The sequence below is a fragment of the Pseudomonas sp. B21-040 genome (assembly GCF_024748695.1).
In the GTDB taxonomy this organism is placed as follows: Bacteria; Pseudomonadota; Gammaproteobacteria; order Pseudomonadales; family Pseudomonadaceae; genus Aquipseudomonas.
This window is the reverse complement of record NZ_CP087176.1, coordinates 2,761,431-3,684,176: the sequence shown is the minus strand read 5'-3', so window position 1 is coordinate 3,684,176 and position 922,746 is coordinate 2,761,431. Positions and strand designations below refer to the sequence as shown.

Sequence of the window (922,746 nt, the reverse complement as noted above, 5' to 3'; positions counted from 1 at the left end):
CGGGCTTCGCGGTAATCAGGCAGGAAGCGGTAGGCCAACCATGGCAGTGGCAAAAGGATCAGCAGCCAAGGGTAATCAAACTGCCACATGATGCTGCTCCACCCAACGTTTGCTGGTGTTGAACAGCCGCTCGCGCTGTTCTTCCTTGAGCGTCAGCAGTGTGCTGTCCGGCGCATAGGCCAACTGCGCGAGTTGCTGGCTGAAATCTGCCGGCAGGGGCTGCGGACTGTGGCGCACCAAAAACGTTTGCCAGTCCTCACCCCCAAGTGCTGCCACAGGGTATGTAGTGGGCATGGACAGGGCGACGCGTTTGAGCAGTTCCGGGAGTTCGCGCAGGGCCCTCAGTTGATCGTCACTGCTTTGCAGTTCAGCCAGTCGCACCAGCGCTTCACGCCGATAACGATCACGGCGCCATTGCCAATACCGCCGTGCGCTGACCAGCAACACGGCAAGCACCAACACACTGAGCAGCGCCCACCAACCCCACGTCTGCGGCGCATAACTGACCGGCGCCGGCAGTGCGATTTCCTTCAGTTGGTCGATGCTCGGGATGTTCGGATTCATCGCCGGCCTCTGCCGAGTTCGGCTCGCAGCTGTTCCTGCGCATCGGTCGCGGTACTGAACATCATCAGCGGCACCTGGCTACGACGCAGCAACGTCGCGACATCCTTGAGCCGACCGCTGAGAAAATCCCCCAGCGGCTGATGCACGCTGCGTTGCTCGACCGCCAGTTCCACCTGCAATTGGCCTTGGGTCACCAGTAAACGGCCGTTTTTCGGCAGGTTCAGCGCCAAGGGGTCATACACCTGCATCGCGATCACATCGTTGTGCGCCGCCAATTGCCGCATTAATTGCAAGGTGCGTTCACCGGCGCCGGCAAAGTCGCTGACGATGCAGATCAAATGATCATGGCCGGCCACCGCCAGGCAATGTTGCAAGACCTTGTCGAGTTGGTCCTCACCTTCGGCGTCCGGGTTGGCGGCATTGAGCAGCTGATTCTGCTCGGCGATACGGCTGCAAAAGGCCTCGAGGCGTTTGCGACTGCGTAGCGGGGCGATGCTGTCGATGCGTTTGTCATTGAAGACCAGACCGCCGACCCGGTCACCGGCGTTGAAGGTCATCCACGCCGCCAGCGCGCCGAGTTCAGCGGCAATCGCCGATTTAAAACTGCGTTGCGAGCCGAAGAACATCGACATGCGCTGGTCGACCAGAATCAACGCGGGGCGGTCACGCTCTTCGGTGAAGGTTCGCACCACCGGTTTGCCGGTGCGCAGTGACGCTCGCCAGTCCAGATGACGCAAATCGTCGCCCGGTTGATAGCGGCGCAGTTCGTCGAAATTCAACCCGCGACCGCGCAGCCGCGAAGCATGGTTGCCGGCGAGGAGGCTGCCCTGGGGCTGGCGCGCCAGAAAACTCAAGTCACGGGCCTTGAACTCCAGCTCCATCAATTGCGCCAGAGAGACATAGACCAGGCCGTCCGTGCTTTTCATTTTCAACCTCAGGCCGGTATTGCAACTTTGTCGAGCAAGCGGTCGAGCACCTGGTCGGCCGTTACGCCATCCGCCACCGCGTCGTAACTCAGTTGCAAGCGATGACGCAGCACCGGGTGGACCACGGCGCGCACATTGTCCGGCGAAACGAAATCCTGCCCTTGTAGCCAGGCATCGGCGCGGGCACAGCGGTCAAGGCCGATACCGCCCCGAGGACTGGCGCCGATAGCGATCCAGCGGCCGAGATCGGCGTCATAGTCCGCCGGGTGGCGGGTGGCGTTGATCAGGTCGATCAGGTAGCGGTCGATGGCCGGCGAGACGTGAACGGCGCTGACTTCGCGACGGGCCGCGAAAACCACCTCCTGAGACAGTGCAAAACCTTGGGTCGGGGCCGTTTTAGCGCCTGCCGCAAATTCTTCTTCGCGCAGCAATCGCAACACCTGGCTCTCGTTTTCCGCGGTCGGGTAATCCAGCAACACCTTCATCAGAAACCGGTCCATCTGCGCTTCCGGCAGGGGGTAGGTGCCTTCCTGTTCAATCGGGTTTTGCGTGGCGACCACGATGAACAGTTCCGGCAGCACATGGCTGTTGCCGGCCACGGTGATTTGCCGTTCTTCCATGGCTTCCAGCAGCGCCGCCTGAACCTTGGCCGGGGCACGGTTGATTTCGTCGGCGAGGATCAGGTTGCCGAACAGCGGGCCGGGCTGGAACTGGATCTGGTTCTGGCCATCGACCTGATGCAGCACTTCGGCGCCGGTGATGTCTGACGGCAGCAGGTCAGGGGTGAACTGGATGCGGCTCATCTTCGCGTCCAGGTGCCGGGCCAGTGCCTTGACCGTGCGGGTCTTGGCCAGGCCGGGCAAGCTTTCCAGGAGCAAATGGCCGTTGGCCAACAGCCCCAGCAGAATCTGGCGGATTACCTGATCCTGCCCAAGTACGCTTTCGGCGATGCTGGCTTGCAGGGCGTTGAGGTCATTGAGTGCGGTCATGGGCGTTTCCTTTACCAGGCGTATTGCAAGCGTAAGGTCCAGGTGTTGACGTCGGGGGAGCCGCTGCGCTCGGACACCGTGTCCGAATAGGCGATCAACCCGCCAAACTGGGGCGACAGCATGAAGCCGACCGTGGCACCCAACAGGCTGCTTTCCTGTTTGTTGTCCTGCCAGTCACCATTGATTTTGGTTTCGCCGCCTCGGTTGTAGGTGCCATCGATCGAGGCCCACAGCGCGCGGTTGAAGCTGTAGCTGTAGTGACCTTCGATGGAATACAGCGCTTTTTGCTCAAGTGTGCCGTCGCCGTGGTAATCGTCGTTGTCGCCGTACAGCGAGACGTAGGTGTTGAGTTCAAGCCAGGTCGGGCCAATCGGCGTGCCGAAGGCAATTTCCGGCTTGAACGCCCAGCGGTTGGCGCCGATGTTGATGACCCGGTCCTTGTCGTAATCACCGGTGGGCGCGGTGATCCACAACGCCCCCGTCAGAAAGGTCTCGGGTGTCCAGGTGGCGAATTCTTGCGGGGTCAGCGCCGGGCCACCAAAAACGTTGTGCACCAGCACCACCTGCGTATCGCCCAGACCGCCGTTGTGCTTGGTGCCATTGAAGAACTGGCCATTATCGAACGAGGCGGAAACGTCGGCGTAAGGTTGCAGGACCTGAACCGCACTGTTACGCCCGTCGATGGCAAACGAGCGGGCAAAACGGGCGATGTACAGGTCCGCGTTCAGGGACAAGCCATCAAGCGGCAATGACGTATCGATCGGCGTGTTGCTATTAACGAGGTTGTAATAGCCGAACACCATGTTCAGGTCGGTCGGCAGGTTCTGCCAGTCACGCGCGTTGTCCGCTTGGCCCGCCAGTGGCGTCATGGATAGCGTGAGTGCGGTGAGTGCGGTGAATGCGGCTTTCCTTGTCGTCTTCAGTCCCATCACGGTGCTCCTGCAGGTTTTGGGTGCGTGGTTCATGGCTTTGCGCCCACGAGTGTCAGTGGCGGCATTATCCATTGGCCGCGGGTGTGCTTTCGGACTTGAAATGTCGAACAGGTTCGGGGCGCCGAGGCAGGTGACGCTGGCGTTATGGGGAGCGAGGCGAGTGCCGGATGACTGGGCGGCGCTGAGCGAAAGGTTCCGTGCAGGGTTAATTTTGTTGAGTGCATCGGCGTTATTGGCCTGCACGTAAACGGCGGGCGAAAAGCGTGCTGCCGCCAACAACAAAGCGTTATTTTTTTTATGCTGAAACATCATTCCCGATTCCCTTCTGGCTCATTGGGTTACTCGGCACTTCCTGGCCGTTAATACGTAATCAATTTCCCACCAAGCCCGTAGGACAAATCTGACGCTAGCAGCTAGTCACGACTTTTCCAGTCAAAAGGATTAAATCTTTGATTTTGTGCACAGAACTTCGTTATTTGTGTGTACTAAAAAGTTAATACCAAATCATGGGGTTACCGCCGATCCTGGTGTTCAGGCGACGCCGGATTCACCTGATACACCGCGTAAAACAATCACGCGTGCACCCGGCAAACCCGGCCTGAAAATGTTCAGCGTTTTTTGGCCTCGGCGCGCAGTCGTTCTTCCTGCTCGCGCAGTTCCGGGGTGAACTCGGCACCGAAATCCTCAGCTTCGAACACCTGGCGAATCTCGATCTCGGCCTCGGTGCCCGGCATTGGGTTCGGGCAGCGCTTGACCCAATCGATCGCCTCCTGTTTCGACTGCACCTGCCATATCCAGTAGCCGGCAATCAGCTCCTTGGTTTCGGCGAACGGGCCGTCGATGACGGTGCGTTTGTCCCCTGAAAAGTGAACACGTGTGCCTTTGCTGCTGGGTTGCAGGCCTTCGCCTTCGACGAAGATGCCTGCCTTGACCAGTTCTTCGTTGTAGTTGCCCATGGCGGTCAGCAGTTCTTCGCTGGGCATGATGCCGGCTTCGGAATCCTGGCTGGCTTTGATGATGATCATGAATCGCATGGCTGTATCTCCGCTGGATTTGACTGGACTCGCTGACTAGTCGAATGAACGTCGTCTAAATCGACAGTGCTGCCAAATTAAAGACCAGCGATTGAGCCCGTGGGTTTTCGGTTGCCTTTCGTCAAGAACACCAAGTGGTGGCCGGGGAGGGCTGTACGCTATAGAGCAACCCGGGCTGCGTGCCTGTGGCCATGCGGGGTTTGGAAGGGTTGTATCCAGTTTCGCCAGCAAGACTTCACGATTTGTATCTGGGCATAGGTCGTCGGGCGATTTCGTGGTTAACTTCGGCCTCTTCAAAATTCTCCACCACAACGTTCAGAAGGACTCAGTTCATGGCTCAAGTCACTCTTAAAGGCAACCCGGTTCAAGTCAACGGCCAACTGCCACAAGCCGGTTCCAAGGCGCCAGCCTTTTCCCTGGTTGCCGGCAATCTGTCCGACGTCACCCTGAAAGACTTTGCCGGCAAGCGCAAAGTGCTGAACATCTTCCCAAGCGTCGACACTCCGACCTGCGCCACTTCGGTACGCAAGTTCAACGCCCAGGCCAACGATGTCGCCAACACCGTTGTGCTGTGCATCTCCGCTGACCTGCCGTTCGCCCAGGCACGCTTCTGCGGCGCCGAAGGCCTGGAAAACGTGCAAAACCTGTCGACCCTGCGTGGTGCCGAGTTCATCGAGAACTACGGCGTTGCCATCGCAGACGGCCCGCTCAAAGGCCTGACCGCCCGTGCGGTCGTGGTTCTGGATGAAAACGACAACGTCCTGCACAGCGAACTGGTCAAGGAAATCGCTGAAGAACCGAACTACGAAGCTGCACTCGCCGTTCTGAAATAAGCGACAGCTTTACATTTGTTAACGGCCTGGCCCTGTCCAGGCCGTTTTCATTTGTGATTCAGTGTCTTGGCCAAACAACCTGTTACGTAAGCCGAAGGTAAATTGCCGGTAAAGCCGCTTTGCTTAATAGCCGCCAGTGCTTATCGTTCAGCCTCATGTAGAAGAAGCCCACGCGCCCAATGGTTGATCATTCAATGCAATCCTCCGCTCCCCGTAGTCCTCGTCGCTGGCTGTTCGGCCTGCTTGTCCTGTTGGTCATCGCAGGCGTGTGCTGGAAATTCTGGCCCACCAGTGCGACTCACAAGGAGGGCACAGGGCAGAAAGCCGTGGCCGGCCATACCGGCAAGTCCGGTGGCATGCGCCCGGGCTTCGGCGGGGCGACCGGCCCGGTGCCCGTGCGTGTGGCCCCTGCGGTCAAGGGTGATTTCCCGCTGTACTACAAAGCGCTCGGCACTGTCACTGCACTCAACACCATCAATGTGCGCAGCCGTGTGGGCGGGGAGCTGATCAAGATTTCCTTCGAAGAAGGGCAGATGGTCAAGGCCGGTGACCTGCTGGCAGAAATCGACCCACGCCCGTACCAGAACGCCTTGCTCCAGGCTGAAGGCACGTTGCTGCAAAACCAGGCGCAATTGAAGAACGCCCAGGTCGATGTCGAGCGTTATCGCGGCCTGTACCGTGAAGACAGTATCGCCAAGCAAACCCTGGACACCGCCGAGGCCCTCGTCGGTCAGTACCAAGGCACCGTCAAGACCAACCAGGCGGCGGTCAACGACGCCAAACTCAATCTCGAATTCACCAAGATCCGCGCACCGATTACCGGGCGTGTAGGCCTGCGTCAGCTGGACGTCGGCAACCTCGTCGCCGCCAACGACACCACGGCGCTGGCGATCATCACCCAGACCCAGCCGATCAGCGTCGCTTTCACCTTGCCGGAAAACAGCCTCGACGTTGTACTGGCACGCTATCGCACCGGGGCCAAACTGCCCGCCGAAGCCTGGGATCGTGGCGACACCCAATTGCAGGCCACCGGTGTGCTGCAAAGCCTGGACAACCAGATCGACGTCACCACCGGTACGCTGAAGTTCAAGGCACGCTACGAGAACCGCGATCAAGCGCTGTTCCCCAATCAGTTCGTCAACGTCCACTTGCTGGCCGACACCCTCAAAGGGGTGGTGCTCGCGCCGTCGGCGGCGATTCAGTTCGGCACCAACGGCACCTTCGTCTATGCCCTGGACGGCGACAAAAAAGTCACCATTCGCGCGTTGAAAGTCGGCGCCAGCGACGGGCTCAATACCGTGGTCACCGAAGGCCTGGCCCCCGGGGATCGCGTAGTGCTTGAAGGCACCGACCGCTTGAAGGAAGGCAGCGAAGTCGAAGTGGTCAATAACCCCCAGGAAGTGCCGGCCACCCCGACCGAACACCTGCAAGGCAAATCGGCGGCGGAGACGACTGAGCCGGTAGCCGCCGACAAGGCGAAAAAGGGCGGCGCATGAACATCTCGCGGTTGTTCATCCTTCGCCCGGTCGCCACGACCCTGAGCATGCTGGCCATTGTGCTGGCCGGTTTGATTGCCTATCGGTTGCTGCCAGTGTCGGCGTTGCCACAAGTCGACTACCCGACGATTCGCGTCATGACGCTCTATCCCGGTGCCAGTCCCGACGTCATGACCAGCGCGGTCACGGCGCCACTGGAGCGTCAGTTCGGGCAAATGCCCGGCCTGACCCAGATGGCGTCGACCAGTTCGGGCGGCGCTTCGGTGCTGACGCTGCGCTTCAGTCTCGACATCAACATGGACGTCGCCGAACAGCAGGTGCAAGCCGCGATCAACGCCGCCACCAATTTGCTGCCCAAGGACCTGCCGGCACCGCCGGTTTACAACAAGGTCAACCCGGCGGACACCCCGGTGCTGACCCTGGCCATTACCTCCAAAACCATGTTGTTACCCAAGCTCAATGACCTGGTTGACACGCGCATGGCGCAGAAAATCGCCCAGATCAGCGGCGTCGGCATGGTCAGCATTGCCGGGGGCCAGCGCCAGGCGGTGCGGATCAAGGTCAACCCCGAGGCCCTGGCGGCCAACGGTCTGAACTTGTCGGATGTGCGCACGCTGATCGGCGCCTCCAACGTCAACCAACCCAAAGGCAACTTCGACGGCCCGACCCGGGTGTCGATGCTCGATGCCAACGATCAACTGACTTCGCCCAAGGATTACGCCAACCTCATTCTGGCCTACGCCAACGGTGCGCCGTTGCGACTCAAGGATGTCGCGGAAATCGTCGACGGCGCCGAAAACGAACGCCTGGCGGCGTGGGCCAATGAAAACCAGGCCGTGCTGCTCAACATTCAGCGCCAGCCCGGTGCCAACGTCATTGAAGTGGTCGACCGGATCAAGGCTTTGCTGCCAAGCATCACCGACAACCTGCCGGCCGGCCTCGACGTCACGGTACTGACCGACCGCACCCAAACCATTCGCGCCTCGGTCAAGGACGTGCAGCATGAATTGCTGATCGCCATCGCATTGGTGGTGATGGTTACTTTCCTGTTTCTGCGCCGCGCCAGTGCCACGATCATTCCTTCGATTGCCGTGCCGCTGTCGTTGATCGGTACGTTCGGCGTGATGTACCTCGCCGGTTTCTCGGTGAATAACCTGACCCTGATGGCACTGACCATCGCCACCGGTTTTGTGGTGGACGATGCGATCGTGATGCTGGAGAACATTTCCCGGTTTATAGAAGAGGGCGACAGCCCGCTGAATGCAGCGCTCAAGGGCGCGAAGCAAATCGGTTTCACCCTGATTTCCCTGACGCTGTCGCTGATCGCGGTACTGATTCCGCTGCTGTTCATGGCTGACGTGGTGGGGCGCCTGTTCCGGGAGTTTGCGATCACCCTGGCGGTGGCGATCCTGATTTCGCTGGTGGTGTCCCTGACCCTGACGCCAATGATGTGCGCGCGTTTGCTCAAGCGTGAACCCAAGGAAGAAGAGCAGGGCCGTTTCTACCGGGCCAGCGGCGCGGCGATTGACTGGATGATCGCCGCTTACGGGCGCAAATTGCAGTGGGTGCTCAAGCACCAGCCACTGACGTTGATGGTGGCCGTCGGCACCCTGGCGTTGACCGTATTCCTTTACATGGTGGTGCCCAAAGGCTTCTTCCCGGTGCAGGACACCGGGGTGATCCAGGGGATTTCCGAGGCGCCGCAGTCGATTTCCTTCGCGGCCATGAGTGACCGTCAGCAAGCGCTGGCCAAGGTGATCCTTGCCGACCCGGCGGTTGAAAGCCTGTCGTCCTACATTGGTGTGGACGGTGACAACTCGACGCTGAACAGCGGTCGCCTGCTGATCAACCTCAAGTCCCACAGCAATCGTGACGTGGGCGCAACCGAGGTGATTGCACGCCTGCAACCTGAAGTGAACAAGCTGGTAGGCATTCGCCTGTTCATGCAGCCGGTGCAGGACTTGACCATCGAAGACCGCGTCAGCCGCACCCAATACCAGTTCAGCATGTCATCGCCAGATGCAGAGCTGCTGAGCCGGTGGAGCGGGCGCCTCGTCGAAGCGCTGGCCCAACGACCCGAGCTGACCGACGTTGCCAGCGACTTGCAGGACAAGGGTTTGCAGGTCTATCTGGTGATCGACCGTGATGCCGCTTCGCGGGTCGGGGTGTCGGTGTCGAACATCACCGATGCGCTGTACGACGCTTTTGGCCAGCGGCAGATTTCGACCATCTACACCCAGGCCAGCCAGTACCGCGTGGTGCTGCAATCGCAGTCCGGGGAGAAGATCGGCCCGGATGCGCTGAATCAGATTCACGTGAAAACCACCGACGGCGGGCAAGTCCGCCTGTCCAGCCTCGCGCACATCGAAGAGCGTCAGGCGCAACTGGCAATCACCCACATCGGCCAGTTCCCGGCGGTGATGATGTCGTTCAACCTGGCACCGGGCGTGGCGCTGGGGCATGCCGTCGAGATCATCGACCAGGTGCAGAAAGACATCGGCATGCCGATTGGCGTGCAGACGCAGTTCCAGGGCGCGGCCGAGGCGTTCCAGGCCTCGCTGTCGAGCACCTTGCTGCTGATTCTGGCGGCGGTGGTGACCATGTACATCGTGCTCGGCGTGTTGTACGAGAGCTACATCCACCCGATCACCATTCTCTCGACCTTGCCTTCGGCGGCGGTCGGCGCGTTGCTGGCCTTGATCCTGAGCGGCAATGACCTGGGCATGATCGCGATCATCGGCATCATTTTGCTGATCGGCATCGTGAAGAAAAACGCGATCATGATGATCGACTTCGCCCTCGATGCAGAGCGCAATCAGGGCATCGACCCGGAAACCGCGATCTATCAAGCCGCGTTGCTTCGTTTTCGGCCCATTCTGATGACCACCTTGGCGGCGTTGTTCGGCGCCGTGCCGCTGATGCTGGCCACTGGTTCCGGCGCGGAATTACGTCAACCGCTGGGGTTGGTGATGGTCGGTGGTTTGCTGCTGAGTCAGGTGCTGACCTTGTTCACCACGCCCGTCATCTACTTGTACTTCGATCGCCTCGGTCGGCGCTGGGGCCGTAAGTCTGAAGCCGTGGAAGCGGTAGAGCAGCCATGAACCTGTCCGGACCTTTCATCAAGCGCCCGGTCGCGACGATGTTGCTGAGCCTGGCGATCATGTTGCTGGGCGGCGTGAGTTTCGGCCTGTTGCCGGTGTCACCGCTGCCTCAGATGGATTTCCCGGTGATCGTGGTGCAGGCCAGTCTGCCCGGCGCGAGTCCCGAGGTCATGGCCTCGACCGTGGCTACGCCGCTGGAGCGGTCCTTTGGCACCATCGCCGGGGTCAACACCATGAGCAGCCGCTCCAGTCAGGGCTCGACCCGGGTGATCCTGCAATTTGACCTCGACCGCGACATCAACGGTGCGGCCCGGGAAGTGCAAGCCGCGATCAACGCCTCGCGCAACCTGCTGCCGAGCGGGATGCGCAGCATGCCGACCTACAAAAAGGTCAACCCGTCCCAGGCACCGATCATGGTGTTGTCGCTGACGTCGGACGTGCTGGAAAAGGGCCAACTCTACGATCTGGCCTCGACGATCCTGTCCCAGAGCCTGTCACAAGTGCAGGGCGTGGGCGAAGTGCAGATCGGCGGCAGTTCGTTGCCGGCGGTGCGTATCGAACTCGAGCCGCAGGCGCTCAATCAGTACGGCGTGGCGCTGGATGATGTGCGCAACACCATCGCCAATGCCAACGTGCGTCGGCCCAAGGGCTCGGTCGAAGACGGCGAGCGGTTGTGGCAAGTGCAGGCCAACGATCAGCTGGAAAAAGCCAAGGATTACGAGTCGCTCATCATCCACTACAACGGCGGTGCAGCCTTGCGTCTGAAGGATGTGGCCAAGGTCAGCGATGGCGTCGAGGACCGCTACAACAGCGGCTTCTTCAACGACGACGCGGCGGTGTTGCTGGTGATCAACCGTCAGGCGGGCGCCAACATCATCGAGACGGTCAACGAGATCAAGGCGCAGCTGCCGGCGTTGCAGGCGGTGCTGCCGGCCAGTGTCAAGCTGAACCTGGCGATGGACCGTTCGCCGGTGATCAAGGCGACCCTGCACGAAGCGGAAATGACCCTGCTGATCGCGGTGACGCTGGTGATTCTGGTGGTCTTCCTGTTCCTCGGTAACTTCCGTGCCTCGCTGATTCCGACACTGGCGGTCCCGGTGTCGCTGGTGGGCACCTTTGCGGTGATGTACCTCTATGGCTTCTCGCTGAATAACCTGTCGCTGATGGCGCTGATCCTGGCCACCGGTCTGGTGGTCGACGACGCCATCGTTGTACTGGAGAACATCTCCCGGCACATCGACGAAGGCGTGCCACCGATGAAGGCCGCGTACCTGGGCGCCCAGGAAGTCGGCTTTACCTTGCTGTCGATGAACGTTTCATTGGTCGCGGTGTTCCTGTCGATCCTGTTCATGGGCGGCATCATTGAAAGCCTGTTCCGTGAGTTTTCCATCACCCTGGCAGCGTCCATCGTCGTGTCGCTGGTGGTTTCGCTGACGCTGACGCCGATGCTCTGCGCCCGCTGGCTGAAGCCGCATACGCCGGGCCAGGAAAACCGTTTGCAGCGCTGGAGCCAGCGCGCCAACGAATGGATGGTCGGCAAATACGCGACGAGCCTGGACTGGGTATTGCGCCACCGCCGATTGACCTTGCTCAGCCTGTTTGTGACGATCGGAGTGAATATCGCGTTGTACGTGGTGGTGCCCAAGACGTTTTTGCCGCAGCAGGATACCGGTCAGCTCATCGGTTTCGTGCGCGGTGACGACGGTCTGTCGTTCAGCGTGATGCAGCCGAAAATGGAAACCTTCCGCCGCGCCGTGCTCAAGGACGACGCGGTGGAAAGCGTCGCCGGGTTCATTGGCGGCAGCAACGGCACCAATAACGCGTTCATGCTGGTGCGCCTGAAACCGATCAAGGAACGCAACATTTCCGCGCAAAAAGTCATCGAGCGCCTGCGCAAGGAAATGCCCAAGGTCCCTGGCGCACAGTTAATGCTGATGGCGGACCAGGACCTGCAATTTGGCGGCGGTCGCGAACAGACGTCGTCGCAGTATTCCTACATCCTGCAAAGCGGTGATCTGGGCGCGTTACGCGAGTGGTATCCAAAAGTCGTCACCGCGCTCAAGGCGCTGCCGGAGTTGACGGCGATTGACGCTCGGGAAGGTCGTGGTGCGCAACAAGTCACGCTGATTGTCGATCGCGATCAGGCCAAGCGCCTGGGCGTCGACATGGACATGGTCACCTCGGTGCTTAACAACGCCTATAGCCAGCGGCAAATCTCGACGATTTACGACAGCCTCAACCAATATCAGGTGGTGATGGAGGTCAATCCGAAATACGCACAGGACCCGATCACCCTCAAACAGGTGCAGGTGATTACAGCCGATGGCGCACGGATTCCGTTGTCGACCATCGCCCATTACGAAAGAAGCCTGGAAAACGACCGGGTCAGCCACGAAGGCCAGTTTGCCTCCGAAAGCCTGTCGTTCGACATGGCCGAAGGCGTGACGGTAGAGCAGGGCGCCGCAGCCATCGAAAGGGCGATTGCCACGCTCGGACTTCCCGAAGACGTGATCGCGAAAATGGCGGGCACCGCCGATGCGTTCGCCGCGACCCAGAAGAGCCAGCCGTGGATGATTCTCGGCGCGCTGTTGGCGGTCTATCTGGTGTTGGGTGTGCTGTATGAAAGCTACATTCATCCGCTGACGATTCTGTCGACCTTGCCGTCGGCCGGGGTCGGTGCATTGCTCTCGATCTACGCGCTGGGCGGCGAGTTCAGTTTGATTTCGCTGCTGGGCCTGTTCCTGCTGATTGGCGTGGTGAAGAAAAACGCCATCCTGATGATCGACCTCGCGCTGCAACTTGAACGCCATCAAGGCCTGGCACCGCTGGAGTCGATTCGCAGTGCTTGCCTGCAACGCCTGCGACCGATCCTGATGACCACGCTGGCGGCGATCCTCGGTGCCGTGCCGTTGCTGCTGAGCCGTGCCGAAGGTGCGGAAATGCGCCAGCCACTGGGCCTGACCATCATCGGCGGGCTGATTTTCAGCCAGGTGCTGACCCTTTACACCACGCCTGTGGTTTACCTCTATCTCGACAAACTGCGCCATCGCTTCAATAAATGGCGTGGGGTACGTACCGATGCTGCTTTGGAAACTCCGCTATGACTGACCGTTCGCTTATCCATCTGGCCGCCCCGCTGGCCGCTGCCCGAGGCTCGCGTTTGCTGAGCCTGGCGCTGTGCGCGGCAATGCTCAGCGCATGTGCCGTGGGCCCGGATTATCAGCGCCCGCAAGCGGCCGCGCCGGTGCAGTACAAGGAAGCGGCGGGGTGGCGTCAGGCCAGCCCCAGCGATTCCCTGGCACGCGGTGCCTGGTGGGAGTTGTATGGCGATCAGCAGCTCAATGGCCTGATCGAAAAACTCAACAGCTCCAACCAGACCGTGGCCCAGTCCGAGGCACAATACCGCCAGGCACAAGCCTTGGTGCGCAGTGCCCGCGGGGCGTTTTTTCCGACGGTTGATTTGACCGTCGGTAAAAACCGCTCCAGCCAGGGCACCGGCAGCAGCAATTCGAGCCTGACCAGCTCCTCCAGCGGTATTCGTGACACCTACACCGCCCAGGCCGGTGTCAGTTGGGAAGCGGACGTGTGGGGCAAATTACGCCGAGGCCTTGAAGCCGACACCGCCAACGCCCAGGCAAGCTATGCCGACCTGGCTGCCATGCGTCTGAGTCAGCAGTCGGAGCTGGTGCAGAACTACCTGCAATTGCGCGTGATCGATGAACAGAAGCGCTTGCTTGAAGCGACGGTCGAGGCTTATCAGCGTTCGCTGACAATGACCGAAAACCAATACCGCGCCGGTGTGTCCGGGCGAGACGCGGTGGCGCAGGCGCAGACTCAACTCAAAAGCACGCAGGCAGACATGGTTGACCTGATCTGGCAGCGCGCCCAGTTCGAGAACGCCATCGCTGTATTGATCGGGCTGCCCCCGGCCGAGTTTAGTCTGGCGGAAACCACCACCTTTCCGACCTTGCCCGAAGTGCCGGTGGGCCTGCCTTCGCAATTGCTGGAACGTCGCCCGGACATCGCTTCCGCCGAGCGTTCGGTGATGGCGGCCAACGCCAACATCGGCGTGGCCAAGGCAGCCTATTACCCGGATTTCACCTTGAGCATGAACGGCGGGTATAGCAGCAGCACCTATTCCAACTGGATCAGCGTACCCAATCGCTTCTGGTCGGTCGGACCGCAGTTGGCAATGACCTTGTTTGATGGCGGCCAGCGTTCGGCCGAAGTCGATCGCAGCGAAGCCGCCTACGACGAGACGGTGGCCAAGTACCGCCAGACCGTGCTCGATGGCTTCCGTGAAGTGGAAAACTACCTGGTGCAGCTCAAGGTGCTGGAGCAGGAAGCCGGCGTGCGCCAGGAAGCGCTGGAGGCAGCGCGTATCTCGTTGCGCCTGACCCAGAATCAGTACAAGGCCGGTTTGATTGCTTATCTGGATGTGGTGGTGGTTCAAGCCACGGCACTGAGTAACGAGCGCAACGTGCTGGATTTATTGCAGAGCCGGTTGATTGCCAGCGTGCAATTGATTGCCGCGCTGGGTGGCGGTTGGGACGGGGCGTTGCAGGTCAGCGAAAACCAGTAGACCCCCTGTAGTCGCTGCCGAGCCCGCGTTTGCTCGTAGCAGCTGTCGAGCAGCGCGAGGCTGCGTTAGCTTGTAGCAGCTGTCGAGCAGCGCGAGGCTGCGTTCGGCTGCGAAGCAGTCGTGAAACCAGGCGACGCGGTGTTTCAGGAAAACCGCGTGCGGTGGATTTACGACTGCTTCGCAGCCGAACGCAGCCTCGCGCTGCTCGGCAGCTGCTACAAGCTAACGCAGCCTTGCGGGCATCAAACAAGCGTTTCATCGGGTTGATGGCTATTTGGTTATTTTGTAAGTGCGTTCTTTTACGCAATCAGTACAATCGCCGGCATTTGCCCCCAGAGTAAAAACCCTCTACGCCGGGCGCTCGCGAGAAGTCTCATGCTGATCGGTAGCTATTCCCCCACGCTGGTTATCATTTCGCTCTGTGTAGCGATTCTCGCGTCCTATACCGCGCTCGACCTGACCGGGCGTATCGCCACGGCCAGAGGCCGGGCGGTGCATTTGTGGACGGCGGGCGGAGCCTTCGCCATGGGCATCGGGGTGTGGTCGATGCACTTCATCGGCATGCTCGCGTTCAATTTGCCGATCGACTTGGGCTACGACTTCACCATCACATTGCTGTCGCTGCTGACCGCGATCCTTTCTTGCGGATTTGCCCTGTGGCTGGTCAGCCAGCCACGGTTGCCGGCCTGGCAACTGGCGTTCGGCGCGTTGGTGATGGGTGCCGGGATCAGTGCGATGCACTACACCGGCATGGCCGCCATGCGCATGCAACCGGGCATCGATTACGACCCGACGCTGTTTGGCACCTCGCTGCTGATCGCCGTTGGTGCCTCGGGCGTGGCTCTCTGGATCGCCTTCCGGCTGCGACAGCACACGCCGTATGTGGGTCTGTTCCGTGGCGGCGCGGCGGTGGTCATGGGCATCGCCATCGTCGGCATGCACTACACCGGCATGGCGGCAGCGCGCTTTCCTGAGGGCAGTTTCTGTGGCGCTGCTGCCAGCGGCTTGAATGGCAAGGGCCTGGACAATCTGGTGCTGATCACCACGCTGGCGGTGTTGAGCATCGCTTTGCTGACGTCAGTGCTCGATGCGCGACTGGAAGCACGCACCGCTGACCTGGCGCGCTCACTGACCGAGGCTAACCGCGAACTGACCCAACTGGCCTTGCACGACCCCCTGACCGGTTTGCCCAATCGCGTCTTGCTGGCTGATCGCATCGAACAGGCCATGTCCAAGGTCAAGGAGCAGGGTGGCTGTTTTGCGCTGATGTTCATCGACCTGGACGGTTTCAAACCGGTCAACGATGCCTTTGGCCACCACATGGGCGATCAGTTGTTGCGCGAAGTCGGGTTGCGCCTGCGTGAAGATTTGCGTAGCCAGGATACGTTGGCGCGCATCGGCGGCGATGAATTTGTGCTGCTGGTGCGGCTCGCCGAGCCGGATGACGCGCTCGGCCTGGCGGCGCGTCAGGTGGGGTTGATCGCGCGCTCGTTCCGGGTGGCTGAACATGACTTGCAGATTTCCGCCAGCGTAGGCATCGCGCTATACCCGGGTAACGGCCAGAACGCCCAGGATTTGCTGATGAACGCCGACGCGGCGATGTACCACGCCAAGGGCGCCGGTAAAAACGGCTACAGCTTCTTCGACGCGTCGATGAACAGCAACGCGCGCAAACAGCTTCAATTGTTGCAAGACCTGCGCAATGCGCTCGATCAGGAACAGTTCAGCCTCTATTACCAGCCCAAGTTCGACGCCAGCAACGGCCGGCCGGTGGGCGCCGAAGCGCTGCTGCGGTGGGAACACCCGACACGGGGCATGATGCTGCCGGACACTTTTATTGATCTGGCGGAAAAGACCGGGCTGATCATTCCGCTTGGCGAGTGGGTGCTCAACGAAGCCTGCCGTCAGATGCGCAAATGGTATGTGCAGGGTTACACCGACTGGCGGATCGCGGTGAACCTCTCGGCGTTGCAGTTCTGCCATGCAGGCCTGGTTCAAAGTGTGGCCAAGGCCCTGAGCACACACCGGCTGCCGGCCAATAGCCTGACCCTGGAAATTACCGAAACCACCGCCATGAGCGATGCGGACGCCAGCATGACGGTGTTGCAGGAGCTCTCGACCATGGGCGTCGATCTGTCCATCGATGATTTCGGGACGGGTTATTCGAGCTTGATGTACCTCAAGCGCCTGCCCGCTAATGAGTTGAAGATTGACCGTGGGTTTGTCCGCGACTTGGAACACGACAGCGACGACGCGGCGATTGTCTCGGCGATTGTTGCACTCGGTCAGGCCCTGGGCTTGCGGATCGTCGCCGAAGGTGTCGAAACCGGCGTGCAGCAAGACTTCCTGACCAAACTGGGGTGTGATTCGTTGCAAGGCTATCTGCTGGGGCACCCGCAGCCGGCCGACCGCTTCATGGTGGACATCCGGCGCGCAGAGAAACTGTCGACGGCCTGAAGATCCCACCGTCTGTAGCAGCTGCCGAGCCTGCGAGGCTGCGTCCGGCAGCGCAGCTGTCGTGAAATCTAGCGGCGTGGTGTTTCAAACAGGCCGCTGTGAAGGTCTTACGACTGCTTCGCAGCCGGACGCAGCCTCGCAGGCTCGGCAGCGGCTACGGACGGTAGTGTGGCGGGGTGTTGGTAATGTCTGTTGATGTGTGACCATGCAAAAGCCGGCAATGACGGTTATCCTTGATTCCGATTGCTTACGCTGGAATGGGGGAACGCCTACATGGACAAAGTCATCGTCATCACCGGTGGCGGTCGCGGTATCGGTGCCGCTACTGCTCTGTTGGCCGCCAGGCAGGGATATCGGGTTTGTATCAACTACCAATCTGACGAGGCCGCCGCGCAAAGCGTGCTGGAGCAAGTTCGAGCACTGGGCGCTCAAGCCATTGCGGTGCGCGCAGATGTCAGCATTGAAGATGAAGTGATCGCTCTGTTCCACCGGGTGGACACTGAACTGGGTCGGATCACGGCGCTGGTGAACAACGCCGGCACCGTCGGGCACAAATCCCGGGTCGACGAAATGTCCGAATTCCGCATTCTCAAAATCCTCAAGACCAACGTCCTGGCACCGATACTTTGCGCCAAGCACGCGGTCCTGCGCATGTCACCCAAACACGGCGGACAGGGTGGCAGCATCGTTAACGTGTCTTCGGTGGCCTCGCGTTTGGGCTCGCCCAACGAGTACGTGGATTACGCCGCGTCCAAAGGTGCGCTGGACAGCTTCACCATCGGCTTGTCCAAGGAGGTCGCGGGCGAGGGCATTCGCGTCAATGCCGTGCGGCCGGGCTTCATCTTCACCGACTTCCATGCCCTGAGCGGTGACCCGGACCGGGTCAGCAAGCTTGAATCGGCGATTCCGATGGCGCGCGGCGGACGCCCGGATGAAGTAGCGGAGGCGATTGTCTGGTTGTTGTCGGACAAGGCTTCTTATGCGACCGGGACGTTTGTTGATCTCGGCGGTGGGCGGTAAGCCTTAGCCATTGGGATTGATCGTTCCCACGCTCTGCGTGGGAATGCATCCTGTGACGCTCTGCGTCACTTTCCAGTGCCGAACGCGGAGCGTCCGTAGCGGCATTCCCACGCAGAGCGTGGGAACGAGCGGCACCATCAATCGTTCAGAACGACCGCACAATCCGCCCCAACGTCTCCATGGCTTTCTCCGCCGCCTCATTCCAGGGGCTGCCGTAATTCAAGCGGATACAGTTGCGAAACCGCTGCGTCGGCGAAAAAATCGGCCCCGGCGCGATGCTGATGCCCTGCGCCAAAGCCATCTGGAACAACTTCAGCGAATCCATCTGCGCCGGTAATTCCAGCCACAGGAAATAGCCGCCGGCCGGTTGGCTGACGCGGGTCTGTGCCGGAAAATAGCGGGCGATGGCGGCGAGCATGGCGCTTTGCTGTTCTTCGAGGGCGTAACGCAACTTACGCAAATGCCGGTCGTAACCACCGTGTTGCAGGTAATCGGCGATGGCTGCCTGCGCCGGCATCGAGGCGCACAGTGAGGTCATGAGTTTCAAGCGTTCAATTTTTTGCGCGTAACGCCCGGCGGCGACCCAACCGATGCGGTATCCGGGGGCCAGGCTTTTGGCGAACGAGCCGCAATGCATCACCAACCCTTGCGTATCAAACGCCTTGGCCGGTTTCGGCGCCTGCTGACCGTAATACAGCTCGGCGTAGACATCATCTTCAATCAGCGGTACTTGATGACGGCGCAGCAACTCGACCAATTCCTGCTTTTTCGCCTCGGGCATGGTCGCGCCCATGGGGTTCTGGAAGCTGGTCATGCACCAGCAGACTTTGATCGGATGACGTTCCAGCGTCTGGGCCAGTACACCCAGGTCGATGCCGTCCCGAGGGTGCACCGGAATCTCCACCGCCTTGAGTTTCAGGCGTTCCAGAATTTGCAGGCACGCGTAGAACGCCGGCGCTTCAATAGCCACCAGGTCGCCGGGTTCCGTGACCGCTTGCAGGCACAGGTTCAAGGCTTCCAGCGCGCCGTTGGTGATCAGCAACTCTTCCATCGGCAGCATCAGCCCGCCGACCATGTAGCGCAGGGCGATTTGTCGACGCAATTGCGGGTTGCCGGGCGACATGTCAGTGACGACCATGCGCGGGTCCATTTCCCGGGCAGCGCTGGCCAGCGAGCGCGACAGGCGTTGCAGCGGGAACAGGGAGGGGCTGGGAAAGGCGGAGCCGAACGCGACGGTATTAGGGTCCTTGATCGAGTCGAGCACCGAGAACACCAGTTCACTGACGTCGACTTCGGTGGACTCGTTGACTTGGCTGCTGATCACCGGCTCCGAAAACGGGCTCGGGGCGTGGGCGTTGACGAAGTAGCCGGAGCGCGGCCGGGCGCGGATCAGGCCTCGGCGTTCGAGCAGGTAATAGGCCTGGAACACCGTGGACGGACTGACGCCGTAGGTTTGACTGGCGTAGCGCACGGAAGGCACGCGCTGGCCGGGACCGAGGACGCCGGAGCGGATCAGTTCGGCGATGTCGTCGGCGAATTTTTCGTAGCGTTTCATCGGGTGCCTGGATGGGTGATATTCAGAAAAACCGAGGTGACTTCTTCGCGAGCAGGCTCGCTCCCACAGGTATTGCGATGTCCTTGTGGGAGCGGGCTTGCCCGCGAATGGCAGCACCGCAGTCTAAGGGATCAGCGGTTCATCGGCGCAACAAACCGGCTCTTCGCTTCGCTATAAATGTCCGGTTCATCACTGTCGACAACCCTGAACGTGATCGCCTGCGAGCTGCTGGCTGGCCGCTCCGTGGTCATTGCCACCGACACCGGCACATCGACAATCTCGCCGGGCGCCAGGCTCAGCTGCGTTTTGCCCTGCAACTGAAAGCCGTCACCCTCAACCAAGGTCAAACGATAGTCCTGACGCTGCTGTGTTTTGTTGATGACCTTCAGGCTGTAGATGTTTTCGATCTGGCCCTGGCTGTTCTCGCGGAACAGTCCACGGTCCTTGCTCACGTCCAGCGACACCATTGGCCGCTCCACCAGCGCGAGGGCGAGGGCGCCGATCATCACCAGCAGCACCGCCGTGTAACCGATCAGCCGTGGCCGTAGCAGGTGCGTCTTGCCACCCTGCAATTCATGCTCCGAGGTATAGCTGATCAGCCCGCGGGCGTAGCCCATTTTGTCCATGATCGAATCACAGGCGTCGATGCAGGCCGCGCAACCAATGCATTCCATCTGCAAGCCATCGCGAATGTCGATGCCGGTCGGGCAGACCTGCACGCACAACTGACAGTCGATGCAGTCACCCAGGCCGACTTCGGCCGGTTTCACCTCACGTTTGCGCGGGCCACGATTTTCGCCTCGGGCAGCATCATAAGAAATGGTCAGGGTGTCCTTGTCGAACATCACACTCTGGAACCGCGCATACGGGCACATGTGCATGCACACGGCTTCACGCAACCAACCGGCGTTGATGTAAGTGGCACCGGTAAAGAACAGCACCCAGAACAGGCTGACACCGCCCATATGCCAGGTCAGCAGTTCTTCGGCCAGCGGCCGGATCGGTGTGAAGTAGCCGACAAATGTCAGGCCGGTGAGCAGGCTGATCGCCAGCCACAGCGTGTGCTTGGCTGAGCGGCGCAAGAGTTTGTTCAAGCCCCATGGCGCGGCTTGCAGCTTGATTCGCTGGTTGCGCTCGCCTTCCGTGATCTTCTCGCACCACATGAAGATCCAGGTCCAGGAACTCTGCGGGCAGGTGTACCCGCACCAGACCCGGCCGGCGAACACGGTGATCGCAAACAAGCCGAATGCGGCGATGATCAGCAGCGCCGAGAGCAGGATGAAATCCTGCGGCCAGAAGGTCGCGCCAAAGATGTGGAATTTGCTTTCGGAAAGGTCCCAGAGCACCGCCTGGCGGTCGCCCCAGTTCAGCCACACCGTGCCGAAAAACAGTAAAAACAGAAAACCCGCACCGCTCAGGCGCAAGGTGCGGAACAGGCCGGTAAAACTGCGGGTATGGATCAAGTTGTCGCTGGACTTGGCCTTCAGCTTTGGACGCGAAGGCTCAAAAGTCTGTACAGGGGCGCTTTCAACTAATCGGACGGGGATTCTATCGCTCATGGTCTGTCGCTCATCAGCCTCCATCAGGCCAGCGCACTATGAGCGTCGATCTGTTTGCATAACAGACTCAGGTATTGCAATAAAAAGCGGATCAGATGAGCGCTGACCCGCTACCTGCGACAACTTGAAGCACCTGCCACAGCAGGACGTGCGTGCGTGAATCAGACGTGCGCGGACAGTGTTGATCAGCGTCAGTCAAATCACCGAATCACTGTCGGTGACCTTCAAATGCCGGCGACCATCCACCGCGCCTGCTACGGTCAATGCGTCGGCTTCTGCTTCGGTGATGTAGACGCGCTGTCCGTTCAGGTCGACAGCGGACATGGCTTTTTCCGAGTCGGTGATGATGGTGACGTCGGGGCACAGGCGAATTTCCTCGCCGTTCTCCAGGATAAAAAAGCAGGTCTGGTTTTCGATGCGCACGGTCATGGGGCGGGTCCTTTTTTCTGCTAGTACATGAACGTTAGGGCGCATTTGACGACCATCGTTCGCTGCAACCGATTAGTGGTCAGCGCGGTCCACCCGCTAACAACACGCACAAGGACCCCAGCATGAACGCCTGGTGGCATGAGAGCCCGGGACGCTCTGCGTCCCATTTGGAGCTGGACGCGGAGCGTCCGTTGAGGCATTCCCACGCAGAGCGTGGGAACGATCATCGCCGTCATTGTCATGAGCACGGTTTCACAATCACTGGCGGCATTGTGCTCGGTGGTTCTTCCCGCGGTGGTGGTTGGGTGCCGGGCGGGTCTTGCTCGGGCACCGGCTCCGGTTCGGTGGGTGGAATGACCGGGCTGTCGATGTTCGGATCAGGCGTTTCGGCGGGGATTGGAATACTCATTGTTGAAATCTCCGAGTGTCAGTCTGCGGTGGCACATGGCGTAACTCGTGCTTAAGTGGATTGACCTGCTGACGCGCGAATTGATTCCCCGGCAATCAGCCTGGGCAAATCACTCTGAACTTTTATCGAATCCGGTGGCTCCCAACCTAAGCGAATCCATTCAGGGAAACCCGGTACAAGAGCGTCCATGGGGCGTGAAGGAGCGATGCTCGATGACTGCGCAAAAACCGACAGAGCTGAACTACAACCCTCACATGCCGCTGTCGCAGGCGTTACTGCTGCCGCGAATCGCGATTGAAAACACCCAGCCGACCCTTGATGGCGGACAGTTCGCCGTCAAAGCCGTGGTGGGGCAGGACGTGGTGGTGTCCAGCAAAGTGTTTGCCGACGGTCACGACAAACTGGCGGTGCGGCTGCGCTGGCGCGCCGATGGCGATGACATCTGGCAAAGTGAAGTCATGGCCGACCAGGGCAACAATGGCTGGCAGGGCCAGTTCCGCGTCGAGCGTCAGGGGCGCTATCTGTTCTGCATCGAGGCCTGGATCGATCAGTTCGCCAGTTTCTGCTACGAACTGGAAAAGAAGCACGCAGCGCGAATCCCCGTCAGTCTTGAGTTGCAGGAAGGACGCACGCTGGTCCAGCAGGCCGCCGGGCGCAGCGAAGGTCCGTTAAGCGAACAATTGGCGGCGTTGCACCATGAGTTGTCCGGCCTGCTCGAAAACGAGCAGGTCGCGCTGTTTGTGCACCAACGTAGCGCCGAGCTGATGGCTCAGGCCGATCATCGCGCCTACGTGAGCCTGAGCCCGGAGTACCCGCTGGATGTCGAGCGGGAGCTGGCGCAGTTCGCCAGTTGGTATGAGCTGTTCCCGCGCTCGATCACCGATGATCCGGCCCGTCACGGCACGTTCAATGACGTGCACTCGCGGTTGCCGATGATTCAGGACATGGGATTCGACGTCCTGTACTTCCCGCCGATTCATCCCATCGGACGCAGCTACCGAAAAGGCCCGAATAATTCCCTGACCGCCGGTCCCGACGATCCCGGCAGTCCCTATGCCATCGGCAGCGAAGAGGGCGGGCATGAGGCGATTCACTCGCAACTGGGCACCCGCGAAGACTTCCGCCACCTGGTCGCCACGGCGGCGGACTACGGGATTGAAATCGCCCTCGATTTTGCGATTCAGTGTTCCCAGGACCACCCGTGGTTGCAGCAGCACCCGGGCTGGTTCAACTGGCGGCCGGACGGCACGATCAAATACGCCGAAAACCCGCCGAAGAAATACCAGGACATCGTCAACGTCGACTTCTACGCTAACGATGCCATCCCGAGCCTTTGGGTCGAACTGCGCGACATCGTGGTCGGTTGGGTTGAAGAGGGTGTGAAGATCTTTCGCGTCGACAACCCTCACACCAAACCGCTGCCGTTCTGGCAGTGGCTGATCGCCGATGTGCGGGCGCTGTACCCCGAGGTGATTTTCCTCGCGGAAGCCTTTACCACGCCGGCGATGATGGCGCGGCTGGGCAAGGTCGGCTATTCGCAGAGCTACACCTACTTCACCTGGCGCAATACCAAGCATGAGCTGGCGACGTATTTCACCGAGCTCAACGAGTCACCGTGGCGCGAATGCTACCGGCCGAATTTTTTCGTCAATACCCCGGACATCAACCCGTTTTTCCTGCATGAGTCGGGGCGCGCGGGCTTTCTGATCCGCGCGGCGCTGGCGACCATGGGTTCGGGTTTGTGGGGCATGTACTCGGGCTTCGAGTTGTGTGAGGCGGCGCCGATACCGGGCAAAGAGGAATACCTCGACTCCGAGAAGTACGAAATCCGCCCGCGGGACTTCAATGCGCCGGGCAACATCATTGCCGAAATTGCCCAGCTCAACCGGATTCGTCGGCAAAACCCGGCGCTGCACACGCACCTGGGCTTAAAGGTCTATAACGCCTGGAACGACAACATTCTGTATTTCGGCAAACGCAGCGCGGACGGTAGCAACTTCATTCTGGTGGCGGTCAGCCTGGACCCACACAACGTTCAAGAAGCCACTTTCGAATTGCCGCTGTGGGAAATGGGCCTGCCCGATGACGCCAGCACCCAGGGCGAGGACTTGATGAACGGCCACCGCTGGACCTGGTATGGCAAGTACCAGTTCATGCGCATCGACCCGGCCTACCAGCCGTTCGGGATCTGGCGGATTACCGTCTAGCACGATCATTCCCACGCTCTGCGTGGGAATGAAGCCCGGGACGCTCCGCGTCCCACCCGGAGCCGAACGCGGAGCGTCCGTTGAGGCATTCCCACGCAGAGCGTGGGAATGATCTGGGGTGTGGCGTTTTCTGTTTTTAACAGGAGTTTCAAATGGCGAAGAAACCCAAGGCAGCCACGTTCATCAAAGACCCGCTCTGGTACAAGGACGCGGTGATCTATCAGGTTCACGTCAAATCGTTTTTCGACTCCAACAATGACGGGATCGGCGACTTTCCGGGCTTGATCGCCAAACTCGATTACATCGCCGACCTTGGCGTCAATACCATCTGGCTGTTGCCGTTCTACCCCTCGCCGCGCCGCGACGATGGCTACGACATCGCCGAGTACCGTGGCGTGCACGCCGATTACGGCACCATGGCCGACGCCAAACGCTTCATTGCCGAGGCGCACAAGCGTGGCCTGCGGGTGATTACCGAACTGGTCATCAACCACACCTCGGATCAGCACGCCTGGTTCCAGCGCGCACGCAAGGCCAAACCCGGTTCGGCGGCGCGAGACTTCTACGTCTGGTCCGATGACGATCAAAAATACGACGGCACGCGCATCATCTTTCTCGACACCGAGAAATCCAACTGGACCTGGGACCCGGTCGCCGGCCAGTACTTCTGGCACCGTTTCTACTCCCACCAGCCCGACCTGAACTTCGATAACCCGCAAGTCATGAAAGCCGTGCTCTCGGTCATGCGTTACTGGCTCGACATGGGCATCGACGGTCTGCGTCTGGATGCCATCCCGTACCTGATCGAACGTGACGGCACCAATAACGAAAACCTCCCCGAAACCCATGATGTCTTAAAGCAGATTCGTGCCGAGATCGACGCCAATTACCCGGACCGCATGCTGTTGGCCGAAGCCAATCAATGGCCGGAAGACACCCAGTTGTATTTCGGCGACACCGACGCCAAGGGTTTGAACGGCGACGAGTGCCACATGGCCTTTCATTTTCCGTTGATGCCGCGCATGTACATGGCGCTGGCTCAGGAGGATCGCTTCCCGATCACCGACATCCTGCGCCAGACGCCGGAGATCCCGGCCAACTGTCAGTGGGCGATTTTCCTGCGCAATCACGATGAGCTGACCCTGGAAATGGTCACCGACAAGGAGCGCGATTACCTGTGGAATTACTACGCGGCCGACCGTCGGGCGCGGATCAACCTGGGGATTCGCCGGCGCCTCGCGCCCTTGGTGGAGCGCGATCGTCGTCGCGTGGAACTGCTCAACAGTTTGCTGCTGTCGATGCCGGGCACGCCGACCCTGTATTACGGCGATGAAATCGGCATGGGCGACAACATCTACCTCGGTGACCGTGACGGCGTGCGCACCCCGATGCAATGGTCGATCGACCGTAACGGCGGGTTTTCGCGCGCCGACCCGGCCAGCCTGGTGCTGCCGCCGATCATGGACCCGCAATACGGCTACCTGTCGGTCAACGTCGAAACCCAGGCGGGCGATCCGCATTCGTTGCTCAACTGGACCCGGCGCATGCTCGCCGTGCGCAAACAATCCAAGGCGTTCGGGCGCGGTACGCTGAAAATGCTGTCGCCGAGCAATCGCAGGATTCTGGCCTACACCCGTGAATTCACCGGGGCCGATGGCAAACACGAAATCATCCTGTGTGTGGCCAACGTCTCGCGCAGCGCGCAAGCGGCAGAACTCGACCTGTCGGCCTACGTCGGCATGGTGCCGGTGGAGATGCTCGGCGGTAACGCCTTTCCACCGATTGGTCAGTTGAATTTCTTGCTGACGCTGGCGCCTTACGGCTTCTATTGGTTCGGGCTTGCAGCCGAAAACCAGATGCCGAGCTGGCACGTTGAACCGGCGCAGAGCCTGCCGGACTTCACCACGCTGGTGCTGAAGAAGCGCATGGAAGAACTGCTCGAGGCGCCGTCCCGTGGCACGCTGGAGCAAGGCATCCTGCCAAGCTGGCTGCAAAACCGTCGCTGGTTTGCCGGCAAGGACGCGGCCATCGAACAGGTCAGCCTGGCCTACGGCGTGCGTTTCGGTGATCCGCTGCACCCGGTGCTGCTGAGCGAAATCGAAGTGACGAGTGCCGGCCAGACCCATCGCTATCAGTTGCCGTTCGGCTTTATCCCCGAAGACCAGGTGGGGGCCGCGCTGCCCCAGCAATTGGCCTTGTCGCGGGTGCGACGCGGGCGCCAGGTGGGGTTGATCACCGACGCCTTTAGTCTTGAACACTTTGTCCGTGCAGTGTTGCAAGGCATGCACAACGACACAGTGCTGCCTTCGAGCGCGGGTGACATCCGGTTCGAACCGACCGCAGAGCTGGCGAAACTCGGTCTGACCGACGAATCGCCTGTGCGTTATCTGTCCGCCGAGCAATCCAACAGTTCGGTGGTGATCGGCAACAGCCTGGTGCTCAAACTGATCCGCAAACTCGCCTCGGGTGTGCACCCGGAACTGGAAATGAGCGCATACCTGACCCAGGCCGGGTTTGCCAATATTTCGCCGTTGCTGGGCTCGGTGGTTCGCCGCGATGAACAAGGCGAGGACACGTTGTTGATGATCGCTCAGGGCTATTTGAGCAATCAGGGCGATGCCTGGGAATGGACTCAGAACAACCTTGAACGCGCCTTGCGTGACGAGTTGGCCGACGCCGTGTCCGAGCAGGAGCAGCACTACAACGCACTCGGCGAGCTGAAGGATTTTGCCGGCATGCTCGGCCAGCGCCTCGGGGAAATGCATCAGGTACTCGCGACCCCGACGAAAGACCCGGACTTCGCCCCGCAGGTCACCACACAGAAAGAAGCGCTGGCCTCGGCCAAGGATGTGGCAGCGCAAATGGAACATGCACTGAAGTTGCTCAAACACCATCAAAATGAACTGAGCCCGGCGGACAACGCCTTGGTCAGTCGTTTGCTGGACAACAAAAAAACCATCCTTGGCCATGTGCTGGAACTCGGTAAAAAAGCCGCCGGTGGTTTGCGCCTGCGTGTCCACGGTGATTTGCACCTGGGGCAGGTGCTGGTGATCAAGGGTGACGCCTACCTGATCGATTTCGAGGGCGAGCCGGCGCGGACGTTGCATGAACGTCGGGGTAAGCACAGCCCGTACAAGGACGTCAGTGGTGTGTTGCGCTCTTTCGATTACGCCGCTGCGATGACGATCAATGTGCACAACGTCGACAACACCGCGCAGGCACAGGCTGCCCGTCAACGGGTGGCCGAGCGGTACTTGATTGAAGCAAAACAGGCATTTGTCGACGCTTATCGGCTGGCGGCAGCTAGTCTTGCTCATGCGTGGCAAGATCCGGAAGGCGAGGACGCCGCGCTGGCGTTGTTCGGTCTGGAGAAGGCGGCCTATGAAGTGGCGTATGAGGCCGAAAATCGACCCACTTGGCTGCCGGTGCCGCTGCACGGCTTGTATGGATTATTGAGTGGGCTTAAACCCTTTTCCGATCTTGGTGGAGAGTAGTCATGAGTTTCTCGAACAAGGAACAGGGTCACGCCAAAGAGGCGCTACTGCCCAGGTCTCGGGATATCGATGCGTTGGTGCGCGCCGAACATCACGACCCTTTTGCAATTCTCGGTCCCCATGGCGACGGTGCCGGCGGGCAATTCATTCGAGCCTATTTGCCAGACGCGTTGAGCGTGCAGGTGTTGGCCAGGGACAACGGGGAGGAACTGGGCAACCTTGAAGCCACCCAGACACCGGGGCTGTTTGTCGGCCACTTCGATCGGGCGCAGGCGTACCTGTTGCGCACGCGCTGGGCCGGTGGCGAACAGGTGTGCGAAGACCCTTACAGCTTCGGCCCACTGCTCGGCGAAATGGATTTGTACCTGTTCGCCGAAGGCAATCACCGTGACCTGAGCAGCTGCCTCGGTGCGCAATTGAAGACGGTCGACGGTGTCGACGGCGTACGTTTCGCCGTGTGGGCGCCCAATGCCAAGCGCGTTTCGGTGGTGGGTGATTTCAACAACTGGGACGGTCGCCGCCACCCGATGCGCCTGCGTCATCCCACCGGGGTCTGGGAGCTGTTCATTCCGCGTCTGCGAGTAGGCGAAGCCTACAAATACGAAATTCTCGGCACCCACGGTATCTTGCCACTCAAGGCTGACCCGATGGCGCTGGCCACCACCTTGCCGCCAGACACCGCTTCGAAGGTCGCGTCACCACTGACCATCGACTGGCAGGATCACGCGTGGATGCAATCGCGGGGCGAACGTCAGCGTCCGACTGCGCCGCTGTCGATCTACGAATTGCACGCCGGTTCCTGGCAATGTGAACTGGATGACTTGGGCGAAGTCGCTCGCCAGTACACCTGGCACGAGTTGGGTGAGCGGCTGATTCCTTATGTGAAAGATCTGGGGTTCACCCACATCGAGCTGATGCCGATCATGGAGCACCCGTTCGGCGGCTCGTGGGGCTATCAACTGCTTTCGCAATTCGCCCCGAGCGCGCGGTACGGTTCACCCGATGACTTTGCCGCGTTCGTCAACGCCTGCCATCAGGCGGAAATCGGCGTGATTCTCGATTGGGTGCCGGCGCATTTCCCCACCGATGTCCATGGCCTGGCGCAGTTCGACGGCACGGCGCTGTACGAATACGGCAACCCGCTGGAAGGTTTTCATCAGGACTGGGACACGCTGATCTACAACCTGGGCCGCACCGAAGTGCACGGTTACATGCTGGCCTCGGGGTTGCACTGGCTCAAGCATTTCCACGTCGATGGCCTGCGTGTCGATGCGGTGGCCTCGATGCTCTATCGCGACTACTCGCGCAAGGCCGGCGAATGGGTGCCGAACCGCCATGGCGGTCGGGAGAACCTCGAAGCCATCGACTTTTTGCGCCATCTCAACGACGTGGTGGCACTGGAGGCGCCTGGGGCGCTGGTCATCGCCGAAGAATCCACGGCGTGGCCGGGTGTCAGCCAGAGCACGCAACAGGGCGGTTTGGGCTTTGCCTACAAGTGGAACATGGGCTGGATGCACGATTCGCTGCATTACATCCAGCAGGATCCGGTGTACCGCGCGCATCACCACAACGAACTGAGTTTTGGCCTGGTGTACGCCTGGTCCGAGCGATTCATCCTGCCGATTTCCCACGATGAAGTGGTCCATGGCAAGCATTCGCTGATCGACAAGATGCCCGGTGACCGCTGGCAAAAGTTCGCCAATTTGCGCGCCTACTTGAGCTTCATGTGGACGCACCCAGGCAAGAAGCTGTTGTTCATGGGCTGTGAGTTCGGCCAGTGGCGCGAGTGGAACCACGATCAGCAACTCGACTGGTACCTGTTGCAGTACCCCGAGCACAAAGGGGTGCAGAAACTGGTCGGCGACCTCAATCGGCTGTACCGCGAAGAACCGGCGCTGCATGAGCAGGACGATGCCCCGCAAGGCTTCCAGTGGCTGATTGGCGACGATGCGATCAACAGCGTCTACGCGTGGTTGCGCTGGAGCAAGGAGGGCAGGCCGGTGTTGGTCGTGGCCAACTTCACCCCGGTGCCGCGTGAGGGGTATCGCGTGGGCGTGCCGTTCGCCGGGCGCTGGACCGAAGTCATCAACAGCGATGCGGCGTTGTATGCCGGTTCCAACTACGGCAACAGTGGCGGGGCGTTCAGCGAGGAAACACCGAGCCATGGGCAAGCACTGTCGTTGGTGTTGAACCTGCCACCGCTGGCGGTATTGATCTTGCGCCCGGAGGGTTGATCTATCATCGCGGCAAGCCACGCCTGTAGGAGGCGAGCTTGCTCGCGATAGCGGTACTTCAGTCGAGATCAAAGGTGACTGACATACCGCTATCGCGAGCAAGCTCGGCTCCTACAGGTGTGGTGACAGCCAAAACGACACAAACTTTTACCACCGCATCCGCACACCCAGACTCCCAATCAACCCGTTCAAATCATTGTCATCTACATCACTGCTGTAATCGGCGCTGACATACAAGCTGACCGCTGGCGTGACTCTGGCCACCAGTCCCAACCCAACTTCAACCGTTGATGAATTACGGCTGCTACTGATCTTGTCGACCTGGTCGAGCGTCACGGTATTGCCGGTGTACACGGTGTGCCACAAGTTGGTTCGCACGTAGGGTTCGACCCCCAGGCCGTTGATGTCGTAACTACCTTTCAATCGGGCGCCGACCCGTCCGCTCCAGGACGACAGCTCGATCGATGACGCATTGCCCGAGCCGGCGTACGGCGTATCCAGGGTAATGCGCTGATTGATCAATTGCGCCTGGGGTTCGACCACCCAGTTATCGGTCAGGCCAATCGGGAAGCCGCCTTCCACCGACAAGGTCATCGCACTGCCTTCTGTAGCTAGTCGTTCACCCTGTTCGTTGCGGCTGAAGCCGCTGACGCGGCCGCCGCTGGCCGTCAAATCCACATGCCAGCCTTGAGGGCCGATCAGGCTCCAGTAAGCGCCGAGGCTCTGGCCTTGCAGGTTAAGGGTGTCGCTGTTGGGGTCGGCCAGGGCCGGGCTGGTCAGCAAGCCGTTGCTGTTGCCTTGCAAGCGGGTTGTGCCGCCGATCAGGCCGACTTTCTGGGTATGGCCGCTGCTGCTTTGCAAGGTGAGGATCGCCGGGCCTTTGAGTTCAGTGCTGCCAGGGATCGAGAATCCCTGCGACAGGTAGTCGGTCTGCGCCTGCCGCGACGGTTTGCCGTACACCTGATCCCAGGTTGAAGGGGCTTCGTCTTCGATGGTCAGGCTTGAGCTTGTTGTATCGGATGCGGCGCCGAAGTGGCCGGGATAGAGCGCGATGATGCTGGAGGGCAAGGCAAGTACCGGAACTTCCTGGCGATACCACGGGGCGGTTTCTTGCTCTGTCGGTCCCGCCTGGACCTCCAGGGTAGAGCACAGCAGGATAGAGCTCGAGACAGTGCAAAAAGTGACTTTAATCTCTTGTTGGGTGAATGAAGTTTTCATGGGGGTCTACCTTGCAATCGCATGCGGTATCTCGCTGTGGCGTCTCTCCTACCCCGAATGAGGGGCGACCGAGTGGATTGGGGCACGCCTTTGGGCGCCCGGTTTGGCGGGTGTCTTGGGGATGCCCCTGATGGTACTTCGGGGGTAGTAAGGTGTAGCTAAGAAGACCGTTGACAGTGCGTCAAGAAAATGGCCGATAAATGGTATGGGTATTTTGTGTGTTACAAGTGACTGATTTACGGCGCGTATCTAAGCGCTTGTTTGTTCGATAAACCGTCAAAAAACTCTCGTGTTGGCACTTTTTTGAGACACTCTGCCAGTTACCAACTGACCCTCGCACCTACGTTTACGGCCATCGCGCGCAGCTGATTGCTGTCGATGTTACTGCTGTAGTCTATGCCGCCATAAACGCTCACTGCTTTGGCGAAGCTTAGCACCAAGCCGACTCCCAGGTCGGCCGAAGACGAACGCTGTTCAGTATCGATCCATTCAGCACCGGCGAAGGTCACCGAGTCGGTGCCGGAAAAGGTGTGCCATAGATTGGCGCGCACATAAGGCTCCAGCGGCCGGCCACTGACTTCATAGCGCCCCTTGAATCTTGCACCGAGGCGACCGGTCCAGGCGTTGTCGGAATTGAATGAGACGTGGGAGACACCGTCATCCTGGCTGTCCAGCGAAACTTTTTGGTGGATGACTTGTGCCTGGGGTTCAATCACCCAATTACCCCCGATTGGAAAGGGGTAACCGGTTTCTGCTGATAACGTCAGCACATGACCGCGGTTATCCAACTTAAGACCCCGTTCGGAGTGCGCATCGCCGTCCAGCCGGGTGCCCATGATGACGGTGTCGACGTACCAGCCCCCAGGGTTGGTCAATGTCCAATACAGGCCATAACTGTCGCCTTCAACTTCTACGTTGCCAGCACGTTTGCCTTCGAACCCTTCGTTGAAACCGTCGACATCCCCCTGCAAACGCGTGTGACCGACAAAAAAACCGGTGCGTTGGGACTGACCTCCGGAGGTCTGCGAACTGTACAGGTCGTTACCCACCTGGAAACCACTGAGCGACCCATTCAGGCGTGGCGTCACGGTACCGGCCCGGGTCTGATCAAGGTTCTTGCCATAGGCTCGGCCCCAGCCAGCGCCCAATGCCCCGGTTTCAGTGAGCAGCCGCTGATTACCTTGGCGATCATGGAAGGTGCCGAGTGCGCTCAGGGTCAGTTGTGCGGCGGCGGGCGGCAGTATCGACCAGACGGGAACTTCCTGGCGATAAAGCGGGATTGGTGCCGCACCCGATACAGCGGCTGGTAAAACCGGTAATGGAGGACTGCCCGCCGGTGCCTCGGCGGGCACGGGCGTTGCGACAACCGGAACGATGAGTTGCGGCAATGTCGGATCGGGGTTGGGAACGGCCATGGTGGCCGGGGCCACGACTGCCGAGCGCAAATACCAACTGTTTTCTGTGCCCGGTGTGACGCCGCCCTTGAACAGTCGGTAATCGAAGGCACCGGCCGACACCGAAGTCTTGAGCGCAAAAGCATTGGCGTTGCTGACGGCCGTGCCTTGGGCCTGCACCAGTTGAATACCGTTCTGTTGCGTCAGCCCACCGGTCCCGCCCAGGTTGCTGACAGTGATCAACGTGCTGCCCGTTATCGACCCATTGATGACCACCAGTTTGTCGCTGGGTGAACTGTCGTCACCCACCAGGCTTTGCAGCAGCAACTGACCGCCGTTACCCGCGTAGCTGCCTTGCACGGTCAGCGTGTCATTGGTGCGGTTATTGCCGCTGCTCAGATCGAGGGTCCCTGCGTTATTCAACGTGGCAAGCTTTCCCGCGATAAAGGGCATCATGCTGCCCTGAGCGGACGTCAGCGTACTGCTGCTATCAATGTTGAACACGCCGGTGCCGCTGGCGCTGTCTCCCAGGACAAAAATGCCGGCAAGGTCCATTTTCGAACCGTTGCTCAGGTTGACCGACTCCCAGTTGGAGTAGCGCGCAGGGCCGGCGGTGGTGACGTGGTCGAAAGTCAGTACATCGTTGTCGTTGCCGCCATCGATTGCCGGGGTCAGGGCGAGGGTGCTTTCGGTCAGGTTGCGCAGGGTCACGCTGTCATTGCCGTCACCCATCAGGATGGCGGAACGGAGGATACCGCCGCCGTCCCAGAGCAGTTTGTCATTGCCGAAACTGGCGCGAACCTGGCCGACGATTTCCCCGCCTGTCACGGTAATGCTGTCATTGCCGCCGCTGACGCTGAGGTTGCCACCAATCCGCCCACCGGAAAGGATGATGGTGTCCTTGCCAAAACCGGTCACCAGATTGCCCAGGATCTGCCCACCCGACATGACATAGGTATTGTCGTCGAGCTTCATGTCGACCCGGCCGATGACTCCCCCGGTCATTTCTGCAAAGTCACCGTCTTCGAACACGTCGACAATGGTGCCGCCGGTCATCAGGAATCGGTCGAACCCGTCGCCTTGCGCCAGGGACTTAATCCTGCCGCCGTTCATGATGAACGTGTCAATGCCACTCTGTTGATGGACTTCGCCGGTAATTATCCCGTTGTCGATTTGCAGTGTATTGGCGCCAGTACCTTGATCGAGCACGCCAGCAAGGGTGCCCGAGCGCATCAATACCTGGTCACTACCTGCACCAAAGGTCACATTGCCATTAATGGTTCCAGTGCCATTGGCGGGGAAGGTCAGGACGTTATTACCCGACAAATCGGTGAGTGGCCCGCTAATGCCACTGTCGCACACATAGTTGTCGTTGCCGGCGGTAGATATGAGCGAACAGGCCGCATCGGCGATTTGCGACCAGCCCACACATAGCCAGAACGTCAAGGCGCAGGCCGAATAACGGTAGTGGGTCGCTTCCATGTTCGTCTCCACGCATCGATCGGCGCCACGACACCGTCACTCGTGGTGAGTGACAGCGTGTCAGGCGCCCTTGGCAGCGCGAATTGCGAGACGACATCGGTAATGCAGGGTCCGAACTGAAAAGTCTTTGGCAACAGTGGCTGCTACGGGTTGTATATCCGAACGTGCAACGGATATGGATAGTTGCACCGTAACAACAGATGTTGAACGCCGCTACTGTCAGAAATAACAGGTAGGGGCGCGTATTTTCGTTCGAAGCAAGGACTTGAATGGAGCCCACCGGTCATTCAAAGGTGCACTTCCACCGCTAACGGCAGATGATCCGACAAATGCGTCCAGGGTTTGTTGCCGAGAATTCGTGGATCATGGCTGCTGGCATTGCGCAGGTAAATCCGGTCCAGGCGCAGCAAGGGAAAGCGGGCGGGGTAGGTTTTGGCCGGGCGCCCATGGGCGCGTTCGAAGGCCTCATGCAAATAGTCGCGACGGGCGAGGGAGACATTGCCTTGCAGCTGCCAGTCGTTGAAGTCGCCGGCGATGATCACCGGGGCCTGGTCGGGCAGGGACTCGAGCAATTGACACAGGAGCTGCAACTGCAACTGGCGATGGCTTTCGAGCAGGCTCAGGTGCACGCAAATCGCATGCACTTCTGCGTGCCCCGGCACTTCCAGCACGCAGTGCAACAACCCGCGTCGTTCGGGGCCGGTGATCGATACGTCAAGGTTACGAAATTCACGGATCGGGTATTTCGACAGCAAGGCATTGCCATGGTGGCCATTGGGGTAGACCGCATTGCGCCCATAGGCAAAGTCACTCCACATGCTGTCGGCGAGGAATTCGTATTGCGAGGTCTGCGGCCAGTTGTAGTAACGGGATGAATGCCGATCGTGTTCACCCACCACCTCCTGCAGGAACACAAGGTCGGCGCCTGTACTGCGCACCGCCTCGCGCAGCTCCGGGAGGATGAAACGCCGGTTGAGGGCGGTGAACCCCTTGTGAGTGTTGACCGTCAGCACCCTCAGGCGATGAATCGTCGGGGACGGGTGCAGGGCGGCCCGCTGCTCGGGATCGCTGGTCACGTTTGCTCCTCGAATCAGGACTGCTTATGCATGCGACTGATGTCGCTGCGAGCAGTTCAGTGCCACTGCAATTTTGTAGCGCTTGTAGCAGGTGTAGCAGCTGTAGCAGCTGTCGAGCCTGCGAGGCTGCGTTCGGCTGCGTAGCGGTCGTAAAACCTGCACATGCGATCTTTATGAAACACCGCGCCGTCTGATTTCACGACTGCTTCGCAGCCGGACGCAGCCTCGCAGGCTCGACAGCTGCTACAGCTGCTACAGCTGCTACAGCTGCTACAGCTGCTACAGCTGCTACAGCTGCTACGGCTGCTACGGGTTTTTCAGATGAACACGATTTCGTAAGGCATGCGTATGCGGTCCAGGATCACTCGGGGCAGCAGGGGGGCAATGCCCAGGGCCGGCTCGCCGTCGAGCTGGCTGGCATAGGCGTGGGTGGCGTGGCTTTTGCGCGCGACGGTCCAGGTGTCGAGGCGCACTTTGCGCGCTCGGTGCCAGGGCATCAGGCCATGGTCGCGAGCCGGCCAGTGCCACGCCCAGACAGGCATTTCATGGAACGTCGCGCCGACCTGGCTCGCCGCGAGGGCACAGGCACGACCGACGGCGTTGTGATCAGACATGCCGTCTTCGCGCCAGGTACTGAACACGACGTCGCCAGCGCGCAAATAACGGGCAATGAATTGGGTCAGTTGCGTCTCGTGTTCGGCCAGGGCGTTGTCGGTGAAGCCGCCACGAATCCATTTCAGGCTGTGCAACGGCAAGCCAAGCCGGCGCAAGGCTTCGACGCTTTCCTGGCCACGAAACACGCTCAGGCGCTTCTCCGACCATTGTTGCGAACCCGGATGGGGAGCGCTGCCATCGGTGATCGAAATCAATTGCAGGGGATGTTCGAGGGTAGAGAGCAGTTGCAACAGGCCGCCACAGAAGACCACTTCATCGCCGGGATGCGGCGCGATCACCACGGCGCGGGCGCCGGTGGGGACCAGGGTCTGGGTGTTGATGACCGGGATATTGTCCAGCTGCAGCGCACTGTTCCAGATTTGTGCTGGCTGGCTGCTGTCGATGATGCAGACGGGTTTCATCAGGCCTACGTCCTTGTTCTGTTTGATGACAATTGTGCAACGCTCCGTACCCTGGATTGTCGGCAACAGAGTATTGCTCAAGTCACGCTGTTCGTCGCGTGACGGTTTCATCTAAGTCCGTTTATTTTTAGTCGACTTGTAGCCGATTGCGTAAAGCGCCGCCCAAACCTGCGCGTGCGTCACTCTTCGTCCTCATGCTGCAATTCGAACAGCAGCAGTGAGCGGGCGGTCACTGAGTACTCGTGACCGAACTCGAAACGTTCCTGCCCACGAATCGACGGTTGATTGGTATCGATCATGCAAGTCCAGAAGCCACCATCCGGCACTTCCGGTAACGTGAAGTTGACGATGTCGTGGTGCGCGTTGACCACCAGCAACAGGGTCGCGTCCGCGCCTTTTCGGCGGATGCCGGTTTCCTGGGCGCGGCCGTCGAACAAGATCCCCAGGCACCGACCGTGGGCCTCTCCCCATTGTTCCTGGGACATTTCACCACCGTGCGGCGAGAGCCAGGTCACGTCCTTGACGCCAATGTCCTCGTTGTAATTGCCCACCAGGAAGCGCCCGCGACGCAGGATCGGGTAAGTCAGACGCAGCTTGATCAGGCGTTTGACGAATTTGAGCAAGGCCTTGCCGTCTTCGCTGAGGTCCCAGTTGACCCAGCCGATCTCGCTGTCCTGGCAATAGGCATTGTTGTTGCCTTCCTGGGTCCGGGCGAATTCGTCGCCGGCGACCAGCATCGGCGTGCCTTGGGACAACAACAGCGTGGCGAAGAAATTGCGCATCTGCCGCTGGCGCAGCTCGTTGATCTCGGGGTCGTCGGTCGGGCCTTCAACGCCGTGATTCCAGGACAGGTTGTTGTTGCTGCCGTCCTGGTTATTCTCGTCGTTGGCTTCGTTGTGTTTGTCGTTGTACGACACCAGGTCGTTGAGGGTGAAACCGTCGTGGGCGGTGATGAAGTTCAACGAAACGTAAGGGCGCCGGCCCCGCTGGTTGAACATCTCGCCCGAGGCGGTCATGCGGCTGGCGAAATCGGCGAGTTGGCCATCGTCACCTTTCCAGAACGCGCGCACGGTGTCGCGAAACTTGTCGTTCCATTCCACCCAGCCCGGCGGAAAGTTGCCCACCTGATAGCCACCGGGGCCGCAGTCCCAGGGTTCGGCGATCATTTTCACCTGGCGCAGCACCGGGTCCTGACGGCAGGCCACGAGGAAACTGTGGCGCTCATCGAAACCGTCGTGGTAGCGACCGAGAATAGTCGCCAGGTCGAAGCGAAAGCCGTCGACGTGCATTTCCGAGGCCCAGTAGCGCAAGGAATCCGTGACCATTTGCAAGACGCACGGATGGCTCAGGTCCAGCGTGTTACCGGTGCCGGAATCGTTGATGTAGAAGCGTTTGTCGTCGGGCTGCAAGCGGTAGTAGGAGACGTTGTCGATGCCGCGCATCGACAGGGTCGGCCCTTGTTCATTGCCCTCGGCGGTGTGGTTGTAGACCACGTCGAGGATCACTTCCAGATTGGCTTCGTGCAGGTGCGCGACCATTTCCTTGAACTCGGCAATCTTGCCGCTGGCCAGGTAGCGTGGGTCCGGGGCGAAGAAGGCAATGCTGTTGTAGCCCCAGTAATTGGTCATGCCTTTGTGCAGCAAGTGTTGATCGTTGACGAAGGCGTGGATCGGCAGCAATTCAACGGACGACACGCCGAGCTTGCGGATGTGCTCCAGCACATCATCGACCATCAACCCGGCAAAGGTACCGCGCACATTTTCGGGAACCGAGGGGTGGCGCATGCTGATGCCGCGCACGTGGGTTTCGTAGATGATCGTTTTATCCCACGGCACGCTCACGCGATGGTCGTGACCCCAGGTGTGTGCGGGGTCGATGACCTTGCATTTGGGCACGAAGGGCGCGCTGTCACGCTCATCGAAACTGAGGTCGGCGTCGGGGTGGCCGATGGTGTAGCCGAACAATGCTTCGGACCATTTCAATTGACCGACCAGTTGCTTGGCATACGGGTCGATCAACAATTTGTTGGGGTTGAAACGATGCCCATTGGCCGGGTCGTACGGGCCATAGACGCGATAGCCATAGATCAGCCCCGGATGGGCGTCGGGCAAGTAGCCATGGTAGATCTCATCGGTGTATTCAGGCAGCTCGATGCGTTCAAGTTCCACCTCGCCCGAGTCATCGAAAATGCACAGTTCGACCCTTGTGGCGTTGGCGGAAAACAACGCGAAGTTGACCCCCAGACCATCCCAGGTTGCGCCCAGCGGGAAGGGCAGGCCTTCACGAATTCGCGAGGCCTCGGCGCGAGGTTCTGGCGCGGCTTTCTTTGGCGTGGTCATAGGTGCTCCTGCAAACGGGGATCAAGTTTTTTTCGAGGACGAGCATGCCCAAAGTGGCGAGCGAACTCGCCACGTCATCGATCAAGGCAAAGCGCTTGGAACGTCAGGTGACCGGTGGCTTCTTCGACGCGCGAGGCTTCTTCTCCAGCGCTTTTTCTCCCGGCGGAATTACTTTCGACGCTGCAGCGGGTTTGGCCTTGGCTTTGGGTTTGGCTTCGCTGGCTTTACCGTCCAGCGCGCCATTGGCCTTGCCGGCCGCAGGTTTCGCCGCGGCGGTTTTGCTAGCGGTGGCTTTCGGTGGTTTTTTCGGCGCCAGGGCTTCCGCTTCGGCCAGCTTGCGTGCCATCTCCCAGTGTCGGGCTTCCTGGCCCTCGGGTTTGCCCTCCGATTCCCAGATCTGATAGGCAAATTCGCGAACGCGTTTATCGTCGGTACTCATCGCAATGCTCCTGAACTGAACTCAAGCTTGGGTAAAGAGTTGGATAAAGAGATTGACCGGGACATCCCCCAGCGCGGCGCCGATGTTCAGCTCCCTGTTTTTTGTGACTGCGACGCTGGAAAAAAGTCCCTTCAGATTTTCGTCGGAGCAGGCGAACGGCAATTTGACCCGTGTATCGCCCCACTGCGGCGCATCAATCCTGGGTTGGGCACTGTTTTTCAGCAGTTCGGCGCAGCGTATCGGCACGATCACGATGGCGTGTTTTCCTCCCCGCGTGCGGGCAAAGGCCAACACGCGATGAGCCTGGCTGCCGACCACTTCAAGGGCTTGATAGGTCCCTCGCGAAAACAGCTCGGCATGCTCGGCCCGCAGGTTCAACACGTGGGCGATCAGCGATTGCTTGATGCGCCCGTCACGCCAGTTCGCCAATAGTTCTGGCAGGTCCGCAGTTCGCTGAAGTGCTCCCTGAAGTGCCCGTTGACGGCTGCCGTAATCCACCGGCCGGCGGTTGTCCGGGTCGACCAGGGTGAAGTCCCAGAAGTCGTTGCCCTGATAGAGGTCCGGTACCCCCGGCACCGTCATTCGCAGCAAGGTTTGCGCCAATCCATTGAGTGCGCCGGATGTTGCAATCGCGTGAACCGCTTTATCGAGAGCCGCGCGCAGCAGTTCACCTTCGGGCGCCGAAAACAGACGCTGGATAAACACCTGCATGGCGTGTTCATAGGGTTCGTTCGGCGCGCTCCAGCTGCTTTGCAATTTGGCTTCGCGCAGGGCTTTTTGTTGCCACTGCCAGAGACGTTTCGCGTAGTCCTCCAGTGCCGGCTCATCGTCGCCGCGCAGGGTCAGCGGCCAACTGCCGAGGATCGCCTGATAGAGGATTAATTCGTCGCCCGCCGTCGGCATCTGGTCGTCGTCGCGCAGTGGCCGGGCGAGCGTGCGCCACAGGGGGACTTGGTCGGCATACCAGGTGCTGAGTTCGCTCAATACGGCCAGGCGAGCGCGGGTGTCTTCGCCGCGTTTGTGGTCGTGGGTGGCGGTGGCCAGCAAGTTGTCCGGGAACTCGGACAGGCGCTGGGTGCAGGCCGCGTGAAAGTCTGACACGGGGGCGCTGAACTGTTCGGTGCTGAACCCTACGTCGTTGCGCGACAGCAGCACCGCCGAACGATAGAACGCGGTGTCTTCGACCGCTTTGGCGGCGGCTGGTGACGTCAGTTGCTGAAAGCGCACGCAAGCGTGTTTGAGGATCTTGCGCTGACGGCCCACCGGACGCTTGCGCCAGGGCTCGCCGCCGAGCCAGCGGGCCAGGCAATCGAGCACCGGCCAATCGGCTTCGTTCAGGGTCAGCCGAGCGCCGTTCAGCGCCTGCTGGAAAAATATCTCGTCTTCAGGAGAGCGGCCACGGGGGCTGATATACGTGCGGTACACCGGGAAGTGCACGATCAATTCCTGCAACGCCCGGCGGATCGCACCGAGGGTCAGGTCGCGGGTCATCAGGTCGTCGCGGGCGACTTGCAGCAAGGCCTGGGCAACGCTTTCGAAATCACCGGCCAACGAACCATTGAGGATTTGCTGCCGTGCCAGTTGGGCTTCCTGGCCAAAGTCGGCGGGCCGTTCGCTGTAGCGCTGCCAGAGTTTGCCGAGGGTGAGGGCGCCTTGCGGATCATGTTGCAGCAGCGACACCTGGTTCATGAACTCATACCCGGTGGTGCCATCCACCGACCAGTCGCGGTGCAGGGTTTCACCCTGGCCGAGGATTTTCTCGACGTAGATCGGCAGGTGTCGAGCCGGTGACAGGCGATTGACCCGACGTCGCAGTTTGCGGCAGTAACCACGGGGATCGGCGAGGCCATCGATATGGTCGATGCGCAGGCCGTCAATCAGGCCTTGCGCCACCAGTTCGAAGATTTTCGCGTGGGTGGCCTCGAATACCGCCGGGCGCTCGACGCGCAGGCCGCCCAGTTCGTTGACATCGAAAAAGCGCCGCCAGTTGATGTCATCCGCCGCTGTGCGCCAGCTTGCCAGGCGATAGCTCTGGCGCTCAAGCAAGGCGTGCAAGCGCTGGAAGCCTTCGAGTGTGAGCGAGTCGTAGGCGCCGAGGTGTTGCTCGATCGACTGGCGCATCAGCGGGTCGCTGGCCAGTTCGCGCAACTCGGTTTTGAGTGGCGCCGCCAGGCGATGAGCGTCGGTCTGGTAACTCAAGGTGGTGAAGCGTTCCCCCAACGATTTAAGCGGTTCGGCACCGGTTGTCAGCAGTTCGCCGAAGTGCATCGGGCAGATCGGAAAGCGGTGATCGTAATGCTGCACGTAAAAGCTGCCACCTTGCGCATCGAAACGCAGGGGCAGGGTGCCGTCCTGTAACGCGATGCCGTAGTCGCTGCCAAGGAAGGGCAGCAATAACTGGCCTTCCATCAATGGGTCCGGCGAGTGCCACTGAATGTCGAAGAACTCGCCGAAGGGACTCAAGCGCCCCCATTCCAGCAAATCCAGCCACCAGGGATTATCCGCGCCACCCACGGCCATGTGGTTGGACACGATGTCGAGGATCAGCCCCATCCGCTGTGCGCGCAGGGCATCGACCAGACGCCGCAGCGCCGCCTCGCCACCCAGCTCGGGATTGACCGTCGTCGGGTCCACCACGTCGTAGCCATGCAGGGAGCCTGTGCGGGCGGAAAGCAGGGGCGAGGCATACACGTGGCTGATGCCCAGACTGGCGAAATACGGCACCAGCGGCACCGCTTGATCCAGGGTGAATCCTTTATGAAATTGCAGCCGCAGGGTCGCCCGCGGCGGTTGGATAAACACAGGCGTCATTGGTCACGCTCACCTGCCTGAAGCCGCGCACAGGCGAGCAGTTCCAGGCGCCGGGCCGCGTCTGGATCATCGAGCAGGGCCTCGCTGTCGCCGGGCAGGCGCCGTGACCAGTTCGGGTGAGTGTCGATAGTGCCGGGCAGGTTGGCCTGCTGTTCGATACCGAGGGCATCTTCCAGTGGCAGCAACACCAGTGGTGCGCGGGTATGCCCGAGAAACCGGATGCTGGCGTCGAGCACCTGATCGGTTTCGTAGGATTCTTCGCGAAAATTCTGCGGATCTTGGCTCAACACCCGACGCAAGCCTTCACGTTCGCGCTCGCGATGTTGGCGCCATTCAATTTCGCCATTGGCGTCGATCAGGCTGAGCCGGGCGTTCCAGTCAATGTCACGACCATGCCACCAGCCATTGAGCGTCGGCAAGTCATGGGTGCTGGTGGTCGCCAGCGCGTTGTCCGGCCAGTCGAGGATCGGTTTGAAGTGGGCGTTGTCCTGTTCGAACAGCAACACGCGCATGCCGAGGATAGAGCGTGCAATGAGTTTTTCCCGCAGGCCATCGGGCACGGTGCCGAGGTCTTCGCCCAGCACAATGGCTTGATGCCGATGGGATTCCAGCGTCAGGAGCCGCAGTAAATCGTCGACCGGGTAATACAGGTACGCGCCGTCGCTGGGGGGCGCGCCGTTGGGGATCACCCAGAGTCGTTGCAGGCCCATGATGTGGTCGATGCGCAAGCCGCCGGCGTGGGCGAAATTGGCGCGGAGCATTTCGATGAAGGCGCGAAACCCGTTACGCACCAGGCCCTCGGGCGAAAACGCGGAGATGCCCCAGCCCTGGCCGGTACGGTTGAGGATGTCCGGCGGCGCACCCACGGTCAGCGAGGCGAGCAACTCGTCTTGCCGGCTCCAGGCCTGACTGCCGCCGCCGTCGGCCCCCACCGCCAGGTCGGCGATCAGGCCAATGCTCATGCCGGCGCTCCGGGCGGCGGTTTGCGCGCGCTCCAGGCACCGGGTAATCAGCCACTGGCAGAAGGCGAAGAAGCCAATGCGTGCCACGTTCTCTTCAGCGAATTCGGCGAGGGTGGCGCTGCGCGGGTCGCGCCATTGCTCGGGCCACTCGCGCCAGTCGAGGCTTTCACCCAAGGCGGCGCGGTGCTCTTGAAGGGCTTCGAAGCGACAGTGGTTTTCCAGCGCTTCACCCGAGGCATGGCGAAAGCTGCTGAAGTCTTCTTGCAGCGGGTGTTCGCCGTGGACAAAACCTTCGTATAACGCCAGCAATACACGGTGCTTGGCTTGCGCGGCCACGGGCCAGTTAATCAGTGGCTGTTGTTCGAGCTGTTGCAGTTCGGTGGTCAGCCCGGTGGCGTCAATCGCCGCGCGCATCGCACGTTCACCGAGGACGGCTCCGGGTGCGGCGTACAGACTGTTGAGAAACAAGCGGCTGGACGGCGAATACGGGCTGTAGCGCTGGGTGTCGCTGCTGAACATGGCGTGCAACGGACTGATCGCCAACGCCTCGGCACCGCGTTCACCCGCCACCCGGGCGAGGTCCTCCAGCGCCTGGGTATCACCGAAACCGCCATCGCCGACACGGCGCAATGAGTACAGCTGCACACTCAGGCCCCAGGTACGTGGGATCGGATTGTCGACCGCGTCGCCGACGCTGTAGCAACGGTCGGGCGCCACCGCGAGGGTGAAGGATTGCCCGTCGATGCTGACGTGCTGGTAGCCGACCGGAATCAGCCCCGGCAGCACGGCCTGAGCGTCGAGTTTCAGGTAGATCCGCGAGCCGTCTTCGAGATGAATGTCGCAGGGCGTTTCGGGCTCGAAGTACCGCGCCAGATCGAGGCCGCCACCGACGTCGACCGTCATCAGCGGCGGCAGGTGGTGGGTTTGCTGGACGGTTTGCAGCTCTAGCAGGCTCGCATCGATTTCCTGGGCGCTGCCCGCCGGATGGCCGAGGCCAGTGAGGACCGCGCGCAACACCGACGGCGCTACTTTCTGTGGGCGACCATTGGCGTCGATCCAGTCGACGGCCAGGCCTGCGCGGCTGGCCAGTATTTCTAGTTGCGCGTCGCTCATGGGCGCTCTCCATTCGAATCTGGCAAAGGGGCTGCGGCCGTGAGGCTGACGAGCGCGCAATACGGGGCAAGTTTGCCCTGGTGCAACAGGCCGGCCGAGTGGGGCGGGTGTTCGAACAGCAAGATCGTGTCGGCCTGTGGGGTGTGGACCACCGGCGCGTCGCTGAGGTTCAGGTCAATGCGCAGCTCACTGCCATCGCCCAGTCGCCAGCGGGCGCTCACCGCCGCGTAGCCCAATACGTCGGTGCCCAATGCCTGGGTGCCGGGCAGGCGCGGGATGAGGTGCTGGTGGCGCAGTTGCAGCAGGCGCCGGTAAAGCTCGTGTATTGCCGGCAGTGCGCTGGCGCTTCGCTGCGGTTGCGAGGCTTGGAAGGTCTGCGGCGCATTGGGGTCGGGAATCTGTTCGCGCTGCTGCGGATTGGCAAAGGCTCTGAACGCTGCGAATTCATTGCGCCGACCTTCGCGCACCTGTTCTGCAAGCTCGCCGTGGTGGCTGGTGAAAAACAGGAACGGTGACTGTGCCGCGAATTCGTCGCCCATGAACATCAGCGGGATCATCGGCGACAGCAGCAGCAACACGGTGGCCGCATAAAGTGCATCGGGGTGGGTCAATTGGTGCAACCGTTCGCCTAACGCGCGGTTGCCGATCTGGTCGTGGTTTTGCAGAAACAGCACAAAGGCTGTCGGCGGCAAGTGACTGCTGGGCTCGCCACGTGGCGTGCCGTGGCGGTTGATATGGCCCTGAAACACGAAGCCCTGGCTCAGGCAGCGAGCGAGTTGTTCGGTGGGTTGTTCAGCGTAGTCGGCGTAATAGGCGTCGGTTTCGCCGGTCAGCAACACATGCAGGGCGTTGTGGCCGTCATCGTTCCACTGTGCATCGAAGCCTTTTTCCAACAGGCTGGCCTGATTGTGTTCGTTTTCCACCATCAGCCACACATGGCGTGTGGGTTCGGTTTGCTGGCGCACCCGTCGCGCCAGTTCTTCAAGGAAGTCCGGGCTTTCAATGGCGTGCACCGCGTCCAGGCGCAAACCGTCAAAGCGATATTCGAGCAGCCACATCAACGCGTTATTGATGAAAAAATCCCGCACCTCGCGCTGCCGAAAGTCGATCGCCGCGCCCCACGGTGTGTGCTTGTCGTCGCGGAAAAAGCCCTTGGCGTAATGATGCAGGTAATTGCCGTCCGGGCCGAAGTGGTTGTAGACCACGTCGAGAATCACCGCCAGGCCGAGGCCGTGGGCGGTGTCGATCAAGTGTTTGAGTTGCTCGGGCGAGCCATAGGACGCTTGGGGGGCGTAAGGGAAAACACCGTCGTATCCCCAATTGCGCTCGCCGGGAAACTGCGCCAATGGCATCAGTTCAATAGCCGTGATGCCGAGTTCAGCGAGGCGCGACAGGTGCTGCTCGACGGCGCTGTAACCGCCGAGTACACCGACGTGCAGCTCGTAGATGATCGCTTCGTTCCATGGCCGACCTTGCCAGGTGTTGTGTTGCCATTGATAGGCCAGCGGATCGACCACCACGCTGTGGCTGTCGATATCGCCGGCCTGCGCGCGGGAGGCCGGGTCCGGCACCTCGAGCTCGCCATCGATGTTGTAGCGGTAACGGGTGCCCGCGAGGCAGCGGGTCTTGATCACGAACCAACCATCCGCCTGAGGCAGCAGCGGCAAGGATTGTCCATTTTCCAGTTCGACACTGACGTAAAACGCATCAGGCGCCCACAAGGCAAAACGCGTGTGCTCTGCGTCCAGCATGATTGCGCCGTGGGGCCAGGTCTCAAGGGTCCGTAACGGCATCGTTGAAAACCTCTTCTCTTATTGTCGGCCCGATTTACCCAAGGCCTTCGCCACAAGCTGTTCGTAGAGTTCGGCGTAGGGTTCCACTGCCTTGCACCAGTTGAAGGGGGCTGCCATCGCCCGGCAACGCATCGCATGCAGCAGGTCGGGGAAGGCGAACACCTTGAATGCACGGCTCAGGGCTTCCTGGTAACTCTCGACGGAGGATTCGTCGAACAGGAATCCGGTGACGCCGTTTTCAATGGTGTCGGCCAGGCCGCCAGTATTGCGCGCCACCGGCAACGAGCCGAAACGCTGGGCGTACATCTGGCTCAAGCCGCAGGGTTCATAACGCGAAGGCATCAGCAGGAAATCGCTGCCGGCGAACATGCGACGGGCGTCAGTTTCGTTGAAGCCGATGCGCACGCCGATCTGCCCCGGAAAACGCAAGGCCAGCTCACGCATGGCTTGTTCTTCTTCCGGCTCGCCACGGCCGATGATTGCAATCTGGCCGCCGGATTTGACGATGTATTCGGAGACCGCTTCGGTCAGGTCCAGGCCTTTCTGATAGACCAGCCGCGAGACCACTGCAAACAGCGGACCCTTGGAGTCTTCCAGGCCAAACAGTTCGCGGACGTGCGCGGCGTTGACCGCTTTGCCGTCCCAGTCGCCAATGCTGAACGGGCAGAACAGGTGGGCGTCGGTGGCCGCGTCCCAACTCTCATCGATGCCGTTGGGAATGCCGCTCAGCAGGCCTTGCTGGGTCTTGGCGGCAAGAAAGCCATCGAGACCGCAGCCGAAGGCCGGCGTGGTGATTTCCTGGGCGTAAGTGGCGCTGACGGTGGTGATGTGGCTCGAATACGCCATGCCGGCCTTGAGGAACGACATCTTGCCGTAGAACTCCATGCCTTCCTGTTGCAGGGCGTGTGCGGGTATGCCGAGTTCAGGGCACGAACCCAGACTGGTCACGCCCTGGTAGGCCAGGTTATGGATGGTGAACAGCGTTGGCGTACGCTGCCCGCGCCAGTGCATGTAGGCCGGCGCCAGGCCCGCAGGCCAGTCATGGGCATGCACCAGATCCGGGCACCAGTGAATTTGCGCGAGATTGGCAGCGATATCGGCGGCGGCGAGGCCCAGGCGGGCGAAGCGAATGTGGTTATCTGGCCAGTCACGGCCATTGTTGGCGCCGTACGGCGAACCTTCGCGCTCGTAGAGCTCAGGGCAGATCAACACATAAATGACCAGACCGTCCGGCATGTCCATGCGCCCGATCTTGCAGGGCGGCAGTGCGGCGTGCCCACCCAGTTCACCAATGATATGAATCGGGTTTTCGCTGTGCAGCACTTGCGGGTAACCGGGAATGAGTACCCGCACATCGTGCAGGTGCGACATGGCGCGAGGCAGCGCGGCGGAAACGTCGCCCAGGCCACCGGTTTTCACCAGATCGGCAATTTCGGAGGTGACGAACAACACTTTTTTTCTGTTTGGATTCTGACTGGCAGCTGGTGTCAGCGTCTTGGTCCCGGGGACGCTGATCGATTGCGCGCTCGGTGCATTGACGGCGCTCGATTCGCCGACCTGCTGATGAGCACGTTCTCCCTGAATATCTAAAGCCGCACTAATCATATGAATCTCCCGTGGTGTTGATCTAATGCTTAGGTCTGGCACAAAGGGGGTGGCCCTATCCTGTGGCCGGGCGCAAACGCGCACGCATCGTGGCAAATGCTGCCCAATGCGTTGAAGCAGATGGGTGGAGGGGCCGTTGCAAGGAATGCACCAGTCGCTGTAGCCCTACCTTTAACCTGACCCATGGCCAGGACCGAAAGTTTCGAGTTTTTTACAGCCAGATGACCGACCGGTTTTACCTCGCGAAAATGAGTCTAGGCCAGATCCTAGAGCGGGGCGGGTCAAGTGGTGAAATTGTTCGACAATCGGTTTCTAGAGGGTAAAAGAACAACGTCCGGAAGGGGCAAACGCACCGACGAAGTGCAGGTTTATTTTTGGGGGCGGGTCAAAACGGGACTGGCGAGTCACGGAAATGGGCGTGGGGGGAGAGGTGGTGCACTGTTGCGGTGCGTTCAGTTTGTATTTTTTATGTCGGTTTTTATGGCCCTTTCGCGGGCAAACCCGCTCCCACACGATTTTGTGAACGCTACAAATCAATTGTGGGAGCGGGCTTGCCCGCGATGAACGATCACTCGGTCTCAGGTGAGCTGCCGGATTGGATTCCCCACCGACCATGCCTGAATATCCTCGATCATCTGCGAAAAGAACAAATGGTAGTTCTGTCGGCTCACATACCCGACATGCGGCGTCGCCAGCACGTTCTCCAGGGTCCTGAACGGATGATGTTCAGGCAGTGGCTCCACTTCGAACACATCCAGTGCCGCCCCCGCCAACCGATTCTTCTGCAACGCCTTGATCAGCGCCGCCTCGTCGACAATTGGCCCGCGCGCGGTGTTGACCAACAGTGCCGTGGGCTTCATCCAGTCCAGCGCCTGTGCGTCGACCAAGCCCCGGCTGCGCTCACTGAGCACCAGATGCACCGACAACACATCCGCTTGTTCGAACAGTTCCTGCTTGCTGACATAGGTCACGCCGACTTCGGCTGCCGCGTCACTGGTCAGGTTCTCGCTCCAGGCAATCACCCGCATGCCGAACACTTGCCCGAACTGCGCGACGCGCTTGCCGATGCTGCCCAGCCCGAGGATCGCCAAGGTCTTGCCGTATAAATCACCGCCGAGCCCTTGTTGCCATTGACCGGCGCGCAACGCGTTGGCTTCGACCACGAGGTTGCGAGTGGCGGCCATGATCAGCGCCCAGGTCAGTTCTGGCGCGGCATGTTTGTAGCTGTCCGTGCCGCAGACCTGAATCCCCAGCGCAGCCGCCGCTTTGAAATCCAGCGCCGCGTTGCGCATGCCGCCGGTCACCAGCAGTTTGAGTTTCGGTAGCCGCCGCAGCAGGTCTTCATCGAACCGGGTGCGTTCGCGCATCACGCAGATCACTTCATAGGCGCCCAGACGCTCGGCCAGGGTTTCATTGTCGGCCGGGTAGTCATGGACAAAACTCACCTCGCCGACGTTTTCCAGCACCGACCAGTCCACCACGTCGCGAGCGACATCCTGCCAGTCATCGATCACCGCAATTTGCACCGCCATCCGCCTTACCTCATCAATGAACAGGGTTGGTTTTGTTCAGCCAGTCGAGCAAGGCCTTGTGGAATTGCGCTGGTTCTTCCATCTGCGGCGCGTGGCCCATGCCGGGAAATTCAATCAGGGTCGACTGCGGAATCAGTTTTGCCACTTCCTTGCCCAGTACGTCGTAGTGACCGAGTCTGGCCTTGACCTCTGGCGAGGCAATGTCACTGCCGATGGCGGTAGTGTCGGACGTCCCGATCAGCAACAGCGTGGGCATCTTCAGGTCTTTGAATTCGTAATACACCGGTTGGGTGAAGATCATGTCGTAGATCAGCGCCGAGTTCCACGCGACCTGTGTATGCCCCGGGCCTTTGTTCAGGCCGGCGAGCATGTCGACCCAGCGATCGAACTCTGGCTTCCAGCGGCCACCGTAGTAGGTGTTGCGCTCATAGGTGCGGATACCGTCGGCATTGAGCTGCAGTTCGCGCGCGTACCATTGATCGACCGTGCGGTAGGGCACGCCAAGGGCTTTCCAGTCTTCCAGGCCGATGGGATTGACCAGCGCCAGTTGTTCGACTTGATCGGGATATTGCAACGCATAGCGGGTGGCGAGCATGCCACCGGTGGAATGGCCGAGGAGGCTGGCCTTCTGAATGCCCAGGGCCTTGAGCAGTTGTTGGGTGTTGGTTGCCAGTTGCTGGAAGCTGTACTGATAGTGATCGGGCTTGCTGGAGGTGCAGAAACCGATCTGGTCCGGTGCGATGACGCGATAGCCGGCCTCGCTGAGGGCTTTGATCGAACTGTCCCAGGTTGCGCCGCAGAAGTTCTTACCGTGCATCAGCACGACGCTGCGCCCGTTGGCCTTGCCATGGGCGGCGACGTCCATGTAACCCATTTGCAAGGATTTGCCTTGGGACTCAAAGGCGAAATGCTTGACGGTGTAGGGGTATTCGAAGCCTTGCAATTCAGGGCCGTATTCCGGTCCTTCGGCATGGGCGGCAAGGGGCAGTGCGGCGGTCAACAGCAGGCTGGGCAGCCAGCGGGAGAGGGCGAGGGGCATGGGTGAACTCCGTAGAAAATCCGCCGATGCTGAATCGACATGATTAGCGCGACATTAAACACAGGCAATCGCCGCGCCTGATCGTTCAACCCACCCAGCCCAACGTGGCCAGGGCCAGCACGCCATAGCGGGCGCCTTTGGCCAGGGTCACGATCACCAGGAATCGCCCCAGGGGCTCACGCATGACGCCAGCCACCAGCGTCAGCGGGTCACCGATGATCGGGACCCAACTCAGCAACAAGGACCAATGGCCGTAACGCTGATAGTGCTTTCGCGCCTGTTCCAGATGACCAGGGCTGACCGGAAACCAGCGCCGGTCGCGAAAGCGTTCGATGCCGCGCCCCAGCCACCAGTTCACCAGCGAACCGAGCACATTGCCCAGTGTGGCGACGGCCAACAGCGACCAGAGCCAATAGCGATCGCTGACCAATAACCCCACCAGCACTGCCTCGGACTGCAACGGCAGCAGCGTCGCGGCACCGAACGCCGCGAAGAACAGCCCGAGGTAAGCACCCGACATCAATGGGCGGGGTAATCCGCCACCACGACATCCGTGCCGTCCTTTTTCAGGCCGATCACTTGGTAGGCATCGCTCATGCCGTCCATTTCCATCCCGGGCGAACCCATGGGCATGCCAGGGGCTGCAACACCGAGCAGATCGTCACGCTTGCTCAACGCCAGCACCTGATCCGCCGGGACATGGCCTTCGACGAACTTGCCGTTGATCAATGCGGTATGACACGACGCCAGACGCGGCGGCACACCGTGCTGTTGTTTGAATTCGCTCATGTTGGTTTCGACATGGTCTTCAACCTTGAACCCGTTGGCTTCAAGGTGGCTGATCCATTTTTTGCAACAGCCGCAGTTGGCGTCGCGGTGAACTTCGATGGGGATCAGGTCGGCGGCCTGGGCCAGGGAGGAGATGAGAAGGGCGCTCAGGGCGGCCAGACGCAGGTGGGTTCGCATGGGAGGGATCTCGACTCGGGTGACGGTCAAAAAAGACGCATTTTGACCAGTTTAGCCACGGATGAGGGAGGAGAGTGTTTCTAAGTAATGCAGAAATAACCGCACAGACAATGCAAAACCAGTAGGAGCCGAGCTTGCTCGCGATAGCAATGTGTCAGCCAGCATAATTGTTGACTGACACACCGCTATCGCGAGCAAGCTCGGCTCCTACAGGTACAGGTACAGGTACAGGTACAGGTACAGGTTCGGGTTCAGATTCGGATTCGGATTCGGGTTCAATTCAAGGTTCAGGCAATCACCGAACCTTGAACCGCCCCATGATCGAGCTCACCCGCGCATTGGCTTCCAGCAATTGCCGGGTATTGAGCTCGCTGGCCTGACCACTCTTCACCAGTTCTTCCACCATGTGGCGGATCTGCACCATGCTGCGGTTGATCTCTTCGGTGACCGCACTTTGTTGCGAGGCGGCGGTGGCGATCTGGGTGCTCAGGCTGTTGATGTGGCTGACGGAACCGGCCATTTCATCCAGGCCGGAGTTGACCCGTGCTGTCGCATCGGCGGCGGACTGGCAACTGGCCTGGGTGTTTTCCATCGCACTGACCGATGAGCTGACACCTTGGGTCAGGCGCGTCAGCATTTCATTGATCTGCGAGGTGCTGTCCTGCGTGCGGCCGGCGAGGGCGCGGACTTCATCGGCAACCACCGCAAAGCCTCGTCCTTGCTCACCGGCCCGCGCGGCTTCGATGGCCGCGTTGAGCGCCAGCAGGTTGGTTTGCCCGGCGATGGCACCAATGACCCCGAGAATCTCGGTGATGCGTTGGGCGTCCTGCTGCATGCTTTCAACCTTGTGGGTGGCGCTCGCCACCTCTTCGATCAATGCAATCACGCTGCTGGACGCTTCGCCGACCACTACCCGCGAACGGTCGGCGTTTTCGTTGGCGCGCTTGGTGAAAGCGGCCGTCTCGGCAGCGTTTTGCGCGACGCTTTCAGCGGTCGAACTCATTTCGGTGATGGCGGTGACGGTCTGATCGGTTTCCGAGGCATGACGCACCAGAATCTGACTGGTATGCGCCGAGGTACGTTGCAGATTGTCGAGGCTGGACGCCATTGCGCCGGTGGCCTCGGTCACTTCACCGATCATGTTCTGCAAGTAGACAAGAAACGCGTTGACCGAATGACCGATGGCGCCCAGTTCGTCTTCGGCGCGAATGATGATGCGCTTGGTCAGGTCGGCGTCTCCGGTCGACAGCGCATCGATATTGCCCTTGAGGATTTTCAAGCGCTGGACCAGTTGGCGGATCGCGTAGATCTGCAGCATTGCCAGCAGGATCACCATCGGAATTTGCAACAGGCTCAATGTGCTCAGGACGTCATCGCGCTGGGCGGTGATCAGTTTGGTCGGCAAGGCCGTGGCGAGAAACCACGGCGAGCCTTCGATCGGGCGCATGAAGAAGGTGCTGTCTTCACCGTTGTTATCAAATTCGACGCGCTGCGACGGGTCGCGGTTTTGCAGGCCGGCTTTCACTAGGTTGGCGAACGGCGAGTTGCCTGCCAGTTCACTGATGTTTTTCAGGACAATCGGGCCGCTGATGCGCGAACTGTTGCTGATGATCTTGCCATCGGCTTCGACGATCAGCATTTCAGCGCCGAGGTCTTTCTCCTTGCGTGCGATCAGGTCGTTGAAGAAGCCCAGCGTCACGTCGATGGTCGAGACACCGTACGCCACGCCATTTTTCTGAATGGCCATGGCGCAGTTGGTGCGTGGCTCGGCGCTGGCGTCATCTTTGTAGGCTGCCGCCCAGGCGCATTGGCCTCGTGGTGTTTGCATGCCGCCCTTGTACCAGGCCTGGTCGTAATAGTTCGGCGCGGCGTCGCTGTTCCAGAAGGCATTGGCCGCCAGCTTGCCCGAGGCGTCGCGGTGCCAGAAAGTGCTGAACTTGTTTCGCCCGGCTTCGCGCTGGCCGGGCAATGGCCAGATCCCGCCACCGAACACTTTCAATTCACCGTACTGATCCACCAGGCCTGGCAACACCGTGTCAATGGCGGCGCTGTCGAGCAAAGGAATGGTTTGGGTAATGCTGCGCTGCTGGGCCTGAACCTTGTTCAGTTCACCCTGAATTTGTTGGGCGACTTCGGCGATGCGATTGAGGGCGACCTGTTCCTCGGTATGGCGCAGTTTAGGCGCAACCAACTGGCTGATGCCGGCCACCGTCAGGCCAAACAGCAGCAGGATAAACAGCACCAGAAATAGTGTGTAGCGACCCTGAATGGTACGGAATGGGGGCATGGGACCGGTCCTTGTGTGCAGCACTTTTATTATTGGGCTTGGATTAAGCGGCGGTGCTTCGTCGGGCTATCGGCCTGCGCAGGGATAGCTTTAGGTACGACCGTCCAAGGTTGGGAGGTGTGATAGCGAGGTGTCAGGCACTGAGCGTATCGAGTCTGAAATAAACGAACTAAACAAGACGTACAAAGAGCCTGTTCAGTTGTTCATACGTTTTATGGACAGTGTGTTTAGAGCAATAAAACTAAACACTTGATCGTTTGTATTTGAAATGTACGGAAATTGTAAAAATATGGAATAAGTTGTTGGTGTGGCCAGTTGCCACGCCGATACTCGCCGACTTTAAACTCGGTCGGACAAGGAGTTGTTTATGGTGACGCAGTCGGGAATTCAGTCATGACTATCGGCTATACCGGGGGCTGGACGGCCAAGGCCGGTCTGCTGATTCAGAACACAGGTAGCAACGGCAAGCCTGTGACGCAAAACGCCAGAGTCAAGCAGATGCTGGCATTGGTGGGCACCAATCTCAACGCGCTGAATACGGCGAAAATGGATGAACAAAAACTGCATAGAAACGTTAAAGGCTTCGACCCGGCCAATGTTTCGTCGAAACAACTGGGCAATCTCGCCGCCTTCTTACGAGGCAGAGGGCTTATTTCTGATATCACCTCGATGACATTGATGAACGCCGGTGACAAGTTTGACCGGTTCGGGGTACAGAACGACCCGGATGCGAAGTTTAATGCGCTGGAATACTTTGCCACCCAACTGGACACCATCCAGAACAACAGCATCAAAGGTGACAAGTACGCCGTTGGCCTGATCCCGGAATACAAGACGGCTATTTACGTGCTGCAGAACTTGCACACTTATGGCAAAGGCAACGGAACCACGGTCCCTTTGGACAAGGGCGTCAACGCCAAGGCATGATCGGTTGCCGGCCCGTTCCGGACAACGAACGGGCCGGCAATGTTGTCAGCGGTCAAGCAACTTCATGACTTCCTCCGGGTAGCGCAAGCCTGCCGTCGCATTTGCCGGAAAGATTCCTTCCAGCGCTTGCAACTCGTCGCGGCTGAGTTTTACCTCCAGGGCGGCGACGTTTTCTTCAAGGTATTTACGCTGCTTGGTCCCTGGAATCGGAATCAGGTAGTCACCTTGCGCCAGTACCCAGGCCAACGCCAACTGACCGGCTGTCACGCCTTTGTCTGTCGCCAATGCCTGTACCTGCTGCACCAGCAACAGATTCTTCGCAAAGTTTTCGCCTTGGAAACGCGGACTGAAACGCCGGTAGTCGTCTGCCGCGAAGTCATCCGGGCTTTTTAACGCACCCGTCAGAAAGCCGCGCCCCAATGGACTGTAGGGCACAAACGCGACGCCCAATCGCTGGCACGCGGCCAGGCAACCGTTCTCTTCCTGATCGCGACTCCACAACGAATACTCACTTTGCAGCGCACTGATGGGATGCACCTTGTGCGCCCGTTCCAGCGTGGCGGCCGAGGCTTCGCTCAAACCGAGGTAACGCACCTTGCCGGTCTTGACCAACTCGGCCATGGCGCCGACGGTTTCTTCGATGGCCACCTGCGGATCGATCCGATGCTGGTAATACAAATCCAGGGTTTCCACGCCGAGGCGTTTGAGGGTGCCGTCGATAGACGTGCGAATGTATTCCGGCCGTCCATTGACGCCCCGTGCCGTGGGGTTGGACGGGTCGCGGACGATCCCGAATTTGCTCGCCAGAAACACCTGCTCGCGTTTGCCGACAATGGCTTTGCCAATCAATGCTTCGTTGGTGTGAGGGCCGTACATGTCGGCGGTGTCGAGCAGGTTGATCCCCAATTCGAGCGCACGATGCAGGGTGGCAGTGGCCTCGCGGATGTCCACGCCCGTGGTGTAGAAATCGGTCATGCCCATGCAGCCGAGGCCAATGGCGGAGACTTGCGGGCCGTTTTTGCCCAATTGACGTGTTTGCATGAAATCAACTCCCTGTGGTGTGAGCGCACAGTGTCGACCTCGACAGAAACAAGATAAACCGGCTAAAACTGCTATCACTGTTCGTAAAATCTAAATAATCAGCAAGAGCACCACAGCAATGGACCGTTTCAACGCCATGCGCGTATTTACCCGAATCGTCGAGCTCGGCGGGTTTGCCAAAGCGGCGGACAGCCTGCAATTACCCCGGGCATCGGTCACTGTTTTGATCAAGCAACTTGAAGCGCATCTCGGGGTGCAACTGCTGCAACGTACTACGCGACAGATCAGCCTGACCCTCGACGGCGCGGCGTATTACCCCCGTTGTGTGCGATTGCTGGCAGACCTGGAGGAAACCGAAGCGGTATTTTCCGCCGCACGGAACAACCCCAAAGGGCTGCTGCGTGTGGACATGCCGGCGGGGATAGGGCGCTTGATGGTGATTCCGAAGCTGCCCGAATTCACCCGCCGTTATCCGTTGATCGAACTGGAGCTCGGGTTGAACGACCGTCCCGTCGATCTGATTCGCGAAGGTGTCGATTGCGTGTTGCGCGGTGGCCAGGCACTGGACGATTCATTGGTGGCACGGCCATTGGTCATGCTGGATCAGGTCACGTGTGCCAGCCCGGACTATTTGCAACGCCACGGAACGCCTCAGTGTCTGGAAGACCTCGAAGGGCATCGGATGGTGGAGTACTTCTCCGCGAGCACCGGCAAGCGTTTCGGGCTCGAATTCCAGCTCGGCGATCAAGTACAGCACATGGATTTACCCAAACAGGTGTCGGTGAACAGTGCCGACGGCTATCTGGCCTCCTGTGAGGCCGGGTATGGGCTGATTCAGACGCCGTATTACCACGTCGCCCGCCAACTCGAGGAAGGGCGACTGTGTGAAGTACTCGCGAACGTGCCGCCACCGGTGATGCCGCTGACGGCGCTGTATCCGCCTCACCGCCAGTTGTCTCGGCGGGTGAGGGTGTTTGTCGACTGGCTGGTGGAGCTTTGCGCACAGCCGGGTCTTAACGTTTACAAGAAGGACTCAAGCGGCTGAACACGCGGTGTCCAGTGCCCCGACGTTGCGCTGCAAGTCGTCGTGCAACTGTTGCATGTCCGGGCAATGCAGGCTGAGGTGGCGTGGCCTCGCCCCTCGATGAAACAGGGCGAACCATCCATGGTCGCCGGGAGCGGGCATCAACCCGGTGAAGGTGAAACCGAGCATCGTCATTCGCTGCAGGTCCTCGGTGAAGTGCTGTGACAACTGGAGTTTGGCGCAAATCAGCCAATGGCCGGGCAGCCGCCAGAGTTGGTCCAGCAGGCGCTCGTTCAAGCGGTGAATGACGATGACGTAGCGTTGATAGTGTTGGCGGATTTGCAACGGCATCGAAGGTGGCGATGCCATGAGCTGGCACGTCCCGAACACCGCGCTCAAACGCTGCATCAACCTGCGGCAACTCTCCGGCCATGCGAGGTCGGGAAGGGGGCGAGCGTGTTCTTCCACCGAGTAGCAACCGATCACGATGGTTTCCGGCAGAGGCGCGGTGAGTGGTGACGGCGCGTAGTCGGGAAGCAGTCCCGTGCTGTGAAAGCCAATGCCGAACGCCATGCGCTGCGTGTAGGGATGGTGGGTGACTTGTTTGATCAGGATGCGCTTGACCCCCTGTGCTTGCGACAGGAACAGCAATTCCCGACTCAGATGTGACGAGATTCCTCGCCCTTGCGCGGCCGGATGGACCACGCTGAGGGCCAGTTCAGTGGTATCTGAGAGCGTGTCATGGCATAACGCGGCGTGTCCCAGAACACGTTCGCCGTCCACCGCCAGCATGGATGTCCAGTGGCCGTCGGCGTTGTGCTGGCTGATCATGTTTGGCAGATAAACATCCGGTCGAGCGTAATGATCCCCGTAGACCTCGCGAAACAACTGGCTTACGGCGCTCCCATCACCGGGTTGGTAGCGGCGATAAACAAGCTTGAACATCACATGCGCTCCGTAACGGGGGTGTCGTATACCCGCAGGTCCAGGACCCGCATCTGTTTGCCGGAGCGCGGGTGAAGTTTCAAATCAGTGACCGCGCAGGACAATACGCGCAAGGTCAGCAACCCCGCGCGATTCAGTTCCTCAATGCCGGGATAGTGGTCGACCAGTGCTTTATGCAGCGCGTCGCAGGTGGGGACGGAGGCGGTTGAATGCGTGTCAGGTACCCACCTCACCGTTACGATATCCCTGCATTCTTCTTGCTCGATCACCAACTGCCATTGCTCACTGGAAGCGACACGCTGCAGGATCTGCAGGATTTCGTCGACCAGAAAGGTCACCGAACCCACCCGAACTCGCTGACTGTGGGCGCTACGTCCCTTGAGTGCGAATTTGCGCATCGGCGTCGTGGCCGGCTCACGCCAACAAGCACGGTCGCCTACCGGATAACGCAGCATTGGCATGAGTTGGCGGGTCAGGTTGGTGACCACCAGCAAACCGGTGCGATCACACTCTTCAATGACTTCTCCGGTGAGTTCATCGACGATTTCCAGCAACGTGTGCGGTTCAAACGTCCGATGCTCACCCAAGGCGCAATCACGAGCGCTGGCCCCGATCAGGCCAGCATCGACGCTGGCGTAGCCGGCGGAGGCAATCCGCACATTGGGGAACACTGTTTTAAGGACGGCGATTTGCGAGGGAAACAGACTTTCGCCGCCGTACAGCAAGGTTTCAACTCCCAGCAGCGCCCGATGGTGTTGGTGCAGGTAGGCGGCAAATTGCAACAATTGAGCGGGTATGCCGGCCAATACGTTGATCCTGTGTTTATCTACCGCATCGGCCAGTACAGCCATATCGACGTTACCCGTGAAGGGAAACTCGCAGATGGATTTTTTGACCTGCGCGAGTGAGTCGTGGAAGAACACAAAGCTCGCGTAGAGATCGCCGGAAAAGAACAGATTGGCGACGCGGTCACCGTTCTCCAGTTGGGCAGAAACACTGGCACCGAATGTGCCCACCAGCGTCTGCCATTCGCTGTTGGTATAAACACTCAGTTTGCCATGGCTGGTCGATCCACCGGTTTTGAATACCAGCCCGTCCTCGATTTTGCCGGTCAGCACGCCCCAAAGATTCAAATCATCACTGTCTGCCCAATAGTCAGCCGTATTGGTCAAGGGCAGGTCATTTAGCGTCACGTCTTGCGCCGGCAAGTGTTGCAGATGTTTACGGTAGAAGTTTGAATGCTGCCGTATATAAGGCACGAGTTGTTCAAGCGAATAAATTGAATTCACTGGGTTCTCTATCTATCAGGTGTTTCAGGGTTAAAAGACATGTCGCTGTAAAATAGCGATCTATTTATGTTCGTTTATCAATGACCAACGGAGTTTTACCGCTGTGTGTGTTTCTAGTGAACGCTGATTCAGCACACTCTTGAACGTCCACCGATAAAAATGAATCATTCACCGCGTTAGCCAGTGATTCATCAGTCAATAGATTGTGTAGAACTTCATCGGCGTCTGAATTCACCAGAACACGCAGCCGTTCCATACCGTCCGGCGCATGGTCCAGGAGGATTTGAATCGGTCGGCCGACGCTGTCTTGCAACGCCTGCGGTGAAATGAATTGTGTGCCGATCCGCAGCAACTTGCCGTGGCGCTGAAGCAACTCGAATCGCGGCGAGTCGAGCCCGCAAGGGCAAGCTCCGGGTACCCAGCGACCGGTGTCGCCCACGTCATACCGGTGCACATCCTGACCTTCCCGCGCCCGGGAAGTGAACAGTAAACGACCGACCTCATCGGCCCGAACCGGCACATCCTGTTCGATGTGTACGATCTCCAGGTGCTGGGTATCGCACATCAAATGAAACACCCCATTGGCCGTCGCGGCGCAGGCATGTCCAAGAGGGCCTGCGTCGACCGAGCCATAGATCGCCGAGCGAGTCTCTTCCACCCCACAACTTTCCATCAGCCGCAGGCTGGCCTCAGCCGGGTGTTCGCCGCCGAGGAACACTTTGTCGATGCCGCCATAAGCCCGAAGAAGCTCCTGTTCATTGAAGAACAAGCGGTGCAAGGTGCTTGGCATGCCGATCAGCACGGTGACGTGGTGGTCCACGATCATCCGGGCTATTTCGCTGAAGTCGTCATTCGGCGGTGCCCCCATCGGGAAGTGGGTCACACCCATTTGTTCAAGAATCGTGGAAAAGCTGAAAAAACCGCCGTACAAGTTTCCGCCGTAAAACAGGTTCATCACCCGGTCCGTAGCAGGATTTAGGCCTGCGGCAAACATGCCATCGGCGGCTGCGCGCATCTGTCGCTGGAAGTCGCGATAACTGAATCCCGCCAACGCCGGTGTGCCACTGCTTCCTCCCGAACGAAAGTACAGCTGTGCCGCGGCACTGACTGGCTGAGTCATGAACGCGTTTTTATCCATGATCGGGGCTTGGCGTGTGTCGGGTTGCGCAGGTCGCGGGTCGAGTGTCGCCCGGCCAGTCGCGGCATCCGGTGACAAGCTCACCGAGAGGCGACGACTCAGGCGAGACAGGGCGTAGACGCCGTCATGCGGCTCACCGGTGTAGCCATCGTGAATAAACCCGCAATGCGCAATGCGCGTGACCCCGGCGCTGACCAACGTGCGCACCAGAAGGGGAGTTTGTGTGGGAGAACATATCAATGCACAGCTCTGCAGCACGGTGCGCCACGGCAATAACGTCTCGGCGATCAAGTGTTGCGGCACCGGTTTAAGTAGCAGCGTGCGAAACAACGGCGACGGCGCCAACGTTTGATCGTGCTCCCAGATGATTCGCCATCCGGCGCCGGTCCAGATCTGACCGACCTTGTCCGCAAAGCACTGCTCCAGCCGGGCCATGGCGGTTCGGGTGATGATTTCCGAAGCTTCCTGATCTGTCGGTACCAGCGCCGGCCACTGCGGGGCGCGACGATTGAACGCTTCGACCAGTCGTTCACCCAGGCCCTGCAAGACACCCGGGTCGCAGCTGTCGACGAGCAACCATTGCGGGCTGGAGCAGGCCTGTTGATCCAGACTGCAAACCTCGTCCACCAAAGCATCCAGCATTGGAACAGTGGCCGCGTCTGGCGACAGGTAGGCGAAACTGATTCTGTGCCCCCAATCGATCCAGCGACAGCCGGCGCGCAGGTGCTGGCGAATGGCGTGAAGGGCCATTTCACCCCCCCAGGCCGACACACCATCAGCGTGAGCGCAAAGTTGAGGGATCTGCGCCGTGCTGACAGGCAAGACCGCAATGAAATCGGCCAGTTTGCCACTGTTGTCGCACTGCACCAGGGCGGCGAGCAGCCGCGCAGTCAATCCTTCATCACTGGCGCTGGGGCGCAGCCAGTTGATGTTGCCGGCCAGCAGGCTTTCGACGACCGCGCAGAACGCCAGCATCGGGGCATTGCCCGGTGTCACATGAACCACCAGTCCCAGTGGGTGCCAGCTTTCAAAACTCGTTTGCCGGTAGTCGATTCGGCGTAGCGAGCGTGGTTGAACGCCCAGTTCTCGCTCAAGCTTTGTACTGAGATTTTCGCGTTGGCAGAAGTCGATTAGCCCTTGGTGTTGTTCTTCATCGAGGGGTAGATCAAGCCGATTGGTCTGTAATCGCAACGCAAAACGAGCGGCGGTTTCGATCACGGTGTCACTGTCGATCGGCCCACTCAGCAGGCGTGGCAGTTGTTGGTGTAGACGCTCAAGCGTTGACTCAAGAGGGACATCGTCACGCAGTTGGCCATTGATCAAATACATGTCACATCCCTCCAATAAGTTCGGACGCGGCCATCGCGCAGCTTCGGCTGGCAGAGGTTCCGGCGCGTCCATGCAGTTCAAACCAGTCGGTCGCCAGGCCGCACCCGCAGGTTGCGCCGGGGTGTAGCGTTGCCAGATCGCTCATCACTACGGCATGCGCCGGGCTTGAAGAAATGTACGGCGACACAAACCCAAGCAAGCCGCGCTGGCCATAAGGCTGGACGCTGAAATCAGTGGGGTTGCGTACGAAGACTTTTGAATACACCGGCACATGGAAGTGCTGGTGAGCACACTGGACGTAGGGCACGGCGTGTTCGACGGCACCAAAGCCATCCCGGCAGCGGGACAACTCGATACCCAGTTGGCGATTGATTCGCTCATACAGCTGTGACAGAGGAATCTGCTGTGCGGCCTGGGTTTTCCAGCCGCCACCGAGAAACACCAATGACTCGGCTGGCAGTTTGAGGTCCGCGATGCCGGTGTCGATCATGTGTTGCAGCGCGTGGGACAGGAACGCCGGAAACCCGAGAATGCGCACGGGCAAACCTTCTTCGGCGAATTCCTGCAAGGCGCGGACGATGCCAAACAGATCAAACGCGTGGCCACTGCCAGTCAGGCGCAATCCGTAAACGACCCGGTTGACGGGCGCATAACTGCATAAAAACTGATCGGTGTAGGCGGTTCCCAGACTGATGGTCGCTTCGGGTTCATAGCTCAAAAGCAAGTAGTTGCAGGGGCTGTCGGGGGTGTCCCAGCCGTAATGTCGGAAAATGTGGTTCACCATGCCTTGGGCTGCGGCCATGCTTCGCGTGTCATAGCGCATCCGGCTTTTTTGGCCGCTGGTGCCTGACGATGTCAGCTCCAGCGCGCCTTCGCCCGACGGTCCCAATAGTAAATGGCGTTTGAAAAAGTTGGCGAAAACCGGCGGCAATCTTGACCAGTCATCCATCGACATTAACGCCTTGGCATCCAGTCCATTGGCGTGCAGCCAGCGTTCATAGCCAGGTGTGTACTGGCAATGGAACAGACTGATTTCGCTCATCGCCCGATCGAACAGGCCGTCTGGCACCGAATCCAGACAATAGGGTTTCGTTAGCGCGCACAGCGCATCGGTGTGAGGTAAATGGATCATCAAAAGACCTTTGCTCAGGGATCAGGCGGCAATCGCGACAGCGTTGCGCCGGAAAAGAAATCGCAGGGGCCATAGGCACAGGAGCCCCGCGATACCCGCCATCAGGGAGAAGGATTCATGGCTGTTGCCGGCGCCGGCGGCTGCGAGGATTGACCCGCCGCTGCCCATGACCATGATCGAGAGCATGCCCACCATGGCCGAGACCAGGCCTTTGCTGTCGTCGCTGGTAAATAACGCCAGGCGATACAGTGCGGCATTGCTCATGCCCAGGCCGACGGCGTATAGCGCCAGGCACGCGATCAACCAGGGAGTCGACGCACCGAAGGCGCTGAGGATGACCAATGCGATGAGCCCTGCGCACAACGGCCAGAGCGCGTATCGAATCAACTGTGGGATGTCAGTCTTGGCGATCAATCGGTTGAGTATCAGGTTGCCGACAATGACGGCAGCAAATACCGGGATCTGCCACAGTCCGTATTCAAGCGGTGATAACTTCAGGTTCTGCATCAGCAACACCGGTGCCAGCCCTATCCAGGCAATCAAGGGCAGGCTCATGATACCCAGCGCGACAGTGGCGTTTAGGAATCGCCGGTTGGTGAGCAACGCCGCATAGCGACGAACAGTGCCGCGCCATTCAAACGGCACAGCCACCAGGCGCACACCGTCATGGCGCAATGTGCCCACGGTTTCCGGCATGAACAGGTAAAGCCCCGACCAGACCATTACGCCACCGATTCCCAACAGTAAAAACAGCTCCCGCCACGTCAGCCACTCTAATAGCAGGCTGCCAAGCAACGGCCCCAGGAGGGGAGAAAGCAGTGCCACGTTGCCCAGCAACGCCATGATTTTTACTGCGTCGGCTTCGCAGAACACTTCTTGCAAGGCGGGATAGCTGACAGCAATGACAAACCCCAGGCCCAGCCCCTGGATCAGGCGTAATCCGTTGAATGCATAAATGCTTTGCACACCGAAGGCAGCGCTACACGCCAGAGCGAATACCGCGCAGCCGATGAGTAACATTTTGCGGCGACCGAAGTGGTCGGAGAGAGGCCCGATAAGCCATTGCAAAAGTATGCCTCCCGCCAAATACAGATTGAAGGCAAAAGGAACATGTCGGGCACTGGCGTTCAGTTCATGGGTGACGGTCAACATGGCGGGCATGATCATGTCACTGGCCATATAAGTGAGTAGTTCGAATAATGTTATTGCGAAGCAAAAGCCAAGCAAATGAGACGGACTTATGTTTATCAAAGGCCTGTGCATGGTTTTCCTGTTTCGCTGCAAGTTGATTAACGGACTATCGTTTTGCACGACAAGAGTAGTCATTGAGTAGGGGCGGTTCTAATCAATGAATGAGACCCGGTGTTTCAAAGGTATTCACTATATTTCGATGCTGGTACAAGTGTTTGAAGGGGGTGCAAAACTAATGAAAATGCCCGCAGCAGGGGCGGGCATTAGTTAAGTGTTTTTTGGAAGTTTCCTACAAATAAAAGTGAATAAGGTTGGCCCTTTGAGTCATTCGGAAGTTAGCGATGTTCATAATAACCGGGTCCGCCACGGTCATAGTGGTGGTCGCCGTGCCAGCCACCATGGGGGAAAACGATGCAGCCACTCAAGGCCAGGAGTGCAAGCAGGGGAATCAGCTGTGTGATTCGACGAAACATTTCAAAATCCTCATGGTTACGCCGCTATGGAGCCAAAACTCGTCATCGGCTGTAACATGAGACTCCGTTTGCAGCGCATCATCCCCGCAGACAGGTAGGGGGTTGGCATGCATTCGGATACAAAGTGGATACTTTTACAGGTTCAGGAACTGGCAATGACTCAATCGCAACGTTTGAAATACTCGATTTTGATCTCTCTGGTCGTGCTGGGGATCATGTTCGGCCTTTCGTATTTGCAAAATGAAGGTGTCATCACTGAGAAGGTGTTTCAGTACATCGCCATCGGCGTGGCGGTGATCGTGGTGGTGATCAATGGCGTGATGCGTCGCAAGGTCAAGCCTTGAGCGATGCATCTTGAGCTGAGGGCTCGCGATGGAGCATGGCTATGGCGTGCGGATGCAGGCTGTAGCTTTTGTCCGGATTGAGCATGATCACGCCTTCGCTGCACAATCGTTTCAACACTTCTCGCACACTGAGGAAGGACAGGGGAACATCCAGGTCCATCAACTGGCTGTGTACACCGCGCACGCCAAGGCTGCGTTCGTTTTCGGCGGCGACCAGCAAGGCGTCGATCACTTTCAGGCGAATCAGGCTGGTTCGCAGGCCAAAGCTTTTAAGCAGCAATCTGATCCGTTCATTGACATGGTGCTCACCGCGTTGCTCGAAAATTGCGGTGCCCATGGCTGGGCTTGTGGGCGCGTTGCTACCGTCCGTTGGCAGATGCGAGTTGTACATGCAAAAACTCCTTTTCCGAACCGGCCAGGAAATGTGATGGGTGCTTTCATTCATTGAGTTGAACGAGCACGACAAATAATGAGGGCCGGAATGTAGAAAATTTGTCGGCAGTATGTGAGTGGCATGTGATGACGGTCATCTGGAATGCCGTTGCCGGGTCACTTTTTTGTCTTTTGTTTTCGCACGAGGATTCTGTGCCGCACTCCAAAAAGTGCGCCTGGAGGGTCAACCCGGCGCGACCACACCCGCCACAGGATTGCGGCCTTCAGCTTTTGGGGGCTTGTTGCGGAATGGAATTGATGACCGGGTTACCGTCCTGGTTTCGGGTCAGGTAAACCGGTAGCACCTTGGGCAGAGATGCCACCAGGTTGTTCAGGTCCTTGATGTTGTAGATACCGCCAAGGCGGATCTGGCCGGTGCGGTGATCGGCCACCGTGACGGGTTTGCTCAGGTAACGATTGATCAGCGGCAAGACATCGATGAGCGCCAGATCATCGACGATGAGTTTGCCACTGCGCCAGGCCAGGGCATTATCGCCGGAAGAGGTTTGACTGATTTGCGGTGTGTAGTCGCCCTCGCTGTAGCGCGCTTGCATGGCGGGCCCCAGAGATAAACCATTGCCGGGAAGGTCATCGTTACTGGTGACCAGCAACGAACCTTCGATCAGGTTCACACGGACCTGATCTTCGTACATCCAGACATTGAATCGGGTGCCGGTCACCCGAATCCTGCCGCTGGCGGCCTTGACGACAAACGGGTGCACCGTGTCAGGGTGGACGCTGAAGAAGGCTTCGCCTTTTTTCAACGTCACCCGACGTTGATCCTTGTAGTGGCTGAACGTCAACTCACTGCCAAGGTTCAGTTCAACCTGGGTGCCGTCGCTCAGGGTGACCTGACGGACCGTGTCGCTGGCTTCAAAGTGCTGGTACGAATCAGGGAACCACCCCAAGTTCCAGCCGCTGAAAGCCACGAGCGGCAGCACCACTGCGCAAAACGCGACGGCGATGCCGACACGGCGCCACGGCATGGCGGGTCTGGAGCGAGCAGCGGGGTCGTCCGCTTTGGCGCGCGGTAACTCCCCTGCGACCTCCCAGATCTCCAGCATGGCCTCGTACTCAATCGCATGCAGCGGATGAGCGTCACGCCATTGTTCGAAGGCGACCCGCTCCTGGGCCGTGCAGTCGATAGCGTGCAGACGCAAGCACCAGTGCGCTGCGGCATCGGTGATCGCGTCATATTTGGCTGGCAATGGAGAATTGTCGGTCATTGACTCGTCCTGATTTCCGGCATTCTAACTGCCGTCATGGCAATTAACTATCATTTGAGTTTTTCAGGTCAGGGGGCATTGACGTGAAGTTGTCGTCCCAAATGACCGATCAACCAGGCGATGCTGTCGGCGTTGCTCAGCTGTACCTTAAGCCGGACCAGGGGATCTTTCTTGAAGGTATGACGGGCGCCGCTGAGGTTTTCTGCGCCGGTCAACTTTAAAACATGATCTTTGACCCGCTGAGTATCTTCATGAGACGTATCACCCAGTTCCTCCCACTCGCCGGTATCAGGGTCTGGGGTCATGAATAGCTGGGTATAGGGTGTCTTGATTGAAAGCCCGGTGCTTTGAGCCTCGGACAACGCGGTTTTGAGCATCTTGGCAATCGTGGTGGACGTCCCTATCAGATCCGCGAATGGGCGGCTGACATCGAGGTAGGCAATGTCTTCAGCCTTGCAGACGATGTGTGACAGCTCATGAATAATCGTCATCGCACGGCTATGGGCACCGATAGGGAATTGCCTGTCGCGCAGGTGCTGGCGGTAGTGTTCGAAGCCGGGACTGAAGAACTTTTCAACCAGGTGTAGCTTTCGCTTCGCATCCTTCGGCGCGATGAAGGCAAACGCATCCGCCGCGCCGGCGACCATCCGGCCGACCACAAAACGATCGGAGTCGGGCTTCCTGAGCGTGGGGTCGAGCAAGGCTGCAAACACCTCGGTCACGGTTTTTTCCAACTGTTCCACGTGCGCGGGCAATACATGCTCTATGCCGATAAAGTCGGTGACGATCTGATGAACCGGGGTCTGGGTCTCTTCGGAATTCTTCAGCAAGTGCAGATTGCGAAAGCAGGTCCAGGCATAGGTAGTGGCCTGGTCCAGTGCCTCTTCGATCTGACGCGCCTTGTACGGAAACCTTTGTCGGATTTGCACCATTCCACTGGCGTCGATGTTCATGCCGCCCCACACCGCCATGGCCGTATCCAATCGGTCGAGAAGGCTGAAGTGGGGCTGTGACGTTTTTCGGTCAAGGCCCCATTGTTTCGCTGTGTTTTGGAGTAATAGAGGGCCACGGATTTGGTTACCTGCAATGCGCCAGCGAGTGCCATGCCTGGCGACCGCAAACACCTTTCCTTCAACGGGGGCGTAATGTTTTGCGGTTTTTGGATGGGTATACAGTCCACGCGATGCGTCCAGGGTCAGTGAACCCAGGTCGACTTCGATGCTTTCATGGCGCTTCAAGTGCGTGCGTTCAGGGCCGGTGATGTCGACGTCATGCCATTTGAATTCGGGGGCGGGCGCCTGCGGCACAGTGGAGTCCGGCGTCGAAGGTATCTTGCTTTGAAACGCCTGCGATTGCCGTAACGATGCCAGTTGAGCAATGCCGCTGATGAACGCTCTTATCGCCGCGCCCCACTTATGCGTCTGAAGGTCTTCAGCGGATTGCTTGATGTCGCGGTAACTGCGCCACACAGTGATGGGGTAAGTGAGTTTTCCCATGAAAAACGAGACGGTCTCGTGCAGGTCTTCGCTCAGCACGTGCTTGATGGTCGCCCATTCACCGTGTTTTTTGTCGTCGGCCTGACAACCGAGCAATCGACCCAACAGCGCCGCATTGTCATTGAACAACTGGCTGAACAGGTGCCCATTGATCGGATTGGACGCCAGTGTTACCTCGCTGGTGCGGGGTTCGGAAGACGTTGCTGCTCGAGTGCCACGGTTGTGAGTGATTGCCATCCGGTATTCCAGCAGTGTCCGGTCGGGTTGCGGCAGGTGTGTGAGTAGCCAGTCGAGCAGCGGTCCCCGCGCTTTCAACTCCGCCAGCAGTTGCCCTTCGTTTTCATATTCCTTGATCCCGTGAAGTGGGCTGTGTGGCGCGACAAGGACTTGGGGCATTGCGCTATCTGTTGCCGAACCGATCAAGTAGACACCCGCAACCTTGATCGTCTGTGCCGGCTTGATCCCCAGGAATTCAAGCGGACGAATGATTGCATGGGCACCGTCGACTGCCGCGCGGGCGATGGCGTCGGGCATGTCCATGATTTGCCGGACCAGATCAAATCCCGATTCACTCAGGCGTTCCTGCAGTTTTTCCGTGTGGGCGTAATGCATCAGTTGCCAGGGCAGTTGTCGGTAAAAGCGTTTTCTGCGATCGGCATTGGCCGGGGTGTCTGCAAGGGCTTCGTTCAGTATTTTCTGCTGTTGCTCACCCGATTTCAGGTTTCGTATCAGTTCGTTGATGTAGCGCTCGTCCATCTCCTTGGGAATCACGGTGTTCTCAAGCGATTCCAGATTGAATCGGGCCTGGTCCAGTTCCTTGAAAGGCGTCAATGCAAAGTCGGTGAGGGTTTGAGTACGGGGCGACGAAGTGGGGCGTGCGCTGATCCGGATCAGGACCTTGTCCGGGTCGATATTGAAATCGTCTGTCTTGAGTTGTTTTTCCAGTTCCGCGTGAGCCGTGCGCTGCAGTGACTGTAGGCCCGTGAGGTAATCCTGGTCGTCCTTGACGCAATCGAGGTATTGCTGCAGCAGTTCCCCGTGCAGCACCAGATCTTTAAGGGACGCCTTGGCCAGCCATGCCGGCAGTTTTTGTTGAGTCGTCAGTGACAGGGCAATCTCCGTCGCACGGCGCAATCCCGTCAGCGGCTGTCGTAACGCCACCAGGTTCAGCAGGTCGGTCAGTGGCGCGGAGGGAAGTGGCGTGGCCAATGCGCGAGTGATACACGTCTGGTCGAGATGGACATGGGGCTTTTGAAGGTGATCGAGAAAATGCCCGTGTATCTGCTGAAGTGGCGCCCGTGTGTAACGTCTGCCCGGTAATCGTTCGCTACGGCTGAGGTTCTCCAAAAGGGTCAAGCGCAACGTGTCGTCATTTAGGCGATGATCGAGCTCGGCATGTAATGGAGGCAGTGCCTCGAAGGCTTCGAATCCCAATGCCGGCGTCCACAAGATGGCCTTGCCCGAATGCTTCGGGTCCAGGCCACCGCGTTCGGTCAGCACAAAACAACTGGCCAGTTTCAGAGGGGCGGCCACGCCGCTTGCCTGCAACGCCAGGGAAAACACCTGCGGCAAAAAACCGTTCAATGCGGCTCGCTGCAAATGCACCGGGCTGTCGAGCACGGTTTTGATGATGGCCTGTTCCGCCGATCCCAAGGTCCTTGCGACCGTGCGCAGGTTCAACTCAGTGCGCAACGCCGTTGACAGGGTCTGGGTAAAACTTGATTGCAAGTTCTCCACGGACGAACTGACAAGGCTCTGTACCTGGGTGAGGGTGCGCAGGCCTGGGGGAATGGCCGGATGCTTGTCCAGGAGTTGATCAAGCGCCTGCGCAACCGAATCAAGCCGCACCAGCCCTTCCTTGGCCGACTCGGCTCGTACGGTCACCGGTTGCGCACTCCAGCGCTGATCGACCCGTGTACTCCAGCGGCCGGCAGCGTCGAAGGCCAGCAGGCGGTCGTCGATCAGACCACGGACATCCAGTGCACTATCGAGCAAGGCATAGGGCGACAGCGTGCCTTCGCTTTCGCGGTAACGGCTCAAGGCATGACTGAGGTTGTCGCGTTGCTTGTCGATGATGGTGGTCATGATGTCTTCAAATGCCGGCTGCACGACGGGGGCGCCTTCAATCAAGCGTTCATCTGGCGGCAGGCCCAGAAACGTGGTGCGTTCCTCCAGCGACATGAAGTTGAGCAAGGTGTCTTCATATCCCTCGCTTTTGAGCATGTTCAGCACGATTTTTTTGACTGCCGACAGTGTGTCAGCGGCTTCAATGCCACGAGACGGGGTGTACAGAAAAGCCAATGTGTCGGCGCCTCCAATCATCAAGGCCGAGGCCAGTTCCACGTAATGCTTGAAGGGGGCGGTCACCCGCACTTTTTCAATGCTCAGAGCATCCGTGGGCGCGAGGCTGAGGTTCATCAGTTGCAGGTACTCCTGCGTCGTCAACGTGCCCTCCTGGCGCTGGAGTAGAAGCTTATGGTGGAACGTATCGCGCAAGCCTTCGCTGAAAAACGCCCGCCGCGACAGACCATTGCTCATGGCGGTGTTCCAGAACACATCGAGCTGGCTGTGCAAGTGAGGCGTGAAACTGTGGGCGATTTCTTTTACCGCGCTTTCCCACGCCAGGTTATCGGCATCGCTGCTCAGGCCGTGTCCGGGATGGGCAAAGAGCCTGGAGTCGCCCGCAGGCCACTGGTTGGTCAGGTAAAAGTGAAGGAGGGCGTCATTGAGCGATAGCGACGTTATCGTGTGCCGGGGTTCACGTTCGTCGAAGGCCGAAGGGGTACTGACAAAACTCTTCAGTCGCGTCAGACGCTGGTCCAGGGCCGGAAACGGTTTGTGCAACACGTTTTTCAATGTGTCATCGAGCATTGATTGCAGCGTTGGCAGGTTGAGCAACTGGTCCATCATGGTCTGGATGTTCTGTTCCTGGTTGCGTTCAAGCCGGACCTGTTGGTCTTGAAACACCGCGCCCGGGATTTCTGTCGTGGAAATATCAGCTGCCGCGGTGGCAGATAGCGCGCGGCGTTGATCGATAGTGAGAAAGCGTAACAACTCACGTTTGCCAGGGTTCGACGCCAGCCATTCCTTGAGCTTGCTTTTGAGGTCGTCCATGTCCGCGAACTTGACCAACCCTTTCCACGGCGTGTAAAGCGTGACTTCGCCATCATCCGGGCGACTCATGGCAAAAGTGCCAGCCAATGGAATATCCGGCGTGCCCGGCCTGTTCAGTAGCAGCAGGTAAACGTGCATAGGGTCTTTTTGCGCGATACGGGCGACCTCGGTCGCCAAATACACGTTCTTCAACCACTTCAGGTCGTCAAGGGTGAAGTTCAGTGCTTTTTCGCGGTCACCGGGCTGGCGGGCGGTGGAGGCGCGTTCTGCCTCGTCGAAAAAATAGGGGGCGGAGGGATCAATCATTGTTCTTCCTCGATTTGCCGCGATCGGTTGGCAATCGCTGACTATTGGCTGGAGGAAAAACGATACGGTCAGTCGACAGGTTGCGTGCGGTACATATTGCTTGAACCAATCAGGTGGCCGAGGCTTGACAGGACGCCGGTACAGCAGCGCTTAATCGGCGACTCTTTTGGGTTGCCTTGCAACCTTGTTTCACCCTGTTGCCCGTACTCAATAATAAAACTGGAGCTTCAGATGACCGCATCGCCCGAAATGGCCGTCAGTTCGAACACCCAAACGCTCGATTTCGACGCGCTCGTTCAATTGCTCGAACAGATTTTTGTACGCCACGGCACCTCTGCCGAGGTCGCCAGTACCCTGGCCCGCAACTGCGCCGGCGCAGAGCGTGATGGTGCTCACAGCCACGGTGTGTTTCGTATTCCCGGTTATGTCTCGACCCTGAAAAGCGGTTGGGTCAATGGCCAGGCCGTGCCGGTGGTAGAAGACGTTGCCTCGGGGTTCGTCAGCGTCGATGCCGGCAATGGTTTTGCCCAACCGGCGCTGGCGGCGGCACGCGCACTGTTGGTGGAAAAGGCCCGCAGCGCCGGCATTGCGGTGCTGGCGATTCGCAACTCGCACCATTTCGCCGCCTTGTGGCCGGACGTCGAGCCCTTTGCCTATGAAGGGCTGGTGGCGCTGAGCGTGGTCAACAGCATGACCTGCGTGGTGCCGCACGGCGCCGATCGTCCGCTGTTCGGCACCAACCCGATTGCGTTCGCCGCACCCCGGGCCGATGGCGAGCCGATTGTCTTTGACCTTGCCACCAGTGCCATTGCCCATGGCGATGTGCAGATTGCAGCACGCAAGGGGGAGCGCTTGCCGGCGGGCATGGGCGTGGACAGTCTGGGCCAGCCAACACAGGACCCGAAAGCGATTCTCGAAGGCGGCGCATTGCTGCCCTTTGGCGGGCACAAAGGGTCGGCACTGTCGATGATGGTGGAACTGTTGGCGGCAGCGCTGACTGGCGGCAATTTTTCCTTTGAGTTCGATTGGTCTAATCACCCGGGCGCCAAGACTCCCTGGACTGGCCAATTGCTGATCGTGATCGATCCAAGCAAGTCGGCCGGGCAAAATTTTGCCGAACGCAGTCAGGAACTGGTGCGGCAGATGCACGGCGTGGGCCTCAAGCGCCTTCCGGGTGATCGACGCCACCAGCAACGGGCCAAGTCCGTTGCTCAAGGCATTTCGCTGGACGCCGAGACGCTGGCGAACCTGCGAGCACTCGCGCAGTAACAAGGAAACGACAATCCTGTAGCAGCTGGCGAAGCCTGCGTCCGGCTGCGCAGCAGTCGTAAAATCAAACGATACGGTGTTTCAGGACATCCGCGTGTATAGGATTTACGACTGCTGCGCAGCCGGACGCAGGCTGCGCCAGCTGCTACAAACCTGTGTAAGGCAGGCATGAAAAAGGCGAGCGCAATGCTCGCCTTTTTGCTGTTTAACCCAGCACCGTTTAACGTCGACCCAACAACAATCCGACCACCAGCCCGAACCCGGCAGAAATGGCGACGGTTTGCCATGGGTGACCACCAATGTAGGTTTCGGTGGCGTCGACGGCGGGTTGGGCCCGGTCGCGCGCACGGCTGACGGAGTCCCGTGCCTGCTGAAGTTTCAAGGCGATTTGCTCGCGCAGGGTCTCTGCGTCATCGCCGACCAGCGCGGCGCTGCTGTTAAGCAGCTTTTCCGACTCTTCGATCAGCGTTGCCAGCTCGCTGAATGCCAGGTCCTTGATTTGCTCTTCGGCCAATTGTGCGGCGGTTTTGCGAGCCATTGAGGTACTCCTTGCAGGTAAGTAGACAGTGAACAATGGAGTCTGGCGGCAACGAAAAAGTTGCAGTGAATGTTTCCGATGAGCCTACAGGATGGAAAATCCCGAGTCGGACATTTCGTCCTACAGTGTAAGATGTCGCCTATTTTACGCAGCAGGAAATTCCCATGAGCTTCAATCTGGCCGACAAACCCCTCGCCGAGCGCGCGGCGCTGGAAGATGAAAAATCCCGTCTGTTCGACCTCTGGCAAAGCAACCTGGGCAAATCCAAGGGTGAGGCCGCGCGGTTGTTCGGTGAGCGCGCCAAGCGTAAAGGCAAGTGGGCTGAGTGGGTCCGGGCCGAACTCGACGCAATGTCACCACCGGAATACGCCAACATGGTGCGCAGTGAAGTCAACCGCCTCATGGCCGCCAACAAGTAAGGCCGTTTTTCAGGCAAAACACGCGACAATCGCCTCACGCACTTTCAACACCACCGCATCGAGCTGAGTGCTGGTACGCCAGCCCAGTTCGATCGGGTAACGCGGCAACGCCAAAGGGCAGGGCAGCAACGCCAGGCCACTGAGCGCCGCGATGCTTTGCGCGGCGTGCGCCGGAATGGTCGCCACCGCCTGACTGCCCTTGAGCAGATGGGGCAACGCGGCAAAGTGCGTGGTCGACGCACACACCCGCCGACTGAGCCCCAGTGCCGCCAGCCCTTCATCGGTGATACCGATAAAACCACCGGACGACACCAGGATGTGATCGCGGGCAACAAACTCCTCAAGACTGATGATGGATTGCCCTTCGGTCAGGCTGGCGCGATCCACCAGGCACCTGTATCCGCCTTCACCCAATACCTGACGACTGAGCAACCGTTCGGCGAATCCACCGGCGGTGATCGCCAGATCGATGCTGCGATCCATCAACGCGTGGGCGACGATCTGGCTGTGGGTTTGCCGGAAGATCAGCCGCAGCTTCGGTGCTGTACGCGCAACTTCTTCGATCAATCGCCGGCCATAGGCGATTTCAAAATCATCCGACATCCCCACCGTTACGGAGCGACCTTCGTAATGATTGGCCGCCGGATCGACCATGGCCAGGCTCTGACGGCATTTGTTCAAGGCGTCGCTGACCACCGGTTTCAGTTGGTTGGCCTTGAGCGTCGGTGCCAGTCCACGTCCGGTGCGCACAAACAATTGATCGCCATACACCTCGCGTAGTCGACGCAACGCGGCACTGACCGCTGATTGCGTCACGCCCAGGCGTAAGGCCGCGCGGCTGGCGCTGGACTCCTCATGCAACGCTTCGAAGACTTTGAGCAAGTTGAGATCGACGGTGGCGATATTCATAGGGTTCATATCATTCAGCAGCGAATCGGGCTTTATTCATGATCCCGTGGCGCCGGAGAATGAGCAACACCTGATGCCAATGGAGTCACTGCGATGCCCAAGTCAATTGTTGCCGCGCTGCAAATCGGCTCCTTGCCCGGTGGCAAGGCCGACACCCTGGAGCAGATTCTTGCCTGGGAAAACGCCATTGCCGAATCCGGCGCCCAATTGGTGGTGATGCCCGAAGCATTGCTGGGTGGATACCCCAAGGGCGAAGGGTTTGGTACGCAACTGGGTTATCGGCTGCCGGAAGGTCGTGAGGCGTTTGCCCGCTATTTTGCCAACGCCATCGATGTACCTGGCGCCGAGACTGAAGCCCTGGCCGGTTTGTCGGCGCGTACCGGGGCCAATCTGGTGGTCGGCGTCATTGAACGCTCAGGCAGTACGCTGCATTGCACGGCGCTGTATTTCGACCCGCAGGCCGGGCTCGTGGCCAAACACCGCAAGTTGATGCCCACCGGCACCGAACGGCTGATCTGGGGCAAGGGCGATGGCTCGACGTTGCCGGTGATCGACAGTCAGGTCGGGCGCATCGGCGCTGTGGTGTGCTGGGAAAACATGATGCCGCTGCTGCGCACTGCGATGTACGCCAAAGGCATCGAGGTGTGGTGTGCGCCGACGGTAGACGAGCGCGAGATGTGGCAGGTCAGCATGCGTCACATCGCCCATGAAGGCCGCTGCTTCGTGGTCAGCGCTTGCCAGGTCCAGGATTCACCGCAAGCCTTGGGCGTGGACATCGCCAACTGGCCGGCGGATCGGCCACTGATTGCCGGTGGCAGCGTCATTGTCGGCCCGATGGGCGATATCCTGGCCGGGCCGCTGCGTGACGGCGCCGGTTTGCTCACGGCGCATATCGACACCGACGATTTGATCCGCGCGCGATATGACTACGACGTGGTCGGGCACTATGCGCGCCCGGATGTGTTTGAGCTCACCGTCGATGAACGACCTAAGCCCGGCGTACGCTTCACCTCGTAATATCGGGGTTTTCCATGACCTGAAGGATCGAGGCTTCCGGGTCGAAATCGTCTTCTTCCAGCTCGATGAACTCCTCGGGCAGGAAGATATTCAACACGATGGCGCACAACGCCCCGACGGTAATCGGCGATTCAAAAATGTTGTGCAACGCCATCGGTAACTCGCGCAACACCTCTGGCACCGCCGCCACACCCAGGCCCATGCCGAGGGATATCGCCACGATCAGCATGTTGCGTCGATGCAGGCCGGCTTCGGCGAGAATCTTGATCCCGGCCACTGCCACGGTGCCGAACATCACCAGCTCGGCGCCGCCAAGCACGGGTTTTGGCATCAGTTGCAGCACCGCGCCGATCATAGGGAACAACCCCAGCAGCACCAGCAAACCGGCGATGAAAAACGCCACGTAACGACTGGCGACGCCGGTGAGCTGGATCACGCCGTTGTTCTGCGCAAACGTGACCATCGGCATGCTGTTGAATACCGCCGCCATGGCCGAGTTGAGGCCATCGGCGAGCAGGCCGGATTTGATCCGGCGAATGTAAACCGGGCCTTTGACCGGTTGCCGGGAAATCATCGAGTTGGCGGTCAGGTCACCGGCGGCTTCCAGGGGCGACACCAGGAAAATCACCGCAACCGGCACAAACGCGACCCAATCGAAGTTAAAACCGTACTTGAACGGCACCGGCACGCTCATCAGCGGAACATCGGGCAGGCTGGCGAAACTGACGTCGCCCATCAGCCAGGCCACGACATAGCCCAACGTCAGGCCGATGACGATCGCACCGAGGCGCAGGAACGGCACATCGACCCGGTTCAACAGCACAATTGTGCCGAGCACCAGCGCCGCCAGCGCCAAGTGGCTGGCCGCGCCGAGGTCCGGTGCACCGAAGCCGCCGGCGATGTCGGTCATGGCCACTTTGACCAGCGACAAGCCCATGAGGGTGATGATGGTGCCGGTCACCACCGGGGTGATGAGCATCCGCAGTTTGCCGATGAACTGGCTCAGCACCACTTCAATGAACGCCGCAAAAAAGCACACGCCAAAGATCGTCGAGAGGATTTCATCGGTGCCGCCGCCCCGTGCCTTGACCATGAACCCGGCACTGAGAATCACACTGATGAACGAGAAACTGGTGCCTTGCAGGCACAGCAAGCCGGAGCCGATCGGGCCGAAGCGCCGGGCTTGAACAAAGGTGCCCAGGCCGGAAACGAACAGCGCCATGCTGATCAGGTAGGGCACTTCACTTTGCAGGCCGAGCGCGCCGCCCATGATCAGGGTCGGGGTGATGATGCCGACAAAACTCGCCAACACATGTTGCAGGGCGGCGAATACCGTCGCGGTCAGGTGCGGGCGGTCGTTGAGGCCGTAGATGAGATCGTTGTTGCGCGAGGCGGGGGCTTTTTCAGAGGCGGTCATGATGGTTTGCGTGCCAAAAGGCGGGCCGGGTCGGAAAATGGAGGCGCAGGATGCCAGCAGCGGACAGCGAGGGCAACGCACAATAACTGCCTGAAAGGTCGGGTTTTCTCGTTCCCATGCTCCGCATGGGAACGATCATCGCTGGGAATTCATTCAAATGCAGCGAGCAGGTCTTCTTCAAAGGCCTTCTGCGCATCGCCCGGTACCACGGCGCGGTGACGGGCCAGGTGGAACGCCACCTCAAAGCTCAAATCACCTTCTCGCACGGCGCGCAGCAAACCTTTGTCTTCCCAGCTGCGGGCAAAGTGATCAGGCAAGTAGCCCACGTGTTTGCCCGACAGAATGAAGGCGAGGGTGCCTTCGACTTGCTCGGAGCGCGCCGAGCACAATTTGCCTTGAAACGGCTCGTCACTGCGCAAAAAACGGTAGGGGTGATCGACTCGGTCACAGGCGTGCAGGGCGTCGTCGCTCGGCGCGTCATCGGTGAACAACGGATGGCCGGCGGCGCAATACAAATGCTGGGTTTCGGTGAACAGTTCGCGGTAGTCAAAGGCGCTCTGCACCTGTGAAAAATAGCCGATGGCCAGGTCAAGTCGTTGTTGTAGCAGCAGGCGTTCCATTTCGCCGGGCATGGCGCTGATCAACTCGATGCGCACCGATTCGTCTCGCTCACGAAAGCGTCGTATCGCATCGGCCACCCGCTGCAGCACCGATTGATCGAGGGCCTCGGACAGGCCCAGGCGCACTTCGCCGATCAATCGGCCCGCCACGCCATTGGATTGATGACGAAACGCTTCGATGGACTCAAACAACCCGCGCGTCGCGGTCAACAGCTGCTCACCCTTGGGCGTGATCTTGAACCCGCCCTTGCCACGACTGCACAAGCGATAACCGAGCCGGGTTTCGAGCCTGGCCATTTGCTGGCTGATGCTCGACTGGCTCAAACCCAGCTCACCTTGGGCCGCGCTGAAACCGCCGCACTCCACCACACGGACAAACAGGCGCAGCAGTTGCAGGTCGAGGTCGTGAAGTTGCCCGAGCATCAAACATTACTCCGCCATAAAGTCAGGTTAACAAACTTGGTATTTCGCCAATGTATCCGAGCGCGCACGCTGCATCCACTTCCCCTGGTCAGGTGCTCGTCATGGTTCCCGTCTTCAAGTTGTGTTTACCCGCGCTGTTCCTCGCCATGGCCGCCTCGGCACAGGCCGAGGAAAAGACCCTCAATCTCTACAGTTGGGCCGATTACGTGGCGCCCGAAACCTTGCAGCGGTTCGAGCAGGAAACCGGTATTCACGTGCGCTACGACACCTTCGACTCCTCCGAAGTGCTGGAAACCAAGCTGCTGACCGGCGGCAGCGGTTATGACGTGGTGGTGCCATCGTCCAGCGTGTTGGCCCGTGGGCTGGCGGCAGGGGCGCTGAAGGAAATCCTCCATGAAGGCCTGAAGGGTTACGCCAACCTCGACCCCGATTTGCTGGAGAAACTCGCCGCCGTCGACCCCGGTAACCGCTACGGCGTGCCTTATACCTGGGGCACATTGGGTTTGGGGATGAACGTGCAAGCGGTCCAGCAGCGTTTGCCGAACGTGCCGCTCAATAGCCTAGACCTGCTGTTCAATCCGCAATACGCCAGCAAACTGAAAGACTGCGGCATCGCCATTCTCGATTCGCCGCAAGAGGTGATCGGCCTGGCGCTGCATTATCTGGGTAAAGATCCCTACAGCACCGACAAGGCGGATCTGGCTGCCGCCGAGGCGTTGTTGCATCAATTGCAACCGAATGTGCTGTACGTCGCCACCGGCCGGCAGATCAGCGATCTGGCCAATGGCAGCGTTTGCCTGGCGCTGACCTACAACGGTGATGCCAGCATGGCGGCCGATCAGGCGCACAAGGCCAACAAACCGTTCGAAGTGGTCTACCGGATTCCGAAGGAGGGCACGCTGGTCTGGCAGGACAACCTGGCGATCCCCAAGGACGCACCGCACCCTGAAGCTGCCCGGGCATTTATCGAGTTCATGTTGCGCCCCGAATCCGTCGCGGCGCTGACCAACACGCTGTTTTTCGCCACGGCCAACCAGGCGGCAACGCCGCTGGTGGATGAAGCTGTGCGCACCGACCCGGACATCTTTCCGTTGCCCGAGATGCGCGAACGCTTGTACGCCGACCAAAGCATGAGCCTCAAGGATCTGCGCCAGCGCACGCGTCTGTGGACCACGTTCCGTAGCCATCAATAATAAAAAGGAGATCACCATGGACGTCCCGATGCAAAACGACCAGGCCATGACCCGCGACAGCCTCTATGGGACTGCCGCCGAAAGCACCTACGCCGGCATCACCAGTTTCATGCGCCGTCGCTACAGCCGTGACTTGCGCGGTGTCGACGTCGCGGTCAGCGGTGTCCCGTTCGACACCGCCACCAGCAACCGTCCCGGCGCACGCTTCGGGCCACGCGGGATTCGGGCGGCCTCGACCGGGATTGCCTGGGAACGTCACTGGCCCTGGACGTTCGATCCGTTCGATCACTTGGCTGTCATCGACTACGGCGATTGCGACTTCGATTACGGCTCACCACACACGATCCCGGAAAGCATCGAGACCCACGCGGAGCACATATTGAACAGCGGCAGCGCGATGCTGACCTTTGGCGGGGACCACTTCATTACCTATCCGCTGCTCAAGGCCCATGCGCGCAAGCATGGTGCGTTGTCGCTGATCCATTTCGACGCCCACAGCGACACTTGGCCGGACGAGGACGGCAAGCGGGTCGACCACGGCACCATGTTCTGGCACGCCGCCAAGGAAGAGCTGGTGGATCCATCGCGCTCGGTGCAGATCGGTTTGCGCACCACCAACGACGATCACCAGGGTTTTCAGGTGCTGGATGCGCGTCAGGTGCATCGCCAGGGCTGCGAAGCGATCGTCGAGGCGATCCGGGCGAGGGTAGGGGATAACCCGGTGTACCTGACGTTCGATATCGATTGCCTCGACCCGGCGTTCGCACCGGGCACCGGGACGCCGGTGTGCGGTGGCTTGAGCACGGTGCAAGCGCTGGAAATTCTGGGCGGGTTGCGCGGGATCAATCTGGTAGGAATGGACGTGGTGGAAGTCGCACCGGCCTACGATCACGCCGACATTACCTCACTGGCGGCGGCGACATTGGCGATGGAAATGCTGTGTTTGTATGCGGCCAGACATAAAGTCGACCGGTAAACACAATCCCCTCTAGGAGCGAGCCTGCTCGCTCCTACAGGTTTGATGTATGTCAGGCCACCGGGATGATCGGCAGGTCGAGGGTTTGGTCACCGCTAAACCGTGAAAACGATCCGGCAAGTGTTTCGTGCGGCACACCTTTGGCCACATCGCTGACGCCATCCAGTCGCGCCAATTGATCCACGCTCAGTTGCACATTCAGCGCACCGAGCGTCGCGTCCAGTTGCTCACGGGTGCGCGACCCCAGAATCGGAATCAGCGCGGTAGTCGAACGCTGGGCTTTTGCGCGCAACCAGGCAATGGCTACGTGCGTCGGGCTGGCCTCCAGTTCGGCCGCAACGGCGAGCAACGTGTCAAGGAGGGCTGTTTCGCGGGCGCCTTTTTCCGCGTGGATCAGGATGCCGAGTTTGTTCCCGCGGTTGTCGCCATCGTTGGAGCGGTACTTGCCGGTGAGGAACCCGCCACCCAGCGGCGACCATAACGTCGCGGCCAGCCCCAAGGCTTCGGCCATCGGAAGTTGTTCACGCTCGGCGGTACGTTCGGCCAGGCTGTATTCCACTTGAATCGCCGTAATGGGTGCAAAACCGCGCACCTCGGCCAACACGTCGGCGCGGGCGATGCGCCATGCCGGAAAGTTTGACAGCCCGGCGTAATGGATCTTGCCGGCGCGCACCAGGTCGTCGAAGCCGCGCAGGATTTCTTCCATCGGTGTCACGCCATCGCTCATGTGCGCCCAGAACACGTCCAGGTGATCGGTTTTGAGCCGCTTCAGGCTTTCTTCGACGGCGCGGACCATGTTTTTGCGGTTGTTGCCAGTGTGGGAAATGCTCGCCGACGGTGTCGTCCCCAAGGTGTATTTGCTGGCGATGACCAGGCGATCGCGCTCTGCTGCGATAAATTCGCTGAGCATCACTTCAGATTGTCCGGCCTGATAGCCGTTGGCGGTGTCGATGAAATTGCCGCCGGCTTCCAGGTAGCCGTCGAAAATACGCTTGGCTTCGTCACGTTCCGCGCCATGCCCCCAACCGGTGCCGAAGTTACCGGCGCCCAACGCCAATTCCGAAACGCGCAAGCCGGTTTTGCGACCAAAAACTTTGTAATGCATGGGGTTACTCCTGAAGGAAAAACGCCGGGATTTAATATAGATGTTTTGCGACATGTATTAAATATGATGCCGATAATCTATGGCGTCAACACGCTTTTCCATGGAGGCCAAACAAGCGACCAACGGACCCACTCGCTGCTGCCACTTTCTGACAGGGGCCTCTGCTAAGCTCCGACAACTTTTTCAGAAAGAGCCTGCCCATCGTGTCGCGAACCACTCGTCTACTCACGTTGTTGCAAGTGCTGCGGGGCAAGAGTCGGCCGGTGACGGCGGCAACGCTCGCCAGCGAACTGGAGATTTCCGAGCGCACGCTGTACCGCGATATCGCCGAACTGACGGCGCTTGGCGCACCGATTTTCGGCGAAGCAGGGGTCGGTTATGTGCTGCGCAGCGGTCTGTTTCTGCCGCCCTTGATGCTCAATGCCGACGAAACCGAAGCCATCGTGCTGGGTTTGCGCTACGTCGATCAGCGCGGTGACGAGGTGTTGAGCAAAGCGGCAGCCGACGCCTTGGCCAAGATTGCCGCCGTACTGGCCCCTGAAGCCCAGGACGCGTTGCGCAACCCGACGGTGCTGCCGGGCCCGCCCGGTTATGGCTATCCGGAAAATGCCGTGCCGTTGGGCGTGTTTCGCCAGGCCATCCGCGACCAGTCCAAGCTGAGCATCGACTACGCAGACGCCAACAAGGTGCCTAGCCAACGGCTGATCTGGCCGCTGGCGTTGGGGTTTCTCAATGAAGTGCGGATCATTGTTGCCTGGTGCGAATTACGCAGTGCCTATCGGACCTTTCGCACCGACCGGATTTCGGCCGCCAATGAGCAGGGCGAGCGATATCCGGGGCGGCGTAGTGACTTGCTGCGTATCTGGCGCAAGCAGATGCAACTGGATGAGGCCGGGCGTTTCACTCCTGACAAGAACTGACACAGGCTTGTTTTAGCATGGCTCCAGAATCAACTGACAAGGAGCCGCAAACATGTCCAATCCCGCCTCTTCACTGGCGCCCGCCATCGCTGCTTACATTGCCGCCGCCAATGCGCGTGACACCTCCAGGGTCGCCAGTTTTTTTGCCGAGGACGCCAATGTGTTCGATGAGGGTCAGCACCAGATCGGCACCCGCGCGATTGCCCAATGGATGGAAGACACCGCGCAGCGTTATCAACCCCGGGTCGAGGTGCTGGATGTGCAGCAGCGCACGGGCAAAGTGCTGGTACACAACCTGATCTCCGGCACGTTTCCCGGCAGCCCGCTTGAGTTGCGTTACATGTTCCGCCTTAACGACCAGGGCAAGATCGCCCGGCTGGACATCTCTCTGTAGCAGCTACCGAGTCTGCGTCCGTGCTGTAGCAGCTGCCGAGCCTGCGAGGCTGCGTTCGGCGACGCAGTCGTCGTGAAATCAGGCTCTGCGGTGTAACAGGAAAACCGCATTCGCAGGGTTTACGACGACTGCGTCGCCGGACGCAGCCTCGCAGGCTCGGCAGCTGCTACAGGCCGAGCTGCTACAGCCCGTGTGCGGCGTTCGGCAGTGGTTACAGATCGGACGTATACTCCCGCGCATGAATGTCGACTCTCCGTTAAGCGCCTGGCAACACGCCGTTGAACACTTGGGTTTCGTCCAGGACGAAGCCCAGGAACACGCGGTGTGGGCGTTGCAAAAATGCCACGAAGCGTTGCTTGAAGGTCACACGCCAATCACTGGCGTCTACCTTTGGGGGCCGGTCGGGCGCGGCAAGACCTGGTTGATGGATCAGTTCTATCAAAACCTGCGCGTGCCGGCCCGGCGTCAACACTTCCACCATTTCATGGGCTGGGTGCACCAGCGGTCGTTTCAACTGACTGGCACCGCCGACCCCTTGAAGGCGTTGGCGCGCGAGTTGAGCCAGGAAGTGCGGGTGCTGTGTTTTGACGAGCTGTTCGTCAACGATATCGGCGACGCGATCATTCTCGGGCGCTTGTTCCAAGTGATGTTCGAGCAAGGCATGGTGATGGTGTGTACGTCCAATCAGCCGCCGGATCAGCTCTATGCCGATGGCTTCAATCGTGACCGCTTCGTGCCCGCCATTGAGGCGATCAAGCAACACATGCAGGTGATCGCCGTGGAAGGCAGCGAAGATCATCGCCTGCATCCGGGCACTGCCTTGCAGCGTTACTGGGTGACCGATGCCGCGCATCCCGACGCGCTCGGCGACGTGTTCAAGGCGTTGACCGTCGGCCAGACAGTGTCCAGCGAGCCGGTCACGGTTGGCTACCGTTGCGTCAATGTCGTTCAAGCCAGTGCCAGCGTGCTGTGGTGTCGTTATACCGACCTGTGCGAGCAGCCTTTTTCGGCGATGGACTTCATGGCGCTGTGTGACACCTACAGCGCTATCCTGTTGAGTGAAGTGCCGAACCTCAGCGCCAAAAAACGTGAAGGACGTATCGCCCGAGGTACCGAAGACGGTGTCGAGCGCGTCGTGGCGGGGGACCGTGAGTTGCCGCAACTGTCAGTCAACGACGATGGCGTGCGGCGTTTCATTGCGCTGGTGGACGAGTGCTACGACCGCAAGGTGCCGCTGTACCTCGAAGCGCAGGTGCCGATGGAGGCCCTGTACACGCAGGGGTATCTGGAGTTCCCGTTCCGCCGCACCTTGAGCCGGTTACAGGAAATGCAGCTAAAGCGTTTTGCCGACGCTTGATACTTGGGAGCCGCGATCATGCATCAACCCTTGTCTCATCACTTGCTGACCATGGCCTATCAAAATGCCTGGGCCAACCATCGACTCGCCAACGCCTGGCGTCAATTGAGTCCGGCGGAACTGGCGGCGCCACGCGTCAGCTTCTTCCCCAGTGTTTTTGCCACCCTTAATCACATCCTGACGTGCGACTGGTTTTACGTGGATGCGCTGGAACGCGAATTGCGCGGTGACGATCCGCACCCCGATTGCTACGTGTTTTTCAAAGTGGATGAGCCGTTCACCCTCGGCGCAGATCTCAAGCGTGAGCAATCACTGGTGGACAATCGACTGATCGCTTACTGCGAGCAACTGCGCGATGCAGATTTGGGGCGAGTCGTGACCATTGCCCGGGACACACCGCAACACGACAGCCGTCTGCGCTTGTTGTCTCATCTGTTTGAGCACCAGATTCATCATCGCGGCCAGGTCCATGCCATGCTCAGCGGCACCTCGGTCGCACCGCCTCAACTGGACGAGTTTTTCTGTGCCGGCGAGTCGGGGCTGAGAGCGGCGGACTTTGCCGAGTTGGGATGGACCGAGACGCTGATATGGGGTGTTTGAGGCAGGTTCAGGTTGTCGATGATGACGACTCGCGATACTGTCCATCGACTTCGCGGCGCGAGTGACGCGCCGGAACCACTTGATGGGATAGCGACAATGGAAATGGAATCCGCAGACATTCTTGTACTTCAGGCCAGCTATACCAACCCGGTGCATGCCGAAGCCATTGGCGTGGTGCTCAATGCCTATGCCCAAGACCCGATGGGCGGAGGGCATTCGTTGCCCGAAGATATTCTGCAGCAGTTGCCGGGGGAGCTGGCCAAGCGTCCCCACGCCTTCAGTGTATTGGCCTTTGTCGACGGTGCACCGGCGGGGCTGGTCAACTGCTTCGAAGGCTTTTCGACCTTTGCCTGCCGACCGCTGGTCAACGTTCACGACGTGTCGGTGGTGCCGCAGTTTCGTGGCCTGGGCCTGAGCCAGAAAATGCTGCAAAAAGTTGAAGACATTGCCCGCCAGCGTGGCTGCTGCAAGATCACCCTGGAAGTCCTTGAAGGTAACGCCGTCGCGCAAGCGTCTTACGGCAAGTTCGGTTTTGCCGCTGGCATGTTCGACCCGGCCCATGGCCGCATGCTGTTCTGGACCAAGAACCTTTAACCGGGGGCACTTGAGCGCTTTCGAGCAGGCATAAAAAAGGGCGTCCATCAGGACGCCCGGCTGGCTTCGATTACTTCGGTCTGTAGGATTCGGTCATTTGTGCGGTTTGATCGCTGGGGACGCGCAGTTCAATGTTTTTGACCTCAAAGCCATTTGCCTTTTGCTGCGCGAGATGCAAAGTCTCGTAGTAATACTGCATGCGTTCGGAGCCGTATTCTGCAAAGGCAGTGGCAGAGCCGAACGTCATCAGGCCAGCAACGATCAGGGTCGTATATTTCATGGGTGCCTCCCATTACGGGTTCAGGGCCTTTCGTCCATGAAGCTATGTCGCAGGGACATTATCTGCCGATTCCGTCAAATGGGAATGAGCACGCCAGAGCCGGGCGCCCGTGATTGAAAAGGGGGAGGAGGAACTGCGCGATGCGCAACAAAAAGGGGCCGGAACCGGCCCCTGAATGGAGCTACTGTTTAACGACGGCTGGAGCCACTTTAGGCTTCATCAAACTGAAGTCGATCAGCGGGCGGGCCTCACGCTCGTAAGGGTTGCCGATCATCAGTGGGCGCGGCTTGAAGCTGTCACTGACCAGGCTTTTGCTGCGGTCCAGTTCATCAGCACTCAACCCGGCCAGGTCGGCCCAGGTGTGAATCAGTTGCGAGCTGCTGTAAGGCCTGCTCAGGTCGGCGGCAAAGCTCCAGTCATGGTTTTCACGCCATTTCGGCGAAGCCCAGGCCATGAACGGAATGGTGTACATCGGCGCAGTCGGCTTGTTCTCGTTGCGCCCGAGGGTGCTGTGCCCCACGGAGTCAAACACATCTTCACCGTGGTCGGAGAGGTACAGCAGGAAGCCGTTCGGGTCGGACTTGGCGTAGTCCTTGATCAGGCTCGATACGACGAAGTCGTTGTACAACACGGCATTGTCATAGCTGTTGTAGGTCGGCACCTGATCGTCGCGCACGCCGTCCGGCACGCCTTTGCGGTCGGTGAACTTGTCGAACGTCGGCGGGTAACGGTACTGGTAGCTCATGTGCGTACCGAGCAAATGCACAACGATCAGCTTGCGCGGTGCGGCATCGGCCAGTGCCTTGTTGAACGGCTCGATGACATCGCCGTCGTACTGGGCGGCGTTCTGATTGCGGTTGTTGTTCAGGTACACCTGCTCGTCGGCCTGCTCGGAGAAGGTTGTCAGCATGGTGTTGCGCTTGGTCATGGTCTGCTGGTTGGTGATCCAGAACGTCTTGTAGCCCGCCTGTTTCATCATGCTGACCAGCGACGGCGTAGACAGGTAAAGGTCCGGGTGTTCTTCGTCGGCGAAAGTCAGCACCTGCTGCAACGCCTCGATGGTGTAAGGGCGTGGGGTGATGACGTTGTCGAAGACCGCCAGTTGATCTTTAAGCTTGTCCAGCTCCGGCGTGGTCTCGCGCGGGTAACCGTAGAGGCTCATGCGCTGACGGTTGGTGGACTCGCCGATCACCAGCACCAGGGTCGCGGGCTGGTTGGCCATCGTGTCCGTCAGGTTTTTCAACGGGGGGATCTTGCTTGCGCTGTGCAGCATGTCTTGCATGCCAGCCAGGGTTTCCAGGTAGCGGTGATAGGCCACGGCCATCTGCCAAGGCACGGCGGGCTCGATGCGGGTTTCGAACTTATCGAAACCTTCCGCGAAACTGCCGGTGCGCGCGGTCTGTTTGACCAGCGGGTAACCAACCACGGCGATCACGATCGCCGTCGCGGCAACCAGTGCCTGCCAGCGCGGCAGGACCACCGGGCGCAAGCGGGTCCACAGGAAATAAGCGAACAGCGTATGGGCAAGGAATGCAGCGACCATCCACCAGGCGAAATACTGGGTCATGTACTCGCCGGCTTCAGAGATGTTCGATTCGAACATGATGAAGATGACGCTCTGGGAAAATTCCTGTTGGTAGATAAAGAAATAACCCAGGCTGGCCATCGAACAGGCCCACAGCACGACGCCGATCACTGCCGCCATCACACGCGTCTGTTTAGGGAACAACAGCATCGGTGCAAGCCAGATGGCGCTCATCACAAAGGCTTGGCGAAACCCGGTAAAGCCCGAGGTGCCGGTCAGTTGAATGAGTAATTGAGTGATACCGGAAAAATACCAGAAGAACAGGAATAACCAGAGAAGTGCTGCCCAATCGAGACCTTTCGCAGACGTGTTGCTGCGTTTAAACAATGCCATTCAACGCTCCAGCCAGAAATCACTTCAACGTCGAACCATCCATTGCCGACGAACAGAAACCACCCGAAAACCGAGCGGCAATAAGGGGGCGGGAGTATCAATAGGTAAATGTGAAAAAATTGTGAAAAACGAGGGGCAAAACGAGGTCGGAAACAGTTCGAGACTGTTTCCGAATCACCTGAGCAGATCAGGCGTGGGGGGCGTGCTGGGTGACGGGCAGGGGGGGTGATTGGGTGCCTTGAGTCAACTGGCGCAGTTGCGCAAGTTCCTGCTTCAAGAGGTCGCGCTCTTCTTTCAACTGACGCAACTCATCACGATGGATCGTGACGTAAAGGGTTTGTGCTGGCCGTGCTGCGTGTACTGTGCCCATTGCTCACCTCGCAAATGGTTGACTCAACTGTAGAACCGCCCCCTGCAATCAGGTGCTGATCTACTATCGGCGCTGATTTTGATTTCTTTTGCCCCTCAAGGGAACTTTTTTATTTTTCATGGTCGTTGTGTCTTCGGCGCGATTACCGACGTTATCCATCAGGATCGGGCACAATGCCCGGAAACTATGTGCCAACGCTCTGGACTAACCCCATGAGTCACGTTGGGCTATACCTTTGACACACTTTATTTGTAGTAGGGAGCATCAGCACATGCAACTCGGGATCATTGGACTGGGCCGCATGGGCGGCAATATTGCGCGGCGCCTGATGCTCAATGGGCATACCACTGTCGTTTACGACCGCAATACCGCCTTCATCGACACCTTGACTGCCGAGGGCGCCAAGGGCGCCGCAGACTTGCCGGCCCTGGTGGCTGGCCTGGCCAAACCGCGTGCGGTCTGGGTCATGTTGCCGGCCGGCGCGCCGACCGAAGACACCATCGACACCCTGAGCACCTTGCTCGAAGCCGGCGACACCATCATCGACGGCGGCAACACCTTCTATAAGGACGACATCCGCCGGGCGAAAACCTTGTCGGAAAAAGGCCTGCACTACATCGACGTTGGCACTTCCGGCGGCGTCTGGGGCCTGGAACGCGGCTACTGCATGATGATCGGCGGCGATGCCGAGGTGGTTAAGCGCCTTGATCCGCTGTTCGATACCCTGGCACCTGGCATGGGTGATATCCCGCGCACCAAGGACCGCAAGTCCGATGACGATCGCGCCGAACGTGGCTACATCCACGCCGGCCCCGCAGGTGCAGGCCACTTCGTGAAGATGATCCACAACGGCATCGAGTACGGGATGATGCAGGCCTTTGCCGAAGGTTTCGATATCCTCAAAACCAAGTCCAGCACCAACCTGCCGGAAGATCAGCGCTTTGATCTGAACGTCGGCGACATCGCCGAAGTCTGGCGTCGTGGCAGCGTGGTGTCGTCCTGGCTGCTCGACCTGACGGCCGACGCGCTGGCCAGCGATCCGAAACTCGACGGTTTTTCCGGTTCCGTGGCTGACAGCGGTGAAGGTCGCTGGACCATCGAAGCCGCCATGGAGCAATCGGTGCCGGTACCGGTACTGTCGAACTCGCTGTTCTCGCGCTACCGTTCGCGTGGGCAAGGCACCTTTGGTGACAAGATTCTCTCGGCCCAGCGCTTCGGCTTCGGCGGCCATGTGGAGACTGCGAAAAAATGACCCACGCGATCCGCAAGAAATCCAAGGCAGAACCCGCACCGCCCACCACGTTATTCCTGTTCGGTGCCCACGGTGACCTGGTCAAGCGCCTGCTGATGCCGGCGTTGTACAACCTGAGTCGCGATGGTTTGCTGGGTGATGGCTTGCGGATCATCGGCGTGGATCACAACGCCATTACTGACGAAGCCTTCGCCCGCAAGCTCGAAGATTTCATTCGGAGCGAAAGGGCGGCCAAGTCGGGCAAGGGCGATCAAGCCCTTGACCCGCAGGTGTGGGCCAAGCTGGCCAAAGGCATCAGCTACGTCCAGGGCGACTTCCTGGACGACAGCACTTATCAAGCGCTGGCGGCGAAAATCGCCGCCAGCGGCACTGGCAATGCGGTGTTCTACCTGGCCACCGCGCCACGTTTCTTCAGCGAAGTGGTGCGTCGCCTCGGCGCCGCAGGCTTGCTGGTGGAAACACCCGACGCATTCAGAAGGGTGGTCATCGAAAAACCGTTCGGGTCCGATCTGCAAACCGCAGAAGCCTTGAATGCCTGCTTGCTCAAAGTGATGACGGAAAACCAGATCTACCGGATCGATCACTACCTGGGCAAGGAAACCGTACAGAACATTCTGATCAGCCGGTTTTCCAACAGCCTGTTCGAAGCGTTCTGGAACAATCATTACATCGACCACGTGCAAATAACTGCCGCCGAAACCGTCGGCGTGGAAACCCGTGGCAGTTTTTATGAACACACCGGCGCCCTGCGGGACATGGTGCCCAACCACCTGTTCCAGCTCCTGGCGATGGTGGCAATGGAACCGCCAGCGGCGTTTGGCGCTGATGCGGTACGCGGTGAAAAAGCCAAAGTCGTGGGGGCCATTCGCCCTTGGTCTACCGAAGACGCCCGAGCCAATTCGATTCGCGGTCAATACGCCACGGGCGAAGTCGATGGCAAGCCGTTGCCGGGGTATCGCCAGGAAAACAACGTGGCGCCCGACAGCAATACCGAAACCTACGTCGCGCTCAAAGTCATGATCGACAACTGGCGCTGGGTCGGCGTGCCGTTCTACCTGCGCACGGGCAAACGCATGAGCGTGCGCGACACCGAGATTGTCATCTGTTTCAAACCGGCGCCGTATGCCCAATTTCGCGACACCGAGGTCGATGAGTTGCAACCGACCTATCTGCGGATCCAGATCCAGCCCAACGAAGGCATGTGGTTCGACCTGTTGGCCAAACGACCGGGCCCGGCCTTGAACATGGCCAATATCGAGCTGGGTTTTGCCTATAAGGATTTCTTCGAAATGCAGCCGTCCACCGGCTACGAAACGCTGATCTACGACTGCCTGACGGGCGATCAGACGCTGTTCCAGCGCGCCGACAATATCGAGAATGGCTGGCGCGCCGTGCAGCCGTTCCTCGATGCCTGGCAGCAGGACGCAACGGTCCAGAGTTACGCGGCCGGTGAAGACGGCCCGGCAGCCGCCGACGAGCTGCTGGCCCGTGACGGTCGCGTTTGGCACAGCCTCGGATGAAGGGGGAAACGCAGCAGCCCATCCGTTTTCTGCTCAGTGACATGGACGGCACCTTGCTGCTGCCTGATCACACGCTCAGCCAGCGCACCATTGCGGCGGTACGTTCGCTGCGCGAGGCGGGCGTGCTGTTCAGCCTGGCCACCGGGCGCCCGCCCAAAGCGATGTTGCAGCAGATTGAAGCGTTGGGTGTCGATCTGCCGACGGCGGCGTTCAATGGCGGCACGATCGTCAATCCGGACGGGAGTTTGCTGGTTGCCCATTACTTGCCGGCGACGGCTGCGCTCACCACATTGACGCTGTTCGCCGATCTGCCGGACATCGAAGTCTGGGTGTTCAGTGGCGGCGACTGGCTGCTGAAGGATGCAAACGGCCCCATGGTTCCCCGGGAACAGCATGGCCTGGGGTATCCGCCCATAGTGGTGGAGAGTTTTGAACCTTACCTGGAGCGCATCGACAAGATTGTCGCAGCGAGCAACAACACCGGGTTGCTGATCGAACTGGAAGCGCAATTGCTGGCCAATGTCGCAGGCCAGGCCCAGGTCTCGCGCTCACAACCGGTGTATCTGGACGTGACCGCGATGCAGGCGAACAAGGGCGCGGCGCTGGCGACACTGGCCGAGCATCTCGGTGTGCCGCTGGAACAGACTGCCGCGCTGGGCGATGGTGGCAATGACCCGGCGATGTTTCATCGTGCCGGGTTGTCGATTGCCATGGGGCAGGCGGAGGAGGCCGTCAAGCGCCAGGCGGATGTGGTGACCGGGCCTAACACCGAAGACGGTGCTGCCCAGGCGATCGAGCGCTATATCCTCGCTCGCTGACTGACTCCTACAGTTTTTGTTCTGTGTTACAGCCAGAAACTAACGGCGTACCACCCAAGAACACCCATCACCACGGTGTACGGCAACGCCATCCACACCATGCAGCCGTACGACAGGCGAATCAGCGGGGCAATTGCCGAGGTCAGCAAAAACAGAAACGCGGCTTGTCCATTGGGCGTCGCCACGCTGGGCAGGTTCGTCCCGGTATTGATCGCAATGGCCAGTGTCTCGAAGTGTTCACGGCTCATGTGGCCGGAGATGAAGGCGCGTTTCACTTCGGTGATGTAAATGGTCGCCACAAACACGTTGTCACTGATGGCTGACAGCAAGCCATTGGCAATAAACAACATGCCCGGTTGCTGGTCGGCCGGCAGTGCCAGTACCCACTGGATCAGCGGTGTGAACAATTGCTGGTCGTGAATCACCGCGACCACCGCAAAAAACACCACCAGTAACGCGGTGAAGGGCATGGCGTCCTTGAAGGCGTTGCCGATACGGTGCTCGTCGGTGATGCCGGTGAAGGCCGTGATCAACACGATCACCATCAAGCCGATCAGGCCGACTTCCGCGATGTGAAACGCCAACCCTGCAATCAGGATCAACGCGGCGGCACCCTGCACCAGCAAGGCGGCACGCTGGCGCGAAGTGCGCTCGGCGTTGTCTTCGGCGGCAAAGTTGGCCAGCACCGCCCGAACGTTGTCCGGCAGCAGTGTGCCGTAGCCGAACCAGCGCAGTTTTTCCAGGAGCACGCAGGTCAACAAACCGGCGGCCAGTACCGGCAGTGAGACGGGGGCAACTTTCAAAAAGAAATCGGAGAAATGCCAGCCCATCTCATGGCCGATCAGCAGGTTCTGCGGTTCACCCACCAGTGTGCAGACACCGCCTAACGCCGTGCCGACGGCACCGTGCATCAAAAGACTGCGCAGAAAGGCACGAAACTGTTCGAGGTCGCCATGGTGAAGCGTGGGCAATTGCTGGTCATCGCTGTACTCGCTGTCCTGGCGAGGATCATTGCCCGAGGCAACGCGGTGATACACCGAATAAAACCCCACGGCCGCACTGATAATCACCGCGGTCACGGTCAATGCGTCAAGGAAGGCCGAGAGGAATGCCGAGAGAAAGCAGAACATCAACGACAACAGCGCCTTGGAGCGAACCCCCAGGAGCAAGCGCGAAAACAGAAACAGCAGCAGGTCTTTCATGAAGTAGATGCCGGCCACCATGAACATCAACAACAGGATGACCGGAAAGTTATGCACCAGTTCGTCATAAAGCGCCTGCGGCGTGGTCATTTTAAGCAGCAGGGCTTCAATCAGCAGCAACCCGCCGGGCATCAGCGGGTAACACTTGAGTGCCATGGCCAGGGTAAAGATGAACTCCAGCACCAGCAGCCAACCGGCCGCAACGGGGCCGACGGTCCACAGCACCAGTGCGTTGAGAATCAGGAAACCGAGAATGCTCGCCTTGTACCAGCGAGGTGAGTGGCCGAGAAAGTTGTGCGCGAACGCCTGGGCCATTGAACCGGACATCGGCTACTCCTTGTTTAAAGAAGCGCGCAACTTGCCGTAACAAGATGGGAATATCAAGTCCGGGAAAGGTAATGGATTACCCGAGATAGCGCACCACAACGGCCTTGTAGTTGCCATCCAGCGAATAACCGCCTACGACGATTCTTCCATCAGCTTGAACCGCTACCGACATAGCGGTATCCAGGCTGCGGCCCAGGCGGGTGCGAACCCAGCAAGTGCCTTCGGCGAAACCGGGGTCCAGCTGCCCACCCGGCAAATACCGGGCTAAAAGGAAATCGGCTTCGACGCCGCCGTTTGTGGCGCCAACTGCCAGCACTCGGCCATCTACCTGATGCCGGGCGGCGGTCCATTGGCAACCACTGTGACCGATGTTCAGTAGTTGTGGCTGGCCGCCGTTGCAGTGAACATCGGGGCGGCCATTGCTGTGTAGTTTGAAGGCCAGGCAGTGCATCGGGTCGCGGCTGCTGCCAAAGCACAGCAGGTCGCCATTTTCCATCTCGATGACCTGGTTGACCTGAGCGCCGCGCTCTTCAGCCCTGAACGCCATAAAGCCATCCACGGCGAAAGAGTCATCCAGACGACCATCGGGGAGGTAGCGCGCCAGTAAACCTTCCACAGGGAAATTAATCGATCCACCGACCATGATCCGGCCGTCTCGTTGCACCATGAGGCTACTGAGCCAGGAGTTCATCAGCAGGTGCCGGACGATGACAAAGCCGCGGCCATTGAAGGACGTATCCAATTGGCCATGGCGGGTAAGGCGTATCAACAGGCCGACATGATCGGCCAGTTCAAAATGGTGGTTGGCCAGCAGCAGAATCCCGCCGTCAGCCAGCACTTGCACGTCGCAGGCTTCGGCGCCTGGAACGCCAGGGGGAAGCCAGACATCGCGGGTGCCCAGGGACAAGTTTCCCGGCAGGCGAATGACACTGATCCCATTGTCACCAAAATGCCTGACCGGGTGACCTTGGGAATCGAACAGCGCCAAGGCTGGAAGCGTTCGGTGAGTGTCTTCATAGTGCAGCCCGGCCACCAGAATGTGTCCGTTGGCCAACAGATGCACTTTGCCCGCCATGGCTTCGAAGCCGCGCTGGAACTGCCCGATAACGCTGCCGTTATGGCCAAATGCGAGGTCCGCCGAACCGTCTTCCAGTAAACGGGCCAGGCCAAAGCAGTTACCACCTCGCAGGCCAACCGTCGCCGCCACCAGCACGCGGCCACTGGAGTCAATTTCCACGCTGTTGGCGATACTTGACGTACTCCCGGCGAAATACACCTGGGCTTTACCGCGGGCGGCGAAACTATTATCGAGATCGCCAGCCGTATACCGCGATACAGGTAGGGCAAAAGCAGTCTGGTGTGGCATGCGCGCCTCTCCTTGCGAGCTGTCCGAAACCGGGGGGCGGGAGGGCAACTGCCTGTGTGAAACATTCAATCCCTGAATGGGCAATCACACAACTGTCATAACTAACAGGCGGAGGGTCGCACTGTGCCAGAACAGTGTCTTTTCGAACCAAAGACAAGTGCGCCAAGTAATTCGAGGCGAAAAAGTTAGAGTGTTGGATGCGCTGTAACTGTTAAAACAGCCAACTAAAAGAAGGCAGGGGGGCGGACTACGTTGAAGTAGTCCGCAGAGACCCTTAGTGCGGCATAGACCATGATTGCAGCTGATAACCTTTCTCGCTCAACTCGGCGCGGGCCTGCTGCAGCAGGTGTTCGAGTTGCGCAGGGTCGGAATACTCGCTGCTAGGGATTTGGGCGCGGCTAATGTGGGTGTTGGTGCGGTCGATGACGGTGATGCTGAGTTCACCATTGCCGTCTTGTGGGGCCCAGGCCACGCATTGGAAAGGTTTAAAAGCGCGGTCGGCAATCAAAAGAGCTTCGTTGATACGGAGCGGGGCGGTCATAGGATTTTCTCTCTGTGTGCCCAATCAAGTGATCTGCCGTCGGTTGGGCTTACCGTTCGGCTGGTTACTTGTACTGATGCCCCCAACATGGGGTCAGGTCACACACAAACAAAAGAAATTTCAACTTTCTTTCATATACTCAATGCAGGGGTATTGATTTGAAAGCTGAATGAAAGGTTCAACTCGTTAGGTCACTAACCAAGTCGTTCTTATAACTGTTTAAGCAGCCTCTCTATAGTCAATCGATACAAGGGTGTGTCAAATTCTTGCTAATGTTACAGCCAAGTCCGCCAAATGACTGTTTTTACTAATATTTCCTAAAATTTGGCGCCAAGGAACAGTCATGATCGAAGCGCCTGCGTTACGACGTCTGTTAGTAGTAGACCCCTGTGACGACTGCCATCGTCTGTTACCGGGTTTGCGCTCGGTGGGGTGGGATGTTGATAGCTGTTCCCTGGAGAACGCCGCCGATAGAACCTGCGACGTCGGCTTGTTGCGATTACAGCCCTTTCATCTGGAACGTCCCGAAGCCGTCAAAGAACTGATCAGCCGCAGCGGCACCGAGTGGATCGCGGTCCTTAACCAGGAAGTCCTGCGCTTGCAGAATGTCGGGGACTTCGTGTGCGAATGGTTTTTCGACTTCCATACTTTGCCCTTTGACGTCTCTCGGGTTCAGGTCACGCTGGGGCGGGCATTCGGCATGGCGCGCCTGCGTGGGCAGGGCACGATTCACATCGATCAGCCAGAACACGAACTACTGGGCGACAGCAAACCGATTCGCGAACTTCGCAAGTTGCTGAGCAAATTGGCACCGACCGAATCACCGGTCTTGATCCGCGGTGAAAGCGGCACGGGCAAGGAATTGGTCGCGCGCACGCTGCACCGGCAGTCCCAGCGTCACAGCAAACCCTTTGTGGCGATCAACTGCGGTGCGATTCCAGAACATTTGATCCAGTCCGAGTTGTTTGGCCATGAAAAAGGCGCCTTCACCGGCGCTCACCAGCGCAAGGTCGGGCGGATAGAAGCCGCGAACGGCGGCACATTATTCCTTGATGAAATCGGCGATTTACCGCTGGAACTGCAAGCCAATCTGTTGCGTTTCCTACAGGAAAAACACATCGAACGCGTAGGTGGGAGTCAGCCGATTCCGGTGGATGTGCGGGTTTTGGCGGCGACGCACGTCGACCTTGAGGCCGCCATTGAGAAGAAGCGTTTTCGTGAAGATTTATATTACCGCCTGAACGTCCTGCAAGTGGTGACGGCACCTCTGCGTGAACGTCACGGCGACCTGTCGATGCTGGCCAACCACTTCTCCCATTTCTACAGCCACGAAACCGGCCGACGGCCTCGCAGTTTCAGCGAAGACGCACTGATTGCCATGGGCAAACATGATTGGCCGGGCAATGTCCGTGAACTGGCCAATCGGGTGCGGCGCGGGTTGGTGCTCGCCGAGGGGCGGCAGATCGAAGCGCGAGACTTGGGGTTGATCAGCCAGCAAGCCTTTGCCACCCCCATGGGCACCCTCGAAGACTACAAGACCCGTGCCGAGCGCCAGGCACTGTGCGATGTACTCAATCGGCACAGTGACAACCTGAGCGTTGCCGCCAGGGTCCTGGGCGTTTCCAGACCGACTTTCTACCGATTGCTGCACAAGCACCAGATCCGCTAGGGCGCGGTGAAACGAAAAGGCCCGCTGCGATTGACGTCGCAGCGGGCCTTTTCCTTGGGCTTGAAACAGTTAGAAGTAGTAAGGGAATTTCAGGCTGAACTGGAAGTCCGGGGCATCGTCCGTCATGCCCATGGACAGGTTGGGTACGATGGTCAGGTTGTCGGTAGCAGCAATGGTCATGCCGATGTTGAAATAACCGGCGTTGGCATCGCTGGCGACCACGGATTCCCAGTCACCCCCATCCTGTTTCAGCTTGCTTCTGCGCTGCACCAGGTCGGACACCGAGAACGACATACTCATCTTTTCGTTCAGCGCGAACGCAATACCAGCGCCGATCTGGAAGCTGTCGCCGATTTGTACTTTGCCTGGCGTTTTCTGGTTGACGGTAGCGCTGATGTCGTCGAAGGATTCTTCGAAGTTGTGGGTGTAAGACAAGCTGCCGAACAACACCGCCGGATCGAAGGTTTTGACCAGCGAAATACCCGGGGTGACCGACCAGACGCCGTTACCGGTTGGCAGGGTGTCAGGCACGAACAGGTTGGTGTTGGCATCGGTCTGACGCAGCTTGATCCCGAACGGGTCCTTGCCGGTCGGCGCCTTGACCCGCAAGGTGACAACGGCATCCGGGGTATTCACCGATTCGTCCAGGAACTTGTAGGCGATCCCGAAGTTCACGTCGCCAATCGTCGGGTCTCTGGTGACCGTGTCTTCGGTTGTAACGTTGGCCGCGCCCTGGTTGCCGCCGCCGGACTGATAAGTCGACTCGCGGTAAATCACCGGCACGTTCAGGTCGAACTGCCAGCGGTTGTTGTAGTTGTAGCGACCGGTGAGATCGAGCGTCCAGGTATCGGCCTTGATCCGGTCGAGGTTGATGTTGCCCAGGAAGATCGAGTCCAGTGCCAGGAAACCGTTGAGGATCAGCTGGCGGGTGTCGTATCGGGAGTAAGTGATCCCGGTCTCGACGCTGAATTTGCCGCCGCCAAAGAACCCGCTGGCTTCGTCATACAGGTTGGACACACTCTGTGCCGGTTGTGAATCATCGGCCAGCGACTGGCCATAAGAACTGCCGCTGCCCCCGGCTGCGCCCCCCGATGCTGCTGCTGCGCCAGTCCCTGCGGCTACCGCGTTCCCTCTCATGTCGGCTGGCGACTTGGCCAGGCGTTTCGGTGGGGGCGCTGCGGGTTGATCCTCTACCTGGCGGACCCGTTGTTCGAGCACCGCCAGGGCTTTTTGTTGTACTTCGTATCGTTGCTTTAGCTCCAGAAGTTCCTGCTTCAAGGCCTCTACATCCGAGTTGGGTGCCGCATGAAGCACGGCGGCCGGAAATAGAGCACTCAGACAAACTACTGCACGCAGTGATACTGATCGATACATGAATAAGCCGTCCCTTTAAACCCAATGATCGAGACTGAGCGTAGTTCAATATCCCAAGGTACGGAGGGCGTTAAGTTGGGTCAGGTTGCAGTCCAATGCGCCAGCACTCGGGCCATTATTATTGAGTACTACGTTGAGCTGGGTAAGGTTGTTAACCATGTTGCTGTTGCCCATCAGCCGGGTGTTTTGGAGCAATCCGCCCTGGGCCACTTGTTGCAACGCGTTGCCTTGATTGTTGTTGGCAGTAATTGCCATTTGAACGCCACCCCCAGTGGCAGTCACTGCCACGCTACCGGCGGCGTTGCTGCCGCTGATCGTTTGCCCTGCCAGCAAAGCCTGGCCCTGCCCCGGTACAAGCGCCGGTGCCTGGTTAGCTTCCTTCACATCGATCGAAACGTTGTTGTAAGCGGTGTTGCTATCGCCAGCTGCACGCACGCTTTGGGTAATGCCCTGGCTGGTGGACAGTCCAGCGCCGCCGACTACATTGCCGGTGCCTTGTTCAGGTGTACCGCCAGGACCGGAATTGCCTGATTGTTTGATGGTTGATACATAGAATTCGGGTTTGATCGTTGCCGCCTGGATCTGCATGGACGTCGCCGCCCCGATGACGTCACCACTGGCATTGCGCCAGGTACTGCTCATTACAACGCCGAAGCTGATAATACGGCCCGGCATCACATAACGACCGCGCAACTGGGCGAGTTCCTGATCCTTTACTTCGATTGGCTTGAATCCATTGGCATAGCCTGATGCGCTCGCTGCCAGACACACAGCGGCCAGCCAGTATGAGGTTTTCATCTGCTGCTCCCGGAGCATCCTGCTCCAATATCATCATTTGGCGATTAAAAGAAGTCGCTCTGTATGAAACCAAAATCCATCAACTCAGCATCTCTGACAGGGTTGAAGGTATCCAGCTTGTTCTTGGCTGTCAGCGGTACCGGTGGACTGCGTAATGCATTGGTTTTGTCGTAACCGGGACCTACGATAGCGAAGACTATGCCGTTCCAACCTTTGACAAAGTCATCATGGGAGTAGCGTTTGTGTCCGAGTACCGGGTCTCCGATGTAGACCCACTGCTTGTCCGCACGCTGCATCACCACGAAATGCTTGTAGCCGCGAATTTCCATCAGTACCACCACCGGAATCGTTACTGAATCCAGCTTTTCAGGTGGGATCTTGTAGCCCCTGGCGCGCATGCCGATGCTTTCTATGTAGCGCTTCATGTCCAGCATGGAGAAACCTTGAGTACGAACAAGGTTCTGGTCAGCGTTGACCAGCATGCCTTTGATGATGTGCTCCTCATCGACGTCGAGCCAATAAGCCTGGCGTAACACCGTGGCCAGTGCGGCGGCGCCGCAGCTGAAATCGGTTTTCTGTTCGACGATGTCGGCAAACTTGCGCTCACGCAAACTCTGTACCTGCTTATAGACCAGCACGCCGCCAGGCAGGGCGGCTACTGGCATCTGTGCAGCCTGAGTCAGGCCAGACAGGCAGAGTAGGGCGAAAAGGGCAGTCTTGCGCATGATCGATTACGCCTTTTGGGACTGTGGAAAAGCCCCGTTTCCGGGGCTTTCATTGCGATCGCGATTACAGGCAGGCTTTGCAACCTGCGGCGATGGACAGCGAGTTGCTTTGTTGGTTGCCGTTACCGGCTGATACGTTGGCTCCGCCATTACCGGAGAAGTTGTTCATCGAGTTAGTCATGCTTGCATTGTTGGTCACAGGGTTTTTCCAGCCATCAGGGGTCAGCACTTGTTGAGTGGTCACACCGGCCAGATCGAAGGTGCCGACTGCAGTGAAGTCAGATTTGACTGTGCCACCGTCGTGGTCTCCATGACCGCCTTTGTTGTCATTACCATAGCCGTGGCCATGATCATCGTCAGCTGGTTTGGACACTGCTTTGCCTGAAGCATAGAACTTGCCATGAGCAGAGAAGGTGCCTTTGAGCTCGTCTTTTTTGAAGGTCTCAGTGCCATAGTTAGACACGGACAGGCCAGTCGAGGTTTGGTTGGCTTCGGCTGCTGCTGCGGCTACACGACCGCCGGATACAGCAATGGCCAGGTTGTTTTTCTGTTGGTTGAAATCGCCAGCCGTCACGTTGATGCCAATGTTGCCTGAGCCACTATTGCCTGCGTTGTTCAGGTTTGCGTTGTTGGTATTAGAGTAGTTGAGAACGGTGTTGCCGGTGTTGTTTTGAGTCGCGCTGGAAATAGCGACTGCGGAGCCGAAGATAAAGCTTTCGTCAGCAGTGGCCAAAGCGGCGGCGTTGTCTTGTTGGTTGCCGTCACCGGCTGCAACGTTGGCGCCCATGTTGCCGTTGGAGTTATTCAACGAGCTGTCAGCTCTAGCGTCGTTTTTGGTGCCTTGGTTCAATACCCCGTTGTCACTGCTGTCCTGTTGGTCCATCACAGTGGCGCCGGCACCGGCAGAGATTGAAAGCATTTCTTCAAAAGTAGGGTGTTTAGGCTGATGGTTGTTATGCCCGTTGCCGTGACCGTTGCCATGACCGTGATCATCATCACGACCGCCTGCTTGTGCTGCGATTGCCATCACTGCTGCGAGAGCGAAAACCAGTGGTTTTAAGGCCATTGTAGGTTTCATGGTGTTTCTCCGTGCTTATTAGTTGGTTAAGTGTTGGTACTTTCTAATCGCACTGCGTTTGGGTCAGTCAGCGACCCGGATGCTGAGGGTGTTAGCCATTCGGTTCCCCACCCCAGCACTCTGGTTCACCTGGATAATCCCCCGGCTGCCGGTGAAGGCCTGGTCGCTGGTAACGACCTGGCGACTGCCGGTTTGGGGTCCAGTTGCTCCTGAGTTTGGTAACAACGCCACGTTCTGTTGGGAAAGGGCGCTATCGTCGACGCTCTGCGGTGCAGCACTGATGCTGACGCGCATTGCGTTGGCCATTTGGTTGTTGGCCCCGGCGCTCTGGTTAACGCCCAGTACACCGTTGCCATTACTGAAAGAGGTGCCACCGATCGTGGAAGTAGCGTTCATCGAAGGGTTGGCGGGGGTATCGATTTTCTGGTTGATGTGGGTGGACGCGCCGGCATTGGTGCCGATGGCGATAGCCCGGGTGTTGGTTTGTTGCAACTGATCCCCGGCCGCCTGGTTGACGTTGAAGTTGCCTTTGTACTGGACGCCGGAATCCTGGATGTTGGCGTTGTTCATGCTGGCGACGCCGGAGTCGGCCATGGCGCTTGCGCTGGCGAACAGGGCGAGGAAAATGAGGCTGCGATTCATGTCATTGACCTCCGGCCATTCTGGTCAGTGGGGCCAGGCCGGAACTCATGGCCCGGTTGATGGTTCCGGAAATCGCGGCACCGCTACCACCACCGTGGCCGGCGCTCATGCCTGGCATGCCGTTGGGATTGGTCACGACGTTGAGGCCTGGCATGCTGCCACCGTTTGTGTTCGGGTTGACGTTGCCGCTGATGGTCGAACCGCTGGCCACACTGGCGAATTCACCGTCGCTCAATTCAGTGTTGGTCATGGTTGTATTGATGCGTTGTGAAGGGTTGGCGTTGACTGTGGTCGGATAGGGGTCTTTGCCCCCGTTCCGGCCAATAGGAATAGGCTGAACATCGCGTTTGAGAGTAATGACGCCATTGCCATCGGCCTGAGCATTCAGGCTGAGTACCGAACCGGCGGCACATCCGATCAGCAGCAGGTATGAAATACCTTTTGAAATGCCTTTGTTGAAAGTCCCCACGGCAGCAATTCCTTCTTTTGTGGGCTGGCCCTAGTCAGCGTTGGGAAGGAGAGAGCGAAAGCTGTGCCGCTTTTGAATTGTTGTGTTAATTCAATGGGTTAGGCTTTTGTGAAAAGTGCGCGATACGCTCAATGTTTCATGCGTGAGACAACCGGGGCGAGGTTTTACTGACTAATCCCGACGCAAAGCTCTAGCACGGGGGTTTGCGCTGATGTGTTTCAACGGTTTAACAAGCGCCATGACAAGATGATGAAGAGCGCTGAAACAGCCTGTTTGCGGGCAGATGAGTGTTTCAGGAGTGGACACTTTCCCCCCAAAACAGGGGGGATCACTGGGGAAATCGCCCCAATGAAGGCTCAGCAATCCAGCAGATGGCTCACCGCTTCAATCGCCTGAAACCGCCGTTGTGTCCAGCTTCCCTGAATAATCTGAAACGGCTTGCGGTGTTGTTCGAGCCAGGTCTGGGTCGACGTGAAAAATGCCAGGCGCTCACTCAGTTCGGGCTGACAACGCTGGCCGTCGTCCGTCCAATCGACCTGCTCCGGTGACAGCAGCAGGTGCAGATCGTAATGGCGGGCCAGCAACGCGGGCTCAAGCCATGCAGGGCAGTCGCCAAACAAGGTGTTGCTCCAAAGGATATTGCTCAGCAAATGGGTGTCGAGAATCAAAAGTCGAGGCTGTCGGGAACGTGCTTCATCTTCCCATTGCAACTGGCCACGGGCGATCTCAGCAATATCGCCCAGGCAGGTGTCGCGGGGATTTTGTTCGATGAACCAACGCACGAATTCATCGACTCGCACGCCGCCAAAATGCCCTTGTAACTCGGCCGCCAGCCAGCTCTTGCCGCTGGATTCGGGCCCCGTCAGCACCAGCACCTTCACGTGCGTAGCGCCGGCTCGGCCCGCCATTCACGCCAGCCTTGCACTGCCAGCAGCAGGAACAGTGCATAGAGGGCACATGTGATGTACATGCCTTTGTAGATAAACAGCCCGACGAAAACCACATCGACGGCAATCCACAGTGGCCAGCATTGCACGCGTTTTTGCGCCATCCACATCTGTGCAACCAGACTGAAGCCGGTCAGTGCGGCGTCGAGCCAAGGCTGGGCGGCATCGGTCCAGTGCGCCATGGCGGCGCCCAACAGCGCACTGCCCAGCGCGCCGACCGCAAGGCCAAGGGCTACCGACTTGCCATCGAGGCGACTGACCTGCCGACCGGTTTTCGCCTCGCCTGCGCGGGTCCATTGCCACCAGCCATAGAGTTGCAGCGCGGCGTAGATCACTTGCAGGAGCATGTCCGAATACAGCTTTACCTCAAAAAAGATCCAGCTATAAAGCAGCACCATGACCAGACCGATCGGCCAGCACCAGGGGTTCTGTTTGACGGTCAGCCAGACGGCGATTACACCGAGGGCAGCGGCAAACAGTTCAAGCCCGGACATGGAGGTTCCTTGGGAAAGCGAAGTGGGGGCGGATTGTACCGGCAGCCGCCGCCAAGTAGAACCAGCGCTGTAGCAGCTGTCGAGCAGCGCGAGGCTGCGTCCGGGGCCCCAGGACGTGTCAGGACAGCCGCGTTCGCAGGTTTACGACGACTTCGTCGCCGCGCGCAGCCTCGCGCTGCTCGACAGTTGCTACAGGGGGGTTACACGCGAAATTGCTTGAGCAACCCGTTCAACTGTTCGCTCAGGTCTTTCAATCGCACACTGGCCACGTTCGATTGTTGCGCCGCCAGCGCGGTGCTGTGGGACAACTGTGCAGCCTGGGTCACGTTCTGATTGATGTCCTCCACCACATGGGCTTGCTGCAACGTCGCACTGGCGATCGATGCGTTCAACCCGTTGAGGTTACGTAATGCCTGGCCGATTGCCGTTAAACTCGCACCGGCCAGCCCGGCCTGTTCAATGGTCAGTTGCGATGCCCGGCTACTGTCGCCGATAACCTTGACCGCCGCTTCCGAGTGGTTTTGCAGGCGCTCGATCATCGACTGGATCTCCGCTGTCGACTTCTGCGTGCGCTGGGCCAGCAGGCGCACTTCATCGGCCACCACCGCAAAACCACGCCCCTGTTCACCGGCCCGCGCGGCCTCGATGGCAGCGTTGAGGGCGAGCAGGTTGGTTTGCTCGGCGATGGAACGGATCACCTCCAGGACGCTGCCGATCTGCGTGCTTTCTGTGGCCAGGGTACGAATCACTTCCACGGCTTGATCGATGGTGCCGGACAGTTTGTCGATCTGCTGCAAGCTTCCGTCAATGTTGATCTGTCCCTGCTGCGCCTGAGACTCGGCATCGCGCATTTCGCTGGCCGCATGCTCGGCGTTCTTGGCCACATCCTGTACGCCGTAGGTCACTTCATTGATCGCTGTGGCCACCAGTTCCATTTGCTGTGATTGCTGCTGACTGCGCTGCTGGGCCTGGGTGGCGTCATTGCCCAAGTCACTGGACGATTGCCCCAGGTCACTGGCGGACACCTGCAATTGGGTAATGACCTGGCGCAACTTGCTGGTAAAGGCATTGAAGTGTCGCGCCAGTTGCGCCACCTCGTCGTTGCCATGGGTTTCTAGGCTGCGGGTCAGGTCACTTTCCCCGCTGGCGATATTGGCCATGGCATTCACCGTTTCCTGGAGCGGACGCACGATACTGCGCGCAATCAGCATGACCAGCAGGGCCATCACCAGGGCAATCACCACGCCGAGGGACGTCGCCTTCCAGACCTGGCCATAAAACTCGGCCTGCATGTCATCGATGTACACGCCCGACCCAATCACCCAGCCCCAGGGTTCGAAGAGTTTGACGTAGGAGGTTTTTTCCACCGGTGCGCTGGCACCAGGTTTCGGCCAGCGGTAATTGACCACGCCGGCGCCCTTGGCCTTGGCCACGGCGACCATTTCGTTAAACACCGCGAATCCGTCCGGGTCGCGGATGGCCGACAGGTTCTGACCGTCGAGTTTGGGGTTGGCCGGGTGCATGATCATCACCGGCGTCAGGTCGTTGATCCAGAAGTAGTCATTCTGGTCATAGCGCAACCCGCGAACCGCCATCAGCGCCTGCTTCTGCGCGGCATCGCGGGTGAGGGTGCCCGCAGTCTCCAGGTCATGGTAGTAATTCAGAATGCCGCTGGCGGTCTGCACGACGTGCTGGGTTTTCTGGGCCTTGGCCTGATAAAGGTCGTCGTGAATCTGCTTGAGCATCAGCATGCCCAATGTCAGTAGCATCACCACCGACACGATCAAGATGAGCCACAAGCGCCGGCTGATCGACACACTGCGTAAGCTGTTCATAACGCTGTCACTCCGATTTTCTTTTTCTTGTAATAAACGATTGCCAGCATCCAAGCACGCTTTGCCGTTCGGGCATATGCGACCCAAGTCCTATTCCGCGGCAGCGTTATAAAGGCATGTCTGCTAGGATTTCGGCCCCGCGCGGAAAAACCTGAATCCTTGCAGCTTTTCACGGAATTTTTACGGTTTCGTCTGGATCCTGTGCGCGCGGAACTTCAACTACGCTCAGCGCAATGAACGTTTTAAGAAAACTAACGGGGCATGCCTGGGGGCATCGCTTCTTGGGGGATTGATGGATCTTTGGACCGCCTTTCAGGCATTGATACTTGGCGTAGTAGAAGGGCTGACGGAGTTTCTGCCCATTTCCAGTACCGGGCACCAAATCATCGTGGCCGACTTGCTCGACTTCGGTGGTGAACGTGCTATCGCGTTCAACATCATTATTCAATTGGGCGCGATCCTGGCGGTGGTGTGGGAATTTCGCCGCAAGATTCTCGATGTGGTCACGGGGTTGCCGACCCAACCGAGCGCTCGCCGATTCACGGCCAATCTGCTGATCGCATTCATGCCAGCCGTGGTGTTGGGGGTGATTTTCTCCGACTTGATTCACCACTACCTGTTCAACCCGATTACTGTCGCCACCGCGCTGGTTGTGGGCGGGATCATCATGTTGTGGGCCGAGAAGCGCCAACACGAAGTGCACGCCGAAACCGTTGACGAGATTACTTGGCAAGATGCGTTGAAAGTCGGTTTCGCTCAGTGCCTGGCAATGATTCCAGGTACATCGCGTTCCGGGTCGACCATCATCGGCGGGTTGCTGTTTGGCCTGTCGCGCAAGACCGCTACCGAGTTCTCGTTTTTCCTGGCGATGCCGACCATGGTCGCTGCGGCGGTGTACTCGGGCTTCAAATACCGTCACCTGTTCGTGCCAGCGGATTTCCCGGTGTTCGCGATTGGTTTCGTCACTGCGTTCATCTTCGCCATGATCGCGGTCCGTGGCTTGCTCAAGTTCATCGCCAGCCACAGCTACGCGGCGTTCGCCTGGTATCGCATCGTGTTCGGCCTGATCATTCTGGCCACTTGGCAATTTGGTTGGGTCGACTGGTCCGCGGCCAAGCCATGAGTGACGCCGGCACGCGCCACAACCCCGGGCGCAGGTCCGGGGGCGAGCACATTCAGCATCTACGACTCAAGCTGCTGGTTTTTGCAGCGCTGTGCGCGTTGCCGTTGGCAGGGTCGGTTTTGCTCTGGCTGCGCGGGGTGTCATTGATTCCGCTGGCGGCGTATGGGGGCGTCAGTGTGCTGGCGTTTTTCCTGTACTGGAGTGACAAGCGCAAGGCCCGCGCCGATACCTGGCGCACGCCGGAAAACGTCTTGCATGCGGTCGAACTGGCCGGCGGCTGGCCTGGCGCGTTGCTGGCTCAGCAAGTGTTCCGGCACAAGACTCGCAAAGTCTCGTTTCAGCTGTTGTTCTGGCTGATTGTGCTGTTGCATCAGGTGTTCTGGATCGATCAGCTGTTCCTCGGCGCCCACCTGTTGGCACTGTTTTAAAGCAGCAATCCAACCTGGGTACGCTTGGGCAACTTGCTCACCACCAGTTGGTGGGAACGTTGCAACAAGCCTTGCAGCTCTTCGGCGCCCAGCGGGTAGGGCGTTTGCATGATGATCCACTGGGCTCTCGCCAGATAGGGAGCTGGGTGGATGCCCGGTCGGTCGCAATGCCCCAGAAACAGGTCCTTGTCGACTTTGAAGGCCAGCGATGCGCCACGCAGGTTCTGCAAGGCGAACATCTTGTTTCCTGCAATCGAAAACACCCGCACACCTCCCCATTTATAGTCCTCCCGCGCACCCGGTAGCGCGAGGCAGAACTGCGCGACATCCTGTTCGCTCATACGTCCAGCCTTCATATCAGTCGGTCCCCACAGGCATTGAATGATTCGATCAAATGGTCGAGCCAGGCGCGAACCGCCGGCATCACCCCGCGCCGATGAGGGTAGACCGCTTGTAGCCAGCCGCCAGGCAATGACCAGTCGGGCAGCAATTGGACTAGCGAACCGGCTTCCAGCTCTTGCTCGCAATACATCATGGGCAACAGGGTAAAGCCCTGGCCGGCGAGGGTGCAGGCCTTGCGCACAATGAAGTCATCGATACCCAATCGCGCTTCCAGGCTCAGCTCGACGCTTTTTCCCTGGAGATCGAGCAGGCGAATATGCACCATGCGGTCGGCTTCGAGGGCGCCCAGCACCGGCAGGTTTCTGAGGTCTTCGGGCTGGTTGATTTCACGTCCGTGCAAAAAATCCGGGGTGGCGACCATGGCCATTTGCGCCTGGCGCAGGCGACGGGTCACCAGCAACGGATCTTCGTCGCCCAGTTCACGCACGCGCAAGGCGACATCGACGCCTTCAGTCACCAGGTCGACCCGGCGATTGAGCAACATGACTTCCAGTTGTACCTGCGGGTATTTGTCCAGAAATCGGGCAATGACCGTCGGCAGCATTTCATGCGCCAGGCCGACGGGACAGGACACCCGCAACCGCCCGCGCGGTTCGCTGGACATGCTGGCGACCGCTTCATCGGCCATTTCGGCTTCCAGCAGCATCGCCTGACAGTGGCGCAAGTAACGCTCGCCCACCGCCGTCAGCTTGAGTTGCCGAGTGGTGCGTTGCAGCAGGCGCGCGCCCAGGCGTTCTTCCAGCTCGGCAATCCGGCGCGACAAGCGGGATTTGGGAATCCCGAGCACGCGACCTGCCGCCGCGAAGCCGCCGGCTTCAACCACCTTGGCAAAATAGTAGAGATCATTGAGATCTTGCATGACAGTTGCTCGACTGTTCTATCAGTGGGACGAACTATCGCATTGTTGCAGTCTAATCAGCTATTGGTTTCGCCTGTAGGATTCTCTCCATCAGATCGCCCCGTGGCGATCCTCACCTGGAGATCCCACATGAAACTGTTGCATATCGATTCGAGCATTCTTGGTGACAACTCGGCTTCCCGTCTGCTGAGCAGCGAAGTCGTTAAAGCCTGGCAAGCTGCAGAGCCAAACGCCGTGGTTACCTACCGCGACCTGGCCGCTGATGCCATCAGCCATTTCTCCGCCACGACCCTGGTCGCCGCCGGTACTACCGCTGAACTGCGCAACGCCGCGCAACAGCACGAAGCCGAGCTGAGCGCCAAGACCCTGGCCGAATTCCTCGCCGCAGATGCCGTCGTGATCGCCGCGCCGATGTACAACTTCACCGTTCCGACCCAACTCAAGGCCTGGATCGATCGCATCGCCGTTGCCGGTCAGACCTTCCGCTACACCGAAGCCGGCCCTGAAGGCCTGTGCGGTGGCAAGAAAGTCGTGATCGTTTCCACTTCCGGTGGCATGCATGCCGGTCAGGCCACGGGTGTGGCTCACGAAGAGTATTTGAAAGTGCTGTTCGGCTTCATCGGCATCACCGACATCGAGTTCGTCCGCGCCCACGGCCTGGCCTACGGTGACGAAGTTCGCACCAAAGCCATGAGCGATGCTCAAGCGCAAATCAGCGAGCAATTGTTCGCCGCCGCGTAAGGCTTGCGTAAAGGCAGCAAACTGCTAGGGCAATACCCCAAAAAACTCTGTATTCTGGCCACGCAAGTGCCAGATACGGAGTTTTTTGTTTCTGGCCGTTTCAGGTTGTGGCCCAGGTTATGCAGTAACGGGTTAACGTTCCCGTTCTGCAATGACCTTGTTGGCCGCAAATGCTGGTACAAGGCCGCTGCCTCGATGATCCGAGGAGAACGGGCTTTCCGGTCAAGTAACAAAATGGTGGGGCATCCTTATGGTGCGTCTTTGTGCAACGTTACTGTTTTGCCTGCTCAGCAGCCTGAATTCAGTGCACGCCGCGCCTGCGCCACATCCTCACTGGAGCGTCGGCTTCCATGAGATGAGTTTTCTCGACCCCCTCGATTTGCAACCGATGCACGCCATCGCGTTCTATCCCTCCAGTGACAGGGAGCACACCAGTAAAATCGAGGGTTACACCGTCGAAGCCGGCGAAGACAGCGCTGTTGCCATCGGGCGCTTCCCGATGCTGATGCTGTCCCACGGCAACACCGGAACCCCGCTGGCCCTGCACGACCTCGCCACCTCGCTGGCGCGCAAAGGCTTTGTGGTGGTCGCGGTGATCCATCCTGGCGACAACTCCAAAGACCACAGCCGCCTCGGTACGCTGAGTAACCTTTACGGCCGACCCATCCAGATTTCCGAAGCCATCACCGCTACCTTGGGTGATCGCATGCTCGCGCCATTCGTCAATGCCAATCAGGTCGGGGTGATTGGCTATTCGGCGGGCGGTGAGACGGCGTTGATCCTGTCCGGTGCCACGCCTGACCTGGATCGTCTGCGTCGGTATTGCGAGGAACGCCCGGACGACCGCGATGCCTGCAACACCAAGGGTGAATTGATCGTCGACCGCGATGACCTTCAACCCGTGGCCGACCCGCGCGTGCATGCGTTGCTATTGATGGCGCCGCTGAGCTTGAAGTTCGGCCGTCACACCCTGGCCGATGTGCATGTGCCGGTGCTGCTTTACAGCGGCGACGGCGACAAACTGGTCGCGTTCGACAAGAACGCAGCGGCGCTTGCGCGCAAGTTGCCGATTGCCCCCGACTTCAAGTTGTTGGCCGGCGCGGGGCATTTCGTGTTCATGGCCCCGTGCAACGAAGAGCAGATCATTGCCATGCCAGCACTGTGTACCGACGCCGATGGGGTCGACCGCGAAGGCATCCATCGCGACATGATTTCCGAAGCCGGGCGTTTCTTCTCCCGCACCCTGGGCATCGCAACCCGCGCAGGTCTGCAAACCGCGGATCAGTGAACACCGCAACCCCTGTAGCAGCTGGCGAAGCCTGCGTCCGGCTGCGCAGCAGTCGTAAAATCAGCCGCTAAGGTGTTTCAGGTAGACCGCGCTGTCAGGGTTTGCGACTGCTACGCAGCCGGACGCAGGCTTCGCCAGCTGCTACAGGATTGAGTGTTGGCTAGGCCATTGCACGGCGTTTGAGTAGCAGCGTTAGACCCAACCCGGTTACCGACAACAACGCCGCGCTAAAGAATATCCACGTATACCCTAGGTTCAACGCCACCGCGCCCATCAGTGGCCCGGCAATCGCCAGTGCCAAATCAAAAAACACCGCGTAAGCACTCAGGCCCGCGCCGCGACTGGAATTGGGGACTTGCTTGATCGCCTCGACGCCGAGCGCCGGGTAAACCAGCGACAAGCCAAAACCGGTCAGGCCCGCGCCGATCAGCGCATAACCCGTCGAAGGCGCCAGCCACAGCAGCACCAGGCCCACGGTTTCAATGCACATGCAGGCAATGGCCGAAGTGAATCCACCGAACCGGCTGATGCTGGAGATGAACAACAGACGCGCCAGAATAAAGCAGACGCCGAATACGGTCAGGCAATACGCGGCACCGGCCCAACCACGGCTGACGTAGTACAAGGTAATAAAAGTGGTGAGCGTGCCATAACCGATGGACGCCAGGCTCAGGCTTGCACCAAACGGCGCAATGCGCCCGAACACCGCCCAAAAGGGCAGCCGCTCACCGCGAACCACCGGCACCGACGGTTTGTTGCGGATCAGCAGCAACGCGCCCAGCGCCAGCAGCGACAGTGCGATCCCCAGACTGGCGAAACCATAGTCGGCGACCATCACCACACCCAGTGGCGCACCGATGGCAATGGCGCCGTACGACGCGATGCCGTTCCAGGAAATGGAACGGGCGGTGTGCTCCGCGCCGACCTGGCCCATGCACCAACTGATAGTGCCGACGCCGATCAAGCCTTGGGCGATCCCGAGCAGCAAACGGCCGGCAATCAGGATCAACAGACTCACCAGCGGCATGCTCTGCAGCAACGTCGAAATCAGCGTCAACACGCCGCTCAGCACTATCCCGGACAACCCGTAAACAATCGCGCGTTTGGTGCCGATACTGTCCGACATGCGCCCGGCCATGGGCCGGCTGAGCAAGGTGGCCAGGTACTGCGAGCCAATGGTCAGCCCCGCGATGATCGCGCTGAAACCTAGTTGTTCATGGACATACCCCGGCAACACCGCAATCGGCAGACCGATGCAGAGGAAGGCAATAAAGGTATAAAAAACGATAGAGACGATCTGCAGGGTGATCGTCAGGGAGCTTTGCGGGGGCAACTGCTGCGCAGACATGAGGGCTCGTTCGCGGGCGGCGGTGGGAGAGCTGCATCATGGCGTGGGCTTGAAATAAAAGAAAGCAGGCTAACTATTTTTTGTTGTGGCGATGATCGTTCCCACGCTCTGCGTGGGAATGCCTCAACGGACGCTCCACGTTCGGTTCCGGAAGGGACGCGGAGCATCCCGGGCTGCATTCCCACGCGGAGCGTGGGAACAATCGATGAAATGCAAAAAGCCCCGTCACAAGGACAGGGCTTTCAGTTGAAGCAGGGCAGCTATTTAGAACACTACACCCTGGCTGCGCAGGTAATCGTCATAGGTGCCGCTGAAATCGATCACGCCGCTAGGGCTGAGTTCGATAATGCGGGTGGCCAACGACGATACGAACTCACGGTCGTGGCTGACGAAGATCAGCGTGCCCGGGTAGTTTTCCAGCGCCAGGTTCAGCGCCTCGATGGATTCCATGTCCAAGTGGTTGGTCGGTTCGTCCATGATCAGCACGTTCGGCTTTTGCAGGATCAGTTTGCCGAACAGCATGCGGCCTTGCTCACCACCGGAAATGACCTTGACCGACTTGAGGATCTCGTCGTTGGAGAACAGCATGCGCCCCAGGGTGCCGCGAACGATTTGCTCGCCGCCCTGAGTCCACTGGCCCATCCAGTCGAACAGGTTACAGTCGTCTTCGAAGTCGTGTGCGTGGTCCTGGGCGTAGTAGCCCAGCTCGGCGGCGTCGGTCCATTTCACGGTGCCGGCATCCGGGGTCAGTTCGTTGACCAGGGTGCGCAGCAGGGTGGTTTTACCGATACCGTTCGGGCCGATGATCGCCACGCGCTCGCCCGCTTCAACCTGGAAGCTGAAGTCCTTGAACAGGGTCTTGCCGTCGAAGCCTTTGGCCATGCGCTCGACGATGACCGCCTGACGGTGCAGCTTCTTGGTTTGTTCGAAACGGATGAACGGGCTCACACGGCTCGAAGGCTTGACCTCGGCCAGCTGGATCTTGTCGATTGCCTTGGCGCGGGAGGTGGCCTGCTTGGCTTTCGAGGCGTTGGCCGAGAAGCGGCTGACGAACGATTGCAGTTCCGAGATCTGCGCCTTCTTCTTGGCATTGTCCGACAGCAGTTGCTCGCGGGACTGGGTCGCTACGGTCATGTACTCGTCGTAGTTGCCCGGGAACAGACGCAGCTCGCCGTAATCCAGGTCAGCCATGTGGGTGCACACGCTGTTCAGGAAGTGACGGTCGTGAGAGATGATGATCATCAGGCTGGAGCGCTGGGTCAGAATGTTTTCCAGCCAGCGGATGGTATTGATGTCCAGGTGGTTGGTCGGTTCGTCGAGCAACAGCACTTCAGGATCGGAGAACAGCGCCTGAGCCAGCAATACACGCAGTTTCCAGCCTGGGGAAACCTCGCTCATCGGGCCAAAGTGTTGCTCGATGCCGATACCCAGGCCCAGCAACAGCTCGCCGGCACGGGATTCGGCGGTGTATCCGTCCATTTCGGCGAATTCGGTTTCCAGCTCGGCCACGGCCATGCCGTCTTCTTCGGTCATTTCCGGCAGCGAGTAGATGCGATCGCGCTCGGCCTTGACCTTCCACAGCTCTTCGTGACCCATGATCACGGTATCGATCACGGTGAATTCTTCGTAGGCGAACTGGTCCTGGCGCAATTTACCCAGACGCACGTTCGGCTCGAGCATGACCTGGCCGCCGGACGGCTCGAGGTCGCCACCGAGGATTTTCATGAAAGTCGACTTGCCGCAACCGTTGGCGCCGATCAGGCCGTAGCGGTTACCCGCGCCGAACTTGACCGAAACGTTTTCGAATAGCGGCTTGGCGCCGAACTGCATCGTGATGTTAGCTGTAGAGATCAAAGGTTTTTCCTGCGAAGCATTCAGAGTAGCTAGGGTTGCGGCAGTACCGATTCAGTACCCGTTTCCGGTATTCAAACCACGGGAAATGCATCCCGGTCAGAAGCGGAAGGTCCATCTGGCAATAAGTGGACAGCAGCATATGGAGCGCTTGGCCCGAGTCGAAGTGCGCTGAGACGGGGTTCATTCCCGTCATCAACCAAGGGGGGCGCGTAATGTTTGGCGGCGATTGTACTGGTCTGGCTCTTTAAACGATAGGGCGTTGAGCCCGCTCGATCGCATTGACGGTATCCACCAACAGATTTTCACCGCTGGAAGCTAACTTTTTGTGACGACCAGTGGCTAAAATGCAATTTTTCAACACGATAACGACAGCCGGTACATGCCTGGCGACGATGCTACCAGGGCCGCCGTTTCGTTTTCACGTCCAACGTGTGATGGTTTTTGTGAAACTGATCATTGCCTTTATTTACCTGGTCTCCATTGCATACGTGCACTTGCGTGGGCGCGTGCGCCACAGGTTGGGCCGCCAGTTGAGTGATCACTCTTCGTTTCTGGCGCCACTCAATTGCTTCTTGTATCTGTTTTCGAAAATCCCCACCAAACCGTATCTGGATCCAGCTGATTTTCCAGATTTGAGCCCGTTGCAGGCGCATTGGCAAGACATCCGCGCCGAAGGCCAGAACCTGTTGAACGCCGGAGAGATCAAACGCTCCGATCAATACAACGACGTCGGCTTCAACTCGTTCTTCAAATCGGGCTGGAAACGTTTTTACCTGAAATGGTACGGCGACAGCCATCCTTCGGCGATGAAGCTCTGCCCGCGCACCACTGAATTGGTCCAAGGCATTGGCTCGATCAAGGCCGCGATGTTCGCAGAACTGCCACCGGGTTCCAGGCTGGTCCGTCATCGCGATCCTTATGCCGGTTCCTACCGTTATCACTTGGGCCTGGAAACGCCGAACGAAGAAGGTTGCTACATCAATGTCGACGGCCAGAACTACCATTGGCGCGATGGCGAAGCGGTGATGTTCGACGAAACCTTCATTCATTACGCCGAAAACACCACGCAGCAAAACCGCATCATCCTGTTTTGCGACATCGAGCGCCCGATGAAGTATCGCTGGGCGGCAGTGTTCAACGACTGGTTTAGCCGGACCGTGATGTCGGCGGCCGGTGCGCCAAACGATGCGGGTGACAGGACCGGCGGCATCAACCGCCTGTTCACCCGGATCTACAAAATCCGCCTGCGTGGCAAAGCGCTGAAAAAGCGCAACCGCAAGCGCTACTACCTGGAAAAGTGGGCGATCTTTGCCGGGTTGCTCGTGCTGATTTTTCTGATCTGAAGGCCTGGCTAACCACGAGAAGTCCTAGTGGCTTTTTTCGGTGCCGTCGGTTTGGCTTTGGCGCTGCCCTTGCTTCCCAGGCTACGTTTAAGCAATTCGGTCAGATCAATCACATCCGCTGTTTTGCGCGCCTCTTCACCGGTCGCTGTCTCGACATCCTCGATCTTGCCTTCATTGGCCTTTTTCTCGACCAGCGCCATGATCTTGTCTTCGAAGCTGTCGCGGTAGTCCTCAGGTTTCCAGTCGGCGCTCATGTCTTGCACCAGGCGTTTGGCCATATCGAGTTCACCCTTGGCCAGTTCGGGCTTGGTCACCTCGCTGCCCAGCTCGAGCGTATCGAGGCTGCGCACTTCGGCGGGCCAACGCAACATCACCAATACCATTGAAGACTCCAGCGGCATCAACGCCGCCAGGTGCTGACGTGTGTGCAGCACTACATGGGCGAGGGCGACTTTATTGGTTTTGCTCAACGTTTCGCGCAACAGCGCGTACACCTTGCCACCGCGTTTATCAGGGGCGAGGTAGTAGGGCGTATCGATGTTTTGCAGGGGGATCTGCTCACGGTCGACAAAGGAAAAGATGTCGATGGTTTGGGTGGATAAAGGGTGCGCCGATTTGATTTCCTCTTCGCTGAGGACCACGTACCGACCTTTTTCGTATTGCACACCTTTGACGATGTGCTCCTTGGTGACTTCTTTGCCGGTGACCTTGTTTACCCGCTTGTACCCGACCGGCTCCATGCTGCGGCTGTCGAGCCAGTCGAAATCCACCCCTTGGGAGGATGTCGCCGAGACCAGCGCCACAGGGATATGCACCAGCCCGAAACTGATTGCGCCTTTCCAGATTGCCCGTGCCATGGTCGTCTTCCCGAAAGTGATAATCAGGTGACCGGCGGCCTCACGCAAAAGTTTCAGCCGGTTGTGTGGCCCTGGCCTGGCGGCGTAGTCAACTCGTGTTACACCTTGTGAAGGAGGTTTTAGTTAACAAATCCGAACCTCGGGCGTAGCGTGCTATCGAAGACACTATCCACGTCGAGAGGCTCCCTCCATGAACAGATATGTGCTCGGCTGCACCACCCTGACGCTGAGTTGTTTGCTGAGCAGTCTGGCGAACGCATCGCCAGTGCAATCGTCATCATTGCTCCTGGCGCAAAGCCCGACGGGGGCTTCCAGCAATCCCTATAACAGCCCGATTCGCCGAGCCAACCCGAACAGCATGCAAGGCTCGCAATCCAGTGCCCCGGCCATTCGCGGGCCAAACACCATGCCGGTGCCACGGCCTCCGACCCTGGATAACGGCGGCATCGGCAACCGTTATCCTTCGACCCCATCAACGCCCTCCAGCCCGCCGACATTCATTCCCAATCCACCTCCGCGCGATACAGGCACCAGTAACCGTTGAACCGGAACGATAAAAAAGGAAGCGTGCATGTTGCGTAAAACCCTACTGGCCACCTTGTGCGTCAGCGCCCTCATCACCGCTGCAGCCCCCGTGTTCGCGGCCACGACTCAGGATCTGCAAAGCGAGCAGGGCACCCTGCAAGTCACCACGCTCGCCAAGGGGCTGGAGCATCCATGGTCACTGGCATTCCTGCCGGATCGCACGGGCATGCTGGTGACCGAGCGCCCCGGTCATCTGCGCGTCGTCAGCGTTGACGGGAAAATCTCCGACCCGATTGATGGTGTACCGAAGGTCTGGGCCAAAGGCCAGGGCGGCTTGCTGGATGTGGTGCTGTCCCCCGACTTCAAGCAAGACCGCACGGTTTACCTGTCGTATGCCGAAGGGGGTGGGGCGGGGGACAACGCTGGCACGGCGGTAGGCCGGGGGCAATTGTCCGAAGACCTGAAAACCCTGAGGAATTTCCAGGTGATCTTCCGCCAGGAGCCGAAGCTTTCTGTCGGCAACCACTTCGGTTCACGATTGGTGTTCGACCGTGATGGCTATCTGTTCATCACGCTCGGTGAAAACAATGACCGGCCAACGGCTCAGGACCTCGACAAGCTGCAAGGCAAAGTCGTACGGATTTACCCGGACGGCAAAGTGCCGGACGACAATCCCTTTGTCGGTCAGGCAGGCGTACGTCCGGAAATCTGGTCCTATGGCCAGCGTAACCCGCAAGGCGCAGCGCTCAATCCATGGACCGGCGTTCTCTGGGAGAACGAACACGGACCTCAGGGCGGTGATGAATTGAACATCATCGAACGCGGGAAAAACTACGGCTGGCCGCTGGCAACCCACGGCATCAACTATTCGGGCCAGCCGATCCCCGAAGCCAAAGGCAAGTCCGCCGAAGGCACGGTGGCGCCTCATCATGTCTGGGAGAGGTCCCCGGGGTTGAGCGGACTGGCGTTCTACGACAGTGATCGATTCAAGGCCTGGCAGCACAACGCGTTCATCGGGGCGCTGGTCAGCCAGGAACTGATTCGCTTGCAGTTCGATGGCGACAAAGTGGTTCACGAAGAGCGATTGCTCGGTGAACTCAAGGCGCGAATCCGCGATGTGCGCCAAGGCCCGGATGGGTACTTGTATGTGTTGACCGATGAGGACAATGGCGCGCTGTACAAGGTGGGCCTGAAATAACCCCGGTGGTCGCACCGGCCCCTGTAGCAGCTGGCGCAGCCTGCGCCGGCCGGTCCGTGCTCGGGCGCAGCAGTCCTACAATCATCCAGACGAAAATTGGCCATTGACTTGCCATCAACCCAAGGCTAATTTCCAGCCATGACTTCCACCGTATTGCGCTGCCAGCCAAGCATTATTACCGCCATTCCTTATCTGGCGGGCTAGCTCACGACTGCAGCACCCAACCCGCCCTAGAGGCGGGTTTTTACTTTCTGTCTCTCGGGCCCCGAACAACGCCAGGAGACGACCATGACCAGCACGCACGCCCAACAGACCTTGCTTGAGCACTATGTAAAAAAGATCCTCGCCGCGCCGGTGTACGAACTGGCGGTGCGCACGCCGTTGCAAGCGGCACCGGGGTTGTCCGAAGCCTTGGGCAATCAGGTCCTGCTCAAGCGCGAGGATTTGCAACCGACGTTCTCCTTCAAGATCCGGGGCGCCTACAACAAACTGGTTCAGCTCAGTGATGAGCAAAAAGCGCGTGGCGTGATCACCGCCTCGGCAGGCAATCATGCGCAAGGTGTGGCGCTGGCAGCGCGGGAGTTGGGGATTGCCGCGACCATCGTCATGCCGTGCACCACGCCGGAACTGAAAGTGCTCGGGGTTCGCAGTCGTGGGGCAGAGGCGGTGTTGCACGGTGAGAGTTTTCCGTTCGCCCTCGATCATGCGCTGGGCCTGGCCGAGCAAACCGGTCGCACCTTTGTTTCGCCCTTCGACGACCCGGATGTCATTGCCGGGCAAGGCACGGTGGCGATGGAGATCCTGCGCCAGCATCAAGGCCCGTTGGATGCGATCTTTGTTCCGGTGGGCGGTGGAGGTTTAATCGCCGGCATCGCCGCGTACGTCAAATACCTGCGCCCTGAAGTGCGCATCATCGGCGTCGAGTCAGAACATTCGGCGTGTCTGGCCGCTGCACTGCAAGCAGATGAGCGAGTGGTCCTGCCGAATGTCGGCACCTTCGCCGATGGCGTGGCGGTGGCACAGATCGGCGCCTATGGCTTCGAAGTCTGCCGATTTTGCGTCGATGAGGTGATGACGGTCAGCAATGATGAGCTTTGCGCCGCGATCAAGAACATCTACGACGATACCCGCTCGATCACCGAACCGTCCGGCGCGCTGGCCGTCGCCGGGATCAAGAAGTACGTGGCGCAAACCGGTGCCCGGGGTCAAACGCTGGTGGCGATCGACTCGGGGGCCAACATCAACTTCGGCAGTTTGCGCCACGTGGCCGAGCGTGCGGCATTGAGTGCCACACCGGCGTGAGGCAGGGCGTGGTTACTCCTGAACGGCGTTCTCGACCTTGCTCGACGCCGACCAGATCCGATAGCGGACTTCGATGTCTTTCGGCACGTAAAGCACGATCGGCAGCTTGCTGTTGTAACGCAACATGAAGCCGTCACCGACCACCGGCACGAAGTCTTTTTTGCTCTTGCCGTCAGGGCAGGCCATCAACGTGCTCATCGGCCCGATGACGTTTTCCAGTCGGTAGAACGGGTACCCCCAGCCTTCAAGGTTTTTTTCCTCAAGCATCCCGCCCAGCCGTTGGCGATTGCAGTCCACGGTCAGGGTTTTGCCGGCGAGGATTTCAACCTGAAAGTCGTCCTCTTTGGCTTGCGGGGCGAGGTGAATGACCTGGCGGGTAAAACCGCTTTCGGGTTTTGGAAAGGGAGCGACGGTTTCAAGCTTCGCGGCATGTGCCACGGTTGACAGTCCGGCAACGATTAGCCCGACAGCCGAAGTGAACGTCAAAGAACCCATGATGCCTCCTTGCTGGTGATGAAGTACGTGGCGGCATTCTTACTGCGCGCAAGGGTTAATGCAAACCCGTGGCGGCTTGTGTGCAGATTGCATGAGCGCTCAAGGTGCTTCTTGCGAATTGCACGGCAGTTTTTATAAGCCCTGGCGCTAAATCATTGATTTACCGATGAGCTGCACGGCGAAATTCGAGGCATGTTTTATGCTTCAGCTGTTCTTAAGCTGGCCGGGATGACACATGAGTCAGCGTCGATCGTTATTGGCAGTCTCACAAAGGAGAGGGTCGCCATGTTTCTTTCTGCCTTGGAACTTCGCAACATCATCGAAAGCAGTTTTTTACCTAAACGCTGCCAATGCACGCTGTCCCCAGAGTTGTTGATGACCGTCAAGGTGTATGCGGACGGTCAAACCGACGCGCTTGACCTGCACGTGACCGGGATCGATGCTTCGGCACTTAATGGTTGTCGGGAAATCAACGAACTGATCGCCGAACTGCGCACCAAACAACAGTCCGTGGAAATCCCGCACAGAGTAAGCAGCGCTCTTTAGCCCACGGTTTCGAGTTCTACCGACAGGCGCCGGGTCTGAAGAAAGCCCAGGCCCAGCGCCAGCTCAACCAGGACCGCCAGCAATATGCCCGGCCCGGCGTGGCCATTGAGCCATTCACCGAAACCCAATGCGGCCAAACCGAAACAACCCACCATAAAACCGCTGCACAGCGCGCTGCGAGTCACCGACGGCGCCTCGTTTCGAACCCAATAGAAAATCAACCCCAGCGCCGCAAACACCACCGCGCTGCGCCGGGCGACAAGGCCTGTCGCCGTGGAATATTCAATTCCCCAGATCGCCAGCAACTCGTCCGGCATCAAGCCCCAGATCAACGCTAGCAATAGACACAAAGCGGCGGTGAACATCGACAACGTACGAAACGACAACTGCATGGCGAATCCTTGCGGCAGTGAGGGAGGCGCTAGAGCATAACGCCAGAACCCTCACAGTAAAACCGCCAGGTTTCGAATCAGACTGTTCCGTCAGTTTTGATAACTGCACGCGTCGGAAAGCTTCCTGTAGGTGATTTCTTCAGGCTTGCCGGACGTGTCGATGTACTTCATATCGGCGGTGATCACTTTGCATTCGTCGGTCGTCGGCTCTGTCAGGGCCACGACTTTGCCAACGTTCAGCGGCATGCCGTAGTGATAGGGCACGGCTTGGGAAGAGGGTGTGTCGTTGGCCTGGGCAAGCCCGGCAAACGCAGTGCAGGTGAGGGCAGTGGCAAAAATCAGGGTGCGGGTGTTCATGAGGCGATCTCCAGAACGGGCGGAAAATCAGCTCGACATCAAGGCGTCGAACCTGCCGCACTGGGCATCAGAAGCGTCTGAGGGCGTGCGGTCGTGTTGAGTTTTTAACCACGGCGTTAAGCGATGGTTAACCCACCTGAACGCCGCCTGTCGCGCGGGGTGTTTCTGTCGGATGTTTCGCCGGGTAATAAAGCGACGGCAGCTTCGGCTGGGTCCTACAAGCGTAGGTGACTTATCGACTTTCGCCTGCCGGGTGGGAGCGATTACTGTTTGGGCTCGCTGCAAAATCAGCGGTCGGGTTTGGTCACCTGATGCCATCTCACATATGTGTGCCATCATTCGCTCTGCGGACATCTATGTCCTGTAAGTGCGTTGCAATGGTGGCTGTGTGCTGGACGCCTTCGGGCGAGCCGATTTGATGGTTTCGGTTGACCAAGCCTGTACACAGCCGCCACCCACCGTTTGGTCACGGTGCTGGCGATTACTTATTAATCATCGAGTAATTTCAATGCCAACGTTTAAACCGTTTCCAGATCGTTATCGTTCACTCAAAAGCAACGTTACCGACTCAAGTCCTTTGGTAATCGACACCGAAGCCAACCCCCAAGACATTCTCGAAGCCGCGCTACAGCGAGTAAGAGCCTCCAGCCAGCTACTTGAAACGCTGCATTGCCAATGCTTCAAGCACGGTGATGTTCAAGACATTCCGCACATTACTCACGCGCTTTATCTGCTGACGCAGGATGGGTTTGACCTGTTAGCGGTTGCGCAGCAGCGGATGATGGGGTGGAAAGCGCCGGTCTGACGCTTGATCTGTAAAAAAAATCCAGCGTTTCTAGGCGCTGGATTTTTTCGTTTTGGATGGGAACTCAGTGATCACGCTTAAGCGTCATTGGCGCCAAGCCTCAATACTCGCAAGGTGGTTCGTGAAAGCTCTTCATTAAACTGTTGTCGCTCTTTCACTTCCAAGAGTCATAGGGCACACCAAACTTTTCGACGTAGGCGTTGGAAACGGCGGAAAGGGGGCGGTAGTGACCTCCAGACTTACCTTCGTATGGGCCACGCGGATCAATTACGGCTTTTACCGTAGTCACTTCGATCGGTGTCACGCACGGACCGCCAACCCAGACTCTGGCGATACCTCCGGGGACTAGTCTTATGCCGATTGAATCACGATAACCAGTGATCCATTTACCATCGGCAGCGCAGAAAACCTTTTCACCCTTAAGCATGATCTCCCGAGTAGCCTCAGGGATTTTAATCACCATCAGGTAGGTTTGCGGTTCAACCTGCGACTGCCAGCGGACATAAATCTGTTTGGGCAAGTCGGCCCCTGTTACATGCTTACCGCTGCCAAGGGCAGCTCTTTTCGGCCAACCTCGCGGATCGCCGGAATTGTGTTGGGAGGCGATTGCATTGACGCGATGCCACTCCCAGCACGCTGAAACACACGGTCCTGAATGTCGACGACATCGGCTGTTTCGATCCAGACCTCCATGTAGTCAGGAGCCGAGAATCCCAAGTACCAGGATTTGTAAGGCATTGACTGGCTGTTAGCAAATGTACAGCCACTGAGCAATAACGCGCAGAAGGTAGGTCGTAAATAACTAATCATTAGAGCGTCACCGCTCTGTCACTTCCAAGAATCATAGGGCACACCAAACATTTCGACGTAGGCTTTGGATTGGTCGGATAGCTTGTCGTACTTACCGCCAGACTTACCTTCATATGGGCCGCGTGGATCAACTACGGCTTTTACCTTGGTCACTTCTATCGCTGGCAGACACGACCCCATCACCCATATTTTGGCCATCCCGCCGGGCGCCAAATTGATAACCAACGCGTTGCGGTAGTCTGTAATCCACTTACCATCAAATGCGCAAAAAGCCTTTTCTTCCTTGCGCATGATCGCCCTTGTCGACTCGGGTACGTTGATCACCATTTGGTAAGTTTGCGGTTCGACAAGAGACTGCCAGCGTACATAAATCTTTTTTGGTAAGTCCGCCCCAGTTACATTCTTACCTTTGCCGATTCCTGGCTTTTCGGGCCACCCTCTAGGGTCGCCAGTGTTGTTAGGAGGTGTCTGTATGGCAGCAGTGCCACTCATCGCTCGCGGATAAACCTGCTCTTTGATATCGACTACATCGGCCGACTCGATCCACACTTCCATGTAATTCGGCGCCGAAAAGCCCAAGCGCCAGGATTTGTAAGGCATTGCCTCGCTGTTGGCGAAAGTGCAACCACTGAGCAAATATGCGCAAACCGTTATTCGCAAGATACTATTCATCAGGCTGCTTTGGCTCTTTCACTTCCAAGAATCATAAGGCACGCCAAGTTTTTCGACATAGGCCTTGGAAACGGCGGAAAGGGGGCGGTAGTGACCTCCAGACTTACCTTCGTATGGGCCACGCGGATCAATCACGGCTTTTACCGTGGTCACCTCGATCGGCGTCATGCATGGACCGCCAACCCAGACTTTGGCAATACCTCCGGGGACCAGCCTTATACCGATTGACTGACGATAGCCAGTGATCCATTTCCCATCGGCAGCGCAGAAAACCTTTTCACCCTTAAGCATAATCTCCCGAGTAGCCTCAGGGATTTTAACCACCATCAGGTAGGTTTGCGGTTCGACCTGCGACTGCCAGCGGACATAAATCTGCTTGGGCAAGTCGGCCCCTGTCACATGCTTACCGCTGCCGATGCTAGCTCTTTTCGGCCAACCTCGCGGATCGCCAGAATTGTTTGGCGGCTTTAACATGGAGGCAAGACCACTCATCGCACGTGGGTATACATGGTCCTGAATATCGACAACATCGGCGGTTTCGATCCAAACCTCCATGTAAGCGGGGGCCGAGAACCCTAAGTACCAGGATTTGTAAGGCATTGGCTCGCTGTTGGCGTATGTGCAACCACTGAGCAAAAATGCGCAAATCGTAGTTCGCAAGAAATTACTCATCAGGCTGCTTGGGCTCTGTCACTTCCAAGAATCATAGGGCACACCAAACTTTTCGACGTACGCTTTGGATTGGTCGGATAGCTTGTCGTACTTGCCGCCAGAGTTACCTTCATAAGGTCCACGTGGGTCAATCTCGGCTTTTACCTTAGCCACTTCTATCGCTGGCAGGCACGATCCCATTACCCACACTTTAGCCATCCCTCCGGGTGCCAGATTTATTACCAATACCTCGCGGTAGCCTGTTATCCATTTTCCATCAGCAGCACAAAAGGCTTTTTCACCCTTGCGCATAAGTTCCCTGGTCGACTCGGGTATGTCGATAACCATTTTATAAGTTTGAGGTTCAACCAATGATTGCCATCGGACGTAGATTTTTTTGGGTAAGTCTGCTCCAGTTACATTCTTACCTTTGCCCGGCCCCGGCTTTTCCGGCCAGCCTCTAGGGTCGCCCGTGTTATTGGGAGGAGTCTGTATCGCAGCTATTCCACTCATGGCACGTCTGTATACTTGGCCTTCGACATCAATAACATCAGCTGTTTCGATCCAGATTTCCATGTAGTTAGGTGCTGAGAAACCCAAACGCCAGGCTTTGTAAGGTAGCGTTTCACTGTTGGCTAACGTGCATCCACTGAGCAGAAAGGCGGCGATAGCGACGCGTAAAAAGTTACTCATTTTGATGTGCCGTGCGTACAGAATTTACGTCTGGTCGATTGATGAAGACTATATTCAAGTCACTATTGTTTCGATTTTTAGCGGCGTTCCAGTTGTCAGATAAATGAACGTAACGCTGGAAGAGCAGTTCCTCTTCCTGTGAGGTCAGCCCTATTGTTTTGCTTTTCCCCTGAGCGTACGACAACAATTTTTCGGAGATGGGTATGAGCTCCGCAGGTAGCGCCAGTCTTGGGTTGCTCTCGGGGATTTGTCCAAAAGGCACTCCATTTTCAACGGCTAGTTCGCGCATGATCCGAAAGTAGATCAAGGACAGCTCACTGCGGACCTCTCGTTGACTGCTGACAGCGGCATAAACGTATTTCATATCTTTGCGGTTTTCTTTACCCGTGGTACGAAACGGCACCTCCCACGTGCGGATCTCCAATGGGAGGTTATATTGGGCCAATTGATCCTGTAGCCGCCTCAAGTCCTCTTGGGCAACCTTGTAACTGTTAGCTTCAACAAAAGATGTCCTTTCGTCTACAGGACTCCTACGCGGTTTGCTGAGCAGTATCCGCTCCCTCGCCTTGGGTAGATAGCCGCCACCGAGGTCCGAGTGCACGCCCGGCAAAATAATATCGGCAGCCCCAAGACTGTTTAACGCAAAATTGTAACGTCGCTCATTTCGAGCGACTAATTGGACGACTTTCTTTGCAGCGTCTGGTGCTAGATAGATATTGATCCCTGGGTTAAAAGCATTATTACCATTCCAGTCCCCTACCAGCGGGTTGGCAATGGCTGCAACTGTGTCGTAGACGCCGATGAAATTTATGGAGATGTCGGTATTTGGCTTCCATGCAAAGCTGTCCGATAACATTGGCGATCCCGCCGGCAGCGCTTTAGCGAGAATACTTTGGCTACCTTTTAGTATTTCATTAGCAAAGTCTCTTGCCGCCGCAGAGCCTCGACTGAATCCGAAAATGTCGAACTCAATGTTAGAAATACGCTTATCAGGATTGTTGTTTTTAAAGAGTCGGATCGCCTGAATAAATAGGTCTGGAGTCTCTTCTACCCGCGCCCGGACACCCTGTGCACCTATGCCTGTGCCTTGTGAAAAAGTGGAGTCCTCCTCGGTACTGCTGGTGCCGATCCCATCCACATAAATCGATAAACTCGCCCTTTCTGCATCAATAGGCAGCGCTTCATCCACTTGGTTCTGATAAAGGTCATACAGTCTGGCTACGTTACTGACATCATTGCCATAACTGTTGTCCGGGCTACTTCCTTTGCCGTCGTAGCCAAAAGAGGCGCAGTACTGACGGATGTCTTCGGCCGAATCTTGCAGGTTTACATCCGGAGCGAAGCAACCATAAACACGCTCGCTATTGTTACGGTTGTTCCCCGTACCATCAAAGAACACCCCAATCCGCAACGTAATATCTTCCAGCTCGACCTCTTCTTCCTCTTCCTCAAGTTCCTCTTCAGGATCATCCCCTGCAGCCGTTTTCACTGTCTTGGGCACGGAATCAGCCACCGCATTAAACTTGCCAACCGGCGGAGCACTCAGCACTTTCCCTGCCGCGGCAGCCGCAGCTGCGGCCGGTGTGATCGGCGCAAGAATCTGAATCCCGCTCCCCGCACCCGGCGCACCACCGGAGTTGGTCTTGACCTCAGCCCCGCTGATCGTCACACCCCCCGCATCCACCTTGACGAAACTCCCACCAGCCGCGGCCGTCAGTTCCATCCCGCCCTCAACCACAACCTTTTCCCCGGCGTTGTAGTGAATCTCCTCACCGGCCTCGACAAACTGCGCCGTCCCGACCTTCACATGCTGGGTCACGGCGACGGTCAGGTGGTCATCGGCTCGCGCTTCGGTCTTGCGGTCGAGGTGGGTGATGCGGTGTTCTTCAACTTTGAACTCGCTGTAAACATTGGCTTCAACCGTGTCGTGCCGCTCGTTGCCGATGCGGATTTTCTGGTCGTGCTCGATGTTTTCGTCCCAGTCGCGCTGGGCGTGGAGGTAGATCTGTTCCGCGCCTTTTTTGTCTTCGATGCGAAATTCGTTGTAGCCCTTGCCGCCCGGTGAGCTGAGCGTTTTGAAGGTGCTGCGGGTTTTGTTCGCCGGCAGGTCGTAGGGGACAACGTTTTCCTTGTGGTACAGGCAGCCGGTCACCAGCGGTTGGTCGGGGTCGCCTTCGAAGAAGCTGACCAGCACTTCCATGCCGACGCGCGGGATGGCGATGCCGCCGTAGGCACTGCCGGCCCAACCGGTGGCGACGCGCAGCCAGCAGCTGGTTTTGTCGTTGGCCTGGCCGTCGCGGTCCCAGTGGAACTGGACTTTGACGCGACCGTATTCGTCGCAATGGATTTCTTCGCCCGGCGGGCCGGTGACGATGGCGGTCTGGCTGCCCAGGACTTTCGGTTTCGGGTGTTCGAGGGCGGGGCGGTAGTGCGCGTCCCAAGGCGTGGCGAGGAAGCGGTTGCGGTAGCCCTGATGGAAATCGTCTTTGTTTTGGGTGACGTCGCTGGTGATGTTCTCGCCCAGCACCTGCGGTTGTTTGCCTTCGTGGACGACTTCCAGCAGCAGCCAGAGGTCGTTCCACTCGGCGCGCGGGTGTTCGCTGAGGGCCATGAAGTGGCCGCTGACCAACGCGGGTTCGTCACCTTTGCCTTCAGCGAGTGCGTAGTCGCTGCGATGGCGCTCCAGGGCGCGGGTCGCCAACTGCTTGCCACGCTCGCGGGTGAGGAACAGGCCAGGGTAGTCGTAGTCTTCGAGGTCCGGGGCGAACGCGGTCTTGGCGGCGCCTTCGGGCAGGATGCGCGGTTTTTCGAAGTCGTAGTCGCGGCGACTGACGCGGGTGGTCCGGGTTTCCAGGCGCAGGTTGAAACGTTTGATCACCGGTTTCTCGGCGGCCATGCCAGAGTCTTGCTGGTAGGCCACGGGCGCCAGTTTGCGGAACACGGTCTGGTCATCGCCAAACACCAGTTTGTGGCCGCTGGCGCTGTGCTGGAAGTGGAAGTGAATGCCTTCTTCTTCGCACAGACGCTGGATGAAATGCAGGTCCGACTCGTCGTACTGCACGCAGTAGTCGCGGTCGGGGTAGATCGCGCCGAGCTGGAAACTGTACGCGTCAGCCAGAATGCCGCGCGCTTCCAGCACCTGCGCGATGATCTTCGGCACGCTCAACTGCTGGAAGATTTGCTGGTCGTGGCTGTGGCGCAGGTACGCCAATTGCGGGCACAGGCTGATGCTGTAGCGGGTCAGTTTTTTACCCGAGTCGCCTTGCTCGATGCGATAGACCAGACCGTGAATGATGCCTTTGCCGGTCGCGCCGAAGGTCAGGCAGCCAGGCTTGTGCAGGATGTCTTCGAGTTTCAGGTCGGGGCGGGCGCTGACCAGTTCGATGTCGAAACAGAACGGTTGGTTGAGGGCTTCGCGACCGACGAAGCTGAGCACTTGCAGGTCGGCAGAAACGCCTTCCAGCGTGAGGGAAATATGGGTTGCGTTAGCGTCCAGCATGCCTTGAATTCCGTCCTTTGAATTAGCTGGGGCGGATGGTGCAGGATTAAACGGCCTCGTTCAAGGCGCAAATGGCGTAGGCGAGCGGCTCTCCAACCATCGGGAAAACCCTTAGTGGCACGGTTTGGACCAGTGAATCCGGGAGGTATTTCGTTATGTTTTACTAGGAATTCTGGTGTCACAGTCTTGAAGTAGCGACGATCCGAGAGGAGGCGGTGTGAGTGACACCGCCATCGCGGGCAAGCCCGCTCCCACATTGGGATTGTCGCCGACCACAAAAACTGTGCTCACCGCAAATCCCCTGTGGGAGCGGGCTTGCCCGCGATGCGGCCATCAGCTACGGCGAAGATCCAGTTGATGCCGATACGGCAAATCCGGCCCGGTCTTGCTGCACGTCAACGCCGCCGCCTGCACTGCAAACTTCAGCATCGCATCAATCTGCTCGCGCCCAAGCTGCTTCAAACCCTCAATCGAATCCAGCTGCTGCTCGGTCAACCAGGTAATCAACGCCGCCTGGAACGTATCACCAGCCCCCACCGTGTCAGCAATCTTCACGGTACTGGCCGGCACCGACCATTCGCCATGAACACGGCTAAACACCGTCGCACCTTCACCGCCCCGGGTCAGGAACACCAACTGACAGCGATGCTGCAACCAGCCTTCGATCACCCGTTGCGGATCTTCCTCGGGGTACAACAGACTCAAATCCTCGTCGCTGACTTTGATCAGGTCCGCATACTCAACCAGTGTCGCGACCCGCGAACGCCAGAGCTCGATGTTTGGTTCTGGATTGAGCCGCACGTTGGGATCAAGGCTGATCAGGCGTTGACCGCTTTCACGTTGCACCAGCGCCAGCAGCGTGTCGGCAATCGGCTGCACCACCAGCGAGAACGAACCGACATGCAAGCCGCGCACTTCAGGCCCCAGCACTGGCAGGTGTTCGAGTGTCAATTGCCGATCCGCGCAACCTTCACCGCGAAAGCTGTAGTGCGGCGAGCCATTGGCGCCGACGGCAACCATTGCCAGCGTGCTTGGCGCGGCGAAATCCACCAGGTAATCGGCGCGTACGCCTTCACCCTGCAGCACCTGCTGCAAGCGGCGGCCGAGGTAGTCGGTGGACAGCCCGGCAAACAACGCCGACTCCACACCCAAACGGCGCAAACCGACCGCCACGTTGAACGGCGAACCGCCGGCAATCGCCTTGAAATTCACTTTTGAAGCCAGGCCGCTGGCGTCCTCTTCACTGAAGAAATCGAACAGCGCTTCGCCACACACCAGGTACATAGTTACTCACTCTTTAAAGGGTTGCGACATGCTGTCGATAGCGTTCATAGGCCTGCTCAAAGGCCTCCACATTGTTGGCAATCGGCAAGGTTTCGCTGGCCAGATCAACCGTTACGCAGCGCTCGCACAGGTCGGCCAGGCTGTCCTCGTGCCCGTTTGCCCAGGATTTGCACCACGCCACCTGAATCGCCGCGCCAAGGGCGGCGGCTTCGCTTTGTTCGGTGCAGATGACAGGGGTGTTCATGATGTCGGCGACGATCTGTCGCCACACCGGACTCTTCGAGCCGCCGCCGATCAGGCAGATGCTGCGGCTTTGTAAGCCATTGTGCCGCAATAGGTCCAGCCCATAACGCAATCCGAAGGTCGTGCCTTCCACTACGGCACGGCACAGATTTGCCTGGGTCAGGTTAGTCATCGTCAAGCCCAGCAGGCTGCCGGTGGCGTGGGGCAGGGCGGGGACGCGTTCGCCGTTAAGGAATGGCAGCATGCACACGCCTTCGGCTCCGATGGGGGCCTGCGCGACCCAATTGTTGAACTGTTGGATATCCAGGTCGAACAACTCGCGAATAGCACCCGTCGCGTTGGTCAGGTTCATGGTGCAAATCAACGGCAACCAACCACCGCTGGATGAACAGAAGGTGGCGACCGAGGCGTCCGCGCTGACTTTGGGCTGATCGGTATAAGCGCACACCGTGCCCGATGAGCCGAGGCTCATGGTGATCGCGCCGGGCTTGATGTTGCCGGTGCCAATCGCGCCCATCATGTTGTCGCCGCCACCGCTTGAAACCAGCGCTTGCGGGTTGATGGCCAAGTGTTCGGCGATGCTCGGCAACAACGTGCCGACGGCCTGGTGGGCGTCGATCAACTCCGGCAATGCGGCTTGCAGGCGCCCGGTGGGATCAATGTCGCGCAGCAGTTGCAGATCCCACTGACGGGTGCGTACGTTGAAATAACCGGTGCCGGAGGCGTCGCCGTATTCACTGCAACTGCGGCCGGTGAGCCAGAAGTTGAGGTAGTCGTGGGGCAGCAGGATGCGGGCGATGCGGGCGAACACGTGCGGGTGTTGCTCCTTGGTCCAGAGCAGCTTTGACACGGTGTAACCGGGTGCGATGACGACGCCGAGGCGCTCAAGCGAACCCTTTTCACCACCGAGATGCGCCAGCAGGCGATCGTTTTCCGGAGTGGATTCGGTGTCGCACCAGAGTTTGGCCGGACGCAGCACCTGGCCTTGATCGTCGAGCAGGACCAGACCATGTTGCTGGCCGGAAACGCCGATGCCGAGGATGTCCTGGCCGTCGACATTGGCTTCGCGCAGCGCATTTCGGGTGGCCAGGGTGAAGGCATGCAGCCACTGGCGGGTGTCTTGCTCACGGCGACCGTTGGCGTCGCTGATCAGGCTGTGGGCGGCGGCACCCTGGCCCAGCACCTGGCCGCTGACCGAGTCGAGGACAATGGCTTTAGTGCCTTGGGTGCCGCAATCGATGCCGAGAAATAATTGTTGATTTGCCATGAATGTCCCCTACAGATCGTCAAGCCAACACCCGTTCCAACGTCCGCGTCACACCCACGTCGCGCAAGCTGTTGCAACACCACTCGAATGCCGCCACAAACTCGGCCGAATGCGGGATCGCCGTGCCAAAAATCTCCTCGACCGCGAGCAATCGTTGGGTGATCAACACATCATCCGCTACCAGTGCCTGACAGAACGCCGCCCGTGGATCAGGGATCGAGTAGGTATCGCCATTCTCATCCACACCCTTCAAATACAGGGCCCACGCGGCCACGACCAGCGCGGCCCGTTTGGTTTCGCGACCATCAGCAATCAAGCGGTTGATGGTCGGGAGGGTGAACTTGGGAAACTTCGACGAACCGTCCGAGCACACCCGCTCCAGTTGATCGGCAATGGCCTGGTTGGAGAAGCGCTGCACCAGCGTGTCTTTGTAGTCCGTCAGGTCAATCCCTGGCACGGGCGACAGCTGCGGGGTCACGTCCAGGTCCATGTAGGCGCGCATATAGCGCACGAACAGCGGGTCGTTCATGGTTTCGTGGACAAAACGGTAACCCTTGAGAAACCCCAGATAGGTCAGTGCCAGATGGCTGCCGTTGAGCAGTTTGATCTTCATCTCTTCATAAGGCGTGACGTCATCGGTGAATTGCACGCCGACCTTTTCCCACGCGGGGCGACCGTTGACGAACTTGTCTTCCAGCACCCATTGCACAAAGGGTTCGCAGACCACCGGCCAGGCATCGTCGACCGCGTGTTTGTCGGCCAGTTGCAGACGATGTTCGGTGCTGGTCATCGGCGTAATGCGGTCGACCATGGCGTTGGGAAAGCTCACATTGCGCTCGATCCAGTCGCGCAGATCGGCGTCGCGCAACGCGGCGAAGGCCAGCAGAGCCTTGCGGGTGACCGCGCCGTTGTGGGGCAGGTTATCGCAGGACATCAGCGTGAACGCCGGCGTGCCGGCCGCTCTGCGCTGGGCCAGCGCCGCACACAGGAAGCCGAAGACGGTCGTCGGCGAATCCGGGTGCGCCAGCTCGTGCTGGATCTGCGGCAGATCGGCCATGAACTCGCCGGTACTGTCGTCGATGCAATAGCCGCCCTCGGTGATGGTCAGCGAGACAATGCGGATGTCGGGGCTGGCGAGTTTATCGATCAGCGTTTGCGCACCGTCTTCAGCCAGCAGCATGTCGCGGATCGCACCGATGACCCGGACTTCGGTGTCATCGGTATCGCCCAGCTCAAACAGGGTGAACAGGTAGTCCTGCTCGTTGAGATCGTCCCGGGCGCGGCGGTCTTCGGCGCGCAGGCCGACCCCGCAAATGGCCCAGTCCAGCGCTTCGCCATTATTCATCAGCGCGTCGGTGTAATACGCCTGATGCGCGCGGTGGAAACCACCCACGCCAATGTGCGCGATGCCTTGGCGCGTGTGGCTCAGTGCATAGGCGGGCAGACCCACCTCAGGCTTGAGGCGATGCAGATTCTGATTATTGAGTTTCATCACATAGTCTCGGGATCAGGCGGCGGCGCGCAGTGGGCGAGTGAGCGCCACGCCGTCGGCATCGAATAAATGGCAGTGTTCAGCGTCCAGGTGCAGGTTCAGGGTTTCGCCATAACGGCTGGCGAGGTCGCCACGCACGCGCAGGGTCAGGGCTTCACCGGACGTGGTCACGACGTGGCAGAAGGTGTCGCTGCCCAGGCGCTCGCTGACGTCGGCGGTGACCTGCAGCGTGCAGTCGCCGGTCTGCGCCAGTTCCAGATGTTCCGGACGAATGCCCAATGTCACAGCGCTGCCGACGCTGAGGGTCGCCGCGCTCAATGGCAGGCTGATGCGGGTTCCGGCGTCCAGCAGCACTTCGGTGTGCTGGCCCTCGATGCGGGTCACTTTGCCCTTGAGGAAGCCCATTTTCGGCGTGCCCAGGAACCCGGCGACAAACAGGTTGGCCGGCTGGTGATACAGGTCCAGCGGCGAGCCGACCTGTTCGATTTTGCCGCCATTGAGCACGACCACCTTGTCGGCCATGGTCATGGCCTCAACCTGATCGTGGGTCACGTAAATCATCGTGGCTTGCAGTTCTTTGTGCAGGCGCAACAGTTCCAGGCGCATCTGCACCCGCAGGGCGGCGTCGAGGTTGGACAGCGGTTCGTCGAACAGGAATATTTTCGGGTTGCGCACAATCGCCCGGCCGATGGCCACGCGCTGACGCTGACCGCCAGACAGCTGTTTCGGCTTGCGTTCGAGCATCGGCCCCAGTTCCAGGATGCGCGCCGCTTCGCCGACTTTCTTCTCGACTTCCGCTTTTGGCACGCCGGCCAGATCGAGGGCGAACGACATGTTTTTGCGCACACTCATGTGCGGGTACAGGGCGTAGGTCTGAAACACCATCGCCAGGTCACGCTTGGCCGGGCTGACTTCGGTGATGTCGCGTCCATCGAGCTCTATGGTTCCGCCGCTGACTTCTTCCAGGCCGGCGATCAGCCGCAGTAGCGTGGACTTGCCGCAACCCGACGGACCGACGAACACCACGAACTCCTTGTCGTTCACTTCCAGGTCGATGCCTTTAATGATGGAAAAGCCTTCGAAGCCTTTTTGCAGATTCTTGATTTTCAGGTTGGCCATGGTGGCGCTCCTTTTGTGCTTATTCTTTGAGGGCTATTTCACGGCGCCGAACGACAGGCCGCGGACCAATTGTTTCTGGCTGATCCAGCCGAAAATCAGGATCGGCGCACAGGCCAGCGTCGACACCGCCGACAACTTGGCCCAGAACAACCCTTCGGGACTTGAGTACGAGGCGATCAATGCAGTCAGTGGCGCGGCTTTCGACGAGGTCAGGTTCAGCGACCAGAACGCCTCGTTCCAACACAGGATCAGCGACAGCAAAACGGTCGACGCCAGGCCACCCTTGGCGATGGGCAGCAGCACCCGGACCATTTCCTGCCACAGCGTGGCGCCGTCCAGGCGTGCGGCTTCAAGGATGTCTTTGGGGATGTCTTTGAAGTAGGTGTAAATCATCCAGACCACGATGGGCAGGTTGATCAGCGTGTAAATGATGATCAGCGCAATGCGCGTATCGAGCAGGCCAAAGCTTTTGGCCAGCAGGTAGATCGGCATCAACACGCCCACCGGCGGCAGCATTTTGGTGGAGAGCATCCACAGCAGCGTGCCTTTGGTGCGTTGGGTTTCATAGAACGCCATCGAGTAGGCCGCCGGCACCGCAATCAGCAGGCACAACGCGGTGGCGCTGAACGAAATCACCACCGAATTCCAGGCAAAGCTGAAGTAGTCACTGCGCTCATTGATGTGCAGGTAGTTCTCCAGTGTCGGCGTGAAGATGAACTGCGGCGGCGTGGCGAATGCATCGATTTCGGTTTTGAAACTGGTCAGCACCATCCAGAAAATCGGAAAGAAAATCAGGATGGCGATGGCCCAGGCCAGGGTGCCGAGTAGCAGGCTTTGCAGGCGGCGGGATTGTTGAAGGGTCATGGCGCAGGCCTCAGGCTTTGTCTGTCAGGTTTTTGCCGATCATGCGCACCAGCACGATGGCCGCGATGTTGGCGATCACCACGGCGATCAAACCACCCGCCGAGGCCATGCCGACGTCGAATTGCACCAGCGCCTGGTTGTAGATCAGGTAGGCGAGGTTGGTCGAGGCGTAGCCGGGGCCGCCGTTGGTGGTGGTGAAAATTTCGGCGAACACCGAAAGCAGGAAGATGGTTTCGATCATCACCACCACCGCAATCGGTCGCGCCAGATGCGGCAGGGTCAGGTGCCAGAAGATCGCAATCGGCCCGGCACCGTCGAGGCGCGCCGCTTCTTTCTGTTCCTGATCGAGGGACTGCATGGCAGTCATCAGGATCAGGATCGCGAACGGTAGCCATTGCCACGACACAATGATGATGATCGACAGCAACGGGTAATGCGCCAGCCAGTCCACCGGTTGCGCGCCGAACAGTTTCCAGACGTAGGCGAGGATCCCCGACACCGGATGGAAAATCAGGTTCTTCCAGATCAGCGCACCGACGGTGGGCATGATGAAGAACGGCGAAATAAGCATCACCCGCACAATGCCGCGGCCCATGAACTCAGAGGCCTCAAGCAGTGCACTGATCAGCACGCCGAACACCACGCTGATCAGCAAGACGCTACCTACCAGCAGCAACGTATTGGTAGCGCCGGGCAGGAAGCCCGAATCCGTCAGGAAGTAAGTAAAGTTCTCCAGCCCGACGAACTCGTTTTCACCCGGATTAAGCAGGTTGTAGCGAATCGTTGAGAAGTAGACGGTCATGCCCAGCGGCACAATCATCCACAACAGCAACAAGGCCACTGAAGGGCTGACCAAAAACCAGCCGGGATTGGTCAACCGGCTTTTACGCACCGGTTGGGGCAGGTCCATGTGAGCTTTGGCAGTTGAAATATTCATGGCATCAAAACCGATTGGCTACAGGTAAATGAAGTTCAGCTGTAGGAGCAAAGCTTGCTCGCGATTGCCGCGATGCAGTCCTTCGGATGAACCGCGTTATCGTTCATCGCGAGCAAGCTTTGCTCCTACAGGGATTGGGGGGTTACTTGGGATAACCAGCGCGCTTCATCTCGCGTTCGGTGGTTTGCTGGGCGGCAGCCAGGGCTTGATCAACGGTGGTTTGACCGATCAGCGCCGCTGAGAACGCCTTGCCAACCTGGGTGCCAATGCCTTGGAACTCAGGAATGGTCACCAACTGAATGCCGATATAAGGCACTGGTTTGAGCGTCGGTTTGCTCGGGTCCGCGGCCTTGAGCGATTCCAGCGTGATCTTGGCGAACGGCGCGGCGTTCATGTAGGACTCGCTGTAGGTCGAGGTTCGAGTGCCGGGCGGCACGTTGGCAATTCCGTCTTTTTCCGCGACCAGCGCGCCATATTCCTGGGAGGTGGCCCAGGCACTAAAGGTCTTCGCGGCGTCCTTGGCCTTGGAACTGGTCGGGATAGCCAGTGCCCATGAGTAAAGCCAGGCCGAGCCCTTGTCGGTGGCTTCATGCGGGGCATAAGTGAATCCGACGTGGTCAGCCACTTTGCTTTGCGTTTTGTCGGTGACGAAAGACCCGGCGACGCTGGCATCGACCCAGATCGCACACTTGCCGCTGTTGAACAGCGCCAGGTTTTCGTTGAAACCGTTACTGGAAGCACCCGGAGGGCCGGATTGCTTCATGGTTTCGACGTAGAAATTCAGGGCGTTTTTCCACTCAGGGCCGATAAATTCCGGCTGCCACTTCTCATCAAACCAGCGTGCGCCATAGGCGTTGGCGACGGTGGTGATCAACGCCATGTTCTCGCCCCAACCGGCCTTGCCACGCAGGCAGATGCCGTACTGTTCTTTATCCTTGTTGGTGAGTTTGCTGGCGAATTCGCCGATCTGGGTCCAGGTCGGGTGCTCGGGCATGGTCAACCCGGCGTCCTTGAACAGGTCAGTGCGGTAATAAGTGATCGAGCTTTCGGCGTAGAACGGCAGGGCATACAGCGAGCCCTTGACCGACAGGCCTTCACGCACTGACGGGAAGACATCGTCGAGTGCATAGCCGGCCGGCAAATCCTTCATCGGCTCCAGCCAACCCTTGGCACCCCACAGTGCGGCTTCGTACATGCCGATGGTCAGCACGTCGAACTGCCCGCCCTGTGTCGCGATGTCGGTGGTCAGGCGTTGGCGCAGAACGTTTTCTTCGAGCACCACCCAATTGAGCTTGATGTCCGGGTGCTCGGCTTCGAAGGTTTTCGACAGCTTTTGCATGCGGATCATGTCGCTGTTGTTGACGGTGGCGATTGTCAGGGTTTGAGCGCCGAAGCTGACGCTGCTGAGGGTCATGCAGGTGAGGGCAAGCAGAGCTTTTACAGAAGGTTGCATCGAGCACTCCTTTTCTGCACCTCGAGGGTTACAGAAGGACAGTTATTGTTTTTGTGTCTTCCTGAGCAGGGAAGAATGTGCGCTGATTACAGCCTTCAATCGATGGCGTGACAAATCATCCATCGCACTTGAATTGATACTATTTTGCACTGGGATCTGGAAAGGCAGGATTCCGCACCAAGCGCCCTGTAGCAGCTGCCGAAGGCTGCGTTCGCGTGCGCAGCACTCGTTAGGGCAGAGTACACGGTGTTACTGGCGGACCAGAGTTGCAGGTTTTGCGCCTGCTTTGCAGTCGAACGCAGCCTTCGGCAGCTGCTACAGGTCGGAACGTCAGTGCTGATTTTGCTCAGTAAGGCGTTGCACCGCCAACCGCCGGTAGTGCGACGGCGTCATGCCCTTGAGTTGCTGAAAGCGTCGATTGAAGTTGGAAATATTGTTGAAACCCGACTCGAAGCACACATCGGTCACCGGTTTGTCGCCATCGGCCAGCAGCTCGCAGGATTTGCTGATTCGCAGCCGATTGACGAATTCGATGAAGCAGCGCCCGGTGGCTTGTTTGAACACCCTGCTGAAGTACGTCGGCTTCATGCCCAGATGCTCGGCAACTTCCTCAAGCGGCAGCTCCCGGGCGTAATGGGCAAAAATGTAATCGACGGCGCGGTTGGTGCGATCGATGTTGTGTTCATCGGCCAATTGCGGTGTCGTTGCGCCCGACAGTAATTGATAGTCGTCGCATGCCGCCAGCAGCTCCAGCAGAATAAAAAAATGCCCGAGGCGAGTGACGCCTTGGGTGTCGGCAATGCGTTGCATCAGGGTCATGGCCTGGCGGATGGTGCGCTTGCCACGAAACTCGATACCGTACTGCGCGCGCTCCAGCAGTGGCGCGAGGGTCTTGAGCTCGGCGAATACCTGGTGGCCGCTTTCGAACAGTTCGTCGGTGAAGTTGACCAGCATGTCGCGTTTGGGCACCACTTCGTCTTCCGCGACCTGGCTGATCCAGTTGTGAGGCAGGTTGGGGCCGGTGAGGAATAGTGTCTCGGGATAGAAATTACCGATGTAGTCGCCGATGAACACCTTGCCGGAGCTGGCGACGATCAGGTGCAACTCGTATTCCTTGTGAAAATGCCAGCGCACCAGCGGGCAGGGGAAGCCGTGCTGACGATAGATGATGGACAGCCCGTTGTGGTCGTCCATCAATTCGTAGGAGGGGTCGGTCACGCGGGCTGTTCTGGTCATGTTTGGTTGCTTTTTTTGTTATCGCGTTTCGGATCATGCCTCGTTTGCTGCCTGCGGTGCCAGCGTGGCGCGACGTTCGCTTATGCGGGTGTATGCAACCGGTGTCCGTAAACTGCCTTCATGCTGGTGGCGCTCCAGCAATAGCGAACGATATCCGTCTCTTCAAAGAAATCAGTGCTGATGATGCTGCACCGGGTGACCCAATTGCCGGTGGTGTGGAACCAGTCATTGATTTGGTTTTTGATGTGCTGCGGGCCACCCAACAGCGAATAGCAGGTCGCCGGCAACGACCAAAGAAATGACTCGTAAGGTGCTTGCGCAAGGGTCGTTTCGATATGCGTTTGCAGTTCGCCGATGTCGGTGAACACCTTGCCGTTCCACTTGTGACGGATGTGCGGCCAGAAATACTCGCTGTTCAGCCCGGGATTTGCTTGAGCCGCCATGACGATGCGCCGCTGCGAGCTGGCGTGCTTGAGCTGTTCCACGGTACTGAAAGCATCCGCAGAACGGATCAAGCGCGTCCCCAGTCGTCGCATCAGAAAATCATTGAATTGTTGATAATCAAAAAGCTTTGAATCATCGCCCAATTGATGGAAGTCGAAGATGATGAACTCGTCCGGATTTTGAGTGAGGAACGTCGTCACCGCCTCGATCAACTCATCAAGAATGCGGTGGGACTGATAGCCGTTGTGGTGAAAGTAGTAGACCGGTGCTTGCGGGCCGGCGGTGCAGCCAAGGCGAATATCGAACGCCCGTGCGCCGTTGGCCAGTTGCCAGGCAAATGTGTCGGTCTGGCAGGTTGTCCAGTTGCCGAGTACCACTTCGTAGTTTGGCGCCCGTTCGTCCATCCCGGCATTATGCGTGCCGGGCCAAATAATATCGGTCAGCTTCAATCGACCGATATCCAGTACGTTGCTCATCCATTGTTTTTTGTCGAGTGGGGTTGCCGTGTTGCGGGTCATGAGAGTTCCTTGTTGTGGAGTCGCCCCATCCGTGGGAAGACTTTCATGACCCAGCGTAGGAGTGCTTGGCCGCATTGCCAGTCACTGAAACAACTGCACAAAAATAGCCATTTAATGGCACTGCAACTAAGGCGTCCGGTTGCCAGCTTTTGTCAGGTTGACGGTTCGGCAATAAGAAACCAGTTGTGATTCGTCAAAGAAGTCGACATTGATAATGCTGCACTTTATCGCCCAGTCGCTGTTCTTTGGGTCAAACCAGGAATCAAGTTTTTCATGAATGTCCACCGGGCCGCCCAGCACGCTGTAACTGGTGGCGGAAAGCGACCAGGGCGCCCAGGTTCCCGGTGGAAACTTCAGCACATCAACAATATGTTTCTGCAGTTCTGCGACATTGGTAATTGCGTTGCCAGTCCACTTGTGCTGTATCTGTTCGAGAAACACATCTTTATCAAGTGCCCTGTGCCAGGGTGCCGCGACTAACACGCGTTGTGCCGGACTGATGTTTTTAAGTTGAGCCAGACTCTTGGACCGGTTTTGGGTAGGGATGATGCGATCGCCGAGAAACCGTATCACCATGTCGTTGAAGTAAGCGAAATCAAAGTCATCGCCATCCAATGCATGGAAATCCAGGATGATGAATTCGTTGGGATTCTCTATAAGGAAACGCCTCACGTCTGTGACAAGATTGCCCAGGATACGATTATTGCGGTGACCATTGTGATGAATGCGGAATTTCCCCAGCCCAGGGGCAGTGGCTTCGTAAATCAAGCGGATGTCGAGCGCCCGGGCGCCTTGGTTCAACTGGGCATAAAACGATTCGTGCTGACAGGCGAGCCAGTGCGCTGGACGCGGAAACCACGACGCTTTCCAGTCGCTGCCCGCATTATGGCTGCCCGGCAAGGTTAATTGACTGAGCGACAAAGTATCAATAGCCGGCGTCGCGGACATCCAGTTTTTAAGTGCGTAGTTATTCTGAGCGATAGTATCCATTTAATGCATCCGTGCATAAGTTTGTTAGTTGGTTGGTTGTGCCGAACATCACTAATAAAGTTGATGTTCGGTCGCGTATTTATAGAGGGCGTGTCGGGCGCGGTCAATAAGGCGGGTTATGCAAAATGTTTGTTGCCGGCAAAAACACTAAGATGGATTGCGGTTCTTGGCTTCAATCCATTGAGACATGTATTGGGTACTTTTATGATGGTGATGGCGCAACATGCTGCCTATGAAGTTGTCGCGCCTAAGTTGCGCGAGATGTTGTTGGCAGTACAGCAACTTTTCGATGAGTGCAGGGCCATGTTCCGACTGTCGATAACGATCGGCCAACAGCGTTTGTCCCTGGGCTTGGGCGTCTGTCCAAAGCGCTTCGTCCTGGTACAGTCGAACCGCGCAATCGGCGAACGCCTGCGCTGTGCGGGTCACCGCGCCGGGCCAGCGGTGTTCGCCGTGCATGGCCTCGGCTCCAATTGGTGTAGTGATCGTCGGCGTTCCACATAACATGGCGTCGACAATCTTGCCTTTGATGCCGGCACCGAAGCGCAGGGGCGCCAGGCAAATCCGCGCCGCCGACATGACTTGCAAGGCATCTGGCGCCCAGTTCATCACATGAAATCCCTGGGCGGCGTTGTGCAGCGCGGTCGCTTTGGGCGGGGTGTAGGCACCGTAAATGTGTAGTTGAACCGTGGGCAGTTGCGCGCGGATCAGCGGCCAGATGGTGGTTTTCATCCAGAGCACTGCATCCCAATTCGGCGCGTGGCGAAAGTTACCGATACTCAAAAAGTGCGCACGGTCTACAAAGGGCACCGGAGGTGCACTGGGCAGATCGACCATCAACGGGCACCAGTGCAACACCTTGCGTGGCAGCTTGAACTGCTCGACCAGCAACTCGATTTCCACTTCGGAGATCATCAGGTTCAAGTCGCAACGATACAGCGCCGCGATCTCGCGTTTGGCCAGGTCGGTATCCGCCATCAGTTCGAACTCTTCACGCAGTGCCGGGGCAAATAATTCGCTGAAGTCATTGGCGTCATCACGCTCTTTCAAACGCTCTTTAAGCCGCTGGTGCCGGGCGTGTCGCAGGCTTTGCAAGTCCGAAGTCTCAAGTACTCGCAACGCGTTGGGGCAGTGCTTTTCAACACGCCAGCCAAATTGTTCTTCGATCATGAACTGGTCGAACAACACGATATCTGGTGCCAGTTCACTGATGAACGCGTCGAAACTGCTGTTGTTCAACTCGATGTCCACTTCGCGAATACCCAACGCAGTCAGGTCCGCGCGGTGTTCACCGGTACCGGCGGGGCTGCTGAAGGTAATGTCCCAGCCTTGCTGCAAGAATGTATCGAGGATTTGCATCACATGACCACTGGCCGCAGAAGAACGCGGCTCGGGCCAGACGTAACCAATGACCAGGACTTTGGTTGCGCGGGGCTGACTCATTAACGGGTATTCCTTGGTGCGGGTAAAGGGAAGGGGGGGCGAGACAATCAAGCCTGGCAGGCGAGTATGGATTTGACCTTGTCGCGCAACTGATCGATCGAGAACGGTTTTCCGATCATATGCATGCCATCAGGCACGTCGATGTTTTCGGCATAACCGCTGGCGAACAGGATTGGCAACTGCGGGCGCAGCTTACGCGCCTCATTGGCCAATTCCCGGCCGTCCATCACCGGCAAGCCGACATCGGTCATCATCAAATCAATGTATTGGTCTTCGTCGTTGAGAAATTCCAGGGCCTGTTCGCTGCCATCCGCCTCGAGCACTTTGAATTCCAGCTCCTCCAGCACGTCAACGATCAGCATGCGCACGATCGCATCGTCTTCGACGACTAAAATGATGGATGCCTTGGCGGACATAATGTGTGCTCTCAAAAGATGAGTTCAGGGGGCGCCGGTGGAAAGAAATCGTCGGGCTCTTGCATGAGTAAGTGGCGGATCCCGACAAGTTCCCTGCGCTGTGCAAAAAGAATAGCTGCGCGGCGGCCGGCAAGGATAACCGGTCCCTTTTAGGCTCGCGCAGCTAAATGCGGGGATTGCGCTTGATTCATGGCATATAGTTGGATCAATACGCCTTTTTTGGGGCAAACTCCCTGATTTCGAACAGTTCGACAAGGCCTCCACATGACCACTGCGTCTTCGGTTGATGAGCAACGATTCCGCAAACTCCTGAGCCGCAACGTCAGCCTGCCATTGGGTGTCGGTGTCATCAGTGCGGTGTTTTTTGTCTCACTGATCACTTATTTGTTGTCAGTGATCCAATGGGTCGATCACACCGACCGGGTGATCAATAACGCCAATGAAGCGGTAAAGCTGACAGTCGATCTGGAAACCGGCATGCGGGGTTACTTGCTCACCGGCGACGAGCATTTCCTCGACCCCTACGAGACAGCCAAGCCGAAAATCACGGTTGCGCTCAACACCTTGCTCGAACTCACGGCCGATAACCCGGTGCAGACCGATCGCTTGCGCCGGCTTCAAGCGTTGCAAACTGAATGGGCGAGCTATGCCCAGTCGATGATTGATTTGCAGCGTTCCAGTGGCGATTACCGCAGCGTGGTCAAGGCCGGTCGTGGCAAGCGACTGACCGACGAGATTGGCAAACAGTTCGAAGACGTGATCGACTCGGAGCAGCAATTGCGCACGGCGCGCAACGAAGAGGTGAGTAGAGCCACGATCTGGAGCATCTCCCTGTATCTGATATTCATCGCGACGATCAGCGGTTTGCTGGCTTACATCGGTCGTCGGGATTTGCTTGGCCTGTCGCAAAGTTACGCCGCGAATCTGGCCGCACAACACGCCAGCGCCCAGCGCCTGGAACAGCAAGCCTGGCTGCGCAATGGCCAGACAGAACTTGCCGAGCAAGTACTGGGGCAGTTGAGCCTCAATCTGTTGGGTCGCAATATTCTGCAGTTCTGCGCGCAGTACCTGGGCACCGCCGTGGCCGCCATTTATGTGCGTGAAGATCATGGCGCGCTCAAGCGCATAGCCTCCTACGGTTTCTCTCGCGAGCAAGAAGAGCGCGATCAGCAGATTTACAGCGATGAAGGGATTGTCGGCCAGGTCGCCAACCGGGCTCGCCTGATTCGTCTGGATGACGTGCCGAGCAACTATTTCAAGGTCAGCTCCGGTCTGGGCGAAGGCTTGCCACACAGCGTGCTCGTGGTGCCGACCAGTGACGACGACCGGGTCAACGGTGTCATTGAACTGGGCTTCCTGCGACCGCTGATTGATCGTGACATCGAGTTGCTGGAGTTGATCGCCGGCAACATTGGCACCTCCATCGAGGCGGCTCGCTATCGCCAACGATTGCAGGAAGTGCTGGCCGAAGCCCAACAACTGAATGAAGAGCTGCAAGTCCAGCAAGAAGAGCTGAAATCCGCCAACGAAGAACTCGAAGAACAGTCACGGATTCTCAAGGAGTCCCAGGCCCACCTGGAAACCCAGCAGGTTGAACTGGAGCAGACCAACGAGCAACTGGCCGAGCAAGCGCAAATCCTCGCCGATCAGCGCGACGCCATGGACCAGAAAAACACCGAGCTGAACCAGGTGCAAGTCCAGCATGAAGACCGCGCCGAAGAGCTGCAACGCTCCAGCAAGTACAAGTCCGAGTTTCTCGCCAACATGTCCCACGAACTGCGCACGCCGTTGAACAGCTCGTTGATCCTGGCCAAATTGCTCGCCGAAAATCCCCAGGAAAACCTGACTGTCGAGCAGGTGAAGTTTGCCGAGTCGATCTATTCCGCCGGTAATGACTTGCTCAATCTGATCAACGACATCCTCGACATTTCCAAAGTCGAGGCTGGCAAGCTGGAAATACGTCCCGAGAACACCAGTGTCGAGCGCCTCGTCGACGGCTTGCGCGGGATGTTCGAGCCGGTGGCGATGGACAAGGCGCTCGCGTTTCATGTCGAGTTGCAGCCCGGTTCGCCAAAGATGCTTTTCACCGACCGCCAGCGCCTGGAGCAAGTGATCAAAAACCTGCTGTCGAACGCTGTGAAATTTACGGAGAAAGGCTCGGTCAGCCTGACCGTCGCGCCGCAGCCCAATAACGGCGTTGCCTTCGTCATTCGCGATTCAGGTATCGGTATCGCCGATGAACAGCAGGAAAGCATTTTCGAGGCGTTCCGCCAGGCTGACGGCACCACCAATCGGCGTTACGGCGGCACAGGCCTGGGCTTGTCGATTTCAAGGGATCTGGCCGCGTTGCTCGGCGGCTCCATCAGCGTGGCCAGCGAACCGGGGCAGGGCAGCGTGTTCACGCTGGTCTTGCCTCAACAATACGTCGAGCCGACCGGGGAACCGGTTGAGCCCCTTAGGGCTTCAGCCGTTACCATCGCCCACCGCGTGGCGCCAGCAGCACCGGTATTGGTGACTGCCGCAGTTGATATTCCTCGCTTCAACGATGACCGCACCCAGGCGCCTTTCACGACTCGATGCATTCTGGTGGTGGAAGATGAGCCGAACTTTGCGCACATCCTCTACGACCTCGCGCACGAACTGGGCTATCAATGCCTGGTCGCCCACGGTGCCGATGAGGGGTATGACCTGGCCAGGGAGTTCATTCCCGACGCCATTCTGCTGGACATGCGCCTGCCGGATCATTCCGGGCTGACCGTGTTGCAACGCTTGAAGGAACACGCCGAGACCCGCCACATTCCGGTTCACGTGATTTCGGTTGAAGACCGGGTCGAAGCCGCGATGCACATGGGCGCCATCGGTTACGCGGTCAAACCGACCAGCCGCGAAGAGCTCAAGGATGTATTCGCCCGCCTCGAAGCCAAGCTGACCCAGAAGGTCAAGCGGGTGCTGCTGGTCGAAGACGACGATTTACAGCGCGACAGCATTGCCCTCCTGATTGGCGATGAAGACATCGAAATCACCGCCGTTGGCCTGGCTCAGGATGCGCTGGACCTGCTGCGCACGACGATTTTCGATTGCATGATCATCGACCTGAAGCTGCCGGACATGCTCGGCAACGATTTGCTCAAGCGCATGTCCACCGAGGACATCTGCTCGTTCCCGCCGGTGATTGTCTACACGGGGCGCAACCTGACCCGCGATGAAGAGGCGGAACTGCGCAAGTATTCGCGCTCGATCATCATCAAGGGCGCACGCTCGCCCGAACGCTTGCTGGATGAGGTCACACTCTTTCTGCACAAAGTCGAATCGAAGTTGTCCCATGAGCGGCAGAGGATGCTCAAGACCGCGCGCAGCCGCGACAAGGTCTTTGAGGGTCGCAAGGTGCTGCTGGTGGACGACGATGTTCGCAACATCTTTGCCCTCACCAGTGCGCTGGAGCAAAAGGGCGCCGTCGTGGTTATTGGCCGCAACGGTCATGAAGCCATTGAGAGACTGAATGAAGTCGAGGACATCGATCTGGTGTTGATGGACGTGATGATGCCGGAGATGGATGGCTTTGAAGCCACGATCGAGATCCGCAAGGACCCGCGCTGGCGCAAGTTGCCGATCATTGCGGTGACGGCCAAGGCCATGAAGGACGATCAGGAGCGCTGCTTGCAGGCGGGTGCTAACGATTATCTGGCCAAGCCCATCGACCTCGATCGGCTGTTCTCGCTGATTCGTGTGTGGTTACCGAAGATGGAACGCATTTAGTGGAACGCATTTATTCCGTGGAGCGAAACAGCGAAATCGAGTTGCGCTTGTTGATCGAGGCGATTTACCTCAAGTACAGCTACGATTTTCGCGATTACTCCGGTGCTTCGATCAAGCGTCGGGTGAATCATGCGCTGGCACAATTTGAGTGCACTACCATCTCGGCCCTGCAAGAAAAGGTGCTGCATGACCCGAACGCGTTCATGCAGTTGCTGCAGTTGCTGACGATCCCGGTCAGCGAAATGTTTCGTGACCCATCGCATTTCCTGGCGATCCGCAAGGAAGTGGTGCCACTGCTCAAGACCTATCCCTCGATCAAGATCTGGATCGCGGGTTGCAGCACCGGTGAAGAGGTCTATTCGATGGCGATTCTGCTGCGCGAAGAAGGCCTGCTGGAGCGCACCATCATCTATGCCACCGACATCAACCCGCGCTCGCTGGAGAAGGCCAAGCAGGGGATTTTCTCCATGGAAAATGTCCGGGCCTACACTGCTAATTATCAGCAGGCAGGTGGCCAGCGTTCATTTGCCGATTACTACACGGCGGCCTATGGTTACGCCATTTTCGACAAGAGCCTGTGTGAGAACGTGACCTTTGCCGATCACAGCCTGGCGACGGACAGTGTCTTTTCAGAAACCCAATTAATTTCGTGTCGTAATGTATTGATTTATTTCAATAAAAAACTTCAGGATCGTGCGTTCGGGTTGTTCCATGATTCCCTGTGCCATCGTGGCTTCCTGGTGCTGGGCAGCAAGGAAACACCGGATTTTTCGGCTTTCGGCAACCAGTTCGAGCCGCTGGTCAAACAAGAACGGATCTACCGCAAATCATGAAAAAGGCTGCAGTGTTTCCTTCCATCGAGGCCATCGTCATTGGCGCGTCGGCTGGCGGCGTGGAGGCGTTGCTCACGTTGCTCAGCCCGCTGCGTAAAGGTTTCGCGTTGCCGATCATCGTGGTGCTGCACTTGCCCGACGAACGCTGCAGCCTGTTGTCCGAGGTGTTTGCGCGCCGGGTTTCGATGCCCGTCGAAGAAGCCACCGATAAAACCCGGGTCAAAGCCGGCACGCTGTATTTCGCCACACCCGGTTACCACTTGTCGGTGGAGCAAGACCGCAGTTTTTCGTTGAGCCTGGAAGATCGCGTGCACCATTCGCGCCCCGCCATTGATTACTTGTTCCAGTCTGCTGCTGACGCCTACGGCCCGAGCCTGGCCGCGGTGTTGCTGACGGGCGCCAATCGCGACGGAGCGGTTGGTCTGTCTCACGTTAAATATCACGGTGGGCTGACCATCGTGCAGGACCCGAATGAGGCGCAGGTCGCGATCATGCCCCAGGCCGCGCTGGATATTCAGCAGCCCGACCACATACTCTCTATTGGCGGCATCGGCCGTCTGCTTGTCGAGCTGGAACGAATAGCATGCTAAGTAACATCCAAGCCAAACTGCTGATCGTCGACGATCTGCCGGAGAACCTGTTGGCACTCGAAGCGCTGATCAAGCGTGAAGACCGGGTGGTCTATAAAGCCTTGTCTGCCGATGAAGCGTTGTCGCTGTTGTTGCAGCATGAATTCGCCATGGCCATCCTCGATGTTCAGATGCCTGGCATGAATGGTTTCGAGTTGGCGGAGTTGATGCGCGGCACGGAGAAAACCAAAAACATTCCGATTGTGTTTGTCAGCGCTGCAGGTCGAGAACTGAACTACGCGTTCAAAGGTTACGAAAGCGGTGCCGTGGACTTCTTGCACAAGCCGTTGGACATTCACGCGGTCAAGAGCAAGGTCAATGTGTTTGTCGACCTGTATCGCCAGAGCAAGGCGATGAAACAGCAGGTCGAAGCGCTGGAGCAAAGCCGCCGCGAGCAGGAAGAACTGCTCAAACAGTTACAGCACACGCAGTTGGAGTTGGAGCAAGCGGTGCGCATGCGCGATGACTTCATGTCTATCGTCGCCCATGAAGTGCGTACGCCGCTCAATGGCCTGATTCTCGAAACCCAGCTGCGCAAGATGCACCTGGCTCGGGACAACGCGTCGGCGTTCACCCTGGACAAGATGCACGCCATGGTCGACCGCGACGAGCGCCAGATCAAAAGCCTGATCCGCCTGATCGAAGACATGCTCGATGTGTCACGTATCCGCACTGGCAAGCTGTCGATCCGCCCGACAAAATTCGACCTGGTGCAACTGGTGGGCAATGTGTTGAAAAACTTTGCGCCGCAGGTCGATTCCGCCGAGTGTTCCACGCACTTTACGGCCGGGCAGCCAGTGGTCGGCAACTGGGATGAATTTCGTATCGAGCAAGTCATTTCAAATTTACTGACCAACGCCTTGCGTTATGGTGGTAAAAGCCAGATCGACGTGCGGGTTTATGCACAAGACGGTCAGGCGCGGGTTGAGGTGCAGGATCGAGGGATCGGCATCAGTGAAGAAAACCAGAAGCGTATTTTTCAGCAGTTCGAGCGTGTTTCAGCCAAGACCGTGGTCGCGGGGCTGGGGCTTGGGCTGTTTATTTCCGAACAAATTGTCGCCGCACATGGCGGCTCCATCGCCGTCGAGAGCAAAATCAACGAAGGCGCCTTATTTCGCGTTTGTCTGCCGCTTTAGGAAATGAGCCAGATAAACGCAACCTCTGAGCGACCCCAGGGTCGTATCAGCAGCTATTGACCGAACAAAGGCTTCCCATGAGTGAAGATGCACAAGACGTCGTACTGATCGTCGAAGATGATCCCTCTATTTTGATGGTCCTTTCGGCGTATTTGTCGGGCGAGGGTTACCGGGTACTGCAAGCGGAAAACGGCGAGCAGGCCTTTGAAATTCTGGCCAGCAAGCCGCACCTGGACATGATGATCACCGACTTCCGCCTGCCGGGCGGGATTACCGGCGTACAGGTCGCGGAACCTGCGGTCAAGTTGCGCCCGGAGCTCAAGGTGATCTTTATCAGCGGCTATGCACAGGAAGTCCGCGAGACGGACAGCCCGATCACCAAAAAAGCGCCGATTCTGGACAAGCCGTTTGATCTGGATGTATTGCAAGAGCTCATGCAACAAATGCTTTCCTGAGCACCTTGCCATCGGCGGTCACGGTAGGGATCAGATGCTGATCATCTCCCGAACCTTGGCCGTCAGCAGATCAAAGGTAAAAGGTTTGGTGATCATCTGCATGCCAGGGTCCAGAAACCCTCCACGCACGGCCGCGTGTTCGGCATAGCCGGTGATGAACAGCACTTTTAGATCAGGTCGGTACTGCCGACCGATTTCCGCCAGTTGCCGGCCATTCATGCCCGGCAGCCCGACGTCACTGATCAACAGATCAATGCGTTGCGCCGAGTCGAGAATCGGCACCGCACTGTCGGCGTCGCCGGCTTCTACATAGGCGTAGCCCAATTCACTCAACACGGCACTGACCAGCACCCGGACCGCCGGATCGTCTTCGACAATCAGCACGGTTTCACCGTCCAGGGCGTGAGGGGCATGCTGGATGTCGATCAGGTTTTCCTCAGCCAGATCCCCGCTGTAACGCGGTAGAAACAGACTCACCGAGGTGCCGTGACCGACTTCGCTGTCGATCGTGACGTGACCGTGGGATTGTTTGCTGAATCCGTAAATCATCGACAACCCCAAACCGGTGCCCTGGCCAATCGGCTTGGTCGTAAAGAAAGGGTCAAAGGCCCGGCTGATGGTGCTTTCGGGCATGCCGCAACCGGTGTCGGTGACGCGCAACAACACGTAATCACCCGGTAGCAGATTGCCGTGAGCTGCAACGAACCGCGAGTCCAGTTGCTGATTTGAGGTGTTTACAATCAACGTGCCGCCTTCAGGCATGGCATCGCGGGCGTTGAGCACAAGGTTGAGCAGGGCACTTTCGAGTTGATTGGGATCGGCCTCGGCCACCCACAGGTCTTCGCTCAGTTGTATGTCCAGTTCAATACTTTCGTTGATGCTGCGTTGCAGCAATTCGCCCATGGACGCTACGAGGGTGTTCATTTCAACGGGCTTGGAGTCCAGTGATTGGCGCCGCGAGAACGCCAGCAATCGATGGGTCAAACCGGCGGCGCGGTTGGCGGATGTCACGCCAAGGTCGATCAACCCGTCCAGGTCCTCGGTGCGCCCCCTCGCAAGGCGCCGACGCAGCAATTCAAGACTGCCGATGATGCCAGTCAGCATGTTATTGAAGTCATGGGCGATGCCGCCGGTAAGCTGTCCGACCGCTTCCATTTTCTGTGATTGCCTGAGGGCTTCTTCGTTGTGGCGCAGCTGTGCGGTGCGTTCCTCGACCTGTTGCTCAAGGGTTTCCAGGGTTGTTTGCAGGCGCAGCTCGCTTTGGCTCAGGTCAATCAAGCGGTCCCTGGCTTCATACTGTCGTCGTCGCCCGCGCAAGGCGGTGGCGACCAGGCTGATCAGGGTCACGGGATGGAAGGGGCGCTCCAGAAACGTTACGTTGCCCAGCTGCGCGCCCAGCCGAGAGGCGGGGTTTTGCTCCGGGCCGCCGTGGTGGGTCAGCAGTACGATCGGCAGGTCCGACCAGGCGGGTTGATGGTCGATCAAGCCCAGAAGGGGGTCAAGATCAGAGCCCAGCAAGGCTTCGGATGCAATCAGCAACAGCCCGGCGCCTTGCTCAAGTTCGTCGCACAGTGTGATCAAGTTACGGGTGACGAGCCCTTCAAATCCGGCTTCATTGAGCATCATCAGGGCTATCTGGCTGTCGCGTCCCAGTGGCGCGAGGATGATCGCGCGCTCGGACATCGCCTCGATGGCCGTCACTTTTGATCTTCCCTGAGCAACGGGTTGCTGGCGCCCAGATAAGTGGGCACGCCACGCAACACGCCTTGAAACGCGTCCAGCGGTTCACCGATGGTCATGCCAAGGCTGCTGATGCGGTATTCGCGGATGGTCGACTCGTGGCTACCCGTACGTTTCTTGATGATCGAGATCGCCCGGCGAACCTTGCCCAGCGCTTCGAAGTAGCGCAGCAGAATCACCGTGTCCGCCAGGTAAGTGATGTCGACCGGCGCCTGCATGTCGCCGACCAGCCCGTGTTGGGCCACCGTCATGAACGTCGCCGCACCCTGGCGATTGAGGTACAGCAGCAACTCGTGCATGTGCAGCACCAGCGCATTTTCCCCGGGCATCGCAGCCTGATAGCCGTTGATGCTGTCGATGACCACGGTTTTGATATGGCCTTCGTCGACGCAGCAGCGAACCCGGTGGGAGAACTCTCCGGGAGACAACTCGGCTGCATCCACTTGTTCGATCAGTAAATTGCCGGTGTCTTGCAGGGCCTGCAAATCAATACCCATGTTTTTCATGCGCTCGAACAACAGCCCCATTTCTTCATCGAATATGAACAACGCGGCTTTTTCACCGCGCGCCACGGCGGCGGCGGCGAAGATCATCGAAATCAGCGATTTGCCGGTACCGGCCGGGCCAAGGATCAGCGTGCTGGAGCCGGTTTCTATTCCGCCACCGAGCAGGGCGTCCATTTCCTTGATGCCGCTGGTCAACTGTTGCCGGGTGTAACGCCCGCGGTGCTCGGCGGCCACGAGGCGCGGGAACACATGCACGCCATCGCCCATGATGGTGAAGTCATGAAAACCGCCACGGTATTTTTGACCGCGATACTTCACCACGCGGATGCGACGGCGTTCGGCGCCGTAGTTGGGTGTCAGCTCTTCCAGGCGAATCACGCCGTGGGCGACGCTGTGTACGGTTTTATCGAGGGACTCGGTGGTCAAGTCATCCAGCAACAGCACCGTGGCGTCGTACCGCACAAAGTAGTGCTTGATCGCCAGAATCTGTCGGCGGTAACGCAACGAGCTTTGAGCCAGCAGGCGGATTTCAGACAGGCTGTCGAGCACCACGCGGGTCGGTTTGATCCGTTCAACCACTTCGAAAATCTGCTTGGTGGCTTCGCCCAGCTCAAGGTCCGAGGAGTACAACAGGCTTTGCTGCTGCTCGGCATTGAGCAGGCTTTCCGGTGGGGTCAGCTCGAAGATGTGGATGTTCTCATCCAGCTCCCAGCCGTGGGAAAGCGCACCTTGGCGCAGTTCGCGCTCGGTTTCCGACAGTGTGATGTACAACGAGCGCTCGCCCGCCAGGGCGCCGGCCAACAGAAAATGCAAAGCGACGGTGGTTTTGCCGGTGCCGGGCTCACCCTCCAGCAAAAAAACATGCCCGCGGGACAAGCCACCGGCCAGGATGTCATCCAGGCCTTCGATGCCGGTGGCGGCTTTTGCACTGATAAACTCGTTAGATGTAGACAAAAAGAACCCTCTCATAAACAGGGGAAGTGAGGCGCCAGGCTGAAGTGCCTGAACGGGCTGCCTGATCACTTGACCGCTGGCCGTGATGACGGTTCAACGTAATTTCGTGAGGGTTAAAGCCCTTGCTGCAACGCGGGATCATCCGGGTTGAGTTGTTCCAGTTGTGCCAGCAGGATTTGCACGTTCTGCAACTGTCCGCTTTCCTTCCAGTAGTTGATCAGCAGCACTCGCGCCTTGCGATCGGACGGGTGACGCTGGACGATTTCCTGTAACTGTTTTTGCGCAGCCTCCAGCTCTTGCTCAAGGTGCAAAGTGGTCGCCAGGTCGTAGCGATATTCCTTGTTGTCAGGCTCCAGCTCTACGGCTTTGGAGAGGCCGAGGAGGGCGAACTCACTCTGTCCGTGGTGCAGCAACCACAGCCCCAGGGCGTGTTGCAGATACGCTGAGTCGGGTTGCGCCTTTAACTGTTTCGCCAACAACTGGCGCGCGGCATCGCTTTGGCCTTGCCGGTCGAGCACGTCGATTTGCATCACCAGCGCCGGCAAATTGCCGGGTTCCAGCTGCAACGTGCGGTCCAGCGCCTCTTGTGCCTCTTTCAATTCGGCGTTGTGCAGGTGCAAGCGCGCCAATTGGTATTGGTTCTGCGCGCTGGGTGGCTGACTTTGAAGGGCCAATTCCCAGGCGTCGATGGCTTGCTCCAGCGGTCCGAAATACAACCCCAGCTCATCCGGCGAGAGCCCCAGCAGGGCGTTGACGGCTGCAAAACGCACGCTTGGCTCGCTGTCGTCGAGCAACGGGCCGATCAGCAGGCTGCGTTGCCCCGCGGACACCAGGCCGCTAATGCTTTTGATCGCGGCGATCCGCACGTCTTCATTGGCATTTTGCAGGTCCGCATCCGCCAGTTTCAGGGCTTGCGGGCTTGGGTAATTGGGCAATTCGGCATGCAGCCAGATACGCCGCTTGGCGGACAGGTCAGGGCGTGCCAGTTGTTGGTATAGCACCCGTGCGGCTCCCGGTTGACCGGTACGTGCCTGAGTCAGTGCTTCGCTGTAACCACGCTTGATCGCCTCCGGGACCTCAGGTGTGGTGCTGCGCAGGAGTAACCAGGCAATAAAGACGGTAAACAGCACACAGAGGCTGATAAGCAAATAGCGGCGGGGCTGGGGCATGCAGGAATCCAGGAGCTGGCAAGCTTTTGCAAAGCTGTCAGCTTCGGTCAGGTCGGGCTGTGAGTCAAACGCTGACTTGGCCCGGTGTCGACGATTTAGCCTACAGGGTACGTCGACATTGAAACCTGTCGAGGCTCTGAAGCAGTGACTACGCTTGCTAGAGATGACTCGACGAGTGTTCCCATGCAACCGCTGCTCCAATACTTCAAGGCAATGCTCAATCCCGGGCAAGCGGTGCTGCTGTTTGCCTTGAGAACCATCGCGGCCGGGTTGTTGACCCTGTATCTGGCGTTCCTGTTCGACCTCGACCAACCCAAGTGGTCGATCATGGCGGTGGTCATCGTCAGCCAACCTCTGGGTGGCATGGCACTGGCCCGCAGTTTCGGCCAGGTCATCGGCACCACAATGGGCGCTGCGGTGGCCGTCCTGATCATGGCGATCTTTCCCCAGGCGCCGCTGCCTTTCATCATTACCCTGGCCCTGTGGCTGGCGCTGTGCACCGCCGGTGGCACCTTGTTGCGCTACACCAGCTCCCAGGCATTTGTACTCAGTGGTTACACGGCTGTGGTGGTGGCGCTGTTGGCCATACCGGATCAAGACGGCACCTTTCTGCTGGCGATTACCCGTGTTACCGAGACGCTGCTGGCGGTGGCGTGCGTCTGCGTCGTCAGCCTGTTGACCGCGCGACCGGAGGCCGTAGCCCGGAGTTATTTCACCAAGATCGATCAAGTGATCAAATTACTGGCGACACACGCCGCAGCGGCGATTCGAACCGAAGAATCCGAAGCTGATTTCCACCGTCGGCAAATGCAGTTATTAGGCGAAATCAGCGCCCTTGAAGGATTGCGCCGGCACCTTTATTTCGACGCCCCCCGACTGCGTAGCGCCGATGGCCTGGTGCAACTGCTGGGAAACCAATTAGTGTTGCTTACCTCCCGGCTGACGGCCCTGCGTCACCAGCGTCAACTGCTGGCTGAGCGCTGGAAAGGTGATTTGCCCGAAGAAATACAGCGTTTGCGCGCCGAAGAACTTGCATTTCTTGATGAGCTGGCTCTCAAGGGACGCTCGCTTGCGCCCGATGATCGCCATCATTTTTCGGCATTGCAGCAGCGATTTGATGATCAGGCCTACAAGGCTGAACAACTGACTGAAGCCATGCCGGCGACGCTACGCTCATTGGCGTGGGCTCTGCGCTGGGAGCAAGCGCGGATGCTGCAGCAACTGGAGCAGATTCTGGAGTTGAGCGACGCCATTCAGGAGGAACGCCAGGCCAGTTGCGTGTTTCGCGGGCAGGAAAACCCATTGCATCTGGATTACACCCTGGCAGCGATGAACGCGACCCGGGCATTTACCGCGTTGCTGGTCGCCGGGCTGATCTGGATCGAGACCGGTTGGGACGGTACGCGGGGCGCGATGATCCTGGTGGGGATCCTTTGCTCCCTGATGGCAACGTTCCCCAGGCCGCTCCTGGCGGCGCAAAGCTATGCAAGGGGGCTGGGCCTGGCGTTGGTGGTGTCGGCGCTCTATCAATTCATGCTGATACCCATGATCAGTGATTTCCAGCTATTGGCATTGCTGTTGGTACCGTTGTTGTATGCCGTCGCGGTGGGGCTTGCCACGCCTGCCACCACCGGGACAGGCATCGGTCTTGGGCTGACGACATTTCTGTTGTTTGGACCGCAAAACGTCGGGATAGGCCAGAACAGTGCGATCCAGTGGTTCGAGTTTGCCGGCGCATACATCAGCGCAACCGTCCTGGCCTTGAGCGTCTTCGCGTTGATTTTTCCGTTCAGGCCTGACTTACGGATTCGTCGGCTGTTCAAGGAGAATTGCGAGCAGGTCCACGCCTTGATGAAAACATCGGCCGCCGACGAACATCAATTTGCCTTCGAAAGCCGTATGGTCGATCGATTGACCATGATGTTGGGATTATTGCCGGCCACCAGCGACAAGTCTTCCGGGGAACTGTTTCAGGTCAGTCTCGGGTGCATGGCTTTGGGCGTTGCACTGAACCAACTCCGGCAGCAGGGGCAGGGCAACACGTTGTTGAGTTCGGAGCAACAGCAACGGTTGCTGACTGCGGTGCGCGATTGCGGAAGGTGGGTTGCCGGGCGGCCGGGGATAGACCTCAACCGGCTACTGGGGGATTTGCACACCTTGGGCGACGAGATGGACGATCTGCATCTGGTGGTTCACGAACAGCTGTGGTCGGTGTTCCGAATGCGCGTGGCACTGCTGATCGTCGAGTCGTTCATCCAGCGATATCGCGAGTACTTCCAACCTGTGGACACAGTAGGAGCGCCAGCCCTTGCCCATTGATTTTGAACTGGGTGGCGTGTATTTGCCGCCTATCGCTCAGGCACTGCTGTTGGCGCTGCCGATATTTCTGGCGCTGGATTGGGGCTTGCGTCGCCTCGGCGTGCTGCGTTTCGTCTGGCATGAAGCGTTGTTCGAGGGCGCGCTGTATGTCTGCGTATGCGCAACGTTGATTTTGCTGATGGGAGCCTGATGCCTTGAAGAAAAACCTTGCCCGATTCGCAACACTGGCTGTTGTACTGTTGGCCTTTCTACTTGGCTGGTTTGCCTGGCAGCATTACACCCGATCCCCCTGGACCCGGGATGCACGGGTTCGTGCTGATGTGGTGACCTTGTCTGCCGACGTGTCAGGGCGCATCGTCAAGTTGGCCGTTCAAGACAACCAGCATGTTGAAAAAGGCCAGTTGCTGCTGGAAATCGACCCGGCTCGCTACACCCTCGCGGTGGAGCATGCCAAACGGTCTGTGGAAGTAGCGAAGGCTTCGCTGGGGCAATCACAGGCGACGATTTCCGCCAGCGAGTCGCTGCTCAGGCAGCGGCAGAGTGAGGAGCGTCGGCGCCGTACGCTAAAGGACCGCTCGGCGATCTCAGGGGAGGAGTGGGAAAAAGCCAACACCGACGTATCCGTGGCCGAGGCCGATCTACTGCGTAACCAGGCCAATCTGATTTTGGCCCAGGCCAACGTGCAGCTGGCGATCGCGGCGTCGACTCAGTCTGAACTGGACTTGCAACGCACCCGGGTCGAATCGCCCGTCACGGGCTATGTCACCAACCTGCTGACCCGTCAGGGCGACTATGCGTCTGCTGGCGGCCCACTGTTGGCGCTGGTAGACAGCAATTCGTTTTATGTCAGCGGCTATTTTGAAGAGACCAAATTGCCACGGATCCGGCTGGGCGACCGGGTCAACATCGAATTGATGAGCGGCGAAGCCTTTGGCGGCACGGTGCAAAGCATTGCTTTCGCCATCGCCGACCGGGAAAACCTGCCCGGCGGGCGCTTGCTGGCCAACATTAACCCCAGTTACACCTGGGTCAAACTGGCGCAACGGGTGCCAGTGCGAATTGAGATTGACGCCGACTATCCCGGTAAAAACCTCCTGCGCGCGGGGACGACGGCCACGGTGAGCGTTCTGGAAAACCGCGAAGCCCGGGATCATCGGTAATCCTTGAAGCAAAAAAAAGCCCTGCGACCGAATGAGGCGCAGGGCTAAAAAAATGGTTGATTGTGACCAACCAATGGAGCTCTTCAAAAAGCTTACTTGCTGGCGACCGTCTCGGGTTGCCAGCCACCGCCAAGGGCTTTGTAAATTGCGACAATGCCGCGATACAGATCGGTTTCGGCCAGGGCCTGGGAGTCTTCGGCCGCCAGTCGCTCGCGTTGGGCATCCAGCAGGACGAGGAAGTCGGTACCGCCTTCGCGGTAGCGAATTTCGGCCAGGTCAGCGGCGGCACGGCTCGATTCGCTTTGACGAATCAGTGAGATCAACCGCTGCTGAAGTTTGCCGTAGTCGCTGAACGCATTTTCCGACTCTTCCAGCGCCAACAGCACTTGCTGCTCGTAAGTCGCCAGCGCGCCTTCCGCATCCGCATCGGCACCGCGCAAACGGGCCTTCACACTGCCCAGGTCAAACGCGGCCCAGGTGATGCTTGGGCCCAGCGCCCAGGCGTTGGCCGCCGAGGAACCGATTTGCGACCCGCGCCCGGCGGTAAAGCCGAGGAAACCGCTGAGGCTGACCCGGGGGAACAAATCAGCCTTGGCCACGCCGATGCGGGCGGTGGCAGACGCCAGTTTGCGCTCGGCGCTCAGGATGTCCGGGCGACGTTGCAGCAGTTCACCCGGATCACCAATCGGCAGCGCTTTGGCAATGGCCGGCAAATCTTTCGGGCTCAGGTCGACTGTCAGCTTTTCCGGACGCTCACCCAGCAGGGTGGCGATGCGGTTTTTCTGGCGAACCTGTTCGGCCTGCAGTTGCGGCACGCTGGCTTCGACGGACGCCAAACGTGCGTCGGCACGCTCCACGTCGAGCTGATCGCCGACGCCGGCATCACGCAGGCTGATGGTGATTTTGCGCGACTCTTGCTGGTTTTCCAGGTTGGCCAAGGCGATCTTTTCACGCAATTGCGCACCGCGCAGTCGACCGTAGGAATCCACCAGTTCGGCAATCATGGTGACTTGCAGTTGGTACAAATCGGCTTCGAAAGCCTGTTGTTCCGCGTTGGCGGATTCCAGGTTGCGCTGGATCCGGCCAAACAGGTCGATCTCCCACGCCATGTCCAGACCAAGGTCGTAGCGCTCACTGTTAACCCGGTCAGTAGTTTCGCCCGGGATTTGCCCCTTGCCCAGGTCACTGCTGACTCGGCTGGTGATGGTCGGCATCGCGTTGTTGCTGACATCATCGCGAATCGCCCGGGCCGCTTTCCAGCGTGCGAACGCCACGCGCAAATCCCGGTTGCCTTGCAGTGATTGAGTGACCAACTGGTTCAGGGTCGGGTCCTCGAACTGCTGCCACCAAATGCCTTCGAAGTGCGAGCGGTCGAAGTTTTTCTGACCGGCAGCACCATCGGTGGCGGCGGTGATGTTGGCCGGCTCCGTGGCTGGGGTCTTATAGTCCGGGCCGACCGCACAAGCACTCAGGGCCAGTGCCAGCAGGCTCGGCAGGAAAGCTTTAAAACTCATTGATGCGACTCCAGTTTCAGGGCCTTGGCCGCTTTGCGCGCTTCACCGCGTTCCACAAAGTTGCGAATCAATACGTAGAACACAGGCGTCAGCAACAGACCGAAGAAGGTCACCCCGAGCATCCCGGAGAACACCGCCACACCCATGGCGTGACGCATTTCGGCACCGGCACCGCTGGAGAACACCAGCGGCACAACACCCATGATGAACGCGAAGGAGGTCATCAGGATCGGACGCAGACGCAGACGGCAAGCTTCCAGCACCGCCGCGAGCGGGTTGAGGCCTTCCAGCTGTTTGTCCTTGGCAAACTCGACGATCAGAATCGCGTTCTTACAGGCCAGCCCCACCAGTACGATCAAGCCGATCTGGGTGAAGATGTTGTTGTCGCCGCCCGACGCGATCACACCGGTAATGGCCGACAGCAACGTCATTGGTACGATCAGGATCACCGCCAGTGGCAGGCTCCAGCTTTCGTACTGCGCCGCGAGTACCAGGAACGCCAGCAATACGCAGAGCGGGAACACGAACAGCGCAGTGTTGCCGGACAGAATCTGCTGGTAGGTCAGGTCGGTCCATTCGTAGGTCATGCCGTTTGGAAGTTCTTCCTTGAGCAGTTTCTCGATGGCTTTTTCCGCCTGGCCGGAGCTGTAGCCGGGGGCTGCCGCACCGTTGATTTCAGCGGTGATGAAGCCGTTGTAGTGCATCACGCGGTCTGGGCCGGAGGTGTCGCTGACCTTGATGAAGGTCGCCAGCGGGATCATCTCGCCTTTGTTGTTACGCACTTTCAGCTGGCCGATCTGGTCGGATTCGAGGCGGAACTGTTGCTCAGCCTGAACGTTGACCTGATAGGTACGACCGAAACGGTTGAAGTCGTTGGCATACAGCGAACCCAGGTAGATCTGCAGGGTGTCGAAGATGTCGCTGACGGCGACGCCGTGGGTCTTGGCTTTTTCGCGGTCGATGGCAGCATCGACCTGGGGCACGTTCACGGTGTAGCTGGTGAACAGGCCGGCCAGTTCCGGCACGTTGTGGCTTTTGTTGATGATGTTCATGGTTTCTTTGTACAGCTCTTCGTAGCCCAGGTTGCCCCGGTCTTCGATTTGCAGGCGGAAACCACCAATGGTGCCCAGGCCTTGTACTGGTGGCGGCGGGAAGATCGCCATGTAGGCTTCTTGAATCCCGGCGAACTGACCGTTCAAGGCTCCGGCGATTGCACCCGCGGACATGCTCGGGTCTTTGCGCTCGTCGAAAGGTTTCAGGGTCACGAACACGATGCCGGCGTTAGGACTGTTGGTGAAACCGTTGATCGACAGGCCCGGGAAGGCCACCGCACTTTCCACGCCAGGCTGTTTCAGGGCCAGGTCGGACATGCGCTTGATCACGTCTTCGGTACGGTCCAGGCTCGAGGCATCCGGCAGTTGAGCGAAGGCCACCAGGTATTGCTTGTCCTGGCCGGGTACGAAACCGGTCGGGGTGTTGGCGAAACCGAAGAAGGTCAACACCATCAGGCCCGCGTACAACAGCAGGGCGATGCCGCTGCTGCGGATAACCCGGCCCACCGTGCCGACATAACCATGGCTGGCCTTGTCAAAGAAGCGGTTGAACGGACGGAACAACCAGCCACCGAAGATCTTGTCCAGCACCTTGGAGAAACGATCTTTCGGCGCGTCATGACTTTTCAGCAAGACGGCAGCCAGTGCTGGCGACAGGGTCAGCGAGTTGAACGCCGAGATCACGGTCGAGATCGCAATGGTCAAGGCGAATTGCTTGTAGAACTGGCCAGTGAGGCCCGAAATGAACGCGGCCGGGATAAACACTGCACACAGCACCAGCGCCGTGGCAATGATCGGACCGGTCACTTCACGCATGGCACGCTTGGTTGCTTCGACCGGCGTCAGTCCCAGTTCGATATTTCGCTCGACGTTCTCCACCACCACGATCGCATCGTCCACCACGATACCGATGGCCAGTACCAGGCCGAACAGCGACAGGGCGTTCAACGAGAAGCCGAACAGGTGCATGACGGCAAACGTACCAATCAGCGAAACCGGCACCGCTACCAACGGGATGATCGAGGCGCGCCAGGTTTGCAGGAACAGGATCACCACCAGTACCACGAGGATCAGCGCTTCGAAGAGGGTATGAACCACCGCTTCGATGGAACCGCGCACGAAGATCGTCGGGTCATAGACGATGCTGAAATCCATGCCTTCAGGGAAGTTCTTCTTCAGCTCGGCCATTTTTGCCCGAACTTCATTGGAAATTTCGATGGCGTTGGAGCCTGGACGCTGGAAGATCGGGATCGCCACGGCCGGTTGGTTGTTCAGCAAGGAACGCAGGGCGTATTGACTGGAACCCAGTTCGACGCGAGCAATGTCTTTGAGGCGAGTGATTTCACCGTTATCGCCGGAGCGAATGATGATGTTCTCGAACTCTTCCTCAGAAACCAGGCGACCTTGAGTGTTGACCGACAGCTGGAAGGCGGTGGCATTCGGCGCAGGCGGCGCGCCCAGTGCACCGGCAGCCACTTGACGGTTCTGTTCGCGAATCGCGCTCACCACGTCGGTTGCTGTCAGGTTGCGCGAGGCGGTCTTGTTCGGATCGAGCCAGACCCGCAGAGAGTAATCGCCCATACCGAACAATTGCACGTCACCGACACCCCCCAGGCGCGCCAGCTCATCCTTGATGTTGAGCAGGGCGTAGTTGGACAGGTAGAGCATGTCGTAGCGTTTGTCCGGCGAGGTCAAGTGCACAACCATCGTCAGGTCGGGCGAAGCCTTGTCCACGGTGATACCGATGCGCGTCACTTCTTCTGGAAGTTTGGGCTCGGTGCGGGTTACGCGGTTCTGCACCTGCACTTGCGCGTTGTCCAGGTCAGTGCCCAGCGCGAAGGTGATGGTGAGGGTGATTTTGCCGTCGGCGGTGGACTGCGAGGACATGTACAGCATGTTCTCGACGCCGGTAATGGCTTGCTCCAGCGGAGCGGCCACGGTTTCACCAATGACTTTAGGGTTGGCGCCCGGGAAGTTGGCACGGACCACAACGGTGGGCGGCACGACTTCCGGGTATTCGCTGATCGGCAACTGGAACAGCGAGATGGCGCCGGCGATCAGGATCAGCAGCGACAGCACCGCTGCGAAGATCGGCCGTGAAATGAAGAATTGAGAAAAATTCATCGGAGTTTTTGTCCCTTAACCGCGTGGGGTCGCAGCAGCCAGTTTCACAACCGAACCCGGCGCGACCTTGGCAGGTGCGACTTGGGGCAGGTTGCTGGCTTCCAGCGCTTGTCGTTGTTGAGCCAGGGCGGCGATGGTTTGTTCGCTGGCCATCGGGATCACTTCAGGGGTGACCGGCGAGCCAGGGCGAACCCGTTGCAGGCCCTTGACGATGACCGTGTCGTCCTTGTTCAGACCGCTACGCACGATGCGCAAACCTTCGATCTTCGGACCCAGTTCGACGGCGCGATAGGCCGTTTTGTTGTCGGCATCCATCACCAGCACAAACTTTTTACCCAAGTCGGTACCCACTGCTTCGTCATTGATCAGCACGGCGGAATACGTGCCGCTGCCCACCAGTTTCAGGCGCGCATAAAGGCCCGGGGTGTAGCTGCCGTCGGTGTTGTCGAATACAGCGCGACCGCGGATGGTGCCGGTTTTCGGATTGACCTGGTTGTCGATGAAGTTCATCACGCCCTGATGCGGGTTGCCGTCTTCGTTGGACAGGCCCATGTAAACCGGGGTGGTGGCGCCGCGTTTGCCTTGGCGGGCAAGCTGGGTGTACTTGAGGAATACGCGCTCGTCTGCGTCGAAGTAGGCGTAGACCTTATCGGTGGACACGACGCTGGTCAGCGGTGTGGTATCGGCGGTCACCAGGTTGCCGGCGGTGATTTCGGCACGGCTGACACGACCACTGATCGGGGCGGTGACACGGGTGAAACTCAGGTTCAGTTTGGCCAGGTCCAGTTGCGCCTGAAGGGCACCGACAGCGGCGCGGGCTTCTTGAGCGGCACTGGTACGCGAATCGGCCAGTTCGGCAGAGATCGCGTTGCTGGTGCGCAGGCGTTCACCGCGCTGGGCTTCGTTTTCACTGCGAGTCGCATTGGCGCGGGATTGGGCGACCAGGGCTTCGAGGCGGCGGACCTCAGCCTGGAACGGACGCGGGTCGATCTGGAACAGCAAGTCGCCTTTCTTGACCAGTGCGCCTTCAGTGAACGCCACTTCATCAATCTGCCCGGAGACTCGTGGGCGAATTTCTACCGTTTCCGGGGCTTCCAGGCGCCCGGTAAATTCGTCCCACTCGTTGATCGGTTGTTCCAGCACCTTGGCGACACTGACTTTGGCCGCGGGCATGGTGGCGGCAGACTCCGGAGCCTTGCCGCAAGCGCTCATCACCACCACGGCCAGCAGGGCCAACGGGAAGCGCAAATGTTTGAGTGACTGTTCCATGGATGCATCCGCCAATGTATTGAGATGGGCGGATGATGAGCGGCGAGGGTGTATCTCACGAATCGAATGAAGCGAAGGTAACTATCATTCGGAATGATATGAGGCTCGGGCGAGCTCTCTAGCTTGCACCTTGCGTTGGTGAGCTATCAACGGGCTTGATGGAAATTCTGTGTTGCTGGAAAAGCATCAATCAGTCTTGAAACCGAGGTGAGGCTATCGCGGGCAAGCCTGGCTCCTACATATCGTGCAATGGCCCTGTAGGAGCAAGGCTTGCCTGCGATAGCGTCGGCGACATTCATACGTATGTCACGCCAGGCTGTCCGGATCCCCAAAAAACATCTGAATCCGTGAACGCAACCAGCGCTCGCCCGGATCATTGTCCTGCGACCCGCGCCAGGCCATGTGCAATTCAAAACTGCGCACCGGCAGCGGCGGATCTTCAGCCCGAACACCACCGGCAGCCGTCAGCGCGTCGGCCGTGTAGTCGGGCACTGTCGCGACGATATCCGTCCCGCTCAGCAGCGTGCTCAGGCCGTTGAACTGCGGCACCGCCAGTACGACATGCCGTTTGCGCCCGAGCTTTTCCAGTTCTTCATCTATAAAGCCGCTCAGGTCGCCAGCGAACGACACCAGCGCATGCGGTCGTGCACAGAAATCATCCAGGCTCAACGGCCCCGGCACTGTGTCGGCCCGCAACAGCTTCGGCATGCTGCGACGTAGTACTTTGCGCTTGGCGTTGGCCGGCAGGTCGGCGGTGTAGCTGACGCCAATGGAGATCTCGCCCGAGGCCAGCAGGCTTGGCATCAGAATGTAATTGGCCCGGCGCACCACCAGGACGATGCCCGGTGCTTCGGCCCGCAGGCGCTTGAGCAGCATCGGCAGCAGGGCGAACTCGACATCGTCCGAAAGGCCGATGCGAAACACCGCGGTGCTGGTGGCCGGGTCGAATTCCGCCGCACGACTGACCGCGGTGGAAATCGAATCCAGTGCAGGGGAGAGCAGGGCGAAAATTTCTACCGCCCGGGCGGACGGCTCCATGCTGCGACCGGTGCGCACGAACAACGGATCATCGAACAGCCCACGCAGGCGCGAGAGCGCCGCACTGATGGCCGGCTGGCCGAGAAACAGTTTCTCTGCAGCGCGGGTTACGCTGCGTTCGTGCATCAATGTTTCGAAAACGATCAACAGGTTCAGGTCGACACGACGCAGGTCATTACGATTCATCTGGAGTCCTGGCAGAGTCATCAAGCTTGACGAGAGCGGCCATATGAGAACAATGGCCGGCATGAATCTTACGGGGAAAGGCTGCTACTCTGCACCGTGTAATTCAGTTTTTCCCGAAAGGCCGCTTCGATTTTCACGACATTTGACAATGTCGCCGGTGCTGCGGAATCAATGACAGGCATGTCGACTATTAATAGCCACTGATAGTCTTGGGTAGAAAGCCCGGATAGAGTTCATGGCATTAGAGGTTACTTTGACGAGGTTTGCGATGTCCCGCACGATCCGTTTTCACAAGTTTGGTCCAGCCGAGGTGCTCAAATGCGAAGAGCATGCGGCAGTGCTTCCTGCTCCGGGCGAAGTGCAGGTGCGCGTCGAGGCGATTGGCATCAGCTGGTATGACACGCTTTGGCGCCAGAATCTGGCCTCGTCCCACGCTCGTCTGCCTTCGGGCCTGGGCCAGGAAATGTCCGGCGTCGTTACGGCGCTCGGCGAGGGCGTGGATGACCTGGCAGTGGGTGACAAGGTCGCCAGCTTCCCGTCGCAAAGCCCGAACGATTATCCGGTGTACGGCGAGCAAATTGTTCTGCCTCGCTCGGCGCTGACCCGCTATCCCGATGTGCTGAACCCGATCGAAGCGGCCGTGCATTACACGCCGTTGCTGATTGCTTACTTTGCTTACGTCGATCTGTCACGCGTCAAGCCCGGGCAATTCGTCCTGGTGACCGACGCCAGCCATTGTGCCGGACCTTCGTTCGTCCAGCTTGGCAAGGCCTTGGGTGTACGCGTGATTGCTGCCACCAAAACGGCGGATGAACGTGAGTACCTGTTGTCGCTCGGTGCCGAGAAAGTGATCGTCACCGAAGAAGAAGATCTGCTCATGCGGATCAACAAAATCACGGACAACCGCGGTGTGGATGTGGTGTTCGATGGTTTGGGCGGTCCGCAGATGTCGCTGCTCGGTGATGTGCTCGCACCGCGTGGAAGCCTGGTGTTGTATGGCCTGCAGGGGGGCAACCAGACGCCGTTCCCGGCCTGTGCAGCGTTCCAGAAGAACATTCAGTTCTTTGTGCACTGTATCGGCAATTTCACCGGCAAGCCGGAACTGGGCATCATCCAGGACCAGGTCGCGCTGCAACGTGCCTTGCGTGACATCAACCAGTTGACCGCGGACCGCGTGCTGCTGCCGCTCAAGACTCGGGTCTTTCCGTTTTCCGAGTTTGTCGAAGCACATCGCTACATGGACGAATGCCCGTGCCGCGAGCGGGTGGCCCTCCAGGTCGAGCCTGTGTAACTCCCCGCTAAAAAGTCCGTGCTTGCACGGACTTTTTCATTCCCTTGTCGAAAGCACGAGGCGTCCTGTCAATCCATGACGGGGCCGTTCAGCAACTGAACTGGTTTTTGCCCTCAATCTGTATCTTCTAATCATCATATAAGCCTTGATAATTGAATGATTACTTTCATCTCAAGGAATGAGCTATGGCTGTTTATCGGGGCTCCGTAATACACGCTCAACAATTAGTGTGTTTTCGAAAAGTTGAGGAAGTGCGCAGGGTAACTTCTTTCTTTATTTGTCGTACTACCTGTCTGTGGGAAGTTGTCGGATATTTCCTAGGATGTCTCGTGCCCTCGCCAGAGGCCCGCCCTGCATGGGCTGAAGGCTCTCGGCGGCACGGCGCATCATTGGTTGCGCCTAATCATTTCAAATAATGACTAAAAACCAAGTGTTAATATTTCATATCAACTCCAGCACTCTAATCATGACAGGTGACCGATTGGATCATGCATGACGTTGTTTGTGTGACATCGACTCTATGAGTAACAGGTAAACGAAGATGACCAATACCCATGATCAGGCAATGAACTATGTTTATCAGCAAGTACTGCAACGATTGCTGAGTTTTTTCTCACGGGCTGAACGTACGGCTTTGCAACTGATGATTCAGCGCATCGTGGTCGCAGCCGGTGGCATGGAACGTATCGGCGAATACAAGGTGCTGACGATCCAGTCCGGCACCCGAGACAATTGCTACACCCTTGCTCTGCTGCGCGCCGCACAATTGAGTATTGCCGGCCGGGCGCCGGCGACATTCCAGCTGCGGGTGGCGACCTTGCGATCGAACGGGGTGGTGTCGGCGGCCCTTGAAAACATCCATCGCAGTTGCAGCGCATTGTTTCTTTACGATGATCCTCGCGTTGAAGTGTTGATGGTCGATAACCGCGAGGTCCTGCCGTTCAATCATGCGGTGGCAATCTCCGAAGCCGGACGGGAGTCAAATCGCCTCAATCTTTTGATGGTTGGTCACCGTCGAACCTGGAACGGCCCCCTCGACCTTTGGGATGACGCCTACCTGGCAACCGGCGAGTTCTACGGGCAGATAGCCCGCTGGGATCGCGGTGTCGATGCCTTAGTCAGCAGCGATTCGCCTCGTCAGCAAAAGCAGTTACTGGAGGGGTTGAACCGTGCTGCGGCGAAGGCCGGTTTCAAGGCCCCGGATCAACCGGAAACCAGCTATGAGCAGCTCTTTGCTCGACTCGATGAACTGGGCAGCGATTGCTATCGCGAGTTTTATCCAGATCACGAACAAGCCGCGTGGCGCCCCGCAGAAGGTTTTGAGGCGTGTCGCCGTGCGACCTACATCGATATTCACGACATGTTGGTCAGCAACCTGGAAGAGCGCTGGCCGCTGCTCACCGAGTTCCTGAAGTTTCAACCTGACGGGCTGACGACTCAATTGGGCGATTACGAATTCGTCAGCCTTTCGATTGCCGCACACCTGCGGGGGCTGCAAGCCTGCTTCGTGCAGGGTCGCGCGTATGAGGCCGGTGTCGCCGACTATGTGCAGCGGGTATTGGTGATGATGCGCCGCAAGCACCTTCCTGAGCATGCGTGTGAACAGGCATTACAGGCGTTTTGTGCCCCGGCAATCCTGTCCGATCAGCGGGAATTGGCGGCGATAGAGGCTCAAAGGACCTTGGGTCTGAATGAAGCTCAGTTGGTGTGTTTGCTGTTCGCTCCTTTTGTCGAGCATGGCGCATCGCTTGAATACTTTCTGCGCCAGTGTCATCCCGGCATGCTCGTGGCGTTGCCGGACCTGCATCGGGCCATGCAGGGCATGCCTGCACCCGAGCAGGTTTTGCAATGGATGGTCGACGTCAGCGGGTTACCCGTCAGCCTGATTGGTACGCTTTATTGCATGGGGCCGGTGGTCAGCGGCGAACCTGCGGACGTGGGGCAGAGCGCAGATACAAGGGAGATTGACGTTGTGACGAGCGAACGGTCAGCGGGACGTTGAAGGTGCCCGGCTTGGTAACGTCCGCTCAGCGGCTTTGGGCCGTGTTCAGCGTGTTCGGTCATTGCTCATGAAAGGACCCCGAGAAACCGATTTCGCTTATCAGGCGGTGTACCGCTACCTGACCCACCTCATCAGCGAGCCGGCCAGCGATACGCGCGTGCGGCTTCCTTCGTTACGACAGTTGGCGGAACGCCTGAGCGTATCGATTTCCACCATTCAGTACGCTTACTCGCTGCTGGAAAAGGAGGGGCGAGTCTATTCGGTCGCCAAATCCGGTTACTACGCATTGCCCGTGTCCTTCATCCGGCCGCCGTGCAGCGGCAATGACCTGCTGGAGACGGTTTATGTCAATGCCAGGCGCCCGGGAATGCTGGTGTTGAGTACCGATGAACCTGCGCTGTTGCAGCCGTTGGACAGCCCACTGTTGCTGCTGGAGCGAGAGCTGTTGCGCCAGTATCCGCGCCAGCCGCAATCGAGTGTTCAACCTTGCGGCGAACGGGAACTGCGCGCGGCCCTGGCGGCACGCTATACCTCCTCGCCAGCACGTTGTTGGCACGCCGACGATGTCTACATCGGCGCCGATCTGCGGGGCGTACTGGAAATATTGATCGCGGTGCTTTGTCTCAAGGATGCAACGGTCGTGGTGGAGTCGCCCTGCGACTGGTCGATCTTGCGCTTGTTTGACGCCTGCGATGTAAACGTTGTCGAGGTGGCATTGCAAGCCGATGGTGGGCTTGATCACGACCATCTGCAGTTGTTGCTGGAGTCCGAGCCGGTGAGACTTGTGATGCTGTCGTCCGGCCTGAACATGCCGCGTGGCAGTGTGGCCTGCGACAGCAACAGACAGAAAACCGCACAGTTGCTGGAGCGGCACGGTAGTTGGGTGTTGGAGAATGACTGTTACGGCGAACTTGAATATGAACCCGGCCGTCCACGGTTTCGCGATTTACTGGACCCGGACAGATTGATCGTATTTTCCACGTTCGAGAAAGTCATCGGGCCAGAAGCGCCTTATGGTTATCTGCTTTCGCGGCAACTGCGCAGTGAACTGCAGCGGCACTTTCTGCTGCGCTCGTTCCGCTTGTCGCCGATCCGCCAGAAAGCCATCGCGCGCCTGTACAACAATGGGCGGATCGACCAGCACTTGTTGGTGCTGCGACGACTGCTCAAGGAGCGCAAAGTGCAAATGACCCAGTTGCTTGAGGAGCGCCTGGCGGATGCGTTGCACTATGTCGACCCCAAGGGCGGAGCGACGGTCTGGGTTCGTTCGTTGCGTCGGGTCGATGTGCGCGGCGTGTTCCACCGCCTGCTCAAGCAACAAGTGGTGGTGGCGCCGGGGGAATTGTTCAGTTTGCGCGGGCTGCATGCGCAACATTTACGATTGAGCCATACCTTTGGCGGTGAGCATGATCTTGGCGTTGCACTGGGCTTGCTGGGGGATGCCTTGCGTCTGGAGGCGGTCGATTGAACGAGGTTATAAAACATCCTCGATCTTCCTGGATCGATAACATCGCGTTGCGGTCAAACTGCCAGTAAACTGCGATCCAATTCCTGAACCACTCTATTTCAGAGGTTTTGCATGACACTCAGTCCTTTTGCGGGCAAACCGGCACCGGCAGAATTGTTGGTCGATATCCCGCGACTGGTAACGGCCTATTACACCGGCCAGCCTGACGCCGCCATCTCAACCCAGCGTGTAGCATTTGGCACGTCCGGGCACCGAGGCAGCTCGTTCGACCTGAGTTTCAACGAGTGGCACGTTCTGGCTATCAGCCAGGCGATCTGCCTGTATCGCGAAGCCCAAGGCATCGACGGCCCGTTGTTCGTCGGGATCGACACCCACGCACTGTCCACGCCGGCGGGTGCCAGCGCCCTGGAAGTGTTGGCGGCGAACGGCGTCACCGTGATGATCGCCGAAGGCGATGAATACACGCCGACCCCGGCCATTTCCCATGCCATTCTCTGCTACAACCGTGGTCGCACGTCGGGGCTGGCGGACGGTATCGTCATCACGCCGTCCCACAACCCGCCGCAAAGCGGTGGCTACAAGTACAACCCCACCAACGGTGGTCCGGCCGATACCCATATCACCAAGTGGATCGAGGCCAAGGCCAACGAACTGCTGGCCGCCAAGCTCGCTGGCGTCAAGCGCATCAGCTATGAGCAGGCCCTGAAAGCCAGCACGACTCACCGTCACGATTACCTCAATACCTACGTTGCCGATCTGATCAACGTGATCGACTTCGACGCCATCCGTGATGCCAAGCTGCGTCTGGGCGTTGATCCGTTGGGCGGAGCAGGGGTGCGCTACTGGTCGGCTATTGCCGAGCACTACCGTCTGGACCTCGACGTGGTCAACAAACAGGTTGATCCGACGTTCCGGTTCATGACCGTCGACTGGGACGGCCAGATCCGCATGGACCCATCGTCCAGCCACGCGATGCAAGGCCTGATCGGCCTCAAAGAGCGCTTTGATGTCGCGTTTGCCTGCGACCCGGATCATGACCGTCATGGCATCGTTACGCCGTCCGGTGGTTTGCTTGCACCGAACAATTACCTGGCGGTATCGATCGACTACCTGTTTCAGAACCGCCCGCAGTGGCGCGCCGATGCAGCCGTGGGCAAGACCGTGGTCAGCAGCGGCTTGATTGATCGCGTTGCCAAGCGCCTGGGGCGTCGATTGTACGAAGTGCCCGTCGGCTTCAAATGGTTTGCTGACGGTCTGTTCGACGGTTCGCTGGGTTTCGGCGGCGAAGAAAGTGCTGGCGCCTCGTTCCTGCGCAAGGATGGCGGTGTCTGGTGCACCGACAAGGATGGCTTGATCCCGGCACTGCTGGCAGCAGAAATGACTGCTCGCACCGGCCGCGACCCGAGTCAGGCCTATCGTGCATTGACCGACGAACTCGGCGAGCCGTTCTCGGTACGCGTGGATGCCAAGGCCAACCCTGAGCAGAAAGCCTTGCTGAGCAAGCTGTCGCCGGATCAGGTCACCTCGACCGAGCTGGCGGGCGAAGCCATCCAAAGCATCCTCAGCCATGCGCCGGGTAATGATCAGGCCATCGGCGGCCTGAAGGTCATGACTGAAAACGGCTGGTTCGCGGCGCGCCCATCGGGCACGGAAGACATCTACAAGATCTACGCCGAAAGCTTTGTGAGTGATGACCACCTCAAGCAATTGGTGGCAGAAGCACAAACACTGGTGGATGGCGCAATCGCTGCGAAGTGATTGAAGACCCTATCGAGGGCAAGCCCGGCTCCTACAGGTTCAGTGGTGAACACAGATTTTGTGTTTGACCCCCGACACTGTGGGAGTCGGGCTTGCCTGCGATGGCGTCGGTACAGTCACCAAAAATCCAAAAAAAGGGGCGACCATAGGGTCGCCCCTTTTTTATCCGGCGTTTTTTACTCGATCAAGCCAGGTCGACCAGGACGATTTCACTGTCCTCGATCGCTGTCACTCGCAACACCTGCTCATCGGCCACGGCAACACCGTCTCGAGCTTGTGCACGCAAGCCGTTGACTTCAATGACACCGGTGGCTGGCACCAGGTAAGCGCGACGACCGCTGTCCAGGCGATATTCAGCCGATTCACCGGCCTTCAGGTTGGCCGCCACCAGCCGCGCATCGGCACGGATTCGCAAACTTTGATCGTCACCGGATTTGCCGCTGGCCAGAGTCACGAAGCCTTCACGCTCACCTTTCGGGAACGGCTTGGCGCCCCAGGACGGTGCAAGACCGGACTCGTTCGGGATAATCCAGATCTGGAAAATCTTGGTCGGTGTCGCCTCCAGGTTGTATTCGCTGTGTGCGATCCCGGTGCCGGCGCTCATCACCTGAACATCACCTGCTTCGGTGCGGCCCTTGTTGCCAAGGTTGTCCTGGTGAGTAATCGCGCCTTCACGAACATAGGTAATGATTTCCATGTCCCGATGCGGGTGTTGTGGAAACCCGGTGCCAGGGGCGATCACGTCATCGTTCCACACCCGCAGGTTGCCCCAGTTCATGCGCTTGGGGTCATAGTACTCAGCGAACGAAAAGTGATGATGGGCATCCAACCAGCCGTGATGGGCGCCACCCAAAGAGCTAAAGGATCTGAGTTCGAGCATGATCGTTTCCTGAAAGGGGTTAATGGCGAGCATCATCTATCAGGCACTCATCGATAAAAAGCGTAAAAAATGCCTCATTACCATCGAATTAGTTGATGCAAAATAACCTCCAAACGTTCTCATCCAGCCTTCACTTCATCGCATAAGCCAATGACCTGTAAGCATTTCACTAGAACTGAACAGCAAATGCAGACACCATAGCCCTCAACAGCCTCACACCCTGGAGTCAGCCCGCGTGCCGCAACACACCTCCGATCTTCCTCCCGAACTTCGTCCCTTGGCCGAGATGCCGCTGCTCAAACGCCTGGCCGCCCGATTCTTCGGTCATGGCTTGACCCGCCTGCGCGCCCAACACCGCGCCTCCTGGTTGCATGGGCAGGCCGACGGTTTTCGCAGCGGTCACAGCGCGGGGTTCGACTACGGCTACAAAGAAGGCCGGACCGAAGGGTTGGAAGAAGGCCGGCAGGTGTTGCTGATCCGCGACTCGCGTTCAACCGAACATCGGCCACCCAACGTCGATGACAATCTGTTTGACGATTGGCGACTGCCATTGAGCGCTGAACTGAAGAAGCGCATGAAGGCTGATGTGGCCAGTCTGATGCCATCGCATGCCCAGCCGAGCGCTGCCCAGTGGAAGATGATTTTCAGCGATACGCCGTCAACGTCAGTGATTGCCGGGGCGGGCGCAGGCAAATCGACCACGCTGGTGCTGCGCATCCTGCTGCTGACTCACTACCTGGGTTTCGAGCTGGATTCGATGACCGTAGTGACGTTCACTCGCGAGTCACGTAAAGACTTCATTAACAAGCTGATCGAACTGTTTGCGTTGTGGGACCGTGCGCTGAGCCTCAAAGAGGCGCGCAATCTGGTGCGCACTTTCCACTCTCGTATCCTGCCGATGGTACGCAGTCTGCCGGGATTCGAGCGTTTGCAAGCGTTCGAAAACCTCAGTGATCGCGCGCAAAACGGCGACGAGGAGGTCGACAGTAATCCGTTCGACTTGCGTATCAATGATGCCCAGCGACAGCGGCTCAACGCCTGTTATCACCAGTTGCATACCCTTGACGAACGCTTTCGCGAGTTAATCAAGCCGTTGTCCCGTCACGCCTTGCAACTCAAGGAGCTGGAGCGCGACCACCCGGATGTACAAAAACGCGTGGCCGTGACCGAATTGGCCGCCAAGCGCGATGAAGAGTTATGTGATGCCATTGAAGACCTGTGGTTTCGCGCTGGCGCCTGGCCCATCAAGGGCATTGAGCCGAAACGCCAGACTTTCGATATCAATGCCTCGACGTTCCATTGCCACGGTTACATCCCGAGTCTGGATGCGTGGGTCGTGCTGGGGTTCGATCCCCGGGAAAACCCGCAGGTCTGCCGTCCGAATGCCAAGCTAACGGTCCGTGCAGAATGGGCGGTTAAGCGCACCCTGTTTCAAGCTTTCTGTCGTAAGCCTTTGATATGGCTTGATAGTTACGAGTCATCAAAGCGCATTTTGACCTCGTTGGCAGGCGATGCCAGTGCGGGGCCGGGCTTTGATTACAAGGTAAAAGGAGAGCTGGCGTCAGCCCCCTTGCTGGATTGTTTTGTCGCGGCGGCCGGGTTCATAGAAAACCTCGGCCTGGATGTTCCGGGCGCAGTTGGTCAGATGAGTTTCGCCAAGGATGACCCCGACCGGTTCTTCTTCGAGGCGTTGAGTCTATTCTGGCGGGCGCTGGAAGATCACCTGCTCGATCAAAAGCCCCCGGTGATGACCTACAACCGAATGTTCGCGCTGTTCAGTGAGCACTCTCCAGAAAACCTGAAACTGCTCAGTGACGAGCTGCTGCGGCCACTGTCACACCTGATGATTGACGAATTTCAGGACGTATCGCCACAAATCGTCTCCTGGATTCGCGCAAGCCTGGCGGAAATTCGCAGTCGCGGTCCGGCGATGCACATTGGCCGGGGGGCGCAGCGTTCATCCTTGCTGTGCGTCGGCGATGACTGGCAGTCCATTTACGGCTGGCGCGGCAGTTCGCCGACGTACTTCATGGAGTTCAACAAAGAATTCCAGTCACCCGGCACTACCAAAGTCATGCTCGGCGACAACTATCGCAGCCATCAATACATCATCGACGCTGCCGAGCATATCGTCCGTGCGGCGCCGGCTATCGCAGGCAAGAAAGCCAAGGCTTGTGGCGAGCCCAAAGCGTTGTTGCCGGTAAACGTTCTGGATCGAGACGATCAGGGCATGGCACAGCGCCTGATGGAACACTACCGGCAGGGTGATTCAATCTTGATGTTGTATCGAAAAAGTAGCGATAAGTTATTGATAGAACAACATATTCAGTCGGTTATTAATGTTGATTCTAGCTTGCCTTATGGCGAGCGCCGACTCAAACAGCTCACCTATCACAGCGCCAAAGGCTTGCAGGCTGACGCAGTATTTTTGCTGGGCGATTGTCAGCATTTGACCCAGTCACCGTACAAGAACCAGGTTTACCAGATGGCGGGCCTTGGCAAGGCAGGCGACAGCGAGCCGTACGACAGCGCGCAAAAGGACGAAATCCTGCGGCTGGCGTACGTTGGCATCACCCGGGCAGTGAGTCATTGCTACTGGTATGTGGAGGGGCAGGACTCATCCGCGGTGAACATGCCCAAGGCGTCCGACCGAATCGGCAGCGGCAAAGCGTTTTTTGCCGATCATCGTGTTGGTCAGAAGTCAGCGTGACCTGAATCTCACCCAATAAAAAGCCCACATCGCGTGGGCTTTTTATTGAGTGTTCAGCCATCAGGCATAGCTTCTGAGGGCCACAGGTGGGATGAACGCCTCAAGTTCATCCTCGACAGCTTCAATGATTCGCTCGACATCCGCAGCGTTCATGACGGTTGCGCAAGGAATACCGGCAATGGCGATCATGGTCTCGCCACTGGCGCGATCAAACAGCCGCGCAATCATGCTGCCCGGCGCGTCCATGCTCGCCTCGAATCCCATGGGATGAAAATGCCAGCGCATCAGCTGGCAGGCGTTTGGAAACGTGACTTTGCTGAAAGACCCTTTATTCATATGTTGCCCGCCTTCTTCATCGAGCGCTTCCTTTAGCTCAGTTTAGGAGGGGTAGAGCCTTCAATGGCTCAACCGGTGACTGCATTTAAAATTAGCACCGGTATGTGAAAACGATGTGATTTTTTTCGGTTCCATTGAGCGGTTCGTCGATTTTTTTGTAAGGGTGTCACGCTGGGTTTTCGCAGGGCATTTTTGCAGCCATTGAAGCCTTCGCCGAACTTGGGCAAGCTCGGCGTTTTCGCCCTGGGTTTTTTATGCACACCGATGATGATGGGCCGCAGCAGACCCGGGTCACGGGCGAGACGGTCATGCGCTACCACTTGTGCTGGAAGCACCGCGATCTGGATGGCGTGATGGCGCTTTATCACCCCGAGATCCAGTACCACGACTTTTTCCAGAATCGCGTGATGGGGCTCGATGAACTGCGTGAGTACGTGCGCGTCAGCATGCCTCGCAACCCGGGCGAAGCGCTGGAACATTCGGACCGGATTCGCCTCGACGGTAACACCGCGTTTATTCAGTACCGGATGACCTTGCGTGGCGGTGAGGGGCTGGTGTCCTTCCACACCAGCGAGGCAATCACGGTACGTGATGGCTTGATTTGGCGGGTCAACGAATACGCCACGCTGGTCCACGAGCAGGCAGACAACAAGGCGAGCAAGGCGCTGCGCCCGGCCGTCAGTCGTCTGGGGTTGTCGCCGAGACAATTGAGTTTCATGGCCGATGACTTGCAGCAGTATTTCCAGCGTCAGCAACCTTACCTGGACCCCGAGCTCGACCTGCAACGGGTAGCGAAGGAGTGTGGCTACAGTCGCAACCAGATTTCCTACTTGCTGAATCAGGTGCTGGGCCAGAGCTTCTATCGCTACGTTAACCAGGCGCGCTTGCAACATCTGCTCAGCGCACTGGACGCTGCCACGCCGCCATTGCGTATCGACGAGCTGGCGTTTGCCGCGGGTTTCAATTCGCTGTCGGCGTTCTACAACTGTTTTCGCCAGCACACCGGTCTGTCCCCCAAGGCCTATGCAAAACAAATTTCTTTGCGTGCACGCGCGCAAGACAGTCCCTGAGCCCACGCACTAGGATCGACGCCATCGAAGTTTGAGTGGCGGAGTCTTGCATGTCGGCGTGGCGCACTATCAGTTTATGGATGGATCAGCTCGACGAGCCGTTACTGGCTCGTCCGGCGCTGGAGCACGACCTGGACGTCGACGTCGCAATCATCGGCGCCGGCTATACCGGGCTCTGGACGGCGTATTACCTCAAGCGTCTGGCACCGGGCCTGGACATCGCTATTGTCGAAGCACAAACCGCCGGTTTTGGCGCCTCGGGCCGTAATGGCGGCTGGTTGATGGGCAATATCCTGGGTGAGGACCGCTTGCTAGCCGACTTGTCCCCGGAACAACGCCGCGCGTCATTCGACCTGCTGCACGCCATTCCTGATGAAGTGGAAGTCGTCATTGAACGTGAGGGCATCGCCTGCGATTACCGCAAAGGTGGGGTGCTTTACTGCGCCGCACGTTACCCCGAGCAGGAAGTCAGCCTGCGCCGCTATCTGGACGACCTTTACCGCCAGGGCCTGACCGAAAGTGATTACCGCTGGCTCAGTCCCGAGCAACTGGCGCAACAGATCAGAATTGCGAAGCCCTATGGCGGTATCTATGCACCGCACGTCGCGACCCTCCATCCGGCAAAGTTGGTGCGAGGTTTGGCTCGGACGGTGGAAAACATGGGGGTCAAGATCTATGAAAACAGCCCGGTCACGCAGTGGCAGTCGGGGAGTTTGCACACGGCCAAGGCACAAGTTCGCAGCCGCTGGATTGTCCCGGCAGTAGAAGGCTACGCAACCACCTTGCCGCCGCTGGGTCGGTATCAACTGCCGGTGCAAAGCCTGATCGTTGCCACGGAGCCGCTGTCGGCTGCGGTCTGGGACGAAATCGGTCTGAATCAAGGCCAGGCGTTCAGCGAGAGCAGCCGCCAGGTGACCTATGGCCAGCGTACTGCCGACAACCGCTTGGTATTTGGTGCGAGGGGCGGGTACCAATTCGCCGGCAAATTACGCCACGACTTTGACCTGACAACCCACGAAGTGGAGCTACGGCGCTATCTGTTCGGCGAGCTCTTCCCTCAGATGAAGAACACACGGATTACCCACGCCTGGGGCGGCAACCTTGGCATGTCGCGGCGCTTCAAACCGCACATGTTGTGTGATCACGCCATTGGCATTGCCTTGTCCGGTGGTTATGGCGGGGAGGGTGTCGGTGCCAGCAACCTGGGCGGACGTACCCTTGCTGATCTGATTCTTGAGCGCGATACCGAGTTGGTACACCAGCCTTGGGTCATGCCGGGTGGGCTCGACACACTCAAGGCCTGGGAGCCGGAACCCTGCCGCTGGCTCGGTTACAACGCGATCATCCGCAGCTTTGTCCACGAAGACCAGACCCTGGCCAACCCGGCTACCGCACCCTGGCGCCGCAAGCTGGCCAGCGGGGTCGCGGGGTTCATGGAAGGCTTCATGCAGTAAACAGCGCTTTCTCCCTAGACAGGTACGCCCATGAGCATTACGCAGTTCAAGAACACCGCCACCTTGCAGCTGGAAGAATCCAATCCGGTCGCTGTGCCACTGGGGACCCCCGTGGCGGTGGCCTCGACCACCAGCGTCGAACGCGACGACGGCGTCGAAACCGGGGTCTGGGAATGCACGCCCGGACGCTGGCGCCGACAAATCGTTGCCCAGGAGTTCTGTCACTTCATCCAGGGGCGCTGCACTTTCACCCCGGACGACGGTGAAACCCTGCACATAGAAGCTGGCGATGCATTGATGTTGCCAGCCAACAGTCTCGGTATCTGGGATATCCAGGAAACCGTGCGCAAGACCTACGTTTTGATTTTTTGATCTTCTGATTGCCTGCCAATAACAAAAGCCCCTACAGGAATCGACTCATGATCCGAAAGACACTGACACTGGCGCCACTTGCACTCGTCGCAACCCTCAGCCAGGCGGCCGAGACGGTTAAAATCTACAACTGGTCGGACTACATCGCCCCGGACACCACAAAAAATTTCCAGAAAGAGACCGGCATCGCCTTCACCTATGACGTCTATGACAGCAACGAAACCCTCGACGGTAAACTGATGACCGGTAAATCCGGGTATGACGTGGTGTTTCCGTCCAACCACTTCATGGCGCGGCAGATTGAGGGGGGAGCGCTGAAGAAGCTCGACAAGAGCCAGTTGCCAAACTGGCAGAACCTCAATCCGGTGCTACTCAAGGCCTTGCAAACCAACGATCCGGGTAACGAGCACGGTTTCCCGTACCTATGGGGCAGCACGGGTATCGGCTACAACATCGCCAAGGTCAAGGCTGCGCTGGGCGACAACGCGCCGGTCGATTCCTGGGACCTGATCTTCAAACCCGAGAACATGAAAAAGCTGCAAAAGTGCGGCGTCGCCATCCTCGACAACGGCCCGGAACTGTTGCCTGCGGCGCTGAATTACCTGGGGTTGCCACCCCACAGTAAAAATCCGGAAGACTATAAAAAGGCCGAAGCACTGCTGCTGAAAGTTCGGCCGTATGTCAGCTATTTCCATTCGTCCAAGTACACCAGCGACCTCGCCAACGGTGACATCTGCGTGGCCGTCGGTTTCTCCGGCGACATCCTGCAAGCGGAGAATCGCGCCAAGGAGGCCAAGAATGGCATCGACATCGGCTACTCCATTCCCAAGGAGGGCGCCGCCATCTGGTTCGACATGGTCGCGATGCCCGTCGACGCGCCTGACGAGAAAGCTGGCTACGCCTTCATGAATTACCTGCTGCGCCCGGACGTCATGGCCGATGTCAGCAATTACGTGCACTACGCCAACGGCAACGAACAGGCCGACAAGCTGATCGAGCCGACAATCAAGAACGACACCAAGATTTATCCGAGCCCCGAGATGATGGGCAAGCTGTTCGCGCTGGAGGCGATGCCGCTGAACATTGACCGGGTTCGCACGCGCGTGTGGAACAAGATTCGGACGGGGAGTTGAGGGTTCATGTTTTGTAGTCATTGCCCGCAGTGACTCGGTTGGCAACACGGTAGATTCCAGGCCTCCTTTCAATTGATCAGGGGGCAATGGAATGCCATTCGATTCAAAAGCGGGTCATTTGCGCATTGGGCGTTTTTCCGAATCTGGGCGCATTTACTTATTGACGGTTGTCGTTCACCAGCGGCAGCCGTTTTTTGTTGATTGGCGTTTGGGAAGGTTGGTTGTCCAGCAATTGCGTTTGGCACAGGAAGAGGGCTGGGGGAATTTTGGGCGTGGGTGGTGATGCCGGATCATATGCATTGCCTGGTGCAACTGCGCGATAAATCTCTGGCTGAGTTGATGTGTCGAATCAAGTCACGCAGTAGCCTGGCCATTAATCAGGCATTAGGGCGCAGAGGGCGCCTGTGGCAGAAGGGGTATCACGATCGTGCTGTGAGGCGAGAGGAGGATGTGAAGGCGCTTGCTCGGTATGTCGTGGCTAACCCGATACGAGCGGGACTGGTGACACGGGTTCATAATTATCCGCTGTGGGATGCGTGTTGGGTGTGAGTATCTGACGACTGCTGCGCAGCCGGACGCAGGCTGCGCCAGCTGCTACAAGGATTGCGGTGTACATGAACTCTGTAGCAGCTGCCGAAGGCTGCGTCCGGCTGCGCAGCAGTCGTAAATTCTCAAATCCAACACAAATTTAACTGATATCAACGCACTGGCACTTATATTAATAAGTCCAGAAGATCGAGGCGCCTTCGACAAAAAAACTTACTTATATTTAATATTTAAATAGCGAATTGTCAGACGATTTGCGCAAACGCACAGATGCAAAACAATCTTTAGCCAGCGCACGCATTGTTTACGGGCATATGCCGGAACAGAACAATTTGGCGTCAAAAAAACACTAGACGTTTGATTTCAAATTGTGTCAGTTTTCTTTCGCCTTCATTGGGCGAGTGATAGGACGATCTCGCCAGGGATTGTCGCTATCTGACAAAAACTGTTCCATAGCTAAACAAGGAAGTGTGTTTATGTCGAATGTAAAAACCAGCGCTATTGATCATGCCGAACAGGCCTCTGCATCCTCGCAAGCATTGGCTGCACCCAGTTCAGCGTATAACCAGATCGACAGTTTCAGCCATGAATATGACCGAGGCGGCAGTCTCACGGTCAATGGCAAACCGTCCTACTCCGTCGATCAGGCCGCCACCCAGTTACTGCGCGACGGAGCTGCCTACCAGGATAAGGACGGCAGCGGCAAAATCGAACTGACCTACACGTTCCTGACCTCGGCATCGTCGAGCACCATGAACAAGCACGGAATTACCGGCTTCAGTCAGTTCAGCAGCCAACAAAAAGCCCAGGCCGTGCTTGCCATGCAATCCTGGGCCGATGTGGCCAACGTGACCTTCACCGAGAAGTCCACGGGCGGTGACGGTCATATGACCTTCGGCAACTACAGCGGTGGCCAGGATGGCGCCGCGGCATTTGCCTATCTGCCGGGCACGGGCGCAGGTTATGACGGTACGTCCTGGTACCTGACCAACAGCAGCTACACGCCGAACAAGACGCCGGACCTGAACAATTACGGCCGTCAAACGCTGACCCACGAGATCGGGCACACCTTGGGCCTGGCGCATCCTGGTGACTACAACGCTGGCGAAGGCGCACCGACTTACAATGACGCCACTTACGGGCAAGACACCCGCGGTTACAGCGTCATGAGTTACTGGAGCGAAAGCAATACCGACCAGAACTTCAGCAAGGGCGGCGTCGAAGCGTATGCGTCCGGCCCGCTGATGGACGATATTGCCGCCATCCAGAAACTCTACGGTGCCAATACGAGCACCCGTACCGGCGACACGACCTACGGCTTCAACTCCAACACCGGTCGCGACTTCCTCAGTGCGTCTTCGTCGTCGGACAAGGTCGTGTTCTCGGTGTGGGACGCAGGCGGCAAGGACACCCTGGACTTCTCGGGTTTCACCCAAAACCAGAAGATCAACCTCAATGAGGCTTCGTTCTCCGACGTCGGTGGCCTGGTCGGCAACGTTTCCATTGCCAAGGGTGCAGTCATCGAGAATGCGATCGGCGGTTCGGGCAGCGATCTGTTGATCGGTAACGGTGCCTCCAACGAATTGAAGGGCGGTGCCGGCAACGACATCCTCTTCGGCGCGGGTGGTGCTGACAAGCTATGGGGCGGTACGGGTTCGGACACTTTTGTGTTCGCTGCCAGCAGCGACTCCAAGCCAGGCGTGGCCGACCAGATCCTCGACTTTGTCAGCGGCCTGGACAAGATCGACCTGACCGGCATTACCAAAGGCGCAGGCCTGCACTTCGTGAGCGCGTTCACCGGTGCGGTCGGCGATGCCGTATTGACCACCTCGGGCGCCAATAGCCTGTTGTCGGTGGACTTCTCCGGGCATGGTGTGGCTGATTTCCTGGTCAGCACCGTAGGCCAGGCCGCGTTCTCGGACATCGTGGCTTGATTCAGGGCTAACAAGGAGCGCGGTGCTTGATGGGCCGCGCTCTGTCCTTGCCTCGAAGCACGCGGGAGTGAATCGTCGGATGTCCACTAACGCCTTGATCTGCACAATGACCGCGTGGCTATTGGCAACGCTGATAATGTTTCCTGGAGATACAACCATGGCCAGCAGCCTGAAATTAGCGGACCCCTCTGAACTCGACGGACAATGGCAAGCCACCTTGATCGCCACACAAGGTTCGTCCGAGTCGTTGGCAATGCAGGACAAACCATCGAATGTTTGCCTTGTTGACCTTCAATCCACCCAGACGCTGGGCGAGGGTGCCGAGTGCCTCGGTGCCTGGCTGACAGAACCAGCAACCGGCTGGTTCCCCGAGCCAGACGGTATCGCGATTACCGGCAAAGAAGGCTCAAGAATTTTCTTTTTCAGCCGACAGCATGATGGGTTTTATCAAGGTAATTTGAAGTCAGGTCTGATCATCACGCTCAAGCGCCCCACGGATTAAGCAAATAAAGTGACAGGCCGGTGCAAATTTAAATATAAACCCCGGCATTGAAGTTATAAGTGACAGATCAATACGCTGACTCATTGTCGAGTATGGAAAACGGGTTGTTAATTTGTAAGCGTTAACTGACAAAGAATGTCTGGAACTGCGAACAAACAGTTAATTGAAACCTCGCCAAAACAGGGCGATGAATATCATCTCAGGAAAAATCAATGAAGATGGCTAAGGCCCCAGCCACCCCACCGTTGTTCAAGGCGTTGGGCGACTATAAAAGCATCTTGATCAGCGTCGGTTGTTTTACCGCATTGATCAATGTGCTGATGCTGGTCCCGTCCATCTATATGCTGCAAGTCTATGACCGAGTGTTGTCTTCGCAAAACGAAACGACCTTGGCCATGTTGTCGCTGATGGTCGTCGGTTTCTTTGCGTTCATCGGGCTGTTGGAGATCATTCGCAGCTTTATCGTGATCCGCATTGGCAGCCAACTGGAGCGACGTTTCAACCTGCGGGTTTATCAGGCTGCGTTCGAGCGCAACCTGTTTAAAGGCGAGGGCAATGCCGGGCAGTCCCTGGGGGACCTGACGCACATTCGTCAGTTTGTCACCGGTCCTGCGCTGTTTGCCTTCTTCGACGCACCCTGGTTTCCGGTCTATCTGTTCGTGATCTACCTGTTCAACGTCTGGCTCGGTGTGTTTGCAACGGTAGGGGCGCTGGTGCTGATTGGCCTTGCCTGCCTCAACGAAATGATGACCAAGAAGCCATTGGGTGAGGCTGCCGGTTTTTCCCAGAAATCCAGCCAATTGGCGACGAGTCACCTGCACAACGCTGAAACCATCCAGGCGATGGGCATGCTCGGCGTGTTGCGCAAACGCTGGTTCCAGGTGCATTCGCGCTTTCTCAGCTTGCAGAACCAGGCCAGCGACATCGGTGCCGTCATCAGTTCCCTGAGCAAGACCTTGCGCCTGTGTCTGCAATCTCTGGTTCTGGGCCTTGGCGCCTTGCTGGTCATCAAAGGCGACATGACGGCCGGGATGATGATTGCCGGTTCGATTCTGATGGGCCGCGTCCTGAGCCCCATCGATCAGTTGATTGCCGTATGGAAACAGTGGAGCGGTGCCAAGCTCGCCTACCGCCGTCTTGATGCATTGCTGCAAGCCTTCCCACCGACGGACGAGGCGATGACGCTGCCCGCGCCAAAAGGGCAGATCACTTTCGAGCAGGTCAGCGCTGGCCCACCTGGGCAACGTGCGGCAACGCTGCACATGGTCAACTTCAACCTGGGTGCCGGGGAGGTGATGGGCGTGCTCGGCGCCTCCGGCTCAGGCAAATCGACATTGGCCCGAGTGCTCGTCGGCGTCTGGCCAACCCTTGGCGGCACGGTTCGACTGGACGGCGCGGACATTCATCGCTGGAACCGCGATGACCTGGGCCCCTATATCGGTTATTTGCCGCAAGACATCGAATTGTTCAGCGGCAGCATTGCTGAAAACATCGCCCGGTTTCGTGAAACCGATCCACAAAAGGTCGTCGAAGCTGCACAGCAGGCGGGGGTCCATGAACTGATCCTGCGCATGCCGCAGGGCTACGACACGGTGCTGGGTGAAGACGGCGGCGGCTTGTCCGGTGGCCAGAAACAACGTGTGGCACTGGCCCGTGCGTTGTACGGCAAGCCGAGCCTGGTGGTGTTGGACGAGCCTAATTCCAACCTCGATACCGTGGGCGAAGCCGCGCTGGCCGGCGCCATTGCGCAAATGAAAGCTCAGGGCACCAGTGTGATTCTGGTCACTCACCGTTCTTCGGCATTGGCCCAGGCTGACAAATTGCTGGTGCTCAATGAGGGGCGATTGCAGGCATTTGGGCCAAGCCAGGACGTGCTCAAGGCCCTCTCCGGTGCTCAGGATCAACAACGTGAGAAAGCGCCGCAAGCAGCGGGCGGGCTCAGCATGAGCCGGCAGTATCAGCCCACGACAAGGAATTCGGGTGTATGAGCAGCGCACGCATGAACACCGAAAGCGAAGCGACGATGGAACACGATTACCTCACTGAACGTCCCGAGCGTGATGCGCGTTTTTTTGCCCGCATGGGCTGGATGCTGGCCATCGTCGGTGCCGGCAGTTTCTTCACTTGGGCCAGCCTCGCCCCACTTGATCAGGGCATTGCAGTGCAGGGCACCGTTGTGGTGTCTGGCAAGCGCAAAGCCGTGCAATCGATGAGTCCCGGTGTGGTCAGCCGGATTCTGGTGCGCGAGGGGCAAGTGGTGAAGCTGGGCCAGCCGCTGTTCCAGCTCGACCAGACCCAGGTCGCGGCCGATGTCGATTCGTTGCAGGCGCAATACCGCATGGCCTGGGCCAGCGTTGCGCGCTGGGAAAGTGAACGGGACAACCTCAAGCAAGTGAACTTCCCGGCGGAACTGATCAAGGATGCCGATCCTCGATTGGCATTGGTGCTCGAAGGTCAGCGGCAATTGTTCAGCAGCCGCCGCGAAGCCTATTTCCGCGAGCAGGGCGGGTTGCGTGCCAACATGGAAGGCGCCAGCGCGCAGTTGGCCGGCATGCGCCGTGCCCGCACCGACCTGACGGCCCAGGCCAACTCGTTGCAACAACAACTGAGCAACCTTCAGCCCCTGGCGGACAACGGCTACATCCCGCGTAACCGTCTACTGGAATACCAGCGTCAGCTGTCGCAGGTGCAGCAACAATTGGCCGAAAACACCGGCGAAAGCGGTCGCGTGGAGCAGGGCATCCTCGAAGCGAAACTCAAGCTGCAACAGCACATCGAGGAGTATCAGAAAGAAGTCCGCACCCAACTGGCCGACGCGCAACTCAAGAGTGTGACCCTCAAGGAGCAACTGACCTCTGCCGGGTTCAACCTGCAACACAGCGAGATCATCGCGACCGCCGATGGCATCGCGGTCAACCTCGGGGTGCATACCGAGGGCGCCGTGGTGCGCCAGGGTGAAATCTTGCTGGAAATCGTGCCGCAGGGCACCCGCCTGGAAGTGGAAGGGCACTTGCCGATCAACCTGATCGACAAGGTTGGCACCCATTTGCCGGTGGACATTCTCTTCACCGCCTTCAACCAAAGCCGCACGCCACGGGTACCCGGCGAGGTCAGCCTGATTTCCGCCGACCAAATGGTCGACGAGAAAACCGGCGCGCCGTACTACGTGTTGCGCAGCAGCGTCAGCGACCAGGCCATGGAAAAACTCAACGGGCTGGTGATCAAGCCGGGCATGCCGGCGGAAATGTTCGTGCGGACTGGTGAACGTTCACTCCTCAACTATCTGTTCAAACCGCTGCTCGACCGGGCAGGTTCCGCGTTGACCGAGGAATAAGGATGTTCGGCTGTATGAATAAGCTTTCCCTGCTCGCGGCAACCCTGGTGTTGCTGACGTGCAACAGTGTGATGGCCATGGGGCCGTTCGCTATCTACGAACAAGCGTTGCGCAATGACCCGGTGTTCCTTGGCGCGATCAAGGAACGCGATGCGGGCCTTGAAAACCGCCTTATTGGCCGTGCTGGCCTGCTGCCAAAGCTGGCTTACAACTACAACAAGGGACGCAACACCTCCAAGGTCACCTACCTTGATGAGCGTCGGCAAAATCAGACCGATGACCGCAATTACAGCAGTTACGGCTCGACCTTGACCCTGCAACAACCCTTGCTCGATTACGAAGCTTACGCGGCGTATCGCAAAGGCGTGGCGCAGTCGTTGTTTGCCGATGAGGCCTTTCGCGGCAAGAGCCAGGAGCTGTTGGTGCGGGTGTTGGAGAACTACACCAAGGCACTGTTTGCCCAGGATCAGATCGACATTGCGCAGGCGCGGAAAAAGGCCTACGAGCAGCAGTTCCAGCAGAACGAGCAGATGTTCCGCCAGGGCGAGGGCACGCGCACCGATACGCTTGAGTCGGAGTCCCGTTACGAACTGGCGACCGCTGAAGAAATCGAGGCACGCAACGAGCAGGATGCGTCCTTGCGTGAGCTGGGTGCGCTGATTGGCGTCCCGACGATCGACATCGCCGACCTGGCGCCGCTGGACCAGCACTTCCAGACCTTCATCCTGCAACCGGCCAACTACGACACCTGGCACGAAATGGCGGTGGCCAATAACCCGAGCCTGGCCTCCCAGCGTCAGGCCGTGGAAGTGGCGCGTTATGAAGTGGAACGCAACCGCGCGGGCCACCTGCCCAAAGTCAGTGCCTATGCCTCGGCGCGCCAGAACGAATCGGAAAGCGGCAACACCTATAACCAGCGTTACGACACCAACACCATCGGCATCGAAGTCAACGTGCCGCTGTATGCCGGTGGCGGGGTATCGGCGTCCACCCGCCAGGCCAGTCGCAACATGGAACAGGCCGAGTACGAACTGGATGGCAAGACCCGGGAAACCATGATCCAGCTGCGCCGACAGTTCAGCGCCTGCCTGTCGGGCGTCAACAAGCTGCGCGCCTATCAAAAAGCCCTGGTGTCTGCCGAAGCGCTGGTGGTGTCGACCAAGCAAAGCATCCTGGGTGGCGAGCGCGTCAACCTGGATGCGCTGAACGCAGAACAACAACTCTTTACCACTCGCCGGGATTTGGCTCAGACACGCTATGACTACTTGATGGCCTGGACCAAGTTGCATTACTACGCGGGGACCTTGAGCGAACAGGATCTGGCCAAGGTAGACGAGGCGTTCGGCCAAGGTCCGACAACCCAATGAGTTGAACCTGTAGCCGCTGGCGTAGCCTGCGTCGGGCTGAAACCTGTCGGCGCCAGGCATCACGTTTGCGTAAAGGCTGCATGCACTAAAGGCTCCGGGGCGCTTCGTGATCGAGGCGTCCTGGTTGTGAGCCATCTCTGACAATTCCAACAAAAGAGAGGCAATACCAATGGGTGTGTACGACTACAAAAACTTCAACACGGCAGACTCCAAGGCGTTGTTCACCGACGCCATGGCCATCACGTTGTATTCCTATCACAACCTCGACAACGGCTTTGCCACCGGCTATCAGCACAACGGTTTCGGCCTGGGTTTGCCCGCGACATTGGTCACCGCGTTGCTGGGCGGCACCGATTCACAGGGCGTCATCCCCGGCATTCCCTGGAACCCGGATTCGGAAAAAGCCGCACTGGACGCGGTGCAAAAAGCCGGCTGGACACCGATCACCGCCACGCAGTTGGGCTATGACGGCAAGGTTGACGCTCGCGGAACGTTCTTCGGCGAAAAGGCCGGTTACACCAGTGCGCAAGTCGAGATCCTCGGCAAGTACGATACTCAGGGACACTTGACCGAAATCGGCATCGCCTTTCGCGGCACCAGCGGCCCACGAGAAACCCTGATCAGCGATTCCATTGGTGACGTGATCAACGATCTGCTGGCGGCGTTGGGCCCCAAGGATTATGCAAAAAACTACGTCGGCGAAGCCTTCGGCAACCTGCTCGGCGACGTGGCGGCGTTCGCCCAGGCCAATGGCCTGTCGGGTAAAAACATCGTGGTCAGCGGCCATAGCCTCGGCGGCTTGGCGGTCAACAGCCTGGCGGACTTGAGCACGGATAAGTGGGGCGGGTTTTTCTCGGACTCCAACTACATCGCCTACGCGTCGCCGACTCAAAGTGGCACCGACAAAGTACTCAACGTCGGCTATGAAAACGATCCTGTGTTCCGGGCCCTCGACGGTTCAACGTTCAACCTGTCGTCGGTGGGTGTGCACGATGCCGCCAAGGAGTCGGCGACCGACAACATCGTCAGCTTCAACGATCACTACGCGTCGACAGCGTGGAATGTGCTGCCGTATTCCATTCTCAACATCCCGACCTGGATCTCGCATTTGCCCACCGCTTACGGCGACGGCATGAACCGGGTGATTGAATCGAAGTTCTACGACCTCACCAGCAAAGACTCGACGATCATCGTCGCCAACCTGTCGGACCCGGCGCGCGCCAATACCTGGGTTCAGGACCTCAACCGCATTGCCGAAACCCACAAGGGCAGCACGTTCATCATCGGCAGCGACGCCAACGACCTGATTCAGGGCGGGCAAGGCACCGACTACCTGGAGGGCCGCGACGGTAACGACACCTTCCGCGATGGTGGCGGCTACAACATCCTGTTGGGCGGCAAGGGCAATAATGTGCTGGAGTTGCAGGCGTCGTCGAAGACCGTCGAGTTTGCCAATGACGGCGCTGGCACCTTATACCTTCGCGATGCCAATGGCGGCATCAGCATTACCCGCGACATCGGCAGCATTGTCAGCAAGGAACCGGGATTCCTGTGGGGGCTGTTCAAGGACGATGTGACCCACAGCGTGACGGCCAACGGGCTAGTGACCGGCAACAACGTGACCGCATACGCCTCATCGGTGAAGGGTGGCGCCGGGGCCGATACGCTCAAGGCGCAGGCCACGGGCGATTGGTTGTTTGGCCTGGACGGTAACGATCAACTGATCGGAGGCAAAGGCAACGATGTCTTTGTTGGCGGGGCGGGGAATGACCTGATGGAGTCGGGAGGCGGGGTCGATACGTTCCTGTTCAGTGGCGCCTTTGGCCAGGACCGGGTCGTGGGCTATCAGGCAAACGACAAACTGGTGTTTCTCGGGGTTCAGGGCGTGGCGCCCACCGATGATTTTCGGGCACATGCCACCACCGTCGGGCATGACACGGTGCTGACATTGGGTGGGGATTCGGTGACGTTGGTGGGGGTTGGACTGGACAGTTTGTCCGGTTCGGGGATTGTGATTGCCTGACAGTGTTGGGGGCCGGTAAGGCCCCCTTCGCGGTCCTCAGTCTTCCGGGCGCACCGTGGCCACATCCTTGGAGTTGACCTTGATTTTGGTGCCGGAAATATCTTCAAATTCGTAGAATCCGTCTTTGGTCTTGGTTTTCGGCATGTCCTTGGTCAAATACTGAGTGCCGTTTTGCAGGGTCACGACCGTCGGTGTCGAGCAGCCGGCCAGGGCTAACAAGGCTGCTGCGGCCAGCGGTAGACCCAGGGTTTTGATGTTCATGTTCACCTCATGCAATGCTGAAAAAACCTCTATGTCGGTTGGTGCCATCGATTGGCAGAAAGTTCGATGCCAGCCCGAAAATGACTGAATAACGCCGCCGCTTATCCTTTTCCGTTTGCACCGTACCGCGGGGAACTGTTATCTGTACGCATAACCAGTACTCGCTTGCCATGGCGCTTTTCCCTGTGACTGCAAACCCCCTCGACGATCCGTTCTATTACCTCAACAACTTCATGCAAGTGCTTGACTGGCTTGAACATCGTTATGCCGATGTATTAAGTGTAGAAGAACACGCCTTCATCCGTGATTTCGCCCGGCTGCCTCGGGAGTCGCGGGCGCTGCTGGTCAGAATGGTGATGCGCAAGGGCGTGCATTTTCGGGCCGGTAAACTCAGTTACATCGAGATCGGTGACATCGCCAGTGCTGTCGCACCGTTGTTGGCGGCGGGCTGGATTGATGAGACGACGCCCTTGCACATCGAGGAATTATTCGAGGTGCTGCTCAAGGGCGAAATTCTTCAATGCTTCGGCGCGCTGATCGATCAACCGAAGGGCAAAAAGGCCGATTGGCTCGCACAGTTGAGTGAACAGTTTCCCGAGGCACAACGCTTTGCCCAATGGTGTCCGGCACTGCATGACCGGCTGTTCACCTTGACCATCATGGACCTGTGCGACCGGTTTCGGCTGATGTTCTTTGGCAACCTGTATCAGGACTGGTCGGAGTTCGTGCTGGCCGATCTGGGCATTTTCACCTATGAAAAAGTCGAGTTCAGCCTCGAATCCAGGGGCCTGCACAGTCGCCAGGATGTGGACGCCTGTGTATTCCTGCATCAATGCCAGCAGCATTTCGAGGCGGGCGAACCGGTGGCGTCCATCGTCGAGCGGATCAACGGCCTGACACTTGGTAATCCCTGGCTGCAGCGACGTCGCGACAAGTTGTTGTTTCAGATAGGTCAGCATTGCGAGCGCATCGCCGATTTCGCCGGTGCGCTGACGATTTACCGCGACTGTGCCTTTCCCGGCGCTCGCGTGCGGTTGATTCGCGTGCTGGAGCGTTGTGGTGACTATCAACTCGCCCTGGACCTGGCGACGCTTGCCGAGCAATCGCCGCAAAGCGCCTCCGAGCATCAGCATTTACTACGAGTGTTGCCCAGGCTGCGGCGCAAACTGGGCGGTCCGGCGCTCAAGCGGTCAGCCCCCCGGCCAATGGAACGCCTGGACCTGCAACTGCCAAGAACCGATCTGGCGTTATCGGTGGAAGGTTACGTTCAGGCCCACCTCGCCGAAGAACTGGCGCCGGTGCATTACGTCGAGAACAGCCTGATCAACTCACTGTTCGGATTGTTGTGCTGGCCGGCCATTTTCGCGCCAGTGCCGGGGGCGTTCTTTCACCCGTTCCAGCGTGGGCCGGCTGACCTGCTGCATGAAGACTTTTCAGCGCGCCGGGCCGAGTTGTTCGACGCCTGCCTGGCTGAGCTCGATGACGGCCGTTACCGGCAGACGATTCGTGAGCGGTTTGCCGCCAAGTGGGGCGTTCAGTCGCCCTTTGTATTTTGGGGAGTGCTGAGCGAAACGTTGCTGGACCAGGCACTCGATTGCCTGCCGGCGGAACACCTCAAGCACTGGTTCAACCGACTGTTGCTGGATATCAAGGCCAACCGCGCCGGCATGCCGGACTTGATTCAGTTCTGGCCCCAGCACAAGACCTACCGCATGATCGAAGTCAAAGGCCCCGGCGACCGGCTGCAAGACAACCAACTGCGCTGGCTGGAGTTCTGTCACGAGCATCAAATGCCCATTGCCGTCTGCTACGTGCAATGGGCGGAGCCGGGCGCTTGAGCTACAGCATCGCGGTACGGGCATTGTGCGAATTTACCGCCAAGGTCGGCGACCTCGACCTGCGTTTCACCCCGTCGCCGACGGCGCTGGAAGGCATCGTCGGGCACCGTACCGTCGCGTCCCGGCGCAGTGACGGTTATCAAAGCGAAGTCGCCCTTGAAGGCGTGCACAAAACCCTGAAGGTAAAGGGCAGGGCGGATGGCTATGACCTTGGGCAAAACTGCCTGGAAGAAGTCAAAACCTATCGCGGTGACTTGAGCAAACAACCGCCCAATCACCGGCAACTGCATTGGGCGCAGGCGAAGATCTACGGCTGGTTGATGTGTCAAAAACTGGAGCTGACACAGATCAACCTGGCGCTGGTGTATTTCGACATCGTCAGCGAAAAGGAAACCTGCCTGGTCGAGGCGTTCAGCGCAGCACACCTGCAGCAGTTCTTCGAGCATCACTGCGAGCTGTTCCTGCAGTGGGCCGAGCAGGAAATGGCCCATCGCGAGGCGCGCAATCAAGCGGCGCAGCAATTGGCTTTTCCCCATGCCGGGTTTCGTCCTGGGCAACGGCATTTGGCTGAATCGGTGTTCAAGGCCGTCAGTACCGGTCGCTGTCTGATGGCGCAGGCGCCGACAGGCATCGGCAAAACCGTGGGCACACTGTTCCCGATGCTCAAGGCCCTGGCGCCGCAGCAACTGGACAAAGTGTTCTTCCTCACCGCCAAAACGCCGGGGCGAAAGCTTGCGCTGGACGCTGCCCAGGTCATTCAACAAAGCGCCGATGCGCCGCCACTGCGTGTGCTGGAAATGATCGCCCGGGACAAAGCCTGCGAGCATCCGGACAAAGCCTGTCATGGCGAATCCTGCCCGTTGGCGCGGGGTTTCTACGATCGTTTGCCTGCCGCTCGTCAAGCTGCCAGCCACCTGAGCCTGTTGAATCAGGCTGCATTGCGCCAAGTCGCCCTGGATCATGAGGTTTGCCCGTATTACCTGAGTCAGGAAATGGCCCGCTGGGCGGACGTGGTGGTCGCTGACTACAACTATTACTTCGATTTCAGTGCGCTGCTGTTCGGGCTCGCCCAAGCCAATAACTGGACCGTCGCGGTGCTGGTCGACGAAGCCCACAACTTGGTGGAGCGTGGCCGGCAGATGTACAGCGCCAGCCTTGATCAATCGACCCTGCGTGACGTACGCAAAACCGCGCCCGAAGCGCTGAAAAAGGCTTTGCAGCGGGTCAATCGGGAATGGAATGCCCTGCATAACCGGCAACTCGGCGCCTATCAGGCGTACGACAAAGCACCGGAAAAGCTGCTTCAAGCCTTGTTTTCGTGCAGCGCAAGTATCGGTGACTACTTGAACGATCACCCGCAAGGACTGGACAGCGCCCTGCAAAATTTCTACTTCGAGATGCTGCAATTTTGCCGGGTGGCCGAATGCTTTGATGAACAGTTCCTGTTCGACATCAGCAAGCGCGACCTCGACCGCCAGCGGCCATTGTCACAGCTGTGCCTGCGCAACGTAGTGCCGGCCGGCTTCATCCGCCCGCGCCTGACCGCTGCGCGCAGCACGGTCTTGTTCTCTGCAACCCTCAGTCCAAAGCACTATTACGCCGACCTTCTGGGTACGCCTGAAAATACGGTGTGGATTGATGTCGAGTCGCCGTTTCAGGCGGATCAGTTACAAGTGCACATCGTCAGTCAGATCTCGACACGTTTCGTCCACCGGCAGGCGTCGCTTGAGCCGATTGTCGAGCTGATCGCCCGGCAATTTGGCGAGCGCCCCGGGAACTATCTGGCGTTCTTCAGCAGCTTCGATTATCTGCAGCAAGTGGCGCAGTTACTGGCCGAGCGTCATCCGCACATCACACGGTGGTCGCAGTCCCGGGGAATGGGGGAGGCACAGCGTCAGGACTTTCTCGACCAGTTCACCACGCACAGCCAAGGGGTTGGCTTTGCGGTGTTGGGCGGTGCGTTTGGTGAAGGCATCGATTTGCCTGGCGCACGCTTGATCGGCGCCTTCATCGCCACGCTGGGCCTTGCGCAACTCAATCCGGTCAATGAACAGCTGAAACACCGCATGGCCGCCCTGTTTGGTGCCGGGTATGACTACACCTACCTGTTCCCAGGCGTGCAGAAAGTGGTGCAAGCGGCAGGGCGAGTGATCCGTACCCAGCAGGACCAAGGGGTCGTCATGCTGATTGACGACCGGTTTGGCGAGAGCAAGGTTAAACAGCTATTGCCACGCTGGTGGGCGTTTGAACCGACGAATCTTCGCGCTTTCGAGTAGGACTTTTTACGTTATAGAACAGCGACATATCTTGAAAGACACGCCGATTTGAACAAACGCCCGATCACCGCTTTATTCAAAGGGCAGGCAATCACTTTCAAGCGAATCTTTGATAAGGAAATCAAGGTATGTCAGTTGCACCGAATTACGCTTACACCCCGGCGCAGGTCACGGCTGCATTCAATGAAATCAAGACCTCGTTGTTCAGCGGGATCATCGCCCAGACCACCCCAAAGGTATTGATTGTTGCGGGGCTGCAAGGCTCCGGCAAAACCTATCTACTGGAAAACCACCTCTTACCCACCCAGCGCTACGAGCAATTCGTTCGTCTTTACGTGCCCGAATACCGACAAAAACACCCCCTGTATGCCGAGATGATCAAGCTCGGCGTCCTGCATGCCTATGAGCACACGGAAACCTTCGTTCGAGAACTCAGTACCAAGATCTTCACCGAAGCCTTCACCCTCAAATACAACATCATTGTGGAGTGCGCCTTCGACAGCATCGATTTCGCCGCATTTCCTCCGCTGGCAACCGCTGCCGGTTACCAGTTCGAGACGCACATCGTAGGTTGCAATCAAGCGTTCGCTCACCTGTCCAGTATCAAGAGAGCACTCAAGAGCCTGGAAAACAGGGAGCTCGAACGGTTTGTCACGGTGTCGGCGCTGGAAGCCGGCATGAGTAACGCACAAGCAATCATCCTGGCCTTCGAGACCGCCTCGAAAGCAGTCAGCGGCTCACAGATCACGGTGTATGAACGTGGGCTGGGCGGATTGAAAGAGCGGGTTTCGCGTTTCCAGAAAATCTATTCCAACGCCGCCACCGATGTCGTTTCTCCTACGGCCCCAACCGCTTACAGCACCTATGGCAACATCATCAACAACCACATCTACACCAAGAGAGAACGTGACGAGATGGTTAAGGAATGCCACCTGGCACTGCTCAAAACCCAGGCACACGCAGCGCAAGTGCCTGACTTTGTCTACAACGACCTGCAGGCTTACATCGTCAAGTACGTGTACCGATAAGTCGTAGCCATTCGGCGGCGAAGCGATGACAGTCTCCCGGCCAGCGAGCGGTCAGTAGCTGGCCATCGCGCACGACGAAGCCTCGTTGTGGCTGGTCTGCTGAATCACGTACGGCGAGAAAGGGGCCCCGCAGGAAATCTGCGGGGCTGGAAAGGGCGGCGGTGACTTCCGCCTCGACAGTCTGCGGGTAGGTTCGGTAATAACGCCCAAGCCAGGCAGCGGTCATTACCCAGGCCGGCAATTCCATGGTGTTGGCCACCAGTGCAGTGACCTTGTGCCCTTGTAACACTGAAAGCCCGGTGTCGGGATCAACCGTGCGGGCGAGCAGCAAAACACCGTGACACACCGCGGCAACCGGTTTGTCGGCCTTGAAAAAGTGCAGGGCAATTTGTTGTGCCTGAGTGGATTCCAGCACGCTGCGCATGCCCTTGGCATGGCCGCCAGGAATCAGCAGGCCCTCGAACTGGCTTGGGTCGACATCGGCGTAGGACAGCGGTTTACGAAAGGCCGTGTCTTCGATCATCTGCCTGTAGCTGTCAAGATCAGGCTCGCGCGTCATCAATAAAGGGTTCAGCGGGCCAAAACCGATATCCACCAACCGCGAATCGGCGTAGGCAGGCAATCCTGAGGGCGTGGCAAAGCACACATCGATCCCGGCTCTGTGCATCGCTTGCCAAGGCACGCTGCTCTCGGTCGGGTCGTAGTCAGAAGTCGGCAACAGAATCAGGATCATGGGGGCGCCTTTTGTCAGCCAGAAATGGCCATTGGCATCGAGCATAGGGGGTCTGGTGCCAGTACTCCACCGAACATGCACCTTGCGGCTTTCCAAACCCATGGTTTACCGCATACTCCATAAAAATGTTAATCCCGGGTGTAGTCGATGAGTGAGAAGTCGTCCAAAGTAAACTCCATCGAGGAAATGCGCTTTCGCCTGTTGATTGATGCAGTGGTGGACTATGCGATCTACATGATCGATCCGGATGGCATCATCACCAGCTGGAACTCTGGCGCCCGGCGATTCAAGGGTTATGAGGAAGCGGAAATTCTCGGCCAGCATTTTTCAAGGTTCTATACCGAAGAAGATCGACGTGCCGGTTTGCCCCAGCGGGCGCTGGACACGGCAAATCGGGAAGGGCGATTCGAAGGCGAAGGCTGGCGGGTGCGCAAGGACGGCACGCACTTCTGGTCGCACGTAGTCATCGACCCGATTGTCGACCCGAGCGGCAAACTGCTGGGGTATGCCAAGATCACCCGGGACCTGACCGACCGGAAAATCGCCGAGGAAACCCTCAAGCAAAGCGAGCAACAGTTTCGGTTGCTGGTTCAAAGCGTCACCGACTACGCCATTTATATGCTCGACCCCGAGGGACGCCTGACTAACTGGAACCCTGGCGCCCAGCGCATCAAGGGCTACCGGCCCGAAGAAGTGATCGGCCAGCACTTCTCGATGTTCTATACCCCTGAAGACCGCGCAGCCGGTGAGCCGCAGCGGGCCCTGGCGATTGCCACACAGGAGGGGCGATTCGAAAACAAGGCCTGGCGGGTGCGCAAGGACGGCACGCGGTTTCTGGCCCATGTGGTGGTCGATCCGATATGGGGCGAGACCGGCAGGTTGCTTGGTTTCGCCAAGATCACCCGTGATATCACCGAAGCCACCCAGGCACAGCAAGCCCTGGAGCAGACCCGCGAAGCGCTGTTCCAGGCGCAGAAGATGCAGGCCATCGGCCAATTGAGCGGCGGGATCGCCCACGATTTCAACAATTTGTTGACGGTCATCCTCGGCAATCTCGAAATCGTCCGCAAACGGGTAGGGGACGACCCGAAATTGACTCGTTTGGTCGACAACGCCCGGCAGGGTGCCTTGCGCGGTGTGACCCTGACTCAGCGCATGCTGGCCTTTGCCAGACGTCAGGAACTCAAGTCCGAATCCGTGGGAATACCCGCGTTGGTGGAAGGCATCAGTGGGTTGTTACGCAGTTCTCTGGGGCCTTCCGTAGCGCTCGACATGCAGTTTTCAACAGAACTCAAACCGGTCATGGCGGACGTCAACCAGCTCGAACTGGCGGTTTTGAACCTGGTCAGCAATGCCCGGGACGCCATGCCCGACGGCGGTAAAATCATCATCTCGGCCAAGTCCTCCGAGCTTTGCGACCAAGCCGCGTTATCGCTTGATAACGGTCCGTATGTCTGCTTGAGCGTGACCGATACCGGCGAAGGCATGGACGCTGACACCCTGGCTTCAGCGATGGATCCGTTTTTCACCACTAAAGGCGTCGGTAAAGGTACGGGCCTGGGGCTGTCGATGGTGCATGGCTTTATCGAACAACTGGGCGGGCGGTTCATTCTCAGGAGTCACAAGAACATCGGCACCACTGCCGAATTATGGATTCCTGTTGCTACGACCACGTCAGTAATCAAGGCCGCCATCGAAGAAGAACAATCAGAACCGGTGGCCCGGTTGTGTGTTTTGGTAGTCGACGACGACAGCCTTGTGTTGACCAGTACCGGCCTGCTGCTGGAAGACCTGGGTCACCGGGTGATCAGTGCGGCCTCAGGTGCTCAGGCGCTCGAATTGTTCGACAGTGAGCAGAACATCGACCTGGTGATTACCGACATGGCCATGCCTCATATGAATGGCGCGCAACTGTCACAGGCCATTCGGCTGAAGAAGCCGGAAATGCCGATTGTCCTCGCTACCGGATACGCCGAGCGTCTGGAGGGTTTTGCGGTCGAACTGCCGCGCTTGTCCAAACCCTTCACTCAACTCAATCTGGTGGAAGTCATTGCCCAGGCCATGAAGTGATTGCCGCCCTGCAAAATCCCCGGCGTTTGGGCAAACGCCGGGCTTTCCTGATGTTGGTATCTCAAGATCAAGCGGCGAGGTTACCGTCGCCCAGTTCTTTTTTGTATTGCGCCTTCAGCGTTTCCATCTGCGCGCCTAACTCTTCCAGGGTCGCTTTCCCCAGCAGCTTTTTCGCTTGAGGGAACATCTCCGTTTCTTCCTCTTCGATGTGGTGTTCCAGCAGCTCCTTGACCACTTTGACTCGACCTGCAAACTCGGGAGTGGAAGGATCGGTCATTTTCAGGTCCGGTAGCACCAATGAGTCCACGGTGCGGTGTTCTTCCTTGGCTTCGTAATACATCACGTCCTGCTCCTTGCCTCCGGCCTTTTTATAAGCCGGGTACAGGACTTCTTCCTCAAGCCGGGTATGAATGCTGATTTCCATTTCCAGTTTGGCCAACAACTCTGCGCGTTTTTTAATACCGCGTTCGGTGGACTCACTTAATTGGCTCAGGATGCCTTTTACACGTTCATGGTCAGCTTTCAACAGATCAATGGCGTTCATGGTCAGTCTCTCAAATCAACGTGGGGGTAGCGAACGGACTCATTGGCCGACAGTCGCTTGAGGTGATGGAGCATAAGGCGTGCCGCCATTCAGCCTGATCAAGATTCCATAAAAATCAATCACATAAACGCCGGTGTGGTTCGCTGCGGTCGTGCAGGCTGCATGAGTCCAGGATTTGGCCCATGCAGTTCGCAGTGCAATACGACCAAGCGCTGCAACGTGTCTACGTCTTACCGTTTCAAACATGAATTTGGAGTCAAAAAAAACCCGGCAATTGCCGGGTTTTTTTTCGACGCTCAGGCCCGCTCTTCAAGCTGTTCGCGCAACTGATGAGACTGATTGGCCGACCTCGGAATGGGCGGAAAATCTTCGTTGAGCAGGCGCAGATGCTCAATCGCTTCCTGAAACTTCACATCAGCTTTTCGACGCAGGGCTTGATAGCGATCAAACTGCTCTGCGTCCAGATCGTCGCCCTCCAGCAACTCAAAAGCACTACGGCTTAACGCTTGGGCTTCTTCGAACATCTGATGATTGCGTTCCAGAGCGAACGCACGGCAGGCTTTGATTTGATCGGAGGAAGAACACTGGATCATGACCGGCACCTTGTTTTTATGTGGGGGCCCTTATAAGAAACGTCTTCGCCGCAGGGGGACCAGACCTGCCAGGCCCGCCAGATAATGTCAGGCGGGTGGGGCTGATGTTGTGACCACCGGACCCCATAGGGTTTCAAAAAATTTTGCGCAAAAAAATCGATAATCCACGGCATAAAGGCTTGAGTGAACAATCAATTTATTTGTTTTTTCCGGTGTTCATAGCGCTCCAGCATGGGTTGCGTGCTGAGTCCGTGAGCCAGGATACTCAGGGCTACCAAGGACAGCGTCATGTCGGTGCATACCGTCGCGGTTGATTGCCCTAACCCATGGTTCAAGGCGTAGAACAGGTAGTACAGGCTGCCGATTCCGCGTATGCCGAACCAGCCGATCAACAGCCTTTGTCGCCAGTCGAGTAGCGGCCCCCATGGTATGACGGCAACACACAGCGGCCGGATCAGGCAAAACAAAACCGCCCCGATCGGCAGTGCGCGCCAGTCCCAGTGTGCAATCAGCACGACACCGAGCAGGGTCACCAGAAACACTTCCATGGCCCGTTCCACCAGGCTGCCGAAGGCGAGCATGTCACCCATCATGATGCCCGCCGCAACCTGCGTGTCTTCGAGGTGCTCGGTATCGCCATGCACGGCATGCTGCGGCTCGACGTTCTGATGACCGACCACAGGCTGGACCAGATGCTCGGCGGGCACTTCATCATGACGGGTGGTGCTGACCTCTTCCTGACGAAGGCCAAGGCCAGCGGCAAACACTGACAAAAACCCATAGGCATGGATCGACTCGGCCCCGACATACGCCAGGGCGATCAGGGCCAGGGCCAGGTAGTCATTGGGGGACAGCGTGCTGTCATCGTTGCGGATTCGCAGCAACAACGTCAGGCGTCCAATGCCGCGCCCCATCCAGTATCCGCTGAGCACGCCGGCCGGCACCGCCCACAACACGCTTCGCAATAACCAGTCCCCCAGCCAGCCGGGTTGACTGTCATGTTGCAACAAGAGCAGGCCAAGAATGACGAAGGGGAAGGCGATCCCGTCGTTGAGCCCGGCTTCGCCCGACAGACCGAAACGTACGGGGTCGTCATCCCGGGCATCGTTGACTTGCACGAGGCTGGCCAGCACCGGGTCGGTCGGTGCGAGAATCGAACCGATCAATACCGACGCGCCCCAAGACAATGCAAACCCGTAATGCAACAGCAGGCACACGCCGGCAATGGTCAACACCATGACCGGCGCCGCCAGCCCCACCGCAATCCGCCAGTTTTTATCCTTGAACGGCAAGCGTAATTTCAGCCCGCAGACAAACAACGAGAACAGCACCGCGACTTCCGTCAGGTGCTCCATCCAGTTGGCTGCGTCATCGGTGTTCAGCTTCAACAAACCCAAGGCGCCTGGTCCAATGACAGCGCCCAGCACCAGGCACACCGCCGACGTGGTCACTGGCATCCATCGCAGGTACGAGGAGGTCAGTGCCAACGTCAACAGCACGACGCCCAACACCGCGACCCACAGGATGAAACTCATGGTTTGCTACTCGCCAGGCAGGTGTCGCGATGGTTCGTGCATGACTCTTCAGCGGCCCGTGATGTGGGCTTACAAGTATTGAGGGGGAAATTTGGCAGGGGTTCATTTTTTCTGGCGAAACCACACCCTGTAGCAGCTGGCGCAGCCTGCGTCCGGCTGCGCAGCAGACGCCACAAGCACGGCTGCTGCGCAGCCGGACGCAGGCTGCGCCAGCTGCTACAAAGGAATAGTCGTTGTTGCTAGGCCTTGTGGTTACGCAAACTGCGCTCCATCCGCGCAATGCCTTCTTCGAGCAACGCGCGCGGGCAGCCGAAGTTCAGGCGCACGAATTGCCGGGCGTCATCGCCGAAATCCAGGCCCGGGCTCAAACCGACCTTGGCCTGGTCCAGGAAGAACTGCTGCGGGTTGTCCAACCCCAGCGCCGAGCAGTCGAGCCACGCCAGGTAGGTGCTTTGCGGCACATTCATGGTGATACCCGGCAGGCGGGTGCGAACGGCGTCGACCAGGTAATCGCGGTTGCTTTGCAGGTAAGCGCTCAGTTCCGTCAGCCATGGCCCGGCTTCGCTGTACGCGACGCGGGTGGCTTCCAGGCCCAGCGGGTTGACGCTGTCGACCATGCCGCAACGGGCGTGGTTGACCTGCTCACGCAGGGCGCGATCCTGAATGATCATGAACGAAGTTTTCAGGCCGGCAATGTTGTAGGCCTTGCTCGCCGACATCAGCGTGATCGTGCGCCGGGCGATGTCCGCGCTCAGGGTCGCCATCGGTACGTGCTTGCGCCCGTCAAAGCACAGCTCGGCGTGAATCTCGTCAGAGATGATCCACGCGCCCTGTTCCAGGCAGATGTCGGCAATTGCTTGCAGTTCGTCCCGTGGAAAGGCTTTGCCCAGCGGGTTGTGCGGGTTGCTCAGCAGCAGCGCGCCGCCACCTTGCAGCGACTGGCTCAGGGTGTCGAGCGGTGTGGTGTAGGTGCCGTCGGCCTGTTCATTGAAATTCAGCTCGACCTTGTTCAGGCCCCAATGGCCCGGTGCGTGGCGCAGTGGCGGATAGTTGGGAACCTGCACCACGACGTTTTGTTGCGGCTGGACCAGCGCTTTGAGGGCCATGTTGAAGCCCGACTCGACGCCCGGCAGAAAGATCAGCTCTTGCGGCTCGATGCGCCAGGCGTATTTGTTCCAGAGGTCGGCGACGATGGCTTCGCGCAAGTTGTCCGGGGCCACGCTGTAGCCGACCATCGGGTGTTCCAGGCGTTTTTGCAGGGCCTGGATGATCATCGGCGGTGCGGCGAAATCCATGTCGGCCACCCACATCGGCAACACATCGGCCGGGTAGCGGCTCCATTTGGTGCTACCGGTGTTATGGCGGTCGAACACCTGATCAAAATCGAAAGTCATGCGCGGTCTCGTAACGGCGGATTAATCATGCCGGCCATGATAAGCGCCAAATCTTGTGGGAGCGAGCCTGCTCGCGAAAGCCCGCAGTAAAACCCTGTGGGAGCGGGCTTGCCCGCGATTGCTTCGGCACAGTCAACATTTATATCGGCTGAATCACCGCCATCGCGGGCAAGCCCGTTCCCACAAGGATCGTGCCGATGGGTACAGAGGCCGACAACTGGCCGACGGTCGGTTTTCACACCGATTGCCAATGCGCGGACTACAGTTTGAGGTGTCGGCAGTCCGTCTGCCGCCACCGTGATTGATTGAAAAGTCCGGCAAAGCACCGGATTTCCACCTGATCAGGAGTGCACGATGGACCTCAGCCGTCGTCAGTTCTTCAAGGTCGCCGGCATCGGCCTTGCAGGCTCTAGCCTGGGGGCGTTGGGCATGGCCCCGACGCCTGCCTTTGCCGAACAGGTGCGTCACTTCAAGCTCACCCACACTCATGAAACCCGCAACACCTGTCCGTATTGCTCGGTTGGTTGCGGGTTGATCATGTACAGCCTGGGCGATGACGCGAAGAACGTCGCACAAAATATCATCCACATCGAAGGTGACGCCGACCACCCGGTCAACCGCGGCACCCTTTGCCCCAAAGGCGCTGGCCTGCTGGATTTCATTCACAGCCCCGGTCGGCTGCAATACCCGCAGGTACGCAAGCCCGGCAGCAGCGAGTGGACGCGCATCTCCTGGGATGAAGCGCTGGATCGCGTCGCCGACCTGATGAAGGCCGACCGCGATGCCAACTTCATCGAGAAGAATGCCCAAGGCCAAACAGTGAACCGCTGGCTGACCACCGGTTTCCTCGCGGCATCGGCGGCGTCCAACGAAGCGGGCTACATCACCCACAAGGTCATTCGCAGTCTCGGCATGCTGGGGTTTGATAACCAGGCGCGTGTCTGACACGGCCCGACGGTGGCAAGTCTTGCCCCGACGTACGGCCGTGGTGCCATGACCAATACCTGGACCGATATCGCCAACGCGAATCTGGTTCTGGTGATGGGCGGCAACGCAGCAGAAGCGCACCCGTGCGGTTTCAAATGGGTGACAGAAGCCAAGGCGCACAACAAGGCGCGGCTGATCGTGGTCGACCCGCGATTTACCCGCACGGCCTCGGTGGCCGACTATTACGCGCCGATTCGCACCGGTACCGACATCGCCTTCATGGGCGGTCTGATCAATTACCTGCTGACCGAAGACAAGATCCAGCACGAGTACGTGCGCAACTACACGGACGTGTCGTTCATCGTCAAAGCCGGGTATGGCTTCGAGGACGGGATTTTCAGCGGTTACGACGTGGCCAAGCGCAGCTACACCGATAAGTCCGGCTGGGGCTACGAGCTCGGTGAGGACGGCTTCGTCAAAGTCGACCCGACCCTGCAAGACCCGCGCTGCGTCTATCAACTGATGAAGCAGCACTACAGCCGCTACAACATCGATCTGGCGAGCCAGATTTGCGGAATGCCGGTCGATGCCATGCAGAAAATCTGGGAGGAGATCGCCACGTGCTCGGTACCGGGCAAGACCATGACGATTCTTTACGCCTTGGGCTGGACCCAGCATTCGATCGGCTCGCAGATCATCCGCAGCGCGGCGATGGTGCAATTGCTGTTGGGCAACGTCGGTATGCCGGGCGGCGGCGTGAATGCCTTGCGCGGGCACTCCAACATCCAGGGCCTGACCGACCTCGGCTTGCTGTCCAACTCACTGCCGGGTTACCTGACGCTGCCGGGCGATGCCGAACAGGATTACGCGGCGTACATCACCAAACGCACGCAAAAGCCGCTGCGGCCTGGGCAATTGTCCTATTGGCAGAACTACAGCAAGTTCCACGTCAGCCTGATGAAAGCCTGGTACGGCGCCAATGCCACGGTGGAGAACAATTGGGCGTACGAGTACCTGCCGAAGCTGGACATCCCCAACTACGACATCCTTAAAGTGTTCGACTTGATGGGGCAGGGCAAGGTCAATGGCTACTTTTGCCAAGGCTTCAATCCGATTGCGGCGTTGCCCGACAAAAACCGGGTGATGGCGGCGCTGGCCAAATTGAAATGGCTGGTGGTGATGGACCCACTGTCCACCGAAACCTCGGAGTTCTGGCGCAACGTCGGGCCGTACAACGATGTGAAAAGTGCCGACATCCAGACCGAAGTGATTCGCCTGCCCACCACCTGTTTCGCCGAGGAGGACGGCTCGCTGGTCAACAGCAGCCGCTGGCTGCAATGGCACTGGAAAGGCGCGGACGGTCCGGGCGAAGCGCAAACCGACATTCGGATCATGGCCGAGCTGTTCCTGCGTCTGCGCCAGCGCTATCAGGCGAAGGGCGGCGCATATCCCGATCCGATCCTCAAGCTGTCGTGGCAGTACAAGATTGCCGACGAACCCACACCGGAAGAACTGGCCAAGGAAATCAACGGTTACGCCGCCACCGATTTCACCGATGCCACGGGCGCGGCGATCAAGGGCAATGCGCAACTGGCCGCGTTCAGCCAGCTCAAGGACGACGGCAGCACGGCGTCTGGCTGCTGGATTTTCTGTGGCAGCTGGACCGAAACCGGCAACCAGATGGCCCGGCGCGATAACAGCGATCCGTTTGGTATGCATCAGCACCAAGGCTGGGCCTGGGCCTGGCCGGCGAACCGACGGATTCTTTACAACCGTGCTTCGGCCGATCCGCAAGGCAAGCCATGGGATCCGAAAAAACGCCTGGTGTGGTGGAACGGCAAAGTCTGGGGCGGCACCGATGTGCCCGACTACAAGGCCGACGTGCCGCCGGAAGCGGGGATGAGCCCGTTCATCATGAACCCCGAAGGCGTGGCCCGGTTTTTTGCCGTCGACAAAATGAACGAAGGCCCGTTCCCAGAGCACTACGAGCCGTTCGAGACACCCATCGGCATCAACCCGCTGCACCCGCAAAACAAGAAAGCCACCAGTAACCCGGCAGCGCGGATCTTCGATTCGGTGTGGGATACCCTCGGTGTGGCCAAGGACTACCCGTACGCCGCCACCAGTTATCGCTTGACCGAGCATTTCCACTTCTGGAGCAAGCATTGCAAGCTCAACGCCATTGCCCAGCCGGAACAGTTCGTCGAAATCGGTGAAGTGCTGGCGAAGGAGAAGGGCATCGTCGCCGGTGACCGCGTGCGCGTCAGTTCCAAGCGCGGCCACATTGAAGCGGTGGCGGTGGTGACCAAGCGGATTCGTCCGTTGCAGGTCAACAATCAAGTGGTGCACCAGATCGGTATCCCGTTGCACTGGGGGTTTACTGGGCTTACGCGCCACGGTTACCTGACCAACACCCTGGTGCCGTTCCTCGGCGATGGCAACACACAGACCCCGGAATCCAAGTCATTCCTGGTCAACGTGGAGAAAGTCTAAATGGCCAGCCAAGACATCATTGCCCGTTCGGCCACCACGACAGTCCCGCCTTCGGTGCGCAATCAGGAGGAAGTGGCCAAACTGATCGACACCACCAAGTGCATCGGTTGCAAGGCCTGCCAGGTCGCCTGCTCGGAATGGAACGAGCTGCGCGACGATGTCGGGCACAACCTCGGCACTTACGACAATCCGCAGGACCTGAGCGCAGAAACCTGGACCCTGATGCGCTTCACCGAGCATGAAACCGATGCCGGCAACCTTGAGTGGCTGATCCGCAAGGACGGCTGCATGCATTGCGCCGAACCCGGCTGCCTGGCCGCGTGCCCAAGCCCCGGGGCGATCATCAAGCACGCCAATGGCATCGTCGACTTCGACCAGGACCATTGCATCGGCTGCGGCTATTGCATCACCGGCTGCCCGTTCAACATTCCGCGAATCTCGCAAAAGGACCACAAGGCGTACAAGTGCACGCTGTGTTCGGACCGGGTCGAATTCGGCCTGGAACCGGCCTGCGTGAAAACCTGCCCGACCGGGGCGATCGTGTTTGGCACCAAGGAAGACATGAAAGAACACGCCGCCGAGCGCATCGTCGATTTGAAAAGCCGTGGCTTCGAAAATGCCGGTCTGTACGACCCGGCCGGCGTTGGCGGCACCCACGTGATGTATGTGTTGCACCACGCCGACGCGCCGCAGCTGTACGCCGGGCTGGCGAAAGACCCGGCAATCAGTCCGTTGGTGGGATTGTGGAAAGGCGTGAGCAAACCGCTGGGCTTGCTCGCTATGGGCCTGGCGGTGCTGGCCGGGTTCTTCCATTACGTGCGCATCGGGCCGCAGGTGGTGGAAGAGGATGAGCATCCCCCAGGTAAAGACCCGGCGGTGCATGAGGTTGACCCATCGGTTCATACCTATGATCCGCGGCGGGAGGACAGGCCATGAGCAACAAAACGATCCTGCGTTATACCGCCGGCCAGCGCACCAATCACTGGCTGGTCGCGATCCTGTTTTTCATGGCCGCACTGTCCGGGCTGGCGTTGTTTCATCCGGCGCTGTTCTGGCTCAGTAACCTGTTTGGCGGTGGCCCGTGGACGCGCATCCTGCACCCGTTCATGGGCGTGGTGATGTTCGTGCTGTTCCTGGGCCTGGTGATCCGCTTCTGGCGGGCCAACTTTTTTATCCGTAACGACGGCTTGTGGCTCAGGCGGATCGACAAGGTGATTCAAAACGAGGAGGAGGGTGTGCCGCCCATCGGCAAATACAACCCCGGGCAGAAGCTGCTGTTCTGGACCTTGCTTGCCTGCATGTTGGCGCTGCTGTTGACCGGACTGGTGATCTGGCGCGCGTATTTCAGTGCGTACTTTGGCATCACCCTTATTCGTTGGGCGATGTTGCTGCATGCGTTGGCCGGATTTGTACTGGTGCTCAGCATCATCATCCACATCTACGCCGGCATCTGGATCAAGGGCTCGGTCAGCGCCATGGTGCATGGCTGTGTCAGCCGTCCCTGGGCGAAAAAACACCATGAACTCTGGTACCGCGAAGTGACCCGCGACGAACAACCGGACCGGCCAATCAGCAAAAAAGGATAAGCCCTTGGCGACGATTCTTGAGCCTGGAGAGATTGAAGCGGCGGCGAGTTCACCGCCGTTTCTGTATAGGCCGCCGCACAACCTGTTCACCTTGCGCGCCTTACGCCTGGAGCGCCTGGCCGAAGGGCATCCACTGGCGGATTACCTGCGGCTGGTGGCCGGTGTGTGTCATGTGCAGCAGCGCTTGATGGACGATCCGCCGGTCACAACGCCGCCTGATCCCGAACGAATCAAGGTCTGCCAGGCGCACGGCTTGCCACCACTTGCCGCCGACAGTCTGGTACGCGAGGGCCATTGGTTGCCGTACCTCGGAGCGTTGTTGCAGCGCTACCAACCACCGCCACAACCCGCCGTCGAAAAAGCCCTGACGACATTGCGCAACACCCGCGACGGGCAACTCAAGGCCTGGGCGGTGGCCTTGGTCAGCGGCCAGTTCACGCTGCTGCCGGCCGCGCTGGTGCCGTTTCTGGGAGCTGCGCTGCAAGCGGCCTGGAGTCACTGGCTGCTGAACACGCCGGGGCTGGATCTGAAACCCGGTGACGCCCTCAATCAATGCCCGGCCTGCGGGTCGCCAGCGATGGCGGGGGTGATCCGTCACCGAGGCAAACACAACGGTTTGCGCTATCTGGTGTGCTCGTTGTGCGCCTGTGAATGGCATGTGGTGCGGGTCAAATGCGTGTATTGCGAGCAAAGCAAAGGCCTGGATTACGTCAGCCTCGATGACGACCGCCACGCGGCCAATCAGGCACCGCTGCGTGCCGAAACCTGCCTAGGTTGTCGCAGCTATTTGAAGTTGCTGTACCTGGAAAACGACGCCGAGGCGGAAGCGCTGTCGGCAGACCTGGCCAGCCTGATGCTCGACATGCGCCTGGAACAGGAAGGCTACTCGCGTCCGGCGCCCAATTTGCTGCTGGCCCCGGGGGTGACTGAACGCTTCACTTGAGCTCAACGGCTACACTCAGGCGCGACGGTCAATCGTTTCCGGGAGCGCCTGATGTCTTCAACGTCCGCCAGCCAAACCTTGCGGCTGCCTTCCATCGACAGTTTGTTGCGTCATCCCGCCTGCCAGCCGCTGGCCGAGCGCTATGGCCGGGACGCGCTGCTGGCGAGCCTGCGGCAATTGCTCGATGACTTGCGCGAACCGGTCCTGACGGGCCAACTCGATGCCGTGGAAATCAGCCCGCAGGTCTTGGCGGGGCGGGCGGGCGAGCGCTTGGCGCAACAACACCAAAGTCATGTGCGCCGGGTGTTCAACCTGACCGGCACCGTGCTGCACACCAACCTCGGGCGGGCATTGCTGCCTGAAGTCGCCATTGAAGAGGTGCAAATGGCCGCACGCTATCCGCTCAATCTCGAATTTGATCTGAACAGCGGCAAACGCGGTGACCGTGACGACCTGATCGAAGGGTTGATCCGCGAATTGACCGGCGCCGAAGCGGTGACGGTGGTCAACAACAACGCGGCGGCCGTGCTGCTGACGCTCAACAGCCTGGGGGCGCGCAAGGAAGGGATTATTTCCCGGGGCGAACTGATCGAAATCGGCGGTGCGTTCCGCATTCCCGACATCATGGCGCGGGCCGGGGTGCGCTTGCATGAAGTCGGCACCACCAACCGCACCCATGCCCGTGATTACGAAGCCGCCATCGGCCCGCGCAGTGGTCTGGTGATGCGCGTGCATGCGAGCAATTACGCCATCGAAGGATTCACCGCACGGGTGCCGACCGCCGAGCTCGCGCAATTGGCGCACAACCATGGGTTGCCGCTGCTCGAAGACCTCGGCAGCGGCAGCCTGCTGGACCTGACCCGCTGGGGCCTGCCCGCCGAACCGACGGTGCGTCAGGCTTTGCTCGATGGCGCAGATATCGTGACCTTCAGTGGCGATAAATTGCTCGGTGGACCGCAGGCCGGGTTGATTGTCGGGCGCAAGGACCTGATCGCCAAGATCAAGAAAAACCCGCTCAAACGTGCGCTGCGCGTCGACAAACTGACCCTGGCCGCGCTCGAAGCGGTGCTGGGTTTGTACCGCGATCCCGAGCGGCTGGCCGAACGTCTGCCGAGCCTGCGGCTGCTGACACGACCCCAAGCCGACATCCTCGCGCAAGCACAACGGCTGCAACCTTCGCTGGCTCAAGTATTGGGTGACGGCTGGAGTGTCAGCGCGATGCCGGCACTGGGCATGATCGGCAGTGGCAGCCAACCGGTGGCGCGCTTGCCGAGCGCCGCGTTATGCCTGCGGCCAAACGTGTCCAAGCGTCTGCGCGGCCGGCAATTGCTGGGGCTGGAAGCTGCGTTGCGTCAGTTGTCTATCCCGGTGCTGGGCCGAATCGACGACGATTCACTCTGGCTGGACCTGCGCCAACTGGATGACGAAGCGGCATGGCTGGCGCAACTCGATCAATTGTCAGTCGAGGGGCGGGCAGGGTGATCGTCGGCACCGCAGGGCACATCGATCATGGCAAGACCGCGTTGTTGCAGGCGTTGACCGGGCAGGCCGGCGACCGTCGCCGGGAAGAACGCGAGCGCGGCATGACCATCGACCTCGGCTACCTCTACGCCGCGCTGGAACCGGGCGCCGGGTTGACCGGGTTCATCGACGTGCCCGGCCACGAACGTTTCACCCACAACATGCTGGCCGGGGCGCAAGGCATTGATCTGGTGCTGCTGGTGGTCGCCGCGGATGACGGCGTGATGCCGCAAACTCGCGAACATCTGGCGATTGTGGAACTGCTGGGGATTGCTCGGGCACTGGTGGCGATCACCAAGTGCGACCGGATCGAACCGGCCAGGGTGTCCATCGTGCGCGGGCAGATCCAGGCGTTGCTGGCATCGGGCCCTTATGCGAACGCGCCGCAGATCGCCCTGTCGAGTGTCACCGGGGAAGGTGTCGAGGCACTGCGCCAGGCTTTGCTCGACGCTCAGCGTGAAGTGCGCCAACGCAGCACCAGCGGCGGTTTTCGCCTGGCGATTGATCGGGCTTTTAGTGTCGCCGGTGCCGGGATCGTGGTGACGGGCACCGCGTTGTCCGGGCACGTGGCGGTGGGCGACACCCTGGTGCTGAGCCCGCAGGGCAAGCCCGTACGCGTGCGCGGTCTGCATGCGCAAAACCAGGCAGCAGACACAGCGATGGCCGGTCAACGCGTCGCACTGAACCTGAGTGCCGAGCGATTGGCGCTGGATCAGATCCACCGTGGTCATTGGTTGCTGGCCGAGTGGCTGTTTGCGCCGACTCAACGCCTCGACATCGACCTGCGTTTGCTGGCCAGCGAAGCCAAAACCTTCGAGCACTTTCAGCCGGTGCATGTTCACCTGGGCACTCAGGACGTAACCGGGCGGGTGGCGCTGCTGGAGGGTGCCAGCCTGGTGCCGGGCGGGCGGATGTTTGCGCAGGTCTTGTTGAATGCCCCCGTGCACGCAGTCAAGGACGACCCTTTGATCCTGCGGGACCAGAGTGCCCAACGCACCCTCGGCGGAGGCCGGGTGCTCGACCCGTTTGCCCCGTCCCGGCACCGTCGCAGCCCCGAACGGCTGGCGCAACTGCAAGCCCTCGACATCGGTGACAATCTGGAAGCGGTCTTGCCGGCGTTGTTGGCCCACAGCGATACGGGCCTCGACCCCCGACAACTGGAGCGTCAATTCAACCGTCCACGCGCGACGTGGCAATTGCCCGATGATGTGCGCCTGATCGAGACCCGCCAAGGTCCATTGCTGTTCAGTTCGGCGCGCTGGGAAGCGTTGAAAGCCCCCTTGCTGGAACACCTCGCACGCTTCCATCAATTGGAACCGGACCAGATGGGCCCGGACCGGGATCGCCTGCGTCGGTTTGCCGCCTCCGTGCTGGAGCGCCCGACGTTCATCTGCCTGCTCGACGAATTGCTGGCCGGTGGCGCTATTGTCACCAGCGGTCCGTGGCTGCATTTACCGGCTCATCGAGTGCGCTTGAGCGACGACGACGAAGCCCTGTGGCAGCGCTTGCAGCCGCTGTTCGAGCAGGCCGGTTTCGATCCGCCGTGGGTGCGCCATCTGGGGCATGACGAGGCGACCGTGCGCTTGCTGCTACGCAAAATGGCGCGCCTGGGACTGCTGCATCAGGTGGTGCGGGACCTGTTCTACACCGACGCGATGACCCGTCGGTTGGCGGCTATGCTGTTGCAGATGGCCGAGCTTGATCCGGTGATTCAGGTCGCGGCGTTTCGCGATGCAGTGGGCCTGGGGCGCAAGCGCAGCATTCAGATTCTGGAATACTTCGACCGTATTGGCCTGACCCGGCGCATGGGCGACAAACGCCAGATCCGTCCCGACAGTGCGTTAGCCCGAGAACCAGAGCTCCGACAACCAGAGCCCCGACAACCCGAGGACTGATTTCCAGGAAGGCAATCGCGCCCGGTGGCGCGGCCGGGCTTCAAACCCGGTTGGGGACGGCATCCGTTCCCGGGCAGGTTCGACTCCGGCTGCCTTCCGCCAATTTTTGTGTCACAGCGGCCCGAGATTCAGCGGGTATTGGATGACCACGTAAACCCGGTCGATGTCATCGCCCGCCTGGGCGGTATTGGCGCGATGAGACACGTGCGACAGTTGCAGCGACAAGCCCTTGGCTGCCCCGGACTGCACGATGTAGCGCACGTCGATGTCGCGCTCCCAATGACGTCCGCCATCGCCTTGTTGTGGCACATACGTGCCGGTCTCCGCGTCGAACGGGTTATAGGCGCCGCCCTTGGGCGCGTGGGTGCCGTCGATCTGGCTGCCTTTGACATACCGTGTCATGAAGGCCAGACCGGGAATGCCATAAGTGCTCAGGTCGAGGTCGTAGCGGGCTTGCCAGGATTGTTCGTGGGCGCCGTTGAAGTCGGCGTACTTGATCGAGTTGGCCAGGTAGATGGAGTCGCCACCGACGAAGTCGAACGGGGTGTCACCGTTGATTTTTTGGTAGGCCAGCGTGAAACCATGGGCATCGATGGTGTATTTGCCCGACAGGCTGAACGCGGTGTTGTCGATGGCGCCGGCCAGTGCCTCGCCCGTGTCCCGCGTGTGGTAGAGATTGGCGTCGACGAACACTCCCGGCTGTTTCAGATGCACATTGGCGTAGTACTGATGCCAGGTGTCGGTCAGTGTTGAAGCATAGAGCGCGCCGCCGACAGGGCTTTGGGTGAACAGGTCGGCACCGGCAAACGAAATGCCACCGGCGTCGGTGTTAGCCCCGTAACCGGAAAAATTGCCCTTGCCCGAAGCGCTGTCCTGATTCTTGAATGCCGTGAAGTGGCCTGCCTGCAGGTTCATGCCATCCATTTCGCGACTATTGAGCAGAAACCCCGTGGCGTACTCTGGCTGCAGGCGTTTGTCGGCGGTGTCGAACACCGGGGCTTCGACCATCATTTCGCCGAAAGCCAAGGTGGTCCTGGAGGCCCTGACTTTCAGCGCGCCGCCACCACTGGAGTAGTTGTCCTCACTGCGCCCATCGCTGCCCACCGGCAGCAATCCAGTGCCGGAATGACCTTTGCCACTGTCGAGCTTCAGCCCCAAAAAAGCGTGGCTATCGAGGCCAAACCCAACGGTGCCGGGCGTGAAACCGGACTCGAAAGCGCCAATAAAGCCTTGCGCCCACTCGGCCTTGTAGCTTTTGCCCGATGGTGAAGGCGACCGGTAGTCACTGTTGAGGTAGAAGTTGCGGTTGAGCACATTCAGCGTCGCCCCTTCCAGAAATCCTTGCGGGTTTTGTTCCGACTCATCAGCCCGCGCCGTTGCGACGGTGCCAGCGCACATCAGAGATAAGCAGAAAGCGGCTTTTTTCGAAAAAAACGTCATGGTTCAATGGCCACCTGATAGCGACTCCGCGCGTACGGAGTCGCTATTTTTTGCTTAGTGGGCTTCCGAAGCGCCGAACATGCTCTTGGCGTAGATCAGGCCCAGACCGTAGGCACCGCCGTTGGCAATCGAGGTTTTTACGGTTTCGTCGTAAGTTTCGCCGCGCGCCCAGTCACGCTGCAATTCAAGCAGGTATTGCAGCGAAGTCATCGGCCGGGCACCGATCTGGATCATGCGTTGCATGGCCATTTCGTGCGCTTCGGTGGTGACGTCACCACAGGCATCGGCGATTACGTACACCTCGAAACCCTGGTCGATGGCCGACAGTGCCGGGCCAACGATGCACACGGACGTCCAGAGACCGGCGAGGACGATTTTCTGTTTGCCGATTTTGTTGACTTCAACAGCAATGCGCTCGTCTTCCCAGGTGTTCATGCTGGTACGGTCGATCACGTTGTGTTCCGGGAATACCGACTTGATTTCGTCGAAGATCGGGCCTGAAAAGCTCTTCTCGGCCACGGTAGTAAGGATGGTCGAGACCTTGAAACCACGGGCCGCCTTGGCCACCAGCGCGGCGTTGTTGCGCAGGGTCACGGCATCGATCGACTTGGTCGCAAAGGACATCTGCGATTGATGGTCGATCATGATCAGGGTGTGGTCGGTCGGGGTCAGCAGGGTTTTGCCGGGGACTGCTTTTGCAATGGCCATGATGATGTCCTTACGGGTGAGTGAGGAGGCCATGGTCGCGAAGATTCAGGCTCGGATATTGAGTCGATGTGCTGTGTTTGGATTTTTTTTTCGAGGTATAGCGATACATCACGCATTGTTGCCGTCGTACTGTCAAAACTCCGTCTATGCTGCCCTAACCGTTCCCCTACCTTTGCAGCTATCAGCAAGGAGGCATCCATGGTGCCCACACCTCTGTCCGAGAAATCGTTGACCCGCAGCATGCTCGATGTACTGATTCGTGCCGGGTTGATTGTTGTTCTGGTGCTGTTTTGCTTCGAGATATTCCAACCGTTTCGCGACTTGATGCTGTGGTCGGTGATCCTGGCAATCACGCTCTACCCGTTGCAACTGCGACTGATGGGGTCGCGGGGACGCAGCGAGGGGCGTGCTGCAACGATCATTGTGCTGATTGCCATCGCTATTCTGGTGGTACCGGTCTATCTGTTGGGCACTTCGATTGGTTCGTCGGTCGGAAACGTCATCGACCTGGTGAAGGAGGGAACCTTCCAGATCCCGCCGCCGCCCGAGTCGGTCGCGACGTGGCCACTGGTGGGTAAATCGCTCTCGTCGATATGGCTGCAGGCCTCCTATGACCTTCCCGACCTGATAGCGAAGTACCTGCCGCAGATAAAAGGCGTCAGCGTCGGCTTGTTGACCAAGATTGCCGGTGTCGGGGCGGGTTTGCTGATGTTCATTGTCGCCCTGATCATCGCCGGTATTTTCATGGCCCATGGAGAGGCCGGCACCCGCGCCGCGGTAGAGATTGCGTCTCGCGTCAGCGGTCCTGACAAGGGGCCGAAAATCGCCGAACTGTGCACCGCAACCATCCGTGCCGTTGCGCTCGGCGTGGTCGGCATCGCGTTCATTCAGATGCTGCTGGTGGGTATCGGCTTCGTGCTCAAAGGCATCCCGGGCGCAGGTATTCTTGCGATCTTTGTGTTGCTGCTCGGCATCATGCAGTTACCAGCCACGCTGATTACGCTGCCGGTGATTGTCTACGTGATGGCGACCGAGGGGCCCAACACGAGGACCATCATCTTCTCGGTCTTTGTGTTCGTTGCCGGTCTGGTGGACAACGTTCTCAAACCGCTGTTGCTGGGGCGAGGCGTGGATGTGCCAATGCCGGTCGTGTTGATCGGCGCGTTAGGCGGCATGGTCACCAGCGGCATCCTTGGACTGTTCATCGGGCCAGTGGTGCTTGCGGTCGGCTATCAACTATTCTGGCAGTGGGTTCAGGATCGGCCGGAGGACGGAGCAAATCCGTAACCATGAACACGCAGAGTCATGAGCTCCTCGAGCGGGTGTTGACCGCTCATGGGGGGCTCGATCGCTGGAACAGCTTCAGCAAAGTACGCACCACCCTCGTGACAGGTGGTGCGTTATGGGCAAAGAAAGGGCTGACGCAGGACAGCGCGCCACGCCGACGGGACGCTCGTTGCCGAGCGCTCAGCCCCCCGGGAATCCTTTCAAGACCACGAAGAAAATACCCCTTGGGATCCACTGCACCGCGCGTACTTCAATGGTTACGCGCTGTGGTCCTACCTGACGATGCCGTTCTTGTTCACCGTGGCGGCAATCGGCCTCAGCGACATCCGTTACGCGTAATGCCCGTCGCAATGCTCATGTGATCTATCAGCAACGGCGGCCGGAGGAGGCGTTTTGAAACCATTCCTGCCCGGACCGGGTGCGTCAACGTGGAACATGTTGCGCCAAGCGTGTCTGCAACGCCGCGATGCCGTGCCGCCGACTTTGACGGAACTGGCGGTCGTCCCCGGCATCGCACAGGCGCGTTACTGGCTGGACCGGGATTTCGCTCCGCTCATTCGGGACGTGAATCAGGCCAACCATCGCGAGGCTGAGGCGCTCGCCAGGGCGGGAGTGCCGAATGACGTCCTGCCGGTGGCCAACATGCTGGCGGTTTCCGGCGGTGGTGACGCCGGCACGTTTGCGGCAGGGATCATCGCGGGATGGACGTTGAATGGGACGCGCCCACTGTTCAAAGTGGTCACGGGCATCAGCGCTGGCGCCCTGGTGGCTCCGTTCGCTTTTCTGGGGCCTCAATACGACGACATCATTCTGCGCATCTGCAGCGCCATCGGTCCCAAAGACGTTTTCCATTCGCGCAATGTGCTGACCCGGCTTGCCAGCGACGGCATTGCAGACAGCAAGCCACTGTCGCGGCTCGTCGCCCAGTACGTCACCGCTGACATACTGGCGGCGATTGCGGCGCAATACGCCAATGGACGACTCCTGATGATCGGTACCACCGACCTCGATGCAGGGCGGCCCGTGACCTGGAATATGGGGGCCATCGCCTCCAGTGGAGCACCGGGCGCACTGGACCTGTTTCGCCAGATCCTGATCGCGTCGATGAGCATTCCTGGCGCCGTTTCACCGGTCATGATCGACGTGGAAGTGAACGGTCAACAGTTTCAGGAAATGCACGTGGACGGCGGCGTCATCACGCAGGTATTCCTTTACCCACCCGGCACGGTCATGGCTCTGAACAGCGTGACCGGCGCACGTTTGCGCCATGACCGGAATTTCTATGTGATTCGTAACGGGAAAATGGAGCCCCAGTGGTCCGGGACCAAGCGTCGCACGTTGAGTATCGGCGGTCGCGCCATCAGCGCATTGATCCAGACGCAAGGGATCAGTGACCTGGAACGGATTTACCGAATCGCTCAGCAGGACGGGGCGGACTTCAATCTGGCGTACATCGGCGCCGATTTTCATCACCTGCGCAGTCATCACTTTGATGGCGAATACATGAAGCGTTTATTCGACTACGCCTTTGAACTCAGTGCGAAGGGTTACCCGTGGCATAAATCCCCCAATACCTGAAGACAATCGCGATCCTTGATGTCCAGTCGGTCATCGTGGAGTTGCCTGCATGAAATTAATACTGTAGTTTTTCATGAAATTATAAAAACATAATTTCATGAGAGCTCGTATGTTCCAGCAGTCCACCCAGCATGTCGCCAGCTATTACGCCCACAGTTGCGCGGATCGCTTGGTCAATCGCCCTGCGCTCAGGGGTGAACAAGACACCGACATCCTGATCATCGGCGCCGGCTTCAGTGGGCTGCACACTGCGTTGCGCCTGGCCTTGGCCGGCAAACGGGTGACCCTGCTGGAAGCCAGTCGAGTGGCGTGGGCGGCCTCCGGGCGCAATGGTGGCCAGGCCATTCTCGGCTGGTCGTGTGACATGCCGCCGCTGGAAGCCGCGTTGGGTTACGAGCGCGCACGCCGGTTGTGGGACGGCATGCGCTGGGCGGCGCAGGAGCTGCGTGAATTACCCGCTCGTCATGGCTTCGATTGTGATTATCGCGCGGGGCATTTGTGGACGTCGGTCATGCCACGGCGTGTCGGGCTGTTGACCGAGTGGCAGCGCGAGGCCAGCCACAAATGGGGCCACCATGGCTTGCGGTTCATCAGCCGTGAACAGTTGCCGCAATGGATCGCCAGCGAGCGCTATCAGGCCGGCCTCTATGATCCCGAGGGCGGTCATCTGAACCCGCTGAAACTGGCCATCGGCCTGGCCACCGCCATCGAAAAGGCGGGCGGCCGCATCCATGAACAAAGCAAAGCATTGAGCTATCAAGAGGAGGGCGGTCGTTACCGGGTGAACACCGAACACGGGACCATTCGGGCAGACGTTCTGGTGCTGGCGTGCAATGCGTATCTGGACCGGCTCGACCCGAAACTGGCCCGTTGCGTATTACCGGTCGGGACTTATCAAGTGGCCACCGCGCCCCTGTCTCCCGAGCAGGCCACCGCGCTGTTGCCGAGCAATGTCTGCGTCACCGACAACCAGTTTGTCCTCGATTATTTCCGGCGCACGCCCGACAACCGCCTGCTGTTCGGCGGCGGCTGCACGTATCTGGGCGGTATGCCAAAGGACATTGCCGGGGCCACGCGTCCCTTCCTGGAACGAGTGTTCCCGCAGCTCAAAGGCGTAGCCCTGGAATTCGCCTGGGGCGGGCACATCGACTTGACCCTGAAACGAACGCCGGACATTGGCCAGTCAGGGAATCGCTACTGGATGCAAGGCTATTCCGGGCATGGCGTGCTGCCGACACTGGCCGCTGCCCGCGCCGTGTCCGACGCGATTCTTGGCCAGGACGATGAATTGTCCTTGTACCAGGGTTTGAACAACGGCAGTTTTCCCGGCGGCAAATACCTGGCTGCGCCGCTGGAAGCCATCGGCAAAGCCTGGTATCGACTGCGTGACAGTATTTGATGAGTCATCAACTGGAAATCCAGGCATGAACAAGCAAGAAGAAATCGCTGCGCTGGCGATCCTTATTCACGATCTGCGCAAGCACAAGAAATACACCTTGAAGGAACTGGCCGACAAAATCGGCCGTTCCGTGGGCTTCCTGTCGCAGGTCGAACGTGGCCTGTCACGGCCCACGGTGGCCGACCTGACGGCGATCAGTGAAACCCTGGACGTACCGACGACGTACTTCTACAGCCTGCCAAAACCCAAGGAATTGCCATGGGTCACCCGGCCGGACGAACGCCGCACGTTGTACTTCGCCAACGGCATTACCGACATTCTGGTTTCGCCAAAGATCCGCGCATCGTTTTCGATGCTCGAAAGTCACCTTGAAGCCGGTGCCAGCAGTGGCGACCGGCATTTGACTGACAGCTCCGAGCAAGGGGGTTACGTGCTCGAAGGCGAGCTGACGCTGTGGTTGGGCGACGACGAGGACCCCGTCAAATTAGTGGCTGGCGACAGCTTTCAGTTCGACAGCCATACCCGTTGCCGCTACGGCAACCTCACCGAGCATCTCACGCGAGTGCTTTGGGTTTACACCTGATGAAAAGACAAGGACCCACAATGATGGATGCTACCTGCTCTGACCTGTTGGCCGAGGTGCGCGCCTTTCGCCAACGCTATCCTGAGGTGCGCTATGTCGACCTGATTTCCCTGGATATTCCAGGGCATTTCTACGGCAAGCGTTATCCTGTGGACATGCTGGAAAAGGTGGCGGCCGGCAGCGCGCTGAAACTGCCGCAGAACTGTGTGCTGCTGGGCGTGCAAGGCGGATTGTTCAAGATCGGCGATTACTGCTTCAACGACGGCGATCCCGATGCGCTGCGTCGCCTGGTACCCGGCACACTCAAGCCTGTGACCTGGGAAGGCCAACCGCTGGGGCAAATGCTGATTACCTCGGACGGCACGGATAACCCCATCGTGTTCGAACCGCGCCAGGTATTGGCCCAGGTTCTGGACCGCCTCGCCGGTAAAGGCATTCATCCAGTCGTGGCATTTGAGCTGGAGTTCTACCTGTTCGATAAAAAGCTGCGCGACGGGCTACCGCAGTTTCCCCGCGACGGGCTGACAGACGATGCCGACGATCAACCCAATATGCACATCGAGCGGCTGTCACGTTTTGCCCCGGTACTCGATGAAATGGTCGAGGCATCGCGTGCCCAGGGCATCGACAGCACGGTGATTACCGCCGAGCTCGGGCCGGGGCAGTTCGAGATCAATTTCGGTCACCTGGACGACGGCTTGCGCGCGGCGGACTGGGCCGCCCTGTTTTGCCGCAGCAGCCGCGGTGTTGCCCTCAAGCACGGCTATCGCGCCAGTTTCATGGCCAAACCTTACTTGCAGCACCCGGGTAGCGGCATGCACGTACATGTCAGCCTTTACGATGCGGCTGGCAATAACATTCTGGCGGCCAATGAACAGCGATCGTTGCGTCACGCCGTGGCCGGTTGCCTGGAACTGCTGCCGCATTGCATGCCGGTTTTCGCCCCGAACCAGAATGCCTATCGACGCTTGGGCGGCACGACCAACATCGCCACCCAAGCGAGCTGGGGTTTTGAAGATCGCGATGCGTGCCTGCGCATCCCTGAGTCGGACTCGAAGAACCTGCGCATCGAACATCGTCTGGCAGGCGCCGATGCCAATCCATATCTGGTATTGGCGGCGATTCTGGTGGGCCTGGAACACGGACTGGACGCGGGCAAAGAACCGATCTTGCCGTTGAACGAAGACCGCAACAGTGGCGTCGACTTTCCAAAGGAAATGCTCGAAGGCGTGCGCGCAATGCAGCATCAACCGCAATTGCGTGAAGGTCTGGGGGCTGAGTTCGTGAATGTTTATTGCGAGAACAAACGTCAGGACCATCTGGCGTTCATGCAGGAGATCAGCGCGCGGGAATATCGCTGGTATCTGTAAACGCAGGATGCGGGCAGTCGCTCAATCTCATGATTGGGCAGAAAGAGTAAGGCATAAAAAAACGCCGCCCCTCTCACGAAGGGCGGCGTTTTCTATGGCGTTGCAGCGTTAGGCTTGAACGACCGGAATGTTGGCGTTCGCAGCGACTTCACGGAACTCGGCGATCTGGTCGAAGGACAGGTAGCGGTAGACATCGGCCGCCATGCTGTCGATCTTGCCCGCGTATTCCATGTACTCCTCGACGGTCGGCAGGCGACCCAGGATGGAAGCAACAGACGCCAGCTCAGCCGAAGCCAGGTAGACGTTCGCGCCGTCACCCAGACGGTTCGGGAAGTTACGGGTCGACGTCGACACCACGGTGCTGTTCGGCTCAACGCGGGCCTGGTTACCCATGCACAGCGAGCAACCCGGCATTTCCATGCGTGCGCCGGCCTTGTCGTAGATGCCGTAGTAGCCTTCCTCGGTCAGTTGGTGAGCGTCCATTTTGGTCGGTGGCGACAGCCACAGGCGGGTTGGCAGTGCTCCATTGACCTGTTCCAGCAATTTGCCGGCAGCGCGGAAGTGACCGATGTTGGTCATGCACGAACCGATGAACACTTCGTCGATCTTCTGACCTTCAGCGGACGACAACAGACGGGCGTCGTCAGGGTCGTTCGGTGCGCACAGGATCGGTTGCGTGATCTGTGCCAGGTCGATCTCGAGGACTTCTGCGTATTCAGCGTCTTTGTCCGCTTGCAGCAGCTCTGGTTTGGCCAGCCAGGCTTCCATCGCTTGAGCACGACGCTCCAGGGTGCGGGCGTCGCCGTAGCCTTCGCCGATCATCCAGCGCAGCAGGGTGATGTTGGAGGTCAGGTACTCGGTAATGGCCTTTTCCGGGAGTTTGATCGTGCAGCCAGCGGCGGAACGTTCAGCGGAAGCGTCGGACAGTTCGAACGCTTGCTCCACGGTCAGGTTGTCCAGGCCTTCGATTTCCAGGATGCGGCCGGAGAAGGCGTTGATCTTGCCTTTCTTCTCGACGGTCAGCAGACCGGCCTTAATGGCGTAGTAAGGGATCGAATGAACCAGGTCACGCAGGGTGATGCCCGGTTGCATCTTGCCTTTGAAACGCACCAGGACTGACTCGGGCATGTCCAGCGGCATGACGCCGGTGGCGGCGGCGAACGCAATCAATCCAGAGCCCGCCGGGAACGAAATACCGATCGGGAAACGGGTGTGCGAATCGCCACCGGTACCGACGGTGTCCGGCAGCAGCATGCGGTTCAGCCAGCTGTGAATGATGCCGTCGCCCGGTTTGAGCGAAACGCCGCCGCGGTTACGCATGAAATCCGGCAGGGTGTGGTGAGTCGTCACATCCACAGGCTTTGGATAAGCCGCAGTGTGGCAGAAGGACTGCATCACCAGATCCGTCGAGAAGCCCAGGCACGCCAGGTCTTTCAGTTCGTCACGGGTCATTGGACCGGTGGTGTCCTGGGAACCTACGGTGGTCATCTTCGGTTCGCAGTAGGTGCCAGGACGCACACCGGCTACGCCGCAAGCCTTGCCGACCATTTTCTGCGCCAGGGTGTAACCCTTGGTGCTTTCAGCCGGGGCTTCCGGCAGTTTGAACAGGTCGAACGCTGGCAGACCCAGTTCGGCGCGAGCCTTGTCGGTCAGGCCACGGCCGATGATCAGCGGAATACGGCCGCCAGCACGAACTTCGTCCAACAGCACCGGGGTCTTCATTTCGAAGGTGGTCAGGACTTCGTCGGTACCGTGTTTGCAGACTTTGCCCGCATGCGGGTACAGGTCGATCACGTCGCCCATGTGCATGTTCGACACGTCGAATTCGATTGGCAGGGCGCCGGCATCTTCCATGGTGTTGTAGAAGATCGGAGCGATTTTGCTGCCGAAGCAGAAACCGCCAGCACGCTTGTTCGGCACGTAAGGTACGTCGTCACCGAAGAACCACAATACGGAGTTGGTCGCCGATTTACGCGAGGAACCGGTACCGACCACGTCACCGACGTAGGCGATCGGGAAGCCTTGACCGCGCATTTCTTCGATCTGCTTCATCGGGCCGGTAACGCCTTGGGCGTCAGGGACGATGCCGTCGCGGGCCATTTTCAGCATGGCCAGGGCGTGCAGCGGGATGTCTGGACGGGACCAGGCATCTGGAGCAGGGGACAGGTCGTCGGTGTTGGTTTCGCCGGTGACCTTGAACACGCGCAGGCTGATCTTGTCGGCCAGGGTCGGGCGGTTCTTGAACCACTCGCCGTCAGCCCAGGACTGCAGCACGCCTTTAGCGTGAACGTTACCGTTCTTGGCGCGTTCAGCAACGTCGTGGAAGGCATCGAACATCAGCAGGGTGTGCTTGAGTTCTTCGGCAGCTACTGGTGCCAGTTCGGCGTCGTCCAGCAGGTTGACCAGAGTCACGATGTTGTAGCCGCCCTGCATGGTGCCGAGCAGTTCAACAGCGCGCTTCTTGTCGATCAGGGGGGATTTGGCTTCGCCTTTGGCGAGGGCGGACAGGAAGCCGGCCTTGACATAGGCTGCTTCGTCCACGCCAGGTGGAACGCGATGGGTGATCAGGTCAACGAGGAAAGCTTCTTCGCCAGCCGGGGGATTCTTCAGCAGCTCGATAAGGCCTGCAGTTTGCTCGGCGTTGAGCGCCAAGGGTGGAAGCCCTTGCTCGGCACGTGCTTGTAATTGTTGTACGTAGGTCTCAAGCACTGGGTTTCTCCTGTCATACCGCGTGTTGTTGAGTGAGCGAACAGCGTGCGCCCGCAAAAATAAAGGCAGGTGCAGTTTTTCGGTTGTCGAGGGTGACCACCCGAAACTATCCAATCAACTGCGCCTGCAAAAGGTGTTCTGTCCCGGAATCGGGAAGGCACAGATCTGCATCTGCGCCAATCGGAGGTTTTCGGCAACGGTGGATATTGTCGACACTATCTCGTGATTGAGCCGGAATATAATGATTATCCGCAGGTCAATCAACTGCATTGTCGACACATTTGAATCACCTCCCAAGTCGTCACCATAAGGGCAGCGGGCTCAATCGTTCACTTATGACTATTCGCACATCGATTCGACTGATGACAGCCAGCGCTCTGCGCCGCGGTTTCAGTTGGGAGGCTGAGACTTCACGCAGTCGCCTGCGAGGGATACATGCCTTTGGCATTCACGCGACTGCAAATCAGTCAAAAGGAACGAAAAACCGTAAGTCGATATTGATTGGGTTTGTCCCACGCCATTGGACTGCAGGACTTCGAAAAGGCGCTGTCATGAATAGCCAAGAGACTGTCGCAAAATGAAAAGCGCTCCCGGGCCGGGGGCTTTTTAATGGGCGCTGAAAAGTCGATTGAGCCGATTGGGTCGGTGACACGGCAAATGTAACGAGGCGGGTACTCTGCTAGCCGGTGCAACGCGATGATTTTTCCAGTCCTGTTTGTAGGAACTGCCAAGCCATGGAGGGCCGATATCTGGATTAGGGCCGTACAACTTACCGCCGCTTGAACCGATGGATGCGACTGCACCGCCTGCGTCACGAATGCCTGGTACGCCAGGCAGGAGAATAACAATATGAAATTCGTGAAAAGTCTGCTGGCTACGCCACTCATGATGGCGCTGACCATCGATGCACAAGCCTATGTATCCACTCAGGATGCCGCCCGACTGGGCACCAGCCTGACGTTGGTAGGCGCCGAAAAGGCTGGCAATGCCGACGGTTCCATTCCGGCCTACAACGGAGGCCTGACCACCGCCCCGGCCAGCTTCAAAACGGGTGACAGCATGCGCCCGAACCCCTTCGCCGATGAGACACCACTGCTGGTGATCGATGGCAAGAACGTTGATCAGTACAAAAGCATGCTGACGGCTACCACGGTCGCATTGGCCAAGCGCTATCCAAACTTTCGCATCGATGTGTATCCGACCCACCGCACGGCTTCACTGCCAGAGGCAGTGCTGGAAAACAGCCGCAAGAACGCCACCGGCGCCAAATCCCTCAACGGTGGGATTGCCTTTGAAAACGTATTGCCCGGTGTGCCGTTCCCGATCCCGCAATCGGGCGCCGAGGCGATGTGGAATTTCCTGCTGCGCTACCAGGGCGTCAACATCCATTCCAAGTACGACTCCTGGAGCGTCGACTCGGCAGGTGTGGCAAGCCTGGCGGTCTCCGGCGAGGCATTCGTGTCCTTCCCGATTTACGAGAACATGTCGAAGCCGATCAACAACTCCGACATCTACTACCAGCTGAAGCTGGCTTATACCGGACCCGCGCGACGTGCCGGTGAGTCGGTCATGCTCAAGAACGCCACCAACCCGCTGCAACGTCCTGGTCGTGCCTGGCAGTACTTGCCGGCCCAGCGCCGGGTCAAACAGATATCGATCCTGGCCTACGACACACCGAACCCCGGTACCGCCCGCGCGCTTGAGTTGTACGACTGGACGCTGGTGGGCAAGCAAGAAATGATCGTGCCCTACAACACCTACAAACTGACCTATGCCCGGGATGCCAAATCGCTGACCACCCCCAATTACATTTCCCCGGACTTCGTCCGCTGGGAAAAACACCGGGTCTACGTCGTGGAGGGCAACCTCAAGCCCGGTGCAAAGCACATCTACCAAAAACGCCGCTTCTACCTGGATGAAGACACCTGGGCCGCCGTGGCCTCCGATCAGTACAACACCAGTGGCCAGCTCTACCGTGGCTCCTTCGCTTTCCTCAGCCAGAGCTACGACGAGCAAGTCCCGGATGCCACCCCGTTCATGACTTACGACCTGTCGCTTGGCACCTACAACATCAATGGCGTGGTCGGCCCACATGGCGGTATCCACTACATCGAACCGCTGTCGACGGCGCAGTGGGTGCCGGAGTCCATGGCGGGTGCTGGTATTCGCTAAGCCCCCAGTGATGCAGTACCCGATGTCTTGAGCTAGACGCTGGCGAGGGGTCAAGCTCCCTCGCCACAGGTCATCACCGCTTTTTCGTCGGCATATAAAACGCCAGTCCTTTGCCAAGTCGAAAAAACAGACGGATTTACTGATGTTTCTGGACAGCCGAAGATTCCAATCGCATCTTCGACGTGCTCTGACGAGTAGAATGCCAACGCTACTCAGCACTAATGGGATTTGTGGTGGTCAATAAACCCCGCACGAACGTCAGCGGTCGTACTGCTCGGTGCCGACCAGTTCCGCATCGGTATTTTGACCAAGGACAGTGAAAGCATGCTCATCGCCACATAATCAGCAACCGCCACTACGGGGTTCCGTGAATCGGGACTGGCCGTACGTTTACCCCTCAATCCAATTCGAAGATCTAACGCATGTACCTACGCAAAATTGCAGTTGGGCTGTCGGCCCTTGTTTTGCTTTCCACCGGGGCAGAAGCCCGCAGCCTGCTGGATCTCCTCAAGCCGCCCACCCAGCATCAGGACCCAGTATCCCGCTCGGGTTCGATCAGTCAGAACGCGGCACTGGACCTTTATTCAAACAAACAAAAACAGGCATCGTTCGATGGCTGTGCAGATCTGTTCCCGGCAGCCAAACCAATCAACCTGGCTTCCGTGCCTGCAACAATGAACCCCTTGGCCCTGTGTTCCGACAACTTTGCGGTGCTGTACTCGCAAACCAGCAAGACGCCGCTGGTGGTGGTGGAGCGTCTTAATGCAGCCCAGCTTCAGGATGCAAAAGGGGAGGAGCGCACTAACCAGTTCTATCCAGATCCTCGCATTCCCAAGAGTGGACGGGCAGAGTTGAGTGACTACCGTAGCCAACACCCGGCTGTGGACCGTGGCCATCAATCCCCGGCCGCCGATGCACCGAACCCCAATGCAATGGCTCAATCCTTTGCGCTGTCGAACATGGTGCCGCAAGACCCAACCAACAACCGGAAGATCTGGAGCAAGGTTGAGTCTGATGTCAGGAAGTTTGCCAAGCGAGCCGATGGCAATGTTTTTGTCTTTACCGGCCCGCTCTTTGACCCAGGCCATAGCACCATTGGCGACAACAAGGTCTGGGTACCGACGCGCCTGTTCAAGCTGGTTTACGACGCATCGTCCAAACGGGCCTGGGCCTACATACTCCCCAACGCCGAAACCCGTATTGAGAGGCCGATGGACTATGACGCTTTCGTAAAAAGTACGGGGCTAAAATTACTGGGCAATCTACCCGTCACAGGCTCCGTGGGCCGCACTTGAGGGTTCACATTTAACGGGCGGTGGGGGCGCTTGCTCCCTCGCCACGAGTCACTGCTTTTTTACGTGGGCATACAAACGCCAGCCTTTTGAAATGGGGGGGCGTTCAAAAATTTCGACACGCCTCGCTAGAACCGGGCTTTACTGGAATCAGTTGTGCAGATTGCCGTGTGTTGCTGGCTTCCGAGGTCAAAACTACAGCCATCGAGGTTGAGGACGAGCCCTTGTCCAAATTCCGGTTCTTCCCCATCAGGTTTTTCCCGCTGCTGCTCGCCGGCTGCACCACTACGCACATGCCCCACGACTTCAGCGAGACGATACCCGCCAGCGATTCGGCTTTCGGGCGCTCGATCCAGGCTCAGGCCGCCGAACATCAGGGGCTTTCGGGTTTTCGCTTGCTGCCCAACAGCAGTGAAGCGTTCCGGGCTCGCGCCGAGTTGATCCGCAACGCCCAAAAGAGCGTCGATCTGCAGTACTACATCGTGCACAACGGTCTGAGCACCCGGGCCCTGGTGCGTGAAATGCTGGCGGCCGCCGATCGAGGCGTGCGCATACGCCTATTGCTCGATGACACGGCCAGCGACGGTCAGGAAGAAGTCATCGCGACCCTGGCCGTGCACCCGAACATCTACATCCGTGTCTTCAACCCTTTGCATCTGGGGCGCAGTACTTTTGTGACCCGAACCATGGGCCGTCTGCTTAATCTTTCGCAGCAGCACCGGCGCATGCACAACAAACTGTGGCTGGCCGACAACAGCGCCGCCATCGTTGGCGGACGCAACCTGGGGGATGAATACTTCGACGCCAAGCCCGATCTCAACTTCACCGACATGGACCTGCTATGCATCGGCCCGGTCGCCCAGCAGTTGGGGCACAGCTTCGATCAATACTGGAATAGCAGCCTGAGCCATCCCATCAGTGACTTCCAGCTCAACAAGCCAACGCCCGAAGACTTGCTCGAGAGCCGTCAACGCCTGGAACAATCGCTCGACAGCACACGGATCGAAAACAAGGCCCTGTACGAGCACCTCATGACCTACCGGACGCACCCGCAACTCGATCATTGGCGCAAGGAGCTGATTTGGGCCCATGGCAAGGCGATGTGGGACGCCCCGAGCAAGGTGCTGGCCGATGACGAACCGGCCCGCGCGCTAATGATGGCCACCCAACTGCGGCCTGATCTGGATAGCATCGACAAGGAGCTGATCTTGATCTCGGCCTATTTCGTTCCCCAGGAGTCGGGCATGCGCTACCTCCTGGGTCGTGCCGAGGCCGGGGCTGATGTACGCCTGTTGACCAACTCACTGGAAGCCACTGATGTGCCAGCCGTGCACGGCGGCTATGCGCCTTACCGCAAAACCCTGCTCGAACACGGCGTGAAGCTCTATGAGTTGCGACGACAGGCGGATGACCCCGGTCGCGGTTCTTCGTTTGGCTTCAGTGGTGGCTCGGACTCCAGCTTGCACACCAAGGCCATGATCCTGGACAAACAGAAGGTGTTTGTCGGGTCCTTCAATTTCGACCCGCGTTCTGTGCTTTGGAACACAGAAGTCGGGGTGCTGGTCGACAGCCCTGAATTGGCCGGCTACGTACGCGAACTCGCGTTTGAAGGCATGTCGCCAGCCGTGAGTTACCAGGCTCGTCTGGAAAACGGCGAAGTCGTCTGGGTCACTGAGGACAACGGCCGCCTGCATACCTTGTATAAGGAGCCTGGCGGCGCGTGGCGCAGTTTCAAAGCGTGGCTCAGTGACAAGATCGGCATTGAGAAAATGCTCTAGGCCGAAGCCGGCCCCGATCACGCAGTGCGCTGCTGCGCCAACAATCCTTTGCCCTTAACGACGGTTTCACCGGCTATTCCGACAGCGGAACAACCAGGGTCAGCCAGGTATTCCAGCCCTCTGGGCGATTCTTCGCGTCAAACTCGTAGTAACCCTTGAGGTTGGCGTACCAGAGATCTTTACCGACTTTGAAGAAGTGTCCCGCCTGAGGACCTATGGCACTGACCTGGGATTTGAAGTCGCCCAGTGTCGCGCCGCTGCCGCTGTCCCCCGTGACTTGATGGTAAACGTAGCCGACAAGGCCCAGTTGGGTCTGATCGGTGATGAAGTGCGAGGCACTCAGGTCCAGGTGCGCGTCGATGCCGTTTTGATAGTTTGTGTCGGTGTTTTCCCAGTTGTAGGTCATGCCCGCCACGGCGGAAAACTCGTTCTTTTTGTCGAAGTAGGTGTAGCCACCACCGGCATCCAGCGCCGAGTGTCCCAGGCCAATATTGACCAGGCGATTGGGGTCATAAGCACCCACGGGAATGTTGCCCATGCTATAGGCCATGAAATTGTGAACGCCATGGTTCCATTTCATCGTGCCCAGCACATACACGTCGCTCCCCCCCTTGAGGGTGTCTTGGGTTCCACCGGAAAAGCCGCGCCCGCGCGGCCCGACTTGCGTAACGTCGACACTGGCCTCGTCGCGGCCAACCGCGGCCACCACCGAAATCGCAGCCTGGGCCCCGAGTAACGGTTCGGCAAAGGTATACGTGGGGCTGGCGAACAGCAGATCCGCCTTGGCGTCCAGACCAAAGGTGGTCCGCCCACCTCTTGGTATGGCATTGTTTTTGTCGTCACTGGCACTGACGTGATAGTAGATCAGCGGCAGACTCCAACCCGGTTTGGTGGGTGCCGCGGCCAGCGCGCCGAACTGGCCAGGTAACCAAAAGCTGATACCGCCGTCATCTGCCTGAGCAAGCATGGCCGGCAAAAACACCGCCAATCCCAGTACAGCTTTATTTCTTGCAATCATCGAAACCCTCAATTCTCGGCCTACCCAATAGTCGCGTGCGCGTTACAGCTTAGTAGCTGTTTCAAGAATGAGCAGGATTGTGGCCAGGGATGGCGCTGGAAAGTCGAGGAGGCGGGGGCAATGGCGAAAGCTCTGATGCCACCGCCCCGATTGTGCCTGTCGTGATTACTGGCTGGAGCGAATGGCCCCGCCGTCAATCAACAGATTCTGCCCGGTGAGGTATCCGGCATGGCTGCTGCAAACGAAGGCGCAAAGTGCACCGAATTCCTCGGGTGAGCCGAAGCGTTTCGCCGGAATTTCGCTGCGGCATTCGTCAAGGAATACCTCACTGTCTTGTCCCGACTCCTGGGCGACAGCGACCAGGTTGCCACGCAGTCGATCGGTGTCGAATGAGCCCGGTTGCAGGTTGTTGATCGTCACATTGCGGCTGGCGATGTTGTCCTGTCGGGCAAGCCCGGCGACAAATCCCGTCAGCCCGCTGCGTGCGCCATTGGACAAACCCAGGCTTTCGATAGGTGACTTCACCGCACTCGACGTAATGTTGATGATTCGGCCAAATCCGCGAGCGGCCATACCGTCTACCGTGGCCTTGATCAACTCGATTGGGGTGAGCATGTTGGTATCCAGCGCCTTGACCCAGGCGTCGCGATTCCATTCGCGGAAATCCCCGGGAGGAGGGCCTCCCGCGTTATTGATCAAAATATCGAAATGTTCGTGGGCCCCGAGGGCGGCCGCCCGACCCTCAGGCGTTGAAATGTCTCCGGCTACGGCGATGACGGTCACTTGAGGATTGATCGCTCTGAGCTGACGGGCTGTTTCATTCAGCGTGTCTTCGCCTCGTGCGGTGATCACCACGTTCACACCTTCGCTGACGAGTGCCTGAGCGCAGGCTTTACCCAGGCCTTTGCTGGCAGCGCATACCAGCGCCCAGCGTCCTGCTATTCCAAGATTCATGCGTGTTGTCCTGAAAGAAGGTAGCTCAAAGAAAGGGGGGGCCTATTCATGCATGATCCACGGTTGCAGACAGGTTTGGCGATTGGGCATCGATGCCCATGAAGCGTCGCACTCTCTCTCCTTCGGCATCGCGTCGTATGGTTTCAGGTGCGGCATCCAGTTGGATATTGCCGTTCTCCATGAACACGACCCGGTCAGAGATCGACATCGCAAAGTCCATTTCGTGGGTCACGATCAGCATGGTCATGCCTTCTTTGGCCAGGTCGCGGATCACGTTCAACACGTCGTTGACCAGTTCCGGGTCGAGGGCCGAGGTCGGCTCGTCGAACAGCATGATCTGCGGCTCCATCGCCAGGGCCCGGGCGATCGCCACGCGCTGTTGCTGGCCGCCGGAGAGCTGGTGCGGGTACTTGTGGGCGTGGGCCAGCAGGCCGACTTTGTCCAGTAGCGCATAAGCGCGATGTTCACTCAGCTCGCCCGGTTGGCCGTGGTAACGCGGCGCCAGTGTGACGTTATCGAGAATGGTGCGGTGCGGGAACAGGTTGAAGTTCTGGAACACCATGCCGATTTGCCGCACGCCTTTGCGCAGACGAGAGCTGTTGGGTTTGTCCGAGGCTTCGATGAATGTTTCGCCGAACAACTGAATGTCGCCCGTATCGATGGTTTCCAGGCCGTTGACCGTGCGGATCAGCGACGTCTTGCCGGAACCCGATGGGCCAATGATCGAGACCACCTGGCCGTATTCGACATTCAGGTCGATGCCCAGCAGCACTTTGTGCGTGCCGTAGCTCTTCTGGATGTTCTTGAGTTGCAGGATTGGGGTGGCGTTGTTGCCGGCGGCTTTGCGCGCAATGTCCGGTAGCGCTTCGGCGCTGGCCTTGAACTTGGCGATGGTGGCCGCGTCGAGCGTGTGCGGCTTGCGGAAGTTCAGGTCCAGGTAGCGCTCCAGGCGCTGCAGGAAAAAGCCGAACACGGTGACGATCAGCACGTAGTAGACGCCTACCGCCGCCAGGGTTTCCATGACCAGGAAGTTAGTGGCATAGAGGCGTTGGCCGACCGTGAGAATTTCGGTCAGGGAGATGACCGAGACCAGTGACGTCAGCTTGACCACCGTGATGTATTCATTGATCAAGGTGGGCAGCGAAATACGAAATGCCTGGGGGATCACGATCAAGCGCTGCATACCGAACAGGCCGACACCCAGTGCGCGCCCGGCTTCCCTCTGGCCCTTGGCCACGGAAATCAGACCACCACGATGGATTTCCGCCATGTACGCCGCTTCGGTGACCACCAGGGCCAACAGTCCGGAGTAGAAGGGGTTGGACAGAATCGGGCCGCTGCCGGGAAATAATTGCGGCAAGTTGTAGACGAAGACCACCAGCACCAGCAACGGGATGCTGCGGAAAAACCAGATATAGACCGCTGCGGGAATACGCAGGAAGGGCGATTGGGAGAGCTTGGCCGTGGCCAGGAGAAAGCCCAGCAGCATGCCAATGAACCAGGCCAGGGCACTGAGCTGGACGACCGTGATACAGGCATTCCAGAAGTCTGGCAGGGAGAACAGCGAGAAGAAATACGACCAATCAAATTGCATAGGGCACCTCGATCTGCCGCCTCCATGCAGGGGCGGCAGATGACCAGACTACAGGGACGCGTTCTTAGTGGGCAGTCGGTTCTTCCAAGGCATATTTCTTAAGAATAGCGGCATATTCACCGCTCTTTTTGGTCTCCTCAAAGGCCTTTTGCACGGCCTGGAACGTTTCGTCATTACCTTTCTTGACGAAGATACCCAGGGTTTGCTGATAGATCGGGTGGTCGGTGGTGATCACCACGCGGCCATTGGTCTTTTCCGCGATCAATTTTGCGGCGCCGGCGATTTCAACCTGAGCCTGAATATTCTTGGACAACAGGGCCTGGGTCACTTCGGGGGCCGAAGGGTACTCGCTGACGGTGATAGCGCCTTTGTTGTTCGGCACGCAGTACTCATCGGACAGCTTCCTGAATTCCTTGACCCAGGTAGTGCCTTGTTCCAGACCCAGTTTCAAGCCGCACAGGTCTTCAGGTTTCTTTGCATTGATCTCGCTGCCCTGGGGCACCATGACCGAGGCCCCGGTGTTGGCATAGGCGATGGTCTGGGCCTGAGTCTGGCGCTCCGGTGTGATGTACATGCCGGAAATGACCGCGTCGTACTTGGCGGAGTTCAAGCCCAGGATCAGGCTCGGGAACTTGGTGTCGACGAACTCCACCTTGGCGTTCATGTGTTTGGCCAGGGCTGTAGCCAGTTCGGGGTCGGAACCCACCACGTTTTTGTCCTTGTCGTAGGACTCGAAAGGAGGGTAGGTGATTTCCATGCCGACCTTGAACGTGTCAGTCGCGGCCATGCTCACCGAGGCACCGAACATACCGGCTGCCAATACGGCCATGCTCAACAGGGCTTTGTTATTTTTTTTCATTATTTACTGCTCCGGCGTAGGTAAGGGGTTAGCTGAAAACTTCAATCAGGACGGTTGAACCTGATTTTTCAAATGTCCAAAACTGGCGGGCTTGCGTGCCTTACCTGGCAGTTGAACTTCCCCATTGGCCACCCTCTGGCGCAGATATTGATACGTCTGCAGCGCCTGGCCATACATGTGTTCGCCGATCGTGATTTCCTCGTAGTCGTTACCAGCCTGGGCGAACCCGGGCAGCGGTTTGATCTGGGTGTGGTAGTCGCAGGCATAGAACAGGGGAAAGGAATAGCGCTCCTCCCTCACGCTGCGCACCCGGTGCGCGGTTGCAACGAAGGCGCCTGCTGTCATCACCTCCAGCATGTCGCCGATGTTGACCACAAAGGCATCGGCCATCGGTGGTGCATCGATCCATTGGCCAAGATTGTTCATCACCTCAAGGCCTGGTTTGTCGGCCAGGAGAATGGTGAAGCACTCGTAATCAGTATGGGCGCCAAGACCCGGTGCATCATGGGCCGCACCGTCGAAGGGGTAGTGGATCAGGCGCAGCTTGGACGGCGGACGGGTGACCAGGCTGTCGAAATAGTTTTCTTCCAGGCCCAGGGTCAGGGCGAAGCCACCGAACAGGCGCCGGCCCAAGGCGAAGATCGCTTCGTAGTAGGCCTGCACCGACGCCTTGAAACCGGGCAACTGCGGCCAGTCGTTAGGTCCAAGCAATGGGGTGTTGGCCAGCACCAGCGGGTCATCGGCGGGGACTTCGAAGCCGACGTCGAAGGCTTCCTTGTGGTCCGGCTTGCCTTTGGAATAGACCTCTTCGCCTTCGGGCACAAAACCTTTGTGGGTTTGCGAGGTGCCGATGTAGTGCCGCATCTTGGTGTCGATGGGCTGGGCGAAAAAGTCCTTGGCAGCCTTGCGCAGATTGGCGATCAGTTGCGGGTCGATACCGTGGTCGGTGATATAGAGGAACCCGACCTCGCTGGCAGCGCGCCCCAATTGTTCGGCCACGGCCAGGCGGTGTTCCAGTTCAACACTGAACAGACCGGCGATGCTGACCACCGGGATGCTGTTGAAGTTGGCTTTGAGTGTGTCAGTACTGGCGCTGTTATTTTTATTGTCAGGCATGACGCATCGGCTCCCTAAGGATGGTTTGAGTGGTGGAAACGCTCGAAGTGTTCGCGCTCGGTCTGGCCCATCCACACGTTCAATGACCACAGGTCGGCGACCGGGACATTGGTGAAGGGCAAATGATGCAGGTAGCCATCGGCGCCGAATTCCGGGGTCAGGGTGCTGACCTGATAACTGCGGGCCTGTTGCGAGCGCCAGATGCTTTCCCAGTGCTGCTGATGGAAGGCCAGTTCTTTTGCATATTCGGGAGCCGCCGGGTGCGGAACCTGCGGGCCTTGGTCGTAACCGACCCGGGCCTGGATATGGTGAACGCGCTCGATGAAAGGGCTCAGGTCATCGGCCGGGTCATTCAACAGACGCTCGCAGGTCACGACCCAATGGCTGATGTCACTGGTGAACAACAGATCAGGCAGTTGCCGGATCAACTCCAGGGTCACCCAAGGGTTGAACAGCGAACGCGAGCGATGAGTTTCGAAACTGCAGACCTGGCCATGCTTGCGTGCCAGATCCAGCGCCTGTCCAAAGAACTCCACTTGTTGTGGCAAGGACCAGCGATCGTTGCCCGCCAGTACGTTGACGAAGCGTGGGCCGAGTTCGCCAGCCCAGGCGAGTTTCTGTTCGAGGTCATTGAGGTGTACGGTGGGCGTTGCCGACTGATCCGGCAGCACGTCGTAGGCGGTGAAGACGGTGCTGATATAGCCCAGGCGATTGGCCTTTAGAAAGGCGCCAAACTCAGCCCGCTCACGGGCGTCCAGTGGCAGTCGCGCTTCCATGCCATCAAAGCCTGCTTGCAGCAGCTCTTCAAGCGCCTGAGCCTTGCTGGCGGTGTAACCCCACAGCGTGCGAAAAATTTCCAGCTTCATCGGTGATCCTCAAAAATCCAGGGCCTACTGCAAAAGCACGTCGACGCACCAAGCTGTTGAACAATGCCAAGGCTGGTTCGCTGTGGAGCCGATGTTAGGCACAGGCTGAGCGGCGAAAGAATCTGAAAGTTCAAATCAATACTTCAGAGAATTGATAACAAATAGCCAGCTATCTACATCAATTTCCACGGGGGAATTTATGGGCGAGCAGGTGCCTACGCTAACGATTAGCGAGGGATGCCATTGTTACGGCATCATTTTGAAGAGTCCCAAGCGACGATGGGCAGGCGAGGAAAAATCCGTGATAAATCAGGCAGATCGAATATTTTCAAACTTGGCGGCGGCGGGTGGTGCCGTGCTGCCCACCCTGAAAAAAGCATCTCGCGCATAGGGCTCCTGGTTCAGGACTACGCTAACGCTGTGCGGGTCGTCGATCAAACGACCCACTTGCGTCCGTCCATGGAGCGCCCAATGCCGCCCATCACCACGCGCCTGGTGGCGCTGTTAGCGCTTTGCCTGACGCTTGAAGTCCCAGCCCAGACCAACGACTGTCCAGCCGGCGAGAAACCCGTGTGCCTGGACAGCTGCGTTTGCTTGCCAGACCTGGGACTGATGGCTGATGGCATTTACCAGATGGCGGCACCTGCCCTGGCGTTGTGGCTGACCCAAGCCCGCGCTGAAGCAGATATCGCCGGCACCCAACCGATTCCACCGCACATCCGGGAGCAACTGCTGCGCTGGTACGACCCCAGTGTCCTTGATACCGCGCGCTACAAAGTCAGCGATAACAGCCAAATGAACGCAGCCACTGCCATGCTGCAAAACCCCGATGTCGGTGCCGTGACGCTGATCGACATCATCCTGTTCCGCGACGCTCAAACCGCAGAACAGGACCTCGCGCTCTGGGCTCACGAACTAAAGCACGTGCAGCAGTATCAGGAATGGGGGGTAGAAGGATTTGCCCAGCGGTATACACAAGACTTCAATGCGGTGGAAGCGCCGGCTTATGCCATTCAGGCTGAGGTCAGGCGGTCATTGCGGGAAGGGGCTGACTGAAGGGCATCACCAGCGTTTGCGCTGATACGCGAACGTCAGGGTCGGGGCGAACCATGACCCCGGTCGCATAAATTTGAAATGTACGGCGTTGCTCGCCAGAATCGCGCCCCAAGCCGGCCAACGTTGTCGGACGTTCGCGGTGAAAAGGGGCTGTAGTTGAACGAACAGACATTGTCCAAGCGCCTGGAGCGCGTCGCGGCGCAGGTGCCAGTCGGTGCGCGCCTGGCCGATATCGGCTCGGATCACGGCTACCTGCCGGTGGCATTGATGCGCCGTGGCGCCATCGTAGCGGCGGTCGCCGGCGAGGTGGCATTGACGCCGTTTCGTGCGGCCGAACGCACTGTGCGCGAAAACGGCCTGGATCAGCGGATCACCGTGCGCCTGGCCAATGGCCTGGCGGCGATCGAGCCGGGTGACGGGATCACGGCGATCAGCCTCTGCGGCATGGGTGGCGAGACCATCCGCGACATCCTCGACAGCGGCAAATCACATCTGAGCGGCCAGGAACGCCTGATCCTGCAACCCAACGGCGGCGAGCAGCCACTGCGCCAATGGCTGATGGAAAATGGCTACCGTATCCTCCACGAGGAAGTGCTGCGGGAAAACCGCTTCGACTACGAAATTATCGTCGCCGAGCGGGCAGGGGCGGTGAAGTACACCGCCGAGGAACTGTACTTCGGTCCGTTACAGATGCAGGCACGCAGCCCGGCGTTCCTGCTCAAGTGGCAGCGCATGCTGCGTCTTAAGCAGCGCACGCTGACCCACTTCACCCGGGCGCGGCAGGCTGTGCCCGAGGAGAAGGTGCAGGAAATCGCCCGACAGACTCGCTGGATCACCGAACTGTTGACCTGAGCTGGATACATTCCACGACGTGAGCACTCATACGGCGTAGCAAGCAGCTATACCAATGAGCGCAAGAAAACAGATCAACTGAATGCAAAAGAAGGTAAACCGAACGGCCACGAACCGGTCGGTTTGCACATGGGAGACGTGAACCAGAGACTGGCACACCCGAGCCACCAGCACGAGTATGGACAAGTCGTTCACTGCGGGGCCGCTGACACCCAAGGCTGAAACCACGAACACGATGGCGCCAAAGACCGGTAGGTTTTCCACGCAGTTGGCGTGTGCTCTTGTCCCGCGCCGATACCAGTCCTCGCCTTCGAGTTGATCGCTGCGAAAAGAGGCAATCGCAACTTTTGAGAACAGGATGGCGACCCAGCGATACACCCCGACGGTTGCCATCAATAGCAGCAACGTCCAGGTCGCAAATCCAAGCAACATCCACTGGGGAATCGTCATGGCGGCCATCCTCGATCAATTGTTTTCAGCACGTCATTGCACAGCTGCGCGGCCAGTGGTCGGTCGCGCGCTGTCGATCAATGGCTCATGATGGGTGCCAGTGCAGTCTGGATCCTGGTCATCTGCGCTGGCGTTGTCATGCGCGTCAGCAGCCGGCCAAAGTGGGGATGCTGCACGCCCGAGATGATGTATTGCCAGCGGTAGGCGCCCAGCATGCAGGCGTTGATTTGCGCTGTTTCATCGACGCTGAACGGGCGTGAAACGTTTCGAATGAAGTAGTCGGCATCGGCAACCGATTGCGCCTGCAGGATGCCGTCGACAGCCGCCACCAGCGCAATCAGATCGTTAACGGCCTGATCGCGCTCGGCTGGCGAGAGTTTCGCGTGCTCTGCCTTCCACTCCAGTTCATCCAGTACGACGTGCCGGCTCTCATCCATCCAGTGAAACTTGAAGACATCCTTGAATAACGGGCACAACTCCTCGCGCGGGGCGATGCTTTGCGAGTAGTGCGTTTGCACAAACAGCTCGATATGACAGGTCAACGCCAGCACCGACCAGGTACTGGCCGCCAGTACTGCGCGGGCCACATCGTTTGGGTCGGCAACCTGACGATAGCCCGCAGGCAATTGCGCACTCATCATCGTTTCCATGCGTCGGAACAGTTCCTGGTGCTTGATCTCGTCGTTGGAAAAACGCACCAGCGCTTCAAGTGCCAGTTGATCGTCAAAGACATGGGCGCGACCTTGATCGAGCATTTTGGCGCTGATAAACCGTTCGACCAGACCAAAGATATACGCGTAGGTTCGGCCATGAACCTGACTGAGCCGGCGCGCCTCATCCTCGGTGAGGAAGGTCAGCCGGTCGATCCGTGAGAGTCCGTCGGGCAAGAATTTGCGCGAGAAGTCAAAGCTGCGGTCCCGCAGCAAATCACGATCGATCTGCCATTCCGCTTTCTTCGATGATCTGACAAGTTGAGCATAACGGGCGGCGTTGCTCGATTCCGGGTTGAGTAGGGTCGCGACGGTGTTCATTTCGATCTCCTGCTTCGGGGCAGTTACGGTTGACGTCGGAACCAATGACCATGGGTGAAGCCTCTGGGGCCAGTCTCGATCGCCGGGTCCGCGTTGGTGCTAATCTAGGCCTCGCCGTTCCGGCGATGAATGACCAGTGCGCCGGATTACTTGCTCCGGACTCCGGAGAGGAGGGCTGGCGAGTGCTGGATGCGCTTTCTGATGTCTTGCGTGTGATTCGGCTGTCTGGAGGGGTGTTCCTCGAGGCGGAGTTCACTGCGCCCTGGTGCATCGGCGGAAAAATCTCGGCCGACGATTGCAAACCGTTCCTGGCGGCACCTCGACATATCATTGCGTCGCACTTTGTCGCCGCGGGGCACATGCAATTACGGATCGACGGGGAGCCCGCCATCGATGTGCAAGCAGGCGAGCTCATTCTGCTTCCTCGTAACGACACTCATACGTTTGGCAGCGATCTGAGCATTGCGCCGATGTCTGCGGGTGAGGTCATTCAACCGCCAGAAGTCGGCGGCATTGCACGAATCAAGCACGGCGGGGGCGGAGAGGTCACGCAACTATTGTGTGGCTTCCTCGGGTCTGAAACGCCCTTCAGTCCATTGCTTTCATCGCTGCCTTCCTTATTAAAGCTGGACGTACGCGCGACGGCTTCGGGCGCCTGGATTGAAAGCTCATTTCGTTTCGCTGTCAGTGAAATCGCAGCGGGACGCGTCGGCTCGACAGCGGTTATCGCCAAGCTCTCCGAATTGTTATTCGTCGAAGCCGTCAGCCAGCATGTCGCCAGCCTCCCGGCCGAGCGGCGCGGGTGGCTGGCGGGGTTACGAGACCCCCACATCGGGCGGGCACTCGCGTTGCTCCATGCTCGTCCAACCGAGGGCTGGACGGCAGAAGCACTGGCGCTTGAAGTGGGCATGTCGCGCTCGGCATTCGCCGAGCGATTTACGGCATTGGTCGGACAACCGCCCATGCAGTACCTGACGCTCTGGCGTATGCACGTGGCGGCGCAACAGTTGCGCGAAGGCTGCGGGAATGTGGCGCAAATCGGCTTTGCCGTGGGCTACGAATCCGAAGCCGCGTTCAGTCGCGCGTTCAAACGCCAGTTCGGCACATCACCTGGCACCTGGCGCAGACAATCGGGTACCTCGACCGGTTGAATCCACAGCCCTGTCAACGAGCCTCTTCTATAGGGACTGCTATAGTCAGCCAGACCGGCTCAAATCGGCAGTCGCTGGTAAAAACAAACTACTCAGGAGTTCCGTCATGCGAATCGTAGCGGCCTCTGTGTGCACACTTCTGTTATCCCTGGCATTACCTGCGTTGTCCTTTGCCGGTTCAAATTGCGGTGATTCGGGCAGTGCAAGTGACGCCAGAAACTGTGTAAAAAACAACAACGATCAAAAAGGGAAAGGCAATTGCAATAACAATGGCAATTGCGATAAAGCCAAGGACAAGGCCAAAAACAAAGCTGATGATGATCACTCGGTCGAATGCAGAGAGATCAATAACCTTGTGCTGCGCCGTGAATGTCTTGATAGACGTAGAAATTGATCCACGCTGAAGGAACCCTCTATGTTCAGGTTTCGCTCGTTGATTGCAACTGTTGCCTGTTGTGCGCTGGTCTCCGGCTCTGCTACGGCATGGGCCGATCCCGGTAACGGGAAAGGCCAGGGAAGCGCAAAGGGAAATCCTCAAAACACCCAAGACCATGGCAACCAAAAAGGTCATGGAAACAAAGGCAACAATTCCGGGGGCAGCGATTGGGACAATGGTCCAAGCATTAATCGCAGCAGCATTCTCGGGATTGTTGGCGGTTATCCGGACTACTGGAGCCCAGGGCCAGCGTTGCCACCGGGCATTCAAAAAAACCTGGCGAGAGGCAAACCACTTCCTCCGGGCATCGCCAAAAAACTCGATGGCCGGCTGATCGGCAGACTGCCGCACTATGAGGGGTACGAATGGCAGCAAGCGGGTACGGACTTGATACTGGTCGCGCTGGCTACGGGGCTGATTTATGAAGTCTTGAATGGTGCTTTTGATTAAAGCTTGAGCAGTAAGCGCTGTTGGCATGACCTTGCCAGTATTCGTTTTAGCGCGCCTTCTGGCGCGCACGCCTGTTTGGCCAGTACACCTCGCATCCCGTCTGTCGCAAGACTTGAACTGCCAAGGGGATAACGCGTCATAAAGTGCGCGATATCAACCTTATGGAAGCAATCATGCTTTTAAAAAACAAGAGTCTTGTTGCTGTAATGTCATGCGCCATGATGCTTGCAGCCGCCCCGTTACTCCCTGCTGACCTGTCCTTGATGAACTCCGTCTATGCGAAAGACGGTGGTGGTGGTGGTGGTAATGGCGGTGGTCACGGCGGTGGAAATGGTAGTGGAAACGGTGGTGGCCATGGCGGCGGTGTTGGGAGCGGTCACAGCGGTTCAGATCACGCCGGCAACTCCAACAGTAATGGCCACGGCAATGGACTGAGCAGCGATCATGCCGGCAGGTCTGTTCGCGACCATGGCATAAGCGGGAACCACTATGGCAATGATCGCAATGGTGATCGCGCTCATGGTTCAACCACTTCAGGTATCGCCCACTCCAAAGATACTCGCGGTGTTGCTAAAGCCACCGCTGTTTCGAGATCCACCCCTGGGGATCACAACGCCAAAGGATTGAGTAACGCTGCAACGTCGGGATCGAAACATTCGTTTTGAGTCAGTGGCTGGTGAGCGCTCAAGATACTGTTGACTGAACGATCGACAGGTTCAGCTCACACCTGACTTTGCACGAGCGTCCTGCAGAGAAAACACGCGACACCTTTCGACTTTCTCAAAGGTGTCGTGATTTGAACCAGAGGGCCGGTCCAGACGACCCTCTATCGGCTGTGGATTTCACCGATTGAATCCACACCCCAAAGCCGCCATACAGAAGCCGAAACGGATCTGTTTTTTACGGCGGCCTTCACAATCCACATCACACGTTCGATTGCAGCGCCGGGCCAAGAGCGGCAGCCGCGGTTAAATTGCTGCGCGCCCAATTCAAGGGCCGGAAAGTCCCCGTGCTTACAGGGCAAAGTGTTTATGTTTTGGCACGCTTCGAGGGTTTTGATGCGTTTGACGGTATCCCCCCAGGGGGGATAGGATGCCGCCGTAATTCATTGAGGCCAGAGGCTCAAGTCATGAGTGAGCACGGACACAACCATTCCCACACCCACCAAAGTCATGAAGCGATTGTCAAACGCCTCAAGCGCGCGGATGGCCACCTACGCGGCATCATCACCATGATCGAAGAGGGCCGTGATTGCGTGGACATCGCTCAGCAACTGCATGCGGTCGAAAAAGCGGTGTGCCAAGCCAAGCGCACGCTCATCCAGGATCATATTGATCACTGTCTGGAAGACACCGTCTCGGCGTTGAACAATGGCGAGCGCGCACCACTGGACGCGTTCAAACAAATCACCAAGTACCTCTAGGCCAGACATGCCCAACTTCGCTGAACTGCTGCAACAGGGTGGGACTCACGCCTGGCTGTACTTCCCGAGCGCAATTTTACTTGGGGCCTTGCATGGCCTGGAACCGGGTCATTCAAAAACCATGATGGCGGCCTTCATCGTGGCCATTCGTGGCTCGGTCAAACAGGCGGTTTTGTTGGGTTTGGCCGCGACGCTGTCGCACACGGCAGTGGTGTGGCTGGTCGCTATCGGGGGCATGTATTTGGGTAAAGGCCTGGATGCTCAAACCACGGAGCCTTACTTCCAGCTGGCGTCCTCGGTATTGATCATCGTGATTGCGCTGTGGATGCTGTGGCGCACCTGGCGCGGTGAACAAATGTTCAAGTTCGAGCAAGGTGACAATCATCACCACGGCGAACATGGCCATGGCCATCATGATGAGACCCACCGCATCGACACTGGCCATGGCCGAATCGAACTGTCGATCTTTGAAGAAGGCATGCCACCGCATTGGCGCCTGAAGGTATTGAGCGGTCATGCCTGGAGAGCCTCAGATGTTCGCCTCATGACGACCCGTCCAGACGGCAGCACTCAATCGTTCTCTTTCGTCGAGCGCGAGGGTTTCCTGGAGTCGGCCGTGGATATCCCGGAGCCGCATGAGTTCAGTGCTCGCTTGAGTCTTGGGCATGCGGGCCACTCCCATGATTACGATCTCGAGTATCAGGAACATAGTCACGGGCACGGGCATTCGGAACTGGAAGGTCTGGAGTTGTCGATTGATGGCTATCAGGACGCACACGAACGAGCGCACGCCAATGATATCCGCAAACGCTTCACCCACCGCGAGGTCACCACGGGGCAGATCGTCATGTTCGGTCTGACTGGCGGTCTGATTCCATGTCCTGCGGCGATTACCGTCTTGCTGCTCTGTCTTCAGGTTAAAGAGGTCGCGCTAGGGGGCATGCTGGTTCTGTGCTTCAGCATCGGCCTGGCGATCACTTTGGTGACGGTGGGCGCTGCTGCGGCCATTGGCGCTAAGCAAGCGTCCAATCGCTGGCCCTGGCTGGGCGCCGTTGCTCGTCGCGCGCCATACCTGTCCAGCGTATTGATCATCGGTGTTGGCCTATACGTGGGCTTTCATGGTTGGATCGGCCTGAATGCGTAAATAGACCATCTCAGGCGATGCTGCCTGCATGGCTCATTAGGCGAGGATGATCTGGCGGGCCCGAAGCCCGCCAATTTTGGTCAACCCGTTCAAGCTCTCTAGCGCAGCAAATGCACTGCCAAACCGGCAAGCGCACAGACCATCAACACCTGAATGACACCGCGTTTGAAGCGGAACAAGGCCACCGCCGCCGCAATGGCGATCAGTGCAGACGGCCAGTCCAGGTTGCCGCTGAAGCCCTTCGGCCAAAGCACGTGATAGCCGAAGAAACACGCCAGATTGAGGATCACTCCAACCACCGCCGCCGTAATGGCGGTGAGCGGTGCCGTGAACTTGAGTTCGTTGTGAGTCGACTCTACCAGCGGGCCGCCCGCGAGGATGAACAAGAACGAAGGCAGGAAGGTGAACCATGTCACCAGGGACGCCGCGACAGCGCCAGCCAGAAACACCTGATCAGCTCCGAAGACTTGCGAGACATAGGCGCCGACAAACCCCACGAAAGCCACCACCATGATCAGTGGTCCAGGCGTGGTTTCCCCCAGCGCCAGGCCGTCGATCATCTGAGTCGGGGTTAGCCAGCCATAGTGACCGACCGCACCTTGGTAGACATAAGGCAGCACCGCGTAGGCGCCACCAAAGGTCAGCAATGCGGCTTTGGTAAAGAACCAGCTCATCTGGGTCAAGGTGCCTCCCCAACCAAAGAGAGCGGTCAAAATCCCCATCGGCAACGCCCATAACGCCGCGCCGATGAGTGCGAGGGAGGCGAGTCTCAACCCGCTAAATCGGGCATGTTCAGGGGGCGGCGTGTCGTCATCGATCAAGGCTGGGCCAAAGGACTTTTTGGCGGCGCTGTGGCCCCCGACCCTGAATTTCTCGGGTGCCAGGCGTCCGCCGACATAACCGACCAATGCCGCGCCCAGTACGATCAACGGGAATGGAACATTGAAGGCGAAGATCGCCGTAAATGAGGCCGCAGCAATCACCCACAGCCAATTGTTCTTCAGCGCCCGAGTGCCGATCCTGTGTGCCGCCTGCACGACAATCGCTGTCACCGCAGGCTTGATTCCATAGAAGAGTCCGGCGACCACGGGTACTTCACCGAAGGCGATGTACATCCACGACAGGGCGATCAGAATGAACAGCGAGGGCAGCACAAACAGTGCACCCGCAATGACGCCACCCCATGTTCGATGCATCAACCAGCCGATATAAGTCGCTAGCTGCTGAGCTTCCGGCCCCGGGAGCAACATGCAGTAGTTGAGGGCATGCAGAAATCTGCGCTCGGATATCCAGCGCCGTCGTTCTACCAGCTCCTGGTGCATGATCGAAATTTGTCCCGCAGGCCCGCCGAAGCTTATGAACCCCAGCTTCAGCCAGAACCAGAACGCCTCACGCAGACTGATCGCTTGCGGCCTGGACAGCTCCTCGTCAACGGCCAACGCGCGAGCCTTGCTCATAAATGTGTTCCTCTTGTTTTTTGAAAGACTCGCAACGGATCTCGCGCCATTCCGGGCGACCTCGCACATCAGTGTAGAAACGTTGTTCTGGACAACCTGTAGCAAATAACTCGCTGTCCGTCCCATAGTTGGCATTAAAGCGAATAAAACTATTGAAAAAAACTTCTATTAGCTTTAAACGAGAAGCTCACCGGCACATTGCCAGTAATCAGCATGTGAGTTTCGCCAGTTTTTGGCTCAGGGAGCACTGATGAGTTTTCGTCCATTGACCGACTCCCCGCGGCAATCGACCGATTGCGACGCTGTCGCACCTCAACTGAATGAACAACCCGATACTGTCGGCATGACCTGTGCTGACAATGAAGACACGATCGCCCAATTATTGGACTCAGCTCGTCACTGGGCCCACACCACCGCGTGGGGGGTTTACCGCGCCGGTGAACAAATGCATTTAGTCGGGCAGGGCGACCCTCGGGTGCAATGGCCATCAAGCATTGCAAACGAAGCGTTTGAAGCCTTTTGCCTGACCATGGGCTTGCACCGCTGGCCGACCGGCAAAGGCGAAAGTGTGCTGGGCTGGCTACTCGCGCCAGTCGATGATGCCGCGCAGCCGGCGCTCGCCGAGTTTGCCCGGCGCCTGGGGATTCAGGTACAGACCAATACCCTTGCCCGTGCGCAGATTACTCAGCGCGTACTGTATGAAATTACCTACCTGGCCAGTTCGACCCGCGACCGGTCAGTGTTTCTGGTGGGGGTTCACCGGCTGCTGGCCAGCCTGATCGACGCCGAGAACTTCTATCTCGCGCTGTATGACCCGCACAGCGGCAAGATTGACTACCCGTATTACGTCGACATCATCGACGTTGATGCCCTGGAGTCGGAAAACTACGAATACCTGGACCCTTCGCACCTGTCGCTGACCGGCCAGGTGTTGACCTCCGGACAGCCGTTGCTGATCGACGCCGCCGGCATTCTCGCGGCTCAGGCCCAGGGCCGATTCTACTGCGTGGGTGATCGTCCAGAGTTTTGGATGGGCGCACCGTTGAAAAATGCTTCGGATGACGTGTTTGGCATGCTTGCCATGCAGGTCTACGACGTTTCTCGTACCTACAGCGCTGAAGACCGCGCGCTGTTCCTGGTGGTAGCCCGCCACGTGGCCATGGCGCTGGACCGGATCCTCCACCGAGAGGACCTGGAAGCGACGGTGATGCGCCGCACCCTGGAGCTGTCGGCACTCAACGATGCCTTGAGGCAGGAAGTGGCGGACCGCGAGCGTGCCGAACATCTGCAGAGCGCGCTGTTCCAGATTGCCGAACTGTCGAGCCAGCCTGGCGACATGGCTGAGTTGTTTCAAACCTTGCATGGCATCGTCGGTGATCTGCTGTTCGCGCAAAACTTCTACATCGCGCTGTTCGACGACGCGACCACTGAAGTGACCTTTCCCTATTATGTCGATGAGCGACAGACGACCCGCCCGGCGGCCCGGCGTGGGCGCCGCGGCTTGACCGAGTACGTGATCCGTCAGCGTCGACCTTGCCTGATTGATGCCGGCGAGGCCGAACGATTGGCTGCGCGCGGTGAAATAGAACTCGCCGATGAGTATGTCCGGTCCTATTCCTGGCTAGGCATCCCCTTGTTTGATGGCGATGCAGTGCGCGGCGTGCTGGCGGTGCAAAGCTATACCTCGCAGGTCTGGTACACGCTGCGCGACCAGGAACTGCTGACGTTCGTGTCGCGCCACATTGACACCGCGTTGTCGCGACGCACAGCCGCCGAAGCGATCCATGCCGCCAACCTCAAGCTCGAAGCCCGGGTACAGAACCGCACCCGCGAGCTCGATCACGCCAACGCCAAGTTGCAACACGAAAACTCCCACGATGCGCTGACCGGCCTGCCGAATCGCACCTACCTGCAACAGCGCCTCGGTCTGGCCTGGTCGCAGTTCGGCAGCGAAGGCGGGCACCTGGCGGTGATGTTCATCGACCTCGACCGTTTCAAGATGGTCAACGACAGCCTCGGCCACCATTTCGGCGACCTGCTGTTGATGCAGGCCGCCCAGCGGTTACGCGGTTGCCTGCGCGAAACCGACATGCTGGCTCGCCTGGGGGGCGATGAGTTTTCGGTGCTGGCTCCCGCAGCGCCGCTGGAGGTGGTGATCGAAATCGCCGAACGGATCCTGGTGGCGTTTGACCTGCCGTTTTTCATCAATGGCCATGAAGTTTTTTCGTCGTGCAGTATTGGCATTGTCAGTGCCGACGGCCAATTCCATCACGAGCCGGCCGACCTGCTGCGCGACGCCGATGCGGCGATGTACCGGGTCAAAAGCGCCGGGCGCGACAGCTACGCAGTGTTCAACCAGGAAGTGCGCCGTGAAGTCTCGGACCAGGTTGAGCGGGAAGGGGCCTTGCGCAATGCGCTCAAACGTACAGACGAACTGCTGCCGTATTTCCAGCCGATTGTCAGCGTCGAAACCGGCGAACTGTTGGCCCTTGAAGCGCTGATCCGCTGGCATCAGCCGGGCGGCCGGGTGATCGCGCCGGGCGAGTTTTTGCCGGATGTCGAGGGGTTGCGCCTGATCGGTCGACTGGACCTGTACATGCTCACCAGCATTGCAGTAATCCTCGCACAGCCCGAGCACGCCAATTGGCCTGCGGTGCACGTCAATTGCTCCAGCTACAGCATGACGCGCCCGGAATTTGCCAGTGAAGTGCTTGCCCTGTTGGCCCGGTGCGGGGTCGCGCCGTCGCGGATCTGCCTGGAGTTGACCGAAGGTGCGCTGGTCGCAGAGCCAGCCATTGCCCGACTGACCATGCAGCAATTGGCCGACAACGGCATGTCGGTGGTGCTCGATGACTTCGGTGCAGGGTTTTCATCCCTGAGCTATGTGCATCAATACCGTTTCAGCGGCCTGAAGATCGACAAGTCGTTCATCCTCGAACTGACCACCAGTGCCCGCAGTCGCGCCATCGTGCGGGCCATTGTGCGCATGGCCGAATCGCTGGACCTGAGTGTGGTGGCCGAAGGTGTCGAGGATAAAGCGACCCTGGACTTGCTGCGCGAAATCGGCGCTGAGCAAGCCCAGGGTTACTACTTTGCCAAGCCGATGGGGTTGGAAGCGTTGTTGGCGAGTTCGCTGCTTGATCAACGCTGAGCGCCTCGCTTACGCCGACGTTTGATCCTCCTTTCTCCCAGCCCCGCCAGTATCTTTGGACTGTCGGGCACTGCGCCGCAGTTCTTGCGGCGTGCGCCCTACGACTCGCACGAAGCTGCGCAGCATGTGATCGGCATCGCCGAAGCCGAAGCACCTGGCGATCTCCTCGAAGGTTTGGTGTCCGTCCTCGACCAGAGGCCGCGCTGACTCGATACGCAGGCGCTCGATCGCTTTCGCCGGAGTCACTCCGATAGCCGCTGCGAATACGCGACCAAACTGGCGCACGCTCATATGGGCGACGTCGGCCAGTCGTTCAACGGACAGATCGTCACGCAGATGATCGCGCGCGTAGCTCAGCACCGTGCGGATGCGATCCGAGCCCGGGTCGAAATCCAGCAGCGAAGAGAACTGGTATTGACCCCCCGGTCGCCGGTAGTAAACCACCAGCATGCGCGCGACGGAACGCGACACCTCTTTGCCCAGGTCTTGTTCGATCATGGCCAGGGCCATGTCGATGCCCGCCGACATGCCGGCGGACGTCCAGACATTCCCGTCTTCGGTCCAGATTCGATCGCCGTCCACGCGCAGCAACGGATAGCGTGCTTGCAACTGCGGCGCATAGTTCCAATGCGTGGTCGCGACGCGACCGTCGAGCAGGCCGCTCTCGGCGAGCAGGAAGGCGCCGGTACAGACACTGGCCGTGCGGCGAGAGCGCGGGGACATGTCCCGTATCGCAGCCGCCATCGGCATCATCCGGTCATCGATTGGGGCAGTTGGTGCGCCGACGATGATGAGCGTGTCGAGGCGCTCGACAACCTGCATGGTTTCAGTCGCCACTTGCAGTCCGCTCGACGCGTGGATCAACCCGCCCTCCAGTGACGCGACCGTGAATCGATAGCTCGAAGGGCGCGCGCGATTGGCGTTGGTGAAGGCTTCGAGCGGGCCGCTCAGATCCAGCAATACGAAGCCTGGGTAGACCAGGAAACACATGTGACGCTGCATGAACGGAACGCCCAAAGTCTGAATGGGGGAAGCCATAGTACGCGCGTGCTGTCTGGAAGGTCACGAAGGAGTAGCGAGCCCATCCGCCTCCTGCAAGGTGGCTGCGCGTGTCGGCCGAAATCCAGGGATAAATGTCCATTTCGTGCCGTCTTCTCGCCGTACCGTAAATGCACCCCCACCCTTGAGGACGTGCAAATGACCTTCAACAGAACTACCCCCGGAAAAATGATCGCCTGCGCCACCTTGCTCGCGGCGTTCCTGATTGCACCGGGCATTGGCGCCGCCGCCGAGGACCCGTATGCCGACCCGGTCAAACCCGCGCTCCCAGCCTCCACCTTTGAGTGGGATTCCAGCCGAACCGCGCTGGTCGTGATCGACCCGCAGATCGATTTCATGAGTCCAGAGGGCGCGGGCTGGTCAGTCTTCGGTCAGAGCGTTACCGAGCAAAATCTGGTTCCGCATCTGAGCAAGCTGTTCACGGCGTTCAAAAAGGCCGGAGCGACGGTCGCTATCTCGCCGCACTACTACTATCCCCACGATCATAAATGGGAGTTCGAGGCGCCAGCGGAAACCGTTCAGCACAAGCTGGGGCTCTTCGATCGCAAGGGCGCCTTGACACTTGATGGCTTCCGTAACTCGGGCGCCGACTTCATGCAGGAGTTCAAACCCTTCATCGAAGACGGCAAGACCATCGTCGCCTCACCGCACAAGTTGTATGGCCCTCAAAGCAACGATCTGATGCTGCAACTGCGCAAGAAACGGATCGACAAAATCGTCCTCGTGGGCATGGCCTCCAACCTGTGCGTCGAATCGCACCTTCGCGAGTTCCTGGAGCGTGGCTTCGAAGTGGTTGTCGTCCGCGACGCCGTCGCCGGTCCGAAGCTGCCTGACGGCGATGGATACGGTAGCGCGCTGGTCAACTTCCGCTACATCGCCAATGACGTGATGACGACCGACGAAGTGGTGAAAAAACTCGAAGGGCAGTGATCCAGGGTATGTGCCATCTCCTGACCAGAGACGGGGGCCTTGTGGCTCCCGTCTCTGCTGACTGACGCGGAGTACCAAATGAGCAATAACAAAAACAATGGGCCTGCTAGCCCGGACCGGCGAGATTTTATCGTTCTTGGCTTGAGTGCCGCCGCACTGGCGGCGTTTTTTTCGGCGCCTTGCCTTGCAATTTCGTCCGTCAACTCTCCTGACATCAACAGTGGAAGCATGATCATGAGCAAAGTGACTACCCAAGATGGCGTTGACATTTTCTACAAGGATTGGGGGCCGAAGAACGCCCAGCCCATCGTGTTTCACCATGGGTGGCCGCTCAGCAGTGATGATTGGGACAGTCAGGCGCTGTTCTTCGTTGGCTTGGGTTATCGCGTCATCGCACATGATCGGCGCGGCCACGGCAGGTCCTCTCAAGTGAGCGGCGGCCACGATATGGACCACTACGCTGCAGACGTCGCGGCGTTGGTTCAGAACCTGGATCTACGCAACGCTGTGCATATCGGTCACTCGACCGGAGGCGGGGAGGCGACGCGCTATGTCGCCAGGTATGGCCAGGTGCAGAAACGCGTGGCCAAACTGATTTTGATTGGTGCGGTACCGCCTGTCATGGTCAAAACCCCGACCAACCCAGGCGGTCTTCCCATCGGGGTGTTCGATGACATGCGCAAGCAACTGGCAGCCAACAGGTCTCAGTTCTATCTGGATGTCGCCAGTGGCCCGTTCTACGGTTTCAACCGCCCGGGTGCCGCTGTTTCGCCGGGCATGATCCAGAACTGGTGGCGCCAAGGCATGGCCGGCGCGGCAAATGCCCATTACGAGTGCATCAAGGCCTTCTCTGAAACCGACTTCACGGATGACCTGCGGGCGATCACCGTGCCAACCTTGGTCATGCACGGTGACGACGACCAGATCGTTCCCATTGCTGACTCGGCGCTGCTGTCGAGCAAACTGCTGAAAAATGGGTCGCTGAAGGTGTATGAGAAGTTCCCCCACGGAATGTGCTCGACGCACGCCGATGTGGTCAATCAAGAGCTGCTGAAGTTCATTCGCGGCTGATCGGGGCAAGCCATGGTCCTGCTGCTCGCGGGGCCATGGCTGACCGCATTGTTCGCCCGATGTCCAACCAAACAACGGGATTTAACGTTTTATCAAGGAAATCTTGGTTCCTTCAATACTGACGCCAGCCATCAAGCCTTGCTGGTCGATGATGAACGCGTACGCGTCATCTTTGAGCGTCGAGCTGGAAAGGTTTTTCGCAACCCCTTCATCAACCACCACTACCGTGGGTCCTACACCGATTTCCCAACCTTTGGTTTCAGCGACATATTTCACCGCTTTGTCGGTCATCAGAAACAGCACGTAGCCATACGACTGGGCGCCAGCCTGTAGCCCCCATGACCCACTGACAGAGTTGTAATAGTTATCTACTTTCGTGCCCTTCATTAACACGCCTTCGCCATAGCTGCCGCCGAAGACAAGGCCTGCCTTGATGATTTTCGGGAAGACCAAAATCGCCTTGGCCTTGTGCGAGAGGGTTTCGGCAGCGGGAGTTGATTTGTAGAGAAGTTGCAACGCTTGCCGAGAGTCGGCATTCAGGTCCTCGGCGGTGGCCGCACCGGCAGTGTTCAGGAGACTCGCCGATGCCAATGAGGCTGCCGCGAGGAAGAGCGATAGGAAGAACCGCGTTGATTGAGTCATTTGCGTACTCCGATAAGGGAGCATTGGACGCGAGCAGCAGTCAGCGCCTGCCTCAGACAGGAACCGAAACCACTGGAGTATCCGGCGCACCCTGAAATATGTGGATTGCAAGCGTCGCTCTTGATTGCAGGGGACAAGGCCACTGGCCGGTTGCGATGCCATCAATGGTTGTGACCACTGTGTCAGTGTAGGGTTCGCTGTCAGATTTGCTACTGGCCGATATCGACCTAGGCAACCTCCGATACTCTGCGCATGCTTGGCCGACACCTTGGGAAATTCCCTACAAGAAAGAGGGCTGTTTCCTACGGCGAGTGCTCACTTTTTTAACCAGTATTCAGCGCTGATCAAGACTGGAAGAGTGACCGACCAAACATGAAATACCCGAGGGTGCTGGTACTGGATGACTACGCATTTACGCGCAACATCCATGTGATGATGCTCCGGCGCCTGGGCGTAACAGATATCCTTCAAGCAACGGATGTCCGGCAGGCACTGCTCGAGTTAGAGGCCTCAGGTGGGGTTGACATCGTATTGTGTGACTTGGCTGGCAGAGACCTTAATCATCTGGAGTTTCTCCAACAGGCGGCGAGAACAGGAATGGTCCGGGCCGTAGCGCTCTGCGGCACCTTGCAGCCAACCGTGAGCCGGGCACTTGAGAGAACGGCGCTTTTAGTCGGCCTTGAGCTGCTGGGGATAATGAGCCAACCCATGCAGATGCGCCCCTTGCATCGGATAATCCAGCAATACCGGCAACGCTGGGGGGTATCGAAGGTAGAGCCCGAAATAGCGAAACTAATACCTAGCGCCTACGATATTCGCAGGGGATTGGCGCAAGGTGAGTTTCAGGTCTGGTATCAACCCAAACTCACTTTGCGCGAAGACACCTTTACTGGCGTCGAGGCACTGGTCCGTTGGGATCACCCGACTCGGGGGTTGTTGTTGCCTCGCGACTTTCTGGCTGAAGTGTTGGCGCACAACCTGATTGGTGAAATGTTCGAGCACGTGCTGGAGCAGGGCCTGACTTTTCTAAGCGACATGCGCAAGCAAAACATGAATATCGAGATCGCTTTCAATCTGCATGCCTCGCAGATGGCCTCGGATGATTTGGCTGATGACATACAATGCGCGCTTAAGCGACATGAACTCTCAGGCTCGTCATTGATTTTCGAGGTAGCGGAAAGCGGTCTGCTTGATCTCGATCCCAAGGCGCGGGACAACTTGTTGCGCTTGCGTATGCTCGGATGTGGCCTGGCCATCGATGATTTTGGTTTGGGGGCTTCTTCACTGCAACTGCTCTGTCACCTGCCTTTCAGCCAGATAAAACTTGATAAGAAGTTTGTAAATGCACTCCATCATCCTTTCAGTAAAACCATGGTAACCAGCACTCTGGCGCTGGCTCAATCGCTGAATATGAGCCTGGTCATTGAAGGCATCGGCAGCAAATGGGTACGAGACTCATTAGTGCAAATGGGGTGTGAAGAAGGGCAGGGTTTTTTTCTGGGACGGCCGATGTGCGCCAAGGTTCTTCGGACCTGGCTGCGCCAAAGACCCCAGTAACAGATTTGTAACAGAAACTAATGATAGCCTTGCACCTGCCGATCAGAAGGATGTAATGAAACTGTCTGTTGGCTTGGAGGAGGGGTTAACATCATCAATTGCGCCGTGGTTATAGTGGGAGCCAACAAGGACTAACATGTTAAAAGTAATCGTTGTAGATGATCATCCTTTTATACGTTCGTCAGTCAAAATGCTTCTGGCGCATGAAGGTTTTGAAGTCGTCGCGGAAACTGATAATGGCGCCGATGCCGTTCAACTGGTCATTGCTCATGAGCCCGACCTGGTTGTGCTGGACATCACCATTCCGAAGCTTGACGGCCTGGAAGTTATTCGACGTATTCGAGCGTTGGAGGTCCGCACAAAGATTCTGGTATTGACTTCTTTGGCTGCAAAATTTTATTCCATGCGGTGCATGAGTGCCGGTGCGGCGGGCTACATCTCCAAAACCGATGGTCTTGATGAGCTGATCAGGGGTGTCAAAGTCATCATGTCCGGCTATAGCTATTTTCCGGATATACAAGCCCTTTCTGTTCGCCGCAGCGATGGAAGCGCAACCGATGAGGAGTTGATTAGTACGCTCTCGAACAGAGAGCTGGCGATTCTCAAACAACTGGCGAATGGGCTCAGCAATAAAGAAATTGGTGACATCATGCTCTTGAGTAACAAGACCGTCAGCACTTACAAGGCGCGGTTGATCGAGAAACTTAATGTCACGTCCGTTGTTTATCTGGCAGATTTTGCCAAACGCAACGATCTGCTTTAAATGGTGAAGTCTCTTTCATACTGTCTGTCGCTGGTCGTGCTTGTAATCACGGCCAATTTCACCTCTCCCGTAGAAGCACAACCCAGCACGCTGAGCGTGTTGGGCCGTTCCAGTGTCAACGGTGCTTATCACGTAACACTCGACGGGAGAGATTGGCGTTGGTTGCGCTCAAAGGCCGTATTGGTATTGGGGGCCTCGGCTCCCGATTACGCGGCGTTCGATATGACGATCAATAATGATCAGATGGAAGGGATGACGGTTGACTATGCGCAGTTGATTGCCGAGCTCCTGGGGGTCAAGGTTGAGATTCGCCGGTATGACAGTCGCGGCGAAGTGCTGGACGCGGTCAGAAAAGGAGAAGTGGATTTTGTCGGGACGGCCAATGAGTTCGAGACGCAGTCTCCGAACATTGTGCTCAGCCATCCCTATTCCAACGACAAGCCCACATTGGTCACCCGCAAGGGCGACAGCAGTGATTTGCCGGTAGACCTGAACGGCAAGACCATTGCCATGCTTTACCACTACCTGTCGCCTGATTCCGTCCGCGCTTTTTACCCTAAAGCCACCTTGCAGCTTTATCCCTCCATGCTGGGTGCCATTGGTGCTGTAGCGTTTGGCCAGGCGGATGTTTATCTCGGTGATTCTGTTAGCGCCAATTACCTGATCAATAATAATTTTTTAAATAATGTCGAGTTAGCGGACTTCTCCCGCATGGAAGTTCGCGACTTCAGCTTTGCCATGAATAGCGCAAACCAACCCCTGATTCGTGTCGTCAATGCAGCCGTAGACGCGATTCCAGCGAGTGCACACATGGAAATCATGAACCGTTGGGGGGCGGGCGGGGAGAGCATGCCAGGCAAGCGGCGTCTGAATTTCAGTAGCAGTGAGCAGCGATGGCTGGATGAGCACCCCAGTGTTCGGGTCAATGTCGTGGGGGGTTATCCGCCTTTGTCATTTTTTAACAAGAATGGCGACTACGCAGGTATTGCCCATGATGTGTTGAGCAAAGTATCGCTGCGCACAGGGTTGAAATTTGATATTCGGGTAATGCCGTCGGTTGCTGCGATGGTGGAAAATGTTGGCAAAAATGATTCCGAAATTATAGCCGCGCTCACTCCGAGTTCGGAGCGCGAGCGTGCCTTGCATTTCACACGACCTTACTTGTCTTCGCCCTATGTGCTGATTGCCAAAGCGAACACCGACATTTCATTTGCGCCCGAAAAACTCGCTGGCAAACGCTTGGCGCTGGCTCGCAGTACGGGCATGCACGAATGGCTGGCGGCCAACTTTCCCAAGATCCTGCTCGTCGATGCTGACAACTCTGAACATGCTATGAGTCTGGTCCTGCATGGTGAAGCGGATGCAATGGTTGGTCCGCTGATCATCAGCAATTACACGGTAAATCATCATTTTGACGGGCAGTTACGAGTCGTCAGCACCATCGGTAACGACTTTGCGCGCATGGCCTTCGCGACAAGCCGCGGGGCATTGGAGCTCCATTCCATTCTCGACAAGGCGTTGCTGAGCATTCCACCCGAGGAAATGGATGAAGTAACGAATCGCTGGCGTAACGATGTGTTGATCGAAGACAGCTATTGGACGCGTAACAGAACGCTCTTCATCCAGGCTATTGGTGGCGTGTTGGTGTTGTTGGCGCTGGCGCTGATATGGATCGCCTATATGAAGGTGGCGTTGCGCAGGCGCGATGAGGCTGAGCGGGCACTCAACGAGCAACTGGAATTTATGCGGGTCTTGATTGATGGAACACCCCATCCGATCTACATCCGGGACCGCAATGGGGTTTTGTTGATTTGTAATTCCAGTTACCTCAATGCCTTTAGGGTCGAGCGCGAGGATGTGGTTGGAAAGACCAAAGTGAAGTTGCTCTGCCCTGAGGACGCAAGGAGTTACGAGGAGGAGTTCCAGCGGATCATCAGCAGGGGCTCGCCGATGGTTCGAGACCGTGAAATAACGATGCTGGATGGCCGTAAACTGGAGATTTATCACTGGATGCTGCCTTATCGCGACAGTAATGGCGAAGTAGGTGGGGTGATTGCCGGATGGATTGACATCAGTGAACGCCAGGCACTTGTCGGGCAATTGCGTGAGGCGAAGGAGATCGCCGATGAGGCCAAGGAACATGCCGATGATGCCAATCGGGCCAAAAGTCTGTTTTTGGCGACGATGAGCCATGAAATCCGCACGCCTATGAATGCAATCATCGGCATGCTTGAGCTGGCGATGAAAAAGGCCGATCAAGGCGTAACGGACCGGTTTGCGATTGAAGTTGCGTCTGGCGCTGCTCGTGGCCTGCTGGATTTGATCGGCGATATTCTGGACATCGCCCGAATCGAGTCCGGGCGTTTGTCGCTGTCGCCAGAGAGGGCCAATTTGCGTGAGCTTCTGGAGTCGGTACTGCGGGTGTTCGAAGGTGTCGCCCGGCAAAAGCGTCTGAGCCTGCTACTGGATCTGGACTTCCAGATGCAGAGTGATGTGCTCATTGACCCTTTACGCTTCAAACAGATTGTTTCCAACCTGCTGAGTAACGCGATCAAGTTCACCCAGGACGGCCAGGTGCGATTGAGCATGCAGGCACGCCCCGCCAAAAATCCGCAGTTCATGGCCGTCGCCCTCGTCATTGAAGACACCGGTATCGGCATTTCGGAGGAGGATCAGCAGAGCTTGTTCAGCCCGTTTACCCAGGCAAGCAACAACACTCAATCCGGGCGCAGTGGTTCCGGGTTGGGGTTGGTGATCAGTCGGACGCTGTGCGAAATGATGGGTGGGCGTTTGCTCATGAGCAGCGTTTTCGGCAAGGGTACAAAGGTTGAAGTACTCATGAGTCTGCCAACGCTGGAACCACTGGCTGAACTGCCCGGGATGATGCCGCATGAAACTGCCGCGCAACATCAGGTGCTGAATGTGTTGGTGGTTGACGACTATCCTGCCAATCGACTTCTGGTGTCTCAGCAACTGAGCCACCTGGGACACCGGGTGAGTGATGCCGTAGACGGCAGGCTGGGTCTGCAAGCCTGGCGCAGTCAATGGTTCGATGTGGTGATCACCGACTGCAACATGCCGGTGATGAATGGCTATCAGTTGACTCAAGCCATTCGCGAAGAGGAACACACCAAAGGCCTCGCACCGTGTTTGATTCTGGGTTTTACCGCAAACGCCCAACAGGAAGAGCGGACCCGTTGCATCAAGGCGGGTATGGACGACTGCCTGTTCAAGCCTATCGGGCTGGAGGAGTTGAAGTCGTGCCTGGATGCCGTAGTGCCTGTTGTACGCAGTGAGGTGGAGACCTCGATTCAGCGCAGCAACGAGATTGACCTGACCAGTGTCGAGCAACTGACCAGGGGAGACAAAGCGTCGATCAATAGCCTGATTGATGATCTGTCCACCGCGAACGAAGAAGACATGGCGCGGCTGATCAAGTTGTTTACCCAACACGACCTGAATGCATTGTCTGACCTGGCTCACCGAGTGAAGGGGGGCGCGCGAATCATCAGGGCGCAACGACTGATCGAGTGCTGTGAACGTCTTGAAGAGGTTTGCAATGGCCGCGACACCTCTCAATTGGCTCAAGCGGTGGATGAGCTACAACAAGAGATGGAGCAATTGGCCGAGAAGCTGAGCCTCTACGTGGCTTGAACGCAGAGGCCGAAAGGCCGGTTGTTTTGACCGGGCCGGAAATCAATCACGGCATAAACTGGGTTTATGCCGGATTCGCCAGGGAACACCAGAACACTACAAAGCCGTTAACTTCCTTGTATCGCCCCTAGTGCCCCCTCGTTTTAACCAATAGAAGACTTCCTGCGATGCTCGCTCAGCGAAGCATGAATGGCCAAGTGTGCCTGATAGAAAAAACAGCCGCCCTTGCACGTCAACTTAATTAAAACTATCGCGGCCTAACATCAACTCTATCAAGCACCTCTCATCGATGTTCAGTTACATCATCCTATTGTTGGAAATGTAAGGCGAAAGCCAACTACTTGTAGGAAATTTCCTAACAAGAGCAGGTGGGCCAGTAGTGCGCCGAAATATGTTAGCGAGGTAATAACGCTAGGAAGTTTCCTACATTAAACACCAATGAACTTATCTACAGTCGCCCCATGGCCTCGGGTAGTTCATCTGTGGGCCCAAGCCCCCTCAGCAGGAAATGTAGCGTAATGAACAAAATATTCAGGTTGGTTTGGAATGCGGCACTCAATACTTGGGGTGTTGCTTCGGAACTTGCAACTGCCAAGACCAAATCCAATCGTTTAGGCGCCCCCCGCGACGCAACCACTGCCGCTGCGTCGAGCGTGGAACTGTTTATCGGGAGCGTTGCGGCCAGCGGCCACAAGAAGATCAATTCGGTAACTAAGCTTGCCGCTGCAGCATTGTTGTTTGGCGCCGGCTCCCTAAACGTTGCTTACGCAGGCAATACCTGTTTGGTCAATGGCACATGGGTGACCGCGCCCACAGCCTCTGGGGACAATGCTCTCGCATGCGGCGAGAAAGCCAGCGCATCAGAGGTCGATGACCTGGCGCTGGGTAGTGGTGCGAACGCTAATGGCGCTATAGCGCCCGATGGGCACATAGGCGGCGCGATAGCCATCGGCAAGAACTCGAAGGCCCAAATGTACAACGCCATCGCGCTCGGGACCGGGGCGGCCGCCTACGGGACGGAAACTATGGCAATTGGTCAAGGCGCAACTTCGGGAGTGAGCGGTAACACCAGTATCGTGAAATCTTTGGCCTTGGGTTTCTCGGCTATTGCGTCTGAAGGTTATACGGTTGCCATTGGTTCAGGCACCAAAGCCACCGGCTACAGTGCTGTCAGTATCGGTAATGCTCCGATTGCTTCAGGTGCGAATGCGGTCGCGATAGGTACTTGGACCACTGCATCGGGCTTCAACAGCACGGGTATCGGTTATCTGGCGGTGGCGAATAATTCGAGGGCCACTGCGATAGGTGAATCAGCAAAAGCTTCCGGGGCCAGCGCCATCGCACTGGGTACTGGTGCTCGTGCCGAGGGCACAGCCAGCATCGGTATCGGCGATCTGAACGTAGTCACCGGCAATAAATCCGGTGCCATCGGGTCCGGAAGCTCTGTCAGTTTTAGCGGCGTATCCGGCAACAGCAGCTACAGCCTCGGCAACGGAAACGTTATCGCGAATAACAACACATTCGTGGTCGGCAATAACATCACCACCACGCAAGACAACAGCGTAGTGCTCGGCAACAACAGCACCGACAGAGCTGTCGTGGCCACGCCCACCGGCATCATCAACGGCACGACCTACAACTACGCGGGCGGGTCACCCACTGGTGTGGTGAGTGTGGGTTCGATCAACGGCGAGCGCCAGATCATTAACCTGGCGGCTGGCCAGGTCAATTCCACCAGCACCGACGCCATCAATGGCAGCCAGCTGCACGCGACCAATCAGGCCATCGCCGCTGTCGACGCTGATGCGGTCAAGTATGACGACGGCACCCACAACGCTATTACTCTGGGTGGCACTACCTACGACAACAGCACTCACACCGGCGGCACCCGTATCACTAACGTGGCGGATGGCAAGGCGCCAAGTGATGCGGTGAACTTCTCCCAATTGACCCAAACCAATAACAGCATCACCACCCTGGGTAATTCGCTGACCAACCTCTACGAGACCGGCACCAAGTACTTCCATGCCAACTCCACCGGCACCGACTCGGTAGCGTCAGGTCAGGATGCAGTGGCGATCGGCATGGGCGCGGTAGCGAGCCACGACGGCAGCGTCGCATTGGGCGCAGGCTCGGTAGCAGACGGCAGCACCTTGGGGCACAAGGCTTATCTGGTCGCAGGGACCGCAACAGGCGAAGTCAACATCGGCGACCGCCGCATCACTGGCCTCTCCGCCGGTGCAGACGATGCCGATGCGGTTAACGTCGAACAATTGAAAGCCGTCGCTGCGGGCGCCGCTGCCTCTGTGGCCGACGTGGTCAAATATGACGACAGTACCCATAACACCATTACCCTGGGTGGCAATACCTACGACAGCAGCACCCACACCGGTGGCACCACGATCACCAACGTGGCGAACGGTGTAGATGACAGCGATGCGGTGAACATGTCGCAGCTCAATCAAACCAATAACCAGGTGAGCAACAACACCACCAACATCACAAGCCTCAAAAATGACGCACTGCTGTGGGATACCAGCCTGGGGGCTTTCAGTGCCAGCCATGGCGGTGTCACCGTTAACAAGATCACCAACGTGGGTGCGGGAGATCTGAGCGCCAACTCCACGGATGCGGTCAACGGTTCGCAGTTGTATGCCTTGGGCCGACAGGTTACCGGCATCGATAATCGGGTAACGACTATCGAAAACAGCTTCAACACGATCAACAACGGTGGGGGCATCAAGTATTTCCGTGCCAACTCCTCGGGTGCTGATTCGGTGGCCAGTGGGGCCGAGTCGATTGCCATGGGGCCGAATGCCGTAGCGTCGGGCGCAGGCTCCGTGGCTTCGGGGAACGGTGCGAATGCGGCGGGTAATGCGTCTGTTGCGGTGGGCGAAGGGGCCAAGGCTTCTGCCAAAGGCAGCGTTGCGTTGGGTAGCGGGGCCAGCGATGGCGGTCGTGGTGCTGAAAACTATACCGGCAAGTACTCCGGTGCCGACAACAAGACCGCAGGTACGGCCTCCATCGGCAACGCAGCAACGGGCGAAACTCGCACACTCAGCAACCTCGCGGACGGTAAGGAAGCCACCGATGCGGTTAACCTGCGTCAGCTCGATGGTGCTGTGGCCGAGTCGAAGAAGTACACCGATGACTCGATCAGCTCGATCAACAACTCCGTTGCGAATCAGGACAAACGGGTGACCGACGTCGACAACCGTGTGACCCAGGCGGTGACGAATGTCACTAACCTGCAAAAAGGCACTGACGGCATGTTCCAGGTCAACAACACGAGCAACCTGGCAAAACCGTCAGCGACAGGCGACGACTCGATGGCCGGTGGTGCGGGTGCCAAGGCATCAGGCAAGAACAGTTCGGCCGTCGGCACCAACGCTATTGCCGCGGGTAACAACTCGACGGCAATCGGCAATGGTTCCACCGCCAAGGCGGACAACTCGGTAGCGCTGGGTGCCAACTCGGTGGCTGATCGCGCCAACAGTGTTTCGGTAGGCGCTGCGGGCAACGAGCGACAGATCACCCATGTGGCCGCCGGCACGGCGCCGACGGACGCGGTCAACCTTAGCCAGTTGAACAAGGGATTGGCTGACGCCACCAACAACGCCAATGCCTACACCAATTCGGTCTACAACTCGCTGAACAAAAATATCAAAGAGCTGGACAGCGACTTGAGTGCCGGTATCGCCGGTGCAATGGCCATGGCCGCACTGCCTCAGCCGTATACCGCTGGTGCAAGCATGACCTCCGGTTCCTTGGGCACCTATCGCGGGGAATCGGCGATGGCGTTGGGCGTGTCACGGATCTCCGATAACGGCCGGTGGGTCACCAAAATGCAAGCCACCACCAACACCCAACGCGACTTCGGCGCATCGGTGGGTGTGGGTTATCAGTGGTAACCCTTTCACGTTGATCCAGAGCCCGGCGCAGGCCGGGCTCCTCTTCCTATTTATCGTGTCGAGAATCTTATGCAAAAGCCCAATACATCACTGGTGAGCCTGTTTCTGAGCGCTTGCCTGGCCGCGACGCTGGCAGGTTGCGGTACCAATCGAAGCCATGTTGATGATCATGGCAAGTCCAGTGCCCCAGTGTTCCCGGCGCTCAAGGATGCCAGCCGTACCGAAGGCAGTTATGTGAGCGTGGAGAACTTGCGCAAGGTCGTGCCCGGCCTGACCAAGCCGCAGCTTTATGAACTGATTGGTTTGCCGCACTTCTCCGAAGCGATGTTCAACGTTCGCGAGTGGGACTACCTCTTCAAATTCCCACGGCCCGGTACCCGCGAGCCAATGGTTTGCCAGTACAAGGTGATGTTCGACGACAATAACGTTGCGCAGTCGTATCTGTTCTTGCCGCCATCCTGTGCCCAGGTGCTGAACATCAATGCCGAGGAGGGCGCTGCTGCTCCTGTCTTCCAATAGCGTTGAATTTAACGCCATTGCCTGCTGAAACAGTGCTGCAAAAAAGAAGGCCCCTATGGGGCCTTCGTCGTTTCTGGCGTTTGCACGGGGTTCATGGGAGAGATGCAGGGGATAGACGCGACAGCAAATCTGCACTGCTCATGGGGCTGGCATAAAAATATCCTTGCCCCCTTGAACAACCCAGATCAAGCAGCGTGTCTCGTTGCTCCAGGGTTTCGATCCCCTCGATGACAACTGACATGCCCAATGAGTCGCCCAGTGCGAGCGTGCTGCTGATAACTGCCTGGCAGCGTGGCTCGTGCAAGGTGCGCACGAACTCGCCATCCAGTTTGATTTCGTTGAACGGCAACTGGCACAAGCGCTTCAAGGAGGAAAATCCGGCGCCAAAGTCATCAATGGACAGTTGGCAACCCATCATGCGAAGCCGAACCAGTGTTTCAAGGCTGGCCGCTGTAGCGTCCAAAAGCCCGCCCTCGGTCAACTCAAACGTCAGGCCATCGCCTGGCAGGTCGAAGTGATCCAGTATCGATTTGATCCGCTGCGTCAGTTGACCGCCCACCAGTTGAGACGTTTGCAGGTTGAAAGCGAAATTCAGGGCGATGTCTTTTTCGCGCAATTGTTTCTGCAGCGCCAAGGCCTGGTTCAACTGGTCGAACAGCAACTCGTCCATCATCTCGCACCGCTCAAGCGTCGGCAGGAAGACCGCGGGCGATAAAATTCCCTTGATGGGGTGTAGCCACCGGGCGAGTACTTCGACGCCATACATCTCGCCGGTACGCAGATTGATTTTTGGCTGGTAATACGCCTTGATCTGATGGTCACGCAAGGCCTGGGTGACTTCCTGGCAATCAGGCAGGACCAGGTCCGGGGCTCGACTGGAGGGCTTGTATGAGCTGGCCGAGTACTTCTCCAATAACGGTGCCAACACTTCCGGTTGCAGGGGTTTGCCGACATCGCCCAGTAACTGCATACCCAACAAAGAGATAATTTTCTGTACCGAATACCGCAGATCCAAAGACATCGAACTGCTGATGATGATCGCGCCGACCAAATTGGAGTGGCTGGCCTGCTGCAAGAACTCCAGGCCATCCATGCCATTCATTCGCAGATCGCACAGCGTGATATCCACGGCGCCCACCTGTTGTAACAGTGCCAGCGCCTGTGATCCGTCTTCAGCCTGGAAGATCTCGGTGCACCCCAAGTGTTGGAGTACCTTGACTGCAAACGCTCGCTGAAAGGGATGGTCCTCAAGAACCAGTGCGCGGAGCGAAGGTTTATTCATCGCAAATGATCTTCATTATAGAAATATGGCCTGATAGTGCCGCACTAGAGGCCAACACTTTGTAGGCATGAAGCCACTGATGTGTAGGAAAAATCCGAGTGATCGCTTGGTGTAACGGCACTACGGGTATGCCCAATTCGTCATCAACCTTGCCTAAAGCGCTCAAGCCGCAACGCTTGGAATGGGCCAGTCTGGACGGTCTGTCCAAGGAGTTGATTATGATCCGACTGTCCCTGATCGAAGCCCGCACGCTGGCCGAATCGATCCTGCTGCACAACGGTTTCAACGCTGCACACGCCCAAGCGGTAGCCGCCACGGTGATTGCCGGCGAGCGCGATGGCTGTGCCTCCCATGGTTTGTACCGGATTCTGGGCTGCGTCAATTCGCTGCGCGCCGGCAAAGTGCGGGCCGATGCCGAGCCGCAGGTGATCGATCAGGCCCCTTCGATCGTGCGTGTCGATGCGGCGGGTGGGTTCTCGCAGCTGGCTTTCCAGGCCGGTATGCCGCTGCTGGAGGAGAAAACCCGGGCAAACGGAATTGCGGCGCTGGCCATTAACCGCTGCGTGCATTTCTCTGCACTATGGGTGGAGATCGAACAACTGACCGCCGCCGGCCTGGTGGCGCTGGCCTGCAATCCGAGCCATGCCTGGGTCGCGCCTGCGGGGGGAAGCCAGCCCGTGTTCGGCACCAATCCCATCGCGTTCGGTTGGCCGCGTGCGGGTAAAGATCCATTCGTGTTCGACTTCGCCACCAGTGCGATTGCCCGTGGCGATATCGAACTGCATCGGCGTGCCGGCAAGCCGATCCCCGAAGGGTGGGGAGTGGACGCCGACGGGCAACCGAGTACCGATGCCAATGTGGTGCTCGATGCCGGCGCGATGTTGACGTTCGGCGGGCACAAGGGCTCGGCGCTGGCCGCGATGGTGGAGCTGATTGCCGGGCCGTTGATTGGTGACTTGACCAGTGCCGAATCGCTGGCCTATGACGCTGGCAGCAAGTCGTCGCCGTACCATGGCGAGCTGATCATCGCACTTGATCCGCGACGTTTTCTCGGCGAGGCCACCGAGCAGCACCTGGCGCGTGCCGAAACGTTGTTCGAAAGCATACAAGGGCAAGGTGCCCGCTTGCCGTCGCAACGGCGATATGAAGCGCGGGCGCGCAGTCTGGTGGAAGGGGTGCAAATCCCGCAGGCCTTGTACAACGACTTGAAGGCATTGCTGGATTAAAAGAAGACGGGCGCCCATGGCGCCCGTTCGGTTTACAACTGTTCGCAGTGGTTATGGCCATCGACCAGGCGATTGATCCCCAGCGGGTTGGCGTTTTGAAGCGCTTCGGGCAACAACGCATCCGGGCAATTCTGGTAGCAAACCGGACGCAGAAAGCGCTCGATGGCCAAGGTGCCGACCGATGTGCCACGGGCGTCGGAAGTGGCCGGATAAGGCCCGCCATGCACCATCGCATCGCACACTTCAACACCGGTCGGGTAGCCATTGAACAGCACGCGGCCGACCTTTTGTTCCAGCAGTGGCAGCAGTTCACCATGGGTTCGCAGGTCGCCAGCCTCGGCAATCAATGTGGCCGTAAGCTGACCGTGCAGGCTGTGCAGCGCTTGGTGCAGTTCTGCCTTGTCGGCCACTTCGACGATAAGGGTGGTCGGGCCGAACACTTCTTCCTGCAACAACGGATCACCATCAAGCAGCAGATTGACGTCAGCCTTGAACAGCTGCGGTTGAGCTTGATTGCCTTGTTGGACCTTGCCGGCCAGATGACGGATACCCGGATGGCGCAGCAGGGCTTGCACACCCGTGCCGTAGCTGGCGAGTGTCCCGCTGTTGAGCATGGTTTGAGCCGGCTGCTCGTTCATCAAGTGACTCAGCCTTGCGGTGAACGCACTGAACGTCGAGGAGCGAATGCCAATGACCAGCCCCGGATTGGTACAGAACTGACCACAACCTTGGACTACCGATGCCACCAGCTCGCTGGCGATTTTCTCGCCACGCACTTGTAGCGCTTCGGGCAACACCACTACTGGGTTGATGCTGCTCATTTCGGCAAACACCGGGATCGGCTGCTTCCGGGCGGCGGCCATATCGCAGAGGGCGCGACCGCCCTTGAGTGAACCGGTGAACCCCACGGCTTGAATGGCCGGATGCTTGACCAGTGCTTCGCCGACGCCGGCACCGTAGATCATGTTGAACACGCCGTTGGGCATGTCGGTTTGCTCGGCGGCGCGCAGGATCGCATCGGCCACCCGCTCGGCGGTCGCCATGTGCCCGCTGTGAGCCTTGAACACCACCGGGCAACCCGCTGCGAGGGCGGCTGCGGTATCGCCGCCGGCGGTGGAAAAGGCCAGCGGGAAATTGCTCGCGCCGAACACCGCCACCGGGCCGACGCCGATCCGGTACTGACGCAGATCGACCCGTGGCAGCGGCTGACGCTCGGGCAAGGCCCGGTCGATGCGCGCGCCATAGAAATCGCCACGGCGCAGAACCTGGGCGAACAGACGCATCTGGCCGCTGGTGCGCCCACGCTCGCCTTGTATGCGCCCGGCAGGCAACGCCGTTTCACGGGTTACCAGCGCAACGAAGTCATCATCCAAGGCATCCAGTTGCGCGGCGATGGCCTCAAGAAACTCGGCGCGCCGACTCGCCGACAGAGCCCGAAATGCCGGGTAAGCGGCAGCGGCCGCTTGGGCTGCGGCATCGACTTCCTCGCCCGTGGCCTGCATGAACGAATAGGGCTGCGCTTCACCGGTGCTGGCGTCATGGCTTCGCAAGGTGACAGTACCGGCGGCGCTGCGCGCACCGCCGATGTAGTTGTGGCCGATGATCTCGGGCATGGAAAACTCCTGTAGGGGAAGGGGGATCAGGCCAGCGAATCGCCTCGGCGAGTGGTGGCCGGTTCGGTGCTGTCCAGGCCAGCAATCCGCGCCGCGGATTCACTGTCCACCTGATGCAGCGACTTGCCACGGGTTTCACGCGTCAGCCCGACGGCAACTATCGAAATCAGCGCGGCGCCGACCAGGTAGAAAGCGATGGGTGTCGAACTGTTGTACTTGTTGAGCAGGGTGAGGGCGATCAGCGGGGCCAGCGAACCGGCGAAGATCGGCGCCACCTGATAGCACAGGGACAGCGCGGTGTAGCGCACGTGGGTCGGGAACATCTCGGCCATCAGCGCCGAGTAGGGCGCATAAGTCATCGATTCAATGGCCAGGCCCAGGGTAATGGCCGCCATGATCAGCCAGTTGTTGCCGGTATCCATCATCGGGAAACCGATAAAACCCCAGAACGCCGTGAGCACCGCGCCGGTCAGGTACACCGGTTTACGCCCGACCAGGTCAGACAGATACCCCATCAGCGGGATCAGGAAGAAGTGCAGCAAGTGCGCGCCGAACATCAGCAACAGGATCTGTGACGTGTCCTTGTGCACCACCAGTTTCAGGTAGGTGATCGAGAAGGTCACGACGGTGTAATAGAGGATGTTCTCGGCAAACCGCGCACCGATACCAACCAACACGGCGCGCCAGTGGTGACGCAACACTTCGACCACACCCAGTTGCTGATGCTTGTTTTGCGCCTGCCGGGCCTGGGCTTCCTTGAAGATCGGTGCGTCATCGACGCTGGTACGAATCCAGTAGCCGATCAGCACCACCACCGCCGAAAACCAGAATGCAACGCGCCAGCCCCACGCGAGGAATTGTTCTTGCGACAGGGTCGACGACAACAGCAACAGGGCGAGGGTGGCCACCAGGTTGCCGGCCGGGACACCGGCCTGCGGCCAACTGGCCCAGAAGCCTCGACGATTGTCCGGACAATGTTCGGACACCAACAGAATCGCACCGCCCCATTCACCGCCAAAAGCGAACCCCTGAATCAACCGCAACAGCACCAGCAACACCGGCGCTGCATAGCCGATCTGATCGAAACCGGGCAGGCAACCCATCAGGAACGTGGTGATGCCGACCACCACCAGACTCAGTTGCAGCAGACGCTTGCGGCCGAACTTGTCACCGTAGTGACCGAACACCAGGCCACCCAACGGACGGGCGAGAAACCCGACGGCGTACAAGGCGAAGGCGGCGAGGATGCCGTCGACCGGGTTGCCGGTCTGGCGAAAGAACAACTGGCCGAAGACCAGTGCCGAGGCGGTGCCGTAGAGAAAGAATTCATACCATTCGGCGACGGTGCCGGCCATGGCGGCGGCCACGACGCGCTTGAGTCCCGAAGTTGTGGTTGCGCTGCACGAGCTTGGGGGATTGGACATGCTGACGTTTCCTGTGGGGGCGCAAAAACAGGCAGCCGGTTCGGGCCCCTAAGGGCCCGCCCGGCAATCACTCAGAGACCGACGTCCGGCAGCTCCGGACGGTTGGCCAGGGCCTTGGCCATGATCTGCTCGACGAACACGCGGTCAGCTTCCGGCAGGGCCAGGCGTGGTGGACGGGTCAGCGCGCTGCCGCGACCGGCGATGGCTTCGCACAGCTTGATGCACTGCACCAGGTCGGCACGGGCGTCGAGGTGCAGGATCGGCATCAACCATTCGTAGATCGGCATGGCTTCGGCGAAGCGACCGGCCTTGGCCAGGCGGAAGATGGTTTCGCCTTCTTTGGGGAACACGTTGGACATCCCCGAGACCCAGCCTTCGGCGCCCACCGCAATGCTTTCCAGCACCACGTCGTCGAGACCGGCGAATAGCACAAAACGATCACCGACTTCATTGCGCACGTCGATGAAACGGCGCGTGTCGCCGGAAGAATCCTTGAAGCACACCACGTTGTCGCAGTCGGCCAGGGATATCAGGATGTCCGGGGTGACGTCGTTTTTGTAGATCGGCGGGTTGTTGTAGACCATCAGCGGTACGTCGGCGTTTTTTGCCACGTAACGGTAATGCTCGGCGGTTTCGAATGGCTTGGAGCCGTAGACCAGTGCCGGCATCAGCATGACGCCGTCGACGCCCACACGGCGTACTGCGTTTGCGACTTTGGCGGCGGCCACACTGGTGAACTCAGCTACTCCGCAGATCACCGGAACGCGACCGCGAGCGGCGTCGACCGCGACTTCGGTCACGGCGATTTTTTCTTCGGCGGTCAGCGAGGTGTTTTCCCCCACGGAACCGCACACCACCAGGCCCGACACGCCGTCACGGATCACGTTGGAAATCACCTGATGGGTTTTTTCCAGGTTGATGGAAAAGTCGTCGTTGAATTGAGTGGTCACCGCGGGGAAGACGCCACTCCAGTTAATGCGTTTGCTCATTGTTGCCTCCGATGGGTTCGTTCGTATTTCGTATACGATATTGCAAGTGAGTAAATTCGGCTAGCGCTTTTTTCGGGTTACAAGGGGTTTTTGCTAGCCGTTGGTCAGTGTTTCGACGGCAGGGATCAGGCGCCAGGCCAGGTGTCAGACAGTCGGTAGCCTTGTGGCCATGGATCGCTCGGATCGAGCAGCAACTGATGAGTCCCGGTGATCCAGGCTCGTCCGGAAATACACGGGTAGATCGCCGGTCGACCGGCCACCTCCGTCAGCGAATCGATGCGGCAGTGGAACTCGGAACCGATGATCGAGCGGCCAATAAAACGATCGCCCACCTGCATCAAACCCTTGGCTTGCAACACCGCCATGCGCGCCGAGCAGCCGGTGCCGGTGGGTGAGCGGTCGATTTTGCCGGGTTGAATCACCACCGCATTGGCGCCAGTGGCGATGCCGTTTTCATGGACGATGGGCGCGGCGATCTGGCAGAAGGAAATGTGCGACCACTCGGGGTTCAGCGGATGTACGAAGCCCAGTTGTTCGTTGGCCGCCCGGGTGATTTTCAGCCCGGCCTCGACCAGGTCAGCCGCCTCGTCGGGACGGATGGAGAACCCCAGGCGCTTGGCATCGGCGATCACAAAACTGTCGCCACCGTACGCAGTGTCAACTTGCAGTGAGCCCAGGCCTTCGACTTCGATCCACGCATCAAGACGGTCAGCGAAGGAGGGTACGTTCTTGATTTCCACCCGCTCGACCTTGCCATCGCGGCAATCGGCGACGGCCTCGATCAGCCCGCCCGGGGCTTCGAGTACCAGCCGGGTTTGCGGTTCGGTCATCGGCAGAATACCGGTGTCGAGCAACACCGTGGCGACACACAGCGAGTTGGAGCCGGACATCGGTGGGGTGTCTGCCGGTTCCATGATGATCCAGGCCATTTGCGCCCGTGGGTCCTTGGCCGGCACCAGCAGATTGACGTGGCGGAATACTCCCCCGCGTGGTTCGTTGAGCACGAAATTGCGCAGGGTTTCATCCCGGGCGATCCAGCGAGATTGTTCCCACACGGTGGCGCCTGGTGGCGGGGCAACGCCCCCAACGATGACATCACCGACTTCGCCTTCGGCGTGGCAGCTGACGACATGTATGACTTTCGATGAGCGCATGACTTGATCCTTTTGTTACCTGTTAGGGCCTCATCGCGGGCAAGCCCGCTCCCACAGGTTTGCGGGTGTACACAAAATCGGTGGCAGACACCGATCACTGTGGGAGCGGGCAAGCCCGCGATGGGGCCGTCGGTTATTTCACTGACTTAAGGAAGGCCGCGGTTTCCGCATGCACCGGGTTGCCGATAACTTGTTCAGGCGTGCCGATCTCGTGCACCAGGCCATTGCGAAAAAACGCCACGCGGTCCGACACGTCGCGAGCGAAGCGGATCTCGTGGGTCACCAGCACCATGGTCATGCCGTCTTCGGCGAGCATGCGCATGGTGTCCAGCACTTCGCCCACCAGTTGCGGATCGAGGGCCGAGGTGGCTTCGTCGAACAACATATAATCCGGTGACATGGCCAGGGCGCGGGCGATGGCCATGCGCTGCTGCTGACCGCCGGACAATTTGCCGGGAAAGGCCTTGAGCTTGTCACCCAACCCCACGTGGGTCAGTTGCCGCACCGCCAGCTCCTCGGCTTCAGCCTTGCTTTTTCCGAGGACTTTGCGCGGCGCCAGCATCACGTTCTCCATCACGGTCAGGTGCGGAAAGGCGTTCCATTGCTGGAACACGATGCCGATCTTCTGCCGCAGGCGATTGAGGTCGGTGGCGCTGTGGTGAACCTCGACACCGTCCACGCGGATATTGCCTTTCTGAATCGGCTCCAGGCCGTTGATGCACATCAGCAGGGTCGACTTGCCCGAGCCCGAGCCGCCGATGATCGACACCACTTCACCCTTGCTCACGGTCAGGTTCACGCCCTTGACCACCTCCAGGTTGCCGAAGGATTTGTGTACGTTGTCGATCTCAATCATTTTCTTGCCACCTTCTTTCCAGACGAGCGCCAAGGCGGGCAACCACCAGGCTCATGACGTAATAGATGAGGCCCGCGATGCACAGCACCAGCAACGGTTCCTGGATGCGGGTCACGATGGTTTGCGAGGCGCGCAGCAACTCGACGATGCCGATCCACATCACCAGCGCGGTGTCTTTCATCACACCGAGCACGAGGTTCAGCCAACCGGGAAACGCTACGCGCGTGGCGATCGGCAGGACGATCCAGCGCAGGTCCTGGAAGAAGCTCAGGCCCAGCGAGCGACTGGCGCGGCGCACGGTAAACGGCACCGCGAGCACACCACCGCGCACGATCTCGGTGAAGTACGCGGCGGCGTAGACCCCGAGCACGATGCAGCCAACGCTGAAAGCGCTGATGTCCAGACCGACGATGCTCTTGAGCGAGTTGAACAGCACAAACTGAATCAACAGCGGCACGCTGCGAAACACGTCCAGCACCCAGGCCAGCGGCAGGCTGGCGCGTGGCAGCAGCGCCCGCAACAAGCCGAACACCAACCCGGCGACAGAGCCGAGGATGATCGACCAGAACGTCAGTTGCAGAGTGACCCAGGCGCCATTGAGCAGAAACTGCAGGTCATTCCAGGAAAAACTGGTGGTAAACATGGTCAGGTCCTCAGTAACGGAACAGCCGCCAGGCCATCAGCCGGGCCGTCGCGACGATCGCCTTGGCAATCAGGTAATACAGCACCGCGGCAATGGCGAAGTATTCGAAGGTGCGGAACGTCTTGACGTTGAAGTCCTGGGTCACCCCGGTGAGGTCATTGTTCAGGCCGACAATCACCCCCAGCGAGGTCATCAACACCGCCCAGACCATTTGATTGCTCAACGGGTAGAACACGATCCGCAGCAACTGCGGGACGATGATCATCCGGTAGGTCTGGAAGGCACTCATGCCCAGCGAACGTGCGGCCCGCACTTGTGTGCCGGGCACAGCCTTGAGGCCGCCGCGGAAGTTTTCCGCGAGGTAGCCGGCGTTGTTGAAGGTGATCCCCGCCAGCAGGGCGAACCAGGAGCTGACATGCAACTCCAGTGAGCCAAGGCCGAAGTAGAGGACGTAAACCTGAAACAGCGACGGGGTGTTGCGGGCGATCGACACCCAGCCGTTGCCGAAGCCACGCAGCACCGGGTTTTTGGCTTCGCGCATCACCGTCAGGGCCAGGGCGATGAGCACTCCGAAGATCATCGACAAGGCGGCGGTTTCGAAAGTGACCACCGCCCCGGCGAGCATGTCCGGCAGGGCGCGCAGGGCCGAGCGCCATTGGAAGGTGTAATCAAACATGCGCAGTGTTCTCCAGGTGAACAGCCGGTTGCAGCCAGGCGGGCAGGCGTCCGCTGGCCGTAGCGCTGCAGGCTGCATCGACGCATTCGGCAAGGTTGGCGAAGTGCACCTTTCGACCGACCAGGCCGGGTGCGTAATGGGCGTATTTGCCCGAATTGGTCATCAAGGTTTTGGCGTCCAGCGGGATCACCGGTTCACCGAGCATGCACCAGCAGGTATCCGTGACGAGGGTTGCGCCGAAGGCTTCGATCACGCTGATGTGCCCAGCCTCGCGCGCCTGTTCCAGCACCGCGCGGCCGCAGGTGATGGCAAGGACCACGTCGGGATGCTTGACCCGATTGCGACACAGTCGCGCCAGGTGAGCGAACTCGCTGAGGGAGAAATGCGGATTGCCCAGCGAGACCACATCCACCCGGTTTTCGCGGGCGCTGTTGAGCTTGCGCCAACTGTGCAGCAGGTCCTTCAAGCGAATGGTTTCCACCGGCAGGGTTTGATCCGGCTCCAGAACCTGTGTCGGGTCGAGGGCTTCCGGGGTAACACCGGCGATATGGAACAACGGCGCGGCGGAGGTGGTGGCAAACGCCGCGCCGAAGGCTTTCAGGTCATCCAGGTTTGGCGTGCGCCGTTCCAATCCATACACCAACGGAATCCGGCTGCCCGCCAGCGCGCCAATGTGATAACCGAGCAGCGGATAGAACGCGTCATCCAGTTCACCCAATGCGGGTAACTCAATGTGCAAACGGGCTTTGCGTTGAGCGTCCAGATGGCAGCCAATCAAGGGCGCGCGACCGGTCAGGGCGATGCAGATATCCAGGTAGTCCGGGTACTTCAGCGTCCGTGCACCGAGCACACTGTTGGCGTAAACCACAGCGTTTGATTCGGCCCAGACGATCTGTTCACCGGCCTTCGGCGCGCTGTCCAGCAGGTAGGGCGCACAGGTAAAGCTCAGCTGCGCCCCCATTGCCATGTAGGCATCACCCAAAGCGCTGGCCGGTACGCCAAGCGCGGGATCGATGCCCAATTCTCGCCAACGACGCTGGTCGACGGAGATTGAATTGAGGGTCGTCGGCACCCGCACTTTTGCGCCCCACTGCACCAACTGTTCGGCAAACCGCAGGCTGGCCGGGCCGGTATAGATGCAGCCGTCGATGTGCGCCTGAGTGACATCCACCAGGCATCGGGCACCTTGCAGTTCGGCCATGCGCAGGACGATTTGCATGGCAATTTGTGCCGCCTTGCCATGCTCGCCATCGAGCAGCGCCCGGTCGAGTACAGTGAGCTCGATCGAGGCGCTTGTTTCGACGGTTTGCGATGAATTTTCGAGTGCCTGCCAGGCATCGCCGGGCAGGTGTTCGAACAGTGTCACCGATGAATTCTCGACACGGGCAAACGCCTTGACGCGCAAGGCGGCAAAGGCCTCCTGACCGATGCACAGCACCGGCAGGGAACGCTCGAAAATGGTCTGTGCCACCAGCACGCCCAGGGTCAGGATCTCATCGGGTTCGGCCAGCACCAGTGCGGCTGGTGCATGACCATTACTGATCAACTCCATCAAGACACTGCTGCCAGTGCACGAGCCGCGACCGCTGGGAATGGCCAGCACACGACCGGCCAAATGCTCGCCGCTGAGCGGGTGATGACGGTCGATGACCTCACCGCTGAACGGGTCAACGCCGCCCCAGAAACTCAGCCCGACATCGGCGAACAGCAGGGCGCCTTGTGCGGCGCCCGCGACCAGACTGCGACCGGAAAGGGAAGTGGCCCCAGGCATGCCGGACATCTTAGTAGTAGACCTTGGGCACGGTCAGGTCGGAAGGCTTGATCTCGGTGCCGACCCATTTGGTGAACAGTTCCTCGTAGCGGCCGCTACGGACTTGCTGGTTGACGAACAGGTTCAGGTAGTTGAGCAAGCCATACTCGTTACGCTTGGCACCCAGGGAGACATAGTCAATGGTGTACGGTGCGTTACCGGCGACCTTCAGGTTCTTGTATTTGCCCGACTTGATGGTGGCGGCGGCCACGGTATTGGTGACGACGGTTGCGTCGATGTGGCCCTGAGCGACGGCCAGCAACGTGTCGTTCTGCGACTGATACGCGCGGAAAGTGCCGCTGCCCCAGTTCTTCACGTCTTTTTCCAGGGCGATGGCTTCATAGGTGCCGCTGGTGTTACCCAGGGGTTTGCCTTTGATATCGGCGAAGCTGTTGATGCCGGTGTTGTCGCGGGTCAGCACCACCATCTGGAAGGCAAAGTACGGCACGGTGAGGCCGACAGTCTTGGCCCGTTCCAGGGTGTCGGAGGTTGACGCAACGATCACGTCGGCGCGCCCGGAGATCAGCGCCGGAATGCGGTCAGGGAAGGGGGTTTCAACCACTTCGGCTTCGACCCCGAGGACTTTCGCCAGGTCGCGGCAGTAGTCCACGTCGAACCCGGCCGGGTTGTTACCTTCATCGCGGAACCCCATCGGCGGGAAGTCCAGGGTCACGGCGCAACGCAGCTTGCCCGAACCGATAATATCGTCGAGCTTGTCAGCCTGGGCGGTGGCGATGAAGGAAGTGCTGAGGACAGCGCTGAGGGCTACGGCAAATGCGGGGTTTTTCATAGAGGCCTCGTTGTGGTTGTAGTGTCGTCAGATATCGTATTGGGGATTTCGTATACGATATTAACAATAGCAATGGACGTGCCTGTTTTCCTCCCGAGACCAGAATTAATTTCCAGCCCTTGAATCAGACGGGTTGCGCGACGATGAGTCGGTAGAGGCGAGAGGGTGCGGATCAGGAAGGTGTTACAGAAGGGAGCACAGTCGCCCCATGACGCGCCTTAAAGGAACACCTTAACGGCGGCTGTCGCGGTATTGGCTCGGTGCCAGGCTAGTCAAGGCGCGGAACTGTCGGCTGAAGGCACTGTGGTCGGTGTAACCACAGCGCAGGGCGATCTCTGTGATGGGCAGGTCGGTGTGCAACAACAGCCGCGAACCTTCTTCCAGCCGGGCCTTGTGAATCATCTGCCGTGGCGTGAGCTGGAACACGCGTTTGCAGTGGCGCTCCAGTTGCGCCACGGAATACCCGGCAATCGCCGTCAATTCGGCGAGGCTGATAGGGCGGGCGAAATGCTTGCGGATATGCGCGTCCACCGCAGCGAGTTTCGGGAACGCCGGATGGCTGGACTGGGGAAGTTGCAGGTCGCGGGAGATGCCCGCCAGGCCAACGATGCGGCCCTGTTCATCGTGCAGGGCCAGTTTGTGGGTCAGGCACCACATTGGCTGATTGCCGAAATACAGATGCAGTTCGAGTTGATCGGCCAGTTCGCGGCCGGTGGACAGCACGCGCCGATCCTGTTCGGTGTACAGCGGGCCGTAACGCTCGGGAAAGACCCTGTCGGCGGTGAGCCCAAGCAACTCGTCAGGGTGTTTGAAGCCGCAACGTCGGGCCAGGGTCTGGTTGACGAACGCGTAGCGGGCCTCGCTGTCCTTGATGAAAAACACCACGTCGGACAGGGTGTCGAGCAGCGGCGCAATCGGCTGCAAGCTGCTCAACAGGGTCGGCAGGTCACAGGGTTTGAAGGTCGTGAGCGAGGCATACATGGCGCTGGGCGTCTGGTGGCAATGCCGAGGATCATAAAGACTCGGGCCGGCTATCGAAAGCCCTGGCCCGGTATTCAAACGGGCGGGTTGTCGTCCAGGCACAACAAGGTCTCGATCCGTGCCGGGCTGAACGGCGGGCGTGGCACCGAGGGTTGCCAGCCGAACAAGTGCTGCAAGGCGCCGCCACACACTCGACCCTGACAAGCGCCCATGCCGCAGCGGCTGGCCAGTTTGGCTTCGCGCCAGTCCGCGTGCCCGGCGAGCGCAGCGTAGGGTACGTCTTCGCAGCGGCATAGCAGGGTGTCGGGTTGTGCCAGCGACTTGAGTTGCGGGCCGAGCGCGAATGCCTGGTTCAGCGCATTGGCGAATCCCTGCCACCGCGCGCGCCGAGAGAACAATGCTTGAGCCGCCTGACGGTCGTCGACCGCTGCGTATCCCGCAATCGCACCTTCGACCAACGCCAGTTCACTGCCACCGAACCCCGTGCATTCTCCCGCCGCATAGTGGTCAACGCGGCGGGTGGCTTGCCAGGTATCGACCGCGAGGGCGTGGCCATCGAGATCACAGCCCAGGGCCTGGCCAATTTGAGTGTTGGGGATCAGGCCGAAGCCACAGGCCAGGCGATCACATTCCAGTTCGACGATTTTCCCTTGCTGTTGCAGGCGCACGCCTTCTAGCCGCTCGGTTCCCAGCGCCGCCAACACGTGGGTGCCGGTGCGGTAATGGCGATCGAACAACGTGAACGACTGCAGCAGTTTGTTGGGCCAGCGCGGCAGTTGTGCGGCGAACCCGGCGACTGCCGCCGTTGAAGCCTGCTCGGCGATGCGCAGCACCCGGGCACCCTTGTGTTTTGCGGTCGCGGCGCTGGCCAACAACAACGGCCCGCTACCGGCGATCACCACGCGTTCACCCTGTACCGGCAGGCCGCCCTTGATCAATGCCTGAAGGCCGCCCGCGCCGGTTACGCCGGGCAGTGTCCAGCCGGGGAAGGGCAGCAGCAACTCACGGGCGCCGGTGCACAAAATCAGTTTGTCGTAGGCAATCAGCCAGCCACGATCAGCATCTTCGACCAATAATTGCTTCGGCCCGGCGCAGGCGATCACCCGGGCCCCGGAATGGACGCGGATGTTGTCGCAGCGCTGCAGTTGATCACGCAGATCACGGGCCAGCGTCGGCAAATTGGCCTGAGGCCCGTCGCGCCAGATTTGTCCGCCCGGCGCGGGGTTGTCGTCGAGCATGACGATACGTGCACCGCCAGGCGCGGCGGCGAGGGCGGCGGCCATACCGGCAGGGCCGGCACCGATAATCAGCACGTCGGCATATTCGCTCATGTGCGTGTCTCCACTTGCATGCCGTCACGGCACAGTGTCTGGCAGGCCAGACGGCGTCGACCGTCGATGGTCACCCGGCATTCCTGGCAAATACCCATGCCGCACAAGGGCGCGCGGCGTTGACCACTGACCGAAGTCCGACTGCAACCGTCGCTGCCCAAGGCCAGCGCGGCCGCGACGCTGGTGCCTTCGGCAACGCGCAGGGAACGGCCATCGAGCATCAATTCAGGCATAAACGGGCTCTCCCAGAAAACGCTGCGGCAGATACGGATGCGCAGCGAGCGGCGGTGTTTCGTTGAACAGTTGCGCGACCAGCAAATCGGCCGTGCCGGGGGCCGTGGTGACGCCCAGTCCTTCGTGGCCGACGGCCAGCCACAAGCCCTTGCGCTTTGGGTGCTGACCCACCAGCGGTAAGCCGTCGGGGCTGGCGGCGCGAAAACCGGTCCAGGCGCGGATGCCATTGAGCTGCGCCAACCCCGGCATGTATTCGATCGCACGCTTGAGCATTTTGGCGAGCATCCAGCCTTCGACCTGCGGGTCAGTGGTGCCGAATTGCCGCGAGGCACCGATGAACAATTGCCCGGTTGGTCGAGGTTGAATGTTGCAAGCCGTCGAGGGGCCCGAGGCGTTATGGGCACTGGTGACATAGCCGAGCTCCACCAAGGTGTGCGTGACCTTGGCGGGGTAGCGGTCGGTGATCAGCAAGTGGCCTTTCTTCGGTTCGATTGGCAATTCCGGGCATAACTCGTTGGCCTGAACGCCGTTGGCCAGAATCACGGCTTCGGCACTCAGCCAGCGAACGTCATCCAGGCGTACACGGTTGCCATCGACTTCACTGACTCGCGCCCGCAGCTGCTGGATGTTCGTCGTGTCGAGCATCCAGTTAGCCGTCGCCGGGGCATAGAGAATGCCGTCGCCATTGATTAACAAACCGCCTTCCAGGCCCTCGCGCAACTCGGGTTCGCGCTCGCGCAACGCACGGCGGCTAATCAGTTCACAGGCAACGCCTTGAGCTTGAAGGTTCAGGTATTTGCTGTGGGCGACCGTCATTTCTTCGGCGTTGGCCGCCAGCCAGAGGGTGCCGTTGCTGCGGTAGGCGCAGCCGTCGGGCAGATCCGGCCCGTGTTCGCGCCAGCGTTGCAGGGAATATTGGCTGAGCGCCAGTTCGGCCGGGTTGTCGTCCAGGACCAGCAGGTGACCCATGCCTGCCGCTGTCGCACCGGGGATGCCGGCGTCCACCACCAGCACGCGCAAGCCACGGCGGGCCAGCGCCTGGGCACAGGCGGCGCCGATGATGCCGGCGCCAATCACGATCACATCGGCGATCAGGCCTTCACTCACGGGCGAATGCCCCAAGCGAATGGATCGTCCTGTTCGATGATCAGGCTGGCTTCGGCGCTGATGTAGGCACGACCGCGAATCGTCGGCACGATGCGCTCGCCCTGAAGTTCGTATGAACCCTCGAACTCGCTGCCGATGACGCTGGCCTGGCGCCAGATCTGTCCCGGCTGCAATTTGTCGTCAGCCGCCAGGCACGCCAGTTTGGCACTGGTGCCGGTGCCGCAGGGTGAGCGGTCGTAGGCTTTGCCGGGGCAGAGGACGAAGTTGCGACTGTCGGCGTGTTCGTCATCGGCGAACAGCTCGACGTGATCGATCAGCCCGCCGTCTTCACCGCGAATGCCCTGGGCTTCCAACGCTTGCTGCACGGCAAAGGTATACGCGGTCAATGCATCGAGGTTGTCACCGGCCACACGCAGGCCATGCTCGGCGATCAGGAAAAACCAGTTGCCACCCCAAGCCACATCGCCGACCACCGTTCCAACACCTGGCACTTCGAGCGCCAGCGCCTTGCGGTAACGGTAAGCGGGCACGTTGCGTACGCTCACTGAATGGTCTTCGTGCAGCGTTGCCTGCACTGTGCCCACTGGCGTTTCGATGCTGTGCACGCCCGGGCCGATCTTGCCCATATGGGCCAACGATGCCACCAGGCCAATGGTGCCGTGGCCGCACATACCCAGATAACCGCTGTTGTTGAAGAAGATCACGCCGGCACACGCGGTCGGATCGACGGGCTGGCAGAGCAGGGCGCCGACGAGTACGTCGCTGCCCCGTGGTTCGAGCACACACGCGGCGCGCCACCGATCATGCTGCTCAGCCAGCCGCTGCCGACGTTCGGCCATGCTGCCGGAACCCAGGTCGGGAAAACCTGCCGTCACCAGGCGGGTAGGTTCGCCGCCGGTGTGGGAGTCGATCACGCTGATTCGTTTCATAACAGGGCCACGTCCGTTCAGATGATTGAACGAAAGAGTGGCCCGTGCGGGGGGGCGCCGGCTTGATGGTTTTATCCAGCGCCGATGACGATATCGGCACAGTGCGGCGAGCGGTTAGTGATGGTGCGGCAGGTGCTCGAACAGCGTCTTGCAGACCCCGGCAATGTGCTCGTCGAGCAGCTTCACCGCCAGGTCCACGTCGCCGGCGCGACAGGCCGCCAAAATCTCCCGGTGTTCATGATCGGCGCGATCCTTGCCGGCCGAGAGGCTCATCTGCATGCGCAGGTAACGCTCCAGTTTGTCGTTGACCGAACGAATCAGGCCGACCAGAAACGGGCGTTGCGCCGGTTCGTAAAGGCAAGAGTGCAGCTCCCAATTGAGCTCGGCCCAGCGTCCCACGTCATCTTCGCCGATGAATTCCTGGCAGATACGTTCGGCACGGGCGAAGGTTTCTTCGGTCATGTTAGGGATGGCCAGGCGCAGCACTTTGTCTTCGAGCAGCATGCGCACTTCGAACATCTGCGCCAGTTCTGCGTCGGACACCCGCGTCACCATCGCCCCGCGATTACGCTGGAACATCACCAGGCCTTCAGCCTCCAGGCGCTTGAGCGCTTCGCGCACCGGGATCTTGCTGACGTTGAACTGCCGCGCGATGTCGTCCTGGCGAATCGGCTCGTCCTCGTCAAAATGCCCGGCAACGATTGCGTCCCGCAGATGGCGAGTGATGATTTCCGACGTCGAAGGCGCATTGCCAAGGTCTGGAGCATTGAATTTGGTTTGGGTCACGGCGGCGGTCGTTCGGAATGAGTTGTAGATATGGTATACGAATTTTGCCGGGTGTTCCTTTGTCGACACACCAGTCTGTGGCGCCCTGTATGGATGAGGCTGACATCGACATCCACACTTGAGAGCCGGGTGCCGAGCCTCTGATTGTTCTGAATACGCAAACACTGAAGTCGCCGAGAATGGAATTGTTGGTGGAGTGGTGGGCTTGTAGCCTCCATTACGCCGAACACCGCGATTGGCCAACGATCGGGTGGAGCTCCAGCCAGGGCTCATCAAGACAGACACTGTTACGTCATCGCTTGCTTTCGGCCGCATGCCCCTTCGGGGGATTGGCACCTAATAAAAATAAGGAAGGCAGCTATGAGTATTCGTGCATGGGTCCGTGCAGCAACCCTGCTTGCGCCCGTTCTGGGTGCCGGGGTTCTGGTTCCCTCTTTGGCTTGCGCAGCGGACGACCCGATGGGCTCGTTGGTGCGCGGGGTGTTCGGCGACAGCCTTGAGCGTGAACACGGGATCAAGGTCTATGGCTGGGGCCAGGTGGGTGTGATCTACAACAACAACGGCACGGATGACGTCAGCAAACAGAGTTTCTTCAATACCGATGAAGGCGTGAACCTCAACCAGTTCGCCCTGGCCGTGGAAAAGAAACCCAAGAGCAATGTGATCGGCCGCGTCGGGCCGTTTCCGGGGCCGATGCCGCAAGAGGCTGACTGGGGTTTCAACGTCACGACGGTGTATGGCAAAGACGCGCGCTACTTCAAGACCTACGGCTGGGACGAAGACCTGAGCGCGAACCGCAGCAACAAACCCGAAGAACCCGCACTCACCATCGCCCAGGCCTACGCCGACTTCTACTTCCCGGTGCTTGGCGGCTCAGACCTGATGATCGGGATATTCCACACGCCACTGGAAAACGAAATCGGCTTCGCGTTGCCATCCCCGGCACCGACGGACTTCTACTCGCACACGTATTCCTTCATGCATGGCCCGGCCAAACATGCCGGTGCGTTGTACTCCTTCAAACTGCCCTCGGCACCCGGCGAAAGCATGCTGGGCTTCGAGTTGGGCGTGGTGCAGGGCTGGAACAACCTGCAAGACCCCAACCATGACCCGGATGTGATCGCCAACGTGCGCTGGCGCTCGGCGGACTTCGGCACCTGGATCGACTGGGAAAACATCTACGGTAACGGCGCCGGCGACAGCTTCGCCGAATGCAGCTGCGGCTCACCGCTGCCGGCCGGAACCAAGGATGACGACTACAAGCGCCTGGCGTCTTACCTGACCCTTTCGCACGTCGTCGATCCGAACAACCGCGTGGCACTGGAGCTGAACTACGGCAAACAGGAGCAAGGCGCCTTCGCCGGGTTCGCCAACAAAAACGATGCCACCTGGTACGGCACCGATATCAACTGGTATCACAAACTCAGCGAAAACCTGATGTGGAACAGTCGCGCCGAGTGGTTCTACACCGACGCACCGGTCCACGTGATGATGGCCAACATCGACCCGAACACCGGCATCCCGGACCCGACCTGGGGCAGTTTCTACGGCGTGACCACCAACGTGGCCTGGACGCCGACACCCAACGTGCGCCTGCGTCCGGAATTGCGTTACGACATTCATTCCGGTCCCGGTCGCGATGCCTACGCCGATGGGCAACAGGACTCGCAGGTCGTGGCGTCCTTCGACGTCAGCTTCTTCTTCTAAACCGACTTCTTTCGTTTACCCCTGACCCTGCGTGCTGGCCCGGCCACACGTGGCGACCCTGTTCGTCCAGGCTTTTGGAGTACTGACATGACAGACAACAACGATAAAAACCTGTTTGGCCGCGACTTCTCACGGCGCAACTTCCTGCGCAGCACTGGCGCTGCCGCTGGCGGCTTGGCGCTGGCCAGCCTGCCGTTCAATTTTGCAATCGGCGGCGAGCGGGTGATCAAGCTCGGCTATGTCAGCCCGCAGACCGGGCCGCTGGCGCCGTTTGCCGCCGCCGACAACTACATCATCGAATCGCTCAAGCAGGTGCTGAAAAACACGATCAATGTGGCGGGCAAGGCCTATCGCCTGGAAGTCATCGTCAAGGACAGCCAGTCCAACCCCAACCGTGCGGCGGAAGTGGCAAGCGAGTTGATCCTGTCAGACCAAGTCGATCTGATGCTGGTGTCATCGACCCCGGAAACCACCAATCCGGTGTCCGACCAATGCGAAATCAACGAGATTCCCTGCATCTCCACCGTGGCGCCCTGGCAGCCGTGGTTCTTTACCCGTGGTGGCAAACCGGACCAGGGCTTTGAGTGGACTTATCACTTTTTCTGGGGCCTGGAAGATGTGATTGGCACTTACAGTTCAATGTGGGGTGCCATGCCGTCCAACAAGGTGGTCGGCGGTCTGTTCCCCAATGACGGCGACGGCAATGCCTGGGGCGACCAGAAACTCGGCTTTCCACCGGTGCTGGCGCAGAAGGGTTTTCAGTTGGTCGACCCCGGCCGATTTCAAAGCCTGACGGACGATTTCTCCGCGCAAATTGCCGCGTTCAAAAAAGCCGATGTCGAGATTGTCACCGGCGTAGTGATTCCACCGGACCTCAGCACGTTCTGGACCCAGGCCCGCCAGCAAGGCTTCAAGCCAAAAGCGGTATCGGTAGGCAAGGCGTTGCTGTTTCCCACGGCGGTTGAAGCGTTGGGCAAGGCGGGCAACAACCTCTCGACCGAAATCTGGTGGAGCCCGACGCATCCGTTCAGTTCGTCATTGACCGGTGCCAGTGCCGGGCAGCTGGCCCAGGGTTTCACCCAGGCCACCGGCAAGCAGTGGACGCAACCCCTGGGGTTCGTGCATGCCCTGTTTGAACTGGCGGTGGACATCCTCAAGCGCACCGAAGAAGTCGGGAACGCCCATGCAGTACGCGATGCCTTGCTCAAGACCCATCTGAATACCGTGGTCGGGCCGATCAACTGGAACGGCGGGCCGGTGAAGAACGTGGCCAAGACGCCACTGGTCAGCGGTCAGTGGCGGCTGGGCAATGACAACAAATACGACCTGATCGTGACCAGCAATGCCAACGCCCCGGCGATTCCGCTAGGCGGCGAGATGCAGGCCATCACGTATTGATCGCGCAAAACAGAGACGAGGGCAGCATGCAACAGCCACTTCTGCAAATGACCGACGTGCACAAAAGCTACGGCTCGGTGAAGGTCACGGACGCGATCAATCTGACCCTGCAACCGGGTGAGGCGCTGGGCATCATCGGCCCGAACGGTGCGGGCAAAAGCACGCTGTTCAACCTGATCGCCGGTGGCGTGGCGTCCGACAAGGGCACGATCCATTTCGAAGGTCACAACGTCACTCGCGAGCCGGTGTTCAAACGTTGCCAGCAAGGCATCGGTCGCTCCCATCAGATTCCGCACCCGTTTGTGAAAATGACCGTGTTCGAGAACCTTTTGGTGGGCGCGACTTTCGGTGCGCGGCTCAGTGACAAGGAAGCCAGTCAGTGGTGTGCGCAAACACTGGAGCTGACCGGCCTGATGCGCAAGGCCAATGCCTTGGCTGGCTCCTTGACCTTGCTCGATCGCAAACGCCTGGAAATGGCCCGCGCCTTGTCGACCCAGCCGCGTCTGTTGTTGCTGGACGAAATTGCCGGTGGTTTGACCGAACCGGAATGCCTGCAACTGGTGGACACCATTCAGGGCATCCACACGTCCGGCGTCGCGATCATCTGGATCGAGCACATCGTGCATGCCCTGCTGGCGGTGGTCAGCCGTCTGACGGTGATCAACTTCGGCGCCAAACTGGCCGAAGGCGAACCGCGCAGCGTTATGGCCGACCCTCGGGTCCAGGACATTTACATGGGCATCGGGAGCTGACGCATGCTGACCATCGAAAAACTCTGCGCCGGCTACGGCGACTTTCAAGCGCTGTTCGACATCAGCCTGACCCTTGAGGCGGGTGAAACCGTAGCGATCATCGGTTCCAACGGTGCGGGCAAGTCGACTTTTTTGCGCTCGCTGGCCGGGCTGATCAAAAACTCGCCCGGTGCCATCACCTTCAAGGGGCAGGCCATTGGTGACCTGGCGGCCAATCAGGTGCTGGAGCAGGGCATCGCTTTAGTGCCGGAAGGCCGAAAGCTGTTTCCTTCGCTGTCGGTTGAGGAAAACCTGCTGATCGGTGCCTACAGCAAACGCCCGGGACCGTGGACGCTGGCCAGGATCTACCAACTGTTTCCAGTGCTGGAAAAACTGCGCAAGCGCCCCGGCACTGCCTTGTCCGGTGGCCAGCAGCAAATGGTCGCGATTGGCCGGGGCTTGATGGCCAACCCGCACTTGCTGTTGTGCGATGAGATCAGCCTGGGCCTGGCGCCGACCACGATCAAGGACATCTATGCCGCGCTGCCGTCGATCAAGGCTGACGGCACCACGGTGATTCTTGTCGAGCAGGACATCAATCAGGCGCTGAGTGTGTGCGACCGCTTCTATTGCTTCCAGGAAGGGCGCGTGTCCCTGACCGGGCGGCCAGGGGATGCGGACAAAACACACATCAAAGCCGCGTACTTCGGGATCTAGTGATGGAATGGCTCAATACTTTGCTTCAAGGCATGTTGCTCGGTGGCCTGTACGCGATGTTCGCGGTGGGGCTGTCGCTGATGTTCGGCATCATGCGCCTGGTCAATATCGCCCATGGTGACTTCATCGTTCTGGCGTCTTATCTGGCGCTGATGGTGGTCAATCATCTGGGGTTCAGTCCGTTGGCGAGCCTGGTGATCGTCGTGCCGTTGATGTTCTGTTTCGGCTACCTGCTGCAACGGCTATTACTCAACCGCACGCTGGGCACGGACATTCTGCCGCCACTGCTGGTGACCTTTGGTTTGTCGATCATCGTGCAGAACGTGCTGCTGGAATTTTTCAGCGCCGACAGCCAGAAACTGTCCCAAGGCGATCTTGATGTGGCCAGTGTCGGCATCGGTAGCCTGAGCGTGGGCGAGATGCCGCTGATCGTGTTTTGCAGCGCGTTGCTGATCATTGGCGGCCTGCAATTGCTGTTCTACAAAACCTCGCTGGGGCGGGCGTTTCGCGCCACGTCCGATGACCAGCACACCGCACGGCTGATGGGCGTGAACAACGCGCACATCTTTGGCCTGGCGATGGCGCTGGCGATGGCGGTGGTGTCGATTGCCGGGGTGTTTCTGGCCATCCGTACCAGTTTCGACCCTACCGTGGGGCCGGCGCGGCTTTTGTACGGTTTCGAAGCGGTGATCATCGGCGGCCTGGGCAGCCTGTGGGGCACCTTGGCAGGCGGGGTGATCCTTGGTGTAGCGCAAACCCTGGGCGCAAAAATCGATCCCGGCTGGCAAATCCTCGCCGGTCACCTTGTGTTTCTGCTGATCCTGGTCGTGCGCCCGCGTGGCCTGTTTCCCCGGAGTGTCGATTGATGAATGCCTTGAACAATCCCGCGCTCGGTTATCGCGTGCAACGAACGACCCTCAGCAGCACGATTGGTCTGTCCTTGCTGGGACTCTGTGTATTGGTGCTGCTCAGTGCCCCTCTTTGGGCCGATCGCGCGAGTCTTCGTCTGGTGGTGGAGTTCGCTTACTACCTGGCCTTGGCGCAAATGTGGAACCTGCTGGCCGGGTACGCCGGCATGGTGTCGGTCGGGCAACAGGCCTTCGTTGGCCTCGGCGGTTATCTGCTGTTTATGCTGGCGAGCCAGTTCGGTGTACCGCCCTTGCTCGCGGTGCTGCTCTCTGGCGTGGCGGTTGCGCTGCTGGCGATTCCCACGGCGTTGATTGTGTTTCGTCTGCGCGGAGCCTATTTCGCCATTGGTACCTGGGTGGTGGCAGAAGTGTTTCGCCTGGGCCTGGCGCAAATGAGCAGCCTTGGCGGTGGATCCGGGCAAAGTCTGCCGGCGGCGATCGTGCGGCAGATCGGCAATGACCGGGACGGGCGCGAGACGTTGATCTATTTCACCGCGCTTGCCATCGCCATTGGCGCCGTGGCAGTGGTGTTCTTGCTGCTGCGTTCGCGACAGGGATTGGCCCTGGCGTCAATTCGTGATTCGGAACCGGCGTCCGGCAGTCTAGGGGTCGATACATTCCGCACCAAACTGATGGTCTACGTGTTGGCCGCCGGTTGCACAGGCGTGGTCGGGGCACTGATCTTCCTGCAAAAACTGCGCATTTCACCGGACGCGGCGTTCAACCTGCAAGACTGGACGGCAGTCGTGATCTTCATCGTGATTATCGGCGGCATCGGCACCCTCGAAGGACCGCTGATCGGCACGCTGATTTACTTCGTATTGCGCGGCTGCCTGGCGCAATACGGCGCGGTGTACATGATCATTCTCGGCGCCGTTGCGGTGGTGATGATGCTCAAGGCGCCGCAAGGCGTGTGGGGGCTGATCAGCGAACGCCTGGGCTGGCAGGTTTTCCCCATGCAGCGACGGTTATCCGTGCGGCCCCAGCCATAAGACGGCTCCGGGATGTGGAGCGCGAGGTGCCGACAGGCTAACCTCGCTGTTCCTATAAGAACAAAAACATCCAGAGAGCCGGCCCCATGGATCGTTTACTCAGTGTCGAAGCCTTTGTGCGAGTTGCCGAGACCGGCAACTTCGCCAGGGCGGCCCAGCAATTGGGCGTGACCCGCTCAGTCATCACCCACCGCATCCAGCAACTCGAACAGTTCATCAATGCGCCGCTGTTCCACCGCAGTACCCGCCATGTGCGGCTGTCTGAGGTAGGGGAGACGTATTACAAGGAATGCGCGGACATGGTGGCGAGTTTCAATTCGCTTACCGAACACATGCGCGAACTGCGGGCCAAACCCACCGGCAAGTTGCGCGTACAAATGCTGCCAGGGTTTGCCATCGGTCACTTCGGGCGACTGTTGGCCGAGTTCACGCGGCTTTATCCGGACATTGAAGTGGATGTCATCGTCAACGACCGGGTGGTGGACCCCATCGAAGAAGGCTTCGATGTGGCGTTCCAGATGTTCCCGCCTATGGCGGAAACCCTGATCGAGCGCAAACTGTTCAGTGTGCGCCGATTGTTCTGCGTGTCCCCCGATTACGCCAGCGAGTTCGGCGTGCCGACCCATCCTCAGGAGCTGCTGCAACACAAGATCGCCCTGTACGAGGGCTATCCGTCGCGCAACCGCTGGATCTTCACCCGCGAAGATGAGCAAGTAGAACTGAGCCTGCCGGGCCAAGTGCGTTCCAATTCAGTGCATTTGCTGCGCGATTACGCACAAACCGGGGTGTGCATTGTCTGCCTGCCGACACTGGTGGCCAGCGATGACTTGCTCAGTGGCCGGTTGATTCCGGTGCTGTCCGAGTACGCCTTGTCATCCTTCAACTTCTCCGCGGTCTACCCCGCGACGCAGCGCCGGGCCTTGAAAGTACGCACGTTGATCGACTTTCTGGTGGAGAACTTCGGCGATGAGCCATGCTGGGACATACCCTTGCTGGAGCGTGGCTGGGTTCGCTGACCGGCACTTGGCTCGCTCCAGTGTTTGCGTTTCGCAAACACTGTTGTCGCCGGTCCTCTAATTGTTCCGGGGCCAGGCGCGACGTACTGTTGGCTCACTGTTACTACAACAACAAAACGGTGAAAACCATGAGTAGCGCTGCAATCGAAACGGTATTCGGCTCGCTGGACAACTACACCAAAGGGTCGGTTGAACTCATCAGCGGCCAGGCCAGTCACTACGCTTTTTCGAACATCTTCGAAGTGGCGGCACAGTCCCGTCCTTACGAAAAAGTCGTGGTCGGCCTCAACCTCGGCTATGTCGTGGAGTCCATCCGCGCCGAAGGTCAATCGCCTTGGTACACCGCCGCGCACGACGAATTCGCCATCGTCATGGACGGTGAAGTGCGGGTGGATTTCCTCAAGCTCGATGCGCCGCTCAAAGACAGCGAGGGCACGCAACTGGCCGGCGAAGTACCGGCGGGCAAACCCATGGGCTACGTGTTGCTCAAGCGCGGCCATCAGTGCCTGTTGCCGGTGGGCACTGCTTATCGCTTCGAAGCCAGCCGCCCGGGCGTGATCCTGCAGCAGACCATCAAAGGCCCGCTGTCAGTCGAGAAGTGGGCTGACATCTGCTTCAAGTGATCTGCCCAGCCGCCTAAACCAACAACAAAAGGAATCCCGCCATGGCCATGCTTGAAACCGCTGCCGATACCGCCCTGTTTGCCGACGATGACGTCCAGGCCAGCGCACCCCATGCCGTTACTGGCTACTGCTCATTCAAACTCGGCGCCTTCGACCTGTCGCGCGACGAGTACTTCGCCCGCATCACCTGGCCCGCCAAAGGCCAGACCCGCTCGCACCTGATTCCGGTCGACGCCTTCCTGCGCGCCATGATGCGCGATGTGGCCTGGGGCTTTTTCTATGGCTGGGTCAACTTCGACCAGGTCATTGGCACTCGCAATTACTACGGCAGGGTCGATCTGTATGCCGGCACCTTCAACGGCACGCTCAAGGCTGCCGGGGTCAACTACACCGAAAACTTTGAAACACCGCTGATCATGGCGACGTTCAAGGCCATTTTGCGTGATTGGACCAACTCGACATTTGACCCGTTCGCCGCACCGGAAGAAACCGGCAGCGCTTTCGGTCGCAAGAACGGCAACAACATTGAAGCCATCGAGCGCTCCCGCATCGCCACCAAACGCATGCCGGGCCTGAAGGATGATTCGCCGCTGCGCAACGATCTTCCGGTCAATCGCCAGTTCATCGATGTGCCTCAGGACGAACCTGAAGTCCACGCCGCAGAAGGTTTCGAAGGTGAGTTGCATGCCTTCAACCTGTTCAAGTACCTGTCGCGCTCCGACGTGACCTGGAACCCGTCCGTGACCTCGGTGTGCAAGGCCAGCCTGTTCTGCCCGACCACCGAAGAATTCATCCTGCCGGTGTTCCATGGCAATGACCGCATCGAGTGGTTCCTGCAAATGTCCGACGAGATCATCTGGGATGTCGGTGACAAGGATGACGGCAACCCACGCGCCCGCATCACCATGCGCGCCGGTGACATCTGCGCCATGCCCGCCGACATACGTCACCAGGGCTACTCGACCAAACGCTCGATGTTGATGGTCTGGGAAAACGCCACGCCGAACCTGCCGCAACGCTACGAGAGCGGCGAACTCAAGCCGTACCCGATCGAGTTTTAAGACCTCGTGTCTTGCCCGGCGTCATGTCGGGCCATGCTCCCAGCCCTTGAGTCAGACACTGCGCTACACGCGCGGTGCGAGGAAACAATTATGCAAAATCAGCTCTATATCGATGGCCGCTTCGTTGACGCCGTCGCCGGTGGAACCATCGACGTCCTGTCGCCCCATGACGGTTCGTTGATCACCCGCATCGCCGCCGCTGAAGCCGCAGACATCGATCTCGCCGTCGCCGCCGCCAAGCGTGCCTTTCCAGCCTGGTCGGGTTTGGGTGCCGCCGAGCGCGGGCGCCTGTTGCTCAAACTGGCGGACAAGATCGAAGAGTGCGGCGAAGAACTGGCGCAGCTCGAATCCTTGAACACCGGCCACCCGATCCGCGACTCCCGTGGCCTCGACGTACCGCGCACGGCCGCCTGCTTCCGCTACTTCGGCGGCATGGCCGACAAGGTCGAAGGTTCAGTGATCCCGGTTGAAGCCGGCTTCCTCAACTACGTGCAACGCAAGCCCATTGGCGTGGTGGGGCAGATCGTGCCCTGGAACTTTCCGCTGATGTTCACCAGCTGGAAAATGGGCCCGGCACTGGCGGCGGGCAACACCATCGTCATCAAACCCTCGGAGATCACGCCGTTAACGACCCTGCGCATCGTCGAGCTGATGACAGAAGTCGGCTTTCCGAAAGGTGTGGTCAACGTGGTGCCGGGCTACGGCCATACTGCCGGGCAAGCGCTGGCAGAACACCTCGACGTCGGCAAGATTGCCTTTACCGGCTCGACGGCGACCGGTCGACGGATTGTCGAATCGTCGACAAGCAACCTCAAGCGCATCCAACTGGAGCTGGGCGGGAAGGGTGCCAACATCGTCTTCGAAGACGCCAATCTGGAGGCGGCGGTCAATGGCGCTGCCTGGGCAATCTTTCACAATCAGGGCCAGGCCTGCATCGCCGGCTCGCGTCTGATTCTGCATAAAGACATTGCTGACCCGTTCCTTGAGCGATTCATCGCGCTGGCCAAATCCATTCGCCTGGGCGATCCGATGGACCCTCAGACCGAAATGGGGCCACTGACTTCGGCGCTGCACCGCGACCGCGTCCTGGCTTATATCGATATCGCCATCGAGCAGGGCGGCAAGGTCCTCGTCGGCGGCAAGGCACCGGACGACAAAAGCCTGGCCAAGGGTTTTTACGTCGAGCCGACCGTCGTCGAAGCCCGGCCCGGTGATCGTGTCTGCCAGGAAGAAGTCTTTGGGCCTTTCGTCACCGTGGTGCGCTTCAGCACCGACGAAGAAGCCCTGGCCATTGCCAACAGCACCGAATATGGGCTGGGCAGCGGGCTGTGGACGCAGAACCTGGCCCGCGCGCACAAAATGGCCGACGCCATCCACGCCGGCATGTGCTGGATCAACTGCTACAAACGCGTCAACCCTGGTAGCCCGTTTGGCGGTGTCGGCCAATCGGGTTATGGCCGTGAAATGGGCTTCGAAGCGATACACGACTACACCGAAGCCCATTCGGTGTGGGTCAACGTCGACGCCAAAATCGCGCCGTATTACCCACGTTGAGGCCTGCCATGAACCCATTTGTTTACCAAAGCCTGCCGACCCGTGTGGTGTTCGGTTGGGGCAAACTCTCGACGCTGGCTGAAGAAATCGAACGCCTGGGCGCCCGGCGTGCACTGATCCTGACCACGCCGGAACAGCACGGGTTAGGCGAACAGGTCGCGGCATTGCTCGGTGACCGCGCGGCGGGCATCTATTCCAAGGCCGTGATGCACGTTCCGCTGGAACTGGCGCAAGCGGCGCGTCTTGAAGCGGCACGTCTGGATGCCGATTGCTGCGTGGCCATTGGCGGTGGTTCGACCATTGGCCTGGGCAAGGCGATTGCCATGGATTCAGGCCTGCCCATCGTGGCGGTGCCGACCACTTACGCCGGCTCCGAAATGACGCCCATCTACGGCTTGACGGAAAATCGCCTGAAGAAAACCGGGCGTGATCCCAGGGTCTTGCCCAAAACCGTGATCTACGACCCACAGTTGACGTTGACTTTGCCGTCGCAGATTTCCGCCTGCTCGGGCATGAACGCCATGGCCCACGCCGTCGAGGCGCTGTACGCCCAGGACGCCAACCCGATCATCGGCTTCATGGCCGAAGAATCGATTCGTTCGCTGGCCCTGGCATTGCCGGGCGTGGTTAACGATCCCGATGATCCCGAGGCGCGTAGCCAGGCGTTGTATGGTGCGTGGCTGGCGGGCATTTGCCTGGGTTCGGTGGGCATGGCTTTGCACCACAAGCTTTGCCACACCTTGGGCGGGACGTTCAATCTGCCGCACGCCCAGGCCCATGCAATCGTTCTGCCCCACGCCGCGCATTACAACCGCAAAGCGGCAGCGCAGCCGTTGCAACGGGCCGCGCGCGCCCTGGGTGGCAACGAGGCAAGCGAGGTCGGCGCTTTGTTGTACGCGCTGAACCAGAAGCTGGGCATTCCTCTGGCGCTGGGGGACATTGGCCTGCCTGAGCACGGCCCTGCCGAAGCGGCGCAAATCGCCTGCGCCAGTCCGTATTACAACCCCCGGCCATTTGAACAAGGACTGATTGAAGCGCTGTTGACCCGCGCGTTGAAAGGCCAGGCACCAGCCTGATTGATCAGGGCAGCGTCGGGGCGAACCACGGCCCCGATGCCTGCGCTAGCCGTACACTCTCCCTCGTCGGAATAACAACAATGACCGATCAAGACAAAACCATCGAACTGCGGATTTCCGAGCAGGCGGTGAACAGCTTCAAGGACGCGCCGAACGCGCGTTACAAATACATCATGCAAAGCCTGGTTCGGCACCTGCACGCGTTTGTCAGCGAAGTCGAACTGACCGAGCAGGAATGGTTTGAAGGCATACGCTTTCTGACCGATACCGGCCACACGTGCGATGGTCTGGTGCGCCAGGAATTCATCCTGCTCTCGGACACCCTTGGTGTCTCGATGCTGGTCGACGCCATCAACCATCGACACACCGCCAATGCCACCGACACCACCGTGTTCGGGCCGTTCTACATCGACGGCATGCCAGAGCGTGAGTTTGGTGAAAACATGGCCTGCACACCTGGCGAAACAGCACTGGTGCGCGGTCGTGTGGTCGACACTCAGGGCAACCCACTGGCCGGCGCGGTGTTGGACGTGTGGCAAACCGCCGAAAACGGGATGTATTCAGGCCAGGACACGGAGCAGCCGTTCGGCAATTTACGCGGTCGATATCGCACCGATGCCAATGGCTACTTCGCCATTCGCACGATTGTTCCCGTGTGCTACCCGATCCCTACCGATGGCCCGGTCGGGCGTATGCTCAATGCCGCCAACCGTCACGCGTGGCGGCCCGCACACCTGCACTTCATGATCGACGTACCGGGCTATCGAAAACTGGTCACGCACCTGTTCAATCACGATGATCCGTACCTGGAGTCCGATGCGGTGTTTGGCGTCAAACAGTCGTTGCAGGTGATCTACGAAGACCGTTTCACTCACGACGACTTGTCCGCCGACCTGGATATGCAATTGCCGTTCAAGCGTGCGTGTTATGAATTTGTCATGGAAATTGTGTGAATCATGGGCCAGTTTTTTGCGGTATTCGCCACCGACCATCCGGACTCGCTAGCCTTGCGTCAGCGTTTGCGGCCTAGCCATCAGGCGCATTTACGTGCCAACCAGGCTCATCGGGTAGTGGTGCGCTTCGGCGGCCCGACCCTCGATGAAGCGGGCACGTCCATGAATGGCACGCTGCTGGTCATCGAGGCGGGCAGCTTGCCTGAAGTGGAAGCGTTTATTCAGGACGATCCTTATGTCCAGGCCGGGCTGTTCGCCAGTGTGCAGATTCGCCCCTGGCACTGGAGCCTGGGCAACCCGGAGTTGCGCGGCTGACCATGATCACCATCACGTTGTGCCAACTCGACGACATCGCGGACGGCGGCGCCCTGGGCCTGCCGCAGCACCAGCAACTGCATCCGGCCGGGTTGGTGGCAGTGCGCCAAGGTCAGCAGGTGTGGGTGTACGTCAACCGCTGCCCGCATTTCTCGGTGCCTCTGGATTATCGGCCACTGGAATTTTGCACCTATCGCGGCAAGGTCCTGATGTGCGCGCATCACAGCGCTATGTTCCGTTTCGACGACGGGCAATGCATCGACGGCCCTTGCAAGGGCGCACAGTTGGAGTCGGTACCGGTGCGCTGGGTGGAAAACCACTTGCTCATGGACATCGAGCACGAGGGCGACCGGATGCAGGGTGGGTGAGGAGGGGGCGGGCAGAGCCCTCAACCAACCGGCTCGGCCGTACAGCTTACTTCCCCGGCACCAGGCTTCTGGAAATAGACCCCGTTTTCGTTTTGCCGAAAGCTGTAGTTCCCCTGGTAATTCTTGCCGGTGTATCGGGTTTCAAAATCACTTTGCACCTGGCTCAGGGTGATCGAGGAGTTCGCCAATTTCAGGTAAACCACGCCTGGCTGCGTATTAAAAAATGTCGCAGTCATCAAGTCGCTAAGCCCGGTACAACGGAACGCCTGGGGGCCTTCGGTCAGTCTGTCTGGATCCTTGGTTCTCACAATGGCCGAGCCTTGGCGGAGCTGATACGCACGTTCGGCATAACTGCGGATCACGCATGCCTTGGACTCCGGCCCGGAACCACACTGGTTGCGGGCCTCGATCCAGAACTGCTGGTCGATCATGACTTTGTTTGCGGGCGGCACCGAATGCTCATCCGTGAGCGCCAGTCGATAGAGACGCATCAGTTCAATATCCATTTGCGCCAGTTGCGGATCGCGGCAGATGAGTTTCTCGACGGATGCTTTTGTGTCGGCGCAGTCGAAGCTGGTCTTGAAGGTGCGCGCAGGTGACGCAGCATTCGCGCAGGAGATCGTGACCGCGCATACGCTGGCAACATGCAAGCAGGTGAAAAGGGCCGTGAGCGTTTTCATGTTGACGTCACCCGGATCATTTTCTGTACGGGGCTTTTCTGTACGGGACTATAACCTCAAGCGAGAGAAGTTCCATCCAGCCACATCTTAACTGAGCGATGAAAGTGGGGGGGCTTCGCTGATTTTAATGATGTCTGGCTATTAGCGTTACAACAAAACAGTCATTGGGCTTTTACAGTTAATTATTGTTTTACTTCGACGCTTTATAACTATTGGGTATTGGCCTTTGGCGGCAGCCCTTTAAGTTCAGGTGCTTATAGAACTAAAAATATCAATAAGCCATTAGCTAAAGATGGAAATGCTTGAATTTGCGTAATAAAAAAAACGATCTATAGCTATCCATACCTTTCGGATCGTGGGCTGTCAGTTCCCATAAGAAATATGAACTGCGTCCAGGTCGTCAACGGTTTCCGGGCAGTGGATGGGTTCGGATGTAGTTGTGTTGGTTGTGAGGCGACGTTGTATCTGCCTCTGAAGGGATTTGGCCATCAACCTCCTGCATCCAGCCCGGAAAGGATCCGTCATGCCTGCCCAACTCAGCTATCCAGGCGTCTATATCGAAGAACTTCCCAGCGGCGTGCGGACCATTACCGGCGTCGCGACCTCGGTGGCTGCCTTTGCCGGTTCGGCGCCACGCGGGCCGATCAACAAAGCCCAGCACCTGTTCAGTTTCGCCGATTACGAGCGGCGCTTCGGCGGCTTGGCAGTGGATTCCGAGATGGGTTATGCGGTCCGGCAGTTCTTCCAGAACGGCGGTACTGAGGCCTACGTGGTGCGTATCGTCAAGGACGCCAGTACAGCCAGCAAAACCTTGCAGAACACAAACCCGATCGATGTACTGAAGGTCGAAGCGCTGGACGAAGGCGCTGCGGGTAACGGTATCGAAGTACGGGTGGATCACCTCACCATCAACCCTGGTAGCTCATTCAACATCACGTTCATCCGCGCCTCGGATGGACGCGCCGAACGCTTTGAAAATCTGTCAATGAACTCGATGGACGCCCGCTACGTGCTGGATCAGGTCAATGCGGTTTCTCAGTTGGTCAACGTGAGTCGGGTGGTCGGTCAGGCAGCACTGGACGGGTTGGCAGCCGGCACTTCGCGTGGTGCCAGTCTGGCCGATGTGACGACCCTGCTGGACGCCAATCACAACGAGTTTCGGGTCAGCGTGAACAATCTGCCGCCGGTCAAGGTGCTGATCGCGCTGCCGGCGGATATCGCCGGTGGTACGCCGACCCAGCGTCTGGATTCACTGTGTGGTGCAATCCAGGCCAAAGTCCGGGCCCAAGCGAACAGCCAACTGGCCTACCAGAACTTCACCTGTGGGCGGCCGGCCGCTACGCAAACGATCCTGATGACGTCCGGTGTCGGCGGTGAGTTCTCCAGTGTGCGGGTGCTGCCCGGGCAGAAAAGCAATGCCAGTGCTGCGCTCAAACTTGGCAGTGAAGCAGGTGGAGTGGAGGTCGATGCGGTCGGGGCAATCCGTCCGGTGCCGGTGCCTGATCCTGCGACCCTGACCAGCGATACCTTCGCTGCCAACGACCTGGATGCTCTGCCAGATGCGACCCACACGGGCCTTCGCATCAGCCTCGATGGCAATTCCGATGTGATCGATATTGGTGACGCGGGGGCGGCTGGCGCCAATCTGGCCGCCAAACTGACGGACGTCGCCGCGCGGATTCAGGCTGCGGTGCGTGCGCGTAAACCGGGAGATCCCGCCTACCGCAACTTTACCTGTGCAGTGGCCGGCAGCACCCTGGTCCTGGCCACCGGCACCCAAGGCGCGGCCTCAAGTATCGCGGTCTCGGATTCGCCGCTGAACAGCATCGCCAGCCAACTGCATTTGCTGGCGGGCTCGCTGACCACCCAGCCGGTGAACGTCACCCTGCAAGGCGGCAGTGAAACAGCCTATGCCGCCGCGGATATCTATTCCGCCTTCATTGCGGACCGTGACACACGCAAAGGGTTGTATGCCCTGGAAGAAGTGGACCTGTTCAACATCCTCTGTCTGCCGGGTATCACCGACACCGGCGTGCTGATGGATGCAGCGGCTTACTGTGAGGAACGCCGGGCATTCTTCGTGATCGACTCGCCACCAACCGCTGTCGATCCGCAGCAGATGGTGGCGACGGTTTCCGGCACTGCGTTGCCAAAATCCGATCACGCCGCCGTCTACTACCCCTGGGTCTACATCGCCGATCCCCTGAAAAACGGCAAGTTGCGCCTGAGCGCACCCTGCGGAACCGTGGCCGGGCTTTACGCCCGCACCGATGGTGACCGTGGTGTCTGGAAGGCGCCGGCCGGCACTGAAGCCAGCCTGATCGGGGTACAGGCGCTGAACTATCAATTGAACGACCGCGAGAATGGCAGTCTCAACCCGCTGGGGGTCAACTGCCTGCGCAGTTTTCCGGTTTACGGCGCGGTGTCCTGGGGAGCCCGGACCCTGCGCGGGGCTGACCAGATGACCTCCGAATACAAATACGTGCCGGTGCGCCGACTGGCCCTGTTCCTGGAAGAAAGCCTGTATCGCGGCACTCAATGGGTGGTGTTCGAGCCCAATGATGAGCCGCTCTGGGCGCAGATCCGGCTCAACCTCGGCGCCTTCATGAACAGCCTGTTCCGCCAGGGCGCCTTCCAGGGCAAAACGCCGCGCGAGGCCTATCTGGTCAAGTGCGATCGTGAAACCACCACCCAGGACGACATCAATCGCGGCGTGGTGAATATCCTGGTGGCTTTCGCTCCGCTGAAACCGGCGGAGTTCGTGGTGATCAGGATCCAGCAGCTGGCTGGGCAAATTCAGGTGTGATCCAGGCAGCGGCCACCCGGGTGGGTGGCCGCTGAATCGCTGCATCAGGGAGATATGCCATGGCTCAGTTCACGGTCAACGCCCAGCGTTTCGATCCTTACAAAAACTTCAAATTCCGCGTCAAGTGGGACGGTCGCTATGTCGCCGGCATCAGCAAGGTATCGGCACTCAAGCGCACCACTGAAGTGGTCAAACACCGCGAGGGCGGTGACCCCAGCAGCAGCCGCAAATCGCCGGGGCGCACCGAGTTCGAGGCGATCACCCTGGAACGTGGGGTGACCCACGATGCCGATTTCGAGCGTTGGGCGAATAAGGTCTGGAACTTCGCTTCCGGCTTGGGCGCGGAGGTGTCGCTCAAGGATTTTCGCAAGGACATCATCATCGAGCTATACAACGAGGCCGGCCAATTAGCCCTGGCGTACAAGGTGTTCCGCTGCTGGGTCAGCGAGTTTCAGTCGCTGCCGGACCTGGACGCCAATGCCAACGCCGTCGCCATCGCCCGTCTGAAGTTGGAAAACGAAGGCTGGGAGCGCGATTACGAGGTGGTCGAACCGAGCGAACCAAGCTTCAACGAGCCGAACTGACGAGGCATCGTGCCTGTTGGCATTTCCATGATGGAGATCCCTGACCGTGTCCAAGCTTGATTCCGCTGACTGGCTGGCGATCTGGGACCACAGCCAGACGCTGCCCCCCGCACTGCAATCCTGCGCGCTGTTGGCGCCCTTGCTGGCCGACGGCCTGGCGGGTGCCGAGCGGTTGCCAGTGGGGCACCGCGATGCCCATCTGCTGGACCTGTATGGCGCGCTGCTCGGGCCGCAATTGACCGCCATGGCCTGTTGCGAACATTGTGCCGAACGCCTGGAGCTGAACCTGAGTACGGCCGACCTGCGTCTGGATGATCCGCCCGCCGACGCGCCGGAGTTGCAATTGCAGTGGCAAGATTACCGCCTGCGTTTTCGCCTGCCGGACAGCCTCGATCTGGCGGCCGTGGCCCAATTGTCGGACATCGAGCAGGCGCGGCAGCTATTGGTCCGGCGCTGCGTGCTGGAGGCTGCGCAGGGCGCGCAGCCAATATCGCTCGAGAACTTGCCGCAGGGGGCGATGCAAGCCTTGAGCGAGGCCATGAGCCAGGCCGATCCACAAGCGCTGATTGAGTTAGACATGTGCTGTCCGGCGTGCAAGGAACGTTGGAGCGAGGTCTTCGATATCGGCAGCTACCTGCTGGAAAGCCTCGACCATTGGGCGCAACGGACGCTCGATCAGGTCCATTTGCTGGCCGCGGCCTACGGCTGGAGCGAGACGCAGATTCTCGCCTTGAGCCCGCAGCGTCGCGCCCGCTATCTGCATCGCGTGCAGTCATGAGCGACTGGCTGCTGGCCTTGGCCCGGCGCGCCTTACAGCCGCCAACAATTCGCCCGCGAATCGGCTCGCGCTTTGAAAACGACGCTATCGCGCCGCGGGATTTTGAGCAGGCACCGCAGTCGCAACTGACACCCACCCAAGAACCGTCCACCGCGACTGCCGCGATCCCGGTAACGGTGCAACCGAGGGCCGAGCCGTCATCGCCGATGGCGCGGCCTGTTACGCAGGTGTTGCGTCAGGTGACCTCGCTGCTGCAACCAACATCGCCGGTGGCGACCATCCCGCCACCCATGCCAGGCCCTGCGCAGACGGTGGTTTCGTCAATGCTTGAATCACCGAAGGAGGCCGGGCTACCCCGAATTCCGCTACCGTTACCGCCGGTTGTCGAGACTGCGCAAGGACAGCCACCCCTGCGCCTGGAATCCCGGCTGATCGAACGCTCCCACAGTGAACAGCGTATCGAGCGCCACGAGCTGACTCGGGAGCTGATCGAACGCCGTGTCGAACGCCTGCACGAGCAAGCGCCCAACGCCACCTCGGCATCGCAGCCTCTGCATGTCCGGCAGGAACCGCACCCGACGCAGCTCGATAGGCCCGCTGCCGCACCGCGGGTCGAGATCAATATCGGTCGCATCGAAATTATCCCGTCCGAGGCCGCGACTGCGTCGCGTCGGGAAGAGCCGCCCCGGCGCTTGCCGGCCAAGTCCCTGGATGACTATCTGAGCGAGCGTAACTCGGGTGCAGGACCGCGGTCATGAGTTCGCCACTTGGGCTGGCCGCAGCGCTCGCGACGCTCCAACAGTTGCTGGAAAGCGGCCTGGCGGAATTGAAAGTCAGCGATGTGCTGGGCGGTGCGCCGAGCGTCACCTGTATCGGCCCGGACCGCATAGATCCCGCCGGTGGCGACCAATTGAACCTCTATCTCTACAACCAGACGCGCAACCCCGGCTGGGCCAACCTTGGCCTGCCAAGCCGCGACAGTGTGGGTGAGCGCATTGGCAATCCGCCTCTGGCGCTGGACTTGCACATACTCATCACAGCCTATGGCGCTGCCGACTTCCACGCCGAAATCCTCCTCGGCGCTGCCATGCAGATCCTTCATGACACCCCGGGAATGGGCCGCGATGCCATCCGCGCGGCGCTCAAGCCGGCGCCGAACAAACCCAATGTGCCCAAAGCGCTGGAACGCGCCGGGCTGGCCGATCAGCTGGAGCAACTGCGGATCACGCCTCTCAATCTCAGCACCGACGAACTCTCGCGCATCTGGTCGGCGATCCAGGTGCCGGCGCGGCCCAGCGCGGCGTACCTGATCAGCGTACTGCTGCAATCGACGGCCAGGAGCCAACGCACGCCGCTGCCGGTATTGGCACGCAACCTCTATGTGGTGCCGTTGCGGATGCCACGGGTGGACCGGGTCGAGTCGGTGGCCGGCGCGTCAATGCCGATTCTGCCGGATGGCAGCGTGCGGGTCAGCGGCGCCAACTTCAAGGCCCAGACCGTACAACTGTGGGTCAACGGACTGGACCTGAGCGCTGGTCTGAGCACCGTCGATAACGAGACCCTGGAGTTCGGTTTCCTGTTGCCGGATCTGCCTCATCCGCCGGCGCTGCCTTCATCCTTGCGGGCGGGGGTCTGCACGTTGCAGGTGGCCCATGGGCAATGGTTGGGTACGCCGCCGGTAGCCCATGGGGCGGTGCAGTCGAACCTTGGCGTGTTCATCCTCAACCCGCAGGCGGGTTTTGTCGTGCTACCCGGTGCCACCAGCACGGTGGTCGACGGCGTCACCTACCGCTTCGGCAGCATCGAGGTGACATGCGCTCCGCCAGTGGGCCCCGGGCAGCGGGTGCGCGTGCTACTCAACGAAAAGAACCCGCCGAGCGACCGGCCGGCACGGGCCTATAGTTTCAGCGCGACTGACGGCAATGGCATTCTCCCGCCGGCCGAGCAGAGCTCGACAGTCACCGTCGAGTACCAGGGCGTCGCCCAAGGCGCTTACCTGGCAAGGGTGCAGGTGGATGCCGGAACCAGCGCGCTGGTCATGGGCGCTGACGGGCAATTCAGCACGCCGCAGGTGCTGCCATGAGCCAGCGCCATGATTTTGCCGAAAACCGCCGCGTGCTGACCCAGGCGTTGAATGCCTTTGCCGCTTACCTGACGGCGCGACTGGCTGGCGAGCCTGCGCCCTTGGGCGCTTATCTGCGAACCCCGCCAGCCCTGGCGCGGCTGAGCGAGCGGTTGGGGTTGAGCCGTTTCGAGCAGGATCTGTTGCTGCTGGCCGCCGCCGCTGACCTCGACCCACGCTTTCGTGACCTGCTGGCACAAGCCCAAGGCGACGCGTACCAACCCTGGTTGAGTTTCGAGCTGGCCCTGAATCTGCTCCCGGACCCTGAGTGGAGTTCGATCACCCCTATCGGCCCTCTGCGGCGCTGGCAATTGCTCGAACCGAGCGGCAGCGGCGGGGTGCTGCAAGCGCGGCTGGTGGTGGATGAAATCATCCTGCACCGGATCGCCGGCCTGAGCTTCCCAGACCCGCGCCTGGAGCCCTGGTTTCGCCGGGAAAACCTGCCAGACGCCGCGTCGGTCGCTGTCGATGGGCATCAGGCCAGGGCCAGCATCCTCGAGATCGCCGCGCAGTGGCAGGTGGCGCCCAACCTGGCCCTGGCGCCCATTGCGCGACTGGTGGACGGTGACGGCGATGGCTACGCCCACGCCTTGGCGACAGAGCTGGGGCTCAAGCTCTACCGGATGACCGAGTTCGACCTGCCTGCAGGGCAAGCCGAGCGCGGGCAATTGGCGCACTTATGGGAACGTGAAGCGCTGTTGCACGGCGTGCTGCTCTGGTTGCAACCGCAAAGTCTGAACCCGGAGCAGGCACAACGCTTGGGCGACTTCCTCGATCACCTGCAGAGCCTGCTGCTGCTCAGTGGTGACAGCGCGCCAGCCTTGCGTCGCCGTCAATGTCGGGTCAGCGTTCAGGGCAGCGATGCATCGGCACGGCTCAAGCTCTGGCAGCAACAATTGGGTGAGTCAGTCGCAGGCCTCAACGGCCGTCTCGGCCTGCTGGCGGAACAGTTCCAGCTCAGCAGCAGCACCATTCTGCGTCTGGCCGAGGGTTTCAAAGCCAGCCCCCAAGGTGGTGCCGAACACCTCTGGCAGGTGTGTCGCGAAGAAGCTCGACGCGGCCTGGAACACTTGGCCGAACGGGTGGACGCCCGCGCCGGCTGGGACGACCTGGTGCTGCCGGACGCGGCCCTGACCAGTCTGCATACGTTGGCGGCGCAAGTCCGCCAGCGCACGCGGGTCTACCGCGACTGGGGCTTTGCCGAACGCAGCGACCGAGGCCTGGGCATCAGCGCCTTGTTCGCCGGCGGCAGCGGCACCGGCAAGACCCTGGCCGCCGAAGTGCTGGCCAACGAACTGCAGCTGGACCTGTACCGCATCGATCTGGCGGCGCTGGTCAGCAAGTACATCGGCGAGACCGAGAAGAACCTGTCACGGGTATTCGCCGCGGCTGAAAGCAGTGGCGCGATCCTGCTGTTCGACGAGGCCGACGCCTTGTTCGGTAAACGCAGTGAAGTGCGCGACAGCCATGACCGCTACGCGAACCTGGAGGTCAGCTACCTGCTGCAACGGATCGAGACTTACCGTGGCCTGGCGATTCTCACCACCAACTTGAAGCAGGCCATCGACCCTGCGTTCCAGCGCCGCATCCGTTTCATCGTGCAATTCCCTTTCCCCGATGTGGACGCCCGCAGCGCCATCTGGCAGCGGGCGTTTCCGTCCGATGCACCGTGCAGCGCATTGGATATTGGCAAGTTGGCGCGGCTATCGCTGTCAGGCGGGCATATCCGCAACCTGGCCTTGAACGCGGCTTTCCTCGCGGCGGACAAGGACATGGCCATCGGCATGCAGCATCTGCGCGCGGCGGCCGAAGCGGAATTCGCCAAACTGGAAAAACCGCTGCCGGCGGCGGAAGTGGGGGACTGGGAATGACCCGTACCCTGGCACCCGCCGCCCCGACCATCAGCCTTACGATAGGGACTCTGGCGCTGCCCGGTTATTCGTTGCGCAATGGCCAGCGACTGGCCGGCGCCCTGGAACGCGAGTTGGGACGTTTGCTGATCCAGGGACCGCTGCCAGGGCAGGGCTTTGCGCTTGAGCAGGTGCAAATCCCCCGGTTCGCCACGCCCGCCGGAGAACGCCCGGAGCGCACCGGGCGGCGCTTGGCACGGTTGATTGCCGAACAACTGCAGGGGCCGGGACAATGACCGAACACGCCCTTGCCCCCAGTGCCGAACGCGACGCCTCGCCCCCGAAAACCGCCGTGCGCGGTCTGCTTTTACAGCGCAAGTGCGCCTGTGGCGCGGGTGCGGGCAGCAGCGGCGAGTGCGAAAGCTGCGCCGCCGGCCGCCAGCAGAACCTGCAACGCAAGAGCAACGGTGCCTCGGGCGGGCAGGGTGTACCGGACTCGGTCAATGAGACCCTGGCACGTCCCGGCAGACCGCTGGATGCGGACACCCGCGATTTCATGGAAAGCCGTTTCGGTAGCGACTTCGCTGCCGTACGCGTACACGACGACAGCGCCGCCGGGGCCAGCGCCCGGGATGTGGATGCGCATGCCTTCACGGTCGGTCAGGACATCGTGTTCGGTGACGGTCAATACCAGCCTCACAGCGACAGCGGTCGACACCTGTTGGCCCACGAACTGGCCCACACCGTGCAGCAACAAGGCCTGCATCGCTCCGGCATCAGCAACCTCGCCGATCAGGGGCCGCACTACCAGCGGCTGGAACGCGAGGCCGACTTCGCCGCCGACAGCGTGATGCGCGGCCAGCCTCTGGCCAGCGGCGTGCTCAGTCAGGGCGGGCCGCGACTGTCGCGCAAGGATGGCAAGGGCAAGTCGCAAGACTATGAGGTGGAGAGCCGTTACAAAGACCTGGAAATGTCCACCGGGCACAAGGTCACGCCGGAGAAAAAAACCACTGCCAAAGTGAAGGGCAAGGACAAGGAGCTGGCTTCGTACGACGTCGATTTCCTTGAGTTGCATGAGGTCAAGGGCCCGGTGCTCAAGGAATGGCAAAGCAAGGCCAAGGCCAAGGCCCTGCGTGCAATCATCACCTTGCAGGGGGCCAAGGCCCAGGAAGCGGGCCTGTGGCAAATGCGTGTCAGCTCCGACGAGTTGCGTTCGCGCTGGGTCAATCTGCGCGGCTGGAAGATGGGCGATGCGTTGAACGCCGCGTGGCAAAAGGCCGGTGGCGATGCCGAGTTTCCCAAGGTTGGCGGTGGCACCTGCGAGATGGATCACATCATCGAATTGCAGGTGGGAGGCGATAACACCCAGGAAAATATCCAGGTGCTCGATCGCCTTGATAACGGCATGAGCGGCAGCCTGATCAAGCAACAGGTCTTTGGCCTGGCACAAGCCATCGCGCAAAAGATCGAGGAGGGCGGCGAGGAGCCGCCGGCGCAGATCCGCATGGTGTTCGCCGATTCCAAAATGAAGGGCACCGGCAAGTGCGGACCCTGTTGCGAAACCGGCAAGAAACTCGGCAAGCCCGGCAAGGACGGGCGCGCCGACAAGTCCACTGAAACCCTGATCGACTACCCGGTGGTGGCCGGCGGTAGCACGCGGGTGCTGCGGGTCAGTGAAAAGAGCAAGACGCCGCCGATCTTTGAGTCCGGTATCCCGGAAAACGTCGCAGGGGCCGAAATCCTTCCCGGGTTGTTGTTGATGACCTTGCGCCGGGTCGGCAAGGGCAAGGACACCATCAACGCGATGATCGACAACCGCGACCGGACCCGCCTGCCGATCACCTTGCCGGCCAAGGGCACCGGGGTGGTGCTGGATGTCGCCGAGGACGGTGGCCTGACCCTCTCGGCGGCGGCGAAGAAGAACGCCGGTATCGCGTTCACTTATGACTACCTGAGCCCCGGCGTCTTCACCAAACTGGACCTGGTGCCCGGTGGGGTCGCGGGCGAGGGCTACATCACCCCCACCAAAGTGCCTTTGTTGCAAAAAATCGAAGTGGCCTTCTCGCCGGAGTATTTCCGGCTCAAGGCGCCGCTGGACAAGGACAAACTGAAGCCACCGTTCGGCGGGGTGAAAATCACCGAGGCAACGCTGGCCATCGATCTGGCGCCGAAACTGAAACCGGTCGGGACTGTCGCGTTCGAGTTCGGCACCGCGAAGAAAATCGCCGCGAGCAAAGTCGAGGTCAGTGCCGACGAGAATGGCCTGGTGTTGACCGGGGTGCTCTTTGTGTATTTGCCCGGCGTCGATGAAGCCAAGGGCGAGATCAAGTATCAGGCCGGCGAGTGGAGTGGCGGGGCGCACATCGAGTCGGGGCAGATGGCCGGCAAGATTCCCTATGTAAAAAGCGGCGCTGTCGATGTGTTTCTCAAGGCCGGCAAGATCGACGCCAGCGGCAAGGTCAATCTGGAACTGCCAGGCGGCAACGAGGCTGCGCTGGAGATCAGTTACGCCGCCAACAAGTGGGTGTTCCAGGGACGCGGAAAGATCAAGGTCAAGAGCCCCTACCTCAAACCGATCCAGGCCAGCCTCTGGTACGACGGCGAACTGTTTATCGCCAAGGGCCAGGCCGGATTCGCCTTCTCGGGGCTCGACGGCATCATCGATGCCACCTACGAGAACAAGGGCGGCAAGGAGAAGGTCTACGGCAAGGGCGATATCAAGATCGACAAGGGGCGCGCCAAAGGCAATATCGTTGTCGAGTTGCTGCCCAATGAAAAGATCATCGGCAAGGGCAAGCTCTCCTACGAAATCAAGAAGGACATGGTCGCCACGGCTGGCATCACGGTGGACGAACAGCAAAAGATCACCTTTGACGGCGAGCTGAGCTTTCCCGACATCACCCTGTTCAAGCGCTTCCCGGAGAAACAGGAAGACCAGCCGATTTTCTCGGCCTCGGGAAGCATCCCGATTCCTGGCGCCTCCATCGGCCCGATCGGGCTCAAGGTCAAACTCTGGGGCAGCCTGGGGTATTACTACTATGTCGGCCCCGGGGTACTCACCGGGATCAAGGCCACGGTCAAGTTCAGCCCGTTCGAAGCCGACCCGGACTTCAGTTTCAACCTCAAGGCCAAGGCCAGCATCCCGGCAGGCGGGGGGATCAGCGGCAAAGTCGGCGCCGATGTGGTGATCGATCTGTACATCGCCGAGGTCGGTGGCGGCCTCAATGTCGAGGCCAGGGCAGGGCTTGAAGGCAAGGCCGAGCTGGCCGGCGAGATCGCTTACAGCAAGGACAAATTCAGCGTCGATGCCAGCGCCTATATCGGCGGCAGCGTAGTGCTGGCCGCCGCGTTGAATGCCCGGGTCTTCGCCGAAGCCGGGGTCTGGCGGTTCAAGGTACGGACCGAAAAAACCTGGAAACTGCTCGGTGGCACCTTCGACACCGGGCTGAGCCTCGGCGTACGCCTGCCGCTGCACTACGACAGCATTGATGGCTTTCGAATGCCCAAGCTCTCCGATATCAAACCGGAACCTGCGCAGCTCAATCTCGACCCCTCGAAGATGCTGTCCAACCTGTTCGGCAATGCCACGAAAGAGGAGCACGAGGTATGACCGGCTTTTCCAATTCGCCGAAAGTGCTCAAGGGCGGCCTGATCCTGATCGACCCGGCCAGCGGTGCCGTGCTGCGAGTCATTGCTCTGCAGTACAACCCCGATCTGCTGACCCGCAGCCTGCAACCGCAGAGCACCGGCGGCAGTGCAGCGATCAGCGAGCCATTGCGCCTCAAAGGACCGCCGGTGGAAACGATCAAGCTCGACGCCGAGATCGACGCCACCGACCAATTGGAGTTTTCCGATCAGCACCCTGGTGCGATCGAGGTCGGCATCCACCCGCAACTCGCCGCACTGGAAACCATCGTCTACCCGGACAGCAACGCCTTGATCCGCAACAACCAGATGGCGAGTGCCGGCACCCTGGAAATCGTTCCGGTACAGGCGCCACTGCCCTTGTTTGTGTGGAGCAAGGAACGCGTGGTGCCCGTGCGCATCACCGATTTTTCGATCGTCGAGGAGGCGTTCGACGTCAACCTCAACCCGATCCGCGCACGCATCACCCTCGGCATGCGCGTGCTCAACATCAATGATTTGGGCTTCGGCGACAAGGGCGGGCACCTCTACATGGTTTACCACCAGAGCCGCGAACGCCTGGCGCGCAAGGCCAGCAGCGCGACCCTGGCCAGCCTGGGTTTGAGCGCGCTTTTTTAAAACAACGGAACGCTGATGAACGAAAGGACAGCCACGATGAGCGACCGCTTCCCACCTAACAGCCGTTACTACCCGACCGACACCGCCGAGTTGGTCCAGGTCGACGGTCGACGCGTGGTTTACCTGCGGCGGCGCTTCGTACCGGACCCGGCTAACTTTGTCACCTTGCAGATCTACACCGTGATCGAGGGCGACCGGATCGATCGCATGGCCGCTGCGGTGCTCGGTGACCCGGAACAGTTCTGGCGCCTGCCGGATGCCAATGGTTGCCTCCACCCACTGGAGCTGGAAGAGCTGGGCCGGCAAATCCGCCTGACCTTGCCCGAAGGCATGCAGGGGCCGAGCGATGCTTAAAGGCATGCATGTCTCATTGCTGGTCGGCCCGGCGATACCGTTACCGGTGCCCAAGCCGCTGATCGATGCCTTGCAGAGCATCCAGGTGACGTCGGCGGCGGGCGCCCGCAGTGGCTTCCAGATCAGCTTCGCACTGCACAACAATTCACCGCTGCACACCCTGTTGTTGCTCACCGGCGGGCGGGTGCCCTGGCTGCGGGTGCTGATCGTGATCACCCTCAACAGCCTGCCGATGGTGTTGATGGACGGCCTGATTACCCGCCAGGAGGTCAGTGGCTCCAACGAGCCGGGGCAGAGCACCCTGACCATCACCGGTGAGGACCTGTCGGTGGCCATGGATCAGCAGGAATTCAACGGCATTCCCTATCCGGCCATGCCGGCCGAGGCGCGGGTGGCGCTGATTGTCGCCAAGTACGCGATCTTTGGCATGGTGCCGCTGGTGATCCCGCAAATCTTCAGCGATGTGCCGATCCCGGTGGAAAAAATCCCCACCCATGACGGCACTGACCTGGCCTACGTGCAGAAGTTGGCCAAGGACGCCGGCTATGTGTTCTACGTCGAACCCGGCCCGTTGCCGGGGATGAATACCGCCTACTGGGGCCCGGAGATCAAGCTCGGGATACCGCAACCGGCACTGAACCTGGGGATGGATGCCCACAGCAACGTCGAGGCGCTGTCGTTCAGTGTGGACAACACCAAGGCCAGCCTGCCGATCGTGTTTATCCAGAACCCGCTGACCAAGTTCCCGATTCCGTTGCCGATCCCCGACATCAGCCTGCTCAACCCGCCGCTCGGTGCGTTGCCGCCCATTCCAAAGTCGATCCACCTGCTGAAGGACACCGCCAAGCTCTCGCCAATGGCGGCCTTGTCCAAGGGCTTGGCGGAGGCGGCGGGCTCAGCGGATGTGGTGACCGCCACTGGCTCGGTCGATGTACTGCGTTACGGCTCCGTGTTGAAGGCGCGCCAACTGGTCGGCGTGCGCGGTGCGGGCAGCGCCTTTGACGGTTTGTACTACGTGAAAAACGTGACCAGCAACTTCAAGCCCGGCGAGTTCAAGCAGAGCTTCACGCTGACCCGCAACGGTTTGATCTCGACGCTGCCGAGGGTACCGGTATGAGCGCTGAGCAAGGCAAGTTCTACGGCAAATTCCGCGGTGTGGTGTTGAACAATATCGACCCGATGCAGATGGCCCGCATCCAGGTCCAGGTGCCTGATGTGCTGGGGCTCGGCATCTCCAGCTGGGCCATGCCCTGCGTTCCGTTCGCCGGGAAGCAGAGCGGGATGTTTGTGGTGCCGCAGATCGGCGCCGGGGTCTGGGTCGAATTCGAGCAGGGCAACCAGGATTACCCCATCTGGGTCGGCGGTTTCTGGGGCAGTGCGGCAGAGGTGCCCGCCTTGGCGTTGGCGGGGTTGCCGGTATCGCCAAGCATTGTGCTGCAAACCGGCAACCAGAACGGCCTGACGATCTCTGACCTGCCGGGGCCCACGGGCGGCATTCTGCTCAAGACCCTGACGGGGGCGATGATTTCGATCAACGAAATCGGCATCACCATCAGCAACGGCCAAGGCGCGACGATCATGCTCAACGGGCCGGCGGTGAATATCAATCAAGGCGCATTGACGGTGATTTGAAATGAACATTTCACGCAATCGGCAGCTGAAACCGGCCATGACAGGGGAGGACCGCTGATGCCCGGTTTTCTCCTGCATCTGGGCGCCACGGTGATGTGCAGCCACGGCGGCCAGGCGACGCCGACCGCGCCGTTTCCCCGGGTGACACTCTCCGGCCAGCCCGTGACGACCCTGGCCGCGCCCTATGTGATTGCCGGCTGCGCCATGCCGCCACCGCCCTCCGGCAATGGCCCCTGCGTGACCGGCCAATGGCTGGTCGGCGCGACCCGGGTGTTCGCCGGCGGGCTGCCGGTGCTACTGCAATCGAGCACCTCGATCTGCGTCCCCACCGGCACGCCGATGATGGTTACCGTCACTCAGCTACGGGTCTCAGGAGTCTGATATGGCTTTGGACTTTCCCTTCAGCATCGACTCGCGCGGGCGCAGCGCCGAAGTGTTCGCCGATCTGCAGGTGCGGGACATGATCGAACAGGTGCTGTTCACCGTGCCGGGCGAGCGGGTGAACCGTCCGGACTTCGGCTGCGGCTTATTGCAATTGGTGTTCGCGCCCAACAGCGATGCCCTCGCTGCCGCCGTGCAGATGACCGTGCAAGGTTCGCTGCAACAATGGTTGGGGGAGCTGATCGAGGTCGAGGCGGTGACCGTCGAGAACCTCGACGCGCGCCTCGACGTGACGGTGCAGTACGTCATGCGCCGGGATCGCCAGCGGCAACTGGCGACCTTCAGCCGAGGGATTGCACCATGAAACGCCAGTTTTTGTCTGACAACCGCCATCGTCTGCAATTGCTGCGTGACCTCGATCCACCGAGCCTGAACGGCATCGACTACCTGGAAGTGGCGCCCCTGAATCAGCGCAAGCTCAGCGTGGCGTTCGTCAATCCGTTGGCTGGCATCACCGCCGCCCATTGCCGGATCGAGGGCGGGGTGCGCATCACGGGCGTACAGATCGAGAGCCTGAGTATCAACGGTAATCAGCTCGACATTACGGTGGACCGGGCCGGTGATTTCTCCTGGTACCGTTTCGTGTTGATCAACCCCACGGCGCCCGAAGACCCACCGCCGGGCTTCGACCCTTGCCTGTCGAGTATCCGATTCAGTTTCAAGGCACAGTGCCGTTCCGAGTTCGATTGTGCCGACGACCAACCCTGCCCGCCGCAGGTACCGGCCGAGCCGCTGCTGGATTACCTGGCCAAGGATTACGGGAGCTTTCGCCGGTTGATGCTGGACCGCATGGGGCAGCTGATTCCTGGCTTTCACGAGCGCAACCCGGCGGATTTTTCCGTGGCCCTGGTGGAAATGTTGGCGCATATCGGCGATCAGCTCAGCTATTACCAGGATGCAGTCGCCACCGAAGCGTATCTGGGCACTGCCCGACGCCGCGTCTCCCTGCGCCGGCATGCGCGGCTACTGGATTACCCGATACACGACGGCTGCAACAGTCGGGTCTTCGTCAGTCTGAGCGTCTCGCCCCAAGCTGACGGTCGAGTGTTGGCCGCCGGTACGCCGCTGTTGACCCGCACCGGCTCGCCCGGGACTGTCTTGAAAGAATCCGCGCTGCAAACCTTGCCTGACGGCAGCACCCAAGTCTTCGAAACAATGCACGCGTTGCCGTTGCAGTCCGCCCATAACCGCATTGATATCCATCATTGGGGCGAGCCGGATTTCTGTCTGGGCAAAGGCGCGCAAGAGGCCGCGCTGATCGACGTTCCGTCGCTGAGCTTGCAGGCCGGCATGCTGCTGATCTTCGAAGAAGTCCTGAGCCCCGGCACCGGCCGTGCACCGGATGCCGACCGCACCCACCGGCATGCAGTACGCTTGACCGAGGTCAAGCCGGGGCACGACCTGCTGACCGACACGCCGTTGCAGCTGATCAGTTGGCACGCCGAGGACGCGCTACCGTTCCCGTTGTGCATCAGCGCGCGTATCCAACAGTCCGGTGTCAGCAAGACTGTCAGGGTCGCTCAGGTCTGCGGCAATGTGGTATTGGCCGACCACGGGCTGACTCGCGCCGATGAGTCGCTGCTGCCGGACGTTGTACCGACTGCCGGCCAATACCGGCCGCGCCTGCGCGAGCCCGGCATCGTCTATGCCCAGGCCTATGAACATGACCCGACGCGCTCCGCCAGCAGCACCTTGTATCAGGATCCCCGGCAAGCCCGTCCGTCCGGCATGCAACTGCGCGAAGACGACCCCGATCAGTTTGGCGACCAACCCAAGCCCGGTGCCAGCCCTTGGTTGCCACGCCGCGATCTGCTCGGCAGTGACCGCTTCGCACAGGAATTCGTGGTGGAGACCGAAGCCGATGGCAGCGCCCACCTGCGCTTTGGCGACAACCGCTTCGGCATGCAACCGCAACCCCTCAGCCGGCTGTTGGCCAGCTATCGCCAAGGCGGTGGCAGCATCGGGAATGTCGGCGCCGAGAGCATCACCCAGATGGTCTGTGAAGACCCTCTGATCAAGGACTTCATCCAAACGCTGCGCAATCCGTTGTCGGCAAGCGGCGGCGCAGAGCCGCAAAGCGCTGACGCGATCAAGCTGTTTGCACCCCAGGCTTTCCGCACCCAGGAACGGGCGGTCACCGAGGCCGATTACGCGCGGGCCGCCGAGCGTCATCCGCAAGTACAACGGGCCGCTGCGAGGCTTCGCTGGACCGGCAGCTGGTACACGATGTTCGTCAGCCTCGACCGCAAGGGCGGCCAGCCACTGGATAAGCCGTTTCGTGAAGAAATGCTGCGCCACCTGGAACGCTACCGGTTGGCCGGTTATGACCTGGAACTGCGTGATCCGATCTATGCCCCGCTGGATATTCAGCTGAACGTCTGCGTATTGCCGGGCCACTTTGCCGCGACGGTCAAGCTTGGCCTGCTCAAGCGCCTGAGCAGTGGCGCAGACGGGCTGGGACAACTCGGCTTCTTTCATCCCGATCACTTCAGTTTTGGCCAGGGCCTGGCGCTTTCCACCCTGATGGAGGCGGCGCATTCGGTAACCGGCGTGGCCTCGCTTCAGGTCGAGGTGTTCCAGCGCTGGGGCAAAACCCCTAATCAGGAAATAGCGCAGGGCTTGATCGGTGCCGCGTTACTGGAAGTGTTGCGCCTGGATAACGATCCCAATTTCCCCGAAAACGGCCGACTGCTGCTGAACATGCAAGGTGGCTTATGAGTAATGGCGAACACTGCGGCTGCTGCGCCGGGATCAAGGTGCTGACACCGGTCGACGAATTGAACCCGCCAGGGCAGACGACGTTGCACTATCGGGTCGGCACCCATGGGCGTTTTCGCGAGAGTCAGCTGGCGCGCCTTTCCAGCCAGACGGCGCTGCTCGGGCTGAGCACTCGCGATGCCGATGATCCGGCGCTGGCATTGCTCGATGCCTGGGCTGGCGTCCTCGACGTGCTGAGTTTCTATCAGGAGCGCATTGTCAACGAGGGCTTCCTGCGTACCGCCACGGAGCGGCGTTCGATATTGGAGCTGGGGCGTTCCATCGGCTACGAACTGCGCCCTGGCGTGGCCGCCTCGACGTTTCTGGCTTTTTCTCTGGAGACCGCGCCGGGCGCGCCGTTAACCGCGCGGATCGACACCGGCAACAAGAGCCAGAGCATTCCAGAGCAGGATGAACAGGCCCAGGTTTTCGAAACGCTGGAGCCGTTGTACGCGCGCGCTGCCTGGAATGCCTTGGCCCTGCAGAGCCAGGAAGAGGTGCCGCCGTACTGGGGCGCTCGTACTCTGTATCTGAAAGGGCAGAACACGCGCTTGCAAGCCGGTGACGCACTGTTGATCGTCGGCGATGAACGCCTGAAAAATCCCGGCAGCGAAAACTGGGACCTGCGCCGCGTCGTTCGCCTGCAAGTGATTTCGCCGGTGGAGCCGAGCGCCGACCCACTGGCTGGCTACACGGTAGTAACGCTCGACCGGCCGCTAGGCAAGGTAATGCCCCACGTCCAGCCGGCCAAGGCCAATCCTCGCTGTTTTGCCCTGCGGACCAAGGCTGCGCTGTTCGGCCAGGCGGCGCCGGACTGGCGGGCGATGCCGCGCAGCCTGCGGGCAAGCTACCTGGGCCTGGACGATGATAATCAGGCGAAGATCAGCCTGCACGGCCAGTGGCCGGGCTTCACCCTGGCCGATGTTTCCGATCCGCCGACCCGCCAGGCCACCGGCAGCGGCCTGTATGGCGAGTATTTCGAAGGCAACGACTTCAAGACGCGCAAGCTCAGCCGTACCGACGCCACCGTTGATTTCGACTGGGGCAGCGCCAGCCCCGACCCGCAGCTGACCGTCGATACTTTCTCGGTGCGCTGGAGCGGCTGGCTGCAAATACCCGAAAGCGGCAATTACAGCTTCTTCGTCAAAGCCGACGATGGCGTGCGGCTGTGGATTGGCGGCCAGTTACTGGTCAATCAATGGCAAGACCAAGACGCGACCGAATACGGCGAGAGCCTGTTCGAGCTCCAGGCCGGACAAAAACTCGACCTGCGCCTGGAGTACTACGAGAACGGTGGCGCTGCCTTGATTCAATTGCGCTGGCAGGGCCCTGGCATCGCCAAACAAATCATTCCCCAAAGTCGTCTATACCCACGAGACGTACACAGCGTGCATCTGGATGCCAGCTATCCGCGACTGGTCACGGGCAGTTGGCTGGTGCTGACGCTGCCCGATTATCAGGAGCTGTATCAAATCCTCGACAGCCGCGAGGATGCCCGCGCCGCCTTCACCCTGAGCAGCAAGACCACGCGCCTGAGCCTGCGTGGCGAACAACTGCGCGAGCTGTTCAACGAGCGTCTGCGCGAGACCACGGCCTATGGCGAATCCATCGAGCTGCCGTGGGCGACCCGGCCCAGGTCCGGGCTGCTCAGCGGTCATGTGCTGACGCTGGATGATCTGCAACCGGAGCTGGAGGCGGGGCGCTGGCTGTCGATCAGCGGCCACACCTTGCCGGACGTGACGCAAAATGCGCCGGCGCGTCAGCGACTGTTGGCCAATGACCCGTTGGTGGCGGTGGAAATCGCCAGGGACGGCCGGCTCGCCAGCCTGTCCTTCACCGATGGCGCGCGCCATGAAGTAGTGCTTGGCTTCGCCAGCGAAGTGGCGCGCCTGCAACGCAATGACAGCAGCGGGCCGCGTTCGCGCCTGGAACTTGAGAGCGATCTGCAACATGCCTATCTGCCGTTGAGTGTGCGGATCAACGCCAATGTGGCGCCGGCCAGTCACGGCGACAGCAAGCAGATGCAGATACAGCCGGAAATCCTTGGCAGTGGCGACGCCAGCCAGGCCTTCCAGCGCTTCCTGCTGCTGCAGAAACCGTTGACCTACATTTCCTCACCCACCCCTTCGGGCATCCAGAGCACGCTGCAGGTACGCGTCGAAGGTGTGCGCTGGTCCGAGGCGCCACACTTGGGTGAGCTCGGCGCGCAAGACCGTGCCTATCTGCTGCGCCGGGGCGATGATGGCCGGGTCACCGTGCAGTTCGGTGACGGCGTGCACGGCAGTCGCCTGCCCACGGGACAGATGAATGTGCACGCGTACTATCGCGTCGGCATCGGTGCGGCCGGCAACCTCAACAGTGGGCGGATCAGCCTGCTGCTGTCCCGTCCGTTGGGGGTCAAGGATGTGATCAACCCGGTACCCGCGGCGGGTGGGGTCGATCCGGAAGACCGCGACAGTGCCCGGCAGAACGCACCGCTGAGCGTACGGACCCTGGATCGCATCGTCTCGCTTCGGGATTTCGAAGACTTCGCCGCGGCCTTCGCCGGCGTCGGCAAGGCCCAAGCGGTGTGGTTGTGGGATGGCGAGCAGCGGTTGGTCCACCTCACGGTCAGCGGGGTAGAAGGTGTCAGCATCGATCCCGGATCGGCGCTCTATCGCAACCTGGCCGCGGCCATTGACGCGGTGCGCCCGGCTCATCAGCCGCTCAAGCTTGCACCCGGGGTGGTGCTGCGTTTTGGTGTGGAAGCCAAGGTTCGGGTTAACCCGGACTATCAAAGCGCAACAGTCCTCAGTGCAGTGCGCAGCGCCTTGGGGCAGGCCTTCGGGTTTGCCGCGCGTTACTACGGGCAACCCGTCAGTGGCAGCGAAGTACTGGCGGTGATACAGCGGGTGCCGGGAGTGGAGCGGGTGGATCTGGATAGCTTGCGGCTCTACGACGGCCTGTCCAGCAGCAGTGTGGCTGGGCCGGATGGCCGACTGCGCGCCCGCGGTGCCCGGTGGCAGAGTCAGCAAATATTGGCGGCACAACTGCTGTTGCTGGACCCGTCCGCAGTTACCTTGACGGAGCTTAGCCTATGAGCATTGACGCCGAATTCCTGATGGCGCGGCTGCCGGCCTTCTACCGCGAGCGCGATGCCGAAATGGGTGGGCCGCTGCGGGCATTGCTGGAAGTTATCGCCGAGCAGGGCGCGGTGCTGGAAGAGGACATCACCCGGCTCTACGACAACTGGTTTATCGAAACCTGTGACGACTGGTTGGTCCCCTATATCGGCGATCTGCTGGGCGTGCGCGGTCTGTATCCGGTCAGCGGCACCCAGGCGTTCGGCCTGCGCGCGTATGTGGCCAACAGCCTGCGCCTGCGACGGCGCAAGGGCACGCTGCCGGTGCTGGAACAGCTGGCATTCGATACCACCGGCTGGCGTGCGCGGGCGGTGGAGTTTTTCGAGCTGCTGGGCACGACCCAATACCTCGAACACTGCCGCCCACAAAATGTGCGCACGCCGAACCTGCGTGATGCCACACAATTGGAGCGGGTAGACGGCCCCTTCGACCGCGCCGCCCATACCGTCGAGGTGCGTTCGCTCCCGGCCGGGCGCTACAACATTGCCAATGTTGGTCTCTATCTCTGGCGGTTGCAGGCCTATGCACTACAACGCGCCACCGCCCGAGCCATGACCAGCCTGGCAGGCTTCTACAGTTTCGATGCCCTGGGTCGCGACGTCGCCGAGCCGCTGTTGCGGGGGGAGGGCATGTTGTTCAACCGGCCGCGCACCGAGCAGGAAATCACTCACCTGGCGCAACCGGAAAACGTGCCGGAGCCTCTTTCCCGGCGACTGCTGCACGACGAACTGACGGCGCTACGTCAGGCCCTGACCGATGGTGAGACACCTGACCCTGTGTACTTTCCCCTCGATCGAGAGGAGGAGGGTGGCCCGGTTCTGCGGATCTGGCTGGACGATGTGGAAGTACCGCCGGAGCATCTGCTGGTGTGCAATCTCTCGCCCTTGCCCGGCGTAGTGCCGCAAGAATGGCGGCGTCCACCGGCCAGCGTCACGGTGAAATCGAGCAAGGCCGGTCAGCCGGATAAAACCTTTCCTGGCGTTGCCAACCTGTTTCTGGTGGGTTTCGACCCGGTCCTGGGACGTATCGCCTTGCCCGCCGGCAAGACCGCGAACCGGGTGGAAGTCGCCTACAGCTATGGCTTCCCCGGCGATGTCGGCGCGGGGCCCTACGATCGACGCCCGTTGCGTCGCGACGATGAGCCGTTGCAGGGCCTGCTCGATCCGGCGGATTTCCAGGTACTGCTGCGGGTCCCGGGCGACCACGCGACGCTGGCCGACGCGCTGGCGGCAGTCATTGCCGGGACCCGTACGCTGATCTATCTGCTGGACGACGGGACCCAGGAGCTGACCCCTGATCTCAACCTGCCAGATACCCACCTGGCCATTGAAGCCGCCAACCAGCGGCGGCCGGTACTGATCGGCGACCTGCGGTTACGCGGCAACCTCGACACCCGGCTCAGCCTGTCCGGGCTGCTGCTGGACGGTCAACTGCGTTTGGACGGCGCGCTGGGCGAAGTGAATCTGCGTCATTGCAGCCTGACGCCGAGCAAGGGTGGCATTCGTCACACCGGCACCGGCAGCCAACTCTGGCTGCGGCTGATCCATTGCCTGTGCGGGCCGTTGCGGACGAGCAAGGCCATTGCCGGAGTCGAGGGCCGCAACAGCGTGTTCGATAACGGCGATGACGTGGCCTTCGATTTACCGGACACGCGCCTGCAACTCGACCGCTGCAGCGTCTTCGGCGCCAGCGCCGCCGGGGAGCTGGAAGCCAGCAACAGTCTGTTCAGCGCCAAATTGAATATCGCCCGACGCCAGGAAGGCTGCGTGCGTTTCTGCTATGTGCCATCGGGCTCGCAGACGCCACGTCGCTACCGCTGCCTGCCGGACCTGGTGACCCAGGGGTTGCCGACCGCCCAGGCAAAGAGCGAACGGGTGCGGGTGACGCCAGCCTTTACCTCGGTGAGTTTCAGCCATCCGGCATATGCCCAGCTGCGCCTTTCAAGTGCTCAAGAGCTGCGCACCGGCGCCGAGGACGGCGCCGAAATGGGCGTCTGGAATGTGCTGCAACAACCACAACGCGAGGCCAACCTGCATCAGGCCTTGGACGAATACCTGCGCTTCGGCCTGGAGGCCGGGGTGATCTTTGTGAACTGAACGAACGCGCAAAACGGGCAAGGACTACCACTATGAAAGCCGATCTCACCCGCTCGACCGACAAGCCGGACCAGCACTATCGCGCCGTACGCATGCAACAGGGGCGGGTGCAGCTGGATGCGGACTGGAACGAGCAGCAAGACATTCTCAATCGCCGGATCGAGAGTGAAACCGTCGATACCATTGGCCATAGTGGCGGGCCCTTGGCCAACCCCGGGTTTCTGCTGACCGGCAATGGCAAGAACATCGGCATCGGCATCGGCCATTACTACGTCGAAGGCTTGCTCTGCGAAAACGCCAGCCAGGTCCCGGCCACCAGCCAGCCGCACTTGCCGGGCAACGTCTCACCGGTGCTGCCGGCCAATGCCAGTCTGTTGCCATTACCCCCGGCGAATGCGCCGCAGTTGGTCGAGATCAAGGTCTACGACAACAACGGAGCACCCATCGACCCTCCGGACGGGATCTACCTTGGCTATCTCGAAGCCTGGCTGCGGCACATCACGGCGCTGGAAGACCCGCTTATCCGTGAAGTCGCCCTCGGTGGGCCGGACAGCGCGACCCGCGACCAACTGCTGTGGCAGGTCAAGTTGCTGCGTGCCGGTGATATCGGCGCCGACCTGAACTGCCTGAGCGCGCTGGCGGCCTGGACCACCCTGACCACTGCAGTCGATGGCAAGCTCGCGGCCCGCGCCGAACCCAGCACTCCGCCCAAAGATCCCTGCCTGCTGGCGCCGGAAGCAGGCTACCGGCGCCTGGAAAACCTGTTGTATCGCGTTGAGATCCACGACGATGGCAGCGTTTCAGCCGACCAGCGCTACAAATGGTCGCGTGACAACGGCAGCATTGAAACCCGCGTTGTACGTTGGCTGGGCGAGCCGACGGCGGACGAGTTCGAGGTCGCCAGCCTTGGCCGTGATGCCTACCTTGCGATCACCGCCGGCTGCTGGCTGGAATTCTTCGACGATACTTACGAACTGCTTGGCCGGCCAGGGACTCTGGTCCAGGTGCTCAAGACAGAAGGCAATATTGTCACCCTCGATCTGGCCAGCGCCACCGGGTCTCTGGACAAGGCGCTGTACCTGAGCAACCCGCGTGTGCGGCGCTGGGACGGTTGGGCGAAGCTGGTCCCGGCGGCAGCCAATTTGAACAGTGGCTGGGTGGAGCTGGAGGAGGGCGTCGAGATTAAATTCATCCCCGGCAAGTATCGTGTCGGGGATTTCTGGACCATTCCCGCTCGCACCGCTACCGCTGACATCGAGTGGCCGTTGGTGGCCAATAAACCCGCCTTCCAGTCACCGCAAGGGGTATTGCGCGCCTTCACCCGGCTGGCCTTGCTCAACTGCCAGGCCGGGGTCTGGAGCACGCTGTCCGATTGCCGTCAGCTATTTCCGGCGCTGACCGAACTGACCAACCTCTATTACGTTGGTGGCGACGGCCAGGAGGTTATGCCAAACCCTTTGGCGCCACAAAACCTGCCGTTGCCCAGCCCGCTGGAAGTCGCGGTGTTCAATGGCAAGTTCCCGGTTGCCGGGGCCGAGGTCAGCTTCAGCGTCAGTGACGGCACGCTGCCCAACGGCACCGCCAGCCAGATCATCGCCACCGGCGCGGACGGTATCGCCAGCGTGATCTGGAGCCTGGCGCCCGGCGTGCTGAACCAGACCTGCACGGCGCAACTGCTCGAAGCCGGCCAGGTAGCGGCCGGCAAGTACAACGTCCTGCATTTTTCCGCCAGTCTGTCCGTGGCCACACAAGTCGCCTATGACCCGGCGAAGTGCGCCGACATGGCCGCCCAGGGCATTCATACCGTGCAGGATGCGCTCGACGCGCTCTGTCAAAAAAACCACGGCGGTGGCTGCTGCACCAGTGTCGGTGTCGGCGGCGAGTTCGAGAACCTCGACATCGCGCTCAAAGTGTTACTCGAACAGGGTCAACGCGACATCTGCTTGTGCCTGCTACCTGGCGAGCATCACCTGGCCGACAGCATCGACCAGGTCGCGCCGAACGGCACCCATCTGTTCATCCACGGTAGCGGCCCCGCGAGCCGGCTGGTGCTGCGTAATCAAGAGTTCAACTGTTTCGATTTTGCCTCCCTGACGTTTCTGGATTTCGACATCGTCATGCTGGGCGAGAACCAGTGCCTGCGTTTTCAAGGCAATCAGCATTTGCGCTTGCAACGAATGCGCCTGTCGGGGCTGACGGTTCCCGGGATCAGCCTGGTGCAAATCGACGACGCCCAGCGCATTGACCTGAGCGCTTGCCTGATCAACGCCTACTCGTCGAGCGGGACACAGCACGCCCGGGAACTGTTTGATGCCATACCCTTGCTCGCCCCCCTGGAGGCGGCGATGAAATCAGGCAAGGGCGAACTTTTTGCGGCTATCCCAAGCAAGGTGGTCGATGCCTTTGCAGCGTTCAGCGCCGCTCAGCGCAAGGCTTTCGGGCAACAAGTGGATCGCCGTCAGGTAGTCCTCAACACCGATGAAATATTGGCATTGTCAACGCTGCGCAGCGATATCGAACAGGGTGCCAGCCAGCGTCGACTGCTGCTCTCGCTGGATCGTTTGCGCACGGAACTGATGCTCAACCACACCGGCTTCGCCCTGGCCCTTGGCGATGCCGAGGCGGATACCTTGCTGGCGGACAACCAGATCAACGGCCGCGTGTCCTTGTACGGCGAGGCCAAGAGCGACGAAGCGCTGGACCTCGATTTTCTGAAAAATCTGGGTGTTGCGTTTAGTCGCGGCGGAGTCCGACTCAAGCCCGGCTATGGCGAATTACGCCTGCGCAATAACCGGCTACAAACGTTGCGCCTGGGCGATGCGATGCTCGACCGCTTGCGGCAACTTGCCGGCTCAGCCGACGGAGGCGAGGTTGAAGGTTGCTATCGCAGTCTGCTGGCGGATTCCAATACATTGGTGGGCACGGAAAACCTGTTGCTGGCGTTGAAACTGTCCCTGAGCCAGAACCAGCTGAGTGTCTTCGGTCACATCGCCGCGTGTATTGCTTCCCAAGGCAAGTACATCGGCAACTTCAGCCTCGAATCCGTCCTGTTCGTGCTGGGTCACAACGCTAACCAACAGTTTGCCAATGCCGGGCTGATTTTCAGCGAAATGTAGCGGGGCGCAGATTCAGAAGGGGATTTGCGTCGATTGAATTAGGCACACTGCAACGACAGATCCGTGAACGTCGAAGAATTGCTTCCGGGTGCCGGGAAGTGGATGGATGCGAGAGAAGCTCCACCAGATACATGATTTAACTTATGGGCGATGACCGGTGTTCATAAGCAACTGTGACTCTTGGTTTTGAGACCCTTGGGTCAGAAACTGGGTTAGAGTGCTCAGCAATGCCTGTTCATAGGGCCTTCCACCCGATTCGGGTAGCCGCGCCAAGCGGTTCCAGCGCAAGAGCCGGGCAAAAAAAACCGTGTATCAATCGATATTTGAAGAATGAATCGTCCGCTGTTTGTTTCTCTAGATGGGCCCAAGGGAGCCGGAAAAACCACACTTTTGGAGGCCGTTACGAAAGTACTGAGGGCGGACAACAAAAAGGTGATCCGACTTTGCGAGAAAAAAAGCGATCCCTATCGGCGTGAAACAATGACCCTCGTTAACAAGCTCGTCAGAAATCCCACCCGGGATTTGGAGTTGGAGGTTTGTGAGCGCTTTGCAGATAGCCGTACCTGGATTTCCCAGCACGTTCTGTCTAAACAGCCACAAGACAGCATCATCTTGATCGATCGCTGGTACCCGTCTGATGCCGCGTTTCGCCGGCTAGTCCCGTTTGCAGAAATTCTACAGTTGAACATTGATCGAAACGTGCAAGTGCCAGATCTGCATGTCGGGGTTGTCACCAACCCTGAAATTTCATGGGCAAGGGCAGCGGCACGACGTCGTGGACTGAGTAGTACGGTGATCCATAAGCTGGAAGAACATGTCGCTTGTACCCAGGCGTTCGAGCAAGCGATTGCAGATAACGGCTGGGTTTTATGCCGCAATGAAGGAACGATCGAAGACGCAACGATGCAGGTGGTTTTTGAGATTTATAGAGTCCTTCAATGTCCCATAGGCGAAGTTCGCTGCGCCGGTCTTGTCGCCGCAGCGGTAGCCGGCTGATGCTTTGAACTGGGTGCCTGCCATCGAACGCTGAGCCGAAGCTTCCCGAGGCGGGTCATACATGATCAGACGGTTCGAGCGTCGATTGCTGGAGATGCATACCAAGAGGAAAGCGGACGCTAGGGATACGGACATAATCTATGATTTAACATAATATACATTACACGTAACAACGTATTTCAGGATTAGCCTCGTTGCCCACAGATTTTGCAGCGCCAATTCACCTCCAGCCATTCATCCGTGCGTGAGCCTTTCTATCAACATCGAATGCTCGGCAAACTGTTCGCTGAGCTTTTGCCGATCACCCATTTCCATATCCGCAAAATCAAACCCTGGCGACACCGCTTCGCTGATCAGACCAAATCCCGCCAATCCGTCCGTAAGCCGCGAAGCTTTCCAAACGCCGCCCGGTACAGTCAATTGCAAACATTCTCCCGCGATGACATCGCTGCCCATCGTGACGGTTGTCAGAGTGCCGTCCGGAAAAATGAGCGTGTACTCAATGGCATCGCCCAGATGGTAGTAATGAACAATGTCGGACTGGTTCAGGTGGAAATGGCCAACCGGGGAATCTCTCGTTAACAGGTAATAAATGGACGTCATCCGGTAACGCTGGCCACCGGTTGTTGTGACGAGACTCTGATCATCGGATTGATAGGTTCTGCGGTAGTAGCCTCCTTCTACATGAGGCTCCAGATCGAGCGCCGTGATGACCTCATTGATGCGGGGTGATTTTCGAGTCATGCTGGTAACTCTCCTCACTACATTTCGATAGATAACAACATAATCGCGTACGTTAGCTACATAACTCGACTAAATAGCTCTTTGGTTGAGCTAACAGAAAATCTCTGTCATCCCGGTTTCAGTCGTGGCGCTTATCCAGGCTCGAAAATGCGCAAACCCACTAGACTATCGCCATAGCTCACCTGATGGGCAACCTGAGAACGGAGTAACGGATGCTTTATTTTCAGCAAATGTTGGGCACCGCCGTGTTCGCCATTACCGGGTTGCTGGCTATCCAAAGAGTCGGTGTCGATCTGTTCGGAGCCGTGGTTTTGGGGATCATCACCGCTATTGGTGGTGGCACCCTTCGCGACCTGTTGCTCGATCAACCGATTTTCTGGTTTGCAGACTTCAACTACATCTGGGTCGCATTGGTTACCTCACTGGTGGCTTTTTTTCTCACCAATAGATTGCATAAACGCTATCAGCTGCTGCTGTATCTCGATGGTTTTGCGGCCGCGCTGTTCGCAATAGTTGCCACTGAAAAAGTGCTGTCTTTGCAGCTCGCGGCACCTTTGGCAGTAATGATGGGCTTGCTGACCAGCATTGGCGGCGGCATCGCCCGTGATGTGCTGGCTGGCAGGGCTTCGTTGTTAATGTCACGCGAGATATACGCCACGCCAATCCTGCTGGGGTGCATCCTGTACGTCTTGCTGCGCGATACATTCCCCACGATTCAAATCGCCGGCTGGATCGCCTTGATATTCACCTCAGGGTTCAGGTTTCTCGTCATTTACTACGGGCTCCAGATGCCTGCTTTTTTCTCTACCAAACAGGGATAAGCCGGGCCGATAGCGGTGTAGACACCCGGTTGCAGCCCCCTGCCCCACGCGTCTGCCCCACCCATCGCTAACCGGGACAACGCCAAACGACCCGCTACACTTGCCTGTCGACGCCGCGCCTCCCGAGCGGCCTCCTGATTTGGAGGTATCCCATGAGCGACAGCACCGAACTCACGACATTCACCGGCTGGGCCGCAACGACAGCAGGCGCTCCACTGGAACGCTATAGCTATGATCCCGGCCCACTGGGAAGCGATGAGGTAGAAGTCGCCGTGGAGTATTGCGGCGTCTGCCATTCCGACCAGTCGATGATCGACAACGAATGGGGTATCAGCCACTACCCGTTTATCCCCGGTCACGAGGTGGTCGGCCGTATTGTTCGCATGGGCCCACAGGTACGCGGCCTCGAAATGGGACAACGGGTGGGCATTGGCTGGTTCAAGGGCAGTTGCATGCATTGTTCTTCGTGTATCGAAGGCTCTCACCAGCTCTGCAACACGGCCAAACCGACCATCATCGGCAGCAACGGAGGCTTCGCCGACCGCCTGTGGTCACACTGGGCCTGGGCTCTGCCGATTCCGGACGCGCTCGACCCGGCCAAGGCCGGTCCATTGTTCTGCGCCGGCTCGACGGTGTTCAACCCGCTGGTGGAGTTTGGCGTCAAGCCCACTGACCGGGTCGGTGTGGTCGGGATCGGGGGCCTTGGTCACCTGGCATTGCGCTTTCTTAATGCCTGGGGCTGCGAGGTCACGGCTTTTACCTCATCGCTGAGCAAGCAGGATGAAGCCAAGCGCCTTGGTGCGCACAACGTCATTGCCTCTACCGACAGTAATGCCCTGAAATCCATTGCCGGGACCCTGGATTTTCTCCTGGTCAGTGCCAGCGCAGACCTCGATTGGGCGGCCATGCTCGCCACCTTGCGGGGTAAAGGTCGCCTGCATTTTGTGGGCATAGTGCCCAGCGCCATTCCAGTGCATGTGTTCGACCTGATTCCCAGGCAAAAGAGCCTGTCTGGCTCGCCGGTCGGTTCGCCCAGCAACACCGCGACCATGCTGGAATTCTGCGCGCGTCATCAGATCCTGCCGCAGGTCGAGGTGTTTGCGATGAGCCAGGTCAACGAGGCCATCGACCATCTGCGCAGTGGCAAGGCGCGTTACCGCGTCGTGCTGGATGCCAGTAAATGACAATTACTATCGGTCGCATAAAACGACCTAGAACACCGCAACAATTAAGAAGATCCTTTCAATAGCTCGCCTGCAGGCTCTGTCATTGGCCATGTGCCAAGGCAAGCCTGCATTCGCGGACAATTGAATTGCCGGAGTTGTTATGGTTTTTTTTGAACTGATTCCTTTTACGGTGCGTGTGCGTGTGCGTGTGCGTGCCGTCGCAGATGCATTGCGGCGCATCGACAAGTCCATCCAACCGCGCGCCAAACAATACGTGCCGGTGCACGCAGCGCTTCTTTATTTACTTTCAGCTTTCAGGACTGCCCGCACTCATAAAATCCGTGACTACACTGAGCCCAATACATTGCTCGTGCCCGGAGGCGTCCGTCATGCTTGATTATTTCGCATTAGGCCTGTTGTTTTTTGTCGGGTTTGTCCTGTTTTACGGGGTCATCGCACTGCACGACATTCCTTACGAAATCGCCGTGCACCGAAATCACCCGCACCAGGATGCGATCCATGCAACCGGTTGGGTCAGCCTGTTCACCCTGCATGCCCTTTGGCCATTTCTGTGGATCTGGGCGATGGCGTACCGGGACGATCGGGGCTGGGGATTTGGTGATGGCAAGTCGACGCAGGTCCATGTCGTTCGTCTGGAGGAACAGGTTGCTGCCCTGAACAATCGGATTGAGCAACTGGAAGCGGCGACACGTACTGCGGGGCACATCCCGGCGTCGGACAATCGCGGTGAGGGAATCTAAGCCATGGATCTATTGCTCGTTTTGACCTATGCGGCCATCTGCGTGGCCATTTTCAAGATTTTCCGCATACCGCTGAACAAATGGACGGTCCCTACCGCAGTGCTTGGCGGGATCCTGCTGGTTGGCGCATTGATTTTCACGATGAACTACAACCACCCCTACTCCGAGGTGGCGCGCTCGTACTTCGTTTCGGTTCCAGTGATTCCGGTAGTCACTGGCCAGGTGATCGAGGTACCCGTCAAAGGTAATGAACCTCTGGAAAAAGGTGATGTGCTGTTTCGAATCGACCCCGCCCCGTTCGAATACCGGGTCAAGTCCATCAAAGCACAGTTGCTCGCGGCAAAAGCTGATCGTGCTCGAATCACTGAGTTGATCAAGCGTAACTTCGCCACTCAACGTGAACTGGACATCGTTGTTGCTCGCTCCGACGATTTAGACGCACAGCTGTCTATTGCGCAGTATGAACTGGACAACACTGTCGTTCGGGCCCCCAGCAAAGGCTTCGTGACCCATGTTTCCTTGCGCACGGGCATGATGGCCACCAAGCTCCCCTTGCGCCCTTCAATGATATTCATCCCGGAAGAAGGGCATTACTTTTCAGCATGGATGCGTCAGAACAGCCTGTTGCGCTTGTCAGTCGGCGATGAAGCGGAAGTAGCCTTCGACGGCATTCCCGGCAAAGTGTTCGAGGGGCGGGTTCAGAGTGTTATCTCCGTCATTGCAGAAGGACAAGTACAACCCTCTGGAACGCTGGTCAGCTTTACCGGCTCACCGCCAGCAGGCCGGGTACCGGTCATTATCGAAATAACCGACCCCGACTATGCTCAATACAGCAAACAAGTACCTGGCGGTGCCTATGGGCAGGCGGCGCTTTACAGCACGCACTTTCACCATGTCGCGGTGATGCGCAAAATTTTGCTGCGCATGGCTGCCTGGATGAACTACATCTTCCCATTCCATTGAGGAATTGGTGACGCCCTCTTTCAACAGGGGGCGTCACCCTCCTCCGTCTAGCCCGCACCGACTATCTTTTTAGTTTCAGTGACTGCACGCCACTGTTTGGCCGGCGCGTGGGCAACTGAATCCGGATTTACCACTGCTTGAATTGAATGACCGTTGGAGCACTTCATGATTCAGCAACGTAGCGATCAGGATGATCGGCTTTCAGGATCCCCCTTTCGGCGGGCCGCGAGCGCCCTGTTGCCGGAATGGGTTGGCCACTATCGGCCGGCCTGGTTCAAGGGTGATGTCATCGCCGGGCTGACCGCCGCGGCCGTGGTTATTCCCAAGGCCCTGGCGTACGCCACCATTGCAGGCCTGCCCGTGCAGGTCGGCCTCTATACCGTGCTGGTACCGATGGCGATCTATGCCGTACTCGGCAGTTCGCGACCGCTCAGCGTCAGTACCACCACAACCCTGGCCATCCTGGTTGCCTCCGCACTAGGGCATATCAGCCCTTCCGGCGATACCGCCACGCTGGTGGTTGCCTCCGCCACCCTGGCCCTGATGGTCGGCGCCATATTGGTCCTGGCGGGGATGTTGCGCCTGGGTTTTGTAGCCAATTTCATTTCCGACCCGGTGCTGGTGGGTTTCAAGGCGGGCATCGGGATTGTCATCGTGCTCGACCAGTTGCCCAAGCTGCTGGGCATCCACATCGAAAAAGCCGGTTTTTTGCACAACGTACTCGCCACCTTTCAGGGGCTGGGGCACGCCTCTTTGCCGACAGCGGCAGTCGGTGTGTTCATGGTGCTGATCCTGATAGGCATGAAGCACTTTACCCCACGATTGCCAGCGCCCCTGATTGCGGTCGCGCTCGGAATCGCCGGCATGAGCCTGCTGAACCTGGAGCATTTTGGTGTGTCGGCAGTCGGTGTGGTGCCGATCGGGTTACCGGCATTGACACTGCCCGATTGGTCGATGGTGTCCGACCTCTGGCCTTCGGCGATGGGGATTGCACTCATGAGCTTTACCGAGACCATCGCGGCAGGCCGCGCATTTGCGCGCAGTGACGAGCCCGCCTTGCAACCCAATCGAGAACTGGTAGCGACAGGTTTTGCCAACGTCGGTGGCGCGTTTCTCGGAGCGATGGCCGCCGGCGGAGGAACCACCCAAACAGCCGTCAACCGCCTCGCCGGTGCGCAATCACAACTGGCGGGCCTGATCACTGCCGGGCTGGCATTGGGGACGTGCCTGCTGCTCGCACCCTTCATTGGTTTGATGCCCAATGCCACGCTCGCCGCCGTTGTGATTGTGTATTCGATAGGCCTGATCCAGCCTTCGGAATTTCGCGACATTCTTTCGATACGCCGCACAGAATTCATCTGGGCGATTGTGGCAATGGTCGGGGTCATGTTACTCGGCACGCTGCAGGGTATCGTCGTGGCGATCATCGTTTCGTTGCTGGCGCTGGCCTATCAGCTCTCGGACCCGCCCGTACACATACTGGGGCGTAAACCCGGCACCAACATCTATCGCCCGTCATCCGCCGAGACCGAAGACGATGAACATTTTGAGGGGTTGCTGCTGCTGCGGCCTGAAGGTCGCCTCTTCTTTGCCAACGCCGAACGTCTCGGTTCGAAAATTCGCTCGTTGATCGCAGAGGCAGCGCCCAGCGTCGTGATTCTCGATCTGCGCAGCGTTTTCGACCTGGAATACACCGCCTTGAAAATGCTCACGTCAGCCGAACAGCGCTTGCGAGAAAGAGGCATCTCGTTGTGGCTGGTGGGCATGAGCCCAAGCGTATCCACGATGGTTGTCCATGCTCCGCTGGGCCAGGCATTGGGCGACTCACGGGTGTTCCTGAATCTGGAGCAGGCCGTTGCGCATTATCAGAAACAGTAATTGCACGCCTGCCCGCAGGCGTGCCTTGCATCAACGGTGTCCTTGAGAAATTGAACTACCCTTTATCCCAAACCGTACCGGTTTAGCCGTGTATTGGCCGCCGGTGCCTAGCCGTATTCATGTGCATAAAGAGGTTGAAGTATTGCGATGAAAAAACAAAATCTTAAAGTAACCGACTCCGCAGATAAAGAAGCCGCCGGGCTGAGCCGCAAAGACTACGAGGCACAGCTGAAGACTCTGCATGTCGAACTGGTCAAATTGCAGCAGTGGGTCGTCGCCACCGGGGCCAAGGTCGTGGTGGTTTTCGAAGGTCGTGACGGCGCCGGCAAGGGCGGCACGATCAAGGCGCTGACCGAACGTGTCAGCCCTCGGGTGTTTCGTGTCGTGGCGTTGCCAGCACCGAACGAACGAGAAAAAAGCCAGATGTACCTGCAGCGCTACATGCCGCACTTCCCGGCGGCAGGTGAAGTCGTGATCTTCGACCGCAGTTGGTACAACCGTGCGGGCGTGGAGCGGGTCATGGGTTTTTGCGACAAAAAGCAGGTGTCTGACTTTTTTGTGCTCGCGCCCATGTTCGAACGCCTGCTGGTCAATTCCGGCGTCCTGCTCTTCAAGTATTGGCTGGAAGTCAGCCCTGATGAGCAGTCCCGTCGACTCAAGGAGCGCATCACCGACGGCCGCAAAATCTGGAAGCTATCGCCGATGGACATCAAGTCCTACAACCGCTGGGACGACTACACCCGGGCACGTGACGAGATGTTCGAGGCCACCGACACCGAGTGGGCGCCTTGGCATGTTGCTCGTTCGGAAGACAAAAAATCGGTACGGCTGAACCTGCTGACCCACTTGCTGAAAAACATCCCGTACAAAAAAATCAAGCAAGAGAAAGTCACGCTGCCGAAACGCAAAATCGGCAGCTACAAGCCGATCAATTATCAATTCAAGTACATCGCAGAACCGTTCTGACGGTTCTGCGCGATGTGGCAGCCTACTCCCTGGATTGAGGTTCGGATTGGGCTGCCTCAGCCGTTGCTTCAATGGCCCGGATACTCACCGCCGCAAATATCGCCGTCATCAAAACGCCGTGGAAACCCAGCACGATGGCAAGGACACGCGAGCTCGCGAGTTTGGGGGCCAGGTCACCGTAGCCGATGGTCAGGCCGGTCACGAAGGCAAAGTAGATGCCGTCAAACGCCCCCCATCCTTCCAGGTGGCTGATGACCAGACCGAGCACTATGATCATCGTCAGCAGTATGGAAAAAATCGGCCAGACAACACGGAAGTAAAACCACACAGCTTTGTAGAACTCTCGACGAACATGCTTGGCATGACTGATGTTCATGTAATGGCTCCAGAGGTTTAACGGATTTAAAAGCGTGGCGTACCGACACCCAACAGCTTGGCACAAGCGCCAGACTTCGGGGCATTGCGTGGTGTGAAGAAAGGAGTTTTCGATGGCCGACTCAAGCAAAAAAATGAGCCTTGTGGGGCTCACCACGTTGGTGATGGTCAACATGATGGGTTCGGGCATCATCATGCTGCCCACGAGCATGGCGCAACTGGGGGCCATTTCATTGCTGTCATGGATCGTCACGGCAGTCGGGTCCATGGCCATTGCTTACTGCTTTTCCCAATGCGGCATTTACTGTCAGCGCCCGGGCGGGTTGTCCGCGTACACCGAAGAAGCGCATGGCAAGTCTGGGTTCTTCCTCTGTTCGTATCTGTATTTTCTTTCATTGGCCATTGCCAACGTCGCCGTCGCCATTTCCGCCGTGGGTTACATGACCTCATTCTTGCCTTGGCTGGGCAGCGGCGCGATTCCCCTGTTCATCGGCACCGTGGGCTTGCTGTGGCTGACCACTTTCGCCAATTTCGGTGGCCCCGGCATCACCGGCAAGATCGGTGCGATTACCGTATGGGGGGTGATCATTCCAGTGGCGGGCTTGAGCATCATCGGCTGGTTCTGGTTCAAGCCAGAGGTACTGATTGCCGCCTGGAACCCGAACAATCTGTCCAACGCCGAGGCGATCAGCAGTGCGATTCCGTTGACCCTGTGGGCGTTTCTGGGCATGGAGTCCGCCGCGCAGGCCTCCGATGCGGTGGAAAATCCCAAGCGTAACGTGCCGCTGGCCTGCCTGTTTGGCACGCTGGGCGCTGCGGTGGTCTACGTGCTGTCGACGACCGTCATCCAGGGCATCATCCCCAACGCCGAACTCGCCAACTCTTCGGCGCCCTTCGCGCTGGTCTACGCGCAGATGTTCAATCCAACGGTCGGCAACATCATCATGGCGCTGGCGGTGATGGCGTGTGTTGGCTCGCTGCTGGGCTGGCAGTTCACCCTGGCCCAAACGGCGAAAATGACCGCCGACCAAGGAATGTTCCCGAAACTGTTCAGCAAGCTCAACGCCCACAATGCGCCCCTCCTGGGCATGCTGGCGTGTGGTGTGTTGCAGACGCTGATGGCCTTGTCGACCATTTCACCCAATGCCGCCGCGCAGTTCGGCAAACTGGTCAATCTTGCCGCCGTGACCAACCTGATTCCCTACGTGACGGCGCTGACCGGATTGCTGGTCATGATGTACAAGGCGCGGGTTTCGCCTGCGGTCTATATGCGCAATACGCCCGTGCTGCTGATCGCGGTCGCCTATTCGTTGTACGCCCTGCACTCATGTGGCAAGGACGCCGTGTTCGGCGGCGCGCTGGTCCTGGTGTTTGGATATCCGCTTTATGGCGTGCTTGCCAAGCGCTTTGCCAGGCTGTCCGCATCCGCTCAAACCGGGGTCGATAATCCTTAGTCCTGATTTTCTGCACGGAACTGACATCTGAACACGGGGAATCGGGACATGAACGTACAACGAATCAAAACCACAGCACTGCGGTTCGCCTGCCTGCTGATCCTCGTGCCGCCACTGGCCGGTGCCAACACCCTGGAGCGCGTACGTTCAAGCAATACGTTAACCCTCGGCTATCTGCCCGACTTCGCCCCTTTCAGCGTTAAGGTGGGCGACAAGGCCCAGGGGTATGCCATCGAGCTTTGCGACAAGATCGCCAACAAGGTCAAGGCTGAACTGGGTTTGCCCGAATTGCAGGTGCGCTACCTACCCGTCACCGTCGCCGACGAGACCAGTGCCGTCAGCTCGGGCAATGTCGATATCCTCTGCACGCCCACACCACCCACACTTGAGCGCCGCAAAACGGTCAGTTATTCGGTGCCGATCTACACAGCAGGCCTCTCGGCGGTGGTGCATCAGGATGCACCGGCGACGCTGCTGGAGGTGCTCGACGGTCGGGTCGCGCATACCGGGCCGACCTGGCGAGCCACCGTCAACCGTGGCCTGGCCAACCAGACCTACGTCACCCTGGCGGGAGGCGTCACCGAGGCGTGGATTCGTCAGCAGATGCGCATGCTCGGCGTGGTCGCCAAATTGATCACGGTCGACTCCGCCGCTGCGGGCCTCGAATTGATTGCCGAAGGCAAGGCCGATGCGATGTTCTCCGAGCGGATGATGCTCAAGAACCTCATCGACAACCAATACCCCACGGGTAATCTGGTCCTGCTGGAACGCATTTTCGAGTACGCCCCGACGGCCATGACCGTGGAGCGTGGCGATGAGGATTTCCGCCTGCTGGTCGATACCACGCTGAGCGAAATGTACCGATCCGGGGAGATTGAACAGGCGTACGATAAGCACTTGGGAGGCGCCAGCGACACGCACAGAAAGTTGTTCAAGATCTATGCCCTGCCCTAGCGCCCGGCAATACATACGGTCTCATGTTATTGGAGAACGGCTGTGATCAAGCACTTCATCCCTCCTGTCATGGTCGCCCTCCTCATCGCGATCAGTGGCGCCTCCTGCCATGACCATGAAAAAGACGACACCGTAAACGCGGAGCAACATCCGCCGTTTACCGATGGCAACGGCAAGTACATCCCGCGCGAGCAACTCCAGCCCTCGACGATGCCTCGGCCTCGAATGTAAAAGGGCTACCGCCCATCCAAATTAATGCCAACTGGCCATCAGGGGCAACTCTTCGTCGCGCTCAATAATCCGCCCCGCTCGCACCACGCGTTTCACGCTCAGTGATTCATGTGATCGTTTAACGTCCACGATGCGCAGACCATTGGCCGGGGTGTTCGCCGCCACTTGATGGGCCCGCACGACAATCCTGCCAACTCTCTTTCAGACGGTATCAAGGTTCCTTCGGTTCTTGCGCGGGCGCCGTAAACCACTTGTCTCTGGGCACCCATTTTTCATCTTTTGGATCGCCCAGATAATGCGGCGACATGATCTGTACGCCGTGTTCGTTGAACACATCCTGAATATTGGCGTGCAGCATGCTGAGCAACACCGCGCGAGGTCGAGGCTGACTGGGAATGGCCTGTGCCACCAGGCGATACTCGGGATAAAAGTCCGACAGCGCGGTTTGAAACACCTGCGCCGGCGGCACTTCAAGGACACCGGGGGTGCGTCTGGCGGCTTCCAGCAACATGGCCTCGACTTGCCGCCATGGCGTGTCGTACCCAATGGTGACGACGGTATCGACCACATAACCCGGACCTTGCACGGTGCGCGAATAGTTCTTGGTGACCGTGCCGGTGATCATCGAATTGGGCACGGTCAGCACTTCGCCCAGGCCGGTGCGAATGCGTGTGGTGAACATACCCAGCTCGGTCACCGTGCCTTCATATTCGCCGATGCGCACGAACTCACCGGGGCGCAGCGTGCGCGTGTAGGTCAGGATCAACCCCGCCGCCGCCTGGCCAACCACGCTGGAAGCCCCCAGCGAAATCATCAGGCCGATCAGCACGGACAAGCCTTTGAAGGCATCGGTGCCAGCGCCCGGCAGATAGGGATAGGCCATGGCCAGGGCGAACAGCCAGATTGCCAGTGATGTGAGGCGCTGGGTCGGTTGCAGGGTCTCGGCGTTCAACCAACTGAGGGTGCCGGGGGCGGCCATGCGACGCAGAACCCGGCGACTGAATGCGGTTGCACCCCGAGCGATAAAGTAGATGGCCAGCGCCACACCCAGACCGGGTATGGCACCGACGATCCCTTGCAGCAGGTACTCGGCGACTTCCAGCAGATAGTTGTTGAGGCTTTCGCCCCATGGCCGGGTGTAGGGGAAACGCGACAGGACAAACCCCAGCCACTCATACGTGAGCAGCAACACGACTGCCCAGCGCAACACCTCCAGCAAACGGGTGACCAGCGGATACAGGTAATTGGCGTCGACCAGTTGGACGCGCCCTACTTTCAATGCCTGGGTATGCCGGTCCATCAGCTCGGGCAGTTTCATCATCATGCGACGGCGCAGAGATGCCATGCCCCAGAGCAGCACAACATAGATGACCGTGGCCAAAGCCCCCACGGCCGCGGACCGGAGTATCAACTGCAAGCTGCGTGCTTCCTGGGTTTCGGCCACCACCAGACGCAGCTTTGCCGCCGCACTGTCGGCAGCCTCCTGGACCGAGGTGAATTCCACGTTGTCGACATCGTGAGGAGCAACGATAAACGCCCGCCGGGCCCCTAATAACACCAGGTAACTGTTCTGTATCGGGCTGACGGTAACGCTCAGATCATCGGTCTCGCCCAGCGCGTCGCTGATCACGACTTTGGCGCGTTTGACCCGTGCGGCCGGGGCCTCACCCAGGATCGTCGCGCGAAACACCATGATGCTGCGGTTGGCCACTTTAAGTTCAGCGGGGGGATCTACCACGTTGGGCGCGTCTTCAGCCCACAAGAGCACCGACCAGAACATCCCGAATACAGCCATCAAAATCGCGAGCGAACTGCTGCGCATGTGTCACTTCCTTACGTCACAAATTCAGGACTGAGGTTCGTGTGGCAGCGTAGTTCAGCGATGAACGGTTGTCAGATTTGGGCTCAGGGCGGTTGTTGTGCTTGCCAGTTGCGCGGCAAGAGCCCGGTCCATTGTTTGAAATGACGGCTGAACACCGAAACATCGGCGTAACCCGGATTCAGCGTGAACGGTGCAATGGATGTTTATCCGCGACCATTAAAAAACCCGGCCTCATCGGCCGGGTTTTTTATGTACTCACGTCGCTATCAACAGCAGCGCGTCTGTCCGTTCCCTCCCCCGTAACGGGCTTCCTGGCGTTCCCTGAAGAACACTTCGTAGCTCATCACCGGTTTATCCGGGTGTTTGTTCTGCATGTGCTCGACGTAGGTGTCGTAATCCGGCATGCCGACCATCAGGCGTGCGGCCTGACCAAGGTACTTACCGAGGCGACTCAGGTCATTGAACATGCGGAATGGCCTGGAATGGCGCTTCTTTATCCGTGCGTTCCTTGGTGCCCCAGGCGGCAATACCCACCTTGAGTGCAAAGAACAGAATGCTGAAGACCACGAACAGGAACAGCGCCGTCAGCGTTGCGTTGGTGTAGGCGTTGTAGATCACATGTTGCATCTGATCAATGCTCTTGGCCGGGGCCAGTACCTGACCGTTGGCCAGTGCATCGCTGTACTTCTTGGCCAGCGCCAGGAAACCGATGGCCGGGTTGGCATCGAACAGCTTGATGAAGCCCGCCGTCACCGTACAGATCAACAGCCAGACCGCCGGCAACATGGTGACCCAGACATAACGCTGACGCTTCATTTTGATTAGCACAACGGTGGCCAACATCAGCGCAATACCGGCCAGCATCTGGTTGGAGATACCGAACAACGGCCACAACGTGTTGATGCCGCCCAGTGGATCGATCACGCCTTGGTAGAGCAAGTAACCCCACATCGCCACACAACCGGCGGTGGCGATCAGGTTGGCGGTCCAGGAATCCGTGCGTTTGAGCGCCGGAACGAAGGAGCCGAGCAAGTCCTGGAGCATGAAGCGACCGGCACGAGTCCCGGCGTCTACCGCGGTCAGGATGAACAGCGCTTCAAACAGGATCGCGAAGTGGTACCAGAACGCCATGGTGTTTTCACCCGGCAGAACATGGTGCAGGATCTGCGCAATACCGACCGCCAGGGTCGGCGCACCACCGGCACGGGCCAGGATGGTGGTTTCGCCGATGTCCTTGGCCACCGCTTGCAGCGCATCAGGGGTAATGGCAAAACCCCAGCTGCTGACGGTTTGAGCGACCGAGACAACATCTGCGCCGACCAATGCCGCCGGGCTGTTCATCGCAAAGTACACACCCGGCTCGATCACCGAAGCCGCAACCATGGCCATGATCGCCACGAAGGACTCCATCAACATGCCGCCGTAACCGATGTAACGGGCATGCCCTTCACTGGCCAACAACTTCGGCGTGGTGCCGGAAGCAATCAGCGCATGGAATCCCGAGACCGCGCCACAAGCGATGGTGATGAACAGGAACGGGAACAGACCGCCCTTCCATACCGGGCCGGTGCCGTCGATGAACTGGGTCAGCGCGGGCATTTTCAGCTCGGGCATGGTCACCAGAATGCCGATCGCGAGGGCGACGATGGTGCCGATTTTCAGGAAGGTCGACAGGTAGTCACGTGGGGCCAGAATCAGCCACACCGGCAACACCGCGGCCACAAAACCGTAGCCGATCAACATCCAGGTGATCTGGATGCCAGTAAAGGTAAAGGCCTTGGCCCAGACCGGGTCGGCGGCAATCTGCCCGCCCAGCCAGATCGAGCCCAGCAGCAGCAACACGCCGACCACGGAGATTTCACCGATGCGACCCGGGCGGATGTAGCGCATGTAGATGCCCATGAACATCGCGATCGGGATGGTCGCCATCACCGTGAAAATGCCCCACGGGCTCTCGGCCAGGGCCTTCACGACGATCAGCGCCAGCACCGCGAGGATGATGATCATGATCAGGAAGCAGCCAAACAGCGCGATGGTGCCGGGGATGCGACCCATTTCTTCACGGACCATATCGCCCAGGGACCGACCGTTGCGGCGGGTCGACATGAACAACACCATGAAGTCCTGAACGGCACCGGCAAACACCACGCCGGCGATCAGCCAGAGTGTACCGGGCAGGTAACCCATCTGTGCCGCCAGTACCGGCCCGACCAGAGGCCCCGCGCCGGCAATGGCCGCGAAGTGGTGACCGAACAACACGTGTTTATTGGTCGGCACGTAATCCAGGCCATCATTATTGATGACCGCGGGCGTGGCACGATTGGGGTCCAGTTGCATCACTTTGGTCGCGATGAACAAGCTGTAGTAGCGGTAGGCAACAAGGTAGATAGCGACGGCTGCGACTACGATCCAGAGGGCGTTGATCGCTTCGCCGCGGCGCAGGGCCACGACACTTAGCGCAATCGCTCCCAGAACAGCCACGGCAAACCAGGCGAGGTGTTTAGCCAGACGGGGCATAGCGTGTCTCCTGCCGACAGTCAGTGGACTGCGGCGGTAATTTTTATAATTGTGTCCGCGGTGCGGAGCTGGCCCAATATCCCCGCATGCCGTCTACAAATAAATCCGCGTTACTACGTATGTGGTTTCTACGTAGTTCTACGTAGATACCACTGATCCTCTGTAGGCGTGAGACCGGCTTGCCGGCGATAGCGGTGTATCAGCCGACATTGATGTTGGAGGGTAGATCGCTATCGCCGGCAAGCCGGTCTCACTCCTACAAGGGTTTGTATTTCAGCTGACACACCCAGGCCGTCAGTCATTCCGTCCAGCAGCGCTACTGGCCCAGCGTATCTTTGGCCTATGATGCCGGGCCTTCGCCTTCCCTCGGTCCGGTCAGGAGCCAAGATGCAGCTCAAACACAAAATCGTCGCGCTCGGGATTCTGCCGCTGGTATTGGCCATCGCGGTGATCTGCGCGCTGCTGATTTCGATGAACCGCCAACTTGGCGATCAACAGGCGCAGTTGATCGAAGACAGCATTCTGGCCAGCAAACGGGCCGAACTTAAAAACTACGTGGAAATGGCGCAAAGCCTGATCGCGCCGCTGTACGACGACGGCCACGGTGACGCGAACGCCCAGCAACAAGTGCTGGCAGAACTGCGCAAGCTCAGCTTCGGCATCAATGGCTATTTTTTCGTCTACGACCGCGAAGGTCGCAGCCTGATGCACGCGCGCCAGACCGAACTGGTGGGCAAATACCTGTGGGACATGAAAGACCCGCACGGTTTGCCGGTGATTCAGGCGCTGCTGAAAAGTGCACAATCGGGCGAAGGTTTTCAGCGCTACGCCTGGAACAAACCGTCCTCCGGCCAAGTGACCGACAAGCTCGCTTACGTGGTGATGCTGGACCGTTGGGGCTGGATGATCGGCACCGGTATTTACCTTGAAGACGTTGAGCGCGCCACGCAGCAGGCCCGCGACGAAGTGGCCATGGGTATTCGCAAAACCATGCTGGCGATTGCCGTCGTGGCACTGGTGGCGGTGCTGTTTGTGTTCGCCAGCGGCATGACACTGAACGTCAGCGAGCATCGCCTGGCGGATAAAAAGTTGCAGCGCCTGACCCAGCGTATCGTCAGCCTGCAGGAAGAAGAGCGGTCTCGGGTGTCCCGTGAGCTGCACGACGGTATCAGCCAGTTGCTGGTTTCAATCAAGTTTCGTTTCGAGCTGGCCAGCCATCTGCTGGAAAATGAACAGGGACATGACAAGGGTTTGAGCACGTTAAAGGACGCCACCGAACGCCTGGGCGAAGCCATCGGTGAGGTCCGCAGCCTCTCGCACGACTTGCGCTCTTCCTTGCTCGACACCTTGGGCCTGCGCGCGGCCATCGGCCAGCTCGCCGCCGAATTCGAGCAACGCAGCGGTCTCAAAGTGACTTACGACGACAATGAGTTCGATTGTCACCTGGTCGATGGCGCGGCGGTTGCGCTGTTCCGGATCGTGCAAGAAGGCCTGACCAATATCGAACGCCACGCCCAGGCGAAAAACGTGTCCATTACCCTGCTCGGCGCGGGAGAATCGGTACGACTGAGCGTGGTGGATGACGGCATCGGTTTCAACGTCGCCCGGGTCGAACGTCGCCACGCGGGCATCGGCTTGCGTAACATCCGTGAACGTGTCGAGCATTTTGGCGGTCGTTTCGAACTGATATCGATGCCCGGAAGAAGTGAGCTGGACGTGCTGCTGCCAATGAAAGCGCCCGCAACGAAACGCTGACTCACCCCCAGACAACAAGAGTGAATACCCGCGATGAACCTGCCCTACCCGATCCGCGTTGCCCTGGTCGACGATCACGCCCTGGTCCGAGACGGAATCAAAGCGCTGCTGGCGGTCATGGCGCCCCTGGAAGTGGTCGGCGAAGCCGAGAGTGGCGCGCAGGCCATCGAGATGGTCGGGCGCTGCCAGCCGGACTTGTTGCTGGTCGACATCAGCTTGCGCGACATGAACGGGCTGGAGCTGACGCGTGTGTTGCGCAGCCAATACCCGTCACTGAAGGTGCTGGTGCTGAGCATGTACGACAATAACGAATACGTGAGCGAATCCGTTCGTGCCGGTGCCAGCGGCTACGTCCTGAAAAACTCACCGTCGCGGGAAATCATTGCGGCCATCGAAGCCATTGCCAGCGGCGGCACGTTCTACAGCGCCGAAATCGCGCAGCGGCTGATCGCCGATAAAAGCTCGGACAACGAGCTGACGCCGCGCGAAAGCCAGGTGTTGTACAAAATGGCTCAGGGGCTTAACAACAAGGAAATGGCCCGCGAACTGGACATCAGCGTGCGCACGGTCGAAACCCATCGTTTGAGCATCCGCCGCAAACTCAACATCGACAAACCTGCGGCGCTGGTCAAGTACGCGATCGATCACGGGATTATTTCCCGGTAAGAAAAAGCCAACGCCGGCCTCGACAATGCGCTCGGGCGTCTATGCTCCAGAGAACTTTCTTGGCTGGACTCTGGACAATGCCTCCAAGCCGATCCCCTTCGACACGCCCGGCCCACCTCATCCTCCTGGCAGCTCTGGGCCTGAGCGGCTGCATTCGTCTGGGACCGGACTTCCAGCCGCCGGCTGAGGAGTGGAGCAAAACATGGGACTCCCCTGCCCTTGAGCAATCCAGCCAACGCGGCGCCAATCCGGATCTGCGACAGTGGTGGCACATTTTCCGCGACCCGGTGCTCGATAAACTGATTACGCAAGCGGATGCCTACAACTCCAGCCTTAGAATCGCCGGGTTGAACGTCATGGAGTCCCGCGCCCAACTGGGCATTGCGCAAAGCGGGCTGTACCCGCAACTGCAGCAAGCCAGCGCCGACAGCTTGTACGTCAAGCGTCACCAATACGGTGGCAACAACCCCAAGGACAATAATTTCTGGCAACACAGTGCCGCGTTTGACATCGGCTGGGAGCTCGACTTCTGGGGGCGTTTCAGTCGCGCCATCGAGTCGGCCGATGCCAGTTATTTTGCCGCCCAGGCCAACTACGAAGACGTTCTGGTATTGGTGCGCGCCCAGGTGGCGGATGCCTACTTTTCATTGCGCACCACGGACGCCCGTTTGCGCGTCGCGCGTGAAAACGCCAAGCAGCAAAAACGCAATTTCGAGATCACCGAAAAACTGTTCAACAGCGGCCAGGATGCTGAACTCGATCTGCAACAGGCCAAAACCCAGTACTTGGGCACGCTGGCCACTATTCCCGGCCTGCTGGACCAATTGCAACGTACGCGCAACGCCTTGGCGGTGCTGATCGGGCAACCGCCGGGCACGTTGCCACAGGTGGTCGACAACGAAAGCCTGATCCCGCTGGTTGATCGCGCCGTGCTGCAAGATGTGCCCGCCACCCTGCTGCTGCGTCGACCTGATGTACGAGCGGCTGAACTGAACGTCGCGGCGCAAGGGGCGCTGATTGGCGTGGCCGAAAGCGATTTCTATCCGTCGCTGACGCTGCTCGGCAGCATTGTCTGGTCGACCGATACGCTCCATGGCACGTCCAGCAGCCTGGACCTGGTTGGTGGCCCCAGTCTGCGCTGGAATGTGTTCGATCACGGGCAGATCGCCAACAACGTGCGCGTCCAGGACGCGCGGTTGCAGCAGTTGATCGAAGCCTACCGCGACAAGGTACGCCAAGCCGCACGCGAGGCCGATGATGCGGCCAACGGCCTGATCCAGTCACTGGAGAGCGAACGCATCCTGCGCGACGCCGGAGGGGCTGCCGAACGTTCGCTGGTGCTGGCCAGCGTCCAATTCCGCGAAGGTTACGCTGACTTTCAGCGGGTGCTGGACGCTCAACGCGCGTTGCTCCAACAACAGGACAATTACCTGCTCGCACGCGGTAATGCAGTCAGCAATGTCATCGCCCTGTACAAGGCCTTGGGCGGCGGTTGGTACTCCGCCCTGCCCCGTGTGGACCCGGCCACCCGCCAGCTGATGGAAAAACGCACTGATTGGGGCAACATGCTGGATGAGCCCAACGCCGCGCTGCCCGCTTACCCGCTGCCTGACAAGGAAACTAGCCATGAGTGAAGCCTCGCAGCCCTCCCCCGTCACCGCCGAACCGGTGGCGGCCGACCCGGTTAAAAAAGGCATCAAGTGGGTGTTGATACTGATCATCCTGAGCCTGGTCTGGTACTTGCTGGCCGACCGTTTCACGCCGTATACGCAACAAGCGCGCGTGGGCGCGCTGGTGATCCCGGTGGCATCGGAGGTCGCGGGTCGGGTGATCCGCGTGAACGTCCACAACAATCAGACCGTCAAGGCCGGCGACGTACTCTTCGAAGTGGACCCGGCCCCCTTCAAGATTGCCGTCGACCGTGCCCGCGCCGACCTTGAAACAACACGCCGGCAATTAGGCGCCAGCACCGCGGGGATTGCCTCGGCGCAAGCGACTCTGCGCACCGCACAGGCCAATGAAACCAAGGCACGTCAGGAGAATCAGCGCCTTGAAGGGTTGTACCGTGAAGACCCGGGGACCATCTCCGTACGCGTGCTCGAAATGTCACGCACCACCCGCGACGCGGCAATCAGTCAAACCGCCGCTGCCCGCGCCGAAGTAGAACGTGCCAAAGAAACGGAAGGCGGCGGCGAAGACGTCAACGCAAAATTGCGCAGCGCCGCTACGACCCTGTCAAAAGCCGAACTGGACCTGTCCAACACGCAGACACGCGCGCGTTCGGCAGGGTTGATCACCGACCTGCGTACCGATGTCGGGCAATTCGCCTCGGCGGGCGGCCCGGTCATGACCCTGATCACCATTCAGGACATCTGGATCACGGCCGACATGACCGAGAACAACCTTGGTCATGTCGGGCCCGACACGCCGGTGTCCATTGTGCTCGATTCGATGCCAGGCGAAGTTTACTCGGGCCACGTACGTAGCGTCGGTTATGGCATCAGCGTCGGACAGCCGACCCCGCCCGGCACCTTGCCCGGCATTCAAAACAGCCGGGACTGGCTACGCCCCGCACAACGGTTCCCAGTGATTATCGAGTTTTCCCAGGAGTCTATGAGCGCGCTGCTTGGCAGCGGTGGCATTCGTGCCGGTGGGCAGGCTGAAGTCATGGCCTTTACCAGCGAAGGCAGTCTGCTCAACCCGCTTGGCCGGGTCTATTTACGCCTGATGAGCTGGCTGTCTTATGCCTACTAAGCGTACCCCACGGGAGCAGCGTGCCTTACGGCTGGCCACTGGCACGGCATTGTGCCTGGCGGTCAGTTTCGGCCTGGCGTTGCCCATTCCGTTTCTTGCGCCTGTGCTGTGCCTGTTGCTCCTGGCCTCGGTCAATCGACCGTTACCCTTCAAGGCCGCGATCGTTCTGGCACTGGTCGCGATGCTGACCACCGGCATCGGCCTGCTGCTCATCCCGATCCTGCGCTATTACCCGCTAAGCGGCGTACTGCTGGTCGCGGTCAGCCTGTTTTTGGTGTTCCGCTGGGGACTCAGTGGCGGCAATAACCTGATCGTGACGTTGCTGGTGATGGGCCTGACCATGATCTCGTCGGCAGGCGTCGCCGAGTTCGACGCGGCGGCAATGGTCATTGGCGCGCTGGTCAAGGGTTTGTTAATGGCGGTGATGGTGATTGCGATCAGTCATTGGATGTTCCCCGAACCTGCCAATGCGCCATCGCCCCCGGCCGCCCCACCACCGGTAGGTGAAGAAGCCAGTCGGATTGCGTTGCGAGCAACCTTGATTGTCTTGCCAACATTTCTACTGGCAATGATCGACCCGGCGAGCTACCTGCCGATCATTTTGAAAGCGGTCGGCCTGGGTCAGCAATGCAACACGACCAGCGCCCGCAATGCCGGTCGCGAACTGGTCGGCGCGACCTTGCTCGGCGGTTTGTTGGCCATCCTGTTTTGGTGCGCACTGAGCCTGTTTGTGCACCTGTGGATGTTCTTCCTGTGGACCCTGCTGTTCGGCCTGATACTGGCGCGCAAGCTGTATGCCCTGAGCCCGAGCCGGTTTGGCCCGGGATTGTGGCTCAACACCTTTATCACGTTGATTATCCTGCTGGGCCAGTCAGTGCAGGACAGCGCCTTGGGCAAAGACGTCTACACCGCCTTCGCCGTGCGCATGGGGCTGTTCATGGCCGTCACGTTGTACGCGTACCTGATGGTTCGGTTGCTTGACCGTCCAGTACAAACACAAGCTCAAGCTCAAGGGTTGACCTGATAGCCCTTGCCTTGCAGGCAACTGGTATAGGCCGTCGAGGTGGTGGAGGCACTGGTTTTCTCATTTTCCCGACGTTCCTGACGCTGACGCGAACCACCCACCACGACGCCCGCCGCTGCCGCACCTTTGGCCTGGTTTTGGCGATATTCCTGCTTCACCTCGCTGTTGGCGTTGTCATAAAACTCATCATGCTGACGTCCACGTACATCAGCCGCGGCGGCCCCGGCTGTGGCCCCCACTGCCGCCCCTTTGACCCTGCCACCGGAAGAGGACGTGCTAGTGGACGCCGTCTGACTGGCAGCCACGCTATGGCACTCGTTAATGTCCAACTGGGTTTGTTGCGAACTCTGGCCTTTGGTCGGCACTACGGTTTCAGCCCAGCCCTGGGCTGACGAAACCGACAATGCGACACACAGGCTGATGGAAGACAACGTATGCATGATCACCTCCTGTGCGGCACCGAGCAGACCGTTGACCACGGGCCCCGCACTTTATTGAGCATCTTGAAGTGTAGATCAGCCATCACACCCGCCTGCGGGTGATTGAGGTCGGTTGCGGCCGGCCAACATGAAACTTTTCGATCGTTTTGGCCTGATGACCTAACCTCAAGGGTTGAGTGAGCCACAACGGGGCCGGGCACGCCTATGCGTCATGCATTGATGTCAGCGATTTTCGTCGCGCTTACGCTGCTGCTGCAAAGTGGCGCCGCGCTGTCCGCCACCGATCCTCCGGCGTCTGCAGTCATTACACCAGACCCTGCGGCGTCAGAGGTGTCACCCTCCGCATTGCAAGACCTGCAACTGCGCCTGGACCAGATTAAACAGCAAGTTTCCTTGGCCAATAACGTCATCATGATGTTCGGCCTGCAGGATTCCGTTCAGTTGTTTATCAATGACGTGGACAGGCTGCAATCAGCGCTGCTTCCCGAACAAAAGCAATTGCAAGCCCAGCTGGATGTATTGAGCGGCCCCGTCTCGCTCGGCGGTGTCGCAGTAGAGAAATCGGATATCACCACGCAAAGAACCGATCTGACCGAGCAGAAGAAAAAAGTCGATTTCAGCCTGCAAACCCTGGCAGCACTCAGAGCCAGCGCCCTCGATCTGATGACTCAAATTGCCGGCATTCGGCGCAGTCTGCTGGAAAGCGAAGTCACCCTTCGCAGCGGCAGCATCCTGGGGCTGGAGTTCTGGCAGCCGTTGATTCACCCCAACAGGGAAGATCGCCTGCGACTCAGGGGATTCATTCAACAGGTCAGCGACACCCTCGCGGCCGCCTGGCAACCCGGCGAACGCCTGTCGGCTGTCCTGCTGATCATGCTCGCCCTGGCCATCTGGTCCTGGGGGCGCAAAGTGGCTGATCGCGGGCTGACCTGGATTTGCATCCATCGCATACCGGCCGGGCGATTGCGTCGAAGCACGCTGGCACTGGCTTCAGTCGTGGCGACATTGTTGACCGCCATCTGTGCAGTGCAATTGTTATTTTATGCGCTCACGCGACAACTGCCACTGTCACCGATGATCCAGAGCTTTGCCGAGGAGCTCGAAAGGCTCATTTACACCTGCGTCCTGATCACTGGTTTAAGCCGGGCATTGCTGGCGAACCAGCATCCCTCCTGGCGACTGCCCTCTATCTCCGACTCCGTTGCAAAGGCCATCAAACCCTATCCCAGGGTGTTGGCCGCAGCCTTGCTCGGACTGGTATCGGCGGCCCAGATCACCAACGTAACCGGCATGAGCTCCTCCGCAATACTCTTTGGGCGGGGCCTGATCGCGTTGGTGGTCACGTTGATTCTTGTCCTCTTGTTCCGTCGTGCCAGCCATGCGCGCCGGCTCGCGGTGGCCTCAGGAGACACCACTGAAACGGGCACCGCCGTTGCCGGTCTGATTTATACCTGCACCATTGTTGCGTTGGTTGTTTCGATGTTCGCCCTGCTGATCGGCTATGTCTCGCTGGCACGGTTCATCACCTACGAGCTGGTCTGGGGGTTCGTCATCTTGTCAGGCTTTTACATGTTGATTCAGTTGCTCAGGGACAGCTGTGAGTACCTGTTTTCGCCCAAGACGCCCAGTGGGAAGTCGATCAAGCAATTGCTCGGAATTGGCGATGTTCGCCTTGAGCAAATGTCGATTATCTTGTCCGGGGCCGGTCGCGCAGGCTTGCTGCTGTTGGCGGTCATTTCGCTGTTTGTCGGCGGGGTTGGCACCACACTCGAGCAACTGGTGACCCAAATGCTGTCCATTCTTGGCGGCGATGGTTTGCGCAAGCTGAACATCATTCCCGGCCATTTGCTCAATGCAATCCTGGCGCTGATGGTCGGTGTGTACCTGATTCGAGCCTTTCGCCGCTGGCTGGATGACGAGTTCCTGCCCAAAACCGCCATGGACCCCGGCATGTGCGCCTCGTTGAGCACACTGTTCGCCAACATCGGTTATGCGTTGGTGATTCTGCTGACGTTGTCGTCACTGGGCATCAAGTGGACCAACCTGGCCTGGATTGTCAGTGCCCTGTCGGTGGGGATCGGTTTTGGCTTGCAGGAAATCGTCAAGAATTTCGTCTCCGGCCTGATCCTGTTGACCGAGCGTCCGGTCAAGGTCGGCGATCTGATCAGCATCAGCGGCGTCGAAGGTGACATCCGCCGAATCAACGTCAGGGCCACCGAAATCCAACTCAGCGACCGCTCGATTGTCATCGTGCCCAATTCCCAATTGATCTCGCAAAACCTGCGCAACGTCACCCTGGGCGGCAGTGCGCAAGGGGTGGCGAGCCTCGAGTTGATGTTCCCGCTGGATATCGACCCGGAGCAGGTACAAAACCTGCTGTACGACTGTTATCGCGAGAACGAAACCATCCTCGAAAAACCGGCGGTCTATGTGCGATTCAGCAAACTGTCGCCCGACGGCATCACCTTGACCGTGACCGGTTACGTCGCCAGCCCGAGAATTGTCGGCATCACCAAAAGCGACTTGCTGTTCGAGATTCTGAAACGTTTGGGTGCGGCGGGCATTGAACTGGCCAAACCGTCGTCCCCGGCTTGATCAGCGCTGGCTGCCGCGCTTGAGTGTTTCGCTCGGAAGCTCTTTGAACAGCGCCCGGTAACTGCTGGAAAAACGCCCCAGATGCCAGAACGACCAATTCATCGCGACTTCGGCGACGGTGGTGTCGTTGGGTGTGCTGACCAGCAATTCACGGTGTGCGCTGTTGAGCCGGCGCAGGCGCAACCAGTGGGTCGGCGTCATCCCGGTGAAGGCCTTGAAGGCATGTTGCAATTGGCGCAACGGAACCCCGGCGACCTGGGATAGCTCGAGCAGGTTGAGGGTTTCTTCCGGGGTATCGGCCGCCCACTCGCCGATGCGTTTCATGATCGTGCGTTCTTCGGTGCGACGCTGCAAGCCACCCCGGTCAAGACAAACACAGGCGTTGTCGAGGATGTACAAACAGTCCTCCAGCAACTGCTGCGTCAGGGCTTCCTTGCTCGGCGGGTCGAGGGTTTCTGCCAGTCGGGTCAGCGTGCCGCTCAACCAGCGGCTGAACAACGCGTTCTGTCCCGAGTTCAGCGGCGACATGAACAACCCTTCCAGCCGCGCCACGTTCAAACCGTGTCGCTGAACGAAGTCGGGACCGAACACCACGGCGATTTCCTGGTAGTTCTCCGGGGTGATCCAGATGTTGCGGCTTTCGCCATTGAGCACGTACAGCGCGTTGTCACTGCGATCGAAACAGAACGCCAGTGAACCTTCGGGCGCGCTGAAATTCTGCTCGACCCGGGTGTTCATCTGCTCTTCGTAAATCTCCACCCCGTGCAAGTCGAGATAGCGCACTCGCCCGGCGAAATGCCCGGGGGACATCTGCTGATAGTGCTGGACCCAACCCGGTGTAGCGCGGATTTGCTCGGCGACATCTTCGGTGTTGAACGCTTGAACCTGTATCGGACTGGACGCTGACATGGGTGACCTTACGCACTCGTTTGGTGCGTTTTGGTGCTGCTTAAAGTGGATAGATGGAACTGCAAGGCTCGCCCAAGATAGTCGTCAACGCGTCACAGGGGAAGAGTCCGGTGGATGAAACCGCTCTCCCCGACGTTAATAAAACCAATAATGAGGTCTTTATGAATGCCCCTTTCGATCAGCTGTTCACTTGGCTGAAAGATCACAAGATTACCGAAGTCGAATGTGTGGTCAGCGACTTGACCGGCATTGCACGCGGCAAAATTGCACCCACCAACAAGTTCCTGCATGAGCGAGGCATGCGCCTGCCGGAAAGTGTGCTTTTGCAAACGGTAACCGGGGACTTTGTCGACGACGACATTTACTACGACCTGCTCGACCCGGCCGACATCGACATGGTTTGCAAGCCGGTGGCCGACGCGGTTTACGTGATCCCATGGGCCATCGAGCCCACCGCGATCGTGATCCATGACACTTTCGACAAGTTCGGCAACCCGATCGAACTGTCGCCGCGCAACGTGCTGAAGAAAGTGTTGCAGCTATACACCGACAAAGGCTGGAAGCCAATTGTCGCGCCGGAAATGGAGTTCTACCTGACCCAGCGCTGCGAAGACCCGGACTTGCCGCTCAAAGCACCGATGGGCCGTTCGGGCCGAGCTGAAAGTGGTCGTCAGTCTTTCTCCATCGACGCCGCCAACGAATTCGACCCGCTGTTCGAAGACGTCTACGACTGGTGTGAACTGCAAGGCCTGGACCTCGACACGCTGATCCACGAAGACGGCCCGGCGCAGATGGAAATCAACTTCCGTCACGGCGACGCGCTGGACCTGGCCGACCAGATCACCGTGTTCAAGCGCACCATGCGTGAGGCCGCACTCAAGCACAACGTCGCGGCGACTTTCATGGCCAAGCCGATTGGCGACGAGCCCGGCAGCGCCATGCACATTCACCAAAGCGTGGTCGACATCGCCACCGGCAAACCGATCTTCGCCGATGCCGACGGCACCATGAGCGAGCTGTTCCTGCACCACATCGGCGGCTTGCAAAAGTACATCCCTAAAGTGCTGCCGATGTTCGCGCCCAACGTGAACTCGTTCCGCCGCTTCCTGCCAGACACCTCGGCACCGGTCAACGTCGAGTGGGGCGAAGAAAACCGCACTGTCGGCCTGCGTGTGCCGACTTCGTCACCCGATGCCATGCGCGTGGAAAACCGCTTGCCGGGCGCCGACGCCAACCCTTATCTGGCGATTGCCGCCAGCCTGTTGTGCGGTTATTTGGGAATGGTCGAGCGCATCGAACCAAGTGCTGCGGTGCAAGGGCGCGCCTATGAACGTCGCAACCTGCGCCTGCCGATCACCATTGAAGACGCCCTGACCCAGATGGAAGAGTGCGAAACCATCGAACGTTACCTGGGCAACAAGTTTGTCCGCGGATACGTCGCGGTGAAGCGTGCGGAACACGAGAACTTCAAGCGGGTGATCAGTTCCTGGGAACGCGAGTTCCTGCTGCTTAGCGTTTAAAACAACAAAAATCCAACCACTGATCGTTCCCACGCTCTGCGTGGGAATGCCTCTAGGGACGCTCCGCGTTCCAATGGGACGCAGAGCGTCCCGGGCTGCATTCCCACGCAGAGCGAGGGAACGATCACTCCAAGAGGTGTCGATATGCGTCTATTGAAATCCGTGGTCCCGGTCGCGCTGGCCGTCCTGTTCAGCGCCGTTGCGCAGGCTCAGCCACAGGTTAGCGTCTATAACTGGACCGATTACATCGGCGAAACCACCCTCGCCGACTTCCAGGCCAAAACCGGAATCAAGGTGATCTACGACGTCTTCGACTCCAACGAAACCCTGGAAGGCAAATTGCTCGCAGGCCGCACTGGCTACGACGTGGTGGTGCCGTCCAACCACTTTCTGGCACGCCAGGTCAAAGCCGGCGCGTTCCTGAAGCTGGACCGAGAACAACTGCCGAATTTCAAGAACCTCGACCCGAAACTGTTGGCGTTGCTTGAGAAAAACGACCCTGGAAACGCGCACTCTGTGCCGTACCTGTGGGGCACCAACGGCATCGGCTACAACGTCGACAAGGTCAAGCAAGTGCTGGGCATCGATCACATCGATTCCTGGGAGGTCCTGTTCGAACCGGAAAACATCAAGAAACTCAGCCAGTGCGGCGTGTCGATGATGGACTCGGCCGATGAAGTGTTCCCGGCCGTCCTCAATTACATGGGCATGGACCCGCGCAGCGAAAACCCTGAAGACTTCAAAAAGGCCGAAGCCAAGCTGCTGAGCATCCGCCCTTACATCACCTACTTCCATTCTTCCAAGTACGTATCGGACCTGGCCAACGGTGATATTTGCGTGGCCTTCGGCTACTCCGGTGATGTGTTCCAGGCGGCCAACCGGGCCAAGGAAGCCAAGAATGGCGTGAACATCGCGTACGCCATTCCCAAGGAAGGCAGCAACCTGTGGTTCGACTTGCTGGCCGTTCCTGCCGACGCGAGCAATCCAAAAGAAGCCCATGCGTTCATCAACAACCTGCTGGACCCGCAAGTGATTGCCAAGGTCAGCGCTTCGGTCGGTTACGCCAACCCGAACCCGGCCGCCAAGCCGTTCATGGACCCGGAGCTGGTGAACAATCCTGAGGTGTACCCGCCACAGGAAGTCCTCGACAAGCTCTATATTTCCACCACTCCACCCCAGTCGATCATGCGTCTGATGACCCGTTCGTGGAGCAAAGTGAAGTCCAACAAATGAATCAGTACACCAACGAACACGCCCATTCCTACTACGCTGCATCGGCTAATAGCCTGACGCCGCGCCCGGCGCTGGCCGAGGCGCTGACCGCCGATGTCTGCGTGATCGGCGGCGGTTTTACCGGCGTCAATACTGCCATCGAACTGGCCCAGCGAGGGCTCTCGGTGATCCTGCTGGAGGCCCGTCGAATTGGCTGGGGCGCCAGTGGACGCAATGGCGGCCAGTTGATTCGCGGCATCGGCCACGACGTCAGCGGGTTCGCCCGGCATGTCGGCGCCGAAGGTGTACGTTATCTGGAACGCGCCGGAGTTGAATCGGTACAGGTCGTGGGCAATCGGATTCGCGAACACGGCATCGATTGCGACCTGCGCTGGGGCTTCTGCGAACTGGCCAACACCCCGGCGCAGTTCGCCGGGCTGAAGGCCGAACACGCGCAACTGATCGAATCGGGTTACGCCCATGAAACCCGCCTGGTCGAACCCGGGCAGATCCGCGAGCACGTCGTCAATTCCGGCGTATATGCCGGCGGCCTGGTGGACATGGGGTCGGGGCACTTGCACCCGTTGAACCTGGTCCTGGGCGAAGCGAAACTGGCGGAGTCGCTTGGTGTACGGATCTTTGAACAGAGCCCGGTGCTGGAGTTGATCCATGGCAGCACCGTGCAGGTTCGGTGTGCCGGCGGCACGGTACGCGCCGCCAGCCTGGTGCTGGCCTGCAACGCGCACCTGGAGGAACTCGAACCCAAGCTCAGCGGCAAGGTGCTTCCTGCGGGCAGTTACATCATCGCCACCGAGCCCCTGTCGAAGGACGCTGCCGCCCAACTGATCCCGCATAACGTCGCCCTGTGCGATCAGAAGGTCGGCCTGGATTATTACCGGCTCTCGGCGGACCGGCGCTTGCTGTTCGGCGGTGCCTGCCACTATTCCGGGCGCGATCCGGCAGACATTGCCGCCTACATGCGCCCGCAAATGCTGAAGGTATTTCCGCAATTGGCCAATGTGCGGATCGACTACCAATGGGGCGGCATGATCGGCATCTCGGCCAATCGCTTCCCCCAGGTCGGACGCTTGAGCCAGCATCCGAACGTGTTCTACGCCCAGGGCTACTCCGGCCATGGCCTGAACGTCACGCACTGGTGCGCCAAGCTCTTGGGCGAAGCCATCCACGCAGGCCACAGCCAAGGCTTCGACGTATTCAGCGCCGTGCCGCACATGACTTTCCCCGGTGGCCGCGCCCTGCGTTCGCCACTGCTGGCGCTGGGCATGCTGTGGTACCGGATGCGCGAAATGTTGGGTTGACGGCGTATGGCGAGGGGCCTGCCCCCTCCGTCAGTCCACCGGGGCGTATTGCATCTCGCCATTGCCGAACGACCAGTCCTCGCGCTTCACATCCACCACACTGATCCAGATATCTTCCTTGCGCAGCCCTGTCCTTGCATGAATGCCCTGGGCAATCGCCTGGTAAAACGCTTTCTTGACCGCAACGGTTCGTCCCGCATTCCAGGTCACTTGAATGAACACGATCCCCGGGGTGTAAGAAAGGCCCAGGTACCCGGCCGACGGATAAACCAGCTCATCCTTGCGGTGGCGATTGATGATCTGGAACTTGTCATGTTCGGGAACATTGGCCGTCTGGACCATGGCCTCGTAAACCACATCGCTGATGGCGGCGACGGTTTCTTCGGAGGTATCAGCGGCGACATCGATTCTGGCTAAAGGCATGGTGGTTTCCTGCTGGGTTGAGATTGGATTGGGCGAGGTTTTTAAAGCGGTTTTAAAGAAGACGCGGTGGCTATCGGGCGCGGCGCAGACTTCCCGACTTGCAGTACATAGACCCCGACGATGATGCACACCAGTGCCAGCACATCATGGGCCTGCAACGGCTCATGGATCAGCAATGCACCAATGCCCAGCGCCACGACGGGCGGAATGTAGGTGACACCCGCCGCTTTGAGCGCGCCGAGGTGCTGCACCAGAAAGTAATACAACAGGAACGCCACGCCGGTGCCGATGACCCCGAGCCCGAACACCAGCCCACTCAAGGCGACAGGCTCGTGCGCAATGCGCTCGATCCCGTGAAGGTCAGTGGTCAACAAAAGCACCAGGAGCGCCAGGCCGATCTGGTACGTGGACAACGCCAGCGGCGACAGATCCTTGTCCATCAGGAACCGTCTGGCGTAGACGAATGAACAGCCCAGGCTCAGCGAGCCGCCGACCATGTAAAGCACGCCACGGATATCAACGCCGTTGCCGGCGCTGTTCCAAGGCTGGGCGATGAGCAGCACACCGACAAAACCGATCATCAGGCCCGTCACCGTCAAGCGGTTGATCGGTTCCTGGCGCAAAAAAACAAATGCCGTCAAAAAGGCGAAGAGCGGAATCGCACCGCTGAGCATGCCGGCGATGCCGGAAGGAAGCAGCGCCGCGCCCTTGGCAAACGCCAGGTAATACACGGTGGTGGCGAGCAATGACATGACGAAGAAATGGTGCAAGTGGCGCCAATGAAACCAGCGCAACGCACGGCGTGACAGTGCCAGGACAAGGATCGGAAGAAAGCCGAAGAGCACCCGTAACAGTACAATCTGCATCGGCGTAATCACCTCGGCAGCCCACTTCATGAAAATGAAATTGGTGCCCCAGATCAACCCGAGCAAAGCAAAGGCAGGATAGACAAATTTGTTCATGATGAACCTCTGCACGGGGAGTTGTTGTGCGAAGGTAAGGGCTAGGACCGAACTGAACAACCGATTAAAAAACCCATATGGAGTAGAAAAACTTCAGTATGAACGATATGCCTCCCCTCAAGGCCCTGGTCGCGTTCGATGCCGCGATGAAACACGCCAGCTTTACCGAAGCGGCGGCGGAGCTGCATGTCACCCCGGGCGCCGTGGGGCAGCAGATCCAGAAGCTCGAAGAATGGCTGGGCACGCCGCTGTTCATCCGGTCTGTGCGGCAAGTCCAGCCGACTCAAGCCGCATTGAACTACTGGGCCGCCGTGCAACCCGCGTTGCTGCGGCTCCAGCAAGCCAGCAACGAGCTGCGCCTGAGCAATGTGAATGAAGTGTGGTTGTCCATGCCGCCGACGCTGGCAGCGAAATGGTTCGCGCCAAGAATGGCCGACTTCTTGAGTTTCAGGCCCGACATTTCCCTGCACCTGAGTGCATCGACGGCCTTGATCGACTTTGAGCGGGATCGGGTTGATCTGGCGATTCGCTACTTTGACGGCAACGATCCGTCGCTGGACTCAACCTTGCTGTATCGGGATGAAGCCCGGCTCTATTGTTCGCCCGACTATGCCCGGAAACTCAAGCTGAAAGGCCCCGAAGACCTGATGCGCGCCACACTCCTGCAAACCACCCTGCTCCCGCACTGGACGCCATGGTTCAAACGGTTCAGCCAATTGACCGACGCGCAGGTGGCTGGCATCCCCAGTCAACATTTCGACCAGTCCATTCTGGCCATTGAAACGGCACGGCATGGACAGGGGGTCGTACTGAGCAGTGCGGTCCTGACAGAGTTGGAAATGCGCAACGGCTCGCTGTGCGAACCCTTTGAAATGCGCCTGCCGGTGTCCAGAGGCTATTACCTGGTTCACCACCGTCAGGCTGTATTACGTCCAGCCGCTGCGGTATTGAAGAAGTGGTTGATTGATCGGGCCAGCGCAGAGCAATCAACCACGTTAACGTAACCCGTTAACGCCCCACCGCCGCTTCAATCGCCGCGATATCGATCTTGCCCATCTGCATCATGGCCTCGAACGCTCGCTTGGCCACCGCTTGATCAGGATGGGTGATCGCAGCCGTCAAGACACGCGGGGTGATCTGCCACGACAACCCCCACTTATCCTGGCACCACCCGCAGACATTTTCCGTGCCGCCGTTGCCGACAATCGCGTTCCACAGGCGATCCGTTTCGGCTTGGTCATCGGTGGCGACCTGAAACGAAAAGGCCTGGTTATGCCGGATCCCCGATCCGCCGTTCAGGCCGAGACAAGGGATACCCATCACCGTGAATTCAACCGTCAAGACATCGCCCTGCTTACCCGCCGGATAGTCGCCCGGCGCGCGGTGGACGGCCCCCACTGAACTGTCGGGAAACGTCCGGGCATAGAAGGTCGCAGCGTCCAGCGCGGTGCCGTCGTACCAGAGACAAATCGTGTTTTTGCTGATCATCTTGGTTCTCCTGGATTGGAACTCGAAGGTACATTTTAGCGCCGCAGAAGATTGCGACCGAGTGCGCGCCTCCCCGACAGCCTGCGTCCCGGCGCGAGATTCCCCTTCGTGTCGCTGACGCTTAAACAACGAAGTTCCCGCCTGTTTAAACGAAGCCTCCTGTTACCACCCGAAGGCTACAACGCCTTGCGTCATCGCCTACGGGTAAGACAGAATCCGCCGGCTTGTGCGTCTAGGGCACGGGTTCTATCGTGGCTGGGTCACTGAAAAACAGTGATCGGGTTTGGTAGCCCGGTATGTCCAGGCGCATAGCGCCACCTTTTACAGAGATCGTTTTTATCTCTGTTTTTTATGGTGGCCATGCGTAGGGCTCCCTCGGGAGCGCCGGGTTCCTGGACCGGTCTACCAACCTGTGCATGGCCACCACCTTTCGTTTGGTAGCAAAGGGTGATGGCTCCTCAATAGTTCTTCCAGGAGTTTCATCTATGTTCAAACCAACACCCAACCCACCGGACACCGATCCGGCATCGCCCTACGAATCCCTCGATTCGAAAAAACTCCACGAAGCGGCCGAACGCGCCCTCGACCACTACCTCAACCCGGCTGCCCAGATCATGGCCAGCACCCACGAACCCGAACCGATGTTCCTCGCCAACCCCAAGTACGACACCGAATCCCTGCTGGTCAACGCCAGCGAATCACTGGGTTCGGCCACCACCATGCTCAGCAATCTTGCGGCGCTACTGGACAACTCAAACCGCAAGACCCTGCTGGGGATCACCCAAGTGGTGATGTTGGGGGAATTGGCGGTGAATCAGGCGCTGGATAAGGTTGAACTGAAGGAATAAGCACGATCCTCTGTGGCGAAGAACGGGTTCGTCGCCACAGAGAGAGATGTAGCCTGTTCTGGCGGCTATCGGCCAGAAGTGGTTACCCAGCGGGAGGAACAAAAGACCGCGAACCCGCAAGCATGGCCAATCTATTCACCTTCATCGAACGTTCCAGTGCGTACCTCCCCGTCTCGCACATACCGCGTGATCAGCACACCGCTGGACGTAATTATCGAGTTCACCAATGTGAAGGCCTCAGGTTGCGCCGTGTCGTCGAACAAGCGCTTGCCGCGTCCCAGAACCACGGGAAACGTCATCAGCCGAAGTTCGTCGACCAACCCGGCGGCGAGCAGTTGATGCACCAGATTGCCGCTGCCCTGCGTCAACAGGTCAGCGCCGTCGCGGTGCTTGAGCGTGCGGATCGCGTCGACAAGGTTTCCTTGCAATGCATGACTGTTGTGCCAATCCAGCGTCTCGGGGCGATGCGTGGCTACATGCTTGGGGACGCTGTTGAACAGGCTGGCGATGTCATGACTGTTGGAGTCGGCAGGTCTGTGGGGCCAGTACGCCGCGAATATGTCGTAAGTGCGCCGCCCCAGCAGCAACTCGAACGGCTGCGAAAACAGATCCTGTATCGCCTGGCCGGAGACTTTGTCGGCGTAAGGCACGATCCAGCCACCGAAGCGGAATTCGCCACTGGTGTCTTCTTCCGGCCCGCCCGGCGCTTGCATAACGCCATCCAGACTCATGAATGCGGCAACGGTGAGCTTGCGCATGGTCTTCTCCCGGTGAGTTCTCGTACAGGGAATGCCTGAGATCGGTGCGATGCGACAGATTCATTCCCTGTTTGTTAGTCGAACAAGGCGCGGTGAAATCGACATCGTAATAGCGGTAAATATGGAGTTCGACGAATTCGCTGTCTCGCGTGGGCAGCTGTTTCATGGCCATTAAGCTCCATCGTATCGACTTTCGATTTGCTCAATTGCGAGTCACTTCTATATTGAGGAGGTGCTCTGAACTTCCTGCCCTTTGTTGAGCCTTGGCCCATGGCAACTACTGATCAGCTGATCATCTGCGAGCACTGCGACTGTGTGTATGAAAAAGTCACGCTCGCCAAACACCAGAAAACCCTGTGTACGTGCTGCGGCGGCGTGCTCCAGCGCTATAACGGTCTGACAGTGGAGCAACGCCTGGCGTTGACCTTCGCCGCGTTGATGCTGTGGGTTTTCGCCAATTTTTATCCGGTCATGAGCATCAGCCTCAAAGGCTTGAAAAACAGTGCAACGCTCTGGGATTCAGTCCTGGCCCTGAGCATGGGACCGATCACCTTCATTGCGATGGTCGCGGCGATTGCGATGATCATCGCACCGATTTTCCAGCTGTTGTTGCTCATCTGGGTCCTGGGTTTTGCCCTCTCACACCGTCGTTCACCCGGTTTTAAATTCTGCATGCGCTGGCTGGAGGCCCTCAGGCCCTGGAGCATGCTGGAAGTCTGCCTGCTGGGTGCAATGGTGGCGGTCATCAAACTCGCCGGATTGCTGGACGTACTGCCCGGCATCGGCCTGTTTGCGCTTGCCGTGCTGAGCCTGATGATGATCCGCATCGCCGGGCGCGATATCCGTGAATTATGGGACATTCTATGAATACCCCTCCGGTCGCCAGCGAACTCAACCTGTGCCTGTGTCACAGCTGCGGCCTGGCCTGCGACATGACCGGCGAGCCGCATGAATGTGAGCGCTGCGGTGCGCCCCTGCATCGGCGCAAAACCAACTCGCTGAACCGCACGTGGGCCTACATGTTCACCGCCCTGGCGTTTTACGTCCCGGCCAATCTGTTGCCGGTGATGAACACCAAGATGGTCGGTAACGGTGCCGACAGCACGATCATGAGCGGCGTACTTGAGTTCTGGGAGGCCGGCGCGTGGGACATCGCCCTGATCATTTTCATCGCCAGCATCGCGGTGCCGGGCATCAAGTTTTTGGCCCTGACGTTCCTGCTGTTGTCCGTACACCGCGACAGCCAGTGGGCACTCAAGGAACGGTCGCAGCTGTACCGCTTTGTGGAGGTCATCGGTTACTGGTCAATGCTCGATGTGATCGTCGTGGCACTGGTGGCCTCCCTGGTGAAGTTTCAGGCCCTGGCCGACATCGAACCGCGCCCGGGCATCCTGTTTTTTGGTTTGGTGGTGGTGTTCACCATGCTGTCGGCGATGAGTTTCGACCCGCGCCTGATCTGGGATTCAACGCGGGAAAACCCACAAAACGAGGAGGTCATGGATGAAGTCGCAAGCCACTGAAGGGCCACAGGCCCCCGGACAGGCCCCAATCAAGACTGGCCGCAGCGTTTCACTGGTCTGGATCGTTCCGATTGTCGCGGTATTGGTGGGTATTTCCCTGGTCGTCCACAGCATCTTGCAGGAAGGCCCGACTATCACGGTTACGTTCAAGACCGGTGATGGCCTGACGGCCAACAAGACCGAGGTCAAATACCGCAACGTGATCATCGGCCAAGTCTCGGACGTAGAACTGAGCAACGACCAGAAGAGTGTCAACGCCACGATCAAACTGGCCAAGCAGGCCGAAAGCTTCACCCGTGAAGACTCGCAATTCTGGGTCGTGCGTCCGCGCATCGGTGCCGGCGGTGTCTCAGGGATCGATACATTGCTGTCCGGTGATTACATCGGCGCCGACATCGGCCAGGCCAATGGCCGCGCGAAAAACTTCAAGGGCCTGGAAAACCCGCCGGCGATCACCTATGGCGAACCCGGCAAGCGTTTCACCTTGCACACCCAGGACCTGGGCTCGCTGGACATTGGCTCGCCGGTTTACTACCGCAAGATTCCGGTTGGCCAAGTGGTGGCCTATGGATTGGACCCGGATGGCAAAGGGGTGAACATCGACTTGTTCATCCATGCACCCAATGACCAGTACGTCACCGAAAACACCCGTTTCTGGAACGCCAGCGGTATCGACGTAAGCGTGGGTGCCAACGGTTTTGCGGTCAAGACCGAATCCTTGTCCTCGATGTTGGTAGGCGGTATTGCCTTTCGCGCGCCGGAGTACAGCCCTAACGATAAACCTGCCGCCGAAGAATATGCCTACGAACTGTTCGAGGACCAGCAAAGCGCCCTCGCGCCACCGAATGGCAAGCCGCAATTCCTGGCCCTGCGTTTCGATCAGGCCATGCGCGGGCTCAAGGTCGATGCGCCGGTGGAATTCCTGGGCATGGAGATCGGCAAGGTGGTATCGGTCAATCTGGATTTCGACGCGCAAAAGCGCACGTTCCCGGTCAATGTCGGCATCGTGATCTACCCGCAGCGTTTGGGGCAGGCCCACACCAAAATGATCAAGGCGCTCAATCATGACCCCAATGACGAAGCGGCCAGCGTTCGGATGATTGGCTCGTTTATCGAAAACGGCCTGCGCGCCCAGGCCCGTACCGGCAATCTGTTGACCGGTCAGTTGTACATTTCCCTGGACTTCTACCCTAAAACCGAAAAAGTGGCCTTCGATCCAAACGCACGCCCGGTCATGATTCCGACGTTGCCGGGTAGCCTTGAGCAATTGCAGGAAAAACTGGAGGCCATGGTCGACAAACTCAACAAACTGCCAATCGATCGTATTGCCGGCAACCTCGACAGCAACCTCGTGGAACTGCGCAAAGGCTTGGCGCAATTCAATACCAAGACCCTGCCCGGTGTGAGCACCACCCTGTCGGACGTCAGCACGACCCTGCAATCGGCCAATACGACGATAAAGTCGGCCGGTTCCACCATCGCCGAAGACTCGCCGCAACGGGTACAACTGGGAGAAACACTGGATGAACTGGGGCGCGCGGCAAGAGCGTTGCGTCAGCTGGCGGATTATTTGAGCAGGCATCCAGAATCGCTGATTCGTGGACGACCCGAAAATGCCTCGGCTAAGGACCTGAAACAATGACCGCGCCGCAGAACAAAGGAGCACGACGTATGGGTTTTTCGCCGAAGATCACCTTGATCACTGCGCTGATGCTGCTGGCGGCCTGCCGCAGTGAACCGGTTCATTACCACACGCTGATGCCGCAGCAAACCGGGGGCGCGGCGCACAGTAACGGGATGTACATCGAGTTTGATGCTGTCAGTGTGCCGGCTCAGGTCGACCGGACGCAGATAGTCATTCGCCAGGGAAACAGTGGCCTGGTCCTGCTGGAAACCGACTGGTGGGGCGCATCACTGTCTGAGGAATTACAAAGCGCACTGGCGGCTCAACTGATCAACGCCAACCCCCCACGCAAATTGTCGTTGCGGGTGGAGGTGCAGCGCTTTGATTCTGTTCCCGGCCAGTACGGGCTGATCGAGGCGACCTGGCGCTTGCGGGGCATCGGTGAAGGCAATGTTTCATCACTCACCTGCCATAGCACTTTGCAAACGCCTTCGGCGACAAGTATCGAAGACCTGGTTGCCGCCCAGCAGAACAATGTCAAACGCCTGGCGGCCGTGATCGGCCAGGCGGCCAGGGGGTCGCAACAGAGTTGCCCGTCCTCCGGTTGAAACCGATTACGCCGGCTTAAGCTCAACGGTGAAACAGCAGCCGTTGGGCTCAAGGCTGCCGAGCGTCACTTGCCATTGCTGTCGGCTACAGATCCGCTGCACCTGCGAAAGCCCTGATCCCAAGCCCGCTCCCCGACTTTCATCGTCGGGTATGAAAGGCTGGAACATCGCATGACGTTTTTCTTCCTCGGCAAAGCAACTGCGGCACTTCTGTAACAAGTTTCACACCGTACTTGATATTGACTTTCAAATACTCCGCGCAACTAGTTAGTTTGTAATAATGTTGTAGATCATCACACTAGAAGCATTTGCCCTTCGATCATCTGCGCAAAATTTTCACATCCGTTTCACCACGTTCACACGCCTCAGCCTTTAACGTACCGCTCATCATCCAGGTTTAGTAAAACTTGATTTGAAATTCGTCAGTTTTTTCTGCGGCCAAAGCAGCCTTATGTCCGGTGTTGCGAACAGTCAAGGGTAAGAACATGCTCAAAACGGTATCACCTGCCACCTCAGCGCCACGCCAGGGTTCGCGCCTCACCCGAGTGGTTGCGATCTCGGGCTCACTGTTGGTGGCTGCTCTCGTGACAGGTTTTGTCATGTGGCACACCTCGCCGACAAATCTGGGAAGCGCCGACGCCCAGGCCCATGCCGAACTGCTCAAGCATTGGCAGGCCGGAGAAGTGGTGGTGTTGGTGCGACACGCCGAGCGCTGTGACCGGTCGAGCAACCCGTGCCTGGGTCCTGCCGACGGCATTACCCGCCATGGCAGCGAAACAGCTACGGCGGTAGGTAAAGGCTTTATGGGCCTGGGCATGGCGCAGACCGATGTACTTGCAAGCCCGGTGACCCGCACCCAACAAACAGCGCACGCCATGTTCGGCAAAGATGCGGTCGCCCAAGAATGGCTGGCCAGTTGTGGCACCGCACTGCGTAACGATGTGGTTGCGCACAAGGTTGCCCATCGCAACAGCGTGCTGGTGACGCACAGTGGCTGTATCAGCGACTTTGAAAAAGAGACAGGTTTCAAACACGCTGCCGACAGTGAATACACCAGTTCATTGTTCGTCAGCATCGATGCACAAGGGCAACTCAAGGTGTTGGGCATCCTGCAACCTGAAGACTGGCCCTCGCTGGCGACTGCAGCAGCACGCAAGTAACGACTCGCCAGCCGGCAGTAACAATGGAAGGTGAACGGTGCATTTTAAGTGCACCCATGGAACCTTCCTTAGTTAAGTGCCCGACAGTGAAAGTTAATCTTTCTCAATGGACAGCTGAACGCTAGTTCACCTTTATTTTCGATTTTGTCAGGAACCATTCAACCAAGGAGGCTGATAGTTCCAGATCAAAGAAATCACTTACTCCGGCTGTATTTGTGCCTTCGGGCAATTTATTCCAGTGCTGTGCTTTCGCAGGATTGCGCCGAGCCCTGCACTGAATTCGGTAACGTCTCTAAGTCAGGTCGAGTCATGACGTCCCAAAACAATCCGTTGCGACACCCGGTCGGGGCACAGTCCTACCGTTATACCGGCACTTCAAACGCCGCCAATCGCTGGATTGTGCCCGGTCTGGTTCTCGCCTTTGTGGTGTTCTACCTGCTGCCCTTGATGACCCACGGCCTGTGGATCCCCGACGAGCCCCGTTATGCCCAGATCAGCCAGGAAATGCTCCTGAGCGGCAACTGGGTCGCGCCGCACTTCATGGGCATTCGCTACTTCGAAAAGCCCATCGCCGGGTACTGGATGATTGCCATCGGCCAGGCGGTTTTTGGTGACAACCTGTTTGGTGTGCGCATTGCTTCGGCGCTCAGTACCGGGCTAAGTGTCTGGTTGACGTACCTGATCGCCCGCAGGCTTTGGAGCGACCCGCGCAAAAGCGCGGCCTGCGCGTTGCTGTACATGAGTTTCGGGCTGATTGCCGGCCAGGCCGGTTACGCCAACCTCGATCCGCAATTCACCTTCTGGGTCAACCTGAGCCTGGTTGCGCTGTGGTTTGCCCTCGACGGTCAAACCCCACGAAGCAAGGTGGGTGCCTGGGCGATGCTGGGGTTCGCCTGTGGCATGGGCTTCATGACCAAGGGCTTTCTGGCCTGGTTGTTACCCGTGTTGATCGCCCTGCCCTACATGCTTTGGCAACGGCGCATGGGTGAACTGGTGCGTTACGGTTCGTTGGCCGTGCTGGTGGCGGTGGTGGTGTGCTTGCCTTGGGTGCTCGCCATTCACCACCGGGAGCCGGACTTCTGGCGCTTTTTCTTCTGGAACGAACACGTGCGCCGGTTCGCCGCCGATGATGCACAGCATGCGCGGCCATGGTGGTTCTATCTGCCCTTGCTGGTGGTGTCGAGCCTGCCATGGGCGGCGTTGCTACCGACCACGTTCATCAACGCCTGGAAGCACAAACGCCAGCCTGTCGTCGGTTTCCTGCTGCTTTGGCTGCTGTTGCCACTGGCTTTCTTCAGTTTGAGCAGCGGCAAACTGCCGACCTACATCATGCCGTGCCTATTGCCGCTGGCCCTGCTGATGGGGCACACGGTCATGGAGCTCCTGAACCAAGGGCGAGCGCGGTCGCTTCGCATCAATGCGGCGATCAACATCACCGTGGGCACTGTTGCCCTGATCGCCCTGCTCTATCTTCAGGTTTCCAAAGAGATCTACGAAAACACCGAGATGTTCAGCCTGTCGCTGGCGTTCATCGTGTTGCTCGGCTGGATCATCAGCAATTCATTACAAGCCCTGCGTCCACTGACTTTTTGGGCGATGCCGGCGATCGGCATCTGGATATTGATTGCGTTGTTGCCAGCCGCCATGCCGGCACAGGTCGTCAACAGCAAGATGCCGGACCAGTTCATTGCCGAACACCTCGATGCATTGGGCAAAACCAGTTCTTTGCTCAGTAACGATCTCGGTGCGGCCTCCGCGTTGTCCTGGCGTTTGAAGCGCCCGCAAGTCGATCTGTTCAATACCATCGGCGAGCTGAAGTACGGTCTCGGCGACCCGGCCATGGCTTCGCGCAAAGTGCCCCTGGACAACGTCGATGAGTGGATGACCGAGGCGCGCAAAAAAGGCTCGGTCGGTGTGGTGATGCGGGTCAACAGTGTCGCGGAAATCGAAGAAGTCGAGCGGTTGCCTATCGATGGCAAACGCTATCAGCGTGGCAATCTGCAGATCCTGATTTTTCCGCAAACCAGCCCTGACAAAGTTTCGCCACCAGCACCGACTGGAAACCCGTCATGAAGTTCTGGGCCAGTGACAGGGGCCGGTTAACGCTCCTGCTGGGTGCAACCGCGTTGATGCTGTTGCTGGGGCTGGGCACCCGGGAGTTGTGGGGCGCGGAAACACGCTGGGCCAACATCGCCTTACAGATGCTGCAAAGCGGTGACTATATTGATCCCTACCTCAAGGGCGGGGCCTACTACGACAAACCCCTGCCCTCCTATTGGTTGATCACCGCCTCCGCCTGGTTGACGGGTGGCCTGGACCCTTGGTCGTTGCGCCTCTCGTCAGTGATTGCGGCGTGGCTGAGCGTGTGGCTGGTGTACCTGATCGGCGAACGGCTGTATCGCAAAGGTACCGGTTTGATTGCCGGCTGGATGCTGGCGACCACCTTCTATTTTATCTTCTGGGCACGGGTTGCCACGGCTGACATTCTCACGGTGTGCGGCGTACTGGCGGCGGTGTGGTGGTACTGGCGGGGGCCCGACGACACACGGTTCAGCCGCTACCTGGTGTTTTGCCTGCTGCTGTCCTTGACCTCACTGTTCAAAGGTTTGATCGGCTTCATCCTGCCAGGGTTGTTGTTATTGCCTCATCTGTTGCAGGAGGGTCGCTGGAAACGCCACCTCAATTGGCGGCTGTGTGCAGCCCTGTCGGTTGCCGGCGTTTTCTACATGACACCGTTCATGTTGTCGCATGTGTATGGCACACCGACCTATGGCGAAAGTGGCTTGGGCTTGGTGTTGCGCGAAAATGTCGTCCGGTTCTTCCAGCCGTTCGATAACATCGGGCCGATTTACACCTACCTGCTTTACCTTCCCGTCTACACCTTGCCATGGGCGCCGTTCTGGTTGTTGGCGCTGTGGGTCTCTGCACGCAACTGGCGCAGTGTCGAACCCAATACACGTTGGCTGATCTGGGGGCTGGGGCTGCTGATGCTGTTTTTCACCGCCAGCGGAAGTCGACGCAGCTACTACGTATTGCCCCTCGTGCCCTTCGCCCAGTTACTGGGGGCTTGGTGGATCACCCGGCGCATGGCCGAACGCAACGCCGACAGTGCGTTTGGCAGTCGCGGGTTGAAGATCGGTTTCGGGGTGAGCGCAGTCGTATTGATGACTGTGCTCGGCGTGCTGTACCCCTGGACTAACAGCGGTGGCGGCGTGGTGGATTTCGGTGAGACGGTCAAGTTTGAAGCCAGCAAGCGGGCGCCGTTGGAGCACTGGCGCATGGTGATGATCGACGTCGACAACAAAGTGCCGATGTACCTGCAAACCGGTGGCGCACCGTTCTATTACGTGCAGGAAACCGAGGACTTCCCTCGCTCCGGCAACACCGCGACACTGATGGCCTGGCTGGATAACGCCAGCGGCCAACACTGGAATCCGCAGCGCACCATTGTGGTCGCGCAGTACCACAAGGGTGATGCGCTGCCGCTGAACTACCTGAGTGCCGACCACCAGGTCATCACCACCACGCCCACCAACGGCGAGCGGATGTTCCACGCCCGAGAGGAACAGAGCGTGGCGTTTATTCCCGAGTCGTCCACGACGAAAACTGAAACGACCGGCCCCTAGGCGTCCGCCGGGCCACTGAGCTATCCTTTCGCCACCTTCTGGTGTGGAGCGGCCGCCCGTCACAATCGGGGCGATTGCTCAAATCCCGATACGGCTGGTGCCCCCCCCCCCAACATCGCGCTTGATCTGCCTGACCTTGATCGATGACATCGTTTGACATCGATCAAGGGCAAGGGGCCAAAGGAATGCTAACCTGAATGGAAATGACATGTATTAACGGTTTCTTTGACGTTTTTTTCTCATTTAGCGCTCTACATTCCCTGCCGACTCAAAGCATGCAAATGATTCGCATTGATTGACAGGTGAATCGGCGTGCATGACTTCTAAAAAAGAACAGGAGCAGCCCCCCAGAATGACGCCCTCGATCCCTTCGTTCCTCAAATCCGCACTGCTAAGCACTGCACTGCTGGCCGCCGGGCACGTGTATGCCGCTGATACCGCCGGTATCGTGGTCTACAACGCCCAACACGAAAGCCTGACCAAGGCCTGGGTCGAGGGTTTCACTCAGGAAACAGGGATCCCGGTCACCTTGCGCAACGGCGACGACACCGAGATGGGCAACCAGATCGTACAGGAAGGCGCCGCCTCCCCGGCCGATGTGTTCCTGACCGAAAACTCCCCGGCCATGGTGCTGGTCGACAAGGCCGGGCTCCTTGCTCCGGTAGCGCCGACCACGCTGGAACAAGTCGAATCAGCTTATCGTCCGGCGCATGGCAAATGGATCGGGATCGCCGCGCGCTCCACGGTGTTCGTGTACAACCCGAGCATGCTGCCTGAAGCCGATTTGCCCAAGTCGCTGATGGACCTCGCCGGGCCAAACTGGAAAGGCCGTTGGGGCGCGTCGCCGGCCGGCGCCGACTTCCAGGCCATCGTCGCCGCCGTGCTCGAACTCAAGGGCGAAGCAGCTACCCTCGAATGGCTTAAAGGGTTGAAAGCCAACGCCACGATTTATCGCGGCAACAGCGCCGTACTCAAGGCAGTCAATGCCGGCCAGGTCGACAGCGGCGTGATTTACCACTATTACAGCTACGGCGATCAGGCCAAGACCGGCGAAAACAGCAAGAACACCGCCCTGTACTACTTCAAACATAAAGACCCGGGTGCCTTTGTCAGTGTTTCCGGTGGCGGCGTTCTGGCCTCCAGCAAACACAAGGAAGAAGCACAGGCGTTCCTGAAATGGATCACCGGTAAAGAAGGCCAGAAAGTCCTCGAAACCGGTAAGTCGTTCGAGTACGCCGTGGGTAAAAACGCACCCTCCAACCCTAAACTGGTGCCTTTGCAGCAGCTGGACGCGCCAGCAGTCGATGCCTCAAAACTCGACAGCAAAAAAGCCGTGGAGCTGATGACTCAGGCGGGATTGCTCTAATTGATGCCAGAAACCCTGCCAGGGGGTGTCGCCACGGCGATGCCCTCGAACTTGCGACGACGCGCCCGTGGTGTCTTCGCAGGTCGCGGCGGCGCGTGGGTGATCAGTTTGTCCATACTGGTCTCGCTCCTGTCGCTGTTACCGATTGCCTTCGTACTCGGTGTGTCGATCCAGACAGGCTGGGCGGCCATCGTGCCGCTGGTCTTTCGACCTCGGGTCGCTGAATTACTGTTCAACACCGTGCTGCTGGTGCTGATCACTATTCCTTTATGCATCATGCTGGGCCTGGCGCTGGCCTGGCTGACAGAACGCACCAACCTGCCGGGTCGACGCGGGTGGTCGCTGCTGGCGACGGCGCCGCTGGCCGTACCGGCGTTCGTACACAGCTATGCGTGGGTGAGCCTGGTGCCACCGATACATGGGCTGTTTGCCGGCGTCCTGGTCTCGGTCATCGCCTACTTCCCGTTCCTGTACCTGCCAATCGCCGCCACCTTGCGCCGGCTCGACCCGGCCATCGAAGACGTCGCCGAATCGCTGGGGCTCAAGCCCTGGGCGGTGTTCTTTCGTGTGGTGCTGCCGCAACTGCGTCTGGCCATTTGTGGCGGAGCGTTGTTGGTGGGCCTGCACTTGCTGGCCGAATATGGCCTGTACGCGATGATTCGCTTCGACACCTTCACCACCGCGATCTTCGACCAGTTCAAATCCACCTTCAACGGCCCGGCCGCCAACATGCTGGCCAGTGTGCTGGCCCTGTGTTGCCTGGCGATGCTGACCGCCGAATCCGCCGCTCGCGGAACGGCGCGTTATGCCCGGGTGGGGTCGGGAAGCGCGCGCGCACAGCGGGTTGTGCGCTTGGGTTCGCTAGCCAAAACACTTGGCCTGCTGCTGCAAATCATCACCTGCACGCTGGCACTGGGTGTGCCGTTGATCACGCTGGGCAAGTGGCTGATGGCGGGCGGCACACAGGTCTGGGAACTGGACGAATTGATGCCGGCACTGCAACAGACATTGCAGCTTGGCGCGGCGGGCGCGGTTCTGACGACCTGCGCTGCGATTCCGATTGCCTGGCTGTCAATTCGCTCGCCGGGACGGTTGCAACGGGTACTGGAAAGCTGCAACTACATCACCAGTTCGTTGCCGGGGATTGTCGTCGCGCTGGCCCTGGTGACCGTCACCATCCACTTTGCGCGGCCGATTTACCAGACTACGATCACCGTGCTGCTGGCGTATTTGCTGATGTTCTTGCCTCGGGCGCTGGTGAGTTTGCGCGCGGGTATTGCCCAGGCGCCGGTAGAGCTGGAAAACATCGCGCGCAGCCTCGGCCGCTCGCCCGGTCGGGCCTTGTGGCTGATCACCTTGCGCCTGGCCGCACCGGGTGCCGCCGCTGGAGCAGCGCTGGTGTTTCTGGCGATTACCAATGAACTCACCGCCACCCTGTTGCTCGCGCCCAATGGGACGCGCACCCTGGCCACCGGTTTCTGGGCCATGACCAGCGAAATCGACTATGCCGCGGCTGCGCCCTATGCGCTGTTGATGATCCTGCTGTCACTTCCGTTGACCGGGCTTCTTTATCACCAATCCAAACGAACGGCTGGCCGATGAACGCACTTGAACTGCATGCCATTTCCAAGTCCTATGGCGACCAAAAGGCGCTGGAGAGCATCAACCTGTCGGTGCCCAACGGCAGCCGAACGGTGATTGTCGGCCCGTCCGGTTCAGGCAAAACCACCCTGTTGCGGATGATTGCCGGCTTCGAGTTCCCGGACACGGGCCGTCTTTCAATCAATGGCCAGACACTCGTCGACGACACCCACGAGGTGCCGGCCCATCAGCGCCTGATCGGCTACGTCCCCCAGGACGGTGCCCTGTTCCCGCACATGACCGTGGCCGCCAATATCGGTTTCGGCCTGTCGAAAAAGGGCCACGAAAAAAACGAACGCATCGCTGAACTGATGGACAGTGTGGCGCTGGACAAGAGCATGGCCAACCGTTGGCCCCACGAACTCTCCGGCGGCCAGCAGCAACGTGTGGCCCTGGCGCGGGCGTTAGCCCAGCAGCCACGCTTGATGCTGCTCGATGAGCCTTTTTCCGCCCTCGATACCGGTCTTCGAAGCGCCATGCGCAAGATGGTCGCCCGACTGTTGTCCGATGCCGGTGTCACCACCATCCTGGTCACTCATGACCAAAGCGAAGCGTTGTCATTTGCCGATCAACTGGCCGTGATGCGTGATGGCCGGCTCGTGCAGTCAGGCCACCCGCTGGATCTCTATCGCTACCCCGACGATGAGCAAACCGCGCTGTTTCTCGGGGATGCCGTGGTCATGCCTGCCAGAATCGAAGCCGGCTGGGCCCATTGCGACCTCGGCCGGATACCGGTGAACAACCACCGCAACAACAAATCGGCGCAAATCATGCTGCGCCCCGAGCAACTGCAACTCGTCAGCATCCATCCCAGCCCCGACGAAGTGGCCGGGTGCCGCGCCGTGGTCACCGACCGGGACTTCAGTGGCAATACCTGCACATTAACCGTGGAATTGCAGACCCCGGTCTTGGGGGAACAGTCGGGTCGGTCATTAACGGTACGCAGTTCAGGTATGTACGCGCCGCCTGCCGGCAGCGCGGTGCATGTCTCGACCATCGGCCATGCCCACGTGTTCAGCGAGTCGTAACCGGCCTGTTTTAAAGATCAAAGCGATCCACTGCGCGTCGCCGCTCGTTGTCGTCGCGCACATCGTAATTGGCGGTCGTCTGGATATTGCTGTGATGCGCCAGTTTCTGGGCAATGGACAAATCGTGCTCCTCGATCACGCGAGTGATGAATGAGCGCCGAAAATCATGCGGCATGATCTTCACACCCACCTCGGCACCGCGCTGGCGCGCAATGTAATAGATCGCATGCTTGGTCACGCGCTCGCGGGTGATATGGCTGCCACGCCGGATCCGATTGAACAGAAACGGGTCGTCCACTTCGCCCTCCTTGAGCTGTGAACGACGAAACGCCAGCCAGGCCTCCAGTTTGGTGAAGGCCCAGGCGGGTGCGTACTTGATCAATTGCTTGTTGCCCTTGGCGGTGACCCGCAGGCTGCGCTCGGCAAAATCGACCTGTGACAGGTCCAGGTTCACCGACTCCGACTTGCGCATGCCCGAACCGTACAAAATCCCGATGATCGCTGCGTCCCGCAACCCTTGTGGCCGGGGATCGGCGGCACACACCGCCATCAACTCCTGGATCAGCGTGCGCCGCAAGTTACGCCCCTGGGACAACCGGGTGCCGGCAATCCCTTTGACCGAGCGCATTTTCAGCAGATGCTCCTGACTGATCAGGCTCATACGCCACGCCTCGTTCATCACCCCGCGCACCGCGTTAACGTACAGCGATGATGTATTGGGGGCGTAGCCGTCTTCGCGCAACGCAGCCACTAGCGCAATGACATTTTCCGGCTGCAGCTGATGCCAGGGGATCTCCTCGATGTTCACGTCTTCGAAACCCAGGCGATCCGCGGCATCCTGCAAAACATATCGCATGGTCAACTGACTGGAGGGCGCGAGCCGGGCCAGGTACAGGGTCAACGGATTGGTCTTTGTAGCAACAGGATGGGTAACAGGTAAGTCAATCAAACGAAACGGCCTTGTGAAAACGATGCAGTAAAGCAACTAAGGGTTGAAATATCCTTCATCTAAAATGGAGACTTCCGTAGGACTTTCCCTCTAAAAACCGCGATGAACGGCACGAGTCTGAACAGTGCCTGTATGACGCTCAGATAAACGAATTGCCAACCGGGTTTTCATGTTCCTTTCACGAAAATGCGCATACCCTCAACGAGTCGCGACTGTCCCTCACAGGGCTCCAACGTGCCGACCGGAACAAAAAAAGTCAATTGATGCGGTTTATCACGCAGTTTCGGTAACTGATTGAAGCAGCTAATTTTTTATCGTCTACGCTTGCCTTGGATCCAACACATCCGGTATTTATGTCCGTTCATTTCAGCCCGAGGTGCCCATGAGTCAGGCGTTTCTCCCCTTCTCCCGCCCGAGTATCGGCGATGAAGAAATTGCAGCCGTAGAGCAAGTATTGCGCTCCGGCTGGATCACTACCGGGCCGAAAAACCAGCAATTGGAAGAGCAATTCGCCAACTATGTTGGCTGCCGGCATGCCGTTGCACTTTCTTCGGCCACCGGTGGCATGCACATCACCTTGCTGGCACTGGGCATTGGTCCGGGCGACGAAGTCATTACCCCGTCCCAGACATGGGTGTCCACCGCCAACATGATCTGCCTGCTGGGCGCCACGCCAGTGTTCGTCGACGTTGACCGCGACACACTGATGAGTGATGCCACCAGCATCGAGGCGGCCATCACCCCGCGCACCAAGGCCATCATTCCGGTGCACTACGCCGGCGCTGCCTTCGATCTCGACCCGCTCTATGCGTTGGCCGACAAACACGGTATCGCCGTCATCGAAGACGCCGCCCACGCCGCCGGCACCTTCTACAAAGGTCGACACGTCGGTTCGACAGGCACGGCCATCTTCTCGTTCCACGCTATCAAGAATATGACCTGCGCCGAGGGTGCGATGTTCGTCACCGACGACGAAGCGCTGGCCAGCCGGGTGCGCATGCTCAAGTTTCATGGCCTCGGCGTCGATGCTTACGACCGCATGACTCACGGCCGCAAACCTCAGGCACAGGTGATGGAGCCGGGTTTCAAATACAACCTGGCCGACATCAATGCCGCCATCGCACTGGTACAGCTGGAGCGCCTGGACGACATCAACGCCAAACGCACCGAACTGGCACGCACGTACCTGCAACGCCTGGAAGGCAGCGCCGTGCAGCCGCTCGCGGTGCCGACCTACCCGCAACAACACGCCTGGCACCTGTTCATCCTGCGCATCGATCCCGAGCGCTGCGGGCTGGACCGTGAAGCGTTCATGAAGGGTTTGCAGGAGCAAAACATCGGCACCGGCATCCACTTTATAGCCACACACCTGCACACGTATTATCGTCAGCGTTTCCCGAACATTTATTTGCCCAACACCGAATGGAACTCGGCGCGGCTATGTTCGATTCCCTTGTTCCCGGACATGACCAACGATGATGTCAATCGTGTGGTCGATGCCATTGAAAACGTTATGGACAGAGCTCAGTGAAACCTTACCCAATCAATTGCGTATCGGTTGTTATCCCGGTCTACAACGAGCAAGACAGCCTGCCCGAGTTGCTTCGACGTACTGAAGCGGCGTGTGAGCAGTTGCACCATGAATACGAAATCGTGTTGGTGGATGACGGCAGCCGCGACGATTCGGCGCAAATCCTCGAGGACGCTGCCAATCGCGAAGGCAGCAAAGTGGTCGCGGTCATTCTCAACCGCAACTATGGCCAACACGCGGCGATCATGGCGGGCTTCGAGCATTGCAAAGGTGATGTCGTCATCACCCTCGATGCCGACCTGCAAAACCCGCCTGAAGAAATTCCGCGACTGGTGGCCCAGGCCGAACTCGGTTATGACGTGGTCGCCACGGTGCGCAACAACCGTCAGGACTCGGCCCTGCGCCGCTGGCCTTCGAAGCTGATCAACCTCGCCGTTCAGCGCTCGACCGGCGTTGCCATGAGCGATTACGGCTGCATGCTGCGTGCTTACCGCCGCACCATCGTCGACGCGATGCTGGCCTGCCGCGAACGCAGCACCTTCATCCCGATCCTGGCCAACAGTTTTGCCCGGCACACCACGGAAATCCTGGTGATGCATGCCGAACGTGAACACGGCGAATCCAAGTACAGCCCCATGCGCCTGGTCAACCTGATGTTCGACCTGATTACCTGCATGACCACCACGCCATTGCGCCTGCTGAGCATCATCGGCTTCGCCATGGCCGGTCTGGGTGTGCTGTTTGCCATGACATTGATTTTCTTGCGCCTGGTGTTTGGCGCTGAATGGGCCGGCGACGGTTCGTTTGTACTGTTTGCCGTGCTGTTCGTGTTCACCGGTGGGCAATTCATCGGTATGGGACTGTTGGGCGAGTACCTGGGACGCATGTACAGCGATGTCCGTGCCCGCCCTCGTTTCTTTGTCGAAAAAGTCTTGCGCAGCCAACCCGCCGCGCCCGCCCCCGTTGTCACCGTTGACGGTCTCACTTCCACTTCTTCAGATCAGGTTCTCTCATGAGTGCAAAAGCTGTTGTCTTCGCCTACCACGATATTGGCTGTGCCGGTATCGAATCCCTGCTTGCGTCCGGCATTGAAATTGCCGCCGTGTTTACTCATGCCGATGATCCCAAAGAAAACGCCTTCTACGGTTCCGTTGCCCAGTTGTGTGCGCGAAAAGGCATCCCGGTTCATGCCCCTGAAGACGCCAACCATCCGCTGTGGATCGAGCGCATCGCCAAACTCGACCCGGATTACCTGTTCTCGTTCTACTACCGCAACCTGCTGACCGAACCGCTGCTGGCCACCGCCCGCAAAGGCGCATTCAACCTGCACGGTTCGTTGCTGCCAAGCTACCGTGGCCGCGCGCCGGCCAACTGGGTACTGGTGAACGGTGAGACCGAAACCGGCGTGACCTTGCACCGTATGGTCAAGCGCGCCGACGCAGGCGCGATCATCGCCCAGCAAAAAGTTGCCATCGAGCGCAGCGATACCGCCCTGACCCTGCACGGCAAGTTGCGCCTGGCCGCCACCGACTTGCTGCGCGACACCCTGCCCGCCTTGCTGCAAGGCAAAGTCACCGAAACGGCCCAGGACGAATCCAAAGCCACGGTGTTTGGTCGCCGCACACCTGCCGATGGCAAGCTGTTCTGGAAAAAGCCGGCAGAAGAACTGTTCAACCTGGTCCGCGCCGTGACCCAACCTTACCCGGGCGCTTTCTGCGACGTGGGCGAGCACAAGCTGATCGTCTGGAATGCTGAAGTAGCCAAGGGCAATGAAGGCCTGGCGCCGGGTCGCGTCATCAGCGTCGACCCTCTGCGCATCGCTTGCGGCGAAGACTCGCTGGTGATCACCGCCGGTCAGCGCAATGACAACGGTCTTTACCTGAGCGGCCCGCAACTGGCCAACGAATTGGGCCTGGTCGACGGCTCCGTACTGCGCGGTGCCGAATCCGGTCGTGCACCACGCCGTACCCGCGTGCTGATCCTGGGCGTCAACGGCTTCATCGGCAATCACTTGTCCGAGCGCCTGCTGCGTGACGACCGCTATGAGGTTTATGGCCTGGACATCGGCTCGGACGCTATCGAGCGCCTGCGCAGCCACCCGAACTTCCACTTCGTCGAAGGCGATATCAGCATTCACTCCGAGTGGATCGAGTATCACATCAAGAAGTGCGACGTGGTCCTGCCGCTGGTGGCGATTGCCACGCCAATCGAATACACCCGCAACCCGCTGCGCGTATTCGAACTGGACTTCGAAGAAAACCTGAAACTGGTTCGCTACTGCGTCAAATACAACAAGCGCGTGATCTTCCCGTCGACCTCGGAAGTCTATGGCATGTGCCAGGACCCGAACTTCGACGAAGACACCTCCAACCTCGTCGTCGGCCCGATCAACAAGCAACGCTGGATCTACTCGGTCTCCAAGCAACTGCTTGACCGCGTGATCTGGGCCTACGGCCAGAAAGGCCTGAACTTCACCCTGTTCCGTCCATTCAACTGGATGGGTCCACGTCTGGACCGTCTGGATTCGGCTCGTATCGGCAGCTCCCGCGCCATTACCCAGCTGATCCTGAACCTGGTGGAAGGCACGCCGATTCGCCTGTTCGACGGCGGCGAGCAAAAACGCTGCTTCACCGACATTGCTGACGGTGTTGAAGCGCTGGCACGCATCATCGACAACGACAACGATGTCTGCAACGGCCAGATCATCAACATCGGCAACCCGGAAAACGAGGCCAGCATCCGTCAACTGGGCGAAGAGCTGCTGCGTCAGTTCGAAGCTCACCCGCTGCGCAGCAACTTCCCTCCGTTCGCCGGTTTCCGCGACATCGAGAGCAAGGCGTTCTACGGCACCGGTTACCAGGACGTGTCCCACCGCAAACCGAGCATCGCCAACGCCAAGCGCCTGCTGGACTGGACGCCAACGGTGGAAATGAGCGAGACCATTGGCAACACGCTGGACTTCTTCCTGCGTGAAGCCATGCTCGAAATCGCGGACAAGCGTTAATGCAGGCAGGCCTTCGAATCGATGTCGACACCTACCGAGGCACCCGTGAGGGGGTGCCCCGGCTGCTGGAACTCCTCGATGAAGCGCAAGTCAAGGCGACGTTTTTCTTCAGTGTCGGACCGGACAACATGGGGCGCCACTTGTGGCGCCTGATCCGTCCGCAATTCCTCTGGAAAATGCTCCGTTCCAATGCTGCCGGGCTGTACGGCTGGGATATTTTGCTGGCCGGCACCGCCTGGCCAGGCAAACCGATCGGCCGTGACCTGGGGCATTTGATGCGCCAGGCCCAGGCTGCCGGGCATGAAGTCGGCCTGCACGCTTGGGATCACCATGGCTGGCAGGCCAACGCCGGACGCTGGAGCGACGCACAGTTGATCGAACAGATCCGCCGGGGCGTCGACACGCTCAGCGACATCCTTGGGCAAAAGGTCGACTGTTCAGCCGCTGCCGGTTGGCGCGCGGACGAGCGTGTGATCGAAGCCAAAGAGACGTTCGGCTTTCGCTACAACAGCGATTGTCGCGGACAGAGTCTGTTTCAGCCGATCCTGGCCGGTGGTGGTTTAGGTGCACCTCAGATACCGGTGGACTTGCCGACCTTCGACGAGGTGGTCGGCCCGACGGTCGCCGCCAATGACTTCAACGCCTTCATTCTTGATCGCTTTACCCCTGAACAACTCAATGTCTACACCATTCATGCAGAAGTAGAAGGGATTCTGATGGCCAACGATTTCCGTCAGCTGCTGGCCGATGCACGCCAGCGTGACATTCATTTCCAGCCCTTGGGCGATCTGCTCCCGGACGCTCTCAACACCTTGCCCACAGGACGTGTGCTACGTGGTGCCCTTGACGGCCGCGAAGGCTGGCTGGGAGTGCAAGGCGCATGAGCAAACGCTGGGCTCTTCCCCTATTGCTGGTCCTTTTCGCCTTGGCGTATCTGCTGCCACTGGGTACCCATGGCTTGTGGATTCCAGACGAAACCCGCTACGCGCAGATCAGTCAGGACATGCTCCTGAGCGGCAATTGGGTATCGCCGCATTTCATGAGCGTGCGCTATTTCGAAAAACCGGCGGCTGGTTACTGGATGATCGCTGCCAGCCAGGCGCTGTTTGGTCAGAACCTGTTTGGCGTTCGGTTTGCCTCGGCGCTGAGCATGGGCCTGAGCGTGTTGCTGTGTTTCCTGATCGCCCGCCGACTGTGGAACGATCCGCGCAAGAGTTTTGCCTGCGCACTGCTGTACATGAGTTTCAGCGTCATCGCCGGTCATGCCGGGTATGCCAACCTGGATCCGCAATTCACCTTTTGGGTCAACCTGAGCGTGGTCGGCCTGTGGTTTGCCCTGGACAGCGTCGGCCGTCAGCGACTGTTCGGCTGGGCAGTTCTGGGACTGGCCTGCGGCATGGGCTTCATGACCAAGGGGTTCCTCGCCTGGTTGCTGCCGGTGCTGGTGGCCCTGCCCTACATGATTTGGCAAAAACGCTGGAAAGAACTGCTGATCTACGGCCCGGTTGCGATTGTCGTGGCCATTGTGGTGAGCCTGCCGTGGGTGTTGGCCGTTCACTCGCAGGAGCCCGATTACTGGCGGTTCTTCTTCTGGCACGAGCACATTCGCCGCTTTGCCGGCGACGACGCTCAACATAGCGAGCCGTGGTGGTACTACCTGCCGCTGTTGGTCGCCTTCAGCTTGCCGTGGGTGGCGCTGTTGCCATCGGCGTTGAAACAGGCGTGGCAAACCCGCCGCCAGGCCAGCATCGGTTTCCTGTTGCTGTGGATGGTCATTCCGCTGGTGTTTTTCAGCATCAGCAAAGGCAAATTGCCGAGTTACATACTGCCGTGCCTGCTGCCCTTGGCCCTGCTGCTGGGGAACGCACTGGCCGACCGATTGAAGCTGGAACAGGGTCGCCTGCTGGGCATCAACGGCTTGCTGAACCTGGTGCTGGGCCTGGTCACCCTGATTGCCCTGGTCTACCTGCAACTGAAAAAGCCGCTGTATGACCATGAACTGCACAACCTGGTGTTGGTGTTCATCGGTTTGATTGGCTGGATCATGGCCAACCTGCTGCAAGCCTTTAGACCGTTGCAATGCTGGGCCGCACCGGCATTTGGCAGTCTGCTGCTGATCGGTTTGATTCCGGCCGGCTTGCCCAATTCGGTGGTCGCCAACAAGACGCCCGACCAATTCATCCTCCATCACATGGATGAGCTGGCACAGACCGACAAACTGTTGAGCAACGATCTCGGCGCCGCTTCCGCGCTGGCCTGGCGCATGAAGCACCCGGACGTGGCGCTGTACAACACGATAGGCGAATTGAAATACGGTCTTGCCTACCCTGACTCGGCACAGAAGCTGGTCACTGTCGGCCAGGTTCAGCAGTGGATGAGCGACGCCCGCCGAAGCGGCTCGGTCGGTGTGGTCATGCGGGTGAAGGGTGACGAGGAATTGCAGGAAATCGATCTGTTGCCCAAGGACGGTAAACGCTATGAACAAGGCAACCTCGTCATTCTGATTTTCCCTAAGGAGGCACCGTGAGCCTGCTGTTGGTACTGGTTGCGTGCCTACTGACATGCCTGGGACAGATTGCTCAGAAATACGCCGTAGAGAGCTGGCGTGGCCAGACCTCGGGATGGGCCGACAAGCTGCGCTCGCCGTGGTTGTGGCTGGCGCTTGTCTCGTTGGGGTTGGGCTTGCTGGTTTGGCTGCTGGTGTTGCAGCGCCTTGAAGTCGGCATTGCCTACCCGATGCTCAGCCTCAACTTTGTGTTGGTCACGCTGGTCGCCCGTTTTGTTTTCCATGAAACGATCGACCGCCAGCACTGGTTCGGGGTGGCACTGGTGATCGGTGGCGTGGTTCTGCTGGGGCAACACGCATGAGCCTGCGTCGCGGAATCACCTTCGCCATGGGCAGCGTGCTGCTGGTCAGCGCCGCGCAATTGGGCATGCGCTGGAGCATGACGCGCCTGCCGTCTCCGGAAAACGTGTTGTCTTCCAGCATCGATCTGGTCGCGGTGGCGGTCGTGCTGAGCGCGATTGTGGCCTACGCCCTCTCGATGCTCTGCTGGCTGGCCGCCCTGCGTGACGTGCCGCTGGGCCGGGCCTATTCGCTGCTGAGCATCAGCTACGCGCTGGTGTACTTGCTGGCCGCCAGCCTGCCAGTGTTCAACGAATCATTCAGTCTTTCAAAGACCGTCGGGGTGGCTTTGGTCATGCTCGGGGTCATCGTCATTAACTCTCGTTCAGTTCGCGCGCCCGAAATCAGGAGTGCTTCATGAAAATCAGTGTATTTGGTAGTGGTTACGTTGGTCTGGTGCAAGCGGCCGTCCTGGCTGAAGTCGGCCACGACGTGGTCTGCATGGACATTGACGAGAAAAAAGTCGAATTGCTGCAACAAGGCCATGTCAGCATTTTCGAACCGGGGCTGGCCAGCCTGGTGCGCGAAAGCCTGGACGCCAAACGCCTACAATTCACCAGCGATGAAAAATTCGCCGTGCAACATGGCCAGGTCCTGTTCATTGCGGTGGGTACACCGTCCCAGGACGATGGCTCGGCGGACCTGAGCTACGTGATGTCGGTGGGCGATGCGGTAGCACGCCATCGCGAACAGCCGGCGATTCTGGTGGAGAAATCCACGGTACCGGTAGGCACCGGCGACGCATTGCGCGCGCATATCGACAAATGTCTTGCGAAGATCGGCCGCGATTTGCAGTTCGATATCGTCTCCAACCCCGAATTTCTCAAAGAAGGCTCGGCCGTGGCCGACTGCCGGCGCCCGGACCGGATCATCATTGGCTGTGAACGTGACGAAGTCCGCGAAGTCATGCGCGACCTCTATGCACCGTTCAACCGCAACCACGACCGTGTCATGTTCATGGACCTGCGCAGCGCCGAGCTGACCAAGTACGCCGCCAACTGCATGCTGGCGACCAAGATCAGCTTCATCAACCAGATCGCCGAACTGGCCGAGCACCTGGGCGCCGACATCGAATCGGTGCGCCTGGGCATCGGCGCCGACTCGCGTATCGGTTACCACTTCATCTACCCCGGCTGCGGTTATGGCGGTTCGTGTTTCCCCAAAGACATGCGCGCGCTGATTCACAGCGCCCAGGAAGCGCACTGTTCCAGCGACCTGCTGCAAGCGGTGGAAGCCATCAACGAGCGCCAGAAGCACAAGCTGTTCGAACGGGTCAAGGCGTTCTATCGCGGTGATCTGCGGGGCAAGACCTTTGCCGTATGGGGCCTGGCGTTCAAACCCAACACCGATGACATGCGCGATGCGCCGAGCCGGGTACTGCTGGAATCGCTATGGGCTGCGGGCGCCAATGTGCGTGCTTTCGACCCGGAAGCCATGCAGGAAACTCAAAAGCTCTATCCGAATGAATCGAAGCTGATGCTCATGGGCACGCCGGAATCGGTATTGACCGGTGCCGACGCACTGATCGTCTGCACCGAATGGCAACAGTTCAAGGCGCCAGACTTCGACCTGATCCAGCAGCGCCTGAACGCACCAGTGATTTTCGACGGCCGTAACCTGTACGACGCAGACCGTATGGCACGCAACGGCTTCAAGTACTTCCCGATGGGCCGTGGCGAATCGCGCAACCTGCCGATTCCGTATCAGCAATGGTCCAGCAACGCCGTGGACGCGTAATCGCCATGTACCCACGCATCCGCCAACAGTCCCTGGCGTTCGGGCTGTTGGCGCTGTTGTTGTTCTGTGCCGGGATGTCTCACCAGGCGGCCATCGGTTTCGATTCGCGCTTTGTGCTGTTCGCCCAGGAGATGCTGCGCAACGGGCCGTCGTTTTTTCCGACGACCTATGGCCAGCCCTATGCCGATTACTCGGGGCTGTCGACCGTGTTTATCTGGCTGCTTTCCTTGCCTTTCGGGCAGGTCAACAGCCTGAGCGCATGGCTCCCGAGCGCTATCGCCGCAGCGGTCATCGTGACATTGATGTACCGCCTGCTGGCGCCCTATTCCACGCGTTGGGCGGTGTTGAGCATCGCCATGATGCTGCTGACCTTCACCTTCATTACCGAAGCCCGGGCCGTGTCCCTGGACTTGATGCTCGCAGCGGTAGCGTTTGCGGTGTTTTATCTGGGCTACGCCGCCGATCATTTTGGCGCGCCGCGTCGATGGGTGCTGATCTTTGCCTTGCTGGCGCTGGGTTTCTGGATTCGCGGGCCTATCGGCCTGGTGATTCCCACCGGCGTGCTCTGCAGCTATTTCCTGCTCGATCGCCAATGGCGCAGACTGTTTGTCTTCGGTCTGTTGGCATCGGTCCTGCTGGTGGCCTGCATTGGCGTGTTGCTATGGCTGGCGGATGTCAGTGGTGGCCCGGCGTTTTTGCAGGAAGTGATTCGCATGCAGTTCACGGGACGCATGGACGGCACCGAAGGCTCCAACGACGCGCTGTATTACTTCACCAGCTCGGTAGGCAACTATGCCCTGGCGTGGCCCTTGGCCGTACTTGTGCTGATTGCCGTCGTGCTGTCACGCCCGAGGGAGGCTGGCCCGGCATTGCGCCTGGTGCAGTACTGCGTCGCGGCCGGGTTGATCGTGATGATCGGCCTTTCCGTGCCTCAGGCAAAAAAGGCCCGCTACCTGCTGCCGATGCTGCCCATGGCGGCGATTGTGGCGGCGTACCCGTTTCAGGTTGCTCATGGGCGCTTGTTCCATTGGTTGCGGGGGTTGATCCAGAGTCTTTGGTTGCTGATGCCTGGCCTTCTGATTATTGGCTTGGTTGTCTTGCAGCGAAAATTTCCTGACCAGGTTGCGCATCACCCTTCGCTGTTTGTCGTTCTTGGCTTGCTGCAAGTGGTTGCCCTGGTGGCACTCAAGCGCCCGCAATGGCGAGCGCAGACATTGGCGCTTTGTGCGGTTCTGGCACTGTGGTCGTTTTATATCCTGCAATTCGAGCCTGTCCAGCGACAGCTCTACGACACCCGGACGTTCAGTCGCGAGGTGTTTGAACAGGTGCAGAAGGATCCGGCGCCGCTGGTTATGCACGGCATGGGTAAAGACGCCAAGGCCATCAAGTTCATGGTCAACATCAAACAGGACCTGCATCCGGTTTTCACTGAGTCGCCTCAGGAACTGGAAAGCCTCAAGGGACCTGCGTGGTTGATGATGGACCTGAACGTCTATAAATCGCTGCAAGGCACTGCATTCGGTGCGTTGCCACCGGTGCTGAGCGGTCGATTCGACAAGAATGATTTTGTGCTGCTGCATTTACAGTGAGGATTTCAGGCAGTCGCGCAATCGCGAGACTGCTAAAGTAGCGCCGACGATCGAGCTGAAACCGGCTTGATCGAATAGGGATATTCATCACCGTGGTCGCTTACTCTCCGCTTGTTCGCCGTCTTTTGATCTGCTCGCTGACCATCGTTGTCAGCCGCGCCATCACCAGCCCCTTGCTCACGCTGTTTGTGAGCGACAAGCTTGGCCTCAACCAACAAGACGTTGGTTTGCTGCTGGGTATCGCCGTGTTCGTCGCCACCCTGCTCTCTCTTTACGGCGGCTACATCATCGATCGCTTCGAGAAGCGTCGATTGCTGATCCTCGCCATGCTCTCCAGCGCTGTCGGCCTGGTGCTGCTGACCTTTGCTGAAAACCTGTACCTGACCACCCTCACATTAATTGTCACCGAAACTGCATCATCGTTATTCCTGATCGGCTCGAAGGCGATCCTCAGCGACAACCTGCCCGTGGGCCAGCGCGCCAAGGCATTTTCCTTGAGCTATACGTTGACCAACATGGGTTACGCGGTCGGGCCGATGCTCGGTGTGTTGATCGCCAGCGTTTGTGCCAGCGCGCCATTCCTGATTGCGGCGGCCATCGCTTTTTTCAGCATGTTCTTGATGACCGGCATTGCGAAAGACCCGGGCACGGCTCCCCTCATCGGTCAGGCCCAGAGTTTCCTCAAGACGCTGGTCACCCTGAAAAACGATCGCACCCTGATCATGTTCACCGGGGGCTGCTTGCTCAGCACGGTAGTGCATGGCCGCTTTACCTTTTATCTGTCGCAGTACCTTCTGGCGACCAGCAACCCAAAGCACACCATGGAAATCATGGCCGCCCTGCTCGCCTGCAATGCCATCAGCGTGATCCTGCTGCAATACCAGATCGGCCGGTTCCTCAAGCGCGAGCAATTGCGCTACTGGATTGTCGGTGGCACTGGCCTGTTCATTGTCGGGTTGATTGGCTTCAGCCTGGCTGACAGTCTGGTGTCGTGGTGCGTGGCGATGTTCATCTTCACCCTCGGCGAAATAATCATTTACCCCGCCGAATTCCTCTTCGTCGACACCCTCGCCCCGGAAGAACTGCGCGGCAGCTATTACGGCGCGCAGAACCTCGCAGCGCTCGGCGGCGCGTTGAGCCCGGTGATCTGCGGTTTCCTGCTGATGCACACGCCCGCACCCACGATGTTCTATGCCCTGGGCGCATTGGCCGCGATGGGCGGCGGCCTGTGTTTCATGAGTGGGCGACGCGGCTCCATACTGCAAAATTAGTGCACTGAAAGCTCATTAATATGAATTTGTCAGTGCCGGGAATGCGCGGCAAACTGTGTCCCGTTCCTCCCCCAATAGTGGGAACAACTTCAAGGGCTTTCTGGGTATCCCAGCCAAGCCTTTTTTTTTGCTCACGTTTTTGTCTTCGGATTGATTTCATCATGTTCGCTCGCTGGTTGCCCGCCGCCATCAACACCCGCCCCTCCGAATGGAGCCGCGCCGCCATCGGCATGGCCCTTGGGACGATGCTCAGCGTCTGGTTGTGCGGTCAGGTATTCGGCATGGAGGTAGCACTGCATTTGATCGGACCACTGGGCGCATCGGCGGTGTTGTTGTTCGCCGTCTCCTCCGGCGCCCTCGCCCAGCCATGGTCGATTCTGGGCGGCTACTTGAGCGCCGGTGTCGTTTCGTTATTGGTTGCGCACGTGCTCGGTCGCACGCTGGGCAGTGCTTGCCTTGCGGCCGGCATGGCGCTGGTGTTGATGTGCTGGCTGCGTTGCCTGCACCCACCAGCCGGCGCATTGGCCTTGCTCCTGGTGTTGGCCGACCCGGCCACCATTGCCATGGACTGGAAAGCCCTCGGCCCGGTGATGCTCGGCGCCTGCGCCATGCTGTTCTGCGCCCTGGCCTACAACAACCTGACGCGCATTCGCTACCCAAAACGCGCCGCCGAACCGGTAGCCGTATTACCCGCCGGCCCTCCGTCCATCGACAGCCAGGCCATCACCGCCCAGGATCTGAAACTGGCCTTGGCGGACATGGACGCGTTCATCGACGTCACGCCTGAAGACCTCGAACAGCTTATCCATGCCAGCGAGTTGCACGCCAAACGACGCAGTATCAGTGAAGTGTTTTCCAGTCGGCCTTAGATGCCTCCCATGCATTAATGCAAAGACGACCTGCATTATTCCGGGTTGTACAGGGCAAATTTGCACTGGTACGATCCGGGATCGCTCGCGTGCGAGCATCCTATAAAGAACAATAAAAGCAGGGAGTTAGTGATGACTGCTCAGGTTTCTTCTCCGGGGACTGGCTCCATGGACCCCACGCAAAATGAAGTGCTGGCCGAGGTTCGCAACCACATTGGCCACCTGACCCTCAATCGCCCCGCCGGCCTCAACGCCCTGACCCTGGACATGGTGCGCAACCTGCAACGTCAGCTCGACGCCTGGGCGCTGGATTCACAGGTGCACGCGGTGGTTTTGCGCGGTGCTGGTGAAAAGGCTTTCTGTGCCGGCGGCGATATTCGCTCGCTGTATGACAGCTTCAAAAGCGGCGACACGTTGCATCAGGATTTTTTCGTCGAGGAATACGCTCTCGACCTCGCCATCCACCATTACAGCAAACCCGTACTGGCCTTGATGGACGGCTTTGTCCTCGGTGGCGGCATGGGTCTGGTGCAAGGCGCCGATCTGCGAGTGGTCACCGAGAAAAGTCGCCTGGCGATGCCGGAAGTGGGCATCGGTTATTTCCCGGATGTCGGCGGCAGCTACTTCCTGCCACGCATTCCGGGCGAGCTGGGGATATACCTCGGTGTCAGCGGTGTGCAGATTCGCGCCGCCGACGCGCTCTATTGCGGTCTGGCCGACTGGTATCTGGACAGCGCCAAACTGGCGTTGCTGGACGAAAAGCTCGATCAACTGAAGTGGCACGACACGCCACTCAAAGACCTCCAAAACCTGCTGGCCACACTCGCCGTGCAGCAATTACCCGACGCGCCGCTAAAAGCTTTGCGTCCGGCCATCGACCATTTCTTCGCCCTGCCCGATGTGCCGAGTATTGTTGAGCAACTGCGTACAGTGACGTTTGCCGACAGCCATGAGTGGGCACTCACCACCGCCGACCTGCTGGACAGCCGTTCGCCGCTGGCCATGGGCGTGACGCTGGAAATGCTGCGCCGTGGTCGGCACTTGAGTCTGGAAAACTGCTTCGCCCTTGAGCTGCACCTGGACCGTCAATGGTTCGAGCGCGGCGACCTGATCGAAGGCGTGCGCGCGTTGCTGATCGACAAAGACAAGAGCCCGCGCTGGAACCCGCCGACCTTGCAGGCGCTGGACGCCGAGCACGTCGCGAGTTTTTTCAGCGGGTTTGATGAGAGCGGGAACTGAGCCATGCACGATATCGAATTGAGTGAAGAGCAAGTCATGATCCGCGACATGGCCCGGGACTTTGCCCGTGGCGAAATCGCGCCCCACGCCCAGGCCTGGGAAAAGGCTGGCTGGATTGACGATGGCCTGGTGGCGAAGATGGGTGAACTGGGCCTGCTGGGCATGGTGGTGCCCGAAGAATGGGGCGGCACCTACGTCGACTACGTCGCCTACGCCTTGGCGGTGGAAGAGATTTCCGCTGGCGACGGCGCGACCGGTGCGCTGATGAGCATCCACAACTCGGTAGGCTGCGGGCCGGTCTTCAATTACGGCACTGAAGAACAGAAACAGACGTGGTTGCCGGATCTGGCCAGCGGCCAGGCCATTGGCTGCTTCTGCCTGACCGAACCGCAAGCCGGTTCCGAAGCGCACAACCTGCGCACCCGCGCCGAACTGCGCGACGGTCAGTGGGTGATCAACGGCGCCAAGCAATTTGTCAGCAACGGCAAGCGGGCGAAACTGGCGATTGTGTTTGCCGTAACTGACCCGGACCTGGGCAAACGCGGCATTTCGGCCTTTCTGGTGCCGACCGACACCGCCGGTTTCATCGTCGATCGCACCGAACACAAGATGGGCATTCGTGCCTCGGACACCTGCGCGGTCACCCTGAATAACTGCACCATCCCCGAAGCGAACCTGCTGGGCGAACGCGGCAAAGGCCTGGCCATTGCCCTGTCCAACCTCGAAGGCGGCCGCATCGGAATTGCCGCGCAAGCGTTGGGCATTGCTCGTGCGGCGTTTGAAGCGGCGCTGGCGTATTCGCGGGATCGGGTGCAGTTCGGCAAAACGATCAATGAACACCAGAGCATCGCCAACATGCTCGCCGACATGCACATGCAATTGAACGCCGCCCGGTTGATGATCCTGCACGCCGCACGCCTGCGCACGGCCGGCAAACCCTGCCTGTCGGAGGCGTCACAAGCCAAGCTGTTTGCGTCGGAAATAGCGGAAAAGGTCTGCTCGTCCGCCATTCAGATTCATGGCGGTTATGGCTACCTGGAAGACTATCCGGTGGAGAAGTACTACCGGGATGCGCGAATTACGCAGATCTACGAAGGGTCGAGCGAGATTCAGCGGATGGTGATCGCCCGCGAGCTCAAAAACTATCTAGTGTGAAGATGATCGTTCCCACGCTCTGCGTGGGAACGATCAAACCTGTGGGAGCCGGGCTTGCCCGCGATGGCGTCAGCGAAAACGCCGCATTACTTACCGACGAACTGCGCCTCACGCTTGGCAATAAACGCCGCCATCCCTTCTTTCTGATCCTGCGTCGCAAACGCTGCATGGAACACGCGACGCTCAAAGCGCACGCCTTCGGACAGGCTCACTTCAAACGCGCGGTTCACGCTTTCCTTGACCATCATTGCAATCGGCAGCGACTTCTTCGCGATCAGCGCCGCGACTTTCAGGGCTTCTTCCAACAGTTCATCCGCCGGAACGATCCGTGCGACGATCCCGCAACGCTCCGCTTCCACGGCATCGATCAAACGCCCGCTCAGGCACATTTCCATGGCCTTGGCCTTGCCCACTGCGCGAGTCAGGCGTTGAGTGCCGCCCATGCCTGGCAGCACGCCGAGGTTGATTTCCGGCTGACCAAATTTGGCGTTGTCGCCGGCCAGGATGAAGTCGCACATCAGCGCCAATTCACAGCCACCACCCAAGGCAAAACCATTGACCGCCGCGATGATCGGCTTGCGGCGGTTGGCCACGCGGTCGCTGTCGCTGAACAGGTCGTCGATGTAAATCTGCGGGTAGGTCAGCTCGGCCATTTCCTTGATGTCGGCACCGGCGGCGAAGGCTTTTTTCGAGCCGGTCAGCACGATGCAGCCGATGTTCGAATCGGCTTCCAGGCCATCGAGAGCGTGGTTCAGTTCACTGACGATCTGCGCATTCAACGCGTTCAGCGCTTGCGGACGGTTCAGGGTAATCAGGCCAACGCGACCGTGGGTTTCCAGCAAAATCGTTTCGTAGCTCACAGGGGACTCCTTCTCAAAGATTGCGCGAAATAACCATGCGCTGAATATCGCTGGTGCCTTCGTAGATCTGGCACACCCGCACGTCGCGGTAGATCCGCTCCAGCGGGAAGTCATTCAAGTAACCGTAACCGCCGAGGGTTTGCAACGCCGAAGAGCAGACTTTTTCAGCCATTTCCGAGGCAAACAGTTTGGCCATGGAGGCTTCGACCAGTGCCGGTTTGCCGCTGTCCCTCAAAGCCGCTGCGTAATGCACCATCTGCCGGGCCACGGCAATTTGCGTGGCCATGTCGGCAAGGCGGAACGCGACAGCCTGATGTTCGATGATCGGTTTGCCGAAACTCTCGCGCTCACGGGCGTAGTCGCGGGCCGCTTCGAACGCTGCACGGGCCATGCCCACCGATTGCGAGGCGATGCCGACACGGCCGCCTTCAAGGTTGGCCAGGGCGATTCGGTAACCTTCACCCTCCTCACCCAAGCGGTTGGCCACCGGCACTTTGACGTCTTCAAACAGAATCTGGCACGTGTCGGACGCGTGCTGGCCGAGTTTGTCTTCGACCCGGGCGACTTTATAGCCTGGCGAATCGGTCGGCACGATCAATGCGGTAATACCGCGCTTGCCGGCACTTGGATCAGTCACGGCAAACACAATCACCACCCCGGCGTTCTGCCCGGAGGTGATGAACTGTTTGCAGCCGTTGAGCACGTAGTGATCGCCTTCCAGGCGCGCACGGGTTTTCAGGCCGCTGGCGTCGGAACCGGCCTGCGGTTCGGTCAGGGCAAAGGCACCCAGCATCGCTCCGCTGGCCAGGGGCTTGAGGAAGCGCTCTTTCTGGTCGTCGTTGCCGTAGTGCAGGATCGGCACGCAACCGACCGAGTTGTGCACGCTCATGATGGTCGAGCAGGCGCCGTCGCCGGCCGCGATTTCTTCCAGGGCCATGGCGTAGGCCAGGTAACCGGTGTCGCAACCGCCCCACTGCTCAGGCACCAGCATGCCAAAGAAGCCCAGGTCGGCCATCTCAGCGATGGCCTCCTTGGGGAAGCGGTGTTCGCGGTCCCACTCGGCGGCGAACGGTTTCAGCCGTTCCTCGGCGAATTGCCGGGCCATGTCGCGAATTTGTTGTTGGTCGTCATTGGGAATCATGGCAAATCCTTAATATAAGCCCTGTAGGAGCAGAGCTTGCTCGCGATGGCGATTTCAAGGCCCCCATCGCCGGCAAGCCGCGCTCCTACGTTACTTCTATGCCACCTGCCCCGTAGGAGCTGAGCTTGCTCGCGATGGCGGCCTCAAAGTCCCCATCGCCGGCAAGCCGTGCTCCTACAACAGGCACTCAACAGCCATGGCCGTGGCTTCACCGCCGCCGATGCAGATCGCAGCAACGCCACGCTTCAGACCTTTCTGGCGCAGGGCCGAGAGCAAGGTCACCAGGATCCGTGCGCCGGATGCGCCGATCGGGTGGCCCAAGGCGCACGCGCCGCCGTGAACGTTGACCTTCTCGTGCGGGATTTCCAGTTTGGCCATCGTCACCAGACTGACCACGGCGAAGGCTTCGTTGACTTCGAACAGCTCAACTTCATCCAGCGACCAGCCGGTTTTCTTCATCAGTTTTTTGATCGCGCCCACCGGCGCCACCGGGAACAGGCCCGGCGTATCGGCAAACGCGGCATGGCCGTGAATCACTGCCAGCGGTTTCAGCCCTTGTTTCTCGGCATCGGAACGGCGCATCAGCACCAATGCCGCCGCGCCGTCGGAAATGGAACTGGAGTTCGCTGCCGTCACCGTACCGCCATCGCGGAACGCCGGTTTCAATGATGCGATTTTGTCCAGCTTGGCTTTCGGTGGCTGCTCATCGTTGCTGATCAGCACCTGTTCTTTACCGACCATCACCGACACCGGGACGATCTCGGCGTTGAAGCTGCCGTCCTTGATTGCCTGTTGCGCACGGGTGGTCGACGCGACCGCAAACGCGTCCTGCGCCTCGCGGGTGAAGCCGTTGGTTTCGGCGCAATCCTCGGCGAAGGTGCCCATCAAGCGGCCCTTGTCGTAGGCATCTTCCAGGCCGTCGAGGAACATGTGATCAAGCACCCGACCGTGGCCCATGCGGTAACCGCTACGTGCGCGGTCCAGCAGGTACGGCGCGTTGGACATGCTTTCCATGCCGCCCGCCACCACCACGTCGGCGCTACCGGCCACCAACATGTCGTGGGCCAGAATCGCCGCTTCCATGCCCGAACCGCACATTTTGTTCAGCGTGGTGCAACGGGTCGATTTATCCAGCCCGGCGCCCAGCGCGGCTTGACGCGCTGGCGCCTGACCGAGGCCTGCGGACAGAACGCAGCCGAACAGCACTTCTTCTACCGATTCGGCGTTGATGCCGGCGCGCTCGACCGCCGCGCGGATCGCGACAGCGCCGAGTTGCGGTGCGCTCAGGCTTTTCAGTTCGCCCTGAAAACCGCCCATCGGGGTGCGGACGGCGCTGACGATAACGATGGGATCGTTGGCAATAGTCATGACAAATCTCCTTACTTGGCGGCCATGCGCAAGGCGCCGTCGAGACGGATCACCTCGCCGTTGAGCATGCTGTTTTCAATGATATGCCGGACCAGCGCGGCGTACTCGCCAGGCTTGCCCAGACGCGGCGGGAATGGCACGCCAGCGGCCAGCGAATCGCGGACTTCCTGGGTCATGCCGGCCATCATCGGTGTTTCGAAAATGCCTGGGGCGATGGTCATCACGCGGATACCAAAGCGCGCCAGTTCACGGGCGGCTGGCAGAGTCAGGCTGACAATGGCGCCCTTGGACGCGGCATAAGCGGCCTGGCCAATCTGGCCGTCATACGCCGCTGCCGACGCGGTATTGATGATCACACCGCGCTCGCCATCGGCATCCGCCTCGGTTTCGGCGATAGCGGCAGATGCCAGGCGCAGCATGTTGAAGCTGCCGATCAGGTTGACGTTGATCACTTGGCTGAAACTGGCGAGCCCATGCGGGCCGTTCTTGCCAAGGATCTTCTCGCCGCGCACGATGCCAGCGCAATTGACCAGGCCGTTGAGACCGCCAAAGGCTTTGACCGTCGCCTGCACTGCGGCTTCGGCGGCGGCTTCGTTGCTGATGTCGGCCACCACACTTTGCGCACCAAGACGTTGAGCCTGAGCCGCTACAGCCTCGGCATTCATGTCCACCAGCATCACTTTGGCGCCAGCCGCGACCAGCATTTCAGCTGTTGCCGCACCCAGGCCGGAAGCACCGCCGGTGACGAGAAAAACCTTGTTTTCGATCTGCATCATTGTTTCCTTGGATTCAAGCTGAAACGTTCTTCGCGGCGGCCTCTTGAGCCTTGGCGATTTCCTGGTTGCGCAAGATAAAGCGCTGCAATTTGCCGCTTGGGGTTTTCGGCAACTCGCTGACAAATTCGATTTCACGGGGGTAAGAATGCGCCGCCAGACGCTTGCGCACGTGTTGGCGCAGTTCTTCGGCCAGCTCCGGCGTGGCGCGGTATTGCGAGCAAATCACCACGAAGGCTTTGACCAGCTCGGTACGCTCCGGATCGGGTTTGCCGACCACGGCGGCCTCGACCACAGCCGGGTGTTCGATCAACGCGCTTTCCACGTCGAACGGGCCGACGCGGTAGCCGGACGTGGTGATCACGTCATCGCTGCGACCGACGAAACTGATGCTGCCGTCAGGGTTCCATTCCACGGTATCGCCGCTCAGGTAATAGTCGCCGACGAACGCTTTGGTCGGCGCGCCTTCGTAACCGTTGAACCAGCACATCGGCGACTGGCTGCGGTCGATGGCCAAAATGCCCGGCTGACCCACACCCAGCTCTTTGTACGCTTCGTCCAGCACCACGATGCGGTGGCCGGGTGAAGCAAAACCGGCGGCGCCGACGTGCACGGGATGTTCCAGTGCGTGGTGGTTGCACAGGACCATACCCAGTTCGGTCTGGCCGTAATGGTCGTGAATCACCACGCCAAGGTTATCGGCGAACCAACGGATGACTTCCGGGTTCAGCGGCTCTCCGGCGCTGCTGACGATGCGCAGCTTGCCCTTGATCGACTTGGCAAACTCGTCGCCGCCCGCGATCAGCAGACGGTACGCGGTCGGTGATCCGGTGAGGTTGGTGATGCCGTACTTGTTGATCACCCGGCAGGTGCTTTCGAGGGTAAACGGGCCATCGTAGAAGGTGATCGGATGCCCCATCGCCATCGGCCCGGTGACCCCGAAATAGATGCCATAGGCCCAACCCGGGTCGGCGACGTTCCAGAACGCGTCTTCAGGGCGCAAATCCACGGCGTCGCGGGTGTAGCTCTGGAACGCGACGATGGCCTTGAGCGGCACCGACAGCGCTTTCGAGGGACCGGTGGTGCCCGAGGTGAACATCAGCAGGAACGGGTCTTCGCCGGTCAGCAGCACCGGTTCGCAGTCTGCGGAAAAATTGGCCAGTTCGGCCCAGAAACTGAAATCGCCCTGCACGATGCCCGTGCCTTTAGGGCCACCGACCGTGACGATGGTCGGGCAGTCGGCGACTTCCGCGAGTTTCGAGCGATTGACCGCGTCGGTCACCACCACTTTGGCACCCGAGCTGCCGAGACGGTGTTCAATGGCTTTGGGGCCGAAAGCGGTAAACAGTGGCTGATACACCGCGCCGATGCGCCAGGTGGCGAAGACGGTGATCAATAGTTCGATATTACGTGGCAGGAGGCCGGCGACCTTGTCGCCCTTTTTCACCCTTGGGCCAGCAGGAAATTGGCAAACCGTGCCGCTTTGTCCTGCAAGTCAGTGAAGGTGTACGAAGCGCTGGCGCCATCGCGCCCTTCCCAGAACAGCGCAATGCGCCCCGGCAAGGCGTGCCGGTCGCAACACTCGACGCAGGCGTTGAGCGCTTGCAAGGAACCACTGAGTGCGGCATCGACGGTGTGCTGATAATTGAACTGTGATGTGGCAAACAAGTAATCGCGCATTGCCAGAATCCCTCGGTATTTTTATTAGGTTGGGGGAACCGTATAAACCAGAGAAATACTCGCTCCGTGCGTAGAACGGGGCAATGGTCAAAGCCTTCAGATTGCGTGACTGGTTTGGCCAAAATTCAAGAGGTGTGCCGCCTGGGCGCACGCTTTCGCGGGCAAGCCACGCTCCCACATTTGCAATGCACTCCCCTGTGGGAGCGTGGCTTGCCCGCGATGGCGTCAGTCGATCCAATATGGGGACCGGATCAGTGCGCCTCGTTAAGGATCAAACTCCGGTAATGCCCCGGATTGGACCCCGACCACTTGCGAAACGCCTTGTAGAACGAACTCGTATCGGCAAACCCCAGCCGGGCCGCAATCTCGGCGAAGCTGATGTTCGGCTCTGCCAGCCAAACGATCGCCAGTTCCTTGCGCACGCTGTCCTTGAGCCCTTGGTAGGTCTGCCCTTCTTCCGCCAGACGTCGGCGCAAGGTCGAGGCGGACATGTGCAGTTGCTGCGCCAACGGTTCGGTTTCCGGCCAATGTTCTGCGGGCAAGTGCCGCAAATTCTGTTTGATGCGGCTCGCCAGGCTCTCAGGATCACGGTACTTGACCAGAATATTGGCCGGCGCGTGCGCCAGGAAACGCTTGAGTTCTTCCGGGCTGCGCTTGATCGGCAAGTCCAGGCACTCAGCCGAGAAAATCATCCGCGTGCGCGGCCGGTCGAAGCGCAGGTTTTCGGAGAACATCACCTGATAGTCGCCGCAAAAATCCGGCGCCGGGCAGCGCAATTCGATGGCCAGGATTGGAATCCGCCGCCCCGCGAGCCAACAGGCAACGCCGTGAACGATCATCCAGTAGGTGAAATAAGTGAAGGCACGACGCGGATCCTGATCGTCTTCCGCCAGCACGATTTCGGCCAGGCTTTGCTGGCGAACCAGCTGCGCGGGCATGTTTTCAAGCATCAGCGACAGAAAACCCAGGCCCGAGGTCAGCCCAGCGGCCAGGCTCGGCTGGACCATCGAGCAACGACACAGAAACTCAAGACTGCCGGATTTGAGCTTGCGCGGGTCCATGCCAAAAAACTCATCGTCACCGCGTCGCGCCAGCAGGCGCCAGAGTCGCGCATAGGCCGTCGCCGGAACTCGCGCGTCAGGGGTTTGCAACCATGCCGGATCGATGCCGACCTTGTTCAACACCTCATCGGTGGCCTGGCCCGGGGCGCAGCTTTGCAACAGCGCTTCGCGCACCAGTTGAATGGAGATGGTGTCTTTTTCCGACATTGAGCGCGGTGAGCCCTGTTGTTTTTTGAGTGCGGGCATCTTACCGCAGCACGCTTGAGCAAAGGAGATCCTGTGGGAGCGGGCTTGCCCGCGAAAGCGGTGGATATGCCGACATATGTATCGAAGGTGACGGCGTCATCGCGGGCAAGCCCGCTCCCACAGTGATGTTCAGGGCTGTTCAGCTTAGGTTCAGGTAAATGTCAATTATTGGCATATGGGAATGAATGTCATTATGTTACAAATTAGCACCCTAACTAATTGTGTCCCGGTGCTGAATGCTCGTCCCTTTCCTGATCATGCTGCGCGAAGGCATCGAAGCCGCGTTGATCGTTGGCATCATCGCCAGCTACCTCAAGCAAACCGGCCGGGGTCAGTGGATGCCCGCGGTGTGGATCGGTGTGTTCCTCGCTGCGGCGTTGGCCCTGCTGGTGGGGGGTGGTCTGGAGCTGGTCAGCGCCGAATTCCCGCAGAAACAACAAGAGCTGTTTGAAGGCGTGATCGGTCTGCTGGCCGTCGGCATTCTCAGTTCGATGGTGTTCTGGATGCGCAAAGTGGCGCGCTCGATCAAACATTCGCTGCAGGCGTCCCTCGATCACGCGCTGGCCGGCTCCAGACACCAGGTCATCGCCCTGATCGCCATGGTGTTTTTCGCCGTGGCCCGGGAAGGCCTGGAGACGGTGTTCTTCCTGCTGGCGGTGTTCCAACAGAGCGAGGGCCCGGCCGCGCCCATTGGCGCCCTGCTCGGCCTGATCCTGGCCATCGCCGTCGGTTTCCTCATCTACAGCGGCAGCATGCGCCTGAACCTTGGTGCATTTTTCCGCTGGACCGGGTTGTTCATCCTGTTCGTGGCCGCCGGCATTCTCTCCAATTCGGTGCAGGCGCTGCATGAAGCCGGGCTATGGAATCACCTGCAAACCGTGCTGTTCGACTTCAGCGCAACGCTGCCGATGGACGGCCCGTTGGGCTCGGTGCTGGCGGGCATGTTCGGCTATCAGGACGCCCCAACGGTCAGCACCCTCGGTGCCTACCTGATTTATCTGGTAGTGGCGTTGGTGATGTTTTTCGTCCCGGCCCCCACGCCCGCCAAACAGCCTTCTTCCGTTTCCAGTCAGTAAGGGCCTTCATGTCAAAGCCTATTCCCACAGCCGGCCCGTCCCGGGCCTTGCGTTGGGCAGTGGCCGGTTCGGTGATCGTGATGATCGCCGCCGGTGGCCTGTTCTATTACGCCTCGAAAATGGCCGCCGCCAAGCGCCAGGCCAACCATGACGACGTGGTGGTCAACATTCACCCGCACAGCTGCGAGCCCAATGCGCTGACGGTCCCGGCCGGCCGCACCCGTTTTCGCATCGTCAATCGTTCCGACCGGGCCGTTGAATGGGAAATCCTCGACGGTGTGCTGGTGCTCGAAGAGCGCGAAAACATCGCGCCGGGCCTGAGCCAGGTGATCAACGCCAACCTGTTGCCCGGCGACTACACCATCACTTGCGGTTTGCTCAGCAACCCGCGCGGCACCTTGCACGTGACCCCGACCGAGGCGTCCGAGGCCGCCGCAAAAGCCAAACCGTCGATGGTCGCGTTCGTTGGTCCGTTGTCAGAGTTTCGCGTGTACCTGAGCACGCAAGGCACGGCGTTGATCAAAGCCGTTACCGCGCTTGAGCAAGCCATCGAGGTCGGCGACCTAAGCCAGGCGCAATCCTTGTATGCGCCGGCCCGCGCTGCGTATCAACGCATCGCCCCGGCCGCCCAGCGCTTGGCCGAGCTGGATAACGCGATCAATGCCCGCGCCGACTATTTCCAAAAACGCGAGCAGGACCCGGCCTTCGTCGGCTTCCATCGCCTGGAATATGCGCTGTTCCAGCAACGTAGCCTCGATGGTTTGGCCCCGGTTGCCCAACGTCTGACCGCTGACGTCACCACGCTCAAGCAGCAACTGCTGGCCGAACCGCTGCCGCCGGAGCAACTGGTGAGCATTGTGGTGCGCAACCTCAATACCCTCGCTGATGTACGTGCCAGCAGCGGTGAAGAAGAACGCTACAGCCACACCGACCTGAACGGTTTTGCCGCCAACCTCGACGTCGCCCGCAAAGTTGTCGACTTGCTGCGCCCGATGCTGAGCATATCCGCCGCCGATTTACTGCCCACGCTCGACAGCGCCATCGTCGCCTTCGACACCGAACTTAACGGCCTCAAGGTCAACGATGGTTACGCCCGCTACGACAGCGTCAGCGCCGAACAGCGCAAAAAAATCGCCGAAAAGGCTCAGGCACTGGCCGACGCCCTCGATGCCATCGATCCCGCGCTTGGCCTCTCCGGCCTGTAAGCAGAAGACTTGAACCCATGAATGACTCAGAGCAATTCAACCTCCAGCGTCGACGGATATTGATGGGCATGGGCGCGGCCGGCGTGGCGTTGAGCTGTCCGGTCATGGCCGCCAGCCCCGCGCAGGTCACTGAAGCGCCGAGCAGCGACAAGACTGAAGACCGCCACGAATTCCACGGCAAACACCAGGCTGGCATCGTCACCCCACGTCCGGCATCCGGCATGCTGGTGTCGTTTGATGTGCTGGCCACTGACCGAGCCGACCTCGAACGGCTGTTTCGCACCCTCAACGAGCGCATCGCGTTCTTGATGAAGGGCGGCCCGGTAACCCAGGTCGATCCGAAACTGCCGCCAGTGGATTCCGGGATTCTTGGCCCGGTGGTCACACCGGACAACCTGACCATCACTGTGTCGGTGGGCGAGTCGTTGTTCGACGAGCGTTTCGGTCTGGCCAGCGTCAAACCCAAGCGACTGGCGCGCATGGTCGGTTTCCCCAACGATGCACTGGAGGCTGACTGCTGCCACGGCGACCTGAGCCTGCAGTTCTGCTCCAACACTACCGACACCAACATCCACGCCCTGCGCGACATCGTTAAAAACCTGCCGGACTTGCTCCTGGTGCGCTGGAAACAGGAAGGCAGCGTGCCGCCGCAAGCTCCGGCGAAACCGGGTGTTCCGGCGCAGAGCGCGCGCAATTTCCTGGGTTTTCGCGACGGCTCGGCCAACCCTGACTCCAACGATGCCAACGTCATGGACCGCACCGTCTGGGTCCGGCCCGGCAGCGATGAACCAGGCTGGGCAACCCATGGCAGCTATCAAGCGGTGCGGATCATCCGCAATTTCGTTGAGCGCTGGGACCGTACGCCGTTGCAAGAACAGGAAAGCATCCTCGGACGGGTCAAAAGCACCGGTGCGCCCATGGGTGGCGCCCATGAAACCGAAGTCCCGGACTACGCCAAGGACCCGCAAGGCAAGCTGACCAGACTCGACGCGCACATCCGGCTGGCCAACCCGCGCACCGCCGCCACCCAAGCCAATCTGATCCTGCGCCGGCCGTTCAACTACTCCAATGGCGTGAACAAAAACGGCCAGCTCGACATGGGCTTGTTGTTCATCTGCTACCAGGCCGATCTGGAAAAAGGCTTTATCACCGTGCAAACCCGTCTGAACGGCGAGCCGCTGGAGGAATACCTGAAACCCGTCGGCGGCGGCTACTTCTTCACCCTGCCAGGTGTCACCAGCGACCAGGACTTCATCGGTCGCTCGCTGCTTCATGCCACATCCTCAACAACAACCGCCTGACAACTCCCAACACGGAACCGCCCATGAAAAAGTTGCCACTCGCTTTACTGCTGACCCTTGGCTTGCTCAACACTCCGCTTTCGGCGTTCGCGACCACAGCGCCGATGGACCTGGTGGGGCCGGTTTCGGACTATAAGATTTACGTCACAGAGCAACTGGACGAATTGGCCAGCCACACCCAACAGTTCACCGACGCGGTGAAAAAAGGTGATCTGGCCACCGCGCAAAAGCTCTACGCCCCGACCCGCGTTTACTACGAGTCGATCGAGCCGATTGCCGAGCTGTTCAGTGACCTGGACGCGTCCATCGATTCGCGCGTAGACGACCACGAAAAAGGCGTGAAAGCCGACGACTTCACTGGCTTCCACCGCATCGAGTACTCGCTGTTCTCGGAAAAAAGCACCCAAGGCCTGGGCGATTTGGCCGACGGCCTGAACAAAGACGTCAAGGACCTGCAAACCCGCGTGGCCGGCCTGACCTTCCCGCCTGAGAAAGTCGTCGGTGGCGCGGCGGCGCTGCTCGAAGAAGTCGCGGCCACCAAGATCTCCGGTGAAGAAGACCGCTACAGCCACACCGACCTCTATGACTTCCAGGGCAACGTCGACGGCGCGAAGAAAATCGTCGACCTGTTCCGTCCGCAGATCGAGAAGCAAGACGCGGCATTCATCGCCAAAGTCGACAAGAACTTCGCGACCGTGGACATGATTCTGGCCAAGTACAAGACCCAGGATGGCGGTTTCGAAACTTACGACCAGGTGAAAGAGAATGACCGTAAAGCGTTGGTTGGGCCGGTGAATACCTTGGCTGAAGACCTGTCGACGTTGCGCGGTAAACTGGGTTTGAACTGATCGTTTTCTAGCGTCTGAGCGGGCCCCATCGCGGGCAAGCCCGCTCCCACAGAGGATCTTCGGTGTTCACAAGATCTGTGGGAGCGGCGGTGCGACGATTCGACTTGCCCGCGATGGCATTATCACTGCCACCGATACTCCTCCTGCCTTGCACATAACCCGCGCTACTATCCCCGCACACTCTAAAAGCTCACGGACGACTCCCCCATGACCACCCCTGCCTTCGATCTGCGCCCATTGATGGTCGCGAACATGGCCTGTTCCATGTCGATGATGGCGTTCGTCTCGCTGATCGGCCCGATTGCCCGCGTGCTGGGCCTGGCCACCTGGCAGGCTGGTGCGGCGGTGACGGTGTCCGGGGTGATCTGGATGCTGCTCGCCCGCCCTTGGGGCCAGGCCAGTGACCGCTATGGTCGACGACGAATATTGCTGATCGCCACCGCTGGCTTCACCCTCGCCTATTGGGCCTTGTGCCTGTTCATCGATGCTTCGTTGCGATTTCTACCCTCGGCGCTGCTGGGGTTCATCGGCGTGATGATCGGGCGCGGTTTGATCGGTGTGTTCTATGCGGCGATTCCGGTGGGTGGCAACGCGCTGATCGCCGACAACATCGAACCGCAACACCGCGCTAAAGCCATGGCCGCCTTGGGTGCCGCCAATGCGTGCGGCCTTGTAATCGGCCCGGCCATCGCCGCATTGCTGTCACGCTTCAGTTTGAGCCTGCCGTTCTACGCCATGGCCGTCCTGCCGCTGCTGGCTTTTCTGGTGTTGCACTTCAAGCTCAAAGGGCAAGAACTGCACCTGCGCCAGGCGCCGCGCAAGGTACACCTGAACGATCCACGCCTGCGCCGTCCCATGGCTGTCGCGTTTGTCGCGATGCTGTGTGTGTCGATTGCGCAGATCACCGTCGGTTTTTTCGCCCTCGACCGCCTCGGCATGAGCCCGGCCGACGCCGCGCAAACAGCAGGCATCGCCCTGACCATGGTCGGTTTCGCGTTGATCTGTGCGCAATTGGTGGTGCGCAGACTCGATTGGCCGCCATTGCGGTTGATCCGCGCCGGGGCGCTGGTGGCATCAGCAGGATTTGCCGGCAGCATCCTCGCGAATACGGCGTGGGGGTTGTGGCTGTGCTTTTTCGTGTCGGCGGGCGGGATGGGCTTGATCTTCCCGTCTTTTGCCGCGTTGGCCGCCAATGCGGTCGAGGCCTCGGAGCAAGGCGCGACGGCGGGCACCATCGGCGCGGCACAAGGGTTCGGCGTGGTGATCGGGCCGTTGGCGGCCACTCTGATTTACGACCTCGAACCCCGCCTGCCCTATCTGGTGGCCGCGGCGTTACTGCTGTTGGTGGCTTTGTGGCCAAAGCCCCGCGAACTGGAGCTTACAAAATGCGATACAGCAGACGCTCGATCCGCACCCGACTGACGCGGGTGAGAAACTTGGCCACCGCCGGCGGGTAATCCAGCAGCGTTTCAAGGTCCTGGTATCGCTCGATTCGCTGGGTATTCTGGAAAATCTGCACCAGTTCGCCAGCGCGCGACTCAAGCAATTCGCCTTTCGGGTCATCGATCAGCAGTGCGTTTTCCAGGTCAAGACGGAACGCCCGCGGGTTGAGGTTGTTGCCGGTCAGCAAGGTGTAGCGCTGGTCGATCCACATGCCTTTGAGGTGATAGGTGTTGTCGCCATCACGCCACAAATGCAAGTTCAATTTGCCGCTGTCGATACTGTGCTGATGCTTTTTGGCAAAGCGTCGCAGGCTGATCTCGTAGAGATACGGCAACGCGGCGATCACCTTGAACGGCTCACTCGGCGGAATGTAGAAGTCGTTGGCGGTCTTGTCACCGACCACAATATCGATCTTCACGCCCCGGCCCAGCGCCCGGTTTATTTCCCGAGTCACCGCCAGTGGCAGGTTGAAGTACGGCGTGCAGATGGTCAGTTGGTGCTGGGCGCTGGCGATCAACTCGCAAATCACCCGATTCAATGGATTGTTCTTGCCTACACCGAGTAACGGACTGACGGATAAACCACCTTTTTCCGTGGTGCCCGCCGTGGTGTCGTACGCGGCATGCTTGAGGCGGCTGCGCAAGTCACCGATATCGTGGCGCAGGCTGCGAGTGGTCGGCAGGTTCGGCAAATCGAGGCGATGCACGGCCTTGGAAGCGATGAAACCGTGCTGGACAAGGTGTTGCATCGAATTGGCCAGCGCCTGGTTTTCCAGTACGTGATAACGGTCAAAGCGGTATTTGTCGAACTTGTGCAGGTACACGTTGTTCAGGCTCGCACCGCTATAAATCACACAGTCATCGATCACAAAGCCCTTCAAATGCAGCACGCCGAACAGCTCACGCGTCTGCACCGGCACGCCATACACCGGCACTTCACTTGCGTGGGTACGCGTCGCTTCCTGATACCAGGCCGAGTTGCCCGGTTGCTTGCCGGCACCAATCAAACCGCGTTGGGCGCGCAACCAGTCAACCACCACGACCACGTCCAGTTCCGGACGCGCCAGTTTGGCGGCGTGCAAGGCATCGAGGATTTCCTGGCCCGCTTCATCTTGTTGCAGATACAGCGCAACGATATAGATGCGCCGGGTCGCTTGGGCGATTTTCTCCAGCAGGCAGCGACGAAACCCGGCAGCGCCAGACAGGATGGTGACGGCATCGGCGGTCAGCGGAAAACTGCGCAGTTTGGGCAGCAGAGAGCGTTTGAAAAGCGACGGCATAGGGCTCGCAATGGGTCAATTCCGAATAGTCACAGAGCTTACACCATGGATCAGTTTGGGTCTTGTTACGGTCTGTAATGCCGCCTCAGTTCGCTCCCGCGCTCTGGGTGGGAATGGCTCCGCGTTCGCTTCTAAATGCGACGCGGAGCGTCACCGGATGCATTCTCACGCAGAGCGTGGGAACGATCTTTAAACAGGCGTAAAATTTTTTGTTGACCATGAAGAATGATCGTTCTACTGTTCAGCACATGAACAAAATAACCAGCAACGACACACGCGACATCATTCTGGATGTCACCGAAAAGTTGATCTACAAAAGTGGTATCGCTGCCACTGGCATGGATCTTCTGGTGAAAACCGCCGGCGTCTCCAGAAAAAGTATTTACCGCTACTTCACCAACAAGGAGGAGCTGACCGTTGCGGCCCTGCAACGGCGCGACGTGCGCTGGATGCACTGGTACCGGACGGAAGTCGGCATGGCCGAGACCCCGGCAGACCGGTTGCTGAACCTGTTTACCGTGCTCAAGGCCTGGTTCGCCTCGGAAGGCTTCCGTGGCTGCGCTTTCATTAACACCAGTGGTGAAACCGGCGACCCGCAAGACCCGGTTCGCCTGGTTGCCAAAGAACATAAACAGAAGCTGCTCGACTACGTGCGCGAGCTCTGTACCGAACATGGCGCTGCCGACGCGGAAACACTGGCCAAACAGCTGCTGATCCTGATCGACGGTGCCATTACCGTAGCGCTTGTGATGGGTGATCACAGTGCCGCCGATAATGCGCAATGCATGGCGCGAAAGTTATTGGACCTGTAACCACTTTATATAAGCCTGACAACTTGGTTTAACTTTACTTTTACTGGGAGACATTAAATGTCTAACGCAGAAGTTCGTCCGCCATTGCCGCCCTTTACCCGTGAATCAGCCATCGAAAAAGTTCGCCTGGCCGAAGACGGCTGGAACTCACGCGATCCGGAACGGGTGTCGCTGGCCTATACGCTGGACACCAAATGGCGTAACCGCGCCGAGTTCGCCTACAACCGTGAAGAAGCCAAGGGTTTCCTGACCCGCAAATGGGCCAAGGAACTGGATTATCGCCTGATCAAGGAACTCTGGGCCTTCACCGGCAACCGCATCGCCGTCCGTTACGCCTATGAATGGCACGACGACTCGGGCAACTGGTTCCGTTCCTACGGCAACGAAAACTGGGAGTTCGATGAGAACGGTTTGATGGCTAACCGGTTCGCCTGCATCAACGACCTGCCGATAAAGGAAAGCGACCGCAAATTCCACTGGCCGCTGGGGCGTCGGCCGGATGATCACCCGGGGTTGTCGGACCTCGGCCTTTAAGTTCACCTAAATCCAACTGTAGGAGCCGGGCTTGCCCGCGATGGCGATGTCACAAGCAACTGAAGTGTTGAATGTGATGCCGCCATCGCGGGCAAGCCCGGCTCCTACAGGGGGAATTATGCGGCTGCGGTGGCTGGCCTGGATTGGGCCTTGGCTTCTAGCTCGCGCACCAACGGCAACACGCGCTGGCCGAAATATTCCACCTCTTCCTGAAAATGTAGAAACGCCGCCAGCACAAGATCCACCCCGACCGCCTTCAATGCCACAATCCGCTCGGCAATCTGCTGCGGTGTGCCGATCAGATTGGTCTTGAAGCCATCGTTGTACTGCACCAGATCCTCGAACGTCGACTTCGCCCAATTGCCCTCGCCTTCCGGCGATGCCCTGCCCGCTTGTTTCGCCGCATCGCCAAAGGCGTTCACCGCGTCTGGATCAGCCTGATCGATGATCTGCGCCAGCACTGCTCGCGCTTCTTCTTCCGTGTCCCGGGCGATGACAAACGCATTGACTCCGATTTTTACCGAATGGTGGTTGGCGGTGGCTTTGGCCCGGATATCGTCTACTTGGGCCTTGATGCCTTCCGGCGTATTACCGTTGGTGAAGTACCAGTCCGAGACCCGCGCAGCCATGTCTCGCGCCGCGCGAGAACTGCCGCCCTGGAAGATTTCCGGTTGGCCCAAGGGCTTGGGTTTGAGGCTGTAGTTGTCGAAACGGTAGAAATCCCCGCGAAAGGTGAAATTGTCCTGGCTCCAGATGCCCTTGAGCGAGCGGATGAACTCTTCGGAACGGCGATAACGCTCATCGTGCTCCAGCCAGTGTTCGCCTATCGCTTGAAACTCACCTTTGAACCAACCGCTGACGATGTTCACCGCGACTCGCCCATGGGTCAGTTGATCGATTGTGGCCAACTGCTTGGCCGCCAGCGCCGGTTGCCAGGGACCTGGCAGGATTGCAGCGATCACTTTCAATGTGGTGGTGGCCGCGAGCAGCGCATGGCTGAAGGCGACCGACTCATGCTGGTATTCGGCGCCGTAACCGGCAGTAAAGCGAATCTGGGTGAGCGCGTATTCGAACCCGGCTGACTCGGCCAATTGCGCGAGTTTGCGGTTGTAGTCGATGCCCCAGTGGGTGCGTTGTTCGATTTTACTGACCACCAGCCCGCCGCTGACGTTCGGTACCCAGTAGGCAAATTTGACGGCTTGCTGACTCATTGGCGTGTCCTCGGGATTCAGGGATGTCCCATGGACAGAGCAGCAAGCGTGCCAGGGCTGAAATCGCGGGTTTGTCGGGATATTCGGGGGGATTTTACTGTTAGTCCACATCCTGTTTGTCGGCGGGCTGTTGGCTGAGCAACAGTTTTAGTGGCTGTAGCGCCTGCTAACGAAGCGGCCTGACGGCTCGCCGCTAAGTCCGGATATGGGTAAGATACCGGCCCTTCCCCGCAGCCCTTTCCTGCACCCCGCCGAATAAGCCGACTCCATGCCTTTCGAACTCAGCGTTGACCTCACTACCCTGGCCATTCTGGCCGTCGTTGCCTTCATTGCCGGCTTCATCGACGCGATTGCCGGCGGTGGCGGCCTGCTGACCACGCCGGCACTGCTGACCGCCGGCCTGCCACCGCACCTGGTGCTGGGCACCAACAAGTTGAGTTCGACGTTCGGCTCGGCCACCGCCAGTTTCACCTTCTACCGGCGCAAGCTGTTCCATCCCCGGCAGTGGGTGCATGCCATCGTCGGCACCCTGGTCGGCGCATTGACCGGCGCCATCGTCGCGCATTACTTGCCCGCCGAATGGCTGAACAAAATGCTGCCGGTGATCGTGTTCGCTTGCGGCCTGTACCTGTTGTTTGGCGGCACACCGAAAGCACCGTTGGACAGCGATGCACCGATCAAGAAAAAGTGGCAATCGACCCAAGGCTTCAGCCTCGGTTTCTACGACGGCGTGGCGGGTCCAGGCACAGGTGCATTCTGGACCGTCAGCAGTCTGCTGATGTACCCCATCGACCTGGTAAAGGCCAGCGGCGTGGCGCGCAGCATGAACTTCGTCAGCAACATTGCGGCGCTGTCGGTGTTTGTGTTTTCCGGGCAGGTGGACTGGATCATCGGCCTGAGCATGGGCCTGTCGGTGATGGTCGGCGCATTCTTTGGTGCTCGCACCGCCATCAGCGGCGGCGCGAAATTCATTCGGCCGGTGTTCATCACCGTGGTACTGGGCTTGACCGTGCGGTTAGCCTGGCAGCACTGGTTCAGCGAGGCCTAAGCGCCGCGCCACATAGACATCGATCAGGTAACGGGCAATCGAGCGCGACGCCGGCAACGGCGGCAGCGCGTGGACATTGAACCACTGGGCGTCTTCGATTTCGTCCTCCTGACAGACAATCTCGCCACCGGCGTACTCGGCATGGAAGCCGAGCATCATCGAGTGCGGGAACGGCCAGCACTGGCTGCCCAGGTACTGGATGTTCTTGACCTCGATGCGCACTTCTTCGCGCACCTCGCGAATCAGGCAGTCTTCTGCCGACTCCCCCGGCTCGGCAAACCCCGCCAACGTGCTGTAGACCCCGCTGACAAAGCGTGGCGAACGGGCCAGCAAGACTTCATCGCCACGGGTGACCAGCACGATCATGCTCGGCGAGATCCGTGGGTAATAGCGCAAATCACAGGGCTCGCAATACATCGCCCGCTCACGCGGAACCTGCGTTGCCGCCTGCCCACAGTTGCCGCAGAAGCGATGCTCGCGATACCAGGTGCCAATTTGCGCGGCATAGCCGAGCACCTTGTACACCGTGTGATCGCCTTCCAGCATGAACGCCCGCAGGCCTTTCCAGTTGCAACCCGGCACGTCGCTGTGACTGCGCAATTCCAGCAGATAGACCGGCTCGCCGTCGAGATGGCCAATGCCGTGCTCGGCGAGAATCGACAAGTCCTGACGCTTGAGCCACTCACGCGGGAACAGCGCGCCATTGTCATCGAACAGAAAACCTTCGGGGCTACGGGCCACAGCCCAGCCGCCGGGTAGATCGGTGTCCAGTACTGCGGTGGTCCAGCGTGAAGTCATTTTTAATCAATCCAGAAATTCGGGTTTCTGTTTGCTCATATGGGCGGCCATCGCCACGCGCAAGTCGGTGGATTGCAGCATGGCGGCGTTCCAGGTGGCGACATATTCGAGGCCGTCGTCAATACGATGGTCGCGCATGTAGCTGATCATTTCCTTGGTGCCGGTGACGGCAATCGGCGACTTTGCGGCGATCTCGCGGGCAATGCCCATCACGCCATCCAACAGGCTGGCGTTGTCGCTGTAGACGCGATTGACCAGGCCTATGTTACGCGCTTCGTCGGCGCCAAAAGTGCGACCAGTGTAAGCCAGTTCACGCAGCATGCCGTCACCGATGATGCGCGGCAAGCGTTGCAAGGTGCCAACGTCGGCGGCCATGCCGATGTCGATTTCCTTGATCGAGAATTGTGCGTCTTCGGCGGCGTAACGCATGTCACACGCGGCAATCAGATCAATTGCGCCGCCCAGGCAATAACCCTGGATAGCCGCCAGTACCGGCTTGCGGCAATTATCGACGGCATTGAAAGAGGCTTGCAGGGCGAGAATCTTGCGGCGCAGCAGGCGCGCGTTGCGGCCGACGTCCTTGCCCAGTTCATTGGCCACGCCGGCCAGCATCATCAGGTCGATACCGGAGGAAAAATGCTTGCCGGCGCCGCTAAGGACCACGACGCGCGCTTCATCGGTGTCGTCGATCCACTGGAAAATCTCGATGATTTCGCTCCAGAACGCGGCGTTCATCGAATTGATTTTTTCCGGGCGGTTGATCTGCACATGGGCGATGTTGTCGGCGAGTTCGACGGTGAACGCGGTGTACTGAGTCATGGCAGGGATCCTTTACCGGGCAAAAAAAAGAGGCCCGGACTATAACAAGGCATCAGGGTGGACAGTAAGGCAGTGGTTCGGCCAAAAGCGGGACTGGCTTCTGGATCGCCAGTGACTGGGTGGGCTTCATCGCGGGCAAGCCGAATCGTCGCACCGCCCGCTTAACTGGCCTTCACCACCACAAACGCCGCCGTCTCATACGGAACCGTCACCACCTCTCGTCCACGCAATTGCGGCTCTGAAGCAATCAACGCACGAATCTGCTCATCCACTTTCGCCCGCTGGGCCTGCGGCAACGCCGCAATAAAACTGGTGGAGCGCACCCGATTGAAGATCACATCCTCAGGCGACCCCGTGTGTCCATGGTTGAAGTGCTGCACCTGCAATGGCCCGAACGCGGGATGTGGAAACGCCCGGCGCCAGGCGCCGGTGTAATAACGCGGCGTATCGCCTTCCAGCGCGTTGACGATCGCATCCAGTTTCGGCACCCAACTGACCTTGGTATCGCGCAGGTTCCACACCAGCCCCAGCTTGCCGCCCGACTTCAGGACCCGGGCTATTTCGGTCAGCGCCCGGGCGTTGGCGAACCAGTGAAAGGCCTGGGCGCAGACCACCACGTCCACACACGCATCCGGTAGCGGCAAATCCGTAGCGGTGCCGTTGACCGCCAGCACTTCGGGATAGGCCTGGGACAGCTTCTCCAGCATCTGCGCCACCGGTTCCACGGCAATCACCTGCGCTCCGGTCGCCAGCAACCGGCCGGTGAACTTGCCGGTGCCGGCGCCCAGGTCCACCACGCTTTTGTCGGCGCTCAAGCCCAACGTACCCGCCAGCCAGTCAGCGACCGCTGGCGGGTAGTCCGGGCGGCCGCGCACATAGGTTTCGGCGCTGGTTTTATAGCCCGCCGTCGCGTGATGAACGTGGTCTGTCATGGCAGTTCTCCCGGTGGACAACGAATGCTGTCGAGCATAGCGCCAAGGTTTGAGCTTTCGTTGCAATGTTCTCCAGAAAGAAATGAATAATTGTTCACGCTGCGGTGTTTTCAATTCATCACCCCACATTATCGTGATTCAAACCCTGGAGCCTTGCCCATGAACGTGCGTTTTGCTGTTTTCACCGCCCCGCTGCTGCTTGCCGGTTGCCTGACGGCAGCATTGACCAGTTCGCTCGCCCAGGCCCATGGCGAAGAAGACGCACCCGCCAGGCCCAACTGCCCGAAAGGCCAGGTGTTCGACTCCAGATCGCAAAAATGCCTCAAGCAAACCAGCAACCTCGTGCCGGACGCCGACCGAACCAGCTACGCTTATCGTCTGGCCAAGGACGGACGCTACGAGGAAGCCTTGGCCCTGCTCGACACCCTGAAAGAGCCGAACACCGCCATCGCCTTGAACTATCGGGGCTACGCCACGCGTAAACTGGGGCGCACCGACGAAGGCATCGGTTACTACCTGCAATCGGTCAAACTTGACCCGCAGTATGCGAAAGTGCGCGAGTACCTCGGCGAAGCGTACGTGATCAAGGGTCGACTGGACCTGGCCCAGGAACAGTTGCAGCACATCAAATCGATTTGCGGCAACACCTGTGAGGAGTATCAGGACCTGGCCGAAGCCATCAACGACTCATCGAAAACCTGACAACCGAGATAGACGGAGTTCGTCATCGCCAACGATCAAGCAATCAGGGCCGAACTGGGCCAGCACTTGGCGCGTTTGTGGCGCTATGGCTTGTTGCTGTCCCGGCAACGGCATGTGGCCGAAGACCTGGTGCAGGCGACTTGCGTGCGGGCGCTTGAGCGTGCCGGGCAGTTTATCCCGGGTACGCGTATGGACCGCTGGTTGTTGAGCATTCTTCACTCGATCTGGCTCAACGAAGTGCGCAACCGGCGCGTGCGTCAGGGCCAGGGATTGGTGGATGCCGACAGTCACTTGTCGTTTGACGGCGAACACGCGGCGCAAACCCATGTGCTCGCCGCTCAAGTGATCCGGCGTGTCGACGCGTTGCCAGAAGCACAACGCGAAACGGTGTACCTGGCGTATGTCGAAGGTTTGGCGTATCGCGAAGTCGCCGAGGTGCTGCAAGTGCCCATCGGCACGGTCATGAGCCGGCTGGCCGCGGCACGGGTGAAACTGGCCGAGTATCCGCCGCTGCACGCGGTACCGAACCCTTCCACGGGAGAACGTCGATGAACGAGCGTGGCATACCGTCGGATGAGCAACTGGTGGCGTACCTCGACGATCAACTCGATATCGAGCAACGCAGTCGCATTGACGCGGCCATCGCCGAGGATTCGACGCTCAACCTGCGCCTGCAATGGCTGGCCCGCAGCTGCCTGCCGTTCAAGGAAGCCTATGCCGAACTGGGCCAACAGGCGCCCCTGGATCGCTTACAGTCGATGCTCGACACCTTGCCTTCCCCTGAACGCCCGTCGATGAATCGTCGCTGGTTTCTCGCGGCAGCTGCCGGGTTGGTGCTCAGCAGCGTGGTGGCGGACCGTTTGTTCCTGGGCTGGCAATTGAGTCAGGAAAAAACCAATTGGCGCGGCCTGGTGGCGGACTACATGTCGCTTTACGTGCCGCAAACGCTGGAGCACCTGCCCAGCGATGAAGCCAGCCAAAGTGCGCAACTGCGCATCATCGACACGCGCCTGGGCCTGAACCTGGCGCCGGCCCAACTGGTCCTGCCAAGGTCCGAGTTCAAGCGCGCGCAAATCCTCGAATATGACGGCGTGCCCATTGCGCAGATTACGTACCTGGATCCGGTGCACGGCCCGATTGCCTTGTGCGCCACCCGCTCCAACAGCGGCAGTCGCCACCTCGCCCATGAGCGCCGGCACGACATGAACGTGGTTTATTGGGCGGACATGGAGCATGCCTGGATGCTGATCGGACACAACCCGGCAGCCGAGCTGGAGGGCATGGCCACCGTGTTGCGAACCCGGCTTGGCGCATAGTTTTGTAGCCGCTGCCGAGCCCGCGAGGCGGCGTCCGCCGTAGCAGCTGTCGAGCCTGCGAGGCTGCGTCCGACTGCGAAGCAGTCGTAAATCAGACGGTGCGGTGCTTCATAAAGAATGCTTGTGTAGGTTTTACGACCGCTACGCGGCCGGACGCAGCCTCGCAGGCTCGACAGCTGCTACGGCAGACGCAACTTTGCGGGCTCGACAGCTGCTAAATTCAGGATTGGGTCGGCAACCACAAACGAAAGCGCGCGCCACCCAGCGGCGACAGTTCGACGGTCAGTGTGCCGCCCTGCGCTTCCAGTGCCCGACGGCTGATCGCCAGCCCCAGGCCGAACCCGCCCGTCGCCCGGTCCCGACTTCGGTCCAGTCGATAAAACGGCTCAAAGACCCGCTCGCGCTCGTCATCAGGAATGCCGATGCCGTCGTCATCGACCCAGATTTCACAGCCCTTGGTACAGACCTGAACGCCAATTTGAATGCGTTTTTCGCAATAGCGCATGGCATTGCGCAGCAGGTTCTGAATTGCGCGAGCGGTCAGGCGCGGGTCGAGCGTGAAGCGTTCGAGCTGGCCTTGAAGCAGGACGTCTATCACGATGTGCGGCGACTCCAGTTCTTCATCGACGCTCCCCAGGATGCTGTCGATAAACTCGTCCAGCGACACTTCAACCCGCTCTGGCAGGCGAGCCGGGTTTTGCAGGCGGCTGTAGGAAAGTAACTCCAACACCAATTCATCGAGTTCGCGGATGTGTGCCACCAGGCCTTGCAAGCGCTCGCGGCTGGCGGCGGGCAAGTCGTCGGACAGCGCCAGCGCCAGGCCAAAATCCAGGCGGGTCAGCGGCGTGCGCAGTTCGTGGGAGACCGCGTTGAGCAAGTCGCGCTGCTGGTTGAGCAGGCTTTCGATGTCGCCGGCCATGGTGTCGAAGACATTGGCCAGGCTGCCGATGTTGGAGTGTCGGGAAATCAGTGTGCGTTCGCTCAGGTGGCCTTTGCCGAAACGTTCGGCGGTGCCTTTGAGGCGTTCCAGATCGCGCCAGTGCGGACGCAACCATAGCAACAGGCACGCCAGCATGGTTGCCCCGATCAGAACGTTGATGCTCCAGTACAGCAAGCTGACGTCCATCGGGTCCGGCGGCACGATCATTTGCACCACTGTCTGCTCGTTCAGGGGGGCCACGGCGAGCGTGCGCCAGCCCCAGTCGCCGATGCGCACCACGTTCTCGCCGCGCTGCAGGCGTTCGCGCTCAAACAGGGTAAATTCGGGATCATCATTGCGTGTCAGAACGATGTGCAGCGGGGCAAACTCCTTGTCCATCTCGACCGCCAAGGCCGGCCACTGCGCGTCGGGCACCGCATGGAACTGTTTGACGATGAGGGTCTGCAAACCTCGCGAATAGTCGAGGTTGTAGGTGATAAAGCGTTCATGGAAGACCTTGACCACGATATCTGGCACCAGATAGATCGCCGCGCTGAAGGAGACGATGGTTACCAGGTACAGGCGAAACAGAATTCTGAACATCGTTTCAGCATTCCCACTCGGAACGGCTGAACAGATAACCCTTGCCCCAGACAGTCTTGATCTTGCGCGCCTCGCCGGCGTGGTCGTCGAATTTGCGCCGCAACTTGGAAATCGCCACGTCCACCGAACGGTCTGTGCCGTTGAATTCGATACCGCGCAAACGCTGCAGGATCTGGTCGCGGCTCAGCACTTCGCCAGCATGCCGGGCCAGCACCACCAGCAGGTTGTACTCGCCGCTGGACAGTTCAACCAATTGCTCGCGCCAGGTCACGGTGCGCTCGGACAGGTCAATGCACAGGTTGCCCATGAGGATGCGGTCGTTGGCGGTTTGCGGATCGGCAAGGCTGCTGCGGCGCAGCAATGTACGCACCCGGGCCAGCAAAACCCGGGGCTCGCAGGGCTTGGTGACGTAGTCGTCGGCGCCCATTTCCAGGCCCAGCACCTGATCGTGACTGTCGTCGCGGGCGGTGAGCATGAGGATCGGCAGCGTGGCCGAATCCGCCCGCAGCAAGCGGCAGACTTGCAGGCCATCGAGGCCCGGCAACATCAAGTCGAGGATCACCAGGTCCGGCGGATTGACCCGCGCGCGCTCACGTACGTGGTCGCCACGACTGATCACACTGACCGAGTAGCCGTTGCGTTCCAGGTAGCTGGCAATCAGTTCGGAGAGGGCGGTGTCGTCTTCGACCAGGAGGATGTTGGGCATGGGTGTTTCCAGAAAGTGCAGTGGCTACTGTTAAGGCCTCATCGCGGGCAAGCCCGCGATGACGGCGTAACAGTCGCAAAAAATATCAAGTCGCCAAGGATATACGCCCTCACGCCCGCCCGAGCAAAACCCTTACACAATTTCACACAGCACCAACAAAGCTTCACCGCTACCCTCGTCGGCGCCCCGTAGGATGCGGGTGGTCATTATTGGGGTATTTCCATGTCAAAGAATCTGTTTGCCACGCTCGGCGTGTTTGCGCTGGCGCTGACGCTGAGCGCCTGCGACAAGTCCTCCAACGCCGAAGAACAGGCGCCGCTGGCCACCGTGCGGATCGAAACCATCGAAGCCCGGCCGTTGTCGATCACCAGCGAATTGAGCGGGCGGATTGCCGCGCCACGGATTGCCGAAGTCCGTGCCCGAGTCGCCGGCGTCGTGTTGCAACGCACCTTCAATGAAGGCAGCGATGTGAAAAAAGGCGACGTGTTGTTTCGCATTGATCCCGCACCGTTCAAGGCCGACCTGGACAGCGCCGAAGCGGCATTGCGCAAGGCCGAGGCCAACGCCTTCCAGGCCCGGCTGCAAGAGCAGCGGTATGCACAATTGATCGAAGGCAACGCCATCAGCGGCCAGGACTACGACAACGCCCGCGCCAGCGTCCGGCAAACCGCGGCCGACGTGGCCGCCAACAAAGCCGCCGTGGAACGGGCGAAACTGAACCTCGGCTACGCCACCGTCACCGCGCCGATTTCCGGGCGGGTCGGCCGCGCACTGGTGACCGAGGGCGCCCTGGTCGGCCAGAACGAAACCACGCCAATGGCGCTGATTCAGCAGCTAAACCCTATTCATGCCGACCTGACCCAGTCGACCCGCGAACTCAACGACCTGCGCCGGGCCTTCCGCTCCGGCCAGTTGCAGCAAGTCGGACAGGGCCAGGCCAGAGCGACATTGATCCAGGACGACGGCAGTCTCTATCCGCTGCCGGGCAAGCTGTTGTTCACCGACATTACCGTGGACCCGGGCACGGGCCAGATCATCTTGCGCAGCGAGTTTCCCAACCCGGACCTCGATTTGCTGCCGGGCAGTTTTGTGCGTGTGCGCCTGGAGCAGGCGGTGAACCAACAAGGCATCAGCGTGCCGCAACGGGCGATCCAGCGTGACAGCGCCGGTATTGCTCAAGTGTGGCTACTCGACGCCGAGCAACGCGTGGGTCTGCAACCGGTTGAACTGGGCGCGGTGCAGAACGATCGCTGGATCGTCACCGGAGGTCTCAAGCCCGGCGACCGCATCGTCATCGAAGGCCTGCAACACGCGCGCCCCGGCGAGCAAGTCCAGATCGACAACACCCCTCTTCCACTTGCCCAGGTTTCTGGTCAGTAAGCAGGACGCTTTTTTATGCCGCAGTTCTTTATCGATCGCCCGGTGTTCGCCTGGGTGGTTGCCCTGTTCATCCTGTTGGCCGGTGCGCTGGCCATTCCGCAGTTGCCGGTGGCGCAGTACCCCGACGTCGCGCCACCGCAAATCGAAATCTATGCCACGTACCCGGGTGCCTCGGCGCAAACCGTGGACGAAAGCGTGGTCAGCCTGATCGAGGAGGAGCTCAACGGCGCTGATCACCTGCTGTATTTCGAATCCCAGAGCAGTCTCGGCAGCGCCACGATCAAGGCGACCTTTCAACCGGGCACCGATCCGGAAATGGCTCAGGTCGATGTGCAAAACCGCCTGAAAGTCGTGGAATCACGTCTGCCGCAAGCGGTAAACCAGCAAGGTTTGCAGGTGGAGAAAGTCTCCGCCGGTTTCCTGTTGCTGATCACGCTCACCTCCAGCGACGGCAAGCTCGACGACGTGGCGCTCAGCGATTACCTGGCGCGTAACGTGATGAACGAGATCAAGCGTCTGGACGGTGTCGGCAAGGCTCAGTTGTATGGTGCCGAACGGGCGATGCGCATCTGGATCGATCCGCAGAAACTGATCGGCTTCAACTTGACCCCAGCCGATGTCAACGCTGCCATCGTGGCGCAGAACGCTCAGGTATCGGCCGGCAGTATCGGCGACTTGCCGACCCGCGCCACCCAGGAAATCACCGCGACCATTCTGGTCAAAGGCCAATTGTCGACACCGCAAGAGTTCGCCGACGTCGTCCTCAAGGCCAATCCCGACGGCTCCACCGTGCGCATCGGCGATGTGGCACGGGTCGAGATCGGCAGCCAGGACTACAACTTCTCCACCCGCCTGAACGGCAAACCGTCGACCGCCGTCAGCGTGCAATTGGCACCGGGGGCCAATGCCCTGAGCACGGCAACGCTGGTGCGGGCGAAGATGGATGAACTGTCGCGCTATTTCCCGGCCGGGGTGGAATACAAGATCCCGTACGACACTTCGCCTTTCGTCAAAGTCTCGATCACCAAAGTGGTCTACACCCTCGGCGAAGCGATGTTGCTGGTGTTTGCGGTGATGTTCCTGTTCCTGCAAAACATCCGCTACACACTGATCCCGACCCTGGTGGTGCCGGTCGCGTTGATGGGCACGTTTGCGACCATGCTGGCGCTGGGTTTCTCGATCAACGTGCTGACTATGTTCGGCATGGTGCTGGCCATCGGCATTCTGGTGGACGATGCCATTGTGGTGGTGGAAAACGTCGAGCGGATCATGGCCACCGAGGGCCTGTCACCGAAAGAAGCGACGCGCAAGGCAATGACACAGATCACCGGCGCAATTATCGGCATTACGCTGGTGCTGGTGGCGGTGTTTATTCCGATGGCGTTCATGCAAGGCTCGGTCGGGGTGATTTACCAGCAGTTCTCGTTGTCGATGGCCACGTCGATCTTGTTCTCCGCGTTCCTTGCGCTGACGTTGACCCCGGCGCTGTGTGCGACGTTGCTCAAGCCGATTGCCAAGGGTGAGCATCACGAAAAGACCGGCTTCTTCGGTGGGTTCAATCGTGGCTTCGAACGGTTGACCGAACGTTATCAAGGCTGGGTCGCCTATGCGTTGAAACGCACCGGTCGATACCTGCTGATCTATGGCGTGTTGCTGATCGGTCTGGGCGTTTGTTTCAGTCGTTTGCCCTCCTCGTTCCTGCCGGTTGAAGACCAGGGGTACACCATCACCGACATTCAATTGCCGCCGGGCGCGAGCAAGAACCGGACGGTGCAGGTTGTTGAGCAGATTGAAGCGCATAACGCCACGGAACCGGGCATTGGCGACAGCACGATCATTCTCGGCTTCAGTTTTTCTGGTAGCGGGCAGAACGCGGCGCTGGCGTTTTCCACGCTCAAGGATTGGTCTGAACGCAGCAGTGACGACTCGGCGACTTCGATTGCCGACCGGGCCAATATCGCGTTGAGCCAGATCAAGGACGCCGTGGCTTTTTCGGTGCTGCCACCACCGGTTGACGGCCTGGGCACCTCCAGCGGTTTCGAGTTCCGCTTGCAGGACCGTGGCGGTCTCGGCCACACCACACTGATGCAGGCGCGCAGTGAATTGCTCGCCGCCGCCGAGAAAAGTCCGATCCTGATGAACGTGCGTGAAAGCGCTCTGGCTGAAGCGCCGCAGGTGCAACTGGAAGTCGACCGCAAACAGGCCAACGCACTTGGCGTGTCCTTTGCTGACATCGGCAACCTGCTGTCCACCGCCGTCGGCTCGGCCTACATCAATGACTTCCCCAACCAGGGCCGAATGCAACGGGTGGTGGTTCAGGCTGAAGGCGATCAGCGCAGCCAAGTGGCTGATCTGCTGAAAATGCACGTGCGCAACGACGCCGGAAAAATGGTGCCGCTGTCGGCCTTCGTCCAGGCCAAATGGACCCAGGGCCCGGCGCAACTGACTCGCTACAACGGTTACCCGGCGGTGGCCATTTCCGGCGAACCGGCGCCGGGCCACAGTACCGGCGAAGCCATGGCTGAAATCGAGCGGCTGGTGGCACAAGGGCCGGCGGGATTGGGTCAGGAATGGACAGGGTTGTCATTGCAGGAACGTTTGTCCGGCAGCCAGGCGCCCATTCTGCTTGGGCTGTCGCTGCTGATCGTGTTCCTGTGCCTGGCGGCGCTATACGAGAGCTGGTCAATTCCGACGTCGGTATTGTTGGTGGTGCCGCTCGGCGTACTCGGCGCGGTATTGGCGGTGACCTTTCGCGGCATGCCCAACGATGTGTTCTTCAAGGTGGGGTTGATTACCATCATCGGCCTGTCGGCGAAAAACGCGATTCTGATCATCGAGTTCGCCAAGAGCCTGTACGACGAAGGCCATGACCTGGTCGACGCCACGTTGCAAGCGGCGCGGTTGCGTCTGCGGCCGATCGTCATGACGTCGCTGGCGTTTATTCTCGGTGTGGTGCCGCTGGCGATTGCCACGGGAGCCAGCTCGGCAAGCCAGCAAGCGATCGGTACCGGGGTGATTGGCGGGATGATCACGGCGACGCTGGCGGTGGTGTTCGTGCCGGTGTTTTTTGTGGTGGTGATGAAGTTAGTGAAAGGACGTACATGACACGCCTGTAATGGATATTACGACATTAAAAAAACGATTTAATATCTGCCATATTTGACAGTATCGAACAAAACCAATCTTTAATCTGGCTCCTGTCTCGCACGAAGACACCCCCGTCTTATCGAATCGGGAGTCAGTCATGAAAAGACAGTCCAATTGCCAGGGCGACGTGCATCGTCAATGATGGCTCGACCATCACGATTGAAAACGGCCGGTTCTCGATCACCAACTGAATACCCACCTGACTCGTGCCAGCCCTTTTGATCCCCCAAAAAGACCGGGTGCCTGTAAAAGCGCATTGACCTGGGCTATGGTGCTGAAAAGCCCTGAAGCATCGAGCCTCCATGCCCTTCCTCACCCACACCCACCCTCGCCTGTCCGCCGCTACTACGCTCGGCATCGCTGTTGGCATTCTGGTGCCGGCCGATTCGATCATCAGCAAAATCCTCATTGGCTGGAATGTCGCGGTCTGGACCTACCTGATCCTGATGGTTTGGCTCGCCGCCCGCACCCAGTCGCCAGACGTCAAGCGCATTGCCGAGATCGAAGACGAGAACGCCGGGTTGGTGCTGTTCGTGGTGTGCATCGCCGCCATTGCCAGCCTGGCTGCCATTACTTTCGAACTGTCCGGCAACAAGGAAACCACTCACAAGCTGCTGCATTATGCTTTCACCGCGATGACCGTGATCGGTTCATGGCTGCTGATCGGGGTGATTTTCTGCCTGCATTACGCCCGCCTGTTCTACACCTGGAGCGGCAAAGGCCTGGCGCTGCGCTTCGCTGAAGGCCTGGAAAACCCCAATTACTGGGACTTCCTGTATTTCTCGTTCACCATCAGCGCGGCGGTGCAGACCTCCGATGTCGGCGTGGCCACGCGAGAGCTGCGCAAGATCGTGTTGGCGCAGTCGCTGATCGGTTTTCTGTTCAACACGGCGATTCTCGGGTTCTCGATCAACATTGCCGCGGGACTGTTCAACTGATCCGCGCACAAACGTTCTAGTCAGCCTCCTTGGTGCGGGCGTTAAATACGTCGGCAATCCGCCCCACAGGTGCCGCATGAATTCTCACAACTGGATCGACCTGGCCCAGGATGCCGACACCGGCATCGAGACCTTGCGTGCGCATTTCGAGGGCCATGCCTACGATCCGCATTGGCATGACAGCTATCTGGTGGGTGTCACCGAGCAAGGGGTTCAGCAATTCAACTGCCGGCGGGCGAAGCATCAGAGCACGCCGGGCAAGGTGTTTTTGCTTGAACCGGGTGATATCCACGACGGTGAAGCACCGACCGAGGAAGGTTTCACCTATCGCATGCTCTACCTCGACCCGCAGTGGCTTGAGCGCGAACTCAGTGCGGTCTTCGAAAATGCCCCCGACAACAGTCAATTGAGTTTCGCCAATACCCTGGCCAGTGATCCGCGACTGGCCCGCGCCACTAGCCTGGCCTTCCAGACCCTGCATGGCGGCGAACTGAAGATCGTGCGCCAGACTGCCCTCGACGGTTTGCTCGAACGCCTGACCAGCCACCTGCACTGGCGCGCCCGCTATGGCGAGGATCCACGCCTGCCGCTGGTGGCGCAGAAGGCTCGGGAATACCTGCACGCTAACGCTCAATACGACATCGGCCTAGACCAACTGGCCGTCGCCACCGGTGTTGATCGCTTCCGTCTGACCCGCGCGTTCAAGGCTGCTTATGGCATGGCACCCCACGCCTATCTGGTGCAATTGCGCCTGGCCACCGCCCGGAGAATGCTCGCCCGTGGCGCGCAACCGGCGACGGTGGCAATGGAGTTGGGGTTTGCCGATCAGAGTCATCTGGGCCGCTGGTTTGTTCGGGCGTATGGATTGACGCCCGCAATGTACCGCAAGCGCTGCTCAAATCTTCCAGACGCGTGACCTAATGCTTGTGAAGATCGACGCATCGATCATTCACGGGAGTTCAAAGTCATGTTTTCCACCTTCCCCACCCTGGTGCCGTTTTTACTGTTTGCGTTTGTCGCGTCTATTACACCGGGACCGACCAACATTTTAGTGCTGAGCAATAGTGTCCGTTATGGATTCAAGGCGTCGTTGCCAATCATCTTTGGTGCATGCTCTAGCGCAGCGCTCATCGTTCTACTGATGGGGTGTGGGTTTGGCGAGTCCTTGAGCCGGGTTCCACTTTTGCAAATGGCTATGCAGTGGATTGGCGTTGCATGGCTCAGTTATCTGGCCTGGCAGATTTTTCACTCACCGTCCGAAACATTCGATACTAGCGTCCACAGCAACCACCCGCGAACAAGTTTTTGGTCCGCAGTGCGCCTGCAATGGATTAATGCGAAAGCCTGGACAATGGCCATGGCGGTCGTCAGCGTATTTGCCGGCAGCGGTCCTGACCGTTTTAATCACGTCATATGTTTGAGTCTGGTGTTTTTTTTGGTGGCCCTGCCTTGCCTGAGCACTTGGGCGCTCCTGGGCTCGGGAATGGCGCAACTAGCTCATTCTACAAAAACGACACGCAGCTTCTATCGAATCATGGGTTTGTTGTTATTTGGTTCAACATGCTTGAGCGCATGGGTCGTCTAATTCAATTTACTGCCTTATAGCGTTAATATTTAAAATGCAGTGGCGATATACAAAAACACGAAAAATCAATATCAACCACATCAAAGCCCACTTTGTAAACTGTCAGAGTTGACAGTTTACAAAGCCACTTCGATAGAGGTTTCATAGAGTATCCCGACAGTCTTCCTCAGATAACGGGATACCCTCTTGCCATGACAGTGGAGATCGCATTGATGAGTATCTTGAAAAATAGTATTAAACAATCCGTGGCTGCCGGCTCCTGCATCGGAACAATTGGTTCGGGTGTACCATTTAACGCAGGTTTGGTGGAGTTATCGGAAGGAACCTTCCCATTACCACATGGCGAAGCTCACGTTATGTTTGCCAGGCAGCGAGCCCCTTCGCCGGATTATTCGACAAAAGAAATTAAATTATCATTTTCCAAGGGCCTTGCAGCCGGGCGTTACAATCTGACGCGAGGTGCGTCTGAGGCACGCATTACCTATTTAGACAACACTAATCCGGACAATCCGGTCATTTACACCCAAAACGCCGGTACCGCGCAATTGGAGTATGAAAACGGAGTTTTTTCCGGAGAAGTAAGTGTGCTTGTTGAAAATAACGACGATGACCAACCGAGAACGCTAAATATTTTGATCACGTTCTCGGCCAGCCGAAATACAGTTCGATCCAACCGTCGCCGTGCAGCGTTAGTAGCGGCTTGATAAAGGAAATCCATCATACCGGGTGCAAACAAACCGACGATGTCCCAACAAACGCTCCGACGTGTTCGGGGCGGTTGTTTTTTACTGAAAATAGCCGGTTTTTTTATCCAGACCGGAAACAGACGGGCCAGGCTGCGTGATTATCATAGACGTAAGTCATAACGAAAAATGCTCCGCATTTTTCAATACGGAGCATTTTTTAATTGTCAAACAGACAGCCAGGTTTTTACACAGTCCATCCAGTTTGATTTTTATTAATCGTCTATCTGGCTTTATTTACCACGCATAACGGAATCCGATGTTGATCCCGAAAGGCTGCTCAAAGTTTCGTCCGGTGCTGTAATCGAAATCCGCATGCATATTTAACTGCTTGGTCATGGCGACCGCCACACCGGCCCCCAACTCAAGTCGATTGCCAGAAAGATCATTGTTAAAGACATTATTGTTCACTTGGACTTCATTATTTTTTGCGAATTCGTGGGCCCACGCAGCACGAAGATAAGGTTGCACCACACTTCCTTGTTCCATTGCAATATTTTTACCCGCAGTCAGCCCCACTTTGCCCAGCAAGGAACGGGTGGGATCCCCTTCAGCTTGCAAATCGTTGTCCAGAGAATAATCCTTTCCTTCAATGACTACGGCCGACCATTGAGTAAATGGCTCAAGGAAATTACCGTTGGCGAATTCAATATGTCGGCCGAACTCGACGGAACCGCCAAAGCCTGTATTGTCATAATTGCCCTGTGCCCGGGCCCCATCGCTCAAGTGTACGTGATCCATAAACCCCACCTACTTCAGGATGGAGTTCTGGTTTACCTTGGCATTTCCGGTGAGCAGTTCCACGGCAGTAGCGCTTCGTAGTCGGCCACCGACTGCGCATGTGGCAGTCGCTCCAGTACGTGGCGCAGCCACGTATAGGGTTCCTGGCCGTTGACCTTGGCGGTCTCGACCAAGCTGTAGATCTGGGCACTCGCGGTAGCGCCTTTAGGCGTATCGCTGAACAGCCATGCCTTGCGCCCGATCACAAACGGTTTTATTGCACGCTCTGCCGGGTTGTTGTCGATCGGTAAAAACCCAGCCTCCACGTAGCGTTCCAGCCGGCTCCAGTTGCTGGCCAGATAATTCACGGCCTTGCCCAGCACACTTTGTTGCGTCACCTGTGGCTGCGTTTTCTCCAGCCAACTTTTCAACTGACCCAGGATCGACAAGCTCTTTTCCTGACGACCAATAAAACGCTGTTCATCGCTGGTGTCCTTGAGTTCGCGCTCGACGCCATACAACTTGTTAATCATGGTCAGCGCGATATCGGCACGCCCCGTCTTGCCCTTGGGCTGCACTTTTTGCGCATCGACGAACTTGCGCCGGACATGGGCCATGCACGCCAGGCGTTCCACCCCCGGTTGCAACGCCAACGCGTTATAACCTGCGTAATCGTCGGTCATCACGTAGCCGCGATAACTTTCCAGCAAGCGCAATGGCACTTCCTGCGCACGGCTGGAGGTGTAGTCGAACAGCACGACTTTTCGATCCGGCGGGCCGCTGGCCTGCACCCACATCCAGGACTGGCTGGTCGGATCTCGATCCGGTTCTTTGAGTACCTGGACGCGAGTCTCATCACAGTGGATGACTGGACTTTCCAGTAAGCGGTCGCGCATCAAATTCAGCAGCGGCTGCAAGTGCTCACCGCACTGGATAACCCAACGTGCCAGCGTCTGACGTGGGATATCGATACCGTGTCGGCTCAATACCGTCTCAAAACGATGCAGCGGCAAGCCATCGACATACTTGGTGGTCAACAGCATCGCCAGCACACTCGGGCTGGCCATGCTCTTTTCGATGAGTTGGGCGGGTTTGTCGGCGATAACCGGCACCGTTTCACAACCGCGGCAGCCGTAAACCTTGCGGATGTGTTTGATCACCCGGATCTGCATTGGCACAATGTCCAGTTGCTCGCTGGTTTCTTCACCGATGGCGTGTTTGCGGCAACCGCAGGCACAGGTCAGTTCGTGCTCAGGCAGCTCGTGGATGACTTCGATACGCGGCAGGTCAGCCGACAATGGTTTGCGTTTGCCACGGCGCGGGGTCGGTGCAACGACTTCTTCTTCGATATCGACGATGAGAGATATCGGTTCGCTTTCTGGCTCGTTGAAAAGAGCCAGTTGCGGCGTGTTGGGCTCAACGGTCTGTTCGGATTTACGTCCGAACAGACGGTCGCGCAGCAACTTGATCTGTTCTTTCAAATCGACGATGTGGGTCTGGTAGGACTGCGCCACTTCCTCTTGACGACTGAATGCCTCAAGCAACATTTGCTTGAGCAAAACAGGATCGTCTGGAAGGTCGTCGGGCATGAAAGTCATGCCCGGATTATACCGGGTTAAGCCACGAAACGTGGAGTCAGAACCTGATGCGGACGGTTGCGCCAGAGATCAAAACCGTCGAGCAGCCAGTTCAGTTCTTGGACACTCAAGACGATGGCTTCGTCGGTGGCGTCAGGCGACGTTTTGAACCGCTCGGACTCCAGGCGCTTGAGCCAAAGACAGAAGCCGTTGCGCTCCCAATAGAGGATCTTCACTCGGTTACGGTGGCGATTCAGAAATACGAAAAGCACCGGGTCGAAAACGGCGACTTTAATATCCAGCTCGACCAGGGCGGCCAGACCGTCGATGGATTTCCGGAAGTCGACAGGCTTGGGGTAGAGGTACACTTTTTCGACTTTGGCGTCGGGTCGCATCATGAGGGGCTGGCTCCGGAAAGAAATCGGGAGTACAGCATCAGGCTTCAATAGGCGGCTTTGAATGTGGGGTTCGTGGATCCCTTACGCTCAAGCCGACTTTCGCGTCGTTTCGAAACCTGTTGGCTTTCAGGACGCCATCGAAGTAGTAACCGCTTTTTGCGTCCAGCCAAGTGGTGTAAGTACCGAGGTAGTAACTGCTCACAGTTCCCGATGTGCCAGCGTCCAGATTCAGGTCGGATTTGCTATGACCTGCCATCACACCCACTAACCATTGACCATCGCCCACCGGCAGCGGCGCATCGGCGCCCAAGGTGAAACCTTGTTGGGTTTGTTGGTAGCCAACCCCGGAGCCATCGGCAATGTTGTACTTGTTGCCATAGGCACGAATCCAGCCTCCCGATTGACCGCCATTGAAGCGCAACTCACCCATTCGAGTCCGTAACGAGGTCAGTTCACCATACCAAGACGGCAACGCGGTGTTGAACAACGCAAGCACCGAACGGGCGCCAGGACTGACGGTGCGGTTGGTCGGATCCAGAATCCAGTCGTCACCATTTTTCGCCAGGCTGTAGGAAAACGCCCCAAGGTCTACGGCCTTGTCGATGAAGAACTGCGCATCCCCTCCTGCTGTATGGACAACTCGAATGGGTTCACCTGCCGCCGGATCGACCCCACTGCTGGAAATCAACAGTTCATGCGTGCCCGTCGCGTTCCCCGTTACATTCAGCAGATCGGTCTGACCGGTGCTGAAATCTGTACCCATCACAAACCGGCCATTGCCCGAAAGGTTGGTGACATTCAATTGAAAGAAAGAATCGGCAGGCCCCATCACTACCGTACCGCCGTTGAGGGTCAAGTTGTTGACCTGACTGTCACCCACCAACACCCACTGGGAGCTGTCATTGATGGTTGTATTGGCGACATTTTCCAGACGCCCAGTCAATACCGAGTTGTTCTGCAAGGTCAGTTGAGTCGTGCTGCCCTGTTCCGTCACGATATTGCCATTCAATGTGCTGCCGTTCACCGTCATGGACGTATTGGCGCCGCCTCTGACATCGAGCAGTGTGTCGTTCCCCGCTAACAGCTGCGAATTACTCACCGTGATAGTTGCAGTTGTCGCACCAGCGTTGGCGAAATTCACCAGGATCGCCGAACCGGTTTTACCCTGGACAAGGGTGTTTTCGAGTTGCAGCGCAGCAGGTTGCACGACGTTAGGGTCGAGGTTGATGAGCACGCCGTTTTGCCCCCCGATAATGTTGCTGCCCGTGGCTGTAGCCTGCCCACTCAGTAAACGAAGCCCGTAACTTGTAATGGCGGTTCCTTGTACGGTTGAATTAACAAGGCCGAGTTTGGAGAACGCACTGGCCAGAACGCCCCCCGTAACACCGCTGATGGTGCTACCGGTGACGGCCACGTTGGAGCCGGTTTGGGTGCTGACATTGCGTACCGCCTGCAACCCCACGCTATTACCCGTAATCGTACTGTTGTCGATTGTGCCGGTGCTGTTGCTGAGTAAAACAGCGGCCAAACCACTGACGCCGGATACCGTTGCGCCGCTCAGATTAACGACAGAATTATTGCGCACCGAAATCTGTTGGGTATTGCTGCCCGAGTTAACATTGAGTGTTGAATTGTCAGAAATAATGCCAAGCGTTTGCGCGCCATTGACCGTCAATGTTGCATTCTGGCTGAGGTTCCAGCTTTCAGGCGTACCGCCATTGATCGTCACATTCCCGCCCACGACAGGAGCGGCTGTAGCAAACGACATGAAAACCACAGGAAATGTTGTAATCAACCAAGACCACTGCGTTGCTTGTTCAGGGAGGAATGATGCTTTGTCGCGCATAGTAGACACCTGCCTTGATAAACTGGAAAGCTGGTACTGAGTCACCAACTTATTGGGGGGCGCTAGGTTATATGGAGGCGGCTCAACGATCTGTAGGATTTATCCTTTTATTGCTAGGATTAAGTCCGTTAGAATTCTCTCTATCCGTAAAAATTACGGCATGGCAACGCGAACCGCGAGTGATGTGCTTCCACTCGCGGCCCTGCGTATGTCTTTGTTACCCAAGTTTATGGATTCGCTTCTTCGCAGTATTGCCCTTCACTATTAGTCAACAGTACGCGGTGAACGGCCGGCAAAGAATCAGGCGTCACACCACCACCAGAAAGTGTAATAGTGTAAGTCAACTTGCCATCGGCGCGATTCGCCGGTCTGAAGTGGGTATTATAATCACCGATTTCTATGTCAACACCGTCATCAGGATATACACCCGAAATAACATGATCGACGGTGACTTCAGTCCCTGGGATCAGAACTGGTGGTGAGTCAGCAGTATAGGCCGCCCACTTCAACGTAATAGTTTCACCGTCAACCGTATAGGCACTTTTCGGTACATTCACCATCAGGTTTCGCCGGAGCGTTCCGTCACCGCCAAAGTTCAATGTCGGGCAGCCAATCCGTCGCAGCGGACCTGCAAGGCCCAAAACCAAAGGCATCGGTGTTTCAATCAAATTGGCCTGAACATCGATATCCTTGGGAGGAGACCCCATCGAGTTGGGTCCCGTTAGCGTATACAGCACCCAATGTAGAATTTTTGTTCCGTTTGAGTGGCCGAGTATTGTTGCCCATGGCAACGTTGTTTGAAGGGTTGTGCCTTCCTGCCCACCTGTTAACTCAAGGGTGTCTATTCGTTCATTGTCATAATAGACATCAATTAAAATTCCTTCTTCCGTGGCGGGCGCGTCATAAAGATCAATGAAAATGGTGGCATCCTCACCATAATCTTCATCAAGAATTTGATCGAGGTTTCCGTTTGCCGACTCCAGCCTCGGAGCATCAAGTAAAATATTGACAGGATCCGGTTCACCGGGATTGATCGGACCTGGATAAGAAATATCGACATTGATATTTATATCACTCTCTGCAATTTTCCGAGTCCCTCTAAACATTTTATAGCTGATGTTCGTCACCACATCTCCATCAGTGACGCCATACACTTTTTTAATGACATCGAACTCAACGTCCCATACTAACGCAGTATTGATCCCTACTCTTTCCTCGCTAAGTTCCTCCGTGCCCCAAAAGGCGATAATCGTGTCCCCCGGCGCGTTGGATGTCGGTACTGTAATCTCAATTTGTACACCCACCCGGCAATCGGCGAGATCGATCCGGTCATCTCCACCAGCACCACTTGCCAGCGGCACCAATGGCGGCAATATCGTGGTTGGATCACCAAGGAATTTTACTGTCCGTCTCGCCGGGTTTGATCGTTTGCTCCGATTCGTCACCAAATCGGTCACGGTATAAACCATCGTATTTACGCCCTCTTCGGAGCCTGAAAATTTATCGATCGGAATAGTGACCGAAAAATTCGAAGGCAATGGACCTTCGAATGCAGGCAGGTCTCGATCGATATCTGGAGCCAGCCCCCAGTAAACCCTGATGTAATCGGTGTCTAACCAAGCGCCGTAAGTCGCGGCCCGAATGAGTATCCCGGCCGGGTGCCTGTCGATAACCGTTTCATCGATAGGCACCCCTGGCCCGATGTCAGCAGGAAACGACGGTGCCCCGGGAGAACGGTCCGCTACCGGGTTTTTCACTTTATAAGGAGGTGTAAAATCGATGGCAAACGTTGTCAGCTCGGAAGTCCCTTCATTCGTGGCACCGTACCAATAAATATATTGCACTTCGTATTCTGTAGGATCTTCAGGAGTGGCTGTTTCTACCAGGAAACTCACAGGGATTGTTCGTATCAGCGGCCATACTCGATTCGCCACCGGTCACAGATCAAGGTCGGGTTCAATATCTTCCCAAGAGGGCTCGCCTTTACGACGAATCTTGAATTGGATCAAGTCATCCTCATCTTCAGGCTCTGAGGGCTGGGGAATGGAATATTCAAGAGGTGACCGTGCGTCAGCCACCGGTATGCGCAGGTCGGGCAATAGCGTTTGCGCAGTAATTGTAACAGCAGGTGGATCTGCAAGAATGCCGCCGATGCGCTGATGATTGTTTTGAAGCACCAGGGCTCTTGAAAGTGTGCCGCGTTCGACTTTAGCGTTCATTTACCGTCTCCATAGACCAACAATCGATAGCGCAACGCTCACACCATACAATGCGTTCAGTGCGCACCTGTTTTTTACTGCTTTATACACTTCGCCCTTTCATCAAGGTCCACAGGGAAGATCAGTTCCGGGTATGATTCTGTCTATTCTCACTAACCCCGCTGGAGCTCTTCCCTTTAATCCCCCCCCCCGATAAACACTGTATTTCACTATGGCCGACGATTTAATTATCATCGGTTTTATATGAACTTCATAGGGCAACACCACCACCGTGAAACTCTCTCGAAGTTCAGTGTCCGCTTGAATTGTTTTTGTAATTTTTTTATAAGTATTGGCAATAGGAGCACCGCTGCCATTCAAACTATCGAACCCTTCCCACTCCACTTCAATTCGATCACCGATCGCGTATTCACTACCAAGAGGTGCAATTTCAACCGTCACACCACTCCATAAGGGTGGAACCGTTGAGCAATTCAAATATCCGTTTATCGTAGCATGGGGAAAGTGCGCTTCTACAAGGTCGTTTTTAATAGGTGCATGATCGATAGTCAGGTTACGACGAAAGGAATAAGAGTGATTATCAGCCGAATTAAGAAGTTCATACCACAATTCAGCGACGCCATCCCCACGTAAATACTCCGGCCCCAAATGAACAATAAACTCTGGCTGCAGATCCTGCGGGTAGTAGGTATTTACAATCGGAGCCAATACCTGACCTGTACGCTCAAAATACACCGTTAAAATATCGCGCTCATCGGGCTCGGTTGAAGGCTCAGGCCACAATGGAATCACGACATCAATGCCCGTTTGCAACAACTCCGAAGGAATATTGCCCTCCGGATCCACATCGGCGTCATAGACGCCGATGACTTTGGGAGTGTCGAAGATCAGTGGCGTGGCGGCTGGCATTTTTACCTCCGGCTAACTTCGAACTGTGAATTCATGTCTGGATAAATTAGGCGCCAAGTTAATACACTTGCCTACTGTCATATTTGACAGGTTCCAATACCGTTCGTCGGTTACCACTCACTTTTAATGTCACAGAACTTCAACCGTCGTTGAGGATTGGTGTTTTCCGAAAAGGGTTTCAGCGAGCTCACGCCTCCCGTGAAGCCTTCCAATAGACGGCGACCATCGAGAGTGGGGCAAAGTGCGTGTGAGTGTTTGTTCTAGCGGGGTGGGGGAATAAGGGACCGGTGCGTAACCTGGGTTTTTCGGAGCAGTTGGATGTTCGTAGGGCGGTCCTAGGGGGGGCGGTGAATGTTATGGCGTCTTCGCGGGCAAGCCCGCCCCCACAGCGGAATGCCGCACACCCTCGCTAGCGATGAGGCCATCAAACCCGGCAAAAACCTTTCAGGCTCGCCGCGCCCCCAGCAGGTCCACCGCACACAGCGCAATGCGCCGACACGCCTGAGCCAGTTTCACCTGATCGACCACCAAGCCGATCCGGATATGCCCCGCCGCACTCGGCCCGAACGCCTCCCCGGCCAGCACCGAAACGCCATAGCCTTCCAGCAACCGCTCGGCAAAGCCCTGGGCGCCGAGCCCGGTCTGGCGCACGTCCACCATCACAAACATGCCGCCATCCGGGCGGATCGGGCGCAGCCCCGGGCAATCGCTCAATGCCGCGCACACCAGATCGCGGCGCTGGCGATATTCTTCGCGCATCAGCGCCACTTCCGGCAGGTCTTCATCAAGCGCCACTTGCGCCGCGTTCTGGATGAAATCCGGAATCCCGAACAGCATGCTCAACGACAGGTTCACAAGGTGCTCGGCCATGGGTTTGGGGCCAATCGCCCAGCCGACCCGCCAGCCGCTCATGGCGTGGGATTTGGACAGGCTGTTGATGGTCGCGGTGCGTTCGGCCATGCCCGGCAAACTCGCCGGGCTGGTGTGTTCGCCCTCGAACAACAGATCGCTGTAGACCTCATCGCTGATCAGCCACAGGTCATGGCGCACGCATAACGCCGCGAGCGCTTGCCAGGTGGGCAACGGCAAACTCGCGCCGGACGGATTGTTGGGACTGTTGAGCAGGATGGCTCGGGTCTTCGGGCTGATCCGTGCCGCGACATCCGCCGGGTCGACGCGAAAGCCGTTTTCCGGTCGAACCGGCACCGGCACGACTGTCGCGGCGCAGGCGCCGAACACGCCTTCGTAGGTCACGTACATCGGTTCGGCGACGATCACTTCATCACCCGGATCGAGCAGGCATTGCGCGACCGAATACACCGCGCATTGCGCCCCCGGGAACACGATCACATGGTCGCCATCCACCGCTTGGCCGCTGCGCTGGCAATGGCGGCGCGCGATGCTGTTACGCAGCCCTCGACTGCCGCGCACCTCCGGGTAATGGGTGTCGCCGGCCTGCAAACTGTCGATGGCGGCCTGGACAATGGGTTGTGGCGTGTCAAAGTCTGGATCGCCAATCGACAACAGCAGGACATCGACGCCCTGCTCGCGCATTTCCAGCGCTCGGTCATGAATCTGCCAGGCGGCGGCTCCGTCGCCGGCGATTCGTTGGGTCAAGGCTGAATAGCGCATGTGGTTCTCCTGTCGCGCGCGAACTCCCAGCCCTCACCCTATCTCAAATCACGAAACGCGCCACCATGGCATTCAAGTCCACCGCCAGGCGCGACAGCTCATGGGTAGCGGCACTGGTCTGGTTGGCTCCGGCGGCAGACTGAGTGGCCAGGTCACGGATGTTCACCAGGTTGCGGTCGACTTCACGGGACACTTGCGCCTGCTCTTCCGAAGCGCTGGCGATCACCAGGTTGCGTTCGTTGATCAAATGAATCGACTGAGTGATCTGCTCCAGTGCGATGCCGGCGGCGCGGGCCATTTCCAGAGTGCTTTGGGTGCGCTGATTGCTTTGCTGCATCGACGAAACCGCTTCGCCGGTGCCGTTCTGAATGCCGGCGACCATTTTTTCGATCTCCTGAGTCGACTGCGCGGTGCGATGAGCCAGCGCCCGCACTTCGTCCGCGACCACGGCAAAACCCCGTCCGGCTTCACCGGCACGGGCAGCTTCGATGGCGGCGTTGAGCGCCAGCAGATTGGTTTGTTCGGCGATGGCGCGGATCACGTCCAGCACTTTGCCGATGTCACGACCCTGCGCGGCCAGGCCTTCAATCATCAGCGAAGTGTTTTGCACGTCATGGGTCATGGTCTGGATCGCGTCGACGGTTTCCACCACCCGGTCGCGCCCTTCGCGGGCGGCTTGAGTCGACTGGCTTGACGCTTCGGACGTGGACACGGCGTTGCGCGCCACTTCTTCCACAGCGGCGGTCATTTCGTTGACGGCCGTGGCGGCTTGTTCGATTTCGTTGTTTTGCTGTTGCAGTCCGCGCGAGGCTTCTTGCGTCACGGTGCTCAGTTCTTCGGCAGCGGCACCCAATTGCGTGGCCGAACCGGCAATCTGTTCGATGGTTTTGCGCAGGTTGGCCTGCATCGTGGCCAAGGCACCGAGCAACCGCGCCGGTTCGTCGTTGCCGTCAATGTCGATAACTTTGGTCAGGTTGCCACCGGCGATGGTTTCGGCCGCCTGCACGGCGCGGTTCAGCGGGGTAACGATGCTGCGGGTCAGCAACCAGGCCAGCAACACCGTCAATACTGCTGCCATGATCGAGACGGCGACGATACCCGTAATGGCGCTGCTGTAATGTTCGCCCGCCTCGACACCCGCCGCCTTGGCGTAGCCGTTGTTGAGGGCCACCAGTTTGTTCAACTGCTCGCCCATCTGGTCGGTTCCGTCCTTGATCCGCGTATTGATCAGGGTACGCATCTCGTCGAGCTGGTTCTGGCGCGACAGCTCCATCATCTGGTTTTGCGCTTGCAGGTAGCCGTCCAGTGTTGCCATGAATGTCTTGTACAACGCCGCTTCTTCCGGCTGGGCAGGCAACGTTGCGTAACTGGCTTGGGCACTGTGCAATTTGTCGATGAGCACACCGATGCGTGTTTGCGCTTCCTGCAACGCGGCCGGTTCGCGGTTGGTCAGCACACGGAAAGAAAGGATGCGCAGTCGCAGGACGTTCTCGGTCATGTTGCCCAGGAAACTGACGCTGGGCAGCTGCGTGCTTTCCATATCAATGGAAGCCTGGCGGATGATCGACATGCGGTTGATGGCAAACACGCCCAGCGCGATGACGAGCAAGGCAATAAAGGAGAAACCCAGGAAAGCTCGAGGCGCGATGTTCAGATTACGCAGTGACATAGGATGATTCTCGGAAGATTGAGGCTACGAGCGTCCATGCTGTGATCGCTGACTGGCGGGCGTTGGCGCGCACCTTGTCAGCTTGGCGCCACTGTCGAATCGGGTGTTTGAGCGTCTATTGTGGGTATCGGCTGAAGATGAGGATTTTTGCGGGGATTGGAGAAATATATTTCGGGGGGGGGGCGAGTGCTTCAACCGTGAAACACAATCACCTGTAGCAGCTGCCGAAGGCTGCGTTCGATTGCGAAGCGGTCGCGCTGTTCAAATCCTGCGACTGCTGCGCAGTTCGGACGCAGCCTCGCAGGCTCGACAGCTGCTACGAGCGTTGCGGCGGCGAAGCGGTCGCGCTGTTCAAATCCTGCGACTGCTGCGCAGTTCGGACGCAGCCTCGCAGGCTCGACAGCGGCTACGAGCGTTGCGTCAGGCTTTGGCGATCCGCCAGACCCGGGCGATGTCACTGGCTCGATCCTGCAACAACCGAGGTGCCTCGGCGCACGCTTGTTCCAGCGTCATCGGCCCGCTCGCCAAGGCAAACGCGGCATCGATGCCATGTTCGTACAACGCCTGATACCCCTCACCCAAAGTGCCTGCGATCACGATCACCGGCACGCCCTGCTCCCGGGCAACGCGCGCCACGCCAAACGGCGTCTTGCCACGCAAGGTCTGGGCATCGAAGCGTCCTTCGCCGGTCATCACCAGATCGGCACCTTTAACGGCCTCGGCCAACCCGACCAACTCGGCGACCACTTCCACCCCGGCTTTAAATTGCGCACCGAGGAAGGCCTTGGCAGCAAACCCCAAGCCACCTGCCGCGCCACTGCCGGGTTCATCCTTGACGTCATGACCCAGCGCATCGGCGCACAGATCGGCGAAGTGCCCGAGCGCGCTGTCCAGTTGCTGCACCTGCTCGGGCGATGCACCTTTTTGCGGGCCGAAAATCGCTGATGCGCCGTGAGGGCCACACAAGGGGTTGTTGACGTCAGCGGCAATGTCGAAGCGCACCCCGCTCAGACGCGAATCCATGTCGCTCAGATCAATGCGATCCAGTTGCGTCAACGCCAAGCCGCCCGGCGCCAGGGGCTGCCCCTGCGCATCCAGCAACTTCACACCCAGCGCCTGCATCGCCCCGGCGCCGCCGTCGTTGGTGGCACTGCCGCCAATCGCCAGAATCACCCGTTGCGCCCCGGCATCGAGCGCCGCGCGAATCAATTCACCGGTGCCGAAGGTGCTGCTGGTGCACGCGTCACGCTGGCCTGGCGGGACCAGTTGCAGGCCGCTGGCTTCAGCCATTTCGATGATTGCGGTGTGGTTCTTCGGCAGCCAACCCCATGCGGCGTCGACCATCGCCCCGAGCGGCCCCCGTACATTCGTGCGGCGCAATTCGCCTTCGCACGCGGCCAGAATCGACTCGACCGTCCCCTCCCCGCCGTCAGCCATCGGGCACTTGATCAATTGCGCGTCTGGCCAGACCTCTGCCAGCCCCAGCGCAATGGCGTCGGCCACACCTTGGGCACTGAGGCTGTCTTTGAACGAATCGGGGGCGATGACGATTTTCATGCGAGTTCTCCAGTTCCAATGCGCTCCATGCTGCCAGTCGGCAGAAACAATAACGCCAGTCCGTTGCACAAGTGGCCATGGCGTTTATTGTTCATTTCCACAAAACCCACACAGTCACCGTAGCAGCTGCCGAGCCTGCGAGGCTGCGTTCGGCGGCGAAGCCGTCGTGAAATCATGCGCTGCGGTGTGTCAGGTAAATCATGCTTACCGGTTTTACGACTGCTGCGCAGCCGAACGCAGCCTCGCAGGCTCGGCAGCTGCTACAGGGTTTGTGTTAGGTCAGTCGGTTTGGGGCAGGAGCTGCACGCCGAGATAGAGCGCAAGCATGCCGTCCAGCTTGAGCGGATCAACGCCGCTCAACTCGGCGATTCGCTCCATTCGATAGCGCAAGCTGTTGCGATGAATGCCCAGCGCATCGGCACAGGCCTGGCTTTGGCCATCGTGATCACACCAACTGCGCAACGTCGCGAGCAACTGGCCGTTGCTGTCCTTGGCGATGACTTTGCGCAACGGCTTGAGCAACTCATCCAGTGCGTCGTCGTTACGATGGCGCCAGAGCATCACCGGCAATCGATAACGGGTCAGCGTCAGCAAACGTGATCGCGGCAATACATCGCGCCCATACGCCAGCAAGTCGCCGACCCGCCGGTAGCAGCGCCGCAACCCCGACAAGCCATCGGCCTGCCCGCCCACGGCGATGCGCAGAATGTTCCAGCCCAGGCCATCGAGCTTTTCCAGCAACCGATCATTCTCAATGGTTTGCGCGGCCGGTCGGCACCACAGCAACGACGACTTGGCTGAACTGACGCACCAACTGTCCGGGTAACGCGTGCTCAGCCAGGCACTCAGCGCTTCAACGGTTTGCGTCGGGCCGTGCTCCATACCCAACTCAAACAGGTAAGGCACCCGGGTCATTTGCGGTTTGAGCCCCAATTGCTGTGCTTCATCCAGCAACCGAGGTGAGTCCCCCGCCTCGCTCAGCAACAATGCCAGCAGATCATCGCAACGCTGACGCCGCCATTGCTGCTCGGCCTGCTGATTGCGCTGGCCCACGAGCATTTCCGCGGTCATTCGCACCAGTTCGGCATAGGTGCGCAGCGCCTCGGGTTCGCCGGTAATGCCGAGCACGCCAATCAAGCGCCCATCGAGCAACAGCGGCAGGTTGATGCCCGGCTGCACGCCCTTGAGATGAATCGCGGTCTGCGCGTCGATTTCCACCACTCGACCATTGGCCAGCACCAGTTGCGCGCCTTCGTGGCGGGTGTTGATGCGTTCGGGTTCGCCGCTGCCAAGAATCAATCCCTGGCTGTCCATGACGTTGACGTTGTACGGCAGGATGGCCATTGCCCGGTCGACGATGTCCTGGGCCAGGTCGTGATCGAGTTCGAACATAACGGGGATCCTTGAAAACGGGGTGGGACGGGTTGTTCACCCGCACAGGCCTTGGTCGCAAACCCTGTGCTCAGGCACAAAGACAACAACCCGGGGCGTGACCGAGACTCACTGGGCGATCAACGTTACCCTTGCATCGCAAAAAATCATAATAAAGAGAGAGCCGCCATGTCACAGAGCGCCGCCGCTACCCAGGCCATCGTTGACGAGAAAAACGCCGTCTACAAACGCATTACCCTGCGTTTGATTCCCTTCATCTTCATCTGCTACCTGTTCAACTACCTCGACCGGGTGAACGTTGGATTTGCCAAGTTGCAGATGCTCGACGCGCTGAAATTCAGCGAAACCGTGTACGGCCTCGGTGCCGGTATTTTCTTTATCGGCTACGTGCTGTGCGGCGTGCCAAGCAACCTGGCCCTGACCAAGTTTGGCCCACGGCGCTGGATCGCGTTGATGATGATCGTCTGGGGCACGTTGTCGACCTGCCTGCTGTTCGTCACCACCCCGACCGAGTTCTACACCTTGCGCCTGTTCACCGGCGCGGCCGAAGCCGGGTTCTTCCCGGGCGTGGTGCTGTACCTCTCGCAGTGGTTCCCGACTTTCCGCCGTGGCCGCATCATGGCGCTGTTCATGTCGGCGATCCCGGTGTCCGGCCTGCTGGGCAGCCCGTTCTCCGGCTGGATCCTCAATCACTTTGGTGCAGGCCAGGGCGGCTTGGCCGGCTGGCAGTGGATGTTTCTGCTGCAAGGCATTCCGACCATCATCCTCGGCGCCCTCGCCTATTTCCTGTTGAGCGACAGCTACGCCAACGCCAAATGGCTGACCCCGTTTGAGCGCTCGGTGCTGGAAGCGGATCACGCTGAAGACCTGGCCAACAAACCGAAAACCACCACCGATTCGTTGTCGGCGGTGTTCAAGAACCCGGCGATCTGGGCGTTCGGCTTGATCTACTTCTGCATTCAGAGCGGTGTCTACGCGATCAACTTCTGGCTGCCGTCGATCATCAAGAACCTGGGCTTCAGCGACAACATGGTGATTGGCTGGCTGAGCGCGATTCCGTACCTGTTGGCCGCCGTTTTCATGCTGATGGTCGGTCGCTCGGCGGATTTGCGCAAAGAACGCCGCTGGCACTTGGTGGTGCCGATGCTGATGGGCGCAGTCGGCCTGCTGATCGCGGTGAACTTTGCGACGACGCCGGCCATTGCGATTCTCGGCCTGACCATCGCCACCATGGGCGCCCTCACCGGCCTGCCGATGTTCTGGCCGGTGCCAACGGCGCTGCTGAGCGCGGGCGCGGCGGCGGGTGGCTTGGCGTTGATCAACTCGATGGGGCAGATGGCGGGTTTCCTCAGCCCGTACCTCGTGGGTTGGGTCAAGGACAGCACCGGTTCGACCGATGCGGCGTTGTACCTGCTGGCAGGCGTGATCGTGTGCGGCAGCTTGCTGGCGCTGCGCATGACGCGCACGTTGCGGGTGTAAGCCTGTTCTACACCGATAAAAAACGGCCCTTTCGGCTAATGCCGATGAATTTTCAGTAACGCAATTTGTAGCAGCTGGCGCAGCCTGCGTTCGGCTGCGCAGCAGTCGTGAAATCAGACGATGCGGTGTTTCAGGAAGACCACATGTTCCGGTTTCACGACTGCTTCGCAGCCGAACGCAGGCTGCGCCAGCTGCTACAGATCGCGTAGTGGCTTAACTAATCGGTGTTAGACATGGGGGTCGACGTTGTCGAGCATCTGGTTCACCGCCAGTTCGCCCAGCATGACCGAGTTTTGAATGCCCAGCAGGGTGTGGCGCTGTGTTCCGTTCAATTGCCCGGCGAAATCACTCAACATGACACTCGCTGACGCCAACGTCTCGCAGGCATTGACCAGCAGGGTTTCGTGATCGGTGTTGGAGCCTACGAAGTAGATCGTGCTGGGTTTGCGTGGGGTGTCTTTGGGGATGACCGGTTTGAGGTAGTAATCGAGGGCTCGGTCGGCGGCGGTGTTGAGCTTTTTGGAGTCGGTGGAATCGTAGGGGGAAACGTCGTCGGTGTCGGTTTCTGGTGGGTTGGGTGTGATCTTGAACATAGATGAAACTCCTTGCGTCGAATAAGGAGCCATCACTTTCGCTACCAAACGAAGAGGTGGTGGCCATACGCAGGTTGGTAGACCGGGACGCAAGGAGACCGGCGCGCCCGAAGACGCCCTGTGCATGACCACCATAAAGTCGAGACGAAAAACGCCACGAAATAGTGATGCTGCGAACCTTACGTAAATCCCGGGCTACCAAACCCGATCGCTGTTTTTCAGCGACGAGCAAACGATAGAACCCAGGCCCAAGGCGCACAAGCCGGCGGATTCTGGCGCAGTCGTAGGTAACGGCGCAAGGTTATGTAGCCTCCAGCCCCATCCATTCCGACCGTTTAAACATTGCTGTTTATTGCCAATGCGCCCACCGATTAATTGAGCGGATATTCCGATTGCTCCCGACGACGGTTCTGGTATTTGATTGAGGCCTTTCTCCCACCGGTAAAAGGATTTCCTCATGAGCTATCGCACGCTGGGTCATTCGGGTTTGCAGGTCTCTACCCTGACCCTGGGCACGATGATGTTCGGCGAACAGACCAGCACCGAAGATTCCCTGCGGATCATCGACAAGGCCTGGGACCAGGGCATCAATTTCATCGACACTGCGGACGTTTACACGGGCGGACGTTCGGAAGAAATCGTCGGCGAAGCGATTGCCGGCAATCGGCATGAATGGGTGCTGGCGACCAAGGTCGGCTTCGGCCCGGTGGACGGTGTGCCGAACCGCAGCGGCTTGAGCCGCAAACACCTGTTCAACGGCATCGACGCCAGCCTGACGCGTTTGGGCACCGACTATCTCGACATCTATTACCTGCACCGCGAAGACCACAACACGCCGTTGGAAGTGACCGTGTCAGCGATGGGCGATCTGATTCGCCAGGGCAAGGTCCGTTACTGGGGTTTGTCGAACTACCGTGGCTGGCGTATCGCCGAGGTGATTCGCGTGGCCGATCAACTGGGCGTCGACCGGCCAGTGATCAGTCAACCGCTGTACAACATCGTCAACCGCCAGGTGGAAACCGAGCAGATGACTGCCGCGCAAAACTACGGCCTGGGGGTGGTGCCTTACAGCCCGTTGGCGCGGGGTGTGCTCAGCGGCAAATACGCGCCGGACGTGAAGCCGGACGCCAACAGCCGTGCCGGGCGCGCCGACAAACGCATTCTGGAAACCGAATGGCGGGTTGAGTCGTTGCGCATTGCCCAGCAGATTCAGCAGTACACCCAGGAACGTGGCGTGGGGATTGTCGAGTTTGCTATCGCCTGGGTGTTGAACAACGGTGCGGTGACGTCGGCCATCGTTGGGCCCCGTACTGAAGAACAATGGGACGCCTACACCAAAGCGCAAGCGGTGAAGATTACGGCTGAAGATGAGGCGTTTATTGATTCGCTGGTGGTGCCTGGGCACTCGTCGACACCGGGGTTTAATGACGTGAGCCACTTCGTGTCGGGCCGTAAACCGCGCAATACCTGAAGAAACACAATCCACTGTAGGAGCATGGCTTGCCCGCGATGGTATCGACGCGGTCTAACTGACGCACCGCGTTGCCTGCATCGCGGGCAAGCCATGCTCCTACGGTTGATAGGTGTTGATCGGTAGATCAGTGTTTAGATTGAAAACCACGTATCCTCTGCGCCCCGTTTCACGTTCAACCTCGCGAGGGCAGTTTGTCTAAAGGTATCGCTTTATCGGTCACAGCCTCGGTGCTGTTTGCCGTCATGTATTACTACACCTCGTTACTCACTCCCCTGAGTGGCGTGGAAATTTTCGGCTGGCGGATGCTGCTGACCGTGCCGTGCATGACCGTATTCATGGTGGTGTCCGGTGAATGGAAGCATGTGGTCGGGATTGCTCGGCGCGTCAAAGCGAATCCGAAACTGGCTGCCGGCCTGATCGCCTCCTCGGCCCTGCTCGCGGTGCAACTCTGGCTGTTTATGTGGGCGCCGCTCAACGGCTACAGCCTTGACGTATCGCTGGGTTATTTCCTGCTGCCGCTGACCATGGTGCTCACTGGGCGGATCGCCTACGGTGAACGCCTCTCCTACCTACAAAAAATCGCCGTGTTTTTTGCCTGCCTCGGGGTGGCGAACGAGGTGTATCAAGTCGGTGGCTTTTCCTGGGCGACGTTGCTGGTGTGTATCGGCTATCCGACCTATTTTGTCGTGCGTAAACGCCTGGCAACGGACAACCTGGGCGGGTTATGGCTGGACATGGCGCTGACGCTGCCGGTGGTTTTCTGGTTCGTGCAGAGTGGTGAACAGGGCTTTGGTGTGTTCGATCAACATCCGTGGCTGTCACTGTTGATCCCGATTCTCGGGGTGATCAGCGCTTCAGCATTGGTGGTTTACATCATCGCCAGCCGCTTGTTGCCGTTCAGTCTTTTCGGGCTGTTGAGTTATGTCGAGCCGGTGCTGTTGCTGGGCGTGGCGCTGTTGCTCGGGGAAAGCATCAAGCCTGGAGAATGGCTGACGTACATTCCGATCTGGATGGCAGTCGTGGTGCTGGTGTTTGAAGGGTTCAAGCATCTGATGCGACAGAGCCGCAAACCAATGTAACTGAAATGAAAAAGCCCGATCAATTGATCGGGCTTTTTTACATCTACTGCGGTTTAGTCGGTGGACAGCACGCCACGACGAACCTGGTCACGCTCGATCGATTCAAACAGTGCCTTGAAGTTGCCTTCGCCGAAACCATCGTCGCCTTTACGCTGGATGAATTCGAAGAACACCGGGCCCATCAGGGTTTCCGAGAAGATCTGCAGCAGCAGTCGCTTGTCGCCCGACTCCGACGAACCGTCCAGCAAAATACCCCGCGCTTGCAGTTCGTTGACGGGCTCGCCGTGGTTCGGCAAACGGCCTTCGAGCATTTCGTAGTAGGTTTCCGGCGGCGCGGTCATGAAGCGCATGCCGATGCTTTTCAGGTGGTCCCACGTCTTGATCAGGTCCTCGCTGAGGAAGGCCACGTGCTGGATGCCTTCGCCGTTGAACTGCATCAGGAACTCTTCGATCTGCCCGGCGCCCTTGGACGATTCTTCGTTCAGCGGGATGCGGATCATGCCGTCCGGCGCGGTCATGGCCTTGGAAGTCAGACCGGTGTATTCGCCCTTGATGTCGAAGTAGCGAATTTCACGGAAGTTGAACAGCTTCTCGTAGAAGTTCGCCCAGTACGCCATGCGCCCGCGATACACGTTGTGAGTCAGGTGGTCGATGATTTTCAGGCCAGCGCCGACCGGGTTACGGTCCACGCCTTCGATGAACACAAAGTCGATGTCATAGATCGAGCTGCCTTCACCAAAACGGTCGATCAGGTACAGCGGCGCACCGCCAATACCTTTGATCGCCGGCAGGTGCAGTTCCATCGGGCCGGTTTCGATGTGGATCGGCTGGGCGCCGAGTTCCAGCGCACGCTTGTAGGCCTTTTGCGAATCCTTGACGCGGAACGCCATGCCGCACACCGACGGGCCGTGTTCGGCCGCGAAGTACGAAGCGACGCTGTTGGGTTCGTTGTTGAGGATCAGGTTGATTGCGCCCTGACGATACAGGTGCACGTCTTTGGAGCGGTGGGTCGCAACCTTGGTGAAGCCCATGATCTGGAAGATCGGCTCCAGGGTGTTTGGGGTCGGCGATGCGAATTCGATGAACTCAAAGCCCATCAGGCCCATTGGGTTTTCGTATAAATCTGCCATTTTGGCGCCTCATCATGCTTTTAGAATTAACAAATGTTAGTTGCTAGCAATGCTGAGACCGGCGGGTGGCGCACAGGAGATGCCCCGCACGCTGCGGGCGAGGAAGTCACCGTAGATCAATTGAAACCCGAAACTCTTCATTGTCGACCCAAGGCTCTGGCGGGCAAGGCTTCTGCTGCCAGAAGACGTTTATTATTGTATGCGTAAACCGATTCTACACAGCGTAAATCGGTTTGTCCGCCTTCTGTATCAAATCCCCTTTTTCCCTACTCGTGCAAGGGGTTTGTTGCAGAGGAAAATCCCCAGCAGGATCAGCCCTCCTCCCAGGCACATCGCCCACGTCAACGGCTCGCCCAGCAGCAACGCTCCAAGGATGACAGCGGTCAGCGGGTTCAAGGCAATGAACACGCCAGCGCGCGTCGCGCCAATCTGGCGGATGCCGTCGTAATACCCGATGTAGGCCAGCGCCGAGCCCAATACGCCGAGGTACATCAGGCTCAGCCATTGTTGCGGGCCGAGGCTCTGGAGCGCGCCGAGACTCAATTGGCCAGTCGCAGCACTCGTCACCCACAGCATCACCGTCCCCAGCAGGATCGAATAGGTCACGGTCTGCACCGGCCCCAAGGACTGATTCAGGCCTTTGGAAAACAGCGAGTAAATGCCCCAGCCGAGCACGCAGCCGAAAATCATCAGGTCACCGATCCAGGCATCGGCATGACCGGCCAGCCACTGCGGATTGCGGCTGACAATCACCACACTGGCGCCGCCAATACAGATGACGATGCCGGCGACTTTCGCCCGACCCAATCGCTCCTTGAACAGCAACCACGAAGCCAGGCCGATCACAGCCGGGTTCAGCGCGACGATTAATGAGGCGCGCGAGGCATTGATGTAATGCAACCCGTAAAAGAAGCACAGGTTGTAGAAGAAGATCCCGAAGAACCCCAGCAGCGCCAGTTGCAGCCATTGCCGTGGGCTCGGCCGGGATAAAGGAATTCGGGCCAGCAGCAGAAACAGCAACAATGCTGCGCTGGCCAGCAAGAACCGAAGGCTGGCGGCGAACAACGGGTTGAGGCTGTCGGCCAGGAAACGCCCCGCAACGAATGTCCCACCCCAGATCATGGTGACGGCAGCAAGTTTCCAATAAACCGCGCTTTGGGATGGCGCTGTTTGCATAAAGGTCGTCATGAGAGAACAAAACCGGACTGAAGTAGATGGCGTATCATTAGACTAATGATCGATCATCGTAAAATGAGTAAACACTCATGACACTCAGTCAACTTGAAATCTTTTCGCTGGTTGCTGAACTGCGCGGCTTTACGGCGGCCGCCAATCGCCTGGGTATCTCCCAATCGGCGGTTTCTCATGCACTGAAGTCGCTGGAACAAGAGTTGGGCGTCGAACTGATGCGGCGTCATCAGTCCCAGGTGGAGTTGAGCGACATCGGCCAACAGCTTTTGCTGCGCGCCAGGGCAATGCTCGGCTTGGCCAATACCTTGCGCCAGGAAGCCGCGGATGCGCGCGGGATGAAACGCGGCACGTTGCGCATCGGCTCGTTTGGCCCGACCTCGTCGATCAAGCTGCTGCCGTTGATCCTGCAGCATTACCGCGTGGCTCACCCGGGCATCGAAGTCCACATAGACGAAGGCCCAGACCTCCAAGTGTTGCAATGGCTTGAGGAGCGACGCGTCGATATCGGCTTCGTGGTGCTGCCGCAGGAGCGTTTTGACACCTTTGCACTGATTGAGGACCAGATGGTTGCTCTGCTTCCAGCCAATCATGCGCTGGCAAGTCATGACGCTTTAAGCCTGAGCGACTTGTGCCACGACCCGTTCGTACTGACGGAAGCCGGGTCGTCGGAACTGGTGTCACGGATGTTCAACGCCGCCCGGCTGACACCGAACATCCGTTACCGCTGCTCACAATTGATCAGTACGCTGGACACGGTCAGTCGTGGCGATGCACTGACCGTCGTCGCTGAAGGCTCGCTACCTGAAGACAACTACTGTCGCTATGTGAAGAAACCGCTGTCGCCCCCCGTCATGCGCCATGTCGGGCTGGCGGTGCTTGATCAGCGCCAGTCTTCACCCGCCACGCTGGCGTTTATCAAACTGGCCACGCGCCTGAACGCCCGTTGAGCAGCACAAGCGTCAAGGGCCAACTATCATGGCCTCTACCTGCACTCTTTTTGGGAGGCGTGTTGTCGTCCTGCCAGCATTTGAGAGCCCTGATTCTTCGTGAGAGGTTTCGCGAATGCCATTGAGCGCCAAAAGTCGTCGCCCGTTCGGCAGCCACACTTTTGTGACACTGCTCTGCGGATTGCTCCCGGTGATATTGGGTTTTGCCATTCTGTATATGCAGGCTGAACGGGTGCTCCGGCAAAGTACCCAATCGACCGCAGACGAAGCGCTGCGCCAGTTCGAACTGATGCTCGACAATACTGCCCAATCCGCACGCGAGTTGCTGCCGCTGGCTGGCCAGGCCTGTAATGACGTCAAGTTGGCCCTGCGCGAACAAGTCACCCGTCGCCCGTTTGTGCGTTCCGCAAGCCTGGTGTTGGACGACAACCTCTATTGCAGCTCGTTGTTCGGCGACGCCCAAGAGAAGGTCAATGCCGGCGACTACACGCAAGGCTCACTGTGGCTGATGAATGGCAACCCGGTCACGCCCGATACCGCGTTGTTGGTGTATCGCCTGAGCAAGGGAAAACAGGGCGCACTGACGACCCTGGACGGCTACCACTTAAGTAACGTGCTGCGCCTGATTGGCCGCAAGACGTTGCTGTTACTGCAAGTCGGCCCGAACTGGCTGTCCACCGACGGCAAGGTCCACGTAGGCGCCCTGCCCGTTTTGCCTGTGGCCGAAAGCAAACTCACGTCCTCGCACTATGCCTTTACCGTCGCAGCCGGTTTCCCCGAGGGGGAAAACTGGCGGTACATGGCCAGTGAATACCCGCCACTGTTCAGCCTGTTGATTTTTTTTGGTGTGGTATCGGGCGCCATCGGACATGTCTTGCAAAAACGTACATGGTCGCCGACACACGAAATGCAGCGCGCGCTAAAGGCGCAAGAGTTTGTCCCGTATTTTCAGCCGGTGGTGCACGGCGATACGAAGAAATGGTCCGGCACTGAAGTGTTGATGCGCTGGAAACACCCGAAGGAAGGCATGGTGCGCCCTGATCTGTTCATCCCGTTTGCCGAACATTCCGGGTTGATCGTGCCCATGACCCGTTCGTTGATGCAACAGACGGCCCAATGCCTGGGGCCTGTTTCACAATCGTTCGATAGCCCCTTTCACATCGGTATCAATATCACCGCCAGCCACTGCAACGACCTGGAACTGGTCAAGGACTGCCGTGCGTTTCTAAGAGCCTTCGCACCCGGCTCCATTCACCTGGTACTGGAACTGACTGAGCGCGAACTGATCAAGCCGAGTGAGATTACGCTTGAGCTGTTCGAACAGCTTCATGCACTGGGTGTGATGATCGCCATTGACGACTTCGGTACCGGTCACTCGAGCCTGGTTTATCTGCGCCAGTTCAATGTGGACTTCCTGAAAATCGACCAGAGTTTTGTCGCGATGATCGGCATCGACGCCCTCTCGCGACACATTCTGGACACCATCATCGAACTCTCGGTCAAGCTCGACCTGGGAATTGTTGCCGAAGGTGTGGAAACCGAAGAACAAAGTGACTATCTGACCGCTCACGGTGTGAACTTCCTGCAAGGTTATCTGTTCGGCCAACCGATGCCCGGTGCCGAGTTCATTAACGCATTAACCCACCATTAACTAACGCCTCTAAAGCGACGAGACATCGACACCGCGCACCAATTTGAATCAAAAGACTACTGTTGTTACATGAAGAAAAAGTCAGGATTTACTCTTGAGCAATTAACTACTACAATTTTTCATGCCTGTGCAAGATTGGCAGGTGAGCCACTATCACCGAGTCGCTTCAAGGCTCTTGGCTTATAGCTTTGTTTGCGGTTGGTATCAGCCAAACACACTATTGGAGTAAAGATATTGTCCAGACTCGCTGAATTTCGTGCAGCTGAAAAGGCCCTTCAGGAACAGCTCAAGCAGCTGGAATCGCTGAAGAATGATGCCGGGCTCAAGAAAGAAATCGAATTCGAAGAAAAGCTCCAGGGGCTGATGAAAACCTACGGCAAAGGCCTGCGTGACATCATCGCCATTCTCGATCCGAACCCGGCAAAATCCGGTCTGCAACAAGCAAAAACACCTAAAACCCGCCGCGCTCGCGTGGTCAAGGTCTATCAGAACCCGCACACCGGCGAACTGATTGAAACCAAGGGTGGCAACCACCGAGGCCTGAAGGCCTGGAAGGAACAATACGGTGCCGCCACCGTTGATTCCTGGCTGCGCGGCTAACAGCTAGCGGTTATAAAAAAGCCCTGCCAATGCAGGGCTTTTTCATGAATACCCTCTAAATGCAACGATTAGTAGGGCTCAACTCGCAACTTGCCGATTAACTTTGCGCTTAATGCCTTTGGGTATCTAAAAATTTCGGTTCAAGCCAAAATCCGCTTCCACGTAAAATCCCGGCACTAAAGTTTCAAGCTGTTTCGTACCCCCTCAATTTCTTCCTGACTTGCCTTATAAGCCTCGGCCTGCCCCGCGAACGAAAGTACATAGGCTTTATCGTCGTCCACCGCACCCACCAATGTTTGCGACAGCACATGTCGCCCGTTTTGGGTGATGGTGCATGTAGTTTCCATCGCCGACAGACGGCTCAATGTCGCGGGATGAATTTTGTTGCAGACACTTTGATAGCCGCTTTGAAAGAAGTCCTTCTGCACCGCCTTGCGCATCTCCAGCAGCACGCCTTGCACATTCACCTGATGACCGCTTTCAACCTGAGTCATGGTCAACTCCATGACCATCACTGGCGTGCCGCCTTCATCGTTTTTGACCGCACGCTGACGGGAAACAGCAGCGCTGGCACCCTCTTGCGCAAGGGGCTCGACCACCCAGCCACTTGGCCACGTCACTTGGGGCGCCTCTGCCTGTGCGCTGGCAACCGCAGACAAGATGCCCAACAGGACAAACATCGGCTTATAGAATCGAACCATTGCAATAAACACTCACGGATTGAACCGCAAAGTCTGAGCCTCGGCCGCTTGTCAGGCAATAGCAGACTGTTTGGGTTTGGTGTTGTCTGAGGCGTTGCGTATCATTGTCGCCATTCGTTAGCCCCACTTATTTTTCCGGAGGGCCCATGAGCCTGCACGAACTGAACACCTTCCCAGGCGTCACCGCCCAGCCTGACACCGCGACCCAGAAGTTCGTCTTCAACCACACCATGCTGCGGGTCAAGGACATCACCAAATCCCTGGATTTCTACACCCGCATCCTCGGTTTCACGCTGGTGGAAAAACGCGACTTCCCGGAAGCCGAGTTCAGCCTGTATTTCCTCGCCCTGGTTGACAAAAACCAGGTTCCGGCCGACGCCGCTGCTCGCACCGAGTGGATGAAATCGATCCCCGGCATTCTCGAACTGACCCACAACCACGGCACCGAGAACGACCCTGACTTCGCTTACCACAACGGCAACACCGACCCGCGTGGTTTCGGTCATATCTGCATCTCCGTGCCGGACATTCGTGCAGCGTGCGAACGCTTCGAAGCACTGGGCTGCGATTTCCAGAAACGCCTCAATGACGGACGCATGAAGAGCCTGGCCTTTATCAAGGACCCGGATGCTTACTGGGTCGAGATCATTCAGCCCGCACCGCTGTAAATCCGCGTCTTCCCGAGGCACAAAAAAACCCCATGATCTCTCATGGGGTTTTGTCTTTTCAGCGTCGGCGTTTACGCTGGAGCCGAAGTCCGGATCAAGTGATCGAATGCGCTCAAGGAAGCCTTGGCGCCCTCACCCACGGCGATCACGATCTGCTTGTACGGCACGGTGGTCACGTCACCGGCGGCAAATACGCCCGGCATCGAGGTTTCACCGCGAGCATCGACGATGATCTCGCCACGAGGCGACAACTCGATGGTGCCCTTGAGCCAATCGGTGTTGGGCAACAAACCGATCTGCACAAAGATGCCTTCGAGGTTGACCGTATTGAACTCGCCTGAATCGCGATCCTTGTAGACCAGCCCCGTAACCTTCTGGCCATCACCTTTTACTTCGCTGGTCAGGGCGCTGGTGATAACGGTGACGTTAGGCAGGCTGAACAACTTGCGTTGCAACACCGCATCAGCGCGCAACTTGCTGTCGAATTCCAGCAGCGTAACGTGGCTGACGATACCGGCCAGATCGATAGCCGCCTCAACGCCTGAGTTACCGCCGCCAATTACCGCGACGCGCTTGCCTTTGAACAGCGGACCGTCGCAGTGCGGACAGAAACATACGCCTTTGGCCTTGTATTGCTGTTCGCCCGGCACACCCATTTCACGCCAGCGGGCGCCGGTGGCAAGGATCAGTGCCTTGGTTTTCAGCGTGGCTCCGCTTTCGAAACGAACCTCATGCAACTCACCGGGATTCTTCGCCGGGATCAGTGCCGTGGCCCGCTGCAGGTTCATGATATCGACGTCGTATTGCTTGACGTGTTCTTCGAGGGCGCTGGCCAGTTTCGGCCCCTCGGTTTCCTGCACGGAAATGAAGTTCTCGATGGCCATGGTGTCGAGCACCTGCCCACCAAACCGTTCTGCCGCGACGCCAGTGCGAATACCTTTACGCGCCGCATAGATCGCGGCCGAAGCACCGGCTGGCCCACCGCCGACCACCAGCACATCAAAGGCTTGTTTGGCGCTGATCTTCTCGGCTTGACGCTCGATACCGCTGGTGTCGAGTTTGGCGAGGATTTCTTCCAGGCCCATGCGGCCCTGGCCGAAGTTCACGCCGTTCAGGTACACACTGGGCACCGCCATGATCTGACGGTCATCGACTTCAGCCTGGAACAGTGCGCCGTCGATGGCGACGTGGCGGATGTTCGGGTTCAGCACGGCCATCAGGTTCAGCGCCTGAACGACGTCCGGGCAGTTCTGGCAGGACAGCGAGAAGTAAGTCTCGAAGCTGAATTCGCCTTTGAGCGAGCGGATCTGTTCGATCACTTCAACACTGGCTTTCGAAGGGTGGCCGCCGACTTGCAACAGTGCCAACACTAATGACGTGAATTCGTGGCCCATCGGGAGGCCGGCAAAACGCAGGCTGATATCGGCTCCTGGGCGATTGATCGAGAACGATGGCTTGCGTGCATCATCACCGTTATCGAGCAAAGTAATCTGGGTGGAAAGACTGGCAACGTCTTTCAACAGTTCGAGCATTTCCTGGGATTTCGCACCGTCGTCGAGGGAGGCAACGATCTCGATCGGCTGGGTGACCCGTTCCAGGTACGATTTCAACTGGGCTTTAAGATTGGCGTCCAACATACGGGCGATTTCCTTTCTGGTGTTTCATAAAAAGCAGACATAAAAAACGCCCGAGCGAATCTCGCCCGGGCGTTTTTATTGGGCGGTGCAGCTTACTGAGTAGGTGCGGCGTACCGCCCTGATGAAGCGCTCACAGACTTAGATCTTGCCGACCAGGTCCAGGGACGGTGCCAGAGTGGCCTCGCCTTCTTTCCACTTGGCTGGGCAAACCTGGCCTGGGTGAGCAGCGACGTACTGGGCAGCCTTGATTTTGCGCAGCAGCTCGGAAGCGTCACGGCCAACGCCGCCATCGTTCAGCTCAACGATTTTGATCTGGCCTTCAGGGTTGATCACGAAGGTGCCACGGTCAGCCAGACCGGCTTCTTCGATCAGCACGTCGAAGTTGCGGGAGATGGCGTGAGTCGGGTCGCCGATCATGGTGTACTGGATTTTGCCGATGGCTGGCGAAGTGTTGTGCCAGGCAGCGTGGGCAAAATGGGTGTCGGTGGAAACGCTGTAGATCTCGACGCCCAGCTTCTGGAACGCGTCGTAGTTATCAGCCAGGTCTTCCAGTTCAGTCGGGCAAACGAAGGTGAAGTCAGCTGGGTAAAAGAAAACGACCGACCACTTGCCTTTCAGGTCAGCGTCCGAGACTTTTACGAAGTCGCCGTTTTTGAAGGCGTCAGCTTTGAACGGTTTAACTTGGCTGTTGATGATAGGCATCGATGACTCTCCGTCAGGGTTGAAAAGTTTGGTTGAGAAGTTGATGGGGTGAATCCTACCCAACCGATCCCCGGATGGCTCATTGGCAAACCTGATGCTGCTGATTTGTTTTCGCTATTAGCCGACGGTATTAATAGAAGAAAACGTGATCTACAGCGCCACTGGCTTTTCAGTGACCCGAGCCATTCCGAGAAACGGGCTGGCTTCAACATAGCGCATGGCGGACTTCATATCCTTCCAGCCCACGTAACTCATCAACGACTTCAAGTCCCAACCGCTCTGATGCGCCCAAGTGGCAAACCCGCGCCGCAAGGAGTGACTGGTGTAGTGCTCGGCGGGAATACCGGCACGTTCCAGCGCCTGACGCAGTAACGGGATGACGCTGTTGGCATGCAACCCCTCCTCGCTCAAGTGACCCCACCGGTCAATGCCGCGAAACACCGGCCCGCGAACCAATGCCGCCTCGTTGATCCAGGCGATATACGCCTGCACTGGACACAAGCGCTGCAAGGCAGGCGTCTGATAGGTTTTCCCAAGGTTTTCGCGATCGCTTTTGCTGCGCGGCAAATAGACGGTGATGCCCGAGCCGGCGCTGGCATGCACGTGCTCAATCTGTACGCGGCACAACTCATCGCTACGGAAACCACGCCAGAAGCCCAACAGGATCAGCGCCATGTCGCGCTGCGCCCTGAGCAGAGTCGGTTGGTCACCTTGAGATTTGGCGGTTTGTGCCTCCAGCTCAAGCCAGGCCACCACCTGTTCCAGATGCTGAAGCTGCAGGGGCTCGGCCTGTTTCTCTTGAGCCGGGTGCAACGCACGGATGCCCTTGAACACTTTTTGCACCACCGGCGACTTGGTCGGGTCGGGAAACCCCTGGCTGTTGTGCCACTGCGCCAGCGCCGACAAACGCAGCTTCAACGTATTGATGGACAACACTCCCGCATGCGCCACGAGGTAGCGCGCAACGCTGTCGCTGGTAGCCGGCAAAAAACCGCCCCAACTGACCTCGAAATGCTCGATGGCTGCCCGGTAGCTGCGACGGGTGTTGTCGCGCGTAGCGGCTTGTAGGTATCGATCCAGCTCAGTCATCGGCTCAACTCTCTAAACGTACCGCTTTGGCGGGTCTAATCGTGCTGTGCGGCTGATCACACGGGGTAATACCAGTATATCCCGCATGACAAACTGACATCATTTATCTTTATTTTTCAGATGGTACACTGCGTACTTTAGTGGCATGTACCACAGTACGAAATCGTAGGAAAACTCATGGCTCGTGGCGGCGTAAATAAAGCAGTGGTGCAAGCAGCACGTTTGGCGATCCTCGCCCGCGGCGAAAACCCAAGCATCGATGCAGTACGAATCGAAATGGGCAACACCGGCTCGAAAACCACCATTCACCGCTACCTGAAAGAACTGGATGACGGTCGCGAACGCGCCGAGCCTGCGCCAGAGCCTATCGATGATGAGCTGGCAGGCCTGGTTTCGCGCTTGGCACAACGCCTCAAGGAGAAGGCTCAGGAACCCATCGATCAGGCTCGCGAGCAGTTTGATCAGCAGCGAAAAACACTGGAAAGCCAGCTTACAGAGGCCCGGGAAACCAACGCCGAATTGCATCAGCAATATGAGATGCAAAGCCTGGCGCTGACACAGGAATCGGAATCGCTGCAAGAAACCCGCTCGATGCTGCAAACCGAACAAACCCGCAACGCCGGGCTGAATCAGGCACTGGCCGGCTTCGAATTGCGCCTGCAGGACAAGGACGAACAAATCCGCTCGCTGGAAGAGAAGCACCTGCACGCGCGCGAGGCATTGGAGCACTACCGCAACGCCGTCAAGGAACAGCGCGAACAGGAACAAAGCCGCCATGAAAGCCAGGTGCAGCAGATTCAGATGGAACTGCGTCAGTCGCAACAGAGTGCAATGGTGCGCCAGGACGAAATCACTCAACTGCACCGTGACAACGAGCGGCTTTTCACTGAAAACCGTGGCACCCAGAGAGAGCTGAACCTGTTGCAGGATCAACTCAAGCAAACCAACACGCGGCAAGACCAATTGTTGGAACAGGTCAATCGCATCGACAGCGAGCGCACCCTCCTCCAGGAACGCTTGCGCGTCGCCCTGTTGGAAGGTCAGGCGTTGAAGCAGAGTGTCGACGAGCAGTTGCAGGCGAATAAAGCGCTGGAAATCGAGTTGCTCAAGACTCAGGCGAGCCTGGATGAAAGCTTGCGTCTGGCGGCCGTCGTTGCGACAGCGCCAGACGCAACCAAGGACGATTAACCGGCGACAGGCGTACGCATGGTGACGAACTCTTCGGCGGCCGTCGGGTGCACGCCGATGGTTTCATCGAAATCGCGCTTGGTCGCTCCCGCTTTCAATGCAATTGCCAAACCCTGAACGATCTCACCGGCATCCGGGCCGACCATGTGGCAGCCCAGAACCTTATCGGTCTTGGCGTCGACCACCAGTTTCATCAGCGTGCGCTCCTGGCATTCCGTCAGGGTCAACTTCATCGGGCGGAAGCGGCTTTCGAAGATCACCACCTCGTGGCCGGCTTCGAGAGCATCTTCCTCGCTCAAGCCAACGGTGCCAATGTTCGGCAGACTGAACACGGCCGTCGGGATCATTTTGTAATCCACTGGGCGATATTGCTCGGGCTTGAACAAACGTCGCGCCACGGCCATGCCTTCGGCCAATGCAACCGGCGTCAGTTGAACACGACCAATCACATCACCCAGCGCCAGGATCGACGGCTCGGCTGTCTGATACTGATCATCAACTTCGACAAAGCCTTTCTTGTCGAGCTTGACGCCCGTGTTTTCCAGACCAAGGTTGTCGAGCATCGGGCGCCGGCCGGTCGCGTAGAACACACAATCGGCTTCCAGCTCGCGGCCATCCTTGAGCGTCACCTTCAGGCTGCCATCAGGCTGCTTGTCGATACGCTCGATGTCGGAATTGAACTGCAGGTCCATGCCGCGCTTGGTCAGCTCTTCCTGCAAATGCTTGCGTACCGCACCGTCGAAGCCGCGCAGGAACAGCTCACCGCGATACAGCAACGTGGTATTGGCGCCCAAGCCATGGAAAATACCCGCGAACTCAACAGCAATATAGCCACCGCCCACGACCAGAACGCGTTTCGGCAGTGCCTTGAGAAAGAAGGCCTGATTGGAACTGATTGCATGCTCGTGCCCCGGAATTTCCGGGATCTGCGGCCAGCCGCCGGTAGCAATCAGGATATTTTTAGCGGTGTGGCGCTCGCCATTGATCTCGACCGTGTTCGGGTCGACGATTTTGGCGTGACCTTCATGTAACGTCACGCCGCTGTTGACCAGCAAATTGCGGTAAATGCCATTCAGGCGATTGATCTCACGGTCCTTGTTGGCGATCAGCGTGGCCCAATCGAACTGAGCCTCACCCGGTGTCCAGCCGAAACCGGACGATTGCTCGAAGTCCTCGGCGAAGTGCGCACCGTAGACCAGCAACTTCTTCGGCACGCAGCCGACGTTCACACAGGTGCCGCCCAGGTAGCGGCTCTCGGCCACCGCCACTTTCGCGCCATATCCGGCGGCAAACCGCGCAGCCCGCACACCGCCGGAACCCGCGCCAATCACATACAAATCAAAATCGTAGGCCATTTTCAATCTCCTCGGCAGTCCACCAGCATACCCACAGACGCCCACCGGGCAAGCACTGCAAACGATATGGGGCCAGAAAATGAAAAAGCCACCCGAACAGACTGTGTGAAAACCTAGCAATCTGCGCAAAGCTCAAAGAAAATGCTCCGTATCGAAAGATACGGAGCATTTTTCGTTATGGCTTACATCCAAGGTGAGTCCCGTAGCCAGACCAGTCTGTTCCCGGTCTCGCTGGAAGAACTGATCCCCGAGGATCATCTCGTTCGGGTTATTGACCTGTACGTCGCCAAGCTGGATCTGGTGCAACTGGGCTTTGATAAAGCGCTGCCCAAAAGCACAGGTCGTCCTTCTTATGATCCTGCCGATCAGCTCAAGCTCTACCTCTATGGCTATTTTCAGCGGATTCGCTCATCGCGGCGTCTCGAAGCCGAGTGCCAGCGCAACATCGAAGTGATGTGGCTGATCAACCGGCTTAAGCCCGACTTCAAGACCATCGCCGACTTTCGCAAAAACAACAAATCCGCCTTTGTGGCGACGTGCGGTGCCTTCGTCCGGTTTTGCCGCATGGCCGGTCTGATCGCAGGAGACTTGGTGGCCATCGACGGCAGCAAGTTTCAGGCAGTCGCTTCCTCGCGGCGCCATATGAACCTCAAGCAACTCAAGCGTCAGGAAGAAAAACTGGATAAGCGCATCGCTCAGTATCTGGCCGAACTGGATGAGGCTGACAGGCTCGATGCGGGAGAGGTGATTGATCGCGGCGCGATCAAAACAGCACTGGTGCAGCTTAAAGTTCGCCAGCAGGACAATCAGAGCTGCCAAGCGCTGATGAACTCGATGGGCCTGGAGCAGTTCAACACCCACGAAAGCGATGCCCGAATGATGCGCACGCCCAAGGGGCCGCGTGTGTCCTATAACGTGCAGAGCGCCGTGGATGCCAAGCATTGCCTGATTCTGCATCATGAGGTTACCCAGGATGGCGACGACCGCAAGCAACTCGAACCAATGGCTAAAGCCGCCAAAGAACAGCTGGAACAAGATGCCCTGACCGTGACTGCCGATGCCGGCTACTCCAACGGCCAGCAGTTTCAGGCCTGCGAGGAGGCTGCGATTACCGTTTATGTGCCGCCCAACCGCTCGGTCAATCCTGGTGGTGAGGACTTTTTTGAGCGCAAAGACTTTATCTACGAAGCCGAACACGATCGTTATCAGTGCCCGGCAGGCAAGTGGTTAACGCTCAAACAGCGCCACAAGGGCGATCGGATCTATCAGGCAGATGTCAGCGACTGCGCCGCCTGCCCGCTCAAATCCCAATGCACTGGCGCTCAGCGCCGCTACGTCTCACGCCACGCCCATGAAGAAGCCTTTGAGCGAATGGAGCAACGAATGCTGGCCCATCCGCAGATGATGGCCAACCGAAGATCCATTGTTGAGCACCCCTTCGGCAACCTGAAGCAATGGCTGTTTGGCAATGCTCGCTTCCTGTTGCGTCAACTGGAGGGCGCGAGAGCGGAAATGGCCTTGGCAGTGAGTGCCTACAACCTAAAACGCGCAATTAGTGTGCTCGGGGCCCGCCAATTGATGGCGTTAATGGGCTGAAAGGCTTTTTTCGCCTGTCGCCCGCACCAAAACAAACGCCCCGAACAAGTCGGGGCGTTTGTTGGGCCGGCCTTCAGCGCGTTTTCACACAGTCTGCGAAGGTGGCTTTTCAATACAAGTGGGTCAGGCGCTATCAGTAAGCCTTGCCGGTCTTGTAGAAGTTCTCGAAGCAGAAGTTGGTCGCGTCAATGTAGCCTTCAGCGCCACCACAGTCGAAACGCTTGCCTTTGAACTTGTAGGCAATGACGCAACCGTCCTGCGCTTGCTTCATCAGGGCGTCAGTGATCTGGATCTCGCCACCCTTGCCTGGCTCGGTCTGTTCGATCAGGCTGAAAATGTCCGGAGTCATGATGTAACGGCCGATGATCGCCAGGTTCGAAGGTGCATCTTCAGGTTTTGGCTTCTCGACCATGTTGCGTACACGGTACAGGTCGTCACCAATCAGGTCGCCGGCAATCACACCGTATTTGCTGGTTTCCTGCGGATCTACTTCCATGATCGCGACGATGGTGCAGCGATACTGCTTGTACAGTTTGACCATCTGCTTGAGCACGCCGTCACCTTCGAGGTTGACGCACAAGTCATCCGCCAGTACCACGGCGAACGGTTCGTCGCCGATCAGCGGACGACCGGTCAGGATGGCATGGCCCAGGCCTTTCATTTCGGTCTGGCGAGTGTAGGAGAAGGAGCACTCATCCAGCAGACGACGGATACCGACCAGGTATTTCTCTTTGTCGGTGCCCTTGATCTGGTTTTCCAGCTCGTAGCTGATGTCGAAGTGGTCTTCCAGGGCACGCTTGCCGCGACCGGTGACGATGGAGATTTCGGTCAAGCCGGCATCCAGAGCTTCTTCGACGCCGTACTGGATCAGTGGCTTGTTTACCACCGGCAGCATTTCTTTAGGCATGGCTTTAGTCGCTGGCAGGAAGCGAGTACCGTAACCGGCTGCTGGGAACAAGCATTTCTTGATCATATAAGTCCTTGAAAGGGCTGTGTGTACGAGTTTCGGCGCAGTCTAATCAGGCGGCGTGCACCTTACAATGCCCCGCACTGGCTAACCGATGCCATCATAGAGAAATATTCTCGCGGATAGTTCCGCAAATAGCCGAGCAGCCATTCTGCAGCCTCAATAGATAGCAGAGATCAGCGTACATTCAAACGAGATTGCGAACGCACCACCATACGCCCATCGGCACTCTCCGAGTGCATTTGGCGCTATCATGGCGCAATTGAACCAGCCAACGAGGCAGATAGATGTCGGAAGCAAAAAGCATCAACGGGTTCCTGATCATTCAGGCGAAAGACGGCCAATGGTGGATAAACAACTTCGGCGGCGGCGAGAATATCGCCGGGCCATTCCCTACCGAAGCGCTCGCGATTGAAGTGGCATCCGTATTGCAACTTGAACACCCAACCGTCAAACGCCGTGGTAAAGACAAGACTTGATCTGAAGCCGTTTTTTGACCAGGCCCTGCTTCGCGCAGGGCTTTTTTGTGATTGCCGGTACGAAAGTGGCCCTTCGCTATAACCTTTTGACGCCAGCGCTGTCACAGGCTTAGCCCACCCTTCTGACGACGATAACGACATGAATAGATTTTTGCCGCTGATTGCTGTGTTGACCCTGAGTGGCTGCGCCACCTCGGAAACCACGTATCTGAAGGACGGTAAGCAGGGACTGGCCATCGACTGCTCCGGCGAAGCCAACTCCTGGGCCACGTGCTACGAAAAAGCCGATACCTCCTGCGCTGGCACCGGCTACCGGATTGTCGGCACCGACGGCACACCGTCAACCAAGGAAAGCGACAAGACCCTGGGTGTCGACGTCGGCAATTTCAAGAACCGGAGCGTGGTTGTGGTGTGCAAGTAAGGCGCTGACGCTATATGTGAATTTCAGCAAATTTGATCCCGAGACCGCGCACGGTCTCGATCAAGTCGTCGAGACGACAGAAAGATTCGACTTCATCGTTATCGTCCACCAGAAAATAGCTGCGCCCAGCGCTTTTCTTGAAAAACACGATCCATTCCCCTGAATTCGCCGGATTCTGAATCACATGGGTGGCAGAGATGTGGCCCTCTGCATGGCGCTCCCGAACCTGCTCTCGCTTCATGCCCGACTCCAGAAATGACAATGCCGTCAAAGCAAAACCTTGACGGCATCAATGTTGATTGCAGTGAGTAGTCTATCAGCCGGAAATACAGGTATTGGCTGCTTTCTGCACGTCTTTTGGACGCACTGGCACATTGGACATCCGCTCATGCAGCTTGATGCTGCTACCACCGGAGCGTTCTTCAATGTCAAAGACAGCTGCCGGATCCGAGGAGAACTTCGCCGGAACAATCACGCGCATCCCGTCCTTGTGCGGCTCCACCTGTAGAGCGCCACGGCTCTCGGCCAGTTGTGTAACCAGGCACTGCGCGTACTCATGGGGCTTCTTGCCTGAGATCACGCTCATGGTCGGCAGCGTCTCGTTGATCTCCGAAACACTCGCGCAGCCACTCATGACCAACGCCACCGGCAGGACTAACACACCCCACTTCATACAAAACCTCCGATAAAGACCCTCGGACAGCGCAAATGCTGATTTTCTCCGAGGCGTACCGCTTTTATCGCTCATAGAATTCCGAATAACTGTTTTTAATTGTCAAAGCGGACCCCGACGACCCGATAATAACCTGTTCGGGCTGATAAACTGCGCCAATCGCCCATGCTATCGTTTTGATTTTGTAGAAAAAGCCCTTCTGGAGGCGCCCCATGAAATTTATCCACCAGCGCGAGCACCTCAATGAAGACGACATTGTCGTCATCCAGTGCTCCCAAACGTGCAACATCCGCTTGATGAACGACGCCAACTTCCGCAGCTTCAAAAATGGTGGTCGTCACACTTACCACGGCGGCGCATTCGACACCTTCCCGGCCCGGATCACCGCGCCGAGCACCGGTTTCTGGAACATCACCATCGACACGGTCAACCGCCGCCCGATCAGTGTTACACGTAAACCGACCCTGACTCACTCGATCAAGATCATCCGTCGCTCCAGCTCGAAACTGAGCTGAGCAACGTCCGCAGACGAAGAAAGGCAGACATGACCGTGGCTCAAACGACCAAGTACGTCATCAAATACAAACTCAACGGTGAACGCCGCTTCGAGTTTGCCCAGCTTGAAAACGGCACCGCCGAAGAAGCCAAGGCCGCGCTCGATGCCATTCATGGCCAGAGCGAGGACGTCATCAGCGAGATCAGCGTCAGCAAAGCGCTGTAATAGCCTGCGGAGCGACCACATGGATGTTGGCTCCCGCTTCTGAAATTTGACCGCAAGCGCCGGAGTGTTCGCCCCCTCCCCCCTGTTTAGACTGACTACCTCAACCTTGGGTCAAGGAGTCAGAATATGCTGGAGCAACAACTCGATGAGGATGGCTGGGCCATTATCAGATCGCTCCTGAGCGCCCCGGACTGCGACGAAATCAGCGCCTTTTATGGGGAGCCCGAACGCTTTCGTTCTCAGGTGATAATGGCTCGTCACGGGTTTGGTCGGGGCGAGTACAAGTACTTCAAATACCCTCTACCGGATCCCGTCGCCCGATTGCGCAGCGAGCTCTACCCCGGCCTGGTACCGATTGCCAATCGCTGGCACGAATGCATGGGGCTGCCGACGCGTTTCCCTGCATCGCATGAAGCTTTTTTGCAACGCTGCCATGCCGCCGGTCAGGAGCGCCCCACGCCCTTGTTGCTGCAATATGGCCCGCAGGACTACAACTGCCTGCATCAGGACCTGTACGGCGAACACGTTTTCCCGTTGCAAGTGGCGATTCTTCTGTCAGAACCGAACGAAGACTTTACCGGTGGCGAGTTCGTGCTGACCGAACAGCGTCCCCGAATGCAATCACACCCTCAAGTCATTGACCTGAGAAAAGGCGATGCCGTGATCTTTGCCGTCAGCCAGCGGCCGGTCAAAGGTATTCGCGGGTATTACCGAGTGAACATGCGCCACGGCGTGAGTCGCCTGCACAGCGGAAAACGGCATACCCTTGGAATCATCTTTCACGATGCGTTATGAGTCATGAGCCCAATTACCCTGGATTTGTTTGCTGACGCAGACCCCGAGCAACCGCCCAAACGCTTGCAGATCGGTGAACAATCCTGCGTCCTGCACGGCTTCGCCCTACCCTGGCTGGACCCGTTGCTGATCGCCCTGGACGCAATCCTGGCAGCTGCGCCGTTTCGGCAGATGGTCACGCCCGGCGGCTTTACCATGTCAGTGGCCTTGAGCAGTTGCGGCACCTGGGGCTGGACCACCGACCGAAGCGGCTATCAATACACGCGCGACGACCCACAGACTGGAAACCCCTGGCCCGAGATGCCTGAGGTGTTTTTCGAACTGGCCCAAGCAGCGGCACGTGAAGCGGGATTTGCAGCGTTTGTTCCCGATTCCTGCCTGATCAACCGCTATGTCCCGGGGGCCAAAATGTCATTGCACCAGGACAAAGACGAAAACTCCTACGCAGCACCCATCGTGTCAGTGTCGCTGGGGTTGCCGGCGACCTTCCTGTTCGGTGGCTTCGAACGAGGCGATAAAAGCCAGCGCGTGCCGCTATTCCATGGCGACATCGTAGTCTGGGGTGGCGTGGACCGCTTGCGCTATCACGGCGTACTGCCGATCAAGGACGGGCATCATCCGAGGCTGGGCGAACAACGGATCAACTTCACGTTTCGCACTGCACGATGATGCGCTCGAATTTGACCGCAAGACCCGGAGTGCTGCGCCTCTTCTGTCTGATTAATCTGAATGAAACAGGTCAATGGAAATACCGACATGACAACTCATTCGACTAAAACAGTGACTGAAATCGATCCTCGCTGGGCCGCGGTCGTCGCCCGCGATCCTGCCGCGGACGGGCAATTTGTCTATGCCGTAAAAACCACCGGCATCTACTGCCGCCCCAGCAGCCTCGCACGTTTGCCAAAACCGCAGAATGTGGAGTTTTTCGACACGCCGGAGCAAGCGCAGGCGGCAGGCTATCGTCCGAGCAAACGAGCCGTTAAAGATCAAAGTGATGTCGCCGCTCAACACGCGGCCACGGTGGCCGCAGCCTGCCGGCACATCGAGTCTGCCGAAAATCTGCCTGCGCTCAATGAACTGGCCGACGCAGCGGGCCTGAGCAGTTTCCACTTCCATCGAGTGTTCAAAGCCGTCACCGGGCTGACACCCAAGGGCTACGCCACGGCCCATCGCTCGCGCAAGGTGCGCGAACGCCTGGCTGATGGGGGGACCGTCACCGACGCTCTGTATGAGGCCGGTTTCAACTCCAACAGTCGATTCTATGAAGCAGCCGATCACCTGTTAGGCATGAAGCCTGGAGACTACCGCGCTGCCGGACAGAACAACGACATCCGGTTTGCCGTCGGCCAGTGCTCCCTGGGGGCGATTCTGGTTGCTCAAAGTGAACGCGGCGTTTGCGCGATTTTGCTCGGGGACGACCCGCACCAGTTGGTCTGCGATCTGCAAGACAAGTTTCGCCGCGCGAACCTGATCGGTGCCGACCATGATTTCGAGCAATTGATCGCCAAGGTTGTAGGGTTTATTGAAACCCCGGCCATCGGCCTCGACTTGCCGCTAGACGTACGCGGCACGGCGTTCCAGGAACGTGTCTGGCAAGCCCTGCGTGAGATTCCCGCCGGCCGTACCGCCAGCTATGCCGACATCGCCCAACGCATCGGTTCGCCGAAGGCGGTGCGCGCCGTGGCCCAGGCATGTGGCGCGAACAGCCTGGCGGTGGCAATCCCTTGCCATCGCGTGGTACGCAGCGATGGCAACCTGTCGGGTTATCGCTGGGGGGTTGAGCGCAAGCGTCAGTTGCTGGAACGCGAGACGCGCTGATCAGCGATTCACATCGACCACCACCCGCCCGCGCAATTGCCCGGCAAGCAAGCGCGGTGCGGCATCGATGGCTTCACTCAAGCCGATTTCATGGCTGATCAGCGGCAACAACGAGAAGTCCAGGTCCTTGGCCAGTCGATTCCAGGCCAACACGCGTCTGGCCTTTGGCTGGGTCACGCTGTTGATCCCGGCCAAGGTCACACCGCGCAAAATGAACGGGGCGACAGAGGCCGGGAAGTCCATGCCTTGTGCCAGGCCACAGGCCGTTACCGTGCCATTCGCCTTCGTACTGGCACAGGCATTGGCCAATGTGTGGCTGCCGACCGAGTCGATGACCGCCGCCCAACGCTCTTTGGCCAGTGGTTTGCCGGGTTCGGACAACGTAGCGCGGTCGATGATTTCACTCGCACCCAGCTGTTTGAGGTAGTCGTGCTCGGACGTGCGCCCGGTGGATGCGACGACGCGATAGCCCAGCTTGCTCAGCAGCGCGATGGCGAAACTGCCGACACCGCCGTTGGCCCCGGTCACCAGCACTTCGCCTTGCTCGGGCGTCACGCCGTTATGCTCCAGCGCCAGGATGCTCAGCATGGCCGTGTAGCCTGCGGTGCCGATCGCCATGGCCTGAGCGGTGGTAAATTCCTTTGGCAACGGGATCAGCCAGTCACCGTTCAGACGTGCTTTCTGTGCCAGCCCGCCCCAATGCCCTTCGCCTACACCCCAGCCATTGAGTACGACTTGATCACCGACCTTGTAGTCCGGGTGATCACTGATTTCGACAGTACCTGCCAGATCAATCCCCGGCACCATCGGAAACTTTCGCACCACCGGACTGCTGCCGGTAATTGCCAATCCATCCTTGAAGTTCAGCGTGCTGTACGCCACGCGTACCGTTACATCGCCCTCGGGCAGTTGATCGTCATTGATCTCTTGCAGTGTGGCCCGGTAGCCGCTGTCGTCTTTGTCGATCAAAATGCCTTTGAACATCACTGCCTCTCAATGGAGTCAATCAGGTGGACCCTTGAAATACCACAAAGAAACATCTCGCCGTACAAGACTTTAAGCTAAAGCGTCTAAGTGCCGAGCGTTTCCAAGCGGTGCGACTATGCTGTTTTTCGCGGTACTGAAATACCCGAAAAGCTGTCTCGTCAATGGAGCTGACAATGCCTCACCCCCGCTTCCGTATCGTTCTGCTGATGCTCTGCCTGTTGTTTTTTACCTCGGTGCAGGCCGCACCGACGACCCATTCCGGGGCCCCTGCCAACGAGGCACCGTCGGCGCCGACCTGGCCTCAAGTTCTGACCAGCGGGGATACCAGGCTAACCGTTTACCAGCCACAGCTCGACAGTTGGGACGGTTACACCTTGCAGGCGCGGGCAGCGGTCGAGGCCACCGGCGCCGATGGAAAATCCACCTACGCAATTGTGCAATTCAGCGCCCATACACTGGTCGACAAAGCCACCCGCTGGGTTGCGCTCGATCAATACACCCTCATCAAAGCCGATTTTCCATCCAGCGCTGCGCAATCTGACACTTGGGTCGCGGCTCTGCAAAAAGACGCGACCGATCGCAAGAAAACCATTTCCCTCGATCAACTGGAAGCCGCTGTGGGGGTGCTTGCCGCCGAGAAAAAGTCCAGTGGCGAACCTATCGAGAACGCGCCGCCGGCAATCATCACCTCTGATGTACCGGCGATCCTGGTGTACATCGACGGGGAACCGGCTTATCGCCCGGTAGACGGCACTTCGCTGGAGCGGGTCATCAACACCCGCCCGCTGCTGCTCAAGGATGCTCAAGGATGCTCAAGGCAAACACTACCTGCATGTATTTGATGGCTGGATGATCGCGGATCAGTTGGGCGGCCAATACACGCCGGTGCCATCGCCCTCGGCCGAACTGGAGACAGCCAGGAAAGCTGCGATCCAGAGCCGTCAGGTCGACCTGCTGACCGATCAGAGTGATCCAAAGGACAAGATACCGACCCTGGCCAAGCCACCGATCCCGCAGATCCATATCGCCACCGCGCCGACCGAGCTGATCGTCACCGACCATGCGCCCCAGTGGCAACCGATTCAAGGCACCCAACTGCTTTATGTCACCAACACTACCGGACACCTCTTCAAGGAAATCGGTGACCAGGACAGTTATGTGCTGATCTCCGGACGCTGGTTCAAGGCAACTGACATGAAGGGGCCATGGACGTTCGTCCCCGCCGACAAACTGCCCACCGACTTCGCCAACATTCCCGATGACAGCGCCAAGGAGAACGTGAAGGCCTCCGTCGCCGGCACGCCACAGGCCAAGGAAGCCGCCATTGCGGCCACCATCCCGCAAACCTCGGCGATCAACAAAAGCGCGGTCAAAATGAGTACGCCGCAGTTCGACGGAGAACCGCAACTCAAGGCCATCAGCGGCACGCCGCTGCAATACGTGGTGAACACAGCAACGCCAATCATCATGGTCGACGCCAACAGCTGGTATGCAGTCGAGAACGGCATCTGGTTCAACGCCAGCTCGGTTCAAGGCCCATGGCTGGTCGCCACTTCCGTGCCGTCGGTGATCTACTCGATTCCACCGAACTCACCGATGCACTACATCACTTACGTCAAAGTCTACGAGGCCAATGGCGACACCGTGGTGGTGGGTTATACGCCGGGGTATCAGGGCACCACAATTGATCCGGACAGCGGCGTGGTGGTTTATGGCACGGGTTATCCCTATACACCGTGGGTGGGCAGCGTCTGGTACGGGCCACCCGTAACCTACGGATTTGGCGTCGCCATGCGCTACACCCCTTGGACCGGCTGGACATTCGGCTTTGGTTTCGGCTGGAGTTGGGGTGGCAGCACCGTGGCCATGGGTTGGGGTTGGGGCGCCTATCCCTGGTGGGGAAATTACGGCTGGGGGTATGCCTGGGGCCCTCACCTTTATCCGGCGCCATTGCCTTGGGCCGGCGGCGCCTATGGCTATCACGGTGGCGCTGTTGCCTGGGGCCCCGGTGGCTGGGCCGGTACAACTGGCAACATCTACCGCCAATGGGGTGATCGAGCGTCAGTCAGTCGATACGGTGCCGGCTACAACGCCTGGACCGGCAATCGCTGGGCGGGTGAGGTTGACTCTTCCTACAACTCACGGACCGGTGTCGCGGCAGCCGGTCAACGCGGCGCGGTGCACAACGTCTACACCGGCAATTATGCGGCGGGGCGCAGTGGCGTTGCTGTAGGGCCTGATGGCGGCGCGATCGCGGGGCAGCATGTAACAGTCGGCAATGCTCGTTACGGGACGCAGGTCGATGCCAACCGTGGTGCCGTTTACAACCCCAACACCGGAAATACCACCCAGTACGGCGGCATCAGCGGACGTAACTCAGGCGTAGGTCATGTCGGTGACAGCGTCTACGCCGGGCATGATGGCAACGTCTACAGAAAAACCGATGATGGCTGGCAGTCGATGGTCAGGGGCGGCGAAACTCGAGTCAACCCGGTGAACACCACGCAAATGCAAAGCCTGGATCGGGAGTCTGCCGCCCGCGACTTCGGCAACCAACGTTTTAACAACTACCACAGCTCCTCTCAGTTCATGAGTCATTCGTTTGGGGGCGGCGGTGGCCTGCATCGACGTTAAGCGCTGTTTTCCAGCCAGCCGGCCAAAAGTCGGCTGGCCCTGCGCCAGTCATTGCTGGTAAAAACCTGTTCTACCGTCCCTGCCCTGTTTTGATGTCGGAGAATCATTCCAATGAGCCAATGGCCAGACACCCGCATTCTTGACCTGCTTGGTATCGACGTGCCAATCATCCAGGCCCCCATGGCCGGCGCCAATGGATCGGCAATGGTCATCGCAGCGAGTAACGCCGGCGGTCTGGGCTCGATGCCTGCGGCCATGCTGAGCATCGAGCAACTGCGCGAGGAGCTGAAGACGATTCGCCAACACTGCCAGCGCCCATTCAACATCAACTATTTCTGCCATCAACCTCCGGCGCCTGATGAGCAGCGCGCCCGGGACTGGAAGCAACTGCTGGAACCTTACTACCGGGAGCTGGGCGTCGATTTCGAAGCACCGACGCCCGTTTCAAATCGAGCGCCGTTCGATGCCGCCGCCTGTGAGTTGGTCGAAGAGTTTCGCCCTGAAGTCGTGAGCTTTCACTTCGGCCTCCCGGAAAAATCCTTGCTGGATCGGGTAAAAGCCACCGGCGCGAAAATACTTTCCTCAGCCACTACCGTCGAAGAAGCTGTCTGGCTGGAACAGCATGGCTGCGACGCCATCATCGCCATGGGTTACGAGGCCGGTGGTCATCGCGGGATGTTCCTCAGCGAGGATCTGAGCAGCCAGGTGGGGACGTTCGCCTTGGTGCCTCAGATCGTTGATGCCGTGAAAGTACCGGTGATTGCTGCCGGCGGGATCAGTGATGCGCGAGGCGTTGCGGCCGCCTTCATGCTGGGCGCTTCGGCGGTACAGGTGGGCACTGCTTACTTGTTCACGCCAGAAGCCAAGGTCAGCAAGTCTCACTACACAGCGTTGCGCACGGCAAAAGAAAGCGAGACTGCCGTCACCAACATTTTCACAGGGCGCCCCGCCCGAGGAATTCTCAACCGGGTGATGCGCGAACTCGGGCCGATCAGCGATAAAGCGCCGACCTTCCCGCTCGCCGGCGGCGCGCTGATGCCGTTGCGAGCCAAGGACGAGGCAGACTTCAGCAACCTGTGGGCTGGCCAGGCGTTCCGATTGAGCGCTGAAATGACGACAGCAGAATTGACCCGACGCCTGGCAGAAGAAGCATTGGCCAAGCTGACCCGTCTATAAGACCAGCCCTGTAGCCGCCGCCAAAGGTTGCGGCAGCGGCACAGGTTTATGCGACAAACCAACACGTTCCGTTTAAAGGCATTTCGCTATATATTCTTTTATATAGCGATTACCCCCATTGCTGCACTCGCCTACCACGGAGCCATTTGATGACCAGTCGTGCCTCACGTTTTGCCCCTTCCTGCCTCGCCAGCCTGATCGCAGTCTTTGCTTTCGGCTCCGCCCACGCGGACGAAGTCCAGGTCGCCGTTGCTGCCAACTTTACTGCCCCGATCCAGGCCATCGCTGCCGATTTCGAGAAAGACACCGGGCACAAACTGGTCGCCGCGTACGGTGCAACTGGCCAGTTCTACACCCAGATCAAGAATGGCGCGCCGTTCGAAGTGTTCCTCTCGGCAGATGACACCACACCGCAAAAACTCGAAACCGAAGGCGACACGGTCAAGGGTTCCCGCTTCACTTACGCCATTGGCACCCTGGCGTTGTGGTCGGCCAAAGATGGCTACGTCGATGCCAAGGGCGACGTGCTGAAAAAGAACGAATACGCACACCTGTCCATCGCCAACCCCAAAGCCGCGCCTTACGGCCTGGCCGCCACTCAAGTACTGGCCAAGCTGGGCCTGACCGACAAGGTCAAGGACAAGATCGTTGAAGGCCAGAACATCACCCAGGCTTATCAGTTCGTTTCCACCGGCAACGCCGAACTTGGCTTTGTAGCCTTGTCGCAGATCTACAAAGACGGCAAAGTCACCAGCGGTTCGGCGTGGATCGTACCCGCCGACATGCATGACCCGATCAAACAAGACGCGGTGATCCTCAACAAAGGCAAGGACAACCCGGCTGCCAAGGCGCTGGTTGATTACCTCAAGGGGCCGAAAGCTGCCGCTGTCATCAAATCCTACGGTTACCAACTCTAAATGACGCTGACGAGTGCCGACTTCGCCGCCATCTGGCTGACCCTCAAACTGGCGTCCCTGACGACAGCCATTCTGCTAGTCATCGGCACTCCGATTGCGTTATGGCTGTCGCGCACCCGCTCCTGGTTGCGCGGCCCGGTCGGGGCGATCGTCGCCCTGCCCCTGGTCCTGCCGCCCACGGTGATTGGTTTTTATTTGTTACTGGTGCTAGGGCCTCACGGCGTTGTTGGCCAGTTCACTCAATCGCTGGGGCTCGGCACCCTGACATTCAGTTTTGCGGGGCTGGTCGTCGGCTCGGTGCTTTATTCAATGCCGTTCGTGATTCAGCCGCTGCAAAACGCGTTCTCCGCCATCGGCACTCGTCCGCTGGAAGTCGCCGCAACCTTACGTGCCAATCCGTGGGACACCTTCTTCAGCGTGATCCTGCCGCTGGCGCGACCCGGTTTTATCACCGCGGCGATTCTCGGATTCGCCCACACCGTCGGCGAGTTCGGTGTGGTGCTGATGATCGGCGGCAACATTCCGGACAAGACCCGCGTGGTTTCAGTGCAAATCTACGATCACGTTGAAGCCATGGAATACACCCAGGCCCATTGGCTGGCCGGGGCGATGCTGGTGTTCTCCTTTGCAGTATTGCTGGCGCTGTACTCCAGCCGTAAAACCAAAGCGGGCTGGAGCTGATCGATGATCGATATGCGTCTGAAACTCAGCTATTCGGGGTTCGCCCTGGACGTGGACTTGCAAGTGCCCGGTCGTGGAGTGACGGCACTTTACGGACACTCGGGCTCGGGAAAGACCACTTGCCTGCGCTGTATCGCGGGCCTGGAGCGAGCCCAACAGGGTTTCATCCGGGTCAACGATGAGGTCTGGCAGGACAGCGAAAAGAAGATTTTTGTCCCGCCGCATAAGCGCGCTCTGGGTTATGTCTTCCAGGAAGCCAGCCTGTTTTCGCATCTGTCGGTGTTGGCGAATCTGGAATTTGGCCTCAAGCGCATCCCGAAACAACAGCGTCGGGTCGACATGGGTCATGCCACGGAACTGCTGGGAATCGGCCATCTGTTGGAGCGTCACCCGCAGCACCTTTCCGGTGGCGAACGGCAGCGAGTCGGCATCGCCCGTGCGCTGCTCACCAGCCCGCAACTGTTGCTGATGGACGAACCGCTGGCAGCGCTCGACAGTCAGCGAAAAAACGAAATCCTGCCGTACCTGCAACGCCTGCACGATGAACTGGAAATCCCGGTGCTGTACGTCAGTCACTCGCAGGATGAGGTGGCCCGACTGGCCGACCATATCGTCCTGCTCAGCGAGGGCAAGGCACTGGCCAGCGGCCCCATCGGAGAAACCCTCGCGCGCCTCGACCTGCCAATGGCGTTGGGCGACGACGCGGGTGTGGTGATCGAGGGGCACGTGAGCGCGTATGACGCCCACTATCAGTTGTTGACCTTGCAGTTGCCTGATACCGACCTGGGCATTCGCGTAGCCCATGCACCTATGCCGCTTGGCCAGGCACTGCGTTGCAAAGTTCAAGCGCGCGATGTCAGCCTGAGCCTGCATGGCATCGAGCAAAGCAGCATCCTCAATCGCTTGCCGGTAACAGTCATCAGTGAAATCGGTGCCGATAATGCCGCCCACGTGCTGATCCGCCTGAACGCCGCGGGCACGCCTTTGCTGTCACGCATCACCCGCTATTCTCGCGACCAGTTGGGGGTGCATCCCGGACAGCAGCTCTGGGCACAAATCAAAGCGGTGGCTGTCCTGGCTTGAATCCGCTGGCACGACGGCGAATGGGTGCGGTCAATGGCTGTATTGCCCCCCTGATTTGTCGTCGAGGATGACGCGCCATGGCCGATACCGCGCTGCCAGATGTATTGCCACCCGACCTGCACTATGTCGATGACACGCAGCCCGGAATCACCCGCAAACTATTGCGTGGAAAATTCAGCTACTTCGACCCTTCCGCTCAACGCATTACAGACCCGGACGAAATCAAACGCCTCAATGCCCTTGCCGTGCCGCCGGCGTATACGGAGGTGTGGATTTGCGCCGACCCACGCGGCCATCTGCAAGCCACCGGTCGCGACGCTCGCGGTCGCAAGCAATACCGCTACCACCCGCGCTGGCGTGAAGTGCGTGATGCCGATAAATACTCGCGCCTGCGGGACTTTGGCCAGGCGTTGCCAACCTTGCGTAAACAGCTCGAAACGTTGCTGGCGGCGCCCGGCTTCAGCCGAGACAAAGTCATGGCCACTGTCATCACCTTGCTCGATGCGACATTGATCCGGGTCGGAAACACGCAATACGCCCGGGACAATCGCTCCTATGGCCTGACCACCCTGCGCAGCCGTCACGTTGAAGTCAACGGCAGTGCGATCCGGTTCCAGTTTCGCGGCAAGAGCGGTGTCGAGCACCAGATCACAGTGAAAGACCGGCGCCTGGCACGCATCATCAAGCGCTGTCAGGACATTCCCGGGCAAAACCTGTTTCAGTATCTGGATGAAAACGGCGAGCGGCACACCATCAGTTCCGCCGACGTCAACGCCTACCTGCAAACCCTCACGGGCGCCGATTTCACTGCCAAGGACTACCGCACCTGGGCGGGCAGTGTGCTGGCGTTGTCCGTGTTGCGCGACATGCCGTGGGAACCGGAGTCGGAAGCGAAACGGCAAGTCGTGGAGATGGTCAAAAACGTCGCCAGGCAACTGGGCAACACGCCTGCGGTGTGCCGAAAATGCTATATCCATCCGGCAGTGTTCGACGCCTTTTGGCTAGGAGCCTTGGCTGAACTGCCCCGACCCAGGTTGCGTAAAGGGCTCAGGCCAGAGGAAGTCGGGCTGGCAATGTTCCTTGAGCGAATGATCGCCACTGCTGAAGCGACGAACTGACCTGTCTATTTTTTGCACGATCACAAAGAACTTCTATAGTTGATCTGAACAAGAATTAGCTACGGTGACGCCATGGAAGACATTTTCGTTGTGAAGCGATGCAACAAGATCATCATTCATGGTCGCCGAGCCGGAGAAGCGGGTCACCCGCCACCCGACGCTGCCGTCTGGTATCGCATCGCCGACACTCGCACCCAGGGTTTCATCGGCGATGGCTACGATTCTGAAGCGGATGCCAGAAAAGAATGCCAACGGCTCAATGCCACGTCGCAACTGATGGTCCGTCAAGGTTGATGACCATTCACCCGTCTGCTGCGGGACTATACTGAGAAATAGCTGAAGGATCAGTGACCCCATCGGCAGACAGCTCGCACCCAGCGGGCTTTTTGCTGCCAATTGCCAGGTTCTTCAACGGAGGTGTTTGCCATGTCCGAAAAAGAGTCCATCACCACCCTCCTCACCCTGCTTGACTCCCGCCAGGCTCGCCTTGCTGCCGCGTGCAAGGAAATTGCCGACTGGGTCGATCATCAAGGAGGGCACCCTACAGCCCTCAGAATTCGTGACCGGCTGAACGACATCGAAAAAGACACGCCTCTGATTCGAAACACGCTGTCGTCGTTGAAACCTGTCGACCCGCCCCTCCCACGGTTCAGATGATTCGATCCGGACACGCGACGCGAGAACAGGGCCTGTTTCAGGGCACATGAACGGCGACCTCATCGTCACCGTGTTCGCCCCTGCCTGAGTATCTGCCGCTCCCCCAACCCGGCCTTGCGCTGGGCTTTTTTTGCTCGCAACACAGCGATCGAACGCTGTCGTTCGCCAGGGGTCAAACCATCACACGTCGCGAAGGAGACGTACCATGGTCACCCACTTCAAAGTCAGCGGGCATCTGGCCTGCGGTCACAAGGGCAGCAACCTCACTTCCACCCAGGAATTGAATCGGGTGAAATGCCGAAGCTGCCGAAACACCGATGCGTACAAGGAAGCGCGCAAGGCCCAGCGCAATGCAGCACGCCGTGCCGCACGCAAGACCAAAGCCACTCACACCGCCAATGATTGGCGTGCCGCCTGGGTCGAACGGCTCTCCGCCATGGCCGGGTTGCAAAGACTGCCTCGTGGTTTTGCCGGCCAACCTTTTGTTTAACAGGCTCAGTTGACAGCAGGGTCGACTTCGCTCGACCCGGTGCTGCCCAAAGCATCGCTTGCGGGTGCCATGATTTCCGCGAGCGACATGCGTTTGAACGCATCCACCAGTCGCCGCCCCTCTTCAGGTTCGCAGGTGATGGCCAACCGCATGGTCGCTTCACCCAGTTGCCAGATTAAAAAAGCGGCATCCGCAACGCGCTGCACATCACTGCCTGGAAATACCCGCAGCATCGCATCGGTCAGTAGCCGGCCCGCCACACGACTCTCTTCCAACTCCAGCGCCACCAATTGCTTGTCGGCCTGCATCCCCGACCAGATATCACGCATCGCGGGCTCTGCCTGAACAATGTCGAAGTATTGATCGAGCAGGTTCGCATAGGCCTCGCGCAACCCTGCCGCGTCCTGAACCGCTGCCAGTGCGGCTTCGATACACCGGCGACTCTCGGCGTTATAGCGCTCGGCCAGTGTGCGGATCACCGAGCTCTTGTCTGGAAAATACTGATAAAGCGACCCGATCGATATCTCCGAGCGCTCGGCAATTTCACTCATCTTTAACGAATCGCTGCCCTTGGTCGCGATCAGCTGCGTTGCCACGGCAAGGATTCGCTCCAGCCGCTCGCGACTACGTTGTTGCGTGGGATTACGTCGCGCTGGCTCTGAAATGGTTTTCTCGAGCCCGGTGGTGGCTTTCTTCGGCACTGGCGTGATTCTCGATTAATAACGTGACAAGCACTCACCTTAGCACCGCCTATCCACACACCCAAGGAGATGGCCATACGTCGGTTTCCGTTCTGACGTTGGTTGACGGCAGAACATGAGCATCTATCATCTTTTTAACGTGAGTATTGCTCACATTAAATCGACGGAGATGAATGCGATGAACACCACCCAAAAAACCATCCTCATTCTCGGTGGCACGGGGAAAACAGGCCGGCGAATCCTCCAGCAATTGCAATCGGCTGGACGCCCGGTGCGCTCGGGTTCTCGTGGTGCAAATCCGCCCTTTGACTGGGAGGATCGAATCACCTGGGATGCGGAGCTTGATGGCGTTGATGCCGTTTACATCTCCTTTCAGCCGGACCTCGCCGTTCCTGGCGCCGTCGAAACGGTCCAGGCGTTTACCGACCTGGCCGTCAAACGTGGCGTGAGCAAACTGGTGCTGTTGTCCGGGCGCGGAGAAGCCGAAGCTGAACAAGCCGAACGCGTCATACAAAACAGCGGTGTCGACTGGACGATCTTGAGAGCCAGCTGGTTCTTCCAGAACTTCAGCGAAGCGCATTTTCTGGAGCCCATTCTTCAGGGCGAACTCGCCCTACCCGTCGGCAATATCGCGGAGCCCTTTGTCGACGTGGAGGATATTGCCGAGATTGCTGTCCAGGCGCTGACCCAACCTGGACACTCACGCCAGCTGTATGAACTGACGGGCCCACGGGCGCTGACGTTCGCCGAGGCGGTCGATCAGATCGCTCAAGCGACCGGTCGCGATATCCGCTTCCTCGCCGTGCCGCCGCGAGCCTATAAAGAGGCCTTGGAACAGGAACAACTTCCCGCCGGGTTAATTGACCTGGTGCTGTACCTCTTCACCACCGTGCTCGACGGGCGCAATACCCCCCTTGCCGACGGCGTCCAGCGCGCACTTGGCCGTCCGGCACGTGACTTTACCGATTATGTTCGGCGCACCGCAGCGACGGGTGTTTGGGCGAATGAAGGATGAGCAACACATTCGCTGCGCACTCAACATGAGCTCAATACCTGTTCGGTCATGCCGACCTTGACGACACAGCTCGCAACACCCGGACACAAATGCGCAATCAGCACCTTGACCGAAGTCAAAACTTCACCTGCTCAGCGTAGGCAAAATTGTTCGCGGCCGGAATAGCACATCGGCTGTTAACCCGCGCCGCGACAATACGAGAGCACCTGTTAGTCGTACACCGGTAGATCAACCTGAACAGATGAGCCTATGAAAGACTCCATTCGCTACGCCGACTACATGCATATGATCGGAGCCGGTCGCCGCGAAATCCCCATGCGTGAACTGGTGTCCGCCCCCGTTCGCGATGCCGATGGCCGCTGGCAGGCCGCGCCCCACAAAACGGCGAAATTACGAGCTGGCGAGATCGCCGCCATCCTCAAGCCTTATCTCAATGTCCGGCTGATGGAGCAGGTTCGCGCCGTGGTGCCCTTGGCCCTGTACCTGGTGCTGTTTCAGATCATCATCTTGCGCCAGTTGGTGGAGGATTCGCTGCTTGTCACGGGCGGCTTGTTCGCCGTGATCGTCGGGCTGATGTTGTTTATGGAAGGGCTGAAACTCGGCCTGATGCCTTTCGGCGAAATAATCGGCAGCAACCTTCCGCGCAAGTTATCCCTGCCTGTGGTGTTGCTGGTTACCCTGCTGCTGGGTATCGGGGTGACTTTCGCCGAACCCGCTATCGGCGCGCTGCGCGCCGCTGGGCAGAACGTTTCTGCGCAGCGCGCCCCCTACCTCTGGGCGATACTCAACCAATGGACCAGCGAACTGGTCCTGGTTGTGGGGGCCAGCGTCGGTCTGGCCGCTGTAACCGGTACGCTGCGCTTCCTCTACGGCTGGAGCTTGAAGCCGTTGATCTATTTATCGCTGGCGCCCGTGCTGTTGCTGACGGTGTACATGTCCAGTGACCCTGAGCTTGCGAAAGTTATCGGCTTGGCTTGGGATGCTGGCGCGGTCACCACCGGGCCGGTCACTGTACCGCTGGTGCTGGCGCTGGGCATCGGCATCGCGGCTGCCGCCGGCAAGGGCGGTTCCGGGCTGTCCGGGTTCGGTATTGTCACCTTGGCTTCGCTGTTTCCCGTCATCGGGGTAATGCTGCTGGGCCTGTACGTGGCGGCTATCTCCTCGCCGGCGGAAATCGTCGCCGCCGCGCAAGCCGCTACCGAGGCCGGACAACTGGCGGCACCCTGGCACGAAGTCAGCCCCGGACTGGAGATTGTTTCGGGACTGCGGGCCATCGTGCCTTTGGTGATATTCCTGATGGTTGTGCTGAAACTGCTGTTGCGCCAGAACCTGCCGCGGCGCGGCGAGATCCTTCTCGGTATCGCACTCACCGTGGTGGGCATGTGCGTGTTCAATCTCGGGTTGACCTACGGTCTGTCGAAGCTGGGAGGAAGCGCGGGGTCGCTGATTCCGGCGGCCTTCATGCAGACACCCGGCGCGGACAACTCCCCTCTCTATATCTATCAAGTGGGACTGGTGCTGGCCTTGGCGTTCGCCTGGGTGCTCGGGTACGGGGCAACCGTCGCCGAGCCTGCGCTGAATGCGCTCGGCGTCACCGCCGAAACCCTTACCAACGGTTTTATCCGCAAGCGCAGCCTGATACGTGCTGTATCGATAGGCGTCGCCTGCGGTATTGCCGTAGGTGTGGCCAAACTGGTGTTCGGCCTGCCACTGGTCTGGCTGGTGGTGCCGCCCTATTTAATCGCTGTGGTACTGACGGTTTTTTCGACCGAAGAGTTCGTCAATGTGGCCTGGGATAGCGCCGGTGTCACCACGGGGCCCATCACCGTGCCGCTCGTTCTGGCCATGGGGCTGGGGCTGGGCAATGCCACTAACGCAGTCGAGGGTTTCGGCATTCTTTGTATGGCATCCGTCGGTCCTGTCATCAGCGTCATGCTGCTCGGACAGTGGGCCCGTTTCCAGCTGTGGAGACAGACAAAGGCCGCCACACAACAGCCTGCAAATCAATTATTGAACACCGGAGAAGCGGGATGAAAGCTGAAGGGATTACCTACCTGACTGACGTTGCACTGATCACCTGCATTGTCCCCGTCGGGCGTGCCGACCTGGTGATCCGTGCGGCGCAGGGCATGGGCGCACCAGGCGCCATTGTCTACCACGCCCACGGTCTTGGCCCCCGTGAGCGGCACGGCCTGCTCAGCATCGCCATCGATGCGGAGAAAGAAGTGGTCAGTCTGCTGGTCGCGGCCGACTATCAAGACGCAGTACTCGAGGCCATCTACCACGCGGCCAACCTGGATGTTCCCGGTGCGGGCATGATCTATGCGACACCCGTGGAAAAAGTCGCCACCTACATTCCCCGCGAAATGCTGGAACAAGGGAGTGCCTCATGAGCGTGGCGGTTGCGGGTATTCCGGGCGGCGCGGCAAAACTCATTACCTGCGTGTTGCCCGACGATGGTACGGAACGCAGGCTGCTACTGCTGTTGCAAGAGGCGCATGGCATTACGCGCGCGGACAGCGTGAGTTGCCGCGGCGTGGCCGTACTGCAGGCCGCCAAAGCCCCCCGCAACGAGGTGCCGGAGGCGGTTCTCTCCCGGGTGGTCAACGTGGTGGTGGATGAAGCCCAGGCCGAGACGGTGTTCGACTTCATTTGCACACACGCCGGGCTGACCGAGCCGGGCAGAGGCTCGGTGTACATGATTGCGTTAAATTTCGCGACGCCACTGGTGATGCCTACGGACGCAACGCAATAACGCAGCGCGAAGGTTGAGGACTCTTAGGTCAGGTCGCTTAGTACCGATAGGTAGCCTGCACTGAAACTCCATTCGCACTGTTGTCGTAGTTGGCACTGTATTCAGGTTGAACACCGGAGTTGTTCGGCTGCTTTACGGAAACTTTGGAATCCCAGAGATAACCATAAGCGAAGTCTATCGTCAGATCGGAATTCGGTGAGTAAGCCCCCCCCAAAGTCACGGCTTGGCGATTCCCAACCGGAATGCGCACGCTGCGATCGGCATTTCTGATTGGCGACGGGTCATAGGCGTAGCCTGCGCGCAACAGCCATTGTTGGTTCAATTGATAGGAGGCGCCAACTGCAGTGCTCCACGTGTCGCGCCAGTTCATTTCTTCGATCACACTTCCCAGGCCAGCCGCCTGACCCACGGGGGAAAGACCGCTGTTGATTGCCTCGACCTTCTGGATCCGGCTCCAACGTTTCCAAGTGGTCCCCAGATAGCCCGTCCAGCGACTATTGAAATGATGGGTGATAGACGTGTCCACGGATTCGGGCATAGTGAGGTCAATCTTGTTGTCATACTTTCCGTCCAGAAGGATCACGCTCGGGGAGCCAGAAACCTCAGTATGCCCTTCGAGTTCATAGTCCACCTTCGAGTGATAGTTGATCCCCCAACGGGTTGCCTCAGTAAAGTCAACCAAGATGCCTACGTTGTAGCCGAGTGCTGTGTCATCGCCTTTGATGGTGACCAGTGTGTCCTCGCCGTTGTTCAGAGCGCCGGTGGCCAGGTAGTTTTGAAGCTTTGCATTGAAGTGGTTTATGGTCGGTCCGCCACCAATGGACACGTAATCATTGATCCGCCAGGCAATGGTGGGCTGAAGGGTAATCTCCTTTGTCGTGCTATAGGAACCATGGTAGCGGCCTTGAAAAGTGCTCTCGTAATCATTGATCAGACCACTCGGAGCATAGAGACCCAGGCCAATCGAAAAACGATCGTCAAGTGGCGTCGACATATAAGCGAAGGGCACAACTCCCAACGGCACGGAGTCCCCTTTATTCGTTCCTGTGGCACTGCTCTGTGCATCACTGATGTCGTCGCTCACCGAAACGACCGCCGCACCACCGGAAATCTCAGTGCGCTTCAACTTGGTCAAACCTGCGGGATTTCCATAGATGGTGCTGGCGTCCAGCGCGGAAGATGACCTTCCCGCATAAGCAGTTCCCGCACTGCTTGCACTTTGTTCGTTTAAGGCAATGCCATTGGCGCTGGCAATAGTGGAGGCACTGAGTAGTGCGATGGCGCTGCTGAATTTAATCCAGACAGCACACTTACGCTGAGCAGAGAGACACGGGATCACGCGGCTATTCAGTTTCATTTTCCACCTCTTGTTTATTGTTTTTGTTGATTGCACGCAGGCAAGGCTTCGCCGTCCTGTGCACTTTTCAGTGCCGGCTGGAGTTGATCGATGGTGTGTAAAACACCCCGACTGAACAGCGCCAGGGCATAACTGCTGGACTTGCAGATTGCGAATCAGGAACTCAATTAATCCACTCGACTTGAAAGCTGTAACGCCCCAAAAGCGGAGCCAGGACTTCCTGGTCGGTGCCGGCCCTGACGCAGGCAACCTGCCCACGACGATTGTCCTGCACGACTTCAACAGCAATATCCAAAAGCCCCAGACGTTCGACTTCCTGCAGGACTACTTTGGCAATCTCCCGCTGCTGCAAAGCCGGCTTGAATATCTTGCCCACGGCCGTCAGTGGCAGCGCGTTGAGGATTTCAATGCGCTTGGGAACTGCTGCCCGCTCGCTGATGTTGTGATGTGCGAATATCTGGAGCTCTTCGGCGTTGCACACTTGTCCGGGGCGTAGTTGAACGTACGCAACCGGCACCTCGCCCGAGTAGGCATCGGGGCTGCCGATTGCAGCGGCCAAGGCGACGGCGGGATGCGTCTGAAGAGCCTCCTCGATTTGCTTGGGATCGATGTTGTGGCCACCACGGATGATCAGTTCCTTCTTGCGTCCGGTCAGCCAGAAGTAACCTTGCGCATCCTGGCGACCCAGATCGCCTGTATTCAGCCAGCGCTGACCGTCGATATCGATCCAGAGGCCCTGATTATGACGCTCCTCCAGATAACCCTCGAAGAGGTTCGGACCACTGATCGTGATGAGGCCGATCTCATCCACGTTGGCGTCGCGCAGGTACTCTCCCGAATCATTGAGCAGGACCGCGCGCATATTCTGGTAGGCGATCCGCATCCCGATGGAGCCGATATGGCGCTCGCCATGGGGTGGATTGATTGAAGAGACGCAGGCACCCTCGGTAAGACCGTAACCTTCAAGGATCCTCACCCCGGTGCGGCGCTCGAACTCCCGGAAAAGCTCAGCCGGCATCGGTGCGGCGCCACACATGGCAAAGCGAAGACTGGACAGATCCCGGCCCTGCCATTCATTTTGCAGAAGTGCGGCATAGACAGTTGGCACGCCGGAAAAGAGGTTGATGCCGAAGTGCTCGACCATCTCCCAGAATCGTGGGATCACCCCCTCGCCCCGATACCCCTGAGGCGTCCCGAGGATCACATGGTCGCCTTGAGTCCAAGGCATCAGCCCAGTCACCAGTTGGCCATTGACATGAAACAGCGGCAGGCCACAAAAAACAACCTGGCCACCACTGCGTGGCTGCAAGTGAGCCGCTACGGCCCATGCGTTGAATACTTCCGAGCCATGAGTACGCGCGGCGATCTTGGGGAGCCCGGTAGTGCCGCCCGTACAGATGTAGGAGGCGCACTCATCCTGACGAATTTGTCGACCGCTCTTCAGGTGTGTGTGCGGCTGAGTGTTCATCAGCGATTGCCAATCGTGGATCGCGATGCCGCTGTGTAAGTCTCGTTCCTTCAGCGCCACGGCTTTCAGAGCTCCACGTACAGGTTGCGCGACATAGGGCTCCATGCTGACCCAGACAACAGACTTGACCGTGGGCAACTGATTCAGCTGCGACGCCAATTTGGGCCACAGGTCACTGCCCGCCATCGGCGCGAGCGTCACCACCACGGATGCCTTCGCGGCATTCAACAAGCCAGCCAACTGCTTGGCTTCAAGCAGAGGATTGATCGCCATGGCAATCCCCGCCGCCTCCCCGCCCCATAGAGTGAAGTGGGTTTCCGGCAGGTTGGGCAGGATGAAGGCAATCACCTCGCCCGGTTTTATGCCCAGGTCATGGAAGGCATTTGCCGCGCGGGTGATATCCGCGAAAAGATGGGAGTAGTTCCACTTGTAGGTGCGTTTGAAATCGGCGGCATCGGCGAAGAAACTGAGCGCTGGTGCCTCGGGGGAGCGCTCGGCCGCCTGACGCAGAACTTCATAAGTGCTGCTAGCCAGGCCACGCTCCGACAAGGGGACGCGTTCGAGGCTTTCGATGTCATCCAGGGTCTGCACTACCATCAGGCTTCCCCCACGACGCGGTTGCGTTGTACGCCGAGGTCGATCACACCGTCGGCGCTGCGAATGCGCGCCTCGACCACGTCACCGACCTTGAGATACTGCGTCCGGCCTTCCTGCGCCTTGAGGAAAAGCTTCCACTTGGTGGCTTCGGGCAGCAGGGCTGCAATGCGCATTTTGGCAGGCGAAGGGATCGTCAGGGCACAGCCGGCAGGCGTACCGGTGGCGATCAGGTCTCCAACGGCGAGATTTTGCAAGGCGGAGAGTTCAGTCAAGGTTTCAGCGGGGCCGTAAACCAGATTGGCCGTGCTGTCGTTCTGTCGCACCTGGTCGTTGACTGTCAGGCGTAGCTGCAGTGCTTTCAGGTAATGCATGCTCTTGGCATCCAGAAGGCAGAGGTACGGGCCGACCGGGCCGAAAGTGCGGTAGCTCTTGCCTTTGTAAAACTGCATCTGGGGAATCTGAATGTCACGAGCCGAGTAGTCGTTGACAATGACGACGCCTGCTATGAACTCATGCAGATTGGCGTCTGTGACAGCAATAGCGCCGGTGATTGAGCGCTTCATCACAAGACCCAGTTCGATCTCGTAGTCAAGGAAGCGCACGTGGCGCGGTTTGATGAGGTCGCTGTCAGCCGCCACCAGGCAACTCGTCGCCTTGGTGAAGATCATATTGAATTTCTTCGCATCCGGGTCCATGCCCGACTCGATCATGTGCTGGCGGTAATTGGCACCCTGGCAGACGAACTGCTGGTTACGGGTTACCGGAGACAGCAGTTTTACTTCACCCTCCTCCAACTCCGAACCTTTCAGTTGAGCGAGGTCGTCGATACTGTTCTGGCGAATGAAGTCGCCGGTGGTTTCAAAGACACCGGGAACAACTGTGATACGGCCCTGGCGTAGCACGCCCCAATGGATACCATTCTGAAATTCAAAGCGGACTACGTGTACTGCAGACATTGAAGGCACTCCTGGAGCGGTGTTTTCCCCGTGCTCGATGGCACGAGAATTCTGGTGTTGTTCTGAGGGCGGGCTGGTAACGCTGTAAACCATCGAGACGCCGGCGATCACAGCGCCGGCTTTGAGCACATCGCGCCGGCCATATCTGATTGAACGGCCTGACATGGCGACAGCTCTACCCGAACATCCGCATGAGTGTTACCAACTTTCGAATGGTCAGGTCCGGGCTGCGTCGCAGGTTGCGGATCAGCAGTAGCAGATTGGCCAGGCTCATCTTGGGTTTGGTAAAACTCTTGGGCATGCGCTGCCCCCACTGCGCCATTGCCTCGGGGCTGACCGGATGAATGCCCGTAGGCCGAGTGGCCGTGAAAAGATCCCCGTCGCAGTAGTGCTCGTGCTTGTCACCCCAAGGGTCTTGCCAGTAATCGAAGATCTGACTGCCCAGAATGTGTCGGCCGATACCCCATGAGTGCTCCCAGCCGCGGTCGCGCAAAACGCGCTGCCCCATACCCACGGCGTCTGCATCGACGACTTCATAGGCGCTATGGCTGTAGGTAGCCATGAACCCTTGGGCAATCGCGAGCGTATGGTGAGCTGCGGGGATGTCACCGAGGTCAAGGCGCATGAAGGCGACGATAGGTGTGCCATCGGGAAGTACCTGCACATCGCTGGGAATAAACCCGAAATGCTGCGTATACCAGGCACAGGTTGCTTGATAGTCGGCCACTTCAATGACGATGTGGCCAAGCTTGAGGACTTCAGGGGGAGCAATCGGCGGGCGCTGCGTGGCGTTGATTCGCGGTTGTTCCGTCGCCAGATTCCAGTTGAGAGGAGTTCTATGGGCCAGCGTCTTGCATGGCGTCTGGTCGCAGACGGCTTCCACAATGAACCCAGAAGGATCCGTCAGTCTGACGTAATACCCTTTACCAGGATGTTCCGATTTCTCGACCGATGACGCACCCGGGATTCGAGTGAGCTTTTCCAGTTCGTCCAGAGACTGCACGGCAAGTCCGAACCCGATGAAACGTGCATGTTCGGCCCGTTGGACACGGTAACAATATGCAGTGGCGTCAGTGGCCCGCATATAGAGCGTATCGGCCTCCTGCCGACTTACCGCCAGGCCGAAGTCAGTCAGGAACCGCGCCGCCTCATCCAAGTCCGGCCGCTGGAAGATCAGGTGCGTCAGATCCCGGGCCTTGACCGTCGGCTGAGGATGCCGGGCGGGCTGTTGCGTCGCCAACCGATGCAATTCGATTTTATTGTTCATTGTTCTTGTTTTCCGGTTTTTTAGGGCAAAGCTGTCCCGAACCCCTGAAAATTCAGGGGTTTATCCAGTCAAGTCAGTTACGGATTTAGTCGAGAGATGAAAGTGCCGGCAACTCCATGGTCGCCAACGCACGCGCCTCCTCTGACGGCACACCCAATGCCCGCAGTACCAGCTCGGCGGTATCAGAGCCCGCCTCGCGCCACGTCCGGTGACCTTCCAGTACCAGGAAAATCGAGCCGAGTACGCTGCTCGATATCAGCGTCAGTACCGAGAGCAATTGCTCCTGCGCAAACGTGTAGCGCCCAGTGGTAAGCCCGCTCAGGAGATCCCTGGTCGCCTGGCTGCTGAACATTTCGCGCAACGCAGAATTGCTCATGGCAAATTTATGGATGAACGCGCCCCACTGGGAGTCTTCGTGCGCTCGGCGAATGAAGAATCGAATGCCATTGGCCAGGCGATGAGCAGGATCCGTGAGGGAATTGAAGCTCTTGTTGACGCGTTCATGCATCTCCCTCGCGAGATGACTGGCAACCGCCTCGAACAGGCTTTCCATGCTGTCGATGTTGCTATAGACCGTTCCGCGCGCCACGCCTGCCTCTTGTGCGAGGTCGAGAATATTCACTTGTGAGGTGCCTTTTTCAGCGAACAGGCGAAAGGCGGCTTGATGAATGCGGCGTTGTGTTGGATTCAGGGATTCCACGGTTCTCTCTCCAGGATTACCTTATGGGTTGATTGAACACTCGTGTTCATTTTACGTCAACCATATTTTTTAGCATGTTGGTTTCTCTGTCTGAATAATGGGCTTAAACCTATATAATCCGATTGTCTTGATCGATGATGCCGGGTCAGAAAAAGTGCTGCACATTGACACAACTGAACACGCATGTTCAATTATGTTGACTGACTCTTTATCAGCTGAAGGACAGAACATGACCGGCTCAAATCTCTTCAAACCGCTTCGATTGCCCAACGGCACGGTGATTCCAAACCGGATCGCCAAGGCTGCCATGGAGGAGAACCTTGCCAATGAGGATCACGCTCCAGGGGAAGCGCTGGTCAAGCTCTATCGGAGTTGGGCGGAGGGTGGTGCCGGTCTGATCATCACCGGCAACGTCATGGTTGACCGTCACGCCTTGACCGGCCCCGCTGGTGTAGTGCTTGAGGATGATCGGAACCTGGGCAAATTCAAGCTTTGGGCCGAGGCTTGCCGCAGCCGTGGGGCCCAGGCCTGGATGCAAATCAATCATCCCGGACGGCAGCTGTTGGCTTCAATGGGGCAATCGGCAAGGGGGCCTTCCGCAGTGGCGGTCGATATCCCCGGACTTTCAAAAGCGTTTGTGCCGCCCAGGGCTTTAGAGGAGCAGGAGATCGAAGAACTGATCGAGCGCTATACCCAAGCGGCGGTGCTGGCCGAGCGCGCCGGATTCACCGGCGTGGAGGTTCATGCAGCGCATGGCTACCTGTTCAGCCAATTCCTTTCGCCCTTGACCAATCGGCGCGAAGACCGCTGGGGCGGTAGCCTGGAAAACCGCGCGCAAATTGTATTGAAAACCATCGACGCAATACGTCAGCGAGTGGCACCGATCTTTTGCGTCGCCGTGAAGCTCAACTCCGCGGACTTTCAGCGTGGCGGGTTCAATGCCGAGGACGCGGCTCGCGTGGTGGAAATGCTTAACGAGAAGGCGGTCGACCTGGTCGAATTGTCGGGTGGCAGCTACGAAAGCCCGGCCATGCAGGGACAGACCCGCGATGGCAGCCGCTTGGCGCGAGAAGCCTATTTTCTTGAGTTCGCGGAGAAAATAGGAGAAATAGCGTGCATGCCGCTGATGGTCACCGGCGGCGTGCGTAGAAAGGAGGTCGCCGAGCGAGTGGTGAGCGGCTCGGTGTCGATGGTCGGACTTGCTACTGCGTTGGCAATCGAGCCAGCCCTGCCGAAACAGTGGATGGCGGGTCGCGACATTAAAGTGGAGCCCATCGTCGTCCGATGGAAGAACAAGACGTTGGCGTCACTTGCCGTGGCGTCGGTGATCAAGAAGCAACTCGGCTTGCTGAGCCAAGGAAAACGGACAAACCCCGCGACGTCGCCACTCATGGCGTTGATCGGCAATCAGTTGAAGGCTCGTCGCCAGGCGAAGAGCTATCGGCGATGGATTGATCAAGCCTGGCAAAAGGATGACATCCGTTCAGACCGGTAGCGGCTTGCCGGCAATCTTCCTGGCTCTGGCAGGCGTGACGCCCAGAGCCTGGAGAACCATTTCGGCAACCCGCAGATCGTGCTCAGCCACCGCCCGCCCCTCGACAACCGAGCGCATGGCTCCGGTTGTGCACGACAAGACAATATCCAGAGCGACACCTTCGTCCTCGTAAGCAAACGTGCCCGCTCGCTGTCCCTCACGCAGATCGCCCAGTACATGGTCAGCCAGACGCGAGCGCATTGCCTGGTCGAAATGGATGATGCGCAGCAGCGCATTCGCCCATTGCTGGTCGGCCGCGGCCCGGCATACAAACATGCGCACGCCGATCGAAAGCCTCTGTGCGCCGCAGTGCACGTCCCTGCTCATGGCGGAAATGGCATCGGAGAACTCGGCGGCCATGGCGATGCCCACCGCCTCCAATACCTCGTCGCGAGTTCGAAAATAATTGTAGATGGTGCCGTTGGATACCGCTGCTTCCGCGGCGACCTCGAGCAATGCGATCTCCCCCACTTCCTTACGTGCGATAAGGCGTAATGCCGCGTCCACGAGACCGCGACGGGTGCGCTCACGTTTCTTGTGACCTCTCGTTAGAGGTTCTGGCGCGTCAGATTCTAAAGGAAGAGTGGGGGAATGCATTATCAAGCTCGCAATCTAATGGGCTGGTTGATGGTAATGGAAACGCTGTCCGGAGTGGCGTCTTTGCCGGCCAGCAAGCGCCTGCAGTCCTGAAGGAGATTGCCTGCCTCTGCGCCAGGGGCGTGGTGCATGATGATACGGTCGGGGCGAACCGCGACGAGCGTTCCCTTGGCAGCCAGCGGCAGGATCTCATGGTTCATGTCTTCGATGAAGTCACAGCTGCCGCCGGAGCGTTGGCCGCGAGCTCTGACCTCTAAAAAGTGACCTCCCATTTTTTCCCAGGAAACGATCTGATCAGGGGTCAGCAGTGACAACGGGTCAACACCGAATCCAACCAGGGTCAGGTTGTCTCCAAGCGCATCGTCGCTCAGTTTGATCTGCTTTTGCAGGTTGCGTATCCAGGTCTGGGGAAACAAGCTGCCGCGCACCAGTTTATCGCCCCGGCGATGCTGTACGAACAGGCCGTGCTTGAAGGTGTTCTTCGGCTTGATGTCCAACTGTTCGAAGTACCTCCTGGTAGCGGGAGTCAACGCCAGCGTACGCATCAGGCCGTGGATAAAGAATGCGGCGATCTTGTTCTTGGGCATCACCAGGCGCCCCATGAGTTTCGCCAGATTGATCATCGCCTGGGCGTGGGGACGGCGTTCTACGTCGTAGGTCTCAAGTATTGCAGGCGTGGCATGGCCGCGAAGGACCCAAGCCAGTTTCCAGGCAAGGTTGGAGCCATCCCGAAGTCCCGCGACGAGACCTTGCCCGACAAAAGGGGGCGTGATGTGCGCGGCGTCGCCGGCGAGAAAAACGCGCCCCTGGCTGAATCTGTTGCAGCAGCGAGCGTGGAATCGATACACCGCCTTGCGCTCGATTTCCAGTTCTTGCGGGTTGATCCATGGCGCGATCAGCCGGGCTATGCTTTCCGGGCTTTCCAGCTCTTCCCGGGACTCGCCGGATTGCAGCATGAACTCCCAACGCTCCCTGCCGCCGGGTGCCGGCATGTGCGGCGTTGGGCGCAGCGGATTACAAAGAAACTCAATGTGATCAATCGCTGACTTATGCCGGTTCTTGACGTCGACAATCAGCCAATCCTCCGCATAGGTCTGTCCTTCGAACTCCTGACCAATCAGCGCTCTGACCCTGGAACTGGCGCCGTCCGCACCGATCAGGTACTGGACGCGGACAGTATGCGAGTGCCCATTTTGATCCCGTACGGTGGCGACCACGCCCTGCGCTTCTTCGACCAGACTCTCCAGCTCGAAACCACCCAGGCTGGTCACTGATTTCAGCCGGGAAACCTGGCCACGCATCGCTCGTTCGAGGTCGGGTTGATAGAACGTCACAAGCTTGGGATGGCCGTCGATACACCCCTCGGTATTGGCTCGACCGAATTGCCCGAGTACCGGTGAGTGCATCTTCACTTCAGGGATGACGATCTTCTCGAAAGCGTCTTCCGACAAACCTGCGAGTTGCAGGATGCGTAGCGCCTCGTTGTCCAGGGCAATGGCACGAGGCATCAGTACGATTTCATGGAGCTTATCCAGCACCAGGGTCGTAACCCCGTAGCGGCCGAGCAGCGCCGCGATTGTTGCACCAACCGGACCGTATCCGACGACCAGCACGTCAACGGCGGAGGGAGGCAATTCGGAATCTTTCTTGTTGTTGTTCATTTCGAGCCCTTGTTGTGATTGAAGTCGTGAGGCGCGCAGGTCTCATCGTCAGGCAGACTCAAGGTATGCAATATTGAGAGATATTTCAATATTGATGTTTTTGTCATTAATTTTTGAGATCATTGAAAAACCGTGATGTGACCGACCGGACGAGCTGAGATAAAGGCGTCAGTGGCCGCGTTAAGGCGCGTGGCGTGAAGTTGCACGTGTGCCAGTTTCCGACCGACGACGCTTGGCTTCAGAGCCGATCAGCGTTGTCATGTCAGCAATGGACCAGGACGGCAGGAACATTTTTTTCAACGCTGAATCCCGTGCGAAACTTCAACGCACTACCCTGTTTCAAGTCTTTAGGAATCAACCGTGGCGCGTCCGCAGCCCCATCCGTCCCCTGCCCTGCTTGACTTTGGCGAGTTCGAACTCAACGAGACTAACGCTTGCCTGTTGCGTGATGGGCAAGCGGTGGCGTTGGCGCCGACCCCCTTTCTGTTGTTATGCGTGCTCGCCCGCCAGCCGGGGTCGTTGGTATCCAAAGACGCCTTGCTGGATGCCGTGTGGGGGCATCGGTTTGTCAGCGATTCTGTCCTGAAGACGGCCATCAGCGATCTGCGCAAAGTGTTGCGCGATGACCCCAAGCACCCTCGTTTTATCGAGACGGTGTCGCGGCGTGGCTATCGCTTCATCGCCGTATCGCCCCCTGCTGCTTCGATACCGCCTACTTCCATGGCAGTTACGGCGACCGACACACATCCGTTTCCGCCATTCATCGGTCGCATTGACGAGGCCTCGAGGCTGAAGCGGGCGTGGGAGCGAGCCGGTGTTGGCCAGCGTGCCGTGGTCTGGCTTGCTGGAGAACCGGGGATCGGCAAAACCACATTGATCGAACATTTCCTCGCCGGCCTTGGCGGCATCGCCTGCGCACGCGGCCATTGCATGGAGCACTTCGGCACCGGCGAGCCATACCTGCCGGTGCTGGAGGCATTAGCCGATCTGTGCCGCAACGACCCGAGCCTGCCGGCGTTGTTGCGCGATGTGGCACCCACCTGGCTGCTGCAATTGCCGTGGTTGAGTAGCACGCAGGAGCGAGACGCATTGCGGCGCGAGCTGGCCGGTGTCGGCCCGGAGCGCATGCTGAGGGAATTCGGTGAACTATTGGACCGCTACACAGAGCTGCGCCCTCTCTTGCTGGTCACCGAAGACCTGCACTGGAGCGACCGGGCGACGGTCCAGCTCATCAACTACATGGCGCGACGACGAGGCCCCGCCCGGCTCATGTGGCTGTCGAGCTTCCGCCTTGCCGAAGTGGTAGCGCTCGACCATCCGCTCAGCTCATTGCGACACGAACTGCGACTGCAACGCTTGTGCGAGGAAGTGGTGCTCGACCCTTTTTCGGAAACCGAGGTCGCCGACTATGTGGCGCTGCGTTCAGCCTCACTGGCACGCGATGAAGCCTTCGTGCGCGCCCTGCACGAACGGACCGACGGCGTGCCGTTGTTCGTTTCCTCGATCATCAGTGAAGTGATGGATGCAAAAGAAGACGAAACCACCATCGAAGCTCGACTGACGGATCTGGCGGTTCCCGACAACCTGGCCGCCATCATTGATCACTACATCGCCAAGCTGGGTCCGGAGCAACGTGCACTCCTTTCGGCGGCTGCGGTGTGCGGGGCCGGCTTCCGGGTTGAGACGGTTTCGCTAGCCCTGGGGCGCAATCTCTCTTCAGTGATCGGCGCCTGTGAAGAACTGATGCGTGAGCAGGTATGGCTCTCACATTCGCGGGCTCCCGATGTTGACGAGGCGGTAGAGCCTCCTTACTCGTTCCGGCACGCCCTGTTTCGCCAAGTGCTGTATGACCGCACGCCGCGTTCGTTGCGCATCGATCTCCATGGCCAGGTGGGCACTGCCCTCGAACGCGAGCGCTCGGCCGGTGTGTCGGTTGCGGCCTCGGAACTGGCGATGCACTTCGACCGTGCTCGGCTGCCGATGATCGCGCTGCGCTACTACGCCGAGGCCGCAGAAGCCGCGCTACAGCACTTCAGCCCGGACTTGTGCATCGGCCTCACTGAGCGCGCCCTGATCCTGCTTATGCATGCACCCAAAGGGGTGGAGCGCGATACGCTCGAAATTACCTTGGCCACGTTGCAGGGGGTTTCGGCCTTCCACATGTTCGGTGTCGGCAGCGAAGCCAAGGGGGCTTTCGAACGTGCGTACACACTGCTAGCGGATGTACCCGAGCACCCTATGCGCGGGCGCCTTCTGCACGGATTCGGCTATCTGCTCGGTTTGCGCGGCGATTATTCGCAGGCTTTGGAAGTGGCAGTGCGTGCTGAAGCGCTGTCCCGGAACGCAAACGATCAAGTGCTCATGCTGGCAGCATGCATCGTTCAGGGCGAGGTGCATCACCTCCAGGGTCGTACGAAAACGACTCGCCGCTGGTTAGAGCGCGCCCTCGCGATCGCCGAGCCGCTGGACATCGGGACCAACGAGATCTTTGCAGCGGATCCCCAAGTCATGCTGCACGGTATGCTGGCCATCGAGCTGGTGCGTTCTGGCCTGATTGAGCAAGGACGAACCCATATGCAGCGGGCACGAACCCGCGCACATGCGCTTCGACAACCCATGACATGGCTGGTCGCTGCATGGCAGGAGGTGTTGATCGAGGTACGACTGGGAAACCCTGAACGTGTGACAGTGTTGGCTGACGACATGCAGAAGCTCGTCGATGAAAATTCCCTCGCACTCGGGCGCACGGCTTGCCGCTGGTGGCGCGGCTGGGCCGACGCACGCAACGGTGCACCCCGCGACGGCTACCGAAATATCCGCGAGGCCTACGAGGAACATACCGGACTCGGCATGCGCTCCGGTGCCAGCGAAGTACTCGGCTACGCCGCCGAAGCGCGGCTACTGGCAGGCGATTACGACGCAGCGCACGTTGAATTGCAGGAAGCCTTCCGGGTGGGAGAGGAACTGGGCGAACGCGTATACCTGCCGCAGCTGTTGCTGCTGGAGGCCGCGATCGCGCGAGTTCAGGGTCGATCAGATGCCAGCAGCGTGGCGGTGCGGCATGCGATTGAGGAGGCACGCGCCCAGGAAGCATCGTGGCTGGAGCTGCTCGCAAGGGTCGAGCTGTGTGAGCAACACGACGCTACCACTGAAGATCACCAGGCATTGGTGAGGCTGATTGACCAATTGCCCGAAACGCATGGGACTGAATTGGTAAAACGTGCGCGCGGCCTCATTATTTTCAGCCCCTAAAATTTGTCACCGCTATACAGATCAACCAATTCCTCTAAAGAACTAATTGTATTCTCCATAATCGTTAATTCTTTTTTAGCTTGAAGTTCCAACAACTCAACATCCGAAGTCAAACCCAGATCGTTCCGGATACCAATGAGAACTGAAACCTGAAACTCAGCAATGTCCTTGACGTTTGGCAACAAGCGCTTCAACAAATTAAGACGCTCTACTCTCACCCGTGTTTCAGCACCGTTCAGCGCCAGCCTTGCCTCTTCCGCCTCGTTAAAATAACGTTCATAAGACCCCATCACCGCGTCAATCATTTTCGAATCTGTAGGTGGCACTTCTTTCAACCTGTTGAGCTCAAGCAGCACTCGCTCGGACTCTGAAACTGCGCGTTCGCACTTTCTTTCCCAGCCATTTCTGTCACTGATAGCCTTACCAAGTACCGCTCTACTGAAGGCGGACTTCATCAAAAGATCGTTATATTTTGATACCAGCTCACCGACTAACGATGCCGTCACAGGCTCCGCCACTAGCTGAATCTGCGCGGCAACGGAAAAGAAATCGCTTAAACCAGGGCTAACGGTGAATGACTCATCCCTATCGGAAGGCTCGATTAATGAACTCAACGCTTTCGGCATTTTTTTCGCCGCATCCAGATAAACATCTCGCCTTAGCGACGCGGTACGCTCTTGAGACTTTATGGTCGCATCATGATTAAGTTGCATTTCCAACCGCGATTTATTGCTCCTGTTGGAAATAAGAACACCCCCGAGTGTCAGACCCGACGCTAACAAGCCAGACCAGACAACATCTGGAACTGATCGGATGAAATCAAAAAAATTCATTCCCTGATGCTCCTGGTAATGCCGTGTGAATGAACGGGCCTCAACGCCATGATCCGTCGAAATTCAATGTTCGAAAAGAGATCCCTGTAGCGTCATGAGTCAGTTTGGGGAACGATAGGTGACGACTGTTGTGGCAGACAGACGTTATCCGACCAAACCCTGACCTTTCGCTTACGACTCCTCCCAAGGGGCGGCTTACGCTGGCGTCGAACTTTCTCGATCCCCAGGTCTGCGATGAGCCTTAACCCTGAATCCAAATACCCGAGCCGACGCTCCTACGTCGTCAAATTGCGCAGTGATGCCGGACCGAAGGCCCTGATGGGCCGCCTCGAGAACCTGGTCACCGGGCGTCAGCGCGAGTTCTCGTCCGCCGAAGAGTTGCTGGAGTCAATTGGCTCTGATCTGGCGTCAGCAGACCGTGAACAGGCGATAGAAAGGGACGGCGAATGACCGTTCCGACATCGACATCACGTGTGCATGGCGACCGAACGGCGACGTTTCGCTGACTACTTCGCGCACAGAGGCCCCTACGCTGACGCCACCTCGAACTACACGAGTCCATTTCTAATGCTGCGACTTTCCACCCTCCCTCCGCTGCCTCGCCATACCGGTGGGATAACCTTGCAACGGACCCCATGCTCGACTGGGTTCGCCATGGCGGCAACCCTTGTCACTTCGATTGCCCTCGCCCTTTCCGGTTGCTCCACGCCGGTCGTCAAGCCATCAGTAGACGTGCCGAGCCACTTCGCCGCGAGTACGGCCTCCGAAATGGAGCCCGAGGCGGCGTGGTGGGAGGTCTACCACGACCCCTTACTGTCGGATCTGGTGCGCCGCGCCGCGCGTGAGAACCGCGACGTCAAGATGGCCGCCGAACGCTTGCGTGCAGCGCGAGCCGGAGAAACGGTCAGCCAATCCTGGCTGCTCCCGAGTGTCGGTGCATCGGTCTCCGGCAGCGACCGCAGCAGCGGCTTCAACTCGGCGGTAAAACAGGGCTATCCGGATACCAGGACCGCCAGTGCGGGTCTGGATGTCTCGTGGGAAATCGACCTGAGCGGCCGACTACGAGCCGGTGCAGCGGCGGCAGACGCCGATGCACTGGCCGCCGAACACAGCATGCGAGGCGTACGCCTGCTGGTGATGAGCGATGTCGTCAGCAACTATTTCACACTGGTCGGAGCACAGCGCCAGGTCGCGACGCTCCGCGCAATTTCGGCCATGCAGGATGAGACGCTGCGTCTGGTCTCCGCGCGTCAACAGGTGGGGCTGGCATCCGCCTTCGACGTCGAGCGTGCACAAACCGACGCCTTGTCGGCGCGGGCGCAGATTCCGCCGCTGGAAACCCAAGTGGCGGTGGCACGTCACCGTATCGCGGTGCTGATCGCCGACCAGTCTTTCAACACCACAAGCATCCAGCCTCCGGGCGCAGACCTGGCCGATGTACCCGAGGCCAAGCCCGGTCAGCCCGCCGAGTTGCTGCAACGCCGACCGGACGTACTGGCGCTGATGGCACAGCTCGACGCCGCCAATGCCCGTCGCCAGCAAGCGAAAGCGGAGTGGTTCCCGCAACTCTTCCTCGGCGCGTCCTTCGGCCGCCAGGGTCTCAACCTGAACGGTGCCGATCTCGGCGCTGCGCGCTTCACCAACGTCGCGGGCCTGCTGGCGATGCCGCTCTTCAATGCGGGGCGCACACAAGCAATCAACGATGCGGCTGAAAGCGCTCAACAAGAAGCGCTGTTGCGCGCCGAAGACGGCATCGTGCGGGCGCTCGAGGATGTGGAAAACGCCCTGGTCACGCTGGCGCAGGAACGTCGCCGTTCCGGGTCACTGCAACTGGCCGCCGCGTCTGCGGAGACGGCACAGAATCGCGCTCAGTCGCTCTACACCCGCGGGCAGATCGACCTGTTGCCCCTGCTGGATTCGCAGCGTGCGCGCCTGACTGCACGCCTGAGTGCCAACGAAAGCAACACCCGACTGCTGCTCGACAGCGTGCAGCTTTACAAAGCACTGGGCGGGGGCTGGCAGGTGTTCGAACACCCTGCCAACCCGACCGCGTCCGCGTCCGCTAAAACCGACCGACCACCACTTTCCTGAGTTTTTGTCGTTTTCCAAAGAGGAACCGTCTTGAAGAATTCCCTTACTGCGGTCGGCGCCCTGGCCGTCGCCGTGATGCTTTGCGCGTGCAGCCCGGACCAGCCGTCCGTGCCGGCCCCCAGAGCGGTACGTACCGTTGAAATCAACTACGACAATGCCCGCGACGTCAGTCGCTACGTGGGCACCGTGCAGTCGCGGCACGAAGTCGAGCAGTCCTTTCGGGTCGGCGGCAAGGTGGCCCAACGCAAGGTTGATGTCGGTCAGTTGGTGCACGAAGGTGACATATTGGCTGTGCTGGACGACAGCGACTACCGCCTCGCGGAGGAAGCCTCGCAACAGCAGTGGGCGGCTGCCGTGGAGCAAACGCGTCAGGCGGAATCGGATCGCCAGCGCCTGACGGCCCTGAAGGCTGATGGCTCAGTCAGCGCGGCTGACGATGAGCGTGCGCACACCAACGCCCAGACCACGCGCGCCACTGCCGAGGCCGAGGCGCGAAAGCTTGAACTCGCACGTAACCGACTCAAGTACACCGTACTGCGCGCCTCCCGTAGCGGCGTAGTCACGGCGGTACGCATCGAAGCGGGACAGGTCGTGGCGGAGGGTCAGCCAGTGATCTCGGTGGCGAATCCGGACGAATCCGAGATCGTCATCGATGTGCCCGAAGATCAGCTGTCCACCTTCAAGGAGGCGCACTTCAAAGCCTCGCTGGCCAGCGCGCCGAACGAGACCTTCGATGTCACCCTGCGCGAGCTGTCGCCGCAGGCCGCCACGCAGACGCGCACCTATCGCGCCCGGCTCAAGCCGGTGCAGGCGCTGCCGCTGGGCGCCACGGCCACGGTCATGGCCGAGCGCGAGATGACCAGTGTCTCGGTCGCGGCGGTGCCCGCCACGGCACTGACGCAAAGCGGTGGCCAGCCATCGCTGTGGGTGGTCACGCCCGAGGGCAAGAATCCGCAGGGCACTGTCGAGCTGGTGCCTGTGGCGGTATTGGGCTATCGCAACGATGAAGTGCTCGTCTCCGGGCCACAGGCCGGCGCATTGGTCGTCACCGCCGGGGTGCAGAAGATGGCATCCGGACTGAAGGTCGCGCTTCCCGGCACGGCGATTGTTGACACGAACACCACGCAGCAGGCCGCCCGATGAACAATTTCAACCTCACCGACTGGGCGCTGCGCCATCGCGCCATCGTTCTGTTCATGCTCCTCATTGTCGCTGCGGCTGGCGCGTTCAGCTTCACCCGCCTCGGCCAGCTCGAAGATCCAAATTTTTCCGTACCCTCCATGACCGCCATGGTCATCTGGCCGGGCGCTACCGCCCAGCAGTTGCAGGACCAGGTCCTCAACCGCATGGAGAAAAAATTCGAGCAGATCGATAACTTCGAGAAGGTGGTCACCTACGCGCGGCAAGGCTACGCCGGCATGACACTCACCGTGCGCGGCGGCACTTCCAAGGCTGACCAGCGCGAGGCCTGGTACCAGGCGCGCAAGAAACTCAACGACCTGAGCCTGGAGATGCCTGACGGCGTGATCGGCCCGATCCTGAACGACGAGTACGGCGACGTGTATGGCCTGATGTACGCAGTCAAGGGCGACGGCGTCGGCCACGCCGACCTGACGGACGCGGCCGAGGACATCAAGCGCCAGATGCTGAAGGTGCCGATGGTCAAGAAGATCGATGTCATCGGCAAGCAGGCCAAGCGTATCTACGTCGAGTTCTCGCACGAGCGCCTCGCAGCGCTGGGCATTACACCGCTGGCCATCGCCGAAAGCCTCAAGAGCCAGAACGCGATGTTGCCCGCTGGCCAGATTGACACCCGCGGCGACCGCGTCATGGTGCGCGTGAGTGGCCAGTTCACCAGCGATGAGGCTATCCGCAACGTGCCCATCTCCGCGGGCGGCCGCCTGATCAAGCTCGGTGACATCGCGACCGTTACACGTGGCTTCGAAGATCCGCCGACCTACACGGTCCGCCACAACGGCCAACCCGTGCTGATGCTCGGTATCACCATGACCAGCGATGGCAACATCGTCGACCTCGGCAAGGCGATGGACACGGCCGTCGCGAAGATCCAGTCAGAACTTCCGCACGGCGTGGAGCTGGAGCTGGTGGCTGACCAGCCCACCACGGTGAAAGATGCAATCCTGGACTTCGGGCGCGCGTTGGCCGAGGCGCTGATCATCGTGATCGCGGTGAGCCTGGCCAGCCTGGGCTGGCGTGCCGGCCTCGTGGTCGCGGCCACGGTGCCGCTGGTGCTGGGCGGTGTGGCGCTGGTGATGCTGGCGATGGGCTGGAACCTCGAACGCATCTCGCTCGGGTCACTGATTATCGCGTTGGGACTGCTGGTGGATGACGCCATCATCGCCATCGAGATGATGGTGGCGAAGATGGAAACCGGCATGGACCGCGTGAAAGCGGCGGCCTTCTCCTATCAGTCCACCGCCATGCCGCGCCTGACCGGCGCACTCATCACCGTCGTGGGCTTCCTGCCAATCGGCCTCTCGAAGTCCACCACCGGCGAGTACGCGGGCGGCATTTTCTGGATCGTCGGTGCCGCGGTGCTGTTCTCGTGGATCTGTTCCGGCATCTTCACGCCGTACCTGGCGGTCAAGATGCTGCCCAACGACTTGGGCACGCACCAGCATGCTGATCCGCACGACACCAAGTTCTACCGCTGCCTGCGCCGCCTGATCGACGCCGCCATCGAGCGCCGCTGGGTGGTCATCGGTGCGACGGTGGGCGCTCTGGTGCTAGCCCTCGCTTGCATCAAGTTGGTGCCGCAGCAATTCTTCCCCAACAGTTCGCGCCCTGAGCTGGTCATTGATTTACGCGTCAAGGAAGGCGCCTCGTTCGCCGCAACGACAGAGCAGGTCAAGCACATGGAGGAGATCCTGGCGAAGGACGAGGACGTGCGTTTCTATACTGCCTACACCGGCGCTGGCGCGCCGCGCTTCTATCTCTCGCTCAACCCCGAGCTGCCGAACCCGGGCTTTGCCCAGTTCGTTGTGATGACCAAGGATCTGGATGCACGCGAGCGGGTACGTGCGCGGCTGGTGGCCTCGGCCGACCAACAATTCCCGCAGGCGTGGGTGCGCGTGACCCGGCTCGAGTTGGGGCCACCTGTCGGCTACCCGGTGCAATTCCGCGTGGTAGGCCCCGATACCCAGGTGGTGCGCCAGATCGCCCGCGACGTGGAGAAGGTAGTTGCGTCCAACCCGAAGGTGCGCGACCTCCAGCTCGACTGGAACGACCCTGTGCGCACGATGAAGGTGGAACTTGATCAGGACAAGGCGAGCGCGCTGGGCCTCACGCCGGCCGACGTGTCGCTGGCGACCCAGACCGTGATGAACGGCGCAACCCTGTCACAGCTGCGTGAGCGCGAGGACCTGATCGACATCGTGGCCCGTGCCGTGCCAGAGGAACGCTTGAATCTCGACACACTGAAAAACATCAACCTTTACACACGCCAGGGCACCGTGGTGCCTCTGTCGCAAGTCGCACAGGTGCGTTCTGAATTGGAAGAACCGGTACTGTGGCGCCGCAATCGCGACATGGCGATCACTGTGCGTGCCGACGTGAAGGATGGAGAGCAAGGTGTATCGGTGACGCAGGAAATCCAGCCACTGCTTAAGGGCATCGAAGCGAAACTGCCGTCGGGCTACCGCATCGACACGGGTGGAGCGGTTGAGGAAAGCGACAAGGCCAACAAGGCACTACTCGCGGTGGCACCGCTGATGCTGATCACCATCCTGCTGTTACTCATGCTGCAATTGCAGAACTTTTCCCGCATGTGGATGGTGATGCTAACCGCACCGCTGGGCCTGATTGGTGTTGTACCCGCGCTGCTGGTGTTTCAGTCACCGCTGGGCTTCGTCGCGATCCTGGGCATCATCGCTCTGGGTGGCATGATCATGCGGAACGCGGTGATCCTGATCGATCAGGTACAAATCGAGATCGCCGGGGGGCGCGACCCGTGGAATGCTGTGCTGGATGCGGCCATTTACCGGGCCCGACCGGTGATGCTGACGGCGCTGGCCACCGTACTTGCAATGATCCCGCTGACGCGCAGTGTGTTTTGGGGGCCAATGGCAATTGCGATCATGGGCGGCCTTACCGTGGCAACGCTACTGACGATCTTCTTCGTCCCGGCGTTGTACGCCGCATGGTTCAACGTGGGGCGCCAGATGGACGCTGACACCCAACCGGTGAGGGGGCACGCCGCGCTCGCTGCGGAGTAATGAGTACCGTAGCGTTATGCCCCTGATTTAGCCCCGCTACTCCGTGCCATAAACTCTGTTTTGCTGATTACAGTCGTCATGGAAAACGGTCAGCCGATGACGACCGGAATGCTCAGGAAACGATTTGATGATGCACGGGAGGACGCCAGCATTCCGAAAGCTGACTTTCAGATGCGCGACTGACGGGCAAAGACGGCGACGGACAAGGAGGAATTGACAGGGAATATACGCGTAGCACGAGATCAACCAGGGCATACCACTGTGGGCATGACCGAACAGTACATTCGGATGCACAAAGGCATGAAGGTCACTCCTACGAAATGACCAGCTGTAGCGAATTGCGGAGTAGAGATTGGTTTTTGCGGAGCAAAAAAATAAGGGCTTGCATGAGATTTCTCACGCAATCCCTTGATATTCATGGTGCCGAAGCCGGAATCGTACGCATCTCTTTGTTATTGAAAATAAATGGAAATTTTGAGTTCGAAAAATTTTCTACCTCTATGTGTACCCTCAGTCTGCGAGCAGACTCGGTATTGAGCGTTGCTACCGGTTTCCACCGACAAGTAAAAACGACGAAGGTGCAAACGCTGACCGTCCAGAATCTGGTCAAGGCGTGGCTATTGAATGGCATGGCACGCAAAGACGGCAATGCCGAGTTGCAGCGCCGTTTTAACAAGGACCTATAGCCGGCGCCATCACATCAAAGAAATTGGCACATTCGGTGCCAGCCATAATTAACATAACGTTCGTTGCGCTAAATAAGCCTGGCTGCTAGGATCAATCTCACCTTAGTAACATTTCGTGGGAGAAAGCCGCTATACAAGACTCTCTGCGCAAGGCATTCCTGGAAGACGGAGCAGTCCTGATCAAAGGACTTTTAAACGAGAAGCAGCTGGCTCGATGTCGGACTGCCTACGACTGGGCAGTCCAGAACCACGGCCCCAACGCATTTCGAATGTTCGATGGGACCTTGCAACAGTCGCATGTCGACAACGCCAATCCGCTCGCCAAGGAGCGCCTGGAGGAATTGGTCTCTTCCCTCCCCTTTGGCCAGTTATTCGCACACCTCTGGGGTTCCGAAAACGTCTGGTATTTCGCCGAGGAAGTGTTCCTCAAGGTCGGCGGACGTGGTTCGCGCACACTCTGGCATCAGGACACCTCTTATTTGCCCTGGGCCGGCATGCATTGGGGAAATGCATGGATCAGCTTCGAATCCGTTCCCAAGCAGAATGCTTTGGAGATCATCCGGGGCTCGCACCGCGGAACGCGTTTTGATGGCACCACCTTCCTCGACCCGAACGACCCAACCCAACCCTTGCATGGAGGCGGGATGCTGCCTCGCCTTCCCGATATCGAGGCTGAGCGCGAGCAGGCACCCGATGCGTACGAAATTCTGTCGTGGGCAACGGAACCCGGGGATGTGGTCGTGCTCCATCCCGGCTCGCTACACGGCGGCGCACCGGTCGACGAAGCCTTCCCGGATCGCCACACCTTTGTTTTCCGCTTCTTTGGTGACGATGCAACCTTCAATCCCCTGCCGGAGCACAGCGATGCGGGTTATCCGAAGGAAGGCGTTCTCTTCACCGAAGAATTGATGACCTTGAAGCCGGGAGATCCCTTCCGTCACCCCACCTACCGCCAGCTCGTATGATCGGAGATCAAGCAATGAGTACCCAGAACCTGAAACGGCAAACCATCACCCCTCCCCAATCCCAAGTGCTCTACGATAACTATCACTTTCCGCAAGCGACGCGTGTCGGGGACATGATCTGGGTTTCCGGCCAGATCGGAATCGACGCCACAATGACACCGGGCAATGGTATCGAAGAGCAGGCGCACTTAACCTTCCAAGGCTTGAAAATCGCCCTTGAGGCGGCGGGCGCGACCCTGGCGGATGTTGTCGAGCTGATGACATTTCATACTGAGCTTCAAGCTGATACGCACGCATTCATGCAGGTCAGGCACCAGTACTTCCTCGACCGCTACCCGTCCTGGACCGCCATCGGCATCTCGCAACTGGCCCTTCCCGGGCTTCGCGTGGAAATTCGCGCCGTTGCGGTCGTGGGTTGCGGCGAAGCCTGATTTCACAAAAACATCGCTCTTCAGGTTGCCGACCCGCGCGTGATGCCCTCAGTGCCCCATCACAACAAGAGCAAGGACTACCCATGGCTACCCTTATCGTGAGCTACCCCTTAACCGAAGGTGCAAGATTCGACCGGGAGTACTACCTTTCCACTCACATCCCGCTCGCGCGCTCCGCATGGGGTGAGTCTGGACTGCAATCGGCGGAGGCCCTGTTCCCGGCCGTCGGTCCGCAGCCCCTCGCGGGCCTGGTGATTCTGCGCTTCAACAATCAAGCCGGAATCGATGCCGCGCTCACCTCCCCCAGGACGGCTGAGGTTCTCGGCGACGTGGCGAACTTCACCAATATCGCTCCGGTGATTTTCCGCGCGGACGACTGACGAATCGCACGGCTGCCCGAAGGCCGCTGATGCGCCCTTCGGGAGAGCCCTGGCATAGCGGACCAGCTTCTGCGTCGAGTCTTGCAAGGGTGCTTTCTTCAAATAAATTCCATATGCTGAGCCGCAAATAGCAAGTTGCAGCTTTTTCACTGCAACTGTTACTCCGATCAATAGAGCCAGCGAAAATTACCCCTTTCCTATGCCTGATTCACGACCCCAGACTCCCATGAACAATAGCTCTCGAGCGAGTGATAGCGAATCCGAACCGGTCTCCCGCCGGGGTCGGCCCGTAGGCGACCACAAGGCGAAACGGGCCGAGTTGCTGGCGGCGGCGATCGCGGTGATCGCATGCGAGGGCTATGCCGGAGCTTCGATGCGCAAAGTGGCGCAGCACGCCGGGTGCACGACGGGAGCGGTGACCTACTACTTCGCAAACAAGGAGGAGATGATCACCGCTGTCGCACAGAGCCTGTTCGACCAGATCGACACTTTGCTGGAGATCAACCAGGAGCGGATCGATATCAAGGCTCTCATCGAACAATGGCTCGATTGGACGAACACCGACGAGCCGGACGCATGGCTCGCATGGCTCCAATTGCTTGGCTACGCAAGGCACGAACCGGCTTTCGCCGGCGTCATCAAGCAACGATATGCAAGGTTCCGCCAGGTGTTTACATCGGTACTGGAGAGAGGGCAAAGCCAAGGCATAATCCGCGACGATATCCTCGCCGAGCTTCTCGCCGATCAGCTCAGCGCGATCAGCGATGGATGGATGATGATGTTGCCGATCGAACCTGAACGGTTCGGTTCGAGCCGAGGTCAATCCCTTCTCGATGCCCTCATGACCTTGATCACTCCACCCCAACCGCAAAAACCATCTCCCAAGAGAAAAGCAGTCGCTAAGTAAAGCAATTGTTGCGCGCAGCTGAGTTGGCTTTCACGGGCAGCGCGCTTCTCCAGGATCATCAGGTCGTGGCGCTGCGCACCGCGCTTTCTTGCCATGACCATTAAATGGCACCGGCTGCTTTGTTCTGACCGCCCTATCCAGCAGGACACCTGCCCTTATCATGCCGCGGCCCACTCCACCGGCGCCAAGGCCTGCGTCGTCGTCCCCCTCCTCAACACCAAACGCCCTTCTATTCTGCTTTGCACGGTTTCAAATGTGCTGTATTTTTACACAACAGCTGTTATGTAATACATACAATAGATATGACAGAGGCGAAGATGGATTCAGATAACGATGAATTGTCGCTGCCGGCGCGCCAGCGACGCTTGCTGCTTCAGGCGATTGGAAGCGTCACCTTGATCGGAGGGATCGCACTGAGCGGGCGGGCCACGGCTCAGGTGCCACGTGCTGGCCAGGACGACGTCCTTGACGTAGCCATCATCGGGGCAGGACTCGCCGGCCTGACTTCGGCGCGGGACCTGCGCCGCGCTGGCTGCGAGTCCTTCGTCGTACTCGAGGCCCGGGACCGTGTCGGTGGGCGCACCTACAACCACGACCTGGGCAAAGGCGTTGTGTCGGAAGCCGGTGGCGAGTGGATCGGCCCTGGCCAGACGGCCATCTTCGACCTGGCCCGCGAACTCGAGATCGACACCTTCCCGACCTGGTACCAGGGCAAAAACGTCTAAGCTGCGTGAAATCTGCGCCTGCAAACCTTTGCCGAAAGTAAAGATTTCAATCTCGGACGTGTATTCTTCAGCTGCGAAAACCATGGCCGACTTTTTCAACAGAACCGGCCATAGCGGACGTTCACACTCAATGATGATCGAATCGATCAATGACATTTTCTTTCGGCCTGAGCCGAGAGATTAGATGCGACTAAACTGACCGGACTTCCAGCCAGGACAGCCCGGAATGAGCCAAATTTTGATCGCCGACGAACAACCACTTTTTCGTCTTGGCATACGCCAGGTACTCGAAGCAGAGGGCCATTCCGTCATCGCAGAACTGGATGACGGGGCCGACGCCTTGCGCCAGACACTTCAGGTGAAACCGTCGTTGCTGATTCTGGATCTTGCGCTTCCACGCCTCGGCGGCCTGGAAGTCATCCGTCGCCTGCGCCGACAGGCCTGCAAGATACCGATCCTGGTACTGACCGCACAAAGCAGCGAGCACTTTGCAGGTCTCAGTCTGCAAGCCGGCAGCACGGGGTTCGTCAGTAAACAGGATGACTTACACGATTTTGGCGAAGCCGTGCGCACATTGCTGCACGGGCACAGCTATTTTCCCAGTCATCTGGTAGGCAATGTCGCACCACAGATCGGTTTGAAGGCTGAAGAAGCGCAACTGGGCAGCCTTTCGGCGCGAGAATTAACCGTGCTGCGCTACCTTGCCAACGGCCACAGCAATAAAGATATCGCCGATGAATTGGCGCTCAGTGATCGCACGGTAAGTACCTACAAGGCGCGCCTGCAGCGCAAACTCAATGTCGATTCGCTGGCCGAGGTTCTGGAAATCGCCTGGCGTCAGGGCATGATCGCCAGCATCGATCCGGTCGCCGAGGGCAGCGGAGCGGACAATTCCAAGCAGGAACGCTTCCACCAGATATTCGACGCGATGCCCATGCCGGTTTCCCTGCGAGATACTCAAGGTTATCTGCTGGCGTGCAATCGTCAGTACCTCGAGTTTCACGGCGTCACTCAGGAACAGGCCGTAGGTATGCGCATTATCGACAGCAGCGTGCTCACCCCGGAAGAAGCCTTGAAGCTGCACCAGGATTACCTGCAAGCCGTCACACTTGGCCAGCCTTTTAGTCTCCAGCAGGTTTTGCGCTACCGGGACCGTCAAATGACGGTGCGCAGTTGGGGCGTGCCTTTCCACGACGCTCAAGGAAACCTGACAGGGATGCTCTGTTCTTCGGTGGATATCACAGAGCAGGACCAGCAGATTTCGTTCTTGACCCGCGCCAGGGAGCAGCGCCGGTCCTTGACCCGCACCCGCACGTTGTTCCTGCATGATGCCGGCGAGCAACTCATGGAGCAGTTGGGCGATATCGTCAAATCAGTCCATCGGGCCTGTCACCAACAACCGGGCAACGAGCATTTGATCACCCTCCAGTCCGCAATTCTGACTGTGCAGGAACATATTCAGGTGCTGCTGGATGTGGTGCGAATTGAACGAGGAATCCTCGTTTTGATGCCTCGTGCCAATGAGCTGAATAAGCTGATCGGTCATGAGGTTGCGGACTTCAACCGAAGGCATCCTGGCGCACACGAGGCGATTGAGCTGAATGGCGATCCTGTGCCCGTCAACGTGTGGGTTGACCCGGATCGGTTCCGGCAAATGTTGCGTTCGATGTTCATGTATTGCCTGGACCTGGGACTGCCGGACATCACATTGCACGCTCAAGTGACGCCGTCTCCCCGGGCGGAGCTGCTCTGGCAACTGAACGTCGCACCCGGGCCAGTGTCGCGGGCCGAAGGCCTGGCCGAATACCTCACACAAAATGAAATCAGCCCGCAACTGGCGCTCTGTACCCGCTTGATCGTCCTGATGAGCGGTGAACTGTTGCTCGAACCCCCTTCAGCCGACGGGCCACTGGCCGTCTTAAGCCTACGATTCTCCCAAACACTTTAGTGCCGCCAACCTTGACCTGTAGTGATTGCACTACAGCGTTCTCATGATTCCCTGATCGTACCCGTACTGCCCTCCTCGCAAGAATGACTGCATCGGCCGCAACGCATTGCGCCACTTTCTTCGAGGACACACGGATATGAAAAACGCCAAGGGACACGCCCCCTTTCAACACCCCGATTTTTCGGTCAAACGCCTCAGCCAGGCCATCGTGATCGCCTTGGGCATTGCCAGCCTGGGCCTGAGTTGCCCCGTCACTTTTGCCCTAGACGCCTTGCCCCAACAAGGTGAAGTGATTTCCGGCGCGGCGAAAATCTCCCAAGACGGCAACAGTCTGCATATCCAGACCCAGACGCCCCGTACCGCTATCAACTGGCAGAAATTCTCCATCGGGCCTGACAACAAGGTGCACTTTCAGCAACCCGACGGCAGCTCCGTGACTTTGAACCGGGTCACCGGCGGCGACCCTTCCAATATCTACGGGATGCTCACCGCCAACGGCAAGCTGATCCTGCTCAACCCGGCGGGTATCTGGTTCGCGCCCAACTCGCAGATCTCTGCCAGTGCGCTGATCGCCGGCGCCGGCGTGATCACCGATGAACAACTCAAGGCATTCGCCGACATCGGCAAACTCGACATTCAGCTCAAAGGTCTTGTACGCAATGACGGCCAGATTTCCGTCCACGACAACGGCATCGTGGCATTGCTCGGCGCGCAGGTCGAAAACAACGGTGTGATTCAGGCCCGTAAAGGCCAGGTAACCCTGGCCACCGGCCCACAGGCATCGCTCGATTTTCAAGGTGACGGCCTTATCAGCCTGGCCATTGGCGGTACGCCTGGTGACGACAATTCGGTTGATCCGTCACTGACCGGCGGTGTCCAGAACAACGGGCACATCGAGGTCGGTGAAGGTGTTGTGGCAATGAGTGCGCAACGTGCGGCCAAACACCTGGATTCGGTGATCGGGGTCGGCGGCGCAGTGATTGCCGACTCGGTTAGCCAACAAGGCGGCAGCATCGTGCTGGGCAATGCCGATCGCACCGTGGTCAGCGGCAAGCTTTCTGCCAAAGGCAGCGATGGCGGCAATATCAGCGTTTCGGGCAAGCAAGTGACCCTGTCCTCGACCGCCGACCTGAATGCCTCCGGCAGCCAAGGCAAAGGCGGTTCGATCGCTGTGGGCGGCAGTTTCCAGGGTAAAGGCAATGCACCCTCTTCCACCCGCACCACGATTGAAAAAGGCGCCAAACTGGTGGCCGATGGTGCCCGCGACGGCGGCCAAGTGGTGGTGTGGTCCGACGGCACTACCCATTTTGCCGGCCAGACCAGCGCCAAAGGCGGCGACAAGGGCGGCATCATCGAGACCTCCGGCAAGATCCTGAGCATCAGCAAAGACGCCAGCATCAACGCCTCCGGTGGCAAACAGGCCGGCCTCTGGCTGCTCGACCCTGTGGCAGCGACCATCTCCAATATCGACAACGGCACGGACATCAGTGCCCAGACCATCGTCGACAGCCTGGCCAACAACGACGTACGCATCGAGGCCAGCGAACGCATCAACGTCAATGCCCCTATCGTCGCCAAAGACGTGGCCGCCGGCAAAAGCCTGGCGCTGATCGCCAGCGGTAACGTGGGCCAGGTCAGCACCTATGAAGGCACCGACAAAAACAATGACAGCGGTTCGGTGTACATCAAGGCACCGATCCTACTCAAGGACGGCAACCTGTTCATCAGCGCCACCGGTGACGTCAAACTGATCGATGACGCGCTCGCTGGCCAGACCGGTGATGCCGCGTGGGATCGTCGCGCGATCATCGATGTCGGCAAAGGTATCGTCTGGATCAAGACGTCCAATACCGCCTCAGTCACTCAAGACGCCAATACCGCACTGATCGGTTCACAGGTGGCCGTGCAAGGCGCCAGCGTGCGTCTCGATAGCCCGTTGAACCATGCCGGGACCCTGGCCGGTAAAGCTACCAACGGCATTTTCACCTTCAATCAAACCAATGCCGGCGGCACCAACGTGGGTACGGTCAGCGCACCCTACTCCGGCGAATCCTTGAGCGGTGTGACGGCTCAGCAGATCAAGTACATCGGCTCTCAAGACGTAGTAGCCGACAGCAACATGTACAAGGAAGTGGTTCTTGGGCAGAACGGCCAGGCCTTCGACTACCTGGTGTTTGAAGCCACCGGTTTTGTCGATGCGCAAGGCAATGAAATTCCTGCCAGTGAACTGCTGCACTACCTGGACAGTTCCGACTATCTGGTCAGCGGCTTGAAGTTCACCGACAGCGCCGGTGTGAAATGGGAACTCAAACCCAACGCGGCGAACAGCAATCTGACCACCGTCATCCGTGATGGTCAGGTGGTCAGCGAGCTGCCGGTCGGTTTCAGCTTTGATGCCAACAAAGGCATGGTCGTTGTCGCCAATCCTGACTACGCGCCCAACGCTGGTTGGGGGGTCGCCGATTACAACATCGCCGGGCCGATGAACCCTGACGAAATTCAACACAGCAGCCAGAACGGGTCTTCTGAACAGTTGGTGATCGGTCTTGGCGACAAAGTCACCTCTGCCAATGTGCTGTTCGGTTGGCTGATGAATGACCAGGATTGGGCGCAACCCATTGGGGATGCGCCGAAGCGGCCGCTGCTCGAACGTGCGCGAGTGCATTTTCTGCAGACCCAACAAGCGCCGGAGTCGGCCATCGTCTTGCAGGCGCAACAGGCCAATCTCGACCTTAACATCAATGATCAGTCGCGGCAGTATGGCGACGCCAATTCGGCATTCAGTCACTCAGGTCTGATTGCCCAGCAAAATGCTGCACAGGTAAAGGACGTAGACAGCTTCGTCGACCGGCAACTGGCGCAAGACCGCTTCATCCCCGGCGTCAGTTATAGCACTGCGGCGAACGAGCGTTCCAACGTCGGCAGCTACGCCATCAACGGTCAACTGACGGCCGATGAGTACGTCAGCAAGCGTTATGTCCTCGACACCCACGCCGGCAAACTGGTGATCAAACCTGTGCCACTGGTGGTGACGGCGAACGATCAGGCCAAGGAAGTCGGCCAGCAAGACCCGGCCCTGACCTATGACGGTAAAGGCTGGAAATTCGCTGATGACGAACAGCCTTTCAACCTTGATCGAGCCCCTGGCGAAAAACCCGGCAACTACAGCATTTTCGAAAAAGACGGGCAGCGACTGGTCAGCGCCAACTATGAAGTGACCTTCATCAACGGTGTGTTGACCATCAACGGCCCGGTCGCTGAAGACCCGATCACACCGGTTCCGGATGTTCCGCAAGTGCCCGGCCAACCCATTCCAATCCCCGAAACCGGGCCAGTGCAAACGTTCATCAATCGCGCCGACCCGGCAGCCGTTGCACAGGTTCCTGGCGACGAACGCTGCACCCCGCTGGAATCGCCATCGGCGGTCATCGCCAACCATACCGCGAGCCCTGCAATCGTACGTACTTACAGCGTGCAACTGATCTGCAAACCCCGTTCCCACGGTTCCGCACAACAGCAACTGCCAGATAAAGCCGAGTTGCTGGACTACGCCAATCGCCTGATTGACCGCGGCACTTATCCATTTCCCGAATGGAACCGCAGCGTGATGCCCAGAACCATTGACCAACACGCCAAGGGAGGCCTGTGAATATTATGAAAACTTCAACCCCATTTACTCTGCGTCCCTTGGCCATCGCACTGTGCGTATGCCTGGCCAGCGCATCGTTCGCCTCGACTGGCTTTGCCGCCACGCCTGTGCCCTTGAAACCACTCGATCCAGGTCGGGTCGAGTTTCCCAACGAGCAAGGCCTGCGTACATCACCCAACAACATGCCGGGCTCACTGGAACTGCCTGCCACAACCATCAGCCCTCAAGAAAAACTGGTCGAGGACCAACAAGCCCAGACACCGGTGATGAGTAGCAATGTGCCGTTCAAGGTGAACAAGGTGATTCTCGATGGCATCCACAGCTACCCCGCCGCCACCTTCAAGCCACTGCTGAGCCAACTGGAAGGACACGAAATAACGCTGGCACAGGTCAACGTGGTCGCGGATGCCATTACCCAGCGTTATCGTGCCGCCGGTTTCATTCTGGTCCGCACCTTCGTTCCTGCGCAGCACATCGATAAAGGTGAGTTGCATCTGCAAGTCATTGAGGGACGCGTCAACAGCGTCAAGGTCGATGGCACCAGCAACCGTGCGATCAACCACTACGCGAAAAATATCAATGATGAAGTGCCGCTCAAAGGCGAAACCCTGGAGCGCAATCTGCTGCTGATTAACGACCTGCCTGGCTACGAAGCCCGAGGCGTGCTGTCGGCCTCGCCAGTACGTGAAGGCAGCGACCTGAACTTGCAGACCGAACTTCGGCGCTGGGAAGGATTCGTCGGTGCAGACAACCGCGACAGCCGCTACTTCGGCCCTTGGCAAGCTTACGGTGGAGTGGCGCTGAATGATCCCTTCGAGATCGGCGATCAAATTTCCCTGCGTTATGGACGCTCGCTGGAGAGCGACAAAATGTCGTTCTACGAAGGCCAGTATGAGATGCCGGTCGGAAGCCAGGGCACGATGCTCAGTGTTCTGGCACAACACAACGACGGCAAACCCGATGTGGCTTCCATTCTCAATGCCAACAGTTCAGGCGATACCGTTGCCGTCAGGGTGATCCATCCATGGATTCGCACACGTGCGCAGACCGTCAAGACCTCGGCCGCCTTCACCTGGTTCAATGGTCAATCCGAGTACCTCAACGACCCGGACCTGCCCCCTTCGAGCGATGACCGCATTCGTGCCGTGCGCCTGGGCGCCAGTTGGGACTTCACCGACCACCATGGCGGCCGCAACCTGCTCAAAGGCGAATTGAGCCGTGGCTTGAACGTGATGGGTGCCAGCTCGAAAAACCGTACCAATCCATCGCGCGAAGGTGGTGAGACTGACTTCACCAAGCTGCAAGTCGATGCCCAACGTATCCAGGACCTCAGCGCCATTACCCCCGGTCTTGACCTATACTTGGCCGTGACCGGGCAGACCAACTTCGGCAACCGTTTACTCACCCCTGAACAGTTCGGCGTGGGTGGTAGCCAGTTCGGTCGAGGCTATGACCCCTCGGAAATTACCGGCGACAAAGGCGCCGCCGGCAAAGTCGAGTTGCAGTACAACCGTCAGCACCAGATCAAGGATTTCGTCGTACCGACCCAGTACTACGGCTATTGGGACATCGGCAAGGTGTGGAGCGAACAGCCAGCCTATACAGGCTCGGAAAGTCTGTCTTCCGCCGGCGTGGGTGCTCACGTGCAAGTTGGCAAGGATCTGTTCATTTCGCCGGAAGTGGCCTTCCCCCTAACCCGTTCGGTCAGCGCCGAAGAGCTAGAAGACCGCAACGGCAAGGAGCCTCGCCTCTACATCAACTTCCTCAAATTGTTCTAGCAATGACACCCACCGGTTATGGGCCAACAGGTCCATAACCGATGGGCCCTGTCTCCAAGGAGAACCCTCATGAACCGTCATTTTCGTGTGATCTGGAACAAAGCCCGGGTGTTGGTTACACACCACGCGCCGAACTTCGCCTTCACCCGTAACCACACCGCTGCGCTTCTCGAAGCCCTGGAAGTACAAGAAGGAGAAAACCTCGCCTGGATCATGCAACTGCACAGCCAGTCTGCGTCCAGCCGGAATCAATGCTGCATGCCTGATAGGAGAAGGTGAAGCTCAGCAACCGGTTGCTACTGAAAAACGCTTTTTGTGTGTTTGTACTTTTAACGAGAGATGAATCGATGGACGCCGTGTTTCATATTCAACAGCTTCAGCTAAAATTCCTAAAGTCGGCCTCAGTCAATGAAAACTGTGCCATAGATCTGCTGGCTATTCTTCACCGGTTGTCGGCAGAGGAAACCAGGAACGTCCTCGGCATCATTGACCTGCTGGTCAACGAGGCCGAGGTGTTGAGAGGGCTCTCAAAGGACGTCACGGCCAATCATTTCTTTGTACTGTCGCATTAACGCTGACGTCTCAGTGATCGAAGCGTTTGAAAGAGGTGTAAGGATCAAAGGGTATGTATCGTGACTGCCGGTCACGCATGACTTTGACCATGACAAAGTCTGGGTCCCGTGAGAAAAACAGACGTCCGCGCATCGTCACCAAATGATCGAGCAGACGTGCTTTATCGCCTGCCACGCATTCCGGATTCCGATCATAAGCACTGTTGATGTTCAGACTCAGAAAGTGAGTTCCCGGGATCAGATCGCCCACAAAAACAACCGGGCCAACGAGCAGCTGGATTTTCGGTAACAACTGTCCCGGTGTAGCAGTCGCTGACATGGAAGTGCCAGTCATTGCCGAGCTGCTCTCAGGCATGGCCATCGATCAGGATTAGGCGTGCGCTGTTTTTCCAAGCGTGAAGCGGCCCTAGATTCATAGACACCTTCGAGGGCCACTTCTGGCTGATTTCTGCTCTTGGCCAGAGGGGTAAAACGGCCAAAAACGGCCACCCCGTTATGTATGACGTAAGGTTAAGTCATAAGTTTGGAGTCCTCTTCTTACACTATTGGTTTATTGGATCCGAAATCAGACGAGGCAAGCGGCAAAAAATCACAGGTTGGACTACACCTAACACCAGACATACCCCAAGCAGTCTCAAGCGTCGGCCTGTTCGCCATCCGAATCGCGCGTAAATCACGGGTGAAGCGACGCTTCTGAGGGGGGATCTCGACAGGGTATTTCGAGGATTCACAGAGGGAGTTGATCGCAATGGCTCAGCACTTGAACTCGTCCGGGTTGTTCATTCATCGCATGCGGGCAATGAAAGGAAGCACAACGTATCCCCTACCTTTTCTCGCAAAAGTCTCGTCTCTAGGTATCAATCACGTATGGCGACTGCGGCTGCACACAGCAGCCACGGTAGCGCTTTTGGCCGGAATGGAGTCGCCAACGTGGGCCGCGAACTGCCCTTCACCGGTGGTGGCCAATAACACCACCTGCACAGTACCGGCCGGCACAACCGTGACAGTCAACGCCGTCAATGCCGTTGGCTTGAACGACAGCGGTCTGTTGGGGCAAATCATCGGTGACGGCATTACCGTCAATCTGGCGGCCGCCACCACTACCGGCGCAATAGCGCTGCAAGGCGCCGCCATCAGTTTTAATGCCAGCACTGTGACTACCACCTCCGTCGGGGCTGCCGCCAACGGACAAATCGGATTACGTGCGGCTGGCGCAGGCAGCACTGTCTCGGCGACCGGCGCCACGCTCGACCTGACACCCGCCTCAGGCACCTCGCTGAACATGGTCGGTGCTGGGGCCGATCATGGCGGTGCGCTGACGTTGAGCAACACTACCGTGCTGGTCACTGGTGGTGCCAATGGCACGGGCAACTATGGTTTGGTGGCGACCGGGGCGGGAAGCCAGGTCAACTTCAGCGGGGGCTCTGTCAACACCAATTCCCGGGGGGCCTTTGGGGTGTTGGCCGAGAACGGTGGGGGGGTCAATTTATCAAACGGAGCGCAGATCACTTCTGCCGGTACAACGAACGCGACCACGCTAGCAGGCAGCCATGCCCTGTACGCCACCGGTGCCGGCAGCCAGATCAATGCCACGGGCATCATGGCGAGCGCGTCCGGCCTCAATGCGTCAGCGGCGCTGGCCGACGCCGGTGGCACCTTGGTCTTGACCAGTAGCTCGTTCACCAACTCGGGGGCCGCCAACATAGACAGCACTCCCAATGCCGGGGTGCGGGCAGTCAACGGCGGCAAGATCGTGATGAGCGGAAGCGGCAGTGCGATATCCACTACGGGCGTGCGCGGCTTTGGCCTTTCTGTGGAGGGCGCCGGTTCGCAGGCGCAAGTGGCGGACACGGCCATCCAGTTGTCGGGCAGCCGCGCATTCGGGATTTCCATCAAGGCCGGTGGTAGTGCGCAGGTGAACAACAGCAGCGTTGCGCTCAACGGTGTCACCGGACCTTTCTCACCCGCAGTACAGGTAGAGGGCGTGGGCTCGACCTTGACGCTGACCAATAGCAGCATCAGCACCACGACCCCCACCATCGCCGTGGGCGTGACGGCCCGGGATGGCGCAAACCTCATCATCAGCAATAGCTCGATCACGACGACAGGCCCGAACTCCGCGGGGCTGACCGCCAGCAGTCTGACGGGCATACCCGGCACGGTGACGGCGAACAATGTGACGATCAACACTACCGGCGACGATAACGCCATGGGGGCGATTGCCGACCTCAACGGCACGATGATGCTCAACGGTGGCACGATCACCACCAGCGGTAACCAGGTCAGGCCATCGTCATTCGCCCATGGCCTTGGCGCACGCAATCCCGGCGGCACCCTGACTGCCAACGGTACGGTGGTCAACACTTCCGGGCTTTCCGCCATGGGTGCCTGGTCCGACGATGGCGGTCATTCGACCCTCAATGACGTCAGGATCACCACCTCAGGCGAGTTGGGTGTCGGGGTATTTGCGATAGCGGAACAGGTGGGTTCTCAATTCAGTGCCAATACCACGACCAACCGCACCACCGTGCAAACCACCGGCCTCAATGCCTACGGTGCACAGGCGCAATCGCGCAATGACCAGCCGGTTGATGTCGCCACGGTGACCCTGAACGACACGTCGATCACGACGCAGGGAACCGGTGCCGCAGGCCTTCGTGCAGTGCTCGAGAACTACGGTTCGACACCCACCGGTCGCGGGCAAGCCGATGTAGTTGCCAATCGCACCACGGTGCTCACTCAGGGCGTCGGCGCGCATGGTGCATTTTCCCGCGATAGTCCTACTTCGGTGACGATCAACCAGAGCTCGATCCACACCATCGGCGCGACCGCCCATGGCGCGGTCGCGGTCATCGGCGGGCGTATCGTCGGCACTGACTCGACGGTGGTGGCCAGCGGCGCCAACTCCATGGCGCTCTACGCCTTGGGCATACCGGCGGCGGTCTCCTCGGCCGACTTCACCCGCAGCACGCTGACCAACAGCAGCGGGCCGATTATTGGTGTTGCCGGCGATGCCAACATCACCCTGACCAACTCGACCGCGACGGGTGCCAGTGAGTGGCTGCGCGTGGGTACGCTCAGTGACTTCCCCTTGCTGACCGCTTCGCCTCCACCCCTGACCGGCCCGGCGGATTTCCCGGATGAAGTCACCGGCGCCTTGCCTCCGTTGCAATCTCCCCCGATCACAGCCCCTGCCCCGCCCGTAGTGCCTGGCCTGGCCAATATCAACCTCTCCGGATCGACGGTGGTCGGTTCGGCCTTCACGGCGCCCGGCAGCGTTTCCAACCTGACGCTGACCAATAACAGTGTCTGGCGCATGACGGGAGATTCCAATCTGACCAACCTGGTCAATGACCCCAGCCTGATCGATTTCTCCGCGCCCACAGGCGGTGTCTTCAAGACTCTCACCGTCAACAATTACAGCGGCGATGGCACCATTGCGCTCCATACATTCCTGGAGGGCGACGGCTCGCCTTCCGACAGACTGGTGATCGACGGGGGCACCGCAACGGCGCTGGCCACCGGCAACACGGCGTTGCTGGTCCGTAACGCCCGGGATGCCAGCGGCGTCCTTGGGCGAGGTGCCCTGACCACCGGCAACGGCATCCTCGTGGTGGATACGCAGAACGGCGGCACCACCGCCGCCAATGCTTTCCGCCTGGGCAATCGGGCGATCGCCGGCCCCTACGAATACACTTTGCATCGGGCGAGCGTGGATGCAACCAACGGTGAAGCGTGGTACCTGCGTTCCAGCGCCGATCCAACCCCACCGGTTCCGCCTGATACGCCTGATACGCCCACGCCCCCTACTCCGTCCGTGCCGAACTTCCGCCCGGAAACCTCGTTGTACGGAGCCATCCCGGCCATGGCGCTGGTTTATACCCGCGGCATGATCGACACCTTGCACGAGCGGGTTGCTGAAGAACGCCGGATGCCCACCGACCCGTTGCCCAAGGAGCATGAAGAAACCTACGGCCCGTCGCTCGGCTGGGGGCGGATGATCTTTCGCAATGGCGAACGAGAAAGCGGTCACAACGGCCCGTTTGGTAACTCCCCAGGCTACAACTATGACATGCAGGCCTTCCAGGTCGGTCTGGACCTTTATCGCGGCGAGGACACCGACGGCAGCCATGACCAGGCCGGGGTATCGCTGGCGGTCGGCAACATCTCGGGGGGAGTTGATCACTACAGCGGGATTGGCGCCGGTGATAACGAACTGCGTGCTTACAGCCTGGGTGGCTACTGGACGCACTTTGGGCCCGACGGTGGCTATGTGGACGGCGTGTTGCAACTGCACCGCTTCGACATCGAGGCCAAGCCGGGCGACATCGATGAACTGGACACCCAAGGCTGGGGCTACTCCGCATCACTGGAAACCGGTTACCCGTTTCTGGTCGATGAGGGCGATGAAGAACACAAGAATGAAAACCTGTACCTCGAGCCACAAGCCCAAGTGATCTATTCCCACATCGATCTCGACAACAGCGATGACATCGCTGCCGACGTGCGTTTCAGGGACGTCGACTCGCTGATCGGCCGACTTGGCGTGCGTCTGGCCAAGGACTGGTTCCGCGAGAACGACAAGGGCGAGGCACTGCGTACCAATGGCTGGCTACGTCCCAGCGTCTGGCATGAGTTCAAGGGACAACCCAAGACCGAATTTTCATCGGCCAACGGCTTCGTGCCCTTCGAGGCGGATATTGGGGGGAGCTGGTGGGAGGCCAACCTGGGCGTTGATTACCAGGCGGACAAGAAAGTCACTTTCTATATCTCCGCGGGCTATCAGAAGTCCTTCGATGGCGACAGCCACAGCTACGAGGGCATGCTGGGTGTAAAATACGACTTCTGATTCTGCCAGCGTGTGCTAGGGGTTCAGGCTGTGTGAATAGCCTCGGTCGGCCACCACCGTTAGCGATTCAGCCTCGATTTCATCACGCGCCTGGTTCGCCATATTGCACAGTTGCCCACGATCATTACTAACATTGGTCACCTCATGGGCAACGATCAAATGGTGCTTGTCGTCGACAGCTGTTTGGACGTTATAGCCAACCGTTCCGGTGCCTCGTCCGCTCGAGGCCATTGAGCGTTCATCTGGGTCTGTGAGGGAGATTTGCAGGTCTGGACTGTCGTGGAGCTGTGCCTCGATATCCTTGAGTTTCTGCATCTGCTTTTTCAGCGTTTCGATTTTTTCTTTCAGCCGCTCGGCCTTGGCCTCGGCCACTTCGGGCGTTGCCCGATCCGCCGAATCCATCGCCGCCAGATACCGGTCAATGCTCTGTTCGATCTGCTGCATGCATGCGTGCCTTCACTTTGCCCTGGGTGAAGGTACGGTCACGATTGTTGTCTGCTTTGAACTTGCTGCCATCGATGGCGATGAGCGATGCAGAGAAAAGATTGAGGTTGCGATAAAGCACTACGAACTGACGGCAGACGCTGCGAATGGCTTTGCCGTTGTCTTTGGGAAAGTCGGCGATGGTTTTGAAGTCAGGAGCCAAGCGCCCCGTCAGCCACATCAACTCGACGTTGCGCTGAGCCTCACGTGCAAGCCTGTGACTGGACTGAATCCGATTGAGATAGCCGTAGATATAGATTTTCAGCAACATCGCGGGATGGTAGGCCGGACGCCCCGTTGCAGCAGGATCAATACCTTCAAAACCCAAGTGCACCCAGGGCGAGTTTATCGACGAAAACGTCGACCACTCGCACTGGTTTTTCCTCAGCAACGTAATCGTCCAGGCACTCAGGCAGCAACGTCACTTGTGTCCGAGCCTCCACCTTCGATGAATCGCTTAATGATCGCCCCCGATACGATTTCGACGATCTGAAGGTTAGACAATCAATGGCGTTTTCACACAGCCTAGACCATTGATGCCTTTCGCTAGCGACCGCAATTCGTTGAAAGTAGCATGCCTACGGTTATGGGCTGTTGTGAACCTTCTGTAGAATGTAGTCATTCGCCTGCAAGGTGACTTTAACAATAAGAGCCTGAGGCATTTTATGATTGACGTTTCTGTAGCATTACTTTCGCAAGCGCTTGCGTTGCGCTCACACTGACGCCTGGCCCTGACATGCTGTTGATCGCTTCGCGGAGTCTGAACCAAGGTCGAGCGTCGGGTTTTGTTTCACTTGCAGGTATTCAGGCAGGCACTTATTGCCACGCATTAGCCGCAGCACTCGGACTGTCGCAGTTGATGACCGCTGTACCTGCGGCTTACGACCTCGTCAGATTTGCCGGTGCGGCGTACCTGGCATTTCTTGCCTGGAAAGCTCTTACCAGCAGCTCATCACCCCTGGCACCCGATGAAGCCTTGCCGCCCACGCCGCTGTTGCGCATTTTTCGACAAAGCCTGGTGACGAATCTGTTGAACCCAAAAATGGCGCTGTTTGTACTGGCCTTGTTTCCACAATTTGTGGACCCGACTAAAGGCTCGCTGTCGTACAAATGTGGGCATTTGCGACCATTTTAAATGCCATAGGACTGATCGTGAATGTTGCAGTGATTCTCTTGGCCAGCAAGGTCGGGAGTAAGCTGGCAAGCAATGCCAACATTGCCAAAAGACTCAATCAGCTATTGGGCGCGGTTTTTATGGGGCGGGCTGTTCGTTTGGCTCTGTTTACCGGGAAGTGGGTCGAAGCAGGGTGTCTGTTTTTGGCCGATTTCTGTCTGATGCCAAAAGGCCAAAAGGCCAAAAGCCCGCTCAATGGCGGGCTTCGTAATCGACTTTTCTTATGGCGCGTGGTTCAAACTCTCGCGCAATTCGTCCTCCAGCTTTCGACACACGTCTGCGACGATATTTTTCCCGACTTCCGGACCTGAGTAGCTGTCGACTGCCTCGCGGCATCGTTCGGCGGCTTCTCGGGCCTGTATTCTTTCCTTGTTTTCCGATGTGTTACTGACATAAAAACCGAACGCCACGTACAAGGCGATGGCGATAAGATGCCTGCAGCGATCTTGCTGCACAGGCCAAAACTTTTTTCTGTTGGTCGTGGCCACCCAGGTGAGATTCGTGTTTTTTGCCTGAGGTCCAATTGGCAGTGTTTGCATAAGATGGCATCAGTCATGATGACTTCCGCGCAATGGGGCAACTCTTTTTTCCAGCCTCCACAGATGAAACTCCTTTTTCAAAACAAAATTCTAACATTGGGGCTGAGGGGCCAGCGACGCGACTCTGTTTCTCGCTGAAGGTTTTCTAGCGTCGTGACGTCATCCCAAGCTGAGTCGCTCCCAATAGGTTCGAAAAAAAAATCCGATTTCGAAAGAGTGCTTTTGATCTTTTTTTGCCCGTCGCAATAAGCAAAAAACACCCTATTCAGTTAATTCGTCTGAGTTGAATACATCAGATCGAAGACACGGCCGAATGCGGTCGATAGAGGTACGTTCAGACACGACGAATCGCTAATGGGTACCGTCATAATCTATCCTCATCGCCCGCGCAACCCAGTAAAACTGAACTGCTCGCCTCCTCGCGCCTGGCAGATTGCTTATTCGATATTTGACGGCGAATCAATCATTTGAGCTTTAAATGCCCTAAAGCCGTTATGCATTAAAGGCCCAATGTTCTTTCACAGAGTTACTGGGCTAGCTGGAAGCAGCTTGGGGACGTGGACCGGGTGCCGCTCGCCGGTGAAACGAGCGGCGGTCGGGCGGACTTACTGTGCAGGTTGATTCTTCATCTTCTCGGCAATTTTCGCATCCACGGCAGCACGAATCTGGTCAATGCTGAAACTGGCCGGTTTTTGACTTGGCGGATAGTCGATGAAAGTTTGCAGGAACTTCGCGGCTTTGCTCACCGCTACCGCAGCGAGATAAATGTTCTTGCTCGACCAATCGTAATACTGGTCGGACACCACATCTGCACGCTCGTAGGGGTCCATGCGCAGGTTGAGAATCTTCGGTACCCGCAGGCAGACGAAGGGCTCGCTCCAGACCCGGAAACCGCCTGGCTGTTGTTGCTCACAGAACACCACTTTCCAATTGTCGAAGCGCATGGACACCAGCACCCCGTCATCGTTGAAGTAGTAGAACTCGTGCCGTGCGCCGGTTGGTTGCTGGCTGGTCAGGTACGGTAGTTGATTATAACCGTCGAGGTGCACCTTGAAGCTGGCTCCACCGGCAGTCGGAGCCCACCCCTTGAGTAGCTTGTCCTTGACGTCTGCGTCGCCAGCGGCCGCCAACAAGGTCGGAAACCAGTCCATGCCCGAGAACATATCATTAGACACCTCACCGGCCTTGATCTTGCCCGGCCAGCGGATCATCGCAGGCACCCGAAATGCGCCTTCCCAGTTGGAGTCCTTCTCGTTGCGAAACGGCGTGGTCGCCGCGTCTGGCCATGAAAACTGATTCGGGCCGTTGTCGGTGGTGTAAACCACGACGGTGTTGTCAGCAATTTTCAGATCGTCGAGGGTTTTCAGCAGCTTGCCAACATCATTGTCATGCTCAACCATGCCGTCGGCGTACTCATTACCGGGCATTCCGCTTTGGCCTCTCATCGAATCGCGCACATGGGTGAATGCGTGCATCCGGGTGGTGTTCATCCAGACAAAGAACGGTTTGTCCGCCTTCACCTGTTTCTCGATGAACGCTTGCGCCGCTGCGGTGGTTTCGTCGTCGATAGTCTCCATGCGCTTAGCGGTGAGGGCTCCAGTGTCTTCAATCTTGCCGTCGGCGAAGCTATGGATCACACCGCGCGGCGCGTAACTCTTGAGGAAATCAGGATCGTCTTTTGGCCAGTAGGGGCGTTCGGGTTCTTCTTCGGCATTGAGGTGGTACAGGTTGCCGAAAAACTCGTCGAACCCGTGGGCGGTGGGCAAGTATTCGTCCCGGTCACCTAGGTGGTTCTTGCCGAATTGGCCAGTCGCATAACCTTGGGATTTAAGGGCTTGGGCAATGGTGATGTCACGTTTTTGCAGGCCCACAGGCGCACCTGGCATGCCCACTTTGGATAGGCCTGTACGCAGCGGCGTCTGACCGGTAATGAACGAAGAACGTCCAGCGGTGCAACTGTTCTCCGCGTAGTAATCAGTGAACAGCATGCCTTCTTTGGCGATACGGTCGATATTCGGAGTCTTGTAGCCGACCACGCCCATGGAGTAGGCGCTGATGTTGGTCTGGCCGATGTCATCACCGAAGATCACGAGGATGTTGGGTTTTTCAGCGGCTCCGGCAGTAGCCGAAATCGCCATCACCGAGATTGCCACCAAGGCCAATCGCGGTAGCCATTTGTGTTTGCGGGTCATATTGACTGCTCCCATACGCCTTAGTCGAGGTTAACCACCAACCCTGTATGGCAGCACTAACTAAAAATCATTAGGGTCAATGCGACCAGACAGGTGCCCTACAGCCACCATGATTCACGGTAGACCAATTGAGGTTTCCAGCTTTTTTAATCGATGGTTGGCTGCTTTTGAGGCTTCAAGACCAAAGCCCCTCGCCATTCGCATCGAGTGCCGCTTTGACTTGTTCTGTATTTTCGCCACGGGTCGGTGTAGGGCCCGGCGTCACCACTTGGCTATCAAAGCGTGGTGCGGGGTGGGCCTGCAACATGCCATCACGCTCGAAATACACACCTCGCGCGACCATGTGCGGATGCTCGACAGACTCATGCGGGCCGAGTACCGGAGCAAAACATACGTCTGTGCCTTCGAACAGCTCGCACCAGTGCTCGCGAGTACGGCCAATAAAGATTTGTTCGAACGCCGAGCGCATTTCGCTCCAGTGCCCTTTATCCCATTGTTTGGCGAAGCGAGGGTCATCGACCAGGCCTAGTTTTTCCAGTAATAGTGCATAAAACTGGGGTTCCATCGCCCCCAGGGTAATGTAGTGGTTGTCGGCGCAACGATAAGTAGCGTAGAAATGGGAGCCATCGTGCATGCTCTTGCCTCGCTGCTCCTGGATACCACCACGGGAAGCCATCGACATCAGCAACTGCATCATGTGCGCCGATCCGTCGACGATCGCGGCATCCACCACTGTGCCGTTTCCTGTAGTGCGCGCATTGAGGATGCCGGCCAGTAGACCCACCGCGAGATAGAGTGCCCCGCCACCGATGTCGCCGATTAGCGTGATAGGGGAAGACGGCGCTTCTCCCTCTGTTCCGCAGTAATACATCGCTCCGGACAGCGAGATATAGTTGTTGTCGTGGCCTGCCGCATGAGCCATCGGGCCACTCTGCCCCCAGCCTGTCATACGCCCGTAAACCAACCTCGGATTACGGGCCAGCAACACCTCTGGACCAAGCCCTAGACGCTCCATCACCCCGGGGCGCATCCCTTCGATTAACGCGTCCGCATTTTCGATCAACTTCAGCACAGTCTCACGCCCCTCGAGCGTTTTCAGATCGACTACGACAGAGCGCTTGCCACGATTCATCGTATTCGTCGAGGCTTTCTTCTCGCCTGTAACATAGGTAGTTTCGCCACGCTCAACGGCGATGACTTGCGCCCCGAGATCTGCCAGATGCATGGCACAAAACGGTCCGGGACCGATGCCGCAGATTTCTACAATTTTAATGTCGCCAAGCATGGGTATCCTCTTCTCTCGTCCGTTTTTGGTTTGCTAGTCGGAGTCGGGCGGTAACCGCGTCTACGCGCCCTGCCCCGACCACTCAGCCAAATCTCATTGATCGAAGACGATCACCGAACGCGCCAACTCGCCACGACGCATTTCGTCGAAGGCAACATTGATATCCTCCAGTTTGATGCGCTGCGAAATCATCTCGTCGAGTTTGAGTCGGCCCTGCATGTAGAAATCGGTCAAGCTCGGCAGATCGACCGGAAAGCGGTTAGAGCCCATGATCGACCCTTGGATGCGGCGCGCTTGCAGGAGCTGGAAAGGGTCGATTTCGAGCTTGATGCCAGGTTTCATCATGCCAATGATCGTGGCGCAACCGCCGCGTTTGAGCATGCCGAACGCCTGCTCCGCGGTCTGCTTGAGGCCGATGCATTCGAACGAATGATCCACACCGCCCCGGGTCAGCTCCACCACCTGCTGGACCGTTTCGCCCTGCTTGGCGTTGATGACATCGGTAGCGCCAAACTGCCGGGCCAATTCCAGCTTGGAGTCCACCATGTCGATGGCGATGATGCGACCGGCACCGGCCAGCACCGCGCCATTGATCGCGGCCAGGCCGATGCCGCCGCAGCCCAGCACCGCCACGGTTTCGCCGGGACGTACTTTGGCGGTGTTGAACACTGCACCGGTCCCAGTGGTCACGGCGCAGCCGAGCAGTGCGGCGCGGTCCAGCGGCATGTCACGGCGAATGGCAACCAGCGCATGCTCGTGAACCAACATCTGTTCGGCATAGGCGGACAGGTTGGCAAATTGCGGCATGGGTTTTTGCACGTACGTCAGGCGTGGCTCATCACCTTTGCCGCGACGTGTTTCCGGCGATACGCACAGCGACAAGTGGCCGGTGACGCAATGCGCGCAGTGGCCGCAATAGACTGACAGGCACGTGACCACATGATCCCCAGGTTTGACGGTGCGCACGTCCGAGCCCACCTGTTCGACGATACCGGCAGCCTCGTGGCCGAGAACCACCGGTGCGGGATGTGGGTACATCCCGTCGACGACGTGCAGGTCTGAGTGACAGACACCGACAGCGACCGTGCGGACCAGCACTTCACGCGGACCCGGCTTGCTGATTCCGACGTCCTCGATCGTCAAAGGGGAGCCCGGTGTATGGAAAACGGCAGCTTTCATGATGTACCTCGGTAAACATTATTGTTTTGTGGGCGTGAATGGTCAGTCCATTCACGCGATGACTGAATAAGCCGGCACTTCACAAACTTCGATCGGTCAACCCTACCCAGAACCCCTCGGAACCCGCGGCAATCGCCGCCTTGCCGAGCACCTTGGCCCAATGGGCATCGCTGCCGAACTCGTCACGCCAGGCCCACAGGCGACGCGTCGCAAAATGCAGTGTGTGTTCATGGGTAAAACCGATAGCGCCGTGCACCTGATGGGCCACGGACGCGGCCAGCGTTGCGGCTTCGCCGGCACACACCTTGGCCACCGCGATGTCGAATGCCAGGGTGCTGTGATTGCCGGCGGCCCCGAGGAACAGATCGCTCGCGCTACGCAAGGCAACTTGCACCGCCATCCGCGCCGCGCCTGTGGCACCGGCCATTTGAGCCAGGTATTGCTGGAGGACCTGTTGCTTGCTGATCGGCTTGCCAAATTGCACGCGTTCATTGGCGTACAACACGGCCTTATCGACGGCGGCTTCAAGCGTGCCCACCAGCGTGCAAGCGCGCACCAATGCACCGAGATGCCATATCGGCTCGGGCAGATCGGCCAGTTGCAGATGACCGGTAGCCTGACTGCTGGCGTTGGCGAACACCAGGGTGTCGCGCTCTTCATCGGCAAAATTGCTACCGGCTGCCAGGGTCACGGCTGCCTGGCGCAGGTCAACCAGCGCCAGGCGTTGGCCATCGGCAACAACCGCCCAGCGACATGTACGGGCCCAGGGCACGTTGACGGCTCGGCCCTCGAGGTGCCCCCCCTCTTGATCAAGTCGTAGATCGCCCAGTCGGCCGGCTTGAATCAGGGTGATCGAACCTTCTGGCACTTCCATCCCGGCGTGCGCCAGCAGTGCTGCCGCGAGCATGGTTTCCGCCAGTGGCAGGGGCGCCTGCCAGTAACCAATGGCGCGCAAAACCGGGCTGGCGTCGAGCCAGTTGGCACCACTCCCCCCAGCGCTTTCCGGTACCAGCGCACCGGGCAGACCGTTGTCGACGACCTGCTGCCATAACGCATCTGCGCGGTGGCCAGCATCGAAGCGCTCGAGCAATTCACGGGTGACGTGTTTGGCAAACAGACGCTCGACGCTGTCGGCGATCATGGTTTGCAAATCCGAAGGGGTGCCATCGTCCGCACCCTGGTTATTGATTGCTGTGTTCATCGCAGTCCAAGACCCCCGGCAATAATGCCGCGCAGAATTTCACGAGTGCCGCCACGCAAGGAGAAGGACGGTGCACTCTGAGTCAGGAATCGCATCGCTTGGTCGAGGTCGGAGCCTGGCTCGCGCTGATCGCCGAACAGGTCGTGAGCGACGTCAGGAATCGCCTGTTCGAGCAAGGCCCCTTGGTCCTTGACCACCGTCGCCGGGATGGCCGGGTTTTCGCCACGGGCGAGCATGCCGGCGACGCCCAGCGACATCTGCCGCAACGTCGCGTAACGCGCTGCCAGACGACCCAGGCCGACTGCGTGCCGGCTATCTTGCGGGTCGGCCTCGTCCAGCATGGCGAGATACAACTGGGTGCTGCTCAGGTAACGCTCCGGACCGCTGCGTTCCAACGCAAGCTCCGCGGTGACCTGCTGCCAGCCATTGCCCAACTGCCCAATGACGAAATCATCGGGAACGAAGACGTTTTCCAGGAACACTTCGTTGAAGTCATGCTCGCCGAGCATGTTGTAGATCGGGCGCACGGTCACACCGGGAGCCTTGAGGTCGATCAGCAATTGCGACAGCCCCGCGCGCCGATTGCTCTCCTCCTTCGGTCCGGTCCGCAGCAGCGTAATCATGTAGTGGGCCAGGTGGGCGCCTGATGTCCAGACTTTGCTGCCGTTGACGATCCAGCCACCTTCGGTTTTTTCCGCACGGGTGCGCACCGACGCCAGGTCGGAACCGACGTCGGGCTCGCTCATGCCGATTGCCATAAGTATCTCGCCGCAGGTGATGCCGGGAACGATCTGCGGTGCCAAAACTTCCGGAGAAAACTTGATCAGCAACGGACCGCTCTGACGTTCGGCGACCCAGTGCGCCCCAACCGGTGCGCCTGCCGCCAGCAGTTCTTCCAGAACCACGTAGCGCTCCAGCGCACTGCGTTCGTGACCGCCATAGCGCGCGGGCCAGGTCATGCCCAGCCAGCCGCGCTCACCGAGCTTGCGGGTGAATTCCGGAACAAGGCCGACGAGACCTTTGGCACGCTCGGCCGGTGAATAGTGCTTCAACTCTTCGGCGAGAAACGCACGAACCTCTGCGCGTAACGCTTGCGCCTTGGCGTCTAGCCTACAGGGCTTGATATCGAGTGCCTGCATGGGGGGTCTGCTCATTTGGTGTTGAGTTACGGTCGACCAACACACTTGCTGGTCAGCCAATAAGTAAATAAGCTACCAGCATTCTCGTCACAGGATCAAGCGCCATCGATCCAGTCAATTTCCCTTCTCCTACGGAGCCTCAGATGACTACCCTCGCCCCCTTTACTCCCGGCCGCGGCTTGACCCTGGAACTGCAAGGGCATGTCGCCACACTTGAGTTCAGCCGACCGCCGCTGAACTTCTTCGATCAGGAACTGATCATGGATCTGCTGGCGGCATTGGCGCATCTGGATCAATTGCCGGCCTGCCGCGTCGTTATCCTGCAGGCCGAAGGCAAGACGTTCTGCGCGGGCGCAGACTTCACGGGACTGGCGGAGAACGGGGAAAAAATTCGCCCTCGTCAGCTGTACACACACGCCGTGCGCCTGTTTCGCACGGCCAAGCCACTGATTGTCGTGGTGGAAGGCGCCGCCGTCGGCGGAGGCCTGGGTTTGGCACTGGTGGGCGACTACCGTGTCACCAGCGAGAAGGCCCGTTTCTCGGCAAATTTCAACCGCCTGGGCATGCACCAGGGGTTCGGCATTTCTGTTACGCTGCCGCGCGTCGTCGGCATCCAGATGGCCTCACTGTTGATCGCCACCGGCCGCCGTATCGACGGCGCGCAAGCGGTACGTATTGGCTTGGCGGACGTGCTCGCCGAGCCGGGCCAGGAGCGCCAGGCGGCTCGTGCCCTGGCTGAAGAAATCGCCATGAGTGCACCGCTTGCCGTCATGTCGAGTCGCCAAACACTGCGTGCCGGCCTCGCCTATTCAGTGGAGGCAATCATCGATCGCGAGGCCAGCGAACAAGAGTGGCAAGTCCTCACCAGCGACTTTGCCGAGGGCAACAAGGCGATGCGCGAGCGTCGCGATCCTGAATTCACCGGTGACTGATATTTCGTCTATGGACACTCCCGACCCAAGCACACCCAACAGCCCCCGTCGAACCCAAGTGGAACGACGCGCCGAAGCCGAACAAAGAATGCTGGAAGCCGCACGCCAGATCGTCGCCCGCAAGGGCTGGATCGGCATCACCCTGGCCGAGGTCGGTCTACAGGCGGGTTACAGCCGCGGACTGGCGGCGCATCACTTCGGCACCAAAGCCAGGCTGTTACGTGCGTTGGCCGGGTTCGTGAATACCCGGTTCATGGAAGTCATCGATGACAAGGCGCCCCAGCGTCAACCCGGGCTGGGCACCTTGCTTGGGTACATCGATGCGTACTTCCTGCGTGACGACGCCGAATGGACCAACGCCCGTGCCTTGCTGGCGCTTATGGCCGAGGGCGTGACGCTCGAATCGGAATCTGGGGCGATACTGGCCGAGTACAACAACTCGGTACGAATGACCCTGGCAAAGCAGGTGAACATCGGCATCGCCAACGGCGAAATCCATGTTGGCACCGATCCGCTGGCAGCCGCCACGCTGTTGATTGGAACGATGCGCGGCATGATGCTCCAGCTGTTACTCGATCCATCGACGGCGGACCCGGCACGGGTGCACAAGCAACTGCGCAGACTGATCGAGACCCTGCTAACCCTGCCCAGCGATTAATTCTGGGCTATAAAAAACGCCCACCGGTTCTCACCGGTGAGCGCTATTCCTTCAAGGCTTATCGCTTGATCATCGCATCAATCATCTGCCGCACTTGCTCGGTGAAGGGTGGACGGGTGATGTCCGGCCCCTCTGCTGCACGCAGTATTGGCTTGGGATGGCTGAATGTAATAAAACCCTGGTGCCCCAGATAGCTGCCCATGCCACTGTTGCCAACCCCGCCAAACGGCAGGCTGTCGACACTGGCGTGAAGCGCCACGTTATTGATTGTCACCCCACCCGAGACCGTGCGTTCGAGGACAAACTGCTCCTCGACCACATCGCTGCCAAAGTAGTACAGGCCCAGCGGACGCGGATGAGCGTTGATGTATCCCACCACCTCGCGCATGTCCTTGTAAGGCTTGATCGGCAACAGCGGACCGAAGATTTCGTCCTGCATGATCTTCAGTTCATCACCCGGATTACACAGCAAGGTCGGGATCATCTTGTGATGAGGCTGGTCGGAGAAATCTTCATCCGCCGGATTCACTTCGATCAACTCGACGCCAGCCGTACGGGCCTCATCCAGATAACCCTGCAGGCGTGCGAAGTGACGGGCGTTGATCACGCAGGTGTAGTCCGGATTGTCCTTGAGGCTCGGGTAAAGTCTCGCGACCGCCGCTTTGGCGTGCACAATGAACGCCTCCATCGACTCCTCGGGAACAAACACATGATCCGGTGCCAGGCAGACCTGCCCGGCATTCAACAGCTTGCCGGCCATGATCTTGCTCGCGGCAGCCTTCAGATCGGCGGAGCGCGACACGATGGTGGGCGACTTGCCACCCAGCTCCAGGGTGACCGGCACCAGGTTCTCGGCAGCGGCGCGCATCACATTCTTGCCAATGCTGCTCGCACCGGTGAACAGCAGATGGTCGAATGGCAGGCTGCAGAACGCCTGACCGACTTCGGCATCCCCGGTGACGATGGCGATTTCATCCTCGGCGAAGGTGGCGCTGAACATACGCTGCATCAGTTCGGCACACTTGGGATTCAACTCAGAGACCTTGACCATCGCCCGGTTACCGGCCGACAAGGCGCTGGCCAGCCCCTGGATCACCATGCCCACCGGAAAATTCCAGGCAGTCACGATGCCCACCACGCCTAGCGGCTGGTACTGAATCCAGGCCTCGCCACGGTCGGCAACGCGTTGCTCGGGCTGCATCCACTCGGCAATTCTGGCCCTGGTTTTCTTCAGTGACGAGAGTGGGCCCAACACGTCGATGATGCGCGTCAGGTCGTGGCTGCGATGGCCGAAGTCGGCCGCAGTGGCTTCAACGATTTCCTGTTTGTACTCAACCAGCATGCCGATAAGGCGGTTGAACAATTCGCAGCGTTGTTCGGCGGTCCAGATGTCGTTGGACAGGTAAGCCGTGCGCTGCCTAGCGAGGATTTCGCGCAGTCGCACCACTTCGGGTAGTTCAATCTTGCTCATTGGAGGATTTACCTTCTCATTGTGGGTCGTTACGACCCTTCAGGTCGGCGCTGGACACTGACTGCACGCCGCTGTCGTTGAAATCGACTTTCTTCATTTTGGTGGTATCCAGACGCACCAGGCCGAAGGCCATGCCGTACTCAATGGCACCGTCTTCGTTGACTTTGACGGACGAGTACATGCCATTGAAGCGAGGGTCGCTGCCGGTGTGGACCGTCAATACGGTTTTACCCGTGTCGAGGTCCATCCCGATGTGATAACGGTCGTTCCAGTTGCGCGTGAAGTAACCGTCAATGATCGCCATACGGCCGCCGCCACTGATCATCGGCACGGACGAGATCGACGATACGTCGTTGCGCATCCACAACTGTTTCCACGTATCGGTCTTGTGGTCCCACTTCAACATGGCGACGCCTTTGGGCCCTGGACGGGTGGCACCGTTCAGGATGCTCACGTAGAAATGATCACGCGCCAGATACGGCGCATCCTTGCTGACCAGGTTATTCACTACGAAGGCATAGTCGCCATACGCGGACACCGACTGCTCGGACTGCACGATCTTGCTGTCCGGGCCCATGTTCACCTCCCGCTGATCAGCAATGCGTGCCGACAGCGTTCCGGGCTTCTGCTTCCAGTCAGCAGGCATCTGGTCGCGCCAGAAAGCCACCATGCGCATTTTTTGCGCGCCGTCGGTGATGACTACCAGCTTGTCTTCGTCAGGCCCGAAGCCCATCAACGTGGGAGTGGAGCCCGTGCCATCGGCGATTTTCGGGGCCGAGACGCGAATGCCTCGGTCATAGGCGGCTTTCCAGGCACCACTGGCTTCATCGCTGTGAATCTTGCCGTTGGCGTCCACCACCAACCGGTACATGTTCTGATTCGACGCGACATAGACCGCGCCGCCGCCCGCCTCATCACCGCTGGCAAAGGCGTTGAGAAACAACTCGTCCTGCCCCTCGACGGCATAGGTGTCGACCACCTCCAGGGTTTTCGGATTGAGGGTGATCACCTTGCCGCCAACGGTATTAAGGACCAGAAAGCCGTTGAAGGTCATGCCCATGCCGAAATTGAAGTCGGCAGGGAAGTCAGTGCCACGCTTAACTTTTTCGTTGTCGTACAGTGTCTCCGGCAGCACCTTGACCAATGGAGCGACCATGCCCGATCCTGGTTTTTTCCAATCGACTTGATCAATGCGGAAAATCTGCCGGCCACCGGCACCAATGAAAGCATCCTCACGGGTCAACACCGAATAGAGCGCCCCGCCACGAAGCTGGTCAGTGATGCTGGTGAGCATCCGGTTGGGCTGTGCGCGCATGTAATCGAGCAGGCCTTTCTCGTCCTTGGCATCCAGGAACCGTTTGACGTCCTGGGTCTGCTTGAGACGCTCCTCGTCGCCAAGTTTCTGAAAGCTGGGCAAATTAAGTGGCATATCGACACGCGCCACCTCAACCAGCTTGCCATCGATTTTCTGGTATTTGCGCAGGCCCAGGCCGGACCACCACCACGTCACGTCAACGTCGGCGACCTTGTCGTCGAAGTGCGGCATACCGCCTGCTTCACTCGGGAAGTAGGTCACCGACTCCGGGGTCAATTCGTAGGAACCATGCGGCACCGCAATCTCGGTGCTGTCAGTCTGCGCGCTGTTCCAATGCGCCTGATTGTTATAGGTGTTGGCCAGATAAGGGTTCATCGGCGGTGGTGCAGCCTGGGCAGCGGCCGCAACGGACAAGGCTGCCAACGTCAGGCCCGCGCTCAACTTCACGAAGCGAGGTTTTGTGATTGTTATGCTTCTCATGGTGGAAACTCCTTGAAGGAATGACTCGGTGCCCGGGCGCTCACGGCGCGGGATCAACACCAACCCACAGAGCCTACTAAGCCCCTCTGATTCACCCCCCCCCCATGATGAGTAGGTCACCAGGGAAGTCCGGCAAAGCACTGCCCTTGCCACCCTCAAAATCTTCCCCCCCACCGTGGGGAGGGATGCTACGACAGACGCCCCGGCAGCATTCCTCCAGTCCCTGCGAGCACATGGCTTCCCCTGTTGAGCCGTTTGCCGATTTTTTCAGACACTGGAGTACGTAATGCACATTCAAAGATCCATCTTCCGCGAAGACCATGAAATGCTCCGCGAAACCGCCCGCCGCTTCTTTGAGCGTGAGTGTGTTCCGCGTCAAGCCCAATGGGACGAGGCCGGTAAAGTCGACCGCGAGACCTGGTTGAAGGCCGGTCGAGAAGGTTTGTTGTGCACCATGATTCCGGAAGAATACGGTGGCGGCGGTGGCGACTTCGGCCACTCGACGGTCATCAACGAGGAAATGCACCGCGCTGGCGTTTCCGGCGTCAGTTTCGGCCTGCACTCGGACATCATTGCGATGTATATCGTGCGCTTTGGTACCGAGGAGCAAAAGCATCGCTGGCTGCCGAGTATCTGCAGTGGCCAAACCATCCTCGCCCTCGGAATGACAGAGCCAGGTAGCGGCAGCGATCTGAAAGCTGCGCGTACCACCGCGGTCCGCGATGGCGACGACTACGTCATCAATGGCAGCAAGACCTTTATCAGCAATGGCCTCAACTGCGACATGGTTTTGCTGGCCTGTAAAACAGACCTGACGGCGGGTTCCAAAGGCATCAGCCTGATCATGGTTGAAACCAGCCGTGAAGGTTTTCGACGTGGTCGCAAGCTCGAAAAAGTCGGCCAGCGTGCGTCCGACACCGCAGAGATGTTTTTCGACGATGTGCGCGTGCCCGTCAGCAACCTGTTAGGTGAAGAAGGCAAAGGCTTCGCCTACATGATGCAGGAGCTGCCACAGGAGCGACTGGGCATCGCCATCTACGCCGCTATTCACCTGGAACGCTTGCTGGAGCTGACCGTCGAGTACGTCAAGGACCGCAAGGCCTTCGGCGGAACGGTGTGGGATTTCCAGAACACCCAATTCAAGCTGGCCGACGCCAAGGCCGCCTCTGTCGCGGTACGCACCATGGTCGACTACTACATCAGCGAGCATATGCGTCGCAAGTTGACCGTGGAAGAGGCCGCCATCGCCAAACTCTTCGCCACCGAGACCCTGTGGAAGCACCTGGACGACATGGTCCAGATGCACGGCGGTTACGGCTACATGCTCGAGTACCCGATCGCCCGCGCCTTTGTCGACTTGCGCATATCACGCGTCTTCGGCGGCAGCAACGAAACCCAGCGCGATTTGATCGCTCGCAAACTGTAATCCCCCTCCTCTTTTTCCGAGACCCATGACATGAGCGATAAAGTTATTGTTGCCGGCGTCGGCATGATTCCGTTCAGCAAACCCGGCGCAAGCCCGACCTACACCGAGATGGGCGCCGAGGCCCTGCGCCGTGCCTTGAAAGATGCCGGCATTGGCTACGACAAAATTCAGATGGCCTTCACCGGTTACGTATTTGGCGATTCCACCAGCGGCCAGACCGCGCTGTACGAAGTGGGCCTCACCGGTATTCCGGTGGTCAACGTCAACAACAATTGCTCCACCGGCTCCACCGCACTGTTTCTGGCCCGTGCCGCCGTGGCCAGCGGCCAGGTCGAATGCGCCCTGGCGTTGGGCTTCGAGCAGATGCAGGCCGGCGCGCTGAGATCGCATTGGGATGACCGCCCGCGTCCCCGCGCGCGTTTCCTGCACGTACTCGAGACGCTCACCGCCGATGCCGCAGACATCCCTCAGGCCTTGCGTGGTTTCGGCGGCGCCGGTCGCGAGCACATGCAACGCTACGGCACCTCGATGGAAGCCTTCGCCGCGATCCGCGCCAAGGCCAGCCGCCACGCGGCCAACAACCCGTTGGCGCTGTTCAAGAACGTGGTGACCACCGAAGAGGTGATGAACGACAAGGTCATCTGGCCCGGCGTCATGACTCGCCTGATGGCGTGCCCGCCAACCTGCGGTGGCGCCGCGGCGATCGTCTGCAGCGAAGCCTTTGCGAAAAAGCACGGTCTGCGCACCGACGTGGCGATCCTCGCCCAGTCGATGACCACGGACTCGGTGGTGTCTTTCGATCCACCGTCGATGATCAGCTTCGCCGGTTTTCACATGGCCCAGGCGGCGGCCAACCAGGTCTACGAACAAGCCGGCATCGGCCCTGAAGACATTCGCGTGGTCGAGTTGCATGACTGCTTCGCCCATAACGAACTGCTGACCTATGAAGCCCTGGGTTTTTGCCCGATCGGTGGCGCCGAACGTTTCATCCTCGATGGCGACAACACCTACGGCGGCCAGGTCGTGACCAACCCGTCCGGCGGTCTGCTCTCCAAGGGTCACCCGCTGGGCGCAACCGGTCTGGCCCAATGCTATGAGCTGACCCATCAGCTGCGCGGTACCGCCGACAAACGCCAGGTGGACGGTGTGCAGATTGCCCTGCAACACAACCTGGGCCTAGGTGGCGCCTGCGTCGTCACGCTGTTTGGCAAGAACTGATCGCCACGCTAGCGCGCCTGATGAAGGCGCGTTTTTGACTAGGAGCCAAATGAAATGGCAGACAAAAATCTGATCGGGCACAGAACTGGAGTGTTCAGTGTTGACGTCGAAAAGGGCCGCCTGCGCTTCTTCGCCAAGGCCATCGGCGAGACCGACCCGATCTACACCGACGAAGCTGCCGCGAAGGCTGCTGGCCACCGCGCTTTGCCGGTCCCCCCGACGTTCCTCAAGTGCATGGAAAGCGAAGGCCGCGACGTGGTGGAACTGCTCAACCTGGTCGGCTTCGACCTCGGTCGGGTCCTTCACGCCGAGCAGTCCTTCGTCTACCACAAGATGGCTTTTGCAGGCGATGTGCTGACCTTCGACGGCTTCATTTCCGACATCTACGAAAAAAAAGGTGGCGCCCTGCAGTTCGTGGTCATGGAGGCCCGGGTGACCAATCAGCATGGCGAGCACATCGCCGACATCCGCTCCTCCCTTGTGCAGCGCTAAGGAGTCCTCATGACCGTTCAATATTCCGATATCCAGGTCGGTGACGAGATCCCGCTGCTCAAGCTGCAGCCGGTCAATCGCACCACGCTGGCCTTCTATTGCGGCGCTTCGGGTGACCACAACCCGATCCACGTCGACCTCGACTTCGCCCGCAAGTCGGGGATGGACGATGTATTCGCCCACGGCATGTTGTCTGCGGCGTACCTCAGTCGTCTGCTGACCGCCTGGGTGTCGCAGAGCCAGGTGCGCAGCCTGTCAGTCCGCTTTACCGGCATCACTCTGCTCGGCCATGTACCCACCTGCACCGGCAAGGTCACGGAGAAGTTCGAGGAGGCCGGCGAACAGCGCGTGCGCCTGGCACTTCGCTGCACCAACCAGTACGGCGACGAGAAGCTGGCCGGTGAAGCCATCGTCGCCCTGGCTTGATTTTTCAACCCACACACTCTCAGGAACAACACAATGAAAAAGCTTGAAGGTAAAGTCGCCCTGGTCACGGGTTCCGGTCGTGGGATCGGTCGTAGCGTTGCGCTGCAACTGGCCGCTTATGGCGCCAAAGTGGTGGTCAATGACCTGGACGCGGCCCCGGCCGAAGAAGTGGTAGCAGAAATTCGCAATGCCGGTGGCGAAGCGGTTGCCTGTGTTGGCAGCGTGACCACCGCCGATTTCGCTGAGCGTTTCGTGCAGACCGCGGTACAGAACTACGGCGCCATCGACATCATCATCAACAACGCGGGTTACACCTGGGACAACGTCATCCAGAAAATGACCGACGAACAGTGGTACGCCATCATCGATTGCCACCTGACTGCGCCGTTCCGCATCCTGCGTGCGGCTCAGCCAATCATGAGCGCCCAGGCCAAGAAAGATGCCGCCGAAGGCCGCGAAGTGTTCCGCAAGGTCGTCAACATTTCCTCGGTTGCCGCGGGTGGCAACGCCGGTCAATCCAACTACTCCGCCGCCAAGGCCGGCATCATCGGCATGACCAAGACCCTGGCCAAGGAGTGGGGCCGCTTGAAAGTTAACGTCAACGCCGTGGCCTTCGGTTTCATTGAAACCCGACTGACCCAGCCACTGGCCGGCAACGAGAGCAAGACCGTCAACATCGAAGGCCGTGAAATCAAGGTCGGCGTCCAACAGGAACGCCTCGATAATGCCAGCACTGCCATTCCTCTGGGCCGCCCGGGTACGGCGCAAGAAGCCGCCGGTTCGGTGGTGATGCTGTGCCTACCGGAAGCCAACTACGTGACGGGGCAAGCATTGGTGTGCGGCGGGGGCTACGGCAACCTCTAAACGGCCGTTCGTCTCCCCGGGCACTCTTCCCGCCCAAGGCTGGAAGAATGCCCGGACAATGAAAAAGTGGCATCCAGGACACCTTGCCAATCACTTTCGATGACATCGACGTTCCGCCCGGCTGCCTGGCCGGCGACAGCGAGAAAGCAAGGAGTCCTTACAAAAATAAGATTGGAGGTTTCGATGTACATGACTCAAGGGCTGCAACGCCATCGACAGCAGCGCCCCAATGCCACGGCAATCCGTTTTCAAGGCCGCAGTGTGACTTTCGCTCAGTTGGCTGATCGCGTTGCCCGGCTCGCTGGCGCGCTCAAACGCCTAGGCGTGGCCAGTGGTGAGCGTGTGGCAATGCTCTCACTCAATTCCCAACGCTACATCGAGTATTACCAGGCAGTGCCATGGGCCGATGCCGTGCTCAACCCGGTGAATATCCGCTGGAGCGCGGCAGAAATCGTCTATTCCCTGAATGACTCGCAGACCTGCGTGTTAATCGTCGACGACGCCTTTCAAAAGCTGGGTACCCAGGTAGCTGTCGAGGCAAAGAGCGTTCGGTTGATGATCTACGCCGGTGACGGCGAAACACCCGAGGGCATGCTCAATTACGAAACGCTGATCGCCGAAAATGAACCGGTGGAAGACGCACACCGATGCGGCGACGCCCTGCTGGGAATTTTCTACACCGGCGGCACCACCGGTTTTCCCAAAGGCGTCATGCTCAGTCACAACAACATCGGTATCTCCGCCCTCGCCAACCAGGATCGTGTGGGCTATGGCACACATACGCGCTACCTGCACGCCATGCCGATGTTCCATCTGGCCGACCTGGCCGCGATTGTCGTGCTGTTCCTCAGCGGTGGTATGCATATCGTGCTGCCGGCCTTCAAAACGCAAGAGGTGCTCGAGCAGATCAGCCAGGAGCAAGCCACCGACACCTTCTTGGCGCCGACCATGCTGCAAATGCTCCTCGACTGGCACCAGGCAAATCCCCCCCGAACAGCACTGGACCTGAGCTCGCTTCGGGAAATCACCTACGGCGCCTCGCCCATCACCCCCGTCTTGCTCAATCGCGCCCGTCAGACCTTCCCGGCGGCCCAGTTCGCCCAAGGCTATGGCATGACCGAAATGGCGCCCGGGATCACTATGCTGGGTGCCGAATACCACTGTGAGGAACATCAGCGCAGCGGCAAGATGTATTCGGCCGGGCTGCCGATCAGTTGCGTGGAAATCCGCATCGCCGATGCCGAGGACCGTGAAGTACCCCGTGGTACAGTCGGCGAGATTCTTGTGCGCGGGCCGAACGTCATGCTCGGTTACTGGAACAAGCCGGAGGCCACCGCCGAAGCGTTACGCGGCGGCTGGATGCATACCGGTGACGGCGGCTACATGGACGCCGACGGTTTCATTTACATCTGCGATCGCTTGAAGGACATGATCGTCAGCGGCGGCGAGAACATCTTTACTGCTGAAGTCGAAAACGCCATTGTCAGCCATCCGTCCGTTGCCCAGGCGGCGGTCATTGGCATCCCTTGCGACAAGTGGGGGGAAACGGTGCACGCGGTGATCGTCCTCAAGCCGGGCGCCAGCGTGCCTGAAATCGAAGTGATCGCACACTGCCGTGCTCTCATTGCTGGCTACAAGTTGCCACGTAGCATCGAGTTCCGTGAGGCGCTGCCGATGTCCAGCATTGGCAAGGTGCTAAAGAACGAACTGCGCAAACCGTTCTGGGAAAACCGTCTGAGCAACGTTAACTGAGGTTCGCGCCGGTGTTCAGCAACCGGCATCCACGGCGACAGAGGGTTAACTTGTTGGCCGCCAGGACCTCGTAGACAAGCAAGCAACGCATTCGCCCGGTTAATGACCGGGCTTTTTTTTGCAAGAAGAAGGCTCCGGCCCGTGTGTCAGTCCGCTATCGCGAGCAGGCACACGCCTGCCTTTGATCGAGGATAACGCAAGGCTCGCGGGGCAACACAGAACGAAATGCAAGAGTCCGGCTGGCCGGCGATGGCGTCTTTAACGTCAGCCATCGCCAGCAAGCCGGACTCCTAATATGGGTTTGTATAGGTTGGTTGGCCTTATCGCACTTTGCGCAACAGAAAGTGCGACAGCGCCGGGATCAGCACCAGTGCCCCGACCATGTTCCAGATGAACATGAACGTCAGCAAAATCCCCATGTCTGCCTGAAATTTGATCGGCGACCAGGCCCAGGTGATCACGCCCGCGGCCAGGGTAATGCCGACCAGTGCAACCACCTTGCCGGTAAAGGCCACTGCATTCTTGTAGGCCTCGGTCAACGACAAATCAGCACGTTGCTGCGCCAATTGCACGCTCAGCAGGTACAGGGCGTAATCCACACCGATCCCCACACCCAATGCGATGACGGGCAACGTGGCCACCTTCACGCCCATGCCCAGCCAGACCATCAACGCTTCACACAAGATCGAGGTCAGCATCAGCGGCACGACGGCCACCACCACCGCGCGCCAACTGCCGAAGGTAATGAAACACAGAACAATCACCGCGCCGTAAACGTACAGCAGCATGGTGTGGTTGGCCTCGCGCACCACAATATTGGTCGCAGCCTCGATCCCGGCACTGCCGGCGGCGAGCATGAACTGACGGTCACCGGTACTGTGTTCACGGGCGAAGGTTTCGGCCACCTGCACCACGCGGTTCAGCGTCTCGGCCTTGTGATCCGACAGATAGGCCACGATCGGCATCATCGAACAATCGTTGTTGAACAAATCAGGGCTGCTGACCGAGGCCTGCTGGGCGCCGTAGTTCAGCACATTCTGGTTGCGGGCGATGGTCTGCCATTTCGGATTGCCCTCGTAGGAACCGGCCGTGATTTGCTGAACCGCGTTCACCAGCGACACCGTGGTTTGTACGCCCGGTTGCAGCTGCAGCAACCAGCCCAAGCGATCGGCTTCCACCAGCGTTTCGTACTTCAAGCAACCTTCAGAGGGGGTCTTGAGCATGATCGCGAACTGATCGCTGGACAGCGAGTAGTTGGCGGTGATGTAGGCATTGTCGCGGTTGTAGCGTGAGTCCGAGCGTAGTTCAGGGGCACCGGGGTCAAGGTCACCAATCTTCAGGTGACTGCTGACGACGAGACCGCCGACGGCCAGCAAACCTGCAATGCCCACGGCAACCGTTGCCCAGCGGCGCTCAGTGAAGCGGTCCAGAAAGGTCCAGACCACGCCCACCCCCTTACCGCGCAGCTCCTGATTTTCTGCACGCAAACTGCGCACCGCGGCCTTTGTGCTGACGCCACAATAGGACAGCAGCACCGGCAGCAGCACCAGGTTTGTGAAAATCAGCACCGCGACGCCGATGCTCGCGGTGATCGCCAGGTCCTGGATCACCGGGATGTCGATCAGCATCAGCACCGCAAAACCCACGGCATCGGCGAGCAGCGCGGTCAGACCGGCGAGAAACAAGCGGCGGAAGGTATACCGCGCGGCGACGAGTTGGTGCGTGCCGCGGCCGACGTCCTGCATGATCCCGTTCATCTTCTGCGCGCCATGGGACACGCCAATGGCAAACACCAGGAACGGCACCAACATCGAGAACGGATCGAGCGCAAAACCGAACAGCGCTACAAGGCCCAACTGCCAGGCGACCGCCACCACCGAACACAGGATCACCAGTGCGGTGCTGCGCACACACCGGGTGAAGTAAAAAATAATCGCCGTGGCAATCAAGGCGGCGGCACCGAAGTACAGCATGACTTGCATCAGGCCATCCAACAGGTCGCCGACCAGTTTGGCGAAGCCGATCACCCGGATCTTGATCGGGCCTTTGCCCTCTTCCCCACTGACGCGAACATGTCCTTCAAACTCATACTTGTCGCGCAGTTTCTCTTCCAGGTTTTTCGAAAACTGGTGGTAGTCGATTCCTTCGCCTGTGACCGGGTCTTTTTCTAGCAGCGGCACGAAGATCATGCTCGACTTGAAGTTGTTACCGATCAGGCTGCCGACGATCCCCGAGCGTGCAATATTCTGGCGCAACTGCTGCACGCTTTGCGTTGAGCCGTCATAGGAATCGGGCATCACCGGGCCACCCTGGAAGCCTTCCTCGGTGACTTCGGTCCAGCGCACCGCTGGCGTCCACAGAGACTTCATCCAGGCACGGTCGACGCCAGGGGTCACGAACAATTCGTCATTGATTTCCTTCAGCGCATTGAGGTAATCCGGGGCGAAAATATCGCCACTGCTGCTTTCCACCACGACCCGCACCGCATTGCCCAACCCACGTAGCGACTGGCGGTTTTCCAGATAATTTTTGATGAACGGCTGACTCTGCGGAATCATCTTTTCGAAGCTGGCATTGAGCGTCAGCCGTGTGATCGCAAAGTAACTGAGCGCAACCGTCACCAGCAGACACGCCAATACCACCCACAGGCGGTTGTTGAAAATCAGCCGCTCAAGGGCGTTACCGGAGCGCGCATCGAAGCCCTTCAGCTCACGGATGACCGGCATTGTGTCGAGTTCGTAGTGACCCATCATGGAGTTCTCTTTGTTCTACCGGACTATTCGAGGGGTATCAGGCGCAGGCCACGGGTGCCCGCGAGCACTAATGAACCGCCGCTGGCAACGTGTGCGGCGGCGACCGGTGCCAGCGCGGTGTTCGGTTGGAGGTGAAAGCTGGCGCCGTCGTCGCTGCTAACCAGCACGTGACCAGCTTGAGTGACCAGTACAATCCGGCCATCGGCCGTGACGCTGCTGGCGGTGACACTCAGGGGTAAGCCCAGGTCGACTTTGATCCAACTACCCCCGCTGTCGGTGCTGCGGTAGACATTGCCGCGCAAGCCGAATACCAGCACAATACCGGGTTTACCGGTGATGCCGAAGAAGCTGCCGTTGTACGGCGTCGGGGTAGAAACGAAGCGCCCCCGGGCACGGTCCAGTTTCAGCACCAGGCCTTGTTCACCGGCGATGAACAGGTCATCACCGATCGGGCGTATCGCGTAGAGGTTCAGCGCCGTCGGGTTATCGGTACGGTCCAGCCACGGCGTCCAGTGAATGCCGCCGTCATCGGTGCGCAAAATCAGGTTGAAGGCACCGACGATATACCCCACCCGTTCGCTCTCGAACCAGACATCCAGAAAAGGCTTGTCGGCACCCTCTTCTATCATCCGCTGAGCGTCAGCAACCCGCGCTTGCAGGTCCGGATTGTCGGGTTGGTCGGCGAGTTGCTCCTGGTAGTAAGCGAGCAGGTTCGGGCCGACTTGCCGGCCGTCGAGTTGGCGGGTCCAGGTCTGGCCCGCGTCACTGCTGTGCAGGACCACACCGTCATGCCCGACGGCCCAACCCTGTTGCGCAGTCGGAAAATGCACCGCAACCAGGTGCGAACTGACGGGCACGTATGCCTGCTGCCAGCCCTGGCCGTTGTCGTCGGAATAGAGAATGTGGCCGCGCTGCCCCACAGCGAACAAACGCGAACCGGCCTGCGTAATACCTGTGAGCATGCCGTGGCTGGCGAGCGCACTCGGCATGGCGTCAGTGTCCAGCACATCGACAAATTCACCGGCAGACGAAGTTCGGGGGAATGGCACCGCCAACGCTGCCGTCAGCGAAGCGAGCAGAACCCACTTGATCATTGTCATTTTCATCTCGACTCAAAAACCACCGGGACTCAACGAACAGTCCCGGAGGTGTACGCCTACTTCAGACCGGGTTAGCGAACGCCTGTGCCCGCCAGCGATTCAGGGGACCATTGGGCCTTGGACTGCGGCTGGATGTAGCTCATGCCGCCGTAAGCACCGTATAAGCCCGTCACGCTGTAAGTGCCTGCCGCGAAGTCATAGATCATGTGGTTAAGGGTGTCCGGCGCCTGCGCGTCATAGCTGTAGGTCAGATGAGCAAAGCCACCACGGTACAGTTGGCCGCGCGTGTCATATTCGTCGGACGCCAAAATGGTCCAGCTGTCTTCGTCGATGTAGAAGGTGCGCTTGCTGTAGATATGGCGTTTGCCCGGCTTCAACGTCGCCTCGACTACCCACACACGATGCTGTTCCCAGCGCACTAAATCAGGGTTCAGGTGCTTGGCCGTGACGATGTCAGCAGGGTTCTTGTGGTAGTTCAGCTTGTAGGTGTTGTACGGCACGAGCATTTCTTTCTTACCGACCAGCTTGAAGTCGAACCGGTCCATCGCGCCGTTGAACAGGAAGGTGTCGTCGTAAGTCATGACACCCGAGGTGCCCGGGTTCGGCGTGTCATAGGCCAGATCCGGCGCCAACTTGACGCGACGTTGCCCCGGCAGGTACTGCCAGGCCCGGCGTGGCTGTTTCAGCGAGTTGACCGCATCGAGCACCAGGATGGCTTCACCGACACGTCGCGCCGGCCCCGTATAGGTCAGTTTGAGTTTGTAGTAAGTCTCATCCGGAGCCACCGGGCCCGCCGGGCGCTTGGGATCGTAGACCGGACATTCGATGCCGGCGACACCCGAAGAGGCCAGCGAGGAGGAACCGGTCGCATCATTGACCCACGTATCATATTTGTTGGTCATGGCCGCCCCTTGATACCGCAAGAGGTGGTTCCACATCGCTTCATTGCCAGTGCCGGGAATAGGGAACGGCACGCCCGGCAGGGCATTTTCCAGCGCCAGGCCGTCGTCGCCGGTCTTCGCCGCCAACGCGTTTGCAGCCGTGTTCTCCAGCACCTTCTGTGGCAAGGCCACCGTGCGGTGAGTCGGGTAAACGTCTACCCGAAAGCTTGGATAACGCTTGAGCAGTTCCTGGGTCGTCGCGGTCAGCTTGTCCGCGTACTCGGCGGCATTTTTGCCGCTGACCACCACGCGTGGTTTTTCGCTTTCGAACGGGTCGGGGCGGAACGTATCACCAGCCTTGAATCCCGCAGGAATAGAGGTGAGGCCACCGGTGTACGCCGGGATGTTGCCATCGGCGCTAGCGGATTTATCGGCGCCAACCGCCGTCAGGCTAGTGCCGAGCTTGGCGGCCTGGTCTGGGGTTACCGCTGCATGGGCAGCACCGGCGATGACCAGCGCCAACGTAGCCGTCAGTAGATTTTTAGCAAACTTCATGGGTTATCTCCTGTTATCAGGCAACACTGCGATCAGAATGTGGTTTTGAACGTCGCCGTGACCATGCCGCGGTCACTGATCTGGGCACTTGAGCCCGCAAACGTGGTGGGTTGACCGACGACACAGCTGTAACTCCCGTTGACGCCCGGCGTTGCACCGTCGCCTGGCCTGCCTACGCTGCCGGGGGATTTACACATATCGAAATCGCCAAAATTGGCCACATACTTCAAGTCGAAACGGTACTCATCGTGCACGTCCATGCCGACGCCAACCGAGTAGCTGCCGGTGCCCGTGTTGCCGCCCATCTGTACCGAAGAATCACCGCTGAGACCGACGGTATAAGAGACCGGCATATACATGTTGATGCCGGGGAATACCTGGTACCAGGTCGGGTTGAAGTTCATGCCCAGGACGTAGTTATCCTTGGAGACCTTGTCGATACCGTGGTACCAGTCCTCGCCTTTGAACAATTGCTCGTTATCCGTGACGGACAGCCAGCGGCTGTAGGCAAGTTCGACCAGCAACGAAGAGCTGTCCCACACTGGCGTGTTGCCGAAGGTTGCCAAGCCGTTGAGCACGGCATGCACGGTATTACCGCGTGCGACGGCGTTTTCGCCATTAAAGCTGGAGATGAAGCCGGGTGTACCCGCAGCGGCCGCAGCCTGGCTGACGGTCGCGGCAACACTGGACAGCGGCATGTTGTGGCGGTAGTTCACATCCAGCCCGACGCTGACCCCCTCGATGTTTTTCGACAGGCTGATACCGTAGATATCAATGTCATCGGCATAAAACTGGTTGTAGCTGCCCACCACACCCGAGATCAGCTGCGCGGGACCGACAGCGGTCGGGTGCAACACCACGTTCGGCAGGATGTCGGACGTTTTGCGGTAGTAGAAACCCAAGGTACCGTCCAACCACGCAGGACTCCACTTGGCCATCAGCCCGAAATCGCCCGTCTTGTCCGGTGTATAGGTATGACCGTTCTGGAGTCGCAGGAACTGATTGGCGCCTAGCGGCCCTGCCTCACCGAACAGCGGATTGGCTGCCCCGATGATCGACAGGTTGTGCCCGCCACTCTGGATGCCATCGTTAAAGCCCAGATACGTACCGGACTCGGGGATACGCGCGGCGTTCCAGTCCAGAAAATACTGCGCCCCGATCGACCACTGCGGATTGATCGTAAAGTTGGTGGACAACTGGGTACGCGGGATGAACAGTTCTTTCGCTTCGGTACCAGGCACGGCCAGTGCCTTGCTGATATCAAGCCCGGACTGGCCATAGCTGACACCGTGAGTGAAGGACAAGACGCTTTCACCCCAGTACTGAGTGGTTTTACCCAGTCGGCCACTGAGCAGCGACTCATCACCGACTTCCGTATTGCCAAATAAGAAGGCATCGAGAATTTCGGAAGAAGGACCGTTGTTGTAACGCTCGGCATAACCGCTCAAGTGACGGGAGTCCGGCTTGCCATCGTTGAGCTGGTTGGTCGATGGATTGAAGCTGCCGACATCGTCATAGGCGTGGTCGTACCAGCTGTTGGCACTGACCCTGAACCCTGCCGTTTTCTTGAAGGCCACATCCAGTTCGGAGAGTACGTCCACGCGCTGGGCAACAGGACTGCCGGACGAGAAGTTGCGATCACCGTCGTTGTTGTTCCAGGCGTTGGCCAGCTTGGAATCGGCACTTTGCACGCGCTGCGCGTAGTTAAGCTTGACCGTGTTGTCAAAACGGACCGAAACATCCTGGCTGCCCGTATCGATCTCGAAAGCCTGTACGGGGGCTATCCCCAGCCCCGTCAGAATTGCCGAAGCAAGAAGACCTCGATGGATGCTGGCATGACAGATCTTATTATTTTTATTCATCTAACTTGCTCACCTTCTCTGTGGTTTACGAAAAGTTGTTCATCGAATCCGTGACACGCAAGGATCGCTCCCTGGGTGCACTAAAGGGCCTTAACGTAGACCTCAGGCTATTGCGTCATGCGCAGGCAGCCACCCCCGTTGGAGGGGGGGAAAAAGGGGGGGAATGAAAAATAGGAAGCATGTGAAGTGCCCGCGTTACGGCGCAGCAAAACGCAAGCGCAAGGGCTGGCAAATCGCAATTGACCTGACCTGGAATAAAAAAGGCCGGCATTGCTGCCGGCCTATGTTTTATTGCCATTGCCATCGGAAACCAAACCTGAGACCTGTCGACGCTAACCGTCCTGGCGGGACTAGTCGATATTCTGATCACGCCATTTAGCAATCGCTTCTATCCGACCAGCCACACCCAGCTTGGCGAACAGATTCTTGACGTGCCATTTCACCGTTTCCGGCGACACGCCAAGGGTGCGGGCAATCTTCTTGTTGGTCATCGCTTGTGCCATCAACTGCACGACCTCGGTCTCTCGCTCACTCAGCGATGCCATTGGCAAAACCACCTTACGCTCGGCGTTCTCTGCCTGCGTAGCGGCCGCAATCAGCCGTTGTGCATAGAAGGCGAGCACCGGGTCGAGCGCCTTGGCTTGCAGCAGGTCGTTCAGCATGCTCGGCAACGGCGGCGCCACATCGAGCAGGCTGCGAACCAGGCCCAACCGGTGCCCCTGACGCAGGACCTCGATCAGGTGCTGATGGGCCTGCCCATCGTTTCCCTGGCCTTTCTCGGCCATACAGAGTTGCAGTCGCACAATGGTCGCTAGTTGCCAATGTGTTGCCATTTCGCACAGTTCGATCAGCGGTGCGATGTGCTGAATCGCCTGGCTGAATTCTCGCTGATAGAAACTCAACTCGACTGTGGCCCGCATGGCCAACAACTGGATCATCAATGGGGTGCCGCGCAGGATACCGGCCTGTTTGTCGGCCAGCCCCTGGAGTTGCGCCAACAGCACTTCGGCCTGTGAGGTCTGGTATTTTTCGAGGTGCCAACGCATCCGCACGTACAGTGCCGTGGCCAGCAGACGCTCCAGGTCGTAGCGTTGCGCATACTCTTTGAGACGGCCCAGATAGACCAGCGCCTGGGTTTGCTCGCCCTTGAGCCAGTAAGCCCGGCTCAGCGCCAGCAGACTGTGAAGCACGATATTGGGCAGGGAGATCCGCTCCAGCACGTCGAGGCGCGGTTCCAGCAATTGGCAGACCTCGGCCAGGTTGTTCTGTTCGTACAACAGGCTGGCCAAGAAAGCCGCGGCCGCATGACCAGCGACCGCCGCACTGCTGCCGTGCGGTTTGACCTCTTCCAGGGTGTTGCGAAAGATATTTTCCGCCTCACTGATACGTCCTTCGTGCACCAGGCTCACGCCATAGATACAACGGCCGATCAGGGTCCTGCGCGGCGATGTGTTCGGGCGGTCGCTTTGCTGGATGATCGCTCGCACTCGCTCGTGATCGCCGCTGAACAGAGACAGCCATGCGAGAATGGAGGCGCGCCCGGTCAGGATCAAATCGTCGGCATCGTCAGGAATCGCTTCCAGTTCCGGAGCAAGGGACCAGGCCGCCTCGGTCAGGTCGCGCTGCATGGCCAGCGTGCCACGGGTGACCAGCAGGCCCTGGCGTTGCTGGGTATTGAGCCGATCCTGATGCGCCTCCAGGTGATCGAGTATCGCCTGTCCTTCTGCGAAGTTATGCGCATGGAGCTGCAATTGGGCCATCACCAATTGCAGGCTGTAGCGCTCACGCATTTGTTCCATAGGCAACTTGCGCAGCAGGTTGGGCAGCTGGCTCAGGGAGCCACGCGCCATCAATTCGTGCGCACACGCTTCGACAATCTCGGCGGCAATCTGGAAATCGCCGGCCATGACCGCATGACGAACCGCCTCGTCGATATGACCTTGTTCAAAGAGCCAGTCCCGAGCGACCGCATGCAGTTTTTTCTGCTCTTCTTCGGGCTCACGGCTCAGATGTTCACGCAGTACCTCGCGCAATAGCGGATGGAGGCGGTACCAGGTTTCCCGGTCGTGGCTTTTAATCTGAGTGATAAACAGGTTATCGCTGTCCAGTCGGGTCAACTGGCTCATCATCCCGGCAATCGCATGCGGCTTGCCGACGAGCCGGGCACACAACGGTGCCGTGAAGCGATTACAGATTGAAGAGTGAGTCAGCAATTGCCGGTCGGCGAGTGGCAAATGGACCAGCACCTCCTGCTCAAAATACTGCGCAAAAGCACCCGCACCACGAACCTGCATGCGACTGAAACTGCTGCCCTGCTTGGATTTCAAGTCAATCGCAAACAGTTGCAACCCAGCCACCCAGCCATCGGTCAAGTCGTGCAAGACCTCGGCATCGTGGGTACTTATTTCGCCAAACTGGCGCAGGTAGCGCTCTGACTCTTCGACGTTAAAACGCAAGTCCCGCAAGTCATACTCGGTCAGATGACCTTGCGTGCGCAGGCGGGCAAGCGGAAGTGTGGCGGGTAAAACGCTGCGCGTGCCGAGCACCAGATGCAGGTTCGGCGGTGCATAGTCGAGCAGCCAGCCCAGCACCTTGAAGATGTCGGGGTCATTCAGGTGATGCACGTCATCGATCATCACCACCAAGTCGGTGCCGTGCTCCGCGATGGCCTGGAGCAAGACGATGATCCAGTGCTCGAGCGCCAGCTCGCCGCCACCCTCTGCGAGCAGCAGTGCGGCCTCCCGAGCAAGTGTGGCATCGACTTCGGCAACACTGGCCAACAAGCAATTGGCCAGCCGTGCGGGCTCGTTGTCCTCGCCCGTCAGCGACAACCAGGCCACGTCGAAATCGATCGCGATCAGTTCTCGTCGCCAGGCCAGCATGGTGCTGGTCTTGCCACTCCCGGCCGGCCCCTGAATGGCTACGCAGCGTTGTCGGCGCGCCTCCATCAAGCGGCTCATCAGCGATGCGCGGGGCATCAGTTGACGGGCGCCGCGAGGCGGAATGACCTTCGTATCCGGGATGAGTTGCAGAGCCCGGTCGGCTGACAGGTGGAGCTTGGGGCCTGAGGGCGGAATGGGCATCAACTGAATTCCAGAAACAATCTTCTTCAAGTACAGGCCGGCAGTTTAATACAGCGGGGACAACCGGTTGAATCGCTATGCCCAGCCGCGTGAATGCGTGCGCCCAACGAGACGCACGCGAGCGGCGTCAGGCCCGGCCGTACAACGTGACGACGCAGGCGCCGCCCAGACCGAGGTTGTGCTGCAGGGCGAGATTCACGCCTTCGACCTGACGTTTGTCGGCGGTGCCTCGCAACTGATGGGTCAGCTCGTAGCACTGAGCCAAGCCCGTGGCACCCAGCGGGTGGCCCTTGGAGAGCAGGCCGCCGGACGGGTTGGTCACCACACGACCGCCGTAAGTGTTGTCGCCGTCGAGGACGAACTTCTCAGCGCCACCGACCGGGCACAGCCCCAGGGATTCATAGGTCAGCAGTTCATTTTGGGCAAAGCAGTCATGCATCTCGGCGACTAGGATATCCTGCGGACCGACGCCCGCCTTCTCGTACACCTCGCGAGCGGCACGCTGAGTCATGTCGAAACCGACCGTCTGAATCATCGACGCCGGCTCGAAGGAAACCCCACGGTCTGTGGTCATCGACTGTGCCAAAATCACCACATCGGTGCGCAGGCCATGCTTCTTGGCGAACGCTTCGCTGCAAATGATCGCGGCAGCCGCCCCACACGTCGGCGGACACGCCATCAGGCGCGTCATCACGCCAGGCCAGAGCACCAGATCGTTCATCACGTCCTCGGTGGTGACGATTTTGCGGAACAGGGCCAGTGGGTTATTGGCCGCATGCCGGCTGGCCTTGGCGCGGATCGCGGCGAAGGTACTGAGTTCCGTGCCGTAGCGTTGCATGTGCTCCCGCCCGGCGCCGCCGAACTGACGCAGCGTCATCGGCACCCCGATGGCACCGGCGTCGGCAGTCAGTTGATCCGACACATCCAGGTGCTTGCCCATGCAGGCCGGCCGATCGGTAAACACCGCCCCCAGGGCACCGGGTTGCATCTGCTCGAAACCCAGCGCCAAGGCGCATTCGACCGCCCCGCTTTCAACGGCCTGACGGGCCAGGTACAGGGCCGTAGAACCGGTAGAGCAGTTGTTGTTGACGTTGACCACAGGAACGCCGCTCATGCCCACTTCGTAGAGCGCCGACTGGCCGCAGGTGGAGTCGCCATAGACGTAACCGACATAGGCCTGCTGAACCAGGTCGTAATCCAGGCCGGCGTCTTGCAACGCCTGGCGAGTCGCGTGCGCGCCCATCTCGATATAAGACCCACTGGCACCAGGCTTCAGGAACGGGATCATCCCAACCCCGGCTACATACGGTTTCTGTGACATCACGTTCTCCCCAAGAAATTAAGCCCGTTTCGGCTACGCGCTTGTGCTGCCCGATAGCCAGAACAAACCGAAGTGTCATCCTTGCCAAGCTTCTACCGGCTGTACCCGCTCCCTACGGGGGGTTTAGGGGTGGCCCCCCCACCCTTTCCTGCATCCGCGCCTGAGCGATGAGTAAATTTATCATTGCATAAACAGGCCGTAATCAGCCTAGAATCCTGCAAACCAAAACAACACCATCGCTCTGACAGATCGGAAGGGGTCATTCGGATGAATGCGCTAACGCATGATTGATGACCCAAGGAAGGCGCCTTCCCCTTTACGCGGGATCGTCCCCCCGGTAACTCCTCAGATCCGCAGCAGACTGGATTAACCATGCCTCCGACTTCCCCGCCGATCACCACCCGCTTTTCGCCGCCACGCATCAGTAGCCACGCGGTGTTACGGGAAATATTGCTGGTGCGCCTGCAAGCTGCCCGCGATTGCCGCCTGACCCTGATCAATGGCAGCGCGGGCTTTGGCAAGACCACACTGATGGCGCAATGGCGTCAAAGCCTGATCAAGGACGGCAACAGCGTTGTCTGGTTGTCGCTGGGCCAGGAGGATGGCGCGCTTGAGTCTTTCTGTGCCAACCTCATTTGCACCCTCCAGCACGCTGGCGTGCCCCTTGAGAATGACTTGTTGCTGCTGATTGAGCGAGAGTCGCTGGACGGCTTGCTGGCCTTGGCTTCGGTAATGATCAACACCTTGGCGCGGGTCAGCACTTCACTGTATTTAATGATTGATGACTTCCATTTCGCCGCCGATCAACGCATTTCACGACTGGTTCAGATACTGGTGGATGGCGCCCCGGCCCAGCTTCACATCGTGCTCGCCTCGCGCCAAAGCACCCCTCTGAAACTCGGCAGGCTACGTGCGATGGCCGAGCTCTGTGAAATCAACGCGACCGACCTGGGTTTCAATTTCAGCGAGTCCCTGGCCTTCCTCAAGACCTATCTGGACGAGGCCATTGACATGGAGCTGGCGCACTCCATTCACGACAGCACCGACGGCTGGCCGATCGGCCTCCAATTGATGTCCATCTCACTGAAGACCAATCCCCGAAAAAACGCGAAGATCCATCAACTGCTGCCGGGCAATACCGATCTGAGGGACTATCTGACCGAAGACGTGGTGGACGGTTTGCCGACCGAGATCATCAGGTTTCTGGAGCAGATATCGATACTACGACGCTTCAATGCGCGGGTCGCTGCGCATGTCAGCCAGACGCCGACAGCGGCCGAGCTGATAGCCAGCATCGAGGCCCACAACCTGTTTATCCTGCCGGTGGACATGGAGAGCGAACAGCAGTGGTATCGGTTGCATCCCCTCTTCGCAGAATTCCTGCAACAACGCTTGATCGCATCGAACACCGACTTGCCCCCACTGCACCTGCGCGCCGCGCAGTGGTTCGAACAGGCGGGGCTGGTGAACGAAGCGACGCGCCATGCCGTGCTCAGTGAAAACCTCGAGGAGCTGGTAAGGCTGCTGGAACGAAAACAGCCGTCGTACCATAGCTTCAGTCATCTGGGCCAGTTCATGCGCTGGCTCGATTGTGTTCCGCTGGAACAGCTGACGCAGCATCCCAAAGTACTCTTGCAAGGCGCCTGGGGCTGCGTGCTGACGATGCTCACCAGCAAGGCGGAAAACTGGATCGAAGTCCTCGAAAAAAGCCCACAGGCCCGTGACACCTGGGGTTCGCACATCGATCTGGTCAGGGCGGCGATCGCGCTGCAACAGGACGACCTCGCACGCTGCAACGAGCTTGTTCAGGGCTTGCAAGATCGCGCCTTTGCGCACCCGTTCAATGAGCGCATGCGCGTTTGCCTGTACATTAACTGCCTGGTCTACCTCGGGCAGCCGCAACAGGCCTGGGAGTTTCTTAACGGTCCTGAATGCGCAGCGCTTCGCACCAGCCATGACGAGCTGGCACTGATGATTATCGCCACCATCGCCCATGGCGTTTTGCTTTGCGGGGGGGTGCTCCAAGCCTCTCGGCAACTCATTGATGTCCTGCTCCAGGCGGAGAACATCCACGGCCGCCGCTCGGTCAGCGCATGCACCTGCGCGGTCGCGGTCGCCGAAGCCCATTACGAAATGGACCGCATCGACGATGCGCGCGACGTCTTGAGCAATCGGCTCGATCTTCTGCGATTTGCCCCACCCTTGGTGACCATCACTGCGATGCTCTGCGTCGCACGCCTCAACTGCCTGCGGGAATCGCCTGCCAGTGCGCTGACTTACCTGACCAAAATGGAAAGGGAATTGCGCGCTCGAGGCTTCGATCGCGCACTCGCCCATAACATGGCTGAACAGGTACGCATTCTTCTGGCTAATGGCGATTGGCGGCAGTGCGAAACCCAAAGAGCGGGCCTCGACGCACTGACCCATCGCCACTCAAGCGATACGCCAGTCGCGCATGAAATCGCCGCACTGGCGGCGCTGTCACGCGCGCGTATTTGCCTGGCGAGGCAAGAACCGGATCGCGCCATCGCCGCCCTGGAGATCATGGATCAGTTCGCCACGCGCTACAGCCGAGGCAAACGCAGAATCCAGTCGCGCTTGCTGCGTGCCATTGCGCTGAATGACCAGGGCCACCTGGCGGAATCCAGCGCGTTATTGCGTGAAGTCGTCGGAGAAAGTTATCGCTTCGGCCTGGTCCGTACGCTGCTGGATGAAGGTGCCTCGCTGCTGGCCCTGCTGGTTGATCTGGACTTGCAGGACGATCCGGTGCTGGACAGCTACCGCAGTCGATTGGCCTCCGTGCCATTGAACTGCGCGAGTACGGGCGCAACATCGGCCCGCGCACTGAAGAATTCGGCGATCGGCGAGTCTTCGTTGTTTACCAAACGGGAGTTGGAAATCATTGCCCTGCTTGAACAGTCGATGCCCAACAAGCGCATCGCCCAAACCCTGAACCTCAGTCAGGAAACCATCAAGTGGAACTTCAAGAATATCTACACCAAGCTGGGTGTTTCGTCCCGCTACGAGGCCCTCACCGTGTTGCGGCACCGCGCTGAGCAATAAGACGTTTGACATACCCCCCCCCGCTGACAAGCGGGGACTGCTGAACCTCATGGATCACCCTAACCGGACGATTCATCCGTCGAAACGGTTCAACGTGCTGTAGTGATCAAACGGTATGTAGCGTGATCTGCGGTCGCGCATGACCTTGACCATCGCCACCTCCGGGTCGCGGGCAAAGAACAGGCGCCCGCCGTCGGCGACCAGGTGATCGAGCAGATGCTCCTTCTCGTCGATCACACGTTCAGCGCTGCGATCCAGGCCGCTGGTCACTTTAAGATCCAGCCAATGCGTCCCCGGAATCAGGTCGCCGCAAAAAACCACCGGCCCGCCTGGCAACTGGATTTCTGGCAACAACTGGCCCGGGGTAAAACCATCACTCGTGTGAAAACTCCAGCCCTTGCCGAGCCATTCACATCGGTTGGCATTCACCAGGATCAATCGCCCACTGCTCTCAAGACCATGCACCAGGGGTGACACGAACAACTCCCGATCCCGCGGGTGCGGGTGACGTGCGCGATGCCAATGGCTTTCACCACACACATAGCGCGCTCGCGGGAACAACAGACGAGGCATCTCGCCGTCCTTGATCAGCTCGCTGATTTCGCGGCACAGACGCGCTTGTACATGGGTCATGACCACCGCGTCTATGTCGTTTTCGCTCAGACCTCGCTGCGCCAGACATTCCAACAAACCCGGCATTCGCGGCTGACAACGACAGGTGCGTGGTGGGGGCACCAGCAAACTATCGGCACCCGCCATGACCAGGACGTTTTTGCCTGGCTCTTGTACCAAGAGCACGCGCGCACCCAGCTCTACCGTGTTGTTGTGGTCGGGCTTCATCCAGTCGGCCCATTGCACGCGCGGCGTATGCCCGAACACGATGCCGCCATCGAGCCTGCGTCCTAGGCCCGTCAACGTGGAAATGCTACGGCTCAACGTCTTCCCCTTGTGTGGTGCACCGATCGCCCGTAACGAATGGTTTTCCTGATAAAAGGGCCCGAAGGCCCAATGGGGAAAATCAATACGAACATCGCGGTTGTTGCTTACTAGACCTGCAGCAGCCGGCTATAGGTCATGAGGTGGTGGTCGTCATTGCCGAACTGATGGCTAAGCATCAGCAGGTGCTTGGCGTGATGCGATAGCACATATTCCCAGGTTAGCCCGATGCCGCCGTGCAGCTGAATGCCTTGCTCAGCGATAAATCGCCCGGCACGCACGATCAGCACCTTGGCCGCGGCCAATGTGCGGCTGCGCTCATCGCTGTCCGGCGCATCGGCTGCGCAAGCGGCGAGAATGGCCATGGAGGTGGCCTGATCCAGTTCGATGCGCATGTCCACCATTCGGTGTTGCAGCGCCTGGAAACGGCCGATCGCCTGGCCGAACTGCTGGCGGGTCTTGAGGTATTCCAGGGTCAGGTCGCACACCGCTTCCATGCTCCCCACCGCTTCGGCACATTGTGCCGCAATGGCGCGGCCTTGCTGGTAGCGCAGCGCCGCCAGGGCCTGGGCAGGTTCACCGAGCATACTGGCGCTACTGACGAAAACATCTTCCAGGTAGAGCTCGCACGCCTTGGTGCCACCCATGGTCGGATAGTCGCGGCGCTTGACGCCCGGTGCCCGTGGATCGAGCAAAAACAGACTGATGCCGGTTTCATCGCGATCGCTGCCGGCAGTACGCGCAGAAACCAGGATCAACCCCGCACTGTGCCCGGCAACCACCACGGATTTACGTCCGTTGAGCATCCAGCCGCCGTCGACGGCTTTGGCAGTGGTGCGCACGTCGTGCAATTGGTAATGGCTGGTCGGCTCGTCGACGGCCACAGCCATTTGCAAATGCCCACCGGCAACAGCGGGCAGCAATTCGTTACATTGTTCGTCACTGCCAAGTTGCGTCAACAAGCCACCGGCAAAAATCACCGATTGCAAGTAGGGTTCAAGGCACAGGCCACGCCCCAACTCGGTCATGATCAGTAGGATCTCTACGCCGCCACCATCAAAGCCACCGAAGGCCTCGGCAAATGGCACCGCGGTCAGCCCCAGTTCGCTCAGTTGCTGCCAGAAGGCAACGCTGTAGCCCAACTCGCTCTCGGCGAACTTTTCACGCGCTTCGAACGCATAATTGTCACGCACCAGACGGGCTGCGGTGTCCTGCAGCATTTGCTGCTCATCGGAAAGTTTGAAGTCCATTCGATATACCCCTTACAGCTCTAGAATCATCTTGGCGATGATGTTTTTCTGGATTTCATTGGAACCGCCATAGACCGAAGTCTTTCGCATATCGAGGTACTGACTGGCTGGTGAAGCGCTGTAGTCTCGGTACAGGTCCGGCTGTTGGGCATAACCCAGCTCATCTTCAAGAAAGGGCAAGGCATACGGCCCCAGCACCTTACTCATCAGGTAGGTGATGGCCTGGCGGATTTCACTGCCCTTGATCTTCAGGAACGAACTTTCAGTGCCCGGCACCCCGCCGTCCTGGGCTGCGGCGACAATGCGCAGGTTGCTCATTTCGATCGCCATCAGCTGAATCTCCAACTCGACGATTTGCATGCGCAACTGGATATCATCGATCAACGGTTGGCCGTCTCGCTGCTCCTGACTGGCGATATGCTTGAGGCGGCCCAGCATCTGCTTAGCCTGACCGATGCCGGCAATGCTGGTGCGCTCGTGGGTGAGCAGGTACTTGGCGCACGTCCAGCCCTTGTTCTCCTCGCCGACCAAGTTTTCGACCGGTACGCGCACGTTGTCGAAGAACACTTCGTTGACTTCGTGTTCACCGTCGAGGGTGATGATCGGGCGCACGGTGATGCCGGGGGTTTTCATGTCGATCAATAGGAAGCTGATGCCGCGCTGTTGTTGCGCCTCGGGGTCGGTGCGGACCAGGCAGAAGATCCAATCGGCGTAGTGCGCCAAGGTCGTCCAGGTTTTCTGGCCATTGACCACATAGTGGTCGCCCTCGCGTACGGCGCGCGTTTTTACTGCGGCCAGGTCAGAACCGGCGCCGGGCTCGGAATAACCCTGGCACCACCAGTCTTCAGTGGTGAGAATGCGGGGCAAGAAACGCGCCTGCTGTTCAGGCGTACCAAACTTGATGATCACCGGGGCCACCATGTTCACGCCAAACGGCATGACCCATGGCGCGCCAAAAGCAGCACACTCTTCGTCGAAAATGTGTTTCTCCACCGCACCCCAACCGGTGCCTCCGAACTCCGCGGGCCAACTTGCTGCCAGCCATCCCCGCTCGTTGAGCAGGCGCATCCAGGTGACCTGATCTTCTTTATTGAAACGCTTGCCATGGCGACCGCGTGCGGCGATGTCGGCCGGCAGTTTTTCACGCAAAAACTGGCGGACTTCCTCACGGAAGGCTTGTTCGGCAGGGGTGAATTGGATGTCCACTGATGTACTCCTCACATTCGGCTGAAAGTGGGCAAGGACAGTTCGACTAACCCACTGCTAGCCACGGTAGAAGATTGATCAGAGTGACCTCCCCCCCCATGGAAGGGGGGGCTGCTCAAACAATAGCGCCGACGTTGCGCAGTTCGTCGATCTGCCCAACGTCCAGCCCCAACTGCTCAAGGATCTGCAGGGTGTGCTCGCCGTTTTTCACAACCCCGCCCGCCTCCACGGGAGTACGGCTCATGCGCGGTGCCGGCGCCGGGTGCATCACACCGTTGGTTTCCATGAACAGGCCGCGAGCGCGGTTGTGCGGATGGGTAATGGCTTCGCTGAAATCCAGCACGGGGGCAAAGCAGGCATCGGTGCCTTCCAGTAAGCGGGTCCAGGCATCGCGGGTACGGCTCAGGAACAACGTCTTCAGCTTCTGGCGCAGCAGCGGCCAATCCCGCTTGTGCCATTGCTGCTCGAAGTCCGGATCGTCGATGCCACACAACTCCAGCAGCAGTTGATAGAACTGCGGTTCGATAGCGCCAATGGACACGAACTTGCCGTCGGCGCAGGTGTAGCAACCATAAAACGGTGCCGCGCCATCGAGCATATTGTTCTGGCGCTGGTCGTCCCACTGGCCCTGATGGCGCCAGTCGTAATACATGCTGCCAAGCAACGTGGCGCCGTCGCAGATGGCGGCATCCACCACCTGCCCCAGGCCCGACTTCTGCGCCTCGAACAGCCCCGCCAGAATGCCGGTCACCAGAAACATCGCGCCACCGCCCATGTCACCCACTAGGTGCAGCGGTGGGGTCGGTGGCCGGTCGGCATGGCCCATGGCATTCAGCACACCCGACAGCGCGATGTAATTGATGTCATGCCCCGCCGCGTGGGCCAACGGCCCGCTCTGGCCCCAACCGGTCATGCGCCCATAAATCAATTTGCGATTGCGCTCAAGACAGATTTCCGGCCCCAGGCCAAGGCGTTCCATGACACCCGGCCGGAAACCTTCGATCAGCACGTCGGCACCGTCGATGAGTTTCAACAGCACGTCAGTGGCGCCAGGCTTGCGTGGGTCGATCGCAATGCTGCGACGCCCGCGCCCTAGAAGACTGCCATCAGCATTGAGAAATCCGGACACCTGACGGTCAACGCGAATGACCTCGGCGCCCATGTCTGCCAGCATCATGGCGGCAAACGGCGCGGGGCCGATCGCATTCATTTCAACTACTTTCACACCAGCCAAAGGTCCGGGCATTTCAGGGGTCTCTTTTTTGTCAGGAAGGTTGATCTCCGCGGCTCAAGACACTAGAGCCTTGGCGTCACGGCGAACCCACACCCGATGGGGGGGGTATTTACCCCCCCAAAAAAAACGGTCTTCACGCAATCCAAGGAAACTGTAGGAGCCGGCTTGCCGGCGATGGACTCAAGTGCACCGGTTTTATCCAGCTAGCACGCGTTTTCGTTAACGACCATCGCTGGCAAGCCAGCCCCTACAAGAGACCGCGTCCGAGTCGAAAATGAAGTGACCTCTAACCAGTGCAAGCCAAAAACTGCCCACGCAATTACGCGTCAGACCGATCTCTCCCCCAACCACTGATCGAGCTTGGGCCACATTCGCTTGACCGCTGCCGGCCCGGCCACGAGGCTGACATGGCCACCCGGCAGCATTACCTCTTCCTTGTCCCGCGAGCTCACACCTGCCACCAAAGGCTGTGCGCACTCCGGTGGTACCAGAGAGTCATATTGTGCGATGACGTGCAGCAGCGAGACCCGGATGTTCTTCAACTCGACCGCTTGCCCACCAATCCGCAAGCGCCCTTCATACAGCGCATTTCTCTGCCCCAATTCCCGATGAATCTGACGGAAATACTCGCCGGGAAGTGGCAAGGTCTCGTCACTGAATCGCGCCATCATTCGGTAGCACCGGACGTAGTCGTCGTTCCACATGTTGTCCCAGAGCCGGGCACGACCGGCGATACGGCCGGCGGGACGATGCAGTTCAATGGCCTTCACGATGGTCTGCGACGGTACCAGGCCCGTTGCATCGATCAAGCGCTCGGCGTTGAAGTGACGTTGCTTGGCCAATGGCATTTTTGTCCAGTCAATGGGCGTGGTGAAACACACCAGATTCTTCAGCGGGCTCTTGGGATGCAGGGCTGCATAAAGCGTCGAAAGGACACCTCCCATGCAGTAGCCGACCAGCGTCACGTCGTCCACGCCGCAATCCTGCTGCACCCGCCGGATGCAATCAGGAATGAAGTCGAGCACGTAGTGCTCCAGCTTAAGGTGGGACTCTTCCGGGCTCGGCGCATTCCAGTCCATGACATACACATCGTAACCGCGTACCAGGAGAAACTCGATCATGCTCTGGCCCTTGGTCAAATCGAAGATGGCCGCCTTGCTGGTCGTCGCCATGACGAACAACAAGGGGACCCGGTAGATCTCGTCGCTGGTTGCATGATAGTGGTACAGGCGCAAGGTGCCACGACGATGCAGCAGCGTCTTGGGCGACAAGCCAACTGCTGGCGGCGGCGTGCCGAGATACTCCAGGTACTTGAGGCCACGCTGGACCATCATGCTCGCCTCCGAACGCAATCTGTCGGCCAGCGACATTCCGATGTCCCTGTTGTCATGAGGCCGAGTCATCACCACCTCCGACCTTTTTCTTACGTTTGGATGCCAGATTCAGCGGCGCCGGGAGTACCTCAACCAGTGGGCGTCGTGTGCGCGGGGGGCGCGGCGCAATGGTTACATGGGCGGGCGTGGCAACCAATTGGTCGAGCTTGTCCTCGACACGCTGCAAGCAAGCGGCAAGCACATTGATTTCAGACCGACTGGGCAGGTCCATACGCCTGAACAACAGTTCCAGCGAAGTCTGCGTCAGGTGCTGCAATCCGAGCGTGATCTTGGAGTACTGGTCGATCACAAGGCCCACTTCCTTCGAATCAATATTGCGCGCGGCCAGGGCATTTATGCGGTTTTCGAACCGGGTGATAGCATCGCGATACAGTTTGAACGGATCAGGTAATGCCATGACAAGTTCCTCGATCAAGGATTCACAGTGCAGTTTTTCTCGCTCGGGTAGGTTTGGCGTGCGGCCAGCCGGTCAAGGCCGGAAATGGCTTTGCGCCGCATCATTACGGTGGGCAACAACCAGGGCCTGATCAACAGGCGGCAGACACTGACAGCCTTTGGCGACAGCAACCGCAACAGGGCAATCCCCCAACGCTCGGTGACAACCCAGGTGGTCAGGGTCGAGGTGGCCACTTCATCGGCGGTGGTGCGCAGGCGCGAAGGCTTGCGTCGTCCTCGGTCGGCAATCTCGATTGTCCTATTCGCCGCCGGCTGTTGGGCGAAAACGTTGGTTAATGCATCGCCGATACGGTGCAGCGCGTCGCGACTCGCGCAATTGACCGAATCAAAGTTGAGAAACCCATGGAACTGACCCCGGTAGTGCAACAGCTGTACCGGCACGTCGGCTGCGCGCAGGCGGGCGGCATAGTCCAGGCCATCATCGCGAATCGGATCAAAACCGGCACTGACAAGGACTGCCGGCGCCAGACCACGCATGTCCGGGTTGCGGCGTGGCGAATACCAAGGGTCGAAAAGATCCAGCGTGGCGAACGAAGGGGCCAGGGTCCGCTCGATCCATTGCATAGCATGATCGGTCAGCATGGTTCGACCGAATGCGTTCTGCGCATAAGAAGGGAATCGTTCAATCAGTTCGGTTGCCGGGTAAACCAGCACTTGCAGGCTCAACTCCGGGCCGCCGCGACGCAGGCTTTCCTGGGCGACGGCAGCACAGAGATTGCCACCCGCCGAATCACCGCCAATCGCCAGGCGAGTAGTATCGATGCCCAACCCTGCGCCATTGCTTGCCATCCATTCCAGTGCCGCAAGCGCATCTGCCCGGCCGGCGGACAAGTCGTGCTCAGGCGCCAGGCGATAGCGTACTGCAATGACGATGCAGTTGGCACCCAGCGTGATGCTGCGGCAGATGCCATCTGCGGTGTCCAGATCTCCGATGATGAAGCCGCCACCGAAAAACCACATGAACGCGGGCTTTGGTTGCCCGTCATCTTCAGGTTTGAAGATACGCAAGGCGATGGCGCCGCCCGGACCGTCAATCAGTTGCTCGGTCACCGACTCAACCCGAGGGCGGCGCCCCAGTGCCAGAGCCGTCAATCGCCAGCCCTGGCGCAATCTGTGTAGCGAGTAGTCTTCCGCAGCACGCAGGCCCATGGAAAGGTTAGCCAGACGCAGAAAGGCTCGCGCCTCACGATCGGGTTGGTGCGCGCGCAACACGCGAGGCATGCCGATAGCGTATCGCTCAGGGTCCTTTTCTTGCTCTTCGTTATTTTTCATTGCCACTCCATTCGCCAAGGATCCGTATACCGTGCATCAGCAACAGACTACTGAGCACCACGGACTCCGGTGGCTACCCACAATGGGGGGGCCTCGAAAAATACTAAACCACGAAACGCCCGTTAAACGATTTAACCAATCTGTTGCGTCGAGCGGTTGAACCCACCGTCGTTTTCAGCCTTTTCTCACAGGCAGCAACCAGCCCAGGCTGTATGGAAACGCACTGAGTACGTCGAAAGCTGAGAGCTACGGGTGTTACCTGTGAAACCGGCAGGCGAAAAGCGCGAATTGCCTTAGCCAAGTACATAGGCGTTCATGATGCTGTTTGGGCCGCGTCAGCTGCACAAACAACCACTCATGGACGATCAGACGGCGAACTCACGTTCTGCTCGCTTCGAGCAGACTTGCGGTGCCGAAAATGGTCATCATCCGTTTGAGGTTGTAGGCGAGAACATGACGGCTCATCTCCGGTGCTTACCCGCGGCAGGGTTTTGGTCAGGAAGTGGGTACTTCCCATCCAGTATTTGAGCGTTCCGAAAGGATGTTCAACGGTCCGGCGACGCCTAATCATCGTTGGATCATTTTCCAGCCGAGCTGGCATCGCATCGCATCGCTTCGACTGCAGTTTTATGTTCTCAGCGCTTTACCCGGCGCACCTTACCCGTCGCACATTGCTTCTGCATTGCGCAGGACTAGCAGCCCGAGAACCAATAACAGTGCAGAAGCATGCCATCTTCCACCGAAGAATGCCGCCGGGTCAGTAACTGTCCCGCAGGGCATCGATACTCGTCCGATGCAACAAGGTAGATGAAGTCCTGATTACCAAATCGGCCTTCGGCTTTGCTGCCGGAGGTCAGGGGTTTCGGTACGAAGGTGGTGATGCCAGCCTGCTCACAGGCAAGGATTTCCAGACCGTTGCAATAGCTTCGGTCGGCTACCACCGTTAGCGACTCCGCCTCGATTTCTTCATACACCTAGTTCGCCAAATTGCTCAGCTGCCCACGATCATTGCCAACGTCACCTCGTGGGCAATGATCAGATGGTGCTTATCGTCGGCCGCTGTTTGGACGTTGTGACCAACCGTCCGGTGCCTTGGTCGCTCGCGGCCATTGAGCGTGCATCTGGATCGGAAAGAGAGGTTTGTTGGTCTGGACGCTCGTGGAACTACACCTCCATTTCCTTGAGTATCTGCATCTGCTTTTTCAGTGTTTCTATCTATTCTTTAAGCCGCTCTGCTTTGGCTTCAGCCACTTCGGACGAAGCCCAATCTGCCGAATCCATTTCCGCCAGATATCGATCGATGCTCTGTTCAATCTGCTGCATGCGTACCTTCCCGAAGGGCTTGCTGGCTTAAGTTGTCACAGCAGAATTAACCGTGCTCTCTCACAGGAACTTCTTGGAGAGAATGCACATTTTTGGTTTCCTTAGGGCCTCACCAGAATGTCCGTTTCTGGCTGATTCTGTTGAAAAAGTAGATCTCCTGCCTGGCCTGCGGCAAAATCAGGTCATCGGCCAGCGGGGGGATTCGCAGCATGATGGGACAATTGTCGAGTGGGCAAGAGAGACTGTTTTACTCGTTCAGCATTGAAGATCACATCCCAGCCAATCACCTCCTGCGCAACATTGATCGATGCCTCGATCTAAGCGATCTACGCCATTACCTCGCCGACTTTTATAGCCCAATCGGGCGTCCTTCGATTGATCCTGAACTGATGATTCGCCTGCTGATCGTGGGCTATTGCTACGGCATTCGCTCCGAACGCAGGTTGTGCGAAGAGGCTCATTTGAACCAGGCATATCGCTGGTTCTGTCGGTTGAGCCTCGAAGACGAAGTCCCCAATCACTCTACGTTTTCCAAGAATCGGCACGGTCGTTTTCGCGACAGCTCGTTGTTTCGCTGGCTGTTCAACGAAGTGCTGCGTCGCTGCATGGACGCAGGTCTGGTCAAAGGCGAAGGTTTTGCTGTGGACGCCAGCGTCATCAAGGCGGACGCCAGTCGGCAACGTGGCGTACCCGGAAATGAAGAGATCAACTGGAGCGATCCGTCGCTTAGTACTCGGGCCGTCCGTGAGTACCTTGAAGCGCTGGATGAAGAAGCATTGAGCGAAGCACTGCCCAAGCGCCTGTCGCTGACTGACCCGCTTTCTGGTTGGACCGCAGCGCCAGGAGGCCCGGCGTTCTTCGCTTACTCGACGAACTACTTGATTGATGTCGAGCATGGCGTGATCATGAATGTGGAACCGACGCCAGCTCATCGAACCGCCGAGGTCGAGAGCACCAAGTCCATGATTGAGCGGATCGAAGAGCGCTTCGATATCAAACCGGATCGGCTCATCGGCGATACCGCTTATGGAACCGCACCGATGTTGGCCTGGATGGTCGACGAAAAAGACATCGAGCCGCATGTGCCGGTGTGAGACAAAACCGAGCGTAAGAACGAGAGTCTCTCGATCAGTGATTTTCAATGGAATGAAGAGGTGCAGGAATATCGTTGCCCCATGGGGTACGCCCTGCGTAGCGAGTGGCGGGCCTTCAAGAACCAGCGCTCACATGTCACGAAAGCCAACACCATCATCTTTCGATCCCGGCAAACAGACTGCTCTAAATGCTCGATAAAAGAGCGCTGCTGCCCAAACACCTCGTTCCGAAAAATCGCCCGTAGCGTCCATGAGGCGGCACGCAATGTTGCTCGGCGAATTGCTGCAACACCGCAATACGTGTGCTCTCGCCATGAGCGAAAAAAGGTCGAAATGTTGTTCGCTCACCTCAAACGAATCCTGAAGCTGGATCGATTAAGGCTACGGGGAATGACCGGTGCAAACGACGAATTTACCTTGGCTGCTGCGGTACAGAATTTAAGAAGACTGGCGAAACTGACCTCACAAGGGCCGCCGGCCACGGGATAGGTACGCACGGAATCAGCAAAAACCCTCAAATTAACCTACTAACCAAGCTGCAAAGATCAACGCAGAACCCAAAAACCACCCAGCGTGGTGAATAGGTTCTGAAGTGACGGCCAACCTTAATGTCTTCCAGTCTGAAATTTCGACTTTTTCAACAGAATTGGCCGATTTCTGCCTGTCGCGACCGGCTGAAAACGGCCCAGAGTGTGTAAAAACGCCTTCGTGAACCCTTGCTATGATTTCTTAGGATTTCATCGTAGGGATCGCCCATGAAGCGCTTTATCCAAGGTGAACATCGAGGCCAAGGCACCTTACTTCCCGAGAGCCTCGACGACTACGTCAGCGATACCAACCCGGTGCGCGTAGTCGACGTCTTCGTCGATGAACTCGACCTGGCCAAACTGGGTTTTGACGGTGCCATTCCGGCCGACACTGGCCGACCTGCTTACCATCCCTCGGTCTTGTTGAAGATCTAGCTACGGTTATCTCAACCGCATCCAGTCGAGACGATGGCTGGAGCGAGAAGCTCAACGCAACGTCGAACTGATGTGGCTGACCGGGCGTTTGATGCCGGACTTCAAGACCATCGCCAACTTCCGAAAAGACAACAGCAAAGCCATCAGAGGCGTCTGCCGCCAGTTCGTCGTGTTGTGTCAGCAGTTGGGACTGTTCGGAGAACATCTGGTCGCCATGGATGGCAGCAAATTTAAAGCCGTCAACAACCGCGACCGCAATTTCACCAGCGCCAAACTGAAGCGGCGAATGGAAGAAATTGAATCGAGTATCAATCGTTACCTGACGGCACTCGATGCTGCTGATCGGCAAGAACCAACAGCTACCGAGCCCAGCGCCGTGCGGCCGGAAGAGAAAATCGCCAAGCTCAAAACTCAAATGAAAGAGCTTCAGGCGATCGAAATTCAGCTCAATGAATCACCGGATAAACAGGTCTCACTGACCGATCCAGACAGCCGCTCCATGATGACGCGCGGCACGGGAATTGTTGGCTACAACGTGCAGACAGCGGTCGATACGCAGCACCATTTGATCGTTGCGCACGAGGTGACCAACGTTGGTTCCGACCGCGATCAACTCTGCTCGATGGCCAAGCAAGCCCGCGAGGCGATGGCCTCAGATACGTTGTCGGTGGTGGCTGACCGAGGTTACTTCAAAAGCGAACAAATCCTCGCTTGTCACGATGCAGGTATTACCGCCTATGTGCCCAAGCCGATGACCTCAGCAGCCAAAGCCGATGGGCGTTTCAACAATGATGCCTTCATCTACGACGCTTCAAAAAATGAATACATTTGTCGAGCTGGCGAGGCACTGATCTGGCACTACTCCTACGTTGAAAAAGGCCTGAAGTTGCATCGTTACTGGAGTTCGAAATGCCAGGGCTGCGCGTTGATGTCGCAATGCACCCCGAGCACGGAACGACGAGTTCGACGCTGGGAGCATGAAGTTGTATTGGAGGAAATGCAGCTTCGGCTGAGCAAAGCACCGGAGATGATGCGCGTCCGAAAACGGACGGTTGAGCATCCCTTCGGGACGCTCAAACAATGGATGGGGACGACACACTTCCTGACGCGAAAACTGGCCGGAGTGAGTGCGGAGATGAGCTTGAATGTTCTCGCCTACAACTTGAAAGGGGTCATGAAAATCATCGGTGCCAACGGTTTGATTAAAGCGCTGTTGGCCTAAAAAAGGCTGATTTTGGCCCATCCCAGAGACTGTAAAACGGCGTTGACGTGTTCCAGGTCGCGATTGATGCGACACGCAGCATTTGCCTTGTGATCGTTCCGCCACGAACGTCAATGATCCAAGACGATGAGGCCATGAGCGTTTTTACACACTCTGGGCCAAAAGCAGTCACTCACGTATCCGGCTGAATGGATAACCCTACCCGCTGTCACAAGTCACGCATTCTGTAACCTACTAAAAAATACTGAATGGATAATCGACTATCATGCGGTACTCATCTGCGTTCGAATTGCCACGGATATTGCCCGGAGCCGTATAGCCATCACCTGTACGGTGAGCAGCCCAACGCAGCGTTACAGTCACTCCCTTGGCCTTGCCGTCTGGCACTGCATAACGCAGGGCCACATCTCGTTCCCAATGATGAGCATCCTTTCCCGAAGCATTGTAAATGTATCCATAGCCCGGGTTCGCGGGGTCAACCCCAGTCAGGTCCGCTTCGCCTCGGGTATAGGACGTGCTGAGCTGCATGTTTGAAGGCCGCTCGCCCGGCAGTGCAGGTCTGCTCGCCATAGGCGTGGGTAAAAGAGGTGCCCTCTCTCGCAATACGGTCGATGCTGGGCGTTTCGTAACCCATCAGCCCTTGGTTATAGGCGCTGATATTGCTCACCCCGACATCGTCGCCAAAGATCACCAGGATATTCGGCTGCGCAGCACTGGCAAGTGGAAGACCCGCACAAAGCGGGACCACGAGCGCCAGGCGAGTAAACCACTGTCGTGCATTGAGCATTTCTTATTCTCCGATCATCGTGGCGACAGTGCGGCAACTCAGTGAGACAAGGACAAAAGGTGTCCTTGTCTGATTGTCACCACGCTCATTTGCACACCACTGTTATTCACAATGGAAGAATGATTGGAAGCACCATCAGACAAATTGTATTCATTGCCTCTGCTATAAATTTTCGTGATGACCGCTTATTGGACACTGATCTGGAAAGAGGTCCGCCAGATGTAGCTACAAAGTTAAATCCATCGTCGAATGCAAATAACATAAGCTTTGTATGAGCGATCCCTTAGGGCGATTGCGGCCCCTCATGACAGCCAGAAACCGGCCGTTAGATGCACAAAAAATAGGCGCCCCTATGGGCGCCCAAAACCGCCTCCCAACCAAGGAAGCAAAAAGGAAGCGGTAACTCAATGGTTAGCGTACGCGTTGGACAGAGTCCGCTAGCATCATACCTATCGGTTCAGAAGTGCCACTCAAGATGCACTGTCGGTGCGTAGGTGTCAGTACCCGGTTTGTGGATCGCTCCATATTTGTGTTTCCAGTACTCGTAGCCCGGTCCGATCAGCAGTTTGTTTTTACTGCCAAAGGCTATCTGCCCCACATCGACCATTAACGACGCGCGAACCAGGCTTTCCTCGGCCGTGTCCTGTTTAAAATAATCCTTGCCCTTCTGCGTCTTGTAACTGGCGAACCCTTGGAATTTGAGCGGCACACTGCCCAGTTGAAATGGGAAACCCCACACCATGTGCAGCACGTAATACGGATCGAACTGAATGTTCTCGGTCTGGCAAGCGTTCAACCCACAATGGTTCCATTCCATGGCGTAAAGCAGGCTGATATCCAGGTACCCGGGCACGTCGAACTTGAGTGTCGGGCCCACCACCAACATGCGCTTACGGGTCGCGAATTCGGTGTTCTTGTAGTTGAGTTCGACCCCACTGCTCAGCGCCACTTCCTTGACCGGACCGAAAGCCATTGAACGGTCAAAGACCTTGCTCAGAAACAGTTGATGGCGATAGACCAGATAGGCTTCTGTCGCGCCGGAGTTACTGTCCTTCTTCGGGTCATTGCTGTCGGACTTCAGGACGTCCAGATTGAAGAAGTTGGAACCCGTGTCATTGCCGCTGACATGACCCAGTTGGTAGATCTCCTTCTGGACCTTACCCCGCACGCTGGGCTCGGTGAAGTCGGTGCCATAGCGAAACCCGACAAAGGTATCGCTCCATTCCTTGGCGTTTACGCTGGTCGTGGCCAGGCTCATTACGCCAGCAGCCAGAAGTGCCTTGAAATACGTTTTTTGTAGTTGTTGTACGTACATAGTCAAGATTCCAATAAGTTCAGCCATGTGTTAGCCGTATGAACAGTGTTTCAGCGCTATGGATTTCAGGCGTGAGAACCCCGCGCCCGCTTAGTCATAACGACCGGGATCAAACGATCAAATGCACTGCTAGTGACTGAAAACGGTCCGACGCAGACGGTGAAACGCTTGCGCACTTAAAATCAACTTCAACCTCTAGAATATCGCGTGGACTGCCAGGCCATTATTTGCCAACCCGCGTCGCCCTCTCTCCAGACGCTGATATAACGCGAGTTCAACAGCATGGGCTCACCCCGAATAATCACATCCATGTCGATCAGCCCGGTGATGACGGCGCAGGTTCCTACCATACGTATGCGCTCTTGCTGACTGTCGAAACTTCGATAGTGCCAGATCCCTGCGCGCATTCCCTGCAGATAGTCACTCTTGCTATCGCTCTTACCATCGGAGTGGCTATAAGTAAGATCGTCGGTATAGATGCCTTCCAGAAAGTCCATGTCCAAGTCGATCATCGCCTGACGACGGCGTACTTCAAGGGCTTCAATGTGTTGTTTTGTCTGTTGCTCTAACATGCTTAAAACTCCGTGCTTGGCGGTTGATCGCATCCGCGATTAGCGGAATAACCGAATGAGTACTCTCATCTACGAATGGCGGGTTTCCAGTGGCGCGCTTTGCGCAGAATTTACCTCGGGGATTTCTGCATGGGGCATGAAAAACATGGTGATCGTTGCCAAGGCAAAGAAGCCTGCGCAGACCAGCAACCCCAACGCCAAGCTGTAATGGGTGGCAATACCACTCAACAGTAACGGGGCAAACGCCGCCAGGCCGCGGCCGAAGTTGAAGCAGAAGCCGGCACCGATCGTGCGCACCCGGGTGGGGTAAAGGGCGCTGAAGTACGACGCGAACAGACTGGCAAAGGCATAGAAGAAGGCATAGACCGGCCCCAGCCAGAACAGGATGGCGTTCTGTGTGGTCAGGGCATAAATCGACAGCATGACGGCACTGCCCAGCAGTGAAAGCAACGTAGCGTTTCTTTTGCCGATGTGGTCGGCAATGAAGCCAAATGCGTTAATCCCGATGAACGCGCCGATGTTCAGGATTGCCATGAAATTGGCCATCATGCCCATGTTTAGACCACGCTCTTGCACCAGGTAGGTCGGCAACCAAGTGCTCGCGCCCCAGAAGCCGATGACTGCACAACTGGCTGCCAGGGTACCCAACAGGGTCAGCCGCAGCAGTTCAGGAGCAAAGATTTCGCTGACCGAGACGCGCATCTGAAGCTTGGGGTTGGCAAGGCTCTTGGCCTTCTGCTCTTGCCATTCCCGGGATTCGGGCACAAAGAAAAAGAGGTACGCCACTGGGATCAGCGTCGAGATACCCGCCACCAGAAATAGCATCTTCCAGTCCGGCAGGTAGTTTGCCGCGGCCATTGCCGCGATGGCGGCGCCGATCGGGAAGGAACTCAGCACAAAACCGGTCGCTCTTGCACGCTGATGCGCAGGCCAGGTCTCCGTCACATAGGCAGAGACAATTCCCCAGACACCACCCAGCCCCAACCCAGAAAGGAAGCGAAGCAACAGGAGCAAGGCCCAACTGTGGGTAGTCGCAACCAGGGTGGTCAGCACACCAAACACAATCAACGATATGAGCAGTGCCTTGCGTCGACCAAAGTTATCGGAGTACCAGCCGGTGGTGATGCTGCTAAAACCGATACCCAGCAGGGTCGCCGAAGCGAGCATACCGGCCTCGTTGAAGCTCAGGCCGAGATCCTGGCGGATCACCGGCAGCGCGATAGTCAGCAGGATGATTTCCATGGCATCGAACAGATACGCCAGGAAGCCGCCGACAAGCACATGCCACTTCGAAAGAGATTTCATCGTGGTTTTCCTTATTTTTGTTGTTGTGCCAGTCCGATGGATCGGGCGCGATCAGCCAAAGCGCGCAATCAGTCGGGCTGGGGGATTTACTTTTTTTACGGAGGGCGTAGTCAGTTAGAGGAGCAGGCAGGCTTCCTCAAATTCGAGACGCGGGCTGCGTGCAAATAACTTGGCGGTATCGCCATAACCGAGGTTGCATAAGAAGTTTGATTTGATCTGCATGCTGGCAAAGGCAGGCGGCCGGTCGGTGTCAGGGGTGAAAAAAGCTTGATCAACCCACTGATGATCAAACCCGGACATGGGACCGCAGTCGAGCCCCAAGGCGCGCGCCGCGAGGATGAAGTAGCCGCCTTGCATCGAACTGTTGCGTAGCGCCGTTGACTCGATCAACTCCGGCTGCCCAGCAAACCAATCGCGCACGCCGGGATTGTGCGGAAACAGCTTGGGCAATTGCTCGTGGAATAGCGTGTCGTAACCGATGATGGCAGTCACCGGTGCACTTATTGTCTTTTCAACGTTGCCAGCGCTCAGTGCCGGAAGCAGGCGCTGTTTAGCCTCGGCGCTACGCACAAACACGATACGTGCCGGACAACCGTTAGCACTCGTCGGCCCCCAACGCATCAGGCCATAAAGGTTTTTGAGTGTGTCATCGCTCACTGTTTGATCGAGCCAGCCGTTCTGGCTTCGGGCCTGGCGAAACAGCAGGTCAAGCCCCTGCTCGGTCATTGCTTTACTCATGGCATCGGTCCTTTTGAGAGAGATCAACTGTGCCGCTGGCGGGACGTCGCAGACCGAGGTTCGGTCTGTTGCGTTTCACACTTGCCACCAAGGAAATACTCCACCGACATCGGTGGCCCCCACTGATAGAGGCTATCGTCACAGGCTTGGGTGAAGCCTGACGGTGAGTCCTGGTTGAACAAGTCACCGTCCGTGAAATGCTCGATGAGGTTGCCGGACGGGTCGCTCCAGTAATCGAAGATCTGGCTGCCCAACACATGTCGGCCCACCCCCCAAAATGGCGACCAGCCTTGCTGGGTCATCCAAGCATGTCCCAGGCACTGCGCGTCGAAGTCTTGAACCTCGTAGGAAACGTGATGGACGAAGTCTTTTTCCGCCTGGAACAGTGCAATGGTGTGATGGTCAGTCCATGCACTCCCACGGTTCAATCGCAGGAAGGCCGCCGCCGGGCAGTCCCGATTGGGCTCTTCAACCACCAGATCGGAGGGCAGCATGCCAAGCACCTGCTTGTACCAGTCCAGATGCGCGACCATGTCCTGTACGCCGATTGCCGCATGGCCGAGACGCAACACTTGCGCAGCACCTTTATTGGGGCGTTGCACATCGCCGAAGCGCTGTTTTTCTTGCGCCGAGTTAATGGTCAACGCCGCGCGAAGGTCTAGAGAACCCACCGGTTCAATGCCGTGGACCAACTCAATCCGGCGGCCGGACGGATCGTGCAGCACGACACATTGCCCACCTCCGGGCCCCTCTAGTGCGTGGATGGCTGACGCACCCGACAGCTGAGTGGCCTGGTGCAGGTCGTCGAGACTCTCGACGGCGAATGCAATGGCGCCAAAGCTGCTGTGTTCGGCCTTTTCGGCGATATACACATAAGGCAGCGAACAGGCCCCACGCAGGTAAAGCCGCTGTTCGGTCCGGTGCATAACGACCAGGCCGAAATCGGTCAGGAAGCGTTCGATCACCGCGAGATCGGGATGACAGTAGACGACGTGGTTGATGTCTTTTATCTGCAACACGAAAGTGCCTCCTTGGCCGCTTTCAGAGCGGTGCTCTAGAAGCGGGCCATCGACAAAACTCAAGGCTGCCCGGTTGGATTTGTTCGGGCACACCCTTCAATGAGCGGAACAACAGGTCCGTCGATTTCAGGGCAGCAGGGTCTGCGAACGGCAAAGTCGTTCGGCAAACATGTGACAGCCATGGATCGATGGGTCAGCCGTCGGCCACGTGCAGCCGGATCGGTTGTTCCGCTATCTCGAAAGTGAATCTGACGCGTGGCTTCAGACCGATGAAGGCTCGTCGGCAATCAAATTGCTCAGCGTGCCGAGTCCTTCGATTTCTACGGTGCACAGATCGCCAGGCTTCATGAACAGCGGTGGACGGCGCGCCCAGCCGATCCCCGCAGGCGTGCCGGTGACGATGACATCACCGGGCTCCAGAGTGACTGCTTCACTGAGGGTGGAAATCAGGTCGACGACGCTGAAGATCATATCCGCGGTGTTGCCCTGCTGCACGATCGCCCCATTGAGGCGAGTCACCAGTTTCAGGCCGCTGGCGCCTGGTGGCAGTTCGTCGGCACTGACGAAGGTCGGGCCAAACGCGCCCGTAGCATCGAAGTTCTTGCCAATCGTCCATTGCGGCGATTTGAACTGGTAATCGCGGATTGAGGCTTCATTGAAGATCGCATAACCCGCAACATGTTCCAGAGCGCGATCCTTGGTGATGTGTCGGCCACCGGTACCAATGACGACCGCCAGTTCACCTTCGAAATCCAGTTGCTCGGAGACACGGGGACGAATGATGGGTTCGCCATGGCCAATCAGGCTCGAGGCGAAACGAGGAAAAAACGTTGGGTAGGTCGGCTGCTCGTATGGGCTTTCCTTGGTGTGATCGGCATAGTTCAAGCCGACACAGACAATCTTGCCTGGACGCTCGAGAGGTGGCAGGTAACGAATTTTCGACGGATCCAGCAAACGCGCATCGCTCAAACGCTCGTGGGCGGATTTCAATGCGCCCTCACCTGCCTGGAGCAGGTCATGGAGCGAACCCGGGTAGCCGGCTTCGTTTTCGTTCAAACCGCGCAGGACGCCCGCTTGCTCAATACCCAGCCCTTTGGAAGTGCCTTCTACGAATCGTACAAAACGCATGATCTGTGCCTCTATTATTCTTATGTATTTTCGAAATGGTACGGTACGTTACCGTACCCTTGAGACGAAAGGTGCACCCAAACGAAAAGCGGGTCAAGAGTGCTGAACACCTTTTTTGTAATTTTTTTTGGCTTACTTAAACGTTCGATGCATGCCTGTCCGGCTGGAACGCATACCTAGAGCCGCGTACGCTATGGCAAACTTCGCAGCGTACTTTTTAGGAATACCCGAGCGCCACATGGAAACCCCTACCCCCAAACAGGCAGCAAAGCGGCAAAGCATTCTCAAAGTGGCAACCGACATGTTCCTCACCGATGGGTACTCCGGGGTCAGTGTCGACGGGCTTATTGCGAAAACCGGTGGATCAAAGCGCACGATCTACAGCTACTTTGGCGGCAAGGAAGGGTTGTTTTCGGCGATTATCGAGCAGCTCTGTGCGGAGAATGTCAGCCCCCTCACCCACATGGATCTCAAGCAACAGCCCTTGCAAGACGCCCTGTCGACCATCGCGAAGATCTTTCTGGATGTGGTGCTTTCACCTCGCACCATCGCCCTGCACCGCTTGATTGTTGCCGAAGCGCTTCGAGCTCCGGAGGCGGCGCGGTCGTTCTTTGACGCCGCACCGGCGACGGCTTACAACTGCCTGGCCGAGTACTTCAAATGGGCCGAAGAAGCCGAACTGATCACCTCAGGCAACGCCCATATCCGCGCAAAGATTTTCCTCGATGCCCTGACCGGTGATCTGCAATTGCGTTGCTTGCTCGGGCTTGGCAAGTGCCCTTCGACATCGGAAAGGGAACACCTGATCACAGAGACCATCTCCATTTTCATCAACGGCGTGTCACCCAAGCAGTGTTAGGCCGTGGGATTGCTTTAACTGATCAATGAGTCGATTGCGAAGCTAATGGAATCGCCTTTCAACGCGCCAGTCGATATTTGGATTAAGGCTTCTGCTGGACCTTTAACATTCGCAACAGCGTGAATCCCTAATTTCGTGGTGCCCACCTAGGCATCTCAACCATAATGGTTAGAGATACCTAAGGAGTCAGATGCTATTTGATAGCACTTCAAGACGACCCATTAGCAGCCTTTGGTTTGCATCCGCCATCTCACGTAAGAAACTCCAGGTCGCCTTCATCCGAGCAATGTCCTTGAACTCAATTGGCATCAACATCCAGAACGTCCTGGTGAACTCGATCTGCTCACCCAGCACTCGTTTTAAACATGGATCCGCATCTGCAGAGAATGATGGAAGAATGGCAATGCCCGCCCCGGCTGCGGCGGCCTGTTGCTGCGCGAGAATGCTGGTACTCCGTAGCACAATGTGACGGGGCTGACCTATTTCATCGAGATAAAGCAGTTCTTTGCTGTACATCAAGTCTTCGATATAACTGACGAAATTGTGTTTACTCAGATCTTCGCGGCTTTCAATTGACGGATGCTGCGCCAAATAACTGCTCGAGGCATAGAGCTTGAGCACGTAATCAGTGAGTTTAGTAATGATGAACGGGCCACGTACCGGCCGCTCTAAGGTAATTACGATATCGGCCTCATGTCTCGACAGTTGCACCATGCGCGGTACCGCCAATAAATCGATACGTAGATTTGGATAGCGCTTGGTTAGCGCAACCAATTGCGGAGCGAGCATGGTGGATCCGTAACCCTCAGTCACACCGATCCGCACCTGCCCGGAAAGACTCTCTCCCTGCCCAGCTTTGGATTGTACGATTGCCGAGCATGCGTTTTCCATCGCCTCTGCGTGTGGCAACAGATTCCGTCCCGCTTCAGTCAAGCTATAGCCCGTAGTTGCTCGAAGAAACAACTGAGTATCCATGCTTTTTTCCAAAGCCTGTACACGGCGTGAAACCGTCGTGTGGTCAACCCCTAATCTACGCGCAGCCACCGTCAACTTGCTTGCACGGGAAAGTTCTAGGAAGTAGCGCAAATTGTCCCAATCCATGAAACACACCTCATAGCCGTGCAAAAACGCAGAATAACCCTGCGCCAAGCCACATTGCTACAAGCAAAAATGCACTGCTAGGATCAATGCCAGGGTTCTCATCGCATCGCGGTGAGATCAGCCACCGAAACTTCTTTTGAAAGGCTCGATTGATCATGGCAGCGCAAATCAACGAACGTACAGTACCAACCGTCAAACTGATGATCGGCGGCAAGCTGATCGAATCCACCACCAACCAATGGCGCGATGTGGTCAACCCGGCCACCCAGGAAGTCCTAGCCCGCGTACCCTTCGCCACAAGCGAGGAAATGAATGCTGCTGTGGCAAGCGCGAAGGAAGCCTTCAAAACTTGGCGCAAAACCTCCATCGGCACACGCGCGCGGATCTTCCTCAAGTATCAGCAATTAATCCGCGAGAACATCAAGGAGCTTGCGGCGATTCTTACTGCTGAACAGGGTAAGACCCTGCCCGACGCCGAGGGAGACGTCTTCCGCGGCCTTGAAGTGGTCGAGCACGCGGCCAACATCGGCAATCTGCAAATGGGGGAGTTGGCCAACAACGTGGCCGGCGGCATCGACACTTATACCCTGCTGCAACCGTTGGGTGTATGTGCCGGCATAACTCCATTCAACTTCCCGGCGATGATCCCGCTGTGGATGTTCCCGATGGCCATCGCCACCGGCAACACCTTCGTCCTAAAACCCTCCGAGCAGGATCCTATGGTCACCATGCGTTTGGTCGAATTAGCGATGGAAGCCGGAGTTCCGCCGGGTGTACTCAACGTGATTCACGGTGGAGTCGATGCAGTTAATCTGATTTGTGATCACCCGGACATCAAGGCGGTGTCTTTTGTTGGTTCGACTAAGGTTGGGACCCATGTCTATAACCGCGCCATTCTTAATGGCAAGCGTGCACAGTGCATGATGGGTGCAAAGAACCATGCCATCGTCATGCCGGACGCGAACAAGCAACAGACGCTCAATAACTTGCTTGGCGCCGCTTTCGGTGCGGCCGGTCAACGTTGCATGGCACTGCCTGTGGTCATCCTGGTAGCCGAAGCACAGAACTGGCTGCCGGAACTTATTGATAAGACCAAAACCCTAAAAATCGGTGCCGGAGACGAAGCGGGCACTGACATCGGCCCCGTAATTTCTAGTGCTGCGTTAGATCGCATCAGTAGCCTGATCGCCATGGGCATCAAGGAAGGTGCGGAGCTGGAGTTGGATGGACGTAACCCGCAGGTGAGTGGCTACGCTACAGGCAACTTCGTCGGCCCAACGATCTTCTCCAACGTCACCTCCGAGATGAGCATTTACCGAGAGGAAATCTTCGGGCCAGTGCTCTGTGTGATGTCCGCAGCTACGCTCGACGAAGCGATCGCCCTGATAAATGCCAATCCGAACGGCAACGGCACTGCCCTCTTCACTCGCTCCGGTGCTGCGGCTCGCCACTTCCAGGAAGAGATCGATATCGGTCAGGTCGGCATCAATGTGCCCATCCCGGTACCAGTTCCATTGTTCTCCTTCACTGGCTCGCGCGCGTCTAAACTCGGCGACTTGGGTCCATATGGCAAGCAGGTGGTGCAGTTCTACACTCAGACCAAGACAGTTACCCAGCGTTGGTTTGATGAAGACGAGGTGGGTGGCCCAGTGAACACTACTATCACCCTTAAGTGATCTACGCGTGCCCTAGTCAATCTCTGACTACGGCACGTGACCGCTGAATGTTTTCTGTTGAGCGTCACCATTACACGAAGCGTTGTTGATGATAGCGCATGCGTTTGTTGGGCAACTCCGATGGTTTTGAAAACCAACATTCTTCGATGACGGGATGTCCGAAAAGCGACAAGTACACACGTCCCTGCTGCGTCTGAGCCTCAAACAGCAGCCTTGCCGAGTGCTGCACCGGGCAGCGTTCATGTCCAAACAGCAAGTTTTTTGGAGGCCTTCACTGATGACTTGCAACTCAGAAGTCTATTCGGATAGCTGCCTGCATCCCTACAAACGAGACAGAGCGCCTAATCTAACAAATCGCATCCATTGCTTAGACGCCAACAACCGGCTGAGCCCGCCACTCGTGTAATCAAACGCAAGATCGCCCCCTTCTAAATCAGTGAACAATCGACTTTCCATACTGAAGGCCTTTAACTCTGGAGCAAGCCATGCAAGATCTCGATCCCGTCGAAACTCAGGAATGGCTGGACGCCCTGGAATCGGTTCTCGACAAAGAAGGCGAAGACCGTGCTCACTATCTGATGACCCGTATGGGTGAACTCGCAACCCGCAGCGGTTCGCAGTTGCCCTACGCCATCACCACGCCTTACCGCAACACGATCCCCGTTACCCACGAAGCACGCATGCCCGGCGACCTGTTCATGGAACGCCGCATACGTTCATTGACTCGCTGGAATGCTGTGGCTTTGGTGATGCGCACCAACCTGCAGGACTCTGATTTGGGCGGGCACATTTCCACCTATGCCTCTTCAGCGACTTTGTATGACGTTGGCTTCAACTACTTCTTCCAGGCCCCGACCGACGAACACGGCGGCGATCTGATCTTCTTCCAGGGCCCCGTCGCTCCGGGTGTCTACGCCCGTGCGTTCATGGAAGGTCGCATCACCGAAGACCAGATGAATAACTTCCGTCAGGAAGTCGACGGTCAGGGCCTGTCGTCCTACCCGCACCCATGGCTGATGCCTGACTTCTGGCAATTCCCGACGGTATCCATGGGGCTGGGCCCGATCCAGGCGATCTACCGGGCACGTTTCATGAAGTACCTGGAAGCCCGTGACTTCATCCCTGAAGGCAAACAAAAAGTCTGGTGTTTCCTGGGCGACGGCGAGTGCGACGAGCCGGAATCCCTGGGCGCGATCTCCCTGGCTGGCCTCGAGAAGCTCGACAACCTGATCTTTGTCATCAACTGCAACCTACAGCGCCTCGACGGCCCGGTTCGCGGCAACGGCAAGATCATCCAGGAACTCGAAGGCGTGTTCCGCGGTGCCCAGTGGAACGTGACCAAAGTCATCTGGGGCCGTTTCTGGGACCCGCTGCTGGCCAAGGACGTCGACGGCATCCTGCAACGTCGCATGGACGAAGTCATCGACGGCGAATACCAGAACTACAAAGCCAAAGACGGCGCGTTCGTGCGTGAACACTTCTTCAACTCGCCAGAACTCAAGGCGATGGTTGCTGATCTGTCCGACGACGAGATCTGGAAACTCAACCGTGGCGGCCACGACCCGTACAAGGTCTACGCGGCGTACCACGAAGCGGTCAACCACAAAGAACAACCGACTGTCATCCTGGCCAAGACCATCAAAGGTTATGGCACCGGCGCCGGCGAAGCGAAGAACACCGCGCACAACACCAAGAAAGTTGATGTTGAAAGCCTGAAGCTGTTCCGCGATCGTTTCGACATCCCGGTCAAGGACGAAGAGCTGGAAAACCTGCCGTTCTTCAAGCCGGAGCCAAACAGCGCCGAAGCCCGCTACCTGAGCGAGCGCCGCACTGCATTGGGCGGTTTCGTACCACAACGTCGTGCGCAGAGCTTCAGCGTGCCGACCCCGCCACTCGATACCCTCAAGGCCATCCTTGACGGTTCAGGCGACCGTGAAATCTCTACGACCATGGCTTTCGTGCGGATCCTCGCGCAGCTGGTCAAAGACAAAGACATCGGCCCACGCATCGTTCCGATCATCCCGGACGAAGCCCGTACCTTCGGTATGGAAGGCATGTTCCGCCAGTTGGGCATCTACTCGTCCGTCGGCCAGCTCTACGAGCCAGTCGATAAAGACCAGGTGATGTTCTACAAGGAAGACAAGAAGGGCCAGATTCTCGAAGAAGGCATCAACGAAGCAGGCGCCATGAGCTCCTTCATCGCCGCCGGTACTTCGTACTCCAGCCACAACCAGCCAATGCTGCCGTTCTACATCTTCTACTCGATGTTCGGCTTCCAGCGTATCGGCGACCTGGCATGGGCCGCCGGCGACAGCCGCACCCGTGGCTTCCTGATCGGCGGCACCGCCGGCCGGACCACGCTGAACGGCGAAGGCCTGCAACACGAAGACGGTCATAGCCATATCCTGGCCGCTACCATCCCGAACTGCCGCACCTTTGATCCAACCTACGGCTACGAGCTGGCGGTGATCATTCAGGACGGCATGAAGAAGATGACCGAAGAGCAGCAGGACGTTTTCTACTACATCACCGTGATGAACGAGTCCTACCAGCAGCCAGCCATGCCGGCCGGTGTCGAGGAAGGCATCATCAAGGGCATGTACCTGCTCGAGGAAGACACCCGCGAAGCGGCGCACCACGTTCAGCTGATGGGCTCCGGCACCATCCTGCGTGAAGTGCGTGAAGCGGCGAAGATCCTGCGTGAACAGTTCAACGTCGGCGCCGACGTGTGGAGCGTTACCAGCTTCAACGAACTGCGTCGCGACGGCCTGGCCGTTGAGCGCACCAACCGTCTGCACCCTGGCCAGAAGCCTAAGCTGAGCTATGTGGAAGAGTGCCTGAACGGCCGTAAAGGTCCGGTCATTGCCTCGACCGACTACATGAAACTGTTCGCCGAGCAGATCCGTCAGTGGGTACCGTCCAAGGAATTCAAAGTCCTGGGCACCGACGGTTTCGGCCGCAGCGACAGCCGCAAGAAACTGCGTCATTTCTTCGAAGTTGACCGTCATTTCGTGGTGTTGGCAGCCCTGGAAGCACTGGCTGACCGTGGTGACATCGAACCTAAGGTCGTGGCTGAAGCCATTGCCAAGTTCGGTATCAACCCGGAAAAACTCAACCCACTGGACTGCTGAGGAGAGATTCTGTGAGCGAACTCATTCGCGTACCTGACATCGGCAGCGGTGAAGGTGAAGTAATTGAACTGTTTGTGAAGGTCGGCGACCGTATCGAAGCCGAGCAGAGCATCCTGACGCTGGAATCGGACAAGGCGAGCATGGAAGTGCCTGCGCCGAAGGCCGGTATCGTCAAGAGCCTGAAAGTGAAGCTGGGCGATCGCCTGAAAGAAGGCGACGAGCTGCTGGAGCTGGAAGTCGAAGGTGCCGCTGCTGCTCCTGCGGCTGCAGCTGCGCCTGCTGCTGCAAAAGCAGAAGAGAAACCGACCGCTGCACCCGCGCCGGCCGCTCCTGCTGCTGCGCCTGCTGCCGCTTCGGTTCAGCAAGTGCACGTGCCGGACATCGGTTCGTCGGGCAAGGCCCAGATCATCGAGATCCAGGTCAAGGTGGGCGACACCGTCGAGGCTGATCAGTCGCTGATCACCCTGGAATCCGACAAGGCCAGCATGGAAATCCCATCGCCTACCGCTGGCGTGGTCAAGAGCATCAGCGTCAAGCTCAACGACGAAGTCGGCACTGGCGACCTGATTCTGGATCTGGAAGTGGCGGGTGCTGCGGCCCCTGCTGCTGCCGCTCCTGCGCAAGCTGCTGCGCTGGCCAAGACTGAAGTTGCTACCGCAGATGTCGCTCCTGCCCCAGCAGTGGCTACAAACGCTGAAGCTGTGCAGGCCCCTGCACCAGCGCCAAGCGGTGCCAAGGTTCACGCGGGCCCGGCTGTGCGTCAACTGGCTCGCGAGTTCGGCGTTGAGCTGAATGCTGTCGGCGCCAGTGGCCCGCACGGTCGCATCCTGAAAGAAGACGTGCAGGTTTACGTCAAAGCCATGATGCAGAAGGCCAAGGAAGCACCGGCCGCTGCTGCTGGCGCAACCGGCGGCGCGGGCATCCCGCCAATTCCGGTCGTGGACTTCAGCCGCTTCGGTGAAACCGAAGAAGTGCCGATGACTCACCTGATGCAAATCGGCGCGTCGAGCCTGCATCGCAGCTGGCTGAACATCCCGCACGTGACTCAGTTCGACTCGGCGGATATCACCGAACTCGAAGCATTCAGTAACGCTCAGAAAGCCGTTGCAGAGAAGGCTGGCGTCAAACTGACCATCCTGCCACTGCTGCTCAAATCCTGCGCGCACCTGCTCAAGGAACTGCCGGACTTCAACAGTTCGCTGGCACCAAGCGGCAAGGCGATCATTCGCAAGAAATACGTGAACATCGGCTTCGCCGTCGACACCCCGGATGGCCTGCTGGTACCGGTCATCAAGAGTGTCGACCAGAAGAGCTTGCTGCAACTGGCCGCCGAAGCCGCTTCCCTGGCTGAAAAAGCCCGGACCAAGAAGCTCTCGTCGGACGAGATGCAAGGCGCCTGCTTCACCATTTCCAGCCTCGGCCACATTGGCGGCACCGGCTTCACGCCGATCGTCAACGCGCCGGAAGTGGCGATCCTCGGTGTTTCCAAGGCATCCATCCAGCCAGTCTGGAACGGTAAAGCCTTCCAGCCGAAACTGATGCTGCCGCTGTCGCTGTCTTATGACCACCGCGTGATCAACGGCGCCGTTGCGGCCCGTTTCACCAAGCGTCTGAGCGACCTGTTGGGCGACATCCGTACGCTACTTTTATAGGGAATCTCAGACTCAATCAGAAATGAGAGGAGGTAACGAAGCGTAAGCTGCATTACCTCCGAGCGGGTTTCGACGCCGCTTTTAAAAAATGAAGGCTGGCAAACAACGTTTGCTTCCCTTACCCACATCAAAACTTGCTCGTATGAGTATTTTTGCCGATGCCCATCAATCCAATCATCACTGATCTTCTTTTGCTTGGTAACCGCCACCGGCCCCTACAAAGCAATGCGTCTTGGAACGCCGAAGAAGAATCCTGGCATGCAACGTGAGTCCGACCAGTATTTCGATCAGGACGATAATACTCTGATTGCCGATCAGATCTTAGGAGTTCTGACTGTATGACTAGCGCTACGCTGAAGCCATTCGTGAGTCAGAACCCGCTTTGTGGTTTCTTCATAGTGCGCAGAGAGAATCTCACAGGCAGCCTTGATGTTCTTGCTCAGAGCCGCGTCAAGCAGGCGCTTGTGCTCGCCCCTTACGTCGCGTGAATCACTGTCGGCGTAATGCATGGCGAGCAGACGATAACGCGCCGTCTGGTCGCGCAGCGTTGCGGCAAAACGCAACAGCCAAGATGAGCCGCAGCTGGACAATAGTGCTTTGTGAAAGGCGTCGTGGGCGATTTCCCACTCGGGCTTGAGAAGGCGCTCTGGGCCCTCGATAACCGGCAAACGATCAAGGCGATGGTGCGCCGCGAGCACCCTGCTCTCCCACTCCACATCGCCCTGACTGATCGACAATGCGAGCGCCCTGCACTCGATATGCAGACGCGTGTCCGTGATGTCACGGATCTCCTGCGCGGAAATGCGACCCACGCTGAAACCCTTCTGATCCTCCGCGTCAACAAACCCCGTTGCCGCCAATCGCGATAGCGCCTCGCGCAACGGAATCACGCCGGCTTCGTAGAAGTCCGCGAGTTCCTTGAGTCGCAACCGGCTACCGGGTACCAGCCGGCCATTGATGATGTCCTGACGAACACGCACCTCCAGCTGCGACGCCATGGTGCGCTTCTCAAGGGGCTCGCTTCTATCGGGCCATTGTTCGGGTTGATTCATGGGAAAACATCATCCTGCGACGGGTCATGGCCAAATCATACACAGGGGGCAGGATTAATAGAAAATATCTTGAAAATATATTTTTTGTTGACGTTATATTTTTATGACGTTAGCTTTTTGTCCTACAAACCGCCGTGCTCTGGTGGTCGCTCCAACCCAAACAACCACAACAAGAGGTTCACCCCATGCGATACGTTTACTTCAACCATCAGGGCCGCGCCGTACTGGGCGTACGCACCGCCGATGGCGTCAAAGTGCTGGGCGAAGAGACGCTGGAGTCCCTGCTCGAACGTGGCGTGAATCTGGCCACCTACGGTGCGAACGCACAGGGTCCCGTGGTTGAAATTGGCGAACAAGACTATCTGCCGCTGATGCGCAAACCGGGGAAGATCATTTGCGTCGGCCTCAACTATGCCGATCACACCAAAGAATCGCCCTACGCCCAGCCGGACTACCCGACACTCTTCCCGCGCTTCAACAGCAGCCTGACGGCCCACAACAAGCCGCTGATCCGTCCAAAAATATCCGACACCCTCGACTACGAAGGTGAAATGGCCGTGGTGCTGAAGAGCGGCGGTCGCCACATTTCGAAAGACCAAGCCCTGGATCACGTTGCCGGCTACGCGCTGTTTAATGAAGGTTCGGTACGCGATTACCAGTTCAAATCGCCGCAATGGACCGTCGGCAAGAATTTCGACGATACCGGCGCGTTCGGACCGGATCTGGTCACTGCCGATGAATTGCCCGCCGGTGGCAAGGGCCTGTTGCTGGAGACCCGGGTCAACGGCAAAGTCGTTCAATCCGCCAACACCAATGACATGCTCTTTGATGTAGCGACGGTCATCGCCACCCTTAGCGAAGCGGTCACCCTGGAAGCCGGCGACGTGATTGTCAGCGGTACCCCGGCCGGTGTCGGTTTCGGCATGAACCCCAAGGTCTACCTCAAGCCCGGCGACGTGGTTGAGGTGTCGATCGAAGGTATCGGCAAACTGGTCAACCCGGTCGTTGACGAAGCGTAGCGATCAGAACTGGCCATGCTGATGCAGCATGGCTCGACAACAAGAAAGCGGCCCGATGCAGGCCGCGACAGTTGGAGGAATACGTAATGACCTTGTTCGACAAGGCATTGGACGGTTCGCCCCGCCCGCTAGGGGTCCACTCGCTGGACCACTACGCCCTGGATGTGCCCTGCCTGGATACTGCCCGGGATTTCTACACCTGCTTTGGCCTGGATGTCCGCGAAGAGAACGGAGTGTTGGTGCTGCGTACCTTCGGTGATCCGCACCCGTGGGCCTACCTTCACAAAGGCCCCGGCAAAAAGCTTCGACATATCGCTTTTGGTGCTTATGCCGAGGATCTGCCCGCATTGCGAGCGCAAGTCGAGGCCGAGGGCTGCGAAGTGTCGCCGCTCGCTGATGAAGGTTTTCACTTCGCTGCCCCGGATGGCACCCAGGTCCAGGTCCGGATTGCCGACAAGGTCACGCCCGATTGCAAACCCGAAGTCAGTTTCGACAGTGCCTGCGGTGGTGAACGAGGATCACCCTATCGTCGACACGCATCGTCGGTCCGGCCGCGACGCTTGTCACACATCATGCTGTTCACCCCGGACCTTGCGCGCATCATCGCGTTTTACGAACGAGCGCTGGGCATTCGCCTGTCGGATCGCTCGGAACACGTTGTCGCCTTCATGCACACCGTGCACGGCGCAGACCATCACACCGTTGCTTTCGTGCAGTCGCAAGCCCCGGGCTTCCACCATTGCAGTTGGGACGTTGCGTCAATCAACGAAGTCGGCCTCGGCGCCATGCGCATGGCTGATCAAGGCTGGAAGCAAGGGTGGGGTTTGGGCAGGCATGTGCTGGGTTCCAACTACTTCTATTACGTGCGCGACCCGTGGGGCAGTTACTGCGAGTACTCCTGCGATATCGACTTCGTCCCGGCAGGTGTCACGTGGGAAGCCGGCAACCATCCACCAGAGGATTCATTGTACCTCTGGGGGCCGGATGTACCCGACGAATTCATCGTCAACTACGAAGCGCTATGAATCGGTCCGTTACACAAGAACAAGATTGCGGAGCAAAGAAATGAATCAACAACATTCCACCGAAATTCTGGAAGTCCCTGTATTGATCATTGGCGGAGGGCCGGCTGGCCTCGCGGCCTCGTTACTGCTGTCGCGCTACGGCATCAAGAGCTTGTTGATCAACAAGTACCGCTGGACGGCTAACAGCCCAAGGGCACACATCACCAATCAGCGCACCGTCGAAGTGTTCCGCGACGCGGGAGTAGAGCCCCAGGTTGTTGCCGCCGCTTCGCCACACGAATTGATGGCCAATAACGTGTGGGCCACCAGTTTTGCCGGGCAGGAACTGGGCCGTCTGCTGACCTGGGGCAATGCTATCGAGCGCAAGTCCGACTATGAGACGGCCAGCCCTTCCGCGATGTGCAACATCCCTCAACACCTACTTGAACCCATTATTGCCAACGAAGCGCTACGAGCCGGTAGCGAGATGCGCTTCAACAGCGAACTGCTCGACTTCACCCAGGATGCCGACGGTGTCACCGCACGCATCCTCGATCGTACCGTCGGCCATGAGTACCAGGTTCGCGCTCAGTACATGATCGGTGCTGACGGCGCACGTAGCCGAGTGATGGAACTGCTCGGAATCCCGCTAGAGGGCGAGACTGGCCTGGGTTGCGCCGTAAACGTCTGGTTGCGTGCAGACCTGCGCCGCTACTGCGAGAGCCGCCCCGGCGTTCTTTACTGGATGGTCCAGCCGGGTAACGACTATTGGGTGGGCAGCGGCACTTTCATCTGTGTAAAACCCTGGACTGAATGGGTAATGCTCTACATGTACGACCCTGCTCAGGGCGAGCCGGACCTGAGCGAAGCCGCCGTGATCGAACGCGCGCGCCGGGTCATCGGCGATGCCGACATTCCGGTCGAAGTGCTCTCCACCAGCAAGTGGCAGATCAACCATGTGGTTGCCGACCGCTACGCCCAGGGTCGGGTGTTCTGTGCGGGCGACGCCGTCCACCGTCATCCCCCAGCCAATGGTTTGGGCACCAATACCTCGGTGCAAGACGTCTACAACCTGGCGTGGAAACTCGCCATGGTGCTCAAGGGCCAGGCCGGCCCAGGCTTGCTGGACAGCTACAACTCGGAACGCCAGCCCGTCGGCCGCCAGGTCGTGGACCGGGCGATGGCCAGCGTGCGCAACATGCTGCCGATTGCCAATGCCCTGGGCTTCAAACCAGGACAGAGCGAAGAAGAAGGCTGGGCCAGCCTGGGCGAGTTGTATGCCGAAACCGAACTCGGTCGTGAGCGTCGTGCTGAGCTGAATCAGGCCATCGCCCTGCAAAACTACCAGTTCAACTGCCATGGTGTGGAACTGGGCCAGCGTTATCGCAGCTCGGCGGTCATCGACGATGGCAGCGAACAACCGGCCTATACCCGTGATCGCGAGCTGTATTACCACCCCACCACCTGGCCCGGTGCGCGACTGCCCCATGCCTGGCTTAACGATACGCAAGGGCGTCAGGTGTCGACACTGGATATCTGCGGCAAGGGTCACCTGACCCTGCTCACTGGCCATGGCGGTACGGTTTGGTGCCAGGCCGCCGAGGCGGCAGCCCGTGAATTGGGCATTGATCTGCAAGTACGGCGCATCGGTATTGGCCTGGACTATGCCGACAGCTACGGCGACTGGGCTCGCCTACGCGAGATCGAAGAGGACGGCTGCCTGTTGGTACGCCCGGACAACCACGTCGGTTGGCGCGCACAGAACGGCAAGCACGCTAACGGGGCGGTTCTGCTCGACGTGCTCAAGAGCCTTCTCGATCGCCGCTAATTCGTTACACCACCTGAACGCATGAGCTTTCTCGCGGGCCGGCAACGGCCCGCCACGGGCATCGCTCGCCCGTGAAAAAACACGCATGAAGGTTTCGGTTCACCGGCAATAACAACAATAAAAAGAGGCAGGTTATGTTGACCATCGGCAAAAAAATGCTCGGTGCGGGTTTGCTCGCCCTCGCATCCCTGCATGTGCAGGCACAAGAACAGGAAAAGAGTGAAGGCTCGCTGGTACGCAGTCTTTTCGGCCCAAGCCTGGAGCAGGATTATGGAATCAAGGTCTCTGGGCTGCTCGACATCGGTTATGTACGTAACAACCGCTCTACCCGCGATGAACGCGACGATGGCCTGAGCAACCTGCCGTTGACCGGCTATTCCGATGAAGGCCTGGAACTGGCGTCAGTCCACGTGTTTGTCGACAAACCATTGGTTGCCAATGTCATCCCCCGCGTCACACCACTGCCGGGTCCAAGCCCGGAGCAGTTTTCCTTCGGTTTCAGCATGGAAACCCTTTACGGGCGCAATGGACAGTTCGCCCGTACCTTCGGTTGGGATATGCACTGGGATGCCAATTCGCCCGGCGACGATGATCCCGACTCGGCCAAACGCCACAAGCAGAAATTCGTCGCCACGCCCAACCTGTTCGCCTCTATGTACATGCCTTACGGCCCCGGCGTCAGTGTGATAGCTGGGATCTTCGGTCCGGCCATCGGCTACGAAATTCCGCCGAACATCCGTGAGGCACGCAACCCGTTCGCCAGCAAGACCTACGCCTTTGTCACGGAGCCCAGCACCGTATCCGGCATTCTTGCCAGCACGCGTCTGTTCAATGGCGAAAGCAGTCTGCTCGGGGCCGAACTGGGAGTGGTGCAAGGCTGGAACAATTTGCGCGACAACAACCACGGCAAATCGGTGATGGGTGCCCTGCGTTGGCGTACAGCAGACATGCGCACCTGGGTCGACTATGAGTTCATGGTGGGCGACGAGGAAAACCAAAACATCGACGACGTGCAAGCACCCACTGCACGGCTGATTTCGCCCCACGGTCAACTTCGCCAACAGCATTCGCTGAACGGTTGGCACGCCTTTGATTCGCAATGGTCGATGGGTGCCGAGTTGGTTTACGGCCGGCAGTCCGGCGACGGCAAGGTCGACACCGTGGACATCGTCACCGGACCGGGTTTCGACGGGGCTTCCTGGTGGGGCGTCAACAGCGTTCTGACCTACCAGCCGCGCCCCGATCTGGCGTTCTCGCTACGGGGCGAACACTTCCGTGACCATGACGGTTTCGTGCTGTTCCCGACCAGCACTGCGCGAGGCGATTTCAACGCCATGACCGTCGGTTTTCGCTGGGACGTTAGCAAAAACGTCAGCCTGCGTCCCGAGTTGCGCTACGACTGGTTCGAACCCCTTGAGCACGATCGCATCTACGGCAACGGCCGCGACCGCACGCAAATGACCGGGCTGGTCGAGGCCCTGGTTTATTTCTGACCTATCCATTGTGCGTCGACTTCATCGGCGCCCTGTCCACCCATGCCCGCAAGGGCGGAGAAATGCCATGAATAACAAGAAATGGGATTCGGCTTACGAATGGAAAGCCGTCGCGCTACTCGCGCTGGGCTTCGGCCTGGTCGGCCTGGATCGCTTCATCATTCTGCCGCTGTTCCCAGTGATGATGCGTGACCTCAACCTCAACTATCAGGACCTGGGCAACATCTCTGCCGTGCTGGCCCTCGCCTGGGGAATTTCTTCGATCTTCATGGGGCGATTGTCCGACCGGATCGGTCGGCGCAAGGTGATCATTCCTTCTGTGATCATGTTTTCGTTACTGGCCGGATTGTCTGGCCTGGCGACGAGTGTCGGTGCACTGCTGCTGATCCGCGCGGTCATGGGCGTCGCCGAGGGGGCCTTCACCCCGACTTCTATTGCCGCCACCGCCGAGGCGTCCCATCCTCGTCGACTGGGGATGAACATCGGTATCCAGCAAGCCTTCTTTCCCCTACTGGGGCTCGGTCTGGCGCCAATTGTCGCGACCCAATTGCTGCTGGTCGTGCCGTCCTGGCGCTGGGTGTTCGTGTTGGTGTCAGTCCCGGGATTTCTGATCGCCTGGGCGCTGTACCGTGTATTGCGCGAACCCCGCGCGACTGCACCGGCGGTGCGACACGTAGAAGTGCCCAGCACTCGCTGGACGACGGTGCTGCGCCAAGGCAATGTGTTACTCAACATCGCTTGCATGTTCTGCATGCTGACGTGCTTGTTCGTCAGCTCGGTCATGCTGCCGAACTACCTGACTGACTACCTGCACATGGGTATGCAGCAGATGGGGTTCGTCATGTCGGCCATCGGCTTCGGTGGATTCTTCGGCATGGTAGTAATGCCCACCCTCTCCGACCGACTGGGGCGCAAACCGGTGGCACTGCTTTCTTGCCTCGCCACCGGCTTGGCACTTTGGCTGATGATCCAAACGGGAGCCGAGCCAGTAAAACTGTTCCTGCTGCTGTTCGCGACCACCTTCTTCAACTTCAGCATGATCTGCCTGACAGTCGGCCCACTCACCAGCGAGTCAGTGCCGCCGGCCCTGGTCTCCACGGCCACGGGCCTGGTCGTAGGCATTGGTGAGGTGTTCGGTGGCGGTGTTGCACCAGCACTGGCTGGTTACATTGCACAGCATCACGGTATCGAAAACACGCTCTACCTGGCATTGAGCGGCGCGGTGCTGGGCTTGCTCGTAGCATTGTTCCTGTGCGAAACGGCGCCTCGCCACGTCTTGTTGAAAACCAAGGACAACGTAGAAGCGGCATAGTCGGGATGCATCATTCTCTGGTCATAGCGAAAGCATATCTCACTCCTTACAAGGAGAAGACAGGACGCCGGTATGGAATATACGCACTTGACACAAAGTAGATTCCGAGTCAGGCACAGGAAGTGTGTATGCCATCGCCCTGCGCCACAAACGACGAGCGATGTTTAACTCTTTTTTTGTATCAATGGTTTATAGGCAGCCGCCAAAAGCGGCTGCCTCATTTAAGCCGACGTAAGATAAAAGGCAGGTTGAAGTCGATTAAACATGCTTCTCATTTATGAAGGATCACGAGCCTCTTCCTATCATTTCCGACAAGTTAGGGCAGCCCCCTTTATCTCGGCTCCACTGGCGGTTTCCTTGCCGTCCGCCACAGCCATGCTGTCAGCCCCCAGAACCGCAGCCTCATTAAAGGCCATACGTAATGTTTCGTCCGGGTCTGAACCCTGAACGGTGAACATCTTGATTAGGCTGCATTGATCCGATGATGATGCCGTGACCAAATTAACGTTAAAACCTTTTTCAGTTAGCTGAGTAGAGCACGCAGAGATTGTGACCATTGCGATAAGTGTTAGTGTCACTGAGAACGGATTATACATAGCTTACTCTTTCCCTTTTGAGGGTATTCAAACTCGAGTTGAGAAAATCGATACCGCCGAATAAGGGAGCATTAAAATGCGTGGAGATAACGTAGCGTCAGCTGTGTTCCCTGCGAGCGGTTTTCAGCACCGTTTTCAAAGTAGAGGTTGGCGAAAATCGTTTGTGCTCTTTGCCGATACATCACACCCGGCCCAATGCCCACGACTTGTTCCCGAGAATTTGTTTGCCGATGACCATCGATCCGGTCATCACTGATCTGCTTAAGCTGGTAGCCAGCCACCCCTATCCGCCAGGTGTCAGACACCGCATAAGACACCGCCAGATTGCTGTGGATCGCCTCACCCGGCTGGATATTGTCTGCCTTTAATACAGACGCCGGATCGTTGTTGCGACTGGACCATGCATAATGGAACCGGCCACTCACTTCCAGGCGATCAGTCAGTTCCCAGGTGAACACGTAATGTGGGTTGAACACCCAGACATTGCTGCCAGTGTTGATATCCGAATCAGCGCTGTAGGACCCCGTCGGCAACGAAAAAACAAAATTCAACCGTTGCCAGTAAGGCCTGCCGAGTACCGAGCGCGGCGCCCACTGCAACAGCAGCGGACTGATGACCATGTCGCCCTGCCGAGTTCGACTACCGTCGGGCCCCTGGTCGATATCCAGGTCCAGATGCACTATCGGCAACAGCACCTCTGCCCCATAGCTGGCCCCCAGAAAAGTGTTGGAACTGAAGTAGGCAAAATGCGGAAGCACGGTAGTGCTACGAACTTTTTGCGTTCCCGGCAGAGAATGGCCTTGAGCATCACGCGCCGAGTTGCTGCGATAGATTTGCGCGGGCAATTCGAAGAGCATTCCCGGACCCGCCACACCATCCATGAAGCTCGCGTTGCCCAATGCCAAAGGCGGTAAGCTGACGCGATCGGCCTTGCTCGGTGAGCAGATGAACACCGAGCTAATGCCGATGGCCCGGATTAACCTTGCCTGTTGGCGCATGTCATACCTTCCTACGTTGCGGGCTAAAAAATACTGAACGGATAATCGACAATCACCCGGTACTCATCGGCATTCGAATTGCCTCGGGTATTGCCCGGGGCCGTGTAGCCGTCGCCCGAGCGGTGAGCCGCCCAACGCAGGGTCAGGTTTAACCCCTTGGCCTTGCCGTCGGGCACCGCGTAACGCAGGGCCACATCCCGTTCCCAATGGTGTGCATCTTTTCCGGAAGCGTTGTAGATGTAGCCATACCCTTGACTGGCGGGATCCACGCGAGTCAGGTCGGCTTCGCCGCGGGTATAGGAAGCGCTGAACTGGACATTCGGTGCATCCACAAATTTCAGGCTGGTCTGATACTGCAGCTTCCAGGACTTTTCTCCCGGCCCGTTGAAGTCGGCGTACTGCTGAGAGTTGCTCAGGTAAAGGAACGTCCGGTCATCCTGGACCATATAGTCAAACGGTGTATTACCGTCGATTTTTTGCAGACCCAGGGTCAGGCTCTGGCCAGCGCCAGAGAGCGTCAGACCACCACTGTAGGTGTCATTGTCGATCCGTCCGAACTGACTATGACCCTGATCGCGGGTTTTGAAATAGTGCAGATACGGCGTCAACGTCAATGTTTGGGTCAACTTCAGTGGCCAGCTAACGCCTGCGTAGTACTGATTCCAGATGTCGCTCAATTGTCCGCCATAGACCGTCAGGGTGATAGCGCCCGGTACGCTGTAAACACCGCCCGCCCAAGTCATATTCGGGCTTTCACGGTCGGCGGGCACCCCCGCTTTGTTGCTGGAGCCGTAGCTGGTCGTCAGATGACTCTGGCCACTTTGATTGCGCAGCCGTGTGGAGTCGACCCAGCCGGCATCGAGGGTCAGGTCTGGAACGCTGTAGTTTTTTAACGCCACACCGCGAAAGGTCTGGGGAAACACCCGGCTAACCCCACTGGCAATCACCGGGTTCTCCAAGTATTGATCGCCGGCCTGGACCAGGCTGTCAAAGCCCCTGAATTTCAATGCGGCTCCCGCCGCGGAGAATTCCGACTCCGGCTCTTTTTTTGAATTCAGCGGGAGTAGCCCGGCACCGCCGCTGCCTCCTCCGCCGTCAAGCTTCAGTCCATAAAACCCGTGTACATCGACACCGACGCCGATGGGTGTGTCGGTGTAGCCGGAGCGAAAGGACAGATAGGCACCCTGTACCCACTCCCGCTGGTCGAGCCTGGCCGGAGTGTCGTGGTTATCACGGCTGAAATAGTAGTTGCGTAACAATCCGTTGAGCGACGAGCCACTGACAAATCCGGCCGGCACCCCCATTTCAGCCTTTTGTCGATCATTGATTCCACTACTGAGGTTATCCCGTTGGCCCAGCGAGTTGTCCGCATAGGTATTCCCCATCGCCAGCGATACTCCAAGCGAAACAGAGATTCCCAGCAGTCGTTTCAACGTCTCGGCCATCATCGTGACTCCCGCTCATTGTTGATATTTTCGAGCACGGTAACCGTGGCAGTGGTGCCTGCGCGCAAGCGCCCCTTGCCCGCATATTGGGGATCGATCTGAATCCGCACGGGAACCCGCTGCGCCAGTTTGACCCAGGTGTAGCTGGGGTTGATGTTGGCCAGCAATCGACTGCCAGGGGAGTTCTCCCGATCAGTGATGGCGAAGGCAATGCTCTGCACGACACCACCGAACGTCTCGCCACTCATCAACTGAATCCGCACCGGGCGGCCCTCCTCGATCCTCGGCAGCTTGGTTTCTTCGAAGTAGCCACTGAGATAAAATGATTCACTGTCGACCAGCGCCAACAGCGCACTGCCACCACTGGCGAAATCGCCCTCGCGGGTCAGCAGATTCGTCACATAGCCACTGACCGGTGCCACCACCCGGGTCCGTTGCAGGTCAAGCTCGGCCTGGGACAAAGCGGCAATGGCCAGCTGCACATTGGCTTGCGCCAAACCAAGGTTGGCCTGGTTTCTCAATAGTTCAGCTTGAGCCACCGCCACTTCGGTACTGGACTTTTCCCACTCTTCGCCGGAGATCGCGAAACCCTGTTTGAGGGTCCGTCGCCTGCGTTCTTCGCTCTGGCGTTGTTTGAGTAAAGCCTCACTGGAAATGATTGATGCCTGCGACTGGCCCTGAGTGGCTTTCGCCACTTCGACTGAACGCTTCGCGTGTTCGACCGCCAGTGCGTAGCGCGCCGGGTCGATTTCCAGTAGCAACTGGCCCTTCTGCACATGCTGATTGTCCTGCACCTGCAAGCTGACGATACGTCCCGAGACGTCGGCGGACAGCGTCACCACATCGGCACGCACCCGCGCATCACGAGTCCAGGGCGATCGAGTGTAATGCTCCCAAGCAAACCAACCGAGCAGAACCGCCAACCCTACAACGGCCAAAGTCACCAGTTGTGCAACGGTTTTCTTCAGACTCATGAGACACCCATCAGCAAAATCACCACCGCACACACGCAGGCATAGAGTGCCCCCTCAAATAACGCTTCATGCCAGACGAACTTCAGCAAACCGATCCTCCGTGCGCACCAATCCAGCAGCAGAAAAATCGGTAACGCCAATAACAGGGCCTGAGCAATAGGCGGCAAGTAGACGCCGCCCAGCTCGAAATCAATGGGCAAGGATCGGTACTCCTGCGTCCGAGGGTTGAAGAAATTCGCGATAACGTTCAATGAACGAGGCCACGATCAACAGCGCGACGCGAATGCGGAACACCGACCACAAGTGTTCGTGACCTGACGCCAGCTCGCCGGAATGCAACTGATCCAGTTCTTCTCCGAGGCGGCGTAACTCATCCGTCAGTTCGTCGAAATCAATGCCTGGTCTATCCGCGACGTAGCGACCGGTTTGGCGCAGGATCGACTGCAAACGGTCTTTGACCTGCGGACTCAACAGCGCATTGTCCTGACTTTGCTGTTTCAGCTGATTGAGGGCTACGCCCAGCGCCATGCACGCCAGGCTGACTTCATACAACTGATTGCTGCGAGGGTCATTGGCCGCTGGCAATAACCCCAGCATCATTGTCAGGCGATCGACCATGCGACTTTCAAAGGCAAACTGCTGTTCGTCGACGGCCGACGTCTTGAGCAGCAGATAAACCTGCTCACGGGTCTCCCGGAACAGCCGGTAGATGCGCTGCACCGGATTGAAGGGAAACACCCAGGAATACACCAGCAACGACAGCACCCCGGCACAGACATAAGCCCCGGTGAATTCGAACCACTGGGTCGCGGTATTTTGCCAAGTCCCAATGTTCTGTGGGCCGACCATCAGGAAGGTCGACAGTCCAAGGCCCATGCCGATTCCCGCGGTCGTCGGACTGGCCAGCCCGACCGCGATCACGTAAAGCAGCGGCACCAGGATCAACGCCAGCATTTCGAAGTCGCCAATCGCAGGCACCAACATGAACTGATAAATCGCTGAAACAACCAGTGCTAAGCCCAAACCTCGGACATAGTTTTGGCTGGCGAGTAGCGGACGCGGAAAGGTCGCCATCAACGAGCACAAAATGCCCACCAGAATCATCCCGGCACGGGCGCCGTCCCAGCCGGTTTCGATCCAGATCAACCCGGACACCAGCAATGCGATAAACGCACGAGTCCCGTTCATCGCGGCCAGGCGAAGGTCCAAATGCAACGGGTTACTACGAGCCTGCTGATAGACACAGTTGGCCTCACGGCCGCTCTGAATAGCGTCACTCAGTTCAAGAATTTCCTCTAGCTGTTGCAGCAGGCGCGCTTGCTCCCAGCGTAACGCCCACGCTAGTGAACGTAGGGTGGCCGGCATGTTTTCGCTCAGCTGTTCGGCCTGTTCCGCCAGGTGATCAAAACGTTGCTGGAGTATCTTGAATTGATGCCGGGCGTCACTGGACAGCGAGCGGCCCTGCCTGGCCAATTCGTCGAGAAACAGCAGTTCATCTTCACGCAAACGCTGAATATGCTCAGGAAATTCACCCTCCCAGCGTTCACCGATCAATGTGCGTTGATGCCGTAACACGGTCAGGCGTGAGGTCAACAACACCAACTGATTGCCCAGCAGTTGCACCAGACTGTTGGCACTGCGCAAACGCGGTGCATCGAAGTACAGATGCCGACGCAAGCCCTCCAGCGCACTGATCTCCCCCAGCAGTTGCAACTGGCGCTTATGAAAATCTGCTTCGCTTTCCTCGGTACGGATCACCGCCGCCGCGTGTTGCGCCATCAGCTTCAGCACCTGATCAACCTTGGCAAAGTAACCCCGAGCCACCGCCTCCGGCCGCGCCGTCAACAGGCTGACCACGCACACACAGGCGACAGCCAGCAGCGTCTCGGTGATCCGGGTAATGGCTAGCATTAAGGTGTTGTCCTGTTCGGGGACCGCCAGCAAGGCAACTACCACCGCCGTGAAGCCACTGAGTACAAAAGCGTGGGAGCTGGTGTAGCGCAGCAGGGTGCCCCCGGCGGTACACAACGCCAACCACAGCGCCAATGTGACAATGAACGGCAGTGGTGCCTGGGGAAAAACCGCCATGATCAGCACCGCCACCACAGCGCCCACCGTGGTGCCAATGACCTGCGAGAAGCTGCGTTGCAGGGCCATGCCCCCTAGGGGCTGGCTGACGATGATCACCGCCATGACCGACCACTTAGGCTGATCAAGGTCAAAGATGAACGCCAGGTACAAGGTCAGCAGGCCGGCGGCGACAGTGCGCAAGGCAAACAGCAGCCCCGCAAGACCGGGGTTAAAAACAACCTTGAAATAATTAATCAGGGGTTGCATTGGGAAGCTCTGTCGTCGAGCATCTCAGGCATTACCATGGTAACCGCGGGGCGACCAAACGTTCTCCGTCAAACCCCTCTACGTCACCGAAGCGCTCAAGGTCCCGGCTGTTCCAGGCCTCAAGGGCCTTGCCGATTTCCTCCTTGCTGTGGCCGACGAAGTTCCACCACAGCTGTATTTCCTCGGCAAACGGTTCGCCCCCCAGCAGCAAGGCACGCGAGACCTGAGTGGATGACAACTCAATCTCACTGAGGCCACGCCCCAGGTAAGCCAGCTCATTGCGGGCAAAGGTCTGGCCGTTGATGGTGTAAGCGCCCTCCAGCGGCAAGATGCCGTACTCGAATCGCGGATCCACAGACAATCGAATCGAGGCTGCCCCCTGACTCGCCAGGTCCATTCCCACCAGTGGCGAAAAAATGCGGCTGGGGGCGGTGCGGCCGGCGAAACTCCCGGCCAGCAGGGTGATCGTTACCCCCCCGTCATCCCAGACTGGCAAGTCTGGATAATGATCGAACGCCGGAGCGCAGTTCTCGTCAGCTTCCGGTAAGGCAATCCATAGCTGCGCGGCGTGCAGATGGTGCTCGTCAGGCAGCGACTCTTCTGTATGGGTGATACCCCGTCCGGCCGTCATCAAGTTGACCTGACCCGGGCGAATGACCTGGACGTTGCCCAGGCTGTCGCGGTGCAGCACTTTACCCTTGATCATCCAGGTGAAAGTCTGCAAGCCAATATGCGGATGGGGGCCGACGCGCAGACCGGCTTTTTTTTCAAACACCGCTGGACCGGCATGGTCGAGAAAACACCAGGCGCCAATCATCCGTCGCTGCGCTGAGGGCAGTAATCGGTTGACCGTGATCCCACCACCGACTTCGGCGGAGCGCGCCGTGACTCTCTGAATCGCTCTAATGCCCTCTTCCACCGGACAGCCCGATGACGTGGACAACTGACATTGGGGCTCTTGATTGCTCATTGTTACCTCTCTTGCGGCCAAGCTTTGTGCTTGATGACCCAGACATAAAAAGCCTCAAGCAGACCGCGCAATTGTTCGCGTGTGCGCTCATCCATCAACTGCCCCTGAGCATCGAAAAGCGCCGGGGCACCCGCGATCATGACCTCTGGCCGATTCATCATGTGTACATCGAGAAACACCATGCTTTGGCGTAAGTGATACTGCGCACGGGCAGTTCCGAAGCGTCCGGCACTGGCCCCGAACACCGCGGCCGGCTTGCCGGCAAAGGGTTGTTCGGGTGGACGGGAGGCCCAGTCGATGGCATTTTTCAGCACACTAGGAACCGAGTAGTTGTATTCCGGTGTGGTCCACAGCAAGGCATCGGCCGCTCGGATCTGCTGGCGAAAACGCTCGACCGCCGGGGGAAAACCGAGAGCGAAAACATCTTCGTTGTACTGCGGGATCTCGGCGATGTCCCCATCTCGATGTGCATGCCGGCAGGCGCAAGACCTATCGCCTCGCGCAAAGCGGCCGTGTTGTAGGAGCCGCGGCGCAGACTGCCGGAGACCCCCAGGACCTTGATTTCGGGAAGATTCGCCATGACCGCGCTCCTCACTCGGCCAGTTGGCTGCTGATGAGGATTTCGCCGCTCAAGACCTTGTGGATGGGGCAGGCGTTGGCAACCTCCAGCAACCGCAAGCGCTGCTCGTGGCTCAGCGCACCCGTCAAGTGGATGTCTCGACCGATGTGAGTCTGCGCATCATGGGTGATGCGCTCCCGCAGAATGCTCAGCTTAACGTCAACCTCCTCAAGCGGAATTCCCTTGCGCTGTGCGTACATGGCAACGGTGATCGACGTACAGGCACCAAGGGCCGACAACAGCAATTGATGCGGCGAGGGTCCAGTGTCTCCGCCGCCGAGTGTTTGCGGCACATCGCTGGCCCATGCATGCAAGCCATCCGATAACTTCACCTGGAAGGCAGTGCCCTCGAAGGAAGCGCGGATCGTTGATTCGCTCATTGAAAACTCCTATTCGTGTTGCTGGCGGCTGTGACCGATGAACCTATTGACAGGCAAAGCCCATCGCCAAAGCCATCCGGATTACCGCGTACCTTCCTTGAGACCCAGCAGTTGCCATTCCCAACGTAAACCTTGACCAAAAGCACCACCCAACTCAGCAAAGAGCTTGGCCACATCACCGGCAGTTTCTTCGCGGGACCAGTCACGTTGCAGCTCACTGACATAGACGGCTGTGGTCAGTGGCCGGGCGCCGGCTTGCACCATCCGTTGTACGCCTCGCTCATGGCCTTCTGCACTCCCCCCTCCAGCGGCATCAGTAACGATATAAACCTCGTAACCTTCGGCAAGGGTGCTCAACACGGCAAGACTTAGACAGACTTCCGTCCACAAACCTGCAATTACCAGTTTTTTCTTGCCGGTCTTCGAGACCCATTCGCGCACCCGCGGATCGTCCCAAGAGTTGAGGCCGGTGCGATCGATTGGCTTCTGCTCAGGAAACACCGCTTGCAGTTCCTGGAAAATTTCCTGGCGTTCAGCAAAGGCAGTAGTCAACAACGTCGGGACATTGAATATCTTTGCGCCTTTGGCCAGCATCGTGGTGTTACTGACCACCGTTTCTGCGGGATGAGAGCGCACGGCCAACAGTTGCAAGTACTGGTGGTCAATCAGCAAAAGGGCATGGTTATCCGCAGTTAGTAAGGTGTCGTCTCGCTGGATATTTGAGTTAGTCATAACGGTTCTCCGTGATCGCGTGTCGGTGTGCTCAGAGGCTGTTGGTACTGCGACAGCCCCTGAGCCTTGGCTTACTTATCCGTGGTCAGTTTGGTGTAGCTGGTGATCAGGTTGCGATAGTCGGGAATGTGGTTGGAGAACAGCGTGCCCAGCCCTTCGATGTCGTTGCGCCAGTCGCGGTGCAGCTCGCAGGCCAGACCGAACCAGGTCATCAATTGTGCACCGGCAGACGACATGCGGTTCCATGCAGAATCACGGGTCAGGGCATTGAAGGTGCCCGAGGCGTCGGTCACCACAAACACCTCAAAACCCGCCTCGATCGCCGACAGCGCCGGGAACGCCACGCAGACTTCGGTCACCACCCCGGCAATGATCAGTTGCTTCTTGCCGGTAGCCTTGATGGCTTTGACAAAGTCCTCGTTGTCCCAAGCGTTGATTTGACCTGGCCGCGCAATATAAGGGGCGTCCGGGAACAAGGCTTTCAACTCCGGCACCAGCGGGCCGTTGGGGCCGGTTTCAAAGCTGGTGGTGAGAATGGTCGGCAGTTTGAAGTACTTGGCCAGATCGGCCAGCGCCAGCACGTTGTTCTTGAACTTGTCCGGGTCGATGTCGCGTACCAGCGACAACAGGCCGGTCTGATGGTCGACCAACAACACGGCCGCTTGATCTTTATCGAGACGTTTATAGGCAGTGGACATTTTCATTCTCCAGGTGAACAACGGAAGCCCCGATGGCTTCCACTGATGAGGGACACTCCCCCGTGTTGGGCTCGGTTACTTGCGCTGGGAGTCCAGCACTTCATGGTTACTCACTACAGCTTGAGCCTTCATGTAACTTTCGATCAGCAACTGATAGGCCGGGAAAATCTTGGTGTAAACCTCAGCCCATTGTTGTGCATCGTCGCGGTTCCAGGATTTTTGTAACTCAGACGCAACAGCACCGGTATCCATCGGGACTACACCCGCCTGCACCACTCGGGCGAGCGTAATTTCCTGCGCCATCTTGGTGTAGGTGCCGGAGGCATCGACCACCGCAAAGACCTGATAACCGTCATAGACGGCGCTGATGGACGGGAAGGCCATGCAGACGCTGGTGATGGTGCCGGCGATGATGAGCTGTTTCTTGCCCGTGGCCTTCACTGCGGCGACGAATTCCGGGTTGTCCCAAGCATTGATTTCACCCTTGCGCGCCACGTATTGGGCGTGTGGGGCGTTTTCATGAATTTCGGGGATCAACGGGCCGTTTGGGCCTTGTGGCACTGAGGCGGTGGTGATGACCGGAATCTTGGCCAACGACGCCATCTTGGCCAACGCCGCGGCGCGCAGGCGTAGTTCGGGCATCGGCATATCGCCCACTGTCTGGAACAGACCACTCTGGTGGTCGATCAGCAGCATGGCGACATTGGATGGGTCGATGACCGGTCTCTGGTTGTTGAAATTAGCCGGGGTACTCATGACGTTCTCCTGTGAGAAAAGACGGCGTAGCCGCCGACGGGTTTCGTAATGTCAACCAATGGCACTACGAAATGGTTAGGGGGTAATCTGTCCAAAGTGGCCGCTGTTGAAGTCTGTGATGGCCTGGACTATTTCTGCTTGGGTATTCATGACAAACGGACCATGGCTAACGATGGGTTCATCGATGGGCTCTCCACAGAGCAGGACCAGTTTTGAGTCGCTACTGGCCTCCAGCAACAGCTTGACTCCATCAGGGTCAAGCAGCGCCACCTGTGCCTCCTGCAAAACTGCACTGCCATTCACCTCAACCCCCCCACTGAGCAGGACGATTGCACAGGTGAAGCCAGCTCTTAATTGCAGGGAAATGCTCTTGCCTGCGTTCAGACGTATGTCCCATACATCCATGGGGGTGAAGGTCAGCGCGGGGCCTTTACGCCCGGCGTACTCACCGGCAATCACGCGCACTAAACCGGCATCGTGAGGTAGGCTGACTTGCACTATGTCGCGGTTCAAAATCGTCTGATATCGAGGCGCAGACATCTTGTCTTTTGCGGGTAGATTCACCCACAACTGCACCATCTCCAATGTTCCACCAGCGTGACTGAATTCTGGTGAGTGGTACTCCTCATGAAGGATGCCCGACGCTGCTGACATCCACTGCACATCGCCTGGTCCTATCTTGCCGCCAGCGCCAGTGGAATCCCGATGCTCGAGTTCACCTTTATAGACAATGGTGACCGTCTCAAAACCTCGGTGCGGATGTTGACCGACTCCACGCCGGTGCGGTGAAGGCGGGAAATCCGCAGGTCCTGCGTAGTCGAACAACAGGAACGGGCTGATATGACGGCCCAGCGTGTCATATGTGAAAAGCGAGCGGACCGGAAACCCATCCCCTACCCAATGCCGATTGGGGCTGCTGTAAATGCCCAGAATTTTCTTCATGTTGCATCGCCTACCAAAGACCCGAGCGAATCACCTTAGTCGTGGAGGTTGGATGCCGGTAGTGGCTGGATTAGACTTCACAGTCTCAAATATGGAACGATAGGGGCCACGAGTGATTGATCTCAATGAACTCTTTTTGTACGCAAAAGTGGTTGAACATGCCGGCTTCGCTCCCGCAGGCCGCGCCCTCAACATGCCAAAATCCACCTTGAGTCGACGGGTCAGTCAACTAGAGATGCGGCTGGGTGTGCGCCTTATTCAGCGCTCTACAAGGCAATTCCAAGTGACCGATATCGGTCAGGCTTATTACCGCCATTGCGTGGCCATGATGGCGGAAGCTGAGTCGGCGGAAGATGTCATTGAACAGAGCCGGTCGGAACCCCGAGGCGTTATTCGCCTGTGCTGCACCACTCCACTACTGAACTTCTGGGTGGCCCCATTACTAGGCGAGTTCATGGAGCAATGCCCATCAGTGGAACTCTATGTGAAGAGTTTCAACCGTCGTGTTGACGTTATCAGCGAGGGATATGACATTTCCTTGAGCTTATGTTTTCCTCCATTGGAAAGTAGCGAATTGGTGATGAAAGTCCTGGCCAGAAGTCCACAGGTACTGGTTGCCAACCCTATTTTTGTGCAACGCTACCCGCTGTTGATGGTACCGGCGGATTTGGTGGATCTTCCGAGTATTCATTGGGGAGCGCCTCAACCGCACTACAACTGGCACCTGAATGATCCCAACGGGGCCACCGCCCAAATCAGCCATGTTCCGCGCTTGGTCAGCGACGATATGGCGGTACTCAAAAGTGCAGTGAGTCGGGGGGTGGGCATCGCTAGCATGCCGCTAGCCGTGGTCAGGGAAGAAATCTCCGACGGTCGTTTGTTAACGCTTATCCCACAATGGAGGCCAGATGAAGGTGTAATCACCGCAGTCTTTCCCTCTCGACGAGGTCTACTGCCTTCCGTGCGCGCCCTAATCGACTTTCTTGCAAATTCATTTGAAAGGCAGGAGAGGCAGGGATCTTAGCGCCTCGCCAGTCGTTTGGGGTTACGGTCACCTAGTCGGTCGCTTGCTGTTTTTCGCCATTCACACCTGATAAAAACTGCACACAAAGAACGTCAGTCCCACGTTTAGCTTGTGCACTGCCTGTGCGGTTTTCGGTTGCGTCCTTGCCGAAGTGCCGCAACAGCTCATACGACGTCCTTGTGCCAATCGACAACTTCCGGAATGCGAAGAGCTAACTACTTCCCAACGTCGGTCAAACCAGATGGGACGGGTATATCTGGAGCACTATCTGAATCTGTATCGCAATTCGATGGGCGATCAAAGTAACGCTCTTCGCGGGTTATTGGCCGATAGTATCGAATCGGGACCGCAGAATTGGCCCCCCGCCCTGCTCGAGAAATTCAATCATCTGCGCGGCTACGATGCGACACCATGGCTACCGACTTTTGCCGGTTTTGTGATTGAAAGCTCTGAAGCCAGTGATCGATTTCTCTGGGATTGGCGACGCACCATCACGCAATTGGTGTCCAGCGAGTATTTCCAGACGCTCGCAGATGTGGCGCATGAACGAGGTTTGAAGCTTTACAGCGAAGCACTCGAAGATAACCGCCCACAGTTAGGTGAAGACATAAGCATGCGAGGTCGCGCCGATGTCCCGATGGGTGCGATGTGGGTACTGCCCCAGACGGTGAGGGTCGTCCGACCTACTTAGCAGATGTAATGGGGCTGCATCGGCAGCACACTTATATGGGCGCAAACAAGTCGGCGCCGAGAGGTTTGGAGCATTCCTGCAGCCTTGGGCGTTCAGTCCACGGGATCTCAAACGCACAGCGGACCTGGCTATGCCGCTAGGGGTAAACTTGTTCAATATCCACACATCGCCCCATCAACCTTTGGAGGTAAAGCCAGGAATAGGACTAGCCCCGTTCCTAGGTCAATACTTCAGCCGACATGAAACATGGGCAGAAAATGCAAGACCTTGGATCGACTACCTCGCCCGCAGTTCCTATTGCTGCCATTCGCGACGGACAGCCAGTAGCTGACGTTCAGGAGTCGGTATTTCGTTTCTCTGCACTATCCCGATAGAATTCCAGAAGATCCTCACGAGCCGATAGGGACAAGGCTTCGTTCGCTTGGCAACGAAGAGTCGATGCACGCAATCCAAACTGGATGACGATAACGTCTCGTTCCTGTCCGCTCCGATTAGGGTTGCTACCGTGCAGAATCGTGGAATGCAGTGCCAGAGCAGCGCCGGCTGCCACATCAGGACATATTTTTCGATATCAGTGTTGATTGTAGGTGAGAGCCCGGTACAACCGCTGTGCCTCCATAGCGGTCATTGGGGAGAGATGCAACGAGATGTGACTCCAACCTCCCATACCGTGGATCAGTAACTAATATTAATAAGCTAGATTCCACTCATCAGACCTTGATCTGGAAGCTCAGCTGGGCCGAATTGCCCATTCACAAGAATCCGATTCTTAGCTTTAGTGTGATAGTTAATTGATAAAGTAACGTCACCAATTTTTTTGGTGACGCTACTTCGTCAGAAAAAGGTCAATTCCTATTGTGCCTAAATCACAAATCGCGAAATCATAGTGTTAAGATTAACTGCCAGGCGTGTTAACTCATGGCTTGCCGCGTTAGCTTGGTTGGCTCCAGCTGCCGATTGGATAGATAGATCCCGAATTGTTACCAAGTTTCGATCTATTTCTCTGGACACTTGAGCTTGTTGTTCAGAAGCACTTGCGATTACCAAGTTGCGCTCATTTATTTGGTAAATTGAATCGGCTATTTGCTTCAGTGCCTCGCCCGCATCACGCGCTAAAATCAATGTCGACTGGGTTCGATTAGCATTTAGAAACATAGACTGCACTGCCTCATTGGTGCCGTTTTGAATACCGACAACCATATTTTCAATTTCTTCTGTCGATTGTGCTGTACGATGCGCCAATGCTCGGACTTCATCGGCAACTACTGCGAAACCTCTTCCCGCCTCACCTGCACGAGCTGCTTCGATAGCAGCGTTTAGCGCAAGTAAATTGGTTTGCTCAGCAATCGAGCGGATAACGTCCAGTACTCTTCCGATATCACGACCTTGAGACGCAAGCCCTTCAACCAAAGCAGACGTCGACTGCACATCTCGTGTCATGGCTTGAATGGCCTCCACTGTCTCAACAACTTTATTACGTCCGTGAAGTGCAATTTGATTGGATTTTTCTGAGGCCTCTGAGGTAGAAGTAGCATTTCGAGCGACCTCTTCGACTGCAGCAGTCATCTCATTGACCGCAGTGGCAGCCTGCTCTATCTCATTATTTTGCTGATGCACGCCCTCGGTGGCGTCGTCCGCGAGGGTGGTCAATTGCTCGGCAGCCGAGGCCAGTTGTATGGCAGAGCCAGAAATCTCCTCAATAGTCGCTTTCAGTTTTTTTTGCATGATTGCTAACGAAGCTAAAAGCTTTGCAGGTTCGTCTTTGCCGACAACCTGTATGGGTATTGTCAGGTTTCCGTCGGCAATGTCGTCGGCGGCTCGGACGGCAAGGGCAAGAGGTTTGACGATGCTGCGGGTAAGCAGCAATGCCAACAAAATGGTCAACAGAGCGGCCACAATGGATGTGCCAACGATCGCAAAATATGCCCTTTCATACTGCTCGCCAGCGACTTTCGAAGAGTCTTTAGCTGCGTTTTGGTTTATTACTATCAATCGTCCCAAATATCTCGCCAGGGACTCAGAAGTGCTTTCCATCTGGCCACTTACTAGGGAGTTCAATCTGTCGATGCTGCCTTGCCTGGACAATTCAAGTGCCTGGTTCTGCAAGAAAATATAGGTTTCAAACTCGGTATTAAACCGTGCAAATACTGCTTTTTCTTCAATCTGAGTAGGGGTCGAACCATAAGAATTTTTTGCCTCTTGCAGCTTTTCTACAAGTTTCGGAATTAGGGTGTATGCCCCTTGTAGGTGTGTAGCGTCTCGATCAATTAGCAATTCCGATATAGTAATGCGTAAACGAAGGAGGTTTTCGTTTACGTCACCAAGGTATACAATGTTTGGTAGCATATTTGTATCCATATCCATAGTTGCCTGGTGAATTACGGTCATTCTGTTTTGCGCGAAAGCACCCAGCGCGATCACCAATACGGCTATAAATGCGAAGCTGAGGAAGGCTCGCGGTGCGATACTCATATCTCGTATATTCATTAATCGCTCTCTATAAATGATTTGCTGGCGTGCATGCACTTGTAAATCCCTGTAGTAATCTGGAGAGTCACTTTGGCAGTTTCAAAGGCGCTGTCCATCAAACCTAAAGTGATCAGGAGGCGCATACGGCGGTTTTTTTTTGCGTGTGCGCTGGTAATTTATCGGAGTTGTAGTGGCCAAGCTTAATTATTACCAAAAAATATTGATTCTATAACAATCGCCTTGAACCGAGACATAAGAAATGATCGATTGGAAATAGGATAAACGACAAGTTTTCCTCATCAACAAATATGGCATTAACGACTTTGCTGTCGGCGCGTGCAATTAAAATTTGAGGATAGTCAATTCGATCTGCCCTCATACCATCCAGCGCTGCATTGAGCTGAGGATAAATGCGCACTCCCCCGGTGAATGCAGATGACGAAGAGTACTAACACCTTCTTTCCAGTCAGTGTGCTTCACCGGAGGGCCGGGACAACCAATCAAGCACATTTTTCATGACTCCCGGAGTTCCATGCTTGTACTCGGGAGAAGCCAGGATAACGCCGCCCAAGTTCTTAACTGTGAGCCATAGGGATTGGAGCCGGCGGATTCGTTTCAAAATCCTCGTTATATAACGGTATATCTGAAATATCCAAAACTACTACTTCCACACCTGCTGGCGCACGCTCAGCGACAGTACGAAGAATGGCTGTATTCACCGACGCTTTCGCAAGACTCCCAGATATTGCAGTTAGCTTTTTTTCATCGGTGGTCTCTCCCAAAATTAGATAAAGGTGGGGGGGCCTAACTCTGACGCGGCGACTATTTTATAAAACCTACACCATAGTTGAGGTCAACAACCATGGACGAAGAAATCACGTCCGCCCAGAGCCTGAGCGTGGGAGAAGTAACCAAGCAAAGTGGTCTATCCGTATCTACTGAAAGGATTGCTCATGCTACAGCGCTCGGCTGGAAACCAGCGGGTATGTCTTCGTGCTTATTTTCATCTGATACTCCAGCCCATCCGGACCACACAAAAAGCTGCAGTAAGTGTCGCCACCGAGAAGGCCACAAAGCTCACACCTAGATAGGACGCAAAAAACTACAACTGCAACTATCGGCCAAGCCAACTAAATAGGTCGTAGAGTTCTAATTTGTGAACCATCACGGAAAACCTCAACGGGCTGTACTATTTCACCCAAGTGGCCGGGTACGGCGGGTTCGCTCCCGCTGGAGGCGGCTAAGGCTAGCGGCCCCCCGGCTTGTGACCGGAACCCGCTGCCCACTGGTGTGTGTGGTTTAGTAAATCGCCAGACGGTCGTGGCGCCGTGCGATCGCATACGCCTCCCGCATATGACAGCGGAGTGCTAGCCGCTCCTATAGCAGCGAAAACTCCGATTCCGACATCCTGTCGCTCCCCTGAGACCAGACGAGTGAATACAGTTGCCGACCCACGCGTCCACTCTCCACAGAATGGCTACATGAATCTACCAACATAAATGCAAAAACTTTTAGTTTGAGCTCGTCGATAATGTTTTAAAGTTACCGCACTCACATTAAGAAACCAGTCTGGAGCAGACGCCAACTATAAAAAAGTCCGATATAATTATGCCTATCGGGCCTTGAAGGAAACAGAATCAAAAGCACTTAAAAAATCAAAGACTGCTATTATCGACAAATATGCGATAATCGCTTATTTGGCCATCAACATGACGTAACAGTACAGCAGCAGGAACCTTGAGCACTGTTCCATCAAGGCGCCAGTATTGGACGTCACAAGTAATGAAGGTGTGATCACCAGAATCAATAACTTTATATAGGAAGTGCTTTACGCCGCTAATCCGTAGATAGAAACCCCGGAGAGCCTCAATAACTTCCGGAATCCCGTGGAGCTCTGGAGAGTTCCCGAACTTAAATACCAGATCTCCAGCCAAATAGCTGGAGAACTCTTCTAAATCCCCGGAATCGACTACTTCGTAAAATTTCGCAATATTCAGTCTCATACTGCACCTTCCCAAGTGGAAGACCCAAGATGACCGTTAAGCCAAGCGTATCCTCAACCGGACAGATACCCTGGCTATTCAGGCCCGCAGTTACAAAGAGAACGGAAGTTACTTTCTTTGAGCAGCCAGCCACTGCTTGAGAATGTCGCGCGCACCCTCGTGATCTAAAACTTCTTCGGCGGACGGTCGATGAGCGGTGATCTCTATGATTTCACCATCTGGATCGGTGAGGTAAAGGGAATAGCACCACTCGTGATCGACAGTAAAGCACTCCACGCCAGCGGATTCCGCGCGCTTGTGAAGGTGGATAACACTTTCTTCGCTATCAGCGCGCAACGCCGTATGACGTTCGTACGGATCGCTGATACGCGGGAACGGCTCATCACGATAGCCCTCTTCGAACTGGAAAAACGCCACTGCACTACCGTCAGCCAGTTCGAAAAAACAGTGAATGTAATTGGAGGGTGCGTTGGTCACCACATCGAATTGGGCTACGAGAGAGGACGTCAACGGCAGCCCCAAGAGGTCCTCGTAGAAGCTGCGGGTCTTTTCCATATCGCGAACCCGCACGGCGCTATGCGACAGCTGCTGAATGCTGGTCTTTGAACGACGCTGAGCCGCAGTGTGGCGAGCTGAATCGGTACGATCGACGAGGCTGATGTTGTTGTTCATATAACCCTCCTGACGCATTTCTTGTCTTTGGTGTAGCTTCGATTGATGGTTGTTAATTACTTTGTGCTAACGATAGCAATTATACTAAGTTCTGCCTATCTGACTGTCAACCAATACTCCTCGTATGTGGTTCATGCAGTATTGCGTAGCCCCGCCGCAATACCTGCGACACTAACCAGCAATGCTTGATCCACCGCGCTGTCGGATATTCCATGAGCATTGCGGGAACGTGCTAGCAGTTCGATCTGTAGCCGATGCAGAGGGTCCAAATATGCGTTGCGAACGTTGATGAACGCCTGGGTCTCGGGATGAGCGGCCATGAGTTCGGGGACATCCAAGATTCCCACGACAATTTCCGTAGCCCGAGATAGAAGCGTACGCAACTCCATGCCCAAACTCCTTAGGGACGAATCCACCAAACGATCGTCGTACAAACGCTGGATTTCTCCGTCGGCTTTGGCCAGTACCATCTCTAGCATGTCAATCCGCGTTCGGAAAAACGGCCAATGCTCACGCATTTCCTTCAGTATCGGCCCCTCCCCTCTCGCCAAGGCCTGCGCTAAAGCGGACTCCCAGCCCAGCCAGGCCGGCAACATTAAGCGAGACTGCGTCCAAGCGAATATCCAGGGAATCGCCCTTAGACTTTCGATGCCACCAGTTCCGCGGCGAGCGGGACGACTGCCCAACGGCAGCCGACCTAGCTCAAGCTCAGGCGTAGCCTGACGGAAGTAGTCAACAAAGCCAGGGCGTTCTCGCACCACTCCACGGTACTCCTCCAGGCTGTCCGCCGAAAGTTTCTGCATGGTCTCCCGCCAAATCTCTGGTGGAGCAGCTGGAGGCAGCAGCACCGCCTCAAGAACTGCGGCCAAATAGAGCGTGAGATTTTGCTGAGCGATATCTGGCTGTCCGAACTTGAAGCGGATCATTTCCCCTTGTTCGGTAACCCGAAAGCGGCCAGTCACAGAACCAGGAGGTTGCGAAATGATTGCCTCTCGGGCGGGTCCGCCGCCACGCCCGACAGTGCCTCCCCGACCATGGAAAAGCACCAGCTCGACATCATGGTTGCGGCACACCTCCACCAGACGCTCCTGGGCGCGATACTGAGCCCAGGCGGCGGCCAACGTACCGGCGTCTTTGGCAGAGTCGGAGTATCCGATCATCACTTCCTGCGGACCGGCCAAGCGGTTTCGGTAATCGCTTTGAGCGAGCAAGCCGTCGATAACCGCTCCAGCGTTCTCCAGGTCATCCAATGTCTCGAACAGCGGGACGACGCGCATCGGCCATCTTACCCCGCACTCCTTGAGCAGCAGTTGCACAGCCAATACGTCAGATGCGCGACCGGCCATCGATATCACGTAGGAGCCAAGTCCTGCAGACGGGGTCTCTGCGATCACCCGACAAGTATCGAGTACTTCCGCCACTTCTGTGCTGGGCGCGAAGCACGCAGGCAGGATCGGTCGCGGATTGGCCAACTCCCGCGAGAGAAACTCGAGGCGCTCTGCCTCGCTCCAGTCAAGGTAGCGACCAAGACCCAGTGTTGTCGTAATTTCATCGATTGCCGAGGCATGACGCCTTGCATCCTGGCGAATGTCCAAGCGGGCCAAAAAAAGACCAAAACTGCTGGCACGCCGCAGACAGTCCAGTAACAAGCCGTCGGCGATCACACCCATGCCACACGCTTGCAGCGAGCGATAACAGAGCAGCAGCGGCTCGACCAACTCAGCATTGTCCGTCAGTACACGCAGGCCTTCGCTACGTTCCCCGCGCAGCAGCAAGTGCGCCCATTCACGGGTGTCTCGCAAGCGCTCGCGTAACTGCTTCAACAGCGCACGATAGGGCTCGGGGTGATCACCAACTCGGTCGCGCAATTCGGCGGAGGCCGCCTGCATGGACAGTTCTGCAGTCAGTTGCTCGACATCTTTGAGATGCAGATCAGCGGCCATCCAGCGAGCCAGCAGCAAGACTTCGCGAGTGACCGCTGCGGTAACATTGGGATTGCCGTCCCGATCACCACCCATCCAGGAGGCAAAACGGATTGGCGCAGCGGTTGGCGGTAGACGCTCACCGGTGGCTGAAAAAAGCGCCTCGTCGACACTGCGCAGTAACTTTGGCAAGGCTTGCCACAACGAGTTTTCTATGACCGCAAAGCCCCACTTCGCTTCATCCACCGGGGTGGGTCGCTGGCGACGGATTTCGTCGGTGTGCCAAGCCTCGGTGATGATTTCCCGCAGGCGTCGAGAAATTTCCTGACGCTCAACTTCTGGCAGGTCGGAATGATCCTGTCGTGCCAATTGGACTGCGATGCTGTCGTACTTTTGGATTAACGTGCGTCGGGTAACCTCCGTGGGATGAGCGGTGAGGACCAGCTCAATGTCCAACTTGGAGATTTCCTCCGTCAGCACCTCGGGACTATGACCTGCCAGGCCCAGACGTTCCAGCAACGCCGAGAAGGCCTGATTCTCGCTAGGCTCGGCTTCACCCGGGCGGCGTCTGCGCACCCGGTGGCATTGCTCGGCGATATTGGCCAAGTTGAGGAATTGGTTGAACGCCCGCGTCATTGGCAACAATTCCGAGTCATCCAGCTCACTAAGGGTTTCCGCAAGTTGCCGGTGCCCTTCCTGAGAGCCCTGACGCGACGTTTTTGCCCCCTTGCGAACACGCTCGATCTTGTCGAGAAATGCGCCACCCATTTGGTCGGAAATTGCATGACCAAGCAGTTCGCCCAACTGATGAACGTCTTCACGCAAGCGTGCGTTGATTTCCATGCGATTGCCTTCTCTACTCTTGGATCAAAGCTGGAGGGGGCCGGCCCGCCGGAATGCGGGACGGTTTTATATCAGCGGGGTTAGGCGCGTCGTTCGGAACCTAGACAGCGTGACCATCTGAAACTTGGTCAGGTTGTGGTTCCTTATCACGCAATAGCAGGTAGGCGAGCGCAGGCAAGATGATCAGAGCGCCGAGCATATTGCCGATGAACATGAAGGCCAGCAGGATGCCCATATCCGCCTGAAACTTGATGGGCGACAGCGCCCAGGTTGCCACACCGACTCCCAGGGTGAAGCCGGTGAGTACGACTACCTTGCCAGTGAACAGCAACGTTCGGTAATAGGCCTCCGACAAACTATGTCCCGCTCTTAAACCCGCCAGAGTTACCGTCAGCACGTACAGCGCGTAGTCGACTCCGATGCCGATACCAAGCGCGATCACAGGCAACGTGGCGACTTTCACACCGATACCCAATCCCACCATCAACGCTTCACAGAGAATCGAGGTAAGAAGCAACGGCAATACCGCGCAGACCACAGCACGCCAAGAGCGGAAGGCAATGAACGATAAGATGGTCACAGCACCGAACACCAGGAACAGCATCTGCCGATTGGCAGCCTTCACCACAATGTTGGTGGCCGCCTCAATACCCGCATTGCCCGCACCCAAGATGAAGTGCACGTCAGAGGTGTTGTTGGCCTTGGCGAATGTCTCCACCACTCCGACCACCTGCTCCAGGCTGTCCGCCTTGTGGTCCTTCAGATAGACATAGAGGGACAGGAAGTCGCAGCGCTGGTTGAACAGTTCCCGCGGGGCGCGGGTAGTCACGGCATTGATCGAGTCCTGACTGTTGAGGATCTCACCCCACTTCATGTTGCCTTCCGAGAGCCCGGCCATGGTGCGGCGGGTCAACGCGGCAAACGAGTTGGTCGACTCTACCGCAGGCAGTTGCTGTAACTGCCACTCCAGAGCATCCAACTTGACCAGTGTGCCGTAGGATGCGCACTGCTCGGCGGGCGTGGTGACCATGACCACCAAAACGTCGCTGTTTGCCGCGTAGTTGGAAACGATGTAAGCATTGTCGCGGTTGTAGCGCGAGTCCGCGCGCAGCTCCGGGGCTCCACTATCAAGATCACCAATCTTCAGGTTAAGGCTAACAAGGTAGCCCAAGCCGCCGATTAGCGTGGCGCCAACCAGCGCCAGTATCGCCCACTTACGCGTGGTGAAGCGGTCGAGAAAATCCCAGAAGACGTGCTTTCGGTGGTCGCCACTTTCGGAATCGCTTTGCTCGGCCTGCAGGCTGCGATGAGCCGCAGACTCGCTGACGCCGCAGTAGGACAACAGGATCGGAAGCAATACAAGGTTGGTGAAGATCAACAGCGCCACACCGATGCTAGCGGCGATTGCCAGGCTCTGGATCACCTCGATGCGGATTAACATCAGCACAGCGAATCCCACGGCGTCCGCCACCAGCGCAGTGAGGCCGGCAAGGAACAGTCGACGGAAGGTATAACGCGCCGCCACCAGTCGATGCAGACCGCGGCCGACGTCCTGCATGATGCCGTTCATCTTCTGCGCGCCGTGACTCATGCCAATGGCGAAGACCAGGAACGGCACCAGGACCGAGTACGGATCGAGGGAGTAACCTAGAGTCGGCAATAGCCCTAGCAGCCAGACCACCGCCACCAATGAACACACCACTACCAGCAAGGTGCTTCTGATGCAGCGGGTGTACCAGTACAGCACCGCAGCAGAAATGATGATGGCGAAGGCGAAGAACACCAACACTTGATGCAGCCCATCGATCAGATCACCCACCAGTTTGCCGAAACCGATGATGTGTATCTTCAGGTCGTCCGAGGCGTACTTGCCGCGTATTTGTTCGAGCTGGTCTGACAGTGCCTTGTAGTCCAGCGGTTTGCCGGTATCGGCATCACTGTCCAGCAAGGGTACGAAAATAATCGACGATTGGTAATTCGGCGCCACTAGCTGGCCGATTTCGCCCGAACGTTCGACGTTCGTGCTCAACTGCTCAATGCTGCGCCCGGAGCCATCGTAGCTGGCCGGGATTACCGGGCCGCCATCAAGACCGTCCTCGGTCACTGCCATCCAGCGCGTATTGGGTGTCCACAGCGACTTCATGAAAGCCCGGTCGACACCGGGCAGAAGGAACACTTCGTCATTGATCTTGCGCAACGTCTCGAGGTAATGCGCATCGAAGATTGAGCCCTTGCGAGTTTCCACCGCGATGCGCAATACGTTGCCTTGGCCGCTCAGATCGGCCTTGTGGGCTAGATAGTTGCCAATGTAGGGATGATCAATAGGAATCATCTTCTCGAAACTGGAATTGAGTTCGAGCTTCGTCGCCTGATAACCCAGCAGCAGTGTTGCAAGCAAGCACAACAGGACGACCACCATACGGTTGTTGAAAAACAGCCGCTCGGCGAACGAGCCCGAATTCTGGTCGAACTGGTTGAGTTCGCAGACGACACCCTGCTTCGGAGCGGTCGAGGGAATTGCGTTCATTGCTTGTTACCTACATTTAGGGCCGCTTCGCTCAGGCGGACAGTGCCACGCGCGCCAGCCAGGATCAGGCTGTTGCCGGCGGACTCTGCCAAGGCGACGATGGGTGCTGGATTGCCGAGGGGAACAGAAGCGAATGAGAGCCCACCATCGGTGCTGCGATACAACCCGCCCGCCTGGTTGCCCAGAACGATCGAACCATCCTTCAGCACTGAACCCGCGGTTAGGCTTTCCTCGGTATCGAGCTGGGATTTCTGCCAGTTCGCCCCGCCATCTTTGGAGAGATAGACATTGCCACGCAGGCCGTAGACCAACATATGCTCTGGAGAAACCAGGACGAGGCCGAAAAAACTGCCTTCGTATGGAGTCTCGATGCGAGTGAAACTCTCGCCACCATCGTTTGAGCGAAACACTGCGCCCATTTCACCAGCAATGTATTGGGTCTGAGCAATTTGCCGGATCGCGTACAGATGGCTGCCCTGGCCGTTAGGAATGTGCGAACTCCAAGGCTGCCAACTGCGCCCACCATCATTGCTGCGAAACGCCAGGCCGAAGGCGCCGACCACGGTGATAGTCCGTTCATCCTGGACGAGCAGATCGAGGAACGGTTTGTCCGCGCCCTCGCTGACCATGCGTTCAGCGTAAGCGAGCTGGTGTGGGTCAGCGTCTTGATTGGCGCGTGCAGCTTCGAGCAGCAGCTGGGCGGCTGAGATGCCGTCCAACTGCTTTTGCCAGGCGCGGCCACCATCGGACGTCGCCAAGATGATCCCTCCGTGTCCGACCGCCCAACCGTTTTCTGTGTTGGCGAAACGCACACTGGTGAGCATCAAACTGGTGGGAACCTGGGCTTGCACCCAGGTCCTCCCATCGTCCTTGGAGAGCAGGATGATGCCCCGCTCGCCGACCGCAACCAAGTGTCCGCCAGTCGGCTCTACCGCCGTCAACAGCGCCACACTTGCGCGCGCACTGACGATTGAGGCGCGGTTCAACGGATCAATCACGGCGTCGTCAGCGAAGGTATCGACACCGTGCAACGATGCGATCACTACGCAAGCGAACAGGCCGGATACCCGGCGAGTTGAACTCACCTCACACCCCGCGCGGCTACGGCTTCAGGCGTATAGTTGTCTTCTGGCCACTTTGGAACGCGTCCGTACTGTACCGACTGCTCGTTAATGATGGTCGCCTCATAAGAACCCTTGATGAAGTCGGTAATCATGAAGGGATTGAGCAGTTGACCAGGGAAGTCATAAGCAAGGATTGGCAGAGCGGAACCCGTACGCCACAGACGGCCTTGAGCATCCCAGCCGTCATACAGCGAGGCATTCCAGGTATCCTCGTCGACATAAAACACCTTCTTCGGCACCGTATGCCGTTGTCCGGCCGCCAGGTTCGCCTCGACCACCCAGACCCGATGCTTCTCCCAGCGCACAAATTGCGGATTCAGGTGATTTTGCCCCAGGACATCGTCAACCTTTTGCAGGTGGAAGTTGTTCATGTTGTAGGGGATGTACATCTCTTTTTTGCCGACGAGTTTCCAGTCGTAGCGATCAAGCCCACCCAGGAATAGCGAAACCTCGTCGAAAAAGTCGGCACCGGAGGTCACCGAGTTTGGTGTGTCGTAACCGATGCTCGGAGCTCGCCGCACACGGCGCTGCCCTAGCAAGTACTGCCAGGCTTGGCGGCCCTTGCCGACGAAATCCACCGGCTCGCGAATAAGGATGGTCTCACCGGATTTGAACGACGGCGCAGTGGTCACCATGTAGTAGTGCCAGAAGTCGCCATTGAAGTTCGCCAGCGAGCCGTCCTCGAAGTTGTAGGGATAGTTCATCTCGTTGCGAGTAGCACTTGCCAGCACCGGCTTGCCGCCAGAAACGACGTAACTACCTGCCTGGTACAGGACGGAATCCCCCTTCCAGCGCAGCAGGTGGTTCCACATCACTTCGGCGCCGCTCTGCGGGATGGGGAACGGGATGCCACCATAAGCACCTTCGATCGACTGTCCGTTGGCGGATGACTTCGCACGGGTGGCGTTTTCAACGGTGAACTTGTAGAGCCAATCCGGCGCCGATGCGGTACGGTGAGTCGGATAGATATCCATGCGGTAGGTGTTCGGGTACTTGGTCAACAGCTCCTTCTCCCCGGCGGACAATTTGTCAGCGTGCTCCGCCATGTTCTTCGACGTGATGGTGAACAGCGGCTTCTCGTTGGCGAAGGGATCAGGTCGCGGCTGCCCCGACTTATAGCCGGCTGGAATCTTGGTGTAGCCGCCATCCCAGGCAGGAATGCTGCCATCCTTGTTTGCCGCGCGTTCACCGCCCAGCGGAGTGAGGTCTTTCTGGAGTCGCGCCGCTTGCTCCGGAGTAACTGCGGCGTGCACGGAGGTGGCAAGGCCGAACAGAACGGCGAACATTGCGCCGGCCTTGTAAGAGACACTCTTGTAATTGTTCATTGTCATCTCCTGGATCAAATTCAAATGTTTAAAAGGACCGCTGCACATACATCGAAATGAAGTCGCGATCGGCAAAGCTCTGGTCGAACGACAGCTCATTGGCGTCGTTCAGAGCGTTACCTTTGTCGCCGAAGAAGTGGGTGTAACTGGCACCGAACTTGTAGGTCTGTTGGTACAAGCCTGCGATACCGAAGTTGAGATCTCCTCCTTTCTTGCCACCAGGGTTGAATGAGTTCACGACCGAAGAATTGCCATGGGTACTGAAACCAATGCCGACTGGCGCAGAAAGGTCCAGGCCGGGCGCAACCTGATACCAAGCCGGCTCGAAAACGCCACGCATCGCCCAAGCATCGCGGGAGGAGTTTGCGGCCACCGCGTCCGGATTTTTGGTGATGCTAGTACGACGATTCCAGGCGATCTCGCCAAGCGCGGTAGCACTGCTCCAGAAACGACTCGGATTTAAGATGTAGACGCTGGACACTTGCGCATGGGCGGAATTGCCCACGGCATAGGCCGCATGTTTGTCGTTGTCGGCATTCGAACCCGGGGAGACGGTCTGCGGGTCACTGACCAGCGGTGTGTCGCGACGGATCGAAAACTCCGCCGCCACACTGGCTTCGCCCACCTGCGTGCTTACGCTCATCCCGTAGGCCTTGATGTCCTCGGGATACACCAGCCGGTATTCGCCGACTTTGCCGATAGTGGGATCCAGATTTTCGCCAGGGGTCAAATAAACCTGCGGCGTCTTGTCGTGGTAGCGAGTCGCGTAGAAGCCGAACTCCAAATCGGAGCCCTCCGGCCTCCAGCGGACTTGCCCGCCGAACTGGCCGGAATCCTTAGCGGTAATGTCCTTGCCGCGGAATAGGGCCGGGCCGATCCGAGTTGCTGGGTCGACTGGGCCGAACAGCAAGCGTTCGCCGCCTTCAAACACATCAGCGGAAGAGAAGTAGCTGCCACTTCCCGGGATACGGGTTTCATCCCATTTGAACTGGTAATAGGCGCCGATCGCCAGGTTATCGCGCAACTGGATCTGCGTGGATATTTGGTTAACTGGGCGGACGATTTCCTGAAACTGTGAGTTAGGTACCGAAAGCAGCTTCACCACGTCGACCGGTGACTGCCCACCGGCTATGCCATTGTTTCCAAAGAACAAGCTCTCCCCGTAGATCAGCGCGTGACTGCCGAAACGTACAGTGGTCGCCATATCGAACGGCGACCACCTTCCGTAGGCGAAGTAGTCAAGAAACTCAGCATCGCGGCCATGCAAGTCGCGGGTCTTGGTGACGAACTGGTCATGGCGTTTCGAGTAATTGTTGCTGGTTTCCGGGGAGTCGTTGTCGTTGCCCTGGTTGTAGACATCATCGTACCAAGCGGCACCGCTGACTCGCACACCGTAGTCCTTCTTGTACGACAGATCCATTTGCGACAGGAGGTCAATCCGATTGGAGATCAGACCCTTGTCGAAATTGCGGTCACCGTCGTCCAGGTTGGGATTCGAAGTCAGCTTCTTGGATTGCCCCTCCACACGGAACGCGGTGTTGTATTTGATGGTGTTGTCCCAAGACAGCTTCAGGTCTGGGTTGCCGAGATCCAGGTCAAGCGCCATCGCCGCGTTTTGTGCGCCTAGGGAGGCAATAGCGAGAGCCAGTATTTTTGCCGGCTTCGTAGCGAGGCCTTTTTTTAGGCCTGCTGGGGTCGGGAAAGACCTTTGCGCAATCGATTTCATGCTGACACACCTCTTTTTCTTGTAGTTGTTGTGCACGCTCACCTAGCTAGCCCGCTGCGCCTCTTTCGCATATCCAGCAGGCCACCACCTCGAAATCCACTTCTAAAGCTTCCTACTCCCGGGAATTCGATGCCTCCACACCTGCGCAAGCTCACGATCGAAAGCACGTATTAAGCAGATAAATGCTATCGATAGCAATAGACTAAAAGACAGCTCAGAGACCGTCAACACAAAATTTGCGTACGCGGTGAAAGGCCCCACTCAGAAAGTCAAATGTTTGAACACGATTCGCGGACCGAGCCAGCTAAAGATATGGAAGCCAAGCAAAAACAATGCTTTAAGCAATCGCCAGGATGACTAGACGGCGCGCTCAACGATACTTAGTGATGGGCAGAGAGAGCCGAAAAGCTACCGATGCACGAACGCAGGCAAACGTGTCAGCAAGCTTCTTGATGAAGAAATTTTGCTAACGATCGAAAAATTGGTAGCTTGGAGGCGCTGGTCATGGCATGACCAGCGAAGTACGGCAAAGGTCTTTTATAAACCAACGAATGAAGAGAGGCCGGTGATCAGCTCACCCTAGCCTTGGCCGGTGTCTTTGCCCTGCCATTCGAGCTCGTAGTCACAACTGCTGTCGTGCCACGAACCACTAGAGCAGAACTAGAAATAGCCTTATGACAGTCCCCTGTACTTTTTTTGCCGAGGTTTTTCAGGTGATGCAGAAACCACAACCCGCAGGTAGTGGCCAGTTCCTGCATCGGCGGGCGAACAGTGGTCACCCCCGGCCCCCACCAAGTGAACCATGACGGATCACCGAAGCCGATGAGAGACAGTTCGTCAGGTATCGCGATACGTTGTTCGCTGAGCACCTCCAGTACCCCCATCGTGGCATGGATGGAACCCATGACGATGGCGGTGGGCTTTTGCTTGGCACGCAGCAACTCGGTCATCGATTGCGCGCCGAACATCCGGTTCGGCTGGCCGAGTTTTTCGATTGCCTGATCCCGATCGATATTTAGCTCGGCGTAGGCCCGACGGAAACCGGCAACCCGCGCCGCCCCAGTGGAAAGCATCTCGCGGCCGCCGATATAGGCAATGCGCCGATGGCCGAGATTGAGCAGATGGGTAGTAGCCTCCCGCAATGCCATCTCGTCGTCGATGCCGAAACAAATCGGCGCCAGCGCCGGAACGCTTCGCAGCAACTGCGCGTGCGGCACCGTGCGCATAAGGCTAATGCTCTCCCGCCGCGGCGCAGCTGTGGGCACCGCGATGACGCCCGCAACGCGCGCGGCCACCAACTCTTTGATATGTCGGAACTCGACTTCGCGATCATCGTTGTGTATCGACAGGATCAGGCGGTAGCCCTCCGCATCGCAGCATTCCGACAACGCCTGGGCGATGGTGGCGTAGAAATCGTTGGTGACGTCCGGAAGCAGCAAACCGATCAGTTTACTCGAGCCGCCACGCATTACCCGGGCCGCCGTGTTACCTACATAACCCAATTGCTCGGCGGCCTTTCGTACCCGCGCCTTGGTTTCGGCGCTGACGCGCGGATCGTCCGACATCGCTCTGCCGACAGTGGATACCGCGATTCCCAATTGTTCCGCCACCTGTTTCGCCGTGACCATTGACTCTCCTCCCTCAAAATTCTTCGCAGCATTCACTGATGCAATCGAATGCGCAGATGCATTGCAAAGGCATCGACTCTATCGATTCCCGAAGGTTACCTGAAATGCCTCGGACTGGCCTATAACACAAGAGAAAGCTCAGGTATTGACGAACCAGCGTCACTTTCATAATCTTATGCTATCGTTAGCAATATTAGATATCAACCCAGCGAGTGCATCCGAAATGACAACGAACAAGGAAACCCGCCGCGACCGAGTCGTGCTGACCGACCACCCCTGGCCCGATCTGGACGTCGAGCAGGCAATCTTCAACAAGGCGGGTATCGAATTGATCACTGGACCGGCAACGGCAACCAGCGCCGAAGAGGTACAAGCCCTGATCGCCCGAACCGACCCTGCCGCCATCATTACCTGCTGGGCACCGGTTTCCACCGCTGCCATCGAGTCTCCCCGCAATCTGCGCATCGTCGCTCGCCTGGGCGTAGGTCTCGACAATATCGCCGTCGATAGCGCCACTCAGCGCGGCGCATGGGTCACGAATGTGCCCGACTATTGTGTGCAGGAGGTTTCCGACCACGCCGTTGCGCTGCTACTGGCCCACTTCCGCCGTATCGTTCAGTACGACCGCCAGGTCAAGAAGTCCTCCACCTGGGCTATCGAAGGCGCCAGTCCTGAGCGCATCAGCGAACTGACAGTGGGTATCATCGGTTTTGGACGGATCGGCCGTGCCACCGCATCCAGGCTCCTAGCATTCGGCTGCCGCGTCCTTGCCCATGGGCCGCGGTTGACTCAAGCGCAGGCTCCAGCCAATGTCGAGGTCGTCGACCTACAGACTCTTCGCCAGCAGTCCGATGCGATCGTCCTGCACCTGCCACTTCAGGAATCCACTCATCATCTGGTCGACGATGCCTTCATCGACTGCTGCACTAGACGTCCGCTCCTGGTAAACGTCAGCCGTGGAGGCTTGATCGACAACGATGCGCTGCTACGTGGCCTGGATTCCGGCAAATTGTCAGGTGCAGCCCTTGATGTCGTAGAGGGCGAGCCTCAGCCGCCGGAAGTTGTCATTGCGCATTCGCGGGTCATTGCCACCCCGCATATCGCTTTTCTCTCCAACGCCTCATTGATCGAGTTGCGTCGCCGCGCCTGCGAGGAGGTGGTACGAGTCCTGCGTGGCGAGCAGCCCTTGCATCCGTGTAACACGCCCACGGACGCATCCTCTCTGGCCGATCAGCGCTTGGCCGGTGGGGTCGCCAGCGATATCCGCCTGGTCCAGGGTGAAGACGGACCCTATGTGGTTAAGCAGGCGCTGGAAAAATTGCGGGTCGCAGCGGAGTGGCTATCCGATCCGGCACGCTCGTCGACCGAGGTGGCGGCGCTATGCGCTATCGCCGACCTGATCGGCCAAGATGCGGTTCCTGAGGTACTGTGGACCGACACGGCAACCAACTCCTTCGCTATGCGCCTGATCGAGCCGCGCCTACGCAACTGGAAACAGGACTTGCTCGCAGGACACATTGACGACCGTACCGCGACAAAGGTTGGCGCGCTGCTCGGCGCCATGCATGCGCGCTCCGCAATGGATCACGATCTTCGCGATCGCTTCGACGACCTTAGCTATTTCGAGACGCTGCGCATAGAGCCGTATTTCCATCGCGTCGCTCAGAAGAACCCCTCACTGGCCGAGGAGATCCAGAATATCGTCGAGGGCATGTCCAAGCGTCGCGACGCCTTGGTGCATGGCGATTTCAGTCCGAAGAATATCCTCGCCGACGGCGCTGACGTAGTAATGCTCGACTGCGAAGTTGCCCACTGGGGCGATCCGCGTTTCGACCTGGCCTTCTGCCTGTCCCACCTACTTCTTAAGAGCCACATCCTCGGAGCCCCTCGCCAGCAGCTCGCGGCTACAGCCCATGCCTTCATTGAGGCGTACAGGGCGGATGGCCCTGCCGTACTCGATTGCGCACTAGTCGGCATTCTCGGCTGCCTGATCCTGGCGCGGCTCGATGGCGACTCACCGGTGGACTACCTCGACCGACTCGACACCGCCGCGGTACGCCGGATCGCCACGAGCATGATTTGTGAGCCCCAGGATGGACCTGGAGCATATTTCCCTCTAATGCAGGAGTTTGCACTGTGACCTACAAAGCCTCTCGAATAGCACGGGTGCATGCGCGCCAGATCTTGGACTCGCGCGGCCGCCCAACGGTCGAGGCGGAAGTGGAGCTCGTTGACGGTAGCTTTGGTCGTAGCTGCGTTCCGTCCGGCGCCTCCACAGGGCGGCATGAAGCCATAGAGCTCCGGGATCACAACACCAGTCAGTATGATGGCCTAGGAGTAGGTCAGGCGGTGAACAATGTCCGCAGTGAGATAGCCGACCGACTGCTGGGCGAGGACGCACTGGACCAGCGTCAAATCGACAGACTGCTCATTTCGCTGGACGGCTCAGCCAATCTCAGTCGCCTAGGTGCCAATGCCGTACTGGCCACATCCATGGCCGTATGTCGTGCCGCTGCCGTTCACTCGCACAATCCTCTGTACCGCTACATAAATAGCCTCTGCCGCGGCCGCCCGATGAGCCTGCCACTGCCAATGGTGAACATCCTCAGCGGCGGGGCGCATGCGGGGCGCGGAATGGATCTCCAGGACTTCCTAGCGATACCTGTGGGAGCCTCCAGTTACAGCGAAGCACTGGAAATGATCTCCCGTGTGCGCGTGAGCGCCACCCGCCTGCTGGCCGATAGGGGCTACTCCGTGCTGCTCGCCGATGAAGGCGGCCTGAGTCCGGGCTTCAAACATGCGCATGAAGCATTGGACCTGATGGTGCAGTCCTTCGAGGCGGCCGGGTTAGTGCCGGGCCAGGACATGGCCATCGCCATCGACGTTGCAGCCAGCGAATTGTTCGTTAATGGTCGCTACGAGCTAGTCCGCCACGGTTTCCAATTCAGTGGGGAAGAGATGGCCAGCTTTATCACTGAATGCGTCAGGAGGTATCCGATCATTTCGGTAGAGGATGCCCTCGAACAGGACGACTGGCTCAACTGGCAGACGTTCACGGCCTCAGTACCTGGCGTGCAAGTCATCGGCGATGACCTATTCGTGACTAACCAGAAGCGCATTACGATGGGCATCGAATGCAGTGCTGCCAACGGCGTGCTGATAAAGGTTAATCAGAACGGCACCCTCAGCGGTACCCTCGACGCAATGGAAACCGCCTGGCGCGCGGGCTACACCACCGTTGTCTCGGCCCGTTCTGGAGAAACTGAGGACACTTTCATCGCCGACCTGGCAGTGGGTACCGGCGCTGGACAGATCAAGATCGGCTCAGTGCGCAGTTCGGAGCGCCTGGCCAAGTACAACCAGCTGCTGCGCATTGAAGAAGACCAAAGTCTGGAGTTCATCGGTGCCGCCGGCCTGGGCAGAAACACCCGTCAGAACGTGGCTTGCAACTAGCCTGTTTGAACCACTTTTAGGAGACCCCACATCATGTCCTACTCCCTATCTACAATTCGCCATCAAGGCCAGCCCACTCCAGTTATAGAGGTGGGCGGCAAATACTGGAGCCTCGCCGAAGTCGCCCCCGAGCTTCTGCCACCGCACGGATGCGGGCTGATCGAGATTTTCAAAAATTGGCAAGCTAACGAGACGAAACTGCTGGCGCTAGCCTTGCAGCTGTTGGAAGGCATCCATCCGGTTCGCGCCCTCGAAGTCGACCCACAGGACGATGACTTCCTCACCCCCCTGCAGTTCCCGTCGAAGATAATTATGACCGGCGCGAACTACTGGGATCACGTGCGTGTAGACATGAAGATGACCGACTTTCGAAAGGAGGACTTCGACCCACTGTTCTTCCTCAAGCCCGCCACCGCGCTGACGGGTTCTGGCAAGTCGGTGCGCTATCCGATCCAGTCGAACGCCCTCGACTGGGAAGTCGAGCTGGCAGTAGTGATTGGCAAAGGCGGCAAGCGCATCCAGCTTGAAGACGCGATGTCCCATGTGGCCGGCTATGCCATTGGCCTGGACCTGTCTGCTCGCGACTGGCAAATGAGTGACCGCCATCCGAAGAAGTTTGATCTGTTCGGCGGTAAGGTCCTCGACGACAGTAGCCCGTTCGGCCCGAAGATCGTCCCGTCGCGCTACATCAATCCGGAAAGCCTCGATATCAAACTATGGGTGAATGGTGAGCTCAAACAGAACTCCAACACGCGTGAAATGATCTGGTCGATTGCGGAGCAGATTTCCGCGATATCCCAACATCTCACTCTCGAACCGGGCGACCTCCTGTTCACAGGATCGCCGGCAGGTGTTGGTTTCGTCACCGGCACCTACCTCAAACTCGGTGACAAGATCGAAGCGGAAATTACCGGGCTCGGACACCTCAACGTAGAGATCGTCGAAGAATAAACATCGAGCGTATTTGCGAGAGTTCGGCGCTGACCATCTTTCAGCATATCGATGGCATTCGCTGATGCGGTAGCGACTTGGATATCAGGAAGCTTGTCCACCCCCAATTGCTGCCACGTCAGAGCTCATGCGCTTGACGGCTTCCGGCCTCGTACCCAACGAACCGAGGGCGTTGACCTGACGGCCAGCGCCCTCGGAATAATCCACGAGATGGCTGCCCTGTTGAAGCATTCTGGCGACAGGGTTCCTTGATAGGTGATGCCATGTTGATCAAAGCGGTGAGCATACTGGAGAAAACTGTTCCTCGATGGGCAGAGGTAGGCTTGGAGCGTTGTGTTGCGCAAATTTCAATCCGATTTCGAGATGCTCCTGGATGCCTGGCATATGGGCTGGCCCGCAGTATCCGCAAACCAGATTTATGGGTACTAAGCGGCTATTGGTCGAATCGGAACGAGATGGATCGGCACTTCCAATCCGATCAAATCCCAGGCCTAGCAAAAACACTCGATAAGTACGGTGTGAGGATTTGCTTCAACAGTTTCTCCGATTTCAACTGCGAGGAGCCTGTGCATGCCATTCGATGAGGAGATCTTCTACAAGTTTGATCTCAATGCCTTAGTGACCTTCATGGTTGTATACCGGGAAAAAGGTGTGTCCCGCGCCGCTCGGATGTTGAATGTCACTCAGCCTGCCGTGAGCAACTCATTGGGCAAGCTACGCCGTAGATTTGACGATCGTCTTTTCATACCCCGTGGCAAATACGTGGAGCCGACACCAAAAGCAGTACAGATAGCGGAATCGCTGGCGCCTGCTATGTCCCAATTCCAAGCAATTATCGGTTCAGCAATTTTCCATGAAGGACAATCGGAAGGTGCAAATTTCTGATTGGAACCAAGGTGATTCGCGGATCTTCAGCGCAGATCAGCCAGCTAAGTCATTAGGTCTTAAACAGTAGCTCAGCAACGACGTGTTGTACTAGGTAAATTGCGGTTCAAGTAGTAGCTGGGTATAAGATCACCTAGCGTTACCCAAGAGAGGATGTAATGACATGGTTCTAACAAAAAAAGGGGTGCTTTGCCTGACTTTTGACAATATGGGAAGCGCTGCGAAAGTTGGACGTCGGGAGGTGAGTGGTCCGGACCCCAAGGATAGAGATCTTGTTCTTGGTTATCCTCGCGTACTTGATTTACTTGACTCGTTGGATCTCAAGGCAACCTTTTTCATTGAGGGCTGGAATGCTTTGCATCATCCAGAGCACGTTACTGAACTGATCAAGCGCGGCCACGAGGTGGGCCTGCATGGATGGGCTCATGAGGTTTTTCACCAACTCGACAGGATCGACGCCGAGCGCGTGCTCATTGATGCACTGGCGGCATTTCGAAACATTGGCGTCGAACCTCGCGGTTTCCGGGCCCCAGGCGGTACACGTGGGAAGTACACGGTGGAAATCCTGCAGAAACTTGGCCTTGTATACGACAGCAGCGTCGAAGACCCCGCAGTGACCATGACCCCTAGACTACTTGAGGGCGGCATTGTGAATGTGCCATGGCAGTGGCCGCTGATCGACTATTACCAGTACTACATGCACCCTGATGGCCCGCGTACTCCGGCCCAGCTAGAGAGTTACTGGAGTGCACAGTTGGAGCAAGCCGCCGCAGGCGCGGAACTCATCACTTTCATCATCCATGCGTTTGTGTCTGGGGTGGACGACGAGCACCTATCAGTAATCGAACGATTGCTCAGAAAGGCCAAGGCGGATAGCCGATTGGAAATACTCACGGCATCCGAAGTTGCAGACCGAGTCCAGATGGACTAGCGGCAAAGCGGTCGACTTGAATTACTAGCAGAAAAAATGGCGAGAGGGATGCGATGGGATTCTGGATGTTAACCTCCAGAATCTGCTCCTTGAAGAATCCAAGTATCGAGTGACGGCATTGTGAACGCAGTAATGCCTTTACTGGCTCAGTTTTCGGTCAGCGGCAACAGAATGGCATGGCGATGCTTTTGTAGTGGCCAACTAATCCCGGACACGACGTTAAGTTTTTCTTCGGCCCGAGCTAGCGCCAGCCCACCGTTGAATTGATGGGGTCGAACCCAGTTGTACCGATGCATCAAGAATTGGCTGATATCGCGCTGGGCTTCTTGAGCAGTTCTGTAGCCCATGGTCGGTATCCATTCAGTTTTCAAGCTGCGGAACACACGCTCCATCGGCGCATTGTCCCAACAACTTCCCCGGCGACTCATGCTCTGGCGCATTCGATAACGCCACAGCCGCTGGCGAAATAAACGAATCGTATACTGGTTTAAATACTAGATATTTTAGATTTATTTTGCCCTTCACGCGCCGTAGTCAACAGAAAAATCTAAAGATCTGGCTTTATGCGCTTTTATGCAAAAACTCATAACTTGGCTGCATGCATGTCTCGGCGACGATAAACCAAGTGTGCAGGAGGCTGGGTAAAAAAGGGTGGATAAAACCGTCTCTCAATATCCTAGGCCTTTGGGGCGTTTCTACCGATCAGAATACGAGGCGCGTTGGGCAACTCTGAACGGTGACGGTTCGTAAGCGTCCGCCCAACTCACCTTGTGTAAGTCAGGAAGGCATCCACTGATGCGGCAGCAGTTGGTCGATATCGCTTGCCCGCTGCGTCGGCAGCCGCGTCAGCACATCTTTGAGATAGGCATACGGATCATGCCCATTCATGCGCGCCGACTGGATCAAACTCATGATCGCAGCTGCCCGCTTGCCGCTGCGAAGCGACCCGGCGAACAACCAGTTCGAGCGTCCAAGCGCCCACGGCCTTATCTGATTTTCGACCGCGTTATTATCTATGGGCACAGCGCCGTCCTCGACATATCGAGTCAGTGCCGTCCAGCGCTTGAGGCTGTAATCCAGCGCTTTGGCAATAGCCGATCCTTCGGGCACAAGGTCGCGCTGGGCCAACATCCAGGTATGCAGTGCGTCGATAAGGGGTGCCGCTTTTTCCTGGCGTATTCGCCAGCGATCGTCGTCGGTCATCTCCCGCGCTTGCCGTTCAATTTCGTACAACCCGCCAATTGAGTGCAGTGCCTGTTCGGCTAGTTGGCTTTTGTTCGTCGCGTGCAGATCGAAAAACTTGCGGCGGGCGTGGGCCATGCAGCCGATTTCGGTGATGCCTTGCTGGAAGCTTGCTTTGTAGCCGCCATTATGTTTTGCAACTCATAACGCCGGTTACAAGGCCAGCTTCGAACTTGGCGTGACCGAGATCGGTTGCATGGCCCACGCGCGGCGAAAGTTCTTCGGACTACACACCACCAACAAGAGCACGCTTGCCGAGCAGGCCCTGCGCTACTGCTGTGCGAAATCGAAAGTAAAATCCGCGACCTGCAGTTGGATATACACCGCCAAATACGGCAAGAAAAAGCCGTAGCGGTGATGGATACGTTGCATGCCTGGATGATCGCCCAGCGTGAGCTGGTGCCCGAAGGTTCGGCTATCAGCTGCCATGAACTGAGTTCGGGGTGCATTTTCCTGGATATTGGCTATACCTATCGCGTCCGAAATGGAAACCAAATAGGAGCAATTATGAAAGGAGCGCTTGCTGTGGGACCGGTTGGCGCCCTAGCGATGGGATTGGCTGGTTGCTCTAGCAGTACAGTGGATACGAGCCAATATTCCAGTTTTCTCCATGATTACCGCCGACTTTCACAAGGTCAGTCACCCTCGGGCGGTACGGTAATGAAATGGATCGCCCCAAAGCTGGACCTCAGCAACTACAGCGGTGTCTATGTCGAGCCCAGTCAGTTCTATCCCAGGCCACAACCGACCGAGAAAATCTCCCAGCAGCCTCTTAATGCCATCACTGTCTACTATGACCAGGCGCTCAAGCGCGAACTGGGTAAGTCGCTGCCATTGGCAACAGGGCCCCGCCCAGGGGGGATTGTGGTGCGTCCTGCCATCACTGGCGTCAATAGCAATAGCAAGACCCAGAGCCTCAAACCTTACGAACTCATCCCCATAGCCCTAATGGTTGCTGCGGTCAGTACGGCTTCAGGTATCCGCGATCAGGAAGTTGACATCGCGGCTGAGGCCGACTTTCTCGAAGGCAACAACCAGCAAGTAATCGCTCAAATGGTTCTCAAGGGCACCGGCCAGCCGCTGGAAAACGATACTCAAAACTCACCTCCAGGACGTGAAGGCCGTTTTGGACGGCTGGGCTTCAGACCTGCATCAGTCGTATCTCAAGTTGAAGACGCGCTGATCTCAGCCACGTTGTTTTCTTTGTCAGGATGTTATCCACCGAGGTAAACGCTATGAAATTTGCTGCCCTATATGCTGCTCTCCTGCTCATAGCGCCGTCCGCTTTCAGTGCTGCTGTCGTACAGCCTCCTCGCAACCCATTTCTTGCGGACTCGAATTACAGCATGGGCCACGCCAACTCAGCCCAAACCGATTCAACGGTTGATCCAGGCCCCGTAGGGCCCACACGTCAGCTTCGCGACGATGAGATGCGCTACCAGGACTTAGGGATGTTCAACTTGGCCTACGTAATCTCCAGTCCTTACAAGGATGGTAAGCGGGTGGTCTGGACGAACGGTAGTCAGTTCATGACTAAGCTAGACCACGACACGTTTGATATCGTGGCTACCCTGCGTCTGCCTGGCGAGGATCATGCAGATGTGCTCACGCATGAGCGTCTGCTAACCGCGCTCGACGCGAAGTCGAGCTTTGATGAGAAGTGGGCGGTTGTGCAGAAGTCTGGGTATCCGCCGATCTCAGGCGTTTACACTCTGCTTGATAAAGACAATCAGTACGTTGTTGCTGGTAAAGGCTTTATCCGGGTGTATGGCGATTCGACACCTGGAGACCGACTTTCGGGCATCGTCGTAAAAGGGCAGTGGGATCAGCCTAAAGATGTCACTGGCGAATTCATCGGGATGAACATGACATTTGACGGGCGCATCGTCCTGGCGACGTCCGACGGCTATGTCATAGCGCTCTCGCGTGACTTTAATGATGTGAAGACCATCCGCCTCCCCGGTGCTGAGCAGGAGGTACCCAAACAACCAAAGGGTTTAGGCTGGCTGCGTAACAGTTTCGCAATTGATGAGAATGGCGGTATCTACATCCCCTCCCAACATATCCTGCACAAAGTGGTTTGGAACGGTTCCAAGCTATCGACTAGCGAGCAGGACGGTGCATGGAACGAGCCTTTTCGAAATTCGCTTGAACGGGGCAGCGGATCGACGCCCACTCTCGTCGGCTTCGGCAACGAGCCCGACAAACTGGTAGTCATCACCGATGGCGACAAGTTGATGAATGTGACGGCTTACTGGCGAGATGATATCCCTTCGGATTGGAAGCAGCTGCCAGACGCCCCATCACGCCGGATCGCAGGTTTGCGTCCCGCTAATTTCGGTGACCCTAAGCTAACTGCTGCGCAATCTGAGCAGTCCGTCGTGACTTCCGGCTACGGCATGGTAGTGGTCAACAACGAGCCTCGTAATGTGCCCACCTCAATCATAGACGACCGGTTATCGAAAAAGATGTTTATTGGATATCTCGCATATCTGAAGGAATATCAGCCGCGTGGTGTACAAAAATTCGAATGGAATCCCAAGACGCGCACGCTCAATCCAGCCTGGGTTAACAATGACGCCAGCGATATAAACGGAGTCCCATTTGTTTCGACGGGTTCAGGGACTGTGTACATGATGGGTGCGCGAGATGACCAGTGGACTCTTGAGGGCGTTGATTGGGCTACAGGCGCATCTAAGTTCCATTACGTACTAGGAGGCGCACGCTTCAACAGCTTTTATTCGCAGCCCGTGATCGATGCCGAGGGACGCGTGATGGTCAGTGCGCTGTACGGCGCATTAAGGCTCCAGCCTAAGCCGTAAATCTCGAAAAAAATCGGAGGGGCCGAGGCATCAGGCCCCTTTCGTTTCCGGGAGCATTGGGGATAACGGAATGAGTTGTAGATGGCTAGTAGGCATTTCTGCTTTGATTTCAGTGATGGCTTCGCACGCGGACGAAGGAGGCCTGAGTTTCTGGTTGCCTGGACAATTCGGTGCCCTGGCTGCGGTTCCTACCGCGCCAGGATGGAGCTTGGCGTTTGTCTATTACCATGCCAAAGCAAGCGAAGGTAGCGGGAAACCGTTTCCCCGAGGCGGCCGGACGACTCTGGGTGTCAACGCTGAAGCAGACCTGTTATTCCTGGGGCCAGCCTATACCTTCAGCGAACCTGTTTTCGGTGCTCAGGCGGCTGTTTCATTGATCGCGCCAGTGGGCCGCTCCAAAGTAAGTGTCGATGCAACACTTACAGGCCCCCGTGGACGGAGCTTCTCCGGAGGTACCGACGACGCGCTATCTGGCAGCGGTGATGTCTACGTACAGGGCAGCTTGAAATGGAATCACGGATCTCACAACTTCATGGTGTACAGCATGGGAAACCTGCCTGTCGGCGCTTATGATCCAGATCGTTTGGTCAATCTAGGCCTGGGACATGCCGCTCTAGACGTCGGCGGCGGCTATACCTTTTTTGACCGGGAAAACGAATTTACGGCAGTGGCGGGGATCACTTACAACTGGGAAAACACCGACACCCGTTACCAGAATGGGATAGATGCTCACTTGGACTGGAGCGCCTCACACTTCTTCACGGACGAGACCCACCTCGGCTTGGTTGGCTACTTTTATCATCAAATGACCGGCGATAGCGGATCTGGTGCTACACAAGGAGACTTCAAGTCCAAGGTCACCGCCGTGGGGCCCCAACTTGGGCATTTTTTCAAAGTAGGAAAGCAGACCTGGTATGCCAACCTAAAGGGCTATTATGAGTTTGACTCAAAAAAACGAGCTGAAGGCTGGAACACGTGGCTAGCACTGGTCATTCCCTTGCCTGAGTGACGTTCAAATTCCGCCCGGAGGTGCGATGCTCATCAAAAAAGCCCGTTGGGCGCGCGCACTGTCGACAGCGCCTTGCCATATCGACTGGCTGATCATTGAGATGGCTATTTACGATCCTGCTGGCGCCCGGTTTTAAACTGTTAACTTTCGTAAACCCTCTCTGGACTTTGCAGGGCTATTCTTCAGCTCTGTATCAAAAAACAGACAAGGAGGTCTCATGGGCAATCAACCTCACGTGCATTGGACGCCACAATTTCAACCGATGCCGCGACCGCAAATACAACTTCTGAAAAAAGCTTAGATTTCATGATCTCCTCCACCCTTAGGCAGTGGCCTGCGTGAACGATCGCTCGACGCGTCCGGCGAATCGCTGAGCCGGATTTCGATCGTTTGAAGCTCCTACATTTGCGCTTTGAGCCTGCCGATTTTCTCTTCCAACCGCACGATGCTGGGCTCGGCAGCTGGGAGTTTGCCGTCAGGTAACGGCTGATGCTCGATTCAACCTCTTCCCTTCGCCGCTTCAGTTTGGCGCTGGTGAAATTGCGGTCGCGGTTGTTGACTGTTTTGAATTTGCTACCATCGATGGCGACCAGATGTTCTCCGAACAATCCCAACTGCTGACACAGCACAACGATCTGTCGCCAGACGCCTCGGATGGCCTTGCTGTTGGTCTTGAAGTCGGGCATCAAACACCCGGTCAGCCACATCAGTTCGACGTTGCGTTGAGCTTCTCGCTCTAGCCGTCGTCTCGACTGGATGCGGTTGAGATAACCGTAGCTAGATCTTCAACAAGACCGAGGATAGCACGCAGACCGGCCAGTAAACATACGGCCCTAATGTGCCATATAATATTTCGACAATCTCTACTTCCCTGCACCGAGCAATTTTCCGCTCAAACATTCAATAAACAATCACTAATTAGTAAAGTACTGCTTTCCGCTGACTTATATAAATTTCAGAATTTTCTTATTTACACTACATAATCACCGACACTCAAAACAACAAACCTCATGCCTTTCTGAATTTTAAGAGAATTCCTATATGGATCGACCGCTTCACGCATTACATTGCCCCCCGTCGCAACTGACACCACCCCTCTTCAAAGCTTAAGTTAATAGCGACTTGCTTCAAAATAAACCACACTTACCAACACCGAGGTTGTTTTATGCTCAAAACTCTATTGGCTCTTTCCGTCGCCGCCGGTCTGACTGTAGTATTCGCGCTACCAGCCCAAGCTTCCGATGGCACCATCAACTTCGTTGGTGCGATCAAAGATGTTACCTGTACCGTACAGGCCGCCGGAACCAGTGGTATTTCGACCGTCACTTTGCCGACCATCACCAAAAGCGCTTTGACCACTGTAGGTGCAACCGCAGGCGACACCAACTTCAACATTGAGCTGACCAACTGCTCGGGTACTGACGTTTCCGGTAGCGGTGTTGCTGTTCACTTCGAACCCGGTGTCAATGTGAATGCCAACGGACGCCTGACCAACAATGGTGCGGCCACCGGTGTAGATCTGGCTTTGTATGAAACCAACGCCGCAAGCCCGCTGAACCTGGGAGTAGCGCCGACTGCGGCATACAAATCCATGACCGGCGCTACACCGAACGGGTCCGCCACACTGCCTTACACAGTTAAGTACTATGCCACCAGCGCTACTCCAGGCGCAGGCACTGTAACTTCGAGCGTAGTTTATTCGGTCGTGTATTTCTAAACAGCGTGCCAGCGGATCGTTCAGGCGATCCGCTAACCCCTTAACAACACCCGCCATCCATATGAGACACCATGAAATCTTTTATCTTCTCTCAGTGCTTGCTTTCTGGGTTGATCCTGGCTGGCAGTTTGTTCGTTTCTCAAGCCCAGGCAGCCATCGTTATTAATGGCACCCGTGTGATCTACCCCTCCGATCAAAAAGAAATCAGCGTAAAACTCGATAACAACGGCGAAGCTCCCTTGCTCGTTCAGTCCTGGATCGACGAAGGTGATGCTCACTCCACGCCCGATAACTCAAAGGCACCTTTTGTTCTTACCCCGCCCATTGCCCGAATCGATAAGCATGAAGGGCAAACCTTACGGGTGCGCTTCACCGGTCAGAAGAGCCTGGCGCAGGACAGAGAATCGATTTTCTGGCTGAACGTGCTGGAAGTGCCCCCCTCCACCGATGATGGTCAGAACAAACTCAAAATTGCCTTCCGCAGTAGGGTCAAATTCTTTTATCGCCCAACGGCATTAAAGCTCGATACTTTGCAGATCGCACAGCAAATGCAATGGCGGTTGGTCAGGAATGCCGACTCATGGGGTTTGGACGCAACTAACCCTACACCCTATTACTTAAACCTGAGTGCTGTAAAAGTCGGTAGCGCCAGTGCAGAACTGGACCTGACAAACAGTATATTCGCACCTGGCGAACACAAGACATTGCCACTCAAGGGCACAACAGATGCACCAGGCGTAAAGCAAGTTGAGTTTTCTGCAATCAATGACTACGGAGGAATCCAAACGCTTATACAGCCTCTCACGCAGTAAACTTTACTGCTGAACCGCTCTGGTTGCATAAGGGTGTAATTTGGGCCATACACCCCGACACTTCAGCATTATTTTTCTGATTCTATTTGGGATGGAAGCACTGTTCCTCCAATTTTAAGCAGTCATAGCACCTATTCAGATCACGAACTCACAAGTTCCCGTGACGCTCTCCGGCTGCACGAAAGACGGCATTGGAAACAGTCACGCAGCCATTGAATCTTGTATGCAGGACTTTGAAACATGATCAAGCATTGCAACTACGGTCTCACTGTTATCAACGCTATGTCTGCTGCTCGTTTTTGCTTGAAGCCACTCACCGTCGCCATCATGTTTGCCGGTGGCAGCCTGGCGACCAGCGTCAGTGCCGTAGAAAATCGCGACACTTCCAAAGAGCTTGCCAGTTTCGACAACAGCATGCTTTGGGGCGCAGGCGCGCAGTCACTGAATGTCGACCGTTATAGCGAAGGTAACCCGGTCGAGCCTGGCACCTACAGCGTGGACGTCAGCCTCAATGGCACCCCTGCCGGTCGCTACGATGTCACCTTCGTTTCCGGGACAACTGCTGACCACGCCAAGCCCGAGTTGTCGATCGAGTTGCTTGAGAAGGTCGGCGTCAATACCGAAAAGCTTCAAAGCAGTACCGACAGCGCACCGGCTCACGATCTGCTCAATCTCATCCCGGATGCCACCTATCGATACAACAGTGCTGATCAACGGCTGGAATTGAGCATTCCGCAGGTAGCGTTGCTCAATCGTCCACGCGGTTATGTCAGCCCGACACGCTGGGATCGGGGTGTTGATGCGGCGTTCGTCGACTACAACGTCAACACCTACCAGACAACTAGCCAGGGTGTTCAGAACAATACCGCCTACGCGAACCTCAAGGCGGGCATAAACCTAGGTGACTGGCGCCTGCGCCAGCGTTCGACGCTGAACTGGGACAAACAAACCGGCAAGGACTACCAAGCTGTCGACAGTTATGCACAACGGGACATCGACACCCTGAGTTCTCAGCTGACCTTGGGAGACAGCTTCACCGACGGCGAACTGTTCGACACCGTCGCGACCCGAGGTGTGCGCATGGCAACTGACGATCGAATGCTGCCGGACTCTCAGCGCGGTTATGCTCCAGTCATCCGGGGCGTGGCCTCGACCAACGCCCGCGTCACCATCCGCCAGAACGGCTTCATCATCCAGGAAACCACCGTCGCACCGGGTGCCTTCGCGATCACCGACCTCAATCCCGCGAGCACCAGTGGCGACCTCGACGTCACAGTGACCGAGGCCGATGGCCAGGAAAAACATTTCATCGTGCCGTTTTCGTCGGTCAGCCGTTCGTTGCGCGAAGGTACGTCACGCTACACTGCGACAGTCGGCCAGGCTCGCGAACTGCCTTATGGGAGCAAACCGCTGGTTACACAGGGTACTTACCAGCGTGGCCTGACCAACCTCGTCACCGGTTACACCGGCTTTTCCGCCACCGAAGGCTACGGCTCGGCGATTCTCGGTGGCGTGTTGAACAGCGAATACGGCGCGATTGGTGCAGACCTCACCACGTCGAAAACCGATTTGGAAGGCAAGACCTTTACCGGTCAATCGGCCCGCGTGACCTATAACAAGATTCTGCAAAGCACCGGGACCAACTTCACAGTCGCTGCTTACCGTTATTCCACCGCAGGCTATTTCGGCATCAACGACGCTCTCAATGCCCGCGATCAATTGGACGCACTCGGAGATAGCCAAGGCGGTGTGGATTCGTTCCGACACGCCCGCAGCAAGGCACAACTCAACGTCAGTCAGAATCTCGGCAGCCGTTCTTACCTGTACATCAATAGCTCCGTACAGAGCTACTGGAACAGTTCGGGCACCGACAAGCAGTATCAGGCCGGTTTCAGCCAAAACTTCAGTTGGGGTAGCGCCGGTATAGGTGCCTCGCGTACCCAGGACATGTCGGGAAACGACACCACCCAATACATCTTCAACGTGTCCATTCCCTTGGGTTCGGCCAGTTCTCACAATCGGCCTTACCTGAGTGCGAGCGCCACTTCCAGCAGTGATGGCAGTGCCAATTTCCAAACGACCCTAAGCGGCACCAGCGGCGACGACCAATCGCTCAGTTATGGCATTACCAGCAGCAACAATCGTCCAGCCGAGGGCGACAGAACCACCAATATCAGTGGTAACGGGCAATACCGAACCTCCGCGGCCAACCTCAGCGCCTCCGCCAGTAAGGGCAACGATTTCCAGCAAGCGTCCTTGGGTGCGAGCGGTTCGGTGGTCGTCCACCCGGCCGGCATCACTTTTGGCCAGCCACTGGGTGACTCGATTGCGATTGTCGTTGCCCCTGATGCCGTAGGTGCAACGCTCACCAATGCAACAGGGGTAAAGCTCGATCAGAGCGGTCAAGCGGTGGTGCCTTACTTGAACCCTTACCGGATAAACACTCTGGAACTGGATCCGAAAGGCATTTCCGATGACGTAGAACTGCAGCGCACCAGTCAGGAAGTTGTTCCACGCAGTGGTTCGGTGATCATGGCCAAATTCAACACCGTCGCTGGCCGGGCGCTGCTGATCAACGCTCATCAAGTCGACGGCAAGCCTTTGCCTTTCGGTGCCGGGGTATACGATGAACAAGGGAAAGACGTGGGTGCGGTTGGCCAGGGCGGACAGATCTTTGCCCGGGTTGAGGGTGACCAAGGTACGTTGCGCATCAGCGGCGACGGCAAGGACTCCAGTCCATGCCACCTGGCCTATCAACTGGCCCCGAAGGTGAAAGACGAAGTTTCATCGAAGCTGGAAACCGTTGATCTGACTTGCAAGCGCTGAGAGTTACAAAACGCCGCAGACAACTTGTTTGATTGCGTAGATTCATTTCATCGTCCGCCGGTTGCTCCAGCCCAATACCTCCACAATTTATGAGGATCAAAAATGAATAATTGCCTGAACGTATTGAGCGGATCTCGCCGAACACTTTCTTTCTGGGTGTTACTGCTCGGGTTACTGCTCCCTCATGCGGCACAGGCTGCCTCAACCACCTGCATCTATCCAAATAATCCAGTATCTACGGTTTTACAGTTTAACAGTCCAGTCACCACTGCTGGCAGCAAAACGCTAAATACCGTATTGCAAAGTACTTATTCGAATCCAGGCTTGGGCTTGATGTCAAGTGCGGACAATGTAATTCAAACGGCTACGGTCAACGGCCCCCTCGCTCCAGGATTCACTAACGTTTACAAAACCAATTTAAATGGTATAGGAATCAAATTCCAAGCCACTTATGGTTGGCTTGGGGGGTTCAGCGATGCTCCATTCACAACAACTTTCAGCAAGACGGGGGCGGGAGGCGGCGTAAATTACGTCCAAGCCCAATTGGTTGTCATTGGCCCTATTCAGTCAGGTATCTTGACAGCGTTGCCCTCAATGACCATTAGTTATTCGGGTGACTGCAGCAACAGCCCCAGCGTAACTTGGAGTGTGGCAGACGGCACCGTCATCAATGCATTGACCTGCGCTGTCAGCGCCAGTTCAAAAAACCTTTCCGTTCCCCTTGGGATTGTAAAAACAAGCGAGTTTGGCGCTTCAGGCTCCACCGCCGGTAACGCCAACTTCAGCATCGCCCTGGAAAATTGCAGTACAGGAATCAACTTGTTTGCCACCTTCACGGATGCCAATAACCCCGGCAACACCTCAAATGTACTTAGCCTGACCAACGACAGTCAAACAGCCAGCGGTGTGGGGATTCGCCTCCTTACTGGCAACGGCGCAACAGTGCGTTTCGGACCTGACTCCTATTTGCCTGGTACGCTTAATCAGATGACATTGGGTCCTTCGTCAATAGGTACGGTCACCCTCCCCTTCACAGCAAGCTATGTGAAAACAAGCAACACCATCACCAGTGGCATTGCCAATGGAATAGTCACCTTCACCCTTTCATATCAGTGAAGGCACTTGTGCACTTGCGAGATCAGTTGGCGCGTATGACATCCTGATCGAGCCACCTTCTACAGCAAGCCGTTGCACAACGCATATCCATACAATTGCTTGTCTTGGCCCGGATAAATGGTAATCAAGGCAAGTTGCATATACGTAAATGGCAAGGTCTGGGGCAAAAGGCAAAGACGCATCGAACCTAGACGCGATTGATCTGACATGCAAGTATTGAGAGAAGCGATAGCATGAGGAAGCTTCAATAGCTGATCCCCCAAGAACAATCAATCAATTTAGTACGCTGGAAACCAATGAACCGTAATCGCTCAAATTCAAAAAAACACGTATCCGAATTCTTCGATGTACTCCGTTGGACGAATTACGTTATTCGTGCAATAGAAGGAGTTTTATTTTTTACCGGACTAGCGTTATCCCATGCCGCAAATGCGACTATCACCTGCACCACGACTTCCCCGGGCATCAGCGTTTCATTGCCTATATCGATCAGCCCTCCCCGCGACTTGAATCCTGGAGCGCCTCTGAGCGCCTGGATACAGCCTCCGGAATCGCAAATTCTCAGTGGCTGCACTGCTACCGATACAACCACGACCTACATTCAGGCTCGTAGCACTCTGATTGCAACCGGCAAAACCGTCGTTGATACTGGCATTACTTACACCGTGTATGAAACTAGTGTACCCGGTGTGGGCATAATTTTTTCGGCCAAAGACAAACACAGTGGCTTATTCGCGGTGCAAACATCATATACCGATCTACTTCAAGGCTGGTCGTCTTTCTGGGATGCCAGTGTAGCCATTCGATTGATAGCTACAGGCGAGCCAATCATCAGCGGAACCGTGGTCGGCGGCCAAGTGGGGTTGATGCGCGTTATAGAAAAAAGCAGTGGTAGCACGACCTCGGAGGTTCCACTCAATCTCGTAACATCCACCGTGGTACAGGCCAAAAGCTGCAGCGTCAGTGCAGGCTCAAGAAACTTATCTGTCCTCCTTGGTGAAGTTAGAACAAGTGATTTTGGTGTAGTCAGTACTACCGCAGGCAACGGCGACTTCAATATCGTACTGGAGAATTGTAGTAGTGGGATCAATCTATTTGCCACTTTCACCGATGGCAACAATCTGGCCAATATTTCTGATGTGCTCAGTTTAACGCCCGGTAACTCAGTGGCCTCCGGTGTGGGCATCCGCATTCGCAAAATCAATGGGCCCATCGTGAGCTTCGGCCCCGACTCGTCTTCGCCTGGCACATTGCATCAGCTAAGTCTGGGGGGGACAGTAGCAGGAACCATAACACTCCCCTTCACCGCAACTTATGTGAAAACCAATAACACTGTGAGCAGTGGTGTTGCTAATGGCGTTGTCACATTCACGCTTTCGTATCAGTGAAGGTACTGCACTCCCGGGGCCCGTTTGGCCGCGAGTAGAATCAGCATGGAACTAGCGAACGGCTACAACACTCTGTCGAAACTCCATACCAATATTTGCTGAGCAGGTTTTGTCGAGCAGTCTTGGTCGACACAACCCACTATAACAGGCCATTGCGCAAAGCGTATTCGTAGAGTTGTTTGTCGTTGGCAATCCCCAACTTCTGTTGTGCGGAAATCTTTTGGTGACTGATGGTTTTGACACTTCGATTCAGCACGGTCGCTATTTCCGAGACGGTATGCCCATTCACGAATAATCTCAACACTTCGGATTCTTTTTTTGAGAGCGCCTTGTGGCTCGCATCACCCCGCGAATTCAAATGATCGAGCTTGAAATCCTGGAGCAGTTTCTTGACCGCTGCTCCTATGTATTGCTGGCCTGAGGCGACCTGCCGAATCGCGTCGAGAACTTCATCCTGCCCTCCACTTTTCAGCAAAACCCCTTCGGTACCGGCGCAAATGATGTTCTCCAGGATCAACGGATTTGTCATCATGGTCAGGATGATCAGCTTTACTTGCGGATAGCGGCGTTTCACGAATGTCAGGAGAGTCAGCCCGTCGCCATGGGCGCCACCGGGCATGTAAAAATCGCTGATCAAAATGTCGGGTTTTACCTTATCCATCAGTGCGACGAGTTCAGTCGAGTCCGCAGCCTCACCATGAATTTCAATCCCCGGTTCGTGCTCAAGGGCCATACGAACACCTAACAAGACGATAGGATGATCATCGGCAAGTATTACCTTCAGGCTCATGAAGATGCCTCCAGAATAGGATTCAAAAACTGTTTCAGACGCTGCAGGTGCTCGTCGATCTGGGACAGTCGCCCTGACGCAGACAGTGTTTCAATCTGCGAGCAATTCTCGGCAGCGCCAATTAGTCCGACAGTGGCGAATGCACCTTTGAGTCGATGCGCATATTGAGAGACAACGACTGCATCCTCATCCGAGATCGCGGCCATCATGGTGGCCCAGTCACTTCTAGTGGTTGAAACAAACAATTCGCGCATGGAAGGTTTGATTCCATTCAATGTCGACAATATATTCGCGGTGGACGAATCTTCTTCGGGAGCATCAACTATGGCCCCCACAATGTTTAAGGCCTCTCGCAAACTCGCGAGTGAAAACGGTTTGGCGAGATGCGCATCCATCCCGGCCTGGCGACAACGCTCACCCTCCTCCGCATGAGCATTTGCGGTGACGCCCACAATCGGAATGTCAACTCCGTCTGCCCTCAACTGTCGGGCCAACTGGTAACCGTCCAGATGCGGCATGTTCACATCAGTCAACATCACGTCGAATGTGTCGCCACGCTGCCAGATTTGCAACGCCTCACGACCGTCAGAGGCCATCGTCACCTGGCAGCCCAGTTGCTCAAGCTGCTCGGTGAGGACCAGTTGGTTGATCGGATGATCTTCCACCGCCAACACGTGCAGCGCTTTGGGCGTTTCCGGATGCCGGTCGTTGTAGAGATTCGAGACTGTCGATACGTTTCCGTTAGCCAGTTGTAATGCCTGCAACAACCCTTGTTGACTGAGACTGCTCACATGCCAGCCGTCTTCACGCCATTGTGGGGTCGTGACACCATCGGGCTCCAGCCAAATAACCGCAGCGAAGTCCTCACAAATGTCAGGGTCAGGGTCGTGCGGTCGAGCAACCACAAGAAAACTGGTCAGCGTCGACGGCGACCGTGTCTCTCCAAGAGCTTGCGCTTGCCCTCCCGCATGCTGAATCTGGGCTTGCAGATTTTCGCGCTGATCACCGGCATCCGCCAGGATATACACCGTCAGCAAGTGATCCAAGTGTATGGAAGATGCCGGTCCCGCGATTGGCAGTCGCAGCGTTACGGTAAAACTACTACCTAGCCCCAGTTCACTCACCAGTTCGATTCTACCCCCCATCAACTGAACCAATCGCCGACAAATCGACAGCCCCAAGCCTGTCCCGCCAAACTGACGTGCAGTGGAATTGTCGGCCTGGATAAATGGTTCGAACAACTTCGCCTGAGACGCCTTGGCGATGCCAATTCCCGAATCGGTGATCTGCAACTTCACATTGAATTGGCCAGACTCGACTTCATGCCCCTCCAACCGAACCACGATTTTGCCGCTATCCGTGAATTTCACAGCGTTGCTGAGCAAATTATTCAATACCTGATGCAACCGGTTACGATCCCCCATGAGGGATGGCACATCCGGCTGCAGGCAACCATAAAGCTCAACGTGTCTCTTCCACGCAATAGGCAGAAACCCCCTGGCAACGCTTTCAACCAAGTCAAGCAGGTTGAACGGTGCGCACTCCAGTGTGAGCTGCTTAGCCTCAATCTTGGAAAAGTCGAGAATGTCATTGATGATTTGCAGCAGGTTGCTGGACGAAAGTTCGATGGTGTTCAGATAATCAAGCTGTTGCGGTTGTAAGGCAGTATTGGCCAACAACTCCAGCGTACCGAGTACACCATACAGGGGGGTACGAATTTCGTGGCTCATCATGGCCAAAAACGTCGATTTTGCGGCGTTGGCCTCGTCGGCTGTTTTTTTGGCGGTGGCCAGCAACAACTCCGCACTCTTGCGTTCGCTGTAATCTACAAGGGCGCAAAAAAGAACTGGCTGATCGTGATACTGAACATCTTTCAACGTCGCCAGAATGTGCACATGCTTGTCGCTGTCGACAGCTTGCACATTGATCTCCACCGTAGATGAACTACGTAAATTTTCAGCGGGGATGTTCAATAAAAATTCCCCGAACACACACGGTTGCCCACTCTCGTTAACGGTAAATTTCAGTAATTGGCGAGCTTGTTCATTCTGAATCAACACGGCACCGTCCGGACGCCGCATCAAGCACAAGCCGACCGGCGAATGATCCATCAACACCTGAATCAGCTCATGGCTCTCGGAGATTTTCATAACCCTACGTTGCGCAGGAACCAGTAAATATCGGCGCACCCCCCTTGCCGCAAAAAAAATCGCGGTAAGCCCTATGATCAGGTAAGCCAGTGAAAAGCCAATCGCCATAGCGTTGTCGACTAGAACGGTAGCTAACGGAACCCCGTACACCATTCGCCAGTGGGATTGCGGGGCAACGGAATAAATTAATAACCAGCCTCCATCAATTTCAAAATTCAGATTGGAACTACTGCTGACCGCTGTGACGTTCGCTCGTAGTTTTTCTGCATTGTCGAAACCACTATCGGCCGCTACCAATTTTAGACTCGGATCAAAAATGGCAAGGCGCATGTCATATTTCTGCAGCCACTTACGGTTGACGAGTTCCGATACCGGAATTTCACCCACCAAAAACGATACAAGGGTGCCCTGGCTATTGGAAACAGGTGTGTAGCGACTGATCACCCTGTCTTGGTGTAATGGACTGGCGTGAGCCTCAGTCCATCCACCTACTTCGCGGTTTTGCATCAGTCGAGAATAGTCGCGCAGTATCGGATCACGAATCCTGGAAAATAAATCGATCGTGACGGGATTATTCTGAGCTAGGTTTTCCCAGTCGTTAGTGGCCGTCGGCAGGCTGAAAATCTCGTCCGTCGCGGCAGCCACCAGGAATCGATGACTTGGATTGTAGGTATCTTGCCATACCGTATCCTGAATGTTAGAGAGGTACATGGCTTGAGTAAAAAAATTATGCTCACCCTGTTCGCTCAAGGCGTCTTTTCCACGAACCAATACCCCTCGCCCAAAGCCGTTAACTCCATCAGTCTCATTCACTGACATTGCGGGCATTTTGCTCAAGCGGGAGAATACCGCTGTATGATCTTTAGTGTCGGTGTTACTCGTTGACTGGATTATTCTGGAGGTGCTGCTGATGAATAACGCTTCAGCCTCAGTACGTAAAAACAGAGTTTGGGTATGCTCGTTGCTCCAGTTGTCATAACGGCTGACAGCACTCAGAAAAACGCTGTAGAGATGAAAGCAAAAGAATGCACACAACAGCAATACCGCCAAAGTAGTCGCGTAGTTGAGCAATCCATTCGACAGTTGAAATTGCCGCTTATCCACTGCACCACCTCTTGTCGGCATGACCCTAGTCCATACCATGTATAGCAACATTTCCGGCTTCGAGGTGGTCCTGACTGCTCGTTATGAAAGTTTCCAGAGGCTGTCAAGGACTTGCCTCAACGCGGCCAGAGAAACCGGCTTGGTCAAGTACTCGTTCATGCCCGCAAGCCGGCAATGCTCGCCATCTTCAGCTCGGGCATTAGCAGTAACGCCCACGATGGGAACGTTAATTCCTCTATCCCTCAGCCATCGGGTCAATTGATAACCATCAAGCTGTGGCATGTTTACGTCGGTCAACATCACATCGTATGTTTCACCCCGCTGCCAGCGTTGCAGGGCTTCCAGACCGTGAGCAGCCATCGTGACATGGCAGCCTAAATGCTCAAGTTGCTCGGTCAGTACCTGTTGATTGACCGGGTGATCCTCGACTGCCAGCACTCGCAGCTTTCTGGACGCCAATGGCAGCTGCCCAGCAGTTATTTTTGTTACATCCGGCGTATTCCCACTCAGGTATTGTAATGCTTGTAGCAGGCCTTGTTGACTCAAGCTGCTCACATGCCAGCCGTCTTCACGCCATTGCGGCGTCGGCGCGTCTGCAGGATCCAGCCAGATAATGCCGGCGAAACCATTCGCAGAGGAGATCTCAGTATGATGTGGCCAGGCTACCAACAAGTACTCGGCAGGTGCGCACACTGGCAGCGTTTGCGACAACGGCTGCGCTTGACCGCCCGCATGAAGGATCAGGGCCTGCAACGTTTCACATTGATCATGGGTACCGGCCGCAATGTGAACGGTAGGCAAGCCGTGAAGATGGATTGAATTGGAGGGCCCGGCAACCGGGAGCTGCAGCGATAGGGTAAAACTGCTGCCAAGCCCTAACTCGCTGACCAGCTCTATCTCTCCCCCCATCAACTGGGCCAGTCTGCGGCAAATCGAAAGTCCCAGGCCAGTCCCACCAAACCGGCGCGAGGTCGAATTATCGGCCTGCGTGAAGGGCTCGAAAAGCGTGGCTTGGGACATTTTGGAGATACCCACGCCCGAATCCGTGATTTGCAGCTTGACAAGAACCTGACCCGCTTCGACTACAGCTCCGGTCAGGCGAACGACGATTTTCCCACTGTCAGTAAATTTTACGGCATTGCTCAGCAGGTTATTCAATACCTGCTGAAGACGATTGCGGTCACCGATGAGAAGAGGCAAGTCTGGCTGCAAACAGCAGAAAAGCTGTACACGTTTCTTTCGCGCTAAAGGTACGAAACCCCGTGCAACGCCTTCGACCAGTTCAACCAAATTAAACGACTCGGCTTCCAATGCAAGTTGGTGGGCTTCAATTTTTGAAAAGTCGAGAATGTCGTTGATGATCTGCAACAGGTTACTGGATGACAATTCTATGGTGCCCAGATAGTCCCGCTGGCGCGGTAGCAATGCAGTGTTGCCCAACAGTTCGAGTGTGCCAAGCACACCATAAAGTGGCGTGCGAATTTCGTGACTCATCATTGCTAGAAACGTTGATTTGGCGGAGTTGGCTTGGTCGGCTGCCTCTTTCGCTGCAGCCAGCATCAACTCGGCATTCCGGCGTTCGCTATCATCGACGAACGAACAGAACAGTACTGGTTGATCGTTGTATTGCAGCTCTGCCAATGAAACCTGAATGTAACAGGGCGTTCTGTCATTAGCCGCAATAGCTGCGACCCCCATGCCAAAAGGAATCCCTTGAGCATTCAACGGAATGGTCAAGAAATATTCGCGCAAGCTTTGGCAGTGCCCATTTACCTCAACGCTTAATGCCAGTAATCGCTTGGCTTTTTCACTCTGGATCATCAGCTCGCCGGTTTTTCGATTGAGCACACAGATGCCCACGGGGGCTAATTCAAGCATTGTCCGGTTGAACGCCTCTCGTTCGAGAAGCTGAACGGCCTGTTCTTGTGCAGGAAGAAACACAGCCCGTTTGATATACCTTATCGATATTAATGCTGAGACAATCGATGCAATGAAAAGACCCAGACCGAACAGGAATGTGTATTTAACCTGCCTGAAAATATCCAGATAGCTTGCATAATAGACCACCCAGCGCTGCCGTCCGCCGAGCTCTTTTTTCAAGGTTATTTTGAAGATAGGTGCGCTAAAACAGAAAAAACCCTCTGGTTGTAGTTTCAACGCATCCAGGAAGACGTCGTCCACGGGCTCCCCTTCACCCTGCTTCGGTGCCCCGTCAACGAGCTTGCCATTTTCATCGAGAAGCAAAAAATGGATAGCCCGATCCGGAGCCGCATCGATTTCGTGTGCAATGGATTCATGCACCTGTTTATACGGCACCTCCAGACCAAGCCACTCGGTAGGCATGAGACGAGGTGAAATGGGCTCGAACACGTATGACTTTCTTTCGTCTCCACTGCCAAGGCGAAACAACTTCACTCCTGCCAGGTTGCTGTCCAGTTCAGCATCTTGCAATTGAACGGATACGTCCTTCAGATTATCGGACACACTCGATTGAGCTTTGAAAACATACTGCGCCTCACCAGTCTCCCTATTCACATAGATGATGTTGACGTTCGACTCTTTAAGATCCCGTCGCAACGGCGCAGAAAGGTGCCACAGCTCCCCCCAATCCTTGACTGTAGTGCCAGAATCATAGTGAAAAGCTTTTCTGTCTGGCACATTTTTCGACGGCGTTGCATCAGGAACTACATCCACGGACTTAATTATGCCGGCAAGCAGCAGCTCCTTGGATTCGAAAAAATCCCGGCTTTGCGTATAGCCATTATTGAACACCTTACGATAATCAGAGATTTCGGACATGACCGTTGCATAACAATACATCGCGACGCTGCCCAGTACGCCCAACACAAATGCAACTGACAAACAACCAATCAGGCTCAATGCGAAGCGTGGATGCAATATCAAACCATTCGAAAAAAAAAGAGAGCGCTTATTCTTGATCATGAGAAGAGCGTAACAAGCGCTTTGTTGCCAAGGAATGAGACAATTCTTATAATGCAGAGAACAGTGTCCTCGACTTCGCTTTTTTCTACTTAAATCCAAACAACAATTCTTCAAGTGCGCTTTCGGTCATGGGCTTACCCAACAAAAAGCCTTGCGCCGTATGACATCCCAAACGCCGTAGCAAATTGAGGTCTTCTGGGTCTTCCACGCCTTCGGCAATGACTTTCATGTTCAGGCGGTGAGCAAGGGACATACTGCTCTCGAGCGCAGCCTGTGCAGCCAGGTTTTTGTGTGCACCGTGTACAAAGACACGGTCTAGCTTGATTTCGTCGAAAGGCACCGACATCAGGTTGAGCAAAGATGAATATCCCGTTCCGTAATCGTCGATAGACAACTTGAAGCCTTGCAATTTAAGACGTGCAGCACCCGCCAGGTACTCGCTGAAGTGATCAGTCACCGTGGTCTCGGTCAATTCCAGCATCAGTGTTGTCGGGTCGCCACCACAGTCGTCGACAATATTGAGCAAGCGCTCAGGCAGCGACTCTTCCGCGAGCAGAGAAACAGGGATGTTGAAAGAAATAGTCAAATCTTGACCTCGTTTTCGCCAGACTGATTGCGCATGCAAAGCACTATCTAACAACATCGAATTAAGGTGATGGGTCCAGTTTGACTTGATTATAGTGTCCATAAATATAGACGGCGGCAAAAGCCCGCGCACCGGGTGATTCCAACGCGCGAGCACCTCTACTCCGACAATGCGACCTGTGTCGAGGTCATATTGCGGCTGATACCACGGTGCAAACTGTTTGCGAATCAAGCCTTCCAGTATCTCTTCGGAATTTATGTTCAAAGTTGGTCGCAAACATTCCACAGCGGCTATTCCATTATGCTGCTGATCAAAGGCTTGCATCGCCTCAATGAACTCAGCCATCACCAAAGGCTTAGTCAAAGCACAAAAATACTGGATGCCCAATGAGATGGCTAACTTCTGCACCAGCTGTATAATTGATTCTGACTGCGCAGAAAGCACGATTATATGAGGCTTGTCCTTTAACTCACATAAGCGTTTGATAAATATAACCCCATCCATAATCGGCATTGCAAGATCGCAAACAACCAAATTGTAGTACTTGCGTTTCAGCAACTGTAACGCCTCGAGGCCGTTAGCTGCGCAATCGACGCATACGCCTACATTGGCACGTAACTGTTGGGCAACGTACTCTCGCTGAAACGCATGATCTTCAACCAACAACACAGAGCAAGCGCCAACACCGAGATTCAGACTTAGTGCTTCATTATGGTTCATTTCGTGCCTCGCTGATCTCTACTAACATAAGACCCTGACACGTCCTCATGCTGAACCAAGCGTTCAGAGTCGATCATCCAAACCTAAATCAAAGAGCGACTCAAAAAAATAAGATAATTCGTAATTATCGGGCTTTTGCGAGATTCACCTTACCTAATACTACGTGTCGGAGCTAAGCCACTGACGATAAGTCGTCCGGCGAATTTAAATCCGATTCGGCGTTGCAAAAACCGACATTCAAGCCTACTGTTTGGTTGCAAATCCTATAAGGTTGGCCTTCGACGCCTTACCAAAGCCGAAACCGACGTTTGTTTGATCGCGACCAAGGCAACCCTATGAACGTATCGCATCGACGGAGCGCCGACGCTGTCCCCATTTGACATTGCAGCGAAGGAAATTGACTACCGTGGTCTGAACGAGGGATCCAAAGTAGTACCCACACGTGTCGCAACGTATTGTTGAAACAGGCCGATCTGTTGAGACGACACTTGGGCGGCGTTCCTGATGTGAGCAAGAACCGAGGAGGAGTGTTATCGGAAACTCCATATACAGATGGCTTATGGGCAGCGAGGTATACTTCTATATATGTTGATAGTATCCAAAGCTTCAGACGTCATCGAATGCACCAGGACATTAACCGCTACGGTAGTTTTTGGAATACGGAGTCTAGAGGTAGAAAATGGAGTGGATATTGACCGTGTCTAGCAGGTACAGACCTGTAACGGTACATCGGCCATTATCAGTTGCATCGATGCAACTGGAGACATTCCAATAATAACGCGAAGGCATCAGCCCGGGACGAAAATTTCCCACTCATGGGAAAGACTATTGCGCAAACATCAAAACAATATCAAGTAATAGGAAAATGGAATGACCTCATCGGGTTGAGCCCCGAAAAACAGCCGCTGCCACCAGACATGGTTTAATATGCAGGTTTTCGGCGAGAGGCCTTGCCATTAGTAATGGAGGTCCATTGCTATCATGTCACCTTATGTTTTTAACCCGCATACAAAAACCTTTTACCGCCCCATAGACGCAGCATTGCGCTGGTGTAATCTCATTCATTATGAAGCACAAATAGTCCAAGCTGCATTGTGCTGCCCCGAGAAGCTTATCTCCCTATTCCCACAGTGGCCGGCTCTGCACGCAAATACTGAAAAAATCTACGATGCGATACGCAATAGAGAACTGCCATACGGTTGCCTTGGTATTTCAGTCCCTATGGGTAGTTATGTGGAACCTTACCAACTAACAATCCGTCATTCTGACTTACGCCGTTGGATGCAGGTTTACTACCCCGATCAAAGACCTAGTTTTTTATTTGAGTCCGACAGCGACGCCCATGAAAAAATTAGCTTAGGAGCTTTCCTTGCCTTACAAGCAGATAGAGACATCCTTCTGCGAGAGCGGAACGCTCTCCAACGCCAGCTACGGGATCTTGAGGTTGATCTACAGGCACTGGGACTTGAACAAGAAAGCCTGAAAGCGTTGGTCAAAACGCAGGGACAACTCAGCGATCGTAGTGAGCACACCTACCTGCAGATCATCGGTGCCTTGGTCAACACCGTCTTAGACGTGTCGCCCGCAGGTAAACCTCTTTCCGTGTTCAAGAGCCAAGCCGCAATCGTCGATGCTTTGACCGCGCGCCACAATGACATTCCCGGTCTCAGCAAACGAACACTGGATAAAAAGTTCGCGGCAGCCAATCGCACTCTCAAAAAGAGCACTTGAGCCAAATAATTGCACTGCAATGCACTCGATTGCAGTGCAATGACTCCCTCACTTTTCTGCTATTCACTTCAGGTCACTTCCCATCACGCGCCAAGCGGCGCCAGGAGTGATCAGCATGTCCATCCAACCCTCCCCCATCGCTGAAGCACCTCTACCACAAGTCGAACGTCACATCATGCGGCGCGACGAAGTGGAGCGGAAAACCGGCTTCAAACGCGCGCACATCTACAACCTGATGAAGGAAGGGAAATTCCCGCAAGCCAAACGCATTGGATTGCGTGCAGTCGGTTGGGACTCGCTGGAGATCGAACGGTGGGTCGTTGAGCGTTTGGGCCAACAGGCCTGATGCTATGCGCGTGGTATCGGTGGTTTCCACCAAAGGTGGGGTAGGCAAAACCACAGTAGCCGCCAATCTCGGCGGCCTATTGGCGGATGCTGGCCTACGCGTCCTGCTGCTCGATCTGGATAGCCAACCCACCCTCTCCAGCTATTACGCCTTGAGCCAGAAAGCTGTTGCTGGTGCGTACGAGCTCATTGCACTCAACTTAACAACGCCTGCGCAGATTGTTTCCAGGACAGTGATTGCAGGGCTGGACCTGATCCTCTCCAATGACGATCAAGGCCGACTGCCCCCCTTGCTGCTGCATGCCCCCGATGGGCGATTACGGCTGCGCAATTTGCTGGCCAATTTCCTCCCCCATTTTGACCTGCTTTTGATCGACACTCAGGGCGCACGTAGCGTGCTGCTAGAGATGGCCATCCTGGCTTCCGATCTCGCCCTCTCGCCCATCACCCCGGAAATGCTTGCCGCCCGCGAACTGCACCGCGGCACCTTGAAGCTGCTCAGCGACCTCGAACCCTTCCGCCACCTGGGCATTCCACCGCCACCCTTGCGACTGTTGCTGAACCAGGTGAATAGCATTCGAGTGGACACACGGATGATCATCCGGGGCATGCGCGAGACTTTCGCCGAAGCTACCAATATCTCGGTTCTGGATACCGTAATTCCGGACAGAGTGCCGTATCTCAATGCCGCCTCCCTCGGCTTACCGGTCCACCGAATCGAGACTCGTCGCTCACGTGAACGACGCTCTCCATCCGCACTGGAAAGCATGCAAGCGCTGGCCATCGAACTATTCCCGGAGTGGCGCGAAGCGATCTCTAGGGTGAGCAGGTGCGCGGAGGTTCAATGAGGCGAATCGAAAAGCCCGCATTTCTTACTCAGTCATTTTGTTTGACCAACATTGAGGCCAACAGCGTTTGGCAAGGAGTTCTGTGATGCCGAATCAACTTCCCATCATCGTTCAGCCATCCGTTCGACCACACCATCCACCTAGCGAAGAGTACTGCACCGTTGTCTTTCGTCTGCAAGGTGGGCGCTCGGCCATGGGGTGGTTCCTCGCAGAACTGTCCCGTCATGTCAAAGGTTCAGGGACTGCCGAGATCGTCAAGTTCGAGGTCGGTGACCATTTGTGCAACCGGCGTTAACTGAGGATGTTCAAATGAAGAAGCTCAGTCAGGAGCAAATCACCGACAAGCTGCATCAGGACAACTTTCCTCGGGGTCCAGAGCTGGAACGACTGTCCGATCCGCTCACCGACACGCCTATGCTGGTCACGCTGGAGCAGTTGCGGCCCTACGAACACAACCCTCGCTTCATCCGTAATCCGCTATACGACGATATCAAGGCGTCGATCCGGGAACGTGGGTTGGATCAACCACCACCGATTACCCGCCGCCCGGGAGAAGGCTATTTCATCATCCGCAATGGCGGTAATACGCGCCTGGCGATTCTTGGCGAACTGTGGCAGGAAACCCGTGACGAGCGTTTCTTTCGTATTCATTGTCTGTTCCGACCTTGGGCCAATGAAATCACCACCCTACTCGGCCATCTGGCCGAAAGCGATCTGCACGGACAACTCACATTCATCGAACGAGCACTGGCTGTGGCCAAACTCAAATCCATGCTCGAACCAGATGGCGCTGCGCTCTCGCAACGGGAGCTGGCACGACGTCTTGCAGCTGGTGGCTATCCCATTTCGCAGTCACATATCAGCCGGATGCTGGACACCCTTGAACACTTACTGCCCGCCATTCCACAAACCCTGTATGCCGGATTGGGTAAGCCGCAGATCGAACGCCTGATCGGCCTACGTAGCCAGGCTGAACGAACCTGGAACCGTTATCCAACCGCCACCATTGCGTTCGCCGAATTTTGGCTCGAGACCCTGGGCGACTTCGATGCCGATCCCGGATACTTCGATCTTGAGCAGATCCAGGATGAACTGCTCGTGCGCATGAGCCGTTTGCACGGACAGTCTTACCGCATGTTGGCCCTGGAGCTGAGCGACACCCAACGGGTCATCTCGACGCCTGGCGTTGTCGTCGCCACCCCCTCAGAGAACAGCCATCCGCCGAGCGTTGGTGAAGCCGCGCCAGGACCTTCCTCCTCCGAGTCCCATCCCCAATCAACTGAGCCCAGAACCCAGACCGAAACAGCGCGAGAGGAAGTGCTCACACCACCTGAAACGAATGTTGTATCAGCGATCAGCCCTTCGTCACGCGTTCAACAGATTCGCGAACAGATCGATCGCGAGACCGCCACCGAAACAGCACCGACCGACGAAGGCTGCACGATCGACGACATCTGTCCCATTGCACCAGCACTGGATAGCCCCGAACAACTGCGTTTAGCCATCGCCGGACTGGCGCGGGAAATGGCCGCCTATGCCGGACATCCCGAGAGCATCATCGATCAGCCGCATGGATTGGGTTTTGCCCTGGATATGGAGCGGGTAGATCTTACGACACCTCGCTCTACCAGCATTCACCTACTGCTCCTGGCCCTGTTGCGCGCTCAAGACGACGTGAACTGGGAGGATCGCAAACAACTGCCCTCAGCCCTGTTTGGCCAGCTGTTGCTGGGGATCTATCAACTCCCGCTGACAGGTCGTCCCGCCGTGGACGTAGGACTGGAGCGACTGCCCGACAGTTTGTTAATCAAGCTGTATCGGCTGATTCGTTTGGCTCGCCGTCTGATCGACTTAACGCTCCCCCCTGATGACAACTCACCGAAGGAGCTGCCATGAGCCCGTCCTTCAATGTGCTCAACCAGGCCATGCTGACCCAGGTACTGCATGAGCTACGCCTGGGCAATCTGCAACGCTGTAAGGCACTCGGATTGAGTGAGGACGACATCTACCTGCTGCAATCTTTACCCCCCACCACGCTATCGCGCCTGGCCCATGCCACGGTATCTTGGGTCGAGGTCAAGATCGACTCGCCAGTGCTGCACCGGCTGATCGAGCAAGCCGACCACGACGAACAGAACGAGCGCTTGATCAACCGAGCGCTCAAGCTAGGCGCCAGCAGCACCATCATGTATCAGCGCTTCGGCTTGGCGCATTCGGAAACTGCCCTGCGCCGACGTCTGCTCAAGATAGAAACCCGTAAGGGTCGCCCTCAGCATTTGAGCGAAGCGCAGGAACATGCGCTCTGGCAGCGATGGTGCCAGCTACGCGCGCAGGACGGAACCGAGGATCAGCTCGATGCCATGATGATGCTGGCCGAAGAACAACAGATCAGTTTGACCATCGTTTGGCAGCAGATCGACCAGTACAGCAACGGAGCATGAACACTGCCCCTTCCAGTCGCTGGCAGCGTGTCCTGCAGCAATGCACCCAGCAGCTGAGTGAACGCTGGCCCACACGCCCTACCACTGAACAGCCCTCCTACCAGGCTCTGCAGGCTGGCTTTCTGTTCAGCGGCCAATCACACGAAGTCGTGCCACGTCGGTTGCTGTTGGATCATCGGCTGACGCCACTGGAACGTAATGCCTGGCAGGTGTTTCGACTCATGCTGCAAGGCCAGGGTGTGGTCACGCCCCGCTATGAGGATTTGCAACCTTACCTGTCGAGCGTGCCCTATGGCGCGTCAGCCTCCCGTGAAACCATCGCTCGCGTCTTGACGATGCTCAGGCTGACGCGCTGGCTCAGCTTGGTGAGTCGTAGCCGCGATCAGCTCAGCGGGCGCCTACAAGGTTCTCTGTACATCCTGCACGATGAACCGTTAACTTCCGCCGAAGCCATGGAACTGGATCAGGATTACCTGGAGCTGGTCGGACATTGCCTCACACATAAAGCCAAGGCGGTGCGAATTGTCGCTCAGCACGTTGTGACAGAGGTCCGCCAAGACACGGATATCGATCAGAGTCGCCTCCCCACCCGGCTCGACAGCTGGGACGAACACTGGACGCAGCAAGGATTGGATTTGGCAACCGATGACGCGTTACACGATTCCGAACTGGGTGACGATCACCGCGTTCGGAATCGTGCAGGCCCTCGTTCGGATTCCGAACCGGGCTTGAACGCCCCTATCTCCGGCAGCGTTCGGAATCCGAATGCCGCCTGTACTGTATTAAAAGAAAGTATTTGTACTGTACCGCGCGCGACCCCAGCGGTGGATAACCTGCACTGGCCCGATCCACTGCAGCTGAGTCCAAGCGAGCGTCAGTCCGTCGCCGTGGCACTGAATAAGCTCAAACCAGCGGATCGTCAGATGGTGCTCAACGAAGCGGGGGCACGCTGCAAGGCAGGAGGTATCCGCAAGCCCGCGGCCTATCTGATGGGTCTGATCCAGCGCGCACTGAACGGTGATTTTCATCCTTGGGCAAGTCAGACAGAGCCCTCCCCCATTGCAGAACCGCCGCCAACAGGCCCATCACGCCCGTCCCGACAACAGGGCGAACCCGCCTCCGTCCTCGCCCAAGTGTGCCTGAATGAGTTGCGCCAACTGCGCGGCAAACGTCCTGGACGTCAGTAGATTTGATGCCAGTGGCATCAAATCTACTGAGTTCTATTATGAGATCGCAAAGCGTCGAACCTGCGCACTCCGACTGATATGGCCATCGCCCGCATCACTCACGAACGTCTCCGAAATTAACCCTCTTAAACCAAACCGAACAGAGCGCATTCAGCTTTTTGGCTGCCCTTGACCCTCATCTGTCGCAATGTCCCCGTCCAAGCCGATGCGAGGACAACACCGTGGCCGATCACTACCAACTCAACCTGGGGTCATTGCGCAGCAGCATCACCTTGACCCTGCACACTCACCATGCCGCCCGTATCTGGCAAGGTCGAACCGCACGCGAAGGCGTCCACTCGATCATGGGCATGGCCGGTTACATCAGTGTCACCAACCTGATCAAACAAACTGCGGCCCAGGACGATCCCTATGCCGACTGGGCCATCGTGCAGCTCGAAGAAAAACTGATGCAAGCCAAGGCTGGAATGCTGGAACTGACCCAACAGCTGGATCGGATCACACAGGAGCTGCCGACACAGATCGACATGGGCGACAACCTCAACATCCACCCTGTCACCTTGCCGTTGTTCATCAGCAGCCAGCTGGGCTTTCTGGCGGTCTACCTGCTGACCGACTACGACACCCTGGTGCGCCGGACCCTATTGGCCCATCACACAGCCCTGATTGGCCGCGTCGACATGGAAGCCTGGATCGACGACGGTGCCCATCTGTTGCGCAGCCTGTTCGGCCAGGCACAGCGCTATCGGCATGCTGGCGTCACGCGCGATGACATGGCGGCAAACAATGCCCGCGCCCTGGCGGCCGTTGAGAAATTTGGGTTACCTCCGATGGACATCCTTGAGGGGCATCGCCGCTCCCAGTTCGCGCCACCGATCATTCGTCATGGTGCGGTGGCAGTGGATGACGCTGACGCGCTGGCAGAGGAGGCAGGAGAGCTATCTGCAACGGTGGATGAGCCGGAGGACGAAGCATGAATCCCCTGACTTCGGCTCAGCCGATGCCCTTCGAAACGTTGACACCGGATGCCTATCGACAGCTCGAACACACCGCCTCCCTAAAAGGCCTTTTAAAACCTTTTAAGGGTAAGGGGGAGTTGGAGCACCTGGCGCAGGTGGCGAGGGAAATCGAGGCGCAGTTATGTCATCTGATGGAGGCTGTGGTGCAGCAAGCCGGACAGCCCCCTTACTCACTGCTGGATATTCGATTGGTGCTGCAAAACACCAGCGCGGGTAGCACCTTTTTGCGTTGGCGCACCCGTGATTTCGCCCGTATGGGGGTTGCGGTCTGGGAACGCCAGGTCGGTAACCAAGCTCTGCCGCAGGTCGTGCGAGAGGGGTTGCACCGTTTCGAAGGCGAGCGCATTGCACTGAACCTGCAGATGAGCGTGGTGCACTCGCTCTACCGCCAGGCCACAACCTGTGCGATCAAAATGGCCAGTGCCGAACGGCTGCTGCGCCAGTTCACAACTGCAGCAGAGGTATCAGGATGAGCACTTTTTTCGTCGGCGAAGGCAATATCGGCTGTGCGCCAGAGTTCCAGGAATTTCCATCAGGCAATGACGAGCCACGGCGTTTGCTACGGCTGAATGTGTACTTCGACAACCCGGTGCCACGCGAGAGCGGCTATGAGGATCGAGGCGGCTATTGGGCGCCGGTTGAGCTCTGGCACCGCGAGGCTGAACACTGGAGCACGCTGTACCAGAAAGGCATGCGCGTGCTGGTCGAAGGCCGCACCGTGCGCGATGAATGGGAGGACAGCGAAGACAATGCGCGAGTGACGTTCAAGATCGAGGCCCGTCGAGTCGGCATCCTGCCTCACCGGCTACACAGCGTGGTTATGCGGGAACGCTCCAATGAGCCGGCGGCATCTGCGACACACGCCGGGCAACCTACAGAGCAGGCTGGTTCACCTGCGTCGAAACCCAAAAAACGCAGAGGGCTACCACCGTCGGACTGACAGACTTCAGGCATAAAAATTGCGCCTCTGCGCGAAGTGGCTGGCCTGTCGTTACTCGCTGCTCGTGAAGACCCACCTGTCGTCCACACTACAAACGGGTAGCCGCCTCGGCCCATTCAAGCCTGCCCTCACCATCTAATGTGAGGAACCTGCCATTCAGGTTTCTCATATCTCGCCACTGCTGTTTCCAACCACACTGCTCCGAACTCAATTCGGAGCAGCTCTATGCGCCTCTTCCTCTGCGAGAAACCGTCCCAGGGTCGGGACATCGCCAAGGTGCTCGGCGCCACTCGACGTGGTGAGGGTTGCCTGATCGGCACACAGACAACCGTCACCTGGTGCATCGGCCACCTGCTGGAGACTGCCCCGCCCGAAGCCTATGGCATGCAGTACAAGAACTGGTCATTGGATCAGCTACCGATCATTCCCGCGCGTTGGCAGGTCGAGGTCAAACCCAAGACCGCGGCACAGTTCAACGTCATCAAGCGCCTGCTTAGCGAAGCCACCACCGTCGTTATCGCGACCGACGCCGATCGCGAAGGTGAAATGATTGCCCGCGAGTTACTGGTGCATTGCCAGTATCAAGGCCCCGTTCAGCGCCTCTGGTTGTCCGCACTCAACGAGGCGTCGATTCGGAAAGCATTGTCCTCGCTGAAGTCTGGTCAGGAGACCTTACCGCTCTATCACTCAGCCCTCGCCCGCAGCCGCGCCGACTGGCTGATCGGCATGAACCTGAGTCGTTTGTTTACTCTCCTCGGTCGGCGGGTGGGTTACGACGGTGTATTGTCAGTCGGACGCGTCCAGACACCCACTTTACGTCTGGTGGTCGATCGGGATCGTGCGATTGCCAGCTTCGTCTCGGTGCCCTATTGGGAAGTGGATGTGCACCTGTCCTCAATGGGGCAATCATTCATCGCGTCGTGGCAACCACCAAGCTCAGGACAAGATGAAGCCGGTCGTTGCCTGCAACAGGCGCTCGCCCGTCAAACGGTCCAAGCGATCTCTTGCAGCAAGACCGCCACAGTCCTCTCGCTGCAGACGGAGCATTTTCGCGAAGCTCCGCCCCTGCCCTTCGACCTGAGCACACTGCAAGAAGTCTGCTCGCGCAAGCTGGGGCTTGGCGTTCAGGAAGTCCTGAACATCGCCCAAGCCCTTTATGAAACCCACAAAGCCACCACCTACCCGCGCAGCGATTGCCGCTACTTGCCAGAGAGTATGTTCAACGAAGTACCCGCGGTATTCGATGCCCTGCTCAAAACGGATCCGGCGCTGCAGCCCACATTCGGAAGACTCGATCGATCATTGCGCTCACGAGCATGGAACGACGCCAAGGTCACCGCACACCACGGCATCATCCCCACCACTGAACCGGCGAACCTAGCTCGGATGTCCGAACAACAACGCCAAGTCTACGAATTGATCCGCAGCCACTACCTCGCGCAATTTCTGCCGCACCATGAATTTGATCGAACCCAGGTCGAACTGGAGTGTGGCAAAGAACGATTGACCGCGGTTGGCAAACAGATCCTGGTCCAAGGCTGGAAAGGCTTGCTCTACGACAACACCGAGGAGGATGAGTCCAGTCAAAAATTCCAAGTCTTACCCGTCTTGCAACAGGGTACGCAGTGCGCAGTAAACGACGTCGAACTCAAGTCCATGCGCACCATAGCTCCCAAACCGCTGACCGAGGGCGATCTGATCAAGGCGATGAAAAACGTGGCCAAACTGGTCAACGACCCGCGTCTGAAACAGAAGCTTCGGGACACCACCGGCATCGGCACCGAAGCCACGCGCGCCGGCATCATCAAGGGCTTGATCGATCGCGGCTATTTGCTGAAGAAAAAACGCGCCTTGATGGCCTCCGCCGCGGCTCATACCCTGATTGAGGCGGTACCCGCGGCCATCGCGGATCCGGGCATGACCGCGATCTGGGAGCAGGCCCTGGATGAAATCGAAGTGGGACGCCTGACCCTGGATGCCTTCGTCGCCAAGCAGGCGAACTGGATTGCGCAATTGGTCGAACACTGCCGAGCGCTCACCTTGGCGTTACTGGTCGAAGCCGGACCGGCTTGCCCCATTTGTAGCGCCTCAATGCTCAGACGAAAGGGAAAATCAGGGCCGTTCTGGTCATGCACCCACTACCCGGACTGCAAGGGCACTGTGCCGATCAGAAAAGATACGTCATGCCCATGAAGTCGCAATGGATATCAGCAGGAATATTGGTCGATCTTTTAGGCCGCGCACATCGCCTTGACGTCGTCCCATCCTCTCTGCTGTAGTGCCTCAGGATCATCGCCAACGGCGACCCAAGACCGATTCGCTCCGGGTAGCTCGGTCGAACTCTTAGAGTTCGGAGCCTTCTCTTCTGCGGAATTACATTCCCGCTTTGTGCTCAACCTGATCACGGTGGCGGATGACCACTGTTGCCTTTGCCAGACAACAGCGGTCATCCGCTTCGGCGATCATATTCAGTCCCGGAGCCCATCGGGGAAACACTGGGCACCCTTTGTGCGCGGATGCGTGCCAGCATGTTCCGACCCAGGCCATGACAAGGGTCGGTTGGCGAATCATGGCGCAGTTAAACCAAGTTTTGCGAGGAGCTTGTCGGCTGCGTAAGACCGCCAAAGGTGGCTTTTCTGTTCCTCGCCTGGCACCCCCACCAGGCCCACTCTTCACTTTTTCAGTCCAGTGACTACTACTGTGTTCCGGCCATAAAAAATCGGGTTGCAGCGTCTTGACGCTCCCCTGTGAGGGGCTTATACAAAGGGCGTGGTTCGCTGTCGTTGACAGCCCAGCCCAGGTAGCCAGAACCTTCAAGGCTACGCCACGTTCGTGGTGGTTTACCCAAGTGCGATCAGCGTTCGGAAGCTCGCGCGATTATCGCTTCAGCGGTGATGAATGCTCACTACCCTTGCCTGCGGATCACTACCGCAGACGTTCCTCTGCTGCACCGCTACTCCCCCAGACGCATCGTTCTGCTCGTCATCGGCTTGCCGGTGGAGAGTCGTTCATCGCTCGCCTTCACCTTACCCACCCTGACGGGGGCTCACTTCCCCGTCAGGGTCTGTGCGCCACCGTTTTCCCTTGAAACAGGAGAACCACCATGGCCCACGCCAACCAATCCCAAGAAGCGACCACTTACTTCAATCTGCACACCGTCGGTATCGGCTACCTTAACCGTGTTCGTGAAGTCCAAGTCCGCCGCGGCCAGCCATTCATGGCCTGCGATATCGCAGCCCTGCACGGCGCCACCGATGCGGTGGAGTACACCCGCTTCGACTGCAAAGTCGCGGGGGGTGAAGCTGAACGCTTGATTCGTCTTTATATGGACGCCGTCAAGGCCGAGAAAAAGGTCTTGCTGTCGTTCCGTATTGGCGACCTGTGGATCGATCCGTTTCTCTACGAGAAAGGCGATAAACAAGGTCAACCAGGCGCCAGTCTGAAAGGTCGTTTGCTGTTCATCGACTGGATCAAGGTCGACGGCACATTCGAGTACAAAGCGCCCGCCAAGCAGGAAGCAACAGCACCTGCTGAGCAAGCGCCCACCAGTGTGTCATCCCCACCATCGGCTGATGCCGAAGCTTGGGAGAGTGAAACTCCGACAGATTCTCGGATCGAAGCTGACACTCAGTCCACTCCCCGCACGGCTCGCCGTGATGCCACCCGTACCGTTCAGTCCGCCTGAACAGTCCACGATGTTCCTCATCAAGGCGCTCCCCCGAGCGCCTTTTCTTCAATCCGCACAGGAGAACCGACATGGAATCCTTCTGGCTTTGCGACGACTGCCTGTTCGCGGCTGCGTACGAGGACTACGGCATGTTATCGCTGTACCACTCGGATGATGAGGTAGAACAACGCATTACCGCGATACAACGTGGGCTGGTGCGGTTGATGCCCATCAGTGCCGACTTCGATCCCGAAACCGGCCGGGGAATAAGAGCCTTCTCCTCATCGCCCTGCGACGGCTGTGGTTCACCCCTACACGGTCAACGCCATCGATTCACTCGGCTGTAAACAGCGCGCCATCGGCTATCGCCCGCGACACTCTATCCACCTCGGGGACACCACTCCCCTCGGGCGTGTACCCCTGATTGTTCCCTTCGGAGGTACCACCATGAGCATCCAACTCACACTGATTGAAACCTCGGATTTCGAGGCTGATCGTATCGTCCAAGAAAACCAGCTGATCGACGACGCGCTGCATATTCTGGATCGTCGGCTGTTCACTCGCGGCCCCAACCTGACATCACCTGACACCGTGGCCTCATACCTAAAACTGCACCTTGTACAACAGGAGCATGAAGTCTTCGGTGTGATCTTTCTCGATGCCCAGCACCGGGTGCTGGCGTTCGAAGTCCTCTTTCACGGCAGCATTGATGGCGCCAGCGTTTACCCCCGCCAAGTCGTTAAGCGCTCCCTCGCGCATAACGCTGCGGCCGCCATTTTTGTTCACAACCACCCCTCAGGTTGTACGGAACCCAGCCAGGCGGATCGCGTCTTGACCGCACGGCTGAAGGAGGCCTTGGCCTTGATCGAAGTGCGCCTACTGGATCACTTCATCGTGGGTGAAGGTCGTCCTCTCTCCCTTGCCGAATATGGCTGGCTTTAACCCTCACAGGCGTCTTCGGGCGCCTTGTTCATTTTCATCCAGGAGAACTCTCATGCCCCACACCCCAAGCCCCAACCCTGCTGGCAGCTTCAAACCCATTTGCTGGCGGCTACGACAACCTTCATATCGAACGGCTGCTGCAGATCACCTACGAAGACGACTGCCCTCCCTGCTTTCGACCCGTACACGACTCACAAGCCCATCTGCCCGACGATGAGCTGCAGCTGTTCCCCTGTCTGTTCAATGACGATTTCGCCTTGATCAGCGAAGGCCAATCCATTTCGGAGGGGTTGGATGACCGCTGCCAATCCACCGGCCTGGTGCGCCAAGTGATCTACGCCGTGATGGGCGAAGTGCTCAGCGAGCGGCATCACGTCGGCGACCTGTACTCCCTGGAAGAAGCCCAAGCCATGGTCCATCGCTTGAACTTCGAAACGGGACACTACAGTCGAGCCTGGGAGATCAGTACCGCACACCTTCCCGATGAAGCGATGCTGTGTCTGGAGGCGTGGGTCAGTCACTCGGCTCCGAGGCAAACCGGCCTCTTGTTCGAGCTGTTCACGTTGCCAGACTGCGGCGGCATCGGTTGCAAACTAATCGGCACGCCATGGACGGACGACAACTTACAGAACATTGAGGGCCAGCCTTATTCAAGCCTCAAACAAGAGCAACTCGACGCCGGCACGCCGGAAGCCTTGGTCGAAGTGCTGTACCTCGCGGCATTGGCGGATGTCCGATTGTTAATTTTCGACCCCGACGCTGCCGTTTTGGATGGGCTCGCGATTTTTTATGAGTAGCAACGTGTTCTGTTCTGCTTTTACACGACACGTCTTGAATCAACTTTCTCGCTGAATCGCTCCTTCACCTCATGTCAGGTTCTGCACTGAATCTGACATGAGGTTTTTCCATGGAGCGTTTTTTCACGCCTGTCTGCTTGCTGGGTTTGTTGAGTGCCTGCACCGCGCATGTCCACAATACATTGCCGACCGATCCAGACATCGACAGTAGTTCCAATCGGACCCAGTTCTCGACGGATCATCCGGCAGAACTCCGCTATGGCCGCTATACGCTGGTCAGCACCGAGCCCACCACGGAACAACGCGATCTTCTGGCGCAAATCATTGAAGTGAGTATCCCGTCCAGCCTGAGCCCTTCGGTGCAGGAGGCGTTGCAGCACGTATTGCAGCGCTCGGGCTATTCGCTCTGTCCAGTTTCCGCGTCCGTAAGGGTGCTCTTTACTCGCCCCCTGCCCGCGGCCCATTACCGGCTCGGCCCGATCTCTTTGCGCCGCGCGCTGCAAGTGCTGGCTGGCCCCGCCTGGCAACTCACGACCGATGAAGTCAGCCGTTCGGTCTGCTTCGAACAGCAGAAAACGGATGCCGGCGTCGCGCTGATCACACCCGTCTCGCCCCTTCAGTTGGAGGCGCGTCCATGAAAGCCTCAACGTTTCAAACCCTCATTGTCGGCTTACTTTGCCTAGCGTTCGCTGGGCTGAGCGGCGGTTTGTATAACCAGTATCAGCGCGTGGCCGAACTGCAGAACATGAACACGCAATACCAACAAACCCTGGACACCCTGCAACGTGGTTCAAACGCCCTCAAGGATGCACAGGAGAAACTGCAGTACGCGCTGAAAGACCTGAAGCAGATGGTCGATACTGGTGAGCAACAGGCCAATACCCTCGATCCCATGCTGGATCAATGGGCGCAAGAAATACAGGAACTGCGCGACGGTCTGACAGCCCGCGCCACCGCAGCGGACATGACAGCGCTACGCACGCGCCTTGAGCAAGTCGAGCAACAGCTCCTGGAGCTCAAGACCCAGCCATCAACTCCACCATCGACGTCTTCCACGGCCAAGCCGAAACAGACCGCTCACCCCAAACCCGTCCCGCTCTCGCCGCCGTTTTCAGTGTTGAGTGTCGAGTCCCGCGGTGGTGAGCGCTTTCTGGCGGTCGCTCCTCATGACAGTCGCTCGCTCATGGATGTTCGGCTGCTGCATATCGGCGAGCAGCTCGGAACTTGGCACCTGAAAGTGCTGGAACCGAACTCAGCCATCTTCACAGTGGCCGCTCAGCCAGACCAAACCGTGCACCTCCCTTGAGAAGCGATCATGAACAGAGCGCTACTGCCCGCCGTCGTCTGTCTCGTTTCTCTACTTACCACGGGCGCTGCGATTGGCAACCCTGTCGCGACACACTCACGGATCCAGGACACGCTGTCTTCTCCCCTGGGGCGCTCTCATTCTGAACAGGCTGCAAGCTGGGGTCTAACGGAGCAGGAGTGGACGCGCTTCGAACAGATCCAAGCCGGCCCGCGCGGTTTCTGGAGCCCGAACCTCGACCCGTTGACCGCACTCGGAGTCGAGGCCGAAACCGACCAAGAGCGCCAGCGCTATGCCCAATTACAGGTAGCGCTTGAAGCCAAACGCGCCCAGCGAGAGTTGGCCTATCAAAACGCTTACACCGCGGCCTGGGCCAAGCTGTTTCCCGGGTTGCTGCCGATCCAGGGCAAGGCATCCCCGGCCCCTACCAACTCTGCGGTCGCGTTGCGCCAAGCCCTGTTTGTGGAGGACCACTGCCCGGCGTGCACTGCCGAAGCGCAGCGTCTGCAAAGCAGTGATACGGCGTTCGATGTCTACCTGGTGGGCAGCCAAGGCGAGGATGAACGCGTGCGTAGCTGGGCTCGGCAAGCAGACATCGATCCGGCCAAGGTGCAACGCCGGCAGATCACCCTTAACCATGACCGTGGACGCTGGTTCAGCCTGGGGGCCCCGGGGCCATTACCCGTCACGTTCCAGCAGGTGAATGGACAATGGCAACGCCTCGACTAAGCGGTATAGCGCTCCTGCTGACGGTACTCGCCGTCCAGGCGGACGAACTTCCGCCGCCTGCCTACCAACTGGCGGCGCATGACGCCGACATCCCTTCTACGGTGCTGTTCGCGATTGCCCTGCAGGAGAGCGGTATCCGCGTCCGTGGTCAATTGCTGCCCTGGCCCTGGACCCTGAACATCGCCGGAATACCCTACCGCTTCGCCACTCGCCAGGCCGCCTGTCACGCCTTGCTTCAGGCGCTCGCCCGGCATGACGCCAAGCGGGTCGATGTCGGTCTTGGACAAACCAACCTGGGTTACCACGGGCAACGTTTTTCCAGTCCCTGCGAAGCCCTCGATCCCTACCGAAATCTCGCCGTCACCGCCGCGCTGTTGCAGGAGCATCACGCCGCCACCGGTGATTGGGTGTCAACTGCCGGACGCTATCACCGCCCGGCCGGAGGAGCGCCCGCCGCGCGTTACCGCGCAGGTTTTTCTCGGCAACTCGAACGGTTGCTGGTTTCCTTCGAACAGGGCACATCGCCATGAAGCGCAGATCCCTTACCTGCTATTTCCTCCTGCTCTTGGCACCTTTCGCCCAGCCGGAACTAACCATAGCTGGGGGGCAGCCTAGCGACTTCACCCGGCCCCATTATCAAGTTTCCAGACCGCCCATAAACAACAAGCCCCAACCTGATCGGGCCATGCATGCGGACCTGTCCACGTTTGCCGATGAAGCCTGGATACTGCCCGTCCGCAGCTCTCACTTGAGCCCCGGCCCGATCACGTCCCGCGCCCTGAGCATGCCGGGATTGCAGCCATTTTTCCTGGTCGGTGACGATCCCCAATCACTGGCTTGGTTGCGTCACCGTGCGGCTGAACTGCAGGAAATAGGCGCGGCTGGCCTCGCCGTCGAAGTGGCCGATACTGAAGCCCTGTCCCGGATTCGTGCAGCCGCTCAGGGCATCACCATCCTGCCGGTCAACGGCAACGACATCGCCACCCGCCTGCAGATTGAGCACTACCCCGTCTTGATCACCGCCACCTCACTGGAACAGTGAGTCCAGATCATGGCCGAGCATGCGATGGAGTCCAAGCTCCGGCCAGCGGTGGAGCTGTACACCGTAGCAATCTGCATCGCCGCCGCGGTGTTGTGCGTGTACTCGCCCTGGGCGGTGGCGCTGTCACCCGAGATCGGCCTGATAGCGGCACTGGCCTATGCCCTGTTCGGCCTGATCCGCCTGCGACAAGCCTGGGAGGTGCTGCGCTATCGGCGCAATATCCGCCGGCTGCCCCGCTACGAACTGACCAGCCGGCAGATTCCGGTCAGCCGCAAACGTCTGTTCATGGGCCGCGGCTTTCGCTGGACCCGTCTGCACACCCAGCGCTTGGTCGAGGCCCAGGATCCGGCTGTCGCTCACTATGTCGACCAACCGACCCGTTACCGCCTGGCCCGTGGACTCGAACGTCGCCTGGAACATGCACTGTTTCCGTTCTCGACACTGGCCCGTGTCACGGCTTGGGACAGCGCCTTCAATCCGCTGCGCCCTTTGCCCCCGGTAGGCGGCTCACCATTGCTGCATGGGGTCGAGCCCGACGAAACGGAAGTTAGTCTGCCGCTGGGCGAACGGGTCGGACACACCCTGGTGTTGGGCACGACCCGTGTCGGCAAGACGCGACTCGCCGAGGTGTACATCACCCAGGACATTCATCGCATCGAACATGAGGTGGTCATCGTCTTCGATCCGAAGGGCGATGCCGACTTGCTCAAACGGATGTACGTTGAAGCCAAGCGGGCCGGTCGGGAAAAGGAGCTCTATGTGTTCCATCTAGGCTGGCCAGAGATCTCCGCTCGTTACAACGCCGTGGGACGCTTCGGGCGTATCTCGGAAGTGGCGTCACGCATCGCCGGGCAGCTCAGCGGCGAAGGTAACTCCGCGGCCTTTCGCGAGTTTGCCTGGCGTTTCGTCAACATCATCGCCCGTGCCCTGATCGAGTTAGGCCGGCGTCCGGACTACCTGCAGATCCAACGGCATGTGGTCAACATCGACGCACTGTTCATCGAGTACGCCCAGCAGTTTTTCGCCAAGACCGACCCGAAGGCGTGGGAGGTGATCGTTCAGCTTGAAGGCAAGCTCACCGAGAAGAACATCCCCCGGCATATGATCGGGCGCGAAAAGCGTGTGGTGGCCATTGAGCAGTACCTGGCGGTGAAGCGGGTATTTGATCCGGTGCTGGATGGACTGCGTTCGGCGGTACGATATGACCGTACTTACTTCGACAAAATCGTTGCCTCACTACTGCCGCTGCTGGAAAAACTCACCACCGGCAAGACCGCCCAGTTACTGGCCCCCAACTACACCGATTTAGATGACCCGCGGCCAATCTTCGACTGGATGCAGATCATCCGAAAACGCGGCATCGTCTACGTCGGTCTGGATGCGCTGACCGACGCCGAGGTGGCCGCCGCTGTGGGCAACTCCATGTTCGCCGACTTGGTCTCGGTCGCCGGACACATCTACAAACACGGCATCGACCATGGCCTGCCCCAATCGGGTAACAACAGTGACAAGTTGCCGATCAACCTGCACGCCGATGAATTCAACGAGTTGATGGGTGATGAATTCATCCCGCTGATCAATAAGGGCGGCGGTGCCGGTATCCAGGTAACCGCCTACACCCAGACCCTCAGCGATATCGAGGCGCGAATCGGTAATCGCGCCAAGGCCGGCCAGGTGATCGGCAACTTCAACACCCTGCAGATGCTGCGGGTGCGCGAAACCGCCACCGCTGAACTGCTTACCCAGCAGTTGCCCAAGGTCAACGTGCTGACCAAGACCCTGGTGTCAGGTGCGATCGACACCTCCGATCCAGAATCCAACACGGATTTCACTTCGTCCTCACAGGACCGCGTCAGCAGTACCAACGTGCCGCTGATCGAGCCTGCTCACATCGTCAGCTTGCCCAAGGGGCAAATGTTTTCCTTCCAGACCGGTGGGCAGCTCTGGAAAGTCCGCATGCCGTTGCCCAAACCCTCCAACGACGACGCCATGCCCAAGGATCTACAGGAGCTCACTCAACGGATGCGGGCGGTTTACAACGAGCAGGCGGGGCAATGGTGGAGCGCAAGCGGTGGTGGGCCAACAATTGACTTCGATTTAGAACAGGTGGGGTAACCCTGACTTAGGTTTAAATTCAGCAAGCACACCTTCGGAAAGCGCCGTGACGGCATCAACTCTGCGGCGCGCAATGGAGTGAACGATGGCGACTTCCACACATAACACGCCGCCACAACCGATCCAGCGCCCAGGATTAATCGTCTCGGCGATTGGCTTGGTTTTACGCATTATCGGTGTACTGATCGCCTCGTTGCTGTTCTCGATCCTGATCGAGTTTGCAGGCCTACTGCTGTTCTGGGGCGATCAGGGCTGGCGGCACAGCCAGGCCATGCTGACCAATGAACTGGACTGGCTTAGCGAACACTTCAAATCTTCACTCATCCTCCAGCAGCCTGGGCAAACGATCATCCAGGTACTGGATTTTCTCAATCAGTGGTTGTTGGTCAAGACCGGCTTTGCAGATTTTGCCCAGCAGGCGCGGGTGGCGAGCCAGGGCGACGGCTTCTGGGAGTGGATCAACCAGTTCTACGTAACCATTGAGGATTTCGTGCTGGCGGCTGTGTATGTGACCTTTACCTTCGTGGTGCGCCTAACCATTCTGGTCCTGGCCATCCCCCTGTTTCTGCTGGCCATGTTCACTGGATTTGTTGATGGACTGATGCGCCGGGACCTACGTAAATTTGGCGCAGGGCGAGAAAGTAGCTTTGTCTACCATCGAGCTAAACGAGCCGTGATACCACTGCTGATCGTGCCCTGGGTTATCTACTTGTCCCTACCCTTTTCGTTCAATCCTATGGCTGTGTTTTTCCCTTGTGCTGTGATGCTCGGCATCATTACGGCAATCACGGCAACGACATTCAAGAAGTATCTCTGATTCGGAAAAACCAGTTTTTTCTTTACATGTCCCGATGCCAGGATAGTTATCTAGCGACCGAAAACTGACACACCATACGAATGCAAATAAAGCTGCTAGAGGTCGTCCTCGACTCCCACTATGGATTAGAGCATCAGATAAAAATGTAGGCTTCCAAGATTTGGGGGAATATCAAGAATCTAACCACCAATTAAACTGGTGCAGGACTGGGTCAAGACTTGCACTCTTGACTTATAATTCTCACCAATAAAAAAGGGCCCTTACAGGCCCCTGATCATCAAACCGATCTTACTGAGTACGCCACGAGTCAACAACGTCTGCGCCAAACTCGACTTCCCACTCTTTCAGTTGTCGATGATTTCCTCCCTTGGTTTCGATCACCTCACCAGAGTTTGGGTTCTTGTAAATCTTCACTTCGCGAGCCTTACGGACTGCCCTTACGGGGGCAGCTATTGGTGTCGAGGTACGACGACCAGCTTCTGGATCCAGGATGCCAATGATGTTCTTCAAGCTGAAGCCGTACTCGCCAAGCAACGCACGTAGTTTGCTCTCAAATTCCATTTCTTTTTTCAGACCGGAGTCACTTTTCATCGACTCGAGCTCTGCGAGCTGTTCGGCCAGTTGTTGTTCAAGCTTGCGAAATTCAGCCAAACGAGACATGTGAAACTTCCTTCAGGTTAGGAAAATTAGAAGTGAACGCCCCCATGCTAAGCGATGATTGACTCTTCGTCACCCATACGCCCTTCAAGTAGAAGTAAATCCACTCATTGCCTTATAAGCAACACATTATTAATGGGGAAGGATTGTTAGACTGGGCTCTCTTTTTCACCCAATCGATTGCTGGCGTATGCGTGGGTAAATTTTTCCCGCTCGCCTCCAAAAAAGCGATACATCCCATCTCGCGTTTAATACTGAGTAACTCAACCGCTAACTTGATGCTGGCTCCACCTCCACATGGACCAGCATCATGTCGACTACCGTCTTTCGTTGCTTTTTACTCCTTTCACTGGCCATCGCTCATGGCAGCGGCTATGCCGCATCAGCGGATGAGCAGATACGGCTCAGCATGGTTCAGCAGCAGCTCGACAATATCGAACGCCTTGCGACGCAAACTGAGTTAGCCAATACGACTGAACAAAACGAACGCTATCGCTTCGACTATCCCCGACTGATCCAGGACATTAAGCGCATCCGTCACGGAGTGCAGGGCTACCTGTTCCCTTCCCGTGCTCAACCCCGCGATCCCGCTGAATTGGTCGGTGATTACCGCCTCGACACGCTGCCCCCGGAGTCCTCGCCATGAGCATGACTGACGCTCAGATCGCAGCATTCCAAAACGCCTCCGGCTTCGCACCGCAGAGTAGTTCAACGCTCTGGCTATCCCTGGTTCTCGTTCTGGCTTTGCTTTGGTGCGCCTGGGTGATGTGGACGGCTTACCGAAGTTGGGCGGTCGGCAGCGTGCGCTTCGGCGCCTTCGGTGGCAGCGCTGCGCGCGTCTTGCTCGCCCTAATCGTCCTAATCTTCTTCACCCTGTCCTAACCAGGAGATCGCCGTCATGCTCAAGTGCCTTGCCCCCCTGAAAAACAACCTGCGTGATCGTGCCAGCCAGCGCTTGATCGGTCTGCTGCTGGTGCTCGGTCCAAGCCTGGCTTTTGCCGAACTCCCCACCATGGAAGCCCCTTCGCGTGGCGAAGGATCTGGGTTGATCGAAACAATCAAAAACTACGCCTATGACGGCGGCATCCTGCTCGGTTTGCTGATCGCCCTGCTCGCTTTTCTCGGCGTGGCTTGGCACTCGCTGACCGTCTATGCCGACGTACAGAATCAGCGCAAGACCTGGAAGGATCTCGGCGCTGTGGTCGGTATCGGCGCCCTGTTGGTGGTGATTATTATCTGGTTTTTGACCAAAGCTGCCGCGATTCTGTGAGGTCGACATGAAAGACACTATCGAACGCCTGGCTGACGGCACCTTGGTCTTTCTCCCAGAGCGACTCAATCGTGATCCCGCCGTATTGCGAGGGTTGACCAATGATGAGATGTGGGTAGCACTCGGCACCGGCGCCGTCATTGGCCTACTGCTGGGCGTTCCTCTAGCGATTGCCACCGCCTCCATGGCCATAGCGCCGACTGGCATGATCGCAGGCATGACGGTGGTGTTATTGGCCGGTGGCACGCTACTGCGCCGGACCAAACGGGCTCGCCCCGAGACCTGGTTGTACCGCAAACTCGAATGGGTACTGGCCAGCCGTTGGCGCCTGGGTCGCGGCAGTCTGATCCTCCACTCAGGCGCCTGGACGGTCCGCCGTTCACGTCGGCTGCGTCCTGCCCTGTCTCGGTGGCAACCATGAGTCGCTTTCGGAACAAGGTGGACGCCCAACAGGCCCATATCTTTAGCCTGCGTCTGGCGGTAATGATCCTTGCCCTAGTCTGCGCCGGGCTCTGGTTTGGCTGGCGCTCGGCGCCGACCGATCTGACCGTGCATGTCCCCCCGGATCTGCGCTCGGGCAGCACGCGCAAGTGGTGGGATATCCCCTCAGAGAATGTGTATGCCTTTGCCTTGTACATCTTTGGTCAGCTCAACCGCTGGCCCTCGGATGGCGAGCAGGACTATCGCCGCGCCATCTATGGCTTGCAGTCCTACCTGACACCCGCCTGCAAGGCCTTCCTCGACGGTGACTACGAGTACCGCAAGGCCGCCGGCGAGTTGCGCCAGCGGGTGCGTGGCGTCTACGAAATTCTGGGCCGCGGCTACAGCGAAGATCCGGAACTCAGGGTCAAGCAACTCGACCGCGACAGCTGGCTGGTCAAGCTCGACCTCAACGCCGATGAGTATTACGCCGCCGAACCGGTAAAACGGGTGGTGGTGCGCTATCCATTGCGCGTGGTGCGTTTTGACCTGGATCCCGAGCGCAACAAGTGGGGGCTGGCGCTGGACTGCTACCAGGGCACTCCGCAAAAAATCTTCCTGCCTGGAGGTGAACCATGAAGCGGATGTCGACCCTGGGACTCACCGTCGCACTAACGCTGTGGGGAGTCGCGGCACAGGCCGTCGAGCTGATGCATTGGGAACGCCTCCCCCTCGCGGTCCCGCTGGTGATCAATCAGGAGCGGGTGGTCTTTGTCGATGAGGCTGTTCGCGTCGGCGTGCCCTCAACCTTGACGGGCAAGCTGCGCGTGCAATCCACCGGCGGCACGCTGTACCTGCGCGCGTCGGAAGCCATTGCCCCGACCCGACTGCAACTGCAATCGGTCGCGACGGGTGAGATCATCCTGCTGGATATCGCGACCACGCCCGGCGATCAACCGCTGGAGCCTGTGCGTATTCTCAAGCATGCTCCGGTGCAGGCTGCCGAGGCAGAATCTAGCACCGCCCCTGCTTCAGAACGTACGCCGATCCCGGTCGCTTTGACGCGCTACGCCGCGCAAAGCCTGTACGCGCCGCTACGCACCGTAGAGTCCCTACCCGGCGTACGTCGCGTACCGCTCAAGCTGCGCAGCGAACTGCCGACCCTGCTGCCGACCGAAAACGTGTCCAGCACGCCCATCGCCGCCTGGCGACTCGGTGATTACTGGGTGACGGCGGTGAAGTTGCGCAACCGTGGTCCAGCGACGGTGCAACTCGATCCGCGTCGGCTTCAGGCCAAGCTGTTCGCCGCGGCCTTCCAGCATACTTTCCTCGGACCGGTCGGCAGTGCTGAAGACACCACGATCGCCTACCTCGTCACTCGCGGTGCCGGCCTCGAACACGCGCTGCTGCTCCCGCCCGTTGCGCGAGGTGCTGACGATGAAAGCTAACGCCTTGCTCAAATGGCTGGTACCGGCTGCGCTGCTGGGCGTGGTGCTGATCATCCTGAAAACCTGGGTCCCGGGTGGCAGCACACCTTCTCCAGAGCACCGAGTTGATCAGGGCAAAATTCAATTATCCGCCGAGCAAGCCAAGTCGCTCGGCATTGCGGGCGATACCCCACGCGACACGGTCGCCACCCTGGTCGGCCAGGTGAAGGCCATGCGCAGCGACATGCTCGGTTTGAAGAAACACAATGACTCACTGCAGACGGAAAACAACCGCCTACGCGAGCGGGAAAACAGTGTCGATTCGCGTATCCAGACGGCGCTTGGCAGTGTGACCCAGCAGGTCGACGAAGGCCGCCGCCAAGCCAACGAGGCCCGACTCAAAGCGGAACAAGACAGTCGTCAGGCTCGCGGCCTGCTGACGCAATTGCAGAACCAGTTGTCGGGGCTGGCTGGCAACGGCAAGGACATGCCGATCGGATTGGGGCTTGAGCCCGGCGAAGGCGCTCAGTTCGAAGGGCGACACTCTACCAAGGATGCGCTGCAGTGGATTGAACCCTCGGATGCTCCGTCCACCGACGCCCGAGGCAAAACCACGACTTCCTCCGCACTGAGCCTGCCTACCGCCTTCCACTCACTGGAAGACTTGAACGAGAACGCGATTGATCGCAGCCAGAAACAGCTACGAGCTGCCACCCAGGGTGAGCGCGACTTGACGCGATCCGTTGAGCGTACCGAAGGCGCGAAGCCGGTCTACACGATCCCCGAAAACGCCACGCTGATGGGCTCGGTCGCCATGACCGCGCTGATCGGCCGAGTCCCGGTGGACGGCACCGTGAATGACCCCTATCCCTTCAAGGTGCTGGTCGGTCCGGAGAACCTGACTGCCAACGGCATCGACCTGCCGGACGTCGAGGGCGCGGTGATGAGCGGTACGGCGTCCGGTGACTGGACCCTGTCTTGCGTACGCGGACAGGTCGAGTCGATCACCTTTGTGTTTACCGATGGCACCATCCGCACGGTGCCTCAGCCGAAGGCGGTAGCCAGCCGCACTGCCTCCACCACCCAGAGCTCAAACACCGACAAGATCCGCGGTGGACTCGGTTACCTGTCCGATCCGTATGGCATTCCTTGCATCGCCGGCGAGCGCCGCTCGAACGCCCAGCAGTACCTTGGAAGCCAAAGTCTGATCACCGCGGCTGGCGCGGGTGTCGCCGCCTTGCTCGGTGATGAGCAGAACAACAGCAGCGTGATCAGTTCGGGCGGCAGTACGCTTGGAGTCACCAGCAGCAGTGGCAATAGCGCGCTGAATTCAATTCTCAGCGGTGGGGTCAGCGACATCCGCGAGTGGGTCAACAAACTGTATGGCGAGGCCTTTGCCGCCGTGTACGTGCCACCGGCCGCCCAAGTCGCACTGCACCTCGACCATGAGATCACCATCGACTACGAGCCCAAGGGCCGGAGCGTTCGCCATGAAAAAGATCAAGCTTCTCTGCCTGACCTGGATTAGTTTGCTCTGCTGGATACTGGCGGGGTGCTCCACCGACAAGGACACGCTTCTACCTCATGGCGAGCAAACCATGCTGGACATCTGGAACGGCGCCGGTTCGCAAGGCACTCAGCAGCAACTGCTGGAGGCTCGACAGCAACTACGCCGCCCGCTGGCTCAGGCAGATGTCTCCGCTTATCTCCAGGAGCCGTACACGCGCACAGCGGCGAACGAGATCCGCAACCTGTTCCCTCGCTTGCCCAATCCCGATCTGGTGCTGTACGTGTATCCGCATTTGAGTGGTACCGAGCAGGCACCGGTCCCGGGTTACTCGACCGTCTTTCCGTTTTACCAACGGGTGCAGTACGCATTGCCGGGTGAACGTCAGGAAGACTTGTAGTGCGTACCGGCGATTCGGGCAACCGTACTCCTGCGTGGAAAGCTTGGCGCCACCCATTGCGCCCTCGCGCGACCTTGGCTGATGAGGCCGCACTGTACGCGCACCACCCCAGCTTCACCGATCACCTGCCGTGGGTCGAATACCTCGACAGCGAACAGTGTTTTCTACTGGATGACAATCGCTCGGTGGGTGCGGTGTTCGAGTTACTGCCCATCGGCACTGAAGGGCGCGAACCCGATTGGTTGATGGCGGCCCGCGATGCCCTTGAGGATGCCCTGCAGGACAGTTTTGATGAGTTGGATCAAGCGCCTTGGGTGGCGCAGTTTTTCTGCCAGGACGACAACGACTTTATCCCCTACCTGACCCGGCTCACCGACTATATCCAAGAAAGAGCACGAGGCACCGTCTTCACCGAAGCCTATTTGGAGCTCAGTCGCCGTCATCTAAAGGCCATCGCCAAGCCCGGTGGTCTGTTTGAAGATAAGGTGGTGACGCGCCTGCCCTGGCGTGGCAATAACCGCCGGGTGCGCCTGGTGGTCTATCGCTGGCTCGAGTCTGACGCTGAGGAGACAGGACTCACCCCGGTGCAATCCCTGCAACAGGCTTGCGAACGGATCGCGGCTTCGTTGCAGGCGTGCGGGGTGCAATCGACGCGAGTCGATGGCCGAGGTCTGTATGCCTGGCTGCTGTCCTGGTTCAATCCGGCACCCCGGCTCACCGATGAAGCGCCCGAGGAGTTCTACCGCCGCGTGGCTTATCCGGAATCGGGCGACGGTGAGTCGGTGGAACTACCCTTCGATCATGACTTCGCCGAGCGGCTGTTCTTCAACGAACCGCGTTCGGATGTGCAGCACGGGCTCTGGTTCTTCGACGATCAGCCCCACCGGGTGATGGTGGTGGACAAACTGCGCCGGGCACCGTCGATTGGTCAACTCACCGGAGAAACCTATAAGGGTGATGCAGTCAATGCGCTGTTCGACCAGTTGCCTGAAGGCACGGTGATGAGCCTGACCTTGGTGGTCAAACCGCAGGATGTACTTGAGGATCAGTTGAACCGCCTGGCGCGCAAAGCCATCGGTGAAAACCTGGCCTCGACCCAGACCCGCCAGGATGTCGAAGAGGCTCGCGCGATCATCGGCCGCCAGCACAAGCTGTACCGCGGCACCCTGGCGTTCTACGTGCGCGGTCACGATGAACAGCAGTTGCACCAGCGCTCGGTCAGCCTGGCCAGCGCGCTGCTGGGTGCGGGGCTGCAACCAGTACGTGAAGGCGACGAGGTCGCCGCCTGCAACAGCTACCTGCGCTGGTTGCCAATGGCGTACAACCCGGCCTGCGACACGCGCAACTGGTACACCCGCCTGATGTTCGCCCAGCACCTGGCGAATCTGGTTCCCGTGTGGGGCCGCAGCACGGGCACCGGCCACCCGGGGATCACCCTGTTCAATCGTGGCGGCTCGCCGTTGAGTTTTGATCCGTTGTCACGTCTGGACCGGGCCATGAACGGTCATCTGCTGTTGTTCGGTCCGACCGGTGCCGGCAAGTCGGCCACCCTGGTCACCCTACTGATGCAGGTCATGGCCGTGTACCGCCCTCGCCTGTTTATCGTCGAGGCCGGCAACTCATTCGGTTTGCAGGGCGACTACTTCGCGACACAGGGCCTGTCGGTCAACAAGGTCCAATTGAAACCTGGCGCCTCGGTCAGTCTCGCCCCGTTCGCCGATGCCTGGCGCCTGGTCGAGCAGCCGGATCAGGTGGCGAGTCTGTCGATCGATGAGCTGGACGATGAGGCGGTAGCCAGTCGCGAAGACCAGCGCGATGTTCTCGGCGAATTGGAAATCACCGCTCGCCTGATGATCACCGGCGGAGAGGCCAAGGAAGAGGCGCGCCTGAGTCGAGCCGATCGCAGCCTGATTCGCGAGTGCATTCTCGATGCGGCGCAGACCTGCGTCACTGCGGGTCGTCAGGTGCTGACCCGAGACGTGCGCGACGCCTTACTGCGCGTCGCCGCCGACCCGCACTTGCCGGAGAAGCGTCGCGAGCGTGCCCAGGAAATGGGCGAGTCCATCGACCTGTTTTGCCAGGGTTTCGAGGGTGAACTGTTCGATCGCGAGGGGACGCCTTGGCCTGAGAGCGATGTGACCATTGTCGATCTGGCCACTTACGCTCGCGAAGGCTATGAGGCACAGATGTCCATTAGCTACATCAGCCTGATGAACACCGTGAACAACCTGGCCGAGCGCGACCAGTACCTGGGCCGACCGATCATCATGGTCACCGACGAGGGTCATATCATCACCAAGAACCCGCTGCTGGCGCCATTCGTGGTCAAGGGCACGAAGATGTGGCGCAAGCTCGGTGCCTGGTTCTGGCTCGCCACACAGAACCTTGCCGACTTCCCCACGGCCGCGCAGACCATGCTCAACATGATCGAATGGTGGATTTGTTTGAACATGCCACCGGCGGAAATTGAAGAAATCGCACGGTTCAAGAAACTCACGCCAGCACAGAAAGCCTTGTTGCTCTCTGCCAGCAAGGAACCAGGAAAATACACCGAGGGGGTCGTACTGTCGAAGAAGCTCGAAACGCTGTTTCGAGCCGTGCCGCCCAGCCTTTACCTCGCCCTGGCCATGACGGAGCCAGAGGAAAAAGCCGAGCGCTGGACATTGATGCAGAGCACTGGCTGCTCGGAATTGGAGGCGGCTTACCGGGTAGCTGAACGGATCGATAGGACGCGAGGAATGGAGACGGAGTGAACCTAGGTTCCGGCTAACCCACTAGCTAGCCATTGAATACCTTCTCCACGTAGGCATCCATGAACCAGTCAGGAACCTCATCAACCTTGTATTCAAGGTCAGTCCCGTCCGTCACTTCGGCGAGCAGCACCAGGTCAGCACCGGAGTTATCAAAAATGTAGGCCCGGTTCGAAGCTGCAATAGCCGCTGGCAATAGGTTCAGGCAACGACCGTAGCGCTGGACAATTTTTTCCGTGGGAACTGGGTGCCCACCCGCCGCAACACGGTTCTTGACCCTGTTGATATTAATATCAGGATCTTCAGTGGCCACAAAGTAGAGATAGGTTCGGTACCCCGACGCTCTTGCCTTGAGCATAAAAGCGATTTTGTCGTCGCTAGACATCACCGTTTCGAAGGTGAAAGACAGCTGGGCTTCGAGGAGTTTGTGCCGAATGAAGTCAGAGAGCACGGAAGCAAAATATGAGTTCATCGCAACCGTCTGGAAGTTCAGACCGTTACTGCTGAAGCCTATTTTGGCCGCCTCCTCATCGAGCCTACTAGACCTCACCAGCCGATGATTCCCAATGAAACCGAGGACATCATCACCCTCAACTTCTAATTGAAAATCACTGAATTCTAAACGCCCACTCTCTTTGGCAGCCTTTTCGATTTCATCCGGGTTGATGTAGATACCGATCAGGTGGGAAGGGACGGCACTTTTCATCGTACTTTTACCGGAGCCATTGGGACCGGCAAACACCCTCAACCGAGGGACTGTCATGAGCAGCGACGCACCTTAATGATGCCGCCCAGAGTCACTTTGTGCTTGGGCTTGGCTACTCGAATAACCTTGTGCTTACCGTCGGCAGTTGTCTCAACAAGCATGCCGTCCATGACTTCCATCACACTGCGCCCGGCAGCAAGCGCGTTGATATAGGCAGTATTGATCGCGCCTTCAGCCATGGCTGGGATCTTACCCTCCAGTCGACTCACTAGATCATCACTCAACACTTGGTCGGCTTTCATATCGCGCTCCACGTTCTTAGAGCGTGCAGGATCTGCACTTATCAGAATCTTAGCTACGTAAGTCTGTTTGTAACAGGCCAAAGCTACTTCTTTCAGACCTCCATTCTAGAGGAATGGCGTCTGGAACCATACCTCCTAGAGAATTTTCATGCGAAGCAGGAGCACGCGGCACTGGAATCACGTACCGCTCTTGGCGCAGCGCCCAAATAGGGGAAGTGCTATCCCCGTCCAGATCTGCTGCCGACCAACAACATGCCAGCTAGAGGCGAAATTCATCGATTGCCGGAACCAATGCAGTCAGGCTGGATGAAAGCGGGCGTTCAGCCTACGAGCCGTATGGTTACGGTAATACACCCCGAAGCCGTTGCTGAATCCTCAACAAAAATCCGGCTTCAAAAGCATCTTGGCAGTCACCGACAGGAAAGGTCTTGCGTGTTTGCGCCAGCTCCCACCACAGTGGACTCTCGCCGGGGGTATCGAGCCAAACCTGAGCGCATTGCACGCCACGTTCGATCATCGAGGCAAATTCGTTGCCCCAAGGGGTCAAAAGACTTGGGCAACCATCCGCCGCAGGAATTGAAATGTAGTTTTCGTCCATACACACCCTAGATTTCTGATTTTATTGTTAGACGCTGGTCCCAGCCTCGAAATCATAACGAAACCAAATGAACGCTGGATAACAGGTATGTGCGTCAAATGGCCTAGATCAATACCAATGTAGACTATATCCCGTGGATTGAGAGTCCCTCAAGGCGCAATTTGCGCGCATGACTCAAGACTACGAACAGCTTCGTCTGCAGCTGGCGGAAAACATCCGCTGGATGCGACGCATAAAGAACCTTACCCAAGAGCAGTTGGCGCTCATGGCCGAAGTCGATCGTACCTACGTCAGTCAAATCGAACGATGCACCGGCAATCCGTCGCTGATGGTCCTGTGCAAGCTCGCCAATATCCTCGAGGTTACGACGGATCAGCTACTCACCGAGCCAGACGCCCTTCGCCGTGCGCTGACCATCGAATAGCCACCTCGTCACCCTGAAAATCCTTGTAAACCGACAACGCCAGCTTCAGCTTTATCACTGACGGTGTACGTTCAATCATTGAACGTGTCCAGGCCATTAGCCCAAAGAGCCTGGATCATGCCTGTCCTATGCCCGTCAATTGCGCCCCAGAAGCTACGACCTTTGGCGCTAAGTATCCTGCTGACGTGCGGGCCAAGCGTGGCGCTGGATACCGGCAGTATCACGTCCTCCGTACTCTCGCCAAATTGCCTCGCCTACAGGGTCGTCGGCATTTGTTTCTGGCTCCTCTGCACGCCCTTCGGCTGCACAGTCAAAACCTCGATCAAGGTTCGTCATTTCATTCCTGAACTCGTGGTTTCGAGCTACGCCATCACCGGCAATAACCCCTGGACCGAGATGGCCACGCTCTCCAGCCCGGTCAGCGGTGCGGAAGGTGGTGGCAACCTGATCACGCCGAACACCCGCCGCGACAACCTGCCCCGTTTCAAGAACGTCGACGGTATTGGCCACCCCGGTGGCTGGGCCGCCACGCAACTAGCCTCGCAATCCGGTTACGCTTGCGTCAGCGGCGCTACTGCGTTCATGCCCTACTACCTGAGCACCCTGGACTCACTGGCCTGGCGCCATGGCATCCCGGAAAGTTTCTACCCCGAGTCGCTCATGCTGGGGATCCGTGAAATCGGTCGTCAAGCTTCGGGAAACATGTGGGGCAGCGTCTATCCCCGGCAGGGCTTTCTGGTACAGCCTGACGACTTCAAAGCCGCCGCGGTCATGGCGCAACGGGCTGGCGATGTCATCACCCGTAACGGACAACCACATGTGTACTTACCGCTCACGCCCGCCAAACGCGACGGCTACTGGCCACCTGGCCCGATCGTTGAAAACGACGCTTCAACCCACAAGTGGCAATTGCTTTCCCCTCAGATTCAGCCGACGTGCGGCATCTTCCCCAGCGATCCGGTCCAGAGTGCGGATGACGGCTACGCCTGGTCGCTGTGGCGTCCCTATAGCTGCTGCAAACGTGAGGGGCAGACCTTTCTGTTCAGTATCGACTTCGAAGGCGGTGCATCATGAGTCGGCTTTGCGCGCGATCATGGTTGGGCGTGATGAGCCTGTTGCTCTGTGGACTGCTCGCCATGGCCACTCATGCCCACGCCGCCGAGGGCGATTACCGCCTGGGTACTCAAGGCGAAGTACTCGACGACCGAGTCATGTACACCATTGGTGGCGGCTCGGCAGTCGGCTCACCGAGTTCGCTCTACCGCCCCAGTGGTCTCGGTGTCGGCGGGTCCTGGCGAGCGAACATGATGTGCGGAAACATGAGCCTCACCAACACCCTGCAAAACCAGCTGAACGGCGTCACTGAAGGTTTCCAGCAGATCATGGGCAGCATCGTGCAGAACGCGACCCAAGCCGTGATGTCGCTGCCAGCGTTGATCATTCAGCGCGCCAACCCCGGCCTCTATGAGTTGTTGAGCAACGGGGTGATGCAGGGACGTATCGACTTCGACCGCTCCAAGCTGACCTGCCAGTCCATGGCCGAAAAGATGGCGGACAACGTCGGTCAAGCCGGCTGGGGTGCGCTGGCCAAGAACCAGGAGATGCAGAGTAATCTGGAGCAAATCGGCGGTGACGCAGTGGCCACGGTGAAAAATACCGAGTCCCAAAACGGCAACAATGGGGTGTCCTGGGTCGGAGGTTCGAAGGCTGGTGGGAATGGGCAGACACCCATTCGGGTGACCTCCGACGTAGTGCGCGCGGGCTATAACTTGCTGCATAACCGGAAGGTGGATGACAGTACCTCGATCAGTAGCAGCGACTGTTTGGGTGGAGCCATTTGCCAGACATGGGCTTCGCCCCAGGAGGAATCCGAATGGGCCGTTCGGGTATTGGGCGAGAGCGAAGTCGCGACCTGCAACAGCTGCGAAACTTTGCGCGCTACCGCCGGCAGCGGGCTGACGCCGCTGATCCAGGAGGCCTATAGCGAACGCCTCAAGGCCCTGCAAGGGCTGCTGTCCGGTTCACTGTCGCCTACCCCTGACAATCTGGCTAAAGCCTCAAGCCCAATACTTCCAGTGACCCGTGGCGTGATCGAAGCCTTGCGCGACGATCCCGACCAGGATCTGCTGGCGCGACGCCTGGCCAGCGAGACGGCCCTGTCCAGCGTACTCGATAAGGCGCTCCTGCTACTGCGCACTCTGCTGGCAGGCAGTCACGAACCGAACATCGCTTCAGCCGAGCCGGCCCAGACAGCCTTGACGAAAAATATCGACGCCCTGGAGCGCGAAATACGTCTGCTACAAACCGAGCTGCAGGTCCGGCAGATGCTCGCAACCAATACCGCCAGCCTGGTGCTCGATCGACATGCGGGTGGTGCCGATGCTTCGCGTACCGTCGAGCAAGGCGACCCTGAGCCGGGCCGACTCAATGATGCTGACGCTAGGCGCAAGTGAGCCATGAAACGCTCACCGCTATTCACTCTGCTTTCAGGTCTGGGGATTGCCGCGGTGATGATCCTCACCGCCGCACTGGTCGCCTGGATCGGCCGCACTGCGCTGGGTAGTTTCGAGGTCTGGCAGCAGGCATTCGAATCGGCACGACCTTATCTGCGGTGGTGGCGCGCCCTGCTCTACGCCGCCCTCTTTGCGCTCTGGTGGGATCTGCTTCGGCGCTACCGACATCGACCACAGCATCGACTGCGCGTGAAACGCATTGGAGCGTTTGGGTTCGTGCTCTTTACCTGCGTCGAACTCACCCGACTGTGAGGTCACCACCATGCTCATGAGCACCAACAGCTACCTGGAGTTTTACCTCTCTCTGCTGGCCTGGATCATCAACAACGGCCTCTGGAGTGTCCTGTCCGACACCGGGCTATTCGCCGCGCCCTTTGGCGCAATTATCTTGCAGGAATGGTTGTCGGCCCGTCAGCAAGGCGCGGATGAAGGCAACAAGGGACTGTTCTCGGTGCCGCGGATCGAGAACCGGTTGTGGCTGGCCTACATCGTCGTGCTATTTGGCTGCGCCCCCGTCTTTCCTTTGAGCCTCGCCTCAATGGCGTTCGATGATGCGGCGAGCCAGCGCTGCGGCTTTAGTGTGGCCAAGCCGGCGGAAACCGCCTGGGGGACCACCTTCAATACCATCGGCGAACGCTCCGCCAGTGTGCCGATCTGGTGGTTTCTGGTGCATGCCTTGAGCAAAGGGGTAACCGCGGCGGCCACCGCCTCCATTCCCTGCGCACCGGATATCCGGCAGATGCGCATGGAGATCGACAGTTCGCGCATCGACAGCCAGGTACTGCTGCAGGAAGTCGCCGACTTCACCCGCGACTGCTATGGCTATTCTCGCTCCCGGCTGTTTACCAACCGTCCCCAGTTGGACAAGGTACAAAGTCACGACGCGTCCTGGATCGGCTCAAGCTATTTTCTTGATACGCCTGGCTACTACGATACGGATCGCTCACACACACCGCGCGTCAGCTGGCCGTATGACGAAAGCCGAGATGTTTCCTTACCTCGGCTGGAGAATGGCGCAGGTTACCCCACCTGCAAGCAGTGGTGGAGTGATAGCGGTGTTGGGTTGCGCGAGCGTTTGATCCAGCAGGTCGATCCCTCGCTGCTGACTCAACTGAAAGGTTGGTTGACTGGTCGTTCGAGCAACGAGATCGAGGATGCCACCCTGCGTGAGCTGGTCAGCCCGCGTCAGCAATCGATGTCCATGTCGCCCGGACAGGTGTACCAGGACTATGGCTCCAGCGCTCGTGGCGGCTCTATCAATCAGGGGCTCAATAATCTGGCCACCAATACCGGGTTGGCACTGGGTTCCTTCAGCAACTTCCCGGCGATGAATGCACTGCGCGCCGCCTTACCGATGGTGCAAGCCTTCCTGATCATGGGCGTCATCATCAGTTTGCCGCTGATTCTGCTGGTCAGTACCTACCAGTTGAAGACCGTCATGACGGTGACGTTCGCGCTGTTCACCTTACACATGCTCAGCTTCTGGTGGGAACTCGCCCGCTGGGTCGACTCCAGCATGCTCGATGCCTTGTACAACCAGGTTTCGGCGTCCAATCAAGTGCTGTTATCGCTGCCCACATCCGGCTTCATGGAGGGGACAGTTACGGCGCAAGTAATTGAGTATGTGATGGGGGCGATGTTCATTGTGCTGCCGATGGTTTTTCTAGCCGCTATGAGCTGGGCTGGGTATAGCGTAGGTTCAGGTGTAGAAGGAATGCTCAGCCGGGGAACCCAGGCTGCGCAGACAGCGAGCTCTAGCGGGACCTCTCAGTTGATGAGCGGAGCAAGAATTATTTCAGGTAAATCGGGCTCAAAATAACCACAAGGTTACTTCAGTGAACCCCATTTATCGTACCGCTCAGGCCAAGACGTCCTATGCATTGGATCATCGAGATCATCAATATCTGGAGTGTCTGAATCTTGAACTGGGATAGCTGCTAATGCGACGAATGTGCACATCAGCACAAACAACCAGAAGCTAACAAAAAGAAATGCTCCGAGCAGCGCCAATTGGGCAATCAGAAAGCTCCCGCGAACAACTAATTTACCTGCGGGCATACCTGCCGTCACCGCACGCTCAGCCAGGCGGTACTCAAACGCTTTCAATTTGCGATAACCACGCTTTACCGACATGCCACAGGCGTACGCCCGGCGGTGGGCACGTGAATTCTTAACAGGGTTCTGAGTCGGCATGGTCTCGCCCTCTTCTGAGCGTTTTCATGATTGAGACAGGAGTAACAGCCTACTACTGAAAACTGTCCGTGCTTGACCGTTTATCAGCTTGCCCAGCCAAAAAATCTCCACTGGAAGACAGAAGACAAACTTCGTGACACAGCTTCTCTTCGTAGGTTGACCCGTATAAATCGCTCCGTTAAATACAAAGTACGGATCGCTGTTATCGACAGTACCCTACCCAGGCAGCCAGAACCTTCAAGGCTACGTCACTTCGGTGATGGTTCTTCCCCAAGTGCGATTAGCGTTCGGTAGCTCGCACGGTCACCGTTGCTACGGTGATGAACGCCTACTGCTCTCCTGAGCGTCTTCCGAGCTCCGCTCGCCAGACAAAACTTCTTGTTTTTCTTCAACCCACCGCGGGGAAATTATCTCCCGCACGGGACAGGTTTCTTCGCGCTTTCAACGGAGGCACACCATGTCCGACTCGCTAACACCCAAAGCCCTGAACACCCTTCAGCTTCCTATTGTGTTCACCCCCGCAGCTTGGCAAAACGTGGTACTGCTCGAGCGCTCAGGTCATCCTGAGAAGCTGCAGGTCGATCGGCTCAGCCACGTATTGCGCGCAGCCTTCGAGGCACACCTGGCCTCTCCACACGAGCCCTATGTGCTGTTCGAGGTAGCCCACATCGCGTCAACGGGTCATCCACGCCAAAACCCGTTGCTGCAACTGAGCCTAAGCCTGCTCCTCGAGCCAGGCCAGCCTAACGCCTTACTGATAGCGCTTGCAGGAGAACATCAACGCTAAACGCACACGGTCGTACTCACCACCCCGATCCACACTCAGACGGCATGCAAGCCCTGCATCAATCCAACCATCACCCACCGGGGAACCCTCCCCGACGGGCAAGGCGTTCCTCCGTTTTCTCTCGAGGAAAATGCCATGCGCGATATCTACCAAGACGTGACTGACAAGATCGTTACCGCGTTGGACCAAGGCGTTGCCCCCTGGATCAAACCCTGGTCCTCAAGTGGCTCAGCTGACGTCGGTCACCATCAACCCTTCCCCATTAACGCCATCACGCGTCGCCCCTACTCGGGGATCAACTTACCGTTGCTCTGGGCCGAGGCGAGGTCGCAGGGATTCACTCAAGATCGTTGGCTGACCTTCAATCAAGCCAAAAAGGCCGGCGGGCACATCCGTAAGGGTGAGCACAGTGCCCTAGCGGTGCTCTACAAGCCGATGGAGCGCGAGGAACAGACCGAGTCAGGCCAACCGGTCCTCGATGAGAACGGTCAACCCAAGGTCGCTCACTTTGGCATTCTCAGGACGCATTTTCTGTTCAACATCGAGCAAACGGAGGGGCTAGAAACGTTCAACGAAACCTTGCTCGAGACGGACCCGACCGATCCCTTCCTGGCCAACAGTGCTGCGGAAAATCTGCTGTTAAGTTCAGGCGCACACATCGTTCATCGATCTGCCGACGAAGCCTTTTACCACCCGATCAGGGATCTCATCCAACTGCCGACAAAAGCGCAATTTCACGATGAAGGTGGGTACTACGCCACCGCACTTCACGAGCTGACACACTGGACCGGGCATCACGCTCGGTTGCAGCGCGAAGGCGTGACGTCACCCTGTTCGTTCGGCTCGCCAAGCTACGCGTTTGAGGAGTTGATCGCCGAAATGGGCGCTGCGTTCTTATGTGCCTACACCGGTATACAGGGAGAGCTGCGGCACGAGGGTTACATCGACTCCTGGCTCAGCCTGCTCAAGGCTGACAAACGCGCGATCTTCCGCGCCAGCGGTCACGCCCGCAGCGCCTCGGAGTATGTACTCAACTTGGAGCAGCAACTGAAGCAAGCCGTCGTGGATGACTCGCTGTGCATGAACGATGGAGCTTGATCGTTATCTCACCACTGCAAACGCTTCACAGGGCCCAACGCGAGTTGAGCCCTTTTTTCTGTTCCCTGAAAACAGACGACATCACGCCGCGGGCCCCTCACGCAAAGAACAACAGAGGGGCGCACACCCGTAGCATGTCATTCCGTATCCAGGTTCTGCGCCAGAAAATCCACCAGATCGAGCGGGCTCCGACTGTCGATCACCTTGTAGATCAGATCGCGCTTGCTGCGTGGCAACTTCTTGACCACGCTCTTCGCCGAGGCCCTGACAGCTTCGTCGGTCCCATGGATACGTGCCGCGAGCAGCAGCACGAGCGTGGCATCAGTGAGGTTCATGGCAAGTCCCAAAAAATAGGCACCGCAGTCTACCGACTCTTTTCTTTGCCGTACCAGCCCTCCAACAAAATGATGGCGAGCAGTATCAATATTCCGATTGCCGCACAAAAGGACACGCACCAAAAGGATCGGTAAGGGTTGTAAGGGAATGGGGAGTCAAGGGTAAGAGCCCTATCCGAAAAGGCTAAAAGGCCACTGACCCAACCATTTCCCGGAGGTCCTGATGCTCAGTCTGTTTCGCCACAAAAGGCAGAAGCCTCCTCCACCACCGACCGTGAGCGTCGCCGAAGGTTACCTGCCCATCGAGTCGGCCCAGAGCTTGTTAGCCGCGGAACACCGCCGCCAGCTGCTCGATCGCATCTGGCAGTACACCGCCCTCTCCCACGCGCAGTTCATCCAGCTCTATTTAAATCCGATCCATCGCTACGCCGAACGGGTCCAGCAACTCCCGGCCAGCGAGACGCACCACCATGCGTATCTCGGCGGCATGCTCGACCATGGTCTGGAGCTGGTCGCTTGCAGTTTAAAACTGCGTCAGTCGTACCTGCTTCCGACCGGTGCGGCGCCCGAAGACCAAGCCGCCCAGACCGATGCCTGGTCGGCTGGCATCGCCTATGGCGCCCTGCTGCATGACATCGGCAAGATCGCCGTGGACCTGCTGGTCGAACGCCAGGATGGCCGTGTTTGGCATCCTTGGCAGGGCTCCCTGGATCAGCCCTACCGTTTTCGTTACCTCAAGGGTCGGGATTACCATCTGCACGGCGCCGCCGCAGGTTTGCTCTACACCCAGATTCTCGACCGCCCGATCCTCGATTGGCTCAGTGGCTTTCCGTCGCTCTGGGCCAGCTTGCTGTATGTCTTGGCCGGTCAGTATGAACGTGCCGGCGTGCTCGGCGAGTTGGTTATTCAAGCCGACCGCGTCTCCACCACACAGAACATTGGCGGTAACCCAAGCAAGGCGCTGCAGGCCCCTATCCATTCGCTGCAACACCATTTGATCAGCGGACTGCGTCATCTGGTTCAACACGAGCTGAAACTCAACCAGCCAGGTGCCGCGGGCTGGCTGACACACGACGCCCTCTGGCTAGTCAGCAAGGCAGTCACGGACAAGCTACGAGCTTATTTGCTTTCACAAGCGATTGAAGGCATTCCCTCATCCAACATTGCCGTGTTCGACGAACTCCAATCGCATGGATTGGTTGAGTCGACACCGGAAGGCAAAGCCATCTGGACTGCGCTAGTGGCGCAGGGAGACTGGCAGCAGAGCTTTACCTTTCTGCGCCTTCAACCGGCGTTGATTTGGGGAAGCGAAAACCGCCCCGCCGCTTTCCGCGGAACGGTGAGCGTTGCACTCGATGACAATCAGTCCAACGCTTCGGTATCACCACCAGCCCCCAAGGCAGCCAATACAGAATCGCGTCAAAGCAAATCGCAGCCAGATGCCATGGCGCTGGAGGATGCCGACTACCTCGGCACGCTGCTGGACATGTTCGAGTCGGGGGAGCCTGAGGCCAGTGATGCACCGTCAGAAAGCGCTCTCGAAACCTCACTCCCTCCTTCGGATAACCCTGGCCAGGCGTTTCTGAATTGGGTCAAAGAAGGCATCCTGAGCCACAAGCTGATCATCAATGACAGCAAGGCCAAAATCCACACGGTGAGTGGCAGCGTATTTCTGGTCACGCCGGGACTTTTCCAACGCTACGCGCAGGAGTTTCCTGGTATCTCTCAAGGGGCCGATCAAGGGATTGAAGAATGGCGTTGGGTGCAGAAGCAGTTTGAGAAATTGAAGGTCCACAGAAAGCGAAACAACGGTCTGAATATCTGGGTATGCCAAGTGCAAGGTCCCAGGAAGAAAACGACCTTGAAGGGTTACTTGATTGCGGAGCCGATATCACTTTTAGAATTGATACCTCCAGATAACCCATTTCTCGCACTTGATGAGGGGTGAGTATGTATCTATCGTGGGGCTTGGCGCGAAAGCGGGCCACCCCCTATCGCAGTCACAACTTTGCCGCTATAGCCTTCAATCTTTTACTTTCGCGTGCGACCTTGATCTGTGCCTTCCCCTCTTTACTTACTCGAATCGAGGTAGCGTATTGAATGATGGCGTCATAAGCCTGGCGATCTCAAGGAGCAAGTGCAACACCTGATGTAAGGTGTTGCCATGTCTACCCAATACAAACATTTGAGTACCGAGGAACGCGTCACCATTATGGTGATGCTATTTCAACGGCAGTCGCTGCGAGCTATTGCCGCTTTGCTTGGCCGTCACCCCAGCACCATTAGTCGTGAGATCAAGCGCCCCCCTTGCAGCCTTACTATGACGCCATCCAAGCCACCAGGAGGGCTCAACAGCTTCGACATGTGCTTCGCCGTCAGCGGCGCTTATCTCCAGACTCAGAGCTGTTTCAAGTGGTCGTCGAAATGCTCCGCATTGGCTGGTCACCGCAACAAATTGCCCGCAGACTATGCAGTATCTAGCCCGGCCAATCCGAGCGACATGTGAGCCACGAAACTATCTACCTCGCCATCGATGGTTATCCACGCGGCGAGCTGAAACGCCAGCTGATCAGTTATCTACGCCAGGCTGACGGTAAACGTCCGAAGCGAACCCAGAGCAATGTGCGTCGAGAACGCTACCCTGCGCAGCTGAGTATTCACCTGCGCTGTTGCCCCTGACCGAAAACTGACCCAGGTGTTCAACTGCTTCTGCTCAATTTTTGAGCGGGAGAACACAGGGCGATCAGCATGGAAATGATGGGCAAAATTCGGCGCGTGTATTTTCGCGACAAGCTGTCGCTGCATCAGATAGCCAAGCGTACCGGGCTGTCGAGAAAGACCATCCGAAAATGGGGCAGAGCACCCGAAGCCACTCAGCCGGCGTACCTGCGGTGCGCAACCTTCAACAAACTCAGTCCATTTCACGAGACGCTGGAGCAGGCGCTCAAGGCCGATTCCTTCCGGGCAAAGCACAATCGGAGGAGCGCCAAAGCACTCTTCGAACAGATCAAGGCCGAGGGTTACGACGGCGGTTACCGCCAGTTCACCGCCTTCATACGCTCGTGGCGCGGTGAGCAAGGCAAATCGTTTCGGGCCTTCGTACTGCTGACCTTTGCACTCGGCGAGGCCTTTCAGTTCGACTGGAGCGAAGAAGGTCTGCTGATCGGCGGCCTGTTTCGACGCATCCAGGTCTCCCACATGATGCTGTGCGCCAGTCGCGCATTTTGGTTGGTGGCGTATCCCAGCCAAGGCCACGAGATGTTGTTCGATGCCCATAGCGGTGGCATTTCCTCGCTGAGAAAAAAGATCAAGGAAAACCTCTACAGCCTGGGTGACTTCCAGTTGGTAGAGTCCAGTGAGACGGCGATGCGCATGCAGGTTTCGCGGGCGATCAGGCGCGAGAAAGCGATCCTGTTCCTAGGCTGGGCTCCGCACCCGATGAACCTGGATTTCAAGATGACCTACCTTTCCGGAGGGGATCAGGTGTTCGGCCCCAATTATGGCGCCGCGACGGTCTATACCGTGACTACGCCCGACTATGCCCAGCGCTGCCCGAACGCAGCGAAGCTGATCAGCAACATGAAGTTTGACGTCCAGATGGAAAGTGAACTGATGATGGGCATTCTCGACAAGAAAGATCCGCTTCAACTGGCCAAGGCCTGGATCACTCGCAATCCGCAGTGGCTCGACCCGTGGCTGGATGGACTGACCACCTTTGACGGCAAGGATGCCAAGGCTGCCGCGCAGCAGTACTTCGGACTTTGATGAAGCGCTGCGCGCCCTGAAGCTCACCGAGAGGCCCTTGCGCAGTGGCTGAATGGTCATTCTGCCCAGAGTTGACGATGCGTCATAAGCAAGTCTACTACCTGCTGACGCAGCGCCAGAAAGTGCTCAGCAGTACGGCACGCCGATACATCGAATGGTTGACCGACGAAGCTCGACGTCCCGCGGCATGAAATGTGCCCCGCAAGTTTGCGGGGCACATTTCAAACATTTATTTCATCTGAGCAAGTTCAATTTGGTTCATATCAGGCGGCCTCATCGGTGGAGGAGTTGACGCGTTTGTGCAGAGCGCTGTAGCGCTCTCGTGGGCCGTCAAGGTCGATGTAGCAACCTTGCAAGTGACGGTGACCTTTACCTTCAGTGGCTTGGCCAACCGCTGGAAGCCGAGTTCACGCGTGGTAATCTGCACGAGCCTACGCAGCTATTTGCGCTTTCGCGCCATGCGAGGCGACGATACCCGTGGCCTCGCCGCTACGCCACCAAGCGCGAAAGTCCGACAGCCCGAACGGCAGCAATCCAAGATACCGAAATACTTCGGGTTGGGACCGGCATGCGCGGTGCGCACCGGTACGAGGAAGCGCATGCCTTCGACGGAGGCCACTTCGCCGCCGTCCCATACATGAGCCAGCTCCAATTGGCTCTGCGCAGCCACCAGAATGGCGTTAGCTGCTAACCACGCTGGTGTGGGGGCGCTTAGCTAGCGTGGCGAACTTCCTGATTGGCCAAGTCCTACGATTTACTGCGGCGTTGGCACGTTGCGGTCTGTGTCGTAATGGCCATGATTCAGGTCGTATTTGGATTCGCCTCAATCTTACCGGTCAGTATAGTCAACTCCGTCCCGATGCCGGAGTGCCTTAACATGGACAATACCCGTGAGCGCTTGATTGATTCAGCGCTGAAGCTGTTCCTTTCACAAGGCGTACACAGTACTGGTGTGATGGCCATCGCCATGTTGGCGGGTGTTACCAAGATGACGCTCTACAGTCATTTTCCCTCCAAGGATGCGCTGATAGTGGCTTGCCTTGATGAGCGTGACCGACGCTGGCGCAAAGAGGTAGCGCGCGCCTTGGCGAAGCACGCTGACCCGGTCAGTGCCATGCTCGCGTTTTTCGATTTGTATCAACGCTATCTTTTGCGAGATAGCGGGCGCGGGTGCCTGTTCGTCAACAGTGCGGCTGAATTCCCCGAGTTCAGCCACCCTGTGCATTTGGCAGTGAGCCGGCATAAGCAAGGGATACGCGAAAGTCTCGCCGCGTTGGCCATGAGCGCCGGTGTACGCGACCCTGGCGTCGCTGCTGAGGGATTGTTTATCTTGCTGGAGGGCAGTTTTGTCAGCGGTGCCATGGGCCAGGACGTGCGGGTGTTCGACACTGCCCGGCACGTAGCTCATTGCTGGATCCGGAAGCAGGGCCAGGAGGAGCAGAGCGTATGACCCTAGGCTTATTAGCGGCCATTGCCGCCACTTTTTCCTGGTCGCTGCTCTACATCTTTCCGGGGCTAGTCGGCGATTACAGCCTTTTCGATTTGGCGGTGGTGAGTTACGCCTTTGCCGGTTTAGGTAGCCTGCTAGTGCTGTTTGTTTACCGTAGCGAAGTGCGGCAGTTGCGACTGAGCGACTGGGCCTGCGCCGCACTGCTGGGCTTCTTAGGATACATCGGCTACTTCTTCCTGATCACCACTGCGGTCTTGGCAGCTGGGCCGGTGATCCCTCCGGTGATGATGGGGTCAGTACCGATCGTGCTCGCGATTGCCGGCAATATGCGAAGCTCCAGCGTGCCCTGGCGCGCCATTGCCGGGCCGCTGGTGGTGGCGGCATTGGGCATAAGTTTGGTCAACCTGAGCGTGTTTGATTTTAGCAGCGCGACGGTTGTGCGCCCGGCAGCTTCGATACTGCTTGGGCTGCTCGCATCGTTGCTGGCAATCGGTTTTTGGACTGGTTTTGGCCTGTTAAATGAAAGTGCTTTGGCTCAACGCCCAAACATGTCCCCCATGCTGTGGTCTGCCATGCTGATCTTCATGTGCAGCGTCGAGATGCTGGCCTTCGTCCCAGTTGGGCTTTACCTGAAGCTGTCCCACTTCGCCAGCCATCCGAGCGGGTTAGCAGGTACTCAGGCGCTGATAGTCTGTGGGTTAATTCAGGGGTTAGGGGCCACCCTTGCCGGTGCCTGGGCATGGTCAATCGCAACTCGGCGCCTACCTCTGGCTCTCAGCGGGCAATTGATCGCCAGTGAAACCCTTTATGCGACTGCACTGGGCCTGCTCATCAACCAACGCTGGCCCTCTCCTATGGAAGCGCTTGGGACAGGGTTGCTATTTGTAGGGGTGGTGTGGGCTATTCACGCCTTTTATCGCAGGCAAGCACGCCTCGAGACGCATGGTGGGATAACTGACCTTAGCTAAAACTAATGCGACTGTGCCGGTATGGGCATTTCAGGTGTCCACTTTTTGGATTGATTTGGCGTCATTGCCCTAGGTGCTGGGATCAGGAAGGTGTGTTGGACGGACGGTTACGCTCTACGGGAGGCCCATCCATCAGAAATTGACGTCCATCCGTACATACACACCGATAATTTCAATCCCCAGGCTATAACCTTCTATCGACCGATAGATGCCGTCTTGCGATGTTGCGACCTCGTGCAATACGAGGCCGAAATCTTATAGGATGGCTGGCACTGCCCGGAGAGGCTCGGAACCTTATTCCCCCAATGGCCCTGCCTTCAGGCCAACCTTGAAAAACTTTACGATGCGATGCGTAACGGGGAGTTGCCCTATCAGGCCGTTGAAAAATTCAGCCCTAACTTCCCCAACCCGCCAAGCTTGAAGTTTTTCAGCCTCTCAGGCTTGGCGTTGCCCTTTAGCTGCCGCGGCGAGAGGCGGAAAATAGCCAAAAGCGGACGCGTTCCTAACGTCCGCGACGGCTAGATGTCTTAAGGAAATCGACTCGTCCTCAGCCTTTTTCGCTCAGGCACCAACGAGGAGGTCAATAAAGGGCTTTCAAATTGCCAGATTCCTTTCTGGGTGACCAAGCCTCCCAAGGCAACTCAAACCAGTTCGCAAGGCTTTGCGCTGTATCCCAAGTAGAGGTCAACCACTCATCCAGAGCCACGTGACTGGAAGCGCGGCACCGTTGCTCCAGACCGCAACTCTGGTAGAAACGATTGACCACATCGACCATAGGCTCACGCTGGTCTTCAAGCAGGATCGCCCCATGGACCAGGACCACCAGTCGGTTATCTGCTGTACGGCGGCACCAACGCTGGGCCGTCCCCACCAGCTTGCGTCGGGCCAGGGTGACATTGAACCGGCCGTCACAGAATGCTCCTGGGACCTCACCGAGGCCCGGCAGCAACCCCATGCCACGCAACCACTGGCAGATGGGCTCGCAGAGTCGTAAATATGCGGTTTCTATTCGCGCCTGTTCGTCATCTTCCAGTGGCACGACATAGGCCAAGGCTACATTGAGTACCGCCGATGATTGCGGCACCGGCTCGCCGCCCGTGTCGCGCAATGCAATCGGCCAGCCCAGGGCAGTACAGCTGATATCTGCCGCCGTGAACCCCGCAAGCCTGCTCAGCCTGCGTGGCATCACCAAGGCTGAGTCGGAGGGTCGCCATAGCAGCAACCCCCACTCCTCCTCTCCGGCGTACACACGGTCGAGCAACTGCCGCTCAGCCTCCAGGCCGGCCTCGATACTGAGGCGCCAGATCCTGCTCATGACGGCTCTACCCCTTCGATTCGCTGGCACAGATCATCGAGGAAGTCTGCGGCAGGAGCACCGTTCACGGCCCGGTGATCAAAGGTCAGCGAAAGACCCATGAAGTCGCGCTCTGATAACGAACCATCGGCACCTCGTTGCAGGCGACGCTGGATGCCTCCCAGCCCGATAATGGCCACCTGAGGGACATTGAGGATGGGCGTGAAAAAACGCACCCGCGACAGCCCCAAGTTGGTCACGGTCACCGTGGCACCCGTTAGCTCCTTCACCGAGAGCTTCCCGGACAGTGCCTTGTCCACCAGGGCCCGGCGTGCAAGCGCCAGGCCCTCCGCATCCAGTTGGTCAGCATCAAACAGTGCGGGCGCCACCAGCAGGTCGTCCGGCAGCGGGATCGCCAGACCAAGATGCACCGAACCATGCCGCGTGATTTGGTTATCTTGCAGGGTTGCATTGAGTCCCGGATGGTTCTTCAGGGTACATACGATCTCAAACAGCAGCAGGTCATGGAGCGATACCTGGCTACCCGCAGCCTTTAGCTCCGCCCGTTTCGCCTGCAGGATGGTCAACTCGCATTCAGCATGGTGAGTTAGTTGCGCTGCAGTCTGCAGGCTTTCGCTCATCTTCGCAGCGATCATTTTTCGCATGCCTTTCAAGAGCACGGTGCTACCGGAGCCGGCAGCAACATTCTGTATGTGCCCCATGGCTCTCACTCCACTAACCCGATGGTCGCGCCTTTGACAACCACCGCGTCTTCTTCTTCGAGGATTTTCAGCACGCCGGAAGCCGGCGCCTCGATCTCAAACTGGGCCTTTTCAGACATGATTTCTGCCACCAGGTCGCCTTGGCCAACTTCGGCGCCATCACTGACCAGCCAGGAAGTGATTACGGCTTCGGCGTCGCCTTCCCAGAGGTCGGCGGAAATCAGGATTGGATTGGACATGTTGTTATTCCTCGTTCTTCAGGTTCTGGTAGGCCGCAACGATCTTTGCGGCAGATGGCAGCGCCCATTGCTCCATGGGCGGCGTGAAAGGAATCGGTATGTCGGGGAATGCCACCCGTTGCGGGCGCGCCTTGAGCATCCCGATGTCGTGCTCGACGACGCTGGCGATGATTTCGCCGCTCACACCGAAGCTGTGGTAGTCCTCGTCGACAACGATGAGTCGGCCGGTCTTGCGCACAGAGGCGATGACGTGCTCACGGTCCAGCGGCACCAGACTGCGCAGGTCCACTACTTCGGCGCTGACGCCCTGCTGCTCCAACTGCTGGGCAGCGCGCAGCGCGTGATGCACGCCGGCACCCAGACTGACGATGCTCACGTCTCGGCCTTCGCGGACCGTCTTCGCCTTGCCGATTTCGACGGTATAGGGATCCTCCGGTACGGCCACCGTCGCGCCCTTCTCGGTACCCAGCCAGCCCATGCCCTGGAGCGACTTATGGAACAGGTAGATGACCGGGTTGTCATCGCGAATGGCGGCAGTCATCAGGCCCTTGGCGTCGTAGGCGTTGCTCGGAACCACCACCTTCATGCCTGGCAGGTGAGCGAAGGTGCCGTAAAGGCACTGCGAATGCTGCCCGGCGTCGGAGTAGCCGGCACCGGTGGATGCCATCAGCACCATGGGCACGCTGACCTTGCCGCCGGAGAAGTAGGTGTTCTTCGCCATCAGGTTGTAGATCGCGTCCATACAGACGCCGAAGAAGTCGACGAACATCAGTTCGACAATCGGACGCATGCCGTCAGAGGCTGCGCCCACGGCCGCGCCGATGAAGGCGGTTTCCGAGATAGGCGTATCACGAATGCGCGCGCTGCCGAATTCTTCATGCAGGCCACGGGTGTTGCCGAACACCCCGCCGAGCTGGCCAATGTCCTCGCCCATCACGAAGACGCGTGGGTCGAGGCGCATTTCCTGGGCCATCGCCTCGGCCATGGCGCGGGCGATGGTGAGTTTGCGTTCTTTGATTGCTGCAGACATGTCTCATTTCCTCCGTCGATGGGATCAGTGACGGGCAGCGGCAGGCGCGGACGTCCTGACGATGATCTTCACGTTCTGGTCCTTGTTGTTCACCAGCTCCTCGAACCCTTGCTCGAGGATGTGTTCCAGCTCGATACGCCCGGTGATCAGCGGCGTAACGTCCAAGCGGCCGTCGGCGATCAGAGCGATGACATCGGCGAACTCACCGTTGTAGGCCAAGGCACCAATAACCTGCTTCTCGGTGGCGACGATTTCGAAAAAGTTGAATTCGCTGGGCTCCTCGAAAATGCCCACCATCACGCAGCGCCCGCCCTTGCGAATGACATCGATAGCCAACTTGGCGGTGGCCTTGTGGCCGATGCACTCGAAAGAAACCGCAGCACCATATCCATCTGTCAGTTCGCGCACCGAAGCGATGGCATCGCACTGGCTGGGGTCGAGCACCTCAGTGGCCCCCACCTCCAGCGCCTTCGCCTTGCGCGCAGTGGACATTTCGAGCGCGATGATCCGGGCCGCGCCAGCGGCACGGGCGCACATGATGGTGCACAGACCGATGGTTCCAGCGCCGACTACCACCACTGTCTGGCCGAGGAGGCTGCCGGCCTTCTTCACCGCGTGCATGCCAACTGCCAGAGGTTCGACTAGCGCGCCGGCCTCTGCAGGGAAACCTTCCGGCAGGAGGTACAGCAGATTGGCCGGGATGTTGACCAGTTCAGCGAACGCGCCGTTGTTCATCAATCCGGTGAAGGCGAGCTTCTCGCACAGGTTGTATTGGCCCTGCTGGCAGAACCAGCATTGGCCGCAATGCTGACAAGCATCGGCGGCCACGCGCTCACCTACTGCAAAGTTCTGAACCCCCTCACCCAGGGAGACAATCTCGCCACAGAACTCGTGGCCGAGAATGCACTGCCCTTTGAGGCCAGTGAGTGGATGGGCGGTATCAGTGGGAATGAATACCGGCCCGGCCAGGTATTCGTGCAGGTCCGAGCCACAGATGCCGCACCAATCCACACGGATTTGCACCCAGCCCGCCTGAGGTTGCGGCGGGCAGGCAACGTCCTGCAGGCGGATGTCGCGTCGGCCATGCCAAACTGCAGCCTTCATCGTCGGTTGTCGGTACATGTCGGTCTCCTTCTTGTCGTTGTTGTGGCGAGTTCCGTTCACACGAACACCATTTCCAGAGCTTCTTCCGGTGCCGGATAGGCACTGTCGCGGGCGAACTGCACCGCAGCGTCGACACGTCCTCGGGCACGTTCTTCAATGGCGGCGGCACCGACCTCGTCCAGCACGCCCAGATCGAACAGGCGTTGGCGGTAAGCCGGAATCGGGTCCTTTGCCAGCAGCGCTTCCTTCTCGCCGGTCGGACGGTAGGTTTCGCCGTCCCCCATGAAGTGGCCGGCCAGGCGGTGAGTTTCGATCTCGATCAGGCTCGGCCCTTCACCGGCACGGGCCCGGGCAATGGCCTCACCGGCTGCGGCGAAGATGGCGTCGGCGTCGTTACCCGGGACGAACACGCCGGGCATGCCATAAGCGGCAGCACGCAGGTAGTTGCGCTCGATGGCAGTCGAAGAGGCCTTGGCCACCGAGATGCCCCAGGCGTTGTCCTCGATGACGAAGACCACCGGTAGCTTCCACAGCGCGGCCAGATTCAGTGTTTCGTGGAAGGCTCCCTGGTTCGCTGCGCCTTCACCCAGGTAGGCCACGGCGACTCCGGACTTACCCTGTAGTTGGCGCGATAACGCAGCACCAACGGCAGGGCCCATGCCTTGGGCGATGATGCCGGAGCAGGAGAAATTCACCCGTGCGTCGAACAGGTGCATATGGCCGCCGCGGCCGCCAGACAGGCCGGTCTTTTTGCCGAAGATCTCGGCGACCATCTCGTTCAGGTCTACGTCCTTGGCCACGGCTATGTGATGTGGACGGTGGGTCGCGGTGACAATGTCCTCCGCCGCGAGGTGGGCGCAGACGCCGACGGCGCAAGGCTCCTGACCGTTGGACAGGTGCATCTCACCAGGAATTGGCCCATTGGCCATGTTGAATACCGGCGTCTTGCCTTCCATGTAGATTCGCTCGATGGACTCTTCCAGGTATCGGCTGACGAGCATCTGCTCGAACATCCAGAGTCGCTGGGCTTTGCTGGGTGTGGTCATGGGATTGGCTCCTCAGAGGGCGCGCTGGTTCATCAGCGAGCCGATGTGCTCGGCTTGGCGCAGAGCCAAGGCGACAATGGTCAAGGTCGGGTTTTGCCCGCCGCTGGTAGTGAACTGGCTACCGTCAGAGACGAACAGGTTGGGGATGTCGTGGCTCTGGCCCCATTTGTTCACCACGCCGTCGGACGCTTTGGCGCTCATGCGGTTGGTGCCCATGTTGTGGCTGGCCGGGTAGGACGGCAGGCGGATCACCTCGGTGGCACCGACCGCCTCGTAGCACTTGCGGGTCTGCTCCACGCCGTGATTACGCATGGCGGTGTCGAAAGCATGGTCGTCCTTGTGCACCACCGGGATGGGCAGGCCGTACTGGTCCTTCTCGGTGCCGTGGAGGGTGATGCGGTTACTCTCCATGGGCAGGTCCTCACCGCACAACCACACGCCGGACATATGGTCGTAGCGCTCCATCCGCGAAGCGAAGGCACGGCCCCAGCCCTGCGGGGTCGGATCGAGGAAGGCGGACATGAACGGCAGGCCGAGGGACAGGATTTCCAGCCGGTAGCCACCAACGAAACCTCGCGAAGTGTTGTTGTAGGACTCGTCGGAAATGATTCCCGCGCAGGTGGTGCCCCGATACATGTGAATCGGCTTGGGCAGCACTGCGTAGATGCCCGCGGTGGTGTGACACATGTAGTTGCGCCCAACCTGACCAGAGGAGTTGGCCAGGCCGTCCTTGAACGTCGAGGACTCGGAGTTGAGCAGCAGGCGCGGCGACTCGATGGAGTTACCGGCCACGCACACCACTCTGGCCTTCTGGTGCTGCTGGTTGCCCTCGGCGTCGGCGTAAACCACCCCGGTGACTCGGCCGCGGGCATCATGCTCAATGCGTAGCGCCATGCTCTGCGGACGCACCTCACAGTTGCCGGTAGCCTCGGCGCGGGGGATATCGGTGTAGAGAGTCGACCACTTGGCGCCGATGCGGCAGCCCTGCATGCAGAAGCCGATCTGCATGCAACCAGGACGGCTGTCATAGGGCTGCGTATTGATCGCCATGGGGCCGGACTGGATTTCTTTGTAGCCAATGCGTTGGGCGCCAGTGGCCAGGACCTTGAAGGAGTTGTGCCATTGGTGATACGGCATCCCGGTGCTTGGACCGGTCACGCCCATGTGCTTCTCAGCCTTGACATACCAGGGCTCCAGCTCCTCATAGCTGAGTGGCCAGTCCAGCATATTGGCGCCCTTGATATCACCGTTTTCGGTGCGCATGCGAAACTCGAAGTCGCGGAAGCGCAGGGCCACGCCGGCCCAGTGTACGGAACTGCCGCCCACCGCTTTAACGATCCAGGCCGGCAGGTTCGGGTGGTTACGCGCCACGTCCCAGCCGCCAGTGGCGATGCGTTTGTCGAGCCAGGAAATCTTGTTGAACATGGCCCACTCATCGTTTTCGATGTCGGACATCTCGTAACGCTTGCCGGCTTCCAGCACCACGGTACGGATTCCTTGCTTGGCCAAAGCATGGGCCAGGGTCCCGCCGCCGGCGCCCGAGCCAATGATGACGACGACATCGCTGTCGTCCTGGGAGAATTTCGCTGCCATGGGGTTAACCCTCATTGTTGGAATGGATGGAGCCGCGAAGAGAAAGCTGATCAGAGCCAATCGAGGTCGTTGAAGCCACGTGCGATATAGCCACCTTTCTCCACCGACGAGCCCTCGTAGCCGAACAATGGGAACAGCGTCTTGTTGTCGTAGATACCAAACATCAGCGCGCTGCGGGTTTCACGGAAGAACGGCGTGGTCTCGATCTCGCGAAGCAGGGCGACGCGATCCTCCTCACTGGCGATCTCTTCGAAAGGCCGACCATGCTTAGCGCGGGCGCGCCCCTGCAGGGCCTTCAAGCCGTCGTTAACCAGGTCCGAGTGCTTACCGAGCAGCTCGGCCAGCGACCTGGCATACGGTGCATCGCCGAGCCGGTCATGGGGATAGATCTCGCGCCCCATCTGCAGCAGCCCGGCGGGCAGCTGGGGCAACACGTCGTCGGCGATGACGGTGACGGGAATGAGCTGGCTGATAATGGCGGTAGCGCCGATGAACAGGGCCGATTGCCCCGAAAGACTGAGAAAGCGCCGGCGGCTCAGAGGGCCACTCAGGGGTGAAGAGTCATGCATGGCAGAGCTCCAGGCTTTTGCCGGCACGCCTGCAAGGTGGGAACAGGTGTGGCCGACGTTATTGTTATAAATCCGGGTGCCTTTTTGGCCCCTTCGGTAGTGAAAGAGCAACTTGTGTGCCAATGCCAAAAATCAATATTAACTTACTGTTTTTAAATGAATTTTTAGAAATAAAAAAACATCTTACGAGCATGACCTGTAAAGCAAAGGCTTTACACCTGTAAGCATCCGTCCAAGCGTTTTACATACGTAAAGGCTGGCGATACCTGAGCTGAGCGCAAGATCGGAGCGGCGGCATTGCCGGACACCGCCAACAAAAAAGGGAGACCATTTACCAGTCTTCTGGCGGTGGTCCAGCTGCGATCAACGGGGAAGTGACAGCGGAGGGCTAAACTCGTAATGTGATTGCAACCGTGCCAGCCCGCCCCACGTGCTGATGCCGAACAAGAACAAGATCGTCACGGGCCCCTCGCCCCGTGCCCGGGAGGCCGCATGAGCACCGTTTCGACCCCCAGCCTGCATATCGACACTGTGCTGTCCTACGCCAGCGATAGCGTTGGGCACGAGTCCATCATCACCCGCTCCTGGAAGCGTTGTATCCTGGATTACGGTCTGGATCCGGCCAAGCCCGCGCCACCGCGGTTCGTCCCGCGTCAGGTGTTGCGGGAACACCAGGACCATGCCGACGAGCTGATCAACGTGGCCCGCGCAGGCGTCGAGCAGCTGTACCGCCACATCGCCGAGCTGGGGTACGTCATTCTCCTCACCGACAGCCGGGGGATCACCGTGCAGTTCCTCGGCGATCCACTGGATGAGACGGCGCATCGCAAGACTGGCTTGTACCTCGGTGCCGACTGGAGCGAGAACCACGCCGGAACCTGCGCGGTGGGGACCTGCATCAAGGAGCAGCAGCCGCTGACCTGCCACCACCATGACCATTTCAGTGCCCATCACATCGCCCTGACCTGCACCGCAGTTCCCATCTTCAATCCCCAAGGGCAGTTGCTGGCCGTGCTGGATATTTCGGCATTGAACTCACCGCCTTCCAAGGACTCCCAGCAATTCGCCCTACAACTGGTCAAGCAGTATGCGCGGATGATCGAGGATGCCTACTTCCTGCGCCGCTACCGTGAAGCCCATATCCTCTGCTTCGACCGTTCCCGCGAGTTTGTCCTGATCAATCGCCAGTACCTGCTGGCGATTGCTGGGGACGGCAGTCTCCTGGCGGCCAATACTGCGGCCCGTGCACTGCTCGCCGAATGTGGCCTGCAGTTGCCGGAGCGGCCTTCGGCATTGGCCCGTCGGATCGGTATTCAGGATCTGTTCGACTGCGAACCTGAAGACATCTTCAGCATCCCCCGCGCTAGCCCCGACCAGGTACGCGCCTTCCGTACCCACCGTCAGAACGCTCTGTTCTTTGCCGCATTGATGGAGCCCTGTCGAGCGCCCGTTGCCCCTCAAGCTCAGCGCTCGAGTCAGGAACGCTGCCCGCTGGATGAGCTCTCCGACGATGACCCCGCCATGCGCAAGATGCTCGCTCGTGCCAAGCGACTGTGCAGCGAACCGCTGAACGTCTTGCTCAACGGCGAAACCGGTACCGGCAAAGAACGCCTTGCCCGCGCTTTGCACGACAGCAGCAACAGGCATAAGGCCCCCTTCGTCGCCATCAACTGCGCGGCAATGCCCGAGTCATTGATCGAGAGCGAACTCTTCGGCTACCAGCCCGGCAGCTTCACCGGAGCACGCAGCAAGGGTATGCGAGGTCTGATCCAGCAGGCCGATGGCGGCACACTCTTCCTCGATGAAATCGGTGACATGCCGCTGCATCTGCAGACGCGGCTACTGCGCGTGCTCGCCGAGCAGGAAGTGATGCCACTGGGCAGCGAGAAGCCAATCAAGGTCAATATCCGCGTCATCGCAGCTAGTCACCGCGATCTGCGGCAGTTGATTGAACGAGGCGAGTTCCGCGAAGACCTCTACTACCGCCTCAATGGCGCGATCCTTCGCCTGCCGGCACTGCGCGAACGGGCCGACAAGAGCTACCTGATAGAACGCATTTTCAGAGAGCTCTGTGAACAGCGCCAACGTCCTTCACGAATCCGGGGTGACGCCATGAGTGCTCTCCTCGGCTACGCCTGGCCAGGCAATATCCGCGAGCTGCGCAATGCGCTCCAGTACGCGCTGGCCACTGCGGAGACAGATGAAATCACTGTGAACGACCTGCCCGAAGAGTGCCTGCCGAGCGTAATTCCAAGACAGGCCATGAGTTCGGTTCCCGTACGGGAACAGCAGACTTCCCACGCACGCGAAATCGAGGACTGCTTGCGCAGGCAGCGCTGGAATGTCAGCGCCGCGGCACGCGAGCTCAGCATGTCGCGCCCAACCCTGTATCGCTGGATGAAGCTTCACAACATCGTTGCGCCCAACGACCTGGACAGCTAAACCAATGGTTTCAAATGCCCGTAACCGGCCCGAGCTGGGCCGGCCGGGCTTTTAAGCCGAATCAGTACTCAGGTGTGCGCGGGTCCCAAAGCAGGCGCGTCACTCTTTTCTCGTAGCCCATCCCCTCCGGGAAACTCACCAGCTCCAGCTGCAGCCCCCAAGGCGCCAGGAAGTACACCCAGGTCAGGCCCTTGGCTGGGCCATCGGTGAAGGTCGATGGAGTATCCAGTACCTGTACGCCACGAGACTTCAGGTACTCCACCGCCGCCTCCATGTCGTCCACATAGAACGCCAAGTGGTGCCCACCGATGTCACTGTTACGTGGCAACCGACGATTCTGATCCGGTGCCGTGTACTCGAATATTTCCAGATTGGTGCCGTTGCCACATCGGACCATCTGGAAGTCTCGAATTGACGCACGCGGATGCACGTTGAGGTGTCGCTCCATCCAGTCGTCTTCAAAACGGAACTCGCCAAAGGTGAAGTACGGCTCGCAACCAAGCACCTCGACGAAGAAGGCAACAGCTTCAGACAGGTTCGGCACCGTGATGCCGATATGCTGCATGCCGCGCATCCCCGGCAGAGCGCCATTCAGGTTGTTCTTATGGGTCATGAGGGTCTCACTTGTTGTTGTACGAGATACGCCAGCTTCGTGCTGACACATCCCCTACTGCACACCCAATGCCACAAACTAACCCATTGATTTGAATAGTCTTCACTCCCACCGTTGTCAGCAACGGTGTAAAGGCCTTTACAGCTGTAAGGCGTTACAACAGCCACTTCACATCCTCTCTCGCCCCTGCCAATGGGCCTTGCACGGGTTGGCCCAGCTCTTGCCTGATGCTTGGGGACATACCCTTGATCGATGGAGACCTATGGTGGAGCCCCGACACATTGCCACTGGACCGGGTAAGGTTGAAACCGGTGTGAAATTGCGCGGCGCCGAGAAAGTCGCGCGTATTCCGGTGAAGATCATTCCGACCGAAGAACTGCCGAAGAAACCGGACTGGATCCGCGTGCGCATCCCGGTTTCCCCCGAGATCAATCGCATCAAGCAACTGCTGCGCAAGCACAAGTTGCACAGCGTCTGCGAAGAAGCTTCATGCCCGAACCTAGGCGAATGCTTCTCCGGCGGCACCGCGACCTTCATGATCATGGGTGACATCTGCACCCGTCGCTGCCCCTTCTGCGACGTCGGCCACGGCCGTCCAAAACCCCTGGATGTCGATGAGCCGAAAAACCTCGCTGTGGCCATCGCCGACCTGCGCCTGAAGTACGTGGTGATCACGTCGGTGGACCGCGACGATCTGCGCGACGGAGGTGCACAGCACTTCGTCGATTGCCTGCGGGAGATCCGCAGGCTGTCCCCGGGCATCCAACTGGAAACCCTGGTGCCGGACTACCGCGGCCGCATGGACGTGGCGCTCGCCATCACCGAGCAGGAGCCGCCGGATGTGTTCAACCACAACCTGGAAACCGTACCGCGCCTGTACAAGGCCGCGCGTCCGGGCTCGGACTTCGAGTGGTCGCTGGATCTCCTGGAGAATTTCAAAAAGCGCGTGCCCCATGTGCCGACAAAGTCTGGCCTGATGCTAGGCCTGGGCGAGACCAACGACGAAGTGATCGAAGTCATGCAACGCATGCGCGAGCACAAGATCGACATGCTGACCCTCGGCCAGTACCTACAGCCCTCGCGCGACCACTTGCCGGTGCAGCGCTTCGTCCATCCGGACATCTTCGCCTGGTTCGCCGAAAAAGGCGCCGAAATGGGCTTCAAGAACGTCGCCTCAGGACCACTGGTGCGCTCCTCCTACCACGCCGACCAGCAGGCCCACGGGCAGAAAATCAGTAGATCTACAGAGGATAATCACGAATGGGCATATTCGATTGGAAACACTGGGCAGTAATTCTGCTGATCGCCCTGGTGCTATTCGGCAGCAAGCGTCTGCGGAACCTCGGCGGTGACTTGGGTGAATCCATCAAGGACTTTCGCAGATTAAAGGCCGCGCCCCTCTGCGACTCGAACGAAATCGAGCATACGGCTTCTCCTCACAGCCAAAAGGAGAGTTAGCCTGCAGCCCGGAAACCAACGCATGGTGCACTATCCATGAATATCGCTAATGTCTGCTTTCGACCGTGGATTCAACTGGTCAAAAATGATCGGAATCGACACAAAGCGACCGCTGACCAGAGGCAGTAATCGGCCGATTCTGTTGAAAAAGTCGGATTCTCAGCTCGGTTGAACTCAGGCACGACCACCACCGGAGAACCGACTGCCGTCCGTTTGCAGCAGCTGCGCGGAGTTGGCCCGATGATCGCCACCGCACTTATTGCTGCCATCGGTGATGGCCGACAGTTGGCCAGCCTCGCTGGGGCTGACGCCGAAGCAACACAGCTCCGGTGGTAAAGATCGGCTACTTGGCATCAGCAAACGTGGTGATGCTTATCTGCGAACACTGATGATCCACGGTGCGCGCTCGGCCCTGCGTACAGCCAATTCCAAAGACGATCGGCTCAGCCAATGGGCTGTTCGCTTGGCCGAGCGATCACATCCCAATGTGGCCGCTATCGCGCTGGCCAACAAAACCGCACGCATGACTTGGGCGATGCTGCGCAACGGGACCGATTACCAACCGGATCGGGCTGCGGCTTGATCTACCAAACTGTCACGTCCAACGAGTAAACAAACCGTCTACCCAGATTGCTAAGCAACCCGAGCGATGGCAAACCGGTCGAACCGGCGTCGGCAAAACCCTCAAATGTCCAGGTGCGTAAAGCACGTAGAAGCGATTGGGAGCCGACGCGCGAATAGCCCATCATGGCCCTGCATCGAATCGATGCCGAAGTCAGAGGCCGAATATACGTGTGCAGTCAGCACGGGGGCCAAAGCTAAGGGGCTTGCAATGAGGAGGAGTCCATATACGGACCTTCAGGCTTGGTCACTGCCGACCATTCATTTGGGGGAAGTAATGAGCACAGAGGATCGCTTGAAACAGCCTGTCATCACAACATTAGCAAAAATAGCGGCTAATCGATGCGCAAATCCTGAGTGCAGAGCCGTCACAAGCGGCCCAACAGTTGAGCCCAATGGTTTTGTAATGGGGGGGAGACCGCGCATATGTGTGTACCAGTGCGCCAGAGAGTTCGTATTTACAGTGCACAAGACATCAAGGCGCCGAAGCTCTTTGATGTTGTAGACGTTGAACCTGCTAAATCGAAAACAGTCGGTCTCCTCCTTTTTTAAGTTGAGACATCCCTTGTGGGTCGGTTGCCGCCTCCACGACAGCCAGCAATCGGCACAGGCTGTGTGAAAACGCACTGAATATGTCGAAAACTGAAAGTCACGAGGATGTGAGTTAGCAGCGGATCTGGCACCGACCAGGACCTTACAAGAGATTCCGAGCTGACCGCTAGAAGCCGCGGCCAACGGATATTTCGAGGGTTCAGCGGCACTCAATCGGTGCCAACTACCTGCAAAATGGTTTGTCACCAAAACAGCAAGAAGTCGGGTGAATTTGCGGTCTGTTTGGCACTGCGGTTTGGGCCCAAAACGTCGATTTGGAGGTATGAGGTAGGCTCTCGGACGCGATTGTTTGCTTCCAAATCGGCCCCTGGGCTTTGTAATCAAAGGGCTCGACCGGCGACTAGAGACTTTCCACAGACCTGGCGATTGCCCAATCACCCTCCCCGCCCCGCCGCGCTCTGTTCCGTTTCCCTCGCGCACAATCGGAAGTCCGGCTTTCGCTGCTTCCGTTTGTCTTCAAAGGCACGGCCCGCGTGACGTACAGCCGGTTTCGCTGATTTGAAATGATGATCTTTAAGAACGAAGAATCGGAACTGAGTTTCCAGGGTTTAGCGCCGCGTAGCGGGTGAGGAAAAACGCCCTAATCGCCCGGAAACAGGGCGTTTTCCAAGACTACCTGACATGCGAAAAAGCTGAGAAAGAAGATAAATATCAAATAGGATTGGCGCAAAAGGCAGCGCGAAAAAGGGCCAAAAACAGCGTGAACTCACAGCTGGAGCAAGCCGTTCTGATAGAAGATTCCAGCGAGAGCCATTCGTTTTGTAGGGGGAAAAGCGCTGTAAAATAAAAAAGGGTCGCGAGATTAAATCTCGCAACCCCTTGAATTATATGGTCGGGACGGAGTGATTCGAACACTCGACCCCTAGTATCCCATCTCCTTTTTCATACTTCTTGAAAGACTCCGAAATTTCACTCTGGATTTTTCTAAGCTAGTATTTACTTGAGCTCCAGCGGTGTTCTGCTCTACGAGAGTCCAGTAACGTCCATCAAGAGCCGACGTTTTTGTGGGGGTAAAAGTAGGGGGAGGCCATTTCATGGCCAAAATCACCATCAAAGAAGGTCAATTCGGCGTCGGCGTCAACAGTGAGTAGGTTCTCCAGTGATGGTCGTGCCTGAGTTCAGGCGAGCTGAAAATCCGACTTTTTCAATAGAATCGACCAAAAGCAGTATTCCCTGATCCAGTCAGGTGCAATGCTCGGTCCGCTGCTTCTGATCTAATAATTATGCTATTTAGACTATTTTGATATTAAAAAAACCGTCTCTATTTGGTTTTTGCTTGATCCACGTCAATGTTTGGCCGCTTATTAGGTGCGCCATCGAACTGACTAGTGTACTCATGCCCCTCTACGGCGTTTCTGAGATGGTTATATGAGAGTTGTACGCCTGCAGTCTTTCATGGGTTCGTTGTACTCCGGTCTGGCCGCCAAACACGGCCTGCTGATAATCGTGTTGCTGATCGAGGGCGTCTGCGCCGCTGGCTATCTGTATCTGGAACGCAACTGGATTGAAGAGGGTGTGGTACGGAGTCTGAACAACGTGTCGTCGATGCATCGGCGCAGCTTTGGTCTGCTCGAGACAACGCTGAACTACCAACTCGCGTCGATCGGTGAGGCCGTGCAGGCTATGGGTGACAACCGAATTGATCAACGGCTAGATGCGCTGTTGGCAAAGGAAGTGCAGCAAGCATGGCTGGATGCCGTGGTCGTCCTGGACGCGGAGGGCAAGATCGTTGCCACTCACTCCATCGTGCCGCTGCAATCGCTCCTGATGCCGGGCGTATTGGCGAAGCGCTCCTTCAAGGATTTGCCCCATTATCAGGCTGCCTGGGCTGACGGGGGGGAGTTTTCCACCTTTTTTGCTCCTCGTCCGCAAGTCCCCGAACTGGCTGGCGGGGCGATTGCGATATTTCGGAAGATCAGGTCTGCGGACGGACAGTCGCTGGGCATGGTGATTGGCTTTACCAGCCTGCACAGCTTGTCGGTTTTGCTCAATGCTGATGCCACGCGGGGGTTCGATCTGGGCCGGGACGGTATCCTGGGTTTTGTTGATCCGCACACGCACGAATGGCTGTATCGCTATGCCCATGGCGGGAATTCAGTGGCTGAGAAGTACAAGGTCCTCAGCCCTTCATTGTTAAAGGACACCCGGTACGGGCCGGATGTGAAATTTTATCGCTCCCCGACTGACGGGATCGAGCGAATTGCCGTGTTATCCCGGCAGCCCGACCATCAATGGCTGCACGTGGTTGCGGCGAGCAAGGATGAGTACCTGTTCAACTGGCGAATTCAGGTGGAATTCTCCATCGTTGCGTTTGTCGGCATAGGAGTTCTGCAGTGGCTGCTGCTGGGTTTTTTTCGCCGCAATCACCAGCAGCGCACGTTACTGGATCTGGTCCTCGACAATGTGGACGCTTATGTGTATTTCAAAACCAGCGAGCGACGCTTCGTCTACGTCAACGCCAAGACCGCCGCTCTATTCGGCTTGCCCGCCGAGCAGATCGTTGGTCGTCGGGACCTCGATTTCATGGCGCCGGATCTCGCCGATGAGTACTGGGACATGGATCGCCAAGTGTTCGACTCGGGCAGTAAACAAACCGGCGAGGAAGTTTTCATAACGCCGGAGGGGGAAACTCGCTACTACGCGTCGATCAAGGTTCCGGTGCACCTGCCGAACCAACCGCCGGCCTTGGTCGGTTTTTCGACCGACGTGACCGCGTTGCGTGAACAAACTCTCGCCCGTGAAGCCGCCGAGAAAGAACTGGCGGCACATAATCACTCCCTGTGGCTGAACAACCAGGTGCTGGAAAAGCTGGGCCAGAATGCCTCGTTGTCCGAAGTGTTGAACACCATGCTGCGCATCATCGATGACTATCGTCCCGGCATGTTGAGTAGCGTGCTGTTGGTGGCGGACAATGGCCATGATCTGGTCGGCTGTGCCGCCCCCAATTTGCCCGAAGGGTGGATGAGCGCCACAGCGTGCTTATCGAACGCGGCGATGAACGGCTCGTTGACAGCGGCCGTTCGCACTGGCGAAACGGTTATTACAGAGGATGTGGCCACCGATCCCTGTTCGACTGAACTGTGTGCAATGGCACTTGATTTCGGGTTTCGTGCAGTCTGGGCTCAACCCATCAAAAACAGCGATGGCCAGGTACTCGGTGTGTTCGTCGTTCATAAGCGAGAACCGGGTGCGCCGGATGTCCATGATCGTGTCTTGCTGGCGGATTACGCGAAACTCGTGCAGGTGGTCATCGAGCGTGCGCGCCTGACCGAGGCGTTGCAGGAAAGCCAGGCCCTATATCGCCTTATTGCGGAAAACAGCAACGATGCGATCTGGGTGATGCAATATCCGGACTTGACCTATAGCTATATGAGTCCCTCGATTGAACGGCTGTATGGCTGGACGCTAGAAGAATTCTCCGGTCCGCCGCCAGACGAGCTGATGTCTGCGCAGGAGTTACGCCGGTGGAGCAATACGGTGGAGGAACATGTCCGGCGGGTTCGCGAAGGCGACCTGACGGCCTGTTTCATCGAGCACGAACTGGAAGTCCGAAATAAGGATGGCGATCGCGTCCAGGTCGAGGTGGTGGCCAATATCATGCTGGACAGCGCATTCCAACCGACCCACATTGTCGGCAGTTCCCGGAACATCACCCGGCGCAAGGTCGCTGAGGACGGCATCCGGAAAATGGCGTTTTTCGACCAGCTGACCGGTTTGCCCAATCGACGGATGATGGAAGACCGGTTGGGTCAGATGCTTGCCCTGGCAAAACGGGAACAACGCAAAATGGCGCTGCTCTTTGTGGATCTTGACCGGTTCAAGGCGGTCAATGATCTGCGCGGGCATGCTGCCGGCGACTGGTTGTTGAAGCAGGCCGCATCACGTATGAATTCTGTACTGCGTACCTCCGATACTGCCTCACGTATCGGTGGTGATGAATTTGTCATCCTCCTGCCCGATGCGTGGAAAACAGAAGATGCCGTTCACGTTGCAGAGAAGATACGTTGCGTTCTTGAGCAGCCTTTTGTCATGGATGATGCCGTGGAGTTGGATATTTCGGCGAGTATCGGTGTGGTGATGTATCCCGATCAGGCGGACAATGTGCGCGATTTACTGCACTTTGGTGACGAAGCCATGTACCGCGCCAAGAAGTGCGGGAAGAACGCGGTGGAGGTGTTTGACGCGCTGGCACAGCTAGGCGGACAGAATATGGTGCACCTGCAGTGGCGAGATGAGTACGCCTGTGGCGATGTCGATATCGACGGCGAGCACCGGGAATTGCTCAGGCTGGCGAATGCCCTGTTCCACCTGTTCACCGGGCCCACTCACCAGCGATGCGATATTGGCCAGATGCTCGCACTAGATCGGTGGCTCGCGCACCTGCGCTACCATTTTGCGCATGAGGAACAGATTCTGGCAGCATCAGGCCATGAAGCACTTGCCTCGTACACAGTCGAGTGCGCGACCATCCTGGAACAGGCTCAACAGCTGCAGACGCGGGCCCAGGCAGGGGAAGTCACCTTGGGCGAACTGGTCCAGTTGATCGTTGTCGAGATCATCGGTAAGCATTTATCGACAGAAAAACACGAGCCAGCCCCTGTTGTTGACTTCCAGATCTGAAGACTGAAGGACGTTCTCGGCGCACAAACCTCGATGCGCCAGCATTTGAGCCGTTCGGAGAATCGTTGGCTGGAAGCGTTGGAGCCGGAAATACTCACTGCCGCTCGGCAGAGCAAGTAGCAAACGGGGTTGCCCGCTTACTACTGCTCAGTTTTTTTAAGCCATCAGTCCAGCTGTTGACGCACGGCCAATTCCACCCCCCGGATTTCTGCCAGGCCCTTGAGGCGACCGATCAGCGAATAGCTGGGGTTGCTTTCATGGTGCTGATCGTCGAGCAGTTGATGTCCATGGTCCGGACGCAGCGGCAAGCGCGGGCCACCTTCGCGCTCACGCCTGCACTCTTCTGCCACCAGGGCAGCGATGACCCCGACCATGTCGACATCACCATCCAGATGGTGGGCTTCGTGGAAGCTACGCGGGTCGGCCTCTCGGCGGGTTGATCGCAGGTGGGTGAAGTAGATGAAAGGCGCAAAGTGCTTGGCCATCGCCACCAGATCGTTGTCTTCACGTACGCCATAGGAGCCGGTGCAGAACGTCAGGCCATTAGCCGGGCTTGGGGCGGCGTCCAGCAACCATTGGGCGTCTTCGGCGGTGGACAGGATGCGCGGCAAGCCAAGCAGGGAACGGGGTGGATCGTCCGGGTGGATCGCCATGCGCACGCCCGCTTCCTCTGCCACCGGAATCAGCGCGCGCAAAAAGTACCCCAGGTGTTCACGCAACCTGGCTTCGTCGATGTCGGCGTAGGTGCGCAGCAATACTCGGAAGTCTTCCAGGCTGTAGTGTTCCTCGGCGCCGGGTAAACCGGCGATCAAGGTGTTGACCAACGTTTCGGTCTGGGCTGGCGTCAGTTGCTCGAAGTAGGCCTTGGCCTTCTGGTTACCGCCAATGCTGATTCGGCACGAACGCTTGAGCAGATGTTCCTGCATGGAGCGCTGTCTGGCGGCGAGTTCCGCGAGCGCTAATCTGTGCAGGAAAGAACGCTTTAGTCTTCAGAAATGCGTGAAGGCATCGCTGATGCCGGCAACCGGTGGGTGATTGGAATGATGAACAACAGTGTCGCCAGCGGGCTGAGGTTGAAAATAAAGCGCACCCGAAATCAGCGCGACCACCAGGAAAGCGAACAGGAACCGACGCATCGAATACCTCCATCGTCCAGCCTTGGGCCGAACGCAGGTCTTTTGTTATTGGTGGTTCAAGTCTGGTCTCGGGACCAAGGTGAAAGCTTTGCAGATCGCGCCAGAGATTTTGCAAATCGTGCCAGTGCGCCCTTGGCCACAAGCTGTGTTTCATTCGGGGGATCGAGTTGATGTCCACTGTCCGTGGTACTGCTCTGTTAGGGTTTAAGGAGTTCGCTGTCAGTCAGGGCATCGATCCGGATTCGGCGCTGGCTGAGGTTCATCTGCCTTTAGACCTGCTGGATGCGCAACTTTCCGGCACTCAGTTCAACGCCTTGGTCGAGTTGTGTGCGGTGCGCTCGAACAATCCCCTGTTCGGCTTGCAGTTCGGCTTGCACCAGGGCACGCAAAGTCTCGGCACCATGCTCTACGCCATGTGCTGTACCGGCACTGAATCTACTGACCCGCTATTTCCATGTTCATAGCGACGGCGCGCAAGTGCGCCTTGAACGTCAGACTGGCAACGTCCTGCTCCTGTATGAAATCACCGATGGAGCGTTGGCCTCGGTGCGTCAGACGGTGGAGTTGGCGATGGGGATAGCAGCGTGCTTGCTCCGCGAACTGCTCGGGCATGCCTGGCAACCGCGAGGCCTGATGTTGCGCCATTGTTGTGTGGCAAATCGCAGCGCCTACCGAGCACTACTGGGTTTGTTGCCGCGCTTCGATTGCCCCGTCAATGCGTGGGTGTTCGATGAATCATTGCTAGCGATACCTCTGGAAGCGACGGACGTCAGGTGTCAGCAATTGGTCCAGCAACACATCGATGAGCTGGCCCGCATGACGCTGCAAGAGCTGCCCTCTTACGTGCAAAAGCTGTTGCGCAGCAGGCTTGCCAATGGCCAGGTCGCGATTGGTCAGATTGCCGAGCACATGATGATCAGCCCGCGCACCCTGCAACGCTATCTTATGACGCAAGGCACAGGATTTCAGGAACTGTTGGACGACACGCGTCAGGCAATGGCCGCGCGTTACCTCAGCGACTCGTCGATCAGCCTGACGCAATTGGCAAGTCTGTTGGGTTACGCCGATCTGAGTACATTCTCCCGGGCTTTCACTCGCTGGAACGGCATCAGTCCGCAAAAGTGGAAGCAACATAAGTATCAAATCCCTCGGTGATAGAAATGGCTTCCAATCCTTTCATTCGTGCCCTCAGCCTTGCAGGATTGATCAATTCGCCCGCAGTCAGGGCTTGGACCCGAACCGGATGCTGCGTCAGGCCTCATTGCCCGTGGCTTCGCTGCACCGTCCGGAAGATATCCTGTCCTTCCAGCACTATTGCGGCTTGCTGGAGCTGTGCCAACAGGGTTCGAATAACCCGTTGTTCGGCCTGGAATTCGGGCTCTATCAAGGGGTCGACGTTTTCGGTGATATTTTTTTCCTGATTCACAACACTCGAACCGTCGGTGATGCCTTGTTTGCGCTGCGCGCCAATTTCTCGTTGTACAACGGATCAGCGCAAATTGAACTCGAGGTTGTCGACGGCGTTGCCGTGCTCAGTTACCAGATAGATGAAACGACAATGGCCGGACTGTCACAGGCAGAAGAGTTGGCGTGTGGTGTCGGTATGCAACTGATGCGGACCTTGGTCGGGGACCAATGGCAGCCCGAAGCAGTAATGCTTCGTCACTCGCCCCATGCAGATGAGTTCGTCTATCGGAAGACGCTGGGTATCACGCCGACCTTCTCTGCGGCACATACCGGTCTGTTATTCGACGCTTGCGTGCTGACGCAGCCGCTGGATTGCGCCAGCGAAGCACTGCATCAACTCATCGTTCAACATCTGTCCGGCATGGAACGCTTGTCGGCAGACGAAATGCCCGGCTACGTCGGACAATTACTTCGCAATCTGTTGCCCAGCGGTCGTGCGACGATCGACAGAGTGGCCGACTGCATGGCGCTCAACCCTCGTACTTTGCAGCGTCGCCTGGAGCAAAAAAACACGTCCTTTCAGCAATTGCTGGATGAGACACGCCAGCAATTGGTGCGCAATTACCTGCAAGTCCCGACGATCAGCCTGACACAAATGGCGCATCAGCTGGGTTACGCCGATGTCAGCACGTTCTCGCGGGCATTCAATCGCTGGTTTAGTGTGTCCCCGCTGGAATGGTGCAGGCAGTCGGGATTGCGCAGGCAGCCATTACTGTTTCAGAACCGATTGAAAGATCGGCCGTGAACGTATTCTGGCGAATATCTGATAGTGCTTCTGCGCTGAGTGCAGACTTAGCTCGCCGATATTACCGTCTGCCCATAGGTATCCGCTTTGAGGTGATAGCTGCCTTTAATACCGGCGGCTCTCGGCCAGAGGTGGTCTGTTACGTATCCGCGCGGATCGCGCCCGATACCGCAGCAGCCGATCATAAAAAAAAGAACCGAAAACGCGCAAATTGCGTCCTTGATATCCATCGAAGATTCCACCCAGAGCCAGCCGTTTTGTAGGGGTAAAAACCACCTAAAATAAAAAGGGGTCGCCAGATAAAATCTCGCAACCCCTTGAATTATATGGTCGGGACGGAGTGATTCGAACACTCGACCCCTAGCACCCCATTAAGAGGGTAGAGAAATATTTAAATTTTTCTGCCGACTGTGGTTGGCTTGTAAATAAAAAACCCGACACGAAGGCCGGGTTACCCACCCTATCCGAGACGCAGCCCCCAAATGAGAGGGATGGAGAGCTGACAAGAGAGTGCGGGGGCGAAATATTGCCAAATGGTGTTCTCCTGCGCAATAAAAAATCCGACTCAAGGGCAGCATATCGTGATCATTAGCCCGTAGAAATCAGATGCTGAGCGTCATTTTTCGAGTTTCTCCCGATGCCTCAGGTGGCATGTGAAGTCCGCCCTCCAGTGGCAACTCGAAGAACAACAAACGCCCATCAGAAGCACTCAACTGTAACGGTAACATCCTTTGCCACCGCTCGAAGTTAACACCTCAGCTTGAGCCCAGGGCACTGCACACGAACCGCGTGGTCACGTCGAAATTATCCGGAGTGAGGACATCAATTGGCGAACGACCTTTTGATCGCCCCCCCCCCCCCCAACGAAGCATTCCCGGTACGCCTACTTCATTGCGCCACGTTTTACTTTTAACCGATTGACATTCTCGCCGACCCGATTCGCAAACTCGTGAGGGGTGACATGCTCCTGAAGATTGGCCTCAAGGTACCGGCTCCACCAGTTCATGATCAGCCTGCGCTCTTCAATGAATTCTGCCTTGTGAATGTAGGCAGCGCGAACGCTGTTGCGCTCTCGATGGCTCATCTGCCTTTCAATAGCCGTCTCAGACCACAGCCCTGACTCAACCAGTGCGCTGCAGGCCATTGAGCGGAAGCCGTGACCACAGATCTCGGTCTTGGTTTCGTACCCCATAGTGCGCAACGCTTTGTTCACTGTGTTTTCTGACATCGGCTTCCAGGCCCTAGCATCACCGGCAAATACCAGGTCGAATGTGCCCGTGAGGGTGTGGACCTGTTCAAGCACGGCCACAACTTGCGGCGATAAAGGCACAAGATGAATATCGCCCGCCATTTTCGTCCCCCGCGTTGAATGACGTACGTCCTCCAGCTCCGGCCGAGTATCCGGGATCTCCCATACGCCACGCTTGAGGTCGAACTCACACCAGCGAGCGAAACGTAATTCACTCGAGCGAACAAACACGTGCAGCGACAGTATGAGCGTTAGCCGGGTCAGCTCTCGGCCCTTGTAGGCATTGATTCGTGCCAGCAATTCAGGCAGGCGTGATAGGGGCAATGCAGGCCGATGGGAGACTCGCGGCGCTTTGATCAAGCCCTGAAGATCGTAGGCAGGGTTTATCGGAATAAGACGAAGGCGTTTTGCCTCACGCATAATACTTTGCAGGTATCTTTGTACCCTTAAGGCGACGTCAATCGTTCCTCGTTTTCTGATCACCTCCAAAGGTTGCATCAGATCATAAGTATCGAGATCAGCAATCGCGCGGGCACCGATAAACGGAAAAACATAGTTATTCAGACGGTTCAACACATTCTTGGAATGGTCGGGTGTCCATCTGGCCGACATGTTCTTGTGCCAGTCCAACGCAACGCTTTCAAAGGTACGGCCGTTGCCACCATCTTCCGCTTTGGCTTTACGCTTGCTCTCAACAGGATCAATGCCGTCTGCGAGCATCCGCTTCGCATCTAAACGCTTCTGGCGCGCATCGGCCAGGCCAATCACAGGATAGCTGCCGAGGGAGGTCAACCCCTCCCGGCCGTCAGGCTTTACGTACCTTAGACGCCAGCCTTTACGGCCATTGGGTTGGATTAGGAGATAGAGACCGTCGCCGTCGAAAAGCTTGTAGGGACGGTCTGTTGGCTTGGCTAAACGGCAAGCAGCATCGGTAAGCGGAGCAGTTGTGCGCGACATAAGGGTACTATCCTTAATCGAACCAATGACTACCCCTAACTTTACCCTCTAAATGACTGGATTCCAGAAGAATGGACGAGAATCCGACGGAATGCTAAAACGAAAAAACCCGCCAGAAGGCAGGTTTTTCAAGGCTTCCAAAGAACTCAAAAGCGCTCGGTGGAATGCAAGATGGTGCCCGAAGCCGGAATCGAACCGGCACGCCCTTACGAGCGGGGGATTTTAAGTCCCATGCGTCTACCAGTTTCGCCATTCGGGCGGTAGCGCGGTCAAGCAATCTGAAAGCTGGCAAGTAACGACCTGGCAGTTCTGACGCTTGTGCAGCAGAGGTGGAAATATATACATCCCACCCCCGTGAAGCAAGTTCGCAAATGCCCATTTCAAGACTAAATCTTGCGGGACAGCGCAAATAAAAAAGCTCCGCAAATCATCGATCTACGGAGCTTGTTTAAAGTGGAGGCCGAGGTCGGAATCGAACCGGCGTAGGTGGATTTGCAATCCATTCACAAAACAAGCTATTTCAATAGGTTAGCAGCTTTACCGTTCCGCAAGCTACTGATTTTTAACGACCTGCACCCCGCGCACTTTCAAGAGCTGCTATTGGGTTGCGGAACGGTTTTTTGATCGATCCCTGCGCCTCAATGGGATCTATTGATCCTGTACAAGGGTGTTACTGCTACGCTGAACCCATCCATGGAGGAATCGTAATGCCGAACTCAGACCTGCTCCCTTCCTTGCTTTTCAAAATCAATGAAAATCAACTCGCTCTAGAGGCTGCCATTATGGAATTGACGCTTTGGGTTGAGCATCGCGGAGCGTCCGAGGTCGGAGGCAATGTGCGTGGCGCCTTGGAAACTATCGACAAGAATGAAGAGTTCATCAAGATGACGCTCGCAGTACTGATGGCACCAGAGTAATCACTCTGCTATCGGCTAACTGCGGCCCTCACTTCAATACCGTAAACAGTCGCCCCTGGAGTTCAACGTCAAACGCGTATTCCTGTTTCAGTCCGAGACCCCAAGCGCTCCCTCCTTAGATGGCAAAGCCTTCAGCACAGTGCTGCTGACGTCATTTCGATGGGACGCGAATACCCTGCAACGACGTTTCGAAGCTGTCCATTTCAGCGCCCGTAGGTGGCCAATGCGTTCCGTTGCCCAAGCACAAGTGGTTCTCAATGGCGTTGCGCACGGCATCCTCCAAGCCGACCGGAAAACTCCCTTCCATACACTTTCGCCAGCCGGATCCGCAGACCTCGTTAAGTGCGCCAAGAGCAACGATCAAGTCCTCGCCTAGAATACTCCCGCTCTGAGTTAGCGGCGTGGTTTCAATGGAATCGGTCGTTGCCACGACCTTGCCATTTGACCTGCGCCACCAACTGGAAACTATTCTGGACAGCGCATCTATGCGCGACTCGTCCAGGTGTTCTGCCTGGTGAAGCATCGCAAGGTAACGTATGCGATTGCCAAAGCGCTTTAGCGCTCGGGGTGTCTTCCGATGTTGCTGCACGAGCGGCATCCATACACGCAACGCTTCCGAGAACGCACGCGAATCCTTCACCTGGTAAAAGTTGGTGCGCAACCTGACCATCGTAAAACCTATCGCCCATAGCACGAGTATCCCAATTGGGACTGCAAATACATACCAGGCGATCCCTCGATCCTCACCCGGCTGCAACTCGGGCATCGGAGTCGTCGATGGTGTTATCAAAACTGCCGGTGGGTTGGCCTGAATCGAAGTATTGATTGGGGTTACCGATGTCGGCACATGCTCGCTCGCCTGCAAAACAGTCGCCGGTAGCGGATCAGAAAACTGCCAGCGTGCGCCTAGATTACAACCAACTGCAATCGCAACTGCACATAACGCAAGCGGCCAAATACTCAGGAACGAGTGGAGGGCCTTGCGCAGTCTTCCAGTGTTGTCATTCGAAGGCTCCAGCAGTCGTTGAGGTTCCGTGTTAACGCTGGTAGGTACGAGGATGTCCAGGTTAACTAGCTTTTCCATATAGTCTCGCGCGTAGCATTGCCTGCGCTCGCGTTCCAGGCGTTCTTTCTCGTCAGGTGACGGCACTTCGCCAGCTCTACCGGCAAGGCCGACCATTTCTGCTGCGATCTTCTCGAACGACATCGCTAGCGCTGCCTGAACGCGATTCGTTGCCATACCGAAAATAACGAAGCACTTACCTGAGCTGACGAGGAAGTTGACCGCCTCCATTACGTCAAGCACTGACTCCGGCCGACACCGGTCCAAATCGTCGATCACGATGACCATCCGGTAGGGCAAGCACTGTGTTACCTCGTCAAACTGCGCGGCAAAGCGGGCACGAAAATTGGTCAATGCACTCGCGTCCTTCAGTCGAAACTGCTCGGCAGTTGCAGACAGTAACACAGCCGGGTCGGCTCCGAAGGCGGTCAATGCCTTGCGCAACGCAACCAGCACAGTAATGCCGCTGGCAAGTTGCGCCGTGAGTTTGCCTAGATCGCTGGGGGACAGTTTGTCGAGTTTTCCGGTTGCTACCGTGTCCAGCCAAGGCAGGATACTAGCAACACTACTCCAAAGTTTGCCCCATACTTCCAAGTCGTGCGTCATCAGAAACGCCATCACCGTAGACACGGCCGTCACCATCACGAAGGCAAGTAAGAAATGCTTCTTCGAGCGCAAAAACAGCAAGCGAAGCCTAAAGCTCCAGCCCTTTGGGGTAGTTGATGATGGCAAGGCTTGGTTTTGGATGGCATTGAGCAGTGCCGCCAGCAGTTGTTCCTCTTTTTGATGATGCCAAGCATTGAACCACACCGGCTGGCTGCGGTGCTGACGTAGGTCGTTGCACACTAGGGCCATCAGGCTGCTCTTGCCACTGCCCCAATCACCTGAGATGGCCAAAGTTAACGAAGGCTCAGTAGAAGCGTTCCGCAGGAAGCGAGAGATACCTTTGGCCAAAGGCCCGAAGCGCAGGCGATCTTGCGCAAAGACTGTGGTTGGTGCGTCAGTCGCGACCATAGCCTCGGCACCTTGCTCAGGCGCATCAGTAATGGGTCGAAAAGAGAGCCTCCAGCACAGTGCAGCGGCAATCAGGCTCAGTCCGAACCAGGGAGCTGGGTAGCGGGAATAGCTCAGCGACACCGCCCGGACAGTCCAGGTGTAACCGCCATCGCTTGTGTCTAAAATCGTGCCACTATTATCCACTGTCCAGCCGCGAAGGCCATCGGCGTTGAACTGTACGGTGTACAGAGTGGCCTGCACCTCGCTGGGCTGCAGGTCCCAGGTGCTACCGCCATCGCTCGTGGCCAAGATCGTGCCGAGTTCACCCACAGCCCAGCCGCGCAGACCATCGGCGTTGAACTGTACCGCGTACAGAGTGGCCTGCACCCCGCTGGAATGCGCAGCCCAAGTGTGGCCGCCATCGCTTGTGGCCAGGATCGTGCCATTCCGGCCCACCGCCCAGCCGCGCTGCCCATCTGCGTTGAATTGCACCGCCAGTAGAGTGGCCTGTACACCGCTGGACTGCGGGCCCCAGGTGCTACCGCCATCGCTCGTGGTCAGGATCGTGCCACGCTCACCCACGGCCCAGCCGCGCTGGCCATCGGCGTTGAACCGCACCGCGTGCAGAGTTGCCTGTACTCCGCTGGACTGCAGGTTCCAGGTGCTACCGCCATCGCGCGTGGCCAGGATCGTGCCGCTATAGCCCACTGCCCAGCCGTGCAGGTCATCGGCGTTGAACTGCACAGCATATAGAGCGGCCTGTACCCCGCTGGTCTGCGCAGCCCAAGTGTGGCCGCCATCGCTCGTGGCCAGGATCGTGCCGCGCTCACCCACCGCCCAGCCGTGCTGGCCATCGACGTTGAAGTGCACCGACCACAGAGCTAGAGCTTCCTTCAACCCGCTGGTTTGCACGCCCCAAGTGCTACCGCCATCGCTCGTGGCCAGGATCGATCCGTCACCGCCCACCGCCCAACCGCGCAAGCCATCGGCATTGAATTGCACCGCCCACACGGTCGTGAGCTCACGGGTCTCCAGGCCCCAGGTACGACCGCCATCGTCCGTGACCAGGATCGTGCCGCTATAACCCACTGCCCAGCCGCGCAGACCATCGGCGTTGAACTGTACCGCGTACAGAGTGGCCTGCACCCCGCTGGACTGCGCAGCCCAAGTGTGGCCGCCATCGTTCGTGGCCAGGATCGTGCCATTCCGGCCCACCGCCCAGCCGCGCTGCCCATCTGCGTTGAATTGCACCGCCAGTAGAGTGGCCTGTACACCGCTGGACTGCGGGCCCCAGGTGCTACCGCCATCGCTCGTGGTCAGGATCGTGCCACGCTCACCCACGGCCCAGCCGCGCTGGCCATCGGCGTTGAACTGCACTGCCACAAGATCGTCCCGCACCCCGCTGCGCTGTGCGGCCCAAAGGTAGCCATCGCTCTTGGCCAGCGTGGTCAGGATGGTGCCGCGCTCGCCCACGGCCCAGCCGCGCTGGCCATCGACGTTGAACTGCACCGCGTACAAAGTTTTCTGCACCCCGCTGGGCTGCGCGCCCCAGGTGCTACCGCCATCGCGCGTGGCCAGGATCGTGCCGCGCTCACCCACGGCCCAGCCGCGCTGGCCATCGGTGTTGAACTGCACCGAAGTCAGATGGTCCTGCACTCCGCTGGGCTGGACTGCCCAAGTGTGACCGCCATCGCTTGTGGCCAGGATCGTGCCATTCCGCCCCACCGCCCAGCCGCGCTGGCCATCGGCGTTGAACTGCACCGACCACAAAGTAGCCTGCACTCCGCTGGGCTGCGCGGTCCAAATGTGGCCGCCATCGCTCGTGGCCAGAATCGTGCCGCGCTCACCCACAGCCCAGCCGCGCTGGCCATCGGGCAGAAATATGGCATTACTAATCTCGATCTCCATCACTTGCAGGCGGTGGTTGGCGTTGCGTTCAATCGGATATCGAAGCCACTCGAACCAGCTCCGCTCCGAGAGGGCTTTATAGGGGGTCGGGTGCGGTGCCTGTAACGAAGCCAGTGTCAGCGAAATCAGCACTAGCGCGATGCCCAACAGTGCCCATAATGGTTGAATACGGAGCTGCCTGAATCCGGTACGCACCGAGTTTTCCCCTACAGATTTGCGTTTCTGCATTTCGCATACCTGCACTCTTGCTGAAGTGGGAATGAGAGCGCCATACTTCGGATCAGAACGTAGTCACCGGCATAATGACACCTTCAGAGTGAAGTTCACTGCTTACCACCGGTCAAGCCTTGGCACGTGAATTCCCAGTCCCACATTCTCCGGACTGACGACAAAAAATCATCACTAGCAGTTTGTGTTCCCACCAAAAAATCGTAGGTACCTCACTTATTTCCAGCCATGCCCTATGGCTTGGAAGTGCCTATAAACCAAAGCCGATGAGAGCCCTCGTTTGCCCGCCCCCAAACACCTGCAACAAAGTGATTCATTCAACGTAAAATATCAGCGTACGGTCGAATACCTACTTCGTCATTTGCTAGGTCTTCAAGGAGTTTGTTTTGGACATCCGTAAAAAATCGAGCCCCATTGCATTTTTGTGGATCACGAAAGCGCTCGATCAATCGATGCGGAAGTTCGCTGTTTTTCAGTAAGGGAGAATCGCTAACGCTGTGCTGTCCATTCACCATACTTGTTAACGGCGGTAGTACAGCTTCCAGCGCCACGCGCGCATAGTCGCTATCACATACAGCTTTAAGCCATATGCCTGCGATCAGCCTTTCATGTGCTAGGGTTTCCAGCGAAACCGTCCAAGTGTTATCCCAAGCAACCGGATCAAAACCGCCGACTCTTATGAAGCTGGTGCCATCCAAATTGGCGTTATCAAAACGCGCACCTGACAGATCAGCGCCATCCAATAAAGCCAAGCTAAGTTTTGCACGGGAGAAATTGACACCCATCGCTTTGGCGTTCTGAAGATAAGCTCCAATAATAGTTGCGTCAGACATATTAGAGTTAGTAAGTGTTGCGTTCATCATCCTTGCACCACTCAAATCTGCGTACGAAAAATCAGTCTCATGCAGGTCCGCGCCGGAAAAATCTACTTCCTGCAGTAGAGCGCCGTAGAACTTTGTTTTTGAGAAAACCGCTCCCATAATTGATGTTTTTTGTAACATCGCACTTGAAAAATTGGCGCCTTGGAGTTGCGTACAATCTGTATGTGAGTCCGCATAAGTCCCAATATAGTTTCCCCCTCCTGCCGCATTAAGTTGACTGGATGCACACCCCAACTTCGCGCCCCGAAGATCCGCGCGAGCCAGCAAAGCCCCTCGGAGGTTTGCAGCAGTGAAGTCAACGCCTCTCAAATTTGCATTAAAAAAAATGGCTCCCTGAAGATTTCGTGCTCTCAGGGAAAACGTCGTATCCGCTACGTCAGGTTTTTCTGGGTCAAAATGGGATGAGCCCGGATTATTGTATGAGGGCAGAATCAACCTGTTTGAAAACAGGCTGATCGGTTTTCCAGTTCTCAGATCCACATCCCCGTCCAACAATAAGGTGTGCAGGGAAATCCATTCCATCGAGGCCAGCAAGTCGTTGGCGAATCGCATAAACTTGGTCAAACTTGAAGGGCATTGAACAGCTTTGAACTCGGTATCGCAAAGCTCCTCCAGCTTTTTTTCTTTCTCAGCATGCGACGCACGGGCCATGCCATAAGGTTCTGGCCAGGCAGTAGGAATGAAGCGTAGATGAAAGGTATGCTCATCCAACCACTCACCAGGAAATGTAATATCTGTCACAGTCATAGTGCAAAGTAAAACCGTGGCGGCCAGATTGAAGAACTGTCTTTTTTGGAAACTCTACCAACATTCATTGCAGCGAGAGGCCACAGTTTCATTAACAGAATCAAATCAGCTACAACGAGCAGCCGATGCCACCATGTTATGCCTTCATTATGATAGGGCAAAAACTGAAACAGGAATAAAAACAAAACAAAAATAGGGCCAACTGCCAAACTAACCACAGAGATAACTAGCATCAAACCCCGCCGTGCACCTTTACGCACTTCACGGGGGCCAGCCAACTGTTGAATAAAAATACTATTTGGCAGTTGCTGCCTTACAAACTCTCGCTCTTCGACATCGTGAATTTTATCTAGCAGCTCAGTAGTGAACGCTTCCAGTTTCGACCTCATGATCGAAAAATGTAACAGTACATAGACGTGACTGATCAACAACAGGAGAGGGGCAAGCCAAAAGAAACCAAGCAACGGTAAGTCGACATTTAGGAAAGGTAACGTCACCGATTTATTGGTGAGTAGATCCGCGTGCGTTACCCCAGAAACAGCAATGAGCATGTATAGCAACACGAACAGGTAGCTGTACCACAGCCCACCACCGGTATTGGCTGCTTCTACTGTGGACGCTCTTAATAAATCTATTTTTTCCATATCGGTGCTGTTCACCGGTCTAAGGGTGTTGCTTCTATCTTCGGGCGTGGCGTTTTGAAAGCCTTTATCATTCATGAGGCGGGCTCCCCGTGCGGTCAGGTCTTAAATGTGCTGCTAGAGGACACAAAAAATTTCAGCTAAGGAGACGAACAAGCGCTCAGTAGTTTTCGATTTTATTGTGCATGCACCACAGCCGTCAGCTTCGTTTATAGGAGGGTGCTCCCAGTCCTTTAATTCAAGATAGCAGGCTATGTCCTGGCGCGCTAAAAATGGCGTCCGTAAAATGGGTGGAGACTATCGCGCGATGGTGTCAGGAAGGCGTGTTTGCCTAACGCTTCTTTTGCATTGCATCAAGCAAAGATAAGAGTTGCCGGTGATCCGGCAACTCGTGCCGATCGACCCAGACTTCGCCTGGGGCTTGTGCATCACCAATATCATTGGTGACGCAATACAAGCAGCGATGGGTGTCGCGATCCTTTTGGCTGAACAGATAGCTCTTCACCACCTGAAAGGGCGCAATGAGACTTCATTCTGTCGACTCGGTTGACGTATTGTTAACCGATCTGGATGGATACGACCTCTAACATCATGAATGACTACTAAGGAGACGCTGAACAATTAACCCGTTCGCACCGCCTCCATTTCCAGGCCGGTTTTTTCAACCTACCGGCCTTATTTTGCGTTTCCAGGGCCGACTTTCGCCCTCATTTTGCAGATTTGCGGGTCAACCCCGCCTTTCAGACGGATTTATCCCGCCGCCCGTTGCAAATACCGCTTGGCCAGCATCAGATTGGCCAACCCAAACAGACTGAACAACTGCGCCGTATTCTTTTCCAGCCCACGGTAGCGAACCTTGCGATGATTGAAGCGCACCTTGATTACCTGGAATGGGTGCTCGACCTTGGCACGCAGTTGCGCCTTGGCGTATTCGATCTTGCGCTTGACCCGGTACAGCACACTGCCTTCGTCGTGCTGCTTGTAACTGCTTGGCCGGGCTGCAATCGACCAGATAACGTCCCGTTCGGCATGCTCCGGTCGCTTGGCCGCACCGGTGTATCCAGCGTCACCCGAAACATAGGTTTCGGCACCGTGCAGCAGTTGGTCGAACTGGGTGACATCGGCCACGTTGGCGGCCGTCCCGACCATGCTGTGCACCAGCCCCGACGTGGCGTCGACACCAATGTGGGCCTTCATCCCGAAGTGCCATTGATTGCCTTTCTTGGCCTGATGCATCTCAGGATCACGCTTGCCTTCTCGGTTCTTGACCGAGGGCGGCGCGGCGATCAGGGTAGCGTCGACGATAGTGCCTTCCTTGAGCAGCAGACCCCGGCTGGCCAGATGCAGGTTAATCGTTTCAAACAGCACCCGCGTTAGCTGATGGGTTTCCAGCAAGCGGCGAAAACGCAGCAAGGTAGTGGCATCCGGTGCCGACTCGCGGCCCAGGTCGATGCCCATAAAACCACGGATGGCCTGGCTGTCGTAGACGGCATCTTCGCAACCTTCATCGGAGAAACCGAAACACTGCTGCACGACATACATGCGCAGCATGCGTGACAACCCAATCGCAGGGCGTCCGCGCTTGCCTGTGGTGTCGCTATAGAACGGCGCCACTTGCGCCTCCAGTTGTGCCCAGGGCACCAGCTGTTCAAGGTCAGCCAGGAAGCGATCTCGGCGAGTCTGCTTTTTCTTGCCGGTGTATTCGAGTTCGGAGAAGGTCTTCTGCACGCGCGTAACGCTCACGGAGAGGGTGGCTGGTTGAAGGTACTCAGTGTGCCAAGGGTGGGGACGGTTGGCTATTTTTGCAGCGTCTCCCTAAGGGTTGCTGCTTGCTGACCAAGTGGGACTGCTTTCAGTTCGTAATTTTCTTCATCTTAGTCTTAGAACAGTCCGCCTAGGTCCTCAGGCGTCCAGTTCATAATCACCAACTCGCCGCTCACCTCGACTTTCCATTGCCGCTGATTGGTATTGCTGTAGCGAACGTCCAGCGTTTCAAAGTGAAAGCCCTCGAACACCCGACGGATGTCCGGATGGTCGTTGATGCTGACCATCACCCTGCCTTTGCAACGACGCATGAATTCGGCCATACGTTCGTAGTTTTCAAAAGGAAAGTCCACGCCATAACCAGCGGTCTGCCAGTACGGTGGGTCCATGTAGTGGAAAGTATGAGAACGATCGTAGCGTTCCGCGCATTCAAGCCAGGGCAGGTTTTCGACGTAGGTACCGGACAAACGCTGCCAAGCGGCCGAGAGGTTTTCCTCAATCCGCAGCAAGTTGATGGCTGGGCCTGTGGTCGCGGTCCCGAAGGTTTGCCCGGTGACCTTGCCGGCGAACGCATGGTGTTGCAGGTAGAAGAATCGGGCGGCGCGCTGGATGTCGGTGAGGGTTTCGGGACGGGTCATCTTCTGCCACTCGAACACCTGGCGTGAGCTGAGTGCCCATTTGAATTGGCGCACGAACTCCTCGAGGTGGTTTTGCACGACGCGGTACAGCGTGACCAAGTCGCCGTTGATGTCGTTGAGGACCTCAACCGGCGCGGCCTGGGGTCGCATGAAGTACAGCGCGGCACCGCCGGCAAAGACTTCGACGTAGCATTCGTGGGGTGGGAAAAGTGGAATGAGACGATCGGCCAGGCGGCGTTTGCCGCCCATCCAAGGGATGATGGGTGTAGACATAGAGAGCAAGACCTTTACTGTATGGATAAACAGGTGCTAGGCTCGCCGCGCTTCGTGCACGGAGTAAGAGCCTTGGCTGGACTTGCAGGGACCATCTGCAGGGACGGCGGTCGGGTGGGATGTTGACGCATCCACTCCGGCCGCTCTTTTTCACTTCGGTGTTGAGACTTCTTTGGCGTACGCCTGACAGGCCGCCAAGGCGATCAGTCCTTGATCGCCGACATCGGTGATGCCGATAATTCGTTGAGCATGCGCTGGGTCAAGTTGGGCTCTTGTGGGGCCATGAACCATGCCGCCGGTTGTGGTCGGGGCTGACACTGCGCAGCCGCTGGCTGAATCGGTGGCTTCGAGTAGGACTGACAGGCGCACATCAGCAGTGGCAAGCCGATCGCGCAGGCGACTTTGATCACGTTGGGCATCGCTTAAGACTCGGTAATGGGTTTGTTCACTGGCTGACAGCCGCTGCTCCAGGGCTAGGCGATTGTCCTGTGCCGCACGCATCTGGCCAGCTGCGGCGTTGCTGATGGCGATCAAATCGTCCTTGTGCAAGCTGGCCTGTTCGGCGAGTTGCTGGCCGTAGCGCCAGTCCTGAACCTTCCAGGCCGACACGGCGGATCCGCCGACCAATGCGGTCAGCAGCACGCCAACGGCTAACAACCGGTACGGCGCGAGGATCAGGTCGACGATACGCATAGCACTGCCCTCGCCCGCTCCCACAGCTCCAGCCGATCCTGCAGGCCATTGAGGCCGCCGTTGATCTTGTGTGTGATCGCGTTGAATTCATCCCGATCGGCCAAAGCGTTCAGCTCCCGTATCCACCAGAACCACGCGGCCGACTCAGCCGCCCATTGCGGCAGCTCCAGCAGCTCGGGCGTGCGTAGCAATCGCTCGTCGCCGAACAAGGCCAGGCTGCAGCGCAGGTAGTTGCTATGGCCGGTGATCTGGATCAGGCCGCGACCACGATAACGCTGACCATCACCGTCGGGGTCAGGTGTGTTGCCCAGTTTCACCGCCAGATTGCCGGTGTCGTATTTGCTCAGGTACTGATCGCCACCCAGTTCCCGGACATACTGCAGTTGGCCCGACTCATGGCCCACCTGAGCCAGGAACGCGGCTTGGCGTTTCGGCGTGTTGATTTGCCGATGCGCCATGGCGGCATTGAGGGCGGACACAAAAACGCCCGCTTGGCGGCGGGCGTTCGGCATGATGCGTTGTAACTGTGGCTCGGTTAAGGACATACAAACTCCAGGCGTAAAAAAACCGCACGCGGCGGCCGGGATGCGCAAATGCGCGATTACAGGGTCACCACCTTGAGCGGCTTCGCGACCTTTTTCAGTTTCTTACCCTTGGCTTTCGCCTTGCCGGTCTTGCTGCCATTGCACTCGACGGTGGTCGACCAGCCCGCTTGGGTGTAGACCTGCTCGACGGAGTCGGTCAGGTACTCGCCATCGAGGCCGACCTTGAAGCCCTGGGCAATGAGCGGGCGTTCGGCAAACAGGTCCGTGCGGCCCGGCATCTCAAACCGCACGCCGGCGCTCGATCGGTTGAACGCGGCCAACCGCGCCTTGGCGGCGGCCTCGGCGGCGGTTTTGTTGGGGTAGATATGCCGATCGGTATGCACCGCCGGCAGGCCGGTCGGCAGGTCGTCATTCTCCAGCGAGACGACCACCAGCTGGCCGGTTTTCTTGTCTTGGTGTTTGGCCCCCACCGACTTGTGCGTGTTGCGGTCGCCCAGGTTGAACTGCCAGCGACTGACGTCCGCCCGGGTCAGGGTGATCGCACCAAAGGCCTTGCCGCTGGCCGTCTGCCCACCTTGACGCGGCATGACCAACAATTTGCCGTCGGCGACCTTGGCCGTACAGTCGTATTGCTTAGCCAGGCGCGTGATGAAATTAAAGTCCGACTCGCCGAGCTGGTCCGCCCGGGCGACCTTGGTCGGCACCGGACACCCCGCCGCCCAGCCATTGCGCGCGGCGATGTCGCCGACGATCTTCGACAATGGCACGTCCTCCCAGCTCCCGCTGCGGATGGTCTTGCCACTGCCGCGCATGTCGCTGGCTTTGCCTTTGATCACGATGGTATCCGGCGGGCCGGACACCGTGACCTCATCGACCACATAACGGCCCAGGCGGGCCACGCCCGTCTCGACATAGCCCAGGTACACCTCGATGCCGATGCCGCGCCGGGGCAGCGTTACCAGGCCATCGCGATCATCAATGCGCAACTCGAACGTGTCCGAATCCATGCCCGGCTTGTCGGTGGTGCTGAGTTGAATCAGCCGATCGTTGATCAGGCCGGTGATATCGGCGCCATCGGCCACGATGCGAAACATCGGGATCATGGATTTCTCCCCAAAAAAAACCCGCACAAGGCGGGCAAAAAAGTAAGGGAGCTACAGCATCCAACACTGTGAGAGTAGACCATTAATCCCATAACGTTATCTGCTCCTGAGAGGGTGCGATCAACTCCGGCAACACGATCAGCACGCCGGCGCGATAGGGCTGAGGCTCGTCAGCCAAGCCCTGATTAGCATCAAGGACCGCCTCCACGCTGCCGTTGAGGTGGCCATAGAAGTTATGGCAGATGGTGTCCAGTAGATCCCCTTCAGACGTTCTGCATGTCGTCGCCATAGCGCGCAAACTCCAGAGTGAACCCTTGTTTACGCGGGATACCGCCCGGCATCAGCGCGCTTTGTTCTTCCTCGATACTCTTCAGGCACCACGTGCCCAGCACGTCGCCATACCCCGTGGTCAGGGTCAGCGGCTTGAGCTGGCCGCCAATCGTGCGCAGCGTGTCGAGCTGCTTCAAGCCGGCCTTGAAGCCCGGGAAAATCGCGCCCTTGAGCGTGATCTTTTCTTCCCCAATGCCCACGCCCTGCTGCGCCGGCCGGCGCGACAGGCGCTCCTGAGAAGCCCAGCGGAATTCGGTCGAGCGGCGCAGCTCATCAAAGGCGGCCGTGTCGAGGTTGAAGAAATACGGCTGTGCCTTGGGGTCTTGCGGCTGGAGAATCAGCAGGTGCGGAAACGGCTGAACCGCCTCCGGCGCCGGCGTTTGATCCGTGGCGAAGGCCCCCGTGGGCACGATGTTAGCCAGCGACGGGCTGATCTTGCCGGCGATCGCGTTGATCGCCGTCGCCGCCTTGCCCGCCTGCTCCTTGAGCACGCCCATGCGTTCGTCAATCTGTGACAGCGCGCGGGTGGCCGTGCCGTACAGGGCCACCGCTTGCCCGACCTTCGCTTGCGCCGCATTGACCGAGCGCATGACGCGCTGAAGTTTGGCCCCTACCGTCGGGCCGACAAAGGGCGAGCCCTCCAGCTCGGACGCCGCACCGGTGATTTCCCCGATCGCGCCGTTCACCGGGCCCAGCATGCCGTCCAGGCTACGGCGCCCGGTTTCCCCGGCCGAGGCCAGGTATTTCAACCCCGACTGTAACTGCTGCAATGCAGTCTTTTCCTGATCAGACATATGCCCTCCTGATTAAACGTGCGGCGCGTCATAGAGCTGACTGCTGCCCATCTGCTTGGCCATATCGCGATAGTGCTGATCGAGCAAGGGCTTGAGTTGGCCGTACAGCTGCGCCGCGTCCTTGACATCGCCGTTGACCGTCAACGAAAACGGCGCCTGAATCGCCACATTCGACTCGACTTTAGGCGCCACCGGGACCGCCGCCATGGGCTTGACCAACGCCCCCGCCGCCGCGTCCGCGCTGGCCGGGGGCAACATCATGGCTTTGGCCGCCTCCCCCGGTTGCGGCGCTGGGTCTTCCAAGCCCGACTTGATGACCTTGGGTCGACGCAGCTCGGAGCCCGGGAAGCGCACCTTGTTGGCAAAGTGCGGCAGCAACATGGCGTCCTTGGAGTTGAGGTCGCGCGGGTCATACGACACCGGCGGCGCCGACGGCACCGGGACGGCCGCTTCGGTCGCGGCCACACTCGCCCCCAGCCCCGCGCTTTTGCCCGGGTTGGCCAACATCAACGGCCCGGTGCTCGACGGCGCAAACGACTGGGCAATCCCGCCCAACACCGGCGGGATGCGGACCTGGTCAAGGAGGCTGCATGAGCCGAGATTCTCGCCACCATCGCAACACGGCTCACGCGTCACCAGCGCCTAACGGACCAACTCGCTATAGAACACCGGAGGAAAGCGGCATGACGATGGAACTGCACACCACCCAAACATCGACCGCTTTGCTCCGCAACGCTATTGGCGTCGACGCACCAGAAACAAACAGTCTCTGCTGCGCAGCAGCAGGCAATATTGCCCCTCTCAGTGCCACTGCCGAGGTACTTATACCCCACGAAAAGCTGCGCGAGGCAGCCACACCCGATGCAACGCTAATCGCTCAGAATCGCCCGCCCGCGCAGCCTGTTGTGGGGTATACGCAGGTACAAGCTATCACCATCGCTCAGGAGGCAGCATGAACAGAGAGAACTCGTTTCAGCTGCCGAGTGAGACGCTTACAGAAGATGAGTTGGCCGCTATTACAGGCTACAAGATTCCGTCCTGCCAACGTCAGTGGCTGCAACGCAATGCTTGGGAACATGTGCTCACAGCCGCACAACGCCCCGTTGTAGGTCGCGTGTACGCCCGCCTGAAGCTAGCCGGGGTGAAACCATCAGCAACCAATGCTGTAGCTGAAACCTGGTCCCTTGATCTCTCACGTGTAGGTTAACGATGCGCCAGAAGAAAGCCGCAAACCGGGATCTGCCGCCGCGGATGATCCGCCGTAGCCGCAAAAGAAAGAACGGCAGTACCTGGGTGGGCTACTACTACAACGGTCGGGATGCCGAAGGGAACCGAGTCGAAATTCCGCTCGGCGGCGACCTCGATGAAGCCAAAATCGAATGGGCACGTCTGGATCGCAAAGCCACACCCAAGCCTGCTCACCTGATGGGCAGGTTTTTCGACGACTACGAAAGAAAGGTCATCCCTGGGCTGAAACCCGGCACCCAAAAGGACTACTTGAAAGGCCTCAAACAACTACGCAACGCGTTCGAATCAGCCCCTGTAGACGCGGTCACCCCACAAGTGATCGCCCAGTATCGCGACGCCAGAACAGCAAAGGTGCGCGCCAACCGCGAGATCGCCCTCCTCTCGACCATATTCACCTTTGCCCGCGAATGGGGGCTCACTGAAAAGGCAAACCCTTGCGCCCGCTTACGCAGGAATAAAGAAACACCCCGCGACTTCTACGCAGGCAAAATCGTTTGGGATGCGGTGTACACAGAGGCACCGCCCGAGCTGAAAGACGCAATGGACCTAGCCTACCTGACCGGCCAGCGCCCCGCCGATGTGCTCAAAGCATCAACTGCCGACTTGAACAACGGGTTCCTGATGGTAGGCCAGGGCAAGACTGAGAAACGCCTGCGCATCCGCCTACACGACGGCACAGACGCATCAGGACTCAGCACCTTCCTCGATGCCCTGCTCGAGCGCAAAGCCATGGCTGGCATCAGAAGTTCAAGTCTGATCACCAACCAAGCAGGCCTGCGAATGAGTTACGCCATGCTGAGAAATCGGTGGGATGAAGCCCGAGAAAAAGCAGCCGCGAAGGCTGCGGCCGAAGGTGATGCAACGCTTGCCGCCGCGATCCGCCAATTCCAATTCCGAGACATCCGACCAAAAGCTGCCAGCGAAATTGACGACATTGGTCATGCTAGTCGCCTGCTTGGCCACTCAACGCAGGAGATGACGAAAAAGGTTTATCGGCGTGTTGGTGAAATTGTACGACCCACAAAATAACTAAAGGTCGCAATGGGTCGCTACCAGTAGGTTATCCCTGAAACCACAAATCGACCCAAAGCTGCCTATGGCCAAACGCAGAAAACGGCCAAAAGTGCACGCGCCCCCGAACCTGCTTCAAGCCAAGAGCGCATGTACACCCGGTGCGGCTACTGGCCGGCATCGGATGCTTTAAAGGCCTATAGTTGCCCAAACGTGCATACCCATCTGTTAATGGCACTATTGCTTTTCAGCCTAGAATGCTCAAATGTGAGGGATCCAACATACGGCGTATGTTTTACAATGGGGGCTTAATGAAAAACGACCAATATACGGTTGAGACAGAAGAAATTTGGCGGCGACTAAATGGTCAAGTACATCCAGTGATTCTTCGGTTTTCGCATGACGAGTATCCCTATCACGGAGTAGGAACTGCATTTATTCTGGAGCATGAGGGGCAGCTATTCGTTGTATCCGCTCAGCATGTATTGGACAACCAGAATGCGAAGAGTGGCGACTTTACAATCTTGGTTCGAGACGCCGGATACTCGCTAATATTCGATCTTGAGGCAGTTTTCCAACCCAACTACGATCCGCATTTTGACCTGTTAATTAGACGCATCGCCCCGTTCCAGCACGAACTGCTAACCAAACAAGGCGTTTATTGGGTGGGAACTGAATTCACCATCGATCCTCAGTATCACCAAGACGCAACAGTTTTCTATGTGTTCGGGTACAGTGAGGATGATCGAGCATATGACTACGACGCCAAGCGTATTAGTGCTGCCCTCACTTGCTTACCTGCCAAGCTGGCCAGCCCTTCTCTAGAGGAGATGGTTACTCTTCAGCTTCTAAGTGTGTGTCCTAAATCATTACGAGGCTTCAGTGGCTCCCCAGTATTCGCGGTAATAGATGAGCAGTGGATGTTCGCTGGAATGCTTACTCTCGCTGCAGAAACGGGACTGATGAACTTAATCCCCGCCTACCGCATTGTTGGGTATCTACAACAGCTCCATGGAATGGTGCAGTCTGGCAGTGGAAACCTGAACGGAGCGTCTGAGAAAGAGTAGCTCTGTCTGTTCTGCTCATATCCTTAAATCGTGGGTGCTTACTCGCCTTGGTCTTGGCCATATCTGTAGTGAACAAACCTGTTGCGTGTCTAATCTCGGTCAAAACTCTCCAATACCCGACTTCAATAAATGGGGAGGATATATCTATAATAGGTCCACCCGCCTTTTAACTTTCAGTATCAAAACCCAGTAACACTTTCGACTTGCTTTATGCGATCTTCAAAAGATTGAGATAACTCTGACGCATGGATTAATGGCCTAATTGATCCACCCACGAATCTGTCCGCACTGAACGAACACCAATCAGTAACCCAATCTTTCCACTTGAAGTGAAGCTCCCTGAATCGAGATGCTACTAAACAATCATCATGCTCTTTCCGTTTTTTTCGAATTGCTGCAGCAAGCTTTATACGAATGTTCTTATATCTCTCCCATGCTGCGACGTTCATTTCATACTGCGTAAGAGGCTCATCCTTCCAGACCGTGGACCAAAACACGGCTTCAGTAATTTCAATTATTAGCTTTACGCTATTTACCGCGGACGCCGCTTTATCATAATCCATAAAAAATTGAGTAGCCGATTCGTGCGCTAGAACATGTCTATCGTGAAAGGCCTGATGTAAATCCAACCAAAGTCTCGACACGTCCCCTACGATTAGCTCACCCCCGGGGACATCATTTCGGGTGAAATATGGATCCTTAGCACTTTTAGATAGCTGTTTGAATTTCTGACCTAACAGAGCATCAAAGACATCTTCAAGATGGCTCAACGAGCTAAACGGCAAGCTGTAAGCTACAATCTCTCCAACACTCACACTTTGCTTATGAATCATTGGTATTATTTCAGACGCTTTTAATCTGTCACCTACAAGTGCTACACCTCGTGTGAAGTACTCGCCCCCCTTGTCCACAACCATTGCTACGCTTGACCTAAAATGCGCTTCCAATGTAGCTACAGCTGCAACAGGAAAGTGTCGGAATAGCTCCGTATTTTTAGTGTCTTTCAGAGTTTTTAATGATCGTTCCAGGTCATTAATTCTAACGGTTGCCTCATATATAGCACCATCAGCCCGTCCCACTCGCAGTCTGGATCGCACCTGTGCGACCCGCTCATCCAGCAAGAGTTTTCCTTTGCTTGCCATTATGCCCCCCGGCGGACTGCGGCTACTATGTGAGATTTATTGGGATTCTTCCAATGCGATATAATTTTCGTTAATCCTTTATGGGCGAATACACAATCTGTCGTAATTCATCAGTTCTAATGGGTTAATATTATCGAAGCCCCATTTTGGCACATAAACTGCTTGGCTTTTTAAGCCTTCAACTAAAGCGGTGAAATCCGACTTCGAACTTATGCCCAGCAAGTTGGCCATCCGATTAAAATAACTCAATGACTCCGCGCGGAGAAACATTTCAAAAGTGCCTCCATGAAACGACTTAAATACCAATGATTCTGGCCACCACTCTTGTCGGCGATTTTCCGCGAGACCTTGTAGGGACTCTGCAAGGTATAACAGAAAATCCGCCTGCATCAAATTATTGAATGACAATCCTGAATCGGTACATCTTTCTTTTAGTAAGTCAGCATGGACGGATAAGCGCCGTAGCTTGAGCCGATTATTTCGGTAGCTCAATGACTCTAGGTGATTTCTAAAGATACCATAAGAGTGCATTTTGCTTTGCCCGTAGTTATCACTCTCAGCAAAGTAGCGCTGTCTTACCAAGCACTCCGCCAAGTCATATCTTTCATGCTTGAGTAATACTCCTATGCATATCATGAAAGACTCTTGAATAACGAACTTTAAATTATCCCAATCCCATTTATGATAACTTGTTACGTTTTCCGGCTTATCCAAATACGGTATTAGTGACTCGAAAAATTTGTGTATGATAGGCCCTGCACCGGTAGAAAGGTCATACTGCGCAATGGTTGAGAAAACTTCTATAAGCTCGTTTCGCGCAGGCAAAAGTTGATTGATACTGTCGAGAACTTTTTGGTCAAACTCAGTTCCCCCCCGGCTTGGTTCTAACCTAAATCGGCTCAAGTTTCTTGAAAACAAGCTGAAATACTCAACCAACGCTCCATTGGCATGAGGCCTGGAGCTTTTTAAGGCATCAATTAAGCGCCTAAATATCACAGATGTCCCCAGCGAGACGGAAGCTTCTTCATTTAAAAACACGGGCTTCTTTCCAAGCTCTGGCTTTATGTTGAGTGGCTTGTCATATATCCAGCGCAGTAATTGCTCGAAATTACTTCCATAAAGACCGTCATCAGAAAGATCTATATATATTCGTGACTTATAGAAAACCGGTAGCTTTGCTTTTCCCTCCTGATCTCTACTTGCAATAACTGCAACAAACTTATTCTGATCTACGCTCTCATACACTTCCGCGGATATTATTTGTGTTTCCGTCCCCACGCCTCCAGATCTTTTGTTAGCCTTGTCACTATATTGCTCATCAAGCACTATTATTACTTTCTTTATGCTTTCATCCGAAACCATTTTTTCCATAAAGGCGTTGGCGTCATGACCTTCTTTTAAATCCCATTTATCTAATAATACGTCAACACCGTTTTCACGAAGCTCTGTTCCCAAGCGAAGCACCCACTTTTGGTGCTCTGGAGTCGACCAACTATATGAAATAAACAGTTTTGGTTCTGACATAAAATATCCCTGTAAAAATTGGTGTATGCCTGGTGATAAGTGGCTGATCGCAACAGGCAGCATTCCCTTGTCTTCGAGAATTAACTGACGCTACTCATTTGCCATCACGATGTCTACTGTCTGCCCCGATGACGTTTCTGTCGAAGTCGAGTTTACTGGCAGACGTTTGGTGGCACATTGCCGACGGTGAGAGTTGAGCCGTAGCTACAGCCACCTACCCTGAGCGTCAGGTATTGTCTGTAACGGCCCAAGGCTTGACGCCCGCGATTAGACACAAGTGGCTCTGATCACAGGCGCCCCATCGTTCGCAGTTGCGGAACACCTTCTGAAAATTGCGGAACACTTCACTTTCCCGAAGGCAATAAAAAACCCCGTAGATCATTGATCTACGGGGTTTTTAAGAGTGGAGGCCGAGGTCGGAATCGAACCGGCGTAGGTGGATTTGCAATCCACTGCATAACCATTTTGCTACTCGGCCTCAAACATCTGATGTCATGTAGCACAACACCAAACGCGTACAAACTTGGAATTAGATACTAGATCTAACCCCTTGAAAACATTGAGCTTTTTCAGCGGTCAGTGCTTTCGATGGCGTGAATTATGTACTGATTTCCAAGGACTGGCAACCCCTTGATTTCAAAAAAATTTTATCTGGCACTCTGACTGTTTCGACGAGGCTGCGCCCTGCTGTTCTGCCTCGCCTGGTCTGTTTAGTGCCCGCGAATGTAGTGTTCCAACTGCCGAATCAATTCCGCTTGCTCGACAATGGCTTCTTTGACCAGATCACCGATCGACAACAAACCGATCAACTCGCCGCCCTCCACTACCGGCAGATGGCGCAGATGACTGTCGGTCATGACCGTCATGCAACGCTCCACACTCTGTTGGCTGTCGGCGGTCACGACCGGGGCGCTCATGATGTCGCGCACAGGTGTACCGACTGAGGAACGGCCCTGCAAAACCACCTTGCGGGCATAGTCGCGCTCGCTGATCACGCCAACCACCTGCCCGTTTTCGATGACGGGCAGCGCGCCGACGTTTTTCTCGGACATCAGCTTCATCGCGTCCAGCACCATCTGATCAGGTGCAATGCTATGCACGTGCTGGTTTTGTACGACTTTCAGTTTCAGTAGCTGTGCGGCTGTTTTCATCAATGCCTCCGATACTGTTGGCAAACAGGTTGATATCCCTCAGGCCACGCCGACTTCGACCACGTCGCCGTTCAACCGCACTGGCCAGACACGCAGACGCTGTTGCGGGTACTCCAGGCAACTGCCGTCCTCCAGACGGAAATGCTGCTTGTAGATCGGTGAAGCAACGACCAGATCGCCCTTGATGCTGCCGATCAATCCACGGCCGATGACGTTCGCCCCGGACTGCGGATCATGGTTGTCGATGGCGTACAGGGTCTTGCCGTGTGCCGTCGGCAGGTAGAACAGCGCCACTTGCGCGCCGTCGAGCCATACGACGACGCCAGAATTGCTCACCAGGTCCTGGTGCTCGCACACCGTTTGCCAGACATCGGCGCTGGCCAGGGAATCGATGCGTTGGGTAGTGGGTGCGCTCATCATGCAATCTCCTCGGTAACCGGGATAAGGTTGAGTTCGGCGGCCATGATCGGGCGCCGCTGACCACGCTCCTGGACAAAATGAATATCCGGGTCGGGGCGTTTATCGTTGACGAAGGTACGGAATCGTTTGATTTTTTCCGGGTCCTTGAGCGCATTGGCCCACTCGCATTCGTAGCGATCGACCACCAGTTGCATCTGCGATTCGAGCTCGGCGCCAAGCCCGAGGCTGTCGTTGATGATCACGTCCTTGAGGTAATCGAGGCCGCCCTCCAGGCTTTCGCGCCACACCGAGGTTCGCTGCAGTTTGTCGGCGGTGCGGATGTAGAACATCAGGAAGCGGTCGATGTAGCGGATCAGGGTCGCATCGTCGAGGTCGGTGGCGAACAGCTCGGCATGCCGTGGGCGCATACCGCCGTTGCCGGCGATATAGAGGTTCCAGCCTTTTTCAGTGGCGATCACGCCCACGTCTTTGCTCTGGGCCTCGGCGCACTCGCGGGTGCAACCGGATACCGCGAATTTGAGCTTGTGCGGCGAGCGCAGGCCCTTGTAGCGGTCTTCGATCATCAGGGCCATTTTTACGCTGTCTTGCACGCCATAGCGGCACCAGGTACTGCCGACACAGGACTTCACCGTCCGGGTCGATTTGCCATAGGCATGCCCGGTCTCGAATCCGGCCTCGATCAGCTCGCCCCAGATATCCGGCAACTGATGCAATTGAGCACCGAACAGGTCGATCCGCTGGCCGCCGGTGATTTTGGTGTAGAGGTCATATTTTTTCGCCACCACCCCAATCGCGATCAATTTGTCCGCCGTGATTTCGCCACCGGGAATGCGCGGCACGACTGAATAGGTGCCGTTTTTCTGCATGTTGGCCATGAAGGTGTCGTTGGTGTCCTGCAACGGCACCAGCGAGGCGTCCATGATCGGCTGGTTCCAGCACGACGCGAGGATCGAGCCCACGGCCGGCTTGCAGACATCGCAACCCGTGTGGCCACGACCATGCTTGGCCAGCAGCTCTTCGAAAGTGATCACCCCTTCTACGCGCACCAGCGCATACAGCTCCTGACGCGTATAGGCGAAGTGTTCGCACAGGCTTTTATCGACACTGACGCCTCGGGCAATCAGCTCATGCTCGAAAACTTGCTTGAGCAAACCGGCGCACCCACCGCAACCGGTGCACGCTTTGGTTTGCGACTTGAGCAAACCGAGGTCAGTGCAGCCACCGTCGATGGCCGAACAAATGGAACCCTTGGTGACGTTATGGCAGGAACAGACTGTGGCCGATTCAGGCAACGCGCCCGGCCCCAGGGTCGGCGCCCCTTCGGACGACGGCAGAATCAGGCTGGCGGGTTCCGCCGGCAAGGCAATAGCGTTCTGCATGTATTGCAGCAGCGTGTCGTAATAGCTGTTATCACCGACCAATACGGCACCGAGTACGTGCTTGCCCGAAGCATCCACGACCAATCGACGGTAGCTGGCCGTGGTTTCGTCGATGAACTGATAGCTGCGCGCGCCGGGTGTGTTGCCGTGAGCGTCGCCGATGGAGCCGACATCAACACCCAGCAACTTGAGCTTGGTCGACATGTCGGCGCCCATGAACGGCTCAGCTACTTGGTCACACAAACGCGCCGCGACGCTGCGCGCCATTTGGTAGCCCGGGGCGACCAGTCCGAAAAGGCTGCCATTCCAGGACGCGCACTCGCCGATCGCGTAAATATTCGGGTCGCTGCTCAGGCATTCGTCATCAATGACCACGCCACCACGCGGACCGATGTCGAGCATGCACTGACGGGCGAGCGCATCTTGTGCGCGGATACCCGCCGAGAACACGATCAGGTCGGCCTCAAGAAATTCGTCGTTGGCGAAATTCATGCGATAGCGGTAATCCTCGCCCGCGCTGATCGATTGAGTGCCGCGCGACAGGTGCACACCGACGCCAAGCCGCTCGATCTGCGACTTCAGTGCAAGCCCACCCATTTCGTCCAACTGCACCGGCATCAAGCGCGGGGCGAACTCAACAACATGCGCTTCCAGACCCAGGCTCTTCAGGGCATTGGCGGCTTCGAGCCCCAACAGACCACCACCCACCACGACACCACGTCGCGCATTGACAGCGGCAGCACGGATCGCGTCGAGGTCTTCCAGGGTTCGATACACCAGGCGCGAATCGCCTTCAGCGCCCTCGATGGGCGGCACGAATGGATAAGACCCGGTGGCCAGGATCAATTTGTCGTAAGCAACACACCCTTGCGCGGTGATCACCTGGCGGCGGTCGCGGTCGATTTCCAGCACCGGCACACCCAGATGTAGCGTCACGCCCGGCGTCTGGTACAGCGAGGCGTCACCGAGGGCCAGCGACTCGGCATCGCGGCCGGAGAAGTACTCGGAAAGGTGCACGCGGTCGTAGGCGCGCATCGGCTCCTCGCTGAACACCTGTAGCCGGTAATGCTCAAGCGCGCCCCGCTCGATCAACTGTTCAACACAATGGTGTCCGACCATGCCATTGCCAATCACGATCAGCGTTTGCAATTTGTTCAACGCGGCAACATTGGAATTCATAAGAAGCACCCGGCTAGACGATTCAAAAAGCAAAAAAAAACGCCTGAAACCTTTCGGTTCCAGGCGTCTTTGCCTGTTCTTTTGCGGTGTTGATACCAGACGTCTATGCCTGATCCACCGATGTTGCCCGCGATTCGATCGTCGTTGACCGAGGGGGCTGCCCACTCGACTGTATTCACGGTGGGCCTGCCGGGTGTGTTGCAGCGTTTGTGCCACTTTTCGCGAAAGGGGCTTCAGCCGGGCGTTTCAGGCTTATAGACGCTCAATGGGCACGGATATGCATCCGGTACTTGCCTTCGCATAGTGCAGCGACAGGTGCTACGGCTTTATAAAAGTGCACGGAGGACGTCGACATCAGCCCTTCAACCCGAAGAACCAGCCGGCAGAACCACAAAAAACGCACAAACAAAAACGCCACTCTATTGAGTGGCGTTTTTGTGAATCTTGGAGCGGGAAACGAGACTCGAACTCGCGACCCCGACCTTGGCAAGGTCGTGCTCTACCAACTGAGCTATTCCCGCGTCTTGGTGTGGCGCATTCTATAGAAATCAGAAGCCCCGTCAACCCCTTGATTCAAAAAAGTTTTATTTCTTTTCAACGTCAGTCTTCAGATGCGGCCAGGCAGCCCGCAAGTACTGGACCATCGACCACAATGTCAGGCCCGCGGATACCATCAACAAGGCATAACCGATCAAGACCCAGAAGGAAAAATCTGACGGATTGGCCAGCAGGATCACCAGCGCAAGCATCTGCGCGGCGGTTTTCCATTTACCCAGGTTCGACACCGCGACATGCGCGCGGGCGCCGAGTTCAGCCATCCATTCGCGCAAGGCCGAGACGACAATCTCACGACCGATGATCACGGCGGCCGGCAGCGTGAGCCACAGGTTGCCGTGTTCCTGCACCAACAAGACCAGCGCGACGGCGACCATCAGCTTGTCAGCCACGGGATCAAGGAACGCCCCGAACGGAGTGCTTTGTTCCAGGCGTCGAGCCAGATAACCGTCCAGCCAGTCTGTGGCGGCGGCAAATGCGAACACCGAGGCGGAAGCCACGTAGCTCCATTGGTAAGGCAGGTAGAACAGTAAAATGAAGATCGGGATGAGCAGGACGCGTAGAACGGTAATCAGATTAGGGATATTCATCGGCACAACTGGCTACGAGGTGAGTTGGCATTCTACTCGCTGTGCAGATTTGCATAAATCAACTCTGCGAGCTTTTTACTGATCCCGGGTGCTTTGGCGATCTCTTCGATGCTGGCACGAGACAGCTCCTGCAATCCACCAAAATGTTTCAATAAATCGCGACGTCTAGTTGGTCCGACACCGGCAACGCCCTCAAGCGTGGACGTGCGGCGGGTTTTCCCACGACGGGCGCGGTGCCCGGTAATGGCGAATCGGTGAGCTTCGTCACGTATTTGCTGGATCAAATGCAGCGCGGGGGAATCGCCGCGCAAGGTGAATTCGTGGGCCGCATCGTTGAGGTACAGGGTTTCGAAACCGGCCTTGCGCGTCGCCCCTTTGGCCACGCCCAACAGGATCAGGTCCGGCACCGCCAGTTCGTTGAGCACATCACGGGCCATCGACAGCTGGCCTTTACCACCGTCCACTAACAATATGTCCGGCAGCTTGCCCTCCCCGTCCTTCAGCTTGCTGAAGCGACGGGTCAAGGCCTGATGCATCGCGGCATAGTCATCACCTGCCGTCACGCCTTCGATGTTGTAGCGGCGATAGTCCGACTTGATCGGACCTTCCGGACCAAACACCACGCAAGACGCCACGGTGGCTTCACCACTGGAATGGCTGATGTCGTAGCACTCCAGACGCTGCGGCGGTTCGTCCAGCTTCAATACCTCGGCCAAGGCATCGAAACGTTCGGCGACATGCTGACGGTTAGCCAGGCGTGCGCCCAATGCCTGCTCGGCATTGGTGACCGCCAATTGCTGCCAGCGTGCTCGTGTGCCACGCACCCGATGGCTGATGGTCAGTTCGCGACCGCGCAGCGCTTCGATGGCTTCGATCAGCGTCGGGAAGTCTTCATGAACCACGTTGACGATCAATTCACTCGGCAAGTCGCGCTCGGGGCTGGTGATGAAGTATTGGCCGAGAAAGGCAGCCATGACTTCGGATACGTCTTCGTCGATACCGGTTTGCGGGAAAAAGTTCTTGCTGCCCAGTACCCGGCCGCCGCGAACGCTGATCAGGTGGACGCAAGCACCACCTGGGTTTACGAACGCCGCGATCACATCGATATCGCCGGTGCCGCCTTCCATGCTTTGCTGGTCCTGAACCCGACGCAGCAACGATATCTGGTCGCGCAACTCGGCGGCCCGTTCGAACTCAAGGTTGATCGCCGCCTCTTCCATGCCCGCGGACAATTCGTCAGCCAGCGCATTGCTGCGGCCTTCAAGGAACATCACCGAGTGGCGAACGTCTTCGGCGTACACCTCAGGCTCCACCAGCCCTACGCACGGCGCCTTGCAACGTTTGATCTGGTATTGCAGGCAAGGACGCGTGCGGTTTTTGAAATAGCTGTCTTCACACTGACGGACAAAGAAGGTCTTTTGCAAAAGACTCAGGCTTTCGCGAATCGCTCCAGCGCTCGGGTACGGACCAAAATACTTGCCCTTGGCTTTTTTCGCACCGCGATGGATGCTCAAGCGAGGGAACTGGCCATCCGAAAGAAAGACGTAAGGATACGATTTGTCATCGCGCAGCAGGATGTTGTACGGCGGCCGCCATTCCTTGATCAGCGTCTGCTCAAGCAGCAGGGCTTCAGTTTCATTGGCGGTGATGGTGGTTTCGACCTGGGCGATGCGCGCCACCAGCGCTGCGGTCTTGGGCGCCAGACCGGATTTTCGGAAGTAGCTCGACAGGCGATTTTTCAGGTTCTTGGCTTTGCCGACATACAACAGGCGCGCATCGCTGTCGAACATGCGATACACACCGGGACGCCCACTGACCGTCGACAGAAAGGCGCTGGGATCGAAGACTTCAGTCATTGTCAGAGGCTGGCATCGACCATGCCGTGACGAACCGCCAACAGCGTCAACTCCACGTCACTGCTGATCGAAAGCTTCTCGAAAATGCGGTAACGGTAGGTGTTGACCGTTTTGGGCGACAGGCAAAGCTTGTCGGAAATGATCTGTACCTTCTGACAGCCGACAATCATCAGCGCGATCTGGATTTCGCGCTCGGACAATGCATCAAAGGGCGAATCATTGGTCGGCTGGAAAGATTTGATCGCCAATTGCTGGGCAATTTGCGGGCTGATATAGCGTTGGCCAGCAAACACCAGGCGAATGGCCTGGACCATTTCCGGCAACCCGGCACCCTTGGTCAGATAACCTGCGGCACCGGCCTGCAACAACCGTGTAGGAAACGGATCTTCCTCACAGACGGTGACTGCGACGACTTTGATATCCGGATGACTGCGCAACAGTTTGCGCGTGGCTTCAAGACCGCCAATGCCGGGCATCTTGACGTCCATCAAGACCACATCGGGTTTCAGCTCACGCGCTTTCAGCAGGGATTCTTCCCCTGACTCAGCCTGGCCGACCACTTGCAGGCCATCGATGTCAGCCAGCATTCGTGTAATGCCTGTACGAACGAGATCATGGTCATCGACTACTAGCACCCTAATCAAGCAGACACCTCGCGAAATGGTCTTATTGGGTTGCCGGACACCTTAGCAAAAAGCAATGGGCAGACCTAGCGGCAAGCGTCATATAAAAAGTATCAATACGTCATGAAAGGCTTGTCGCCAGCGTGTTTCAGCGATGAAGTCCGCCGACATCCCGCTGCATTCTCAGGAAACACTCGTCTTGACCGACCACCTTCAGGCCTTTTCTCTCGTAAAGTTTTTTTGCCGGATTATTTTCAAAAACAGTCAAGCGCAAGGCCGGGCGTCGTTCCTCGCCTGCAATATCGAATACCTGATCGATTGCCCACGAACCTGCGCCCTGCCCCTGGAACGCTTCAAGGACCTGTAATTCACGGATGTACAAGGCCCTCGCATCGCGACTCAGGCTGACAAAACCCAGCACGGCATCATCGCGCACAATCAAGCGATTCTCACGCCCCGCCCAAGCGACATCAAACGCTTCATCCAGCCAAAGCAGATCGTACTGAATGTAATAGCGCAGCATGTTGGTGCAGGTGAGCGTACGCGCGAAGTCGAGATCCGCGGATAAGACCGCACGCCATTGGAACGCCATTCAAGCCTCCGAAACGTCTACGACACTGCCCTTCCAGCCGCCTGCATCACGGCGAGCCACCACCATCACGTTCCCGGCACTGCTCGCCGCCACGATGAGCGAACCGTCCGGCGCCCAAATTGCGCTGCGTCCGGCTGACTCCCAGCCTCCGGTCGCACCGCCATGGTTTGCCATCAGCACCGTCATTGAATGAGTGCCGGCGTAGCCTTTCAGGAGCGCCGAGTCCGGGGCATAGCCGCTTTCAGTGATCAGCACACCGGCGGCATAAAGGTCGGCACCCTGCTGCGCAGCAGCGGCAGCGTGACTGGCGTGAGAAAAATCCGCACACACCGCCAACGCGACGGTATCGCCACCAATGTTCAGCATCGATCCGCCATTGCCTGGCGCAAACGCTACTTCCTCGCCGGGGTGCAGATGCTGTTTGCTGTAAACCCCAAGCGAACCATCAGCGCCCAAAACCAGCGCACCAATCAGGACCGGCGAATCGTCCGACAGTCGAATCGGCATTCCGACGACACTGGTCACACCGACTTCGCGGGCGAAATCGCGCAATGGCTGCAGCTCTTTCGCATCAGGTACAACCGCAAGATCGGCCGCCACCCCCCGCTCATAGCCGGTCAATGACAGTTCCGGAAAGACCAGCAACTGAACGCCCTGCTCCGCGGCAACCTGCATGAAACGTTGATGCCAAACAATGTTGGCGGCGAGATCACCCGCGACGGAAATCGATTGTGCGGCGGCAATGGTCAATGGCGTCATGCTTCATCCTTGCGACGTTAGAGGGCGGGCAAAAAACCAAGTGTGTCATAAAGCGGCCCGTGCTCAAGCGATAGAAACCGCTGCCGGTGAGCGATAGCATTTTCTGATTGAAACCGCGCACCGGCCTCTAGTAAGCTCAGGCACATTCATCGGAGACAGACCATGTTCAACACCCTCTCACAGCTTGCAACGATCAGCGCCCTGCGCTCGGTGGCGGCTGCGCGAGTGAATGACGTCTGTGCTTCGGTCAGCTTTTATTTTGGGTATTGGTTTAGCCACTGGCGCGCCTGATACCCACACGGCGCCCACTTTAAACGGGTCGCCGCCAGAGTTTTCCAAACCCCCGGTCGGCCTCCCGACCGGGGGTTTTGTTTTTTCAGCCCCGAACATTTTTGCAGCACACCAGACAATTTGAGGATTCACGACATGAACTACGCCACTTATTACCGTTACGACAGTTTTTCCGCCTGGCGATTTAGCAGCCTCCGCTCGGGACAGCCTGCCGCCTCCGATCGGTCACCTACAGGTGGCAAGCACACACACGAAGCCAATCCGGCCAATTGTCGAACACCCCAGTAGGGCCGAGCGCGCGGGAACGAACCCGCCGCCAGCCCAGGAAGCCTGAATATGAACTCGTCCGTCTCTGCTCTGCCGCTGTCCACCTTGAGCCCTGCCAACGAAGCGCTGACCCTGCGTCTGCCCAGCTCGTTGCAACTCAAACAGCAATTGCCCCTCAGCAACGCCCTGACCCGGCAAGTCGCTGCCCACCGCGATGCGGTCCGCGCGATTCTCAACGGGGAAGATTCCCGTTTGCTGGTGATCGTCGGTCCTTGCTCGATTCATGACCCACAGTCCGCCCTCGAATACGCGGCCAATCTTGCCCGACTCGCCACCGATGTCAGCGATGAAATGCTGCTGGTGATGCGCGCCTACGTCGAAAAACCTCGCACCACGGTCGGCTGGAAAGGCCTGGCCTATGACCCGCATCTCGATGGCAGTGATGACATGGCCGGCGGTTTGACGCTGTCGCGTGAACTGATGCGTGAAATGCTTCGTCTCGGCTTGCCGATTGCAACCGAACTGCTGCAACCCATGGCAGTCGGCTACTTTGACGACTTGCTGAGCTGGGTGGCGATTGGTGCCCGCACCACTGAATCGCAGATCCACCGAGAAATGGCCAGCGGCCTGAGCATGCCCGTCGGGTTCAAGAACGGCACCGACGGCGGCGTGGCCGTTGCCAGCGACGCCATGCGCTCCGCTGCGCATCCGCACCGCCATTTCGGCGTCGATAGCCAGGGACATCCCGCGATCATCCAGACGCCCGGCAACCCCGACACTCACCTCGTATTGCGCGGCGGACACCATGGGCCGAACTACGATCGCGACAGCGTCACCCAGGTGAACCGCGATTTGACCCGGCTCAAGATCCCGGCGCGAATCATGGTCGATTGCAGCCATGCCAACAGCGGAAAAGACCCGGCGCGGCAACCTGCGGTGTTCAACGATGTGCTCGAGCAACGCCTGCAAGGCGACCTGTCGCTGATCGGCATGATGATCGAGAGCCATTTGTTCGAAGGCTGCCAACCCCTGAGTCCATCGCTGCGCTATGGCGTTTCGGTCACCGATGGCTGTCTTGGCTGGGAAGGCACGGAACAGTTGTTGCGCCAGGCCGCCGACCGGCTGCGGGCGCAGCGCCAGAATCAATAAACGGCTAACGCACTTTCTGTAGCAGCTGGCGAAGCCTGCGTTCGGCTGCGCAGCAGTCGTGAAATCAGACGATGCGGTGTTTCAGGTAGACCGCAAACTCAGGTTTACGACTGCTGCGCAGCCGAACGCAGGCTTCGCCAGCTGCTACAGATTGCGTTATGGCATAAACAGGGACATTGCTGACAGGTAAAGGTGTTTCCTGAGTAGGCCATCGCGGAACAACGCGTTGTTACAGATAAATAGATGTCGAAATATTCCGAACAAGACCTCAAACACATTCGAACTTTCCTACTTTTTCTATACCTTTTTCATCAGCTTACAGCGGATTCTTCATACATCGCCGAACCGTTGGGGTGCTTTAGAGTGGGCCCATCTGCTCACCTCTGAACGACTGCGAAAAAGGAATCAACATGCTACGGAACGCTACCACCCAGTACCCTATCCTGCTGGTCCATGGGCTCTTCGGCTTTGATCGGATCGGCACAAACGAACTCTTCCATAACGTCAAGCAATCCCTGCGAAGTGCGGGGGCCAGGGTGTTCATCCCTCACCTCTCGGCTACCCATAGCAACGAAGCACGTGGTGACCAACTCTTGGCACAGATCAATCGGGTCCTGGAAGGAACCGGCGCCGGCAAGGTCAACTTGATCGGCCACAGCCAAGGGGCATTGGCGGCACGCTATGCGGCGGCCATAGCCCCCCATATGATTGCTTCGGTCACCTCGGTCAGTGGACCGAACCACGGCTCGGAACTGGCCGACTTCCTGCGCAAGGCGCTGACGCCCGGGCGGCTGCCGGAACATGTCGCAGCAACGATTGCGACGCTGTTCGCCGATTTTGTGTCGTTACTCAGCGGCAACGTGCACCTGCCACAAAACGCTGTCGCTGCGCTTAATGCTCTGACCACTGAAGGCGTAGGCGCTTTCAACGACAAGTTCCCTCAAGGGTTGCCGAGGACCTGGGGCGGCAAAGGGCGCGAACTGGTCAACGGCGTGCGGTACTACTCCTGGAGCGGAACGTTGCAGGGAAACAGGCTCGATGAGGGACTGGATGCGCTCGATCCGTTGCACGGGTTCCTCCGCGCCTTTTCCCAATACTTCACGACTGAAGCGGAGCAAAATGACGGCATGGTCGGCCGCTACAGTTCACATTTGGGAAAAGTGATCCGCTCCGACTATTCCCTGGATCATTTGAGCAGCCTGGGTCACACCGCCAGTCCTGGTCGCAAAGGCATCGACCCTGCGGCATTGTATGTCCAACATGCCGAGCGCCTGAGAAACGCCGGCCTTTGAACCGTACGGAACTTTTGACAAGAAATGGAGCACTGAATCCGGTAGTCTGCGCACTTTACTGTACGCAGATTATTGAAAGGAGTATTTCCCATGGCCAAAGCCACTGCCCGTCACATCCTGGTTGCCTCGGAAGCCAAGTGCAACGAACTCAAAGCCCAAATCGAAGGCGGCGCTGATTTCGCCGAAGTCGCCAAAGCCAACTCCACCTGCCCGTCCAGCCGTCAGGGCGGCGACCTGGGTTCGTTCGGTCCAGGCCAGATGGTCAAGGAATTCGACACCGTCGTTTTCAGCGCACCAATCAATGTCGTACAAGGCCCGGTGAAAACCCAATTCGGTTATCACTTGCTGGAAGTGACCAGTCGTCAGGACTGATCGATCCGCCAGGCTTTACGTGCAACGGCCCGCCAATTGGCGGGCCGTTCTGTTTCGGATACGTTTTTAGGCTGGCGAGGGACGCGCCGCTAGCGTACAAATTGTGCTTTTCGATCCTCCGGCTCTAAGGCTGACAATGCGACTGGCTTTCCCCACATTATTGTTCACTGCCGTGGCGCTGCTATTGGCCGCCGCCGGTGTGAATGCTGCACCGCAACATGCGTTGACCGTGTACGGCGAACCCGCGAAGTATCCCGCCGGCTTCAGTCATTTTGCCTACACCAACCCACAGGCGCCCAAGGGCGGCACGATGCGACGTTCGGCAATCGAAATCGGTCATTTCGACCATATGCTGCCGTACATCGACAAGGGTATCGGCGTGACGCAAATTGACGGTTTGCTCTACTCGCCGCTGGCCCAGCGCTCGCTGGATGAGCCTTACACCGTATACGGCCTCGTCGCACAAAAGATGGAGCGCTCGGACGACGGCCTGTTTCTGCGCCTCTATCTCAACCCCAAGGCCCGCTTTGCCGATGGCAAACCGATCACGGCAGAAGACGTGCGCTACACCTTCGACTTGTTGATGACCCAAGGCAGCCTGCGCTATCGCACCCAATTCGCTGACGTCAAAGGCGTGGAAGTCGAGTCACCCCTGATCGTCCGGTTCGACTTCAAAAGCAATGAAAACCGCACCCTGCCCCTCGACATCGCAACACTGCCGGTGTTTCCCGAGCATTGGTGGAAGAGCCGCGACTTCGCCAATGGCGGCGGCTACGAGGCCCCTTTGGGCAGCGGCCCTTATAAAGTGAGCAAAGTCGATTCCGGTCGCAGCATCACTTTCGAGCGCGACGCCAATTGGTGGGGCAAAGACTTACCGGTCAGCCGTGGCCTGTACAACTTCGATCATTTCAGCATCGAGTACTTCGGCGACACCGACGTGGCGCGCCAGGTGTTGCGCGGCGGTGCTTATGACTACAACCGCGAATTCTCCGCCACCGGCTACTCCATCGGCTACGACAGCCCGGCCTTGAGCGACGGTCGCCTGCAAAAGGCGCACCTGGCAACCGACGCGCCGCAACCGGCCCAAGGGTTTGTCTTCAACCTGCAAAACCCGATGTTCCAGGATCGCCGCGTGCGTCAGGCCCTGGTCATGCTCTGGGATTTCGAATGGAGCAACCGGCAGATGATGCGTGACATGTACATTCGCCAGCAGAGTTTCTTTTCCAACACCGACCTGGCTGCGCGGCAACTGCCGGATAAAGCGGAACTGGCCATTCTTGAGCCGTTGCGCGGCCAGATCCCGGACGAGGTGTTCACCAAGGTCTTCGAAGCACCGAAAACCGATGGCAGCGGTGTGATTCGCGACAAGCAATTACAAGCACTGGACCTGCTCGGACAGGCCGGCTGGAAACCCGATGGCGATCAACTGGTCAACGCCGAAGGCGAGCCGCTGAGCTTCACTTTCCTGGTCAGCCAGAACGGCATGGACCGTTTGCTGCTGCCTTATAAGCGCACCTTGAAACAGATCGGTATCGACCTGAACATCCGCCGGATCGATTCGTCCCAATACGTGAATCGCCTGATGAGCCGCGACTACGACATGATCGTCACCGGCTACCCGGTCACCACCTCACCCGGCGGCGAGCTGTTCAATTACTTCGGCTCGATCTCGGCCAACGACCCCGGTGCCAACAACTACATGGTGCTGAAGAATCCGGCGGTCGATACCTTGATCACCGGACTGGTCCGCGCCACCACCCAGCCGGAAATGCTGCGCTACGCCCACGCACTCGACCGGGTACTGCAATGGAACTACTACTGGATTCCCAACTATTACCCACCGGGCACATCGACCGTCTGGTGGAACCGGTTCGGCCGGCCCAACGTGCAGGCCAGCAATGACGAAGCCATCGAGAGCTGGTGGGAAATAAGCACCACCGCGCTGACCAACCAGCAAATGACGGCTGAGCAAATCAGTCGTGGCAAACCCGGAGGGCCGCATTGATGTGGGCTTACACACTGCGGCGCTTGCTGCTGATCATCCCGACGCTGGTGATCATCCTGTTGGTCAACTTCATCATCGTCCAAGCCGCGCCGGGCGGTCCGGTGGAACAGGCGATTGCGCACCTGCAAGGCATCGGCGGCGCGACCGTCGGCGGCGGCGCCGGTGAACGCATGACCGGCACTTCGCGCGCCAGTCGCGGGCTCGACCCGCAACTGATCAAGGACATCGAAAAGCAATACGGTTTCGACAAACCCGCCCATGAGCGCCTGTGGCTGATGCTCACCAGTTACGCCAGGCTGGACTTCGGTAAAAGCTTTTTCCGGGGCGCCACGGTCACTGACCTGATCCTGGAAAAAATGCCGGTGACCATCTCCCTCGGCCTGTGGGCGACGCTCATCACTTATCTGGTGTCGATCCCCCTGGGCATCCGCAAGGCCGTGCACCACGGCAGCCATTTCGATATCTGGAGCAGCACCGCGATCATCATCGGTTACGCAATGCCGGCGTTCCTGTTCGCCATGTTCCTGATCGTGGTGTTTGCCGGAGGCACTTCGCTGAACTGGTTCCCGGTGCGCGGGCTGGTCTCGGACAATTTCGAGTCCCTGTCGACCGTGGGCAAAATCGCCGACTACTTCTGGCACCTGGTGTTGCCAGTCACATCGCTGGTCATTGGCGGATTTGCCACGCTGACCATCCTCACCAAGAACTCGTTCCTCAATGAAATCACCCGCCAGTACGTGATCACTGCCCGCGCCAAAGGCATGAGCGAGCGCCGGGTGCTTTATGGGCACGTGTTCCGCAATGCGATGCTGCTGGTGGTGTCGGGTATTCCGCAGGCATTCATCAGTGTGTTTTTCGCGGGCTCCTTGCTGATCGAAGTGATTTTCTCACTCGATGGCCTGGGCCGCATGAGCTATGAAGCCGCGGTCTCCCGAGACTATCCGGTGGTGTTCGGTTCGCTGTTTATCTTCACCTTGTTCGGGCTCTTGATAAAACTCGTCGGCGACCTCTGCTACACCCTGGTCGACCCGCGTATCGACTTCGCCGCGAGGAATGCCTGATGTTCAAGCTCTCGCCGTTGGGTCGACGCCGTTTTGAGCGCTTCAAGAAAAACCGCCGGGGCTGGTGGTCGCTGTGGTTGTTCATCGGTCTTTTTATGCTGACGCTGGGTGGCGAGTTGATCGCCAACGACAAGCCGCTGGTGGTCAGCTATCAGGGGCAATGGTATTTCCCGGTGTTCAAACGCCACACCGAGCAGGCGTTCGGTGGGCAATTGCCGTTCCAGGCGGATTACCGCAGCGACTATGTGCAAAAGCTGATCAAACAGGATGGCGGCTGGATGCTGTTCCCGCCGATCCCGTTCAGTGACGACACACCCAATTACGACCTCAACAAACCCGCGCCGAGCCCACCCTCGGATGTGAACTGGCTGGGCACCGACGATCAGGCCCGGGACGTATTGGCCCGGGTGATTTTCGGCGCCCGAGTGTCAATCCTGTTTGCGTTGATGCTGACCTTTGTCAGCGCCCTGATCGGCATTGCCGCCGGGGCGCTTCAAGGTTATTACGGCGGCTGGGTCGACTTGATTGGCCAGCGCTTGCTGGAAGTCTGGTCCGGGTTGCCGGTGCTGTACCTGCTGATCATTCTCTCGGGGTTTGTCGAACCGAATTTCTGGTGGCTGCTGGGGATCATGGCGCTGTTTTCCTGGCTGGCACTGGTCGACGTGGTGCGCGCCGAATTCCTTCGAGGGCGCAACCTGGAATACGTCAAAGCCGCCCGGGCGTTGGGCCTGACGGATCGCAAAGTGATCGTGCGGCACATTCTGCCCAACGCGATGAACGCGACCCTGAGTTACCTGCCGTTCATTCTCACCGGGGCGATTTCCACCCTGACGGCCCTGGATTTCCTGGGTTTCGGCATGCCAGCGGGCAGCGCATCGCTGGGCGAATTGATCGGCCAGGGCAAGCAGAACCTGCAGGCGCCGTGGCTGGGATTGACGGCGTTTTTCACCTTGGCATTGATTCTTTCTTTACTGGTGTTTATCGGCGAGGCATTACGTGATGCTTTCGATCCGAGATCCTGACGCGGACTGTTGATATGAGTACCAACCTGATCGAAATCCGTGACCTCAGCGTCGCCTTCAGTGGTGAAACCGTGGTGCGCAAGCTGTGCCTGGACATCCGCCCCGGTGAATGCCTGGCGCTGGTCGGCGAGTCGGGGTCCGGTAAATCGGTGACCGCCCATTCGATCCTGCAACTGCTGCCCGAAACCGGCACCGAGTCCACCGGCAGCATTCGTTATCGCGGCAGGGAATTGCTCGGCGCGACGCCCAAAGTGCTGCGGGAACTGCGCGGCAACCGGATCGCGATGATTTTCCAGGAGCCGATGACGTCGCTCAATCCGCTGCACAGCATCGAAAAGCAGATCGGCGAAACCCTGCTTCTGCACAAAGGCCTGACCGGTAAACCGGCGCAAGCGCGGATCCTTGAGTTGCTGCACCTTGTCGGCATTCAAAAGCCCAAGGAGCGGCTCAAAGCTTACCCCCATCAACTCTCGGGTGGTCAGCGTCAGCGCGTGATGATTGCGATGGCCCTGGCCTGTGAGCCTGAGTTGCTGATTGCCGACGAACCGACCACGGCGCTGGACGTCACGGTGCAGCGCAAGATTCTGATCCTGCTCAAATCGCTGCAACACCGGCTCGGCATGTCGCTGCTGCTGATCAGCCATGACCTCAACCTGGTGCGCAGCATTGCCCAGCGTGTTTGCGTGATGAAGGCCGGGGAAATCGTCGAGCAGGCCACGTGCGAAACGATTTTTACCGAGCCAAAACACCCTTACAGCCGCATCCTGCTCAACGCCGAGCCGGAGGGTGAAGCCCTGCCCCGTGATGAGCGCGAGAACGTACTGGAAGTGGACAACCTGCGCGTGCAGTTCGCTCTCGGCGGTGGTTTGTTTCAGCGCAAGACTTACCTCAATGCCGTGGACGGCATCAGCCTCAACATTCAGCGCGGCAAGACGCTGGGCATCGTCGGTGAGTCCGGTTCGGGCAAGTCGACACTAGGCCAGGCGATCCTGCGCTTGCTCGACTCCCAAGGCAGCATTCGCTTTCAGGGCGAGGCACTGGATGGCCTGACGCAAAAACAACTGCGACCATGGCGCAAGAAAATGCAGGTGGTGTTCCAGGACCCTTATGGCAGCCTCAGCCCACGCATGTCGGTGGCACAGATCATCAGCGAAGGCCTTGAGGTACACAGCCAGTTGACCGACGAACAGTGCAAGGCCGAAGTGATTCGGGCACTGGAAGAAGTCGGCCTCGACCCGCAAAGTCGCCATCGCTATCCGCACGAATTTTCCGGCGGCCAACGTCAGCGCATCGCGATTGCCCGGGCGCTGGTGCTCAAACCGGCGCTGATCCTGCTGGACGAACCGACCTCGGCGCTGGACCGCACGGTACAAAAACAAGTGGTCGCCCTGCTCCGCCAGCTTCAGGAAAAACATGGCCTGACGTACCTGTTCATCAGTCACGACCTGGCGGTGGTGCGAGCCCTGGCCCATGACATGATTGTGATCAAGGACGGCAAAGTGGTGGAAAGCGGCGCCAGCCATGATGTGTTCGATTCGCCGCAGCATCCGTACACCAAAGAGCTTTTGGCGGCGGCGCATCCGCGGTAGGCATCATTTCAACAGGCAGTGAGACCGCGTCGCCCGCATCGCGAGCAAGCTCGGCTCCTACAGGTTGTACGGCGTTAGACCTGTGGGAGCCGGGCTTGCCCGCGATGAGGCCCGCCCCAGACACCACACTTTCTGGATATAAAACCCATGAACACCACCGAAAGCCTCAAGGATTACCAACGGGTCCGTCTGCTGGCGATCCGTTCGCTGTTCGAGATCATCGAGCAGTCCAGTGAAGGCACGGTGATTGTCGACCGCGATGCGAACATCGTGTGGATGAACGAGCGTTACGCCCGGCGTTTCGGTCTGGAATCGGCGCAAGGCGCCATCGGCAAGGCCTGCGAAAGCGTGATCCCCGGCAGTCTTTTGCGTGAAGTGGTGCGCACCGGGCGCCCGATTTTGTTGGACATGCAGGACACGCCGAAAGAGCCGCTGGTGGTCATGCGCCTGCCGATCCATGACGATGCCGGTGTGGTGATCGGCGCGATCGGTTTTGCCCTGTTCGACGAATTGCGCAGCCTGTCGCCGATGCTCAAGCGCTACATGAGCATGCAGGAAGAACTGGCGTCCACCCGCTCGCTGCTGCGGGCGCGGCAAACCAAATACAATTTCGCCCACTTCATCGGCACCAGCGCCGCCAGCCTGGAAGTCAAACGCCGGGCCCGGCGCAGCGCCAGTGCCGACTCGCCGGTGTTGCTGCTCGGAGAAACCGGCACCGGCAAGGAACTGCTGGCGCAGGCGATCCATGGTGCTTCGCCGCGTGCACATAAAGCCTTCGTCAGCATCAACAGCGCGGCGATTCCCGAATCGTTGCTGGAAGCGGAATTCTTCGGCACCGCCCCCGGCGCCTTCACCGGTGCCGACCGCAAGGGCCGCGCCGGAAAATTGCAGATCGCCCAGGGCGGCACCTTGTTTCTCGATGAAATCGGCGACATGCCGCTGCCGCTGCAAAGCAAATTGCTACGGGTTTTGCAGGAAAAGGAATTCGAGCCGGTCGGTTCCAACGAAGTGATCCAGAGTGATGTGCGGGTGATTGCCGCGACCTCCACGGACCTTGAGGCCGCGATCAAACGCGGCGAGTTTCGCGCGGATTTGTACTACCGCCTCAACGTGCTGCCCATCCACGTGCCGCCGCTGCGTGAACGCCTCGATGACCTGCCGGCACTCAGCGAAGCGATTCTTGAGGAACTGCGCAGTCAGCACGAACTGAACCGCGAGGCGCTGGAGGTGTTGGGCCAGCACGCATGGCCGGGGAACATTCGAGAACTGCGCAACGTCCTGGAGCGGGCGGCGTTGCTCAGTGATGATCTGCTGCTGGATGCCGACGAGATTCGTGCGGCGATTGGCACCTTCACGCCGGTGGAGCGAGTGGCACCGCTGATGATTGAGCCGGTTGCGCACGAGACGTTTAGCCAGGCTCGGGAGCGGTTTGACCGGCAGTTGATTGAGTCCGCACTCGCGCAATGCGGGGGCAAGGTGATTGAAACTGCGGCGCGGCTGGGGTTGGGTCGGTCGACGTTGTACAAGAAGATGGTGGCGCTCGGGATTGACGAGTCTCTATAAAGAGACACGAATCTCAATTATTAGACAGACCTTCGCGGGCAAGCCCGCTCCCACAGGGTCAGCTATTTTTCAGGAGAACGCCGTCAAACTGTGGGAGCGGGCTTGCCCGCGGTGAGGCCATCACTGCCAAACAAGTCTCAATGTAGAGACAAGCCCTCCAGATACCCGCACCATTTCCGGCACACCCCCTTGTATTTCAAGGCCTCTAGCCTCTGGCACGAATCTCGCTATAGGCCTTTTCCACAACAGATCTACCCTACAAAAATAACAATCCAGGAGACACACCATGAGTGTGATCATTGCCTTGGCAGCGCTCGCGCTGTTGATGCTGGCTGCTTACCGTGGCTATAGCGTTATCCTTTTTGCTCCGATTGCCGCCCTCGGCGCCGTCCTGCTCACTGACCCTTCCGCCGTCGCCCCAGCCTTTACCGGGGTGTTCATGGAGAAAATGGTCGGCTTCATCAAACTGTATTTCCCGGTGTTCCTGCTCGGCGCGGTGTTCGGCAAACTGATCGAGTTGTCCGGCTTCTCGCGCTCCATCGTCGCCGCTGCTATTCGCCTGCTCGGCACGCGCCAGGCGATGCTGGTGATTGTGCTGGTCTGCGCCCTGCTGACATACGGCGGCGTGTCGCTGTTTGTGGTGGTCTTCGCGGTGTATCCGTTTGCCGCCGAAATGTTCCGCCAGAGCAACATCCCCAAGCGTTTGATCCCGGCAACCATCGCCCTCGGCGCATTCTCGTTCACCATGGACGCCCTGCCCGGCACTCCGCAAATACAGAACATCATCCCCAGCACCTTCTTCAACACGACCGCGTGGGCGGCGCCGTGGTTGGGTGTGATCGGCGCGATCTTCGTGTTCTGCGCGGGCATGCTGTTTCTTCAGCGCCAGCGCAACAAGGCTCAGCTTGCCGGTGAAGGTTATGGCACCGAACTGCGCAACGAGCCGGAAACTGCTGCCGACATCAAGCTGCCCAACCCGTGGATCGCCCTGTCGCCGCTACTGGCCGTCGGCATCATGAACCTGCTGTTTACCCAGTGGATTCCGCAGTGGTACGGCAAGACCCACAGCCTCGCGCTGCCGGGTATGGCGGCGCCGGTCACCACCGATATCGCCAAGCTCACCGCGATTTGGGCGGTTCAGGCAGCCTTGCTGGTCGGCATCATCATGGTGCTGGTGTTCGGCTTCCAGGCGATTCGCGGCAAGTTGGCTGAAGGCAGCCGAAGTGCAGTCAGCGGTTCGTTGCTCGCGGCGATGAACACCGCTTCGGAATACGGCTTCGGCGCGGTGATCGCATCGTTGCCAGGCTTCCTGGTGCTGGCCGACTGGCTCAAGAGCATCCCCAACCCACTGGTCAATGAAGCGATTACCGTGACCTTGCTGGCCGGCATCACCGGTTCTGCGTCGGGCGGCATGAGCATTGCGCTGGCGGCCATGGCCAATGACTTCATCGCCGCTGCCCATGCAGCCAACATTCCGCTGGAAGTGCTGCACCGTGTGGCCGCGATGGCCAGTGGCGGCATGGACACCTTGCCGCACAACGGCGCCGTGATCACGTTGCTGGCGGTCACCGGCCTGACGCACCGCGAGGCCTACAAAGACATTTTCTGTATTACGCTGATCAAGACCCTGGCGGTCTTCGTGGTCATCGGCACTTTCTACGCCACTGGCATTGTGTGAGGTATTCATGACGACTCTTACAGGCAAAACTGCGCTGGTCACCGGTTCTACCAGCGGCATCGGCCTGGGCATCGCGCTCAGCCTGGCCAAGGCTGGCGCGAACGTGGTGCTCAATGGTTTCGGCGACGCCTCCAAGGTGATTGCCGAAGTCCAGCAGTTCGGCGGCAAGGTCGGTCATCATCCGGCCGACGTCAGCGACCCGGCGCAGATTGCCGACATGGTCGCTTATGCCGACCGTGAGTTCGGTGGCATCGACATTCTGGTCAACAACGCTGGCATCCAGCATGTGGCGCCGGTGGAAGAGTTTCCGGTGGAACGCTGGGATTCGATTATCGCGATCAACCTGTCGTCGGTGTTTCACAGCACCCGCCTGTGCCTGCCGCGCATGCGGGCCAAGAATTGGGGGCGGATCATCAACATCGCCTCGGTGCATGGCCAGGTCGGGTCGACGGGCAAGGCTGCCTACGTCGCCGCCAAGCATGGAGTGATCGGCTTGACCAAAGTGGTCGGCCTGGAAACCGCGACGACCCACGTCACCTGTAACGCGATTTGCCCGGGATGGGTGCTGACGCCTCTGGTGCAGAAGCAGATTGATGACCGCGCCGCGACCGGGGTTGATCCGCAACAGGCGCAGCATGATTTACTGGCCGAGAAGCAGCCGTCGCTGGAGTTCGTGACGCCGCCGCAACTGGGTGAACTGGTGCTGTTTTTGTGCAGCGAAGCCGGCAGCCAGGTACGTGGCGCGGCGTGGAATATTGATGGCGGGTGGTTGGCGCAGTAACCCACCCTGATCGTTCCCACGCTCTGCGTGGGAATGCAGCCCGGGACGCTCTGCGTCCCAAGTGCCGAACGCGGAGCGTCCGTTGAGGCATTCCCACGCGGAGCGTGGGAACGAGAGAAGAAGAGGCAAATCATGTCCGACATCCTCTGGCAACCCAGCGCCGAGCGAATCGCCAAGACGCGCATGGACGCCTTTCGGCGTTCCATCAGTCAGCGACACCACATCCATATCGATGACTACCCCGCCCTGCACCAATGGTCCATCGATCATCGCGAAGACTTCTGGCAAGCCATCGTCGATTTCTTCGACGTCCGTTTTCACGATCAGCCGGATGCGGTGTTGGTCGAGGGCACGCAAATGCCCAGCGCCCAGTGGTTCCCCGGCGCCACCCTGAATTTTGCCGAACACCTGCTACGCCGTCGCGACGATGCCATCGCGGTGATTGCCATTGGCGAGAATGGCCAGCGCGAACACCTGACGTGGGCGGAACTCGCCGAGCACGTTGCCGGGTTCCAACACAGCCTGATCGCTGCGGGTGTCGGCCTCGGTGATCGCGTAACGGCGTGCATGCCCAACACCTGGCAAACGCTGGTGGCCATGCTCGGCACCACGAGCCTGGGGGCGATCTGGTCCTGTTCGTCGCCGGATTTTGGCACCCAGGGCGTGATCGACCGTTTCGGCCAGATCGAACCGAAAGTACTGGTCACCTGCGCCGGTTACCACTATGCCGGCAAGGACATCGACCAGACCGGCAAAATCAATGAAATCCTGGAACGCCTGCCGTCGTTGCAGCAGTTGATCGTGGTGCCTTTTGCAAAGCCGCAGGCACACATCGTGGACTTCCACACCCCGGCCAATGTCACGCTCTGGGAGGATTTCTACGACGTCGGCGGTGAACCGGATTTCGTCCCCGTACCCTTCGCTCATCCGCTGTACATCCTCTATTCCAGCGGCACCACTGGCGTGCCGAAATGCATCGTCCACAGCACCGGTGGCGTACTGCTGCAACACGTCAAGGAACACGGCTTGCATTGTGATCTGGGCGCCGGCGACCGCCTGTTCTACTACACAACTTGCGGCTGGATGATGTGGAATTGGCTGGTCTCGGCGCTGGCGGTGGGTAGCGCCGTTGTCCTGTACGACGGCTCACCCTTCCATCCGGACCCGCAACGCTTGATCGACCTGATCGACGACGAGTGCATCAGCGTCTTCGGCACCAGCCCCAAGTACCTCGCGACCCTGGAAAGCAACGGCGTCAAACCGCGCGAAAGTCACGACCTGAGCAGCCTGAAAACCCTGCTCTGCACCGGCTCCGCGCTGTCACCGCAGAGTTACGATTACGTCTATCGCGACTTCAAGACTGACCTGTGCCTGGCCTCGATGTCCGGAGGTACCGACATCGTTTCGTGCTTCGTGAACAGCAATCCGTTTCAACCGGTATGCCGTGGCGAGATTCAGGGCAAAAGCCTGGGCATGGCGGTCGAAGTCTGGAACGACGACGGCAAGCCTGTGATTGGCGAAAAAGGTGAATTGGTGTGCACCCGGCACTTTCCGGCGATGCCCATCGGTTTCTGGAATGACCCGCAGCAGGAGAAGCTTCACACCTCGTATTTCAGCCAGTTCCCGGGTGTCTGGGCCCAAGGCGATTACGCCGAACAACTGCCGCACGGCGCGATGATGATCCATGGCCGTTCGGACGCGGTGCTTAACCCTGGCGGCGTGCGCATCGGTACGGCGGAGATTTACCGCCAGGTGGAAAAAGTCCCGCAAGTGCTGGACAGCGTGGCCATTGGTCAACAATGGCAGGGAGACGTGCGGGTGGTGCTGTTTGTGCGCGTGCGTGAGGGCGTTGAACTCGATGAAGCGCTGCAACAGCAGATTCGTCAGGTCATTCGAGACAACACCACGCCCCGGCATGTGCCAGCGAAGATCGTCGCGGTGACCGATATTCCACGGACCATCAGCGGCAAGGTCGTCGAGTTGGCGGTACGCAATGTGGTGCATGGGCAAAAGGTCAAAAACACCGATGCACTGGCCAATCCCGAGGCGCTGGAACAGTTCCGAAACCGCCCCGAACTGCAGGATTGAAAATGTTTCCCTGTGGGTCAGCGTCATTACAGTTGGCCCGCGGGGCTGACAGCGCATCGATTTCCATGGCAAAAAGCGCCCGCAAAGCATTCAATGCAAAAATAATGACCCCAAACGGGCCATCCAGCGTCTACCCCTCTACGAGAAAAGCAGACGCCGCCACACCGGTTTAAACGCAGGACGACTTGATGAACGCATTCCCCATCGGCAGCGATGCCCAGGCCTTGATTGCCAGGCTGGACTGGACACGCACCCCATTGGGCGCGGCCGGCACCTGGCCACAGAGCCTGCGCACCGCCGTGGATATCGTGATCCACTCACCGATGCCAATGCTGTTGCTGTGGGGTCCGCAACTGACACAGATTTACAACGATGGCTTCGCCCTCCTCGCCGGCAGCAAGCATCCACACGCTTTCGGACAGCCGACGCATCAAATCTGGCCAGATCTCCAGGACTTTACCGACCCGATTTACAGCGCTGTCCTACAGGGCCAGGTACGCACCTACAGCGAACAGCGCTTTACCTTGCAGCGTGACGGTGCGGATTCCGACTTCTGGCTGGATTTGACCTACAGCCCGATCCGCGATGAAAGCGCCGAGGTCGCCGGAATCCTGGTCACCGCCATTGAAACCAACGAACGCCGCCGTATCGCGCTGGAGCTTGAACAGCGCTCAGCCGCGAGCCTCAAGGCCCAGCGCGAAACCGAGCAACGCCTGCAACTGGCTTTGGCCGCCACCGACGCGGTCGGCACCTGGGATTGGGACATCGGCGAAGACCGTTTCCTCGCCGATGCCCATTTCGCCCAACTGCACGGCGTCAACCCGGAACTGGCCGGGCAGTTACCCATCAGCGAGTACTTGCACGGCGTGCACCCCGAAGACCGGGCGATGATCGCGCGCAGCATCAAGCACTGCATCACCCATGGCACCGAGTACGCCGAGGAGTATCGCCTGCTGCAACCCGACGGCCAGTTGCGCTGGGTGTTTGCCCGGGGTCGTTGCTATAAGGATCACCATGGCCGGCCGATGCGTTTTCTCGGGGCGGCGCTGGACCTTACCGAGCGCAAACACACCGAACAGGCGCTGCGCCAAAGCCAGACCGAGCTGCAACTGATCATCAATGCCATGCCGATCCTGATCAGCTACGTCGACAGTGAAGAGCGTTTTCGCCTGAACAATTCCGCCTACCTGGACTGGTACGGCCTGACGCCCCAAGAGCTCTTTGGCAAAACCATTCGTGAAGTGCTGGGTGACGAGGCCTATGCGTTGCGCGCCGAATACATCGGCGAAGCCCTGAAGGGCAAGCCCTGCAGTTTCAGTATCAGCACGCCACACCGTGACGGCAGCCTGCGCCAGGCGCTGATGAATTACCTGCCGCGCCACGGTGCGGACGGCGCGGTGAATGGTTTCTACATTTTTGTAATCGACGAAACCGAGCGCAAGCAGACCGAGGAAGCCTTGCGCAACCTCAACGAAACCCTGGAAGAGCGCGTCGCCGCCCGCACACAGCAGTTGGCCGAAGCCAACCAGCGTCTGCAGAACGAGATGGTCGAACGCGAGCGTGCCGAGGACGCCTTGCGTCATGCACAGAAAATGGAGGCCGTCGGCCAACTCACCGGCGGTATCGCCCATGACTTCAACAACATGCTCACCGGGATCATCGGCAGTCTCGACCTGATGCAGCGCTACATCGCCGACGGGCGTACTGCCGAGATTGGCCGTTTTACCGAAGCCGCCGTGTCCTCGGCCAACCGCGCCGCCGCGCTGACCCATCGCCTGCTGGCGTTCTCCCGTCGCCAGTCACTGGATCGCAAGCCGCTCAATGCCAACGAGCTGGTGCGTTCGCTGGAGGATTTGCTCAGCCGGACCAAGGGCGACCACATCGAGCTCAAACTGCAACTGGCCGATGAAGTCTGGTCGATCAGCACCGACGTCAGCCAACTGGAAAATGCCCTGCTCAACCTGGTGATCAACGCCCGCGATGCGATGCCCGGTGGCGGCGAACTGCTGATCGAAACGGCGAATGTTTACCTCGACGGCAGCGACATCACCACGGTGGAACCGGTCAAGGCCGGGGACTACGTGATGATCGCCGTCAGCGACAACGGCACCGGCATGACACCGTCGGTATTGGCCAAGGCGTTCGACCCGTTCTTCACCACCAAGCCCATCGGCCAGGGCACCGGCCTGGGGTTGTCGATGATTTACGGCTTCGCCCAGCAATCGGGCGGGCATGTCAGCCTGTTCAGCTTGCCGGGCCAGGGCACCAGCGTGCGCCTGTATTTGCCACGCCTGCACGCCATGGAACCGCAGGACGTGCTGACGCCGGTGACGGGCGAGGCACCCGCAGCGATTGCCGGGGAAACCGTGGTGTTGGTGGAAGATGATCCGGCGGTGCGCATGCTGGTGCTCGATCTGCTCAAAGAGCTGGGTTACCACGCTTACGAAGCCGAAGATGCGACAACGGCCCTGCCCTTGCTGGAATCTGATTTGCGCGTCGACCTGCTGGTGACCGATGTCGGGCTGCCGGGCATGAACGGACGGCAGCTGGCAGAGATCGCCCGCCAGCATCGCCCGGGACTGAAAGTGCTGTTCATGACCGGTTACGCGGAAACAGCCGCCGAACGCCAGGGGTTCCTCGAAGAAGGCATGGACATGGTCGCCAAGCCTTTTTCCATTGATCTGCTGGCCAACAAGATTCGCACGATGATCGGCCAACCGGACTGAGTTAAGGCATAATCGCGCGCCCCGCTGGTACCAACATAGCCACCACCGTTGCAAGGTATGCCCCAATGAAAGCTCAAGCCCGCCATATTCTGGTGAAAACCTCGGAAGAAGCCGAGCAGCTCAAACAACGCATCGCCAAGGGCGAAGCCTTCGATGTGCTGGCCAAAAAGTACTCCACCTGCCCGTCCGGCAAGCGCGGCGGCGACCTGGGTGAAGTTCGGCCGGGGCAGATGGTCGGGGTCATTGATGCGGTGATTTTCAAGAAACCGCTGCGGGTGGTGCATGGGCCAATCAAGAGCAAGTTCGGGTATCACCTGGTGCAGGTGTTTTACCGGGATTGATCGGTTGGCTGTTGGGCCCCATCGCGGGCAAGCCCGCTCCCACAGGTTTTGTGAACACCGAAGATCCACTGTCGGAGCGAGCCTGCTCGCGAACCGATGGCGCAGCCAGTGGCCATCCACCGCTATCTTGGGATCAACGCCCCCGGCACCTGAATCACCCGGCTTGCCAATCGATGCCCCGCCTCCGCCGCCTCGGCCGGGCTCCCGCCCTTGAGTCGGCTGGCCAGATACGCCGCACTGAACGAATCCCCCGCCGCCGTGGTGTCTACAACGCGCTCGACCTTCTGCGCCGGCACCTCGAACATCTCGCCGTCGCAACGAATCAAACAGGCCTCGGCGCCACGCTTGAGCACCACTTCCGGCGTACCGATCTGCTCGTAAGCCTCGAACACCGCCTCGCCGCTGGAGAAATGAAACAGCGCCTGCTCGTCCTCAAGGGTCAGCAACGCCAGGTCCACATACGGCAAAACACTGCGATACGCCGCGCGAGCTTCTTCGACTGAAGTCCACAGCCGTGGCCGATAATTGTTGTCGAAGACGATCCGCGCATCTCGCTGACGGGCCTCAATCAACGTTTCCAGCAACTTTTCCCGACCTTGCACACCGAGCACCGCCAGGGTAATGCCGCTGAAATACAGCACATCGTAATCCGGCAGCGCCGCCAGGATCGGCGCGGCCGCTGGCGTGGTGAAGCAATCGCGCACGGCGGCTTCGTTGCGCCAGTAGAGGAAACGGCGCTCACCGGCGGCATCGGTCTGGATGCAATACAAACCGGGCAAGCGACCGGGCAAACGCTGGACCATGCCCAAGCCGATGTCTTCGCTGGCCCAGTGCTGGCACATCGCATCGCTGAAACTGTCGTCGCCCAGGGCCGTGACGTAGTCGACGATACCGCGCTCGCCCAGTTCACGGGCCAGGTAGACGGCGGTGTTCAGGGTATCGCCGCCGAAGCTTTGTTGGAGGCTGCCGTCGGCGCGATGTTGCAGCTCGATCATGCATTCGCCGATCAGGGCGATGCGTGGGGCATCTGGCCCCAGGGTGTTGATGGTGTGCATTGTGTGGGGTCTCTGGTGTTTCTTTGTTGTCTGGGCGGGCCTCATCGCGAGCAAGCTCCGCTCCTACAGGGATCGTCTAACCCCTGTAGGAGCCGGGCTTGCCCGCGATTGCCGCACCTCGGTATCAAGCCTTAGAAACAGGTTTCCATGGTTTCGATGACATTCAGCTGTTCATCCACCAGACACCCGGTACGCCACTTGTCGAACGTCAGGCACGGGTGCGAGGTGCCGAACGAAATGATGTCGCCCACCCGCAATTCAACCCCCGGCGCGACGGTCATGAACGCGTGTTGATCCATCACCGCTGTCACCTTGCAGGCGCTGACGTCATCGCCGTTGGCCGGGATCACCCCGGCCTTGTAACGCAGCAGCGGCACCGGCAAACCGGCGTCGTAGGCCACATCGCGCTTGCCCAGGGCAATCACCGCAAAACCCGGTTCCGGCATCGACTGCACGTGCGCCCAGACTTCCAGTGCCGGGCGCAGGCCTTCGTGCAGGTCGCTGCGACGGTCGAGCACGCAGCACTGCGCTTCTTTGTAGATGCCATGATCGTGCGCCACGTAGCTGCCGGGACGCAGCACGCTGAGGAAACGGCCGCCGGCGTTTTGCGCTTCGAACTCCTCGGCAATCAAGTCATACCAAGCCGATCCCGAAGCGGTGATGATCGGCTTGGTAATCGCAAATGCGCCACTGTCCTGCAACTGCACGGCCAAGCGCACCAATGACCCGGCGAAATCACGAATGCCGGTGACCGCATGATCACCATGGATCACGCCTTCGTAGCCTTCGATACCGGTCAGTGCCAACGCCGGTTGTGCGTTGATCGCTTTGGCCAGTGCGAGAACTTCGTCTTCCGTGCGGCAACCGCAACGACCACCCACCACGCCGTATTCGATCATCACGTTCAGGCGCACACCGCGCGAGGCAAAGAACGCCCCGAGGTCGGCGACGTTGTCCGGGTGATCGACCATGCAATGGAAATCAAAGGTCGGGTCTGCCAGCAGATCGGCGATCAGCGCCATGTTCGGCGTGCCCACCAACTGGTTGGCCATCAGCACCCGACGCACACCGTGGGCGTAAGCCGCGCGAGTTTGCGTAGCGCTCGCCAGGGTGATGCCCCAGGCACCGGCGTCCAGTTGGCGGCGAAACAGTGCCGGGGTCATGCTGGTTTTACCGTGGGGCGCGAGTTCGGCACCGCTGTTGCTGACAAACGTCTGCATCCACCGAATGTTGTGCTCCAGCGCTTCGCGGTGCAGCACCAGCGCCGGCAGGCTGACGTCGCGTACCAGATTGGCGCCGGTCTGGGCAAAGCCCTTTTCCACGGCGGCAGTATTTTGGGCAGTAGACATGGTCGAACTCCTCACATTCGCGGCCGCAGGCAGCCGCTGTTATTCGTTGATACGCCGGGCCAGGCTGTTGGCGCTGTCGATCAGCACCCGGCGATAAGCGTCGTAATTGTTCTTGGCATCGTCCCGTGGGGCGACGATGCACAGGGTCGCGATGGCCACGCCCGTCGGGTCTTTGACCGGAGCGGCGAAGCAGTGGGTAAAGGTGTCGGCGACACTATCGAAAGAGAAGAAGCCCTCGATACCGGCCTGACGGATCTCCTGGAGAAACTGCTCCAGCGCCAGACGCTCGCCGTTGGGCAGGATGAAGTCGTCGTGGTCGATCAAGTCGACGATTTCCTGGTCACTCAAGTGCGTCAGCAGAAGGCGCCCGGACGCCGTCCACGGAATCGGCGCGTTCTCGCCGATGTCCGAAGAAATGCGGAAATGCCGCTCGCCTTCCTTCATCAGCGCCACCGTGTATTTGCGCCCGTTGAGCAGGCACATCTGGGCGGTTTCATGGGTCTGGCTGACGATCTCCTGCAAGGCATGATCAGCCTCGCGGGTCAGGTCGAAATGACGCAAATGCGCCTGTCCCAGGAAGTACAGCTGACGGCCGAGGTAAACGTGACCGTCCTTGCCCACGGCCTCCAGAACCCGACGTTCCAGCAGCGAGGCCACCAGTTCGTAGACCGTGGATTTCGGACTGCCGATGCCGCTGGCGATTTCGTTCGGGCGCAGGGGTTTGCCGATTTCCTTGAGGAAGTCGAGGATATCGAACGCCCGGTCCAGCCCACGTGCCCGGCGCTTGATGGTGTCTTCGGTCATGTCAGTGGTTCCCATTCAAATTCGCCGGGAAGTTTACCCAGAGTGCAACGGTGACCGTTAGGCCGTCATCGCTGGCAAGCCAGCTCCCACAGGGATTGTGTGAACACTGGAGATCCAATGTGGGAGCGTGGCTTGCCCGCGATGAAGTCACCTCGGTTCAGGCCTTTTTCTTGTACGCGATGCAGTCGATCTCAACCTTGCAGTCGACCATCATGTTCGCCTGCACACACGCGCGCGCCGGGGCGTGCTCGGGGCTGAAGTACTCGGAAAACACTTTGTTGAAGCTCCAGAAATCCCGTGGGTCTTCCAGCCATACGCCCGTGCGCACCACGTCTTCCAGGCCATAACCGGCCTCTTCGAGAATCGCGATCAGGTTTTTCATGGTCTGGTGAGTCTGCTCGACAATGCCACCCACAATGATTTCGCCATCCAGCGCCGGCACCTGGCCAGACACATGCAGCCAGCCATCGGCTTCAACGGCGCGTGCAAAAGGACGGGGCTGGCCGCCACCGGCGGTGCTGCCGGTGCCGTAACGAGTAATGCTCATGAGTGTTTCTCCTGATTGAGAAGTGAAAATGCTTCTGAAAAAAATCAGAAACGCGTGTTCTTGAGAAATTCCGCCAGACGCGGCGATTGCGGGCGTTCGAACAGCTCCTTGGGTGGCCCCTGCTCTTCAATGCGCCCCTGATTCATGAAAACGATCTTGTCCGAAACTTCGAATGCAAAACGCATTTCGTGGGTGACCAGCAACATGGTCATGCCTTCGTCGGCCAGGCCCTTGATCACGTTCAGCACCTCGCCGACCAGCTCAGGGTCGAGCGCCGAGGTGACTTCATCAAACAGCATCAGGCTCGGGTTCATCGCAATCGCCCGGGCAATCGCCACGCGCTGTTGCTGACCGCCGGACAACTGACCGGGATAGTGATCACGGCGCTCCAGCAAACCGACGCGCTCCAGCCATTTTTCCGCCAGCGCGACCGCTTCGTCCTTGTGCAGCTTCTTGACCTTGAGCAAACCCAGCGTGACGTTCTGCAACGCCGTAAGGTGCGGGAACAGGTTGAACTGCTGGAACGCCATGCCGGTCATTGCACGATGACGGGCGATGACTTTTTCCGCATGGCGCACACGCTTGCCGTTGACCTCGTCATAACCGATGGACTCGCCATCGAGCATGATCTGCCCACCCTGAAACTCTTCGAGCATGTTCACGCAACGCAACAGTGTGGTTTTGCCCGAGCCGCTGGAGCCGATCAGTGTGACGACGTTGCCGCGCTGCATGCTCAGGTCTACGCCCTTGAGCACTTCGAGCTTGCCGTACTGTTTGTGCAGCCCGCGAATGTCCAGCAGGGCCTGGCCGTTTTGTATGTTGGAAGTTTGAGTCATGGCAAGGCCACCCGCTTTTCAATGTGCCGGCCGAGTAATTCGATGCCGTAGTTGATGACGAAAAACAGAAATCCGGCGAACAGGTAAAACTCCAGGGTCATGAAGGTCCGGGCGATGATCTGCTGCGTGCTGAGCAGCAACTCGGCCACACCGATCACCGACAACAGGGTCGACGCCTTGACGATCTCGGTCGATGAGTTGACCCAGGTCGGCAGGATTTGCCGCAGCGCCTGAGGCAACAGCACATACCCGAGGGCCTGATAAAACGTCAGGCCGATGGCTTTGCTCGCTTCCATCTGCCCGCTGGGTAATGCCTGCAACGCACCGCGCACGATTTCGGCGACGTGGGAGCCGCAAAACAGCGTCAGACCCAAGGCACCGGCCTGAAACGCGCTGATCTGCCAACCCAGTGCCGGCGCCATATAGAAGCAGGCCAGCACCAACACAAATACCGGCGTCCCGCGAATCAGGTCGACATAAAAACGAAACGGCGCGCGCATCCAGAACTTGCCGTAGGTCAGCACCAGGCCGGCGACAATGCCGACCATCGTGCCCAGCAAAATGGCCAGTGCCGACACCTGCACGCTGGTCAAAAAGCCTTGCCACAACACTTCGCGGGCCACCCATAACTCATTCAACCAACTGGGGGATTCGTACATGGGGCCTCCTATCGGCGGATCGCCAGACGCTGTTCGAGGTAACGCAGCATCATGGCAATGAGGTAGCAGGCCGCAACATAGAGCGCCGTGGTCACCAGCCAGGTTTCAATCACCCGGTAGCTCTCGACATTGATCTTGCGCGCGTAATAGGTCAGCTCCGGCACGGCAATCGCCGCGGCCAGAGAGGTGTCCTTGAACAGCGAGATGAAGTTGTTCGACAAGGCCGGCAGCACATTGCGCAACATCACCGGTACGGTGACGTACGCCTTGACCTGCCACTCGCCCAGGCCAATGGCCAACCCGGCCTCGCGTAGCCCCTTGGGAATACTCAGCAAGCCACCCCGGAACACTTCGGTCAGATACGCCCCGGCATACAGCGACAACGTGATGATGAACGACGGGATCTTGTCCAGGCGAATGCCCAGGCTCGGCAAGGCAAAGTAGATCAACAGAATCAATACCAGAATCGGCGTATTGCGGATCACCGTCACATACACCGACGCCAGCACCCGCAATGCGCGGTGCTTCGAAAGCAAAGCAAACGCCATCATCAGGCCGATCACACAGCCGATGGCGATCGACACCAGTGCCAGTTCGAGGCCCAGACCGAGCCCCGCCAGCAAGGTGTCGAAATCGCGCCACACGGCGGCAAAATTCAACTGATAGTTCATGGTCAGCAGTACCTTGAGCGGGGCGCGTTACAGGCGCCCCGCTCTCACGGGATCATTTGAATTCGACAGGGAAACCGATGGCCGGCGACGGCAGCTCGACACCGAACCACTGTTTGAACGACGCCGCGTAGGTCGGGAACTCGACGCCGGTCATGGCTTCATGCAAGGTGGTGTTGACGAAGTTCAGCCAGTCCTGATCGCCACGTTTGACTGCGCAGGCGTAGGTTTGCGGGCTCCAGGCGTAAGTCGGGCTGCGATAGCGGCCAGGGTTCTGCACCATCAGGTATTTGACCGACGACTGATCGGTGGCGGCGGCATCGGCACGGCCGGAGTTCACGGCCTGGTACATCAAATCCACACTGTCGTACTGATCGACCTTGGCCTTGGGCAGTGCCTGGTGCACCAACTCCTCGGCGTACACGTTCTGCAACACCGCCACGGTCACGCTGTCGCCAGCGGCCTTGAGGTCTTCGATTTCCTTGTACTTGCTGTTCGCCGGCAACAGCAGGCCGACGCCTTCGCGGTAGTACGGCAAGGTGAACGCCACCTGCTGCGCACGGCTGGCGGTCACGGTAATGAACTGGCAACTGATGTCGACCTTGTCGGTCAGCAGATTGGGAATCCGCGCATCGGAAGACTGCACCACGAACTCGACCTTGGTCGGGTCGTTGAACAACCCCTTGGCAATCATCCGCCCGATATCGATATCGAACCCCTGCAACTTGCCATCCGCTCCCTGGAAGTGCCACGGCGCATTGGTGCTGCCCGTGCCCACAATCAATTTCCCGCGGGCCAGCACGCTATCGAGCTTGCTGTCTGCTGCCTGGGCCATGCCCATGACAGAGGCAGACGCGGCGAAAAGGAAAACACACGCTTTAAACAAGGAAGGTCGGCGATGCATGGCAAGCACTCCAGGGTGATGTTTATTCCGCTATACCGGACACGAGTATGTAACAGCGGAATAGACAGCAGAAAGTGTGCCACAGGTTGTGGAGGGAATGTTGGGGAGATTGAAAAGTGTTTTGAATCAAATGGATGTGCGAAAGCACGGCAAGAGTGTTACGGAACGTACGATCAAGGGAGCGCTACCGTTGGCCACAGTTGGCGGGTATCTGGTTCACATCTGGGATGTCGGTGAGCCAAAACGGTGCTGACTAATAATGCATTCTTTCTTGGAGGAATCGAGAAGGGCAAAGTATTGCGTGCCCTACACTCCACATTTTCTTCCACGATCAATCAGGGCATCTGGCATCTACGAGTACAGAGTCTCCGTCGGCGCACATCCCTTTCGGAATAAGCCTTCAGACTGCTCCCGTCAGCGATCGCCTGCATTTTTGTAAACATCGCCCCGTTCTCGTTTCCCCACGGCGATGACAGTCACTATCAACACCTCGTCCTTCACTCGATAAACCATCCTGTATCCAGCACCACGTAGCTTGATCTTGTAAGCATTTCCAAGCCCGCTTAGCCGGTCTGCGGGAACATGCGGATTAAGCAGTCGCTCCTGAAGCTTCCTTTTGAACTGCTCCCTTAGGTTGCCCCCCAGCTTTTGCCATTCTTTCCACGCTTTTTCAGAGAATTCCAGCTCATAGGTCATCAATTGAAACCTTTATGGTGGGATCGTTCTCTCGTTCTTTGCAAAGAGCGATTAACTCCAAATCTTCCAAACGACTCATCATCGCTTCGTACTCCTTGGCGGGAACGCAATAGAAAGCCGGCTCATTACGGTTGAGGATCGCAACAGATAAACCACCACCGGCAGCAACCGTACCCATCGGGTTTTTTTTCAGCTCGGAGATGCTCGCCACGACTTGCGAAAGCACGATATGTGTCATGAATTTGTTCCTATGAGTGCTTTTAGAGACGCTAAAAATAGCACTCTAAAGCGCATCTGAGCTCCATCCTTTTGAGAGAAATTTCACGCCCCCAAGGCAAGGGTGTCTCATTACAGATCCTGAACAGTGCTTGTTCTCGATTGCACAAAAAGTATCACGTCATACGCATCTGGATTTCTGAGATCTCCGTCGAGAGAATCGTGTAATACCGTGCGCAACTTCCGAGACAACGTAAGAAGTTTCCCACCTGTAATTTCTGACAGTAGACCCACCCCACTTCCCTCCTTTACCGTCGACAAACCCTCGATGGTCGTTGTGAAAAGGAGATTTCAATGAGCTCGACAACCCACCTGACATCGCTGGCCCCGGTGTATCGCAAGGCACTGAAAACCTGGCGTCCTGTGATCCTGTATTTCGGCAACGAACACTGCCCGGCCTGCGAATGGGCGGAACCGATCTTTCGCCAGGTTGCCGAGCGCTATCGCCATCACGCGAATATCTACGTGTTGAACACCAGCGAATCACCTCGGCATCCGAACGTTACGGGTACGCCGACGGTGCTGTTTTTCAAGGACGGGAGATTGAGGAAGAAACTCAAGGGCATTGGCTCTCAGGAGACCCTGGAGCAGGATTTCGCCCACCACGTCGGCAGGCTCAGGCCGCGATATGTGCGTCAGGCGCCGAGTCACGATCTGGCATGGTTGCGCCAGACGTTGCGCAGATTGTGTACCGTGCCTCGGGCCTTTGAGCGGTTGAATCGTCGAGCCGGGTGTTAAGGCTTGGCAATAGTGGTGTTTGACAGGACGCTATCGCGTGCAAGCTTGCTCGCGAAGTTGTCGTGCTCAGGAATGTTTGACCTGCTCGATGTACCTCACCACCGCCGCCGATTTCTCGAAGCGACGATAAATCAGCGACAGCCAGGACGTCGCTTCACAGCCGCTTATCTTGCGATACAGGACGCCGGGCAAACCGACGTGGCCGACCACCGATTCCGGCACGACTGCCACGCCCTGCCCCAACGACACCAAGGCAATCACGGCCACCAACCCGCCCGGTTGCGCCCCCAGGGTCGGCGAAAAGCCGCCTTGGGCGGCCACTTGCAAGGTGCCGGTGATTTGTTCCGGCAGGATGAACGTCTCGTTTTGTAAATGTTGCGGGCCGATGTCCGGCAAACGGCACAGCCAGGACTCGGCCGAGACCGCGAGCACAAAACCTTCTGCGTTGAGGCGGATCTCGTCCAGCCCCTCTGGCAGCGTCATGGGCGAACGGACGTAACCCATGTCAAATCGACCATCGAGCACCATGGCCGGCAACGTGGCCATGGGGCTTTCCCGCACATTCAGACTCACGTCGGGGCATTCGCGGCTGAAGGCTTGCACCTGTTTTTGCAGCACGCCGCCGAACACCGCCGAGGCCACGTAACCCAGTTCGATATGACCAATGTCGCCACGCCCCGCCCGCTGTGCGTTGCGCTGTGCACATTCGAATTGGCGCACGGTGGCTTCGGCCTCGATCACCAGCGCGACGCCCGCCTCGGTCAGCTTCACGTCACGCTGCTGGCGCAAGAACAACCGAGCCCCCAGTTCGCTTTCCATGTCCTGGATCTGTCGGCTCAAGGTCGGCGGCGCGATGCCCAAATGTTCGGCGGCGCGGGTGAAATTGCGCTGCCGGGCAACGGCCAGAAAATAGCGAAAATGGCGAATTTCCATTAGTGCGTTAGCCCAAAGGTAATGAATTGACGGTCCATGCCTAACAAAGCAAGCCCCTGCTGGCGATAAGCTGCATGGCCCCTCACAGTAAAGAGCTCCGGTCATGCCCGTCAAACCCAAGGTCAGCCCGCGACTGACGTTACTCACAGCCTCAGGTGTCTGCTCGCTGATCGTGCTGGACACCAACATCGTCGCGGTCACGTTGCCGACCATCGCACGGGACCTGGGCGCAAACTTTGCCGACATCGAATGGGTCGTCAGCGCCTACATGCTGGCGTTCGCCGCCCTGCTACTGCCGGCGGGCAGCATTGCCGACCGCTTTGGCCGGCAGAAAACCCTGCTCTGGGGCCTGGGCATTTTCATTCTTGCGTCCCTCGGGTGCGGTGCGGCGCCCAACGCGTTGTTCCTCGATATTGCGCGGGCGATCAAAGGCGTCGGCGCGGCACTGTTGTTGACCTCGGCACTGGCCTCCATTGGCCACACCTTTCACGATGAAGTCGATCGGGCCAAAGCCTGGGCGTTCTGGGGGGCGTGCATGGGGGTGGCGATGACCGCGGCGCCGACGGTCGGCGGGCTGATCACCGAATACATCGGCTGGCGCTGGATTTTTTACCTCAACCTGCCCATTGGCGTGTTCTTGATGGTCATGGTCTGGCGCACCGTGCCGGAATCCAGAGACTCCCAATCCGCACGCCTCGATCCCTGGGGCAGCCTGGCATTCAGTGCGAGTTTGTTGTGCCTGATCTGGGGGTTGATCGAGGCTAACCGGATTGGCTGGAACAACCCGACCACTTACGTCCGGCTCATCGGCGGCGCGTTATTGTTGGGGCTGTTCGTGGTGATTGAGCGGATGCAACAGCGTCCGATGGTCGACCTGCAATTGTTCAAGCATCCGCGTTTTATCGGCGCACTGCTCGGCATGTTTGCCTACGCCGGTTGCGCTCAAGTGATGATGACCTTGCTGCCGTTTTACCTGCAAAACGGCTTGGGCTTTTCGGCGATTGCGTCGGGGCTGGGGATGCTGCCGTTTGCGTTGACCATGCTGATCTGCCCACGCATCGGAGCGCGACTGGCCGGCCGTTATTCGCCTGCCACCTTGATGGCGGCCGGGTTGACGCTCGTCGGCAGCGGCAACTTGCTCAGTGCCTGGGCGGTCAGCAGTGGCGGCTACCTGCCCTTTGCCCTGGCGATTGCCGTGACCGGCGCGGGTGCCGGGCTGCTCAATGGCGACACGCAAAAGAACATCATGGCGTGCGTACCCCGCGAGCGCACTGGCATGGCGTCGGGCATGAGCACCACCATGCGTTTCAGCGCCATCGTGCTGGCCATCGGTGTCTACGGCGCGCTGCTCTCCAGTCATACCGAACTGTTGTTGCGCGACAGCCTTTCCACTCAAGGCGTGGTGTGGCTCAGCCAGGCACAAGGCATTGCTTCGCGGGTAGTTGCCGGTGACATGGCGGCGGCCATGAACCTGCTACCGCAAACTGCACGCTCAGTGGTCGAGCCATTGGCGCGTCAGGCCTTTGTCGGCGGCTTCAGTCTGTTGCTCTGCGTCGCCGGGCTGGTGGCGCTGCTGTGTGCCTTGGTGGTGGGCACGCTGATGCGCAATCCGATTCCGGTGCAAAAAAACTTCTCCCTGAGCCTGGAATAAACCCGTACGGGGTTCGTCGTACTGCCACTGAAATTGATCAGTAGCCACTACGAGAGCCCCATCATGAAAAGCCTTCTGTCCGCGCTGTGTCTGATTGCCCTGAGCGGCACTGCCGCCGCTGCTTCTGCCGACAACGCCAGCCCCTCGAACGTCGAGGACTACAGCTATTCGAAATCGCTGAACATTGCCAGGGTCATCAACATCACCAACGGCGATTATTGCGGCATCGGCCCACGGGAGATGACCTATGTCGACACCACGGGCGCCACTCATGTCCTGCGCTACCAGGCTTACGGTGATTCATGCATCGATCAGAACTGATGCTTGAGCGACGCCAGCACCCTCTCGGCATTCGCATCACAGGCTATCCCTTCGGGTCGCACTTCGATGCTTTCGATCACCCCCAGCAACTTCGCCTTGCTCTGGGCCAGGTGAAGTTGCATTTCTTCGATCTGCTCGACTTTTCGCACAAGCCCCGCCACCAGTTCATCGCGCTTGAACTCGCCCGTTACGGTGTCAGGTAATAACTGCTTCAGCTCTTCGAGGCTGAACCCCGCCTGTTGGGCACACTGAATAATCATCAGTGTTTGCAGGGCCTGCTCTGAGTATCGCCGGTAGCCATTGGCCGAGCGCGCCACCTGACTGATCAACCCTTGAGCTTCGTAAAACCGGATTCGCGAAGCGTTCAAGCCGCTTAACTGCGCCAATTCACCAATTTTCATCACGGCCTCATTTGACTGCTTGACATTAAAGTTAACTTTAAGCTTAGCCTCTACGCTTCACTGATGAGGAGTCAAGCATGTCGCCCTTCCAAGCGTTAAATCTGCCCAACGGCCAGACCGTCGGTAATCGTATCGCCAAAGCCGCGATGGAAGAAAACCTCGCCGATACCGGCCAAGGGCCGTCACGCGCCTTGTTTCAGCTGTATCAGGCCTGGGCCGAGGGCGAAGCCGGCCTGTTGCTGACTGGCAATGTCATGATCGATCGCCGCGCCATGACCGGCCCCGGTGGCGTGGTGCTGGAAGACGAACGGCATATCGAACAGTTCCGTCAGTGGGCAACCATTGGCCGGGCCGGTGGTGCGCATTTCTGGGTGCAATTGAACCATCCCGGCCGCCAGACCATGGCCAACCTCGGCCAACAAGCCTTGGCGCCGTCGGCGGTGGCGCTGGACCTGGGGGGCTTTTCGAAGATGTTTGCCGAGCCCAAACCCATGTCCGAGGCCAATATCAGCGAGGTGATCACCCGCTTCGCCACCAGCGCAGCTCTCGCCGAAAAGGCCGGGTTCACTGGCGTGCAGATCCATGCGGCGCACGGTTACCTGCTCAGCCAGTTCCTCTCGCCGCTGACCAATCAGCGGACCGACCGTTGGGGCGGATCACTGGAAAATCGCGCGCGTTTGCTGCTGGACGTGGTCCGCGCCGTTCGCGAGGCGGTATCGCCGCAGTTTTGTGTGGCAGTGAAACTCAATTCCGCCGACTTCCAGCGTGGCGGTTTTGATGCCGACGATGCCCGTCAGGTGATCCGGTGGCTCAATGAGCAACGCATCGACCTGCTGGAACTCTCCGGCGGCAGCTACGAAGCCCCCGCGATGCAAGGTGAAGCCCGCGACGGCCGGACCTTGGCGCGCGAAGCCTACTTTCTGGAAATGGCCGGTGAACTGGCCAGTGTGGCGAACATGCCGGTGATGGTAACCGGCGGCATCCGGCGTCTGGCTATCGTGGAGCAGGTGCTCGACAGCGGCATCGCCATGGCCGGCATTGGCACGGCGATGGCCGTCGAACCGCAATTGGTCAAACAGTGGCGCCAAGGTCAGAACAGTCACCCGCAGTTGCCGCCGATCCGCTGGAAACGCAAACCATTGGCCGCGCTGGCGAACATGGCGGTGGTGAAGTTTCAGCTCAAGCGACTCAGCCGCGGGCGTAAGCCTCAGCCGCAGGTATCGGCGCTGTGGGCATTGATTCTTGACCAGTTGTACATCAGCCGACGGACTCGCCAGTATCGTCAGGCGATGAGTAAGTAACCTGAGCTAGACACGATGATGGCATATTAGTATCGTCTCTCTGCCCGCCCGGGACGATACTTTGCACTCCCAATATCGCAATCCGGAAGACGAGGCGCATCATTTGCCATGGAAGCCGAGTGTTCACAATGCTAACTGTAATAAACGTAGGTCAAGGCGACGCCTTTATTCTGAATCCAGGACAAGGTTGTGATTTAAGCGATCCACCGCTTCTAATAGACACAGGTCCCGCCAAGGCGAATATTGAAAACATACTGAGCCCAGGTATTTATCGGTTACTAATCACCCACTCACACGAAGATCATATCGGTGGGGTTCCGCGACTATTAAAGTCAAAAAAAATAGAAATTTTCCACACTTATATCCCCTACTATCTTCCTGAAATAACAAAAATATACGGCTATCTAAAAAAACACACCACTGAAAAACTTAAACAGCCGAACTGGAAGTTGATCAGCACCTTGCACCCGCAGTTGGTCGCACAGGGAGATACTTTGTGCACCCACGCAACCATATTGAACCCCCTCGCCACCCCGAAAAAATTTTCGACGACTTCCCAACCTCCGAAACGTCCATCGAACAAGCGCTGACTATACTTTCGGAATATGGAATAGAGCTTCCGAGAGAAGAAATAATTAACTATGTCTCACCACTGGTTTTGCAACGCCACATCGAAAGCCAATTGGAGTATGGGTTCTTTGCGCGAAAATTCGTGCATTTATTTTTCATCACGCTCAGTGAGTCACTCGCCGGCGCCTCAAAAAACAATATAGATTACTACGTCTCCCGGCACGTAAAGTTGAACTCCAACCGAGCCAGCATTGTATTCAAACACCAGCACGACAGCGGCGACTGGTTATTTACAGGTGATGCAGACAACTCGGTATTTGAACGGCTGATCGAAGAAAAAACCGACATATCTGCGAGATTTCTAAAAGTCCCACATCATGGCAGTAGAGAAAATATTTCCAACAACGCAATGCTCGCCATTAAACCTTGTCATGCAATTATCAGCCATAACAACCGAAAGTTCGGCACTTCGAATGACCCACACCCACACAACGAAGTAATTGATTTGCTCGATCGACACCGAGTTAATTGCTACTACACTAACGAAGTAGTAAAAAAATCCGTAACCATCAAAACCCAAGCTACCGGTTCCATTTTGGATGGGCTGATTAACTTTATTTAGATCTGCGAGTCCCCACACCACTGATCGCCCATCAGTGGTGCCGCCCCGAACATTTACCCTCAGAAAACAATGGGAGATTCCGGGATATCGATATGCAAATAAGTGGCACACAAGTCACTTGCCAACCGTCTAGCCCGGTTTAGTCGAATCGCTCCTCTTTCGATATCCACCAGCAAAATGGGACAATCCAGAGCAGGCAGAACTGACCACTCTTTCAATCGTCCATCGGTCAGCAGCAACACTCGCTGCTGCTCCGCGGGGAAGCGTATTTTCCGTGCCACCAGCCAACGCCCGGCCTCTTCCAGCGCCGCCAACACTGGCGTGCCGCCGCTTGCACCCAGCCCATCAAGCCAGGTACGCAAACCGCTGGAGGCTTTCAAGCCTTGCACCTGCCATTTCGGCACATTGCCGCTGGCCGTCAGCAACGCCAGTCGCGCACGTTGGCGATAGGCATCGTCGAACAATTGCGCCAGCAAACCCTTGGCATCGCTTAATGCTTGATGACGCCGCGTCGAAGCCGACGCATCGACGATCACCAGCCACAATTCATGGGCGCTTCGCGTGCGCAGATGGAACAGTACATCGCTGCATTGACGTGGCCGGCCGTTGAGCAAGGTTCCGGGCCAATTGATCGAGCCGCTGCGTGCGGCGTGACGCTTGCCTTGCTTGCCGTTGTCCAGCCGTCCTGCGCGGGGTCTGGCATTCGCCCCCGCATCAGATCGAGGGCGAATGCCTAAGGCTTTTTTGGCCAGCTCGGCACTTCACGGCGGGCGCCGACCGGCGACGCCTGGGCCGGCATGTCTCCCCATTGGCCCTGGCCTTCGCTCGGGTTGGGAGGTTGCGCAGACGGTGACTGACTGGATTGCGGTGCCGGCGGTGTTTGCTCGCGGCGACGATGACGCAAGGCGAAGTCGGCGACGGCGTCGATATCGTCCTCGGTGATCGCGTTCGCCCCTTGCCATGCGGCATGGGCGCGGGCGGCGCGCAGCCAGACCAGGTCGGCGCGCAAGCCATCGACCCCGGCGGCAAAGCAGCGCTCCGTAATCAGTGCGAGCGCTTGATCGTCGAGGGGGATGCTCGCCAACAGACTACGGGCCTTCTCGCAGCGTTCGCGCAGCGCCTGCTGTTGATGTTCCCACTGCGCGCAGAACTGTTGCGGATCGCTGTCGAAATCCAGTCGTCGACGGATGATCTGACCACGCTCGGTCGGTGCGGTATGGCCGCTGAGCGCAACGTTAAGGCCAAAGCGATCGAGCAGTTGTGGACGCAACTCGCCCTCTTCCGGGTTCATGGTGCCGATCAGTACGAATTTCGCCGAATGCCGATGGGAAATGCCGTCGCGTTCGATCAGGTTGGTGCCGCTGGCGGCGACGTCAAGCAACAGGTCCACGAGGTGATCGGGCAGCAGATTGACCTCATCGACATAGAGCACGCCGCCGTCAGCCTTGGCCAGTACGCCGGGGGAAAATTGCGCACGGCCATCGCTCAGCGCCGCATCCAGGTCGAGGGTGCCGACCAGTCGTTCCTCGGTTGCACCCAGCGGCAGCGTGACGAATTGACCGCTGGCGAGCAGATCTGCCAGACCACGGGCCAGGGTCGATTTGGCCATGCCGCGAGGGCCTTCGATGAGTACGCCACCGATTTTCGGGTCGATGGCGGTCAGGTACAGGGCGAGCTTCAAGTCGTCGGCGCCGACCACGGCGGATAACGGGAAATGCGGGGTGTCGGTCATGTCGGGTCTCGTTTGTGGTCGGTGATGTGATCGTTCCCACGCTCCGCGTGGGAATGCAGCATGGGACGCTCTGCGCCCCCAGAGCCGAACGCGGAGCGTCCGTTGAGGCATTCCCACGCAGAGCGTGGGAACGATCATGCCCTCATGAATCTTCTTCTATATCCAACAACAAATTCTCCAGCGCCTCGCGATACTCGCCCGGTTCCTTCCACATCCCTCGCTGCTGCGCTTCCAGCATCCGTTCGGTCATGTCTCGCAACGCATGCGGGTTGTGCTCGCGAACGAAATCGCGAGTTGCCGGATCGAGCAAATAAGCGTCGGCCAGTAACGCGTACTGGTGATCGTCAATCAGTTGCGTAGTGGCGTCGAACGCAAACAGGTTGTCGACCGTCGCCGCCAGTTCAAACGCGCCTTTGTAGCCGTGACGCTTGGCCCCGTCGATCCACTTTGGATTGGCCGCCCGGGAACGAATCACCCGGTTCAGCTCTTCCTTCAAGGTGCGGATTTTCGGCAAGTCCGGTTGACTGTGATCGCCGTGGTAACTGGCCGCGGCTTCACCGCTGAGGCTTTCTACGGCGGCGAGCATGCCGCCCTGGAACTGGTAATAATCGTTGGAATCGAGCAAGTCGTGCTCGCGATTGTCCTGGTTTTGCAGCACCGCTTGCACCTGGCTCAGGCGCTGGGCGAATTGTTCGCGAGCGGCGGTACCTTCGTCCGAGCCGCCATAAGCATAGCCGCCCCAGTTCAGGTATACCTCGGCCAGATCTTCGCGGCTTTGCCACAGACGCCCGTCGATGGCGCCCTGCACGCCGGCACCATACGCACCGGGTTTGGCCCCGAAAATTCGCCAACCGGCCTGACGATTCGCAGCGTCTTCATCCAGCCCCGATTGCATCAACGCTTCACGTTCGGCACGCACTTTGGCCGCCAACGGGTTCAGGTCGTCGGGTTCATCCAGCGCGGCGACCGCTTGCACCGCGGCGTCGAACAAGCGGATCAGGTTGGCAAAGGCATCGCGGAAAAAACCGGAGACGCGCAAGGTAACGTCCACACGCGGGCGGTCGAGCAAGCTCAGCGGCAGAATCTCGAAATCGTCGACTCGCTGACTGCCGGTCGCCCAGACCGGACGCACGCCCATCAGCGCCATGGCTTGGGCAATGTCGTCGCCGCCAGTGCGCATGGTCGCGGTGCCCCACACGGACAAACCGAGTTGGCGCAGATGATCGCCGTGGTCTTGCAGATGTCGTTCAAGGATCAGGTTGGCCGACTGGAAACCGATGCGCCACGCGGTGGTGGTCGGCAGGTTGCGCACGTCCACCGAATAGAAGTTGCGCCCGGTAGGCAGCACGTCCAGACGGCCGCGGCTGGGTGCGCCGCTGGGGCCGGCGGGAACGAAGCGGCCCTTCAGGGCGTCGAGCAGACCGCGCATTTCGGCTGGGCCGCAGGCGTCAAGGCGTGGTGCGACGACTTCGCGCAGGCTGTCGAGGATGGCTTGCACGTCGGACCAACCCGTCTCCTGTAGGAGTGAGCCTGCTCGCGATAGCAGTGGGTCAATCGACATCAATGTTGAATGATGAACCGCATCGCGAGCAGGCTCGCTCCTACAGGGACCGGATTCAGTCATCAAAGTCTGCGAGATGAGTTGAGCGGCGAACAATTCCAGGCGTTCACGGGTATCACCCGCCGTGCGCCAGGCTTCATCGGTGAGGGTTTGCAGTTCAATGGGGCGCGGCCCTTCCCATGGGTCAGCCAACGCACAATCCAGAGGATCGAATCCCAGCTCGAACGCCTTCGCCAACGCTCGCAGCAAACTGGATTGCGCACCACGACCATCGCCACGGGGAATCCGCAGCAAGGCCAGCAAGGTGTCGATGCGCAAGCGCCCGGTCGGTGACTCGCCAAAGATGTGCAGGCCATCGCGAATCTGCGATTCCTTCAAATCGCAGAGATAGGTGTCCAGACGCGGCAACCAGATCGCCGCGTCGGCATCGCTGTCGAGTTTTTCGTCCAGTTGCAGTTCACGATCAATGTGCGTGTCGCGCACCAGTTGCAGGATGTCGCGCTGCAATTCCCGAGCACGACGCGGATCGAGCAGTTGCGCTTCGTAATACTCGTCGGCCAGCAATTCGAGATTGCGCAGTGGTCCGTAGGTTTCAGCGCGGGTCAGCGGCGGCATCAGGTGATCGATGATCACCGCTTGAGTGCGGCGCTTGGCCTGCGCGCCCTCGCCCGGGTCATTGACGATAAACGGATAAATGTTCGGCAGCGGCCCGAGCAATGCGTCCGGCCAGCAGTTTTCCGAGAGCCCGACACCTTTGCCCGGCAACCATTCGAGGTTGCCGTGCTTGCCGACGTGAATCACGCCGTGGGCCCCGTAGGTGTTGCGCAGCCAGAAGTAGAACGCCAGATAACCGTGCGGCGGCACCAGGTCCGGGTCGTGATACACCGCGCTCGGGTCCACCTGATAACCACGCGCCGGCTGAATACCGACGAAGGTCAGGCCGAAGCGCAGGCCGGCGATCATCATTCGTCCGCCACGGCACATCGGATCGCTTTCGGGCGTGCCCCAGCGTTCCAGCACTGCTTGGCGGTTGGCCTCGGGCAAGGCGTCGAACATCTGCCGGTATTCGTCCAGCGTGAGGCTTTGATGGCAGGGACGCTGATCCAGGGTATCGAGGTCGTTGCTGACCCCGCCGAGTAATTGCTGGATCAACGCCGTTCCGCTGTCCGGTAACTCGGCCGACAGCGGATAACCCTCGACCTGCAGCGCTCGCAAGATATTCAACGCGGCGGCCGGGGTATCGAGGCCGACGCCATTGCCGATGCGCCCATCCCGGGTCGGGTAGTTGGCGAGAATCAGGGCGATACGTTTTTCGCTGTTCGCCAGCCGCGCCAGATCGATCCAGCGCCGCGCCAGTTCGGCGACGAAATCCATGCGTTCGGGTTGAGGACGATAGCAAACGACGTCCGACTGACTGCGCTCGCTGCGCCACGCCAAGTCCTTGAAGCTGATCGGGCGGCTGATGATGCGGCCGTCCAGTTCCGGCAATGCGATGTGCATCGCCAGGTCACGCGGGCCGAGGCCTTGCTCACTGGCGCGCCATCCGGGCTCGTTGTCTTGGGCGCAAATCGCCTGAATCACCGGGATGTTGCGGCGAAACGGTCGCAGGTGCGGCGCTTCGGGGCTGGATTGGGCGAAACCGGTGGTGTTCAAAATCACCCCCGCCTCGACTTCATCCAGCCAATCCTCGACCACCGTCAGGCAGCCGGGCTCTTTCAAACTGGCCACGGCAATCGGCAAGGGATTTAACCCCGCCGCCTGCAAACGCTGGCAGAAAACATCGATAAAACCGGTATTGGCCGCCTGCAAATGCGAGCGGTAAAACAACACCGCCGCCACCGGTTGATCGGCGTGCCAATCGGCTTGCCAGTCTTTCAGGACTGCGGGGCTTTTTTTCGGATGGTAAATCGCCGTGCGCGGCAGGGTTTGGGGCTCGGCCCAGGCGTAATCGCGGCCAAGCCATTGAGTGGCCAGGCAGCGAAAAAAATCCAGGGCATTGCCCATGCCGCCCTGACGCAAAAACTGCCAGAGCCGGTCGCGATCGCCGGCCGCCACGGTGCTCAGGTCGCTGAGTTCCGGGTCCGGGCGATCATCACCCGGCACCAGAATCAGTTGCACGCCCCGCTGGGAAAGCTCCACCAGCCGCTCGATGCCGTAACGCCAATAGGCGATGCCGCCGTGCAGCGAAATCAGAATCACCTTGGCGTGCCGCAGCACTTCGTCGACATACAGGTCGACCGAGGCATGGTTTTGCACCTGCATCGGATTGGCCAGGCGCACGCTGGGATAATCATCGGGCAATTGCTGCGCGGCTTCTGCGAGCAGCGCCAGGCTGGAATCACCGCTGCACAGGATCACCAGCTCGGCGGGGGTTTGTCCAAGGTCGGCGATGTTGTCGTCCGACACGAAACCGCCGGGCTGGGTCCTGAGCAGGTGCATGGCTTAAACGCTGAGCGCGGCGCGCAATTGCGCTTCGAGTTGCGCGGCGTCCAGGTCTTGACCGATCAACACCAAGCGCGTGGTCCGCGCCTCATCGGCGCCCCACTGACGGTCAAAGTGCTTGTCGAAACGCGTGCCCACGCCCTGAATCAGCAAACGCATCGGTTTGTTGGGGATCGCGGCGAAGCCTTTCACACGCAGGATGCCATGCTTGACCACCAGTTGGGTCAGCGCATCCAGCAGCAGGCTTTCGTCGGCTTGCGGCAGTTCGAGGGAGATCGAGTCAAACGCATCGTGATCGTGGTCGTCGTGGTCATCACCGTCGTGGTCATCACCGTCGTGGTGATGGTCGTGATGGCTGTGACGGCTGTCGATGTGCTCTTCGGAACCGGCACCGAGGCCGATCAGCACGTCCAGCGGTAGGCGACCGCTGCTGGCTTCGATGACTTTGACCGCCGGTGGCAATTCTTCAGCGACTTCAAGGCGCACGCGGGCCAGGTCTTCAGGGCTGATCAGGTCGGCCTTGTTGAGGATCACCAGGTCGGCGCTGGCCAATTGGTCTGCGAACAGCTCGTGCAGCGGCGATTCATGGTCCAGGTTCGGGTCGAGTTTACGCTGGGCGTCGACCTGATCCGGGAACGCGGCAAAGGTGCCGGCGGCCACGGCCGGGCTGTCGACGACGGTAATGACCGCGTCGACGGTGCAGGCACTGCGGATTTCCGGCCATTGGAAGGCTTGAACCAACGGTTTTGGCAGGGCCAGGCCCGAGGTTTCGATGAGGATGTGATCGAGGTCGCCGCGACGGGCAACCAGTTCGCGCATCACCGGGAAGAATTCTTCCTGAACCGTGCAGCACAGGCAGCCGTTGGCCAACTCATAAACGCGACCGTTGGCTTCTTCTTCGGTGCAGCCGATGGAGCATTGCTTGAGGATTTCGCCGTCAATGCCCAGCTCGCCAAACTCGTTGACGATCACCGCGATGCGACGGCCCTGAGCGTTGTCGAGCATGTGCCGCAGCAGCGTGGTTTTGCCCGAGCCGAGGAAACCGGTAACGATGGTGACGGGGAGTTTGGCCAGTGTTTTCATCGGATGCCCTTTGGCTTTGGTGGCGGGCATACGGGACGACGACCGGCAGCGCGCACGCGCATGCCTGAAGAGTTCGCCACCGGATCACCCCGCCCGGTTGAAAGTGAGAATCTGTGTCGAGGCAGGTCTCCTGGCTGACGGCTGGCCAGTCGATTGACTGGCGGTTGCTGCGCCTTCCCGCTCGCGCCATGGCTGGCGCATGCAGTGGCATGGCAGAAACTGAACCGTTCACAGTTGCGGGGGCAGCCGCGGCATTGACCGCGTTCCCTTCTTAGCTTCGACAAACGCCGAAGAACCTCGAAAGCGCAAGGCTACGCATCGCTTGGGAGCGGGTCAATGTCTTGTGGCGGCCATCAGGACGCTTTCGCGGGCAAGCCTTGCTCCTACAGGATTAGGGCGGTCTTGTAGGCGCAAGGCTTGCCCGCGATAGCGTCGACACAATGGCGTGTTGAGAACCCTTGCCAATTGACGGCCAACCCCCGCCCATGCTCTCCTACACGCTTTGTTACGGGTGCCCTTCACAGGGTGAAACGGGAAACCGGTGAATCATGTGCTTTACTCAAAGCCATGTCAGTCCGGTGCTGCCCCCGCAACGGTAAGCGAGCGAAGCATCAAATCCACTGTGCCAGCAGTTCGGCATGGGAAGGTGATGTTTGCAGGCCACGGCGAAAGCCAACGCCCCTCGTGAGCCCGGAGACCGGCCCGCAACACACAGTGACCCTTACGGTCACGGAACAACAAACCCGCGGTGGGCGGGCGCTGTTTGAACGTCTGCGAGCCCGAATCGCAGGGGTTTTCCATGCGCTCTATTCACCCGCTGACAGACCAGAGGGAAGCGCGCCATGTCGATCATCACCAGCACCGGCTCCAGCAGCACCGCCAGCACCACCACAACCCTGACCCAACGCCTGACCGCCGCCGTGTGTGCGTCGATCCTGGGCGCGTGCCTTGTCTATTTCGCCGGTTTCTCGCACATAGAAGCGGTGCACAACGCCGCGCACGATACCCGTCACAGCTCTGCGTTCCCTTGCCATTGAGACCTGCCCAAATGATCAAGCGTATTGCGCAAACCGCAGGTTTCACCGGGTTGCTGGCCGCCCTGTTGCTGACCCTGCTGCAAAGTTTCTGGGTGGCACCGCTGATCCTTCAGGCCGAAACCTACGAAAAAGCCGAGCCGGCAGTGGTTCAACCCCATGAACACGCCGACGGCGCCATGGCCGCTCATACCCACGACGCCGAAGCCTGGGAGCCGGAAGACGGCTGGCAGCGCGTGCTGTCGACCACCGGCGGCAACCTGGTGGTCGCGGTCGGTTTTGCCCTGATGCTTGCCGGTCTCTATACCCTGCGGGCGCCAAACAGCACCGCACAAGGTCTGCTCTGGGGCTTGGCCGGTTACGCGACGTTCGTCCTCGCACCGACCCTCGGCCTGCCACCTGAATTGCCGGGCACTGCCGCAGCCGATCTGGCACAACGGCAGATCTGGTGGATCGGCACGGCGGCGTCCACAGCAGCCGGCATCGCCCTGATCGTGTTCAGCCGTCATTGGCTGATGAAAGTGCTGGGCGCGGCGATTCTGGCCACTCCACATGTCATCGGCGCACCTCAGCCGGAAGTGCATTCGATGCTCGCGCCGGAAGCCCTGGAAGCGCAGTTCAAAATCGCTTCGCAGCTGACCAACGTGGCGTTCTGGCTGGCCTTGGGCCTGATCAGTGCCTGGTTGTTCCGACGCAAAAACGATGGCCAATACCACGCATGACAGAGACCCGCACAGCGCCGACGTTAGTGGTCGGCCTGGGCTGCCAGCGCGGCTGCCCCGCCAGCACGCTGCGGGCATTGCTTGATCAGGCGTTACAGGCTCATCAAGTCGGACTTCACGAAATAAAGGCCCTGGCCAGCATCGACCTGAAACGCGACGAGTCGGGTCTGGTCGAGCTGGCCGCACAACTCGAGTTGCCGTTGTTGTTTTTCAGCAGTGAACAATTGGCCTGCTATCACACCAAACTCACCCATCATTCAGACATCGCCTTCGAGCGCACGGGCTGTTATGGCGTAGCGGAAAGTGCTGCCCTGGCATTGGCCGAACAATTGGCCCAGGCGCCAGCGAAGTTGCTGATATCCCGACAAAAATACGCTCAGGCGACCCTGGCATTGGCCGGCGCTGCGTAAAATCCCTGGTAATCGCGCATTCGATCATGAGCAATCTTCATCTGAAGCCGTTGCCCTGCCCCTTTTCTCACAGGAACCGACGATGACCGTCTACTTCATTGGCGCAGGCCCCGGCGACCCGGAACTGATCACGGTCAAAGGCCAACGGCTGATTCGCAGCTGCCCGGTGATCATCTATGCCGGCTCCCTGGTGCCCGTGGCCGTGCTGGAAGGCCATCGCGCCGAACAGGTGGTCAACAGCGCCGAATTACACCTGGAACAGATCATCGAACTGATCAAAACCGCCCACGCCAACGGCCAGGACGTGGCACGGGTGCATTCCGGCGATCCGAGCCTGTATGGCGCGATTGGCGAACAGATTCGCTACCTGCGTGAGCTCGACATTCCGTTTGAAATCGTACCGGGCGTAACGGCGACAGCGGCGTGCGCGGCGCTTTTAGGGGCGGAACTGACCCTGCCGGACATTTCGCAAAGCGTGATTTTGACCCGCTACGCGGACAAGACAGCCATGCCGGCTGGCGAAGAACTGGGCAGCCTGGCGCAACATGGGGCGACCATGGCCATTCATTTGGGCGTCAATCACCTGGAGAAAATCCTCGCTGAACTGCTGCCGCATTACGGCGCGGACTGCCCGATCGCGGTGATCCACCGGGCGACCTGGCCGGATCAGGATTGGGTAGTGGGGACACTTGAGGACATTGCCGGGAAGGTTGAAGCGAAGGGATTTCGGCGCACGGCGTTGATCTTGGTCGGGCGGGTATTGGGGAGTGACCAGTTCAGCGCCTCGTCGCTGTATCGCGCGGGGCATGCGCATTTGTATCGCCCCTGAATGATCGCACTGTTCCCACACTCCGGGTGGGCATGCCTCACTGGACGCTCTGCGTCCGCTTTTGGGACGCGGAGCGTGGGAACGATCACAGGCATAAAAAAACGGCGCTCACGGGGCGCCGTTTTTTTATGTCGCAGTGAACACCTTACTCAGTAGTAGGCGTTTTCTTTCTGCGTGTGGTCGGTCACGTCACGAACACCCTTGAGCTCAGGAATACGCTCAAGCAACGTGCGCTCGATGCCTTCCTTCAGGGTCACGTCCGCCTGGCCACAGCCCTGGCAACCACCGCCGAATTTCAGAACGGCGATACCGTCTTCAACGACATCGATCAGGCTGACCTGACCGCCGTGGCTCGCCAGCCCCGGGTTGATCTCGGTTTGCAGGTAGTAATTGATACGCTCGTTAACCGGGCTGTCGGCATTGACCATCGGCACTTTGGCGTTTGGCGCCTTGATGGTCAGTTGGCCGCCCATGCGGTCGGTGGCGTAGTCGACCACCGCATCGTCCAGGAAGGCTTCACTGAAGTGATCGATGTAAGCGGTGAAGCTTTTGAGCCCCAGCGCCGTGTCTTCAAGTTTTTCTTCGCCCGGCTTGCAGTAGGCAATGCAGGTTTCGGCGTACTGGGTGCCAGGCTGGGTGATAAAGACGCGGATACCGATACCCGGGGTGTTCTGCTTGGAAAGCAGGTCAGCCAGGTAATCATGGGCGGCGTCGGTAATGGTTATAGCGGTCATGGAAACTCCTCGCAGGCTTGGGCGCAGTTTACGCCAATCATCGCGCCGCACAAAGTCCTAGTATTTTTGTCAGGAAAGAAATGGTGATCCCTTGCAGGAGCGGGCTTGCCCGCGAACGCATCAGGTCATTCAACATTTATGCTGAATGTGACGACCTCTTCGCGGGCAAGCCCGCTCCCGCAGGGAATTGCAGTGGCTCAGAGGTTTTCGTAGCGATTCATATCCAGCACGCCCTCTTCCACCGGGTCGGTTTCGTGGACGTAACGGCTGAGGTCGTGGAAATAGAACCAGAATTGCGGATGACTGCGACGAATCCCCCACCGTTCGACGACTTTCTCGAAATCATCCGTGTCTTTGGCGTTTTCCATTGCAGCGACGAACGCCGGGACCTGATCGGCCGGAATGTTGAACATAAAGTTCGGGTAACTGCTGAGTACACCCGGGTAAATGGTCAACGTGTCGAGCCCCGGCTGGTAGCGCAAAGATTCACCGAGCAGGAACGCCACATTGCTGTGCGCACGGTTGCGCAACAGGCTGTAGGCCACGCGTTTGCCGCTCGTCGTTTCGATACGCAACATCGTTGCTTCCGGCAACTGGTCGATGACCCTCAAGCCGGCTGCCGGGCGCGAAGTCAGGCGACTCAATACTTGTTCGGCGTCCTGCAAGTCCGGGTCGATATTCGGCCGCGAGCAATACGCACCATTGCACCGGTTGATCGGATCGGGGTTGGCATTGAGTTCGCCGTAACGGGCCAGCAACTGCATGGCGAAATCGCGCTTGGGGTCTTTCTCGTCGAGTTTCAGCGCGGTCGGTTTGTCGTCATCGATGGACTCATAGTCCAGCCACATCTTGAACTTGCCGCTGTTCTGGTACCAATCGTCGAGGTAGCCGTCCCGTGAGTCGGCCGGCATCAGGCGCAGGAAGTTCTGTTCGGCGCCGTTACGGATCAGGTCAAAGTACAGGCGGGTCTGGGCCTGGTGGGAAACGTTGCCGAACACGTCGAAGTTCACCGCCAATTGGTAGTAGGTGCGCTCCAGCAGCGGAAAATCGAACAGCCACATGGTTTGCGGCACATCGCCGATCAAGCCTTTGTTCACCGACGCACTGTCGAAGTGGCGGAAGATCGTCAGTAACGCGTTGTCATTCCCCGCCCACAAGGTCGACCAGCTAGGCGCCGGTGCGTCGGCGTAATTGTCCCGGCGCAGCGCTTCGTATTCGTTACGCTTGTCGCGGTAGCCATGCCACAGGCTCAAGACGCTACCGACATCGTCATTCTGACCCGGCATGGCCAGCAACGGTGTGGCCTGGCCGCGGTAATTCGGGTCGGTGATATAGAGGTCGTGCTCAGGGGCCTGGAACAGCGCCCAGAAGTTGTCGCGAATCACATCCGTGGCGATCTGCCCACGGCAAACCGGCCCACGAATGAACGTGCGCACGAAGTATTCGGCGTTATCGAGCATGAACTGGTAGCGCGCCTGCGCCGGAATAGCTTCGAAGGTATCGAACGGATTGGCCCGCCGTTCCGGCCCGTAGCCTGGCAAGGCGTTGACCTGCCAGTTGCCGCTATAGAACAGGCTTTTGACCCGCGCCATCTTCGCCGCACTCAGCGGATAGGTGATGTGGGTTTTCTGCACAATCACACCCTGCACCGGCCACAAGCGGTAATACACCTGAGTACCCGGGTCATCATTCGGACGGCGTGTGTTGATCAGGTCAATCGGCTGACCGGTGGGCGTACGCGAGCGCACCCACTGGAAAAAGTGCCCTGGCTCGCCGTCCTTGAAATAGAGATGGGCAAGAAACCAGTGCTCGAACAACCAGCGGGCCACCAGACTTTGCCGGGAGCCGGGGGCGTTGAGCAGGTTTTCCCACTGCACCACCTGCAACGCTTCTTTCGCGCTCGGCACCAGCCCCTGTTCATCAATCGGCGCACCCGAGGCCAGCCAGCGCTGCAGCGTCTGGTATTGCTGGTCGGTCAGGCCGGTGACCGCCAGCGGCATGCCTTCTTTGGGATGTGAACGGGCATAGCCGTCGAACTCCGCTGGCATGGCGCAGCTGTTTTCCCGGTTCAGACCCAGCACGATCTCGTCCGGCAATTTGGCATTGGGCTGCAAGGGGGTTTTATGGCCCAGCTCAAGCATCCGCGCCATCAACGCAGCCTGACTGCCTTGAGCGTCCAGCACGGGGAAGAAGCCCTTCTGCTGCCAGGCATGCTTGCCAAAGGCATCGTAAAACAGGCGGGTCGGTGCTGCGGCCGTTCGGCGATCGCCATCGTAGACCGGCACTTTGGTCGCGCCACGTGCAGCCCCTTCGCCACTGCCCAGGTTGAGCTGACAGGCGGCATCGTTGCAGGCATGGCAGGCCACGCACTTTTCAGTAAAGATCGGTTGGATGTCCCGGCTGTAGGAAATAGCAGTGGAAATGGCCGGACCTTGCGCCGCGGCGTCCCAGCTTAGAAGCAGCATAAAAATGCTGGTGATGACGCGATACGACATATCCCTGGTCCCAATCTTGAAAAATCGCCGCGATTCTACCGGGCAGGCACCCTGTCCAACATGAACGATATTCATGCAAAATCGGGGCATGCTCTAAAAGCGCACAGGTTTGCTATGATCCGGCCCCTTCGTCATGGTCTTTCCGAGTAGTCCAAATGTCCGATCGCAGTGTTCGCCTTCAAGCTCTCAAGCACGCCCTCAAAGAGCGCATCCTGATTCTCGATGGCGGCATGGGCACGATGATCCAGAGCTACAAGCTCGAAGAGCAGGATTACCGTGGCAAACGTTTTGCTGACTGGCCAAGCGATGTCAAAGGCAACAACGACCTTCTGGTGCTGACTCGCCCGGATGTGATTGGTGGCATCGAGAAAGCCTATCTGGACGCCGGCGCCGACATCCTGGAAACCAACACCTTCAATGCCACCCAGATTTCCCTGGCCGACTACGGCATGCAGGGCCTGGCGTACGAATTAAACGTAGAAGGCGCACGCCTGGCCCGCAAGGTGGCCGACGCCAAGACCCTCGAAACCCCGGACAAGCCGCGCTTCGTCGCCGGCGTACTGGGCCCGACCAGCCGTACCTGTTCGTTGTCGCCAGACGTGAACAACCCTGGCTACCGCAACGTGACCTTTGATGAGTTGGTGGTGAACTACACCGAGTCCACCAAAGGCCTGATCGAAGGCGGCGCCGACCTGATCCTGATCGAAACCATCTTCGACACCCTGAACGCCAAAGCCGCGATCTTCGCCGTGCAAGGTGTGTTCGAAGAGTTGGGCATCGAGTTGCCGATCATGATCTCCGGCACCATTACCGATGCTTCTGGCCGAACCCTGTCCGGGCAAACCACCGAAGCGTTCTGGAACTCCGTGGCGCACGCCAAGCCCATCTCGGTCGGTCTGAACTGCGCCCTCGGCGCCCGCGAACTGCGCCCGTACCTGGAAGAGCTGTCGAACAAGGCCAGCACCCACGTTTCCGCGCACCCGAACGCCGGCCTGCCGAACGAATTCGGTGAGTACGACGAGTTGCCGGTGGACACCGCCAAGGTCATCGAAGAGTTCGCTCAAAGTGGCTTCCTGAATATCGTCGGCGGCTGCTGCGGCACCACCCCGGGCCACATCGAAGCCATCGCCAAAGCCGTGGCCGGTTACGCACCGCGTGAAATTCCGGAGATCCCCAAGGCCTGCCGTCTGTCGGGCCTGGAACCGTTCACCATTGATCGCAGCTCGTTGTTCGTCAACGTCGGCGAGCGGACCAACATCACCGGCTCCGCAAAATTTGCCCGCCTGATCCGTGAAGACAACTACACCGAAGCCCTGGAAGTCGCCCTGCAGCAGGTCGAAGCCGGCGCGCAGGTGATTGACATCAACATGGACGAAGGGATGCTCGATTCGAAGAAGGCCATGGTGACCTTCCTCAATCTGATTGCCGGCGAGCCGGACATCTCCCGCGTACCGATCATGATCGACTCCTCCAAATGGGAAGTGATCGAAGCCGGCCTGAAATGCATTCAGGGCAAGGGCATCGTCAACTCGATCAGCATGAAAGAAGGCGTCGAGCAGTTCATTCATCACGCCAAGCTGTGCAAGCGCTACGGCGCCGCGGTTGTCGTAATGGCGTTCGACGAAGCCGGCCAGGCCGACACCGAAGCGCGTAAAAAGGAAATCTGCAAACGTTCCTACGACATTCTGGTCAACGAAGTGGGCTTCCCGCCGGAAGACATCATTTTCGACCCGAATATCTTCGCCGTCGCCACCGGTATCGAAGAACACAACAACTACGCTGTGGACTTCATCAATGCTTGCGCCTACATCCGCGACGAACTGCCGTATGCCCTGACCTCGGGCGGCGTGTCCAACGTGTCGTTCTCGTTCCGTGGCAACAACCCGGTGCGCGAGGCGATTCACTCGGTGTTCCTGCTGTATGCGATCCGCAACGGCCTGACCATGGGTATCGTCAACGCCGGCCAGCTGGAGATCTACGACCAGATCCCGCAAGAGCTGCGCGATGCCGTCGAAGACGTGATCCTCAACCGCACCCCGGAAGGCACCGACGCCCTCCTCGCCATCGCCGACAAATACAAAGGCGACGGCAGCGTCAAGGAAGCCGAGACCGAAGAATGGCGCGGCTGGCCGGTCAACAAGCGTCTGGAGCATGCGCTGGTCAAGGGCATCACCACCCACATCGTGGAAGACACCGAAGAATCTCGCCAATCGTTCGCCCGCCCGATCGAAGTGATCGAAGGCCCGCTGATGTCCGGCATGAACATCGTCGGCGACCTGTTCGGCGCCGGCAAAATGTTCCTGCCCCAGGTGGTGAAATCCGCCCGTGTCATGAAGCAGGCCGTGGCGCACTTGATCCCGTTCATCGAACTGGAAAAAGGCGACAAGCCAGAAGCCAAGGGCAAGATCCTGATGGCCACGGTAAAAGGCGACGTGCACGACATCGGCAAGAACATCGTTGGCGTGGTGCTGGGCTGTAACGGCTACGACATCGTCGACCTCGGCGTGATGGTCCCAGCGGAAAAAATCCTGCAAGTGGCCAAAGAGCAGAAGTGCGACATCATCGGCCTGTCCGGCCTGATCACGCCTTCGCTGGATGAAATGGTCCACGTCGCGCGCGAAATGCAGCGCCAGGACTTCTACCTGCCGTTGATGATCGGTGGCGCGACCACCTCCAAAGCCCACACGGCGGTAAAAATCGAACCCAAGTACAGCAACGACGCGGTGATCTACGTGACGGACGCCTCCCGCGCCGTGGGCGTGGCGACACAATTGCTGTCCAAGGAACTGAAACCGGCATTCGTCGAGAAAACCCGCCTGGAATACATCGACGTTCGCGAACGCACGGCCAACCGCAGTGCCCGCACCGAACGCCTGAGCTACCCGGCAGCCATTGCCAAGAAGCCGCAGTTCGACTGGAGCACTTACGCGCCGGTCAAACCGACGTTCACCGGCTCCAAAGTGCTGGACAATATCGACCTCAAAGTCCTGGCCGAATACATCGACTGGACGCCGTTTTTCATCTCCTGGGATCTGGCCGGCAAATTCCCGCGCATTCTCGAAGACGAAGTGGTTGGCGAAGCCGCTACCTCGCTGTACGCCGATGCCCAGGAAATGCTCGCCAAGTTGATTGACGAAAAGCTGATCAGTGCCCGCGCAGTGTTTGGCTTCTGGCCGGCCAACCAGGTGCGTGAAGATGACATTGAAGTCTACGGCGATGACGGCAAGGCGATTGCCAAGCTGCATCACCTGCGCCAGCAAATCATCAAGACCGACGGCAAACCGAACTTCTCGCTGGCCGACTTTGTCGCGCCCAAAGACAGTGAAGTGACCGACTACGTGGGCGGTTTCATCACCACCGCGGGCATTGGCGCCGAAGAAGTGGCCAAGGCTTATCAAGACGCGGGCGACGATTACAATTCGATCATGGTCAAGGCACTGGCCGACCGGTTGGCCGAGGCCTGCGCCGAATGGCTGCACCAACAGGTCCGTAAAGACTATTGGGGTTATGCCAAGGACGAGACGCTCGACAACGAGGCGCTGATCAAAGAGCAATACACCGGCATCCGCCCTGCTCCGGGCTACCCGGCCTGCCCGGATCACACCGAAAAATCCACGTTGTTCAAACTGCTGGACCCGGAAGCCGAAGAGCTGAAGGCCGGTCGCAGCGGTGTGTTCCTGACCGAGCACTACGCGATGTTCCCGGCAGCGGCGGTCAGTGGCTGGTACTTCGCTCACCCGCAGGCGCAGTACTTTGCCGTGGGCAAGATCGACAAGGATCAGGTGCAGAGCTACACCTCGCGCAAAGGCCAGGAATTGAGCGTCACCGAACGCTGGTTGGCACCTAACCTCGGTTACGACAACTAAGTCAGCTACCTGGCCACAATACTGTGGCCAGCAGTGATTCCCTTGTGGGAGCGAGCCTGCTCGCTCCCACAGTTGTTTGTGTCCGCCGTAGGTCTATGCTTATGGCTCAAACATAAATGACGGGGGATGTATGGACGATCCAGTCGACAACAAGCCGCCAACCTTCTGGCAAATGCTGCACAGCGTCATGGCAGCAGCGTTCGGGGTGCAGAGCGGGAAGAACCGGGCCCGGGATTTCACTCACGGCAAACCGAGTCATTTCGTGATTCTGGGGATTTTGTTCACAACGGTGTTCGCGCTGATCCTGTACGGCATCGTGCAACTGGTGGTGCATCTGGCCGGGGTCTAGCGCATCAGTGTTTGCAGGGTGAACGGGTAGCGGTAGGACGTCGGTCGCCCTTTGGCTGAGAGTCGACGGAAGTTCACGCCGTAGTCCGGCGTTGCCCCCATGGCCAGCATTCGCTTGGCTTGCGCCTTGTCGATCAGTTGCAACAACGGTATCTGTCGGTCACGGCCGCCGTACCGGTCGAGGTCGACGCCCCTGTCATAATCATGCAACTGCACCAACGCCCAGCCACCCAACGTGAAGTGACCGCCCAACAGCACGCTCAGACGACCGTCAATCATCGCCTGCAACGCGACGGGAGACGCAGAGATTGCGCTGAACAACGCATCTTTGCCGGGTTTTCCACCGGTTTCCTCGAACGCCTGCATCGCGCCAAACGCCATCTCGTCATTGGCTGACCACACCAGGGATACCTTGGGGTAACGCCGGAACAACAGCTTCGCCTGCTCATAGGCCCGCTCCCGGTTCCAGCCGCTGTAAACCAATTGGCGCAAACGCACTTCAGGGTGTTCGGCCAAGGCGCGCATCATCCCTTGCTCGCGCAGTTGCGCCGAGGGGGTAATTTTCAGCCCCGAGAACGCCAGCAACTCGATGGGCTGGCCGGGCACTGCCCGCGGGTGCTGGCGGATCAGTTCCTTGAGCATCAGGTAACCGCCCTCCTCGTCGTTAGGCACCAGACTGCCCACTTGGTCCTCACGCTCACCCAGCAGGCTCTGCTGATTGGCCGTCAGCGACGCATTAACCATGAACAGCTTTACCCCGCTGCCTTGAGCCAGGCGCAGGATTTGCGGGGCGACGTACTGTTCATTGGCGAAAACCAGGTAGTCCGGGCGATCAGGACCCTGGAGGGCCAGCCGGGCTTGCGCCACCGTGAGCTCAGGCATGCGCTGGGCATACAGAATTTTCAGGTCAATGCCCAAGTCTTTGGCGGCGGCTTGCATGAATTGAACGTAGCTGATCCAGAAGGCTTCCTGGGTGGTGCCGGGGCTCAGGAACAGCACCGACTCTGCACGCGCAGTCGGACCGTAAATCGCGCCAAACGCCAGCAGGAAGGTGTAGAAAAACTTCAACATTTAACGTCCGAGCCCCCGGAAATTCCGCCGCGCATTATAGCCAGTGAAGTTCCGTAAAACGGGGTTTATTACGGCTTTTGTCCGACAATCGTCGGGTAGGGGCCCGGACGGGGTCGTTTATTGATGACTGACCCAGAATACCGCCGTGCCCACGACCAGGATGATCAGAAACAAGATCGCCCAAGCATCGACCGTACTGTCAGGCTTTGTAGCTTTGGTAGGGTTGCTCATTGCATCGCCTCTTGTCGGTTTTATCGGTGATTGCACAAAGACTCGACCACAGTAAAGACGACGATTGCCCGCACCACAAATAAGGGTTTTGCAACAACGATTCTCATTAGGCGATTTGGTTCTTTACATATACTTAAACATCACTTTTGCGCATAACTGCAAACTGGTATCTTGCCCCGGCTCCGTGGGGAGTGCGCGGCCGTGCGCGCAGAATTGCAGAGGCTCTTTCGGACTCCGGCAAGCACAAAAACGCAGCTGTATCCGAGCGACCCAAGCCTGAGAACAGGACCTATATGTACGTATACGACGAATACGATCAGCGGATCATCGAGGACCGCGTCAAGCAGTTCCGTGATCAGACCCGACGCTATCTGGCAGGCGAGCTGAGCGAAGAAGAGTTCCGCCCCCTGCGCCTGCAAAATGGGCTTTACATCCAGCGATTCGCGCCGATGTTGCGAGTGGCGGTGCCTTACGGCCAACTGACTTCGCGTCAGATCCGCATGATGGCCAAGATTGCCCGCGACTATGACAAGGGCTATGCCCACATCAGTACCCGGCAGAACGTTCAGTTCAACTGGCCGGCCGTGGAAGACATTCCGGACATTCTGGCTGAACTGGCGACCGTGCAGATGCACGCGATCCAGACCAGCGGCAACTGCCTGCGCAACGTCACCACCGACCAGTTCGCCGGTGTTGCCGCCGATGAATTGATCGATCCGCGTCCATGGTGCGAGATCGTCCGTCAGTGGACCACGTTCCACCCGGAATTTGCCTACCTGCCGCGTAAATTCAAGATCGCTGTCAACGGTTCGACGTCCGACCGTGCCGCCATCGAAGTCCATGACATCGGCCTTGAGCCGGTACACAACGCCGCTGGCGAGCTGGGTTTCCGTGTGCTGGTCGGCGGTGGCCTGGGCCGTACGCCGGTGGTGGGCGCGTTCATCAATGAGTTCCTGCCGTGGCAAGACCTGTTGAGCTACCTCGACGCCATCCTGCGGGTCTACAACCGTTATGGCCGTCGCGACAACAAGTACAAGGCGCGGATCAAGATTCTGGTGAAGGCACTGACACCTGAAGTCTTCGCACAGAAAGTCGATGCGGAAATGGAACACCTTCGCGGTGGCCAGACCACGCTGACCGAAGCCGAAGTACATCGTGTTGCCAAACACTTCGTCGACCCGGACTACAAGGCCCTGGACAACCAGGCCGCCGAACTGGCCGAACTCGACCAGCAGCACCCTGGTTTCGCACGCTGGCGCACCCGCAACACCCTGGCGCACAAGAAGCCGGGTTATGTCGCCGTGACCCTGTCCCTGAAGCCAACCGGTGTTGCACCGGGCGACATCACCGACAAGCAGCTCGACGCTGTGGCCGACCTGGCCGACCGTTACAGCTTCGGTCAGCTGCGTACCTCGCACGAACAAAACATCATTCTGGCCGACGTGGAACAGTCCCGACTGTTCGCGATGTGGGGCGAGTTGCGCGAGCAAGGTTTCGCCACGCCGAACATTGGCTTGCTGACCGACATCATCTGCTGCCCGGGTGGCGACTTCTGCTCGCTGGCCAACGCCAAGTCGATCCCGATTGCCGAATCGATCCAGCGCCGCTTCGACGACCTGGACTACCTGTTCGACATCGGTGAACTGGACCTGAACATCTCCGGTTGCATGAACGCCTGTGGTCACCACCACGTCGGCCACATCGGCATCCTCGGGGTGGACAAGAAAGGCGAAGAGTTCTACCAGGTGTCCCTTGGTGGCAGTGCCAGCCGTGACGCCAGCCTGGGTAAAATCCTTGGCCCGTCCTTTGCCCAGGAAGCCATGCCTGACGTGATCGAAAAACTGATCGACGTGTACATCGAACAACGTACCGAAGACGAGCGTTTCATCGACACCTATCAGCGTATTGGCATCGACCTCTTCAAGGAGCGCGTCTATGCAGCGAATCATTAAGAACAACGAGGTCGTCGACGAAACCTGGCACCTGCTGCCCAAGGATTTCAACATCGACGAGATCAGCAACTGCGACGACCTCATCGTCCCCCTGCAGCTGTGGCGCGAACACAGCCGCATGCTCAAGGCCCGCGATGGCGGCCTGGGCGTCTGGCTGGATGCCGATGAAGAAGCCGAAGAAATTGGTGAAGACGTGGAGCAGTTCAAGGTCATCGCCTTGAACTTCCCGGCCTTCACCGACGGCCGCAACTACTCCAACGCCCGCCTGCTGCGTGACCGTTACGGTTTCAAAGGCGAACTGCGGGCGATTGGTGATGTACTGCGCGACCAGTTGTTCTACCTGCATCGCTGCGGTTTTGATGCGTTTGCAATTCGTCCCGACAAAGATCCGTACGAAGCCCTTGAAGGTCTCAAGGACTTCTCGGTGACCTATCAGGCCGCCACCGACGAACCGCTGCCGCTGTTCCGTCGCCGCTGATGGTCAAACCTTGAACCCCTTTCAGGGGTTCAAGGCTCCTTCCTGTAATGAGTCAAAGACTGGCCCGCTCCTCCAGCGCGTTGAAAGCTGCCATCGGATGATCGAACCGCCCGCTGCTGCGACTTAGTCGATTCCACATTTCGTCCGAAGTACCCGCCTCCTCCAACAATCGCCAGACCCTTGTCTGTAGCGACAAGTAACTGATTTGAAAGTCGGCCGTCAGACTCAATCTGTCCATGACGGCTAAAAACCGAGTGCCAGAAGGCTTGCCCGCCAGTTGCTGCCAAAGCGCAAGCCGGGACTGTTGCAACGCTGCGTCACAGTCTCGTAGCCATACTGTCGGCGATCCATAGTCGGCACCGGGCGCGCCCAGCCATAAATTGATTCCTGTTGCCTCTCGATGACTGATCAGCCGGCGAAGCGTGTCTTCGTCGGTCAGCGGATTCCCCCATAGCAGCACGCGATCGTCTGCAACCGCCTGGTTTATGACCGCGGGAGGAACTCGGGTGATCTGGTTATCACGTAAATCCAGGGACGTCAGATAAGGCTCATCCTTGATACCGATCGGGCATCGGCTGATGTAGGTATTTCTCAGGTTGAGCTGACGTAGATCGTTCAAGCCCAACACCAAAGGGGGCACACCCAGCGGGTTGTCGCTCAAGTCCAGCGATTGCAGGCGAGTCAGGTTACGCAGCCGGGACGCGGCGCTTTCACTGAAAACCAACTGTGTAGCACTCAGGTTCAGCGAGCGAAGGCGTTTCAATTGTTCGATGGCGGGCGGCAGCGAGTGACCTGTATCTCCCGCCACGAAGTAGTGACGCAAGTCCACGTTTTCCAGATTCAATATCTCAAGGTTTGGAAAGCCCTCGAGAAACCCGTTCAAGCTGTCTTCCTCGGTCAGATGGAAGCCCTTCATCAACAACTCGGTCACGTCGTCGAACCGCACATTCAACGCAGGCAATCGGTGATAATTTTCAAAGTTCATATCCAGCGTGGTATTTGGGGAGCCACCACGCTTTTGCCATACGGCGACCAGTTCTTCAGAGAGTTCCGTCCTCAGGGTTCGCTCGTCCTCCATTTCGTCCATCAGCAGCTGGACGTTGTAGGTCGAGATTTGTGCAGGGCTAAAGCCCTGCGCCGCCTCATCGCCAGCAACCAGAAAAGGAAGGTCCATGTCATCGACATCCTGGGGAACCTGATCTATCCAACCGCTCAAATCCGTGTTGAGTTGCTGTAATTGCTGGTTTAACCCATCGATGTAGGCTTGCGCAGCATTACCCGCTCGTTGCAGGGCTTCATCGGCCTGCGCAACGGTGAAGTCGGGATAAATATCCATGAGTTGCAACCTCATCATCTCGTGGGTCAGGGCGGTGCCTTGGGAGGTCGACGGATAACCTCCACCCCTCAGCCCCCGAGCCTCGAACGACAGCCCGCTGTCCATGCGTTGCAACCCGAGCAGGGTTTGCGACCGAGGCAGCGCCACCGCGCCGATCTTGAGTCGTAGCTCATTGGCGGGGTCATCGGATATCAGGTGCAGGGACGAGCGTTCGTCTTCTGACAGGGCTCCGAGGATCGCCTCATAGAGGTCAGATTGCCTGCCTTGCTGCTGATAGCGATCTCCATCCCTGATGATGCTTCGACAGTGAGCGTCATCGAGCGAACCACTGCGATCCAGCACCTGGCCGGCAGGCGAACGGTCAAGAATGTCTATTCGAAGATCTCTGGGCCATCCCGGCAGATGCTGGAGCGAATGCAGTGCCAGCGTGTCTGTCTCGGGATTGTGGAACGAGCGAAGGTAAAAGCCTTCGTAGGCACGATTGAGCCGGACATGTTGTTGATACTGCCGGGCCTTGCTGTCCAGACGCTTGATCACCTGCCTGACCTCGACAGCATCTGGCGCCTTGCGGACATCTACGCCGTAGCGGTCGAGCATTTGCTCAATGGCGCTTTTTGGCAGCCCTGGATACTCCCGCTGAAACAGCCGGACCCACTCATGCTCCGATTGCTGCAGTGAGGCATAACGACTGCTGAATAACCCGGTTTTCCCGGCCCCAGCCAATTCCTGATCGAGTTTGAAGCGACTGATCGTGTCGGCCAGCAATGGCGTCGGGGGCCGACCGGTGTGTATCAAGCGCAGCAGGTCGTCATCGACCGCACTGACCTTGCCGATCTGCGTCAGCACTTCATCGCTGAATGACGCCACCGAGGGGCCGATGCCGCGGATCAGTTCCAGCCGCGACAGACCGGAAGGCGCTGCCACACTTTCCTGCGTCGAGGTGACGACGATGTGTTCACCTCGTGAAAGCGTCTCGGACGCTGCGCCTTCAACTCGGGCATCCCGCCCCGCGCCTGCCAGCGGCAGCGCATTGAGCAAGCCAAATACCGTGCGGGTGATGCCCTCTTTGCGCTGGCTCGACGTCTCACCGTTCACGGCCTGATCCAGCCCATAACCGGCGTCTATGAGCCCGGCCAGCGCCAGTAACCCCTCTCCCCCCGGCACAAACAGGGCCAAAGGCCCGAACCGGTTTATCCATTGCACCACCGGTTCGACAACCGCGCTCAAATTGTCGCGGTTGACTTGCGCGTCGTCCCGGATGGTTTTGACGCTTTCCCGGGCGGCCTGTTTCATGGTCAAAACCAGCTGTGCAAACGGATCGGTCGCGGGTGGCTGATCGTCGAAACCGATGTACTCGGCGGGATCCCAATAACCATCATTGTTGAAGAACCCGGCATTGCTGGTCAGCCAGTGCTTTCGGGGGTAAATCCCCATGCCGTCCAGCGCCGTCAGTACGCCGGCGTGGAACGTGCCGTCCTGTCGGTCATCGTCGGCAAAATGGGCAGCCAGCGCCTGCTTCGTGTTACCGGCATGGCTCTGTTTCACCACCCATTGGTGCAACTGCGAAACGTCGGCGAAGTCATGCAAGGGTGAAGAGTTGCCCGGGATGTACATCAACACCCGGGGGCTGGCGGCGACACGAAAGGTCCAGATGTCGATTGCGGTGTAGCGATAGAGTGTTAATCGGCTGGCCGTGACCCGAGGTGGAATTCGGGTCGGCGCTCGAAGCGCTTCGATTGTCAGCGTTTCCCACGCCTGATCCACCGGCAAACCTGCGGCCTGAAAAGCGAGCGCCAGGCCTTTTTCACTCAGGCGTTGTTCATGCCGCTGCAGCCAGGCGCACATGAGAAATGCGGCTTTGACCGATGTCCTCAACGCATAGGGTTTCGGCGCAAAGAGCGTCTCGTCGGACGGCCAGGCCTTATCGAGATAGGCCTTGTACAAACCCGGCAAATCCAGCTCCCAAACCCACTGTTTGAAGTCGGCGGGTTTTAAGCGGATTTGCGTTGCCGGCCCATAGGTTTGCGCCTTTGTTTGGCGATAAATGCCTTCATAAGTCTGGTGATTGCCGCTGCCGTGGTCAGCGAACTCATCGACATTCTGCACGATCCGGACAGACGGCCCGATGTCCGGTGGTGTGTATAGGCCGAACGCGGTTTCCGCGAAACGTCCGTCACCCACGGTCTGATAATTGGACAGCAGCGCCTGTAACAGCGCCTGCGAATGTGCCACTTGCCCCTGTTGAATGCCGTCCTGGGCAGGATGCCCCTTGTAGTTGTAATCGAGCGTAACCAGCAAGGCTGTCTGCGGATCAATGTCCGCTCCCCACTTTTCCTTGATCAAGTGTGCGCCAAATTGATCAGGGGTTTGCGGCAGTGCGATGTTCACGGCGGCGGCGAGTTCGCCACGCATTCGTAACATTGGCGACGGGCTCGGGCCAGCATCGTTTTGGTCAGGGTGGTCGGTCATGTGCAATCCGTTGCAATCATTTGGAACACCACCCTACCCAGCCTTCAATCAATCGGATGCAGGAGCAAGTCGACAGCCGGCTTAGGAGATTTCGTCACCTCAGGAAGGAATTTGCACGGATCTGAAGCAAAAAAAACCGGGACTTGAGCCCCGGTTTTTTTGTTTAAAACGATGATGAGATGTCGATTACCAAAAGCGTTGCTGAGTCAAACGGCTCCACCAGGTCAGCAAAACACGATCGACCGAACCGCTGGCCGCCATGCCGATGCGCTCTTGCAAACTTTTGCGCTCGGAATAGTGCAGATGAAAGAGCTCCGCATTTTTTGCCCGCTCGGCAAGGTATTCATCGCTGGTTTTGAGTTCGTCGACCAGTTGTTTGTCGAGGGCCGCGACACCGAGCCAGATTTCACCGGTGGCCACTTCATCAATGGCCAGTTGCGGGCGATAGCGCGCGACGAAGTTCTTGAACAACTGATGGGTAATGTCCAGGTCTTCCTGGAATTTTTCGCGGCCCTTCTCGGTGTTTTCGCCAAACACAGTCAGGGTGCGTTTGTATTCACCGGCGGTCAGCACTTCGAAGTCGATGTCGTGCTTTTTGAGCAGGCGATTGACGTTGGGCAGTTGGGCCACCACGCCAATGGAGCCGAGAATCGCGAATGGCGCACTAATGATCTTCTCGCCGATGCAGGCCATCATGTAGCCGCCGCTGGCCGCGACTTTGTCGATGCAGATGGTCAATGGCACGCCAGCATTGCGGATGCGCGCCAGTTGCGAGGACGCCAGGCCGTAGCTGTGAACCATGCCGCCACCGCTTTCCAGGCGCAGCACCACTTCATCCTTGGGCGTGGCAAGGGTCAGCAGCGCGGTAATTTCGTGGCGCAGATTCTCGGTGGCCGACGCTTTGATATCACCGTCGAAATCCAGCACGAACACGCGCTGTTTGGTCTCGGGGGTTTTCTTTTGCTTTTTCTCGGATTTGGACTGGGACTTGCGAAGGGCCTTGAGCTGGTCCTTGTCGAGCAAGGTTTGCTCCAGGCGTTCGCGCAACCCTTTATAGAAATCATTGAGCTTGCTGACTTGCAAATGACCGGCCGACTTGCGCCGCCCCTTGCTGCGCAACGCCGCAAAACTGGCCAGGACCACCAGAATGGCGATCACCAGTGTCACGGTCTTGGCCAGAAAACTGGCGTACTCAGACAAAAACTCCACAGTGACTCCTTCATTACTAAGCGCGGCTTGAACACGCGCGGGATACCTCCAGCATACCCATGCGCCAGCCCGGCGACCAGCCGTGCAACCTCTGGTAACAGGCCCGTAACGGCCATTTCAAACAAGCGTATGTTTTTTCATTGACAGCTCCGCGCCATCCTCATAACCTCGCCAAACCTTCAACGTACCGGGACGACGCGGACGTGGGCAGTATCTATTTGATTCGACATGGCCAGGCCTCCTTTGGTGCAGACGACTATGACGTCCTGTCGCCGACCGGTATTCGCCAGGCGGAAATCCTCGGCCAACACCTGGCCGAGCTGGGTATCAGCTTCGATCGCTGCCTCTCGGGCGACCTGCGCCGTCAGCAGCACACTGCCAATAGCGCGCTGGAACAGTACGCCGCAGTGGGCCTGCCGGTGCCGACCCTGGAAATCGATTCCGCCTTCAACGAGTTCGACGCCGACGCGGTCATTCGCGCGCTGCTGCCGGCCATGTTGGAAGACGAACCCGAGGCTCTGGACGTCCTGCGCAATGCCGCGCAAAACCGCGCCGAATTCCAGCGCATCTTTGCCCTGATCATCGAACGCTGGCTCACCGGCACCTATGACACACCGGGCCTGGAAAGCTGGCTGGGCTTCGTTGAACGCGTACAGGCCGGTTTGCAGCGAATCCTGGAAAGCGCCGACAGCACCCAGAAAATCGCCGTATTTACCTCCGGTGGCACCATCACCGCCCTGCTCCACCTCATTACACAAATGCCGGCCAGGCAGGCATTTGAGCTGAACTGGCAAATCGTCAACACCTCGCTCAACCACTTGAAGTTCCGTGGTCGCGAGGTGGCACTGGCTTCCTTCAACAGTCATGCGCACCTGCAGTTGTTGAAGGCCCCGGAACTCATCACGTTTCGCTGAGTCCGGATTATTGTGACCCTGGCTGTAATCACCCAGCTCTAATTACCCAAGAAAGGATCGAACCATGACCTCCGTAGCTGATGCCGTACAAGCAATGAAAGCCAAGTTCAACCCAGCCGCTGCTGCCGGTCTGGACCTGGTTTTCGGTTTCCGCATCGACGACACCAAGAACTTCTCGCTGATCGTCAAAAACAGCACCTGCGAGCTGCAAGAAGGCGAAAACCCTGACGCCCAGGTCACTCTGGTCATGGACGGCGAAACCCTGGAAGGCATCGTTGACGGTTCGACCGACGGCATGCAAGCGTTCATGGGCGGCAAATTGCGCGCTGAAGGCGACATGATGCTGGCGATGAAACTGTCCGAGCTGTTCCCGAGCTAAGACTGCGCTCCCGACCTTCGGGAGCCCGTCTCGCTACCAACGAATCCCGTCCCTTGTGGCGGGATTCGTCGTTTTCCGCCCCGAGAAAACGGCTACCTGCGCATTCACCGTCTATATTCCTTGTGGCCGCATGCGTCAGGCAGTGGCTGATTGCCCCTCGACCCAATTGCGCGGAGCACGGCCATGACCCCGCCTGACGACTCTGACGGTTTTAACCGCCGACGTGTACTGCAAGGCCTTTCGGCAGGCGCTGTCGGTGCCTGGATCAGCCCGTTATTCGCAGGGAGTAAAACCATGCCCGACGCCCCGGCCGACCTCATTCTGTACAACGGACGCCTGCACACCGTCGATCGCAAAAAACCCCAGGCGAGCGCCGTCGCGATCAAGGACGGGCGCTTCGTGGTGGTCGGCAGCGATGCACAGGCCATGGCCCTGCAAGGCGCCGGTACGCACATCGTCGACCTGCATGGTCGCACGGTGATTCCCGGTCTCAATGACTCGCACCTGCACTTGATCCGTGGCGGCCTCAATTACAACCTCGAACTGCGCTGGGAAGGCGTGCCGTCACTGGTCGATGCCTTGCGCATGCTCAAGGACCAGGCCGATCGCACCCCCACGCCGCAATGGGTACGGGTGGTCGGGGGCTGGAATGAATTTCAGTTCGCCGAGAAACGCCTGCCGACGATTGATGAACTGAACAAAGCGGCGCCGGACACACCCGTGTTCGTCCTGCACCTCTACGATCGCGCCCTGCTCAACCGCGCCGCGCTGAAAGTGGTCGGTTACACCCGCGACACTCCGAACCCGCCTGGCGGTGAAATTGTTCGTGATGCCAACGGTGATCCCACTGGCATGCTGATCGCCCGGCCCAACGCGATGATTCTCTACTCCACCCTGGCCAAGGGGCCCAAGCTGCCGCTGGAGTATCAGGTCAACTCGACCCGCCAGTTCATGCGCGAACTCAATCGCCTCGGCGTCACCAGCGCCATCGACGCCGGCGGCGGTTATCAAAATTATCCGGACGACTATCACGTCATTCAGCAATTGGCCAAAGACCAGCAGCTCACGGTGCGCATTGCTTACAACCTGTTCACCCAGAAACCCAAGGAAGAACTGACCGACTTCAAAAACTGGACCAGCACTTCGCACTACGGCCAGGGTGACGATTTCCTGCGGCACAATGGTGCCGGGGAGATGCTGGTGTTTTCGGCGGCGGACTTTGAAGACTTCCTCGAACCGCGCCCGGATCTACCGCAAACCATGGAGCAGGAACTGGAACCGGTGGTCCGGCATCTGGTGGAACAGCGTTGGCCGTTCCGCCTGCACGCGACGTACAACGAATCCATCAGCCGCATGCTCGACGTATTCGAGAAGGTCAATCGTGATATTCCTTTCAATGGTTTGCCATGGTTTTTCGATCATGCGGAAACCATCACCCCGCAGAACATCGAACGGGTAAAAGCCTTGGGCGGCGGCATTGCGATCCAGGACCGCATGGCCTTCCAGGGTGAATACTTCGTCGACCGTTACGGCGCCAAGGCCGCTGAACATACGCCACCGATTGCACGCATGCTGGCTGAAGGCATCCCGGTCGGCGCGGGTACCGACGCCACGCGCGTATCGAGCTACAACCCGTGGACCTCACTGTATTGGCTGGTCAGCGGCCGCACCGTCGGCGGACTTGAGTTGTATCCCCAAAGCTTGAGCCGCGATACGGCACTTGAGCTCTTTACCCACGGCAGCGCCTGGTTCTCCTCGGAACAAGGCAAGAAGGGGCAAATCAAAGTCGGGCAATTGGCCGACCTGATTGCGTTGTCGGCGGACTACTTCCACATCGAAGATGAAGCGATCAAATGGATCGAGTCGGTGCTGACCATTGTCGACGGCAAGATTGTGTATGGCGTCCAGGAGTTCGAAAAGCTCGGGCCACCGCCGATCCCGGTGGTGCCTGAATGGTCACCCGTCAGCAAGGTGCCGGGGCACTGGAAACCCGTGGCACCGCTGGCGGCGCAAGTGCATCAATGTGTTGGCGCTTGTGCAGTGCATGCCCATAGCCATGAACGTGCCCGACTGTCGAGTGCGCCGGTCAGCGACTTTCAGGGATTCTGGGGAGCGTTTGGCTGTTCGTGTTTTGCGTTTTAAGCGCAGACTCGCCACCGGTGAGGTGTAAACCTACAATGGCCGCACCTTCCCCGTCGGCCGCCCCATGGACATTGATCTCGCCCGCACCTTTCTGGAAATCGTCCGCCACGGCAGCCTCGCCGCGGCGGCCGAGAAGCTTCATGTCACCCAGACCGCGATCACCGCACGCGTGCAGAAACTTGAAAGCCAGCTCGGTAGCACGCTGTTTGTGCGCAACCGCGCCGGCGCGCGCCTGACGCCCAATGGCGAGGCCTTTGTGGTGTACGCCAATCAACTGGTCGAAACCTGGGAAGCGGCGCGCCGGGACTTGCCCTTGCCTGAAGGCTACCGCGATGTGCTGCACATCGGTGGCGAGGTCAGTCTGTGCAACCCATTGATGCTCAGTTGGGCGGGCGAGCTGCGCGAGAAAATTCCCAGCCACGCCCTGCGCATGGAAATCCGCGACGGCGAAAACCTTCTACGTCAGCTGGAACTGGGCGTGCTCGATGCGGCGCTGGTCTATCAGCCAGAGTACTGGCCGCGCCTGCAAGTCGAGCAGGTACTGGAAGAAAAACTGGTGCTGGTGCGCTTGGCGGGCAAGCCCGATCCCTACGTGTACATCGACTGGGGCCCGGATTTCCGTCGCCAGCACGATGCGGCCCTGCCGGAAAAAGCCAAAGCCGCCCTGAGCTTCAACCTCGGCCCGCTCGGTTTGCAGTACATCCTGGAAAACGGTGGCAGCGGCTACTTCCGCACGCGCGTGGTCCAGAGCTATCTGGAAAGCGGTGTACTGGAAATCGTGCCCAAGTCCCCGGAGTTCAGCTACCCGACCTACCTGGTGTATTCGCGCGATCGTGACTCGGCAACCCTGCAACAGGCATTCGATTTGCTGCGCGAAGTGATCCAGTCCGATGAAGACTGGTCGCAGCGCTGGAATCCGCTGACCTGAACACACCGGATCATGGCGTTTGTGTCCTGTAGGTTGCTCCAGCCTCTGCGGGCAGATCAGCTAATCTGCTGGTTATAACAATAACCAGAGGTGACCGCAGTGAGGCAGACCACCCAGGCATTCCGAAGCCGCTATCGCGCCGACATTCATCCGCTGTACAACCCCTGGCTGCACGGCGTCTTTGTGCTGGTGTTCGGATTGCTGGCCATCGGCGGATTCTGGAGCACCGTGCATCAGGTCAAGCCGCTGGAATGGCTGGCGGTTCCGATTACGCTGTTGTTTTTCAACCTCGGTGTGTATGGGGTGCACCGACATCTGGGCCATCACAAAAAGCGCTTTGCGCGGATGTTCTACGCCCGCCATGCCGGCGACCACCACAGCTTTTTCGCCCCCGGCCACATGACCTATGACAGTGCCCGGGACTGGCGGGTGATCCTGTTTCCAGCCTGGCTGATCGTGGTGCACACCGTCGTCATCACCCTGCCCCTTTGGTGGCTGCTGGCGCAGTTCGACAGCAACGTCGCCGGTCTGGTCGGCGGTTGTCTGGTCCTGGGTTACCTGACCTATGAAGTGTTTCACGCCTGCGAGCACTTGCCGCCCGGCAACCCGATCACGCGTCTGCCGTGGATTCGCCAGATACGCCGCCTGCATGAACTGCATCACCGCCGCGAGCTGATGCAGGAGCGCAATTTCAACATCGTGTTTCCGCTGATGGATTACCTGTTCGGCACCCTCTACTGGGAACCGGATCAGCCCTCCCTGCCCTTTTCGAGAACGCCCATGACGCGCATGCAGCACCAGATCGCTATCGCTGGAAATCCGATGGACGTGCTCGCCTATGCCAGCACCGTTACCCGTTGGCCGGAGTGGCATCCGTCTTCCCTCAAGGTTGACGGTCCGGCCGGCCCGCTGCACGCTGGATCGCGGTTTGAGGAAGACATCCGGGCCGGGGGTCGCGACGGGCATTTGAGTTGGGAGGTCAACGAATACCTGCCGGGACGCCGCTGGAGTGCCTGGGCACAAGGCGATCACGGCTTGTCGCTGACGGTGACTTACGAATGCGCAGCGGACGGTGACGACACGCAATTTATCCGCACGCTGGATTATCAATTCGCCGGCCTCGGAATGCGCATTGCCAATCACTTGCTGCTCAAACGGCGCATCGAACGTGAATCCGCCGAATCGATGCTGGCCTTGCGAGAGATGGCGCAAAAACAGCTGACCGCCGCCGGAGCCCACGCGTGAGCAGAATCAAGTTTCGACATGGACTGTTGCTGTTACTCATTGCCCTTGGCGCCTTCCTGTTGCTGTGGCCAACCAAGGTAAAACCGGTCGCCTGGAACCCGCCACCGGCCCCTTCCCTTACCAGCGGCGTCTACGCTGACAATCAGCGCCTCAAAGGCGTGGAGCGTGTCGGTCCGGCCGACATTGCGGGGCCGGAAGCCCTGTTGCTCGAGGGCGATACGCTGATCACCGGCTTGCATGACGGTAAGTTGATTCGTACGAGCATCGACGGCAAAGACACCAATGTGCTGGCCGATACCGGTGGCAGACCCTTGGGCCTGGCGCGCCACCCCAATGGTTTGCTGGTGATCGCGGACGCCGTTAAAGGGCTGCTGTCCCTGGACGCTCAAGGCCGGTTGATCCCGCTGTCCACTACGGCGGGCGGCGTGCCTTTTGGTTTTACCGATGACGTAACCATCGACAAGTCCGGGCATTACGCCTATTTCAGCGACGCTTCCAGCCGCTGGGGCTACGGCAAGGATGGCGAGGCGATCATCGAGCACGGAGGTGACGGCCGTTTGCTGCGGTATGACTTCCAGACCGGGAAAACCGACGTGCTGCTGGACAAGCTCGAATTTGCCAACGGTGTGACACTGGGGCCGGACGACGCTTTTGTACTGGTCAACGAAACCGGCGCCTACCGTATCAGCCGCTTTTGGCTGACCGGGCCGAAAGCCGGCACGCATGACCTGTTTATCGACAACCTGCCAGGGCTGCCGGACAACCTCGCGTTCAACGGCCAGAACCGCTTCTGGGTAGCACTCTATGCACCGCGCAATGCGCTGCTCGACCGCACGGCGCCTCACCCTCACGTGCGCAAAATGATTGTCCGGGCGATGACGCTGCTGCCTAAACCGGTGGAAAAGCGCGCCTTCGCCCTGGGGCTGGATCTGGACGGCAAGGTGATTGCCAACCTGCAGGACGCCAGCAGCGGTAACTATTCACCGATCACGACGGTGCGTGAGTATGGGGACTGGCTGTACTTCGGCTCGCTGAAGGCGACAAACATGGTGCGACTGCCGCTCACCACTGCCCTCCAGAAATAACAAAAATCAATATGTGGAAGCCGGGCTTGGCCGCGATGGCGGCCAGCCTGATACATCAATGTCGCCAGTGCCGTCGCCATCGCGGGCAAGCCCGGCTCACACCGGGTTTTGTGTGGGTTATTCGGAATCTGGGGCGTCAGCGGTTTCGTCGTGCTTGCGCGCAGTGTCGTCATCCTCTTCATTCGGATGGGTCGTGATGCGGTTCGGGCTCAACGGCTGGGGATGCGTCGGAATCGGGTCATAGCCGCCCTGCTCTTCGCTGGGGTATTTGGCTTTGCCGGGGATAGGGGGACGGGTCATAAGGCACCTCTCAGGGAGTCGATAACGATGACTACTGACTTTCGAGGTGCCGGTTTTTACGTCGTTCCAAATTTTGCGTCACCGGTCGTCGGTGGCTCGATTCGGCGCCTCAGGACTTCGCCTGCAATTGTGCGACGATCTTGTCCTTGACCTGCACGCGCTTCTCCTTGAGCTTCTTCAGCACATCATCGCTGGGCGCATCGGATGTCGCGGTCTCGGCCTTCACCACATCGGCGTCCGCCTGGGAATATTTGTTGATCAGCGAATCCAGTAACGGATCCTTGGTGCGTTTTTGCTGGATCTCTTCCTTTGAAAGCTTTAAGTCCTGATACAGGTCATGGGACACCGGCATGGAACACCTCCGTTTGATGATCGGTAGCAAACGCGATCAATTGCGCTTACCAACTATCAGAATGGCCTCGGATACCGGGTTCTGTCGACCACCTGTCAGACCAGCGGTGCCCGTTCGTCGTCCTGTCGCAAATACGGTAAAGCTTGAGCAAAGGAGTTCAACCATTAAGGACGGTGCGAACCATTCGGGTAAGCGCTTGGGGCCCGTAGGGCTTGCTCAGCAAATGCGTGTCGGGGCTGAGTAGGTGGTTGCGCGAGATAATGTCGCGGGTATGGCCCGAGGCGAACAACACCGCCACCGGGGGAATTTGCACTTTGGCCCACGCGGCCAGGTCCGCGCTTTTGATCAGGCCAGGCATGACCACGTCAGTGAAAATCAACTCCACGGCCGCCCCCTCCAGCAATATCTGCATCGCCTGGTCGCCGTTGGCGGCCGTCAAGACGTGGTAACCCTCTTCGCACAACAACTCCACCGCCGAGGCGCGTACCGCTTCGTTGTCTTCAACCACCAGAATGGTTTCATGGCCGCCGCGGTGCTGCGCATCAAGCGGCGTCGTTTCGCTGGGCAACGGGCGCAGGCTGCGTGGGAAATACAACTGAACCCGAGTGCCCTGCCCCTCAGTGCTGGAAATCTCGATGTGCCCGCCGCTCTGTTTGACGAAACCGAACACCATGCTCAACCCCAGCCCCGTTCCCTGGCCATCGGCCTTGGTGGTGAAAAACGGTTCGAAGGCCTGGGCAAGCACCTGCGGTGGCATGCCGATACCGGCGTCTGTCACCGAAACGCAGACGTAGTCGCCGGCAACAATGCCCTTGCCCGCACAAAACGTTGAGTCGAGGACGATGTGTTCGGCACTCAGACCGATGGTCCCCTCACCTTTCATGGCGTCACGGGCATTGATTGCCAGATTGAGAATGGCGTTCTCCAGTTGATTGCGATCAACAAAGATGTGCCAGGGATCCTGCGGGGCACTGACGTTGATCTGAATGGTTTCCCCCAACGCCCGCTGCAACAGCTCCGCGAGGCCGTCGAAAATCTGCCGTGGATGGCACACCGCGGGTGACAGTGGCTGGCGACGGGCGAACGCGAGCAATTGCGAAGACAATTTTGCGCCACGTTCGACGGCGGCAATCGAGGCATTGACCCGGCGCTGTACGTTGGCATTGTCCGGTTCATGCCGCGCCAGCAAGTGCAGGTTGCCGGCGATCACCTGCAACAAATTATTGAAGTCGTGGGCGACGCCACCGGTGAGACCGCCGATGGCTTCGAGTTTCTGTGATTGGCGAAGTTGCTCTTCGGCGGCCAGCCGCGCGTCGACTTCATCCGCCACACGTTGCTCCAGGTTACGCGTGAACCTGAGCAACGAATCTTCGGCAGTCTTGCGTTCATGGATGTCGATCAAGACGCCGGGAAAGCGGAACGGCTCGCCCTGCTCATTGAACTCGCAACCGCCGCTCGCCTGTACCCACAGGTAACTGCCGTCCGGGCGCAGGACACGATATTCGGCATTGAACGACTCACCGGTTTCTACCGATTTATTAACCTGCTCCTTTACCCAACCGAGATCGTCGGGATGGATCTGCGCTTCGGCAACCTCCGTGGGCAGGTTGCTCAGGTCCTGATCGGCGGGATAGCAGAAGGTGCGGGCAAAGCGCTCGTCGCCAGACAGCTTGTTGGCCTTGATGTCCCAGACGAACGAACCCAGCAAGGCTCCGGCATTGAGCGCCAGGCGAACCCGTTCGTTGTCGGCGCGATAGGCATCTTCGGCAGCCTGGCGGCGGCGTTCGGACATCACATGGCCCGTGGTCTCGACCACCATCGCCATGACACCGGCCGGCTTGCCACTATCGTCGGCCACCGGGCTGTAATAGAGGTCCAGCCAGACGTCTTCGGGAACGCCGTCGCGCAGCAACACCAGTTCTTTATTGCTATAGGACAAGGTGCCGCCCGCCAGGCAGGTATTGACCACATGCCGATTGAACTCGGCGACTTCCGGCCAGCCCATTTCCACCGGGGAACCCAACAGATAGGGATGGCGGCCACCGGCGAATCGGGAGTAGGCATCGTTGTAGATCATGTACCCGGTGCGGCCCCACAGCATCACCATCGGCAGGGGTGAAGCCAGCATCAATTGCACAGAACTGCACAGGCTTGCGGGCCAGGTGTCGAGGCTGCCCAGTTCGGTCTGGCACCAGTCGAAGGCGCGAATACGCCCGGCCATTTCACCGTTCCAGCCAGCACACCCGTGGCTTTCGTCTAGAAACTGCATCGATTGGCTCTATCCCGGTCATTGACACCCGTTTGTTTCGAGCATTGCGCACGCAATTCGTTTCATAGAGGTATAGCTGATTCAAATCCTCCGGGCACTTGTGGCGAGGATGCCCCTCTAGCCAAAGGTCAGCGGAAATCCCGGCTGTGCACGGTGATGCCGTCGAGCAATGCACTCAGGTCGCTCAAGCGTCCGGCAATCAGGTGGCGGACCTCGCCTTCCTTTTCCCAGCGGCCATCGACCTTGAGCAGCTGCGAGCCGACCAGCACCTGGCGTTGCCGCTCGGCCAGGTCGCGCCAGACCACCACGTTGACATTGCCGAACTCGTCTTCCAGGGTCACGAACGTCACGCCACTGGCAGTGCCTGGCCGTTGCCGCCCCGTCACCAGGCCCGCGATGCTGACCGGCCGCCCGTGTTCCACCGCCATCAGCTCTTGCGAACTGCGGCAGCGCCGGGCTTTCAGTTCACCGCGCAGCAACGCCAGCGGATGCGGCCCCAGAGTGGTGCCGACACTGGCGTAATCCGCTTGCAGGTCTTCGCCGACCGTGGGTTTGGGCAATGCCACCGCGTCCTCCTCCTGACTTGGCAGGCCGGCAAACAAACCGAGTTGCTTTTGCACCCCCGCCACCTCCCAGCGAGCACGATGCCGGTCACCGGCCAACCCCCGCAACGCACCGGCATCGGCCAGTTGTTCCTGGGCGCGGGCATCGAGCCGTGCACGCTGACCAAGGTCGGCGATGTCGACAAACAGCCCACGCGAGCGGGCCACTTCAATACGCTGGGCATCGTCTTCGCGAAAGCCCTTGATCATCCGCAACCCCATGCGAATCGCCGGTTGCGCGCCGATGATCGGCTCCAGGCTGCAATCCCAGTCACTGGCGCGCACATCCACCGGGCGAATCTGCAAATGATGCCGACGCGCGTCTTGCAGAATCTGATCCGGACTGTAGAACCCCATCGGCCAGCTGTTGATCAGCGCGCAGGCGAAGGCCGCCGGTTCATGGCATTTCAACCAGCAACTGGCGTAAGTCAGCAAGGCGAAACTGGCGGCGTGGGACTCGGGAAACCCGTAGCTGCCAAACCCCTTGATCTGTTCGAATATCTGCGCGGCGAATTCGGCCGTGTAGCCGTTTTTTTTCATCCCGGCGGCCAGCCGATCCTTGTGCGGCTCCAGCCCGCCATGGCGTTTCCAGGCGGCCATGGAACGCCGCAACTGATCGGCCTCGCCAGGGCTGTAGTCGGCGGCGACAATGGCGATCTGCATCACTTGTTCCTGGAACAACGGCACGCCAAGGGTGCGTTTGAGCACCTCCTTCAATTCTTCGGAGGGATAGCTTTCGGGTTCTTCCTTGTTTCGACGGCGCAGATACGGATGAACCATTCCGCCCTGGATAGGGCCGGGGCGAACGATCGCCACCTCGATCACCAGATCATAGAACTTGCGCGGTTTGAGCCGGGGCAACATCGACATCTGTGCCCGGGATTCGATCTGGAAGACACCGATGGTGTCGGCACGGCCAATCATGTCGTAGGTGGCCGGGTCCTCGGACGGGATCGTCGCCAGGCTCAGGTCAAGGCCTCGGTGGCGACGCAGCAGATCGAAACAACGGCGGATCGCGCTCAGCATCCCCAGCGCCAGAATATCCACTTTGAGCAACCCGACCGCGTCCAGGTCGTCCTTGTCCCACTGAATGATCGTGCGCTCGGCCATGGCGGCGTTTTCCACCGGCACGAGGCTGTCCAACGGTTGCTCGGAAATGACGAAGCCACCGGGGTGCTGGGACAAGTGCCGGGGGAAACCGATCAACTGTTGTGTCAGGCTCAGGACTCGACGCAGCACCGGGCTTTCGGGGTCGAACCCGCCTTCGAGCAGGCGCTCCACGGGCGGCGTTGCATCACTCCAGTGACCGCAGCAATCGGCCAGGGCGTTGATCTGATCCGGCGGCAACCCCAACGCCTTGGCCACGTCACGCACCGCGCCGGCCGCGTGATAGGTGCTGACCACCGCCGTCAACGCCGCGCGCGTACGGCCATAACGCGCAAACACGTACTGCAAGACTTCTTCGCGACGTTCGTGCTCGAAGTCCACATCAATGTCCGGCGGCTCGTTGCGCTCCTTGGAGAGAAAACGCTCGAACAGCATGTTCATCCGGTCCGGGTCGATCTCGGTGATGCCCAAGGCGAAACACACCGCCGAGTTGGCCGCCGAGCCCCGGCCCTGACAGAGAATTTTTTCGCGCCGGGCGAAAGCGACGATGTCCTGAACCGTCAGGAAATAGCTTTCGTAGCCCAGTTCGGCGATCAGCTTCAGTTCCTTATCGATCAGCCCGCGCACCTTCTCGCTCGCCCCTTCGGGCCAGCGTTCGCGAAGGCCGCGCTCGGTCAGTTCGCGCAGCCAGGACGCGGCGCTGTGCCCTTGCGGCACCAACTCCCGGGGATACTGATAGCGCAACTGGCCAAGGTCGAAGGTACAGCGCCGGGCAATGGTCAGCGTTTCATCGAGCAAGGCTTGCGGGTAGATTGATTGCAACACATCAAGGCTGCGCACATGCCGCTCGCCATTGGGGTGAAGCCGCAGCCCGGCCTCGGCCACCGGCAGGTGATGACGGATGGCCGTCATGGTGTCCTGCAAGGCGCGGCGGCCACGGGTGTGCATGTGCACATCGCCGCTGGCCACCGCAGGTATCCGCAACTCCCGCGCCAGGGTCAACAGCGCCTCCAGGCGCCGGGTATCGTCCTGGCTGCAATGCAACTGGACGCTCAGCCACAGGCGTTCGGCGAAGGTCTGTTGCAGCCAGAGGCCCGGTTCGACGTCATCGACAGCGTCTGGCACCCACAACGCCAACAGCCCCGGCATCGGTTCGCTGAAGTCTTCGCGCAGCACTTGGTACTGGCCTTTCTGCGTGCGGCGGCGCGCCCGGGTAATCAGACGACACAGGGTCTGATACCCCTCAAGGCTCTCCACCAGCAGCACCAGTTTCGGGCCGCCGTCGATGCGGATTTCGCTGCCAATAATCAGCGGCAGCTCCACCGACTTGGCGGCTTGCCAGGCGCGGACGATGCCGGCCAGCGTGCATTCATCGGTAATCGCCAACGCTTGATAGCCGTGCTTTTTGGCGCGTTGAAAGAGTTCAAGGGCACTGGACGCGCCGCGCTGGAAGCTGAAGTTCGACAGGCAGTGCAACTCGGCATAGTCGATGCTCATGCAAACCAGCCTTGCAGCCACAGAGGACCGCTCTCGCCGACCGCACGATAAGCCCAGCCCTGCTGGCCGGAACGGGTTTCGATCAGGTAGTAGTCGCGGCGCACGTCGTCACCGTCCCACCAGCCCGACTCGATGCGTTCCGGGCCCATGAGGATGCGCGTCGAACCTTCGTGGATCGCCTGCGGTTCCGTCAGCAACCAGCCCGGACGCAGCACACCCGGCAACCCTGTGCAGCGTTGGTTGTCGGCCCGCGCCTGCCACGCGCACTCCGGCCGGTGGTCGGCCTGAAAGCGCAAGCCCTGCACCGCGTCATCCCCAAGCCGCGCACGCAAGCGTTCGCGCAATTGCTCCCACGGCAAGGACTGCTGCGGCCGGTCGTCGAACAGTTCCTGGCGCTGGGGGACGAAGCTGGGCAAGTCTTCGGCGCACAACCGAAAACCGCGCACCGGGGCGTCGACCTGCACCTGCTCCAGCCGCCCCCGGGCCAGTTCGAAGAGCATCGCCGGATCGCGCTCAGCGCTGAGCAGGCCTACCTTGATCACCGAGTCCGGCAAACCGGCGTGTTCCAGGTGCAGGTCGAAACGCTGCACACCGCTGTCCCGACCGCAGAGAAATGCCGACAGATCGCCGGTCAATCGGCGTAACGGAAACAGCAGCGCCTGATGCGACTGCACGTCGAAGTTGAGCTCGATGCGCACGTCGAAACGGTCCGGCGGCAGGTAGAACGCCAGGGCCAAGCGCCGTTCACCGAACAGCGCGTCCAGGTGCTTGAGCACCTGGGCTTCGAAACGCCGGGCCAGACTTTGTCGTGGCAGCGCCTGCACCTGACTCAAGGTGCGCAAGCCCATGCGCGACAACGCCGTGGCCACTGCGGGCTCCAAGGCGATGCGGTCGACGGGCAATTGCCCGAGATGGTGCTGCAAGGCGTCGTTGTCCGGCACCACCAGCCCGTCATACACGTTGGCCAGTACCCGCGCGGCCACCGGGTTGGGCGCCGCGACAATCCGATGGCGAAAACCCAGCTCGCCGAGCTCGGCGCGCAACCGCGCCTCAAACGTTGGCCAGGGCCCGAACAGCCCCAGGCTGGATTCGATTTCAAACACCACGGCACGCGGGTAATGGACGCTCACCTGGGAGCTGAACCGATAGGCCCACGCCGCCAGAAACTGTTGCCAGTGCTCGATCTCGGCGGCGTCGTATTCGGCCGTGGCAAAGCCTTTGCTCAAGGCTTGCGCGGCGGTCATCGACTGGCCTGGGCGCAGGCCCAATGCCCGCGCCGAGGCGTTGACCGCTTGCAACACCCGACGCTGCGCCGGGCCGGTCAGCAGGGCCAGCGGCGCCTCGGGATCGGGGCGTTGACGCAGCACCGCGTCCAGCGCCAATTGCGGGAAGAGAATACAGACCCAGCGCATGGCAACCTCAATGCCCCACGGGGAAGGCAATCGGCGCCGAGCGCGCCAGCCCGCCCCGGCACTTGAGCACGCGCAATTGCGCGGGGTTGGCGTCGATGGCGATGCGCAGGGCGGCGGGCGACGGGTTGATCGCTTCATGGAGCGAGCGGTAGGCGAACGCCAGGGTCGAACCGGTTTCCGCCGCCACCTGCAAGCGACGCAACGCCCGGTCATCGGCCTTGTGCGGCCAGCACAATACGGCGCCGCAACTGCCTGAACGCAGGCATTGCTCCGCGGCCCACAAGGCATCGCGCTCGCTGGCCTGGATGATCGACAACTGGCGCAGATCGACCCCGGCGTTCTGCCACGCTTGCGGATACGGCACATACGGCGGCGCCACCAGCACGATGCGCTCGCCCGCCGCCGACAACCGCGCCAGCGCTGGCCACACCAGTTGCAATTCACCCACCCCCTGCCCGGCCAGGAGGATTTCGGTCAGCGCCGCTTCCGGCCAGCCTCCGGTGGGCAGCGCCGCATCCAGCGCGGCATGCCCGGTGGGTTGCGGGCTGACGGCCGGTGGCGCAGGCCGGCCCTTCCAGACCTGGCCGCCATTGAACAGCGTATCCAGCGCAACGACGGCGCCCATCACCCTTGCCTCACCAGACCGCAGAACACCCCTTCGATGGCGAGATCCTGACCGGGCTGCACGATGATCGGCTGATACGCCGGGTTGCGTGGCAACAGGCGAACCGTGTCGCCGACCCGCTCGAAACGCTTGATGGTGACTTCACCGTCCAGCCGCGCCACGACGATCTGGCCGTTGACCGCCTCGGGGTTGCGCCGCACGCCCACCAGATCGCCATCGAGAATGCCGTCCCCGATCATCGAATCGCCCTGAACCCGCAGCATGTAATCCGGCACCCGCGAAAAGATTGCCGGGTCGAGCAGCAAACGGCTGTGCACCTCGGCGTCGGCACCGATGGGCGCACCGGCCGCCACCCGGCCGAGTACCGGAATGTCCAGCAACTCGGGGCGCGCCGGTTGCCCGAGCAGGCGAATGCCACGGGCCTGATGCGGGTTGACCTCGATGAAACCGGCCTCGGTCAGCGCCAGCACATGCTTGCGCGCCACGCTGCGAGAGGCAAAACCGAACGCTTCGCTGATTTCAGCAAGGCTCGGGGACTGACCGTGCTCCGCGATTCGGTCGCGGATAAACGTCAGGATGGCGGTACGACGGGGAGTAAGGTTTGTCATGGAGTACATTTGTACTCTTTTGGCATTTCCCTGACAAGGACTTGTAGGCGCCGTGTAGGAATTATGTGTAGGAGTCCTGTAGCAGCTGTCGAGTGAAACGAGGCTGCGATTGGGTCTGTAGAAGATCGCAGCCTCGTTTCACTCGACAGCTGCTACAGGGGCCCGGTCAGTGTGTAAATGAAAACTCAACTGCCGCCGTCTTCATTCAAGCCCCGAGACGCCAGAAAACCTGCGATGTAGTCGATAAACGCCAAGACCTTCGCGGTTGCCCGGCGATGGCTCGGGTACACCGCCAGAATGTGCGGGCCAAAGCTGTCCGGGTCGATGTCATAGTCGGCCATCAGCCGCACCAGCCGGCCGTCGGCAAGGTATGGCGCGGCGCTCCACAACGGCGTGTGCAGCAAACCGCGCCCGGCCAGCGCGTTGGCCAGCAACAGGTCGTAATTGTCGCTGCGCAGTCGCGGTGAAACCGGTTGAGGCAGGCTCAGACGCTGCCCGTCGCGTTCGACCCACCAGAATTCGCGACTGAGCAACGGATGGCGGTACAACAGCCATTCGTGGTCATCCAGGGTTTGTGGGGTGACAGGCAGCGTTTTACGCGCCAGATAAGCCGGGCTGCCACACAGGGCCAGGCGATTACTGCCGACAACGCGAGCAATCAGCCCCGGCAAGTCGTCGTGGCCTTCGCGCAAGGCGAGGTCGTAACCGCTTTCCAACAAATTGACGAACTCATCGCACAAGTCCACTTGCAGATTGATCTGCGGGTATTGCTCCAGAAAGCCGCCACACACTTGATCGAGAAACGCCTGCCCATAGGCCAGCGGCGCGGTGATTTTCAGATTGCCGCGCAGGCCATGCTGCAATTGCTCGATTTCCTCACCCGCCTCCTCCAGCCGCTGCAACACCTGGCGCGCGGTTTCCAGATAAAGCCGCCCGGACTCGGTCAACAGAATCCGTCGAGTGCTGCGCTCGAACAACCGGGCGCCGAGCTCGGCTTCCAGGTGATTGACCGCTTTGGTCAGGGCCGACGGGGTTTTACCCAGCTGCTCGGCGGCACGGCTGAAGCTGCCGAGTTGCGCCGTGACCACGAACATTTTCAACGCACCCAGCTTGTCCATACTTTTTCCATTCCGGCAAAAACGTTTTTCGTGAGGAAGGCGTTCTGCTGCGCACAAGCAGCCACTAATCTGGCCATCAGACGCAATAACAAGGAAACATTCAATGAAAAGATTCATCCCGAATCTATTGATGGCCGCAGTGAGTTTTGCCTCGATGGAAGCCATGGCAGCCACCGACCTGGTGCTGATCAATGGCAAGATTTTCACCGCTGACCGCACCCAACCGAAGGTGCAGGCGCTGGCAGTACAAGACGGCAAGGTGCTGCAAGTGGGCAGCGATGCGCAGATCAAGGTCTTGATCACACCGGAAACAAAAGTGGTGGATCTGGGCGGTAAAACCCTGATGCCCGGTCTGATCGACACCCATTCCCATGCGATTTTCGGCGGCCTGGAAATGGTCGTGGCCAACATGGAAGACGAGGTGGTCGAGCTCGACGAACTGGAAAAACGCCTGCGCGGCTGGCGTGACGACGGTAAGGCCAAACACGGCGATGTACTGACCGTGGCCGGCATGAGCTCGGTTTACTGGGCGCAGGCCGAGGCCCTGGGCAAAAAATTCAACACCGGTGAATGGGCCGATGTGCCCGTGGTGTTCACCGGCAGCGACCACCACACGGCCTGGGCCAACGACTTCATGCTCAAGCGCGCCGGCGTCGATGCCGCGTTGCTCAAGTCATTGCCCGCCGCCGAAGTCGACACCATTGGCAAGCGCGCCGATGGCACCCCCAACGGTTTCCTGGTGGACGCCGGGTGGGACCGAGTGTCCTCGAAAATGCCGGTGCCGAGCACCGCCGATATGCTCAAAGCCGCCCAATCGGCCGTGCGCTACAACAACAGCTTCGGCATCACGGCGTGGATGGACCCCGCCGCCAATGCCGCGCCCGGCGAACCGCTGTTCGCACTCAAACCCACGGAAAAAACCGTTGGCGTGCTCCCGGCCTATAAGGCGCTGGCCGAAAGCGGTGACATGAGCGTCCACGTGGCCGCCCTGCTGGTGGCCAACTCGAAAAGCGTGCCGGCCGATCTCGATACGCTGGACAAGGTTCGCCAGCAATTCCAGGGCATCCCGAACCTGACCCTGCCGGGCGTGAAGATTTTCGCCGACGGCGTGATCGAATTCCCGGCCCAGAGCGCGGCAATGATCGACCCTTACAGCAACTCGCACAAACAAGGTGAATTGCTGATCGATCCGAAGCATTTCGGCGAACTGGTCAGCGCCATCGACCAGCGCGGCTGGCTGGTGCACATCCATGCGATCGGCGATCGCGCGGTGCGTGAGGCGCTGAACGGCATCGCTCAGGCACGCAAGGATCGCCAGAGCGGCGTGACGCACTCGATCACGCACTTGCAAATCGTCAATCCGAAAGAGTTTGCACGGTTCAAACCGCTCAACGTCATCGCCTCGATGCAACTGCTGTGGGCCTCGGCCGACGACTACACCACGGACATGATCAAGCCTTACGTCAGCGCCCTCGCCTTCCGTTACCAATACCCGGCGCATTCGCTGCTCAAACAAGGCGCGACGATTTCGGGCGCCAGTGACTGGCCGGTGTCCTCGCCCAACCCGTGGAACGCCATGGCCCAGGCCATCACCCGCGTCGGTCCGCTGGGTGTACTGAATGCCAAAGAAGCCGTCGACCGCGAAACGATGTTCTACGCCTACACCGCAAACGCGGCGCGCACCATTGGCTTGGAGAAACAAATCGGTTCGCTGACCCCAGGCAAGCAGGCTGACTTCATCGTGCTGGACCGTGACGTTTTCACCGTCGACAACAAGGCCCTGCACGACACAAAAGTGCTGCAAACCTGGTTTGCCGGCCGCGAAGTCTACGCCCCCACCCTCTAATAAAAATCCGCTGTCACCCCTGCCCGACCCCGCGCTCAACGCCGGGGCACGGCGCAGCTTTGCGTAAAAAAACTGCCCATAAAACAATCACAACATCGGGACTTTATTCATGAAAGCTTTCACCCTGTTCGCCCTCGGATCCCTGAGCCTGCTGCCATTGAGCAGCCAGGCCATTGTCCTCAATGATGACTTTTCCGTACTGGTGGACCTGACCCTGGCGAGCGATTACCGCACCCGCGGCATTTCACAAACTCAGAATGATCCCGCTGTGCAGGCCGGCGTGACCCTCACTCACAGCACGGGTTTATACGTGGGGGCCTGGAGTTCGAACGTCGACTTCGGTGGCGGCCTGAAAACCCGCCAGGAAATCGACTACTACGCCGGCTGGTTTTGGGAAGCCACCGAAGACGTCAATCTGGACATCGGTTACCTCAAGTACTCATACCCGAAAGAAAGCCAGTTCAACCAGAGCGAGGTCTACAGCATTCTCAGCGTCTACGGGGTGAAGTTCGGCGCCTACTATTCCGACGATGCGCCAGGCATCGAAAGCGAGCAGAACTCGCTGTACACCTATGTCGGTTACGAAACCCAATTGCCATACGACACGGGCCTGAAACTGCGCTACGGCAACATGGACTTCAAGGACCCGCACCTGTACTCAAGCTCGGGCCACGCCGAAGATTCGTACCGCGAATGGGAAGTCAAACTGACCCACGAACTGGCCGGCGTGATGCTGGGCTTGAGCTACGTCGACACCGACCTGTCGAAAAGCCAATGCGCCAGCAACTGGGGGTTTGACGACGTGTGCAGTGCGACCGTAGTGGCGAGTGTCAGCAAGTCCTTCTGACTGCGCACATCCCCCCTGTGGGAGCGGGCTTGCCCGCGATGAGGCCAGTACATTCAACATCTATACCGAATGTCAGTCCGCCATCGCGGGCAAGCCCGCTCCCACATTAAATTTCAATAGACTCGCAAATGAGTTGTGCCAGGTAGGGCCACGGGTAGATACCGCGTTCGTGGCCGTCGCTGAACACCAGTTGCAGGCCATAACCCTGGGCATTGAGTTCAACCACACGAATGCGCGGATCAACCTTTACCGTCAGCCCTTGCAGCCGAAACGCCCGGCACTGCGAGCACGGGCATTGGCGCCGCAACTCGGCATGTCCCAGCCACTGTTCACGCCCATCCGGCCAGTTCAATCGCAGCTGCTGTTTCCCCTGGGAGTTGACCACGGCCAACGGGTTCATTGCAGTTGACTCAAGGCGATGCGCACGGCTTTGCGCACTTCCGGGTCGCCGTCGTCTTGCGCGGCCTGCAAGGGGGCGATGGCGCCTTTGTCGTTCAATTCGCCAAGGGCCAGCGCCGCTTCCTTGCGCAGGTTGCTGATGCGGTGGCCGAGGGATTCGATCAGTGCGTCGAGGGCCGGGGCGTAACGCAAGCGGCCGAGGCTGCGGGTGGCACGCAGGCGGACTTGCCAGTAATCATCGCTCAAGGCTTCGACCAAGGCGTCGCCAGCATCCCTGTGACCGACTTTGCCCAGCGTGGTCGCGGCTTCTTCGCGCACTTGCCAGGCGTCGTCCTGTAATGCCTGGCGCAACGCCGGCAGCACTTGCGCGTCGGATGCCAAACCGAGGGCCCCGGTGGCGGCGCGGCGAACTTCGGTGTCCGGGTCGTGACTGGCTAATCGGGCCAGGGCCGGCAAGGCATCGAGTTGCTTGAGCCAGCCGAGTACGCCGACCGCTTCGCGCCGGACACTGGCGTCCTCATCGTTCAACGCCACGATTGCAGCACCGGCGGCATCAGGAAACCGCAACTCACGCAACGCCCTGAACGCGGCAATGCGCACGCTGATCGCGGCATGCGCCGTCCATGGCAGAATCACCCGGCCCGCTGCTTCGCTTTTGAGCAAACTGAGGCTTTGTGCAGCGGCCGATTGCACGGTCAACGAGGGATCGGTCAGCGCCTGACACAGCGCTTCGACCACGGGTTCTTCCTCCCAGGCTTCGAGCAAGCGGGCGGCCTCGGCGCGGACTTCTTCGGTGGGGTCTTCGGCCAGTCGATTCACCAGCCACAGCAAGCCATCCGGTTCTTCAAGGTCGGCCAGTTCAATCAGCGCGATGCGCCGCACGCCGGGATCGTCATCGGTCAGGCGCGGTTGCAGGACAAGGATGTCGTCGTTATCGGTTACATCGAATAGAGAGGTCATAGGGCAAATCGCGGCAGTTTGTTTTCAGGGGGGAGTCCGAGAGGGTTCAGGCGCGGTAGCTGCCGACCGTCTTCGTGACGCAGTAATTCGAGGCAATGGCGCTTCAAGCGGGAAAATTCGGGGCTCGTCACCAGCTCGGTGGTGCGAGGTCTGGGGAAGTCGAGGCGCACGTCTTCGATGATCCGGCCCGGTCGAGTGCTCATGACCAGCAGGCGATCGGCGAGGAACAGCGCTTCGTCGATGTCGTGGGTGACGAACACCACGGTGGTGCGGATCCGCGTCCAGATGTCCAGCAGCAGTTCCTGCATGTTCAGCCGAGTCAGCGCGTCGAGCGCACCGAAGGGTTCGTCCATCAGCAACAGGCGCGGGCGATTGATCAGCACCCGGGCGATTTCCACCCGTTGCTGCATACCGCCGGAGAGCTGATCCGGCCAGCGTTCGGCAAAACCTTCCAGCCCCACCAACGCAAGAATTTCATCGGCGGCGCGATGCCGTTCGGCCTTGCCGATGCCACGCATTTTCAGGCCGAAGGCGACGTTGTCGCGCACGGTTCGCCAAGGAAACAACGTGTGATGCTGGAACACCATGCCGCGCTGCGGCGACGGGCCCGACACTGGCGCACCATCGACCTTGAGACTGCCGGCACGCGGTTGCAGGTGCCCGGCCAGTGCGCCGAGCAATGTCGACTTGCCGCAACCGGACGGCCCGAGAATGCACACGAACTGCCCGGCTTCAATCTGGCAATCCAGACCTTGCACGGCTTCGAAAGCGTGTGCGCCGTCGCCGAGAACGATAGACAACTGGCGGATGTCGATCCGCCCTTCCGGGGTTTGCATCACGCTCATCAGGCTTTTCCTCGTGGTCGGTGCCAAGGCGTGAACAGCCCGCCGAGGCGTTTGATCAGCAGGCTGCTGCCCATCCCCAACACACCGATCAGCAACATCCCGACCACGATGTCGGCATAGTTCTGGATGGTGTACGACTCCCAGGTGTAATAGCCGATGCCGTATTGGCCGGAGATCATTTCGGCGGTGACCAGGCAAAACCATGAAGTGCCCATGCCGATGGCCAGGCCTGTGATGATGCTTGGCGCGGCGCCGGGCAGGATTACTTCCAGCAGGATCGCCCGCCGCCCTGCCCCCAGGCTTCGGGCCGAGGCGATCAGGCGTGGGTCGACGCCTTCGACGCCATGCACGGTGTTGAGCAGAATCGGAAACAACGCCCCGGTGAAGGTGATGAAGACCATCGACAGTTCCGAGGACGGGAACATCAGGATCGCCAATGGAATCCAGGCAACGGCGGGAATCGGGCGCAGGACCTCCAAGGGTGGCAGCAGCACATCTTCGGCCCATTTCGAGCGGCCGATGGCCAGGCCCAGGGCGATGCCGACGATCAGCGCGGCGAGGTAACCGGCGAAGACCCGGCTGAGGCTGCTGCTCAGATGTTGGGCGAATTTGCCGGAGTCGCCGAGGCTCAAGGCAGCGTTAATGACTGCCAAGGGTGTTGGCACATTGGCGAAGGTGACCAGGCCAAGGTTCCAGTGGCCACTGGCGGCGAGTTGCCAGAACAGCAGGCACACCAACAGTGAAATGGCCCTGGGGAGCCAGCGTAAATAGGATCCGTACACAATAATTCCTCTCCATCGAGATCCCTGTGGGAGCGGGCTTGCCCGCGATGAGGCCTGATCAGTCAACATTGACGTTGTCTAACCCACCGCTATCGCGGGCAAGCCCGCTCCCACAGGGAATTGCACTGTTCTGAAATTAGCGTGCGGCAACGGCCTGGGTGGTGGCTTCGCTGAAGTCGAGGACTTTGCCGCCCTGGGCCGTGGCGAACTGCTGGGCCTGGCCTTTGAGCAGGAAGGCGCTGAGCTGCCCTTGCGCATCACTGGCAAACCACGCCTGATCCGCCAGCAACTTGATCCCGCTGTCGCTTGCCTGGGCATACACCGCCCGGATGTTTTTGCCTTCCTGCTTGAGGCTGGCCAAGGCGTTGAATGCCGCTTGCGCCGAGGCGTACTGGCGGACTTTCGGCTCGCCGCGCACCCAGATTTCCGCCACATGGCTGACGTCAGTGATCGCCTTCCCGTTCGCTGCATCCACGGCTTTCAGAGGTGTCTGCGCGTAGTTGGCCAGTTGCGCGGTGTAGTCGAGGTTCGACGCCTTGAACGCGGCGCGGATGTATTGATCGTCGATAAAGGTGTTTAGATCGAGACCGCGATCCGCCTTCTTCAACAGCTTGAGGGTGTCGATAGCAGTGCCGACCGCCTGACGGTATTCCGGCTTCCAGCTCAGGTCGCGGGTCTGCACGCCCAACGGCCCGTGGAACAGGTAATTGACCTCGGCATCGACCCCGGTGACTTGGGCGATCAACTCGCTGTACTTCTCCGGCTCAGCGGCGAGCAACTGATTGGCCTCGATGCTCGCCCGCAGATAAGCGACGACAATTTCCGGGTATTTTTTGGCATACGCCTGATCCACCAGCGCGCCATGGAACGTCGGTGCATTGGCCTGGGCACCGTCGTAAATCTTGCGGGCGAAACCACGGCTCGGGAACAGTTCGGCGAACGGCACGAAGTCCGCATGTGCGTCGATCTTCCCGGCCTGCAACGCCGAGCCTGCGACTTCTGGCGGCTGGGCGATGATGTTCACGTCTTTGAGCGGGTCCCAACCCTGAGCGGCCACCGCGCGCAGCAACATGCCATGGGCCGTCGAGGCGAACGGAACCGAGATGGTCTTGCCCTTCAACTCCGCCAACGACTGCACGCCCGAGGCGCTCGGCACCACGATGCCGTTGCCGCTGCCCTTGATGCTGCCCGAGAGCACGCTGATAAACAGGCTGTGCTTGCCGGCGGTTTCGAACGCCACGCCGTTGAACGAGCCAGGGAAATCGGCCATGGCGCCGAAGTCGAGTTTTCCGGCGACCATCTCGTTAGTCAGCGGTGCGCCACTGGTGAAGTTCTTCCACTCGACCTCGTATTTCGCGTCTTTGTACTGGCCGTCGTGGGGCAGGTATTTGTCGAGCAGCCCGAGTTCACGAATCAACAGTCCGCCAGCAGCGCAATTGATCGTGGTGTCCTGGGTGCCAATGGCAATGCGGATGGTTTCGGCGGAGGCCGACAGGGTGAATGAGGCCAGTACCAGACCGGCTAAAGCTGCACGCAACATAAGTGTTTCCCCTCGAATCATTTATAGGATGTTCGTCTCCGCCACGATCAGGGCGTGGTGGGAAACGAGGGGTGGTTTGAAGCTGGCGTCCGGTGGTGGCCGGATGGCTTTTTGGTTGTCTGGGGGGCCTCATCGCGGGCAAGCCCGGCTCCCACAGTGATTTGTGCTGAATCCAAAATTTTGCAGACACCAAAGAAACCTGTGGGAGCCGGGCTTGCCCGCGATGGCGTCCGACCATTCAGCGCAACAGGTAAGGAATTTCAACTTTCACAGCGCCAGTCGGACAGTCCTTTTCGCACGGCATGCAGTACCAGCATTCGTCGAAGGCCATGTAGGCTTTTTGCGTGGCCGGGTTGATCGCCAGCAGGTCCATCGGGCAGACGTCGACGCACACGGTGCAGCCTTTGTGGGCGATGCAAAGATCCTCATCGACCGTGACGGGCGCGTTGGAGCGGAAGAAGATTTCCTGGGGTTGATAGGCCATTTTCGGTCTCTCTCTTGTGTGTAGCTCAGGCCGCAAAGGCGCCCACGCGCAGCCGGTCGTAGGCCTGCATTTCATCGACGTCAAGCGCGATGATGTAAGGTTCGACGGCTTTCTTGAAACTGCTCATCAAGCCGTTTTCATCCTTTTTCAGGTGGCAATGGCAGAACCAGTCGCTGTCGTTGCGTTGCGGGTGATCGACGCGATAGTGGTAAAGCCCCCAGCGGCTTTCAGCGCGGAACAGCGAGGCCCTTGCGGCCATTTCGGCGCAATCGCGGATCATGCTGACTTCCATGGCGCGCATCAGTTCGTGGGCGTTGTGGGCTTTGATCTGATCGAGATCGCGCTGGATATCACTGAAGCGTTGCAGGCCGATCTGCATTTTCTTGGTCACTTTCGGCGGTTGCAGGTAGTCGTTCACAAAGCGCCGCAGCTTGTACTCGACTTGCGCAGGTGGCAGACCGTGTTCGCGGTCCAGCGGTGCGTAAACCCTTTGTTTCTCCGTCTCGATTTGTTGGGCATCGACGGCTGAGAACTCGCGCCCGGCGACGAAATCCGCCGCGTTGGTGCCGGCAAACCAACCGTAAGTGAACGCACCGAGCATGTAGTTGTGCGGCACTGCCGCCATGTCACCCGCCGAGTACAACCCCTTCACCGAAGTCTCCGCCCGTTCGTTGACCCACACGCCCGACGCCGAATGCCCGCTGCAAAAACCGATCTCTGAGATGTGCATCTCGACCATCTGCGTGCGGTAGTCAGTGCCACGATTGGCATGGAACTGGCCGCGACTCGGGCGTTCGTTGCTGTGCAGGATCTCTTCGATGTTCTGGATGGTTTCCTCGGCCAGGTGATCGAGTTTGAGGAACACCGGGCCGTTGCCGCTTTCGAGTTCCTGGTGGAATTCCCACATCATCTGGCCGCTCCAGTAGTCGCACTCGATGAAGCGCTCGCCCTTGTTATTCGCGGTGTAGCCGCCCAACGGACCGGTGACGTACGCGCAGGCAGGGCCGTTGTAATCCTTGATCAGCGGGTTGATCTGGAAGCATTCCAGGTTCGCCAGTTCGGCCCCGGCGTGATACGCCATGGCGTAACCGTCGCCGGCATTGGTCGGGTTTTCGTAGGTGCCCATCAGGTAGCCCGAGGCCGGCAAACCCAGACGTCCGGCGGCGCCGCAGCACAGGATCACCGCTTTGGCCTTGATCACATGGAAGTCGGCGGTGCGGCAGTCGAACCCCATCACGCCGTTGACCGCGCCCTCTTCATCCGTCAGCAATCGGGTGCAGACCAGGCGATTGGTGATGCTCACCCGTGCGCGTTTCAACTGGCGATACAAAACCTTTTTGATGTCATGCCCTTCCGGCATCGGCAGCACGTAGGCGCCCATGTGGTGGACTTTTTTCACCGCGTAGTCGCCGGTTTCGTCCTTTTCGAACTTCACGCCCCAGCGGTCTAGCTGCTCGATGGTTTCAAAACTGTGTGTGGCATAGGCGTACACCGCCGCCTGATTGACGATGCCGTCATTGGCGATGGTGATTTCCTTGGTGTACTGCTCCGGCGTCGAGTGGCCGGGAACGATCGCGTTATTCAGGCCGTCCATGCCCATGCTGATCGCGCCGCTGCGTTTGACGTTGGCCTTGTCGATCAACAACACGCGCAGATCGCGGTTGCGCTCCTTGGCCTTGATCGCCGCCATCGGTCCTGCGGTGCCGCCGCCAATCACGACGATGTCGTATTCCTGTTCGAGGGTGCTTCTGGTTGTAGAGCTGCGCGTCATGCCTGTGCCCCTTTTTGCCGGTCGATTCGCAAGCGGTACTGGAAGGCATCGCCGCGGTAGTAAAGGTGTTCGAAGTCCACCGGCCGACCGTTTGCATCGTGGGTCAGTCGTTCGATGCGCATGATGGGCGAGCCCGGTTCGACGTTCAGTGCACGGGTCAGATCGCTGTCGGCCAAGACGGCATCAATGGCCAGGTCGGCGTGTCCGAGGGCCAGGCCGCAGTCGTTTTCGAGGATCAGGAAAATGTCGCGGGTGACCAGATCAGCCTTCTCCAGGCGTTCACCGAGGGCTCTGGGCAGGTAGGTGATTTCCAGCGAAATCGGTTCGCGGTTGATCAAACGAACCCGTTTGATCTGCGCCACGATTTCACCTTCGGCCACCTCTAAACGCTCGGCGACGAGTTTGTCGGCGGCGATGAATTTGAAGCTGCGCAGGCGGTTGATCACCTCATAGCCGCGACCGGTCATGGATTCGGCCAGGCCTTGCAGGGTGCTGACGTTCTGGAAGGTTTTCGGTTTGGCGACGAAGGTGCCTTTGCCGTGGATCTTGAAGATCAGCCCTTCCTTTTGCAGATCCCCCAGGGCCTGGCGCACGGTGATGCGGCTGACTTTGAACAACGAGCCGAGCTCGCTTTCGGAAGGCATCTGGCTGTCTTGCGGGTATTCACCGTCGAGGATGCGAGCGCGCAATATGTCCCGCAGTTGGGTGTGCAACGGGATGCTGCTCAGGGATAGAACGTTATCAGTCATGGCAGATCACTTGTTATAACGAGTTATAACGTGATCTTAGAGAGCCTGCAGGAGGGTTGAGAAATACTGTTTGAGCATAAGGTTAGATGCGTCGGACACACCCGAACCTCTGTAGCAGCTGCCGAGCACCGCGAGGCTGCGTCCGGCTGCGTAGCAGTCGTGAAATCTGATGACTCAGTGTGTCTGGCTAACCTTGCATGCAGGGTTTGCGACTGCTGCGCAGCCGGACGCAGCCTCGCGGTGCTCGGCAGCTGCTACATCGACTTGGTTCAGGTGCGCTTGAGGATCTGGTCCATCACCCAATCGGTTTTCAACGCTTCCCCGGCGACTGCCGGGTGCTGCGTGTCACCCCGAATGTGCGCGTTCATGCCCAGCACGTGGTGCCACTGGATGTGTTCGTGATGGTCGATGCTCAGGCTGAGTTGCTCATCCGCATCAAGTTGCACCGGGTGCTCATCGAACACCGAGAAACGGATCCGCCCCCGGCTGCCGATCAGCTCGACGCGATCCTCGCGCCGATCCGCCACGAAGTTCCAGCAACCCATGCCCGTCGCCCCCGAGGCAAACCGCCAACTGGCGCTGACCGCATCTTCGGCGGCATACAACCCGGCCTGTCGCGCGGTGAAACCGGCAACGTCGGTGATGTCACCGAGCAGGTACTGAAACAGGTCAAACCCGTGGCTGGCGAGGTCGGCGAAGTAGCCGCCACCGGCAACACGCGGGTCCGTGCGCCAGTTGTCCGTGCCGGCCAAATCAACCGGCGACGCTGCTTTGGTGAGTGTCCAGGTCAGGTGCCGGACCTCACCGATTCGCCCCGCATCCAGCCACTGCCGCACTTGCTGAAAGCGCGGCAACGAGCGTCGGTAGTAGGAAACGAACAGGTGCAATCCGGCGTCGGCAAAGACCTTTTGCATCTCGCGACTTTGCCCGGCATTCAGCGACATCGGTTTTTCGACGCAGCAATGTTTGCCGGCAGCGGCCACCAACAGGCTGTAGGCGTGATGACTGTCGGGCGGCGTGGCGATGTACACCGCGTCCACCTCGGGATCGTCGATCAGTGCTTGCGCGTCGGTGTACACCCGGGCGATGCCATGGCGCGTGGCGTAATCCGTCACCGCGTCCAGGCGCCGCCCCATCACCGCCATCAGCGCTGAACCGGGGGCCTTGTAAAAGGCTGGCCCGCTCTTGCGCTCGGCGACACTGCCGCAACCGATCATGCCCCAACGCACCACGTCCATCATCACGTCCCGAGGGTTAGCCGATGCGCAAGGCGCGCAGGTCCAGGCGACCGTCCTTGAGCGGCGGGCACCAGTAGTAGCCGCCCGTGATCGGGCGACTGATGCGGTACAAGCCGTCGGTGATGCCGTCTTCCAGACCGCTCATGCGCCGCAGTTGCGCTTCAAAGGCGTCGAGGGAAAAGCCAAACGCGAGGAACATCAGGCCTGCGCGATCACCTTCGATCCATGGCATTGAACGACGGACCACAAACGCCTCGGGCGCGAAGCTTTCCTGGGCGGTGCGCTTGACGTGGGCCGAGACCGGCGCGTCGTCGAGTTCTTCGTTGTCGCTCAAACGACGGCCCATGATGTTGTCTTTCTCATGGGACGGCATCGCGTGGAAGCCCTTGAGGTCATGCTGCCACTGCTGGATCGCGGCAAAGCTGCCACCGACCAGGCCCTCAGCGCCCTCGCCCAACAGGGCGGCGGCGACGGCGGCTTCATCGTGCGGGTTTTCGGTGCCGTCTTCGTAACCGGTCAGGTCGTGGCCGCTCATGTGGCGAAAGGTTTCGTTCATCTGCACCAGGCGCAAGGCCGGCGCCAGAGCGGCTTCGATGGCCTGGCTGCGATTGAGCAATTCGCCACGGTCGACGCCGTGCAGCCAGCACCACAATGCGTGTTGCGTCGACGGGTTATCGACGCCAACACCGGTCAACGCCGGAAAGGCTCGCAGGCCGTCAACCTGCGCGTGCAACGCCTTGACCAGCGATTCGCCGAAACCGACGACAGCCGATTTCCCGTCCACCAGTTGCATCAAGTTGTCGAGCGCGACTGGCAATGCTTCGGCGCATTCGAGGGCGAAGAACATATGGCGGGCTTGAGGCGGAACGGGGGTGGCGAGAATGCCCGGCTGGTAATAACTCATATGAACTCCTTGAAAAAGAGCATGGAGTTTAACCGGGGATGAGCATTTATGTGCAGTCTCGTGTAGCAGCTGACGAGCAGCGCGAGGCTGCGTTCGGCTGCGAAGCAGTCGTGAAACCAGGCAATACGGTGTGTCAGGCACACCTTGCACAGCGCAATTACGACTGCTTCGCAGCCGAACGCAGCCTCGCGCTGCTCGTCAGCTGCTACAGGGGGTCGAGTATCGGGGTTTCGTTGCGGAACGCGCTCGGGCTCATGCCCGTCCAGCGCTTGAAGGCGCGACGAAAGCTGCGCACGTCGCTGTAGCCGACTTCCTCGGTAATGCGTTCGATGGACATGTCCGGGTTGGCCAGCAGGCTCATGGTGCGGGCCTGACGTACTTGTTCCAGCAGCGTTTCGAAGGTCAGTGCGTGTTCGGTGAGGCGGCGGCGCAAGGTGCGGCTGCTCATGTTCAGGTCGCTGGCGATTTTCTCGATGTGGCTGCCCTCGGTCAGGTCCCGGGCAATCGCCCGTTCCACCGCTTGGATCAAGTCCATTTTCTGGTGCACTTGCGCCGCTTCCAGTTCGAGCAATTGCACCGCCTGACGCAGGGCCAGGGAATGGTGATTGGGCAAGTGAACATCCAGCCAATGCGCAGCGATCACCATGCGGTTTTGCAGACAACCAAAGCGCACATCCGGCCCCAGCAGGCGCGAATACTCGCCGAGATAGTCCGGCGCGGCGTGCATGAACTCCACCGCCATCGGCTTGAAATCCGCCCCGACCAGCGCCCGGCCATACACCAGCAAACTGGCGAAAAACTCCTCGACCGCAAACAGCTGCACGTCGGCGAACGGCAAGCGGCATTCGACGTCGACAAATACCCGGTCACCCGACTCCTCCACGCTCGACACGACAATGCCGCCAGAGGTGTGCTGATGCCGAATGCCCAGCTCAAAGGCATCGCGCAAGGTCTTGCACAGCGACAGCACATGCCCCAGCAACCCCAGCGTGCCGAGCACATTTTGCGCACCCACCCACAACCCCAGCCCTTGATTGGGCAAAGCCTTGAGCGCGCGTTGAATCATCGCCACGGCCTGGCGATAGGAAATCCGTTGTGCCGGGTCCTGAAGATCTTCAAAGGTGAAACCCAGCCCTCGGCACAGGTTGTCGGGGTTGACGCCCTGTTGCTGCGCGACTTCGGCCAGGGTTTGCAGGAGAAACGGCGACACCAGCGCCAGTTCAAAGGTGGGATCGATCACTTTCATTTGCATGGGGCTATACATTCCGGGTCGAGCTGCATTCTTATTTTTGTTACCGGTTATGTCGAAGGAAGTTAGCACAGGGTTCAAAGGCTGTCCGCAGAAGCCCCCCTAAATGGCCGCCAATACCCTGCCTTGTACGGCGCAGACAGCTTATTTCTATGTTGCGGCCCTCGTATGGACGCTGGACAGCCCGCTAACAATAATAATGAGTACCCCCATGATCCTGACCCGCACGACACTTCCCCTACTGGTCATTAGCCTGGCCGGCGTCTGTGCCCTTCAACCGGCACTGGCCACCGAGGCTGGCGTGGACAACATCGGCCCCGGCACCGACGGTTTTTTCATGTTGCCGCTGTCGCCCGACAGCCTTCCGGACAACATGCTGGCGTTCAACCTCTACTACAACCACTACACCTCCACGAAGCTGAACATCAGCTCACTCGGCGGCAAGGTGCCGGACGTTGATATCGAATCCACGGCGGTCATTCCGCGCCTCGATTACCTCAGCCCATTGCGGGTATTTGGCGGCCGGCTGGCGGGCTACATCGCACAGCCGTGGCTCAAGCAGGAAGTCGCGGTGTTCGGCTTGCACGACACCCGCGAGGGCATGGGCGACACCACGGTCGCGCCGATCATTCTCTGGGACATGGGCCCGAACCTGACCCTGGGCGCGGCCGTGGAAGTCACCGTGCCCACCGGCGAATACAGCGTTGATCGCCTGGCCAACACCAGCAACAACTTCTACACCTACAAACCGTTGTTCTCCTTCACTTGGCTGCCGACGGACAGAACCGAGGTGTCGATGAAGACCACGTACAGTTTCAACGGTAAAAACAAAGACACCGATTACAAGTCAGGGCAGATTTTCCACTTCGACTATTCCGCCAGTTTCAAAATCACCGACGACCTGATGCTCGGGTTGAATGGCTACTACCTCAAGCAAACCACCGACGACAAACAGTTCGGCCACACCGTGCAATTCAATGGCCAGGACGTAAACGACGGGGTACGCGGGCAGGTGTTTGCGATTGGTCCGGCGTTGCACTGGACCTTTCTTAAGTACGCCAGCGCGGAGATTCGCTGGGCCAAGGAGTTTGATGTGGAAAACCGGCCTGAAGGGGAAATGCTGTGGGCCAAAGTCAGTATCCCTTATGCGTTCTGACAACTGATCGTTCCCGCACAACTGATCGTTCCCACGCTCTGCGTGGGTATGCAGCCCGGGACGCTCTGCGTCCCAACCAAGCGGACGCGGAGCGTCCATTGAGGCATTCCCACGCAGAGCGTGGGAACGATCAGTTATACGGAGAAATCTTCAGGAATACACAGGCCAGGTGTCGACGATCCGACCACCCCGCACCGCCAGCAAATCCCCAAACTGCAACAACACCGACTCCGTCTGGGTCGGGCGCAAAAACACCTGATCCTCAACCCCAAGCCCCACCGCTGCCGAACCATTGACCATTTCCTGATTCGAGCTGCGGCCATACACCCCGTTACTCTGCAACCCCGAGGGCGACTCGAACTCCGCCATCCAGTTGCCTCCATAGATAAAAAAAGTCTCGCGCTGATTAGTGTCCCACCAGGAAAACAGCCTGGACTTGTCATCCAGCGCCGGAATCTCCACCGCCCCGGTGCTTTTCAACACGGGCGTGGCGATGTACGCCGCAGGCACATGCTCCACCAGTGACGGCAGGTCATAGTGAGTGGGCTTGAGCATCGCCGTGCCCACCGACACTTCAGTGCTGAGCTGTTCGTGTTCATGCATGCGATAGCTCGGGCTGCCGGCCGTATTGAGGGTCAGCCCGCCGTGCCACAAACCGGGGTATTGCTGACGGGTGAAGTCGACGCAGCGGTTGTAAATCACCATCACCTTGGCAAACAGTTCTTCGGGCGAGCCCAGAATCCCCGGCACGCCCATGCCCACGAACGGGTCGTAGCCCATGAACCCGGCAAACTCCAGGTGCTGCGGGTTCTGGCTTATCAGCGTCAGCATCTGCCCGAGTACCCCCACATCGCTGACACCACCGCGATGCAGCCCGACATCCAGCTCGATGTTCACCCGCAATCGCGTACCCAAGCCTTGGGCCAGCGCCAGGTATTGCTGCAAGCGTTCCGGCGTATCGAGCAACCACTGCAATTGCTTCGCCGGGTCGAAAGGCCCCTTGTGCGACTGATAAAACAGCTGGGCCGAACGCGCCGGCAGCGGCTTGCCCAACAGAATGTCGGCCTCGGGAAACTGCACCGCGTCATGGTTGAGAAACGGTTGATGAAACGACATCAAGCGTTGCGTGCCGGCGCGCTTGGCGATGTAGGCCAGCAGCCCCGGCGCCGGCAGTGACTTTTCCACCAGTCGCAGGTGCTTGCCACCACGTTTGACCGACAGCATCACCGCATCGATGTTGTGATCGAGTCGGTCAAGGTCGATCAACATCACCGGGCGCATGGGCCCGTGATCCTTGAGTTCGGTGTTCAGCGCACGGAAATAATCACTGTACGGCGCGCCCCGATCACCCGGCCGCAACCAGGTGCCGACACCTGCCAACAACACGCCGACACCGGCGGCTCCCATCAAAAAATGACGCCGATTGACTGCCATCAGTTCACCCCCAGAATCGATGACAAATGCGCATTGAGGAATTTGCCGCTCGGGTCCAGCGCCTGCCGGACATGAATAAAGTCCTGCCAGCGCGGATACAGCGGCTGCAGGGTTTTCGCGTTGAGGGTGTGCAACTTGCCCCAGTGCGGCCGGCCGTTGTACTTCCAGAAAATCGGTTCGACGGCGGCAAAGAAATTGTGATGATCCATCTGGTAATGCTGATGGACCGAAATCGAGCAACTGTCGCGTCCCTCGAACATGCTCAAGGGAATGTCGTCGGCTTTGACGTAGCGGTACTCAATCGGAAACCAGGTGCGCAGGTCTTTGTCCTGAATCAGCTTGAGAATCTCGCGCAGGCACGCCGGGCCGTGTTCGGCCGGCACCGAATATTCCATTTCGTTGAAACGCACCGTGCGCACGTTGGCGTAGATGTCGAACGAGTCGCCTACCCGGTCATCGAAACTGGCGAGGTGACGCAGGTTATTGAGCATCGTGCGGCGCAGGTCCGGGAAGTCGCTGCCGTACTTGTCGATCTTCTCGATCAAGGTCACGAACTCGTTGCCGCCCTCCTCATCCGCCGGGATCGGCGGTGTGGCCGGGTCGGTGGTTTCGTTCAGGGCGATCGACAAGGCGTAGTCGGAATGGGTCACGACAAGCATTTCCCAGTGCTGGTTTTCCCGGGTGTTTTTGTCGAGGTCTTCCAGCAACTCTTCGGTCTTGGCGATCCATTGGCGCTCCCTTAACCGATACGCCGGGCGGTTTTGCAGGCGAATTTTCGTGGCCACCCCAAGCGCGCCGAGCGACACCCGCGCAGCGCTGAACACCTCTGGATGACGCGTGCTGTCGCAGTCCAGAACCTCGCCCGTGGCGGTCACCAATTGCAGGCCACAGACGTGGGCTGAATAGGATTGAAAGTTCTTGCCGGTGCCGTGGGTCGAGGTGGAGATCGCGCCCGCGAGGGTCTGGTAATCGATGTCAGCCATGTTTTGCAGGGCCTGGCCGATGTCTTTGAGCGGTGTGCCCATGCGCGACATCGGGGTGCCGGCGGCGAACTCGGCTTGCAGCGTTTTCGCGTCGTGATCGAGCAAACCGGTGAAATAACTCAGCGACAGCAAGGTGCCGTCGGTGGGCACCAAGGCGCTGAACGAATGCGCCGAACCCACCGGGCGAATCTTGCCGGGCGCCTGGCGCACCACTTGCGTCAGCTCATCCAGATTCTTTGGCGCCAACCGCGCCGCCGGCAGGCAACTCTGGCCCCCCGACCAGTTGCGCCAGGGAATCAGCCGCGGCGCGCGCAGCAGTTCGGCCAGCGCAGGCGTTGAGCCGAGCGCAGTGAAAGCGCCAATGACGCTCGCCCGTTGCAACAACTGACGCCGTGTCAGGTCCATCGTCATGAATCGCACCCTGCCGTTCTTATTGTTGGATTTGCTGGCCGGACATAAAGGCAATCAGCGCCAGGAACTGTTCTTGCGAACACTGCATGCACATCCCCATCGGCGGCATGCCGTTGAAGCCGTTGATCGCGTGATCGAGCAGCGTGTCGGCGCCTTGCAAGACTCGCGGTTCCCAGGCTTTCGTGTCGCCGGTCAGCGGCGCCCCGGCCGCCGGGTTGGCGTGGCACAGCTTGCAGCTGTTGTCGTAGACCTGCGCCAGCTCGGCGTCGGCGGGCCTGGCGGTGGCCGCTTCGCTGCGGGTTGTCGGGTTTTTCGGCTCTTCGCCACACCCCGCAAGCAACGCCGCGAAGACGCCCCCCACCAAGGCAAAACAAAGGCTAGGCTTTTCAGTGAATCGGCTTGCCCGCATGGCGGTCCTCTCATGGGGTGCCCGGACAGCCGGGTGCACCTTTTTTATTGTGATCAAGCACAGGTCAACACTAAGGCACCCCGCGTGGGCGGGTTGAGGGCATTGGGGGCCAACAAAGGGGGCTTCTGAGGCCATGACCGAACACGTTGGTAAATTCGCGGTTAATCACGCTGTGCGGCAAAACGCTGAGATGAGTCATGACAAGCGAGGCCGAGGTCTGCTAAAACGATTCATCACTGCATCACCCAATCCAGAGGGGGTAGCGACATGACCACAGCCAACATTCTCGACAACCTGTTCCCGAGCCACGCCGACATCCCGGAAAAGTACCGGCTAGACGGCCAGACCGAGCAACGTGAGTACCTGGTCGATGGCGAACTGAGAACCTGGAACGGGCCGCTAGCCCAGGTCCGCAGCCCGGTGTACCTGAGTGGCGCCAATGGCGACGAGCAAGTGATCCTCGGCAGCACGCCGTTGCTTGACGCCGACACCGCGCTGGTCGCCCTGGACGCCGCCGTCCGTGCGTATGACCGTGGTCAAGGCCTGTGGCCGACCATGCGTGTGGCCGAGCGCATCCAGCACGTCGAAGCCTTTTTAGGACGCATGCGCCAACAGCGTGACGCGGTGGTCAAGTTGCTGATGTGGGAGATCGGCAAGAACCTCAAGGACTCGGAAAAAGAGTTCGACCGCACCTGCGACTACATTGTCGACACCATCAGTGCACTCAAGGAACTCGACCGCCGCTCCAGCCGTTTTGAACTGGAACAGGACACCCTCGGCCAGATCCGCCGCGTCCCGCTCGGCGTTGCACTGTGCATGGGCCCTTACAACTACCCGCTCAATGAAACCTTCACCACGCTGATTCCGGCGCTGATCATGGGCAATACCGTGGTGTTCAAACCGGCTAAGCTTGGCGTGTTGCTGATTCGTCCGCTGCTGGAAGCGTTCCGCGACAGCTTCCCGGCCGGCGTGATCAACGTGATCTACGGCAGCGGCCGCGAGACTGTCAGCGCCCTGATGGCCAGCGGCAAGATCGACATATTTGCCTTCATCGGCACCAACAAGGCCGCCAGCGACCTGAAAAAGCTCCACCCCAAACCACACCGTTTGCGTGCGGCGCTGGGCCTCGACGCGAAAAACCCTGGCATCGTCTTGCCGGAGGTCGATCTGGACAACGCGGTGAGCGAAGCGGTGACCGGCTCGCTGTCGTTCAACGGTCAGCGCTGCACCGCGCTGAAAATTCTCTTTGTGCATGAGGACGTGGTCGAGGCGTTCATCGAAAAATTCAACGCCAAACTCGCCAGCCTCAAACCCGGCATGCCGTGGGACAGCGGCGTGGCGCTGACGCCGTTGCCGGAGTCGGGCAAAGTCGATTACCTGCATTCGCTGGTGGCGGACGCCGAAAGCAAAGGGGCCAACGTGGTCAACCCCAATGGCGGTCAAGCCCGCGCGTCGTTCTTCTACCCGGCGGTGCTGTACCCGGTGACGACGCAAATGCGTGTCTATCAGGAAGAACAGTTCGGCCCGGTCATCCCGATTGTGCCGTACCGTCATCTGGACACCGTCATCGATTACGTCCTGGAGTCAGACTTCGGCCAGCAACTGAGTATTTTCGGCACTAACCCGGTTGCGGTTGGTCGGCTGGTGGACACGTTCGCCAACCAGGTCGGGCGCATCAACCTCAACGCGCAATGCCAGCGCGGCCCGGACACCTTCCCGTTCAACGGCCGCAAGAACTCCGCCGAAGGCACGCTGTCGGTGCATGATGCGTTGCGGGTATTTTCGATCCGCACGCTGGTGGCCACCAAGTTCCAGGAAACCAACAAAGACTTGATCAGCGAGATCATCAGCGGACGGAGTTCGAGTTTCCTGACCACCGATTACATTTTCTGAGGACACCGAGCCTGAGTACGTTCAGCCATCGACTGCCACCGCTGTTGCGCCGACTGCTACGGCCGTTGCTGGACCCGTATCGGCGCTATCGCCACGCCAGACTGATCCATGCAGTGCGGGTATCGCTCGGGTTGCTGGCGACGATTTTGCTGACCACCGGCATCCATCTGCCCCACGGCGAATGGGCGTCGGTGACGATGCTGGTGGTGATCGGGGGTTTGCAGCATCACGGCAACATCGGAAAAAAAGCCGCCGAGCGGGCCATTGGTACCTTGATCGGGGCGGGCGTCGGCCTGGTGCTGGTCGCGCAACAGGCCTGGCTCGGGATGCCCTGGCTGACCTATTTTGCAATGTCAGTGGTGTGCGGATTTTTTTCGTATCACGCTATCGGCAAGGGCGGTTACACGGCGTTGCTGGCGGCGATCACGGTATTTATCGTCGCGGGGCACGGTGACAACCCAGTCACGGATGGCCTGTGGCGCGGGGTCGACATTCTGATCGGCATCGCCCTGGCGCTGGCGTTTTCCTTCGCGCTGCCGCTGTATGCGGTATTTTCCTGGCGCTACAACCTGGCCGATGCCCTGCGCGATTGCGCGACGATCTACGGGCGCATCATCAATGGCCAATCGGTCAGCGATGACGAACACCTCAAACTCATGGGTCGCCTGAACTCGGTGATGGTGCAATTGCGTTCGCTGATGCCGTCGGTGTCCAAGGAAGTGAAGATTTCCATGACTGAACTGGACGCTATTCAGCGCAACTTGCGGATGTGTGTCAGTACCCTGGAAATCCTCGGCAACACCCGACCGGATGCCAGCGAACCGAATGCGGTGGCGCAGTTGCAATCGGCGATGACCGAGGAACATCGGCACATTCGCGTGCAACTGATCGGCATGGCGCGGGCCTTGAAAACCGGCGCGTCCCAACGTCTGAGTCGCCCCGTCGACCTGCCAACTGCGTCAAGTCTTGAGGCACCGGTTTACAGCCCGTTGGACGGTTACCGTTTGTTGACCCGCCAGTTCGCCGCCAACATCGGCGAGATGCGCCAGCGCCTGGCAAAAACGGCCCCGCGCTGGAACATCTGACACCTACTGCGCCGCCAACTTACGCTGTTTGAAGCCCCAGCCCTGCTGCATTCCGGCGGCGGCCAGCAGAATCGCCACCACGCCAACCCATTGCAGCGGCTCCAGGCGATGGCCGAAGGCAAACCAGTCGACAAAAATCGCTGCAATCGGGTAGATGAACGACAACGCCCCGGTCAGTGCGGTCGGCAGTTTTTGGATCGCGCCGTACAACAGCACATACATCACGCCGGTGTGAACGATGCCCAGCGTCACCAGGCTCGCCCAGGCAGCAGGCGCTTGCGGCAGCGCTGAAAAGTGCGCGAACGGTGCCAGCAACAGCACACCAGTGCAGACCTGGATCAACGCGATCAGATGCGGCGGCGTACCGGTCAGGCGTTTGATGATCAGCGCGGCAATCGCGTAAAGGAAGGCCGCGCCCAATGCCAGGCCGATCCCCATCAGGTAATCATTGCCGTCCTCGCCCGACCCGCCATGAGCACTGACAATCGCCAGCATCCCGAGAAACGAAATGCCCAGCCAGAACAGTTTCTGCAGGGTGATTTTTTCATTGAGGAACAACGCGGCCAGGCCCACCAACATGAACGGCTGAACGTTGTACACCGCCGTACCAATGGCAATCGAGGCGCGCGAATACGAGGCAAACAACAGCACCCAGTTGCCGACGATCGCTACGCCACTGAGCACGGCCAACAGGAACGTGGTGCGGGTCAGAATGCCGGGGCGCAGGAAGCCGAAAGCCGCGCAAATCAGCAGCAAGGTGCCGGCGCCAAACAGGCAACGCCAGAACACCACGTCCAGCACCGGTTGCCCGGACACCAGCACGAACCAGCCGATGGTCCCGGAGATCAGCATGGCGGCGCTCATCTCGAATGAGCCGCGACGTATTGTTTTGTCCATCATCAGACTCCTGTGTTTGAGCGCAAAGTATGCCAATCCATCCGTGGGCTTCTCCAGCGCAAAAAACAGGCTAGACTCGGTTTCTGCCTTTTTTATCAAGGCGTTTTTGTTTAATTGCCTTACGAGGGTTGCCATGACCGACGACATCGACCAAGTGCTGATCACGGCATTGATGGAGGACTCCCGGCGCTCACTCAAGGCCTTGGCGAACATCAGCGGCCTGTCCTCGCCCAGCGTCGCGGAGCGTCTGCGCCGCCTTGAAGAACGGGGTGTGCTCAAAGGCTACACCGTTGAAATCGACCCGAAATGCTTCGGTTATCAACTCCAGGCCATCGTGCGGATTCGCCCGCTGCCGGGACAGTTGCAAGAGGTGGAGCGGCAAATTCAGGCCATTCCAGAGTTCACCGAGTGCGACAAAGTCACCGGCGACGACTGCTTCATCGCGCGCCTGCACGTGCGCTCGATGGAACAACTGGACACCCTGCTCGACCGCCTCAACACCCACGCCGAAACCAACACGGCGATCGTCAAGAAAACCCCGGTGAAACGCCGGTTGCCACCGATGGCCTGAGTGAAGTTTGCGCCCGACTGGCGTAGATTGGGGTTTTCCGGCGAAGGATTGGCGGCATGAAAATTCAGGCAACGCTACTGGCAGCGCTAATGCTGGCGGGGTGCGGCACGATTCAATCGGCCTTGCGCGGTGACGAAGTGGCGGCAAACAGTCTCAAGGAACAGAAGAGCTATTGCGGCGCCATTCCGCGGATCTACAGCGGTGTCAGCTATGATTTTTGCAGTTTGAATGCGCCGCTGAAAAAGGGGCTGGATGCACAAGATCACACCGATGCTCCAGCCATTGTGTTGATCGACGTGGTCATGTCCGGCGCGCTCGACACCTTGCTACTGCCCTACACCATCTACCGCCAACAGACCGATGGCAGCATTATCATTGCCGAGTAGCCCTGAATTTCAGGCAATAAAAAACCCGCCTAAGCGGGTTTTTTACTCAAGGCCTTCGATCAATCATCGCGGCTCATGATGCCGAACAGCTGCAACAAGCTGATGAACAGGTTGTAGATCGATACATACAGGCTGATGGTCGCCATGATGTAGTTACGCTCGCCGCCATGAATGATAGCGCTGGTCTGGAACAGAATGCAGACCGAGGAGAACAGCACGAAACCTGCGCTGATCGCCAATTGCAGGCCGCTGATCTGGAAGAAGAAGCTCGCCAGCGTCGCACCCAGCAGTACGAAGAAGCCTGCCGTGATGAAACCGCCCAGGAAGCTCATGTCCTTGCGGGTAATCAGCACGTAGGCCGACAGACCACCAAACACCAGCGCCGTCATCGCGAACGCCGAACTGACCACTTCAGCGCCGCCCTGCATTCCCAGGTAACGGTTGAGGATCGGGCCAAGCAGGAAACCCATGAACCCTGTCAGGGCAAAGGCAGAAACCAGGCCCCAGGCCGAATCACGGAGTTTGTTAGTGAGGAAGAAAAGGCCATAGAAACCGATCAGCACCACGAAAACGTTCGGGTAACCGACACGCATCTGCTGAGCGACAAACGCCATCACGCCGCTGAATGCGAGGGTGAGAGCGAGCAAGCCGTATGTGTTGCGCAGGACGCGGCTAACCTCTAGCTGCTCAGCCTGCACGCTGTTATTAACTGCGTAATCCTGTTCGCGCATGGCGACACTCCTGTTGGTTTGAAACGTTCAGTCGCAAAGATCATAACAGACGCTCTGTAACAAGCTACGTAGAGAGTTTGACAGTGTGTTTCATTCAGGTATTATGGCGCCCGCAACGCAAACGGAGGTGTGGCCGAGTGGTTTAAGGCAACGGTCTTGAAAACCGTCGACTGTAACAGGTCCATGAGTTCGAATCCCATCGCCTCCGCCATATTTGTACCGATAAAGCCCTGATTATTCAGGGCTTTGTCGTTTCTGGGGTTTGGTGCAACCCATAACCGCACACGTTTCATTGCAATGGCGAAAAGGCCGCGGGCAGATAAATCGTCGAGCGCATGTCACGCAGTTGCGGACCAGAATTCTCGGGTGGCCAGACACCGTCCTCCACGGCTTGAGTCCGCACTTGCAGGCGCTGTTCCAGGGTTGACCATGGCCAGATGTGCAGGTAGCGCGGCAAGGCACCGTCGGTGGCATAAAACGCCGCATACACTGGCGAATACTGCTCGGCCGTACGCGGTTCCACGGCCTTTATCCAGCCATCGAGTGTCGGTTGAAGCCCGGAACTGACCAGGTCATACACGCGCACTTCGTAATACGGCCCGTGTTTTCCGGCGCTCAGGGGATTGAGGAACGGGAACAAGCTGTAGTTTTCGATTCGCAGGTCGGTGATATAGGCGTTGATACCGAATGCTTCGCCTTCCAACAGGAAGCGCTCGCGCTCCGCTTGCCGAAGACTTTCGTCGGCATAGCCGCGCAGCACGGCAATTTGATTCAGTTGGCCGATTTCCGACGCCCAACACCCCATCAGCGTGCCGCCCACCCCGGGCTTGGCCAGCGCGGCCTCAATGCAACCCAGCGCATCTGCAACGGTTCGCACACGCACCGTAAAAGTAATCAGTTCAAACAATCGCATGACGTGCTCCGCTCATTCATTGCCATTAGCCTAACCCGGAGCCTCCAAGGCGAATATTGAGCCGAACCCCTTGGGGTACGGCGATCACCTTAGTGTTCTAGGTAGTTTCTTTATGGCAACAGTCAGCGGACAAGCCTCACGCAGCAAGTACGCCCATCACTCGATGCGGCGTACTTGCCTGGCACTCAATGCGGCGCGCGCGGGATTGTCTTGAGCAGGTCTTCGGGACTGATGTAACCAACGACCGGTTCCGCGACACTGCCCGGCAGTGGCAGGTCAAGGATGTGGCCCTTGATCTTGCCGATGACGTGCATTTCGCAAGGTTTGCAGTCGAACTTCAGCGTCAGCACCTCGTCACCGTGCACCAGTTGCATTGGCGCAACCTTGGTGCGCACACCCGTGACGCCTTTGGCTTGCTTGGGGCACAGATTGAAGGAGAAACGCAGGCAGTGCTTGGTGATCATCACCGGCACTTCCCCGGTTTCTTCATGGGCCTCAAACGCTGCGTCGATCAACTTGACGCCATGGCGGTGATAGAAGTCCCGGGCCTTCTGGTTGTAGACGTTGGCCAGGAAGGACAAGTGCGACTCCGGATACACCGGCGGCGGAGTGGTTTCGGCCTTGCGATGACCTCTCGGGTGCGCAAGCAGACGGGCCACGGTCAACGCCTCAATCACTTCGCGGCGCAAGGCCTTGAGTTGCGAGTTGGGAATGAAGAACGCCTCGGGTGCAATCAACTCGATGGCGGTGGCGTGATAGTCAGTGGTGCCCAGTTGACCGAGCAGATCGCGCAGTTGCTCCAATGCCTGTTCCGGTTTGTTGGCCAGACCGAACGGACCGTCCAGCGACAAGCTGGCGCTGACACCCTCCTCGCTCGTGGCGGTCAGTTGCAGGCGCTGCGCATCAAGACGCGCAACCCAACTCAAACCGATACGACGCTCGGCAGAGGTCTTCTGCAAGGCTTGCTGCCAGTTATGGTCAAGGTTGCGGCTCAGTGGATGGTTGGGGCGTAACTTGAACATCCCATCCGGCATCTCGTTGGGTTCGACACGGTAGCGATAGCGCTTCTGGCCCTCTTCGAGGAACTCACCCTTAGGCTCGGCGATGTTGGCGCGAAAGCCCACCACCTCGCGCTTGATCTGCACATTGAGGCCGTCGCCATTGGACAGCGGCTCAAAGGTCACCACCTGCAAATCACGCTTGCCCACCTTCTCCACCACGCCCACCGACAAGCCAGTGAAGGTCGGTGAATCGAAGGCGCCGATGTCGATCTTGCGCTCACTGACGAAGTAGTCGGTGCTGCCACGGTGGAAAGTCTTGTCCGGGTCGGGCACGAAGAAGTGTGCGGTGCGGCCGCTGGATGCCCGAGCCAGGTCCGGACGATCTTCAAGCACGTCGTCCAGACGCTGACGGTAATAGGCTGTGATGTTCTTCACATACCCCATGTCCTTGTAGCGCCCTTCGATCTTGAACGAGCGAACACCGGCTTCGACCAACGCACGGATGTTGGCGCTCTGATTGTTGTCTTTCATCGAGAGCAAGTGTTTTTCGTAGGCGACGACGCGGCCCTGGTCATCTTTGAGGGTATAAGGCAAACGACAGGCCTGGGAGCAGTCGCCACGGTTGGCGCTACGACCGTTCTGTGCGTGGGAAATATTGCACTGCCCGGAGAACGCCACACACAACGCGCCGTGAATGAAGAATTCGATCGCCGCATCGGTCTCGTCGGCGATGGCGCGAATCTCTTGCAAGTTCAGCTCGCGGGCCAGCACCAGTTGAGAGAAGCCAGCCTGGTCCAGGAACTTTGCCCGTGCCAGTGTCCGAATGTCGGTCTGGGTACTGGCGTGCAGTTCGATCGGCGGGATATCCAGCTCCATCACGCCCAGATCCTGAACGATCAACGCGTCGACGCCCGCATCGTACAACTGGTGGATCAGCATGCGCGCCGGCTCCAGTTCGTTGTCATGCAGGATCGTGTTGATCGTGGTGAACACGCGGGCGTGGTAGCGACGGGCGAACTCCACGAGTTGGGCAATATCGCTGACTTCGTTGCAGGCGTTATGGCGAGCGCCGAAGCTCGGGCCACCGATGTACACGGCGTCGGCACCATGCAGGATGGCCTCGCGAGCAATGTTCACGTCACGGGCGGGGCTGAGCAGTTCCAGGTGATGCTTGGGCAGAGACATATTTTTTATCTGGTTTGTCACGGTCGAGGTGCGCATTGTAGCGGCCAAAAGCTGGATGGGCACGCGTCAAGGGTTTCGGTGCTGACAGGCAGTTGTCAGCTGTTGTTCACGAGCGCCCTGGCCACAGAGGTTGGCCGAGCAAGACCAGCCTGCCCGCGGGGCCTCATGCGCCCTACCCCGACATGCCCAACGTACCGAACCTGCACGACATCACCCCAAACTATGTGGATGCTGATCGGGAATTCATCAAAAACAGGCACGATGATCCCAAGGCAATCAAAATGAGTTTCGATTACGAAGGGTTGCTCATCGGATTCCCGCAACGTCGCTTGATTTAGTGGCAAGTAGCCGCTACTTCTTAAAGTACTGAAACGCTACTACGACAGGGGAAAGCCGATGCCTAGATTCGTTGTTGTTCCCTCAATACCAAAGGAAACAGGATCAGCACGCAGCGGATCACGCTTCTATTGCACCACCGCTCCTATAGATTTCGACATCTACGACAACGAAGGTAAGTGCAGGCTAAAAATCTGCTATCCGACCCGGATGGAAGCCAACGCAGAATGCGAACGGCTGAACGCTGAACTCATTGAAACCCTGCAGGCTGAATATTCGAGGGTCAGCTCGTCATGGTCTTCGACGGCATGATCGGGAGACCTGTCGCAGGCATCGGATGCGTTCGATACCAGTGGTGGCCCCGTCTGCGCTAAAAAACCCACTTCAAGAGAACATGAGAAGCGATCCAGGGAGATGCCGCGGCTACCCCCCATGCAATCAGTGCAGAGACGGACAAGTACGCTGCAAAAAACTTGATGATTGCTGGCCTTCCCATTGCACCTCCCTCCTATAACCGCTCAGAAGCTGCATTTTTTGACTCAGTTGAATGCTCGCGGTTCCATGCCGTATGTCGTGGGGCTTACATCGCCGTCCTGACGCGTTCTGGATCCAAATCAGACCCACCACGACGCAATGCCCGTCAGTTCGGCGCCTCCTCAGTCTGCGCTAAGTTTCGTTGCGTACCTTCTCCCCTGCGCACTTTCAGCGCTGCTCAGGAGAGGCTATCCACATGAATTCCGCCACAGCCGGTTGGCTCAATAAAGTGCCCGAGGTGACGCTGTCGTTTTGGGTGATCAAGATTTTGTCCACGACCGTGGGTGAAACCGGCGCGGACTTTCTTGCCGTGGACGCCGGTTTCGGCGCCGGCTGGACCAGCATCGGCATGGCGACATTGCTGGCGATTGCGCTGTTCTGGCAAATGCGCACCAAAGCCTATACGCCATGGATCTACTGGCTCACCGTGGTGCTGGTGAGCATCGTCGGTACGCAGATTACCGACATTCTGACCGACATCCTGGACGTCAGCCTCTACACCAGCACAGCGGTGTTTTCCGTATTGCTGGCGGTCAATTTTCTGGTCTGGTACCGGATCGAGCGCAGCCTGTCGATTCGTGAAATTGTCACGCCACGGCGGGAGTTGTTTTATTGGGCGACGGTGCTCTGCACGTTTGCCCTGGGGACGGCGGCCGGCGACCTGGCCACTGAAGCCCTGGGCCTGGGTTTCACCCTCGGCATCGTCATCTTCGGTGCGCTGATCGCTGCCACACTGGCAGCCTGGCGCATGGGCGGCAATGTGGTGCTGACCTTCTGGATTGCCTACATCCTGACCCGCCCTTTCGGCGCCTCCCTGGGCGACTTGCTGACGCAATCCAAAACCTATGGCGGCCTCGGCATGGGGGCTACCTGGACCAGTGCGATCTTCCTGAGCGTCATCCTCCTGCTGGTGGTTGCCGCCCAGATCAGCGTCGGCACGCGTAAATCAGTGACTCAGTAACGTTTAAACGCCAATCAAGGAATCTTCATGCGCCACTTTCAAACCCTTATTCGTCACGCCGCGATCGTCTCGTCCATCTGCCTGCTGAGCCTGGCCAGCGGTTGCTCCAAACCTGCTGACAAACCCAATACAGGCGCCGCTTCCAGTTCGATGAGCAGCACAAGCCAGTCAGGCACCCAACTGGGTGACCTGTCAGAGTTTCGTAACATCGCCGCCGACGTGACCGCCCTTGTCGACAAAAATGACCTGCCTGGGGCCAAAGCCCGGATCAAGGACCTGGAAACGTCCTGGGATTCTGCCGAGGCCGGCATCAAGCCTCGGGCCGCCAGCGATTGGCATGTCGTGGATAAAGCCATTGACCATGCACTCGACGCCTTGCGCGCCAGCAGCCCGAAACAGGCTGAATGCAAAGCCACAATGGATGATTTAATGAAGGCCTTCGACTCGATGAAAGGCAAGGCCTGACCGGGCCCGCTAGCCGCAGTCATCCGGCGGCGGACAAACCCTGGTGCAGGTGCTTCAATACAGGCGCGACGGTCATGACCGCCGCGCCTTTTTTACGGAGCAGGACATGCGGATATTGCTGGTCGAAGACGACCCGATGATAGGCGATGCCATTCAGGGCGCCCTGAATGATGCGAGCTATGCCGTCGACTGGGTGAAAAACGGTCTCACCGCGCTCACGGCGCTGGAGGCTCAAAAATATGACCTGGTGCTGCTGGACCTCGGTTTGCCGGGCAAGGACGGGCTGGATGTACTCGACAGCATCCGTGGCCGCAAAAACCCGGTGCCGTTGCTGATCATCACCGCGCGCGACAACCTCGAAGATCGCCTGCGCGGCCTCGACGGTGGCGCTGACGATTATTTGGTCAAACCCTTCGAATTGTCAGAGTTGCTGGCCCGGATGCGCGCGGTATTGCGGCGCAACGGTGGCAACGCCCTGTCCGTGCTCGACAACGGCGTGGTGGCACTGGACCTGATATCCAAGCAAGCCAGCACCGAACAGGACCGCGATGTCCAGCTGTCCAGCCGGGAGTTCGCCCTGTTGCAAGCCCTGTTGATTCGGCCCGGCGCGATTCTCTCGCGTAGCGAGCTCGAAGACCGCCTCTATGGCTGGGGCAACGAAGTGGAAAGCAACGCGGTGGAATTTCTGATTCACGCGTTGCGGCGCAAGCTTGGCAACCATGTCATCAAGAACGTCAGGGGAATGGGATGGATGGTTTCAAAAAGCGCTTGAGTGATTCGGTACAACTGCGGCTGTCCGTCACGCTGTCGCTGGCCATCCTGATCGTTGCTGTCGTGGCCGGGGTTTTTGCGTTCGTCTCGGCGTTCGACGAGGCCCACGAAATGCAGGACGACACCTTGCGTCAGGTGGCCGTGCTGGTTGATCGCCAACACATGACCCCGCGCTATCCCGTGGGCAATAAGGTCGACGATGACAATGAAGAATCCAGGGTAATCGTGCAATACCTGGCCGACGGCAGCAAAGCCCTCGGCAACGATGACGCCACGCTGCCGCTGCCCTTCCCCACGACATTGGCCGATGGCCTGTCGACGTTGAATGTCGCAGGCGAGGATTTTCGTGTCCTGGTCAAGACCACCACCCAGGGCGAACGTATTGTCGTCGCTCAGGAAACCGGTATCCGCGACAAGGAGGCTCGCGAAAGCGCCTGGCGCAGTCTGCTGCCGTTTTTGATCCTGTTTCCGGTGCTGTTGCTGGTGGTCGGCGATCTGGTGCGCAAGCTGTTCCGCCCGATTGCCACGCTCTCGACCGAAATCGACCAGCGCGACGAGCAGGCCCTGCACCCTATCGACGAACACCATTTGCCAACGGAAGTCCGTCCTTTCGTGGTGGCCATCAATCGCTTGCTCGAGCGCGTCGCGCAGTCGATGGACGCCCAGCGCCGCTTTGTCGCCGACGCCGCCCATGAACTGCGCTCCCCCATGACCGCCCTGTCCTTGCAAGCCGAGCGACTGGCCGCCACCGACATGCCGGCACCCGCCCGCGAGCGTTTGTTGCCCTTGTCACTGGGCATCGATCGCAGCCGAAAACTGATCGATCAACTGCTGACGCTGGCCACTGCACAATCAGACTCCCATCGAGCGCAGTCCGCCGTTTGCGTGCATGAAATCTATCGGCGGGTACTGGAAGATTTATTGCCACTGGCAGAGCGAAAGCACCTCGACATCGGTGTGGAGAGCATTGAAGACGTACAGGTGATTATCAACGAAACGGATCTGGTGATCCTGGTGAAGAATCTGGTGGACAACGCCATCCGTTATACCCCCGACGGCGGGCGTATCGACCTGTCGGTTGAGCGTGTGCAAGGGCTGGTGATGTTGCAGGTCAAGGACTCGGGGCCGGGAATTTCCCTGCTGGAACAAACGCGGGTATTCGATCCGTTTTATCGCAGCCTGGGGACCGATGAAGCGGGTTCCGGGTTGGGGTTGTCGATCGTCAAGGCGATAGCAGACCGCACGGGCGCGCGGGTTCAGATGGGGTATACGGATGAGATAAACAAAAACGGATTGTGTGTGTCGGTATGGCTGAGCGCCGGCAAACAATAGGAAGGGAACGCACCATTACAGTGCGACTGTAGTGGCAAAAAACCGAATCCTCTACTAAGGTCTCTACGCAATCAAATGCCCCTGCTTATGGATTGGGGCGACTGATCAAGGAGAGATTGATGACGTCCGTTCGCAACGCCGAAAAAACCTATCGCGCCTGGTCGAGCCCGATCCTGCTGGAGCTCAAGGCGCGAGAACACCAAATGGATCCCGCCTCGCGCCAGGCACTCGAAAACATTCTGGTTGAAAGACGACTGATAGACCTCGGTCATCCTACAGGCACGGATCGACGTAAAACCGGGCGCACTCAACAGGACAAACCTCAGTGACCCGCGTGCGTCTCGCTGAGTCCCTGTCCGTTTTTGTTCGCGCAATCAGAAGTCCGAATCCGAAGGGAACTGGCACTACGCCATTAATGTCGTAGTGACTGCACCTGGAGAATTGGATGACTCGCACTCGCTACTTTCAAATCACGTACTGCCTCAATGATGAGCGGCATACTTTTGTGCAGTCGGACACGCACATGCACCCCGCAGACGCTTGGTATTACGCCTGCCTGCATTCAGGGATTGGGCTTTCGTATGGGCAAAATCACGATCAACAAAACGACGCGGCGCTTCGAAGCCATGCGCAAGCAAAAGGTTTGACCGACGTCAGCTGGGTAAAATTACCCGGTTGACGAGACCGGAACGCGCCCTTTCAACTTACAAACAGTTCTTCACTGCCTTGCGCATCGCGTCGGACTTGGCCCAAGGTGGCCCCTGATACAGCGAAACCCGGCTGCCGTCCTTGTACTTGACGATGTCCAGCACTTCATCCGCCGTGATGATGCTCGGCGCCTTGATTCGGTAGCCGTTGGAAATGCCGACCTGAGTCGTATTCGAAACTTCTTTCTGCCACACCGGCAAGATGCACGCGGCCAGCTCTTTTGGCGGCTTCTTACTGTATTTGCTGACGTTCGGTTCACCCGGCACCACCGACGCCGGCAATGAACAACCCGCCAGCATTGCCAGCGTTACTCCCCCAATCAACATCCGCATGACGCATCCTTATCCCGTAAAAACGCGAAATGTAACGCTTCGCCGTCCGGACATCCATCTATTGCACACAACTTAATGCGCGGCATTGTTTTCATTGGGGGACTGGATAGGTTCTTTCGTTCAGATAGGCCATCCACCGTTCATACGCCTCATGCTGCCATTGCGTGACCCGATCCCACTCCGGGCCGCTGAACTGGTGAGCCGAAATCAGCTTCATCATCTCAGTGGTGGCGGCATCCAGATCAACAATCAACTCCTGGGCGTGAAATCTGAAATCGTCGGTATTGCTCATTGGGGGTGGCCTCGCCCTGGTGAAATGGCACTGACCTTCGTACGACATCCACCTGGGCCTCTTGCCCTCATTTTCCCGACCAATGGACCCACCTCCTGCCTCACGGACGAACAAACGCCGCATCGGGCCAAATCGGACTAATCTTTCTTGGCGAGACATTGCGGGAGGTCGTCATGTGGCTCAACGAAGATGAAAATGAACTTCGCCGTGCCCTACAAGGCATTGCGTCGGATTTGAGGTGGTCGGCGGTAGAACTGCTGCGAATTGAAAAACAGCTGCGCCTGGCCGGTAATGACGTAGATGCGGAAGCGATTCTCAGGTTGTGTGCGTTGTTTCAGGGTGATGAAGAACGACTGGCGGGCTATGCCGAAGAAGTCAAAGCGAAGGTGATCAGCCGAACGAAAGCCCACTGACAGGAGCGTTGCAATGAACAAGCCTTTGTTCACGCTGGTGGTTGTACTGGCGGTGGGTGGCTGCAGCACCGAGGAGCACATCTACGGTGCCCAACCGCTGGTCGCCAAGGTCGAGACGGGAATGAACAAGGATCAAGTGCAGCAAATTGGCGGTCAGCCTGCCTCGATTACCGACCGCACGGTGGTACCTGGCACCTGTTTTGATTACCGGTTAACGCAGGCTGGCCAGCATCAACCGTACAGCATCAGTTTCGATGGCAACGGCCAGGTCGACCACAAAAGCTTTATGACCTGTGCGGAGTGGAGTCACGCCCAAGAGAGGGCGAGGGAACCTACCCGCTCGGGTGGCGGCGGCTACTGATCGAACGTGGACTGCCAAACCTGCTAGCCGGAAACCGGCTTGTTACAGGTATCGCGCCATTTATCGGCGAAGGCATTGATTGCCTCGTTCTTTTGCTCTTGAGAACCGCGAACGGGCAGGCTGTATGCGTCGTTGATTAACATGGCGCCCAATTTGTCATGGTCCGGGTTGCCCGATTTTACTGCCAGCAAACTGGCCTTTGACTCATCATTCTGACGAGACTGCATGATCGATCCGGCCAATACACGGAAGACATCGCACACGTGCGGAGTCGTTTGTATTTCGCCGAGAGTCTGCGCTTGAGCCGCGTTCGTGCAAGCCAAACCGAGTGCAGACAACACGAGCAGCGACATCCAGCGCCCTTTCAACATGGGTTCTTCCTTGGAGTGAAAGCGGCCACCCTATCACTCAAATGTCGCGTTTCAAATCCTCCATCCTCGGTTCCGTGACAAAAAAAGCCCCGGGATTCCGGGGCTTCAAATGGGCTGTCATTCGGATTTCTGACTTGGCGCTCGTGTCGCTCTTGCCCTATAGGCGGGAAGCGACGCGGCATACGCCAGTGCTTCTTCCCGGCTGCTAAAAGCTCCCAGCCGATCACCTTGGGTGCACACCCGCCAGGGGCCGTTGTTCACACTGAGTACTTCATAACCGTTCATGCGCATTTTATTCAGCATCGGAACGCTCATGGTCACCTCCTGTTCGGCAGTGAGAATTGACGATTGACCTGATTACCTTACACCTGACCTTTGTCCAGGTGCCAACCAGACGTCGCGCCAGTTTTCCAGCACCCGATGGCACTTTACGCGAAGGCCATCGCTCTAACCCTTGAAACAGGGGGCTCGGCCCGAATGTTGCATTTTGATGTCTTTTTTGTGACAGCGACTATCAGGTAACGAATGAAAGTACGTGCAACGGTTATTTGCGAGCAGGATCGGCATGTTCTGCTGGTGCGCAAACCCAGGTGTCGCTGGAGCTTGCCCGGCGGAAAAGTCGAGCCCGGCGAAACGACAGGCGGCGCCGCCCTGCGTGAACTTGAGGAAGAAACCGGCCTTGGCGCCGACCACCTGTTGTACCTCATGGAACTGGAGTCCGGCAGCACCCGCCACCATGTCTATGAAGCATCGGCACCGAACCTTGAGCAGGCCCGGCCACAAAATGAAATCGTCGACTGCATCTGGCATCCACTGGAGACGGTCGACAACCTGAGCACCAGCGATGCCACTCGCCAGATCATCAAAGCATTTCGGCGTCGCCTGTAAGCGTATTCAGGCCAGGGCCGTCGCGGCCTTGTCGATGAACGCGGCAACCTCGACCGGCATTGAGGCCAGCGACGCATGACCGGCGTTCAAGGTCAGGATCTCCCTGGCATTCAGCCGTCCAGCCATCCATTGCTGATTTTGCGGCGCGATCATCCGGTCATCGCTGGAGACCTGATACCACGACGGTTTGTTCTTCCAGGCCACGGTGCTGATGGTGTCGCCGAAGGTGCTGGCCAGCGGTGCTTTCTGGGTGATACCCATCACCAGGCCTTCGGACGCAGGTAAGTCCTGGCAAAAACTCTCGTGATACAACTCCGGCTTGACCCACAAATACCCATCGCTGTCAGGGGCGAGGTTCGCCGCCGCAGCCGGTGGATGCTGGTGAGTGATGCTGCCGGGACTTTCACCAGCGTCCGGGGCGAAGGCTGCGATGTACACCAGCCCCACCACGTTCGGCTGATCGCCCGCCTCGGTGATTACGGCGCCGCCATAGGAATGCCCCACCAGCAACACCGGCCCCGGCACCTGGGCGACCATTTTGCGGGTGCGCTCTGCATCGTCAGCCAGGGAAGTCAGCGGCATCTCGACCGCGCGGATGTTCGTGTAACCCTTTCTCAGCAGTTCAGCGATGACCTTGTTCCAGTGGGCTGCGCCACCCCAAAAACCGTGTACTAGCACAATCGTGGGTCTGTCACTCATGACGATGACTCCTGTTCATGGGTAGGTTTTAGTGAGCCGCGTCAGCCCTGGTCGCCGCCACCGACCGGCATGATCATGCCGGTGATGTACGACGCCTCGTCGCTGGCCAGAAACAGAATAGCCCCGGCCTGTTCATCCAGCGTGCCGTAGCGCTTCATCAAACTGCTGTCGAGCGTCTGTTCGACGATCTGCTGATACCAGACCTTTTCTTCCGCACTGTGCTCGGCATTGTTGCGGGCAATGACCCGAGGTGGCGCTTCGGTACCGCCGGGCGCGGTCGCGTTGACCCGAACCCCGCGACCGGCGGTTTCGAACGCCAGGCAGGCGGTCAGTGCATTCACCCCCCCTTTCGCCGCGCCATACGGCACGCGGTTGATGCTGCGCGTGGCAATCGAGGAAACGTTGACGATGGCGCCACTGCCCTGCTCCAGCATGAACGGCAGTGCCGCATGACAGCACCACAGCGTCGGGAACAGCGAACGCCGGACTTCTGCCTCGATCTGCTGCTCTTCGTAGTGCTCGAACGGCTTGGCCCAAATCGTCCCGCCGACGTTGTTGACCAGCACGTCCAGGCGCCCGAAACGCTCGACGGCGGTGCGCATCACACGGCTGCATTCACCGTATTGTTCAAGGTCTGCGGTCAGGGCCAGCACCTGACTGCCCTGCCCCAACTGCTGCTGTACTTCGAAGACATGCTCGGAGCGGTCGACCAGGATCAACCGCGCCCCTTCGGCGGCCATGCGTTCGGCCACCCGCCGACCGATGCCTTGCGCAGCACCGGTAATCAGCACGACTTTTTCGTGAAATCTGTTCATGACGACCTCAGGCCGCGCTGGCGGCAAACTTCTCATAATAAAAATTCGCCGGCTGGATGCCTTGTTCGCGAATGAATTGACTGACCGCCTCGACCATCGGCGGCGGGCCGCACAGGTAGACGTCGACGTCGCCCTCGTTCAAATGCCGGGGCTCGATGTGCTGCGTCACGTAGCCCTTGAGTGGGTGCTGACTGTCGGGATTGGCCACGCAGGCGCTGTAACTGAAGTTCGGGATGCGTGCGGCAAACGCTTCGAGGCGATCAAGCTCCACCAGATCGAAATCGTTGGTCACGCCGTAGATCAAATGCAGCGGATGTTCACTGCCCTGCTCGGCGATTTTTTCCAGCATCGCCGTGAACGGCGCCAGCCCTGTGCCGCCGGCCAGCAGCAACAACGGGCGGCGGATGTCGCGCAGGTAGAAGCTGCCCAATGGCCCGGCCAGGCTCATGCTGTCGCCGGCCTTGGCCATGTTGGTGAGGAAACTGCTCATCAGGCCACCGGGCACGTTGCGAATCAGGAAACTGACCTCGCCGTCGCGCTGCAACGAACTGAACGAATAGGCCCGCGTCTGCTCGCTGCCCGGAATCCCGAGGTTGACGTATTGCCCCGGCAGGAACGCCAGTTTGCTCAACGCTTCACCCTTGATCGATAACGCGATGGTGCTGTCGGACAACTGCCGAACAGCGCTGATCGTGGCGTCGTAGCTGGCCTGGCGGGTGCGGCAAACCTGCGAAGACGTCGGCACCCGCACCACGCAATCGCTCTGGGCGCGCATCTGGCAGGTCAGGACAAAACCTTGCTCCGCCTCTTCAGGGCTGAGGGCGTCTTCGATGTAGTCCTCGCCCAAGTCATAACGACCCGCTTCGGCAAAGCACTTGCAGGTGCCGCAGGCGCCATCGCGGCAATCCAGCGGAATATTGATGCCTTGGCGGTACGCGGCATCGGCGACCGTTTCGCCGACATTGGCGTCGATGAACCGGGTGACGCCGTCTTCAAAATTGAACGCAATGGAATGAGTCATGACGGGCGCCTCACAAGTGGTAGACATCGATGACCTGGCGAACGTAATCGTTCTTCAAGATCACTTTCTTGGCCTTGATCAGCGGGTTCTGACCGCGCACATCAAGGGTGTAGAAACTGCTGCCGAAATAGCTGTCGACGGTCTTGTAGCGAAAGCTCAGGGTGTGCCAGTTGAAGCGCACCTTGCACAGGCCATCCGCTTGTTCGAGCAGCTCGATGTTGCTGAGGTTGTGCGAAGTCCGGGTGTCCGGAATGCTCGCACTGGAACGCTCGGTCTTGATGCGGAAGATGCGGTCTTCCAGGCCGGTGCGGTTGCCGTACCAGATCAGCGAGATTTCCCGCTGGGGGTCTTCGGTCAACTCATCGTTGTCGTCCCAGGACGGCATCCAGAACGAGGCATCGGCGGCGTACAGTTCCAGCCAGTCGTCCCACTGCCTGTCATCGAGGTAGCGTGCTTCGCGATAAAGAAAATCGCGCACGGCGTCGTAGGAGATGGTCATTGCACGGCCTCCACGGCAATCAATTCGCTCTGTTCAGTGGCCAGGGCCTTGAGCATCGTGTCCTGCCAATACTTGTGTTGCAGCACAAACAGGCCTTCGTCTTCGGTGCGCACGCCGCTGAGCAGCGGATGCAGGTCGATCTCTTTGGCCGCCTCGTCCGCGCCTTCGATCCAGTGTTCGGCGCCCCGGGACATGTCATTCCAGGTGGTGACGCTGCCCTGGTAGCTGGTCTGGCACGAGCGAAACTCCTCCAGATCATCCGGGGTGGCCATGCCGCTGACATTGAAGAAATCTTCGTACTGGCGAATCCGGCTCGACCGGGCGTGGTCGCTCTCACCTTTGGGGGCGATGCAGTAAATGGTGATTTCCGTGCGGTTGACCGAAATCGGCCGGGCGATGCGGATTTGCGAACTGAACTGGTCCATCAGGTACACGTTGGGGTACAGGCACAGGTTGCGAGAGTTCTCGATCATCCAGTCCGCGCGGGCCTGGCCGAAGTCCTGGGCCAACTCATCACGGCGCTCGTACAGCGGACGGTCTTCGGGGTTGGACCAACGGGTCCAGAGCAACATATGGCCCTTGTCGAAGGAGTAGAAACCACCGCCCTGCTTGGCCCAGGTGCCGGCACTCATGGTCGGATTGCTGTCACCGGCCTCGCGCTGCTTGCGCTGGTTTTGGGTAGCTGCGTAGTTCCAGTGCACGGAGCTGACGTGGTAACCGTCGGCGCCGTTTTCGGCGGTGAGTTTCCAGTTGCCTTCGTAGATGTAGCTCGAAGAACCGCGCAGCACTTCCAGGCCATCGGCGGACTGGTCGACGATCATGTCGATGATTTTTGCTGACTCGCCCAAGTGCTCGACCAGCGGCACGACATCCGCGTTGAGGCTGCCAAACAGGAAACCGCGATAGGACTCGAACCGCGCGAGTTTGGTCAGGTCGTGGGAGCCTTCGCAATTGAAGCTCGCCGGGTAGCCAGCCGCCGCCGGGTCTTTGACCTTGAGCAACTTGCCGGAGTTATTGAAGGTCCAGCCGTGGAAGGGGCAGGTGTAGGAGCTTTTGTTGCCGGTTTTGTGCCGGCACAGCGTCGCACCGCGATGGCTGCAGGCATTGATAAAGGCATTGAGCACACCGTCCTTGTTGCGCGCGATGAAGATCGACTGGCGCCCCATGGTGGTGGTGTAGAAATCGTTGACGTTGGGGATCTGACTGTCGTGGGCCAGGTACAGCCAGTTGCCTTCGAAGATGTGTTTCATCTCCAGATCGAACAACCGGGGGTCGGTAAACATCTCGCGCTTGCAGCGATAGATGCCGTTTTCCTTGTCATCTTCAAGCAGGGAGTGAAGGTATTCGGGTCGCAGGGACATGGCCGCCGCCTCCATTGTTTTTATTCAGGCAGGGCCATGCTAGGACGCGGGGGAATGACGGACTATCCGTTGGGTGCAGACGTGTATCCGTTTAGTGCAGCATTGAATGCACAGATTCATGTAGCAGCTGCCGAGCTTGCGTGCCTGCGTGTAGCAGCTGTCGAGCTTGCGAGGCTGCGTTCGAGTGCGCAGCACTCGCAGAATGCTTCCCACGATATTTCAGCCAGACCGCATTGCTCCTCGGCGAGCGCTGCGCACTCGAACGCAGCCTCGCAAGCTCGACAGCTGCTACAAGCTCGGCTGTTACGAGGGTTTGGCGGTCTGTCAATACCGGCGTTTGAGGGTGTCAGACGGCAACTCGCCGAACTGTTTGCGGTAGTTGTCGGAGAACCGCCCCAAGTGAAGAAAGCCATAATCCATGGCCACTTCCGTAACGTTGCGCACGTTGCAGGTCGGATCACTCAGGCACAGGTGGATGCGTTCGAGTTTCTTCTGCCGGATGTAGTGTTGCGGTGAAGTGCCCGCGTTGCGTTCGAACAACCCATACAACGACCGAAGACTCATCCGCGCCTGGCGTGCCAGCTCTTCACTGTCGATGTCTTGTTTGAGGTGGCGCGCGATGTAATCGGCAATCGCCTCGAACGTGACCGACGGCGCACTCGGGCTGGTGCGGATCACGTTGGTTTTCATCAGGCTGAGCATCTTGCTGACGATGATCTGCGCGTAATGCTCCTGCACCCGGGGAATCTGTTCGGTGGCCTCGGCTTCCTGGCAAATCATTGCCAGCAGGCTGACAAAACCTTCCAGCTCATCGAGCTGATAACGGTTCTCCAGAAACCGCACGCCCTGCCCCGGATAACGCCAGCGCTGTTCATCGCACACGGACTCGAACAAGCGGGTGGGAACTTTGAGGATGAATTTTTCGCAATCGTCGGAGTAGGTAAGATCGACCGGCTCATCGGGGTTGATCAGCAGCAGCTCACCCGGCGCAAAGTAATGGTCCTCGCCCCTTCCGCGCGAAAGGCAGTTGCCCCGCAGCAGCACTTGCAGGTGATAAATGCTGTCGAGCGCGCCCGACGTCACGCGCACGCTGGCGCCGTAACTGATGCGGCACAGGTCCAGGCTGGCGAATTTGCGGTGATCGAGGCTGGCCAGCGGTCGGCCGACCCTGGGCATCAGGATGCAATGGTTGCCGACATGCTGATTGACGTAACCCGAGACCGCATAAGGGTCGGCATGGTCGAATACTCTGCTGCGCTGACTCAACAGTTGCGCGTGCATCATCGGGTCACTCTCGTTGTTGTTATCGGCGGTGTCAGTTCCATTCTAGAACATTGACTGAAAATCCCTGTGGGAGCCGAGCTTGCTCGCGATGACAGAGTGCCAATCAACATAGATGTTGAATGTTAAACCGCTATCGCGAGCAAGCTCGGCTCCCACAGGGTAGGAGTACCGCGCTATCAATCTTCCAGTGCGCGAACCCGTTCGTGACGTTGTTGCTCTTCGGGCTGGGCGGTCGACTGCAGCGTGAAATCGAACTCGATTTCAGCAAACCGCCCGCTGACGCCATGCGCTGCGGCGCGTTGCTGGTCGTCGCTGAACGTGATGTGGGCGATCAGCTCGTCACGGGTGGCGTAGGCGAAATCGTCGTGCAGGTATTGATCGCCATCGAGGTTGATCTGGGTGGTCAGGTGGCGGTGATCCGGTGCCGAGATGAAGAAGTGCACGTGTGCTGGACGCTGGCCGTGACGGCCCAGTTGATCGAGCAGTTGCTGGGTCGGACCGTCCGGCGGGCAGCCGTAACCCGACGGCACAATGCTGCGGAAACGATAGCGACCTTCGGTATCGGTAACGATCCGGCGGCGCAGGTTGAACTCCGATTGCGCGGTATCAAAATACGAGTAAGTGCCGCCGGTATTGGCGTGCCAAACGTCGACCACGGCACCGGCCAATGGCTCGCCAGCGGTATTGAACACGCGCCCTTGCATGAACAGCGTGACACCTGGATCGAGACCGTCATCGAGTCGCGCTTCGCCTTCGGACAACGGCGCGCCGGCTACGTACAGCGGACCTTCGATGGTCCGTGGCGTGCCGCCGGACTTGCCGGCCTGCTCATCCTCGGCATCCATCAGCAGATCGAGGTAATGCTCCAGGCCCAACCCGGCCACCAACAGCCCTGCTTCCTGACGCGCACCCAGCACGTTGAGGTAGTTGACGGCTTTCCAGAATTCTTCCGGAGTCACCGCCAGGTCTTCGATGATGTTCACCGAGTCACGCAGGATGCGGTAAATCAGGGCTTTGACGCGCGGGTTGCCGGCGTCATTGAGCAGGCCGCTGGCGTCTTCAAGAAACTTCTGGGCGTTGGCAGTGTGGGAAATCTTGACGTTCATGGTGGTTCCTCATCTTGTAATTATTAGCGTAGCGAACTGAACAAGCTGGGTTCAGCGGTCATCCTCGCGGATGGAAGACGGGTGCCGGCACATTGCGTCGATCTCGATCGCCATATAGGGAAACAGCGGCAGTTGCATCAGCAGGTCGTGCAATTCCTGGACGCTGTCGACATCGAAAACGCTGTAGTTGGCGTAGTGCCCGGCGATGCGCCACAGGTGACGCCACTTACCCTGCTCTTGCAGGCGCTGGGCCAGGGCTTTTTCGTCAGCCTTGAGTTTGGCGGCCACTTCGGGGTTCATGTCGACCGGTAGATTCACGGTCATTTTTACGTGGAATAGCATGATCTCTCCTCAGGCTTGATGAACGGAAGTGGATGTTTTGTCGCGACGGAAAAACGCCAGGCGTTCTTCGTCCAGGCTCAGGCCCAGACCTGGTGTTTGCGGCACATGCAGTTCGAAATCGCGATACACCAACGGCTCGCTGAGAATGTCTTCGGTCAGCAGCAACGGGCCGAACAGTTCAGTGTCCCAGGCCAGTTTATTCAGCGTGACAAAGGCATGGGCCGAGGCCAGCGTACCGATGCCGCCTTCCAGCATGGTGCCGCCGTACAGGGCGATGCCCGCTGCTTCGGCGATCGCGGCGGTACGCAGCACGGCACGGGGGCCGCCGTTCTTGGCGATCTTCAAGGCAAACACCGAGGCCGCGCCTTCGCGCGCCAGGTTGAAAGCGTCTTCCACGCATTCAATGGATTCGTCCGCCATGATCGGCGCCGGGCTCATCGCATTCAGGCGCGCCATGCCAGCACGGTTGTTGCGCGAGATCGGCTGTTCGATCAGGTCGATGCCGTTGGTGCCGAGGATCCGGCAAGCGCGCAATGCGACCGCTTCGTCCCAGGCCTGATTGACATCGACCCGCACGCTGGCGCGATCACCCAGGGCTTTTTTGATCGCGATGACGTGCGCCAGGTCGCGGTTGACTTCACCGGCACCGATTTTCAGTTTGAAAATTCGATGGCGGCGCAAGTCGAGCATTTTTTCCGCTTCGGCGATGTCTTTTTCGGTGTCGCCGCTGGCCAGGGTCCAGGCCACCGGCAAGGCATCACGCACCCGCCCGCCCAGCAGTTCGCTGACCGGCAGGCCGAGGCGTTTGCCCAGTGCATCGAGCAAGGCGGTTTCGATCCCGGATTTGGCAAAGGTATTGCCGCGGATGCTGCGCTCCAGACGCAACATGGCGGCATTCACATTACCGCTGTCCTGACCGATCAGCAGGGGCGCGAAGTGTTTGTCGATGTTGGTCTTGATGCTGTCCGGGCTTTCGTTGCCATAGGCCAGGCCACCGATGGTGGTGGACTCACCGATCCCTTCGATGCCATCGGCGCAGCGCACGCGAATGATCACCAGGGTCTGATTCTGCATCGTGTGCATCGCCAGCTTGTGCGGGCGGATGGTCGGCAGATCGACGATGATCGTCTCGATCGATTCAATGGCTGTTGCACGCATGTCGATACCCATCAGGTTCTTAAAGTTCTGGAACCGATTCTCGTACGGCTTTTTTGCCGATGCCAATATAGAATTGGTCTGACTTGATACCTTTAAGGTATGCAAACGACTGACGTCTGGAGGCCCCATGGAACTGCGTCACCTGCGCTATTTTCAGGTATTGGCTCAAACCCTCAATTTCACCCGCGCCGCCGAACTGCTGCACATCGCCCAGCCGCCCCTGAGCCGGCAGATCCAGCAACTGGAAGACGAACTCGGGGTGTTGTTGCTGGAGCGTGGCCGGCCACTGAAGTTGACGGAGGCCGGGCGGTTTTTCCATGAGCACTCCACCGCCCTGCTAGAGCAACTGAACAAGGTCTGCGACAACACGCGACGGATCGGCCTGGGGGAAAAGACCTGGCTGGGCATCGGCTTCGCGCCTTCGACCCTTTACGGAGTGCTGCCGGAATTGATCCGCCGTTTACGCAGCGGCGAGCCTCTGGAGCTTGAATTGGGGCTGTCGGAAATGACCACGTTGCAACAGGTGCAGGCGCTCAAGGCCGGGCGTATCGATATCGGCTTCGGCCGTATTCACATCGACGACCCGGCGATCATTCAAACCGTGCTCACCCAAGACCGGCTGGTCGCCGCCCTGCCCGCCGGCCATCCCCTGCTGGCCGGGCCGATCAGCCTTCGCGAACTGGCGAAGGAGCCCTTTGTGCTGTACCCCGGCAACCCGCGCCCCAGCTATGCCGACCATGTGATTGCACTGTTCGAATCCTATGGCGTGAGCATTCACGTGGCGCAATGGACCAACGAACTGCAAACGGCAATCGGACTGGTGGGGGCCGGGATCGGCGTCACGCTGGTGCCCGCCTCGGTGCAGTTGCTGCACCGCGACGACATTGGCTTTACCCCATTGCTGGAAGACAACGCCACGTCACCGATCATTCTCAGTCGGCGGGTGGGCGATGTTTCACCGGGGTTGAGTCACTGTTTGAAGGTGATCGAGGAGCTGCAACCGCAGGCCAGGTTTTAATGGGAGTTTTTGTCCCAGAACCAGTTCCAGAAACCCGGCAGTTCTACTGGCTGCGAACTGTCCTTGACGGTGCGCGCCATCGCCGCTTGCAGCACCGCGTCGCGATCGTCGTAAAACGGCTTCTGCGCCAGTGGCACGCCGGTGGCCCTGGCGCTGTCGATCAGGATTTGCAGGTATTCGCGCGCGTGCCGGGCGGTGTAGCGATTGAGGTCGTGGAAGGTCACCACCACCGGAATCACCCCGTCCACAGTCGGCAACTGGCCCAGCGCGATGCGCTCGCGCACTTCGGACATCGAACGCAGCATGTGCGAGCGGCGTCGGGGGCTGGCGTTGAATCCCCAGATTTTGCCGTCATTGGCGCTCAAATCGGTCAGCAACACGTGCATGCCGTGCTGCTGATAGGCCGCGAAGACGCGTTTGTCGTAATTCCAGAACGGCGGACGCACCAATGTCGGTGGCGCGCCGGTGATGGCGGCGATGTCAGCACTGCCTTTGCTCAGCGACTGCTCCAGTTCTTGCGGGGTCAGTGAACGGTGATTGGTGTGCCAATGAGTAGCGGTGTGAAAACCCAGCACGTGCCCCTCTTCATGCTCGCGGTGCATCAGCGCCCGCCCGATGTCACTGTCGCCGGCCCTCGGCGCACCGGTCTGCACGAAAAACACCGCTTTGATACCGGGCTGCAGAGGATTGTCCTTCAGGCTGTCGAGGACCGTCGCGGTAGGGTTCCAGAAACTCGACGCGCTGGGACCGTCGTCATAGGTCAGCAGAAAACGAATTGGCGCCTGCGCCTGTAGACGTTGTTCCGTCTGCGGGGTCAGCTCGATGGGGGCAGCGATGCAGCCCGCCAGCCCGATGGCAATGGCGAGTGCACAAAATGCGTTGAACAGTTGTTTCATGTTTTGCCTTGGGTCAGACCGTGACGGTCAACACTTCAAACGGCAAAGTCCTTCGCCCGTTCTTCCTTCGCCGGCCCGCCAATGGCGCGGGCCGAGGTTGGATCAGGGTACACAGTGTTTGGTTCCGCAGCCCCCTCTTCGCTTATTGCACCAATGCCTGCTGGAACGAGTGGTCGATGATCGGGGCGGTCGCCAGTTCCGTCGGCAGCGCCTTGACCTTGAACAGGAAGTCCGCCGTGCTCTGCAAATCCGCCGCCGCTTGTTGATCCACCGGGCCAACGGTCATGTGCGCCTGACGCAACCAATGGCGAGACACGTCCTGATCCAGATTGGCCTTTTTCGCCCACAGATCGGCGTACTCGTCGGTATGGCTGTCGACCCAGGCCCGGGCTTTTTTCAGGCGCACCAGGAAGTCGGCGATGGCGGCGTGCTTACTGTCGATGGCCGGTGTCGACGCGGCGATGGCGCTCAAGCCGGGCATCAGGTTTTTAGCGGTCAGAATCGGTCGCGCGCCGGAGAACAGAATCTGTTGGGAAATGTACGGTTCCCATACCGGGAACGCGTCGATGCTGCCTTGAGGCAACGCCGCGGCGGCGTCAATCGGCATCAATTTGATGAAGTCGACGTAGTCTTCCGGCAGGTCGGCTTTCTCCAGTGCGCGCAGGGTCAACTGCTGGCTCCAGGCACCGGGCCAGTAAGCGACTTTCTTGCCCTTGAGATCCGCGATGCTATGGACCGGTGAATCCTTGGGCACGAGCAAGGCAATGGTGTCCGGGTTCTGCCGCGACACACCGATCAGTTTCACCGGCGCCTGTTTGGCCGCCAGGAACAGAAAGCCGGAATCACCGAGAAACCCCACGTCCAGCGCGCCAGTGTTCAGCGCTTCGGCCAATGGCGCAGCCGCCTGGAAGTGCTTCCAGTCGACGGTGTAGGGCGCGCCCTCCAATACACCCGAGGCCTCAACCGAGGCACGCACGTTGTAGTAATTCTGATCGCCGATATGCAGGACCACCGGCTCGGCGGCATAGGTGATCGGGGCGGCAAACAGTGCGCTGGTCAATAGACCACGCACGAATCGGGACAGGTTCATCAAAGGCTCCAGAGTGCTATTTCTTATAGACCCTACCGCTATTACAAGAGCCTTTATAAATTCGATTTAGGCATAAGTTAATGACCAGAAACAAACAGTGTCGGCCCTGCAACAGCACCTCAACAGACTGTTTGCCCAGCGACATCCTTCACACCGTTGATGAGCGAAAACCCTCGAGAAACCAGTAGCCCCGGAACATGGCACAGAGCCTGCAATATTCCTTTTACGCAGGAAGCGACTCTACATAATAAATTTTTGGATATAACCAGCCTTGCCCGGAGCAGCCCATGAAACCGACCTTCCGCTTTCCCGCCTTCAAGTCTCTGCTGGGGGCCTGCGCACTGGCCCTGAGTCTGCAACCGCTGGCCCAGGCAGCCGAAACGCCACCGGCCGAAGTGCATCTGGATTACGCCTATTACTCGCCGGTGAGTCTGGTGCTCAAGCACTTCGGTTTCCTCGAAAAGGCCCTGCCACAGACCAAGGTCAGTTGGGTCCTGAGTCAGGGCAGTAACCGTTCGCTGGAATACCTCAACAGCGGCGGCGTCGATTTCGCTTCATCCGCCAGCCTGGCCGCCGTGCTCAGCCGCGCCAATGGCAGCCCGATCAAGTCGGTTTACGTCTACAGCCGGGCCGAGTGGACAGCCTTGGTGGTGCGCAAGGATTCGCCGTACAAAACCGTGGCCGATCTCAAAGGCAAGAAAATCGCTGCCACCAAAGGCACCGACCCCTACCTGTTCACCTTGCGCAGCCTGCAACAGGCGGGCTTGAGCAAGGACGATGTCGAACTGGTGCATTTGCAGCACCCGGACGGTCGCATCGCATTGGAGAAAGGTGACGTCGACGCTTGGGCCGGGCTTGATCCGCACATGGCCGCCAGCGAAGTTCAGGCCGGTTCGCGCCTGCTGTATCGCAATACGCAATTCAACAGTTATGGCGTGGTCAGCGTGACGGACACCTATGCCAAGGAGCATCCGCACACCATCGATACCGTGCTGGATGCCTATGAACAAGCCCGCGTCTGGGCGGTAAAAAACCCTGACGAACTGGCGAAGTTACTGGCCAGCGAATCCGGCCTGCCACTGGAAGTGGCCAAGCTGCAACTGTCGCGCACCGACCTGAGCAGCCCGCAATTGACCGCCAGGGATGTGATCGCCTCTAAAGCCGCGGCACCGATACTCGTGTCCGAAGAATTGGTTCGCCGTGGGGTGAACGTCGATCAGGTCATCGATCAACTGATCGATACCGGTTTCAAAGAAACCGTGGCCCGTCAGTAACGGGGGGCTCATGACCAGCAAAAGCAAACACCTGCCACTCGAACGGCTCCCATCGCGCCGCGCCAGCGTGTCCCTGAACAACGCCTGGCGCCTGCGCCTCAAGGGTCTGGCGTTGCCGGTGCTGATCGTTCTGTTTCTGGAATTCGTCGTGCGTATCGGCTGGTTGCCGTCATACCAAATGCCGGCCCCGAGCGAGGTCGCGTTGACCCTCGCAGACTTGGCCGACGGTGCGCTGTGGAAGCACATCAGCGCCAGTCTGCTGCGGGTGCTACTCGGTTTCGCTATCGGCGCCAGCCTGGCGTTGGGGTTCGCCGCATGGGTGGGGTTGAGCCGTGAAGCCGAGGCGTATCTGGAACCGACGTTTGCAGGTTTGCGCTCGATTCCGAGTCTGGCCTGGGTGCCGCTGTTGTTGCTCTGGCTAGGCATCGACGAGACCTCGAAAATCGTCCTGATCGCGATCGGCGCATTCTTTCCGGTGTACCTGAACGGCGTCGCGGCCATCCGCGACATTGATCGCAAACTGGTGGAAGTGGGGCAAATGTATGGCTTCAGTCGCCGTCGGCTGGTCCGGCGAGTTCTCCTGCCCGCCGCCCTGCCCGGTCTGTTCACCGGGTTGCGCAGCGGCATGAGCCTGGCGTGGATGTTTCTGGTGGCGGCCGAATTGATCGCGGCCACCAAAGGCCTGGGCTATCTGCTCAGTGATGGTCGTGAGACATCGCGCCCGGACATCGTACTGGCCGCCATCATCGTGTTGGCGCTGCTGGGTAAGCTCAGTGACGGCCTCCTCGCCAGCCTGGAGAAACGTTTCCTGGCCTGGCGCGACACTTTTAATGGCCAAAGCGCCGAGGACTGAGCCATGACCCGACACCTGCTGGACATTCGAATCGAGCGTAAAACCTTCGCCACCACCACCGTCCTTAAAAACATTCACCTGCAATTGCGGCCCAGGGAAACCGTCAGCCTGCTCGGCCCCAGCGGTTGCGGCAAAAGCACTTTGCTGCGCATCGCCGCCGGGCTGGAAAAGGACTTCCAGGGCGAAGTGCGTCACAGCGCCGGGGAAGTGGCCTTCGTCTTCCAGGAACCCCGGCTGATGCCTTGGCTGACGGTCGAGCAAAACATCGGTTTCAGCGCCGATTCCCATTACGACAAAGCCTGGGTCGCGCAACTGATCGAAGAAGTCGGCCTTGGCGGTTTCGCCCAGGCACTGCCCAAAGCCCTGTCCGGGGGCATGGCTCAGCGAGTCGCGATAGCGCGGGGGTTGTATTCGCGACCGCAGGTTTTACTGTTGGACGAACCCTTCAGCGCGGTGGACGCCTTTACGCGCATGAAGCTGCAGGATCTGTTGCTGCAACTCGCCGAGCGTCACGCCATTGCCCTGTTGCTGGTGACCCACGATGTCGATGAAGCGCTCTATCTCAGCGACCGGGTACTGATATTGGACAATCGCCCCAGCAGCGTCCGGCAGGAATTGGCCGTGGAACTGCCTCATCCACGGGATCGGCGCGATTCGCTGCTGGCGGGTTTGAAGGCGTTGTCATTGACCGAACTGCAGCGTGCCCATGTGATCTGAAGGCTAAGCTGAGCATTCCCGCCAGTGCTTTCCAACCGCAGGGTCAGCCGATGTGTGGACGACTGTCGCAATACCGTGGCATTCATGATTTTGTCGCCGTGCTGAGTATTCCCGACGCGATGATCAATCACGTCGGGAACGAACCCTTGGCGCGCTATAACGCGGCGCCCACCACCCAACTCGCCCTGCTGCACCTTGAGCCTGACGGATTGCACGCCGATCCGGTGCGCTGGGGATGGCGGCCGCACTGGGCAAAAGATCGCGCGGCGCCAATCAACGCGCGGGTTGAGAAAGTCGCTCACGGGCCGTTCTTCCGCGCAATCTGGCCACACCGGGCGATTGTGCCGATCGACAACTGGTTTGAATGGGTCGATGCCGGGGATTCGACGCGATTGCCATGGTTGATTCGCCGACGCGATTGCGCGCCGATTTGCTGCGCGGCCATTGGTCAGTTTCCCGGCGCTGGCAACAAGCCGCGCAGCGACGACGGTTTTGTCATCATCACGGCGGACAGCGCGGGCGGCATGCTCGACATACATGACCGGCGACCGGTGGTGTTGTCCCCAGAGCTGGCACGGGAATGGCTCGATCCGGCCACACCCAGGGAACGTGCCGAGCAGATGGTGCTTTTACAGGGTGAACCTAGCGAAACGTTTGAGTGGTACAGGGTCGACAAAGCTGTCGGGGATGTCAGGAATCAAGGTTGTTCATTGATTAATAAGCTTATTTAAACTGACCGCCCAAGCAGGTTTGTCTATATAGGCAAGTTTTAACTAAACCTATGCCCGGCATAAACGTTACACAGACTGTTTCATATTAGAAACACTTCCCGTTGTATGCCTTATTGTCCCAATTACCGCTTGTCTGACAATCCATTCGCCATACATACATTTAGAAACACTAAAGCTAGGATGCGCGCCGCGTTTCCCGTGGCACCGCCCAGTTGACCAAACAGTCAACAAAGAAGGAAATCCTTAAATATCAACAAGCCTGCAGAGAACTAAGTTGCGCGACGATCTTGTAATCAATCAAGTCAGCAGCCTGGAGTGTGTGTACCTGTCGATGACGGAACGCTATCAACTTGACTGCTTTATCGGGCAATACATACAGACCCGAAACCTGCGCTCTACCCCCAATATCGACGACATACTGCGTTCAACCCTCTCGAACTACGCCGGCCAACCGCCGGTCATGGTCAACGAGCTGAATGCATGGATCGACAAGGCCTTGGGCTATCGGGCTTCCCACCCGGATTTTCCGTGTCTGGAAGACCTTTGAAATGATCCCCGGTCCCGCTCAGCAGAAGAGCTGAACGAACCGCACAGCGTTGCACTCTCAGTAGTAGAGGCCTACGGGCCTCCTTCTTTCGTGGACGCGATTCATTCGGCCTCCGCCCATGCCTATCCACAGTCCGAACGAAAGATCGCGGCACACGCCACCCTTGAAACGGCTCGCTTGATGGCTCAGCAACTGGGCATCACGCACATACGCTGGAACGAGGCGGTGTGATTCATCCAGGCACAATCCGTAGCAGCTGGCGTAGCCTGCGTCCGGCTGCGTAGCAGTCGTCAATCCTGAATGCACGGATTTTCTGAAACACCGCGGCGTCAGATTTTACGACTGCTACGCAGCCGGACGCAGGCTTCGCCAGCTGCTACAAGGTTAGGCGTGTCTTGGAGGGATCAGTCAGGGCTTAAGCGGACGCTCTTCATCGCGGTCCGACAGCTCACGACTGTCATCATGTTTCCAGTCCTGCCGCGAACGTTCCTGACGCTTGATCTCTTCCTCCGAGGGTTCATCTTCATCTTCAAAATCCGGACTTTTTTGATCGTTAGCCATGCGCACCTCTCTTCCTGTGAAGGGATTCATTAAGCGTAGAACAAATTCGGACGTTCGATTCAGAGCCACCAGCGCAGCAAAAAGAAAAACCCCATGCTCAGGAGCATGCTGAGCAAGGTATTACGGGTGTAAAGCACCAACCCCACCGCCACCAGCGAACTGATCAGGTACGGGTTGTCCCATTGCAGGTTCAGCTGTTTGTCAGGCATGAACACGATGGGCCCGCAGATCGCGGTCAACATGCCCGGCACTGCAAAACCGAGGAACTGCCGGGCATTGCTGCTCAACCGCACCGGCAGCCGGGGTTCAAGAAACACGTAGCGGTTGAGAAACACCAGCACGCCCATTCCGAAAATTACCGCCCAAACGATCATGCTGTGCGTCCCACGTAGAGTTTGTTGCAGATAAAACCGGCGGTCATGCCTGCCAATCCCGACAGCACCAGCGCCGAGCCCCATTGCCAGTAGCTGAACAACACCGAACAGAACAGCGACACCGCGACACACACCACGGTTGGCACATTGCGCACCACCGGCGTGATCAAGGCGATGAAGGTGGCGGCGATGGAGAAGTCGAGGCCCAAATGCTCCAGCCCCGGAATGCTGCTGCCCAGCACGATGCCCGCAAGCGTGAACAGGTTCCAGGCGATGTAAAACGTCAGCCCTACCCCCAACGCGTACCAGCGATTGAATTGCTGCTTGTCGTGCTGACTGGTCAAGGCGAACAGTTCGTCAGTCAGTAAAAAGCCCAGCCCTACCCGCCAACGCCCCGGCAACGGGGAAATCACCGAACGCATGCTCATGCCGTACAGCAAATGTTGAGAAGTCAGCAATAAAGTGGTCAGCAATATCGAAAAGATCCCGGCGCCACCCTTGAGCATGCCGATGGCGACCAGTTGCGCGGCACCGGCAAACACAATGCTCGACAAGCCCTGGCCTTGCAGCGGCGTGAGATTGGCCTCGATGGCCATGGACCCGGCCAGCAACCCCCAAGGCGCGGTGGCCAGGGACAGCGGCATGATCGCCGCGGCACCACGAAGAAACGCACTGCGTGGCATGAGTAAATTCGACATAACGCCCTACAACCGGTGAAAGACCTGAGACTGTGCCAGCCGCCGCGCCCGAAGGCTTGAACAATCTTGCGCATTTGCGCGGTGAGCGTGTGCAGCGAAGGTGTTCCATTCATCGGCTTGGCGCTTGCTTCGCCTCGATAGTAGCAACATGATGGCGCTGAATATTCCCCAGAGACCAGGCCCTTCATGAGCTCACTCGAACCCGCCAGTGCCGTCTATAAAACCCTGCTTGAGTCGACCAATGCGATCCCCTGGCGAATCGACTGGAACACCATGACGTTCAGCTATATCGGCCCTCAGATCGAGGCGCTGCTGGGTTGGAAGCAGGACAGTTGGGTGACGGTCAATGATTGGGTCGAGCGCATGCACCCGGATGATCGCGATTACGTGGTGGAGTTCTGTGTCTCGCAATCACGGGCCGGGGTCGATCATGAGGCGGATTATCGGGCGCTGACGCAAAGCGGCGACTACGTGTGGATACGCGACGTGGTGCACGTGGTGCGCAAGGACGGAGAAGTCGAGGCACTGGTGGGCTTCATGTTCGACATCAGCGAACGCAAGAAAACCGAGGAGCACTTGAGCCGACTGCAAAAGCAACTCGAAGAGTATTCCTTCCAGGACGGCCTCACCGGCATCGCCAACCGACGCATGTTCGATACGGTGATGGCGCGCGAATGGGGCCATGCCCAGCGCACAGGCCTGCCGCTTTCGTTGCTGATCCTGGACATCGACTACTTCAAGCAATTCAACGACCACTACGGCCACATCAAGGGTGATGAATGCTTGCGCCAGGTCGCCCAGACGTTGTCCCAGGCCGCCAATCGACCGCGTGATTTCATCGCCCGGATCGGCGGTGAAGAATTTGTCTGGCTACTCCCGGAAACCGATGCTGAATCGGCAAGGCTCGTGGCGCGCAAATGCCTGCACCTGATTCGTCAGCAGCACATTGCCCATGAATATTCCCCGGTGGCGCCACTGTTGACCGTGAGCCTGGGTGTCGGCACCACCGTCGCCCCGCTGCAGGCGAACGCACTGGCGTTCATCGAGCAGGTCGACAAGTTGCTCTATCGAGCCAAACACAACGGCAGGATGCGCGCCGAATTCGCTGATTTTCGCTGAGCACACTCCCCATAGAGCAGCCGCCAGCGCCCGAGTACCATGGAGCCATTCGCATAACGGGTCAGGGAGTCGACATGCTGTACCGGATCGCCGCCGATGGGCTGCTGCTGCTTCATTTGCTGTTCATTCTGTTCGTCCTGTTCGGCGGCTTGCTGGTGCTCAAATGGCGGCCGTTGATCTGGGCGCACCTGCCCGCCGCGGCGTGGGGCGTGACGGTAGAAGTCATGCACCTGACCTGCCCGCTGACTCAATGGGAAAACCTGATGCGCCAGGCGGCCGGGCAAGCCGGTTACGGCGGCGGTTTTATCGAACACTACGTGTGGCCGGTGATTTACCCGGCCGGCCTGACGCCCACCCTTCAACTGGCGCTGGGTAGCGTGGTGCTGGCGATCAACGTGCTGGTTTATCTTCGGCTGATCCGGCGCTGGAAACTGCGCCGGGCCGCCTGAAACAAACGCCGAGGATTGAATCCATGTTGTCGCTTGAAGACCTGACATTGCTCCAAGCCATCCGCGAGACCGGCAGCCTGTCGCGGGCCGCCGCTCACCTGGGCAAGGCACCATCGACCGTGTCCTACGCCGCGAGGCAATTGGAGGAGCGCTTCGACGCGCTGCTTTTCGATCGCCGTCGTTATCGCTTGCAGCTCACCCCGGCCGGCGAATTATTGGTAAACGAGGCAGCGCGGTTGATGCAGGACGTGTCCCGGCTGACCCAACGGGTCCAGCAAGTGGCCAACGGCTGGGAAAGCCGGCTGTGGATTGTCACCGACGAACTGCTCGAATTCGAAACCCTGATTCCGGTGATCCACGAGTTCGATGCGCTGGCGTCCGGCGTGCCGCTGCGCATCACCCAGGAAGTGCTCAAAGGTGTCTGGGAAGCCCTGCGCGAAGGCCGCGCCGACTTGATCATTGGCGCCACTAACGAACCACCGACAATCCCGACCTTGCGCTGGATGCAACTGGGGGAAATGGAGTGGGTGTTCGCGGTGTCGCCCAAACACCCGCTGGCCAAGGCCAAGGAGCCGATTTCACGGGCGATGGTGGCGCAACATCGGGCGATTGTGGTGGCCGATTCGTCCCGGGGCACCGAAGGCAGCACCTACGGTGTGTCTGGCGGCCAACCGGTTTTGGCCGTGCCGACCATGCGTGCCAAAATTCTTGCTCAATGCGATGGCCTGGGCGTCGGCTGGTTACCCCGGCATCGGGTGGGCTCGCTACTGAAAAACGGCACGCTGATTGAGAAGCTGATGGCTGACCCGCGCGAGCCAAACATTCTGTATGCCGGCTGGCGTGGCGATCATGACGGTCGTGCATTGGGCTGGTGGCTGGAAAAACTCAAGCAGTCGTACCTTTGCACCCAGCTCGTTCAGGGCAGTGACCGGTTTGTCTGAACGCCGTCGGCAATCACGCTCATGTTCCGCCCGCTGGCCTTGGCCACATACAGCGCCTTGTCCGCGGCGCTGACCAAATCGTCGGGCTGATCTTGTGAAGCCGGGTTGAAGGCACACACACCAATGCTGACCGTTATCCGGCCCTCGACGCCTTCGCTGTGCTCGATGCCCGCGCTCAGGACCGCGAGGCGTATTTTTTCGGCCACCAGAAACGCGCCTACATAGTCAGTACCCGGCAGCACCACCGTGAACTCCTCACCGCCATAACGAGCCGCAAGGTCACCGGGACGCTTGATATTGTCCTTGATGATCGCGCTGACCCTGCGCAAACACTCATCGCCGGCGACATGGCCGTAGCGGTCGTTGAAACTCTTGAAGTGATCAACGTCGATCATCTGCAGCGCCAGTGGGGTCAGCGTGCGCCGGGCACGGCCCATTTCCGCGAGGATAAACACGTCGAACTGACGCCGGTTGGACAGCCCGGTCAATGCGTCCTCAAGAGCCAGCAACTCAAGGCTGCGATTGACCTCGATGAGCTTCTCCCGCGCATCGAGCAAGACACTCTGGACATGATGTTGCTGCTTCATGAAGCGAATGAGGCGGTAACCGAGCGCGCCCAGAAATGCCAGCAGCGACAACATGATCCCGGCGCTGAGCGCTGTCTCGCCACGCCAGCCGGCCAGCACTTCCTTCTTGTCCAGCGCGGCGAAGATGATCAGTGGATAGCCGTCGACACGGCGATACCCCGTCACCCGTTCGACTCCATCCACAGAAGACTTGACCGTCGCGGTGCCGGCATCGCTTTTGGGTAACAACTCGGTAAACAGCGGCCCCTTGGCGACACTGCTGCCAATGTCGGCCTCATTGAATGGCCGGCGAACAATGATGCTGGCGTCATCGGCAATCAGGTTGATGACCCCGTTGTTGCCCATGTCGATGTTGTCGTACAGGTCCAGGAAATGACTGAGATAAATCGTCGCCAGGGCCACACCGGCGAACCGGCCATCGGCATGATTGACCCGGCGAGAGACGGTCATGATCCATTCACCGCTCGAGCGACTTTTTATCGACCGACCGATGTGCGGGCCACGGTCAGGATGATCACGATGGAAGATGAAATATTCACGGTCGGAATTATTGGCATTGGTCCCTTCCGCACCATTGGAATTGGCGATCCAGTTCCCGTGTTCGTCATAGACAAACAGGCCATGAAGTTGCTTCAGCTCATCACGCTCGGCGCTGAGCAATCGCTGCAACCTGGGCAATTGCTGCGCGTCGATGCCTTCGTGTTCGAGGCGGTCTACCAAGGCAAAGAGCAGCGTATCGGCCTGTTTGATCGACGACTGCGCCTGCGACGCCAGAGTCTGGGCCAGGTTGGACATCGCCACTTCTTTGTCATGCAGGTGGTATTGGCGCGAGGTCCAGGCTTCCCAGATCACAATCGCCGTCATCGACAGGCACACCGCCACGAGCAGCACCACCGCGTATCGGACCTTGAGCCGTGACTCGAGCTGACCGGGCGCCCCGGGCGTGGCGGGCTGGGGGCTTTCAATCGGATCTTTAATGGACGAGTACCCCATGACAATCCCTGACTGGTGATGACAAGGCGACTTTTCCTGTTCGCCCATCGCAACAACACGATAGGTGATTTACTGACCGCGTGACGGGGTTTGTGGCGGGAATCCGCCCTGAGGTCATGACTTGCCGGACTGTTTCACCGCCTCAAGCCAGGCCGGATCCAGGCGGGTTTGTTCGGTATCGATGCCCAATGCTTGCATGCGCGCCTTGTGCTCATCCATCTCACGAGTCAACTGGCCGTGGTCGCTGGAGTTGCCGTCCAACTCATGCATCTGGTGCAAACCCAGGTGGTAGAAACGCAGCAGTTTCATGGCCACTGGATCACCGGTTGCCACCGCTGCGGTGACCTGATGCATGATGTTGGTCACGCTCATCAGGCTGCGCTTGAGCTGCCAGCCGTAGACCGCCGCGGCCATCCATGGCTGGCTCCAGAGTTTGCCGCGCATCAGCGCCACTATCAGCAGCACCGCGACGAAAACGCCGCCGACGTTAAATCGCAGGTTGTCGCCACCGGGTTCACCGAACAACGCCACCGCGGCCGTGGACAGCCCCATCGCCAGCGCCAGGAAAATCAGGGCAATTATCACCGTACTGCGTCGCGTCTGTTGTCGATAGGTTTGGGCATTCTTCGGCTGGATTTCGAACATCGCGACAGGGTTCCTTGGGGGCATGAACAAAAAGACTGCGGCGCATTATCGCCTCTGCGCGGGATTTAGCTATGCTGGGGCTCCTTTTCATCTTTTCATCGTCAAACGGGGAACATGGCGATACAGCTCGGTTCGTGCCATCTTCATCCATGGATACACACTATTCAGATGCCATTCCCGCCGTTCAGTGAATGACATCGTTTTAAGGATCTTTGAATGACCCAACGACAAGTAATCAACGCCTCGGTCAGCCCAAAAGGTAGCCTGGAAACCCTCTCCCAACGCGAAGTCCAACAACTGAGCGAAGCCGGTTCCGGCAGCACCTACAACATTTTCCGCCAGTGCGCCCTGGCCATCCTCAATACCGGCGCCCATGTCGACAACGCCAAGACCATCCTCGAAGCCTACAAGGATTTTGAAATCCGCATCCACCAGCAGGACCGCGGCGTACGCCTGGAACTGTTGAATGCCCCGGCCGACGCCTTCGTCGACGGCGAAATGATCGCCAGCACCCGCGAAATGCTCTTCAGCGCCCTGCGTGACATCGTCTACACCGAAAACGAACTCGACAGCCAGCGCATCGACCTGAGCACTTCCCAGGGCATCAGCGACTACGTGTTCCATCTGTTGCGCAACGCCCGCACCCTGCGCCCCGGCGTCGAGCCGAAGATCGTGGTCTGCTGGGGCGGCCACTCGATCAACACCGAAGAATACAAATACACCAAGAAAGTCGGCCACGAACTGGGCCTGCGCAGCCTCGACATCTGCACCGGTTGCGGCCCCGGCGTGATGAAAGGCCCGATGAAAGGCGCGACCATCGCCCACGCCAAACAGCGTATCCACGGCGGTCGCTATCTGGGCTTGACCGAGCCGGGCATCATCGCCGCCGAAGCGCCGAACCCGATCGTCAATGAGCTGGTGATCCTGCCGGACATCGAAAAACGTCTGGAAGCGTTCGTGCGCGTCGGCCACGGCATAATCATTTTCCCCGGCGGTGCAGGCACGGCCGAAGAGTTCCTGTACCTGCTCGGCATCCTGATGCACCCGGACAACGAAGGCCTGCCCTTCCCGGTCATTCTCACCGGGCCGAAACATGCCGCACCGTATCTGGAACAACTGGACGCGTTTGTCGGCGCCACGCTGGGTGACGCGGCGAAGAAACATTACGAGATCATCATCGACGATCCGGCTGAAGTCGCACGGCAGATGACGCAGGGGCTCAAAGCGGTCAAACAGTTCCGTCGCGAGCGCAATGACGCGTTCCATTTCAACTGGCTGCTGAAAATCGACGAAGGCTTCCAGCGCCCGTTCGACCCGACCCACGAAAACATGGCCAACCTGAAACTGAGCCTGACCCTGCCGGCCCACGAACTGGCCGCCAACCTGCGTCGCGCGTTCTCCGGCATTGTCGCCGGCAACGTCAAGGACAAAGGCATCCGCCTGATCGAACAACACGGGCCGTACCAGATCCGGGGCGATGCGGCGATCATGCGTCCGCTGGATCAACTGCTCAAAGCCTTCGTCGCCCAGCACCGCATGAAGCTGCCGGGCGGCGCGGCGTATGTGCCGTGTTATCAGGTCGTGGCATAACCTCGACCTGACCAACACTATTTACCCCTGTAGGAGCAAGCTCACTCCTACAGGGGTTAACGTGGCTACAGGTGATCAGCGTCAATCACCGCTTTGGCAAAGGCTTGCGGATCTTCCTGTGGCAGGTTGTGGCCGATGCCGCCGGTGATGAGCCGGTACTCATACTTGCCGGTAAAACGCTTGGCATAATCCTCGGCTGCCGGGTGCGGTGCGCCGTTGGCGTCACCTTCCATCGTAATGGTGGGCACCGTGATGGACGGAGCCTTGGCCAGGCGTTGCTCCAGTGCTTCGTATTGCGGCTCTCCCTGAACCATGCCCAACCGCCAGCGATAGTTGAAAATCGTGATCGCGACATGGTCCGGGTTGTCCAGGGCAGCGGCGCTGCGGTCGTAGGTCGCGTCGTCGAATTTCCATTTCGGGGACGCCAGTTCCCAGATCAACCTGGCGAAGTCGTGACGATTTTTTTCGTAGCCGGCCTGGCCGCGCTCGGTCGCGAAATAGAACTGATACCACCATTGCAACTCGGCCTTGGGCGGTAACGGGTTCTTGCCCGCTGCCTGATTGCCGATCAGATAGCCACTGACCGAGACCAACGCCTTGACCCGCTCCGGCCACAACGCCGACACAATGTCTGCCGAACGCGCGCCCCAATCGTAGCCGCCAAGCACGGCCTGTTTGATGTTCAGGGCATCCATGAAATCGATGACGTCGCTCGCCAGCGCGGAAGGCTGGCCATTGCGCAAGGTCTTGGCGGACAGGAACTGCGTGTCGCCATACCCCCGCGCATACGGGATCAGCACTCGGTAGCCCTTGGCCGCCAGCAATGGCGCCACTTCGCTATAGCTGTGAATGTCGTAGGGCCAACCGTGCAGGAGAATCACCACCGGGCCATTGGCGGGGCCGACCTCGGCGTAAGCCACGTCCAGCAAGCCAGCCTTGACATGTTTCAGCGCGCCGAAGGTGTCCTTCTTGGCCACCGCCGAGTCTGCGGTGGCCGTGGTGCTGGTTTGGGCGCTGGCCGCACCGAGAACACCGAACTGCATCAGCGCAAAGGCGAGCACCGCGGGTCCCATCAAACGGCGGCCTCGTGATTCGGTTTTATTGCCCGACACATTCATCTTCATGGTGATTTCCCTATAAGTCATTCAACGATTGTTTTGGACGACGTAGTGGGCCGATCAACCGCCCTGATTGGCGCAGTCCGCGAGTTTGCTGTAATCGAGAACCTTGTGCGTGCCGCTGGAATCAAGGTAGTTCAGGCGAGCATTGACAATGCCGCAACCACTGCCGGAGTCTTCAGTGGACAGCACTTTCTTGATATCCAGATGCGCGCCGTGAGCAGTGACCTGCGCCTGGGTTTGATCATCGGCATGGGCTGAAAACGCAGCGATGTTCAGGACAGCGAAGAAGCTGGCGGCAACGAGTGTGTTCCAGTTCATGGTGATTTCCTCAGGGCTGCGATAGGCGGTGGTGGTGAGGCAAGTCGTCTTGTCTCGATGGAGCCCATTCAACCGCCCCAAGGTATCTGCCATGTGTCGTCAAAACGGCGTTATTAAGGCGTAAGGTGTCAAACAGCGCGCCCGATACAGTGCGATACAAATCTGCATGGCGCCGTGTAGCACGCAGCGAACTAATAAGAAGAGGTTTGTGCAATGGACCATGTGAACCACATCCTGATCGTCGATGACGATCGGGAGATCCGCGAGCTGGTGGGCAATTACCTGAAGAAAAACGGCCTGCGCACCACAGTGGTTGCCGATGGCCGGCAGATGCGCAGTTTTCTGGAAGCCAATCAGGTGGACCTGATTGTGCTGGACCTAATGATGCCCGGCGATGACGGCCTGGTGTTGTGCCGAGAATTACGCGCCGGCAAACACAAAGCCACACCGATTTTGATGCTCACTGCGCGCAACGACGAAACCGATCGCATCCTCGGCCTGGAAATGGGCGCCGACGATTACCTGACCAAACCCTTCGCCGCCCGCGAGTTATTGGCGCGGATCAATGCGGTATTGCGCCGCACGCGAATGTTGCCGCCGAACCTGCTCATCACCGAAACCGGCCGGCTGCTCGGTTTCGGCCGCTGGCGCCTCGATACCACAGCCCGCCACTTACTGGACGAAGACGACACGCTGGTGGCCCTCAGTGGCGCGGAATACCGTTTGCTGCGCGTCTTCCTCGATCACCCGCAGCGGGTACTCAGCCGCGACCAATTGCTCAACCTGACCCAAGGCCGCGACGCCGACCTGTTCGAGCGTTCCATCGACTTGCTGGTGAGCCGTTTGCGTCAACGCTTGCTGGATGATTCACGCGAGCCGACCTACATCAAGACCGTGCGCAGCGAAGGCTACGTGTTCTCGTACCCGGTGGAATTGCTTGGCGCAGAATCTTCCTAGGGGTTTTGTATATAGAAACTGGCAAAACATACGCAAATCCCACAGCCTTTAAATCCTACGATCTGACACAAAAGCCCCGGCAATTCCTCGGGACAGTGCCGCCCGCTCGTACTAAGCTGCGCGATTCATTTCATCAGGGACGATTTATGAAGCGCATTGCCGGTTGCTTGCTGCTGTTGCTGAGTGTTGGCGCAGTCGCAGCAGACCTGAAACTGCTCACCGACAACCACCCACCGTTGCACTTTCAGCAAGGCGACACACTGGTGGGTTTTGGTGTGGATGTGGTGCAGGCGTTGGCCCAACGCACGGGCGACGCGGTGCATTTGCAGCAAGTCCCTTTGCTGCGGGCCTTGCGCGATGCCGGGACCGAGCCCGCCACCGGGGTGTTCACTATCTTTCGCACCGCCGAGCGCGAAGGCCTGTACCAGTGGGTCGGCCCGCTGATGGAGGTGGAAACGGCCCTCTACGCCACCGACAGCACCCTGCCCCCTGTCCGCGCCCTGAGCGAGACCGCCAGCCTGGGCCGAATCGCCGTTCCGCGAAAATGGCTGGCCTACAGCTACTTGCAACAGCAAGGCCTGAACAACCTGTACGGCGTCGAAACGCCCGAACAAATGATGCGCCTGGCGAGTCTGGGCCGTGCAGAATTTGTGGTGGCCGATACCCTGTCCATCACGGCGATGGCGCGAGAAGTCAGGCTGGCGCCCAGTCGGCTGCACTACCAGATGCCCCTGATGAAGCAAAGTACGTACATCGCATTTTCACCGCAGACCGATGCCGCTCAAGTGGCGCGCTGGCAACTGGCGCTGGACGAGATGAGGCGCGACGGACGCTTGGAACATATCAAGCAGCGCTGGCTGATCGACCGCACGCCTCGCTGACAACGGATCAGCGCGCTCGATAACGACTATGCCCAAGGGTGTTTTTTCATGGCCGGGCTCCAGCACTACAGTGGCGACATCTTCTTCCCACGCTCTGGAGCAACCCCATGAAAAGCCTCATCGGTCTTGGTTTCGCCCTCTCGGTTCTTGGCGCAACGTCCGCTATCGCCGCCCCCCACGCCACCTCGCAGGTTGTCGCGGCAGTGAAAGTCAGCCAACCGGCCACCCTCAATGTGAACACTGTCGAAGTCGATAAAAAGGACAGCCAGCCGACCACGTTGTACGTCGCTGAAAACCGCCCTGAGTTCGGTTCGAAATATCAGCGTTATTGATCAACAGCTTTGCGCCGCTTACACACAAAAAACCCCGGGCAGACCCAATCTACCCGGGGTTTTTCCTGGAAACACACCGGCTCCTGTAGCAGCTGCCGAGCCCGCGAGGCTGCGTCCGGCCGCGCAGCGGTCGTAAACCCTACTCACTCGGTTTGACTGAAACACCGCATCGCCTGATTTTACGACCGCTGCGCGGCCGGACGCAGCCTCGCAGGCTCGGCAGCTCCTACGTCAGTCGTGCGGCGAGGGCCTTGGCTTGTAGTGCGACGTCGGTGACCGCCGTGCTTTCCCACCACATGCCGCGCAACGGGGGGCCCATGGCGAACAGGCGAGTGGCAACCTGACCACCGGCATCCAGCACGGCGCCGTCTGCAGCCGCTGCAATCCCCAAGGCCAACGGCCCCGGTCGGATCAACCCGCGCGCCAACAGTTGTTGTGGCAACGGTCGAGCAACCCGGCGCCAGTCATATTCGATGCCGCTGGAATTGATCAACGCTGCGCCCTGAACCACACAGGTGCCCTCTTCGCCACGGCGACGAATGCGGATGCTGACGCCGCCCTGCGACACGGGCTCAAGGCCCTTGAACGACGCCGCCTGAATCCGCAACCGCCCTTCCCTGTGCAACCGTTCCACCAAGGCAGCGCTCAGCGGTGGCGAGCGATGGTGATGACTTTCCCACCACGGCCGAACATGCCGCACAAATTGCCGACGCTGGCGGTCCGTCGCCTGATTCCACAACCGGCCAATGTGTGCACGCACGGTGTCGAGTGGTGCTTGCCAGTCGATGCCTTCAGCGATGGCCTGCCGGCAGTGCCGGCGCAGTTCACGCACTAACTGCCGAGGTGTGCGAATGCTCTGGTCCTCGGCCAGGAAATCCACCCAGGCCGGCGGTTGGCGACGCACATGCGGCAGCAAGCCGTGACGCGAAAACACTTCGATCGGCCCACGATGCCCAGCCTGCTCCAGCGACACCACGGCATCGACCATGGTCAGGCCGGAACCGATGATCAGCACTGTGGACTGCGGATCGAGCTGGCGCATGGCGGCCACATCCCACGGATCCAGCGCCGCGGCGTTCAAACCGCTGGACTCGGTCTGCGGTGTGCGCGCCGCGGGAAACATCCCCGTCGCCAACACCGCATAAGCGCCCTGCAAGCGTTGACCGTCACTCAATGTCAGCCGTACAGAATCATTGCCTGCTTGCAGATCAATCACCTCGGCCTGCACATGCTCGACCGTCGAGCCATTCAACGCCCCGACGGCTTGCGCCTCGGCCAGGCGTTGTTGCACGTACACGCCGAACAGGCCGCGTGGCGGGAACAACTCGCTGATCGGCACAGGTTGCTCGGCCGATTCCGGCCAGCCACCGGCGGCGATGTGTTCGGTCAGCCATTGCGTCAGGTCATCGGCGTTGTCCGGGTCGACACTCATGCGCGCCGCGTTGCCGTTCAGCGTATGGCCCAACTCGACCGCGCTATAGGCTTCGCCCCGACCCAGCTCGGCGCGCGGCTCGATCACCAGCACCGAGCGCCGGCCAGGCAAGCGCAACAACTGCGCGGCCAGCATTGCGCCACTGAGGCCGCCGCCGATAATCAGAATGTCTGCATGGCGGATGGCGTCGTTGGCCTGTCCGCTTTGGATTTCGCTCATTCCATACTCACCGGTCAATGACTCCCTGAATAAAAATCCACTGTCTGCCACCTTAATGTTTTGCCCTCCAGCACACAAACACCCCTCCTTTGCAGGAGTGAGCCTGCTCGCGATGGCGTCTAAGCAGATACCACCTTCTTCTCCTGCTGCCGCAACGCCGCCAGATCCCGATAACCCGCTGCGGGATGAACGTCTGCCAAACGCGGCCCCTCCCCAAACAATTTTTCACGCAAGGTCCCCGGCGCATAGTCGGTCTTGTACACCCCACGCTTCTGCAACTCCGGCACCAGCAACTCCACCGCGTCGATAAAGGTTTCGTGGGTCAGTGCATAGGCCAGGTTGAAACCGTCCACGTCGGTCTCCTCCACCCACTCTTGCAGAAGATCGGCGACTGTCTCGGGGCTGCCGACAAACAATGGCCCGAACCCGCCAATGCCGACCCAGTCCGCCAGTTCATTGGGCGTCCAGACCTTGTTCGGATCCGCCGTGGAAAACGCCTCCACCGCCGATTGAATGGCATTGGTGTGCACATGCTTGAGCGGTTCATCCGGTTTGAACTGGCTGAAGTCGATGCCGGTCCAGCCGGAAATCAGCGCCATGGCACCTTCGTAGCTGACCCAGGTTTTGTACTCCTCGAACTTGGCTTTGGCCTTCGCGTCGGTTTCGCCAAGGATCACCGTTTGCAGGTTGAAGATCAGGATCTTGCGCGGATCGCGCCCAGCCTCGGCGGCACGGCGACGAATGTCTGCCACGGTTTTCTTGAGCAGCACTTTCGACGGTGCGGCGACGAAGACGCATTCGGCATGCTCGGCCGCAAATTGTTTGCCACGACTCGATGCTCCCGCTTGGTAAAGCACCGGTGTGCGCTGCGGCGAAGGCTCACAAAGGTGAATGCCCGGCACCTGGAAATGTTTGCCAACGTGGCGGATCTCGTGAATTTTGCGCGGGTCGCTGAAGACCCGCCGCTCGCGATCGCGCAGAATCGCGCCCTCTTCCCAACTGCCTTCCCAGAGTTTGTAGCAAACCTCCAGGTATTCCTCGGCGAAGTCGTAGCGGGCGTCGTGTTCGGTCTGGTTTTTCTGGCCAATATTCTTGGCGCCGCTTTCCAGATACGAGGTGACGATGTTCCAGCCGGCCCGGCCCTTGGTCAGGTGGTCGAGCGTCGACAGGCGCCGGGCGAATGGATACGGGTGCTCGAAAGACAACGACGCGGTCAGGCCGAACCCCAGATGCTCGGTGACCAGCGCCATTGGCGGAATCAGTTGCAGCGGATCGTTGACCGGCACCTGCGCGGCCTGGCGGATCGCCGCGTCACCATTGCCGTTGTAAACGTCGTAGATGCCGAGCACATCGGCAATGAACAGACCGTCGAACTTGCCACGCTCAAGGATCTTCGCCAGATCGGTCCAGTATTCGAGATCCTTGTACTGCCACGAACGATCGCGCGGGTGCGCCCACAAGCCCGGCGACTGGTGGCCGACGCAGTTCATGTCAAACGCGTTCAGACGAATTTCGCGGCGGATGCTTGGGGGTTTGGCGGGGGTTGTCATGGACCGGCTCCGGGTTTCTGGTGAATGCTCTGTTCGCATTTGCAGAAGTCGTGCCTGAACATGATTGCAAGTTATTTCAACAGGTTGAGGTGCTTTCCAAGAAATAACATCAGCTTTAAAAGAGCAAAGTGTCTATCCACTGTTGATGAGCCAACAGTCAAATCACCACGTTGCGCACAAACCGCGCCGCCACCGGCCCGTCATTGCGATAGGCATGGGGCTGGTTGCTGGCGAACATAAAGAACTCACCGGCAGCAATGTGCTGCGGGGTGTCACCCAACATCAGGGTCAGGCAGCCTTCGAACACGTAGATCTGTTCGCTCCAGCCTTCGGCGTCCGGTTGCGACGGGTAAATTTCCCCCGGTTGCAGGCACCATTCCCATTGTTCCACTTCGCGGGTGGCGGTGGCCTTGGACAGTAAAACGGCTTTGCTGCCGGGGATTACTCCGGCCCACGCCACTTCGTTGATGCGGCTCGTGTCACGGGCGTCCGGGGCCTGGATGAGGTCGCTGAACCTCACGTCCAGTGCCTCGGCCACGCGGTCGAGGGTGGTCAGGCTGACGTTGTTGTCGCCGGCTTCGATGGCCACCAGCATCCGGCGGCTGACCCCGGACTTTTCGGCCAGCACGGTCTGGCTCATGTCAGCGGCGTGGCGCAAGCGCCGGACGTTCTGGCTGACGTGCTGGAGGACCGAAGCCCGCGGGGTGGAATCTTTGTGCACTATATTGCTCACTTGGTGGGGTTGGGCAGTATACTGCGCAACATTCGGCGCATTGTGCGTCGCCCTCAAGTAGCGCGCAAGGTCATGACGTCAGTGAACTCTTCTCCCACCTCCCCCCGCGTCTCACGGTTCAGCAAAGCCGAGTGCGTGCTGGTGCTGATCACCATGGTCTGGGGCGGAACCTTTTTGTTGGTGCAGCATGCGATGACCGTCAGTGGACCGATGTTTTTCGTCGGTCTGCGCTTTGCCGCTGCCGCGAGTCTGGTCGCGCTGTTCTCCTGGCGACACCTGCGGGCACTGACCCTGTTCGAACTCAAGGCCGGGGCGTTTATCGGGGTGGCGATCATGCTCGGTTATGGCTTGCAGACGGTGGGTTTGCAGAGCATTCCCAGCAGTCAGTCGGCGTTTATTACCGCGTTGTACGTACCCTTCGTGCCGTTGCTGCAATGGTTGGTACTGGGGCGGCGTCCGGGGCTGATGCCAAGCATCGGGATCATGCTGGCGTTTACCGGGTTGATGCTGCTGTCGGGACCCGCCGGCGCTTCGTTCAATTTCAGCCCTGGCGAAATCGCTACGCTGATCAGCGCCATCGCGATTGCCGCAGAAATCATCCTGATCAGCACCTATGCCGGTCAGGTCGATGTGCGTCGAGTGACCGTGGTGCAATTGGCGACCACGTCGGTGTTGTCGTTCTTGATGGTGGTGCCGACCCAGGAACACATTCCGGACTTCTCATGGCTGCTGTTGTGCAGCGCGCTGGGCCTTGGCGCTGCGAGCGCGGCGATTCAGGTGGCGATGAACTGGGCGCAGAAGAGTGTCTCGCCGACACGCGCGACCTTGATTTATGCCGGGGAGCCGGTGTGGGCCGGGATTGTCGGGCGAATTGCCGGGGAGCGGCTGCCGGCGATTGCACTGGTGGGTGCCGGTTTGATCGTGGCGGCGGTGATTGTGAGTGAGTTGAAGACCAAGGGTAAAGGTGCTGCGGCGGCGGAGGAGTTGGAGCGGGAAACACAGGGTTAAACCGCGAGATCTGTGGCGTCTGATAATAGCTATCGCGAGCAAGCTCGCTCCCACATGGGTTCTGCGTTGTGCCACCAGAGTGTGAACACAACTGGCCCCTGTGTGCGAGCTTGCTCGCGATGGGGCCAGAAGGGTTTAAACCGGCCCGTTGAAACAATGTGAATCAGCCTTTTTCCGTCTACCGTGTAGGATTCTGCGACAGCTTCGCGTTTGGTGATCCGGGAGCTGGCACGTATGATGCTTCACAAACTCCCGCAGATTAGAAGCCTATGTCCCTGATAGTTCTACTGCTTCTGCCATTTATTGGCAGCTGTCTGGCAGCCGTCCTGCCGCACAACGCACGCAATACAGCCCCCTTGCTCGCGGGCCTGATCGCACTGATCGGCACCGTTCAGGTCGCGTTCCTGTACCCGCAAATCGCCCATGGCGGCGTAATCCGCGAAGAATTCTTCTGGCTGCCAAGCCTCGGCCTGAACTTCGTCTTGCGCATGGACGGGTTCGCGTGGCTGTTCTCGATGCTGGTGCTGGGCATCGGCACACTGGTCTCGCTGTACGCACGCTATTACATGTCGCCGGACGATCCGGTGCCGCGGTTCTTCGCATTTTTCCTGGCGTTCATGGGCGCCATGCTCGGGTTGGTGATTTCCGGCAACCTGATCCAGATCGTGTTTTTCTGGGAGCTGACCAGCCTCTTCTCGTTCCTGCTGATCGGCTACTGGCATCACCGTGCCGACGCACGACGCGGCGCCTACATGGCGTTGATGGTCACCGGCGCGGGTGGTTTGTGCCTGCTGGCGGGGGTCATGCTGCTCGGCCATGTGGTCGGCAGCTATGACCTGGACAAGGTCCTGGCCGCCGGCGATCTGATTCGCGCACATGCCCTCTACCCGCTTCTGTTACCCCTGATCCTGATCGGCGCCTTGAGCAAAAGTGCGCAATTCCCTTTCCACTTCTGGTTGCCCCACGCGATGGCGGCGCCGACACCGGTCTCGGCCTATCTGCACTCGGCGACCATGGTCAAGGCCGGGGTGTTTCTGCTGGCGCGACTTTGGCCTTCGTTATCCGGCAGCGAAGAATGGTTCTACATCGTCAGCGGCGCCGGTGCCTGCACCCTGTTGCTGGGTGCGTATTGCGCGATGTTCCAGAACGACCTCAAAGGGTTGCTGGCCTACTCGACCATCAGCCATCTGGGCCTGATCACCCTGCTGCTGGGCTTGAACAGCCCGCTGGCCGCCGTGGCCGCGGTGTTCCACATTCTTAACCACGCCACCTTCAAGGCCTCGTTGTTCATGGCCGCCGGGATCATTGACCACGAAAGCGGCACCCGCGACATCCGCAAACTCAGCGGCCTGATCAAGCTCATCCCGTTCACCGCCACCCTGGCCATGGTCGCCAGCGCCTCGATGGCCGGCGTGCCGCTGCTCAACGGTTTCCTCTCCAAAGAAATGTTCTTTGCCGAAACCGTGTTCATCAATGCCACGGCGTGGATCGAGTGGAGCCTGCCAATCGTCGCGACCATCGCCGGCACATTCAGTGTCGCCTACTCATTACGCTTCACCGTCGATGTGTTCTTCGGCCCGACCGCCACCGATCTGCCGCACACCCCGCACGAGCCGCCACGCTGGATGCGCGCACCTGTTGAGTTGCTGGTGTTCACGTGCCTGGTCGTGGGGATGTTCCCGGCGCAAGTGGTCGGTTCCATACTGGCCGCCGCAGCCCTGCCAGTAGTAGGCGGGACGCTGCCGGAGTACAGCCTGGCGATCTGGCACGGCTTGAATGCGCCAATGATCATGAGCCTGATCGCCATGTCCGGCGGCATCGTGCTCTATCTGCTGCTGCGCAATCAGTTCAAGCGCGGGCGCTTCAAATACCCGCCGGTCATTGGCCGGTTGAATGGCAAGCGCCTGTTCGAACGCAGCCTGGTGATCATGATGCGCCTGGCCCGCCGTCTGGTGCGCCGGATCAGCACCCATCGCCTGCAAACCCAATTGTTCCTGATGGTCCTCGCTGCCGTGTTGGCCGGCTTGATTCCGATGCTCCACAGCAGTCTGAGTTGGGGGGATCGACCGAAAATTCCGGGCTCTATCGTGTTCGTGACCCTGTGGCTGCTGGCGATTGCCTGCGCCCTCGGCGCGGCGTGGCAGGCCAAGTATCACCGGCTCGCGGCCCTGACCATGGTCAGCGTCTGCGGCCTGATGACCTGCGTGACCTTCGTCTGGTTCTCCGCGCCAGACCTGGCACTGACGCAACTGGCCGTCGAAGTGGTGACCACCGTGCTGATCCTGCTCGGTTTGCGCTGGCTGCCACGGCGGATCGAAGAGGTGTCGCCACTGCCAAGCAGCCTGCGCAAGGCGCGCATCCGGCGTATCCGCGACTTGCTGTTGTCGACCGTGGTCGGTGGCGGCATGGCCTTGCTGGCCTACGCGATGCTGACGCGTCAGACGCCTAACGATATTTCCTCGTTTTACCTCAGCCGTGCCCTGCCCGAAGGTGGCGGCAGCAACGTGGTCAACGTGATGCTGGTGGATTTTCGTGGCTTCGACACCCTCGGTGAAATCACTGTGCTGGTGGCAGTGGCCCTGACCGTGTTCGCCCTGCTGCGACGCTTCCGCCCGCCCAAGGAAAGCCTGCAATTGCCAGCCCAGCAACGCTTGCTGGCACCGGACGTGGTCACCGACCTGGTCAACCCGCGCCACGCCAGCGACACCGCGCTGGGCTTCATGATGGTCCCGGCAGTGCTGGTGCGTCTGCTGCTGCCGATTGCGCTGGTGGTGTCGTTCTACTTGTTCATGCGTGGACACAATCAACCGGGGGGCGGTTTTGTCGCGGGGCTGGTGATGTCGGTCGCGTTCATCCTGCAATACATGGTCGCCGGCACGCAGTGGGTCGAGGCGCAAATGAGCCTGCGACCGCTGCGCTGGATGGGCATCGGGTTGCTGTTTGCCACGGTCACGGGGCTTGGGGCCATGGCGGTCGGCTATCCGTTCCTGACCACCCACACCTGGCATTTCACCCTGCCGGTACTGGGTGACATTCACATTGCCAGCGCGCTGTTCTTCGACATCGGCGTGTATGGCGTGGTGGTCGGTTCGACGCTGTTGATCCTCACCGCCCTCGCTCACCAATCGGTTCGCGGCCACAAAACCGCAGCCCAGCCCAAACCCGTCGCCACACAAGGAGCCGTCTGATGGAAGAAGTCATCGCAATCGCCATCGGCGTTCTCGCGGCGTCCGGCGTCTGGCTGATCCTGCGGCCGCGAACCTTTCAGGTGGTGATGGGCCTGTGCCTGCTGTCCTATGGCGTCAACCTGTTCATTTTCAGCATGGGCAGCCTGTTCATCGGCAGGGAGCCGATCATCAAGGACGGCGTGCCGCAGGACTTGCTGCACTACACCGATCCACTGCCGCAAGCACTGGTGCTGACCGCGATTGTGATCAGCTTCGCCATGACCGCGTTGTTTCTGGTGGTGCTGCTCGCATCCCGGGGCTTGACCGGGACCGACCATGTCGATGGCCGGGAGCCTAAAGAATGAATCCAATGACGCACCTGATCGCCGCCCCGATCCTGCTACCGCTGCTGACTGCCGCCATCATGTTGATGCTCGGCGAAAAACACCGTCCGCTGAAAGCCAGGATCAACCTGTTCTCCAGCCTTCTGGGCCTGGGGATTTCGGTGTTGCTGCTGCAATGGACACAGACCACCGGCGTTCCCGGCTCTATCGGTGTGTACCTGCCGGGCAACTGGCAGGTGCCATTCGGCCTGGTGCTGGTGGTTGATCGCCTGTCAGCGTTGATGCTGGTGCTGACCGGGATCATCGGCGTCAGCGCCTTGCTGTTCGCCATGGCCCGCTGGGACGGCGCCGGTTCCAGCTTCCACGCGCTGTTCCAGATTCAATTGATGGGGCTGTACGGCGCGTTCCTGACCGCCGACCTGTTCAACCTGTTCGTGTTTTTCGAAGTGCTGCTGGCCGCTTCCTACGGTTTGATGCTCCACGGTTCGGGTCGACCGCGAGTGTCGGCGGGGTTGCATTACATCTCGATCAACCTGTTGGCGTCGTCGCTGTTCCTGATTGGCGCGGCGCTGATTTACGGCGTCACCGGCACCCTGAACATGGCCGACCTGGCGTTGAAAATCCCGCTGGTGCCACAAGCCGATCGCGGCTTGCTGCATGCCGGCGCGGGGATTCTCGCGGTGGCGTTCCTGGCCAAGGCCGGGATGTGGCCGCTGAACTTCTGGCTGGTACCGGCCTACTCCTCGGTCAGCGCGCCAGTAGCGGCCATGTTCGCGATCATGACCAAGGTCGGCGTCTACACCCTGCTGCGTCTGTGGACGTTGCTGTTCTCCGGCCAGGCCGGGGCATCGGCCTACTTTGGCGGTGACTGGCTGATCTACGGCGGCATGGCAACAATCGTCTGCGCAGCGCTCGCGATTCTGGCGGCCCAACGCCTGGAGCGCATGGCCAGTTTGAGCATTCTGGTGTCGGCAGGGATTCTGCTGTCAGCCGTCGGCTTCGCCCAGCCGAACCTGATCGCCGCGGCGCTGTTTTACCTGGTCAGCTCGACCCTGGCGCTGAGCGCGCTGTTCCTGCTGGCCGAGTTGATCGAACGTTCCCGTTCGGTCAATGAAGCGCCGCTGTTCGATGACGCCGACCTGATCGCACGACCGAGGCTGTCCGAGCAACCGCCCAAAGGCTTCAACCTCGATGACGATCAGAAAGCCGTGGTCGGCCAGGTGATTCCCTGGACCATGGCCTTCCTCGGCTTGAGCTTCATTGCCTGCGCGCTGCTGATCATCGGCATGCCGCCGCTCTCCGGTTTCATCGGCAAGCTCAGCCTGCTCAACGCCCTCCTCAACCCGCTGGGCTTGGGCAATGGCGCTGGCGAACCGGTGTCGAACGCTGCATGGGGGTTGCTCGCACTGTTGATTCTGTCAGGGCTCGCCTCACTGATCGCCTTCTCGCGCCTGGGCATCCAGCGCTTCTGGACCCCGCAAGAACGTCCATCGCCGCTGCTGCACCGTTTGGAAAGCGTGCCGATCATCATTCTCCTGGGGCTGAGTATTGCGCTGACCTTCAAGGCTGAACCGCTGCTGCGTTACACCCAGGCGGCCGCCGATGCCTTGAACAACCCGCAGCAATACGTGATGGCCGTGCTCGGCACACGCGTAGTGCCAAGCCCGGAAGCCAAAGCGGCAATGTTGGAGGTGCAACCGTGAAACGCCTGTTTCCTGCCCCTTGGCTATCGCTGGCGTTAGGGGTGTTGTGGCTGGTGCTGAACCAGTCGATGAGCCCCGGCAATCTGTTGCTCGGCGCGATGCTGGGCTTCTGCGCACCGTTGATGATGCGCCGATTGCGACCGCTGCCGATTCGTATCCGTCGCCCCGGCGTCATCTTGCGCTTGCTCCTGGTGGTCGGTCGAGACGTGCTGGCGTCCAACCTCGCCGTGGCCTGGGGCGTGCTGAACGCCGGTCGCCGCGCGCCACGCTCACGCTTCATCAAAGTGCCGCTGGACCTGCGCGACGCCAACGGCCTCGCCGCACTCTCGGCGATCTGCACCGTGGTCCCGGGCACCGTTTGGTCGGAACTGGCGCTGGATCGCAGCATCCTGTTGCTGCATGTGTTCGATCTGGATGACGAAGCCGTGTTCATCCAGCACTTCAAGGCAACCTACGAGCGCCCCTTGATGGAGATCTTCGAATGAGCCCACTGCTGTCGAACGCCGTCCTGCTGAGCCTGTTCATGTTTTCCGTGGCGATGATTCTGACGCTGATCCGTCTGTTCAAGGGCCCCTCAGCCCAGGACCGGGTTCTGGCCCTGGACTATCTGTACATCATCGCGATGCTGATGATGCTGACGCTGGGCATTCGTTATGCCAGTGATACCTACTTCGAGGCGGCGTTGTTGATCGCCCTGTTCGGTTTCGTCGGCTCGTTTGCCCTGGCGAAATTCCTGCTGCGTGGCGAGGTGATCGAATGAATGGCGAACTGTCGCTGTGGGTCGAGATTCCAGTGGCGATCCTGCTGCTGCTCAGCAGTCTGTTTGCGCTGGTCGGCGCCATTGGCCTGGTGCGGATGAAGGATTACTTCCAGCGCATGCACCCGCCAGCGTTGGCCTCGACATTGGGGGCATGGTGTGTGGCACTGGCGTCGATCATTTACTTTTCGGCGCTCAAATCGACACCAGTGGTGCATGCCTGGCTGATTCCAATCCTGTTGGCGATAACCGTACCGGTGACCACCTTGCTGCTGGCGCGCGCGGCGTTGTTCCGCAAGCGCATGGCCGGCGACGATGTGCCGGCCGAGGTGAGTAGTCGGCGCACGGATGGCAGAAGCTAAGGTTACACGCTGAATCACCCGGATTGGCCTGCCCGGCCATGCGCCAATCCGGGCATTTCAAACCCAGGCAACCGTCAGCAACCCGGCCCCCAACACCACGCACAGTGGTGAATAGACCCAGGTATCGAGCCGGGCAAACGTCGAATTCTTGACCTCTTTGAAGAACCCCACCAGTTCCGAATCGCCAATCGCCCGGGCGAACATCAGTATCGCAATGGCACTGAGCACCCATTGCAGCCACTTGTCATGCACAGCCGGCAAACAAAGCCCGACCCGCAGACACACCAGCATGGCGATCAGTAACAGCGCCCCCGCCACCAGCAACGTCACGATTCCCGACGGCTTGAACGCAGGCCTTGATTGCGCGCCGCCCTCCCCGGGCACTCGCGGCACCGCCGCCTCGCTGCCCAGCTTGCCGCCCGAGGCCCAATACACGTGGACCAGGCTGATTATCAGAAAAATTGAAGCCATCCATTGTGCGACCAGCAGATTCATCTTCGGGCATCCATCCAGAGGGAGCGAACGTGCTCCGGGCGGTGATAGCGATACTCGGTGAAATACAAACGTGTGCGGCACAGACTTACTTCAGTTCGGCGGAGACCTTGTCAGCCACCTGCTTTGGCACCCAAGCCTGCCAGATATCCGGATGCGTCTTCATGAACGCTTCCGCTGCCTGGCGTGGCGGGGTGTGTTTTTCGCTCATATCGGCCAGTGCCTTGTTCAGTGAATCGATGGGGAAATCGACCTTGCTGAAGAACTCGACGATCTGCGGGTACTGTTTCTGGAACGGCGTGGACACGCCAATGGACAGCTTCGAGGGCAGCGAACGCGTCGGCTGCGGGTTTGGATTGTCGGCATCGGTCAGGGTTTTCCAGGCTTCGGCGTCGAAGGGGGGTTCTTCCAGTTGAATCAACTTGAAGCGTCCGAGCAATGGCGTCGGTGACCAGTAATAGAACAGCACCGGCTTGCCCCGATGGATCGATGAAGTGATTTCTGCATCCAGCGCGGCCCCGGAACCGCTGCGAAAGTTCACGTAGCTGTCGTTCAGGCCATAGGCGGTGAGCTTCTGCTTGTTGACCACTTCCGACGTCCAGCCGATCGGGCTGTTGAGGAAGCGCCCCTTGCCCGGGCTTTCCGGGTCGCTGAACACGTCTTTATATTTAGGCAGGTCGCTGACACTGCGCAAATCCGGCGCTAACGCCTTGATGCCTTTGGCCGGGTCACCCTTGACCACATACTCCGGGACCCACCAGCCTTCGGTTGCGCCCTTGACCGTATCGCCCAGGCTCGCGACCTTGCCTTCAGCCTCCGCCTTGACCCAGACCGGGCTGCGACCGGCCCATTCTTCACCTATGACCTGAATGTCATTGTTGGCCAGTGCAGTCTCCAGGGTAATGGTGGTTCCCGGCAGGGTATCGGTCGGCAACCCGTAGCCCTTCTCGACGATGATCCGCAGGATATCGGTGATCAGGCTGCCACTTTCCCAATTCAGGTCGGCGAAGTGGATCGGTGCCTGGGCCGCGAATATCGGGACGGGAGATGTTAACAATCCGACGCTGGCCAGGGACGCCGCCAGCAACCGTCGAAATCCTCTCATGCTTTTGCACCTCGTGCTGTTCACAGCAATAGCAGGATGGCCTGATAAACGACCACAAGTCTCAAAATATTCAGTCAATTGACTGTAGTAGAGGATCCTGATTTCGAGGGGTGCGAATTACGTTTCGGAAGATTCCTGCAAACGGGCCAGCTCTCTTCTGACCATGCTGGCGTACGCCGCCGGACGCAGCGTATAGATCTGTGACGCCACCCAACTCAGCCAGGCTCCCTGCAGAACTGCCTTCTGCTCGAACAGCCGCAGGGCTTCAGTGTGGGCACTGGCCTGGTTCTGTTCATGGAAATCGGCGCGGGTCACCGACATCACTCACTGGCCTTGAACGTCACCAGTTCGCCCTTGCGCCACTTGGCGGCTTTGGCAGTCACGGCTTTCAGGGTCTTGGTCAGGCCTTCCTGCAATTGTTGATGAGCGGCGAACACCATCACCACGCTATGACCTTCCTTGAACACAATCGCCTGACCGTCGGGCGTGGTGACAAATGCGTAATCACCCAATCCATACACCGTCAGTTTGATTTCGCGGAACTTGATGTCCAGCTTGCCGCCTTCGCGACTGGGTAGAACAGAAGCGCTGAAATGATCACCGACCTTCAGTTTGAGCCCTGGTTTATCGTCCACCACCAGCGCTTCTTCGGTGTCGATCTCGGCAATATAAATGCCTTCGGCATTCTGTTCGGTGATGTAGACGAAACGAGATTGAAACTGTTTAACCAACTTTGCGCGCAAATCACCTAGCACGAACAAAGCATGCATATCGAGATTACTTACTGCCAAGGAAACATCCCCACATCTGAAATTGATGCCGCACGCAAAAAAGCGCACGGCAGAAAATAGCGGCCATGCCGATGGTCTTTCAAAAAACCGGGTTGAAATCCTGATCCTGGCTGAGGGCTCATGCATCGCGAGGTCAGCGAGCCTACTGGAATATCGCTCGCGCCGTCTTCCGTCAAAGTCGTCAGATGTTGAAGGAAATTGCCCTTCTTACCGCCAGAGGAAACCGGATTACCAACTGTAAGGAAAAAACGCTTCAAGAAAAGCACTTTTCCGACATATCAGCCGCAAAAAATTGCTTTAGATGAACACCATTCGCCAACCCGTGGTGGCGATTCTAGAGCAGCGACGCTCACAGAGACTACCCATAACGACGTACATACGTCGGTAAAATAAAGAAAAGGACTTCATATGTGCACGATGACTCACTTTGCAACCGCCCAGCCACCTTACGCTCACAACGCCTCGCCGCTGCATCAGGGGTTGCTCGAAGCACCTCGGTTTCACCCAGAAGAGCCTGCCCGACCAAGGTTTCAGGTGGTTCCGGCAGGTATTGCATTCTTCCACATAAAGGAAACCGCCACAGGACGCGTCAGAGGTTTCCGCGGCGATCATAACCAGGCGTGTGCACTTGCTCGCTCACTTGAATCACGCGAATGAAGCGTCCACCGAATTCATTTCAATAGACGTTTCGTCAAACGCTCGACTTAACTCAGCCGCCGGCGGGCAACAACTGCCATACTGCCCGCCCCATGAAACCCGTTCCCACGTCGGACGGCGTTCAAAACAACAAAACATTTCCAAGGGAAGGCTGCTACGTGACGGAATTTGATATCGGCGAGTTTATGATCCGGGGTGAAGCCAGAGAGATCGATGGCGAATTCCAGGCAGTGATTGTCATGCGCGCCAAACCGAAATTGACCACGGTGACGTATCACCAGGTCGAGAAAGATCGCTGGTTCAAAACAGCGGAAGTCGCCGCTATCGCCGCTCAGGAGTCGGCCAAGGAACTGAAGGCTGCCGTCGATGCGGGGGCATTGAAAGCCTGATCATCGAATTTGCCGTCTATGCTCTTTCCTGCTTTGGCACAGCCATCGAACTCCTGAAGCGCGGCCTCCTCAGATGCAATGAAGCTGCCCTTCAGATCTCGCACTCGACGCGGCCCGCAAGGAGATGAACATGGATTCACCCACACACGACTTGAAAGGCTTGTTCGACCAACTCGGCCTGGACTCCAGCCAGAAGGCCATCGATGATTTCATCGCCAGCCATTCACCGTTGGCCGACGACAAGAAAATGATCGACGCCGAGTTCTGGACCCCGCAACAAGCCGGCTTTCTGAAAGAGCAACTGCGCGAAGACGCCGATTGGGCGCGGGTGGTCGATGACTTGAACTTGCGCTTGCACCAGCTTCACTAGCTCGCGCAATCAATGCAGGCTGTCAGGTGATTCAGCGCTCAATTGCGCCAACCAGGCAGCCCTGCACTCTTCGGCCTCATCGCGGCTGGAAAACGCCGTCCCCCGGCGCTCACCGTTGAGCAGTACAACCCAACAGACACTCTGCCCCATCGCGCGCAAACAGGCGGGCACACCGCTACCAATCATGACGGCGACATCCACTTTGCTTTGCATGCTGGCCTCTCGAATTTAATTAGCAACCTAACTACATAGGCATGTTAATGAGTTCATTCGCGAGGAAACAGCAACGAGCTTGTATAGCTTCGTTACCAAAATCGTAACAATCGCCCCCTTTCAGCGAGGAACTTGGGGCTTGTAACCCAAGCGCAAACCGCCCCAATGCCGGCCCTTGACCATGATCGGCACCGAAAGATCGTGCATCAATTCACCTGTGTCGCGGGTATACGTCTGCAACAGCACTGGCTTTTGATGGCTGCCACAACGGATACCGGTGCGGTCGGCGAATTTGCGTTTGGTGCGGTTTTGCAGCGTATCGACCTGCACGTCGCCGGTCAGCGACTGGCTGAAGACGTTGTTATGCGTCGGCACATATCCCTGTTGAGTGCAGGCGATGGCAAACACCAAGCCTTCATGAAGCGGCAATAACGGTTCCTGTATCGCCGGCAAGACTTGATCGGTATAGCGGTCGAAGCGGGTCTGGAACTTGGGCGGGCTGGTGTTCGGGATCGCCTGGTAATTGCGATCAAACAGGTCATCGAGGCTGACTCGCCCCTGGCTGATGTCCGCTTCAAAGCGCGCCGCAATCTGCATCGCGCCCTCGCGGGCCAAGTCATAGACCCGCTGGTGATAGTCATCCAGCCCGACTTCGGCCAAGCGCTCGCTGATGGACTCAGCCTGACCTTCCATCTGCACGGCGGCCTGGGCCAGGCGCTGGGTCTGTTGGTCGCTGATCGCCAGATCGCTGCGCATCTGCTCGATCGCATGAAACAGGCTGTCGAGTTGTTCGCGATTGGTGTCCGCGCCCCGGGCGATTTCCCCGACCTGGCTTTCGACGCCAGCGGCCAATCGCGCAATGTTTTCCAGGTGCTGCCCCGTGTGCTCGACTTGCTCGACACCCGTGTCGAGGTCGCTGGACAGTTGGCGGATCTGCTCCACGACCTGAGCCGTGCGTTGCTGGATATCGGCAACCATCTCGCCGACTTCGCCGGTCGCCGTCGCGGTTCGCGCCGCCAGGCCACGCACTTCATCGGCCACCACTGCGAACCCGCGACCATGTTCCCCGGCCCGCGCCGCTTCGATTGCGGCGTTCAACGCCAACAGATTGGTCTGGTTGGCGATGGACTGGATCACCAGCGTCACCCGCTGGATATCGTCACTGCGCAGGCTCAGGGCCTCGATCAGCTCGCGACTGTTGCTGGCGCGCTGGCTGAGTTGATGCATTCGGGCGATGGACTCAACCAGCTCTTTACGCCCCGCTGCGCCGCTTTGATGCGCTTCGCTGGCGGCGTCGAGGGCGTCGCGGCTGAGTTTGGAGGTGACTTGTTCGGTAGCGATCATCACTTCGGCGTTGCTGACAATTTGCGCCGCCGCGTTGAGCTGCGATTGCAGTTTGTCCGCCAGTTGCTTGACCGAATAGGCCACTCCGGCCGCCGACAACGCGTTATGACTGGTGGTGTAGGAAAGATCGCGAGTCAATTCGCTGATGGCGCTGGCACTGTCCGCAGGGTTGTCTTGCGGATTAGCGCGCGAGCGCAGGCGAGGCAACCAGATAATCAACACGGCCAAGGGCAGGCCAAGGTAAAGCGACCCGTAACCCAATGTCATGCCACACAACAAAAGCATCAGGGCGATGCTTTGCAGGGTCGGCGTCAGCCAAGGGTTTTTCGGCAAAAGCACTGGCGCAGGCGCTGCCGCCGCCAGAGATCCGTCTCTCGTCATCTTCGTCACCCCACGATCTTCTAATTGTTGTCTTCGCATTTAACGCCACTACAACGCCATTATCTATGGTCCATTAGTAGTGGGTATTGCAGCAGATCAATAGAGGGGCACGAGTTTTCTACGGACGAAAAAAAGCATCGCGGGCCAGCCTTGCTCCTTCAGGAGTGAGGCTCGCCCGCGATGCGTGGCGCTACGAAATCAGGCCTGACGCTGGTGCTTGTCGATCTGTTCGTGACGCTCTTGAGCTTCGATGCAGTACTTGGTGGTCGGGCTGATCAGCAAGCGCTTCAGGCCAATGGCCTCGCCGCTGTCGTCGCACCAGCCGAAGCTGTCTTCTTTGATGCGTTCCAGAGCCTGTTCCAACTGAGGCAGCATGCGCTGGTCGCGATCGATCGCGTTTACCAGCCAGGTGCGCTCTTCTTCAACAGAAGCTGCATCTGCCGGATCGGCCGGAGTGTCCAGGCTCTCGATGGCGATGCGGTTCTGTTCGATGCGCTCATGGGTTTCGACTTTCATGTTCTGCAACAGCTCGGAGAAAAAAGCATGTTGCTCAGCATTCATGTAGTCATCCGCCGGCATGGCCAGCAACTTGTCCTTTGTCATTGATATCTCTATAAAAAAACGTGCATTAAGGCGAATTAGGGAGCGTTCCGGCTGACCGGGTGAGGCCATCGGAAAGGCGCCGTTTAATTCCAAGCGCCACCCGGCACTCAATTTACGAGGGGCGGCAGTCTAAGGCCGACGTGAGGCCCCAGCAACTGAAAAGTCAGCGAATTTGTCCGACAAGGTGTGCAAAGTGCTCTATAGCAACCGTTGCGGCGGTTATCGGAGTGCGTTTATAGCAAGAAATTCCGTCGAGCGGCTGTATATAGAAGACAAACGGCTGCGCCAGCCCCACCCGTTTGCAGCTAGCGCAAGCTCAGCTAAGGTTGTCCGTCCCGAAATGGCCTTTAAAAGGAATGCATTAATGAAGCTGATCGGCATGCTGGATTCGCCTTATGTACGGCGTGTGGCCATTTGCGCCCAACACCTGGGTATCGACCTGGAGCACCAATCGGTATCGGTGTTCCGGCACTTCGAGCAGTTCCAGCAGATCAACCCGGTGGTCAAGGCGCCGACGCTGGTGTTGGACGATGGTGATGTGTTGATGGATTCGACCCTGATCATCGACTACCTGGAAGCCTTGGCCGGCCCTGGCAAAAGCCTGATGCCCAGCGACCTCAAGCAACGGCTGCGCGCACTGCGCGTGACCGGCCTGGCGTTGGCGGCCTGTGAAAAATCAGTGCAGCTCTATTACGAACGCAACCTGCGCCCCGTCGATATTCAATTTCAACCATGGGTGGAACGCGTCGAAGGCCAATTGGCGGCGGCCTATGCGGCACTTGAGCGCGAATTGGAAAAACAGCCGCTGGCTGGCGGCGCCTCGATTGCACAGGACGGCATCACAGTAGCGGTCGCCTGGAGCTTCACCAACCTGGTGGTGCCGGATCAGGTCGATGCCGCGCGCTTCCCGCAGATCGCGAAATTCACGGCACAAGCGGAAACGCTTGAGGCATTTATCAATACCCCGATAACCTGAGCCGCCCAGCCCACCGGACTCTCCCATGACCGCCGTCGAACAGACCGCCCCGGCGCTGAAGGAAATCTTCAACGCCGAGCGCCTCAAACACATCGCGACCGAAATGACGGCGGTTTACCCCCGGTTCAACGCCATAGCCTTCCTGAAGATGGCCAACGAAGGCCTCGCCGACCTGTCGATCATGCAACGCATGGCCCGGGTCAGCGAATGCCTGTACGCGGTGCTGCCGCTGGGATATGACGAATCCCTTGACCTGTTGCGCGCCCTCGCCCCGCGCCTCAACAGCAGCTTCGTCAGCATCTCGTTGCCGCAGTATGTGGCGATGTATGGCGCTCATGATTTCGAGCAGTCGATGGATGCGCTTAAGTATTTCACCGCGTTTGGGTCTTCGGAATTTGCGATCCGGCACTTTCTGCGCAGCGACCTTCAGCGTTCATTAACGCTGATGCAGCAATGGTCGCTCGATGACAACGAACACGTGCGGCGCCTGGCCAGCGAAGGTTGCCGCCCGCGTTTGCCGTGGTCATTCCGACTCGAACAGATCCAGGCCGATCCGACACTGGCTGCGTCGATCCTCGACAACCTAAAGGCTGATGAAAGCCTGTATGTGCGCAAGTCCGTGGCCAACCACCTCAATGACATCACCAAGGATCATCCCGACTGGGTGCTGGACCTGATTGAAGGGTGGCCGCTGGATAACAAGCACACAGCGTGGATTGCCAAACATGCGTTGCGCAGTCTGATCAAACAGGGCAATCAGCGAGCGTTGGCCGTCATTGGCGCCAGCGGCAAGGCTGAGGTCGAGATGGTCGGGGTTAAAGTTGAACCGGCAGTGATTCGTCTGGGGGAGAAAATCTCCCTCTCGTTCACTATGAAATCCACGGTGTCAGAGAGTCAGCGACTGGTAATCGATTACGCGATTGATTACGTCAAAGCCAACGGCGGTACATCGGCGAAGGTGTTCAAGCTCAAGGCGTTGACGTTGCCGGGCAAGGCCACAGAGTTCGTCAGTCGCTCTCAGCAGATCAAAGAGCTCACTACTCGCAAACACTATGTGGGCAAACACACGGTGCACATTCTGGTGAACGGCGAACGCCTGGCCAGCACCTCATTCGAAATCCTCGCTTAGCTTGTAGCAGCTCGTCCGCTGTAGCAGCTGCCGAGCCTGCGAGGCTGCGTTCGGCAGCGCAGTTGTCGTGAAATCAGGCCGCGCGGTGTTTCAGAAAGACCGCGTATGCAGGTTTTGCGACTGCTACGCAGCCGAACGCAGCCTCGCAGGCTCGACAGCTGCTACAGCTGCTACAGCTGCTACAGCGGACATAGCGCTGCTACAAACTATCAATACATCCGTCCCGTTAGTTGATGCCTGAGTTATCCAGAACCATTTCCAATACCTCGCTGACCCGACTTGGCGGCCCGACGTCAACTTCACAAAGTTTTTAGACGAGATGACGTTTGCCGACCATCCTTACGAGACTTCCGTCCCCATGGATCACTTCGCATCAGCGCGAGGAAGACTTCGATGCTCAACTGGATGCTGGTTTTCGTTCCCATCGCCATTGTCGTGGAATATGTCGCAGCAGACTTCCACCTGCTGGTCTTCCTGATGGCGGCCCTGGCCATAGTGCCGCTCGCAGGTTGGTTGGGACGGGCTACCGAGCATCTGGCGGAACGCTCCGGCGAGGGCGTTGGCGGGCTGCTGAATGCGACGTTCGGCAACGCGACCGAGCTGATCATTGCCCTGAGCGCCTTGCGCGCGGGTCTCTTTGATGTGGTGAAGGCGTCTATCGTCGGGTCCATCGTCGGCAACATCCTGCTGGTGTTGGGCGTGGCCATGCTGGCTGGCGGGTGTCGTCACCATGAACAGCAATACAACATCTCCGGGGCGCGCTCCCAGGCTACCCTGCTGACCCTGGCTACCATCGCGCTGATTCTCCCGGCTGCCTACAACGCCGTCATCACGCCCCGAAATCCACAGGGTCTGCAGTCGCTGAGTCTGTACATCTCGCTGATTTTGCTGGTGGTATACGGCTTGTTCCTGGTGTATTCGCTGGTCACCCACAAAAGCCTGTTTTCCGGTACATCCAACACCGAGCAAAGCCCGGATCAACCGCGTCCCTGGTCAACGCGCAAAGCGTTGCTGGTGCTTGGCGGGTCGACGGTACTGATCGCGTGGATCAGCGAGATTCTGGTCGGCGCCATCGAACCCAGTGCTCATCAGCTCGGCCTGAGCAACCTCTTTGTCGGTGTATTTGTCGTGGCCATCCTCGGCAATGCCGCCGAGCATGTCTCAGCCGTCTCGGCCGCCATGAAAAACCGCATGGACCTTGCGCTGTCGATCGCGATCGGCTCCAGCGTCCAGGTGGCCCTGCTGGTCGCTCCCATTCTGGTATTGGCCAGCCATTTCATTGGTCCGACGCCCATGGGGTTGGCCTTTTCCGCAGGGTTGGTGCTGAGCGTCCTGTTGGCGGTGCTGATTACCGGGCAGGTCGCCGGCGATGGCCGTTCGGACTGGCTCAAAGGTGTGCAATTGCTGGCGGTGTACCTGATCCTTGGCCTGGCGTTTTTCTTCACACCTGATGCGTCCATTCCATAAAGCGGCCCCTATACCTCTAGCCTGTAGTCCTTAAAATAGCCGGGTGATTTCATTCAAGACCCGATCCTGGGCTTGAGGACTTGGCCTGTGGCGATAAGCCACTGCGAAAAAAGCAACGCCTTCGTAGTCACAGCGAATCGAAAAAGTCATACCTTCACGCAACCCAAAGACTGATCGGTCCCCTGCATCAACAAAATATCTCGCTTTTGTAAGAGCCGCTCTGGCGTGCTTCAGGCAGTCAGACTGGCTAAACGAGTGTTGCAGCCAACTAGTAGTGACACGCACAGACGAAGTCTCGCTGTCATCGATAGGTGGCTGAGTAATGACTTTAGTAGGTGCAGTAATGTTATCGTCGCTGGCGCAAGCGGCCAGTCCCATTGAAATAACACCCAGTAAAAAACCCAAACGAAGTTTCGAATGCTTAAGTGCGTTTCGCATCGTGGGGCGTTCCTGTGACGATCTGCAATGAACGAAGTGGCAGTTACTAACGTAATAGCGGGTTTCTGCTATTTTGCTACCTATGTTCAGTGAATACGACCAATGGTCCTATGTAGGCCGGTCATTTTGTTCTCGAAATCCATGCTGACTAACTGAGCGTTTTCAGATTCAACGTATAAGCGATAGCTTCAAGCCGACATTCGTTTTTGACACAGTCTGGGCCGATTGCTGCCTGTCGCGAAGGCAGCAAACGACTGTGGATTCGACTGGACGATGCAACACACCGGATGTTGTGTGAACGGAGTCTCGGTTAAACCGACACTAGCAGCACCTTGCGTGCTGCATCTGAGACTTGAGACTGTACATCTCTGTCAGTCGGGGACGCGCTGCACAGATTAGCTTTTGGCCTGATTGATCGTCCTGACTTTACTTTCAGCTACAGCGCCTTCAGCCTTCTGTTTCTGTGCAACCTGGAAGGCTTCCATCGAGATTTTCCGGGCCGCCTCCATGCGTGTGAAGGTGCGATCACCGCCACCTGTGGCCATAGCCAGAGAAGAAGCGGTCAGCGTGGCGACTACCAAGAGAGCTTTCATGGATTTCATTTGGGTATCCTCAAGTGAGACTTTGTAAACAGCTAACAGTGGGCACTACTGGCCAAAACCGAACCGCCTTATTCAACTTGATTTCATCACGTAAATACTCCACGGCGGACAAAGAGAACACATGACCTGTTGGTGACAACAGCGAATCAACATGGCTCTCAGCACAACTTGATTGGAGCTTGCCGTTACTGACTACAATTAAGGCCCAGTAATTTCCACTCATTAATCTTGCAGTATTGTGCCACCAAATTAATGGAAAGCTTCGCGAATGAACTTTTACTCATTCGATTATTTTCATTTCGAGATAACAAAAACCTGATTCGCACTGAGTGCATATGAGGTTTAACTTCCGCTTCTGGGTACAGGCGAGGCTCAGACCACTTTCGGCGAGCGGATCAGGCAATGCTGGTGGAGTTGGCCGGGCTTGCGCCCCATTCAAGGAAACGGATTTTGTGAACCTCGCCCTCGCTATCTGCGTAGACCAGGGTCACCGGTACCAGGCCAGTCTTGTCGGAAGTATCGGTACGTTGCAGTACCCTCTGCACATCGATTTCCATCCCGTAGTGGTATTCGACAGCTGAGATATGCGCAACGGGGTCTTGCAGGTCATTCTGGGCAAATACACTTGGCGCGATAGCCAATGCCTGCATTTACCAAGGCCGCCAGATGCTGGAAAAGCTTCGAAAACAACGGCTGGCGAGCCGGGGGGAAAATGTCAGGAATTGACCGTTATCTGCCTGATGCAGTGAATCGGAGCCGCGGTCCGCAAAAGAAACCGCGGCGACCGAACAATCAGGCGGCGGGGAGCAAGCCTTTCTGTTTGGCGACATGAGTCGCCATTGCGTCCATCAAATCCGGGGACAGGCAGTCATAGGGTTCCAGGCCGATCGAGCGCAAGCGCTCGCGGATAGCCTTCATTTGCGCTGGCGGTGTGCCGGTTTCGATGATGGAGGACACGAACGCCGCGAATCCTGGCGCAGCCCATCCGCGCTGTGGCGAAAGCTCGGTGTGGACGAAATCCAGGCCATAAAACGCATGGTTCTTGTTCTCGATGCGCCCAAAGAGATGGGCGTGACATTGCTTGCAGGCGTGGCGCTGGATGGTGGCGGACTCGTCGACAATCGCCAGTTTTTCGCCGTGGGCAATGACGCTGACCTTATCTCGAGGCACCACGGCGATGACGGCGAATGTCGCGTTTTGTGGTTTCCAGCATTTGCTGCAGCCGCACGCGTGGTTATGCAGGGTTTGTGCGTCGATCTTGACCTCGACCTTGTCGGTCGCACACAGGCATTGCAGGGTGCCACCTGTGAAATTCGCGGCGGCAGGTTGGATACCGTTGTCCAGTGCTGGGTGAAGTTGCAAGGTGCTCATGCTGGCGTCTCCGATTCAGGGTGTCAGACAAAAGTGCCTGGGGCCGTGCCCCAGACCGGTAGTTCATCGGAACTCGATGACAGCGCGGATCGATTGGCCTTTTTGTATCAGATCGAACCGCGACGGATTTCGAAAAGGACACAGTGCATAAACGACTGACCTCCTTCGGTGCGACCGGTCGATTACCCAGATCAAGAATAGTCTGCGATGACGCCTCGAGCACGGCCAGGCCCAGCTAACGGTAGAGGCAACAGGTGCTTACAGGAAAACCGCGTTTGCCGATGGCGAGGACTACGTCCTCGAACGCAGCCTGGCGGACTCGGCAGAGGCTACAAATGCAGGCACTGATTAACCTCCCACTGTGCGGGCGGGTCCGATCAGAATGTTTTCTTCAGCCCTTTCAAGCGCACTTTCGCCCTTTGCACAGCGGCCATTTTTTCAGGCCGCTTCATGCGCTTCCACTTTTTGATGTCTTCCTTGCTTCGCCCGCAACTCACGCACAGATCCCCACTCAGTTGACATACCGAGATGCAGGGATTTTCGATTTCTTTAGCCATTGTCAGTCCCCCTTGGCCGCACGTGATTGAGCCAGGCGCTTTTGCCAATCGCCACCGTGAGTGCGTTGGCACTCTTCCTCGGAGTCGAAACGGACACTGTGGTCTGAAGGGTTCAGGTCGATATTGGCCTCATTCAACGCGATAGCCGTCAGCTCAAAGATGCGCGTCTTGGTGTCAGCCAGGGCGAGTTTTTTATCGGCCAAGGTTTCAAATACCCAGATGACCTTCAGGGTCTCAGCCAACGCGTTCAGGTCAGCGGTGTGAGTGAGCCAGGCAAACCCTTTGATTTCACCTTTTGCTGTTTCGCACGCGTCGGTGAGCGTGGTTATCAACCGGCGTTCGATCCGCGCCAGTTCACGTTTCCCTGGGGGCATTGCGGGTTCCTTTGGAGACAATTAAGGGGAGGCGCTGAATCAGACCGGTCGAAATTCGACCGTCAGATGGCTGACTTCGTGAACCGGCTTGAGACGTTCACGAATGCTGTCGGCGTTCGCAGTGGCCTCACCAAGGACGCTGACGATGGCCGCATGGGCTTGCGGTCCGACCCGCCAGACGTGCAAGTCGGTGATGGTGGCATCCCCCGGTTTCTCAACCAGTTCGCGAATTTCCTCGGCAACGTGCGCATCGGTCTGATCCAGCAGTACACCTGCGGTGACCCCCATCAATGTCCATGCCCAACGCGCAATAACGATGGCGCCGACGATGCCCATGACCGGGTCCAGCCACACCCAACCGAGATACCGGCCAGCGAGCAGTGCAGCGATGGCCAGAACCGAAGTCAGCGCGTCCGCGATGACGTGGACGTAGGCCGATTTCAGGTTGTTGTCGTTCCCGTGATGAGCATGGGCATGATCATCATGATCGTGGCCATGACTGTGTCCGTGGCCCAGCAGCAGGGCACTGACAATGTTGACGATCAAACCGGCAATCGCGATGAGCGTAGCGGTGCCGAACTGAACGTCCGTAGGCTGCAAGAGGCGCATGACAGACTCAACGCCAATTCCCAGGGAAACCATACCGAGAATCAGCGCCGAGGCGAACCCGCCCAAGTCTCCAACCTTTCCGGTACCGAAACTGTAGCGCTGGCTGGAAGCGTGGCGTTTTGCGTAACCGTAGGCGGCCGCCGCAATACCCAATGCGCCGGCATGGGTTGCCATATGGAAGCCATCGGCCAGTAACGCCATCGAGCCCGTGATATAGCCGGCGGTGATCTCACCAACCATCATCACAACGGTCAGTGCCACAACCCAAAGCGTACGCTTGGCATTTTCGTCGTGCGCTGAGCCAAGGAACATATGGTCGTGTGTGTAGTGGATACGGGAGCTACTCATGAGTGGGTACCTGGATGCGTTCACTTCGAGTAACGGCGTATGGCTTCAAGAAGCTCTTCGACGCCCTTGTTTCGCTCCTCTGCACTGAGTGCCGGGTTCGCGACGTGCTCCCGGGCATGGTCCTCAATGATTTCCTCCATCAGCCCGTTGATGGCTCCGCGGGTGGCGGCCACCAGGTGCAGCGTTTTGGCGCAATCGAGATCCGATTCCAATGCCCGTTCAACCGCCTGGATTTGTCCGGCGATACGTTTTACGCGCTTGAGCAGTTCGTCTTTGTTGGCTGCGATGTGACCCATTTGATACCCCCCTCACCTATGCATTGCGCATGATAGGCATACCCCCTATACCTATGCAAATCGTCTGATGCACAGACCACCTGAGGGTTGGAGCGAGAGGGTCTTGAATGCCCGATAACAGCCGCTACTGATTCGGCTTTTCCAAAACGTTGATACTTCACGCATACCGATGTGGACGTGCTACCTCCCTGCGTGGCAACGGGCGAACCGTTCGCCACGCGGGATTTTTCTTACGCCGTCGGCTCCACGTTATCCAACGCCTGATTCACCGCCAGTTCCCCCAACATCACCACTTGCGTAATCCCCAGCAGGGTCTTGCGGTTTGAGTTGTCCAATAACGCCGCAAGATTGCTGAGCATGGTGGTCGCCGAGCCCAATGATTCGCTGGCGTTGGCCAGCAGGGATTCGGTGTCGCACTTAGGGTTGGCGAGGAACATCGGTTCGGGTTGGTGGGAGCTGGCCATGATTTGGGCGGCCGGGTTGAGGTAGTGGTCGAGAGCGCGCTCGGCGGCTTCGTGGAGTTTTTTGGAATCGAGGGATTCGTAGGGAGATGCCGGATCGGTTTCCGGTGGATTGGGTGTTGGTTTGATCATGGTGAAACTCCTGATTGTTCATTAGGAGCTACCGACATCACTTGCAGATGATGGGTGGCAGCTATGCGCGGGTCTGCAAGACCGGGAAACCAGGAACCCGGCAGACCCGAAGGTCTCCCGCACAAAGCCGCCATTGAGCGGACATAAACAAGCGTCCTTGGCTGGGCTATGCGACTGGTATTCCGGCGGGCTTGCAGACCCGATCACTGATGAGCAGTGACGGGAATCAAGTTACCGACGGCCCCCTGGACGCACAAGCCGGCGGATTCTGTCTTACCTGTGGGCAGCGGCGCAAGGCGTTGTAGCCTTTGGGTGGTAACAGGAGGCTTCGTTTAAACAGTCAGGATTTTTGTTGTTTAAGCGTAAGTGAAACAGAGGATTCTCTCGCTGCGTCAGCCGATCGAAATCCATGGGGGAGCGACCTTGCTCCGGGCGGCGTACCGACGATATCGGTGTGTCAGCGGCATCGATGTTGAATGGGCCTCCGTCATCGCGAGCAAGCTCGGCTCCCACAGGGTTTGGTGTTTTGTCTGAAGGGTGTTGGGAGGGCATGAACATGCCCTGCCCGCCCGGCTCAGTCACTTCTTGCCGGCCGCTAAATAATGCGCAACCAAAGCATTGGCATGCCCATGCCCCATACCGTGCTCAGCCTTCAGCCAGGCCACCATTTCCATGTGCTTCTTGCCACTCACTGCCCCAAGCAAATCCAGCCAGTGGCTGATGGGCTGTCCATACTTTTTCTCAATGGACGGGAAGTACGACGCGGGCCCTTTTACTGTTGTCTCATCGGTCATGCTGCAAGCTCCCTTTATCACGACGGAGTGTCGGATAACGCTCCTTGTCGTCATCCATTGGCTGGACGCAAAAACATTAGCCCAACAACAACGCCTGCTCAACTTCACACAACTCCACCACGTAATCCCACAGCACGCGCAGCCGCACCGATTTGTGCAGCTCGCGCCGCGTACTGATCCAGTAGCTGCGCTGGATGCTCTCCTCCGGCAGCAACGGCACGAGTTCCGGATCTGCGCTGGCCATGTAGCACGGCAACACCGCAATCCCCAACCCAGAACGCGCTGCCTGTTGCTGGGCGATGACGCTGGTGCTGTGGAACACCACCTGGGGATTGCGGCAGAAGCTGTTGAGGAACATCAGTTCCTGGCTGAACAGCAGGTCGTCGACATAGCCGATCCAGGCGTGACGAGCGAGGTCTTCGCGGCTGTGCAAGGGCGGTGCGCGGTCCAGATAGGCTTGGCTGGCGTACAGCGCCAGGCGATAGTCGGTGAGTTTGCGGGTGACCAGCATGTCGGCGGACGGGCGTTCGAGGTGGATGCTGATCTCGGCTTCGCGGTTGAGGATGCTGACGAAGCGCGGCACCGCCACCAGCTCCACTTCCAGCCCCGGGTAGCGTTCGAACAAACCGTTCATGCGGCTGGCCAGGAACATGATGCCCAGCCCTTCCGTCACCCCGACGCGAATCTTGCCCAGCGGTGCCGTGGACTGGGTGATTTCTTCCTGGGCCAGCAGCGCGACGTTTTCCATCGCTTCGGCGTGTTTGAGCAGCGCTTCGCCGGCCGGCGTCAATTCGTAACCCTGCGCATGCTGGACGAACAGCGCCGTGCCGAGGCTCTTTTCGATGGCCTCGATGTGCCGCGCGACCGTGGCGTGGGTAGTGTTCAAACGGCGCGCGGCGGTGAGCAAACGCCCGCTGCGCTGCAACTCGAGAAAAAACCGCAAGTCATTCCAGTCGAACATGATCCGTCCTTGAAGTGATGCTGTTTAAAAACGCACAGCGGCTGCGCAAAAACTAACATTCTTTTGACGAAAGCTAACAACTAGGATGACTGACAACAAGAACAACAAGACGAGGTCAGGGATGTCGACTTCCCCAGATGAATACGACTACATCGTGGTCGGTGCCGGGCCGGCCGGTTGTTTGTTGGCCAATCGACTGTCGGCCAACCCGCAACACCGGGTCTTGCTGCTCGAAGCCGGCGGCCGCGATAACTACGCGTGGATTCACATCCCCGTGGGTTACCTGTTCTGCATCGGCAACCCGCGCACCGACTGGTGCTTCAAAACCGAGGCGCAACCCGGCCTGCAGGGGCGGACGCTGAGTTACCCACGCGGCAAGGTCCTCGGCGGGTGTTCCTCGATCAACGGCATGATCTACATGCGTGGCCAGGCGGGCGACTATGATCGCTGGGCCGCTGACGGCAATCCGGGCTGGAGCTGGAACGACGTATTGCCGCTATTCAAGAAGAGCGAAAACCATTTTGCCGGCGATTCGGAATTTCACGGTGCCGCTGGCGACTGGCGGGTCGAACGTCAGCGGTTGTCGTGGCCGATTCTGGATGCCTTCCGCAGCGCTGCCGAGCAAAGCGGTATCGCCAGCATCGACGATTTCAACCAGGGCGATAACGAAGGCTGCGGTTACTTTCAGGTCAATCAGAAGGCCGGAATCCGCTGGAACGCGGCCAAGGCGTTTCTCAAACCGATCCGCCACCGTGCCAACCTGACGGTGCTGACCGACGTTGAGGTCGACCGTGTGCTGCTGGAAAACGGCCGCGCCTGCGCCGTCCTCACACGCTGGCAAGGCCAGGCGAAAACCTTCAAGGCACGTAGGGAAATCGTCTTGTGTGCCGGCTCCGTCGGCTCACCGGGCATCCTCCAGCGCTCGGGGATTGGCCCTCGCCCGCTGCTGCAAAAACTGGGGATCGACGTTGCCCATGAGCTGCCGGGCGTGGGCGGTAACCTGCAGGATCACCTGCAACTGCGACTGATCTATAAGTTGGAAAACGCGCGCACGCTAAATCAGATCGCCGGCAGCGTGTGGGGCAAGATGGGCATGGGCCTGCGCTATTTGTATGACCGCAGCGGCCCGCTCTCCATGGCGCCGAGTCAACTGGGGGCCTTCGCCCGCTCGGGGCCGGAACAGACCTCGGCGAATCTCGAATACCACGTGCAACCCTTGTCGCTGGAACGCTTCGGCGAACCGTTGCACCCCTTCCCCGCCTTTACCGCCTCTGTCTGTGATTTGCGGCCGCAAAGCCGTGGCCGAGTGGACATTCGTTCAGCCGACCCACAGCAAGCGCCGCTGATCCAGCCCAACTATCTGAGCCACCCAGAGGATCTGCGCGTCGCCGCCGACGCCATTCGCCTGACCCGCCGCATCGTCGCCGCACCGGCCCTGCAGGCCTTCAATCCGGTCGAGTACTTGCCCGGCGATCGTTTGCAGACCGAGGAAGAATTGCACCAGGCCGCCGCGCAAATCGGCACCACCATTTTTCACCCGGTCGGCACGTGCCGGATGGGCAACGACGCAGACGCAGTGGTCGACGCCGAACTGCGTGTCCACGGCGTTCCCGGTCTGCGCATTGCCGATGCGTCGATCATGCCGCGCATCACCTCCGGCAATACCTGTTCGCCAACGCTGATGATTGCCGAAAAAGCCGCGCAGTTGATGCTCGACTCACCCACAAGGAGTTTTGCCCCGAACGAAACCGCACTGACCGCAGTCTCTTGATCAAGGAATAGCGGCGCCAGCCCACAAGACCGGCGCCGACAGTGGAACAACAAAAACAATCACTGTGAGGGATACCGATATGTCAGAACATGTTCAGCCAATGGAAGCCATACCCGTCGCGGCCATCAGCCACGGCACCCGCAAAGTCATCTTCGCGTCGTCGCTCGGGACGGTCTTCGAGTGGTACGACTTTTTCCTCTATGGCGCCCTTGCGGCGGTGATCAGTAAACAGTTTTTCGCCGGGGTGAATGACACCACGGCGTTCATTTTTGCGCTGATGGCTTTTGCTGCAGGCTTCATCGTGCGGCCCTTCGGTGCGCTGGTATTTGGGCGACTGGGAGACATGATCGGGCGTAAATACACGTTCCTCGCGACCATTGTGCTCATGGGCCTGGCGACCTTCTGCGTCGGCTTGCTGCCGACCTACGCGAGCATCGGCATCGCCGCGCCGATCATCCTCGTGGTGCTGCGCATGCTTCAGGGCCTGGCCCTGGGTGGTGAATATGGCGGCGCTGCCACCTATGTCGCGGAGCACGCGCCGATGGGCAAACGCGGTTTCCACACCAGTTGGATTCAGTCCACGGCGACCCTCGGTTTGCTGCTGTCGCTGCTGGTAGTGCTCGGTTGCCGCTACTTCACGGGCGATCAGTTCGAAGTGTGGGGCTGGCGGATTCCGTTCCTGTTTTCGATCATTTTGCTGGGCATCTCGACCTGGATCCGCTTGAGCCTGCATGAGTCGCCTGCTTTCGTGAAAATGAAAGAAGAAGGCAAACTCTGCAAGTCGCCGCTGCGCGATTCCTTCGGCAAGTGGGAAAACCTCAAGGTCGTGTTGATCGCCCTGTTCAGCATCAATGCCGGGCAAGCGGTGACCTTCTATGCCGCGCAGTTTTACGTGCTGTTTTTCCTCACACAATTCCTGAAGATGGACCCGGCCGTGGCCAACGGCTTGCTGATCGTCAGCGTGATCATCGGCGCGCCGTTCTTCATCTTTTTTGGTTGGCTGTCGGACAAGGTCGGGCGCAAACCGGTATTGATGATCGGCCTGTTGCTGGCCACCGCGCTGTATTTCCCGATCTTCAAATCCCTGGCGCATTACGCCAACCCGGCCATTGACCAGGCCAGCCGCCAGGCGCCGATCACGGTCATGGCCGACCCGGCCACCTGCACCTTCCAGTTCGACCCCGTGGGCAAGGCGAAATTTGATAGCCCGTGCGACAAGGTCAAAACCTTCCTGGTCAAACAAGGCCTGCCCTACGCCAGCGCAGCCGCACCCGCCGGCAGTGGCGTGCAGGTGAGCATCGGCGAGGTACAAATCGACGGTTACGACGAAGCCGCCCTGCGTGGCGCGGTGACACTGGCTGGCTATCCGTCCCAAGCCGATATGCAGCAAATCAACAAACCGATGATCGTCGCGTTGATCGTGGTGCTGATCATCATCTCTGCCATGTGCTACGGCCCGCTGGCGGCATTGATGGTCGAACTGTTCCCCACGCGCATCCGCTACACCTCGATGTCCCTGCCCTATCACATCGGTAACGGCTGGTTTGGCGGGTTCCTGCCGACAGTGTCGTTTGCGTTGGTGGTCTACACCGGCGACATCTTCTACGGGCTTTGGTACCCGGTGGTGATTACCGCGGTGAGCCTGGTGGTGGGGATGATTTGCTTGCGTGAAACCAAGAACGTGGACCTGGACAAAAACTGACAGGTCGTTGTGGCGAGGGTGCTGGTGCCCTCGCCACGCGTGGCTTTGTTACCCTTCAGACCTCGGAGTCGAGCAATTCAAACTTCACCTGATCCGGATAGAACGCCACGTACTCGCGAATCTGCGCCACCGAGATCTTGGGATTTTCGTAACTCCACACGGCGTTAGCTCCTTCATGCCCCGGCACCTGCAAACTGAAATAGCTGGCATCGCCCTTGTAGGGGCAATAGCTGGTGTGATCGGTGCGCGCGTAATACTTTTCGTCGATGTCCTCTCGCGGCACGTAGTACACCGGCGGGTAATTGGCTTCCAGCAGCACCAGTGCGCGTGCAGACGCGGCCACCTGGATGCCATGAAACTTCACCAACAGGCAGCCTGGCTGCTCTGCGATGGTGATGACAGGACTGGGACCGGAGCTTTTCATGGAATACGTTCCTCATGACGGTGATGAACCTGTGGGAGCGTGCGGTGCGGCGATCCGACTTGCCCGATGGATCGCACAGCAGCCCCAAAACCTGAGACCACGACTTTCAGGTATAACCCAAAATTCATCATTGCTCCTGCCTCGCAGCCAAACGGGGCATTTTGACTGCCGCAAACAAACGCAACAGCTTTAGCTGTACATCCATACAGATAATGATTGCTCCATCGCTCATCACCCGCCATTCTGTGCGCCTCTTGCACATTTGATGAACGATGGTGGTTATGCGGCTGTACCTCTGTGAAAAACCTTCCCAGGCCAAAGACATTGCAGCAGTGCTCGGCGCCAAGCGCCGGGGCGACGGCTGCTGGCTGGGAACAGACGTCACGGTGACCTGGTGCATCGGTCATCTGCTGGAAACCGCACCGCCGGACGCCTACGACGCGCGCTACAAACGCTGGGTATTGGCGGACCTGCCGATCATTCCCGATAAATGGAAGATGACCGTCAAGCCGCGCACCGCCAGCCAGTACAAAGCCGTGAAACGCTTGCTCGGCGAGGCCGATGAACTGGTGATCGCCACCGACGCCGACCGTGAAGGCGAAATGATCGCCCGCGAGCTGGTCGAGCACTGCCGTTATCGCGGGCCGATCCGCCGGCTGTGGCTGTCAGCGCTGGACGATGCATCAATCCGCAAGGCACTGGCCGCCTTGAAGCCAGGGGCGGAGACCTTCAGCCTTTATCATTCGGCGTTGGGCCGCTCCCGGGCCGACTGGTTGATCGGGATGAACATGAGCCGGTTGTTTACGCTGCTGGGCCGCCAATCCGGTTATCAGGGCGTATTGCCGGTGGGTCGGGTACAAACACCGACCCTGAGGCTGGTCGTGGATCGTGATCGCAGCATTGCCGACTTCGTCCCCGTGGCCTATTGGGCCATCGACGTGCAACTGCTGCACGATGGCACGGCGTTCACTGCACAGTGGCGCGCGGCATCCGACGCTTGCGACGATCAGGATCGCTGCCTGAATCAGTCTCTGGCACAGAGCGCAGCCCAGGCCATTGGCAACGCCGCTAGCGCACGGGTAAAAAAGCTGCGCACCGAACGCATGCGTGAAGTCGCGCCTTTGCCCTTTGATCTGGGCACCTTGCAGGAAGTCTGTTCAAAGAAGCTCGGGCTCGGCGCCCAGGAAACCCTCGATATTGCCCAGGCGCTCTACGAAACCCACAAGGTCATCACCTACCCGCGCAGTGATTGCGGTTTCCTGCCGATGAGTCAGCACAGCGAGGCCCCGGGCATCCTCGCCGCCCTGCGACAAGCCGATCCAACCCTGAACGCGCTGAACGATTACCTTGAACCCCAGCGGCGCTCACGGGCCTGGAACGATGCCAAGGTCACGGCGCACCACGGCATCATTCCAACGGCCGCGGCGAAGAATCTTGATCGGTTGGTGGGCAAGCAACGGGCGGTCTACACGCTGATCCGTGCCCGCTATCTGGCGCAGTTCCTGCCCAATCATGAATACGATCGCACCCAGGCTGACTTCGACTGCGCCGGTGAAGCCTTGCGCGCCGTCGGCAAACAGATCGTCGAGCCCGGCTGGAAGCGTGCGCTGCCGGAGGCCCTCGCCCCCGCCAAGGGCCGAGAGGTGCCGGCGCCGCAAACCCTACCGGCATTGGCCGAAGGGCTTGATTGCGCCGTGGCCGACGTGAAGCTCAAGGACCTCTGGACGCAACCACCCAAACCGTTCACCGAAGGCGACCTGATCAAGGCCATGAAGAACGTCGCCAAACTGGTGGAGGATCCGCTGCTCAAGCAGAAACTCAAGGACACCACCGGTATCGGCACCGAGGCGACACGCGCGTCGATCATCCAGGGCTTGCTCGACCGGGGTTATCTGATCAAGAACGGCAAGGCCCTGGCCGCCACCCCGGCGGCCTTCAGCCTGATCGATGCCGTGCCGCGCGCCATTGCCGACCCCGGCACCACGGCGATCTGGGAGCAGGCGCTGGACATGGTGCAGAGCGGCGAAATGAGCCTGGAAGAATTCGTCACCAAACAGGCGGCATGGATGAGCAAGCAAGTCGCGCGTTGCGCCGGTCTGAGCCTGACCATCAGCGGGCCGGCAAGCCCGGCCGGGCGTGGTGCCGCACCGTGGAAGAACAAGCGCAAACCGGCGAAACGCAAACCGTCCACGGGCACCAAACGCACGGCGAAACCGGCAAGTTAAGGTTGATGGCACTTCAAATGGATCGTGATGGTCTAGTGTTCTTCAAACCCGTCGACAGCCCCACTTTCACGCGCTGAAGAAAGGCGCAAAGTACAACTTCTCACCACATTGCATGATTCACGGACAGCCCTGCTCAACCTGGAGCGCTCCGACATGTCTTCGATAGAACTGCACGCCGCAAAGCGCGACGAACTGGACACCATCGAAAATCTGATGCAGTTCTATGTGTACGACTTCAGCGAATGGCTGCCACTGAAACTGGGTGAACATGGTTTTTTCAACATCCAGCCCAAACCGGGTTATTGGCGCACCCCCGCGACCCGGCCGTTTTTGATCAGAGTCGACGGTGAGCTTGCCGGTTTCGTGAGCGTGGACGGCGACACCCACCTCGAGGGTGCCGAATACAACATCGGCTACTTCTTTGTCAGTCGGCGTTTCCGTGGCCAAGGTGTCGCGAAGTTTGTCGTTTCCACCCTCTTGAGCCAGTTCCCCGGTCAATGGCAGATTTTCCATCTGGATGCGAACCCGCCCGCACGGCGGTTCTGGGCCAAAGTGATCCCTGATCTCGCAGGCGGCCAATTCACCCTGCATCAGCGGTCTGTAGACGGTTATCCCTGCACCTTCTACCGTTTCCAGTGTCCGTCGCCGTCACCCTGACGGGCTTCTCCTACAGACTTTTCTCATTCCAATCCGTTTTGTCAGACAATATGTAGTGACTGAAAATAATCACTACATAACTGTTGACGCCTCCGATTTGCCCTTGCATGATGCAGACATCTCCCCGATCGGGAGTACCGCAACATGTTTGAGCAAGCTCGTCTGACCGCCGAGCTGTTTTTCCCGGATACACGCTGCCCACAAGGCAGATTGAAGAAGCTGACCTGGCCCGAACGTCCAGTACAAGGACGAGAAGCGCTAGCGATCAATCCTCATGAAGCTTGTGGCCGACCCTGAAAAGTCGGCAATGGCCAGAAGGTATTCGCTGCTTCTCTTCGTTGTGACGCTTTTGCGTAGCAGTTATTCAACACGACTACATGCAACAGATGCGCGACCTCGTTGAATTCAACGGCCGACCGCTGACGTCCTGGTTTCGGTGCCAGGGATCAACTAACCGATGGGCTACTTGTATTAGCGAATCAACTTTGAAAGATCACCAAATGGTCAAGGGGCATATTATGAATCTGAACAACCAACCCACTATCGATGAACTGGCTCGTATGTTCGCTGCGCAAAAAGACAGCCACGACAGCCACATCCTGTGGATCAGCAAATCGGGCCAGGTTCATATCGACTGCCTGTCGCCTCATGCTCACGAAGCGGAGTTCGATCAGAACAACCAGAACCTGCTGGCCCGACTGAAGATGTACCGTCGCGGCCATGGCTATGTCGGCAAGAAAGCCGCAGCCGACAAGGACTTCATCGGTAATGTTCTGCAAACGCTGAAACAGGCCTGGGCATCGCTGCAAAACCAGAACGAAGTTCGGGTGATTGATCGGTTCTACTGATACTCCCCACGGTTCTATCCAGCGTCTCTAAATTAAAAGGCCCCGCTCGTCATATCGAGCGGGGCCTTTTTTTGTTTGTCGTGTGCGCCGTAAATGAAGCTATGGTTATCGGTATGCGCTGCTGGATTTATGGAGGCTTGCAATGAAAAACCCCCTGACATTCCTGCTGTTTCCGGTTGCAATTGCCGCACTTGCAAACACCACCCCCGGCATCCCGCCATTCGATGCGGACTGCCCCGCAAACGTTACGGTTCATGCGGATCAGGATGGTCCGGTACTGATTAACAACAAAGAAGCCGAAACCAAAGCCGTCGATGATCGCCACTTCGAAACCACGGGTTCGGGTGTCACGATTTCAATCAGCCTTGCCGAAGACGATTCCGTCGTCGTGTCTGCCACCAGCAAAAGCGGCAAAGTCATGTGCCAGTCAGTGGAAGATTGAGGTCGTTGACGCCAGCGCAGGCGTCCCCAACACCAGATTCATGAACGCCACCGACGCCGCACTGTGGTAGTTGTTTTTACGACGAAGCAACGCCGCCCCACGGGTAGGCGCTGCCCCCAGCAATGGAATCTTGCGCAGCGCGCGCTCCTGGCTGGCGATGGCCTCCGGGAGGATGGTGGCAATGGCCGTGTGCCGAATGACCTCCAGCAACGTGCTGACAGAATTGACCTCAATCACCACCTTGGGGGTGATCTGTTCCTGAGCAAAATACTCATTGATGCGGGTGCGGGTGACGAAGTCCGGGGTCAACAGCGCAAACGCCAGTTGAGCGAGCTCTTCAGCAGGCAATGCGACCTGGCTGTCATACAACGGGTGCCCCTGCCCCACCATCACGCCCAGCGTCTCGGTAAAGGCCGGAATCGACTCGATGTCGGCATTTCTGACGTCATTGAACGCGATGGCGATATCCAGCGAGTCATCCGCCAACCCCGCCTCGATGTCGTCCATCGACAACTCGAAAATCTCCAGATGGATATTCGGATACCGCGCCACGTAATCGCGCACCAACGGCCCCACCAGATACGCCATGAACGTGGGCGTCATGGCCAGGCGCAAGGTGCCGCGAGACAAGTCCTTCACGTCATGCAGCGCACGTTTTCCGGCGTCCAGCTCAACCAATACGCGGCGGGCGCACTCGATATAGGCCTCTCCTGCATCGGTCGGCTTGACGGTGCGCGAGGTGCGGTCGAACAGGCTGACCCCCAGGGTTTCTTCAAGCTGGCGGATTTGCTGCGACAGGGTCGGCTGGGAAACATGCAGCGCCTCGGCGGCCCGGGTGAAACCGCCGTGGTCGGCGACGGCCAGCAAGTAACGCAAATGTCGTAGCAGCATGGCTCTTCATCTATAGGCAGGACTTATGCAAAGCATTGTATATCGATCTTGGACGCTATGAGTCAATCGGCAGAAGATGGCTTCACACCCAAGCGACACCACGCCGACAGGAGAATCACCATGCAACAGTCCCACGCTTACAACGACCCGAGTCTGGCCCTGACCACCTCGATTCTCGATGCCAAGGCCCGCAAAAATCTGTCCTGGCAGGACCTGACCGACGGCACCGGCCTGGGTCTGGCCTATGTCACCGCCGCCCTTCTCGGCCAGCATCCATTGCCGGAAACCGCCGCCAAAGTGATTGGCGAAAAACTCGACCTGGACGCCGACACCGTGGCCCGCCTGCAGATCATTCCGCTGCGTGGCAGCCTCTCGGGTGTCCCGACCGACCCGACCATCTACCGCTTTTACGAAATGATCCAGATCTACGGCACCACCCTCAAAGCCCTGGTTCATGAGCAATTTGGCGACGGCATCATCAGCGCGATCAACTTCAAGCTCGACATGAAGAAAGTCGAAGACCCGGAAGGTGGCTCCCGAGCGGTGATCACCCTCGACGGCAAGTTCCTGCCACTGCGCCCGTTCTAACCAACACCCTAACCCCGTAGCAGCTGCCGAGCCCGCGAGGCTGCGTCCGAAGACGCAGTCTTCGCCAATCCAGGCGACTGCTTCGCAGCCGAACGCAGGCTCGACAGCTGCTACACACAATAGTGAGGACATCACCATGAAAGCGCTCATCGACGGCTTTTTGAAGTTTCAGAACGAAGCCTTTCCACAACGCACCGATTTGTTCAAACACCTGGCCACCACCCAGCATCCCGGCACGTTGTTCATCACCTGTTCCGACAGCCGTGTCGTCCCCGAACTGCTGACCCAGCAGGAACCCGGTGAATTGTTCGTCATCCGCAACGCCGGCAACATCGTGCCGTCATACAGCCCGCACCCCGGCGGTGTGTCGGCCACGGTTGAATATGCGGTTGCGGTGCTCGGTGTCAGCGACATTGTGATCTGTGGGCATTCGGATTGCGGCGCCATGACCGCCATCGCCTCGTGTAAATGCATGGATCACCTGCCGGCGGTCAGCGGCTGGTTGCAGCACGCCGAGTCGGCAAAAGTCATCAACCAATCCCGCCCTCACGCCACTGACGCGGCGAAGGTAAGTTCAATGGTCCGGGAAAACGTCATCGCGCAACTGGCCAATATCCAGACGCACCCGAGCGTGCGCCTGGCGCAAGAAAAAGGCCTGTTGAATTTGCATGGCTGGGTCTACGACATCGAGACCGGTTCGATTGACGCTCTGGAAGCCAGCAGCCGCACTTTCGTGTCGCTGGCAGAACATCCCGCTACCTGCGCTGTTTACGGCAAAACTGTACAAGCCGCCTGATGCGCCTCCCCTGCGCAGCGCTCCTGGCTTACAGGAGCGCTGCTGATGGGATCATCAGGCTCATTTGTCATCCGGTGGCCGACGCTCACTGCGTTCTTCGGCGTCAGGTGGTTCGGGAAAACTGCCGGGTGTGAATACGTGAGTCAGCAACTCCCTGGCATCGACATCGACAACCCCCTGAACCGAACGAGTCAGTGCAACGACCTTTTCACATTGCCGATGGGTAGTGACCCGGCCACTCAACGCCACCGTGCCCGCATGGGTTTTGACGTGAATTTGCAGTCCCAGGGTTGGATCGTCCATGGCCAGGACCGATTTCACCCGGGTCGTCAGCCATGCATCGTGGGCGACCGACTCCAGGTGATGAGAATATTGCTCGAAGGAACGAAGTTTCATGGTGTATCCCTCTTTCAGAACGAAGGAGCAAACACCTTAATTATAGTGTGCCCCTCGCCTAGCGTTTGACCGACAAAGAGGTCTGCGTCATGCGACTACGAACCGTGAACACCCCGTCTCCCGAGAGAATCGCGCTGCGCGCAAACAGCCGGCCGCTTTCCCAGTTCGAAAGCCCCAACTCCGGCTTGTTCAAGGCGTACTGCCCGTCGACCCAACGCGTGATGCCGTTACCGACAAACGGAGCATTGACCGCGTTGTAGAAACGCTCATGCGCCGCGTCATTCTCACTGATCAACGACACCGTGAATTGCGGGCTGTAACGATTGAACAAGGCAATTGCACGGTCCAGGTCATCGACGATCATCAAGCTGGCTTCCGGGGTTTCTTCCCATTCCCACTCGCGACCCAATTGATCCTCCGGCAGTGGCTCGGCCATCGCCTCGGTCCGGTAACCTTCGGCGCGCAATACTTCGACGCTCGCACTCAACCAGTGCGTCGGCAAGTACGACTCGCTGCCTTCGACGATGTGCAATTTGCAGCCTTGGGCCCGCGCGCTGCCGGCTTGTTGCAATGCATCGAGAAACAACGGCACCAGATCGGCGGCGCGGTCGCGCTGGATCAGGCAGACGTTCATCGTGTTGCAGACCTTGCGGTCCAGAGAATTGCGCACCACGGCGGCGAAACGCGTCGCGTCGGCGTCCTTGTCAGCGATCAGCCAGGCGCCACCAGTGCCATGCAGGCTGACGGCGGTGCCCGCCTGTTGAGCGATGCTGCCCAATTGACTGACCGCACGCCCTGAACCTCGGGCCACGGCCAGGGACAGACGCCGGTCAGCGAACATCGCCCAACCGGCCGCATGATTGACGCTTTCGACCAGCGATACCGCGCCGACCGGCAACCCGGCGTCGCTCAATGCCGGATTCAATGCATGGGTGACGATCGCCTGGGCGGTGCCCAACGCATCGCTGCCAATGCGCAGCACGGCGGTGTTACCGGTGCGCAAGACACCGGCGGCGTCGGCAAACACATTCGGTCGGCCTTCGAAGACAAACGCGACGATGCCCAGCGGCGACACCACTTGTTCGACTTTCCAGCCGTCATGCTCAACGCAACTGATCACTTTGCCGCGTGAGGCTGGCGCATCGCGCCAGGCCCGCAGGCCGGCGATCATGTCGCGGCGCATGCGCTCATCGGCCAGCAAACGCGTGGTGGAGCGCCCACGAGCCTTGGCCCGTTCGATGTCGGCGAGGTTGGCGGCCGCGATCAAGTCCCAGCATTGCGGGGTTTCCAGACGCTGGGCAAAGAGGTCGAAGAAGGTGCTGATCGCTTGATCCGACACCGTCGACATCGCGGTGAATGCGGCTTCTGCTCGCTCGATCGCCACGCTGGCCGCTTGCTGGTCGGCCACCGGAATCAGCAACAATTCGCCGCTGACCTGCTCCACCAGCAGGTGGTCCCCGGGCTGAAACCGCGCGGCCAGTTCGGGGCTGACAACCGTGACACGATTACCGGAAAAAGGAATCGGCGTGCCAGCGACTAGACGTTCGAGCGCAAGAGACATGAAGCGGTTTCACCATGCAGGGGGGCGGCCGGAAAATGTATAGGAAATTGCCCGGAGCGTCACGCGCCGGACCGGCCGGCACCACACAACCTCAAATCCACCACAAATCCCCTGTTTGTTGTGGCTATGTATCAGTGTGTGTACAGCCAGCCTCCTGACACACCTCGCCCATAAAACCCCGCTGCAACGACACATCGCAGATACACCCGCTTGATGAACTACGCCAGTCGATTGGCCACGCCGATCAAAGCGCTCCACTCACTCAAGCTACGGAGTATCACCATGTTCAAACTCTCGACTTCTTCCCTGACCCTCGGCCTGCTCATCGCGGGTGGCCTGGCCCTGTCGAACGTCGCTTCGGCGTCCGAATCCGAAGCGTTCAGCATGAAACAACTGACGCACGGCTACAGCCAGGCTCATGCCGACACGTCGGAAAAACCCGCCGAAGGCAAATGTGGCGAAGGCAAGTGCGGCGCCAGCGAGTAACCCATCGCGCGGGGCACGCCGTTGCCCCGCATTCCTGACCAGACGGAAATCATGCCAATGAACACTTCAATTTCTTCGGCCGTGAAAGGCCTGCACCTGAACCTCGACCGTGCCGGCAGCTGGCTCGCGCCCCTGACCTTGCGGTTGTTCATCGCCTGGGAATTTTTTGAGTCCGGCCTTGAAAAATGGAACGGCGAAAACTGGTTTGCCGATATCCAGGACCGTTTTCCGTTCCCGTTCGACCAGTTGCCGGCCACGCTGAATTGGGAACTGTCGATGTGGGTCGAGCTGATTGGCGCACTCGCCATTCTGGCGGGCCTTGGCACGCGGATATCGGCGATCAGTCTGATGGTGGTCACGGTTGTCGCCACCGCTGCCGTTCACTGGCCGGCCGATTGGTCTACATTGAGTGAGCTTGCCCAGGGTTACGCCATCAGCAACAAAGGTCACGGCAACTTCAAACTGCCGCTGATCTACCTCGCCGCCCTGATGCCATTGTTGCTCTCGGGTGCCGGCAAGCTGAGCCTCGATACGCTGCTGGCGCGATTTTTCTGGCGCCGTCACAATCGTTGAGATGCTACCGTGGCAAGCTTCACCCTACACCTCACTTGCGTAGACAGGAGCCACCATGAGCGTAACCACCCAATGGATCGAGATCGACAGCGACGACGGTAAATTCGGCGCTTACCTGGCCATTCCGCATACTCAAAATGGCCCTGGAATCGTATTGATCCAGGAGATCTTCGGTGTCAACGAGCACATCCGCTCGGTCGCCGAACAATACGCCGCTGATGGTTATCTGGTGATCGTGCCGGACCTGTTCTGGCGCAGCGGCCATCGCATCGAATTGACCTACGACGAAGCCGGCTGGAAGCGCGCCGTCGAGTTGATGAACGCCACCGACATCACCCAGGCGCAGGCCGACATCAAACTGGCCATCGACGCCCTCGATGCGCAACCAGGTCTGGACGGCGGCATCGCCTCCATCGGTTATTGCTTCGGTGGTTTGTTGTCCTACCTCACCGCCACCAATGGCTATGTGGATGTGGCGGTTGCCTATTACGGCGGCGGTATCCAGAACCACCTGGACCGCGCCGATGACATCGAAGTACCGCTGTTGATGCACTTCGGTGAAGCAGACAGCCATATTTCGCTGGAAGCCGTGGAGGCAATCGCCGAGCGTTTCGACACCAACGATAACGTGGAAATTGTCGTGTACCCGGAAGCTGAACACGGCTTCAACTGCTCGCACCGCGACAGCTATAACCAGCGCGCAGCGGCTGAGGCGCATGGCAATACGTTGATTTTCCTGGGTCAGGAGCTCTGACGCAAACGAACCGGTGGTGCGGATGACCTTCGCACCACCGGGCTCGCCACGCGCTACTTCGCTACATCGATCGATACGATCGTCGCCGTCGCCCCTTCAAGCTGAAACTCGAAGTTCACCTGGTCCCCCACCTTCACCGCAGCCAATTGCGCCTCTGTAGCCTTGAACCCCATGGTCATCGGCGGCCACTTCACCGCGGGTACGGCACCGTGGGCGATGGTTACCGTGTGCTTGGCACTGTCGATTGACTTCACCGTACCCGCCGCCTTGGCAACCGGTGCTTGCGCTGTTTGCGCCTTCATCGGCTGACCGTCCATGGCCATGTCATCCATCTTCATGCCGGGCATATCCGCTGCGTGGGCAGAAAGAGAAAGAGCAATCACCGTGCTTGTTACTGCGATCAGAGTCAGTTTCATTGGGCGTTTCCTTGAGCTTTAGGGTTTTTTGACAGGAGCGGACGACGGCGCATCAAGCGATACGCCGCCGGAATCACAAACAGTGACAGCAAGGGCGCGGTGATCATGCCGCCGACCATGGGCGCGGCGATGCGACTCATGACCTCGCTGCCGGTGCCACTGCCCAGCAGAATCGGCAACAGGCCGGCAATGATCACGGCCACGGTCATGGCCTTGGGTCGAACCCGCTGCACTGCACCTTCACGAATCGCTGCCACCAACCCGTGTTCTGTCCGGTCGCCAGCGTCTTCGCGCTCAGCCCAGGCATTTTTCAGGTACAGCAGCATGATCACGCCAAACTCGGCAGACACCCCGGCCAGCGCAATGAAGCCAACGCCGGTGGCCACCGAAAGATTGAACCCCAGCCCATAGAGGAACCACGCTCCGCCCACGAGTGCAAAAGGCAGCGTGGCCATAATCAGCAAGGCCTCGTCGAAACGGGCAAAGGTCAGATAAAGCAGGACAAAAATGATCAGCAGCGTGGCCGGCACCACCAGTTTTAGCCGCGCATTGGCCCGCTCCAGAAACTCGAACTGCCCGGAGTAGCTCAGGCTCATGCCGGGCTGCAACGTCACCTGTTCAGCAACGGCCCGGCGCAAATCGGCGACCACTGACGCAATGTCCCGCCCACGCACATCGATGTACACCCAACCGGAGGGCCGGGCGTTTTCGCTCTTGAGCATCGGAGGCCCATCCGTGACCTTGATTTTCGCCACCGTGCCGAGGGTGATCTGACTGCCCAGAGGTGTGTAGATCGGCAATTGCTCCAGTGAGCCAAGGGAATCACGCCACTCTCGCGGATAACGCACATTGATCGGGAACCGCGCGCGCCCCTCGATGGTTTCTCCTACGTTTTCACCCCCGATGGCACCCGCCACGATCGATTGCACGTCGGCGATGTTCAGCCCATAACGAGCGGCCGCCTTACGGTCGATGTCCACATCGATGTAACGCCCGCCGGTCAATCGTTCGGCCAGCGCAGAGCTGACACCCGACACCCCTTTGGCGACCCGCTCCACGCCTTGCGTGACAGCATCGATTTGCGCCAGGTCATTGCCCGCAACTTTGACCCCGATGGGGCTTTTGATGCCGGTGGCGAGCATGTCGATGCGGTTGCGAATCGGCGGAATCCAGATATTGGTCAGCCCCGGCACACGGACCACGCGATCCAATTCTTCCACGAGTTTTTCCGGGGTCATACCGGGGCGCCACTGATCCTGGGGCTTGAACTGAATGGTGGTTTCGAACATCTCCAGCGGGGCCGGATCGGTGGCGGTCTCGGCGCGCCCGGCCTTGCCGAACACGTGCTCGACTTCCGGGACGGTCTTGATCAGGCGATCGGTTTGTTGCAGCAGTTGCGCAGCTTTCTGTACTGACAACCCCGGCAATGCGGAGGGCATGTACAGCAAGTCGCCTTCGTCCAGCGGCGGCAGGAACTCGCCTCCCAGGCGCGACATCGGCCACACCGCGCTGACCAACACCAGCAACGCCGCCAGCAGTGTGATCTTTGGCCGGCGCAACACCGCGTCCAGCGCCGGTTGGTAGAGCCTGATCAACCAACGGTTGAGCGGGTTTTGTTGTTCATTGGGGATCCGTCCCCGTATCCAGTAACCCATCAACACCGGCACCAATGTTACCGACAGCCCTGCCGCAGCCGCCATGGCATAGGTTTTGGTGAACGCCAACGGACCGAACAGACGCCCCTCCTGCGCCTCCAGTGTGAACACCGGAATGAACGACAGCGTGATGATCAGCAGGCAAAAGAACAGCGCCGGCCCCACTTCCACCGCCGCATCGATCATCACCTGCCAGTGCCGCTCACCCGTCAGGGTTTCGCCCGGATGAGCCGTGTGCCAGGCTTCGATTTTCTTGTGGGCGTTTTCGATCATCACCACGGCAGCATCGACCATGGCGCCAATGGCGATGGCGATCCCGCCCAGGGACATGATGTTGGCGTTGATCCCTTGATGGCGCATCACGATGAAGGCGATCAACACCCCCACCGGCAACGAGATGATCGCCACCAGCGCCGAGCGCAAGTGCCAGAGGAAAATCCCGCACACCAGGGCCACGACGATGAATTCTTCGATCAACTTGTGGCTGAGGTTTTCCACGGCGCGATCGATCAATTTACTGCGGTCGTACGTGGTGACGATCTCCACACCCGCGGGCAAGCTGCTTTTTAGCGCATCCAGCCTGGCCTTGACCGCAGCGATGGTTTCGCTGGCGTTCTTGCCGCTGCGCAAAATCACCACGCCGCCCACGGTCTCGCCTTCGCCGTCGAGTTCCGCCAGGCCACGGCGCATTTCCGGTCCCTGTTGAACGGTTGCCACATCGCCAAGGGTGACGGGCACGCTCCCCACACCGAGCTTGAGAGGAATGGCCCGAAAGTCATCGAGGGTTTTCAGATAGCCCGAAGCCCGCACGATAAATTCGGTCTCGGCCAACTCCAGCACGGCGCCACCGGTTTCCTGATTGGCCTTGCCAATGGCGTCGGTGATTTGCGCCTGAGTAATCCCCAGACTGGCCATTTTCAAAGGCTCGAGTTGCACCTGATACTGTTTGACCATGCCACCGACCGTGGCGACTTCGGCGACATTGGGCAAGGTCTTGAGTTCGAACTTGAGGAACCAGTCCTGCAACGCCCGCAGTTGCGCCAGATCGTGACCACCGCTGCGATCCACCAACGCGTATTGAAAGATCCAGCCAACCCCGGTGGCGTCCGGTCCCAGCGCGGGTTTGGCGCTGGCGGGCAGACGACTCTGCACCTGACTCAGGTATTCCAGCACCCGTGAACGTGCCCAGTACAGGTCGGTTCCATCCTCAAACAACACGTACACAAAGCTGTCACCGAAAAAGGAATAGCCGCGAACGGTCTTCGCCCCCGGCACCGACAACATGGTCGTTGCCAGTGGGTAGGTCACTTGGTTCTCGACAATTTGCGGCGCCTGGCCGGCATACGGTGTGCGAATGATCACTTGGACATCGGACAGGTCCGGCAACGCATCGATGGGTGTGCTCTGTACCGACCACGCGCCCCACGCCGTGACGAACAGCGTCGCCAGCAGCACCAGGAAACGGTTGGCCACGGACCAGCGGATCAGTGCGGCAATCATGGCTGGCCTCCGCTTTTTTCCAGCGGCTGCACGACAATGCCTTTGAGGCTGGCTTCGGAGTCGAGCAGAAACTGCCCCGACGTGACCACCTGCTGGCCCTCCTCCAACCCCTTGAGCACGGCCGTTTGGCCGTCGCTTTCCGGCCCGGCTTGCACTTCCACCGGACGGTAGCGCCCGCCCTCTTCGGCCAGCATCACCAGCACCCGCCGGCCCGTACGAATCACGGCTTCACTCGGCACCTGCAACGTGGTGTCGGTGGCGCCTTGCAAACGCACCTGCACCGTCAACCCGGGACGCAAGCGTCCCTCGCTGTTAGGCAGTTCAATGCGCACACTGACCGTGCGGCTGTCCGCAGTGACTTGCGGCAGGATCGCATTGACCGTCCCGTGCAGCACCGCCTGCGGGAACCCCGCCAGCCGGGCTTCCACGGTTTGACCGGTCTGGATTGACCCTGCGGCCGATTCCGGCACCGCCACCGTCAGCCAGACGCTGTTCAGGCCATTGACCCGGGCCAGTGTTTCTCCGGCGGCCAGGGTCATGCCGACGCGCACGTTCAGTTCCTGTAGCGCCCCGGCAATCGGCGTGGTGATCGTTTGGCTCGACTGTACCTTTGCATTGCGTTCAACCTGGTCAATCAACGCGGCCGGCATCCCCGTCAGGCGCAGACGTTGCCGGGCGGCAGCCAACAGACCGGGATCACCCAGGCGTTTGAGCGCCAGAAACTCCTCTTGGGCGCCAGCCCATTCCGGCACCAGAATGTCCGCCAATGGCGCCCCCGCCTTGAGCACATCGCCCGGCGCACGGGCGTAAACCCGTTCGACGAAACCCGGCGTACGCGCTTGAATCACCGCCACATCCCGCTCGTTGTAAGCCAGCACACCGGCAGCCTCAAGGCTCGATGACTGAGTGCCGCGACTGACTGTCGCCAGCCGCAGACCGAGATTCTGCGTCACACTCGGGTCGATCTGGAGGGAGGCCGTATTGGCCGTGTCGTCGGCGTAGCGCGGCACCAGCTCCATTTCCATGAAAGGCGACTTGCCGGGCTTGTCGAATTTCTGCTGCGGGTACATCGGGTCGTACCAGTACAAAGCCTTGCGCTCGTCCCCGGCCATGGTGCCTTGATTCGTCGTTGCAGATTGATGAGCGAACCAATAACCGCCAAGACCGCCCAGCGCGATAGCGCCTGCAAACCCTGCCACGCTTTTTATGCGGCTCATTGGCCAGTCTCCCCGTAGGCGAAATACAGCCGGGCGCTGGTCAGCGCTTTCTGTTCGTTGATGTCGATCTGCTTCAAGCGGGCCTCGATCAGTTCACGCCGGGAAGCGACAACCGCTGACACATCGCTTTTGCCCGCCCGGTAACTGGCGAGGGTCAACTCGGCTTTTTCCGTGGCCAGCGGCAACACACTTTCCTGTGTGCGACGCACCGCGCGGTCCAGGCGTTCGTACTCGGCCAATTGCGCCTCCAGTTGCTGGGTGTGTTCGCGAGTCAACGCCTCACGCTCGGCTTCAAGTTGATTGAGCTCGGCCCGTTTGGCAGCGATCTTCGGGTTCTGCCGCGTCTCGGGAAACAGCGGCAGGTCGAAGGTGAATTGCACACTGACCATGTCGCCGAACTCACGCCCGCGCTTCTGGTAATCGAGCTCCCAGCTCCAGTCGGATTGCTTCTCGGCTTCGGCTTCGCGGACTTTGGCTTGCGCTTGCCGGGTCATGGGCGCGAACGCTGCCAACTCCGGGTGATGCTCGAGTTTGTGCACATAACCCGAGGTATCGATGGGCCATTGCGGCCAGTTGCCGGTGGGTTGCTCATTGGCCGCAGGACCGATCCAGCGCTTGAGCGCCGCACGCGCCTGGGCTCGCTGTAACGTCAATTGGTCCTGCTGCTCTTCCAGTTGCACCGCTTCCTGCCTGGGCGTCACGGCATCGGCCGGTTGCGCACGACCGCTGGCAATCTGCGCGCGAACGATGTCGGCCAACAGACGGTTCTCGCGATAAAACTCCTGGAACAGCGCGTGTTTCAGCTCGACGGCATAACTGTCGATCCAGGCCAGCGCCGTGGCCTGACGCACAGTCTGGCGCTCGACCCGCCCTTGCGCAGCGGCCAGGTCTACAGCCGCTTCGGCGACTTCGGTGCGCGCCCGGCGCTTGTCGCCACTGGGCATTTCCTGCATCACACCGACCATTTGCATGGTCATGAAGTCGTGGTCCAGCGTGCCCCGATCAGGGCCGCCGACCGGAAAGTTTTGCACCCCCAGCAACAGCTTCGGGTCGGGCAATTCACCGGCAGGAATCGCGGCGCTTCGGGCCGCCTGGAGTTTTTCTGCTTGAGCGGTGAGCGACGGCGCGTTGTTATCGGCCAGCCGCAAGGCTTCATCGAGGGTCAGTGGGGCAGCGACGCACGGCAACGCCAATACACTTGCCGCCAGGGCCGCCGCGAGCGGCCACCCCGTACGAAAGCACATGAGTTTCATGTCTTGAATTCCTGTCATGATCCGCGGCGCGCTTTAACAGGCGCGCAGCAACGCCATCCCGCACAGGCGGAATGGGGCTCAACGTGGAACAGGAATCAGGCGCGAGGGGGTCGCCATACCCCGGACGGGGTCTGGACAGGCAGCGCATCCGCGAAGAATGTGGCTATCACAGGGCTGAACAGATTAACGGGAGGTTTGATGATCGAGACTTGCAGAAGGGCACCGGTCTTGCACTCCTGACCCGGCTTGCAAGGTTTGCCATGGTCTGGCGCGGTGCTCATGTCCTGGCAGCAGTCCATGCCCATGTCACCCATCATCGACATGTCCATGGTTTTCATCGGACAAGGTTCTGCAGGTGCGGAAACGCCCGCCATTCCACTCAGGGGAAGCGCGAGGCTGATCAGGAAAATCAGGCAAAACCGCAGATAGCGTTTCATGGGGCTGGAGTCTAGCGCAGGCCACTGCGGGTTCAAATACCGGACAACAAAAAATGGCGTAACCGGAGCTGCACGCGATGAGAGCCCCGGCACACCAATACGTTTACCTGGTCACACCTCTTCCACTGGTGCAGCCACCGCCAACGTCGGCTGGGCATTGCGTTCATGAACATGGCGGTGTGGTGTGCGGTCGATGTTCAGGCTGAGGATTTCCGGACGGCTGTAGTGACCGCGACCATCCATTTGACGTTTACGGATCTCGATCTCGAACAAATCGATGTCAGCGATGACTTCGCCCTCGCCTTCGGTCAGCGCGCCGATGACTTCGCCTTGCGGGTCGATGATCACGGTGTAGCAACCGCCGGAAATCGGACCGATCTCGCAGCCGGTGTCGGCCATGATCTGGGCTTGTTGTTCCGGGTACAACCAGGCCGTCGAGTTGACCACGAAGCAGGCCGATTCCAGGGCGTGCATGCGGATGCTGACTTCCATCTGGCGGGTAAACCGTTCACCGGCAAATGAACCGGGGTACATCGCGGCGTGAATCTGTTCGCCGTCTTCGATCAGGGCGTAACGCGCCAGCGGGTTGTAATGTTCCCAGCAGGCCAGTTGCCCGATGCGGCCAACGGCGCTGTCCACCGCTTTGAGGCCAGAGCCATCGCCCATGCCCCAGATCATGCGTTCGTGATAGGTCGGCGAAATCTTGCGCCGGGCCTGGATCAGGGTGCCGTCGGCATCAAACAGCAACTGCGTGTTGTACAGGGTGCTGCCATCGCGCTCGTTGACGCCGATGGACACCACCATGTTGGCCTCCTTGGCGGCCTTGCCGATTTCATCGGTGGTCGCAGAAGGCACCACCACCGCCTGATCGAGCAATTTGTAGTGCTCGGCACCCATTTTGAAAGGCGCCTGCACAAAAGAAAAATACGGGTAGTACGGGACGATGGTTTCCGGGAAAACGGCGAACTGCACGCCCTTCTCGCCGAGTTCGCGAATCTTGTTAACCACCTTTTCTACAGTGCCTTCACGGCTGTAGAGCACAGGTGCGATTTGGACGGCAGCAGCTTTGACAATGGTCATGGCGGTGATCTCACTGAGGGTTTGGGCTTCAACGAGATAAAGATTACGGCAATCATATTTTGTCTTAAATGCCGAATACACCACCTTTTAGGACATGCCGATTATCACGTCCGGTTCGCGCGCTGAATCACCTGCGGCGGCTGCCCGAACGCGCGAATAAACGCCCGACGCATGCGCTCACGGTCGCCAAAACCGGTTTCGGTGGCGACCACATCAATGGCGTGCCGCCCGGTTTCCATCATCAGCCGCGCGGCCTCTACCCGCAGGTTTTCGACAGCTTTGGCCGGTGATTGCCCGGTTTCGGCCTGGAACACCCGACTGAATTGCCGAGGGCTCAGATTGGCCGCCTCGGCTAATTGCTCCACCGACAACGCCGACTTCAAGTGTTGCTTGGCGTAGGTCAATGCCGCCTGGATGCGGTCGGTCTTCGGTTCGAGTTCCAGCATCACCGAAAACTGCGACTGCCCCCCTGCGCGGCGGTGATACACCACCAGTTGCCGGGCCACCGTGCGCGCCACGTCAGCACCGAGGTCTTTTTCCACCAACGCCAAGGCCAGGTCGACACACGCACTCATGCCCGCGGCGGTCCAGAGGTTGCCGTCGTTGATGAAAATACGGTCCTCCTCGACGATCACCTTCGGATACGCTCGTTGCAAGGCCGGCGCATGGCACCAATGCGTGGTCGCCCGCCGCCCGTCCAGCAAACCGGCCTCGGCGAGCGCGATGGCGCCGGTGCAGATCGAACCGATACGGCGAGTGGTCTGGCTGGCGCTGCGCAAAAACGCCACCACGCCGGGCGACGTCGGACGAATCACGTTGTCGCCCATCACCAGCAGCGTGTCGAAAGTGCGCTGATCGAAAGCGCTGGTTTCCACGCCGAAACCGGCGGAGGTCTGCACCGTGCCGCCGTGCTCGGACAGCAGTGAAAGGCTGTACACCGGCTCGGTGGTAGTGTTGTTGGCCAGCTCGAAAGTGGCGCACATGGCGAGGCCGAGTACCTGGAAGCCGGGGTAAACGATGAGTCCGATGTTGTGCACGGCTGACGACCTTAAAAGTGGCATGAGGGGTTTCAGGCCATAAAAGGTGGACTCTACGCCACTTGGCATTCTGGACAACAGGCTTTGCGATCAATGGATCGAACAATGCCGTTATGCAACTTCCTCAACCCGTTCTATTTCGCGTTAAATTTCATACTTGTGTATTGGCCACGTTACAACTTACAGGGCAATAACACGCGCAACTAAAAGAACTAAGCACTCAACAAAACCAACTTGTAAAACAGGTCTATAAATAACCTAGTAGCGTCGGCCATTCGAGGGATGGGCCATGGACAGCAACAAGGATTCCGGTACTAACCTGGCGTTCTGGCTGCCGGGCAGCGCAGTCATCTTCAGTCTGGTCGTCTCTACGTTTGCACTGACCCGCGAACCGTTCCTTGAACCGCGCCCCATCGGTGCACAATTTCAAGCGCAGTTGCCGATCGAAGCGCGGTTATGGCAGGACCCGTTTGATGCGCTGGAGCGTTATCGCAAGAAACTTAACGACATCGATAGTCCGGATGCCGCGAATTTATGCGCGCCCAGGGTTTCCCCGCCGCCCGGAGCGCCCACCCCGCCCGACATCATGGTTTCGCTGGTGGAAGGTGGCCCCTACGCTGACGAAGTCGAGCGCCGACGCCGCACTCGATATGCCCTGCTTGCCGGGTTTAAAAACTCTCATCGGGTGCCGGATCAAGAGCAGTACATCCATTGTTTGAGACTGGCAGCCGATCTGTCGGTTGATCCTTCGCCGGACCAACACTTCATCGATGTGCCCTACGAAATATTCGTTTCCAATCCATTCGACCCACCAAAATCTCTTGAAGGCGCTCCCCAGCCCGCCGAGCAGACCATCGTGTTCTGGCTGAAACAAGACGCACTGGGTTCACAGCCATTGCAGCAACTGGAAAAGCTGCGCCAGAGCCTGGCGTGTAGCACTCTCGAAAGCAGTTACCCATTGGCCTGCACAGGCGTGCCTGACAATCGTACTGTGCTGAAAGTCATCGGCCCCGCCACTTCAACCGTGCTGCGGGCTATGTATCAGGATGACGCCAACGCCCGGGCAACACCCAATGTCGAGATCTACTCGCCCCTGGCCACTGCGGACAATTTGACACTGACTAACCACCTCAATGTTCCCGACCCGCCGCCACCGCGCGAATACGACATGAAGCTGCTGCGAACCGTCAACGACGACGGCACCATGGCGCAATTGATGCTGGCGGAACTGAAGCTGCGCAATGTTGATCCGGCCACCAGCCTGCAATGCAGCAACAACAAAATCAATTCAAAGCGAGCCGGAGAAACTTGCGTAGAGAACAACTGGCCGCTGGCGCCAGACCGAATCGCGCTGATATCCGAATGGGACAGTTTTTATAGTCGCGCGCTGATCGAAAGTTTCAAGGCCGGGGTTGCCATCAAAGCAGGTTTGAGTGAACACGATGACAAGGCATTGGTCGACAAATGGGTTTTGCGTTTCAGCTATCTACGGGGCCTCGACGGACGCCTCCCCGAGGAAGCCGCGAGCAATGACAAAACCGCCAGCAGCGATGCCAGCAAAAATAACAAAGACGCCGGCAAAATCGACCTCAGCCCACTGGAGAAAGCCGACGGCAACTCCCAGCTCGACTACCTGCGCCGCCTCGCCGAACACATCGCACGCGAGGACGCGGCCTATCGACGAAACGGCAAACCGGGCATTGGCGCCATCGGCATATTAGGTGTCGACACTTACGACAAACTCTTGGTGTTACAGGCGCTCAAGAGTCGAATGCCTTACAAACTGTATTTTTCCACCGACCTCGACGCGCGCATGCTGCAACGAGGTCAGGCGGAAACTACCCGCAACCTGATACTGGCGGCACCTTATGGGCTGACCCTGACGCGCGTCCTGCAGCAAGACGTGCCACCGTTTCGCGACAGCCTGCAAAGCTCGGTATTTGTCGCCGTTCAGGCGGCATTGGCGCCGCAATCGTTCCGTACCAAGCGAGAGAAATTCGACTACACGAAATCGAACCTGCTTTTGCCCGGTATCTATGAGGTGGGCATCAGCGGTTTTATTCCGCTCGCGAGCCCGGTAACCCTCGAGCGCGCGAAGAACTGCAAGGCATCGGCCAATTCGGATCAAGACATACATCCTCACGACCTGATGTCTTTGAGTTGCCTTCAAGACCCGTCGCCACCGCCCTACCCTGAAGCCTCACAATCGGTGCGCAGAGCATTCGAAAGAACTCAATCGTTTTTCTGGGCCGGCCCGCTGACGGTTGTCCTTCTTCTACTGGCCGGGTTCGTCGTCTGGCGCTGGATTTCGGGGCCGGAAATGGCCACACAAACGAAGCTGGCCTGGGCACGCGGCGTACCCATGATGCTGTATATGATCGCGGCAGCCTGCGCATTTATCGCCACCCGCACCTGGCATGCAGGGCTTCTCTGGTGCACGTTCTTACTGATCCTGCTGGGCATCATCACCTCAAACCGGGTCCGTCGCCTCGAGCGTCTGGCACAGGACAATATCGCGACGGCCAGCGCCAGCAGCGGCGTGTACGATTCACCATCGTGGTACATCGTCACCCCCCTCGTGGTGTTTGTGCTCACGTTGATACTGGTGTACCAAAAGCGCGGCCCCTTGACGAACTTTGGGCTCGGCGAGCCGATGTTCCTGTTTGAAGGCATCAGTGCCTGGCCGACGGTGGGACTGCGCGTCACCGCCGTGCTGATCTCGCTTTCGGCACTGGCATGGGGCTGGCGCAACCTGCGCGTCAACAGGGTCGAGATAGAACGCACCTATCAATTGCACGCATTCATGCGCAGGTATCGATTGGGGTTGTGCCGCCAGGTACTGCACTTTTTCCATAAAGGCAGGCGCTGGAACTTTCGTCGCTGGTGCAATGAATTTGGGTATTTCCTGCTGCTGATTTTTTTCCCGCTGGTCAGTACCAATGACAACTGGTCAAAGACTTGTACAACTATCCAGGCCAACTGCGACGACGAACGAAAAATGATTTCCATCGCACGCTTCTGGGGTGAGCACTGCATCTGCGGAGCGTTCGGCGCCCGCCTCTTGCGCGCTCTGCTCGCGACCTGGGTGTTCATCGTGGTCACCAGCGTCTTGTTTGTGATCTGGCCAATGGAACAGGTTCCGGTGCGCGGGCAATCGATGATGTGGATGTTCGTCTGGCTGATCCCGACCCTGGCGTTCCAGGTGCTGGTGTTCTGGGTCGTGGATGCCAACCTGCTGCTGACACGATTCATACGGCACCTGAGCAATCACCACGCGATCTGGCCCGAAAAGCTGCAGCAGGAACACGGGAAAATCTTTGGCGTTCTCAGACACCCCTGCATCGATGAATGGGTGGATTTGCAACTGATCGCCAAGCGCACCTCAGCGGTCAGCCGCCTGATCTATGCCCCGACGGTGGTCATGTTGATTCTGTTGGCATCGCGCAGCAGCCTGTTCGACAACTGGCCGACGCCCCCCAGCGTGGTCATTTCATTCCTGCTGACCACGCTGATCCTGCTCGCGTCCGCACTGTCGCTGCGTCGGGCGGCCGAAAAGGCTCGTACGCTGGCACTGCAGCGTATCGATGCCTATCTGCTGGAGACCCCCAAAAAGCCGGGCTATTACGAAAAATTCCAGATGATCCGCGACCGCATCGCGACGCTCAATACCGGTTCGTTCTCCCGCTACTCCGAAGACCCGTTGATTCGTGCGTTGTTGCTGTCGCTGACCGGTATTGGCGGCTCCGCCATTGTCGATGCGTTGAACTACGCGAAGTTCTGACGTCCCATCAGGGCGTTCAACCGAGCGCATGACGCCAATGGACTTCCCCCTGCTCCAGCGGTTTAATCGCAACGGACTTCAAGCACAACAAGGGACAACCATGTTCGATATTTCCATGCAGGACAGCGCCGCACCCGATGGCGTTTGCTACGGCTGCGGCAGCCGTAACCCTCACGGGCTGCACGTCAAAAGCCGCTGGGATGCCGATGGCGTACACGTGGTCGCCGAGCACCTGCCCGAGGCCAAATATTGTGGCTGGCCGGATCTGGTGTACGGCGGGCTCATTGCGATGTTGGTTGATTGCCACTCGAACTGGACCGCCATGGCTTACCACTATCGGGCCGAAAACCGCGAGCCTGGCTCACTGCCGCGTATCGACTGCGTCACCGGCAGCCTTGGCATCAAGTTCATCAAACCGACACCGATGGGCGTTGCGCTCACCTTGCGCGCCAGGGTCGAGGGTGACGTCGGGCGCAAGAGCCGGGTGATTTGCGAGGTGTACGCCGACGACGTGCTCACGGCAGTGGGCGACTCGGTGTTTGTCCGGGTCGATACCGGCCAACTGGCCGCTGTGGCGCATGGTCGCGAAGTGTAGAGCGCTTGAACCTCAGGGTCGGCCAATCTACTTCGCCGACCCGTCATGCGGCTTGTAGAACACGAACAAGCCGATGCTCGCCGTTTTGATGTACTTCTTGGCCCAGACCGGCTTCACCGTCTTGTCGTGGAAATACATCGCGCCGCCGGTGCGATCCGGTAGCTGCTTATTCAGCGCCTTGCGCGCGATTTCCTTGGCCAGCCCATATTGGTTTTCTTCCTGGACCGAGTCCGACTTCCCGTCGCACCACCAGGAGAACTGGCAACTTTTGGTTTCGGAGCCTTGCTTGACCACCCCGCACACGGTATCGGGAAAACCCTCATGGCCGAGGCGGTTCATCACCACGTTGGCAATCGCTTCCATGTCGATCTTGTCCTTGCCTTTGGCTTCCCAGTAAATGGAGCGGGCCATGCAGGTAATCGCATCGTCCAACGGGGCCTTGCCGGCCGGGTCGACCGCCTGGACTTCGGACGGGGTGATGGTCTCGGACTTGGGCACCGGCGCATCACTGCCCTTCTCCGCCGCCTTTTGTTCAAGTACCTGCGCCTTGCCTTCCGCCACCTGCTTTTTTTGTTGTTGCTCATCCGCGACGACGTAACCGGCGAAAAGCGCAGCAGTGAGAAGCACGGCTATCCATTTGCTGGACATGGTGAAAACACTCTGGGAGGTGTCGGAACAGTGTAGTAGCCAAATCATGTCAGCTACTGAGCAACAAACTGCAAAAAGCCATTGCCTTGTACCGGGGGAGTTCGCGCATCATGGGCGCAGTCCGTCCAAGGGGGTTTCCATGCACGTCTTATCATCCGCATTGCGCTTGTCGGGGTTGTCGTTGGGTCTGATGCTTGCCGCAACGGCGATGGCGTCCGAAGAAACGCAACTGGCCGATTCGATCAACGCCTTTCGCAGCCTGTCGCAGCGTTGCGGCGGTCAGGTCTCGCCGGAGTTGCCTCCGCTGACCAGCGATCCGCGTCTGGTATTGCCGGCCAGCGGACAGGTCGACTTGCAGCAGGCCATGGTGCGTGCGTCGTATCCGATGTTCAACGTGCAAGCGATATCCCTGAAAGGCCCGCGTGATGCGCAAGCGGCGATGATGGCGGTACAGGAAAGCTTCTGCCAGGTGGTGTTGGACCCGAAATTCATCGACATCGGCGTCAGCCGCCAAGGCACCGACTGGCGCATCGTGCTCGCCCGCCCCCTGTTGACCGCGCGCCTGGGTGATGCCGCCGCCGAAGGCCAGAAGCTGTTGGTCGAGCTCAACGCCGCGCGCAGTACACCCCGTCAGTGCGGCGGCCAGCCATTTACCGCGACCACGCCGCTGGCCTGGAACGCCACCCTCGCGTCCGCCGCCGAAACCAACTCGCGGGCCATGGCCAACAACAACTATTTTGATCACAAGGACCGCGACGGTCGCACGCCGGGAGACCGGGCGGAACTGGCGGGCTATGTCTATCAGCAGATCGGCGAGAACATCGCCGCCGGGCAAGACTCCGTGCGCAAGGTCGTCGACGGTTGGCTGGCCAGCCCCGGTCATTGCGCCAACCTGATGAATCCGCAGTTCCGTGAATTGGGCGCGGCTTACGCGGTGGACCCGAAAAGCGATTCGGGGATTTACTGGACGGCCATGTTCGGTACGCAGTAGCCGAGTCGGTCAGAGCGGTGCTGCACCGCTCTTACAGCGTTTGCTGACTGTTGCCGACGGTTTTGGCCTTTTCGATGGCCCAGTCCATCGCGTCCTCCATGTCCAACAGGTGCGGCGACGGATGGTGGTCCTCTTCAATGACCGAACCGTCCGGCCGGTACACACCGATCAACATTTTCAGGGAGCCGTCTTTCAGTATCTCGGCCTTGACCCTGATCGAGCATCCGTTGGAAAGCGTCTCCTTGTGTTCCTCGTGGCGTTCAGTCATCGCTGTCTCCCTCTCATTGTGAATGGATCGGGCCAGTCATTCTTTTTGAGCGTAGTAGAAGTTCATCGTCGGACGGCACCCGGTGGTCACGGCGATGAACCTGCCGAGACAGCGGCGTAATGCCACCTATACTCCTTCCCACCAACCCCGCCCGGGGCCTGCACGATCAACAATAAAAAGCAGAGGTGGAACATGGTTTGGCAACAAGTCTACGACCCCTTCAATAACCCGGTGCTTTCCACGCTCATGGCGGCAGTGCCGGTGGTGGTGATGCTGGCATCTCTGGCGTTTTTCCACATCAAAGCGCACATGGCCGCATTGTTCGCCTTGGCGTCCGCCTTGCTGATCGCAATTTTCGCTTTCGGCATGCCCGCGAACATGGCCGGTTCGGCGGCGCTGTTCGGTGCCGCCAACGGTTTGCTGCCGATTGGCTGGATCGTGCTCAACATCATCTTTCTGCACCGGCTGACCACCGAAAACGGCTCGTTCAAAGTGCTGCAGGACTCCATTGCACGCATCACCGACGATCGACGCCTGCAGTTGCTGCTGATTGCCTTCTGTTTCGGTGCCTTCTTCGAAGGCGCGGCCGGTTTCGGTACGCCGGTGGCGGTGACCGGTGCGATCCTGATCGGGCTGGGCTTCTCGCCCCTCGCCGCGTCCGGCCTCGCGTTGATCGCCAACACGGCACCGGTGGCCTTCGGCGCGCTGGGCACGCCCATCATCACCCTGGCCAAAGTGACCGGGCTGGATGAAATGGAGCTGTCGATGATGGTCGGCCGGCAGCTGCCCTTCTTTTCGGTGCTTGTGCCGTTCTGGTTGATCTGGGCCTTCGCCGGTTGGCGCAAGATGCTGGAAATCTGGCCGGCGATTCTCGTGGCGGGGGTCAGCTTCGCGATACCGCAATTTCTCGTGTCCAACTACCACGGCCCGATGCTCGTGGACGTGATCGCCGCGCTGATTTCCATGGCCTGCCTGACGGCTTTTCTCAAGGTGTGGAAACCGGCCTCGGTGCACACTTCGGCCGCACTGACCGGGCGCGTCGACAACTCGAAAATCGATGCCGAGCATGAACAGAAAACCGCACCCAGCGCGACGTTTGCCAGTGATGCCAAGCCTGCCGTGATGCGCGCGTGGATGCCGTGGATCATCCTCACGGTGTTCGTCTTTATCTGGGGCACCCAAGGTTTCAAAAACACCTTTGATACCCGCCCGGCCATCGATCCGCAAACCAGCGCAGCCAAGCTCGACCCGCAAGGCAAACCGATGCGCGAGGCCAACCCGATTTTCGCCCCGATCGTGACGTTCACCACGCTGCACCTGCAAGTCGAGAAAGTGCCGCCCGTGGTGCCGGCACCGAAAACCGAGGAAGCGATCTATAAATTCACTTGGTTCACCGCCACCGGCAGCGGCATCTTGCTGGCGGCAATCCTCGGTGGCCTGCTGATGGGTTACTCCATCCCGCAGCTGATTCACCAGTATCTGCGAACATTGTGGGTGGTGCGTTTTTCGCTGATCACCATTGCGGCGATGCTCGCCCTGGGCTTCCTCACGCGTTACTCCGGACTGGACGCCACCATGGGCCTGGCCTTCGCCGCGACCGGCATTTTCTACCCGATGTTCGGCACCCTCCTGGGCTGGCTCGGCGTGGCGTTGACCGGCTCGGACACCGCGTCCAACGTGCTGTTCGGCGGCTTGCAACGGGTGACCTCCGAACAATTGGGGATCAGCCCGGTGCTGATGGCAGCGGCGAACAGCTCCGGCGGGGTCATGGGCAAAATGGTCGATGCGCAATCAATCGTGGTCGCGTCCACCGCAACGCGCTGGTACGGGCATGAAGGGGAAATTCTGCGTTATGTGTTCTTCCACTCCATCGTGCTGGCGATTCTGGTGGGTGGGTTGGTGACGTTGCAGGCGTATGTGGCGCCGTTCAGTCATATGGTGGTGGGTGGGCATTAGTCGGTAGGCCGTTTTGTTTGCCACGACCCGCAAAGAACGTCCGGGTTGTGGCGACAAAACCCACTGTCGGTCGAAGTTTAAGCTGGGGTGCTAAATCATGACTGACGTTGCATTCAAAGATGCGTTCGACATTTATCAGAAGCAAAGCGACAGCATCCATAAACTGTGGGCCTACTTTCAGGTCATCTCAATTGCTGTCTTGGGTTACACCATTGGAAGCGACAAGGGTAAATGGCCAGCTACCACCTACCTGCTGATTGCAGTCAGCTACTTTATTTTTGCAATGGCCAGTCAATGGGTAATTGTCCTGTCACAAAAAGAGCTTCGCAGATTCGGCGAAGCCGTCAGGCTGGCCTCGGAGGAAACGGGCCCAGTCGGCAAAAAACTTGTGGTTCAAGCCGTAAAGCCACGGACTGTTCGAACTTTCCACGCCTTGTCCATGCTAATTGTCTTGGCTGCAATTTGGGCGACCTGGTACCACACATGTCCAGAACCCACGCCCTGCAAAGCTCAGGCAACGACTGAAAATAAGTGCCCCTGAGACAATCACTGCTTTACTGATTCAAATCCTGACCAAACGGGAAGCGCCCCTATGGACCGTCTAACCGCCAAAGACTTCGCCCCCGAACTGCTCGAACTCTACGACTACTACGCCCATGGCAAGATCAATCGGCGAGAGTTTCTCGATCGTGCGGCACTGTTCACCCTGGGCGGTTTGACCGCCAGCGCACTGCTCGCCTCCCTGAGCCCCAACTATGCGCTCGCCGAGCAAGTGGAGTTTACCGACCCGGACATCTTCGCCGAGTACATCACCTACCCCTCGCCCAAGGGCCACGGCAATGTGCGCGGCTATCTCGTGCGCCCGACCAAAGTCACCGGCAAGGTGCCGGCGGTGTTGGTCGTGCATGAAAACCGCGGGCTCAATCCTTACATCGAAGACGTCGCCCGACGCGTTGCCAAAGCCGGGTTCATTGCGCTCGCCCCCGACGGCCTTAGTTCGGTCGGTGGTTATCCCGGCAACGATGACAAAGGTCGGGAGCTACAAGCGAAGGTCGATCCGGAAAAGCTCATGAATGATTTTTTCGCCGGCATCGAATGGCTGACAAAAAACGACGCGACCACCGGAAAAGCCGGCATCACCGGCTTCTGCTACGGCGGCGGGGTCTCCAACGCCGCGGCCGTGGCGTATCCGGAACTGGCGGCAGCCGTACCCTTTTATGGTCGCCAGCCCAAGGCGGAAGACGTACCCCGGATCCAGGCACCGTTGCTGCTGCATTACGGCGAACTGGACGCAGGCATCAATGAAGGATGGCCGGCGTATGAGCAAGCGCTGAAAGCAGCGGGCAAAACCTACGAGGCCTACATCTATCCGGGCTGCAATCATGGTTTCCATAACGACTCGACGCCCCGATACGATGAAGCCGCCGCGAAACTGGCGTGGGACCGCACCGTGGCGTGGTTTCGCAAGTATCTGGTTTAGGCGGTTGGCCAACGACTGCCGAGGCGCAACAAGCGGAACGCCTGGTCAGGTATCAATTCCTTCGATCTTTTAAATCACGAAGCCGAATTTTTTATTTTTCTTCGACGAATTCATGATGGCGTCCTTTCGGATCAGTCGGACGATACCCTCATGAATTTAAATTTTGCCTTTGCCTGCCTCATCGTCGTGTCGTTTGCGATTGCGTTGGGGCATGGCTGAACTCAGGCATCGACCTGAACCACTTCAATGCCCAACCGCTGATAATCCTCGACGCTGCCCGACGCTACGTGTTGCTCGGTAATCAGTGTATGGATGCGATTGCACGGCGCAACCACAAACGGCTCCACCGCCCCGAGTTTGTCCGCCGTAATCACCGCCACCACGTGTGAAGCGCTGGCAAGCATCGCTCGCTTCACGGGCGCCTCATCGAAATGCAGCGAGCTGATGCCGACGTCCGGGTGAATCGCGCAGACACCGGTGAACAACAGATCAGCCTTGATGCCTTCGATCAGCCGCAGGGTTTCATGCCCGCTGGCCGACATCGTCGCGGGGTTGAGCTGTCCACCGGCCAGGATCACCTTGATGCCTTTGTACTCGGCCAGGGTGATGGCGATCATCGGCGACGCGGTAATGGCCGTGATGGAGATGTCCGAGGGCAGCGACCGCGCAATTTGCAGCGTTGTACTGCCCGAATCGAACAGCACAATCTGCCCCTCCTGAACCCGGCGCGCCGCGAGTTGCGCCAACTGCGCTTTCACCTCATCGGTTTCGCTGACCCGAGTGAAAAAATCCTTGCCCGTGTCTTTCGGTCGCGGCAGCGCCCCGCCGTGCACCCGCTGCACCAGGCCGGCGGTGGCAAGCTCGGAGAGATCGCGACGAATGGTGTCTTCGGACACCGCAAAATGCTGACTCAACTCTGAAGCCATGACTTTGCCGTCGCGCTCAAGGATCAGGAGGATTTTTTGCCGGCGCACCGAAGGGAGCTCGGCGATGGAATGCTGATCTTGCATGTTTATGCCTGATTTTGCGGGTTTGTGCGAGGTTAGCCAAACAGGCGGGTAAACACAATCGGGAGGGACCGGGGCGGCAAATGGGCAGGTGTCCCCTCGCTTATTGGCAACAGTCACGAAACAGACAACATGGACTGGATCAAACGACCAGATTTGATCATTGAGTAAATGCGATTAGCGGTCGGGCAATACGCGGCGCAATGACGGTGATGGAACTAACGTTGTAATTCCACGCTGGTCAACCCGGCATTCCCGAAGCGGTGAACTTCCATGGAAAAGATCGCCCGTAAGTTAATCCAACCCTCGGCCGTTCGTGTCGCTGGGGCCGGGCTGGCGCTGATTCTCGGCTTGAGCCAACCGATCATTTCGCTGGCAGATGAGGCGTACGCCAAAAATTTGCTAAAGAACATGTCCGACTATATGTCAGCGCAAAAAAACATATCGTTCAACTACGACACCAACTTTGAAGTCGTCACCAAAGAAAAACAGAAACTTGCCCTCGCCGCTTCCGGCACGACGGTAATCAGCCGGCCAGACAAAATACGCAACATCCGCACTGGCGGATTTGCAGATATCGAAATGCTGTATGACGGTAAGACGCTGACTGTGCTGGGCAAAAATGTGAATGCCTATACGCAAGTGCCCATCACCGGCACGCTGGATCATTTGATTGATGAGTTAAGGGTTAAGTACGACAGGCCAATAGCCGGTGCCGACCTGTTTGGGTCCAACCCCCAGGAAGCGTTGATGGTGGGAGTGACCGACATAAAAGACTTGGGCAGCGGCGTCATCGGTGGCGTCGAATGCGATCACCTGGCCTTCAGAACCAAGGAAGTTGATTGGCAAATCTGGATCGCTCAAGGCGAGCGTCCTTACCCTTGCCGCTATGTCATCACCTCAAAACAAGTCGAGGGTGGTCCGCAGTACAGCATTCAGTTGAGTGACTGGAAAACGGGCACAGAGGTTGCCGCCGACGACTTCACGTTTGATAACTCGACGGATGCCAAGAAAGTCGACTTGAAAGACGTGCCCAACGGCGATGACTTACCGAAAAACTTTGTGCGAGGACATGCCAAATGAACGGCTTGATAAAAACCGGTGGCTTGGTGCTGGTGGGCTTTGTTCTGGTCGCAGCGCTCGAACTCGGCGAAACCCTATCGATCCCGGGCGTACACAGTGTCATTTCCTCGGCCGAAGCCGTCGTAGGACGCCCTCTTACTCCGGTCAGCGTTTCGGGTGTGGCGCGGCG

The 922,746-nt window shown here is 58.6% G+C and carries 804 protein-coding genes, 5 tRNA genes, 23 pseudogenes and 2 riboswitches (2 of these 834 running past the window's edge); of the genes and pseudogenes, 433 read left to right on the top strand and 399 right to left on the bottom strand.

Annotation, left to right across the window (positions count from 1 at the left end; all coding sequences use genetic code 11):
- The 5 genes in view from LOY55_RS16875 to LOY55_RS16855 are tightly spaced (at most 11 nt apart) and all read right to left on the bottom strand, a layout consistent with a single transcriptional unit that may run on beyond the window.
- Positions 1-89, bottom strand: partial view of a VWA domain-containing protein gene (locus LOY55_RS16875; RefSeq protein ID WP_109786502.1) — the 5' end (the start) only. The gene continues 904 nt to the left of window position 1, outside the view; only the first 89 of its 993 coding nucleotides appear in the window; it begins with the start codon at positions 87-89; the stop codon falls past the left edge of the window.
- Entirely contained in the window at positions 76-564 is a 489-nt protein-coding gene (locus LOY55_RS16870; RefSeq protein ID WP_223525497.1) for a DUF4381 domain-containing protein, read from the bottom strand. The genes LOY55_RS16875 and LOY55_RS16870 overlap by 14 nt, the downstream gene beginning before the upstream one ends.
- Positions 561-1,490 (bottom strand): DUF58 domain-containing protein, encoded by a 930-nt coding sequence (locus tag LOY55_RS16865; RefSeq protein ID WP_223525498.1) that lies wholly within the window; start codon positions 1,488-1,490, stop codon positions 561-563. Before LOY55_RS16865 ends, LOY55_RS16870 begins: the two co-directional genes overlap by 4 nt.
- 8 nt (positions 1,491-1,498) lie before the next feature.
- Entirely contained in the window at positions 1,499-2,479 is a 981-nt protein-coding gene (locus tag LOY55_RS16860; RefSeq protein WP_077432092.1) for a MoxR family ATPase, read from the bottom strand.
- 11 nt (positions 2,480-2,490) lie between these two features.
- Positions 2,491-3,348, bottom strand: coding sequence for a transporter (locus tag LOY55_RS16855; protein WP_256594777.1), 858 nt, complete (start codon positions 3,346-3,348; stop codon positions 2,491-2,493).
- A gap of 29 nt (positions 3,349-3,377) precedes the next feature.
- On the opposite strand from LOY55_RS16855, the gene LOY55_RS31215 reads away from it, so the two are divergent.
- Positions 3,378-3,545 carry an SWIM zinc finger family protein gene (locus LOY55_RS31215; protein ID WP_408980955.1) on the top strand — a complete coding sequence of 56 codons (168 nt, stop codon included), beginning with the start codon at positions 3,378-3,380 and terminating at the stop codon, positions 3,543-3,545.
- 474 nt (positions 3,546-4,019) lie between these two features.
- Here the strand turns inward: LOY55_RS31215 and LOY55_RS16850 are convergent, their stop codons facing one another.
- A complete protein-coding gene (locus LOY55_RS16850) occupies positions 4,020-4,445 on the bottom strand; it encodes a YciI family protein (RefSeq protein WP_109786498.1) in 426 nt (141 codons plus the stop codon).
- A 332-nt stretch (positions 4,446-4,777) separates the two neighbouring features.
- Between LOY55_RS16850 and tpx the strand changes: the two genes are divergently transcribed.
- From tpx to LOY55_RS16815, 7 genes are all read left to right on the top strand, one after another.
- Entirely contained in the window at positions 4,778-5,278 is a 501-nt protein-coding gene (tpx, locus tag LOY55_RS16845) for a thiol peroxidase (protein ID WP_046032182.1), read from the top strand.
- A 179-nt stretch (positions 5,279-5,457) separates the two neighbouring features.
- Positions 5,458-6,774, top strand: a complete 1,317-nt coding sequence (locus LOY55_RS16840) for an MdtA/MuxA family multidrug efflux RND transporter periplasmic adaptor subunit (protein ID WP_258665859.1) — start codon at positions 5,458-5,460, stop codon at positions 6,772-6,774.
- The gene (locus LOY55_RS16835) at positions 6,771-9,875 is read left to right on the top strand and encodes an MdtB/MuxB family multidrug efflux RND transporter permease subunit (protein WP_223525500.1); all 3,105 of its coding nucleotides are present in this window, start codon (positions 6,771-6,773) and stop codon (positions 9,873-9,875) included. The genes LOY55_RS16840 and LOY55_RS16835 overlap by 4 nt, the downstream gene beginning before the upstream one ends.
- On the top strand, positions 9,872-12,979 hold the full coding sequence (locus LOY55_RS16830; RefSeq protein ID WP_046032185.1) for an efflux RND transporter permease subunit: 3,108 nt from the start codon (positions 9,872-9,874) through the stop codon (positions 12,977-12,979). Before LOY55_RS16835 ends, LOY55_RS16830 begins: the two co-directional genes overlap by 4 nt.
- A complete protein-coding gene (locus LOY55_RS16825) occupies positions 12,976-14,457 on the top strand; it encodes an efflux transporter outer membrane subunit (RefSeq protein ID WP_258665855.1) in 1,482 nt (493 codons plus the stop codon). The genes LOY55_RS16830 and LOY55_RS16825 overlap by 4 nt, the downstream gene beginning before the upstream one ends.
- 375 nt (positions 14,458-14,832) lie before the next feature.
- Positions 14,833-16,914 carry a bifunctional diguanylate cyclase/phosphodiesterase gene (locus tag LOY55_RS16820; protein ID WP_258665853.1) on the top strand — a complete coding sequence of 694 codons (2,082 nt, stop codon included), beginning with the start codon at positions 14,833-14,835 and terminating at the stop codon, positions 16,912-16,914.
- Positions 16,915-17,187: 273 nt separating this feature from the next.
- Positions 17,188-17,934 carry an SDR family oxidoreductase gene (locus LOY55_RS16815; RefSeq protein WP_223525501.1) on the top strand — a complete coding sequence of 249 codons (747 nt, stop codon included), beginning with the start codon at positions 17,188-17,190 and terminating at the stop codon, positions 17,932-17,934.
- A gap of 145 nt (positions 17,935-18,079) precedes the next feature.
- Here LOY55_RS16815 and mapR read toward each other — a convergent pair whose 3' ends face one another.
- The 4 genes from mapR to LOY55_RS16795 all read right to left on the bottom strand — a co-directional run bounded on the left by mapR (position 18,080) and on the right by LOY55_RS16795 (position 21,886).
- Positions 18,080-19,489 carry a GntR family transcriptional regulator MpaR gene (gene mapR / locus LOY55_RS16810; RefSeq protein ID WP_046032189.1) on the bottom strand — a complete coding sequence of 470 codons (1,410 nt, stop codon included), beginning with the start codon at positions 19,487-19,489 and terminating at the stop codon, positions 18,080-18,082.
- Between the two features lie 131 nt (positions 19,490-19,620).
- A complete protein-coding gene (ccoG, locus tag LOY55_RS16805) occupies positions 19,621-21,048 on the bottom strand; it encodes a cytochrome c oxidase accessory protein CcoG (RefSeq protein ID WP_109786493.1) in 1,428 nt (475 codons plus the stop codon).
- A gap of 195 nt (positions 21,049-21,243) precedes the next feature.
- Positions 21,244-21,477 (bottom strand): DUF3203 family protein, encoded by a 234-nt coding sequence (locus LOY55_RS16800; protein ID WP_109786492.1) that lies wholly within the window; start codon positions 21,475-21,477, stop codon positions 21,244-21,246.
- Between the two features lie 238 nt (positions 21,478-21,715).
- Positions 21,716-21,886, bottom strand: a complete 171-nt coding sequence (locus LOY55_RS16795; RefSeq protein ID WP_223525504.1) for a hypothetical protein — start codon at positions 21,884-21,886, stop codon at positions 21,716-21,718.
- A gap of 212 nt (positions 21,887-22,098) precedes the next feature.
- Here LOY55_RS16795 and LOY55_RS16790 point away from each other — a divergent pair, with 212 nt between their 5' ends.
- From LOY55_RS16790 to glgB, 3 genes are all read left to right on the top strand, one after another.
- Entirely contained in the window at positions 22,099-24,093 is a 1,995-nt protein-coding gene (locus LOY55_RS16790; protein WP_258665849.1) for an alpha-1,4-glucan--maltose-1-phosphate maltosyltransferase, read from the top strand.
- Positions 24,094-24,245: 152 nt separating this feature from the next.
- On the top strand, positions 24,246-27,587 hold the full coding sequence (gene treS / locus LOY55_RS16785) for a maltose alpha-D-glucosyltransferase (protein ID WP_109786489.1): 3,342 nt from the start codon (positions 24,246-24,248) through the stop codon (positions 27,585-27,587).
- A gap of 2 nt (positions 27,588-27,589) precedes the next feature.
- Entirely contained in the window at positions 27,590-29,821 is a 2,232-nt protein-coding gene (glgB, locus tag LOY55_RS16780; RefSeq protein ID WP_258665847.1) for a 1,4-alpha-glucan branching protein GlgB, read from the top strand.
- A gap of 147 nt (positions 29,822-29,968) precedes the next feature.
- Here glgB and LOY55_RS16775 read toward each other — a convergent pair whose 3' ends face one another.
- From LOY55_RS16775 to LOY55_RS16705, 15 genes are all read right to left on the bottom strand, one after another.
- Positions 29,969-31,039, bottom strand: a complete 1,071-nt coding sequence (locus LOY55_RS16775) for an autotransporter outer membrane beta-barrel domain-containing protein (protein ID WP_109786487.1) — start codon at positions 31,037-31,039, stop codon at positions 29,969-29,971.
- A 320-nt stretch (positions 31,040-31,359) separates the two neighbouring features.
- A complete protein-coding gene (locus LOY55_RS16770; protein WP_258665845.1) occupies positions 31,360-33,915 on the bottom strand; it encodes an autotransporter outer membrane beta-barrel domain-containing protein in 2,556 nt (851 codons plus the stop codon).
- Positions 33,916-34,202: 287 nt separating this feature from the next.
- Positions 34,203-34,991 carry an endonuclease/exonuclease/phosphatase family protein gene (locus LOY55_RS16765; protein ID WP_109786485.1) on the bottom strand — a complete coding sequence of 263 codons (789 nt, stop codon included), beginning with the start codon at positions 34,989-34,991 and terminating at the stop codon, positions 34,203-34,205.
- Between the two features lie 317 nt (positions 34,992-35,308).
- Positions 35,309-36,067 (bottom strand): PIG-L deacetylase family protein, encoded by a 759-nt coding sequence (locus tag LOY55_RS16760; protein ID WP_109786578.1) that lies wholly within the window; start codon positions 36,065-36,067, stop codon positions 35,309-35,311.
- 179 nt (positions 36,068-36,246) lie between these two features.
- The gene (glgX, locus tag LOY55_RS16755) at positions 36,247-38,406 is read right to left on the bottom strand and encodes a glycogen debranching protein GlgX (RefSeq protein ID WP_046032198.1); all 2,160 of its coding nucleotides are present in this window, start codon (positions 38,404-38,406) and stop codon (positions 36,247-36,249) included.
- 103 nt (positions 38,407-38,509) lie between these two features.
- The gene (locus LOY55_RS16750) at positions 38,510-38,845 is read right to left on the bottom strand and encodes a DUF2934 domain-containing protein (RefSeq protein ID WP_109786483.1); all 336 of its coding nucleotides are present in this window, start codon (positions 38,843-38,845) and stop codon (positions 38,510-38,512) included.
- A gap of 21 nt (positions 38,846-38,866) precedes the next feature.
- On the bottom strand, positions 38,867-41,656 hold the full coding sequence (locus LOY55_RS16745) for a malto-oligosyltrehalose synthase (protein ID WP_258665842.1): 2,790 nt from the start codon (positions 41,654-41,656) through the stop codon (positions 38,867-38,869).
- Positions 41,653-43,731 carry a 4-alpha-glucanotransferase gene (gene malQ, locus LOY55_RS16740; protein WP_258665840.1) on the bottom strand — a complete coding sequence of 693 codons (2,079 nt, stop codon included), beginning with the start codon at positions 43,729-43,731 and terminating at the stop codon, positions 41,653-41,655. Before malQ ends, LOY55_RS16745 begins: the two co-directional genes overlap by 4 nt.
- Complete coding sequence (gene treZ / locus LOY55_RS16735) at positions 43,728-45,524, bottom strand: malto-oligosyltrehalose trehalohydrolase (protein ID WP_258665838.1); 1,797 nt, start codon at positions 45,522-45,524, stop codon at positions 43,728-43,730. Before treZ ends, malQ begins: the two co-directional genes overlap by 4 nt.
- A gap of 18 nt (positions 45,525-45,542) precedes the next feature.
- Entirely contained in the window at positions 45,543-47,129 is a 1,587-nt protein-coding gene (glgA, locus tag LOY55_RS16730) for a glycogen synthase GlgA (protein WP_109786479.1), read from the bottom strand.
- A gap of 578 nt (positions 47,130-47,707) precedes the next feature.
- Positions 47,708-48,661 carry a D-2-hydroxyacid dehydrogenase family protein gene (locus LOY55_RS16725; protein ID WP_109786478.1) on the bottom strand — a complete coding sequence of 318 codons (954 nt, stop codon included), beginning with the start codon at positions 48,659-48,661 and terminating at the stop codon, positions 47,708-47,710.
- 13 nt (positions 48,662-48,674) lie between these two features.
- A complete protein-coding gene (locus LOY55_RS16720; RefSeq protein ID WP_258665835.1) occupies positions 48,675-49,700 on the bottom strand; it encodes an alpha/beta fold hydrolase in 1,026 nt (341 codons plus the stop codon).
- An 85-nt stretch (positions 49,701-49,785) separates the two neighbouring features.
- Positions 49,786-50,220 carry a YqaA family protein gene (locus LOY55_RS16715; protein ID WP_258665833.1) on the bottom strand — a complete coding sequence of 145 codons (435 nt, stop codon included), beginning with the start codon at positions 50,218-50,220 and terminating at the stop codon, positions 49,786-49,788.
- Positions 50,220-50,666 (bottom strand): DUF411 domain-containing protein, encoded by a 447-nt coding sequence (locus tag LOY55_RS16710; RefSeq protein WP_046032207.1) that lies wholly within the window; start codon positions 50,664-50,666, stop codon positions 50,220-50,222. The genes LOY55_RS16715 and LOY55_RS16710 overlap by 1 nt, the downstream gene beginning before the upstream one ends.
- Before the next feature lie 295 nt (positions 50,667-50,961).
- Positions 50,962-52,953, bottom strand: a complete 1,992-nt coding sequence (locus tag LOY55_RS16705) for a methyl-accepting chemotaxis protein (protein WP_109786475.1) — start codon at positions 52,951-52,953, stop codon at positions 50,962-50,964.
- Between the two features lie 393 nt (positions 52,954-53,346).
- Between LOY55_RS16705 and LOY55_RS16700 the strand changes: the two genes are divergently transcribed.
- Positions 53,347-53,880 carry a hypothetical protein gene (locus tag LOY55_RS16700; RefSeq protein ID WP_258665830.1) on the top strand — a complete coding sequence of 178 codons (534 nt, stop codon included), beginning with the start codon at positions 53,347-53,349 and terminating at the stop codon, positions 53,878-53,880.
- A gap of 45 nt (positions 53,881-53,925) precedes the next feature.
- Here the strand turns inward: LOY55_RS16700 and LOY55_RS16695 are convergent, their stop codons facing one another.
- Positions 53,926-54,921, bottom strand: coding sequence for an aldo/keto reductase (locus tag LOY55_RS16695; RefSeq protein ID WP_109786474.1), 996 nt, complete (start codon positions 54,919-54,921; stop codon positions 53,926-53,928).
- A 118-nt stretch (positions 54,922-55,039) separates the two neighbouring features.
- Between LOY55_RS16695 and LOY55_RS16690 the strand changes: the two genes are divergently transcribed.
- On the top strand, positions 55,040-55,966 hold the full coding sequence (locus LOY55_RS16690) for a LysR family transcriptional regulator (RefSeq protein ID WP_258665828.1): 927 nt from the start codon (positions 55,040-55,042) through the stop codon (positions 55,964-55,966).
- Here LOY55_RS16690 and LOY55_RS16685 read toward each other — a convergent pair.
- The 5 genes from LOY55_RS16685 to LOY55_RS16665 all read right to left on the bottom strand — a co-directional run bounded on the left by LOY55_RS16685 (position 55,955) and on the right by LOY55_RS16665 (position 63,041).
- Positions 55,955-56,890: a GNAT family N-acetyltransferase gene (locus LOY55_RS16685; RefSeq protein WP_109786472.1), complete on the bottom strand. Its 936-nt coding sequence runs from the start codon at positions 56,888-56,890 to the stop codon at positions 55,955-55,957. The genes LOY55_RS16690 and LOY55_RS16685 overlap by 12 nt on opposite strands.
- Positions 56,890-58,179, bottom strand: a complete 1,290-nt coding sequence (locus tag LOY55_RS16680) for an AMP-binding protein (RefSeq protein WP_109786471.1) — start codon at positions 58,177-58,179, stop codon at positions 56,890-56,892. Before LOY55_RS16680 ends, LOY55_RS16685 begins: the two co-directional genes overlap by 1 nt.
- Positions 58,180-58,243: 64 nt before the next feature.
- Positions 58,244-60,646, bottom strand: a complete 2,403-nt coding sequence (locus LOY55_RS16675; RefSeq protein WP_258665824.1) for an acyl-CoA reductase — start codon at positions 60,644-60,646, stop codon at positions 58,244-58,246.
- Between the two features lies 1 nt (position 60,647).
- Positions 60,648-61,778: an acyl-protein synthase gene (locus LOY55_RS16670; RefSeq protein ID WP_109786469.1), complete on the bottom strand. Its 1,131-nt coding sequence runs from the start codon at positions 61,776-61,778 to the stop codon at positions 60,648-60,650.
- Positions 61,779-61,799: 21 nt separating this feature from the next.
- Entirely contained in the window at positions 61,800-63,041 is a 1,242-nt protein-coding gene (locus LOY55_RS16665) for an MFS transporter (protein WP_223525519.1), read from the bottom strand.
- Between the two features lie 556 nt (positions 63,042-63,597).
- Between LOY55_RS16665 and LOY55_RS16660 the strand changes: the two genes are divergently transcribed.
- Positions 63,598-63,786, top strand: coding sequence for a hypothetical protein (locus LOY55_RS16660; protein ID WP_109786467.1), 189 nt, complete (start codon positions 63,598-63,600; stop codon positions 63,784-63,786).
- Here the strand turns inward: LOY55_RS16660 and LOY55_RS16655 are convergent.
- The 3 genes from LOY55_RS16655 to LOY55_RS16645 all read right to left on the bottom strand — a co-directional run bounded on the left by LOY55_RS16655 (position 63,776) and on the right by LOY55_RS16645 (position 70,360).
- A complete protein-coding gene (locus LOY55_RS16655) occupies positions 63,776-64,177 on the bottom strand; it encodes a fe2+ zn2+ uptake regulation protein (RefSeq protein WP_223525520.1) in 402 nt (133 codons plus the stop codon). The genes LOY55_RS16660 and LOY55_RS16655 overlap by 11 nt on opposite strands.
- Before the next feature lie 265 nt (positions 64,178-64,442).
- The gene (locus LOY55_RS16650; protein WP_109786466.1) at positions 64,443-65,444 is read right to left on the bottom strand and encodes a FecR family protein; all 1,002 of its coding nucleotides are present in this window, start codon (positions 65,442-65,444) and stop codon (positions 64,443-64,445) included.
- 68 nt (positions 65,445-65,512) lie between these two features.
- The gene (locus tag LOY55_RS16645) at positions 65,513-70,360 is read right to left on the bottom strand and encodes a dermonecrotic toxin domain-containing protein (protein ID WP_258665821.1); all 4,848 of its coding nucleotides are present in this window, start codon (positions 70,358-70,360) and stop codon (positions 65,513-65,515) included.
- Between the two features lie 231 nt (positions 70,361-70,591).
- Here LOY55_RS16645 and LOY55_RS16640 point away from each other — a divergent pair, with 231 nt between their 5' ends.
- On the top strand, positions 70,592-71,629 hold the full coding sequence (locus LOY55_RS16640; RefSeq protein WP_223525521.1) for an Ldh family oxidoreductase: 1,038 nt from the start codon (positions 70,592-70,594) through the stop codon (positions 71,627-71,629).
- 220 nt (positions 71,630-71,849) lie between these two features.
- Here the strand turns inward: LOY55_RS16640 and LOY55_RS16635 are convergent, their stop codons facing one another.
- Positions 71,850-72,167, bottom strand: coding sequence for a YqjD family protein (locus LOY55_RS16635; RefSeq protein ID WP_046033073.1), 318 nt, complete (start codon positions 72,165-72,167; stop codon positions 71,850-71,852).
- 164 nt (positions 72,168-72,331) lie between these two features.
- On the opposite strand from LOY55_RS16635, the gene LOY55_RS16630 reads away from it, so the two are divergent.
- On the top strand, positions 72,332-72,586 hold the full coding sequence (locus LOY55_RS16630) for a hypothetical protein (protein ID WP_109786463.1): 255 nt from the start codon (positions 72,332-72,334) through the stop codon (positions 72,584-72,586).
- 9 nt (positions 72,587-72,595) lie between these two features.
- Here the strand turns inward: LOY55_RS16630 and LOY55_RS16625 are convergent, their stop codons facing one another.
- Positions 72,596-73,504 carry a LysR family transcriptional regulator gene (locus LOY55_RS16625; protein WP_258665819.1) on the bottom strand — a complete coding sequence of 303 codons (909 nt, stop codon included), beginning with the start codon at positions 73,502-73,504 and terminating at the stop codon, positions 72,596-72,598.
- A gap of 84 nt (positions 73,505-73,588) precedes the next feature.
- Here LOY55_RS16625 and LOY55_RS16620 point away from each other — a divergent pair, with 84 nt between their 5' ends.
- Entirely contained in the window at positions 73,589-74,512 is a 924-nt protein-coding gene (locus tag LOY55_RS16620; RefSeq protein ID WP_258665817.1) for a carbon-nitrogen hydrolase family protein, read from the top strand.
- Here the strand turns inward: LOY55_RS16620 and LOY55_RS16615 are convergent.
- Complete coding sequence (locus LOY55_RS16615; protein WP_258665815.1) at positions 74,502-75,929, bottom strand: nucleobase:cation symporter-2 family protein; 1,428 nt, start codon at positions 75,927-75,929, stop codon at positions 74,502-74,504. The two genes, LOY55_RS16620 and LOY55_RS16615, sit on opposite strands and share 11 nt — an antisense overlap.
- Before the next feature lie 149 nt (positions 75,930-76,078).
- Positions 76,079-76,972, bottom strand: coding sequence for a LysR family transcriptional regulator (locus tag LOY55_RS16610; RefSeq protein ID WP_258665813.1), 894 nt, complete (start codon positions 76,970-76,972; stop codon positions 76,079-76,081).
- 101 nt (positions 76,973-77,073) lie between these two features.
- On the opposite strand from LOY55_RS16610, the gene LOY55_RS16605 reads away from it, so the two are divergent.
- Positions 77,074-78,165, top strand: a complete 1,092-nt coding sequence (locus LOY55_RS16605; protein WP_109786459.1) for a polyamine ABC transporter substrate-binding protein — start codon at positions 77,074-77,076, stop codon at positions 78,163-78,165.
- 16 nt (positions 78,166-78,181) lie between these two features.
- Entirely contained in the window at positions 78,182-79,141 is a 960-nt protein-coding gene (speB, locus tag LOY55_RS16600) for an agmatinase (protein ID WP_258665811.1), read from the top strand.
- Positions 79,142-79,193: 52 nt separating this feature from the next.
- Here the strand turns inward: speB and LOY55_RS16595 are convergent, their stop codons facing one another.
- Complete coding sequence (locus LOY55_RS16595) at positions 79,194-80,246, bottom strand: aldo/keto reductase (RefSeq protein ID WP_109787000.1); 1,053 nt, start codon at positions 80,244-80,246, stop codon at positions 79,194-79,196.
- A gap of 203 nt (positions 80,247-80,449) precedes the next feature.
- On the opposite strand from LOY55_RS16595, the gene LOY55_RS16590 reads away from it, so the two are divergent.
- The 5 genes from LOY55_RS16590 (at position 80,450) to LOY55_RS16570 (ending at position 84,111) form a co-directional block, all read left to right on the top strand.
- Positions 80,450-81,166, top strand: coding sequence for a YafY family protein (locus tag LOY55_RS16590; protein WP_046033082.1), 717 nt, complete (start codon positions 80,450-80,452; stop codon positions 81,164-81,166).
- 52 nt (positions 81,167-81,218) lie between these two features.
- Entirely contained in the window at positions 81,219-81,560 is a 342-nt protein-coding gene (locus LOY55_RS16585) for a nuclear transport factor 2 family protein (RefSeq protein ID WP_109786998.1), read from the top strand.
- 238 nt (positions 81,561-81,798) lie between these two features.
- Positions 81,799-82,917, top strand: coding sequence for a cell division protein ZapE (gene zapE, locus LOY55_RS16580; protein WP_223525526.1), 1,119 nt, complete (start codon positions 81,799-81,801; stop codon positions 82,915-82,917).
- Between the two features lie 18 nt (positions 82,918-82,935).
- Positions 82,936-83,517: a DinB family protein gene (locus tag LOY55_RS16575; RefSeq protein WP_109786996.1), complete on the top strand. Its 582-nt coding sequence runs from the start codon at positions 82,936-82,938 to the stop codon at positions 83,515-83,517.
- 102 nt (positions 83,518-83,619) lie between these two features.
- Positions 83,620-84,111, top strand: coding sequence for a GNAT family N-acetyltransferase (locus LOY55_RS16570; RefSeq protein WP_046033187.1), 492 nt, complete (start codon positions 83,620-83,622; stop codon positions 84,109-84,111).
- 70 nt (positions 84,112-84,181) lie between these two features.
- Here LOY55_RS16570 and LOY55_RS16565 read toward each other — a convergent pair whose 3' ends face one another.
- The 3 genes from LOY55_RS16565 to LOY55_RS16555 form a co-directional block, all read right to left on the bottom strand.
- Positions 84,182-84,391, bottom strand: a complete 210-nt coding sequence (locus LOY55_RS16565; protein ID WP_046033086.1) for a hypothetical protein — start codon at positions 84,389-84,391, stop codon at positions 84,182-84,184.
- A gap of 181 nt (positions 84,392-84,572) precedes the next feature.
- Positions 84,573-86,309 carry a phosphoethanolamine transferase CptA gene (locus LOY55_RS16560; protein WP_258665809.1) on the bottom strand — a complete coding sequence of 579 codons (1,737 nt, stop codon included), beginning with the start codon at positions 86,307-86,309 and terminating at the stop codon, positions 84,573-84,575.
- A 187-nt stretch (positions 86,310-86,496) separates the two neighbouring features.
- Positions 86,497-86,679, bottom strand: a complete 183-nt coding sequence (locus LOY55_RS16555) for a DUF6026 family protein (protein ID WP_258665807.1) — start codon at positions 86,677-86,679, stop codon at positions 86,497-86,499.
- 271 nt (positions 86,680-86,950) lie between these two features.
- On the opposite strand from LOY55_RS16555, the gene gnd reads away from it, so the two are divergent.
- The 3 genes from gnd to LOY55_RS16540 are packed head-to-tail and all read left to right on the top strand — an operon-like array spanning position 86,951 to position 90,269.
- Positions 86,951-87,931: a phosphogluconate dehydrogenase (NAD(+)-dependent, decarboxylating) gene (gnd, locus tag LOY55_RS16550; protein ID WP_046033089.1), complete on the top strand. Its 981-nt coding sequence runs from the start codon at positions 86,951-86,953 to the stop codon at positions 87,929-87,931.
- Complete coding sequence (gene zwf / locus LOY55_RS16545) at positions 87,928-89,451, top strand: glucose-6-phosphate dehydrogenase (RefSeq protein WP_109786993.1); 1,524 nt, start codon at positions 87,928-87,930, stop codon at positions 89,449-89,451. The genes gnd and zwf overlap by 4 nt, the downstream gene beginning before the upstream one ends.
- Positions 89,448-90,269, top strand: coding sequence for a Cof-type HAD-IIB family hydrolase (locus LOY55_RS16540; protein WP_046033091.1), 822 nt, complete (start codon positions 89,448-89,450; stop codon positions 90,267-90,269). Before zwf ends, LOY55_RS16540 begins: the two co-directional genes overlap by 4 nt.
- A gap of 26 nt (positions 90,270-90,295) precedes the next feature.
- On the opposite strand, the gene nhaB is transcribed toward LOY55_RS16540, so the two are convergent.
- From nhaB to LOY55_RS16525, 3 genes are all read right to left on the bottom strand, one after another.
- Complete coding sequence (gene nhaB, locus LOY55_RS16535) at positions 90,296-91,798, bottom strand: sodium/proton antiporter NhaB (protein ID WP_258665804.1); 1,503 nt, start codon at positions 91,796-91,798, stop codon at positions 90,296-90,298.
- Positions 91,799-91,874: 76 nt separating this feature from the next.
- Entirely contained in the window at positions 91,875-93,164 is a 1,290-nt protein-coding gene (locus tag LOY55_RS16530) for a hypothetical protein (RefSeq protein ID WP_258665802.1), read from the bottom strand.
- Positions 93,165-93,438: 274 nt separating this feature from the next.
- Positions 93,439-93,705, bottom strand: a complete 267-nt coding sequence (locus LOY55_RS16525; protein ID WP_109786991.1) for a hypothetical protein — start codon at positions 93,703-93,705, stop codon at positions 93,439-93,441.
- Positions 93,706-94,048: 343 nt separating this feature from the next.
- Between LOY55_RS16525 and LOY55_RS16520 the strand changes: the two genes are divergently transcribed.
- Complete coding sequence (locus LOY55_RS16520) at positions 94,049-95,374, top strand: sigma-54 dependent transcriptional regulator (RefSeq protein WP_046033095.1); 1,326 nt, start codon at positions 94,049-94,051, stop codon at positions 95,372-95,374.
- 69 nt (positions 95,375-95,443) lie between these two features.
- On the opposite strand, the gene LOY55_RS16515 is transcribed toward LOY55_RS16520, so the two are convergent.
- The 9 genes from LOY55_RS16515 to LOY55_RS16475 form a co-directional block, all read right to left on the bottom strand.
- Entirely contained in the window at positions 95,444-96,748 is a 1,305-nt protein-coding gene (locus LOY55_RS16515) for a hypothetical protein (RefSeq protein WP_109786990.1), read from the bottom strand.
- Between the two features lie 45 nt (positions 96,749-96,793).
- Positions 96,794-97,564 carry a hypothetical protein gene (locus LOY55_RS16510; protein ID WP_109786989.1) on the bottom strand — a complete coding sequence of 257 codons (771 nt, stop codon included), beginning with the start codon at positions 97,562-97,564 and terminating at the stop codon, positions 96,794-96,796.
- A gap of 26 nt (positions 97,565-97,590) precedes the next feature.
- The gene (locus tag LOY55_RS16505; protein ID WP_109786988.1) at positions 97,591-98,271 is read right to left on the bottom strand and encodes a C39 family peptidase; all 681 of its coding nucleotides are present in this window, start codon (positions 98,269-98,271) and stop codon (positions 97,591-97,593) included.
- Positions 98,272-98,335: 64 nt separating this feature from the next.
- A complete protein-coding gene (locus tag LOY55_RS16500) occupies positions 98,336-99,349 on the bottom strand; it encodes a heme utilization protein (RefSeq protein WP_109786987.1) in 1,014 nt (337 codons plus the stop codon).
- A gap of 63 nt (positions 99,350-99,412) precedes the next feature.
- Positions 99,413-99,991, bottom strand: coding sequence for a hypothetical protein (locus LOY55_RS16495; protein WP_046033100.1), 579 nt, complete (start codon positions 99,989-99,991; stop codon positions 99,413-99,415).
- A gap of 1 nt (position 99,992) precedes the next feature.
- The gene (locus LOY55_RS16490) at positions 99,993-100,460 is read right to left on the bottom strand and encodes a hypothetical protein (protein ID WP_109786986.1); all 468 of its coding nucleotides are present in this window, start codon (positions 100,458-100,460) and stop codon (positions 99,993-99,995) included.
- 356 nt (positions 100,461-100,816) lie between these two features.
- A complete protein-coding gene (locus LOY55_RS16485; RefSeq protein ID WP_258668349.1) occupies positions 100,817-101,341 on the bottom strand; it encodes an AAA family ATPase in 525 nt (174 codons plus the stop codon).
- Positions 101,338-101,901: a nicotinamide riboside transporter PnuC gene (gene pnuC, locus LOY55_RS16480; RefSeq protein ID WP_258665800.1), complete on the bottom strand. Its 564-nt coding sequence runs from the start codon at positions 101,899-101,901 to the stop codon at positions 101,338-101,340. Before pnuC ends, LOY55_RS16485 begins: the two co-directional genes overlap by 4 nt.
- Positions 101,902-102,101: 200 nt before the next feature.
- Complete coding sequence (locus tag LOY55_RS16475) at positions 102,102-103,736, bottom strand: methyl-accepting chemotaxis protein (protein WP_258665799.1); 1,635 nt, start codon at positions 103,734-103,736, stop codon at positions 102,102-102,104.
- A 292-nt stretch (positions 103,737-104,028) separates the two neighbouring features.
- Between LOY55_RS16475 and LOY55_RS16470 the strand changes: the two genes are divergently transcribed.
- Together LOY55_RS16470 and LOY55_RS16465 are read left to right on the top strand one after the other, a co-directional pair.
- Positions 104,029-104,859, top strand: a complete 831-nt coding sequence (locus LOY55_RS16470; RefSeq protein ID WP_077432119.1) for an undecaprenyl-diphosphate phosphatase — start codon at positions 104,029-104,031, stop codon at positions 104,857-104,859.
- Positions 104,856-105,287, top strand: coding sequence for a DUF1294 domain-containing protein (locus tag LOY55_RS16465; RefSeq protein ID WP_046033106.1), 432 nt, complete (start codon positions 104,856-104,858; stop codon positions 105,285-105,287). The genes LOY55_RS16470 and LOY55_RS16465 overlap by 4 nt, the downstream gene beginning before the upstream one ends.
- Here LOY55_RS16465 and LOY55_RS16460 read toward each other — a convergent pair.
- Positions 105,284-105,643 carry an MmcQ/YjbR family DNA-binding protein gene (locus LOY55_RS16460; protein WP_109786983.1) on the bottom strand — a complete coding sequence of 120 codons (360 nt, stop codon included), beginning with the start codon at positions 105,641-105,643 and terminating at the stop codon, positions 105,284-105,286. The genes LOY55_RS16465 and LOY55_RS16460 overlap by 4 nt on opposite strands.
- A complete protein-coding gene (locus LOY55_RS16455) occupies positions 105,640-106,548 on the bottom strand; it encodes a LysR substrate-binding domain-containing protein (RefSeq protein WP_046033108.1) in 909 nt (302 codons plus the stop codon). The genes LOY55_RS16460 and LOY55_RS16455 overlap by 4 nt, the downstream gene beginning before the upstream one ends.
- Positions 106,549-106,677: 129 nt before the next feature.
- Here LOY55_RS16455 and LOY55_RS16450 point away from each other — a divergent pair, with 129 nt between their 5' ends.
- Together LOY55_RS16450 and LOY55_RS16445 are read left to right on the top strand one after the other, a co-directional pair.
- Complete coding sequence (locus LOY55_RS16450) at positions 106,678-107,289, top strand: FMN-dependent NADH-azoreductase (RefSeq protein WP_258665796.1); 612 nt, start codon at positions 106,678-106,680, stop codon at positions 107,287-107,289.
- A 250-nt stretch (positions 107,290-107,539) separates the two neighbouring features.
- Positions 107,540-108,577 (top strand): dienelactone hydrolase, encoded by a 1,038-nt coding sequence (locus tag LOY55_RS16445; RefSeq protein WP_109786981.1) that lies wholly within the window; start codon positions 107,540-107,542, stop codon positions 108,575-108,577.
- A gap of 160 nt (positions 108,578-108,737) precedes the next feature.
- Here the strand turns inward: LOY55_RS16445 and LOY55_RS16440 are convergent, their stop codons facing one another.
- A complete protein-coding gene (locus LOY55_RS16440; protein ID WP_258665794.1) occupies positions 108,738-109,925 on the bottom strand; it encodes an MFS transporter in 1,188 nt (395 codons plus the stop codon).
- Positions 109,926-110,189: 264 nt separating this feature from the next.
- Entirely contained in the window at positions 110,190-111,779 is a 1,590-nt protein-coding gene (locus LOY55_RS16435; protein ID WP_080943075.1) for an ABC-F family ATPase, read from the bottom strand.
- Between the two features lie 443 nt (positions 111,780-112,222).
- Here LOY55_RS16435 and lpxO point away from each other — a divergent pair, with 443 nt between their 5' ends.
- Entirely contained in the window at positions 112,223-113,122 is a 900-nt protein-coding gene (gene lpxO / locus LOY55_RS16430; protein WP_258665790.1) for a lipid A hydroxylase LpxO, read from the top strand.
- Positions 113,123-113,130: 8 nt separating this feature from the next.
- Here the strand turns inward: lpxO and LOY55_RS16425 are convergent, their stop codons facing one another.
- On the bottom strand, positions 113,131-113,979 hold the full coding sequence (locus LOY55_RS16425; protein ID WP_258665788.1) for a Ku protein: 849 nt from the start codon (positions 113,977-113,979) through the stop codon (positions 113,131-113,133).
- 190 nt (positions 113,980-114,169) lie between these two features.
- Here LOY55_RS16425 and LOY55_RS16420 point away from each other — a divergent pair, with 190 nt between their 5' ends.
- The 3 genes and pseudogenes from LOY55_RS16420 to ilvA form a co-directional block, all read left to right on the top strand.
- A complete protein-coding gene (locus tag LOY55_RS16420) occupies positions 114,170-114,523 on the top strand; it encodes a hypothetical protein (protein ID WP_109786978.1) in 354 nt (117 codons plus the stop codon).
- 27 nt (positions 114,524-114,550) lie between these two features.
- Positions 114,551-115,702 (top strand): PQQ-dependent sugar dehydrogenase, encoded by a 1,152-nt coding sequence (locus LOY55_RS16415; RefSeq protein ID WP_258665785.1) that lies wholly within the window; start codon positions 114,551-114,553, stop codon positions 115,700-115,702.
- 288 nt (positions 115,703-115,990) lie between these two features.
- Positions 115,991-116,986, top strand: a pseudogene (gene ilvA, locus LOY55_RS16410) (threonine ammonia-lyase, biosynthetic); the annotation flags it as partial.
- Positions 116,987-117,016: 30 nt separating this feature from the next.
- Here the strand turns inward: ilvA and eco are convergent.
- Positions 117,017-117,499: a serine protease inhibitor ecotin gene (gene eco, locus LOY55_RS16405; protein ID WP_046033115.1), complete on the bottom strand. Its 483-nt coding sequence runs from the start codon at positions 117,497-117,499 to the stop codon at positions 117,017-117,019.
- A gap of 285 nt (positions 117,500-117,784) precedes the next feature.
- Here eco and LOY55_RS16400 point away from each other — a divergent pair, with 285 nt between their 5' ends.
- Positions 117,785-118,045, top strand: coding sequence for a DUF1652 domain-containing protein (locus tag LOY55_RS16400; RefSeq protein WP_046033116.1), 261 nt, complete (start codon positions 117,785-117,787; stop codon positions 118,043-118,045).
- Here LOY55_RS16400 and LOY55_RS16395 read toward each other — a convergent pair.
- Entirely contained in the window at positions 118,042-118,437 is a 396-nt protein-coding gene (locus LOY55_RS16395) for a hypothetical protein (RefSeq protein ID WP_046033117.1), read from the bottom strand. The two genes, LOY55_RS16400 and LOY55_RS16395, sit on opposite strands and share 4 nt — an antisense overlap.
- A 90-nt stretch (positions 118,438-118,527) precedes the next feature.
- Positions 118,528-118,794, bottom strand: coding sequence for a DUF2790 domain-containing protein (locus LOY55_RS16390; protein WP_109786974.1), 267 nt, complete (start codon positions 118,792-118,794; stop codon positions 118,528-118,530).
- 508 nt (positions 118,795-119,302) lie between these two features.
- Between LOY55_RS16390 and LOY55_RS16385 the strand changes: the two genes are divergently transcribed.
- Positions 119,303-119,599 (top strand): hypothetical protein, encoded by a 297-nt coding sequence (locus LOY55_RS16385; RefSeq protein WP_109786973.1) that lies wholly within the window; start codon positions 119,303-119,305, stop codon positions 119,597-119,599.
- Positions 119,600-119,753: 154 nt separating this feature from the next.
- Here LOY55_RS16385 and LOY55_RS16380 read toward each other — a convergent pair.
- The 17 genes and pseudogenes from LOY55_RS16380 to LOY55_RS16300 all read right to left on the bottom strand — a co-directional run bounded on the left by LOY55_RS16380 (position 119,754) and on the right by LOY55_RS16300 (position 139,630).
- Positions 119,754-120,409, bottom strand: a pseudogene (locus tag LOY55_RS16380) (DUF2931 family protein).
- Positions 120,410-120,427: 18 nt separating this feature from the next.
- Entirely contained in the window at positions 120,428-121,081 is a 654-nt protein-coding gene (locus tag LOY55_RS16375; RefSeq protein ID WP_077432126.1) for a DUF2931 family protein, read from the bottom strand.
- Positions 121,082-121,099: 18 nt separating this feature from the next.
- Entirely contained in the window at positions 121,100-121,753 is a 654-nt protein-coding gene (locus LOY55_RS16370; protein WP_077432127.1) for a DUF2931 family protein, read from the bottom strand.
- A gap of 18 nt (positions 121,754-121,771) precedes the next feature.
- Positions 121,772-122,425 (bottom strand): DUF2931 family protein, encoded by a 654-nt coding sequence (locus LOY55_RS16365; RefSeq protein ID WP_258665777.1) that lies wholly within the window; start codon positions 122,423-122,425, stop codon positions 121,772-121,774.
- Positions 122,418-125,924, bottom strand: a complete 3,507-nt coding sequence (tssI, locus tag LOY55_RS16360) for a type VI secretion system tip protein TssI/VgrG (protein ID WP_258665776.1) — start codon at positions 125,922-125,924, stop codon at positions 122,418-122,420. Before tssI ends, LOY55_RS16365 begins: the two co-directional genes overlap by 8 nt.
- Positions 125,925-126,257: 333 nt before the next feature.
- On the bottom strand, positions 126,258-127,208 hold the full coding sequence (locus LOY55_RS16355) for a carbohydrate kinase (protein WP_109786967.1): 951 nt from the start codon (positions 127,206-127,208) through the stop codon (positions 126,258-126,260).
- 13 nt (positions 127,209-127,221) lie between these two features.
- Entirely contained in the window at positions 127,222-128,718 is a 1,497-nt protein-coding gene (xylB, locus tag LOY55_RS16350; protein ID WP_258665774.1) for a xylulokinase, read from the bottom strand.
- A 19-nt stretch (positions 128,719-128,737) separates the two neighbouring features.
- A complete protein-coding gene (locus LOY55_RS16345) occupies positions 128,738-130,210 on the bottom strand; it encodes a mannitol dehydrogenase family protein (RefSeq protein ID WP_258665772.1) in 1,473 nt (490 codons plus the stop codon).
- A gap of 15 nt (positions 130,211-130,225) precedes the next feature.
- Entirely contained in the window at positions 130,226-131,329 is a 1,104-nt protein-coding gene (locus LOY55_RS16340) for an ABC transporter ATP-binding protein (RefSeq protein WP_109786964.1), read from the bottom strand.
- Between the two features lie 33 nt (positions 131,330-131,362).
- Complete coding sequence (locus LOY55_RS16335; protein WP_109786963.1) at positions 131,363-132,193, bottom strand: carbohydrate ABC transporter permease; 831 nt, start codon at positions 132,191-132,193, stop codon at positions 131,363-131,365.
- Positions 132,194-132,203: 10 nt separating this feature from the next.
- Positions 132,204-133,130, bottom strand: a complete 927-nt coding sequence (locus LOY55_RS16330) for a carbohydrate ABC transporter permease (RefSeq protein ID WP_408980954.1) — start codon at positions 133,128-133,130, stop codon at positions 132,204-132,206.
- 142 nt (positions 133,131-133,272) lie between these two features.
- The gene (locus tag LOY55_RS16325; protein WP_258665768.1) at positions 133,273-134,583 is read right to left on the bottom strand and encodes a sugar ABC transporter substrate-binding protein; all 1,311 of its coding nucleotides are present in this window, start codon (positions 134,581-134,583) and stop codon (positions 133,273-133,275) included.
- A gap of 330 nt (positions 134,584-134,913) precedes the next feature.
- Complete coding sequence (locus tag LOY55_RS16320; protein ID WP_046033130.1) at positions 134,914-135,819, bottom strand: AraC family transcriptional regulator; 906 nt, start codon at positions 135,817-135,819, stop codon at positions 134,914-134,916.
- Positions 135,820-135,899: 80 nt separating this feature from the next.
- Positions 135,900-136,781 carry a phospholipase gene (locus LOY55_RS16315; RefSeq protein WP_258668346.1) on the bottom strand — a complete coding sequence of 294 codons (882 nt, stop codon included), beginning with the start codon at positions 136,779-136,781 and terminating at the stop codon, positions 135,900-135,902.
- A 126-nt stretch (positions 136,782-136,907) separates the two neighbouring features.
- Entirely contained in the window at positions 136,908-137,771 is an 864-nt protein-coding gene (locus tag LOY55_RS16310; RefSeq protein WP_258665766.1) for a phospholipase, read from the bottom strand.
- Between the two features lie 147 nt (positions 137,772-137,918).
- Entirely contained in the window at positions 137,919-139,214 is a 1,296-nt protein-coding gene (locus tag LOY55_RS16305; protein ID WP_258665765.1) for a glycosyltransferase, read from the bottom strand.
- 47 nt (positions 139,215-139,261) lie between these two features.
- Entirely contained in the window at positions 139,262-139,630 is a 369-nt protein-coding gene (locus LOY55_RS16300; RefSeq protein WP_258665763.1) for a response regulator, read from the bottom strand.
- Positions 139,631-139,894: 264 nt separating this feature from the next.
- On the opposite strand from LOY55_RS16300, the gene LOY55_RS16295 reads away from it, so the two are divergent.
- The 5 genes from LOY55_RS16295 (at position 139,895) to LOY55_RS16275 (ending at position 146,439) form a co-directional block, all read left to right on the top strand.
- Positions 139,895-143,386 (top strand): response regulator, encoded by a 3,492-nt coding sequence (locus LOY55_RS16295; RefSeq protein ID WP_258665761.1) that lies wholly within the window; start codon positions 139,895-139,897, stop codon positions 143,384-143,386.
- The gene (locus LOY55_RS16290) at positions 143,386-144,219 is read left to right on the top strand and encodes a protein-glutamate O-methyltransferase CheR (protein WP_109786955.1); all 834 of its coding nucleotides are present in this window, start codon (positions 143,386-143,388) and stop codon (positions 144,217-144,219) included. The genes LOY55_RS16295 and LOY55_RS16290 overlap by 1 nt, the downstream gene beginning before the upstream one ends.
- On the top strand, positions 144,216-144,809 hold the full coding sequence (locus LOY55_RS16285; protein WP_258665759.1) for a chemotaxis protein CheB: 594 nt from the start codon (positions 144,216-144,218) through the stop codon (positions 144,807-144,809). The genes LOY55_RS16290 and LOY55_RS16285 overlap by 4 nt, the downstream gene beginning before the upstream one ends.
- Positions 144,803-145,984 carry a hybrid sensor histidine kinase/response regulator gene (locus LOY55_RS16280; protein ID WP_077432135.1) on the top strand — a complete coding sequence of 394 codons (1,182 nt, stop codon included), beginning with the start codon at positions 144,803-144,805 and terminating at the stop codon, positions 145,982-145,984. Before LOY55_RS16285 ends, LOY55_RS16280 begins: the two co-directional genes overlap by 7 nt.
- Positions 145,985-146,061: 77 nt before the next feature.
- Entirely contained in the window at positions 146,062-146,439 is a 378-nt protein-coding gene (locus LOY55_RS16275) for a response regulator (protein WP_046033139.1), read from the top strand.
- Between the two features lie 30 nt (positions 146,440-146,469).
- Here LOY55_RS16275 and LOY55_RS16270 read toward each other — a convergent pair whose 3' ends face one another.
- From LOY55_RS16270 to LOY55_RS16260, 3 genes are all read right to left on the bottom strand, one after another.
- Entirely contained in the window at positions 146,470-148,140 is a 1,671-nt protein-coding gene (locus tag LOY55_RS16270) for an ATP-binding protein (protein ID WP_109786953.1), read from the bottom strand.
- Complete coding sequence (locus LOY55_RS16265; RefSeq protein ID WP_258665756.1) at positions 148,137-149,639, bottom strand: ATPase domain-containing protein; 1,503 nt, start codon at positions 149,637-149,639, stop codon at positions 148,137-148,139. Before LOY55_RS16265 ends, LOY55_RS16270 begins: the two co-directional genes overlap by 4 nt.
- Before the next feature lie 113 nt (positions 149,640-149,752).
- The gene (locus tag LOY55_RS16260) at positions 149,753-150,808 is read right to left on the bottom strand and encodes a tetratricopeptide repeat protein (RefSeq protein ID WP_046033142.1); all 1,056 of its coding nucleotides are present in this window, start codon (positions 150,806-150,808) and stop codon (positions 149,753-149,755) included.
- A 183-nt stretch (positions 150,809-150,991) separates the two neighbouring features.
- Between LOY55_RS16260 and LOY55_RS16255 the strand changes: the two genes are divergently transcribed.
- The 3 genes from LOY55_RS16255 to LOY55_RS16245 are packed head-to-tail and all read left to right on the top strand — an operon-like array spanning position 150,992 to position 154,287.
- Positions 150,992-153,127 (top strand): FUSC family protein, encoded by a 2,136-nt coding sequence (locus tag LOY55_RS16255; RefSeq protein ID WP_046033143.1) that lies wholly within the window; start codon positions 150,992-150,994, stop codon positions 153,125-153,127.
- On the top strand, positions 153,117-153,317 hold the full coding sequence (locus tag LOY55_RS16250) for a DUF1656 domain-containing protein (RefSeq protein WP_046033144.1): 201 nt from the start codon (positions 153,117-153,119) through the stop codon (positions 153,315-153,317). The genes LOY55_RS16255 and LOY55_RS16250 overlap by 11 nt, the downstream gene beginning before the upstream one ends.
- Positions 153,318-153,321: 4 nt before the next feature.
- A complete protein-coding gene (locus tag LOY55_RS16245; protein ID WP_223525546.1) occupies positions 153,322-154,287 on the top strand; it encodes an HlyD family secretion protein in 966 nt (321 codons plus the stop codon).
- Between the two features lie 92 nt (positions 154,288-154,379).
- Here the strand turns inward: LOY55_RS16245 and LOY55_RS16240 are convergent, their stop codons facing one another.
- From LOY55_RS16240 to LOY55_RS16225, 4 genes are all read right to left on the bottom strand, one after another.
- On the bottom strand, positions 154,380-155,801 hold the full coding sequence (locus LOY55_RS16240) for an efflux transporter outer membrane subunit (RefSeq protein WP_258665752.1): 1,422 nt from the start codon (positions 155,799-155,801) through the stop codon (positions 154,380-154,382).
- The gene (locus LOY55_RS16235; protein ID WP_109786948.1) at positions 155,798-158,977 is read right to left on the bottom strand and encodes an efflux RND transporter permease subunit; all 3,180 of its coding nucleotides are present in this window, start codon (positions 158,975-158,977) and stop codon (positions 155,798-155,800) included. Before LOY55_RS16235 ends, LOY55_RS16240 begins: the two co-directional genes overlap by 4 nt.
- Positions 158,978-158,992: 15 nt before the next feature.
- Positions 158,993-160,246 (bottom strand): multidrug efflux RND transporter periplasmic adaptor subunit MexE, encoded by a 1,254-nt coding sequence (gene mexE, locus LOY55_RS16230; RefSeq protein WP_046033148.1) that lies wholly within the window; start codon positions 160,244-160,246, stop codon positions 158,993-158,995.
- A 306-nt stretch (positions 160,247-160,552) separates the two neighbouring features.
- On the bottom strand, positions 160,553-161,470 hold the full coding sequence (locus tag LOY55_RS16225; protein WP_046033149.1) for a LysR family transcriptional regulator: 918 nt from the start codon (positions 161,468-161,470) through the stop codon (positions 160,553-160,555).
- Between the two features lie 268 nt (positions 161,471-161,738).
- On the opposite strand from LOY55_RS16225, the gene LOY55_RS16220 reads away from it, so the two are divergent.
- The 4 genes from LOY55_RS16220 (at position 161,739) to pgm (ending at position 167,989) form a co-directional block, all read left to right on the top strand.
- Complete coding sequence (locus LOY55_RS16220) at positions 161,739-162,761, top strand: zinc-dependent alcohol dehydrogenase family protein (protein WP_046033150.1); 1,023 nt, start codon at positions 161,739-161,741, stop codon at positions 162,759-162,761.
- Between the two features lie 541 nt (positions 162,762-163,302).
- The gene (locus tag LOY55_RS16215; RefSeq protein WP_258665746.1) at positions 163,303-164,763 is read left to right on the top strand and encodes a hypothetical protein; all 1,461 of its coding nucleotides are present in this window, start codon (positions 163,303-163,305) and stop codon (positions 164,761-164,763) included.
- 67 nt (positions 164,764-164,830) lie between these two features.
- Complete coding sequence (locus tag LOY55_RS16210) at positions 164,831-166,231, top strand: PLP-dependent aminotransferase family protein (RefSeq protein WP_109786945.1); 1,401 nt, start codon at positions 164,831-164,833, stop codon at positions 166,229-166,231.
- Positions 166,232-166,342: 111 nt separating this feature from the next.
- Entirely contained in the window at positions 166,343-167,989 is a 1,647-nt protein-coding gene (gene pgm, locus LOY55_RS16205) for a phosphoglucomutase (alpha-D-glucose-1,6-bisphosphate-dependent) (protein ID WP_223525547.1), read from the top strand.
- A gap of 184 nt (positions 167,990-168,173) precedes the next feature.
- Here the strand turns inward: pgm and LOY55_RS16200 are convergent, their stop codons facing one another.
- Positions 168,174-168,869, bottom strand: a complete 696-nt coding sequence (locus LOY55_RS16200; RefSeq protein ID WP_046033190.1) for a pirin family protein — start codon at positions 168,867-168,869, stop codon at positions 168,174-168,176.
- A gap of 235 nt (positions 168,870-169,104) precedes the next feature.
- Between LOY55_RS16200 and LOY55_RS16195 the strand changes: the two genes are divergently transcribed.
- The gene (locus LOY55_RS16195; RefSeq protein ID WP_258665742.1) at positions 169,105-171,579 is read left to right on the top strand and encodes a UvrD-helicase domain-containing protein; all 2,475 of its coding nucleotides are present in this window, start codon (positions 169,105-169,107) and stop codon (positions 171,577-171,579) included.
- Positions 171,580-171,639: 60 nt separating this feature from the next.
- Here LOY55_RS16195 and LOY55_RS16190 read toward each other — a convergent pair whose 3' ends face one another.
- The gene (locus LOY55_RS16190; RefSeq protein WP_027923219.1) at positions 171,640-171,915 is read right to left on the bottom strand and encodes a DUF1652 domain-containing protein; all 276 of its coding nucleotides are present in this window, start codon (positions 171,913-171,915) and stop codon (positions 171,640-171,642) included.
- Positions 171,916-172,169: 254 nt separating this feature from the next.
- Here LOY55_RS16190 and LOY55_RS16185 point away from each other — a divergent pair, with 254 nt between their 5' ends.
- The 11 genes and pseudogenes from LOY55_RS16185 to LOY55_RS16135 all read left to right on the top strand — a co-directional run bounded on the left by LOY55_RS16185 (position 172,170) and on the right by LOY55_RS16135 (position 185,650).
- A complete protein-coding gene (locus LOY55_RS16185; RefSeq protein WP_109786941.1) occupies positions 172,170-172,985 on the top strand; it encodes an AraC family transcriptional regulator in 816 nt (271 codons plus the stop codon).
- 50 nt (positions 172,986-173,035) lie between these two features.
- Positions 173,036-174,439 carry an FAD-binding oxidoreductase gene (locus LOY55_RS16180; protein WP_223525549.1) on the top strand — a complete coding sequence of 468 codons (1,404 nt, stop codon included), beginning with the start codon at positions 173,036-173,038 and terminating at the stop codon, positions 174,437-174,439.
- 30 nt (positions 174,440-174,469) lie between these two features.
- The gene (locus tag LOY55_RS16175; RefSeq protein WP_046033157.1) at positions 174,470-174,811 is read left to right on the top strand and encodes a cupin domain-containing protein; all 342 of its coding nucleotides are present in this window, start codon (positions 174,470-174,472) and stop codon (positions 174,809-174,811) included.
- A 47-nt stretch (positions 174,812-174,858) separates the two neighbouring features.
- Complete coding sequence (locus LOY55_RS16170; RefSeq protein WP_046033158.1) at positions 174,859-175,944, top strand: polyamine ABC transporter substrate-binding protein; 1,086 nt, start codon at positions 174,859-174,861, stop codon at positions 175,942-175,944.
- Between the two features lie 91 nt (positions 175,945-176,035).
- A pseudogene (locus tag LOY55_RS16165) lies at positions 176,036-176,493 on the top strand (REP-associated tyrosine transposase).
- A gap of 473 nt (positions 176,494-176,966) precedes the next feature.
- Positions 176,967-178,424, top strand: coding sequence for a serralysin family metalloprotease (locus LOY55_RS16160; protein ID WP_223525551.1), 1,458 nt, complete (start codon positions 176,967-176,969; stop codon positions 178,422-178,424).
- 79 nt (positions 178,425-178,503) lie between these two features.
- Complete coding sequence (locus tag LOY55_RS16155) at positions 178,504-178,926, top strand: AprI/Inh family metalloprotease inhibitor (RefSeq protein WP_223525552.1); 423 nt, start codon at positions 178,504-178,506, stop codon at positions 178,924-178,926.
- Between the two features lie 212 nt (positions 178,927-179,138).
- A complete protein-coding gene (locus LOY55_RS16150) occupies positions 179,139-180,914 on the top strand; it encodes a type I secretion system permease/ATPase (RefSeq protein WP_258665738.1) in 1,776 nt (591 codons plus the stop codon).
- Positions 180,911-182,260, top strand: coding sequence for an HlyD family type I secretion periplasmic adaptor subunit (locus tag LOY55_RS16145; protein ID WP_109786935.1), 1,350 nt, complete (start codon positions 180,911-180,913; stop codon positions 182,258-182,260). Before LOY55_RS16150 ends, LOY55_RS16145 begins: the two co-directional genes overlap by 4 nt.
- A gap of 2 nt (positions 182,261-182,262) precedes the next feature.
- A complete protein-coding gene (locus tag LOY55_RS16140; protein WP_046033164.1) occupies positions 182,263-183,627 on the top strand; it encodes a TolC family outer membrane protein in 1,365 nt (454 codons plus the stop codon).
- Positions 183,628-183,796: 169 nt separating this feature from the next.
- Positions 183,797-185,650 carry a polyurethanase gene (locus tag LOY55_RS16135; RefSeq protein ID WP_109786934.1) on the top strand — a complete coding sequence of 618 codons (1,854 nt, stop codon included), beginning with the start codon at positions 183,797-183,799 and terminating at the stop codon, positions 185,648-185,650.
- A 36-nt stretch (positions 185,651-185,686) separates the two neighbouring features.
- Here LOY55_RS16135 and LOY55_RS16130 read toward each other — a convergent pair whose 3' ends face one another.
- On the bottom strand, positions 185,687-185,911 hold the full coding sequence (locus LOY55_RS16130) for a YgdI/YgdR family lipoprotein (RefSeq protein WP_046033166.1): 225 nt from the start codon (positions 185,909-185,911) through the stop codon (positions 185,687-185,689).
- 170 nt (positions 185,912-186,081) lie between these two features.
- Here LOY55_RS16130 and LOY55_RS16125 point away from each other — a divergent pair, with 170 nt between their 5' ends.
- The 3 genes from LOY55_RS16125 to LOY55_RS16115 all read left to right on the top strand — a co-directional run bounded on the left by LOY55_RS16125 (position 186,082) and on the right by LOY55_RS16115 (position 191,053).
- Entirely contained in the window at positions 186,082-187,749 is a 1,668-nt protein-coding gene (locus LOY55_RS16125) for a VRR-NUC domain-containing protein (protein ID WP_258665734.1), read from the top strand.
- Positions 187,746-190,025, top strand: a complete 2,280-nt coding sequence (locus tag LOY55_RS16120) for an ATP-dependent DNA helicase (RefSeq protein WP_258665732.1) — start codon at positions 187,746-187,748, stop codon at positions 190,023-190,025. Before LOY55_RS16125 ends, LOY55_RS16120 begins: the two co-directional genes overlap by 4 nt.
- A 128-nt stretch (positions 190,026-190,153) precedes the next feature.
- Entirely contained in the window at positions 190,154-191,053 is a 900-nt protein-coding gene (locus tag LOY55_RS16115; protein ID WP_109786932.1) for a zeta toxin family protein, read from the top strand.
- Here LOY55_RS16115 and LOY55_RS16110 read toward each other — a convergent pair.
- Complete coding sequence (locus LOY55_RS16110) at positions 191,034-191,786, bottom strand: DJ-1/PfpI family protein (protein WP_258665730.1); 753 nt, start codon at positions 191,784-191,786, stop codon at positions 191,034-191,036. The genes LOY55_RS16115 and LOY55_RS16110 overlap by 20 nt on opposite strands.
- A gap of 147 nt (positions 191,787-191,933) precedes the next feature.
- On the opposite strand from LOY55_RS16110, the gene LOY55_RS16105 reads away from it, so the two are divergent.
- Complete coding sequence (locus tag LOY55_RS16105; protein ID WP_258665728.1) at positions 191,934-193,856, top strand: PAS domain-containing sensor histidine kinase; 1,923 nt, start codon at positions 191,934-191,936, stop codon at positions 193,854-193,856.
- 67 nt (positions 193,857-193,923) lie between these two features.
- Here the strand turns inward: LOY55_RS16105 and LOY55_RS16100 are convergent, their stop codons facing one another.
- From LOY55_RS16100 to LOY55_RS16085, 4 genes are all read right to left on the bottom strand, one after another.
- Complete coding sequence (locus LOY55_RS16100; RefSeq protein WP_223525559.1) at positions 193,924-194,400, bottom strand: hemerythrin domain-containing protein; 477 nt, start codon at positions 194,398-194,400, stop codon at positions 193,924-193,926.
- Positions 194,401-194,696: 296 nt separating this feature from the next.
- Positions 194,697-194,924: a hypothetical protein gene (locus LOY55_RS16095; RefSeq protein ID WP_223525560.1), complete on the bottom strand. Its 228-nt coding sequence runs from the start codon at positions 194,922-194,924 to the stop codon at positions 194,697-194,699.
- Between the two features lie 260 nt (positions 194,925-195,184).
- A complete protein-coding gene (locus LOY55_RS16090) occupies positions 195,185-196,528 on the bottom strand; it encodes a sodium:proton antiporter (RefSeq protein WP_109786930.1) in 1,344 nt (447 codons plus the stop codon).
- 239 nt (positions 196,529-196,767) lie between these two features.
- Positions 196,768-197,922, bottom strand: coding sequence for a MalY/PatB family protein (locus LOY55_RS16085; RefSeq protein ID WP_223525561.1), 1,155 nt, complete (start codon positions 197,920-197,922; stop codon positions 196,768-196,770).
- Between the two features lie 354 nt (positions 197,923-198,276).
- Between LOY55_RS16085 and fdnG the strand changes: the two genes are divergently transcribed.
- The 7 genes from fdnG (at position 198,277) to LOY55_RS16050 (ending at position 207,389) form a co-directional block, all read left to right on the top strand.
- Positions 198,277-201,342, top strand: a complete 3,066-nt coding sequence (gene fdnG / locus LOY55_RS16080) for a formate dehydrogenase-N subunit alpha (protein ID WP_258665725.1) — start codon at positions 198,277-198,279, stop codon at positions 201,340-201,342.
- Positions 201,343-202,278, top strand: a complete 936-nt coding sequence (gene fdxH, locus LOY55_RS16075; RefSeq protein WP_046033175.1) for a formate dehydrogenase subunit beta — start codon at positions 201,343-201,345, stop codon at positions 202,276-202,278.
- Positions 202,275-202,928, top strand: a complete 654-nt coding sequence (locus LOY55_RS16070; RefSeq protein ID WP_258665722.1) for a formate dehydrogenase subunit gamma — start codon at positions 202,275-202,277, stop codon at positions 202,926-202,928. Before fdxH ends, LOY55_RS16070 begins: the two co-directional genes overlap by 4 nt.
- Positions 202,929-202,932: 4 nt before the next feature.
- A complete protein-coding gene (gene fdhE, locus LOY55_RS16065; RefSeq protein WP_258665720.1) occupies positions 202,933-203,871 on the top strand; it encodes a formate dehydrogenase accessory protein FdhE in 939 nt (312 codons plus the stop codon).
- Positions 203,872-203,922: 51 nt separating this feature from the next.
- Positions 203,923-205,353 (top strand): L-seryl-tRNA(Sec) selenium transferase, encoded by a 1,431-nt coding sequence (selA, locus tag LOY55_RS16060; protein WP_258665718.1) that lies wholly within the window; start codon positions 203,923-203,925, stop codon positions 205,351-205,353.
- On the top strand, positions 205,350-207,287 hold the full coding sequence (gene selB / locus LOY55_RS16055; protein WP_258668345.1) for a selenocysteine-specific translation elongation factor: 1,938 nt from the start codon (positions 205,350-205,352) through the stop codon (positions 207,285-207,287). Before selA ends, selB begins: the two co-directional genes overlap by 4 nt.
- 6 nt (positions 207,288-207,293) lie before the next feature.
- Positions 207,294-207,389: transfer RNA gene (locus tag LOY55_RS16050), tRNA-Sec, on the top strand.
- Positions 207,390-207,398: 9 nt separating this feature from the next.
- Here LOY55_RS16050 and LOY55_RS16045 read toward each other — a convergent pair.
- Together LOY55_RS16045 and LOY55_RS16040 are read right to left on the bottom strand one after the other, a co-directional pair.
- A complete protein-coding gene (locus LOY55_RS16045) occupies positions 207,399-208,727 on the bottom strand; it encodes an OprD family porin (RefSeq protein WP_408980953.1) in 1,329 nt (442 codons plus the stop codon).
- A gap of 54 nt (positions 208,728-208,781) precedes the next feature.
- Positions 208,782-209,435: a hydrolase gene (locus LOY55_RS16040; protein WP_046033181.1), complete on the bottom strand. Its 654-nt coding sequence runs from the start codon at positions 209,433-209,435 to the stop codon at positions 208,782-208,784.
- A 198-nt stretch (positions 209,436-209,633) separates the two neighbouring features.
- On the opposite strand from LOY55_RS16040, the gene LOY55_RS16035 reads away from it, so the two are divergent.
- The 5 genes from LOY55_RS16035 to LOY55_RS16015 all read left to right on the top strand — a co-directional run bounded on the left by LOY55_RS16035 (position 209,634) and on the right by LOY55_RS16015 (position 215,652).
- Positions 209,634-210,722: an AI-2E family transporter gene (locus LOY55_RS16035; protein ID WP_046033182.1), complete on the top strand. Its 1,089-nt coding sequence runs from the start codon at positions 209,634-209,636 to the stop codon at positions 210,720-210,722.
- 393 nt (positions 210,723-211,115) lie between these two features.
- Complete coding sequence (locus tag LOY55_RS16030; RefSeq protein WP_046033183.1) at positions 211,116-212,300, top strand: patatin-like phospholipase family protein; 1,185 nt, start codon at positions 211,116-211,118, stop codon at positions 212,298-212,300.
- A 109-nt stretch (positions 212,301-212,409) separates the two neighbouring features.
- Complete coding sequence (locus tag LOY55_RS16025) at positions 212,410-213,699, top strand: FAD-binding oxidoreductase (RefSeq protein ID WP_046033184.1); 1,290 nt, start codon at positions 212,410-212,412, stop codon at positions 213,697-213,699.
- Positions 213,700-213,724: 25 nt separating this feature from the next.
- Positions 213,725-214,282, top strand: coding sequence for a helix-turn-helix domain-containing protein (locus LOY55_RS16020; protein ID WP_109786922.1), 558 nt, complete (start codon positions 213,725-213,727; stop codon positions 214,280-214,282).
- 23 nt (positions 214,283-214,305) lie between these two features.
- Complete coding sequence (locus LOY55_RS16015; RefSeq protein WP_258668342.1) at positions 214,306-215,652, top strand: glutamine synthetase family protein; 1,347 nt, start codon at positions 214,306-214,308, stop codon at positions 215,650-215,652.
- A gap of 108 nt (positions 215,653-215,760) precedes the next feature.
- Here LOY55_RS16015 and acnB read toward each other — a convergent pair whose 3' ends face one another.
- The gene (gene acnB, locus LOY55_RS16010) at positions 215,761-218,361 is read right to left on the bottom strand and encodes a bifunctional aconitate hydratase 2/2-methylisocitrate dehydratase (RefSeq protein WP_258665712.1); all 2,601 of its coding nucleotides are present in this window, start codon (positions 218,359-218,361) and stop codon (positions 215,761-215,763) included.
- 849 nt (positions 218,362-219,210) lie between these two features.
- Between acnB and LOY55_RS16005 the strand changes: the two genes are divergently transcribed.
- The 3 genes from LOY55_RS16005 (at position 219,211) to LOY55_RS15995 (ending at position 223,603) form a co-directional block, all read left to right on the top strand.
- Positions 219,211-220,533 (top strand): DUF1329 domain-containing protein, encoded by a 1,323-nt coding sequence (locus tag LOY55_RS16005; protein ID WP_077430134.1) that lies wholly within the window; start codon positions 219,211-219,213, stop codon positions 220,531-220,533.
- 422 nt (positions 220,534-220,955) lie between these two features.
- The gene (locus tag LOY55_RS16000; protein ID WP_077430135.1) at positions 220,956-221,828 is read left to right on the top strand and encodes a DNA/RNA non-specific endonuclease; all 873 of its coding nucleotides are present in this window, start codon (positions 220,956-220,958) and stop codon (positions 221,826-221,828) included.
- A gap of 290 nt (positions 221,829-222,118) precedes the next feature.
- Complete coding sequence (locus tag LOY55_RS15995) at positions 222,119-223,603, top strand: phospholipase D family protein (RefSeq protein ID WP_223524872.1); 1,485 nt, start codon at positions 222,119-222,121, stop codon at positions 223,601-223,603.
- 73 nt (positions 223,604-223,676) lie between these two features.
- On the opposite strand, the gene LOY55_RS15990 is transcribed toward LOY55_RS15995, so the two are convergent.
- The 6 genes from LOY55_RS15990 to LOY55_RS15965 all read right to left on the bottom strand — a co-directional run bounded on the left by LOY55_RS15990 (position 223,677) and on the right by LOY55_RS15965 (position 230,010).
- Complete coding sequence (locus LOY55_RS15990; protein WP_109787154.1) at positions 223,677-224,621, bottom strand: transporter; 945 nt, start codon at positions 224,619-224,621, stop codon at positions 223,677-223,679.
- 165 nt (positions 224,622-224,786) lie between these two features.
- Complete coding sequence (locus LOY55_RS15985; protein WP_077430136.1) at positions 224,787-225,575, bottom strand: SDR family oxidoreductase; 789 nt, start codon at positions 225,573-225,575, stop codon at positions 224,787-224,789.
- A 46-nt stretch (positions 225,576-225,621) separates the two neighbouring features.
- The gene (locus LOY55_RS15980) at positions 225,622-227,169 is read right to left on the bottom strand and encodes an amino acid ABC transporter permease/ATP-binding protein (RefSeq protein ID WP_046027163.1); all 1,548 of its coding nucleotides are present in this window, start codon (positions 227,167-227,169) and stop codon (positions 225,622-225,624) included.
- Positions 227,170-227,233: 64 nt separating this feature from the next.
- Positions 227,234-228,028: an ABC transporter substrate-binding protein gene (locus LOY55_RS15975; protein ID WP_077430137.1), complete on the bottom strand. Its 795-nt coding sequence runs from the start codon at positions 228,026-228,028 to the stop codon at positions 227,234-227,236.
- Positions 228,029-228,073: 45 nt separating this feature from the next.
- The gene (locus LOY55_RS15970; protein WP_077430138.1) at positions 228,074-229,144 is read right to left on the bottom strand and encodes an isopenicillin N synthase family oxygenase; all 1,071 of its coding nucleotides are present in this window, start codon (positions 229,142-229,144) and stop codon (positions 228,074-228,076) included.
- Positions 229,145-229,158: 14 nt separating this feature from the next.
- Positions 229,159-230,010 carry a sugar phosphate isomerase/epimerase gene (locus LOY55_RS15965; protein WP_258665710.1) on the bottom strand — a complete coding sequence of 284 codons (852 nt, stop codon included), beginning with the start codon at positions 230,008-230,010 and terminating at the stop codon, positions 229,159-229,161.
- A gap of 471 nt (positions 230,011-230,481) precedes the next feature.
- Here LOY55_RS15965 and LOY55_RS15960 point away from each other — a divergent pair, with 471 nt between their 5' ends.
- Both LOY55_RS15960 and LOY55_RS15955 read left to right on the top strand, forming a co-directional pair.
- Entirely contained in the window at positions 230,482-231,066 is a 585-nt protein-coding gene (locus LOY55_RS15960) for a DUF4157 domain-containing protein (RefSeq protein WP_223524866.1), read from the top strand.
- 156 nt (positions 231,067-231,222) lie between these two features.
- Positions 231,223-231,918 (top strand): class I SAM-dependent methyltransferase, encoded by a 696-nt coding sequence (locus tag LOY55_RS15955; protein WP_109787156.1) that lies wholly within the window; start codon positions 231,223-231,225, stop codon positions 231,916-231,918.
- A 27-nt stretch (positions 231,919-231,945) separates the two neighbouring features.
- Here the strand turns inward: LOY55_RS15955 and LOY55_RS15950 are convergent, their stop codons facing one another.
- Positions 231,946-232,368: an MAPEG family protein gene (locus LOY55_RS15950; RefSeq protein ID WP_109787231.1), complete on the bottom strand. Its 423-nt coding sequence runs from the start codon at positions 232,366-232,368 to the stop codon at positions 231,946-231,948.
- 77 nt (positions 232,369-232,445) lie between these two features.
- Complete coding sequence (locus LOY55_RS15945) at positions 232,446-233,399, bottom strand: diiron oxygenase (RefSeq protein ID WP_258665707.1); 954 nt, start codon at positions 233,397-233,399, stop codon at positions 232,446-232,448.
- 182 nt (positions 233,400-233,581) lie between these two features.
- Here LOY55_RS15945 and LOY55_RS15940 point away from each other — a divergent pair, with 182 nt between their 5' ends.
- From LOY55_RS15940 to LOY55_RS15915, 6 genes are all read left to right on the top strand, one after another.
- Positions 233,582-234,550 (top strand): AraC family transcriptional regulator, encoded by a 969-nt coding sequence (locus LOY55_RS15940; RefSeq protein WP_258668341.1) that lies wholly within the window; start codon positions 233,582-233,584, stop codon positions 234,548-234,550.
- A 106-nt stretch (positions 234,551-234,656) separates the two neighbouring features.
- Positions 234,657-234,944: a hypothetical protein gene (locus tag LOY55_RS15935; protein WP_146206184.1), complete on the top strand. Its 288-nt coding sequence runs from the start codon at positions 234,657-234,659 to the stop codon at positions 234,942-234,944.
- 21 nt (positions 234,945-234,965) lie between these two features.
- Positions 234,966-235,436 carry an RcnB family protein gene (locus LOY55_RS15930; RefSeq protein ID WP_258665705.1) on the top strand — a complete coding sequence of 157 codons (471 nt, stop codon included), beginning with the start codon at positions 234,966-234,968 and terminating at the stop codon, positions 235,434-235,436.
- A 173-nt stretch (positions 235,437-235,609) separates the two neighbouring features.
- On the top strand, positions 235,610-236,101 hold the full coding sequence (locus LOY55_RS15925) for a hypothetical protein (RefSeq protein WP_258668339.1): 492 nt from the start codon (positions 235,610-235,612) through the stop codon (positions 236,099-236,101).
- Positions 236,102-236,565: 464 nt separating this feature from the next.
- Positions 236,566-236,859, top strand: a complete 294-nt coding sequence (locus LOY55_RS15920; protein ID WP_046027176.1) for a metal-sensing transcriptional repressor — start codon at positions 236,566-236,568, stop codon at positions 236,857-236,859.
- A gap of 7 nt (positions 236,860-236,866) precedes the next feature.
- Complete coding sequence (locus LOY55_RS15915) at positions 236,867-238,003, top strand: nickel/cobalt efflux protein RcnA (RefSeq protein ID WP_258665703.1); 1,137 nt, start codon at positions 236,867-236,869, stop codon at positions 238,001-238,003.
- Between the two features lie 98 nt (positions 238,004-238,101).
- Here LOY55_RS15915 and chrA read toward each other — a convergent pair whose 3' ends face one another.
- Entirely contained in the window at positions 238,102-239,460 is a 1,359-nt protein-coding gene (gene chrA, locus LOY55_RS15910) for a chromate efflux transporter (protein WP_258665701.1), read from the bottom strand.
- A gap of 250 nt (positions 239,461-239,710) precedes the next feature.
- Here chrA and LOY55_RS15905 point away from each other — a divergent pair, with 250 nt between their 5' ends.
- Positions 239,711-242,611, top strand: a complete 2,901-nt coding sequence (locus tag LOY55_RS15905) for an EAL domain-containing protein (RefSeq protein WP_077430145.1) — start codon at positions 239,711-239,713, stop codon at positions 242,609-242,611.
- A gap of 9 nt (positions 242,612-242,620) precedes the next feature.
- On the opposite strand, the gene LOY55_RS15900 is transcribed toward LOY55_RS15905, so the two are convergent.
- Positions 242,621-243,649, bottom strand: a complete 1,029-nt coding sequence (locus tag LOY55_RS15900; RefSeq protein ID WP_258665698.1) for a GlxA family transcriptional regulator — start codon at positions 243,647-243,649, stop codon at positions 242,621-242,623.
- Positions 243,650-243,808: 159 nt separating this feature from the next.
- Between LOY55_RS15900 and LOY55_RS15895 the strand changes: the two genes are divergently transcribed.
- Positions 243,809-244,600 carry a cysteine hydrolase gene (locus tag LOY55_RS15895; protein ID WP_109787162.1) on the top strand — a complete coding sequence of 264 codons (792 nt, stop codon included), beginning with the start codon at positions 243,809-243,811 and terminating at the stop codon, positions 244,598-244,600.
- A gap of 234 nt (positions 244,601-244,834) precedes the next feature.
- Positions 244,835-245,671 carry an alpha/beta fold hydrolase gene (locus tag LOY55_RS15890; RefSeq protein ID WP_046027180.1) on the top strand — a complete coding sequence of 279 codons (837 nt, stop codon included), beginning with the start codon at positions 244,835-244,837 and terminating at the stop codon, positions 245,669-245,671.
- Positions 245,672-245,752: 81 nt separating this feature from the next.
- Here the strand turns inward: LOY55_RS15890 and LOY55_RS15885 are convergent, their stop codons facing one another.
- On the bottom strand, positions 245,753-246,313 hold the full coding sequence (locus LOY55_RS15885) for a YSC84-related protein (RefSeq protein WP_046027182.1): 561 nt from the start codon (positions 246,311-246,313) through the stop codon (positions 245,753-245,755).
- Between the two features lie 387 nt (positions 246,314-246,700).
- On the opposite strand from LOY55_RS15885, the gene LOY55_RS15880 reads away from it, so the two are divergent.
- The 5 genes from LOY55_RS15880 (at position 246,701) to LOY55_RS15860 (ending at position 256,717) form a co-directional block, all read left to right on the top strand.
- Positions 246,701-247,870: an EAL domain-containing protein gene (locus tag LOY55_RS15880; RefSeq protein ID WP_258665695.1), complete on the top strand. Its 1,170-nt coding sequence runs from the start codon at positions 246,701-246,703 to the stop codon at positions 247,868-247,870.
- A 136-nt stretch (positions 247,871-248,006) separates the two neighbouring features.
- Entirely contained in the window at positions 248,007-248,633 is a 627-nt protein-coding gene (locus tag LOY55_RS15875; protein ID WP_046027186.1) for a response regulator transcription factor, read from the top strand.
- Positions 248,634-252,287, top strand: coding sequence for a transporter substrate-binding domain-containing protein (locus LOY55_RS15870; protein ID WP_109787164.1), 3,654 nt, complete (start codon positions 248,634-248,636; stop codon positions 252,285-252,287).
- 461 nt (positions 252,288-252,748) lie between these two features.
- A complete protein-coding gene (locus tag LOY55_RS15865) occupies positions 252,749-256,198 on the top strand; it encodes a YadA-like family protein (RefSeq protein WP_309475385.1) in 3,450 nt (1,149 codons plus the stop codon).
- Positions 256,199-256,267: 69 nt separating this feature from the next.
- Entirely contained in the window at positions 256,268-256,717 is a 450-nt protein-coding gene (locus tag LOY55_RS15860; protein WP_258665690.1) for an outer membrane protein assembly factor BamE, read from the top strand.
- Positions 256,718-256,808: 91 nt separating this feature from the next.
- On the opposite strand, the gene LOY55_RS15855 is transcribed toward LOY55_RS15860, so the two are convergent.
- Positions 256,809-257,999: an EAL domain-containing protein gene (locus LOY55_RS15855; protein ID WP_077430151.1), complete on the bottom strand. Its 1,191-nt coding sequence runs from the start codon at positions 257,997-257,999 to the stop codon at positions 256,809-256,811.
- Positions 258,000-258,217: 218 nt separating this feature from the next.
- Here LOY55_RS15855 and LOY55_RS15850 point away from each other — a divergent pair, with 218 nt between their 5' ends.
- Positions 258,218-259,225 (top strand): Ldh family oxidoreductase, encoded by a 1,008-nt coding sequence (locus tag LOY55_RS15850; RefSeq protein WP_046027845.1) that lies wholly within the window; start codon positions 258,218-258,220, stop codon positions 259,223-259,225.
- Positions 259,226-259,257: 32 nt separating this feature from the next.
- Here the strand turns inward: LOY55_RS15850 and LOY55_RS15845 are convergent, their stop codons facing one another.
- The 15 genes from LOY55_RS15845 to LOY55_RS15775 form a co-directional block, all read right to left on the bottom strand.
- Positions 259,258-260,838: an aldehyde dehydrogenase (NADP(+)) gene (locus tag LOY55_RS15845; protein WP_258665687.1), complete on the bottom strand. Its 1,581-nt coding sequence runs from the start codon at positions 260,836-260,838 to the stop codon at positions 259,258-259,260.
- A gap of 26 nt (positions 260,839-260,864) precedes the next feature.
- On the bottom strand, positions 260,865-262,262 hold the full coding sequence (abaF, locus tag LOY55_RS15840) for a fosfomycin efflux MFS transporter AbaF (RefSeq protein WP_258665686.1): 1,398 nt from the start codon (positions 262,260-262,262) through the stop codon (positions 260,865-260,867).
- Positions 262,263-262,333: 71 nt separating this feature from the next.
- Positions 262,334-263,251 (bottom strand): dihydrodipicolinate synthase family protein, encoded by a 918-nt coding sequence (locus LOY55_RS15835; RefSeq protein WP_046027192.1) that lies wholly within the window; start codon positions 263,249-263,251, stop codon positions 262,334-262,336.
- A gap of 125 nt (positions 263,252-263,376) precedes the next feature.
- Entirely contained in the window at positions 263,377-264,405 is a 1,029-nt protein-coding gene (locus LOY55_RS15830) for a trans-3-hydroxy-L-proline dehydratase (RefSeq protein ID WP_109787170.1), read from the bottom strand.
- A 133-nt stretch (positions 264,406-264,538) separates the two neighbouring features.
- On the bottom strand, positions 264,539-265,261 hold the full coding sequence (locus LOY55_RS15825; protein ID WP_046027194.1) for an amino acid ABC transporter ATP-binding protein: 723 nt from the start codon (positions 265,259-265,261) through the stop codon (positions 264,539-264,541).
- Positions 265,254-265,904: an amino acid ABC transporter permease gene (locus LOY55_RS15820; protein ID WP_046027195.1), complete on the bottom strand. Its 651-nt coding sequence runs from the start codon at positions 265,902-265,904 to the stop codon at positions 265,254-265,256. Before LOY55_RS15820 ends, LOY55_RS15825 begins: the two co-directional genes overlap by 8 nt.
- A gap of 10 nt (positions 265,905-265,914) precedes the next feature.
- Positions 265,915-266,580, bottom strand: a complete 666-nt coding sequence (locus tag LOY55_RS15815) for an amino acid ABC transporter permease (RefSeq protein WP_046027196.1) — start codon at positions 266,578-266,580, stop codon at positions 265,915-265,917.
- Positions 266,573-268,351, bottom strand: coding sequence for an aconitase family protein (locus tag LOY55_RS15810; protein WP_258665681.1), 1,779 nt, complete (start codon positions 268,349-268,351; stop codon positions 266,573-266,575). The genes LOY55_RS15815 and LOY55_RS15810 overlap by 8 nt, the downstream gene beginning before the upstream one ends.
- Before the next feature lie 10 nt (positions 268,352-268,361).
- Positions 268,362-269,180, bottom strand: a complete 819-nt coding sequence (locus tag LOY55_RS15805; protein WP_046027197.1) for a transporter substrate-binding domain-containing protein — start codon at positions 269,178-269,180, stop codon at positions 268,362-268,364.
- Positions 269,181-269,411: 231 nt separating this feature from the next.
- A complete protein-coding gene (locus LOY55_RS15800; RefSeq protein ID WP_046027198.1) occupies positions 269,412-270,161 on the bottom strand; it encodes an AraC family transcriptional regulator in 750 nt (249 codons plus the stop codon).
- Positions 270,162-270,235: 74 nt separating this feature from the next.
- Positions 270,236-271,492: an FAD/NAD(P)-binding oxidoreductase gene (locus LOY55_RS15795; protein WP_109787172.1), complete on the bottom strand. Its 1,257-nt coding sequence runs from the start codon at positions 271,490-271,492 to the stop codon at positions 270,236-270,238.
- Complete coding sequence (locus tag LOY55_RS15790; protein WP_109787173.1) at positions 271,489-271,725, bottom strand: (2Fe-2S)-binding protein; 237 nt, start codon at positions 271,723-271,725, stop codon at positions 271,489-271,491. Before LOY55_RS15790 ends, LOY55_RS15795 begins: the two co-directional genes overlap by 4 nt.
- A complete protein-coding gene (locus LOY55_RS15785) occupies positions 271,718-272,833 on the bottom strand; it encodes an FAD-dependent oxidoreductase (RefSeq protein WP_309475384.1) in 1,116 nt (371 codons plus the stop codon). Before LOY55_RS15785 ends, LOY55_RS15790 begins: the two co-directional genes overlap by 8 nt.
- A complete protein-coding gene (locus tag LOY55_RS15780; protein WP_109787175.1) occupies positions 272,830-273,762 on the bottom strand; it encodes a 4-hydroxyproline epimerase in 933 nt (310 codons plus the stop codon). Before LOY55_RS15780 ends, LOY55_RS15785 begins: the two co-directional genes overlap by 4 nt.
- Before the next feature lie 114 nt (positions 273,763-273,876).
- Entirely contained in the window at positions 273,877-274,548 is a 672-nt protein-coding gene (locus tag LOY55_RS15775) for a GntR family transcriptional regulator (protein WP_046027847.1), read from the bottom strand.
- Between the two features lie 360 nt (positions 274,549-274,908).
- Between LOY55_RS15775 and LOY55_RS15770 the strand changes: the two genes are divergently transcribed.
- The 14 genes from LOY55_RS15770 to LOY55_RS15705 all read left to right on the top strand — a co-directional run bounded on the left by LOY55_RS15770 (position 274,909) and on the right by LOY55_RS15705 (position 287,967).
- Positions 274,909-276,255, top strand: coding sequence for an outer membrane beta-barrel protein (locus LOY55_RS15770; protein WP_109787176.1), 1,347 nt, complete (start codon positions 274,909-274,911; stop codon positions 276,253-276,255).
- An 87-nt stretch (positions 276,256-276,342) separates the two neighbouring features.
- Positions 276,343-277,653 carry an ABC transporter substrate-binding protein gene (locus tag LOY55_RS15765; protein ID WP_109787177.1) on the top strand — a complete coding sequence of 437 codons (1,311 nt, stop codon included), beginning with the start codon at positions 276,343-276,345 and terminating at the stop codon, positions 277,651-277,653.
- Between the two features lie 26 nt (positions 277,654-277,679).
- Positions 277,680-278,405, top strand: a complete 726-nt coding sequence (locus tag LOY55_RS15760) for an ABC transporter ATP-binding protein (RefSeq protein ID WP_258665676.1) — start codon at positions 277,680-277,682, stop codon at positions 278,403-278,405.
- A gap of 3 nt (positions 278,406-278,408) precedes the next feature.
- The gene (locus LOY55_RS15755) at positions 278,409-279,101 is read left to right on the top strand and encodes an ABC transporter ATP-binding protein (RefSeq protein WP_109787179.1); all 693 of its coding nucleotides are present in this window, start codon (positions 278,409-278,411) and stop codon (positions 279,099-279,101) included.
- A gap of 2 nt (positions 279,102-279,103) precedes the next feature.
- The gene (locus LOY55_RS15750; RefSeq protein WP_109787180.1) at positions 279,104-279,967 is read left to right on the top strand and encodes a branched-chain amino acid ABC transporter permease; all 864 of its coding nucleotides are present in this window, start codon (positions 279,104-279,106) and stop codon (positions 279,965-279,967) included.
- Positions 279,967-281,001, top strand: a complete 1,035-nt coding sequence (locus LOY55_RS15745) for a branched-chain amino acid ABC transporter permease (RefSeq protein ID WP_109787181.1) — start codon at positions 279,967-279,969, stop codon at positions 280,999-281,001. The genes LOY55_RS15750 and LOY55_RS15745 overlap by 1 nt, the downstream gene beginning before the upstream one ends.
- Before the next feature lie 86 nt (positions 281,002-281,087).
- Positions 281,088-282,017, top strand: a complete 930-nt coding sequence (locus tag LOY55_RS15740) for a LysR family transcriptional regulator (RefSeq protein ID WP_109787182.1) — start codon at positions 281,088-281,090, stop codon at positions 282,015-282,017.
- A 128-nt stretch (positions 282,018-282,145) separates the two neighbouring features.
- Positions 282,146-282,640: a hydroxyquinol 1,2-dioxygenase gene (locus tag LOY55_RS15735; RefSeq protein ID WP_109787234.1), complete on the top strand. Its 495-nt coding sequence runs from the start codon at positions 282,146-282,148 to the stop codon at positions 282,638-282,640.
- A gap of 41 nt (positions 282,641-282,681) precedes the next feature.
- Positions 282,682-283,701, top strand: a complete 1,020-nt coding sequence (locus tag LOY55_RS15730) for a hydroxyquinol 1,2-dioxygenase (RefSeq protein ID WP_109787183.1) — start codon at positions 282,682-282,684, stop codon at positions 283,699-283,701.
- 90 nt (positions 283,702-283,791) lie between these two features.
- Positions 283,792-285,255 (top strand): aldehyde dehydrogenase family protein, encoded by a 1,464-nt coding sequence (locus LOY55_RS15725; RefSeq protein WP_109787184.1) that lies wholly within the window; start codon positions 283,792-283,794, stop codon positions 285,253-285,255.
- 8 nt (positions 285,256-285,263) lie between these two features.
- Positions 285,264-286,331, top strand: coding sequence for a maleylacetate reductase (locus LOY55_RS15720; protein WP_258665673.1), 1,068 nt, complete (start codon positions 285,264-285,266; stop codon positions 286,329-286,331).
- A gap of 80 nt (positions 286,332-286,411) precedes the next feature.
- Positions 286,412-287,284, top strand: a complete 873-nt coding sequence (locus LOY55_RS15715; RefSeq protein ID WP_109787186.1) for a dioxygenase — start codon at positions 286,412-286,414, stop codon at positions 287,282-287,284.
- A gap of 3 nt (positions 287,285-287,287) precedes the next feature.
- Positions 287,288-287,599: a YciI family protein gene (locus LOY55_RS15710; protein ID WP_109787187.1), complete on the top strand. Its 312-nt coding sequence runs from the start codon at positions 287,288-287,290 to the stop codon at positions 287,597-287,599.
- Positions 287,600-287,601: 2 nt separating this feature from the next.
- Positions 287,602-287,967, top strand: coding sequence for a Rieske (2Fe-2S) protein (locus tag LOY55_RS15705; RefSeq protein WP_109787188.1), 366 nt, complete (start codon positions 287,602-287,604; stop codon positions 287,965-287,967).
- A 20-nt stretch (positions 287,968-287,987) separates the two neighbouring features.
- Here the strand turns inward: LOY55_RS15705 and LOY55_RS15700 are convergent, their stop codons facing one another.
- Positions 287,988-288,647 carry a lysozyme inhibitor LprI family protein gene (locus LOY55_RS15700; RefSeq protein WP_258665670.1) on the bottom strand — a complete coding sequence of 220 codons (660 nt, stop codon included), beginning with the start codon at positions 288,645-288,647 and terminating at the stop codon, positions 287,988-287,990.
- A gap of 523 nt (positions 288,648-289,170) precedes the next feature.
- Between LOY55_RS15700 and LOY55_RS15695 the strand changes: the two genes are divergently transcribed.
- The 19 genes from LOY55_RS15695 to LOY55_RS15605 all read left to right on the top strand — a co-directional run bounded on the left by LOY55_RS15695 (position 289,171) and on the right by LOY55_RS15605 (position 315,564).
- Positions 289,171-291,453 (top strand): phage tail sheath subtilisin-like domain-containing protein, encoded by a 2,283-nt coding sequence (locus LOY55_RS15695; RefSeq protein ID WP_223525363.1) that lies wholly within the window; start codon positions 289,171-289,173, stop codon positions 291,451-291,453.
- Between the two features lie 59 nt (positions 291,454-291,512).
- Complete coding sequence (locus tag LOY55_RS15690) at positions 291,513-292,037, top strand: phage tail protein (RefSeq protein ID WP_077430158.1); 525 nt, start codon at positions 291,513-291,515, stop codon at positions 292,035-292,037.
- A 46-nt stretch (positions 292,038-292,083) separates the two neighbouring features.
- A complete protein-coding gene (locus LOY55_RS15685; RefSeq protein ID WP_258665666.1) occupies positions 292,084-292,815 on the top strand; it encodes a hypothetical protein in 732 nt (243 codons plus the stop codon).
- Entirely contained in the window at positions 292,812-293,573 is a 762-nt protein-coding gene (locus tag LOY55_RS15680; protein ID WP_258665664.1) for a hypothetical protein, read from the top strand. The genes LOY55_RS15685 and LOY55_RS15680 overlap by 4 nt, the downstream gene beginning before the upstream one ends.
- A complete protein-coding gene (locus LOY55_RS15675) occupies positions 293,570-294,898 on the top strand; it encodes a DUF4255 domain-containing protein (protein WP_258665662.1) in 1,329 nt (442 codons plus the stop codon). Before LOY55_RS15680 ends, LOY55_RS15675 begins: the two co-directional genes overlap by 4 nt.
- Positions 294,895-296,808, top strand: coding sequence for an ATP-binding protein (locus LOY55_RS15670; RefSeq protein ID WP_258665660.1), 1,914 nt, complete (start codon positions 294,895-294,897; stop codon positions 296,806-296,808). The genes LOY55_RS15675 and LOY55_RS15670 overlap by 4 nt, the downstream gene beginning before the upstream one ends.
- On the top strand, positions 296,805-297,083 hold the full coding sequence (locus tag LOY55_RS15665; protein WP_109787195.1) for a hypothetical protein: 279 nt from the start codon (positions 296,805-296,807) through the stop codon (positions 297,081-297,083). Before LOY55_RS15670 ends, LOY55_RS15665 begins: the two co-directional genes overlap by 4 nt.
- A complete protein-coding gene (locus LOY55_RS15660; RefSeq protein WP_258665658.1) occupies positions 297,080-300,397 on the top strand; it encodes a DUF4157 domain-containing protein in 3,318 nt (1,105 codons plus the stop codon). Before LOY55_RS15665 ends, LOY55_RS15660 begins: the two co-directional genes overlap by 4 nt.
- Entirely contained in the window at positions 300,394-301,050 is a 657-nt protein-coding gene (locus LOY55_RS15655; RefSeq protein WP_046027212.1) for a hypothetical protein, read from the top strand. Before LOY55_RS15660 ends, LOY55_RS15655 begins: the two co-directional genes overlap by 4 nt.
- A 36-nt stretch (positions 301,051-301,086) precedes the next feature.
- Complete coding sequence (locus LOY55_RS15650; RefSeq protein ID WP_046027213.1) at positions 301,087-301,404, top strand: hypothetical protein; 318 nt, start codon at positions 301,087-301,089, stop codon at positions 301,402-301,404.
- Positions 301,397-302,521, top strand: a complete 1,125-nt coding sequence (locus tag LOY55_RS15645) for a hypothetical protein (RefSeq protein ID WP_109787197.1) — start codon at positions 301,397-301,399, stop codon at positions 302,519-302,521. The genes LOY55_RS15650 and LOY55_RS15645 overlap by 8 nt, the downstream gene beginning before the upstream one ends.
- A complete protein-coding gene (locus tag LOY55_RS15640) occupies positions 302,518-303,036 on the top strand; it encodes a phage baseplate assembly protein V (protein WP_046027215.1) in 519 nt (172 codons plus the stop codon). Before LOY55_RS15645 ends, LOY55_RS15640 begins: the two co-directional genes overlap by 4 nt.
- 57 nt (positions 303,037-303,093) lie before the next feature.
- The gene (locus LOY55_RS15635; protein WP_046027216.1) at positions 303,094-303,417 is read left to right on the top strand and encodes a hypothetical protein; all 324 of its coding nucleotides are present in this window, start codon (positions 303,094-303,096) and stop codon (positions 303,415-303,417) included.
- Position 303,418: 1 nt separating this feature from the next.
- Positions 303,419-303,781, top strand: a complete 363-nt coding sequence (locus tag LOY55_RS15630) for a GPW/gp25 family protein (protein ID WP_046027217.1) — start codon at positions 303,419-303,421, stop codon at positions 303,779-303,781.
- Positions 303,778-306,195, top strand: a complete 2,418-nt coding sequence (locus LOY55_RS15625; RefSeq protein ID WP_258665655.1) for a hypothetical protein — start codon at positions 303,778-303,780, stop codon at positions 306,193-306,195. Before LOY55_RS15630 ends, LOY55_RS15625 begins: the two co-directional genes overlap by 4 nt.
- On the top strand, positions 306,192-309,314 hold the full coding sequence (locus LOY55_RS15620; RefSeq protein WP_258668292.1) for a putative baseplate assembly protein: 3,123 nt from the start codon (positions 306,192-306,194) through the stop codon (positions 309,312-309,314). Before LOY55_RS15625 ends, LOY55_RS15620 begins: the two co-directional genes overlap by 4 nt.
- Positions 309,311-311,452, top strand: coding sequence for a hypothetical protein (locus LOY55_RS15615; RefSeq protein ID WP_258668291.1), 2,142 nt, complete (start codon positions 309,311-309,313; stop codon positions 311,450-311,452). Before LOY55_RS15620 ends, LOY55_RS15615 begins: the two co-directional genes overlap by 4 nt.
- Before the next feature lie 32 nt (positions 311,453-311,484).
- Positions 311,485-314,568 (top strand): Ig-like domain-containing protein, encoded by a 3,084-nt coding sequence (locus LOY55_RS15610; protein ID WP_258668290.1) that lies wholly within the window; start codon positions 311,485-311,487, stop codon positions 314,566-314,568.
- Between the two features lie 330 nt (positions 314,569-314,898).
- A complete protein-coding gene (locus tag LOY55_RS15605; RefSeq protein WP_109787202.1) occupies positions 314,899-315,564 on the top strand; it encodes a dTMP kinase in 666 nt (221 codons plus the stop codon).
- Between the two features lie 234 nt (positions 315,565-315,798).
- On the opposite strand, the gene LOY55_RS15600 is transcribed toward LOY55_RS15605, so the two are convergent.
- Positions 315,799-316,308 (bottom strand): cupin domain-containing protein, encoded by a 510-nt coding sequence (locus LOY55_RS15600; RefSeq protein WP_109784841.1) that lies wholly within the window; start codon positions 316,306-316,308, stop codon positions 315,799-315,801.
- A gap of 212 nt (positions 316,309-316,520) precedes the next feature.
- Here LOY55_RS15600 and LOY55_RS15595 point away from each other — a divergent pair, with 212 nt between their 5' ends.
- The 7 genes from LOY55_RS15595 to ppk2 all read left to right on the top strand — a co-directional run bounded on the left by LOY55_RS15595 (position 316,521) and on the right by ppk2 (position 322,863).
- Positions 316,521-317,129 (top strand): trimeric intracellular cation channel family protein, encoded by a 609-nt coding sequence (locus LOY55_RS15595; protein WP_109784840.1) that lies wholly within the window; start codon positions 316,521-316,523, stop codon positions 317,127-317,129.
- Positions 317,130-317,281: 152 nt separating this feature from the next.
- Positions 317,282-318,313 (top strand): NAD(P)-dependent alcohol dehydrogenase, encoded by a 1,032-nt coding sequence (locus LOY55_RS15590; RefSeq protein ID WP_258668289.1) that lies wholly within the window; start codon positions 317,282-317,284, stop codon positions 318,311-318,313.
- Between the two features lie 142 nt (positions 318,314-318,455).
- Entirely contained in the window at positions 318,456-318,692 is a 237-nt protein-coding gene (locus LOY55_RS15585; protein WP_146206145.1) for a hypothetical protein, read from the top strand.
- On the top strand, positions 318,685-319,056 hold the full coding sequence (locus LOY55_RS15580; RefSeq protein ID WP_109784838.1) for a DUF3302 domain-containing protein: 372 nt from the start codon (positions 318,685-318,687) through the stop codon (positions 319,054-319,056). The genes LOY55_RS15585 and LOY55_RS15580 overlap by 8 nt, the downstream gene beginning before the upstream one ends.
- 3 nt (positions 319,057-319,059) lie before the next feature.
- Positions 319,060-320,019 carry an HlyD family secretion protein gene (locus tag LOY55_RS15575; protein WP_109784837.1) on the top strand — a complete coding sequence of 320 codons (960 nt, stop codon included), beginning with the start codon at positions 319,060-319,062 and terminating at the stop codon, positions 320,017-320,019.
- A gap of 165 nt (positions 320,020-320,184) precedes the next feature.
- Positions 320,185-321,897, top strand: a complete 1,713-nt coding sequence (locus LOY55_RS15570; RefSeq protein WP_109784836.1) for a SulP family inorganic anion transporter — start codon at positions 320,185-320,187, stop codon at positions 321,895-321,897.
- Positions 321,898-322,044: 147 nt separating this feature from the next.
- Positions 322,045-322,863 carry a polyphosphate kinase 2 gene (gene ppk2, locus LOY55_RS15565; RefSeq protein ID WP_109784835.1) on the top strand — a complete coding sequence of 273 codons (819 nt, stop codon included), beginning with the start codon at positions 322,045-322,047 and terminating at the stop codon, positions 322,861-322,863.
- Between the two features lie 22 nt (positions 322,864-322,885).
- Here ppk2 and LOY55_RS15560 read toward each other — a convergent pair whose 3' ends face one another.
- The gene (locus tag LOY55_RS15560; RefSeq protein WP_046027279.1) at positions 322,886-323,239 is read right to left on the bottom strand and encodes a potassium channel family protein; all 354 of its coding nucleotides are present in this window, start codon (positions 323,237-323,239) and stop codon (positions 322,886-322,888) included.
- Between the two features lie 112 nt (positions 323,240-323,351).
- Here LOY55_RS15560 and potE point away from each other — a divergent pair, with 112 nt between their 5' ends.
- Genes potE through LOY55_RS15545 form a run of 3 tightly spaced genes read left to right on the top strand, consistent with a single transcriptional unit; the run spans position 323,352 to position 325,877 of the window.
- Entirely contained in the window at positions 323,352-324,692 is a 1,341-nt protein-coding gene (gene potE / locus LOY55_RS15555) for a putrescine-ornithine antiporter (protein ID WP_046027280.1), read from the top strand.
- A gap of 48 nt (positions 324,693-324,740) precedes the next feature.
- Complete coding sequence (locus tag LOY55_RS15550) at positions 324,741-325,646, top strand: amino acid ABC transporter substrate-binding protein (protein WP_109784834.1); 906 nt, start codon at positions 324,741-324,743, stop codon at positions 325,644-325,646.
- Between the two features lie 42 nt (positions 325,647-325,688).
- A complete protein-coding gene (locus LOY55_RS15545) occupies positions 325,689-325,877 on the top strand; it encodes a hypothetical protein (protein ID WP_046027282.1) in 189 nt (62 codons plus the stop codon).
- 21 nt (positions 325,878-325,898) lie between these two features.
- Here LOY55_RS15545 and LOY55_RS15540 read toward each other — a convergent pair whose 3' ends face one another.
- The 4 genes from LOY55_RS15540 to LOY55_RS15525 all read right to left on the bottom strand — a co-directional run bounded on the left by LOY55_RS15540 (position 325,899) and on the right by LOY55_RS15525 (position 330,216).
- On the bottom strand, positions 325,899-326,057 hold the full coding sequence (locus tag LOY55_RS15540) for a hypothetical protein (protein ID WP_158283913.1): 159 nt from the start codon (positions 326,055-326,057) through the stop codon (positions 325,899-325,901).
- A gap of 31 nt (positions 326,058-326,088) precedes the next feature.
- On the bottom strand, positions 326,089-327,699 hold the full coding sequence (locus tag LOY55_RS15535) for a mechanosensitive ion channel family protein (RefSeq protein WP_223525320.1): 1,611 nt from the start codon (positions 327,697-327,699) through the stop codon (positions 326,089-326,091).
- Between the two features lie 266 nt (positions 327,700-327,965).
- Positions 327,966-328,166 (bottom strand): YbdD/YjiX family protein, encoded by a 201-nt coding sequence (locus LOY55_RS15530; protein WP_046027284.1) that lies wholly within the window; start codon positions 328,164-328,166, stop codon positions 327,966-327,968.
- Complete coding sequence (locus LOY55_RS15525; protein ID WP_046027285.1) at positions 328,156-330,216, bottom strand: carbon starvation CstA family protein; 2,061 nt, start codon at positions 330,214-330,216, stop codon at positions 328,156-328,158. Before LOY55_RS15525 ends, LOY55_RS15530 begins: the two co-directional genes overlap by 11 nt.
- A 387-nt stretch (positions 330,217-330,603) precedes the next feature.
- Between LOY55_RS15525 and LOY55_RS15520 the strand changes: the two genes are divergently transcribed.
- The 5 genes from LOY55_RS15520 to LOY55_RS15500 all read left to right on the top strand — a co-directional run bounded on the left by LOY55_RS15520 (position 330,604) and on the right by LOY55_RS15500 (position 336,415).
- Positions 330,604-331,971: a cache domain-containing protein gene (locus LOY55_RS15520; RefSeq protein ID WP_109784832.1), complete on the top strand. Its 1,368-nt coding sequence runs from the start codon at positions 330,604-330,606 to the stop codon at positions 331,969-331,971.
- Positions 331,972-332,004: 33 nt separating this feature from the next.
- Complete coding sequence (locus LOY55_RS15515; RefSeq protein ID WP_046027287.1) at positions 332,005-332,637, top strand: response regulator transcription factor; 633 nt, start codon at positions 332,005-332,007, stop codon at positions 332,635-332,637.
- 77 nt (positions 332,638-332,714) lie between these two features.
- A complete protein-coding gene (locus LOY55_RS15510) occupies positions 332,715-334,271 on the top strand; it encodes an efflux transporter outer membrane subunit (protein WP_046027288.1) in 1,557 nt (518 codons plus the stop codon).
- Positions 334,264-335,391: an HlyD family secretion protein gene (locus LOY55_RS15505; RefSeq protein ID WP_109784830.1), complete on the top strand. Its 1,128-nt coding sequence runs from the start codon at positions 334,264-334,266 to the stop codon at positions 335,389-335,391. The genes LOY55_RS15510 and LOY55_RS15505 overlap by 8 nt, the downstream gene beginning before the upstream one ends.
- Positions 335,381-336,415 (top strand): DUF2955 domain-containing protein, encoded by a 1,035-nt coding sequence (locus LOY55_RS15500; RefSeq protein WP_109784829.1) that lies wholly within the window; start codon positions 335,381-335,383, stop codon positions 336,413-336,415. Before LOY55_RS15505 ends, LOY55_RS15500 begins: the two co-directional genes overlap by 11 nt.
- Here the strand turns inward: LOY55_RS15500 and LOY55_RS15495 are convergent.
- Positions 336,400-336,855: a YMGG-like glycine zipper-containing protein gene (locus LOY55_RS15495; protein WP_109784968.1), complete on the bottom strand. Its 456-nt coding sequence runs from the start codon at positions 336,853-336,855 to the stop codon at positions 336,400-336,402. The two genes, LOY55_RS15500 and LOY55_RS15495, sit on opposite strands and share 16 nt — an antisense overlap.
- Positions 336,856-337,059: 204 nt before the next feature.
- On the opposite strand from LOY55_RS15495, the gene LOY55_RS15490 reads away from it, so the two are divergent.
- Positions 337,060-339,450 (top strand): DUF3772 domain-containing protein, encoded by a 2,391-nt coding sequence (locus LOY55_RS15490; protein ID WP_109784828.1) that lies wholly within the window; start codon positions 337,060-337,062, stop codon positions 339,448-339,450.
- Here LOY55_RS15490 and LOY55_RS15485 read toward each other — a convergent pair whose 3' ends face one another.
- Positions 339,451-340,359: a helix-turn-helix domain-containing protein gene (locus LOY55_RS15485; protein ID WP_109784827.1), complete on the bottom strand. Its 909-nt coding sequence runs from the start codon at positions 340,357-340,359 to the stop codon at positions 339,451-339,453. It lies immediately after the preceding gene.
- 161 nt (positions 340,360-340,520) lie between these two features.
- Here LOY55_RS15485 and LOY55_RS15480 point away from each other — a divergent pair, with 161 nt between their 5' ends.
- From LOY55_RS15480 to LOY55_RS15470, 3 genes are all read left to right on the top strand, one after another.
- On the top strand, positions 340,521-341,879 hold the full coding sequence (locus LOY55_RS15480) for a glutamine synthetase family protein (protein WP_077430177.1): 1,359 nt from the start codon (positions 340,521-340,523) through the stop codon (positions 341,877-341,879).
- A gap of 144 nt (positions 341,880-342,023) precedes the next feature.
- Positions 342,024-343,112, top strand: coding sequence for a polyamine ABC transporter substrate-binding protein (locus LOY55_RS15475; RefSeq protein ID WP_109784826.1), 1,089 nt, complete (start codon positions 342,024-342,026; stop codon positions 343,110-343,112).
- Complete coding sequence (locus LOY55_RS15470) at positions 343,109-344,410, top strand: FAD-binding oxidoreductase (RefSeq protein ID WP_046027295.1); 1,302 nt, start codon at positions 343,109-343,111, stop codon at positions 344,408-344,410. Before LOY55_RS15475 ends, LOY55_RS15470 begins: the two co-directional genes overlap by 4 nt.
- Positions 344,411-344,440: 30 nt before the next feature.
- Here LOY55_RS15470 and LOY55_RS15465 read toward each other — a convergent pair whose 3' ends face one another.
- The gene (locus tag LOY55_RS15465; RefSeq protein ID WP_109784825.1) at positions 344,441-344,833 is read right to left on the bottom strand and encodes a tautomerase family protein; all 393 of its coding nucleotides are present in this window, start codon (positions 344,831-344,833) and stop codon (positions 344,441-344,443) included.
- A gap of 41 nt (positions 344,834-344,874) precedes the next feature.
- Entirely contained in the window at positions 344,875-345,795 is a 921-nt protein-coding gene (locus LOY55_RS15460; protein ID WP_109784824.1) for a DMT family transporter, read from the bottom strand.
- Between the two features lie 98 nt (positions 345,796-345,893).
- On the opposite strand from LOY55_RS15460, the gene LOY55_RS15455 reads away from it, so the two are divergent.
- Complete coding sequence (locus tag LOY55_RS15455; protein WP_109784823.1) at positions 345,894-346,799, top strand: LysR substrate-binding domain-containing protein; 906 nt, start codon at positions 345,894-345,896, stop codon at positions 346,797-346,799.
- A gap of 4 nt (positions 346,800-346,803) precedes the next feature.
- On the opposite strand, the gene LOY55_RS15450 is transcribed toward LOY55_RS15455, so the two are convergent.
- Positions 346,804-347,283: a VOC family protein gene (locus tag LOY55_RS15450; RefSeq protein ID WP_109784822.1), complete on the bottom strand. Its 480-nt coding sequence runs from the start codon at positions 347,281-347,283 to the stop codon at positions 346,804-346,806.
- Between the two features lie 485 nt (positions 347,284-347,768).
- Here LOY55_RS15450 and LOY55_RS15445 point away from each other — a divergent pair, with 485 nt between their 5' ends.
- On the top strand, positions 347,769-348,131 hold the full coding sequence (locus LOY55_RS15445; protein WP_109784821.1) for a DUF6124 family protein: 363 nt from the start codon (positions 347,769-347,771) through the stop codon (positions 348,129-348,131).
- A gap of 131 nt (positions 348,132-348,262) precedes the next feature.
- On the opposite strand, the gene LOY55_RS15440 is transcribed toward LOY55_RS15445, so the two are convergent.
- Positions 348,263-348,889 (bottom strand): dihydrofolate reductase family protein, encoded by a 627-nt coding sequence (locus LOY55_RS15440; RefSeq protein ID WP_109784820.1) that lies wholly within the window; start codon positions 348,887-348,889, stop codon positions 348,263-348,265.
- Between the two features lie 270 nt (positions 348,890-349,159).
- Between LOY55_RS15440 and LOY55_RS15435 the strand changes: the two genes are divergently transcribed.
- Genes LOY55_RS15435 through LOY55_RS15420 form a run of 4 tightly spaced genes read left to right on the top strand, consistent with a single transcriptional unit; the run spans position 349,160 to position 352,641 of the window.
- On the top strand, positions 349,160-349,756 hold the full coding sequence (locus LOY55_RS15435) for a paraquat-inducible protein A (RefSeq protein WP_109784819.1): 597 nt from the start codon (positions 349,160-349,162) through the stop codon (positions 349,754-349,756).
- The gene (locus tag LOY55_RS15430; protein ID WP_109784818.1) at positions 349,753-350,409 is read left to right on the top strand and encodes a paraquat-inducible protein A; all 657 of its coding nucleotides are present in this window, start codon (positions 349,753-349,755) and stop codon (positions 350,407-350,409) included. The genes LOY55_RS15435 and LOY55_RS15430 overlap by 4 nt, the downstream gene beginning before the upstream one ends.
- A complete protein-coding gene (locus tag LOY55_RS15425; RefSeq protein ID WP_046027304.1) occupies positions 350,390-352,051 on the top strand; it encodes an intermembrane transport protein PqiB in 1,662 nt (553 codons plus the stop codon). The genes LOY55_RS15430 and LOY55_RS15425 overlap by 20 nt, the downstream gene beginning before the upstream one ends.
- A 29-nt stretch (positions 352,052-352,080) precedes the next feature.
- Positions 352,081-352,641 (top strand): membrane integrity-associated transporter subunit PqiC, encoded by a 561-nt coding sequence (locus tag LOY55_RS15420; protein ID WP_077430185.1) that lies wholly within the window; start codon positions 352,081-352,083, stop codon positions 352,639-352,641.
- Positions 352,642-352,647: 6 nt separating this feature from the next.
- Here LOY55_RS15420 and LOY55_RS15415 read toward each other — a convergent pair.
- Positions 352,648-352,827: pseudogene (locus tag LOY55_RS15415) on the bottom strand (two-component sensor histidine kinase); the annotation flags it as partial.
- 299 nt (positions 352,828-353,126) lie between these two features.
- Here LOY55_RS15415 and LOY55_RS15410 point away from each other — a divergent pair.
- The 6 genes from LOY55_RS15410 (at position 353,127) to LOY55_RS15385 (ending at position 361,462) form a co-directional block, all read left to right on the top strand.
- Entirely contained in the window at positions 353,127-353,801 is a 675-nt protein-coding gene (locus tag LOY55_RS15410) for a histidine phosphatase family protein (protein WP_109784817.1), read from the top strand.
- Positions 353,802-354,110: 309 nt separating this feature from the next.
- On the top strand, positions 354,111-355,874 hold the full coding sequence (arnT, locus tag LOY55_RS15405) for a lipid IV(A) 4-amino-4-deoxy-L-arabinosyltransferase (RefSeq protein ID WP_109784816.1): 1,764 nt from the start codon (positions 354,111-354,113) through the stop codon (positions 355,872-355,874).
- A complete protein-coding gene (locus LOY55_RS15400; RefSeq protein WP_223525311.1) occupies positions 355,871-357,427 on the top strand; it encodes a glycosyltransferase family 39 protein in 1,557 nt (518 codons plus the stop codon). Before arnT (LOY55_RS15405) ends, LOY55_RS15400 begins: the two co-directional genes overlap by 4 nt.
- Positions 357,428-357,779: 352 nt before the next feature.
- Positions 357,780-358,793, top strand: a complete 1,014-nt coding sequence (locus tag LOY55_RS15395; RefSeq protein ID WP_109784814.1) for an iron ABC transporter substrate-binding protein — start codon at positions 357,780-357,782, stop codon at positions 358,791-358,793.
- A gap of 3 nt (positions 358,794-358,796) precedes the next feature.
- Positions 358,797-360,395, top strand: coding sequence for an iron ABC transporter permease (locus LOY55_RS15390; protein ID WP_109784813.1), 1,599 nt, complete (start codon positions 358,797-358,799; stop codon positions 360,393-360,395).
- Positions 360,392-361,462, top strand: coding sequence for an ABC transporter ATP-binding protein (locus LOY55_RS15385; protein ID WP_109784812.1), 1,071 nt, complete (start codon positions 360,392-360,394; stop codon positions 361,460-361,462). The genes LOY55_RS15390 and LOY55_RS15385 overlap by 4 nt, the downstream gene beginning before the upstream one ends.
- Positions 361,463-361,472: 10 nt before the next feature.
- Here LOY55_RS15385 and xerC read toward each other — a convergent pair whose 3' ends face one another.
- Positions 361,473-362,411, bottom strand: a complete 939-nt coding sequence (gene xerC, locus LOY55_RS15380) for a tyrosine recombinase XerC (protein WP_408980989.1) — start codon at positions 362,409-362,411, stop codon at positions 361,473-361,475.
- Positions 362,412-362,793: 382 nt separating this feature from the next.
- On the opposite strand from xerC, the gene arnB reads away from it, so the two are divergent.
- The 13 genes from arnB to LOY55_RS15315 all read left to right on the top strand — a co-directional run bounded on the left by arnB (position 362,794) and on the right by LOY55_RS15315 (position 377,711).
- Complete coding sequence (gene arnB / locus LOY55_RS15375) at positions 362,794-363,942, top strand: UDP-4-amino-4-deoxy-L-arabinose aminotransferase (protein ID WP_109784810.1); 1,149 nt, start codon at positions 362,794-362,796, stop codon at positions 363,940-363,942.
- Positions 363,939-364,958: an undecaprenyl-phosphate 4-deoxy-4-formamido-L-arabinose transferase gene (arnC, locus tag LOY55_RS15370; protein WP_109784809.1), complete on the top strand. Its 1,020-nt coding sequence runs from the start codon at positions 363,939-363,941 to the stop codon at positions 364,956-364,958. Before arnB ends, arnC begins: the two co-directional genes overlap by 4 nt.
- Entirely contained in the window at positions 364,955-366,946 is a 1,992-nt protein-coding gene (gene arnA, locus LOY55_RS15365; protein ID WP_109784808.1) for a bifunctional UDP-4-amino-4-deoxy-L-arabinose formyltransferase/UDP-glucuronic acid oxidase ArnA, read from the top strand. Before arnC ends, arnA begins: the two co-directional genes overlap by 4 nt.
- Positions 366,946-367,830, top strand: coding sequence for a 4-deoxy-4-formamido-L-arabinose-phosphoundecaprenol deformylase (arnD, locus tag LOY55_RS15360; RefSeq protein WP_109784807.1), 885 nt, complete (start codon positions 366,946-366,948; stop codon positions 367,828-367,830). Before arnA ends, arnD begins: the two co-directional genes overlap by 1 nt.
- Positions 367,827-369,473: a lipid IV(A) 4-amino-4-deoxy-L-arabinosyltransferase gene (arnT, locus tag LOY55_RS15355; protein ID WP_109784806.1), complete on the top strand. Its 1,647-nt coding sequence runs from the start codon at positions 367,827-367,829 to the stop codon at positions 369,471-369,473. The genes arnD and arnT (LOY55_RS15355) overlap by 4 nt, the downstream gene beginning before the upstream one ends.
- A complete protein-coding gene (arnE, locus tag LOY55_RS15350; RefSeq protein ID WP_109784805.1) occupies positions 369,470-369,814 on the top strand; it encodes a 4-amino-4-deoxy-L-arabinose-phosphoundecaprenol flippase subunit ArnE in 345 nt (114 codons plus the stop codon). Before arnT (LOY55_RS15355) ends, arnE begins: the two co-directional genes overlap by 4 nt.
- Positions 369,811-370,212 (top strand): 4-amino-4-deoxy-L-arabinose-phosphoundecaprenol flippase subunit ArnF, encoded by a 402-nt coding sequence (gene arnF, locus LOY55_RS15345; protein WP_109784804.1) that lies wholly within the window; start codon positions 369,811-369,813, stop codon positions 370,210-370,212. Before arnE ends, arnF begins: the two co-directional genes overlap by 4 nt.
- Positions 370,209-371,588, top strand: coding sequence for a UDP-glucose/GDP-mannose dehydrogenase family protein (locus LOY55_RS15340; protein ID WP_109784803.1), 1,380 nt, complete (start codon positions 370,209-370,211; stop codon positions 371,586-371,588). The genes arnF and LOY55_RS15340 overlap by 4 nt, the downstream gene beginning before the upstream one ends.
- A gap of 5 nt (positions 371,589-371,593) precedes the next feature.
- Positions 371,594-373,177 carry a glycosyltransferase family 39 protein gene (locus LOY55_RS15335; protein WP_109784802.1) on the top strand — a complete coding sequence of 528 codons (1,584 nt, stop codon included), beginning with the start codon at positions 371,594-371,596 and terminating at the stop codon, positions 373,175-373,177.
- A 92-nt stretch (positions 373,178-373,269) separates the two neighbouring features.
- Positions 373,270-374,448, top strand: coding sequence for an MFS transporter (locus tag LOY55_RS15330; protein WP_109784801.1), 1,179 nt, complete (start codon positions 373,270-373,272; stop codon positions 374,446-374,448).
- 161 nt (positions 374,449-374,609) lie between these two features.
- The gene (locus LOY55_RS15325) at positions 374,610-375,317 is read left to right on the top strand and encodes an HPP family protein (protein ID WP_223525304.1); all 708 of its coding nucleotides are present in this window, start codon (positions 374,610-374,612) and stop codon (positions 375,315-375,317) included.
- A 132-nt stretch (positions 375,318-375,449) separates the two neighbouring features.
- Positions 375,450-376,556: an enoyl-CoA hydratase/isomerase family protein gene (locus LOY55_RS15320; protein WP_258668287.1), complete on the top strand. Its 1,107-nt coding sequence runs from the start codon at positions 375,450-375,452 to the stop codon at positions 376,554-376,556.
- A 3-nt stretch (positions 376,557-376,559) separates the two neighbouring features.
- Positions 376,560-377,711 (top strand): acyl-CoA dehydrogenase family protein, encoded by a 1,152-nt coding sequence (locus tag LOY55_RS15315; RefSeq protein WP_077430194.1) that lies wholly within the window; start codon positions 376,560-376,562, stop codon positions 377,709-377,711.
- An 86-nt stretch (positions 377,712-377,797) separates the two neighbouring features.
- Here the strand turns inward: LOY55_RS15315 and LOY55_RS15310 are convergent, their stop codons facing one another.
- The 6 genes and pseudogenes from LOY55_RS15310 to LOY55_RS15285 form a co-directional block, all read right to left on the bottom strand.
- Entirely contained in the window at positions 377,798-378,571 is a 774-nt protein-coding gene (locus LOY55_RS15310; protein ID WP_077430195.1) for an enoyl-CoA hydratase, read from the bottom strand.
- 13 nt (positions 378,572-378,584) lie between these two features.
- Complete coding sequence (locus LOY55_RS15305; RefSeq protein ID WP_046027328.1) at positions 378,585-379,712, bottom strand: acyl-CoA dehydrogenase; 1,128 nt, start codon at positions 379,710-379,712, stop codon at positions 378,585-378,587.
- A gap of 174 nt (positions 379,713-379,886) precedes the next feature.
- Entirely contained in the window at positions 379,887-381,080 is a 1,194-nt protein-coding gene (locus LOY55_RS15300; RefSeq protein ID WP_109784798.1) for an acetyl-CoA C-acyltransferase, read from the bottom strand.
- Positions 381,081-381,091: 11 nt separating this feature from the next.
- On the bottom strand, positions 381,092-381,853 hold the full coding sequence (locus LOY55_RS15295) for an SDR family NAD(P)-dependent oxidoreductase (protein WP_109784797.1): 762 nt from the start codon (positions 381,851-381,853) through the stop codon (positions 381,092-381,094).
- Positions 381,854-381,869: 16 nt separating this feature from the next.
- A pseudogene (locus LOY55_RS15290) lies at positions 381,870-383,533 on the bottom strand (AMP-binding protein).
- Positions 383,534-383,784: 251 nt separating this feature from the next.
- Complete coding sequence (locus LOY55_RS15285) at positions 383,785-384,801, bottom strand: AraC family transcriptional regulator (protein WP_109784967.1); 1,017 nt, start codon at positions 384,799-384,801, stop codon at positions 383,785-383,787.
- Positions 384,802-385,076: 275 nt separating this feature from the next.
- Here LOY55_RS15285 and efeU point away from each other — a divergent pair, with 275 nt between their 5' ends.
- From efeU to LOY55_RS15260, 5 genes are all read left to right on the top strand, one after another.
- On the top strand, positions 385,077-385,916 hold the full coding sequence (gene efeU, locus LOY55_RS15280) for an iron uptake transporter permease EfeU (protein WP_077430197.1): 840 nt from the start codon (positions 385,077-385,079) through the stop codon (positions 385,914-385,916).
- 8 nt (positions 385,917-385,924) lie between these two features.
- Positions 385,925-387,121, top strand: a complete 1,197-nt coding sequence (gene efeO, locus LOY55_RS15275; protein ID WP_109784795.1) for an iron uptake system protein EfeO — start codon at positions 385,925-385,927, stop codon at positions 387,119-387,121.
- A 17-nt stretch (positions 387,122-387,138) separates the two neighbouring features.
- Entirely contained in the window at positions 387,139-388,422 is a 1,284-nt protein-coding gene (efeB, locus tag LOY55_RS15270) for an iron uptake transporter deferrochelatase/peroxidase subunit (protein WP_109784794.1), read from the top strand.
- 23 nt (positions 388,423-388,445) lie between these two features.
- Complete coding sequence (efeO, locus tag LOY55_RS15265) at positions 388,446-389,270, top strand: iron uptake system protein EfeO (RefSeq protein WP_109784793.1); 825 nt, start codon at positions 388,446-388,448, stop codon at positions 389,268-389,270.
- A 207-nt stretch (positions 389,271-389,477) separates the two neighbouring features.
- Positions 389,478-390,692: an MFS transporter gene (locus LOY55_RS15260; RefSeq protein ID WP_109784792.1), complete on the top strand. Its 1,215-nt coding sequence runs from the start codon at positions 389,478-389,480 to the stop codon at positions 390,690-390,692.
- On the opposite strand, the gene pssA is transcribed toward LOY55_RS15260, so the two are convergent.
- Positions 390,649-391,992, bottom strand: coding sequence for a CDP-diacylglycerol--serine O-phosphatidyltransferase (gene pssA, locus LOY55_RS15255; RefSeq protein WP_046027337.1), 1,344 nt, complete (start codon positions 391,990-391,992; stop codon positions 390,649-390,651). The genes LOY55_RS15260 and pssA overlap by 44 nt on opposite strands.
- Positions 391,993-392,240: 248 nt before the next feature.
- On the opposite strand from pssA, the gene LOY55_RS15250 reads away from it, so the two are divergent.
- Positions 392,241-392,804, top strand: a complete 564-nt coding sequence (locus tag LOY55_RS15250; RefSeq protein WP_109784791.1) for a TetR/AcrR family transcriptional regulator — start codon at positions 392,241-392,243, stop codon at positions 392,802-392,804.
- Between the two features lie 57 nt (positions 392,805-392,861).
- Entirely contained in the window at positions 392,862-393,338 is a 477-nt protein-coding gene (locus LOY55_RS15245) for a nuclear transport factor 2 family protein (RefSeq protein ID WP_096511704.1), read from the top strand.
- Between the two features lie 116 nt (positions 393,339-393,454).
- Here the strand turns inward: LOY55_RS15245 and sfnG are convergent, their stop codons facing one another.
- On the bottom strand, positions 393,455-394,549 hold the full coding sequence (gene sfnG / locus LOY55_RS15240) for a dimethylsulfone monooxygenase SfnG (RefSeq protein WP_109784790.1): 1,095 nt from the start codon (positions 394,547-394,549) through the stop codon (positions 393,455-393,457).
- A 268-nt stretch (positions 394,550-394,817) separates the two neighbouring features.
- On the opposite strand from sfnG, the gene LOY55_RS15235 reads away from it, so the two are divergent.
- Complete coding sequence (locus LOY55_RS15235; protein ID WP_109784789.1) at positions 394,818-395,597, top strand: TSUP family transporter; 780 nt, start codon at positions 394,818-394,820, stop codon at positions 395,595-395,597.
- On the opposite strand, the gene nudC is transcribed toward LOY55_RS15235, so the two are convergent.
- From nudC to LOY55_RS15220, 3 genes are all read right to left on the bottom strand, one after another.
- Positions 395,565-396,395 carry an NAD(+) diphosphatase gene (nudC, locus tag LOY55_RS15230; protein WP_109784788.1) on the bottom strand — a complete coding sequence of 277 codons (831 nt, stop codon included), beginning with the start codon at positions 396,393-396,395 and terminating at the stop codon, positions 395,565-395,567. The two genes, LOY55_RS15235 and nudC, sit on opposite strands and share 33 nt — an antisense overlap.
- 6 nt (positions 396,396-396,401) lie before the next feature.
- Complete coding sequence (locus tag LOY55_RS15225) at positions 396,402-397,214, bottom strand: crotonase/enoyl-CoA hydratase family protein (protein WP_109784787.1); 813 nt, start codon at positions 397,212-397,214, stop codon at positions 396,402-396,404.
- A 161-nt stretch (positions 397,215-397,375) separates the two neighbouring features.
- Entirely contained in the window at positions 397,376-398,146 is a 771-nt protein-coding gene (locus LOY55_RS15220) for a class I SAM-dependent methyltransferase (RefSeq protein ID WP_109784786.1), read from the bottom strand.
- A gap of 159 nt (positions 398,147-398,305) precedes the next feature.
- Here LOY55_RS15220 and LOY55_RS15215 point away from each other — a divergent pair, with 159 nt between their 5' ends.
- The 3 genes from LOY55_RS15215 to LOY55_RS15205 all read left to right on the top strand — a co-directional run bounded on the left by LOY55_RS15215 (position 398,306) and on the right by LOY55_RS15205 (position 400,164).
- Positions 398,306-398,848 carry a tetratricopeptide repeat protein gene (locus tag LOY55_RS15215; RefSeq protein ID WP_046027345.1) on the top strand — a complete coding sequence of 181 codons (543 nt, stop codon included), beginning with the start codon at positions 398,306-398,308 and terminating at the stop codon, positions 398,846-398,848.
- A gap of 66 nt (positions 398,849-398,914) precedes the next feature.
- On the top strand, positions 398,915-399,400 hold the full coding sequence (locus LOY55_RS15210; RefSeq protein WP_080942989.1) for a sigma-70 family RNA polymerase sigma factor: 486 nt from the start codon (positions 398,915-398,917) through the stop codon (positions 399,398-399,400).
- Entirely contained in the window at positions 399,397-400,164 is a 768-nt protein-coding gene (locus LOY55_RS15205) for an anti-sigma factor (RefSeq protein WP_258668285.1), read from the top strand. The genes LOY55_RS15210 and LOY55_RS15205 overlap by 4 nt, the downstream gene beginning before the upstream one ends.
- 220 nt (positions 400,165-400,384) lie before the next feature.
- Here LOY55_RS15205 and LOY55_RS15200 read toward each other — a convergent pair whose 3' ends face one another.
- Both LOY55_RS15200 and LOY55_RS15195 read right to left on the bottom strand, forming a co-directional pair.
- Complete coding sequence (locus LOY55_RS15200; RefSeq protein ID WP_046027347.1) at positions 400,385-401,686, bottom strand: ATP-binding protein; 1,302 nt, start codon at positions 401,684-401,686, stop codon at positions 400,385-400,387.
- Between the two features lie 4 nt (positions 401,687-401,690).
- The gene (locus LOY55_RS15195; protein WP_109784784.1) at positions 401,691-402,392 is read right to left on the bottom strand and encodes a response regulator transcription factor; all 702 of its coding nucleotides are present in this window, start codon (positions 402,390-402,392) and stop codon (positions 401,691-401,693) included.
- A 222-nt stretch (positions 402,393-402,614) separates the two neighbouring features.
- Between LOY55_RS15195 and LOY55_RS15190 the strand changes: the two genes are divergently transcribed.
- The 6 genes from LOY55_RS15190 to LOY55_RS15165 all read left to right on the top strand — a co-directional run bounded on the left by LOY55_RS15190 (position 402,615) and on the right by LOY55_RS15165 (position 410,146).
- Positions 402,615-403,772, top strand: coding sequence for an efflux RND transporter periplasmic adaptor subunit (locus tag LOY55_RS15190; protein ID WP_109784783.1), 1,158 nt, complete (start codon positions 402,615-402,617; stop codon positions 403,770-403,772).
- A gap of 15 nt (positions 403,773-403,787) precedes the next feature.
- Positions 403,788-406,877 carry an efflux RND transporter permease subunit gene (locus tag LOY55_RS15185; RefSeq protein ID WP_258668284.1) on the top strand — a complete coding sequence of 1,030 codons (3,090 nt, stop codon included), beginning with the start codon at positions 403,788-403,790 and terminating at the stop codon, positions 406,875-406,877.
- 344 nt (positions 406,878-407,221) lie between these two features.
- Positions 407,222-407,857, top strand: a complete 636-nt coding sequence (locus LOY55_RS15180; protein ID WP_109784780.1) for a DUF1345 domain-containing protein — start codon at positions 407,222-407,224, stop codon at positions 407,855-407,857.
- A gap of 76 nt (positions 407,858-407,933) precedes the next feature.
- Positions 407,934-408,773: an AraC family transcriptional regulator gene (locus tag LOY55_RS15175; RefSeq protein ID WP_258668283.1), complete on the top strand. Its 840-nt coding sequence runs from the start codon at positions 407,934-407,936 to the stop codon at positions 408,771-408,773.
- Positions 408,774-408,824: 51 nt separating this feature from the next.
- On the top strand, positions 408,825-409,442 hold the full coding sequence (locus LOY55_RS15170) for a LysE family translocator (RefSeq protein WP_258668282.1): 618 nt from the start codon (positions 408,825-408,827) through the stop codon (positions 409,440-409,442).
- Between the two features lie 212 nt (positions 409,443-409,654).
- Positions 409,655-410,146, top strand: a complete 492-nt coding sequence (locus LOY55_RS15165) for a hypothetical protein (RefSeq protein ID WP_146206144.1) — start codon at positions 409,655-409,657, stop codon at positions 410,144-410,146.
- Between the two features lie 276 nt (positions 410,147-410,422).
- Here LOY55_RS15165 and LOY55_RS15160 read toward each other — a convergent pair whose 3' ends face one another.
- The 11 genes from LOY55_RS15160 to LOY55_RS15110 all read right to left on the bottom strand — a co-directional run bounded on the left by LOY55_RS15160 (position 410,423) and on the right by LOY55_RS15110 (position 424,104).
- Positions 410,423-410,926 (bottom strand): autotransporter outer membrane beta-barrel domain-containing protein, encoded by a 504-nt coding sequence (locus LOY55_RS15160; RefSeq protein WP_258668280.1) that lies wholly within the window; start codon positions 410,924-410,926, stop codon positions 410,423-410,425.
- 32 nt (positions 410,927-410,958) lie between these two features.
- Positions 410,959-412,503: an IS66 family transposase gene (tnpC, locus tag LOY55_RS15155; RefSeq protein WP_109788266.1), complete on the bottom strand. Its 1,545-nt coding sequence runs from the start codon at positions 412,501-412,503 to the stop codon at positions 410,959-410,961.
- 17 nt (positions 412,504-412,520) lie between these two features.
- Positions 412,521-412,880 carry an IS66 family insertion sequence element accessory protein TnpB gene (gene tnpB / locus LOY55_RS15150; protein WP_258668279.1) on the bottom strand — a complete coding sequence of 120 codons (360 nt, stop codon included), beginning with the start codon at positions 412,878-412,880 and terminating at the stop codon, positions 412,521-412,523.
- A gap of 37 nt (positions 412,881-412,917) precedes the next feature.
- The gene (locus LOY55_RS15145; protein WP_258668278.1) at positions 412,918-414,726 is read right to left on the bottom strand and encodes an autotransporter outer membrane beta-barrel domain-containing protein; all 1,809 of its coding nucleotides are present in this window, start codon (positions 414,724-414,726) and stop codon (positions 412,918-412,920) included.
- 227 nt (positions 414,727-414,953) lie between these two features.
- Positions 414,954-416,621 carry a hypothetical protein gene (locus tag LOY55_RS15140; RefSeq protein ID WP_258668277.1) on the bottom strand — a complete coding sequence of 556 codons (1,668 nt, stop codon included), beginning with the start codon at positions 416,619-416,621 and terminating at the stop codon, positions 414,954-414,956.
- A gap of 42 nt (positions 416,622-416,663) precedes the next feature.
- Complete coding sequence (locus LOY55_RS15135) at positions 416,664-416,945, bottom strand: hypothetical protein (protein WP_258668276.1); 282 nt, start codon at positions 416,943-416,945, stop codon at positions 416,664-416,666.
- A 102-nt stretch (positions 416,946-417,047) separates the two neighbouring features.
- Positions 417,048-417,854, bottom strand: coding sequence for a hypothetical protein (locus LOY55_RS15130; RefSeq protein ID WP_258668275.1), 807 nt, complete (start codon positions 417,852-417,854; stop codon positions 417,048-417,050).
- Positions 417,855-418,298: 444 nt separating this feature from the next.
- Positions 418,299-419,486, bottom strand: coding sequence for a pyridoxal phosphate-dependent aminotransferase (locus tag LOY55_RS15125; protein ID WP_109784774.1), 1,188 nt, complete (start codon positions 419,484-419,486; stop codon positions 418,299-418,301).
- A 43-nt stretch (positions 419,487-419,529) separates the two neighbouring features.
- Entirely contained in the window at positions 419,530-421,155 is a 1,626-nt protein-coding gene (locus tag LOY55_RS15120) for a methyl-accepting chemotaxis protein (protein ID WP_223525287.1), read from the bottom strand.
- A 420-nt stretch (positions 421,156-421,575) separates the two neighbouring features.
- Positions 421,576-422,712, bottom strand: coding sequence for a glycerate kinase (locus LOY55_RS15115; protein ID WP_258668274.1), 1,137 nt, complete (start codon positions 422,710-422,712; stop codon positions 421,576-421,578).
- A 279-nt stretch (positions 422,713-422,991) separates the two neighbouring features.
- Positions 422,992-424,104 carry a sugar diacid recognition domain-containing protein gene (locus LOY55_RS15110; RefSeq protein ID WP_109784770.1) on the bottom strand — a complete coding sequence of 371 codons (1,113 nt, stop codon included), beginning with the start codon at positions 424,102-424,104 and terminating at the stop codon, positions 422,992-422,994.
- Between the two features lie 168 nt (positions 424,105-424,272).
- Between LOY55_RS15110 and LOY55_RS15105 the strand changes: the two genes are divergently transcribed.
- Positions 424,273-425,583, top strand: coding sequence for an MFS transporter (locus LOY55_RS15105; RefSeq protein ID WP_077430212.1), 1,311 nt, complete (start codon positions 424,273-424,275; stop codon positions 425,581-425,583).
- 227 nt (positions 425,584-425,810) lie between these two features.
- Here the strand turns inward: LOY55_RS15105 and LOY55_RS15100 are convergent, their stop codons facing one another.
- Entirely contained in the window at positions 425,811-426,176 is a 366-nt protein-coding gene (locus LOY55_RS15100; protein ID WP_223525285.1) for a DUF6124 family protein, read from the bottom strand.
- Positions 426,177-426,633: 457 nt separating this feature from the next.
- On the opposite strand from LOY55_RS15100, the gene LOY55_RS15095 reads away from it, so the two are divergent.
- Complete coding sequence (locus LOY55_RS15095; RefSeq protein WP_223525284.1) at positions 426,634-427,647, top strand: aldo/keto reductase; 1,014 nt, start codon at positions 426,634-426,636, stop codon at positions 427,645-427,647.
- Positions 427,648-427,841: 194 nt separating this feature from the next.
- Positions 427,842-428,729 (top strand): EamA family transporter RarD, encoded by an 888-nt coding sequence (rarD, locus tag LOY55_RS15090; protein ID WP_258668273.1) that lies wholly within the window; start codon positions 427,842-427,844, stop codon positions 428,727-428,729.
- Between the two features lie 53 nt (positions 428,730-428,782).
- On the opposite strand, the gene hppD is transcribed toward rarD, so the two are convergent.
- On the bottom strand, positions 428,783-429,859 hold the full coding sequence (hppD, locus tag LOY55_RS15085) for a 4-hydroxyphenylpyruvate dioxygenase (protein WP_046027366.1): 1,077 nt from the start codon (positions 429,857-429,859) through the stop codon (positions 428,783-428,785).
- Between the two features lie 249 nt (positions 429,860-430,108).
- Entirely contained in the window at positions 430,109-431,047 is a 939-nt protein-coding gene (locus LOY55_RS15080; protein WP_258668272.1) for a DMT family transporter, read from the bottom strand.
- A 77-nt stretch (positions 431,048-431,124) separates the two neighbouring features.
- On the opposite strand from LOY55_RS15080, the gene LOY55_RS15075 reads away from it, so the two are divergent.
- The 3 genes from LOY55_RS15075 to LOY55_RS15065 all read left to right on the top strand — a co-directional run bounded on the left by LOY55_RS15075 (position 431,125) and on the right by LOY55_RS15065 (position 434,248).
- Positions 431,125-431,997, top strand: coding sequence for a LysR family transcriptional regulator (locus LOY55_RS15075; protein WP_258668271.1), 873 nt, complete (start codon positions 431,125-431,127; stop codon positions 431,995-431,997).
- A 115-nt stretch (positions 431,998-432,112) separates the two neighbouring features.
- Positions 432,113-433,648 (top strand): EAL domain-containing protein, encoded by a 1,536-nt coding sequence (locus LOY55_RS15070; protein ID WP_258668270.1) that lies wholly within the window; start codon positions 432,113-432,115, stop codon positions 433,646-433,648.
- A 234-nt stretch (positions 433,649-433,882) separates the two neighbouring features.
- Positions 433,883-434,248 carry a histone-like nucleoid-structuring protein, MvaT/MvaU family gene (locus LOY55_RS15065; protein WP_046027370.1) on the top strand — a complete coding sequence of 122 codons (366 nt, stop codon included), beginning with the start codon at positions 433,883-433,885 and terminating at the stop codon, positions 434,246-434,248.
- A gap of 176 nt (positions 434,249-434,424) precedes the next feature.
- Here LOY55_RS15065 and LOY55_RS15060 read toward each other — a convergent pair whose 3' ends face one another.
- A complete protein-coding gene (locus LOY55_RS15060; protein ID WP_258668335.1) occupies positions 434,425-434,949 on the bottom strand; it encodes a DUF4946 domain-containing protein in 525 nt (174 codons plus the stop codon).
- Between the two features lie 146 nt (positions 434,950-435,095).
- Here LOY55_RS15060 and gloA point away from each other — a divergent pair, with 146 nt between their 5' ends.
- Positions 435,096-435,617 (top strand): lactoylglutathione lyase, encoded by a 522-nt coding sequence (gene gloA, locus LOY55_RS15055; RefSeq protein ID WP_223525279.1) that lies wholly within the window; start codon positions 435,096-435,098, stop codon positions 435,615-435,617.
- Between the two features lie 71 nt (positions 435,618-435,688).
- Here gloA and ahpF read toward each other — a convergent pair whose 3' ends face one another.
- The 3 genes from ahpF to LOY55_RS15040 all read right to left on the bottom strand — a co-directional run bounded on the left by ahpF (position 435,689) and on the right by LOY55_RS15040 (position 439,045).
- A complete protein-coding gene (gene ahpF / locus LOY55_RS15050) occupies positions 435,689-437,254 on the bottom strand; it encodes an alkyl hydroperoxide reductase subunit F (RefSeq protein WP_258668269.1) in 1,566 nt (521 codons plus the stop codon).
- Between the two features lie 138 nt (positions 437,255-437,392).
- Positions 437,393-437,956 carry an alkyl hydroperoxide reductase subunit C gene (gene ahpC, locus LOY55_RS15045; protein WP_007975937.1) on the bottom strand — a complete coding sequence of 188 codons (564 nt, stop codon included), beginning with the start codon at positions 437,954-437,956 and terminating at the stop codon, positions 437,393-437,395.
- Between the two features lie 150 nt (positions 437,957-438,106).
- Positions 438,107-439,045, bottom strand: coding sequence for a site-specific integrase (locus LOY55_RS15040; RefSeq protein WP_258668268.1), 939 nt, complete (start codon positions 439,043-439,045; stop codon positions 438,107-438,109).
- Positions 439,046-439,222: 177 nt separating this feature from the next.
- Between LOY55_RS15040 and LOY55_RS15035 the strand changes: the two genes are divergently transcribed.
- Positions 439,223-440,233 (top strand): DNA-binding protein, encoded by a 1,011-nt coding sequence (locus LOY55_RS15035; RefSeq protein WP_109784758.1) that lies wholly within the window; start codon positions 439,223-439,225, stop codon positions 440,231-440,233.
- Here the strand turns inward: LOY55_RS15035 and gorA are convergent.
- Positions 440,230-441,588 carry a glutathione-disulfide reductase gene (gene gorA / locus LOY55_RS15030; RefSeq protein WP_223525277.1) on the bottom strand — a complete coding sequence of 453 codons (1,359 nt, stop codon included), beginning with the start codon at positions 441,586-441,588 and terminating at the stop codon, positions 440,230-440,232. The genes LOY55_RS15035 and gorA overlap by 4 nt on opposite strands.
- Before the next feature lie 177 nt (positions 441,589-441,765).
- Between gorA and LOY55_RS15025 the strand changes: the two genes are divergently transcribed.
- Positions 441,766-443,184, top strand: a complete 1,419-nt coding sequence (locus LOY55_RS15025) for an IS1182 family transposase (protein WP_223525272.1) — start codon at positions 441,766-441,768, stop codon at positions 443,182-443,184.
- A 133-nt stretch (positions 443,185-443,317) separates the two neighbouring features.
- Here LOY55_RS15025 and galU read toward each other — a convergent pair whose 3' ends face one another.
- Positions 443,318-444,157, bottom strand: a complete 840-nt coding sequence (gene galU, locus LOY55_RS15020; RefSeq protein WP_046027377.1) for a UTP--glucose-1-phosphate uridylyltransferase GalU — start codon at positions 444,155-444,157, stop codon at positions 443,318-443,320.
- Between the two features lie 281 nt (positions 444,158-444,438).
- Between galU and LOY55_RS15015 the strand changes: the two genes are divergently transcribed.
- Both LOY55_RS15015 and LOY55_RS15010 read left to right on the top strand, forming a co-directional pair.
- Positions 444,439-444,630, top strand: a complete 192-nt coding sequence (locus LOY55_RS15015) for a hypothetical protein (protein WP_109784756.1) — start codon at positions 444,439-444,441, stop codon at positions 444,628-444,630.
- 139 nt (positions 444,631-444,769) lie between these two features.
- Positions 444,770-445,051 carry a hypothetical protein gene (locus LOY55_RS15010; protein WP_109784755.1) on the top strand — a complete coding sequence of 94 codons (282 nt, stop codon included), beginning with the start codon at positions 444,770-444,772 and terminating at the stop codon, positions 445,049-445,051.
- Positions 445,052-445,061: 10 nt separating this feature from the next.
- On the opposite strand, the gene LOY55_RS15005 is transcribed toward LOY55_RS15010, so the two are convergent.
- Positions 445,062-445,292 (bottom strand): hypothetical protein, encoded by a 231-nt coding sequence (locus tag LOY55_RS15005; protein ID WP_046027380.1) that lies wholly within the window; start codon positions 445,290-445,292, stop codon positions 445,062-445,064.
- A 75-nt stretch (positions 445,293-445,367) separates the two neighbouring features.
- Entirely contained in the window at positions 445,368-445,724 is a 357-nt protein-coding gene (locus tag LOY55_RS15000; protein WP_109784754.1) for a hypothetical protein, read from the bottom strand.
- 212 nt (positions 445,725-445,936) lie between these two features.
- Between LOY55_RS15000 and LOY55_RS14995 the strand changes: the two genes are divergently transcribed.
- From LOY55_RS14995 to ada, 5 genes are all read left to right on the top strand, one after another.
- Complete coding sequence (locus LOY55_RS14995; RefSeq protein ID WP_008065357.1) at positions 445,937-446,239, top strand: DUF1883 domain-containing protein; 303 nt, start codon at positions 445,937-445,939, stop codon at positions 446,237-446,239.
- 29 nt (positions 446,240-446,268) lie between these two features.
- Positions 446,269-446,445 (top strand): hypothetical protein, encoded by a 177-nt coding sequence (locus LOY55_RS14990; protein WP_158283912.1) that lies wholly within the window; start codon positions 446,269-446,271, stop codon positions 446,443-446,445.
- A gap of 126 nt (positions 446,446-446,571) precedes the next feature.
- Positions 446,572-447,240 (top strand): 2OG-Fe(II) oxygenase, encoded by a 669-nt coding sequence (locus LOY55_RS14985; RefSeq protein ID WP_258668267.1) that lies wholly within the window; start codon positions 446,572-446,574, stop codon positions 447,238-447,240.
- A gap of 3 nt (positions 447,241-447,243) precedes the next feature.
- Positions 447,244-447,909, top strand: a complete 666-nt coding sequence (gene alkB / locus LOY55_RS14980) for a DNA oxidative demethylase AlkB (RefSeq protein ID WP_258668266.1) — start codon at positions 447,244-447,246, stop codon at positions 447,907-447,909.
- 87 nt (positions 447,910-447,996) lie between these two features.
- The gene (gene ada, locus LOY55_RS14975) at positions 447,997-449,061 is read left to right on the top strand and encodes a bifunctional DNA-binding transcriptional regulator/O6-methylguanine-DNA methyltransferase Ada (protein ID WP_109784751.1); all 1,065 of its coding nucleotides are present in this window, start codon (positions 447,997-447,999) and stop codon (positions 449,059-449,061) included.
- Here the strand turns inward: ada and LOY55_RS14970 are convergent, their stop codons facing one another.
- Positions 449,062-450,045: an MDR family oxidoreductase gene (locus LOY55_RS14970; protein ID WP_109784750.1), complete on the bottom strand. Its 984-nt coding sequence runs from the start codon at positions 450,043-450,045 to the stop codon at positions 449,062-449,064.
- Between the two features lie 176 nt (positions 450,046-450,221).
- On the opposite strand from LOY55_RS14970, the gene LOY55_RS14965 reads away from it, so the two are divergent.
- The 10 genes from LOY55_RS14965 to LOY55_RS14920 all read left to right on the top strand — a co-directional run bounded on the left by LOY55_RS14965 (position 450,222) and on the right by LOY55_RS14920 (position 458,804).
- Positions 450,222-450,890, top strand: coding sequence for a hypothetical protein (locus tag LOY55_RS14965; RefSeq protein ID WP_258668265.1), 669 nt, complete (start codon positions 450,222-450,224; stop codon positions 450,888-450,890).
- Positions 450,847-452,682, top strand: a complete 1,836-nt coding sequence (locus tag LOY55_RS14960; protein WP_258668264.1) for an autotransporter — start codon at positions 450,847-450,849, stop codon at positions 452,680-452,682. The genes LOY55_RS14965 and LOY55_RS14960 overlap by 44 nt, the downstream gene beginning before the upstream one ends.
- A 111-nt stretch (positions 452,683-452,793) precedes the next feature.
- Complete coding sequence (locus LOY55_RS14955; protein WP_258668263.1) at positions 452,794-453,858, top strand: nitronate monooxygenase family protein; 1,065 nt, start codon at positions 452,794-452,796, stop codon at positions 453,856-453,858.
- A gap of 149 nt (positions 453,859-454,007) precedes the next feature.
- Positions 454,008-454,775 (top strand): molybdate ABC transporter substrate-binding protein, encoded by a 768-nt coding sequence (gene modA / locus LOY55_RS14950; protein ID WP_109784747.1) that lies wholly within the window; start codon positions 454,008-454,010, stop codon positions 454,773-454,775.
- On the top strand, positions 454,776-455,456 hold the full coding sequence (gene modB, locus LOY55_RS14945; RefSeq protein WP_258668262.1) for a molybdate ABC transporter permease subunit: 681 nt from the start codon (positions 454,776-454,778) through the stop codon (positions 455,454-455,456).
- A 3-nt stretch (positions 455,457-455,459) separates the two neighbouring features.
- Positions 455,460-456,539, top strand: coding sequence for a molybdenum ABC transporter ATP-binding protein (gene modC, locus LOY55_RS14940; RefSeq protein ID WP_258668261.1), 1,080 nt, complete (start codon positions 455,460-455,462; stop codon positions 456,537-456,539).
- Positions 456,540-456,616: 77 nt separating this feature from the next.
- Complete coding sequence (locus LOY55_RS14935; protein WP_258668260.1) at positions 456,617-457,657, top strand: DNA topoisomerase IB; 1,041 nt, start codon at positions 456,617-456,619, stop codon at positions 457,655-457,657.
- Between the two features lie 72 nt (positions 457,658-457,729).
- On the top strand, positions 457,730-457,951 hold the full coding sequence (locus LOY55_RS14930; RefSeq protein WP_046027392.1) for a hypothetical protein: 222 nt from the start codon (positions 457,730-457,732) through the stop codon (positions 457,949-457,951).
- Positions 457,952-458,083: 132 nt separating this feature from the next.
- On the top strand, positions 458,084-458,314 hold the full coding sequence (locus tag LOY55_RS14925; protein ID WP_007946177.1) for a hypothetical protein: 231 nt from the start codon (positions 458,084-458,086) through the stop codon (positions 458,312-458,314).
- Between the two features lie 205 nt (positions 458,315-458,519).
- Positions 458,520-458,804 (top strand): hypothetical protein, encoded by a 285-nt coding sequence (locus LOY55_RS14920; protein WP_046027393.1) that lies wholly within the window; start codon positions 458,520-458,522, stop codon positions 458,802-458,804.
- A gap of 5 nt (positions 458,805-458,809) precedes the next feature.
- On the opposite strand, the gene LOY55_RS14915 is transcribed toward LOY55_RS14920, so the two are convergent.
- Entirely contained in the window at positions 458,810-459,505 is a 696-nt protein-coding gene (locus tag LOY55_RS14915) for a TetR/AcrR family transcriptional regulator (RefSeq protein WP_109784743.1), read from the bottom strand.
- 178 nt (positions 459,506-459,683) lie between these two features.
- On the opposite strand from LOY55_RS14915, the gene LOY55_RS14910 reads away from it, so the two are divergent.
- The 4 genes from LOY55_RS14910 to LOY55_RS14895 all read left to right on the top strand — a co-directional run bounded on the left by LOY55_RS14910 (position 459,684) and on the right by LOY55_RS14895 (position 463,275).
- The gene (locus LOY55_RS14910; RefSeq protein WP_258668334.1) at positions 459,684-460,520 is read left to right on the top strand and encodes an NAD(P)H-binding protein; all 837 of its coding nucleotides are present in this window, start codon (positions 459,684-459,686) and stop codon (positions 460,518-460,520) included.
- 249 nt (positions 460,521-460,769) lie between these two features.
- A complete protein-coding gene (locus LOY55_RS14905) occupies positions 460,770-462,554 on the top strand; it encodes a DUF1538 domain-containing protein (protein WP_109784741.1) in 1,785 nt (594 codons plus the stop codon).
- A complete protein-coding gene (locus LOY55_RS14900; protein ID WP_077430220.1) occupies positions 462,551-462,913 on the top strand; it encodes a P-II family nitrogen regulator in 363 nt (120 codons plus the stop codon). The genes LOY55_RS14905 and LOY55_RS14900 overlap by 4 nt, the downstream gene beginning before the upstream one ends.
- Positions 462,910-463,275: a hypothetical protein gene (locus tag LOY55_RS14895; RefSeq protein ID WP_258668259.1), complete on the top strand. Its 366-nt coding sequence runs from the start codon at positions 462,910-462,912 to the stop codon at positions 463,273-463,275. Before LOY55_RS14900 ends, LOY55_RS14895 begins: the two co-directional genes overlap by 4 nt.
- 37 nt (positions 463,276-463,312) lie before the next feature.
- Here LOY55_RS14895 and LOY55_RS14890 read toward each other — a convergent pair whose 3' ends face one another.
- From LOY55_RS14890 to LOY55_RS14870, 5 genes are all read right to left on the bottom strand, one after another.
- On the bottom strand, positions 463,313-464,632 hold the full coding sequence (locus tag LOY55_RS14890; protein WP_258668258.1) for an outer membrane protein transport protein: 1,320 nt from the start codon (positions 464,630-464,632) through the stop codon (positions 463,313-463,315).
- Positions 464,633-464,795: 163 nt separating this feature from the next.
- A complete protein-coding gene (locus tag LOY55_RS14885; protein ID WP_258668257.1) occupies positions 464,796-466,697 on the bottom strand; it encodes an acyl-CoA synthetase in 1,902 nt (633 codons plus the stop codon).
- On the bottom strand, positions 466,697-467,653 hold the full coding sequence (locus tag LOY55_RS14880; RefSeq protein WP_258668256.1) for a fumarylacetoacetate hydrolase family protein: 957 nt from the start codon (positions 467,651-467,653) through the stop codon (positions 466,697-466,699). The genes LOY55_RS14885 and LOY55_RS14880 overlap by 1 nt, the downstream gene beginning before the upstream one ends.
- A gap of 175 nt (positions 467,654-467,828) precedes the next feature.
- Positions 467,829-468,920, bottom strand: coding sequence for a VOC family protein (locus tag LOY55_RS14875; RefSeq protein WP_109784737.1), 1,092 nt, complete (start codon positions 468,918-468,920; stop codon positions 467,829-467,831).
- A gap of 85 nt (positions 468,921-469,005) precedes the next feature.
- Positions 469,006-469,620, bottom strand: a complete 615-nt coding sequence (locus LOY55_RS14870) for a TetR/AcrR family transcriptional regulator (RefSeq protein ID WP_046027403.1) — start codon at positions 469,618-469,620, stop codon at positions 469,006-469,008.
- A 229-nt stretch (positions 469,621-469,849) separates the two neighbouring features.
- Between LOY55_RS14870 and LOY55_RS14865 the strand changes: the two genes are divergently transcribed.
- Complete coding sequence (locus tag LOY55_RS14865; protein ID WP_258668332.1) at positions 469,850-471,115, top strand: NADH:flavin oxidoreductase/NADH oxidase family protein; 1,266 nt, start codon at positions 469,850-469,852, stop codon at positions 471,113-471,115.
- Here the strand turns inward: LOY55_RS14865 and LOY55_RS14860 are convergent.
- Positions 471,104-471,751: a TetR/AcrR family transcriptional regulator gene (locus LOY55_RS14860; protein ID WP_046027405.1), complete on the bottom strand. Its 648-nt coding sequence runs from the start codon at positions 471,749-471,751 to the stop codon at positions 471,104-471,106. The two genes, LOY55_RS14865 and LOY55_RS14860, sit on opposite strands and share 12 nt — an antisense overlap.
- Positions 471,752-471,753: 2 nt before the next feature.
- Positions 471,754-473,412, bottom strand: coding sequence for a bifunctional 3-(3-hydroxy-phenyl)propionate/3-hydroxycinnamic acid hydroxylase (locus LOY55_RS14855; protein WP_258668255.1), 1,659 nt, complete (start codon positions 473,410-473,412; stop codon positions 471,754-471,756).
- 360 nt (positions 473,413-473,772) lie between these two features.
- Here LOY55_RS14855 and LOY55_RS14850 point away from each other — a divergent pair, with 360 nt between their 5' ends.
- Positions 473,773-476,664 (top strand): AAA family ATPase, encoded by a 2,892-nt coding sequence (locus LOY55_RS14850; protein WP_258668254.1) that lies wholly within the window; start codon positions 473,773-473,775, stop codon positions 476,662-476,664.
- On the opposite strand, the gene LOY55_RS14845 is transcribed toward LOY55_RS14850, so the two are convergent.
- Complete coding sequence (locus LOY55_RS14845; RefSeq protein WP_109784733.1) at positions 476,661-477,497, bottom strand: hypothetical protein; 837 nt, start codon at positions 477,495-477,497, stop codon at positions 476,661-476,663. The genes LOY55_RS14850 and LOY55_RS14845 overlap by 4 nt on opposite strands.
- 234 nt (positions 477,498-477,731) lie before the next feature.
- On the opposite strand from LOY55_RS14845, the gene LOY55_RS14840 reads away from it, so the two are divergent.
- The 15 genes and pseudogenes from LOY55_RS14840 (at position 477,732) to LOY55_RS14765 (ending at position 495,864) form a co-directional block, all read left to right on the top strand.
- Positions 477,732-477,947: a hypothetical protein gene (locus LOY55_RS14840; RefSeq protein ID WP_077430226.1), complete on the top strand. Its 216-nt coding sequence runs from the start codon at positions 477,732-477,734 to the stop codon at positions 477,945-477,947.
- Positions 477,948-478,064: 117 nt separating this feature from the next.
- Positions 478,065-479,588 carry a TolC family protein gene (locus tag LOY55_RS14835; protein WP_408980988.1) on the top strand — a complete coding sequence of 508 codons (1,524 nt, stop codon included), beginning with the start codon at positions 478,065-478,067 and terminating at the stop codon, positions 479,586-479,588.
- A gap of 30 nt (positions 479,589-479,618) precedes the next feature.
- A complete protein-coding gene (locus tag LOY55_RS14830; RefSeq protein ID WP_046027411.1) occupies positions 479,619-480,731 on the top strand; it encodes an efflux RND transporter periplasmic adaptor subunit in 1,113 nt (370 codons plus the stop codon).
- Positions 480,728-483,823 (top strand): efflux RND transporter permease subunit, encoded by a 3,096-nt coding sequence (locus LOY55_RS14825; protein ID WP_258668252.1) that lies wholly within the window; start codon positions 480,728-480,730, stop codon positions 483,821-483,823. The genes LOY55_RS14830 and LOY55_RS14825 overlap by 4 nt, the downstream gene beginning before the upstream one ends.
- Before the next feature lie 386 nt (positions 483,824-484,209).
- Positions 484,210-484,509 (top strand): hypothetical protein, encoded by a 300-nt coding sequence (locus tag LOY55_RS14815; protein WP_258668382.1) that lies wholly within the window; start codon positions 484,210-484,212, stop codon positions 484,507-484,509.
- Positions 484,510-484,640: 131 nt separating this feature from the next.
- Positions 484,641-485,474, top strand: coding sequence for a phytanoyl-CoA dioxygenase family protein (locus LOY55_RS14810; protein ID WP_258668330.1), 834 nt, complete (start codon positions 484,641-484,643; stop codon positions 485,472-485,474).
- Between the two features lie 14 nt (positions 485,475-485,488).
- Complete coding sequence (locus LOY55_RS14805) at positions 485,489-485,905, top strand: RidA family protein (protein ID WP_258668251.1); 417 nt, start codon at positions 485,489-485,491, stop codon at positions 485,903-485,905.
- 83 nt (positions 485,906-485,988) lie between these two features.
- The gene (locus LOY55_RS14800) at positions 485,989-486,285 is read left to right on the top strand and encodes an EthD family reductase (protein ID WP_258668250.1); all 297 of its coding nucleotides are present in this window, start codon (positions 485,989-485,991) and stop codon (positions 486,283-486,285) included.
- A gap of 226 nt (positions 486,286-486,511) precedes the next feature.
- Positions 486,512-487,192, top strand: coding sequence for a TetR/AcrR family transcriptional regulator (locus LOY55_RS14795; protein WP_258668248.1), 681 nt, complete (start codon positions 486,512-486,514; stop codon positions 487,190-487,192).
- A 317-nt stretch (positions 487,193-487,509) separates the two neighbouring features.
- Positions 487,510-487,914 (top strand): annotated as a pseudogene (locus LOY55_RS14790) (flavin monoamine oxidase family protein); the annotation flags it as partial.
- Positions 487,915-488,143: 229 nt separating this feature from the next.
- Positions 488,144-489,865, top strand: coding sequence for a response regulator (locus tag LOY55_RS14785; protein ID WP_258668247.1), 1,722 nt, complete (start codon positions 488,144-488,146; stop codon positions 489,863-489,865).
- Positions 489,866-490,001: 136 nt separating this feature from the next.
- Positions 490,002-493,514, top strand: coding sequence for an MBG domain-containing protein (locus tag LOY55_RS14780; RefSeq protein WP_258668246.1), 3,513 nt, complete (start codon positions 490,002-490,004; stop codon positions 493,512-493,514).
- A 5-nt stretch (positions 493,515-493,519) separates the two neighbouring features.
- Complete coding sequence (locus tag LOY55_RS14775) at positions 493,520-495,292, top strand: ShlB/FhaC/HecB family hemolysin secretion/activation protein (protein WP_258668245.1); 1,773 nt, start codon at positions 493,520-493,522, stop codon at positions 495,290-495,292.
- Positions 495,293-495,361: 69 nt separating this feature from the next.
- Positions 495,362-495,571 (top strand): hypothetical protein, encoded by a 210-nt coding sequence (locus tag LOY55_RS14770; RefSeq protein WP_258668244.1) that lies wholly within the window; start codon positions 495,362-495,364, stop codon positions 495,569-495,571.
- A 68-nt stretch (positions 495,572-495,639) separates the two neighbouring features.
- Positions 495,640-495,864, top strand: a complete 225-nt coding sequence (locus LOY55_RS14765) for a hypothetical protein (protein WP_258668243.1) — start codon at positions 495,640-495,642, stop codon at positions 495,862-495,864.
- Between the two features lie 10 nt (positions 495,865-495,874).
- Here LOY55_RS14765 and LOY55_RS14760 read toward each other — a convergent pair whose 3' ends face one another.
- Both LOY55_RS14760 and LOY55_RS14755 read right to left on the bottom strand, forming a co-directional pair.
- A complete protein-coding gene (locus LOY55_RS14760; RefSeq protein ID WP_258668242.1) occupies positions 495,875-496,198 on the bottom strand; it encodes a hypothetical protein in 324 nt (107 codons plus the stop codon).
- Positions 496,199-496,725: 527 nt separating this feature from the next.
- Positions 496,726-496,875, bottom strand: a complete 150-nt coding sequence (locus LOY55_RS14755; protein ID WP_258668241.1) for a hypothetical protein — start codon at positions 496,873-496,875, stop codon at positions 496,726-496,728.
- On the opposite strand from LOY55_RS14755, the gene LOY55_RS14750 reads away from it, so the two are divergent.
- Complete coding sequence (locus tag LOY55_RS14750) at positions 496,865-500,713, top strand: autotransporter outer membrane beta-barrel domain-containing protein (protein ID WP_258668240.1); 3,849 nt, start codon at positions 496,865-496,867, stop codon at positions 500,711-500,713. The genes LOY55_RS14755 and LOY55_RS14750 overlap by 11 nt on opposite strands.
- Before the next feature lie 36 nt (positions 500,714-500,749).
- On the opposite strand, the pseudogene LOY55_RS14745 reads toward LOY55_RS14750, so the two are convergent.
- Positions 500,750-501,658, bottom strand: a pseudogene (locus LOY55_RS14745) (transposase); the annotation flags it as partial.
- Between the two features lie 274 nt (positions 501,659-501,932).
- On the opposite strand from LOY55_RS14745, the gene LOY55_RS14740 reads away from it, so the two are divergent.
- Positions 501,933-502,331, top strand: a complete 399-nt coding sequence (locus tag LOY55_RS14740) for a LysE family translocator (protein ID WP_258668239.1) — start codon at positions 501,933-501,935, stop codon at positions 502,329-502,331.
- Between the two features lie 17 nt (positions 502,332-502,348).
- Positions 502,349-502,681, top strand: coding sequence for a hypothetical protein (locus LOY55_RS14735; RefSeq protein ID WP_258668238.1), 333 nt, complete (start codon positions 502,349-502,351; stop codon positions 502,679-502,681).
- A gap of 833 nt (positions 502,682-503,514) precedes the next feature.
- Here the strand turns inward: LOY55_RS14735 and LOY55_RS14730 are convergent.
- The 5 genes from LOY55_RS14730 to LOY55_RS14710 form a co-directional block, all read right to left on the bottom strand.
- Complete coding sequence (locus LOY55_RS14730) at positions 503,515-505,101, bottom strand: arylsulfatase (protein WP_258668237.1); 1,587 nt, start codon at positions 505,099-505,101, stop codon at positions 503,515-503,517.
- A gap of 175 nt (positions 505,102-505,276) precedes the next feature.
- Positions 505,277-506,386, bottom strand: a complete 1,110-nt coding sequence (locus LOY55_RS14725) for a CaiB/BaiF CoA-transferase family protein (protein ID WP_258668236.1) — start codon at positions 506,384-506,386, stop codon at positions 505,277-505,279.
- Between the two features lie 93 nt (positions 506,387-506,479).
- Positions 506,480-507,565, bottom strand: a complete 1,086-nt coding sequence (locus LOY55_RS14720) for a Zn-dependent alcohol dehydrogenase (protein WP_258668235.1) — start codon at positions 507,563-507,565, stop codon at positions 506,480-506,482.
- Between the two features lie 79 nt (positions 507,566-507,644).
- Positions 507,645-508,766 carry an acyl-CoA dehydrogenase gene (locus tag LOY55_RS14715; protein ID WP_258668234.1) on the bottom strand — a complete coding sequence of 374 codons (1,122 nt, stop codon included), beginning with the start codon at positions 508,764-508,766 and terminating at the stop codon, positions 507,645-507,647.
- Positions 508,763-509,905, bottom strand: coding sequence for an acyl-CoA dehydrogenase family protein (locus LOY55_RS14710; RefSeq protein ID WP_258668233.1), 1,143 nt, complete (start codon positions 509,903-509,905; stop codon positions 508,763-508,765). The genes LOY55_RS14715 and LOY55_RS14710 overlap by 4 nt, the downstream gene beginning before the upstream one ends.
- A 143-nt stretch (positions 509,906-510,048) precedes the next feature.
- Here LOY55_RS14710 and LOY55_RS14705 point away from each other — a divergent pair, with 143 nt between their 5' ends.
- On the top strand, positions 510,049-510,837 hold the full coding sequence (locus LOY55_RS14705; protein WP_258668232.1) for an enoyl-CoA hydratase/isomerase family protein: 789 nt from the start codon (positions 510,049-510,051) through the stop codon (positions 510,835-510,837).
- Positions 510,838-510,847: 10 nt separating this feature from the next.
- A complete protein-coding gene (locus tag LOY55_RS14700) occupies positions 510,848-511,495 on the top strand; it encodes a TetR/AcrR family transcriptional regulator (RefSeq protein ID WP_258668231.1) in 648 nt (215 codons plus the stop codon).
- Between the two features lie 58 nt (positions 511,496-511,553).
- On the opposite strand, the gene LOY55_RS14695 is transcribed toward LOY55_RS14700, so the two are convergent.
- Positions 511,554-512,966 carry a coniferyl aldehyde dehydrogenase gene (locus tag LOY55_RS14695; RefSeq protein WP_258668230.1) on the bottom strand — a complete coding sequence of 471 codons (1,413 nt, stop codon included), beginning with the start codon at positions 512,964-512,966 and terminating at the stop codon, positions 511,554-511,556.
- A 16-nt stretch (positions 512,967-512,982) separates the two neighbouring features.
- Positions 512,983-514,761: a hypothetical protein gene (locus tag LOY55_RS14690; RefSeq protein WP_258668229.1), complete on the bottom strand. Its 1,779-nt coding sequence runs from the start codon at positions 514,759-514,761 to the stop codon at positions 512,983-512,985.
- A gap of 286 nt (positions 514,762-515,047) precedes the next feature.
- On the opposite strand from LOY55_RS14690, the gene LOY55_RS14685 reads away from it, so the two are divergent.
- The 6 genes from LOY55_RS14685 (at position 515,048) to LOY55_RS14660 (ending at position 520,939) form a co-directional block, all read left to right on the top strand.
- Positions 515,048-516,187, top strand: a complete 1,140-nt coding sequence (locus LOY55_RS14685) for an acyl-CoA dehydrogenase family protein (protein WP_258668228.1) — start codon at positions 515,048-515,050, stop codon at positions 516,185-516,187.
- A 30-nt stretch (positions 516,188-516,217) separates the two neighbouring features.
- Positions 516,218-517,405: a lipid-transfer protein gene (locus tag LOY55_RS14680; RefSeq protein ID WP_258668227.1), complete on the top strand. Its 1,188-nt coding sequence runs from the start codon at positions 516,218-516,220 to the stop codon at positions 517,403-517,405.
- A gap of 54 nt (positions 517,406-517,459) precedes the next feature.
- Complete coding sequence (locus LOY55_RS14675) at positions 517,460-517,897, top strand: MaoC family dehydratase N-terminal domain-containing protein (RefSeq protein ID WP_258668226.1); 438 nt, start codon at positions 517,460-517,462, stop codon at positions 517,895-517,897.
- Between the two features lie 9 nt (positions 517,898-517,906).
- Complete coding sequence (locus LOY55_RS14670; RefSeq protein WP_258668225.1) at positions 517,907-518,323, top strand: MaoC family dehydratase; 417 nt, start codon at positions 517,907-517,909, stop codon at positions 518,321-518,323.
- Positions 518,324-518,356: 33 nt separating this feature from the next.
- Positions 518,357-519,187: an SDR family NAD(P)-dependent oxidoreductase gene (locus LOY55_RS14665; RefSeq protein WP_258668223.1), complete on the top strand. Its 831-nt coding sequence runs from the start codon at positions 518,357-518,359 to the stop codon at positions 519,185-519,187.
- A gap of 183 nt (positions 519,188-519,370) precedes the next feature.
- Positions 519,371-520,939 (top strand): long-chain-fatty-acid--CoA ligase, encoded by a 1,569-nt coding sequence (locus LOY55_RS14660; protein WP_258668222.1) that lies wholly within the window; start codon positions 519,371-519,373, stop codon positions 520,937-520,939.
- A 320-nt stretch (positions 520,940-521,259) separates the two neighbouring features.
- Here the strand turns inward: LOY55_RS14660 and LOY55_RS14655 are convergent, their stop codons facing one another.
- From LOY55_RS14655 to LOY55_RS14630, 6 genes are all read right to left on the bottom strand, one after another.
- On the bottom strand, positions 521,260-523,689 hold the full coding sequence (locus LOY55_RS14655) for an RND family transporter (RefSeq protein ID WP_258668328.1): 2,430 nt from the start codon (positions 523,687-523,689) through the stop codon (positions 521,260-521,262).
- 26 nt (positions 523,690-523,715) lie between these two features.
- Positions 523,716-524,792 (bottom strand): YCF48-related protein, encoded by a 1,077-nt coding sequence (locus tag LOY55_RS14650; RefSeq protein ID WP_258668221.1) that lies wholly within the window; start codon positions 524,790-524,792, stop codon positions 523,716-523,718.
- A gap of 71 nt (positions 524,793-524,863) precedes the next feature.
- On the bottom strand, positions 524,864-526,228 hold the full coding sequence (locus tag LOY55_RS14645) for a DUF1329 domain-containing protein (RefSeq protein WP_258668220.1): 1,365 nt from the start codon (positions 526,226-526,228) through the stop codon (positions 524,864-524,866).
- A 32-nt stretch (positions 526,229-526,260) separates the two neighbouring features.
- Positions 526,261-528,090: a DUF1302 domain-containing protein gene (locus LOY55_RS14640; RefSeq protein ID WP_258668218.1), complete on the bottom strand. Its 1,830-nt coding sequence runs from the start codon at positions 528,088-528,090 to the stop codon at positions 526,261-526,263.
- A gap of 350 nt (positions 528,091-528,440) precedes the next feature.
- Positions 528,441-531,173 carry a LuxR C-terminal-related transcriptional regulator gene (locus tag LOY55_RS14635; protein WP_258668217.1) on the bottom strand — a complete coding sequence of 911 codons (2,733 nt, stop codon included), beginning with the start codon at positions 531,171-531,173 and terminating at the stop codon, positions 528,441-528,443.
- Between the two features lie 127 nt (positions 531,174-531,300).
- Positions 531,301-532,494 carry a lipid-transfer protein gene (locus LOY55_RS14630; protein WP_258668216.1) on the bottom strand — a complete coding sequence of 398 codons (1,194 nt, stop codon included), beginning with the start codon at positions 532,492-532,494 and terminating at the stop codon, positions 531,301-531,303.
- Between the two features lie 372 nt (positions 532,495-532,866).
- On the opposite strand from LOY55_RS14630, the gene LOY55_RS14625 reads away from it, so the two are divergent.
- The gene (locus LOY55_RS14625; RefSeq protein WP_258668215.1) at positions 532,867-535,557 is read left to right on the top strand and encodes a LuxR C-terminal-related transcriptional regulator; all 2,691 of its coding nucleotides are present in this window, start codon (positions 532,867-532,869) and stop codon (positions 535,555-535,557) included.
- 72 nt (positions 535,558-535,629) lie between these two features.
- Here LOY55_RS14625 and LOY55_RS14620 read toward each other — a convergent pair whose 3' ends face one another.
- From LOY55_RS14620 to LOY55_RS14585, 8 genes and pseudogenes are all read right to left on the bottom strand, one after another.
- Entirely contained in the window at positions 535,630-536,493 is an 864-nt protein-coding gene (locus LOY55_RS14620; RefSeq protein WP_258668214.1) for an MBL fold metallo-hydrolase, read from the bottom strand.
- 110 nt (positions 536,494-536,603) lie between these two features.
- On the bottom strand, positions 536,604-537,743 hold the full coding sequence (locus LOY55_RS14615; RefSeq protein ID WP_258668213.1) for an acyl-CoA dehydrogenase family protein: 1,140 nt from the start codon (positions 537,741-537,743) through the stop codon (positions 536,604-536,606).
- A 12-nt stretch (positions 537,744-537,755) separates the two neighbouring features.
- Entirely contained in the window at positions 537,756-538,949 is a 1,194-nt protein-coding gene (locus LOY55_RS14610; RefSeq protein WP_258668212.1) for an acyl-CoA dehydrogenase family protein, read from the bottom strand.
- A gap of 115 nt (positions 538,950-539,064) precedes the next feature.
- Entirely contained in the window at positions 539,065-540,195 is a 1,131-nt protein-coding gene (locus LOY55_RS14605; RefSeq protein ID WP_258668211.1) for a CaiB/BaiF CoA-transferase family protein, read from the bottom strand.
- Between the two features lie 314 nt (positions 540,196-540,509).
- A complete protein-coding gene (locus LOY55_RS14600) occupies positions 540,510-541,517 on the bottom strand; it encodes an alpha/beta fold hydrolase (RefSeq protein WP_258668210.1) in 1,008 nt (335 codons plus the stop codon).
- 52 nt (positions 541,518-541,569) lie between these two features.
- A complete protein-coding gene (locus LOY55_RS14595; protein WP_258668209.1) occupies positions 541,570-541,974 on the bottom strand; it encodes a hypothetical protein in 405 nt (134 codons plus the stop codon).
- Positions 541,975-541,988: 14 nt separating this feature from the next.
- Positions 541,989-543,305 carry an alpha/beta hydrolase gene (locus LOY55_RS14590; RefSeq protein WP_258668208.1) on the bottom strand — a complete coding sequence of 439 codons (1,317 nt, stop codon included), beginning with the start codon at positions 543,303-543,305 and terminating at the stop codon, positions 541,989-541,991.
- A gap of 378 nt (positions 543,306-543,683) precedes the next feature.
- Positions 543,684-544,637 (bottom strand): annotated as a pseudogene (locus LOY55_RS14585) (transposase); the annotation flags it as partial.
- A 200-nt stretch (positions 544,638-544,837) separates the two neighbouring features.
- On the opposite strand from LOY55_RS14585, the pseudogene LOY55_RS14580 reads away from it, so the two are divergent.
- Positions 544,838-546,211 (top strand): annotated as a pseudogene (locus LOY55_RS14580) (transposase).
- A 266-nt stretch (positions 546,212-546,477) separates the two neighbouring features.
- A pseudogene (locus tag LOY55_RS14575) lies at positions 546,478-547,906 on the top strand (IS1182 family transposase).
- A 234-nt stretch (positions 547,907-548,140) separates the two neighbouring features.
- Here the strand turns inward: LOY55_RS14575 and LOY55_RS14570 are convergent.
- The 8 genes and pseudogenes from LOY55_RS14570 to LOY55_RS14535 form a co-directional block, all read right to left on the bottom strand.
- A pseudogene (locus LOY55_RS14570) lies at positions 548,141-548,416 on the bottom strand (OprD family outer membrane porin); the annotation flags it as partial.
- Positions 548,382-548,693, bottom strand: coding sequence for a sulfatase-like hydrolase/transferase (locus tag LOY55_RS14565; RefSeq protein ID WP_258668207.1), 312 nt, complete (start codon positions 548,691-548,693; stop codon positions 548,382-548,384). The pseudogene LOY55_RS14570 and the gene LOY55_RS14565, both read right to left, overlap by 35 nt.
- Positions 548,694-549,150: 457 nt before the next feature.
- Entirely contained in the window at positions 549,151-550,008 is an 858-nt protein-coding gene (locus LOY55_RS14560) for a hypothetical protein (RefSeq protein WP_258668206.1), read from the bottom strand.
- Between the two features lie 188 nt (positions 550,009-550,196).
- Entirely contained in the window at positions 550,197-550,580 is a 384-nt protein-coding gene (locus LOY55_RS14555) for a nuclear transport factor 2 family protein (RefSeq protein ID WP_258668205.1), read from the bottom strand.
- A 69-nt stretch (positions 550,581-550,649) separates the two neighbouring features.
- Positions 550,650-551,885, bottom strand: coding sequence for an MFS transporter (locus LOY55_RS14550; protein WP_258668204.1), 1,236 nt, complete (start codon positions 551,883-551,885; stop codon positions 550,650-550,652).
- Between the two features lie 114 nt (positions 551,886-551,999).
- Entirely contained in the window at positions 552,000-552,623 is a 624-nt protein-coding gene (locus tag LOY55_RS14545) for a malonic semialdehyde reductase (RefSeq protein ID WP_258668327.1), read from the bottom strand.
- 23 nt (positions 552,624-552,646) lie between these two features.
- Positions 552,647-553,642: a 2,4,5-trihydroxytoluene oxygenase gene (locus tag LOY55_RS14540; RefSeq protein ID WP_258668203.1), complete on the bottom strand. Its 996-nt coding sequence runs from the start codon at positions 553,640-553,642 to the stop codon at positions 552,647-552,649.
- A 261-nt stretch (positions 553,643-553,903) separates the two neighbouring features.
- Positions 553,904-554,770, bottom strand: coding sequence for a fumarylacetoacetate hydrolase family protein (locus tag LOY55_RS14535; protein ID WP_258668202.1), 867 nt, complete (start codon positions 554,768-554,770; stop codon positions 553,904-553,906).
- Positions 554,771-555,008: 238 nt separating this feature from the next.
- Here LOY55_RS14535 and LOY55_RS14530 point away from each other — a divergent pair, with 238 nt between their 5' ends.
- Positions 555,009-555,629, top strand: coding sequence for a TetR/AcrR family transcriptional regulator (locus tag LOY55_RS14530; protein WP_258668201.1), 621 nt, complete (start codon positions 555,009-555,011; stop codon positions 555,627-555,629).
- Between the two features lie 186 nt (positions 555,630-555,815).
- Here the strand turns inward: LOY55_RS14530 and LOY55_RS14525 are convergent, their stop codons facing one another.
- Positions 555,816-556,730 (bottom strand): LysR family transcriptional regulator, encoded by a 915-nt coding sequence (locus LOY55_RS14525; RefSeq protein ID WP_258668200.1) that lies wholly within the window; start codon positions 556,728-556,730, stop codon positions 555,816-555,818.
- A 155-nt stretch (positions 556,731-556,885) separates the two neighbouring features.
- Between LOY55_RS14525 and LOY55_RS14520 the strand changes: the two genes are divergently transcribed.
- The 3 genes from LOY55_RS14520 (at position 556,886) to aceF (ending at position 563,189) form a co-directional block, all read left to right on the top strand.
- A complete protein-coding gene (locus LOY55_RS14520) occupies positions 556,886-558,406 on the top strand; it encodes a CoA-acylating methylmalonate-semialdehyde dehydrogenase (protein WP_258668199.1) in 1,521 nt (506 codons plus the stop codon).
- A 485-nt stretch (positions 558,407-558,891) separates the two neighbouring features.
- Complete coding sequence (gene aceE / locus LOY55_RS14515; protein ID WP_258668198.1) at positions 558,892-561,537, top strand: pyruvate dehydrogenase (acetyl-transferring), homodimeric type; 2,646 nt, start codon at positions 558,892-558,894, stop codon at positions 561,535-561,537.
- 11 nt (positions 561,538-561,548) lie between these two features.
- Complete coding sequence (gene aceF, locus LOY55_RS14510; protein WP_258668197.1) at positions 561,549-563,189, top strand: dihydrolipoyllysine-residue acetyltransferase; 1,641 nt, start codon at positions 561,549-561,551, stop codon at positions 563,187-563,189.
- Between the two features lie 314 nt (positions 563,190-563,503).
- On the opposite strand, the gene LOY55_RS14505 is transcribed toward aceF, so the two are convergent.
- Positions 563,504-564,241, bottom strand: coding sequence for a GntR family transcriptional regulator (locus LOY55_RS14505; protein ID WP_258668196.1), 738 nt, complete (start codon positions 564,239-564,241; stop codon positions 563,504-563,506).
- Positions 564,242-564,426: 185 nt separating this feature from the next.
- On the opposite strand from LOY55_RS14505, the gene LOY55_RS14500 reads away from it, so the two are divergent.
- The 5 genes from LOY55_RS14500 to LOY55_RS14480 all read left to right on the top strand — a co-directional run bounded on the left by LOY55_RS14500 (position 564,427) and on the right by LOY55_RS14480 (position 570,897).
- On the top strand, positions 564,427-565,260 hold the full coding sequence (locus LOY55_RS14500; RefSeq protein WP_258668195.1) for a fumarylacetoacetate hydrolase family protein: 834 nt from the start codon (positions 564,427-564,429) through the stop codon (positions 565,258-565,260).
- An 86-nt stretch (positions 565,261-565,346) separates the two neighbouring features.
- The gene (locus tag LOY55_RS14495; RefSeq protein WP_258668194.1) at positions 565,347-566,285 is read left to right on the top strand and encodes a VOC family protein; all 939 of its coding nucleotides are present in this window, start codon (positions 565,347-565,349) and stop codon (positions 566,283-566,285) included.
- 40 nt (positions 566,286-566,325) lie between these two features.
- Positions 566,326-568,092 carry an FAD-dependent monooxygenase gene (locus tag LOY55_RS14490; RefSeq protein WP_258668193.1) on the top strand — a complete coding sequence of 589 codons (1,767 nt, stop codon included), beginning with the start codon at positions 566,326-566,328 and terminating at the stop codon, positions 568,090-568,092.
- Positions 568,093-568,226: 134 nt separating this feature from the next.
- Complete coding sequence (locus LOY55_RS14485) at positions 568,227-569,585, top strand: porin (protein WP_258668192.1); 1,359 nt, start codon at positions 568,227-568,229, stop codon at positions 569,583-569,585.
- Between the two features lie 67 nt (positions 569,586-569,652).
- On the top strand, positions 569,653-570,897 hold the full coding sequence (locus LOY55_RS14480; protein ID WP_258668191.1) for an MFS transporter: 1,245 nt from the start codon (positions 569,653-569,655) through the stop codon (positions 570,895-570,897).
- 302 nt (positions 570,898-571,199) lie between these two features.
- Here the strand turns inward: LOY55_RS14480 and LOY55_RS14475 are convergent, their stop codons facing one another.
- The 13 genes from LOY55_RS14475 to LOY55_RS14415 all read right to left on the bottom strand — a co-directional run bounded on the left by LOY55_RS14475 (position 571,200) and on the right by LOY55_RS14415 (position 582,344).
- Positions 571,200-571,493: a hypothetical protein gene (locus LOY55_RS14475; RefSeq protein ID WP_258668190.1), complete on the bottom strand. Its 294-nt coding sequence runs from the start codon at positions 571,491-571,493 to the stop codon at positions 571,200-571,202.
- A 71-nt stretch (positions 571,494-571,564) separates the two neighbouring features.
- Positions 571,565-572,491, bottom strand: coding sequence for a transporter (locus tag LOY55_RS14470; RefSeq protein WP_258668189.1), 927 nt, complete (start codon positions 572,489-572,491; stop codon positions 571,565-571,567).
- 23 nt (positions 572,492-572,514) lie between these two features.
- Positions 572,515-573,876, bottom strand: coding sequence for an OprD family outer membrane porin (locus LOY55_RS14465; RefSeq protein ID WP_408980999.1), 1,362 nt, complete (start codon positions 573,874-573,876; stop codon positions 572,515-572,517).
- A gap of 59 nt (positions 573,877-573,935) precedes the next feature.
- Positions 573,936-574,910: a biotin/lipoyl-binding protein gene (locus tag LOY55_RS14460; protein ID WP_408980987.1), complete on the bottom strand. Its 975-nt coding sequence runs from the start codon at positions 574,908-574,910 to the stop codon at positions 573,936-573,938.
- Positions 574,907-575,110: a DUF1656 domain-containing protein gene (locus LOY55_RS14455; RefSeq protein WP_258668187.1), complete on the bottom strand. Its 204-nt coding sequence runs from the start codon at positions 575,108-575,110 to the stop codon at positions 574,907-574,909. The genes LOY55_RS14460 and LOY55_RS14455 overlap by 4 nt, the downstream gene beginning before the upstream one ends.
- The gene (locus LOY55_RS14450; RefSeq protein WP_258668186.1) at positions 575,100-577,247 is read right to left on the bottom strand and encodes an FUSC family protein; all 2,148 of its coding nucleotides are present in this window, start codon (positions 577,245-577,247) and stop codon (positions 575,100-575,102) included. Before LOY55_RS14450 ends, LOY55_RS14455 begins: the two co-directional genes overlap by 11 nt.
- Positions 577,248-577,278: 31 nt before the next feature.
- Positions 577,279-578,217 (bottom strand): pirin family protein, encoded by a 939-nt coding sequence (locus LOY55_RS14445; protein WP_258668184.1) that lies wholly within the window; start codon positions 578,215-578,217, stop codon positions 577,279-577,281.
- A 2-nt stretch (positions 578,218-578,219) separates the two neighbouring features.
- Positions 578,220-578,660: an NADPH-dependent FMN reductase gene (locus LOY55_RS14440; RefSeq protein WP_309475412.1), complete on the bottom strand. Its 441-nt coding sequence runs from the start codon at positions 578,658-578,660 to the stop codon at positions 578,220-578,222.
- A 148-nt stretch (positions 578,661-578,808) separates the two neighbouring features.
- Positions 578,809-579,216: an OsmC family protein gene (locus LOY55_RS14435; RefSeq protein WP_258668183.1), complete on the bottom strand. Its 408-nt coding sequence runs from the start codon at positions 579,214-579,216 to the stop codon at positions 578,809-578,811.
- A gap of 81 nt (positions 579,217-579,297) precedes the next feature.
- On the bottom strand, positions 579,298-579,948 hold the full coding sequence (locus tag LOY55_RS14430) for an isochorismatase family protein (protein ID WP_258668181.1): 651 nt from the start codon (positions 579,946-579,948) through the stop codon (positions 579,298-579,300).
- Between the two features lie 71 nt (positions 579,949-580,019).
- Complete coding sequence (ycaC, locus tag LOY55_RS14425) at positions 580,020-580,646, bottom strand: isochorismate family cysteine hydrolase YcaC (RefSeq protein WP_150744624.1); 627 nt, start codon at positions 580,644-580,646, stop codon at positions 580,020-580,022.
- Positions 580,647-580,721: 75 nt separating this feature from the next.
- Positions 580,722-581,402, bottom strand: coding sequence for a hydrolase (locus LOY55_RS14420; RefSeq protein ID WP_258668179.1), 681 nt, complete (start codon positions 581,400-581,402; stop codon positions 580,722-580,724).
- Positions 581,403-581,477: 75 nt separating this feature from the next.
- The gene (locus LOY55_RS14415; RefSeq protein ID WP_258668178.1) at positions 581,478-582,344 is read right to left on the bottom strand and encodes a pirin family protein; all 867 of its coding nucleotides are present in this window, start codon (positions 582,342-582,344) and stop codon (positions 581,478-581,480) included.
- Between the two features lie 112 nt (positions 582,345-582,456).
- Between LOY55_RS14415 and LOY55_RS14410 the strand changes: the two genes are divergently transcribed.
- The 3 genes and pseudogenes from LOY55_RS14410 to LOY55_RS31210 form a co-directional block, all read left to right on the top strand.
- Positions 582,457-583,368 (top strand): LysR substrate-binding domain-containing protein, encoded by a 912-nt coding sequence (locus tag LOY55_RS14410; RefSeq protein ID WP_258668177.1) that lies wholly within the window; start codon positions 582,457-582,459, stop codon positions 583,366-583,368.
- 241 nt (positions 583,369-583,609) lie between these two features.
- On the top strand, positions 583,610-584,059 hold the full coding sequence (locus tag LOY55_RS14405; protein ID WP_258668176.1) for a glycosyl hydrolase: 450 nt from the start codon (positions 583,610-583,612) through the stop codon (positions 584,057-584,059).
- 16 nt (positions 584,060-584,075) lie between these two features.
- A pseudogene (locus LOY55_RS31210) lies at positions 584,076-584,390 on the top strand (glycosyl hydrolase); the annotation flags it as partial.
- A 530-nt stretch (positions 584,391-584,920) separates the two neighbouring features.
- On the opposite strand, the gene LOY55_RS31205 reads toward LOY55_RS31210, so the two are convergent.
- The 12 genes and pseudogenes from LOY55_RS31205 to LOY55_RS14360 all read right to left on the bottom strand — a co-directional run bounded on the left by LOY55_RS31205 (position 584,921) and on the right by LOY55_RS14360 (position 600,298).
- Positions 584,921-585,973 carry a methyl-accepting chemotaxis protein gene (locus tag LOY55_RS31205; protein ID WP_408980998.1) on the bottom strand — a complete coding sequence of 351 codons (1,053 nt, stop codon included), beginning with the start codon at positions 585,971-585,973 and terminating at the stop codon, positions 584,921-584,923.
- A 90-nt stretch (positions 585,974-586,063) separates the two neighbouring features.
- A pseudogene (locus tag LOY55_RS31200) lies at positions 586,064-586,531 on the bottom strand (MCP four helix bundle domain-containing protein); the annotation flags it as partial.
- 463 nt (positions 586,532-586,994) lie between these two features.
- A complete protein-coding gene (locus tag LOY55_RS31195) occupies positions 586,995-587,099 on the bottom strand; it encodes an NADPH-dependent FMN reductase (protein ID WP_408980986.1) in 105 nt (34 codons plus the stop codon).
- Positions 587,100-587,103: 4 nt separating this feature from the next.
- Positions 587,104-587,310 carry an NADPH-dependent FMN reductase gene (locus tag LOY55_RS31190; protein WP_408980985.1) on the bottom strand — a complete coding sequence of 69 codons (207 nt, stop codon included), beginning with the start codon at positions 587,308-587,310 and terminating at the stop codon, positions 587,104-587,106.
- 873 nt (positions 587,311-588,183) lie between these two features.
- Positions 588,184-588,531: a nuclear transport factor 2 family protein gene (locus LOY55_RS14395; protein ID WP_258668175.1), complete on the bottom strand. Its 348-nt coding sequence runs from the start codon at positions 588,529-588,531 to the stop codon at positions 588,184-588,186.
- 108 nt (positions 588,532-588,639) lie between these two features.
- Entirely contained in the window at positions 588,640-589,203 is a 564-nt protein-coding gene (locus LOY55_RS14390) for a VOC family protein (protein WP_258668174.1), read from the bottom strand.
- Between the two features lie 131 nt (positions 589,204-589,334).
- A complete protein-coding gene (gene ppc / locus LOY55_RS14385) occupies positions 589,335-591,968 on the bottom strand; it encodes a phosphoenolpyruvate carboxylase (protein WP_258668173.1) in 2,634 nt (877 codons plus the stop codon).
- A gap of 100 nt (positions 591,969-592,068) precedes the next feature.
- Positions 592,069-594,495, bottom strand: coding sequence for an RND family transporter (locus LOY55_RS14380; RefSeq protein WP_258668172.1), 2,427 nt, complete (start codon positions 594,493-594,495; stop codon positions 592,069-592,071).
- Positions 594,492-595,538, bottom strand: coding sequence for a YCF48-related protein (locus tag LOY55_RS14375; RefSeq protein WP_258668171.1), 1,047 nt, complete (start codon positions 595,536-595,538; stop codon positions 594,492-594,494). Before LOY55_RS14375 ends, LOY55_RS14380 begins: the two co-directional genes overlap by 4 nt.
- 38 nt (positions 595,539-595,576) lie before the next feature.
- Positions 595,577-596,944: a DUF1329 domain-containing protein gene (locus LOY55_RS14370; protein WP_258668170.1), complete on the bottom strand. Its 1,368-nt coding sequence runs from the start codon at positions 596,942-596,944 to the stop codon at positions 595,577-595,579.
- Positions 596,945-596,972: 28 nt separating this feature from the next.
- Positions 596,973-598,670, bottom strand: a complete 1,698-nt coding sequence (locus LOY55_RS14365; RefSeq protein ID WP_258668169.1) for a DUF1302 domain-containing protein — start codon at positions 598,668-598,670, stop codon at positions 596,973-596,975.
- A 569-nt stretch (positions 598,671-599,239) separates the two neighbouring features.
- Positions 599,240-600,298: a LacI family DNA-binding transcriptional regulator gene (locus LOY55_RS14360; RefSeq protein ID WP_258668168.1), complete on the bottom strand. Its 1,059-nt coding sequence runs from the start codon at positions 600,296-600,298 to the stop codon at positions 599,240-599,242.
- 223 nt (positions 600,299-600,521) lie between these two features.
- Here LOY55_RS14360 and LOY55_RS14355 point away from each other — a divergent pair, with 223 nt between their 5' ends.
- From LOY55_RS14355 to LOY55_RS14335, 6 genes are all read left to right on the top strand, one after another.
- Complete coding sequence (locus LOY55_RS14355) at positions 600,522-602,438, top strand: NAD(P)-dependent oxidoreductase (RefSeq protein ID WP_258668167.1); 1,917 nt, start codon at positions 600,522-600,524, stop codon at positions 602,436-602,438.
- Positions 602,435-603,751, top strand: a complete 1,317-nt coding sequence (gene eno, locus LOY55_RS14350) for a phosphopyruvate hydratase (RefSeq protein WP_258668166.1) — start codon at positions 602,435-602,437, stop codon at positions 603,749-603,751. Before LOY55_RS14355 ends, eno begins: the two co-directional genes overlap by 4 nt.
- A gap of 33 nt (positions 603,752-603,784) precedes the next feature.
- Positions 603,785-604,702, top strand: coding sequence for a fumarylacetoacetate hydrolase family protein (locus tag LOY55_RS14345; protein WP_258668165.1), 918 nt, complete (start codon positions 603,785-603,787; stop codon positions 604,700-604,702).
- A gap of 263 nt (positions 604,703-604,965) precedes the next feature.
- Entirely contained in the window at positions 604,966-605,286 is a 321-nt protein-coding gene (locus tag LOY55_RS31185) for an antibiotic biosynthesis monooxygenase family protein (RefSeq protein ID WP_408980984.1), read from the top strand.
- On the top strand, positions 605,273-605,587 hold the full coding sequence (locus tag LOY55_RS14340; RefSeq protein ID WP_258668164.1) for a LysR family transcriptional regulator: 315 nt from the start codon (positions 605,273-605,275) through the stop codon (positions 605,585-605,587). Before LOY55_RS31185 ends, LOY55_RS14340 begins: the two co-directional genes overlap by 14 nt.
- Positions 605,588-605,750: 163 nt before the next feature.
- Complete coding sequence (locus LOY55_RS14335) at positions 605,751-606,518, top strand: polysaccharide deacetylase family protein (protein WP_258668163.1); 768 nt, start codon at positions 605,751-605,753, stop codon at positions 606,516-606,518.
- Positions 606,519-606,664: 146 nt separating this feature from the next.
- Here LOY55_RS14335 and LOY55_RS14330 read toward each other — a convergent pair.
- Both LOY55_RS14330 and tnpC (LOY55_RS14325) read right to left on the bottom strand, forming a co-directional pair.
- Positions 606,665-607,006 (bottom strand): annotated as a pseudogene (locus tag LOY55_RS14330) (integrase core domain-containing protein); the annotation flags it as partial.
- A 289-nt stretch (positions 607,007-607,295) separates the two neighbouring features.
- Positions 607,296-607,883 (bottom strand): annotated as a pseudogene (tnpC, locus tag LOY55_RS14325) (IS66 family transposase); the annotation flags it as partial.
- Positions 607,884-607,908: 25 nt separating this feature from the next.
- On the opposite strand from tnpC (LOY55_RS14325), the pseudogene LOY55_RS14320 reads away from it, so the two are divergent.
- The 4 genes and pseudogenes from LOY55_RS14320 to LOY55_RS14305 all read left to right on the top strand — a co-directional run.
- Positions 607,909-608,183, top strand: a pseudogene (locus LOY55_RS14320) (transposase); the annotation flags it as partial.
- Between the two features lie 84 nt (positions 608,184-608,267).
- A pseudogene (locus LOY55_RS14315) lies at positions 608,268-608,943 on the top strand (DUF3313 domain-containing protein).
- Between the two features lie 268 nt (positions 608,944-609,211).
- Complete coding sequence (locus LOY55_RS14310; protein WP_258668162.1) at positions 609,212-610,582, top strand: hypothetical protein; 1,371 nt, start codon at positions 609,212-609,214, stop codon at positions 610,580-610,582.
- A gap of 208 nt (positions 610,583-610,790) precedes the next feature.
- Complete coding sequence (locus LOY55_RS14305) at positions 610,791-611,591, top strand: transporter (RefSeq protein WP_258668161.1); 801 nt, start codon at positions 610,791-610,793, stop codon at positions 611,589-611,591.
- A 402-nt stretch (positions 611,592-611,993) separates the two neighbouring features.
- On the opposite strand, the pseudogene LOY55_RS14300 reads toward LOY55_RS14305, so the two are convergent.
- Positions 611,994-612,367, bottom strand: a pseudogene (locus tag LOY55_RS14300) (transposase); the annotation flags it as partial.
- 389 nt (positions 612,368-612,756) lie between these two features.
- On the opposite strand from LOY55_RS14300, the gene LOY55_RS14295 reads away from it, so the two are divergent.
- From LOY55_RS14295 to LOY55_RS14275, 5 genes are all read left to right on the top strand, one after another.
- Entirely contained in the window at positions 612,757-613,308 is a 552-nt protein-coding gene (locus LOY55_RS14295) for a fimbrial protein (protein ID WP_258668160.1), read from the top strand.
- Between the two features lie 71 nt (positions 613,309-613,379).
- Positions 613,380-614,120: a molecular chaperone gene (locus LOY55_RS14290; RefSeq protein ID WP_258668159.1), complete on the top strand. Its 741-nt coding sequence runs from the start codon at positions 613,380-613,382 to the stop codon at positions 614,118-614,120.
- A gap of 240 nt (positions 614,121-614,360) precedes the next feature.
- Positions 614,361-616,946, top strand: coding sequence for a fimbria/pilus outer membrane usher protein (locus LOY55_RS14285; protein WP_258668158.1), 2,586 nt, complete (start codon positions 614,361-614,363; stop codon positions 616,944-616,946).
- A 102-nt stretch (positions 616,947-617,048) separates the two neighbouring features.
- Positions 617,049-618,062, top strand: coding sequence for a fimbrial protein (locus LOY55_RS14280; RefSeq protein ID WP_258668157.1), 1,014 nt, complete (start codon positions 617,049-617,051; stop codon positions 618,060-618,062).
- Positions 618,063-618,358: 296 nt separating this feature from the next.
- Positions 618,359-619,450, top strand: a complete 1,092-nt coding sequence (locus LOY55_RS14275; protein ID WP_258668156.1) for a fimbrial protein — start codon at positions 618,359-618,361, stop codon at positions 619,448-619,450.
- A 139-nt stretch (positions 619,451-619,589) separates the two neighbouring features.
- Here the strand turns inward: LOY55_RS14275 and LOY55_RS14270 are convergent, their stop codons facing one another.
- The 4 genes from LOY55_RS14270 to LOY55_RS14255 all read right to left on the bottom strand — a co-directional run bounded on the left by LOY55_RS14270 (position 619,590) and on the right by LOY55_RS14255 (position 627,743).
- Positions 619,590-620,240 carry a response regulator gene (locus tag LOY55_RS14270; protein WP_258668155.1) on the bottom strand — a complete coding sequence of 217 codons (651 nt, stop codon included), beginning with the start codon at positions 620,238-620,240 and terminating at the stop codon, positions 619,590-619,592.
- Entirely contained in the window at positions 620,237-623,515 is a 3,279-nt protein-coding gene (locus tag LOY55_RS14265; RefSeq protein ID WP_258668153.1) for a hybrid sensor histidine kinase/response regulator, read from the bottom strand. The genes LOY55_RS14270 and LOY55_RS14265 overlap by 4 nt, the downstream gene beginning before the upstream one ends.
- 60 nt (positions 623,516-623,575) lie before the next feature.
- The gene (locus LOY55_RS14260) at positions 623,576-626,437 is read right to left on the bottom strand and encodes an ATP-binding protein (RefSeq protein WP_258668152.1); all 2,862 of its coding nucleotides are present in this window, start codon (positions 626,435-626,437) and stop codon (positions 623,576-623,578) included.
- Between the two features lie 85 nt (positions 626,438-626,522).
- Positions 626,523-627,743, bottom strand: coding sequence for an EAL domain-containing protein (locus LOY55_RS14255; RefSeq protein ID WP_258668150.1), 1,221 nt, complete (start codon positions 627,741-627,743; stop codon positions 626,523-626,525).
- Between the two features lie 981 nt (positions 627,744-628,724).
- Between LOY55_RS14255 and LOY55_RS14250 the strand changes: the two genes are divergently transcribed.
- The 22 genes from LOY55_RS14250 to LOY55_RS14145 all read left to right on the top strand — a co-directional run bounded on the left by LOY55_RS14250 (position 628,725) and on the right by LOY55_RS14145 (position 647,669).
- The gene (locus tag LOY55_RS14250; protein WP_258668149.1) at positions 628,725-629,474 is read left to right on the top strand and encodes a hypothetical protein; all 750 of its coding nucleotides are present in this window, start codon (positions 628,725-628,727) and stop codon (positions 629,472-629,474) included.
- A 115-nt stretch (positions 629,475-629,589) separates the two neighbouring features.
- A complete protein-coding gene (locus LOY55_RS14245; protein WP_258668148.1) occupies positions 629,590-629,820 on the top strand; it encodes an AlpA family transcriptional regulator in 231 nt (76 codons plus the stop codon).
- Positions 629,821-629,824: 4 nt separating this feature from the next.
- Positions 629,825-630,667, top strand: a complete 843-nt coding sequence (locus LOY55_RS14240; protein WP_258668147.1) for a ParA family protein — start codon at positions 629,825-629,827, stop codon at positions 630,665-630,667.
- Between the two features lie 85 nt (positions 630,668-630,752).
- Positions 630,753-630,962, top strand: coding sequence for a hypothetical protein (locus LOY55_RS14235; protein ID WP_258668146.1), 210 nt, complete (start codon positions 630,753-630,755; stop codon positions 630,960-630,962).
- Positions 630,963-630,976: 14 nt separating this feature from the next.
- Positions 630,977-632,563, top strand: coding sequence for a ParB family protein (locus LOY55_RS14230; RefSeq protein WP_258668145.1), 1,587 nt, complete (start codon positions 630,977-630,979; stop codon positions 632,561-632,563).
- Entirely contained in the window at positions 632,560-633,108 is a 549-nt protein-coding gene (locus LOY55_RS14225; protein ID WP_258668144.1) for a DUF2857 domain-containing protein, read from the top strand. The genes LOY55_RS14230 and LOY55_RS14225 overlap by 4 nt, the downstream gene beginning before the upstream one ends.
- Positions 633,105-634,295, top strand: coding sequence for an STY4528 family pathogenicity island replication protein (locus LOY55_RS14220; protein WP_258668143.1), 1,191 nt, complete (start codon positions 633,105-633,107; stop codon positions 634,293-634,295). Before LOY55_RS14225 ends, LOY55_RS14220 begins: the two co-directional genes overlap by 4 nt.
- A 221-nt stretch (positions 634,296-634,516) precedes the next feature.
- On the top strand, positions 634,517-635,272 hold the full coding sequence (locus tag LOY55_RS14215; RefSeq protein ID WP_258668142.1) for a PFL_4669 family integrating conjugative element protein: 756 nt from the start codon (positions 634,517-634,519) through the stop codon (positions 635,270-635,272).
- On the top strand, positions 635,269-635,787 hold the full coding sequence (locus tag LOY55_RS14210; protein WP_258668141.1) for a DUF3158 family protein: 519 nt from the start codon (positions 635,269-635,271) through the stop codon (positions 635,785-635,787). The genes LOY55_RS14215 and LOY55_RS14210 overlap by 4 nt, the downstream gene beginning before the upstream one ends.
- Entirely contained in the window at positions 635,784-636,254 is a 471-nt protein-coding gene (locus LOY55_RS14205; protein WP_258668140.1) for a single-stranded DNA-binding protein, read from the top strand. Before LOY55_RS14210 ends, LOY55_RS14205 begins: the two co-directional genes overlap by 4 nt.
- Positions 636,255-636,479: 225 nt before the next feature.
- Positions 636,480-638,447 (top strand): DNA topoisomerase III, encoded by a 1,968-nt coding sequence (locus LOY55_RS14200; protein WP_258668139.1) that lies wholly within the window; start codon positions 636,480-636,482, stop codon positions 638,445-638,447.
- Between the two features lie 910 nt (positions 638,448-639,357).
- Positions 639,358-639,939, top strand: coding sequence for an STY4534 family ICE replication protein (locus tag LOY55_RS14195; RefSeq protein WP_258668138.1), 582 nt, complete (start codon positions 639,358-639,360; stop codon positions 639,937-639,939).
- Positions 639,940-640,010: 71 nt separating this feature from the next.
- Positions 640,011-640,268, top strand: a complete 258-nt coding sequence (locus tag LOY55_RS14190; protein WP_258668137.1) for a hypothetical protein — start codon at positions 640,011-640,013, stop codon at positions 640,266-640,268.
- A 100-nt stretch (positions 640,269-640,368) separates the two neighbouring features.
- A complete protein-coding gene (gene radC / locus LOY55_RS14185; RefSeq protein ID WP_258668136.1) occupies positions 640,369-640,863 on the top strand; it encodes a RadC family protein in 495 nt (164 codons plus the stop codon).
- 77 nt (positions 640,864-640,940) lie between these two features.
- Entirely contained in the window at positions 640,941-641,660 is a 720-nt protein-coding gene (locus LOY55_RS14180) for an ABC transporter substrate-binding protein (RefSeq protein ID WP_258668323.1), read from the top strand.
- A 110-nt stretch (positions 641,661-641,770) separates the two neighbouring features.
- A complete protein-coding gene (locus tag LOY55_RS14175; RefSeq protein ID WP_258668135.1) occupies positions 641,771-642,298 on the top strand; it encodes a PilL N-terminal domain-containing protein in 528 nt (175 codons plus the stop codon).
- Positions 642,295-642,966: a chemotaxis protein gene (locus LOY55_RS14170; RefSeq protein ID WP_258668133.1), complete on the top strand. Its 672-nt coding sequence runs from the start codon at positions 642,295-642,297 to the stop codon at positions 642,964-642,966. Before LOY55_RS14175 ends, LOY55_RS14170 begins: the two co-directional genes overlap by 4 nt.
- Before the next feature lie 9 nt (positions 642,967-642,975).
- Positions 642,976-643,695 (top strand): TIGR03759 family integrating conjugative element protein, encoded by a 720-nt coding sequence (locus tag LOY55_RS14165; protein ID WP_258668132.1) that lies wholly within the window; start codon positions 642,976-642,978, stop codon positions 643,693-643,695.
- On the top strand, positions 643,677-644,225 hold the full coding sequence (locus LOY55_RS14160) for a lytic transglycosylase (RefSeq protein WP_258668131.1): 549 nt from the start codon (positions 643,677-643,679) through the stop codon (positions 644,223-644,225). The genes LOY55_RS14165 and LOY55_RS14160 overlap by 19 nt, the downstream gene beginning before the upstream one ends.
- Positions 644,222-644,737, top strand: coding sequence for an integrating conjugative element protein (locus LOY55_RS14155; RefSeq protein WP_258668130.1), 516 nt, complete (start codon positions 644,222-644,224; stop codon positions 644,735-644,737). Before LOY55_RS14160 ends, LOY55_RS14155 begins: the two co-directional genes overlap by 4 nt.
- A 9-nt stretch (positions 644,738-644,746) precedes the next feature.
- Positions 644,747-646,852: a type IV conjugative transfer system coupling protein TraD gene (gene traD / locus LOY55_RS14150; RefSeq protein WP_258668129.1), complete on the top strand. Its 2,106-nt coding sequence runs from the start codon at positions 644,747-644,749 to the stop codon at positions 646,850-646,852.
- Positions 646,853-646,937: 85 nt separating this feature from the next.
- Positions 646,938-647,669, top strand: a complete 732-nt coding sequence (locus LOY55_RS14145) for a TIGR03747 family integrating conjugative element membrane protein (RefSeq protein WP_258668128.1) — start codon at positions 646,938-646,940, stop codon at positions 647,667-647,669.
- A 288-nt stretch (positions 647,670-647,957) separates the two neighbouring features.
- On the opposite strand, the gene LOY55_RS14140 is transcribed toward LOY55_RS14145, so the two are convergent.
- Positions 647,958-648,329: a histone-like nucleoid-structuring protein, MvaT/MvaU family gene (locus LOY55_RS14140; RefSeq protein WP_258668126.1), complete on the bottom strand. Its 372-nt coding sequence runs from the start codon at positions 648,327-648,329 to the stop codon at positions 647,958-647,960.
- Between the two features lie 307 nt (positions 648,330-648,636).
- Here LOY55_RS14140 and LOY55_RS14135 point away from each other — a divergent pair, with 307 nt between their 5' ends.
- The 9 genes from LOY55_RS14135 to LOY55_RS14095 are packed head-to-tail and all read left to right on the top strand — an operon-like array spanning position 648,637 to position 656,103.
- The gene (locus tag LOY55_RS14135) at positions 648,637-648,972 is read left to right on the top strand and encodes an RAQPRD family integrative conjugative element protein (RefSeq protein ID WP_258668125.1); all 336 of its coding nucleotides are present in this window, start codon (positions 648,637-648,639) and stop codon (positions 648,970-648,972) included.
- Positions 648,969-649,208: a TIGR03758 family integrating conjugative element protein gene (locus tag LOY55_RS14130; protein ID WP_258668124.1), complete on the top strand. Its 240-nt coding sequence runs from the start codon at positions 648,969-648,971 to the stop codon at positions 649,206-649,208. Before LOY55_RS14135 ends, LOY55_RS14130 begins: the two co-directional genes overlap by 4 nt.
- A gap of 16 nt (positions 649,209-649,224) precedes the next feature.
- Entirely contained in the window at positions 649,225-649,596 is a 372-nt protein-coding gene (locus LOY55_RS14125) for a TIGR03745 family integrating conjugative element membrane protein (RefSeq protein ID WP_060738069.1), read from the top strand.
- Positions 649,597-649,603: 7 nt separating this feature from the next.
- Positions 649,604-650,017 (top strand): TIGR03750 family conjugal transfer protein, encoded by a 414-nt coding sequence (locus LOY55_RS14120; protein WP_258668122.1) that lies wholly within the window; start codon positions 649,604-649,606, stop codon positions 650,015-650,017.
- Positions 650,014-650,655: a PFL_4703 family integrating conjugative element protein gene (locus LOY55_RS14115; protein WP_258668121.1), complete on the top strand. Its 642-nt coding sequence runs from the start codon at positions 650,014-650,016 to the stop codon at positions 650,653-650,655. Before LOY55_RS14120 ends, LOY55_RS14115 begins: the two co-directional genes overlap by 4 nt.
- The gene (locus LOY55_RS14110; protein ID WP_258668120.1) at positions 650,652-651,464 is read left to right on the top strand and encodes a TIGR03749 family integrating conjugative element protein; all 813 of its coding nucleotides are present in this window, start codon (positions 650,652-650,654) and stop codon (positions 651,462-651,464) included. The genes LOY55_RS14115 and LOY55_RS14110 overlap by 4 nt, the downstream gene beginning before the upstream one ends.
- Positions 651,454-652,971, top strand: a complete 1,518-nt coding sequence (locus LOY55_RS14105; protein ID WP_258668119.1) for a TIGR03752 family integrating conjugative element protein — start codon at positions 651,454-651,456, stop codon at positions 652,969-652,971. Before LOY55_RS14110 ends, LOY55_RS14105 begins: the two co-directional genes overlap by 11 nt.
- Entirely contained in the window at positions 652,934-653,350 is a 417-nt protein-coding gene (locus LOY55_RS14100) for a TIGR03751 family conjugal transfer lipoprotein (RefSeq protein WP_258668118.1), read from the top strand. Before LOY55_RS14105 ends, LOY55_RS14100 begins: the two co-directional genes overlap by 38 nt.
- Entirely contained in the window at positions 653,350-656,103 is a 2,754-nt protein-coding gene (locus LOY55_RS14095; RefSeq protein ID WP_258668117.1) for a conjugative transfer ATPase, read from the top strand. Before LOY55_RS14100 ends, LOY55_RS14095 begins: the two co-directional genes overlap by 1 nt.
- A gap of 25 nt (positions 656,104-656,128) precedes the next feature.
- Here the strand turns inward: LOY55_RS14095 and LOY55_RS14090 are convergent, their stop codons facing one another.
- The 3 genes from LOY55_RS14090 to LOY55_RS14080 all read right to left on the bottom strand — a co-directional run bounded on the left by LOY55_RS14090 (position 656,129) and on the right by LOY55_RS14080 (position 657,706).
- Positions 656,129-656,863 (bottom strand): zeta toxin family protein, encoded by a 735-nt coding sequence (locus LOY55_RS14090; protein WP_258668116.1) that lies wholly within the window; start codon positions 656,861-656,863, stop codon positions 656,129-656,131.
- On the bottom strand, positions 656,860-657,108 hold the full coding sequence (locus LOY55_RS14085) for a hypothetical protein (RefSeq protein ID WP_159285461.1): 249 nt from the start codon (positions 657,106-657,108) through the stop codon (positions 656,860-656,862). The genes LOY55_RS14090 and LOY55_RS14085 overlap by 4 nt, the downstream gene beginning before the upstream one ends.
- Before the next feature lie 340 nt (positions 657,109-657,448).
- Positions 657,449-657,706, bottom strand: coding sequence for a LasR-specific antiactivator QslA (locus tag LOY55_RS14080; RefSeq protein ID WP_258668115.1), 258 nt, complete (start codon positions 657,704-657,706; stop codon positions 657,449-657,451).
- A gap of 169 nt (positions 657,707-657,875) precedes the next feature.
- Between LOY55_RS14080 and LOY55_RS14075 the strand changes: the two genes are divergently transcribed.
- From LOY55_RS14075 to LOY55_RS14055, 5 genes are all read left to right on the top strand, one after another.
- Positions 657,876-658,130: a helix-turn-helix domain-containing protein gene (locus tag LOY55_RS14075; RefSeq protein WP_258668114.1), complete on the top strand. Its 255-nt coding sequence runs from the start codon at positions 657,876-657,878 to the stop codon at positions 658,128-658,130.
- Positions 658,131-658,247: 117 nt separating this feature from the next.
- Positions 658,248-659,204, top strand: coding sequence for a TIGR03756 family integrating conjugative element protein (locus LOY55_RS14070; protein ID WP_258668113.1), 957 nt, complete (start codon positions 658,248-658,250; stop codon positions 659,202-659,204).
- A complete protein-coding gene (locus LOY55_RS14065; RefSeq protein ID WP_258668111.1) occupies positions 659,201-660,583 on the top strand; it encodes an integrating conjugative element protein in 1,383 nt (460 codons plus the stop codon). Before LOY55_RS14070 ends, LOY55_RS14065 begins: the two co-directional genes overlap by 4 nt.
- 3 nt (positions 660,584-660,586) lie before the next feature.
- Positions 660,587-660,895 (top strand): hypothetical protein, encoded by a 309-nt coding sequence (locus LOY55_RS14060; RefSeq protein ID WP_258668110.1) that lies wholly within the window; start codon positions 660,587-660,589, stop codon positions 660,893-660,895.
- A gap of 10 nt (positions 660,896-660,905) precedes the next feature.
- A complete protein-coding gene (locus LOY55_RS14055) occupies positions 660,906-662,462 on the top strand; it encodes a conjugal transfer protein TraG N-terminal domain-containing protein (RefSeq protein WP_258668109.1) in 1,557 nt (518 codons plus the stop codon).
- An 8-nt stretch (positions 662,463-662,470) separates the two neighbouring features.
- On the opposite strand, the gene LOY55_RS14050 is transcribed toward LOY55_RS14055, so the two are convergent.
- The gene (locus tag LOY55_RS14050; protein ID WP_258668108.1) at positions 662,471-662,836 is read right to left on the bottom strand and encodes a DUF3742 family protein; all 366 of its coding nucleotides are present in this window, start codon (positions 662,834-662,836) and stop codon (positions 662,471-662,473) included.
- Positions 662,837-663,293: 457 nt separating this feature from the next.
- Between LOY55_RS14050 and LOY55_RS14045 the strand changes: the two genes are divergently transcribed.
- Positions 663,294-663,623: a hypothetical protein gene (locus LOY55_RS14045; protein ID WP_258668107.1), complete on the top strand. Its 330-nt coding sequence runs from the start codon at positions 663,294-663,296 to the stop codon at positions 663,621-663,623.
- A 135-nt stretch (positions 663,624-663,758) separates the two neighbouring features.
- On the top strand, positions 663,759-664,721 hold the full coding sequence (locus tag LOY55_RS14040) for an ArdC family protein (protein ID WP_258668106.1): 963 nt from the start codon (positions 663,759-663,761) through the stop codon (positions 664,719-664,721).
- Positions 664,722-664,858: 137 nt separating this feature from the next.
- Here LOY55_RS14040 and LOY55_RS14035 read toward each other — a convergent pair whose 3' ends face one another.
- Entirely contained in the window at positions 664,859-665,056 is a 198-nt protein-coding gene (locus tag LOY55_RS14035) for a hypothetical protein (RefSeq protein WP_044269227.1), read from the bottom strand.
- A gap of 223 nt (positions 665,057-665,279) precedes the next feature.
- Here LOY55_RS14035 and mobH point away from each other — a divergent pair, with 223 nt between their 5' ends.
- From mobH to LOY55_RS14015, 4 genes and pseudogenes are all read left to right on the top strand, one after another.
- Complete coding sequence (gene mobH, locus LOY55_RS14030; RefSeq protein ID WP_258668103.1) at positions 665,280-667,004, top strand: MobH family relaxase; 1,725 nt, start codon at positions 665,280-665,282, stop codon at positions 667,002-667,004.
- A 216-nt stretch (positions 667,005-667,220) separates the two neighbouring features.
- Positions 667,221-667,562: a helix-turn-helix domain-containing protein gene (locus LOY55_RS31180; protein ID WP_408980983.1), complete on the top strand. Its 342-nt coding sequence runs from the start codon at positions 667,221-667,223 to the stop codon at positions 667,560-667,562.
- 251 nt (positions 667,563-667,813) lie between these two features.
- Positions 667,814-668,335 (top strand): annotated as a pseudogene (locus LOY55_RS14020) (IS21 family transposase); the annotation flags it as partial.
- Entirely contained in the window at positions 668,315-668,821 is a 507-nt protein-coding gene (locus tag LOY55_RS14015) for a glycine betaine ABC transporter substrate-binding protein (RefSeq protein WP_258668322.1), read from the top strand. The pseudogene LOY55_RS14020 and the gene LOY55_RS14015, both read left to right, overlap by 21 nt.
- Positions 668,822-669,365: 544 nt before the next feature.
- Here the strand turns inward: LOY55_RS14015 and LOY55_RS14010 are convergent.
- A pseudogene (locus LOY55_RS14010) lies at positions 669,366-669,509 on the bottom strand (Tn3 family transposase); the annotation flags it as partial.
- Between the two features lie 189 nt (positions 669,510-669,698).
- On the opposite strand from LOY55_RS14010, the gene LOY55_RS14005 reads away from it, so the two are divergent.
- The gene (locus LOY55_RS14005; protein ID WP_258668102.1) at positions 669,699-670,271 is read left to right on the top strand and encodes a TetR/AcrR family transcriptional regulator; all 573 of its coding nucleotides are present in this window, start codon (positions 669,699-669,701) and stop codon (positions 670,269-670,271) included.
- A complete protein-coding gene (locus tag LOY55_RS14000) occupies positions 670,268-671,239 on the top strand; it encodes a DMT family transporter (protein ID WP_258668101.1) in 972 nt (323 codons plus the stop codon). Before LOY55_RS14005 ends, LOY55_RS14000 begins: the two co-directional genes overlap by 4 nt.
- A 580-nt stretch (positions 671,240-671,819) precedes the next feature.
- Here the strand turns inward: LOY55_RS14000 and LOY55_RS13995 are convergent.
- Genes LOY55_RS13995 through LOY55_RS13960 form a run of 8 tightly spaced genes read right to left on the bottom strand, consistent with a single transcriptional unit; the run spans position 671,820 to position 678,836 of the window.
- Complete coding sequence (locus LOY55_RS13995) at positions 671,820-672,554, bottom strand: lipoyl protein ligase domain-containing protein (protein WP_258668100.1); 735 nt, start codon at positions 672,552-672,554, stop codon at positions 671,820-671,822.
- Positions 672,551-673,255 carry a 2-oxo acid dehydrogenase subunit E2 gene (locus LOY55_RS13990; protein ID WP_258668099.1) on the bottom strand — a complete coding sequence of 235 codons (705 nt, stop codon included), beginning with the start codon at positions 673,253-673,255 and terminating at the stop codon, positions 672,551-672,553. Before LOY55_RS13990 ends, LOY55_RS13995 begins: the two co-directional genes overlap by 4 nt.
- A 5-nt stretch (positions 673,256-673,260) precedes the next feature.
- Positions 673,261-673,494, bottom strand: coding sequence for a lipoyl domain-containing protein (locus LOY55_RS13985; protein WP_258668098.1), 234 nt, complete (start codon positions 673,492-673,494; stop codon positions 673,261-673,263).
- Between the two features lie 4 nt (positions 673,495-673,498).
- On the bottom strand, positions 673,499-674,524 hold the full coding sequence (locus LOY55_RS13980) for an alpha-ketoacid dehydrogenase subunit beta (RefSeq protein ID WP_258668097.1): 1,026 nt from the start codon (positions 674,522-674,524) through the stop codon (positions 673,499-673,501).
- A gap of 24 nt (positions 674,525-674,548) precedes the next feature.
- The gene (locus tag LOY55_RS13975) at positions 674,549-675,628 is read right to left on the bottom strand and encodes a 2,3-butanediol dehydrogenase (protein WP_258668321.1); all 1,080 of its coding nucleotides are present in this window, start codon (positions 675,626-675,628) and stop codon (positions 674,549-674,551) included.
- A gap of 56 nt (positions 675,629-675,684) precedes the next feature.
- The gene (locus tag LOY55_RS13970; RefSeq protein WP_258668096.1) at positions 675,685-676,674 is read right to left on the bottom strand and encodes a thiamine pyrophosphate-dependent dehydrogenase E1 component subunit alpha; all 990 of its coding nucleotides are present in this window, start codon (positions 676,672-676,674) and stop codon (positions 675,685-675,687) included.
- A 12-nt stretch (positions 676,675-676,686) separates the two neighbouring features.
- Positions 676,687-678,267: a GMC family oxidoreductase gene (locus tag LOY55_RS13965; protein WP_258668095.1), complete on the bottom strand. Its 1,581-nt coding sequence runs from the start codon at positions 678,265-678,267 to the stop codon at positions 676,687-676,689.
- 50 nt (positions 678,268-678,317) lie between these two features.
- Positions 678,318-678,836: a gluconate 2-dehydrogenase subunit 3 family protein gene (locus LOY55_RS13960; protein WP_258668094.1), complete on the bottom strand. Its 519-nt coding sequence runs from the start codon at positions 678,834-678,836 to the stop codon at positions 678,318-678,320.
- A 492-nt stretch (positions 678,837-679,328) separates the two neighbouring features.
- Here LOY55_RS13960 and LOY55_RS13955 point away from each other — a divergent pair, with 492 nt between their 5' ends.
- Positions 679,329-681,278, top strand: coding sequence for a sigma-54-dependent Fis family transcriptional regulator (locus LOY55_RS13955; RefSeq protein WP_258668093.1), 1,950 nt, complete (start codon positions 679,329-679,331; stop codon positions 681,276-681,278).
- A 61-nt stretch (positions 681,279-681,339) separates the two neighbouring features.
- Here LOY55_RS13955 and LOY55_RS13950 read toward each other — a convergent pair whose 3' ends face one another.
- The gene (locus tag LOY55_RS13950; protein WP_258668092.1) at positions 681,340-681,891 is read right to left on the bottom strand and encodes a VOC family protein; all 552 of its coding nucleotides are present in this window, start codon (positions 681,889-681,891) and stop codon (positions 681,340-681,342) included.
- Positions 681,892-682,153: 262 nt separating this feature from the next.
- Between LOY55_RS13950 and lipA the strand changes: the two genes are divergently transcribed.
- From lipA to LOY55_RS13930, 4 genes and pseudogenes are all read left to right on the top strand, one after another.
- Positions 682,154-683,185, top strand: coding sequence for a lipoyl synthase (gene lipA, locus LOY55_RS13945; RefSeq protein ID WP_258668090.1), 1,032 nt, complete (start codon positions 682,154-682,156; stop codon positions 683,183-683,185).
- Positions 683,152-683,274 (top strand): annotated as a pseudogene (gene tatA / locus LOY55_RS13940) (twin-arginine translocase TatA/TatE family subunit); the annotation flags it as partial. The gene lipA and the pseudogene tatA, both read left to right, overlap by 34 nt.
- A gap of 349 nt (positions 683,275-683,623) precedes the next feature.
- Positions 683,624-683,932, top strand: coding sequence for a transposase (locus LOY55_RS13935; RefSeq protein ID WP_408980982.1), 309 nt, complete (start codon positions 683,624-683,626; stop codon positions 683,930-683,932).
- Positions 683,933-685,977: 2,045 nt separating this feature from the next.
- A complete protein-coding gene (locus LOY55_RS13930) occupies positions 685,978-689,202 on the top strand; it encodes a diguanylate cyclase (protein ID WP_258668088.1) in 3,225 nt (1,074 codons plus the stop codon).
- Positions 689,203-689,366: 164 nt separating this feature from the next.
- On the opposite strand, the pseudogene uxuA reads toward LOY55_RS13930, so the two are convergent.
- Positions 689,367-690,077: pseudogene (gene uxuA / locus LOY55_RS13925) on the bottom strand (mannonate dehydratase); the annotation flags it as partial.
- Positions 690,078-690,191: 114 nt separating this feature from the next.
- The gene (locus LOY55_RS13920) at positions 690,192-690,338 is read right to left on the bottom strand and encodes a hypothetical protein (RefSeq protein WP_258668086.1); all 147 of its coding nucleotides are present in this window, start codon (positions 690,336-690,338) and stop codon (positions 690,192-690,194) included.
- A gap of 170 nt (positions 690,339-690,508) precedes the next feature.
- Between LOY55_RS13920 and LOY55_RS13915 the strand changes: the two are divergent.
- The 3 genes and pseudogenes from LOY55_RS13915 to LOY55_RS13905 form a co-directional block, all read left to right on the top strand.
- Positions 690,509-691,034, top strand: a pseudogene (locus tag LOY55_RS13915) (AraC family transcriptional regulator ligand-binding domain-containing protein); the annotation flags it as partial.
- 120 nt (positions 691,035-691,154) lie between these two features.
- Complete coding sequence (locus LOY55_RS31030) at positions 691,155-691,493, top strand: helix-turn-helix transcriptional regulator (RefSeq protein WP_309475410.1); 339 nt, start codon at positions 691,155-691,157, stop codon at positions 691,491-691,493.
- An 88-nt stretch (positions 691,494-691,581) separates the two neighbouring features.
- Positions 691,582-692,550 (top strand): AraC family transcriptional regulator, encoded by a 969-nt coding sequence (locus LOY55_RS13905; protein WP_258668084.1) that lies wholly within the window; start codon positions 691,582-691,584, stop codon positions 692,548-692,550.
- Between the two features lie 47 nt (positions 692,551-692,597).
- Here LOY55_RS13905 and LOY55_RS13900 read toward each other — a convergent pair whose 3' ends face one another.
- From LOY55_RS13900 to LOY55_RS13890, 3 genes are all read right to left on the bottom strand, one after another.
- Positions 692,598-692,780, bottom strand: coding sequence for a hypothetical protein (locus LOY55_RS13900; protein WP_258668083.1), 183 nt, complete (start codon positions 692,778-692,780; stop codon positions 692,598-692,600).
- A gap of 653 nt (positions 692,781-693,433) precedes the next feature.
- On the bottom strand, positions 693,434-694,756 hold the full coding sequence (locus LOY55_RS13895; RefSeq protein WP_258668082.1) for an integrase arm-type DNA-binding domain-containing protein: 1,323 nt from the start codon (positions 694,754-694,756) through the stop codon (positions 693,434-693,436).
- 172 nt (positions 694,757-694,928) lie between these two features.
- Positions 694,929-695,015, bottom strand: a tRNA-Leu gene (locus LOY55_RS13890).
- Between the two features lie 448 nt (positions 695,016-695,463).
- Here LOY55_RS13890 and LOY55_RS13885 point away from each other — a divergent pair.
- Positions 695,464-695,673 (top strand): hypothetical protein, encoded by a 210-nt coding sequence (locus tag LOY55_RS13885; protein WP_258668081.1) that lies wholly within the window; start codon positions 695,464-695,466, stop codon positions 695,671-695,673.
- Positions 695,674-695,824: 151 nt separating this feature from the next.
- Here LOY55_RS13885 and LOY55_RS13880 read toward each other — a convergent pair whose 3' ends face one another.
- The 11 genes from LOY55_RS13880 to LOY55_RS13830 all read right to left on the bottom strand — a co-directional run bounded on the left by LOY55_RS13880 (position 695,825) and on the right by LOY55_RS13830 (position 708,913).
- A complete protein-coding gene (locus LOY55_RS13880) occupies positions 695,825-699,868 on the bottom strand; it encodes a YCF48-related protein (RefSeq protein ID WP_258668080.1) in 4,044 nt (1,347 codons plus the stop codon).
- 317 nt (positions 699,869-700,185) lie between these two features.
- Positions 700,186-701,496 carry a pentapeptide repeat-containing protein gene (locus tag LOY55_RS13875; protein ID WP_258668079.1) on the bottom strand — a complete coding sequence of 437 codons (1,311 nt, stop codon included), beginning with the start codon at positions 701,494-701,496 and terminating at the stop codon, positions 700,186-700,188.
- Positions 701,493-702,215, bottom strand: a complete 723-nt coding sequence (locus LOY55_RS13870; protein WP_258668078.1) for a hypothetical protein — start codon at positions 702,213-702,215, stop codon at positions 701,493-701,495. Before LOY55_RS13870 ends, LOY55_RS13875 begins: the two co-directional genes overlap by 4 nt.
- Positions 702,216-702,887: 672 nt before the next feature.
- Positions 702,888-703,865, bottom strand: coding sequence for an IS5 family transposase (locus LOY55_RS13865; protein WP_258668318.1), 978 nt, complete (start codon positions 703,863-703,865; stop codon positions 702,888-702,890).
- Positions 703,866-704,017: 152 nt separating this feature from the next.
- Complete coding sequence (locus tag LOY55_RS13860; RefSeq protein ID WP_258668077.1) at positions 704,018-704,812, bottom strand: DNA adenine methylase; 795 nt, start codon at positions 704,810-704,812, stop codon at positions 704,018-704,020.
- A 150-nt stretch (positions 704,813-704,962) separates the two neighbouring features.
- The gene (locus LOY55_RS13855) at positions 704,963-705,505 is read right to left on the bottom strand and encodes a lysis protein (RefSeq protein ID WP_258668076.1); all 543 of its coding nucleotides are present in this window, start codon (positions 705,503-705,505) and stop codon (positions 704,963-704,965) included.
- The gene (locus LOY55_RS13850; RefSeq protein WP_258668075.1) at positions 705,487-706,050 is read right to left on the bottom strand and encodes a glycoside hydrolase family 19 protein; all 564 of its coding nucleotides are present in this window, start codon (positions 706,048-706,050) and stop codon (positions 705,487-705,489) included. The genes LOY55_RS13855 and LOY55_RS13850 overlap by 19 nt, the downstream gene beginning before the upstream one ends.
- 56 nt (positions 706,051-706,106) lie before the next feature.
- Positions 706,107-707,153: a phage late control D family protein gene (locus tag LOY55_RS13845; RefSeq protein WP_258668074.1), complete on the bottom strand. Its 1,047-nt coding sequence runs from the start codon at positions 707,151-707,153 to the stop codon at positions 706,107-706,109.
- An 82-nt stretch (positions 707,154-707,235) separates the two neighbouring features.
- A complete protein-coding gene (locus tag LOY55_RS13840) occupies positions 707,236-707,442 on the bottom strand; it encodes a tail protein X (RefSeq protein ID WP_258668073.1) in 207 nt (68 codons plus the stop codon).
- The gene (locus tag LOY55_RS13835; protein WP_258668072.1) at positions 707,417-708,277 is read right to left on the bottom strand and encodes a phage tail protein; all 861 of its coding nucleotides are present in this window, start codon (positions 708,275-708,277) and stop codon (positions 707,417-707,419) included. The genes LOY55_RS13840 and LOY55_RS13835 overlap by 26 nt, the downstream gene beginning before the upstream one ends.
- Positions 708,278-708,289: 12 nt before the next feature.
- Complete coding sequence (locus LOY55_RS13830; RefSeq protein ID WP_258668070.1) at positions 708,290-708,913, bottom strand: hypothetical protein; 624 nt, start codon at positions 708,911-708,913, stop codon at positions 708,290-708,292.
- Between the two features lie 47 nt (positions 708,914-708,960).
- Between LOY55_RS13830 and LOY55_RS13825 the strand changes: the two genes are divergently transcribed.
- The 4 genes from LOY55_RS13825 to LOY55_RS13810 all read left to right on the top strand — a co-directional run bounded on the left by LOY55_RS13825 (position 708,961) and on the right by LOY55_RS13810 (position 711,603).
- Complete coding sequence (locus LOY55_RS13825) at positions 708,961-709,233, top strand: hypothetical protein (protein ID WP_258668069.1); 273 nt, start codon at positions 708,961-708,963, stop codon at positions 709,231-709,233.
- On the top strand, positions 709,230-709,484 hold the full coding sequence (locus LOY55_RS13820) for a DUF4224 domain-containing protein (protein ID WP_258668068.1): 255 nt from the start codon (positions 709,230-709,232) through the stop codon (positions 709,482-709,484). Before LOY55_RS13825 ends, LOY55_RS13820 begins: the two co-directional genes overlap by 4 nt.
- A gap of 2 nt (positions 709,485-709,486) precedes the next feature.
- A complete protein-coding gene (locus LOY55_RS13815; protein ID WP_258668067.1) occupies positions 709,487-710,554 on the top strand; it encodes a tyrosine-type recombinase/integrase in 1,068 nt (355 codons plus the stop codon).
- A gap of 293 nt (positions 710,555-710,847) precedes the next feature.
- Positions 710,848-711,603 (top strand): hypothetical protein, encoded by a 756-nt coding sequence (locus LOY55_RS13810; protein ID WP_258668066.1) that lies wholly within the window; start codon positions 710,848-710,850, stop codon positions 711,601-711,603.
- Between the two features lie 179 nt (positions 711,604-711,782).
- Here LOY55_RS13810 and LOY55_RS13805 read toward each other — a convergent pair whose 3' ends face one another.
- From LOY55_RS13805 to LOY55_RS13750, 12 genes are all read right to left on the bottom strand, one after another.
- The gene (locus LOY55_RS13805; RefSeq protein ID WP_258668065.1) at positions 711,783-712,745 is read right to left on the bottom strand and encodes a lysozyme inhibitor LprI family protein; all 963 of its coding nucleotides are present in this window, start codon (positions 712,743-712,745) and stop codon (positions 711,783-711,785) included.
- 78 nt (positions 712,746-712,823) lie between these two features.
- Positions 712,824-714,269, bottom strand: coding sequence for a toll/interleukin-1 receptor domain-containing protein (locus LOY55_RS13800; RefSeq protein WP_258668064.1), 1,446 nt, complete (start codon positions 714,267-714,269; stop codon positions 712,824-712,826).
- 404 nt (positions 714,270-714,673) lie between these two features.
- Positions 714,674-714,747, bottom strand: a tRNA-Cys gene (locus tag LOY55_RS13795).
- A 232-nt stretch (positions 714,748-714,979) separates the two neighbouring features.
- Complete coding sequence (locus LOY55_RS13790) at positions 714,980-715,420, bottom strand: CBS domain-containing protein (RefSeq protein ID WP_258668062.1); 441 nt, start codon at positions 715,418-715,420, stop codon at positions 714,980-714,982.
- A gap of 39 nt (positions 715,421-715,459) precedes the next feature.
- A complete protein-coding gene (nirD, locus tag LOY55_RS13785; protein WP_223524783.1) occupies positions 715,460-715,837 on the bottom strand; it encodes a nitrite reductase small subunit NirD in 378 nt (125 codons plus the stop codon).
- Positions 715,837-718,398 carry a nitrite reductase large subunit NirB gene (nirB, locus tag LOY55_RS13780; protein ID WP_258668060.1) on the bottom strand — a complete coding sequence of 854 codons (2,562 nt, stop codon included), beginning with the start codon at positions 718,396-718,398 and terminating at the stop codon, positions 715,837-715,839. The genes nirD and nirB overlap by 1 nt, the downstream gene beginning before the upstream one ends.
- Before the next feature lie 445 nt (positions 718,399-718,843).
- Positions 718,844-718,919 (bottom strand) — tRNA-Gly (locus LOY55_RS13775).
- A gap of 63 nt (positions 718,920-718,982) precedes the next feature.
- A complete protein-coding gene (gene pgsA, locus LOY55_RS13770; RefSeq protein WP_046027416.1) occupies positions 718,983-719,543 on the bottom strand; it encodes a CDP-diacylglycerol--glycerol-3-phosphate 3-phosphatidyltransferase in 561 nt (186 codons plus the stop codon).
- A 32-nt stretch (positions 719,544-719,575) separates the two neighbouring features.
- Entirely contained in the window at positions 719,576-721,399 is a 1,824-nt protein-coding gene (uvrC, locus tag LOY55_RS13765) for an excinuclease ABC subunit UvrC (protein ID WP_258668059.1), read from the bottom strand.
- Between the two features lie 2 nt (positions 721,400-721,401).
- Complete coding sequence (gene uvrY, locus LOY55_RS13760) at positions 721,402-722,043, bottom strand: UvrY/SirA/GacA family response regulator transcription factor (RefSeq protein WP_008015884.1); 642 nt, start codon at positions 722,041-722,043, stop codon at positions 721,402-721,404.
- Between the two features lie 127 nt (positions 722,044-722,170).
- Positions 722,171-722,614, bottom strand: coding sequence for an N-acetyltransferase (locus tag LOY55_RS13755; protein WP_109784725.1), 444 nt, complete (start codon positions 722,612-722,614; stop codon positions 722,171-722,173).
- The gene (locus LOY55_RS13750) at positions 722,615-723,373 is read right to left on the bottom strand and encodes a carbon-nitrogen hydrolase family protein (RefSeq protein WP_109784724.1); all 759 of its coding nucleotides are present in this window, start codon (positions 723,371-723,373) and stop codon (positions 722,615-722,617) included.
- Positions 723,374-723,535: 162 nt separating this feature from the next.
- Here LOY55_RS13750 and LOY55_RS13745 point away from each other — a divergent pair, with 162 nt between their 5' ends.
- The 14 genes from LOY55_RS13745 (at position 723,536) to LOY55_RS13680 (ending at position 741,598) form a co-directional block, all read left to right on the top strand.
- Positions 723,536-723,664, top strand: a complete 129-nt coding sequence (locus tag LOY55_RS13745) for a hypothetical protein (RefSeq protein ID WP_256594684.1) — start codon at positions 723,536-723,538, stop codon at positions 723,662-723,664.
- Between the two features lie 336 nt (positions 723,665-724,000).
- Positions 724,001-725,080 carry a 3-deoxy-7-phosphoheptulonate synthase gene (locus LOY55_RS13740; RefSeq protein WP_258668056.1) on the top strand — a complete coding sequence of 360 codons (1,080 nt, stop codon included), beginning with the start codon at positions 724,001-724,003 and terminating at the stop codon, positions 725,078-725,080.
- Between the two features lie 410 nt (positions 725,081-725,490).
- Positions 725,491-726,372, top strand: coding sequence for a triacylglycerol lipase (locus tag LOY55_RS13735; protein ID WP_109784722.1), 882 nt, complete (start codon positions 725,491-725,493; stop codon positions 726,370-726,372).
- Positions 726,373-726,462: 90 nt separating this feature from the next.
- Positions 726,463-726,744 carry a peptidylprolyl isomerase gene (locus LOY55_RS13730; RefSeq protein WP_008150918.1) on the top strand — a complete coding sequence of 94 codons (282 nt, stop codon included), beginning with the start codon at positions 726,463-726,465 and terminating at the stop codon, positions 726,742-726,744.
- Between the two features lie 136 nt (positions 726,745-726,880).
- Positions 726,881-728,749 (top strand): extracellular solute-binding protein, encoded by a 1,869-nt coding sequence (locus LOY55_RS13725; RefSeq protein ID WP_258668051.1) that lies wholly within the window; start codon positions 726,881-726,883, stop codon positions 728,747-728,749.
- The gene (locus tag LOY55_RS13720; protein WP_109784720.1) at positions 728,749-729,810 is read left to right on the top strand and encodes a microcin C ABC transporter permease YejB; all 1,062 of its coding nucleotides are present in this window, start codon (positions 728,749-728,751) and stop codon (positions 729,808-729,810) included. Before LOY55_RS13725 ends, LOY55_RS13720 begins: the two co-directional genes overlap by 1 nt.
- On the top strand, positions 729,810-730,832 hold the full coding sequence (locus LOY55_RS13715; RefSeq protein ID WP_077430235.1) for an ABC transporter permease: 1,023 nt from the start codon (positions 729,810-729,812) through the stop codon (positions 730,830-730,832). Before LOY55_RS13720 ends, LOY55_RS13715 begins: the two co-directional genes overlap by 1 nt.
- A 14-nt stretch (positions 730,833-730,846) precedes the next feature.
- A complete protein-coding gene (locus tag LOY55_RS13710; RefSeq protein ID WP_046027426.1) occupies positions 730,847-732,421 on the top strand; it encodes an ABC transporter ATP-binding protein in 1,575 nt (524 codons plus the stop codon).
- Positions 732,422-732,568: 147 nt separating this feature from the next.
- Positions 732,569-733,984, top strand: a complete 1,416-nt coding sequence (locus LOY55_RS13705) for a sigma-54-dependent Fis family transcriptional regulator (RefSeq protein ID WP_109784719.1) — start codon at positions 732,569-732,571, stop codon at positions 733,982-733,984.
- Positions 733,985-734,270: 286 nt separating this feature from the next.
- Positions 734,271-735,662: a GntP family permease gene (locus tag LOY55_RS13700; protein ID WP_046027428.1), complete on the top strand. Its 1,392-nt coding sequence runs from the start codon at positions 734,271-734,273 to the stop codon at positions 735,660-735,662.
- A 7-nt stretch (positions 735,663-735,669) separates the two neighbouring features.
- Positions 735,670-736,443, top strand: coding sequence for a 3-hydroxybutyrate dehydrogenase (hbdH, locus tag LOY55_RS13695; protein ID WP_223524772.1), 774 nt, complete (start codon positions 735,670-735,672; stop codon positions 736,441-736,443).
- A gap of 132 nt (positions 736,444-736,575) precedes the next feature.
- Positions 736,576-738,531, top strand: a complete 1,956-nt coding sequence (locus tag LOY55_RS13690) for an acetoacetate--CoA ligase (RefSeq protein ID WP_258668050.1) — start codon at positions 736,576-736,578, stop codon at positions 738,529-738,531.
- Between the two features lie 188 nt (positions 738,532-738,719).
- Positions 738,720-741,257, top strand: coding sequence for a PAS domain S-box protein (locus tag LOY55_RS13685; protein WP_046027431.1), 2,538 nt, complete (start codon positions 738,720-738,722; stop codon positions 741,255-741,257).
- A gap of 65 nt (positions 741,258-741,322) precedes the next feature.
- Positions 741,323-741,598: a peptidylprolyl isomerase gene (locus LOY55_RS13680; protein ID WP_007898282.1), complete on the top strand. Its 276-nt coding sequence runs from the start codon at positions 741,323-741,325 to the stop codon at positions 741,596-741,598.
- A gap of 122 nt (positions 741,599-741,720) precedes the next feature.
- Here the strand turns inward: LOY55_RS13680 and LOY55_RS13675 are convergent, their stop codons facing one another.
- The 10 genes from LOY55_RS13675 to LOY55_RS13625 all read right to left on the bottom strand — a co-directional run bounded on the left by LOY55_RS13675 (position 741,721) and on the right by LOY55_RS13625 (position 749,354).
- Complete coding sequence (locus LOY55_RS13675) at positions 741,721-742,653, bottom strand: sugar kinase (protein WP_077430240.1); 933 nt, start codon at positions 742,651-742,653, stop codon at positions 741,721-741,723.
- A 131-nt stretch (positions 742,654-742,784) separates the two neighbouring features.
- Complete coding sequence (locus LOY55_RS13670) at positions 742,785-744,002, bottom strand: amino acid deaminase (RefSeq protein ID WP_223524766.1); 1,218 nt, start codon at positions 744,000-744,002, stop codon at positions 742,785-742,787.
- A 39-nt stretch (positions 744,003-744,041) separates the two neighbouring features.
- On the bottom strand, positions 744,042-744,806 hold the full coding sequence (locus LOY55_RS13665; protein WP_223524763.1) for an IclR family transcriptional regulator: 765 nt from the start codon (positions 744,804-744,806) through the stop codon (positions 744,042-744,044).
- Between the two features lie 157 nt (positions 744,807-744,963).
- Complete coding sequence (locus tag LOY55_RS13660) at positions 744,964-745,353, bottom strand: RidA family protein (protein ID WP_046027435.1); 390 nt, start codon at positions 745,351-745,353, stop codon at positions 744,964-744,966.
- Between the two features lie 44 nt (positions 745,354-745,397).
- Positions 745,398-746,189 (bottom strand): amino acid ABC transporter ATP-binding protein, encoded by a 792-nt coding sequence (locus LOY55_RS13655; protein WP_109784716.1) that lies wholly within the window; start codon positions 746,187-746,189, stop codon positions 745,398-745,400.
- Positions 746,186-746,848, bottom strand: a complete 663-nt coding sequence (locus tag LOY55_RS13650) for an amino acid ABC transporter permease (protein WP_109784715.1) — start codon at positions 746,846-746,848, stop codon at positions 746,186-746,188. The genes LOY55_RS13655 and LOY55_RS13650 overlap by 4 nt, the downstream gene beginning before the upstream one ends.
- Before the next feature lie 8 nt (positions 746,849-746,856).
- Entirely contained in the window at positions 746,857-747,519 is a 663-nt protein-coding gene (locus tag LOY55_RS13645) for an amino acid ABC transporter permease (protein ID WP_109784714.1), read from the bottom strand.
- Positions 747,520-747,571: 52 nt separating this feature from the next.
- On the bottom strand, positions 747,572-748,420 hold the full coding sequence (locus LOY55_RS13640; RefSeq protein WP_077430243.1) for a transporter substrate-binding domain-containing protein: 849 nt from the start codon (positions 748,418-748,420) through the stop codon (positions 747,572-747,574).
- 414 nt (positions 748,421-748,834) lie between these two features.
- Positions 748,835-749,116, bottom strand: coding sequence for a type II toxin-antitoxin system RelE/ParE family toxin (locus tag LOY55_RS13630; protein ID WP_077430244.1), 282 nt, complete (start codon positions 749,114-749,116; stop codon positions 748,835-748,837).
- Positions 749,106-749,354 carry a type II toxin-antitoxin system Phd/YefM family antitoxin gene (locus LOY55_RS13625; protein ID WP_046027440.1) on the bottom strand — a complete coding sequence of 83 codons (249 nt, stop codon included), beginning with the start codon at positions 749,352-749,354 and terminating at the stop codon, positions 749,106-749,108. Before LOY55_RS13625 ends, LOY55_RS13630 begins: the two co-directional genes overlap by 11 nt.
- 332 nt (positions 749,355-749,686) lie before the next feature.
- Between LOY55_RS13625 and LOY55_RS13620 the strand changes: the two genes are divergently transcribed.
- A complete protein-coding gene (locus LOY55_RS13620; protein WP_109784713.1) occupies positions 749,687-750,130 on the top strand; it encodes a thioredoxin family protein in 444 nt (147 codons plus the stop codon).
- Between the two features lie 66 nt (positions 750,131-750,196).
- Here LOY55_RS13620 and LOY55_RS13615 read toward each other — a convergent pair whose 3' ends face one another.
- Positions 750,197-751,063, bottom strand: coding sequence for a LysR family transcriptional regulator (locus tag LOY55_RS13615; protein ID WP_258668049.1), 867 nt, complete (start codon positions 751,061-751,063; stop codon positions 750,197-750,199).
- A gap of 103 nt (positions 751,064-751,166) precedes the next feature.
- On the opposite strand from LOY55_RS13615, the gene LOY55_RS13610 reads away from it, so the two are divergent.
- Both LOY55_RS13610 and LOY55_RS13605 read left to right on the top strand, forming a co-directional pair.
- Complete coding sequence (locus LOY55_RS13610) at positions 751,167-752,714, top strand: MFS transporter (protein ID WP_258668048.1); 1,548 nt, start codon at positions 751,167-751,169, stop codon at positions 752,712-752,714.
- A 63-nt stretch (positions 752,715-752,777) separates the two neighbouring features.
- Complete coding sequence (locus tag LOY55_RS13605; protein ID WP_046027444.1) at positions 752,778-753,035, top strand: DUF2790 domain-containing protein; 258 nt, start codon at positions 752,778-752,780, stop codon at positions 753,033-753,035.
- On the opposite strand, the gene LOY55_RS13600 is transcribed toward LOY55_RS13605, so the two are convergent.
- Complete coding sequence (locus LOY55_RS13600; RefSeq protein WP_046027445.1) at positions 753,026-753,436, bottom strand: MerR family transcriptional regulator; 411 nt, start codon at positions 753,434-753,436, stop codon at positions 753,026-753,028. The two genes, LOY55_RS13605 and LOY55_RS13600, sit on opposite strands and share 10 nt — an antisense overlap.
- Positions 753,437-753,513: 77 nt before the next feature.
- On the opposite strand from LOY55_RS13600, the gene LOY55_RS13595 reads away from it, so the two are divergent.
- The 3 genes from LOY55_RS13595 (at position 753,514) to LOY55_RS13590 (ending at position 755,929) form a co-directional block, all read left to right on the top strand.
- Positions 753,514-754,737, top strand: a complete 1,224-nt coding sequence (locus tag LOY55_RS13595) for an NADH:flavin oxidoreductase/NADH oxidase family protein (protein WP_077430248.1) — start codon at positions 753,514-753,516, stop codon at positions 754,735-754,737.
- 128 nt (positions 754,738-754,865) lie between these two features.
- A complete protein-coding gene (locus LOY55_RS31175) occupies positions 754,866-755,327 on the top strand; it encodes an MBL fold metallo-hydrolase (protein WP_408980997.1) in 462 nt (153 codons plus the stop codon).
- Positions 755,234-755,929, top strand: a complete 696-nt coding sequence (locus LOY55_RS13590) for a hypothetical protein (protein ID WP_258668047.1) — start codon at positions 755,234-755,236, stop codon at positions 755,927-755,929. The genes LOY55_RS31175 and LOY55_RS13590 overlap by 94 nt, the downstream gene beginning before the upstream one ends.
- Positions 755,930-755,988: 59 nt before the next feature.
- Here the strand turns inward: LOY55_RS13590 and LOY55_RS13585 are convergent, their stop codons facing one another.
- The 4 genes from LOY55_RS13585 to cobW form a co-directional block, all read right to left on the bottom strand.
- Complete coding sequence (locus LOY55_RS13585; RefSeq protein WP_258668317.1) at positions 755,989-756,681, bottom strand: VWA domain-containing protein; 693 nt, start codon at positions 756,679-756,681, stop codon at positions 755,989-755,991.
- The gene (locus LOY55_RS13580) at positions 756,663-757,661 is read right to left on the bottom strand and encodes an ATP-binding protein (RefSeq protein ID WP_109784709.1); all 999 of its coding nucleotides are present in this window, start codon (positions 757,659-757,661) and stop codon (positions 756,663-756,665) included. Before LOY55_RS13580 ends, LOY55_RS13585 begins: the two co-directional genes overlap by 19 nt.
- Positions 757,662-757,803: 142 nt before the next feature.
- On the bottom strand, positions 757,804-761,661 hold the full coding sequence (gene cobN, locus LOY55_RS13575) for a cobaltochelatase subunit CobN (RefSeq protein ID WP_258668046.1): 3,858 nt from the start codon (positions 761,659-761,661) through the stop codon (positions 757,804-757,806).
- A gap of 3 nt (positions 761,662-761,664) precedes the next feature.
- On the bottom strand, positions 761,665-762,747 hold the full coding sequence (gene cobW / locus LOY55_RS13570) for a cobalamin biosynthesis protein CobW (RefSeq protein WP_258668315.1): 1,083 nt from the start codon (positions 762,745-762,747) through the stop codon (positions 761,665-761,667).
- A gap of 102 nt (positions 762,748-762,849) precedes the next feature.
- Positions 762,850-763,062: riboswitch (cobalamin riboswitch) on the bottom strand.
- 177 nt (positions 763,063-763,239) lie between these two features.
- A riboswitch (cobalamin riboswitch) is annotated at positions 763,240-763,468 on the top strand.
- A 121-nt stretch (positions 763,469-763,589) separates the two neighbouring features.
- Between cobW and LOY55_RS13565 the strand changes: the two genes are divergently transcribed.
- The 4 genes from LOY55_RS13565 to cobM all read left to right on the top strand — a co-directional run bounded on the left by LOY55_RS13565 (position 763,590) and on the right by cobM (position 765,742).
- The gene (locus LOY55_RS13565; protein ID WP_046027452.1) at positions 763,590-763,784 is read left to right on the top strand and encodes a CbtB-domain containing protein; all 195 of its coding nucleotides are present in this window, start codon (positions 763,590-763,592) and stop codon (positions 763,782-763,784) included.
- Positions 763,785-763,795: 11 nt separating this feature from the next.
- Positions 763,796-764,503: a CbtA family protein gene (locus tag LOY55_RS13560; RefSeq protein WP_077430253.1), complete on the top strand. Its 708-nt coding sequence runs from the start codon at positions 763,796-763,798 to the stop codon at positions 764,501-764,503.
- The gene (locus LOY55_RS13555) at positions 764,500-764,913 is read left to right on the top strand and encodes a cobalamin biosynthesis protein (RefSeq protein ID WP_046027454.1); all 414 of its coding nucleotides are present in this window, start codon (positions 764,500-764,502) and stop codon (positions 764,911-764,913) included. Before LOY55_RS13560 ends, LOY55_RS13555 begins: the two co-directional genes overlap by 4 nt.
- 82 nt (positions 764,914-764,995) lie before the next feature.
- A complete protein-coding gene (cobM, locus tag LOY55_RS13550) occupies positions 764,996-765,742 on the top strand; it encodes a precorrin-4 C(11)-methyltransferase (RefSeq protein ID WP_046027455.1) in 747 nt (248 codons plus the stop codon).
- Between the two features lie 149 nt (positions 765,743-765,891).
- On the opposite strand, the gene nfuA is transcribed toward cobM, so the two are convergent.
- Entirely contained in the window at positions 765,892-766,476 is a 585-nt protein-coding gene (nfuA, locus tag LOY55_RS13545; RefSeq protein WP_046027456.1) for a Fe-S biogenesis protein NfuA, read from the bottom strand.
- Positions 766,477-766,673: 197 nt separating this feature from the next.
- Entirely contained in the window at positions 766,674-768,971 is a 2,298-nt protein-coding gene (locus tag LOY55_RS13540; RefSeq protein ID WP_258668045.1) for a fatty acid cis/trans isomerase, read from the bottom strand.
- 155 nt (positions 768,972-769,126) lie between these two features.
- Here LOY55_RS13540 and metH point away from each other — a divergent pair, with 155 nt between their 5' ends.
- On the top strand, positions 769,127-772,837 hold the full coding sequence (metH, locus tag LOY55_RS13535) for a methionine synthase (protein ID WP_109784704.1): 3,711 nt from the start codon (positions 769,127-769,129) through the stop codon (positions 772,835-772,837).
- 130 nt (positions 772,838-772,967) lie between these two features.
- Entirely contained in the window at positions 772,968-773,186 is a 219-nt protein-coding gene (locus LOY55_RS13530) for a DUF2970 domain-containing protein (protein ID WP_046027459.1), read from the top strand.
- Here LOY55_RS13530 and LOY55_RS13525 read toward each other — a convergent pair.
- Complete coding sequence (locus LOY55_RS13525) at positions 773,183-774,256, bottom strand: ABC transporter substrate-binding protein (protein WP_046027460.1); 1,074 nt, start codon at positions 774,254-774,256, stop codon at positions 773,183-773,185. The two genes, LOY55_RS13530 and LOY55_RS13525, sit on opposite strands and share 4 nt — an antisense overlap.
- A gap of 524 nt (positions 774,257-774,780) precedes the next feature.
- On the opposite strand from LOY55_RS13525, the gene LOY55_RS13520 reads away from it, so the two are divergent.
- Positions 774,781-776,439: a nitrite/sulfite reductase gene (locus LOY55_RS13520; protein ID WP_046027461.1), complete on the top strand. Its 1,659-nt coding sequence runs from the start codon at positions 774,781-774,783 to the stop codon at positions 776,437-776,439.
- Positions 776,423-776,917, top strand: a complete 495-nt coding sequence (locus LOY55_RS13515) for a DUF934 domain-containing protein (protein ID WP_046027462.1) — start codon at positions 776,423-776,425, stop codon at positions 776,915-776,917. Before LOY55_RS13520 ends, LOY55_RS13515 begins: the two co-directional genes overlap by 17 nt.
- A 52-nt stretch (positions 776,918-776,969) precedes the next feature.
- On the opposite strand, the gene LOY55_RS13510 is transcribed toward LOY55_RS13515, so the two are convergent.
- Positions 776,970-780,722 carry a dermonecrotic toxin domain-containing protein gene (locus LOY55_RS13510; protein ID WP_258668044.1) on the bottom strand — a complete coding sequence of 1,251 codons (3,753 nt, stop codon included), beginning with the start codon at positions 780,720-780,722 and terminating at the stop codon, positions 776,970-776,972.
- A 186-nt stretch (positions 780,723-780,908) separates the two neighbouring features.
- On the bottom strand, positions 780,909-781,931 hold the full coding sequence (sohB, locus tag LOY55_RS13505) for a protease SohB (protein ID WP_046027464.1): 1,023 nt from the start codon (positions 781,929-781,931) through the stop codon (positions 780,909-780,911).
- 203 nt (positions 781,932-782,134) lie between these two features.
- Here sohB and LOY55_RS13500 point away from each other — a divergent pair, with 203 nt between their 5' ends.
- The 6 genes from LOY55_RS13500 (at position 782,135) to LOY55_RS13475 (ending at position 788,624) form a co-directional block, all read left to right on the top strand.
- Positions 782,135-782,845, top strand: a complete 711-nt coding sequence (locus LOY55_RS13500) for a histidine phosphatase family protein (RefSeq protein WP_109784702.1) — start codon at positions 782,135-782,137, stop codon at positions 782,843-782,845.
- Positions 782,846-782,909: 64 nt separating this feature from the next.
- Complete coding sequence (locus tag LOY55_RS13495; RefSeq protein ID WP_007976511.1) at positions 782,910-783,224, top strand: SCP2 sterol-binding domain-containing protein; 315 nt, start codon at positions 782,910-782,912, stop codon at positions 783,222-783,224.
- Between the two features lie 294 nt (positions 783,225-783,518).
- Positions 783,519-785,366 carry an amidohydrolase gene (locus tag LOY55_RS13490; protein WP_258668314.1) on the top strand — a complete coding sequence of 616 codons (1,848 nt, stop codon included), beginning with the start codon at positions 783,519-783,521 and terminating at the stop codon, positions 785,364-785,366.
- Between the two features lie 64 nt (positions 785,367-785,430).
- On the top strand, positions 785,431-786,294 hold the full coding sequence (locus tag LOY55_RS13485) for a LysR family transcriptional regulator (RefSeq protein ID WP_046027466.1): 864 nt from the start codon (positions 785,431-785,433) through the stop codon (positions 786,292-786,294).
- A 99-nt stretch (positions 786,295-786,393) separates the two neighbouring features.
- Positions 786,394-787,539, top strand: a complete 1,146-nt coding sequence (locus LOY55_RS13480; RefSeq protein ID WP_258668043.1) for an SRPBCC family protein — start codon at positions 786,394-786,396, stop codon at positions 787,537-787,539.
- A complete protein-coding gene (locus LOY55_RS13475; RefSeq protein ID WP_046027468.1) occupies positions 787,536-788,624 on the top strand; it encodes an SMP-30/gluconolactonase/LRE family protein in 1,089 nt (362 codons plus the stop codon). The genes LOY55_RS13480 and LOY55_RS13475 overlap by 4 nt, the downstream gene beginning before the upstream one ends.
- A gap of 117 nt (positions 788,625-788,741) precedes the next feature.
- On the opposite strand, the gene LOY55_RS13470 is transcribed toward LOY55_RS13475, so the two are convergent.
- The 8 genes from LOY55_RS13470 to LOY55_RS13435 all read right to left on the bottom strand — a co-directional run bounded on the left by LOY55_RS13470 (position 788,742) and on the right by LOY55_RS13435 (position 798,514).
- On the bottom strand, positions 788,742-788,924 hold the full coding sequence (locus LOY55_RS13470; protein WP_046027469.1) for a hypothetical protein: 183 nt from the start codon (positions 788,922-788,924) through the stop codon (positions 788,742-788,744).
- Between the two features lie 109 nt (positions 788,925-789,033).
- Positions 789,034-789,276: a DUF465 domain-containing protein gene (locus tag LOY55_RS13465; protein ID WP_046027470.1), complete on the bottom strand. Its 243-nt coding sequence runs from the start codon at positions 789,274-789,276 to the stop codon at positions 789,034-789,036.
- 157 nt (positions 789,277-789,433) lie between these two features.
- Positions 789,434-791,545: a PAS domain-containing sensor histidine kinase gene (locus LOY55_RS13460; protein WP_109784701.1), complete on the bottom strand. Its 2,112-nt coding sequence runs from the start codon at positions 791,543-791,545 to the stop codon at positions 789,434-789,436.
- 128 nt (positions 791,546-791,673) lie between these two features.
- Positions 791,674-794,772 carry an error-prone DNA polymerase gene (locus LOY55_RS13455; protein WP_408980981.1) on the bottom strand — a complete coding sequence of 1,033 codons (3,099 nt, stop codon included), beginning with the start codon at positions 794,770-794,772 and terminating at the stop codon, positions 791,674-791,676.
- The gene (locus LOY55_RS13450) at positions 794,748-796,163 is read right to left on the bottom strand and encodes a DNA polymerase Y family protein (protein WP_223524732.1); all 1,416 of its coding nucleotides are present in this window, start codon (positions 796,161-796,163) and stop codon (positions 794,748-794,750) included. The genes LOY55_RS13455 and LOY55_RS13450 overlap by 25 nt, the downstream gene beginning before the upstream one ends.
- 7 nt (positions 796,164-796,170) lie before the next feature.
- Entirely contained in the window at positions 796,171-796,788 is a 618-nt protein-coding gene (imuA, locus tag LOY55_RS13445; RefSeq protein ID WP_109784698.1) for a translesion DNA synthesis-associated protein ImuA, read from the bottom strand.
- Positions 796,788-797,405: a transcriptional repressor LexA gene (gene lexA, locus LOY55_RS13440; protein ID WP_046027479.1), complete on the bottom strand. Its 618-nt coding sequence runs from the start codon at positions 797,403-797,405 to the stop codon at positions 796,788-796,790. Before lexA ends, imuA begins: the two co-directional genes overlap by 1 nt.
- Positions 797,406-797,581: 176 nt before the next feature.
- The gene (locus LOY55_RS13435) at positions 797,582-798,514 is read right to left on the bottom strand and encodes a LysR family transcriptional regulator (protein ID WP_046027480.1); all 933 of its coding nucleotides are present in this window, start codon (positions 798,512-798,514) and stop codon (positions 797,582-797,584) included.
- Positions 798,515-798,617: 103 nt separating this feature from the next.
- On the opposite strand from LOY55_RS13435, the gene LOY55_RS13430 reads away from it, so the two are divergent.
- Both LOY55_RS13430 and LOY55_RS13425 read left to right on the top strand, forming a co-directional pair.
- Positions 798,618-800,360 (top strand): amidohydrolase, encoded by a 1,743-nt coding sequence (locus LOY55_RS13430; protein ID WP_258668041.1) that lies wholly within the window; start codon positions 798,618-798,620, stop codon positions 800,358-800,360.
- A gap of 109 nt (positions 800,361-800,469) precedes the next feature.
- Complete coding sequence (locus tag LOY55_RS13425; RefSeq protein WP_109784695.1) at positions 800,470-801,207, top strand: TorF family putative porin; 738 nt, start codon at positions 800,470-800,472, stop codon at positions 801,205-801,207.
- 106 nt (positions 801,208-801,313) lie between these two features.
- On the opposite strand, the gene LOY55_RS13420 is transcribed toward LOY55_RS13425, so the two are convergent.
- The 11 genes from LOY55_RS13420 to LOY55_RS13370 form a co-directional block, all read right to left on the bottom strand.
- Entirely contained in the window at positions 801,314-801,607 is a 294-nt protein-coding gene (locus LOY55_RS13420) for a DUF971 domain-containing protein (RefSeq protein ID WP_046027484.1), read from the bottom strand.
- Positions 801,604-802,566, bottom strand: coding sequence for a HEAT repeat domain-containing protein (locus LOY55_RS13415; protein WP_258668040.1), 963 nt, complete (start codon positions 802,564-802,566; stop codon positions 801,604-801,606). The genes LOY55_RS13420 and LOY55_RS13415 overlap by 4 nt, the downstream gene beginning before the upstream one ends.
- A complete protein-coding gene (locus tag LOY55_RS13410; RefSeq protein ID WP_046027487.1) occupies positions 802,563-803,411 on the bottom strand; it encodes an ABC transporter ATP-binding protein in 849 nt (282 codons plus the stop codon). Before LOY55_RS13410 ends, LOY55_RS13415 begins: the two co-directional genes overlap by 4 nt.
- A complete protein-coding gene (locus tag LOY55_RS13405; RefSeq protein ID WP_109784692.1) occupies positions 803,411-804,193 on the bottom strand; it encodes an ABC transporter permease in 783 nt (260 codons plus the stop codon). Before LOY55_RS13405 ends, LOY55_RS13410 begins: the two co-directional genes overlap by 1 nt.
- A gap of 136 nt (positions 804,194-804,329) precedes the next feature.
- A complete protein-coding gene (locus tag LOY55_RS13400; RefSeq protein ID WP_258668039.1) occupies positions 804,330-805,754 on the bottom strand; it encodes an ABC transporter substrate-binding protein in 1,425 nt (474 codons plus the stop codon).
- Between the two features lie 217 nt (positions 805,755-805,971).
- Positions 805,972-806,217 carry a ferredoxin family protein gene (locus LOY55_RS13395; RefSeq protein WP_007946457.1) on the bottom strand — a complete coding sequence of 82 codons (246 nt, stop codon included), beginning with the start codon at positions 806,215-806,217 and terminating at the stop codon, positions 805,972-805,974.
- Positions 806,218-806,242: 25 nt separating this feature from the next.
- Positions 806,243-807,988: a fumarate reductase/succinate dehydrogenase flavoprotein subunit gene (locus tag LOY55_RS13390; RefSeq protein WP_258668038.1), complete on the bottom strand. Its 1,746-nt coding sequence runs from the start codon at positions 807,986-807,988 to the stop codon at positions 806,243-806,245.
- The gene (locus LOY55_RS13385) at positions 807,985-808,737 is read right to left on the bottom strand and encodes a GntR family transcriptional regulator (RefSeq protein WP_109784689.1); all 753 of its coding nucleotides are present in this window, start codon (positions 808,735-808,737) and stop codon (positions 807,985-807,987) included. Before LOY55_RS13385 ends, LOY55_RS13390 begins: the two co-directional genes overlap by 4 nt.
- Before the next feature lie 269 nt (positions 808,738-809,006).
- A complete protein-coding gene (locus LOY55_RS13380; protein WP_077430260.1) occupies positions 809,007-809,975 on the bottom strand; it encodes a Gfo/Idh/MocA family protein in 969 nt (322 codons plus the stop codon).
- Positions 809,976-809,991: 16 nt separating this feature from the next.
- Positions 809,992-810,879: a Dyp-type peroxidase gene (locus LOY55_RS13375; protein ID WP_046027496.1), complete on the bottom strand. Its 888-nt coding sequence runs from the start codon at positions 810,877-810,879 to the stop codon at positions 809,992-809,994.
- Between the two features lie 205 nt (positions 810,880-811,084).
- The gene (locus LOY55_RS13370; protein ID WP_258668037.1) at positions 811,085-812,131 is read right to left on the bottom strand and encodes an AraC family transcriptional regulator; all 1,047 of its coding nucleotides are present in this window, start codon (positions 812,129-812,131) and stop codon (positions 811,085-811,087) included.
- A gap of 208 nt (positions 812,132-812,339) precedes the next feature.
- Here LOY55_RS13370 and LOY55_RS13365 point away from each other — a divergent pair, with 208 nt between their 5' ends.
- The gene (locus tag LOY55_RS13365) at positions 812,340-813,284 is read left to right on the top strand and encodes a transporter (protein WP_046027499.1); all 945 of its coding nucleotides are present in this window, start codon (positions 812,340-812,342) and stop codon (positions 813,282-813,284) included.
- A gap of 150 nt (positions 813,285-813,434) precedes the next feature.
- Here LOY55_RS13365 and LOY55_RS13360 read toward each other — a convergent pair whose 3' ends face one another.
- The 3 genes from LOY55_RS13360 to LOY55_RS13350 all read right to left on the bottom strand — a co-directional run bounded on the left by LOY55_RS13360 (position 813,435) and on the right by LOY55_RS13350 (position 816,521).
- Positions 813,435-814,643, bottom strand: coding sequence for a DSD1 family PLP-dependent enzyme (locus tag LOY55_RS13360; RefSeq protein ID WP_258668312.1), 1,209 nt, complete (start codon positions 814,641-814,643; stop codon positions 813,435-813,437).
- A 74-nt stretch (positions 814,644-814,717) separates the two neighbouring features.
- The gene (locus LOY55_RS13355; protein WP_408980980.1) at positions 814,718-816,112 is read right to left on the bottom strand and encodes a D-arabinono-1,4-lactone oxidase; all 1,395 of its coding nucleotides are present in this window, start codon (positions 816,110-816,112) and stop codon (positions 814,718-814,720) included.
- A gap of 19 nt (positions 816,113-816,131) precedes the next feature.
- Complete coding sequence (locus LOY55_RS13350; protein ID WP_046027503.1) at positions 816,132-816,521, bottom strand: cytochrome c5 family protein; 390 nt, start codon at positions 816,519-816,521, stop codon at positions 816,132-816,134.
- A 267-nt stretch (positions 816,522-816,788) separates the two neighbouring features.
- Here LOY55_RS13350 and LOY55_RS13345 point away from each other — a divergent pair, with 267 nt between their 5' ends.
- Together LOY55_RS13345 and LOY55_RS13340 are read left to right on the top strand one after the other, a co-directional pair.
- Positions 816,789-818,414, top strand: a complete 1,626-nt coding sequence (locus LOY55_RS13345; RefSeq protein ID WP_258668036.1) for an NADP-dependent glyceraldehyde-3-phosphate dehydrogenase — start codon at positions 816,789-816,791, stop codon at positions 818,412-818,414.
- 41 nt (positions 818,415-818,455) lie between these two features.
- Positions 818,456-819,499 (top strand): FUSC family protein, encoded by a 1,044-nt coding sequence (locus LOY55_RS13340; protein WP_077430264.1) that lies wholly within the window; start codon positions 818,456-818,458, stop codon positions 819,497-819,499.
- A 3-nt stretch (positions 819,500-819,502) separates the two neighbouring features.
- Here the strand turns inward: LOY55_RS13340 and LOY55_RS13335 are convergent, their stop codons facing one another.
- Entirely contained in the window at positions 819,503-820,396 is an 894-nt protein-coding gene (locus LOY55_RS13335; RefSeq protein ID WP_077430265.1) for a DMT family transporter, read from the bottom strand.
- Between the two features lie 133 nt (positions 820,397-820,529).
- Between LOY55_RS13335 and LOY55_RS13330 the strand changes: the two genes are divergently transcribed.
- The gene (locus tag LOY55_RS13330) at positions 820,530-820,967 is read left to right on the top strand and encodes an Lrp/AsnC family transcriptional regulator (RefSeq protein WP_046027511.1); all 438 of its coding nucleotides are present in this window, start codon (positions 820,530-820,532) and stop codon (positions 820,965-820,967) included.
- A gap of 56 nt (positions 820,968-821,023) precedes the next feature.
- Positions 821,024-821,353: a YceK/YidQ family lipoprotein gene (locus LOY55_RS13325; protein WP_109784682.1), complete on the top strand. Its 330-nt coding sequence runs from the start codon at positions 821,024-821,026 to the stop codon at positions 821,351-821,353.
- A gap of 59 nt (positions 821,354-821,412) precedes the next feature.
- Here the strand turns inward: LOY55_RS13325 and LOY55_RS13320 are convergent, their stop codons facing one another.
- The gene (locus LOY55_RS13320; RefSeq protein WP_027923729.1) at positions 821,413-822,084 is read right to left on the bottom strand and encodes a Bax inhibitor-1/YccA family protein; all 672 of its coding nucleotides are present in this window, start codon (positions 822,082-822,084) and stop codon (positions 821,413-821,415) included.
- A gap of 123 nt (positions 822,085-822,207) precedes the next feature.
- On the opposite strand from LOY55_RS13320, the gene LOY55_RS13315 reads away from it, so the two are divergent.
- Positions 822,208-822,295, top strand: a tRNA-Ser gene (locus LOY55_RS13315).
- Between the two features lie 78 nt (positions 822,296-822,373).
- On the opposite strand, the gene LOY55_RS13310 is transcribed toward LOY55_RS13315, so the two are convergent.
- Positions 822,374-822,997 (bottom strand): NIPSNAP family protein, encoded by a 624-nt coding sequence (locus LOY55_RS13310; RefSeq protein WP_223524701.1) that lies wholly within the window; start codon positions 822,995-822,997, stop codon positions 822,374-822,376.
- 185 nt (positions 822,998-823,182) lie between these two features.
- Positions 823,183-825,183: a U32 family peptidase gene (locus LOY55_RS13305; RefSeq protein WP_258668035.1), complete on the bottom strand. Its 2,001-nt coding sequence runs from the start codon at positions 825,181-825,183 to the stop codon at positions 823,183-823,185.
- Positions 825,184-826,249: 1,066 nt separating this feature from the next.
- Here LOY55_RS13305 and LOY55_RS13295 point away from each other — a divergent pair.
- The 6 genes from LOY55_RS13295 to LOY55_RS13270 all read left to right on the top strand — a co-directional run bounded on the left by LOY55_RS13295 (position 826,250) and on the right by LOY55_RS13270 (position 830,261).
- A complete protein-coding gene (locus LOY55_RS13295; protein ID WP_046027516.1) occupies positions 826,250-827,014 on the top strand; it encodes a membrane protein in 765 nt (254 codons plus the stop codon).
- 27 nt (positions 827,015-827,041) lie between these two features.
- Positions 827,042-827,479, top strand: a complete 438-nt coding sequence (locus LOY55_RS13290; RefSeq protein ID WP_109784670.1) for a hypothetical protein — start codon at positions 827,042-827,044, stop codon at positions 827,477-827,479.
- 106 nt (positions 827,480-827,585) lie between these two features.
- Positions 827,586-828,251, top strand: coding sequence for a response regulator transcription factor (locus LOY55_RS13285; RefSeq protein ID WP_109784669.1), 666 nt, complete (start codon positions 827,586-827,588; stop codon positions 828,249-828,251).
- Positions 828,227-829,582, top strand: coding sequence for an ATP-binding protein (locus LOY55_RS13280; RefSeq protein WP_109784668.1), 1,356 nt, complete (start codon positions 828,227-828,229; stop codon positions 829,580-829,582). Before LOY55_RS13285 ends, LOY55_RS13280 begins: the two co-directional genes overlap by 25 nt.
- 119 nt (positions 829,583-829,701) lie before the next feature.
- Positions 829,702-829,911 carry a hypothetical protein gene (locus LOY55_RS13275; RefSeq protein ID WP_046027520.1) on the top strand — a complete coding sequence of 70 codons (210 nt, stop codon included), beginning with the start codon at positions 829,702-829,704 and terminating at the stop codon, positions 829,909-829,911.
- A 116-nt stretch (positions 829,912-830,027) separates the two neighbouring features.
- A complete protein-coding gene (locus tag LOY55_RS13270; protein WP_046027521.1) occupies positions 830,028-830,261 on the top strand; it encodes a DUF6555 family protein in 234 nt (77 codons plus the stop codon).
- A gap of 25 nt (positions 830,262-830,286) precedes the next feature.
- Here LOY55_RS13270 and LOY55_RS13265 read toward each other — a convergent pair whose 3' ends face one another.
- Together LOY55_RS13265 and LOY55_RS13260 are read right to left on the bottom strand one after the other, a co-directional pair.
- Positions 830,287-830,622, bottom strand: coding sequence for a hypothetical protein (locus LOY55_RS13265; protein WP_046027522.1), 336 nt, complete (start codon positions 830,620-830,622; stop codon positions 830,287-830,289).
- Positions 830,623-830,713: 91 nt separating this feature from the next.
- Entirely contained in the window at positions 830,714-830,914 is a 201-nt protein-coding gene (locus LOY55_RS13260) for a hypothetical protein (protein ID WP_046027873.1), read from the bottom strand.
- A gap of 173 nt (positions 830,915-831,087) precedes the next feature.
- Between LOY55_RS13260 and LOY55_RS13255 the strand changes: the two genes are divergently transcribed.
- Positions 831,088-831,327, top strand: a complete 240-nt coding sequence (locus LOY55_RS13255; RefSeq protein ID WP_109784667.1) for a hypothetical protein — start codon at positions 831,088-831,090, stop codon at positions 831,325-831,327.
- Between the two features lie 13 nt (positions 831,328-831,340).
- Entirely contained in the window at positions 831,341-831,688 is a 348-nt protein-coding gene (gene osmE, locus LOY55_RS13250; protein ID WP_046027527.1) for an osmotically-inducible lipoprotein OsmE, read from the top strand.
- A gap of 23 nt (positions 831,689-831,711) precedes the next feature.
- Here osmE and LOY55_RS13245 read toward each other — a convergent pair whose 3' ends face one another.
- Entirely contained in the window at positions 831,712-832,059 is a 348-nt protein-coding gene (locus LOY55_RS13245; RefSeq protein ID WP_046027528.1) for a hypothetical protein, read from the bottom strand.
- Between the two features lie 117 nt (positions 832,060-832,176).
- Positions 832,177-832,374, bottom strand: coding sequence for an SPOR domain-containing protein (locus LOY55_RS13240; RefSeq protein WP_077430272.1), 198 nt, complete (start codon positions 832,372-832,374; stop codon positions 832,177-832,179).
- A gap of 210 nt (positions 832,375-832,584) precedes the next feature.
- On the opposite strand from LOY55_RS13240, the gene LOY55_RS13235 reads away from it, so the two are divergent.
- Positions 832,585-832,947 carry an NUDIX hydrolase gene (locus tag LOY55_RS13235; RefSeq protein ID WP_046027530.1) on the top strand — a complete coding sequence of 121 codons (363 nt, stop codon included), beginning with the start codon at positions 832,585-832,587 and terminating at the stop codon, positions 832,945-832,947.
- A gap of 6 nt (positions 832,948-832,953) precedes the next feature.
- Here the strand turns inward: LOY55_RS13235 and LOY55_RS13230 are convergent, their stop codons facing one another.
- The 9 genes from LOY55_RS13230 to LOY55_RS13190 form a co-directional block, all read right to left on the bottom strand.
- Positions 832,954-833,646, bottom strand: coding sequence for an alpha/beta hydrolase (locus LOY55_RS13230; protein ID WP_046027532.1), 693 nt, complete (start codon positions 833,644-833,646; stop codon positions 832,954-832,956).
- A gap of 41 nt (positions 833,647-833,687) precedes the next feature.
- Entirely contained in the window at positions 833,688-834,461 is a 774-nt protein-coding gene (locus tag LOY55_RS13225; RefSeq protein ID WP_258668034.1) for a 1,6-dihydroxycyclohexa-2,4-diene-1-carboxylate dehydrogenase, read from the bottom strand.
- A gap of 7 nt (positions 834,462-834,468) precedes the next feature.
- The gene (gene benC, locus LOY55_RS13220; RefSeq protein ID WP_258668033.1) at positions 834,469-835,482 is read right to left on the bottom strand and encodes a benzoate 1,2-dioxygenase electron transfer component BenC; all 1,014 of its coding nucleotides are present in this window, start codon (positions 835,480-835,482) and stop codon (positions 834,469-834,471) included.
- 10 nt (positions 835,483-835,492) lie between these two features.
- Entirely contained in the window at positions 835,493-835,981 is a 489-nt protein-coding gene (gene benB / locus LOY55_RS13215; protein ID WP_258668032.1) for a benzoate 1,2-dioxygenase small subunit, read from the bottom strand.
- Positions 835,978-837,342, bottom strand: coding sequence for a benzoate 1,2-dioxygenase large subunit (benA, locus tag LOY55_RS13210; RefSeq protein ID WP_258668031.1), 1,365 nt, complete (start codon positions 837,340-837,342; stop codon positions 835,978-835,980). Before benA ends, benB begins: the two co-directional genes overlap by 4 nt.
- A gap of 324 nt (positions 837,343-837,666) precedes the next feature.
- Positions 837,667-838,626, bottom strand: coding sequence for an AraC family transcriptional regulator (locus LOY55_RS13205; protein WP_309475405.1), 960 nt, complete (start codon positions 838,624-838,626; stop codon positions 837,667-837,669).
- 176 nt (positions 838,627-838,802) lie between these two features.
- Positions 838,803-839,732 carry a catechol 1,2-dioxygenase gene (gene catA / locus LOY55_RS13200; RefSeq protein WP_258668030.1) on the bottom strand — a complete coding sequence of 310 codons (930 nt, stop codon included), beginning with the start codon at positions 839,730-839,732 and terminating at the stop codon, positions 838,803-838,805.
- A 51-nt stretch (positions 839,733-839,783) separates the two neighbouring features.
- Complete coding sequence (gene catC, locus LOY55_RS13195; protein ID WP_223524686.1) at positions 839,784-840,074, bottom strand: muconolactone Delta-isomerase; 291 nt, start codon at positions 840,072-840,074, stop codon at positions 839,784-839,786.
- 9 nt (positions 840,075-840,083) lie between these two features.
- Positions 840,084-841,232 (bottom strand): muconate cycloisomerase family protein, encoded by a 1,149-nt coding sequence (locus tag LOY55_RS13190; protein WP_175648944.1) that lies wholly within the window; start codon positions 841,230-841,232, stop codon positions 840,084-840,086.
- Between the two features lie 127 nt (positions 841,233-841,359).
- Between LOY55_RS13190 and LOY55_RS13185 the strand changes: the two genes are divergently transcribed.
- Complete coding sequence (locus LOY55_RS13185; protein ID WP_077430275.1) at positions 841,360-842,250, top strand: LysR family transcriptional regulator; 891 nt, start codon at positions 841,360-841,362, stop codon at positions 842,248-842,250.
- Here LOY55_RS13185 and LOY55_RS13180 read toward each other — a convergent pair.
- The gene (locus LOY55_RS13180; protein ID WP_109784659.1) at positions 842,247-843,146 is read right to left on the bottom strand and encodes a polysaccharide deacetylase family protein; all 900 of its coding nucleotides are present in this window, start codon (positions 843,144-843,146) and stop codon (positions 842,247-842,249) included. The two genes, LOY55_RS13185 and LOY55_RS13180, sit on opposite strands and share 4 nt — an antisense overlap.
- Before the next feature lie 142 nt (positions 843,147-843,288).
- On the bottom strand, positions 843,289-844,236 hold the full coding sequence (locus LOY55_RS13175; RefSeq protein ID WP_109784658.1) for an ABC transporter substrate-binding protein: 948 nt from the start codon (positions 844,234-844,236) through the stop codon (positions 843,289-843,291).
- A gap of 287 nt (positions 844,237-844,523) precedes the next feature.
- Between LOY55_RS13175 and LOY55_RS13170 the strand changes: the two genes are divergently transcribed.
- From LOY55_RS13170 to LOY55_RS13150, 5 genes are all read left to right on the top strand, one after another.
- Positions 844,524-845,510, top strand: coding sequence for an aliphatic sulfonate ABC transporter substrate-binding protein (locus tag LOY55_RS13170; protein WP_046027554.1), 987 nt, complete (start codon positions 844,524-844,526; stop codon positions 845,508-845,510).
- 10 nt (positions 845,511-845,520) lie between these two features.
- A complete protein-coding gene (locus LOY55_RS13165) occupies positions 845,521-846,363 on the top strand; it encodes an ABC transporter permease (protein ID WP_258668028.1) in 843 nt (280 codons plus the stop codon).
- A gap of 3 nt (positions 846,364-846,366) precedes the next feature.
- A complete protein-coding gene (locus LOY55_RS13160) occupies positions 846,367-847,080 on the top strand; it encodes an ABC transporter ATP-binding protein (protein ID WP_109784657.1) in 714 nt (237 codons plus the stop codon).
- A gap of 50 nt (positions 847,081-847,130) precedes the next feature.
- Positions 847,131-847,811, top strand: coding sequence for an SOS response-associated peptidase (locus LOY55_RS13155; RefSeq protein WP_258668027.1), 681 nt, complete (start codon positions 847,131-847,133; stop codon positions 847,809-847,811).
- A gap of 274 nt (positions 847,812-848,085) precedes the next feature.
- Positions 848,086-848,358 carry a hypothetical protein gene (locus LOY55_RS13150; RefSeq protein ID WP_223524678.1) on the top strand — a complete coding sequence of 91 codons (273 nt, stop codon included), beginning with the start codon at positions 848,086-848,088 and terminating at the stop codon, positions 848,356-848,358.
- A 408-nt stretch (positions 848,359-848,766) separates the two neighbouring features.
- Here the strand turns inward: LOY55_RS13150 and LOY55_RS13145 are convergent, their stop codons facing one another.
- From LOY55_RS13145 to LOY55_RS13135, 3 genes are read right to left on the bottom strand one after another with little or no spacing between them, the layout of a single operon-like run.
- Positions 848,767-848,919, bottom strand: coding sequence for a hypothetical protein (locus tag LOY55_RS13145; RefSeq protein WP_175648945.1), 153 nt, complete (start codon positions 848,917-848,919; stop codon positions 848,767-848,769).
- 59 nt (positions 848,920-848,978) lie between these two features.
- Positions 848,979-849,290, bottom strand: coding sequence for an AzlD domain-containing protein (locus LOY55_RS13140; RefSeq protein WP_175649005.1), 312 nt, complete (start codon positions 849,288-849,290; stop codon positions 848,979-848,981).
- Complete coding sequence (locus LOY55_RS13135) at positions 849,290-849,991, bottom strand: AzlC family ABC transporter permease (RefSeq protein ID WP_046027560.1); 702 nt, start codon at positions 849,989-849,991, stop codon at positions 849,290-849,292. Before LOY55_RS13135 ends, LOY55_RS13140 begins: the two co-directional genes overlap by 1 nt.
- A 186-nt stretch (positions 849,992-850,177) precedes the next feature.
- Here LOY55_RS13135 and LOY55_RS13130 point away from each other — a divergent pair, with 186 nt between their 5' ends.
- The 3 genes from LOY55_RS13130 (at position 850,178) to LOY55_RS13120 (ending at position 852,500) form a co-directional block, all read left to right on the top strand.
- The gene (locus tag LOY55_RS13130; protein WP_109784654.1) at positions 850,178-851,110 is read left to right on the top strand and encodes a sensor domain-containing diguanylate cyclase; all 933 of its coding nucleotides are present in this window, start codon (positions 850,178-850,180) and stop codon (positions 851,108-851,110) included.
- Positions 851,111-851,184: 74 nt separating this feature from the next.
- On the top strand, positions 851,185-851,559 hold the full coding sequence (locus tag LOY55_RS13125) for a DUF2784 domain-containing protein (protein WP_258668026.1): 375 nt from the start codon (positions 851,185-851,187) through the stop codon (positions 851,557-851,559).
- Between the two features lie 23 nt (positions 851,560-851,582).
- Positions 851,583-852,500, top strand: coding sequence for a LysR family transcriptional regulator (locus LOY55_RS13120; protein ID WP_223524671.1), 918 nt, complete (start codon positions 851,583-851,585; stop codon positions 852,498-852,500).
- Here the strand turns inward: LOY55_RS13120 and LOY55_RS13115 are convergent.
- A complete protein-coding gene (locus LOY55_RS13115; protein WP_046027568.1) occupies positions 852,476-854,080 on the bottom strand; it encodes a sensor domain-containing diguanylate cyclase in 1,605 nt (534 codons plus the stop codon). The two genes, LOY55_RS13120 and LOY55_RS13115, sit on opposite strands and share 25 nt — an antisense overlap.
- Before the next feature lie 114 nt (positions 854,081-854,194).
- Positions 854,195-854,725 (bottom strand): DUF3087 domain-containing protein, encoded by a 531-nt coding sequence (locus tag LOY55_RS13110; protein WP_077430280.1) that lies wholly within the window; start codon positions 854,723-854,725, stop codon positions 854,195-854,197.
- Between the two features lie 216 nt (positions 854,726-854,941).
- Here LOY55_RS13110 and ppnN point away from each other — a divergent pair, with 216 nt between their 5' ends.
- Positions 854,942-856,315, top strand: a complete 1,374-nt coding sequence (gene ppnN / locus LOY55_RS13105) for a nucleotide 5'-monophosphate nucleosidase PpnN (protein ID WP_046027571.1) — start codon at positions 854,942-854,944, stop codon at positions 856,313-856,315.
- Positions 856,316-856,380: 65 nt separating this feature from the next.
- Here ppnN and LOY55_RS13100 read toward each other — a convergent pair whose 3' ends face one another.
- Complete coding sequence (locus LOY55_RS13100) at positions 856,381-857,439, bottom strand: alpha/beta fold hydrolase (RefSeq protein ID WP_258668025.1); 1,059 nt, start codon at positions 857,437-857,439, stop codon at positions 856,381-856,383.
- A gap of 54 nt (positions 857,440-857,493) precedes the next feature.
- Positions 857,494-857,754 (bottom strand): DUF2790 domain-containing protein, encoded by a 261-nt coding sequence (locus LOY55_RS13095; protein WP_109784650.1) that lies wholly within the window; start codon positions 857,752-857,754, stop codon positions 857,494-857,496.
- 213 nt (positions 857,755-857,967) lie between these two features.
- On the opposite strand from LOY55_RS13095, the gene LOY55_RS13090 reads away from it, so the two are divergent.
- The 3 genes from LOY55_RS13090 (at position 857,968) to LOY55_RS13080 (ending at position 859,924) form a co-directional block, all read left to right on the top strand.
- On the top strand, positions 857,968-858,711 hold the full coding sequence (locus LOY55_RS13090) for a response regulator (RefSeq protein ID WP_223524665.1): 744 nt from the start codon (positions 857,968-857,970) through the stop codon (positions 858,709-858,711).
- A 146-nt stretch (positions 858,712-858,857) separates the two neighbouring features.
- Complete coding sequence (locus tag LOY55_RS13085; protein WP_258668024.1) at positions 858,858-859,592, top strand: ABC transporter substrate-binding protein; 735 nt, start codon at positions 858,858-858,860, stop codon at positions 859,590-859,592.
- 107 nt (positions 859,593-859,699) lie between these two features.
- The gene (locus tag LOY55_RS13080) at positions 859,700-859,924 is read left to right on the top strand and encodes a hypothetical protein (RefSeq protein WP_046027583.1); all 225 of its coding nucleotides are present in this window, start codon (positions 859,700-859,702) and stop codon (positions 859,922-859,924) included.
- 226 nt (positions 859,925-860,150) lie between these two features.
- Here LOY55_RS13080 and LOY55_RS13075 read toward each other — a convergent pair whose 3' ends face one another.
- The 3 genes from LOY55_RS13075 to LOY55_RS13065 form a co-directional block, all read right to left on the bottom strand.
- Positions 860,151-861,575, bottom strand: a complete 1,425-nt coding sequence (locus LOY55_RS13075; RefSeq protein ID WP_258668023.1) for an FAD/NAD(P)-binding protein — start codon at positions 861,573-861,575, stop codon at positions 860,151-860,153.
- Positions 861,576-861,694: 119 nt separating this feature from the next.
- On the bottom strand, positions 861,695-863,098 hold the full coding sequence (locus LOY55_RS13070) for an LLM class flavin-dependent oxidoreductase (protein WP_046027885.1): 1,404 nt from the start codon (positions 863,096-863,098) through the stop codon (positions 861,695-861,697).
- 184 nt (positions 863,099-863,282) lie between these two features.
- Entirely contained in the window at positions 863,283-863,846 is a 564-nt protein-coding gene (locus tag LOY55_RS13065; RefSeq protein WP_109784646.1) for a helix-turn-helix domain-containing protein, read from the bottom strand.
- On the opposite strand from LOY55_RS13065, the gene LOY55_RS13060 reads away from it, so the two are divergent.
- The 7 genes from LOY55_RS13060 to LOY55_RS13030 all read left to right on the top strand — a co-directional run bounded on the left by LOY55_RS13060 (position 863,841) and on the right by LOY55_RS13030 (position 871,199).
- On the top strand, positions 863,841-864,866 hold the full coding sequence (locus LOY55_RS13060) for a DMT family transporter (RefSeq protein WP_046027589.1): 1,026 nt from the start codon (positions 863,841-863,843) through the stop codon (positions 864,864-864,866). The genes LOY55_RS13065 and LOY55_RS13060 overlap by 6 nt on opposite strands.
- 269 nt (positions 864,867-865,135) lie before the next feature.
- Entirely contained in the window at positions 865,136-868,054 is a 2,919-nt protein-coding gene (locus LOY55_RS13055; protein WP_046027592.1) for a monovalent cation/H+ antiporter subunit A, read from the top strand.
- Entirely contained in the window at positions 868,054-868,398 is a 345-nt protein-coding gene (locus tag LOY55_RS13050; RefSeq protein ID WP_007944721.1) for a Na+/H+ antiporter subunit C, read from the top strand. The genes LOY55_RS13055 and LOY55_RS13050 overlap by 1 nt, the downstream gene beginning before the upstream one ends.
- Positions 868,395-870,080 (top strand): monovalent cation/H+ antiporter subunit D, encoded by a 1,686-nt coding sequence (locus LOY55_RS13045; protein WP_109784645.1) that lies wholly within the window; start codon positions 868,395-868,397, stop codon positions 870,078-870,080. Before LOY55_RS13050 ends, LOY55_RS13045 begins: the two co-directional genes overlap by 4 nt.
- Positions 870,077-870,565 (top strand): Na+/H+ antiporter subunit E, encoded by a 489-nt coding sequence (locus tag LOY55_RS13040; protein ID WP_046027595.1) that lies wholly within the window; start codon positions 870,077-870,079, stop codon positions 870,563-870,565. Before LOY55_RS13045 ends, LOY55_RS13040 begins: the two co-directional genes overlap by 4 nt.
- Positions 870,562-870,840, top strand: a complete 279-nt coding sequence (locus tag LOY55_RS13035; protein ID WP_046027596.1) for a K+/H+ antiporter subunit F — start codon at positions 870,562-870,564, stop codon at positions 870,838-870,840. Before LOY55_RS13040 ends, LOY55_RS13035 begins: the two co-directional genes overlap by 4 nt.
- Entirely contained in the window at positions 870,837-871,199 is a 363-nt protein-coding gene (locus LOY55_RS13030) for a Na+/H+ antiporter subunit G (RefSeq protein ID WP_046027597.1), read from the top strand. The genes LOY55_RS13035 and LOY55_RS13030 overlap by 4 nt, the downstream gene beginning before the upstream one ends.
- Before the next feature lie 57 nt (positions 871,200-871,256).
- Here LOY55_RS13030 and LOY55_RS13025 read toward each other — a convergent pair whose 3' ends face one another.
- From LOY55_RS13025 to LOY55_RS13005, 5 genes are all read right to left on the bottom strand, one after another.
- Positions 871,257-871,694, bottom strand: coding sequence for a DUF3995 domain-containing protein (locus LOY55_RS13025; protein ID WP_046027599.1), 438 nt, complete (start codon positions 871,692-871,694; stop codon positions 871,257-871,259).
- A gap of 85 nt (positions 871,695-871,779) precedes the next feature.
- Positions 871,780-872,796 carry an ABC transporter substrate-binding protein gene (locus tag LOY55_RS13020; RefSeq protein ID WP_223524656.1) on the bottom strand — a complete coding sequence of 339 codons (1,017 nt, stop codon included), beginning with the start codon at positions 872,794-872,796 and terminating at the stop codon, positions 871,780-871,782.
- Between the two features lie 117 nt (positions 872,797-872,913).
- A complete protein-coding gene (locus tag LOY55_RS13015; protein WP_046027603.1) occupies positions 872,914-873,117 on the bottom strand; it encodes a hypothetical protein in 204 nt (67 codons plus the stop codon).
- The gene (locus LOY55_RS13010) at positions 873,117-873,587 is read right to left on the bottom strand and encodes a hypothetical protein (protein ID WP_046027604.1); all 471 of its coding nucleotides are present in this window, start codon (positions 873,585-873,587) and stop codon (positions 873,117-873,119) included. The genes LOY55_RS13015 and LOY55_RS13010 overlap by 1 nt, the downstream gene beginning before the upstream one ends.
- Positions 873,578-873,844 (bottom strand): hypothetical protein, encoded by a 267-nt coding sequence (locus LOY55_RS13005; RefSeq protein WP_139348054.1) that lies wholly within the window; start codon positions 873,842-873,844, stop codon positions 873,578-873,580. Before LOY55_RS13005 ends, LOY55_RS13010 begins: the two co-directional genes overlap by 10 nt.
- Before the next feature lie 151 nt (positions 873,845-873,995).
- Here LOY55_RS13005 and LOY55_RS13000 point away from each other — a divergent pair, with 151 nt between their 5' ends.
- From LOY55_RS13000 to LOY55_RS12990, 3 genes are all read left to right on the top strand, one after another.
- On the top strand, positions 873,996-874,244 hold the full coding sequence (locus LOY55_RS13000) for a hypothetical protein (protein WP_077430288.1): 249 nt from the start codon (positions 873,996-873,998) through the stop codon (positions 874,242-874,244).
- Between the two features lie 158 nt (positions 874,245-874,402).
- Positions 874,403-874,633 carry a hypothetical protein gene (locus LOY55_RS12995; protein WP_046027605.1) on the top strand — a complete coding sequence of 77 codons (231 nt, stop codon included), beginning with the start codon at positions 874,403-874,405 and terminating at the stop codon, positions 874,631-874,633.
- Positions 874,634-874,763: 130 nt separating this feature from the next.
- Positions 874,764-875,003 (top strand): DUF2789 domain-containing protein, encoded by a 240-nt coding sequence (locus LOY55_RS12990; protein WP_046027606.1) that lies wholly within the window; start codon positions 874,764-874,766, stop codon positions 875,001-875,003.
- A gap of 9 nt (positions 875,004-875,012) precedes the next feature.
- Here LOY55_RS12990 and LOY55_RS12985 read toward each other — a convergent pair whose 3' ends face one another.
- From LOY55_RS12985 to LOY55_RS12975, 3 genes are all read right to left on the bottom strand, one after another.
- Positions 875,013-875,216 (bottom strand): hypothetical protein, encoded by a 204-nt coding sequence (locus LOY55_RS12985; RefSeq protein WP_046027607.1) that lies wholly within the window; start codon positions 875,214-875,216, stop codon positions 875,013-875,015.
- A 120-nt stretch (positions 875,217-875,336) separates the two neighbouring features.
- Positions 875,337-876,560, bottom strand: a complete 1,224-nt coding sequence (locus tag LOY55_RS12980; protein ID WP_408980996.1) for a methyl-accepting chemotaxis protein — start codon at positions 876,558-876,560, stop codon at positions 875,337-875,339.
- A gap of 579 nt (positions 876,561-877,139) precedes the next feature.
- Positions 877,140-877,544: a TraR/DksA family transcriptional regulator gene (locus LOY55_RS12975; protein WP_007907888.1), complete on the bottom strand. Its 405-nt coding sequence runs from the start codon at positions 877,542-877,544 to the stop codon at positions 877,140-877,142.
- A gap of 364 nt (positions 877,545-877,908) precedes the next feature.
- Between LOY55_RS12975 and LOY55_RS12970 the strand changes: the two genes are divergently transcribed.
- The 3 genes from LOY55_RS12970 (at position 877,909) to cax (ending at position 881,116) form a co-directional block, all read left to right on the top strand.
- Positions 877,909-878,520 carry a glutathione S-transferase gene (locus LOY55_RS12970; RefSeq protein ID WP_046027609.1) on the top strand — a complete coding sequence of 204 codons (612 nt, stop codon included), beginning with the start codon at positions 877,909-877,911 and terminating at the stop codon, positions 878,518-878,520.
- Between the two features lie 25 nt (positions 878,521-878,545).
- Positions 878,546-879,649, top strand: coding sequence for a DNA alkylation repair protein (locus LOY55_RS12965; RefSeq protein ID WP_258668021.1), 1,104 nt, complete (start codon positions 878,546-878,548; stop codon positions 879,647-879,649).
- 393 nt (positions 879,650-880,042) lie between these two features.
- A complete protein-coding gene (gene cax / locus LOY55_RS12960) occupies positions 880,043-881,116 on the top strand; it encodes a calcium/proton exchanger (RefSeq protein WP_077430291.1) in 1,074 nt (357 codons plus the stop codon).
- Between the two features lie 30 nt (positions 881,117-881,146).
- On the opposite strand, the gene LOY55_RS12955 is transcribed toward cax, so the two are convergent.
- From LOY55_RS12955 to LOY55_RS12905, 11 genes are all read right to left on the bottom strand, one after another.
- The gene (locus LOY55_RS12955; RefSeq protein WP_146206142.1) at positions 881,147-881,554 is read right to left on the bottom strand and encodes a hypothetical protein; all 408 of its coding nucleotides are present in this window, start codon (positions 881,552-881,554) and stop codon (positions 881,147-881,149) included.
- 395 nt (positions 881,555-881,949) lie between these two features.
- Entirely contained in the window at positions 881,950-882,156 is a 207-nt protein-coding gene (locus tag LOY55_RS12950; RefSeq protein ID WP_109784641.1) for a co-regulatory protein PtrA N-terminal domain-containing protein, read from the bottom strand.
- Between the two features lie 395 nt (positions 882,157-882,551).
- The gene (locus LOY55_RS12945; protein ID WP_046027613.1) at positions 882,552-882,806 is read right to left on the bottom strand and encodes a DUF2790 domain-containing protein; all 255 of its coding nucleotides are present in this window, start codon (positions 882,804-882,806) and stop codon (positions 882,552-882,554) included.
- Positions 882,807-882,948: 142 nt separating this feature from the next.
- Positions 882,949-883,527 (bottom strand): S-(hydroxymethyl)glutathione synthase, encoded by a 579-nt coding sequence (gfa, locus tag LOY55_RS12940; RefSeq protein WP_046027614.1) that lies wholly within the window; start codon positions 883,525-883,527, stop codon positions 882,949-882,951.
- Positions 883,528-883,904: 377 nt separating this feature from the next.
- Positions 883,905-884,084 carry a DUF1289 domain-containing protein gene (locus tag LOY55_RS12935; RefSeq protein WP_077430293.1) on the bottom strand — a complete coding sequence of 60 codons (180 nt, stop codon included), beginning with the start codon at positions 884,082-884,084 and terminating at the stop codon, positions 883,905-883,907.
- A 2-nt stretch (positions 884,085-884,086) separates the two neighbouring features.
- Complete coding sequence (locus LOY55_RS12930; RefSeq protein ID WP_258668020.1) at positions 884,087-884,458, bottom strand: hypothetical protein; 372 nt, start codon at positions 884,456-884,458, stop codon at positions 884,087-884,089.
- Positions 884,459-884,497: 39 nt separating this feature from the next.
- A complete protein-coding gene (dmeF, locus tag LOY55_RS12925) occupies positions 884,498-885,415 on the bottom strand; it encodes a CDF family Co(II)/Ni(II) efflux transporter DmeF (protein WP_258668019.1) in 918 nt (305 codons plus the stop codon).
- Between the two features lie 20 nt (positions 885,416-885,435).
- A complete protein-coding gene (locus LOY55_RS12920) occupies positions 885,436-885,711 on the bottom strand; it encodes a metal/formaldehyde-sensitive transcriptional repressor (protein WP_258668018.1) in 276 nt (91 codons plus the stop codon).
- A gap of 230 nt (positions 885,712-885,941) precedes the next feature.
- Positions 885,942-886,304 carry a DUF6124 family protein gene (locus tag LOY55_RS12915; RefSeq protein ID WP_223524647.1) on the bottom strand — a complete coding sequence of 121 codons (363 nt, stop codon included), beginning with the start codon at positions 886,302-886,304 and terminating at the stop codon, positions 885,942-885,944.
- 578 nt (positions 886,305-886,882) lie between these two features.
- Positions 886,883-887,098: a DUF4287 domain-containing protein gene (locus LOY55_RS12910; protein WP_046027629.1), complete on the bottom strand. Its 216-nt coding sequence runs from the start codon at positions 887,096-887,098 to the stop codon at positions 886,883-886,885.
- Between the two features lie 76 nt (positions 887,099-887,174).
- Positions 887,175-888,059: a LysR family transcriptional regulator gene (locus LOY55_RS12905; protein WP_109784637.1), complete on the bottom strand. Its 885-nt coding sequence runs from the start codon at positions 888,057-888,059 to the stop codon at positions 887,175-887,177.
- A gap of 121 nt (positions 888,060-888,180) precedes the next feature.
- Between LOY55_RS12905 and LOY55_RS12900 the strand changes: the two genes are divergently transcribed.
- Together LOY55_RS12900 and LOY55_RS12895 are read left to right on the top strand one after the other, a co-directional pair.
- Positions 888,181-889,830, top strand: coding sequence for a GMC family oxidoreductase (locus LOY55_RS12900; protein ID WP_109784636.1), 1,650 nt, complete (start codon positions 888,181-888,183; stop codon positions 889,828-889,830).
- 79 nt (positions 889,831-889,909) lie between these two features.
- Positions 889,910-891,532 carry an MFS transporter gene (locus LOY55_RS12895; protein ID WP_258668017.1) on the top strand — a complete coding sequence of 541 codons (1,623 nt, stop codon included), beginning with the start codon at positions 889,910-889,912 and terminating at the stop codon, positions 891,530-891,532.
- A 55-nt stretch (positions 891,533-891,587) separates the two neighbouring features.
- On the opposite strand, the gene LOY55_RS12890 is transcribed toward LOY55_RS12895, so the two are convergent.
- Entirely contained in the window at positions 891,588-891,956 is a 369-nt protein-coding gene (locus LOY55_RS12890) for a DUF427 domain-containing protein (protein ID WP_046027635.1), read from the bottom strand.
- A 281-nt stretch (positions 891,957-892,237) separates the two neighbouring features.
- Here LOY55_RS12890 and LOY55_RS12885 point away from each other — a divergent pair, with 281 nt between their 5' ends.
- The 4 genes from LOY55_RS12885 (at position 892,238) to LOY55_RS12870 (ending at position 896,128) form a co-directional block, all read left to right on the top strand.
- Positions 892,238-894,181 (top strand): DNA topoisomerase III, encoded by a 1,944-nt coding sequence (locus LOY55_RS12885; RefSeq protein ID WP_223524639.1) that lies wholly within the window; start codon positions 892,238-892,240, stop codon positions 894,179-894,181.
- A gap of 153 nt (positions 894,182-894,334) precedes the next feature.
- Positions 894,335-894,838: a GNAT family N-acetyltransferase gene (locus LOY55_RS12880; protein ID WP_109784633.1), complete on the top strand. Its 504-nt coding sequence runs from the start codon at positions 894,335-894,337 to the stop codon at positions 894,836-894,838.
- 518 nt (positions 894,839-895,356) lie between these two features.
- Positions 895,357-895,686 carry a hypothetical protein gene (locus LOY55_RS12875; protein ID WP_077432160.1) on the top strand — a complete coding sequence of 110 codons (330 nt, stop codon included), beginning with the start codon at positions 895,357-895,359 and terminating at the stop codon, positions 895,684-895,686.
- Positions 895,687-895,828: 142 nt separating this feature from the next.
- Positions 895,829-896,128: a hypothetical protein gene (locus tag LOY55_RS12870; protein ID WP_109784632.1), complete on the top strand. Its 300-nt coding sequence runs from the start codon at positions 895,829-895,831 to the stop codon at positions 896,126-896,128.
- Here LOY55_RS12870 and cynR read toward each other — a convergent pair.
- Entirely contained in the window at positions 896,114-897,019 is a 906-nt protein-coding gene (gene cynR, locus LOY55_RS12865; protein ID WP_223524636.1) for a transcriptional regulator CynR, read from the bottom strand. The two genes, LOY55_RS12870 and cynR, sit on opposite strands and share 15 nt — an antisense overlap.
- Before the next feature lie 120 nt (positions 897,020-897,139).
- Here cynR and cynS point away from each other — a divergent pair, with 120 nt between their 5' ends.
- The gene (gene cynS, locus LOY55_RS12860) at positions 897,140-897,607 is read left to right on the top strand and encodes a cyanase (protein WP_077430305.1); all 468 of its coding nucleotides are present in this window, start codon (positions 897,140-897,142) and stop codon (positions 897,605-897,607) included.
- Positions 897,608-897,743: 136 nt separating this feature from the next.
- Positions 897,744-898,403 carry a carbonic anhydrase gene (locus LOY55_RS12855; protein WP_109784629.1) on the top strand — a complete coding sequence of 220 codons (660 nt, stop codon included), beginning with the start codon at positions 897,744-897,746 and terminating at the stop codon, positions 898,401-898,403.
- Between the two features lie 60 nt (positions 898,404-898,463).
- Here LOY55_RS12855 and LOY55_RS12850 read toward each other — a convergent pair whose 3' ends face one another.
- On the bottom strand, positions 898,464-898,799 hold the full coding sequence (locus LOY55_RS12850) for a BON domain-containing protein (RefSeq protein WP_046027647.1): 336 nt from the start codon (positions 898,797-898,799) through the stop codon (positions 898,464-898,466).
- A 58-nt stretch (positions 898,800-898,857) separates the two neighbouring features.
- A complete protein-coding gene (locus tag LOY55_RS12845) occupies positions 898,858-900,360 on the bottom strand; it encodes an aldehyde dehydrogenase family protein (protein ID WP_223524633.1) in 1,503 nt (500 codons plus the stop codon).
- A 282-nt stretch (positions 900,361-900,642) separates the two neighbouring features.
- Between LOY55_RS12845 and LOY55_RS12840 the strand changes: the two genes are divergently transcribed.
- The 3 genes from LOY55_RS12840 to LOY55_RS12830 are packed head-to-tail and all read left to right on the top strand — an operon-like array spanning position 900,643 to position 902,173.
- Positions 900,643-900,846, top strand: coding sequence for a hypothetical protein (locus LOY55_RS12840; RefSeq protein ID WP_077430307.1), 204 nt, complete (start codon positions 900,643-900,645; stop codon positions 900,844-900,846).
- 57 nt (positions 900,847-900,903) lie between these two features.
- Entirely contained in the window at positions 900,904-901,419 is a 516-nt protein-coding gene (locus LOY55_RS12835) for a DoxX family protein (protein WP_046027652.1), read from the top strand.
- Between the two features lie 55 nt (positions 901,420-901,474).
- Positions 901,475-902,173 (top strand): dienelactone hydrolase family protein, encoded by a 699-nt coding sequence (locus LOY55_RS12830; RefSeq protein WP_223524630.1) that lies wholly within the window; start codon positions 901,475-901,477, stop codon positions 902,171-902,173.
- Between the two features lie 53 nt (positions 902,174-902,226).
- On the opposite strand, the gene LOY55_RS12825 is transcribed toward LOY55_RS12830, so the two are convergent.
- The 7 genes from LOY55_RS12825 to LOY55_RS12795 all read right to left on the bottom strand — a co-directional run bounded on the left by LOY55_RS12825 (position 902,227) and on the right by LOY55_RS12795 (position 910,768).
- Positions 902,227-902,589, bottom strand: a complete 363-nt coding sequence (locus tag LOY55_RS12825; protein WP_046027655.1) for a copper-binding protein — start codon at positions 902,587-902,589, stop codon at positions 902,227-902,229.
- Positions 902,586-905,744 (bottom strand): efflux RND transporter permease subunit, encoded by a 3,159-nt coding sequence (locus LOY55_RS12820; RefSeq protein WP_223524627.1) that lies wholly within the window; start codon positions 905,742-905,744, stop codon positions 902,586-902,588. The genes LOY55_RS12825 and LOY55_RS12820 overlap by 4 nt, the downstream gene beginning before the upstream one ends.
- On the bottom strand, positions 905,741-906,961 hold the full coding sequence (locus LOY55_RS12815; protein ID WP_223524624.1) for an efflux RND transporter periplasmic adaptor subunit: 1,221 nt from the start codon (positions 906,959-906,961) through the stop codon (positions 905,741-905,743). Before LOY55_RS12815 ends, LOY55_RS12820 begins: the two co-directional genes overlap by 4 nt.
- Positions 906,958-908,214 carry a TolC family protein gene (locus LOY55_RS12810; RefSeq protein ID WP_109784625.1) on the bottom strand — a complete coding sequence of 419 codons (1,257 nt, stop codon included), beginning with the start codon at positions 908,212-908,214 and terminating at the stop codon, positions 906,958-906,960. The genes LOY55_RS12815 and LOY55_RS12810 overlap by 4 nt, the downstream gene beginning before the upstream one ends.
- 95 nt (positions 908,215-908,309) lie before the next feature.
- The gene (locus LOY55_RS12805; RefSeq protein WP_077430312.1) at positions 908,310-908,651 is read right to left on the bottom strand and encodes a hypothetical protein; all 342 of its coding nucleotides are present in this window, start codon (positions 908,649-908,651) and stop codon (positions 908,310-908,312) included.
- 111 nt (positions 908,652-908,762) lie between these two features.
- A complete protein-coding gene (locus LOY55_RS12800; protein ID WP_258668016.1) occupies positions 908,763-909,731 on the bottom strand; it encodes a nitrilase-related carbon-nitrogen hydrolase in 969 nt (322 codons plus the stop codon).
- Between the two features lie 104 nt (positions 909,732-909,835).
- Complete coding sequence (locus LOY55_RS12795; RefSeq protein WP_046027665.1) at positions 909,836-910,768, bottom strand: GlxA family transcriptional regulator; 933 nt, start codon at positions 910,766-910,768, stop codon at positions 909,836-909,838.
- A gap of 289 nt (positions 910,769-911,057) precedes the next feature.
- Between LOY55_RS12795 and LOY55_RS12790 the strand changes: the two genes are divergently transcribed.
- Complete coding sequence (locus LOY55_RS12790) at positions 911,058-914,549, top strand: hypothetical protein (RefSeq protein ID WP_258668015.1); 3,492 nt, start codon at positions 911,058-911,060, stop codon at positions 914,547-914,549.
- A gap of 100 nt (positions 914,550-914,649) precedes the next feature.
- Positions 914,650-915,144: a PaaI family thioesterase gene (locus LOY55_RS12785; RefSeq protein WP_109784621.1), complete on the top strand. Its 495-nt coding sequence runs from the start codon at positions 914,650-914,652 to the stop codon at positions 915,142-915,144.
- A 27-nt stretch (positions 915,145-915,171) separates the two neighbouring features.
- On the opposite strand, the gene LOY55_RS12780 is transcribed toward LOY55_RS12785, so the two are convergent.
- Complete coding sequence (locus LOY55_RS12780; RefSeq protein WP_258668014.1) at positions 915,172-915,792, bottom strand: cell wall hydrolase; 621 nt, start codon at positions 915,790-915,792, stop codon at positions 915,172-915,174.
- Between the two features lie 139 nt (positions 915,793-915,931).
- Here LOY55_RS12780 and LOY55_RS12775 point away from each other — a divergent pair, with 139 nt between their 5' ends.
- Positions 915,932-916,783 carry a CAP domain-containing protein gene (locus tag LOY55_RS12775; protein ID WP_109784619.1) on the top strand — a complete coding sequence of 284 codons (852 nt, stop codon included), beginning with the start codon at positions 915,932-915,934 and terminating at the stop codon, positions 916,781-916,783.
- Positions 916,784-916,814: 31 nt separating this feature from the next.
- Here LOY55_RS12775 and LOY55_RS12770 read toward each other — a convergent pair whose 3' ends face one another.
- A complete protein-coding gene (locus LOY55_RS12770; protein ID WP_046027671.1) occupies positions 916,815-917,051 on the bottom strand; it encodes a hypothetical protein in 237 nt (78 codons plus the stop codon).
- A 192-nt stretch (positions 917,052-917,243) separates the two neighbouring features.
- Here LOY55_RS12770 and LOY55_RS12765 point away from each other — a divergent pair, with 192 nt between their 5' ends.
- The 3 genes from LOY55_RS12765 (at position 917,244) to yghX (ending at position 920,487) form a co-directional block, all read left to right on the top strand.
- Complete coding sequence (locus tag LOY55_RS12765; protein ID WP_046027672.1) at positions 917,244-919,007, top strand: L-lactate permease; 1,764 nt, start codon at positions 917,244-917,246, stop codon at positions 919,005-919,007.
- Between the two features lie 97 nt (positions 919,008-919,104).
- Entirely contained in the window at positions 919,105-919,548 is a 444-nt protein-coding gene (locus LOY55_RS12760; RefSeq protein WP_258668013.1) for a hypothetical protein, read from the top strand.
- A 51-nt stretch (positions 919,549-919,599) separates the two neighbouring features.
- Complete coding sequence (yghX, locus tag LOY55_RS12755) at positions 919,600-920,487, top strand: YghX family hydrolase (RefSeq protein WP_258668012.1); 888 nt, start codon at positions 919,600-919,602, stop codon at positions 920,485-920,487.
- A 221-nt stretch (positions 920,488-920,708) separates the two neighbouring features.
- Here yghX and LOY55_RS12750 read toward each other — a convergent pair whose 3' ends face one another.
- Complete coding sequence (locus tag LOY55_RS12750; RefSeq protein ID WP_109784616.1) at positions 920,709-921,497, bottom strand: DeoR/GlpR family DNA-binding transcription regulator; 789 nt, start codon at positions 921,495-921,497, stop codon at positions 920,709-920,711.
- A 270-nt stretch (positions 921,498-921,767) separates the two neighbouring features.
- Here LOY55_RS12750 and LOY55_RS12745 point away from each other — a divergent pair, with 270 nt between their 5' ends.
- Positions 921,768-922,577 carry a DUF2092 domain-containing protein gene (locus LOY55_RS12745; RefSeq protein ID WP_109784615.1) on the top strand — a complete coding sequence of 270 codons (810 nt, stop codon included), beginning with the start codon at positions 921,768-921,770 and terminating at the stop codon, positions 922,575-922,577.
- Positions 922,574-922,746 carry the 5' portion of a hypothetical protein gene (locus LOY55_RS12740; RefSeq protein ID WP_077430316.1) on the top strand. Its footprint extends 19 nt past the window's final position, so only the first 173 of its 192 coding nucleotides appear in the window; it begins with the start codon at positions 922,574-922,576; its stop codon lies off the right edge, out of view. Before LOY55_RS12745 ends, LOY55_RS12740 begins: the two co-directional genes overlap by 4 nt.

What these genes read in the sequence shown, in the direction of transcription:
- LOY55_RS16870 (WP_223525497.1), bottom strand. Translation starts at nt 564, where the DNA reads ATGAATCCGAACATCCCGAGCATCGACCAACTGAAGGAAATCGCACTG.
- LOY55_RS16865 (WP_223525498.1), bottom strand. Translation starts at nt 1,490, where the DNA reads ATGAAAAGCACGGACGGCCTGGTCTATGTCTCTCTGGCGCAATTGATG.
- LOY55_RS16860 (WP_077432092.1), bottom strand. Translation starts at nt 2,479, where the DNA reads ATGACCGCACTCAATGACCTCAACGCCCTGCAAGCCAGCATCGCCGAA.
- LOY55_RS16855 (WP_256594777.1), bottom strand. Translation starts at nt 3,348, where the DNA reads ATGACGCCACTGGCGGGCCAAGCGGACAACGCGCGTGACTGGCAGAAC.
- LOY55_RS31215 (WP_408980955.1), top strand. Translation starts at nt 3,378, where the DNA reads ATGCGGCTTTCCTTGTCGTCTTCAGTCCCATCACGGTGCTCCTGCAGG.
- LOY55_RS16850 (WP_109786498.1), bottom strand. Translation starts at nt 4,445, where the DNA reads ATGCGATTCATGATCATCATCAAAGCCAGCCAGGATTCCGAAGCCGGC.
- tpx (WP_046032182.1), top strand. Translation starts at nt 4,778, where the DNA reads ATGGCTCAAGTCACTCTTAAAGGCAACCCGGTTCAAGTCAACGGCCAA.
- LOY55_RS16840 (WP_258665859.1), top strand. Translation starts at nt 5,458, where the DNA reads ATGGTTGATCATTCAATGCAATCCTCCGCTCCCCGTAGTCCTCGTCGC.
- LOY55_RS16835 (WP_223525500.1), top strand. Translation starts at nt 6,771, where the DNA reads ATGAACATCTCGCGGTTGTTCATCCTTCGCCCGGTCGCCACGACCCTG.
- LOY55_RS16830 (WP_046032185.1), top strand. Translation starts at nt 9,872, where the DNA reads ATGAACCTGTCCGGACCTTTCATCAAGCGCCCGGTCGCGACGATGTTG.
- LOY55_RS16825 (WP_258665855.1), top strand. Translation starts at nt 12,976, where the DNA reads ATGACTGACCGTTCGCTTATCCATCTGGCCGCCCCGCTGGCCGCTGCC.
- LOY55_RS16820 (WP_258665853.1), top strand. Translation starts at nt 14,833, where the DNA reads ATGCTGATCGGTAGCTATTCCCCCACGCTGGTTATCATTTCGCTCTGT.
- LOY55_RS16815 (WP_223525501.1), top strand. Translation starts at nt 17,188, where the DNA reads ATGGACAAAGTCATCGTCATCACCGGTGGCGGTCGCGGTATCGGTGCC.
- mapR (WP_046032189.1), bottom strand. Translation starts at nt 19,489, where the DNA reads ATGAAACGCTACGAAAAATTCGCCGACGACATCGCCGAACTGATCCGC.
- ccoG (WP_109786493.1), bottom strand. Translation starts at nt 21,048, where the DNA reads ATGAGCGATAGAATCCCCGTCCGATTAGTTGAAAGCGCCCCTGTACAG.
- LOY55_RS16800 (WP_109786492.1), bottom strand. Translation starts at nt 21,477, where the DNA reads ATGACCGTGCGCATCGAAAACCAGACCTGCTTTTTTATCCTGGAGAAC.
- LOY55_RS16795 (WP_223525504.1), bottom strand. Translation starts at nt 21,886, where the DNA reads ATGAGTATTCCAATCCCCGCCGAAACGCCTGATCCGAACATCGACAGC.
- LOY55_RS16790 (WP_258665849.1), top strand. Translation starts at nt 22,099, where the DNA reads ATGACTGCGCAAAAACCGACAGAGCTGAACTACAACCCTCACATGCCG.
- treS (WP_109786489.1), top strand. Translation starts at nt 24,246, where the DNA reads ATGGCGAAGAAACCCAAGGCAGCCACGTTCATCAAAGACCCGCTCTGG.
- glgB (WP_258665847.1), top strand. Translation starts at nt 27,590, where the DNA reads ATGAGTTTCTCGAACAAGGAACAGGGTCACGCCAAAGAGGCGCTACTG.
- LOY55_RS16775 (WP_109786487.1), bottom strand. Translation starts at nt 31,039, where the DNA reads ATGAAAACTTCATTCACCCAACAAGAGATTAAAGTCACTTTTTGCACT.
- LOY55_RS16770 (WP_258665845.1), bottom strand. Translation starts at nt 33,915, where the DNA reads ATGGAAGCGACCCACTACCGTTATTCGGCCTGCGCCTTGACGTTCTGG.
- LOY55_RS16760 (WP_109786578.1), bottom strand. Translation starts at nt 36,067, where the DNA reads ATGAAACCCGTCTGCATCATCGACAGCAGCCAGCCAGCACAAATCTGG.
- glgX (WP_046032198.1), bottom strand. Translation starts at nt 38,406, where the DNA reads ATGACCACGCCAAAGAAAGCCGCGCCAGAACCTCGCGCCGAGGCCTCG.
- LOY55_RS16750 (WP_109786483.1), bottom strand. Translation starts at nt 38,845, where the DNA reads ATGAGTACCGACGATAAACGCGTTCGCGAATTTGCCTATCAGATCTGG.
- LOY55_RS16745 (WP_258665842.1), bottom strand. Translation starts at nt 41,656, where the DNA reads ATGACGCCTGTGTTTATCCAACCGCCGCGGGCGACCCTGCGGCTGCAA.
- malQ (WP_258665840.1), bottom strand. Translation starts at nt 43,731, where the DNA reads ATGAGCGACGCGCAACTAGAAATACTGGCCAGCCGCGCAGGCCTGGCC.
- treZ (WP_258665838.1), bottom strand. Translation starts at nt 45,524, where the DNA reads ATGCCGTTACGGACCCTTGAGACCTGGCCCCACGGCGCAATCATGCTG.
- glgA (WP_109786479.1), bottom strand. Translation starts at nt 47,129, where the DNA reads ATGATTAGTGCGGCTTTAGATATTCAGGGAGAACGTGCTCATCAGCAG.
- LOY55_RS16725 (WP_109786478.1), bottom strand. Translation starts at nt 48,661, where the DNA reads ATGGCGGTGCAAATTGCGGTGATCGATGACTGGCAGGATGTCGCTCGC.
- LOY55_RS16720 (WP_258665835.1), bottom strand. Translation starts at nt 49,700, where the DNA reads ATGCCCCTCGCCCTCTCCCGCTGGCTGCCCAGCCTGCTGTTGACCGCC.
- LOY55_RS16715 (WP_258665833.1), bottom strand. Translation starts at nt 50,220, where the DNA reads ATGTCGGGTGCTTACCTCGGGCTGTTCTTCGCGGCGTTCGGTGCCGCG.
- LOY55_RS16710 (WP_046032207.1), bottom strand. Translation starts at nt 50,666, where the DNA reads ATGCGAACCCACCTGCGTCTGGCCGCCCTGAGCGCCCTTCTCATCTCC.
- LOY55_RS16705 (WP_109786475.1), bottom strand. Translation starts at nt 52,953, where the DNA reads ATGCCCCCATTCCGTACCATTCAGGGTCGCTACACACTATTTCTGGTG.
- LOY55_RS16700 (WP_258665830.1), top strand. Translation starts at nt 53,347, where the DNA reads ATGACTATCGGCTATACCGGGGGCTGGACGGCCAAGGCCGGTCTGCTG.
- LOY55_RS16695 (WP_109786474.1), bottom strand. Translation starts at nt 54,921, where the DNA reads ATGCAAACACGTCAATTGGGCAAAAACGGCCCGCAAGTCTCCGCCATT.
- LOY55_RS16690 (WP_258665828.1), top strand. Translation starts at nt 55,040, where the DNA reads ATGGACCGTTTCAACGCCATGCGCGTATTTACCCGAATCGTCGAGCTC.
- LOY55_RS16685 (WP_109786472.1), bottom strand. Translation starts at nt 56,890, where the DNA reads ATGTTCAAGCTTGTTTATCGCCGCTACCAACCCGGTGATGGGAGCGCC.
- LOY55_RS16675 (WP_258665824.1), bottom strand. Translation starts at nt 60,646, where the DNA reads ATGTATTTGATCAATGGCCAACTGCGTGACGATGTCCCTCTTGAGTCA.
- LOY55_RS16670 (WP_109786469.1), bottom strand. Translation starts at nt 61,778, where the DNA reads ATGATCCATTTACCTCACACCGATGCGCTGTGCGCGCTAACGAAACCC.
- LOY55_RS16665 (WP_223525519.1), bottom strand. Translation starts at nt 63,041, where the DNA reads ATGCACAGGCCTTTGATAAACATAAGTCCGTCTCATTTGCTTGGCTTT.
- LOY55_RS16660 (WP_109786467.1), top strand. Translation starts at nt 63,598, where the DNA reads ATGACTCAATCGCAACGTTTGAAATACTCGATTTTGATCTCTCTGGTC.
- LOY55_RS16655 (WP_223525520.1), bottom strand. Translation starts at nt 64,177, where the DNA reads ATGTACAACTCGCATCTGCCAACGGACGGTAGCAACGCGCCCACAAGC.
- LOY55_RS16650 (WP_109786466.1), bottom strand. Translation starts at nt 65,444, where the DNA reads ATGACCGACAATTCTCCATTGCCAGCCAAATATGACGCGATCACCGAT.
- LOY55_RS16645 (WP_258665821.1), bottom strand. Translation starts at nt 70,360, where the DNA reads ATGATTGATCCCTCCGCCCCCTATTTTTTCGACGAGGCAGAACGCGCC.
- LOY55_RS16640 (WP_223525521.1), top strand. Translation starts at nt 70,592, where the DNA reads ATGACCGCATCGCCCGAAATGGCCGTCAGTTCGAACACCCAAACGCTC.
- LOY55_RS16635 (WP_046033073.1), bottom strand. Translation starts at nt 72,167, where the DNA reads ATGGCTCGCAAAACCGCCGCACAATTGGCCGAAGAGCAAATCAAGGAC.
- LOY55_RS16630 (WP_109786463.1), top strand. Translation starts at nt 72,332, where the DNA reads ATGAGCTTCAATCTGGCCGACAAACCCCTCGCCGAGCGCGCGGCGCTG.
- LOY55_RS16625 (WP_258665819.1), bottom strand. Translation starts at nt 73,504, where the DNA reads ATGAACCCTATGAATATCGCCACCGTCGATCTCAACTTGCTCAAAGTC.
- LOY55_RS16620 (WP_258665817.1), top strand. Translation starts at nt 73,589, where the DNA reads ATGCCCAAGTCAATTGTTGCCGCGCTGCAAATCGGCTCCTTGCCCGGT.
- LOY55_RS16615 (WP_258665815.1), bottom strand. Translation starts at nt 75,929, where the DNA reads ATGACCGCCTCTGAAAAAGCCCCCGCCTCGCGCAACAACGATCTCATC.
- LOY55_RS16610 (WP_258665813.1), bottom strand. Translation starts at nt 76,972, where the DNA reads ATGCTCGGGCAACTTCACGACCTCGACCTGCAACTGCTGCGCCTGTTT.
- LOY55_RS16605 (WP_109786459.1), top strand. Translation starts at nt 77,074, where the DNA reads ATGGTTCCCGTCTTCAAGTTGTGTTTACCCGCGCTGTTCCTCGCCATG.
- speB (WP_258665811.1), top strand. Translation starts at nt 78,182, where the DNA reads ATGGACGTCCCGATGCAAAACGACCAGGCCATGACCCGCGACAGCCTC.
- LOY55_RS16595 (WP_109787000.1), bottom strand. Translation starts at nt 80,246, where the DNA reads ATGCATTACAAAGTTTTTGGTCGCAAAACCGGCTTGCGCGTTTCGGAA.
- LOY55_RS16585 (WP_109786998.1), top strand. Translation starts at nt 81,219, where the DNA reads ATGTCCAATCCCGCCTCTTCACTGGCGCCCGCCATCGCTGCTTACATT.
- zapE (WP_223525526.1), top strand. Translation starts at nt 81,799, where the DNA reads ATGAATGTCGACTCTCCGTTAAGCGCCTGGCAACACGCCGTTGAACAC.
- LOY55_RS16575 (WP_109786996.1), top strand. Translation starts at nt 82,936, where the DNA reads ATGCATCAACCCTTGTCTCATCACTTGCTGACCATGGCCTATCAAAAT.
- LOY55_RS16570 (WP_046033187.1), top strand. Translation starts at nt 83,620, where the DNA reads ATGGAATCCGCAGACATTCTTGTACTTCAGGCCAGCTATACCAACCCG.
- LOY55_RS16565 (WP_046033086.1), bottom strand. Translation starts at nt 84,391, where the DNA reads ATGAAATATACGACCCTGATCGTTGCTGGCCTGATGACGTTCGGCTCT.
- LOY55_RS16560 (WP_258665809.1), bottom strand. Translation starts at nt 86,309, where the DNA reads ATGGCATTGTTTAAACGCAGCAACACGTCTGCGAAAGGTCTCGATTGG.
- LOY55_RS16555 (WP_258665807.1), bottom strand. Translation starts at nt 86,679, where the DNA reads ATGGGCACAGTACACGCAGCACGGCCAGCACAAACCCTTTACGTCACG.
- gnd (WP_046033089.1), top strand. Translation starts at nt 86,951, where the DNA reads ATGCAACTCGGGATCATTGGACTGGGCCGCATGGGCGGCAATATTGCG.
- zwf (WP_109786993.1), top strand. Translation starts at nt 87,928, where the DNA reads ATGACCCACGCGATCCGCAAGAAATCCAAGGCAGAACCCGCACCGCCC.
- LOY55_RS16540 (WP_046033091.1), top strand. Translation starts at nt 89,448, where the DNA reads ATGAAGGGGGAAACGCAGCAGCCCATCCGTTTTCTGCTCAGTGACATG.
- nhaB (WP_258665804.1), bottom strand. Translation starts at nt 91,798, where the DNA reads ATGTCCGGTTCAATGGCCCAGGCGTTCGCGCACAACTTTCTCGGCCAC.
- LOY55_RS16530 (WP_258665802.1), bottom strand. Translation starts at nt 93,164, where the DNA reads ATGCCACACCAGACTGCTTTTGCCCTACCTGTATCGCGGTATACGGCT.
- LOY55_RS16525 (WP_109786991.1), bottom strand. Translation starts at nt 93,705, where the DNA reads ATGACCGCCCCGCTCCGTATCAACGAAGCTCTTTTGATTGCCGACCGC.
- LOY55_RS16520 (WP_046033095.1), top strand. Translation starts at nt 94,049, where the DNA reads ATGATCGAAGCGCCTGCGTTACGACGTCTGTTAGTAGTAGACCCCTGT.
- LOY55_RS16515 (WP_109786990.1), bottom strand. Translation starts at nt 96,748, where the DNA reads ATGTATCGATCAGTATCACTGCGTGCAGTAGTTTGTCTGAGTGCTCTA.
- LOY55_RS16510 (WP_109786989.1), bottom strand. Translation starts at nt 97,564, where the DNA reads ATGCTCCGGGAGCAGCAGATGAAAACCTCATACTGGCTGGCCGCTGTG.
- LOY55_RS16505 (WP_109786988.1), bottom strand. Translation starts at nt 98,271, where the DNA reads ATGCGCAAGACTGCCCTTTTCGCCCTACTCTGCCTGTCTGGCCTGACT.
- LOY55_RS16500 (WP_109786987.1), bottom strand. Translation starts at nt 99,349, where the DNA reads ATGAAACCTACAATGGCCTTAAAACCACTGGTTTTCGCTCTCGCAGCA.
- LOY55_RS16495 (WP_046033100.1), bottom strand. Translation starts at nt 99,991, where the DNA reads ATGAATCGCAGCCTCATTTTCCTCGCCCTGTTCGCCAGCGCAAGCGCC.
- pnuC (WP_258665800.1), bottom strand. Translation starts at nt 101,901, where the DNA reads ATGTCCGGGCTTGAACTGTTTGCCGCTGCCCTCGGTGTAATCGCCGTC.
- LOY55_RS16475 (WP_258665799.1), bottom strand. Translation starts at nt 103,736, where the DNA reads ATGAACAGCTTACGCAGTGTGTCGATCAGCCGGCGCTTGTGGCTCATC.
- LOY55_RS16470 (WP_077432119.1), top strand. Translation starts at nt 104,029, where the DNA reads ATGGATCTTTGGACCGCCTTTCAGGCATTGATACTTGGCGTAGTAGAA.
- LOY55_RS16465 (WP_046033106.1), top strand. Translation starts at nt 104,856, where the DNA reads ATGAGTGACGCCGGCACGCGCCACAACCCCGGGCGCAGGTCCGGGGGC.
- LOY55_RS16460 (WP_109786983.1), bottom strand. Translation starts at nt 105,643, where the DNA reads ATGAAGGCTGGACGTATGAGCGAACAGGATGTCGCGCAGTTCTGCCTC.
- LOY55_RS16455 (WP_046033108.1), bottom strand. Translation starts at nt 106,548, where the DNA reads ATGCAAGATCTCAATGATCTCTACTATTTTGCCAAGGTGGTTGAAGCC.
- LOY55_RS16450 (WP_258665796.1), top strand. Translation starts at nt 106,678, where the DNA reads ATGAAACTGTTGCATATCGATTCGAGCATTCTTGGTGACAACTCGGCT.
- LOY55_RS16445 (WP_109786981.1), top strand. Translation starts at nt 107,540, where the DNA reads ATGGTGCGTCTTTGTGCAACGTTACTGTTTTGCCTGCTCAGCAGCCTG.
- LOY55_RS16440 (WP_258665794.1), bottom strand. Translation starts at nt 109,925, where the DNA reads ATGTCTGCGCAGCAGTTGCCCCCGCAAAGCTCCCTGACGATCACCCTG.
- LOY55_RS16425 (WP_258665788.1), bottom strand. Translation starts at nt 113,979, where the DNA reads ATGGCACGGGCAATCTGGAAAGGCGCAATCAGTTTCGGGCTGGTGCAT.
- LOY55_RS16420 (WP_109786978.1), top strand. Translation starts at nt 114,170, where the DNA reads ATGAACAGATATGTGCTCGGCTGCACCACCCTGACGCTGAGTTGTTTG.
- LOY55_RS16415 (WP_258665785.1), top strand. Translation starts at nt 114,551, where the DNA reads ATGTTGCGTAAAACCCTACTGGCCACCTTGTGCGTCAGCGCCCTCATC.
- eco (WP_046033115.1), bottom strand. Translation starts at nt 117,499, where the DNA reads ATGGGTTCTTTGACGTTCACTTCGGCTGTCGGGCTAATCGTTGCCGGA.
- LOY55_RS16400 (WP_046033116.1), top strand. Translation starts at nt 117,785, where the DNA reads ATGTTTCTTTCTGCCTTGGAACTTCGCAACATCATCGAAAGCAGTTTT.
- LOY55_RS16395 (WP_046033117.1), bottom strand. Translation starts at nt 118,437, where the DNA reads ATGCAGTTGTCGTTTCGTACGTTGTCGATGTTCACCGCCGCTTTGTGT.
- LOY55_RS16390 (WP_109786974.1), bottom strand. Translation starts at nt 118,794, where the DNA reads ATGAACACCCGCACCCTGATTTTTGCCACTGCCCTCACCTGCACTGCG.
- LOY55_RS16385 (WP_109786973.1), top strand. Translation starts at nt 119,303, where the DNA reads ATGCCAACGTTTAAACCGTTTCCAGATCGTTATCGTTCACTCAAAAGC.
- LOY55_RS16375 (WP_077432126.1), bottom strand. Translation starts at nt 121,081, where the DNA reads ATGAATAGTATCTTGCGAATAACGGTTTGCGCATATTTGCTCAGTGGT.
- LOY55_RS16370 (WP_077432127.1), bottom strand. Translation starts at nt 121,753, where the DNA reads ATGAGTAATTTCTTGCGAACTACGATTTGCGCATTTTTGCTCAGTGGT.
- LOY55_RS16365 (WP_258665777.1), bottom strand. Translation starts at nt 122,425, where the DNA reads ATGAGTAACTTTTTACGCGTCGCTATCGCCGCCTTTCTGCTCAGTGGA.
- tssI (WP_258665776.1), bottom strand. Translation starts at nt 125,924, where the DNA reads ATGCTGGACGCTAACGCAACCCATATTTCCCTCACGCTGGAAGGCGTT.
- LOY55_RS16355 (WP_109786967.1), bottom strand. Translation starts at nt 127,208, where the DNA reads ATGTACCTGGTGTGTGGCGAAGCGCTGTTCGATTTCTTCAGTGAAGAG.
- xylB (WP_258665774.1), bottom strand. Translation starts at nt 128,718, where the DNA reads ATGGCAAATCAACAATTATTTCTCGGCATCGATTGCGGCACCCAAGGC.
- LOY55_RS16345 (WP_258665772.1), bottom strand. Translation starts at nt 130,210, where the DNA reads ATGAAACTCAATAATCAGAATCTGCATCGCCTCAAGCCTGAGGTGGGT.
- LOY55_RS16340 (WP_109786964.1), bottom strand. Translation starts at nt 131,329, where the DNA reads ATGGCCAACCTGAAAATCAAGAATCTGCAAAAAGGCTTCGAAGGCTTT.
- LOY55_RS16335 (WP_109786963.1), bottom strand. Translation starts at nt 132,193, where the DNA reads ATGACCCTTCAACAATCCCGCCGCCTGCAAAGCCTGCTACTCGGCACC.
- LOY55_RS16330 (WP_408980954.1), bottom strand. Translation starts at nt 133,130, where the DNA reads ATGAATATTTCAACTGCCAAAGCTCACATGGACCTGCCCCAACCGGTG.
- LOY55_RS16325 (WP_258665768.1), bottom strand. Translation starts at nt 134,583, where the DNA reads ATGCAACCTTCTGTAAAAGCTCTGCTTGCCCTCACCTGCATGACCCTC.
- LOY55_RS16320 (WP_046033130.1), bottom strand. Translation starts at nt 135,819, where the DNA reads ATGACCAGAACAGCCCGCGTGACCGACCCCTCCTACGAATTGATGGAC.
- LOY55_RS16315 (WP_258668346.1), bottom strand. Translation starts at nt 136,781, where the DNA reads ATGACCCGCAACACGGCAACCCCACTCGACAAAAAACAATGGATGAGC.
- LOY55_RS16310 (WP_258665766.1), bottom strand. Translation starts at nt 137,771, where the DNA reads ATGGATACTATCGCTCAGAATAACTACGCACTTAAAAACTGGATGTCC.
- LOY55_RS16305 (WP_258665765.1), bottom strand. Translation starts at nt 139,214, where the DNA reads ATGAGTCAGCCCCGCGCAACCAAAGTCCTGGTCATTGGTTACGTCTGG.
- LOY55_RS16300 (WP_258665763.1), bottom strand. Translation starts at nt 139,630, where the DNA reads ATGTCCGCCAAGGCATCCATCATTTTAGTCGTCGAAGACGATGCGATC.
- LOY55_RS16295 (WP_258665761.1), top strand. Translation starts at nt 139,895, where the DNA reads ATGACCACTGCGTCTTCGGTTGATGAGCAACGATTCCGCAAACTCCTG.
- LOY55_RS16285 (WP_258665759.1), top strand. Translation starts at nt 144,216, where the DNA reads ATGAAAAAGGCTGCAGTGTTTCCTTCCATCGAGGCCATCGTCATTGGC.
- LOY55_RS16280 (WP_077432135.1), top strand. Translation starts at nt 144,803, where the DNA reads ATGCTAAGTAACATCCAAGCCAAACTGCTGATCGTCGACGATCTGCCG.
- LOY55_RS16275 (WP_046033139.1), top strand. Translation starts at nt 146,062, where the DNA reads ATGAGTGAAGATGCACAAGACGTCGTACTGATCGTCGAAGATGATCCC.
- LOY55_RS16260 (WP_046033142.1), bottom strand. Translation starts at nt 150,808, where the DNA reads ATGCCCCAGCCCCGCCGCTATTTGCTTATCAGCCTCTGTGTGCTGTTT.
- LOY55_RS16255 (WP_046033143.1), top strand. Translation starts at nt 150,992, where the DNA reads ATGCAACCGCTGCTCCAATACTTCAAGGCAATGCTCAATCCCGGGCAA.
- LOY55_RS16240 (WP_258665752.1), bottom strand. Translation starts at nt 155,801, where the DNA reads ATGAGTTTTAAAGCTTTCCTGCCGAGCCTGCTGGCACTGGCCCTGAGT.
- LOY55_RS16235 (WP_109786948.1), bottom strand. Translation starts at nt 158,977, where the DNA reads ATGAATTTTTCTCAATTCTTCATTTCACGGCCGATCTTCGCAGCGGTG.
- mexE (WP_046033148.1), bottom strand. Translation starts at nt 160,246, where the DNA reads ATGGAACAGTCACTCAAACATTTGCGCTTCCCGTTGGCCCTGCTGGCC.
- LOY55_RS16225 (WP_046033149.1), bottom strand. Translation starts at nt 161,470, where the DNA reads ATGAATCGTAATGACCTGCGTCGTGTCGACCTGAACCTGTTGATCGTT.
- LOY55_RS16220 (WP_046033150.1), top strand. Translation starts at nt 161,739, where the DNA reads ATGTCCCGCACGATCCGTTTTCACAAGTTTGGTCCAGCCGAGGTGCTC.
- LOY55_RS16215 (WP_258665746.1), top strand. Translation starts at nt 163,303, where the DNA reads ATGACCAATACCCATGATCAGGCAATGAACTATGTTTATCAGCAAGTA.
- LOY55_RS16210 (WP_109786945.1), top strand. Translation starts at nt 164,831, where the DNA reads ATGAAAGGACCCCGAGAAACCGATTTCGCTTATCAGGCGGTGTACCGC.
- pgm (WP_223525547.1), top strand. Translation starts at nt 166,343, where the DNA reads ATGACACTCAGTCCTTTTGCGGGCAAACCGGCACCGGCAGAATTGTTG.
- LOY55_RS16200 (WP_046033190.1), bottom strand. Translation starts at nt 168,869, where the DNA reads ATGCTCGAACTCAGATCCTTTAGCTCTTTGGGTGGCGCCCATCACGGC.
- LOY55_RS16190 (WP_027923219.1), bottom strand. Translation starts at nt 171,915, where the DNA reads ATGAATAAAGGGTCTTTCAGCAAAGTCACGTTTCCAAACGCCTGCCAG.
- LOY55_RS16185 (WP_109786941.1), top strand. Translation starts at nt 172,170, where the DNA reads ATGCACACCGATGATGATGGGCCGCAGCAGACCCGGGTCACGGGCGAG.
- LOY55_RS16180 (WP_223525549.1), top strand. Translation starts at nt 173,036, where the DNA reads ATGTCGGCGTGGCGCACTATCAGTTTATGGATGGATCAGCTCGACGAG.
- LOY55_RS16175 (WP_046033157.1), top strand. Translation starts at nt 174,470, where the DNA reads ATGAGCATTACGCAGTTCAAGAACACCGCCACCTTGCAGCTGGAAGAA.
- LOY55_RS16170 (WP_046033158.1), top strand. Translation starts at nt 174,859, where the DNA reads ATGATCCGAAAGACACTGACACTGGCGCCACTTGCACTCGTCGCAACC.
- LOY55_RS16160 (WP_223525551.1), top strand. Translation starts at nt 176,967, where the DNA reads ATGTCGAATGTAAAAACCAGCGCTATTGATCATGCCGAACAGGCCTCT.
- LOY55_RS16155 (WP_223525552.1), top strand. Translation starts at nt 178,504, where the DNA reads ATGTCCACTAACGCCTTGATCTGCACAATGACCGCGTGGCTATTGGCA.
- LOY55_RS16150 (WP_258665738.1), top strand. Translation starts at nt 179,139, where the DNA reads ATGAAGATGGCTAAGGCCCCAGCCACCCCACCGTTGTTCAAGGCGTTG.
- LOY55_RS16145 (WP_109786935.1), top strand. Translation starts at nt 180,911, where the DNA reads ATGAGCAGCGCACGCATGAACACCGAAAGCGAAGCGACGATGGAACAC.
- LOY55_RS16140 (WP_046033164.1), top strand. Translation starts at nt 182,263, where the DNA reads ATGTTCGGCTGTATGAATAAGCTTTCCCTGCTCGCGGCAACCCTGGTG.
- LOY55_RS16135 (WP_109786934.1), top strand. Translation starts at nt 183,797, where the DNA reads ATGGGTGTGTACGACTACAAAAACTTCAACACGGCAGACTCCAAGGCG.
- LOY55_RS16130 (WP_046033166.1), bottom strand. Translation starts at nt 185,911, where the DNA reads ATGAACATCAAAACCCTGGGTCTACCGCTGGCCGCAGCAGCCTTGTTA.
- LOY55_RS16125 (WP_258665734.1), top strand. Translation starts at nt 186,082, where the DNA reads ATGGCGCTTTTCCCTGTGACTGCAAACCCCCTCGACGATCCGTTCTAT.
- LOY55_RS16115 (WP_109786932.1), top strand. Translation starts at nt 190,154, where the DNA reads ATGTCAGTTGCACCGAATTACGCTTACACCCCGGCGCAGGTCACGGCT.
- LOY55_RS16110 (WP_258665730.1), bottom strand. Translation starts at nt 191,786, where the DNA reads ATGATCCTGATTCTGTTGCCGACTTCTGACTACGACCCGACCGAGAGC.
- LOY55_RS16105 (WP_258665728.1), top strand. Translation starts at nt 191,934, where the DNA reads ATGAGTGAGAAGTCGTCCAAAGTAAACTCCATCGAGGAAATGCGCTTT.
- LOY55_RS16100 (WP_223525559.1), bottom strand. Translation starts at nt 194,400, where the DNA reads ATGAACGCCATTGATCTGTTGAAAGCTGACCATGAACGTGTAAAAGGC.
- LOY55_RS16095 (WP_223525560.1), bottom strand. Translation starts at nt 194,924, where the DNA reads ATGTTCGAAGAAGCCCAAGCGTTAAGCCGTAGTGCTTTTGAGTTGCTG.
- LOY55_RS16090 (WP_109786930.1), bottom strand. Translation starts at nt 196,528, where the DNA reads ATGAGTTTCATCCTGTGGGTCGCGGTGTTGGGCGTCGTGCTGTTGACG.
- LOY55_RS16085 (WP_223525561.1), bottom strand. Translation starts at nt 197,922, where the DNA reads ATGACTTTCGATTTTGATCAGGTGTTCGACCGCCATAACACCGGTAGC.
- fdxH (WP_046033175.1), top strand. Translation starts at nt 201,343, where the DNA reads ATGGCCAGCCAAGACATCATTGCCCGTTCGGCCACCACGACAGTCCCG.
- LOY55_RS16070 (WP_258665722.1), top strand. Translation starts at nt 202,275, where the DNA reads ATGAGCAACAAAACGATCCTGCGTTATACCGCCGGCCAGCGCACCAAT.
- selA (WP_258665718.1), top strand. Translation starts at nt 203,923, where the DNA reads ATGTCTTCAACGTCCGCCAGCCAAACCTTGCGGCTGCCTTCCATCGAC.
- LOY55_RS16045 (WP_408980953.1), bottom strand. Translation starts at nt 208,727, where the DNA reads ATGACGTTTTTTTCGAAAAAAGCCGCTTTCTGCTTATCTCTGATGTGC.
- LOY55_RS16040 (WP_046033181.1), bottom strand. Translation starts at nt 209,435, where the DNA reads ATGGCCATTGCAAAAGCAGTCCCCGGCAAAACCCTGCTGACCCCGACC.
- LOY55_RS16035 (WP_046033182.1), top strand. Translation starts at nt 209,634, where the DNA reads ATGGTGCCCACACCTCTGTCCGAGAAATCGTTGACCCGCAGCATGCTC.
- LOY55_RS16025 (WP_046033184.1), top strand. Translation starts at nt 212,410, where the DNA reads ATGTTCCAGCAGTCCACCCAGCATGTCGCCAGCTATTACGCCCACAGT.
- LOY55_RS16020 (WP_109786922.1), top strand. Translation starts at nt 213,725, where the DNA reads ATGAACAAGCAAGAAGAAATCGCTGCGCTGGCGATCCTTATTCACGAT.
- LOY55_RS16015 (WP_258668342.1), top strand. Translation starts at nt 214,306, where the DNA reads ATGGATGCTACCTGCTCTGACCTGTTGGCCGAGGTGCGCGCCTTTCGC.
- LOY55_RS16005 (WP_077430134.1), top strand. Translation starts at nt 219,211, where the DNA reads ATGAAATTCGTGAAAAGTCTGCTGGCTACGCCACTCATGATGGCGCTG.
- LOY55_RS16000 (WP_077430135.1), top strand. Translation starts at nt 220,956, where the DNA reads ATGTACCTACGCAAAATTGCAGTTGGGCTGTCGGCCCTTGTTTTGCTT.
- LOY55_RS15995 (WP_223524872.1), top strand. Translation starts at nt 222,119, where the DNA reads ATGCCCCACGACTTCAGCGAGACGATACCCGCCAGCGATTCGGCTTTC.
- LOY55_RS15990 (WP_109787154.1), bottom strand. Translation starts at nt 224,621, where the DNA reads ATGATTGCAAGAAATAAAGCTGTACTGGGATTGGCGGTGTTTTTGCCG.
- LOY55_RS15985 (WP_077430136.1), bottom strand. Translation starts at nt 225,575, where the DNA reads ATGAATCTTGGAATAGCAGGACGCTGGGCGCTGGTATGCGCTGCCAGC.
- LOY55_RS15980 (WP_046027163.1), bottom strand. Translation starts at nt 227,169, where the DNA reads ATGCAATTTGATTGGTCGTATTTCTTCTCGCTGTTCTCCCTGCCAGAC.
- LOY55_RS15975 (WP_077430137.1), bottom strand. Translation starts at nt 228,028, where the DNA reads ATGAAAAAAAATAACAAAGCCCTGTTGAGCATGGCCGTATTGGCAGCC.
- LOY55_RS15970 (WP_077430138.1), bottom strand. Translation starts at nt 229,144, where the DNA reads ATGCCTGACAATAAAAATAACAGCGCCAGTACTGACACACTCAAAGCC.
- LOY55_RS15965 (WP_258665710.1), bottom strand. Translation starts at nt 230,010, where the DNA reads ATGAAGCTGGAAATTTTTCGCACGCTGTGGGGTTACACCGCCAGCAAG.
- LOY55_RS15960 (WP_223524866.1), top strand. Translation starts at nt 230,482, where the DNA reads ATGCCGCCCATCACCACGCGCCTGGTGGCGCTGTTAGCGCTTTGCCTG.
- LOY55_RS15950 (WP_109787231.1), bottom strand. Translation starts at nt 232,368, where the DNA reads ATGACGATTCCCCAGTGGATGTTGCTTGGATTTGCGACCTGGACGTTG.
- LOY55_RS15945 (WP_258665707.1), bottom strand. Translation starts at nt 233,399, where the DNA reads ATGAACACCGTCGCGACCCTACTCAACCCGGAATCGAGCAACGCCGCC.
- LOY55_RS15935 (WP_146206184.1), top strand. Translation starts at nt 234,657, where the DNA reads ATGCGAATCGTAGCGGCCTCTGTGTGCACACTTCTGTTATCCCTGGCA.
- LOY55_RS15930 (WP_258665705.1), top strand. Translation starts at nt 234,966, where the DNA reads ATGTTCAGGTTTCGCTCGTTGATTGCAACTGTTGCCTGTTGTGCGCTG.
- LOY55_RS15925 (WP_258668339.1), top strand. Translation starts at nt 235,610, where the DNA reads ATGCTTTTAAAAAACAAGAGTCTTGTTGCTGTAATGTCATGCGCCATG.
- LOY55_RS15920 (WP_046027176.1), top strand. Translation starts at nt 236,566, where the DNA reads ATGAGTGAGCACGGACACAACCATTCCCACACCCACCAAAGTCATGAA.
- LOY55_RS15915 (WP_258665703.1), top strand. Translation starts at nt 236,867, where the DNA reads ATGCCCAACTTCGCTGAACTGCTGCAACAGGGTGGGACTCACGCCTGG.
- chrA (WP_258665701.1), bottom strand. Translation starts at nt 239,460, where the DNA reads ATGAGCAAGGCTCGCGCGTTGGCCGTTGACGAGGAGCTGTCCAGGCCG.
- LOY55_RS15905 (WP_077430145.1), top strand. Translation starts at nt 239,711, where the DNA reads ATGAGTTTTCGTCCATTGACCGACTCCCCGCGGCAATCGACCGATTGC.
- LOY55_RS15900 (WP_258665698.1), bottom strand. Translation starts at nt 243,649, where the DNA reads ATGGCTTCCCCCATTCAGACTTTGGGCGTTCCGTTCATGCAGCGTCAC.
- LOY55_RS15895 (WP_109787162.1), top strand. Translation starts at nt 243,809, where the DNA reads ATGACCTTCAACAGAACTACCCCCGGAAAAATGATCGCCTGCGCCACC.
- LOY55_RS15890 (WP_046027180.1), top strand. Translation starts at nt 244,835, where the DNA reads ATGAGCAAAGTGACTACCCAAGATGGCGTTGACATTTTCTACAAGGAT.
- LOY55_RS15885 (WP_046027182.1), bottom strand. Translation starts at nt 246,313, where the DNA reads ATGACTCAATCAACGCGGTTCTTCCTATCGCTCTTCCTCGCGGCAGCC.
- LOY55_RS15875 (WP_046027186.1), top strand. Translation starts at nt 248,007, where the DNA reads ATGTTAAAAGTAATCGTTGTAGATGATCATCCTTTTATACGTTCGTCA.
- LOY55_RS15870 (WP_109787164.1), top strand. Translation starts at nt 248,634, where the DNA reads ATGGTGAAGTCTCTTTCATACTGTCTGTCGCTGGTCGTGCTTGTAATC.
- LOY55_RS15865 (WP_309475385.1), top strand. Translation starts at nt 252,749, where the DNA reads ATGGCCTCGGGTAGTTCATCTGTGGGCCCAAGCCCCCTCAGCAGGAAA.
- LOY55_RS15860 (WP_258665690.1), top strand. Translation starts at nt 256,268, where the DNA reads ATGCAAAAGCCCAATACATCACTGGTGAGCCTGTTTCTGAGCGCTTGC.
- LOY55_RS15855 (WP_077430151.1), bottom strand. Translation starts at nt 257,999, where the DNA reads ATGAATAAACCTTCGCTCCGCGCACTGGTTCTTGAGGACCATCCCTTT.
- LOY55_RS15850 (WP_046027845.1), top strand. Translation starts at nt 258,218, where the DNA reads ATGATCCGACTGTCCCTGATCGAAGCCCGCACGCTGGCCGAATCGATC.
- LOY55_RS15845 (WP_258665687.1), bottom strand. Translation starts at nt 260,838, where the DNA reads ATGCCCGAGATCATCGGCCACAACTACATCGGCGGTGCGCGCAGCGCC.
- abaF (WP_258665686.1), bottom strand. Translation starts at nt 262,262, where the DNA reads ATGTCCAATCCCCCAAGCTCGTGCAGCGCAACCACAACTTCGGGACTC.
- LOY55_RS15835 (WP_046027192.1), bottom strand. Translation starts at nt 263,251, where the DNA reads ATGAGCAAACGCATTAACTGGAGTGGCGTCTTCCCCGCGGTGACCACT.
- LOY55_RS15830 (WP_109787170.1), bottom strand. Translation starts at nt 264,405, where the DNA reads ATGCGCTCATCGAAAGTCATACATGTCGTCAGCTGCCACGCCGAAGGC.
- LOY55_RS15825 (WP_046027194.1), bottom strand. Translation starts at nt 265,261, where the DNA reads ATGATTGAGATCGACAACGTACACAAATCCTTCGGCAACCTGGAGGTG.
- LOY55_RS15820 (WP_046027195.1), bottom strand. Translation starts at nt 265,904, where the DNA reads ATGTTTACCACCAGTTTTTCCTGGAATGACCTGCAGTTTCTGCTCAAT.
- LOY55_RS15815 (WP_046027196.1), bottom strand. Translation starts at nt 266,580, where the DNA reads ATGTTTGATTACACCTTCCAATGGCGCTCGGCCCTGCGCGCCCTGCCG.
- LOY55_RS15810 (WP_258665681.1), bottom strand. Translation starts at nt 268,351, where the DNA reads ATGCCTGGGGCCACTTCCCTTTCCGGTCGCAGTCTGGTCGCGGGCGCC.
- LOY55_RS15805 (WP_046027197.1), bottom strand. Translation starts at nt 269,180, where the DNA reads ATGAAAAACCCCGCATTTGCCGTAGCCCTCAGCGCTGTCCTCAGCACT.
- LOY55_RS15800 (WP_046027198.1), bottom strand. Translation starts at nt 270,161, where the DNA reads ATGTATGCCTCGCTCACGACCTTCAAACCCTGTGACCTGCCGACCCTG.
- LOY55_RS15795 (WP_109787172.1), bottom strand. Translation starts at nt 271,492, where the DNA reads ATGAGCGAATATGCCGACGTGCTGATTATCGGTGCCGGCCCTGCCGGT.
- LOY55_RS15790 (WP_109787173.1), bottom strand. Translation starts at nt 271,725, where the DNA reads ATGCCTGAATTGATGCTCGATGGCCGTTCCCTGCGCGTTGCCGAAGGC.
- LOY55_RS15780 (WP_109787175.1), bottom strand. Translation starts at nt 273,762, where the DNA reads ATGAAACGAATCAGCGTGATCGACTCCCACACCGGCGGCGAACCTACC.
- LOY55_RS15770 (WP_109787176.1), top strand. Translation starts at nt 274,909, where the DNA reads ATGAGTATTCGTGCATGGGTCCGTGCAGCAACCCTGCTTGCGCCCGTT.
- LOY55_RS15765 (WP_109787177.1), top strand. Translation starts at nt 276,343, where the DNA reads ATGACAGACAACAACGATAAAAACCTGTTTGGCCGCGACTTCTCACGG.
- LOY55_RS15760 (WP_258665676.1), top strand. Translation starts at nt 277,680, where the DNA reads ATGCAACAGCCACTTCTGCAAATGACCGACGTGCACAAAAGCTACGGC.
- LOY55_RS15755 (WP_109787179.1), top strand. Translation starts at nt 278,409, where the DNA reads ATGCTGACCATCGAAAAACTCTGCGCCGGCTACGGCGACTTTCAAGCG.
- LOY55_RS15750 (WP_109787180.1), top strand. Translation starts at nt 279,104, where the DNA reads ATGGAATGGCTCAATACTTTGCTTCAAGGCATGTTGCTCGGTGGCCTG.
- LOY55_RS15745 (WP_109787181.1), top strand. Translation starts at nt 279,967, where the DNA reads ATGAATGCCTTGAACAATCCCGCGCTCGGTTATCGCGTGCAACGAACG.
- LOY55_RS15740 (WP_109787182.1), top strand. Translation starts at nt 281,088, where the DNA reads ATGGATCGTTTACTCAGTGTCGAAGCCTTTGTGCGAGTTGCCGAGACC.
- LOY55_RS15735 (WP_109787234.1), top strand. Translation starts at nt 282,146, where the DNA reads ATGAGTAGCGCTGCAATCGAAACGGTATTCGGCTCGCTGGACAACTAC.
- LOY55_RS15730 (WP_109787183.1), top strand. Translation starts at nt 282,682, where the DNA reads ATGGCCATGCTTGAAACCGCTGCCGATACCGCCCTGTTTGCCGACGAT.
- LOY55_RS15725 (WP_109787184.1), top strand. Translation starts at nt 283,792, where the DNA reads ATGCAAAATCAGCTCTATATCGATGGCCGCTTCGTTGACGCCGTCGCC.
- LOY55_RS15720 (WP_258665673.1), top strand. Translation starts at nt 285,264, where the DNA reads ATGAACCCATTTGTTTACCAAAGCCTGCCGACCCGTGTGGTGTTCGGT.
- LOY55_RS15715 (WP_109787186.1), top strand. Translation starts at nt 286,412, where the DNA reads ATGACCGATCAAGACAAAACCATCGAACTGCGGATTTCCGAGCAGGCG.
- LOY55_RS15710 (WP_109787187.1), top strand. Translation starts at nt 287,288, where the DNA reads ATGGGCCAGTTTTTTGCGGTATTCGCCACCGACCATCCGGACTCGCTA.
- LOY55_RS15705 (WP_109787188.1), top strand. Translation starts at nt 287,602, where the DNA reads ATGATCACCATCACGTTGTGCCAACTCGACGACATCGCGGACGGCGGC.
- LOY55_RS15700 (WP_258665670.1), bottom strand. Translation starts at nt 288,647, where the DNA reads ATGAAAACGCTCACGGCCCTTTTCACCTGCTTGCATGTTGCCAGCGTA.
- LOY55_RS15695 (WP_223525363.1), top strand. Translation starts at nt 289,171, where the DNA reads ATGCCTGCCCAACTCAGCTATCCAGGCGTCTATATCGAAGAACTTCCC.
- LOY55_RS15690 (WP_077430158.1), top strand. Translation starts at nt 291,513, where the DNA reads ATGGCTCAGTTCACGGTCAACGCCCAGCGTTTCGATCCTTACAAAAAC.
- LOY55_RS15680 (WP_258665664.1), top strand. Translation starts at nt 292,812, where the DNA reads ATGAGCGACTGGCTGCTGGCCTTGGCCCGGCGCGCCTTACAGCCGCCA.
- LOY55_RS15675 (WP_258665662.1), top strand. Translation starts at nt 293,570, where the DNA reads ATGAGTTCGCCACTTGGGCTGGCCGCAGCGCTCGCGACGCTCCAACAG.
- LOY55_RS15670 (WP_258665660.1), top strand. Translation starts at nt 294,895, where the DNA reads ATGAGCCAGCGCCATGATTTTGCCGAAAACCGCCGCGTGCTGACCCAG.
- LOY55_RS15665 (WP_109787195.1), top strand. Translation starts at nt 296,805, where the DNA reads ATGACCCGTACCCTGGCACCCGCCGCCCCGACCATCAGCCTTACGATA.
- LOY55_RS15660 (WP_258665658.1), top strand. Translation starts at nt 297,080, where the DNA reads ATGACCGAACACGCCCTTGCCCCCAGTGCCGAACGCGACGCCTCGCCC.
- LOY55_RS15655 (WP_046027212.1), top strand. Translation starts at nt 300,394, where the DNA reads ATGACCGGCTTTTCCAATTCGCCGAAAGTGCTCAAGGGCGGCCTGATC.
- LOY55_RS15650 (WP_046027213.1), top strand. Translation starts at nt 301,087, where the DNA reads ATGAGCGACCGCTTCCCACCTAACAGCCGTTACTACCCGACCGACACC.
- LOY55_RS15645 (WP_109787197.1), top strand. Translation starts at nt 301,397, where the DNA reads ATGCTTAAAGGCATGCATGTCTCATTGCTGGTCGGCCCGGCGATACCG.
- LOY55_RS15640 (WP_046027215.1), top strand. Translation starts at nt 302,518, where the DNA reads ATGAGCGCTGAGCAAGGCAAGTTCTACGGCAAATTCCGCGGTGTGGTG.
- LOY55_RS15635 (WP_046027216.1), top strand. Translation starts at nt 303,094, where the DNA reads ATGCCCGGTTTTCTCCTGCATCTGGGCGCCACGGTGATGTGCAGCCAC.
- LOY55_RS15630 (WP_046027217.1), top strand. Translation starts at nt 303,419, where the DNA reads ATGGCTTTGGACTTTCCCTTCAGCATCGACTCGCGCGGGCGCAGCGCC.
- LOY55_RS15625 (WP_258665655.1), top strand. Translation starts at nt 303,778, where the DNA reads ATGAAACGCCAGTTTTTGTCTGACAACCGCCATCGTCTGCAATTGCTG.
- LOY55_RS15620 (WP_258668292.1), top strand. Translation starts at nt 306,192, where the DNA reads ATGAGTAATGGCGAACACTGCGGCTGCTGCGCCGGGATCAAGGTGCTG.
- LOY55_RS15615 (WP_258668291.1), top strand. Translation starts at nt 309,311, where the DNA reads ATGAGCATTGACGCCGAATTCCTGATGGCGCGGCTGCCGGCCTTCTAC.
- LOY55_RS15610 (WP_258668290.1), top strand. Translation starts at nt 311,485, where the DNA reads ATGAAAGCCGATCTCACCCGCTCGACCGACAAGCCGGACCAGCACTAT.
- LOY55_RS15605 (WP_109787202.1), top strand. Translation starts at nt 314,899, where the DNA reads ATGAATCGTCCGCTGTTTGTTTCTCTAGATGGGCCCAAGGGAGCCGGA.
- LOY55_RS15600 (WP_109784841.1), bottom strand. Translation starts at nt 316,308, where the DNA reads ATGACTCGAAAATCACCCCGCATCAATGAGGTCATCACGGCGCTCGAT.
- LOY55_RS15595 (WP_109784840.1), top strand. Translation starts at nt 316,521, where the DNA reads ATGCTTTATTTTCAGCAAATGTTGGGCACCGCCGTGTTCGCCATTACC.
- LOY55_RS15590 (WP_258668289.1), top strand. Translation starts at nt 317,282, where the DNA reads ATGAGCGACAGCACCGAACTCACGACATTCACCGGCTGGGCCGCAACG.
- LOY55_RS15585 (WP_146206145.1), top strand. Translation starts at nt 318,456, where the DNA reads ATGGTTTTTTTTGAACTGATTCCTTTTACGGTGCGTGTGCGTGTGCGT.
- LOY55_RS15580 (WP_109784838.1), top strand. Translation starts at nt 318,685, where the DNA reads ATGCTTGATTATTTCGCATTAGGCCTGTTGTTTTTTGTCGGGTTTGTC.
- LOY55_RS15575 (WP_109784837.1), top strand. Translation starts at nt 319,060, where the DNA reads ATGGATCTATTGCTCGTTTTGACCTATGCGGCCATCTGCGTGGCCATT.
- LOY55_RS15570 (WP_109784836.1), top strand. Translation starts at nt 320,185, where the DNA reads ATGATTCAGCAACGTAGCGATCAGGATGATCGGCTTTCAGGATCCCCC.
- ppk2 (WP_109784835.1), top strand. Translation starts at nt 322,045, where the DNA reads ATGAAAAAACAAAATCTTAAAGTAACCGACTCCGCAGATAAAGAAGCC.
- LOY55_RS15560 (WP_046027279.1), bottom strand. Translation starts at nt 323,239, where the DNA reads ATGAACATCAGTCATGCCAAGCATGTTCGTCGAGAGTTCTACAAAGCT.
- potE (WP_046027280.1), top strand. Translation starts at nt 323,352, where the DNA reads ATGGCCGACTCAAGCAAAAAAATGAGCCTTGTGGGGCTCACCACGTTG.
- LOY55_RS15550 (WP_109784834.1), top strand. Translation starts at nt 324,741, where the DNA reads ATGAACGTACAACGAATCAAAACCACAGCACTGCGGTTCGCCTGCCTG.
- LOY55_RS15535 (WP_223525320.1), bottom strand. Translation starts at nt 327,699, where the DNA reads ATGCGCAGCAGTTCGCTCGCGATTTTGATGGCTGTATTCGGGATGTTC.
- LOY55_RS15530 (WP_046027284.1), bottom strand. Translation starts at nt 328,166, where the DNA reads ATGTTCAATGACCTGAGTCGCCTCGGTAAGTACCTTGGTCAGGCCGCA.
- LOY55_RS15525 (WP_046027285.1), bottom strand. Translation starts at nt 330,216, where the DNA reads ATGCCCCGTCTGGCTAAACACCTCGCCTGGTTTGCCGTGGCTGTTCTG.
- LOY55_RS15520 (WP_109784832.1), top strand. Translation starts at nt 330,604, where the DNA reads ATGCAGCTCAAACACAAAATCGTCGCGCTCGGGATTCTGCCGCTGGTA.
- LOY55_RS15515 (WP_046027287.1), top strand. Translation starts at nt 332,005, where the DNA reads ATGAACCTGCCCTACCCGATCCGCGTTGCCCTGGTCGACGATCACGCC.
- LOY55_RS15510 (WP_046027288.1), top strand. Translation starts at nt 332,715, where the DNA reads ATGCCTCCAAGCCGATCCCCTTCGACACGCCCGGCCCACCTCATCCTC.
- LOY55_RS15505 (WP_109784830.1), top strand. Translation starts at nt 334,264, where the DNA reads ATGAGTGAAGCCTCGCAGCCCTCCCCCGTCACCGCCGAACCGGTGGCG.
- LOY55_RS15500 (WP_109784829.1), top strand. Translation starts at nt 335,381, where the DNA reads ATGCCTACTAAGCGTACCCCACGGGAGCAGCGTGCCTTACGGCTGGCC.
- LOY55_RS15495 (WP_109784968.1), bottom strand. Translation starts at nt 336,855, where the DNA reads ATGCATACGTTGTCTTCCATCAGCCTGTGTGTCGCATTGTCGGTTTCG.
- LOY55_RS15490 (WP_109784828.1), top strand. Translation starts at nt 337,060, where the DNA reads ATGCGTCATGCATTGATGTCAGCGATTTTCGTCGCGCTTACGCTGCTG.
- LOY55_RS15485 (WP_109784827.1), bottom strand. Translation starts at nt 340,359, where the DNA reads ATGTCAGCGTCCAGTCCGATACAGGTTCAAGCGTTCAACACCGAAGAT.
- LOY55_RS15480 (WP_077430177.1), top strand. Translation starts at nt 340,521, where the DNA reads ATGAATGCCCCTTTCGATCAGCTGTTCACTTGGCTGAAAGATCACAAG.
- LOY55_RS15475 (WP_109784826.1), top strand. Translation starts at nt 342,024, where the DNA reads ATGCGTCTATTGAAATCCGTGGTCCCGGTCGCGCTGGCCGTCCTGTTC.
- LOY55_RS15470 (WP_046027295.1), top strand. Translation starts at nt 343,109, where the DNA reads ATGAATCAGTACACCAACGAACACGCCCATTCCTACTACGCTGCATCG.
- LOY55_RS15465 (WP_109784825.1), bottom strand. Translation starts at nt 344,833, where the DNA reads ATGCCTTTAGCCAGAATCGATGTCGCCGCTGATACCTCCGAAGAAACC.
- LOY55_RS15460 (WP_109784824.1), bottom strand. Translation starts at nt 345,795, where the DNA reads ATGAACAAATTTGTCTATCCTGCCTTTGCTTTGCTCGGGTTGATCTGG.
- LOY55_RS15455 (WP_109784823.1), top strand. Translation starts at nt 345,894, where the DNA reads ATGAACGATATGCCTCCCCTCAAGGCCCTGGTCGCGTTCGATGCCGCG.
- LOY55_RS15450 (WP_109784822.1), bottom strand. Translation starts at nt 347,283, where the DNA reads ATGATCAGCAAAAACACGATTTGTCTCTGGTACGACGGCACCGCGCTG.
- LOY55_RS15445 (WP_109784821.1), top strand. Translation starts at nt 347,769, where the DNA reads ATGTTCAAACCAACACCCAACCCACCGGACACCGATCCGGCATCGCCC.
- LOY55_RS15440 (WP_109784820.1), bottom strand. Translation starts at nt 348,889, where the DNA reads ATGCGCAAGCTCACCGTTGCCGCATTCATGAGTCTGGATGGCGTTATG.
- LOY55_RS15435 (WP_109784819.1), top strand. Translation starts at nt 349,160, where the DNA reads ATGGCAACTACTGATCAGCTGATCATCTGCGAGCACTGCGACTGTGTG.
- LOY55_RS15430 (WP_109784818.1), top strand. Translation starts at nt 349,753, where the DNA reads ATGAATACCCCTCCGGTCGCCAGCGAACTCAACCTGTGCCTGTGTCAC.
- LOY55_RS15425 (WP_046027304.1), top strand. Translation starts at nt 350,390, where the DNA reads ATGAAGTCGCAAGCCACTGAAGGGCCACAGGCCCCCGGACAGGCCCCA.
- LOY55_RS15420 (WP_077430185.1), top strand. Translation starts at nt 352,081, where the DNA reads ATGGGTTTTTCGCCGAAGATCACCTTGATCACTGCGCTGATGCTGCTG.
- LOY55_RS15410 (WP_109784817.1), top strand. Translation starts at nt 353,127, where the DNA reads ATGCTCAAAACGGTATCACCTGCCACCTCAGCGCCACGCCAGGGTTCG.
- arnT (WP_109784816.1), top strand. Translation starts at nt 354,111, where the DNA reads ATGACGTCCCAAAACAATCCGTTGCGACACCCGGTCGGGGCACAGTCC.
- LOY55_RS15400 (WP_223525311.1), top strand. Translation starts at nt 355,871, where the DNA reads ATGAAGTTCTGGGCCAGTGACAGGGGCCGGTTAACGCTCCTGCTGGGT.
- LOY55_RS15395 (WP_109784814.1), top strand. Translation starts at nt 357,780, where the DNA reads ATGACGCCCTCGATCCCTTCGTTCCTCAAATCCGCACTGCTAAGCACT.
- LOY55_RS15390 (WP_109784813.1), top strand. Translation starts at nt 358,797, where the DNA reads ATGCCAGAAACCCTGCCAGGGGGTGTCGCCACGGCGATGCCCTCGAAC.
- LOY55_RS15385 (WP_109784812.1), top strand. Translation starts at nt 360,392, where the DNA reads ATGAACGCACTTGAACTGCATGCCATTTCCAAGTCCTATGGCGACCAA.
- arnB (WP_109784810.1), top strand. Translation starts at nt 362,794, where the DNA reads ATGAGTCAGGCGTTTCTCCCCTTCTCCCGCCCGAGTATCGGCGATGAA.
- arnA (WP_109784808.1), top strand. Translation starts at nt 364,955, where the DNA reads ATGAGTGCAAAAGCTGTTGTCTTCGCCTACCACGATATTGGCTGTGCC.
- arnD (WP_109784807.1), top strand. Translation starts at nt 366,946, where the DNA reads ATGCAGGCAGGCCTTCGAATCGATGTCGACACCTACCGAGGCACCCGT.
- arnT (WP_109784806.1), top strand. Translation starts at nt 367,827, where the DNA reads ATGAGCAAACGCTGGGCTCTTCCCCTATTGCTGGTCCTTTTCGCCTTG.
- arnF (WP_109784804.1), top strand. Translation starts at nt 369,811, where the DNA reads ATGAGCCTGCGTCGCGGAATCACCTTCGCCATGGGCAGCGTGCTGCTG.
- LOY55_RS15340 (WP_109784803.1), top strand. Translation starts at nt 370,209, where the DNA reads ATGAAAATCAGTGTATTTGGTAGTGGTTACGTTGGTCTGGTGCAAGCG.
- LOY55_RS15335 (WP_109784802.1), top strand. Translation starts at nt 371,594, where the DNA reads ATGTACCCACGCATCCGCCAACAGTCCCTGGCGTTCGGGCTGTTGGCG.
- LOY55_RS15325 (WP_223525304.1), top strand. Translation starts at nt 374,610, where the DNA reads ATGTTCGCTCGCTGGTTGCCCGCCGCCATCAACACCCGCCCCTCCGAA.
- LOY55_RS15320 (WP_258668287.1), top strand. Translation starts at nt 375,450, where the DNA reads ATGACTGCTCAGGTTTCTTCTCCGGGGACTGGCTCCATGGACCCCACG.
- LOY55_RS15315 (WP_077430194.1), top strand. Translation starts at nt 376,560, where the DNA reads ATGCACGATATCGAATTGAGTGAAGAGCAAGTCATGATCCGCGACATG.
- LOY55_RS15305 (WP_046027328.1), bottom strand. Translation starts at nt 379,712, where the DNA reads ATGATTCCCAATGACGACCAACAACAAATTCGCGACATGGCCCGGCAA.
- LOY55_RS15300 (WP_109784798.1), bottom strand. Translation starts at nt 381,080, where the DNA reads ATGACTATTGCCAACGATCCCATCGTTATCGTCAGCGCCGTCCGCACC.
- LOY55_RS15295 (WP_109784797.1), bottom strand. Translation starts at nt 381,853, where the DNA reads ATGCAGATCGAAAACAAGGTTTTTCTCGTCACCGGCGGTGCTTCCGGC.
- LOY55_RS15285 (WP_109784967.1), bottom strand. Translation starts at nt 384,801, where the DNA reads ATGTCGGAAAAAGACACCATCTCCATTCAACTGGTGCGCGAAGCGCTG.
- efeU (WP_077430197.1), top strand. Translation starts at nt 385,077, where the DNA reads ATGCTCGTCCCTTTCCTGATCATGCTGCGCGAAGGCATCGAAGCCGCG.
- efeO (WP_109784795.1), top strand. Translation starts at nt 385,925, where the DNA reads ATGTCAAAGCCTATTCCCACAGCCGGCCCGTCCCGGGCCTTGCGTTGG.
- efeB (WP_109784794.1), top strand. Translation starts at nt 387,139, where the DNA reads ATGAATGACTCAGAGCAATTCAACCTCCAGCGTCGACGGATATTGATG.
- efeO (WP_109784793.1), top strand. Translation starts at nt 388,446, where the DNA reads ATGAAAAAGTTGCCACTCGCTTTACTGCTGACCCTTGGCTTGCTCAAC.
- LOY55_RS15260 (WP_109784792.1), top strand. Translation starts at nt 389,478, where the DNA reads ATGACCACCCCTGCCTTCGATCTGCGCCCATTGATGGTCGCGAACATG.
- pssA (WP_046027337.1), bottom strand. Translation starts at nt 391,992, where the DNA reads ATGCCGTCGCTTTTCAAACGCTCTCTGCTGCCCAAACTGCGCAGTTTT.
- LOY55_RS15250 (WP_109784791.1), top strand. Translation starts at nt 392,241, where the DNA reads ATGAACAAAATAACCAGCAACGACACACGCGACATCATTCTGGATGTC.
- LOY55_RS15245 (WP_096511704.1), top strand. Translation starts at nt 392,862, where the DNA reads ATGTCTAACGCAGAAGTTCGTCCGCCATTGCCGCCCTTTACCCGTGAA.
- sfnG (WP_109784790.1), bottom strand. Translation starts at nt 394,549, where the DNA reads ATGAGTCAGCAAGCCGTCAAATTTGCCTACTGGGTACCGAACGTCAGC.
- LOY55_RS15235 (WP_109784789.1), top strand. Translation starts at nt 394,818, where the DNA reads ATGCCTTTCGAACTCAGCGTTGACCTCACTACCCTGGCCATTCTGGCC.
- nudC (WP_109784788.1), bottom strand. Translation starts at nt 396,395, where the DNA reads ATGACTTCACGCTGGACCACCGCAGTACTGGACACCGATCTACCCGGC.
- LOY55_RS15225 (WP_109784787.1), bottom strand. Translation starts at nt 397,214, where the DNA reads ATGACTCAGTACACCGCGTTCACCGTCGAACTCGCCGACAACATCGCC.
- LOY55_RS15220 (WP_109784786.1), bottom strand. Translation starts at nt 398,146, where the DNA reads ATGACAGACCACGTTCATCACGCGACGGCGGGCTATAAAACCAGCGCC.
- LOY55_RS15215 (WP_046027345.1), top strand. Translation starts at nt 398,306, where the DNA reads ATGAACGTGCGTTTTGCTGTTTTCACCGCCCCGCTGCTGCTTGCCGGT.
- LOY55_RS15205 (WP_258668285.1), top strand. Translation starts at nt 399,397, where the DNA reads ATGAACGAGCGTGGCATACCGTCGGATGAGCAACTGGTGGCGTACCTC.
- LOY55_RS15200 (WP_046027347.1), bottom strand. Translation starts at nt 401,686, where the DNA reads ATGTTCAGAATTCTGTTTCGCCTGTACCTGGTAACCATCGTCTCCTTC.
- LOY55_RS15195 (WP_109784784.1), bottom strand. Translation starts at nt 402,392, where the DNA reads ATGCCCAACATCCTCCTGGTCGAAGACGACACCGCCCTCTCCGAACTG.
- LOY55_RS15190 (WP_109784783.1), top strand. Translation starts at nt 402,615, where the DNA reads ATGTCAAAGAATCTGTTTGCCACGCTCGGCGTGTTTGCGCTGGCGCTG.
- LOY55_RS15185 (WP_258668284.1), top strand. Translation starts at nt 403,788, where the DNA reads ATGCCGCAGTTCTTTATCGATCGCCCGGTGTTCGCCTGGGTGGTTGCC.
- LOY55_RS15180 (WP_109784780.1), top strand. Translation starts at nt 407,222, where the DNA reads ATGCCCTTCCTCACCCACACCCACCCTCGCCTGTCCGCCGCTACTACG.
- LOY55_RS15175 (WP_258668283.1), top strand. Translation starts at nt 407,934, where the DNA reads ATGAATTCTCACAACTGGATCGACCTGGCCCAGGATGCCGACACCGGC.
- LOY55_RS15170 (WP_258668282.1), top strand. Translation starts at nt 408,825, where the DNA reads ATGTTTTCCACCTTCCCCACCCTGGTGCCGTTTTTACTGTTTGCGTTT.
- LOY55_RS15165 (WP_146206144.1), top strand. Translation starts at nt 409,655, where the DNA reads ATGAGTATCTTGAAAAATAGTATTAAACAATCCGTGGCTGCCGGCTCC.
- LOY55_RS15160 (WP_258668280.1), bottom strand. Translation starts at nt 410,926, where the DNA reads ATGGATCACGTACACTTGAGCGATGGGGCCCGGGCACAGGGCAATTAT.
- tnpC (WP_109788266.1), bottom strand. Translation starts at nt 412,503, where the DNA reads ATGACTTTCATGCCCGACGACCTTCCAGACGATCCTGTTTTGCTCAAG.
- tnpB (WP_258668279.1), bottom strand. Translation starts at nt 412,880, where the DNA reads ATGATGCGACCCGACGCCAAAGTCGAAAAAGTGTACCTCTACCCCAAG.
- LOY55_RS15145 (WP_258668278.1), bottom strand. Translation starts at nt 414,726, where the DNA reads ATGCGCGACAAAGCATCATTCCTCCCTGAACAAGCAACGCAGTGGTCT.
- LOY55_RS15135 (WP_258668276.1), bottom strand. Translation starts at nt 416,945, where the DNA reads ATGAACGCTAAAGTCGAACGCGGCACACTTTCAAGAGCCCTGGTGCTT.
- LOY55_RS15130 (WP_258668275.1), bottom strand. Translation starts at nt 417,854, where the DNA reads ATGCCAGCCGCCACGCCACTGATCTTCGACACTCCCAAAGTCATCGGC.
- LOY55_RS15125 (WP_109784774.1), bottom strand. Translation starts at nt 419,486, where the DNA reads ATGCGCTATTCAGCCTTGACCCAACGAATCGCCGGCGACGGAGCCGCC.
- LOY55_RS15120 (WP_223525287.1), bottom strand. Translation starts at nt 421,155, where the DNA reads ATGTCACTGCGTAATCTGAACATCGCGCCTCGAGCTTTCCTGGGTTTC.
- LOY55_RS15115 (WP_258668274.1), bottom strand. Translation starts at nt 422,712, where the DNA reads ATGAAAATCGTCATCGCCCCCGATTCGTTCAAAGACAGCCTCAGTGCC.
- LOY55_RS15110 (WP_109784770.1), bottom strand. Translation starts at nt 424,104, where the DNA reads ATGTTCGAACTCGATCACGACCTGGCCCAGGACATCGTCGACCGGGCA.
- LOY55_RS15105 (WP_077430212.1), top strand. Translation starts at nt 424,273, where the DNA reads ATGTCACAGAGCGCCGCCGCTACCCAGGCCATCGTTGACGAGAAAAAC.
- LOY55_RS15100 (WP_223525285.1), bottom strand. Translation starts at nt 426,176, where the DNA reads ATGTTCAAGATCACACCCAACCCACCAGAAACCGACACCGACGACGTT.
- LOY55_RS15095 (WP_223525284.1), top strand. Translation starts at nt 426,634, where the DNA reads ATGAGCTATCGCACGCTGGGTCATTCGGGTTTGCAGGTCTCTACCCTG.
- hppD (WP_046027366.1), bottom strand. Translation starts at nt 429,859, where the DNA reads ATGGCAGATTTATACGAAAACCCAATGGGCCTGATGGGCTTTGAGTTC.
- LOY55_RS15080 (WP_258668272.1), bottom strand. Translation starts at nt 431,047, where the DNA reads ATGACGACCTTTATGCAAACAGCGCCATCCCAAAGCGCGGTTTATTGG.
- LOY55_RS15075 (WP_258668271.1), top strand. Translation starts at nt 431,125, where the DNA reads ATGACACTCAGTCAACTTGAAATCTTTTCGCTGGTTGCTGAACTGCGC.
- LOY55_RS15070 (WP_258668270.1), top strand. Translation starts at nt 432,113, where the DNA reads ATGCCATTGAGCGCCAAAAGTCGTCGCCCGTTCGGCAGCCACACTTTT.
- LOY55_RS15060 (WP_258668335.1), bottom strand. Translation starts at nt 434,949, where the DNA reads ATGGTTCGATTCTATAAGCCGATGTTTGTCCTGTTGGGCATCTTGTCT.
- gloA (WP_223525279.1), top strand. Translation starts at nt 435,096, where the DNA reads ATGAGCCTGCACGAACTGAACACCTTCCCAGGCGTCACCGCCCAGCCT.
- ahpF (WP_258668269.1), bottom strand. Translation starts at nt 437,254, where the DNA reads ATGTTGGACGCCAATCTTAAAGCCCAGTTGAAATCGTACCTGGAACGG.
- ahpC (WP_007975937.1), bottom strand. Translation starts at nt 437,956, where the DNA reads ATGCCTATCATCAACAGCCAAGTTAAACCGTTCAAAGCTGACGCCTTC.
- LOY55_RS15040 (WP_258668268.1), bottom strand. Translation starts at nt 439,045, where the DNA reads ATGACTGAGCTGGATCGATACCTACAAGCCGCTACGCGCGACAACACC.
- LOY55_RS15035 (WP_109784758.1), top strand. Translation starts at nt 439,223, where the DNA reads ATGGCTCGTGGCGGCGTAAATAAAGCAGTGGTGCAAGCAGCACGTTTG.
- gorA (WP_223525277.1), bottom strand. Translation starts at nt 441,588, where the DNA reads ATGGCCTACGATTTTGATTTGTATGTGATTGGCGCGGGTTCCGGCGGT.
- LOY55_RS15025 (WP_223525272.1), top strand. Translation starts at nt 441,766, where the DNA reads ATGGCTTACATCCAAGGTGAGTCCCGTAGCCAGACCAGTCTGTTCCCG.
- galU (WP_046027377.1), bottom strand. Translation starts at nt 444,157, where the DNA reads ATGATCAAGAAATGCTTGTTCCCAGCAGCCGGTTACGGTACTCGCTTC.
- LOY55_RS15015 (WP_109784756.1), top strand. Translation starts at nt 444,439, where the DNA reads ATGTCGGAAGCAAAAAGCATCAACGGGTTCCTGATCATTCAGGCGAAA.
- LOY55_RS15010 (WP_109784755.1), top strand. Translation starts at nt 444,770, where the DNA reads ATGAATAGATTTTTGCCGCTGATTGCTGTGTTGACCCTGAGTGGCTGC.
- LOY55_RS15005 (WP_046027380.1), bottom strand. Translation starts at nt 445,292, where the DNA reads ATGAAGCGAGAGCAGGTTCGGGAGCGCCATGCAGAGGGCCACATCTCT.
- LOY55_RS15000 (WP_109784754.1), bottom strand. Translation starts at nt 445,724, where the DNA reads ATGAAGTGGGGTGTGTTAGTCCTGCCGGTGGCGTTGGTCATGAGTGGC.
- LOY55_RS14995 (WP_008065357.1), top strand. Translation starts at nt 445,937, where the DNA reads ATGAAATTTATCCACCAGCGCGAGCACCTCAATGAAGACGACATTGTC.
- LOY55_RS14990 (WP_158283912.1), top strand. Translation starts at nt 446,269, where the DNA reads ATGACCGTGGCTCAAACGACCAAGTACGTCATCAAATACAAACTCAAC.
- LOY55_RS14985 (WP_258668267.1), top strand. Translation starts at nt 446,572, where the DNA reads ATGCTGGAGCAACAACTCGATGAGGATGGCTGGGCCATTATCAGATCG.
- alkB (WP_258668266.1), top strand. Translation starts at nt 447,244, where the DNA reads ATGAGCCCAATTACCCTGGATTTGTTTGCTGACGCAGACCCCGAGCAA.
- ada (WP_109784751.1), top strand. Translation starts at nt 447,997, where the DNA reads ATGACAACTCATTCGACTAAAACAGTGACTGAAATCGATCCTCGCTGG.
- LOY55_RS14970 (WP_109784750.1), bottom strand. Translation starts at nt 450,045, where the DNA reads ATGTTCAAAGGCATTTTGATCGACAAAGACGACAGCGGCTACCGGGCC.
- LOY55_RS14965 (WP_258668265.1), top strand. Translation starts at nt 450,222, where the DNA reads ATGCCTCACCCCCGCTTCCGTATCGTTCTGCTGATGCTCTGCCTGTTG.
- LOY55_RS14960 (WP_258668264.1), top strand. Translation starts at nt 450,847, where the DNA reads ATGCTCAAGGATGCTCAAGGCAAACACTACCTGCATGTATTTGATGGC.
- LOY55_RS14955 (WP_258668263.1), top strand. Translation starts at nt 452,794, where the DNA reads ATGAGCCAATGGCCAGACACCCGCATTCTTGACCTGCTTGGTATCGAC.
- modA (WP_109784747.1), top strand. Translation starts at nt 454,008, where the DNA reads ATGACCAGTCGTGCCTCACGTTTTGCCCCTTCCTGCCTCGCCAGCCTG.
- modB (WP_258668262.1), top strand. Translation starts at nt 454,776, where the DNA reads ATGACGCTGACGAGTGCCGACTTCGCCGCCATCTGGCTGACCCTCAAA.
- modC (WP_258668261.1), top strand. Translation starts at nt 455,460, where the DNA reads ATGATCGATATGCGTCTGAAACTCAGCTATTCGGGGTTCGCCCTGGAC.
- LOY55_RS14935 (WP_258668260.1), top strand. Translation starts at nt 456,617, where the DNA reads ATGGCCGATACCGCGCTGCCAGATGTATTGCCACCCGACCTGCACTAT.
- LOY55_RS14930 (WP_046027392.1), top strand. Translation starts at nt 457,730, where the DNA reads ATGGAAGACATTTTCGTTGTGAAGCGATGCAACAAGATCATCATTCAT.
- LOY55_RS14925 (WP_007946177.1), top strand. Translation starts at nt 458,084, where the DNA reads ATGTCCGAAAAAGAGTCCATCACCACCCTCCTCACCCTGCTTGACTCC.
- LOY55_RS14920 (WP_046027393.1), top strand. Translation starts at nt 458,520, where the DNA reads ATGGTCACCCACTTCAAAGTCAGCGGGCATCTGGCCTGCGGTCACAAG.
- LOY55_RS14910 (WP_258668334.1), top strand. Translation starts at nt 459,684, where the DNA reads ATGAACACCACCCAAAAAACCATCCTCATTCTCGGTGGCACGGGGAAA.
- LOY55_RS14905 (WP_109784741.1), top strand. Translation starts at nt 460,770, where the DNA reads ATGAAAGACTCCATTCGCTACGCCGACTACATGCATATGATCGGAGCC.
- LOY55_RS14900 (WP_077430220.1), top strand. Translation starts at nt 462,551, where the DNA reads ATGAAAGCTGAAGGGATTACCTACCTGACTGACGTTGCACTGATCACC.
- LOY55_RS14895 (WP_258668259.1), top strand. Translation starts at nt 462,910, where the DNA reads ATGAGCGTGGCGGTTGCGGGTATTCCGGGCGGCGCGGCAAAACTCATT.
- LOY55_RS14890 (WP_258668258.1), bottom strand. Translation starts at nt 464,632, where the DNA reads ATGAAACTGAATAGCCGCGTGATCCCGTGTCTCTCTGCTCAGCGTAAG.
- LOY55_RS14885 (WP_258668257.1), bottom strand. Translation starts at nt 466,697, where the DNA reads ATGGTAGTGCAGACCCTGGATGACATCGAAAGCCTCGAACGCGTCCCC.
- LOY55_RS14880 (WP_258668256.1), bottom strand. Translation starts at nt 467,653, where the DNA reads ATGTCTGCAGTACACGTAGTCCGCTTTGAATTTCAGAATGGTATCCAT.
- LOY55_RS14875 (WP_109784737.1), bottom strand. Translation starts at nt 468,920, where the DNA reads ATGAACAATAAAATCGAATTGCATCGGTTGGCGACGCAACAGCCCGCC.
- LOY55_RS14865 (WP_258668332.1), top strand. Translation starts at nt 469,850, where the DNA reads ATGACCGGCTCAAATCTCTTCAAACCGCTTCGATTGCCCAACGGCACG.
- LOY55_RS14860 (WP_046027405.1), bottom strand. Translation starts at nt 471,751, where the DNA reads ATGCATTCCCCCACTCTTCCTTTAGAATCTGACGCGCCAGAACCTCTA.
- LOY55_RS14855 (WP_258668255.1), bottom strand. Translation starts at nt 473,412, where the DNA reads ATGAACAACAACAAGAAAGATTCCGAATTGCCTCCCTCCGCCGTTGAC.
- LOY55_RS14845 (WP_109784733.1), bottom strand. Translation starts at nt 477,497, where the DNA reads ATGAATTTTTTTGATTTCATCCGATCAGTTCCAGATGTTGTCTGGTCT.
- LOY55_RS14840 (WP_077430226.1), top strand. Translation starts at nt 477,732, where the DNA reads ATGAGCCTTAACCCTGAATCCAAATACCCGAGCCGACGCTCCTACGTC.
- LOY55_RS14835 (WP_408980988.1), top strand. Translation starts at nt 478,065, where the DNA reads ATGCTGCGACTTTCCACCCTCCCTCCGCTGCCTCGCCATACCGGTGGG.
- LOY55_RS14825 (WP_258668252.1), top strand. Translation starts at nt 480,728, where the DNA reads ATGAACAATTTCAACCTCACCGACTGGGCGCTGCGCCATCGCGCCATC.
- LOY55_RS14815 (WP_258668382.1), top strand. Translation starts at nt 484,210, where the DNA reads ATGAGATTTCTCACGCAATCCCTTGATATTCATGGTGCCGAAGCCGGA.
- LOY55_RS14805 (WP_258668251.1), top strand. Translation starts at nt 485,489, where the DNA reads ATGAGTACCCAGAACCTGAAACGGCAAACCATCACCCCTCCCCAATCC.
- LOY55_RS14800 (WP_258668250.1), top strand. Translation starts at nt 485,989, where the DNA reads ATGGCTACCCTTATCGTGAGCTACCCCTTAACCGAAGGTGCAAGATTC.
- LOY55_RS14795 (WP_258668248.1), top strand. Translation starts at nt 486,512, where the DNA reads ATGAACAATAGCTCTCGAGCGAGTGATAGCGAATCCGAACCGGTCTCC.
- LOY55_RS14785 (WP_258668247.1), top strand. Translation starts at nt 488,144, where the DNA reads ATGAGCCAAATTTTGATCGCCGACGAACAACCACTTTTTCGTCTTGGC.
- LOY55_RS14780 (WP_258668246.1), top strand. Translation starts at nt 490,002, where the DNA reads ATGAAAAACGCCAAGGGACACGCCCCCTTTCAACACCCCGATTTTTCG.
- LOY55_RS14775 (WP_258668245.1), top strand. Translation starts at nt 493,520, where the DNA reads ATGAAAACTTCAACCCCATTTACTCTGCGTCCCTTGGCCATCGCACTG.
- LOY55_RS14770 (WP_258668244.1), top strand. Translation starts at nt 495,362, where the DNA reads ATGAACCGTCATTTTCGTGTGATCTGGAACAAAGCCCGGGTGTTGGTT.
- LOY55_RS14765 (WP_258668243.1), top strand. Translation starts at nt 495,640, where the DNA reads ATGGACGCCGTGTTTCATATTCAACAGCTTCAGCTAAAATTCCTAAAG.
- LOY55_RS14760 (WP_258668242.1), bottom strand. Translation starts at nt 496,198, where the DNA reads ATGACTGGCACTTCCATGTCAGCGACTGCTACACCGGGACAGTTGTTA.
- LOY55_RS14740 (WP_258668239.1), top strand. Translation starts at nt 501,933, where the DNA reads ATGCTGTTGATCGCTTCGCGGAGTCTGAACCAAGGTCGAGCGTCGGGT.
- LOY55_RS14730 (WP_258668237.1), bottom strand. Translation starts at nt 505,101, where the DNA reads ATGACCCGCAAACACAAATGGCTACCGCGATTGGCCTTGGTGGCAATC.
- LOY55_RS14725 (WP_258668236.1), bottom strand. Translation starts at nt 506,386, where the DNA reads ATGCTTGGCGACATTAAAATTGTAGAAATCTGCGGCATCGGTCCCGGA.
- LOY55_RS14720 (WP_258668235.1), bottom strand. Translation starts at nt 507,565, where the DNA reads ATGAAAGCTGCCGTTTTCCATACACCGGGCTCCCCTTTGACGATCGAG.
- LOY55_RS14715 (WP_258668234.1), bottom strand. Translation starts at nt 508,766, where the DNA reads ATGAACACAGCAATCAATAACCAGGGTGCGGACGATGGCACCCCTTCG.
- LOY55_RS14710 (WP_258668233.1), bottom strand. Translation starts at nt 509,905, where the DNA reads ATGCAGGCACTCGATATCAAGCCCTGTAGGCTAGACGCCAAGGCGCAA.
- LOY55_RS14705 (WP_258668232.1), top strand. Translation starts at nt 510,049, where the DNA reads ATGACTACCCTCGCCCCCTTTACTCCCGGCCGCGGCTTGACCCTGGAA.
- LOY55_RS14700 (WP_258668231.1), top strand. Translation starts at nt 510,848, where the DNA reads ATGGACACTCCCGACCCAAGCACACCCAACAGCCCCCGTCGAACCCAA.
- LOY55_RS14695 (WP_258668230.1), bottom strand. Translation starts at nt 512,966, where the DNA reads ATGAGCAAGATTGAACTACCCGAAGTGGTGCGACTGCGCGAAATCCTC.
- LOY55_RS14690 (WP_258668229.1), bottom strand. Translation starts at nt 514,761, where the DNA reads ATGAGAAGCATAACAATCACAAAACCTCGCTTCGTGAAGTTGAGCGCG.
- LOY55_RS14685 (WP_258668228.1), top strand. Translation starts at nt 515,048, where the DNA reads ATGCACATTCAAAGATCCATCTTCCGCGAAGACCATGAAATGCTCCGC.
- LOY55_RS14680 (WP_258668227.1), top strand. Translation starts at nt 516,218, where the DNA reads ATGAGCGATAAAGTTATTGTTGCCGGCGTCGGCATGATTCCGTTCAGC.
- LOY55_RS14675 (WP_258668226.1), top strand. Translation starts at nt 517,460, where the DNA reads ATGGCAGACAAAAATCTGATCGGGCACAGAACTGGAGTGTTCAGTGTT.
- LOY55_RS14670 (WP_258668225.1), top strand. Translation starts at nt 517,907, where the DNA reads ATGACCGTTCAATATTCCGATATCCAGGTCGGTGACGAGATCCCGCTG.
- LOY55_RS14665 (WP_258668223.1), top strand. Translation starts at nt 518,357, where the DNA reads ATGAAAAAGCTTGAAGGTAAAGTCGCCCTGGTCACGGGTTCCGGTCGT.
- LOY55_RS14660 (WP_258668222.1), top strand. Translation starts at nt 519,371, where the DNA reads ATGTACATGACTCAAGGGCTGCAACGCCATCGACAGCAGCGCCCCAAT.
- LOY55_RS14655 (WP_258668328.1), bottom strand. Translation starts at nt 523,689, where the DNA reads ATGGGTCACTACGAACTCGACACAATGCCGGTCATCCGTGAGCTGAAG.
- LOY55_RS14650 (WP_258668221.1), bottom strand. Translation starts at nt 524,792, where the DNA reads ATGACAATGATCAAGTGGGTTCTGCTCGCTTCGCTGACGGCAGCGTTG.
- LOY55_RS14645 (WP_258668220.1), bottom strand. Translation starts at nt 526,228, where the DNA reads ATGAAGTTTGCTAAAAATCTACTGACGGCTACGTTGGCGCTGGTCATC.
- LOY55_RS14640 (WP_258668218.1), bottom strand. Translation starts at nt 528,090, where the DNA reads ATGAATAAAAATAATAAGATCTGTCATGCCAGCATCCATCGAGGTCTT.
- LOY55_RS14635 (WP_258668217.1), bottom strand. Translation starts at nt 531,173, where the DNA reads ATGCCCATTCCGCCCTCAGGCCCCAAGCTCCACCTGTCAGCCGACCGG.
- LOY55_RS14630 (WP_258668216.1), bottom strand. Translation starts at nt 532,494, where the DNA reads ATGTCACAGAAACCGTATGTAGCCGGGGTTGGGATGATCCCGTTCCTG.
- LOY55_RS14625 (WP_258668215.1), top strand. Translation starts at nt 532,867, where the DNA reads ATGCCTCCGACTTCCCCGCCGATCACCACCCGCTTTTCGCCGCCACGC.
- LOY55_RS14615 (WP_258668213.1), bottom strand. Translation starts at nt 537,743, where the DNA reads ATGGACTTCAAACTTTCCGATGAGCAGCAAATGCTGCAGGACACCGCA.
- LOY55_RS14605 (WP_258668211.1), bottom strand. Translation starts at nt 540,195, where the DNA reads ATGCCCGGACCTTTGGCTGGTGTGAAAGTAGTTGAAATGAATGCGATC.
- LOY55_RS14600 (WP_258668210.1), bottom strand. Translation starts at nt 541,517, where the DNA reads ATGATGGTCCAGCGTGGCCTCAAGTACCTGGAGTATCTCGGCACGCCG.
- LOY55_RS14595 (WP_258668209.1), bottom strand. Translation starts at nt 541,974, where the DNA reads ATGGCATTACCTGATCCGTTCAAACTGTATCGCGATGCTATCACCCGG.
- LOY55_RS14590 (WP_258668208.1), bottom strand. Translation starts at nt 543,305, where the DNA reads ATGAAAAATAACGAAGAGCAAGAAAAGGACCCTGAGCGATACGCTATC.
- LOY55_RS14565 (WP_258668207.1), bottom strand. Translation starts at nt 548,693, where the DNA reads ATGCTCAATGCACGACAGTGGTTTACTCGCCTGGCGCTCGTGGTCCCG.
- LOY55_RS14560 (WP_258668206.1), bottom strand. Translation starts at nt 550,008, where the DNA reads ATGTACGTACAACAACTACAAAAAACGTATTTCAAGGCACTTCTGGCT.
- LOY55_RS14555 (WP_258668205.1), bottom strand. Translation starts at nt 550,580, where the DNA reads ATGTTAGAGCAACAGACAAAACAACACATTGAAGCCCTTGAAGTACGC.
- LOY55_RS14550 (WP_258668204.1), bottom strand. Translation starts at nt 551,885, where the DNA reads ATGAAATCTCTTTCGAAGTGGCATGTGCTTGTCGGCGGCTTCCTGGCG.
- LOY55_RS14545 (WP_258668327.1), bottom strand. Translation starts at nt 552,623, where the DNA reads ATGAGTAAAGCAATGACCGAGCAGGGGCTTGACCTGCTGTTTCGCCAG.
- LOY55_RS14535 (WP_258668202.1), bottom strand. Translation starts at nt 554,770, where the DNA reads ATGCGTTTTGTACGATTCGTAGAAGGCACTTCCAAAGGGCTGGGTATT.
- LOY55_RS14530 (WP_258668201.1), top strand. Translation starts at nt 555,009, where the DNA reads ATGGAAACCCCTACCCCCAAACAGGCAGCAAAGCGGCAAAGCATTCTC.
- LOY55_RS14525 (WP_258668200.1), bottom strand. Translation starts at nt 556,730, where the DNA reads ATGGATTGGGACAATTTGCGCTACTTCCTAGAACTTTCCCGTGCAAGC.
- LOY55_RS14520 (WP_258668199.1), top strand. Translation starts at nt 556,886, where the DNA reads ATGGCAGCGCAAATCAACGAACGTACAGTACCAACCGTCAAACTGATG.
- aceE (WP_258668198.1), top strand. Translation starts at nt 558,892, where the DNA reads ATGCAAGATCTCGATCCCGTCGAAACTCAGGAATGGCTGGACGCCCTG.
- LOY55_RS14505 (WP_258668196.1), bottom strand. Translation starts at nt 564,241, where the DNA reads ATGAATCAACCCGAACAATGGCCCGATAGAAGCGAGCCCCTTGAGAAG.
- LOY55_RS14500 (WP_258668195.1), top strand. Translation starts at nt 564,427, where the DNA reads ATGCGATACGTTTACTTCAACCATCAGGGCCGCGCCGTACTGGGCGTA.
- LOY55_RS14495 (WP_258668194.1), top strand. Translation starts at nt 565,347, where the DNA reads ATGACCTTGTTCGACAAGGCATTGGACGGTTCGCCCCGCCCGCTAGGG.
- LOY55_RS14490 (WP_258668193.1), top strand. Translation starts at nt 566,326, where the DNA reads ATGAATCAACAACATTCCACCGAAATTCTGGAAGTCCCTGTATTGATC.
- LOY55_RS14485 (WP_258668192.1), top strand. Translation starts at nt 568,227, where the DNA reads ATGTTGACCATCGGCAAAAAAATGCTCGGTGCGGGTTTGCTCGCCCTC.
- LOY55_RS14480 (WP_258668191.1), top strand. Translation starts at nt 569,653, where the DNA reads ATGAATAACAAGAAATGGGATTCGGCTTACGAATGGAAAGCCGTCGCG.
- LOY55_RS14475 (WP_258668190.1), bottom strand. Translation starts at nt 571,493, where the DNA reads ATGTATAATCCGTTCTCAGTGACACTAACACTTATCGCAATGGTCACA.
- LOY55_RS14470 (WP_258668189.1), bottom strand. Translation starts at nt 572,491, where the DNA reads ATGCGCCAACAGGCAAGGTTAATCCGGGCCATCGGCATTAGCTCGGTG.
- LOY55_RS14465 (WP_408980999.1), bottom strand. Translation starts at nt 573,876, where the DNA reads ATGGGGAATACCTATGCGGACAACTCGCTGGGCCAACGGGATAACCTC.
- LOY55_RS14460 (WP_408980987.1), bottom strand. Translation starts at nt 574,910, where the DNA reads ATGAGTCTGAAGAAAACCGTTGCACAACTGGTGACTTTGGCCGTTGTA.
- LOY55_RS14450 (WP_258668186.1), bottom strand. Translation starts at nt 577,247, where the DNA reads ATGCAACCCCTGATTAATTATTTCAAGGTTGTTTTTAACCCCGGTCTT.
- LOY55_RS14445 (WP_258668184.1), bottom strand. Translation starts at nt 578,217, where the DNA reads ATGAGCAATCAAGAGCCCCAATGTCAGTTGTCCACGTCATCGGGCTGT.
- LOY55_RS14435 (WP_258668183.1), bottom strand. Translation starts at nt 579,216, where the DNA reads ATGAGCGAATCAACGATCCGCGCTTCCTTCGAGGGCACTGCCTTCCAG.
- LOY55_RS14430 (WP_258668181.1), bottom strand. Translation starts at nt 579,948, where the DNA reads ATGACTAACTCAAATATCCAGCGAGACGACACCTTACTAACTGCGGAT.
- ycaC (WP_150744624.1), bottom strand. Translation starts at nt 580,646, where the DNA reads ATGTCCACTGCCTATAAACGTCTCGATAAAGATCAAGCGGCCGTGTTG.
- LOY55_RS14420 (WP_258668179.1), bottom strand. Translation starts at nt 581,402, where the DNA reads ATGAGTACCCCGGCTAATTTCAACAACCAGAGACCGGTCATCGACCCA.
- LOY55_RS14415 (WP_258668178.1), bottom strand. Translation starts at nt 582,344, where the DNA reads ATGAAGAAAATTCTGGGCATTTACAGCAGCCCCAATCGGCATTGGGTA.
- LOY55_RS14405 (WP_258668176.1), top strand. Translation starts at nt 583,610, where the DNA reads ATGGGACGGGTATATCTGGAGCACTATCTGAATCTGTATCGCAATTCG.
- LOY55_RS14395 (WP_258668175.1), bottom strand. Translation starts at nt 588,531, where the DNA reads ATGAGACTGAATATTGCGAAATTTTACGAAGTAGTCGATTCCGGGGAT.
- LOY55_RS14390 (WP_258668174.1), bottom strand. Translation starts at nt 589,203, where the DNA reads ATGAACAACAACATCAGCCTCGTCGATCGTACCGATTCAGCTCGCCAC.
- ppc (WP_258668173.1), bottom strand. Translation starts at nt 591,968, where the DNA reads ATGGAAATCAACGCACGCTTGCGTGAAGACGTTCATCAGTTGGGCGAA.
- LOY55_RS14380 (WP_258668172.1), bottom strand. Translation starts at nt 594,495, where the DNA reads ATGAACGCAATTCCCTCGACCGCTCCGAAGCAGGGTGTCGTCTGCGAA.
- LOY55_RS14370 (WP_258668170.1), bottom strand. Translation starts at nt 596,944, where the DNA reads ATGAACAATTACAAGAGTGTCTCTTACAAGGCCGGCGCAATGTTCGCC.
- LOY55_RS14365 (WP_258668169.1), bottom strand. Translation starts at nt 598,670, where the DNA reads ATGAAATCGATTGCGCAAAGGTCTTTCCCGACCCCAGCAGGCCTAAAA.
- LOY55_RS14360 (WP_258668168.1), bottom strand. Translation starts at nt 600,298, where the DNA reads ATGGTCACGGCGAAACAGGTGGCGGAACAATTGGGAATCGCGGTATCC.
- LOY55_RS14355 (WP_258668167.1), top strand. Translation starts at nt 600,522, where the DNA reads ATGACAACGAACAAGGAAACCCGCCGCGACCGAGTCGTGCTGACCGAC.
- LOY55_RS14345 (WP_258668165.1), top strand. Translation starts at nt 603,785, where the DNA reads ATGTCCTACTCCCTATCTACAATTCGCCATCAAGGCCAGCCCACTCCA.
- LOY55_RS31185 (WP_408980984.1), top strand. Translation starts at nt 604,966, where the DNA reads ATGTTGATCAAAGCGGTGAGCATACTGGAGAAAACTGTTCCTCGATGG.
- LOY55_RS14340 (WP_258668164.1), top strand. Translation starts at nt 605,273, where the DNA reads ATGCCATTCGATGAGGAGATCTTCTACAAGTTTGATCTCAATGCCTTA.
- LOY55_RS14335 (WP_258668163.1), top strand. Translation starts at nt 605,751, where the DNA reads ATGGTTCTAACAAAAAAAGGGGTGCTTTGCCTGACTTTTGACAATATG.
- LOY55_RS14310 (WP_258668162.1), top strand. Translation starts at nt 609,212, where the DNA reads ATGTTCAACTTGGCCTACGTAATCTCCAGTCCTTACAAGGATGGTAAG.
- LOY55_RS14295 (WP_258668160.1), top strand. Translation starts at nt 612,757, where the DNA reads ATGCTCAAAACTCTATTGGCTCTTTCCGTCGCCGCCGGTCTGACTGTA.
- LOY55_RS14290 (WP_258668159.1), top strand. Translation starts at nt 613,380, where the DNA reads ATGAAATCTTTTATCTTCTCTCAGTGCTTGCTTTCTGGGTTGATCCTG.
- LOY55_RS14285 (WP_258668158.1), top strand. Translation starts at nt 614,361, where the DNA reads ATGATCAAGCATTGCAACTACGGTCTCACTGTTATCAACGCTATGTCT.
- LOY55_RS14280 (WP_258668157.1), top strand. Translation starts at nt 617,049, where the DNA reads ATGAATAATTGCCTGAACGTATTGAGCGGATCTCGCCGAACACTTTCT.
- LOY55_RS14275 (WP_258668156.1), top strand. Translation starts at nt 618,359, where the DNA reads ATGAACCGTAATCGCTCAAATTCAAAAAAACACGTATCCGAATTCTTC.
- LOY55_RS14270 (WP_258668155.1), bottom strand. Translation starts at nt 620,240, where the DNA reads ATGAGCCTGAAGGTAATACTTGCCGATGATCATCCTATCGTCTTGTTA.
- LOY55_RS14265 (WP_258668153.1), bottom strand. Translation starts at nt 623,515, where the DNA reads ATGCCGACAAGAGGTGGTGCAGTGGATAAGCGGCAATTTCAACTGTCG.
- LOY55_RS14260 (WP_258668152.1), bottom strand. Translation starts at nt 626,437, where the DNA reads ATGATCAAGAATAAGCGCTCTCTTTTTTTTTCGAATGGTTTGATATTG.
- LOY55_RS14255 (WP_258668150.1), bottom strand. Translation starts at nt 627,743, where the DNA reads ATGAACCATAATGAAGCACTAAGTCTGAATCTCGGTGTTGGCGCTTGC.
- LOY55_RS14250 (WP_258668149.1), top strand. Translation starts at nt 628,725, where the DNA reads ATGTCACCTTATGTTTTTAACCCGCATACAAAAACCTTTTACCGCCCC.
- LOY55_RS14245 (WP_258668148.1), top strand. Translation starts at nt 629,590, where the DNA reads ATGTCCATCCAACCCTCCCCCATCGCTGAAGCACCTCTACCACAAGTC.
- LOY55_RS14240 (WP_258668147.1), top strand. Translation starts at nt 629,825, where the DNA reads ATGCGCGTGGTATCGGTGGTTTCCACCAAAGGTGGGGTAGGCAAAACC.
- LOY55_RS14235 (WP_258668146.1), top strand. Translation starts at nt 630,753, where the DNA reads ATGCCGAATCAACTTCCCATCATCGTTCAGCCATCCGTTCGACCACAC.
- LOY55_RS14230 (WP_258668145.1), top strand. Translation starts at nt 630,977, where the DNA reads ATGAAGAAGCTCAGTCAGGAGCAAATCACCGACAAGCTGCATCAGGAC.
- LOY55_RS14225 (WP_258668144.1), top strand. Translation starts at nt 632,560, where the DNA reads ATGAGCCCGTCCTTCAATGTGCTCAACCAGGCCATGCTGACCCAGGTA.
- LOY55_RS14220 (WP_258668143.1), top strand. Translation starts at nt 633,105, where the DNA reads ATGAACACTGCCCCTTCCAGTCGCTGGCAGCGTGTCCTGCAGCAATGC.
- LOY55_RS14210 (WP_258668141.1), top strand. Translation starts at nt 635,269, where the DNA reads ATGAATCCCCTGACTTCGGCTCAGCCGATGCCCTTCGAAACGTTGACA.
- LOY55_RS14205 (WP_258668140.1), top strand. Translation starts at nt 635,784, where the DNA reads ATGAGCACTTTTTTCGTCGGCGAAGGCAATATCGGCTGTGCGCCAGAG.
- LOY55_RS14200 (WP_258668139.1), top strand. Translation starts at nt 636,480, where the DNA reads ATGCGCCTCTTCCTCTGCGAGAAACCGTCCCAGGGTCGGGACATCGCC.
- LOY55_RS14195 (WP_258668138.1), top strand. Translation starts at nt 639,358, where the DNA reads ATGGCCCACGCCAACCAATCCCAAGAAGCGACCACTTACTTCAATCTG.
- LOY55_RS14190 (WP_258668137.1), top strand. Translation starts at nt 640,011, where the DNA reads ATGGAATCCTTCTGGCTTTGCGACGACTGCCTGTTCGCGGCTGCGTAC.
- radC (WP_258668136.1), top strand. Translation starts at nt 640,369, where the DNA reads ATGAGCATCCAACTCACACTGATTGAAACCTCGGATTTCGAGGCTGAT.
- LOY55_RS14175 (WP_258668135.1), top strand. Translation starts at nt 641,771, where the DNA reads ATGGAGCGTTTTTTCACGCCTGTCTGCTTGCTGGGTTTGTTGAGTGCC.
- LOY55_RS14170 (WP_258668133.1), top strand. Translation starts at nt 642,295, where the DNA reads ATGAAAGCCTCAACGTTTCAAACCCTCATTGTCGGCTTACTTTGCCTA.
- LOY55_RS14165 (WP_258668132.1), top strand. Translation starts at nt 642,976, where the DNA reads ATGAACAGAGCGCTACTGCCCGCCGTCGTCTGTCTCGTTTCTCTACTT.
- LOY55_RS14160 (WP_258668131.1), top strand. Translation starts at nt 643,677, where the DNA reads ATGGCAACGCCTCGACTAAGCGGTATAGCGCTCCTGCTGACGGTACTC.
- LOY55_RS14155 (WP_258668130.1), top strand. Translation starts at nt 644,222, where the DNA reads ATGAAGCGCAGATCCCTTACCTGCTATTTCCTCCTGCTCTTGGCACCT.
- traD (WP_258668129.1), top strand. Translation starts at nt 644,747, where the DNA reads ATGGCCGAGCATGCGATGGAGTCCAAGCTCCGGCCAGCGGTGGAGCTG.
- LOY55_RS14145 (WP_258668128.1), top strand. Translation starts at nt 646,938, where the DNA reads ATGGCGACTTCCACACATAACACGCCGCCACAACCGATCCAGCGCCCA.
- LOY55_RS14140 (WP_258668126.1), bottom strand. Translation starts at nt 648,329, where the DNA reads ATGTCTCGTTTGGCTGAATTTCGCAAGCTTGAACAACAACTGGCCGAA.
- LOY55_RS14135 (WP_258668125.1), top strand. Translation starts at nt 648,637, where the DNA reads ATGTCGACTACCGTCTTTCGTTGCTTTTTACTCCTTTCACTGGCCATC.
- LOY55_RS14130 (WP_258668124.1), top strand. Translation starts at nt 648,969, where the DNA reads ATGAGCATGACTGACGCTCAGATCGCAGCATTCCAAAACGCCTCCGGC.
- LOY55_RS14125 (WP_060738069.1), top strand. Translation starts at nt 649,225, where the DNA reads ATGCTCAAGTGCCTTGCCCCCCTGAAAAACAACCTGCGTGATCGTGCC.
- LOY55_RS14120 (WP_258668122.1), top strand. Translation starts at nt 649,604, where the DNA reads ATGAAAGACACTATCGAACGCCTGGCTGACGGCACCTTGGTCTTTCTC.
- LOY55_RS14115 (WP_258668121.1), top strand. Translation starts at nt 650,014, where the DNA reads ATGAGTCGCTTTCGGAACAAGGTGGACGCCCAACAGGCCCATATCTTT.
- LOY55_RS14110 (WP_258668120.1), top strand. Translation starts at nt 650,652, where the DNA reads ATGAAGCGGATGTCGACCCTGGGACTCACCGTCGCACTAACGCTGTGG.
- LOY55_RS14105 (WP_258668119.1), top strand. Translation starts at nt 651,454, where the DNA reads ATGAAAGCTAACGCCTTGCTCAAATGGCTGGTACCGGCTGCGCTGCTG.
- LOY55_RS14100 (WP_258668118.1), top strand. Translation starts at nt 652,934, where the DNA reads ATGAAAAAGATCAAGCTTCTCTGCCTGACCTGGATTAGTTTGCTCTGC.
- LOY55_RS14090 (WP_258668116.1), bottom strand. Translation starts at nt 656,863, where the DNA reads ATGACAGTCCCTCGGTTGAGGGTGTTTGCCGGTCCCAATGGCTCCGGT.
- LOY55_RS14085 (WP_159285461.1), bottom strand. Translation starts at nt 657,108, where the DNA reads ATGAAAGCCGACCAAGTGTTGAGTGATGATCTAGTGAGTCGACTGGAG.
- LOY55_RS14080 (WP_258668115.1), bottom strand. Translation starts at nt 657,706, where the DNA reads ATGGACGAAAACTACATTTCAATTCCTGCGGCGGATGGTTGCCCAAGT.
- LOY55_RS14075 (WP_258668114.1), top strand. Translation starts at nt 657,876, where the DNA reads ATGACTCAAGACTACGAACAGCTTCGTCTGCAGCTGGCGGAAAACATC.
- LOY55_RS14070 (WP_258668113.1), top strand. Translation starts at nt 658,248, where the DNA reads ATGCCTGTCCTATGCCCGTCAATTGCGCCCCAGAAGCTACGACCTTTG.
- LOY55_RS14065 (WP_258668111.1), top strand. Translation starts at nt 659,201, where the DNA reads ATGAGTCGGCTTTGCGCGCGATCATGGTTGGGCGTGATGAGCCTGTTG.
- LOY55_RS14060 (WP_258668110.1), top strand. Translation starts at nt 660,587, where the DNA reads ATGAAACGCTCACCGCTATTCACTCTGCTTTCAGGTCTGGGGATTGCC.
- LOY55_RS14055 (WP_258668109.1), top strand. Translation starts at nt 660,906, where the DNA reads ATGCTCATGAGCACCAACAGCTACCTGGAGTTTTACCTCTCTCTGCTG.
- LOY55_RS14050 (WP_258668108.1), bottom strand. Translation starts at nt 662,836, where the DNA reads ATGCCGACTCAGAACCCTGTTAAGAATTCACGTGCCCACCGCCGGGCG.
- LOY55_RS14045 (WP_258668107.1), top strand. Translation starts at nt 663,294, where the DNA reads ATGTCCGACTCGCTAACACCCAAAGCCCTGAACACCCTTCAGCTTCCT.
- LOY55_RS14040 (WP_258668106.1), top strand. Translation starts at nt 663,759, where the DNA reads ATGCGCGATATCTACCAAGACGTGACTGACAAGATCGTTACCGCGTTG.
- LOY55_RS14035 (WP_044269227.1), bottom strand. Translation starts at nt 665,056, where the DNA reads ATGAACCTCACTGATGCCACGCTCGTGCTGCTGCTCGCGGCACGTATC.
- mobH (WP_258668103.1), top strand. Translation starts at nt 665,280, where the DNA reads ATGCTCAGTCTGTTTCGCCACAAAAGGCAGAAGCCTCCTCCACCACCG.
- LOY55_RS31180 (WP_408980983.1), top strand. Translation starts at nt 667,221, where the DNA reads ATGTCTACCCAATACAAACATTTGAGTACCGAGGAACGCGTCACCATT.
- LOY55_RS14015 (WP_258668322.1), top strand. Translation starts at nt 668,315, where the DNA reads ATGTTGTTCGATGCCCATAGCGGTGGCATTTCCTCGCTGAGAAAAAAG.
- LOY55_RS14005 (WP_258668102.1), top strand. Translation starts at nt 669,699, where the DNA reads ATGGACAATACCCGTGAGCGCTTGATTGATTCAGCGCTGAAGCTGTTC.
- LOY55_RS14000 (WP_258668101.1), top strand. Translation starts at nt 670,268, where the DNA reads ATGACCCTAGGCTTATTAGCGGCCATTGCCGCCACTTTTTCCTGGTCG.
- LOY55_RS13995 (WP_258668100.1), bottom strand. Translation starts at nt 672,554, where the DNA reads ATGAGCAGGATCTGGCGCCTCAGTATCGAGGCCGGCCTGGAGGCTGAG.
- LOY55_RS13990 (WP_258668099.1), bottom strand. Translation starts at nt 673,255, where the DNA reads ATGGGGCACATACAGAATGTTGCTGCCGGCTCCGGTAGCACCGTGCTC.
- LOY55_RS13985 (WP_258668098.1), bottom strand. Translation starts at nt 673,494, where the DNA reads ATGTCCAATCCAATCCTGATTTCCGCCGACCTCTGGGAAGGCGACGCC.
- LOY55_RS13980 (WP_258668097.1), bottom strand. Translation starts at nt 674,524, where the DNA reads ATGTCTGCAGCAATCAAAGAACGCAAACTCACCATCGCCCGCGCCATG.
- LOY55_RS13975 (WP_258668321.1), bottom strand. Translation starts at nt 675,628, where the DNA reads ATGAAGGCTGCAGTTTGGCATGGCCGACGCGACATCCGCCTGCAGGAC.
- LOY55_RS13970 (WP_258668096.1), bottom strand. Translation starts at nt 676,674, where the DNA reads ATGACCACACCCAGCAAAGCCCAGCGACTCTGGATGTTCGAGCAGATG.
- LOY55_RS13965 (WP_258668095.1), bottom strand. Translation starts at nt 678,267, where the DNA reads ATGGCAGCGAAATTCTCCCAGGACGACAGCGATGTCGTCGTCATCATT.
- LOY55_RS13960 (WP_258668094.1), bottom strand. Translation starts at nt 678,836, where the DNA reads ATGCATGACTCTTCACCCCTGAGTGGCCCTCTGAGCCGCCGGCGCTTT.
- LOY55_RS13955 (WP_258668093.1), top strand. Translation starts at nt 679,329, where the DNA reads ATGAGCACCGTTTCGACCCCCAGCCTGCATATCGACACTGTGCTGTCC.
- LOY55_RS13950 (WP_258668092.1), bottom strand. Translation starts at nt 681,891, where the DNA reads ATGACCCATAAGAACAACCTGAATGGCGCTCTGCCGGGGATGCGCGGC.
- lipA (WP_258668090.1), top strand. Translation starts at nt 682,154, where the DNA reads ATGGTGGAGCCCCGACACATTGCCACTGGACCGGGTAAGGTTGAAACC.
- LOY55_RS13935 (WP_408980982.1), top strand. Translation starts at nt 683,624, where the DNA reads ATGGCCGACAGTTGGCCAGCCTCGCTGGGGCTGACGCCGAAGCAACAC.
- LOY55_RS13930 (WP_258668088.1), top strand. Translation starts at nt 685,978, where the DNA reads ATGGGTTCGTTGTACTCCGGTCTGGCCGCCAAACACGGCCTGCTGATA.
- LOY55_RS13920 (WP_258668086.1), bottom strand. Translation starts at nt 690,338, where the DNA reads ATGCGTCGGTTCCTGTTCGCTTTCCTGGTGGTCGCGCTGATTTCGGGT.
- LOY55_RS31030 (WP_309475410.1), top strand. Translation starts at nt 691,155, where the DNA reads ATGACGCTGCAAGAGCTGCCCTCTTACGTGCAAAAGCTGTTGCGCAGC.
- LOY55_RS13905 (WP_258668084.1), top strand. Translation starts at nt 691,582, where the DNA reads ATGCTGCGTCAGGCCTCATTGCCCGTGGCTTCGCTGCACCGTCCGGAA.
- LOY55_RS13900 (WP_258668083.1), bottom strand. Translation starts at nt 692,780, where the DNA reads ATGGATATCAAGGACGCAATTTGCGCGTTTTCGGTTCTTTTTTTTATG.
- LOY55_RS13895 (WP_258668082.1), bottom strand. Translation starts at nt 694,756, where the DNA reads ATGTCGCGCACAACTGCTCCGCTTACCGATGCTGCTTGCCGTTTAGCC.
- LOY55_RS13885 (WP_258668081.1), top strand. Translation starts at nt 695,464, where the DNA reads ATGCCGAACTCAGACCTGCTCCCTTCCTTGCTTTTCAAAATCAATGAA.
- LOY55_RS13880 (WP_258668080.1), bottom strand. Translation starts at nt 699,868, where the DNA reads ATGCAGAAACGCAAATCTGTAGGGGAAAACTCGGTGCGTACCGGATTC.
- LOY55_RS13875 (WP_258668079.1), bottom strand. Translation starts at nt 701,496, where the DNA reads ATGACTGTGACAGATATTACATTTCCTGGTGAGTGGTTGGATGAGCAT.
- LOY55_RS13870 (WP_258668078.1), bottom strand. Translation starts at nt 702,215, where the DNA reads ATGAATGATAAAGGCTTTCAAAACGCCACGCCCGAAGATAGAAGCAAC.
- LOY55_RS13860 (WP_258668077.1), bottom strand. Translation starts at nt 704,812, where the DNA reads ATGTCTACACCCATCATCCCTTGGATGGGCGGCAAACGCCGCCTGGCC.
- LOY55_RS13855 (WP_258668076.1), bottom strand. Translation starts at nt 705,505, where the DNA reads ATGCGTATCGTCGACCTGATCCTCGCGCCGTACCGGTTGTTAGCCGTT.
- LOY55_RS13850 (WP_258668075.1), bottom strand. Translation starts at nt 706,050, where the DNA reads ATGTCCTTAACCGAGCCACAGTTACAACGCATCATGCCGAACGCCCGC.
- LOY55_RS13845 (WP_258668074.1), bottom strand. Translation starts at nt 707,153, where the DNA reads ATGATCCCGATGTTTCGCATCGTGGCCGATGGCGCCGATATCACCGGC.
- LOY55_RS13840 (WP_258668073.1), bottom strand. Translation starts at nt 707,442, where the DNA reads ATGGCGACGACATGCAGAACGTCTGAAGGGGATCTACTGGACACCATC.
- LOY55_RS13835 (WP_258668072.1), bottom strand. Translation starts at nt 708,277, where the DNA reads ATGTCTGATCAGGAAAAGACTGCATTGCAGCAGTTACAGTCGGGGTTG.
- LOY55_RS13825 (WP_258668069.1), top strand. Translation starts at nt 708,961, where the DNA reads ATGACGATGGAACTGCACACCACCCAAACATCGACCGCTTTGCTCCGC.
- LOY55_RS13820 (WP_258668068.1), top strand. Translation starts at nt 709,230, where the DNA reads ATGAACAGAGAGAACTCGTTTCAGCTGCCGAGTGAGACGCTTACAGAA.
- LOY55_RS13815 (WP_258668067.1), top strand. Translation starts at nt 709,487, where the DNA reads ATGCGCCAGAAGAAAGCCGCAAACCGGGATCTGCCGCCGCGGATGATC.
- LOY55_RS13810 (WP_258668066.1), top strand. Translation starts at nt 710,848, where the DNA reads ATGAAAAACGACCAATATACGGTTGAGACAGAAGAAATTTGGCGGCGA.
- LOY55_RS13805 (WP_258668065.1), bottom strand. Translation starts at nt 712,745, where the DNA reads ATGGCAAGCAAAGGAAAACTCTTGCTGGATGAGCGGGTCGCACAGGTG.
- LOY55_RS13800 (WP_258668064.1), bottom strand. Translation starts at nt 714,269, where the DNA reads ATGTCAGAACCAAAACTGTTTATTTCATATAGTTGGTCGACTCCAGAG.
- LOY55_RS13790 (WP_258668062.1), bottom strand. Translation starts at nt 715,420, where the DNA reads ATGAAAACAGCCGCACAGCTACTGAAACTGAAAGTCGTACAAAACCAG.
- nirD (WP_223524783.1), bottom strand. Translation starts at nt 715,837, where the DNA reads ATGAGCGCACCCACTACCCAACGCATCGATTCCCTGGCCAGCGCCGAT.
- nirB (WP_258668060.1), bottom strand. Translation starts at nt 718,398, where the DNA reads ATGAATTCCAATGTTGCCGCGTTGAACAAATTGCAAACGCTGATCGTG.
- pgsA (WP_046027416.1), bottom strand. Translation starts at nt 719,543, where the DNA reads ATGAATATCCCTAATCTGATTACCGTTCTACGCGTCCTGCTCATCCCG.
- uvrC (WP_258668059.1), bottom strand. Translation starts at nt 721,399, where the DNA reads ATGACTGAAGTCTTCGATCCCAGCGCCTTTCTGTCGACGGTCAGTGGG.
- LOY55_RS13755 (WP_109784725.1), bottom strand. Translation starts at nt 722,614, where the DNA reads ATGGCGTTCCAATGGCGTGCGGTCTTATCCGCGGATCTCGACTTCGCG.
- LOY55_RS13750 (WP_109784724.1), bottom strand. Translation starts at nt 723,373, where the DNA reads ATGACGCCATTGACCATTGCCGCCGCACAATCGATTTCCGTCGCGGGT.
- LOY55_RS13745 (WP_256594684.1), top strand. Translation starts at nt 723,536, where the DNA reads ATGTTCAACACCCTCTCACAGCTTGCAACGATCAGCGCCCTGCGCTCG.
- LOY55_RS13740 (WP_258668056.1), top strand. Translation starts at nt 724,001, where the DNA reads ATGAACTCGTCCGTCTCTGCTCTGCCGCTGTCCACCTTGAGCCCTGCC.
- LOY55_RS13735 (WP_109784722.1), top strand. Translation starts at nt 725,491, where the DNA reads ATGCTACGGAACGCTACCACCCAGTACCCTATCCTGCTGGTCCATGGG.
- LOY55_RS13730 (WP_008150918.1), top strand. Translation starts at nt 726,463, where the DNA reads ATGGCCAAAGCCACTGCCCGTCACATCCTGGTTGCCTCGGAAGCCAAG.
- LOY55_RS13725 (WP_258668051.1), top strand. Translation starts at nt 726,881, where the DNA reads ATGCGACTGGCTTTCCCCACATTATTGTTCACTGCCGTGGCGCTGCTA.
- LOY55_RS13720 (WP_109784720.1), top strand. Translation starts at nt 728,749, where the DNA reads ATGTGGGCTTACACACTGCGGCGCTTGCTGCTGATCATCCCGACGCTG.
- LOY55_RS13715 (WP_077430235.1), top strand. Translation starts at nt 729,810, where the DNA reads ATGTTCAAGCTCTCGCCGTTGGGTCGACGCCGTTTTGAGCGCTTCAAG.
- LOY55_RS13710 (WP_046027426.1), top strand. Translation starts at nt 730,847, where the DNA reads ATGAGTACCAACCTGATCGAAATCCGTGACCTCAGCGTCGCCTTCAGT.
- LOY55_RS13705 (WP_109784719.1), top strand. Translation starts at nt 732,569, where the DNA reads ATGAACACCACCGAAAGCCTCAAGGATTACCAACGGGTCCGTCTGCTG.
- LOY55_RS13700 (WP_046027428.1), top strand. Translation starts at nt 734,271, where the DNA reads ATGAGTGTGATCATTGCCTTGGCAGCGCTCGCGCTGTTGATGCTGGCT.
- hbdH (WP_223524772.1), top strand. Translation starts at nt 735,670, where the DNA reads ATGACGACTCTTACAGGCAAAACTGCGCTGGTCACCGGTTCTACCAGC.
- LOY55_RS13690 (WP_258668050.1), top strand. Translation starts at nt 736,576, where the DNA reads ATGTCCGACATCCTCTGGCAACCCAGCGCCGAGCGAATCGCCAAGACG.
- LOY55_RS13685 (WP_046027431.1), top strand. Translation starts at nt 738,720, where the DNA reads ATGAACGCATTCCCCATCGGCAGCGATGCCCAGGCCTTGATTGCCAGG.
- LOY55_RS13680 (WP_007898282.1), top strand. Translation starts at nt 741,323, where the DNA reads ATGAAAGCTCAAGCCCGCCATATTCTGGTGAAAACCTCGGAAGAAGCC.
- LOY55_RS13675 (WP_077430240.1), bottom strand. Translation starts at nt 742,653, where the DNA reads ATGCACACCATCAACACCCTGGGGCCAGATGCCCCACGCATCGCCCTG.
- LOY55_RS13670 (WP_223524766.1), bottom strand. Translation starts at nt 744,002, where the DNA reads ATGTCTACTGCCCAAAATACTGCCGCCGTGGAAAAGGGCTTTGCCCAG.
- LOY55_RS13665 (WP_223524763.1), bottom strand. Translation starts at nt 744,806, where the DNA reads ATGACCGAAGACACCATCAAGCGCCGGGCACGTGGGCTGGACCGGGCG.
- LOY55_RS13660 (WP_046027435.1), bottom strand. Translation starts at nt 745,353, where the DNA reads ATGAGCATTACTCGTTACGGCACCGGCAGCACCGCCGGTGGCGGCCAG.
- LOY55_RS13655 (WP_109784716.1), bottom strand. Translation starts at nt 746,189, where the DNA reads ATGACTCAAACTTCCAACATACAAAACGGCCAGGCCCTGCTGGACATT.
- LOY55_RS13650 (WP_109784715.1), bottom strand. Translation starts at nt 746,848, where the DNA reads ATGTACGAATCCCCCAGTTGGTTGAATGAGTTATGGGTGGCCCGCGAA.
- LOY55_RS13645 (WP_109784714.1), bottom strand. Translation starts at nt 747,519, where the DNA reads ATGAACTATCAGTTGAATTTTGCCGCCGTGTGGCGCGATTTCGACACC.
- LOY55_RS13640 (WP_077430243.1), bottom strand. Translation starts at nt 748,420, where the DNA reads ATGCATCGCCGACCTTCCTTGTTTAAAGCGTGTGTTTTCCTTTTCGCC.
- LOY55_RS13630 (WP_077430244.1), bottom strand. Translation starts at nt 749,116, where the DNA reads ATGACCTATGAGCTGGAATTCTCTGAAAAAGCGTGGAAAGAATGGCAA.
- LOY55_RS13625 (WP_046027440.1), bottom strand. Translation starts at nt 749,354, where the DNA reads ATGACACATATCGTGCTTTCGCAAGTCGTGGCGAGCATCTCCGAGCTG.
- LOY55_RS13620 (WP_109784713.1), top strand. Translation starts at nt 749,687, where the DNA reads ATGAGCTCGACAACCCACCTGACATCGCTGGCCCCGGTGTATCGCAAG.
- LOY55_RS13615 (WP_258668049.1), bottom strand. Translation starts at nt 751,063, where the DNA reads ATGGAAATTCGCCATTTTCGCTATTTTCTGGCCGTTGCCCGGCAGCGC.
- LOY55_RS13610 (WP_258668048.1), top strand. Translation starts at nt 751,167, where the DNA reads ATGCCCGTCAAACCCAAGGTCAGCCCGCGACTGACGTTACTCACAGCC.
- LOY55_RS13605 (WP_046027444.1), top strand. Translation starts at nt 752,778, where the DNA reads ATGAAAAGCCTTCTGTCCGCGCTGTGTCTGATTGCCCTGAGCGGCACT.
- LOY55_RS13600 (WP_046027445.1), bottom strand. Translation starts at nt 753,436, where the DNA reads ATGAAAATTGGTGAATTGGCGCAGTTAAGCGGCTTGAACGCTTCGCGA.
- LOY55_RS13595 (WP_077430248.1), top strand. Translation starts at nt 753,514, where the DNA reads ATGTCGCCCTTCCAAGCGTTAAATCTGCCCAACGGCCAGACCGTCGGT.
- LOY55_RS31175 (WP_408980997.1), top strand. Translation starts at nt 754,866, where the DNA reads ATGCTAACTGTAATAAACGTAGGTCAAGGCGACGCCTTTATTCTGAAT.
- LOY55_RS13580 (WP_109784709.1), bottom strand. Translation starts at nt 757,661, where the DNA reads ATGACCGACACCCCGCATTTCCCGTTATCCGCCGTGGTCGGCGCCGAC.
- cobN (WP_258668046.1), bottom strand. Translation starts at nt 761,661, where the DNA reads ATGCACCTGCTCAGGACCCAGCCCGGCGGTTTCGTGTCGGACGACAAC.
- cobW (WP_258668315.1), bottom strand. Translation starts at nt 762,747, where the DNA reads ATGAAAACACTGGCCAAACTCCCCGTCACCATCGTTACCGGTTTCCTC.
- LOY55_RS13565 (WP_046027452.1), top strand. Translation starts at nt 763,590, where the DNA reads ATGTCGATCATCACCAGCACCGGCTCCAGCAGCACCGCCAGCACCACC.
- LOY55_RS13560 (WP_077430253.1), top strand. Translation starts at nt 763,796, where the DNA reads ATGATCAAGCGTATTGCGCAAACCGCAGGTTTCACCGGGTTGCTGGCC.
- LOY55_RS13555 (WP_046027454.1), top strand. Translation starts at nt 764,500, where the DNA reads ATGACAGAGACCCGCACAGCGCCGACGTTAGTGGTCGGCCTGGGCTGC.
- cobM (WP_046027455.1), top strand. Translation starts at nt 764,996, where the DNA reads ATGACCGTCTACTTCATTGGCGCAGGCCCCGGCGACCCGGAACTGATC.
- nfuA (WP_046027456.1), bottom strand. Translation starts at nt 766,476, where the DNA reads ATGACCGCTATAACCATTACCGACGCCGCCCATGATTACCTGGCTGAC.
- LOY55_RS13540 (WP_258668045.1), bottom strand. Translation starts at nt 768,971, where the DNA reads ATGTCGTATCGCGTCATCACCAGCATTTTTATGCTGCTTCTAAGCTGG.
- metH (WP_109784704.1), top strand. Translation starts at nt 769,127, where the DNA reads ATGTCCGATCGCAGTGTTCGCCTTCAAGCTCTCAAGCACGCCCTCAAA.
- LOY55_RS13530 (WP_046027459.1), top strand. Translation starts at nt 772,968, where the DNA reads ATGGACGATCCAGTCGACAACAAGCCGCCAACCTTCTGGCAAATGCTG.
- LOY55_RS13525 (WP_046027460.1), bottom strand. Translation starts at nt 774,256, where the DNA reads ATGTTGAAGTTTTTCTACACCTTCCTGCTGGCGTTTGGCGCGATTTAC.
- LOY55_RS13520 (WP_046027461.1), top strand. Translation starts at nt 774,781, where the DNA reads ATGTACGTATACGACGAATACGATCAGCGGATCATCGAGGACCGCGTC.
- LOY55_RS13515 (WP_046027462.1), top strand. Translation starts at nt 776,423, where the DNA reads ATGCAGCGAATCATTAAGAACAACGAGGTCGTCGACGAAACCTGGCAC.
- LOY55_RS13510 (WP_258668044.1), bottom strand. Translation starts at nt 780,722, where the DNA reads ATGACCGACCACCCTGACCAAAACGATGCTGGCCCGAGCCCGTCGCCA.
- LOY55_RS13495 (WP_007976511.1), top strand. Translation starts at nt 782,910, where the DNA reads ATGACCTCCGTAGCTGATGCCGTACAAGCAATGAAAGCCAAGTTCAAC.
- LOY55_RS13490 (WP_258668314.1), top strand. Translation starts at nt 783,519, where the DNA reads ATGCCCGACGCCCCGGCCGACCTCATTCTGTACAACGGACGCCTGCAC.
- LOY55_RS13485 (WP_046027466.1), top strand. Translation starts at nt 785,431, where the DNA reads ATGGACATTGATCTCGCCCGCACCTTTCTGGAAATCGTCCGCCACGGC.
- LOY55_RS13470 (WP_046027469.1), bottom strand. Translation starts at nt 788,924, where the DNA reads ATGACCCGTCCCCCTATCCCCGGCAAAGCCAAATACCCCAGCGAAGAG.
- LOY55_RS13465 (WP_046027470.1), bottom strand. Translation starts at nt 789,276, where the DNA reads ATGCCGGTGTCCCATGACCTGTATCAGGACTTAAAGCTTTCAAAGGAA.
- LOY55_RS13460 (WP_109784701.1), bottom strand. Translation starts at nt 791,545, where the DNA reads ATGCAGTTTCTAGACGAAAGCCACGGGTGTGCTGGCTGGAACGGTGAA.
- LOY55_RS13450 (WP_223524732.1), bottom strand. Translation starts at nt 796,163, where the DNA reads ATGCGCTGGGTCTGTATTCTCTTCCCGCAATTGGCGCTGGACGCGGTG.
- imuA (WP_109784698.1), bottom strand. Translation starts at nt 796,788, where the DNA reads ATGGGCGCCGTCGTTGCGCTGGATACGCTGTTCAATGGCGGCCAGGTC.
- lexA (WP_046027479.1), bottom strand. Translation starts at nt 797,405, where the DNA reads ATGTACTCCATGACAAACCTTACTCCCCGTCGTACCGCCATCCTGACG.
- LOY55_RS13435 (WP_046027480.1), bottom strand. Translation starts at nt 798,514, where the DNA reads ATGGACAAGCTGGGTGCGTTGAAAATGTTCGTGGTCACGGCGCAACTC.
- LOY55_RS13430 (WP_258668041.1), top strand. Translation starts at nt 798,618, where the DNA reads ATGAAAAGATTCATCCCGAATCTATTGATGGCCGCAGTGAGTTTTGCC.
- LOY55_RS13425 (WP_109784695.1), top strand. Translation starts at nt 800,470, where the DNA reads ATGAAAGCTTTCACCCTGTTCGCCCTCGGATCCCTGAGCCTGCTGCCA.
- LOY55_RS13420 (WP_046027484.1), bottom strand. Translation starts at nt 801,607, where the DNA reads ATGAACCCGTTGGCCGTGGTCAACTCCCAGGGGAAACAGCAGCTGCGA.
- LOY55_RS13415 (WP_258668040.1), bottom strand. Translation starts at nt 802,566, where the DNA reads ATGACCTCTCTATTCGATGTAACCGATAACGACGACATCCTTGTCCTG.
- LOY55_RS13410 (WP_046027487.1), bottom strand. Translation starts at nt 803,411, where the DNA reads ATGAGCGTGATGCAAACCCCGGAAGGGCGGATCGACATCCGCCAGTTG.
- LOY55_RS13400 (WP_258668039.1), bottom strand. Translation starts at nt 805,754, where the DNA reads ATGATTCGAGGGGAAACACTTATGTTGCGTGCAGCTTTAGCCGGTCTG.
- LOY55_RS13395 (WP_007946457.1), bottom strand. Translation starts at nt 806,217, where the DNA reads ATGGCCTATCAACCCCAGGAAATCTTCTTCCGCTCCAACGCGCCCGTC.
- LOY55_RS13390 (WP_258668038.1), bottom strand. Translation starts at nt 807,988, where the DNA reads ATGACGCGCAGCTCTACAACCAGAAGCACCCTCGAACAGGAATACGAC.
- LOY55_RS13385 (WP_109784689.1), bottom strand. Translation starts at nt 808,737, where the DNA reads ATGACTGATAACGTTCTATCCCTGAGCAGCATCCCGTTGCACACCCAA.
- LOY55_RS13380 (WP_077430260.1), bottom strand. Translation starts at nt 809,975, where the DNA reads ATGGACGTGGTGCGTTGGGGCATGATCGGTTGCGGCAGTGTCGCCGAG.
- LOY55_RS13375 (WP_046027496.1), bottom strand. Translation starts at nt 810,879, where the DNA reads ATGAGTTATTACCAGCCGGGCATTCTCGCCACCCCCGTTCCGCCTCAA.
- LOY55_RS13370 (WP_258668037.1), bottom strand. Translation starts at nt 812,131, where the DNA reads ATGCAAATGAAAGTGATCGATCCCACCTTTGAACTGGCGCTGGTGTCG.
- LOY55_RS13365 (WP_046027499.1), top strand. Translation starts at nt 812,340, where the DNA reads ATGATCCTGACCCGCACGACACTTCCCCTACTGGTCATTAGCCTGGCC.
- LOY55_RS13355 (WP_408980980.1), bottom strand. Translation starts at nt 816,112, where the DNA reads ATGACGATGGACCTGACACGGCGTCAGTTGTTGCAACGGGCGAGCGTC.
- LOY55_RS13350 (WP_046027503.1), bottom strand. Translation starts at nt 816,521, where the DNA reads ATGCGGGCAAGCCGATTCACTGAAAAGCCTAGCCTTTGTTTTGCCTTG.
- LOY55_RS13345 (WP_258668036.1), top strand. Translation starts at nt 816,789, where the DNA reads ATGACCACAGCCAACATTCTCGACAACCTGTTCCCGAGCCACGCCGAC.
- LOY55_RS13335 (WP_077430265.1), bottom strand. Translation starts at nt 820,396, where the DNA reads ATGGACAAAACAATACGTCGCGGCTCATTCGAGATGAGCGCCGCCATG.
- LOY55_RS13330 (WP_046027511.1), top strand. Translation starts at nt 820,530, where the DNA reads ATGACCGACGACATCGACCAAGTGCTGATCACGGCATTGATGGAGGAC.
- LOY55_RS13325 (WP_109784682.1), top strand. Translation starts at nt 821,024, where the DNA reads ATGAAAATTCAGGCAACGCTACTGGCAGCGCTAATGCTGGCGGGGTGC.
- LOY55_RS13320 (WP_027923729.1), bottom strand. Translation starts at nt 822,084, where the DNA reads ATGCGCGAACAGGATTACGCAGTTAATAACAGCGTGCAGGCTGAGCAG.
- LOY55_RS13310 (WP_223524701.1), bottom strand. Translation starts at nt 822,997, where the DNA reads ATGCGATTGTTTGAACTGATTACTTTTACGGTGCGTGTGCGAACCGTT.
- LOY55_RS13305 (WP_258668035.1), bottom strand. Translation starts at nt 825,183, where the DNA reads ATGTCTCTGCCCAAGCATCACCTGGAACTGCTCAGCCCCGCCCGTGAC.
- LOY55_RS13295 (WP_046027516.1), top strand. Translation starts at nt 826,250, where the DNA reads ATGAATTCCGCCACAGCCGGTTGGCTCAATAAAGTGCCCGAGGTGACG.
- LOY55_RS13290 (WP_109784670.1), top strand. Translation starts at nt 827,042, where the DNA reads ATGCGCCACTTTCAAACCCTTATTCGTCACGCCGCGATCGTCTCGTCC.
- LOY55_RS13285 (WP_109784669.1), top strand. Translation starts at nt 827,586, where the DNA reads ATGCGGATATTGCTGGTCGAAGACGACCCGATGATAGGCGATGCCATT.
- LOY55_RS13280 (WP_109784668.1), top strand. Translation starts at nt 828,227, where the DNA reads ATGGATGGTTTCAAAAAGCGCTTGAGTGATTCGGTACAACTGCGGCTG.
- LOY55_RS13275 (WP_046027520.1), top strand. Translation starts at nt 829,702, where the DNA reads ATGACGTCCGTTCGCAACGCCGAAAAAACCTATCGCGCCTGGTCGAGC.
- LOY55_RS13270 (WP_046027521.1), top strand. Translation starts at nt 830,028, where the DNA reads ATGACTCGCACTCGCTACTTTCAAATCACGTACTGCCTCAATGATGAG.
- LOY55_RS13265 (WP_046027522.1), bottom strand. Translation starts at nt 830,622, where the DNA reads ATGCGGATGTTGATTGGGGGAGTAACGCTGGCAATGCTGGCGGGTTGT.
- LOY55_RS13260 (WP_046027873.1), bottom strand. Translation starts at nt 830,914, where the DNA reads ATGAGCAATACCGACGATTTCAGATTTCACGCCCAGGAGTTGATTGTT.
- LOY55_RS13255 (WP_109784667.1), top strand. Translation starts at nt 831,088, where the DNA reads ATGTGGCTCAACGAAGATGAAAATGAACTTCGCCGTGCCCTACAAGGC.
- osmE (WP_046027527.1), top strand. Translation starts at nt 831,341, where the DNA reads ATGAACAAGCCTTTGTTCACGCTGGTGGTTGTACTGGCGGTGGGTGGC.
- LOY55_RS13245 (WP_046027528.1), bottom strand. Translation starts at nt 832,059, where the DNA reads ATGTTGAAAGGGCGCTGGATGTCGCTGCTCGTGTTGTCTGCACTCGGT.
- LOY55_RS13240 (WP_077430272.1), bottom strand. Translation starts at nt 832,374, where the DNA reads ATGAGCGTTCCGATGCTGAATAAAATGCGCATGAACGGTTATGAAGTA.
- LOY55_RS13235 (WP_046027530.1), top strand. Translation starts at nt 832,585, where the DNA reads ATGAAAGTACGTGCAACGGTTATTTGCGAGCAGGATCGGCATGTTCTG.
- LOY55_RS13230 (WP_046027532.1), bottom strand. Translation starts at nt 833,646, where the DNA reads ATGAGTGACAGACCCACGATTGTGCTAGTACACGGTTTTTGGGGTGGC.
- LOY55_RS13225 (WP_258668034.1), bottom strand. Translation starts at nt 834,461, where the DNA reads ATGAACAGATTTCACGAAAAAGTCGTGCTGATTACCGGTGCTGCGCAA.
- benC (WP_258668033.1), bottom strand. Translation starts at nt 835,482, where the DNA reads ATGACTCATTCCATTGCGTTCAATTTTGAAGACGGCGTCACCCGGTTC.
- benB (WP_258668032.1), bottom strand. Translation starts at nt 835,981, where the DNA reads ATGACCATCTCCTACGACGCCGTGCGCGATTTTCTTTATCGCGAAGCA.
- benA (WP_258668031.1), bottom strand. Translation starts at nt 837,342, where the DNA reads ATGTCCCTGCGACCCGAATACCTTCACTCCCTGCTTGAAGATGACAAG.
- LOY55_RS13205 (WP_309475405.1), bottom strand. Translation starts at nt 838,626, where the DNA reads ATGATGCACGCGCAACTGTTGAGTCAGCGCAGCAGAGTATTCGACCAT.
- catA (WP_258668030.1), bottom strand. Translation starts at nt 839,732, where the DNA reads ATGAACGTCAAGATTTCCCACACTGCCAACGCCCAGAAGTTTCTTGAA.
- catC (WP_223524686.1), bottom strand. Translation starts at nt 840,074, where the DNA reads ATGCTATTCCACGTAAAAATGACCGTGAATCTACCGGTCGACATGAAC.
- LOY55_RS13190 (WP_175648944.1), bottom strand. Translation starts at nt 841,232, where the DNA reads ATGCGTGCAACAGCCATTGAATCGATCGAGACGATCATCGTCGATCTG.
- LOY55_RS13185 (WP_077430275.1), top strand. Translation starts at nt 841,360, where the DNA reads ATGGAACTGCGTCACCTGCGCTATTTTCAGGTATTGGCTCAAACCCTC.
- LOY55_RS13180 (WP_109784659.1), bottom strand. Translation starts at nt 843,146, where the DNA reads ATGAAACAACTGTTCAACGCATTTTGTGCACTCGCCATTGCCATCGGG.
- LOY55_RS13175 (WP_109784658.1), bottom strand. Translation starts at nt 844,236, where the DNA reads ATGAACCTGTCCCGATTCGTGCGTGGTCTATTGACCAGCGCACTGTTT.
- LOY55_RS13170 (WP_046027554.1), top strand. Translation starts at nt 844,524, where the DNA reads ATGAAACCGACCTTCCGCTTTCCCGCCTTCAAGTCTCTGCTGGGGGCC.
- LOY55_RS13165 (WP_258668028.1), top strand. Translation starts at nt 845,521, where the DNA reads ATGACCAGCAAAAGCAAACACCTGCCACTCGAACGGCTCCCATCGCGC.
- LOY55_RS13160 (WP_109784657.1), top strand. Translation starts at nt 846,367, where the DNA reads ATGACCCGACACCTGCTGGACATTCGAATCGAGCGTAAAACCTTCGCC.
- LOY55_RS13155 (WP_258668027.1), top strand. Translation starts at nt 847,131, where the DNA reads ATGTGTGGACGACTGTCGCAATACCGTGGCATTCATGATTTTGTCGCC.
- LOY55_RS13145 (WP_175648945.1), bottom strand. Translation starts at nt 848,919, where the DNA reads ATGGCTAACGATCAAAAAAGTCCGGATTTTGAAGATGAAGATGAACCC.
- LOY55_RS13135 (WP_046027560.1), bottom strand. Translation starts at nt 849,991, where the DNA reads ATGTCGAATTTACTCATGCCACGCAGTGCGTTTCTTCGTGGTGCCGCG.
- LOY55_RS13130 (WP_109784654.1), top strand. Translation starts at nt 850,178, where the DNA reads ATGAGCTCACTCGAACCCGCCAGTGCCGTCTATAAAACCCTGCTTGAG.
- LOY55_RS13125 (WP_258668026.1), top strand. Translation starts at nt 851,185, where the DNA reads ATGCTGTACCGGATCGCCGCCGATGGGCTGCTGCTGCTTCATTTGCTG.
- LOY55_RS13120 (WP_223524671.1), top strand. Translation starts at nt 851,583, where the DNA reads ATGTTGTCGCTTGAAGACCTGACATTGCTCCAAGCCATCCGCGAGACC.
- LOY55_RS13115 (WP_046027568.1), bottom strand. Translation starts at nt 854,080, where the DNA reads ATGGGGTACTCGTCCATTAAAGATCCGATTGAAAGCCCCCAGCCCGCC.
- LOY55_RS13110 (WP_077430280.1), bottom strand. Translation starts at nt 854,725, where the DNA reads ATGTTCGAAATCCAGCCGAAGAATGCCCAAACCTATCGACAACAGACG.
- ppnN (WP_046027571.1), top strand. Translation starts at nt 854,942, where the DNA reads ATGACCCAACGACAAGTAATCAACGCCTCGGTCAGCCCAAAAGGTAGC.
- LOY55_RS13100 (WP_258668025.1), bottom strand. Translation starts at nt 857,439, where the DNA reads ATGAAGATGAATGTGTCGGGCAATAAAACCGAATCACGAGGCCGCCGT.
- LOY55_RS13095 (WP_109784650.1), bottom strand. Translation starts at nt 857,754, where the DNA reads ATGAACTGGAACACACTCGTTGCCGCCAGCTTCTTCGCTGTCCTGAAC.
- LOY55_RS13090 (WP_223524665.1), top strand. Translation starts at nt 857,968, where the DNA reads ATGGACCATGTGAACCACATCCTGATCGTCGATGACGATCGGGAGATC.
- LOY55_RS13085 (WP_258668024.1), top strand. Translation starts at nt 858,858, where the DNA reads ATGAAGCGCATTGCCGGTTGCTTGCTGCTGTTGCTGAGTGTTGGCGCA.
- LOY55_RS13080 (WP_046027583.1), top strand. Translation starts at nt 859,700, where the DNA reads ATGAAAAGCCTCATCGGTCTTGGTTTCGCCCTCTCGGTTCTTGGCGCA.
- LOY55_RS13075 (WP_258668023.1), bottom strand. Translation starts at nt 861,575, where the DNA reads ATGAGCGAAATCCAAAGCGGACAGGCCAACGACGCCATCCGCCATGCA.
- LOY55_RS13055 (WP_046027592.1), top strand. Translation starts at nt 865,136, where the DNA reads ATGTCCCTGATAGTTCTACTGCTTCTGCCATTTATTGGCAGCTGTCTG.
- LOY55_RS13050 (WP_007944721.1), top strand. Translation starts at nt 868,054, where the DNA reads ATGGAAGAAGTCATCGCAATCGCCATCGGCGTTCTCGCGGCGTCCGGC.
- LOY55_RS13045 (WP_109784645.1), top strand. Translation starts at nt 868,395, where the DNA reads ATGAATCCAATGACGCACCTGATCGCCGCCCCGATCCTGCTACCGCTG.
- LOY55_RS13035 (WP_046027596.1), top strand. Translation starts at nt 870,562, where the DNA reads ATGAGCCCACTGCTGTCGAACGCCGTCCTGCTGAGCCTGTTCATGTTT.
- LOY55_RS13030 (WP_046027597.1), top strand. Translation starts at nt 870,837, where the DNA reads ATGAATGGCGAACTGTCGCTGTGGGTCGAGATTCCAGTGGCGATCCTG.
- LOY55_RS13025 (WP_046027599.1), bottom strand. Translation starts at nt 871,694, where the DNA reads ATGAATCTGCTGGTCGCACAATGGATGGCTTCAATTTTTCTGATAATC.
- LOY55_RS13020 (WP_223524656.1), bottom strand. Translation starts at nt 872,796, where the DNA reads ATGAGAGGATTTCGACGGTTGCTGGCGGCGTCCCTGGCCAGCGTCGGA.
- LOY55_RS13015 (WP_046027603.1), bottom strand. Translation starts at nt 873,117, where the DNA reads ATGTCGGTGACCCGCGCCGATTTCCATGAACAGAACCAGGCCAGTGCC.
- LOY55_RS13000 (WP_077430288.1), top strand. Translation starts at nt 873,996, where the DNA reads ATGTGCACGATGACTCACTTTGCAACCGCCCAGCCACCTTACGCTCAC.
- LOY55_RS12990 (WP_046027606.1), top strand. Translation starts at nt 874,764, where the DNA reads ATGGATTCACCCACACACGACTTGAAAGGCTTGTTCGACCAACTCGGC.
- LOY55_RS12985 (WP_046027607.1), bottom strand. Translation starts at nt 875,216, where the DNA reads ATGCAAAGCAAAGTGGATGTCGCCGTCATGATTGGTAGCGGTGTGCCC.
- LOY55_RS12980 (WP_408980996.1), bottom strand. Translation starts at nt 876,560, where the DNA reads ATGATCGCTACCGAACAAGTCACCTCCAAACTCAGCCGCGACGCCCTC.
- LOY55_RS12975 (WP_007907888.1), bottom strand. Translation starts at nt 877,544, where the DNA reads ATGACAAAGGACAAGTTGCTGGCCATGCCGGCGGATGACTACATGAAT.
- LOY55_RS12970 (WP_046027609.1), top strand. Translation starts at nt 877,909, where the DNA reads ATGAAGCTGATCGGCATGCTGGATTCGCCTTATGTACGGCGTGTGGCC.
- LOY55_RS12965 (WP_258668021.1), top strand. Translation starts at nt 878,546, where the DNA reads ATGACCGCCGTCGAACAGACCGCCCCGGCGCTGAAGGAAATCTTCAAC.
- cax (WP_077430291.1), top strand. Translation starts at nt 880,043, where the DNA reads ATGCTCAACTGGATGCTGGTTTTCGTTCCCATCGCCATTGTCGTGGAA.
- LOY55_RS12955 (WP_146206142.1), bottom strand. Translation starts at nt 881,554, where the DNA reads ATGCGAAACGCACTTAAGCATTCGAAACTTCGTTTGGGTTTTTTACTG.
- LOY55_RS12950 (WP_109784641.1), bottom strand. Translation starts at nt 882,156, where the DNA reads ATGAAATCCATGAAAGCTCTCTTGGTAGTCGCCACGCTGACCGCTTCT.
- LOY55_RS12945 (WP_046027613.1), bottom strand. Translation starts at nt 882,806, where the DNA reads ATGCAGGCATTGGCTATCGCGCCAAGTGTATTTGCCCAGAATGACCTG.
- gfa (WP_046027614.1), bottom strand. Translation starts at nt 883,527, where the DNA reads ATGAGCACCTTGCAACTTCACCCAGCACTGGACAACGGTATCCAACCT.
- LOY55_RS12935 (WP_077430293.1), bottom strand. Translation starts at nt 884,084, where the DNA reads ATGGCTAAAGAAATCGAAAATCCCTGCATCTCGGTATGTCAACTGAGT.
- LOY55_RS12930 (WP_258668020.1), bottom strand. Translation starts at nt 884,458, where the DNA reads ATGCCCCCAGGGAAACGTGAACTGGCGCGGATCGAACGCCGGTTGATA.
- dmeF (WP_258668019.1), bottom strand. Translation starts at nt 885,415, where the DNA reads ATGAGTAGCTCCCGTATCCACTACACACACGACCATATGTTCCTTGGC.
- LOY55_RS12920 (WP_258668018.1), bottom strand. Translation starts at nt 885,711, where the DNA reads ATGGGTCACATCGCAGCCAACAAAGACGAACTGCTCAAGCGCGTAAAA.
- LOY55_RS12915 (WP_223524647.1), bottom strand. Translation starts at nt 886,304, where the DNA reads ATGATCAAACCAACACCCAATCCACCGGAAACCGATCCGGCATCTCCC.
- LOY55_RS12910 (WP_046027629.1), bottom strand. Translation starts at nt 887,098, where the DNA reads ATGACCGATGAGACAACAGTAAAAGGGCCCGCGTCGTACTTCCCGTCC.
- LOY55_RS12905 (WP_109784637.1), bottom strand. Translation starts at nt 888,059, where the DNA reads ATGTTCGACTGGAATGACTTGCGGTTTTTTCTCGAGTTGCAGCGCAGC.
- LOY55_RS12900 (WP_109784636.1), top strand. Translation starts at nt 888,181, where the DNA reads ATGTCGACTTCCCCAGATGAATACGACTACATCGTGGTCGGTGCCGGG.
- LOY55_RS12895 (WP_258668017.1), top strand. Translation starts at nt 889,910, where the DNA reads ATGTCAGAACATGTTCAGCCAATGGAAGCCATACCCGTCGCGGCCATC.
- LOY55_RS12890 (WP_046027635.1), bottom strand. Translation starts at nt 891,956, where the DNA reads ATGAAAAGCTCCGGTCCCAGTCCTGTCATCACCATCGCAGAGCAGCCA.
- LOY55_RS12885 (WP_223524639.1), top strand. Translation starts at nt 892,238, where the DNA reads ATGCGGCTGTACCTCTGTGAAAAACCTTCCCAGGCCAAAGACATTGCA.
- LOY55_RS12880 (WP_109784633.1), top strand. Translation starts at nt 894,335, where the DNA reads ATGTCTTCGATAGAACTGCACGCCGCAAAGCGCGACGAACTGGACACC.
- LOY55_RS12875 (WP_077432160.1), top strand. Translation starts at nt 895,357, where the DNA reads ATGAATCTGAACAACCAACCCACTATCGATGAACTGGCTCGTATGTTC.
- LOY55_RS12870 (WP_109784632.1), top strand. Translation starts at nt 895,829, where the DNA reads ATGAAAAACCCCCTGACATTCCTGCTGTTTCCGGTTGCAATTGCCGCA.
- cynR (WP_223524636.1), bottom strand. Translation starts at nt 897,019, where the DNA reads ATGCTGCTACGACATTTGCGTTACTTGCTGGCCGTCGCCGACCACGGC.
- cynS (WP_077430305.1), top strand. Translation starts at nt 897,140, where the DNA reads ATGCAACAGTCCCACGCTTACAACGACCCGAGTCTGGCCCTGACCACC.
- LOY55_RS12855 (WP_109784629.1), top strand. Translation starts at nt 897,744, where the DNA reads ATGAAAGCGCTCATCGACGGCTTTTTGAAGTTTCAGAACGAAGCCTTT.
- LOY55_RS12850 (WP_046027647.1), bottom strand. Translation starts at nt 898,799, where the DNA reads ATGAAACTTCGTTCCTTCGAGCAATATTCTCATCACCTGGAGTCGGTC.
- LOY55_RS12845 (WP_223524633.1), bottom strand. Translation starts at nt 900,360, where the DNA reads ATGTCTCTTGCGCTCGAACGTCTAGTCGCTGGCACGCCGATTCCTTTT.
- LOY55_RS12840 (WP_077430307.1), top strand. Translation starts at nt 900,643, where the DNA reads ATGTTCAAACTCTCGACTTCTTCCCTGACCCTCGGCCTGCTCATCGCG.
- LOY55_RS12835 (WP_046027652.1), top strand. Translation starts at nt 900,904, where the DNA reads ATGAACACTTCAATTTCTTCGGCCGTGAAAGGCCTGCACCTGAACCTC.
- LOY55_RS12830 (WP_223524630.1), top strand. Translation starts at nt 901,475, where the DNA reads ATGAGCGTAACCACCCAATGGATCGAGATCGACAGCGACGACGGTAAA.
- LOY55_RS12825 (WP_046027655.1), bottom strand. Translation starts at nt 902,589, where the DNA reads ATGAAACTGACTCTGATCGCAGTAACAAGCACGGTGATTGCTCTTTCT.
- LOY55_RS12820 (WP_223524627.1), bottom strand. Translation starts at nt 905,744, where the DNA reads ATGATTGCCGCACTGATCCGCTGGTCCGTGGCCAACCGTTTCCTGGTG.
- LOY55_RS12815 (WP_223524624.1), bottom strand. Translation starts at nt 906,961, where the DNA reads ATGAGCCGCATAAAAAGCGTGGCAGGGTTTGCAGGCGCTATCGCGCTG.
- LOY55_RS12810 (WP_109784625.1), bottom strand. Translation starts at nt 908,214, where the DNA reads ATGAAACTCATGTGCTTTCGTACGGGGTGGCCGCTCGCGGCGGCCCTG.
- LOY55_RS12805 (WP_077430312.1), bottom strand. Translation starts at nt 908,651, where the DNA reads ATGAAACGCTATCTGCGGTTTTGCCTGATTTTCCTGATCAGCCTCGCG.
- LOY55_RS12800 (WP_258668016.1), bottom strand. Translation starts at nt 909,731, where the DNA reads ATGACCATTGTCAAAGCTGCTGCCGTCCAAATCGCACCTGTGCTCTAC.
- LOY55_RS12790 (WP_258668015.1), top strand. Translation starts at nt 911,058, where the DNA reads ATGGACAGCAACAAGGATTCCGGTACTAACCTGGCGTTCTGGCTGCCG.
- LOY55_RS12785 (WP_109784621.1), top strand. Translation starts at nt 914,650, where the DNA reads ATGTTCGATATTTCCATGCAGGACAGCGCCGCACCCGATGGCGTTTGC.
- LOY55_RS12780 (WP_258668014.1), bottom strand. Translation starts at nt 915,792, where the DNA reads ATGTCCAGCAAATGGATAGCCGTGCTTCTCACTGCTGCGCTTTTCGCC.
- LOY55_RS12775 (WP_109784619.1), top strand. Translation starts at nt 915,932, where the DNA reads ATGCACGTCTTATCATCCGCATTGCGCTTGTCGGGGTTGTCGTTGGGT.
- LOY55_RS12770 (WP_046027671.1), bottom strand. Translation starts at nt 917,051, where the DNA reads ATGACTGAACGCCACGAGGAACACAAGGAGACGCTTTCCAACGGATGC.
- LOY55_RS12765 (WP_046027672.1), top strand. Translation starts at nt 917,244, where the DNA reads ATGGTTTGGCAACAAGTCTACGACCCCTTCAATAACCCGGTGCTTTCC.
- LOY55_RS12760 (WP_258668013.1), top strand. Translation starts at nt 919,105, where the DNA reads ATGACTGACGTTGCATTCAAAGATGCGTTCGACATTTATCAGAAGCAA.
- yghX (WP_258668012.1), top strand. Translation starts at nt 919,600, where the DNA reads ATGGACCGTCTAACCGCCAAAGACTTCGCCCCCGAACTGCTCGAACTC.
- LOY55_RS12750 (WP_109784616.1), bottom strand. Translation starts at nt 921,497, where the DNA reads ATGCAAGATCAGCATTCCATCGCCGAGCTCCCTTCGGTGCGCCGGCAA.
- LOY55_RS12745 (WP_109784615.1), top strand. Translation starts at nt 921,768, where the DNA reads ATGGAAAAGATCGCCCGTAAGTTAATCCAACCCTCGGCCGTTCGTGTC.